We start from the raw sequence: 733,860 nt of genomic DNA, 5'->3' as shown, positions 1-733,860 counted from the left end.
ACGCCCGGTTACATATCGAACCCGGAAGCTAAGCCTCACAGCGCCGATGGTACTGCAGGGGGGACCCTGTGGGAGAGTAGGACGCCGCCGAACAATTTTTAGGGAAACCCCCGCACCATTTGGTGCGGGGGTTTTCTGCGTTCCGGACCATTTCCCGTCATTTAGGGTCGGGTATATGCGCTACGACCTCATCCTCTTCGACAACGACGGTGTCCTGGTGGACAGTGAGCCAATCTCCAATCGGCACCTCGCCGCCTATCTGACCGAGCTGGGGCACCCGACGACGTACGAGGACTCCATCCGGGACTACATGGGTGCCGCCCTGCACCGTGTGCACGACCTGGTGCTGGAGCGGACGGGAGAGCGGCTGCCCGCGGACTTCGACGACGTCTTCCACGCGCGGGTGTTCGCGGCCTTCGAGCGGGAGCTGCGGCCCGTGGCCGGTGTCGAAGGGGTGCTGGAGAAGCTGGCCGCCGACGGGATGCCGTACTGCGTGGCCTCCTCCGGGAGTCATGAGCGGATTCGGGTCGGGCACCGGGCCACCGGGCTCGACCGGTGGTTCGAGGACGACCGCATCTTCAGTTCGCAGGACGTCGGCCGGGGCAAGCCCGCCCCCGACCTGTTCCTGTACGCGGCACAGCGGATGGGCGTCGCCCCCGAGCGGTGTCTCGTGGTGGAGGACTCCCCGCTGGGCGTGCGGGCGGCTGTGGCGGCCGGGATGGACGTGTACGGGTTCACCGCGATGACCCCGCCGGAGAAGCTCGCGGGCGCCACCCAACTGTTCTCCAACATGGGCGAGTTGGCTGACCTGCTGGTGTGATCCTCGTAGGCGGCCGTGCCTGACGGATGTCATGCCGGTCTCCGGACGTTCGTTTCTGTCGGCGGGAGCCCCTCGGCCGGGAAGCTGAGGGCATGACGAAGAACGCGGGGAACCAGGGCCAGGACCAGCAGCGCCGACCGAGCACGCTGGACAACTTCAAGCCGCTGCTCATCGACGTCGCGCTGCCGCTCGGCTCGTACTACGTCTTCAAGGAAGCCTTCGGGATGGGCACGTTCGCCGCGCTTGCCTGGAGCAGCGTCGGGCCCGCGCTGCGGACCGTGTGGAGTCTGGTGCGGGAGCGGTCGGCCAATGGGCTCGCGCTGCTCATCCTGACCGTGAACGTGGTCGGGCTGGCGCTGAGCTTCGTCTCCGGGGACCCGAGGCTGATGCTCGCCAAGGACGGGGCCGTCAGCAGCACGGTCGCCATCGGCATCCTGGTCTCCGTGGCGCTCGGGCGTCCGATGATGACCGAGGGGATGAAGCCCTTCCTGGTGAAGGGGGATGCCGCCAGGGCGGGCGCGTGGGAGCGGCTCACCTCGGGAAGCGCCGCCGGGTCCGTCGACTTCCGGCGCAGGGAGCGGGCGTTCTCCCTCGTGTGGGGTGTGGCGCTGCTCCTCGAGTGCGTGGCGCGGGTGGTGGGCGCGTACACCGTTCCTGTCGACACCATGGTGTGGCTCGGTGGAGTGCTGATGGCCGTGGTGATGGTGGTGACCTTCGTCGTCAGTGGGGCGGTCGCGGCCGGACCGATGGAGCGGATACTGGGCGAGGAGGCCGCCGCGCAGCCCACCGGGACCGGACGCGAGAAGCTCGTGGCCGCATTCTGAACTTCACCCCGACCGGCCGAAGATGAGCACAACTCATCTTTGGCCGGATCTGTTCAGCGCACCGCCGGGGCCCTACGCTCGCCGCCATGACTGACGTGCTGCGGCGTGGCAGGGCCTCGCTGGCGTTCGGTTTCTTCGTGCAGGGCGTCACCTTCGCCCTGCTGGTGACGCGCATCCCGGCCGTGCAGGAGCGGTACGGGGTCTCCGACGCGCTGCTGCCCGTCTTCCTGGCCGCGGTGCCGATCCTGGCCGGGGTCGGGAGTGTGACGACCGAGCGGCTGGTGCGCCGGGTGCGGCCCAGCCGGATGCTGCGCTGGTCCCAGCCGGTGGTGCTGCTGGCGCTGCTCGGCGTCGGAGCCGGGGATCAAGTGGGCGAGCTGGCCGTGGCATTGGGGGTGTTCGGGCTGTCCGTGGGGATGCTGGACGCCTCCATGAACATGCTCGGGGTGAGTCTCCAGCGGGCCTACCGGCGCAGCATCATGCTGAGCTTCCACGCGGCGTACAGCCTGGGCGGCATCCTCGGGGCGTCGCTCGCCTGGGTGGGCGCGCACGGGGAGTTGACGCTGTGGGTGTCGTATCTCCCGGTCGTGGTGGTGCTGTTGCCCGCGGTGCTGGTGGGGAGCCGGTGGTACGTCGACGGGGAGGCGGAGCCGGAAGGGGTGGGCGAGGCCAAGGGCGTCGCCTTCCGGTTGCTGTTGCCGCTGTGTCTGGTGATGACGTTCGCGTACATCGGGGACTCGACGGTCTCCAACTGGAGCGCGAAGTACGTCAAGGACGTGCTGGGCGGGTCGGAGCAGTTGGCGACCGTTCCCTACAACGTGTACATGGTGACCACGCTGGTGGGGCGGGCCGTCGGGGATCTCGGGGTGCGGCGGTTCGGGGCCGTGGCGGTGGTGCGGCTGGGCGCGCTGGTCGCGGCCTGCGGGTTCGCGGTGGTGGCGGTGGCGCCGGGGGCCTGGGTGGGGATGCTGGGGTTCACCCTGCTGGGGATCGGGCTGTGTGTGCTGATGCCGCAGACGTTCGCGGCGGCGGGCAGGCTGTTCCCGGGGGCGTCCGACGCGGCGATCGCGCGGCTCAACATCTTCAACTACGTCGGTTTCCTGGTCGGTTCGCCGCTCGTGGGGGCGCTCGGGGACGCCTGGAGCTACCGGGGCGCGATGCTCGTACCGATGGTGCTCGTGCTGGTGACGACGGTGTACGCCCGGTCGTTCGCGTCCGGGGGCGACCGATACGGTGGCGGGCATGAGCGGCCGCGCACAGCTGATGTGGGACGAGGCAGTAACGGGCTATGACTTCGGCCCGGACCATCCGATGGCTCCGGTGCGGCTGGAGCTGACCCGGAAGCTGGTGGCTGCCCTCGGCCTCGACCGGGAGCTGGAGATCGTCGCGGCCAAGCCGGCCGGGGAGTCGACGCTGCGGCTGGTGCACCGGGAGGACTACATCGACGCGGTGCGGGCCGCGTCGGCGGACCCGGGCGCGGCGGACGGTTCGTACGGGCTCGGGACGGTCGACGATCCGGCGTTCGCCGGGATGCACGAGGTGTCGGCGCTGATCGCGGGGCAGTCGGTGGCGGCGGCCGAGGCGGTGTGGCGGGGGGACGCGGACCACGCGGTGAACTTCGCGGGCGGGCTGCACCATGCGATGCCGGGCGGGGCGTCCGGGTTCTGTGTGTACAACGACGCGGCGCTGGCCATCGCCCGGCTGCTGGAGCTGGGTGTCGAGCGGGTCGCCTATGTGGATGTCGACGTGCATCACGGGGACGGGGTGCAGGCGGCGTTCTGGGAGGACCCCCGGGTGCTGACGGTGTCGCTGCACGAGCACCCGCGGACGCTGTTCCCGGCGACCGGGTGGCCGCAGGAGACGGGTGCCGGGGCGGGCGAGGGTTCGGCGGTGAACGTGGCGCTGCCCGCCGGGACCGGCGACGCCGGGTGGCTGCGGGCGTTCCACGCGGTGGTGCCGGAGCTGCTGGCGGAGTTCCGGCCGCAGGTGCTGGTGTCGCAGCACGGGGCGGACACGCACTTCGAGGACCCGCTCGCGCATCTCGCGGTCTCGCTGGACGCGCAGCGGGCGGTGCAGGTGGCCTGCCATGAGCTGGCGCACACCTACGCGGACGGCAAGTGGCTGGCGCTGGGCGGCGGCGGGTACGCGGTGGTGGACGTGGTGCCGAGATCGTGGACGCATCTGGTGGCGATCGCGGCCGGGCGGGAGATCGCGCCGGAGACGGTGATCCCGGAGGGCTGGCGGCAGGAAGTGTACGCGCGGACCCGGCAGTTGGGGCCGCAGCGGATGACGGACGGGCGGTGGCCGGTGGGGTACGCGGCCTGGGAGTCGGGGTACGACCCGGCCGACCGGCTCGACCAGGCGGTGCTGGCCACCCGGCGGTCGGCGTTCCCGCTGCGGGGGCTCCTGGCCTGAACCGGTGCGGCGCCTAGGGCCTGTTGCGAAAGTCCCGCCTGCTCCGCGACGCCCGGCACGCCCGCTCGCCGCGTTGTCGGGTCGCCCTCGTACGCCCAGTACGAGGGCGACCCTCCGCCTTGCGATCGCACGCACCGGACGCCGCGGAGCCCGCCCTCCGGGCGGACGACGGGACTTTCGCAACAGGCCCTAGTCGTTACGCCAACCGTGCGGTCTTTGCCCGTTCCGCCTCCGGGCGCCCGCCCGATGGGCCACGATCGCACCCGTGTCGGACACCGGTGCCCTGCGCGCGCACCTGCTGGCTGCCCACCTCGCCGGGGAGGTCGCCACCACGCGGGAGGACAGCCTCCGCAACTACCGGCTGTTCGCCGCGCGGGACCCCCGCGCGCTGATCGGGATCGATCCCGAACGGTCCTGGGGGCAGCGTGAACTGCTCGATCTGATGGCGGACCGGTGCGGGGTCTCGGCCGATCCGGCGCATACTTCGGGCCGGGACGTGATCGACCCGGAGCGGACCGTCGCCGCACTGGACGCCTTCGCGGGGGCGATCGCCGGTGCGGCCCGGCGGGGGGTGCCCGTGCTGTTCGGCACCGGGCACCCGCGGCAGCTCCTGGGGTTCTACGCCGCGCTCGCGGACGCGGTGTCGGCGGCGGGATGTGAGATTCTCACCCCCGCGCAGGGTCGCTGTGTCGACATATTGACCCGGTTCGGTCTACGCACGCACCACCTCGACTACGTACGAGGGGTTGCCCTGGTGCGGGAACCGGCGAGCGGGCGCCGGGGTGGTGAGCCGGGTGCGCACAGCCATTCCCCGCTCCCGGTTCGGCTCGCGCTGGCCGCCGCCGCGGAGTCCGGCGGGCCCTTGCCGGGGTTGGTGGTCGGAGATCACGGATGGGTCTGCGGTGCAGGTCAGCTGGGGTTCGAGGCGATCGGTCTTGCCGACTCCGACGACCCCGCGCCGTTCGTCGGCGAGGCCGAGGGGACGGTGTCCGTCGTCGTTCCGCTTGATGACGCCGTACGGTCTGGTCACTACCGCCCGCTCACCCGCTACGTACTCAAACGAGCCTGTCTGTCACAGTAGGCCGCCGATGGGGACACCTCTTCCCCATTCGCATCACCCGCCCCTAGTCTGGGGAGTGAGCACGCAACGACGAAGAGTCACCGGAAGGGGAAGCCGGTGGCCGTCGAGTGCGGAAGGTTCAGGTGTGTCATGGCTGCAGCAGGCGAGAGGCCGTTGAACGAGGTCCAGTTCCTCACCGTGGCGGAAGTCGCCTCGGTGATGCGAGTGTCGAAGATGACCGTGTACCGCTTGGTGCACAGCGGTCATCTGCCCGCGATCCGGGTGGGGCGGTCCTTCCGCGTCCCCGAGCAAGCGGTTCACGAGTACCTCCGTGAGAGCTACGTGGGGGTGGAAACGGCCTGACGGCGGTCCGGAAGATCCCGGAACAACCCCTCGATTACGACCACGGCGCTCGGGCGGGTAGGCTGACCCCTCGTAGGTCGTATGGGCCCATGGCGCCCAGCAACCGAGTCATGAGAAGTGAGCGAGGGTAGTCGTGGGCTCTGTTATCAAGAAGCGGCGCAAGCGGATGGCCAAGAAGAAGCACCGCAAGCTGCTGAAGCGCACGCGCGTTCAGCGCCGCAACAAGAAGTAAGCGGCACCGCGCGAAGACGCGTCCCCGTGTGGCCCCCCGTCCGACAAGGGCGGGGGGCCACCGGCATGTCCGGGACACCTTCCCGTGACACCGACCCGATAGGTTGGCCGCACACGGGGAACGCGGACGTGGACGCGGAAGAGAGGCGCTGGTCTTGGGAAAGGTCGTGCTCGTCACCGGAGTCGCCCGGCAGCTCGGCGGCCGGTTCGTGCGGCGCGTCCAGCGGGACCCGGAAGTGGACCGGGTGATCGCCGTGGACGCCGTACCACCCGCGCACGACCTCGGCGGCGCGGAGTTCATCCAGGCCGACATCCGGCAGCCGACCGTCGCCCGCGTGCTCGCCGAGACCGGCGCCGACACGGTCGTCCACATGGACGTGACCGGCACCGCGCTCGGTGGCGGCAGCCGGGCCACGGTCAAGGAGACCAATGTCATCGGCACCATGCAGCTGCTCGGCGCCTGCCAGAAGTCACCCGCGGTCAAGCGGCTGGTGGTGAAGTCCAGCACCAACGTCTACGGCTCCGCCTCGCGCGATCCGGCCGTGTTCACCGAGACCACCCCCGCCAAGGCGCTGCCCAGCGGCGGCTTCGCCAAGGACGCCGTCGAGGTCGAGGGGTACGTACGCGGGTTCGCCCGGCGCCGCCCCGATGTCGCGGTGTGCGTGCTGCGGTTCGCCAACATCCTCGGCCCCACCGCGGACACCCCGCTCGCCTCCTACTTCGCGCTGCCCGTCCTGCCGACCGTGTTCGGCTACGACCCCCGGCTGCAGTTCGTGCACGAGGACGATGTGATCGAGGTGCTGCGGATCGCCTCGCACGAACCGCGCCGGGGCACCCTCAACAGCGGCACCTTCAACATCGCCGGGGACGGGGTGCTGCTGCTCTCGCAAGCCTCGCGGCGGCTCGGCCGGCCCACCGTGCCGCTGCCGCTGCCCGCGGTCACCTGGGCCGGGTCGCTGGTGCGTACCCTCGGTATGACGGACTTCTCACCCGAGCAGATCCGGCTGCTCACCCACGGCCGGGTCGTCGAGACCGGCCAGATGCGCGACACCCTCGGGTTCGCGCCCACGTACACGACGGCGGAGACGTTCGCGGACTTCGCGCGCGGACAGGGACCCGGGCTGCTGCCGCCCGAGACCCTCGCGGAGGCCGTCGACCGGGTCGCCGTGCTGACCGCCGGGAGCGGCGCCCGTGTCCCGCAGCCCGGCGCCAACTGAGGAGAGCGGCAACGATGGCGGACGCCAAGGTCATTCCGTTCGACGACGACCGGTCCCGCGGGGGCGCGGGGCAGCGGCCGCAGCGCCGCCGGAGCACGGGCGGCCGCCCCGCCCCGGTCCAGCCGCTGCCCACCAGGGGCGGCGCCCGCGACGAGGAACCCCCGGCCGTGGAACGCCCCCGTGATACGGCCGACGCCCTGGACCAGCGGGTCGCGCGCGGCCTCGCCTTCCTGCGCCGCAGGCTCACCGGGGACTACGACGTCGACGACTTCGGGTACGACGAGGAGCTGACCGACCAGGTCCTGATGTCGCTGCTGCGCCCGGTGTACGAGAAGTACTTCCGGGTCGAGGTGAAGGGCATCGAGAACATCCCGGCCGAGGGCGGCGCGCTGATCGTCGCCAACCACTCCGGGACGCTGCCGCTGGACGGGCTGATGATGCAGGTCGCCGTGCACGACCGGCATCCGGCCGGGCGGCATCTGCGGCTGCTCGCGGCCGACCTGGTGTTCGTGCTGCCGGTGGTCAACGAGCTGGCCCGCAAGCTCGGTCATACCCTCGCCTGCACCGAGGACGCCGAACGGCTGCTCGGCCAGGGCGAGTTGGTCGGGGTGATGCCGGAGGGGTTCAAGGGGATCGGCAAGCCGTTCGGGGAGCGGTACAAGCTCCAGCGGTTCGGCCGGGGCGGGTTCGTCTCCACCGCGCTCAGGCAGGGGGCGCCGATCATCCCGTGCTCGATCGTCGGCGCCGAGGAGATCTACCCGATGATCGGCAACGCCAAGACGCTGGCGCGGCTGCTGGGCTTCCCGTACTTCCCGCTGACGCCGACCTTCCCCTGGCTCGGGCCGCTCGGGGCGATCCCGCTGCCGACGAAGTGGACCATCCAGTTCGGCGAGCCGATCCCCACGGACGGCTATCCGCCGGAGGCGGCCGAGGACCCGATGCTGATGTTCAACCTCACCGACCAGGTCCGCGAACAGATCCAGCACACGTTGTACAAGCTGCTGGTGCAGCGGCGTTCGGTGTTCTTCTGAGCACGCATACGCGACGACGGGGCGCCCCTGCTCGGAAAGGGGCGCCCCGTCGTCATCGTCGTACGCGCTACTCGGCGTCCTTGCTGTCGATGCCCAGGCCGGGCAGCAGGCCCGGCAGGAGCGGGGGCAGGGTGACGTCCGGTTTGCCCGGCGGGGTGGACGACTTGCCCGCGGACGGCGAACCGCCCTCGGAGCCGCCGGTCTTCGGCGGGTCCAGCAGACCGCCCGTGCTGCCGCCGAGCAGTCCGTCGCCGCTGTCGCCGGTGGCGGAGCCGCTGGGGGTGTCGGGGCTGCTGTCCCGGTCCTTGCCCGTCGACGGGGTGCCACCGGTGCTCGGGGAGCCGGACCTGTGGGTGCCCGCGGAGCCGGTCGGGGCCACGCCGGGACGCTCGCCGCTCTGGCCGTCGTCGCCCTTGGTGGCGGGCGGCTTCGGCAGCAGCGACTCCAGCGGAGCGACCTCTTCGTCTATGGCGTCGAAGACCGAGGAGACCTCGTCCTTCACATCGCCGAGCTGCATCGGCAGCCGGTCGCTCAGCGTGCTCCACACCTCGCGGTGCGAGCGGGAGAAGGCGGAGAGCGCCTGGATCGGGCCGAGCGAGTCGGGGTCCGCCTCATAGGCCGCGTGCAGCAGGCGATGGCCCTCGGTGACGTCGTTGCGCATGCCGGAGAGGGTGCGGCGGATCTCTCCGATGGACTCGTGGTCCAGCTGTCCGCTCCGGTCGCGCTCCATCAGCCTGCGGGCCTCGTTGAGGCGGGTGGAGGCGTGGTCCAGGTACGCCTGGCCGCGCTCGCCGTCGCCCTCGCTGAGGTAGTTCAGCTGGAAGTCCTCGATGCCGCGCTTCAGTCCGTACAGCGAATCGCCGGGCAGGGCCTCGGAGCTGGCGGCGGCCACTCCGCCGAAGGCACCGGCGGCCACGCCCACGCTGAGGCCGCCCGCGGTGAGCCCCTTGGCCAGCCGGGACCTCGGGCGCAGCTTGCTCAGCGGGCTCGCCCGGTGTGCGCCGCGGCCGGGGGAACGCTGCCCGGGTACCGCCGGAGCGGCCGCGCCCAGGGTGCCCTCCTGGAGCATGGCCTCCATCGCGGCCACCAGCTGGGCCCGCTGGACGACCTTGACCTCCGGGTCCAGCTGCGGCTTGGGCAGCTCACCGAGGCCCTCGGCCAGGGCCAGCAGCTCGCCCTGTCCGGATCTGTCCTCGGTGGGCGGTGGTCCCGCCCGGTGCGCGTGCTCGGCCGCCGTGGCCCGGTCGGACTGTTCCTCCAGGGCCTGGGCGAAGGCGTTCGCCCGCCGGTGCGCCGATACGTTCGCAATCACTGGCGGCACCTCCTCTCGTCATGACGGTCGACTCCCCAGGGGGTCTCCTGAGGGTTGCACGCCCATGGCCACATCCACCCGATCGAGGGATCAAGTGGGCCAGGACGTGACCACAGGGAGCCTGTATCCCGCACAACGAGCGGCTCGGCACTTGGGTTACGCACGAGAGGGCGCCGGATCGCAGAACCAACTCACTTTCACCTAGGGTGAGTTGGGCGTCGCTCTGTGTCGCGGGGCGGCCGGTCTCAGCGGGCGTCTTCCGGGAGGAGCCGGGCGAGGGTGCGCACGGCCCGGTACTGGAGGGTCTTGATGGCGCCCTCGTTCTTGCCCATCACCCGCGCGGTCTCGGCGACCGACAGGCCCTGGAGGAAGCGGAGCGTCACACACTCCTGCTGCTGGGGGTTGAGGCGGCGCACCGCGTCCAGCAGCGCGGCGTTGGAGAGGGACTCCAGGACGGAGTCCTCGGGGGAGCGCTCGACCTCGTTGGCGTCGAGCATCTCGCCGGTGGTGACCTCCAGCCGGAAGCGGCTGGACTTGAAGTGGTCGGCGACCAGGTTGCGGGCGATCGTCACCAGCCAGGCGCCGAAGTCGCGGCCCTGCCAGGTGAAGGTGCCGATCCGGCGCAGGGCGCGCAGGAAGGTCTCGCTCGTCAGGTCCTCGGCGGTGGCCTTGCCGCCCACCCGGTAGTAGATGTACCGGTACACGGTGTCGCTGTACTGGTCGTAGAGGCGGCCGAACGCGTCCGCCTCTCCTGCCTGGGCGCGTTCGACCAGGTCCATCATGCGGGCGCTGTCACTGTCCGCGGCCGGGCGGCGGGCGGCGGGCGCGCCCGTGGAGCGGGCTCGTCTGCCGACGGCCGCGCCGCGTTCGGCCAGTGCGTAGCACGGGCCGAGGGGCGCGGCGCCGGCGAAGGCGGGGACGGTGTGCGCGGAGGGGACGAGGCCGCGCAGCGCGTCTTTGACCGTCGCGACCGTTGCGCGCAGCGTAGCCAGGCCCGAGGCGTCAACCCCGACGTGTGGGTACACGGGACTCCCAGAGGCAGAGCTTCCATCACGTGCAGTGCGGGCCCTTTCACCCGTCGTAGCGACGGAGGGGTACCGGTTTGCGTCTGAGGAGAATAACGCTTCGTGTAGACCCTGCTACACCCAGTTGTTCAAATCGTCGATTAGGTCGCCTGTGTTAGCGATTGACGACTGTTCAAGTAACCGAATCTGATCGACTGTTGATCGAAACTGGGCTGATTTCTGTGAAAGCTGAGGCGTGTTCGAGGTCGAGATGCATACTTCGGGCGCGCGGGACCCGGACCCGTACGGGCCCGCCCCGGCTCAGCGGCGGCGGCGGCTCAGAGCGATCGCCGCGGCCGTGCCGCCCGCCACCGCGCCGACCCCGGCGGCCGCCGGGATGCCGACCTTCGCGGCCTTGCGGCCGGTGCGGTAGTCCCGCAGCCGCCAGTCCTTGTCGCGGGCGTGCCGCCGCAGCTTGGCGTCCGGGTTGATCGCGTAGGGGTGGCCGACCAGCGAGAGCATCGGGATGTCGTTGTGGCTGTCGCTGTACGCGGCGCAGCGCGACAGGTCCAGCCCCTCGGCCGCGGCCAGTGCCCGCACCGCCTCCGCCTTGGCCGGGCCGTGCAGCGGCTCGCCCACCAGGCGGCCGGTGTACACGCCGTCGACCGACTCCGCGACCGTGCCCAGCGCGCCGGTGAGACCGAGGCGGCGGGCGATGACCTGGGCGATCTCCACCGGGGCCGCCGTCACCAGCCACACCTTCTGCCCCGCGTCCAGGTGGGCCTGGGCGAGCGCGCGGGTGCCGGGCCAGATCCGGTCGGCCATGTACTCGTCGTAGATCTCCTCGCCGATCGTCTCCAGCTCGGCCACGCGGTGGCCCTGGACGATGGAGAGCGCCGAGTCGCGGGCCTCCTGCATGTGCTCGGGGTCCTCGACCCCGGCCAGCCGGAACCACGCCTGCTGCCAGGCGAACCGGGCGAGGTCGCGGGTCTCGAAGAACTTCCGCTTGTACAGACCGCGCCCGAAGTGGAACAGCGCGGCGCCCTGCATCACGGTGTTGTCGAGATCGAAGAAGGCGGCGGCCCGTTCGTCGCCGAGCACGGGGAACTCCGGTTCCCGCTCGGCGCCCGCGGGCTCCGTCTGTTCCTGTGAGGACTTGCGGGCGGCCTCGGCGGAAGCCTCGCCTGCCAACACGCTCCGCGCCGTGGCGGAGCGCCTACGGGGGGTGAGCCATCCAAGAGCGGCCATGGCGTGAGCATAGCCAGTCCGTTCGGTGGTTCCGGAGCCGAGAGGTTCGGAGGATGTGAACTCTCGGCGACCATGCGGGCGCGGGCACGGGGAGAGAGGGTGGGGGAAGGCGGGAGAATGGTCCGTATGAGTCCCCTCTTCCGGCGCAAGGCCGCCGCCCCCCAGGAGCGGCTGGTCACTCTGGTCCGCAAGCCCGGCTGTCATCTGTGCGACGACGCGCAGATCGTGGTCGAGAAGGTCTGCGGGGAACTCGGCGTGCCGTGGGAGGGCCGGGACATCACCGGGGACCGCGAGCTGCACGACCGCTACTGGGAGCAGATCCCGGTCGTCCTGGTCGACGGCGAGCAGCACACCTTCTGGCGGGTCGACGAGGGACGGCTGCGCCGGGCGCTGACCGGCGGATGAGGGTACGGAAGGGGCCCAGGGGCCTGGATTCGCGGTGTGTGTGCGGGTTTCACCCCCAGGTAGGGGCCCGCAACGGGCATGCGTGACCCCGGTCACGTTGGCCGGGCAAATCGGACACCATCTTTGTGCACACGTTCACAAAGGCATAGCCTTCTTGTCGACGGGGCGGTCCGGGGAAGCATGACCGCTCGCAGCCCCGCTCTACCCGCAGGAGCACCGTGGCAACTGGCCGAACTCACCGACCGGCGACCCGCAGCCGAGGGATTCCCGAGGCCACCGTCGCCCGGCTTCCGCTGTACCTCCGTGCGCTGACGGCCCTGTCGGAGCGCTCGGTCCCCACGGTCTCCTCCGAGGAACTGGCCGCGGCGGCGGGAGTCAACTCCGCCAAGCTGCGCAAGGACTTCTCCTACCTGGGCTCCTACGGCACCCGCGGTGTCGGGTACGACGTGGAGTACCTCGTCTACCAGATCTCCCGCGAGCTGGGCCTCACCCAGGACTGGCCCGTCGTCATCGTCGGTATCGGAAACCTCGGCGCGGCCCTCGCCAACTACGGCGGCTTCGCCTCGCGCGGCTTCCGGGTCGCGGCGCTGATAGACGCCGACCCCGCGATGGCGGGCAAGCCCGTCGCGGGCATCGGGGTCCAGCACACCGACGAGCTCGAGAAGATCATCGAGGACAACGGGGTCTCCATCGGCGTCATCGCCACCCCCGCCGGTGCCGCCCAGCAGGTCTGCGACCGGCTGGTGGCCGCCGGGGTGACCTCCATCCTGAACTTCGCGCCGACCGTGCTGACCGTCCCGGACGGCGTCGACGTGCGCAAGGTCGACCTCTCCATCGAGCTGCAGATCCTCGCCTTCCACGAGCAGCGCAAGGCCGGTGAGGAGACCGCCTCCGGCGACGGCGCCGTACCCGCGGCCGCCAAGCGCGCGAGCGCCGCCGACCAGGGACCCGACGGGGACGTGCCCGCCGTGATGCCGGCATGAGCCTCCTCGTCGTAGGGCTGAGCCACCGCAGTGCCCCGGTCAGCGTGCTGGAGCGGGCCGCGCTGAACGCGGACGCCCAGGTCAAGCTGCTCCAGGACACCGTCGCCGCCGATCCGGCCACCGAGGCCGCGGTGCTCGCCACCTGCAACCGCATCGAGCTGTACGCCGACGTGGACAAGTTCCACGCCGGTGTCGCCGAGCTGTCCACGCTGCTCGCCCAGCACAGCGGGGTGGGCCTGGAGGAACTGACGCCGTTCCTCTACGTGCACTACGAGGACCGGGCCGTCCACCACCTGTTCTCGGTGGCCTGCGGGCTGGACTCCATGGTCGTCGGCGAGGGCCAGATCCTCGGCCAGATCAAGGACGCGCTCGCCCGCGCCCAGGACTCGCACACCGCCGGGCGGCTGCTGAACGACCTCTTCCAGCAGGCCCTCCGGGTCGGCAAGCGCGCGCACTCCGAGACCGGCATCGACCGCGCCGGGCAGTCCCTGGTCACCTTCGGCCTGGAGCAGCTGGCCGCGGGCACCGATGTGCCGGGCTGGGCGCGCGGCCGTACCGCGCTGGTCATCGGCGCCGGGTCGATGTCCTCGCTGGCCGCCGCCACGCTGGCGCGGGCCGGGGTCGCCGAGATCGTCGTCGCCAACCGCACCTTCGAGCGCGCCGAGCGGCTCGCGCAGATCCTCGGCGAGGCCGAGGGCGCCATGGCCCGCGCGGTCCGGATGGACGCGGTGGCGGCGGAACTTACACGTGCCGACGTGGTCGTCTCCTGTACCGGCGCGACCGGTCTGGTGCTCACGGCGGACTCCGTCGCGGAGGCCGTCGCCGGTCGCACCGGGGAACCGGCGGCCGACCTGGGCGCCGCCGCTCCGGCCGGGACCGCCGTGCTGCCGCCGACCAGCGTCGGCACCGACGAGAACTGCCCGCTGGACCTGGCCTCCGTGCAGGGCACGCCCGGCTTCTCCGTGCACGGCGAGGCCGCCGTCGCCGGGATGGACGCGGCGACCCTGGAGCAGCACGCCGCCTGGGTCGGCGAGGGCACCTCCCTGCTGGAGCAGGGGCGCGAGCACGACGCGGGCGGCCGGTCCGGCCCCGAGGCCGACGCCGAGCTGATCACCGCGCTCGCGCGGGCCGTCGCCACCGCGGGCCGCGTCCCCGAGTACCGCAGGCCCGAGCCGGTGGCGGAGATCCCCCGCCCGGCCCCGGCCGTCTTCCTCCTCGACCTCGCCATGCCCCGCGACATCGACGCGGCCGTGCACCGGCTGGCCGGGGTGCGCCTGGTGGACATCGAGTCGCTGGCCGAGGCGTCCGCCGACGCCCCGATGGCGTCCGACGTGGACCAGGTTCGGCGTATCGTCTCCGACGAGGTCGCGGCGTTCGGCGCGGCACAGCGGGCGGCGCACATCACCCCCACCGTGGTCGCGCTGCGCACCATGGCCGCCGATGTCGTCGCCGCCGAGATCGCGCGGCTCGACGGGCGCCTGACCGGCCTGGACGACCGCCAGCGCGGCGAGATCCGGCAGACCGTGCACCGTGTCGTGGACAAGCTGCTGCACGCGCCGACCGTACGGGTCAAGCAGCTCGCGGCCGAGCCCGGAGGCACCGGGTACGCGGACGCGCTGCGGACCCTGTTCGACCTCGACCCGGAGACGGTCGCCGCCGTCTCGCGGGCCGTGGACAACACAGACGAGAAGGACCGACCGGCATGACTGACAAGGCACTGCGACTGGGGACGAGGCGAAGCAAGCTCGCCATGGCCCAGTCCGGGCAGGTGGCGGACGCCGTGAGCCGGGTGACCGGCCGGCCCGTCGAGCTGGTCGAGATCACCACGTACGGCGACGTCTCCCGGGAGGCGCTGGCGCAGATCGGCGGCACCGGGGTGTTCGTCACGGCGCTGCGGGACGCGCTGGTGCGCGGCGAGGTGGACTTCGCGGTTCATTCGCTCAAGGACCTGCCGACCACGCAGCCCGAGGAGCTCGCGCTGGCCGCCGTGCCGGTGCGCGAGGACCCGCGGGACGTGATCGTCGCCCGCGACGCGCTGAAGTTCACCGACCTGCCGCGCGGCGCGCGCATCGGCACCGGCTCGCCGCGCCGCATGGCGCAGCTGAACGCGTACGCGCGCACCCACGGCCTGGACATCGAGACGGTGGCGATCCGCGGCAACGTGGACACCCGGATCGGGTACGTCCACGAGGGGCGGCTCGACGCCGTCGTGCTCGCGGCCGCCGGACTGAACCGGATCGGCCGGATCGACGAGGTGACCGACTTCCTGTCGGTCGACACGGTTCTGCCCGCCCCCGGCCAGGGGGCCCTGGCGATCGAGTGCGCAGCGTCCGACGCTGCCCTCGTCGCCGCGCTCGGTGAACTCGACGACCCGCACACGCGGGCCGCCGTCACCGCCGAGCGGTCACTGCTCGCCGCGCTGGAGGCCGGCTGCAGCGCCCCTGTGGGTGCGCTGGCCGACCTGCTGACCGACGGGCCTGTAATCAAGGAAATGCGCCTGCGCGGCGTCGTCGGCACGACCGACGGCTCGAGCATGGTGCAGCTGTCCACCACCGGTTCCGTGCCCCTGACGCACGACGGGGCGATGGCACTCGGGCGCGAACTCGCCACCGAGATGCTCGCCCAGGGCGCGGCCGGTCTGATGGGGGAGCGAGCACATTGAGCCCCACCGCCTTTCCCGCCGGTCCCGAGCACGGGCACGTCACCTTCCTGGGTGCCGGACCCGGAGATCCGGGACTGCTGACTCTGCGCGCCGTGGAGGCGCTGTCCCACGCGGACGTCCTGGTCGCCGAGCACGAGGTGCTCGACGTGATCCGGACGCACGCCCGGCAGGGCGTCTCCGTCGTGCCGACGGAGACGGTCTCCTCCCCGGACGCGCTTCCGGGCGCACCCCAGCTGACAGTCGTTGACGGTGCGTCAACTCCCGCTGTGGCCCCGGCCGCTGCCCAGGATGCGGCTCATCTTGTCATGGAGGCCGCACGGGGCGGCAGGCGGGTGGTCCGTGCGGTCGCCGGTGATCCGGGACTGGACACCGACGCCGCCGAGGAGATGCTGGCCTGCGCCGCCGCCGGGGTGCCCTTCGAGGTCGTCCCCGGTGTCGCGGCCGCGACCGGTGTGCCCGCGTACGCCGGTGTGCCGCTGCGGGACGCGCGCGGTGCCGACGTGCGGTTCGTGGACGCGCGTACCGCCTCCGGCCGCTGCTGGACGGAGGTGGGTGCCTCGGACGGCACGGTGGTCGTCTCCGCCTCGCTGGACTCCGTCGCGGCGGCCGCCGCCGAGCTGGTCTCGGCGGGCCGCAAGCCGGACACCCCGCTGACGGTCACCATCGCCGGTACGACGACCCGCCAGCGCACTTGGACGGCGACGCTGGGCACGATCGCGCAGACGCTGAAGCAGGCCAAGGTGCTGCCGTCCCCGGACGGCGGTCGCCCGGTCATAGCCGTGGTCGGTGAGCGGTCCGCCGCCGCCCGCCGCGACCAGCTCTCGTGGTTCGAGTCCAAGCCGCTGTTCGGCTGGAAGGTCCTCGTACCGCGCACCAAGGAGCAGGCGGCCTCGCTCTCCGACCAGCTGCGCTCCTACGGCGCGGTGCCGCACGAGGTCCCGACGATCGCCGTCGAGCCGCCGCGCACCCCGCAGCAGATGGAGCGCGCGGTCAAGGGCCTGGTCACCGGCCGCTACGAGTGGATCGCGTTCACCTCGGTCAACGCGGTCAAGGCGGTGCGGGAGAAGTTCGAGGAGTACGGGCTCGACGCGCGTGCCTTCGCGGGCATCAAGGTGGCCGCGGTGGGCGAGCAGACCGCCGCCGCGCTGATCGCCTTCGGTGTGAAGCCGGACCTGGTGCCGAGCGGTGAGCAGTCGGCCGCGGGCCTGCTGGAGGACTGGCCGCCGTACGACCCGGTCTTCGACCCGATCGACCGTGTCTTCCTGCCGCGCGCCGACATCGCCACCGAGACGCTGGTGGCCGGGCTGATCGAGCTGGGCTGGGAGGTGGACGACGTCACCGCGTACCGCACGGTCCGCGCGTCGCCGCCGCCGCAGGAGACCCGCGAGGCGATCAAGGGCGGCGGTTTCGACGCCGTGCTCTTCACCTCGTCCTCCACGGTCCGCAACCTGGTCGGCATCGCGGGCAAGCCGCACAACGTGACGGTCATCGCCTGCATCGGCCCCGCCACGGCCAAGACGGCCGAGGAGCACGGGCTGCGGGTCGACGTCATGGCCCCGGAGCCGTCCGTCCACAAGCTGGCGGAGGCGCTGGCCGCCTTCGGCATGAAGCGGCGCGCGTCCGCGGTGGAGGCGGGCGATCCGGTGACCCGGCCGAGCGAGCGGCGCCCCGGCGCACGGCGTCGGCGGACGACCTGAGGCTCTCGCAGGCATGAGCGGGGTGTCCCTTCCGGGGGGCGCCCCGCTTCGCTTGTCCCTGGACGGCAGGCCCCGGATTCGGCTCTCGGTGGCCCAGCCTCATGGGCTCTCAAACCCCTTGCCACCGTCTCGTGTTCATGGCATCCTGCAAGGCTTTGCGCAAGGCGAGACGATCAAGAGGCTGGGGGAAAGCATGGTGACGGCGGCTGACGGGAACCCGTCCGGCGGGGACGCCGAGCAGGTGGCGCGATTGGCGGCGGCCTCGGCCAACTTCGGGCATCTGCTCAGGCACGAGCCGTTGCTGGTGACGCTGGGATGCGCGGCGGAGTCGTACGTCCACACCGACCCGCACGCGGCCATGGTGAAGGCTCGTCTCTACGGCGAGATCATGGCTCGGCATCTCGTGACCCTGCTCGGCGTCACCGTGCCCGGTAACAAGCAGGTCGACCGGATCAATGCCCTTACCCGGGCCGAGGTCCTCGTACCCCAGGTGCGTTCGTGGTTCGAGGCGATCCGCACGACGGGCAACAGGGCGGTTCACGAGTACTACGCCAACGTTCGTGAGGCACTCCAGTCCGTGGAGATGTGCTTCCGCCTCGGCGACTGGCTGCACCGCTCCCTCGACCAGTCCGACACGACTCACCGGGTCTTCCTGGCGCCCGCGCCCTCCGGGGCCGCCCCCGCGCCCGCGACCGTCGCCGACCAGCAGGAGCTGGACAAGCTCCGCACCGAGCTGGTCGCCTACCGCCGTCGGCTTGAGGAGGCTCGCCTCCGCTACGACGGCAAGCACAGCCGTTTGGAGCGGGAGCAGGCGGCGCGCACACAGGCCGAGGCGGAACTGGCCCGTGCCGAGGAAGAGCGGGCCACTCTGCATGATCTGGTCGCCGAGCTGAGCGACAAGATCACCGAGCTGACGGCACCGGCTGTAGAGTCCCATTCGGCCGCCCGCCCGCTGGACGGGGCCTCGCAGCGTGACGAGTTCATCGCCCATGCGCAGAAGGCGGCCAAGCCTCCCATGAGCGAGGCGCAGGTCCGCACCGAGCTGGACCGCATCCTCGAGAAGGCGGGCTGGGCCGTCCAGGACGACAGCGCGAAGAACCTCTTCGCTGGCCGAGGTGTCGCCGTCCGCGAGGTCTCGACCGCCGTGGGGCGGGCCGACTACCTCCTTTACGTGGATCAGCGCTTGGTCGGTGTCATAGAGGCCAAGCGGGAGGGTGGAGACCTGGAGGGCGCCATGCAGCAGGCCGCCCGTTACGCCACCGGTCTCACTCGCAGCCAGCAGCTCAGCGCCTGGCGCGCCAGCCTGCCCTTCCGGTACGTCGCCGACGGCAACACGGTCCGCTTCCACAACGACCTTGACCCTTCGCCGCGTACGCGGGAGATCTTCGCGGTGCACCGGCCGGACACGATCGCTCGCTGGATCGAGGAGGCGGAGGCCGACCCCACTGCGCAGACGCTGCGGGCCCGGATGCGGCGGTTGCCCCAGACTTTCCTCGACTCGAAGGACCTGCGCCCGGCCCAGGAGAAGGCGATCAACGGCCTCGAACTCTCCCTGGCCAAGGACGATCCGCGCGCGCTGATCCAGATGGCGACGGGCGCTGGCAAGACGTACACGGTGGTCAGCGAGAGTTACCGGCTGCTCAAGCACGCGAAGGCCAAGCGGATTCTTTTCCTCGTGGATCGGAACAACCTCGGCAGCCAGGCGGCCACGGAGTTCGAGAACTTCGACACCCCGGACGACGGGCGTAAGTTCACCGAGTTGTACGTCGTCCAGCGCCTGGCCGGGGACTCGGTCCTGGGGTCCGCGCACGTGGTGGTGTCCACGGTGCAGCGGCTGTGGCTCGCACTGACGGGGCAGTCGGTGCCGAGTGCGGACGACAACAGCGAGGCGCTCGACCGCTACGACCTCGTCGACGAGCCGGTGTCGGTGGGATACAACCCGGACCTTCCGCCGGAGGCCTTCGACCTGATTGTGGTCGACGAGTGCCACCGCTCCATCTATGGCAAGTGGCGTGCGGTCCTGGAGTACTTCGACGCGCACCTCGTCGGTCTGACCGCCACTCCGGTCGCCCAGACCTTCGGCTTCTTCTTCCAGAACCTGGTGAGCGAGTACCCGTACGAGCAGGCCGTCGCCGACCGGATCAACGTCGACTTCGACGTGTTCCGCATCCGTACGGAGCTGGGTGAGCAGGGCGGCACCATCCCGGCGGAGACGGTCGTCCCGATGCGGGAGCGCAAGACCCGCCGCGAGCGGTACCAGGAGTTGGAGGAGGACCTGGAGTGGAAGGCGGCCCAGCTGGGCCGCCAGGTCATCAGCAAGGGCCAGTTGAAGCTCGTCATCGAGACCTTCCGCAAGCACCTGTTCACGGACATCTTCCCGCCGGTGGGCGAGGAGGGCGCCCAGCGCTCGCGGACTTACGTACCCAAGACGCTGATCTTCGCCGTGGACGACAACCACGCCGACGAGATCGTTCAGATGGTCCGGCAGGTGTTCGGTGAGAGCGACGACTTCTGCCGAAAGATCACCCACGCCGCGAAGAAGCCCGCCGAGCTGATCAAGGCGTTCCGTAACAGCCCTGAGCTGCGGATCGCGGTGACCGTCGACATGATCGCCACGGGCACGGACATCCCGCCGCTGGAGTGCGTCTTCTTCCTCCGGGACGTGAAGAGCTGGGCCTACTTCGAGCAGATGAAGGGGCGCGGTTCCCGCACGGTGGACACGGCGGAGTTCCAGGCGGTGACGCCCGACGCCGGGGTCAAGGAGAGGTTCGTGATCGTCGACGCGGTCGGTGTCACGGACTCGCCTCGCGTGGACGCGCGGCCGCTCAACCGGATCGCCGAACGGACGATCCCCCTGGAACGGCTCATGGCCAAGACGGCGGGCCTGGCCATGACCGAGGACGAGGTCGCCACGCTGGCGGGTCGCTTGGCACGCCTGGACCAGCAGCTCAAGCCCGAGGAGCGCGAGGAGATCGAGGAGCTGGCCGGCCAGCCGCTTCGGGAGATCGTGGGCGGCCTGGTCCAGTCCGTCGACCCCGACCAGCAGGAGCGGGCCCGGCGCATCGGCGGCCAGGAGCAGGTTCGGCAGGACATGCGGGACGCTCTGAAGCCCATCGCCTCCAACCGCGAGCTGCGCGACCGTCTCATGTCCATGCGGCGCGCACACGACATCGTGATCGACGAGGTGAGCGTGGACGAGGTGAAGGAGGCACGCGGCATCACGGCGGACGAGCTGGCGATCCGGCGGGTGACCTCCTGGCAGCAGTACATGAAGGACCACCAGGACGAGATCGCCGCCTTCAACCTCGCGTTCAGCGAGCGGCGCGACCCGAAGGAGGTCTACCGTCGGCTGCGGGACCTTGCCCGCAAGATCGAGCGTCCCCCGTTCCAGTGGACCCCGGCACGGCTGTACGACGCGTACGTACAGCTGGGCAAGGCGAGCCGGCATCCGCGCGGTGCGGCGGGCGTGGTCGACCTGATCGGGCTGCTCCGCTTCGAGCTGGGGCTGGACCAGGAGGTACGGCCGTACCGGGCGCTGGTGGAGGAGCGGTACGCGGCATGGCAGGCCCGGCAGGAGCAGGCGGGGGCCGTGTTCACGGCCGACCAGGTGTGGTGGCTGGACCGGATGGTCGACGTGATCGCCACGGATGCGGCGATCGAGCCGGACCATTTGAAGGACGTACCCTTCATTGAGCGTGGCGGCGTGGACGGATTCCTGCGGGAGTTCGGGGCGGATCGCGGGGCTGAGATCTTGGATGAGCTGGGACGGGAGTTGGGCGCGTGAGTGAGGGCGGTATTCCTTCGGAGTTGCCGGAGGGGTGGGTCCGGGTTCGGCTGGACGAGATCGCTGAGGTGCGATTGGGTCGACAGCGCTCGCCGAAGAACCACTCTGGAACGCAGATGCGGCCGTATCTGCGGGCTGCGAATGTGGACTGGAATGGGCTCAAACTCGATGACGTGAAGGAGATGAACTTCACGGACGACGAAGTAGCTACCTATGGGCTTAAGAAGGGTGACATCGTTCTGAGTGAGGCTTCTGGAAGCGCCTCAGAGGTGGGTAAACCGGCCATGTGGAACGGTGAGATCGCTGACTGCTGCTTCCAAAATACGCTGATTCGAGTACGGAGTTACGGGGTTGACCCGCAATTTCTGTTGTATTTTTTGCGCGCAGAAGCTAAGCGTGGCGCATTTGTAGAGCACTCTCGTGGCGTCGGGATTCATCACATCGGAGTGGCTCGTTTGACGGCGTGGGAGGTCCCCCTGCCCCCGTTTAAGGAGCAACTTCGCATCGTATCGGCTACTGAAAGTCAAATGGCTGCTGTCGAGAGAGCGGAGGAAGCGATCTACTCGGCACTGGATCGTGCGGTCGCAATCCGCCGTTCTCTCTTTGCTGCGGCTTTCGCTGGGCGGCTAGTGTCTCAGGTCCCTGAGGATGAACCTGTTGAGGAACTACTGGCCCAGATCAAGGTAGAGAGCGAAGCCGCCGCTGCAGCCAAGAACGCTCGACGCCGAAGCGGTCGGCGTGTTTCCAGCCGAGCTAGGACGACGCGAGACGGCGAGGCAGGCAACGACCAGCAGCCGACCGATGCCGATCTCGCTACCACTCAGCCCACCCTCGACCTGGAGATCCCCTCGTGACCACGACCGAGGCCCGTCGGCTCGTCGACAAGCTCTGGAGTTACTGCCACGTCCTGCGTGACGACGGTGTCTCCACCATCGACTACGTCGAGCAGTTGACGCTTCTCGTCTTCCTGAAGATGGCGCACGAGGCGCAGACCCGACCCCCCATGTTCCGCGAGCAGATCATGCCCGAGGGGTCGGTCTGGGAGAACCGCGGCTGGCCCGAGCTGCTGAGTAACGACGGTGCCGCGCTTGAGGCCGCGTACACCCAGCTCCTCGAAGATCTCGGGAACCAGCTCAAGGGCACCACGTTCCACCTGATCTTCAACGGGGCGAGGAATCGCATCCACGACCCGGCCAAGCTCAAGCGGCTGGTCAAGGATCTGATCGAGAAGGAGAACTGGTCGGGTCAGAAGACCGACATCAAGGGTGACGCCTACGAGGAACTGCTGGCCCGCGGTGCGGAGGACGTCAAGTCGGGTGCGGGACAGTACTTCACGCCCCGCTCGCTGATCCAGGCCATCATCGACTGCGTCCGCCCGACCCCGGAGGACTGGATCACCGACCCCGCCTGCGGAACCGGTGGCTTCCTGCTCGCCGCGGCCGAGTACATCCTCCACGAATACGGCAACCAGCTCACTCCCGAGCAGCGCAAGCACCTCAGCGGCGGTGGCATCTGGGGCACCGAACTGGTCAGGAACACCGCGCGTCTCGCAGCGATGAACCTGTTCCTGCACGGTATCGGGCAGCCGGCCGGAAACGCGCTGGTGCACACCACCGACGCCCTCGCCGCCCCGCCCACCCAGCGCGCGACCCTGATCCTGGCCAACCCGCCCTTCGGTAAGAAGTCGTCCATCACCGTCTACGGCGAAGACGGTTCCGCCGCGCGCGAGGCGATCGCTTATGAGCGCCGCGACTTCTGGGTCACGACGACCAACAAGCAGCTCAACTTCGTGCAGCACATCGCCTCTCTGCTGGAGATCGATGGCCGCGCGGCAGTCGTCGTACCGGACAACGTGCTCTTCGAAGGCGGTGCGGGCGAGACCATCCGTCGGCGCCTGCTCAAGGAGTACGACGTCCACACGATGCTGCGCCTACCCACCGGCATCTTCTACGCGGGTGGCGTCAAGGCCAACGTGCTGTTCTTCGAGCGCAAGCGGGCCCGGCCCAACCAGCCGTGGACCGAGAAGCTGTGGGTCTACGACTTCCGCACTGCCCAGCACTTCACGCTGAAGCAGAACCCGCTCACTCGGGCGTCGCTCGAGGACTTCGTCCAGTGCTACCGCCCTGACGAGGACCGCGCCAAGCGGGTCGAGACCGAGCGCTTCAAGGCGTTCACCTACGACGAGCTGATCGCCCGCGACAAGGCGAACCTCGACATCACCTGGCTCCGAGACCCGAGCCTCGACGACGCGGACAATCTGCCCGCGCCCGAGGTGCTGGCCGCCGAGATTGTCGAGGACCTCCAGGCTGCTCTGGAGGAGTTCGCCGCCATCGCGGAAACGCTGCAGCAGGCCCGTAGAGAGGGTGCTGCGGTGAACGAGGCTTCCGTCGAGGACTGACCGGCTCTACGTCGGGTCCGCTCCCGTGGATGCGGAGGCGGGCCCGGACGCGTCGAGTTGGTCAAGGGGTGGGTGCCTAGGCTACCGACGGCCCGACATCGTGTTGGCAAAGGCGCGGTGGGGGCGGGCGTAGCGTAGGGGATATGTCGAAGTACGGATCTTTTCCCGGTACCCGTCCCCGGCGGCTGCGGACCTCGCCCGTCATGCGTCGGATGGTCGCGGAGACGCGGCTGCATCCGGCCGACTTCATTCTTCCGGCGTTCGTCCGGGAGGGCGTGAGCGAGCCGGTGCCGATCGCCGCGATGCCCGGTGTCGTGCAGCACAGCCGCGACAGCCTGAAGAAGGCCGCGCTGGAGGCCGTCGAGGCGGGCGTCTCCGGGATCATGCTGTTCGGGGTGCCGGAGGACTCGAAGAAGGACGGGCTCGGCACGCCGGGCACCGACCCGGACGGCATCCTCCAGGTCGCCCTGCGCGACGTGCGCGCCGAGGTCGGCGACGACCTGCTCATCATGTCCGACCTGTGCCTGGACGAGTTCACGGACCACGGGCACTGCGGGGTGCTGGACGCCGAGGGCCACGTCGACAACGACGCCACGCTGGAGCGGTACGCCGAGATGGCGCAGGTCCAGGCCGACGCGGGCGCCCATGTGGTGGGTCCGAGCGGCATGATGGACGGCCAGATCGGGGTCGTCCGGGACGCGCTGGACCAGATCGGGCGCGAGGACGTGGCGATCCTCGCCTACACCGTCAAGTACTCCTCCGCCTTCTTCGGCCCCTTCCGTGAGGCCGTCGGCTCCTCGCTCCAGGGCGACCGCATGACCTACCAGCAGGACCCGGCGAACCTCCGCGAGTCGCTGCGCGAGCTGGAGCTGGACCTCGCCGAGGGCGCGGACATGGTCATGGTCAAGCCGGCCGGGCCGTACCTGGACATCCTGGCGCGCGTCGCCGACGCGGTGGACCTGCCGGTGGCCGCGTACCAGGTCTCCGGCGAGTACTCGATGATCGAGGCCGCCGCCGCGAACGGCTGGATCGACCGGGACCGGGCGATCCTGGAGTCCCTGACGGGGATCAAGCGGGCCGGGGCGCGGAACATCCTCACGTACTGGGCGACCGAGGTGGCGCAGAAGCTGCGGTAGACGGCCCGCGCGGGAAACGACAGGGCCCCGGCCACCCCTCGAGGAGAGGTGGCCGGGGCCCTGTCGCGTGTCAGCCGAGGGCCTTCACCGTCCGCCAGTCGCTGGACAGCACGACCTTCACGGGGGCACCGGTGTTCGTCCGGCTCGGGTTGTAGATCCGCATCTGGCCGTCCGCGGTGTAGCGGACCCACAGGTCGGGGATGCCGTCCTTGTTGACGTCGGGGATGCCGAGGGCCGTGGAGACGTTCGTGTCGGCCCAGCTGGTGCCGTAGGACTCGTCCTTGCCGCTCAGGGAGTTGGCGCCGAGCTTGAGCGACTCGGGGTCGACGGTGCCCGCGCTCGCACCGGGCTTGCCCTGGCGCAGGTACATGTTGCCGTTGTCCAGGTTGCGCCACAGCAGGTCGGGCGTCTGGTCGCCGTTGATGTCGGCCACGTTGACGATGTCGCGGCGTGCCCAGGCGTCGACGTTCATGAGGGTCGCGCTCTGGAAGCTGGCACCGCTGTAACCGGAGAGCAGCCAGAACTCGGGGCCGGACCGCAGCACGAGGTCGGTGCGCTTGTCGCCGGTGATGTCACCGACCGCCTTGATCTGCGTCCACTTCGACGGGTCCGGCGCGTTGGACGGGAGCCGGATGTCGAGGCGCTGGTCGACGTTGAAGGTGCCGTAGCCGTCACCGGGGTAGAGCCAGAACTTGCCGTTCGGGGTGACGGCGAAGAGGTCGGTGACACCGTCACCGGGGTAGGCGTCGTCGAAGTGCGTGATCAGCGCGGCCTTGCCGGTGGCCGGGTCGTACCAGTGGTTCGGCGGGTTCACCGTTCCGTCCGTCGTGTAGGCCGCGTCCATGCAGGAGTACAGCTCGCCCCCCTCCGCGCCGACGCAGTTGCGCAGGGTGCCGCTCGCGTTGACGACGAGCAGGTCGGGGATGCGGTCACCGGTGATGTCACCGGGACCGTCCGCCTTGTCGCGTGGCGGCACGAAGAAGTTGTAGTCGGCGCGCACGCTCGGGTTGCCGGCGGCGTCGTAGGCGTACACGTTCAGCCAGTTGGGGCCGGCGTGCGGCGGGTGGAAGGTGGTGACCGTGGCGGTGCCACTCGAGTTGGCGTTCACCGGGATGTAGCCGGTCTGTTCGAAGGCGTAGGTGAACTTGACCGCGCCGGGGGAGGAGAAGGTGACCGATCCGTCGTCGCCGAACTTCTTCTTGGACCACGTCAGGCCGTCGTCGGTCGCCTGCGGGTAGTCCGTGCTCGTGATCTCGGCCTGCGAGGGGCCGTTGCCGTCCACGGTGAGCTTGCAGGGGTCGGCGGTGTTCGCCGGGAAGTACGTCGAGTACAGGGCCGGGGAGCCGGAGTCCTTGGAGCGCACGTCCCAGTAGTAGACGCCCTTGTCCGTCAGGGGGTACTCGGTGGGGATGGTCGTCGTGGCCGTGCCGCTGGAGTTCGGGGTGACCGGGTAGACGGTCGGCGTGCTGTCGCCGCTCTTCCAGAAGCGGAACTCCAGCTTGCTCAGGTTGTCGTCCGGGTCCGTGGCGTTGGCGGTGAGCACGATCTTCGTCTTGCCGACGGTCACGCCCGAGGTCGAGCAGGTGCCGCCCGGGGAGGACGTGCCCTTGGTGGGCTCGTTCGGCTTGCGGTTGTAGACCACGTCGAGCTGGGCCGAGGTGGCCTGGAACTTGCGCCAGGTCTGGGCGTCGGACTCGCTGGTGGCGCGCATGCCGAAGGTGATGCTGGACCAGCCGCTGTCAGCGCCCTTCTGGGCGGCGTCCTTGACGTCGAACGCCTCGTAGTCGTCCGGGCAGGAGCTGGAGGACCAGCCGTGCGCGAAGGACTTCTTCTGCAGCAGGGTGGACCAGCTCGGCTGCTTGTTCCAAGTGGTGCCCGAGGAGATCGCCCCGGTGAGCCAGAACTGGAACTCACGGGTGGTGCAGGACCAGGAGTGGTTGTTGAGCACCTTGAAGGTGGCGGAGGAGATCGTCGCGCCCTTCAGGGAGGTGCTGTACTTCATCCGCCAGAACGAGCGGGCCGTACCGCCGGAGTCGCTCTCGTAGCCGACGCGGGCGTCGGAGGTGCCGGAGCTGAAGTTGGTGCCGTCCCAGAAGCTGGTGTTCGGGTACGGCTTGTAGGCCACCGTCCACGCGTCCCAGGTGGGGTGCATGGTCGGGTCGACGAACACCGGGAAGCGGACGTCCTTGCCGGTCAGCAGGTCGCTCTCGCCGATCCGCAGGTCGAGGCGGGCGGTGCCGGTGCGGTCGCCGTCCACGTGGAGCGGCAGCGGGGCACTGTGGGCGCCGGGTTCGACACCGCTGAGGCCGGACAGCTTCAGCACGTCGGCCGACGTGGCCACCGAGGTGTGCGGTGCGGTCGGTGCGGTGAGTTCGGGGTCGCGGCCGCTGGAGTCCCAGCCGAAGGGCGTGGGGACCGAGCCGACCTGCTTGCCCGCCTTGTCGACCACCTGGACCTGGCCCGCGCCCTTGTCGTACCGGAACGCGGCGGTCTGCGAGCGCAGTCCGTACGACACGGTGGCCAGCGCCTTGTTCCGGGCGGCCTCGGGGGTCTTGACGATCAGGAGCTGCGCGAAGCCGCCTTCCTCGCGTGCGACCAGGAGCAGGTCGACGCCGGGCAGCACCTCGGGGTAGAGGGCGCGGGGGCCGTCGAGCACCGGCTCGGGGAGGGTGCCGGGCCAGGTGTAGGCGACGGTGTGACCCGCGAGGTCGAGCTCGGCGAGGACGGTCTCGCCCGGTGCCCTGGTCCCGGCGAGCGGCGTCCGGGTGTAGGAGCGGTCCGCCCGGGAGGACTTGCCCGGCGTGCCGCTGGAGAAGCGCACCGGCAGGACGGGGTTGGCCGGGCGGACGCCGAGGCCGTGGGGCGCGTTCTTGGTGCGGTGCAGCCGGTTGTCGACCGGTGCCCACGTCCCGTCGGCGTTCTTCGCACGGACGGGGAGCGCGTTGACGCGGGTGCGCAGTCGGCCGTCCGGGCGGGCCCAGGTCATCGAGGTGGCGGTGGTCTCGGTGTCGACGACCACGTCCTTCCCGGTGCGCCGGGCGGTGGCCGCGGCGGTGGGCGTGTCGCGCGGGCCGGTGGCGGCCCGGCGTGCGTGCGTCGCTCCGCCCGCCTGGGTTCCTGAGGTGTCGTCAGGGAGCCACCAGGGCAGCAGGGCAGCGGTCAGGGCGGCCAGAACCAGGCCGAGTGTGAGGGTCAACCGTGTGCGGGTGCGCACGAATGGGCTGAGGAAACGAGGCGGCGCGGACACGGTGACGGTCTACTCCCGTATGGGCCTGACAGATCGAGACATTGGCGCGCACACGATCACATGATCGCCATGGTTGCACCACATCCACAATGTTTATGAAGATGTGACGATGCGTTGGGTGCGGCTTGGCAAGCGCTTGACGGTGCCTCACATGTCCTGTTTTAGGGACCCGCTACGTGTAGGTAGCAACGATCTTCTTTCGTATGGGTGCTTCACCTCTGCAAAGTGGTGATCCGTCACGTAATACGGCGTGACCCAACTCACTTTTCGGTGCGCTTTCTGTGATTTTCCGATCTTGAACTGTGTGCACCCTGTGAAAGAAGGTCATGCGCGTCTGTTGTTTGGATCGCCTGGCTGGAGTCGACGCGTATGCGTGCGCAAGTCCCAAGGTCACGGACGGGGTTCAGACGCCTCGCCCTGACCGAGTCACAACGACGGCGCCGCCGGCTCGGCCGGCTGGCGACCGTCCTTTTGTTGTCCACGACGTTGGCGGTGACCAGTCTCGACACGGCGGCCTGGGCACTGCCCCCCGCCCCCGGCGGCACCGCCCGGGACAACACGGTCGACCTTCCCGACCTGCCGAAGGACGCCGTCACCGAGGGCGACGAGGAGGCCGAGAAGAACCTCACCACCGCGCCCGAGGTCGCCGCCGACCCGTACGTGCCCAAGGCCGTCACCCCCTGGGCCGGTGACACCGGCACCGCGACGCTCAGCACGTCCACGGCGCCCGGTACCCCGGTTCCGGTCAGCAACAACCTGCCGATCGCGCTCGGCGTGCCGGACGGCACCGACCCGGCCGCGATCGACGGCACCTGGAAGGTCGATCTCGCCGACCCGGCCGCCTCCCAGGACAGCAACGTCTCCGGTCTGATCATGGAGGTCACCCCGCCCGCCGACGCCGACCCGACCGCGCAGGTCACGGTCGACGTCGACACGGCCGGCTTCGCCGACCTCTACGGCCCCCAGGCCGCCGCCCGCTTCGGCCTCGTCCTGCTGCCCGACTGCGTCCTGCACGACCCCGACGGCGGCGACTGCGCCGATGGAGGCGGCACGCAGACCATGTCGGTCAAGTCGGCTCCCCGCGGTGCCCAGCGGCTGCGCAGCACGGTGCGCGAGGTGCCCGCCGCCAAGGCGCCCACCAGGTCCAGCGCGGGCAGGAAGTCCCGCACCCACACGATCCTCAGTGGATCGGTCCCGGTCGCCAACCTGCTGGAGGACGCGACCGGTTCGGAGACGTCCGGCGTCTCCGCGCACACCGCCTCCTTCGACCGCGGCACGGTCCTCCCGGCCGCGGACGCGTCCGGCCCCCAGGTCCTCGGCGCCCTGGACACCGGCTCCTCCGCCTCCGGCGACTTCACGGCGACCCCGCTGCTGTCCTCGGGCTCCTGGGCGGCCGGGTCCTCCTCCGGCGCCTTCACGTACTCCTACGACGTGCAGGTGCCCGAGGCCGCGGGCGGCCTGACGCCGAAGGTGTCCCTGGGCTACTCCTCGCAGTCGGTCGACGGACGCACCTCCGCCACCAACAACCAGTCCTCCTGGATCGGCGACGGCTGGGACTACAACGCGGGCTCCATCACCCGCACCTACACGGGCTGCCGTCAGGACTCCAAGAAGGCCGGTTCGAACAACGCCACGCACCGCACCGCGGACCTGTGCTGGGGTTCGAACAACGCCACCCTCTCGCTCGGCGGCCAGACCACCGAGCTGGTGTGGGACGACTCCCAGGACAAGTGGATTACCGCCAACGGCGACGGCGCCAAGGTCGAGCAGCTCACCGACGCCTCCGACGAGAACGACGCCCGGAACGGCGAGTACTGGGTGGTCACCACCCGGGACGGCACCCGCTACCACTTCGGCCTGAACAAGCTGCCGGGCTGGAGCGCGGGCAAGCCGCTCACCAACTCCGTGCTGACCGTGCCGGTGTACGGCAACCACCCGGGCGAGCCCTGCTACAAGGCGGGCGACTGGGCCGGTTCGTGGTGCACCCAGGGCTGGCGCTGGAGCCTCGACTACGTCGAGGACATCCACGGCAACGCCATGTCCCTGTGGTGGAAGAAGGAGAAGAACTACTACGCCCGCAACTTCAACTTCAAGGCACCGGTCGTCTACGACCGCGGCGGCTATCTCGAGCACATCGACTACGGCCAGCGCAAGGACAAGGTCTTCGCCGAGAACGCCCCGTCGAGCGTCAAGTTCAACGTCGACGAGCGCTGCTACACCGAGGGGTCGCTGACCTGCTCGGACACCAACTTCGAGGACAAGGACCCGGGCAAGTACCGCATCTGGTACGACACCCCCGCGGACCTGCGCTGCAAGGCCGCCGACTCCAAGCACACCAAGTGCTGGAACGCCGGGCCGTCCTTCTGGAGCCGTAAGCGCCTGGCCTCCATCGAGACCAGTACGCAGCGCCTCACCAACACCACCGACCGCCAGACGGTGGACAAGTACACCCTCGAGCAGAAGTTCCCGGTCCTGAAGACCGGCGTGAACACCGCGCTGTGGCTGGAGTCGGTGCAGCGCACCGGCTACGACCGGGACGGCGGCCGCGTCGACCTCAACCCGGTGCGGTTCGAGTCCAACGCGGAGGAGATGCCGAACCGGGTCACCTGGACCGGCGACCCGCGCCCCAGCTTCGCCCGGCTGCGCATCGCCCGCGTCATCAACGAGTACGGCGGCGAGACCGTCGTCTCCTACAACAAGCCCACCGGCGACTGCGCCTCCTCCGGCGGCCGTCCCGGGAAGTCCGACACCGCGGCGCTGAAGTCCAACAGCCGCCTGTGCTACCCCTCGTTCTGGAACCCCGACCCCGAGGTCGAGGGCATCGAGTGGTTCAACAAGTACGTGGTGGACTCCATCGAGGAACTCCCCAACGTCGACGGGTCGTTCGCCACCAAGACCGGGTACCAGTACAAGAACCCCGGCTGGAAGCTCGCCGACGGCGAGTTCACCAAGAAGTCCACCCGCACCTACTCCGAGTTCGCCGGGTTCGAGCAGACCACGGTGCTCACCGGCGCGGACGACGCGACCATCGGCAGCAAGCGGTCCAAGTCCGTCACCCGCTACTTCCGCGGCATGGGCGACACCGTCCCGGTGAAGGACATCACCGGCGCCGAGATCGCCAAGGACCAGGAGCCGTTCGCCGGCCGTATCGCGGAGGAACTCTCCTACGCGAACGCCGACGACGCGGACAGCGCCTGGATCTCCCGCAGCATCACCGTCCCGCAGGCCACCGAACTGGCCAGGCGCAACCGGGACGACGGCCTGAGCCCGCTGCGCGCCTGGCGGGTCACCGAACCCGACGAGTACGCGTACAGCAAGTCCTCCGGCACCACCGACGACCACCGCACCGAGCGGACCGTCCGGACGCACACCACGTACGAGGGGACGTACGGGCTGCCGACCGAGGTGGAGTCGCTCGGTGACACCGGCCAGCCCGGCGACGAGTCGTGCACCCGGCTGGAGTACCAGCACCAGTCGGCCAAGAACCTCATCGGTCTGACCAAGCAGGTCCTGGTCTCGCCGACCACCTGCGCGAACGCCGACTTCACCGACCTGTCGACGCTGAGCGGCGCCACCCGCACCGCCTACGACCACCAGGGCTACGGCACGGCGCTCGCCTCCGACACGCTGGGCGAGGCCACCGAGTCCTGGTCGCTGAACGGCGACGGGAACGGCTGGCAGTCGGGCGGCACCACCTTCTTCGACGGCATCGGACGCGTCGTCGAGCAGAAGGACCCCGCCCAGAAGAGCTCCTACATCTCCTACACCCCGTCCTCCGGTCAGGTCTTCGAGGTCACCACGACCAACTCCGCGGGCCACGTCCAGCGTCAGGTGCTGGACCCGGGCCGCGGCACCAGCCTGCAGACCACGGACGCCAACAACCATGTGAGCCAGGCGAAGTACGACCCGCTGGGCCGTCTCCTGGAGGCGTGGGCGCCGGGGCGTACCCCGTCCACCTCGGCGGTACCGGACTTCGAGGCCGTCTACACGGTCCCGAAGGACACGCCGGGCACGGACCGCAAACCGCCGTACGTCACCACCTCCACGCGCGGCTACAACGACCGGGTCGAGACCTCCGTCACCCTCTACGACGGCCTCGGCCGCGAGCGGCAGAAGCAGGAGCAGGCCGACGGCGGCAACGGCTACCTGATCACCGACACGCTGTACAACAGCTCCGGTGAGGTCTGGCAGACCAACAACGCCTACCTCACCAACGAGGCCAAGCCCGGCGAGCTGTTCACCCCGCTCGCGGACACGGCCGTCCCCAACATCACCCGGTACACCTACGACGGTCTCGGCCGCGTACTGGAGGAGACGCCGGTCCTCAAGGTCGAGGACGAGCAGACCCACCAGTCCAGCTCGAAGCCGGTGCCCGCCCGGGCCACCCGCTACGAGTACGGTCTCGACTGGTCGAAGGTGATCAACCCGCAGGGGACCTCCTCCTACAAGCTCTTCACCGACGCGCTCGGCCGCGCCTCACGGGTCGACACGTTCAACTCGGACGCGCCCGACGGCTACACGTCGATGACGTACGCGTACAACCCCGCCGGACAGCTGGCGAGTGCGACCAACTCCGTCGACAAGACGCACCCGTGGACGTGGACGTACGACCACCGCGGCCGGACGAAGACGGCCACCGACCCGGACGCGGGTACGACGAGGACGTCGTACGACTCGTTCGACCGTCCGCTGACCACGACCAACGCCCGCAACATCACGGTCTGGAACGGCTACGACGACCTGTCGCGGCCCATCGAGCAGCGGGAGACCGGCCCCACCGGCAAGCTGCTGTCCCAGTACACCTACGACACCGCCCCCGGCGGCAAGGGCATGCCCGCTACCGCCATCCGCTACACGGACGGTGAGGCGTACACCCAGAAGGTCAACGGTTACACCGACGACTACCAGCCGACCTCGACCACGCTGACGCTGCCGTCGACGCTGGCGACCAGCTGGGGCCTGGACCAGTCCTATACGTACGACTACAAGTACAACGACACCGGCATGCTGGAGGACTCCACGCTGCCGAAGATCGGAGCGCTCGGCGCCGAGAAGCTCGTCGTCCGCTACAACAAGGACGGCAAGCCGCTCTCCCTCTCCGGCAAGGACTGGTACGGGGCCGAGACGGTCTACGACTCCTTCGGCCAGGTCCAGCGCTCCACCCTCGGCGCCCAGCCGTACCGCGTGTGGACGCAGAACTCCTACGACGACTCCAGCGGTGAGCTGAAGAAGCAGTCGGTGTACCGCGAGGGCACGGCCGACCAGACCGTCGTTGCCGGGAGCCTCGTCTCCGACCGGTCGTACACCTACGACCCGGCCGGAAACGTCACCTCCATCAAGGAGGGCGCCACCGGCATCGACGAGCGGCAGTGCTTCGTCTACAACCCGCTCGGTGAGCTGAAGACGGCCTGGACCTCCAAGGACCAGAACACCTGCACCGGCCCGAAGAACACCGACGGCTCGCTCAACGTGACCGCGGGCACGGACAAAACCGGTTACTGGCAGGAGTACGAGTACGACCTGCTCGGCAACCGCACCAAGCTGACCGAGAAGGACCTCACCGGCGCCACCGCCAAGGACGCCGTCACCACCTACGCCTACGGCAAGGCCGACGGCTCCCAGCCGCACACGCTGACCAAGGTGTCGAAGACCTACACCACGCCGCAGGGCGCGCAGGTCAAGGCCGAGGCCGAGCGTCTGTACGAGCTGACCGGCGAGACCAAGTCGATCACCTCCCTGCAGAACGGAGACAAGCAGCAGCTGTCCTGGACGTACGACGGCCAGGTCGACCGGATCACCGGCCAGGGCACGGGCGGCGAGACCCCCTACATGGGTCTGGCGGACAAGTGCCTGGACATGCAGGGCGGTTACCCGCTCGCGTCGGTGCAGGTCCAGCTGTACTCCTGCAACAGCTCATCGGCCCAGAGCTGGCGGTTCACCCCCACCCCGGGGACGACCCAGACCGACCCCGACCGGGGGTCGCTGGTCGTCGACGAAACCTGGTGCGCGCAGCCTGCCGCGAGTACGTCGGGCTCCGCCGTCCAGGTCCAGAAGTGCAACGGTTCGGCCGCGCAGGAACTGCGGCGCAACTCCTCCGGCCAGCTGATCCACATCGCTTCGGGGCTGTGCCTGACGGTCAAGGACGCCAGCTCGGCGAACTCGACCCCGATCGTGCTGGCCGCCTGCGCCGCCGGTAAGTCCGAGCAGGTCTGGGCGGCGCAGAACGACACCCGCCACATCTACGGTCCCGACGGCTCACGGCTGCTGACCATCAAGGGCAAGCAGGCCACGCTCTACCTGGGCGAGGCCGAGGTCACCGTCGCGCGCGGCGGTGTGCTGATCCACACCCAGCGCACCTACTCGGTGCCCGGCGGCGCGGTCATGCGCTACGCCTACGGCACCGGAGCCGAGGCACTGGTCGCCCTCGCCGGTGACCATCAGGGCAGTACGTACGCCGAGATATCGCTGAGCAGCACGATGGCGGTGCGGATACGGAAGCAGGACCCGTTCGGCAACCAGCGCGGCGCGGACTCGATCGGCGCGCGGGTCCAGTCCCACTCCGGGTTCCTGGGCGCCACCCGTGACGACTCCTCCGGCTTCCAGCCGCTGGGTGCCCGTCTGTACGACCCGGTGGTCGGACGCTTCCTGTCCGCCGACCCGGTGCTCGACCTGAACGACGTGCTGCAGTCCAACGGGTACGTCTACGCCAACAACAACCCGGTGACGATGTCCGACCCGACGGGTCTGGCCATCTCGCTGAGCAGCTCCGAGCGGGCCGCGGCGCTGGCCGGTGCGGGTCTCTCGGCGGCACAGGTCGCCCAGGCGCAGTCGATGATGGGCAAGTCCCTGAGCTCGGTGATCCTCGCCGTGGCCTGGGAGACGCTGAAGGACTTCATCGGCATCAACGACGCGCTCGCCTGCTTCGGCGGCGACATGTGGTCCTGCGGCAGCCTCATCATCGGGGCGATCCCGTGGGGCAAGCTGGGCAAGATCCCGGCGGTCATGAAGGCCGTCAACCGGACCATCAAGGCGATCGAGTCCTTCAAGGTCGCCAAGAAGGCCGCGGAACTCGTCCTCAAGGCGGCGAAGGCCGCCGAGGCGGCGGCCCTACGGGCCAAGAAGGCGGCGATCGAGCGAGCGAAGAAACTCGCGATCCAACGCGCCAAGAAACGCGCGGCGGAAGCAGCGAAGAGAACCACCGACGCGGCGGTCGCCGCCACGAAGAAAACCGGCAACTCCGTCCAGAAACACGCCCAGGCGGAGGCGGCCCCCCATGTGTCGTCCCACAGCTCCCACAGCGGCGGCGGTGGCGGCAAGAGCGGCGGCGGCGGAGAGAAGCCGGGCGGCAAGTCCGGCGCCTCCTCGCACAGCGAGGGCGGGTCCAGCGGCAGCGGTGGCTCCGGAAAGGCCGAGGAGGGCGGCACGTGCAACAGCTTCGTCCCCGGCACCAAGGTCCTGATGGCCGACGGCACCGCCAAGCCGATCGAGAAGGTCAAGACCGGCGACAAGGTCGTCACGACCGACCCTCAGACCGGTAAGACCCGGATCGAGACGGTCACCGCCGAGATCAAGGGCCACGGCCTGAAGCATCTCGTCAAGGTCACCATCGACACCGACGGCAAGAAGGGCACCAAGACCGCCCAGGTCACCGCGACCGACGGCCACCCCTTCTGGGTCCCGGCCCTGCACGCCTGGATCAAGGCCACCGACCTGCACGCGGGCGAATGGCTGCGGACGAGCGCGGGCACGTACGTCCAGATCACGGCAATCGCCCGCTGGACGGCCCAGAGCAAGACCGTCCACAACCTGACGGTCAGTGATGTCCACACGTACTACGTGCTGGCGGATGCCACCTCGGTCCTGGTTCACAACTGCGACGGCGAGATCGACTACGGGTCGATCGACGAGGACGGCCGTCGGTCGGGAATCGCCGCGATTGTCACTCCGGAGATGCTGGGTACCGGTACCAAGGCCACCCAGAGGATGAGCAAGAATCTGCCGGGCTTTGTGAGCGGAGCCAACGGGGACGCTCGCGGTCATCTCCTGCCCAGGGCTCTGGGGGGATCAGGCAGCACCCCGGAGAATATCGTCAGAACGACTGAGGCCATCGATAACGGTCCCATGAATGAGTTCGAGAAGGAGATCGCTGCATACGTTGGATCGGATGGAGGGCACACCATCATGTATTCGGCGACACCGCACTACCGCCCAGGCGAAAACGTTGCCTTCGCGATATCGATCGAGGCATTCGACGACGCCGGATGGTATATGGGGCGAACATTCATGCAGTGACGAATAGTTGATGAACTGACGTGGGGGGCAGGGCCAGCATGCTGGCCCTGCCCCCCACGTCGTGTAGTTCGATAGCTGCTCAGACCTTCCATTTGTAGGATCCAGGCGAGGTCTCCATCACCTCCATGGGCCACACTCTTTCCGCCTCCTTTAGGCGGTCGCTGTGCTCCTGGATCCACCCTGAATCTAGGGCGAGAGGGATGATCGCTGTCGTTCCTGAGCCGGAGGTGTCCTCGACGATGACCTGCGAGTCTTCAACCTCACTTCTTGCGTGTTTGATTCTGATTGTGGGGCCGTTTCCCATGTCCAGCCATTCGGCATCCATGCCATTTTCGAGAGAATTCAGCGTCAGGGACCACGACTTCAGGGCCGAGAGGAAGAAGTGGACCCGGAACCTGCCGCTAATGAAATCGCTGGCCACAATGATTTCTGCATCCATCAGGTCGTGCTCCGGAAGGATTCCGGGTCTGTGGCGACCCAGAAGGTGCAGGCGAAAGCTGTTACTGCCGTCGGAAAGGTTGATCAGGTCCATATAGTCCTTCTGATGTGCCGGAGGGTGTTGCAAAATCAGGCTCGGCGTCTCTTCTTGCCTCCGTGCCGGCTCAGTCGCAGCCGCGTGTACGGAGCGTATGAAACCACAGGAGTGAGGAGCGGGTTGGGAAAGCGTTGGTCCAGAAAACGCCTTTGCGCACCCTTGTCGGTTGGAGGCGCTGATTGCTGATGAGGCAGGGTCGTTGGGGCAACGTGGAACCGGCCCGCCACCGGAAGCGCGAAGGTATTGCGGCGCTGGACCGTCTTGGGGCGGGCCGGTCACCGCGGCGATCGAAGAACCCGGGCCCCCGGACATCGGCGACATCCGCGCGGTGATGTGCAAGGCGGGGGAGCGTGAGTAAAGGTCGCTTACGGTGACAGGGATCGGCTACTTCGCCGAGTCGGTGTCACCCTCCGGGCGCGGGCCCTGGATTTCCAAGCGGCCGTTGCTCTGCTGAGGGTTGTCGGACGGCTGGGGGGTGTTCTGGCCGTTGAGGTTGTTGCGGACTGAGTCCAGGATGGTGAGGCCCTGGGCTACTAGGCCGGCGGCTATTTCGCCCAGGCCGTCGGCGCCGTTCAAGACGTTCACGTTGGCGCCTGCCAGGCCGCCTGCGGCTTCCTTGACGATCTGGGGGAGTTGGTCGATGAGCATGCGGTCGAGGGCGACGCGGTCGTGGGAGGCGGCGGCCTCGGCCTGGATCTTCATGCGTTCGGCGTCCGCGATGGCGAGGACGCGGACCCGCTCCGCCTCGGCCTCGGCGGGCTTCACGATCTCCGCGACCAGCTGCTGCTGACGCAACTTGGCCTGGCGCAGCGCCAGTTCGGTCTGCGCGGCCAGAACTTCCTGCTGGGCGTGCGCCTGCGCCAGCGGTCCGGCCTGGGACGCCTCGGCCTGGGCGCGGTCCACCTGCGCCGAGTACTCCGCCTGGACCACCGCGGTCTGCCGGGCGTACTCCGCCTGCTTGCGGGCCGCGACCTGCTCCGCCTCGGCGGCCGCCTGGTTCGCCTGGGCCTGCGCGATCTGGGCCTGCCGCCGGATGGCCGCCTTGTGCGGGGCGGACATCGCGTCGATGTACCCGGTGTTGCCGTCGTCGATCGACTGGATCTGGAGCGAGTCCACGATCAGCCCGATCTTCGCCATCTCCAGCTTCGAGGTGTCCAGCACCTCCGCCGCGAGCTTCTGCCGCTCGGTGACGATCTCCTCGACCGTCATGGAGCCGATGATCGCGCGCAGATGGCCCGCGAAGATCCGCCCGGTCAGCACCGACATCTGCTCCTGGTCGGAGAGGAAGCGCTGCCCGGCGTTGATGATGCTCTCCGGGTCGTTGCCGACCTTGAACGCGATCACGGCGCGGACGTGCAGCGCGATGCCCTGCTTGGTCACACAGGTCTCGGTGACCTCGGCCTCGCACATCGACAGCGTGAGGAAGCGGACCTTGCGGAACACGGGCAGCACGAACTTCCCGTGCCCCGTCACCACCCGGAACGGCGCGCCCCCCAGTCCCCGCCTGCCACCCGAGATCAGCATCGCCTCGTCGGGAGCGGGAACGCGGTAACCGAACATACTGCTCGTCTCCTCAGTCGACGCCGGCGGTCAGCCCGCCCAGCGTGTCCAATGGATCGCCCCACGCGATGACATCGACCTCACGGAAACCCCGTGACTCGATCACGAGCACGGTCGCCCCGCGCGGCAGCGGCTCCTGCGACCAGGCGAGGAAGGTCTCGGAGCCGCCTCTGACCCGCACCAGGATCTCGCCGGGTCCGGCGGAGCCACGTGTGCCGATGAGCAGTTCCCCCGTGCAGCCGATCACGGCCTCGTCCTGTGCCATCGCCCGGCTGCCTCCCGTCGTTTCTGGTCCTCCGGTCCGACGATAGACCCGCCGATGACGGGCGTACACCAAGGTTTTGTCTGCCTTTTGAAGGGCGCCGGGAACCCGGAAAGGCCCGGTCCGCGGGAGTGCGGGCCGGGCCTTCCTGTGCGTGTCGGTCAGAGCTTGTCGGGCGTCCTGATGCCCAGCAGCGCCATGCCCTGGTGCAGGGTGCGGGCCGTGAGGTCGACCAGGAAGAGGCGGTTCTCCACCTGGGCGGGGGAGTCGGCCTTCAGGACCGGGCACTGGTCGTAGAACGACGTCAGCAGCGAGGCCAGCTGGTAGAGGTACGCGGCCATCTTGTGCGGCTCGCGGGCCGCGGCCACCTCCAGGACCGTCTCCGCGAACTGGTCCAGGTGCAGGCCGAGCGCGCGCTCGGCCGGGGCCAGCGCCAGCTCCGGGTGGGCGGCGGGGCGGGCCTCGCCGGCCTTGCGGAGGATGGAGCGGATACGGGCGTACGCGTACTGGAGGTACACCGAGGTGTCGCCGTTGAGCGAGACCATCTGGTCCAGGTCGAACTTGTAGTCCCGCACCGCCGAGGTGGAGAGGTCCGCGTACTTCACGGCGCCGACGCCGACGTACCGGCCGTTCTCGACGATCTCGTCCTCGGTCAGGCCCACCTTCTCGGCCTTCTCCCGGACCACGGCGGTGGCCCGCTCGACGGCCTCGTCCAGCAGGTTCTCCAGCTTGACCGTCTCGCCCTCACGGGTCTTGAACGGCTTGCCGTCCTTGCCGAGGACCGTGCCGAAGGCCAGCTGGACCGCGGTCACGTCGTCGTTCAGCCAGCCCGCCCGGCGCGCGGTCTCGAAGACCATCCGGAAGTGCAGGGCCTGCCGGGCGTCCACCACGTACAGCAGGGTGGACGCCTTGAGGTGGAAGACGCGGTCGCGGATCGCGGAGAGGTCGGTGGCCGCGTAGCCGTAGCCGCCGTCGGACTTCTGGACGATCAGCGGGACCGGGTTGCCCTCCGGGCCCTTGATGTCGTCGAAGAACACGCACAGCGCGCCCTCGGAGCGGACCGCGACGCCGGACTCCTCCAGCAGGCGGCAGGTCTCCGCGAGCATGTCGTTGTACCCGGACTCGCCGACGATGTCGGGGTCGCGGACCTCCATGTCCAGCTTGTCGAAGACGGAGAAGAAGTAGATCTTCGACTCGTCCACGAACTTCTGCCAGATGGCGAGGGTCTTCTCGTCGCCCGCCTGGAGGTCGACCACCCGGCGCCGGGCGCGGGTCTTGAACTCCTCGTCGGAGTCGAACAGCTTGCGCGCGGTCTTGTAGAGGCGGTCCAGGTTGGACATCGCCTCCTCGCCGGACACCTCGGACTCCTTGTGGTCCAGCTCGTGCGGGTGCTCGTCCAGGTACTGGATGAGCATGCCGAACTGGGTGCCCCAGTCGCCGATGTGGTGGCGCCGGACCACGTTCTCGCCGGTGAACTCCAGCAGCCGCACCATCGCGTCGCCGATGACCGCCGAGCGCAGATGGCCGACGTGCATCTCCTTGGCCACGTTCGGCTGCGCGTAGTCGATCACCGTGGTGCCGGGACGCTCGGCGAACGGCACTCCCAGGCGGCCGGTGTCGTCCGCGTACCGGGCGGCCAGGTTCTCGGTGATCGCCTGGTCCGCGACGGTGATGTTGAGGAAGCCGGGGCCGGAGACCTCGACGTCCGCGATCACCTGGCCGGTGACGATGCCGGAGACGACCTGCGTGGCCAGCTCGCGCGGGTTGGCCTTGGCCTTCTTGGCGAGCGCGAGGATGCCGTTGGCCTGGTAGTCGGCCCGGTCACTTCGTCGCAGCAGCGGGTCCGCACCGGCGGCCTCCGGCAGGGCGGCCGAGAGCGCGGAGGCGAGGTGCTGCTGGACGGAGTCGCTGAGGGACGTGACCGAGGCCATAGGTAAGGGTGCCGTTCTCCTCGTGGGAATGGATGGTCCCGGCCAGTATCCCACGGGGGGTGTCAGGCCCTGTCGGGTTATTTGTGCACCGGGTGTTCCGGACACCTCTGGGCGGAGCGCGAAAAAATTCGCATATCGAACGAGTGACCTTTCCGGGTGACCGTCGTTGGAGATGACGACGGGATGCGGGGGGAATCGGGGGATCGCCATGGGACGGCTGCGAGAGGTGGCGGCGCCGTACGTCGTGCCCGCGCCGACCGCCGTCACCATCCGGGATCGGCTCAAGGGGCTGAGCAGCCAGGACGAGCAGGTGCTGCGGCGGGTCGGCGACCACCTCGGGGTGCTCGCCTCCCGTGACCTGAAGGCTCGCTGCACGACCGGGCCCGGGTACGGCGTCGACGCGTGGGCGGAGCGCAAGCGTGTTCTGACCGAGGAGTCGACTTCACGGTGGGCCGGAGCGATCACCAAGGCCACGAACGATCAGTGGGCACTCGCCCGGCGAGGTCAGCTAGCTCATGTGCGAGCGCTGGAGGCGGAGGTACGTACGGTCGCCCGGCGGTTGGCGCTGCCCTTGCGGACGGTCGGCGACAAGCGGGCGGCAGGGGGATATCGCTCCCGGCGGGAGTGGTTCGCCAAGTCCCGGCGGCTGCACGTGCTCGAGGACCGGCTTCGGTCGGCACGCGCCGACCGGCGGGCCGGCGTCGTGCATGTGGTGCGGGGTGGGAGGCGTCTGCTGAAGTCCCGGCAGCACCTGGCCGCGGCGGGGCTCACCGAACAGCGCTGGCGCGAGCGCTGGGAGGCCGGTCGCAGGTTCCTGCAAGCCGACGGAGAAACCGGCAAACGGCCCGGGAACGAGACGATCCGCGTCACCCCGGACGGTGTGGTGAGCATCAGGCTTCCCGGCCCGCTCGCCCATCTGGCCAACGCTCCGCACGGCCGGTACGTCCTGGCCGGGCGGGTGACGTTTCCCCACCGGGGCGGGCAGTGGCGCGAGCGCGTGAGCGCGAACCGGGCGGTTGCCTACCGCATCCACGAGGACGTGGACCGCGGCCGCTGGTACCTCACCGCTTCGTGGAAGCTTCCGTCCGTCCGAACCGCCCCCCTGGCCGCCGTCCGAGCGAAACGGCCTGGTCGGAGTGGACACCAACGCCGACCACTTCGCCGCCTGGCGTCTCGACGCCCACGGCAACCCGGTAGGCCGGCCGTTCCGTTTCAGCTACGACCTCACCGGCACCGCGGATCATCGTGACGCCCAGATCCGGCACGCGCTCACCCGCCTGCTGCACTGGGCGAAGCGCCGTGACGTGGCCATCGCGATCGAAGACCTGGACTTCACCGCGGAGAAGACGCGGGAGAAACACGGTGCGCGGACGCGGTTCCGCGCATTGATCTCCGGGATGCCGGTGACGCAAGTGCGATCCCGACTGGCCGCCATGGCGGCCGAGAAGGGCATCGCTGTGATCGCCGTAGATCCCGCGTACACGTCTGAATGGGGTGCTCAGCACTGGCGGAAGCCCCTTACCGGCAAGCACGGCAGACCTACCCGACACGATGCCGCGAGCATCGCGATCGGCAGGCGCGCCCTCGGGTTCGCGATCCGACGACGGACGACACCGCCCCGCGACGACCGGAGTGATCGTCGAGGGCATCGGAGCGTCCAGGTCGGCCCGGGCATCCGAGGACGTGAGGAGACCCGCCCCCGCTTTCCCGGACCGCGGACACGATTCGCCGGCACCAGAAGCGGAGCGAAAGCGGGTGACCAGGGTGCTCATCACCGTCCAGGGCACCCGACCGAGCCCGAATTCCGGCAGCGGGATTCCACGGCGCCCGGTTCCAACGGGACGGTAAAGCCGTTTTTTCGCGTGCGGGTCCGTCTGGGATTATGAGAGGAGGCCGACGGAGAGCAACCGCCGGACTGATACCGAGAGGACGTGCCGATCGTGGCTCAGAGCCCCGAGACCACCGACTGGGTCTCCCGTTTCGCGGATGACGTCATCCAGGAGTCGGAGCGTCGGGCTCCGGGCAAACCGGTCGTCGTCGCCTCCGGGCTCTCCCCGTCCGGCCCGATCCACCTGGGCAACCTGCGCGAGGTCATGACCCCGCACCTGGTCGCCGACGAGATCCGGCGGCGCGGGCACCAGGTCCGGCACCTGATCTCCTGGGACGACTACGACCGCTACCGCAAGGTCCCGGCCGGGATCGCGGGCGTCGACGAGTCCTGGGCCGAGCACATCGGCAAGCCGCTGACCTCGGTCCCCGCGCCGGAGGGCTCCGCGTACCCGAACTGGGCCGAGCACTTCAAGGCCGCCATGACCGAGGCGCTCGCCGAGCTGGGCGTGGAGTTCGACGGGATCAGCCAGACCGCGCAGTACACCTCGGGCGTCTACCGCGAGCAGGTCCTGCACGCGATGAAGCACCGCGGGGACATCGACGCGATCCTCGCCCAGTACCGCACCAAGAAGGCGCCGGGGAAGAAGCCCCAGCAGAAGGCGGTCGACGAGGCCGAGCTGGAGGCCGAGGAGGGTTCCGGCGCGGCCGCCGAGGACGACGGCAGCTCCGGCTCCGCCGGGTACTTCCCGTACAAGCCGTACTGCGGCGAGTGCGGCAAGGACCTCACCACCGTCACCTCCTACGACGACGACACCACCGAGCTGGCCTACACCTGCACCGCCTGCGGCTTCGGCGAGACGGTCCGGCTGAGCGAGTTCAACCGGGGCAAGCTGGTCTGGAAGGTCGACTGGCCGATGCGCTGGGCCTACGAGGGCGTCATCTTCGAGCCCTCCGGCGTCGACCACTCCTCGCCGGGCTCCTCCTTCCAGGTCGGCGGCCAGATCGTCGGGATCTTCGACGGCGAGCAGCCCATCGGCCCGATGTACGCCTTCGTCGGCATCTCCGGCATGGCCAAGATGTCGTCCTCGCGCGGCGGTGTGCCCACCCCGTCCGACGCGCTGAAGATCATGGAGCCGCAGCTGCTGCGCTGGCTGTACGCCCGCCGCCGCCCCAACCAGTCCTTCAAGATCGCCTTCGACCAGGAGATCCAGCGGCTCTACGACGAGTGGGACAAGCTCGCGGGCAAGGTCGAGGACGGTTCCGCGCTCCCCGGTGACGTCGCCGCGTACACCCGCGCCGTCGGCACGGCCGCCGGTGAGCTGCCGAAGACCGCGCACCCGCTGCCGTACCGCACGCTGGCCTCGGTCGCGGACATCACCGCGGGCCACCAGGACCAGGCGCTGCGCATCCTCTCCGAGCTGGACCCGGCGAACCCGATCACCGACCTCGCCGACGCCCGCCCCCGGTACGACAAGGCCGAGGCGTGGATCAACGCCTACGTCCCCGCCGACCAGCGCACCATCGTCCGGGAGGAGCCGGACGCCGAGCTGCTGAAGTCGCTGGACGACGAGGCCCGCGAGTCCCTGCGCCTGCTGGCCGACGGGCTCGCGGACAACTGGTCCCTCGACGGCCTGACCCACCTGGTCTACGGCGTGCCGAAGGTCCGCGCGGGCTTCTCCGCCGATGCCACGGCCAAGGAGCTGCCGCCGGAGATCAAGACGGCCCAGCGGACGTTCTTCGCCCTGCTGTACCACCTGCTCGTCGGCCGGGACACCGGCCCGCGTCTGCCCACGCTGCTGCTGGCGGTCGGTCAGGAGCGGGTGCGGGCCCTGCTCGGGGAGTAGGCCCGGACACGTGAGGAGGGGGCGCCCGGTGTTGCACCGGGCGCCCCCTCCTCACGTATGCGCTGCGGGTCAGGCGATGTGGTCCTCTTCCATCTCCGCCATGTGGCGCTGCTGGAAACGCTCCACCAGGACCTTGAGCATGCCGGGGTCCGGTGCCCTGCCGTAGGTGGCCTCGATGTTGTCGCCGAGCACCAGCGGTGTCGGGTAACTGCCGTCTATCGACTGCCGGAAGACCTGGTACAGATCCTCCTCGTCCGGCTCCGCGGGCCCGCCGCCCTCGCCCAGTTCGCGGGTGCGGTGGGGGCCGACCGGGATCGGGAAGCTGCCGGTCTCCTCCGGGGAGGGCTGCTGGAACTGCTCCGGGGGCTGCTCCTCGTACCAGTCCCCGTACTGCTCCTCGGGGAAGTACTGGGGGTCCGGGCCCGGTTCGAAGGCCGGGTCGTAGCCGCCGTGGTAGTCGACGTCGCGCGGGGGCGTCTGGAACCAGGGGCTGTTCTCGTCCTCCTCCGGCGGCGGCTGCTCGGCGGGAGAAGGCCGAGACGGGGCCTGCGCCGGGGCGGGCGCGGGTGCGGCCTGGAGCGCGGCCGGGGCGGGCTGGGGGAGTTCCGGCACCGGGTCCGGCACCGGGGCCAGCAGGACCGGCTCGATGCCCGCCGCCGCGAGGCCCGCCGGGGCGGTCTCCGCGAGCGGGACGCCGTAGCGGGCCAGGCGCAGCGGCATCAGGGACTCCACCGGGGCCTTGCGGCGCCAGGCGCGGCCGAAGCGGGAGCGCAGGCGGGCCTGGTAGACGAGACGTTCCTGCTCCAGCTTGATGACCTGCTCGTAGGAGCGCAGCTCCCACAGCTTCATCCGCCGCCACAGCAGGAACGTGGGCAGCGGGGAGAGCATCCAGCGGGTGAGCCGGACGCCCTCCATGTGCTTGTCGGCGGTGATGTCCGCGATCCGGCCGACCGCGTGCCGGGCCGCCTCGACGGAGACGACGAACAGGATCGGGATCACCGCGTGCATGCCCGTGCCCAGCGGGTCCGGCCAGGCGGCGGCGCCGTTGAAGGCGATCGTCGCGGCCGTGAGCAGCCACGCCGTCTGACGCAGCATCGGGAAGGGGATGCGCATCCAGGTCAGCAGCAGGTCGAGCGCGAGCAGTACGCAGATGCCCGCGTCGATGCCGACCGGGAACACGTACGAGAAGTTCCCGAAGCCCTTCTTCAGAGCCAGTTCCCGGACGGCCGCGTACGAACCGGCGAAGCCGATACCGGCGATGACCAGCGCGCCGGCGACGACCACGCCGATCAGAACGCGGTGCATCCGAGTCAGCTGCATTGGCGCGGCCACTCGTACTCCCCTCCCTTGCGTGTTGTTGCGCGCAACAGAGTGGCACAGGTGTGCGCCGAACGTGGTGTCGGTCAGCCCTTCTTGGGGGCGGAACTCGACGCCGAGCCCTTGGGAGCAGGGGACTTGGAGGCGCCCTTCGAGGCGGAAGCGGACGGCGAGGACGGCGAAGTGCCCTCCGTCTTGCGGCCGTTGGCACCGGCCACGGCCGTGACGGCCTCCTTGGCGGCCTTCTTCGCCTTCGTGTCGAGGTCGGCCGCGTCCGGGGTCTTCTCGCCCGCGAGACCGGCGCCGTTGTAGTCGAGGGTGATCACGACGTTCTCGACGCGCGCGACCACCGTCTCCTGCTTGAAGGCGCCTTCCTTCTTCTTCAGGTCGTAGCGCACCGCGGTGGCCTCGTCGCCGGTGCCGCCGAGCGCCTCCGTCTTGACGTTCTTCGCGTCCGCGGCGCCCTTGGCGTCGCCGACCTGGCGCGTGTAGTACGCGTGCGCCTGGTCGTTGCCGCTGCCGCGGGAGGTGTCGGAGTCGAAGCGCAGCAGGGAGACGTTCAGCCAGCGGAACTGGGAGCCCTTGACGCCGTTGTTGTCCAGGCTGGTCCAGGAGCAGGAGGCACGGTTGGCCGGGTCGTCGCTGGAGCCCTTCTTGCCGTCCGTGTCCGCCTCCGGCACCAGGTCGCCCAGCGTCTTCTTCCCCAGCACCCCGCACGCCTCGGGCAGCTTGCGGAACACCGACGCCTGCACGGTCGGGGAGGCGCTCGCCGAGGGCTGCTCGGAGCCGCTGCCCGTGGACGGCTTGGCGGAGGCGCCCGCCTTGCCCGGGGCGTCTCCGGAGTCCGAGGAACAGGCCGCGGTGATCAGTACCGCGGGAACGGCTGCCGCGCACACCAGGGCACGGCTCAGACGCGTGGCACGCGGTCCACGCTGGGCACGGTCGTCTCGCTGGGCTGCTCGCTGCATGGTTCCTTCACTCGTGACGCTCGGTGTTCATGCGGGTCCGGGGCCACCGTACGCGGTACGCGCGGCACGCGGTCGCCGGTCGAGCGCCTCCGGGGAGGGGGCCGGGGGCGGGCGAGGGGGCGTCAGCCGTCCAGCTTGTCGGCCAGTTGAGAGGCCAGATCGCGGGCCCTGTCCTGCAATTCCTTGCTGTCCGGGACCGCGCCGACGGCCATCGGCTGCTCCTCGTAGTCGATGGTGACGACGACGTTGGACGTGCGGAACACCACAGTCACCGTGCGGGCCTCGGCGGTCGAACCGGAGGAGCCGAGCTGGTCGTCCAGGTACGCCTCGTCACCGAGGTCGGGCAGTACGCGGGGCTGCAGGTCGGTGGGCGCGGCGCTGCCGGAACCGCCCGCCGCCGGGTCGGTGGAGGCGTCGGCGGAGGGGCTGCCCGAGGGGTCGGCGGACGGGGAGGGGCTGCCGCTCGGGCTGGTGCTGGCACTGGTGCTGGGGGAGGCGGACGTGGAGGGCGAGGGCAGCGGCAGGTCGGCGGCCTTCGCCATGCCCTGGAACAGCTTCTGCGCCTGCGCGTCGTCGCTGACCGCGTTGTCGTACGACACCACGCGCTCGAAGTCGACCGCGAGGCGGTCGGTGGCCAGGGTGGAATCGACCTTCCAACGGCAGCCCACCTTGCGGTCGGTGTCGTAGGTCAGCGCGGGCACGCCCCGGTACGCCTTGTCGCGCTGGTCGGGGTCGGTGAGCTGCTGGATGCCGGGGAGCATGGTGCCGAGGGTGTCGTCGCCGATGGCGCCGCAGGGCTCGGGCAGGGTGCGGTAGCGGCCGGGCTGGGCGGCGGGCGCGGTCGTGGCGGAGTCGCCGGGGTTGGCGTCGTCGGTGGGCGTGCCGCCGTCGGAGCCCGAGCTGCAGCCTGCCAGCAGGGCCGCGAGGAGGGCGGCGGTGCCGGTGATGTACGCCTTCCGCTGCACGGTCGGGCTCCTTAGGACGGTGTGCGACAGGACGGTGTGCGACCCGACGGCGGTGCCCGGTCGATGCTCCAGTGTCCCCGCTGGTTAATCGCTTGCCGCGGCGGGGCGCCTGCTGGACACAATGTGTATCGCACGCACCGCCGTGGCCGCCGGTTCGCTGTCCCATTTCACCGGCCCTGGCGCTGCTTTTGCGTTCTGCCGGTCCGGGTGGCTTCCGTGAGCAATGACCCTTGTCCGGCCTATCAGTTGTCATGCCGTCTTTGGGGGGAATCGAGATGTCGTACGTGGAGATACCGGGCGCCCGCGTCCCGGTGCGGATGTGGGCCGACCCGGCCACGGTCGAGGAGGGCGCGCTGCGCCAGCTCCAGAACGTGGCCACCCTGCCCTGGATCGAGGGCCTCGCCGTGATGCCGGACGTGCACTACGGCAAGGGCGCCACGGTCGGCTCCGTCATCGCCATGCGCGACGCGGTCTGCCCGGCGGCGGTCGGTGTCGACATCGGCTGCGGGATGTCCGCGGTCAAGACCTCCCTGACGGCCAACGACCTCCCCGGCGACCTCTCCCGCCTGCGCTCCCGCATCGAGCAGGCGATCCCGGTGGGCCGCGGCATGCACACCGACGCCCTCGACCCCGCCCGCTTCCACGCCCTCCCGACCTCCGGCTGGGACACCTTCTGGTCCCGCTTCGACTCGGTCGCCCAACCGGTCCGCTTCCGCCGGGACCGGGCGGCGCTCCAGATGGGAACACTGGGCGGCGGCAATCACTACGTGGAGATGCTGCTCGACACCGACGGCACGGTCTGGCTCACCCTGCACTCCGGTTCCCGGAACATCGGCAAGGAACTGGCCGAGCACCACATCGGCGTCGCGCAGAAGCTCCCGCACAACCAGGGCCTGGTCGACCGCGACCTCGCCGTCTTCGTCGCGGACACCCCGCAGATGGCGGCCTACCGCAACGACCTGTTCTGGGCGCAGGAGTACGCCAAGTACAACCGCACCCTGATGATGGCGCTCCTCAAGGACGTCGTCCGCAAGGAGTTCAAGAAGGCGCGGCCGGTCTTCGAGCCGGAGATCTCCTGCCACCACAACTACGTGGCGGAGGAGCGGTACGACGGCAAGGACCTGCTGGTCACCCGTAAGGGAGCGATCCGCGCGGGCGCCGGCGAGTACGGCATCATCCCCGGCTCGATGGGGACGAGTTCGTACATCGTGAAGGGGCTCGGCAACAGCGCCGCCTTCAACTCCGCCTCGCACGGCGCCGGTCGGCGGATGAGCCGGGGCGCGGCCAAGCGCCGGTTCAGCACCCGGGACCTGGAGGAGCAGACCCGGGGTGTGGAGTGCCGCAAGGACTCCGGGGTGGTGGACGAGATCCCCGGCGCCTACAAGAACATCGACCAGGTGATGGAGCAGCAGCGCGACCTGGTCGAAGTGGTCGCCAAGCTCAAGCAGTTCGTCTGTGTGAAGGGCTGAGGCGCCTCACAGTTCCCGGTGGACCTTGGTGTTGCTGGCCTGGGCTCGGGGGCGGAGGACCATGAGGTCGATGTTGACGTGGGCGGGGCGGGTGACCGCCCAGGTGATGGAGTCCGCCACGTCTTCGGCCGTCAGGGGGGCCGCCACGCCCTCGTAGACCTTGGCCGCCTTGGCGGTGTCGCCGTCGAAGCGGGTGAGGGCGAACTCCTCGGTCTTGACCATGCCGGGGGCGATCTCCAGGACCCGGACCGGCTTGCCGACGATCTCCAGGCGGAGGGTCTCGGCGAGGACGTGCTCGGCGTGCTTGGCGGCGACGTAGCCCGCGCCGCCCTCGTAGGTGGAGAGCCCGGCGGTGGAGGAGACGACGACCACCGTGCCGTCGCCGCTGGCCTCCAGCTTGGGCAGCAGGGCCTGGGTGAGGTTGAGGGTGCCGAGGACGTTCGTCTCGTACATCGTGCGCCAGTGCTCCGGGTCGGCGGTGGCCACCGGGTCCGCGCCGAGCGCGCCGCCCGCGTTGTTGACCAGGACACCGATGGTGCGGAAGGCACCCGCGAACTCGTCCACCGCCGCCCGGTCCGTGACGTCCAGCGGGTAGGCGGTCGCCGAGTGGCCCGCCTCGGTCAGCTCCTTCGCCAGCGCCTCGATACGGTCCGCCCGGCGCGCGGTCAGCACCACCCGGTACCCGGCCTCGGCCAGCTGCCGTGCGGTGGCCGCGCCGATACCGCTGCTCGCGCCCGTGACGACGGCGATACGGGACGCGGCGGAGGGGGCGGCGCTGGGCATGGGCTGCTCCTGGGAGAGGGATCGAGGACTCGCGTCCAGCCTAGGCGAGGCTCAGCCGCCGTTCCTCGGGGCCCACATGATCACGGCCATGCCGGCCAGGCAGATCAGGGCGCCGGTGAGGTCGTAGCGGTCGGGGCGGTAGCCGTCGGCGACCACGCCCCACAGGATCGACCCGGCGACGAAGATGCCGCCGTACGCGGCGAGGATGCGGCCGAAGTGGGCGTCCGGCTGGAAGGTGGCGACAAACCCGTACGCGCCCAGCGCCAGCACCCCGCCGGTCATCCACAGCCAGCCCCGGTGCTCGCGCACGCCCTGCCAGACCAGCCAGGCGCCGCCGATCTCGAAGAGGGCGGCGACGACGAACAGGGCGGCGGAGCGCAGGATCAGCATGGCGGAAGCCTGGCACGCGCCCCGTTCACCTGTTGGAGGGCGCCTGTGACCCCGCTCGCGTGGCATACATCGGGTGGGCGGAACGGTGACGGGAACGGGAGTGGTCGGCGTGCGCGTACGAACGAGGGCATGGCTGCTGCTGGTCGGCTGCGCGGGCGGAGTCCTGTGGGCCGGGGGCCCGGCCCAGGCGGCCCCGGCTCCCCGCGCCGACCTCGCCTTCCACGGCCACGCCGTGATCGACGGCGACCGGATGGAGGTCCGGCTCACCCCGCGCGACCACGGCCCGGCCGCCGTGCCGGAGGCGAGTGTGCGGGTGCGGTGGTCGGTGGGCCCCGCCGGGGCGGTGACCCTGTCGCCGGGGTGCGCGCGGACCGGGGAGCGGACGGTGGTCTGCGGTACCGGCGCGCTCGTCGCGGGCCAGGCGGGGGAGGAGATCCGGCTGGGGGTCCGGCTGCGGGTGCCCGCGCCGGAGGTGACCCTGGAGGTGGAGACCGCGTGGAACGGCGGGGTCACCGACCCCGACCGCACCAACGACCGGCTGCGGGTGCTGGTCCTGCCCACCGGCGACGCGTACTCGTTCTGACCCGCGGACACGAGGAGGTGGACGGCATGGCCGGGAACGACGGCGCGCGGGAACGGCTGCTGGCGGAGCTGGACGCGGTGTCCCGCCGCTACATCGCCTCGTACGCCCTGTTCACCCAGGCCGTCGCCGACCGCATCGGGCTGCACCCCACCGACCTCCAGTGCCTGAACCTGCTCACGCTGGAGCCCGAGCCGGTCACCACCGGCCATGTCGCCGCGCTGACCGGGCTCACCACCGGCTCCGCGACCCGGCTGGTGGACCGGCTCGAGCGGGCCGGGTACGTCGTACGGCACCGGGACGCGGGCGACCGGCGCCGGGTGCTGGTCGTCCCCGTGCCGGAGCGGATCGCGGAGTTCCGGCACGCCTGGGAGGAGCTGTCCGGGGACTGGTCGCGCATCTTCGACGAGCTGGACGACACCGAACTCGCCGTGATCATCGGGCACATGCAGCGCACGGTGGAGTTCACCGGGGAGCGGATCGCCCGGCTGAGGGCGGCCCGGAACACCGAAGGCGAGGTGTGAGCCGGGTAAAAAGGGCGCCCCCGGAACCCCGGCCCCGGCCGGAGCGCCGCCGCCCTTGGCAGACTGGGGGCGTGCCCCAGACCGTGCCCCACACCACGCCCCCCGTCACGCCCCCCACCGTGCTCCTCGCCGAGGACGACCGCGCCATCCGCCACGCCCTGGAGCGGGCCCTGACCCTGGAGGGCTACGCGGTGACGGCGGTCGCCGACGGCGTCGAGGCGCTGGCGCAGGCCCACCGCACCCCGCCGGACGTGCTGCTGCTGGACGTGATGATGCCCGGCATCGACGGCCTCCAGGTCTGCCGGGTGCTGCGCGCCGAGGGCGACCGCACCCCGATCCTGATGCTCACCGCGCTGGTGGAGACCGCCGACCGCATCGCGGGCCTGGACGCGGGCGCCGACGACTACGTGGTCAAGCCCTTCGACGTCGAGGAGGTCTTCGCCCGGCTGCGCGCCCTGCTGCGCCGGACCTCCCCGGCGCCCGCGAGCGAGCCCGGCCCGGCCCGCGACCCGCAGTCCTCCGACCGGAGGATCGAGGGCGCGGGCCTCCGCATGGACCTCCAGGCCCGCCGGGCCTGGCGCGCCGACCGCGAACTGGAGCTGACCCGCACCGAGTTCGAGCTGCTGGAGCTGCTGGTGCGCAACGCGGGCATCGTGCTCGACCACGCCACCATCTACGACCGCATCTGGGGCTACGACTTCGGCCCCGGCTCCAAGAACCTCGCCGTCTACGTCGGCTATCTGCGCCGCAAGCTGGACGCGCCCGGCGCCCCGCAGCTCATCCACACCGTGCGCGGTGTGGGGTACGTGCTGCGGGAGGAGTAGTGGGCCGTACCTGGCGCCTGCCGGGCGGGTCCCGCACCGGGCTGCGCTCGCTGCGCACCACGTTCGCGGTGTCGTTCGCGGCCGTCACCGCCGCCGTCACCATCCTGGTCGGCATCCTGTCGTACGGCTCGGCCGCGCGGCTGGTCCGGGTCGATCAGCAGTCGGTGTTCACGCAGGTGGTGGGGGATGTGCGGGCCGAGGTGCGGCAGCATCCGATGACCCCGGACGACTTCTCCGCCGCCCGGCCCGGCCATGACCTGGTGCGGCCCGCCCGTACCGATGTGCAGGTGCTCGGGCCGGGCGGCGAGGTCGTGGACCACGGCTCGCCCGGCCTGCCCGTCACCGCCCTCGACCGGGAGGTGGCCGGGGCGCGGAGCGCGGGGCGGCTGGCCGAGCACAAGGACGTACGGGTCGGGGAGGACCTGTTCCGGGTCGCCACCGTCTCGCTGGGCCGGGGCGCGGGCGCGGTGCAGGTGGCGCAGGAGTTCAGCGACACCGAGGACCTGCTGCGCGCCCTCCAGCAGCGCACGCTGATCCTGATGGCGGCCGTGGTGGTGGGCGCCGGGCTGTTCGGCTGGTGGCTGGCCCGCCGGATCACCCGGCGCCTGGTGCTGCTGACCTCCGCCGCCGAGGGCGTGGCCCGCACCCGCCGCCTGGGCATCCAGGTGCCGGTGACCGGGCCGGACGAGGTGGGGCGCCTCGGCCGCGCCTTCGACCGGATGCTGGGCAGGCTCGCCCAGTCCGAGGAGGACCAGCGGCGGCTGGTGCAGGACGCGGGGCACGAGCTGCGCACCCCGCTGACCTCGCTGCGGACGAACATCTCGCTGCTGCGCCGGATCGACGAGCTGCCGCCGGAGACGCGGGAGGACCTGGTGGCGGACCTCACGCTGGAGGCGCGGGAGCTGACCGACCTGGTCAACGAGCTGGTGGACCTGGCCGCCGGGCAGTCCGACTCGGAGCCGCCGCAGCGGGTGGACCTCGCCGACATCGCGGAGGACGTGGTGGGGCTGGCGGGGCGCCGTACCGGCCGGGAGATCGTGCTCGCGGTGAGTGGGGACACGTACGCGGAGGGGCGGCCGGGGCTGCTCCAGCGGGCGCTGTCGAACCTGGTGGAGAACGCGGCCAAGTTCGACCGGGAGGGGACGGAGCCCATCGAGGTCAAGGTGGCCGGGGCGGCGGCGGGCACGGTCCGGGTGGAGGTGCTGGACCGGGGGCCCGGTATCGCCGAGGGCGACCTGCTGCGCGTCTTCGACCGCTTCTACCGGGCCGCCGACGCCCGCTCCCAGCCCGGCTCGGGGCTGGGGCTGTCCATCGTCCGGGAGATCGCCATGGCCCACGGCGGCGCCCCCTTCGCCTACCGCAGGGAGGGCGGGGGCGCGGTGATCGGGTTCACGGTGGGCGGGCGAGTGGCGGGCGACGCGGACTAGGGAGTGTCCTCGGGGCCCCGGCGGGCCGCCGAGAGGGTCCAGGCCAGGTTGCCGACCGCCGCTCCGGCCGCCACCACGGCGACGATCACCCCGCCGGTGGTCAGGCCGTCGCTGAACAGATGCGGGCGCTGGTCGAGGGTGTGCAGTCCGAAGCCGCACAGTTCGTAGACCCCGACGGCCGCGATGGCGAGGCTGACGAAGAGCAGGGTCAGCGTGGGTTTGAGGTCGCGCACATCGACGACCGGCGTCGGCGCGGTCCCCGCCGGTTCGGTCTCGGATCGTGTCTGGTGCATGTCTCCCCGATGAACTGGCTTGTGGCTGGGGGCGGTTGAAAACCTACGATACGTAGGGTCGGCCCGGTTCGGGCGTGGTTGCCGTGTGGTCGCTCCCTGGATGTGGACAACGACGGCCGGCCGCTCCGGGCGACGGCTCTGGCGTCCGGACTGGCGAGCGAGGCCGCGCGGGCGGCCCCCTCCATCATGGCCGACGGGTCAGTGCCGGAGCGCCGTTCCCACGTCGGCCCGTATGTCGCCGGTCAGCTTCCGGTGGCTGCGGGCGGTGGCCCGGCCGGTGGCGCCGGCCGCCACGTCGTCGACGTTCACGACCACGGTGTCCTGCAGATCGCCCTTGGCGTCACGGAAGTTGACCTGGACGACGAAGGACTTGCCGTCGCCGGTGGTGTTCTTCGCGGACACCTCGGTCGTGGGTACGCCGTCCTTGCCGGTGGTGACCTTTCCCACCGAAACGTCCTTCTTGGCGTTCACCCCGCCCTTGACCTGGTCCAGCTTCCGCTTGGCCTCCGCCGTGGCCGAGGCCACCGTGCCGGAGGCGCGCGAGGCGAGGGAGGAGGCGGCCGAGGCGGCCTTGCTGGCCTGGCCGGAGGGGCTGGAGCCGTCCGAGCAGCCGGTCACCGCGATCCCGAGCGCCACCACCAGGGCCGTACCCGCCGCCCGCCGTGTCCCGCACCCAGCCATGCCAGCCTCCTGAATTCGGCTCCGCTGCGCACCAGTGAAGGCGGGGGCAGCCGTGTCCGCACGCCGGATGCGGCAGGCGTGGGAGGCGGACACCTGAACGGCCCACCGTCGCTCGCGGGCGCGCCGGGCACGGGATGTGCTGCCTCTACGGAATGCGAGGCGAAGGGCGGACCGGCATGACGGAGCGGGAGCCGGGCGACGAGCTGGCCCGACTGCGGGAGCGGGTCGACGCCCTGGAGGGCCGCCCGGCGCCCGTACGGCACCGGGCGCGCTCGGCGGGCGCCTTCGTGCTGATCGTCCTCGGGTGTCTGCTCGCCCCGCTCGCCCTGGTCGCCGCCTGGACGGCCGACCTGGCGGACGACACCGACCGCTACGTCGCCACCGTCGCGCCCCTCGCCCGCGACCCGGCCGTCCAGGACGCCGCCGCCGACCGGATCACCGGCGCGCTGATGCACTACCTCGACCTGTCCCACCTGCTGGAAGAGGCGGCCCCCGCCGACCGCCCCAAGCTGGAGAAGGCCCTCGGCGCCCTCGGAAGCTCACTCGACGACGCGGTGTCCGGCTTCGTACGGGACAAGACGCGTGAGGTCGTCGCCTCCGAGACCTTCGCCCGCTTCTGGACGGATGCCAACCGGCGGCTCCACACCACGGTGGACAAGGCGCTGACCGGCAGCGGTGGGGGAGCGGTGCGGATCGAGGGCGACGCGGTGACCGTCGACCTGGCCCCCGTCATCGAACAGGTCAAGTCCCGGCTGGTGGACGCCGGTCTCAAGCCCGCGGCGAAGATCCCGGACGTGCACACCGACTTCACGGTCCTGCGCACGGAGAAGGTCGCCGACCTCCAGACCTGGTTCCGGCTGCTCCAACTGGCGGGCGTCTGGCTGCCGGTCATCGCCGCCCTGCTCCTCGCGGCCGGTGTCCTGCTCGCCGTACACCGCCGCCGCGCCCTGGTCACGGCGGCCCTCGGCTTCGCCGTCACCGCCCTGCTCCTGGGCGTGGGCCTGACCGTCTTCCGCGCGTTCTACCTGGACGCCCTCCCCGCCGGCGTCTCCCAGCCCGCCGCGGGCGCGATCTACGACACCCTGACCCGCTTCCTGCGCACGGCGGTACGCGCTGTCGTGGCCCTCGGCGTGATCCTCGCCCTGTCGGCGTGGCTCAGCGGCCCCGGCCGCCGCGCCCGCGCGGTCCGCGGCGTCTGGCACGCGGGCATCACCGCGGCCCGCACCCAGACCGACCGCCTCGGCCTCCGCACCGGCCCGGTGGGCCCCTTCCTCCGCCGCCACCGGCCCTGGATCGGCTGGCTACTGGTGGCGGGCGCGGCAGCGGCCTTCATCCTCTGGCCGCACCCAACGGGCTGGGTCGTCCTCGGCCTTGCCTTGGCCCTGCTGTTCGCGCTGGCGGTGGTGGACTTCCTGGCAGCGGAGGGAGCGGAAGGGGCCCGCTGAGGCAGAACCTCAGCTCACACTCATCCCCCGCTCCGGCCAACTCCCGCGCTCCGCGTGAAGCGCGTTGATCTTCCGGCTCGCCTTGAGGAAGGAGTAGTCCGCACTGCCGTCGAGGGGCTCGCTGGAACGCGTGGCGGTGTCCACGGAGAGGGTGCGGCGCATTTCCGCCGGATCATCCCCGAAGACGTACCGAACAGACCCCGACCCCTCGAACTCTTTCCTGAAGTACACGATCGCTGCCATTACACCCGCCCCGAAATGCCCCGGCCTACGGCCACACCAAGCAATAAGGCTGATGCCCCGCCTCGTGCAAGCGGTGGCTGAAGTCCTGCCACTCGTGGAGGAGTTGGTAGACGTTGAAGGCGTCGCGGGGGCCGCCGCGGTCGGGGACCGTGGACCAGATGAAGGCTGCCGCGCCGACCGCTTCCTCGCCGATGTCGCGGAGGGGGTCGACCACGGTCATGGGGAGCTTGACGACCGCGTAGTCGGGGTGCAGGACGACCAGTTCGAGCGGCGGCACCTTGTGCAGGGGTACGCCCTCGATGCCGGTCAGCACCATCGCGGCCATCGTCTCCGGCTTGATCTTGGTGAACATGCCGTTCATGCCCAGCTCGTCGCCGCCGAGTTCCTCGGGACGCATCGAGATGGGGACGCGGGCCGCGGTCGCGCCGTCCGGCGCACCGAAGTATTTGTACGTCACCCCCACCCGACCACCATTTCTGCTCTCCGCCCCGAGGCGGGCGGCCTTGCCGTCGGACGAAAGGTCCGGACCGGGGTCCGGGAAGTCCAGCCGCCGGTCGGCCCGCTCGGGCTCACTCGACGGACCCTGTGCCGGACGCGCGTCGGCCGGACGTGTTTCGGTCGCTTCCTCCGCTTCGCGCCGGTGCCTTCCCCGCCGGGCTCGCCGAGGACCCAGGTCATCAGTCCCCTCGCCCAGTCCGCCACCGCGATGCATATCTCCACCCGAGTGCTTTTCTAGGACGCGTGGCCCCCGCCGCGCAACCCGATCATCGTGTCAGTGACCTCCCCCACGGCCGCTCGCCGAAACGTGCGGTGAAACCGAAGTCCGCGGGATCTTCCCGGTCTCTGATCAGTACGTGCCGTATGAGGTGTGTGTATCAGGTGTCAGTCTCGCAGATGGTGAAAGACCGGCCAGGAAGGTCGGCCGGATCGGGCCCACAAGGGCGACACAACGGCGACACAAGGGCGAGCAACCGCTGCCCGGACGGGCCACGGCGCCGCCGCCGAGCGGCTCCGCCTACCCTGAGGGAGTCACCCGCCCACCGGAGTCCGAGAAGTCGGAGAAGCCGCACGTCATGAGCGAAACGCCCTACCCCTACGACGCGCCCGCCTCGCAGGCGCTCTTCGACCGCGCCTCCGTCGTCACCCCGGGCGGCGTGAACTCCCCGGTGCGCGCCTTCCGCGCCGTCGGCGGCACGCCCCGGTTCATGGTCTCGGGCAGCGGGCCGTACCTGACCGACGCCGACGGGCGCGAGTACGTCGACCTGGTGTGCTCCTGGGGTCCGATGATCCTGGGCCACTCGCACCCCGAGGTCATCGCCGCCGTGCAGGAGGCGGTCGCGCGGGGCACGTCCTTCGGTACGCCCGGTGAGGGCGAGGTCGCGCTCGCCGAGGAGATCGTCGCCCGCGTCGAGCCCGTCGAGCAGGTCCGGCTGGTCAGCAGCGGCACCGAGGCCACCATGTCGGCGATCCGGCTGGCCCGCGGCTTCACCCGCCGCGCCAAGGTGATCAAGTTCGCCGGCTGCTACCACGGCCATGTCGACTCCCTGCTGGCCGCCGCCGGTTCGGGCCTCGCCACCTTCGCGCTGCCGGACACCCCCGGTGTCACCGGCGCGCAGGCGGGCGACACCATCGTGCTGCCGTACAACGACCTCGAGGCGGTGCAGGAGGCGTTCCACCGGCACCCCGGCGAGATCGCCTGCGTGATCACCGAGGCGTCCCCCGGCAACATGGGCGTCGTCCCGCCGGACCCCGGCTTCAACCAGGGCCTGAAGGACGCCTGCGCCAAGAACGGCGCGCTGTACATCTCCGACGAGGTGATGACCGGCTTCCGCACCTCCCGCGCGGGCTGGTACGGCGTCGACGGCGTCAAGCCCGACCTGATGACCTTCGGCAAGGTGATGGGCGGCGGCTTCCCCGCGGCCGCGTTCGGCGGTCGTGCCGACGTCATGGCGCACCTCGCCCCGGCCGGTCCGGTGTACCAGGCGGGCACCCTCTCCGGTAACCCGGTCGCCACCGCCGCCGGTCTGGCCCAGCTCCGGCTGCTGGACGACGCGGCGTACGACAAGGTCGACGCGGTGTCCGCGCAGATCCAGTCGCTGGTCACCGAGGCGCTCACCAAGGAGGGCGTGGCCCACCGGCTGCAGCACGCCTCCAACATGTTCTCGGTGTTCTTCACCGACCGGCAGGTGCGCACCTACGAGGACGCCAAGCGGCAGGAGTCGTTCCGCTTCACCGCGTTCTTCCACTCGCTGCTGGCGAACGGCGTGTACCTGCCGCCGTCGTCCTTCGAGTCCTGGTTCGTGTCCACGGCCCACGACGAGCGGGCCATCCAGAAGATCGCCGACGCCCTCCCGGCGGCGGCCCGAGCCGCCGCGGAGGCGACCGCGTGACCAACCCGAGCGACAACAAGGCCGACAAGGACGTCACCGTCGTCCACCTGATGCGCCACGGCGAGGTGCACAACCCCGACGGCCTGCTGTACGGGCGGCTGCCCGGCTACCACCTCTCCGAGCTGGGCCGGAAGATGGCCGAGCGGGTCGCCGAGCACCTGGCCCCGCGCGACATCACGTACGCCGTCGCCTCCCCGCTGGAGCGGGCGCAGGAGACGGCCACGCCGATCGCCAAGGCGCACGGGCTCGACCTCGCCACGGACGCGCGGCTCATCGAGGCCGACAACGTCTTCCAGGGCAAGACCTTCGGGGTCGGGGACGGCGCGCTGCGCAACCCGGACAACTGGAAGCACCTGGTCAACCCGTTCAAGCCGTCCTGGGGCGAGCCGTACATCGACCAGGTGGTGCGGATGATGGGCGCGCTGGACGCGGCCAAGGACGCGGCGCGCGGGCACGAGGCGGTGCTGGTGAGCCATCAGCTGCCGATCTGGATCGTGCGCAGCTACGTCGAGCGGCGGCGGCTCTGGCACGACCCGCGCAAGCGGCAGTGCACGCTGGCCTCGCTGACGTCCTTCACCTACCTCGGTGACAAGATCGTCTCCGTCGGCTACAGCGAGCCCGCGATCGATCTGGTCCCGGCGCATCTGCGGGCCGGTGCCAAGCCGCAGAAGGGCGCCGAGGCGCAGGGCAAGGCGTTCGGCGCCTGAAGCAGCCTGAAGCAGCCTGAAGCAGCCTGAAGCAGCCTGAAGCACCTGGATCGGCAAACGGAATCCGCACATTCGGTGTGCTTCGTGTGACTTTGCCGTGTCCGTCGTGAGAGAGCGGCGGATCGAGGAACCTCCCCGTTCGTCACATCATCTGACTGGGTGATACCAGTGGGCGTGACGAATCGGGGAGCTTCATGCAGACCATCACCGGGACCCTCAGCCGGAGGGGCATCATCGGCCTCGGCGCGGGGGCGGCGGCGGCCGGACTCGTCGGCTGCGGCACCTCCGCATCCGTGGGCGGCGGCAAGCATCCGAGTGGTTCCGGCACCAGCGGCAAGCCCTCGCCCAAGGGCAGTACCCCCGCCAAGGCCCGCCCCATCGGTGACGGTTCCACCGCCTTCACCGGCAAGCAGCCCCACCAGCCCGCCCGCCCCGAGCCGCTGGAGCCGGGTCAGACCCCGCCGCAGTTCGTGGTCTTCTCCTGGGACGGCGCCGGTGAGGTCGGCAACGGCCTCTTCCCGCGCTTCCTGGACCTGGCCAAGGAGCACGGCGCGAGCATGACCTTCTTCCTCTCCGGGCTGTATCTGCTGCCCGAGTCGAAGAAGCGCCTCTACGACCCGCCGAACAACCCCCGCGGCGCCTCCGACATCGGCTACCTCACCGACGAGCACGTCAAGGCCACGCTGACCAACGTGCGCCGGGCCTGGCTCGAGGGCCACGAGATCGGCACCCACTTCAACGGCCACTTCTGCGGCGGCTCCGGCACGGTCGGCAACTGGACGCCCGCCCAGTGGCGCAGCGAGATCGAGCAGGCCAAGAAGTTCGTCAAGGAGTGGCGCACCAACACCGGCTGGACCGACCTGCCCGCGCTGCCCTTCGACTACGACAAGGAACTCGTCGGCGGCCGCACCCCCTGTCTGCTCGGCCAGGACAACCTGCTGCCCACCGCCCGCGAGCTGGGCTGGCGCTACGACGCCTCCTCGCCCGGCGGCCGCCAGATGTGGCCGGTCAAGCGCCAGGGCATCTGGGACCTGCCGCTCCAGCAGGTGCCGTTCCCCGGACACTCCTTCGAGGTGCTGTCCATGGACTACAACATGCTGGCCAACCAGTCGGTCAACTCGACCAAGGCCCCCTCCTACAACTATCCGGGCTGGCGCAAGCAGTCGGCGCAGGCGTACATCAGCGGCTTCCAGCGGGCGTACGAGAGCAACCGGGCGCCGTTCTTCATCGGCAACCACTTCGAGGAGTGGAACGGCGGGATCTACATGGACTCCGTCGAGGAGGCGTTCAAGCACATCGCGCGCGAGAAGGAGAAGGGCGCCGATGTGCGGCTGGTCTCCTTCCGGCAGTTCACCGACTGGCTGGACGTGCAGCGGCCCGAGGTGCTGGAGAAGCTGCGCACCCTGGAGGTCGGCCAGCAGCCGGCCGGGGGCTGGAAGACGTTCCTCGCGGACGGGAGCCCCGCTACGGGCGGTAAGAGCGCCAGCCCCGACGCCACGTGACGATATGTCTGTGATGTCCGGTGTAAATGCTCCTTGAAAGGCACATTTCGGCCCGGCAGGGGGGCGGGCGAAACCGCCGGAACCGCCATGCGAAACTTTTCACATGAGTACCCGTAGCCGCGCCGCCCTGCTCGGTGCCGTGGCCGCCGCCGCGGCCCTGACCCTGTCCGCGTGCGGCAGCGGCGGGACCTCCGGCGGTGGCGGCGACACCAACTTCGTCACCGGTGACAACGGCGTGGACACCGCCGACAAGGGCGAGCGTGCCGACGCCCCCGACCTGTCCGGGAAGACCATCGACGGCAAGACCCTCGACGTCGCCGACTACAAGGGCAAGGTCGTCGTCCTCAACGTCTGGGGCTCCTGGTGCGGACCGTGCCGGGAGGAGGCCAAGTACTTCTCCAAGGTCTCCCAGGCGTATGAGGGCAACGGTGTGCAGTTCGTCGGGATCAACACCCGCGACACCAGCACCACCCCGGCCCTCGCCTTCGAGAAGGCCCACGACATCGCGTACCCGAGCCTGTACGACCCGACCGGCAAGCTGATGCTCCGCTTCCCCAAGGGCACGCTCAACCCGCAGCTCATCCCCTCCACGCTGGTCCTGGACCGGAACGGGAAGGTCGCCGCGCGGGCGCTGGAGGCGCTCGACGACACGGCCCTGCTGAAGATGCTCAAGCCGGTCCTGGCGGAGAAGTGACGTGAGCGCCCTGCTGACGCTCGCCGCCGTGACGAGCCGGAACGAGACCGTGCTCAACGGCGCCCTGCTGCTCGCCCTGCCCGTCGCGGTGCTGGGCGGTCTGGTCTCCTTCTTCTCGCCCTGCGTGCTCCCGCTGGTCCCCGGCTACCTCTCCTACGTGACCGGCGTCACCGGCACCGACCTGGCCGACGCCCGGCGGGGCCGGATGACCGCCGGTGCCGCCCTCTTCGTCCTCGGCTTCACCGTGGTGTTCGTCTCCGGCGGCGCCCTGTTCGGGTACTTCGGGCAGACGCTCCAGGGCTACAAGGACGTGCTCACCCATGTCCTCGGCGTCCTGATGATCCTGCTCGGCGTCTTCTTCATGGGCCTGATGCCCTGGCTGACCCAGCGCGAGTTCCGCTTCCACAAGCGCCCCGCCACCGGACTGATCGGCGCGCCCGTGCTCGGCGCCCTCTTCGGGATCGGCTGGACGCCCTGCATCGGCCCCACCCTCGCCTCCGTCGTCGCCCTCTCCTCCCAGCAGGCGAGCGCGGGCCGGGGCGCGATACTGACCGTCGCGTACTGCCTCGGGCTCGGCGTGCCCTTCGTGCTCACCGCGATCGCCTTCCGCAAGGCCCTCGGCGCCTTCGGCTGGGTCAAACGCCACTATGTCTGGGTGATGCGGGCGGGCGGCACGATGATGATCGTGACCGGCGTGCTGCTGCTGACCGGCGCCTGGGACCACCTGGTGCAGGAGATGCAGACCTGGTCCGACGGCTTCTCTGTGGGGATCTGAACGATGAGCGACACCGAAACCGACAAGAGCCAGGACCAGGAGGGACTCGGCGCGGCCGGCTCACAGCTGTCCACCGCGCCCGAGGAGGACACGGCGACCCTGCCGGGCCTCGGCGTCATCGGCTGGGCCCGCTGGTTCTGGCGGCAGCTGACCTCCATGCGGGTCGCGCTGCTGCTGCTCCTGCTGCTCTCCCTCGGCGCGATCCCCGGCTCACTGATCCCGCAGACCGGCGCCGACGCCAGCAAGGTCGAGGCGTTCCGCGCCGCCCACACCACGATCGCGCCCGTCTACGACAAGCTCGGGCTGTTCCACGTCTACAGCTCGGTGTGGTTCTCCGCGATCTACATCCTGCTGTTCGTCTCCCTCATCGGCTGCATCGTGCCGCGCACCTGGCAGTTCATCGGCCAGCTCCGCGGCCGCCCGCCGGGCGCCCCCCGCCGCCTGGACCGGCTGCCCGCGTACACCACCTGGCGCACCACCGCCGACCCCGAGCAGGTCCGCGCGGACGCGCTCGCGCTGCTGAAGAAGCGCCGCTTCCGCGCGCACACCGCGGGTGACGCGGTCGCCGCCGAGAAGGGGTACCTGCGCGAGCTGGGCAACCTGGCCTTCCACATCGCGCTGATCGTGCTGCTGGTCGCCTTCGCCTCCGGCCAGCTGTTCAAGTCCGACGGCACCAAGCTGGTGGTCGAGGGCGACGGCTTCTCCAACGCGCTGCCGATGTACGACGACTTCAAGTCCGGCAGCCTGTTCCACAACGACGACCTGGTCCCCTTCAGCTTCGACCTCAAGGACTTCAAGGGCACCTACGAGGTGTCCGGCCCCAACCGCGGCACCCCGCGCACCTTCGAGGCGAAGATCGACTACAGCGAGGGCGCGTACGGGAAGTCGCGCTCCAAGCTCGTCCAGGTCAACCAGCCGCTGAAGATCGACGACGCCAAGGTCTACCTGGTCAGCCACGGCTACGCGCCCGTCATCACCGTCCGCGACGGCGAGGGCAAGGTGGTCTACGAGGACGCCGTGCCGCTGCTCCCGCTGGACGGCAACGTCACCTCGCAGGGCGTCGTCAAGGTCATGGACGGCTACCACGACGCCAAGGGCGTCAAGGAGCAGCTCGGCATCCGGGCCTTCTTCCTGCCGACCTACGGCGGCGGCGCCAACGTCCTCTCCCAGTTCCCGGCGCTGCTAAACCCGGTGCTCAACCTGGAGCCGTACCACGGCGACCTCGGCGTCGACGCGATGCCGCAGAGCGTGTACCAGCTCGACAAGAAGCACATGAAGGGCTTCAAGGACGCCCAGGGCAAGCAGCTGCGGGTCAACCTGAAGCCGGGGCAGACCATGAAGCTGCCCGACGGAGCCGGGACCGTCACCTTCGGCAAGGACGTCAAGGAGTGGGCGGGCTTCCAGATCGTCCAGGAGCCGGGCGGCGTCTGGGCGCTGGGCGGCGCCGTCGCCGCGATCTTCGGCCTCGCCGCCTCCCTCTTCATCCAGCGCCGCCGGGTCTGGGTGCGGGCCGTACGCGGCGCCGACGGGGTCACGGTGGTCGAGATGGCCGGTCTCGGCCGCAGCGAGTCCGCCAAGGTCCCCGAGGAACTGGGCGCCCTCGCCGGAACCCTCTACGACCGGGCGCCCGGCGCCCCCGAAACCCCCGCAGACTCATCCCACGCCGTACCTGCCGAAGGGGCTGAGAAGTGACTCTCGCCGCCGCAACCGACCTCGCCGCCGCGACCAACGAGCATCTGGCGAGCGTCAGCAACACGCTCATCTACTCCTCGATGGCCGTCTACACGCTGGCCTTCTTCGCCTACATCGCCGAATGGCTCTTCGGCAGCCGCAGCAAGGTCGGCCGCACGGCCGCCGCGCTCACCGCCGACACCAAGCCCGCCAAGGGCGCCCCTGCCGTCACCCTGAAGCAGGCGGGCGGCACCACCGTGCTGGAGCGCCCGCAGGTCGTCGTGCGCTCCGCCGCCGGTGCCCGTGACGTGCCGGACGGCCCCGGCGCCCACGGCGGCGACGTCCAGGGCGACATGTACGGCCGGATCGCGGTCTCCCTCACCGTGCTCGCCTTCCTGGTGGAGCTGGCCGGTGTGGTCGCCCGCGCGGCCTCCGTGCAGCGCGCCCCCTGGGGCAACATGTACGAGTTCAACCTGACCTTCTCCACCGTCGCGGTCGGCGTCTACCTGGGCCTCCTTGCGCTGAAGAAGAACGTCCGCTGGCTCGGCCTGTTCCTGATCACCACCGTCCTGCTGGACCTCGGCCTCGCGGTCACCGTGCTCTACACGGCCAGCGACCAGCTGGTCCCCGCGCTGCACTCGTACTGGCTGTACATCCACGTCTCCACCGCCATCTTCTGCGGCGCGGTGTTCTACGTCGGCGCGGTCGCCACGATCCTGTACCTCTTCAAGGACTCCTACGAGAACAAGCTGGAGAACGGCGGCACCCCGGGCACCTTCGCCCGCTCGGTGCTGGAGCGGCTGCCCGCCTCCGCCTCGCTGGACAAGTTCGCCTACCGGGTCAACGCGGCCGTCTTCCCGCTGTGGACCTTCACGATCATCGCGGGCGCCATCTGGGCGGGCGACGCCTGGGGCCGGTACTGGAACTGGGACCCCAAGGAGACCTGGTCCTTCATCACCTGGGTCGCCTACGCCTGCTACCTGCACGCCCGCGCCACAGCCGGCTGGAAGGGCCGCAAGGCCGCCTACCTGGCCCTGATCGCCTTCGGCTGCTGGCTGTTCAACTACTACGGCGTCAACATCTTCGTCAGCGGAAAGCACTCGTACGCGGGCGTCTGAGCGCGGGGTCGTGGAGACTGGGCTCATGCACGGTTCCATCGAACAGGGCATGAGCCAGACCCACGGGAACACGCACATCCGGCACTTCCTGGTGCGGCTGCCGAGGTCCATGGAGGAGGTCTGGCCCGCGGTGGCCGCCGCCGAGGGCCTGTCCGCCTGGTGCACCCCGGTCGACGTGCTCGAACCCCGCCTCGACGGCACGGTCGCGCTGCGCGACCTGGGCGCCGGGCGGGTCACCGCCTGGGACGTGGACCGGGTCGCGGAGTACACCGTCGAGGGCGGCGGCAGGCTGCGGTTCCACCTCGAACGCGACGGCGAGGACGGCAGCACCCTGCGCTTCACCCACGAGTACCAGGGCGAGGGCGCGTCGGAAGCGGAGTGGCGCAACCGCTTCGAACGGCTGATCGGCTACTGGGGATCAGGCGAGCGGAGCGGTGAGCAGGTCCCGTAGCCGCTCCACGTACAGCCCCATGTTCTTCGCCGCCACGTCCGTGTCCGGGTGGCGGCTGGCCAGCCACAGACCGTCGTGCAGCCGGTTGACCCACACGCACACCTGATCGCCGTACGACACCCGCAGCAGGGCGTGCGCGTTCTGCCCCGCCCAGCGGGACGCGCCCGGAATACCGCGGGTGTCGACGAACGAGACGATCGAGTACAGGTCCGGCGACGTCGGCCGGAAGTCCGCGCCCAGCAGGCTCAGCACCCGGGCCAGCGGCATCCGGGCCAGCGTACGGTTCGCCTGGAGCTGCGACCGGACCGCGCGCAGGGTGGCGGTCAGGTCGGGGGCGTTCTCCAGCGGCACCTCGATGGGGGCACCGCCCACGAACCAGCCGACCGAGTCGCTCCACTGCGACTTCACCCGGGTGTGGAACGGCACCACCGTCCGGTACACCGACTGCTCGCCCAGCTCCTGCACGATCAGCGCGGTCGCCGCCAGCAGCCCGACCAGACTCCCCCCGTACGGTCGGCAGTACGCCTCGAACGCGGCCGCCGCCTCCGCGTCCACCAGCGGCTCGCAGATCATCCGCTGCGGCGGCAGCGGGCCACCCGGCTCCACCCCCAGCTCGACCGGGAACGAGGGCAGCGTGCCGTCGCAGCGCCGGATGAACTCCCGCCAGCGGGCCACCGTCTCGTGCCCGCCGTCCAGCCGGTCGGCGTCCGCCCGCTCGATCTCGCAGAAGTCCACGTAACTGGCCGCCGGGGTCCGCACCACCGGCCCGCGCCCCTCCACACCCGCGGTGTACAGCTCCTCGATCTCGGCCGGGATGCCGTGCAGCGAGTAGGCGTCCACATTGCTGTGGTCGAAGGCGAGGAAGACGGTGGCCGAGTCGTCCCGGACCACGGCCGCGTAGATCAGGTTCGGCCAGCGCAGCGCGTCCGCGACCGTGTCGAACCGGGACTGGAGATGCGCGGTCAGCGCGGCCGCGTCCGTGAAGTCCCCGGCCGCCTCCCGGTGCAGGGTGACGTCCTCGGCGTCCAGGGTGAAGCGGCGCAGCTCCTCGCCGTCCTCGCCCGCCCAGCGGAAGCCGCTGCGCAGCGTCTCGTGCCGGACCGTCCAGGCCCGCAGCGACTCCTGGAGCACATCGAGGTCGACCGGTCCCGCCAGGTCGAAGGAGGTGCCGAGCCAGGTCGGCACGAACAGACCGTCCTCGCGGACGTGCCGGGCCGTCCGGATGTGCGACTCCTGGATGTAGGCGGGCGGCCGGGAGTCCTCCGGCAGCCCGTGCGCCGTGGCGACGGTCGCCGGACTCAGTGTCCACTCCACGAGCCGCCCCGGCCGGACCTCGCAGCGCTGGATGTCAGTGATTCGCACGCGTCTCCGATCGCAGAAGGGCACCCCGGTGTGGTGGGGCCCCCGTCAAGGGAATGCCGTCGCACGCGGTGGAGACATGCCCGCGCGGGGCTTTTCAGCGGAACGGATGGCGGGCCGAACGCGTGACCGTGCGCCCTCAGAGTCCGATGTCCTCGTTCCACAACTCTGGGTTCCGGGCCACGAACTCCCGCATCAGCGCGGCGCACTCCGGATCGTCCAGCAGCACGACCTCCACCCCCAGCCCGGCCAGCCACTCGTGCCCGCCGCTGAAGGTCCCCGCCTCCCCGACCACGACCCGCGAGATCCCGAACTGCCGCACCAGCCCCGAGCAGTACCAGCACGGCGAGAGCGTGGTCACCATGGTCGTCCCCCGGTACGACCGCCGCCGTCCCGCGTCCCGGAAGGCCGCCGTCTCCGCGTGCGTCGCCGGGTCCCCGTCCTGCACCCGCCGGTTGCGGCCCCGCCCGAGCAGCTCCCCGTCCGGGCCGTACAGCGCGGCCCCGATCGGGATGCCGCCCTCCGCCCGCCCGGCCCGTGCCTCCGCGACGGCGGTACGCAACCAGTCCCGCGCCTGCTCCAGCTCCATGGGGGCCCTCACTCCGTGTCCGGCTCGTCCTTCTTCAGGGAGCGCAGGAAGTCCGGGTTGTCGTCGGGCGCCACCCAGGTCGGCGCGGGGCCGGACGGCCGGCGGACCTTGCCGGTGATCAGCCAGGCCAGCGGGCCGATCAGGACCTCGCCGAAGAGCAGCACGATGAACACCCAGGCCACCTTCGGCAGATGGCGGACCTCGTCCTCGGGGGTGTTCAGACAGTCCACGAAGGCGTAGATCCACAGCGCCAGGACCAGCAGGAACGGCAGATACCTGAGCATGGTCGCGCGATCTCCCCACGGTGTGGACGGCCCCGGTGACCGGGCCAGCGTAGCCGGTGGCCGATACTGGGACACATGGCTTACGACGATCTTCGCTCCCTCCTCCGGGCGCTGGAGCGCGAGGGAGACCTCAAGCGCATCAAGGCCGAGGTCGACCCATACCTGGAGGTCGGTGAGATCGTCGACCGGGTACAGAAGGCCGGCGGACCGGCGCTGCTCTTCGAGAACGTCAAGGGCTCCGCGATGCCCCTGGCGATGAACGTCTTCGGCACCGACCGCCGCCTGCTCAAGGCGCTCGGGCTCAAGTCGTACGCGGAGATCTCCGACAAGATCGGCGGACTGCTGCGGCCCGAGCTGCCGCAGGGCTTCATCGGCGTCCGCGAGGCGTTCGGCAAGCTCGGCGCGATGGCGCACGTACCGCCGAAGAAGGTCAAGGGCGACCACGCGCCCGTCCAGGAGGTCGTCCTCACCGGTGACGACGTGGACCTGGACGCGCTCCCGGCCCTGTTCACCTGGCCGAAGGATGGCGGCTCCTTCTTCAACCTCGGGCTGACCCACACCAAGGACCCCGACACCGGCGTCCGCAACCTCGGGCTGTACCGGCTCCAGCGGCACGACAAGCGCACCATCGGCATGCACTGGCAGATCCACAAGGACAGCCGGAACCACTACGCGGTCGCCGCCCGCCGCGGTGAGCGGCTGCCGGTCGCCATCGCCTTCGGCTGCCCGCCCGCCGTCACCTACGCCTCCACCGCGCCGCTGCCCGGCGACATCGACGAGTACCTGTTCGCCGGGTTCATCGCGGGCAAGCGGATCGAGATGGTCGACTGCAAGACCGTGCCGCTCCAGGTCCCGGCCAACGCCGAGGTCGTCATCGAGGGCTGGCTGGAGCCGGGCGAGATGCTCCCCGAGGGCCCCTTCGGCGACCACACCGGCTTCTACACCCCGCAGGAGCCGTTCCCCGCGCTGACGATCGACTGCGTGACGATGCGGAAGCGGCCGCTGCTCCAGTCGATCGTGGTCGGCCGCCCGCCCACCGAGGACGGGCCGCTCGGCCGCGCCACGGAGCGCTTCTTCCTGCCGCTGCTGAAGATCATCATCCCGGACATCGTGGACTACCACCTCCCCGAGGCGGGCGGCTTCCACAACTGCGCGATCGTCTCGATCGACAAGAAGTACCCGAAGCACGCGCAGAAGGTGATGTCCGCGATCTGGGGCGCGCACATGATGTCGCTGACCAAGCTGATCGTGGTCGTGGACTCCGACTGCGATGTGCACGATCTGCACGAGGTCGCCTGGCGGGCGCTGGGCAACACCGACTACGCCCGTGACCTGGTGGTCGCCGAGGGCCCCGTCGACCATCTCGACCACGCCTCCTACCAGCAGTTCTGGGGCGGCAAGGCGGGCATCGACGCGACGAAGAAGCTGCCCGAGGAGGGCTACACCAGGGACGGGGGCTGGCCGGACATGGTCCTGTCGGACCCGGCTACGGCCGAACGGGTGACCCGGCGCTGGAAGGAGTACGGACTGTGAGCGGTGACGTCATTCTTGGAGGGGGCAGCGCGAAGCATGGTCCCCGCAGACGCGGGGGTGTTCCGGCGTTCCTCCGCCTGGTGATGATCGAGCACTCGGTCTTCGCGCTGCCCTTCGCGTACATCGCCTCGCTCACCGCCATGTACCAGTGGGACAAGAACATCCACTGGGCGCGGCTGCTGCTGGTCACCATCTGCATGGTCGGCCTGCGCACCTTCGCCATGGCGGTCAACCGGATCATCGACCGCGAGATCGACGCCCGGAACCCGCGCACCGCCCAGCGCGAGCTGGTCACCGGCGCGATGTCGGTCCGGCACGCGTGGACCGGCGCGCTGATCGCGCTGGTCGTCTTCCTCGGCTCGGCCGCCCTGCTGAACCCGCTGTGCCTGGCGCTCGCGCCGATCGCGGTGATCCCGATGGTGGTCTATCCGTACGGCAAGCGGTTCACCAACTTCCCGCAGGCGATCCTCGGCATCGCGCAGGCCATGGGCCCGGTCGGCGGCTGGCTGGCGATCTCCGGCACCTGGTCCTGGGACGCGGTGATCCTCGGCCTCGCGGTCGGCATCTGGATCGGCGGCTTCGACCTGATCTACGCCTGCCAGGACGTGGAGACCGACCGCGAGGTCGGCGTGAAGTCGGTCCCGGCCCGCTTCGGCATCCCGGCGGCCATCTGGGGCGCGCGCGTGTGCCACACCCTCACGATGGCCCTGTTCGTCTGGTACGCGGCCCTCACCCACGCGGGCGCGTTCTTCTGGCTGGGCCTGGCGATCGTCGCCGCGGCCTTCGTCTACGAACACCGCATCGTGCGCCCGCACGACCTGTCCCGCCTGAACCGGGCGTTCTTCCAAGTCAACGGTTTCATCGGCATCGCCCTGTTCGTCTGCGCGCTGCTCGATCTGCTGATGCGGGGACTGACCGTCTGACCAAGGCCCACCCGGCCTGAGCACACTGCGTCACGCCGGTACTCTCAAGGTGTGAACGCAGGACAAACGCAGCGCGTGCCTTGGATCGTGGGGGTTTCGGGGGCTTCCGGGACGCCGTACGCGGCGGCGGTGCTGCGAGCGCTGCTGGACGCCGGGGAGGACGTCGACCTGGTGGTCAGCCGGGCCTCGCGGCTGACGCTGCTGGACGAGACGGGGATCTCGTTCCGGGACGCCCACTGGCGCGAGGACCTGGGGGACTGGCTGGCGCGCGGCGCCGACGGCAAGCCGGACACCTTCGCGGTGGACCTCGGCCGGGTGCGGTACTGGAACGCGGGCGACCTCGCGGCGGGACCGTCCTCGGGGTCGTACCCGGTCAAGGGCATGCTGATCGTGCCCGCGTCGACCGCGTGCGTCGCGGGGGTGGCCCTCGGCCTGTCCAAGGACCTGCTGCAGCGGGCGGCGAGCGTGACGCTGAAGGAGCGCAGGCCGCTGGTGGTGGCGGTGCGCGAGACCCCGCTGAACGGGCAGACCCTGCGCCAGCTCGTCGCGCTGGACGACGCCGGGGCGAGCGTGGTCCCCGCCTCACCGGCCTTCTACGCGGGCGCTACCCACATCCAGCACCTGGTGGACTTCGTCGCCGGGCGGGTGCTGGACGCGGCGGGCGTGGAGCACGGCCTGTACCGGCGCTGGAAGGGCGAGCTGGGCGGCGGGCAGAGCACGTAAGGCGCGCGGGACGAGCAGGCGTGCAAGGCAAGTAGCGGTACCTCACTACGGCAAATTTCACACCGGAAGGCTTCGATCGCATGGACGCGGTGGACAGGCAGCTCATCCAGGCCCTGAGGGAGAACGGCCGGGCCTCGTACGCGGAGCTGGGGCGCCTCGTCGGCCTGTCGGGACCCAGCGTCACCGACCGCATCAACCGGCTGGAGGCGGCCGGTGTCATCACCGGCTACCGCGCCACGGTGGACGCCGCCTCGCTGGGCCTCGGGGTCACCGCGCTGATCGGCATCTCGCTGTCCGACGCCGCCGACCACGAGGACGTGGCGCGCAGGCTGAAGGACCTCACCGAGATCGAGGACTGCTGGTTCATCGCCGGTGACGACTCCTTCATGCTGAAGGTCCGCTCCTCCGACGTGGACGGTCTGGAGAAGACGATCCGCAGGCTGAGCGGCACCAAGGGCGTCTCCCGCACCCGCACCACGATCGTGCTCTCCACCAAGTGGGAGAACCGGGTCGGGGAGCTGCCGGAAGAGGAGTAGCCGCGCGGGAACGCGGGTTCGGGGGAGTACGGTTGGTCAGGTTGTCGTGGAAAGGTGTGGGTATGGACGTCGGACTCAAGCGCGAGCTGGAGGACAAGGTCCGCTCCGGTGAGCGGCTGACCCGTGAGGACGGCATCGCGCTCTACGAGTCGGACGACCTGGCGTGGCTCGGTGGCCTCGCCCATGAGGTGCGTACGCGCAAGAACGGCGACGTGGTCCACTTCAACGTCAACCGTCACCTCAACATGACCAACGTGTGCACGGCGTCCTGCGCCTACTGCTCGTTCCAGCGCAAGCCGGGCGAGAAGGACGCGTACACGATGCGCATCGAGGAGGCCGTGAAGCTGGCCAAGGCGATGGAGTCGGAGAACCTCACCGAGCTGCACATCGTCAACGGCCTGCACCCGAACCTGCCGTGGCGCTACTACCCGCGCTCGCTGAAGGAACTGAAGGCCGCGCTGCCGAACGTCTCGCTGAAGGCGTTCACGGCCACCGAGATCCACCACTTCGAGACGATCTCCGGGCTGAGCGCGAGCGAGATCCTGGACGAACTGATCGACGCCGGTCTTGAGTCGCTGACCGGCGGCGGCGCCGAGATCTTCGACTGGGAGGTCCGGCAGCACATCGTGGACCACCGCACGCACTGGGAGGACTGGTCCCGTATCCACCGGCTGGCGCACGAGAAGGGTCTGAAGACCCCGTGCACCATGCTGTACGGGCACATCGAGGAGCCCCGGCACCGGGTGGACCACGTGCTGCGGCTGCGCGAACTCCAGGACGAGACCGGCGGTTTCCAGGTCTTCATCCCGCTGCGCTACCAGCACGACTTCGTGGACATGAAGGACGGCAAGGTCCGCAACCGCCTCCAGGCGCGGACCCAGATGGCGACCGGCGCCGAGGCGCTGAAGACGTTCGCCGTCTCCCGGCTGCTGTTCGACAACGTGCCGCACGTCAAGGTGTTCTGGGTGATGCACGGCGTGCAGACCGCCCAGCTCGCCCTGCAGCACGGCGCGGACGACATGGACGGCTCGGTCGTCGAGTACAAGATCACGCACGACGCGGACAACTACGGCACGCCGAACAAGCTGACCCGCGAGGACCTGCTCGACCTGATCCGCGACGCGGGCTTCCGCCCGATGGAGCGGAACACCCGGTACGAGATCATCCGCGAGTACGAGGGTCCGGACCCGCTGCGCCGGGAGACCCCACAGGCGATGCGCGTCTGAAGCCCGTTGAACCGGGGCCGAGGTAAGGACTACCTTGGCCCCGTGGCTCTTACCTTCACCCTGGACCCCGCCGTCACCCCCGACCTGCGGGACGGACTGCTCGACCTGTGGGCGGACGTCACCAACGCGGGCGGCGCCGTCGCCTTCACGGCGCCCGTCACCCGCGAGGACATACGCCCCGAACTGGTCCGCTCGCTGGCCCGGTTCGCCCAGGGGCACAGCAGGCTGCTGGTCGGGCTGGACGATGACGGGCGGGTCGCCGCGACCGCGTTCCTCACCTTCAACTCCCACCGGCTGATGGGCCACTGGCTCTGGCTGTACACGGTGATGGTCCACCCCAAGCACCAGGGCCTCGGCTACGGCCGCGACCTGCTGGCGGCCGCCGCCGACGCCGCGCGCGGGATCGACGGCATCGACGCGATACGGCTGGGCTGCCGCGGTGGGCTGGGCCTGGAGCGCTTCTACACCTCCTGCGGCTACCGCGAGGTGGGCCGGGTACCGGGCGCCATCCGGGTCGCGCCGGACGACCACCGCGACGACGTCACCATGCTGCTGACCCTGCGCTGAGGCCGCCCACCCCCTGCCAAGATCGGGTACGGGGCGTGCTTCACTGGACAGCGCATGCCTTTGGGGCCGAAACGACACGGAAGAGTGGATTGAGATGCTCCGCTACACGCTGATGCGCCTCGGCGTCTTCGCCGGCTGCCTCGTGGTCGCCTGGGGAGCCGTCTACTCCGGGATCTTCCCGCGCGGCTTCGGCGCCTCCAACTTCTTCTGGGTCGTGCTGCTTGCCATGGTGATCTCGGCGCCGATCAGCTGGGTGGTGCTGCGCAAGGAGCGCGAGCGGGCCTCCGTCCAGGTCGTCGGCCGGGTGGACCGGATGAAGGCCAACCTGGACGCCAGCCGCAGCCAGGAGGACACGGCCGAGACGGCCGGCCGGACTTCGTGACCGTCCGGGGCCGCCCGGCTCCTCAGCCGTCGCTCTCGTGGACGTACCGGGCCAGCTCGACGCGGGAGCGGATGCCGAGCTTGCGGTAGATGCGGCGCAGGTAGTAGTTGACGGTGTGCGGGGAGAGGTGGACCTTCTGCGCCACCTGACGGTTGGTCAGGCCCTGGGCGACCAGCGCGGCGATGTCGCGCTCGGCCGGTACCAGCGGGCCCGGCTCGTCCGTACCGCCTGAGGCGGGCACCTCGACGGCGCTCATGTGCCCGATGTGATGCCGTACCGCCCAGGTGGTGGCACGCGGGGACGCGAGGGCGTGTTCGTCCACCCGCCGCTCCTTCAGCAACCGGCGCAGATCGTCTGCCGCGCAGGTCCGGGCCCAGGCGTCCCGGTGGTCGGCGGCGGCACGGGCGAGACCGTCCGCGTCGCACTCGTAGAGGCTGCGCGCGTGGGCGGCGGCCACGGCGAGGGTGGGCAACCCCGGCTGGGCGGCGGCGAGCTGCTCCACCGCGCGCAGGGTGGATTCCGCGAGGTCCCGGTCGCCGGTGCGGCGGGAGAGGCGGACGAACCAGGCGGCGGCGCCCGGCTCTTCGAGGAGCAGCGGGAGGTGGGTGGGCAGGTGCCGATGCGAGGTGGCCAGCAGCCCGGCCGCCTCGCGCGGCTCGTCGCGGGCGGCGTGCAGCAGCACGTCCAGCCACTGGCGGCGCCCGGCGAAGAACACCGTGGCGCCCCGCCCGGCCTCCAGCTCCCGGCAGCGCGCCAGTCGGCGGGCGGCGTCGGTCAGTGCGCCCGCCCGCAGGGCGACGAGGCACTGGGCGGCCGATGCCCAGGTCATGCAGTTCCTGAGCCCAGCCCGCTCGGCGGTGGCCAGCGCCTGTTCCGCGCGCTGCCCCGCGTGCTCCAGGTCACCGGTGCGCAGCAGCGCCGACGCCTCGACCAGGTCGGCCATCGCGGCAAGGGCGGCGGGCTCACCGTCGACCCGTTCGGCGCGGGCTTCTTCGACGAGGCGGGCGGCCTCGTCGCCCTCGTCGAGCGCGATCAGTTTGTACGCGAGGGCCAGCCGGGCGTAGGCCGGGCGGTCGCCCGTTCCCGAGGGCACCGGCTGCTCGACGGCCTCGCGCCCCCGGCCGACCGCTTCCCGTACCTCGCCCTCGGCCCAGGCGAGGTTGGACAGTGCCATGGCCGCGACGCGCTCCAGCTCGGGTTCGGTGGTCCGGGGTGGTGCCGGGCTCACGCGCCGGGCTCTGGTCCGCGCGCGGTGCAGCAGGTCGGCGTCGGCCAGGTCGGGACCCGCCTGGTCCGCGAGCGGGGCGGCCAGGTGCTCGGCGGACATGGCGAGGTCCGTCACGACGCGGCCGAGGACGGTCCGCTCGTGGGGTGGGACGGGCTGGTTCAGGGCGCTGCCCACCAGGTGCACGGCCGAGGTGACGTATCCGGCCTCCAGCAGGGTGCGCAGCGCGCCCGTGGTGTCGGAGCCGGTGGCGCGGCGACGGGCGGGTGCCGGGTGCCGACGGCCCAGGGCGACCAGGTCGTGCGCGGGCGGGGTCGGCTCGGCGGTGAGGTGGCGGGCCTCCTGGTGGAGGGTGGCGCGGACGCTCTCGGGGATCGTCTCGTAGACGGCGCGCCACACCAGCGGCTGCTCGAAGGAGAGACCGCCGTCGGTGAACGCCAGCATCCCGGCGGCGACCGTCTCGTCCACGGCGGACAGCAGCGCGGCGGCGCTGGTGCCGAGCATGGCCGCGGCCCGCTGGAGCGGGAAGGTGCGGCCGAGGACGGTGCCGACCCGCACCAGCTGCACGGACTCCTTCGAGAGCAGCTTGAGACGGGCGTCGACCTCGGCGCCCACGCGCAGCGGCAGCCGCCTCGGGGTGAGGCGGACGAGTTCCCCCATGGGCCCGATCCGGTCCTCCTCCATCAGGCCCCGCACCAGTTGTACGACGAGCCGGGGGTTGCCGCCCGCGCAGTTCGCCGCGTCGAGCAGCCCGGCGCTCGGCTCCACGCCGATGAGGTCGTGGACCAGTCGGCGCACCGCGTCGCTGTCCAGTGGGGCCAGCTGCAGCCGCTCCACCGGGGCGGGCGTCACCTCGTCCAGTTGCTCCAGCCCCGCACCCGGCCCCTTCGTGCCGCGGGCGAGGAGCAGCGAGGCCGTCTGCCGGTGCCCGGCGCCGAACAGGCCGTGCAGTTCGGCCGCCGGTACGGTGTCGGCGTCGTCCAGCACCAGCACGGAACGGTCCTCGGTGGCGGAGTGGGCCAGCCGCCGCAGCTCCCCGGCCGAGCCGTGGTGGACGGTGAGGCCCCGCTGCCGTGCCCGGTGAGTGGTCTCGCGCAGCAGTCGGCTCTTGCCCACACCGGCCACACCGTCGACGACGAGTACGGGCCCGGGCCGTCCCTGCCGGGCCTGGCGCAGAAAGTCCCCCAGCCGTCGTTGTTCGGTCTCACGTCCGTGCAGCCCTGTCTCGCGCATCCGAACGACCTTCCCCGCTGCGGCCGACGGACACGCCTGCTGCCCGCCGTCAAGTTCCGAGAACCGATACTGCCTGTAGTCGCTTCTCAGCACTATGTTGCCGGTCACACGGGGTGCGGGCACGTGGCTTCACGTACTCGCCATCAGACGTTATCGAACAGGGGGACCGTGGGACTCCCGCGCGGTCAGCCGACGCAGGTGCCCAGGACTCCTGTGATCAGGGTGCCGATGATGCGTACACCGGACTCGGTCAGTACCGACTCCGGGTGGAACTGCATGGAGGCGAACCCCTGCCCGCGCAGGCTGTGGATCTCGCCGGTGGCGCGGTCCCGGCCGCACTCCACCACGCCCACCAGCGGATGGTCGAGCTTGTCCGCCCCGCTCCGTGCGGCGAACGTGTTGTAGAAGCCGACGCGCTCGCGGCTGCCGAACAGGTCGATCTCCTTCTGGACCCCCTGGTTGGGCTCGGTGCGGCGGACCAGGTCCAGGCCCAGCACGCCGCCGAGGACCTGATGGCTCAGGCAGACGGCGAGGAAGGGGCGCCGGGCGTGGAGGAGCCGGGAGACCGTCGCCCGCAGGTGAGCGATCTTGGGGTGGTCGAGGTCCCTCGGGTCGCCGGGGCCGGGCCCCATGACGACCAGGTCGTAGCCGCCGGTGTCGTACGGCTCGGCGAAGCCGCGCACTGTCACCTCCAGTCCCAGGGAGCGGAGCTGGTGTCCGATCATGGAGGTGAAGGTGTCTTCGGCGTCGATCACGAGGACGGTGCGACCGGCGAGGCCGGACAGCTCGTGGTCGGGCGCCTCCTCCGTGCGCAGCCAGTACCCGGCGATGGTGTCGTTGCGCCGCTCCAGCGCCTCGCGCACCTGTGGGTGGTCGGCGAAGCGGCGTGGTCCGCCGGATTCGAGGGCGGACAGCAGCCCCGCGGCCTTCGCGCGGGTCTCGGCGACCTCGGAGTGCGGGTCCGAGTGGCGCACCAGGGTGGCGCCCACACCGATGCGGACGTGCCCGGCCGGGTCGATGTCCGCGGTGCGGATGAGGATGGCGGAGTCCAGGGTGCGCGCGCCGTCGGCGTCCCGGCCGATGAGGGCGACGATCCCGCTGTAGTAGCCGCGCCCGCCCGGTTCGTGCCGTTGGACGACCTTGCAGGCGCTCTCCAGCGGACTGCCGGTCACCGTCGGGGCGAACAGCGTCTCGCGCAGGATCTCCCGCACCTCGCGCGAGGCGCGCCCCTCGATGAAGTACTCCGTGTGTGCGAGCCGGGCCATTTCCTTGAGGTAGGGGCCGACGACCCGCACGTCCTCGTCGCAGATCCGGGCCATCATCTTGAGTTCCTCGTCCACGACCATGTACAGCTCGTCCGACTCCTTGCGGTCGGCGAGGAAGGCCATGACCTCGGGCAGCGCCGGTCCGGTGGCCGGGTACCGGTAGGTCCCGCTGATCGGGTTCATCACCGCGGTGCCGCCCGACACGCTGATGTGCCGTTCCGGGCTGGCGCCGACGAACGTACGGGTCCCGGTGTGCACGAGGAACGTCCAATAGGCACCGGACTCGCGCTCCAGGAGCCGTCGGAAGAACGACAGGGCGCTGCGCGGGCCGTAGTCGGTGATGTCGGCGACGAAGGAGCGCTTGATGACGAAGTTCGCGCCTTCGCCGCGGCCGATCTCCGTGTCGATGACGTCCCGCACGATCTCGGCGTACCGCTCGTCGTCCACGTCGAAATGGCGGTCGGTGAGCGTGACCGCGTCGTCGGGCAGGCGGTCCAGCGCGTCGCCGAGCGGCACCGTGCCGTGCGTGTGGACGGCCATGGTGATCAGGGGCTCGCCGTCGTCGGTCGCGGTGAAGCCGCGCTCGCGGATCTGCCGGTACGGCACGATCGCCAGCATGTCGTGCCGTACGCCGTCGGCGCTTTGCGAGATCTCGGGAAGCGGGATGTCGGACAGGGTGTCCGCCGTCGACGTCTTGCCGAGCAGCACCTCGAGGGTGTGCGCGGACGTCTCCGGGCGGTGCAGGAGCGCGTAGGCCGACGGTGATCCGGTCAGCACGCGGGTCAGCAGATCCTCCTCGGTCACGGGGACTCGCTCCCCGCCTCGAGCGCGGTCGACAGCGACTTCGCGGTGGCGACCACGGCGCAGCGCTCGGCCGCGTAGTCGATCGCCGCGCGGTGGTACGACGCGGAGAAGTCGGCCACCGCGTCCGCGGCCAGGAAGGTCTGGATGTCGTTGGTGAACGCCTCCACGGCGGTCATCAGGACGCCGACGTGGGCGTACACACCGCAGACGACGAGTTGGTCCCGGCCGTGGGTGCGCATGCGTTCCAGCAGGCCGGACTTGAAGAAGGCGCTGTACCGCCACTTGGTGAACATCCAGTCGCCGGGGGCCGGGCTCACCTCCTCGGCTATGTCCCGGTCCTCCGAGGCCAGTTTCATGCCCGGCCCCCAGAAGTCCTTGAGGAGACCGCGCTGTTCCTCGGCCATCCCGCCCGGCTGTGCCGTGTAGGCGACGGGCACGTCGAGCCGGGCGCAGGTGTCGCGCAGCAGAGCCGCGTTGCGCAGCAGGTCGGCGCCGGGGGACTCGTCCTCGGCGAACGGCCGCAGGAAGTAGTGCTGCATGTCGTGGATCAGCAGGACCGCCCGCGCGGGGTCGGGCGTCCAGTCCGGGACGGGAGCGGGAAGATCTCCCAGGGTGGGCATGGGATACGACGGGATCGGGGGAATCGCCATGGTCGTCCTTCGGTCGTCCTTCGGTCTTCGGGTCCGGCGCCCGGGCCGGGGAAGGGGCGGTGTCAGCCCCGCCAGGCCGCCGCGACCGTCAGCGCCTGACGGGGGTTGAGGCGCGGGTCGCAGAAGGTCGTGTACTTCTCGGGAAGCTGCCGCAACTGCTGCTCGTCGTCGACGCATTCGCCGACGTCGTACGGGGTGGTCTCCAAGTGGAGGCCGCCTGCCACACCTCCCGCCGACGCGACGGCGTCCTGGAACTCCCGCACCTCGCGCACGACGGTCGGCACGAGACGCGTCTTCACCCCGCCGGGTCCGTCGACGGTGTTGCCGTGCACCGGGTCGCTCAGCCATACGACCGGATGCCCGGCCGCGCGTACCGCGGCGACCAGGCGCGGCAGCTTCCCGGCGACGGCGTCGGCACCCATGCGCGCGATCAGCGTCAGCCGTCCCGGCTCCCGCTCGGGGTCGAGCCGTTCGCACAGGGCGAGCAGCTCGTCGGTGGTCATGCGGGGACCGGCCTTGCAGGCGACGGGATTGGCCACGGAGGCGAGCAGCGCCACATGGGCGCCGTCCGCCTGCCGGGTGCGTTCGCCGATCCACGGCCAGTGCGTCGACGTCAGCAGCCAGCGCCCGTCCGCCTGCCTGCGGACCAACGGCCGCTCGTAGTCGAGGAGCAGCATCTCGTGGCTCGTCCACACCGGGGAACCGAGCCGTGGCATGGCCGCGCCGCCCCAGCCGAGCAGTTCCAGGATGGTCTGCGACGCCTGATAGCCGGTGAGCATGCGCCTCGGGTCGGGGCGGCGCAGCTCCGGGTCCGGCTCGGGGGAGTTGACCATGTGGCCCCGGTAGACCGGCAGTTCCACGCCGTTCACGGTCTCGGTGTCGTTCGAGCGCGGCTTTCCGTACTGGCCCGCGAGGCGTCCGGCGCGCAGTACGGGGCGATGCGCGTTCAGGGACATCACGCCCGCCATCGCGTCGAGGAGGGCCTGCTTGCGCACCACGTCGACCGGGGTGCACTCCGCCCAGTCCTCGGCGCAGTCACCGGCCTGGATGATCTGGACCTTTCCGGCCGCGGCCGCCGCCAGTCGTTCCCTGAGGTCGAGCACATCCCCGAGGGTGACGAGCGGCGCCGCGGACGTGAGCCTTTGCCGGACCCTTTCCAGGCCCTCCGGGTCATTCCAGTCGGGTTGCTGCCGTGCGATCGGCGTCAGGGAATCCTGGTCCGCGCGTTCATAGGCGACGGTCACGTGTGCCTGCTCCAATATGTGTCGAGGAACCGGGGAATTCCGGAACCCAAGGCGAATGAGCGCCGTATGAGAAGGTTTTTCACGCCCCGTGCGCGACGGATTCCTCGAGGGCGGCCCGGGCCACCGCGGACGCCACGGCGGGCATCACCCGGGGGTCGAGGGAGTGCGGAACGATCCGGTCCGCCGCCAGGTCCGCCGCGGCCACCGCGGCGATCGCCTCGGCCGCGGCGAGCTTCATGCCCTCGGTGATGCGCGGGGCACCCGCGTCCAGCGCGCCGCGGTAGATGCCGGGCGAAGCGAGGGTGTTGATGACCTGGTTGGGGAAGTCGCTCCCGCCGGTGCCCACGACCGCGGCGTGGCGCGCGGCGATCCGCGGCGGCACTTCGGGCACGGGGTTGGAGAGGGCCAGCACCACGGCGTCGGGGGCCATGGTGGCGATCAGTTCCTCGGGCACCCGCGAACTGGAGACCCCGACGAAGACGTCCGCGCCGCGCAGCGCCTCGGCGAGACCACCGCGTACCGCCCTCGGGTTGGTGCGCGCGGCGAGGTCGGCCTTGGCCGGGTTCATGCCCGCGCGGCCGGGGACGAGGATGCCGCGCGAGTCGAGCACCGTGACATCGCCCGCGCCCGCCGCGAGCAGGATGCGGGCGCAGGCGATCCCGGCCGCCCCGGCGCCGCAGACGACCACGCGCTGGGTGCCCAGCGGGCGGCCGACCACCGTGCACGCACCGCGCAGCGCGGCGAGGACCGCGATGGCCGTGCCGTGCTGGTCGTCGTGCATCACCGGGCAGTCGAGGGCCGCCACCAGGCGCGCCTCGAGTTCGAAGCAGCGTGGAGCGGACACGTCCTCCAGGCTCACCGCGCCGAAGGACGGCCGGAGCCGGACCAGGGTGTCGACGATCTCGTCCACGTCCGTGGTGTTCAGGACCAGCGGGATCGCGTCGAGGCCGCCGAACTTCTTCAGGAGCGCCGCCTTGCCCTCCATCACCGGGAGCGAGGCGGCCGGGCCCACGTTGCCGAGTCCGAGTACGGCGGTGCCGTCGGTGACCACCGCGACGAGGCGGCCGGCCCAGGTGTACCGGTGCGCGAGCGAGGGATCGGCCGCGATGGCCTGGCTGACCCTTGCCACTCCCGGGGTGTAGGCGATCGACAGAGAACGCGGGTCGTCGAATTCGGTGGTGAGCCCGATGCTCAGTTTTCCGCCCTCGTGCGCCGCGAATATCTCACTGTCCAGGGTGCGCATATGGGTGTCTATGGCGGCCATGGGTGAGCCCCTTTCGGTCGGTGTTCAGGAAATTAGGGGAGCCGGGTCGGTGGATGGAACTACTCGACCGCGCAGTTCCGCACTCGCGCTCTCTACTCGCTCGGGTAGTGGATTCGGCACCGGGTGCGGCTCAGGATGAGCAACCGAACCGCCACCAACCACCAACCACTGACCACCAACCACTGACCACGAAGAAGGGGTCCGGGCATGGCCACCCTGATCATCAGCAACCAGCGCACCGAGGAGATGGTCGGCGACCTTGAGCTCCTCGACCCGGACTACCGCCGGTATGTGGGCAACCAGGCACAGCGGATGGCCTGGTGCCTGGAGGACGGCGATGTCCTCGTGCTGCCCATGGCGGCCGACGAGGCGTTCCTGCGCTATGTCCTCGAGACCCTGGGCCTGGCCCGGGACTCGGTGCGCGTGATCGTGCCCCCGTCCGGCCGGGTGGGGGAGGGCCTGCTGTCCCGCGACCGGCTCGTCGACGAGGGCTTCCTCGCCGAGCTGCGGGAGGCGGTCGCGGCACACGGCGTCGACCGGGTGCTGCCCTTCCACTTCGACCGCTCGGTCGCCGAACTGACCAAGGCGCTTGGTCTCGACGGCGTGACGCCGGGCTTCGGTTTCCTCGACCAGAGCGGTGGCAGGCTGCTCAACAGCAAGTCGACGTTCCGCGCCCTGGCGGGCGGCGTGCACGCCCCCGTACCCGACGGCGGTGTCTTCTCCGCGCGGGACGAGGCGGAGGCGTTCCTGTGGGAAGGGCTGCTCTCCCGTGGTCTTCCGGCGATCCTCAAGCAGGACTTCCATGTCGCCGGGTTCGGCAACGAGATCGTCAGCCCGCGGCCGGGGGTCGACCCGCTCGGTGCCCAGCGCACCGTGCTGACCGAGACCCGCGAGGAGCTGGTCAAGTACCTGACGGACCGCTGGGAATGGCTCACCGACAGCGGCCGCAACCGTGTCGTGATCGAGCGGTACATCCCCGAGTCCGTGCCCATCTACGCCGAAGTCCGGGTCGAGGAAGACGGCGTCGAGTTCACCGGGCACGGCGAGATGCGGATGAAGCCGGTCCTCAACGGGCTCGTCGTGCCCGCCACCTCCGCCCGGCTCCCCGCGTTTCCCGGCTTCCTGGACGCCGTACAGCGTCTGTGCGAACCGATCCATGCCATGGGGTACCGGGGGATCGTGAGCATCGACGCCATCGTGACCCCGGAGGAGGACATCCTCGTCAACGAGTTCAACTGCCGTACGGGTGGCTCCACCCACATCCACCGGCTCGGCGAACGGGTGGTCGGCGCCGACTACTTCGAGGAGCGAGTCCTCGTGGAGCTGCGCCGCTGCACCTTCCCGCCCTTCACCGAGGCCATCGACGCGCTGCGCGCACGCGGCCTGGCCTACGATCCGGCCTCCCGCACCGGAGTGCTGATCACGGTCGACGACAACAGCTCCTCCGGCTTCGGCGAGTACTGCGTGGTGGCCGAGGACGCCGACGCTGCCCGCGAGCTGGAACTGGCCGTCGCCGACGCCTTCCGCGTCCACCCCACGGAGGGCTGACCCCATGTCCCGCAGCAAGCAGAGCTACCGGGAACTGATGACCCGTGAATTCGCGCTCTGGGCTGTCGTCGCGCTGGCGAGCAAGGCTCCCGTGGCCATGGCTCCGCTGGCGCTGGTGTTCCTGAGCAGGGGGGCGCACGGCGGTTACACCCTGGGGGCGACTCTGGCCTCCGCGTACGTACTGGGCGAGGTCGTCGGCGCGCCGCTGCTGGGAGCCAGGCTGGCCCGTTCCCGGATGCGGCCCCAGCTGGCCCTCGGCCTGCTCGGCGGAGCGCTCTCCTTCGGCGCGCTGCCCCTCGCGCGCGACGCGCCGCCCGTCGTGCTCGTCGGACTGGCCTTCCTGGCCGGAGCGGCCCCGGCCGCCTGTCCGGGCGGGGTCCGCTCGCTGCTGACCCGGCTGGTGGAGGAGCCGCTGGTGCCCCGCGCACTGAGCGCCGAGGCCACGCTCACCCAGCTCACCTGGGCCGCCGCACCGGCACTCGTCGTCCTGCTCGCGCTCCAGGTGCACCCCGGTGCGCCGCTGGCGCTGGGAGCGGTGCTCGCGGCAGTCGCCGGGCTGCTGGTGCTCCGGCTGCCGGAGCCCCCGGCGCGGGGCGACGGCGGAACGGCGAAGGTCCGTATGACGCGGACCCTGTGGGCAGGCTGGCCCGTCTACCTCACCAGCGCGGCCGCGATGGCGATGCTCGCCACCGCAGAGCTGGTGCTCCCGGCCCTGCTGGAGGACCGGGACCTCCCGGTGGGCTGGTCGGGCCCGCTGCTCGCGGCGTTCGCCCTGGCCAGCGCGCTCGGCGCGTTCTGTTACGGGCTGCGCGCCTGGCCCGGTTCCGTGGCGGCGCAGAGCCTGGTGTTCCTCACGCTGACGGCGGGCTGCGTCACCCTGATCGCGTTCCTCCCCGGCCTGCCCGGCGTCGCGCTGGGCCTGATCCTGGCCGGCGTCTTCCAGTCCGGAGTGATGGTCACCCGCAACCTGAGCCTGCGCGAGCGGCTGCCCGAGGAGGCGCACGCGGCGGCGTACTCGGTGATGTACGCGGTGCAGGGCGTCGGGTACAGCCTGACGGCCACGCTGTCCGCGGTGGCGCTCGAGGCGGCGAGCCCGGCGGCGGCGATCCTCGGCGGTGTCGCCGTCACCGTGCTCATCACCGCGGCGAGCGCCGTGGCCGAATCCCGTTCCACTCCCGCCGCGCGGCCCACCGCGCCGGACCGGCGGGCCAGCGTGTAGCCCGGCGGCGCGGGCGGCCGCCGAAGCGGAACATCCCTCACGAAACCTCCGGGACTGCACACATCCGGCGCCGGACCACCGCCTGGTGCGCACAGGGTCACCACAGGTGCCTCGTACGATCGCCAGCCTGAACGGCGGCGCACCGGGTCCACGGAAGGCCGCCGTGAACGCCCCGGTGCGCGGGGCGCGTATGTCATGCAGCAAGCAGTACGCCGCTGCACGTCCCAGGAGCCGCCCGTGACCGCCCTGTACCCCAACGCCCCCGTCTCGCCCGCCCCGCACGTCTCGGCCCTCGACTACGACGGCCGCCCGGTGCTGGTGGAGCCCGAGATCCGGCGCCTGGACGGGGCCGTGTGCGAGGTGGCGGTGCCGCCGTTCGCGCCCCCGGTGACGCACGGCTCGCTGGCCGACCTGCCGTTCGACAACGCCGAGGCCGCGCCCGGCGCGATCGTGCTCAGCCGGAAGAACGCCTCCGGCGAGTGGGAGGACGTGACCGCCGAGCGGTTCGCCGCCGAGGTGCTGGCGGTGGCCCGCGGGCTGGTCTCGGAGGGGCTGATGCCCGGCGAGCGGATCGCCGTCATGGCCCGCACCCGCTACGAGTGGACGCTGCTGGACTTCGCCGCCTGGGCGGCCGGTCTGGTCACCGTGCCCGTCTATCCGACCTCCTCCGTCTACCAGACCCGCTGGATACTCCAGGACTCCGGCGCCGTCGCCCTCATCACCGAGACCACCGCCCAGGGCGCCGCCATCGCTCCGGAACTGGCCCAGCTCCCCGAGCTGCGGCACGTGTGGGTCATCGACGAGGGCCATGTCGAACTGCTCGCCGAGGCGGGCGCGGGCACACCGGACGGGGAGGTCGCCGTACGCCGCGGCATGCTGGGCCCCGACACGCTCGCCACCCTGATCTACACCTCGGGCACCACCGGCCGCCCCAAGGGCTGCGCCCTCTCGCACGGCAACTTCTTCGCCGAGGTCGACAACGCCATCGAGCTGCTCCACCCGGTCTTCAAGGCGACCACCGGCGACGAGGCGTCGGTGCTGCTGTTCCTGCCGATGTCGCACGTCTTCGGCCGCATGGTCGCCATCGCCTGCGTACGGGCCCGGGTACGCCTCGGCCACGCGCCCAGCCTCAAGCCCGAGCATCTCCTCCCGGACCTGGCCGCGTTCCGTCCGACCTGTCTGCTGACCATCCCGTACATGCTGGAGAAGGTGTACAACACCGCCCGCGCGAAGGCCGAGGCGAGCGGCAAGATCGCCGCCTTCGACCGGGCCGCCGCCACCGCCGTGCGCTACGGCGAGGCGCTGGAGGCCCGCCAGACCGGCACTGGCAACGGCCCGGGCGCCACCCTGAAGGCCAGCCGCTCCTTCTTCGACTCGCTCGCCTACCGCAAGCTGCGCGCCGCCATGGGCGGCCGGGTCCGCTACGCCATCTGCGGCGGCTCGCCCCTCGGCCGCCGCCTGGCCGCCTTCTACGCGGGCGCGGGCATCGAGATCTTCGAGGGATACGGCCTCACCGAGTCCACCGGCGCGACCACCGTCACCCCGCCGCTGCGGCCCCGCCTCGGCACCGTCGGCTGGCCGCTGCCCGGCACCCGGGTCCGGATCGCGGCCGACGGCGAGATCCTGATCTCCGGCGACCATGTGCTGCGCGGCTACTGGGACCAGCAGGCGGGCGGTGTCGTCCCCGCGACCCGCGACGGCTGGCTCGCCACCGGCGACCTGGGCCAACTGGACGACGACGGCTACCTCACCATCACCGGCCGCAAGAAGGAGCTGCTGATCACGGCGGGCGGCAAGTCGGTCGCCCCGGCCCCGCTGGAGAACTGGCTGCGCCAGCACCCCCTGATCTCCCACTGCCTCCTCGTCGGCGACGGCCGCCCCTACATCGGCGCGCTCATCACCCTGGACGCGGACGGCCTGGCCCACTGGCGCCAGATGAACGGCAAGCACCCGGTCCCGGCCGAACTCCTCGTCGGCGACCCGGACTTGAACGCGGTGCTGTGGGACGCCGTCGAGCAGGCCAACCAGCTCGTCTCCCGCCCCGAGTCCATCCGCCGCTTCACCGTGCTGCCCGGCGACTTCACCGAGCACACCGGCCACCTCACCCCCTCCATGAAGCTCCGCCGCGCCCGCATCCTGCGGGACTACGCGGACGCGGTGGAGGGCCTGTACGAGGGGTCTGGCCAGATCACCGGCCCCTGAGATCAGCGCACTTGGGCGAGGAGGAACGCCTGCGCGACGGGCTCCCCGGGTTCGGGCTCCCGTACCGTGCGGGAGCGGAGCGCGAACCCGGCCTCCTCCAGCAGCGCGGCCATCCGCTCCGGGTCGCGGCGCAGGAAGTCGAGGCTGACCGGATGCCCCCACGGCTGGTCGTGGCGCCGGGGTTCCTCGCCCGCCTGGAAGGCCAGCAGCAGCTGCCCGCCCGGCGCCAGCACGCGGCGGAACTCGGCGAACAGCGTGGGCAGTTGGTCCACCGGGGTGTGGATGCTGGAGTACCAGGAGACGACACCGGCCAACTCCCCGTCGGGGAGGTCCAGTTCCAGCATGGAGCCCTGCTCGAAGCGCAGGCCGGGGTTCTCGCGCCGGGCGACGGCCAGCATCGCGGGGGAGAGGTCGAGCCCGAACACGTCGAGCCCGAGGGCCGCGAGGAACCCGGTGATCCGGCCGGGCCCGCACCCCAGGTCGGCCACCGCCGCACCCGCCCCCACCAGCTCCGCGAACACGCGCAGCAGGGCCCGGTCGAGGGGCTGGGAGACGTGGGCGTCCCGGAAATGGTGGGCGTAGTCCTCGGCGATGGCGTCGTAGAACGTCCGGGTGGCGGCGAGGAAGTCGGGGGAGACGGAGGAGTCGGTCATGGGGAGCGACCCTAGGGGGTTCCGATCACTTCCGGGCTTGGAATGCGCCTGCCTCCCCGGCGATCAATGCGCGGGGCGCGGAGCCGGGAATTCGCCCGGAATTCACCGCGTCGAGGGGAGAAAGGCAGGAGCCCCGTCGCCGGAAGGCGTGGGGCTCCTTGGGTACTGCACTCAGATTCTGCGATCATGCAGAGATCAGGCGGGGGTGACGTTCTCCGCCTGCGGACCCTTCGGGCCCTGGGTCACGTCAAAGTTCACCTGCTGGTTCTCCTCGAGGGAGCGGAAGCCGGTGGCGTTGATCGCGGAGTAGTGAACGAAGACGTCGGGGCCGCCGCCCTCCTGGGCGATGAAGCCAAAGCCCTTTTCGGCGTTGAACCACTTAACGGTTCCGGTAGCCATAAGCCCTCCTTGGGCCCAAAAGGGTTGCCCTGCTCCAGAACCTGCAAGTGCGAACGGTGCTGCACGACTGCATTCATCTGAAAACGACGAGAGCCCGCGGTCACATGCTCCGCAGGCTCTGTACTGCAAGGGAAACCAAACTGCAACTTGCGGCGAGCCTAGCACGCAGGCCGCCGAAAGCAATAGAGGTCAAGATCACGTCACCCGAATGTTTGAACCCCTTCTCGGGCGCCCCGGCGACGGCCCGGTCGGGGCGACGTAACGCAAGGGGTCTAGTCTCGCGATGTGGACAATTCTCGCACCCGGCCGCGCGTCGGCCACATCCAGTTCCTCAACTGCCTGCCCCTGTACTGGGGGCTCGCGAGAACCGGCACGCTCCTCGACTTCGAGCTGACCAAGGACACCCCGGAGAAGCTCAGCGAGCAGCTGGTGCGCGGTGATCTCGACATCGGCCCGATCACGCTCGTGGAATTCCTGCGCAACGCCGGTGACCTGGTCGCCTTCCCGGACATCGCGGTGGGCTGCGACGGCCCCGTGATGTCCTGCGTGATCGTTTCGCAGGTGCCCCTGGACGAGCTCGACGGCGCGCGTGTCGCCCTCGGCTCCACCTCGCGGACCTCGGTCCGCCTCGCCCAGCTGCTGCTGGCCGAGCGGTACGGGGTGCGGCCGGAGTACTACACCTGCCCGCCCGACCTGAGCCTGATGATGCAGGAGGCGGACGCCGCCGTCCTCATCGGCGACGCGGCCCTGCGCGCCAACCTGCTGGACGCGCCGAAGTACGGCCTCCAGGTGCACGACCTGGGCGCGCTGTGGAAGGAGTGGACGGGCCTCCCGTTCGTCTTCGCGGTGTGGGCCGCGCGGCGCGATTACGCCGAACGCGAGCCGGAGATCACCCGCAAGGTGCACGAGGCGTTCCTCGCCTCCCGCAACGTCTCCCTGGAGGAGGTCGGCAAGGTCGCCGAGCAGGCCGCCCGCTGGGAGGCGTTCGACGAGGCGACCCTGGAGCAGTACTTCACCACCCTCGACTTCAGCTTCGGCCCCGCCCAGCTGAAGGCGGTGGAGGAGTTCGCCCGCCGCGTCGGCCCCACGACGGGCTTCCCGGCGGACGTGAAGGTGGAACTGCTCGGGGCGTAATCACTACGCTGCGAGGGCGCGGCTTTACGGGGGAGCCCGCGGGGGAGGGGTCGCCATGCAGCCGCTCGGAGCGGACGAACCGGCCGCCGTCGGACCGTACCGGCTGCTGGGCCGCCTCGGCTCCGGGGGCATGGGCCGGGTCTACCTGGGACGCAGCGCGGGCGGCCGTACCGTCGCGGTGAAGATCGTCCACCCGCAGTACGCGCTGGACGAGGAGTTCCGGGCCCGCTTCCGCCGCGAGGTGGCGGCCGCCCGCCGGGTAGGCGGCGCCTGGACCGCCCCCGTGCTCGACGCCGACCCGGACGCCCCGGTCCCCTGGGCCGCCACGGCGTACGCGGCGGGCCCCTCCCTCACCCAGGCCGTCACGGCCCACGGCCCCCTGCCCGCCCACACCGTACGGGCGCTCGGCGCGGGCCTCGCCGAGGCGCTGGCCACGGTCCACGCGCTGGACCTCGTGCACCGGGACGTGAAGCCGTCCAACGTGCTGCTCACCCTGGACGGCCCGCTCCTGATCGACTTCGGCATCGCCCGCGCCACCGAGGGCACCGCCTCCCTCACCGCGACCGGCGCCTCCGTGGGCTCCCCCGGCTACATGGCCCCCGAACAGATCCTCGGCGGCCGCGTCACCGGCGCGGCGGACGTCTTCTCCCTGGGCGCGGTCCTCGCCTACGCGGCGACCGGCAACCCGCCCTTCCCCGGCGACTCCTCGGCGGCGCTGCTCTACAAGGTCGTCCACGAGGAGCCGGAACTAGGCTCACTGGAAGGCGAGTTGCGCGAGATCGCCGCCGCCTGCCTGGCCAAGGACCCCGCCGGCCGCCCGGCCCCCGCCGACCTCGCCCACCGCCTGGCCCCGCAAGGCGCCGCCTCTCTCGTCACCGGCGGCTGGCTCCCCGGCCCGCTGGTCGAGCAGGTCAGCAGGAGCGCGGTCCAGATCCTCAACCTGGAGGGGTCCGCCGACGCCCCGTCGGGCCCGGTGGACTTCAGCAGCCCGGCGGTTTCGGGGGCGTTCGGCCCGGCGCCGGTGATGACCCCGGCCGCGGACACGGCCCCCGGCAAGGTGAGCGTGAGCCTGGCGGCGACGTCGGCACCCGGGGCGACGGGACGCGGACGCCGGGTGAGCTGCACGGTGGCCCTGGCGGTGGCGGGCGCGCTGGCGGCGATCTCCCTGGGCGTCACGACGTGGCTGCACGCGGGCGGGGACGGCGGCAACGACACGGCGGGCAGCGCCCCGGCCCACTCGGCACCGGCCGACCGGGCGGGCGCGATCCCGACCCGCTACCTGGGCACCTGGGAGGGCAAGGCCACCGGCCTGGGCGGCGCACTCCCCATGGGCACCTTCCGCGTCACGATCCACCAGGCACCAGTCGGCAAGGAGTTGGGCAACCTGCGCCAGACGGACCAACTGGGCGGAATCTGCGTAGACATCCTCACCCTGAAACAGGTGAACAACACCCGCCTGCTAGCTACGTCCACCGGCGCCAGGACCAACCACAAGGGCTGCGACCCCGCCCCGCACGACGTGGAGCTGACCCCCACCGGCGACGACCTGACGTACACCTCCACCAGCGCGGCCGAGGGCAACCCCGAGGCCCGCCTGTCCAAGGTGACGGCCGATGACTGACCTGCTCCCGGCAGCACTGGCGGCCCTGTGGGGCGCGCTGACGGGCGCCCTGCTCCCCAGAGCCGCGTACCGCTTCACGACCCCCCAGGGCACCCCCTGGCGCACGACATGCGAGGCGGACCACCCGTTGCCCGGCTGGCTGGGCAGGACACCATGCCCGAGATGCCCCCGCAAGACAGCGGCCACCCTCCCCCTGCTCACCGCCGCGATCTGCACCCTCCTGGCCCTGGCGACGGGCCCCCGCCCGGAACTACTGGCCTGGCTGACCCTGACCCCGGTAGCGACCCTCCTGACCACGGTGGACCTACGAGTACACCGCCTCCCGGACCCCCTGACCCTCCCCCTCACCCCCGCGGTCTTGACGTTGCTGGCCCTGGCGACGTGGCTCCCCGACCACACCGGCACCTACCGCACAGCCCTCTACGGAGCGGCAGCCCTCGGAGCCGCCTACCTGGCCCTCCACCTCCTCAACCCCTCCGGCATGGGCTTCGGAGACGTAAAACTGGCCCCGGCCCTGGGCGCGGCCCTCGGCTGGTACGGCTGGCCGACCGTCCTCCTCGGCACCTTCGCCACCTTCACCACGGGAGCCCTCTACAGCGCGGCCCTCCTCCTCACCCGCCGAGCCACCCGCAAGTCGGCCATCCCCTTCGGCCCCTTCCTGCTGACAGGCACGCTGCTGGGCGTACTGGCGGGGGCATACACCTCCTGAAGACGGGTGATCCGATCCCCTGGCGTAGGCTGACTGAGTCCGTCCACAACCCTTGACGAAAGGGACGCCCGGTGACCGAGAAGGCCGAACTCGCTTCTTTGGATGTCGCAGCCGTGCTGGACCGAGCCGCAGCGGGCGGACGCATCACGCCCGAGGAAGCGCTCGTCCTCTACCGCGACGCCCCCCTGCACGCGCTCGGCGCGGCCGCCGACGCCGTGCGCCGCCGCAAGTACGCGGGCATCGAGCACATCGCGACGTACATCATCGAGCGCAACATCAACTACACGAACGTGTGCGTCACGGCGTGCAAGTTCTGCGCCTTCTACGCGGCCCCGAAGGACACCAAGAAGGGCTGGAGCCGCGACCTGGACGACATCCTGCGCCGCTGCGCGGAGACGGTCGAACTGGGCGGCACCCAGATCATGTTCCAGGGTGGCCACCACCCGGACTACGGCGTCGAGTACTACGAGTCGCACTTCAAGGCGATCAAGGACGCGTTCCCCCAGCTGGTCATCCACTCCCTCGGCGCGTCCGAGGTGGAGCACATGGCCCGCATCTCCAAGGTCTCGGTCGAAGAAGCGATCACCCGCATCCACCAGGCGGGCCTGGACTCCTTCGCAGGCGCCGGAGCCGAGTTGCTCCCGGCCCGCCCCCGCAAGGCCATCGCGCCCCTCAAGGAGAGCGGCGAACGCTGGCTGGAGATCATGGAGACGGCGCACAACCTGGGCGTGGAATCCACGTCCACCATGCTGATGGGCACGGGCGAGACGAACGCCGAGCGCATCGAGCACCTGCGCATGATCCGGGACGTACAGGACCGTACGGGCGGCTTCCGGGCCTTCATCCCGTACACCTACCAGCCCGAGAACAACCACCTGAAGGGCCGCACGCAGGCGACGCTCTTCGAGTACCTGCGCATGATCGCCATCGCCCGCCTGTTCATGGACAACGTCCAGCACATCCAGGGCTCGTGGCTGACCACGGGCAAGGAAGTGGGCCAGCTGTCGCTGCACTACGGCGCGGACGACCTGGGCTCGATCATGCTGGAGGAGAACGTGGTCTCCTCGGCAGGCGCCAAGCACCGCAGCAACCGCCTGGAGATCATCGACCTGATCCGCAAGGCAGGCCGCACCCCCGCCCAGCGAGCGACCACCTACGAACACCTCGTGGTGCACGACGACCCGGCGAACGACCCGGTGGACGATCGCGTGGTCTCCCACATCTCCTCGACGGCGATCGAGGGCGGCACGGCCCACCCCGAATTGAAGCTGATCGCATCCAACTAGCCGCCCAGTGCTGACACTTCACGTAGCCGAGAACTCCCCGGAGACAGCGGTCCTGGTCGACGGCGCAACGGTGGCAGCCGTAGCCCCGTACGAAGAACTGACCGCGACCGCCCCCCAGGCCAGGGTCCGCCGCTGGCCCGGCATCCTCCTGCCGGGCCTCCTGAACCCGTACGCCCCAGAACTCCTGGAAGCGACGTACCACCCGGACCCCAGGGAGGCAGACACCCTGGGCACGGAGCCGATCACGGGCGCCCGAGCAAGCGAGATCTTCCGCAGGGACCCGACCCGCCTGGGAGCGAGCGCCCGCAGAGGCGTACAACGCATGCTGGCTCACGGCACAGTTGCAGTGGCGGGCGAGCTGCGCACGCGCACGGTGGCGGACGTGGTCCGCAGAGCGGGCCTGGCGATAGGCCAACGCCCACCCCGCCTACCGGGCCCCCCAGCCCTCTCCCCGACCCCCCTGATCCTCATGCCGCCGCTGAGGCCGGGAACGGGGGCCAGGTTCGCGGTATTCGACGTGGCGACGCGCGAGGAACTGGTGAAGCGGGGCGCGAGCACCTGCGTGGCGACGGTGATCGAGGGCCGTATAGTCCACCGCCGCCGCTGACCGAAACGGCGTGACAGCCGAAAACGGCGCGGAGGGGACGTGCCGGGGGGTGTCCGCCCGCAGCGGCCGGCGAAAAGGCAAGCCGAACGCATCGTAGAAACGTAAGTCGCCGGACCGAGGACGGACACCCCCCGGCGCGGCCCCGCCCCACGACGCACGGACCCGGCACCCCCACCGAACGGAATCCCGCCGACCGAGCCTGCAACAATGACGGAGTGACCCGCGCTTCCCTGAACAAGCAGCCGCACGAAGTCGCCGAGATGTTCGACGACGTGGCGGAACGGTACGACCTGACGAACGACGTGCTGTCGCTCGGCCAGGACCGGCGCTGGCGCAAGGAGGTGGCGAAGGCGGTAGACGCGCGCCCCGCGCAGAAGGTCCTGGACCTGGCGGCGGGCACGGCGACGTCATCGCTCCCCTTCGCCCGCACAGGCGCTTACGTGGTCCCCTGCGACTTCTCCCTGGGCATGCTCCAGGTGGGCAAGAAGAAGTACCCGTGGCTCCCGATCACAGCGGGCGACGCGACGAAGCTCCCGTTCAAGGACGACACCTTCGACGCGGTGACGATCTCCTTCGGCCTGCGCAACGTCCAGGACACGGACGCGGCGCTGCGCGAGCTGTACCGGGTGACGAAGCCGGGCGGCAGGGTGGTGATCTGCGAGTTCTCGCACCCCACGTGGACCCCGTTCCGCACGGTGTACACGGAGTACCTGATGCGAGCACTGCCCCCCGTGGCCCGCTCGGTGTCGTCGAACCCGGACGCGTACGTGTACCTGGCGGAGTCCATCCGGGCATGGCCGGACCAGCCGGCGCTGGCGGAGAAGCTGCAGAAGGCAGGCTGGCAAAGCGTGGCCTGGCGCAACCTGACGGGCGGAGTGGTGGCCCTGCACAGGGGCTTCAAGAAGTAACCGCACCTCACCGAGCGATCATCTCGAACGCATCCCCAGGCTCCCCGAGTTCCCGCTGAAGCCCACCGGAGGGCGGCGCGGGAAGCCGGGGCTCCCGCACACCCCCACCCCCCTCGCCGTCCCCGAGGTCGAACCACACGTAGACCATCGAGTCGGGCGGAACCTCGGCACCGGCGGGCGGATACTGCCGCACCACGTAATCGACGACCACGCGCTGGAATTCGGGCCGGTCAGGCGAGTTGAGAAACAGCCCCCGCGAGCGAGCGGCCTCGCGGGCGTCCACCGCCATGAGCCCGACCAGCCGAGGCACCCGTACCTCAGGCGTTTTGGGTGGTATTCGCACTGATGTCACCCCCAGTGGTACTGGAAGGGTAACTCCGCCAAGACGCCCCCGGAAGCGAAAGCTGCCTTTCTGCAACATTCAGCTACCGAGAGTCACAACTCCAGCGAGTAGCAATGCCCTTCCCGCTCAGAAGACGGAGTCACGAACCGCTCGGAGAGCCGCATCCCCAGCCGCCGCGCGACAGCGATCGACCGCGAGTTCTCGGCATCGACCATGGCGACAACCCGCCGAACCCCAGCGGAGCGAACCCGCTCAAGACAGTCGGCCGCGGCGACAGACGCGTACCCCAGCCCCCAGTGCGCCCGCCCGAGCCGCCACCCGATCTCGATCTCCCCGGCGGGCCCCCACGCATGAGGCCAAGGCTGAGCCCCGGTGAACCCCACGACATCCCCAGAGGAGTCGAGCACGGACCACAGACAGAACCCCAGCTCAGCATCGTGCCGCCGCTGCCGAGCGGTGAGTTCCTCGTACACGGACAGCTCGGCCGCCCGCCCCCCGTGGAACCGCATGACCTCGGGATCGGCGAAGACCCGATGCCAGACGAAGGCGTCCTCGTCGGTGGGCACACGCAGCCGTACTACGGGGTGAGTTCGGTTCACGGAGCAGCCCTTCAGCCGGTTGATCAATTCTGCTGAATAGACTGCCTGTGTCCAGTGCCCGTCGGCACGAAGATTCACAAGCCTGGGGAGAACCCGCCGTGACTGAGCCCCTCTCCGACAACACCGCAGACGTGATCGTCGTGGGCGCGGGGCCGGCCGGCTCCACCACCGCCTACCACCTCGCCAAGGCCGGACTAGACGTCCTGCTGCTGGAGAAGACCGAGTTCCCGAGGGAGAAGGTCTGCGGCGACGGCCTCACCCCGAGGGCGGTCAAGCAGCTCGTGGCCATGGGCATCGACATCTCCGAGGAGGCGGGCTGGCTGCGCAACAAGGGCCTGCGCATCATCGGCGGCGGCTCCCGGCTGCAGCTGGACTGGCCCGATCTCGCCTCGTACCCGAACTTCGGCCTGGTGCGGAAGCGCGACGACTTCGACGAGCAGCTGGCCCGCCAGGCGCAGAAAGCAGGCGCCCGCCTTTTCGAACTCTGCAACGTCAGCGGCCCGATCATCGACGACCGTACGGGCCGGATCACGGGCGTGACGGCGAAGCTGGGCGACGACAAGCGCCCGGTGACCTTCCACGCACCCCTCGTGGTCGCGGCGGACGGCAACTCCACCCGCCTCTCCCTGGCGATGGGCCTGCACCGCCGCGAGGACCGCCCGATGGGCGTGGCAGTAAGGACGTACTTCGAGTCCCCGCGGCACGAGGACGACTACCTGGAGTCCTGGCTGGAGCTGTGGGACCGCAGGGGCGCCCAGGACCGCCTGCTGCCCGGCTACGGCTGGATCTTCGGCATGGGCGACGGCACGTCGAACGTCGGCCTGGGCGTGCTGAACACCTCGGACTCCTTCAAGGAGCTGGACTGGCGCGAGGTGCTGAAGGCGTGGTGCGCGTCGATGCCGGAGGAGTGGGGCTACACCCCGGAGCACATGACGGGCCCGATCCGGGGCGCGGCCCTGCCGATGGCCTTCAACCGCCAGCCGCACTACACCAAGGGCCTGCTGCTGGTCGGCGACGCCGGCGGCATGGTCAACCCCTTCAACGGCGAGGGCATCGCCTACGCCATGGAGTCCGCCCAGCTCGCCGCCGACGTCATCGTCCAGGCCCACGCCCGCCCGACCCCGGCCACCCGCGAGATCGCCCTCCAGCGCTACCCCCGCGTCCTGAAGGACACCTACGGCGGCTACTACACCCTCGGCCGAGCCTTCGTAAAACTCATCGGCAACCCCAAGGTCATGCAGATCGGCGCCCAACGCGGCCTGACCCACCCCATCCTGATGAAGTTCGTCCTCAAACTCCTCGCCAACCTGACAGACCCCACCGGTGGCGACGCAATGGACCGAGTAATCAACGGCCTCACGAAGGTGGCCCCGAAGGCGTGACCGAGCCGCAGGGTCAGCTCAACTTAAGAGCCCTCGCGGCCCGGCGGGACAGCACGTCGTCCCGCCGGACCGCCACCTGCTGCAACGCGTCCCTTTTCTCCCGCTTGGAGAGCCGGTCCAGGTAGACGAACCCGAGGGTGTGATCGGTCTCGTGGGCCAGGCAGCGGGCGAAATAGCCGGTGCCCTCGATGACGAGAGGGTCGCCGTTCTTGTCCTGCCCCCGCACGACGGCCCGTTCGGGGCGGGGGACGGGCATCACGGCGCCGGGGACCGAGAGGCAGCCCTCGGTGTCGTCGAGCAACGGGCGCCCGGCCGAGGCGGGTTCCAGGACCGGGTTGGCGATGTGGCCGACGTGGCGGATGCCGTCGTCGTCGGGGCAGTCGTACACGAAGAGCCGCAGATCGACGCCGACCTGGTTCGCGGCGAGCCCGGCGCCCTCGGCGACGTACATGGTGCGGAACATGTCGTCGATGAGGGCCGCGAGGTCAGGCCCGAACTCCGTGACGTCCCGGCACGGCTTGTGCAGGATCTCCTCGCCGGTCTCGGTGATGCGGCGCACCGCACCCCGCCCGGCCTCCGGGGCATGACGCGGGTAGTACTCGGCGGGACTTCCCTGGACGAACACGCGTGGCATCGCGCTGTCTCCCTCTGCTTAGCGGCGGGCCGCCGGGCGGCGGCCCGGGCCCGAGCATGGCAGGAGACGCGCGAAGGCCGCTGCCCCCCGAGGGCAGCGGCCTTTCGTGTGCGGGGTGCGCGGGGGGTCAGAGGACCCGGACCGCGCCGGTGGGCTGGTCGTAGGAGAGGGGACGCTCCACGACGCCGGAGGAGGGGTTCTGGGCGCCGACGAACATGCCGTCGCCGACGTAGACGCCCACGTGGTACGCGCTGCCCGCGCTGCCCCAGTACAGGATGTCGCCGGGCTGGAGGTTGTCCAGGGAGACCTGGGTGCCTGCCGTGGACTGGTCCTGGGAGACGCGCGGCAGGCTGATGCCGACCTGCTTGAACGCCGTCTGCACCAGGCCCGAGCAGTCGTACGCGGACGGACCGGTGGCGCCGGAGACGTACGCCTTGCCGACCTGGGACTTCACGAACGACACGATGGACGCGGCCGAACCGGTCGCGCTGGACGAGCCGGTGACCGTGGAGCTGCCCACGCTCGCGCTCGCGGCCAGCACGGTGCGCTCGGCGTTGCGGGTGGCGCGGGCGGCGGCCTGCTTGCGGGCCTCCTCCTGCGCCTTCTTCTTCGCCTCGGCCTTCTGCTTGGCCTCGGCGAGGTCCGCCTTGGCCTGCTTCGCGGCGCTGGCGGCGGCCGCGTCACGCTCGGCCTGCAGCTCGTAGTTCGCGGCCGCCTGCTGGGTGGCGTCCGCGGACTGCGCGACCTGGGTGGCCACGTCGGCGGTGAGGGTGGGGAGTTCGAGCGTCTGCGTCACGGGCTCGGCCTCGGCCGCGTTCGCGTAGCCGGCCGCTCCGGCGACCGCCAGGGTGCTGAGAACGCCGCCGGCGACGCCGGTCCGCACGACGATGGACGACGCGCTGCGGCGGGGCTTCCGGTGGCTGCGTATGTGAGCGGTGTGGGACATGGGAACAACCGGTACCAGGGGCTCCTTCATATCTTCAACAAACGTGTGCTGCGCCACAATTGTTCAATCGGTTCCCCGAAACCTGGTCGCGTCACTCTTTATTGACGCCGTAACGGACATAGCGGACGGGGCTCATTGGCCCGTTGATCACGGTCTTTGATCATTACGTCCGAATTGCCCCGCGCCTACCATCGGTTGGGGTCGATGGCCAAGCCCGGTTCCGGAACGGCCGCTACCGGTGTGGCGGAGGTCACGGAACGGTCACCGGAGCGGTCGCGTCCGCGACGAACGACCGCGCGGCCGGAGTTCGTGAACGCGCGCACGCACCCGGACCGCGTCCACATCGCGCCCCGGATCTCCCTCCGGGGTGTGAATGTCCCGCACTAGCAGTCGGGTGCGTCCAGCACCAATTTGCATGCGCCGGAACTCTCTTGATATTGAGGCACCCCCTCCGCACCCCCTCTGGCCTGCACGGACGAGCGGGATTGTCACTTCTGGTGATCAACTGAACGCTTCGCGTACGAAGATCACCCATCCTCCGCCTTCATGATCCTTCGTCAGGTGGTGGAGATCACAAAGCTTGTGCAATACCCCGTGTCGCAGATCACAGAGCGTCGGGCATAGGATGCGGAGCAGTTGGGCTTGTGACCTGCTTCACATGTTCTCGATCTTCGCCGGGACGGTTGGGGTCGGTGGGACGGAAGAGGCAGCTGTGAGCCCCTGAACCGCCACCAGTCAATGCCGACTGAAGGGAGCGAGGAGCGGTGAACGCGTACGCGCCCATCCTCGTACTGGGAGCCCTCGGGGCAGGCTTTGCGATCTTCTCCGTGGTCATGGCCGCGCTGATCGGTCCGAAGCGCTACAACCGCGCGAAGCTCGAAGCCTACGAATGCGGCATCGAGCCGACCCCCACGCCGGCCGGCGGCGGGCGCTTCCCCATCAAGTACTACCTGACGGCGATGCTCTTCATCGTCTTCGACATCGAGATCGTCTTCCTCTACCCCTGGGCCGTCACCTTCGACGCGCTCGGGGTCTTCGGGCTCGTGGAGATGCTGCTCTTCGTGCTCACCGTCTTCGTCGCGTACGCGTACGTATGGCGGCGCGGCGGCCTGGAATGGGACTGAGGGGCCTTTAAGTCATGGGACTCGAAGAAAAGCTGCCGAGCGGCTTTCTGCTGACCACCGTCGAGCAGGCCGCGGGCTGGGTGCGCAAGGCGTCCGTCTTCCCGGCCACCTTCGGACTCGCCTGCTGCGCCATCGAGATGATGACCACCGGCGCCGGACGCTACGACCTCGCCCGCTTCGGCATGGAGGTCTTCCGCGGCTCACCGCGCCAGGCCGACCTGATGATCGTCGCGGGCCGGGTCAGCCAGAAGATGGCGCCGGTGCTGCGGCAGGTCTACGACCAGATGCCCAACCCGAAGTGGGTCATCTCCATGGGCGTCTGCGCGTCCTCGGGCGGCATGTTCAACAACTACGCGATCGTCCAGGGCGTCGACCACATCGTCCCGGTCGACATCTATCTCCCCGGCTGCCCGCCCCGCCCCGAGATGCTGCTGGACGCGATCCTCAAGCTCCACCAGAAGATCCAGGGCACCAAGCTCGGCGTCAACGCCGAGGAAGCCGCCCGGGAGGCCGAGGAAGCCGCGCTCAAGGCCCTGCCCACGATCGAGATGAAGGGGCTGCTGCGGTGAGCGACGACAAGGGCACCAACGGCGTCAACCCCGAGAAGGACCTCTCGGTCTCCAACCTCCCCGGCCAGCGTGGCCAGGGCGGCGAGGAGATCCGCGTCCAGCGCGGCATGTTCGGCGCGAACAACGGCGGCGACACCTCCGGCTACGACGGCCTGGTCCGCTCGATCCGGCTCCCCGGCGCGACGAGCCGCCCCTACGGCGGCTGGTTCGACGAGGTCGCCGACGAGCTGGAGGGCGCGCTGGAGGAGCAGGGCCTGCTCCCCGAGAACGCCATCGAGCGCACCGTCGTCGACCGCGACGAGCTGACCTTCCACATCGAGCGCGAGCACCTGGTCCGCGTCGCCCGCACCCTGCGCGACGACCCGGCGCTCCGCTTCGAGCTGTGCACCGGCGTCAGCGGGACGCACTACCCGAGCGACAAGGGCCGCGAACTGCACGCGGTCTACCACCTGCGCTCGATCACCCACAACCGGCTGATCCGGCTGGAGGTCAGCGCCCCCGACGCCGACCCGCGCATCCCGTCCCTGGTCGCGGTCTACCCGACCAACGACTGGCACGAGCGCGAGACGTACGACTTCTTCGGGATCGTCTTCGACGGCCACCCGGCCCTCACCCGGATCATGATGCCGGACGACTGGCAGGGCCACCCGCAACGCAAGGACTACCCCCTCGGCGGCATCGCCGTCGAGTACAAGGGCGCCCAGATCCCGGCTCCGGACCAGCGGAGGTCGTACTCGTGAGCACTCCCCACGCAACCGGCCGCGCCACCACCGAGGGAACCGTCTACACGGTCACCGGTGGCGACTGGGACGAGGTCGTCCAGTCCGCGGCCAAGGCGGACGACGAGCGCATCGTCGTCAACATGGGTCCCCAGCACCCGTCCACCCACGGAGTGCTCCGGCTCATCCTGGAGATCGAGGGCGAGACGGTCACCGAGGCCCGCTGCGGCATCGGCTATCTGCACACCGGCATCGAGAAGAACCTCGAGTACCGCACGTGGACGCAGGGCACCACCTTCGTCACGCGCATGGATTACCTGACGTCCTTCTTCAACGAGACCGCCTACTGTCTCGCCGTCGAGAAGCTGCTCGGCATCGAGGACCAGATCACCGAGCGGACCGACATCATCCGGGTGCTCCTGATGGAGCTGAACCGGCTGTCGTCGCACCTGGTGTGCATCGCCACCGGCGGCATGGAGCTGGGCTCCACCACGATCATGATCTACGGCTTCCGCGACCGCGAGATGATCCTCGACATCTACGAGCTGATCACCGGCCTGCGCATGAACCACGCGTACATCCGCCCCGGCGGACTCGCCCAGGACCTGCCGCCCGGCGCGGTCGACCAGATCCGCGAGTTCGTCAAGAAGATGCGGAAGAACCTCCCGGAGTACGACAAGCTCGCCACCGGGAACCCCATCTTCAAGGCCCGGATGCAGGACGTCGGCCACCTCGACCTGGCCGGCTGCATGGCGCTCGGCGCCACCGGCCCGATCCTCCGCTCCACCGGCCTCCCGCACGACCTGCGCAAGGCCCAGCCGTACTGCGGCTACGAGAACTACGACTTCGACGTGCCCACCGCCGAGACCTGCGACTCCTACGGCCGCTTCCTGATCCGGCTGGAGGAGATGCGCCAGTCGCTGCGGATCATCGAGCAGTGCCTGGACCGGCTCCAGCCGGGCCCGGTCATGGTCGCCGACAAGAAGATCGCCTGGCCCGCGCAGCTGGCGCTCGGGCCGGACGGGCTCGGCAACTCCCTGGACCACATCAAGAAGATCATGGGCACCTCCATGGAGGCCCTGATCCACCACTTCAAGCTGGTCACCGAGGGCTTCCGGGTCCCGCCGGGCCAGGCGTACGCGGCCGTCGAGTCGCCCAAGGGCGAACTCGGCGTGCACGCCGTCTCCGACGGCGGCACCCGCCCCTTCCGGGTCCACTTCCGCGACCCGTCCTTCACCAATCTGCAGGCCATGGCGGCGATGTGCGAGGGCGGTCAGGTCGCCGACGTCATCGTGGCCGTGGCGTCCATCGACCCCGTGATGGGAGGCGTCGACCGGTGACCACCTCTTCTTCCGAGCGGGGCGTCGGCCTGGGCATGCCGGAACTGCCCCCGCCCGCCTACCCGGACGACGTCCGGGCCCGGCTGGAGACGGACGCGCGCGAGGTGATCGCGCGCTACCCCGACTCCCGCTCCGCCCTGCTGCCGCTGCTGCACCTCGTGCAGGCCGAGGACGGCTACGTCACCCGGACCGGCATGAAGTTCTGCGCCGACGTGCTGGAGCTGACCACCGCCGAGGTCACCGCGGTCGCCACCTTCTACTCCATGTACCGCCGCAAGCCCTCCGGCGACTACCAGGTGGGCGTCTGCACCAACACTTTGTGCGCGGTCATGGGCGGCGACGCCATCTTCGAGACCCTCCAGGAGCACCTGGGCGTCGGCAACGGCGAGACCACCGGCGACGGCAAGGTCACCCTGGAGCACATCGAGTGCAACGCGGCCTGCGACTACGCACCGGTCGTGATGGTCAACTGGGAGTTCTTCGACGACCAGACCCCGGCCAGCGCCGTACGCCTCGTCGACGACCTGCGCGCCGGACAGCCCGTGCAGCCCACCCGAGGCGCCCGGCTGTGCACCTTCAAGGAGACCGCCCGCATCCTGGCCGGCTTCCCCGACGAGCGCCCCGGCGCCGTCGAGGAGGGCGGCAGCGCGGGCCCCGCCTCCCTGGTCGGCCTGCGCCTGGCCAAGGGCGAGGCGCACCCCGCGCGCGTGGTCCACCCGCGCGACGCCGCTCCGCAGGAGGAGGACACGGTGCACGAGCCCTCACCGACCGAGCGCCTCAGCTCCCACGACCCGGTGGAGACCTCGGCCTCCGACCCGGCGCACCCGTCCGGCCCGACCGCAGAGGAGGGGGAGTGATGACCGTGGTGACCGACGTCAAGGACGACACCAGCCCCGAGAAGCTGCTCGCCCCCGTCCTCTCGGCCTTCTGGGACGAGGACCGCTCCTGGTCGCTGGACGTCTACCGGCGGCACGACGGCTACGAGGGCCTGCGCAAGGCGCTCGCCATGTCCCCGGACGACCTGATCGCCTACGTCAAGGAATCCGGGCTGCGCGGCCGCGGCGGCGCGGGCTTCCCGACCGGCATGAAGTGGCAGTTCATCCCGCAGGGCGACGGCAAGCCGCACTACCTCGTCGTCAACGCCGACGAGTCCGAGCCCGGCACCTGCAAGGACATCCCGCTCCTCTACGCCAACCCGCACAGCCTCATCGAGGGCATCGTGATCGCCTGCTACGCGATCCGCTCCTCGCACGCCTTCATCTATCTGCGCGGCGAGGTCGTCCCCGTCCTGCGGCGGCTGCACGAGGCGGTGCGCGAGGCGTACGAGGCCGGGTTCCTGGGTCAGGACATCCTCGGCAGCGGGCTCGACCTCGAACTCACCGTGCACGCGGGCGCGGGCGCGTACATCTGCGGCGAGGAGACCGCGCTGCTCGACTCGCTGGAGGGGCGCCGCGGCCAGCCGAGGCTGCGGCCGCCGTTCCCCGCCGTCGAGGGCCTGTACGCCTGCCCCACCGTGGTGAACAACGTCGAGTCGATCGCCTCGGTTCCCGCGATCATGCACCAGGGCAAGGACTGGTTCCGCTCGATGGGCAGCGAGAAGTCGCCCGGCTTCACGCTGTACTCGCTCAGCGGGCACGTGGCGAGCCCCGGCCAGTTCGAGGCACCGCTCGGCATCACCCTGCGCCAGCTGCTCGACATGAGCGGCGGCATGCGCCCCGGCCACCGGCTGAAGTTCTGGACCCCGGGCGGCTCCTCCACCCCGATGTTCACCGACGAACACCTGGACGTGCCCCTCGACTACGAGGGCGTCGGCGCCGCCGGTTCCATGCTCGGCACCAAGGCGCTGCAGTGCTTCGACGAGACCACCTGCGTGGTCCGGGCGGTCACCCGCTGGACCGAGTTCTACGCCCACGAGTCCTGCGGCAAGTGCACGCCCTGCCGCGAAGGGACGTACTGGCTGGTCCAGTTGCTGCGCGACATCGAGGCGGGCAAGGGGGCGATGTCCGACCTCGACAAGCTGAACGACATCGCCGACAACATCAACGGCAAGTCCTTCTGCGCCCTGGGCGACGGCGCGGCTTCACCGATCTTCTCCTCGCTGAAGTACTTCCGCGAGGAGTACGAGCAGCACATCACGGGCCGGGGCTGCCCCTTCGACCCGGCCAAGTCGACGGCCTGGGCGGACCGCCCGGAGGTGAACGCATGACCGTGACCACCAGTGCCCCCTCAGGAGGGGGGCAGGCGGCGGTCCCGCCGGAGGACCTCGTCACGCTGACGATCGACGGCATCGAACTCAGCGTGCCCAAGGGCACCCTGGTCATCCGGGCCGCCGAACAGCTCGGCATCGAGATCCCGCGCTTCTGCGACCACCCCCTGCTGGACCCGGCCGGTGCCTGCCGCCAGTGCATCGTGGAGGTGGAGGGCCAGCGCAAGCCGATGGCGTCCTGCACCATCACCTGCACCGACGGCATGGTGGTGAAGACGCAGCTCACCTCGCCGGTCGCCGAGAAGGCCCAGCACGGGGTGATGGAGCTGCTGCTCATCAACCACCCGCTGGACTGCCCGGTCTGCGACAAGGGCGGCGAGTGCCCGCTGCAGAACCAGGCCATGTCGCACGGCAACGCCGACACCCGCTTCGAGGGCCGCAAGCGCACCTACGAGAAGCCGGTGCCGATCTCCACCCAGGTGCTGCTGGACCGTGAGCGGTGCGTGCTGTGCGCCCGCTGCACCCGGTTCTCCAACCAGGTCGCGGGCGACCCGATGATCGAGCTGATCGAGCGGGGCGCGCTCCAGCAGGTCGGCACCGGCGAGGGCGACCCGTTCGAGTCGTACTTCTCCGGCAACACCATCCAGATCTGCCCGGTCGGCGCGCTCACCTCCGCCGCCTACCGGTTCCGGTCGCGCCCCTTCGACCTGATCTCCTCGCCGTCGGTGTGCGAGCACTGCTCGGGCGGCTGCGCCACCCGTACCGACCACCGGCGCGGCAAGGTCATGCGGCGGCTCGCCGCCAACGACCCGGAGGTCAACGAGGACTGGGTCTGCGACAAGGGCCGCTTCGCGTTCCGCTACGCCCAGCTGCGCGACCGGCTCGACACCCCGCTGGTCCGCAACGCCGAGGGCGTGCTGGAACCGGCCTCCTGGCCGGAGGCGCTGGACGCGGCCGCGCGCGGCCTCGGCGCCGCTCGCTCCCGCGCCGGGGTGCTCACCGGGGGTCGGCTGACCGTCGAGGACGCGTACGCGTACAGCAAGTTCGCGCGGGTGGCGCTCGACACCAACGACATCGACTTCCGGGCCCGTGTGCACAGCGGCGAGGAGGCCGACTTCCTGGCCGCCCGGGTGGCCGGGCGGGGTCGCGACCTCGACGGCACCGGGGTCACGTACACCGCGCTGGAGCAGGCGCCCGCCGTGCTGCTGGTCGGGTTCGAGGCCGAGGAGGAGGCGCCCGGCGTCTTCCTGCGGCTGCGCAAGGCGTGGCGCAAGCACGGTCAGAAGGTGTACTCGCTGGCCACGCACGCCACCCGCGGCCTGACGAAGGCGGGCGGCACCCTGCTGCCCGCCGCGCCCGGCACCGAGCCCGAGTGGCTGGACGCGCTGGGCAGCGGGGTCGGTCTGGAGGAGGCGGGCACCGGGGCGGCCGAGGCGCTGCGCGCCGAGGGCGCGGTGATCGTGGTCGGCGAGCGGCTCGCGGGCGTCGAGGGCGGTCTGACGGCCGCCGCGCGCGTGGCCGCCGCGACCGGCGCCCGGCTGGTGTGGATTCCGCGGCGGGCGGGGGAGCGCGGCGCCGTCGAGGCGGGCGCGCTGCCCTCGCTGCTGCCGGGCGGCCGCCCGGCCACCGACCCGCGCGCGCGGGAGGAGGTCGCCGCCGCCTGGGGGCTGGCCGAACTCCCCGCCCGCTACGGCCGCGACACCCAGCAGATCGTGGAGGCCGCCGCCACCGGCGAGCTGTCCGCGCTGCTCGTCGCCGGGGTGGAGGTCGCCGACCTGCCCGACCCGGCACGCGCGCGTGAGGCGCTCGACAGCGTCGGCTTCCTGGTCTCGCTGGAGCTGCGGCCCAGCGAGGTCACCGAGCGCGCCGACGTGGTGCTGCCGGTCGCGGCGGTGGTCGAGAAGGCGGGCACCTTCCTCAACTGGGAGGGCCGGGTCCGCTTCTTCGAGGCCGCGCTCAAGCCCGACCAGATGACCCGCCGTCTCGCCCCGGCCGACGCCCGCGTCCTGCAGATGCTGGCCGACGCGATGAACGTCCATCTGGGCCTGCCGGACCTGCGCACCACCCGTGCGGAGATCGACCGCCTCGGCGCCTGGACCGGGGCCACCGCCGCCGACCCGCTGCACGACGGGGCCGCGCTGCCCCGCCCGGCCGCCGGTGAGGCCGTGCTCGCCGGACACCGGCTCCTGCTCGACCTCGGCGTCCTCCAGCAGGGCGACGAGGCGCTGGCCGGGACCCGGCACGCCGCCCACGCGCGCGTGTCCGCGGCGACGGCCGCCGAGGCGGGCGTCAAGGACGGCGACGCGCTCGCCGTCACCGGCCCCGCCGGGACGACCGAACTCCCCCTGGAGATCACCGAGATGCCCGACCGGGTGGTCTGGCTCCCGCTGGACTCGGTCGGCCGCGGCGTCGCCTCCGACACCGGGGCCCGGCCCGGCTCCCTCGTCCGTATCGGCCCGGCGGCGCTCGCCGACGAGGCCCCCAAGGAGGTTCGAGGATGAGCCCGTTCCTCGCCGCTGAAGACCTCTCGCTGTTCGGCCGCGACCCCTGGTGGCTGGTCGTCGTCAAGGCGGTGTTCTGCTTCGCGTTCCTGATGCTGACGGTGCTGCTGTCCATCGTCTGGGAGCGCAAGGTCGTCGCCTGGATGCAGCTGCGCGTCGGCCCCAACCGGCACGGCCCCTGGGGCATGCTCCAGTCGCTCGCCGACGGCGTGAAGCTGATGCTCAAGGAGGACGTCGTCGTCAAACGCGCGGACAAGGTGATCTACGTCCTCGCGCCGGTCGTCGCGGTCATCCCGGCCTGCATGGCGATCGCGGTGATCCCCTTCGGACCCGCCGGCAACGAGATCTCGATCTTCGGCCACCGCACCACCATGCAGCTCACCGACCTGCCGATCGCGATGCTCTACATCCTCGCGGTCGCCTCGATCGGCATCTACGGCATCGTGCTGGCGGGCTGGAGTTCCGGCTCGACCTACCCGCTGCTGGGCGGCCTGCGCTCCTGCGCGCAGATGATCTCGTACGAGATCGCCATGGGCGCCGCGTTCGCCTCGGTGTTCCTCTACTCGGGGTCGATGTCGACCTCCACCATCGTGGAACAGCAGCACGACCGCTGGTACATCCTGCTGCTGCCGGTCTCCTTCATCCTCTACGTGATCACGATGGTGGGCGAGACCAACCGCGCCCCCTTCGACATGCCGGAGTCCGAGGGCGACCTGGTCGGCGGCTTCAACACCGAGTACTCGTCGATCAAGTTCGCGCTGTTCATGCTCGCCGAGTACATGAACATGGTGACGGTGTCGGCGGTGACGGCCACCCTCTTCCTCGGCGGCTGGCGGGCCCCCTGGCCCATCAGCACCTTCTGGGAGGGTGCCAACCACGGCTGGTGGCCGATGCTCTGGTTCGTCATCAAGGTCCAGCTGCTGCTGTTCTTCTTCATCTGGCTGCGCGGCACGCTCCCCCGCGTCCGCTACGACCAGCTGATGAAGCTCGGCTGGAAGGTGCTCATCCCGGTCTCGGTGGTCTGGCTGATGCTGGTGGCGACCGTGCGGGTGCTGCGCAACGAGAACTACGACTTCGCCGACATCGCGCTCTACGTCGGCGGCGCCGTGCTCGCCCTGCTGCTGATCTCCTTCATCGCCGACATGTTCCGCGACAAGGCCAAGGCCGAGGAGGCCGCGGCCCCGGAACCCGGATTCGATCCGCTGGCGGGCGGATTCCCCGTACCGCCGCTGCCCGGACAGCAGTTGCCCGCGGTGCCCAGGCGCCGTCCGCGCCAGGAGCGGGAGCTGATTGTCAGTGGTGGAGTGGACACTGTGAGTGACCAGACTCCGGATGGAAAGGAGGCGTCCGATGGCTGAGGAGCCCAAGGAGACCGCACCCGGTTTCCAGAACCCCGTGGCCGGCTTCGCCGTGACCTTCAAGGCCATGTTCAAGAAGCGGCTGACCGAGCAGTACCCGGAGCAGAAGAAGACCACCGCTCCCCGCTTCCACGGACGGCACCAGCTCAACCGCCATCCGGACGGCCTGGAGAAGTGCGTCGGCTGCGAGCTGTGCGCCTGGGCCTGCCCCGCCGACGCCATCTATGTCGAGGGCGCCGACAACACCGACGAGGAGCGCTACTCGCCGGGCGAGCGGTACGGCAGGGTCTACCAGATCAACTACGCCCGCTGCATCCTGTGCGGGCTGTGCATCGAGGCGTGCCCCACCCGCGCGCTCACGATGACCAACGAGTTCGAGCTGGCCGACTCCAGCCGGGCCAACCTCATCTACACCAAGGAGCAGTTGCTCGCCGGTCTGGACGAGGGCATGGTCGACTCCCCGCACGCGATCTTCCCCGGCACCGACGAACAGGACTACTACCGGGGCCTGGTGACCGAGGCCGCCCCCGGCACGGTCCGCCAGGTAGCCACGTCGAAGGGCGAGAAGCCTGAAGATGAGGGGGTGGAGGCATGACCGCGCAGCTAGCCGCCTACTCCACCTCCACCGGAGAAGCGGTCCAGTTCTGGATTCTCGGCAGCGTCGCCGTGATCGGCGCCCTGTGCACCGTCCTGATGCGGCGCGCGGTGCACAGCGCGCTCTGTCTCGCCGGGACCATGATCGTCCTGGCGGTGTTCTACCTGGCCAACGGCGCCTATTTCCTGGGGGTCGTGCAGATCGTCGTCTACACGGGCGCGATCATGATGCTCTTCCTCTTCGTGGTGATGCTCGTCGGCGTGACCGCCGCGGACTCGCTGAAGGAGACCATCAGGGGCCAGCGCTGGCTGGCCCTGCTCTGCGGGCTCGGGTTCGGCGTCCTGCTGCTGGGCGGCATCGCCAACGCCTCGCTGACCCAGTTCAACGGCACCGGCCAGGCCAACGCGGGCGGCAACGTGGAGGGCCTGGCGACCCTCATCTTCACCAAGTACGTCTTCGCCTTCGAGCTGACCGGCGCCCTGCTGATCACCGCCGCGATCGGCGCCATGGTGCTCACCCACCGCGAGCGCACCGAGCGGGCCAAGACCCAGCGCGAGCTGGCCGCCGAGCGGGTCCGCGAGAACAAGCACGTACCCCCGCTGCCCGCCCCCGGCGTCTACGCCCGGCACAACGCGGTGGACATCGCGGGCCTGCTGCCCGACGGCACCCCCGCCGAGCTGAGCGTCAGCCGGACGCTGCGCGAACGCGGCCAGATCCGGGACGTCTCCGCCCAGGCCCTCGGCGACCTCAAGGCGCTGGAACAGCGCGCCGAGGACCGCCTGGAGCGCACGGAGAACACACCGGCGACCTTCAAGCGGACGGAGGACGCGGCCCAGTGAACCCCGTCAACTACCTCTATCTCGCGGCCCTGTTGTTCACCATCGGCGCCACCGGCGTGCTGATCCGGCGGAACGCGATCGTGGTGTTCATGTGCGTGGAGCTGATGCTCAACGCCTGCAACCTCGCCTTCGTCACCTTCTCCCGGATGCACGGCAACCTCGACGGCCAGATCATCGCGTTCTTCACGATGGTCGTCGCCGCCGCGGAGGTCGTGGTGGGCCTGGCGATCATCGTGTCGCTGTTCCGCACCCGCCACTCGGCCTCGGTCGACGACGCCAGCCTGATGAAGCTGTAAGGGGTCGGAAGAATCGTGGAGAACCTGATCGCGCTGCTCATCGCGGCGCCCCTGCTCGGAGCCGTCGTGCTCCTGCTCGGTGGCCGACGCCTCGACGCCGTCGGCCACTGGGTCGGCACCCTGCTGTCGACCGCCTCCTTCGGCATCGGCTTGGCCCTCTTCGCCGGGCTGCTCGGCGAGGACCCCGAGCACCGCACCTGGACCCAGCACCTGTGGAACTGGATCTCGGTCGGCGACTTCCAGGCCGACGTCACCCTGCGGCTCGACCAGCTGTCGATGACGTTCGTCCTGCTGATCACCGGGGTCGGCTCGCTGATCCACCTCTACTCCATCGGGTACATGGAGCACGACGAGCGGCGCCGCCGCTTCTTCGGCTACCTCAACCTGTTCCTCGCGGCGATGCTCCTGCTGGTCCTCGCCGACAACTACCTGCTGCTGTACGTCGGCTGGGAGGGCGTGGGCCTCGCCTCGTACCTGCTGATCGGCTTCTGGCAGCACAAGCCCAGCGCCGCGACCGCCGCGAAGAAGGCGTTCCTGGTCAACCGGGTCGGCGACGTGGGCCTGTCCATCGCCATCATGCTGATGTTCACCACCTTCGGCACCTTCGCCTTCGGCCCGGTGCTGGAGAACGCGGGCCAGGCGTCCGAGGGACGGCTCACCGCGATCGGCCTGATGCTGCTGCTCGCCGCGTGCGGCAAGTCCGCCCAGGTGCCGCTGCAGTCCTGGCTCGGTGACGCGATGGAGGGCCCGACCCCGGTCTCGGCCCTGATCCACGCGGCCACCATGGTCACGGCGGGCGTCTACCTCATCGTCCGCTCCGCCGCGATCTTCAACGGCGCCCCGGACGCGCAGCTCGTCGTCACCGTCGTCGGCGGGGTCACGCTGCTGTTCGGTGCGATCGTCGGTTGCGCCAAGGACGACATCAAGAAGGCGCTGGCCGGTTCGACCATGTCGCAGATCGGCTACATGGTCCTCGCGGCGGGCCTCGGCCCGATCGGCTACGTCTTCGCGATCATGCACCTGGTCACCCACGGCTTCTTCAAGGCCGGGCTGTTCCTCGGCGCCGGTTCGGTGATGCACGGCATGAACGACGAGGTCGACATGCGGAAGTACGGCGCCCTGCGCAAGTACATGCCGATCACCTTCGTCACCTTCGGCCTCGGCTACCTCGCGATCATCGGCTTCCCCGGTCTGTCCGGCTTCTTCTCCAAGGACAAGATCATCGAGGCGGCGTTCGCCAAGGGCGGCACCGAGGGCTGGATTCTCGGCGGGGTGGCCCTGCTGGGCGCGGCGATCACCGCGTTCTACATGACCCGCGTGATGCTGATGACGTTCTTCGGCGAGAAGCGCTGGCAGCCGGACGCCGAGGGTCATGAGCCCCACCCGCACGAGTCCCCGAGGACCATGACGATCCCGATGATCGTGCTGGCCGTCGGCTCGGTCGCGGGCGGTGCCTTCTTCGACATCGGCGACCGCTTCCTGCACTGGCTGGAGCCGGTCACCGGACACAGCGAGGGCAACTCCCCGCTGAGCGCGCTCACCATCACCGGCGCCACCATGGTCTGCCTGGTCGTCGGCGTGGGCCTGGCCTGGGCGCAGTACGGCCGCAAGCCCGTACCCGCCGTGGCCCCGCGCGGCTCCGTGCTCACCCGCGCCGCCCGGCGCGACCTCTACCAGGACGACTTCAACCATGTCGTGCTGGTGCGCGGCGGCGAGCACCTGACCCGCTCGCTGGTCTATGTCGACCACACCCTGGTCGACGGTGTCGTCAACGGCTCGGCGGCCGGTTTCGGCGGCCTGTCCGGGCGGCTGCGCCGTGTCCAGAACGGCTTCGCCCGCTCCTACGCGGTCTCGATGTTCGGCGGCGCGGCCCTCCTGGTCGCCGCGACCCTGCTGATGAGGGCGGTCTGATACCGATGTCCTTTCCTCTGCTGACAGCGACAGCGCTGCTCCCGGCGCTCGGTGCGGTGGCCACGGCCGCCGTACCCGCCCGGCAGCGCACCGCCGCCAAATGGCTGGCCCTGCTGGTCTCCCTGGCCACGCTCGCGCTGGCGATCGTCGTCCTGGTCCGCTTCGACCCGGACGGCGCCCGCTACCAGCTCACCGAGTCGCACTCCTGGATCAGGGACTTCGGGGTCCGCTACGAACTGGGCGTGGACGGCATCGCGGTGGCCCTGATCGGGCTGACCGCGCTGCTGATGCCGTTCATCGTGCTGGCGGGCTGGCACGACGCCGACCCCTTGGAGACGGGCAGCAGGCGGTGGCGGCCCACGCAGGGCTTCTTCGCGCTGATCCTGGCCGTCGAGGCGATGGTGATCATCTCCTTCGAGGCGACCGACGTCTTCGTCTTCTACATCTTCTTCGAAGCCATGCTGATCCCGATGTACTTCCTCATCGGCGGCTTCGGGGACCGGGCCCACAGCCAGGGCGAGGAGGCGGCTTCCACCCAGCGGTCGTACGCGGCCGTGAAGTTCCTCCTCTACAACCTGGCCGGCGGTCTGATCATGCTGGCCGCGGTGATCGGGCTGTACGTGGTCGCCGGGAGCTTCAGCCTCCAGGAGATCGTCCAGGCGCGTGCCAATGGCTCGCTGACCATGGCGACCAGCACCGAACGCTGGCTGTTCCTCGGCTTCTTCTTCGCCTTCGCGGTGAAGGCGCCGCTGTGGCCGCTGCACACCTGGCTGCCCAACGCCATGCAGGAGTCCACCGCGCCGGTCGCGGTGCTCATCACGGCGGTGGTCGACAAGGTCGGCACCTTCGCCATGCTCCGCTTCTGCCTCCAGCTCTTCCCGGAGGCGTCGAAGTGGGCGACCCCGGTGATCCTGGTGCTGGCCCTGATCAGCATCGTCTACGGGGCGCTGCTCGCGGTCGGCCAGCGGGACATCAAGCGGCTGGTGGCGTACGCGTCGATCTCGCACTTCGGCTTCATCGTGATGGGCATCTTCGCCATGACGACCCAGGGCCAGTCCGGCGCGACCCTCTACATGGTCAACCACGGGATCTCGACGGCCGCGCTGATGCTGGTCGCCGGGTTCCTGATCTCCCGGCGCGGCTCCCGGCTCATCGCGGACTACGGCGGTGTGCAGAAGGTCGCCCCGGTGCTCGCGGGCACGTTCCTGATCGGCGGTCTGGCGACCCTGTCGCTGCCCGGACTGGCTCCGTTCGTCAGCGAGTTCCTGGTGCTGGTCGGCACGTTCAGCCGGTATCCGGTGATCGGGATCATCGCCACCATCGGCATCGTGCTGGCGGCGCTGTACACGCTGGTGCTGTACCAGCGCACCATGACCGGCCCGGTGAGGCCGGAGGTCTCGGCGATGCCCGACCTGAGGGTGCGTGAGGTGCTGGTGGTCGCGCCGCTGATCGTGCTGCTGGTCTTCCTGGGCGTCTATCCGAAGCCCCTCACCGACATCGTCAACCCGGCGGTCAAGCAGACCATGTCCGATGTCCATCAGAAGGACCCCAAGCCCGCGGTGGAGGCGGCCAAGTGAGCGCAGCAGCCGTCCACAGCCTGTGGACAACGGCGGCCGATCCGATCTCCAAGATCGACGCGCCGAAGATCGAATACGGACAATTGTCGCCGACGCTGATCGTCTTCGGCGCCGCCCTCATCGGGGTGCTCGTCGAGGCGTTCGTGCCGCGCCGCTCCCGCTACTACGCCCAGGTGTTCGTCTCCGCCGTCGCGCTGTGCGCCGCGTTCGCCGCGGTCGTCGCGCTCGCGGCGGGCGGGTACGGCACCACCAAGGCGCACATCGCGGCCATGGGCGCGGTCGCGGTGGACGGACCGGCGCTGTTCCTGGAGGGCACGATCCTGCTGGCCGCGCTGGTCGGCCTGTTCACCTTCGCCGAGCGGCGGCTCGACCCGGCGGCGCACGGCAACCGGGTCGACTCCTTCGCGGCGCAGGCCGCGGCCGTACCGGGCGGGGAGGGCGAACAGGCGGCCGTGAAGGCCGGGTTCACCACCACCGAGGTGTTCCCGCTGCTGCTCTTCGCGGTCGCGGGGATGCTGGTCTTCCCCGCGGCGAACGACCTGCTGACGCTGTTCGTCGCCCTGGAGGTGCTCTCCCTCCCGCTGTACCTGCTGTGCGCGCTGGCCCGCCGCAAGCGGCTGATGTCGCAGGAGGCCGCGGTCAAGTACTTCCTGCTCGGCGCGTTCGCCTCGGCGTTCACCCTGTTCGGCATCGCCCTGCTGTACGGCTACGCGGGCTCGGTGTCGTACGCGCGCATCGCGGCCGTCGTGGACGGCACGGTCAGCGGGGTCGACCCGGCGCTCGCGGACACCATGGGCAATGACGCGCTGCTGCTGATCGGCATGGCGCTGCTGGTGATGGGCCTGCTGTTCAAGGTGGGCGCGGTGCCGTTCCACATGTGGACCCCGGACGTGTACCAGGGCGCCCCGACCCCGGTGACCGGCTTCATGGCGGCCGCGACCAAGGTGGCCGCGTTCGGCGCGCTGCTGCGGCTGCTGTACGTGGTGCTGCCGGGGCTGCGCTGGGACTGGCGGCCGGTGATGTGGGGCGTGGCGATCGTCACCATGCTGGCCGGTGCGATCGTCGCCATCACCCAGACCGACATCAAGCGGCTGCTGGCGTACTCCTCCATCGCGCACGCGGGCTTCATCCTGGCCGGTGTGATCGCCACGACGGAGGACGGTGTCTCGGCGGTCCTCTTCTACCTCGCCGGGTACTCCTTCGTCACGATCGGCGCCTTCGCCGTGGTCACCCTGGTCCGCGACGCGGGCGGCGAGGCGACGCACCTCTCCCAGTGGGCGGGGCTCGGCCGCCGCTCACCCCTGGTCGCCGCGGTCTTCGCCGTCTTCCTCCTCGCCTTCGCCGGTATCCCGCTGACCAGCGGCTTCGCGGGGAAGTTCGCGGTGTTCCGGGCGGCGGCGGAGGGCGGCGCGGCCCCGCTGGTCGTGGTCGGCGTGATCTCCTCGGCCATCGCCGCCTTCTTCTACATCCGAGTGATCGTCCTGATGTTCTTCAGCGACCCCAAGCCGGACGGCCCGACCGTCGCGGTCCCCTCCCCCCTGACGATGACCGCCATTGCGGTCGGCGTCGCCGTCACGGTGGTCCTGGGCGTGGCTCCCCAGTACTTCCTGGACCTGGCGGGGAGTGCGGGGGTGTTCGTCCGCTGAGCCGACCTCGGCTGCCCGGCGCTCCTCGGGGGTGCCGGGCAGCGGTGTGTGCGGGGTCCGCTATTCGCCCCTCTCCCACCAGGTCTCGAACCGCCGTACGCGCTCGTCGACGCGTTCGCCCACCGTCAGGCTGGTCTCGTAGACGCGTGACGGATCGCCGTCGGCCGGTGTCGTCTCGTAGCTGATGGCCCGGTCGAAGACGACGAAGTTCTTCACCGCCTCCCGCTGCTCCCAGGTCTCCAGGGTGGACAGCACCAGTACGCGGATCTCGAAGCCCAGACCCCGCTGCCAGGCCCGCAGCTCCTCCACGCCGGTGTCCAGGTCCGCCGGGGTGCCGAGGATGAGCAGCCGCCGTACCCGGACGCCCCGCGCCACCGCCTGCTGCTGAGCGGTCACGTAGTGGCGGCCGAGGTCGGTGCCCCAGAAGTCCCGGTCGACCGAGGTGCTCGCCGCGTCGATGGACGCCCCCGCGCAGCGAGCCAGGCCCAGCAGCCAGTCGCGGTCCTCGCCCTCGTAGTCCGCGTGATTGCCCCGCAGCGCTTCCATGAGGTCGGCCACCCGCCGTACCTCGGCCCGGACGAAGGTGTACAGGAAGTCGGGGCGGCCGGGTTCGAGTGCCGCGACGTTCCGGGCCAGGCGGGTGACCTCCCCGGAGCCCACGGGTGAGGTGTCCAGCCGGGAGATCAGCCGGGTCGTGTCGTTGAAGCCGGTGAGGCCGTCGTCCAGCCGCCGTTCGAAGTCCGCGAGCTGCTGGACGATGAGGGTCGCACCGGCGATGAACACGGACAGGGTGATCTTCCAGATCTCGGGCTGGTCCGTGAGGTTGGTGATCAGATAGGTCACGCCGCCCAGCAGGGCGGTGACGGCGACTCTCACCACTACTTCGGATATCCGGCGCGTCCGCCGCATGGCTTCCCCCGATGTCACTGTCGACGACGATGCTGACGTGGGCGCCGGGAGGTGCGTCGCGGTCCGCCGGGGACGCCCGTGCCCGGCAGCGAGTACAGCAGGAGCAGGTCACGGACCCGCTGGGCGAGGGACTGCCACTGGCGGGTGAGCCCCGGCGTCAGCTCCAGCGCCTCCCACAGCGGGCGGAGCCGAGGGTCCGGCCGGGCCGCAGGCATCCACAGGTGCAGCAGGTGAGCCGTGGCCGGGCGCAGGAGTTCCTCCGGCGCGCTGCCCGGCGGAGCCTCGTCCAGCAGGGCGGTCAGGACCGTCAGCAGCCAGTCGTGCAGTGCGAGGTCCGCGCAGAAGGCCGCGATGACGGGCGGTTCGATCTCGGCGGGCAGGCGTAGTTCGACCGTCCGGTGTCCGTCTGCGGCGAGGGTGAGGCGGACGGCGGGCGTGGTGGTCCCGTCGGGCGGCCGCAGCGCCACCCACCGCAGCCGGGTGCGCGAGGTCCGCAGGGGCGGCCGGTGGTCGAGCAGCGGATGGCCGAGGACCTCGGTGAGCAGCCCCTCCGCGATCAGCCCCACGTCCAGTTCGTCCGGGCGGCAGGCGGTGAGGAGCCCTTGGGCCACGGCGGGTTCGGGGAGTCTGCCGAGCGGTTCGACCACTCCCGGCCGTGCGAGGTAGTGCCACCACGGCCGACGGCTGCCGGGGCCCAGCAGAGGCACGCTGGTGAAGGCGGTCACCTGGACGACCCGCCCCTCGGTGACCGAGGCGCGGGAGACCACCGTGCCGACGGCGCGGACCTTGGTGCCGTCGGCGGTGGGCAGGGCGCAGTCGACGCCGGTGAGCAGGGGAGGGGACAGCGCGTGCCGGTTGGGGCGGGCGGAGAGCGTGACGGGTTCCCCGAGGCGCAGGTCCAGCAGCCGGGCGGTGTCCTCGGCGGACAGCGGCCGGGACGCGGGCAGCAGGCGGGTCCGCACCTCGCCGCAGCGGAGCATCACCGGCGCCGGGCCCGGGGCGGACGCCATGTCAGGGGCCGGGGTAGAAGACGTAGCCGACGCGTTCGGCGACCGAGGCGGGCAGGCCGATGCCTTCGTCGGCGGCGCGGCGCGAGGTCTGCGCGAGGGCTTCGGGGTCCACGTCGGTCTGGTCGAGGACGACCATGACGGCGTGCTCGACGGGCAGGAACCGGTACGGCAGCAGGGAGCAGGTGCGGTAGGCGGCGAAGGGTTCGGCGGCCGCGTCGACCTGAAGGAGCGCCGGGAGTTCGTCCCAGTCGCCCGGCAGTGTCCGCCCGTCCCAGAGGGCGGGCCGCAGGACCGGTGAGCCGTCGTGCCGCAGCAGTCCGAGGCGGAGCAACTGCCATACGGCGGCCAGAAAGGCGCAGGACCAGGTGCGCACCGGGCCTTCGTCGTCCCAGAGTTCGGTGTCCAGGAACACCGAGTGCCGCCGGGCCAGGGTCTCCTCGGGCGGCTGCCAGTTCTCGTGGCCCACCAGGCCGGTGGGGCCGCGTCTGCCGTTGGCGAGCCAGCCGGTCCGGCGGGCCGGTGGCCGTCCGCCGCTGCTGCCGGGCGGGGGAGACTCGACCAGCCGGTCCGCCACGGACCGGGCCAGCTCGAAGCCGTCGGCCACCGCGCAGCCGGACTCCCGGACCAGGTAGTCGATGGTCAGGCCCGCACGGGCGGCCTCCGCGAGCAGCGGCGGCACGACGTCGGCGGGCGAGGAGAACCGGGAGAAGTAGTCGTCGATCAGGAAGCAGGTGCTGATCCGGGGCCGTCGTCCGGCCGTCCCCACCGCGGCGGCCGCGGCCGCGGCGTCCGCCCAGGGGCGGGCGAGGGCGAAGTGCTCCCGCAGCCGCTCCGGTCCGCGTTCGAAGTCCTCCAGATAGAGGTGGCCTATCTCCAGGGAGAGATGGGACAGCGGAACGGACTGGGTGCGCGGCTCCGCCGTCGTCTCGCGGAACACGTCCTCGATCACGCATCCCCCAGGTGCTCGTCCGCTAACGGGTGTCGTCCCGGCGTCGGCCGCAGGCCAGGATCATTCCCAGGTAGCCCTCGCGCAACGCATGGCCGTCGTGCAGGCGCGTGATCGTCAGGCCGTCCGCCGCGTACGGGGCGAGGCTGGCGGCCACCGCCCGTTCGTCCACGCTGCAGGACGGGAAGAAGTGACCGCCCACCTGGTAGCCCCGCGAGCCGGCCATGAAGGCGGCGGCGAAGGGCGCGCCGGGGAGCAGCGACTCGACGAAGCGCCGTACGCCGTCGCGGAACACGTCGAGGGAGTCCGTCATGGACTCGGCGGTGAAGAACATGGTCCCGATGCCCCAGCGTCCCTCGGGCAGCAGGAACAGGTCCCCGTGCTCGACCCGGGCGCTCGCGCCCAGGCTGCCGCGCGGATCGGTGATCTCCCGGTACGGGCTGCCGGTGTTCAGCACGTCCCAGAACGCGTCCCAGCTCTCCGGATAGCCGCCGGTGTGCCGCTCGAGCCACGTGACGTTGGCGGGGGAGAGGTCGAGCAGGGTGATCTCCGCGCACCAGGGGAGCAGCATCAGGGCCGGGTACAGGTTCGGCCCGGAACCGACGTCGATGCCCGCGCGGGCGGACAGCGCGTCGTGCCGCTCGAAGTGCCGACGGAAGAAATCACCGCATATCCGCATGATCGCCGCGTCGTCCGCATGCAGTCGGCTGTAGTTGGCCTGGACGTACGCCGCCGGATCGAAAGCCTCCCAGGGAGGTGCTCCGACGACCTCGACGGCAGGGATCTCCGCCGCGTCACGCGTGCTTCGCTGATCCATCATCCGAGAGTAGGGGGACCGGGCCGCCCCGGTCCGGCCCGTCCCGATCACGGCCTCTTTTCGCCGTGGGCCTGTCCGTATTTCGTCCCACGGGGATTTTGGGAGGGCAGGGTGCTGCCTGTGGAAAACTCCGGGGCTGTCGGCGCGGGCGCCTATGGTGGAGGCGGTGGTCGAGGGACCGCGTATCGGGCAGGGCGAGCAGCGGGACAGGTGGGATCAGCGGGATGACGACGGTGAGCGAGGGGCCGACCGTGGGCGGGAGCGAGGCGCTGGCCACGCTGCACCGGGTGTTCGGGTATGACGCGTTCCGGGGTGAGCAGGAAGCGGTCATCGAGCATGTGGTGGCGGGCGGTGACGCCCTGGTGCTCATGCCGACCGGTGGCGGAAAGTCGCTGTGCTACCAGATCCCGGCCATGGTCCGCCCCGGCACGGGCGTGGTCGTCTCGCCGCTGATCGCGCTGATGCAGGACCAGGTGGACGCGCTGCGCGCCCTCGGTGTCCGGGCGGGCTTCATCAACTCCACGCAGGGGTTCGACGAGCGGCGCACGGTGGAGGCCGAGTTCCTCGCCGGTGAGCTGGACCTGCTGTATCTGGCCCCGGAGCGGCTGCGGGTGGACGCCACGCTCAATCTGCTCTCCCGCGGCAAGATCTCCGTCTTCGCGATCGACGAGGCGCACTGCGTCTCCCAGTGGGGCCACGACTTCCGCCCCGACTATCTGTCCCTCTCCCTGCTCGGCGAGCGCTGGCCGGACGTGCCGAGGATCGCGCTCACGGCCACGGCCACCCGTGCCACCCACGAGGAGATCACCCACCGGCTGAACCTCCCCGAGGCCCGGCACTTCGTCGCCAGCTTCGACCGGCCCAACATCCAGTACCGCATCGTCCCCAAGGCCGACCCCAAGAAGCAGCTCCTCGCCTTCCTCCGCGAGGAGCACGTGGGCGACGCGGGCATCGTCTACTGCCTCTCCCGCAACTCGGTCGAGCGCACCGCGGAGTTCCTCACCGCCAACGGCATCGCGGCCGTCCCGTACCACGCGGGCCTGGACGCGGCCGTGCGCGCCGACCACCAGTCCCGGTTCCTGCGCGAGGACGGCCTGGTGGTCGTCGCCACCATCGCCTTCGGCATGGGCATCGACAAGCCCGACGTCCGCTTCGTCGCCCACCTCGACCTGCCCAAGTCCATCGAGGGCTACTACCAGGAGACCGGCCGCGCGGGCCGCGACGGCCTGCCCTCCACGGCCTGGATGGCGTACGGGCTCAACGACGTCGTGCAGCAGCGCAAGCTGATCCAGTCCGGCGAGGGCGACGAGGCGTTCCGCCGCCGGGCGGGTGCCCACCTCGACGCGATGCTGGCCCTGTGCGAGACCGTCCGGTGCCGCCGCGGCCAGCTCCTCGCCTACTTCGGCCAGAACCCGGACCAGGCGGCCTGCGGCAACTGCGACACCTGCCTCACCCCGCCGGAGACCTGGGACGGCACGGTGGCCGCGCAGAAGGTGCTCTCCACCGTGGTGCGGCTCCAGCGGGAGCGCGGCCAGAAGTTCGGCACCGTGCAGATCGTGGACATCCTGCTCGGCAAGCGCACCGCGAAGGTGATCCAGTTCGACCACGACCAGCTGTCCGTCTTCGGTATCGGCGACGATCTGGCCGAGGGCGAATGGCGGGGCGTGGTAAGGCAGTTGCTCGCCCAGGGCCTGCTGGCCGTCGAGGGGGAGTACGGCACGCTGGTGATCACCGAGGCGAGCGGGGAGGTGCTGCGGCGCGAGCGCGAGGTGCCGCTGCGCAAGGAGCCGAAGCGGCCGACCGTGGCCCGCTCCTCCGGCCGGGATGCGCGCAAGGGGAAGTCCGCGGCGGCCGAGCTGCCCGCCGAGCTGGTGCCCGTCTTCGAGGCGCTGCGCGCCTGGCGCGCCGAGCAGGCGAAGGAGCAGGGTGTCCCGGCGTACGTCATCTTCCACGACGCCACGCTCCGCGAGATCGCCACCAGCCACCCCCGCTCGGTGCGCGAGCTGGGCACGCTGAACGGGGTCGGCGAGAAGAAGCTCGCCACCTACGGGGAGGGTGTGCTCGCGGTGCTCGAGGCCCAGGGCACCCCGGCCACCGCACCGGAAGCGGCAGCACCCAAGGCCCAGGCCCAAGCCCAGGCCCCCGCAGCCGCTCCGGCACCCGCATCGGCACCCGCGTCAGCCTCCGCCGCTTCCCCCGCCTCCGACCTCTACTGGCCCGAGGGCGAGGAGGAGCCGGAGCCGGACTGGTCCTGACCGGCCGCGTCACGCCAGCGCGGTCAGCCCCGGCGCGAAGGTGATCAGCAGCGGCAGCAGCGGCACCAGCGCGGCCAGGGCGGTGGTCAGCGCCCGGTGTCCGCGCCGCAGCCGGGGCGGCGGTTCCAGCAGCCGGTCCACCCGCTCCCCGAGCAGCCGGTGGCTGGAGGCGCAGGACAGCACGCCCCGGTGCTGGTTCAGCTCGATCAGGGCCAGCGCGGTGGTGACATGGCCGCAGCGCCGGGAGGCGGTGTCGTCGGCGGCCAGCTCGACCAGCCGGTGCGTCTGGTCGCGGAAGTGGGCGAAGAGCGGGATGCGCGGAAAGCCCGTGGCGAGCGCGCTCGACAGATGCAGCAGCCAGTCGTGGTGGGCGCGGGCGTGGCCCCGCTCATGGGTGAGGACCGCGTCGACCTGGTGCCCGGTGAGCCGGTGCAGCGCCCCCGTGGTCACCACCAGCTGGGCCGGATGGCCGGGCATCCACCAGGCGTCCGGGTACTCGTCCTCCAGCACCAGCAGCGGACCGCGCGCCGGGGGCAGCCCGGCGGGCAGGTCCGGCGCGCGCTCCCGCAGCTGTGCGCGGGCCGCCCCGCGCCGCCGCCGGGCCTCCGTCAGCTCGCGGCCCAGCATCGCCGTGGTCCAGGCGGCGCCGGAGGCCAGCAGCAGGGTGAGGGCGGTGGCCCAGGCGGGCGCGGCGGAGAGGTCGTAGGCGGCGGTGACGGCGGGCGGGGCCGGGGCGAAGACATGGTCGCGGACGGTGTGGAAGACGGCCGCCGCGCCCAGGACCAGCGCGGTCAGGCAGCACAGCAGCACCGTGGCGACCAGGCACTGCCACACCCACAGCGCCACCACCGGTTCCCGCTCCGGCCAGTCGGCGCGGGTCAGCGCCCGGGGCGCCGGTACGGCGGCCGTCAGGGCGAGAACGGTCAGCAGGAGCAGGCAGACGGTCATGCCGGGGCTCCGGTTCCTGGTCGGGCGTGCCTGGTCGGAAAGGGGTACGGCCCGCTGGGACGCGGGTGCGTGCCACCCGGTTCGTATGCCGTCAGTATGACCGCCCCGGCCCGGCGAGGACAGGCATAAGGCACCACACGCACCCCTCCGGCCCGCCCCCGTCTCAACCCCCGTCTCAGCCGCTGACGATCCGCCCCTCGACCTCGCCGAGGCCGATCCGGCTCCCGTCCTTCCCCGGCGCCCAGGCCGTGAAGGTCACCACGTCGCCGTCCTCCAGGAACGCCCGCTTGCCGTCGGGGAGTTCGAGCGGATCACGCCCGTTCCAGGTCAGCTCCAGCAGCGAGCCGCGCTGCCGCTCCTCGGGGCCGCTGACCGTGCCGGAGGCGTACAGGTCGCCGGTGCGCAGCGAGGCGCCGTTCACCGTGAGGTGGGCGAGCTGCTGGGCGCCGGTCCAGTACATGGTGGAGAAGGGCGGCTCGGCCACCACCTCGCCGTTGATCGCGACCGAGATCCGCAGGTCGTAGCCGCCGGGCTCGACGCCGGGGGCCGAGTCGTCGAGGTAGGGCAGCAGCGGATGGGTGCGCTCGGGCGGGGCCACCCGCGCTTCCTCCAGCGCGGCCAGCGGGGTGATCCACGCCGAGACGGAGGTGGCGAAGGACTTGCCGAGGAACGGGCCGAGCGGGACGTACTCCCACGCCTGGATGTCCCGCGCCGACCAGTCGTTGAGCAGGCAGAGCCCGAAGACGTGGTCCCGGAACCCGGTCAGCGGGACCGGGGTGCCCTGCGCGGAGGGCACGCCCACCACGAAGCCGACCTCCGCCTCGATGTCCAGCCGGATGGAGGGCCCGAAGACCGGTGCCGGGTCGGCGGGGGCCTTGCGCTGGCCGGAGGGGCGGACGACATCGGTGCCGGAGACCACGATCGTGCCCGCCCGGCCGTGGTAACCGATGGGCAGGTGCTTCCAGTTGGGGGTGAGCGGGTCGGGGGAGTCGGGGCGGAAGATCTGGCCGACGTTCCGGGCGTGGTGCTCGGAGGCGTAGAAGTCGACGTAGTCGGCGACCTCGAAGGGCAGGTGCAGGGTGACCTGCGCCAGCTCATGGAAAAGAGGCTCCACGGCGTCCCGGTGCGCGGGCAGCGTGACCCACGCGGTGAGCGCCGCGCGGACCTCGGCCCAGACGGCGGGCCCGGCGGCCAGCAGCGGGTTGAGGGTCGGCGCGGTGAGCAGGTCCGCGTGCGGGAAGTCCAGCGCGGTGGCGGCGGCTCCCGCGTCCAGGACATGGTCGCCGAGCCGGACACCGACCCGGCGATCGGCGCCGTCGGTGCTGCCGGAGGGCGAGAACACGCCATAGGGCAGGTTGTGCGGTCCGAAGGGGTCGCCCTCGGGAACGTCGAACGGTGGCACGGGGGGCATGGGGTGCTGCCTCACTCTCATCCGCTTCGGCCTGGGTTGATGATCCATGGCGTCGGGCCACACGTTACGGCCGGAGGTGGTGTGTTGGGCAGGGTGCGGGGGCTGCTCCGGGCCGTGTCTAAAGAGTTCGCAATGTCCGAGTAGTGCTTGTCGGAGGGATGTGTTCCGGCTTAGCGTCCTTCGGGGGACACGGACGGGGTGGGTCCGGTCCAAAAGGGGGACACGTGGGGGGACCCGTGGCCGGAAGCCGCTTCGGCGTGCCGTTCGAGGCGGACCGTGAAGTGCCCGGCCTGATAGTGAAGTTCGGCGGCTATCCGCTGCACCACGGCGGCGTCGGCGCGATCCGCAGCCTCGGCCGGCTGGGTGTGCCGATGTACGCCATCACCGAGGACCCGTACACACCGGCCGCCGCGTCCCGTTATCTGGAGCGGGCGTTCGTCTGGCCGACGACCGGCGCGGAGGAACCGGCCCACCTGGTCGAGGGGTTACGGAGGATCGGCCGCCGCATCGGCCGTCCGGCCGTTTTGATCCCGACCGACGAGGAGGCGGCCGTCCTCATCGCCGAGCACCAGGACGAGCTGTCCGGCGCCTTCCTGTTCCCGCGCGTCGACGCGACCCTGCCGAGGCGGCTGGCCAGCAAGCAGGGGCTGCACGAACTGTGCCAGGAGCACGGCCTCGCCACCCCGACGACCGTCTTCCCGCGCTCGCACGACGAGATCGTGGCCTTCGCGGACCAGGCGCTGTTCCCGGTGGTGGCCAAGAACCGTGAGGCATTCGTCCGGCGCAGCCGCCCCGCCGTGGGCGGCACCACCCGGATCGGCACCCGCGCCGGACTGCTCGCCCTCGCCCGCGATTGGGGCGACGACCCCGGCGTGATCCTCCAGGAGTATCTGCCGAGGGAGGCGGCCGAGGACTGGATCGTGCACGCCTGCTTCGACACGGACGCGAACCCGCTCGCCGTCTTCACCGGCGTCAAGGTCCGCTCCTGGCCCCCGCACGCGGGCATGACCGCCCACGCGTACGTCGTCGACAACCCCGAACTCGCCGACCTGGCCACGAGGTTCGTGAAACAGCTCGGCTTCGCCGGGGTCGTCGACCTCGACCTGCGCTTCGACCGCCGCGACGGCCAGTACAAGCTGCTGGACTTCAACCCCCGGATGGGCGCCCAGTTCCGGCTCTTCGAGAGCGAGTCGGGCGTGGACGTCGTACGGGCCCTGCATCTGGACCTCACCGGCCGGGCCGTCCCCGAGGGCGAGCAGCGGGCCGGGCGCAGGTTCGTCGTGGAGAACATCGACCTGCCCGCCCTGCTCGCCTACCGGCGCAGCGGCTACACCACCCCGTCCGCCCCGGCGCGGGCCGAGGGCACGGAGCTGGCGTGGTTCGCGGGCGACGACCCGATGCCGTTCCTCACGATGCTCGCCCGCTTCGGCCGCCCCGGCGCGAAGCACCTCTACCAGCTCTGGCGGACCAGCCGCCGGGGCGGCGGCACCCCGCAGTCCACGAAGTAGGCAAGGCCACGCACGTGGCGCACCGCGTCCTGGGAGGGACTTCGTGATCCGACCGGTTGCAGTCATCGGGGCCGGGCCGTACGGCCTGTCCACCGCCGCCCACCTGCGGGCGCGCGGCATCCCCGTACGCGTCTTCGGCGACCCCATGGTCAGCTGGCGCGACCACATGCCGGAGGGGATGCTGCTGAAATCCACCCCGGCCGCCTCGAACTTCGACTGCCCGCAGCCCGGCCACACGCTCGCCGACTACTGCGACGCGGCGGGCGTCCGGCGCCTGGTCACCGACGAGGACATCGTCCCGGCGGAGACCTTCATCGGGTACGGGGAGTGGTTCCAGCGGCGGCTGGTGCCGGATCTGGAGCAGGTCCGGGTGGTGTCGGTGGAGCGGGGGCGGCCCGGCGGGTTCGAGCTGAAGCTCGACTCGGGGGAGCAGTTCGCGGCGCGCGCCGTGGTGGTCGCCACCGGGCTCTCCGGCTTCGCCCACCTGCCCGCCGAGCTGGCCGGGGCGGCGCTCGGCGGGCCCGCGCTGGTCTCGCACAGCTCCCAGCACCATGACCTCGGCCGGTTCGCGGGCAAGGAGCTGATCGTCGTCGGCGCCGGACAGTCCGCGCTGGAGACCGCCGCCCTGGCCGCCGAGGCGGGCGCGAAGGTGCGGGTCGTCTCGCGCGGCCGGGGGAAGGTCGCCTTCGGCGCGCCGCCCTGGAAGCAGCCCCGGTTCCGGCCCGAGTCGCCGTTCGGCCGCGCCTGGTCGCTGTGGGCGCTCAGCTACCACGCCGACCCCTACCGCTTCCTGCCCGAGGCCACCCGGCACCTGCTGGTCCGCCGGGTGCTCGGTCCGCTCGGCGCCTGGTGGCTGCGGGACCGCTTCGAGGGCCGGGTGCGGGTGACGGAGGTGGCGCGGGTGGCGTCCGCCGAGGCGGTGGACGGCGCGCCCGTGCTCACCGTGCGTACCCACGGCGGCCGCACCGACCGGCTCACCGCCGACCACGTCATCGCGGCCACCGGCTACCGGGTCGACCTGGGCGCGCTGGACTTCCTCGGCCCCGGCCTGCGCACCGGCCTCGCGGCCACCCGGGGCGCTCCCCGCCTCGGCCCCGGCTACGTCTCCTCGCTGCCCGGCCTGTACTTCACCGGTCTGCCCGCGGCGGCGTCGTACGGGCCGGTGATGCGCTTCGTGTGCGGCACGGAATTCGCCTCCCCGCGGCTGGCGAGGCACCTGGCGGCGGCACACGGCGCGCGGAGCTGATGGGTACGTCAACTCCGGTGCGCGCGGGGTGAGTCGGGGGGACCCGTGATCCGTATTCTCTGATCATGGCCGCACCCTCCGCTCCCTCCCCGCGCTCCCGTCCCTCGCTCATCGCCACCGACCTGGACGGGACGCTGCTGCGCGGCGACGACACGTTCTCCGCCAGGTCGCTCGCCGCGCTCGCGGAGGCGGCCCGCGCCGGTGCCCGGCACCTGGTGGTCACGGGCCGCCCCGCGCCCCGCGTACGCCCCCTGCTGGCCGCGCTCGGCGGCACGGGGCTCGCGGTGTGCGCGCAGGGCGCCCAGGTCTACGACGCCGCGACCCACACCCTGCTGTGGTCGGTCCGGCTGGACCGGGAGCTGGCCGAGACCGCGCTCGGCAAGATCGAGGCGGAGGTGGGCCAGGTGCATGCGGCCGTCGACCAGGACGGCGTGGACGGGCTCACCCTGATCGAGCCCGGCTACCGGATGCCGCACCCGACCCTGCCCGCCGTACCGGTGGAGCGGCGCGCGGAGCTGTGGCGCGCACCGATCAGCAAGGTGCTGCTGCGCCACCCCGGCCTGTCCGACGACGAACTGGCGGCCACGGCCCGCTCGGTCGTCGGCTCGCTGGCCACGGTCACCATGTCGGGCCCCGGCACGGTCGAGCTGCAGCCGTGCGGGATCACCAAGGCGACCGGTCTCGCGCTGGCCGCCGAGCGCCTGGGCCGCGCCCGCCGGGACACGGTGGCCTTCGGCGACATGCCGAACGACATCCCGATGTTCCAGTGGGCGGCGCACGGCGTCGCCATGGCGGGCGCCCACCCGGAGCTGAAGGCGGTGGCCGACGAGGTCACCCTCTCCAACGAGGACGACGGGGTGGCCGTCGTCCTGGAGCGTCTCTTCGCCCGGTGACACGGGCGGCCCCCGCCGTACGCGCGAGGCGTGCGACGGGGGCGCGGTGCGACGGTTGTACCGGCTTAGTACGGGCCGTTGACGTTGTCGATCGAGCCGTAGCGGTGGAACGCGTAGTTGCAGGCGGCGGTGATGTTGGCGACCGGGTTGTACGGGTCGAAGGAGGTGCCGGCCACGTGGTACGTGGCGAAGGTGGGGTCGATCACCTGGAGCAGGCCCTTGGACGGGGTGCCCTTGATGGCGTTGATGTCCCAGTTGTTGATGGCCAGCGGGTTGCCCGAGGACTCGCGCATCACGTTGCGGTGGATGCCGTTGTAGGTGCCCGGGATGCCCTTCTCGGCCATGATCGCCAGGGACTGGCGGATCCAGCCGTCCAGGTTGTTCGGGTACACGGTGGAGGCGGCGGCGGGCTTGGCGGCCGGGGCGGCGGAGGCGCTGGTGGCGCCGATGAGGGGGAGCGCGAACATCGCGGCACCGGTACCGGTGACGGCGAGCGTGCGGACGATGCGCTTGGTGCGGGCACGGCGCGGCTGAGCAACAGCAGACATGTCGAAGTTCCTCTCCGTCGCCTGCGAGGTGAGCTGTCGGGTTCGGGCGGGGAGGTGCCCGGCCGCGTCGTCCCCGGTGCCCGTCGGACACCGGGGACGATTTCGGCTTCACCCCGAGCCGTCCCGGCGCGACATGGGTCGCACCGGTCCGGCGGCTTACCTGGGTCCCCCGCTCCTGCCGTACGAATGAGTTCGTGAGTGGGTGTGTCAGACGCGGCAGGATTCGGCGTTCGCCTGACAGGGCGGGAACGTATGCGACCGCACATGTCCGGAACAAGTACCGGATTCACCCGAAGTACTAGTTGACCTTGGTCTGTCCCAAATGGCCTACTTGATCCTTTGCGGTCGCCAACCCTCAACTTCCGTACCGGGCACGGTGAGAAGGGGGTGAGAGGGGGGTTCGCGGGGGTAGGCGCGGAAGAGCGGCCCGCGTGAGCCAACTCACGGAATCGCAAAATACGCAAAATCAGACATGGGGGATTATGTGCATTTGGGCCGTCTGTGGGTATTAGGGAGTGTCGGTCCCGTCGGGGCGGAACCTCTGGGGCACTCCCGTTCGTTGGACCGGCATGACCCCCGGAGTGCCGGATCGTCCGACCGACTCCCCTCATATCGACCCTTGTCCATCCATCCAGGACATGCCGGACGAAAACCGATACCTCGTGAGCTGGACCGGTGGGTGCGATCGGTGATCCAAAGAGGACCGGATACGCTGACTTGACTGATGGCAGCGACCTATCGACAAGCCGTGAAGTCGCCAGCAGACACCAGCAGACAGGAGAACCTCGTGACCGTCGTCGGGCCGTTCGGGCTGAGCGTGCGGGACCAGGCACTGGAAGCCGATGTCCAGGCCGGACTGGCGGCTGTCGAGGCGGGCCTGCTAGAGGCCACCAAGAGCGAGGTCCCCTTCATCACCGGCTCCGCCCAGCACCTGGTGCGGGCCGGGGGCAAGCGGTTCCGTCCGCTGCTCGTGCTGCTGTCCGCCCAGTTCGGCGACCGGCACGCCCCGCGCATCGTGCCCTCCGCCGTCGTCGTCGAGCTGACCCACCTGGCCACGCTCTACCACGACGACGTCATGGACGAGGCGGCCGTGCGGCGCGGCGTGGACAGCGCCAACACCCGCTGGGGCAACTCCGTCGCGGTGCTCACCGGTGACTTCCTCTTCGCCCGCGCCACGCAGATACTCGCCGATCTCGGCCCCGAGGCCGTCCGCGTCCAGGCCCTCGCCTTCGAGCGCCTCGTCACCGGCCAGATACTGGAGACCGCGGGTCCCCAGGACGGCCGCGACCCCGTCGAGCACTACCTCGACGTGCTCTCCGGCAAGACCGGCTCCCTGGTCGCCGTGTCCTGCCGGTTCGGCGCCATGATGTCCGGCGCCGACGAGAGCGTCGTCGACGTGCTCACCCAGTACGGCGAGCGCCTCGGCGTCGCCTTCCAGCTCGCCGACGACGTGCTGGACATCGCCTCCGACTCCGACGAGTCCGGCAAGACCCCCGGCACCGACCTGCGCGAGGGCGTGCCCACGCTGCCCGTGCTGCGGCTGCGCGAGCGCGCCGCCCGGCTCGGCGAGCCCGCCGACCTCGCGCTGTGCGAGCTGCTGGACTCCGACCTCACCGACGACGCCCGGCTCGCCCAGGCGCTCACCGCGCTGCGCGCCCACCCCGCGCTGGACCAGGCCCGCCGCGACGCGGTGCGGTACGCGGAGGAGGCCCGCGCCGCGCTCGCCCCGCTGAAGGACTGCACGGCGAAGACGGCGCTGATCGAGCTGTGCGACGCCGTGGTGCACCGGGCCGGCTAGGACGTGCCGCTGCCCGACCCCTACGGGTCGGCGCGGGCGTCCGGTGCGTACGTCATACCGCAGGCGTACGCCGAGTTGGCTCCGTGGGCTGACGTTTGAGGACTGCCGAATTGGTCTGATGGGAACCAGGGAAACCACCACTCCTCACCGATCCGGGTGAGAATGGCGGCTCAGGTGGAACCCATAGAGCGCAGCCGCCGCCGACGACGGAGGTAAGGCAGACATGGCACCGTACGAATCCGACCACGCGACCGGCACCGGCCCCGACGAGGACCCGCGTACCGGCCGCCGCAAGGCCGCCCGGTACGTCGTGCCCGTCGCGGTGGTGGGTGTCGCGGCCGCCACCATCGGGCTGGTCCCGGCCCTCGCCGCCTCCGGCGACCCGGACCTGCCGAAGATCAGCGCCCAGCAGCTCGTCGAGAAGATCGCCAAGTCCGACGTCCAGCGGATGTCCGGCACCGTCAAGGTCAGCACCGACCTCGGCCTGCCCGACCTCGGCTCCCTCCAGGGCACCATGGGCTCCGGCGAGCAGGGCGACGGCTCCTCCGCCGACCCGCGCACCAAGCTCACCGAGCTGACCTCCGGCACCCACACCCTGCGGGTGGCCGCCGACGGCCCCGAGAAGCAGAAGGTCTCGCTGCTGGAGCGCGACGCCGAGTACAGCCTCATCCACAGCGGCAAGGACGTGTGGGGCTACGACAGCGCGAGCAACGAGGTCTTCCACACCACCGCCCAGCACTCCGGCGAGCAGGGCGACAAGCGCGGGCACCAGCCGTCCGCCACGCCCGACGACTTCGCCAAGGAGGCCCTGAAGTCGGTCGACGGCACCACCTCGGTCACTGTCGACGGCACCACCCGGATCGCGGGCCGCGACGCCTACCAGCTCGTGATCAAGCCCAAGCAGGCCGGTTCCACCGTCCGGGACGTCACCATCGGCGTCGACGCCAAGACCGGGCTGCCGCTGAAGTTCACCCTCGCCCCGAAGAGCGGCGGCGCCCCCGTGTTCGACGCGGGCTTCACCAAGGTCTCCTTCGCCGCGCCGCCCGCCTCCACCTTCGACTTCCGCCCGCCCAAGGGTGCGAAGGTGACCGAGGAGAAGCCGGGCAAGGACGAGCACGCTCCCGACTTCGGCGGCCAGTTCGCGCCGGGCGACCTCAGCGGCGCCGACACCATCGGCGAGGGCTGGACCACCATCGCCAAGTTCGACACCGGCGCCAAGGGCGACAAGTCGTCCCAGCAGGGCGGCGCGATGGGCGGCTTCCTCGGCTCGCTCGGCGACCCGGTCTCCGGCGACTTCGGCAAGGGCACCGTCTTCTCCACCCGCCTGGTCAACGCCCTGATCACCGACGACGGCACCGTGTACGCGGGCGCGGTCACCAAGAACGCCCTGGTCAAGGCGGCCGACGCGGACAAGTAGCCCGCCCGCCGGAGCCGCCCGACACACGAAGGGGACCGATGGAGCCACCGTCCGCCACCGGAGAGGAAGCCGCGCCGGTCATCGCCACGCGCGGCCTCACCAAGCGGTTCCGGGGCGGACAGCTCGCCGTGGACGGTCTGGACCTGACCGTCCCGGCGGGCAGCGTCTTCGGCTTCCTCGGCCCCAACGGCTCCGGCAAGACCACCACCATCCGCATGCTGATGGGCCTGATCGACCCGACCTCGGGCACCGCACACGTCCTGGGCCGCCCCATGCCGGGCGCCACCCACGCCGTACTGCCCGAGGTCGGCGCCCTCATCGAGGGCCCCGCGCTCTACGGCTTCCTCTCCGGCCGGGACAACCTGCTGCGCTACGACGCCGCCGACCCGGCCGCCGACCCCCGCACCCGGCGCGCCCGCGTCGCCGCCGCGCTGGAGCGGGTGGGGCTCGCCGCGGCCGGGGGCAAGAAGGCGAAGGCGTACTCGCTCGGCATGAAGCAGCGCCTCGGCCTGGCCGCCGCCCTGCTCCGGCCGCGCCGTCTGCTCGTGCTGGACGAGCCCACCAACGGTCTCGACCCGCAGGGCATGCGCGAGATCCGGGGCCTGATCCGCGAACTGGCCGCCGACGGCACCACCGTCTTCCTCTCCTCCCACCTCCTCGACGAGATCGAGCAGGTCTGCACGCACGCGGCGGTGATGGCCCGCGGTCGGCTGGTGATCCAGGGCGCGGTGGCCGACCTGTCCGCCGGGGCGCGCGGCAGGCTCGCCGTGACCACCCCGGACCCGGCCGACGCGGCCCGCGTGCTCAAGGAGCAGGGCGTCACCGACCTCGCGGTGACCGGCGGGACGGTCACCGGGGAACCGCCCGCCCGCGACCTCGCCGAGGTGAACGCGGCCCTGGTCGCGGCGGGTGTGCGGGTACGGGGGTTCACGCTGGAACGGGCCTCGCTGGAGGACGCGTTCGTGGCACTGACCGGAGAGGGCTTCGATGTCGCGGGCTGAGACCACGTACCCCGCCGTGCCCCGGCCGCTGTGGACCTTCGGGCTGCTGCGCAGCGAGCTGGTCACCACCCTGCGCCGCTGGCGCACCCTGGTCCTGCTCGCGGTGCTGGCGGCGGTGCCGGTGCTGATCGGGATCGCGGTACGGGTCGAGACGGGCGGCGGCGGGGACCCGGACCGGGGCGGTGGGGGGCCCGCCTTCATCGCGCAGGTCACCAACAACGGGCTGTTCCTGGTCTTCACCGCGCTCGCGGCGACCCTGCCGTTCTTCCTGCCGATGGCGGTCGGGGTGATCGCCGGGGACGCGGTGGCGGGCGAGGCGGGCGCGGGCACGCTGCGCTATCTGCTGGTCGCCCCGGCGGGCCGGACCCGGCTGCTGCTGACCAAGTACGCGACCGTCCTGGCCTTCTGCCTGCTGGCCACCCTGGTCGTCGCGGTGTCCGCGCTGGCCGTGGGCGCGCTGCTGTTCCCGCTCGGCGAGGTCACGACCATCTCCGGCACCCGGATCGGCTTCGGCGAGGGCCTGCTGCGGGCGCTGCTGATCGCCCTGGCCGTGGCGGCCTCGCTGATCGGGGTGGCGGCGCTCGGGCTGTTCGTGTCGACGCTGACCAACAGCGGGATCGCGGCGATGGCGACCACCGTGGGGCTGTTGATCACGGTGCAGATCCTCGACCAGATCCCGCAGCTGCACGCCATCCAGCCGTATCTGTTCTCCCACTACTGGCTGTCCTTCGCCGACCTCCTGCGCGACCCGGTCCTCTGGGACGACCTCCGCCGCAACCTGGTCCTCCAGGGGATCTACGCGGCGGTCTTCGGCACGGCGGCGTGGGCGCGGTTCACGGCGAAGGACATCACGGCCTAGCGGCCCGGGAAGCGGGCGAGGGGGGTCTCGCCCGCGAAGAAGGTCTTCGCGCGGGCCAGTGCCTCGGTGTCGTTCCGTACGTCACCGGGTCCGCTGCCGTTGCCGAGCAGCACCCCGCCGAAGCGCATCCTCAGGTACGCGGCGGAGTTGTTGAGGCTGCCGATGAGCGGCTCGGCGACCGAGGGGTCCCGGTCCGCGAGCGCGGTCACGCCCCACAGGGTCCGGCCCGCCATGGCGTCCTTGAAGCCGACCTCGGGGATACGCAGCCAGCCCGACCAGTGGTCCAGGTAGCGCTTGGTGAGGCTGGAGAGGGAGTACCAGTACAGCGGGGAGGCGATCACGATGTCCGTGGCGGCCAGGGTGGCGTCCAGCAGCATCCCGGCGGGGGTGTCGGCGGCGGGGCGTACGTGGTCGCTGTCGTGCCGCAGGTCCTCGGCCTCGGGCAGCGGCAGCCCGGCCAGCCGGACCCACTCCTGCTCCACATCCTCGGGCAACTGCTCGGCGGCCGCGCGGGCGACGAACTCGGTGTTGCCCTCGGCGCGGGCGCTGCCCAGGACGAAGAGAAAACGACGGCTCATGGGGACCCCAGGGACAAGAGAAGTTTAATCCGCATGCATCTTATGCACATGCAACCATCTCCTCGCAAGGGTGGCTGGTGCGAGGCTGTGACGTCGTGGTGACCCGCGAGGCGCGGCGGAGGGCGAGACTGGCTATCAGGAGGCGTACGACCGGAACGCGGCGCCAGGGGAGTGGGGGAAAAGCGGATGTCCCGACTGAGCTTCGAGAAGCGGCGCGGGGACCTGGAGCGGTCGGTCCAGGTCCGCGTCTCGGTCACCGGCGCGGCGTCGGTCGCGGGCACCCCGGTCCTCCCGGCTCCGGACGAGGACATCCACGACGCGGTGCTCAGCCACCTCCAGCACCTGGCCACGACGCGGGGTACGGCGATACGGGCCACCATCCACGACGACGCGGCGGGCTGCCTGGTCCCGCTGGAGATCTCGCCGGACGGGACGACCCGGGTGACGGGGACCCCGACCCGGCTGCCCGCGGCGCCGGGGACCGTGCAGCCGCCCCGGGGGGTCTTCGGGCCGCCGCCGGTCATGGGGGGTACGCCCACGGCCGGGCGGATAGCCGGGACCACGAAGCACCGGACCATCAACTACAAGAAGAACAAGCCCGGTTCGGTCCCCGAGTTCGTCCCCGCTCCCTCCCCCGCTCCCTCCCCCGCTCCCGAGCCGGGACCCGAACTCGTCCTCGGCCCCGAGCCGACCCCGGAGGCCGCCCCCCAGCCGGACCCCGAACCCATCCCGCCGAGCCGCTTCGACGCCATCGCGGAGGAGATGCTCGCGGAAGCCCCCGCGGCGGAGACGCCGGACGGGGCCGAGGCGTGGACGACGGCACTGGGACGCGTCGGGGACGCCGTACGGGACGGAGAGGTCGAGCGGGCCGCCGAGTTGGCGAGCCGGGCGGTGGCCGACGCGTCCGGCGTGCTGGGCCCCCGGCACCCCGAGGTGCTGCATCTGCGCGAACTGTGCGCGTACATCGCGTACTTGACCGGCGACCCGGCCCGCGCCTTCGACCTCTCGCTGGACCTGGCCCGCAAGCGCGCCGAGTCGGGCGACCCGGCGGCGGCCTACGGCAACGTACGCAGCGCGGCGACCGCCTGGCGCGCGGTGGGCGACGCGGAGCAGGCGCTCCGGATGGGCCGCGACCTGATCGAGGTGTGGACCGCGCTCGCGGCGAAGCCCGGCCCGGCCGCCGCCGACCCCCGCCCCCTGGAGTCGGCGCACACCCGGATGACCCGGCTGACCGCGCGCGCGGCCGCGGCCGACGCGTGAGGTCACCTCACTTCAGGACCGTGCCCTCACAGCTCTCCGCGACCCGCACCACGCCGAGAACCACGGGGTAGTCGGTGATCTGCTGGTTCGGCCCCGGCCGGGTGCGGCAGATCTTCCACTCCGCCGGGTCGTCCACCGAACGCCCCTTCCCGCTCACGTCCTTGAGGGTCACCTCGGTATCGGGACCCATCTGCTCGATCGCCCGCCCGGCGTTGCCGCCGATGATGTCCATCATGGAGGCGGTGACCGGCTGAGGGTTCGCACTGGCGGACTTCGAGGCGGACGGGGTGGCCGGGGCGGGCGCCGGGTGGCGATCCGGTACGGACGCCCCGGCGCAGGCGCTGACCGAGGCCAGCAGGGCGACGGCGAGGACGGGTCTCAGAAACTCACGGATGGTCATGCCCCTGTCTACTACTGGACGCAGAACTCGTTCCCCTCGGGGTCGGCCAGTACGGTCCACGACCCCGCGGGCTCACTGACCTCACGCAGCACGGTCGCCCCCAGCGCGGTCAGCCGCGCCACCTCGTCCTTCCGCCGCTCCGGCCCGGCGTGCAGGTCGAGATGCAGCCGGTTCTTGCCGCCCTTCGCCTCCGGCACCCGCTGAAAGAGCAGCCGCCGCCCCAGCCCGGTCCCCGTCTCCGGGTCGTACGGATCATCGGGATGCCGCACAGCCACCAGATCCCGGAACGCGGGCCGCCCGTGATACTCCACCGTCGCCTCCCCGGCCAACGCCCCCACCGCCAACAACCGCTCGATCAAAGCGCTGTTGTCCTCGGGCTCGTAGTGCAGGGCCGCCCCCCAGAAGTCGGCCTGCGTGTGCGGGTCGACCGCGTCGACCACAACCTTCCAGTGCAGCGGCTCGGACCGCGATGAAGAAGATGCAGAAGTCGTCATGCAGCCCTTATAGCGCCAGAGACCCGCCCACATAGCCAGTTACACCACTTCCGCGCGCCCGAACCTGTAGCCCGACCACACGTACGTGCCCCACACCCCGCCCGACCTCACTGAGCCGGTACCCGGCGCGAAGTGGAGCGCGCCTCAGGCCGACCGGTACACCCCCTCAGGGTCCTCCCGTGCCCAGGCCGCGTACTCCTCGAAGCCCAGGTTGCCGATGGTCAGGTTCGCGTGGATGTCGGGGACGCCGGCCGGGGTGGTGCGGAAGTCGCGGCCGGACTCGGTCAGCGCGGCGTAGTCGTCGTCCGCGCAGTCCTGCCGGGTCAGCGTGGTGACCGCGAGGAGGGCTTGGTCGCCGGAGTGCATGGTGGCGTGGTCGGCGAGGAAGACGACGCTCAGGTCTTCGGCGTCACGGGTCGCCGTCAGGACGTCGTCGATGGTCGCCCCCGCCCAGACGGGATCGTCGACGAAGTGGATGTGCGCATCGTGCAGCGTCAACGCCGCTCGCACGCCCCGCCAAGCCTGGTCGTCGCCGTAGTCGGTCCTGATGATCACCGCGTCGAAGTCTCCGCGGGACTCCAAACCGTCAGACATCCACCGCCTCCACCCCGGCCACGGCGGGGTCCGTGCGGCGGGACATCGCCACCACGCGGGCCCGGCGCGCGGAGCGCATCGCGTCCGCGGTGAGGAGGATCAGGGCCAGCCAGACCAGGGCGAAGCCCGCCCAGCGCTCCGGGGGCATGGCCTCGTGGAAGTAGAGGATGCCGAGGAGGAACTGGAAGACGGGGGCCAGGTACTGGAGGAGGCCGAGGGTGGAGAGCGGGACGCGGATCGCGGCGGCGCCGAAGCAGACCAGGGGGAGGGCCGTCACGATGCCGGTGGAGGCCAGGAGGGCGGCGTGGCCGGGGCCCTGCGTGGCGAAGGTGAGGTCGCCGTGGGTGCTCAGGAAGATCAGGTACGCCAGCGCGGGGAAGAACTGGATCGCCGTCTCCGCCGCCAGGGACTCGACGCCGCCCAGGCCGACCTTCTTCTTCACCAGGCCGTACGTCGCGAAGGAGACGGCCAGGCACAGGGAGATCCACGGGGGCTGCCCGTAGCCCACGGTCAGCACGATCACCGCCGCGAAGCCGACACCGACCGCCGCCCACTGCACCGGCCGCAGCCGTTCCTTCAGCAGCAGCACGCCCAGCGCGATGGTCATCAGGGGGTTGATGAAGTAGCCGAGCGACGCCTCCACCACGTGACCTGAGTTCACAGCCCAGATGTAGACGCCCCAGTTCACCGTGATGACGGCGGCGGCCACCGCGATCAGGCCGAGGCGTCGGGGCTGCCGCAGCAGCTCGCCCGCCCACGCCCAGCGCCGCACGAACAGCAGCGCGATGGCGACGAAGACGAGTGACCACACCATCCGGTGGGCCAGGATCTCCATGGCCCCCGCCGGTTTCAGCAGCGGCCAGAAGAGGGGGACGAGCCCCCACATGCCGTACGCGGCAATGCCGTTCAGCAGACCTATTCGGTGTTCACCCTTGGACGTCCCGGCCACGGGCTCCTCCTTCTCGCATTCCGCCACGCGAGAACGAAGGTAACGCCACCCCACCCCGCCTGTCATGCCCGTATCGCCATACGGTCATGACAGAGACGGAGATGGGGCGCGCCCGGACCGGCTCAGCCCAGGCTCAGCCCGTCAGCTGGCCTTCAGGCCCTCCTCCACCGCCACCGCGAGCGGGGTGGTCGGACGGCCGATCAGCCGGGACAGGTCCCCGCCCGGCACGACCAGCTCGCCCCGCGCGAGGGACGCGTCCACGCCGACCAGCATCTCCGCGAGCGCGTCCGGCAGACCGGCGCCCGCCAGGATGCCCTTGAGGGTCTCCCCGGAGACGGGCTGGTAGGTGATCGTGCGCCCGGTCCGCGCGCTCAGCTCGGCCGCGTACTCGTCGAAGCCCCACGCCACGTCGCCGCCCAGCTCGTACGTGGTGTTCTCGTGGCCCTCGCCGGTCAGCACGGCGACCGCCGCGGCGGCGTAGTCGGCGCGGGCGGCCGAGGAGACGCGGCCCTCGCCCGCCGCCGTGACCACCGCGTCGTGGGCGAGCACGGGGGCCAGGTTCTCGGTGTAGTTCTCGTGGTACCAGCCGTTGCGCAGCAGCGAGTACGGCAGCCCGGAGGCGAGCACCGCCTGCTCGGTGGCCCGGTGGTCGTCGGCCAGCGTCGCGGTCAGGGTGCCCGGCGCGCTGGTGTACGCGAGCAGCGCCACCCCCGCCGCCTTCGCCGCGTCGATGACGACCTGGTGCTGGGCGACCCGGCCCTTGTCGAACTCGTTGCCCGAGATCAGCAGCACCTTGTCCCCGGCAGAGAAGAGGCCGTCGAAGGTCTCGGGGGCGTTGTAGTCGGCGACGGCCAGCCGCACACCGCGCGCGGCGAACTCGGCGCCCTTCGCCTCGTCCCGTACGACGGCGGTGATCTGCTCGGCGGGCACCCGCTCCAGCAGCTGGGCGATGACGTGGCGGCCGAGGTGTCCGGTGGCTCCGGTGACGACGATGCTCATGGGGTTTCTCCTCAGGGGGAACGACGGGGTATGCCACTAACCCTAGGAGAGGCGCTAACCAAACGACAGTACCCACTTTCAAGTAAGGTACTGCTATGACAGTAAGCAACGAGGTCAGCGACGCCCTGTGCCCGCAGAGACTGGTGCTGGAGCATGTGACGAGCCGCTGGGGCACGCTCGTCCTCATCGAGCTGCTGGACCGCTCCTACCGGTTCGGGGAGCTGCGGCGGGCGGTCGGCCGCTGGGGCGGGCGCGAGGTCAGCGAGAAGATGCTCACCCAGACCCTGCAGACCCTGGAGCGCGACGGCCTGGTGCACCGGGACGCCAAGCCGGTGATCCCGCCCCGCGTCGACTACTCCCTCACCGACCTCGGCCGCGAGGCAGCCGAGCAGGTCAGGGCGCTGGCCGTCTGGACCGAGGACCGCCTGGAGCAGGTGGAGAAGGCCCGCCGGGCATACGACGAGGCCCAGGAGGCGCGCTCCCGGGCCGCGTAGCACGACAGCAGACCTCAGCCCACGACCGTCCAGGTGTCCCCGCCCGCCAGCAGCGTGGCCAGATCCCCCTTGCCCTGCTGCTCGACCGCGGTGTCCAGCTGCTCGGACATCAGGCTGTCGTAGACCGGCCGGTCCACCGCGCGGAACACCCCGATCGGGGTGTGGTGCAGGGTGTCCGGGTCGGCCAGCCGGGACAGCGCGAACGCCGTGGTCGGGGAGGCCGCGTGCGCGTCGTGGACCAGCAGGTCGGCCTCGTTGTCCGGGGTCACGGTGACCACCGTCAGCTCCCCGGTCCGGTCCCGGACGACCCCGCGCGAGCCGTCGGCGCCGAACCGCACCGGCTGCCCGTGCTCCAGCCGGATCAGCGCCTCCTCGGCTCGCTGCTGGTCCTTGAGGGCGTCGAAGGCACCGTCGTTGAAGATGTTGCAGTTCTGGTAGATCTCGATCAGCGCGGTGCCCGGATGGTCGGCGGCCGCCCGCAGCACCTCGGTCAGATGCTTGCGGTCGGAGTCGATGGTCCGGGCGACGAACGACGCCTCCGCGCCCAGCGCCAGCGACACCGGGTTGAACGGCGCGTCCAGCGACCCCATCGGCGTCGACTTGGTGATCTTGCCGAGTTCGGAGGTCGGGGAGTACTGGCCCTTGGTGAGCCCGTAGATCCGGTTGTTGAACAGCAGGATCTTCAGGTTCACATTGCGGCGCAGCGCGTGGATGAGGTGGTTGCCGCCGATGGACAGGGCGTCCCCGTCACCGGTGACCACCCACACCGACAGGTCCCGCCGCGAGGACGCGAGCCCGGTGGCGATGGCCGGGGCGCGGCCGTGGATGGAGTGCATCCCGTAGGTGTTCATGTAGTACGGGAAGCGGGACGAGCAGCCGATGCCCGAGACGAAGACGATGTTCTCCCGCGCCAGCCCCAGCTCCGGCATGAACCCCTGCACGGCCGCGAGGATCGCGTAGTCCCCGCAGCCGGGGCACCAGCGGACCTCCTGGTCGGACTTGAAGTCCTTCATCGACTGCTTGCCCTCGGCCTTGGGCACCAGCTGGAGCAGCTCGCGTGCGGAGTCAGTCATCGATGGCCTCCTTGAGCGCGGTGGCGAGCTGTTCCGCCTTGAACGGCATGCCGTTGACCTGGTTGAACGAGCGGGCGTCGACCAGGTACTTCGCCCGGACCAGGGTGGCGAGCTGCCCGAGGTTCATCTCCGGGACCACCACCTTGTCGTACCCCTTCAGCACCTCGCCGAGGTTGGCCGGGAAGGGGTTGAGGTGCCGCAGATGCGCCTGCGCGATGGACTCGCCCGCCGTGCGCAGCCGCCGTACCGCCGCCGTGATCGGGCCGTACGTCGAACCCCAGCCGAGCACCAGCGTCCGCGCGCCGTCCGGGTCGTCGACCTCGATGTCGGGGACGTCGATGCCGTCGATCTTGGCCTGGCGGGTGCGGACCATCAGGTCGTGGTTGGCCGGGTCGTAGGAGATGTTGCCCGTGCCGTCCTGCTTCTCGATCCCGCCGATGCGGTGCTCGAGCCCCGGTGTGCCGGGTACGGCCCAGGGGCGGGCCAGCGTGTGCGGGTCGCGCTTGTACGGCCAGAAGACCTCGGTGCCGTCCTCCAGCGTGTGGTTCGGGCCCTGCGCGAACTGGACCTGGAGATCAGGGAGTTCGTCGAGGTCCGGGACGCGCCAGGGCTCGGAGCCGTTGGCCAGGTAGCCGTCGGAGAGCAGGAACACCGGGGTGCGGTAGGTCACCGCGATCCGGGCCGCCTCCAGCGCCGCGTCGAAGCAGTCGGCCGGGGTGCGCGGGGCCACCACCGGGACCGGCGCCTCGCCGTTGCGCCCGTACATCGCCTGGAGCAGGTCGGCCTGCTCGGTCTTGGTCGGCAGCCCTGTCGACGGCCCGCCGCGCTGGATGTCGATCACCAGCAGCGGCAGCTCCAGCGACACCGCCAGCCCGATCGTCTCGCTCTTCAGCGCCACACCGGGGCCGGAGGTCGTCGTCACCGCGAGCGAACCGCCGAACGCCGCGCCCAGCGCCGCGCCGATCCCCGCGATCTCGTCCTCCGCCTGGAAGGTCCGCACACCGAAGTTCTTGTGCTTCGACAGCTCGTGCAGGATGTCCGAGGCCGGGGTGATCGGGTACGAGCCCAGGAACAGCGGCAGATCCGCCTGCTTCGACGCGGCGATCAGCCCGTAGGCCAGGGCCAGGTTCCCCGAGATGTTGCGGTAGACGCCCGGCGGGAAGGCCCGCGCGGCCGGGGCCACCTCGTAGGAGACGGCGAAGTCCTCCGTCGTCTCGCCGAAGTTCCAGCCCGCCCGGAACGCGGCCACGTTGGCCGCCGCGATGTCCGGCTTCTTGGCGAACTTGGTGGTCAGGAACTTCTCGGTGGCCTCGGTGGGCCGGTGGTACATCCAGCTCAGCAGGCCCAGCGCGAACATGTTCTTGCTGCGCTCGGCCTCCTTGCGGGAGAGGGCGAACTCCTTCAGCGCCTCCACCGTGAGCGTGGTCAGCGGCACCGGGTGCAGGTGATAGCCGTCGAGCGAGCCGTCGTCCAGCGGGGAGTCGGCGTACCCCACCTTGGCCAGCGCGCGCTTGGTGAACTCGTCGGTGTTGACGATGATCTCGGCGCCGCGCGGCAGATCGCCGACGTTGGCCTTCAGCGCGGCCGGATTCATGGCGACCAGCACGTTCGGCGCGTCGCCCGGGGTCAGGATGTCGTGGTCGGCGAAGTGGAGCTGGAAGGAGGAGACGCCGGGCAGGGTGCCGGCGGGGGCGCGGATCTCGGCGGGGAAGTTGGGAAGGGTGGAGAGGTCGTTGCCGAAGGACGCGGTCTCCGAGGTGAACCGGTCCCCGGTGAGCTGCATACCGTCACCGGAGTCCCCCGCGAACCGGATGATCACCCGGTCGAGACGCCGCACGTCCTTCGCTCCGCCCGGTCTGCGCCGCGCTGCCACGACGTTCTCGTCGGCCTGCTCCGCTGGGCTGCTGACCTGACTGGTCACTGAACTGGACCTCCTTCGAGGCGGCCGTCCGGGGGCGGTCTTCCCCCGGACCAATCCCAGGATCAACCCTACGTCGCTTAGGGTCGGCTTCCGAGGATCGCTGCGTATCTCCCGTTATATGGACTTGCTACGCCGCCCAGTCTCGGTGCCGTCACGAGTTCAGATAGGTCAGCACGGCCAGAACACGCCGATGGTCTCCGTCGCTCGGGGTCAGACCCAGCTTCATGAAGATGTTGCTGACGTGCTTCTCCACCGCCCCGTCGCTCACCACGAGCTGCCGGGCCACGGCCGAGTTGGTCCGCCCCTCCGCCATCAGCCCCAGCACCTCACGCTCGCGCGGGGTCAGCGCCGCCAGCACGTCCTGCTTGCGGCTGCGGCCCAGCAGCTGCGCCACCACCTCCGGGTCCAGCGCCGTACCGCCCGAGGCGACCCGCTCCACCGCGGCGACGAACTCGCGCACGTCCGCGACCCGGTCCTTCAGCAGATAGCCGACGCCCCGGCTGGAACCGGCCAGCAGTTCGGTGGCGTACCGCTCCTCCACGTACTGCGACAGCACCAGCACCCCGAGCTCCGGGTGGCGGCCGCGCAGCTCCACGGCGGCCCGTACCCCTTCGTCGGTGTGCGTCGGCGGCATCCGCACGTCCGCCACCACCACGTCCGGCAGCTCGTCCCGCCCGGCCAGCTCCGCGATGGTCGCGAGCAGCGCCTCCGCGTCCGCGACCCCGGCCACCACCTCATGGCCGAGGTCGGTCAGCAGCCGGGTCAGCCCCTCTCTGAGCAGCACCGAGTCCTCGGCGATGACCACACGCACCTTGTTCTCCACGATTCCCCGAGCCCCCACACGCCTGCCGACAAGGAGGCCCAGCATTCCAGCTTCGTCAGGCGCGCCAGGGCAGTTCCGCGGTCACGGTGGTCGGTCCGCCGGGCGGCGAGTCCACCACCAGGACCCCGTCGACCGCGCCGAGCCGCTCGGCCAGCCCCGCGAGGCCGGTGCCGCGACCGGAGTCCGCTCCGCCTACGCCGTCGTCCTTGACCTGGAGCGTGAGGTGGTGGGGGGTGTGTCGGAGGTCGAGGGTGGCGTGGGTGGCGTGGCTGTGTTTGCTGATGTTCTGGAGGAGTTCGCTGGCGGTGTAGTAGGTGATGTTTTCGATGGCGGGTGTGGGTCGGGTGGGGAGGTCGACGGTGAGGGTGACGGGGACGGTGCAGCGGGTGGCGATGTGGGAGAGGGCTGCGTCCAAGCCTCGGTCGGTGAGGATGGCGGGGTGGATGCCGCGGGCGAGGTCGCGGAGTTCTTTGAGGGCGGTTTTGGCTTCGCCGTGGGCTTCTTCGACCATGCGGGCGGCGGTTTCGGGGTCGTGGTGGAGTTTTTCCTTGGCGAGTCCGAGTCCCATGGCGAGGTTGACCAGCCGGGCTTGTGCCCCGTCGTGGAGGTCGCGTTCGATCCGGCGGAGATCGGCGGCGGCGGTGTCGACCACCACACCCCGGTCCGACTCCAGCTCCTCCACGCGTGCCGTCAGCCGGGAGGGACCGAGCAGCCCGCGCACCAGCAGCCCGTCCACCGTGGTCAGGCCCCGCAGCAGCCACGGGGTGAGCAGCGTGAACACCAGCCCGATCAGCGCGGTGACGGTGATCTCGAAGGGGTTGTCCAGGTAGACGCTGTGGTGGTCGTCCCCGTAGAGCTGGATGCCGCCCTGCCCGGCCCACATCGGGAACACCCAGAACCACAGCGGGTACGTCAGCAGCGCCCAGCCGTACGTCCAGAAGCTGATCGCCACCGAGAACGAGAACACCGCCCACGGGAAGTGGACCAGCGCGTACACCAGGTGCCGCCAGGACGAGCCGCTCTTGAGCACCGCGCCGAGCCAGGGCAGCAGCCCCGGTCCGCTGGGCTTCAGGGGCTCCGGCGCGCCCACCCGCACCTTCAGCAGCGCCCCGGCCCGCGCCCGCTCCAGCGCCCCGAAGCCCCGGCAGCCGACCAGGCCCAGCGCGAGGACCGGCACCCCGACGAAGGTCACCAGCAGCCCGGCGCCGAGCGAGATCACCGTGACCGTCCAGACGAACAGGGCGATGGCCACCGGCAGCCCGGTCAGCGCGTATCCCAGCGCCCGCCAGGTCCGCGCCTCCAGCGGCGCCCGCAGCGCGGCGGGGAGGCGGTGGTGGCCCCGCTCTTCCCGGTACGGCGTGTAGTGCGTGGCCATCGGTGTCCTTCCCCGTTCTCCTCGTGTGGGCTTGCCTGCTCAGACTGCTGCTCGGGACCGGGTGCGGGCCATGGCGTGTGTCCCCGTGTGGAACAGGGGGTTTTCCCTACCGCCCGGCGCGGTGCTCGTCCTCGCGGTCCCGCCAGGGCAGCTCGGCGGTGATCACGGTCGGCCCGCCGGGCGGGGAGTCCACGACGAACACCCCGTCGACGGCGCGGAGGCGTTCGGTGAGTCCGGCGAGTCCTGATCCGTGGGCGGGGTTGGCTCCGCCGATTCCGTCGTCGCGGATTTGGAGGGTGAGGTGGTGGGGGGTGTGTCGGAGGTCGAGGGTGGCGTGGGTGGCGTGGCTGTGTTTGCTGATGTTCTGGAGGAGTTCGCTGGCGGTGTAGTAGGTGATGTTTTCGATGGCGGGTGTGGGTCGGGTGGGGAGGTCGACGGTGAGGGTGACGGGGACGGTGCAGCGGGTGGCGATGTGGGAGAGGGCTGCGTCCAAGCCTCGGTCGGTGAGGATGGCGGGGTGGATGCCGCGGGCGAGGTCGCGGAGTTCTTTGAGGGCGGTTTTGGCTTCGCCGTGGGCTTCTTCGACCATGCGGGCGGCGGTTTCGGGGTCGTGGTGGAGTTTTTCCTTGGCGAGTCCGAGTCCCATGGCGAGGTTGACCAGCCGGGCTTGCGCCCCGTCGTGGAGGTCGCGCTCGATCCGGCGGAGATCGGCGGCGGCGGTGTCGACCACGACACCCCGGTCCGACTCCAGCTCCGCTATCCGGCGCTCCAGCTCGTCCGACGGCGCCAGCAGCGCGCGGGCCAGCGCCCGGTCCATGTTCGCCAGACCCCGCGCCAGGTAGCCCAGTACCGGCCACAGCACGAAGAACGAGACCAGCACGGTGGTGAAGGTCAGCACGCCCCAGGGCAGCCGGATCAGGCCGTAGAGCATCGACCGCCAGCCCACCGGGTCCCTGAGCGCCAGCCACAGCCGCCGCACCACCCCGCCGCTCCGGGCGAACGGCAGCGGCGACGGCTCCGGCACCCGCAGCCCGAGCAGCGCCCGGACCCGCGCCCGCTCCAGCCTGCCCAGCAGCCGGGCGCCCAGCAGGGAGCCCGCCAGCAGCGGCAGCCCGAGTACCGTGACGGTGAGGCCCCCGCTCACGGACAGCGCGGTGACCGCGTAGACGAAGCCCACCACCGCCAGCGGCAGGTTCAGCAGGAGATGCGCGATCTCCTTCCAGGTGTGCGCGTCGAAGGCGAGCCGGGCGGGCGGCGGACGGCCGGTGTCACCGGCCGGTCCGGCGGCGGGAGCGGGAGCGGTCATGGCGGTCAGACTGCCGTGCCCGGCGGCCCGTACGCCATGCGGTGGACCGCCTTCCGGCCCCTGGGGAAAACCCCACCCCCGGCCCGCTCCCGGCCTCGCTGGGCGTCACGGCCTGCTTACCGGCGCTTTATCAGGGCCTAGACTCCCGTGCGTACGCAAACCTCCGGCCGCACCCGTCACACGGTGCGCGGAGGCCACGGAGGACACCCGGTCAGGGAGCGAGGGACGGACGGTGCGGGAGACGTTGGGGGTGACGACGGTCGCCGCGGGCGGCACCGCGTCGGACTACTTCGGGTCCTACTCGGTCGTGGGCCTGCTCGCCGTAGTCGGCGTGCTCTTCGTCGCGGCCGCCTTCGGCGCCGGACGCCTGCTGCGGCCCGTGGTGCCCACCCCCGAGAAGCTCATGACCTACGAGTGCGGCGTCGACCCCGTCGGGGAGGGCTGGGCCCACACCCAGGTCCGGTACTACGTCTACGCCTTCCTGTACGTCATCTTCGCCGTCGACTCGATCTTCCTGTTCCCCTGGGCGACGGTCTTCGCCGCCCCCGGCTACGGCGCGGCCACCCTGGTGGAGATGTTCATCTTCCTGGGCTTCCTCGCCGTCGGCCTGCTGTACGCCTACAAGAAGGGCGTCCTGACATGGACGTGAACCCGGCCGCCCCCGAGCCGGTGCTGCTGCCCGAGCCGAAGCGTCTGGGCGCGCTCGCCCGGCTCGCCCCCGAGCCGATGAAGGTCGTCCTCAACTGGGGCCGCCGCTACTCGCTCTGGGTCTTCAACTTCGGCCTCGCCTGCTGCGCGATCGAGTTCATCGCCGCGTCGATGGCCCGCCACGACTTCATCCGGCTCGGCGTCATCCCCTTCGCGCCGGGCCCCCGCCAGGCCGACCTGATGGTCGTCTCCGGCACGGTCACCGACAAGATGGCGCCCGCCGTGAAGCGGCTGTACGAGCAGATGCCCGAGCCGAAGTACGTCATCTCCTTCGGCGCCTGCTCCAACTGCGGCGGACCGTACTGGGACTCCTACTCCGTCACCAAGGGCGTCGACCAGATCATCCCGGTCGACGTGTACGTGCCGGGCTGCCCGCCCCGCCCCGAGGCACTGCTCCAGGGCATCCTCAAGCTCCAGGAGAAGATCGCCCGCGAGTCCCTGGCGGAGCGGTACGGCAAGGGGGGCGCCGCCCGCCCGTCCGCCGCCGCGCTCCAGAGCGACCTGGTGCGTCCGCCCGCCACTCCTTCTGCGGAGGGGGACGCGCGATGACCGCGCCCGGCTGGCTGCCCGCCCCCGTGGACGAACTCTTCGGCCCCGACGCCACCGCCGAGGAGTCGTACGACGTCCTCACCGTCGACGTGCCTCCCGCCGCGTGGCTCACCGCGCTGGAAACGGCCCGTACGACGCTGACCTGCACCTACTTCGACTGGCTGAGCGCGGTCGACGAACCCGGCACCGGGTTCCGGGTCTCCGCCCACGTCGTCGCCCTGCACCCGGTCCGCCGCCTGCTGGTCCGTACGACCGTCCCGCACGAGGCGCCGGTGCTGGCCAGCGCGGTCGGCGTGTACGCGGGCGCCGCCTGGCACGAGCGGGAGACCCACGAGATGTTCGGCGTCGACTTCACCGGCCACCCCGCCCTGGACCACCTGCTCCTCCCGGAGAACTTCGAGGGTCACCCCCTCCGCAAGGACTTCGTCCTCGCCGCCCGCGTCGCCAAGGCGTGGCCGGGCGCGAAGGAGCCGGGGGAGTCGGAACACGGCGGGCCGAAGCGCCGCCAGATGCTGCCGCCGGGGGTGCCCGATCCGAACGAGTGGGGCCCGCTGAAGGGTCAGTTGCCGCCCGCGCCTTCGCGTCCCGCGCGGGGGGCGGCGGGGGAGCGCCCGGCTCGACGGGCTGGCGCCGCGGGCGAGCCGGGAGGCGAGGCGGTTCGGCCGCGCCGGGCTCGGAGTGCGGGGGAGGGGTCGGCCAGTCAGGCGGCTCCGGAGCCGGAGGGGGCTGCTGCGCCGCGCCGGATGCGGAGTGCGAGTCAGGGGTCGGCGAGTCAAGGTGCTCCGGAGTCGGGTGCGGCTGCTGGGCCTCGGCGGATGCGGAGTGCGAGTCAGGGGTCGGCCACCCAGGGGGCTCCGGAGAATGCGGAAGCCCCTGCCGAGACGCCGACCGAGGTACCCAGGGGGCCACGCAGGTCGCGCAGCGCCTCGCAGGGATCGGCCTCGCAGCGGACCGAGACTCCGGCTGAGCCGACGGAACCCGGCAAGACTCCGGCGCCCGAGGACCGTAAGGACACCGGCCCGCGCAGCGCGGACGCGCCCTGGCATCACGCCCGTCCGGCCTTCGAGGAGGCCGACGAGCCCCCGAAGACACCCCCCGCTCCCGAGCCGGACACCACCGACACCCCCGACGACACCACAGGAGGCGCGCAGTGAACGACGTGCTGGACGTCGCCCTGCGGCTCCTCGTCGTCTTCGTCGTCTTCTTGACGCTCCCCCTGGTCATCGGCCAGACCGAGCACAAGGTGATGGCCCATATGCAGGGCCGCCTCGGCCCGATGTACGCGGGCGGCTTCCACGGCTGGGCGCAACTCGTCGCGGACGGCGTGAAGTTCGCGCAGAAGGAGGACGTGGTCCCGGCGGGCGCCGACCGACGCGTCTTCCAACTCGCGCCAGCGGTCGCCCTGTTGCCCTACCTCCTCGTACTACTAGCCATCCCGATCGGCCCCAGCGCGGGTGCCGTCGGCCAAGTGCTGGACGCGGGCATCTTCTTCGTGCTCGCGGTGATGGGCATCGGCGTCCTCGGCTCGCTGATGGCGGGCTGGGCGAGCGCCAACAAGTTCTCCCTGCTCGGCGGCCTGCGCACCGCCGCCCAGTTGCTCGCGTACGAACTCCCGATGCTGCTCGCCGCCGCCTCCGTGGCAATGGCGGCGGGAACGGTCTCGCTGCCCGGCATCGTCACCGCCTTCCACTGGTGGTGGCTGCCCTGGCAGCTCACCGGCGCGGTGGTGTTCTTCGTGGCCGGACTCGCCGAGCTGCAACGGCCGCCGTTCGACATGCCGGTGGCCGACTCGGAGATCATCTTCGGCGCGTACACCGAGTACACCGGCCTGCGCTTCGCCCTGTTCCTGCTCGCGGAGTACGCGGGCATCGTCGTCCTGTGCGGTCTGACCACCGTGCTCTTCCTCGGCGGCTGGCACGGCCCCTGGGGCGCCGACGGGCTCGGCTGGGTGTGGACCCTGGTGAAGACCGCGCTCCTCGCCTTTCTGGTGATCTGGCTCCGGGTCACCTACCCCCGGCTGCGCGAGGACCAGCTGCAGAAGCTGTCCTGGACCGTCCTCGTCCCGCTCGCCCTCGCCCAGATCGCCCTCACCGGCGTCGTCAAGGTGGTGACCGCCTGATGTCCGTCCCCTTCTCCGGCCTGGCCAAGGGCCTCGCCGTCACCCTGCGCACGATGACGAAGAAGACGGTCACCGAGCAGTACCCCGACGTCCAGCCCGACCTCCCGCCCCGCACCCGAGGCGTGATCGGCCTGTTCGAGGAGAACTGCACGGTCTGCATGCTCTGCGCCCGTGAGTGCCCCGACTGGTGCATCTACATCGACTCCCACAAGGAGACCGTCCCGGCCGCCACCCCCGGCGGCCGCGAGCGCAGCCGGAACGTCCTCGACCGGTTCGCCATCGACTTCTCCCTCTGCATGTACTGCGGCATCTGCATCGAGGTCTGCCCCTTCGACGCGCTGTTCTGGTCCCCGGAGTTCGAGTACGCCGAGACCGACATCCGTGAACTGACCCACGAGCGCGACAAGCTCCGCGAGTGGATGTGGACCGTCCCGGCCCCGCCCGCGCTCGACCCGCACGCGGAGGAGCCGAAGGAGATCGCCGCCGCCCGCAAGAGCGCCGACAAACTGGCCGCCGCCCAGGCCGCCGAACAAGCCGAACAGACCCCGGACCAGGAGGGAGAACAGTGAGCCTCGCCGCCACCGCCCCGCACGGCTTCCTCTCCCCGACCGGCGTCGAGATCGCGTTCCTCCTCGTCGGCCTGGTCACCCTCGGCGCCGCACTGATCACCGTCACCACCCGCCAGCTGGTGCACGCCGCCCTCTGGCTGGTCGTCACCCTCGGCGGGCTGGCCGTCGAGTACCTCCTGCTCACCGCCGAGTTCATCGCCTGGGTGCAGGTCCTCATCTACGTGGGTTCCGTCGTCGTCCTCCTCCTCTTCGGGCTGATGCTCACCAGGGCCCCCATCGGCCGCTCCCCGGACGCCGATTCGGGCAACCGGCTGCCCGCCCTCGTCGTCGCCGTGGGCGCGGCGGGCGCCCTGGTCTGGGTGGTGACGGACGCGTTCCGCGTCACCTGGATCGACCTGGACGGCCCGGCCGCCGGGACCACCCGCGTCACCGGCGAGAGCCTCTTCCGGCACTGGGTACTGCCCTTCGAGGCGCTGTCCGTCCTGCTCCTCGCCGCCCTGGTCGGCGCGATCGTGCTGTCCCGCAAGGTCAAGGCGGACCAGGCGGCGCAGGCCCTGACCCAGACCCCCGGCGACAAGGAAGGCGCCCGCTGATGCACCTCGCCTACCCCGCCGTACTCGCCGCCCTCCTCTTCTGCACCGGCCTCTACGGCGTCCTCGCCCGCCGCAACGCGATCCTGGTCCTGATGTCGGTCGAGCTGATGCTCAACGCCGTTAACCTCAACCTCGTCGCCTTCGACGTCTGGCTCAGCCGGGCCGCCAAGGACACCCTGCACTCCGGCCAGGCGCTGACCCTGTTCACCATCGCCATCGCCGCCGCCGAGATCGGCATCGGCCTGGCGATCGTCCTCGCCGTCTACCGCGACCGGGGCACCGCCGACATCGACAAGCTCCGCGGCACCGCCGAGACCCGCGGCGACGACTCCGACCACCCCGACGCCTCCGGGGCCGAGAAGGCTGAGGCCACCGCGTGACCACGACCACCCTCGCCGCACTCGTCCCCGCCCTGCCCTTCCTCGGCGCCGTCGCCGGACTCCTGCTGGGCCGCACCGCGCCCGGCTTCGTCCGCCCGCTCGCCGTACTCCCGCCGCTGGCCTCGCTCGTGCTGGCCGCGCTGGTCGCGGCCCGCCAGGGCGGCGGCCGGGCCGTCGACGCGTACACCCTGCTGACGCCCACCGGCTCGGTCCCGGTCGACCTGGCGCTGCACATCGACGGCTTCGCCGCGCTCGTCGCGATCCTGGTGGCCTTCGTGGCGACCTGCGTGCAGATGTACTCCACCGGCTATCTGCGCGACGACCCCCGCTACCCCTCCTACGCGGCCCTCGTCTCCCTCTTCACCTCCGCGATGCTCCTCGTCGTCTACTCCGGCGACCTGATCGTGCTGCTGGTCGGCTGGGAAGTCATGGGCATCTGCTCCTACTTCCTCGTCGGCCACTACTGGGGCACCCCTGAGGCCCGCGCCGCCTCCCTGAAGGCGTTCCTGGTCACCAAGCTCGGTGACGTGCCGTTCCTGATCGGCCTGTTCGCGCTCGGTACGGATGCCGGGTCCTTCCGCATCACCCGCGTCCTCGGTGCCGTGGCGAGCGGCGGACTGGATCACCCCACCCTGATCGCGCTGCTGCTCCTCGCGGGCGTGGCGGGCAAGTCGGCGCAGTTCCCGCTGCACACCTGGCTCCCCGACGCGATGGCGGGCCCCACGCCCGTCTCCGCGCTGATCCACGCGGCCACGATGGTCGCCGCCGGTGTCTACTTCACCGCCCGTCTCCTCCCCGTGTTCGAGGCGTCCGCCGCCGCGATGACGGTCCTCGCCGTGATGGCCGCCGTCACCATGCTCGGCTCCGGCCTCGCCGCGCTCGCCCAGGACGACATCAAGCGCGTCCTCGCCTACTCGACGATCGGCCAGCTCGGCTACATGACCGGCGCCCTCGCCGTCGGCGACCGCGGTGCCGCCGTCTTCCACCTCCTCTCCCACGGCGCCTTCAAGGCGCTGCTGTTCCTCGCCGCCGGAGCGGTCATCCACGCCGCCGGAACCAACTCGCTGGCCGCCATGTCCCGGATGAGCCACCTGCGCGACCGCGTCCCGGACGCCTTCTGGACGATGACCGTGGCCCTGCTCGCGCTGGCCGCGATCCCGCCGTTCAGCGGGTTCTTCTCCAAGGAGTCCGTCCTCGGCGCCGCCGAACGCCTCGCCACCGGCCACCCCGGCCCGGCACCGGGCGCCGCGGGCTGGATCGTGCTCGTCGCCGCGCTCGCCACGGCCCTGCTCACCGCCGCCTACGCCACCCGCCTCTGGCTGCTGGCCTTCCGGGGCCGAGGTGCCGAGGCCCCCGACCACGGCCGCCAGCCGCTGACCATGACCGTGGTGCTCTGGGTACTGGCCGTGCCCTCGCTGGCCTTCGGCGCGCTCGCCTACCGGGCGCTGCCCGGCTGGTTCGACGGCGCGAGCCTCGCGCCCACCCTGCTCACCTCCATCCTCGGTACCGGCCTCGCCGTGGTCGGCGGGCTGCTGGCCTACGGCGCCTGGCAGCGCGCCGCCGCCCAGGCGCCCCGCGTCCCGCTGGGCGCCGTCGCCGCCCATCCGGAAGGCGACGCGGGCCTGGTCGAGGCCGAAGCCATCGCCACCCACGAACCGGCGTACGGAGACATCGCGAAGGCCCCCGACCCGGCCGACCCCGGCCGCCTGCTGCTCGGCCCGCTGTACGGGCCCGCCGCGGCGGGCTTCCACCTCGACGCCGTGTACTCGGCGCTGTTCGTCCGCCCCGTCCTGGGCGCGGCGAGCCTGGTCCGCTTCCTGGACCGCGAGGTCGTCGACACCTACGTACGCGGCGCCGCCGCCCTGCCCCGGCTGCTCGGCGCGGCCGTACGGCGGGCGCAGACCGGCAACGTGCAGACCTATGTGAGCGCGCTGCTCGCCGGCACCGTCGTCCTGACGGTCGCCGTCCTCCTCGTCGCCTCGGGAGCGTGAGCGGGCGTGATCGGTATCAGCGAATCAGTGATGCAGTTCCTTCTGGCGTTCATCGTCGCCGTGCCGCTCCTCGGCGCGGCCGCCGCCCTCCTGCCCGCGCCGCCCGGACTGAAGGGGAAGTCCCCCGAGCAGGCCGTGCTGCGGCACGGCGTGACCGTGACCGGCGTGGTCCTCATCGCCGCGATCGTCCTCGCGCTCGGCTTCGACCACGACCACCCCTCGAAGATGCAGGCCACGACCGACATCAGCTGGATTCCCGCACTCCAGGTGCGCATCCACCTCGGCATCGACGGCATCTCCCTCCCCCTTCTTCTCCTGACCGCGCTGCTGACCTTCCTCTGCGCGCTCTACTCCTACTTCAAGCCGCCCACGGGACCCTCCCCGAAGGCGTTCACCGCCCTGGTCCTGCTGCTCGAAGGCGGCACCCTCGCCTCCTTCGCCGTGCTCGACCTCGTCCTCTTCTTCCTCGCCTTCGAGACCGTGCTGATCCCGATGTACTTCCTCATCGCCCGATGGGGCGGCGAGGGCCGGACCCGGGCCGCGTGGAAGTTCATCCTGTACACGCTGCTCGGCTCCGTGATCATGCTGCTCGGCCTGCTGCTGATCGGGATCAAAGCGGGCACATTCGACATGGTGGCACTCGCCACTGACAACGGCCGGTCCCTGACCACATCCGTGCAGGTCATCGCCGTTCTGGCGATCGGGATCGGGCTCGCCGTGAAGGCCCCGATGTGGCCCCTGCACAGCTGGCTCCCGGACGCCCACACCGCCGCCCCGACCGTCGGCTCGGTGCTGCTCGCCGGTGTCCTGCTGAAGATGGGCACGTACGGGTTCGTCCGCATCCTGCTGCCGGTCGCGCCCGACGGCTTCCGGGTCTTCGCGCCGTACCTCGCCGCGTTCGCCGTGGTCGGCATCATCTACGGGTCGCTGGCCTGTCTCTCCCTCGCCCAGCGGGGCGCGAAGGGCGACCTGAAGCGGCTGATCGCGTACTCCTCCGTCGGCCACATGGGCTTCGTGCTGCTCGGCATCTCCACCATGACCCCGACCGGCGTGAACGGCGCCCTGTTCGCCAACATCGCGCACGGCCTCATCACCGGCCTGCTGTTCTTCCTGGTCGGCGCGCTGAAGGACCGTACCGGCAGCACCGACCTCGACACCCTGGCCGCGCACAGCGGGGGCGCCCTGTACGGCCGGGCCCCGCGGCTCGGCGGGCTGCTCGCCTTCGGTGCCGTCGCCTCGCTCGGGCTGCCCGGACTCGCCGGGTTCTGGGGCGAGATGCTCGCACTGTTCGGCGCGTTCCAGCCCGCCGCCGGGCTCAGCCGGGCCGCCTACCTGGTCTTTCTCGCGATCGGCGCCTGCGGCACCCTGCTGACCGCCGCGTACCTGCTGGTCGTGGTCCGCCGCGTCTGCATGGGCGACCCGCGCCAGGACCTGCCCGAACTCGCCGACGTACGCGGCTACGAGTTCGCCGCCTGGACCCCGCTCGTCGTCCTCACCGTCCTCGCCGGACTCTGGCCGAGGGCGCTGCTCGGCCTCAGCGACCCGGCCGTGCAGCAGCTCCTCGCAGGAGGCACCCGATGAGCGTCCTGGCCCAGTCCCTCGGCGGCCACGCGGCCGACTACGCGCTGCACACGGCGGCCCGGGCCGCAGCGGAACACCTGGCCGCACCGGCGGTGAACGCGCTGATCCAGTCCGTCGACTGGCTGGCCATCGCCCCGCCCGTCATCGTCGCCGTCACTGCCCTCGCCGTACTCGTCACCGACCTGTTCCTGCCCGAGAACCGCAAGCCGCTCCTCGGCCCGCTCTCCATCGCGGGCCTGGCCGCCGCCGCGCTCATGCTGCTGCCCCTGCTGCACGGCGACCGCGCCACCTTCTGCCTGACCGGCTCCACGCGCGCGTGCAGCTACACCGCCGACCACTTCACGGTCGTCATCCAGCTCCTCGTCCTCGGCGGCGCCCTGCTCGCGGCCCTGCTGTCCGTGACCGGCGTCCAGGACGACCGGCGGCGCGTCCCGGCCGGGGAGTTCTGGTTCCTGCTGCTCTCCTCGGCGGCCGGTGCCGCCCTGCTGCCCGCCTCCCGCGACCTCGCCACCCTGATCGTCGCCCTGGAGGTCGCCTCCCTGCCCGCCTTCGCCCTGGTCGGCATCCGGCACGGCGAGGCGCGCTCGGCCGAGGCCGCCCTGAAGTTCTTCCTCTCCTCGGTCACCGCGACCGCCGTCAGCCTGATGGGCGTCAGCTTCGTCTACGCCGCCACCGGCACCCTGCACCTCACCGAGATCGCCCGGCGCCTGCCCCAGGTCGACGGCCAGCTCCACACCCTCGTCCAGACCGGCGTCGTCCTCACCCTGGTCGGCTTCGCCTTCAAGACGGCGGCGGTGCCCTTCCACTTCTGGGTCCCCGAGACGTACGTCGGCGCGCCGCTCCCGGTCGCCGCCTACCTCTCCGTCGTCGGCAAGGCCGTCGGCTTCTCCGGCCTGATCCTCGTCACCGTGATCGCCTTCCCGTCGTACGCCGACGTCTGGGGCCCCGCCCTCGCCGTCCTGGCCGCGCTCACCATGACCGCGGGCAACGCGGGCGCCCTGCGGCAGCGCGCCACGCGCGCGTACAGCGCGGTACGCCTCCTCGCGTGGTCCTCCATCGGCCAGGCCGGCTACCTCCTGGTGCCGATCGCCGCCGCCGGATACACGCGGGACGGCCAGCGGGCGATCGGCTCCACCGTCGCCTACGCCCTGATGTACGCCGCCGTGAACCTCGGCGCCTTCGCGGTGGCCGCCCTGGTGGGCCGTACGAAGCCGCTCAACCGGATCAGCGACTACCGGGGCCTGTACGCCACCAACCCCGTCACCGCCGTCCTCCTGGCCTTCTTCCTGCTCTGCCTGGCCGGACTCCCGCCGGGCGTGATCGGGCTGTTCGCCAAGGTCACGGTGTTCTCCGCGGCCGTGGACGCCGGACTCGGCTGGCTCGCCGTCCTCATGGCCGTCAACGTGGTGATCGCGCTCTACTACTACCTCCGGTGGACGGCCCTGCTGTTCCGCGCCCCCGAGGGCGAGCCCGTACGCCACCGCGTCCCCGCCCCGCTCACCGTCGCGCTCGCCCTCACCGCGGCCGTCGGCGTGGCCCTCTCGGGAGCGCCCCAGCTGGTGCTGCGCTTCGCCGCCACCACCCTCTTCTGACCGGCGCGGCGGACCCCGCTCACTCGTACGGGTGTCCGCGCCACCGCGCCCACCTGGGAACTCGCGGCCGTCGCGTGGCGTTGAGCAGTGCGGGAGGGTCCACTGGACCGAAGGGTTCCCCCGCCGCACGACTTGGAGGGCCAGGGTGCACCGCCGGCACAACGGGCTCAGGACCGCAGTACTCCTCGGGGCACTGTCGGCGATCATCATCGTCATCGGCAGCCTCTTCGGCCGTACGGGGCTGATCGTCGCGGTCCTGGTGGCGCTCGGCACGAACGCGTACGCGTACTGGAACAGCGACAAGCTGGCCCTGCGCGCGATGCGGGCGCGCCCGGTGAGCGAGTTCGAGGCGCCCGAGCTGTACCGGATCGTGCGCGAGCTCTCCACGCAGGCCCGCCAGCCCATGCCCCGGCTGTACATCTCGCCCACGGAGGCGCCCAACGCCTTCGCCACCGGCCGCAACCCGCGCCACGCGGCCGTCTGCTGCACCGAGGGCATCCTGCGCCTGCTCGACCCGCGCGAGCTGCGCGGCGTCCTCGGCCATGAGCTGAGCCATGTCTACAACCGCGACATCCTCATCTCGTCCGTGGCCGGCGCCCTCGCCTCCGTGATCATGTTCCTGGTCAACTTCGCGTGGCTGATCCCGATCGGCCGCTCGGACGACGACGAGGGTCCGGGCCTGATCGGCATGCTCCTGACGATGCTGCTCGGCCCGCTCGCGGCCACCCTGATCCAGATGGCCGTCAGCCGCTCCCGGGAGTACGAGGCGGACGCGTCCGGCGCCCAGCTCACCGGCGACCCGCTCGCCCTCGCGTCGGCGCTGCGCAAGCTGGAGGGCGGCACCAAGCAGCTCCCGCTGCCCCCGGAGCCGCGTATCGAGACCGCGAGCCACATGATGATCGCCAACCCGTTCCGGCCCGGCCAGGGACTCTCGCGGATGTTCTCCACACACCCGCCGATGGCCGAGCGGATCGCCCGACTGGAAGAGATGGCAGGTCGTAACCGGTGAAGACCCTTCTGAACATCATCTGGCTCGTCCTGAGCGGCTTCTGGCTGTTCCTCGGCTACCTGCTCGCCGGCGTGCTGCTGTGCATCACGATCATCGGCATCCCCTTCGGGATCGCCGCCTTCCGTATCGCCGTCTACGCCCTGTGGCCCTTCGGGTACACCACCGTCGAGCGGCGGGACGCGGGCGCGCCGTCCTGCGTCGGCAACGTGCTCTGGCTGGTGCTGGCGGGGTGGTGGCTGGCCCTGGCCCACATCACCACGGGCATCGCGCTGTGCCTGACGATCATCGGCATCCCGTTCGGCGTCGCCAACTTCAAGCTGATCCCGGTGTCGCTGCTCCCGCTGGGCCGCGAGATCGTCCGCACGGACGAGCCGTTCGGGGCGCGCGTCGCCTGACGGCAACCGGAACCGGTCCGCCCGGCGTCCTGGCAGGGGACAGGGCACACCGGCTTCTTACGGAGCGCGGGTGTGCGGAAGCGGCGCCGAAGGGCAGGTTCCTGGCATGAGCATTCTCGGTTGGATCATCCTGGGCCTGCTGGCCGGAGCCATCGCCAAGCTGCTGCTGCCCGGCCGTGACCCCGGCGGCTTCCTCGGCACGACCCTGATCGGCATCGCGGGCGCCTTCCTCGGCGGCTGGATCTCGTCCCGCTGGCTGGACCACCCGGTCTCCAAGCACTTCTACGACGGCGCGACGTGGGCGGCGGCGATCGGCGGCTCGCTGGTGCTGCTGATCCTGTACCGGGTGATCTTCGGCAACTCGCGCGACTGACTGGCGTTAGTCCTCGGAGCGGCGCTCGCTGCGATGCGTGCCGCGGGCCAGCTCCTGGAGGATCTCGTGCTGGGAGCGCCGCGTCGTACGGGCCAGGGTGTGCAGCAGCGCCGCGCACAGGGCCGCCGTACCGTCCAGCAGCGTGTCCGTGGCCGCGGGGTCCTCCTGCCGCCGCTCCTCCATGTACTCCGTGAGGAGCTCGTCCCCGGAGACATAGGCAGTCATGAACTCGATACCGGTGCGGACACGGTCGTAGTCACTGCTCATGCGGGAACGATCGCACATGGCGAGCCCCGCCGCCGGGGAAGCCGGGGCGGGGCGGGTGCGCGGCCGGGGTACTACCGGTAGTTCACGAACTGCAGCGCGAAGTCGAAGTCCTTGCCCTTGAGCAGCGCGATGACGGTCTGGAGGTCGTCGCGGCTCTTGGAGCTGACGCGCAGCTCCTCACCCTGGACCTGGGCCTTGATGCCCTTGGGGCCCTCATCGCGGATGATCTTCGCCACCTTCTTGGCGTTGTCCTGGGAGATGCCCTCCTCGATGGACGCGAAGATCTTGTACTCCTTGCCGGACAGCTGGGGCTCGCCCGCGTCCAGCGACTTCAGGGAAATGCCACGCTTGATCAGCTTGGACTCGAAGACGTCGAGCACGGCCTTGACCCGGTCCTCGGAGTTCGCCTCCATGAGGATCTTCTCGCCGGACCACGAGATCGAGGCGCCCACGCCCTTGAAGTCGTAGCGCTGCGAGATCTCCTTGGCGGTCTGGTTGAGGGCGTTGTCGACCTCCTGCCGCTCGACCTTCGAGACGATGTCGAAACTGGAGTCGGCCATGTCCTGTGGCTCCTTGCATCGGGGGCGGAACGGGTGCGGACCGTGCGCCGGGGCGCCGGCCGCCGAGCCCGGCATCCAGCCGGACCGCATCCGCCCCAGCCTAGCCACCCCCGGCCCCCGTGGTCGGCGATCAACCGGGTGGCGAAGCACCCCCTCGCATCAGGTATCGTTTACGTCGTTGCCAGGGAGCACCGCCAAGGCGGGCCCCCTTCCAACGACCCCCGGCGGTGTGCCCGAGCGGCCAAAGGGAGCAGACTGTAAATCTGCCGGCTTCGCCTTCCCAGGTTCGAATCCTGGCGCCGCCACACGGGAAACTCAGGGCCCGTGACCTGCTATCACAGCAGGTCACGGGCCCTGAGTCGTAGAAGGACATTGGGGCTCAGGGCAGCTTCAGTCCGACGTTCACGCTCCTCGGAGCCTGGGGCGTCCCGCTCCCGCTGCTCGTCGACCGATCTCAAGGTTCCTGGCTCGGCTTCACGCTATACGCGGGATCATGGCCCATGGGATGAAGTGACGATCATCTGGGGATTCGGGGGGTCGAAGGTGGCCGACACCGCACAGCGCCTCTTCGTCAGTTACGCGGGCCTCGATCAGGCATGGGCCGAGTGGGTGGGGTGGCAGCTCAAGCAGGCTGGGCACCGGGTCGAGCTGGACTGGTGGAGTTGGCAGACCGGAGACGATTTCGTCCACAGGATGAACGCCGCTCTGGGGGAAGTGGACGCGGTGGTGGCCCTGTTCTCCAAGAACTACTTCGCCCCGAAACGGTGGACTCACGAGGAGTGGACGGCCAGCTTCGCGGTGCGGGGGCGGCTCGTTCCGGTGGTGATCGAGCCCCTGGCCGACGACGACATTCCCGCCATCCTGGCCGGGAAGCTGCGCAAGGATCTCCACGGCCTGGACGAGACCTCCGCTACCGCTGCCCTGCTCGAAGCCATCCACGGGCCGGGAGTTCCGACCGGGCCCTTCGCCTTCCCCGGCGGCTCCGCCGCCAGCCCGGACACGAAAACGGACATCGGATGCCCCAGGCTGCCCGGCAGTGTCGGCCTGCCGGAGGTCTGGAACGTCCGCCGTCGCAACCCGGACTTCTCCGGTCGTGAGGACGCGTTGGAACAGCTTCGTACGGGGCTGGTGAGTGGCCATCAGGCGCTGCACGGGATGGGCGGGATCGGTAAGACCCAGCTCGCCCTCGAGTACGCCCACCGGTTCGCCAGCCAGTACGACCTCGTGTGGTGGATCGACGCGGAGCAGGCCGACCAACTTCCCGTCCAATACGCCGAGTTCGCTGAACGCCTCGGCATCGCCAGACCCGACGCCGGTACCGAGGCCAATGCCCGCGCGCTCCTCCAGCACCTACGAACGCGGCATCGCTGGCTCCTCGTTCTCGACAACGCGGAACAGCCGGACCAGATCGCTCCCTGGCTACCCGAGGGTCCGGGCCACGTTCTGATCACCTCGCGCGATCCTGAATGGTCCCAGATCGCCCAGCACAACAAGGTGGACGTGTTCACGCGGGCCGACTCCGTGACGTATCTCCGGACTCGGAGTCCGCGAATGGTAGCCGAGCAGGCTGATCACCTGGCGAATGAACTGGGCGATCTCCCCCTCGCCCTTGCCCAAGCCGCAGGCGTTCTGTGCAGTGGCATGTCCCTGGACCGCTACAAGCAGCTCCTGAGCGCCAACGCCGACCGCATCATGGCCGAGGGCAATGTCCGCGATTACCCGGCGCCACTAGCGGCCATGATCGAGAGTTCTGTGGCACGCCTGGCGGACGAGAACGGCCCTGCCGCGATCGCTCTACTCCGTCTCGCAGCCTTTCTGGGACCCGAGCCCATACCCATCGCCTGGCTGGAGGCAGCCCGTCCTCGGCTGACCACGATTCCCGGTGATCCGGACGACCCCATGTGGCTCCGCGATGCACTCCAGCACCTCGGCCGCCTCGGTCTGATCCGCGTCGACTTCGACGCGTTCCAGGTCCACCGCCTCACCCAGGCCATCATCCGCGCCCAGACCAGTACTGATCTCGCCGCAGTGACCCGCGACGACGCGACCATCGTGCTGACCTTGAACGAGGCGTGGAGCGCCGACGTGGGTGTGGGCGACGTTGACGACCATCCCGACCCGCTCCGGTCGGTCGGCAATCTTCAGCGCAAGCGGAAGTGAGTGGGACATGGCGCGAAACCGTTGGCAGGCTGCAGGACGGCTGGAGGACGAAGGGGACGGCGTCGTCAGTGCGCGGCTCGTCCGGCGAGTTCGGCGGGACTTTCCTGATGGCGAGCTCGCCCGGGGGGTCGTGGGGGAGCTGCGGGGGCTCGCGGTCGGGCTGGAGGTCTCGGGGCAGGGCTCCGAGCGGTTGATGGCCGCCGTGCTGCTGCTCGCCCAGGGAGACGTCGCGGGTGTGCGCTCCGCCGTGCTGCTCGGGCGGACCGACTGGCGGGATCTGCTGGTGGCCGGTGGGCTGGCCAGGGAGGACTGGCCCGAGGTGCTGGACGCGGAACTCGGGAAGCCCTGAGGAGCCCTGATGAGCGCAGGCAAGCGGCGCGGCACCCCCCGAGCGGGGTGCCGCGCCGCTCGTCAGAGGGGTCAGCGGCGGTGGTCGTGACCCCGGCCGTCGTGACCGCGGTCGTCGTGACCACGGCCGTCGTGGCCGCGGCCCTCGTGACCGCGGTCGTCGTTGTCGCGGCCGCCGCGGCCGTCGTCCCAGCGGTGACCCCGCTCGCCCCACGACGCGCTGTCCACCACGCGGCGGGAGTCGTTGCGGAGGGTGGCGGTGTCGCGGCGGTTGTCCCAGACGTAGTTGCGGCGGTCCTGGAACAGGTCGCCGGCGTTGTCACGGCCGACGCCCGTGTGGACGCGGACCGACTGGTGGCCGCCGAGGCTGAAGTGGCGGAACGTGTAGGTGACTCCGCGCCGGTCCTCCGTCAGCCTCCAGCCGTCGAGGTTCACACGGTGGCGGGAGTTGTTGGTGATCTCCACCCACTCGTTGTTGAGGGAGCGGTTGGAGCCGTTGTCCCAGCCGGGGGAGTCGTACTGCACGCGGCTGATCTCGACGTTCTCGCGGTGAGAGCGGTCCGCGGCGGTGGCCGGCAGGGCCGCCGCTCCGACCAGCGCCCCGGCAGCGAGAGCGGCGGCGGCCAGGCGACGGGCGGTCACGGAAGACGAAGTCACAGGATCTCCTGCTAGGTGCGGGCACCCGCCCACGGGGCAAGCCGGGGCGGAAGACGTGCGGTGTGCGGATGGCGACCTGCTGGCCGCGCAGACACCACTTTGGCGGGATGCGGAGGAGATGTGGTGGAAACGTGAACAGTGTTACCGATCGACCATGTTTCCGTGACTCTTGGCTGTAACGTCCATTCATAGGAAGAATGCACCAAGTTGACGCCCCGAAACGGGCAGAACCCTTGCGATCACTGGGCAGAAGCGTTCTTTCGCCAGGTCACGCCACCCCGGCCGCCCCGGACCCGTCACCCGAAAGTGAGTAACAGCGCTGTCGGACCCGCAGGGCACACTGGCTTCATGGCCCCCATGCCCCTCGTGACCCCCTCGTCCTCGCGCCGCCGAACCTGTCCCGTGTGCCACCGCGAAATCGCCGTCGTCGCCGGTCGCTTCGCGCGCCACGACCCGCCCGGCGCGCGGGAGAGCCAGGAGATGGTGTCCTGCGCGGGCTCCCGGCAGCACGCCCAGATCGGCGCGGCCCAGCCCACGCTGGACGGCTACGTCGTCCCCGACTTCCCCGGCCAGCTCCCGCTGTTCTGAGCCGACCGGGGGCCAGGGAAGCCCCGCTGAGAACCCCTCAGTTGCCCGCGACCGCCTTCACCGCCACCGCCACCGGCGTCGACCCCTCGATCAGCTCCAGCGTCAGCCCCGCCGTCGACGAGGACTCCACCAGGTCCGCCAGCACGGCCGCCACGTCGTCCCGCGCGACCGGGCCCCGGCCGGTGTGCGCCGCCAGCCGGACCAGCCCCGTGCCCGGCTCGTCCGTCAGCGAACCGGGGCGCAGGATCGTCCAGTCGAGGGCCTGCCGCGCGGTGACGTACGCGTCGGCCTCGCCCTTGGCCCGCTGGTACACGTCGAACGTCTCGTCACCGGTGCGCGAGGGGTCCGCGCCCATCGAGGAGACCACCACGAACCGGCGCACCCCGGCCCGCACCGCCGCGTCCGCGAACAGCACCGCCGCGCCCTTGTCCACCGTCTCCTTGCGGGCGTTGCCACTGCCCGGACCGGCGCCCGCCGCGAACACGGCCGCGTCGGCACCCCGCAGCACCTCCGCGACCTCCTCCACCGACGCGGACTCCAGGTCCAGCAGGACCGGGTCGGCACCGGCCGCCCGCAGCTCCGCCGCCTGTTCCGGCTTGCGGATGATGCCCGCGACCTCGTCCCCGCGCGCCGAGAGCAGCCGCTCCAGCCGCAGCGCGATCTGACCATGACCTCCAGCGATGACAATGCGCATGACTACGACCGTACGCCCGCCGCATCCCGTCCGCCCCACGAGCCCGCGCCCACCGGACAGCGTCCCCCCGAAGGGCCACGGCGCACGGCGGCAACCGGGGGCGCACACCGCGCCCGCCCGTCCCGCGAAAGGCTCAACTCGCCGTAGATAAAACGCTGTTACGACAGTTTCCCGCGCCCCTGCCGCGGCAGCCCCAGCTCCGCCTCGGCCGCCGAGTTGCAGTACTCCCGCACCGCGCTCGTCCGGGCCACCACCCGCCCCCGGTGCACGACGATCCGGCTGTACGCCAGCGACAGCGCCCCCGCCAGCTGGTCCCCGCGCACCGCCAGCAGCTCGGCCGGGAACCCCGCCTCCACCCGCACCTCCGGCAGCCCCAGCACCGCCCGCGCCGACGCGCTCACCGCGTCGTAGGCGTCCGCCGGGCGCATGCCGTGGCCGGAGGCGAGGAGGTACGCCGCCTCCAGCGGATCGCCCCGGCCCACCGGGTTGGCCTCGTCCCGCAGGGCGCCGCTGCCCGCCGCGACCCGCACCCCGGCCGCGCGCAGCAGCCGTACCGGCGCGGTGCCCCGGCGGTCGGTGCCCGCGCAGCCGCCCTGGGGGAGGCAGACCACGGAGATACCGGCGGCCGCCAGCCGGTCCGCGGCGCGGTGGGCCGTCTCGGCGGGCAGCCGGGCCAGACCCGAGCACGGGCCGAGCGCCACACCGGGCCGCAGCCCGCCCGCCATCGCCGCCAACCGGGACAGCCGGGCGGAGTCGGCGGCGTCGGTGTGCAGATCGACCGGGCAGCCCTGCTCGGCGGCCACCTCCAGCACCGCCTCCACATGGCCGATGGGGTCGGGGTCCAGGTCGGGGCAGCCGCCCACCACGGAGGCGCCCATCTTCACCGCGTCCCGCAGCATCGCCAGCCCGTCCGCGCCAGCGACCCCGGTCAGCAGCCTCGGCATCGCCACCGTGGTCAGCTCCGCGAGCCCGCGCAGCGCCCGGCGGGCCTGGAGCACCGCCTCCAGCGCGCCGAGCCCCCGCACATCGCCGATCCGCACATGGGCCCGGACCGCCGTCGCGCCGTGGCCGAGCTGGAGCAGGGTCGCCTCGGTCACTCTGCGTTGCACGTCCTCGGGGGCGGTCGAGGCCGGGCCGGGGGGTTCGGCGGTCAGGCAGGTGTCGCCGTGGGCGTGCGGCTCGGCGGGGGCCGGGAGCAGCAGATAGCCGCGCAGGTCGACCCGTGGGGCACCGGCGCGGGCGGGGCCGCGGGCCAGGCTGCCCGCCGTGCCGACCGCCTCGATGCGCCCGCCGCCCAGCCGTACGTCCACCGTCCGCCCGTCGGTGAGCCGCGCCCCGCACAGCACGAGGGCGCCCGGTTCGGGGGCGGGGGGCGTCGGCGAGCTGTCGGGCATCGGACTCCAGAGGGCGGGGGAGGGCGACGGAGCAAGATCACGCAGAGTGTCCGAGCGTAGGGTCGGCGGCCGCCCGGACCGCGGAGGAGGGCAATAGTCGTACCGGCGTGGCACACGGCCGGGAGTGGCTCCGGAGGGGCTCCAGGGGCCGGGGAGACGGCCCGTGATGGGTGCCCGGATACGGATTTGGGCGAACGGCGGCGGACCGTGTAATGTCTTCCTCGCTCGCCCCAATAGCTCAGTCGGCAGAGCGTCTCCATGGTAAGGAGAAGGTCAACGGTTCGATTCCGTTTTGGGGCTCTGGTGTGAGAGGTTCCCGCCGCGAGGCGGGTTCCGATCTCATCAAAGCGGTGTAGCTCAGTCGGTAGAGCAAGCGGCTCATAATCGCTGTGTCACCGGTTCAAGTCCGGTCACCGCTACTGACAGTAGCCGATTGCGGGGTCGGTCCTTCGATCGGCTACTCTTACATGCGTTGAACTAGCCCATTCGTTCGTCCTAGGAGCACTCACGTGGCTGCCACCGACGTCCGCCCGAAGATCACGCTGGCCTGCGTGGAGTGCAAGGAGCGGAACTACATCACCAAGAAGAACCGGCGTAACAACCCGGATCGTCTGGAGATGAAGAAGCACTGCCCGCGTTGCAATGCGCACACCGCGCATCGCGAAACGCGATAATTTCAGGCTCGTACTTGAGGTCGCCCCCGGCACTATGGGGGGCGGCCTCAAGTCGTTTTCCAGCAGTCATTCCGCTAGACCAGGAGGTGCCGGGCCCATGGCGCTCGACCAGTCCTTCGTGGGGCGTACCTACCCGCCCACCGCGCCCTACGAGGTGGGCCGCGAGAAGATCCGCGAGTTCGCCGAGGCCGTCGGCGACACCAACCCGGCGTACACCGACCCGGAGGCCGCCAAGGCTTACGGGCACGCCGATGTGATCGCCCCGCCGACCTTCGTGTTCTCCATCACCTTCCGCGCCGCCGGACAGGTCGTCGAGGACCCCCAGCTCGGCCTGGACTACAGCCGCGTGGTGCACGGCGACCAGAAGTTCGCCTACACCCGCCCGGTGCGCGCCGGTGACCGTCTCACCGTCACCTCCACCATCGAGGCCATCAAGTCCATGGCGGGCAACGACATCCTGGACATCCGGGGTGAGGTGCACGACGCGTCCGGCGCACACGTGGTGACCGCCTGGACCAAGCTGGTGGCCCGCGCGGCCGAGGAGGTCTGAGCAGATGACCGCGAAGATCGCGTACGACGACGTCGAGGTCGGCACCGAACTCCCGGCGCAGACCTTCCCCGTGACCCGCGCCACGCTCGTGCGCTACGCGGGCGCCTCCGGGGACTTCAACCCCATCCACTGGAACGAGCGGTTCGCCAAGGAGGTCGGCCTGCCCGACGTCATCGCGCACGGCATGTTCACCATGGCCGAGGCGATCCGCGTCGTCACCGACTGGACCGGTGACCCGGCCGCGGTCGTGGAGTACGGCGTCCGCTTCACCAAGCCCGTCCCCGTGCCCGACGACGACAAGGGCGCGCTGATCGAGGTCTCGGCCAAGGTCGCGGCCAAGCTGGACGAGAACACCGTCCGGGTCGACCTCACCGCGACCAGCGCCGGGCAGAAGGTGCTCGGCATGTCCCGGGCGGTCGTCCGCCTGGCGTGACCTACCGCAGTTAGAAGTAAGGGGCGTCCGGCAATGGCGGGCGCCCCTTACCGTTTCCCACGTCTCGTAGTCTTGCCCCGTGCACGTACTCCACGACGCCCCCCTCGCCCCGCTGACCACCTTCCGGCTGGGCGGTCCCGCGACCCGGATGGTCACCGCGACCACCGACGCCGAGGTGATCGCCGCCGTCCGCGAGGCCGACGACAGCGGCACCCCGCTGCTCGTCATCGGCGGCGGCTCCAACCTGGTCATCGGCGACAAGGGCTTCGACGGCACCGCCCTGCGCATCGCCACCCGCGGGGTCGAACTGCGCGGCACCACCCTGGAACTGGCCGCCGGTGAGGTCTGGACCGACGCCGTCGCCCGCACCGTCGAGGCCGGGCTCGCCGGGATCGAGTGCCTGGCCGGCATCCCCGGCTCGGCGGGCGCCACCCCGATCCAGAACGTCGGCGCGTACGGCCAGGAGGTCTCCGCCACCATCACCGAGGTCGTCGCCTACGACCGCCGGGCGGGCGAGACCGTCACGCTCACCGGCGAGGAGTGCGCCTTCTCCTACCGCCACAGCCGCTTCAAGGCCGACCCCGAGCGCCACATCGTGCTCCGCGTCCGCTTCGAGCTGGAGGACGCGGCCGGGCTCTCGGCGCCGATCCGGTACGCGGAGACCGCGCGCGTCCTCGGCGTCGAGCCGGGCGACCGGGTGCCGCTGGCCGACGCCCGCGAGACCGTGCTGAGGCTGCGCGCGGGCAAGGGCATGGTCCTCGACCCCGAGGACCACGACACCTGGTCCGCCGGGTCCTTCTTCACCAACCCGATCCTCGACGAGGACCAGTTCGCCGCGTTCCAGGTCCGGGTGCGCGAGCGGCTCGGCGAGGACGCGACCCCGCCCGCCTACCCGGCGGGGGAGGGGCGCACCAAGACCTCCGCGGCCTGGCTCATCGACAAGGCCGGTTTCACCAAGGGGTACGGCACCGGGCCCGCCCGCATCTCCACCAAGCACACCCTGGCCCTCACCAACCGGGGCGAGGCCACCACCGAGGACCTGCTGGCGCTGGCCCGCGAGGTCGTGGCCGGGGTCCAGGACGTCTTCGGCGTGACGCTGGTCAACGAGCCGGTGACGGTCGGCGTCAGCCTCTAGCGGGCCCGCTAGTACGCCACCCCGACGCCCTGCCGGACCGTCGCCGGGTCGTCGAGCATCGCCAGCATCGCGTGCGCCACGTCCGCGCGGCCGATGGTCCGGCCGCCGCGCGGGGAGCCGCCCACCACCGTGCGGTAGCGGCCGGTGAGGGGCCGGTCCAGCAGGCGCGGCGGGCGTACCGAGGTCCACTCGGCGGTGCCGCGGGCCAGCTCCGCCTCCGTCTCGCGCAGATCGGCGTAGGTGTTCTTGAAGACCGCCGACACCACGGACCGCAGCGCGCGGTCCAGCAGGCCGTCGTCCGCCGGGGCCGGGCCCACCGGGGCGGCGCTGACGATCACCAGTCGGCGCACACCCTCCGCCGCCATCGCGGCCAGCACCGCGCGGGTCAGCCGGGTGGTCACCCCCGCGTCCTTGCGAGAGCGCGCGCCCAGCCCGGACAGGACCGCGTTCCGGCCCGCGACGGCGCCGCGCAGCGCCTCCGGGTCGGACAGGTCGGCCCGGACCACGTGCAGCCGCTCCCCGGTGACGGTGAGCCGGGCGGGGTCCCGGACCACGGCCGTCACCTCGTGCCCCGCGTCCAGGGCCTGCCGGACGATCTCGCCACCCACACCGCCGGTCGCGCCGAAGACGGTCAGCCTCATGCGCTCACCGGCTCGGTCAGCCACTTGTCGACGCCCGCGAGGAGGCGTTCCTTCGTGTCCGTCGGCGCCGCCGAGCCGCGTACCGACTGCCGGGCCAGTTCGGCGAGTTCGGCGTCGGTGAAGGCGTGGTGGTGGCGGGCGATCTCGTACTGGGCGGCCAGCCGGGAGCCGAACAGGAGGGGGTCGTCGGCGCCCAGGGCCAGCGGGACGCCGCTCTCGAACAGGGTGCGCAGGGGGACGTCCTCGGGCTTCTCGTAGACACCGAGGGCGACGTTGGAGGCGGGGCAGACCTCGCAGGTGATGCCCCGGTCCGCGAGCCGCTTCAGCAGGCGCGGGTCCTCCGCCGCGCGCACCCCGTGCCCGATCCGGGTGGCGTGCAGATCGTCCAGGCAGTCCCGCACCGACGCCGGGCCGGTCAGCTCACCGCCGTGCGGCGCCGACAGCAGGCCGCCCTCACGGGCGATGTGGAAGGCCCGGTCGAAGTCGCGGGCCATGCCGCGCCGCTCGTCGTTGGAGAGGCCGAAGCCGACGATGCCCCGGTCCGCGTACCGCACCGCCAGCCGGGCCAGGGTGCGGGCGTCCAGCGGGTGCTTCATCCGGTTCGCGGCCACCAGCAGCCGCATCCCGAGCCCGGTCTCGCGGGAGGCGGTGTCCACCGCGTCCAGGATGATCTCCAGCGCCGGGATCAGCCCGCCCAGCCGGGGGGCGTACGAGGTCGGGTCCACCTGGATCTCCAGCCAGCCCGAGCCGTCCCGGACGTCCTCCTCGGCGGCCTCCCGGACCAGCCGCTGGATGTCCTCGGGCTCGCGCACGCAACCGCGCGCCGCGTCGTACAGCCGCTGGAAGCGGAACCAGCCGCGCTCGTCGGTGGCCCGCAGTTTCGGCGGCTCCCCGCTGGTCAGGGCCTCGATCAGCGTCTCGGGCAGCCGCACGCCGTATTTGTCGGCCAGCTCCAGGACGGTGCCCGGCCGCATCGAGCCGGTGAAGTGCAGATGCAGATGGGCCTTGGGAAGCTCCGAGAGATCACGTACACGCTCCATCCAGAGATCCTGCCGCACCGGGACGTCACACGGGTAGCCGGTTCCCCTTTAGTGGGCTTGCTCGCACACAGAAGCGGGGCGGAAGGTACTCACCGTGAGTACCTTCCGCCCCGCTTCTGAAGGACCTCAGTCCTGCGCCTCCGCCAGCAGCTTCTGCATCCGGCTGACGCCCTCGATCAGGTCCTCGTCACCCAGCGCGTACGACAGCCGCAGGTAGCCCGGCGTACCGAACGCCTCGCCCGGGACGACCGCGACCTCGGCCTCCTCCAGGATCAGCGCGGCCAGCTCGACGGTGGTCTCCGGGCGCTTGCCCCGGATCTCCTTGCCGAGCAGGTCCTTCACCGACGGGTAGACGTAGAAGGCGCCCTCGGGCTCGGGGCACAGCACGCCGTCGATCTCGTTCAGCATCCGCACGATCGTCCGGCGGCGCCGGTCGAACGCCTCGCGCATCTCGGCCACGGCCTTCAGGTCGCCGGAGACGGCGGCCAGCGCGGCGGCCTGCGCCACGTTGGAGACGTTGGAGGTGGCGTGCGACTGGAGGTTGGTCGCGGCCTTGACCACGTCCTTCGGGCCGATGACCCAGCCCACCCGCCAGCCGGTCATGGCGTACGTCTTGGCGACACCGTTGACCACGATGCACTTGTCCCGCAGCTCGGGCAGGATCGCGGGCAGCGAGGTGAAGGTGGCGTCGCCGTAGACCAGGTGCTCGTAGATCTCGTCGGTCAGCACCCACAGGCCGTGCTCGACGGCCCAGCGGCCGATGGCCTCGGCCTCGGACTCGCTGTAGACCGCGCCGGTCGGGTTGGACGGGGAGACGAAGAGGACGACCTTCGTCTTCTCCGTGCGGGCCGCCTCCAGCTGCTCGACGGTGACGCGGTAGCCGGTCGTCTCGTCGGCCACGACCTCCACCGGGACACCGCCCGCGAGCCGGATCGACTCCGGGTAGGTGGTCCAGTACGGGGCCGGGACGATGACCTCGTCGCCCGGGTCGAGGATCGCGGCGAACGCCTCGTAGATGGCCTGCTTGCCGCCGTTGGTCACCAGGATCTGGGAGGCGTCGACCTCGTAGCCCGAGTCCCGCAGGGTCTTCGCGGCGATGGCGGCCTTCAGCTCGGGCAGGCCGCCGGCCGGGGTGTAGCGGTGGAACTTCGGGTTGCGGCAAGCCTCTACGGCCGCCTCGACGATGTAGTCCGGGGTCGGGAAGTCGGGTTCACCGGCGCCGAAGCCGATCACCGGACGCCCGGCGGCCTTGAGGGCCTTCGCCTTGGCGTCCACGGCGAGGGTGGCGGACTCGGAGATCGCGCCGACTCGGGCGGAGACCCGGCGCTCGGTGGGAGGGGTTGCAGCGCTCATGGGCCCATCGTTCCAGACCGGAAACAAGGCGGGCACACGGGTTTCACAGACTGAACAGCACCGGGCGACCGACGGAACAAGGGTCCGAATCCGGGGCGCGGCCAGGACGATCTTCCACTCCGGGCGCCCGGACGGGCACTTTCTGTTCGACGCCGGGCCGTGGAGCACGTACACTCATCCCTCGTTGGCCTCCAGCAGGCACCGCGTGAACGCCCCACACCGGGCGGTCGGGCGGATGCGGTAGGTTGGGGGACACCGAAGGGTCGTAGCTCAATTGGTAGAGCACCGGTCTCCAAAACCGGCGGTTGGGGGTTCAAGTCCCTCCGGCCCTGCTACACACACCGCCAGGATGTGTGCGCATGTACGTACAGCAATGCACCGCCGTGCGGCTCTGAATTCACCGGGCGCGGCACGGCCACGATTCCGGGATCAGGTGAGGACGCATGACGGACGCCGTGGGCTCCATCGACACGCCTGATGCCCAGGACGAGCTGTCGGATGCCAAGAAGCCCCGCAAGGGCGGCAAGCGTGCCAAGAAGGGCCCGCTGAAGCGTCTTGCCACCTTCTACCGCCAGATCATCGCGGAACTCCGCAAGGTCGTCTGGCCGACCCGCAATCAGCTGACGTCGTACACGACCGTCGTGATCGTCTTCGTCGTCATCATGATTGGCTTGGTCACCGTGATTGACTATGGCCTCAACCACGCGGCCAAGTACGTCTTCGGCTGAGCCAAGAGCGAAGGGCGCCGTGGTACCGGCGCCTTTTTTCGCATGTTCCACCCCTATGTATCCAGGAAGAAGCAGCCATCGTGTCTGACCCGAACCTGAACGACGCCACCGAGCCTGGCCGTGAAACCGCGGAGGCGGTGGACGCCGAGCTCGACATCGTCGAGGGCGCGGACGAGCAGGACGAGTTCGAGGCTGCCGAGGCCGCGGCGGGCGAGCCCGCCGAAGAGGCCGCGCTGCACGTCGACGGTGACGCCGAGGCCGTGGCCGAGGTCGACGAGGACGCCGAGGGCGTCGTCGAGACCGAAGAGGCCGCCGAAGCCGTCGAGATCGTCGAGGAAGAGCCCGCCGAGCCGGTCGACCCCATCGTCGCGCTCCGCGAGGAGCTGCGCACGCTGCCCGGCGAGTGGTACGTCATCCACACCTACGCGGGTTACGAGAACCGCGTGAAGACGAACCTCGAGCAGCGCGCCGTCTCGCTGAACGTCGAGGACTACATCTTCCAGGCCGAGGTGCCGCAGGAAGAGGTCGTCCAGATCAAGAACGGCGACCGCAAGACGATCAAGCAGAACAAGCTGCCGGGTTACGTCCTGGTCCGCATGGACCTGACCAACGAGTCCTGGGGCGTCGTCCGCAACACCCCCGGCGTCACCGGCTTCGTCGGCAACGCCTACGACCCGTACCCGCTGACCCTGGACGAGATCGTCAAGATGCTCGCCCCGGAGGCCGAGGAGAAGGCCGCCCGCGAGGCCGCCGAGGCCGAGGGCAAGCCCGCCCCGCAGCGCAAGGTCGAGGTCCAGGTGCTCGACTTCGAGGTCGGCGACTCGGTCACCGTCACCGACGGCCCCTTCGCCACCCTCCAGGCCACGATCAACGAGATCAACGCCGACTCGAAGAAGGTCAAGGGTCTCGTCGAGATCTTCGGCCGCGAGACCCCGGTCGAGCTGAGCTTCGACCAGATCCAGAAGAACTAGTTCTCTCTGGGCACACGCTTCCGTGCAGGTCAGACGGGCTCTCGCAGCCGGTCTGACCTGCACGGTTTTTAGCCGCACATCCATACCCGCTATCGTTGTGCGGTATGCCTGCGTCCGGGTTGGTCCCCTTACGCGGGCAGGACCCGAATCGAAAGGACCCGGAGAGCTATGCCTCCCAAGAAGAAGAAGGTCACGGGGCTCATCAAGCTCCAGATCAACGCCGGTGCGGCGAACCCCGCCCCGCCGGTCGGCCCCGCGCTCGGTCAGCACGGCGTCAACATCATGGAGTTCTGCAAGGCCTACAACGCGGCCACCGAGTCGCAGCGTGGCTGGGTCATCCCGGTGGAGATCACGGTCTACGAGGACCGCTCCTTCACCTTCGTGACCAAGACCCCGCCGGCCGCGAAGATGATCCTCAAGGCCGCTGGTGTCGAGAAGGGCTCCGGCGAGCCCCACAAGACCAAGGTCGCCAAGATCACCGAGGCGCAGGTCCGTGAGATCGCCACGACCAAGATGCCCGACCTCAACGCCAACGACCTGGACGCCGCGTCGAAGATCATCGCTGGCACCGCCCGTTCCATGGGCATCACGGTCGAGGGCTGAACACCCACCTCGTAGTCATGCGGCCGTAACCGGTCGCACGTGGCAGGGCCCGCTCGGCCCGTACCACGACTCCTTTCAGAACACACAGGAGCAGTTGTGAGCAAGCGCAGCAAGGCTCTCCGCGCTGCGGACGCCAAGGTCGACCGGGAGAAGCTCTACGCCCCGCTCGAGGCCGTCCGTCTCGCCAAGGAGACCTCCACGACCAAGTTCGACGGCACCGTCGAGGTCGCCTTCCGCCTGGGTGTCGACCCGCGCAAGGCCGACCAGATGGTCCGTGGCACCGTGAACCTCCCGCACGGCACCGGCAAGACCGCCCGGGTCCTGGTCTTCGCGACCGGTGACCGTGCTGAGGCCGCGCTCGCCGCGGGCGCCGACATCGTCGGCTCCGACGAGCTGATCGACGAGGTCGCGAAGGGCCGTCTGGACTTCGACGCCGTCGTCGCCACCCCGGACCTCATGGGCAAGGTCGGCCGCCTCGGCCGCGTCCTCGGCCCGCGTGGTCTGATGCCGAACCCGAAGACCGGCACCGTGACCCCGGACGTGGCCAAGGCCGTGACCGAGATCAAGGGCGGCAAGATCGAGTTCCGCGTCGACAAGCACTCGAACCTGCACTTCATCATCGGCAAGACGTCGTTCGACGACACCCAGCTGGTGGAGAACTACGGCGCCGCGCTGGAGGAGATCCTCCGTCTGAAGCCGTCCGCCGCCAAGGGTCGCTACATCAAGAAGGCCGCCATCAGCACCACGATGGGCCCCGGCATCCTGGTGGACCAGAACCGCACCCGCAACCTCCTCGTCGCGGAGGACCCGGCCGCCGTCTGAGCCCCGCTCAGCAGGTAGCCGCGGCAGCGGCGCGTACGCAGGTCGAGGACCCCGCACCTTTCCAAGGTGCGGGGTCCTCCCCTTTTCCTCTCCCGGCCGCCCGCGCCCTGGGTTACGGTGCGGGCAGAGGGTGCGTACAGGGGTGGGGGAGCCGATGAGGAGCACGACCGTGCGCCGGGTGGGGTTCGCGGCGCTGGCGCTGGCGCTGACCACTCCGGCCGCCTGCGGCGAGGCCCGGGACGACGGCCAGGACCGCTCGCTGGCCGCCCTGCGCACCGCCGAGCGGTCCACCGACCGCGCCGAGTCGGTCCGCGTCCGCTCCACGCTCAGCTACGGCAAGGCCCTCTCCCTCTCCTCCGACGGCGCCCTGCGCTGGGACGACGGCGTCACCGGCCACCTCACCATCCGCTACACCGGCGGCACCCTCGCCGCCGCCATGCGCAAGGCGGGCACCCCGTCCCTGCGGGCCCGCTATCTCCCGGACGCCTACTACGCGCGCATGAGCGACACCTTCGCGCAGCGGTCCGGCGGTCGGCACTGGATCAGGTACGCGTACGCCGACCTCGCCCGCGGCGGCGGGGGTCTCGGGATGTATCTGAAGGACCAGATGCGCAACACCACCCCCAACCAGTCGGTCAAGATGCTGCTGGCCTCCGGGGACGTGCGCCGGGTCGGCGCCGAGCGGGTCCAGGGCACCGCGGCCACGCACTACCGGGGCCGGGTCGAGGTTGCCGACCTGGCGGGCCGGGACAGCGGGCTCAGCGCCCGCGAGCTGGCCGGACTCAAACGCCAGCTGGACCAGGCCGGGGTCAGCACGGAGACCGTCGACCTCTGGATCGACCACCGGAACCTGCTGGTCAAGAAGGTCGAGCGGGCCGACACCGGGCAGGGCAGCCTGGTCAGCACCGCCTACTACCGCGACTACGGTGTCCGTGTCGTCGCCGAGGCGCCCCCGGCTTCCGACACCCAGGACTTCACGAAACTGGCGCGCTCCAAGGGCATCACCGGCGCCCGCTGAGCACTCCGGAGAGGGGTCCGCTCCGACCGGATTTGCTCGACGGCGCCCGAGTCCCGTACTCTCCTCGAGAAGCCAAAGACCGCTGGTCGTTGCCGCACGCTCACCTGAGGGTGTGGTGGCCGAAGGACCTACTGCAAAGTGGGCGACCCGCGCAGGTGTCAGTGGAAGTACTCCCGGAGCAGACGCGTCCACGCGTAAGCAGCCGGTCGAGTCCGCCCCGAGCGCCTGCGCCGGGGCGTTTCGTTTTTCCTAGTCCTCCTTCGGGTCCGCGCGGTCAGAATCACCCGGAAGGAGGCCGAGGCTCTATGGCGAGGCCCGACAAGGCTGCCGCAGTGGCCGAGTTGACGGAAGCGTTCCGCAACTCCAACGCTGCCGTGCTTACCGAGTACCGCGGTCTCACCGTGGCGCAGGTCAAGAACCTGCGCCGGTCGCTCGGTGAGAACGCCAAGTACGCCGTGGTGAAGAACACGCTGACCAAGATTGCGGCCAACGAGGCCGGGATCACGACGCTGGACGACCTGTTCAACGGTCCGACGGCTGTCGCCTTCGTCACCGGTGACCCGGTGGAGTCGGCGAAGGGTCTCCGTGACTTCGCCAAGGACAACCCGAATCTCGTCATCAAGGGCGGTGTCCTTGACGGTAAGGCGCTGTCCGCCGACGAGATCAAGAAGCTTGCGGACCTCGAGTCCCGCGAGGTTCTGCTCAGCAAGCTGGCCGGTGCCTTCAAGGGCAAGCAGTCTCAGGCTGCTCAGCTCTTCCAGGCGCTGCCCTCGAAGCTCGTCCGCACCGTGGACGCGCTCCGTGCCAAGCAGGCCGAGCAGGGCGGTGCCGAGTAATTCGGCTCGCTTTCTGACTCTCGCCGCCTGATGCGGCCAGGGTCGCAGCGGGCCTAAGTACGCCCGCCACATCCAGTACATCCGGCACCCGCCGATCGAGTGGAAGGACCGCCATCATGGCGAAGCTCACCCAGGACGAGCTGCTTGCCCAGTTCGAGGAGATGACCCTCATCGAGCTCTCCGAGTTCGTGAAGGCCTTCGAGGACAAGTTCGACGTCACCGCCGCCGCCGCGGTCGCCGTTGCCGGCCCCGCCGCCCCCGGCGCCCCGGCCGAGGCCGCTGAGGAGCAGGACGAGTTCGACGTCGTCCTCACCGGCGCCGGCGAGAAGAAGATCCAGGTCATCAAGGTCGTGCGTGAGCTGACCTCCCTGGGTCTGAAGGAGGCCAAGGACCTCGTCGACGGCACCCCGAAGCCGGTCCTCGAGAAGGTCACCAAGGAGGCCGCGGAGAAGGCTGCCGAGTCCCTCAAGGCCGCCGGCGCCTCCGTCGAGGTCAAGTAACACCTCACGGGGTTCCGCGAACCTCACACGCGTGACTACGGCCTCCTGAGGCTGTAACGCGAACGTACCGAAGAGCGATCATCCATCCGGGTGGTCGCTCTTCGGCGTATCCGGGGACGACCGGGGTTGCCTTGCGCTCGTCGTGGCGAGGGGTATGGTGATCTTCGTTGTGTCTCCGGAAGGCCCCATTCCGGCTGGGGGGCCTTGACGAACCGCACGCAGCGCGCAATTCTCAGGACGCGTCGTCACAACGATCCGAATCCGAGGCATGGATCGACGGCGAAGAGGGCAGGATCATCCTGCGTCGAGGGCAAGCATGCCGAGGGCGTCGAAGACGAGGGCGTTGAGGAAAACGAGGGTCTTTAAAACCCGCACTGGACATCAGTGTGCCAAGTGGCTACACTGACCCTTTGCGCTGCCTGTTAGCTGTCCCCTGCCCGTCACCAGGGGTCTGCCCCCACCCGAGCACCGACGACCGAACTTCCCTGACCTGGGGTTTCCCGTCGTGAGCCTGGGAGAGGGACCGGTACGCGCGTAGTGAGTCCGAGCCCTCGGAAGGACCCCCTCTTGGCCGCCTCGCGCACTGCCTCGACCGCGAATACGAACAACGGCGCCAGCACCGCCCCGCTGCGCATCTCCTTTGCAAAGATCAAGGAGCCCCTCGAGGTTCCGAACCTTCTTGCGCTCCAGACCGAGAGCTTCGACTGGCTGCTCGGCAACGACGCCTGGAAGGCTCGCGTCGAGAAGGCTCTCGAGAACGGTCAGGACGTCCCCACCAAGTCCGGTCTGGAGGAGATCTTCGAGGAGATCTCCCCGATCGAGGACTTCTCCGGGTCGATGTCGCTGACGTTCCGCGACCACCGCTTCGAGCCGCCGAAGAACTCCATCGACGAGTGCAAGGACCGCGACTTCACGTACGCCGCGCCGCTCTTCGTCACCGCCGAGTTCACCAACAACGAGACCGGCGAGATCAAGTCCCAGACCGTCTTCATGGGCGACTTCCCGCTCATGACGAACAAGGGCACCTTCGTCATCAACGGCACCGAGCGTGTCGTGGTGTCGCAGCTGGTCCGCTCGCCGGGTGTCTACTTCGACTCGTCGATCGACAAGACGTCCGACAAGGACATCTTCTCCTCCAAGATCATCCCGTCCCGGGGTGCCTGGCTGGAGATGGAGATCGACAAGCGCGACATGGTCGGTGTCCGCATCGACCGCAAGCGCAAGCAGTCGGTCACCGTACTGCTCAAGGCGCTCGGCTGGACCACCGAGCAGATCCTCGAGGAGTTCGGCGAGTACGAGTCCATGCGCGCCACCCTGGAGAAGGACCACACCCAGGGCCAGGACGACGCGCTGCTCGACATCTACCGCAAGCTGCGTCCGGGCGAGCCGCCCACGCGTGAGGCCGCGCAGACGCTGCTCGAGAACCTCTACTTCAACCCCAAGCGCTACGACCTCGCCAAGGTCGGCCGCTACAAGGTCAACAAGAAGCTGGGTGCGGACGCTCCGCTGAACGCGGGCGTCCTGACCGTCGAGGACATCATCTCGACGATCAAGTACCTGGTGAAGCTGCACGCCGGTGAGACCGAGACGGTCGGCGACAGCGGCCAGTCGATCGTCGTCGAGACCGACGACATCGACCACTTCGGCAACCGTCGCCTGCGCAGCGTCGGCGAGCTGATCCAGAACCAGGTCCGTACGGGTCTCGCCCGTATGGAGCGGGTCGTGCGTGAGCGCATGACCACCCAGGACGTCGAGGCGATCACGCCGCAGACCCTGATCAACATCCGGCCGGTCGTCGCCTCCATCAAGGAGTTCTTCGGCACCAGCCAGCTGTCGCAGTTCATGGACCAGAACAACCCGCTGTCGGGTCTCACCCACAAGCGCCGTCTGTCGGCGCTTGGTCCGGGTGGTCTCTCCCGTGAGCGGGCCGGCTTCGAGGTCCGTGACGTGCACCCCTCGCACTACGGCCGCATGTGCCCGATCGAGACGCCCGAAGGCCCGAACATCGGTCTGATCGGCTCGCTCGCCTCCTACGGCCGGGTCAACGCGTTCGGTTTCGTCGAGACCCCGTACCGCAAGGTCGTCGACGGCCAGGTCACCGACGAGGTGGACTACCTGACCGCCGACGAGGAGGACCGCTTCGTCATCGCGCAGGCCAACGCCACGCTCAGTGACGACATGCGCTTCGAAGAGGCCCGCGTCCTGGTCCGCCGTCGTGGCGGCGAGGTCGACTACGTCCCCGGTGACGAGGTCGACTACATGGACGTCTCGCCGCGCCAGATGGTGTCGGTCGCGACCGCCATGATCCCGTTCCTCGAGCACGACGACGCCAACCGTGCCCTCATGGGCGCGAACATGATGCGTCAGGCCGTGCCGCTCATCAAGAGCGAGGCCCCGCTCGTCGGCACCGGCATGGAGTACCGCTCCGCCGTCGACGCCGGCGACGTGGTCAAGGCCACGAAGGCGGGTGTGGTCCAGGAGGTCTCCGCGGACTACGTCACCACGACCAACGACGACGGCACGTACATCACGTACCGCCTGCACAAGTTCTCCCGGTCCAACCAGGGAACGTCGGTCAACCAGAAGGTCATCGTCAACGAGGGCGACCGGATCATCGAAGGCCAGGTCCTGGCCGACGGTCCGGCCACCGAGAACGGCGAGATGGCCCTGGGCAAGAACCTGCTCGTGGCGTTCATGCCGTGGGAGGGTCACAACTACGAGGACGCGATCATCCTGTCGCAGCGCCTCGTGCAGGACGACGTCCTCTCCTCGATCCACATCGAGGAGCACGAGGTCGACGCCCGTGACACCAAGCTCGGCCCCGAGGAGATCACGCGGGACATCCCGAACGTCTCCGAGGAGGTCCTGGCGGACCTGGACGAGCGCGGCATCATCCGCATCGGCGCCGAGGTCACCGCGGGCGACATCCTCGTCGGCAAGGTCACGCCCAAGGGTGAGACCGAGCTGACGCCGGAGGAGCGTCTGCTGCGCGCGATCTTCGGTGAGAAGGCCCGTGAGGTCCGCGACACCTCGCTGAAGGTGCCGCACGGCGAGACCGGCAAGATCATCGGTGTCCGCGTCTTCGACCGCGAAGAGGGCGACGAGCTGCCGCCGGGCGTGAACCAGCTGGTCCGCGTCTACGTCGCGCAGAAGCGCAAGATCACCGACGGTGACAAGCTCGCCGGCCGTCACGGCAACAAGGGCGTCATCTCCAAGATCCTGCCGATCGAGGACATGCCGTTCCTGGAGGACGGCACCCCGGTCGACATCATCCTGAACCCGCTGGGTGTCCCGTCCCGAATGAACCCGGGACAGGTCCTGGAGATCCACCTCGGCTGGCTCGCCAGCCGCGGCTGGGACGTCTCCGGCCTCGCGGACGAGTGGGCCGAGCGCCTCCAGGCGATCGGCGCCGACCAGGTCGCCCCCGGCACCAACGTCGCCACCCCGGTGTTCGACGGTGCGCGTGAGGACGAGCTGGCCGGTCTGCTCGAGCACACGATCCCGAACCGCGACGGCGAGCGCATGGTGCTCCCGACCGGTAAGGCGCCGCTGTTCGACGGCCGCTCGGGTGAGCCGTTCCCGGAGCCGATCTCGGTCGGCTACATGTACATCCTCAAGCTCCACCACCTGGTCGACGACAAGCTGCACGCCCGTTCGACCGGTCCGTACTCGATGATCACCCAGCAGCCGCTGGGTGGTAAGGCTCAGTTCGGTGGCCAGCGATTCGGCGAGATGGAGGTGTGGGCGCTGGAGGCTTACGGCGCCGCCTACGCCCTCCAGGAGCTGCTGACCATCAAGTCCGACGACGTCACCGGCCGCGTGAAGGTCTACGAGGCCATCGTCAAGGGCGAGAACATCCCCGAGCCCGGCATCCCCGAGTCCTTCAAGGTGCTCATCAAGGAGATGCAGTCCCTGTGCCTCAACGTGGAGGTGCTGTCCTCGGACGGCATGTCCATCGAGATGCGCGACACCGACGAGGACGTCTTCCGCGCAGCGGAGGAGCTCGGTATCGACCTGTCCCGGCGCGAGCCGAGCAGCGTCGAAGAGGTCTGACGGGAGTCCGGCACGGGGGCTCGGTCCCGCAAGGAACTGAGCCCCCGTCCGGCCCCAGGACCCCCGTTTCAGACCCCATGACTTACAACCCTGAGAGGGATTGACGCATAGTGCTCGACGTCAACTTCTTCGACGAGCTCCGGATCGGTCTGGCCACCGCTGACGACATCCGTCAGTGGAGCCACGGCGAGGTCAAGAAGCCGGAGACCATCAACTACCGCACGCTCAAGCCCGAGAAGGACGGACTCTTCTGCGAGAAGATCTTCGGTCCGACCCGGGACTGGGAGTGCTACTGCGGCAAGTACAAGCGCGTCCGCTTCAAGGGCATCATCTGTGAGCGCTGTGGCGTCGAGGTCACGCGCGCCAAGGTGCGCCGTGAGCGGATGGGTCACATCGAGCTTGCCGCTCCCGTCACCCACATCTGGTACTTCAAGGGTGTTCCGTCGCGACTGGGCTACCTGCTCGACCTCGCCCCGAAGGACCTCGAGAAGGTCATCTACTTCGCCGCGTACATGATCACGTACGTCGACGAGGAGCGTCGTCAGCGCGACCTGCCCTCGCTGGAGGCGCACGTCTCCGTCGAGCGTCAGCAGATCGAGAACCGCCGCGACTCCGACCTGGAGAACCGCGCCAAGAAGCTCGAGACCGACCTGGCCGAGCTGGAGGCCGAGGGCGCCAAGGCCGACGTGCGCCGCAAGGTGCGCGAGGGTGCCGAGCGCGAGATGAAGCAGCTGCGCGACCGCGCGCAGCGCGAGATCGACCGCCTCGACGAGGTGTGGAGCCGCTTCAAGAACCTCAAGGTCCAGGACCTCGAGGGCGACGAGCTGCTCTACCGCGAGCTGCGTGACCGCTTCGGCACGTACTTCGACGGCTCGATGGGTGCCGCGGCGCTGCAGAAGCGCCTGGAGTCCTTCGACCTCGAGGAGGAGGCCGAGCGTCTCCGCGAGATCATCCGCACCGGCAAGGGCCAGAAGAAGACCCGTGCGCTCAAGCGCCTCAAGGTCGTCTCCGCGTTCCTGCAGACCAGCAACAGCCCCAAGGGCATGGTGCTCGACTGCGTGCCGGTCATCCCGCCGGACCTGCGTCCGATGGTGCAGCTGGACGGTGGCCGCTTCGCGACCTCCGACCTGAACGACCTGTACCGCCGTGTCATCAACCGCAACAACCGCCTGAAGCGGCTTCTCGACCTCGGCGCGCCCGAGATCATCGTGAACAACGAGAAGCGCATGCTCCAGGAGGCCGTGGACGCCCTCTTCGACAACGGTCGTCGTGGTCGCCCGGTCACCGGTCCCGGTAACCGCCCGCTGAAGTCCCTGAGCGACATGCTCAAGGGCAAGCAGGGTCGTTTCCGTCAGAACCTGCTCGGTAAGCGAGTCGACTACTCGGCGCGTTCCGTCATCGTCGTCGGCCCGCAGCTGAAGCTGCACCAGTGCGGTCTGCCCAAGGCCATGGCGCTGGAGCTCTTCAAGCCGTTCGTGATGAAGCGCCTGGTCGACCTGAACCACGCGCAGAACATCAAGAGCGCCAAGCGCATGGTGGAGCGCGGCCGCACCGTCGTGTACGACGTCCTCGAAGAGGTCATCGCCGAGCACCCGGTGCTGCTGAACCGTGCTCCCACCCTGCACCGCCTCGGCATCCAGGCGTTCGAGCCGCAGCTGGTCGAGGGCAAGGCCATCCAGATCCACCCGCTCGTCTGCACCGCGTTCAACGCGGACTTCGACGGTGACCAGATGGCCGTGCACCTGCCGCTGTCCGCGGAGGCGCAGGCCGAGGCCCGCATCCTGATGCTGTCCTCGAACAACATCCTCAAGCCCGCCGACGGCCGTCCGGTGACGATGCCGACCCAGGACATGGTCCTCGGTCTGTTCTTCCTCACCACCGACGGTGAACTGCGTGACACCAAGGGCGAGGGCCGCGCGTTCGGCTCCACGGCCGAGGCGATCATGGCGTTCGACGCCGGTGAGCTGGCGCTGCAGTCGCCGATCGACATCCGCTTCCCGGTGGGCACCATCCCGCCGCGTGGCTGGACGCCGCCGGCGCGCGAGGAGGGCGAGCCCGAGTACCAGACGGGCGACAGCTTCCGGCTGCGCACCACCCTGGGCCGCGCGCTCTTCAACGAGCTGCTGCCCGAGGACTACCCGTTCGTCGACTACTCGGTGGGCAAGAAGCAGCTCTCCGAGATCGTCAACGACCTGGCCGAGCGCTACCCCAAGGTCATCGTGGCGGCGACGCTCGACAACCTGAAGGCGGCGGGCTTCTACTGGGCGACCCGTTCCGGCGTCACCGTGGCCATCTCCGACGTCGTCGTTCCCGAGGCGAAGAAGGAGATCGTCAAGGGCTACGAGGCGCAGGACGAGAAGGTCCAGAAGCAGTACGAGCGCGGTCTGATCACCAAGGAAGAGCGCACTCAGGAGCTCATCGCGATCTGGACCAAGGCGACCAACGAGGTCGCCGAGGCGATGAACGAGAACTTCCCCAAGACGAACCCCATCTTCATGATGGTTGACTCGGGTGCCCGAGGAAACATGATGCAGATGCGGCAGATCGCCGGTATGCGTGGTCTGGTGTCGAACGCCAAGAACGAGACCATCCCGCGTCCGATCAAGGCGTCCTTCCGTGAGGGCCTGTCCGTGCTGGAGTACTTCATCTCCACCCACGGTGCCCGTAAGGGTCTGGCGGACACCGCCCTGCGTACCGCCGACTCGGGTTACCTCACCCGTCGTCTGGTGGACGTCTCGCAGGACGTCATCATCCGCGAGGAGGACTGCGGCACCGAGCGCGGCCTCAAGCTGTCGATCGCCGAGCGCGGCGCCGACGGTGTGCTGCGCAAGGCGGACAACGTCGAGACGTCCGTGTACGCGCGCTGCCTCGCCGAGGACATCGTCGTCGACGGCAAGGTGCTCGCCCCGGCGGGCGTCGACCTCGGTGACGTTCTCATCGACCAGCTGGTCAAGGCCGGCGTCGAGGAGGTCAAGACCCGCTCGGTCCTGACCTGCGAGTCCGCCGTCGGTACCTGCGCGATGTGCTACGGCCGTTCGCTGGCCACCGGCAAGCTGGTGGACATCGGTGAGGCGGTCGGCATCATCGCCGCCCAGTCCATCGGTGAGCCCGGTACCCAGCTGACGATGCGTACCTTCCACACCGGTGGTGTGGCCGGTGACGACATCACCCAGGGTCTGCCGCGTGTCGTCGAGCTCTTCGAGGCCCGTACCCCGAAGGGTGTCGCCCCGATCTCCGAGGCCAGCGGCCGCGTGCGGATCGAGGAGACCGAGAAGACCAAGAAGCTCGTCGTGACCCCGGACGACGGCAGCGACGAGACGGCGTTCCCGATCTCCAAGCGTGCCAAGGTCCTGGTCCGCGAGGGCGAGCACGTCGACGTGGGCCAGCAGCTCACCGTGGGTGCCACCAACCCGCACGACGTGCTGCGCATCCTGGGTCAGCGTGCCGTCCAGGTCCACCTGGTCGGCGAGGTCCAGAAGGTCTACAACTCGCAGGGTGTGTCGATCCACGACAAGCACATCGAGATCATCATCCGGCAGATGCTCCGCCGGGTGACGATCATCGAGTCCGGCGATGCCGAGCTGCTGCCCGGCGAGCTGGTCGAGCGCTCGAAGTTCGAGACCGAGAACCGTCGTGTGGTCCAGGAGAACGGTCACCCCGCCTCCGGCCGTCCGCAGCTGATGGGTATCACCAAGGCGTCGCTGGCGACCGAGTCGTGGCTGTCCGCGGCCTCCTTCCAGGAGACGACCAGGGTCCTGACGGACGCGGCGATCAACGCCAAGTCCGACTCCCTGATCGGCCTCAAGGAGAACGTCATCATCGGTAAGCTCATCCCGGCCGGTACGGGTCTGTCCCGCTACCGCAACATCCGGGTCGAGCCGACCGAGGAGGCCAAGGCCGCGATGTACTCGGCCGTCGGCTACGACGACATCGACTACTCGCCGTTCGGCGCGGGCTCCGGCCAGGCCGTTCCGCTGGAGGACTACGACTACGGTCCGTACAACCAGTAGGCGAGCAGCCGAAAGGCACTCGATCTGAAGGGCGGCATCCTCTCGGGGGTGCCGCCCTTCGGCGTTTTCCGCCCGCCCGGCGGACATTTGGGCGCATGATGGAAGAACCCCGGTCGGGGGTTCGGGAGGTGCTCCGTGTCGCAACCGTCGTGGCATCCGTCGTGGCCGGACAACAACGACCCCGCGGCGGGTGCACCACCGGCTCCACCGCGGCCGCAGAGCTGGCCCGTGGCGCCCTTCGCGGGCCCCTTCCAGCCGCAGCCCCCGGCTCACTGGCCGATGTCGCCCCAGGGCCACGGCGGCGGAGCCTCGTTCATGCTGGCCTCGCACGCCGACCGAGAGCGGGCCGTGGACGTGCTGCGTGCCGGGTTCGCCGAAGGTCGGCTGGAGAAGGGGGAGTTCGACCGCCGGGTGGCGCGGGTCTACACGGCCCGTACGGTCGGCGAGCTGGCGTTGGTGGTGGCCGACCTCCCGCAGGGTCCGACGCCGTATCCGGCGCCCGTGGCGCCCGTACCGCAGGTGTTTCTGCCCACACCGCGGCCCGCGGCGAACGGCAAGGCGGTCGGGGCCGCGGTGTGCGGGCTGCTGTGTCTGCTGACCGCGGGGCTCACCGGAATCCCGGCGGTGGTGCTCGGGCACACCGCGCGCACGGAGATCCGCCGCACCGGCGAGGACGGGGACGGACTGGCTCTGACCGGCCTTGTTCTGGGCTGGCTGTCCGTCGGCGGCTGGGCCCTGTTCTGGCTGCTGCTGATCACGGTGGGCGTGCTGGACGGATGACGGGAGCGTGGCGCCGTGTGTGCGCTACGTGAAATCGAAGATCGTCGGCGGCGTTGGGACTTGACATGACCTGTCCCTCGCGGGTGGCCGCCTGGCATTTGTTTTGACCGAAGTCCGTGCGATAGGTACGCTCAGACCTTGTGCCTGGGGTGTGCCCTGGCTCCTGTGTGTGCTTCTCACCGCACGGCGAGCCGTAAGCGGCCACCGAAATCCGCGCTCTTCCCTTTGCGGCGGGAGTCCGTGGGTTCGACACACCCGACCGCGTGGGTCGGGGGCGTTCCAGGTTAGCTTCACCATTCGGCACACAGAAACCGGAGAAGTAGTGCCTACGATCCAGCAGCTGGTCCGGAAGGGCCGGCAGGACAAGGTCGAGAAGAACAAGACGCCCGCACTCGAGGGTTCGCCCCAGCGTCGTGGCGTCTGCACGCGTGTGTTCACGACCACCCCGAAGAAGCCGAACTCGGCCCTGCGTAAGGTCGCGCGTGTGCGTCTGACCAGCGGCATCGAGGTCACGGCCTACATCCCGGGTGAGGGACACAACCTGCAGGAGCACTCGATCGTGCTCGTGCGCGGCGGCCGTGTGAAGGACCTGCCGGGTGTTCGCTACAAGATCATCCGCGGCTCGCTCGACACCCAGGGTGTCAAGAACCGCAAGCAGGCCCGCAGCCGCTACGGCGCCAAGAAGGAGAAGTAAGAATGCCTCGTAAGGGCCCCGCCCCGAAGCGCCCGGTCATCATCGACCCGGTCTACGGTTCTCCTCTGGTGACCTCCCTCATCAACAAGGTGCTGCTCAACGGCAAGCGCTCCACCGCCGAGCGCATCGTCTACGGCGCCATGGAGGGTCTGCGTGAGAAGACCGGCAACGACCCGGTCATCACGCTGAAGCGCGCGCTGGAGAACATCAAGCCGACCCTCGAGGTCAAGTCCCGCCGCGTCGGCGGTGCGACGTACCAGGTGCCGATCGAGGTCAAGCCCGGTCGCGCCAGCACGCTCGCGCTGCGCTGGCTCGTCGGTTACTCCCGCGCCCGTCGCGAGAAGACGATGACCGAGCGTCTGCTCAACGAGCTTCTCGACGCTTCGAACGGCCTCGGTGCGGCCGTCAAGAAGCGCGAGGACACGCACAAGATGGCCGAGTCCAACAAGGCCTTCGCGCACTACCGCTGGTAGTCGCTACCCACATCGAGACCGAGAGAAGACTGAAGCCTTATGGCTACCACTTCACTTGACCTGGCCAAGGTCCGCAACATCGGGATCATGGCCCACATCGACGCGGGCAAGACGACCACCACCGAGCGGATCCTCTTCTACACCGGCGTCAGCTACAAGATCGGTGAGGTCCACGACGGCGCTGCCACCATGGACTGGATGGAGCAGGAGCAGGAGCGTGGCATCACGATCACCTCTGCTGCCACCACCTGTCACTGGCCGCTCGAGGGCGACGACTACACGATCAACATCATCGACACCCCCGGGCACGTCGACTTCACGGTCGAGGTGGAGCGTTCGCTCCGCGTCCTCGACGGTGCCGTCACGGTGTTCGACGGTGTCGCCGGTGTCGAGCCGCAGTCCGAGACGGTGTGGCGTCAGGCCGACCGTTACGGCGTGCCGCGCATCTGCTTCGTGAACAAGCTGGACCGTACCGGCGCCGAGTTCCACCGCTGCGTGGACATGATCAAGGACCGCCTCGGCGCGGTCCCGATCATCATGCAGCTCCCGATCGGTGCCGAGATGGACTTCCAGGGCGTTGTGGACCTCGTCCGCATGAAGGCGCTCGTGTGGTCCGCCGAGGCGGCCAAGGGCGAGATGTACGACGTCGTCGACATCCCGGCCACGCACGTCGAGGCTGCCGAGGAGTACCGCGGCAAGCTGGTCGAGACCGTCGCCGAGCACGACGACGAGATCATGGAGCTCTTCCTCGAGGGCCAGGAGCCCACCGAGGAGCAGCTCTACGCCGCGATCCGTCGGATCACCATCGCGTCCGGCAAGTCCGAGGGCGTCACCGTCACCCCGGTGTTCTGCGGCACCGCGTTCAAGAACAAGGGCGTCCAGCCCCTGCTCGACGCGGTCGTGCGCTACCTGCCGACCCCGCTCGACGTCGAGGCCATCGAGGGCCACGACGTCAAGGACCCCGAGGTCGTCGTCAAGCGCAAGCCGTCCGAGGAAGAGCCGCTGTCGGCGCTCGCGTTCAAGATCATGAGCGACCCGCACCTCGGCAAGCTCACCTTCGTCCGGGTCTACTCGGGCCGCCTGGAGTCCGGCACCTCGGTGCTGAACTCCGTCAAGGGCAAGAAGGAGCGCATCGGCAAGATCTACCGCATGCACGCGAACAAGCGTGAGGAGATCGAGTCGGTGGGCGCCGGTGACATCGTCGCCGTCATGGGCCTGAAGCAGACCACCACCGGTGAGACGCTGTCCGACGACAAGAACCCGGTCATCCTGGAGTCCATGGACTTCCCGGCGCCGGTCATTCAGGTCGCCATCGAGCCCAAGTCCAAGGGTGACCAGGAGAAGCTGGGTGTCGCCATCCAGCGTCTCGCGGAGGAGGACCCCTCCTTCCAGGTTCACTCGGACGAGGAGACCGGCCAGACCATCATCGGTGGTATGGGCGAGCTGCACCTCGAGGTGCTGGTCGACCGTATGCGCCGTGAGTTCAAGGTCGAGGCCAACGTCGGCAAGCCGCAGGTCGCGTACCGCGAGACGATCCGCAAGGCCGTCGAGCGACTCGACTACACGCACAAGAAGCAGACCGGTGGTACCGGTCAGTTCGCCAAGGTGCAGATCGCGATCGAGCCGATCGAGGGCGGCGACGCCTCGTACGAGTTCGTGAACAAGGTCACCGGTGGCCGCATCCCGAAGGAGTACATCCCTTCGGTGGACGCGGGTGCGCAGGAGGCCATGCAGTTCGGCATCCTGGCCGGCTACGAGATGACGGGCGTCCGCGTCATTCTTCTCGACGGTGGCTACCACGAGGTCGACTCCTCCGAGCTGGCCTTCAAGATCGCCGGTTCGCAGGCCTTCAAGGAGGCCGCGCGCAAGGCTTCCCCCGTGCTCCTCGAGCCGATGATGGCCGTCGAGGTCACCACGCCCGAGGACTACATGGGCGAGGTCATCGGCGACATCAACTCCCGCCGTGGCCAGATCCAGGCCATGGAGGAGCGGGCCGGTGCCCGCGTCGTGAAGGGCCTCGTGCCCCTCTCGGAGATGTTCGGCTACGTCGGAGACCTCCGCAGCAAGACCTCGGGTCGCGCAAGCTACTCGATGCAGTTCGACTCCTACGCCGAGGTTCCGCGGAACGTCGCCGAGGAGATCATCGCGAAGGCCAAGGGCGAGTAACGCACCCCGTTCGCACGCTTTAGGCTTGACACCGACCGCCAGGGTCGGACCACGCGGAAAGACCCTGGCGGGCGGCATCCCAGCAAAGATCACCTGGCGCCGATGAGTAAGGCGTACCAGAACCACTCCACAGGAGGACCCAGTGGCGAAGGCGAAGTTCGAGCGGACTAAGCCGCACGTCAACATCGGCACCATCGGTCACATCGACCACGGTAAGACGACCCTCACGGCCGCCATTACCAAGGTGCTGCACGACGCGTACCCGGACCTGAACGAGGCCTCGGCCTTCGACCAGATCGACAAGGCTCCCGAGGAGCGCCAGCGCGGTATCACGATCTCGATCGCGCACGTCGAGTACCAGACCGAGACGCGTCACTACGCCCACGTCGACTGCCCCGGTCACGCGGACTACATCAAGAACATGATCACCGGTGCCGCGCAGATGGACGGCGCCATCCTCGTGGTCGCCGCCACCGACGGCCCGATGCCGCAGACCAAGGAGCACGTGCTCCTGGCCCGCCAGGTCGGCGTTCCGTACATCGTCGTCGCCCTGAACAAGGCCGACATGGTGGACGACGAGGAGATCCTGGAGCTCGTCGAGCTCGAGGTCCGTGAGCTCCTCTCCGAGTACGAGTTCCCGGGCGACGACCTGCCGGTCGTCAAGGTCTCGGCGCTCAAGGCGCTCGAGGGCGACAAGGAGTGGGGCAACACCGTCCTCGAGCTCATGAAGGCCGTGGACGAGAACATCCCGCAGCCCGAGCGCGACGTCGACAAGCCGTTCCTGATGCCGATCGAGGACGTCTTCACGATCACCGGTCGTGGCACCGTCGTCACCGGCCGCATCGAGCGTGGTGTCCTCAAGGTCAACGAGACCGTCGACATCGTCGGTATCAAGCAGGACAAGACCACCACCACGGTCACCGGCATCGAGATGTTCCGCAAGCTGCTCGACGAGGGCCAGGCCGGTGAGAACGTCGGTCTGCTCCTCCGTGGCATCAAGCGCGAGGACGTCGAGCGCGGCCAGGTCATCATCAAGCCCGGTTCGGTCACCCCGCACACCGAGTTCGAGGCCCAGGCCTACATCCTGTCCAAGGACGAGGGTGGCCGCCACACGCCGTTCTTCAACAACTACCGCCCGCAGTTCTACTTCCGTACCACGGACGTGACCGGCGTCGTGACCCTCCCCGAGGGCACCGAGATGGTCATGCCGGGCGACAACACTGAGATGACCGTTTCGCTCATCCAGCCCGTCGCCATGGAAGAGGGCCTGAAGTTCGCCATCCGCGAGGGTGGCCGCACGGTGGGCGCCGGCCAGGTCACCAAGATCGTCAAGTAAGTACCCCTTGCTTGAGGGTCATTGACTGACCCGGAGAGGCCCGCACGACGCAAGTCGTGCGGGCCTCTCCGCTGTTCTCTGTGACGTTGCCCTCAGGTGACGGCCCCGATGGGTTTGACCTGCGTCACTATCGGGGTAATCTACTCGGCTCGATTGGCCAGGGGGGTAGGCCATATGGCAGACTGTCGGAGTTGCTCGGTCGAGCGTTGATGCTGCGCGCCTCCCGCCGGGAGGACCGGAAGCGAGTCCCACAGTACTCGTCAACCCCTTGCGGGTTGGACGTACGGGAATCTTCCGGGAAGCGTGAGCGCAATACCGACCAGGCGCCCGGTGGGCCTTCCGCCCCCGGCCCGCGGTTCCGGCAGGGCCGTGTGCATTCCCTGGAGGGATGTTCCAGCGATGGGCATCCGTTTTAGCGGCAGTGCGACACGCCCGACCGCGTGGGTCGGAGAGAAGGCAGTGTGAAACCGCCGGGTTCCGGAGCGTAAGAAGAGACAGGACTACTGAGTAGCCATGGCGGGACAGAAGATCCGCATCCGGCTCAAGGCCTACGACCACGAGGTCATCGACTCTTCGGCGAAGAAGATCGTCGAGACGGTGACGCGCACTGGTGCGTCGGTCGCGGGCCCGGTGCCGCTGCCCACTGAGAAGAACGTGTACTGCGTCATCAAGTCGCCGCACAAGTACAAGGACTCGCGCGAGCACTTCGAGATGCGCACGCACAAGCGCCTGATCGACATCCTCGACCCGACTCCCAAGACCGTTGACTCCCTGATGCGACTCGACCTCCCGGCCGGTGTCGACATCGAGATCAAGCTCTAAGGGTCGGTGATCTGAGAATGGCTAAGCAGATCAAGGGCATCCTGGGCGAGAAGCTCGGCATGACGCAGGTGTGGGACGAGAACAACCGTGTTGTTCCGGTCACCGTCGTCAAGGCCGGTCCGAACGTCGTGACCCAGGTCCGCACCAACGACGTCGACGGCTACGAGTCGGTCCAGATCGCCTTCGGCGAGATCGACCCGCGCAAGGTGAACAAGCCCCTCAAGGGCCACTTCGCCAAGGCCGACGTGACTCCGCGCCGCCACCTGGTGGAGCTCCGTACCTCCGACGCCAGCGAGTACACGCTGGGTCAGGAGATCACTGCCGAGGTCTTCGAGTCGGGCGTCAAGGTCGACGTCACCGCGAAGAGCAAGGGCAAGGGCTTCGCCGGTGTCATGAAGCGCCACAACTTCAAGGGTGGCAAGGCGTCCCACGGTGCCCACCGTGTGCACCGCATGCCCGGTTCCATCGGTGGCTGTGCCACCCCCGGCCGTGTCTTCAAGGGCATGCGCATGGCGGGTCGCATGGGCAACGAGCGGGTCACCACCCAGAACCTGACCGTTCACGCCGTTGACGCGGAGAAGGGCCTGCTCCTCATCAAGGGCGCGGTTCCTGGTCCGAACGGCGGCCTCGTCCTGGTCCGCACCGCGGCCAAGGGGGCCTGAGGACTATGAGCACCATTGACATTCAGTCGCCCTCCGGCGACAACGCCGGGACCGTAGAGCTCCCGGCCGAGATCTTCGACGTGGAGAAGATCAGCGTTCCGCTGCTTCACCAGGTCGTCGTCGCGCAGCTGGCCGCCGCCCGTCAGGGCACGCACAAGGTCAAGCGCCGTGGCGAGGTTCGCGGTGGCGGTAGGAAGCCCTACCGTCAGAAGGGCACCGGCCGCGCGCGCCAGGGTTCGACCCGTGCGCCGCAGTTCGCCGGCGGTGGCGTCGTCCACGGCCCCACCCCGCGTGACTACTCGCAGCGGACCCCGAAGAAGATGAAGGCCGCGGCCCTGCGCCACGCCCTCACCGACCGGGCCCGCAACGCTCGTATCCACGTCATCACCGGCGTGGTCGAGGGCGACACCCCCTCCACCAAGGCCGCCAAGAGCTTCCTCGGCAAGGTCAGCGAGCGCAAGAACGTGCTCCTGGTCATCGAGCGCTCCGACGAGGCCGCGCTGCTTTCCGCGCGCAACCTGCCCCAGGTCCACATCCTGGAGCCGGGCCAGCTGAACACGTACGACGTTCTCGTCTCGGACGACGTGGTCTTCACCCAGGCCGCTTTCGAGTCCTTCGTGTCCGGCCCGAAGGCCAATGACACCGAAGGGAGCGAAGCCTGATGGCTACGCGCCACCCGAGCATCGCCTCGAAGGCCGCCAAGGCCGCCAAGGCCGCGCGCGTCGCCAAGGCGAAGCGTCACGCCACCGAGGGCAAGAACACGGTCGAGACCCCGCTGAGCAAGTCCTTCACGGACCCCCGTGACGTGCTGCTCAAGCCGGTCGTCTCGGAGAAGAGCTACGCGCTCCTCGACGAGGGCAAGTACACGTTCATCGTCGCCCCGAACGCCAACAAGACCCAGATCAAGCAGGCCGTCCAGGCGGTCTTCGACGTCAAGGTCACCGGGGTCAACACGATCAACCGCCAGGGCAAGCGCAAGCGCACGAAGACCGGTTTCGGTCAGCGTGCCGGCAGCAAGCGCGCGATCGTGACCCTCGCTGAGGGCGACCGTATCGACATCTTCGGCGGTCCGACCGCCTGACGGCGGTCTGGATCGTCCGATATCGGACGAGGACTGAGAAATGGGAATCCGCAAGTACAAGCCGACTACGCCGGGCCGTCGTGGCGCCAGCGTCGCCGACTTCGTCGAGGTCACGCGGTCCACGCCGGAGAAGTCGCTGGTCCGCCCTCTGCACAGCAAGGGCGGCCGTAACAACGCCGGTCGTGTGACCGTTCGCCACCAGGGTGGCGGACACAAGCGCGCCTACCGAGTGATCGACTTCCGTCGTCACGACAAGGACGGCGTGCCGGCGAAGGTCGCGCACATCGAGTACGACCCCAACCGCACCGCGCGCATCGCGCTGCTGCACTACGCGGACGGCGAGAAGCGCTACATCCTCGCCCCGCGCAACCTGCAGCAGGGTGACCGCGTCGAGAACGGTCCGGGCGCCGACATCAAGCCGGGCAACAACCTGGCGCTCCGCAACATCCCGGTCGGTACCACGATCCACGCGATCGAGCTCCGTCCCGGTGGCGGCGCCAAGTTCGCGCGTTCGGCCGGTGCCTCCGTGCAGCTGCTCGCGAAGGAGGGCTCGATGGCCCACCTCCGCATGCCGTCCGGTGAGATCCGCCTCGTCGACGCGCGCTGCCGCGCCACCGTCGGTGAGGTCGGCAACGCCGAGCAGAGCAACATCAACTGGGGTAAGGCCGGCCGTAAGCGGTGGCTGGGCGTTCGCCCGACCGTCCGTGGTGTGGTCATGAACCCGGTCGACCACCCGCACGGTGGTGGCGAGGGCCGGACCTCCGGTGGTCGCCACCCTGTGTCCCCGTGGGGCAAGAAGGAAGGCCGTACTCGTTCGCCCAAGAAGGCGTCGAACAAGTACATCGTCCGCCGCCGCAAGACGAACAAGAAGCGTTAAGGACGGGTTGAGATGCCTCGTAGCTTGAAGAAGGGGCCCTTCGTCGACGACCACCTGATCAAGAAGGTGGACGTCCAGAACGAATCGGGCACCAAGAACGTCATCAAGACCTGGTCCCGTCGCTCGATGATCGTCCCGGCGATGCTGGGCCACACGATCGCGGTGCACAACGGCAAGACCCACATCCCGGTGTTCGTCACCGAGGCGATGGTCGGCCACAAGCTCGGCGAGTTCTCGCCGACTCGCACCTTCCGCGGCCACGTCAAGGACGACCGGAAGTCGAAGCGCCGCTAGTAGCGGATCGCATTCAGACACGTAAGTAACTGAGAGGGACAACCATGGAAGCCAGGGCCCAGGCGCGGTACATCCGCGTTACGCCCATGAAGGCCCGCCGCGTGGTGGACCTTATCCGTGGCATGGATGCCACGGAGGCTCAGGCTGTTCTGCGATTCGCTCCGCAGGCAGCCTCCGTGCCGGTCGGCAAGGTGCTCGACAGCGCCATCGCCAACGCCGCGCACAACTACGACCACACCGACGCCGACAGCCTCTTCATTTCCGAGGCGTACGTCGACGAGGGCCCGACCCTGAAGCGGTTCCGTCCGCGCGCCCAGGGCCGTGCCTACCGGATCCGCAAGCGGACCAGCCACATCACCGTGGTCGTCAGCAGCAAGGAAGGAACCCGGTAATGGGCCAGAAGGTAAACCCGCACGGGTTCCGGCTCGGTGTCACGACCGACTTCAAGTCGCGTTGGTACGCCGACAAGCTGTACAAGGACTACGTCAAGGAAGACGTGGCCATCCGTCGCATGCTGACGCAGGGCATGGAGCGCGCGGGCATCTCCAAGGTGGAGATCGAGCGCACCCGTGACCGTGTCCGCGTGGACATCCACACCGCGCGTCCGGGCATCGTCATCGGCCGCCGCGGTGCGGAGGCCGACAAGATCCGCGGTCAGCTGGAGAAGCTGACGGGCAAGCAGGTCCAGCTGAACATCCTCGAGGTCAAGAACCCCGAGACGGATGCCCAGCTGGTCGCTCAGGCCGTCGCCGAGCAGCTGTCCTCGCGTGTCTCCTTCCGTCGCGCCATGCGTAAGAGCATGCAGTCGTCGATGAAGGCCGGCGCCAAGGGCATCAAGATCCAGTGCGGTGGCCGCCTCGGTGGCGCCGAGATGTCCCGCTCGGAGTTCTACCGCGAGGGCCGTGTGCCCCTGCACACGCTCCGCGCGAACGTGGACTACGGCTTCTTCGAGGCCAAGACGACCTTCGGCCGCATCGGTGTGAAGGTCTGGATCTACAAGGGCGATGTCAAGAACATCGCCGAGGTCCGCGCCGAGAACGCCGCGGCCCGTGCGGGTAACCGCCCGGCCCGTGGTGGCGCCGACCGCCCGGCCCGTGGTGGCCGTGGTGGCGAGCGTGGCGGGCGTGGTCGTAAGCCGCAGCAGGCTGCCGGCGCCGAGGCCCCCAAGGCCGAGGCTCCCGCCGCCGCCGCTCCGGCCGAGAGCACCGGAACGGAGGCCTGACCGACATGCTGATCCCCCGTAGGGTCAAGCACCGCAAGCAGCACCACCCGAAGCGCAGCGGCATGGCCAAGGGCGGCACGCAGGTTGCGTTCGGCGAGTACGGCATCCAGGCGCTGACCCCGGCGTATGTGACGAACCGTCAGATCGAAGCGGCTCGTATCGCCATGACCCGCCACATCAAGCGTGGCGGCAAGGTCTGGATCAACATCTACCCGGACCGTCCCCTCACCAAGAAGCCTGCCGAGACCCGCATGGGTTCCGGTAAGGGTTCCCCGGAGTGGTGGATCGCCAACGTCAAGCCCGGACGCGTCATGTTCGAGCTGTCGTATCCCAACGAGAAGATTGCGCGTGAGGCCCTCACTCGTGCGGCTCACAAGCTGCCGATGAAGTGCCGGATCGTTAAGCGCGAGGCAGGTGAAGCGTGATGTCGGTCGGTACCAAGGCGTCCGAGCTGCGCGAGCTGGGCAACGAAGAGCTTCTTGCGAAGCTCCGCGAGGCCAAGGAAGAGCTGTTCAATCTCCGCTTCCAGGCGGCGACCGGGCAGCTCGAGAACCACGGCCGTCTGAAGGCGGTCCGCAAGGACATCGCGCGGATCTACACCCTGATGCGCGAGCGTGAGCTGGGCATCGAGACGGTGGAGAACGCCTGATGAGCGAGAAGAACGTGACTGAGAACGCAGAGGCCCGCGGCTTCCGCAAGACCCGTGAGGGTCTCGTCGTCAGCGACAAGATGGACAAGACCGTCGTCGTCGCTGTCGAGGACCGCGTGAAGCACGCGCTGTACGGCAAGGTCATCCGCCGTACGAACAAGCTCAAGGCGCACGACGAGCAGAACTCCGCCGGTGTCGGCGACCGTGTCCTCCTCGCGGAGACCCGGCCGCTGTCCTCGACGAAGCGCTGGCGCATCGTCGAGATCCTCGAGAAGGCCAAGTAATTTTCCTGCGGGACAATCCGCAGGACAGTTCCGCCAGGCTCGGTCGGGGTCCTGAGTCCCTCAGGGACAGGACCCCGGCCGGGAACCGGCAGACAATCAGGAGATAGACGTGATCCAGCAGGAGTCGCGGCTGCGTGTCGCCGACAACACTGGTGCGAAGGAGATCCTTTGCATCCGTGTGCTCGGTGGCTCCGGTCGCCGCTACGCGGGCATCGGTGACGTCATCGTCGCCACCGTCAAGGACGCGATCCCCGGCGGCAACGTGAAGAAGGGTGACGTCATCAAGGCCGTCATCGTTCGCACCGTCAAGGAGCGCCGTCGTCCGGACGGCTCGTACATCCGCTTCGACGAGAACGCCGCTGTCATTCTCAAGAACGACGGCGACCCTCGCGGCACCCGTATCTTCGGCCCCGTGGGCCGTGAGCTGCGCGAGAAGAAGTTCATGAAGATCATCTCGCTCGCGCCGGAGGTGCTGTAAGCATGAAGATCAAGAAGGGCGACCTGGTCCAGGTCATCACCGGTAAGGACAAGGGCAAGCAGGGCAAGGTCATTGCCGCTTTCCCGCGCGACGAGCGTGTCCTGGTCGAGGGTGTCAACCGGGTCAAGAAGCACACCAAGGCCGGCCCCACCGCCAGCGGTTCGCAGGCGGGCGGCATCGTCACGACCGAGGCGCCCATCCACGTCTCCAACGTCCAGCTGGTCGTTGAGAAGGATGGCAACAAGGTCGTCACGCGTGTCGGCTACCGCTTCGACGACGAAGGCAACAAGATCCGCGTTGCCAAGCGGACGGGTGAGGACATCTGATGGCTACCACCACCACTCCGCGTCTGAAGACGAAGTACCGCGAGGAGATCGCGGGCAAGCTGCGTGACGAGTTCAAGTACGAGAACGTCATGCAGATCCCCGGCCTCGTCAAGATCGTGGTCAACATGGGTGTGGGCGACGCCGCCCGCGACTCCAAGCTGATCGATGGCGCGATTCGCGACCTCACCACGATCACCGGTCAGAAGCCGGCCGTCACCAAGGCCCGCAAGTCCATCGCGCAGTTCAAGCTGCGTGAGGGTCAGCCGATCGGTGCCCACGTCACGCTCCGTGGCGACCGCATGTGGGAGTTCCTGGACCGCACCCTGTCGCTGGCGCTTCCGCGCATCCGCGACTTCCGCGGCCTGTCCCCCAAGCAGTTCGACGGCCGTGGCAACTACACCTTCGGTCTCACGGAGCAGGTCATGTTCCACGAGATCGACCAGGACAAGATCGACCGCGTCCGGGGTATGGACATCACCGTGGTGACCACGGCGACCAACGACGCTGAGGGCCGTGCCCTTCTCCGTCACCTCGGCTTCCCCTTCAAGGAGGCGTAAGCGAGATGGCGAAGAAGGCTCTGATTGCCAAGGCTGCTCGTAAGCCCAAGTTCGGGGTGCGTGGCTACACGCGCTGCCAGCGCTGCGGCCGTCCGCACTCCGTGTACCGCAAGTTCGGCCTCTGCCGCGTGTGCCTTCGTGAGATGGCTCACCGTGGCGAGCTGCCGGGCGTGACCAAGAGCTCCTGGTAATCCCCCTAATCAGGGATTCCCGAAGCTCTCGGTAAGCATCTGGGCCGACAGGAGCCCGCCCCTCCATGCCGTAGGCTGGTGGGGTCGGGCGCCTGTCGTGCCCGTACGACTTACTACGCCGTAGGTCCACCGCGCCGCACCCGCCCCGTCTCGGATCGGGGAGAGGGATGGCGCACCAGGAAACCCCGGCGAGAGAGGCCGAAGGCCAATTCATGACCATGACTGATCCGATCGCAGACATGCTTACGCGTCTGCGTAACGCGAACTCGGCATACCACGACTCCGTGACGATGCCGGCGTCGAAGATCAAGTCTCACATCGCGGAGATCCTCCAGCAGGAGGGCTTCATCACCGGCTGGAAGACCGAGGACGCCGAGGTCGGCAAGAACCTCGTCCTCGAGCTGAAGTTCGGTCCGAACCGTGAGCGCTCCATCGCGGGCATCAAGCGGATCTCGAAGCCCGGTCTCCGGGTCTACGCGAAGTCCACCAACCTGCCGAAGGTGCTCGGCGGCCTGGGCGTGGCGATCATCTCCACGTCGCACGGGCTCCTCACCGACAAGCAGGCCGGCAAGAAGGGCGTAGGCGGAGAAGTTCTCGCCTACGTCTGGTAACGGAAGGGAACGGAGGAAACAGCTATGTCGCGTATTGGCAAGCTCCCCATCACGGTTCCCGCCGGCGTGGACGTCACCATCGACGGCCGTACGGTCTCGGTCAAGGGCCCCAAGGGCACCCTGTCCCACACCGTCGTGGCGCCGATCGACATCGCCAAGGGTGAGGACGGCGTTCTGAACGTCACCCGCCCCAACGACGAGCGTCAGAACAAGGCCCTGCACGGCCTGTCCCGCACGCTGGTGGCGAACATGATCACCGGCGTGACCCAGGGTTACGTGAAGAAGCTCGAGATCAGCGGTGTCGGTTACCGCGTTGCGGCCAAGGGATCGAACCTCGAGTTCGCGCTCGGCTACAGCCACCCGATCACCGTCGAGGCGCCCGAGGGCATCACCTTCAAGGTCGAGACCCCGACCCGCTTCCAGGTCGAGGGCATCGACAAGCAGAAGGTCGGCGAGGTTGCGGCGAACATCCGCAAGCTGCGCAAGCCTGACCCGTACAAGGCCAAGGGCGTCAAGTACGAGGGCGAAGTTATCCGCCGCAAGGTCGGAAAGGCGGGTAAGTAAGCCATGGCATACGGACAGAAGATCCTCAAGGGCGACGCCTACAAGCGCGCCGCGATCAAGCGCCGCCACATCCGGATCCGCAAGCACATCTCGGGTACGGCTGAGCGTCCGCGTCTCGTTGTGACGCGCTCCAACCGCCACATCGTGGCCCAGGTCATCGACGACATCAAGGGTCACACCCTGGCGTCGGCGTCGACCCTGGACGCCGCGATCCGCGGCGGCGAGAGCGACAAGTCGGCGCAGGCCAAGTCGGTCGGCGCGCTTGTCGCCGAGCGCGCCAAGGCCGCCGGTGTCGAGGCTGTCGTATTCGACCGTGGTGGCAACCAGTACGCCGGGCGCATCGCCGCCCTGGCGGACGCCGCCCGCGAAGCCGGACTCAAGTTCTGAGTCCCCGTCGCGCAGCGACTCAGGTCACTGCGTAGCTAGCGGAAAAAGAGAGAGGTAATTCCAATGGCTGGACCCCAGCGCCGCGGTGGCGGTGCCGGTGGCGGCGAGCGGCGGGACCGGAAGGGCCGTGACGGCGGCGCAGCTGCCGCCGAGAAGACCGCGTACGTCGAGCGCGTCGTCGCGATCAATCGTGTCGCCAAGGTTGTGAAGGGTGGTCGTCGCTTCAGCTTCACCGCGCTGGTCGTGGTGGGCGATGGTGACGGCACCGTGGGTGTCGGTTACGGCAAGGCCAAGGAGGTGCCGGCCGCCATCGCCAAGGGTGTTGAGGAGGCCAAGAAGCACTTCTTCAAGGTCCCCCGTATCCAGGGCACCATCCCGCACCCGATCACGGGTGAGAAGGCTGCCGGCGTCGTTCTGCTCAAGCCCGCGTCCCCCGGTACCGGTGTTATCGCCGGTGGCCCGGTGCGTGCCGTGCTCGAGTGCGCCGGTATCCACGACATCCTGTCGAAGTCGCTCGGCTCGTCCAACGCGATCAACATCGTGCACGCGACCGTGGAGGCCCTCAAGGGCCTGCAGCGTCCCGAGGAGGTCGCGGCCCGCCGTGGCCTGCCCCTCGAGGACGTCGCTCCCGCGGCTCTGCTCCGTGCGCGTGCCGGGGCTGGTGCGTAATGGCACAGCTCAAGATCACGCAGGTCAAGTCGTACATCGGCAGCAAGCAGAACCACCGCGACACCCTGCGGTCCCTTGGTCTCAAGGGCATCAACACGCAGGTCGTCAAGGAGGACCGCCCCGAGTTCCGCGGCATGGTGCACACCGTCCGCCACCTCGTGACGGTTGAGGAGGTCTGATCATGGCGGAGAACAACCCGCTCAAGATCCACAACCTCCGTCCGGCCCCGGGCGCCAAGACCGCGAAGACCCGTGTCGGTCGTGGTGAGGCGTCGAAGGGTAAGACGGCTGGTCGTGGTACCAAGGGCACCAAGGCCCGCTACCAGGTTCCGCAGCGCTTCGAGGGTGGCCAGATGCCCCTCCACATGCGCCTGCCGAAGCTCAAGGGCTTCAAGAACCCGTTCAAGACCGAGTTCCAGGTCGTGAACCTCGAGAAGCTGGCCTCGCTCTACCCCGAGGGTGGCGAGGTCACCGTCGAGGGTCTGGTGGCCAAGGGCGCTGTTCGCAAGAACAGCCTCGTCAAGGTCCTGGGCCAGGGCGAGATCTCGGTGGCGCTGCAGGTGACGGTCGACGCCGTCTCCGGCTCCGCCAAGGAGAAGATCGCCGCTGCCGGCGGCACGGTCACCGAGCTGGTCTGAGGCCCTCAAGGGTCCCTCAAGGTCTCTCGATGACGTAGACGATCCCGACCGGGGATACCCCACAATGGGGTATCCCCGGTTGGTCGTTCCTAGGGGGGCGGTGTCGCCGGTAAGGTGGCGAGCGCTGTTCCCTTTCACTTATTCGTCGAACCTCTAGACCGTCACCCTTGACGCAGTTGCGCGGGGGTCGCAGGAGGCACCGTGCTCACCGCGTTCGCCCGGGCGTTCAGGACGCCCGACCTGCGCAAGAAGCTGCTCTTCACGCTGGGCGTCATCGTGGTCTACCGGGTCGGTACCCACGTCCCGATCCCCGGCGTCAACTACAAGGCCGTCCAGACCTGTGTGACCGAGGCTTCCGGTAACCAGGGCCTGTTCGGTCTGGTCAACATGTTCAGTGGCGGAGCCCTGCTCCAGATCACGATCTTCGCCCTCGGCATCATGCCGTACATCACGGCGAGCATCATTCTCCAGCTGCTGACCGTGGTGATCCCGCGTCTGGAGGCCCTCAAGAAGGAGGGGCAGGCCGGTACCGCGAAGATCACGCAGTACACCCGCTATCTGACCGTGGCGCTCGCCATCCTGCAGGGCACCGGCCTGGTGGCCACCGCCCGCAGCGGCGCCCTCTTCAGCGGCTGCACGGTCGCCGGGAACATCGTCCCGGACCAGGCGATCTTCACCACCATCACCATGGTCATCTGCATGACCGCCGGTACGGCGCTGGTGATGTGGCTCGGTGAGCTGATCACCGACCGCGGTATCGGCAACGGCATGTCGATCCTGATGTTCATCTCGATCGCCGCGACCTTCCCGTCCGCGCTGTGGGCCATCAAGAAGCAGGGCACCCTGGCCGGCGGCTGGATCGAGTTCGGCACCGTCATCCTGGTCGGCCTGGTCATGGTCGCGCTCGTGGTCTTCGTGGAGCAGGCCCAGCGCCGCATCCCGGTGCAGTACGCGAAGCGCATGATCGGCCGCCGTTCCTACGGGGGTACGTCGACGTACATCCCGCTGAAGGTCAACCAGGCCGGTGTGATCCCGGTCATCTTCGCCTCGTCGCTGCTCTACATCCCGGCGCTGATCGCGCAGTTCGCGGGCGGGGACTCGGGCTGGAAGCGCTGGATCACGGCGAACCTGACCAAGGGCGACCACCCGATCTACATCTCGCTGTACTTCCTTCTCATCGTGTTCTTCGCGTTCTTCTACGTGGCGATCTCCTTCAACCCCGAGGAAGTCGCCGACAACATGAAGAAGTATGGTGGCTTCATTCCGGGCATCCGGGCAGGCCGGCCGACCGCTGAGTACCTGAGTTACGTGCTCAACCGGATCACCTGGCCGGGCTCGCTGTATCTGGGTCTGATCGCTCTCGTACCGACAATGGCGTTGGTGGGCTTCGGAGCAAGTCAGAACTTCCCCTTCGGCGGAACCAGCATCCTGATCATCGTGGGTGTCGGTCTCGAGACGGTGAAGCAGATCGAGAGCCAGCTCCAGCAGCGCAATTACGAAGGGTTCCTCCGCTGATGCGTATCGTCCTCGTCGGGCCGCCGGGTGCCGGTAAGGGAACGCAAGCCGTCCGCCTCGCTGAGAAGCTGGTCGTTCCGCACATCTCCACGGGCGACCTGTTCCGGGCCAACATCAGTCGGCAGACGGACCTCGGCAAGCTGGCCAAGTCCTACATGGACGCGGGCAACCTCGTCCCGGACGAGGTCACCATCGCCATGGCCAAGGACCGCATGGAACAGCCGGACGCCGAGAACGGCTTCCTGCTCGACGGCTTCCCGCGCAACGTCTCCCAGGCCCAGGCGCTGGACGAACTGCTGCAGGGCGAGGGCATCACGCTGGACGCCGTCCTGGACCTGGAGGTCCCGGAGGAAGAGGTCGTCAAGCGGATCGCCGGTCGGCGCATCTGCCGCAACGACTCCGCGCACGTCTTCCATGTGACGTACAGCGCGCCGAAGAAGGAAGGCGTCTGCGACGTCTGCGGCGGCGAGCTGTACCAGCGGGACGACGACTCCGAGGACACCGTCCGCAAGCGGCTCGAGGTCTACCACACGCAGACCGAGCCGATCATCGACTACTACAAGGCGCAGGGGCTCGTCGTGACGATCTCCTCGCTGGGTCCGGTGGACGAGATCACCAAGCGGGCCCTGGAGGCCCTCAAGCGCGAGAAGGCCGGCAGCGAGTAAGACCCCCGGTCCATGACGGCCGCGGTGCCCGGGCAGGGCGCCGCGGCCGTAGTGTTGTGCAGGTAACCCCAGTCGGTCCGAGTGACGGAGAGCGCAGGCCCCCCATGGTGCAGATCAAGACCCCCGAGCAGATCGCCAAGATGCGGGCGGCGGGGCTGGTCGTCGCCGCGATCCACGCGGCCACCCGTGAGGCGGCGGTGCCCGGCGCGACCACCAAGGACCTGGACGAGGCGGCGCGCAAGGTCCTCGATGAGCATGGCGCGAAGTCGAACTTCCTCGGGTACGGCGGTTTCCCCGCGACCATCTGCACGTCGGTGAACGACGTCGTGGTGCACGGCATCCCCTCCGAGAAGGTCGTCCTGAAGGACGGCGACATGATCTCCATCGACTGCGGCGCGATCGTGGACGGCTGGCACGGTGACGCGGCCTACACCGCCTTCGTCGGCTCGGGCCACGCCCCGGAGCTCATCGAGCTGTCCCGGGTGACCGAGGAGTCGATGTGGGCGGGGATCGCCGCGATGAAGCTGGGCAACCGGCTGGTCGACATCTCCCGCGCGATCGAGACCTACATCCGCCGCCAGCCGAAGCCCGGCGGCGGCAAGTACGGCATCGTCGAGGACTACGGCGGCCACGGCATCGGCACCGAGATGCACATGGACCCGCACCTGCTGAACTACGTCGAGCGCCGCCGCGGCAAGGGCCCCAAGCTGGTCCCCGGCTTCTGCCTCGCCATCGAGCCCATGGTCTCCCTCGGCACCCCCCGCACCGAGGTCCTCGAGGACGACTGGACCGTCATCACCACGGACGGCACCTGGTCCTCCCACTGGGAGCACTCGGTCGCCCTCACCGAGCAGGGCCCCCTGGTCCTCACCTCCCCGGACGGCGGCAGGGCGAAGCTGGCGGAGTACGGCGTGACGGCCGCCCCCGATCCGCTGGCATAAGGATCAGTGGTATGGGGCAGAATTCTTCGATTCGTGTTTCCGGGTGCGCTGACGTAGACTGACTCGTCGGCTCTCGTGCACCCGCATGTCCGCATGCGCCCGTAAGGGAAAGCGTGAGAGTCGATCAAGGTAGTCGATTCGAAGGGCGAAGCGTGGCCAAGAAGCAAGGTGCCATCGAGATCGAGGGCACTGTCGTTGAGTCTCTGCCGAACGCCATGTTCAAGGTCGAGCTCCAGAACGGCCACCAGGTTCTGGCACACATCAGCGGCAAGATGCGTATGCACTACATCCGCATCCTCCCTGACGACCGGGTCGTGGTGGAGCTGTCTCCGTACGACCTGACGCGTGGCCGGATCGTCTACCGGTACAAGTAGATCTTGCCCGCATCCCGGTTCACGCCGGGGTGATGGCACTGACCCGGAGAACCTCACCCCATGAAGGTCAAGCCGAGCGTCAAGAAGATCTGCGACAAGTGCAGGGTGATCCGCCGTCACGGCCGGGTCATGGTCATCTGCGACAACCCGCGCCACAAGCAGCGCCAGGGCTGACGCACGGCCGAACCCTCTGCATTCCTCGCAGAGTCTTCGCGCGACGCAAGCTGAATTTGTTCATACGCAGAGCCCGAGCCAACCAGCTCGACACCCTCGGTCGGAGGCCGAGGACCCGGTTCGTACCTCGTACGGCGGCCGGGACCAGGCTCTGTGGAAGACCTCCGAAGAATCACCAGGAGCCATTGAATGGCACGCGTTTCCGGTGTTGACATCCCGCGCGAAAAGCGCGTGGAGGTCGCCCTCACCTACGTGTTCGGCATTGGCCGGACCCTGTCTCAGGAGACGCTGGCTGCGACCGGCGTCGACCCGAACACCCGTGTTCGTGACCTGACCGAAGAGCAGCTGGTCGCGATCCGCGAGTTCGTCGACAGCAACATCAAGACCGAGGGTGACCTCCGTCGCGAGATCCAGGCCGACATCCGCCGCAAGGTCGAGATCGGCTGCTACCAGGGCCTCCGCCACCGTCGCGGTCTGCCCGTCCGCGGTCAGCGCACCAGCACCAACGCTCGTACCCGCAAGGGCCCGCGTCGCGCCATCGCCGGTAAGAAGAAGCCGGGCAAGAAGTAGTCCGAAGCGGACGACTGTCCACGGTCTTCGCTGAAGGACCGACCACCTCCCGTAGGAGTAAATAGATGCCCCCCAAGGGTCGTCAGGGCGCTGCCAAGAAGGTGCGCCGCAAGGAAAAGAAGAACGTCGCTCACGGCCACGCGCACATCAAGAGCACGTTCAACAACACGATCGTCTCGATCACGGACCCGTCCGGCAACGTGATCTCCTGGGCCTCCGCCGGCCACGTCGGCTTCAAGGGTTCCCGGAAGTCGACGCCGTTCGCCGCGCAGATGGCCGCCGAGTCGGCTGCCCGCCGCGCCCAGGAGCACGGCATGCGCAAGGTCGACGTGTTCGTGAAGGGTCCGGGTTCCGGTCGCGAGACCGCGATCCGTTCGCTTCAGGCCACGGGCCTCGAGGTCGGCTCCATCCAGGACGTCACCCCGACCCCGCACAACGGCTGCCGCCCGCCGAAGCGCCGCCGCGTCTGACGCACAGCGCTCCGCTGGTTTCGCGGGTCCGGGCGGTACGGCTCTTTCGGGCCGTGCCGCCCGTACCCTTGCAGTACTGCTCGGGCGTCAAATAGCGGGCGCCCCTGACTGAAGGATTCACACCATGCTGATCGCTCAGCGTCCTTCGTTGACCGAAGAGGTCGTCGACGAGTTCCGCTCCCGGTTCGTGATCGAGCCGCTGGAGCCGGGCTTCGGCTACACCCTCGGCAACTCCCTCCGCCGTACCCTCCTGTCGTCGATCCCCGGCGCTGCTGTCACCAGCATCCGCGTCGACGGCGTCCTGCACGAGTTCACCACCGTGCCGGGCGTCAAGGAAGACGTCACGGACATGATCCTCAACATCAAGCAGCTGGTCGTCTCCTCGGAGCACGACGAGCCGGTCGTGATGTACCTGCGCAAGCAGGGCCCGGGTCTGGTCACCGCCGCCGACATCGCGCCCCCGGCCGGTGTCGAGGTGCACAACCCCGACCTCGTCCTCGCCACGCTCAACGGCAAGGGCAAGCTGGAGATGGAGCTGACCGTCGAGCGCGGTCGCGGCTACGTCTCCGCCGTGCAGAACAAGCAGGTGGGCCAGGAGATCGGCCGTATCCCGGTCGACTCCATCTACTCGCCGGTTCTCAAGGTCACGTACAAGGTCGAGGCCACGCGTGTCGAGCAGCGCACCGACTTCGACAAGCTGATCGTCGACGTCGAGACCAAGCAGGCGATGCGTCCCCGCGACGCCATGGCCTCCGCCGGTAAGACCCTGGTCGAGCTGTTCGGTCTCGCTCGCGAGCTGAACATCGACGCCGAGGGCATCGACATGGGTCCGTCCCCGACGGACGCCGCGCTGGCCGCCGATCTGGCGCTGCCGATCGAGGAGCTCGAGCTCACCGTTCGGTCGTACAACTGCCTCAAGCGTGAGGGCATCCACTCCGTGGGTGAGCTCGTCGCCCGCTCCGAGGCCGACCTGCTCGACATCCGCAACTTCGGTGCGAAGTCCATCGACGAGGTCAAGGCCAAGCTCGCGGGCATGGGCCTCGCGCTCAAGGACTCGCCTCCCGGGTTCGACCCGACCGCCGCCGCGGACGCCTTCGGCGCCGACGACGACGCGGACGCCGGTTTCGTGGAGACCGAGCAGTACTGATTCGGCTGCCGGTCCGTCGTGGCTGGTCGCGCAGTTCCCCGCGCCCCTTTGGGGCGCGGACCACTCCGGGCAGCTGAAAAGTTGCCCGGATCTCCGAAGAGCAACCGCTCGCTCGGATACTGACTTCGGTACCTGACACGGCCGGGGCAGACACTTAGGAGAAACACCATGCCGAAGCCCGCCAAGGGTGCCCGTCTGGGCGGCAGCGCCGCGCACGAGAAGCTCCTCCTCGCGAACCTCGCGAAGAGCCTCTTCGAGCACGGCCGTATCACCACCACCGAGGCGAAGGCGCGCCGTCTGCGCCCGTACGCCGAGCGTCTGGTCACCAAGGCGAAGAAGGGCGACCTTCACAACCGCCGTCAGGTGCTCCAGGTGATCACGGACAAGAGCATCGTCCACACGCTCTTCACCGAGATCGGCCCGCGCTACGAGAACCGCCCCGGTGGTTACACCCGCATCACCAAGATCGGTAACCGTCGTGGCGACAACGCGCCCATGGCTGTCATCGAGCTGGTCGAGGCGCTGACCGTCGCGCAGCAGGCCACCGGTGAGGCCGAGGCCGCCACCAAGCGTGCGGTCAAGGAGTCCGACGAGGCCAAGGTCGAGCAGACCGAGGCCACCGAGGCTCCGGCCGAGGAGTCCAAGGACGCCTGAGGCTCTGCCTGACGCCTGAGAGCGGGCCTGCCCTTCCGGGGGCGGGCCCGCTTTCGTGTTTTGAGAGGATTTCCCGCGTGAGTGACGAAGCACAGCCCGGCCATGTCCGTATCCGCCTCGACCTGTCCTACGACGGCAGCGACTTCCACGGGTGGGCCAAGCAGGCCGGTGGCAGGCGGACCGTGCAGGGCGAGATCGAGGACGCCCTGCGCACGGTGACCCGGTCGAAGGAGACGTACGAGCTGACGGTCGCCGGGCGGACGGACGCCGGGGTGCACGCGCGCGGCCAGGTCGCCCATGTCGACCTGCCGGAGCCGGTGTGGGCCGAGCACCGGGAGAAGCTGCTGAAGCGGCTCGCCGGACGGCTGTCGAAGGACGTACGGGTCTGGTCGCTGACCGAGGCCCCGCCCGGCTTCAACGCCCGTTTCTCCGCGATCTGGCGGCGCTACGCGTACCGCGTCACCGACAACCCCGGCGGTGTCGACCCGCTGCTGCGCAACCATGTGCTGTGGCACGACTGGCCGCTGGACGTGGACGCGATGAACGAGGCGGCCCGCCTCCTGCTGGGCGAGCACGACTTCGCGGCGTACTGCAAGCGGCGTGAGGGCGCCACCACCATCCGGACCCTGCAGGAACTGAGCCTGGTGCGCGGGGCGGACGGGGTGATCACGGCGACGGTGCGCGCGGACGCCTTCTGCCACAACATGGTGCGCTCACTGATCGGCGCGCTGCTGTTCGTCGGTGACGGGCACCGGGGGCCCCAGTGGCCGGGGAAGGTGCTCGGGGCCGGGGTGCGGGACTCCGCGGTGCATGTGGTGCGGCCGCACGGGCTGACGCTGGAGGAGGTCGGCTACCCCGCCGACGAGCTGCTGGCCGCGCGGAACAAGGAGGCGCGGAACCGGCGCTCGCTTCCGTCGGCGGGGTGCTGCTGAGCTGAGCGGGGGGAGTGCGGGCGGCGAGCGGGGGAGTGCGGGCCGCTACTGGCCCGTGGCCGCCGACGCCTGTGCTTCCCCGCGTCGCCGGATCTGGCGGAAGGAGAACTGGGCCAGGTCGTTGCCGGCGGCGAAGACCTTGGTGTCCTTGGTCGTCACGTCCTTGCCGTCGGTGAACCCGGCGATGGTGAAGTAGGCGTAACGGCCGAGGGTGTTGGTGGTGGAGCGGCAGATCGCGGAGTCGCAGAACGCCTTGACGCCCTTGCCGGGCAGCGCGGCGACGATGCTCTTCTTGTCCGCGCGGTCCTTGAAGCGCTGGGCGTCGGTGTCGTTGTCGAAGACCGCGACGCCGACCGTGACGGCCACGCCCCCGTTGACGTAGCTGACCCGCATCAGCCGGGTGCAGGCGCCCGCGGTGAGCGCCTTGGGCAGGGTGCCGCCCGCGCCGGACGCGCAGTTCTTGCTGTCGCTGGTGGCGCCCTTCTTGTACACCGTCTCGCCCATGGTGAGCTGGGTCCCCGGGAACAGGGTCTCCGGGCTCAGCGGAGCGGTGTCCTTGTTGGCGCTGGCTATGAAGTCCTTGGGGTCCAGCGCGGGCGGTGCGGTGGTCGGCGCGAAGGACGGTGCCGTGGCCGCCGTGCCGCCCGGCAGGGAGGCGGTCGCGGGCAGGCTGGAGGGACCGCCGGCCCGGTCGTCGCCGCCCGTGTTCACCACGGCCATGGCGACGGCGGTGCCGATCGCGCCCGTGGCGAGCACGCCGCCCGCGACGAGCAGCACCTTGCGGCGCTTCTTGCGGTTCTCCGAGGCGTCCGCGAGCGCGGCCCAGTCCGGGGTTCCGTCGTCGTCGCCGTTCTTCCACGGCTGCTCAGATTGAGGTGTCCAAGGGTCCCACTGAGACTGGGGACCCCCCTGCCCGTAACTCATGGGGCGCATCTTAGAGGGGGTCGCGGGGTCCCGGTACGCCCGAGGTGAGGGGGCCGTAAGGCGATAGGGGGACCTTCGGCGCACGGGGGAACATCTCGCCGGGCGCGATTTCCGGCTAGCTCGTTTTGACCCGTCCGGGGTGGGCCGGTAGGCTGGCTCCTCGTTGTGTATTGGCTTGCTCATTCTCACGGGACGGGCCCTTACACCGGTCCACCGGGCCGATGACCAGCGATCAGCACGCGGTTGCGTCACCGCAGTGCGATCGAGGCTGTCGTGATCGTTTCGGTGACCTGTTCAGGACCATTCACTCGAAGCGAAGGCTACGAACCGTGCGTACGTACAGCCCCAAGCCCGGCGATGTGACGCGCCAGTGGTACGTCATCGACGCTCAGGACATCGTCCTGGGTCGTCTCGCCACCACCGCCGCGACCCTTCTCCGGGGCAAGCACAAGCCGATCTACGCGCCGCACGTTGACACCGGCGACTTCGTCGTCATCGTCAACGCCGACAAGGTGCACCTGTCCGGCAACAAGCGGACCCAGAAGATGGCTTACCGCCACTCCGGCTACCCGGGTGGTCTGCGCTCGGTCCGTTACGACGAGCTGCTCGACAAGAACCCCGAGAAGGCCGTCGAGAAGGCCGTCAAGGGCATGCTCCCCAAGAACTCCCTTGGCCGTCAGATGCTCTCGAAGCTGAAGGTCTACAAGGGTGACCAGCACCCGCACGCTGCCCAGCAGCCGGTGCCGTTCGAGATCACCCAGGTCGCGCAGTAATTCCGGCCACCCTTTAAGACTGAAGAGAATCTGAGGAGAATCGTGGCCGAGACCACCCCCGAGCAGCCGCTCGAAGAGACCGAGCTCGTCGACATCGAGAGCTACACCACCGAGACCGAGCTCCCCGTCGAGGGCGAGTACACCTCGGAGTCCCTCGCGTCCCACTTCGGCGAGCCGCAGCCGGCCGCCGGCCTGGGCCGTCGGAAGAACGCCATCGCCCGCGTCCGGATCGTTCCGGGCACCGGCAAGTGGAAGATCAACGGTCGCACCCTCGAGGACTACTTCCCGAACAAGGTGCACCAGCAGGAAGTCAACGAGCCCTTCAAGGTGCTCGAGCTGGACGACCGCTACGACGTCGTCGCCCGCATCGCGGGTGGCGGTGTCTCCGGTCAGGCCGGTGCGCTCCGTCTCGGTGTCGCCCGTGCGCTGAACGAGGCGGACGTCGACAACAACCGCGGTGCCCTGAAGAAGGCCGGCTTCCTCAAGCGCGACGACCGTGCGGTCGAGCGCAAGAAGGCCGGTCTCAAGAAGGCCCGTAAGGCCCCGCAGTACAGCAAGCGCTAAACAGCGGCGCTTCGCGCGTACTCCGAACGCCCCGACGGCACGCCCTGTGTGCCGCCGGGGCGTTCGTTTATCTCCGCCAAGGGCGTATAACGACACAAGACGCTCAAAGGCTTGTGTGATCGAACGCTCGGGCGCATGCCATGATTCCTGGCAGCAGTGACGCTTCCTCGGGAGGACAAGTGGGACGACTCTTCGGTACCGACGGCGTGCGTGGCGTCGCCAACGCGGACCTGACGGCCGAGATGGCGCTCGGCCTGTCCGTCGCGGCGGCTCATGTACTGGCCGAGGCGGGCACGTTCGAGGGCCATCGGCCGACCGCGGTGGTGGGCCGTGACCCGCGTGCGTCCGGGGAGTTCCTGGAGGCGGCCGTGGTGGCGGGCCTCGCCAGCGCGGGCGTGGACGTGCTGCGCGTCGGTGTGCTGCCGACGCCCGCCGTCGCCCACCTGACCGGCGTGCTCGGCGCCGACCTCGGTGTGATGCTCTCCGCCAGCCACAACGCGATGCCGGACAACGGCGTCAAGTTCTTCGCCCGGGGCGGCCACAAGCTGGCGGACGAGCTGGAGGGCCGTATCGAGGCCGTCTACGACGCGCACCGCCACGGCGAGCCCTGGGAGCGCCCCACCGGCGCCGGGGTCGGCCGGGTCCGCGACTACGAGGCGGGCTCCGAGACCTACGTCAGCCACCTGCTGTCGGTGCTGCCGAACCGGCTGGACGGGCTGAAGATCGTCCTGGACGAGGCGCACGGCGCGGCCGCGGGCGTCTCCCCGGAGGCGTTCTCGCGGGCCGGTGCGACCATCGTCACCATCGGCGCCGAGCCGGACGGCCTCAACATCAACGACGGCTGCGGCTCGACCCACCTGGGCCTGCTGAAGGCCGCCGTGCTGGAGCACGGCGCGGACCTCGGCATCGCGCACGACGGTGACGCCGACCGCTGCCTGGCCGTGGACCACACCGGCGAGGAGGTGGACGGCGACCAGATCCTCGCGGTGCTCGCGCTGGCGATGCGGGAGCACTCCGCGCTGGCCGCCGACACCGTCGTGGCCACCGTCATGTCCAACCTGGGCTTCAAGCTCGCCATGGAGCGGGCGGGCATCCGGCTGGTGCAGACGGCCGTCGGCGACCGGTACGTGCTGGAGGAGATGAAGGAGCACGGCTTCGCCCTCGGCGGCGAGCAGTCCGGGCACGTCATCATCCTGGACCACGCCACCACCGGTGACGGCACGCTGACCGGCCTGCTGCTGGCGGCGCGGGTCGCCGAGACCGGGCGGGCGCTGCGCGAGCTGGCCTCGGTGATGGACCGGCTGCCGCAGGTGCTGGTCAACGTCCCGGACGTGGACCGCTCCCGGGTGCGCACCTCGGCCGACCTCGCGGCCGCCGTGGGCGAGGCCGAGCGTGAACTCGGGGAGACCGGACGGGTGTTGCTGCGCCCCTCGGGCACCGAGCCGCTGGTCCGGGTCATGGTGGAGGCCGCCGACATCGACCAGGCCCGCACGATCGCCGGGCGACTGGCCGACGCGGTCAAGTCGGCGCTGGGCTAAGCCGTTTCGGGCTTCGGGCCCTTCCCGCCCGTCCTGTGCTTCCTGGCCCAGAACGCCTTCTGGGCCAGGAGCGTCAGTACGCCCGCGACCACGATGCCGAACAGGTTCAGCAGCAGTTGCTCGCTGGAGCCGACGGTCTGCGTGGTGTCCCCGTAGGCCAGGGCGACGGCGGCGTTCGCGGCGGCCGGGACCGTGGTGACCGAGATGGCCACGCCGACCAGGGCGCCGGACTTGGCCGAGGTCAGCGAGAGCGTGCCCGCCGCGCCCGCGAGCAGCGCCACCACGAACGAGAACGCGTCCGGCGCGTACACGAACCCGGTGTTGGGCCGGTCGCCCTCCAGTCCGGCCTCGGTGAACAGCCCGGCGGCGTCCATCAGCACACTGAAGCCGACAGTGATCGCCATCGCGGCCGCGAAGCCGACGATCAGCGCCAGCAGCGAGCGGGACGCCAGCCGGGGCTTGCTGCGCACCAGCGCGGTACTGATCCCCGCCAGCGGCCCGAACTCGGGGCCCACCGCCATCGCGCCCACGATCAGCACCGCGTTGTCCAGCACCACACCGCAGGCCGCGAGCATCGTGGCGATGGTGAGGAAGGCGACGTAGGTCACCGAGAGGGTCGACTCCTCGTGGGTCTCCTCGACCAGGTGCTGCCAGAGCACGGCGTCCGCGGCCTCGCCGGGCGCCTCCTCCTCGGCGCGGTCGGCGCGCCGGGACAGCGACAGGTCGATGTCCTCCACGGCGATCGAGCCGGAGCGGTCGAGGCCGAGCCCCTGGAGCCGGGAGAGCAGGCCGTCGCCCGCCTCCCGTGCCACGTCGCACATCACCACGTCCCCGGCCGGATCGCGGGCGGCGCCGGGCAGCACCACGAGGTGGACGGCGCCGACCGTGGACTCGATCAGGCGCACCACCTCGTCCGTGCGGTCGGACGGGACGATCAGGCGCAGATGCAGCATGCGCCCATCCAACCCCGTCCCCGCTACAGCTTGCGCAGGCGCAGCCGCTGCACGGTGTGGTCGGGTCCCTTGCGGAGCTGGAGGGTGGCCCGGCCGCGGGTGGGGGCGATGTTCTCGGTCAGGTTGGGCTTGTTGATGGTCCGCCACAGCCCGCGCGCGTAGTCCACCGCCTCCTGCTCGGAGACCTGGGTGTACTTGCGGAAGTACGAGGACGGGTTCTGGAAGGCGGTCTGACGCAGCTTCTTGAACCGCTCCAGGTACCAGCGTTCGATGTCCTCGCCGCTCGCGTCGACGTACACGCTGAAGTCGAAGTAGTCGGCGAGTCCGACCCGGGTGCGGCCGTCGCTGCCGGGCAGGGCGGGCTGGAGGACGTTCAGGCCCTCGACGATGAGGATGTCCGGGCGGCGCACGGTGAGGCGCTCGCCGGGGACGATGTCGTAGATGAGGTGGGAGTAGACCGGTGCGGTGACCTCGTCCTTGCCCGCCTTGATGTCGGCGACGAAGCGGGTGAGCGCGCGGCGGTCGTAGGACTCGGGGAAGCCCTTCCGGGACATCAGGCCGCGGGCCTGCAGCTCCTTGGTGGGCAGCAGGAAGCCGTCGGTGGTGACCAGCTCGACGCGCGGGTGCTCGGGCCAGCGGGAGAGCAGGGCCTGGAGCAGCCGGGCCACGGTGGACTTGCCGACGGCGACGGAGCCCGCGACACCTATCACGAAGGGGGTCCCGGACTGGGAGCCCTTCTCGCCGAGGAAGGTGTTCAGGGCGCCTCTGAGGCCGTCGGTGGCGCCGACGTAGAGGTTGAGCAGGCGGGAGAGCGGGAGGTAGATGTCCCGCACCTCGTCGAGGTCGATGACGTCGCCGAGGCCGCGCAGCTTCTCCACCTCCTCGGCGGTGAGCGGCTGCGGCGTCTTGTCGCGCAGCGCGCTCCATTCGGCGCGGGTGAGGTCGACGTAGGGAGTCGCCTCCGGCTTGTGCCGGTGGGCGCTCCTCGGGAACTCGGAGACCGGTGAGATCACATTCCATTGTTAACGCTGTTTGAACGGGGGCGAGCGTGGGGTGCGTCACGCGCGCGGGCGTGGAGATCACATAGCCGTCACGTTCCGGTACCGGCCGGTCTTCCGATGATCAACTGTGCCCCAGGTGTGCGTAATGTACGTGACAACTGTGCGTAAAGCGCGGGGAAAGTGTCGCGGACGTCGTACGCCGTTCAAGTCATCCGCCGTTCGAGTCGTCCGCCGTTCGAAGAGAAGAGCGTTCACGTGAGTGCCACCGCCGTCCGCCGTACCGTCCTCGCCGCGTCCGCCGCCGCGCTGACCCTGCTCGCCACCGCCTGCGGCGGCTCCGGCGACGCGGACAAGGCGGCCGAGGGCAAGGGCGAGGGGTCGCCCGCCGCCGCCCCGGCGGCCAAGGCGCTGACCGCCGCCGAGCTGGAGAAGGCCGCGCTGGCCCAGTCGGACGTGAAGAGCGGCAAGGTCACCACCAAGGTTCCGGCGGGCGACGACCTCGCCGCGGACAAGGTCACCGCCGACGACGCGGCGTGCCTGCCGCTGGCCCGCGCCCAGGCGGGCGTGGCGCAGGGCGAGCCCGCGTCGACGGCGAAGCGGTCCTGGCTCGGCACGCCGAAGAAGCCCGCGCCCGGCACCAAGTCCGAGGACATGCTGATGGCCGCGCTCGACGTGAACAAGACGCTGATCGCTCTCGCCTCCTACGACGGCGGCGCCGCCGAGGACGCCCTGAAGGGGCTGACCACGGCCGCGCAGAAGTGCGCGGGCGGCTTCACGGCCACCATCGACGGCACGAAGACGAAGTTCCTCAAGGTCGCCACGGCCGCCGCGCCGCAGGGCGGGGACGAGGGTGTCGCGGTGAACCTGACCATGGCCGCCGACGAGGGCGTCCAGGCCCCGGTCAAGATCGTCGTCGTCCGCAAGGGCGCCTCGGTGGCCACCTTCACCACCATCAACATGGCCGCGATGTCCGCGGGCAAGGACTACCAGGTCCCGGCCGACGTCATCGCCGCCCAGGTGGCCAAGCTCGGCTGACCGTCGGGTCCTGGGCCCGGAAGGTGAAGGTGTGAGGGCCGTGTGGGGTGGGGCCGGAGGTTGTCCGGAGACGGCAGGGCAACCGTTCCTCCTGCTCAGCTGTCATGTGAACGTGAGTTCGCACAGCACGGACACAGAGACTGGCATTGAAACGGTGGATGGATGACCCTGAGGGATCACACGGCGGTGGCCGACAAGGCCGACGAGGGACGCGTTGAGGGGGCCGCCACCGCAGATGTCCCAGTGTCCCGGGCGCCCTCGGAAAGGAAGGAGGCCGCCCCCGCCCGCCGCAAGGGGCGGCTGGCCGCGCTGGACGGACTGCGGTTCCTGGCCGCCGTCGCGGTGGTGGTCTTCCACTTCACCGGCCAGACCCCGCCTGCCATGGAGCACATCTGGGGGCGCCCGTACCAGGCGGTCTTCCCCGACTCGCACCGCTATCTGGCCTACGGCCGGCTCGGTGTCGACCTGTTCTTCCTCATCAGTGGCTTCGTCATCTGCATGAGCGCGTGGGGCCGGTCCCCGCGGGACTTCTTCATCTCCCGCGTCACCCGGCTCTACCCGATGTACTGGATCGGCGTGCTGGTGTCGGCGGCCGTCATCTACCTCTTCAGCACCCCGATGGGACACCCCAACCCGCGGGTGGTCTTCGCCAACCTGACGATGCTTCAGAGGCCGCTCGGAGTGGCCAGCCTGGACCCGGTGTACTGGACGCTCTGGCCCGAGCTCTGCTTCTACCTGACCTTCTCGATCGTGGTGTGGATGGGCCTGACCTACACCCGGGTGGCGGTCTTCTGCGGCATCTGGACGGTCGCCGCGGTGCTGGCGCCCGCCGCGCACCTCCCCCTGATGACGGTCCTGGTCAACCCGACCTCCGCGCCGTTCTTCATCGCGGGCATGGCCTTCTACCTGATGTACCGGTTCCGTCCGACCCCGCTGCTGTGGGGGATCGTCCTGATGTCGTGGCTGCTGGCGATGCACTTCATCCTGGCCCCGCACGGCGGCCGTCTCAACTGGGACGCCTGGAACCCGTGGCGTGGCTGGCTGGTCCTGCTGATCACGGGCTTCTTCGCGCTGATCGCCGCCATCGCGCTGGGCTGGACCAGCCGCATCCAGTGGCGGTGGCTCAGCGTCGCGGGCACGCTGACCTTCCCGCTGTACCTGCTGCACGACGTGGTCGGCCTGACCGCCGTCCATCACTTCGCCGGCCGGATCGATGCCCGCGTCCTGGTCCTGTCGACGGTGGCCGGACTGGTCGTGCTCTCCTACGTGGTGCACCGGCTCGTCGAGCGCCCGATCGCGCTGTACATGCGGCGCTGGCTGAACAGCGCCTCCTTCGGCCTGGAGGCGCCGCCGACCCGCCGGGGCTGAGCCGACCCCTCGATGTTCCCACCGGTGCTTCGTGCAGCGGTGGGAATTTCCGAATTCGGGCACAGAGCGGCCGTTTTTGACAGCTGACGGACCGTAGGCTGCGGCACATGTGCGGAATCGTGGGATACGTAGGGGCGCAGTCGGCGCTCGATGTGGTGATGGCCGGGCTGAAGCGGCTGGAGTACCGGGGGTACGACTCCGCCGGTGTCGCGGTGCTCGCGGACGGCGGGCTGGCCACGGCCAAGCGGGCCGGAAAGCTGGTCAACCTGGAGAAGGAGCTGGGCGAACACCCGCTCCCGGCCGGTACCACCGGCATCGGGCACACCCGCTGGGCCACCCACGGCGGCCCGACGGACGCCAACGCCCACCCCCACCTGGACAACGCGGGCCGGGTCGCGGTCGTGCACAACGGCATCATCGAGAACTTCGCCGTGCTGCGCGCCGAACTCACCGAGCGAGGGCACGACTTGACCTCGGAGACGGACACCGAGGTGGTCGCGCACCTGCTGGCGGAGGAGTTCTCCGCGAGCGCCGACCTCGCGGAGGCGATGCGGCTGGTGTGCCGCCGTCTGGAAGGCGCGTTCACCCTGGTCGCGGTGCACGCCGACGAGCCGGACGTGGTGGTCGGCGCCCGCCGCAACTCCCCGCTGGTGGTCGGCGTCGGCGAGGGCGAGGCGTTCCTCGCCTCCGACGTCGCCGCGTTCATCGCGCACACCCGTGAGGCGATCGAGCTGGGCCAGGACCAGGTGGTCGAGCTGCGCCGCGAGGGCGTCACGGTGACCGGCTTCGACGGCAGCCCGGCCGAGACCCGCGCCTACCACGTCGACTGGGACGCCTCGGCCGCCGAGAAGGGCGGCTACGACTACTTCATGCTCAAGGAGATCGCCGAGCAGCCGAAGGCCGTCGCGGACACCCTCCTCGGCCGCATCGACCCCTCCGGCTCGCTCACCCTGGACGAGGTGCGGATCGGCGCGGCCGAGCTGCGCGAGGTCGACAAGGTCGTCATCGTCGCCTGTGGCACCGCCTTCCACGCCGGGATGATCGCCAAGTACGCCATCGAGCACTGGACCCGCATGCCCTGCGAGGTCGAGCTGGCCAGCGAGTTCCGCTACCGGGACCCGATCCTGGACGGGCGCACCCTGGTCATCGCCATCTCCCAGTCCGGCGAGACCATGGACACCCTGATGGCGCTGCGGCACGCCCGCGAGCAGGGCTCCAAGGTGCTGGCCATCTGCAACACCAACGGCTCGACCATCCCGCGCGAGTCCGACGCCGTGCTCTACACACACGCCGGGCCCGAGGTCGCCGTCGCCTCCACCAAGGCGTTCCTGACCCAGCTGGTCGCCTGCTACCTCGTCGCCCTCTATCTGGGCCAGGTGCGCGGCACCAAGTGGGGCGACGAGATCCGGGACGTCATCCGGGACCTCTCCCACATCTCCGGCGCGGTCGACCGGGTGCTGGAGACCATGGAGCCGGTCCGCGAGCTGGCCCGCTCCCTCGCCGACAAGAACACGGTGCTCTTCCTGGGCCGCCATGTGGGCTACCCCGTCGCCCTGGAGGGCGCCCTCAAGCTCAAGGAACTCGCCTACATGCACGCCGAGGGCTTCGCGGCGGGCGAGCTGAAGCACGGTCCGATCGCGCTGATCGAGCAGGACGTGCCGGTCGTCGTGATCGTGCCCTCCCCGCGCGGCCGGTCCGTGCTGCACGACAAGATCGTCTCCAACATCCAGGAGATCCGCGCCCGCGGCGCCCGCACCATCGTCATCGCCGAGGAGGGCGATGAGGCGGTCGTCCCGTACGCCGACCACCTGATCCGCATCCCGGCCACGCCGACGCTGCTCCAGCCGATGGTCTCCGCGGTGCCGCTGCAGGTCTTCGCCTGCGAACTGGCCACCGCGCGCGGCAACGAGGTCGACCAGCCGAGGAACCTGGCGAAGTCGGTGACGGTGGAGTAGCGGGGCGGGCGCCGCGCGGTTCCCGCGGCCGGATGGGACGAAGGTCACCAACACTCCCTCTGTTCGAGCGGGGTGCTGATCGCTAAGGTACGGGGGTTTGCGGTTGGTACTGCAGTGACTGCTCCTACCCACCGGCCGCGACCGCACGCGTATATGACTGGTGGACCGTTATGACCACAGCCCCCCCGGCGCCCACGACTCCGGCCACGGAGCGGCCAGGGCTCGCGGATCGGGCCGGTACCCTGCCCACGCGACTCGCGTCGCTGACCAGCCTGCGCTTCTTCGCGGCCTTCGCGGTCTTCGTGCATCACTTCAACGGAGTGAGCGCGAGTGGCGGGGTGTGGCGGGTACCCGACCTGTTCCCGTACTCGAAGATCGGCGCGCACGGCGTGACGTTCTTCTTCGTCCTCTCCGGCTTCCTGCTCACCTGGAGCCACAAGCCGACCAACGGCAAGGGGACCTTCTACTGGCGGCGCTTCGGCCGTATCTACCCCGCGCACCTGGTCGCGGCCGTCGCCGCCATCGCCGTCTTCTACGGCATGGGCGACGACCACACCGACCCGATCAGCCTGATCTCGTCCCTGCTGCTGGTGCAGGCATGGCTGCCGAACGCGATGCCCACCCTGCCGGGCAACCCCGTCACCTGGACGCTCAGCGTCGAGCTGCTCTTCTACGCGCTCTTCCCGCTGGTCATCGGCCGCCTGCGCGCCTGGCGGACCAGGACCCTCGCGGTGGTCACCGTCGCCGGTCTGGGCGCGATGTGGGCCGTGCACGTGGCGGCCGACCACTACCTGAGCGCGCACGACGCCTCCTGGGTGATGCGGCACCCGGTGGTCTACCTGCCGCAGTTCCTCGTCGGCGTCACCTTCGCCATCGCCCTGCGCCGCGGCCACCGCGTCCCCCTGCGCCCCGCCGCGGTGGTGGTGCTGCTCCTCGCGTACGCCGTCGTCTTCACCCGCGCCGACGACTGGGGCAACCGCTTCACCGCCCACCAGATGGAGTGCACCGTGCGCCCCGTCATCGCGGTGCTGTCCGCGCTGCTGATCGCCGCCTGTGTGCAGAACGAGGCCGCGGGCCGCGCCCGGCTGCTGACCAACCGCTCGCTGATCGCGCTCGGGGCCAGTTCGTACGCCTTCTACCTGGTCCACCAGACCGTCAACCAGTTCATCCGCGAGTACTGGCCGCACCGGATGGGGCCCAGCAACGAGGCGATCGTCTTCCTCCTGGGCACCTTCGTGGTCGCCCAGGCCCTGGCCTGGCTGCTGTACCGCTGGGTCGAGGAGCCTGCCCAGCTGTGGTGGTCGAAGCGGGCACCGCAGCCCCGCGCGTCCCGCCGCGCCGCCGACGTCGAGAAGGCGTCGGCGCCGGTCGCCTCCTAGGGCGCGCGGCCTCGTAAGGTGCTCGGCATGAGCATCATCGGGGTCGGGATCGACGTGGCCGAGATCGACCGGTTCCGGGCGGCGCTGGAGCGTACGCCCAATCTGGCCGCCCGGCTGTTCGTCGCGGCGGAGTTGACGCTGCCGGGCGGGGAGCGGCGCGGGATCGCCTCGCTCGCGGCCCGGTTCGCGGCCAAGGAGGCCCTCGCCAAGGCGCTGGGCGCGCCCGCCGGGCTGCTCTGGACCGACGCCGAGGTGTACGTCGAGGACAGCGGGCAGCCCCGGCTGCGGGTCGAGGGCACCGTCGCGGCCCGCGCGGCCGAGCTGGGGGTGCGGTCCTGGCACGTCTCGCTCAGCCATGACGCGGGCGTCGCCTCCGCCGTGGTGATCGCCGAGGGGTGAACCATCCGGGTGCGCGGGCCCGCGCTTCGGGGGCAGACTCGGACCCATGCGTACTGCGTACAGCGTGGAGACGGTACGGGCCGCCGAGCGCGCCCTGATGGCCCGGCTGCCCGAGGGCACCCTGATGCGGCGGGCGGCCGCCGGACTGGCCACCGCCTGCGCCGAGTTCCTCGGGCGGGTGTCCGGCAGCCGCGTCGTGCTGCTGGTCGGCAGCGGCGACAACGGCGGCGACGCGCTGTATGCCGGAGCCCTGCTGCGACGCCGGGGCGCCGGGGTCACCGCGGTCCTCCTCTCGCCCGACCGCGCCCACGAGGGCGGCCTCGCCGCGCTGCGCCGGGCGGGCGGCGTCGTCATCGGCCCCGAGCGGGCGCTCGGCGCGATCGAGCGGGCCGACCTCGTGGTGGACGGTGTCGTCGGCATCGGCGGCAAGGGGGGCCTGAGGCCCGACGCCGCCCGGCTGGCGGCGGCCGCCGAGCGGGCGCGGGCCGCGGTCGTCGCGGTGGACCTGCCCAGCGGGGTCGACGCGGACACCGGCGAGGTGTCCGGCTCCGCCGTCCGCGCCGACCTGACCGTCACCTTCGGCGCGTACAAGCCCGGCCTGCTGATCGACCCCGGCCGGGAGTACGCCGGGACGGTGCGCCTCGTCGAGATCGGCCTCGAACTGCCCCCGGACCCGGTGCTGGAGGCCCTCCAGCACGAGGACGTGGCCCGGCTGCTGCCCCGCCCGGACGCGGAGAGCGACAAGTACCGGCGCGGGGTGCTCGGCGTCGCCGCCGGGTCGGCCCGCTACCCCGGCGCGGCCGTCCTCGCCGTCTCCGGCGCGCTGCGCGGGGGCGCGGGCGCCGTTCGGTACGTCGGCCCGGCCGGGGACGCGGTCATCGCCCGCTTTCCCGAGACCCTCGTCTCCGACCAGGGCCCCGACCACGCGGGCCGGGTGCAGGCGTGGGTGGTGGGACCGGGCGCCGGGGAGGACGCGGCGACCGTGGCCAAGGTGCTCGGCGCGGACGTACCCGTGCTGCTGGACGCCGACGGGCTGCGGCTGGCCGACCGGGACGTCGTGCGCGGGCGCACCGCGCCGACCCTGATGACCCCTCACGCCGGGGAGGCGGCCGCCCTGCTGGGAGTGCGCCGCGAGGAGGTCGAGGCCGCCCGGCTGGCCTCGGTGCGGGAACTGGCCGCCACCTACCGGGCCACCGTGCTGCTCAAGGGCTCCACCACACTGGTCGCCGACCCCGGCGGCGGCCCGGTCCGGGTCAACTCCACCGGCACCGGCTGGCTGGCCACCGCGGGCAGCGGTGACGTGCTGTCAGGGCTCGCCGGATCGCTGCTCGCCTCCCACCTGTCGGCGCTGGACGCGGGCAGCGTCGCCGCGTACCTCCACGGCCTCGCCGGGCGCCTCGCCTCGCGCGGCGCCCCCATCGCGGCGCTGGACATCACCGAGCACCTCCCCGACGCGTGGCGGGACGTCGTACGGGACTGAGACCCGGCGCGGGCGGCTGAGAGCAGGTCAGGCGCGGCCGGGGCGGATCGCCGAGGAGTGCGGCCCGGGGCCGCCGACGCCCTCTGAGAGACTGGGGGCGCCATGAACGAGACTTCCGCTGTGCCGACCGCGCCCCTGCGCGCCCGCGCCGAGATCGATCTGGGTGCCCTGCGCGCCAACGTCCGGGCGCTGCGTGCCCGTGCCGAGGGCGCGCACCTGATGGCCGTCGTCAAGTCGGACGCGTACGGTCACGGTGCCGTGCCGTGCGCCCGCGCCGCCCTGGAGGCCGGGGCGACCTGGCTGGGCACGGCCACCCCGGAGGAGGCGCTCGCGTTGCGCGCGGCCGGGCTGTCGGGTCGGATCATGTGCTGGCTCTGGGTGCCCGGCGGGCCCTGGCGGCAGGCGATCGAGGCCGACCTCGACGTGTCGGTCAGCGGGATGTGGGCGCTGCGCGAGGTCACCGCGGCCGCCCGTGCGGCGGACCGTCCGGCGCGCGTGCAGCTCAAGGCCGACACCGGCCTCGGCCGCAACGGCTGCCAGCCCGAGGACTGGCCCGAGCTGGTCGGCGCCGCCCTGGAGGCCGAGGCCGCCGGGCTGATCGAGGTCACCGGCCTGTGGTCCCACTTCGCCTGCGCCGACGAGCCCGGCCACCCCTCCATCGCCGCCCAGCTGACCCGGTTCCGGGAGATGGTGGCGTACGCGGAGGAACGGGGCGTGCGGCCCGAGGTGCGGCACATCGCCAACTCCCCGGCCACGCTGACCCTTCCGGAGACCCACTTCGACCTGGTCCGCACCGGCATCGCGATGTACGGCATCTCGCCCAGCCCCGAGCTGGGCACCCCGGCCGACTTCGGACTGCGCCCGGTGATGACGCTGAGCGCGTCGCTGGCGCTGGTCAAGCGGGTGCCGGGCGGCCAGGGCGTCAGCTACGGCCACCACTACGTCACGCCCGGCGAGACCACCCTCGGCCTGGTGCCGCTGGGCTACGCGGACGGCATCCCCCGGCACGCCTCGGGCGGCGGTCCGGTGCTGATCGAGGGCAAGTGGCGGACCGTCGCGGGGCGGGTGGCGATGGACCAGTTCGTGGTCGACCTCGGCGGCGACGAACCCGAACCGGGCACGCGGGCCGTGCTGTTCGGGCCGGGCGACGGGGGCGAACCCACCGCCGAGGACTGGGCGCAGGTGTGCGGCACGATCGCGTACGAGATCGTCACCCGGATCGGCACCCGCGTGCCCCGCGTCCATGTGAACGGATGACCCCTGCGGCCACCGGGCACGCTACTGTCCGGTAGCCCCCGGGCGCACCGGCCCGGGCGAACGCCAGTACGGCGAGGAGGAACGGCACGTGAGCGAGAGCAGTGCGGACGCCGTGGTGGACGCGGTCGCCGCGACGGCCGCGTCCGGCGGCTGGCGCAAGGCGACCGGCCTCGCCGGCGCCGCGATAGGCGTCCTGGCCGCGGGAGCGGCGGCCGGGGTCGCCATAGAGCGGATGACGGTCGGCCGCGACATACGCCGCAAGGCCGTCCTGGCGCTGGACTCCACGGGCCCCTACGGCACCCTGCGCGGCACCCCCGGCAAGGCGTACGCCGACGACGGCACCGAGCTGCACTACGAGGTCGACGACATCGACCCCGACCCCGGCCCGAGCGTCTCCCCGCGCCGCCGCAGGCTCTTCGGCCGCAAGGCGCCCGCCCCGGTGACCGTCGTCTTCTGCCACGGCTACTGCCTCGCCCAGGACTCCTGGCACTTCCAGCGGGCCGCCCTGCGCGGCGTCGTCCGCACCGTCCACTGGGACCAGCGCAGCCATGGCGAGTCCGGGCGGGGCGTGTCCCAGACCCGCGACGGGCTGCCCGTCACCATCGACCAGCTCGGCCGGGACCTGAAGGCCGTACTGGACGCGGCGGTGCCCGAGGGGCCGGTGGTGCTGGTGGGGCACTCGATGGGCGGGATGACGGTGATGGCGCTGGCCGCCCAGTACCCGGAGTACGTCCGGGACCGGGTCGTCGCCACCGCGTTCGTCGGCACCTCCTCCGGCAGGCTCGGCGAGGTCAACTTCGGGCTGCCGCTGGCCGGGGTCAACGCGGTGCGCCGGGTGCTGCCGGGCGTGCTGAAGGCGCTGGGGCAGCAGGCGGAGCTGGTGGAGAAGGGGCGCCGGGCCACCGCCGAGCTGTTCGCCGGGGTCATCAAGCGGTACTCGTTCGCGGGGCGGGACATCGATCCGGCGGTCGGGCGGTTCGCGGAGCGGATGATCGAGTCCACGCCGATCGACGTGGTCGCGGAGTTCTACCCGGCCTTCACCGACCACGACAAGACCGGGGCGCTGGCCTGCTTCGCGGACATGCCGGTGCTGGTGCTGGCCGGGGTGCGCGACCTGGTCACCCCGAGCGAGCACAGCGAGGCCATCGCGGACCTGCTCCCCGACGCCGAGCTGGTGCTCGTGCCCGAGGCCGGGCACCTGGTCATGCTGGAGCACCCCGAGGTCGTCACCGACCGCCTCGCGGACCTGCTCACCCGCGCGGGAGCCGTCCCGGCAGGGGCTACCGTTAGCGGCTATGGACGAGGCAGCAGCACCGCACAACCCGGCTGAGACCCGGCTCACCGTCACCTCCCCCGAGCAGATGCGGGAGCTGGGCCTGAGACTGGCCGGGCTGCTGCGCGCGGGCGACCTGGTGATGCTCACCGGGGAGCTGGGCGCGGGCAAGACGACGCTGACCCGGGGGCTCGGCGAGGGGCTCGGGGTGCGGGGCGCGGTCACCTCGCCGACCTTCGTGATCGCCCGGGTCCACCCCTCGCTGGTGGACGGCCCGCCGCTGGTCCACGTCGACGCCTACCGGCTCTCCGGCGGGCTCGACGACATGGAGGACCTCGATCTCGACGTGTCCCTGCCCGAGTCGGTGATCGTCGTGGAGTGGGGCGAGGGCAAGGTCGAGGAACTGACCGACGACCGGCTGGAGATCCTCATCCACCGCGCGGTCGGCGACACCACGGACGAGGTCCGCCACGTCACCCTGTCCGGCCTCGGCGACCGCTGGGCGAAGGCCGATCTGGACGCGCTCGCGGGCTGAGGGCACCGATATCCCGACAGGCTGTCGGAAACGTATTGCGCGGGACGTACCGGGCGTGGTCACATGGTACCCAGCCCGTGGTTAGGCATACCTAACCCCGCCCGCCCCCGCAGCTCAGGAGGCGCCCCATGCCCACCCCGCACCGCCCCGAGCCGACCCCCCAGGTCCCCATGCGCGCCCTGCTGGCCTCCTGTGCGGCGGCCAAGGCGATCTCCGCCCCACCCCCGGCCCCGGACCCGGTCGAACACGCGCCGGTTCACCGCAAGGCGGCCTGAGCGGCGCGCCCGCGCGTCAGCGGATCACCACCACCGGCACCCCGATCGTGGCGAACTGCCACATCGCGTCGCCGTCGGGGCGGGTCTCGCGGATGGCGCCGGTGCGGGGGGAGCCGGGGTCGGCGGTCTTGTTGCGGGTGGCGGCGCTGAAGCCGACCGTGACGGCGTCGACCTGCGTGAAGCGGACGACGTGTTCGACCGGGACGCCGTCGCTGCCGGTGATGGCGTTGGAGCGTGAGGTGACCCAGTAGGAGCCCGGTGCGGGGTCGACGCCGCCGGGGTGGACGCCGAAGGTGCGGGTGACGCGGCCGTGGTCGTTCACCAGCCAGACCCGGTCGTCGTCGACCGAGTACACGACCCGCTCGCCCTTCCCGGAGTTCGCGGGCAGCGCGGTGGGGTGGCGGCGGTCGCGCGGGGCCTTGGTGACGGCCACCGAGGGGGAGGCGCTCGCCGAGGGGGCGCGCAGGCTCGCCGGGACGTCCGCGTCGGCCTGGTAGGCGAGGACGCCGATGGTGCCGACGGACACCGCGACGAGTCCGGCCACGATCCCCGAGCTGGTCCCTGCCACGTGCGCCACCTCTGCCTCGTACCGACCCGTTACGGTTCGCGGAAAATGTCGTACTTCATACAGACCGTAGCAGTCAGTGACGGTCCGACCGGGACGGGCGTGCGCGAGCCGTCGGCGCCGTAGGCTGTTCGCGTGCTTCTGCTCGCTCTGGATACCGCCACCCCCGCCGTCACCGTCGCCCTGCACGACGGGACGGACGTCGTCGCCTCGTCGAGCCAGGTGGACGCCCGCCGCCACGGCGAGCTACTGCTGCCCGCCGTCGACCGCGTGCTCGCCGCCGCCGGGCTGGGGCTGGACGCCGTCACCGGCATCGTCGTCGGCACCGGCCCCGGCCCCTACACCGGGCTGCGGGTCGGCCTGATGACCGCCGACACCTTCGGGCTCGCCCTCGGCGTCCCCGTGCACGGCGTGTGCACCCTGGACGGCCTGGCCTACGCCGCCGACATCGAGAAGGGCCCCTTCGTCGTGGCGACCGACGCCCGGCGCAAGGAGGTCTACTGGGCGACCTACGCCGACTCCCGCACCCGGCTCACCGGCCCGGCCGTGGACCGCCCGGCCGACATCGCCGAGCGCGTCGCGGGGCTGCCCGCCGTCGGCGCGGGCGCGCTGCTCTACCCGGACACCTTCCCCGACGCCCACGAGCCGGAGCACGTGTCCGCCGCCGCGCTCGCCTCGCTGGCCGCCGAGAAGCTGGCCGCCGGGGAGGAGCTGACGGAACCCCGTCCGCTGTACCTGCGCAGGCCCGACGCCCAGGTACCGAAGAACTACAAGGTGGTCACCCCCAAGTGACCGTGACGCTGCGCGAGATGCGCTGGTGGGACATCGACCGGGTCCTGGGGCTGGAGAAGGACCTCTTCCCCGAGGACGCCTGGTCGCGGGGCATGTTCTGGTCCGAGCTGGCCCACGCCCGGGGCGAGGGCGCCACCCGCCGCTACCTCGTCGCGGAGGACGGCGCCCGGCTCGTCGGGTACGCCGGGCTCGCCTCCTCGGGCGACCTCGGCGACGTGCAGACCATCGCCGTCGCCCGCGACCAGCAGGGCACCGGCCTCGGCGCCCGGCTGCTGACCGAGCTGCTGCGGGCCGCGACCGCCTTCGAGTGCGCCGAGGTGATGCTGGAGTGCCGGGTGGACAACACCCGCGCCCAGAAGCTCTACGAGCGCTTCGGCTTCGCCCCCATCGGCTTCCGGCGCGGCTACTACCAGCCGGGCAACGTGGACGCCCTGGTGATGCGCCTGACCGACCCCTCTTCCTCCCTGGAAGACGTACAAGGAACCGAGCAAGGAACCGAGATCAATGGCTGACGAACCTCTCGTCCTCGGCATCGAGACCTCCTGCGACGAGACCGGCGTCGGCATCGTGCGCGGCACCACCCTGCTCGCCGACGCGGTCGCCTCCAGCGTCGAGGAGCATGCCCGCTTCGGCGGGGTCGTGCCCGAGGTGGCGTCCCGCGCGCATCTGGAGGCGATGGTCCCGACCATCCACCGCGCGCTGAAGGAGGCGGGCGTCACCGCCCGCGACCTCGACGGCATCGCCGTCACCGCCGGTCCCGGCCTCGCGGGCGCCCTGCTGGTCGGCGTCTCGGCCGCCAAGGCGTACGCCTACGCCCTCGGCAAGCCCCTCTACGGCGTGAACCACCTCGCCTCGCACATCTGCGTGGACCAGCTGGAGCACGGCCCGCTGCCCGAGCCGACCATGGCGCTGCTGGTCTCCGGCGGCCACTCCTCGCTGCTGCTGTCCTCGGACATCACCTCCGACGTCCGGCCGATGGGCGCCACCATCGACGACGCGGCCGGTGAGGCGTTCGACAAGATCGCCCGCGTACTGAACCTGGGCTTCCCCGGCGGCCCGGTCATCGACCGCTACGCCCGCGAAGGCGACCCGACGGCCATCGCCTTCCCGCGCGGCCTCAGCGGCCCCCGCGACCCCGCGTACGACTTCTCCTTCTCCGGCCTGAAGACCGCCGTGGCCCGCTGGATCGAGGCCAAGCGCGCGGCCGGTGAGGAGGTGCCGGTGCGTGATGTGTCCGCCTCCTTCCAGGAGGCCGTGGTGGACGTGCTGACCCGCAAGGCGGTGCGCGCCTGCAAGGACGAGGGCGTCGACCACCTGATGATCGGCGGCGGTGTCGCGGCCAACTCCCGGCTGCGGGCGCTCGCCCAGGAGCGCTGCGAGGCGGCCGGTATCCGGCTGCGGGTGCCGCGTCCCAAGCTGTGCACGGACAACGGCGCGATGGTCGCCGCGCTCGGCGCCGAGATGGTCGCCCGCAACCGGGCCGCCTCCGACTGGGACCTGTCCGCCGACTCCTCCCTTCCGGTCACCGAACCGCACGTGCCGGGCAACGGCCACGACCATGTGCACGAGGTCAGCAAGGAGAACCTGTACTCGTGAGCGTCGCCCTGATGTGGGAGGCGAAGGCCGCCGAGGGCCGGGGCGGGGAGCTGCTGGACTGGGCCCGCGCGCAGCAGCTGGCCGCGCGCCCGCTGCGCCGCGAGACCTTCCGGGCACCGGGGGACCGGGTCCTGGTCATCACCTGGTGGGACGCGGCCTACGACGCGGACCTGCCGGAACTCCCGACGCCGGACGCGGAGCTGGTGTCCCGGCCGGTGCACCGCTGGCGGTTCGAGTCGGTCGAGGGCTGAATCGCGGGCCGGGTGGCGCGCGACGGCGATCTCTGGCTATGATCATCACACAGCGAACGGCCGGAACAACTCCGGTACGAACGCCGCGCGTTGGTGGTCCAAGTCAAGACGCCCCGCTTCCTGCGGGGAAATGCAGGTGCAAGACCTGCCCAGCGCTCAGATCAGAAGGCCGCTCCGGTTCCGACCGGGGCGGCCTTCGCCGTTCCCGGCTCAATCGGCCGGGGTCACCGTGGTCCCGCAGCGCAGCACCCGTCCCGGCCCGGTCTCCCGCACCGGCCCCGTCAGCCGCAGCCGGGTGGTGTGCCGGACCTCGGCGCTGGACGGGCCGAGCCGCAGCTCCAGCAGGCCCGGCTCGACCACCCGTACCCCCGCGACCCCGGTGAAGGACGCCAGGTCGGCGTGGAAGCCGAAGGTGACGCGGCGGGCCGCGCCGGGCGCCAGCTCGACCCGCTGATAGCCGACCAGCCGAACGTCCGGCCGGGTCACCGAGGCCACCGGGTCGTGCAGATAGAGCTGCACGACCTCCGCGCCCGCCCGCGCCCCGGTGTTGCGCACGGTCACCGCCACCTCGTACGAGCCGTCCGTGCCGGTCTCCGCCTCCGCCGGGCCGAAGTCCGTCCAGGTGAACGTCGTGTACGACAGGCCGTGGCCGAAGGGGTGCAGCGGGGTCGGGTCCAGGCTGCTGACCTCGCTCGCCAGGCCCAGCGGCGGCTGGAGGTAGGTCCACGGCTGACCGCCCGGCCCGCGTGGCACGCTCACCGGCAGGCGCCCGGAGGGGTTCACCCTGCCGGTCAGGACCCCGGCCAGCGCCGGGCCGCCCTCCTCGCCGGGGAAGAACGCCTGCACCACCGCGCCGAGCCGCCCCGCCCAGAGGCCCAGCGCGTAGGGGCGCCCGGTGAGCAGCACCAGCACCACCGGGGTGCCGGTCGCCACCAGCGCGTCCAGCAGTTCGCCCTGGACGCCCGGCAGCCCGAGGTCCGCCACGTCGCAGCCCTCGCCGGAGGTGCCGCGCCCGAACAGCCCGGCCCGGTCGCCGAGCACCGCCACGCACACATCGGCCTCCGCCGCGCGGGCCACCGCCCCGGCGAACCCGGAGACGTCCGCGTCGGACACCCCGCACCCCTGCGTGAACGTGACCTCCGCGTCCGGGAGTTCGGCCCGCACCGCCTCCAGCACGGCCGGGATCGCGATGCCCGGCGCGACACCGGGGTGGTGGGGGAGGACGTGGGCCGGGAAGGAGTAGCAGCCGAGCATGGCCAGCGGGTCGGCGGCGCGCGGGCCGACCACCGCGATCCGGGCACCGGGCGCCAGCGGGAGCAGCTCCGCCGGGTTCTCCAGCAGGATCACCGACTCCTCCGCCAGTCGCCGAGCCAGCGTCCGCCCCTCGGGGGAGTCCAGGTCGACGGGACCGGGCGGCTCCGGGTCCCAGTCGGGGTCCAGCAGGCCCAGCTCGCACTTCTGGAGCAGCACCCGGCGGGCCGCCCGGTTCACCAGGGCCTCCGGGACGCGGCCCGCCTCGACGGCGTCCACCAGCGCGGTGCCGTAGCAGTCGACGGTGGGCAGCTCCACGTCCACGCCCGCCGCCAGCGCCAGGTGGGCCGCATGGGCGCGGTCCTCGGCCAGCCGGTGCTGGGTGCGCAGGAAGCCGACGCCGAAGTAGTCCGCGACCACCGTGCCGGTGAACCCCCACTCCTCGCGCAGCACCCCGGTCAGCAGGCGGGCGTCGGCCGAGGCGGGCACCCCGTCGGTCTCGGTGTACGCGGCCATCACCGACCGGGCCCCGCCCTCGCGCAGCGCCAGTTCGAACGGGGGCAGCGTCACGTCGGCCAGCTCCCGCGCGCCCGCCCGTACCGGCGCGAGATTGCGGGCGGCCGCCGAGGCCGCGTACCCGGCGAAGTGCTTCAGCGTGGCCACGATCCCGGCCGACTCCAGGCCGCGTACGTAGGCGGCGCCGATCGTGCCGACCAGGTACGGGTCCTCGCCGATGGTCTCCTCCACCCGGCCCCAGCGCGGATCGCGGACCACGTCCAGCACGGGGGCGAGGCCCTGGTGGACGCCGGCCGCGCGCAGGTCCCGGCCGATGCGGGCGCCCACCTCGGCCACCAGCTCCGGGTCGAAGGAGGCGCCCCAGGCGAGCGGCACCGGGTAGGCGGTGGCGCCCCAGGCGGTGAACCCCGCGAGGCACTCCTCGTGGGCGAGCGCGGGGATGCCGAAGCGGCCCGCGGCGGTGATCCGGCGCTGGGCGGCGGCGAGCGCCCGCGCACCCCGCTCGGGGTCGACCGGGGCGGTGCCGAAGGAGCGGGTGAGCTGGCCGAGGCCGTGCGCGATCAGTTCGTCCCAGTCCGGCACCGCGCTCATCTCTCCCTGCAGCGGGGCGACTTCACCGCCGTCCGGACCGGCGCCCACCCAGACGCCGTACAGCTGGGCGGTCCTCTCCCGCAGCGTCATCCGGGACAGCAGGTCCTCGACGCGTTCGGCGGCGGGCAGGGCGGGGTCGCGCCAGGCGGCGGAGGTCATGGAACTCCAGTCGGGAGGGGTCGTACGGAGGGGGGTCACTTGCCGCCCGCGCCCATCAGGCCGCCGACCAGGGTGCGCCGGGCCACCAGGTAGACGGCGAACACGGGGACGCCGGAGAGGACGACCGAGGCGAGCAGCGCGGGGATGTCCACGCCGAACTGGCTGACGAAGTCGAACAGGCCCAGGGTCAGCACCCGGCTGTCCTCGGACTGGGTGAAGATCAGCGGGAAGAGGAAGCCGTTCCACGCCTGGAGGGACGCGTAGACCACGACGGTGCCGATGCCGCCCCGGGCCAGCGGCACGACCAGCCGGAACAGCATCCGCGCCGGGGACGCGCCGTCCAGGGCCATCGCCTCGTACAGCTCCTCGGGGATGTCCCGCAGGGTGCCGGTGAGCACCAGCACGGAGACCGGCATGGCGAAGGCGGCGGTGGGCAGGGCGACGGCGAGCAGGCTGTCGTAGAGGTGCAGCTTGGTGATCATCAGGTAGAGCGGGACCACCACGGCCTGCGCGGGGACGGCCACGCCCAGCAGGAACAGCCGGAAGGCGGCGCCGGACCAGAAGCCGCGGGTGCGCACGGCCACGTACGCCAGCGGGACGCAGAGCAGCAGGACGATGCCCACCACCACGGCGGCGACCAGCACGGTGTTGGCCAGGAAGTGGCCGAAGCCGCCCGCGAGCACGGTGCCGTAGTTGGCGAGGGTGGGGTGGCGCGGCGGGCGCAGGGCGTTGCCGCCGAGCGCCTCGTCCTGGCGGGTCAGGGACACCGAGACCATGACGTAGACCGGGACGAGGACGACGGCGAGCCAGACCAGCGCGCCCAGGCCCGCCAGCGGGTTGGCCGGGCGGGTCACGGCGTCACATCCCTTCCCAGGTGCTGCGCATGGCGCCGAAGCCGGTCACCCGGACCAGCAGCAGCGACAGCGCGGTGGCGGCCACGACCAGGAAGGACGCGATGGCGCTCGCGTAGCCGAAGTCGTAGCCCTTGAAGCCCGCCTCGTACATCAGGTACGGCAGGATCGCGGTGTCGGTGCCGGGGCCGCCCTGGGTGAGGATCAGCACGGTCTCGAAGTAGGTCAGCGAGCCGACCACCATCAGCGTCAGCGAGGTCGCCGCCGTGTTGCGGAGCTGGGGGAGCGTGATGGAGCGGAACCTGCGCACGCGTCCGGCGCCGTCGATCGCGGCCGCCTGGTAGAGCACCTCGGGGATCTGGCGGGCGCCGCCCTGGTAGATCAGGGTGTGGAACGGGATGAACTGCCAGCCGCCGACGAAGACCAGGGCGAGGAACGCCCCGGAGGTCGTGCCGAGGGTGTCGCCGGGCACGATGCCGAAGTGCGGGTCGAGCAGGGCGTAGAACAGCAGCGAGACGGCGGTCGAGGAGAGCAGGAACGGCACGAAGAAGACCGCCGACAGGACGGCCCGGTTGCGCTGCGGGCCCGCCGCCCAGACGCCGAGCAGCAGGGCGGCGGTCGTCTGGAAGGCGCAGCTCACCACGGTCAGCGCGACGGTGACGGCCAGCGAGCGGGTCAGCCGTCCGTCGGTCAGCAGGGCGTGCCAGTTGGCGAGTCCGGCCGGGCGCGGCTCGCCCAGGCCGTTCCAGGAGGTGAAGGACAGGCCGAACGCCAGGGCCATCGGGACCAGGGCGAAGAAGCCGAAGAACAGCACGGCGGGCAGCGCCCAGGAGGGGTGCGGGCGTCCGGCGCCCCGCGTGGCGCTCACTTCAGCTTCTTCAGCGCCGCCACGAACTCCTCCGGCGAGGACTTGCCGACGAACAGCTTGTTGACCTCGGTGAGCATCGGGGTGGCCGCGTCCGGATCGACCGCCTGGTCCCAGCTCAGCGTGAAGGCGGGGGCCTCGCGGACCATCCGGTACTGGAAGCGGGCGAACTCGGGGCTGGGGGAGGCGTCCAGCAGCTTGTCGGCACCGGCGGTGGCCGGCACGTCGCCGTTGGCGATCAGCTCGCGGGCGTAGGTGTCCGAGGCGCAGGTCCGCAAGAAGGCGAGCGCGGTGTCCTTGTTGCGGGTGCGGGTGTTCACCGACCAGTAGTTGGTGGGGTTGCCGACCACGTTGCGGATGTCACCGGCGCCGCCGTCGAACGCCGGGAACGGGCACCAGCCCAGGCGCTCGCGGGCGAAGTCCGGGAACGTGCCGAGCTGGGTGGAGTACTCCCAGGACCCCATCAGATGCATGGCCGCCTTGCCCTTGGCCAGCGCGGCCGGGGCCCCGCCGTTGGTGTACGCGACCGAGCTGAAGCCCTTGCCGAAGGCGCCGTCGTCGACGAGTTCGCGTACCGTCCGGGCGGCCTTCAGCACGGCGGGGTCGCCCCAGCCGGACGGGTCGCCGTTCTTGACCCGGTCGAAGACCTTGGGGCCGCCGATCCGGTCCACCAGGTACTCCAGCCACATGAGTTCGGGCCAGATGTCCGCGCCGCCGAGGGCGAACGGGGTGATCCCGGCCTTCTTGAGCTTGGCGTTGTTGTCGAGGAGGTGGTCCCAGGTGGCGGGCGGCTTCAGGCCGTGCTCGGCGAACAGGGTCTTGTCGTAGAAGAGGATCACCGGCTGCATGCCGCGCATCGGGATGCCGTACGCGCGGCCGCCGAGCGCCCCGGCGGCGAGGACCGAGGGCAGGAAGCCGTTCTTCAGCACCGGGTCACCGGCGAGGGTGCCGGTGAGGTCGAGGATCTGGCCGGCCTCCTGGTACGCCTTGATGGAGCCGCCGCCCCAGTTGAAGAACACGTCGGGGGCGTTGGGCGAGCCCATCGCGGTGCGCAGCTTGGCCGGGTACTCCGCGCCGGGCACCTTCTCCAGCCGGAGGCTGCCCTTGGTCTCGCGGGCCGCCGCCGAGGAGTTGAACCGGGAGACCGCCTTCGCCTGCACCTTCGCCGCGTCGTCGCCGTACACGAACGCGGTGAGGGTGCCGTCCGAGCCGCCGGGCCCGCCGGAGCCGCAGGCGGTGAGACCGGCGGCCGAGACGAGGGCGGTGGCGCCCGCGCCGAGGAACCAGCGTCTGCTGTAGGTCTCCATGTGCCGGGCACCCCTCACGATCGCGACCGAAAGTTTCGAGCGACAACTCGAATGTTCCGGGAACGTATGGCCGTCCTGAGGGTTCGTCAAGAGGTCGCGCAGGGCTACGATCACGGCCATGGAACCGTCGAAGACCGCAGCGAAGCGCAGCGCCACGCTCGCCGAGATCGCCCGAGAGGCCGGGGTGTCGGCTCCGACTGTTTCGAAGGTGCTCAACGGCCGGGCCGACGTGTCCGCGGCCACCCGTACCCGCGTCGAGGAGCTGCTGCGCACCCACGGCTACCGGCGCAGGCGGGCCGAGGTGACCCGCTCGCCGCTGATCGACCTGGTCTTCCACGAGCTGGAGAGCGCCTGGGCGATGGAGGTCATCCGGGGCGTGGAGAACGTGGCCCGCGACGCCGGGCTGAGCGTGGTCCTCTCCGAGAGCGCCGGGCGCCTGACGCCGGGCCGGACCTGGGCCGACCAGGTGGCCGGGCGCCGCCCGCACGGGGTGATCCTGGTGCTGTCCGGGCTCGACGAGTCCCAGCGGGCCCTGCTGACCAGCCGTTCCGTGCCGTTCGTGGTGATGGACCCGGCGGGCGATCCGGGGGCCGATGTCCCCTCGGTCGGCGCCACCAACTGGCAGGGCGGGCTGGCCGCCACCCGGCATCTGATCGACCTCGGCCACACCCGGATCGGCGCGATCGGCGGCCCCTCCCGCATGATGTGCGCCCGCGCCCGCCTCGACGGCTACCGGTCGGCGCTGGAGAGCGCCGGGCTGCCCGCCGACCCGGCGCTGATCCGGGAGGGCGACTTCCACCACGAGTCCGGCCACCGCCTCGGCCTCGACCTGCTCGGCCGCCCGGACCGGCCCACCGCCGTATTCGCGGGCAACGACCTCCAGGCGCTCGGCCTGTACGAGGCCGCCCGCGAACTCGGGCTGCGCGTCCCGGAGGACGTGAGCGTGGTCGGCTTCGACGACCTGCCCGTCGCCCGCTGGGTGGGCCCGCCGCTCACCACCGTGCGCCAGCCGCTGACCGAGATGGCGGAGGCGGCGGCGCGGCTGGTGCTGGAGCTGGGGCGCGGGGAGCAGCGGGAGCGGAAGGCGACCCGGCTGGAGCTGGCGACCAGCCTGGTGGTGCGGTCGAGCACGGCGGCCCCTGCGCTGTAGGGGTTCTTCGAAAGTTTCGAAGAACCTACGCCGGGTGCCCGATCAGCATCGTCGGCGCTCCCGCCACCCGGGTCATGAACACCGTCGCGGCGTTGGGGCCCTGCGGCTTGACCTTCTTGCGCAGTTCCTCCGGCTCGACCGCCGAGCCGCGCTTCTTCACGGTCAGGTTGCCGACCCCGCGCTCCCGCAGCAGCGCCTTCAGCTTCTTGACGTTGAACGGCATCCGGTCGGTGATCTCGTAGGCGGTGGCGTACGGGGTCGGGCGGAGTTCGTCGGCGGTGATGTAGGCGATCGTCTCGTCCAGCAGGCCGCCGTCCAGCTCCTCGGCGACCTCCGCGACCAGGTGGGCCCGGATCACCGCGCCGTCCGGCTCGTAGAGGTACCGGCCGGGGGTGCGGACCGCCGGGTCGGGCAGGCCCCGGCCCTGGAGGGTGCGGGGGACGGGGAGCAGGGTGGCGCGAATGCCGCCCGGCGCGTCGGTGCCGAACCAGAGCACGGCCTCCTTCACGTCACCCCCGTCCGAGATCCACTCCGCCTCGGCCTCGGCGGGCACCGCCTCGTGCGGGATGCCGGGCGCGATCTTCAGGGCGGCGCGGGGTGCGGCGAGCGCGGTGGCCACGGCCCAGGACAGCGGCGGCGAGTACGCCTCGGGGTCGAAGATGCGCCCGCGTCCGCCGCGCCGGGCGGGGTCCACGAACACCGCGTCGTATCCGGCGGTGTCGACCTCGGTGACGTCGGCCTCGCGCACCTCGATCAGCTCGGCGAGGCCCAGCGCCTCGGCGTTGGCCCGCGCGACGGCCGCGGTCAGCGGGTCCCGGTCCACCGCGAGGACGCGGATGCCCGCGCGGGCCAGGGCGAGGGCATCGCCGCCGATCCCGCAGCACAGGTCGGCCACCGAGGTGATGCCGAGCGCCCGCATCCGCTCCGCGCGGTACGCGGCCACGCTCGCCCGCGTCGACTGCTCGACCCCGTTGGGCGTGAAGAACATCGCCTGCGCGTCCTCCGCGCCGAACTTGGCCTCCGCCCGCTGGCGCAGCCGGGCCTGGCCGAGCGCGGCCGACACCAGCCCCGCCGGGTGGGTGCGGCGCAGCCGGGTGGCCACGGCGAGTTCGTCGGCAGGCGCGGTGCCGCGCACTTCGTCGAGGAGGGCCCGGCCCTCGTCGGTGCGCAGCGCGTGGAATCCCTGGAGGGCGGAGAGCTGGTCGTTCACCGGCTCATTGTGGGCCAGTCGGTGGACCGTGCGCCTCCGGCGGCGGTGTCGGGCCGGGATCGGGGCGGGTGCCTGCCAAGATCCGGCACCATGCGACATGTAGTACAAAATGACAAATCACGGACCGGGTCCCGGTCCCTGGCCGTCCGCTGCTCGGTCGCCGCCCTGGCCACCGCCGCCGTCCTCACCGGCTGCTCGGACTCCGGCTCCGCCCCCGCGGGGCAGGGAGGTCCCGCCAAGGCCCCTGACGCCGCCGCGGCCCGCCTCGCGGAGCAGCGGCGCATGGTGGCGGCGGCCCGCAAGTGGCGGCTCGACCAGGTGCCGCTCACGGCCCCGGCCCCACCGAAGGTCAAGCCGAGGATCACCGCGCGCGCGGGCTTCCAGGTGGACCACCAGGAGGACGAGAACCTCCCCCCGGTCTTCACCACCGTCCCCACCGACAAGAAGATCGTCTTCCTCACCATCGACGACGGCGCCGAGAAGGACCCCCGGTTCCTGGAGATGATGCGGGAGCTGAAGGTCCCGTACACCGCCTTCCTCAGCAACTACCTGGTGAAGGACGACTACGGCTACTTCCGCAAGAGCCAGGCGTACGGCAACACGCTCGACAACCACACCCTGACCCACCCCTACCTGCCCGGCCTCTCCTACGAGCAGCAGCGCCAGGAGATCTGCGGCATGCAGGACATCATGGAGAGGCAGTACGGCAAGCGCCCCGAGGTCCTGCGCCCGCCCTACGGCGACTACAACCAGGACACCCTGCGCGCCGCCAAGTCCTGCGGCATCAAGTACGCGCCGATCTGGAACGAGGAGGTCTTCGTCGACCACTGGGAGTACCGCGAGGACGACCAGCGGCTGCGCAAGGGCGACATCGTCCTCACCCACTTCCGGGGCACCGACGAGTGGGACGGCACGATGGTCGACGACATGCGCCGCTTCCTCAACAAGGTCACCCGCGAGGGATACGCCGTGGCACGCCTGGAGGACTACCTGTGAGGCGCCGGGCGCGGCCGACCCGCCGTGCGGCACGGGCCGTCGCGCTCGCCTCGGCCACCCTGCTGCTCACCGGCTGCGCCCAGTCGGTCGACCCCATCGAACGCCTCGGCAAGAAGGCCGCGGCGGGCGTCCGCCACCCGGCCCGCCCCCTCTCGGCCCGTACGGGGACGCGCGCGGTGGACCACGTGGTCACGACCGACCGGGTCGTCTTCCTGACCTACGACGAGGAGGCCGTACGCGACCGAAGGCTGGCCGCCCTGATCGGCAAACTCCACCTGCCGGTCACCGTCTTCACCCACACCGAAGCCCCCACCCACTGGCGCGCCAGGACCACCCACCACGGCCTCACCTACCGAGGCACCCCCGCCCACCTGACCCCCGGCGACATCATCCACATCACCCCGGCCCGGGACGGCACCTTGACCGAGCGCACGGCGCAGGTACTGAAGGAGGCCAGGGATAGGGGCCTGACGGCGGGAAAGCTAGCCGACTACCTCTAGCCCCTCAGCCCGTCCGGCGTTTGAGGACGAGGCCCGTCCAGGGCCGAAGCGGGGGTCTGGGGGCGGCAGCCCCCTGAGGACGCGCGTCCCGACGGCACAGTGAAGCCACGCCAAAGAGGTACCCATCCCCGACGCGCCGCACGGCAATTGGCACTCCGCTTGACCGAGTGCTAACCCCAGTCATAGTCTCGGCACTGGCACTCGGCACATGAGAGTGCCAACAAAGCGACGGGCAGGTCCGGCACCCGCGACGACGGATCGACCTGGTCGCCACCTCAGACAGTCAACCCCGTGAATTCTCAGAAGGGGGAGGTCGGATCGTGACGACCACCAGCTCCAAGGTTGCCATCAAGCCGCTCGAGGACCGCATCGTGGTCCAGCCGCTGGACGCCGAGCAGACCACGGCCTCTGGCCTGGTCATCCCGGACACCGCGAAGGAGAAGCCCCAGGAGGGCGCCGTCCTCGCCGTCGGTCCGGGCCGCTTCGAGAACGGCGAGCGCCTGCCGCTCGACGTCAAGGTCGGCGACATCGTGCTGTACAGCAAGTACGGCGGCACCGAGGTGAAGTACAACGGCGACGAGTACCTCGTCCTCTCGGCCCGCGACGTTCTCGCGATCATCGAGAAGTAGTTCACCCCGAAGCAATCTGCTTCATCACTGCGCCCCTGGTTCCCGCGACCGTTAAAGAAGCCGGGCGTCCAGGGGCGCAGGCACATCCACCCAGATTTTTCCGAGAGGGCTCCCGCTGTCATGGCGAAGACACTGAAGTTCGACGAGGACGCCCGTCGCGCCCTTGAGCGCGGCGTCAACAAGCTTGCCGACACGGTCAAGGTGACGATCGGCCCCCGCGGCCGCAACGTCGTCATCGACAAGAAGTTCGGCGCGCCCACCATCACCAACGACGGTGTCACGATCGCCCGTGAGGTCGAGATCGAGGACCCGTTCGAGAACCTCGGCGCCCAGCTGGTGAAGGAGGTGGCGACCAAGACCAACGACATCGCGGGTGACGGCACCACCACCGCCACCGTGCTCGCCCAGGCGCTGGTCCGCGAGGGCCTGAAGAACGTCGCCGCCGGTGCCTCCCCGGCCGCCCTGAAGAAGGGCATCGACGCCGCGGTCAAGGCGATCTCCGAGGACCTGCTCGCCTCGGCCCGCCCGATCGACGAGAAGTCCGACATCGCCGCCGTCGCCGCGCTGTCCGCCCAGGACCAGCAGGTCGGCGAGCTGATCGCCGAGGCCATGGACAAGGTCGGCAAGGACGGTGTCATCACCGTCGAGGAGTCCAACACCTTCGGTCTGGAGCTGGACTTCACCGAGGGCATGGCCTTCGACAAGGGCTACCTGTCCCCGTACTTCGTCACCGACCAGGAGCGTATGGAGGCCGTCCTCGACGACCCGTACATCCTGATCAACCAGGGCAAGATCTCCTCGATCACCGAGCTGCTCCCGCTGCTCGAGAAGATCATTCAGAGCAACGCCTCGCGGCCGCTGCTGATCATCGCCGAGGACGTCGAGGGCGAGGCCCTGTCGACCCTGGTGGTCAACAAGATCCGTGGCACCTTCAACGCCGTCGCGGTGAAGGCCCCCGGCTTCGGCGACCGTCGCAAGGCGATGCTCCAGGACATGGCCGCGCTCACCGGCGCCACGGTCATCTCCGAGGAGGTCGGCCTCAAGCTCGACCAGGCCGGTCTGGACGTGCTCGGTTCCGCCCGCCGCGTGACCGTCACCAAGGACGACACCACCATCGTCGAGGGTGGCGGCGACTCCGCCGACGTGCAGGGCCGCATCGCGCAGATCAAGGCCGAGATCGAGAACACCGACTCCGACTGGGACCGCGAGAAGCTCCAGGAGCGCCTCGCCAAGCTGGCCGGCGGCGTGTGCGTGATCAAGGTCGGCGCCGCCACCGAGGTGGAGCTGAAGGAGAAGAAGCACCGTCTGGAGGACGCCATCTCCGCGACCCGCGCCGCGGTCGAGGAGGGCATCGTCTCCGGTGGTGGCTCCGCGCTGGTGCACGCCGCGAAGGTCCTGCAGGACGGTCTCGGCAAGACCGGCGACGAGGCCACCGGTGTGACCGTCGTCCGCAACGCGGTCGTCGAGCCGCTGCGCTGGATCGGCGAGAACGCCGGCCAGGAGGGCTACGTCATCGTCTCCAAGGTCAAGGACCTGGAGAAGGGCCACGGCTACAACGCCGCGACCGGTGAGTACGGCGACCTGGTCAAGGCCGGCGTCATCGACCCGGTCAAGGTCACCCGCTCCGCCCTGGAGAACGCCGCCTCCATCGCCTCCCTCCTCCTCACGACCGAGACCCTGGTCGTCGAGAAGAAGGAAGAGGAAGAGGCCACCGCGGGCCACGGCCACAGCCACGGCCACTCCCACTAAGGCAAAACGCCCCTAGGGCAACCGACTTCGCCCCGCCGGGATTCTCTCGGCGGGGCGAAGCGCTGTCCGGGCCCGCCTCCGTCAGCGCGGCCCGTACTTCCGCCCCGTGCGCGCGCTGATCCCGCCCAGCAGCCCCCTGGGGGCGATCTTGGCGAGGCCCATCAGGGCCTTGTAGCGGGGGTCGGGGATGGAGACGGTCTTGCCGCGGGCGAGGTCGTTCACCGCCTCCGCGACCAGTTTGTCGGCGTCCAGCCACATCCAGCCGGGGATGTTGTCCGTGCCCATCCCGGCCCGCTCGTGGAACTCGGTGCGGACGAAGCCGGGGCACAGGGCCATCAGCCGGACCCCGCTGCCCGCAAGGTCCTTCGCCGCGCCCTGGGTGAACTGCACGACCCACGCCTTCGAGGCGCCGTACGTACCGCGCGGGACGAAGGCCGCCACCGAGGCGACGTTCACCACGCCACCGCGCCCGCGCTCCCGCATCGCCTCCGTCGCCGCCGAGGTCAGCCGGAGCACCGCCTCGCAGTGCACCTTGATCATGCGCAGCTCGTCGGCCATGGAGACGTCGAGGTAGCGGCCCTTGTTGCCGAACCCGGCGTTGTTGACCAGCAGGTCGACCGGACGGCGGCGGTCACCGAGCCGCTCGGCCACCGTCTCGATGCCCTTGTCCTCGGCGAGGTCGGCGGCCAGCACCTCCGCCTCGACGCCGTGCAGGTCGTGCAACTCGAGCGCCTGCTCCCGCAGCCGCGCCGTGTCGCGCGCCACCAGCACCAGGTCGTGCCCGTCCGCCGCCAGCCGCCGTGCGAACGCGGCGCCGATGCCCGCGGTCGATCCCGTAATCAGAGCCGTAGTCATGGCCCAAGAGTAGGGCGGCCCCGGCCCCGCGGTGACGGCCGCTCAGCGTGCCTGGTCCGCCAGGTACTTGTGGACCCTCGCCAGCGTCTCGCCGTGCAGCGCGTCGCCCGCCGCGAGCAGCGACGGCAGCAGCTCGCGCTCGGTGGTCACCGCGCGGAACTGCGTCGCCGCCGTCACCCCGTGGTCCGGGCGGTGCACGATCTCCACCGCGTCGCCCGCCCGGATCTCGCCCGGCTCGATCACCCGGAGGTACGCACCCGTGACGGCCTTCCGGGTGAACCTCTTCACCCAGCCCCGTTCGGCCATGTGGCCCTGGAACGTACGGCACGGAATCCGCCCCGACGTCACCTCCAGCACCACCTGGGAACCGATCCGCCAGCGCTCGCCGATCAGCGCGCCGGACACCTCGAGACCGGCCGTGGTGAGGTTCTCGCCGAAGACGCCGTTGCCCAGCGGCCGACCCAGCTCGCGCTCCCACGCGTCGAGATCCTCGCGCGCGAACGCGTACACCGCCTGGTCGTCCCCGCCGTGATGGCGCAGCTCGCACACCGCGTCCCCGGCCAGCCCGCTGCCGCCGGTCCCCTTCGGCCCCGGCGCCGCCACCCGCACCGGCCCGTCGAAAGGCCGCTTGTCGATGCCCGTCACCCCCTCGGCCTGGTCGGTGTACGGCACCGCGCGGGGTTGCCCCAGATTGACGGAGAGAAGCTTCATGCGCGCACGGTACGTGACCGTTCCCCAAAGCGTCGACGCGATATCGAGCCCCTTTCCCAAGCACGCCTTATGCTCGAAGAGTGATCGAGGCCCGCCATCTCCGCGTCCTGCGCGCCGTCGCCGCCACCGGCTCCTTCTCGGCGGCGGGGCGCGAGCTGGGCTGCACCCAGCCCGCCGTCAGCCAGCAGATGAAGGCGCTGGAGAGTTCCGTCGGCACCCCGCTGCTGGTCCGGGGCGGCCGCGAGATGCGGCTGACCCAGGCCGGAGAAGCCCTGGTCAGGCACGCCTCCGGCATCCTCGCCGGGCTCACCGCCGCCGAGGAGGAGGTCGCCGCCATCGCGGGCCTGCGCGCGGGCCGGGTCCGGCTCGTCTCCTTCCCCAGCGGCACCTCCACCCTGGTCCCCACCGCCCTCGCCGCCCTGCGCGCCGCCCACCCCGGCACCCGCGTCTCCCTGGAGGAGGCCGAACCGCCGAGGTCCGTGGAGCTGCTGCGCGAGGGCGACTGCGACCTGGCCCTCGCCTTCCGCTACGAGGGCGCCGCCCCCACCGAGGAGTGGGACGACCTGGTCGTACGACGGCTGCTGACGGACCGTCTGGTCGCCCTGGTCCCCGAACGGCACCGGCTCGCGGGCGCCGACGCCGTCGCCATCGGGGAACTGGCCGAGGAGCCCTGGATCGCGGGCTGCCCGCGCTGCCGCGGCCAGCTGGTGCGGGTCTGCGAGGGCGCCGGATTCACCCCCCGCATCGACTTCGCCACCGACGACTACCCGGCCGTGGTCGGCCTGGTCGGCGCCGGTCTGGGCGTCGCCGTACTGCCCCGCCTGGCGGTGGAGTCGGTACGGCCCAGAGGGGTGCGTGTGGTCCGGCTGGAGCCCGCGGTACGACGGGAGATCGTCGCCCTCACCCTCCCCGACCTGGCCCAGGTCCCGGCCGTGGCCGCGACGTTGGAGCAGCTGGGCCGGGCGGCGTCCCGCGCGTAGGCACGGGTCAGGGGCACGCGGGTGCGTGCCCGGGGGATTGCAGAAACGTTCCTTCAGGCGTGTGGGCCGACGCCCCCGCTGGTGGTGGACACCAGCCGGTTGCGCGCCCGGCCCATCAGCTCTTCGCGCTCGTCCTCGGTCAGCCCGCCCCACACGCCGTACGGCTCACGCACCGCCAACGCGTGTGCCGCGCACTGCGCTCGGACCGGGCACCGCATGCAGACCTCCTTGGCCGAGTTCTCACGTGCACTCCGCGCCGCACCGCGCTCGCCCTCCGGGTGGAAGAAGAGCGAGCTGTCCACCCCTCGGCAGGCTGCCAGCAGCTGCCAGTCCCACAGGTCCGCGTTCGGTCCGGGAAGGCGGGAGAAATCTGCCATTACGTGACCCCTTGTAGCCGTTCTGGGCGGATACTGTGCCTTCGACCGTACATCTCCGGTCTAAGGAGATGAAAATATGACTCATTGCGAATCTAGCCTCAGACACTAAAAAACGGGACCAAAAACGGCTAAATGGGGCACGGGTTGTGAGGAAAAGCCGTGGGTCCGCCGAGCATGTCTGCACCGTGTCGGAGCCCTCACGTAGAGTGCCGAAGTCAGTACGCCGACCCGTAACTCTTTCGGGTGACCGTCGTTGAGAGTGCGGAGGCGGTTGAAAACACAAGTGCTCGGGCAGGCGTCCGAGACGGTCGACCGCACAGGTGACGATTCCGTACCAGCCTGGAGGCTCAAGGTGACGCGCATCAGCTGCGGAGGGCGGTCATGACTTCCGTCCTCGTCTGCGACGACTCCCCGCTTGCCCGAGAGGCGCTTCGCCGCGCGGTTGCGACCGTGCCCGGCGTCGAGCGCGTGACGACGGCTGCCAACGGCGAGGAAGTCCTCCGCCGCTGGGGCGCCGACCGCTCCGACCTCATTCTCATGGACGTACGCATGCCCGGCCTGGGCGGCGTCGAGACCGTGCGCCGTCTGCTGTCCGCCGACCCGGGCGCGCGCATCATCATGCTGACCGTCGCCGAGGACCTCGACGGCGTCGCCCTCGCGGTGGCCGCGGGCGCGCGGGGCTATCTGCACAAGGACGCCTCCCGCGCCGAGCTCCGCGCGACGGTGACGCAGGCCCTCGCCGACCCCACCTGGCGGCTGGCCCCGCGTCGGCTGCGCTCGGCCGAGATGGGCGCCGCGCCCACGCTCACCGCGCGTGAGATCCAGGTGCTGGAGGGCATGAGCCACGGCCGCTCCAACGCGGAGATCGGCCGCGAGCTGTTCCTCTCCGAGGACACCGTCAAGACCCACGCCCGACGCCTGTTCAAGAAGCTCGGCGCCTCGGACCGCGCCCACGCGGTGGCACTCGGCTTCCGCTGGGGACTGGTCCGGTAAGGGCATGCGCAGCCGCTGCGCTCGGCCTCGGTCCTGGGGTTCCTGGCGGGCGCCGGAGGGTGTGGGTGTGTGCGGTCGGTCGGTTCTGGCGACGGCGCTCGCCGCGGGCGGGCGCCGGGTGGTGCCGGTCTCGGCCGGTGCCGGGCCGGGTGTTCTCGCCGGAGTGATCGCGGCCGGTGCCGGTGGGCCGTGTCGGTTCGGCTCGACTTGGGCGCCAACAGTGGAGGCCGTGTCCGCCGGTGCCGGGGACGTGCTCGTGGTCGGCGGTCGGGTGGCTGCCGGGTCCGGGGCGGGTCCGGCTGTCGGCGGTCCACCTCGCGGACGTGGGCGGACCGTTCCGTGTGCCCCGCGGGAGAGTCGTCGGGCGTCGCCGACCGCGACCGGTGCCGGGCCGGGCGCCCGAGGTGTCCTCAGCCCGCGCGGTCCGGCGCGTTCGCCGTCGGCCGACGGCGGTGTCTGCCCCTCGGGGCTGTGCCGCCTCGCGGGAGACGCCGCAGCTCACCGGCGTCCACGTACCGGCACCGCCGGAGGCACCCGTGGCGGAATCGGTTCTGTTCGCGGCCCGCGAGGGACCGCGTGCTGCTTGTTTCGGCGGGGATGCCGCATCCTTGAGGTGTGGAGTCTCTCGGGGACGAGTCGAGCGAGCGGAAAACGAGCGGAAGGGGAGGGCGCAGGAGATGAGTGCCGGCGCACCTGCTCATAACGCTTCGGTGCACAACCACGAACGCGATGCCACGGACCGGACGGCCGCAAGGCACCATGGACCGATGCGCGACGACGAGGCGGGCACGGCTCCCGGGCCGATCAGCGCCCTGGTGCACCGTGCCGTCGACGGGGACGAGCAGGCCACGCACGACCTGCTCGCGCATGTCCATCCCCTCGCGCTGCGCTACTGCCGCACCCGCCTGTCCCGGCTGCCCGGCGACGCCCGCCACTTCGTGGAGGACCTCGCCCAGGAGGTCTGCGTGGCAGTGCTGCTCGCCCTGCCGCGCTACCGCGACACCGGCCGCCCCTTCGAGGCGTTCGTCTTCGCCATCGCCTCCCACAAGGTGGCCGACCTCCAGCGCGCCGCGATGCGCCACCCCGGCTCCACCGCCGTCCCCTCGGACGAGATGCCGGAGCGGCCCGACGACTCCCTCGGTCCCGAGGAACGCGCCCTGCTCAACTCCGACGCCGCCTGGGCGAAGAAGCTGCTGGCCAACCTCCCCGAGAACCAGCGCGAACTGCTGCTGCTCCGGATCGCCGTGGGCTTGACCGCGGAGGAGACAGGGCAGATGTTGGGAATGTCACCAGGAGCGGTGCGAGTGGCCCAGCATCGCGCGCTGAGCCGCCTGCGCGCCCTGGCCGAGCAGTAGCCCACGAGGCTCCTGTACCGGAACACCGCGCGCGTGAGACACCGCGCATGAGCACGCGAGCCGCGGAATCCGTACGAACATACGAAGCCTGAAGCGCCCCCGTAGCGTGGAATTTGCTCACGACGCTTCCCGTTAGCATGGACATCCGCACCGATCAAGGCCATTTGGGGAAGGTGTCATGACTGCCAACGTCGACGGAGTGCCCGGTAAATTCCAGACACTCGGGCTGACCTACGACGACGTGCTGCTGCTGCCGGGCGCGTCGGACATGGCGCCCGACGAGATCGACACCGCCTCGTACGTCTCCCGGAACGTGCGGGTCAACATCCCGCTGCTGTCCGCCGCCATGGACAAGGTGACCGAGTCCCGCATGGCGATCGCCATGGCCCGTCAGGGCGGCGTGGGCGTGCTGCACCGGAACCTGTCCATCGAGGACCAGGCCAACCAGGTCGACCTGGTGAAGCGGTCCGAGTCGGGCATGGTCACCGACCCGATCACCATCCACCCGGAGGCCACGCTGGCCGAGGCCGACGCGCTGTGCGCCCGGTTCCGGATCAGCGGTGTGCCGGTGACGGACAACGACAAGAAGCTGCTCGGCATCGTCACCAACCGCGACATGGCCTTCGAGAGCGACCGCACCCGGCGCGTCCACGAGGTCATGACGCCGATGCCGCTGGTCACCGGCAAGGTCGGCATCTCCGGCCCGGAGGCCATGGAGCTGCTGCGCAAGCACAAGATCGAGAAGCTGCCGCTGGTCGACGAGCGCGGTGTGCTCAAGGGTCTGATCACGGTCAAGGACTTCGTCAAGGCCGAGCAGTACCCGAACGCGGCCAAGGACTCCGAGGGCCGGCTGCTCGTCGGCGCGGCGGTCGGCGTGGCCGGTGACTCCTTCGAGCGCGCCCAGGCGCTGATCGAGGCGGGCGCCGACTTCATCGTCGTCGACACCGCGCACGGTCACTCCCGTCTGGTCGGCGACATGATCGCCAAGATCAAGTCCAACTCCTCCGGCATCGACGTGATCGGCGGCAACATCGCCACCCGCGACGGCGCCAAGGCGCTGGTGGACGCGGGCGCGGACGGCATCAAGGTCGGCGTCGGCCCCGGCTCGATCTGCACCACCCGTGTGGTCGCCGGTGTCGGTGTCCCGCAGGTCACCGCGATCTACGAGGCCGCGCTCGCCGCCAAGGAGGCCGGGGTCCCGGTCATCGGCGACGGTGGCCTGCAGTACTCCGGCGACATCGCCAAGGCCCTGGTCGCGGGCGCCGACACGGTGATGCTCGGCTCGCTGCTCGCGGGCTGCGAGGAGTCGCCGGGCGAGCTGCTGTTCATCAACGGCAAGCAGTTCAAGTCGTACCGGGGCATGGGTTCGCTGGGTGCGATGCAGACGCGTGGCGACCGCCGGTCGTTCTCCAAGGACCGCTACTTCCAGGAGGGCGTCGCCTCCGACGAGGCGCTGATCCCCGAGGGCATCGAGGGCCAGGTGCCCTACCGGGGCCCGCTGTCCTCCGTGGTGCACCAGCTGGTCGGCGGTCTGCGCCAGTCGATGTTCTACGTCGGCGGCCGCACCGTGCCGGAGCTGCAGGACAACGGCCGGTTCGTCCGGATCACGTCGGCGGGTCTCAAGGAGAGCCACCCGCACGACATCCAGATGACGGTCGAGGCACCGAACTACAGCAACAAGAAGTGACGCACACGCGCGTGTGCGGGTCGTGACGAGGGCGGTTCCGGGGCATCCGGGACCGCCCTCCGCTTCGCCGGGGACGGCCATCGCGTGGCCGGTCGGCGATACTGGAAGACGCTGTAAGCATCAGGGAAAGGCATGACGTGACTGAGATCGAGATCGGGCGCGGCAAGCGCGGCCGCCGGGCGTACGCCTTCGACGACATCGCCGTCGTCCCCAGCCGCCGTACGCGGGACCCGAAGGAGGTCTCGATCGCCTGGCAGATCGACGCCTACCGCTTCGAGCTGCCGTTCCTGGCCGCTCCCATGGACTCGGTCGTCTCCCCGGCCACCGCGATCCGCATCGGTGAGATGGGGGGCCTCGGCGTCCTCAACCTCGAGGGCCTGTGGACCCGGCACGAGGACCCGCAGCCGCTGCTGGACGAGATCGCCGAGCTCCCGGCCGAGGTGGCCACCCGCCGCCTCCAGGAGATCTACGCGGCTCCCGTCAAGGAGGAGCTGATCGGCCAGCGCATCAAGGAGGTGCGGGACGCCGGTGTGGTCACGGCCGCCGCGCTCTCCCCGCAGCGCACCGCCGAGTTCTCCAAGGCGGTCGTCGACGCGGGTGTGGACATCTTCGTCATCCGCGGCACCACGGTCTCCGCGGAGCACGTCTCGTCCTCGCACGAGCCGCTGAACCTCAAGCAGTTCATCTACGAGCTGGACGTCCCGGTGATCGTCGGCGGCTGCGCCACGTACACCGCGGCCCTGCACCTGATGCGCACCGGCGCGGCGGGTGTGCTGGTCGGCTTCGGCGGCGGCGCCGCGCACACCACGCGCAACGTGCTGGGCATCCAGGTCCCGATGGCGACCGCGGTCGCCGACGTGGCCGCCGCCCGCCGCGACTACATGGACGAGTCCGGCGGCCGGTACGTGCACGTGATCGCGGACGGCGGTGTCGGCTGGTCCGGCGACCTGCCCAAGGCGATCGCCTGCGGCGCCGACGCGGTGATGATGGGCTCCCCGCTGGCCCGTGCCACGGACGCGCCCGGCAAGGGCCACCACTGGGGCATGGAGGCGGTCAACGAGGAGCTGCCGCGCGGCAAGAAGGTCGACCTCGGCACCGTCGGCACCCTGGAGGAGGTCCTCACCGGCCCCTCCCGCACCCCCGACGGCTCCATGAACTTCTTCGGCGCCCTCCGCCGCGCCATGGCCACCACCGGCTACAGCGAGCTGAAGGAATTCCAGCGGGTCGAGGTCACGGTGGCGGACAGCCAGCACCGCCGCTGAGCTTTTTTCGCACGGAGAGGGCCCGGTCACCTTGGGGGTGACCGGGCCCTCTCGTATGCGCGGGGGCGCGTCCGGACGCACAAGGGGCGCACGGGTGCGTTCGGGACGAATACGCGGTTGACCGCTCTTACGAGCCGATACCGCGGGCCCACCCGTTGGGATCGGAGCCGTCTGTGGATGGTGAAGTTCCGAAGGAGGTGGATCTTGCGGATTTTCGGATGGTGAGCGGCCGCCCCCAAGGACACTAGGGGCGGACACTCCGTGATCCATCCAGGAGCCTGCCGCAGCAGCCACTGCGGTGGGCTCCACCTGTGTGACCACCGTAGCGAGGGGTGCGGTCCGGTGCCACCACTGTCAGGCGCACTGCTCCCGTGCGCCCCCCTTCACAACCGGTGCGCCGCGCCCGTCGGGGTCACTCCTCGGGTGTCCAGCAGGAGCTGGGCCTTTACCGAGAGGCCCTGGAGGTCGTAGGTGCGGTGGGGTTGGAGGAGGAGGGTGAGGTCGGCGGCGGCCGCGGCTTCGTAGAGGGAGTCGGCGCGGGGGACCGGGCGGTCGAGGACGTGCCAGGCGGGGATGTGGGGGTCGTGGTAGCTGACGGAGGCGCCGAGTTCCATCAGGCGGACGGCGATCTCGTGGGCGGGGGTGCCCTGCTGGTCGGCGAGGTCGGCCTTGTAGGTGACGCCGAGGAGGAGGACGCGGGCGCCGCGGGCGGACTTGCCGTGCTCGTTGAGGAGGGCGGCGGCGCGCTGGACGACGTAGTGCGGCATGCGCCCGTTGACCTGCTGGGCCAGCTCCACCATGCGCAGGCCCCGGCTCGCGTGGCCGGTGAGGTCCTGCGGGACGCCGTGGCCGCCGACGCCGGGGCCCGGCCGGAACGCCTGGAAGCCGTACGGCTTGGTCTCCGCGCAACGGATCACGTCCCACAGGTCGACGCCCAGTTCGTGGCAGACGACGGCCATCTCGTTGGCGAGCGCGATGTTGACGTGCCGGAAGTTGGTCTCCAGCAGCCGTACCGCCTCCGCCTCGCGCAGCCCCCGCGCACGGACGACCTTGTCGGTGAGTCGGCCGTAGAACGCGGCGGCCGACTCGGTGCAGGCGGGGGTGAGGCCGCCGATGACCTTCGGGGCGGGGGCGTGGTCCCGGCTGCCGGGGTCGGCCCGGCTGGGGGAGTAGGCGAGGTGGAAGTCCCGTCCGGCGCGCAGTCCGGAGCCCTGCTCCAGGATCGGGCGCAGGAAGTCCTCGGTGGTGCCGGGCAGGACGGGCGACTCCAGGATGACCGTGGTGTGCGGGCGCAGCCGTCCGGCCAGGGTGCGGGCGGCCGCCTCGACCTGGCCGAGGTCGAGTTCGCCGTCGGCGCCGCGCGGGGTGGGCGCGCAGATGACGGCGGTGCGGACCCGGCCGAGCTGGGCGGGGTCGGTGCAGGGGCGGAAGCCGGTGGAGCGCATCCGGCGGAGTTCGGCGGGGCTGAGCGACCCCGCCTCGGGGCCGGTGGCGTATCCGATGGTGGGGATGCCTGCGGTGACGGCGGCCCGGGCCAGCGGCAGGCCGTAGGGACCGAGTCCGATGACGGCGAGATCTGCGGGCATGGCGTGGGCCGTCCTTCCCGATAGCCGAAGGGGGAATGGTGCGCAAGCCCTGTGGACTGGACGAGCGGGCGCACAGTCAGACTAGGTACAAATATGACCGTTATGTGTGATTGTGTTCGTGTGTCTTCGTGCTGATACGCACGGGTTTTCCACAGGCTGGGAGCCCGTGGTGGCCGAAGCCGCCCGACACCGCCACACTTTTGAGCAAGAGGTTCTGGGCATGAGGAGGGGACGAAGGGGCCGCGCCGCACCGGTGTGGCCCACCAGCGGGTTTGCGAGAGCGGGAGGCAGCGGTGAGGACAGCGACCCTCGACCCGGCGCGGCGCGCCGAGGCACTGGCGGAGATGGCCGAGCGTGAACTGGACGTGCTGGTGGTCGGCGGCGGCATCGTGGGCGCGGGCACCGCGCTGGACGCCGCCACCCGTGGCCTGTCCACCGGCCTGGTCGAGGCGCGCGACTGGGCGTCCGGCACCTCGAGCCGGTCCAGCAAGCTGATACACGGCGGTCTGCGCTATCTGGAGATGCTCGACTTCCCCCTCGTGCGCGAGGCGCTGAAGGAACGCGGCCTGCTGCTGGAGCGGCTCGCCCCGCACCTGGTCAAACCGGTGCCGTTCCTCTACCCCCTCCAGCACCGCTGGTGGGAGCGGCTGTACGCGGGCGCCGGTGTCGCGTTGTACGACGTGATGTCCATGGCCCGGGGCCACGGCCGCGGCCTGCCCGCGCACCGCCACCTCAGCCGCAACCGAGCCCTGCGCGTCGCCCCCTGCCTGCGCAAGGACGCCCTGGTCGGCGCCCTCCAGTACTACGACGCCGAGGTGGACGACGCCCGCTTCGTCACCACCCTGGTCCGCACCGCCGCCTCCTACGGCGCCAAGGTCGCCAACCGCACCCGCGTCACCGGGTTCCTGCGCGAGGGCGAGCGGGTCGTCGGGGTCCGGGTGGAGGACGTGGAGGGCGGCGGGGAGTACGAGATCCGCGCCCGCCAGGTGGTCAACGCCACCGGGGTGTGGACCGACGACACCCAGGGGCTGGTGGGGGAGCGCGGCCAGTTCCACGTCAAGGCGTCCAAGGGCATCCATCTGGTCGTGCCCAAGGACCGCATCCACTCCAGCACCGGCCTGATCCTGCGCACCGAGAAGTCCGTCCTCTTCGTCATCCCCTGGGGCAGGCACTGGATCGTCGGCACCACCGACACCGCGTGGGACCTCGACAAGGCGCACCCGGCCGCCTCCAGCGCCGACATCGACTACCTGCTGGAGCATGTGAACTCGGTGCTGTCGGTGCCGCTCACCCGCGACGACGTCGAGGGGGTCTACGCGGGCCTGCGGCCCCTGCTGGCCGGTGAGTCCGAGGCCACCAGCAAGCTGTCCCGCGAGCACACCGTGGCGCACCCGGTGCCGGGCCTGGTGGTCGTCGCGGGCGGCAAGTACACGACGTACCGGGTGATGGCGGAGGACGCCGTCGACGCGGCGGTGCACGGCCTGGACCGCCGGGTGGCCAATTCCGTCACCGAGGAGATCCCGCTGCTCGGCGCCGAGGGCTATCCGGCGATGTGGAACGCCCGCCAGCGGATAGCCGAGCGCAGCGGACTGCATGTGGCCCGCGTCGAGCACCTGCTGAACCGGTACGGCTCGGTGGCCGACCAGGTTCTCGACCTGATAGCCGCCGACCCCACCCTGGGCGAACCCCTGCGGCACGCGGACGACTATCTGCGCGCCGAGATCGTCTACGCGGCCTCCCACGAGGGCGCCCGGCACCTGGACGACGTCCTCACCCGCCGCACCCGCATCTCCATCGAGACCTTCGACCGGGGCACCCGCAGCGCCCGCGAGGCCGCCGAGCTGATGGCACCGGTGCTCGGGTGGGACGAGGACCAGATCGCCCGCGAGGTCGAGCACTACGAGAAGCGGGTCGAGGCCGAGCGCGAGTCCCAGCGCCAGCCCGACGACCTGACGGCGGACGCCGCCCGGCTGGGGGCGCCGGACATCGTGCCGCTGTAAGGCGGGACTGAGGTCGGTTCACTCGAACGAGTGGCCGGGTTCGGGATCTCCGTTCCCGGCCCGCTCGTTCTGCCAGGTGCGGGGGCAGAACTCGGCGGCGAGCAGGGCCCGTTCGAGCCGGGGGTCCGTCTTCGCGTCCGTGTTCACGCGGAAGGTGAGGACGCGGCCGCCGTCGGCGGTGGCCGCGACGCGCACATAGCCACCGGCGATCCGTCCGTTGTGTCCCCAGACGGTGAGCCCGCACGGAAGCCGGGCCGGATACAGGCCCAGGCCGTACGCGCCCTGTGCGGCCCGGGTGTCCAGCATCTCGCGCAGCCGGCGCGGGGGCAGCAGGTCGCCGCCGAGCAGGGCCGCGTAGAAGCGGTCCAGGTCGTCGAGCGTGGACACCAGCTCGCCCGCCGCCCCGGCCACGCGGGGGTCGAGTTCGGTGACGTCGGAGCCGTCGGCGGCGTAGGCCCGGCCGTGTGGCGAGGGGAGGGAGCGGCGGGAGCCGGGGAAGGAGGTGCCCGTGAGGCCCAGCGGGGCGATGATCCTGCGCTGTGCCTCGGCGGCGTAGGAGCGGCCGGTGACCTGACGGATCACCATGCCGAGCAGGACGTAGTTGGTGCTGGAGTAGGAGTGGTGGCCCGCGCGGCCCGAGGGGAGGGTGAGTGCGATGCGCACGGCCTGAAGGGGAGTCAGCGGGGCCAGGCCCTGGGTGGCGTCGGTGAAGTCGGCGATACCGCTGGTGTGGGTGAGCAGGTCGCGCAGGGTGATGCGGGATTCCTCGCCGGAGTGCCGTGTCCCGGCGCGGAGTCGGGGCAGGAGTCCGGGGAGGTGCTGTTCGACGGTGTCGGACAGGGAGAGCCGGTGTTCCGCGGCGAGTTGCAGCACGACGGTCGCCACGAAGGTCTTGGTGACACTCCCGGCGCGGAAATGGTCGGCACGGGCGATACCCCGGCCCGCGTCCGCGTAGCGCCATGCGCGGCGTGTGCCATGACGGTCCTGCGCGAGCAGGGCAGCGGCGGGGGCTCCACCCTCGCTGACCAGCAGCGGAAGCACAGTGTCCGAGAATCCGGCGGCGGGGGTCGCGCCGGGAGCCGTGGGGGTGAGCAGCAGAGCCACGAGAACCGGTATGGACAAGACTGTCCGAAGGGTCGGCATCCCTGGCTCCTTCCGTGTCGGGGGACATCATCCCGGCAACTGGAACATCTGGTTCAGGGGGTGCGCCGACGCTGCGGACGAGGTGCGCCCAGAGGGGCCCCCTGGGCGTCGGCCGGTTGTCACGTGAGGGACAATGAAGGCTCTGTCAGGGCGGGTTGCATGAGGGGACGCATGTCGGAGGCGGAGCGGGCGGGTTCATCCCGTCAGGAGACTCGTCAGGGCAAGAACGAGCGTCGTCTTCTCGCCGGGCGGTACCGGCTGGGGGACGTGCTGGGCCGGGGCGGCATGGGCACGGTCTGGCGTGCCGAGGACGAGACCCTGGGCCGGACGGTGGCGGTCAAGGAGCTGCGGTTCCCGTCGAACATCGACGAGGAGGAGAAGCGGCGCCTGATCACGCGCACCCTGCGCGAGGCCAAGGCGATCGCCCGGATTCGCAACAACAGCGCGGTGACGGTCTTCGACGTGGTCGACGAGGACGACCGGCCGTGGATCGTCATGGAGCTGGTCGAGGGCAAGTCCCTGGCCGAGGTCATCCGTGAGGACGGTGTGCTGACGCCCCGTCGCGCCGCCGAGGTCGGGCTCGCCGTGCTGGACGTGTTGCGCTCCGCCCACCGCGAGGGCATCCTGCACCGTGATGTGAAGCCGTCCAACGTGCTGATCGCCGAGGACGGCCGGGTCGTGCTCACCGACTTCGGCATCGCCCAGGTCGAGGGCGACCCGTCCATCACCTCCACCGGCATGCTCGTCGGCGCCCCCTCCTACATCTCCCCGGAGCGGGCCCGAGGCCACAAGCCCGGTCCCGCCGCCGACCTGTGGTCGCTGGGCGGCCTGCTGTACGCCTCGGTCGAGGGCGTGCCGCCGTACGACAAGGGGTCGGCCATCGCCACCCTGACCGCCGTGATGACCGAGAACCCGGAGGAGCCCAAGAACGCGGGCCCGCTGGCCGACGTCATCCACGGGCTGCTCACCAAGGAGCCCGCCCAGCGGCTCGACGACGCGGGCGCGCGGGCCATGCTCAACAAGGTCATCCGCGCCAATGACGCGGAGCCGCTGGACGCCACGCGGGTCGTGCCGATCCCGGCGCAGCCCGACTCCCCCGAGACCAAGCGGGAGGAGTCCGGCGACAAGGTCCGCGGGGCGCTGCGCTCGGTCCGCAAGGCGGCCGGGGCCGCGTCGGCCGCCGCTGTCGCCCGGCCGAAGAGCGGCACCACGGCGTCGACGGGTGCCGGTGGACGCGGTGGTTCCGACACGCCGAACGCCAGCGCGAACAAGCCAAGTTCGAGCTGGCCCGTGATGCCGCCGCCGGACCTGGATCTCGCGCCGAGGCCCATGCCGAAGGCATCGCTCACCGACGTGGTGCCCAAGCGCACGCTGATCATCGTCGCCGCGGTGATCGCCCTGGCCGTGCTGGTGCTCGGCACCGTCCTCGTCCTCACGCTCGGCGACGACGACAAGGGGACCGGCGGGTCCCAGGCCGCGCCCAGCGCGAGTTCCTCCACCAACCGGGACACGGGCAAGGGCGGCGGCACCGGCCCGGACGGCTCGGGTTCCGCGCCCGCCACCGACGGCTCCCGCTCCGGCGAGGCCAGTGACGCGAGCACCGCCGACGACTCCGGCGGCAAGGGCGGCAGCGGCGATCCGGACGACGACTCCTCCTCCGGCTCCTCCGGGAACAAGGGCTCCGGCAGCGCCCCCGTCGTGACGACCCGTAAGAGCTCCCAGGGCTACTCGATCGGCCTGCCCAAGGGCTGGAAGTACGTGTCGGCCAGCGACGCGGGCGACCGCTACACCGGCCCCGACGGCCAGAAGCTGCTCGTCGCCTGGACGAGCACGCCCAAGAGCGACCCGGTGGCCGACTGGCAGAGGCAGGAACACGGCATGGTCCGCTCCCAGTACGACCGCATCCGCATAGCGAAGGTGGACTACCGGGGCTGGGCCACGGCCGACTGGGAGTTCACCTACGTGGACGGCGGCACCAAGTACCGCTCCATCGACCGGGGTTTCAAGGTCAACGACCACCTCGGGCACGCGCTGATGTACACGGCGAAGAGCTCCGACTGGGACGACACGCTGCGCGAGGACACCTGGAAGACGCTCACGACGTCCTTCGAGCCCAAGTCGTGACCTGAACGAGTTCGGGTTGGGAGCCGGGAATCGGTCATCCCCCCGGTGCGGGTTGCCTCCGGCACGTATCGTGAATGGTTGAGAACCGTACGCAGCCGGGTGTGACGCCCGACGGGCGGTGAACGATCGCGGGCGACCGGAACGGCAGGGGGGTGGCGGGCATGGACGAGTACGCGGGACGGGTGCTCGCCGACCGTTACCGCCTGCCGCTGCCGCCCTCCGACGAGTACGAACTCACCGAGACGTACGCCTTCGACACCTACAGCGGGCAGGAGGTGCTGGTCCGTCAGGTGCCGTTGCCGGAGGTCGTCGAGGCCGAGGTGATCGACGCCGAGGGACTGCCCGAGGGGTTCACCGCGCGTGAGCGTGGCCGTCGTGCCCCGGCGGGCCGCAGCGCCACCCGTACGCCCAAGGACCCTGCCGTCCGGCGTGCCGTGGAGGCCGCGCAGGCGGCGGCCCGGATACCCGACCATCCGCGCCTGGACCAGGTCTTCGACGTGTTCGCCGAGGGCGGTTCGCTGTGGATCGTCAGCGAGGCGGTGTCGGCGCGCCCGCTGTCCGCGCTGCTCGCCGAGCAGCCGCTGTCGCCGTACCGGGCCGCCGAGGTCGCGGCCGACGTGGTGATGGCGTTGCGCGTACTGCACGCCCACGGCTGGACTCACCGCAACATCACCTCCCGCACGGTCCTGGTCTGCGACGACGGCCGGGTCATGCTGACCGGCCTCGCGGTCGGCGCGGCCGAGGAGGCGCTGTGCGGGTACGACCCCGTCCCGGCCCAGGACGGTCCGGAGGAGCCGCCCGCGCCGGACCACCGACCGACGGCGGGGGGTGCCGTGGCCCGTACGGCCGCGGCGGCCGCCGCCGACGCGGACCCCGAGGCCGCACGGCGTGCCGCCATTCAGGCGCGGGTGACCGGCGGACTGCCCGCACCCGCTTCGAACGGCGACTCCGGCGCCGTCGTCCCGGTCCGGCCGCGGGTGCCGGAGACCGGGGACGACATCCGGGCCGCCCGCGCCGGGGCCATCGCCGCGTACCGTGCCGGTGCCCGGGCCGCCGCCCGCGTGCAGGAGACGGAGCGCGGCGGCCGTACCGCCCTGCCCGGAGCCCGTACGCCCGCCGAGGGGGAGATCGCGGGGGAGGGCGGAACACCGCCCGGTTCCGTGGCCGACCCGTACGGGGTGGCCGGGCGGCCCTGGCACGGCGCCGCACCCCGCCCCGGCACCCCCGCCCGCCAGGAGGCGGCACCGCCCTATCCGCTGAACCCGGCCCAGCCGGGCGTGCCCGCTCCGCCGCGCCCCGCGCTGCCCGCGCAGAACGGCGGGCCGGGCGGGTCCGGGTGGGACGAGCCGGAGGCCGCCGGGGCGCGGCGCGGGCCCGGTACCGCGATCGCGGCCGAGCGGGCGCGGCACATGCGGATGACCGTCGTGGGGCCGGTGACCGAGCGGTGGGCGCCCGAGCAGGCCGGGCCGGTGCACGAGAACTGGCAGCTGGCCGCGCCGGTGGGTCCCGCGACCGACCTGTGGGCGCTCGGCGCGCTGCTCTTCCGTGCCGTCCAGGGCCACGCGCCCTACCCGGAGGAGTCCACCGCCGAGCTGGTGCAGCTGGTCTGCGCGGAGCCGCCCGCCTACGCCGAGGAGTGCGGGCCGCTGCGCCCGGTCGTGGAGTCGCTGCTGCGTCAGGACCCCACCGAGCGGCTGGACTTCGAGGAGCTGAACGGCTGGCTGCGTTCGCTGGTGCGGTCCGCGCCCGAACCGGACGCCGGTGCCCATGTGGTGCCGGTGCCGCCCGCCGACCCGACCCGGCTGCCGATCGTGCGACGGCGCGGCGAACTGGCCCGGTGGCGGCGCCGGAACAGGGCGCCGGTGCCCCATCCGCACGGCAGGCACAAGCGGGCCCGGCAGGAGGCCACCGGTTCGCCGCGCAGCCTCGGCCGCGTCCTGCTGCTGTTCGTCTTCCTGCTGCTGGCCGGAGCCGTGGCCTACGCGGTGATGTTCATGCCCAAGCAGGGCGAGAGCGCCGACCGGACCGGGGGTGCGGGAGCGGCGAGTCCCGCGCCGTCCCGCGCGGAGCGGCCGTCGGGCGGGGAGAGCGCCCCGGACGACGGGCCGACCGCCTCCTCGCCCGCCACCGAGACCCAGACCGGCGGCGGTGCGGCCGCGGACGGCTTCACCCTGCGCACCGACCCGGCCGGCTTCAAGGTCGCCGTCGCCAAGGGCTGGAGCCACGCGCCGCGCAACAGCAGCGGCCAAGTCGTCTACTCGCGCGAGAGCTTCGAGCTGGTCGTCGTGCCCGGCCGGGACAGCACCGCCACCTATGGCAGCGACCCGATGGTGTACCAGCGGGACAAGGAACGGGAGTTGCAGCCGTACCGCGACTCCAGCTGGGCCACCGCGTCCGGGCTGCGCACCATCGAGGTGGGCGGACGGGTCATGGCCGAGGGGCAGTTCACCTGGACCGACGCCCAGGGCCGCGACCTGTTCGTGCGCAACATGGCGATGCTGCTGAACGGGCGGTACCACATCGTCCAGGTCCGCGGCCCGGAGGCGGAGCGCGACGAGGTCACCCGGCTGTACGACCAGGCGACGGCCACCTACCGCTACACCGGCTGAGGCGACACACCGACAGGGCCCGTTGCGGAAGCGGGCGTTCGGTTCCCGGCATGTGCGGAAGCGACAACCGTCACAGTGCTGTTTCCGTGGCCCCCCGCCGGTTCCCTGGGCGGGGAGCGGTCCCTAGTCTGACCCTGACAAGAACATTGCGGGGCAACGTGAATCAGATGCAGGGCCAGCTCGTGGCGGGCCGCTACCGGCTCACCGATTCCATCGGCAGCGGCGGCATGGGCCGGGTGTGGCGCGCCCATGACGAGGTGCTGCACCGGAAGGTCGCCGTCAAGGAGCTGACCGCGGCGCTGTACGTCTCCGAGAGCGACCAGCATGTGCTGCTGGCCCGCACCCGTGCCGAGGCCCGCGCCGCGGCGCGTATCAACCACTCCGCCGTCGTCACCGTGCACGACGTCCTCGAACACGACGGCCGTCCCTGGATCGTGATGGAGCTGGTCGAGGGCGAGTCGCTGGCCGACGCGGTCAAGGAGCGCGGCCGGATCGAGTCCCGCGAGGCCGCCCGGATCGGCCTGTGGGTGCTGCGGGCGCTGCGCGCCGCGCACACGGCGGGCGTGCTGCACCGCGATGTGAAGCCCGGCAACGTCCTGCTCGGCCGGGACGGCCGGGTCCTGCTCACCGACTTCGGCATCGCCCAGATCGAGGGCGACTCCACCATCACCCGTACCGGTGAAGTCGTCGGCTCGGTCGACTACCTCGCGCCGGAGCGAATACGCGGCCACGATCCCGGTCCCGCCTCCGACCTGTGGGCGCTCGGCGCGACGCTGTACACCGCCGTCGAGGGGCGTTCGCCGTTCCGCCGCACCTCGGCGCTGGGCACCATGCAGGCCGTCGTGGAGGAGAACGCCGAGGAGCCGCGCAACGCCGGTGCCCTCGGCCCGGTCATCGCCGCGCTGCTGCACAAGGACCCCGCCCGGCGCCCTGACCTGCACACCGCCGAGCGCATGCTGGACGACGCGGCCGCGGGCCGGGAGACGCGGACCGTGCCGGTGGCACCGCCGCTCCCGCACCCGGTCGCCCCCGTCGCCCGGGACACCGCCGTCACCCCGGTGGCCCCCGCCCCGCCCCGGCGCGGCCGCCGTACCCGCGTGCTCACGCTGGCCGCCGCCGCGGTCCTGGTGTTCTGCGCGAGCCTGACCGCCGGTTACCTCCAATGGGGCGGCGGCCACCACACGACGGACGAGGGCGCCCCCTCCGAAAGCCCCTCCGCCTCCGCGTCGGCCACGAACAGCTCCAGCACCGTCCCCGACGGCTGGGAGCGGTACGACGACCCGGTCGGCTTCAGCCTCTCCCTGCCCCAGGGCTGGAAGCGTTCCGTCTCCATCGACCAGGACGGCCTCCGCCAGGTCGACTACTCGCCCGACAAGGGCAAGCACCTGGTCCGGGTCGCCGTAGACACCGAGCCGGACTTCCGCACCTCCTACGAGCACCTGACCGATCTGGACCAGCGGGTCTCCCCCCGGCTGCTGCGGTACCAGCGGCTGGCGCTGAAGGAGGAGGTGTTCCGCGACGAGCCGGGCGCCCGCTGGGAGTACACGTGGAACGCCCTGGCCAAGGACGGCCCGCACTACTTCCCGGGCCCGTACCACGCCATCGATGTCGGCTACATGAACGGCGACGACACCGAGTACGCCATCTACGCGTCCTCCCCGGCCGGTGACTGGGCCACCACCAAGAAGCAGTTCAACTGGATTCTGCGGAGTTTCCAGGAGGGGTGACCGGCTCAGCTCGCGGAGCTTGGCCGGTCAGCGCCCCGGAGGGGATACGTCCGGTACGGCATGATGGGCCCCATGGGGACCGAGGGGCACGACCTCCGTGTGATCGCGGGCCGTTACCGCCTTGAGGCGCGCATCGGACGCGGCGGTATGGGCGTCGTCTGGCGGGCCGACGACCTGGTGCTGGGCCGTCAGGTGGCCGTCAAGGAACTCACCCTGGACGACTCCCTGTCGGAGGAGGACGCCCGCAGGCGCCGGGAGCACTCCTTCCGCGAGGCGCGGGCGGTCGCCCAGCTGCGGCATCCGCACATCATCGTGGTGCACGACGTGGTCGAGCAGGACGAACGGCCTTACCTGGTCATGGAGTTGATCGACGGCTGCTCGCTCGCCGAGCGCATCGCCGCTGATGGCCCGGTGGACGCGGCCGAGGCCGCCCGGATCGGCGCCGATCTGCTGAGCGCGCTGGCCACCGCGCACGCGGCCGGGGTGCTGCACCGGGACATCAAGCCCGCCAACGTGCTTCTGGAGTCCGGCACCGACCGGGTCGTGCTCACCGACTTCGGCATCGCGCGGGTCGCGGGCGCCACCACCCTCACCGAGACCGGGTCCTTCGTCGGCTCGCCCGAATACACCGCCCCGGAGCGGATGTCGGGGCTGCGCGGCGGGCCCGCGTCCGACCTGTGGTCGCTGGGCGCGCTGCTGTGCGCGGCGCTCAGCGGCGAGTCGCCCTTCCGGCGCGACTCGCTCGGCGGCATCCTGCACGCCGTCGTCACCGACGAGATCCGGCCGCCCGCCGAGGCGGGTCCGCTGCTCCCCGTCATCCGGGGCCTGCTGGAGCGCGATCCCGAGCTGCGGCTCGGCGCGGCCGACGCCGAGCGGATGCTGCGCACCTACCTGGACACCGGCCGGGTGCCGCCCGCGTCCGGTGTCCCGGCCGCCGCCCGCACGCTCCGGCTGCTCGGCGGGGTACGCGGCGCCAAGTCCGACACACCGCACCCGCCCGCCGCGCCCGAGGTACCGCAGGGCCCCGCCGCACCGGCGCCGACCCGCCGTCCCCCGAGACGGGCGAGGCTGATCGGCGCCCTGCTGATCGCCGCGGTGGCCGGAGCCGCGGTGTCGGCGGCGGTGCTGATGTTCCACGAGCACCGGAACGGCGGCGGCGACGCGCCCGGCGCCCCCGCCGCCTCCCGGACCCCCGGCCCCACCCGCACCACGGCACCCTCCGGGTACCGCACCGTCCGCGACCCGGCGGGCTTCGCCCTGGCCGTGCCGGACGGCTTCACCCGCGAACGGCAGGGCGAGCGCGTCTTCTACCTCTCCGCCGGAGGGACCTTCCGCCTCGGCATCAAGATCTCCCCGCCCGAACCCGGCGGCCCCGCCGCCGTCCTGGAGCGCCTCGCGGCCGAGGGCGCGGACAGCAACCCCGGTTACCGCGACGGCCGGGTCACCGAGACCAGCCACGAGAAACACCCCGCCGCGCTCTGGGAGTTCACCTGGAACGGCTACAGCCCCGCCGAGGGCGCCCGGCACACCTACGACCTGTGCTGGGAGGAGGACGGCCGGATGTACGACGTGTGGGTGTCGGGCCCGGTCGGCAAGGTGCGCGAGGCCCGCGAGCACTTCGACGTCGCCGTGGACACCTTCACCGTCACGGCCCGCTGAACCGGCCCCGCTTGGTCACGGGTCTGTGACCGGTTCGTGCTCCCCCTGGCTGCGCGTGCGGACCGCTTGGTAGGCATGAACCATGAGCAGCGACGGGGGAGTCGGCCGCGCGGCCGACGACACGACGAGTTTTGTACTGCGCCCGCCGGACCAGGACGCGGGTCCGCCGCGCGAGCCTGCCGTACCCGCGCAACCGCCCCCGCCCGAGGAACCGGGCGCCGGACGGCTGATCGCCGGACGGTACCGGCTGCTCGGCAAGCTCGGGCACGGCGGCATGGGCACGGTGTGGCGGGCCCGGGACGAGACGGTGGAGCGCGAGGTGGCCGTCAAGGAACCCCGCGTGCCCGACCACCTCTCCGAGCGCGAACGCGGCAACGTCTTCGAGCGGATGCGCCGCGAGGCCCGCGCCGCCGCCCGCCTCGACCACCCGGCCGTGGTCGAGGTGCACGACGTCGCCGTGGTCGACGGCCGCCCCTGGATCGTCATGGAGCTGGTGCACGGCCGCTCGCTCGGCAGCGCCCTCCAGGAAGGCACGCTGGACTCGCGCGAGGCGGCCCGGATCGGCCTCGATGTGCTCGGCGCGCTGGAGACCGCGCACGCGGCGGGCGTCCTGCACCGGGACGTGAAACCGGACAACGTCCTGCTGGGACGGCACGACCGGGTCGTCCTCACCGACTTCGGCATCGCCCAGATCGAGGGCGAGACCCAGCTCACCGACACCGGCGGCTTCGTCGGCTCGCCCGAGTACACCGCGCCGGAACGGGTGCTGGGCCGACGGCCCGGCCCGGCGAGCGACCTGTGGTCCCTCGGGGTCGTCCTGTACACGGCGACCGAGGGCGTGTCGCCGTTCCGGCGCAGCAACACCCCGGCCACCCTCCAGTCCGTGCTGCACGCCACCCCGGCACCGCCCGCCGCGCGCGGCCCGCTGGCCGAGGTCATCGACGGCCTGCTCCGCAAGGACCCGGCCGCCCGGCCGACGGCACCGCGGGTACGGGCCCTGCTGGAGGCCGCCGTACGGCCCCCGGCGCCGCCGCCGCGCACGATGGCCGCACCCAGGTGGCGGCCGGGCAGGAAGATGTGGCTCGGGGCCGGAGCGGTCGTGGTGGTGGCCGCGGTCGCGGGCTGGCTGGTGCTCGCCGACCCGTTCGCGGGCCCGCTGCCCGACGGCTGGACCGACCGGAAGGCGCCCGCGCTGGACGCCACCCTCGCCGTCCCGGAGAGCTACCAGGTGAAGCTCCCCAAGAAGGACGACACCGACAAGAACTGGGTGTCGTACACCGACTGGAGCGGAGCCGTCTCCGTCGTACTGAGCCTGGGCCGCAAGGGCGACGACTCCCTGAACGACATCCAGAGCAACGCGGCCGCCCAGATGTACGCCGACGACGAGAAGTTCAAGAAGGACGGCGCGTACCAGCTCGACATGCCGGGCGGCGCGAAGACCAGGCCGGACGGCTCGGCCACGTACCAGGGGCGCAAGGCGGCGCGGAACACCGTCTCCTACACCACCGACGACACGCAGAACCCGCTCCCGCGCGAACTCCAGCTCTTCTACTACCGCACCACCTCCGGCGACATGTACAAGCTCGTCGTCGGCTATCCCGGCAAGGGCGACCTCACCGCGCGCGGCCAGGAGGTGGCCAAGGAGGCCATCGCCGGACTGCGCTTCGACAAGCCCTGAAACCAGCCGACTTGAGGGCGCGTACCGCGTCGACAAGCGCCCGGTGCGCGCGGTACTCATGAGGCATGAGTGAAGACGGCGCCCCCTCGCCCGACGGACCTCCGCTCGGCGGCCGCTACCGGCTCCTCGAACGCGTCGGGGCCGGGCCGACCGGCACCGTCTGGCGCGCCCGCGACGAGCGGGACGGTGCCACGGTCGCCGTCAAGGAGCCCCGGCTGCCCGGCGATCCGGCCGGGGACGAGGCCAGCGGGCGGATCGCGCACCGGCTCCAGCGCGAGGCCGGGGCGGCCGCCCGGGTGCGCCATCCCTCCGCCGTCCGGCTCCGGGACGTGGTCAGCGAGGACGGGCTGCCCTGGATCGTCATGGAGTGGGTCGAGGGCGAGTCGCTGCGCGAGACCGTACGGCGCGGTCCGCTGCCGCCCGCCGAGGCGGCCCGGATCGGGCTCGCCGTACTGGGCGCCCTGCGCGCCGCGCACGCGGTCGGCATCGTGCACCGGGACATCAAGCCCGCCAACGTGCTGATCGAGTCCGGCACCGGACGGGTAGTCGTCACCGACTTCGGGATCGGCGACGGGCACACCGAGGACGCGCCGGAGGGGTTCGTCGCGCCGGAGCGGGCGTCCGGGCGCGGGGCCGGGCCCGCCTCCGACCTGTGGTCGCTCGGCGCGCTGCTCGCCGCCATGGCCGACGGCGACCCCGGCCCGCTCGGCCCGCTGCTGGACCGCCTGCGCGCCCCGGACCCGGACGCCCGGCCGGACGCGACGGAGGTGGCGGCGGTGCTGGAGAGATGCGCCGGAGTGCGGGTCCAGGAGCCGGAACCCGAACCCCGCACGGAACCCGTGCAGACCGTCGTGACGCCCGCCCCCGCCGTCCGCCGCACCCCGCTCGCGGCCCTCGGACTCCTGCTGTCGAAAAAACCCGGAGCCGAGTGAGCGGAGCTGACAACGCCCTGATCAGCGCATTTACCGCCAGTGATCACTGGCGGGATGTGTGCGGCCGGTGAAACCCCGTTACCGACGGGTACCGAAAGCCCGCCCCCCGGCATACCCTGCGGCTCATGACGGACTCGCAGGCCCTGGAAGTCACCGGCACCAACCCGATCGCCCCGGCCCCCGAGGGCGTGCGCACCGCCTCGGACGTGGTCACCCCGGAACTGGTGGTCCAGCTCACCAAGGGCGTCACCGGCTCGGGCCGGACCAGCAACCACACCCCGCTCACCGGGGCCAAGCTGGCCGACCTGCCCGAGTCCACCCCGGACGACGTCGCCGCCGCCTTCGAGGCCGCCCGCGCCGCCCAGCGGGTGTGGGAGCGGACCCCGGTGCGCGAACGGGCCGCCGTGCTGCTGCGCTTCCACGACCTGCTGCTGGAGCGCCAGTCGGAGGTGCTCGACCTCATCCAGCTGGAGACCGGCAAGGCCCGGCTGCACGCCCACGAGGAGGTGCAGGCCGTCGTCGTCGCCGCCCGGCACTACGGCCGCCGCGCCCCCGCCTACCTGCGGCCCAAGCGGCACACCGGCGCCATGCCGACCCTGACGAAGGTGACCGAACTGCGCCACCCGCGCGGGGTCGTGGGACAGATCGCACCCTGGAACTACCCGCTCGAACTCTCCGTCGGCGACGCCCTGCCCGCCTTCGTCACCGGCAACGCGGTCGTGATGAAGCCGGACACCGAGACCTGCCTGACCGCCCTGTGGGCCCGTGACCTGCTCATCGAGGCCGGACTGCCCGCCGGGGCCTTCCAAGTGGTCCTGGGCGAGGGCCCGGTGGTCGGCCCGGAGATCGTCCGGCACGCCGACTACGTCTCCTTCACCGGCTCCACCCGCACCGGCCGCGAGGTCGCCCAGGGCGCCGCCGCCCGCCTGATCGGCGTCTCCCTCGAACTCGGCGGCAAGAACGCCATGCTGGTCCTGGCGGACGCCGACATCGAGAAGGCCGCCGCCGGTGCCGTACGCGCCTGCTTCTCCTCGGCCGGGCAGCTCTGCATCTCCATCGAGCGGCTGTACGTGCACGAGTCGGTGGCCTACGCCTTCCTGGAGCGCTTCGCCGCCCGCACCAGGGCCATGCGGCTCGGCACCGCCCTCGCCTACGGCGCCGACATGGGCTCACTCGCCGGGGAACGCCAGCTCAAGGCCGTCGAGGCGCATGTGACCGAGGCCGTCGCCAAGGGCGCCAAGGTGCTCGCGGGCGGGGTGGCCCGGCCCGACATCGGCCCGTACTTCTTCGAGCCGACCATCCTCGACGGCGTCGACGACACCATGTCCGTCTGTGCCGAGGAGACCTTCGGCCCGGTCGTCTCCGTCTACCGCTTCGGCTCCGACGACGAGGCCGTGGAGCGCGCCAACGCCACGCCGTACGGCCTCAACGCCTCGGTGTGGACGACCAGTTCGAAGCGCGGCATGGAGGTCGCCGCCCGGCTGCGCACCGGCACGGTCAACGTCAACGAGGGGTACGCCCCCGCGTACGGCAGCGCGCAGTCCCCGATGGGCGGCATGAAGGACTCCGGCCTCGGCCGCCGCCACGGCTCCGAGGGCATCCTCAAGTACACCGAGGCCCAGACCGTCGCCCGCCAGCGGCTGCTGCCCATGGCGCCCTCGCTCGGCATGGACGACGCCGCGTACGCGGCCTTCATGAGCCGCAGCCTGCGGGTGATGAAGGCGTTCCGCTTCCGCTGACCCCGTCCCGACCAGATCCGCCCGTTCCACCACCGTTCTCGACGAGGAGAGCACGTGCCGCAGGAGAAGACTGCCCAGACCCGGACCGAAGAAGGGCGCGAAGGGCGCGACGACGGTTACGACTACGACGTGCTCGTGGTCGGCTCCGGCTTCGGCGGCTCGGTGACCGCCCTGCGCCTGACCGAGAAGGGCTACCGCGTCGGTGTGCTGGAGGCGGGCCGCCGCTTCACCCGCGCCACCCTGCCCCGCAACTCCTGGGACCTGCGCAACTACCTCTGGGCCCCGAGGCTCGGCCTCTACGGCATCCAGCGCATCCATCTGCTGGGCAACGTCATGGTGCTGGCCGGCGCGGGCGTCGGCGGCGGCTCCCTCAACTACGCCAACACCCTCTACGTGCCGCCGAAGCCGTTCTTCGAGGACCCCCAGTGGCGGCACATCACCGACTGGCAGGACGAGCTGTCGCCGTACTACGACCAGGCCAAGCGCATGCTCGGCGTCCGGCTCAACCCGACGACCACCCCCTCCGACACCCACCTGAAGGCGGCGGCGCAGCGGATGGGCGTCGGCGACACCTTCCACATGGCGCCGGTCGGCGTGTTCTTCGGGGACGGCGAGGACGCCGACGGTACGGCGAAGGCGCGGCCCGGCGAGCAGGTCGCGGACCCGTACTTCGGCGGTGCCGGGCCCACGCGCCGGGCGTGCACCGAGTGCGGCGAGTGCATGACCGGCTGTCGGCACGGTGCGAAGAACACCCTCAACGAGAACTACCTGTACCTCGCGGAGAAGGCGGGCGCGGTGGTGCACCCGCTGACCACCGTCGTCTCCGTCACGGACGACTCGCGCGGCGGCTACGCGGTCGCCACCCTGCCCACCGACCGCAAACGCACCGGTGAGGGGCGCCTCTTCACCGCCCGCCGGGTCGTCCTCGCGGCCGGTACCTACGGCACCCAGACCCTGCTGCACCGCATGAAGGCGAACCACCAGCTGCCCCACCTCTCCGCCCGGCTCGGCGACCTCACCCGCACCAACTCCGAGGCCCTGGTCGGCGCCCAGACCGACGACCGGCGCTACCGGAAGGCGCACGGCGCGGACAAGGTCGACTTCACGCGCGGGGTGGCCATCACGTCCTCCGTCCACCCGGACGCCAACACCCACATCGAGCCGGTCCGCTACGGCAAGGGCTCCAACTCGATGGGCGGTCTCACCATCCTCCAGGTGCCTTACACCGAAGGCTCCTCGCGCGTCCTCGGCTGGCTCGCGCAGGCGGTCCGGCACCCGGTGCAGCTGGCCCGCTCGGTCTCCAACCGGCGCTGGTCGGAGCGGACCATCATCGGCCTGGTGATGCAGTCGCTGGACAACTCCCTGACCACGTATCTGAAGCCCGGCGGCGTCGGCAAGGGGCTGCTGACCGCCCGGCAGGGCCACGGCGCGCCGAACCCGACCCAGATCAAGGCCGCCACCGAGGCCGCCTCCGCGCTCGCCGCCGAGATCAACGGCTTCGCGGGCAGCAACGTCGGCGAGCTGATGGGCACCCCGCTGACCGCGCACTTCCTCGGCGGCTGCCCCATCGGCGACTCCCCGGAGACCGGGGTGATCGACCCGTACCACCGGCTCTACGGCCACCCCGGCATCTCGGTGGTCGACGGCGCCGCGGTCTCCGCGAACCTGGGCGTCAACCCGTCGCTGACGATCACCGCGCAGGCCGAGCGGGCCATGTCGTACTGGCCGAACAAGGGCGAGGCGGACCCGCGGCCGGTGCCGGGGGCGGCGTACGAGCGGCTGGAGGCGGTGGCGCCGCGCACTCCGGCGGTCCCGGCGGACGCCTTCGGCGCGCTGCGGCTGCCGCTGCTGGCGGTGCCGGAGGTGCCACGCAAGAAGGGGTGAACGGGCGGCTCGGAAAGAGGGCGCTCGGGGGGCTCGGAAAGAGAACAGGGACCTGCGTCCCCCTCCGAACGCAGGTCCCTCGATTCTCACCGTTTTCTTGATCCCGGTGCCTGGTTCGATGCGCGAGGACGGCCGGGGGTTGTGCCGGAGCCCGGTATTCCGATGTGGCGTCGATCACATATGGGTGCGGGCATGACGAAGGGCCCCGCGGGACTCGGCCGCGGGGCCCTTCGTCTTCGGTACCGGCGTCAGGGAGGTGTGCCGGTGCCGGGGAAGCGGCGCCGGGGGGTCGCGCCGCCCGCCTCGGTGGTCCCGCACCTGAGGGCGGTGGGGGTGCGGGGGAGGGTGCCGGGGGGTCGCGCGGGGACATGGGGGAGGGTGCGCTGCGTACCGCACGCCCTGAGGCGTCCGCGGCCGTCCGGTCCGGCACTGGTTCAGCTGTGCAGTTGTCCGCCGGACGGCTCCGGGCGTCCCCGGAGCCGACCGTTTCTCCTGGGTGACCGGCCTGCTGTCCCCTGCCGTCCGGTCACTTCTCCGGGACGAGGTCCCACGGCGTACGGCACGACCCGTACCCCTCATCGCCCCGGCGAGCCACGCGTGGTTCTGTCGGGCCCGCCCCTGGCTGGCACGGACATGGGGCTCAACGAAGCGGTGCGCGAGCCGGTCACGCGCCGTACGGGTGAGAGCGGCACCGAACTCAGATACGACCCCGGCACAGCTCCAGCAGGGTCATGGCGAGCGCGGTGCCGGGCTTGCCGAGGGCGTCCCGGTAGCGGCCGAGGATCTCCATCTCGCGCGACAGGCTCACCTTGCGCCCGCCGGAGGCGATCCGGGTCCGCTGGACCACGGAGGAGACGGCCATCCGCTCCTGGACGAGACCGATGATCCGGTCGTCGAGCGAGTCGATCCGCTCACGGGCGTCGTCGATGGTCCGCTCGGACTCGGTGTGCGGGGTGGCGGTGCTCATGTCGGGGCTCCTGGTGGCTGATGGCCGCCCCGGACCGGCAGGACCCGGAAAGACGACAGGCGCTCCGGGCCTTGTCGGCCCGGAGCGCCTGTCGGAAGTCGCTTGTTATGTGCTCAAGCAGAACGACCATGGCAGCCGGCGGGCCCGGTGCCATAGGTAAAGCGGAACGTCGTCTGGGTGAACACGGGGTCAGTATGCCACGGCCGCCGGACCGCTCGGACCCCCTGTGGACATCTCCTCCGGCGTCCGGGAGGGGGTCGGCGCCCACCCCGTTAGAATCGGTCATACAGACCCCCGCCCAACCGCCGGAAGGCACCCCGTGTCATCAGCGACCCAGTCTGCCGACGCCCCCGACACCGTTCTGGTCGTCGACTTCGGCGCGCAGTACGCCCAGCTCATCGCCCGTCGCGTCCGCGAGGCGCGGGTCTACAGCGAGATCGTGCCCAGCACCATGCCGGTCGCCGAGATGCTCGCCAAGAACCCCGCGGCGATCATCCTCTCCGGAGGCCCCTCCTCGGTCTACGCCGAGAACGCCCCGCAGCTCGACGGCGCCCTCTTCGAGGCAGGCGTCCCCGTCTTCGGCATGTGCTACGGCTTCCAGCTGATGGCGCAGACCCTCGGCGGCACCGTCGACAACAGCGGCGCCCGCGAGTACGGCCGTACGCCCCTGCACGTCTCCATGTCCGGTTCCACCCTGTTCGAGGGCACCCCGGACGAGCAGCCCGTGTGGATGTCCCACGGCGACGCCTGCTCCGCAGCCCCCGAGGGCTTCACCGTCACCGCCTCCACCGACGTGGTCCCGGTCGCCGCCTTCGAGAACGACGAGAAGAAGCTCTACGGCGTCCAGTACCACCCCGAGGTCATGCACTCCACGCACGGCCAGCAGGTGCTGGAGCACTTCCTGTACCGGGGCGCGGGCCTGACCCCGTCCTGGACCACGGGCAACGTCATCGAGGAGCAGGTCGCCGCGATCCGCGAGCAGGTCGGCGACAGGCGCGCCATCTGCGGCCTGTCCGGCGGCGTGGACTCCGCCGTCGCCGCCGCCCTCGTCCAGAAGGCCATCGGCTCCCAGCTGACCTGCGTCTACGTCGACCACGGTCTGATGCGCAAGGGCGAGACCGAGCAGGTCGAGAAGGACTTCGTCGCGGCCACCGGCGTCCAGCTGAAGGTCGTCGACGCCGAGGAGCGCTTCCTCAAGGCGCTCGCCGGGGTGTCCGACCCCGAGGAGAAGCGGAAGATCATCGGGCGCGAGTTCATCCGCGTCTTCGAGCAGGCCCAGGCCGAGATCATCGCGGACGAGGGCCCGGCCGTGGAGTTCCTGGTCCAGGGCACCCTGTACCCGGACGTGGTCGAGTCCGGCGGCGGCACCGGCACCGCCAACATCAAGTCGCACCACAACGTCGGCGGCCTCCCCGAGGACCTCGAGTTCCAGCTCATCGAGCCGCTGCGCAAGCTGTTCAAGGACGAGGTCCGCATGGTGGGCCAGGAGCTCGGCCTGCCCGAGGAGATCGTCCAGCGCCAGCCCTTCCCCGGCCCCGGCCTCGGCATCCGCATCGTCGGCGATGTCACCAAGGACCGCCTGGACCTGCTGCGCGAGGCCGACGCCATCGCCCGCGAGGAGCTGACCGCCGCCGGTCTCGACCGCGAGATCTGGCAGTGCCCGGTCGTGCTGCTCGCCGACGTCCGCTCGGTCGGCGTCCAGGGCGACGGCCGCACCTACGGCCACCCGATCGTGCTGCGCCCGGTCTCCTCCGAGGACGCCATGACCGCCGACTGGTCGCGGCTGCCGTACGACGTGCTGGCGAAGATCTCCACCCGGATCACCAACGAGGTCCGCGACGTCAACCGCGTCGTCGTCGACGTCACCTCCAAGCCGCCGGGCACCATCGAGTGGGAGTGACCCCGGCGCCGGTCCGCTGACCGGCTCCGCCCGAGGTGGAACGGCTCCGGCCGTTCCACCTCTTTTGGTACTCCGGCCTCTTTTGGTACCCCGCCACCCGACGGTAACTTCCGGTCCGTAAAGCACCCCCAGCGCTGGAGGACTCATGCACCGGCCCACCCCTCCCTCGCCGCTGCCCACCGACAAGCTGCGGTTCGCCATGCCGCCCATGCACGAGTCGGTCGACGACGAGCGGCGCCACCGGAAGGAACGCCTCGCGGGCGCCCTGCGCCTCTTCGGGCGTGCCGGGTTCGAGGACGGCGTGTCGGGCCACATCACCGCCCGCGACCCGGAGTTCAGCGACTGCTTCTGGGTCAACCCCTTCGGGATGCCCTTCCGGCACGTCACCGTGAGCGACCTCGTGCTGGCCAACCAGGACGGCCAGGTCGTCGAGGGCCGCTACCACGTCAACCAGGCCGCCTTCACCGTCCACGCGGCGGTCCACGCGGCCCGCCCGGACGTCGTCGCCGTCGCCCACTGCCACTCCACGCACGGCCGCGCCCTCGCCGCCCTCGGCGAGGTCCCCGACCCCATCACCCAGGAGAGCTGCGCCTTCTACGAGGACACCGCGCTCTACGACGCCTACACCGGCGTCACCGTCGACGCCGAGGAGGGACGCCGCATCGCCTCGGTGCTCGGCTCCAGCAAGGCCCTGGTGCTGCGCAACCACGGCCTGCTCACCGTGGGCGACTCGGTGGACGCGGCCGCCTGGTGGTTCATGTCCATGGAACGGTCCTGCCAGGTCCAGCTCACCGCCGAGGCCGCCGGGCGCCCCGTCCTGATCGACCATCGGCAGGCCGTCGCCACCCGCGAACAGCTCGGCGGCGACCTCGTGGCCTGGATCAACTACCAGCCCCTGTGGCGGGACATCAGCCAGAGCGAACCCGACCTGCTGAGCTGAGCGTCTCGCACGGGCGTGCGAGTGGGTCAGCAGGATGGGCGGTCCTTTCCGCCCTGCGCGGACCGGCGAACCGGGGGTGCCCGGCGTAGGGCACAATTCGCCTTGTTCACAGGGGAGTTGCTCGGCCACCGCACGCACTGTGCGTGACGGCCGCATTCCGGGATCTCGGGTAGCGGGGAAGGCGGGCGTCGGTCGTGGCGGTGCAGGAGGCGAGGCAGAGCGCGGCGGCGGACGGCGCGGGGGCCCACGGCGGCGGCTGTGCGTGCGGGGACTGCCCGCACGGGGCGCGCGAGGGGCACCGGCGGGCCGTCGCCGCCTTCCTCCGCGGGCGGGACGAGTTCGCCGCCGGACGCGGGCTGCCCCCGGCCGTGGCGCACTCGGCCTCGGCGTCCCGCCAGTGGATCTCCGCCGAACTGGCCCAGCGCGCCGAGGCGGTCGCCGAGCGGGGCCGCGCCGAGGGCGACGCCTGGCTGGCCGGGCTGTGGACCCGCACGGCGTTCCTGGCCTGGGGCGCCGTGGTGGTCCTGCTGCTCGCCCAGGCCCTCACCGCGATCGGCGCGGGCTGGAGCAGCGCCCGCACCGCCGGACTGCTCGCCGCGGTGGCCGTGGCGGGCGCGCTGACCCTCGCCGGCTTCTTCCACCGGGCGCGGGGCGGGGCGCTGGCCCCGATGATCGGCGAGGACAACCGGATGTCGACCTCCCGCACGGTCGCGGCCTGCTGGGTGCTCTTCGTCGCCTACGCCGTCCTGCTGCTGGCGGGCCGCCTCGCCGCCGCCTCCGACCCCGCCGAACGCGACGCCCTCCTCGCCGGTCTCGACCTCGCGCGCGGCGCGGGCGTGGTGACCGTCCTCGCCGTGGTGTGCGGCATCTCCGTCCTGGTGCGCCGGGTGGTCGGACTCCGTGTCCTCGGCCAGCGGCTCCAGAAGGTCCCCGCGCACCGGCCGCGCGCCGCCGACCTGCTGACCGACGACGCGGGCCGGGGCGCCTTCGCCGACATCCAGTACGTCGTCATCAGCGCCGTCGCCCTGGTCTTCGCCGCCGTCCGCCTCGGCCGCCGCCCCGACCAGCTGCCCGACCTGCCCTGGGGGCTGGCCGTGCTGGTGCTGATCTCGGCGGCCACCTACCTGGCGGGCAAGTACGCCGAGGGCGGCCGTCCGGTGGTCCTCTCCGTGGTCCGCGCCCGCGAGCCCGGCGACCTGGACGGGCCGATCCGCACCGGGGACGACATCGAGATCCGGGGCACCGGCTTCGTCCCGCCCGGCGCCCAGGGCGCCGACCGCCTCGCCCGCATGGTCGTCCGCATCGGCGCGGTCGACGTCCATGTGCCCCTGATCCCGGTCGCCGGAGGCTTCCGCAACCCCACCGACAGCGTCCTCACCGTCCCGGTGCCGGTCGAGGTGGAGCCCGGCGCGGTGGAGGTCCAGGTGGTGACGGCCGCCGGGTTGGCCACCAACCGCTACCCCATCGAAGTGACGGACTGAGCCCCCTTACGCCCCGCAGGGTGCGCCGATATCCGGAAAACGCCCGGGAGAGGATTGAACCGGCTCCCTTCGTCATACGTATCGTCGTGTGAGGGGTCCGGCACGGCGGGCGAGAGGCGACTGAAGTGATGACTCACGGTATGCGGACGGACACGCGCACCTCCCATCTCGACGGGGACCGTGACTGGCGGGCCACCGCCACCCGTTACGCCCTCCTCCCGCTGCGGATCTTCCTCGGCGTCACCTTCGTCTACGCGGGCCTGGACAAGCTCACCGACAGCGCTTTCATGAAGGCCGCCGGCGCCGGTTCGCTCGGCGACACGATGCGCGGGGTCCGGGACTCCTCCGCCATCCCGGCCCTCGTCGACCTGGCCCTGAAGAGCCCCGTCGGCTTCGGCTACGCCATCGCCCTCGGTGAGCTGGCCGTGGGCATCGGCATCCTGATCGGACTCTTCGGCCGACTGGCCGCCTTGGGCGGCGCGCTGATCTCGCTGAGCCTGTGGCTGACCGTCAGCTGGGCCTCCAGCCCCTACTACTACGGCAACGACCTCGCCTACCTGATGGCCTGGCTCCCGCTCGTCCTGGCGGGCACCCCCTATCTCTCCGTCGACGCCTCCCTCCGGGACCGCCGCCGACGCCGGTCGGGGGGCTACCGCTAGATCCGGGCTGGGCTGGGCTGGGCTTGGCGGGGCGGCGCCGGGCAGCCGCCCTCAGACCTTCTCGTCCTCCGTCCCACTTCGCCGGCGTATCGCGCGGGTGAGGGCGGTGGTCAGACCCGCCAGGAACAGGCCGCCGACGGCCAGGGGGATCGCCGTGAACCAGGGCACCTCCCACAGACCCTGCACGTCCCCCAGGTAGAGGGCGCCCGCGACGGCGAGGCAGATGCCGCCGACCAGCCGTCCGGGCTGGAACTCATGACGCAGCACGGCTGACCTCCACCTGTCCGACGCCCACATGCAGATCGATCCGCAGCACACCCGTCTCCTTGCTGCTCCTGTCCGGAGCCAGGTTCGCCGTCTCGTGCCTGCCCGGCCGCACGTCCACGTCCTTGCCGTCGTCACCGGGCATCCGGATGTCGCCCACCCCCACATCGATACTCAGCACCGCCGTCGCGTCCGCCGGGACGATCAGCTTCAGTCGGCCCGCTCCCAGTCCCGCCCTGGTGGCCACCGTCTGGTCCTTGGTCAGGTGCAGCCCGGTCAGGTCGAGGGTGGCGGAGCCGGACCCCAGCTCGTAGACCGGACGGACGTCCGCCGTGGCCGTCGGCCGCCAGGCCGTGTGCTTCCAGTGGGAGGTGACATCGCCCGGCAGCGCGGCACTTCCGGCCAGCAGCAGCGCCGTGACCAGGGCCAGGAAGGCGGACCCGCCTCCCGTGCGCCCCAGGAAGGCGCTGACGGCTATGCCCAGTCCGAACACCACCAGGGCGCAGGCCAGTCCGGTCTGGAGGCTGGTGGCCAGCGGGCGCGTCCCCCAGGTACGGCTGCCGCCCAGGCCGCCCGCCAGCAGGGCCAGCAGGAACACCCAGCCGCTGATCCAGCGCGGCCCCCGGGGCTTGGGCCGCTTGTCGCCCGATGTGCGTCCGGCGAGGGAGTGGGGCCAGGGGAGCTGCATGACGAAGTCGAGGGGCGGGCAGGGCATGACGTGTTCTTCGGCGGCGTCGCGGGGACCCCAGAAGTACCCGGTGCCGCCGACATGGGTGCCGTCCTTGACGATCGGGTCACGCCACCAGGAGGGCCCGCTGTAGTAGATCGGCGGTGCCTGGGTCTCCGGCGGGGCGTCCGCCGCGGCCTGAGCGGCTATGGGGTGGCCCCTGGGCGACTTCGGCTCGTCACTCGGGGAGGGGGCGGGGTCGGCGGTGGCCCGGTGCCGTGACCAGTACCCGGCCCCGGCCAGCAGCAGGGAGAGCACCACGGCGAAGGTCAGCACCCCGCCGTTGCGCAGGGTGGTCAGGATGACCCCGCAGCCGATCAGGGCGAACAGGACGGCGGCCAGCGCCTGCCCGTCGACCCGGCCGGTCAGCAGCTTGCGTACCTCGTTCTCCTCCTCGTCGTCGTACGGCACGAGGAGCCACGCGAAGCCGTAGAAGACCAGGCCGATGCCGCCGGTCGCGGCCAGCACGGCCAGGGTGATGCGGAAGATCACCGGGTCCATGTCCGTCTGGCGGCCGAGGCCCGCGCACACACCCGCGATCGTCTTGTGCCGCCGGTCGCGGCGGAAGCGGCGGGGGGCCTCGGCGGTGCCGGGCCGGTGCCCTGCCGCGGTGTTCCCCTCCGCTGTGTCCTGCGCATCCGTACTGTCCGCCGGGCCCGTCCGCTCCGGCGCGGCGGGTGCGGCATCCGTCGGCCCGGTGCCCGAGTCCGGGCGTGGGCCGGAGCCGGGTCCCGGACCCGTCGCGGCGTGCTCGTGATCCGTCATGTGTCCATGGTGACGGGCCGGGAGCCGTGAGGGCAGTCGGGTCGACCCTGGTCGAACCCTGAAATCTCCCCTGAGACGGGCCGGGGATTTGTTCGACTCCGGGCTCCGCTCCGAGCCCGCGCTCGGCGCTCGGCCGGTGCTCGGTCGGTCGGCCGGAGATCAGGGAAACCCCGGCGAAGATCAGGGGAGTCTCGGGGGACGACCCTGATGCCCCGGCACCCACCGCCGTGTGACCATCGTTGGCATGCCGGAAGCCGCAGCACTGCCCCTCGAAGACCCGCGGCCGCCGCGCAAGCTCTACCGCAGCGGTGACGGTCGCTGGCTGGGCGGAGTGGCGCGGGGGCTCGCCGGGCATCTCGGGCTGCCCGTGGTGTGGGTGCGGCTGGCCTTCGCGGGCCTGTTCATGGCGAACGGGCTGGGTGCGCTGCTGTACGCGGCGTTCTGGTTCTTCGTCCCGCTCGGGGTCGGCGGTGTGGGCGACCACAAGCCCGCCTCGCTCGTCGGCACCGAGACCTCGCCGGACGGGCGCCGCAGACTGGTGGCCCGTAAGCCGGACAAGGGGCAGATGGTCGCCCTGCTCCTCATGGTCATCGTGTCCATCGTCTTCCTGGGCAGCGTCAATCTGACCAACACGGCCAAGGCGTACCTGGTCCCGGCCGTGCTCGTCGCGGCCGGTGTCGCCCTGGTGTGGCGTCAGGCGGACAACGCCCGCCGGGCCCGCTGGGTCGAGGTCGGCGGCCGTCGGCGCACGCTGACTCTGCTCCGGGCGGGCGTGGGCGTGCTGCTGGTCACCGCCGGGGTCTCCGCCATCTTCGTGATGCAGGTCTCCGCCACCCACCTGGGAGCGGTGCTGGAGGCCGCGCTCGCCGTCCTCGTCGGCATCACCCTGCTCGCCGGTCCCTACCTCGTCCGCGTGACCCAGGACCTGTCCGAGGAACGCCTGATGCGCATCCGCGCCCAGGAGCGGGCCGAGGTCGCCGCGCACGTCCACGACTCGGTGCTGCACACCCTCACCCTGATCCAGCGCAACGCGGACAACGCGGGCGAGGTGCGCCGCCTGGCCCGCGCGCAGGAGCGGGACCTGCGGACCTGGCTGTACAAGCCGGAGGGCACCGGCAAGGACGAGGCCGACGAGCCGGACACGGTCGCGGAGGCGGTGCGGCGCAACGCGGCCGAGGTGGAGGACAAGCACGGCGTGCCCATAGAGGTCGTGGTGGTGGGCGACTGCCCCCTGGACGACAGGCTGAGCGCGCAGATGCAGGCCGCGCGCGAAGCCATGGTGAACGCCGCCAAGTACGGTGGCGAGGGCGGTGCCGTGCAGGTCTACGCAGAGGTCGAGAGCCGTACGGTCTTCGTGTCCGTCCGCGACCGGGGGCCCGGCTTCGACCTCGACTCCATACCCGCCGACCGCATGGGGGTCAGGGAGTCGATCATCGGGCGCATGGAGCGCAACGGCGGTACGGCCCGGCTGCGGCCGGTGCCGGACGGCGGTACGGAAGTCGAGTTGGAGATGGAGAGGGCGGAGAAGACGGCATGAGTGACGCGACCGAGGCGAACGGCACGACGGGGGAGGCGGAGGTGGCCGAACCCGGACGCGACACCGCGGAGCCGACGGCGGAGGGCACGGCCGGGCGCCGGGTCCGGGTGGTGCTCGTGGACGACCACCGCATGTTCCGTACCGGGGTGCAGGCGGAGATCGGGCAGACCGCGCGGACCGGCGTCGAGGTGGTCGGCGAGGCCGCGGACGTCGACCAGGCGGTCTCGGTCATCACCTCGACCCGGCCCGAGGTGGTCCTGCTCGACGTCCATCTGCCGGGCGGCGGCGGGGTCGAGGTGCTCCGGCGCAGCGCGGCCCTGATGGCGGACCCCGAGCAGCCCGTGCGCTTCCTGGCGCTCTCGGTCTCCGACGCGGCGGAGGACGTGATCGGGGTGATCCGGGGCGGGGCGCGCGGTTATGTCACCAAGACCATCACCGGGTCCGACCTGATCGACTCGATCTTCCGTGTGCAGGAGGGCGACGCCGTCTTCTCGCCCCGGCTGGCCGGGTTCGTGCTGGACGCCTTCGCCTCCACCGACGCCCCGCCGGTCGACGAGGACATGGACCGGCTCACCCAGCGCGAGCGTGAGGTGCTGCGCCTGATCGCGCGGGGTTACGCGTACAAGGAGATCGGCAAGCAGCTGTTCATCTCGGTGAAGACGGTCGAGTCCCATGTCTCGGCGGTGCTGCGCAAGCTCCAGCTGTCCAACCGGCACGAGCTGACCCGCTGGGCGACGGCCCGCAGACTGGTCTGACCCCGCTCACGCCACCCGGGTCGCTCCCGCGAACGGCATCTGGTCGATGGGCGCCACCCGGACCGGTGCCGAGGGGTTGGGGGCGTGGATCATGCGGCCGTTGCCGACGTACATGCCCACATGGCTGATGCCGGAGTAGAAGAACACCAGGTCGCCGGGCCGGAGCTGGGAGCGGGAGACGCGTCGGCCCGCGTTGATCTGGGCGTAGGTGGTGCGCGGAAGGGAGATGCCCGCGGAGCGGTAGGCGGCCTGGATCAGGCCCGAGCAGTCGAAGGCGTTCGGGCCGGTCGCGCCCCAGACGTAGGGGCTGCCGAGCTTCCGGTAGGCGTAGGCGACGGCCGCCGAGGCGCGGGAGTCGGGCGCGGTGGCCGGGCCGGTGGGCGCGCTCGTCCGGCCGGAGGACACCCCGGCGGACGCGGCCGGGGTCGGGGCGGAGCGGGTGGCGCGGGCCGGTGTCGCGGGGGCGCCGTCGGCGGCCTTGGCGCGCTCGGGCGGGGTGAGCCGTTCCAGTAGCTGCCGGGCCTGCTCGAGCTTGGTGGTGACGGTGTCCTTCTGCCGTTTCAGCTCGGCCTGCCGGGACCGTACCGACCGTGCCTCGACGCGGGCCGCGCCGCGCAGCCGCTCGATCTCCTGGAGCTGGGCGCGTACTCGGGCCACCTGCTTGGCCTGGCGGTCGCCGGCGCGTTCGGCGAAGGCGGCGCCGTCCAGGTAGCGGTCGGGGCTGCTGGAGAGGGCGAGCTGCCAGCTCGGGGCGATCGTGCCGTCGCGGTACTGCGCGGCGGCGAACGAGCCCAGGGCGCTGCGGGCGGTGTCGAGTCTGACCTGCCTGCGGGCGGTCTCGTCGCGCAGGGAGTTCAGCCGGTGCTGGGCGGCGCTCGCCTTCTCGTGCGCGCCGTTGTACTTCTCGGTGGCGGCCTCCGCCTCCCGGTACAGCCGGTCCACCTCGGTCTTGACCTGGGCGGTGGTGAGTCGCGGCTCGGCGTGTCCCGTTCCGTCGAAGGCCGTCGCGGTGGCCGCTCCCGCCAGGGCGAGAGTGGCTGCCGTGCGGGCCGTGTTGCCGCTGAGTGAGCGCGCTCGGAGCTTTCGGTGCGCTGCCACCTGGACCGTCACGTCCTTCCATGGGACTCGTGCGGCCGAGAACACCGTGCCCCAGCGGGGCCCGGTGTCCGGCGGCCGTCCGCACAGGGGAGACGGCGGCCGACGGACGGTCCTCGGCGGTGATGTCCGGCTGCCGCCCCTGGTCCGGGCGGCTGTGGGGAGCCGGTCACCTGGGGGAGGACGCTAGGCCGGATGGTGACGGGTTGGTAACGCCTGTACGGAACTGTCCTCGACGGACCTGGAGGTGATCGCGTTTGACCGGAATGCTCAGGTACCGGAGCCGTGGAATCGAAGCGTGATGATCAAAGAGGGGAAGGCGGGACCTGAGTGAAGCGGAGAGTGCTATGGCCCGCGAGCGAGTGAGATCCGTCAGGACCGTGAGCGGGGCGCGGGGTCCGGTACGGGGGTGACGGGGTGTCCCGAACTAGGCTCGGTTCCCATGACCGTACTCATCCATGTCTTCGTCGGCCTGCACATCATCGGCATCGCCGCGCTGCTCGGCGGTTTCCTCACCCAGATGAAGGCGATGGGCCGGGGTACGGCTCGCTTCGTGCCCGCGATGCTGTACGGCGCGATCGCCATGCTGGTCACCGGCGTGGTGCTGGTCGGCCTCGACGAGGCGGACGGCCACCACGTCAACAACATCAAGATCGGCATCAAGCTGGCGCTGCTGATCGTGATCCTCGGCCTGGTCTACGTGAAGCGCGACGAGGAGACGGTCGACAAGGGCATGTTCGGGCTGGTCGGCGCCCTGACCACGGCGAACATCTTCATCGCCGTGCTGTGGACGTGACGTCCGGCGCTCCCGCCTCCTGAGACCCGGTGCGCCCGGCGCGCGCCGCGAGCACCGCGCCCAGGGCCGCCGCCAGCCACACCGCGACCGCCACCCACACCAGCACCTTGCCCGGCCCGCTCAGCCAGGCCACGTCCAGGGCGGCCGAGACGGCGAGGGTCGCCGCCGCCGTCATGCCCATCGAGAAGACGGTGGCCCAGCGCAGCAGGCCGTAGCGCGGCCGGGGGCGCGCCAGCTCGGCCAGCACCAGCACCGCGTAGCAGGCCAGGTCCAGGACCAGCAAGATCGCGGTGACCTGGTGCAGCACCCCGCTGTCGTCCTTGTTCCACAGGTACAGCCGCGCGCTGTCGGCGGAGATCAGCCGGGCCCCGGCCAGGGCCGAGATCGACAGCGCGCCGCCCGCGATCCAGTGGTCGCCCGGCCCCCGAAGCACCTGGCGGGAGTCGAAGCGGGGCATGGCCAGCGCGTAGAGCAGCAGGCCCACCCAGAACAGCACCAGCGCGGTGTGCGCGAGCCATGCCGTCGCCTCCGCCCCCGCCAGTGTGGCCGTCAGTACCGCGAGCGCCTGTGTGGCCACACAACACATGAACACCGTGCCCGGCATGCGCTGCCCCCAGTGCCGCAGCACGGAGACCAGCAGCACCGGCCAGAGCAGCGCCGCCAGGGCCAGCAGGGCCTCGGCCAGGGGCTGGACGCCGAGCAGCGAGATCCGGGTGCCGAGCACCGCGGTGGCCGCCACCGCCGTGAGCGCGGCCGGGTCGCGGGCCTCCTCCGCCCAGCGTCCCCGCTGTCCCGCCAGCCGGAAGGCGAAGGTGACGGCGAGGGTCAGCCAGGAGAGGCAGGCCAGTACCAGGAAGATCCGGGACACCACCTCGACGCCCGCCAGCCGCAGGCCGATGGAGACGACGGCGGTCGCCATGACGGCCGTGCCCGCCGCCGGAGGACGCTCCGCCACCCACGTACGCATACCCGAGATGCCCGACATGTCCCTGATGCTAGGGAGCGGCCCGCCCCCGGCAGGGAGGGCACGCGCGCGTGGGGCTCGAAAAGAGGACCGGCCCACGCGGAGACCGTCCCGCCCGGAATCCGGCCGGGTTCCCGGGACGGGGACCGGTTGTCGGTGGGGCGCCCTAGACTCGTAGAGCGATGAGCAGCCTCTTTGACGACAGCTTCCTGGCCAGCCTCCAGCCCCCGCGCGGGCATGAGGAAGAACCCGCGCCGCCTGAGGACGAGCACGCTCCGGAGCCGGTCCCGGACGACCTGTTCGGGGGGAAGTTCGACGTGCCCCCGGACCGGGACACCCACTACCGCGACGGCGCCCCGCGTCCCCCGATCGACGCGGCGGCCCTCCTGGAGGGGCTGAACGACAACCAGCGCGCGGCCGTCGTCCACGCGGGCTCCCCGCTGCTCATCGTCGCGGGCGCCGGTTCCGGCAAGACGCGGGTGCTCACCCACCGCATCGCCCACCTCCTGGCCGAGCGGCATGTGCACCCCGGCCAGATCTTGGCGATCACCTTCACCAACAAGGCCGCGGGCGAGATGAAGGAGCGCGTCGAGCAGCTCGTCGGCCCGCGCGCGGGCGCGATGTGGGTCATGACCTTCCACAGCGCCTGCGTCCGCATCCTGCGCCGCGAGTCGAAGCGGCTGGGCTTCACCTCGTCCTTCTCGATCTACGACGCGGCGGACAGCAAGCGCCTGATGGCCCTGGTCTGCCGCGATCTGGACCTCGACCCCAAGCGCTACCCGCCGAAGTCCTTCAGCGCCAAGATCAGCAACCTCAAGAACGAGCTGATCGACGAGGAGGACTTCGCCGCCCAGGCCACCGACGGTTTCGAGAAGACCCTCGCCCAGGCGTACGCGCTCTACCAGTCGCGGCTGCGCGAGGCCAACGCGCTCGACTTCGACGACCTGATCATGACCACGGTCAACCTGCTGCGCGCCTTCCCCGACGTGGCCGAGCACTACCGCCGCCGCTTCCGGCACGTCATGGTCGACGAGTACCAGGACACCAACCACGCGCAGTACGCACTGGTCCGGGAGCTGGTCGGCACCGGCGCTCATGACGAGGACGTACCGCCCAACGAGTACGACGTCCCGCCCGCCGAGCTGTGCGTCGTGGGTGACGCGGACCAGTCGATCTACGCCTTCCGGGGCGCGACCATCCGCAACATCCTCCAGTTCGAGGAGGACTACCCCGACGCGACGACGATCCTGCTGGAGCAGAACTACCGCTCCACGCAGACCATCCTGTCCGCCGCCAACGCGGTCATCGAGCGCAACGAGTCCCGCCGCCCCAAGAACCTGTGGACCAACGCGGGCCAGGGCGCGGGCATCATCGGCTATGTCGCGGACAACGAGCACGACGAGGCCCAGTTCGTCGCCGACGAGATAGACCGCCTCACCGACGCGGGCGACGCCAAGGCCGGGGACGTGGCGGTGTTCTACCGCACCAACGCGCAGTCCCGTGTGTTCGAGGAGATCTTCATCCGCGTCGGCCTGCCGTACAAGGTCGTCGGCGGGGTGCGGTTCTACGAGCGCAAGGAGGTCCGGGACGTCCTGGCCTACCTTCGCGTCCTCGCCAACCCCGAGGACTCGGTGCCGATGCGCCGCATCCTCAACGTGCCCAAGCGGGGCATCGGGGACCGCGCCGAGGCGATGGTCGACGCCCTCGCCCAGCGCGAGAAGATCAGCTTCCCGCAGGCGCTGAAGCGGGTGGACGAGGCGTACGGCATGGCCGCGCGCTCCACCAACGCGGTGCGGCGGTTCAACGCGCTGATGGACGACCTGCGCACCGTCGTCGAGTCCGGCGCCGGACCGGCCACCGTGCTGGAGGCGGTCCTCGAACGCACCGGCTACCTGGCCGAGTTGCAGGCGTCCACCGACCCGCAGGACGAGACCCGGATCGAGAACCTCCAGGAACTCGCGGCCGTGGCGCTGGAGTTCGAGCAGGAGCGGGAGGACGGCGAGCAGGGCACGCTGGCCGATTTCCTGGAGCGGGTCGCGCTCGTCGCGGACTCCGACCAGATCCCCGACGAGGAGGACGGCGACGGTGTCATCACGCTGATGACCCTGCACACCGCCAAGGGCCTGGAGTTCCCGGTCGTCTTCGTCACCGGCATGGAGGACGGCGTCTTCCCGCACCTGCGCGCCCTCGGCCAGGCCAAGGAGCTGGAGGAGGAGCGGCGCCTCGCCTACGTCGGCATCACGCGCGCGCGGGAGCGGCTCTACCTCACCCGGGCCGCGCTGCGCAGCGCCTGGGGACAGCCGTCGTACAACCCGCCCTCCCGGTTCCTGGAGGAGATCCCGGCCACCCATCTGGAGTGGAAGCGGACCGGCGCCGCGTCCGCGCCCGCGTCCGCGTTCGGCAAGGCCGCCTCCTCGGTCGCGTCCACCCTCTCCTCGTCCCGGTCCCGCTCCTCGGCGGCCGGTGCCTCCGGGTTCGCCACCCGCCGGACCGGCGACAAGCCGGTGGTGTCGCTGGCGATCGGCGACCGCGTCACCCACGACCAGTTCGGCCTGGGCACGGTGGTCGCGGTGGCGGGCGAGGGCGACAAGGCACAGGCCACGATCGACTTCGGCGGCGGCAACGCCAAGCGACTGCTGCTGCGGTACGCGCCGGTGGAGAAGCTCTAGACGACGGAGAAGAAGCTTTAGACGACGCGAGCCCCGCCTGACTGGCGGGGCTCGGTCATGTCAGGGCGGGGCGGGATCAGGTCGGGTCCAGGCCGTGGCTGCGGAGCCAGGGGAGGGGGTCGATGGCCGCGCCGCCCGCCGGGCGGACCTCGAAGTGGAGGTGGGGGCCGGTGGAGTTGCCCGAGTTGCCGGAGTAGGCGATCGGGTGGCCGGCCTTGACCGAGGTGCCGGAGGGTACGCGGTAACTGGAGAGGTGGCAGTACCAGGTCTCCGTGCCGTCCTTGGCGGTCAGGACCAGCATGTTGCCGTAGGCGCTGTTCCACTTGGTCGTGACGACGCCGTCGGTCGCGGCCATCACGGTGGTGCCGTACGACACCGGGAAGTCGATACCGGTGTGGACGGACATCCAGTTCACGCCCGCCTGCCCGAACTGGGCGCTGAGCCCCTTCTGGAGCACCGGGATGGCGAACTTGGGGCGGAGTCGCTCCTTGAGCGCGGCCTCGGCGGCGGCCTTCTTCTTCTCCAGCGCCTGCTGCGCCTTGAGGTCGATGCGCTCCTGGGTCCGGCTCACCCGGTCGGTGAAGTCGTCGGCCCCGGCGGACAGGGTCCGCAGCTGGGTGTCGAGCTTGCTGTTGGCGACGGACGGCTGCACCGTGTGCGCGTCGGCCGCGGAGGCGGCGGCCTCCTGCGCCCCACCGGTCAGATCGCCGACCGAGGCGGCGGCGATCCCGGCCACCCCCATCACGCAGGCCGAGGGGACGGCGACGGTCAGCAGCGCGGAACGCTTGGCCGGTGTCCGGCGGCGGGATCGGGCCGCGGCGCGGGAACCGGCTCGCGGTGCCGGGACGACCTCTTCCTGGTCGTCCAGGAGGGCGGGCACGGCGGGGAGTTCACCGGTGCCGGTCAACTCGTCTTCCGCGTCGGGGTGTTCGCCGTACTCCTGGTCGGCGTACTCCGCGTACGCGGCGTCGTCCCCGTACGGGTCGTGGGTGATTTGGTCGAAGGTGGCCGTCGCCTGCTGGTCGAACGGCTCCTCGGCCCGCTGGTGCTCGGCGGCCGTGCCGTCGGTGTTCCACTGGGTGGCGTCGTAGGCGCCGGTGTCGAAGGTCTGGGTGCCCCAGTCCCACTGCTGGGCGGGGTCCGGGGTGCTCTGCTGCCCATACTGCGACCAGGCGCCGGTGTCCTCGGGGGTGCCCTGCGCGGGGACGGTCCAGGCGGTGGTGTCGTAGGCGCCCGTGTCGTAGCCGGTGTGCTGCTGGGCCGCGTAGGGGTCGTGGGCGAGGTGTCCGCCGTCGCCGGTGCCCCAGTGCGTCGTGTCGTACGCGCCCGTGGTGTGCGGGCCGGTCTGGTATCCGCCGAGGTGCGGGTCGGCGGCGTAGGCCGCCTCGGCCACCGGGAAACCGGTGGTGTCGTAACCGCCGTACGTGGTGAGGTCGTCGTACGGGACTTCCGGTGCTCCGTACGGCGCGTAGTGCGCGTGGGAGGCGTCGGAAGCCGGAGCCGGGGTCATGGTCCCCGACGGGTGACGGTCGTTCACCAACTTCTCTTTCGCCTCGACAACAGGGGCTGCCAGAGCAGTGCGGCGACTGTACCCGGCGGTATGCGGGCGCGACAATCTTCCGCTGGTTTCATGTGGACGGGAAACGGGCATTCGGCCGTGTTTCGGGGTTCGCGGGACGCGAGTTTGGCCCTGTGTTCGAGAAGTGTTCGAGAATCTGTGACGCTGTGTCATCCCTGGGAAGGCTGTGACAGGGCTGTCAGCCACTTCGTGTACCAGGTGTGGAAGTCGCGGGCCAAGGGAGTGAAGCCGCCCCAGTCGGGGTCGAGGAACCAGATCTCCCCGGCGCGCGGACCGTTCAGGACGAGGCGGACGTACATTCCGCAGCCCTCCTCCGCCAGCAGCAGGGTGCCCCGCGTCAGCGTGTCGGCGGCGGTGCCGAGGCGGCCGGGCGCGGGCCCGGTCAGCGGGAACGGCGAGGCCAGGCGTCCGGGGAGCCGGTCCCGCGCCCACTCGCCGTCCACCGCCCAGTCCTCGTCGGCCTCGGGGCGCGGGGTGGTCAGCGGCAGCAGACCGTGGGCCGGACCGGCGGGGCCGTCGCCCACCTCGGCGACGAAGGAGCGGTACGACGGGGGCAGTTCGATGCCGTGGCCGGTCTCGAAGGCGCGGATCTCCGGCTCCGGCAGCGGGGGCCGCAGATCGTAACGGTGTGTATCCGCCCCGAAACGCTCCCTGGCCCGGTCGCGCGCCGCGGCCTCCCGTAGGCGTGCCCGCACGGCGGTCCGGTCCCAGGTCGTCATGGGGTCGAATCTAACGAGGTCGGGCGACCTGTTGTGGGCGGAGCTTCTCAGGCGACCGTGAGGCCGCCGCCCTCCTGCCGCCTCATGGCGGACTCGGAGTCGAGCGCCTCCCGTATCCCCGCCGCCACGGTGGGGTGGACCGGCAGGGCGAGGTGGCCGATGCCGCTCACCCGGATGTTGTGCGCCTCCAGGTCGGGGTGGTCGACGCAGGCCGCCTCCAGCGGGGCCATCACGGAGTCCAGGTCGCTCCAGAAGCTCACGAACCGCGTACGGCAGCCCGGCGCCGGACGGGCCAGCTCCTCGATGACCGGCGAGTCGGGGCGCATCTGCCGCACGATCGGGTGCGCGTTGGCCAGCGGAACCGCGCGTGTCCCGCTGTGCGGGGTGCCCAGGGTGACCACGGTGCGCACTCGGACGTCACCGCCCAGACACTGTGCGTAGTACCGGGCGATCAGGCCGCCGAGGCTGTGCCCCACGATGTCCACCTGGGCGCTGCCGGTGCGCTCGCAGATCTCCTCCACATGCCTGCCCAGCAGCTCGGCCGCGGTGCGGATGTCGCAGGTCAGCGGGGAGTAGTTCAGTGACTCCACCCGCTGCCTGCCGTGCTGGGCGAGGCTGCGGCGCAGCAGGACGAACACCGAGCGGTTGTCGATGAAGCCGTGCAGCAGCACGACCGGCGGCCCGGTCGGGACAGGGAGCCTCGCCGTGCCCGCGGGCGCGGGAAGGGCGGCCTGGCGGCGCTCCTGGATGAGGCCGGTCGGGTACAGCAGCACGTGACCGGCCAGGATCGCGGCCTCCAGCGCGGTGGCCTTCACCAGCGTCACGGACACGGAGGCCAGACTGCCGGGCCACAGACGCCTGCAGATCGGGAGGAAGAGTGGCAATACCCCGGTGACCTTCATTGGCCGACCTCCTGTCGGCACGCGGGGGGCGGCTCTGTCCCCCGCGTGCCCTCATGTCCCACCATGTGATTTCCCCCTCGCCGGGTGCCGTGAAACAGTCCGCTGCGGGATGCTGGGGATAACGTTCGTTCACTTCACGACAGGTGGCGGAACGTGCCAGGTGTGCGGTACTTGTCGGTACGGGACGGAAGCGGCCGCTTCCGCAGTCCCTTGATGGTGGTCGCTTGATGGAGGCAGTGATGGGTGTGGCAGCCGGTCCGATCCGCGTGGTGGTGGCCAAGCCGGGGCTCGACGGCCACGATCGCGGGGCCAAGGTCATCGCCCGCGCGCTGCGTGACGCGGGCATGGAGGTCATCTACACCGGCCTGCACCAGACGCCGGAGCAGATCGTCGCCACGGCGATCCAGGAGGACGCCGACGCGATCGGCCTGTCCATCCTCTCGGGCGCCCACAACACGCTCTTCGCCGCGGTCATCGACCTCCTCAAGGAGCGCGACGCCGCCGACATCCTGGTCTTCGGTGGCGGCATCATCCCGGAGGAGGACATCGCGCCGCTGCGCGAGAAGGGTGTCGCCCAGATCTTCACGCCCGGCGCGACCACCACCTCCATCGTGGAGTGGGTGCGGAAGAACGCGCGTCAGCCCGCCGCCTCGGGCTGAACCCTCCTCACGGACCGGTCCTGTCGGCCGGGACCAGCTCGCCCGCCATCGCCGCGCGCAGCCGCAGGGTGGTGGCCAGCCGCTGGAACGCCTCCGCCCAGTAGCCCCCGGCGCCGGGGGAGGCGTCCGCCCGCTCGTCCGGCACGGCGAGCAGGCTGTCGAGCCGGGCCGTCTCCGCCGGGTCGAGGCAGCGCTCGGCCAGGCCCATCACCCCGCTGAAGCTCCACGGGTAACTGCCCGCCTCCCGCGCGATGTCGAGAGCGTCCACGACCGCGCGGCCCAGCGGCGCCGTCCAGGGCAGCGCGCACACCCCGAGCAGCTGGAACGCCTCCGAGAGGCCGTGTCCGGCTATGAACCCGGCCACCCACGCGGCCCGTTCGTCCGCCTCCAGCGCCGCCAGCAGCTTGGCCCGGTCCGCCAGGGACACCGCGCCGGGGCCGCCCGCCTCCGGCGCCGACGGCGATCCCAGCAGCGCCCGCGCCCACCGGGCGTCCCGCTGCCGTACGGCCGCACGGCACCAGGCGGCGTGCAGTTCGCCCTGCCAGCCGTCCGTCACGGGCAGCGCCACGATCTGTTCCGGCGTACGCCCGCCCAGCCGGTCCGGCCAGGTATCGAGCGGTGCCGCCTCCACCAACTGGCCCAGCCACCAGGACCGTTCACCCCGGCCCGTCGGTGGTCTGGCGGTCACGCCGTCGCGCTCCATGTCCGGGTCGCAGGCGGCGGGCGCCTCCACGACGATCGCGGCCGCGCTGCCGGTGTGGTCCAGGGCCACGCAGGTCGCGGCCCGCTTCGCCATCCGCGCGGCGAGCGCCGAGCCGGGCAGCGTGGACAGCAGCTCGGCCGCCGTCGCCCGGACATTGCGGCTGCGGTCGGCGAGCGCCTGCTCCAGGAAGGGCTCGTCGTCGGCCGCCAGGCCCGCCCGCAGCGAGTCCAGGAACATCAGCCGGTCCTCGGCCCGCTCCTGCGCCCAGGTCCCCGCGAGCAACTCCCGTGCGGCGGAGGGTGTTCGGGTGCGGAGGGCGGTGAGCAGGGCGACCCGTTCCGCGAAGAGGCCCTCCTGCCACAGTTGTCGTATCCCCTCGTCGTCCTCGGCGCCGGGCAGGGCCGAGGTGCCGCCGGACGCCGCGCGCTGGGCGAACCGCCAGTCCGGGTTCAGCCGGGCCAGCCACAGGGCCCGTGCGCCCGCGAACTCCAGGGCGGCCGGGCGGAGATCGGTACGGGCGCGGGCCGCGTCCAGCAGGGCGGGCACCGTCTGCGGGGGTGCCGCGTAGCCCTGGGCGTTGGCCGCCGCCAGCCACTGGGGGAGGAGTTCGGTGAGGTCGGGGGTGCTGCCGCGGCGGCCGCCGCCTCCTCCGCCGGGGCGGTCGGCCAGGAGGAGGGTGAGGCGGTGGGCCGCGGCGGGCGGGAGTGCGGGGCGGGTGTCCTCGGGTGCCGGGTCCGGCCGGGTGCCCGCAGGTCCGGGGCGCAGCCCGGCCCGCCGCTGTACGGCCGCCATCGCGGCGGCGTCCAGCAGGGCGGCCGGGGCCTCACGTCCGGCGGGTTCGGCGGGGGAGAGGGGGCGGCGGTCGGTGCCGAGGAGGGCGGTGGTGAGGAGATCGTCCCAGGTGGGCGTGGTCATGGGGGTCCCTTCCGGGCGGATCTTCGGGGCGGGCGGGGTGTTCAGCACAGGGTCACCGGCTCGGCCGTCCCTTCCGCCCACGCCGTCAGGGGCGTGAAGCCTCGGTGGCCGCACTCGCCGAACACCTTGAGCGGTGTCCCCCCGGCCAGCGCGACCAGGCGCCACAGGCCCGGACGGGTCAGGAACGACGAGGTCAGTGGCAGGGCGGTGTCCGCGTCCGCGTCGGCGTCGGCCAGGTGCCAGGAGCCGGTGGCGTCGTCCGGGACGGGTATGACCGCGTCCAGGGTGACCGGCACCGACTCCAGCCAGGGGTCTTCGCGGAGCGCCTCGCCGTAGGAGGTCAGCGCCCGGGTGGTGGTGAGGCCGGGCGGGCGGGAGGCGGCGGGGGCCGCCGGGGCGTGCCGCTCGCCGAGGGCGGCCCGCGGTCCCGCGCCGGGGTGGTCGGACAGGTCCGCGTCCAGGGACAGGCCGACCGGGAGGGAGAGTTCGGGGGCACGGCCCGCCGCGCCGAAGGAGAGGAGCAGCCGGGTGTGGCCCGAGGCCGCGCCGTGCAGCCAGATACGGCGGGTGGTCAGCTTGCCGTCGGCCGTGTCGTACTGCGCGAGCACCTGCCAGTGGTCGCGCACCGGTGGCCCGTCCGCCGAGGTGGGCAGGCCGAGGCGGGTGCGGACCGTGGCCGCGAGGGCGTCCGGGAGCCGCTCACGGTGCAGCCAGCCCTGGTCGAGCAGGTGGAGCAGGGCGCACTCCTCCAGCAGCCGGGCCGGCCAGCCCGCACCGGACCCCGGTATGGCCCCCAACTCCCGCACCCGCGAGGCGAGTCCGGGGGCCTGGGCGTCGATCATGCGGGCCGCCGTCTCCTCCCAGAGCCCGTACCCCGCACGCTCGGCCGAGGCCAGGCCGTCGCGGAGCAGGTCGGCGAGGCGGCGCTCCAGCTCGGTGGCGCCCGCGGTGACCCGTTGGTCCCGCCGCTCCGCACGTCGGCGCGCCGCCTCGGGATCGGCGGCCGGACCCGCCTTGTCCCGCTCCTTCTTCATCTCCGCCCGCCCGCGTCTGCCCGCGAGCCACTGCTCGGCCCAGTCCGGCACCGTGTCCGAGACGGGCACCGCGCTCTCGTCCCCCGCCCGGAGCAGCAGCAGCCCCAGCGCGTGCTTGCAGGGGAACTTCCGGCTCGGACAACTGCATTTGTACGCGGGCCCGGCAGGGTCCGACAGGTCCACCACCGTCTGGTACGGCTTGCTGCCGCTCCCCTTGCACAGACCCCACACCGCCCCCTCCTGGCCGCTGCCCGCACCGGACCACGGCCCCGCCACACCCAGTTTGCTTCCCGCTTTGCGCGACGACGCGTCAGGCGCCAGAGCCAGCACCTGTTCCGCAGTCGGGCGCACCCCCTGCTGAGTCATGCCAACGACGTTAGAACCTGCCACTGACAATCGGTCATGCGAGCGCGTTCACGCAGGTCAGGGCGATTGTCAGTGGGGTGCTGCATGGTGGATGCCAGATGACCCACGGCCGAGCTGGAGGGGGCCTCAGCCATGACTGTGTCCACAGAACCCACGAACGTCGAACCGATCCCGAACCAGGCGCCGCAGACGTTGCGACCGCATGCCGAAGACGCCTTCGCGGCCGAACTCACCGCGCTGGCCGCGCAGGACGACCGGCCGCGCCCGGCCCGCTGGAAGCTGTCGCCGTGGGCGGTCGCCACCTATCTCCTCGGCGGCACCCTGCCGGACGGCACCGTGATCACACCCAAGTACGTGGGCCCGCGCCGCATCGTCGAGGTCGCCGTCACCACGCTGGCCACCGATCGCGCCCTGCTCCTGCTCGGCGTGCCCGGCACCGCCAAGACCTGGGTGTCGGAGCACCTCGCGGCCGCCGTCAGCGGCGACTCCACCCTTCTCGTGCAGGGCACCGCGGGCACCCCGGAGGAGGCGATCCGGTACGGCTGGAACTACGCCCGCCTGCTCGCCCACGGCCCCAGCCGCGAGGCCCTCGTGCCGAGCCCCGTCATGCGCGCCATGGCCGAGGGCATGACGGCGCGGGTGGAGGAGCTGACCCGGATACCGGCCGATGTGCAGGACACGCTGATCACCATCCTGTCCGAGAAGACCCTGCCGATCCCGGAGCTGGGCGAGGAGGTGCAGGCCGTGCGCGGCTTCAACCTCATCGCCACCGCCAACGACCGCGACCGGGGCGTCAACGACCTCTCCAGCGCGCTGCGCCGCCGCTTCAACACCGTGGTGCTGCCGCTGCCGGAGAGCGCCGACGCCGAGGTCGACATCGTCAGCCGCCGCGTCGACCAGCTGGGCCGCTCGCTCGACCTGCCCGAGGCGCCCGAGGGCCTGGACGAGATCCGCCGGGTCGTCACCGTCTTCCGCGAGCTGCGCGACGGCGTGACCACCGACGGCCGCACCAAGCTGAAGTCGCCGAGCGGCACCCTGTCCACGGCGGAGGCCATCTCCGTCGTCACCAACGGCCTCGCCCTGGCGGCCCACTTCGGCGACGGTGTGCTGCGCGCCGGGGACGTCGCCGCGGGCATCCTCGGTGCCGTGGTCCGTGACCCGGCCGCCGACCGGGTCGTCTGGCAGGAGTACCTGGAGACGGTCGTGCGCGAGCGGGACGGATGGACGGACTTCTACCGGGCCTGCCGGGAGGTGAGCGCGTGAGCGAGTCCCCGCCCCCGGCCGGGGCGTTCGAGGCGGGCCCGCTGCTGCTGGGCGTCCGGCACCACGGGCCGGGCTCCGCGCGGGCGGTGCGGGCCGCGCTGGACGCCGCCGCGCCCGCCGTCGTCCTCATCGAGGGCCCGCCCGAGGCCGATCCGCTGATCCCGCTGGCCGCCGACCCCGGCCTGCGTCCGCCGGTCGCCCTGCTCGCCCATGCCGTGGACGAGCCCGGCCGCTCGGCGTTCTGGCCGCTGGCCGAGTTCAGCCCCGAGTGGGTGGCGATCCGGTGGGCCGTCGAGCGGGGCGTCCCGGCCCGCTTCATCGACCTGCCCGCGACCCACACGCTGGCCTGGCAGGAGGACACCGGCGACCCGGACGAAGAGGCGCCGGAGGAAGAAGACGTAGAAGCGCCGGAGGAGGAAGCGGCCGAGCACGCCCGCGTGGACCCGCTCGCCGCCCTCGCCGAGGCCGCCGGGTACGACGACCCCGAGCGCTGGTGGGAGGACGCCGTCGAGCACCGGGGCCCGGGCCGGGACGAGCCGTTCGCGCCGTTCGCCGCGCTGGACGACGCCATGGGCGCCCTGCGGGAGCGGTACGGCGACGGCGGCCGCCCGCGCGACCTGGTGCGCGAGGCGTACATGCGGCTCCAGCTCCGCGCCGCCCGCAAGGAGTCCGGGGACGCGGTGGCCGTGGTCTGCGGCGCCTGGCACGTGCCCGCCCTCCGCGCGAAGACCACCGTCACCGCCGACCGGGCACTCCTCAAGGGCCTGCCCAAGGTCAAGACCGACCTCACCTGGGTGCCCTGGACCCACCGCAGGCTCGCCCGGTCCAGCGGCTACGGCGCCGGGATCGACTCGCCGGGCTGGTACGCCCACCTGTTCGGCGCGCCGGACCGGCCGGTGGAGCGCTGGCTCACCAAGGTCGCCGGACTGCTGCGCGAGGAGGACCGGATCGTGTCCTCCGCCCATGTCATCGAGGCGGTCCGGCTGGCCGACACCCTCGCGGTGATGCGCGGCCGCCCCCTGCCGGGCCTCACCGAGACCACGGATGCCGTACGCGCGGTGCTGTGCGAGGGCTCGGACGTCCCATTGTCCCTGGTGTACGACCGGCTGGTGGTCGGGGACGTGCTGGGCGAGGTCCCGGAGTCCGCGCCCGCCGTGCCGTTGCAGCGCGACCTGGCCCGGGAGCAGCGTCGGCTGCGGCTCAAGCCGGAGGCGCTGGAGCGCGAGCTGGAGCTGGACCTCCGCAAGGACACCGACGCCGCGCGCGGTCGGCTGCTGCACCGGCTGCGGCTGCTCGGCGTCGGCTGGGGCGAACCGGCCCGCTCGCGCGGGAGCACGGGCACCTTCCGGGAGACCTGGCGGCTGCGCTGGGAGCCGGAGCTGTCGGTACGCATCGCCGAGGCCGGGGTGTGGGGCACCACGGTGCTGGGCGCGGCGACCGCCAAGGCGGAGGCCGACGCGATCGGTGCGCGGGCGCTGGCCGACGTGACCGCGCTGGCCGAGCAGTGCCTGCTCGCCGGGCTGCCGGACGCGCTGCCCGTGGTGATGCGGGTGCTCGCCGACCGCGCGGCCCTCGACGCCGACGTGGGCCACCTCGCCCAGGCGCTCCCCGCCCTGGTCCGCTCGCTGCGCTACGGCGACGTGCGCGGCACCGACACCGGCGCCCTCGCCGACGTCGCGGCCGCCCTCGCGGAGCGCGTCTTCATCGGGCTCCCGCCCGCCTGCACCACCCTGGACACCGACGCCGCCCAGGAGATGCGGGGCCATGTCGACGCCGTGCACGGCGCGGTCGGCCTGCTGTCCGAGACGCTCACCGGGCAGGACGACCTCCGGCCCCGCTGGCGGGCCGTGCTGCGCACCCTGTCCCAGCGGGACACCGTGCCCGGTCTCATCCGGGGCCGGGCGGTGCGGCTGCTGCTGGACGACGGGGTGCTGGAGGCCGAGGACGTGGCCCGGCTCATGGGGCTGGCCCTGTCGCCGGGGACTCCGCCCGGTGACGCGGCCGCGTGGGTCGAGGGGTTCGTCGGAGGCGGCGGGGGAGGGCTGCTGCTGGTGCACGACGAGCGGCTGCTCGGGCTGGTCGACACCTGGCTGACCTCCGTACCGGCCGACGCGTTCACCGACGTGCTGCCACTGCTGCGCCGCACCTTCTCGGCGTACGAGCCCGGTGTGCGCAGGACGCTCGGCGAGCTGGTCCGGCGCGGTCCGGGCGGCGGTGCCGGGGCCACGGCCCACCCGGTGACCTCGCCCGGCTTCGCGCCGGAACCCGATGCCGGACGCGCGGACGCCGTGCTGCCGGTGCTGCGTCTGCTGCTCGGTCTGACACCGGAGCAGCGGCCATCGATGGACGACGACCTCGCGGGGGTGGGGGCATGACGAACGGGACGACACGACTCGACGGCGACGCCGAGCGGCTCCGCCGATGGCGGCTGGTGCTCGGCGGCGACCAGGCGGACGGCACCGGGGTCGCGCTGTCCGGCCGGGACGCGGCGATGGACGGCACCCTGACCGCGCTGTACGGCCGGGGCGACAAGGCGGGCAAGAGCCCGGCGGGCCGGGAGCGTTCGGCGGGGCTCGGCGGTTCGGCGCCCTCCGTGGCGCGCTGGCTCGGGGACATCCGCACCTACTTCCCCTCCTCCGTCGTGCAGGTCATGCAGCGCGACGCCATCGACCGGCTCGGGCTGGCCGCGCTGCTGCTGGAGCCGGAGATGCTGGAGGCGGTGGAGGCCGACGTCCATCTGGTCGGCACCCTGCTCTCGCTGAACAAGGCGATGCCGGAGACCACCAAGGAGACCGCGCGGGCGGTGGTCCGCAAGGTGGTGGACGACCTGGAGAAGCGGCTGGCCACCCGCACCCGGGCCACCCTCACCGGCGCCCTCGACCGCAGCGCCCGTATCAGTCGGCCGCGCCACCACGACATCGACTGGAACCGCACGATCGCGGCCAACCTCAAGCACTACCTGCCGGAGTACCGGACGATCGTGCCGGAGCGGCTCATCGGGTACGGGCGGGCCGCGCAGTCGGTGAAGAAGGAGGTGATCCTCTGCATCGACCAGTCCGGCTCGATGGCCGCGTCCGTGGTCTACGCGTCGGTGTTCGGGGCGGTGCTCGCCTCGATGCGGTCGATCAGCACCCGCATGGTCGTCTTCGACACCTCCGTCGTCGACCTCACCGATCAGCTCGACGACCCGGTGGACGTGCTCTTCGGCACCCAGCTCGGCGGCGGCACCGACATCAACCGGGCGCTCGCCTACTGCCAGTCGAAGATCACCCGGCCCGCCGAGACGGTGGTCGTGCTGATCAGCGACCTGTACGAGGGCGGCATCCGGGACGAGATGCTGAAGCGGGTCGCGGCGATGAAGGCGTCCGGCGTGCAGTTCGTGACCCTGCTCGCGCTCTCCGACGAGGGGGCGCCCGCCTACGACCGGGAGCACGCGGCCGCGCTGGCCGCCCTCGGCGCCCCGGCGTTCGCCTGCACCCCGGACCTCTTCCCGGAGGTGATGGCCGCCGCGATCGAGAAGCGCCCGCTGCCCATACCGGACACCGCGTGACAAGCTGGAAGGGGTCACCGGTCGAACAAGTGCACCCCAAGAGGCACGGCGTGTCAGGGAAAACGGCATCATGTGACAGGTATCACCGCTCGGGTGTGACTCGCGATTTAGAGGCCCCCGGCAAGCAGGGATAACCTGCGAGACGGACATGCCGCGCGCTCGGACACCGTGTGCGCACCCCTTGTGACAAGCGGACGTCACGTTGCCCTTCGCGGCACGCCCACGCATCCAACGACCGCGAGATCACTGATAGGGACGGAAGCGCGTGGACCTGTTCGAGTACCAGGCGAGGGACCTCTTCGCCAAGCACGATGTACCGGTGCTGGCCGGTGAAGTCATCGACACGCCTGAGGCGGCGCGCGAGATCACCGAGCGTCTGGGCGGCAAGTCCGTCGTCAAGGCGCAGGTGAAGGTCGGTGGTCGTGGCAAGGCCGGTGGCGTCAAGCTCGCCGCCACCCCGGACGAGGCCGTCGCCCGCGCGACGGACATCCTCGGCATGGACATCAAGGGCCACACGGTCCACAAGGTGATGATCGCCGAGACCGCTCCGGAGATCGTCGAGGAGTACTACGTCTCCTTCCTCCTCGACCGTGCCAACCGCACCTTCCTCTCCATCGCCTCCGTCGAGGGCGGCATGGAGATCGAGGAGGTGGCGGCCACCCGCCCCGAGGCCGTCGCCAAGACGCCGATCGACGCCATCGACGGCGTGGACGAGGCCAAGGCCCGCGAGATCGTCGAGGCCGCCAAGTTCCCGGCCGAGGTCGCGGACAAGGTCGTCAACGTCCTGATCAAGCTGTGGGACACCTTCATCAAGTCGGACGCCCTCCTCGTCGAGGTCAACCCGCTGGCGAAGGTCGCCTCCGGCGAGGTCCTGGCGCTGGACGGCAAGGTGTCGCTCGACGAGAACGCCGAGTTCCGTCACCCCGAGTACGAAGAGCTGCACGACAAGGAAGCGGCCAACCCGCTCGAGGCCGCCGCCAAGGCGAAGGGCCTCAACTACGTCAAGCTCGACGGCGAGGTCGGCATCATCGGCAACGGCGCGGGTCTCGTCATGAGCACCCTGGACGTCGTCGCGTACGCCGGTGAGCAGCACGGCGACGTGAAGCCCGCCAACTTCCTGGACATCGGTGGCGGCGCCTCCGCCCAGGTCATGGCGAACGGCCTGGAGATCATCCTGGGCGACCCGGACGTCAAGTCCGTGTTCGTCAACGTCTTCGGCGGCATCACCGCCTGCGACGAGGTCGCCAACGGCATCGTCCAGGCGCTGCAGCTCCTCGAGGAGCGCGGCGAGAAGGTCGAGAAGCCGCTCGTCGTCCGCCTCGACGGCAACAACGCCGAGCTGGGCCGCAAGATCCTCACCGACGCCGACCACCCGCTGGTCCAGCGCGTCGACACCATGGACGGCGCGGCCGCGAAGGCCGCCGAGCTGGCCCACGCCGCAAAGTAAGCACTCAGGACGAGGACACCAACACACCATGGCTATCTGGCTCAACAAGGACAGCAAGGTCATCGTCCAGGGCATGACCGGCGCCACCGGCATGAAGCACACCAAGCTCATGCTGGGTGACGGCACCGAGGTCGTGGGCGGCGTCAACCCGCGCAAGGCGGGTCAGACCGTGGACTTCGACGGCACCGAGGTACCCGTCTTCGGGACCGTCAAGGAGGCCATCGAGAAGACCGGCGCGAACGTCTCGGTCATCTTCGTGCCCGAGAAGTTCACCAAGGACGCGGTCGTCGAGGCGATCGACGCCGAGATCCCCCTGGCCGTCGTGATCACCGAGGGTATCGCCGTGCACGACACGGCCGCCTTCTGGGCGTACGCGGGCAAGAAGGGCAACAAGACCCGGATCATCGGCCCGAACTGCCCCGGCATCATCACGCCGGGCCAGTCCAACGTCGGCATCATCCCGGGCGACATCACCAAGCCGGGCCGCATCGGCCTGGTCTCGAAGTCCGGCACGCTGACGTACCAGATGATGTACGAGCTGCGTGACCTGGGCTTCTCCACCGCCGTCGGCATCGGTGGCGACCCGATCATCGGCACCACGCACATCGACGCCCTGGCCGCGTTCCAGGACGACCCCGACACCGACCTGATCGTGATGATCGGTGAGATCGGTGGCGACGCCGAGGAGCGCGCGGCCGCGTTCATCAAGGACAACGTGACCAAGCCGGTCGTCGGCTACGTCGCGGGCTTCACCGCGCCCGAGGGCAAGACGATGGGCCACGCCGGCGCGATCGTCTCCGGTTCGTCCGGCACCGCCCAGGCGAAGAAGGAGGCCCTCGAGGCCGCGGGCGTCAAGGTCGGCAAGACCCCGACCGAGACGGCCAAGCTGGCGCGGGAGATCCTGAGCGCCTGACGCTCGGTCCACCCTTCGGGCAGCACACCGCGGGCCCGTCCCCTTCGTGGGGGCGGGCCCGCCGCTGTTTTCCGGCGCCGGGGATCAGCCGGGTGACGGCAACAGCCGTTCCGGGCCGTTGCCCGACTCGCCGCGGAGCTTGGCGCGCAGCGTCAGCTCGGTCTTCGACAGCGGGCCGAGAGCGGGGGCCCGCGGCACGCCCCGCACGGCCTGGGCGGGGGCGATGGGCGCCTCGTAGTGCGTGGGCGCCGTGCGCAGGGTGAGGCCGGTGGCGCCGATGATGGCGACGGTGAAGGCGATGGCGGCGCGGGTCCAGAAGACGTTGCGGCGCTCGCCGCCGGTGCGGACGGTGTTCGGGGCGTCGGCGCGGAGCCGTTCCGTGGCGGCGAGTTCGGTCAGGCGCCGGTGCAGGGCGGCCGGGTCGGCCAGTTCCGGGACCTGTGCGGCGACGGCCTCGCGGGCGCGGGTCAGCCGGTTCGCCGCCGCCGGGGTGCTCGCCTCCGTCTCGGCCGCCGTCTCGGGCAGGTCGAGGCCGACGCCGTCGTAGAGCACGAGGGTGCGGCGGTAGGAGGGCGGGAGCCGTAGCAGCGCGTTCAGCAGGGCGCGCGCGGACGGGTCGGCGGGTGGGGGCTCGGGGGTGCGGTGGCGGGGGCGGAAGCCGTGCCAGGGGGAGAGGGCGTACTCGTACGCCGTCGCCCGGACCCAGCCGCCGGGGTCCCGGTCGCGGGCCACCTCGGGCCAGCGCTGCCAAGCCGCCTGGAACGCCCGCTCCACCGCCTCGCGGGCCAACTCCCGCCGCCCGGTGAGCAGATAGGTCTGCCGTACCAGGGCGGGGGCGCAGAACGCGTACAGCGCGTCGAACGCCTGATCAGGGGTCAGGGAGGGTGCGGTACTTCGGGTCACGGCTCACCCCTCTGTGTGAAAAGGCACATAAACACATATTGGGCGACACTTCCGGGGTTCGCCTGTTACGCCGGGAAAGCGCGTGTCGTTGGGAGCATGGCGGGCGTGATGCAGCTGACACTCCGTCGCATGTCGTCGTCCCTGCGGTCCCGGATGCGCGACCGTTCACCCGGCCTCGGGCCCGCGCTGGCGGGCGGTGCGCTCGCGGCCGGGCTCGGGCTCGGCGCGTGCGCGGCGCTGGTGATGGTGCTGTGGGTCAGTTCGCCCTACCCGGACAGCGGGCCAGGCGGCGCGCTGCATGTCGCGGCCGCGCTGTGGCTGCTGGCCCACGGGGTCGAACTCGTCCGCGCCGACACGCTCTCCGGGGTGCCCCAGCCGGTCGGGCTGACCCCGCTGCTGCTGCTCGCGCTGCCGGTCTGGCTGGTGTACCGGGCGGCGCGGGACGCCACGGACGCGTCCGACGAACCCGACGGCCCGCCGCCGGTTCCCGCGCGTACGGCGTGGACGGGCGTCGTCCTCGGCTACCTCGCCGTGGGGGCCGCGGCCACGCTGTACGCCTACGGGGGTGAACCCCGGCCCGAATGGCCCTGGGTGACGGTCTGTCTGCCGCTGCTCGTCGGGGGCGCCGCGGGCGTCGGTGTCTGGACGGGCAGCGGACGGCCGCACCCGCCCCTCTCGTCCCGCCTGCCGCACTGGGTACGCGGGGACGCGCTCGGTACGGCGGCCCGCGCGGCCGGAGCGGCCACGGCCGTGCTCACCGGGGGCGGGGCCCTGCTGCTCGGCGCCTCCCTGGTCTGGCACGGGGACACCGCCCGGCTGGCCTTCACCCAGCTGACGGAGGGCTGGACCGGACGGTTCACGGTGCTGCTGCTCACCATCACGCTGATCCCCAACGCGGCGGTGTGGTCGGCCTCCTACACGCTCGGCCCCGGCTTCGCGCTCGGCGCCGGGCACATGGTGCACCCCCTCGCCTCGGACCCGGCCCCGCTGCTGCCCCCGTTCCCGCTGCTCGCGGCCGTTCCCGACGCGGGCCCCGGCACCCCGCTGAACTGGGCGGTCGCCCTGGTGCCGGTCGCGGCCGGGGTGACCGCGGGCTGGTTCGTGGCGTCGGCGGCCGTGACCCCGGCCCGGCCCTGGCTGCACTGGTCGGCGTGGCGGACCCTGGGCGTCCTGGCGCTCGCCGCCCTGCTCGGCGCCGTCGCCCTCACCCTGCTCGCCGAACTGTCCGGCGGCCCCCTGGGCGGCTCCGCCCTCTCCCGCTTCGGCCCCTACGGCTGGCAGACCGGCCCGGCGGCCGCGCTCTGGCTCCTCCTCCTGGGCACCCCGGTGACCCTCACGGCACGCGCCTGGCGCCTGCACACCCTCCGCCGCACCGGCGCCCTGCCGCCCCGCGGACGGCGCCCCGCGAAGAAGTCCGGGCCGACCGCGGCGAAGGCGTCCCGGGCGGCGGAGACCCCGAGGCCCGCCGAGCCCACCCCGGAAGCCGAGAAGGACGAGCTGTACGACTTCCTGGAGGACCCCCGCGACACCGACGACCTGACCGCGCCGCGCACCCCGAAGACCCCGGAAGCGGAACCGGCCGACACCTCGCCGCAGCAGGCCCCCGACGACCCCGAGGCGGCACCCCGCGACCCGGAGCCCGCCGAGGTCCTGACCCCGTCCGGAACCCCGGAAGCCCCCGACGACACCCCGGACCCCTCCAGCTGAGCCCGGCCGGTCGCCCTAAGAGTTCGCCGACCCCAGCACGCCCCGCAGGTTCTTGGGCAGCATCTGGTCGCAGGACTGCTTCGACTGCTGGGTCAGGGCGTCGTTCACGCACGTGTAGTAGTCGCGGTAGACCAGCTGGACCGTGAAGACCGCGCCGACCAGGACGAGGGCGAGGGCCGCGGTGACCATCCCGGCGATGGCCGCCGTGGTCTGCGGGCGGACGCCCTGAGGGGCGGCGGGCTCGTCGGGGGAGGGAGTGCGGGGCTTGGCCCGCAGGGAGCTGCCGCCCCAGTAGAGGGCGAGGGCGCCCAGCAAGAGGGAGACGTACGGCCAGCCGAGGAGGACGAAGAAGACGGCCCACATGCCGGACAGCAGCGCGTACCGCGCGCGGCGCTGGGCCGGGTCGGTGGGGTCCCAGCGCTGCTTGCTCGTACCGCCGCCGCCCGGGCCCTCCGGACCCGCGCCGGGGCGCTCGCCGAAGCCGCCGGGGGCGCGGCCGGGCTGGCGGTCGCTCCACTGGCTGCCCCAGCGCGAGTCCCCGGAACCGTCCTGGCCCTCGTGGCCCTCGGGGTGACGCGGGCGCCAGGGCTGGTCGGGGCGGTCCTCGGGCGGGGGCGCGTACGGGTTGTCGTCCTTGCGGTCACCGCCCCGGTCGTCGTCGCCGCCGGACGGTGCCTGGGGCGGCGAGGTCGGCCGCTCCCGCAGCAGGAAACCGCCACGCTCGCCCTCCTGGCCGGGCTGCGGCGGGAACGTGAGGAGTCGCGGGCTGCGATCGGGCATCAAAGGAGCGTCTTCCCCTAGGTGAATCAAAGTCCGACGTGAGCTGTCATCCCGTGAACGCGTCGCACGGCGACCGCGTTCCCGAGCCGGCTCCCCCCGAACGCTACCTTCCGGCCACGCACCCGTCCCGTGGGGGCCGTCCGGAGTGCCGGTATCGTTGCTGGCGGCCGGGCGCTTCGTAGACTTCCCCGTATGGCGGGACGCGAAGCATTCGTAGAACCCTACAAACGCCGGCCGGACACACCGCCGTCCCGAGAAAGGGCCCCATCGTGGCCGCCATCCCCGCCGGTCCAGCGGTCCGGCGACTCGTCGTGCTGGTCTCCGGTTCCGGCACCAACCTCCAGGCCCTGCTGGACGAGATCGAGCGCGTCGGAGCCGAGGCGTACGGCGCGCGGATCGTCGCCGTGGGGGCCGACCGCGACGGCATCGAGGGGCTGGCCCGCGCCGAGCGCGCCGGGCTGCCGACCTTCGTGTGCCGGGTGAAGGATCACGCGACCCGCGAGGAGTGGGACGCGGCCCTCGCCGGGGCGGTCGCCGCCCACCAGCCGGACCTGGTGATCTCGGCCGGGTTCATGAAGATCGTCGGCAAGGAGTTCCTGGCCAGGTTCGGCGGGCGGTTCGTCAACACCCACCCGGCCCTGCTGCCGAGCTTTCCGGGGGCCCACGGCGTACGGGACGCGCTCGCGTACGGCGCCAAGGTCACCGGCTGCACCGTCCACTTCGTCGACGACGGCGTCGACACCGGGCCGGTCATCGCGCAGGGCGCGGTGGAGATCCGGGACGAGGACGACGAGAGCGCGCTGCACGAGCGCATCAAGGACGTCGAGCGAAGGCTGCTCGTCGAGGTCGTGGGGCGGCTCGCCCGCAACGGCCATCGCATAGAGGGACGAAAGGTAGTTATCCCGTGACCGCCACCGCCGAGAGCACCAAGCGGCCCATTCGCCGGGCGCTCGTCAGCGTCTACGACAAGACCGGCCTGGAAGACCTCGCGCGCGGGCTGCACGAGGCCGGGGTGGAGCTGGTCTCCACCGGGTCCACCGCAGGCCGTATCGCCGCCGCGGGCGTCCCCGTCACCAAGGTGGAGGAGCTGACCGGCTTCCCCGAGTGCCTGGACGGCCGGGTCAAGACCCTGCACCCCAAGGTGCACGCGGGCATCCTCGCCGACCTGCGCCTGGACAGCCACCGCGAGCAGCTGGACGAGCTGGGCGTCACGCCGTTCGACCTGGTCGTGGTCAATCTGTACCCGTTCCGGGAGACGGTCGCCTCGGGCGCCTCGCCCGACGAGTGCGTGGAGCAGATCGACATCGGCGGCCCGTCCATGGTCCGCGCCGCCGCCAAGAACCACCCCTCGGTCGCCGTGGTGACCAGCCCCGAGCGGTACGCCGATGTCCTCGCCGCGGCCCAGGAGGGCGGCTTCGACCTCGCCGCCCGCAAGCGGCTCGCCGCCGAGGCGTTCCGGCACACCGCCGCGTACGACGTGGCCGTGGCCGACTGGTTCGCCACCGAGTACGCCCCGGTCGACGACTCCCCGTTCCCCGACTTCCTCGGCGCCACCTGGGACCGCGCGCACACCCTGCGCTACGGCGAGAACCCGCACCAGCCCGCCGCGCTGTACGTCGAGCCGGGCGCGAACGGCCTCGCGCAGGCGGAGCAGCTGCACGGCAAGGAGATGTCGTACAACAACTACACGGACACGGACGCCGCCCGCCGTGCCGCGTACGACCACGACGAGCCCTGTGTGGCGATCATCAAGCACGCCAACCCGTGCGGCATCGCGGTCGGCGCGGACGTGGCCGAGGCGCACCGCAAGGCGCACGCCTGCGACCCGCTGTCCGCGTTCGGCGGGGTCATCGCGGTGAACCGGCCGGTCAGCAAGGACATGGCCGAGCAGGTCGCGGAGATCTTCACCGAGGTCATCGTGGCGCCGGACTACGAGGAGGGCGCCCTCGAGGCCCTCGCCCGGAAGAAGAACATCCGGGTGCTGAAGGCCCCGCAGGGTCCCGCCGCGACCGTCGAGATCAAGCCGGTCGACGGCGGGGTGCTGGTCCAGGAGGCCGACCGGCTCCAGGCCGACGGCGACGACCCGGCCAACTGGACGCTGGCCAGCGGCGACGCGCTCTCCCCGGCCGAGCTGGCCGAGCTGGCGTTCGCCTGGAAGGCGTGCCGTGCGGTGAAGTCCAACGCCATCCTGCTCGCCAAGGACGGCGCCTCGGTCGGCGTCGGCATGGGCCAGGTCAACCGCGTCGACTCCTGCAAGCTGGCCGTCGAGCGGGCGGGCGAGGAGCGGGCGCGGGGTGCCTTCGCCGCCTCCGACGCGTTCTTCCCGTTCCCCGACGGGCCGCAGATCCTGATCGACGCCGGGGTGCGCGCCATCGTGCAGCCGGGCGGCTCCATCCGGGACGAGCAGGTCGTGGAGGCCGCCAAGGAGGCGGGCGTGACCATGTACTTCACCGGTACGCGGCACTTCTTCCACTGAGCGGACGTACGCCGAGGGCCGTGTCACACCCGGGTCGGGTGCGGCACGGCCCTCGGTCGTACGGCGTGCGTTCTACGGCGTGCGTGCGCGCGCGGTCAGTCCGCGGTCAGTTCTTGTGCACGACCACGGTGTTCGCGGCCTTGTCGTGCCAGCCCTGCAGCCGCCCCGAGTTGTCCCAGAACGGGGACAGGTAGACGAGGAGCTGGCCGAGGCCGCAGCTGACGTAGCCCGCGGCGGTCGGGATGATCCAGCGGACGAAGGACTTGAGCAGACCGGGCTTCTGGCCGGTGTCGGCACGCAGGACGCGGATGCCGACGGCCAGCTTGCCCAGGGTCGCGCCGACCAGGCCGACCATCAGCCACTCGTACAGCAGGGTCGCTATGCCGAACATGAGCGCGATCGGGACGATCTTGCTCATCATCCCCGTGCTGGCGTCGTTCATGCAGGTCTCGTACGCGGTCGAGGCCGGGTCGCAGTCCTGGGCCGAGCTGGCGAAGCTCGCGATGCCGCCGCCCACCACGATGAGGTAGATCACGAACATGATCGCGAAGTCGATCGAGCGGGCGCCGAAGCGGCGGCCCATCGACGCCTGGCGCGGGCCGGGGCCGCCCGGGTGACCGAAGCCCGGCTGCTGCGGGTAGCCGTAACCGGGCTGCTGCGGGTAGCCGTAGCCCTGGGGCGGGACGCCGCCGCCCTGCGGGTAGCCGGGCTGCGGGGGGACGCCCTGCGGAGCCTGCGGGTAGCCCGGCTGCTGGGGCTGGCCGTAGCCCTGCTGGGGGTCCTGCGGCTGACCGTAGGGGTTCTGGGGCGAGCCGAAACTCATGGCTGATTTCCTCCGTTGGACCTGCGGGGACGACACGGAACGCACGGAGGAACGTCAAGATCTGAGCGGTTTGCCCCCCACCGGACCGCGATGTACGCGCCGATCATCGTTGTGGAGCCGCAACTCCTTGTCCAGCCACATTCCCGATGTGTTGTGCAAGTGCAACATCAACGATCATCGCCGGACATCTGGGACGCGACGGTGGCGGAGCCCACGCGGACCGGATTGGAACCGGGGGCCGGTCATCCGCGAGGATGGGGGCATGACCGCCCAGATTCTCGATGGCAAGGCCACCGCAGCAGCGATCAAGTCCGATCTGACCGCCCGCGTGGCGGCGCTGAAGGAGAAGGGAATCACGCCCGGCCTCGGCACCGTCCTGGTCGGTGAGGACCCCGGCAGCCAGAAGTACGTCGCGGGCAAGCACCGTGACTGCGCCCAGGTCGGCATCGCCTCCATCCAGCGCGAACTCCCGGCCACGGCCACGCAGGAGGAGATCGAGGCGGTCGTCCGCGAGCTGAACGAGGACCCCGACTGCACCGGCTACATCGTCCAGCTCCCGCTGCCCAAGGGCATCGACGAGAACCGCATCCTCGAGCTGATGGACCCGGAGAAGGACGCCGACGGCCTCCACCCGATGAACCTCGGCCGCCTGGTCCTCAACGAGCCCGCCCCGCTGCCCTGCACCCCCAACGGCGTCCTCACCCTGCTGCGCCAGTACGGCGTGGAGACCAAGGGCGCCGAGGTCGTGGTCGTCGGCCGCGGTGTGACCATCGGGCGCTCGATGCCGCTGCTGCTCACCCGGCGCAGCGAGAACGCCACCGTCACCCAGTGCCACACCGGCACCCGTGACCTCGCCTACCACCTCAAGAAGGCCGACATCGTCATCGCGGCCGCCGGTGCCGCGCACCTGATCCGCGCCGAGGACATCAAGCCGGGCGCGGCCGTGCTGGACGTCGGTGTCTCCCGCAACGCCGAGGGCAAGATCGTCGGTGACATCCACCCGGACGTCGCCGAGGTCGCCGGGTGGATCTCCCCGAACCCCGGTGGCGTGGGCCCGATGACCCGCGCCCAGCTGCTGGTCAACGTCGTGGAGGCGGCGGAGCGCCGTGCCGGCTGAGGATTCCGGGGAGCCGCAGGTGCGGGACGCGATCAGCGCGCCCGACGCGCAGGGGCGCACCAGGCGCATGACCCGGCGCTTCCCGCTGTTCACCAAGGACACCGCGCGCCCCGAGGGCGGCGGCCGGGCCGCGGCCGGTGACGCCCCGGCGCCCGCGCGGCAGTGGCCCATCCTCGTCGTGCTCTCCTCGGCCGGTCTCGGCCTGCTGCTGATCGCCTTCGACCTGACCCGGGTCGGCCTCCTGCTGATCGGCGCCGCGCTGCTGGCGGGCGGCGCCCTGCGCTGGACGCTCCCCGGCGTCGGCATGCTGGCCGTCCGCTCCCGGTTCACGGACATCGTCACCTACGGGGTGCTGGGCCTCGTCATCGTGCTGCTGGCCCTGATGGTCCAGCCCGAACCCTGGCTGCAGCTCCCGTTCCTGAAGGACACCCTGCACTTCACGGTGGCCAACTAGCGCTCCGCGCAAGGCCGGTGGCTCCCCCCCACCCCCGATCGGGGGCGAGCCACCGGGACTTCACCCTGGCTGCCGTCGTGTGTGCCGGGCAACGCCTGTCCGTGCGCTGTGGCACGGAGGTGACCGTTCCGCCACCGTGTCCGCGCCCTGCCACAAGCCGCTCGATCGGCGCCGGAACAGGGGCAGTTCGCCGGATACGCCGCGAAGGTGCCCCTCCCTCGGGCATCGTGGAGCGGGGGCGGTGGCGTGACGCGGGGAGGCGTCGCGGTGCCCGCCAGGGGAGTGACCAGGGGGGAGCCATGGCTCGTTGGAAAGCGCTGCCGGACGATCTCGATCCGCAGATCGGGGAGTTCACCGGACAGCTGCGGCGGCTGGTGGACCAGGGGGGTCTGAGCGTCGCCGCGCTGGCCGACCGCACCGGGTACAGCAAGACGTCCTGGGAGCGGTATCTGAACGGGCGGCTGCTCGCGCCCAAGGGGGCGATCGTCGCGCTCGCCGAGGTCACCGGGACCAGCCCGGTCCACCTCACCACGATGTGGGAGCTGGCCGAACGCGCCTGGAGCCGCGCGGAGATGCGGCACGACCGCACCATGGAGCAGCTCCGGATCACCCAGGCCCGCGCCGAGCTGGGCGACTTCGGCGGGGCGCGGGCGGAGGCGTCGGGCGGCGTCCGGACCGCACGCGCGGGGACGGGGACGGCCGGTGCTCCGCCGGTGATCCCGCCCAAGCCGAGGGCGGGGGAGGGGGACGCGCGGGACGCGGGGCCTCCGCGCCCGGTGACCGACGAACCCCGTGGGGGCAGGCGCAGGCTGCTGCTCTTCCTCGCGGGCGCCGTCGCCGCGGTCGTCGTCATCGGCGGCGTCCTCCTGCTCACCGGCCGGGGTGGCGGGGGCGGGAAGCCGGACGCGGCCGGCTCCCCGGCGCCGTCCGCCACGAGCGCCGCCGATCTCCCGCCCGGTGTGAAGTGCGCGGGCTCCGGCTGCACCGGCAAGGACGCCGAGGCCATGGGGTGCGGCGGCGACCTGGTGACCACCGCCAGGACCGCCGCCGTCGGCGCCGCCACGCTGGAGGTCCGTTACAGCAGGACCTGCGGCACCGCCTGGGGCCGGATCACCGGCGCCGTTCCGGGCGACCAGGTGCGCATCACGGCGGGCGGCACGGAGCAGCGGGGCGACACCGCCGCCGGGGACACCTTCGCGTACACGCCGATGGTCGCCGTCGGCGGCGCGGGCGAGGCCGAGGCGTGCGTGACCCTGGCGGCCGGGCGGACCGGCTGCACCAAGTAGCGCGGGCGTTTTCGGTGCGGTACGCATGGGACGCCGAAACCGGGGCACGCGCATGTGTACCCCCCCCACGGGAGTCCGGCGATCCGGTACCCCCACCGGCGGTCGCCTTCGTCCTCCTCTCCCGGACGGGCGGCCGCCGCCGCCGTATGGGGGCGGCGGACCCGCGAAGTCGCGCTGTGGGGCGGGCCACAGGGCCCCGGACGTCCGGCATGCCGGATGCGCGATAGCCTGACCGCTGATCTCTCTTGACGCCAAGAGATCGATCATCCGCCCGGGGCAGCGACGCCCCACCGCCAGCTGTCCTACGGAGAACGCCATGACCCGCACTCCCGTGAACGTCACCGTCACCGGCGCGGCCGGCCAGATCGGTTACGCCCTGCTCTTCCGCATCGCCTCCGGCCAGCTGCTCGGCGCGGACGTGCCGGTCAACCTCCGCCTCCTCGAGATCACCCCCGCGCTCAAGGCGGCCGAGGGCACGGCCATGGAGCTGGACGACTGCGCGTTCCCGCTGCTGAACGGCATCACGATCACCGACGACCCGAACGTCGCCTTCGACGGCACCAACGTCGCCCTCCTCGTCGGCGCCCGCCCGCGCACCAAGGGCATGGAGCGCGGTGACCTCCTGGAGGCCAACGGCGGCATCTTCAAGCCGCAGGGCAAGGCCATCAACGACAACGCCGCGGACGACATCAAGGTCCTCGTCGTCGGCAACCCGGCCAACACCAACGCGCTCATCGCGCAGGCCGCCGCCCCGGACGTACCGGCCGAGCGCTTCACCGCGATGACCCGCCTCGACCACAACCGCGCGCTGACCCAGCTGGCGAAGAAGACGGGCACCCCGGTCTCCGAGATCAAGCGCCTGACGATCTGGGGCAACCACTCCGCCACCCAGTACCCGGACATCTTCCACGCCACGGTCGCGGGCAAGAACGCCGCCGAGGTCGTGAACGACGAGCAGTGGCTGGCCGACGACTTCATCCCGACCGTCGCCAAGCGCGGTGCCGCGATCATCGAGGCCCGCGGTGCCTCGTCGGCCGCCTCCGCCGCCAACGCCGCCATCGACCACGTCTACACCTGGGTCAACGGCACCGCCGAGGGCGACTGGACCTCCATGGGCATCCCGTCGGACGGCTCCTACGGCGTCCCGGAGGGCCTGATCTCGTCCTTCCCCGTCACCACCAAGGACGGCAAGTACGAGATCGTCCAGGGCCTGGACATCAACGAGTTCTCCCGCGCCCGCATCGACGCCTCGGTGCAGGAGCTGGCCGAGGAGCGCGACGCGGTCCGCGGTCTCGGCCTCATCTGAGCCCCGCACGCAACGAGTGACGGGCCCCCTCCGGTCTTCCGGACGGGGCCCGTTCCCGTGTCCCGACTACTCCAGACCGCGCTTGCCCGGCGCCCAGAACGGCTTGGTCAGGACCGAGCGCCGGTCCCAGCCCGCGTCCCGCAGCACATGCCGTACCGCCTGCACGGTGCGCGCCTCACCGGCGACGTAGGCCACCCCGCCCGGCGCCGGGGCCAGGCGGCCCACTGCCTCGGGCAGCGGGACCTCGCCGCGCAGCACCCAGTCGAGCCGTCCCGCGTGGGCCAGCGGGAGCCGGTCGGCCGCCGTGTCCGTCTCGACGCAGCCGGACACCCGGGCCCCGGCGGGCAGCGCGGCGAGCATCGCGCCGAACGCGACGGACGCCGTCTCGTCCCCGACGAACACATGGTGCGCGGCGTCCGGGCGCAGCGTGAACGAGCCCTCCGGCTTGCCGAGGCGCACCTCGTCGCCGACCGCGGCCGCGCGTGCCCAGCGGGCGCCGGGCCCGTCCCCGGCGTGGTCCAGCACGCACAACTCGACGGCGCCGGACGGCTCGTAGCGCCACACCGAATAGGTGCGCCGGGTGAGCGTGGTGCCCACCAGGACCCGGACCTGCTGGCCGGGCAGCACGTCGAGCCCGGCCAGCGCGTCGCCCTCGATCCGCAGGCGCCGCATCCGCGCGGTGAACCGTTCCACGGCGGTCACGGTGCCCCGGAGCATCAGCAGATCGAGGACGGGGTTCAGCAGCGCGGGCATGCACGGCTCCTAGAAGTGGACAACTCGGTTCTACCGGACCAGAGTTGATCATCGGTGGGGGGAGGGCGATGCTACGCGCTCCGGGGCGGGCAAGCGCACGGGGCGGGTACGGTTCCGGCCGCCCCGGTGAGACCGCCGTAGCGCGGATTCGGGTTTCCTGACCGGCCGTCACCCCTCTATGCTCAGCGCTCGTCCGCTCACCGGTGGACGAGGGACTTCCATGCATCGGGGGATGGCATGAGCAGTGCTCACGTGCCGCCGCAGACGAAGCGGGCCGCGGCCGAGGGGGCGCCGGTCGATCCGCCGCCCACCCCGCCCCACGCGAGCGAGGCGACCCGGCTGCTGTGCGCGGGCGTCTATCTGGACTCCGGCTACCGGGACCGCGTCATCGAGGAACTCCACCTCAACGAGCAGCGGATCGTGGCGCCTTCGTTCGGTTTCGACGCGGCCCGGGTGCTCGCGCACGCGCTGCGGGCCCGGCGGCAGGAGCTGGTCTGGGCGGGCGTGATCGCCGCGCTGTGGCTGGTGGGGATGCCGCTCAGCGGCGGCCTGCTCGCGCTGTACCTGTGGCCCAGCATCTGGCTCGCGCTCGCCCCGTGGCTGCGCGGACGGGCCGCGCGGCCGCCGCTGTACCGCGCGGCCCTCGCCTTCCTGGCGCGGTGGTGGGGGCGCGCGTGGTTCGCCGTGCTGTTCGCCCTCACCGTGTTCTCCGCGTTCGGCGGGGGTGTGGCCGACGAGCCGACCTACGATCCCTACGGCTACAGCAGCCCCGAGGACTTCTCCGACTCGCTCACCCCCGCCGTCGAGGTCTGGCAGGGGTGCTTCACGCTCGTTGTGCTGGCGCTGATCGCGCTGTGCGTACACGCCCAGCGCACCCAGTTCAGCCGGGCCCTGGCCGCCGAACTCTCCCCGCGGCGCTTCCCGGACGCCACCGCCGACCCCGCCGAGCAGGGGCCGGGCCCGCGCTTCCAGCGGCTCAGGCAGCGCATCCGGCTGGAGCAGCACGCCCCGCTGGTCATGTACCACGAGGCGCGCCCCTTCTGCGGGGCCGGAGACGCGTACGACACCTGGGTGCTCGCCGTGGAACTCAAGCCGGACGAGCTGACGAAGGAGCGGCAGCCGCTGAGCAACCGGGCGATCCTGGAGAAGATCCGCCCCCGCCTGGAGCAGCTGCGGGTCCCGGCCGAGTACGCGGGCCCCGGCGTCCGGGACCGGCTGCGCAGGCTGGAGATCGACGAGTGCGTGTTCCTCCCGGCGGAGGGGCTGCGCACCCGCGACCAGGCGCCGTACACCCCCGAGGCGTTCGAGGAGCACCGGGCGCGGGCGGTGGAGGAGGGCGCCGAGAAGCGGCGGCACTTCCTGCGCGTCCGGGTCGGCGGCTGGGACGAGGAGCTGGTCGTCACGGTCTACATCCGCGTCCACACCCAGGGCGGCATGCTGATGCTGGAGATCGCCCCGCATGTGCTGACGCCGGTGCGCGAGGACTTCAAGGAGGCCGACCGGATGGCCCACCGGTTCCGCCACAACAACTCCCTCGGCAAGGCCGCCACCGCCCTCGTCCTGGTACCGGGCTCGGCGGGCCGGGCGTTCGCCCAGCTGGGCCGGGGCCTGACGCACGGCTGGCGGCTGCTGACCGGCGGCTACGCGGGCGCCCTGCCCGACGGCCCCGCCCTCTCGGTGCGCGAACTGGGCTCCACGCCCGTCGGCTCGCTGTTCCAGGAGATGGACGTGGCCCGCTATCTGCGCGGCGTGCAGGACCGGGTGGCCGACGGCGTACGGTCCGCGCTCGCCGAATCCGGCTACCAGACCGGCGAGTTCGTCCGGAAGATCGTCAACATCCGCAACGGTGACGTGCACATCGGCCGGGTCGAGGGAAGCACCTTCGCGGTCGGCAGCCACGCCTCCGCCACGGGCGCGCCCGCGCCGCAGAAGGGAGCCGGGACATGACCGGTCAGGAGCCGAACGTACGCATCGGGGACGTGTCGGGGAGCACCTTCGCCATCGGCAGCCACGCGCACGCCGAGAGCCACCAGCACGGCTCGGGCGATCCAGGCGACCAGGAACTCCTGCTTGCGGTACGGGAGTTGCGGGCCGACCTGGAGCGGGTGCGGGGCACCGAGCAGACGGCCGCGCTGGACGCGGAGCTCGCCGAGACCGAGGCCGAGATCGCCCGCACCGGCCAGGCGGGCCCCACCCGCCGGGAACGCCTGCGGCAGCTGCTGGACGACTCGCAGGCCCTGCTGAGCGTGCTCGCCTCGGCGGGCGCCGTCGCGGGCCTGCTCGGAATGTGACCGGAAGACCAGAAGGGGGGCCGCGATGAGCGGGGGAGAGCGGTACTGGAACGAGGACACCCAGCGCTGGGAGGACGGCACCGCCGAGCGGGCCGGGGTGACCCCACCCCCGCCGTCCCGCCCGGCCCAGCCGCCCGCGGCCCCCGTCTGGCCCCCGGCCGAGCCCTCGGAGGCGACCCCGGCCTCCACCTGGCCCCCGGCGGACCCCCGCACGCCTCCCGCCGATGCTCCCCGGACCGAGGCCGACCCCTCGACCCCGGCCGAGTCCTCAGGGTCCGCCGACCCGACCTCCACCGAATCGACCTCCACCGACTCCTCGACCCCCGACCAGCCCCCGGCCTCCACCTGGCCCCCCGCCGACCGGCGGACGCCCCCGCCCGCCGCCTGGCCGCCCGCAGCCCCCTCCGCCTCCACGGAGCCGCAGTCCCCCGCCTGGCCCCCCGTCGCGCCCTCCGCCCCCGCGGACCCGCCGACCGCCTCCTGGCCCCCCGCGCACCACCCCGACCCCCCGTCCGCCCCCTGGTCGCCCACCGCCACCAACCCGGAGCTGCCGGTCACCGCCCCCTGGCCCCCCGTCGACCCGGCCCCCGAGCCGCCCGCCAAGGACTCCGGTCGCCGGGTGCTCTGGCTGGTGCTCGTCGGCGCGGCGGTGGCCGGGGTCGCGGTGAGCCTCGTCCTGACCCTGGTCGTCAACAAGGACAAGAAGAACGACGACGCCCGCCCCGTCGTCCATCACTCGTCCTCCGCCCCGGCGACCCCGAGCCCGTCCCCCACGCCCTCACCGACCCCCTCGCCCAGCGCGCCCCCCGCCGGATACGAGCTGCGCGACGACAGCGAGGGCTTCCGGGTCGCGGTGCCCGAGGGATGGAAGCGGGCCGAGGTGCCCTCCCAGTACGGCATGTCCGTGGTCAACTTCCGCAGCCCCGACCGGGAGCGCAGGCTCCAGGTGTACGAGGTGTCGGAGGCGTCCCCGGACGCCTCCTTCGACCTGTACCTGTCGGACCAGACCGCGAAGCCGCGCGGCTTCGAGAAGCTGGCGCTGACCAACCTCGACGAGGGCGACTTCACCGGCTCCCGCCTGGAGTACCTGGCCGACGCCATCCGGGACGAGCCCGAGGTGGGCACCTGGCACGTCTACGACGAGCGGTTCGTCGCCGCCGACGGCAAGATCTACGCCCTCGCCGCGTACGGCGCGAACGCCGACGGCGGGGAGGACGAGCTGGAACTCCTCACCACCGCGCTCGCCTGGTTCTGCCCGCCCGGCATGAACTGCGACCCGGCCGGGAACGCGGCGCTGGACTGATCGAATCGACCCGGTTCGCGGGAGTGCGTACCGCCGTCGTGATCTATACCACCCTCCAGTGCCCGATTCCTCCGCCTTTCTCCCGTAATTTCCGTGACGCAGCACACTTTCAGCCACTGAATGCGCATGCGGTTCGCGGCACGAGGGCATGCGGTCATCCGCCCGGACGTGGCAGCTCTGTCACGCAGGGCGGCTGAACAGGAACGGAAGGCAAAACCGATCATGGCGGACAGAACGGAACGACCGGCTACGGCCACCATCTACGCGGGATGCGAGTGGCTGGAAGCCGACTCCGGGGAGACCCGCGAGATCCTGGACCCCGCGGACGGACGGCCGTTCGCCACGGTCGCGGAGGGGGGCGTCAAGGACGTCGACCGGGCGGTGGCCGCCGCGCGCCGCGCGTTCGACGAGGGCCCCTGGCCGCACACCCCGGTCGCCGAGCGCGCCGCCCTGCTGCGCCGGGTCGCCGACCTCCTCGTGCGCGACCGCGAGGAGCTGGGCCTGCTGGAGAGCCGGGACGCGGGCAAGACCGTCGAGGAGGGCCGCGTCGACATCGACTGCGTCGCCGACGCCTTCCGCTACTTCGCCGACCTGGTCGCCGCCGAGGCGCCCGGCCGGGTGGTCGACGCGGGCTCGCCCGACATCCACAGCGTCGTCGTGCACGAGCCGGTCGGTGTCTGCTCGCTGATCACGCCGTGGAACTATCCGCTGCTCCAGGCGAGTTGGAAGATCGCCCCGGCGCTCGCCGCGGGCAACACCTTCGTGATCAAGCCCAGCGAGATCACCCCGATGACCACCATCGCGCTGATCGGGCTGCTGGTGGAGGCCGGACTCCCCGAGGGCGTCGCGGGCCTGGTCACCGGCCCCGGCCACACCGTCGGCGCCCGCCTCTCCGACCACCCCGACGTCGACCTGGTCTCCTTCACCGGCGGCCTGGTCAGCGGCGTCAAGGTGGCCCAGGCGGCCGCGCCGAGCGTGAAGAAGGTCGCCCTGGAACTCGGCGGCAAGAACCCCAACGTGGTCTTCGCCGACGCCTGCGCCACCGAGGAGGGCTTCGACACCGCCGTCGACCAGGCCCTCAACGCCGCGTTCATCCACAGCGGCCAGGTCTGCTCGGCGGGCGGTCGGCTGATCGTCGAGGAGTCGGTCCGGGACCGTTTCGTCGCCGAACTCGCCCTGCGCGCCCGGAAGATCAGGCTCGGCCGGGGCACCGTACCCGGCGTGGAGTGCGGCCCGCTCGTCTCCGAGCAGCAGCGCGCCAAGACCGAGGACTTCGTCGCCTCCGCGCTCGCCGAGGGTGCCACCCTGGTCTGCGGCGGCAAGCGCCCCGAGCCCACCGCCGACCGCCCCGAGTCCGGCTACTTCTACGAGCCGACCGTCCTCGACCACTGCCACCGCGAGATGCGCGTCGTGCGCGAAGAGGTCTTCGGCCCGGTCCTCACCGTCGAGACCTTCCGCACCGAGGACGAGGCGGTCACCCTCGCCAACGACACCGAGTACGGCCTCGCGGGCGCCGTCTGGACCACCGACTCCGGCCGCGCCCGGCGCGTCGCCGCCCGGCTGCGGCACGGCACCGTGTGGATCAACGACTTCCACCCCTACCTGCCGCAGGCGGAGTGGGGCGGCTTCGGCAAGAGCGGCACCGGCCGCGAACTGGGCCCCGCCGGCCTCGCCGAGTACCGCGAGACCAAGCACGTGTACCAGAACCTGGCCCCGAGCCCGGTGCGCTGGTTCGCGGGCTGAGCCTCTCCAGACCTTCGTACGACCTCCCTGCCCCCAGGAGTCAGACACCCCATGCCCGAAGACATCCACGAGTACGACTACGTCGTCGTCGGCGGCGGCACGGCGGGCTCCGTCATCGCCTCCCGCCTGACCGAGAACCCGGACGTCACCGTCGCCGTCATCGAGGGCGGCCCGAGCGACGTCGACCGCGACGACGTGCTCACGCTGCGCCGCTGGATGGGCCTGCTCGGCGGCGACCTCGACTACGACTACCCGACCACCGAGCAGCCGCGCGGCAACTCCCACATCCGGCACAGCCGCGCCCGCGTCCTCGGCGGCTGCTCCTCGCACAACACCCTGATCTCGTTCAAGCCGCTCCCCTCCGACTGGGACGAGTGGGAGCAGGCCGGGGCGACCGGCTGGGGCGCCGTCCCGATGGAGGCGTACTTCGCCCGGCTGAAGAACAACATCGTCTCGGTGGACGAGAAGGACCGGAACGCCATCGCCCGGGACTTCGTGGACGCCGCGCAGTCCACGCTCGGGGTGCCGCGCGTCGAGGGCTTCAACAAGAAGCCGTTCACCGACGGCGTCGGCTTCTTCGACCTCTCCTACCACCCCGAGAACAACAAGCGCTCCTCCGCCTCCGTCGCCTACCTGCACCCGGTGATGGACGAGCGGACCAACCTCCATCTCTTCCTGGAGACCTGGGCGTACCGGCTGGAGCTGGACGGCACCCGCGCCGAAGGCGTCCACGTGCGCACCAAGGACGGCCAGGAACTGCTGGTCAAGGCGCGCAACGAGGTGGTGCTCTGCGCGGGCGCCGTCGACACCCCGCGCCTGCTGATGCACTCGGGCATCGGCCCGCGCGCCGACCTGGAGGCCCTCGGCATCCCGGTGGTGCTGGACCTGCCCGGGGTCGGCGAGAACCTGCTCGACCACCCGGAGTCGGTCATCGTCTGGGAGACCCACGGACCCATCCCGGAGAACTCCGCGATGGACTCCGACGCGGGCCTGTTCGTCCGCCGCGACCCCGAACACGCGGGCCCGGACCTGATGTTCCACTTCTACCAGATCCCGTTCACGGACAATCCGGAGCGACTGGGTTACGAGCGGCCCGAGTTCGGCGTCTCCATGACCCCGAACATCCCCAAGCCCAAGAGCCGCGGCCGTCTCTACCTCACCAGCGCCGACCCCGAGGTCAAGCCCGCGCTGGACTTCCGGTACTTCACCGACGAGGACGACTACGACGCCAAGACCCTGGTCGACGGCATCCGCATCGCCCGCGAGGTGGCGAAGTCGGAGCCGCTGGCCCACTGGCTCAAGCGCGAGGTCTGCCCCGGACCCGAGGTCCAGGGCGACGAGGAGCTGAGCGAGTACGCGCGCAAGGTCGCGCACACCGTGTACCACCCGGCCGGCACCTGCAAGATGGGCGCCGCCGATGACGAACTCGCCGTGGTGGACCCCGAGTTGCGTGTCCGGGGTCTGAACGGCATCCGCATAGCCGACGCGTCCGTCTTCCCGACGATGACCGCGGTGAACCCGATGATCGGAGTGCTCATGGTCGGGGAGAAGGCCGTCGAACTGATCGGTGGTGACGCGCGATGACGCTCACTGTTCCCACCCGTAAGCCGCCCACCTCGACCGAAGGGTCCGACGCGCCCGTCTTCGCCGTCGACGGCCTGTGGAAGGTGTTCGGACCCAAGCCCGAGCGCGTCCCCGCCGACCCCGAGCTGGCCGCGCTCAGCCCCGCCGAGCTGCGCGCCGAGACCGGCTGCACGGCCGCTGTGCGGGACGTGTCCTTCGAGGTCCGCAAGGGCGAGGTCTTCGTCGTCATGGGCCTCTCCGGCTCCGGCAAGTCCACCCTGGTGCGCTGTCTGACCCGGCTGATCGAGCCCACCGCGGGCACCATCGCCATCGACGGCGAGGACGTACGCGCCATGGACCGCGGCCGACTGCGCGAACTGCGCCGCCACCGCGCCGCGATGGTCTTCCAGCACTTCGGCCTGCTGCCGCACCGCACGGTCCTCGACAACGTCGCCTACGGCCTGGAGATCCAGGGCATGGGACGCGCCGAGCGCCGCGAGAAGGCCGCCGAGGTCATCGCCAAGGTCGGTCTTGAGGGCTTCGAGAAGCGCCGTCCCGGTCAGCTCTCCGGCGGTCAGCGCCAGCGCGTCGGGCTCGCCCGCGCCCTCGCCGTCGACCCCGAGGTGCTGCTCTTCGACGAGCCGTTCAGCGCGCTCGACCCGCTGATCCGGCGCGACATGCAGGACGAGGTGGCCCGCCTGCACGAGGAGGAGGGCCGGACGATGGTGTTCATCACCCACGACCTCTCCGAGGCCCTCAAGCTCGGCGACCGCATCGCCCTGATGCGCGACGGCCGCGTGGTCCAGCTCGGCACCCCCGAGGAGATCGTCAACTCCCCGGCCGACGACTACGTCCGCGAGTTCGTCCGCGACGTGCCGCGCGAGCAGGTCGTCACCTGCCGTACCGCCATGCGCCCCGCCACCCTCGAGGAGGCGGGCAGCGGCCCCGCCGTACGCCCTGAGGCCCCGGTCGCCGAGGCCATCGAGGCCGTCGCCCGCGCGGGCGAACCGGCCCGCGTGATGGACGACGGCACCTGCATGGGCGTCGTCGACTCCGACGCGCTGCTGAACGTGGTCGCGGGCACCGGCCTGGCCGCCCCCGCCGAGCGGGAGGCTGAGCGGGAGGCCGAGCCCACCCTCGTGGCCGCCGCCCCCGAGCGCGAGGCGGTCTGATGGCCACGATCACCGCCCCCACCGCCCGCCGCGGCCTGCCCGCCCTGCTGAAGTCCCGCCCGGCGGCCAAGCTCCTCACGCTCGCCGTCGCCGCCGTGATCCTCGTCCCGCTGCTCGACAGCCGCTGGGGCAGCGGACACTGGCCGCACGCGCTGACCGTGAGCCTCACCGGACCGCTCGGCGACGCCAGCGACTGGGTGATGAACAACCGGGACACCCACCCGCTGTTCCTGTACTTCTTCGGCCACATCAGCAACGCGGTCGTGCTCTGCGTACGCGGCGTCTACCTGGCCCTGCTCGCCATGGGCTGGGTCGGCGTCACCGCGCTCGGCGCCCTGGTCGCCTGGCGGGTCGCCGGGGTGAAGCTGGCCGCCGGTACGGCCGTGGCGTTCCTCGCCTGCGGCGCGCTCGGTATGTGGCTGCCCACCATGCAGACGCTCGCGCTCATGGTGGCCGCCGTGCTCGCGTCCGTCGCCGTCGGCGTGCTGCTCGGCCTCGCCGCCGGGCTCTCCGAGCGGCTGGACCGCGCGCTGCGCCCGGTGCTGGACACCATGCAGGTGCTCCCGGCCTTCGCCTACCTGCTGCCCGTGGTGCTGGTCTTCGGCATCGGCGTCCCCGCCGCCGTCCTCGCCACCGTGGTCTACGCGGCCCCGCCGATGGCCCGCCTCACCGCGCTCGGCCTGCGCGGCGCCGACCCCGAGGTGCTGGAGGCCGTCCGCTCGCTCGGCGCCACCCCGCGCCAGCGGCTGCTGACCGCCCGTATCCCGCTGGCCCGCAAGGAACTCCTGCTCGGCCTCAACCAGACGATCATGATGGCGCTGTCCATGGCCGTCATCGCCTCCGTCATCGGCGCGGGCGGCCTCGGTGACCGCGTCTACCAGGCGCTCGCCTCCGTCGACGTCGGCGCCGCCCTCGCGGCCGGTATCCCGATCGTGCTGCTCGCCATCGTGCTGGACCGGGTGACCGCCGCCGCGGGCCGTGCCGCCGACGACACCGGCGAGTCCCGCCGCACGGTGTGGCTGCTCGCGCTCGCGGGCACCGTCGCCGCGGCCGTCGTCGCCCGGCTGCTCGGCGGCGCCGAATGGCCCGGGGGCGCGACCCTGAACATCGCGGAGCCGGTCAACCACGCCGTCAACTGGATGACCGCCCACCTCTACTCCGGCGTCCCCGTCATCGGCGGCACCGCCGACTGGGCCGCCCACTTCACCACCTGGATGCTGGACCCGCTGCGCGACGGCCTGCGCGCGCTGCCCTGGTGGTCGGTCCTGCTGCTGGTGGCCGGGCTCGCCTGGCTGATCGGCACCTGGCGCACCGCGCTGACCGCCACCCTCGCCATGGCCGCGATCGGCGTGCTCGGCGTGTGGGACTCCTCCCTCGACACCCTGTCCCAGGTGCTGGCCGCCGTCGCCGTCACCCTGGTCCTCGGCATCGCCACCGGCATCTGGGCCGCTCGCAGCGACCGGGTGGACCGGGCGCTGCGCCCGGTGCTGGACGTGTTCCAGACCATGCCGCAGTTCGTGTACCTGATCCCGGTCGTCGCCCTGTTCGGCGTCGGCCGCGCCCCCGCCGTCGCCGCCGCCGTGGTCTACGCCCTCCCGGCCGTCGTCCGGATCACCGCGCAGGGCCTGCGCCAGGTCGACCCGGCCGCGCTGGAGTCCGCCCGCTCGCTCGGCGCCACCGGCCGCCAGCAGCTCTGGCAGGTCCAGCTCCCGCTGGCCCGCCGCTCGCTGCTGCTCGCCGTCAACCAGGGCGTGGTGCTGGTCCTCGCCGTCGTCATCATCGGCGGTCTGGTCGGCGCGGGCGCCCTCGGCTACGACGTCGCGTTCGGCCTCGCCCAGGGCGACCTGGCGACCGGCCTGGTCGCCGGTGCCGCGATCGTCTGCCTCGGCCTGATGCTCGACCGGGTCACCCAGCCCACCGGCCGCCGCGCGAAGAAGGGAGCGTGACATGCGATTCCGTACGACCCTCTCGGTGAGCGTCGCCGCCGCGTCCGCGCTCGCCCTGCTCACCGGCTGCGGCGCCGCCGACATGACCAAGCAGGCGAGCCCGTTCGCCAACGCGGGCGGCGCCAAGAGCATGACCATCTCCGTGCAGTCCTGGGTGGGCGCGCAGTCCAACGTGGCGGTCGCCAAGTACCTGCTGGAACACAAGATGGGCTACCGCGTCGACACCGTCCAGGTCGACGAGATCCCCGCCTGGGACGCGCTCAGCCAGGGCCGCGTCGACGCCCTGCTGGAGGACTGGAGCCACCCCGAGCAGGAGAAGCGGTACGTCCACGACAAGAAGACCGTCACCTACGCGGGCGGGCTCGGCGTCACCGGGCACATCGGCTGGTTCGTGCCGACGTACTTCGCCAAGCAGCACCCGGACATCACGAACTGGAAGAACCTCAACAAGTACGCCGACCAGTTCCGCACCGCCGAGTCCGGCGGCAAGGGCCAGATCATGGACGGCTCCCCGGCCTACGTCACCCATGACAAGGCCCTGGTGAAGAACCTGAAGCTCAACTACCAGGTCGTCTTCGCCGGGTCCGAGGCCGCGCAGATCACCCAGATCAAGCAGTTCGCCAAGGAGAAGAAGCCCTTCCTGAGCTACTGGTACACCCCCCAGTGGCTGTTCAAGAAGGTCCCCATGACGGAGGTGAAGCTCCCGCCCTACAAGGAGGGCTGCGACACCGACACCGCGAAGATCACCTGCGCCTACCCGCAGACCCCGCTCCGCAAGTTCCTCAACGCCGACTTCGCCCGCTCCGGCGGCAAGGGCGCCGCGTTCCTCAAGAAGTTCCAGTGGACCACCGAGGACCAGAACGAGGTCTCCCTCATGATCGCCGAGCAGAAGCTCAGCCCCGAGAAGGCCGCGAAGAAGTGGGTCGACGCCCACCCGGCGAAGTGGAAGCGCTGGCTTCCCTGACAGTGGATACCGGGCGGCGGACTCATAATCCGTCGCCCGGCACTTTTCCGTACGAGCTCAGACGGCGCCGGCCTTGACCCCGGCCACGAACGCGGAGAACGAGCCTGCGGAGAGCTTCAGCACAGCGCCGCCAGAGCTCTTGGAGTCCCGGACCGGCACCGCACCGCTCGTGGCGGCAAGGTTGGTGGCGACCTCCACGCAGTCGCCGCCGTTGCTGCTGTAGGAGGAGGTGAACCAACGTGGGGTGTCGCTCATCGCGGGGTGCCCTTTCGAAGCTGTTCGATCATGGCAACGGAAGTCGCCTGCCCGAGCGCTTCCGCCTGTAGCTGATGGTAGGCCGTCAGCGCAGGCAGGACGAACGCGCTTTCCCGTACCAACTGCCCTCTGTGGGAAGACTCTGCGTAGGCGACGTGCGTCCTGTCCGCCAGCGTCAGCAGGTTGATGGGAAGGTCGTACGACCGGCGCTCACCCAGTTCGTACGGAGCCACTTGCAGCACCGTGGACGGCAGCTCGGCGAAGCGGATCAGACTGCTCAGCTGCTCCGCCATGACTTCGGGGCCACCTACCTGCCTCAGCAGGCAGCTCTCGTCGAGAACGACGTGAATCATGGGTTCCGGCGTCCGCTTCAGAGCAGCTTGACGATCCATGAGTGCCGTCAGCCGCTCCTCCCCCTGTTGCTCCGTGATCGCCCCTCGTCGGACGGCGCCGGTCGTGATGGCAGCGGCGTACTCGGGTGTCTGGAGCAGGCCGGGGATGATCCCCAGCATGAAAAGCCGGATCTCCACCGCCCGCTTCTCATGCGGCACGTACTCCGGAAAGCCCTCCAGTAGGCCGGTGTTGCGGACGGCTCGGCCCTGGCGATCGAACTCATCTCCCGTACCGAACGCTTTGTCGGCGCTCGCCGCGAAGTGGGGAGTTGGAGGGCGTCGACCAGTTTCCACCGCTGAGATATGGGTGCCGGAGTACCCCATGCGCTCGCCCAATACGTCCTGGGTCCAGCCGCGCTGATCCCGTAACGTGCGAAGACGTTTGCCGAATGCCTCTTCTGGCGAGTTCTCCGGGTCCAACTCTTTCCGGTTCAGCAGAGATCACTCCAACTCTTCGCTCAGACCGCGCAAGTTGATGACGTGTCGACTGTAGGACACGCTGATGCTCCTTGGTAGTGGAATGGCTACGGAGAGGAGCGGTCGTCGTGCCCGGTGAATCCCCGCCTGCGGAACGGCAGGAAGTCCCCTCGCCGCCACCCGTCGGAACGCTCATGGTGGACGCGCAGGAGCGCGTCGGTGAATTCCGGGGTGAGTGGTGCGGACGGTGGTCCTTCCGGCCGGTCACCGGTGGCAGGGAATGGGACGCGGCTCCCGAGGACATGCGGCCGGCCAGTCCGGAGCAACGCCTACGGGCTCAGATCGCCCGCGCCAATGCCCGAAGCCGGGGTGAGTACCTGTGACCACTGAGCCCGTGAAACCAGTGAAGAGCGAACGATGAAACAACTGGTTGTCCGGTTCTCGCGGCTCATTCGTGGCACGCACATCAAATAAGCCGTGGGAACTACCCACCGGTTACGCGAGGAGAGCGACCATGTACCTCTGCAACGCCTCTGCCCCGTCGCCGTGGTCGGACATGGTGGACGCACGGTCCGTCGAGGGCGTCCCGGCTGACGCGGAATTCCCCCCGCACCTGCACGACCGCCTTGTGTGCGAACTGAGCAGGCGGCACAGCGGCAAACATGCCTATTTCCTGTGCGAGTTGAGCCGCAACTCTCACTTGTGGGTCATGTGGGAGGGCGACGAGTTCACCTGCGTCATCCTCCGGCCGTGCGACCTGTCCGACGCCACCGCCGACCCCGTCCGGCGAGAGGTGTGCACCCTGTTCGCCGGTCACTCGCCGGGGCACTCCTGGCAGTTCTCCGACATGTTGCAGGACTGAGAACCCCTGTCGAAATGACGCTGGGTTGTGGAACCCGCACTCGCCCACCTGCACTGGGCTGCCATGACCTCGTCGCCGTAATCGAAGGCCCATGCGCCGACGGCATCGATGGGCGAAAGCAAGGTCTCTCCCAGAGCGGTGAGTTGGTACTCGACCCGGGATGGGCGGTCGTCATCGGTCTGCCGGTCGACCAGTCCGTTGAACTGCAGTCGGCGCAGGGTCTCGGTGAGGACCTTGGAGCTGATGCCGCCGATCCGCTCTCGTAATTCGACCGGGCGCCTGGGGCCTTCGCGCAGTGCCCAGAGCACCACGGCGTTCCAGGTGTTGGAGAGCAGGTCGAAGGCGAGGCGGGCGCGGCAGTCGGCGAGGAAGGCGTCGGTCGGCACGTACCACATGGTGCCCGAACGGCCTTCTAGCGTCGGGGTGAACGATCGAATCAGGCATGGAGAGGACCGCGCGCGATGAGAATCGGCGTACTGGGCACGGGCAACATGGCCGACGCACTCGCCACCCACTGGGTGCGGGCCGGGCACGAGGTGACCATCGGGGGACGGGACCCACACAGGGCGGAGCGGCTCGCGACGCGCATCGGAGGCAGCGCGAAGCCTGCTGGCCTGCGCGTGGCGGCCGAGTCCGGTGAGGTGGTGTTGGCCGCGCTGCCCTTCGGGGCGGGAGCAGACGTGGCGCGGGACCTGCGCGCGGCCCTGGAGGGCAAGGTGCTGCTCGACTGCTCGAACCCGGTCGGGCCGGGCTTCGGATTGCTCACGGAAGGAGGTCCTTCCGCCGCGCAGCGACTTGCCGCGGCGGCACCAGGAGCCCACGTGGTCAAGGCTTTCAACCTCTGCCACGAGGACGTGTGGCGCATGCGGCCGCCCGTCTTCGACGGACGACCACTGGCCGTACCGGTCTGCGGAGACGACGAGACCGCCCTCGCGCGGGTGAACGACTTGGTGCGGGACGTGGGCTGCGCACCCGTGTCCGGCGGCGGTCTCGTACGTGCGGGACTCCTGGAAGCGACCGCCGCGCTGTTCATCGCCCTGTGGGTCGGCGAGGGAGCGGACGCCCAAGCGATCGCCCCTCCGCTGGCCTACGCGGCCGGACCGCCCCATAAGGGCCTGTGATCGCACTCGGCCGAGGCGGGCGAAAGGTGTGCGGCAACGGTGCGGGTCAACTGGCGGACGAGGTGAAGGCGTCCAGCAGTTGGGCCGCCGAGCTTCGCAGGCGGGCCTCCGGCGGCTGATCGCCGAGACACGGAACGGGTGCGTGTCGCGGGATCGATACTCGCGAGCCGCGTTCGGCTCCAGCCGTCACCTCGACGGCCTCGCGCAACAGCGGCAGCAGCCGACGAGCCCGTCCGGCGGCGGCGCAGGCTGCGCTGCCCGGGAATCCGGTTGGCTTCCGGTCGCGTTGGGACGACGGCCACTCCTACGCCTCTGCTTCGTCCAGGAGACTTCATCCCATGTCAGAGCCAGAGATCGATGCCGTCGTGTTCGACGTGCTCGGCACGCTCGTCGACGAACCCGCCGGCATTCGCGGGGGCATTCGTGAACTCGCCCCTGCTCTTGACGATCCCGGGGTCGAGCAGCTGCTGTCGCTGTGGCAGCAGCACATCGACCGCGAGCAGCGTCGCGTCCTCGACGGCGCCCGGCCCTACGTGACCAGTCACGTCCTGGACCTGGAAGCCGCCCGGCTCGTCGCCGAGGCCGCCGGAGTCGAGGACCCGGCCGCTGTGGCGGCGCTGGCCCTGTCAGGCCGCAGGCTCCCGCCGTGGCCCGACACCGTGGCGGGGCTCGCCCGGTTCGCCGGACGGTTCCCGCTGATCGGTCTCTCCAACGCGAGCCGGACGGCGCTGCTGGGTCTCAACGCCCACGCCGGACTGCGCTGGCACCAGGCCCTGTCCGCCGAGGACGCCCGGACCTACAAGCCGGACCCGGCGGTCTACCAGCTCGCCGTCACCGTCTCGGGGCGACCGCCGGAGCGGCTTCTGATGGTCGCCGCCCACGCCTGGGACCTGCGCGGAGCACAGGCCCTCGGCCTGCGCACCGCGTACGTGGCCCGCCCCGTGGGCGACCCGCCCACCTCCGCGGACACCTTCGACCTGCACGCCGACGACCTGGCCGCCCTGGCCGATCAGCTCGACCCCGTCTAGGGAGGAGCCCGCCACGGCACCCAGTCTCCGCCGCAGGCTCTGGGCCGCGTCTCTGCGGCACCCTCAACCCCAGCCCGGCGGCAGGAGTGCCCAGGAACCGTGGTCCAGCCATTCCCTGAACCGGACGGGCCGGGCGCCGTCGGCGTGGTCCAGGGACAGGGGGACGATGCGATCGCAGGTGGCCCGGCCATCCCACCAGACCGTGCCGGACAGCGGGCCGGTCAGGGCCAGCAAGGTGGAGAAGCCGCAGCCGTGGTGCTGGATGACGACCGCACCGGCCGTCTTCAGGTCCTCGAACCTGTCGGCCTCGTCGTCCCAGGCGGACCGAGCCTCATCGTTCTCGCACGCCTCCGCCCGGGGCTCGCGCGCCAGCAGTTCGGACTCGGCCTCGGCATACGAGTCGGGATGCGGAAAGGGAATGCCCAGCAGCTCGCGCCGCCCCTCGTCGTTCCCGGCCCACCACCAGCCACGGCTGGTCCGCTCCAGCCGGAGGAGCGCCCCGCCCGCGCTCACCTCGCGCAGATACGCTCGGTAGTCCTCGGGAAGGGACACTCCGAGTTCCCGTTCCGCCTCGGCGACCTCGGCTTCGGTGAGGGGCGCATCAGACCCGGGAGACACGGCTTGGAGTCCGTCCCGCGGCAAGTTCGCCATCAGGTCAGGCATCCCACGCGCGAGGCCGCTTCAGCGCCTCCCACTCCGGGCGGAGTAGCGCGAACACGGCGACGTCGAGGCGGCGGCCGCGGTGGAGGCAGGCGGCGCGGCTGGTGCCTTCCTGGGTGAAGCCGGAGCGGGTGAGGACGGCGAGGGCGGGGGTGTTGGTGGTGTGGGTCTCCGCCGTCAGCCGGTACATCGGGAGTTCGCCGAAGGCGAGGTCGACCAGGGCGTCGAGGGCGGCCGTGGCGTGACCTTGCCCGCGATGCGCGGGGTCGAGCAGCAGTTCGACCTCGGCCGTGCCGTTGGCCATGCTCTGGCCGGTCAGCGCGACGTGGCCGACCGGGGTGCGGTCGGTGGTGAGGATGAGGAAGTCGTCGCGGTCGTTGTCCTCGATGTCGAGCTCGATGCGCTCGCGTACGGCGGAGAGGGCTACGGGCCATATGCCCATGTGGTGGGCGGTCACGGGGTCGGACCGCCAGCTGTGCAGCAGCTCGGCGTCGTCCATGTCGAGTGCCGCCAGGCTCACGGACCCGGCCCGCCAGGACAGCGTCCGCTCCGCCTCCGCGTCATGCTCGTCGCCCGCGATCCCGATGTCTTCGATCATGGGCGGATGTTACGGGTTGCCTTCCGGCGCCCTTACTGGTGCTGCCCCGCCGTGTAGTGCCCCGGCACCATCCGGGTCGACACCGCGAACCGGTTCCACGCGTTGATCACCGTGATCGCGGCGATCAGCTGCGCCAGCTCCGCCTCCTCGAACTGCTTGGCGGCGCGCTCGTAGACCTCGTCCGGGACGAAGCCGTCGGTGATGACGGTGACCGCCTCGGTCAGCTCCAGTGCCGCCAGCTCCCGCTCGGTGTAGAAGTGGCGAGACTCGTCCCACGCGCTGAGCTGGATGATCCGCTCCACGCTCTCCCCGGCCGCCAGCGCGTCCTTGGTGTGCATGTCGAGGCAGTACGCGCAGTGGTTGAGCTGCGAGGCGCGGATCTTGACCAGCTCCAGCAGCGTCGGGTCGACGCCCTTCCGGGCGGCCGCGTCCAGCCGGACCATCGCCTTGTAGACCTCGGGCACGTGCTCGGTCCAGGACAGGCGGGCGGGGTGTTCGGGGGCGTACTCGGTGGTGTTCTCCGTGGTCTCCATACCGGCAAGCCTAGGAGTGAAGCAGCCCAGGAGTATGGTCCATTCCCATGGCGGATTCATGGGCCAATCTGGGCATCGACCTCCACCTCGAACCGGCCGGGAGCAGCGGCCTGCGCCGGGGTCTCACCGACGCGCTGCGCGACGCCGTACGCACCGGACGGCTCGCCCCCGGCACCCGGCTGCCCTCCTCCCGCACCCTGGCGGCGGACCTCGGCATCGCCCGCAACACCGTCGCCGAGGCGTACGCCGACCTGGTCGCCGAGGGCTGGCTCACCGCCCGCCAGGGCTCCGGCACCCGTGTCGCGGACCACGCCATACCGTCGGCCGGAGCGGCGGGTGCGTCCGTCCGGCGCCGGACGCCCGGCCGCCCCACGCACAGCCTCGTCCCCGGCACCCCCGACCTCGCCGCCTTCCCCCGCACCGAGTGGCTCCGGGCCGCCCGCCGCGCCCTCACCCGGGCCCCCAACGACGCGCTCGGCTACGGCGACCCGCGCGGCCGCCCCGAACTGCGCACCGCCGTCGCCGAGTACCTCGCCCGCGTGCGAGGCGTACGCGCCGACCCCGGCTCGGTGCTGATCACCGCGGGCTTCTCCCACGCCCTGCGCCTCCTCGGCACCGTGCTGCACGCGCGCGGCGCCCGCACGGTCGCCGTCGAGTCGTACGGCCTCGACGTGCACCACGACCTGCTCGCCAGAGCCAGGCTGACGACCACCGCGCTGCCCTACGACGAACTCGGCACCGACACAACGCCGTTGAGGGGAGAAGGTGCCGTACTCCTCACCCCTGCCCACCAGTTCCCCATGGGCACCCCGCTGCACCCCGACCGCCGGGCGGCCGTCGTCGACTGGGCGCGGCGGACCGGCGGGCTGATCCTGGAGGACGACTACGACGGCGAGTTCCGCTACGACCGTCAGCCCGTCGGCGCCCTCCAGGGCCTCGACCCCGAGCACGTCGTCCACCTCGGCACCGCCAGCAAGTCCCTCGCCCCCGGACTCCGCCTCGGCTGGATGGTGGCGCCCCCGGCGCTGCTGGCGGAACTGACCGCAGCCAAGGGGCACAGCGACACCGTCGGGGTGCTGGACCAGCTGACGCTGGCCGAGTTCATCGCCTCGGGCGCGTACGACCGCCATGTGCGGGCCGCCCGGCAGCGCTACCGGCGCCGTCGGGACCAACTCGCCGCCGCCGTGGCCGACCGGGCGCCGGAGGTGACGGTCACCGGGATCGCGGCCGGGCTGCACGCGGTGCTGCGGCTGCCGCCCGGCACCGAACAGGCGGTCGTGCGGGCCGCGCACTGGCAGGGACTCGCCCTGCACGGCCTCGCCTTCTACCGGCACCGACTGGCCGTGGCGGAGCCGCTGGACGCCCTTGTCGTCGGGTACGGCACCCCGCCCGACAGCACCTGGCCGACCGTGCTGGAAGCCCTGTGCCGGGCGCTGCCGTAGCCGTTCCGGGCGCGTCAGCGCACAGGCTCCGCCTCCGGCTCCGCCGCCGCCTCAGAATTCGCCTCCGGCGCCTCCCCGAACCGCCCCAGCGCCAGCGCCCCCGCCACCGCCACGACGAACCCCAGCACCGCGAGCGGGCCGAGCCCCGGCCGCGTGCGGTCGCCCAGCCAGAGCACGCCCACCGCCGCCGGGCCCAGGGTCTCGCCGAGCACCATCCCGGCCGTCGCCGTGGTGACCGAGCCGCGCTGCAGCGCCGAGGTCAGCAGCAGGAAGGCGGCGCCACCGCCGAGGAGGAGGGCGTAGAGGGACGGGTCGGTCAACAGGGCGTACGGGTGAAGGGAGTTCACCAGGCGTACCGCTACCTCCACCACCCCGAAGCCGCACCCCGCGCCGAGGCCGAGGAGCAGTGCGCGCGGCCGCCCCGAGAGCCGGCCGCCCACCGCGCCGAGCAGCAGGACGCCCGCCGCCGTCGCGAGCAGCGCGTACGGCAGCCAGGCCGGGCCACTGCGATCGCCCTCCGCGCCCGAAGCCAGCCCGAGCAGCGCCAGCCCCGCGCACACCACGCCGACCGCCGCCCACTCCGCCCCGCTCAGCCGCACCCGCAGCAGCCGCGCCGCGACCACCGCCGTCACCGCGAGGCTCGCGGCCAGCGCGGCGCCCACCGCGTAGATCGGCACCGAGCGCAGCGCGAGGATCTGGAACACGAAGCCGAGCCCGTCCAGCGCGAGCCCCGCCGCGTACCGCCACTGCCGCACGGCCCGCAGCAGCAGCGCCGCCTCCCCGCCGCCCTGTTCCCCGGCCGCCCGCGCGGCCACCGCCTGAAGGACCGTGGCCGTACCGAAGCAGACCGCCGCGCCGAGCGCGCACACCATTCCAAAAAGCACAAAGCGACTGTAGGTGAACAGCTGTATGCGGGGCTGCCCTGCCGGAAACTCACACCGATCTCTAAGCTGGCAGCCGAACGCATCATCGACGGGGGAGTAGAGAACATGGCCGACGCCCGCGCACAACTGCGCTCCACCACGGTCGTCCTGGGCGGCATGGGGCTGCTCGCCGCCGCCCTCACCGCGTGCTCCTCGTCCGATCCGGACAAGCGCTGCGTGGACCGGGACAGCTACACCGTGGGCAAGGGCTATCACGTCGTCTCCGACAAGAACTGCAAGTCGGGCTCCAGCGGCGGCACCTACTACTACGGCGGCAAGAAGTCGGGCTCCTGGGTCCGCAGCGGCTCCTTCACCGCGCCCCGCAAGTCCGGCAGCGGCTCGGGCAAATCGAACGACGACAACGACAGCGTGCACCGGGGCGGCTTCGGCAGCGGCCACGGCAGCTCCGGCGGCTGACCGGGCCGGGACGCGAGCCATGGAACGCCGTACGATCACGCCCCGCCCCGACTGGCAGCAGACCGTCGAGGAGCAGGGGATCATCTACCCGCTCACCCGCCACCCCGACGGCTCCCTGCGCCCCTACTGGGACGAGAGCGCCTACTACGTCTTCTCGCTGCCCGAGGTGGAGGCGCTGGAGGAGACCGTCGAGGAACTGCACGCCATGTGCCTGGCCGCCGCCGGGCACCTGGTGGAGCACGGCCGCCTCGCCGACCTCGGCATCACCGATCCGCGGGTGGCCGCCGCCGTCACCGAGTCCTGGCATCGGCGTGCCGAACTGCCGTCCGTCTACGGCAGGTTCGACCTGCACTACGACGGCACCGGCCCGGCGAAGATGCTGGAGTACAACGCGGACACCCCGACCTCGCTGGTCGAGGCGGCGTCCGCGCAGTGGTTCTGGATGGAGGACCGTTTCCCCGGCGCCGACCAGTGGAACTCGCTGCACGAGCGGCTGGTCGACACCTGGCGCAAGCAGGCGGGGCTGCTCCCGCCGGGCGCCCCGCTGCACTTCGCGCACTCCTCGGCCGACGAACTCGGCGAGGACCTGATGACGGTCGCCTACCTCAAGGAGACCGCCGAGCAGGCCGGGCTCACCACCGACTGGCTCTCCATGGAGGAGATCGGCTGGGACACCCTCTCCGGCCGCTTCGTGGACAACCGGCTGAAGTTCATCCGCGCGATCTTCAAGCTGTACCCCTGGGAATGGCTCACCACCGACGAGTTCGCCGCGCACGTCCTGGACACCCTGGACAACGGCGGCGGCACCGGCAGCACCCTGTGGATCGAGCCCGCCTGGAAGATGCTGCTCAGCAACAAGGCCCTGCTGGCGATCCTCTGGGAGCTGTACCCCGGCCACCCCAACCTCCTCCCGTCCTACCTCGACGGCCCCCGCGAGCTGGCCACCACCACCGGCTACGCCGCAAAGCCCCTGCTCGGCCGCGAGGGCGAGGGCGTCACCCTGCACCCGCCGGGCAGCCCGGCCCCTCCGACACCCGAGGAGACCTGCTGCTACCAGGCCCTCGCCCCGCTCCCCGTCTTCGACGGCAACCACGTCGTGCTGGGCGCCTGGATCGTGGGTGACGACGCGGCCGGGCTCGGTATCCGCGAGTCCGCCGGGCTGATCACCGACTCGTACGCCCGCTTCCTGCCGCACGTGATCCTCTAGACCCCGCGCACACCGTCGCCCACGGCCGGTACGCTGGTCGTGGGCCGTGACTGGCGCGCTGGGATGGGATGGACCATCGGGGAGCGGCCCGGGAGTCAGTGCCGTGCGCCTGGGCCGAACCGAACGCGACGACACACCGACGCCCTGTCCGGAGGCCCCCATGCCCGAGAATTCCACCCCGTCCGGCTCCGCCGAGACCACCGCCTACCGCGCCGCGCTCGACGTGATCCGCGCGGTCGAGCCCCGTGTCGCCGACGCGATCGGCCAAGAGGTCCACGACCAGCGCGACATGCTCAAGCTGATCGCCTCCGAGAACTACGCCTCCCCGGCCACCCTGCTGGCGATGGGCAACTGGTTCAGCGACAAGTACGCCGAGGGCACCGTCGGCCGCCGCTTCTACGCGGGCTGCCGCAACGTCGACACCGTCGAGTCCCTCGCCGCCGAGCACGCCCGCGAACTCTTCGGCGCCCGGCACGCCTACGTCCAGCCGCACTCCGGCATCGACGCCAACCTGGTCGCCTTCTGGGCCGTCCTCGCCGACCGCGTCGAGGTGCCGTTCCTGGAGAAGACCGGCGTCCGCCAGATCAACGAGCTGTCCGAAGCCGACTGGGCCGAGCTGCGCCAGGCGTTCGGCAACCAGCGCATGCTGGGTATGTCCCTGGACGCGGGCGGCCACCTCACCCACGGCTTCCGCCCCAACATCAGCGGCAAGATGTTCGAGCAGCGCTCCTACGGCACCGACCCGGCCACCGGCCTGATCGACTACGAGGCCCTGCGCGCCCAGGCCCGCGAGTTCCGCCCGCTGATCCTGGTCGCCGGGTACTCCGCCTACCCGCGCCTGGTGAACTTCCGGATCATGCGGGAGATCGCGGACGAGGTCGGCGCGACCCTCATGGTCGACATGGCGCACTTCGCCGGTCTGGTCGCGGGCAAGGTGCTCACCGGCGACTTCGACCCGGTGCCGCACGCCCAGATCGTCACCACCACCACCCACAAGTCGCTGCGCGGCCCGCGCGGCGGCATGGTCCTGTGCGACGACTCCCTCAAGGACCAGGTCGACCGGGGCTGCCCGATGGTGCTGGGCGGCCCGCTCCCGCACGTCATGGCCGCGAAGGCCGTCGCCCTGGCCGAGGCCCGGCAGCCCTCCTTCCAGGACTACGCACAGCGCGTCGTCGACAACTCCCGCGCGCTCGCCGAGGGCCTGATGAAGCGCGGCGCCACCCTGGTCACCGGCGGCACCGACAACCACCTCAACCTGATCGACGTCGCCGCCTCCTACGGACTCACCGGCCGCCAGGCCGAGGCCGCCCTGCTGGACTCCGGCATCGTCACCAACCGCAACGCCATCCCCGCCGACCCCAACGGCGCCTGGTACACCTCCGGCATCCGCATCGGCACCCCCGCCCTGACCACCCGCGGCCTGGGCACGGCCGAGATGGACGAGGTGGCGGCCCTGATCGACCGAGTCCTCACCACCACAGAGCCGGGCACCACCAAGTCCGGCGCCCCGTCGAAGGCCCAGCACATCCTGGACCAGAAGACGGCGGACGAGATCGCGAAGCGAGCGACAGACCTGGTAGCGGCCTTCCCCCTCTACCCGGAAATCGACCTCGGCTGAGCGCTTGAGGGGCGCGGGGAACTGCGCGACAAGCCACGACGGCGCCGCAGCCCCCCGCGCTCCGCACCCACCCCCCACCTAGGCACTGGACCCACCTCCACCTCTGAGAGAATGGGCACCATGGCCACCCCTGAAAAGAAGCCTCGCGTACTCTCCGGAATCCAGCCCACCGCAGGCTCGTTCCACCTCGGCAACTACCTCGGTGCCGTCCGTCAGTGGGTGGCCCTCCAGGAGACGCACGACGCGTTCTACATGGTCGTCGACCTGCACGCGATCACGCTCCCGCAGGACCCGAAGGACCTCCGCGCCAACACCCGCCTCGCCGCGGCCCAGCTCCTCGCGGCCGGTCTGGACCCCGAGCGCTGCACCCTCTTCGTGCAGAGCCACGTCCCCGAGCACGCCCAGCTCGCCTGGGTCATGAACTGCCTCACCGGCTTCGGCGAGGCGTCCCGCATGACCCAGTTCAAGGACAAGGCCGCCAAGCAGGGCGCCGACCGGGCCAGCGTCGGCCTCTTCACGTACCCGATCCTCCAGGTCGCGGACATCCTGCTGTACAACGCGGACGAGGTGCCGGTCGGTGAGGACCAGCGCCAGCACGTCGAGCTGACCCGCGACCTCGCCGACCGCTTCAACGGCCGCTTCGGCGAGACCTTCGTGAGCCCCAAGCCGTACATCCTCAAGGAGACGGCGAAGATCTACGACCTCCAGGACCCGGCGGTCAAGATGAGCAAGTCGGCGGCCTCGCCCAAGGGCGTCGTCAGCCTGCTGGACGAGCCCAAGGTCACCGCGAAGAAGGTGAAGAGCGCGGTCACCGACACCGACACGGTGATCCGCTTCGACCGGGAGAACAAGCCCGGCGTCAGCAACCTCCTCACCATCCACTCCACCCTCACCGGCACGCCGGTCGCGGACCTGGAGCAGGAGTACGAGGGCAAGATGTACGGCGCCCTCAAGACCGACCTCGCCGAGATCATGGTCGCCTTCGTCACCCCCTTCCGGGAGCGCACCCAGCAGTACCTGGAGGACACCGAGACGCTGGACTCGATCCTCGCCAAGGGCGCCGAGAAGGCCCGCGCGGTGGCCGCCGAGACGCTGGCGCTGGCGTACGACCGGGTCGGTTTCCTGCCCGCGAAGCACTGACCGGCACAGACCGGACGTCCGGGGGCGCACACCCGCCCCCGGACGTGCGACCCGCACGCGTGTCCGGTGGGGCAGAGCGCCGTACATCACTTCCGTTGCGCCTGCCCTGCGGACACCCGTGGCCGTACAGTCGATAGCCGAAGGCCGTACGCGAAGACGGCTCACAGAACGAAGCGCGACGACAGGAGACGACGTGGGGATCGTAACGATCGGCGTGTCGATCGCGGTCCCGGAGCCTCACGGCAGCCTGCTCCAGCAGCGGCGCGTGGGCTTCGGCGACGCCGCCGCGCTCAGCATCCCCACGCACATCACCCTCCTGCCGCCCACCGAGGTCGAGGAGGCGGACCTGTCCGCCGTCGACGCGCACCTCGCCGAGGTCGCGGCGGCCGGACGCCCCTTCCCGCTGCGGCTGTCAGGCACCGGCACCTTCCGCCCCCTCTCGCCCGTGGTCTACGTCCACATCGAGCAGGGCGCCGAGGAGTGCGCCGAACTCCAGCAGCAAGTGCGGCACGCCTCCGGGCCGGTGCCGCGCGAGCTGCAGTTCCCGTACCACCCGCACGTCACCGTGGCGCACGGCATCGAAGAGGCGGCGATGGACCGCGCCTTCGAGGAGCTGGCCGGGTTCGAGGCCGCCTGGCCGTGCACCGGGTTCGCGCTGTACGAGCAGGGCCGGGACGGGGTGTGGCGCAAGCTGCGCGACTACTGGTTCGGCAGCCCGGTGGTGCCGCCGCAGGCCGGACACGCCGAGCGCGACACCATCCCCAGCCGCTGACGGACCCCGCTCAGACGGGGAGCCTGCGGAACAGGGCGCGCGGCGCGTGCCGCAGGACCGACATCACCGGGCGCAGCGCGCCGGGCACCCACACCGTCTCCGCGCCCCGGCGCAGCCCGAGTTCGACGGCGGCGGCCACCTTCTCCGGGGTGGTGGAGAGCGGTCCGGGCGCCAGATGGGCGGTCTTGCCGGTGCGCACGAACCCGGGGCGTACGACCATCACCCGCGCGCCCGTCCCGTGCAGCGCGTCGCCGAGGCCCTGCGCGAAGGTGTCCAGCCCGGCCTTGCTGGAGCCGTAGATGAAGTCCGAGCGGCGGGCGCGCTCGGCGGCCACCGAGGAGAGGATCACCAGCGAGCCGTGGCCCTGGTCCTGGAGGGCACCGGCCGCGACCAGACCGGCCGAGACCGCGCCGGTGTAGTTGGTCGCGGCGACCCGGACCGCGCGCAGCGGCTCCCGCTCGTCCCGCGCCTGGTCCCCGAGGACCCCGAAGGCGAGCAGCACCATGTCGACGGCGCCCTCGGCGAACACCTTGCCGAGGACCGTCTCGTGGGACTCCGGGTCCAGCGCGTCGAAGGCGACGGTGCGGACGTCGGCGCCGAGCACGGAGAGGCGCTCCGCCGCGCGGTCCAGGGCGGGGCCGGGACGCCCCGCGAGCCAGACGGTGCGGGTGCGGCGGGCGATGAGGCGGCGCGCGGTGGCCAGCGCGATCTCCGAGGTGCCGCCGAGGACGAGCAGGGACTGGGGAGGACGGCAGACAGCAGACATGCGGGTGACCGTATCGTCCGCATATGGCCGAGTGTCCGCATGGCGGCGCCGGGCTCCCCGCAATGGGTGATTAATGGGACGCGCCGACGGGTGGCCGACGGGTTCCGCCTCATCCGGGGTATCGGCACATGGAGTTCCCGCGAAAAGGGCAGGGGCGGATCATGGACTGGCTGAAGAAGCTGCCCGGCATCGGGCCGATCGTGACCTGGCTGATGACCACGCACGCGTGGCGTTCGTACGCCCGCCTGGACCGGGTGAACTGGACGTGGCTGGCCGCGGCCATGACGTTCGTCAGCTTCATCGCCCTGTTCCCGCTGCTGACCGTCGCCGCGGCGGTCGCGGCGGCCACGCTCGACCCGGCCCGGCAGAAGACCGTCGAGAAGAACATCGCGAGCCAGTTCCCCGGCCTCGCCGACCAGCTCGACCTGGGCGGCCTGGTGCAGAACGCGGGCACGGTCGGGCTGATCGCCGGTGCGGCGCTGCTGTTCACCGGTATCGGCTGGGTCGGCCAGATCCGGGACTGTCTGCGCGCGGTGTGGGAGCTGCCCGAGCGGGACGGCAACCCGATCGTGCTGAAGCTGAAGGACGCCGGGGTGCTGATCGGGCTCGGCGGCGCCCTGCTGGTCACCCTGGCCGCCTCCACGCTGGCCTCGGCCGCGATCGGCAAGCTGGCGTCGGCGATCGGCCTGGACGAGCACAGCTGGGGCACCGTGCTGCTGCGGATCGCCGCGTTCGCCGTCGCCGTGCTCGCCGACTTCCTGGTCCTGCTGTACGTGCTGAGCCTGCTGCCCGGCGTCGAACCGCCGCGCCGCCGCCTGATCGTGGCGGCCCTGCTCGGCGCGGTCGGCTTCGAACTCCTCAAGCTGCTGCTGAGCGGCTACATCCAGGGCGTCGCCGCGAAGAGCGTGTACGGCGCCTTCGGTGTCCCCGTCGCCCTGCTGCTGTGGATCAACTTCACCTCGAAGCTGATCCTTTACTGCGCCGCCTGGACGGCGACGCGCAGCGACGAGGGGAAGGTCACGGGCGCGGCCGCCGACGCATCAGATCAGGCAGCGGCCAGCGGCGGTTGACCAGGAAGGCCCCGCCGCCGAGCAGCACCAGCAGCCCGGCCGCGATGGCCAGCGCGGTCCCGGCGCCCCGGGAGCCGTCGCTCTGCGCGGCGGCGCCCTTCACCGGCTCGGACCCGGCGCCCGCGGTGCCCTGCGGGGCGCCGGTGACGTTCACGCTGGGCGCGCCGCTTGGCTGGGCACTCGGGGTCGCGTTCAGCGGCGGGACGAGCGTGCCGACCGGCTGGACCTTCCCCGCGGCCTTGAAGCCCCAGTCGAAGAGCTGGGCGGTCTCCTTGTAGACCTCGTCGTGCTCGTGCTTCTCCGGGTTCATCACGGTGACCAGCAGCACCTTGCCGCCGCGCTCGGCGACCCCGGTGAAGGTGGCGCCCGCGTTGGTGGTGTTGCCGTTCTTGACCCCGGCGATGCCCGGATAGACGGCGGTGTCCGCGTCGCCGCTCAGCAGCCGGTTGGTGTTCTGGATCTCGAAGGTCTCGCGGGTGCCCTTGCCCTTGCCCTTCTGCGTGGTCGCGCCGGGGAACTTGGCCCGCACGGTGGAGCAGTACTCCCGGAAGTCCTTCTTCTGCAGCCCGGAGCGGGCGAACAGGGTGAGGTCGTACGCCGAGGAGTACTGCTGGGGGGCGTCGTAGCCGTCGGGGCTGACCACGTGGGTGTCACCGGCCTGGAGGGCGTCGGCGTGCGCCTGCATGTCCTTGACGGTCTGCGCGACACCGCCGTTCATGGCGGAGAGCACGTGGACGGCGTCGTTGCCGGAGCGCAGGAAGACACCGAGCCACAGGTCGTGGACGGTGTAGGTCTCGTTCTCCTTTATCCCGACCATGCTCGAACCGGCGCCGATCCCGGCTAGGTCGGTGGGCACCACCTGGTGGCGCTGGTCCCTCGGGAAGCGGGGCAGCACGGTGTCCGCGAACAGCATCTTCAGGGTGCTCGCCGGGGGGAGCCGCCAGTGCGCGTTGTGCGAGGCGAGCACCTCGCCGCTCTCGGCGTCGGTGACGATCCAGGAGCGCGCGCTGAGGCCCCCCGGCAGCACGGGGACGCCGGTGGCGAGGTTCACCTGCGTACCGGGCACGCCGAGGCGGGCGCCGCCGACCTGGGACATGCGGGCGGGGGGTGCGGCGGTGGGGCTGGACGAGGGCTTGGGAGCGGCGAGGGCTGACGGCGCGGTGGCGGAGAGGGTCAGCAGCGCGGCGGATGTGATCAATAGGGATCGCTGAGCGATCTTCTTCGGTGCGGACACGATCGAGAACGTACCTGCCACGGGCTGTGAAGTCCCGCCTCCCGCTCCACCCCGGCCACGGAACCGGACAGCGGGCGGCGATACTGGACTCATGAAGCTCAGCCGCCCGGTCTCCTGGTTCCTGCTCGCCTTCGGGGTGTGGAGCTGGGTCATCTGGGTCACTTTCGTTAAGAACCTAATTGCTGACGGCAGCGGTCTCGCCTTCGACGACGGACACCCCACGGCCTACTTCTGGGTGCACCTGACGCTGGCGGTCGTGTCCTTCGTACTGGGGACGGTCGTCGGGGTCATCGGGTTGCGCGGACTGCGCGCACTGCGTCGGACGTCATAGGGGACTCGCCGGGTGGTCATCGTCTTCGTGCTCGTCGCCCTGGTCGTACTGGCCCTCGTGGCGGGCCTCCACTGGTACGTCTGGCGCGGCCTGGTCCGCGACACCACCCGCCCCCGGGGCCTCGGCCGCCGGGCGGGCACGGCGCTGTTCGTCGCGGCCCCGGTGCTGATGATCGCCGCCCTGGTCGCGGAACGCTCCGGCGCCCCCTTCTGGCTCCAACGGGCCCTGGCCTGGCCGGGGTTCCTGTGGATGGCGCTGGCGCTGTACCTGCTGCTGGCGACGTTGGCCACGGAGCCGGTGCGGGTGTGGGCGCGGCGACGGGCCCGGCAGGCGACGCGGGAAGCCGTGTTCGCCGGGCTGGTGGGGGTGCCGGTGCCCTCGCCTGGAAGGGCTGATGACGCGTCCGCGCCGGAGCCCGAGGAGCCCGAGGAGCCGCGGGCTTCCGCGCTCGCCGCCGCCGCCCTCTCCCGCCGTGTCTTCGTCTCCCGCGTCGCCGGGGGTACGGCGGCCGCGGTGGCGCTGGGCACGACGGGCTGGGGCACGTACGGGGTGCTGCGCGGCCCCCGCGTGAAGCGGCTGACGGTCCCGCTGGCCAAGCTCCCGCGCTCGGCGCACGGCTTCCGGATCGCGGTCGTCAGCGACATCCACCTGGGCCCGGTGCTGGGCCGGAACTTCGCCCAGACGGTCGTCGACACGATCAACTCGACCCAGCCGGACATGATCGCGGTCGTCGGCGACCTGGTGGACGGCAGCGTCAAGAACCTGGGCCCGGCGGCGGCACCCCTGGCCGGGCTGGAGTCCCGCCTCGGGACCTACTTCGTCACCGGGAACCACGAGTACTTCTCCGGCGCCGCCCAATGGCTGGAGGAGGTCCGCACGCTGGGCATGCGCCCGCTGGAGAACGCCCGCACGGAGCTGCCGTACTTCGACCTGGCGGGCGTGAACGACGTCCAGGGTCGGAGCGAGGGCCACGGTCCGGACTTCGCCAAGGCCCTCGGCGACCGCGACACCGCCCGCGCCTGCGTCCTCCTGGCCCACCAGCCGGTCCAGATCCGCGAAGCCGTCCACTTCGACGTGGACCTCCAGCTCTCCGGCCACACCCACGGCGGCCAGCTCTGGCCCGGCAACCTGATCGCCCGCGCCGCCAACCCCACCGTCGCGGGCCTGGACCGCTACGGCGACACCCAGCTCTACGTCAGCCGAGGCGCGGGCGCCTGGGGCCCACCGACCCGCGTGTGGGCCCCGTCGGACATCACGGTGATCGAACTGGCCTCCCGCGAGGCGTAGTCAGCGCAGCCCGGCGAACAGGTCGTTCTCCGGGGTCGGGGCGCCGGTGGTGTCCCGGACGCGGAGGAAGGTCTCCGTGCCCATCAGCTCGCCGAACCGCTCCTTGCCCATGCGCAGGAAGAAGATGTTCTCGCCCTGGCTGGCGTGGGCGGCGAGGGCGTCGTACTTCTGGCCGCTGTACGGGGTGGTGTCGACCCAGGTGGTGATCTCGTCGTCGGGGAGGCCGATGTCGGCCAGGGCGGCGGCCTCGGCGGGGTCGGGCTCCGGCAAGTCGCCCGCGAACTCGCGCATGATCTCGCCGAATCGGGCCATCCCCGAGCGCGGGACCGTGGTCCAGTAGACCTTGGGGGTCAGGTCGGTCAGCTCCAGCGCGGCCATCGTGATGCGGTGGGCCTGGATGTGGTCGGGGTGGCCATAGAAACCGTTCTCGTCATAGGTGACGACCACATCGGGGCGGTAGTGCCGCATCAGTTCCGCGAGCCGGGCCGCGCCCTCCGCCACCGGGGTCTGCCAGAAGGAGTCCGGGGCGTCGTTGCTCGGCCAGCCCGTCATCCCGGAGTCGGCGTAGTCCAGCATCTCCAGGTCGCTGATCTTCAGGACCTCGCAGCTCGCCTCGAGTTCGTCCCGGCGCATCCGGGCGACCGCCGCCGGATCGTGTCCGGGCTCGCCCGGCTTCACACCCCCCGGCCCGTCACCGCACCCGCCGTCGGTACAGGTCACCAGCACCGTCCGGACGCCCTCCGCCGCGTACCGGGCGAGGATGCCCCCGGTCCCGGTCGCCTCGTCGTCGGGGTGGGCGTGCACGGCCATGAGCGTCAGGGGCCGGTCCGTCATGAAAGTCCTCCTGCGAGACACGTCTGGGTACGAGGCCGCGGCGGGCGCGCCGCGGCCTCGGTCGCCACAACCGCGTCGACCGCACCGCCTGTTCCCGAGGCGTCCGATCGTCCGCCTAGACGTCCCCGAACCAGGAGCGCCCCTCGGCCCAGTGGGTCACCCACCCCGTGAAACCGGGCGTGCCCGGCAGCAGCGAAGTCCCGAACGGTATCGCGCCGTGCTCGGCGATCATCCAGACGTGGCCGCGCTGCGGGCCGGTGACGATCAGGGCCCAGTACATCCCGCAGCCGTCGGTGCCCAACAGCAGTGAGCCGTGCTCGAACACGGAGTCCTGCCGGGCCTCGAGCTCCTGCGTCGGTCCCGCCTCCTCTTCCTCCTCCCACAGCCAGGCCGCCGTGAGCGGGAAGGGCTCGGCGAGCAGGCGCTCGGCGAAGTCCGGGCTCCAGTCGGAGGGGATCTGCGCGAGGGGCAGCAGGCCGTAGTACGGCGGCCCCGCGCGCAGCCCGTCGCAGATCTCCGCCACGAAGGTGCGGTACGGCTCCGGGAGCACGATGCCGTGCCGCGCCTCGAAGGACCGCACCGCCTCCCATCCGGCCGGTGGCACCGCCTCGGGACGGGACGCGAAGATCTCGCGGAGGGCGGCGGACTCGGCCGGATCGCAGGTTTCCGTGTTCATGCCGGTCATGATGCAAGACCAGGAAGAGACGGCCCGGTGCTGGGCACCGGAACGCCGCTCAGGAACCAGTCGGCCTGATCATCGCGAAGGGCGCGCCCTGCGGGTCGGTGACCACGGTCATCCGGCCCGCCGCCATGTCGAACGGCGGGACGAGGACGTTGCCGTCGCGGCGGACCAGGGCGTCGACCGTGGAGTCCACGTCGTCGACCGCGAAGTACGTCAGCCAGTGGGCCGGGGTGCCGGGCGGGTCGTTGGCGAGGAGGGTGGCGCCGCCGACCGTACGGCCGCCCACGCGCAGCTCCCAGTAGGAGTCGTGGCCCTCCATCGGCATGATCTCGATGCCGAACGCCTCGCCGTAGAAGGCGGTGGCCGCCTCCACGTCGCTGGTGTGCAGCTCGTTCCAGGTCAGCGCGCCGGGCTCGTTGACCACGCCCGCGCCGAAGAACTCGCCCGGCTGCCACACCCCGAACACCGCGCCCTGCGGGTCGGCGGCGATCAGCATCCGGCCGAGGCTGCCGACGTCCATCGCGGGGGCGAGCAGGACCCCGCCCGCGGCGACGATCTGGTCCTGGGTGGCGATCGCGTCGGTGCTGGCGAGGTAGCTCGTCCACACGGTGGGCGGCTCCGGTGCGCCCTCGGGCGCCATCGTCGGGCCGATACCGGCCACGGCCCGCTCCTGCAGCTCGCAGACCGCGTACCCGCCGAACTCGGCCGGTCCGGGCGCCCCCTGCCAGCCGAACAGGTCCCGGTAGAAGTCCAACGCGGCCTGCTGGTCCTGCGCCATCAGATCGACCCAGCAGGGGGTGCCGGTCGCGTACGGGGTGGTGACTTCGGGCATCGCTCGCTCCCTGGTGATGTGTCCGGGTGGACACCCTTCCGCCCGGATACGGAAGCGTCCCTCCGACACGCCGCGAAGCCTCGCCGCCCGTGGAGTGGGCCGGGTCTCTGGTGCCTGCGGCCTGCCACGGGTGGGACCGAATGGACCCGTACGTCCCGAGGACGTACGGCCGGCCAGCCCCGAACAGCGACTCCGCGCGCTGACCGCTCGCGCGAACAGGCGCAGCCGGGGTGAATGCTTGTGACCATCTCCCGCTCCGCGAAGCGAAAGGCTTGGTCATGAAGCGAGTTGTCGCCCGGCTCTGGCGAGCGATCCGAGGCCCGTTGCAGTGGCGCATCCTGTGGTTCGCCAACGCCAAGTACATGGTGGGCGTCACCGGGGTCGTGCGGAACGAGGCCGGACAGGTGCTCCTGCTCAAGCACCGGATGTGGCCCGAGCACCGCCCGTGGGGACTGCCCACGGGCTACGCCGTCAAAGGCGAGGAATTCCCCCTCACCGTCGTCCGCGAGGTCAAGGAGGAGACGGGGCTCGACGTGACGCCCGGCCGTCTCGTCCGCCTGACCAGCGGCTACCGACTCCGGGTGGAGGTCGCCTACGAGGCTCTCCTCACCGGAGGAACCCTGAAGATCGACGACTTCGAGATTTTGGAGGCCCGGTGGTTCGACCCGGACGAGTTGCCGCAGGGACTGCAGGACTCGCATCGCCAACTCATCGCCCCAGGAGGCACTGCAACCAGCCCGGCCGCCCGCCCAGCGACGAGCTGATCCGGCACCTGAAAGCCACCGCCGAGTTACCCCCCGCATGAATTGGCGCACGTCACCTACGAGTTGGACGCCACCCGCGACGGCCAGCACGCGGACCACCTCGGCGAGATCGATCGCGAGACCTTCACCGGCCACGCCCCCGGCCATTCCTGGGAGATGCGCGACCTCCTGCACGGCTGACTCAGCGGACGCGGAACGCGGACTCCGTCCAGTTGGCGAACTCGATCGCGAGGTGGCGGCGGTGGGCGGAGAGGATGCGGGGGAGTGTCACCCGGGGGAACTCCACGCAGAGCCGGGCCCGGAAGCCGCCGGGCAGGTCCCGGAACTCGTGGCGTACGCCGCCGATGGGGCGGCCTCCGCCGCCGAGGGCGACACCCGCGGCGCGGGCGTCGGCGTCGGGGTCGGCGGGGGTGGTGAGGGACGAGAGGTCGGCGTAGTCGACGACGAAGCGGGTGGGGAGCGGGCTGCCGCCGGTGGTCTCGATGACCTCCTGGCGGTCGTCGGCCAGGGCCCGGATGAGGAAGTGGTCGGGGTGCGCGGCCGTCATGGAGTGGGCGTAGTCCGCGCGGGCGGTGTCCATGAACCACCGTACGAACTCCGAGGCGCTCCCGCCGTCCACGTGCAGCTCGCACACCGACGTGGCCGGGCGCCCGCCCGAGAGCCGGGTGGTGGCCCGCGCGATGGCGTCCCCGACGCGCAGGTCCCGCCGTAGCCGTCGCCGGATCTCCGAAGGCCCCAGCGCGAGCTTGGCCTCCGCGAACGCCTCCCGCTGCCGGGCGAGGTCCCCGGACGGCACCGGCAGCCCGATCTTCGCCGCTGCCACCGGCAGTCGCGCGGCCTCCCACGCCAGCACCTCGTCACGGCTCACCCGCCGCCCGCCGATGACCGCGTACACGGCCGGTACCGCGCTACGCATGGCGGCTCAGCACCCGTGCCACCGAGCGGTCCACGACCCGGCCGTCGAGCGGGCGGCCGGTGACGAGGAGCCGGAAGTACACCAGGGCGGCGAGATCCTCGATCACCTCGTACGGGTCGCTGTCCGCAGGGAGTTCGCCCCGCGCGACCGCCCGCTCCACGATGGCCGCGCCCCCGGCGAACCGCCCGGCCCAGAACGCCTCCTTGGCCCGCGCCACCTCGTCGTCCTCCGCCGCGAGCGACACGACGGTACGGAGCACACGCAGCACCTCGGGGCGTGCCACGAGTTCGACGATCTGGGCGAGGAACGCGCGCAGGTCGCTCTCCAGCGTGCCCGTGTCGGGGACCGGGTTCTCCGCACCCGCCAGCTCGGTCAGCGCGTCCGCCGCGAGGCGCGCCCTGCTCGGCCAACGGCGGTAGACGGTCGTCTCGGCGACCTCGGCGGCGGCCGCGACCCGGGCGAAGCTGAGCTGCTCGTACCCCTCGGTCAGCAGCACGTCCGCCGCGGCCCGGAGCACGCTCTCGCGCGTCCGGGCGGTGCGGCCGCCGGGGCGGCGCAGCACGGGCTTGTCGGCCACGGCTTCCCTCCCACCTCTTAACGCAAGCTTTCTTGCATTATGGCACGAGGGCGGGCGCCGGTCAGGAGGCGGTGACGCGGCGCAGGTTCTCGACCGAGCCGGGCTCGTCCTTGAGGCGGCGGTCGCGGTCCGCGAGGAAGGCCGCGCCCAGCTCCTCGCGGCGCTTCATCGGCACGTTCTCGCGGGCGCCGTTGAGGATGGTGCGCTCCTCCTCGTCGGTGTGGTGGGTGATGGCCTCCACCAGCTCCTCCAGCTTGGAGTCCCACTCCTCGGAGCCGACCTCCTTCACCTCCAGCAGGTGCAGGAGGGCCTCGTTGCCCTCGTCGTGCTCGTGCTCGCCGTGCTCGACCTCTTCGTCGTCGATGTTCCGGTACCGCTTCAGGGCGGGGTAGACCTCCGCCTCCTCCGCCAGCGCGTGCGCGACCAGCAGATCGGCGAACTCACTGAGCGCCGCCGCCCGGTCCGCCTCGACGCTGCGCATCAGCCGGAACAGGTCCTCCATACGGCGGTGGTCCTGGAGGATGAGTTCGACGACGTCCTGGGTCTCGGCCATGAGGGGTACCACTCTCGTGCGAGGTATGCGAAGTATTCGGGCCCTCACCGTGTACCCCCGCCGTGCGCAGGGATGACTAGCCGTGCGGGGCGGGATCAGGTTCGGCTTCGCGGGGCCGGGAGCGCCTTCGTCATGCCCGGCAGGAAGTCGTTGAAGAGTTCGTGGACCTCCAGGACCAGCGGGCGCAGGACCCGGAAGCGGGACAGGGCCACACCGCGTGCGGTGAGGCGGGCGCCTCGGCGGGCCAGGCGGTAGCTGCGCTCGCGGTTCTCCGTACGGTCGAAGACCCAGTAGAGGACCAGGCCCATCTGGGAGAGCCACATCAGCTCGGGCAGGGCGTCGCGCAGCTCGGGGGAGACCTTGGACTTGGAGCCCGCCAGCACCTCCCGGTGCACGCTGATCGCCTGCTCGCGGGCGTGCTCGCTCTCCGCGGAGAAGGGGCTGAGCGGGCTGTCCGGGTCGGCCGCGTTCTTGAAGAACTGCACGGCGAACTCGTGGTACGGCTCCGCGATGTCCAGCCACGCGGTCAGCACGCCCGCGAGCCGCGCCTCCAGGTCGGTCTCCGTCCGCAGCACCGACCGGGCCGCCACCTGGTGCTCGGCGGCGATCCGGTCGTAGAAGCCCTGGATCAGGTGCTCCTTGCCCGCGAAGTAGTAGTAGGCGTTGCCGACCGAGACGCCTGCCTCCTTGGCGATGGCCCGCATCGTGGTCTTGTCGTAGCCGTTCTCCTGGAACAGTCGCATCGCGGTCTCGAGGATCAGCGCGCGGGTGTGTTCCGACTTGCTCTGGGGTCCGGCCTCGGGGCCGTCGTTCTTCGCGGGCACGTAGGGAGCCTAACCAGTGGGGCAGGTGCCGTCGGCGCAGGACGGGGGGTCGTAGACCCAGCCCTGCTCGGGCAGGTACCGCCAGCCGTCCGTACGGCTGTACGTGCCCTGCCCGCCCCACTGCGCGCCCCGGTACTTGGCCGCCGCCAGCACCGCGCCCCGCGCCAGGAACGCGCCGGTCGGGGTGCTGAGCCGGTGGGCCAGCGGGCGGTGCTCGCGCAGGGCCCACAGCACCACGATCCAGGCCGCCGTACCCCGGTACACCTGCCCGGAGTCCCCGATCACGGTGACCTCCTCCAGGGTGGCGGCCGGGTCCACACCGGGGAACCGCGTCCGGGCCTCGGCCGACCCGGCGGGCACCAGCTCCAGCGGGACCAGCTTCGGCTGCCGTGCGAGCCAGTCGCGCAGGTGGGTGCAGAGGCCGCACGCGGCGTCGTAGAGGACGGTCAGCCCCCGGACCGGGGCGCTCGTGACGCCCCGGTCCACGGTCCCGCTCACGCCCCGGCCGTCGGCGCGACCCACCCCTGCGGGGCGACCGGCGGCTGCGTCTCGCGCTCCATCAGGCCCCGGCGGCGGATCTTGTTCAGCACGAAGACGTTGCCCAGGTGCATCACGCCGAGGACCAGCAGCACCACGCCGAGCTTGGCCGAGAGGGCCTCGAAGATGCCGCGGGTGTCCGTGATGGTGCCGTCGTCGTTCAGGTAGAGCGCCACGAAACCGAGGTTGACCAGGTAGAAGCCGACCACCAGCAGGTGGTTGACGGCGTCCGCGAGCTTCTCGTTGCCGTGCAGGACGTCGGCCAGGAAGACCCGGCCGTTGCGGCTGAGCGTACGGGCGACCCAGACGGTCAGTCCGATGCTGACGGCCAGGTAGATCACATAGGCGATGACGGTGCGGTCCATGCCCCACCCCTTCTTGAACGCGTTCAAAACGCTGACAGGGATGACTGTAGACCTGTTTTTGAACGTGTTCAACCGAGGGGGATGAGGTCTGGAATCTCAAGCCCTGCGGGCGAGTTCGGGGCGCTTGGTGTAGTCGGTGAAGCCGAAGACGTTGCCCCACGGGTCCGCGAACTCGACGGTCCGCCCGGTCGCCGTCGACATCGCCTCGTCCACGGGCTCGATCCCGACCGCCGCCAGCCGTCGCGCCGCCGCCCGCGCGTCCGGCACCTCCAGCCACAGCCGGGACGCGGGCCAGGAGGGCGGCCGCTGCCCGAGCCCGTCTTCATGGCGCAGCAGGATGCCCGGCGTCTCCCCGCCGACTCTCAGGAGCGCGATCCCACCTTCATCGAACCGGAACCCCACGGTGAACCCGGCCCGCTCGTAGAACCCCACCGCCTCCCCGAGATCCCCCACGGGAAGTACCACGTTGTCGAACCCCAGCAGCTCATGCGCTTCGTCGTCTGACATGGCGTCAGGCTAGGGGTGACCTCCGGGATACGGGCCGGGCCGCCCGCACCCGACCCCCGCGATCACTCGTTGAGCCGAGAACTCAGCGGCGGATCAGTGACGGATCAGCGGCGGATCACATCCCGCTCAGCGACCGCGCGTAGGCGACCTGGGCCATGACCGCCGGGAAGGCGTCCTGCCGGTGGGCCGGGATCATCGTGGAGTGGTGCCGACCCGCGCTGGTCACGCTGACCTGGATGTAGCCCGTGGTCTTCTTCTCCTTCATCAGGAGGAAGAACAACCCGAGCAGGCAGAAGATGAAGAAGACGATCGCCAGCACGATGGCGTGCGGCGGGATCTTCTCCTCGGTGTGGGAGAGGTCGGTGGCGTTCCAGAACGCGCCCCGCAGGGGCAGCGTTCCCGCCGGGGTGATGATCTGGTCACCGACCACCGTGATGTCCCCGAGGGTCAGCAGCGGGGCTCCGCCCGGGGCGGGGGCCTGCTGCGGGAAGCCGTATCCGGCGGGCGGCGGGGGCGGCGGGTACGCGGGGTAGCCGTAGCCGGGCGCCGCCGGGGGAGTCCCGGGGCCCCACTGCGGGTTCTCGCCGGGCTGCGGGTACGGCTGGGTCATGCTGGTGGCCCCCTGTGTCATGCGATGTCCTGGCGGAGCCATCCTGCCAGTCCAGCCGCGGCGGCCAGAAACGAATCAAGAACGCCGGGGGCGACCCGCCTCGATGATCGCGGCCACGTCCAGGGTGACCTCCGCCCCGATGGAGTCGGGGAGGTCGACGGTCTCGCCGGGGGAGTGGATGCGGTGGGTGCCGTAAGTGCCCTCGATGGGCTCGGTGAGGACGTGGAGACGCTGGTGCTTGCGGTCCACCACGACGTAGACGGGGACCTTGGCCTGGGCGTAGGCGCCGACCTTGGTCTTCAGGTCGTCCTTCCAGTTGCCGGAGGTCACTTCCAGGACGAGGCGGAAGCAGGCGGGGTCGTATGCGGTGCCCTCGATGACGTGATCGTCGATGTCACCGTCCACGACGGCGAGGTCGGGGATGGCGTAGTCCTCGCCTCCGGGGAGCCAGATCGAGACGTTCTGGACCACATCGGCTTCGCCGTCGTACAGGCCGGCCGCGAGGAACGGCCGCATGAGGCCGGTCAGGGCACGGGCGTGCGGGGCATCCGGGGACGGTGTCACGAGGAGGTGGCCTCCGATGATCTCGACGCGGTAGCCCGGATGGCGCTCCATGATCTCGGCGGCGATCGCCGTCAGCGAGAACGGCTCGTCGTCGGCGAAGGGCTGCTCTACGGATGCTGCGGACATCGCGATGCCTCCCAGGGGCTGGTCGAGGCCATCATCGTAGGCCGTATCGCCCCCTGCGTCCCGAACGATCACCTTCACCCGAACGTGTCCGCGGACCCGCAGGAGCGGCGTGAGCCAGGGCTCCTCAACTCGGGCCCTGTGTCCGACGCTTGTGCCAGACTTTCGGCATGGACATGGGGCGGGAGTCGCGGTGGGAGAAGGACGCGATGACGGTGGAGATCGTCTTCGGCCTGGTGACCGCGGTCGCCCTCGCCGCGCCGGTGTTCGCCGTCGCCCTCGCCCTCGACCACTTCCTCGCCCTCTCGGGATCGGCGTCCAGAGGTGCGCTGACGGGAGGAGCCGTGGCCGCGGCGGCGGTCGGGCTGTGGCGTCTGGTGCGGGTGTTGCACCGCTTCGACGTGGAGCGCCGTAACGGCCGCTGGCGGCGCTCGGTTCCGCCGTGCCCGTGATCAACGGGGGAGCGCGGCCCGTTCGGCGTCGGGCTTCGTCTCGTGGCGGGTCGTCGGGAGGTCCCGGACTCGGCGGATCGGGGAGCAGAGGAGGATCAGGGCGGCCAGGGGGATGCCCGCCGTCGTGAGGGCCATCGCCGGGCGCAGGCCCAGCGTGGTGCCCAGGGTGCCGCCGAGCAGGGCGCCCAGAGGGATCGCCCCGTAGCTGAGGAACGCCGTGCTCGCGGCGAGGCGGCCGAGGAGGTCCGGCGGGCAGTAGCGCTGCTGGAAGCTCGCCTTGATGACGTTGCCCGCCACGACGCCCGCGGAGACGCTGAAGCCGCCCGCCACGAAGAGCAGCGTCCCCGCCCCGCCGCTGGTCAGCGGGATGAGCAGGCCGAGTACGGGCAGGCCCAGCTCGAACAGCAGGGTCGCGCGGGCCGTGCCGACCCGCCGGGCCACCCGGCGCGCGGCGAACGCACCGGCCACGCCCCCGGCGCTGGCCGCCGCGATGAGCCCGCCGACCGTCCCCGAGGCCAGTCCGACGCCCCGGACCAGGAAGACCACCTGGATCGACTGGTACCCCATCAGGGCGAGGTTGGAGGTCGCCCCGAACAGGGTGAACGTGCGGAGCCAGGGGTCCGTGGCGATCAGCCGCAGGCCCTCGCGGACCTCGGCCACCAGGGATGTGGGGCGAGGCCCCGCGCGGCCGTCGCGCGGCTCGCGGTGCCGGATGCCCGCCAGGCACAGCAGGGAGACCAGGAACGTCGCCGCGTTGGCGAACATCCCGTTCACCGCGCCCGTCAGCTGGGCGATCAGGCCGCCGGAGCCCAGCCCCGCGATCTGCGCCGCGGACGCGCTGCCGTGCAGCTTGGCGTTGCCCTCCGGCTGGTCGGCGGGTTCCAGGAGGCCGGGGAGATAGGCGCTGTAGGCGGTCTGGAAGAACACCGCCGCCGTGCCGGTCAGCAGCGCGACCGCCAGCAGCAGCCCGACGCTCAGCCGCCCGGACCACGCGGCGAGGGGGACGCAGGCGAAGAGCACGAGGGAGACCGCGGCGGCGGCCAGCATGACCGGCCTGCGCGGCAGCCGGTCCACCCAGGCGCCCACCGGCAGGCCGATGACCAGCCAGGGTGCCCAGGCGGCCGCGCTCAGCAGGCCGACCTCGAACGTGTCGGCGTTCAGGGTGGAGACCGCGACCAGCGGCATCGACACCCCGGTGACGGAAGCGCCGAACTTGCCCGCGGTCTCGCCGCACCACAGCAGGCGGAAGTCGCGGTGGCGGCGCAGCAGGCCGCCGCGTAAGCCCCGGCTCATGCGGAGCCACGCTCCTTGCGGGGGAAGGACTGGAGCTGCACGACGACCGGGAGCGCGTCCGGTGCGGGCTCGGCGTCCGGGGCCGGGGTGTGGCGGGCGATGACCGCCGCCAGCTCGGCGTTGAGAGCCGTCAGCTGCTCCGGGGTCATGCGCAGGTCGCTCCAGTCCGAGACGGTGCCCGCGCTGTGCCACCGCTCGTCCCAGTCCTCGCCGAGATAGCGCACGACCCGGTTGAAGTACCGCTGCACCAGCTCGTGCAGATAGACCGAGAGCGCGCCGCGGGTGTCGGGATCGTCGCGGAAGTCGGTGGTGTTCAGCTGGTTCGTGACGGCAGTCCGCTTCCACCAGCGTTCCCGTTTCGTGCCCCGCCCGGTCTCCTCCTCGATGAAGCCGTGTTCGGCGAGGTGGCGCAGGTGCCAGCTGACCGTCCCGGTGTTCTCCCCGAGGCGTCCGGCGAGCCCGGTGGCGGTGGCGGGGCCGTCCAGGCTGAGCATTTCGAAGATGCTCATCCGCAGCGGATGGGCGAGCCCGCGAAGGCTCCGCGCGTCGAGGCGTCGGGTCGGCTTGGCGGGCGGTGACGGACGTTCCGGTGTGTCGGCCATACGCCTCACCGTAGGGTGCAGAGGGTTCTCTGCATAGAGGTATCTGCAAAGAAGTCTCTGCAACATGTCGGCACCAACGCCGAAGGGCCCCGCTCCGGAATCGGAGCGGGGCCCTCTTGAGGGAGTGTCAGAAGCGGCGGGTGATCAGGGCGCGCTTGACTTCCTGGATCGCCTTCGTGACCTCGATGCCGCGTGGGCAGGCGTCCGTGCAGTTGAAGGTCGTGCGGCAGCGCCAGACGCCGTCGCGGTCGTTGAGGATCTCCAGGCGCTGCTCACCGGCATCGTCGCGCGAGTCGAAGATGAAGCGGTGGGCGTTCACGATCGCGGCCGGACCGAAGTACTGGCCGTCGTTCCAGAACACCGGGCACGACGAGGTGCACGCGGCGCACAGGATGCACTTCGTGGTGTCGTCGAACCGCTCGCGGTCCTCGGCGGACTGCAGGCGCTCACGGGTGGGCTCGTTCGTGTCGTTGGTGACCAGGAACGGCATGACGTCCCGGTACGCCTGGAAGAACGGGTCCATGTCGACCACGAGGTCCTTCAGCGCGGTCAGGCCCTTGATGGGCTCGACCGTGATCGGCTTCCCGGGGTTGACGTCCTTGATCAGCGTCTTGCAGGCCAGACGGTTCTTGCCGTTGATCCGCATCGCGTCGGACCCGCAGATGCCGTGGGCACAGGAACGCCGGAAGGTCAGCGTGCCGTCGTGGTCCCACTTGATCTTGTTGAGCCCGTCGAGGACGCGCTCCTTGGGGTCCATCTCGAGCTGGAAGTCCTCCCAGTACGGCTCCGCCGTGACCTCCGGGTTGTACCGGCGGATACGGAGGGTGACCGTGATGTAGGGGGACGCGGCGGACGCCGCCTCGGCCTTGTCCAGAACAGGGGTAGCCATCAGTACTTACGCTCCATCGGCTGGTAGCGGGTCTGGACGACCGGCTTGTAGTCGAGACGCACGGTCTCCGAGCCGTCGTCGCCGACCTCGCGGTACGCCATCGTGTGACGCATGAAGTTGACGTCGTCGCGGTTCGGGTAGTCCTCGCGGTAGTGGCCGCCGCGGGACTCCTTGCGGGCCAGCGCGGAGATCGCCATGACCTCGGCCAGCTCCAGCAGGTTCCCCAGCTCGATGGCCTCCAGCAGGTCCGTGTTGAACCGCTTGCCCTTGTCCTGGATGGACACGTTCAGGTACCGCTCGCGCAGCTCGGCGATCTTCTCGACCGCCGTCTTGATCGTCTGCTCGGTACGGAACACCATGACGTTGGCGTCCATCGTCTCCTGCAGCTCCCGGCGGATGTCGGCCACCCGCTCGGTGCCGGTGGCGTCCCGCAGCCGCTCGATCTGCGCGACGACCATCGCCTCGGGGTTCTCCGGCAGCTCGACGAAGTCCACGGTGTGGGCGTAGTCGGCGGCGGCGATGCCCGCGCGGCGGCCGAACACGTTGATGTCCAGCAGCGAGTTGGTGCCCAGCCGGTTGGCGCCGTGCACGGAGACACAGGCGACCTCGCCGGCCGCGTACAGACCCGGGATGACGGTGGCGTTGTCCGCCAGGACCTCACCCTCGACGTTGGTCGGGATGCCGCCCATCGCGTAGTGCGCGGTGGGCTGGATCGGGATCGGGTCCGTGTACGGCTCGATGCCCAGGTAGGTGCGCGCGAACTCGGTGATGTCCGGCAGCTTCGCGTCGAGCTGCTCCGGCGGCAGGTGGGTGAGGTCGAGGTAGACGTGGTCGCCCTCGGGACCACAGCCCCGGCCCTCGCGGATCTCGGTGTAGATCGAGCGCGAGACGACGTCACGGGACGCGAGGTCCTTCATGACCGGCGCGTACTTCTCCATGAAGCGCTCGCCGTCCTTGTTGCGGAGGATGCCGCCCTCACCGCGGGCGCCCTCCGTCAGCAGGATGCCCATGCGCCAGATGCCGGTCGGGTGGAACTGGAAGAACTCCATGTCCTCCAGCGGGATGCCCCGGCGGAAGCACGCGGCCTGGCCGTCACCGGTCAGGGTGTGCGCGTTGGACGTCACCTTGAAGAACTTGCCGGTGCCGCCGGACGCGTAGATCACGGACTTCGCCTGGAAGACGTGGATCTCGCCGGTGGCCAGCTCGTACGCGACCACGCCGGAGGACGTCTTGACGCCGTCGACCTCGGTGATCAGCTGGTCCAGGACGTAGAACTCGTTGAAGAACTCCACGCCCTCCTTGACGCAGTTCTGGTACAGCGTCTGGAGGATCATGTGGCCGGTGCGGTCGGCCGCGTAGCAGGACCGGCGGACCGGGGCCTCGCCGTGGTTGCGGGAGTGACCGCCGAAGCGGCGCTGGTCGATCGTCCCGTTGGGCGTCCGGTTGAACGGCAGGCCCATCTTCTCCAGGTCGAGGACCGCGTCGATGGCCTCCTTCGCCAGGATCTCGGCGGCGTCCTGGTCGACCAGGTAGTCACCGCCCTTGACCGTGTCGAAGGTGTGCCACTCCCAGTTGTCCTCCTCCACGTTGGCCAGCGCGGCGGCCATGCCGCCCTGCGCCGCCCCCGTGTGGGAGCGGGTGGGGTAGAGCTTGGTCAGCACGGCGGTGCGGCTGCGCTTCGTGGACTCGATGGCCGCGCGCATGCCCGCGCCACCGGCGCCGACGATGACGGTGTCGTACTTGTGGATCTTCATGATTCTCGCAGCCCCGTGCCTAACGGATGTTCGGGTCGAAGGTGAAGATCACCAGCGTGCCCAGCAGGATGGTGAACACCGTGGCCGTGTAGAGCAGGCCCTTGAGCCACAGGCGGGTGTTCACGCGCTCCGCGTAGTCGTTGATGACCGTGCGCAGGCCGTTGGCGCCGTGCAGCATCGCCAGCCACAGCATCAGCAGGTCCCAGACCTGCCAGAACGGGGACGCCCAGCGACCGGCCACGAAGGCGAAGCCGATCTTGGAGACGCCGCCGTCCAGCACCAGCTGGATCAGCAGGTGGCCGAGGACGAGGACGACCAGCACGATGCCGGACAGGCGCATGAAGAGCCAGGCGGCCATCTCGAAGTTGCCCCGCGTGGACTTCGGGGTCTTCTTGGTACGGGTGCGCGAGCGCGGCGCGTCGAGGGACAGCGCGTAGGCGTCCTCGGCGGCGTCCGCGGAGGAGCCCGTCAGATTGATCTCAGAGGTGGACATCGGCGTCAGCTCCCGAACAGGACACGAGCGGCGTGGCCGAGGACCGGGTACAGGGCGCCGGCCATCAGGATGATCCAGACGCCGAGGACGCTCCACAGCATCTGCTTCTGGTAGCGCGGGCCCTTCGACCAGAAGTCGACGGCGATGACGCGCAGACCGTTGAGCGCGTGGAAGAGGATGGCGGCCACGAGGCCGTACTCCAGCAGCGCGACGATCGGTGTCTTGTACGTGGCTACGACCTTGTCGTAGTCCTCTGGGGAGACACGCACGAGGGCGGTGTCCAGCACGTGGACGAACAGGAAGAAGAAGATGAGGACGCCGGTGACTCGATGAGCCACCCAGGACCACATACCTTCCCGGCCGCGGTACAGCGTTCCAGCCGGCACGGAAGAACCCTCCGGATGCGGGGACTAGGGCCGCGCCGGCTTCACTGTCGGTCGGGCCCGGCCGGGTACGGTCCACCGGCCCTCAGCATCGTATCCATGAGGTGCGGTGCGGCTGACGGGGGGCCTGTTTCGGATGATCCGGCCGGTTGTGGGTTTCCGGCTCATGGGCATCCGGGGCGGTTCGCCCGTTATACGCCGTGCCGGGGCGCGTAGTGGCTGGTCGCGCGGGTGCCGGAGCCGCCCAGATGGGTCGCGAGCCGGTGCCGGGCCAGGCCCCGCAGCTCCGCGGCGGCGACCACCCGCTCGTCCTCGGGATCGTTCGCCAATCGTGACCGGATTCCGTCCAGGACGCGGTCCAGCGCCTCGCCGGGGGAGGAGCCGCCCGGGGCGATCACGAAGACATGGCCGAAGCGGGCCTCGTAGGCGGCGTGCGCGGCGCTCAGGGCGGTGTGGGCGGCCGAGTAGGTGTCCTCGGGCAGCTCGGGCAGGGACTCGCCCGCCAGGGCGTCGGCCAGGTCGACGACCCGCAGGTCATAGGCCGCCTCGTCCGCCGCGGCCAGCAGGGCGGCCAGGTCGGGGTAGGGGCGGTGCTCGGCGAGCCGGTGCGCCCAGCGGGCGTTGCGCAGACAGCGCAGGAGCAGCGCGCGGGCCTCCTCGGCCGGTGCCAGGTTGAAGGCGTCGAGCGGGGTGGGGAGATACGGCGAACGGTGCGCAGGCAGCGTAGGTCCTCATGGGGAGGGGGAACAGGGGCGTGCCGTGATGACAAGGGGCGGCAGGGGGAGCTGTGAAGGATGTGCCGACACGTTATCGAGAGTGGTCACTGTGTGTCCGGCTGATGCCCGAATTTCACTCGGACGGGAGAGTTTCAGAACGTCTCGGTGACGGGTGAACGGCGTTTCGGTCGTACGTTGGGAGAGTGAGCCAGCACAGACACCGTGCTCCGGCACGGCAGCTGAAACGGAAGCGGGCCCTCATGGCCGCCGCGGTCGTCGGAACCGTGGTGACCGGGGTGGGCGTCGGCGTGTGGGCGTCATCCGGAGGGGGTGGTTCCGGTGGAGGCTCGGACGCGGGCGCGGTCGGCGCCTCCCGGCAGGCCGACCCGCCGACCCCCTCGCCCAGCCGCTCGTACCCCATGTCGAAGGCGCCGCAGACCATCCCGGCGGTACGCGAGCACACCGCGGCCCGCGGGCCCGGCTGGAAGCCGCAGGACGGCGGCCGGGTGGTGGTCACCGACCCGGCGCTGGCCGACGAGGGCAAGCTCATAGCGGGTGAGCTGGGCCTCGACTACGGCGGCGAGAAGAACGACTCCAAGGCGGGCGACGTCCGCCTCGGCCTCGGCGGGAGCGGCAACCCGGAGTCGTACACCATGACCGTGCGCGATGGCCGGGTGGACATCAAGGGGCCCGCCGACGCGGGCGTCTTCTACGGGACCCGGACCCTCAAGCAGGAGGTCCACGGCGGCGGCACCGCCCCCGAGGGCGTCGTCAAGGACGAGCCCGCCAAGCCCTCACGCGGCTTCATGCTGGACATCGCGCGCAAACCGTTCTCCGAGACCTGGATCGAGGACCGGATACGCGAACTCGGCGATCTGAAGTACAACGAGCTGGGACTGCACTTCTCGGACGACCAGGCGTTCCGCATCCAGTCCACCAGCCACCCCGAGATCGTCTCCAAGGACCACCTCAGCAAGGCGCAGGTCAAGAAGATCGTCGACCTGGCCGCCGCCCGGCACATCCAGATCGTGCCCGAGATCGACTCGCCGGGGCACCTGGGCGCCGTCATCGCCGCCCACCCCGATCTCCAGCTCCGCAACGTCAACGGCAAGGCGACGCGCGGCGCGATCGACATCTCCAAGCCCGAGTCCGCGAAGATCGTCGACGATCTGCTCGACGAGTACGCGGACCTGTTCCCGGGCACCAAGTGGAACCTGGGCGGTGACGAGTACCAGGCGCTGGTCGTCTCCGACCCCGAGGCGTCCTACCCGCAGCTCGCCGCCGCCGCCCGCGACGCCTACGGCGCGAACGGCAACGTCGCCGACCTCACCACCGGCTGGCTCAACGGCCGCGCGGACACCATCCGGGCCCACGACCGCACCATGCGGGCCTGGAACGACGGCTTCCTGCGCGGCTCCTCGATCCAGCCCGCCAGGGACATCCAGGTCGCCTACTGGACCGGCAAGGAGATCGGCGCCCGGCCCCCGGTGGACTACCTGAGCGCGGGCCGCAAGGTCTACAACTACAACGACGAGTACCTGTACTACGTCCTCGGCGAGCCGAACGACTTCACCTACCCGACCGGCCAGCGGATCTACCAGGAGTGGACCCCGCGCGTGATCCGGGGCACGAGCGCGGTCCCGGCCCAGTACGACGGTCAGATCCTCGGCGGCTCCTTCGCCGTGTGGTGCGACTTCGCCAACGCCCAGACCGAGGGCCAGGTCGCGTCCGGCATCCGGATGCCGCTGCGGGCCACCGTGCAGAAGCTCTGGGACCCGGGGCAACCACCGCTGTCCTGGCCGCAGTTCAAGGAGCTGTCGAACAAGCTGGGCTGAGTGGACGGAATGTGGGCGTAACACGTAAGTTTCCGTGTTCGCTCGTGTGTACGCGGCTCTGGGGAGGGCCGCGTACTCCGTTTCAGCCGTACCGGGGGGAACACCGCCATGATCTGCGCCAGTTGCCACAGCACCGAGGCCGTCACCGGGGAGACGCGGTGCGCGCGTTGTGCGCCCGCCGTGCCCCTCGCGCCCTTCGTGCCACCGGGGCCGCCGCTGCGTTCGCCCGTCGGCCTGGGGCGGGCCACGGTGGTGATGCTCGGGGTGATGGGCGCCAGTGACGTGTTCTCGCTCTGGGGCGACTGGCGGATGCCGCACAGCCGGACGATGGTGGCCTTCGCCCTCGCGCAGGGAGTCCTGCTGCTCGCCACGGCGGTCGTGTACCTGTGCTGGCTGTGGCGGGTGCGGACCAACGCCGAGGTCTTCGACGCGAGTTCGCAGAGCAAGGCGCGGTGGTGGACGATCGGCGGCTGGTTCGTCCCGTTCGTGAACTTCTGGTTCCCGCGCCGGATCGTCCTGGACGCGTGGGACGCCAGCGCGCCGCAGGGGCGGCCGGCCGGGCATGGTCTGGTCGACCTGTGGTGGACGGCCTGGGTGGCCGGGCTGGTCGCCGACCGGCTGCTGCGGGTGGAGACCGGGGCGGGGATGCTCGCCGTGGCCGACGGCATCGACCTCGTCGCCGCCGTGCTGGCCGCCGTGGTGGTCCTGAAGCTGACCCGGATGCAGCACGAGAAGGCGCTCCAGGGGCCGTTGCTGCCGACCACCGCTCTTGGCTGAAAAACAGTGACTGTGACACTCCGGGCCCGTCGCACGCAGTAAGGGGAAATGCGGGCTCCGTACAGGCGGTGCCCAGGCGAGGGAGGCATTCCATGAGCCTGGAGGATCTGATCGCGCAGGCCGACGCACGCGGGCTGGCCGCGAGCGGGCTGGCTTGTTCGGATCGGTGCGTGTCCTTGCTCGTCGACGACGACGAGTTGCTGCGGCCGTTGTGGGCGCATCTCGTGGACGACTCCGACTGGTCCGAGAGCCTGGAGAAGGTGAGAGCCGCGCTGGACGCGGCGGACCCGGCCTCCGGTTCCGGTGCGGACGAGGCGGCGGGACTGGCGCGCCGGATGCTGCTGACGGCTCCGGCCGAGCGGAGCGGGGCGGCGCTGCGGGAGTGGGCCGACGCCTGCTCGCTGGCTTCGCTGCGGCTGCACCGCCTGCTGGACCCGGCCGACCCCGCCGAGCCGTCCGAGGGCGCGCTGACGGCCGGGTCCGACGAGGCGGTCCGGGGCGCCGACGGCGCGGAGGAGGCGCCGCCGCTGGTCGCCGCCGAGCTGGGTCGGCAGATCGTCGTCCTGCAACTCCTCGCCGAGCACGGCCCGCAGGGTCTACGGCGTGCGGTGGACGTGTCCGGGGAGGGGCGCCGGGTGCTGCGCGCGGTGGTGTCGCGCCGGGCGCGCGGACGCGGCTGAGCGGGCCGCCACGGGTTCAAACATGATCTCCGGGCGGGTTCTGTGTCCGTCTTGGGAGTGCGATGGGGCGGTCCTGCGCCGGTTGCCGAAACGGCGCCGAATCGTGTGACGCGCGGCTGGTCAGGACCGCTTACCCCTATGTGACTACCCAGTACGCAACAACGCAGACGGACTACCGCCCCTCGGCCGCGGCACGCCCCGCGCGGTGGGCCGCGGACACGGTCGCCACCATGCGCGAGGGCGCCCGCCTCCGCCTCGACTACTCCACCCAGAGCCTGTGGCGGGTGGACCGCGTCATCGAGGAGATCCGCCGCGACCATCCCCCGTACGAGGCGGTGGCCCGCGTGCTGCGCGGCTTCGGCGCCTACACCGGCGAGGTCATCGCCCGCGAGACGGGCGCGGAGTGGTGCGCCACCGCCGACACCCACTGGCTCCGCACCCCGGACGGCCGCATCTGGGACCCGGTGTCGGAGGCGCGGCGCGCGTTCACCGGCGAGGGCTCCCTGCGAGGTCTGTGCCGCGAGGCGACGGGGTCCTACTGAGCCGCCCGCTGCCCGAACCAGCAGATGCCCACGTGATCGAGCGGGTCCTCGCTCTCCCGCATCCCCCGCTCGATCCTCCCGAGGATCTGGTCCCGCGAGAGATCCCAGGGGATCACCCCCTCACCGTCCCGCGGGCTCATGTCGCCCACCACGACGCCCCGGTCCAGCAGGTCCCCGACCAGTTCGAGCACCACCGCCCGCGCCTCGGGCCCGGTGCCGCCCGCGACCGTCTCGGCGGCATCCCATACGGGCGTGAAGTACACGGGCGCCATCTCCGTGTAGCGCACCAGGTAGTCGAGTTCGGCTCGGTACGTCTCGCCGGACGGCACGGGGTTCTCCTTGGCTGCGGCCCGGTCCGAGGGGCCGGGGAGGCGGTCGCGGCCAGAGCAACGGCCGGAGCCGCCACCCCCCACAGGAGAGACCCCGGCCGTTGCGTGGTGCGGACCGCGGGCGGTCCGTAACTTGTTCTGCGTCATGACCGCGTCATGTGTCACACCCTGGGCGTGTCACGAGTCAGTTGCATCTTCCACAGACATGGACGAGCAGCGGTTTCAGGCCGTAACGTGCCTTTCGCGCCGACCGAGGACGGGCGTAAAGGGAGTGCGGTGCAGGGGGACGACGCGGAGTTGACGGCCGCGGTGCGTGCGGCTCAGGCGGGGGACGAGACCGCGTTCCGCATGGTGTACCGCGCGGTGCACCCACGGCTGCTCGGCTATGTACGCACGCTGGTCGGCGACTTGGACGCCGAGGACGTCACGTCCGAGGCGTGGCTCCAGATCGCGCGCGACCTCGACCGGTTCAGCGGGGACGCGGACCGGTTCCGGGGCTGGGCCGCGCGGATAGCTCGCAACCGCGCCCTGGACCACATACGGATGCGCGGCCGCCGCCCGCTGATAGGCGGCGACGAGACCGAACTGACCGGCCGGGCAGCCGAGTCGGACACCGCCGGTGAGGCCATCGAGGCCCTGACCACCGACGGCACCCTCTCCCTCATCGCCCGGCTCCCGCAGGACCAGGCCGAGGCCGTCGTGCTGCGCGTGGTGGTCGGGCTCGACGCCAAGACCGCCGCCGAGACGCTCGGCAAGCGCGCGGGCGCCGTCCGTACCGCCGCGCACCGGGGCTTGAAGCGGCTCGCCGAACTCCTCGGCACCGACCCGGAATCGACGGGCGTGCTCGACGCGCTCCCGCCCCAGCGAACTGCGCGCGGTGGCGCGGTGCGGTCCGCGAGTGTGACGCATACGCGTACGCGGACGCAGAAGGACATGTGATGGCCGACGAGCACGACAAGTGGCTGGACGGTGAGACGTCGGAACGTCTGCTGCGCGGCGAGCCGTTGGAGCCCGTCGACGCCGACGCCCGCGTCCCCGCCGACCGGCTCGCCGGACTGCTCGGCGCCCTGGCCGCCCACGGTGCGCCCGCACTCGGTGAACTCCCCGGCGAGAAGGCCGTGTTGGCCGCGTTCCGGGACGCGCGGGCGACGGTGCCCGTCGAGAGCGCGTACGGGTACGGTGACGCGGGCCTCGTCCGCATCGGCGCCCCCGCCCCTCGTACCCGCCGCTCCCGCTGGGGCAGGCCCGTCCGGTTCGGCCTCGCCGCCGCGCTGGCCGCGGGCACGCTGGGCGGGGTCGCGGTGGCCGCGGGGAGCGGGGTACTGCCCGGCCCGTTCCGGCACGACACCCCCCGCCCCGGCGCCTCCGTCTCCGCCGCCGCCACCCCGGCCCGGCCCAGCGACCCGGCGTCCCCGACCCCGTCACCCGGCACCTCGGGCACCCCGGACGTCACCCCCGGCGCACCGGCACCGGACGACTCCGATGTGGAGGCCGGGGGCGCGGGCCCGGACGAGGCCACCGGACGCGCGGACCGGCCCGCCTCCGGCGAGCCCTCCTACCGGCCCGGCACCCGCTGGTGGGCGGCTACGACGGCCTGCCGCGACCTGCGGGACGGCCGGGAGCCTGAGCCCGGGAACCGGCGCGCCCTGGAGGGCCTGGCGGGCAGCCCGACGCGGGTCAAGACGTACTGCCGGGCCATGCTCGCGGCCGTCGACCCGGACGTCTCCGCGCGGCTGCGCGACCGCCGGAGTACGGGCGGCGGGACGGGCCAGGGATCGAGCGACGGCAAGGGCGACGGCATAGGCGACGGCAAGGGCGACGGACTGCACGACGGCGACCAGGGCGACCCCGGCGACCAGAGCGGGAGCGGCGACGACGGCCGCGTGCCCCGCACCCGTACCCGCACCCGCCTCGACCTCCCCTCCACCCGCCAGATCCCCTCTGACCTGCGACTTTGTCACTTCCGAAAATTTGTTTCGGAAAGGTGTGACGTTTCTGGACGCGCCGGCGCAGTACTGAGTGAGCCGACTGGTCATCGGCCGTCGCACTGAGCCGGGGTTCCCCCCGTACCTCAAGGCTCGTGCACCGGCGCGGGCGGGACACGTTCCCCCGGTCCCGCCCGCGCCCTCAGCTCACCGGTACACCACGACCTTGTCGCCGTCGCGGACCTGCGCGAAGAGCGAGGCGATGGCCCCCTCGTCCCGGACGTTCACGCAGCCGTGCGAACCGCCCGCGTAGCCGCGCGCCGCGAAGTCGTAGGAGTAGTGGATCGCCTGGCCGCCGCTGAAGAACATGGCATACGGCATCGGGGAGTCGTAGAGCGTCGACACATGGTGTCGGGACTTCCAGTAGATGCTGAACACACCCTCGCGGGTGGGGGTGTACTGCGAGCCGAAGCGGACCGAGACCGTGGTCAGGGTGCGGCCGTCGACCATCCAGCGCAGGGTGCGGCTGGTCTTGCTCACGCACAGCACCCGTCCGGTCAGACAGCGCGGGTCGGGCGCGGCGGCGGGCTGGCCGCCCATCAGATACAGCTCCCACTTGCCCGGCAGGTGCGTCATCGCCGCCAGCCGCTGCCAGGTGACGGTGTCTGTCCGGCCGGTGCGGGGCAGCCCGCGCTTGCCCTGGAAGCCGCTGACCGCCTGCTCGGTGAGGTCGTCGTACTCGCCGGTCGGCCCGTCGTTCAGCCACTCCACCTGACGGAGGCGTGCCTGCAGCTCCCGGACGCCGGTACCGCTGTCCCCGCGCGCGAACAGGGCCCGAGGCGTGATGTGGGCCCGGGCGGACGGCGTGTCGAAGTGGACCGGGTACTGCGGCTTCCCGTCGGCCCCCTCCGGCGGTGGCTTGCACCCTCCGAGCGCCACGGCGAGGGCGGCGGCCGAGGCGAACAGGGCGACGGTTCTCCCCGGAATCCTCATGCCGGAGATGCTTCCCCCGCGCGCCCGCCGCCGAACAACGAGGCATCGTGGGAGAGGAGTGAAGTCGCCCCGGAGGCAGCCATGGCGCGAGAGTCGGAGTCGGGCACGCCGATCGAGCCGGTCTACGGCCCCGAGGCGCTGACCGGCTGGGACCCCGCCACCGAGCTGGGCGAACCGGGCGCGTACCCGTACACCCGTGGCGTGTACCCGACCATGTACACCGGCCGCCCCTGGACCATGCGCCAGTACGCCGGTTTCGGCACCGCCGCCGAGTCGGGCGCCCGCTACCGCGACCTGATCGCCCACGGCGTCACCGGACTCTCGGTCGCCTTCGACCTGCCCACCCAGATGGGGTACGACTCCGACGCGCCCCTCGCGCGCGGGGAGGTCGGCCGGGTCGGGGTGGCGGTGGACTCGATCGAGGACATGCGGGAGCTGTTCGACGGCATCCCGCTGGACCGGGTCTCCACCTCGATGACGATCAACGCCCCGGCGGCCGTACTGCTGCTCCTGTACGAGCTGGTGGCCGAGGAGCGGGGGATTCCGGGCGACCGCCTGACCGGCACCGTCCAGAACGACATCCTCAAGGAGTACATCGCGCGCGGCACCTACATCTTCCCGCCCCGCCCCTCCCTCCGGCTGACCGCCGACCTCTTCGCGTACTGCGCCCGCGAACTGCCCCGCTGGAACACCATCTCCATCTCCGGCTACCACATGGCGGAGGCGGGTGCCTCGCCCGCGCAGGAGATCGCCTTCACCCTGGCGGACGCCGTGGCCTACGTCCGTACCGCGCTCGCGGCGGGCATGGCCGTGGACGACTTCGCGCCGCGCCTGTCCTTCTTCTTCGTGGCGCGTACGACCCTGCTGGAGGAGGTCGCCAAGTTCCGTGCCGCGCGCCGGATGTGGGCCCGGATCATGCGGGAGGAGTTCGGGGCGCGCGACCCCAGATCGTGGATGCTCCGCTTCCACACCCAGACCGCGGGCGTCCAGCTCACCGCGCAGCAGCCGGAGGTGAACCTCGTCCGGGTCGCCGTACAGGCGCTCGCGGCGGTCCTCGGCGGCACCCAGTCCCTGCACACCAACGCCTTCGACGAGGCCATCGCGCTCCCCACCGACAAGAGCGCCCGCCTCGCCCTGCGCACCCAGCAGGTCCTGGCCCACGAGACCGACGTCCCCGCGACCGTCGACCCCTTCGCCGGGTCGTACGCGGTGGAGCGTCTCACCGACGACGTGGAGCGGGCCGCGCTGGAACTGCTGCGCCGGGTCGAGGAACTGGGCGGCGCGGAGACGGCCATCGAGCTCGGCTACCAGAAAGGCGAGATCGAGCGGAACGCGTACCGGATCACCCGCGAGACGGAATCCGGGGAGCGCACCGTCGTCGGCGTGAACCGCTTCCGCCTCGACGAGGAGGAGCCCTACACCCCGCTCCGCGTCGACCCCGCCCTGGAGACCCACCAACGCGCCCGCCTGACCCGCCTCCGCGCCGACCGCGACGGCCCCGCGGCCGCCGCGTCCCTGACCGAACTACGCGAGGCGGCCGAGGGCACGGCCAACGTCCTGCCCCCGATGAAGCGAGCCCTGCGCGCCCACGCCACCCTGGGGGAGGTGTGCGACACGCTGCGGTCGGTGTGGGGGACGTATCAGCCGGTGGACGCGTTCTGACCGCCCGGTGCGGGTAGCGCGGGTGTGCCGCCCGCCTGCGCGGGCAGCGCTACCGTCTCCCGGCCGGTGCCCACGCCGAGGACCCCCTGCCGGTAGAAGCGCGCGTGCTTGGCGCACAGCCAGTAGGTCGGACCCTCGGGCGTCGTGACCTTGTTCAGCCCGCCCCAGCGCTCCTCCGGGTCGAGCTGCTTGAGCAGGGCGAACATCTCCCGGTACTCGGCATGGTCGTTCGCGATCACCGTGGAACGCGACTCCCGGTCGCTGAGCTGCCTGCGGGTCTCATCGGGCAGCCCGTCCAGCAGGGCCTTCATGAGCTCCAGGTCGTCCTTCATCACCTTGCTCAGGTCCTCGGAGGCCGTCCCGAGCGCGGCGCCGAAGACGGGGACGACGTACTTCAGCACCTTGAGCGTGTGATGCACGTACGGCAGCACCGTGTCCGTGAACTCCGATCTCGCGGGCAGCTCGTACGGGTCCACATCGTCCAGCAGGTGCCATTCGCCGGGGGCCTCGCAGCACAGGTGCAGCTGGAAGACATCGCCTGGCCGGAGCCGGTGGCCCGCCTCCCGGCGCGACACGCGCCGCACCCACAGCACGCTCGGGCAGACCGCCTCCGTCCGGCTCTGCTCGCGGCGGAGCACGTCGAGGAAGCCGCGCTGCTGCTCGGCCACCATGGCCGAGACCTCGGCACGGGCCTGCTCGAGGCCGCCGCGCACCTCGTCGTGCCGTCGCTGCCCGACGATCTCCAGCCGGTCGAGCCGTTCCAGCACCTGGTCGGCCATCTGATCGGCGGCCGGGCGCTCGATGCCCTGGAGCAGATAGGCGACCTCGACCTCCTCCAGGTGCTCGGGGCACTCGATGGTCTCCAGCGGGGGACGGCGGTCCAGCCGCGCCCGCAACTGCTCGTGCCGGAACTCGTGGCGGCAGGCCGTGCCGTCCTCGTCGCGGTGGGGACACGGTACGAGACGGGTGATGTCGAGGCCGGGGTAGCGCTGGAGGGTCTGCTCGAAGCCGTCCTTGAGCACGGCGAAGAAGTCGTGGGGGTACGAGCCACGTACGCGCAGTTCGGCGGTCTTGGCGTGCCGGTCCACCGTGATCAGCGCCGTGTGCACGCCGTCCGGATGCTTCAGCAGGGCGCCGGAGCGCCAGCGCACGGGGGTGGAGAAGCGGTGCTCGCGGGCAATGAACCAGGTGGGAATGCCGGGCGGGACCGTGTGCAGGCGGTACTTGAGCCGCAGCTCACGCTGCTCCAGCCGCTCCGGGGAGTTCCAGTCCTCCTGGTAGGAGGGCGGGTTCCACGGCAGTAGTTCCACCACGAGGCTCGCCTTCCGGTCCTCGGTCCGGTAGGAGAGGTCGAAGTTCTCCATCATCCGGATGAGGTGCCGCCGCATCGACCGCTCGACGTCCAGCCAGAGCGTGTTGCCGAAGCTGTGCCGGAACAGGCCGCCCTCGTTCAGCACGTCCTCGGAGTCCAGCACGCGGCTGATGTAGGCGGTCAGCCACTGGGGGCGCAGGACGACGAGGTCGCAGAGTTCCTCGTCGTCCGGGTAGTGGAGGAGGTCGCCGAGGCTGTGCAGGGCGGCGGTCAGCGACGCCTGGTGGGAGGGTTCGCGCACACCCGCTTCCGCCAGCAGGCCGCCCAGCGCCTCGGGGGTGATGTGCTTGTCCTCGGCCGCCCGTACGGCGTCCGCGGCGCGCAGCCAGGTGCGCGGCCAGGTCACGCCCATGAGGGGGAGGCCGGCGACCTGTTGCCGGATGACCTCGCGTACGTCCTCCACGCCCTCTCCGCTGGCGCTGTCCGCGCTGAGGCTCTCCACGATCAGCCCCGGGTACGTCTCCCGCAGCTCCTCCAGCGGCAGGTCCGGCGGTCGCGGGCCCAGGTGGGTGGCGACCAGGACGACCGGGGCATGCGGCGCACGGGCCTTGATCATGTCGAGCCAGTAGTGCAGCTTGCTGCCCTCCCAGCCGATCTGCGCGTCCCACAGCAGCAGGAAGAGGGAGCGGTCAGTGAGGAAGAACTGGTGGGTGGCGTGGTAGATCTCCTGGCCCCCGAAGTCCCAGGTGCTCAGCCGCATGTCCACGCTCTCACCGGCGGGCGGACGCGGGTGGGGCATGTCCAGGGAGCCGACGGTCAGTCCGTGCGTGCTGTCCTCGTTCGGGTTGTGGTTCTCGCCGCGCAGGGCGCGCAGCAGCGAGGTCTTGCCGACCCGGCCTTCGCCGACCACGACGACCTTGGAGGACCACTGGCGGACGGGGTCTTCCTGGGTCTCGGCGAGGAAGGTGATCACTGCGCGGGCTCCGGCGGCCACTACTTCCGGGGGCGGGCTGGTGAGGGGGTTGCCCGCGAGGGTCAGGTGCTCGAGTCGGCGCAGGGCGGCGAGGCCCACGGGTAGTTCGGTGAGGCGGTTTCCGCCCAGGTCGAGTATCTCGAGGTCTTCCAGCCGGCTCAGCTCGGAGGGAAGAGCACGCAGTCGGTTGTCCCTCAGTTCCAGGAAAGTGAGTTGCGTCAGATTGCCGACGCCGTCCGGAATCGTCCGGATGATGTTCTGATCGAGGGTTAGTTGAATGAGCTGGGTCAGGTCACCCAGCGAGTCCGGCAGAGACTCCAATTGGTTCCGGCTGGCGAGGAGGTGTGTGAGGGAGCTGAGTTGGCCGATCCAGTCGGGCAACACCGTCAAATTGTTAGAGTTGAGAATCAGTTCTTGGAGGTGAGTCAGGCTGGCCACCTCTTCCGGAATCGACCGCAACTGAAGGTCGGAGAGATTGAGGTGAACGTTCCCTGTCTCCCGGCATTCCCGAATGAGCTCAAGGGCCCTCGCGTAGCCCTCCTCGACCGACTCCACGCGTCGCACCGCCCCGTTCGTCCCTTGCGCACCGCACCGACCAGGCACTCAATGTAGACATTGGGCAGCCGCAGGTCCGGTGTTTGGACAGACTCAAGCCGGGGCCGCCGAGCGTGCGACACTCGCTCCCATGTTCGGTGTCATCGATCTCCCCGCCTACCTGGCCGGGCTGCTGCTCATCATTCTGCTTCCGGGGCCCAACTCCCTCTATGTGCTCTCCGTGGCCGCCCGCAAGGGGATCAGGCCGGGGTATACCGCGGCCGCCGGGGTGTGGTGTGGGGACACCGTGTTGATGACGTTGTCCGCGGCCGGGGTGGCGTCGCTGCTTCAGGCGAATGCCGTGCTGTTCGGGATCGTGAAGTACGCCGGGGCCGGTTATCTGACCTGGCTGGCGATCGGGATGCTGCGGGCGGCCTGGCAGATGTGGCGGACCCGGCGTGAGGCGGTCGTGGCGGAGGCCGTGGAGGAGGGGCCGGAGGTCGAGCGGCCGTTCCGGCGGGCGCTGGTGGTCAGCCTGTTCAATCCCAAGGCGATCCTGTTCTTCGTCGCCTTCTTCGTCCAGTTCGTGGACCCGGCCTACGCCTACCCCGCCCTGTCCTTCGTCGTGCTCGGCGCCTTCGCCCAGATCGCCAGCTTCCTCTACCTCAGCGCCCTGATCTTCAGCGGCACCAAGCTGGCCGCCGCGTTCCGTCGCCGCAGGCGGCTGTCGGCGACGGCCACCTCGGCGGCCGGGGTGCTCTTCCTCGGCTTCGCGGTGAAGCTGTCGCTGGCGGCGGGCTAGGTCAGCCGAGGCCGACCCGCTCCAGATAGCGGGCCAGGCCCTCGGTCGAGTCGCCTGCCCAGCCCACGTAACCGTCGGGGCGGATCAGGTAGACGCCGGGGCCGTACGCGGCGGGCAGGGAGCGTATGCCGGGGAGTTCGGCGCCCAGGAGGGTCCAGTGCGGGCCCCGGAAGGCGTCGAAGAGGCGGACGCCGTTCACCGTGCCGTCGGGGGCGCGGTCGCCCGCGCGTAGCTCCGTCGGCTCCGGCCGGGTGTCCTCGCTCAGGGACGACTCCCGGTAGCCCAGGCCGAGTTGGACCGTCGCCTTCCCCCGCTGGACCTCGCCCCGGTGCACCCCCGTGGAGAGGTCCAGCATGGCGGCGGCGTTGGCGCGGCGCTCCTCCTCGTAGGTGTCGAGCAGGGCGTCCGGGGCGCCGTCCCGCAGTACCGCGCCCAGCTTCCAGCCCAGGTTGTAGGCGTCCTGGACGCTGGTGTTCAGGCCCTGCCCGCCCGCCGGGGAGTGCACGTGGACGGCGTCCCCGGCGAGGAACACCCGGCCCGCCCGGAACCGGTCCGCGAGCGCCGCGCGCGGCCGGAACTCCGAGGCCCAGCGCACCTCGGTCACGTCCTCCGGGTCGAGATGCGTACCGGCGCCCACCAGCTTGCGCAGCCCCTCCAGGGAGAGGTCGGGTGTCTCGCCCTCGGGCAGCCGCGCGGCCAGCTGGAAGTCGTCCGTACCGGCCAGCGGGCACAGCATCAGACCGGTGCCGTCCGCGCCGGGGAAGGCGTGCCAGTACTCCCGGTCCAGCCCGCGCACCCGGACGTCCGCGACCAGGAACGGGCTCGGGTCCACCGTCTCCCCGGTCATGCCGATCCCCACCGCGCGCCGGACCGCCGAGCGGCCCCCGTCGGCCGCGACCAGGTACCGGGCGCGGACTGTCGTACCGTCCGCGAAGCGCGCGGTCACGCCCTCAGGGTCCTGGTCTAGGCCGGTCAGCTCATGGCCGAAGGCGACCCGGCCGCCCAGCTCGGTCAGCCGCGCGTGCAACACCTCCTGGGTGCGCCACTGGGCGACCATCAGCGGGTCGGTGTACGGGGCGCCCTCGGTTGCCTCCACCGGCTCGAACATCGGCCGTACGCCGACCTGTTCGCCGTCCCGCCAGATCATCCGGGGCGGGTACGGGCCACCGGCCGCGCGCATCGCGTCCAGCACGCCGAGGTCGTCGAAGACCTCCTGGGTGCGCGGCTGGACGCCCTTGCCGCGCGAGCCGGGGAACAGGGTGTCCGCCCGCTCCACCACCAGCGCGGTCACCCCGCGCCGGGCGAGATCCACCCCGAGGGTCAGCCCGGTCGGACCGGCCCCCACCACCAGCACATCCACACCCATCGGGGCATTCATGGCAAGCCTCCTTAACGCCGTTAAGTGCCGTCGCCCACGAGCGTGCCCTTAACGTTGTTAAGCTGTCAAGCGTGAGTACGGAACGACGCGCCCCCCTCGACCGCCGCAAGGTCGCCGACACCGCGCTGCGGCTGCTGAACGAGACCGGCCTGGACGGGCTGACCCTGCGCGCCATCGCCCGCGAGCTGGACGTCAAGGCACCCGCGCTGTACTGGCACTTCAAGGACAAGCAGGCGCTGCTCGACGAGATGGCGACCGAGATGTACCGGCGGATGGCGGCCGGTGCGGTGCTCGACCCCGCCGACACCTGGCAGGAACGGCTGCTGGCGGCCTGCCGGGGCCTGCGCACCGCGCTGACCGGCTACCGCGACGGCGCCAAGGTCTTCAGCGGCTCCCGCTTCACCGGCACCGAGCACGCCCCCGCGATGGAGTCCCACCTGCGCGTCTTCACCGGCGCGGGCTTCACCCTGGCCCAGGCGGTGCAGGCGATGCGCACGGCGAACATGTACACCATCGGCTTCGTCACCGAGGAACAGGGCGTACGCCCGCTGCCCGGCGAGCGGCGCGAGGGGTACGACGTGGAGGAGCGGGCCCGTCGCCTGGCCGAGTTCCCGCTCGCGGCCGAGGTGGGGAAGCTGCTCTTCGACGACTACGACGAGCAGTTCGAGGACGGCCTGAAGCTCATCGTGGCCGGGATCGAGGCCGCGTACGGCATCCGGTAGCTCAGCTCTTCAGCGCCCGGCGCAGCCGGGGCCCGAACGGCTTCTCCACGAACCGGTGCAGCAGCCACGCCAGCACCAGCATCCCCGCCACCGTCAGCCCCAGCGTCGGCCAGGGCGCGAGCCCCAGCCCCCGGTGCAGCACCCGTACCGCGAACCAGCCTAGGTGCTCGTGCACCAGGTAGAACGGGTACGTCAGCGCGCCCGCCGTCACCAGCCACGGCCAGGACGCCCAGCGCGTCCAGCCCAGCGCGACGGCCGCCACCGAGGCGAAGGCCAGCGTGACCACGGCGACGATCACCACCGGATGCCGGGTGAAGTCGCCCTGCGCCCCCGGATGCCACAGCCCCCGCACGGCCGCGCTCTGCCCGAGCAGCCAGGACATCGCCACCAGGCCCCACAGCAGCGGGCTGCTGCCGAAGCGGTGGACCAGGTAGAGGGCGAGGCCGCCGATGAAGAAGGGCGCGTACTCCGGCATGACCACGGCGTCGGTGAGGGCGTTGCCCGCGGTGGTGGAGATCGCGGCGGCCAGCGTCCAGAGGCAGGCGAACAGCACCACGCGCCGGTAGGTCGCCCCGCGCCAGACCACGAACAGGGCGAACAGCGCGTAGAACCGGACCTCCGCCCAGAGCGTCCAGCACACGCCCAGCACCCGGGAGGCGCCCATCGGCTGCTGGAGCATGGTCAGGTTGACCAGGAACTCGTCCGCCCGCACCGGACGCACCACCACCGGGAGTATGAAGGCCGCGGCCGTCACCAGCACCAGCGCCACCCAGTACGCGGGGTACAGCCGGGCCACGCGGGAGCGGAAGAAGTCGCCGAGCGTGCGGCCCCAGCCGCTCATGCAGATCACGAAACCGCTGATCACGAAGAAGAACTGCACGCCCAGACAGCCGTAGGGGGCGATCTGGGAGAGCCGAGGGAAGACGGCGGACGGGCTCTGGTGCCAGGACTCCGAGATCGTGCCCCCGCGCCCGGCGTAGTGGTACAGGCACACCATCAGCGCGGCCACGAGCCGGAGCCCGTCCAGGGCGAGCAGCCGCCCCCGCCCCCCGGTGGCGACCGGCTGGGAGAGGCCGGCGGGCGGGGCCAGCGGCGAGGTGGCGGTCATCTGCACAGTCCTTGGCATCGAGTCGGTCGGTGGGAGGGCGGTTCAGCCGCGGGCGGTCCGGCGCAGCCCGCGTGCCCGGCGCGCCACCCGGCGGACGGTCGCGTTGCGCGGGATGAACGCCAGCTGCGCGGGCACCCCGCCGGGCAGCCCCAGCACGGTCAGCCGCCGCCGCTTGAAATAGCGCAGGGTGGCCGGGTCCAGATGCCGGGCGAGGAAGCCCTCCACCTCGGTCCGCAGCCGGGGCAGGATCTTCGGCTGCATGGCGAAGCCCACCGCGCGTACCAGCTCGCCCAGTTCGGCGACCTCCATCCCGCGCCTCCCCTCGGTGACCGCCGCCCGGTCGCCCAGCCCGGGCAGCAGCGCGTCGACCACGGTGACCGGCACCCGGTTGCTGTTCTCGTACGGGGCGAGCCGCTCCAGCAGGGTGCCGGTGCCGACCCGCGCCACGGGCAGGCCGTACAGCGTGGCGGCGGTCAGCAGGGCGGTGGAGAAGCAGCCGACGACCAGCGCCGGGCGCATCCGCTGGTACAGCACCTCGGCCAGCACCGGGGTGTCCAGCACCGTGAGGTCCGCCCCGAGCCGCTCCGCCTCCTCCTCCAGGGTGCGGGCGTAGCGGGCCGGTGCGGTGGGGTGCGGCTTGAACACCACGCGGGTGTGGCCCAGTTGGACGGCGCCCCGCAGCATGCGGACGTGCAGCGCCTCCTCCTCGTCCGGGGTGAGGATGTCCAGCGCGGACAGGTACTGGCCCAGCAGCAGGGCGGGTTCCTCGATCGCGGGCAACTCGTCTCCCGTGGAGGTGAGTTCGGCCAGCACCTTGGTGAAGGCGGCGGCCGGCACGATCTCGGCCGGAACCCCGAACTCGGTGAGCAGCAGCGGCTCCAGGCCCGGTACGAGGTCGAGGTGGAGCAGCCGGTCCACGCGGGTGCCGACCAGCGGGTCGATCTTGTTGCGGGTCGGCCCGTAGCTCATCAGGCCGTCCGCGTAGACCGTGACCGGGGCGCCGGTGAAGATCTGCGCGAGCGCCAGCGACGGGTTGACCTGGATGGACTCCACCGCCAACTCGACCGGCGCGTCACCTAGTTGCCACTCGTGGCGGAAGTACCGCTGCCAGAGCGGCATGTCGTCCACGCGGGGCAGCCAGCCGCCGGGGTGGAAGGGGTGGATGGTCTCGTTGTAGGAGAGCACGTCGTCGAAGCGGTCGCGCAGCCGCTCGAAGCCGGGCATCTCGTCCAGCGGGGGCGTGGTCTCCGGGGTCGCCGCGTTGTTGCAGACCAGCAGGACGCGCCGGTCGGCGGGGGCGAAGCAGCCGGAGTCCAGGGCGGCGGCCAGGGTGGCCACGCCGTACAGCGTGGACGCCTGGAAGATCTGGGTGGTCATGCGGCGGCCCCGGCGGGGGAGGGGCGGCGGCGCAGTCGGCGCAGCCGGGTGGCGCGGGCGAGGTCCATCGAGTCCAGCGCCTCGTTCAGCACGTCCTGCGGCATGCGACGGAGGGCGGCCGCGCTCAGGGATTTCAGTTTTCTCGCCACCGGGGGCTCGAACCTTTCGATGCTTCCCAGATGGTGGGAAATGATCGCGCAATAGGTGCGCACGGCCTTCGGCAGCAGTTCTTTCGCGTCCCGGTCGGCGGCCGTTTCCGCTATGACCTGGTCGAACGCGCGCAGGAAATCGAGCTGGCGGACATCGCCGATCTGGGTCAGCGAGGAGGCGACCCCGCGCCGGTAGAACACGCCGAGCAGCCCCACCACGGCGAACGACTCCGCCTCCCGGTGCAGCCGCCAGATCCACGGCCGGTCCTCCGCCGTACGCAGCCCGTCCGTGAAATGCAGCAGCCCGCGCTCCGCGAGCCGCCGGTGGTAGATCCCGGCCCAGGCGTACGCGTAGTCCACCGACGTCGACCGGTCCGCGGGCAGGATGGCCGCCCTCGGGTCCAGTACGACACCGCGCCGGCCGTGCGGCACCCGGTGCACGGACCGGGCCCGCGCGGTGCACTGGACATGGTCGGTGCGCAGGAAGTCGCATCCCAACTCGTCCATGTGCGCGACCAGTTGATCGTAGTAACCGGGGGCGAGCCAGTCGTCGCCGTCGAGGAACGTCAGGTACTCGCCGCGCGCCCGGTCCAGGCCGGTGTTGCGGGCGGTCGCCAGACCGCCGTTGCGCTCGTGCCGGACCACGACGGCACCCGGCAGTTCGCGCTCGGCGCGCTCCAGGATGCCGGGCGTCCCGTCGCGGGAACAGTCGTCCACGAGAATGAACTCGTAATCGTCCCGCGCGTTCGCACGAAGACTCCTCAATGTGTCCGGCGCGTATTGCTGCACGTTGTAGAACGGCACGATGACCGAGAGCTTGACCACGCCGAGGACGTTAGGGCGGGGCCCGGCATTCGGGTCGACGCTCGTCTAGATACCGGGTGAACGACGCGTGGCGAAGCCGTGAACCGGGTTTTCCCGAGGGTCGATTGAGGCCCGAATCCCCATTCGTCGATGTGCTGTTAACCGTTTGTTGAGTTCGGGTTGGGCCGCACCTACGAAACGCTTCCTAGCGTCCTCGGTGTGCCAGCCAGTGCAACGAAGTCCCCGCGGATCGCCGTCCTCGCCGATTCCGACACCCGGTGGAAGTGGGGCGCGCTCACCGCGCGCCGTATCGCTCCCGCCGAAGCCGGAATCCGCCTCGACGGCTACCTCCTGCGGGGCCGGGCCACCCCGACACCCCGCCAGCTCGCCGAGACCGGCGCCACCGCCGACTCGCTCCGCGAGGTCACCGGCGCGGAGTTCCTGCGCGCCATGACCGGGGAGTCCTACGACATCCTCGTCCTCGCCCTGGTCGGCGGCGGGGTGCAGGCCATGCTGCACGGCCTCAAGCACGCCTGGGGGAGCGGCCCGCGCCCGGTCGTCGTCACCGGCTATGTCGGTGTCGTCTACGAGAAGCTCGCCGACGGCCTGCTGCTGCGGCACGGCGCCGACCTCGTCCTCGCCAACTCGGCCCAGGACGCGGACCGGTTCCGGGCGGTGTACGAGGGGGTCGGCGCGGACGCCGACGCGGTCACCGGGGTCGCGCTGCCGTTCCTCGGCGGGGAGGCGTACGCGGGTGAACGGGCGCCCTGCACGGTGACGTTCGCCGCCCAGCCCTCCGTACCGGAGAACCGCGCGGACCGTACCTACCTGCTGGACCGGCTCATCGGGCACGCTCGGCGTTACCCCGAACGCGAGGTGTTGCTCAAGCTGCGCTCCAAGCCCGGCGAACACACCACGCACATCGAGGAGTTGCCGTACCAGAAGCTGGTCCGGGGGCGGGAGCTGCCCGCCAACTTCCGTCTGGTGTACGGGCACATGGGCGAGGTGCTGGACCGGACCGACCTGCTGGTCACCGTCAGCTCCACGGCCGCCCTGGAGTCCCTGCACCGGCGCATCCCGACGGCCGTGCTGACCGACCTCGGGGTGCGCGAGGCGCTGGGCAACCACCACTTCCTCGGCTCCGGCTGCCTCACCTCCTGGGACCGCCTGGACGCCGGGCACCGGCCGGAGCCCGACCCGGAGTGGCTGGCCCGGCAGGGGGTCGCCGCCGACGGCTCGTACGCGGGCGCCTTCGACGCGGCCCGCGCCCGGATCGCCGCCCTGCTGGAGCGGTCCGGCGCGCTGCCGCCGCTGGAGCCCTACTACACGCCCGAGACCGCGCCCGGCTATCTGCCCGGCATCCTCGCCCGCCACCACCTCGGCCCCGACGGCGCCCCGCTGCCCGGCAGCCCCGCCACCCGCGCGGAGGCCGGACCCGTCCGGCAGATCGTGCGCCGGGCCGCCCGCGGTGCCTACCGGCACGGCGTCCAGCGGGTCGCCCCGGTGATCCGGCGGATGGGCGAGCTGTGACCACCCCCACCCCACATCGAGGAGCAGAACCCATGACCCACTGGCCCGCCGATCCGGGCGACCCGCAGCGCCGGGTGCTCGCCGTGATCCCGGCGCGCGGCGGCTCCAAGGGGGTGCCCGCCAAGAACCTCGCCCCCGTGGGCGGCGTGCCGCTGGTGGCCCGCGCGGTGCGCGCCTGTCTGGCCGCCCCCGCCGTCACCGATGTCGTCGTCTCCACCGACGACGCGGCCGTGGCCGCCGCGGCCCGCGCGGCCGGAGCCGAGGTCGTCACCCGGCCCGCCGCCATCGCCGGGGACACCGCCACCTCCGAGGCCGCCGTGCTGCACGCCCTCGACGCCTTCGAGGAGCGGACCGGGACAGCCGTCGACGTGGTGCTGCTCGTGCAGTGCACCAGCCCCTTCCTGCTCGGCGAGGAGATCGGCCGGGTCGCCGGGGCGGTCGCCCACGAGGGTGCCGACACCGCCGTCACCGTCGCCCCGTTCCACGGCTTCGTCTGGCGCGACGGCGTCCCCGACGAGGGCGGCTTCGGCGTCAACCACGACAAGGCCGTACGCCCCCGCCGCCAGGACCGCCCCCAGGACCTGCTGGAGACCGGCGCCGCCTACGCGATGGACGTCACCGGCTTCCGTACCCACGGCCACCGCTTCTTCGGCCGCACCGAGCTGGTCCGCACCGACCCGGCCCGCGTGCTGGAGATCGACGACCCGCACGACCTGGCCCGCGCCCGCGCGCTGGCCCCGCTGCTCGACACCGTCCCGGCGGGCGCGCTGCCCACCCGCGACGACGTCGACGCCGTGGTCCTCGACTTCGACGGCACCCAGACCGACGACCGGGTGCTGATCGACACCGACGGACGGGAGTTCGTCTCCGTGCACCGGGGCGACGGGCTCGGCATCGCCGCGCTGCGCCGCGCCGGGGTGCCGGTGCTGATCCTGTCCACCGAGCAGAACCCCGTCGTCGCCGCCCGCGCCCGCAAGCTCCGGCTGCCGGTGCTGCACGGCATCGACCGCAAGGACCTCGCCCTCAAGCAGTGGTGCGAGGAACAGGGCATCGCCCCCGAGCGGGTGCTCTACGCGGGCAACGACGTCAACGACCTGCCCTGCCTCGCCCTCGTCGGCTGGCCCGTCGCGGTCGCCGACGCCCATGACGCCGTACGCGGCGCCGCCCGTGCCGTCACCACCGTCCCCGGCGGGTACGGCGCGATCCGCGAGATCGCGGGCTGGCTCCTCGGCCCCTCCCTCGACACCCTCCCCACCTCCCCCAGCAAGTAAGGAACACCCTGATGAGCACCAACTCCCGTATCCGCAACTTCGGTTCGCGCGAGGCCGGTCCCGGCCGCCCCGTCTACGTCACCGGCGAGATCGGCATCAACCACAATGGCGACCTCGACAACGCCTTCAAGCTGATCGACGCCGCCGCCGAGGCCGGCTGCGACGCCGTGAAGTTCCAGAAGCGCACCCCGGAGATCTGCACCCCGCGCGACCAGTGGGACATCGAGCGCGACACCCCCTGGGGCCGGATGACCTACATCGACTACCGCCACCGCGTGGAGTTCGGCGAGGACGAGTACCGCCAGATCGACGCGTACTGCGAGGAGAAGGGGATCGACTGGTTCGCCTCCCCGTGGGACACCGAGGCCGTCGCCTTCCTGGAGAAGTTCGACGTCCCCGCCCACAAGGTGGCCTCCGCCTCCCTCACCGACGACGAGCTGCTGCGCGCCCTGCGCGCCACCGGCCGCACGGTGATCCTCTCCACCGGCATGTCCACCCCGAAGCAGATCCGGCACGCGGTCGAGGTGCTCGGCAGCGACAACATCCTGATGTGCCACGCCACCTCCACCTACCCGGCGCAGGCCGAGGAGCTGAACCTCCGCGTGATCAACACGCTGGAGAAGGAGTACCCGAACGTCCCGATCGGCTACTCCGGCCACGAGACCGGCCTGCAGACCACGCTGGCCGCCGTCGCCCTCGGCGCCGTCTTCGTCGAGCGCCACATCACCCTCGACCGCGCCATGTGGGGCTCCGACCAGGCCGCCTCCGTCGAGCCCCAGGGCCTGGTCCGCCTGGTCCGCGACATCCGCGCCATCGAGGCGTCCCTCGGCGACGGCGTCAAGAAGGTCTACGACTCCGAGCTGGGCCCGATGAAGAAGCTGCGCCGGGTCTCCGGCGTGGTCGCCGAGGCGGAGATCGCCGCCGCCGCGGGCGAGCCGGTCACGGTCTGACCCGTTCCTCGCCCGACCGCACTACGACGGGACGGTCACCACCCGCCATGAGCTCTCGCGCCGGACACCCCGGCCCCGCTGCCCGCACGCTCGCCTTCGTGGAGAGCCCGGTGCAACTGCTGAACGTACTGGAGTGGGCCCACGCGGGCGGGGTGCCCGCGCGCGAGGGGGCCGGGGCGGAGCTGACGCTCGTCGTGCTCGCCCCCACCGACCCCATGACCCGGGGCCAGCTGCGCCGCATGGCCGACCTCGCCCGGGACGAGGGGTACGAGGTGCGCTGGGAGGAGGCGCGGGGCGGGGCGAGCGCGCCCTTCCACACCGTCGGCGGGCTGGCCGGGGCGCTCAGACGGGCCGACCGGATCGTCATGGGCGACCCCTTCTCCCGCTACGTACAGCTCCTGCTCACCATCACCCGGGCGCCCGAGCTGGTCGTGGTGGACGACGGCACCGCCACCATGGAGTTCGTCGCCCAGCTCGCCCGCGGCGAACGCCTGGTCCGCTGGCACCGCAAGGGCGGCCCGCCCGGACCCCGTGACCTGCTCTTCGCCCCGGTCGCCGCCACCGCCCGGCGCCGTCTCACCCCGAGCGGCGGCCGACGTGTGGAGGTGTTCTCCGCGATGCCGGTGACCGAGACCCCGGACGGCGTCACGGTCACCGCCAACGACTTCGCCTGGACCCGCGCCCGCTTCGGTCCGCCCCGCGTGACGAAGAGCGCGGACGTGGTCGGCACCTCCCTGGTGGAGACCGGCGTGGTCGACGCCGACCGCTACCTCGCGGCCGTACAGGCCCTGGCCAAGGCGCACGGCGCCACCCGCTACTTCGCCCACCGCCGCGAGAGCACCCCGAAACTGCACCGGCTGGCCATCGAGACCGGCCTGGAGATCGTCCGGCCCGACCTTCCCCTGGAGCTGATCGCCCGCCGGGGCCCGATCGGCAGCACCGTGCTGAGCTTCCCCTCCACGGTCGTCCACACCCTCCCGCTGGCCCTGAAGGGCACCGGCGTCCGTGTGGCGGTCTGCGACATAGACCCCGCCTGGCTCACCGCCCACGCCTCACCCCGCGCCCAGGGATTCCTGTCCGGGGTGACGGGCACGGCCCGCGACACCCACCGGCTGACGACGGTGGTGCCGGGGACCTGAGCGTCAGCCCTTGCGCGCCACAGTCCTTGCGAGCCTCAGTCCTTGCGCGCCAGCACGAACCCCCGCGGGCGGGCCTCCTCGCCCTGCGGCTCGCGGACGACCGAGGCGACCAGGGCAAGGCCCGCCTCGGTGAGCCGGGCGGCGATGGCGGCCGGGGAGCGCATCCAGTAGTCCAGGTCGATCTCGTGCCCGAAGCGCTCCGTCAGGTGCATGTGGTCGGCGTCGCCGGTCTGGAAGGCCAGCAGGACGGGGGCGCCGGGGCGCAGGGTGCGGTGGAACTCGGCGAAGGCCCGGGGGAGGGACTCCTCCGGTACGTGGATCGTGGAGTAGAGGGCCATGATGCCGCCGAGGGTGGCGTCGGGAAGGTCCAGCGCGGTCATCGAGCCGACGTGGAAACGCAGGTGCGGATGGGCCTCGCGGGCCAGGGTGACCATCGCGGGGGAGAGGTCCACCCCGAACACCGGCACGCCCAGGCTGTCCAGCAGGGCGGTGACGAACCCCGGCCCGCTGCCCAGGTCGGCCACCGGGGCCGGGCCGTTCTCCGTCACCAGCTCGGCGAAAGCGCTGATCAGGGAGCGGTCCAGGGGGTGCGGGAGGCCCGAGGGGAACCGCTCGGCGTACTCCTTGGCGATCGCGTCGTAGGACGAGCGGGTGGTGCGCAGGAAGTCCACGGTGCTGTCGGTCACGCCGCCGCACCCTACCGGCGCCGCCGCGCCACACGGGTCCGGTCCGCGGACAAACCGAGCGCGAGAGCGGCGGGCATGGTATCCGTGGAGGGAGAAAGAAAGGTTTTACCCATCCCAGTCCACCGCCATGCGTCCGCCGGTCAGTTTTTCTTCCCTCCACGGGCTGAACTTTTGTTGATCGAGGGTCAGTTGACCGTCCGGGCGTCCTACCCTTCAGAGGGTGAACCGATTGATGACCCGAGAGACCGTGGCCGACCTCCCCGGTGCTGTGCTCCCCGGCGCGCTCAGCGAGTCACTGCACGCCGAACTCGTGGCGTTCCGCCGTGACTTGCACATGCACCCCGAGCTGGGCAACCAGGAGTTCCGTACCACCGCCGCCATCAAGGAGCGGCTGGAGCGGGCCGGGCTGAAGCCCCGCGTCCTGGTCACCGGAACCGGGCTCATCTGCGACATCGGGCACACCGAGGGCGAGCGCTCCGAGGTGCCGCTGCTGGCCCTGCGCGCCGATATCGACGCGCTGCCCATCCCGGACACCAAGGACTGCGCGTACCGGTCCACCGTGCCCGACCGCGCCCACGCCTGCGGCCACGACGTGCACACCACCGTGGTGCTCGGCGCCGGGCTGGTCCTCGCCGACCTGCACGCCAAGGGCCTGCTGTCCCGCCCGGTGCGGCTGATCTTCCAGCCCGCCGAGGAGCAGCTGCCCGGCGGCGCCCTGACCGCCATCGCCGACGGCGCGCTCGAAGGCGTCGGCCGCATCCTCGCCGTGCACTGCGACCCCCGGGTGGAGTGCGGGAAGATCGGCCTGCGGCACGGCCCGATCACCAGCGCCTGCGACCGGCTCGACGTCGCCCTGGACGGCCCCGGCGGCCACACCGCCCGCCCGCACCTGACCACCGACCTGGTCACCGCCGCCGCCCGCGTCGCCACCGACGTGCCCGCGCTGATCGCCCGCCGCGTCGACACCCGCAGCGGACTCGCCCTGACCTGGGGCCGCATCGAGTCGGGCCACGCCCCCAACGTCATCCCGCAGCACGCCGAACTCTCCGGCACCGTCCGCTGCCTGGACCTGGACGCCTGGCGGGACGCGCCCGACATCGTGCACGCCGCCATCGACGAGGTCGCCACCCTGCACGGCGCCAAGTCGGAGATCACCTACGTGCGCGGGGTCCCGCCGGTCGTCAACGACCGCGAGACCGCCGAGCTGCTGCGCCGCGCGATGGTCGCCCGCTGCGGCCTGGACTCGGTGGAGTCCACCCAGCAGAGCCTCGGCGGGGAGGACTTCTCCTGGTACCTGGAGCACGTCCCCGGCGCCATGGCCCGCCTCGGCGTCCGCAAGCCCGGCGAGCGCACCGTACGCGACCTGCACCAGGGCGACTTCGACGCCGACGAGAACGCGATCACGATCGGGGTGGAGCTGTTCACCGCGGCCGCGCTGATGGAGTCGCCCGGGGTCTGACCGACCCTCCCCGGCAGTGTCCGGACGGCCCCCGCGGGCATGCGGGGGCCGTCCGCGCAACACATCCGCAGGCCATTCGTATCCGCCCCGAAACATGGGCGCCCAAGGCTTGGTAGATCGAGTTCAAGTGCCGTTTGCCTCGGTTCGATAACAGCTGCCCGAGAGGTGTTTTTCTGACATCTACGCGCGTTACGATGCCGCGAAGCCGACGCCGACGGGGCGTCTCGGCCGGGGCGTCGTCAGACGCTCCCACCAAGCGCCATGGTGGCGCTCAGGTCAGGTGAAGGAGCCTTCCCGTGCGCCGGGTAGCCAAGCTTTCCGCTGCGTGTATAGCCACCGCAGCTCTCGCCCTTACTGCCACGGCCTGTGGCAGCACCTCCTCCGAGAACGACAAGTCGTCCGGCTCGTCCGGTGACGGCAAGGGGATGAAGATCGGTCTCGCCTTCGACGTCGGCGGCCGTGGTGACCACTCCTTCAACGACTCCGCCGCGCGCGGCACGGACAAGGCGTCGAAGGAGTTCGGCGGCTCGATCAAGGACCTGACCGCCAAGGCGACCGACACCCCGGCCGACCGCGAGCAGCGCCTGTCCGACCTGGCCGACGCGGGCTACAACCCGATCGTCGCCGTCGGTTACGCCTACGCCCCCTCCGTGGAGAAGGTCGCCGCGAAGTACCCGAAGACCAGCTTCGGCCTCGTCGACTCGGTCGTGCAGGCCAAGAACGCCGACAGCATCACCTTCACCGAGGAGCAGGGCTCGTACCTGGCCGGTGTCGCCGCGGCGCTGAAGACCAAGACCAAGCACGTCGGCTTCATCGGCGGCGTCGACGTCCCGCTGATCAAGAAGTTCCAGGCGGGCTACGCCCAGGGCGTCAAGGACACCAACCCGAAGATCAAGATCGATGTCCAGTACCTGAGCCACGGCTCGGACACCTCCGGCTTCGCCAGCCCCGACAAGGGCAAGGAAGCCGCGCAGGGCATGCTGGACAACGGCGCCGACATCGTCTACTCGGCGGCCGGCTCCTCCGGCAACGGCGCCATCGAGGCCGTCAACGGCAAGAAGGGCGCCTGGGCGATCGGCGTCGACTCGGACCAGTACAACATCCCGGGTCTGGCCAAGTACAAGAGCTCGATCCTGACCTCGGTCGTCAAGAACGTCGACATCGGCGTCTACGACTTCATCAAGTCCGTCCACGACGGCAAGCCGCTGACCGGCAACAACGTCTACTCGCTGGCCAAGAACGGCGTTTCGCTGTCCACCAGCGGCGGCTTCATCGCCGACATCCAGCCCAAGCTGGACGCCGCGAAGAAGAAGATCGTCGACGGCTCGGTCAAGGTCAAGACCACTCCGTGATCTGACCGGTCCCGCCAGGACCATGGCTCGGCGTGGGGGCGCCTCGAAGGTGCTCCCCGCCGGGCCATAACAATGTGTCAACTCTACGCGTGTAGTACCGAGTTGCCGCGCTAGCGTCGCCGACGCCTGCCCTCCCTCCCCCAACGCAGCCCCTTCCCTCGAGGAGAGTGCGCCATCAACGCGTCCAGCCCTCCCGCTGCCGTCGAACTGCGCGGCATCACCAAGCGTTTCCCCGGCGTCGTCGCCAACCGCGACATCGACATCACGGTCCGCACCGGCACGGTTCATGCCCTGTGCGGCGAGAACGGCGCCGGCAAGTCCACCCTGATGAAGATCCTCTACGGCATGCAGCAGCCGGACGAGGGCACCATCACCGTGGCCGGCGAACAGGTCGTCCTGCACAACCCCGGTGACGCCATCGCGCGCGGTATCGGCATGGTGCACCAGCACTTCATGCTCGCCGACAACCTCACCGTGCTGGAGAACGTCGTCCTCGGCGCGGAGAAGCTGCACGGCATCGGCGCCAAGGCCCGCACGAAGATCCGGGAGATCTCCGAGGCGTACGGCCTCGGCGTCCGCCCCGACGTGCTCGTGGAGCGCCTCGGTGTCGCCGACCGCCAGCGCGTGGAGATCCTCAAGGTCCTCTACCGCGGCGCCAAGACCCTGATCCTGGACGAGCCGACCGCCGTGCTGGTGCCCCAGGAGGTCGACGCCCTCTTCGACAACCTGCGGGAGCTGAAGGCCGAGGGCCTCACCGTCATCTTCATCTCGCACAAGCTGGGCGAGGTGCTGTCGGTCGCCGACGAGATCACCGTCATCCGGCGCGGCACCACGGTCGGCACCGCCGAGCCGAGCACCACCACGCCCAAGCAGCTCGCCGAGCTGATGGTCGGCAGCGAACTGCCCACGCCCGAGACCGAGGAGTCCACGGTCACGGACGTGCCCATGCTGGAGGTCTCCGGGCTGCATCTCGCCCAGAAGGACCTGGACGGCGTGGAGCGGATCATCCTCGGCGAGGTCTCCCTCACCATCCACAAGGGCGAGGTCCTGGGCATCGCGGGTGTGGAGGGCAACGGCCAGTCCGAGCTGGTCGAGGCGATCATGGGCATGCGCACCCCGGACGCGGGCGTCGTCGTGCTCGACGGCGGGGACATCTCCGCCGCGCCCACCCGCCGCCGCCGCGAGGCCGGTATCGGGTACATCCCCGAGGACCGCCACCGCCACGGCCTGCTCCTGGAAGCGCCGCTGTGGGAGAACCGCATCCTCGGCCACGTCACCGAGCGCCCCAACTCCCGCCGCGGCCTGCTCGACCCTAAGGCCGCCCGCGCGGACACCGAGCGGATCGTCGCCGACTACGACGTGCGCACGCCCGGCATCGACGTGACTGCGGCCTCGCTGTCCGGCGGCAACCAGCAGAAGCTGATCGTCGGCCGCGAGATGAGCCATGACCCCAAGCTGCTCATCGCCGCCCACCCCACCCGCGGTGTGGACGTCGGCGCGCAGGCGGCCATCTGGGACTACATCCGCGAGGCCCGCCGCGCGGGTCTGGCGGTGCTGCTGATCTCCGCCGACCTGGACGAGCTGATCGGCCTCTCCGACACCCTGCGGGTGATGTTCCGCGGCCGCCTGGTCGCCGACGCCGACCCCGCCACCATCACCCCCGAGGAGCTGGGCTCCGCCATGACCGGTGCCGCCTCCGGCCACCTGGAGCACACAGAGGACGCCGACCGATGAACAAGCTGACCTCACGGATCGACAAGGAGCGGCTGTTCCTCGGCATAGCCGCGCCGCTGCTCGCGATCGTCGCCGCGCTGCTGGTCACCACGCTGGTGATCCTCGCGACCGGCAAGAGCCCCGGCGCCGCGTTCAGCGACATGGTGACGTACGGCTTCGCCTCCGACAGCCAGGTCTACATCCTGAACAAGGCGACGACGTACTACCTCGCGGGTGTCGCGGTGGCCATCGGCTTCCGCATGAACCTGTTCAACATCGGTGTCGACGGCCAGTACCGGCTCGCCGCGTTCGTCGCCGCCGTGGTCGGCGGCGCGCTCACCGTGCCGGGCTGGCTCGCCATCCCGCTGATCATCCTGGCCGCCATGGCCACCGGCGCCCTGTGGGCGGCCATCGCGGGCGTCCTGAAGGTCACGCGGGGCGTCAGCGAGGTCATCGCGACGATCATGCTGAACTCGATCGCGACCGCGATCATCGGCTACCTCCTCCAGCCGGGCAAGCTCGGCCAGCTCGACGACGGCGGCACCCTGGTCTCCACCAAGCCGCTGCCCTCCTCGTCCTTCCTGCCGAACATCGACACGGGCCCGGCCGGCGTCCTCGACAGCCTCATCGTGCTCGCCGTGGTCGTCGGTGTGGCGTACTGGTTCATCCTGGGCCGCACCCGCTTCGGCTACGACCTGCGCACGGTGGGCCAGTCCGAGTCGGCCGCCGCCGCGAGCGGTGTCAGCGTCAAGAAGATGATCGCCACCAGCATGATCATCTCCGGTGCGGTGGCCGGTCTCATCGGCATGCCGACGCTGCTCAACGAGGGCCACCAGTACGACAACAGCTTCCCGGCGGGCATCGGCTTCACCGGTATCGCCATCGCGCTGCTCGGCCGCAACAACCCGGTGGGCATCGCGCTGGGCGCCCTGCTGTGGGGCTTCCTGGAGCGCACCACCAACCACCTGGAGTTCCAGGGCTACGACAAGGAGATCCTCGGCGTGATCCAGGGCGTCATCGTCCTGTGCGTCGTGATCGCCTACGAGGTCGTCCGCCGCTACGGCCTCAAGCGCCAGCAGCAGCGCGTCGGCGCCGAACTCGCCGCCCAGGCCGCCAAGCCGACCGAGATGCAGGAGGTGGCGTGATGACCGCCACGATGACGGACGCGCCGCCGCCCGCGGCGCCCAAGGCCCCGGACAGCGCGGACAAGCGCCCGGGCCGCTCCACCACCCGGCTCTTCCTGATCATCGCCGGTGCCCTGCTGCTCGTCGCCGTCGTGCGCCTGATCACCGGGGCCAACCAGCTCACCTCCGAGGGCCAGGTCAACGCCGCCCTCGGGCTCGCGGTGCCGATCGGCCTCGCCGGTCTCGCGGGCCTGTGGTCCGAGCGGGCCGGTGTGGTCAACATCGGCCTCGAGGGCATGATGATCCTCGGCACCTTCGGCGCCGGGTGGATTGGCTGGCAGTCCAGCCCCTGGCTCGGCCTGCTGTGCGGCATCGGCTTCGGCGTCCTCGGCGGTCTGGTGCACGCGGTGGCCACGGTGACCTTCGGGGTCGACCACATCGTCTCCGGTGTGGCCGTCAACCTGCTCGCGCTGGGCGCCACCCAGTACCTCGCCAAGCTGTTCTTCGCCGAGGGCCCGGCCGTCGAGGCGGGCGGCAACCCCAAGCAGTCCCCGCCCGCGGAGTCGCTCGGCGACATCACCGTGCCCGGCCTCTCCGACGCGCTGCACTCGGTCGAGCAACACCACTGGTTCCTCATCTCCGACATCGCGGGCATTCTCGGCGGTATCGTCACCGACGTGTCCGTGGTCACGATCCTCGCCGTGCTGCTGTTCGTCGGCAGCTGGTGGGTGCTGTGGCGGACCTCGTTCGGCCTCCGCCTGCGCTCCTGCGGTGAGAACCCGGTCGCCGCGGAGTCCCTCGGCGTGAACGTGTACCAGTACAAGTACGCGGCCGTCGCCATCTCCGGCGGCCTCGCCGGACTCGGCGGCGCCTTCCTCGCGCTGGTCACCTCGCACACCTACCTGGAGGGCCAGACCGGCGGCCGCGGCTACATCGGTCTCGCCGCGATGATCTTCGGCAACTGGCGGCCGGGCGGTCTCGCCATGGGCGCGGCCCTGTTCGGCTACTCCGACGCCCTCCAGCTGCGCAACGGCGGTGTCACCGTGCACGCGCTGCTGCTCCTGCTGGTCGTGCTGCTCGCCGCCCTGGCGGGCTGGAAGCTGTACCGCAAGGCGTTCTGGCAGGGCGGGATCAGCGCGGTCATGGCCGCGGCGGTCCTGGTCTGGTACCTCCTCACCGACGAGGTCCCCAGCGACTTCGTGGGCGCCACCCCGTACGTCGTCACGCTGCTGGTGCTGTCGCTCTCCGCGCAGCGGCTGCGGATGCCGAAGGCGGACGGCATGCGGTACCGGAAGGGGCAGGGCAAGTGACGACGGGGTTCGATTGGGAGGCGTTGCGCGCCGAGGCCCGCGAGGCCATGGCGCACGCCTACGCCCCCTACTCGGGCTACCCGGTCGGCGTGGCCGCCCAGGTCGACGACGGCCGCACGGTCACCGGCTGCAACGTGGAGAACGCCTCGTACGGGCTCGGTCTGTGCGCCGAGTGCGGCCTCGTCTCGCACCTCCAGCGCACCGGCGGCGGCCGCCTGACACACTTCACCTGTGTGGACGGCACCGGCGCCCTCCTCGTGCCGTGCGGCCGCTGCCGCCAGCTCCTCTACGAGTTCGGCGGGCCCTCGCTGCTGCTGGACACCCCCGAGGGCGTCCTCCCGCTCTCCGAGATGCTGCCGCAGGCGTTCGGCCCGGACCATCTCACCAAGTAAGTCCGTGCGGCCCCTCTGCTCGCCTTACGAGCAGGGGGGCCGTACATCTGCACCTCCCGGAAGGAACTCCCTGGCCATGGACGCCATCTCCGTCATCCGCAGCAAGCGGGACCGCGCCGCACTGACCGACGAGCAGATCGACTGGGTCATCGACGCGTACACCCGCGGCGAGGTCGCCGACTACCAGATGGCCGCCCTCAACATGGCGATCCTGCTCAACGGCATGGACCGCCGGGAGATCGCCCGCTGGACCGCGGCCATGATCGCCTCCGGCGAGCGCATGGACTTCTCCTCGCTGTCCCGCCCGACCGCCGACAAGCACTCCACGGGCGGCGTCGGCGACAAGATCACGCTCCCGCTCGCGCCCCTGGTTGCCGCCTGCGGCGCGGCCGTCCCCCAGCTCTCCGGCCGCGGCCTCGGCCACACCGGCGGCACCCTGGACAAGCTGGAGTCCATCCCCGGCTGGCGCGCGCTGCTCTCCAACGAGGAGATGCTCTCGGTTCTGGACGGCACCGGCGCCGTGATCTGCGCGGCGGGCGACGGCCTGGCCCCGGCCGACAAGAAGCTGTACGCGCTGCGCGACGTGACCGGCACGGTGGAGGCGATCCCCCTGATCGCCTCGTCCATCATGTCGAAGAAGATCGCCGAGGGCACCGGCTCCCTGGTCCTGGACGTGAAGGTCGGCTCCGGCGCCTTCATGAAGACCCTGGACGACGCCCGCGAGCTGGCCTCCACCATGGTCGGCCTCGGCACGGACCACGGCGTGAAGACGGTCGCCCTCCTCACCGACATGTCCACCCCGCTCGGCCTCACCGCGGGCAACGCGCTCGAGGTCCGCGAGTCCGTGGAGGTCCTGGCGGGCGGCGGCCCGGCGGACGTCGTCGAACTGACCCTCGCCCTGGCCCGCGAGATGCTCGACGCCGCCGGCCTCAAGGACGCCGACCCGGCCAAGGCCCTGGCCGACGGCTCCGCGATGGACGTCTGGCGCCGCATGATCACCGCCCAGGGCGGCGACCCGGACGCGACCCTCCCCGTGGCCCGCGAACAGCACGTGGTCGTGGCCCCCGCCTCCGGCGTCCTCACCCGCCTCGACGCCTACGACATCGGCATCGCCGCCTGGCGCCTCGGCGCGGGCCGCGCCCGCAAGGAGGACCCGGTCCAGGCGGGAGCGGGCGTCGAACTCCACGCCAAGCCGGGCGACGCGGTCGTCGCGGGCCAGCCCCTGCTGACCCTCCACACGGACACGCCGGAGCGGTTCGGGTACGCGCTGGAGGCGACGGAGGGGTCCTTCGACATCGCCCCTTCCGGCACCGCGTTCTCGGCTTCGCCGGTGGTGCTGGGGCGGGTGGACTGACCTGGGAGGCCTCTTCGTTCGGGACGAAGAGGTCGTGGGTTGCCAGATCGCGCGCTCTTGCATGAAGCCCCAGGTCAGCGACCTGGGGCTTCATCGTCTTCCAGCCTTTGCCCAGACCTCGCTCCCGATGGACAGAGCCCACCCCCTGGGGTCACCAGTCTGGCGAACGATGTCGACGAGATGCAGCGCCATCTGGAGCGGCAGACCCGCACCATGGACGAGGTCGTCGACAAGGTCGCCGCCGGTTGGCAAGGAACCACCGCCACCGCGTACCGCTCCCTGCACCGCGGCGCCGCCGAGAAAGGCCAGCACGACAGGTCCGTCGACCAAGCCTCCTGGGAAGCCGCAGTACGCCACCTGTTCGAGGACGCGTACCCGTACGACGCCACGGGCCCGCGTCGCCACGAGGACTGGGTCCTCGACCTCCTCCCGCTGATGGCCCGGGCCCCGGACCCACGGGGCTGGGTCGGCCTCGACGACGCGGCGCAGGACCCGGAGCGCGCGGCATCCCCCACGTACCCCTTCGTCTCCCACCCCTTGGACCACATCAGGAAGTGCCTCCGTGAGATCGACCGGAAGAGTGCCGAGAACCTGCTCCTGGCCCTCACCGACGACGGCTGCACGCTGTCCAACCTGAGGCGCTTCACGGAGAGCGAGGAAGAACTGCGGCTCATGGCACGGACAGTCCTCGCGCGATACGGGGACGCGGCCACCTTCCACACCAACGTGGACCGGCCCGGCGCCGCGCCCGACCTGCTCGACTTCTCAACCCCGAACTGGGGGTACCACCCGCTCAGCGTCTACTCGGAGGACTTTGGCCTGATCGTCGTTTCAGACACCGAGGTCGGCATGTTCTGGAACTTCTCCGACTACTGAGCCGTACGTGCGCTGCCCTGACCAGGTGCTTTGAGAGGATGCCCCCGTGCTGACCCGTTCCGCTTCCTACCCCGACCGGGCGACCGCCCACTGGGCCACCAGCAGGTGGTGAACGCCAACGAGCAGGTCATCCACCGCTGACTCGCCCAGGGCACCCGTGCCCGTCTCACCATCGAAGCCGCTTAGCCCTCCCACGAAGGACCCGTGGGCCGGGTCCAGATGGAAGGCGACCTCTTGGCCGGGCGCGACCCCGTCGACGTCCGCGCGGCGTGCGTGGTGCTGCGCCGTGAGCCGACGAGCTCGCACGGTTTCGTCATCCGCACGACTGTCCCGTTCTACCTATCGGGGACGCAGGCACATGTCCTTACGCCCTCGCCGCCGAACTCGGCATGGAGGTCGGCCCGCCCGAATCGTTCTCCCATGGCGCCTGGCTCCAGTCTCTGGCGACCACTCTGTCCAACAGCTGATCGCGGGTTGTGAGCAGCCGCCCCGTCTCGTGCCCTGCAGAGCGGACAACAGCGGCCGACGCGATCGGCACGGCATGTTTCCGCAGTTCAGACCTCACCGGCCTGCTCGGCTGCGTCGCCTCGGGCCTGTGCGTCAGCTTCCTGACAGAAGCCCTGCTCGGCCTGCTGGTGCCCGGCATGCGCTTCGGGTACGCGATCGAGGCTCCGGGGGCTGGGGAGGGGCGTTCAGCATCGTGGCGGTGCTGGAACGTATCGCCTGATCAGGGGACTTCTTCGTTCGGGTGAACGGGATCGGTGGACCTCCGCCGGTCCCGTTCGTCATGCTGGGATCGGTGACGCACTGATTGGAGACCGCCATGAGCGCACTCACCGTGAGCCAGGACCCCGACCGGACCTGGGACGACCTCGTCCGGTTCTGGGACGAGTCGGACTGGCCCGAGGGCAGCAGGGTGGAGATCATCGAGGGGATCGTCACCGTGTCGCCCGCTCCCGAGAACCAGCACAATTCCATCGTCGAGCTGATCCAGAGCCGCTTGTACAGGGAGATCCCGGACGGGTGGGGCATCTATCAGACGCAGTCACTCGCCGTACCGTCCCGGTTGGGCATGTTCATCCCGGACCTCGTGGTCGCCCCGAGAAGCGTGGTGAGGGCACCGGGTAACTACATTCCTGCTGCTGCGGCAGACCTCGTCGTCGAAGTCACCTCGAAGTCCAACGCGCGTCACGACCGGGTCGGCAAGCCCGCCGCGTATGCGTCTGCCGGCATTCCCTACTACCTGCTGATCGATCGCTGGGCGCAGGGCGGTCCGACCATCACGCTCTACGGCGAGCCGCAGAGGGATGTCTACCGGGTCCTGCACGCAGGCAAGTTCGGAGATGAGTTCCACCTGCCGGAGCCTTTCAACCTCAGGCTCGACACCAGCGAGTTCCCCGTGGACTGATCCCGGTGCGATGAGTTAATCCCCTCCCCCCGGTCTACCGCCTGTGGACCCCAGGACCGACCCCGTGCTCGTGCTGCGTGGCCCCGTCACCCGGGATGAGGTGGCGGGGCTGTGCGATGTGGTGCGGGGGTTGGCCCCCAGCAGCGGGGTCGTCGTGTGTGACGTGGCCGGGCTGGGGCCGCCCGGGCTTGCGCACGTCGAGCTGCTCGCCCGGCTGGAGCTGGCCGCCCGGCGTGGAGGTGGGCGGATATCGCTGCGGGACCCGGACCCCGCGCTACGCGCCCTGCTCGGACTCGTCGGGCTCGGAATCCAGGTGGAGGGGGAGGTTGAAGAGGGGGAACCAGCGGGGGGTGTCGAGGAAGCAGTGGAAACCGGTGATGCGGCCGGATGAGAGCTCCAGGATCTGGATCGCCCAGGGGGTGAAGCCGCCCTTTTCCGGGTCGGGCTTGTAGTGGGCGAAGCCGGGGAGGCCGTTGACCTCGACCGGGAGGAGGCGGGAGCCCGCGCAGGAGGCGCCGAGGGTGGACATGAAGCCGGTGATGTCGGCGGGGCCGAGCAGCCACAGGTCGAACGGCGGCATGGTCATCACCGCGTCCTCGTGGAGCAGGGCGGTGAGTGCCGTCATGTCGTACCCCTCGAACGCCTTCACATAGCGCTCCAGGAGCTGTTTCTGCTCCTCGTCCAGCGGGTCGGAGACCGCGGCTTCGGCGCCGGTGTCCGCGCGCTCGGCGAGGGTGGCGCGGGCCCGCTGGAGGGCGCTGTTGACCGAGGCGACCGTGGTGCCCAGCAGCTCGGCCACCTCGCTGGCCCGCCAGGCCAGCACCTCGCGCAGGATCAGCACCACCCGCTGTTTGGGCGGCAACTGTTGGAGCGCCGCCATGAACGCCAGCCGGATCGACTCGCGGGCCACCGCCGCCTCCGCCGGGTCGGTCACCGCGGGCAGCACCCGCGCGTCCGGCACCGGCTCCAGCCAGGTGTGGTCCGGGCGCGGGGAGAGCGCGGCCCGCGCCAGCGGGGTCGGTTCGGTGAGGTCCATCGGGCGGGCCCGCTTGTTGCCCGCGGCCAGCATGTCCAGGCAGACGTTGGTGGCGATCCGGTACAGCCAGGACCGCAGACTGGACCGGCCCTCGAACTTGTCGTAGCTCCGCCAGGCCCGCACCAGGGTGTCCTGCACCGCGTCCTCGGCCTCGAAGGACGAGCCGAGCATGCGATAGCAGTACCCGGTCAGTTCGGTCCGGTGCTTCTCCAGCGCGACATCGAGGTCCGCCGTCGCCGTGCCGTCGCCCATCGTCCACCCACCCCTGTGGCCGTCCCGTACGCGCGCCATCGCGCCCCAGTACTCCGGAAGCTACCGCAGGCCACTGACAATGGCCCCCGGAGTCGGGAAACCCGCAGCTCGGGCGGGCGCGCGCACAGGGTCAGTGCGCCGGTACGGCCTCCCGGCGCGCGGCGGTACGGGCCGCCAGGGTGCCCAGCGCGGTGATGGCGACGACGCCGAGGATCGCGAGCAGGCCGACGCCGACCGTGCCCGTCCAGCCGCCGGAGTGGAAGGCGAGCGCGCCGACCGTGCTGCCCGCGCTGGAGCCGATGTAGTACGAGGACTGGTACAGCGCGGTCGCCTGGGCGCGGCCGTGCGTGGCCGTCTTGCCGACCGCCGAGGAGGCGACCGCGTGGCCGGCGAAGAAACCGGCCGTGATCAGCACCAGGCCCAGCAGGACCAGCGGCAGGGACGGTGCCAGCGACAGCAGCAGGCCCGCCGCCGTCGTACCGCCCGCCGTGTACAGCGCGCCGCGGCGGCCGAGGCGGCCCACCAGGCGGCCCGCCGACGACGCGGAGACCGTGCCGACCAGGTACACCAGGAAGATCGAGCCGATGATGCCCTGCGGGAGGGAGAACGGCGCCTCGGTCAGCCGGTAGCCGATCACCGTGTACACCCCGCCGAACACCGTCATGAACAGCGCGCCGATCGCGTACAGGCGGCGCAGCAGCGGGGAGGAGAGGTGGTCGCGGACCGCGCGGGCCAGCACCCGGGGGCGCAGCGAGCCCGCCTCGAAGTGCTTCGGCGCGGGCAGCAGCAGCCGGAACGCCACCGCGCAGCCCACCGCGACCACGCCGATCACACCGACGGCGATCCGCCAGCCCCACTCCTGCGCGACCCAGCCGGTGATCACCCGGCCGCTCATGCCGCCCACGCTGTTGCCCGCGACGAACAGGCCGATCGCCGTGACCAGCGCCTTCGGCCGGACCTCCTCGGCCAGGTACGCCGTCGCGGAGGCGGGCAGCCCGGCCAGCGCGGCACCCTGCAGGGCCCGCAGCGCCACCAGCGCGCCGATCGACGGAGCGAACGGCACCAGCAGCCCGATGGCCACCGCGACCATCAGCGACGCCGTCATCACGGTCCGGCGGCCGAACCGCTCCGACAGCGCGCTCATCGGCAGCACGAACAGCGCCAGGCCGCCGGTCGCCGCCGCCACGGTCCAGCTGGCCTGGCCCGCCGCCACGCCGTAGTCGTCGGAGATCAGCGGCAGCAGGGCCTGGGTGGAGTACAGCAGCGCGAAGGTCGCCACGCCCGCGAGGAAGAGGGCGAGGCTCATCCGGCGGTAGCCGGGGCCGCCCGGCGTCAGCCGCGTGTCGGCCGGGACGGTGGCGGGGGTCTCGGAGGTGGGGGCGGGCGTGCGGGCGTCCAGGCTGATGGACGCCCCGGTACTGGCGGGAGACATGCCTCGAAACTAAGGACGCGACCACTCATCCGTCCAATGCATGGAATCGTCATAATCGTTCCCATGGAGCATCAGCAGAGGTCACGGCCGCGCCTGTCACCGTCCGGTGACACAGAAGACATGGCGCTGCTGCTCGCGCCCCGCCTCGCCTACTTCGCCGGGGTGGCCCGCACCGAGCACGTCACCCGGGCCGCGCACGAAATGAACGTCCCGCAGTCCACCCTCTCCCGCGCGATGGTCCGCCTCGAGCAGGACCTCGGGGTGGACCTGTTCGCCCGGCATGGCCGCACGGTCTCGCTCACCCCGGCGGGCCGTACCTTCCTCGGCTCGGTGGAGCGCGCCCTCGCCGAGGTCGAGCGGGCCGCCGAGGAGGTGCGCGCGGACGCCGATCCGGCCACCGGCAAGGTCGCCTTCGGCTTCCTGCACACCATGGGCCCGGAGACCGTACCCGGCCTGCTGCACGCCTTCCGCGCCGACCATCCGCGCATCCGCTTCAGCCTGGTGCAGAACTACGGCGAGGCCATGCTGGAGCGGCTCCGGGCGGGCGAGCTGGACCTGTGCCTGACCTCGCCGGTGCCGGACGCTCCCGACCTGGTCGCCCGGCGGCTGGACGAGCAGAAGCTGCGCCTGGTCGTTCCGGCCGACCACCGGCTGGCCGGGCGTCGTCGCATCCGGCTCGCCGAGGCGGCCGACGAGACCTTCGTGACCCTGGAGCCCGGCTACGGCCTGCGCCGCATCACCGACGACCTGTGCCGTGAGGCGGGCTTCCGGCCCCGGGTCGCCTTCGAGGGCGAGGAGACGGAGACCCTGCGCGGGCTGGTGGCCGCCGGGCTCGGCGTGGCCCTGCTGCCGCCGCCCACCGTGCCCCGGCCGGGCGTGGTGGAGCTGACGGTGACCGCGCCGAGGGCGGTCCGCGAGATCGGCGTGGCCTGGCTGGCCGACCGCCCGGACACCCCGCCGGTGGCCGCCTTCAAGAAGTTCCTCCTCTCCAGGAGGGGCAGCCTGCTGCCGTCCTGAACCCACCCCACCTGCGCGGCTACTTGCGCAACGACTTCCCGAACCCCGACGCCAGCGGCATCCGCAGCCCTATCGGCGGCGGTGCCGCGAGCGCGTCCTCCACCGGGCGGGACAGCGGGTGCCCGAAGAGGGCGCCCAGGGTGAAGTCCACGGTCAGGGCGAGCACTTCGTCCCGGTGCTGGTGCAGCCCGTGGCCGTCGGAGTGGACCTCGAAGCGGCAGACCTCCCGGTTCACCTTCTTCGCGCGGGCCGCCAGCCGGAACGACAGCTCCGGGTCGCACCGTTCGTCGTTCGTGCCGTGTGCGATCAGCACCCGGCGCCCCACCAGCTGCTTGACCGGCTCGGCGGCGCCCACACCCTCCTCCGGGAGCCAAGGGGCGATGGCCACCACGGAGTTGACCGCCTCATGGCCCCCGGCGCCCAGCGCGGCCCGTCCGCCCATGTCCAGCCCCACCAGGCACACCGGCACGTCCCCGTACCGCCGCACCACCTCGTCCGCGGCCCAGGCGGCGTCGGTCGCGAGGTGGGCCTCGTCGCCGTTCCAGCCTCGGTAGCGGTAGTGGACCGGATGGACGGCGAGCCCCTCCGCGTGGCCCGCGCGGGCCAGAGCGCGGGCGACCGCGCGGACGAGGGTGCCGGGCAGTGGCGGGAACGGGCGGCGGGTGGAGACCTCGTCCCCGCCGGGGAGCAGCAGCACCGCTCCGCTCACCGCGCCCGGCGCGGGGCCGACCGCCTTTCCCAGCCTGGCCGTCCGGACCGGCGTCGTCGCTTGCTGTCCCATGGCAGAACACTGTCAGAAGGCGAGGTGTACGAAACCCTTCCTGGCGGTCACCGTTGCGTATCGACGCGCACGGGGTACGGATCGCGCCACTGGGTGAACGGCCTGAATTCGAGCATCCCGTCGGGGAGTTCGGCCGCACGCTCGATTTCCGGGGCTGTTTCCGAAGTCAATGCGATGAGATCACGATTCATTCCTTTCGATGAACGTCCCTTGCCGGGGCAGGACTTCACTCACCTCGGACGTGAAGGAGCGCTGTCCGAATGGCTGTTCCCGCGCGCGGCTTCCACCAGCGCTTATGCGGGAATGGCGTGCCGATAGTATTTATTGCGCGCCTCGGCAATGCGTACGGGAATCCGCCAGCAGCCCGCATTTCGGTGATTGCGGTGGGTGGTCCGCGATGTTTACGGTCATGGATCGCTCGGATCATCCGTGATCCATGTCTCCGCATTCAAGGACGCATTCACCATGAAGCAGTCTGCTGCCAAGACCCTCGGTGTCGCCGCCCTCGGTGCCGCCTTCGCCGCCGCGGGCGCGGGCGCGGCCAACGCGGCCCCGGCCGCCCCGGACGCCCTCCCCCTCGTGGGCTCCGTCGCCCACACGCTCCCGGCCGCGAACGTCACCCAGGCGCTGCCCGGCGCCGCCGAGGCGGTCACTCAGGGGCAGGGTGTGATCGGCGGCGGACTGAACACCGCGCGGCCCGCCGTGCAGAAGATGCTCGCCCAGGGCCCCACCGCCCCCGTCGCCGGACTGCTCGGCGGCCTGCCCGTGGCGGGCCTGCCCACCCACGGCCTGGGCCTCAACGGCATCCCGCTCGGCTGACGCACCCCACGCGACCCAACCCCCACGCGACGCACCCCCCCACGCACGACGCCGCCGAGGCCCCCGGTGTTCTCCGGGACGGCCTCGGCGGCGTCCGCGTACCCGGAACCGAGCCGGGTGGCGGGCGGCGTCACCAGGCGGTGGCGCGGGCCTTGTCCTCGGAGGGCAGCAGTATCCAGAGGGCTATGTAGACCAGGAACTGCGGGCCGGGCAGCAGGCAGGACACCACGAAGATCACGCGCATCGTGCCCGCCGACATGCCGAAGCGCCGTGCCAGCGCGGCGCACACGCCGCCGATCCTGCGGCCGTTGGTGGGGCGGACAAGGGCGGTCATGGCTGGCTCCTCCGTCGTCGTCGGCCCGCGACCGGGCCGCCTGCCGGGGTGGGCCGAGTGCCGCGCCCCGTCTGTCGTCGTATGCCCAAAGGTACGGAGACGAAGCGGGAGAAGCATCCCTCTAAGGGGCGATACCGACCCTGGGAATCGTCGGGGTCCGCCCCTGAGAAAGCTCCCCGCGCACGCTCACCGCACCACCGCCCGGACCCGGACCCCCGGCCCCGGCAGCCCGGTCGGCCCCGCGCGCCTCCCCGGCCGGATACCCGTCGCAACCCCCGGACACGCCACCGGAGATACCCTCACACACCCCCTCAGGGACACCCCTGAGCCCGCCCTGTCCACCGAACCCGCCAGGGCGCCCGTACCTCTCCCGCTCCCCGGCCCCGCCCCCGACCCGGCGCCGCAGCCACGCCCGCCCCGCCGGGACGAGCGCCAGGTGGGCCAGGAGGACGCCCGCGGTGTTCAGCAGAACCACGTCCACATCCACCACCCGCCCCGGCACCCCGGTCTGCAACAGGGCGATGCCCAGGGAGGTCAGGGCGCCCGCGGCGACCGTACGCAGCAGGGAGGCCAGGGGGGAGACGGTGAGTCTGCCGTCCGCCAGCGGCAGCAGTACGCCCAGCGGGGCCAGCAGGGCCAGGCCCTCGCCGATGCGGAGGCCCGCCTCCGGCCAGCCCAGCGCCAGGTCGGCGCGCAGCCCGGCCAGCGGGCGGAGGTTCGCGGGCCGTACCCACGGCACGTCCAGCGGCCGCAGCGTCAGCCAGGCGACGAGCGCGAGATGCGCGACGAGGAGGACTGCCCCGGTCACTCGGATGCGGTTCGCGGCGCTGCCGCCGATGGAGCCTTGACGCTGCACGTCCCCCAAGACGCGCCGCCGCGCGCGATCGGTTCCGCTTAGACGCTTCCCGCCCCCGTGAGGCGTGCGCCACACGCGCGCCGGACGGGGGCCCGTCTCAGTGCAACGCGACGGAACCGGACGGGGGTTGGACCCGGCCCGGATGGTCGCGGACGTCCTCCGTGCACTCGTAGCGGCGCGGCGCGGCCGGGGCCGGACCGGCGAGGATCACCGAGCCGTCGCCCTCCGCCGCGGCGGAGTCGGAGAAGGTGCACACCACCTGGGCGAGCGCGGGGGAGCCCAGCTTGTCGGGGGCGGTGCTCAGCCGCAGCGCCTCCTCGGGCCACTCGCGTCCGGGGCCGGTGACGGTGATGCCGCCCGGCACCCGGGTCTGGTAGCCCGCCGCCCGCTCCCCGGCCGACGGCGCGGAGGCGAGCTGGTCCAGGAGTCCCTGCGCGACCATGACCCGGCGCCGCGCGTCCGGCGTGCCCTCCGGCACCCGCACCGAACGGTCCACGGTCACCAGTGAGGCCCCGCACAGCAGGAAGACCTGCACTGGCACCCCTTCCGGGGACTGCGTGGCCTGCCCGGACCCGGCCGGTGAACAGGGCACCCGCGACGGCGCCCCGCCGAAGTCGGTCGGCACCTCCGTGGGCCGGATGCCGCACCCGGTGGCCAGCGCGCCCAGCAGCCCCAGCGTCAGCAGTCCGCGGGCCGTGCGCCCGTTCACCGGGCCTCCCCGTGGCTGTCCTCGGCCGGGGAGTCGTCCTTGTCGTCGCCGTCGGGCTCCTCCGTGAGGCTGGAGGCGTCCAGCGGCAGCCGGAGCGTGAACACCGCGCCGCCCTCGGGGGAGTTGGCGGCCGTGATCTCGCCGCCATGGATGTGGGCGTTCTCCAGCGCGATGGACAGACCGAGGCCGCTGCCCTCCGAACGCGGCCGGGAGGCGCTGGCCTTGTAGAAGCGGTCGAAGACGTGCGGCAGCACCTCCTCGGGGATGCCGGGCCCGTGGTCGCGCACCGCCACCAGCAGATCGTCGCCGTCGATGCGGACCGAGACCCGCACCGGGGAACCGCCGTGCTTGAGGGCGTTGCCGATCAGGTTGGCGAGGATGACGTCCAGGCGGCGCGGGTCGAGGCGGGCGTGGATGCCGCGCTCGGCGTCCAGTTCGACCGCGTCCAGCCAGGCACGGGCGTCGATGCAGGCGGTGATCTGGTCGGCGAGGTCCACATCGTCCAGCACCAGACGGGCGGTGCCCGCGTCGAAGCGGGTGACCTCCATCAGGTTCTCCACCAGGGAGTTCAGCCGCCGTGTCTCGCTCACCACCAGGCGCACCGCGGGCTCGATCATCGGGTCGATGCCGCCGCCCTCGAACTCCAGCTCGTCCTCGAGTACTTCGGTCACCGCGGTGATGGCGGTGAGCGGGGTGCGCAGCTCGTGCGACATGTCGGCGACGAAGCGGCGGGAGGCGTCGTCACGGGCGGCCATGTCCGCGACCCGCTTCTCCAGCGCCTCGGCCGCGTTGTTGAACGTCCGTGACAGGTCGGCGAGTTCGTCCGTGCCGGAGACCTGCAGCCGGGTGTCGAGCCGGCCCTCGCCGAGCCGCCGTGCGGCAACGCCGAGCCGGTGCACCGGCTTCAGCACGGTCGTCGCGGCGGCCTGCGCGAGCAGGGCCGAACCGATCAGGGCCAGCGCGGTGGCGATCCCCAACGACCAGGCCAGGGAGTTGAGATCCTTCGCCTCCGGCTCCAGCGACTTCGCCATGTAACCGGTGGAGCCGCCGTCGACCACCTTCGTGCCCGCCACCAGGAACGGGGTGCCCCGGTCGGTGACCCGCTGCCAATACAGATGATACGGCGACTTGTTGGAGCCGCTCGTCTTCTGCCGCTTGTTCACCGCGGTGCGCAGCGACGGGGGCACGTCCTTCAGCGAGAAGCCGCTCAGCCCGCCCGAACCGCCGTACACCGTGCGGCCGTCGGGGTCCTGAGCGACCAGCAGCACGCTGAAACGCTGGCTGCTGCCCGCCATCTGCCCGGCGGCGCGCTGGAGTTCGTCCTGCGTGGGGTGCGAGGGCAGCGCGCCCGCGCGGTTCTGCATCTCCTGCCGGAAGTCGCGCAGCACCGCGTCCTGGGCGCGGGTGAGCACCGCCTCCCGGTTGAGCCAGTACGCGATGCCCGACGCGGACACCGCGGCCGTCAGCGCGACCAGCCCGAAGACCAGCACCAGCCGCAGCCGCAGGCTGGTGAAACGCAGTCCGGCCAGCTTCCTCCCCCGCTCGGCCGTCCAGCGGCCGAATCCCCCTCGATCGCTCACTGAGGAGTGTCCAGGCGGTAGCCGACCCCACGGACCGTGCGGATCAGGGTCGGGGAGGACGGCACGTCCTCGACCTTCGCCCGCAGCCGCTGCACACACGCGTCCACCAGGCGCGAGTCGCCCAGGTAGTCGTGCTCCCACACCAGCCGCAGCAACTGCTGCCGGGACAGCGCCTGACCGGGCCGACGGCTCAGCTCCAGCAGCAGCCGCAGCTCGGTCGGGGTCAGCTGGAGGTCCTCGCCGTTCTTGGTCACGGTCATCGCGGAGCGGTCGATGACGACGTTGCCGAAGGTCGCCGAGTCGCTGGACTCGCGCTCCCCGCGCCGCAGCACGGCCCGGATACGGGCGTCCAGCACCCGGCCCTGCACCGGCTTGACCACGTAGTCGTCGGCGCCGGACTCCAGTCCGACCACCACGTCGATGTCGTCGTTCCGCGCGGTCAGCAGGATGATCGGCAGCTGGTCGGTGCGCCGGATACGGCGGCACACCTCGAACCCGTCGATGCCGGGCAGCATCACGTCCAGCACGATCAGGTCAGGGCGCTGCTCACGCAGCAGCTTCAGACCGTCCTCACCGCTCGCGGCGGTGGCGACCCGGTGCCCCTGGCGCGTCAGGGACAGCTCAAGGGCCGTACGGATGGCGTCGTCGTCCTCGATCAGCAACAGGGAAGGCACGGGCTCATTCTGGCCCATGTACCGCCTGTCGTACGACCCGTGCCGCACCGGGTTCTCGCAGGCCGGGCCCGACCGGGACACCGCGTACCAAACCGGGCCCCTGCCACCTCCCGGCCGCCCGCTCCGGTCACGACCCGCCGCGACCGGCCCCTGTGACAGGTCTGTGACAGTCGGCGGACACGGCCATGAAGGACGGTCGGCAAGCTTTTCTGCAGGCGGGAGAGCATCACCGGCCACGCCAGGCACCGGAAGTCCACGACGGGGAGCGCGAGATGAACACGCCACACGGCATGAGCACCAGCGCAGTGGTCACGCGTCTGCACGACGCGCACCGGGGGGCTGCGCCTTCGGGGAATTCCGGGAAGTCCGGTGCCGGGACCACGCTGCCGTCACGCGGCCGCGAGTCCCAGGGAGTACGGGGGTGCGCCCGCGGCACCGGGCGTCAGCACACCGGATACATGACGGTGGTCGACGCCCGCACGGGGGAGGGGCACGGGGGAAGCGCGTACGGGGAGGAACCGGGGGAGCGTCGCTCGCTGACGGAGGCGGAGTTCACCGCCTACGTCCAGGAGCGCCGCGCCTCCCTGTACGCGACCGCCTACCACCTGACCGGCGACCGCTTCGAGGCCGAGGACCTGCTGCAGAGCGCGCTGTTCTCGACCTACCGGGCGTGGGAGCGGATCAGCGACAAGGCCGCGGTCGGCGGATACCTCCGCCGCACCATGACCAACCTGCACATCAGCGCGTGGCGCCGCCGCAAGCTGAACGAGTACCCGACCGAGGAACTGCCGGAGACGCCCGCCGGTACGGACGCCATGCGCGGCACCGAGCTGCGCGCCGTCCTGTGGCAGGCGCTCGCCCGGCTGCCCGAGCTGCAGCGCACCATGCTGGTGCTGCGGTACTACGAGGGCCGTACCGACCCGGAGATCGCCGACATACTCGGCATCAGCGTCGGCACGGTGAAGTCCAGCATCTGGCGCTCGCTGCGGCGCCTGCGCGAGGACGAGGTCCTGAGCTTCGGCCGGGACCACGAAGACGCCTTCGGCGAGCTGGTGGCCTGAAGGACGGGGTCCATCGGGGGACGGACCCACGGGGGGAACGGGGGGATCGAGCCGTCACGGCTCGGCCCGAGGGGAAACGGGGAATCGCGGGGGCCCACCAGGGGGGAGGGTCCGCGCGAGAACCCGTAAAGGGGAAAACACGGGGGAACAAGGGGGGAAAACGGGGGGAGTACCGGGGAGCGGGGCTGGACGGCTGGGGGGCCGTACAGCCCCGCTTCTCCGTTTACCCGAACTTCTGCTACGCCGCCGTCTGGTGCCGCGCCTGGCGGCCCGCCGCGGCCGCCGCCATCCGGCTCAGCGCCTCGTCCCGGCCGCACGGGTGCGCGCCCAGCGACACCTGGCGGGACACGATCGAGCGCTCCGTGCGCAGCAGCCGCCAGCCCCGGCGCAGCAGGAACGGCACCGACTTGCGGCCCTCCTTCAGATCACGCAGGAAACGCCGCCGGAAGGTGGTGACCGGGCCCCTGGTCAGACACAGGGCGTCCGCCAGCACCCCCAGCTCACGGCAGCGCGCCACGATCTCCGCCGCGAAGATCCCCTCGGCGATGAACAGCGGGGTACGGCCGATGCTCAGGGTGTCCTCGCCGGTACGGGCGCTCAGCGAGATGTCGTACACCGGCACCGGCGTCGAACCGGACGCGCACAGCCGGGCGATGGCCGCGAGTGCCACGTCGGCGTCCCAGGACAGCGGATGGTCCCAGTCGATGTCCGAGCTTCCGTCCACCACCGGCAGGGTGGGGTCGTCGCCCTCCTTGTAGAAGTCGTCGAGGCGCAGCACGGGCAGCCCGGAGAGGGCGGCGACGAGTGACTTGCCCGAACCGGAGGGGCCGGACAGCAGCACCACGCGGGCGGGGGACGGGGGATGGATGCTCACGGAACACCAGTTTGACGCATGGTGGCCGTCCTGCCGACCCCGCGGGTCCACATTGGAGCGCGCGTCACATCTCAACTACCCTACGTGTCGACCGTATTACCCTGCGCACCAGAAGGCGGCACCACCGATGGCCCGACATTCCGCACCCCGGTCTCCCCGTCAGCCCGCCGTACGGCGCGCCCTGATCGCCCTCGCGTCGGCCGGAGCGGCCCTGGCGGCGGGCGCCAGCACGGCCCACGCCGAGGCGGCCGCCCCGCTCGTGGACGTACCGCCGCTGCGCTCCGCCGACGTCGGGGACATCAACCCGCAGTCCGGGGTGAACGCGCTCACCACGTCCATCGGCTACGCCACCGGCGCCATCGCCGGGCTCAAGCCCAACCCGCTGGCCGGTACCGGCACCGACCCGCTGAACAACGGCATCGGCACCACCATCGCCGACTTCAAGCCGCTCAACACCCTGGCGCTGACCGCCCCGATCGCCCAGGCCCCGTCCTTCGCCGCGGTCCCGGTCGTCGGCCAGACCCTGGGCCTGCTCACCCCCAAGGGCTGACAAGCGTGAAGCCGCGCCGCCCCTTCACGGTGAAGGGACGGCGCGGCTCCATGGGTGCCTCAGTACGACGAGCCCGACGCGCCCAGCGCCCCGGTCGGGTGCCAGACCGTCTTGGTCTCCAGGAACGCGGTCATCCGGTCGGTGCCGGGGGTCGTCGCGTAGTCCACAGGCTGTGGACGGAGGACGCGCTTGAGGTTGTCCGCCGCCGCGATCTCCAGCTCCTTCGCCAGCTCCGCGTCGGCGCCCGCGAGGTCGATCGCGTTGACGTCCTGGTGCGCGGCGAGCGGCGCGGCCAGCTCGGCCGTGTTGCCCGACAGGATGTTGACGACACCGCCCGGCACGTCGGAGGTGGCCAGCACCTCGCCCAGCGACAGGGCGGGCAGCGGGGACTTGGCGGAGGCGATGACGACCGCGGTGTTGCCGGTGGCGATCACCGGGGCGAGCACCGAGACCAGGCCCAGGAAGGACGAGTCCTGCGGGGCCAGCACCGCGACCACACCGGTCGGCTCGGGCGAGGAGAGGTTGAAGTACGGGCCCGCGACCGGGTTGGCGCCGCCCACCACCTGGGCGATCTTGTCGGTCCAGCCCGCGTACCAGACCCAGCGGTCGATGGCCGCGTCCACGACCGCCGACGCCTTCGCCTTGGACAGCCCCTCGGCCTCGGCGACCTCGCGGACGAACTGCTCCTTGCGGCCCTCCAGCATCTCCGCGACGCGGTACAGCACCTGACCGCGGTTGTACGCGGTCGCGCCGGACCAGCCGCCGAACGCCTTGCGCGCGGCCACGACCGCGTCACGGGCGTCCTTGCGGGAGGACTGCGGCGCGTTGGCCAGCCAGTTGCCCTTTGAGTCGGTCACTTCGTACACCCGGCCGCTTTCGGAGCGGGGGAACTTGCCCCCGACGTACAGCTTGTAGGTCTTGAAGACGGAGAGTCGGGTGGCATCAGACATCGAGGTACGCCTCCAGGCCGTGGCGACCGCCCTCGCGGCCGAAGCCCGACTCCTTGTAACCGCCGAACGGCGAGGTCGGGTCGAACTTGTTGAACGTGTTGGACCAGACGACCCCGGCGCGCAGCTTGTTCGCCACGGCCAGGATGCGGGAGCCCTTCTCGGTCCAGATGCCCGCCGACAGCCCGTACTGGGTGTTGTTGGCCTTGGCGACCGCCTCGTCCGGGGTACGGAAGCTGAGCACCGACAGCACCGGGCCGAAGATCTCGTCGCGGGCGATAGTGTGCGCCTGGGTGACGCCTGTGAACAGCGTCGGGGCGAACCAGTAGCCGGAGGAGGGGAGTTCACAGGCCGGGGACCAGCGCTCGGCGCCCTCCGCCTCGCCCTGCTCGGTCAGCGCGGTGATCCGGGCCAGCTGCTCGGCGGAGTTGATCGCGCCGATGTCGGTGTTCTTGTCCAGCGGGTCGCCGAGGCGCAGCGTGGACAGGCGGCGCTTGAGGGCGTCCAGCAGCTCGTCCTGGATGGACTCCTGGACCAGCAGCCGCGAGCCCGCGCAGCAGACCTGGCCCTGGTTGAAGAAGATGCCGGTGACGATGCCCTCGACGGCCTGGTCGATGGGGGCGTCGTCGAAGACGATGTTGGCGCCCTTGCCGCCCAGCTCCAGCGTGAGCTTCTTGTCCGTGCCCGCGACCGTGCGCGCGATCTCCTTGCCGACGGCCGTGGAGCCGGTGAAGGCGACCTTGTTCACGTCGGGGTGGGCGACCAGCGCGGCGCCCGCGTCGCCGTACCCGGGAAGGATGTTGACGACACCCTTGGGCAGGCCCGCCTGGCGGCAGATGTCCGCGAAGAACAGGGCGGACAGCGGGGTGGTCTCGGCGGGCTTGAGGACGACCGTGTTGCCGGTGGCCAGCGCCGGGGCGATCTTCCACGCCAGCATCAGCAGCGGGAAGTTCCACGGGATGACCTGACCGGCGACGCCCAGCGGGCGGGGGTTGGCACCGAAGCCCGCGTGGTCGAGCTTGTCGGCCCAGCCCGCGTAGTAGAAGAAGTGGGCGGCGACCAGGGGGAGGTCCGCGTCGCGGGTCTCCTTGATCGGCTTGCCGTTGTCCAGCGTCTCCAGCACGGCCAGCTCGCGGCTGCGCTCCTGGATGATGCGGGCGATACGGAACAGGTACTTGGCGCGCTCGGCGCCGGGCAGCGCCGACCACTTCTCGAATGCCTTGCGGGCGGCCTTCACCGCGCGCTCCACGTCCGCCTCACCGGCCTGCGCGACCTCGGAGAGCACCTCCTCGGTGGCGGGGGAGACGGTCTTGAAGACCTTGCCGTCGGCGGAGTCGGTGAACTCGCCGTCGATGAAGAGGCCGTAGGAGGGGGCGATGTCGACGACGGCGCGGGACTCGGGCGCCGGTGCGTACTCGAACAGGGAAGCCATGGTGATCAGTCCACCGTCACGTAGTCGGGGCCGGAGTAGCGGCCGGTGGCCAGCTTCTGACGCTGCATCAGCAGGTCGTTCAGCAGCGAGGAGGCGCCGAAGCGGAACCAGTGGTTGTCCAGCCAGTCCTGGCCCGCGGTCTCGTTGACCAGCACCAGGAACTTGATCGCGTCCTTGGTGGTCCTGATCCCGCCCGCGGGCTTCACGCCGACCTGGACGCCGGTCTGGGCGCGGAAGTCGCGCACCGCCTCCAGCATCAGCAGGGTGTTGGCGGGGGTGGCGTTGACCGCGACCTTGCCGGTGGACGTCTTGATGAAGTCCGCGCCCGCCATCATGCCCAGCCAGCTCGCCCGGCGGATGTTGTCGTACGTCGACAGCTCGCCGGTCTCGAAGATGACCTTCAGCCGGGCGTTCGTCCCGCAGGCTTCCTTCACGGCGGTGATCTCGTCGTACACCTTGAGATAGTCGCCCGCGAGGAACGCGCCCCGGTCGATGACCATGTCGATCTCGTCGGCGCCCGCGGCGACCGCGTCACGCACGTCGGCCAGCTTCACGGCGAGCGCGGCACGGCCGGCCGGGAAGGCGGTGGCGACCGAGGCGACCTTGACGCCGGAACCGGCGACGGCCTCCTTGGCGACGGCCACCATGTCGGGATAGACGCACACGGCGGCGGTGGTCGGGCTCGTCCGGTCCGTGGGGTCCGGGTGGACCGCCTTGGCGCCGAGCGCCCGGACCTTGCCGGGGGTGTCCGCGCCTTCCAGCGTGGTCAGGTCGACCATCGAGATGGCGAGGTCGATGGCGTACGCCTTCGCGGTGGTCTTGATCGAGCGGGTACCGAGCGACGCGGCACGCGCCTCCAGGCCGACCGCGTCGACGCCGGGCAGCCCGTGGAGAAAGCGGCGCAGCGTGCTGTCGGACGCGGTGACGTCGGCGAAAGCCTGTGCGGGGGGTGTGGTGGTGGGCATGGTCACCAGACGAGCATATCTACGCGCGTAGCGGCTGTATAGCCCCAGGGGTGGGGTTGTGCGGGGTCACACCGCCGCAGGTCACGGATGCGTTCCTCTCTCGGGGCAGGTGGTGGCGGTCGCGTCCCCTTCGTGCACAATCGGGGCCATGACGACCCCGGACCACCAGTCACCCGCGTCGCGGCCCGTGTCGCCCGCCGCCAGGGACCGGATCTACCGCTCGCCCATGGGACTCGTGGGCGGTGTACTCGTGCTGGCCCTCGTCGTCTGGCTCGGCTGCGACGCGCTGTTCCGGGGCCACGGCCGGACGCCGTGGCTGGCGCTGGCCGTGATGCTCCTGGTCGTGCCGCTGGTGGCGGCCTTCACGCTGCGGCCCGCCGTGTTCGCCGGTGAGGAACGGCTGCGCGTCCGCAACCCGTTCCGCATGATCACCCTGCCGTGGGGCGAGCTGGACTCCTTCCGCTCCGGGTTCTCCAACGAGGCGCTGGCCACGTCCGGCGCCAAGTACCAGCTGTGGGCGATCCCGGTCTCCCTGCGCGCCCGCAAGCGCGCCTCGCACAAGCAGGCGCGGGCGGCCGCGGAGGCGGCCCGCGGGGACCGCGGCGGACGCAGGGGCGGCGGCCTCTTCGGCGGCGGCGCCTCCCTCTCCGCCTTCGGCACCCCGACCCCGCAGGCCGCCCCCGCCGGTCCCATCCGCGCCGAGACCGACAAGATCATGGACGACCTCCGCGACCTCCACGACAAGCACGCCCAGGCCGAGCACGCCCGCGGCGAGGTCACCGTCCGGTGGGCCTACGAGATCCTGGCACCGGTGGTGGCGGGGGCTGTGCTGCTGGGGGTTCTGCTGATCACGGGCTGATCATCACGGGCTGATCCGGGCACGGTCGGCGGCGGACGGAGCATCTCCGTCCGCCGCCGATTTTTTTTGTCGCGCCGACTTCACGCCGTCTTCCGCCGGTGCCGCGCGGGAGGTTGAAGTAAAGATCAGCTAAAGGTAAGGGCTTCATGTGGATCAAGTGATCGAAGATAAGAAAAACTTACGAAGTTTTGTTGACTTCTTAAGTTAAGGCTCTCCCATGCGTGTTCGCTGGGTCCGTAGCCCTCGCTTGTTCCCGCCGGGCGGTTCCGGCAGACGTCGAGCGAGGGCTACGGCTCTTTCCGTACTTGTCTCCCTCTCCTTCATGCTCACCACCGAGACAGCGGCGGCCACCGGTGCCACCCTGCCCGCGCTGAGCATGCCCGAACTCTCCTTCGCCGGACTGGCGAAGTGGGCCCACAGCTCCTCCCTCGACACCCCTGACCAGCAGGGCGGCACCGCGCGGGGCAAGAGCCACCACGCCTCGGCGGCGGCCACCAGCACCCAGCACACGGCCGGTCACAAGCCGGGCCGGGGCAAGGGCGAACTCGGCGCCTACCAGCGCCATACGAGCCGCCCCCAGAAGGCCACCACCAAGGCCCTGGCCTCGGCGAAGAGCTTCAACCCCCGTACCAGCGAGCGGGACGCCAGGAAGTCCACCGCGACCTCCGACTACTTCGTCAACGCCGACGGCTCCACCACCGTCCGCCACTACGACGTAAGGGCCAACTTCAAGTCGGCGGACGGCACCTGGAAGCCGATCGACACCAGCCTGAGGAAGGGCGACGACGGCCGGTTCGAACAGACCGCCAACTCCGTCGACGTCGACTTCGCCCCTGACGCGGCCGACGACCGCCTGGCCTCCCTCGGCCTCGGCAACGGCAGTTCGGTCGCGTACTCCCTGATCGGCGCCCGCGAGACCGCGGCGTCGAAGGACGAGAACGGCACCCTCCGCTACGCCGACGCCCTGCCCGGCACCGATGTGCAGCTCGCGCCGATCGCGGACGGCTTCAAGGAGAACCTCGTCCTGCGTTCCAAGGACGCGGACAACTCCTGGCTGTTCGCGCTGGACGCGAAGGGGCTGACCCCGCGCATCGCCGAGAACGGCGACGTCGAGTTCACCGGCGCCGACGGCAAGGTGGCCGCGACCGTCCCCCATGCCTACATGGAGGACTCGCGCATCGACCGCCGCTCCGGCGACGGCGCCCGGTCCCAGGAGGTCAGCTACGAACTGACCACTGTGGACGGCGAACCCGCGCTGCGGATGACCGCCGACCGGTCCTGGCTGGACGACCCCGAGCGGGTCTACCCGGTCACTGTCGACCCGACGACGGTCATGGGTGCCAGCCAGGCGACGTACGTCCAGAACGACTACAGCTCCAACCGCTCGGCGGAGAACCAGATCAAGGTCGGTTCGTACGACGCGGGCACGACCAAGGCGAACTCCTTCCTCCAGTTCTCGTCGCTGGGTTCGACGATCGCCGGCCGACAGGTCTCCGCCGCCACCCTGAACGTCTGGGGGCTGTGGTCCGCCACCTGTACCCCGGAGGCGTTCTCCGTCTACCCGGTGACCCAGTCCTGGTCCCCGTCGACGACCACCACCTACCCCGGCCCGTCCTACGGCGCGGCCATCGGCTCCGCCACGCCCGACCCGGGGGCCTCCTGCACCAACACCACCGGCAGCACCGGGGTCGGGGTGAAGATGCCCGTGCCGCTGTCGACGTCCTGGTTCACCCAGGTCGCCGCGGGCGGCATCAACTACGGCCTGGCGCTGGCCGCGCCGACCGGTGACGGGCTGCACTGGAAGAAGTTCCACTCCGACGACTCGGCCACCTCCGGCTGGCGTCCCTCGCTCGACCTGACCTACGGCACCAATGTCGAGCCGCAGGTCAACGCCTCGTACCCGCCGGAGAACTTCCAGGCCAACACCCTCCAGCCGGAGCTGCTCGTCTACGCGAGCGACGCCGACAAGGCGCCCAACGCGGCGCTGTCCTACAGCTTCGAGGTGTACGACGCCGACTCCGGCAGCACCACCCCCGTCGCCACCTCCGGCAACCTGACCAAGGGCAGCTGGAAGATACCGGCGGGCAAGCTCAAGTGGTCCAAGAACTACGCCTGGTACGCGGGGGTGAGCGACGGACTGGCCGAGACGACGTACTCCAGCCGCTTCACCACCGCCGTGCCCCAGCCGCCGGTCACCTCGGGCCTGGCCCAGAACACCGACGGGCACGACTTCGACCCGAGCGACGCCAACTACACCACCGACGACTCCGACGCGGACGTCGAGGTGGTCGGCCCCTCGCTGGAGATCGACCGCTCGTACAACAGCATCGACCCGCGGGTCGACGGTGCCTTCGGCGCGGGCTGGTCGACGGTCGCCGACATGAAGGCCGCCGAGGTCAAGAACCCCTCCGGCACCGTCACCAGCGTGATCATCACCTATCCCGGTGGTGAGCAGGTCGCCTTCGGCCGCAACACCGACGGCACCTTCCAGCCCCCGCTCGGCAGGTACGCGCGGCTCCAGCCGGTCACCGACGGCTACGCGCTGACGGACAAGGACTTCACCGAGTACGCCTTCACCCAGTCCACCGCCAAGGCGGGCACGAAGGCGATATCCAGCATCAAGGACTACGCGGGCCGCACGGAGAGGTTCCTCTACAACACCTCCAAGCAGCTCACGAAGATCACCAACGACAAGTCGCAGCGCTCGCTGAGTCTGACCTGGAACACGCCGTCCGGCGCCACCACGGCGCACGTCGCCACGGTCGCCACCGACGCGGCGGTCACGAACGACTCCGCCACGGTCCAGACCTGGAACTACGGCTACAGCGGCGACCAGCTCACCTCGGTCTGCCCGCCCGCGACCCCCGCCAAGTGCACCACCTACGGCTACGCCACCGGCAACCACTACCGCACCACGGTGCTGGACGCCGACCCGTACGCCTACTGGCGGCTCGGTGAGGCGTCCGGTGCCACCGTCGCGGCGGACTCCGTCGACAACAACCAGGGGCGCTACAACGCGCTCTACCACAACGTGACCCTGGGCGGTTCGTCCGTCCTGGCCGGTTCCACCCAGAAGACGGCCACCTTCAACGGCACCACCTCCTACGTGGAGATGCCGAGCGCGCCGGGCGCCACACCGTCGTACATGACGGTCTCGCTGTGGTTCAAGACGACCACCGCGGGAGGTGTCCTCTTCTACTACGGCGACAAGCCGCTGAGCGACTCCGACCCGGTCGGCCACACCAAGAAGAACACCCCCGCCGTGTACGTCGGCACCGACGGCAAGCTGCGTGGCTGCCTGGCCATGTCGCCAGGCTGCATGTCCACCATCACCTCGACGGCCTCCGTCACCGACGGCCAGTGGCACAACGCCGTGCTCACCGGCATGGCCACCAGCCAGACCCTGTACCTCGACGGTGCCTCGCAGGGCTCGCTGAGCGGCGCCATCAACGACTGGGAGCAGCCCTACCTCTCCCTCGGCGCCGGTGTGAACACCGACGGCTGGCCCTCGATGAACCCGAACGACAAGCTCGGGCACTACACGGGCCAGCTGGCCGAGGCCGCGGTCTACTCCGAGCCGCTCGACCCCTCGGTGATCACCGCGCAGTACCAGGCCGCCAAGCGGTCCGCCGGACTGCTGAACAAGATCACCACGCCGGGCGGCAAGACCCAGGCGTCGGTCGTCTACGGCACCACCGACGATCTGGTCAAGCAGGCCACGGACTCCGAGGGCGGGACCTGGAAGCTCAACCCGCCCACCGTCACCGGTTCCTCGCAGGTCTACCGCTCGGCGGTGATGGGCTCGGCCCCGGCCGGTTACTGGCGGCTCTCCGACACCCTCGCGGCCCAGCAGGCCGCCAACGAGGTGCACACCGGTTTCGGCACCTACAACACTGTCACGCAGGGCGTGGCCGGTCCGTTCGGCGCCGGTGACGCGACCGCCGTCTCCTTCGACGGCACGTCGTCCTACGCGGAGATCCCATACGCCCCCTGGCACGGATCGGGCGACCGCGCCGTCGAGCTGTGGTTCAGGACCAGCGCTCCCGGTGTGATCCTCTCCGACCAGGCGAAGGCGCCGTCCGGCACCCCGTCCGGCTCCTGGAACCCGCTGCTGTACGTGGGCACCGACGGCAAGCTGCACGGCCACTGGTGGAGCGCCGCCGGTTCCGGTGCCTTCGGCTCCACGGCCGCCGTCACCGACGGCACCTGGCACCACGCCGTGCTGTCGGCCTCCGGCACCACCCAGACCATGTACCTGGACGGCGCCAAGCAGGCCGACTTCACCGGCGCGGTGGGCGACCAGAGCAACACGCGGTCGTTCGTCGGCGCGGGCTTCGCCAAGAGCTGGGACGCCTCACCCGGTGACCTGAGCTTCTTCAACGGCTCCATCGCCGAGGTCGCCACCTACGGCCACCCGCTGACCGAGGACCAGGTCGAGCAGCACTGGTCGGCGTACAAGGCGTCGTCCGGCGTCGCCCCGGTGCGTACGGTCACGCTGACCGACCCGACCAACAAGACCCTGAAGTACGTCTACGACGCGGAGATGGGCAACCGTCTGCTGGCCGCGATCGACACCGAGGGCAACCGGACCACCTACGGCTACGACACGGGCGGCTTCCTGCACACCGTGACCGACGCCAACGGCAACCGGAGCATCACCGGGTACGACGTGCGCGGCAACACGGTCTCGCAGACCAGCTGCCAGGACACGACGGCGGACAAGTGCGCCACGGAGTACTACACGTACTACCCGGACACCACGACCGCCTTCCCGGCGATGGACCCCCGTAACGACCTGCTGCTCACCGAGCGGGACGGCCGTTCCTCGGGCCCCACGGACAACACCTACCTCACCAGCTATTCCTACGACACCGGCGGCAACCTGCTGTCGGTCACCAGCCCCCCGGTCCCCGGGCATCCGGGCGGCCGTACCGCCAGCACCAGCTACACCACGGCGTCCACCCCGGCCGCCGAGGGCGGCGGCGCGCTGGCACCGGCCGGTCTGACGGACACCGTCACCACACCGGGCGGCCGGACCACCAAGTACACCTACTTCGCCACCGGCGACCTGGCCTCGGTCACCGACGCCAACGGCGCGAAGATCACGTACAGCTACGACAAGCTGGGGCGGCAGATCTCCCGTACGGAGATCTCCGACTCCCAGCCGTCCGGGCTCACCACCTCGCAGACGTACGACAAGAACGACCAGATCGTCACCGAGACCAGCCCCGCCGTCACCAACCGCGTCACCGGCGCGGTGCACCAGGCGAAGACCACCACGGGCTTCGACGACGACGGCAACGTGCTCTCGCAGACGGTGGCCGACGTGAGCGGCGGCGACGCCTCGCGGTCCACGTCGATGACGTACGACGCCTACAACCGTCTCGCCTCGCGGACGGACCCCGGCGGCGGCACGACGGCCTTCGAGTACGACGTCTACGGCAACAAGGTGAAGGAGACCGACCCGATGGGGACGGTCAACACCTACACCTTCGACGCCGAGGGACGCGCCCTCACCACCAGCCTGCTCGGCTACACCGGCGACCCGAACAACCCGTCGGCGCCGACCACGCTGGTCCAGGAGTCCCGCGCGTACGACCCGGCGGGCAGGCTCGCCTCGGTCACCGACGCGATGGGCTGGGTGACGGCGTACACCTACACCGACGACGGCCTGTCCGCCTCGGTCACCCGCAAGGACCCGGCGAACGGCAAGCAGTTCGTCGAGGAGGCCAACACCTACGACCCGGCCGGGAACCTGGTCAAGCAGGTCACCAACGACGGCCGGACCACGTCCACCTTCACGGTGGACGCCGCCGACCGCGTCGCCTCGTCCGTCCTCGACCCGACCGGCGTCAACCGCAGCACCAAGGTCTCCTACGACCCGGATGACAACGTCGTGACGGAGACCGAGACCGACCCGGCCACCGGTGACGTCGACCGGACCGACAGCCGCTACGACCGGCTGGGCAATGTCACCGGCTCCACGGAGCACGACGGCACCACCGCTCCGGTCGCCCGCTGGAAGCTGTCGGAGCCCAGCGGCCTCACGGCCCAGGACTCCTCCGGCGGCAACAGCAAGGTGACACTGGGCAGTTCGGTCACCCGCTCCACCGAGAAGGGCGGCTCGGTCGTCCTGGGCGGTACCGCCACCGCCTACGGGCAGGCGGACGGCCCTGCGGTCAACACCAGCGGCGACTTCACCGTCTCCGCCTGGGTCAAGCTCGGCACCACCGCCGCGAACAGCACCTTCCTCGCCCAGGACGGACAGTTCAACAGCGGTTTCCAGCTCTACTACTCCACGGGCTACGGCTGGACCTTCAACCGCCACTCCACGGACGCCGCTGGCGCCGCGACCGTCCGGACCAGCTCCGGCACCGCAGCGGCCAAGGCCGGTACCTGGACCCACCTCACCGGTGTGTACGACCAGGCGTCCGCCTCGCTGAAGCTGTACGTCAACGGCACCCAGTCGGGCACCACGACGTCCTTCACCTCACCCTGGGAGGCCACCGGCCCGCTCCAGATCGGCCGACGCCTGTACAACGGCACCTACGCCGAGAACGCGCAGGGCTCGATCGCCGACGTACAGGTCTACGGCGACGCGCTGAGCGCGTCCCAGGTGTCCGCCCTGGCGGGCGGCACGCTTCCGGCGGCCGGCAGCTCGGTGCACACCAACACCTGGAAGCTGGACCAGCGGGGTCTGCCGCTGTCCTCGACCGACGCGCTGGGCAACACCACCGACTACGCCTACGACGAGGCCGCCCAGCAGAGCGTGGTCACCGAGCCGGTCGTCGACGCCGAGACCGGCGGCGGCACGGCCCAAGCGGTCCGCCCGATCTCGATGACCGGCTACAACACCTTCGGCGAGACCACCGAGACGTCCGACCCGCTCGGCAACGTCACGACCACGGCCTACGACGCCGAAGGCCAGGAGACGTCGACCAGGCTGCCGGAGTACACCGCGCCGGGAGCCTCCACCCCGATCACGGCCACGTCCTGGAACGAGTACAACAAGCTCGGCCAGGTCACGGCGGAGGTCGACCCGCTCGGCAACCGCACGGCGTACACGTACACCCAGCTCGGCGACGTGGCCTCGGTCACCGAGCCGGGCGGCGGCACGTCGACGATGGTCTACGACGCGGCCGGTGACCTGCTGTCGTCGAACAGCCCGGGCGGCGCACGTCAGGAGTCCACCTGGGACTACCTGGGCAACGAGCTGACCAGCACGGACATCGTGCGTCAGCCCACGCAGCGGGCGTACACGGCGATCAACGAGTACAACGCGCCGGGCGGCGACCTCTCCCGCAGGGTGAGCCCGACGGGTGTCTCGGAGTCGTACAAGTACAACGCCCTCGGCGAGGCCACCGAGGTGACCGACGCGGCGGGCAACGTCTCGAAGTTCACCTACACCATGGACGGTGACGTCCTCGCGGCGACCGACCCGGACAACGCGAGCACCAAGAACACCTATGACGGCTTCGGCAGGCTGACCGCCACCAGCGACCTGGACTCGAGCGGCGCGGTGCTGCGCACCAGCAGCTCCACCTACGACCGCGCGGGCAACCCGCTGTCGCTGACCGACGGCCGGGGGCACACCACCACGTTCACCGTCGACCCCACGGGTCTGGTGACCAAGGCGGTGGAGCCGGTCTCCGCGACCGAGTCGATCACCACGTCCTTCGGCTACGACGTGGCGGGCAACCGCACCCGCTTCACCGACGGCCGGGGCAACCCGTTCGTCACCACCTACAACAAGTGGGGGCTGCCCGAGTCCGTCGTCGAGCCGTCCACCCCGGACCAGCCCGCCGCGGCCGACCGCACCTACACCACGGTGTACGACGCCAACGGCCGGGTGGCCGAGCAGCGTTCACCGGGCGGGGTGACCGTCACCGACGAGTACGACGCGAAGAGCCGACTGGTGAAGCAGTCCGGTTCGGGCGCGGAGGCCGCCACGGCCGACCACACCTTCGCGTACGACTCCGACGACCGGGTCACGTCCGTCGCCGGTGCGGGAACGGACAACGACACCTTCACCTATGACGACCGGGGCGCACTGCTGACGGCCTCCGGCCCGTCGGGCAGCTCCTCGTTCGCCTACAACGGCGACGGCGCGATGACATCCCGCACGGACGCCTCCGGCACGTCGACCTACGGGTACGACACGGCCGGCCGCCTGAAGACGGTCCGGGACGGCGTCACCGACTCCACCGCGACCTACACCTACAACACCGACAACGCCGTCTCCCAGATCGACTACGGCACCGGCAAGTCCAAGCGCTCCTTCTCCTACGACGCGCTGAAGCGCATCACCAACGACAAGCTGACCTCGCCGACCGGCAAGGTGCTGTCCTCCACCGGCTACGGGTGGGACGCCAACGACAACATCGCGTCGAAGACGACGACGGGTGTCGCGGGCGCGTCCACGAACACCTACGCCTACGACTGGTCGGACCGGCTGACGTCCTGGAACAACGGCACCACCACGGAGGTCTACGGCTACGACGCCTCGGGCAACCGCACGCGCGTCGGCGGCGACACCTACACCTACGACGCCCGCAACCGGCTCACCTCGGACGGCCACAGCGCGTACGCGTACACCAAGCGCGGCACGCTGAGCTCGATCACGGACGAGTCCGGGACCAGGACCGAGATGAAGGCGGACGCCTTCAACCGCGTGATCAACGAGGGCGACCGGACGTACACCTACGACGGTCTGGACCGTGTCCTGAAGGCCAAGGACAAGGTCGGCGCGGACATCTTCTCCTTCCAGTACAGCGGTGACGGCAACGACGTCGCCTCCGACGGCTCGGCCACCTACAGCCGCAACGCCGACGGTTCGCTGCTGGGCGTGAAGTCGGGCGGGTCGTCGGTGCTGGCCCTGACCGACATCCACGACGACCTGGTCGCGCAGTACACCGACTCCGGTGAGACGCTGAGCGGTTCGGTCAGCTACACGCCGTTCGGCAAGGTCTCCGCCTCGGCGGGGATGCTGGGCAACCTCGGGTACCAGTCCGGCTGGACCGACCCGGAGACCGCCCAGGTCAACATGGCCGCGCGCTGGTACTCGCCGCAGACCGGGCAGTTCAACAGCCGGGACACGGTGAGCAACGACCCGCTGCCGGACTCGGTGAACGCCAACGCGTACGCCTACGCCAACCAGAACCCGATGACGGGCGTCGACCCGACCGGGCACTGGTTCGGCTTCGTGAAGAAGGCGTTCCACAAGGTCGCCAAGAAGGTCAAGAGCAAGGCCAAGTCGGCCTGGAAGAAGACCAAGCACGCGGCCAAGGCCGTCGCCAAGAAGGTCCGCAAGGCGGCCAAGCACATCAAGAAGGCCGTCAAGAAGGCCGTCCACAAGGTCCACCGGGCCGTCCGCAAGGCCGTGCACTACGTCCACGACAGCGTCAAGAAGGTCAAGAGATACGTCAAACGCACCTACAAGCGCGTCAAACGCTATGCGCACAAGGTCGTCCAGCACGTCAAACAGAAGGTCAAGCAGGTAGCCAAGGCGGTCAAGCACGTAGCCGCCAAGGCCGTCAACCTGGGCAAGAGGGCCATCAAGAAGGTCGGCCGGGGCGTCAAGGCGGCGGCCAAGGCGACGAGCAACTTCGTCAAGCAGCACGCTTCGACGATCGTGTCGGTCGCGGTGGGCGTGGTGGTCTTCGCCGGATGTACCGCCGCGACCTGGGGTGTCGGAGCGGTCGGCTGTGCGGCCCTCGCGGGCGCGGTGGCCAATGGCGTCGGCTACATGATGAGCGACGGCCCCAAGTCCGTCGGCGGCTTCGTCGGATCGGTGGCGATCGGCGCCGCGACCGGCGCCCTCGGTGGCGCGGCCGGCGGTGCGGCCTCCGGCGCGGTGGGCCGACTGCTCGCCGGTGCCGGCGGCAAGGTTCTCAACGGTGCGGCCATGGGCGCGGCGGGCGGAGCCGCGGAAGGCGCGGTCGGCTACGGCATCTCCTGCGCCTCCAGCGAGGAGGGCTGCAGCGCGAGCGGCGCGGCAAAGGCCTCCGCCATCGGCGCGGCCACGGGCGGCGTCTTCGGCGCGGTGGCAGGCAAGTACGGCCGGAAGTCGGACGCCTCCAAGGCTGACAAGCCGACGAGTTGCACTGTCCCCCGGCACAGCTTCACCGGTGCGACCGGCATCCTGATGGCGAATGCCCTCACCAAGCCGATCTCCCAGGTGAAGGCCGGGGATTACGTCCTCACGGCCGAACCCGGCAAGAAAAAGCAGGAGAAGCATAAGGTCAAGCGGACGATCGTCACCAAGACCGACCGCGATTATGTGGATGTCGTCGTAGCCACACAGTCGGGCCCGAAAGCGATCCAGACCACCAAGCACCACCAGTTCTACGAAGTCAGTCGCAATGCCTGGACCCAGGCCGGCGACCTCAAGCCGGGGCAGGAACTCCAGAGCAGCGCCGGCACCGCTACCCGGATCGTCGCTGTCAGGGCCTATGCGGCGAACCGTGTGACGTACGACCTCAGTATCGAGGGCCTGCACACGTACTTTGTGCTGGCAGGGACAGCGCCGGTCCTGGTTCATAACTGCCCGGCATCTGAAGGCGGCCAGCAAGCTGCGAAGCGTGGCCGTGCCGAGGACCTACCTCCGCACAAGGACGCGGAAGGTGATCACACCGTCCTGGAGCGGGATGCCGATGGCGTCGTCACTCGCTATCAGACCTGGCTCAAGAACGACAGGGCGCCTTCTGGATGGCAGAAGGGCCCGAGGTTCCGCGGCACAGGTGGTAGCCACTCGGGTATGGAGCCGCCATTGTATTATCCCAAGGGCAATGGAAAGGCGTTCCCCGGAGCTCAGGTCCCAGAAAATATTCCACCGGGGTATCTGGACGGGAAGTGAGAAAATGATGGACGAGGATGCCGCGGTCGGTCGCATTCTGCAGCAGTCGTATCCGGAGGTGGATTCCTGTGATCCCGTCGCGTATGTGAGTGAGCTCGGCGATTCGGTGCAGGCTCTTGTGTATTCTCGGCTTTTTTGGCCGAAGCTCGTGGAGATCGAGGGAGCTGTTTTCGTGGCTCTCTGGGGTGACGACGAGGAATACATCTCTGCGCGCATTCGGACGCCGGCGGCAAGTCCGAATTGGGGGGCCATGTCATGGCCGCAAGTTGTCGACAGCTTCAACAAGTTCGAAGTTGCTCACATCTTCCGGCAGCACAGAGGGTCCGAGGACATGGTCGAGAGCGCCAATCGTGAACTGGCCTCAACCCTGGTGCAGGCGTGGCACGCCAGGCTGGCGACAAGTTATCCGGGGCGGAAGTTCAGCGTGCGGTTCGCGGATGGAGATGAATCGATGGGGTCGCGCATCGAAGTGGCCCAGGATCATCCGCCGCTCGTGACGCCAGAGGGATGGAGCGATGAGTCGCGTGCCATTCTTCCGGAGTCGCGTCCTTGACGTGAGTGACGCCTCCACGGGTCTGTCGACTCTGTAAAACGCCCGGCTGGATTTGCCAGCCGGGCGTTTTGCTGTAGCGGCGAGGGTCTCGTATGCCTGAAGTAGAGATCAGACCTTGTAATAAAGGTCGAACTGGCGATTGCTGCCCGAGTTGTTCGTGATGCCGAAGCACAGGCGGGGAGCGCCGGCGCCGGTGTAGATGGCCATGCCTTCCGGTTCGCGGGGGTCCGCTGCCGCGTCCGCCTCGGAGTGGGTGCTCGCGATGTAACCCGTCGCGGGGTCGTTCCGGGTGCCGTTAAGGTCGAACGGCGTTGTGCCGAATCCATCGACGCCCACTCTCATTCAACCCATAGCCACTCGTTCCCCCGGCTCGGCTGGGGCAGCGGGGCCTGTCTCCGGTACCGCTAAGTACGCGTACGCGGACGTCTTGCTCACCCAATATCAGGGCATCTACGGTAATCGAGATTTGATTTACGAAGCAGAGCTTTGCTTCTGTGTTCCGGGTGCGAACCTGACAGTGGAGGTGAACCCATGAACAAGACGAACGCGGCGACTGCCAGGGGAGTCACGGCGGATTGGGTGAAGGCATTCGATGGCTTTGACGTGTGGCGCCCTCTGCGCCTGCTGCGCCGAGTCGGTCCTGTGCTTCAGGGAATCACTCTCGACAGATCCACCGCGGGTGACGCCTACTACCCGACGGCCCACATCCACGCGTTGACGCGGCCGTTCCCGGTCGTCTCGCTGATGCTCGGGCAGCGGCTGGTCTCAAGGTCGGGCGTGCAGGAGGGCATCGAGTTCAGTCGCCACGCGGAGGAGCATCTCGACGCCTCTCGGCGTCTTGCCGAGCAGGCCAGGCTGAGTCTGGATGATCCACCCAGTGTCCGTGACATTTCCGCGGCGATGCACGATTTTGCCTTGGCGCAGCTTGAACTGGGATACCCGCCTGCAGTGAATGAGATGGAAGACAGTATTCTCATTGCTGCGGCAGATGGTGATGAGCTCCTGGCAGATCAGGGGTTGCAGCTTGCTCGGGAGCTGGCGGGCAAATGGCCTTCGTCGAGGCTGCCGCCGAGTTGGACGGGTCGAGAGGAATGGATCGGTTCCCTCGCCGACAGAGCGGCTGATCTCGAAGGTCTGCGTGCCACAGTTGAGAGTCAGGTCGCGTTGCACAATCTGACGAAGGTTCGCGAGAGCCAGTAAGTAGGTGCTTGCCAAATGGCCCCTTCGGGCATGTATCCAAAGGGGCCTCTTGGCTCTCTGATCCGGCGTGCGGTTCCGCTGATCGCGGAGATCAGGTCGGGGGAGCTGCGCACCGAGGACTGCGATGCCAAGATCGCGGAGCTTCAGGAGCTGTACCCGTACTGCCCGAGGTGGCTTGACCTGTTGTTCCTGGAGAGTGCCGATCTCACCGACGAGCAAGTCATGGAAAAGGCACTTGAGTACCGCCCATTCGCGCTTTAGTCAGTGTCAGCATGGGGTCGAACTGCCACCGATGGAGGAATGTCTTGCAGGTCACAATCGACGGAGTCACGTACGTCAGTCATGAGGGTCCGGTGTGGCGTGGTGAGAGCAACTTCATGGCCATGGTGGATCTGGCTCCGTTCGATCTCCCCGGTATGCGTGAGCAGCTCTGGCTTCGGGAACGCGATGAAGGCGGCGCTTACGAGGTTTGTTGCATCCCGTTCTATGCCTACGGCCTTGCGCTGGGTGACGTGGTCGGAACGGGTGAGTCGCACGATGTCGATCGCGTCATCAGGAAGTCTGGGCGTCGGGCGGTTCGAGTGCTGTTCACGGAGCCTCGGCCGCCGGTGGACGATCGGTCGGTGTTGCGGGCGGCTGTGGAATCCGCGGATCTCCTGAGCGAGTGGAATGGTGACCGCATGGTCGCGATCGATCTTCCGGACGGCTCATTGAGCCGGCCGATTTTGGACTCGATCCAGGGTGAGGTCGAGGGTGGGACTGCCTTCTGGGAGTGGAGCGACTCTATGGAGTTCAGTCAAGTCTGAGGGTGACGGTAGTCTGTAAACATGCGAATCCTGTTGTTTGCGGACTACTTTCAGATCCACATCCTTGACGAGTCGTCGGAAGGTGAATTGGCGGAAGGGTGGACGGATGGGACTCTGGTGGATCGCCTGGTCGCCTTCCGTGACATTTTGGGGATTCGCACCGAGGTTGATGTCGATGTTCAGGTGGATGTCAACTCGGTAAACGGTCCACCTTGGCTCGAAATGGATGCCTATGACCATATCGTCGAGGCGAGCGTTGAGATTCCGTCCGGGCGAATGGTTGTCATGGGTTGCTCGGACTATCTTCCGGACGCCGCGCGGGTTGAAGTCGAACCCGGGTGGATGCGAATTCGGGTTCAGAAGTCCAACCTCGTCAATGCTGTGGCGGCCGGCCTTGAATCGGATGAATCTCCAGAGACAATCGAGCGGATCAGGGTCGACATGTGGCCGGAGCATCCCTCGGGTGTCCGTGTACTCAAGCAGTGGAACCCGTAGGGCTTGCCGAGTGTTCGCGGGGCGCCTCGGGGGGGCAGGCACTGGGATCGGGATCGAGTTGCCTGTCTTACCTTCTTGGTGGGTTCGAACTGGTCACTCGTACGATCAGCGGAGCCCAGGGGCTCCGGGTATGGCTCGTTGCCTGTTGCAGTTGCCATGGCTTAGGCAACTTGGCCGCCCGGAGCCCCGCGACGACTCGACCGCCAATTGGGAATCGCGACTCGATCGCTCCGTAAGACAACGTCGGCGAGGTCGTCTACGGGACCGGATGTGACGACGAGCTGGCGGAGGGGAACGTGCCCGAGATCTGGGCCGGACTGGACATCGGCAAGAAGCACCACCACGCAGTGGTGATCGACGCCGACGGCAAGCGGCTGCTGTCCCGCCGCGTGATGAACGACGAGAGCGAGCTGCTCCAGCTCATCGCCGATGTCCTGGAGATATCCAGTGACGGTGCTGTGGGCCGTGGACATCAACACCGGCATCGCCGCCCTGGCCACCGGCCTCCTCCTGAACCACGGACAGCCCGTCGCCTACCTCACCGGCCGGACCATCCATCAGGCGTCCACCACCTACCGCGGCGAGGGCAAGACCGACGCCCGCGACGCCTTCATCATCGCCGACCAGGCCCGCATCCGCCGCGACGTCAGCATGCTCCGCCCCGGCGACGACATCGCCCTCGACCTGCGGCTCCTCACCGCCCGGCGCCTGGACGTCGTCCACGACCGCACCCGCCAGATCAACCGCCTACGCGCCCAGCTCCTGGAGTTCTTCCCCGCGCTCGAACGGGCCCTGGACCTGACGAAGAAGGGCCCCGTCGTCCTGCTGACGGCTTATCAGACACCGGCCGCGATCCGGCGCATGGGCGTTCGGCGGCTGGAGACCTGGCTGCGCAACCGCAAGGTCCAGAGGGCCGGCGCGCTCGCGGCCGCAGCCGTGGAAGCAGCCCAGGCCCAAATGACCGCCCTGCGCGGCGAGGAACTCGGAGCCGAGCTCGTCGGCCGGCTCGCCCGCTCGGTGGCCGCCCACAACGACGAGGCAGCCGAACTCGACGCCCGGATCGAAGCCCGCTTTCGCCAGCACCGGGACGCCGAGATCATCCTCAGCATGCCCGGCATGGGCCCCACCACCGGCGCCGAGTTCATCGCCGCGACCGGCGGCGACCTCAGCGCCTTCGCCAGCCCCGACCGCCTCGCCGGCTTCGCCGGACTGGCACCAGTCCCATGGGACTCCGGAAAAGTCAGCGGCACCTGCGCAGGCCCCGCCGCTACCACCGCGGCCTCCAACGCGCCCTCTACCTCTCCACCCAGGTCAGCATCTTCTTCTGCCCGGTCTCGAAGGCCTACGACCGGAAGAGGAAGGAGGGCAAAGGGCACAAGCAAGCCGTCATCGCCCTCGCCCGCCGACGCGTCAACGTCCTGTGGGCCATGATCCGTGACCACGCCCCCTTCCAGACCGTCCCAGTCGCTGGTGCTTAGGACGACTCCAAGCAGCCACGGCACCGGCTTCGCTGGCCCAGTGAGGAACGGTCTGAAACAGCCCCTCCTTGGGCCTGGTGGTGCAGACATCCGTATCCGCTTCCTGTCCGACCGCCTTGATAGAACCTCTTCATGACATTCCGATTCACTGCCCGGGTCGCCGGAGTTGAGATCGATCCCGACGGTTACTTCACCGAAGCCGGCCTCTCGGAGACCGAGGACGGCAGCGGCTTCATCCTGTCGTTCATGTCAGGTGAGGAAGATCCCGACGACCAGGAGGTCGCCCTGGGGATGGACACTCACTGCCTGGTCACGGCTGGGCAGGGGACGGCCTACGGCTGCGTGCGCGAAGCCGTCATGGAGGACGATGTCCTTCGCGTCGTGCTGGACCCCGAGGCACTGGAGAGCCTTCGGCTGGAGGACAACGAAATCGAAGCTGTCATTGAGGCACCGGCGCAAGATGTGGCCCGGTTCCGGGAAACCCTCGCTCAGGTACTCGCCTATGGGAGGACGGATGCCTTGCCTACCCGGGTAGCGGTCTGATCGAGGAGTAGGGCCCCACCGGGCTTGACAGTCGGCATTGGGAAGTCGCTTCGCTCATCTTGAAGAGCCTTGCTGATTTTATCCGCGAGGAACGGGAGCCGCTCAGGAAAGCGGCGGAATCGGGCGAAGTCGGTGCGCAGAACCTGCAAGGCGGGGAACGCCGGCGGGCTGCGGGAAGCCGTTGACCTGGACCGGGGGATGACTGAACTTCTTCGAGTTGGCCACCGATCGGGTGATGGGCCGTGAGGCGCAACGAGTAAGGCCCCCATGCTGCTAATCGAGATGTCTGACGTCTCAATCACGTTGCTCGGGGGCCTCGTTGGTGATCCATCCTGCCGCACTCGACCTGCCGCACGCACTCGTGGAATGGGTCACGATGCTGATCGTCACCCGTGAGGGCGACCGGCGCTGCAAGCTCCGTCCGTCCCAGGGCGCGATGGTGGCACTGGTGTACCTGCGCGAGCACACCACTCTGGCGAAGATCGCCACCGGGTTCGGGATCAGCGAGTCCACCGCCCACGCCTACACCAGCGAGGTCGTCGACCTGCTCGCCGCACGTGCGCCTGGCCTGCTGAAGACACTGCGCGACCATAATCCCGACTTCGTCCTGCTCGACGGCACCCTCGCCGAGTGCGACCGGGTCAGCGACGGCCGGGCCGACTACTCCCACAAACACCGGCGCCACGGTGTGAACGTGCAGGTCGTCACCGATCCCGGCGGCCGGCTGCTGTGTGGCTCTCACCCGCTCTGCCGGGCCGCACCCATGACCTGACCGCCGCACGCGCCCACCGGATCATCCGAATCTGCGAGCGCCAAGGCGTTCCGATCGTGGCCGATCTCGCCTACCAGGGCGCCGGCCCCTGGCTGACCACCGGCATCAAGCGCAGGCCCCTCCAGGAACTCGCTCCCACCGACAAGACCCGCAACCGCGCCCTGGCCGCGGCACGAGCACCCGTCGAACGCGGCGACGCCCGCCTGAAGTCCTGGCGGATCTTCCGCAGGTCCCGCTGCAGCCCCAACCGCATGACGTCAATCGCCAAGGCGGTCCTCACACTGGAGCTGCAACGCTGAAAAGCTCACTCATCGGCTCAGCGGTACTTCCGAACCGTTTTCACCATGGCCTCGGCCTCTCCTGGGCAGCCGGCCAGCTCCCCAGCATGACGAATGTCCTCGTTGGTCAGGCTGCGCGCGAGGGTAATCGCATCGTGGAGCACGTCGGCGTCGCCCGCGTGGATCGACGCGAAGTAGTACATCAGGGCCTCGACGCTCTCGCCCGTGGCGGTGAGCAGGTCACCGAGCGGGCCGTACGCCTCTTCGACCCCGCCCTCGGCGGCGGAGCGCAGGAGCCCGGCCACGGTCTGAGGGTCGCGCTTGCCCCACCACAAACGTGCCAGGTTGAACCGGGCGTGAGCGTCCCCGCCGTCTGCTGCCTCCTGGAACAGTCGCTCTGCCTTAGCGAGGTCTTGCGTAACCCCCAGCCCGTCGGCAAAGAGATGACCGAGGCTGCGCTTGCCCGCGGGACTGCCCGCAACGGCGGCTTTGCTGAACCAGAAGGCGGCGCCGGAGGGATCCCCTACGTGTTCGAGGAGGATGCCGCCGAGCACGTTCTGAGCACCCGTGTCACCCGATTCCGCCGCGTCGGTGAGGGACGTCATCAGGTCGCCCACCTGGTCGGCGGCGGCCGCGTCCCCGTTGTGCGCCGACTGCAATAGGGATAGAGCGGTTGCGGCTACGTCGGAGAGGTGGTCTGTCATCTCAGTCATCCTACGTAGGTGCCAGTGCCGCGGTGGTGCGCATGTGGCCGCACTCACGACCTGACCGCCGCACGCGCCCACCGGATCATCCGAATCTGCGAGCGCCAGGGCGTTCCGATCGTGGCCCATCTCGCTTACCAGGGCACCGGCCCGTGGCTGACCACCGGCATCAAGCGCCGGCTGCTCCAGGAACTCAATCCCACCGACAGTACCCGCAACCGCGCCCTGGCCGCGGCACGAGCACCCGTCGAACGCGGCGACGCCCGCCTGAAGTCCTGGCGGATCTTCCGCAGATCCCGCTGCAGCCCCAACCGCATGACGTCAATCGCCAAGGCGGTCCTCACACTGGAGCTGCAACGCTGAAGAAGCTCAGTGATGTGCACCCGGTGCGGAGATCGGCTGCGCACCGGGTGTCCAGGACTCAGACCTTGTAATAGAGGTCGAACTGCCGGTTGCTTCCCGAGTTGTTCGTGATGCCGAAGCAGAGGCGCGGAGCGCCAGCGCCGGTGTAGATGGCCATGCCCTCCGGCTCGCGGGGGTCCGCTGCCGCGTCCGCCTCGGAGTGGGTGCTCGCGATGTAGCCCGTCGTCGGGTCGTTCCGGGTGCCGTTGAGGTCGAAGGACGTGGTGTGGACGGCCCACTTGTCGACGCCGGTGAGGGTGCTGGACGGGGTGCTCGTGCGGGGGTCGCCGTCGAGCATGTAGACGTACTGGCCGTAGGACGTGAAGCCCTGGAAGGTGGCCGGGGTGGTGGGGTCGGGGGTGCCGTCCGCCTTGTACTTGTACAGCGGGGGCTGCTGGATGCGGGCCAGAGGGGCCGGCAGGGTGCCGCTGCCCGCCGTGGCCGCCGCCGCGGCGAGGTCGTACGCCGCGAACCAGTGGTCGGAGCCCAGCGCGTAGCGGATCAGCAGGATGTTGTGGTCCACGTCCACCGAGGGTGTCATCGAGGTCGCCGCCGGGTCCGGTGAGCCGAAGCGCTGCACCGACGGGTGGCTCGTCCACAGCACGGTCTTGGTGGCGAAGGGGAAGCGGACGAACTCCTGCCCGTACCCGCTGCGCCCGGACCCGGCCTCGGTCCACACGTACGCCGGGTTCCCGCCGCTCGCGGGCTGGACGCCGAGGGAGACGCCGTGGCCGAAGCCCAGCAGGTACATGTACCCGTTGACCGCGCCCGTGGCGATGTCGTGCCGGGTCAGGCACAGGTCACCCGACTCGGCGTGGTCGTCCCCGCCGATGGACGCCGTCACCGCGACCTGGCTGCCCGAGCGGAGGTAGGCGATCTGGCTGGCCCCGGCCACCTGGAGCGTGTAGAAGTGCCCGGCCGCCGAGTCGAAGGCGATGCCCTGGAGCGTCGTCGAGCTGTCCTGGTTGGCGACCCCGGCCAGCCAGCGGGTGGACCCGGCGGCGACGTCGATCAGCGCGGTCCCGCCCGGCACACTCGCCGGGTTGTCCACGGGTGCGGCCACGGCCGCCTGGGCGGGCAGTCCCAGCCCGGCCGCGGCCGCCGCGGCGAGCCCGGTGCCGCCGCGTATCAGACCGCGGCGAGTCATGTTCATGTTCATGTGATCGGACCCTAGTGGCCGAGACCGCGCTCACCACCAGGTATTTGTGCAGATCTTGACCGGAGCACACGACAGCGCCGGGCCCACTCGTCGAAGGGTCGGCCCGGCGAACAGGGCTCAGATCCCCGCGGCGCCCGACAGATCCCGCTTGATCGCCGTCAGCAGTTCCGTCGCCCGCGCCCGCGCCGCCGGGAGGCCGGAGTGGTCCGGGACCGGGACCACCACCTCCAGGTAGCACTTCAGCTTGGGTTCGGTGCCGCTTGGGCGGACGATGACGCGGGCGCCGGTGAGGGTGTAGCGGAGGCCGTCCGTGGGCGGGAGGGTGGGGGTGCCGCGGGTGAGGTCCTCCGCCGAGGTGACCGGGAGGGACGCCAGGGCGGTGGGCGGGTGCTCGCGCAGGCGGCGCATCGCGTCGGCGATGACCGACAGGTCCTCCACCCGTACCGACAGCTGGTCCGTGGCGTGCAGGCCGTGTTCCAGCGCGAGGTCGTCGAGGAGGTCGAGCAGGGTCCGGCCGGACTCCTTCAGCTCCGACGCCAGCTCGGTGATGAGCAGCGCCGCCGTGATGCCGTCCTTGTCCCGCACGCCCTCGGGGTCCACGCAGTAGCCGAGCGCCTCCTCGTACCCGTAGCGCAGGCCGTCCACGCGGGCGATCCACTTGAAGCCCGTCAGGGTCTCCTCGTAGCCGAGCCCGGCCTTCTCGGCGATCCGGCCCAGGAGGGAGGAGGAGACGATGGACTCCGCGAAGGTGCCCGTGACGCCCCGGCCCACCAGGTGGGCGGCGAGCAGCGCGCCGACCTCGTCGCCGCGCAGCATGCGCCAGTCGCCGCCGTCGCGTACGGCCACCGCGCAGCGGTCCGCGTCCGGGTCGTTGGCGATGATCAGGTCCGGCTCGGTGCGGGTCGCCTGGGCGAAGGCGAGGTCCATCGCGCCGGGCTCCTCCGGGTTGGGGAAGGCCACGGTCGGGAAGTCCGGGTCGGGCTCGGCCTGTTCGGCCACCAGCACCGGCTCCGGGAACCCGGCCCGCGCGAACGCCGCGAGCAGTACGTCCTTGCCGACGCCGTGCATCGCCGTGTAGACGGTACGGGCGGTGCGGGCCGAGCCCTCGGCGAGCACCGCGTCCGTACGCGCCAGATACGCGTCCAGCACCTCGTCGCCCAGCACCTCCCAGCCCGACTCCGGCCGGGGCACGTCGGCGAGCGCGCGGACCGCGTCGATCTCGGCGGCGATCTCCGCGTCGGCGGGCGGCACGATCTGGGAGCCGTCGCCGAGGTACACCTTGTAGCCGTTGTCGCGCGGCGGGTTGTGGCTGGCCGTGACCTCCACGCCCGCGACCGCGCCCAGGTGCCGTATGGCGAAGGCGAGGACCGGGGTGGGCAGCGGGCGCGGCAGCACGGCGGCGCGCAGTCCGGCGCCGGTGATCACGGCGGCGGTGTCCCGCGCGAAGTCGGCCGACTTGTGCCGGGCGTCGTAGCCGATGACGACCAGGCCGCCCGCCTCGCCCTTGGCCTTGAGGTACGCGGCGAGTCCGGCGGCGGCGCGGATGACGACGGCGCGGTTCATCCGCATCGGGCCCGCGCCCAGCTCGCCGCGCAGCCCGGCGGTGCCGAACTGGAGCGTGCCGCTGAACCGCGCGGTCAGCTCCGCCGTGTCCCCGGCCTCGATGAGCTTCGCCAGCTCCTCGCGGGTCTCCGCGTCGGGGTCCTCGGCCAGCCACGCCTGGGCCCGTGCGATCACTTCGTCCTGCACCTCGGGTGAACCTCTCTCTCGAACTCTCCGACCCCCCTGAGCGGGCTACAGCCGGTTCAGCACCTGTCCCAGCAGCTCGCCCATGCGCGCCGCCGAGTCGCGGCCCGCCTGGAGGACCTCCTCGTGGTTCAGCGGCTCGCCCGTCATACCGGCGGCGAGGTTGGTGACCAGGGAGATGCCCAGCACCTCGGCGCCCGCCTCGCGCGCGGCGATGGCCTCCAGCACCGTGGACATGCCGACCAGGTCCGCGCCGATCACGCGGGCCATGCGGATCTCGGCCGGGGTCTCGTAGTGCGGGCCGGGGAATTGCGCGTAGACGCCCTCCTCCAGGGAGGGGTCGATCTCCTTGCACAGGGCGCGCAGGCGCGGCGAGTACAGGTCGGTGAGGTCGACGAAGTTGGCGCCGACGATCGGGGAGGTGGCCGTCAGGTTCAGGTGGTCGCTGATCAGCACCGGCTGGCCGGGGCGCATGCCCTCGCGCAGGCCGCCGCAGCCGTTGGTCAGCACGATCGTCTTGCAGCCCGCGGCGACGGCGGTGCGCACCCCGTGCGCGACGGCGGCGACGCCCCGGCCCTCGTAGTAGTGGGTGCGGCCCAGGAAGACCAGGGCGCGCTTGTCCCCGAAGCGGTACGAGCGGATCTTGCCGCCGTGCCCCTCGACGGCCGGCGGCGGGAAGCCGGGCAGCTCGGTGACCTGGAACTCGGCGTCGGGCTCGCCCAGGGCGTCCACGGCCGGGGCCCAGCCGGAGCCCATCACGAGGGCGACGTCGTGGGTCTCGGCGCCGGTGAGTTCGCGCAGGCGCGCGGCGGCGGCGTCGGCGGCGGCGTGCGGGTCGCCCTGGCGGTCGTCCGGAAGGAGAGATGCGTTCACGCCGATGAGGGTAGCCGGTGTTCTCCTACGCGCGTAGATGACAGAGCCCATGGGAATGCGATCGTTGTCATGCAGATTTCGACAAAGGGTGGGCAAAACGGCTGCGCAACGGCTGTGCGGGGTCCGGTGCGGTGCCAGTAAGCACCCGGCGCGCTGGCTTCGCGCCGGGTGCGGGACAATGGGGTACGTGACTCGGATCGTGATCATCGGTGGCGGACCCGGCGGATACGAGGCGGCGCTGACGGCCGCCCAGCTCGGCGCGGAGGTGACCGTCGTGGACTGCGACGGTCTGGGCGGGGCGTCGGTGCTGACCGACTGCGTGCCGTCCAAGACCCTCATCGCCACGGCCGAGGTGATGACCACCTTCGACTCCTCCTACGAGGAGCTGGGCATCATCGTCGCGGACGACACCCCGCACATCGAACAGGCGGCCCGCGTGGTCGGCGTGGACCTCGGCAAGGTCAACCGCCGGGTGAAGCGGCTCGCGCTCGCCCAGTCCCACGACATCACCGCCTCCGTCACCCGGGCCGGTGCCCGCGTCATGCGCGGCCGGGGCCGTCTGGAGGGCATGCAGGCCCTCGACGGCTCCCGCAAGGTCGTCGTCACCGCCGCCGACGGCACCGAGGAGACCCTCACCGCCGACGCCGTGCTCATCGCCACCGGCGGCCACCCGCGCGAGGTGCCCGACGCCCAGCCGGACGGCGAGCGCATCCTGAACTGGACCCAGGTCTACGACCTCACCGAGCTGCCCGAAGAGCTGATCGTGGTCGGCTCCGGTGTCACCGGAGCCGAGTTCGCCGGTGCCTACCAGGCGCTCGGCTCCAAGGTCACCCTGGTCTCCTCCCGCGACCGCGTGCTGCCCGGCGAGGACCCGGACGCGGCCGCCGTGCTGGAGGACGTCTTCCGCCGCCGCGGCATGAACGTGATGGCCCGCTCCCGCGCCCAGTCCGCCAAGCGGGTCGGCGACCGGGTCGAGGTCACCCTCGCCGACGGCCGCGTCATCACCGGTACGCACTGTCTGATGGCGGTCGGCGCGATCCCGAACAGCGCGGGTCTCGGCCTGGAGGAGGCCGGGGTCAAGCTGCGCGACTCCGGGCACATCTGGACCGACAAGGTCTCCCGCACCAGCGCGCCCGGCGTGTACGCGGCCGGTGACGTGACCGGCGTGTTCGCGCTGGCCTCCGTCGCGGCGATGCAGGGCCGGATCGCGGTCTACCACTTCCTCGGCGACGCGGTGACCCCGCTGGACCTCAAGACGGTCTCCTCGAACGTCTTCACCGACCCCGAGATCGCCACCGTCGGCTACAGCCAGGCGGACGTGGACGCGGGCAAGATCGACGCGCGGATGGTGAAGCTGCCGCTGCTGCGCAACCCGCGCGCGAAGATGCAGGGCATCCGGGACGGCTTCGTCAAGATCTTCTGCCGTCCGGGCACCGGGATCGTGGTCGGCGGTGTGGTCGTCGCGCCGCGTGCCTCGGAACTCATCCACCCCATCTCGATCGCGGTCGACAACAATCTGACGGTCGAGCAGATCGCCAAGGCGTTCACCGTCTACCCGTCGCTGTCCGGCTCGATCGCCGAGGTGGCCCGGCAGTTGCAGTCCCGCAAGGCGGGCGGAGCGGGCTGACCGGCCCGGTCGAGCGGGCCCATGCGGGCGGCATAGTCGGCCGGTAAGGCCCTATATCAGTTCCGGGGTCCGCTTGCGAACAACTTCTGCTATTCGGCGCAAACTGCTGAAAGCAGACGGTCGTTGGGGTTACTGTCAGTTTCGTGTTCGCTGCAGAACGTCGTCAACTGATCCTCGAAATGGTGCGAGCGAACGGGGCCGTATCGCTCCGTGAACTCGCCCGCGTCGTCCAGACCTCCGAAGTGACCGTACGGCGGGACGTGCGCGCTCTGGAGGCAGAAGGACTCCTCGACCGCCGACATGGCGGTGCGGTACTGCCGGGTGGATTCACGCGAGAATCCGGCTTTCCGCAGAAATCGCATCTCGCGACCGCGGAGAAGACGGCCATCGCCGACCTCGCCGCGGGACTCGTCGAAGAAGGCGAGGCCATCGTGGTCGGCGCCGGTACGACCACGCAGGAGCTGGCCCGCAGACTGGCCCGGGTACCGGGGCTGACCGTGGTCACCAACTCCCTGCTGGTGGCGCAGGCGCTGGCCCATGCCAACCGGGTGGAGGTCGTCATGACCGGCGGCACCCTCCGGGGCTCCAACTACGCCCTCGTGGGCTCCGGCGCCGAGCAGTCCCTCCAGGGGCTGCGCGTCTCCAAGGCGTTCCTCTCAGGGAGCGGCCTGACCGCCGAGCGCGGGCTGTCCACGTCCAACATGCTGTCGGCCTCCGTGGACCGGGCTCTGGTCCAGGCCGCCTCCGAGGTCGTGGTCCTGGCCGACCACACCAAGCTGGGCACGGACACCATGTTCCGTACGGTGCCCACCGAGGCGATCACGCGCCTGGTCACCGACGACCCCCCGGCCCACGACGACCGCGCCGCCACCGAGCTCCAGGCCCTGGCCGACCAGGGCGTGCAGATCACGGTGACCGGAGCGGGCGGCGCCCCGGTGACCGACCAGCCCCAGCCCCCCCGCGGCCAGCGCTCCCAACTCCCCGGCCCCCGCCGCGGCCAGGTCCCCGGCGCCGCCCTCCGCGGAGTCCTGGCCGACCAGCCCACCGACCGCCCCCGAGTAGCCGACCTGCGCCGCAGGTAGGGACTCGCCGGGGTACGCCCTGACCGCACACCCTGCGTAGGGTTCCGGCCATGACTCAGGCGCACCCCGACCGCACGGCCCCGGAGGATCTGCTCCACCGCCTCACCCACCTCCGGGTGAACCGTTCCTCCGGCGGACCGGCGCTGTACAAGCCGGTCACCCTGCTGTGGGCCATGGCACGGGCCCGGCGCGGTGCGGAGCGGCTGCTGCCCTGGTCCGAGACGGAGCGGGAGCTGGCCGGGCTGCTGGCCGCCCAGGGAGCGCCCCCGCGCCCCCACTACCCGGTGGCGTCCCTCAGCCGGGACGGGCTGTGGGCACTGCCCGGCCAGGACGACGCGCCCACCGCCCACGGTGACCCGCGCCGCTGGTTCACCGAGCGACAGCCACTGGGCGGCCCGACCGAGGAGGTCTACGACCTCTTCCGGAACTCCGCCGTGGCCCGGCTCGCGGTGCGGGAACAGTTGCTGGAGCTGTACTTCGCCGACCATGACCCGGCGCCCCTCCTCGCCCGGCTCGGGCTGCCGTACACCGAACCCGAGACGCCCGCCGAGCCGGAACCGGAGCCCGACCCGCTGGACCTGGAGCTGCCCGCCGCCCGCCCGGGCGACCCGGAGCCCTGGCTCGTCACCGCCGCCGAGTACGAACAGGGCTGCCGTCTGCTGGAGCTGACGGAGGAGCAGCGACACGGCACGCGGGCCGTCGCCTCCGGCACTCGGCCCCGGCGCTCGCGGGCGGCCCGGCTGCTGGTGCTCGGGCGCAGCGAGGGGCGTTGCGAGAACCCGGAGTGCGCCGGGCAGCCCGCCGAGCTGACCGACCGGGGACTGCCGCTGCTGGAGGTCGACCATGTGCGGGAGCTGGCCCTGGGCGGCCGCGACCACCCCGGCCAGATGGTCGCGCTCTGCCCGAACTGCCACGCCGTCAAGACCCGTGGCCGCTCCCGCGAACGGCTGCGCGCCCTGCTGCTGACGGTGGCCGAGGAACGGCACCGGGAGGCACGTACCGGGAAATGACGAACGCCCGGCTCGAAGCCGGGCGTTCCTCACGATGCGACGGAGCGCGTCAGTCCTTGATCTCGCAGATCGGGGCGCCCGAGGTGATGGAGGCGCCGATTTCGGCGAGGAGGCCCTTGACGGTGCCTGCTCGGTGGGCGTTGAGGGGCTGTTCCATCTTCATGGCTTCCAGGACGACGATGAGGTCGCCCTCCTGGACGGTCTGGCCCTCTTCGACGGCCACCTTGACGATGGTGCCCTGCATCGGGGAGGCGAGGGTGTCGCCGGTGGCGGCGGGGCCGGACTTCTTGGCCGCGCGGCGCTTGGGCTTGGCGCCCGCCGCGAGGCCGGTGCGGGCCAGGGACATGCCGAGCGACGAGGGGAGGGAGACCTCCAGGCGCTTGCCGCCGACCTCGACCACGACCGTCTCACGGCCCAGCTCCTCGTCCGCGTCCGCGTCGGCGGGGGCGGTGAAGGGCTTGATCTCGTTGACGAACTCGGTCTCGATCCAACGGGTGTGGACCGTGAAGGGGTCCTTCGAGCCGGTCAGCTCGGGGGCGAAGGCCGCGTCCCGGACCACCACGCGGTGGAACGGGATGGCCGTGGCCATGCCCTCGACCTGGAACTCGTCCAGCGCACGGGCGGCGCGCTCCAGCGCCTCCTTGCGGGTGCGGCCGGTGACGACCAGCTTGGCCAGCAGGGAGTCCCACGCCGGGCCGATGACCGACCCGGACTCCACGCCCGCGTCCAGCCGGACACCGGGACCGGTCGGCGCCTCGAAGCGGGTGACCGTACCGGGGGCGGGCAGGAAGCCCCGGCCCGGGTCCTCGCCGTTGATGCGGAACTCGAAGGAGTGCCCGCGCAGCTCGGGGTCGCCGTAGCCCAGCTCCTCGCCGTCGGCGATGCGGAACATCTCGCGGACCAGGTCGATCCCGGCGACCTCCTCGGTCACGGGGTGCTCGACCTGGAGGCGGGTGTTGACCTCCAGGAAGGAGATCGTGCCGTCCTGGCCGACCAGGAACTCACAGGTACCGGCGCCCTCGTAGGCGGCCTCCTTGAGGATGGCCTTGGACGCGCGGTACAGCTCCGCGACCTGCGCCTCGGAGAGGAACGGCGCCGGGGCCTCCTCGACCAGCTTCTGGTGGCGGCGCTGGAGCGAGCAGTCACGGGTGGAGACGACGACCACGTTGCCGTGCTTGTCGGCCAGGCACTGGGTCTCCACGTGCCGGGGACGGTCGAGGTAGCGCTCCACGAAGCACTCGCCCCGGCCGAAGGCGGCGACCGCCTCGCGGACCGCCGAGTCGTACAGCTCCGGCACCTCTTCGAGGGTGCGGGCGACCTTCAGGCCGCGACCGCCACCGCCGAAGGCGGCCTTGATGGCGATCGGCAGGCCGTGCTCCTTGGCGAAGGCCACGACCTCGTCGGCACCGGAGACCGGGTCCGACGTGCCGGCGACCAGCGGAGCACCCGCGCGCTGCGCGATGTGCCGGGCGGCGACCTTGTCACCGAGGTCCCGGATGGCCTGCGGCGGCGGGCCGATCCAGGTCAGACCCGCGTCCAGTACGGCCTGGGCGAACTCGGCGTTCTCCGAGAGGAAGCCGTAGCCGGGGTGGATCGCGTCCGCGCCGGACTCCCGCGCCGCGTTCAGGACCTTCTGGATGTCCAGGTAGCTGGTGGCCGGGGTGTCACCGCCCAGGGCGAACGCCTCATCCGCGGCCCGGACGTGCAGAGCGTCCCGGTCCGGGTCGGCGTACACGGCCACGCTCGCGATCCCTGCGTCCCGGCAGGCCCGCGCGACACGGACAGCGATTTCGCCACGGTTGGCGATGAGCACCTTGTGCACGATTGAGGCTCCCTCCTTGAAACAAGCCGAGTTTAGGGACAGCCGACACGGCACATCGACCCGTCCCCAATGGTGAGCTTGCCCACACGGAGCGTGATGCGTGGCCCGCTCGACCCACGAAAGCCCTTGTCGCACCTCGGTACGCAGGACTCCACCGGAAAACCCTAGCCCTGTCATGTGGTCAAGGTCTCTGTGAGAGCGTGCTGCGGGCCACGCGGTTTCTTTGTGGAGTCCCTACGAATGGCCCAATGATTCTTTGCCGCCGACCGGGGTCTTGTCCCCCGTCCTACCCGTTAGTAGCGTTCACGCTGACCCGGCGTACTGCCGGTAACAGGCGATCCGCGCGGGGGCGGCGGGGCAGCGGCGAAGGTGGGGTGGGGCCGGTGGTGCGCAGACCGGTGGCTTGGATCGTGACGTTCGTGCTGCTGGCCGAGGCGGTCGGCATCGCGGGGGTGAACTGGCTGCTCGGGACGGTGGTGGACGGCCAGAACATGTCGCTGGCCGGTCTCGATCCCGATGTGATGGCGACGTCCTCGAAGGCGGGAGGCGTGGTCTTCGGGCTCTACTTCGCCCTCTGCGCCCTGGTGGCCTTGCTGGTCGCGGTGCGCGACCGCGCCCCGGCCGGGCTGGGCCGCGTCCTGCTGATCAGCGTCGCCGTGGTGAACGCCCTGCTGGGCGCGGTGGCCTGGGGGCTGGTGGGCCCGGGCGCGTTCCTCGCGCTGATGGTGGTCCTCGCCCTGCTGGTGCTGCTCCTGATGACGTACGACCGTCCGCGCGACACGGGCGCCCGCCGGGCCGACCCGCCCGGCGAGGGAGGCGCCCCGGAGGCCGCCCCCGAGCCGAAGCCCACGTCCACCCCTACGGGTGATCCTCAGGGCCGTACGGCCGACACCGGGAAGATCACTCGGACGGCGCCCACAACTCCGTGATCCCGACACCCAGTTCGCGCAGCAGCTTGCGGATCAGGGGGAGGCTGATGCCGATCACGTTGCCGTGGTCGCCCTCGATGCCCTCGATGAAGGGCGCCGAGCGGCCGTCCAGGGTGAAGGCCCCGGCGACGTGGAGGGGCTCGCCGGAGGCGACGTAGCGGGCGATCTCCTCGTCCGTGGGCTCGCCGAAGCGGACCACGGTGGAGGCGGTGGCGGACACGTACCGCTTGGCGGCGGTGTCCCACACGCAGTGGCCGGTCTGGAGGACCCCGGCGCGGCCGCGCATCGCCTTCCAGCGGGCGGTGGCCTCCTCGGCGTCGGCGGGCTTGCCGAGCGCCTGCCCGTCCAGCTCCAGCACCGAGTCGCAGCCGATCACCAGCGCGCCCTGCACCTCGGGACGGGCCGCCACCACGGACGCCTTGGCCTCGGCGAGCGCGAGCGCCAGCTCGGCCGGGGTGGGGGCGCTGACGGCGTCCTCGTCCACCCCGCTCACGATCACCTCGGGCACCAGTCCGGCCTGCCGCAGCAGACCCAGACGGGCGGGGGACTGGGAGGCGAGGACAAGGCGGCGGCGCTGGTCTGTCATGCGATCAGCCTAGCGCCGGACCTGTCCTCACCTCAGTCCGATCACGATCATCGCCAGCACCATGGCCAGGGCCATGAAGAGGCCGAGCCGCCTGAGCTTCTCCTCCATGTGACGGAGTTCCTCGGGCGGCTCGTTCTCCGGGTCTGACCACAGCATGGTTCCAGCGTGGGGCGCGGCCCGGCCCGCGCGCCTGAGTACCCGTACTCAGGTTCCGGCTCAGCCCGGCCAGTAGGTGCGGGACCAGGACACCGGGCCCGGCGCGGGCAGGCGGCGGCCCGCGATCCGGGCCGGGTCCGACCACGCGTCCCGCGGCGGCCCCGCCGCGCCGGACGGCGTCTCCGCCGCCGCCACGGCGCGGGCGCGGACCACCGCCAGGGCGGCGGCCAGCTCCTCCGGGGTGGGATTGCCTCGTACGACCTTGATGTTCATGACGGCTCCCGTCGGCGCGGTCCTACAGGGGGATGTTGCCGTGCTTCTTCGGAGGCAGGGATTCCCGCTTCGTACGCAGCTGACGCAGGCCCCGGACGACGTGCGCGCGGGTGTCCGACGGCATGATCACCGCGTCCACGTAGCCGCGCTCGGCCGCCACGTACGGGTTGAGCAGCGCGTCCTCGTACTCCTGGACCAGCCGCGCCCGCGTCTCCTCGCCCGTGCCGTCCGTCTCCGCCTCGGCGATGGTGCGGCGGTGCAGGATGCTGACCGCGCCCTGCGCGCCCATCACCGCGATCTGCGCGGTCGGCCAGGCCAGGTTGAGGTCGGCGCCCAGGTGCTTGGAGCCCATCACGTCGTACGCGCCGCCGAACGCCTTGCGGGTGATGACGGTGATCAGCGGGACGGTGGCCTCGGCGTAGGCGTAGATCAGCTTGGCTCCGCGCCGGATGATGCCGTCGTGCTCCTGGTCCACACCCGGCAGGAAGCCGGGCACGTCCACGAAGGTCAGCACCGGGATGTTGAACGCGTCGCAGGTGCGCACGAACCGGGCGGCCTTCTCGGACGCCGTGATGTCCAGGCACCCCGCGAACTGCATCGGCTGGTTGGCGACCAGACCCACCGGGTGCCCCTCCACCCGGCCGAAACCGGTGAGGATGTTCGGCGCGAACAGGGCCTGCGTCTCGAAGAACTCCCCGTCGTCCAGGACGTGTTCGAGCACGGTGTGCATGTCGTACGGCTGGTTCGCGCTGTCCGGCACGAGGGTGTCCAGCTCGCGGTCCTCGTCGCTGAGCGCGAGGTCCGCCTCCTCCGGGTAGACCGGGGCTTCGCTGAGGTTGTTGGACGGCAGGTACGACAGCAGCTGCTTGACGTACTCGATGGCGTCCTTCTCGTCGCCCGCCATGTGGTGGGCCACACCGGAGTTGGTGTTGTGGGTGCGCGCGCCGCCCAGTTCCTCGAAGCCGACGTCCTCACCGGTGACCGTCTTGATCACGTCGGGGCCGGTGATGAACATGTGGCTGGTCTTGTCCACCATCACCGTGAAGTCGGTGATCGCGGGGGAGTAGACCGCGCCGCCCGCGCACGGGCCGACGACCAGGCTGATCTGCGGGATCACCCCGGAGGCGTGGGTGTTGCGGCGGAAGATCTCGCCGTACGCGCCCAGGGAGGCGACCCCCTCCTGGATGCGGGCGCCGCCGGAGTCGTTGATGCCGATGACCGGGCAGCCGGTCTTCAGCGCGAAGTCCATGACCTTGACGATCTTCTGGCCGTACACCTCGCCGAGGGCGCCACCGAAGACGGTGAAGTCCTGCGAGAACACGGCCACCGGACGGCCGTCCACCGTGCCGTACCCGGAGACGACACCGTCGCCGTACGGACGGTTCGCCTCCAGGCCGAAGTTGGTGGACCGGTGACGGGCGAACTCGTCCAGCTCGACGAACGAGTCGTCGTCCAGGAGGAGTTCGATGCGCTCACGCGCCGTCAGTTTGCCCTTGGCGTGCTGCTTCTCCACCGCGCGTTCCGAACCGGCGTGCGTCGCCTCGTGGATGCGCCGCTGGAGATCCGCGAGCTTCCCGGCGGTCGTGTGGATGTCGGTGTCGTGACGCTCTTCCGGCTCGGACATCGGGATGCGGCTCCCTGCCTGCTCAAAAGGGGGGACGATTACTCATCCGTAGCGTAGTGCGGGGCCCGTCTCCCAGGAGTGCGGTCTTTCCCACACCTAGGGTTACTTGCATGACGCCGCACAATGCCTCAGGGCCCAGCCGCTGGTCCGACCTCGACCGCCCGCCGCTCGACGCGACCGCGCTGCGCCGCGCGCTCCTCCGGGAGGGCGGCCTGTGGTCCTCGGTCGAGGTGCTCCAGCGCACCGGCTCCACCAACTCCGACCTCGTCGCCCGCGCGTCCGCCGGTACGGCCGCGGAGGGCGCGGTGCTGGTCGCCGAGGAGCAGACGGCGGGACGCGGACGGCTGGACCGGCGCTGGACGGCCCCGCCGCGCTCGGGGCTCTTCTTCTCCGTGCTGCTGCGCCCCGCCGAGGTGCCGTTGGAGCGCTGGGGCTGGCTGCCGCTGCTGACCGGCGTCGCGGTCGCCACCGGCCTGGCCCGCGCGGCCGGTGTCGACACCGCCCTGAAGTGGCCGAACGACCTGCTGGTCACCATCGGCGGCGAGGAGCGCAAGGCGGGCGGCATCCTGGCCGAGCGGGCGGGGGAGGACGGCGTGGTCGTCGGCGTCGGCCTCAACGTCACCCTGCGCGCCGACGAACTCCCCGTCCCCCAGGCGGGCTCCCTGGCCCTCGCCAACGCCGTCAGCACGGACCGCGACACGCTGCTCCGCTCCGTGCTCCGCTCCCTGGAGACCTGGTACGACCGCTGGCGCGCGGCCGCCGGTGACCCGGTCGAGAGCACCCTCCAGGAGACCTACGCGGCGGGCTGCGCCACCCTCGGCCGCCAGGTCCGCGCGGAGCTGCCGGGCGATCGGGCGCTGGTGGGAGAGGCGGTGGCGATCGACGGCGACGGGCGGCTGGTGATCGCCACGGCGGAGGGGAAGCGGGAGGCCGTCGGGGCGGGGGACATCGTGCATCTGCGCCCGGCGTGAGGCGCCCGAGCGGGGCGTCGCGGGCGTTCCCCGGCCGGTGAGGCGGGCGTTCCCGGCCGGGGAAAGTGGGCAGAGGGGCGTGGGGGCGGCGGGCCGCGCTCCCGTCGTGCGCCGTGCGCGCTGGGCGGTGCTTCCGGGGGGTGGAAGGTGCGTCCGGGTGGGCGGTCCCGGCGGAGTGAGCTGGCGCACACCTGCCGTAGAGTTGAGGCCGGTCGGTACCTGACCGCGGCAGATCGGAAGGGCAGCAGGCGTGAGCGTCGACGACACGGGCTCCGGCGCGGGCGCGGAGGGCCGGGTGGACCCCGATGCCCCCGACCCCGGCGACGACCCGCTCGCCCTCCGCCTCGAACAGCTGATCCTCGGCGCCGAGCGCCGCTACACCCCCTTCCAGGCCGCCCGCAGCGCCGGTGTCTCCATGGAGCTGGCGTCCCGTTTCTGGCGGGCCATGGGCTTCGCCGACATCGGCCAGGCCAAGGCGCTCACCGAGGCCGACGTCCTCGCCCTGCGCAGGCTCGCCGGTCTGGTCGAGGCGGGGCTGCTCAGCGAGGCCATGGCGGTGCAGGTGGCCCGCTCCACCGGGCAGACCACCGCCCGGTTGGCCGAATGGCAGATCGATTCCTTCCTGGAGGGCCTGACCGAGCCCCCCGAGCCGGGCATGACCCGTACCGAGGTCACGTACCCGATCATCGAACTGCTCCTGCCCGAGCTGGAGGAGTTCCTCGTCTACGTCTGGCGCCGCCAGCTCGCCGCGTCCGCCGGGCGTGTCGTGCAGAACGTGGACGACGAGGAGATGGTCGACCGGCGTCTCGCCGTCGCCTTCGCCGACCTCGTCGGCTTCACCCGGCTCACCCGCCGGATGGAGGAGGAGGAACTGGGCGAGCTGGTCGAGGCGTTCGAGACGACCGCCGCCGACCTGGTGGCCGCGCGCGGCGGCCGCCTCATCAAGACCCTCGGCGACGAGGTGCTGTACGTCGCCGACGACGCGGCCACCGCCGCCGACATCGCCCTCCGCCTGGTCGAGACGCTGTCCAACGACGAGACGATGCCCGAACTGCGGGTCGGTATGGCGTTGGGCACGGTGACCACGCGGATGGGCGACGTGTTCGGCACGACCGTGAACCTCGCCTCCCGGCTGACCTCGATCGCGCCGCGCGACGCCGTGCTGGTCGACAGCGCCTTCGCGGAGGAGCTGATCCGCGCCGGTCTGGCGCCCGCCTCGGAGGCGGACGCGGCGGAGGCCGTCGCCACCGCCGAGAAGGAGGGCGAGGAGCCCCCGCAGTACCGTTTCGCCCTTCAACCGATGTGGCAGCGCTCGGTGCGCGGCCTGGGCATGGTCGAGCCCTGGCTGCTGGCCCGCCGGGACGACACGAACTGAGCCCTGGGCCTGTCCGGCGGATCAGGGTGCGGGGAATCAGCGGTGCCGATCTGCCACCCCGCGTCCGCGCCATGATCCGCCGGACAGGCCCTAGCGGCCCCGCAGTTCCAGGCAGAGGCCCAGTACGGGCACGCAGACGCCCTGCTTGTCCGGCGGGGGTGGCGTGCTGGTCGGGGTGGGGGTGGGTGCGGGTGCGGACTTGGCCGGTGGCTCGGGCTCGGTGGTGTGCGGTGTGGCCGCTGTGGGCCGTGGTGCGTCTGAGGTGGCGAGGGGCGGCGGGGTCTCGGTCGGGCGCGTGGGCGTCGCCTCGGCGCTGATGTCGACCGGGCTGCTGGGGGTGGGAGGCGTGGACTTCGTGGCGGAGGCCCTCACGGGCGAGGCCGACGGTATGGCGACGACGGTCGCGGAGACGCCCGGGGACGGTTCGACGCCCAGTCTCGACGTCCGCCGGGGTTCCGCCTCGGCGGTACCGGGCCCGGCGTCCGGCGCGATCCGCACGAAGCTCAGCACCGCGACCCCGAGTACGGCTGCCGCCGCCACGAGCAGCACGACCCGCCGCCTCCGCCTGTGCCGACCGCGCCCCGACGCGGTTACGGGGAGTGGAGGGAGGGCCGCCGTCGAGGCTGCGGCAGCGGCACTCACTTCCGCGCGAGAGCCCGCCCGCGACCGACGACCGGCTACCTCCGCCTGACCAACCCCGCCGCTCGGCCCGGCCCCGCCCCGCCTCCCTCGGGCGCCCGTCTGCGGACGGCTCTCAGCCTCCGGCCGCGTGGCCCCCGCAGCGGCTTCCCTCCCGGGCGGGGGCTGGCTGGCCGCCCCGGCCCGCCATGCCTCCGCAGCCGCGCCCGCCCGCGCGTCGGTGACGGCAGCCGATTTCCTTCCGGACTGGGGCTGGCTGGCCGCCCCGGCTAGCGGTGCCTCCGCTCGCGCGTTGGTGCCGCATTGCCCAGTCCCGGTGGCCGCTTCCCTTCCCGGGCCTTCTGCCCCAGCGCGCCGCATCTCGGCAGTCGCGCCTGCCCGAGCTTCAGCGCCGCGTTGCCCGGCCTGGGGAGCCGTTTTCCTCTCGGGCTGGGGCTGGCTTTCCGTACCGGCCCGTTGTGCCCCCATGGCCGCCCCCGCGCGGGTGTTGGTGCCGCGTTGCCCGGCCCGTGGAGCCGCTTCCCGCCCGGCCGGACGCTGGCTTTCCACCCCGGCCCGCCGAGCCTCAGCAGCAGTGCCCGCCCGCGAGGTAGTGCCGGGTTGCCCGGCTACGGGAGCCGCTTCCCGCCCGGCCGGACGCTGGCTCTCCACCCCGGCTCGCTGCGCCTCCGCAGCAGTGCCCGCCCCCGCGTCGGCGCCAGGTTGCCCGGCCCCGGGAGCCGCTTCCCGCCCGGCCTGGTGCTGGACTTCCGCCCCGGCCCGCCGTGCCTCCGCAGCCGCGCCCGCCCGCGCGTCGGCGCCCCGCCCGGTCCCCGCAGCCGTTCGCCTCCCAGCGCTGGACCGCCCCTCAGCCTCGGCCCAAGTCGCCCCCGGCCGCCCCTCGGCGCCATCCGCCTCGGCACCCGGAGTCGACCCCCTCCCGGCCTGCGGCCGGCCGCCCCCCACCGGCACCCCCCGCCCACCCCCCGTCCGCACCAGGAACGACATCCCCGGTGGCTTGGTCGGGTCTGTTGGGATGCGGGTCGGGGACGTCAGAGGAACCGATTCGGCAGGGGGCCGGGGTGGAGGCGTCGCGGGCTTCCGCTGTCTGGGTGTCATGGGCTCCGCTCCTCCCCGCCGCGCGCCGCCGGGCGCGTCAGCCGTGGGGGACGTTATGCGCTCGTGTGGGTGGTCCGGGCCGGGTCGGCGGGGCCATCACCCGAACGGGTGGGCACCGCTCTTTTCCGGGGACCGGTCCTGCTGCGATGATCGGGCCGACAGTGTGTTAACCCGCGTTAACCGGAGGATGGCATGGGCGAGGAGCGGTACGGGGAGTTCGTGCTGGTGCGCAGGCACGGCCACGTGGCCGAACTGGTGCTGGACCGGCCGAAGGCCATGAACGCCGTGTCGACGGAGATGGCCCGTTCGCTCGCGGCGGCCTGCACGGCGCTGGGTGCGGACCGGGATGCCCGGGTGGTCGTACTGACGTCCTCCAGTGAACGCGCGTTCTGTGTCGGCGCGGACCTGAAGGAGCGGAACTCGTTCAGCGACGCGGACCTGGTCCGGCAGCGCCCGGTGGCGCGCGGGGCGTACACCGGGGTGCTGGAGCTGCCGATGCCGGTCATCGCGGCGGTGCACGGCTTCGCCCTCGGCGGCGGCTTCGAACTGGCGCTGGCCTGCGACCTGATCGTGGCCGACGCGACGGCCGTGGTGGGGCTGCCCGAGGTGTCGGTGGGCGTGATCCCGGGCGGCGGCGGTACGCAGCTGCTGCCCAGGCGGGTCGGCGCGGCGCGCGCGGCCGAGCTGATCTTCACGGCCCGCAGGCTGGACGCGCCGGAGGCGGCCGCGCTCGGACTGGTCGACCAGCTCACCGAGGCGGGCCAGGACCGCGAGGACGCGCTCGCGCTGGCCGCGAGGATCGCGAAGAACTCCCCGGTGGGCCTCCGTTCCGCCAAGCGCGCCCTCCGCCTGGGCCAGGGCCTGGACCTGCGGGCCGGGCTGGAGGTCGAGGACGCGGCCTGGCGGGCCACGGCCTTCTCCGGCGACCGCGCCGAGGGCGTCGCCGCCTTCAACGAGAAGCGTGCCCCCGAGTGGCCGGGCGAGTGAGCCCGCGGTGACCACCTGATCGCCCGTGCCGATGCCCCTGATGTGCCCATTCGTCCCTAACCTGGGGTGATGGGAGAGGATGATCGGCTCGCTGCCGTGGTGGGGCTGGCGCAGGGGATGGCGGCCGCGCACACCGCGCCGGAGTCCTGGCGGGCGGCGGCGCTCGGGGCCTGCCGGGCGCTGGCCGGTAACTTCGCCGCGCTGTCGGTGTGGGAGCGGGAGCGGGGGCGGCTCAGGGTCCTGGTGAACGTCGGCAGGCGTGCCGAGGACGAGGAGGAGTTCCCGGAGCTGGAGGCGTACCCGGTCCACCAGTTCCCGGAGATCACCGAGTTCCTGCACGAACGCTGGGCCGGGGGCGGCGGCCCCAACGCCTGGGTGGAGACCGCGCGGGGTCCGGCCGCGGGCACCCCCGGCTACATCCACCAGCGGGTCGCCGCCCTGCGCCGTCGGGGTCGGGGCTGCTGTGTGGTCGCGCCCGTGGTGCTGCACGGCCGGGCCTGGGGCGAGCTGTACGTGGCCCGCGCGGCCGGGGTGCCGGTCTTCGACCGGGGGGACGCCGACTTCGCCACCGTGCTGGCCGCCGTCGTCGCGGCCGGGCTGGCGCAGACCGAGCGGCTGGAGGAGGTCCGCCGCCTCGCCTTCACCGACGCCCTCACCGGCCTGGCCAACCGCCGCGCGGTGGACGTACGGCTGGAGGAGGCGGTGGCGCAGCACCGGGTGGACGGGGCGGTGGTCAGCCTCGTCGTCTGCGATCTGAACGGGCTGAAGAAGGTCAACGACACCCAGGGGCACGAGGTGGGGGACCGGCTGCTGGAGCGGTTCGGGTCGGTGCTGTCGCTGTGCGGGGCGATGCTGCCGGGCGCGCTCGCGGCGCGGCTCGGCGGGGACGAGTTCTGTCTGCTGGCGCTCGGGCCGTCGGCCGAGGACGTGGTCGGGGCGGCCGGGGAGCTGTGCCGCCGGGCCGGTGCGCTGGAGCTGGGCGAGGGGGTGGCCTGCGGGGTCGCGTCCACCGGGCACGACATCGGGCCGGTGCACGACGCCCGGCGGCTGTTCCGGCTGGCCGACGCCGCGCAGTACCGGGCCAAGGCGGAGCGCGCGGACCTGCCGGTGGTGGCCGGGCGGGAGGGTCCGGACGACCCGGTGGTGCGGCTGGCGGACGAGACGCCGCCGCCCGCGAAGAACGAGCGCCGCCGCTTCCGGGGCCGCCGAGCCCGCGGCCGGTAAGGGGTGCGGACGCGATCCACTAGTGACACCGCCGCATTCAATGCGTACGCTCCTGAATATGGATATGCACTCTGTGGTGGTGGGGACCACCGGTGTCACCGCGCACGACGTCCTCGCCGTCGCGCGCGCCGGTGCCCGCGTGGAGCTGTCGGAGGAGGCCGTGGCCGCGCTCGCCGCGGCCCGCGAGATCGTGGAGGCGCTGGCCGCCAAACCCGATCCGGTCTACGGCGTCTCCACCGGCTTCGGCGCCCTGGCGACCCGGCACATCAGCCCCGAGCTGCGGGCGCAGCTCCAGCGCAACATCGTCCGCTCGCACGCGGCCGGCATGGGACCGCGCGTCGAGCGCGAGGTCGTCCGCGCGCTGATGTTCCTGCGCCTGAAGACGGTCTGCTCCGGGCACACCGGCGTACGCCCCGAGGTCGCGCAGACCATGGCGGACCTGCTCAACGCAGGGATCACCCCGGTCGTGCACGAGTACGGCTCCCTCGGCTGCTCCGGCGACCTCGCCCCGCTCTCGCACTGCGCGCTGGCCCTGATGGGCGAGGGCGACGCCGAGGGCCCCGACGGGACCGTACGCCCGGCCGGTGAGCTGCTGCGCGAGCACGGCATCGAGCCGGTCGAGCTGCGCGAGAAGGAGGGCCTGGCCCTCCTGAACGGCACCGACGGCATGCTCGGCATGCTGCTCATGGCCCTCGCGGACCTCGACTCCCTCTACACGTCGGCCGACATCACCGCCGCCCTCAGCCTGGAGGGCCTGCTCGGCACGGACAAGGTCCTCGCGCCCGAACTGCACGCCATCCGCCCGCACCTCGGCCAGGCCGCCTCCGCCGCCAACATGCTCGCCGTGCTCAAGGGCTCCCAGCTCACCGGGCACCACCAGGACGACGCGCCCCGCGTCCAGGACGCCTACTCGGTGCGCTGCGCCCCGCAGGTCGCCGGTGCCGGACGCGACACCCTGGCGCACGCCCGCCTGGTCGCCGAACGCGAGCTGGCCGCCGCCGTCGACAACCCGGTGGTGCTGCCCGACGGGCGGGTCGAGTCCAACGGCAACTTCCACGGCGCCCCGGTCGCCTACGTCCTGGACTTCCTGGCCATCGCCGCCGCCGACCTCGGCTCCATCGCCGAGCGCCGCACCGACCGGCTGCTGGACAAGAACCGCAGCCACGGGCTGCCGCCGTTCCTCGCGGACGACGCGGGCGTGGACTCCGGTCTGATGATCGCCCAGTACACGCAGGCCGCGCTGGTCAGCGAGCTGAAGCGGCTCGCCGTACCGGCCTCCGCCGACTCCATCCCGTCCTCCGCCATGCAGGAGGACCACGTCTCGATGGGCTGGTCGGCCGCGCGCAAGCTGCGGACCGCCGTGGACAACCTCACCCGGGTCATCGCCATCGAGCTGTACGCGGCCGCGCGTGCCGTCGAGCTGCGGGAGGGGCTGGAGCCCGCGCCCGCCTCGCGCGCGGTGATCGAGGCCGCGCGGGCGGCCGGGGTGGGCGGTCCGGGCCCGGACCGGTTCCTCGCGCCCGACCTGGCCGCCGCCGACGCCTTCGTGCGCGGGGGCGGGCTGGTGGCGGCCGCCGAGACGGTCACCGGACCGCTGCGCTAGCCGCCACGTAAGGGGCCTCACCTACGGGTGGGGCCCCTTTTTGGAGCTTTTCAGAACTCCAGCCGCTCCCGGCGCACCGAATACACCACGAAGCCCGCGCCCACGGCGAGGAACAGGGTGCCGGAGACCACGTACGGCGTGGTGTCGAAGCTTCCCGTGTCCGCCAGCCGCGTCGTATCGGACGCGGTCCGACCGGCCAGGCCGGACACCGTGGTGACCTGCTCGGTGATCCCCGAGTCCGGGCTGCCGGAGTCCGCCGCCCCGGAGACCGCGGTACCGGCGGCCGTCGAGCCCGTCGTGGGGCCCTCCTGCGAGGCGTTGGCGGACGGGACGAACCACAGGGCGCACAGCAGAGTGCCCGCGGCGGTGGCGGTCATCAACGGACGGCGAGCGAATGCCACGGAGTATCGATCCCCCTTGTGACGCTGGTGAATTGGCCGTGTGGAGCGATGTTAGTGAAAATCGCGGGTCACAGGAAAGTCACGACAGGTTTCGGTTCTAGGCTCGCCCCATGGACGCTGAAGAGACATCACGTTTTGTACGTCTTCGGGTGGAGCTGGTCCTGGAGGTGCTCGACGACGACGAGCTGACCAAGGCCGCGCTGCGCCGCATCGCCACCGACCCGGAGCTCCCCGACGCGGAGCGGGCGCAGGCCGAGGGCGCTGTGACGGAAGACACCGCCGAGGCGCTGGCCTATCTCGTCGACCCGTTCGACCTGGTCAGCGAGGTGCCCGGAGTGGAACTCCAGCAAGCCTCCTGGTCCAGCGAGCGGTCCGCGTACGACGCGGATTCGACCGATTGGGACCTATATGAGGATGATGAGGCGGACGGCGAGGAGCCGGACGGCGAGAACGAGCGGTAGACCGGGCGGCATCGGCCGCGGGATTCGGGGCACGCATCACCCGGACGGCAACCGCCGTCCGGGTTTTCACGTCTGACAAGTGGCGCACGGAGTGCCGCGCACAGCCCGTCCCGGCAGGGGACGTGGCGTTTCCCACACAACCCCCGTACGGGGAACGGGAAGGCGTGGCCGTGGCGTTGAAAGATTTCAACGGGGACTCTCGGGGTTCTGGCGGATTCGGCAACGATGGAGAAGCGTGTGATGACGGACAGTAAGCGGCGCAACGGCCTGACGGTCGCGTCCGCTCTGCTCGGTGGCGTGCTCGTGCTCACGGGCTGTTCCGGTGGCGGTGACGCCAACGCGTCCGACGGCGGTGAGAGCTCGCAGGCGCAGGCCGACGAGGCGGCGGCGCAGAAGTCGTCCGAGGCTCAGATCACGATCACGCCGAAGGACGGCTCGAACAACGCCTCCATCAACAACTCGGCCGCGGTCAAGGTCGCCAAGGGCACCCTGACCGGCGTGAGCATGACCACCGCGGACGGCAAGCCGGTCGACGGCACGCTCTCCGCCGACAAGCTCAGCTGGAAGCCGACCGCGCAGTTGGACCGGTCGACGACCTACAAGCTCGCCGCCGAGGCCAAGGACTCCGAGGGCCGCGTGGCCCACGAGAACGCCTCCTTCACCACGGTCTCCCCGACCAACAGCTTCATAGGCAACTTCACCCCGGACAACGGCAGCACCGTCGGGGTGGGCATGCCCGTGTCGATCAACTTCGACAAGGCGATCACCGACAAGGCCGCTGTGCAGAAGGGGATCACCGTCTCCTCCAGCAGCGGCCAGGAGGTCGTCGGCCACTGGTTCAACGCCAACCGGATCGACTTCCGCCCGGAGACGTACTGGAAGGAGAACTCCACCGTCACGCTGAAGCTGTCGCTCGACGGTGTCGAGGGCGCCGACGGCGTCTACGGCGTCCAGCAGAAGACGGTCACCTTCCACGTCGGCCGCAACCAGGTCTCGTACGTCGACGCGAAGACCAAGCAGATGAAGATCACGCAGGACGGCAAGGTCGTCAAGACGATACCGATCTCGGCCGGTTCCCCGGAGAACAAGACGTACGCCGGGACCATGGTCATGTCCGAGAAGTTCGAGCAGACCCGGATGAACGGCGCGACCGTCGGCTTCACCGACGACGACGGCAAGGGCGAGTACGACATCAAGGACGTGCCGCACGCCATCCGCCTCACCGGCTCCGGCACCTTCCTGCACGGCAACTACTGGGGCGCCAAGTCCATCTTCGGCAGTGAGAACACCAGCCACGGCTGTGTGGGCCTGTCCGACACCAAGGGCGCCAAGGACCCGAACACCCCGGCCGCCTGGGTGTTCAACCACTCCCTCGTCGGTGACGTCGTGGTCATCAAGAACACCGGTGACAAGACCGTCGCCCCCGACAACGGCCTGAACGGCTGGAACATGGACTGGGCGCAGTGGAAGGCCGGTTCGGCCGTCTGATCGCCCGTTGGACCCCCTGAGCGCACGAGTGCCGCCCCTCCTGGTGAGGGGCGGCACTTCCGTCTCAGAGCGTCGGTACCGCCGCCGCGCCCCAACTCGCCAGCAGGCGCAGGGACTCGGCCGAGGCGGAGCCCGGTTCGGCGTGGTAGACGATCAGGTTGAGGTCCGCGTCGCCCGTCAACCGCAACCCCTCGAAGCTCAGGGCGAGTTCACCGACCAGCGGATGCCGCAGCCGCTTCACGCCGTAGAACTGCTCCTTCACGTCGTGCGTGGCCCACAGGCGGCGGAACTCCTCGCTCTTGACGGAGAGTTCACCGACCAGCGCGGCCAGCCGGGCGTCGTCCGGGAAGCGTCCGGCGTCCATCCGCAGCCCGCAGACGATGTCGATCGCCTTCTGCTCCCAGTCGATGAACAGCTCGCGGTACTCCGGGCAGAGGAACACCAGCCGGGCCCAGGTGCGGTCCTCGGGCGGCAGGCCCGCCCAGTCGCCGAACAGCGCGGTCGCCATCCGGTTCCAGGCCAGGATCTCCGTGCGCCGCCCCGCGATGTACGCCGGTACCGCGTCCATCGAGTCCAGCAGATGCTGCAGCGTGGGCCGCACCTGCGGTCGGCGGGCCTGCGGCCGCTTCTTGTGTGGCGCGGGCTTGGCCAGATGGGTCAGATGCGCGTGCTCGGCGTCGGTCAGGCGCAGCGCGCGGGCGATGGAGTCCAGCACCTCCGCCGACACGTTCCGCCCGTTGCCCTGCTCCAGCCGCGTGTAGTACGCCACCGACACCCCGGCCAGCTGCGCCAGCTCCTCGCGGCGCAGCCCCGGCACCCGGCGGCGCCGGCCGAACTCGGGCAGTCCCACGTCCTCCGGCTTGAGCCGGGCCCGGCGGCTGCGCAGGAACTCGCTCAGCTCGGCCCGCCGGTCCAGCGGGCGGCTCGCGGCCGTCTCCGGCTGTTCGTCCATGCCTCAAGTATCGAGGGCCCCGCCGGGTCGTACGCGCCGGAGCCTGTCCCTCCCAGTGGTAGGCACACCGGTCGTACGAAAAGGCGTGGCCTGGGTGGGGACGCGGGATGGGGGCACTCTGGGGGAGTGCCCGGTCGAAACCGTGTCCGGGCCACCACGAAGTTGAGGAGAACCCCGGCATGACCACTGTTGCTGCGTACGCCGCGCCCGCCGCCAAGGCGCCCCTGGAGCGGACCACGATCGAGCGGCGGCCGGTCGGCGACCACGACGTCCTGATCGACATCAAGTTCGCGGGGATCTGCCACTCCGACATCCACCAGGCCCGCGACGGCTGGGCCGAGGGCATCTTCCCGATGGTCCCCGGCCATGAGATCGCGGGTGTCGTCAGCGAGGTCGGCCCGAAGGTCACCAAGTTCGCCGTCGGCGACCGGGTGGGCGTCGGCTGCATGGTCGACTCCTGCCGCGAGTGCGACAACTGCAAGGCCGGCCTGGAGCAGTACTGCACCGGCGGCGGCCCCACCCTCACCTACAACGACACCGACAAGCAGGGCGAGCCCACCTACGGCGGCTACTCCGAGAGCGTCGTGGTGAACGACGACTTCGTCGTCCGCATCCCCGACGGCCTCTCCCTGGACGTGGCCGCGCCGCTGCTGTGCGCGGGCATCACCACGTACTCCCCGCTCAAGCACTGGGGTGTCGGCCCCGGCAAGAAGGTCGCCGTGGTCGGCCTCGGCGGGCTCGGGCACGTCGGCGTGAAGATCGCGCACGCGCTGGGCGCCGAGGTCACCGTGCTCTCGCAGTCCCTGCGCAAGAAGGACGACGGGCTGCGGCTCGGCGCCGACCACTACTACGCCACCAGCGACCCGAAGACCTTCGAGGAGCTGGCGGGCACCTTCGACGTCATCCTGAACACCGTCTCGGCCCCGCTCGACTTCGCCGAGTACGTGTCCCTGCTGCGCACCGACGGCACCCTGGTCAACGTGGGCCTGCCCGAGGAGCCGGTGCAGATCACCCTCCAGTCGATGTTCGGCCAGCGCCGCAGCATCTCCAGCTCCGGCATCGGCGGCATCGCCGAGACCCAGGAGATGCTGGACTTCTGCGCCGAGCACGGCGTGGGCGCCGAGATCGAGCTGATCGGCGCGGACGAGATCAACGCCGCGTACGACCGCGTCACGGCCAGCGATGTGCGCTACCGCTTCGTCATCGACACGGCGACGATCTGACGCCAGGTATCAGCCATGAGAAGGGCCGCCCGGCTCCGGCCGGGCGGCCCGTTCTCGTGTGCGCTCAGCCCTGAGCGGGGGCGACGCCGATCGGGCAGGAGACGCCCGTGCCGCCGATGCCGCAGTACCCGGCGGGGTTCTTGTCCAGGTACTGCTGGTGGTACGGCTCGGCCGGGTAGAACGGGCGCCCCTCGGCCGGGAGGATCTCCGTGGTGATCGTGCCGTGCCCGGAGCCGGTGAGCACCTTCTGGTACGCGGCACGGGACGCCTCGGCGGCGGCCGCCTGCTCCGGGGTGTGGGTGTAGATCGCGGAGCGGTACTGGGTGCCCACGTCATTGCCCTGTCGGAAGCCCTGCGTGGGGTCGTGGGACTCCCAGAAGGTCTTCAGCAACTGCTCGTACGAGATGACCTCGGGGTCGTAGACCACGCGGACCGCCTCGGTGTGGCCGGTCAGGCCCGAGCATGCCTCCTCGTAGGTGGGGTTCTCGGTGAAGCCGCCCTGGTAGCCCACCAGCGTGGTGTAGATCCCCGCCGGAAGCTGCCAGAACTTGCGCTCCGCGCCCCAGAAGCACCCCAGCCCGAAGTCGGCGACCTCAAGCCCCTCGGGGTAGGGGCCGCTGAGCTGGTTGCCCAGAACAGTGTGCCGGGCGGGGACCTCGAAGGCGGGCGCGTCCCGCCCCGTGAGCGCCTGCTCCGGGGTGGGCAACTGCGGTGTGCGGCCGAAGAGCATGAGGTCTCCCTGGTCGGTCTCGGGTGCGGACTTGCATCTTGTACAACGGCTCGCGTGCCGCTGGAATTCCGTTCAGCCCGCGGTCCGCCGGGCCTCCAGTACGGCTCTGTCGCGGACCTGGCAGAAGTACGCCGCCTTGTTGTTCCGGTACCGCCACGGCAGCGCGTCCACATGGCCGTCGACCAGCCGGAAGTGCTCCACGGCCGCCTCGTCGCGGCCCTGGAGGTGCAGGTAGTAGGCGAGCAGGTGGCGCAGCTCCGGCAGGCGCGGGTGCGCCGGGTCGGCTGCGGCCGCGTCCTTCAGGGCCGCCTCCACCCGCGCCACCATCACCGGGGTGTTGTCGGCGGTGGTGTCGTCGGAGTCGTCGTGCTCGAAGTGCGCGATCAGCGGCAGCGCCGTCAGCAGGCTCCCGGCAGGCGCCGCGGCGGCGGCCCGCTCGGCGAACTCGGTCGCCAGCCGCTCCGAGCCGCGCCACTTGGCGCACCAGTACTGCAGGGCCGAGAAGTGCGCCTCGTAGTGGTGCGGGGCGCGGGCCGTGATCTCGGTCCACAGATCGTCCATCTTGGCGTTGGGGTAACCGAGGCCGAGCGCCAGCCAGATCTCCGCGACGTGCGGCGTCGGGTCGTCCGGGTTGAGCGCCGCCGCCCGCGCGACCTCCTCGCGGGCCTCGAGCAGCGTGCGGTGGAACCCCTCGAACTGCTCGTGCGTGGTGTACTGCGCCCGCTTGGCGCCCCGCACCCGCCAGGCCAGGATCACCGCGCTGCGGGCCCGGACCACGGCCGCGTCCGGGTCCTCGGGGCGCTCGGCCTCCCAGGCCAGCAGCCAGGCGTCGTCGTCGGCCGCCTTGTCGGCCAGCCGGAACGTGAGCAGCGACCGGCGCTCCCAGTCCCGGCCGACGGCCGCCATCAGGTCGGCGGCGGGGCGCCAGTCGCCGCCCCGGACCCCGGCGAGCGCGGCGGCCGTCTCGGGGGTCGGCGGGCCGGCCGAGTCGGTGTTCTGCCGCTCGGCGGGCAGCAGGCCGAGCGCTGCCGAGGCGGCGGCCTTCGCGGAGGCGGTCGCCTCGGCCTCGTCGGCGGCGACGGCGGCCTCCGCGTTGCCGGAGAAGAACTCCTTCAGGAACACCTTGGCCAGCCAGGCGGCGAAGAGCACGAAGGGAAGTGCCAGGACGGCCAGTATCCAGAGCAGGACGGTCATGTGCGGGCGGGGTCCGTTCGGGTCGGGGGGTGGTCGGCGGTTCGGTCGCTCAGACGGGCTGGACGACCGTCGGCGGGAGCAGGGCGCGCAGCGGGGCGGTGTCCGGCACGTCGGCCAGGGCCGCGTCCAGGGCCGCCTCCATCGCGTCCTCGGGGCTCGCCCCGGCGCCGTCGGTCGTGCCGGGCAGCCGTACGGTGGCCGGGCGCGACCAGGAGAACTCCCAGCTCAGCAGCGAACGCGCGCTGAACTCGGCCAGCACCATCGTGCGCAGCGAGTCACCCAGCGCGGGCCGCACGAACTGGCGGAACGCCCGTCCCTTCGCCGCGGACGCCTCCTTGGACAGCGGCAGCCGCTCGGCCACGCGCCACAGGCGGCCCTCGTCGATGGCGTCGAGCAGATCCGCGAGGGTCGTGGGGCGTCCGATGTAGGCGGTCAGCGCGCGGTGCAGCGGGGTCTGCGCGGTGGTGATGCCCTCGGCCATGGCGACGTTCAGCAGCTCCGGCCAGTCGGCGGTGCGCCGGAAGCCCAGCGCCTCCACCGTCAGGGCGGCCTCCTCCAGCGCCGTCAGGGCGTGCTCCGGGTCGGTGAGCAGGGCCAGGGCGGGCCCGTCGCCCTCGGAGCGGCGTCCGTCGGCGGGCAGCGTCTCGATACGGCGCACCCGCTCGGCCATCGGCGGGTGGGAGTCGTACCGGGACTCCGGCTCTTCGGGCAGCCCGGCGCGCAGTTTCTCCAGCCCGGCGGAGCGCGCCGCCAGGAACTCGCGGAACCCGCCGAAGAACTGACCGCGCGGCGGCAGCGTACGGGCGGGCAGGCCGAGGGTCGCGTACGTCTCGAGGTAGAAGCCGTGGGCGGCCACGAGGACCGGGATCTCGCGGAGCGCCGAGGCGGTGACGTCGCGTCCGGCGATCCGGACGGCGGCCAGGTCGGCCGCGAACTCCTGCCCGCGCGCGGTGCTGAGTGAGGCGCGCAGACAGAGCCCCGCGTACCAGGTGTAGAGCCGCGCCATCCCCCGGTACAGCGCGCCGGTGTGCCGGGTGTCCACCTCGCGGGCTTTCTTGCCCTTGGCGATCCGCTTGGCGGCGGTCCGCTCCTGGCGCTCGCGCTCGTCGGCCACCTTGCCGTCGGCGGTGGCGTGGAACTGCTCGACGACCCGGCTGATCTGCGCCCGGCCGCGCACCACGATCGCGGACAGCCGGGTGTCGCCCGCGGTGAAGTGTCCGTACTCGTGGCCGAGGACGGCACGCAGCTGGGCCTCGCTCAGCCCGGTCAGCAGCGGCACGCCGAGGGTGAGGGTGTGCGGGCCGGGGCGCAGGCCGAGCAGCCGCGCGTCCTCGCGTACGGAGGCGTTCACCTCGGGGGTGAGCAGGATGCGGGCGGGGGCGTGGCCGCCGCTCGCGTCGGCCACCTCGCGCACCAGCGCCCACAGCCGGGGCTCGTCGGCCTCGCCCACCTCGACGGCGGCGGGGTCGTCGGCCGGGGGGACGCGCAGCATGAACATGCCGCGCACGACGGGTACGGCCAGCAGCACCGTGACGATGGTGATCTTGATGGCCGCGAAGCCGTGCAGTCCCCAGTGGAACAGGGCGATGTCGGCACCGGCCAGCGCCGCCAGCAGGACGAGGCTGACCAGGTAGAAGCCGGACAGCAGGACGAGGGCGCGCAGCGCGCGCAGGGTTGCGCCCATCGGAAAGATCCCCCCCATGGCATCCGGGCCGGCCGGAGCAAGACGAACGAGGCGCACACCGTCGCGCGGTGCCGCCGTCTGAGTGTGGGGGGACTCGGGCCCGGGCAAAGCAGGAGCAAAGCCCAGGGCAAGCGGAGTATGCCCTACCGCAGGTCAGCGGGGCAATACGTACTCTCCGGGAGGCCGGACCGGGGTGTCAGCCGGGCAGGCTCGCCGGGTTGCCGCCGTTGGCCTCGTAGCCCGCGACCGCCAGGGCGCGGTACACCGCGAACGCCTCGGCCGGTTCCTCGGAGAGGCTCCACGGGAGCGCGCCCACGTGGCCGTCCACGTGCACCAGCTGGTCCATGGCCTCCGCCCAGCGCTCGGCCCGCACCAGGAAGAACACCAGCAGATGCCGGACGTGCGCGAGCATCGGATCGTCCGGCCGGGCGGAGTGCACCGCGTGCAGCGCGCCGTGTATCGCCTTGACCACGACCTCGCTGCGGTAGAACCCCGCGACCAGGTTCACCTCCGGCAGATGCTCGAAGACCGCGAACAGCGGCAGCGCGGCCAGCAGCGACCCCTCGGGCGCGCGGGCGGCGGCCGCCTCGGCGAACGCGTACGCCTCCTCGCGCGAGCCGTGCCACTTCTCGCAGGTGTAGTGCAGCGCGGCCAGGTGGGCGCCCATGTGGTGCGGGGCGATGTCGAGGATCTTCCCCCACAGCTCGTCGAACTCCGGCCGGGACCAGCCGAGTCCGCGCGCCACGGACAGCATGACGATGTGCGGCACGGGGTCGCCGGGGGCGGCGAGCGCGGCCCGCTCACACGCGTCGCGCGCCTCCTCCATGATGATCCGGAAGTCGTCCGTGCCCGGCACCGACGTCCGCCACGCCTGCTGAGCCAGGAACTCGGCGTGCACCGCCGCGCCGCCCGCGTCCTTCGGCTGCTCGGCCCGCCACACCCGCAGCCACTGGCCGCCCGGCGTCTGATGTATTCCGCCCGGCCGCTCGCGCAGCTCCAGCGAGGCCGCTCCGGCGAACGCCTGCACCCGCTGCCAGCGCGTCTCGCCCTGCGCCTCCGTGCCCGCGAGGAGCTGGGCCGCGGCGCGGTAATCACCGGTGCGGCCGACCAGGTCCAGCACGTCCAGCAGGTCCTGGTCGGGGCCCGGCATCCGGATGTCCAGCTCCTCCTGGCGCAGGAAGCCGTACCGCTCGGGGTCGGCGGCGTCCGGGTGGCTCGGGTGGACACGCTCGATCCCGCCGCGCCCGCGCCGGATCAGCGGGAGCAGCGCGAAGGCCAGCAGGGCCAGCGCCAGGAGCAGCCAGAGAGTCGCCATGAGTCAAGCGAACCAGATGCCGGTGACAGTTGGCCAACCCTCCCGCCAGCCTGTGGAAAACTCCCGTCCACCGCCCGCCCCGCGCCCCGGCGTCCGGCAGCACTCCCGCGAGCGCATTACGCTCGGTGCACATGAGCGACAGGCACATCAGCGAGCACTTCGAGACTCTGGCGATCCACGCGGGCAACACCGCCGATCCCCTCACCGGCGCGGTCGTCCCGCCCATCTACCAGGTCTCGACCTACAAGCAGGACGGCGTCGGCGGCCTGCGCGGCGGTTACGAGTACAGCCGCAGCGCCAACCCGACCAGGACGGCGCTGGAGGAGAACCTCGCGGCGCTGGAGGGCGGCCGCCGCGGCTTCGCGTTCGCCTCCGGCCTCGCCGCCGAGGACACCCTGCTGCGTACGCTGCTCAGCCCCGGCGACCACGTCGTCATCCCGAACGACGCCTACGGCGGCACCTTCCGCCTCTTCGCCAAGGTCGCCACCCGCTGGGGCGTGGAGTGGTCCGTCGCCGACACCAGCGACCCGGCCGCCGTGCGCGCCGCGATGACCCCGCGCACCAAGGCCGTCTGGGTGGAGACCCCCTCCAACCCGCTGCTCGGCATCACCGACATCGCCGCCGTGGCCCAGGTCGCGCACGCGGGCGGGGCGAAGCTCGTCGTCGACAACACCTTCGCCACCCCCTACCTGCAGCAGCCGCTGTCGCTCGGCGCGGACGTCGTCGTGCACTCCCTGACCAAGTACATGGGCGGCCACTCGGACGTGGTCGGCGGTGCGCTGATCGTCGCCGACGAGGGTCTGGGCGAGGAGATCGGCTTCCACCAGAACGCGATGGGCGCCGTCGCCGGTCCCTTCGACTCCTGGCTGGTGCTGCGCGGCACCAAGACCCTCGCGGTGCGCATGGACCGGCACAGCGAGAACGCCACGAAGATCGCCGACATGCTGACCCGGCACCCGCGCGTGAGCAGCGTGCTCTACCCGGGCCTGCCCGAGCACCCCGGTCACGAGGTCGCCGCCAAGCAGATGCGGGCGTTCGGCGGCATGATCTCCTTCCGGGTCACGGGCGGCGAGGAGGCGGCCGTCGCGGTGTGCGACCGCGCGCAGATCTTCACCCTCGGCGAGTCCCTGGGCGGCGTGGAGTCCCTCATCGAGCACCCCGGCCGGATGACGCACGCCTCCGTCGCCGGTTCGCTGCTGGAGGTTCCCTCCGACCTGGTCCGCCTGTCCGTGGGCATCGAGAACGTGGACGACCTGCTGGAGGACCTGCAGCAGGCGCTCGGCAAGTAAGCGCGCTCCGGCCTACCAGCCGGACAGCGGCGGGGTCGTCCGAGAGGGCGGCTCCGCCCACGGCCGGGTCAGCGCGGCCCAGGTGAGGAACGCGACCGCCGCCGCGCACAGCACCAGCCACAGCAGTCGGCGCGTGTGCCGCCGCAGCCGCAGCAGCCGGGCGCCCCGGCGTACCGCCTCGCCGGGCAGCTCCGGCGGCACACTCACCGGCACCGTCTCCATCAGCCGCCGTACGGCGGCCTCGCGCTCCGGCCGATTCACGGCTGGAGCCGTCTCATGAGGTGGCCCGCCGCGCGCGGGGCGGTCCAGGGCGGCGGATGCAGCACCGTGGCCGTCGCCCGGTCGCACAGGGCGTGTACGCGCTCGATGGGGAGGCCCAGCAGGGCCGCCGTCTGCTCGTCGGCCAGCCCCTCGTACAGCCGCAGCACCAGGACCAGCCGTTCGCGCGGGGTCAGCGCGGCGAGCGGGCCGCGCGGGCGGGAGCGGTGCCAGGGCGCGTGGGCGAAGCCGGTCGCCAGATGCCCGCGGGCGCGGTCGTAGGGGTCCTCGCCGGGCGGGTGGTCCCAGTGGGCGTAGGTGTGGGCGAGCGCCCGGGTCAGCAGGCGCCGCGCGCGCGGGTTGGCGTCCGGCTTCTCCGCGGTGAGCAGCGTGGCGGTGTGCAGCAGCCGGGTCGCCGCGCCCGCGACGAACCCTCCGAACTCCTGTGCCCTGCGGGCATCCCGCACGGCCGCCCGATCACGCACCCCGCCTCCCCCCAGCGCACCCTGCGGCGCGAGAAGAACCCGTGGCACCCGGGCGCGTGCCCGGGGCCCGGTCTCATCTGAGGCCCGCGGGGGCCCGGGGGTCAAGAGCCGGGAGGGGGCGTCCTCAGGAGGCGGCGGGCGGCTGCGGCTGGACGGCCATGCGCGCGGACAGCGCGGTGTTGAAGCGGCTGAGGAGATCGCAGAAGCTCTCGCGTTCGGCCGGTGTCCACTCCTCGGTCAGCTCGGCCATCAACTGGCGCCGGGAGGCCCGTACCTCGGCCAGCCGGGTGCTCCCGCGCGGGGACAGCTGGAGCACCACCGCGCGGCCGTCCTCGGGGTGCGAAGTGCGCTTGACCAGGCCCGCGTCGACCAGCGGGGCCACCTGCCGGGTCACCGTGGAGGAGTCGATGCCCATGCTCGCGGCGAGCGCCTTGACGCCCATGGGACCTTCGTTGTCGAGGCGGTTGAGCAGCAGGTAGGCGGCGCGGTCCATGGAGTTGCGCACCTGCCCGACCCCGCCGAGCCGCGTCTGTTCGGCGCGGCGCGCGAACACCGCCACCTCGTGCTGGAGGGTGTCGAGCAGACCGCTGTCACCGACGGTTGTCATGTCCATCGACATATCAGGTGTTGTGGGCATGGCCGGAGGCTCGCTTCATGAAGGGGCTGCTGGGTTGGGGGACAGGGTACGCGGCCGGGCGGTTGCCCGTACGGGCGCCGGGGAAACCCGCCCTCGAGACCTGCGTCGGCGCCGGTCGCGAACGTGAACTGCGAGACTTGGCACATGAGCTACCGCACGGCCGACCCCTTGCGCTCCGTCACCCTCGACGACGTGCGCGGGGCGCAGAAGATGCTCTCCGGAGTGGCCCGTACGACCGCCATGGAAAGCAGCAGGCACCTCTCCCGGCTGGTGGGCTCACCGGTCCACCTGAAGTGCGAGAACCTTCAGCGGACGGGCTCGTTCAAACTCCGCGGCGCCTACGTCCGCATCGCCGGGCTGCTCCCCGAGGAACGCGCCGCCGGAGTGGTCGCCGCGAGCGCCGGGAACCACGCGCAGGGCGTCGCATTGGCCTCCTCCCTGCTGGGCGTGCACTCCACCGTCTTCATGCCGCAGGGCGCCCCGCTGCCCAAGGTCAGCGCCACGCGCGAGTACGGCGCCGAGGTGCGCCTGCACGGCCAGGTCGTGGACGAGGCGCTCTGGGCGGCCCAGGAGTACGCGGCCGCGACGGGCGCGGTGTTCATCCACCCCTTCGACCACCCCGACATCATCGCGGGCCAGGGCACGGTCGGCCTGGAGATCCTCGAGCAGTGCCCGGAGGTCGGCACCATCGTCGTCGGCATGGGCGGCGGCGGACTCGCGGCCGGGATCGCGGTAGCGGTGAAGTCGGTACGGCCGGACGTGCGGATCATCGGCGTGCAGGCCGAGGGCGCGGCCGCCTACCCGCCCTCGCTGGCCGCCGGGCACCCGGTGACGGTGGGGAACCCCGCGACCATGGCCGACGGGATCAAGGTCGGCACGCCCGGCGTGGTGCCGTTCGGGATCGTGGAGCAACTGGTCGACGAGGTGCGCACGGTCGGCGAGGACCACCTCTCGGCCGCGCTGCTGCTGTGCCTGGAGCGGGCCAAGCTGGTGGTGGAACCGGCGGGCGCCAGCCCGGTCGCGGCGCTGCTCGCCGACCCCGGCGGCTTCTCCGGGCCGGTGGTGTCGGTGCTGTCCGGCGGCAATGTCGACCCGGTGCTGATGCAGCGGGTGCTGCGGCACGGCATGGCCGCGCAGGGGCGCTACCTCGCGGTCCGGCTGCGCCTCACCGACCGCCCCGGCGCCCTCGCCACCCTGCTCGGCGTGCTCTCGGCGGCCGACGCCAACGTCCTCGACGTCAGCCACATCCGCACCGACCCCCGCCTCGGCCTGAGCGAGGCGGAGGTGGAACTCCACCTGGAGACCCAGGGCCCCACCCACCGCACCGAAGTCACCGCCGCCCTGCGGGAGTCGGGGTACGTGATCATCGACTGAGCGGGGCCGGGCAGGGTCGGTCGGGGGTTGGTCGAGGCGCCGTTCACTCGTTCGGGGAAGGAATCCGGAAACCCGTTGAGAGACGCGATACATCGCGTTACGGTGTGTGACGTGGGGGTCGGACCGCCGCTCACCGGCGGTGCCGGGTCCGCGTGCCAGTCAGCTGCCTGCACCACCGACGACGGGGAGAGATCATGCCGGGCGCCATCTATGCCGAGGGTCTGGTGAAGACCTTCGGGGACGTAAGGGCACTGGACGGCGTCGACCTCGATGTGCCCGAGGGGACGGTCCTCGGACTGCTCGGGCCCAACGGCGCGGGCAAGACCACGACCGTCCGCTGTCTGACCACCCTGCTGCGCCCCGACAGCGGCAAGGCGGTCGTCGCGGGCGTCGACGTGCTGAAGAACCCGGACACCGTGCGCCGCTCCATCGGCCTGTCCGGCCAGTTCGCGGCGGTCGACGAGTATCTGACCGGCCGGGAGAACCTCCAGATGGTCGGCAGGCTCTACCAGATGCGGGGCAAGGCGGCCAAGGAACGCGCGGCCGAGCTGCTGGAGCAGTTCCACCTCGCCGACGCCGCCGACCGCCCCGCCAAGACCTACTCCGGCGGCATGCGCCGCAGGCTCGACCTCGCCGCCGCCCTCGTGGTCTCGCCGCCCGTGATGTTCATGGACGAGCCGACGACCGGCCTGGACCCGCGCAACCGCCAGCAGCTCTGGGAGGTCATCCAGCAGCTCGTCTCCGGCGGCACCACCCTGCTGCTCACCACGCAGTACCTGGAGGAGGCCGACCACCTCGCCCACGACATCGCCGTGGTCGACCACGGCCGGGTCATCGCCCAGGGCACCTCCGACCAGCTCAAGGCCCGCACCGGCGGCGAGCGCGTCGAGGTCGTGGTGCACGAGCGGGACCGGATCGCGGCCACCGCCGAGGTGCTGCGCGCCCTCGGCAAGGGCGAGACCACCATCGAGGAGCACACCCGCAAGCTCACCGTCCCCGTCACCGGCGGCGCCAAGCTGCTCGCCGAGGTCATCCGGGAGCTGGACACGCGGGGCATCGAGATAGACGACATCGCGCTGCGCCGCCCCACTCTCGACGACGTGTTCCTCTCCCTGACCGGACACACCGCCGAAGCAGGCCCGGACGCCGCCAAGGACGCCGAGACCACCACCGACACCGAGGGGGCCGTCAAGTGAGTGCCGTCAGTGACACCGCGCGGGCCGTGGCGCCCGCCAACCCCTTCAGCCGGGCCGTCCGCGACTCGCTGATCGTGGCCCAGCGGAACCTGATCCGCATGGTCCGGATTCCCGAGGTGGTCATCTTCGGGCTCATCCAGCCGATCATGTTCGTGGTGCTGTTCACCTATGTCTTCGGCGGCTCGATGAAGATCGGCGGCAGCACCAGCGCCACCGCCTACACCAACTTCCTGATGGCCGGGATCTTCGCGCAGACCGTCACCTTCGCCACCGCCGGTTCCGGCGCGGGCATCGCCGACGACATGCACAAGGGCCTGGTGGACCGCTTCCGCTCACTGCCCATGGCCCGTGGCGCGGTGCTGACCGGCCGCACCCTGGCCGACCTGGTGCAGACCGCGCTCACCCTGCTGGTCCTCGCCGCGGTCGCCCTCCTGGTCGGCTGGCGAGTGGGGTCCAACGGCGACACCAACGCCCTCAGGGTGCTCGCCGCCTTCGGCCTGCTGCTTCTGCTCGGGTACGCGTTCACCTGGATCGGCGCCCTCATCGGCCTGTCCGTGCGCACCCCCGAGGCGGCGACCTCCGGCGGCCTGGTCTGGCTCTTCCCGGTGACCTTCCTGTCCAACGCGTTCGTGGACACCAGCAACATGACCCCGTGGCTGCGGCACATCGCGGACTGGAACCCGTTCAGCGCCACCGTCGAGGCGGCCCGTGTGCTGTTCGCCAACCCCGGTGAGTCCACGTCGACCGCGTGGCCCATGCAGCACCCGGTGTGGGCCTCGCTGATCTACTCGATTCTGATCATCGTGGTCTTCCGCACCCTGGCGGTCCGCAAATACCGCTCGGCCACCGCCTGAGCAGAACCGGTGGCGGATTCTCGGGGACGACGAAGCCCCCGGCGCCTGAAGGGCACCGGGGGCCGGTCGGAAGAAAAGGGGGCCGGGTCAGGCCGAGTACGGTTCGGCCTTCAGGATCTTCACCGTGGCCTTCTTGCCGTTCGGCAGCTCGTACTCCGCGTTCTCGCCGACCTTGTGGCCGAGCACACCCGAGCCGAGCGGGGACTGCGGCGAGTACGTCTCGACATCGGAGCTGGCGTATTCACGGGAGGCGAGCAGGAACGTCGTCGTGTCGTCCTCGTCACCGTCGAAGGCGATCGTGACGACCATGCCCGGAGCGACGGCACCGTCGGCGGAGGCCGGGGCCTCGCCCACCTGGGCGTTCTCCAGGAGCTGGGTCAGCTGGCGCACACGCAGCTCCTGCTTGCCCTGCTCCTCCTTGGCCGCGTGGTACCCGCCGTTCTCGCGCAGGTCGCCCTCCTCGCGCGCAGCCGCGATCTTGGCCGCGATCTCCGTGCGCGCAGGACCAGTAAGGTACTCAAGCTCGTCCTTGAGCTTGTTGTACGCCTCCTGGGTCAGCCAGGTGACGTTCTCGCTGGTCTGGGTCACAGGGTGCTCCTCGTCGGTACAGGGAATACAAAGCATCGCCCTACCAGGAAGCATGTTCTCTCTTGGATGGGCGAAACCACGAGCCTAACAATTCAGGGGCGAAAGGGGGAGGACATAAGCCATCAGAATCGCATCAGCGCAGGTCACGCCGTACACATTCCGGGTGATCCGTCAGCCGGCGTGGCAGCCCAGCAGCTCGGCGGTGCTCCCCTTGGCCGTCGTACGGAGCGTGACGACCTTGTCCACCCGGGTGTCCGGCCCGGTGAACCGGAAGTCGGCCCGGCCGACCTCGGCCCCGTCGGCGGACTGGGAGCGCAGGGTGCAGTAGCCGTTCACATCGGCGTCCCGGTGGACCTCCAGATGCACGCGCACCGAGTCGTCCGTGGCCTGGAAGGTGATGACCTGCGCGCTGATCTCGTTCTTGGCGACGTAGTGATAGGCGAAGTAGCCGACCAGCACCAGCAGGGCCGCGCCCAGTACCGCGCCGAGGATCTTGAGCCGGTGATCGGCACGCTCGTCCGAGGAGCGGCCGTATCGGCCCTCGGGCAGCCGCGTGCTCGCCGTACCCATGATCGTCCTCTCCGCGGAATTATTCGTCCCCCGATTCGGTCACTATAGAAGCCTGCCGCCCGCCCTCCGACCGCCGCCCCATGGACGACGTGCCCCAGGCACGGCACCCGTTGACTGCCCCACCGACCGCGGGGCGCCGACCAACAAGGAACGAGTCTTGACTGACCAGCTGCGACTGATGGCCGTGCACGCCCACCCCGACGACGAGTCGAGCAAGGGCGCGGCCACCATGGCGAAGTACGTGTCCGACGGGGTGGACGTGCTGGTGGTGACCTGCACCGGTGGAGAGCGCGGGTCCATCCTCAACCCCAAGCTCCAGGGTGACGCGTACATCGAGGAGCACATCCACGAGGTGCGCAAGAAGGAGATGGACGAGGCCCGCGAGATCCTCGGGGTCGAGCAGGAGTGGCTCGGCTTCGTCGACTCCGGCCTGCCCGAGGGCGACCCGCTGCCCCCGCTGCCGGAGGGCTGCTTCGCCCTGGAGGACGTCGACAAGGCGGCCGGTGAGCTGGTCCGCAAGATCCGCGCGTTCCGCCCGCAGGTGATCACCACCTACGACGAGAACGGCGGCTACCCGCACCCCGACCACATCATGACCCACAAGATCTCAATGGTGGCGTTCGAGGGCGCGGCGGACACCGAGAAGTACCCGGAGGCCGAGTTCGGCCCGGCCTTCCAGCCGAGCAAGCTGTACTACAACCAGGGCTTCAACCGCCCCCGCACCGAGGCCCTGCACCACGCGATGCTGGACCGCGGGCTCGAGTCGCCGTACGGGGACTGGCTCAAGCGCTGGAACGAGTTCGAGCGGGTCGAGCGCACCCTGACCACGCATGTCCCGTGCGCGGAGTTCTTCGAGATCCGGGACAAGGCGCTGATCGCGCACGCCACTCAGATCGACCCCGACGGCGGCTGGTTCAAGGTCCCGATGGAGCTCCAGAAGGAGGTCTGGCCCACCGAGGAGTACGAGCTGGCGAAGTCCCTCGTGGACACCTCCCTCCCCGAGGACGACCTCTTCGCGGGCATCCGGGACAATGCCTGACATGAGCGCAAGCGTGAGCCTCGCAGTGACGCACCTCGTCCCCCTCGCCAAGGAGATCGACGAGAACAAGGTCACCCCCGGTGTCCTCGGCTTCATCGTGTTCGCGGTGATGGCCCTGGCCGTGTGGGGCCTGATGAAGAGCATGAGCAAGCACATGGGGAAGGTCGACTTCAAGGAGGCGCCCGCCGAGGGCGAGACCTCCGACAAGGCGGCCGAGTCCCGGCAGGGCTGACCCGAGCCGTACGGGTGACGGGCGCGACCGGTGGACCACCGGGCCGCGCCCCTCTCACCCCTTCTCCGGTACCGGCACCCCCAGCACATCGCGGGCGTGCCGGTCCGGCGTCATGCGCAGCCGCCACGCCTGCCAGCCCGCCTCCAGGCTCACCCCCCGCTCCAGCAGCAGGGCGTACGCCGGGGCGCAGTCGGTGAGCCGCTCGTCCCGCAGGGGATGGGCGGCGCGGACCAGGCGGGCCAGCTCCTCCTGCGCGACCGCCGTGCCCACCTCGGTGCCGCCCGGCGCCGCGTACGGCAGCAGGGTGCAGCGCAGGAACCGCGCCCAGTCCTCGCCGCGCCGGTCGCCGTAGGCGGTGAACAGGCCCAGCGCCTCGTCGCACAGGCCCAGCGCCTGCTGGCCGCGCTCGTTGCCCGCGTCCACCACCGCCAGCTCCAGGCAGGTCCACGCCTCGCCGTGCGGCACCCCGACCCGCTGGAAGTCGGCGCGGGCGTCGACCAGCAGCTGGCGGGCGAACCCGGAGTTGCGCAGCGAGCCGGTCTGCGCGGCCCGCTGGTCGCGGGTCACCCGCGCCGAGTGGTGCCGGGCGCAGGCCAGGCCGTACACGTCCCGCATCCGGGAGAACATCGTGCGTGAGCGCTCCAGCTCCCGCACCGCCCGGTCCAGATCGCCGGTCTCCTCCAGCGCCTGCCCCAGGTGGTACAGCGTCCACGCCTCGCCGCGCGCGTCCTCGTTGTCCCGGTGCCGTACGGCCGCCTGGCGCAGCCCCTCCACGGCGGGCGCCGCGTCCCCGTCGACCAGCCGGGCCCGCGCGAGCTGGGTCAGCGCCCACGCCTCGCCGCGCGCGTCACGGGTCCGCCCGTACCGCTCCAGCGCGGCCCCCAGCTCGTCCTCCGCGCGCGGTACGTCGCCGAGGCACAGGGCGAGCTGGCCGAGCTGGTAGTGGGCCCACGCTTCGCCGTGCACCGAGCCGCCCGCCCGGTGCAGGACCAGGGAGCGCTTCAGCAGGTCCAGCGCCTCCGGCAGCCGGGCCCGGTCGCGCTGTACGGCGGCCAGCGCGTGCATCGTCCAGGCGCGGTCGGTGGCGAGCTGCGGGGGCGCCTGGAGGTCCAGCGCCTCCTGGAGCTTGGCCGCCGCCTCGGTCAGGTTGCCCTGGTGGTGCAGGGTGATGCCGAGCGAGCACAGGGCACGGGCGGCGCCCGCGTCGTGGTGCGCCTCCCGGTACAGGTCCACCACCGAGGCCAGCGTGGTGCGCGCCTTGTCCAGCTCGCCGAGCTGCCGGGCCGCGATACCGGTACGCCACTGCACCGAGCGCACCAGCAGCCCCTCGTCCACGGCCTGCGCCAGCTCGTTGATCTCACCGAGCCGGTAGAGGTCGCCGCGCAGCAGGCAGTAGTCGCACAGCGCGCCCAGCAGGTTCAGCACCGCGCCCTGGTCCACGCCCTCGGCCTGGCGCAGGGTGGCCGTGATGAAGCTGGTCTCGTCGTCCAGCCAGCGCAGCGCCTCCTCCAGCGAGACGAAGCCGTGCGAGCCGAAGCGGTCCGAGCGCGTCGACATGTTGCCGTCGACCAGGCGCAGCACCGAGTCGGCCAGCTCGGCGTAGTTCACGATCAGCCGCTCCTGCGCGGCCGTACGCTCGGCCTGCTCCTCCTCGTCCAGCAGCCGGGCCTCGGCGAAGGCGCGGACCAGGTGGTGCAGCCGGTACCGGTCGCCGCGCACATGGTCCAGCAGCCCGGCGCGGGCCAGCGCGGCCAGCTGCCGACCCGCCTCCTCCTCACCGGTGCCCAGCAGCGCGGCGGCCGCCGCCACGCCCAGCGAGGCCCGGCCCGCCAGCGCGAGGCGGCGTAGCAGACGGCGGGCGGGCTCCGGCTGGTCGGTGTAGCGCAGCCACAGCACCCGTTCCACCGGTTCGACGGGGCCGTACGCGGCGAGGTCCGCCACGAGTCCGCTCGCCGGGCGGGAGCCGAGCGCCGAGCCCGCGCAGCGCAGCGCCAGCGGCAGCCCGCCGCACAACTCCCTGATCCGCTCGGTGGATTCGGCGTCGTAGGGGTGGGCGGAGTCCTGCGCGGAGGCGGTCAGCAGCTCCTCGGCACCGGCCGCGTCCAGCGCCTCGACGGGCAGGTGGTGCACCCAGGCGGGCAGGTCCGCGTCCAGCTTCAGCGGGGTGCGGGAGGTGACCAGGACCAGGCTGTCGGAGCGTTCCGGGGTGAGCGCGCGCACCTGCGCCGGGTCGGAGGCGTCGTCCAGCACGATCGTCACGGGCAGCCCGGCCAGATGCTGGTGGTACAGCTCGCTGAGCCGCTTGGCCTGCTGTTCGGGGGAGGCGTGCTCGCGGAACAGCAACTGCTCGCGGGGTGCGCCGAGCCGGTTCAGCAGATGCAGCAGGGCGTCGCGGGTGGACAGCGGCCGGGTCTCGCGGCCGTCGCCGCGCAGGTCGACGACGACCGCGCCCCGGAAGTGGTCGCGCAGCTGGTGCGCCGCGCGTACCGCGAGCGTGGTGCGGCCCGAGCCCGGTGCGCCGTGCAGGACGACCACGGTCGGCCGGGTCTCCGTCTCCGCGCGGGCGGCCAGCGCCCACTGCCCGATCCGTGCCAGCTCCTCGGTACGGCCCGCGAACAGCTCTTCTGGCTCTGGGAGTTGACCGAAGGACTGCTCCAGTGCGGTCCGGCGCCGGGCCGCCGCGCTTTTGTCCGACCCGCGCAGCGCCGGACCGGTCTTCTTGCCCGGCGCGGTGGAGGCGGCGAGCATCCGCTGCTGGTCCAGGAAGGGGCGGATGCCGCGTACTTCCAGCGCGGTCAGCCACTGCAGCCGCAGCTGCTCGGGGCCGCCGGGCTGGCTCGCCGCGCCCTTGCGGTGGTGGGCGGCGGGCAGATGCGTACCGGCCACCTTCACCACGGTCGCGGCGGCCCCGGCCGCGCCGACGACGACGCCCGCGCCGAGCGCGGTGCCCGCACCGGTGCCGAGGGACAGGTCGGCGACGGCCGCCGCGACCGCCGCGACGGCGGCCACCAGCAGCGGGGTACCGGCGCCCTCGCGGGCGTAGCGCCGGGCGAAGCTGAGCCGGTCCGCCTCGGACGCGTCGAGCGCGCGGGTGTACGCGGCGTACTCCTCCGCCGCCGCCCCCGCCATCCCGTCCAGCCCGGCGCGCGCCCGCGTGAGCAGCAACTGCCCGTCGGCCCGCCCACCCGACCGCCGCACCTCCTCCTCCACCGCCCGCACCACCAGCCGCTCGGCCTCGGCCCGATGCCCGTCCCGCATACGTCCCCCTCGACGGCAGCAACTCCCTTATGCCTCAGTGTCCTTCGGGGGCGCGGGGAGCGCGAGGGGGCGTCGATCACCACCTGCCCGGCCGGTCACCGCTCCAGGGCGTGCCACTCCGGTGCGAGGACCGCCCAGACCTGCTTGTCGTGCCGGGCGCCCGCGTACGGCCACGCCTCGCGTCGCACACCCTCCAGCGTCATGCCGAGCCGCTTCGCCACCGCCGCGCTGCGGTCGTTGTCTGCCCGGCAGTGCCATTCGGCCCGGTGCAGGCCGCGGGTGCCGAACGCCCAGTCCAGCAGCCCGCCTGACCGCACACGTGGCAGCCGCGCAAACCCTCGGCGAACTACCCCCCGGCGACCCGGCCCGCATCGCGGCGACCGCCCAGTCCTTCACCCTCGGCCTGGTGGTCCAGGCCCTGCTCGACCCGGCGGGGTTCCCACCGGAGCGACAGCAGGAACTCCTCGACGACTACCTCGCCGGGCTGACTGCTCGGCTGTGACGGCCGGACGGTGGCGCTCGGGCTCGTCGGCCGCCCAGATCCGGGAGTGCTCCGGACGCGCCGCGACAACTGCCGTCCAAGCTGGTTCAGTTGTGTGCCAGAAAAGTCTTTCTTATGGATCTCTTATGTTTGTACTATGCGCCTGCCGAGGTCGCAGGCCCGGCGCGTGTGCATCCGCGGGGGGATGGCCGGGCGGTGCGACGCGCGTGCCCGCACCTGCGCGCGTGTGCGCGCTCGTGTCGCTCATGAGGACGTTCCTTCGCATGCTCACCTTCTCCCATCGCCCGAGCCGCCGGGTGGTGATACGTGCCGTCGGTCTGGCCACCGCGGCCGTGCTCGCCCTGGTGACCGGGAATGCGGCGCCGTCGCCGGTTCCCGGCCGCGATCCGTCCCCGGCCTCGGTCGAGTTGCAGGCTGTCCAGGCCGCCTCCGCCGCTCCGATGCTGCCGTTGTTCGGCCGCAAGGCCGACGGGCACCTGTACGACTACGAGCCGACGGGCACCGGTGGCGTCCGGGCCGCGGCCGACCTGGGCGGCGGGTTCACCGTGGCCACCGCGCTCTTCCAGACGAAGACCTCCGCGGCCGGCGGTGGCATCGACCTGTACTACCGGGTCGGCGGGACGCTGTACTACACCGCGGGCCGCGGCACCGAGACAAAGGTCATCGGCGGCGGCTGGGACGTCTACAACGCCCTGGTGTCCGTCGGCAACCTGGGCGGCAGCACCGCCCCCGACGTGCTGGCCCGCGACGCCGCAGGGGCGTTGTGGCTGTACCAGGGCAAGTCCGACGGCACCTTCGCCACGAAGGTCCAGGCCGGGACCTCCGGCTGGAACGGCATGGACACGCTGGCCGGAGTCGGCGACTACACCGGCGACGGCAAGAACGACCTGCTCGCCCGCAGCACCACCGGCACGCTCTACATCTACCCGGGAACGGGCAGCGCGACGGCCAACGCGATCCTCGGAACCCGGCTGACCGTGCCGGGCACCGACTGGAAGAACTACACCACCCTGGTGTCGAGCGGCGACAACAGCGGCGACGGCAAGGCCGACCTGATCGGCCGCGACGCGGCCGGCGCCCTGTGGCTCTTCAAGGGCACCGGTGTCAGCACCGCCCCGTTCGCGGCGCGGGTGCAGATCGGCACCTCCGGCTGGCAAGCCTTCAACACCCTGTTCTGACCGCCGTCCCGGCCCCCCTTCTCTGCCCTCCGGCCCGGTCCCCACAAGACCGCCCGAGGCAGCATCAGCAGATCGGCTGACTCACGCCCATGCGCACCAACGCGCCACCTTTCCCGCGCCTTCCCCGACGTGCCCTGGGGCGGCTGCTCGCCTCCACCACTCTGGTGACCGTCGCCGCGCTGACCATCACCGGAAGCCAACTCCAACCCCTCGCCCGGACCCTGCCGGTGAGCGCGACCGAGGACACGCCGGGGTACGACCTGGACGCGGCCGCGAAGACCCGCGCCGCCCAGTGCCTGCTCAATCTCATGCAGCGCAAGGGCGGGCAGGAGATGAAGAGCGTCGCCCGCCGCGGCCTGAACGGCTCGGACGCCGAGCTGCTGCAGGCGGCGAACCCCGCCTACTACGAGGACCCGCCGCCGCCGCTCGACGTCGCGTACAACAACGACAAGGCGTCCGCCTCGGCCAAGATGGACGAGCTGTACGACCGGCACCACGAGTGGGAGAAGTCCCTCAACGTCGAGCCACCGGCCGGGTACACCTACACCGGGTTCCAGTGGATCGAGCAGAAGGACAACCCCTTCAGCACCACCGGCCTGTCCGGGTGGATCGCCGACCAGTTCTGGCAGTCCGAGTACGACCTGTTCCACGAGGACCAGGCCCCCGTGGCCAACGCGGACTCGGTGGCCGCGGTGACCAAGATCGCCACCACGCGCTACTCCGAGGACCGGCAGGAGGACTACGAGGACTGGTCGGCGTGGAAGTGGGAGATGCAGTTCATGCACCCCATGTACGCCGACGACGCCCGGATCTTCCTGCAGAACGGCGGGTTCCCGACCACCGCTCCCGACCCGGCGAGCATGGAGTACCGGGTCGACGTCGAAGGGCTCAAGGCGCGCTTCGCGTCCTGCACCACCCACAACCCGCCCGACCCGCACCACGTGCTGACCTCCGAGCTGATCACCGCCTCCGCGGAGTGGCAGCAGGAGATCGACGGCCAGCGGACCCAGCGCGACACCATCCTCGGTGAGGAGGCCCAGGCTTCCGCGGACCTGCAGATCGCCACCCAGGCACTGGGTGAGGCGCTCGGCCAGTCGATGATCGCCAGCCGACTCGCGGACTGGCAGGCGTACTGGCTGAAGCAGACCCCGGCCAGCGCCGGGCTGTCCTACCCGGAAGCGGCCGTTTTCACCAAGGTCAAGGCCGACATCGTCAAGGCGCAGGCCATGGCGCTGGGCCGGGTGTTCGTCGCGTCGCGGGCCTCCCAGTCCGCCCAGCGGCACGCCGCCACCGCCATCGCCGCGCAGCAGGCCGCGTACGGCATCGCCGACGCCGCCGGGCTGCCCCGCGGTCGCGGGCTCCTCTACGGCCAGCAGGCCGTCCAGGTGACCCGCGCGTCCGCGTCCGCCGCCGTGGCGGTGGCGAAGGCGACCGAGACGGCGTCCAACGCCACCCGCGCCTCCGCCGCCGACAGCAAGACGCTGCTCGCGCTCGCCCAGACCCAGGCGCACGCCTCGGCCGCGGACTTCCGCCGCGTCGCCGCCGAGGAGGCCGCGGCTCAGGCGAAGGCGGCAGCCGACGGCGCCGCCGTGCAGGCCACCAAGGCCGCGGAGAACGCCACGAAGGCCAAGGCCGCACAGGCCAAGGCCGAGGCCGCCGAGGTCACCGCGAAGAACGCGGCCGCCGACGCGCACGCCAAGCGGCTGACCGCCGAGGCCGAGCGCGACAAGGCCAGGACGCAGAAGGACATCGCCGCCACCGAGCGGCAGAAGGCGGCCGAGGCCGACCAGCGCGCCCAGAGCGAACGCACGACAGCGGCGGCCAAACTGGCGGCCGCGCAGACGGCCGGGAACACGGCGGCCACGAAGAAGGACGCCGCCCTCACCGCGGAGCGCAACGCCGTCACCGCACGCAACGACGCGCTGAGTGCGGAAGCCCTGCGGGACGCGCTGGGCGCCAAGGCCAGCGCGAAGGAAGCCAAGGCGTACGCCGACGAGGGCACCGACGCCGCGGCGGCGTCCCGCACCGCGGCGACCCAGGCGCGCGCCGCGGCCAACGCCGCGACCACCGCTGCCACCAACGCGCGGGCGGCGGCCACCGAGGCCACCAACGCGGCGGCGAACGCCCGGGAGGCGGCGACCAAGGCCGAGGCCGCGGCGTCACGCGCGAAGGCGGCGTCCGACGCGGCTCAGCGGGATGTGGCGGTCACCAACGCGGCGGTCACCAAGGCCCACGCGGCCGCGGCCGACGCGATCGGCTTCTCCGAAGCGGCCGCCGGGAACGTCCGCGCCGCCAAGGCGCTCGCCGACACCGCCCAGGCGAAGGCCGTAGAGGCCAAGGCGAATGCCGCACTCGCCCGGATCGAGGCCAACGCCGCCGCCGCGTCCGCGGTCAAGACGGCCGGCTTCGCGTACGCCACCGCGCAGGCGGCCCTGGCCGCCCGCGACAGTGCCCGACAGGTCATCAACCCCGCCAACGACGCCATCGAGCTCGGCTCGCCGTACAAGGAGACCGACGCTTCGGCCGGTCTGGCCGTCCTGGTCGGACAGGCCGCCAAGACCGCGGCCGAGCAGCAGGAGGCGCTCGCCAAGGCCAAGGCCGCTCAGGCCGCCAAGGCCGCCACCGAAGCCGCTGCCCTGGCCGCCGCCGCTTCCGCCGACGCCAAGGCGGCCGCCACCGCGGCTTCCGCAGCCGCGGCATCCGCTGCCGCCGCAACGGTGTCGCTGGGCAAGGCCCGCGCATCAGCCGCGGAGGCGTCCGCCGCCGCCCAGGCGGCCATCGCCTCCGAGGCCCGGACCGTCGAGTACGACCGGCAGGCCACCGCGGACGCCGCCGTGGCAGCCGCCGCTTCGACCGAGGCGGCCGGCTACGCCACCCAGGCGCGCACCTCGGCCGATGCCGCCGAGCAGGATGCCGCTTCCGCCCGGGGGGCGGCCACCGCGGCCGAGGCGGACGCCGCCACCGCCCGGGGCGTCGCCGACCAGGCCGAGAGGGACGCGACCGCGGCCGAGGCATCGGCCGCGCGGGCCCAGGAGGCCGCGAAGGAGGCCCAGGAAGCCGCCGACCGGGCGGAGAAGGCCGCCCAGGCCAAGCAGATCGACACCGGAACCGTGCCCGACGGGGACGGCGGCTCCATCGGCAACATGTTCTACGTCGTCGATCACGTCGAGAAGATCGGCGAGCCCGGGATCGAGAAGAAGACGGGCGGTTGCGACGGCTGGATCGACAAGCTCTTCTACACGGGCGACTGCACGATCACGGCGAAGATCCGGTACAAGGCGATCGTCGACCTGTACCTGTGCACCACGCAGCAGCTGAACCCCTCGCAGTACACCTGCCCCAGCAGCGAGACCCTCTACCTGGGGCAGCACGCGACCGAGGAACTCTCCACCACGGTCACGCACACCATCACGATCGCCGAGTACCAGAGCAACATCGACCCGATCGACATCCTCTTCGGGAGCTGGATCAAGTGCGCCCAGAAGTTCGCACCCGGCGGTGAGAGCGGAAGCTGGGGCGGATGCGCCTGGGCAGCCGTGGATGTCGCGAGCCTGTTCGCGGGCAAGGCCCTCAGGCCCATCGCCGACGCGGTCAGGGCGGCGGACGCCGCGGCCAGGACCGGCATCGGCTACCTCGACGCCTACCGGGCCCTGCGGTCGCTGGGGCTGTCCGAGGAGGCCGTCGCGGGCATCAGCAAGGTGCAGTTCCAGCGGCTGGCAGCCGCCTGCCCGCCAGCCCTCGCCCGTTCCACCGCGCGTGCGCTCGCGGCCGCCAGTGCCAGGTGCCCGGACTACGTCGCCGTGGCGCCGAGCGGGCTGGGCATCGTGGCGGGCATCGACGCGGAAGGACTCGTCTCCATGGCCGTCAAGGTCGGGGGCGACACACCGTCCGGAGGCGTCATGTTCAACAACGCGCTCGCGCACTTCGGCGACAAGGTCAAGGGCGTCAAGGCGTACTGGCAGAACGGCGGAGAACTCAGCGACAACCTGAACAACTTCAACAAGGCCCTGCGTGAGGGCAAGTCCCTCGACGAAGCCGCGAAGTCCTTCACCTTCACCGGATACATGTCGGGGAAGGCCGGATTCACCTCGGTGGAGTTCATCGAACTCCGCGGCATGTACGGGCAGTACACGGAGGTGGGCGTGATCTTCCGCTAGACGGCGTACCCAGGTGAGGGCGGGTTCCGCACCGCGGGGGCGGCTCGCCCTCACCGTAGGCTGCTCACGACACACCAAGAGAGGTCAGGGCGGAACCGCTATGAGCAAGAGTCTGGAAGACGTCGCGGAAGACTTGAGAGCGGCGCACGCCGAAGGGAAGAGTGCCGTGGAATTGGCACTCCTGGCCAAGGACGAACTCGGTGCGGGCTTCGGCGTCATCTCCTTCATCGCCGTCTTCCGTTCCGCCTTCGACATTCCCCTGCCCGTTCTCCAGCGGGCGCAGGCGTGGGAGGGCTTCGGCGGGGGAGGCGTTCACCTCTCCGACGAGGAGTTCTCCACGGTCCTGTCGCCCTGGATCGCGCGGCCATAGCCGCACGGCCTGACGTACTGGTGCCCCTGTCCGCAGGGGCACCAGTGGCCAGCCGCCACGGCCAGGCTCATGCGACGATGTGAAGCATGAACCGGCTAGCCGACGTGACCTCGCCGTATCTGCTCCAGCACGCTGACAACCCGGTCGACTGGTACCCCTGGGGACCGGAGGCGTTCGAGGAGGCGCGGCGGCGGGATGTGCCGATCCTGCTCTCCGTCGGGTACTCCGCGTGCCACTGGTGTCACGTCATGGCGCACGAGTCCTTCGAGGACCAGGTCACCGCCGACTATCTGAACGAGAACTTCGTCAGTGTGAAGGTCGACCGGGAAGAGCGGCCGGACGTCGACGCGGTGTACATGGAGGCCGTGCAGGCGGCGACCGGGCAGGGTGGCTGGCCCATGACGGTGTTCCTGACGCCGGAGGCCGAGCCCTTCTACTTCGGCACCTACTTCCCGCCCCGCCCGGGGCGCGGCATGCCGTCCTTCCGGCAGGTGCTGGAGGGGGTCCACCAGGCGTGGGACGGTCGGCGGGACGAGGTCACCGAGGTCGCCGGGAAGATCACGCGGGACCTCGCCCAGCGGGAGATCGTCCAGCAGGCGGCCGGGGTGCCCGGTGAGGAGGAGCTGGCCGGGGCGCTGCTCGGGCTCACCCGGGAGTACGACCCGCAGCGCGGCGGATTCGGCGGCGCGCCGAAGTTCCCGCCGTCCATGGCGCTGGAGTTCCTGCTCCGCCACCACGCCCGCACCGGCTCCGAGGGCGCCCTCCAGATGGCGAGCGACACCTGCGAGCGCATGGCCCGCGGCGGCATCTACGACCAGCTCGGCGGCGGCTTCGCCCGCTACTCCGTGGACCGGGACTGGGTCGTGCCGCACTTTGAAAAGATGCTGTACGACAATGCGCTGCTTTGTCGGGTTTACGCCCATCTCTGGCGGACCACCGGCTCCGACCTCGCCCGCCGGATCGCACTGGAGACCGCCGACTTCCTCGTCGGTGAACTCCGTACCGAGGAAGGCGGGTTCGCCTCCGCGCTGGACGCCGACAGTGATGACGGGAGCGGGAAGCACGTCGAGGGGGCGTACTACGTCTGGACGCCCGAGGAGCTGCGTGCCCTGCTCGGGGACGAGGACGGCGATCTCGCCGCCGAGTACTTCGGTGTGACCGACGAGGGCACCTTCGAGCACGGTCAGTCCGTGCTCCAACTTCCGCAGGCGGAGCGGGTGTTCGACGCCGAGCGGATCGCCTCCGTCAAGGAGCGGATGCTCGCCGAGCGGTCCCGGCGGCCCGCGCCCGGCCGGGACGACAAGGTCGTCGCCGCCTGGAACGGCCTCGCCGTCGCCGCGCTCGCCGAGACCGGCGCCTACTTCGACCGCCCCGACCTGATCGAGGCCGCCGTCGCCGCCGCCGACCACCTGGTCCGCGTCCACCTCGACGAGCACGGCCACCTCACCCGGACCAGCCGCGACGGCCGGGCCGGGGCCAACACCGGGGTGCTGGAGGACTACGCCGACGTCGCCGAGGGCTTCCTCGCACTGGCCTCCGTGACCGGCGAGGGCGTCTGGCTGGACTTCGCCGGGCTCCTCCTCGACCAGGTCATGACCCGCTTCACCGACCCGGAGAGCGGCGCGCTGTACGACACCGCCTCCGACGCCGAGCAGCTCATCCGCCGCCCGCAGGACCCCACCGACAACGCGACCCCGTCAGGCTGGTCCGCCGCGGCCGCCGCCCTGCTGTCCTACGCCGCGCACACCGGCTCCGAGGCCCACCGGACCGCCGCCGAGCAGGCCCTCGGCGTGGTCAAGGCGCTCGGGCCGCGGGTGCCCCGGTTCGTCGGCTGGGGTCTGGCCGCGGCCGAGGCACAGCTCGACGGCCCCCGTGAGGTCGCCGTCGTCGGCCCGTCCCTCACCGACGAGCGCACCGCCGCCCTGCATCGCACGGCCCTCCTCGCCAGCGCACCCGGCGCGGTCGTCGCGGCGGGCACCCCGGACGGGGAGGAGTTCCCCCTCCTCGCCCACCGCCCCCTGGTCGGCGGCGACCCGGCCGCCTACGTCTGCCGGAACTTCACCTGCGAGGCCCCGGTGACCGACCCCGACGCGCTCCGTTCGGCGCTGGACGACAACTGACCGGACCAGGCGCCCCACACGGCTACTTCCCGTACACCCGCGCCCGCTACGATGCGCTGCCCGCCGCCCCGTGGGGGTGGCGCATCCTGTGGGGGGAAAGCCCGTGTTCGTGCTGTCCATACTGCTGCTCGTCGTGGCGGTCGTGCTGTTCTTCGTCGGACGTGGCAGAGCCGAGGCCGGCTGGAAGATCGGGGCCGCGATTGGCGCCCTGGGTGGGGTCCTGGCCGGTCTGTTCGCCTGTCTTCATGTGGTCAGCGCCTATGAGGTCGGCGTCCCGGTGACGTTCGGCCGGATCGGCACCCCGCTGACCTCCGGCATGCACCTCAAGTCGCCGTTCACCGACGTCACCTCCTTCTCCACCCGGCCGGTCGACCTCGACCTGGGCGGCGAGGACCGGGTGGAGGTCCGCTCCTCGCAGGGCGGGGTGCTGTACGCCGACGTCACCATCAAGTGGGCCGTCGTCCCGCGCAACGCGGTCGAGCTGTACCGGCTGGCGGGCAGCGAGGACGCCGTCCAGGAACGGCTGGTGCTGCCGGACAGCCGCGAGATCATCCGCAATGTGTTCGCCAAGCACACCAGCGAGGAGGGGTACGCCTCCGGCCGTGAGCAGATCAGCGCGGAGATCGAGCGCCTGGTGAAGGAGCGGCTGGCCCCGCGCGGGATCGACGTGACCACCGTCAACCTGCGCAATGTCCGGCCGTCGAAGCAGCTGCAGAGTCAGATCGACAAGAAGATCCAGCAGGAGCAGGCCACCGAGCGCGCCGTCGAGTCCGCGCGGACCGCCAAGGCGGAGTCCGAGCGCAAGCGGATCGAGGCCGAGGGCACCGCCCGCGCCAACAAGATCCTGGAGCGCTCCCTCAGCGACAAGGTGCTCTACAGCCAGTGCCTGGACGCCTACCGCGAGGCCGCCAAGGCCCACCCCGTGTACGCCGTCCCCTGCGGCGGCGGCTCCGGCGGCACCCCGGTCATCGTGGACGGGACCAAGGACTAGCCCAGCGCGGAACGGAACCGCACCGCCTCCGCCACGATCGCCTCCAACTGCTCGTGGTGCGCCCCCTTCCAGTACGCCCGCCCGCACTCCCCGCACGCCGCGAACACGTCGTACGTGTCCCGCGTACCGGCCTTCAGCCGGTCGGCCACCTGGGACTTGGTGGCCGGGTGCAGGGGGCCGTTGCAGGCGGTGCAGCGGGACCAGGGGGCCAGCTCCGGGGCGAACCGCTCCAGCACGTCCCGGAGCTGCTGCTCGGGCCGGGTGCTGTACACGTACGCCCCGGCCCACAGCTCGCGGCGGCGCAGCAGACCCCGGTCACGGCTGAGCAGGACCCGGTGCTCGGCCGCCGAGCGCGCGGCGAGCGCCGGGTCGCCGATGTCGGTGGACTCGTACGCCGTGTCCACGCCGAGCAGGCGCATCCGGCGGGCCAGGGTGCCGAGATGGACGTCGAGCAGGAAGCGCAGCGGGGCGCCGGGCACCTGCTGGGGGCGTGGGACCGGGCCGACGTGGACGGACTCGCCGTCGGCCGGGACGTGGGCGCGGGGGACCTCGCGGCCGTCCACGGTCAGGGTGCCGACCTCGGTCAGCGGGATGCCGAGGGACTCCACGACATGGCCGAGGGAGGAGACGCCGTCGACACCGAGTCCGGCGACGCCCGCCCGGTGCGCGTGCGGCACGAACAGGTGCAGGTCCGGGGCGACTTCGAGGTGGATCACGGGTCCGTTCACCCGCTCAGGATGGCACGCGCTCCACAGACCCTCAGGAGTGCTGGTACGCGACCAGCGAGATGCCGACGTAGTGCACGATGAACGCGGCGAGCGTGAGGGAGTGGAAGACCTCGTGGAAGCCGAACCAGCGCGGTGAGGGGTTGGGCTTCTTGATGCCGTAGACCACGCCCCCGGCGCTGTACAGCAGCCCGCCGACGACCACCAGGACCAGGACGGCGATGCCGCCGGTGCGCATGAAGTCGGGCAGGAAGAAGACGGCGGCCCAGCCCATCGCGATGTAGCACGGGGTGTACAGCCAGCGGGGCGCGCCGACCCAGAAGACGCGGAAGGCGATGCCCGCGAGGGCGGCGGCCCAGATGCCCCACAGCAGCCACCGCCCCGTGCTGCCCGGCAGGAGCAGCAGGGTGAGCGGGGTGTAGGTGCCCGCGATGATCAGGAAGATGTTGGAGTGGTCGAGGCGGCGCAGGACGCGGTCGGCCCGGGGACTCCAGTTGCCCCGGTGGTACAGCGCGCTGACCCCGAAGAGCAGACACGCCGTCAGGGCGTAGATCCCGCAGGCGATACGGCCCCGGGTGGAGTCCGCGAGGGCGGTGAGCACCAGGCCCGCGATGAGTGCGGCCGGGAACATGCCCAGGTGCAGCCAGCCACGGAGCCGGGGCTTCACGGGGTCCGGCAGGGAGAGCGCGGCGGAGACGGACGCAGTCATGAACCGCATCGTACCTACGGAACCGTAAGTTACGGATCAGCACCCCTGTGTGGGTGGCCGAGGTCACGCCCACGCCAAGATCCATCGTCTCATGGCCGCCACGGGCCCCGCGTGCAAAGAATTCGCCATGTGCGTACCAGGTGCGCGCAAAGAGGTGGGCATGTCAGCAGGGCGGACGCGGAACACGCCGGTTCAGGGGTACTCGCTCACCTGTGACGCCCTCTGGACATATGCGCACTCGCATCGGATGATCAAATGAGTGCGGTCGGCACCGGATGAGCGGCACTCCCGATCGGGCCCGATCGGGGTTGCCGCCGGGCATCCGGGCCGCAGCCCCCAAGGGGCCGAGAAAATCCCTCACCAGGGCCATAAACCCTCACTTAGGAGCGATCGTGGCGCGCGACAACGCGGCTCCCACCGTCATCCCAACCACCCATCAGGAACTGATCTCGTGGGTCGACGAGATCGCCGAACTGACCCAGCCGGACAACGTGGTCTGGTGTGACGGCTCCGAGGCCGAGTACGAGCGCCTGTGCGAGGAGCTCGTCGCCAAGGGCACCTTCACCCGCCTCGACCCCGTCAAGCGTCCGCACTCGTACCACGCGGCCTCCGACCCGACCGACGTCGCGCGGGTCGAGGACCGGACCTTCATCTGCTCGCGGAAGGAGGCCGACGCGGGCCCGACCAACCACTGGAAGGACCCCGCCGAGATGCGGGAGATCTTCCAGGGCACCGGCGGCGAGGGCGGCCTGTTCCGCGGCTCCATGCGCGGCCGCACGATGTACGTCGTGCCCTTCTGCATGGGCCCGCTCGGCTCCCCGCTCTCCGCGCTCGGCGTGGAGATCACCGACTCCGCCTACGTCGCCGCCTCGATGCGCACCATGACCCGCATGGGCAGCGCCGTGCTGGCGGAACTGGGCACGGACGGCGAGTTCGTCAAGGCCGTGCACACCCTCGGCGCCCCGCTCGCGGCGGGCGAGCAGGATGTGCCGTGGCCCTGCAACTCCACCAAGTACATCTCGCACTTCCCCGAGTCCCGCGAGATCTGGTCCTACGGCTCCGGCTACGGCGGCAACGCCCTGCTGGGCAAGAAGTGCTACGCCCTGCGCATCGCCTCCGTCATGGCCCGCGACGAGGGCTGGCTGGCCGAGCACATGCTCATCCTCAAGCTCACCCCGCCGCACGGCGAGGCCAAGTACGTCGCCGCCGCGTTCCCGAGCGCCTGCGGCAAGACCAACCTCGCCATGCTGGAGCCCACCGTCTCCGGCTGGAGCGTGGAGACCATCGGCGACGACATCGCGTGGATGCGCTTCGGCGAGGACGGCCGGCTGTACGCGATCAACCCCGAGGCCGGGTTCTTCGGCGTCGCGCCCGGCACCGGTGAGCACACCAACGCCAACGCGATGAAGACCCTGTGGGGCAACGCGGTCTTCACCAACGTCGCCCTCACCGACGACGGTGACGTGTGGTGGGAGGGCATGACCGAGGAGCGGCCCGCCCACCTGACCGACTGGAAGGGCAACGACTGGACGCCCGAGTCGGACACCCCCGCCGCCCACCCCAACGCCCGCTTCACGGTCCCCGCCGACCAGTGCCCGATCATCGCGCCCGAGTGGGAGGACCCGCGCGGGGTGCCGATCTCCGCGATCCTCTTCGGCGGCCGCCGGGCCAGCGCGGTGCCGCTGGTCACCGAGTCCTTCGACTGGAACCACGGGGTGTTCCTGGGCGCCAACGTGGCGAGCGAGAAGACCGCCGCCGCCGAGGGCAAGGTCGGCGAACTGCGCCGCGACCCCTTCGCCATGCTGCCGTTCTGCGGCTACAACATGGGCGACTACATGGCCCACTGGATCGACGTGGCCAAGGACAAGGACCCGGCGAAGCTGCCCCGGATCTACTACGTCAACTGGTTCCGCAAGGACGGCGAGGGCCGGTTCGTCTGGCCGGGCTTCGGCGAGAACAGCCGCGTCCTGAAGTGGATCGTGGACCGGCTGGACGGCCGCGCCGAGGGCGTCGAGACCCCGATCGGCGTGCTCCCGGCCAAGGGCTCCCTGGACACCGAGGGCCTGGACCTGACCGAGGCCGAGCTGGACTTCCTGCTCACCGTCGACGAGGAGGTCTGGCGCGAGGAGGCGTCCCTGGTGCCCGAGCACCTCGACACCTTCGGTGAGCACACGCCCAAGGAGCTGTGGGACCAGTACCGGGCGCTGGTCGAGCGACTCGGCTGAGCCGGATCAGCGGGCCGCGCTGAGTTCCCTCGGCGCGGCCAGGGCCGCCGTGTGGGCTTCCATCCGCTCGGCGGCCAGGATCGCGGCCGCGGTGTCCGCGCGGGAGGCGGCGACGACCAGGGCGCGGCCCGCGAGGGTGTGCGCCCGGCGGTGCAGCGGCGCCGGATCGGTGGCCGCTCCCGGCACCGCCCGTACCGGCGCCTGGCCACCGCGCAGCCGGGCCACCTCGGCGGAGAGCCGCTCGGCGGCCGGGTCCAGCTCGGGGTCGGCGGCCGGGCCGCGCAGCTCGTCCGTGACGGCGAGCAGGGCCGCGAGGTGCCCGGCCAGCTGGATGTCCAGCTCCTCGTCGCGGGAGCGGTGCGGGAAGTCCGAGGCCGCCGGGGTGCTGTGGACCGACTTGGAGCGGATCGGTTCGTACATGGGACGGCCTCCTCGGCGCTGACAGGAAGCCATCCTAGCTTGGATTCAGTCTAAAGTTGAGTCGAGTCACGGACGGCGGCCCGGCGGCTACGGCCGGTGCCGCCCCCTGCGCGCCTACGGCTGGCCGTAGCCGTCCAGGAACGTCCCGATCCGGGTCACCGCGTCCGTCAGATCGGCCACGTTGGGCAGCGTGACCACCCGGAAGTGGTCGGGCTCGGGCCAGTTGAAGCCGGTGCCCTGGACCACCATGATCTTCTCCTGGCGCAGCAGGTCCAGGACCAGTCGCCGGTCGTCCTTGACCTTGAAGACCTTCGGGTCCAGGCGCGGGAAGAGGTACAGCGCGCCCTTGGGGCGTACGCAGCTCACGCCGGGGATCTGGGTGAGCAGCTCGTACGCCGTGTCCATCTGCTCCTTCAGTCGGCCGCCCGGCAGTACCAGGTCGTTGATCGTCTGGCGGCCGCTGAGCGCCGCTACCACGCCGTGCTGGCCCGGCATGTTGGCGCACAGCCGCATGTTGGCCAGGATCGTCAGGCCCTCCAGGTAGGAGTCGGCGTGCGCGCGCGGGCCGGAGACGGCCATCCAGCCGACCCGGTACCCGGCCACCCGGTACGCCTTCGACATGCCGTTGAAGGTGAGGGTGAGCAGGTCGGGGGCGACCTTGGCGGTGGGGGTGTGGACGGCGCCGTCGTAGAGGATCTTGTCGTAGATCTCGTCGGAGCAGACCAGCAGGTTGTGGCGGCGGGCGAGGTCGGTCAGGCCCTTGAGCATCGCCTCGTCGTAGACCGCGCCCGTGGGGTTGTTCGGGTTGATGATCACCAGGGCCTTGGTGCGGTCGGTGATCTTGCGCTCGATGTCCGCGAGGTCGGGCATCCAGTCGGCCTGCTCGTCGCACCGGTAGTGCACGGCGGTGCCGCCGGACAGCGAGACGGCCGCCGTCCACAGGGGGTAGTCCGGGGCGGGTACGAGGACCTCGTCGCCGTCGTCGAGCAGGGCCTGCATGGCCATCACGATCAGCTCGGAGACGCCGTTGCCGATGAAGACGTGCTCGACGTCGGTCTCGATGCCGAGCGTCTGGTTGTGCATGACCACCGCGCGGCGGGCGGCCAGCAGGCCCTTGGCGTCGCCGTAGCCGTGGGCCGTGGAGACGTTGCGGAGGATGTCCTCCAGGATCTCCGGGGGGCACTCGAAGCCGAAGGCGGCCGGGTTGCCGGTGTTGAGCTTCAGGATGCGGTGACCGGCCGCCTCCAGTCGCATCGCCTCCTCGAGCACCGGGCCCCGGATCTCGTAACAGACGTTGGCGAGCTTGGTCGACTGGATCACCTGCATGCCCGCGAGCTTACGGGCCGCCCGTGCCTGGTGGGCGGTGTTTTCCACCACGTGTTCCGGTGCGGATTCCGGATACGGGACGGGCGGGTTCGCTCGGATATGGTCCGGATGCCCAACTACCCCTGGACGTGCATGCGTTGACGCCCCACGGGGAAGGGGCCCGTCGGGTCGGCACTCTTGTCCTCCCTCGCCCCTCTCGTGACAATGTGCATGACAATTCACGAAGAGGGGACCCCCACATGAACAAGCCTCTCCTGGCCGCGCTCTCCGCCGTGGCGCTCGCCGGGTTCGGCGCGACCCCCGCCCTGGCCGCGCCGCAGGCCAAGGCGGTGACCGTCGACTTCGCCGGGACCGTGTCGCTCAGCAACTGTTCCGGCTCGGTCGTCCGGCTGCCCAACTCGGCGGACAGCGACCCCGCGCTGGTGCTGAGCAACGGGCACTGCCTGGAGACGGGCTTCCCGCAGCCCGGCCAGGTCATCACCGGCCAGTCCTCCAGCCGCACCTTCGGCCTGCTGAACTCGGCAGGCACCAAGGTCGCCACGCTCCGCGCCAACCAGGTCGTCTACTCGACCATGACCGACACCGACGTCACCCTGTACCGACTGACCACCAGCTACGCGGCGATCAAGAGCTCATACGGCATCAACGCGCTGCCGCTGAGCGACACCCACCCGGTGGCCGGGAGCAGCATCAAGGTCGTCTCCGGGTACTGGAAGCGGATCTACTCCTGCAACGCGGACGGGTTCGTGTACCGGCTGAAGGAGGGCGGCTGGACCTGGAAGGACTCGCTGCGCTACACCGCCGCCTGCAACACCATCGGCGGCACCTCCGGCTCCCCGGTGATCGACACCGCCACCGGCAAGGTCGTCGCCGTCAACAACACGGGCAACGAGGACGGCCAGTCCTGCACCGAGAACAACCCGTGCGAGGTGGACCAGAACGGCAAGGTCACCGTCCGCCAGGGCATCAACTACGCCGAGCAGACCTACCAGATACCGGCCTGCTTCACGACCGGCAACAAGCTCAACCTGAGCGCCGCGGGCTGCACGCTGCCCAAGCCCTGACCGTCACACCGGGGTACGGCGCACCGACCGGCCCGCGAGCACGTCGGTGCGCCGCCCGTCCTCGATGACGAACCGTCCGTCGATCAGCACGTGCGGAATCCCGGTCGGCAGCGTCCTCGGCTCCGCGAAGGTGGAACCGGCGGCGACCGTGGCCGGGTCGAACAGCACCAGGTCGGCGCGGTACCCCTCGCGCACCAGGCCCCGGTCCGGCAGTCGCAGCCGGGCCGCGGGCCGTGAGGTCAGCCGGGCCACGCACTCCTCCAGCGACAGCACGCCCAGCTCGCGGACGTAGGTGCCGAGGTAGCGCGGGAAGGTGCCGTAGGCGCGCGGGTGCGGCTTGGTGCCCTGGAGGATGCCGTCCGAGCCACCGGTGTGCGCGCGGTGCCGCATGATCGCGCGGACGTTGTCCTCGTGGCCGACGTGCTGGAGGATCGTGGTGCCGAGCCGGTCCTCGACCAGCAGGTGCCGGACGGTGTCCCACGGCTCCTCGCCGCGCAGGGCGGCCGCCTCCTTCACCGTGCGGCCCACGTACTGGGCCAGCGCCGGGTCGGTCACGCCGGAGATCTCGATCGTCTCCCACTCCGCCGGTACGCCGTGGCAGCCGTCGGAGCCGGTGACCTCCAGGTGGTGCCGGACGCGCTCGGCGGTCGCCGGGTCGGTGAGCCGGGCCAGGATCTCGCCCGGGCCGCCCTCGCTCGCCCAACTGGGCAGCAGGGCCGCCAGGGTGGTGGAGCCGGGGGTGTAGGGATAGGTGTCCAGGGTGAGGTCGGCGCCCGCGTCCAGGGCCGCGTCGAGCAGGGCGAGCAGCTCGGGGGCGCGGCCCTCGTTGACGCCGAAGTTCATGGTGGCGTGCGCCAGGTGCAGCGGGCAGCCCGCCTCCCGGGTGAGGGCGACCATCTCAGCGTACGCCTGAAGGGCGCCCGCACCGTAGGAGCGGTGGTGGGGGCAGTAGTAGCCGCCGTAGGAGGCCACCACCCGGCACAGCTCGGTCAGTTCGGCGTCGTTCGCGTACATGCCGGGGGTGTAGGTGAGGCCGGAGGAGAGGCCGACCGCGCCCTGTTCCAGGCCCTCCGCGACCAACTGCCGCATCCGGTCCAGCTCGGCCGGGGTCGCCGGGCGGTCCTCCCAGCCGACGACCAGCGCGCGGACCGTGCCCTGCGGGACCAGATAGGCCGCGTTGACCGCGATGCCCTGATCGAGCCGGTCCAGGTACTCGCCGACCGAGCGCCAGTCCAGGTCGAGGTCGTCGCCGTAGCCGTTCCAGCCGGTGATGGCCCGGCGGACCTCCTCCAGCGTGCGGTCGTCGACGGGGGCGTACGACAGGCCGTCCTGGCCCAGCACTTCGAGGGTGACGCCCTGGGCGGCCTTGGCGCTGTGGTCGGGGTCGCGCAGCAGGGCCAGGTCGGAGTGGGCGTGCATGTCGATGAAGCCGGGGGAGAGGACCAGCCCCTCCGCGTCCAGCTCGCGCCGGGCGCGCGGGCGCTGACAGCCCGCCGCCGCGGCCTCCTTGACGATGGACACGATCCGGCCGCGGTCGACCACCACATCGGCGCGGTAGGCGGGCGCCCCGCTGCCGTCGACCACGTCCGCGTCCCGGATGACGAGTTCTTCCATGGCACTGACCCCCTAGAAGAACGTGCGGACGTATTCCACGACCGTGCCGTCCGCCTCGGCCACCGGGATGAGCTGCCACTTGTCGAAGCTGGTGCAGGGGTGGGACAGGCCGAAGCCGATCCAGTCGCCCACCATGACATCGGCCTCCGGTGTGGTGGCCAGCCACATGTGCTGGTCCGACAGGGCGGTCACCGTGACGCCGGTGGCGGGGCGCTCGGCACCGTCCCGGCGGACGACCTGCGCCTCGGGCTTGTCCAGGTCGTAGGCGGCGTCCCGCTTGCCCGCGTTGACGAACGCCTGGCCGGGCTCGGGGCGGGAGACCACCTGGGCCCACAGCCGGAACGCGGGCTCCAGCGCGCCCTCCTCCGGGACCCGGTTGAAGGGGGTGATGCGGCGGTAGTGGCCGTCGTCGTGGGAGACGTAGGCGCCCGAGCGGAGCAGCTTCAGCACCGGGCGGGACAGCTCCGGGACCTCGGCGAACACCTCGGCCACCGTGTCGAACCAGGCGCTGCCGCCCGCGCTCACCACGATCTCGTCCGCCTTCGCGAACCGGCCCTCGGCGTCCAGGGCGGCGGCGAGCGCGAGGAGCCTGCGCAGGTAGGCCCCGACCCGCTCCGGGTCGGCCCCCGGCACCTCGCCCTCGTAGCCCGCCACACCGACCAGGCGCAGGGTGTCGGTGGCGGCCACGGCGGCGGCCACCTCAGCGCACTCCGCCTCGGTACGGACACCGGTGCGGGCGCCCTCGCCCGCCGCCAGCTCCACCACCACGTCCAGCGGGCGGGCGGCGCCGGTCAGGGCCGCGTCCATCAGCTCGACCCCGCGCACCGAGTCGACGTAGGTGACGAGGCGGAAGTCCGGGTCGGCGGCCAGCTCGGCGGCGATACGGCGCAGCGCCGCCGCGTCCACCAGCTCGTTGGCGAGGAAGATCCGCTGGATGCCGAACTCCCTTGCCACCCAAACCTGATGGGGCACCGCGACCGTGATGCCCCAGGCGCCGTGCTCGATCTGCCGGGCGAAGAGCTGGGGGGCCATGGAGGTCTTGCCGTGCGGGGCGAAGGCGAGGCCGTGCCGGGCGGCGTAGGTCTCCATGAGCGCGAGGTTGTGCGCCAGGCGCTCGGCGGACAGCGCGAGGACGGGGGTGGCGAAGCCCCCGGTGAACAGGTTGCGGCGCTCGGCGGCCAGCTCGCCCACGGTCAGCCCGGCGGCGTCCGGCGGAAGGCCCTTGAAACGGTGGTCGACCCGTTCCCCGGCGAGCTGCGCCAGGGCTTCGGAACCGGTCTCACGGGCCATACGAGCCTCCTGATCAGCCTCGTTGCACTCTCTGCAACGTCCATTGCGTATGTCGCTCTGTGCTGTCTAACATCTCGGCCAACACGGGGTCAACGAAGTCGTCACCCCGGAGCACCCCCGGAGCACCGACGAGGAGCCGAGACCATCGTGACCGCCGACGGACCGTCCAGCGCCGCCCCCGACGCCATGAATGTCGTGGATGTCGTCGCCCTGGGCGAGTCCATGGTCACCTTCCTCCCCGACCGCCCCGGCCGCCTCGCCGACGTGCCCGCCTTCCGACGGGGCATCGGCGGCGCCGAGTCCAACGTGGTCTGCACGCTCGCCGCCGCCGGACACGCCACCCGCTGGGTCAGCCGGGTCGGCGCCGACGGCTTCGGGCAGCACCTGGTCGAGCGGATCGGCTCCTACGGCGTCGACACCGGCGCGGTCCGGGTGGACCCGGCCCGGCCCACCGGGGTCTACTTCCGCACCGCCGCCGACCGGGCCACCGACGCCCACGAAGTCGCCTACTACCGCGCCGGATCGGCCGCCTCCGCGATGGCCGCCGACAACACCGACCTCGCCGCGCTGGACGCCGGACGCGTACTCCACCTGTCCGGGATCACCGCCGCGCTGTCGCCGGGGTGCCGGGAGCTGCTGCACACCCTGACCGCGCCGCGCGAGGGGCGCCCGGTGGTGTCCTTCGACGTCAACCACCGCCCCGGCCTGTGGCGGGAGGCCGACGACGCCCTGGTGCTGCTGGACCTGGCCCGGCGGGCCGACATCGTGTTCGTCGGCACCGACGAGGCCGAGGACGCGTGGGGCACGCGGGGCGGGGTCGACGCGGTCCGGCGGCTGCTGCCCGAACCCCGGGTGCTGGTCGTCAAGGAGGGCCCGCTCGGGGCGACGGTGTGCGAGCGCACGGCCGACGGTGAGCGGACGGTGCGCGTACCCGCCCTCACCGTCGACGTGGTCGCCACCGTCGGCGCGGGCGACGCCTTCGCCGCGGGCTTCCTCTCCGCCACCCTGCGCGGGCTCCCCGTACGCGACCGGCTCCGGCACGGCCACCTGATGGCCGCCGCCGCCCTCACCGTCCCCGGCGACCTCGCCGAACCGCCCGCCCGCGACCACGCCGACCGGCTGGCCGCCCTCGACGACGAGGCGTGGGGGAGACTGCGACTCGGCCCCGGCTGGACCGGAGCCGACCAGGTTTCCGAAGAGACGAGCACCGCATGAGCCAGACCGTCGACCGCGCCCTGAGCATCCTCCCGCTGCTCGCGGAGGGCCCCGCCGACCTCGGCCAGGTCGCCGACCGGCTCGGCGTGCACAAGTCCACCGCGCTGCGCCTGCTGCGCACCCTGCACGAACACGGCCTGGTCTACCGCCAGTCCGACCAGCGCTACCGGCTCGGCGCCCGCCTCTTCGCCCTCGCCCAGGAGGCGATGGAGAACCTCGACATCCGAGAGATCGCCCACCCGCACCTCGTACGGCTCAACGAGGAGTGCGGGCACACCGTGCACCTCGCCGTGCACGAGGAGGGCGAGGTGCTCTACATCGACAAGGTGGACAGCCGCTACCCGGTGCGCATGTACTCGCGCGTCGGCAAGCCGGTCGCCATCACGGTCGCCGCTGTCGCCAAGCTGCTGCTGGCCGATCTGCCCGAGGGCGAGCGGCGGGCGCTGGCGGAGAAGCTCGAATACCCCCTGTACACGGCCCGTTCCACCCCCAACGCAGGCGCTTTCCTGCGCGAGTTGGAGAAGGTGCGCGAACAGGGCTGGGCCACCGACCTCGGTGGCCACGAGGAGTCCATCAACTGTGTCGCGGCCCCCGTCCGGGGCGCCGACGGCCGGGTGGTCGCCGCGATGTCGGTCTCCGCGCCGAACGTCGTCGTCACCGCCGACGAACTCCTCACCCTGCTCCCGCGGGTGCGCCGCACGGCGGACGCGATCAGCGGCGAGTACTCCGGAAGAACCCCAGTGAAGGACCCCACCGCATGACCGACAAGATCGCCCTCACCCCGAAGACCCACACCGTGCCGCCCGCGAAGTTCTCGCACGGCGTCCGCAAGGGCAACATCCTCCAGGTCGCCGGCCAGGTCGGCTTCCTGCCCGCCGAGGAGGGCAAGGCCCCCACCCCCGCCGGACCCACCCTGCGCGAGCAGACCCTCCAGACCCTCGCCAACGTCAAGGCGATCCTCGAGGAGGGCGGCGCGAGCTGGGACGACGTGATGATGATCCGCGTCTACCTCACCGACGTGGACCACTTCGCCGAGATGAACGACATCTACAACACGTACTTCGGCGAGCAGGGCCTCACCCAGCCCCCGGCCGCCCGCACCACGGTCTACGTCGGCCTGCCCGCCGGGCTGCTCATCGAGATCGACGCGCTCGCCGTCCTCGGCTGACCGCCCCTCAAGAACGCACCACCCGAACGACGCACACGGCACGGCATCCCCCTCGGGGTGCCGTGCCGCGCTCCACCCTGCCTGAAAGCCCGATGCACTTCACCGTCTCACGCAGAGGACCGCCCTCTCATGTCCCTTCCGCTCGCCGCACCCGCGCCCGCCGCGCCACCCCACACCGGAGGACTGCTCCTCCTGCTGGACGGCACCCCCGGCCTGCTCACCGTCGCCGGTATCGGTATCGCCCTGCTGCTCTTCCTGATCATCAAGGTCCGGCTGCAGCCGTTCGTCGCACTGCTCACGGTGTCCATAACCGTCGGCCTGCTCGCCGGTCTCTCGGTCACCGAACTCTTCGGCACCGTCCAGCGCTCCGACGCCGTCTCCACCATCGAGTCCGGCATGGGCGGCATCCTCGGCCACGTCGCCATCATCATCGGCCTCGGCACCATGCTCGGCGCGATCCTGGAGGTCAGCGGCGGCGCCGAGGTCCTCGCGGGGCGCCTGCTGCGGCTGTTCGGGGAGAAGCGGGCACCGCTGGCCATGGGCCTGACCGGCCTGATCTTCGGCATCCCGGTCTTCTTCGACGTCGGCATCTTCGTCCTCGCGCCGCTCGTCTACGCGGCCGCCAAGCGGGGCGGCAAGTCGATCCTGCTGTACTGCCTGCCGCTGCTCGCGGGCCTGTCCATGACCCACGCCTTCCTGCCCCCGCACCCCGGCCCGGTGGCCGCGGCCGGACTGCTGCACGTGCAGCTCGGCTGGGTCGTCCTCATGGGCGTCATCTGCGGCATCCCGGCGGTGCTGGCCGCGTGGGCGTTCGCCGCATGGATCGGCCGACGCATCTTCGTGCCCATCCCGCAGGACATGGTCGAGGCGGCGGAGGAGGCCCGCCAGGCGGTCCTCGCCGAGCAGCGCGCCTCGGGCGTGGAACCGGCCGAGAAGCCGGTCCCGCTGGGCACGGTCCTCGCCATCATCGGCACCCCGCTGGTCCTGATCCTGGCCGCGACCTTCTCCTCGGTCGCGCTGGACCCGTCCACCGTGCGCTCGGTCATCGAGTTCTTCGGGCACCCCTTCGTCGCCCTCACCATCGCCCTGGTGCTCGCCTACTACCTGCTCGGCATCCGGCGCGGCTGGTCCCGCAAGTCCCTGGAGAACGTCTCCACCGCCTCCCTGAAGCCGGTCGGCAACATCCTGCTGGTGGTCGGCGCGGGCGGGGTCTTCGGCGCCGTCCTCAAGGCCAGCGGGGTCGCCCAGGCCCTCTCGGACACCTTCAACGGCGTCGGGCTGCCGGTGATCGTGCTGGCGTACCTGATCTCGCTGGTGCTGCGGGTCGCCCAGGGCTCGGCCACGGTCGCCATCGTGACGACGGCGGGCATCGTCGCCCCGCTGCTCGCCGAGGGCGACCACTCCCAGGCGTTCACCGCCCTTGTCATCATGGCCATCTCCGCCGGTTCCATCTTCGCCTCGCACGTCAACGACGGCGGGTTCTGGATGGTCGCCAAGTACTTCGGCATCACCGAACGCGACACCCTGAAGACCTGGACGGTCCTCGAATCGGTCCTCTCCGTCGCCGGGTTCGCGGTCGCGGCGGTCGTCAGCCTGTTCGTCTGACGGACACGACGGGGGCACGACGGGGGACTTACCGGTGGGATACAGGCGGGAATGGAGCGCCGGGTGGTTCCGGCACAGGGAAGTCGTCCATACTGCCGCCGTGGAGCAGCGCATAGGATCGAGCAGCCAGCCCCTGAAGGGCGAGCCCGTCACGGGTGCCGGGTTCGACCCGGCCTTCATCCCCGGTCTGACGGGCTCCGCCGCCCAGGGGGAACCGGAGGACGCCAAGCCGACGGCCGAAGCGGCCGACTCGGCCGAGGCGGAAGGGAGTTCGGCGCCTGAGGAATCCGTCGGGGAATCCGTTCCGGAGGCCGTCGACTCCGTCGAGTCCACGGACGAGCCCGCCGAGGACGGCCCCGTCTTCGAGGCCGCCGACCGCCGGGCGCGGATAGTCGCGGACCGGCGGGGCGTACGGCTCAGCCTGGACGCGGAGGAGTGCGAGTTCGGCTGGCCGGAGATCGCCGCCGTGGAGACGGAGACGGCCCGGTTCGGCAAGCGTTTCACCGTCACGGTGCACACCCCGGACCGCCGCTGGTACCCGATCGAGATCGAGGCCGCCTCCCGCGCGCAGTTCGCGGAGTGGGACGCCGGGATGGACGCGGTACTGGACGCGTACTTCGAGTCGGAGTGAACGACGGCGGTGCCCCGGCCTCCCTTGAGGGAAGCCGGGGCACCGCCCGTTTCTCCGGTACCGCTACGGCATCCCGTGCACGTGCGGACCGACCGCGCCGATCCAGGCGTTGCCCGCCGTCGCGTCCCAGTTGGTCGACCAGGTCATCGCGCCCCGCAGGTCCGGGTAGGTCCGGGACGGCTTGAAGGAGCCGCAGCCGGTGCCCTTGGCCAGGCAGTCCAGCGCGTTGTTCACCACGGTGGGCGAGACATAGCCGCTGCCCGCGCCCCGGGTGGAGGCCGGGACGCCGATGCCCACCTGCGAGGGCGCGAGCCCGCCCTCCAGCTGGATGCAGGCCAGCGCGGTCAGGAAGTCCACCGAGCCCTGGCTGTACACCTTGCCGTCGCAGCCCAGCATCGAACCGCTGTTGTAGTACTGCATGTTGACGACCGTGAGGATGTCCTTGATGTTCAGGGCCGTCTGGAAGTAGGAACCCGACGTCGACTGCATGTCGATCGTCTGCGGCGCCATCGTGATGATCAGCGACGAGCCCGCCTTGCCCGACAGCGAGCGCAGCGCCTGCGTCATGTACGTCGGGTTCAGCCCGTTCTCCAGGTCGATGTCCACCCCGTCGAACCCGTACGTCTGCATCAGCGAGTACACCGAGCCCGCGAAGTTGTTCGCCGAGGCGGTGTCGCTGACCGCGACCGTGCCGCGCTCGCCGCCGACGGAGACGATGACCTTCTTGCCCGCGGCCTGCTTGGCCTTGATGTCGGCCTTGAACTGGTCGACCGTGTAGCCGTTCAGCCCGGCCGAGTCCAGGCTGAAGCTGACCGCGCCCGGCGTGGAGGTGGCGTCCGCGAAGGCCACCGCGACGATGTCGTAGGCGGCGGGCACGTCGGAGATCTTCTGCACGGTCGCGCCGTTGTTGAAGTTCTGCCAGTACCCGGTCACCGCGTGCTTGGGCAGGTCGCCCTTGGGGCCGGTGCCGCCGCCGGAGGTGGTGGTCGCGTTCACGGTGGCCGACTTCGCCGACTCACCGACCGAGTTGGTGGCCGTGACCTGGAAGGAGTACGAGGTCGACGCCGCGAGCCCGGTGACCGTGGCCGAGGTGCCGCTCACCGCGGTGACCTTGGTTCCGTTGCGGTACACGTTGTAGCCGGTCGCGCCGGACACCGTGTTCCAGGCCAGCGAGACCGAGGACGAGGTGGTGCCGGACACCGCGAGGCCGCCCGGCGCGGCGGGCTTGGTCGGCGCCGGGTCAGTGCCCCCGCCGCCGTCCGGGCCCTGCACCTGCACGTCGTCGGCGAAGTACGCGGCCTGCCCGTACCAGCCGTGGGTGTACACGGTGACCGAGGTGGTGGCGGAGCCCGTGGTGAACGTCGTCGAGAGCTGCTTCCATGACGGGCTGTCCGGGGTCCAGGTCGACACGTCGGTGGTGCCGGTGCCGGTCGCCCCGAGGTAGGCGTACCCGCCCTGCACCCAGGCGCTCAGCGTGTACGTGGAGTTGGGCTTGACCGCCACCGACTGCGTGCACTGGGCGTTGTCCTGCCCGGCAGGGGTGGCCTTCAGCGCGGCGGAGCCGCCGTGCACCGGGGACGAGACGGTCGTCCCGCTGCCCGCCGAGCAGGTCCAGTTGGACAGGCCCGACTCGAAGCCCGCGTTCCTGGCGTTGTTGACGTCCGCCGCGGCGGCGGGAGCGGCGGCCAGCCCCGCCACGGCGAGGGCGAGAGCGGCGGTCACCGACCAGGCGCGGGCCCGGCCGCGCCCGCCAGACGCGGGCATGACAGATACGAGGTCCAACTGGAGCCTCCAGTGGGGGAGTTCGCGGGGAGTGTGTCTACAAGTTGGTCCAGACCAATTCCGCTGTCAAGGGGTGGCGTGCGAATCACCCCTGACCTCGCCGCACAACCTGTCCCGTTTTGAAGCAAGTTGTGACCGGAGAGTTCCCCACGAGCTACACAAACGCTGTTCTCCCGTGATCCAGGCGTGGATACAGTGCTCACGTAGTCACGCAACGAAGTCGTCATGGCCCGAGGGGAACCGCGCCGGTGGGCCGGAGGGTGCGAAGAGCGGGGAGCTGCGCGTGCCAACTGCCATCGCCGTGACCAGTGCCGACCTGGCACTGCCGGCGCAGGACGAGCGGACCATGCCCGCCGTCGTGCTGCGCGATCTCGACAAGCGCCCGCTGGACCAGACCCTCGCCGAAGTCCAGGCCGTGGTGGACCAGTTCGGCTATCTGGTCGTGCTGTGCTCCAAGGCCACCCCCGAGCCGGTGCTGCGCCGACTGCACACCCTGCGCTCCCTGCTGGAGAGCGACCGTATCGCCGTGTTCCGGCCGGAACTGCCGCCGCTCGGCGTCGCGGTCCTCGCCCGGCAGTTACGCCAGCTCGCCACCTGCGACCTCAGTCCCGGTGTGCTCGCCTGCGCCGGGCGGCTGCTCACCCACTACATCCACGCCGGTGCCGTACTCGGCTCGGTCGCCCGGCTCGACCACGTCCCCGTCGGACTCAAGGCCCACGCCAAGTCCTGGGTGCCCGGAGCCCAGTTCGCCGTCGTCGCGCACCCCGAGCCCCAGCTCGTCAAGGCCGTGCCCGGCGCCACCCTCAAGGGCCCCGAGTTCAGCACCTGGATGCTGCTCGCCAAGGGCCAGCTGCAGTCCGACTGGATCACCGGCTTCGCGGGCGACTGGGGCGCGCACGGACTGCGCGAGACCCCGCTGCCCGCCGAGTCCCCCGTCTGGTGGGGCACCGGCCGGATGATCGAGTTCTGCGGCTACCTCGCCGACCTCTCGGTGCTCTACCAACTCGTCACCTCGGTCCGGCAGTCCAGCTGTCACTGGTGCGGTCTCGACGTCATCGGCGACCGCTGTGTCTTCTGCTCCGCCTCCCCGCCCGAGCATCCGCCGCACGCCCTCCAGGGGCGCACCCCCGCCTGAACCGACCCGGACCACGCTCCCGTCCCGCACGACCGATTCCCCCAATGAGGTTGCACGGTTCATGAACTCCCGTCAGCGCCGCGGCGTCATACTCCTGATCCTCTCCGTCCTGTGTGCCCTGGGCGCCTTCGCGGGCGTGCTCTCCGTCATCCAGGACGTGCGCTCCAAGGTCGGCCCCGAGGTCACCGCGTACCGGGTCAAGTCCGCGGTCCAGCCGTACACCGCCCTGGGCGCGGACCAGTTCGAGAAGATCCGGATGCCCAAACGGTGGCTGTCCGCCAACGCCGTCACCGACCTCGCCCAGCTGCGCGGCAAGATCGCGGTCACCACCCTGCGCGCGGGCTCCCTGCTCCAGACCGACATGGTCGTCGACCAGCCCGAACTGCAGCCGGGACAGCAGGAGGTCGCCATCATGGTCGACGCGGCCACGGGCGTCGCGGGCAAGATCACCCCCGGTGCGAAGGTCAACGTCTACGCCACCTTCGAGGGCAAGAAGGAGGGCGACCCCGACCAGTCGAAGATCATCGTCACCAACGCCCGCGTCCTGGACCTCGGGAAGATCCGCGACCTCGAACCCGACCGGGACCGCGACCAGCAGAGCCAGCCCACCAAGGCCGTCCCCATCACCTTCGCGCTGTCCGCCCTGGACGCCCAGCGCGTCACCTACGCCGAGTCCTTCGCCCAGCGGGTCCGGCTCGCCCTGGTCGCCCCCGGCGGCGCGTCGGAGATACCGGCCCGCGAGCGCACCTATGAACTCGCGACGGACAAGTGAGAGGCGGCCCGCATGCCCACCAGGATTCTGCCGGCCGGCGCTGACCCGGACGCCGTACGCTCCCTGACCACCCTGCTCAGCCAGCTCCCGGACGCCGAACCGGTCCCCCCGGTCACCGACTCCACCCAGCTGATCGACACCCTGGCCCGGCTCGCCGCCGAGTCGGTCGACGAACTCCCCGAGGTCGTCGTCGTCCATGAACGCATCGGCCCCGTACCGGCGCTGGAGCTGATCCGGGACATAGCGCTGCGCTTCCCGGCCGTCGGCGTCATCCTCGTCACCACCGACGCGGGCCCCGCGCTCTTCGCCGCCGCGATGGACGCGGGCGCCCGCGGCCTGGTCGGGCTGCCGCTGGCCTACGAGGACCTCGCGCACCGGGTGCAGGCCGTGGCCCAGTGGTCCAGCGGGGTGCGCCGCCACCTCGGGCACGGCGGGGCCGACGTGCTCAGCGGCCCCGGCGGCACGGTGATCACGGTCAGCGGAGCCAAGGGCGGCACCGGCACCACCACGGTCGCGCTCCAACTCGCCCTCGCCGCACAGGCTTCGGGCCGGTCCACCGCGCTGGCCGACCTCGACCTGCAGACCGGCGACGTGGCCTCCTTCCTGGACATCCAGTTCCGCCGCTCGGTCGCCGACCTCGCCGCCATCGCCGACATCTCCCCGCGCGTCCTCGCCGACGCCGTCTACCGCCACGACACCGGGCTCGCCCTGCTGCTGGCGCCCGGCGAGGGCGAGCGCGGCGAGGAGGTCACCGACCGCGCCGTCCGCCAGATCATCCACGCCCTGCGCGCCCGCTACGAGGTCGTCGTCCTGGACTGCGGCGCCCAGCTCACCGGGGCCACCGCGGCCGCCGTGGAGGGCGCCGACACCGCGCTGCTGGTCACCACGCCCGACGTGGTCTCGGTACGCGCCGCCAAGCGGACCGTGCGGATGTGGGACCGGCTCCAGATCCGCAAGGCCGAGGAGACCACCGTCGTGGTCAACCGGTACACCCGCGTCACCGAGATCCAGCCCGCGCTGATCCAGCGCATCACCGGCACCGCCCTGGCCCGCACCACCGTCCCCGCCGCCTTCAAGGAGCTGCAGGGCGTGGTGGACGCCGGACGCGTGCACGAACTCGACGCCCGCAGCACCGTACGCCAGGCCCTGTGGGCCCTCGCCGGGGAACTGGGCCTGGCCAGGGCGCCCGACGGCCCCGCCCACCGGGGCGGCCGACAGCGCGGCGGCGACCGGGGAGCCGTGGGCTTCCGGCGGCGGAAGGAGTAGGTATGAGGCGCCGCGGCAGGTTACGGCAGGACCGGGGACAGGTGGCCATCGAGTTCCTCGGCATGACCCCGCTGATCGTGCTGACCCTGGTCCTGATGTGGCAGTGCGTGCTGGTCGGCTACGCCTTCACCCTCGCCGGGAACGCCGCCGACGAGGGCGTGCGGGCGGGCACGGCGGCCCCTCGGGGCGCCCGCGAGGGAGCCTGCCGTACGGCCGCCCTGGAGGACCTGTCGGGGGAGTGGCGGAGCGGTGCGACGGTGCCCCGGTGCGGCGGCACCGGCTTCGTCACCGCCGACGTCGATCTCAGGGTGCCCGTCCTCTTCCCCGGCTCCATCGACTTCCCGGTCACGGTGCACGGCCACGCCGGTGCCGTGGAGGAGGTGAAGGACTGAGATGCGCCGCATCCGCTCCCGCGACCGGGGCCAGGTCGCCATCGAGTACCTGGGGTTCGTCCCCGTGCTGCTGATCGTCGGGCTCGCCGGCATCCAGATCGGCGCCGTCGCCTACGCCGCCGAGCAGGCCGGTACCGCCGCGCGGGCCGGGGCGCGCGCGGCCTCGCTGCACCAGGGCGCGCAGGGGGCGTGCGCGGCCGCGGTCAGCGGCGGGCTCAGCGTGTCCTGCGCGGAGGGCGGTGGGGGCGCGGACTCGGTCACCGTGACCGCGACCGTCAAGATCCCCCAGGTCGTGCCCGGCTGGGGCCTGGGCGACGCCGTCAAGTCCGCCACCATGCCGCTCGACCACTGAGGAGGGCCGTCCCATGAGCCTGCGGGCACGCATCAACTCCCCCGAGGAGCAGGGCAGCCGGGGCGAGGACGGACACCTGGTCGCCTCCTACCGGGCCAAGCTGCTCCAGGAGATCGACCTCGCGGAGATGAGTTCGCTCGCCGCCGCCGAACGCCGGGCCCGGCTGGAACGCGTCCTCGGTCATATCATCAGCCGCGAGGGCCCGGTGCTCTCCACCGCCGAACGCGCCGGACTCATCCGCCGTGTCGTGGACGAGGCGCTCGGCCTCGGCATCCTGGAACCCCTCTTGGAGGACGCCTCCGTCACCGAGATCATGGTCAACGGGCCCGACTCGATCTTCGTCGAGCGCGGTGGCCGGGTCGAACGGCTGCCGCTGCGCTTCGCCTCCGCCGACCAGCTGATGCAGACCATCGAACGCATCGTCTCCACCGTCAACCGCCGCGTGGACGAGTCCAATCCGATGGTCGACGCCCGGCTGCCGTCCGGCGAGCGCGTCAACGTCATCATCCCGCCGCTCTCCCTCAGCGGCCCCGTCCTCACCATCCGCCGCTTCCCGCGCTCCTACACCCTGAAGGAGCTGATCGGCTTCGGCTCGCTCGACGACCACATGCTGCTGCTGCTCGCCGGGCTGGTGCAGGCCAAGTTCAACGTGATCGTCTCCGGCGCCACCGGCACCGGCAAGACCACGCTGCTCAACTCCCTGTCCGGACTGATCCCGGCGCACGAGCGCATCATCACCATCGAGGACTCCGCCGAACTCCAGCTCCAGCAGACGCACGTCGTCCGGCTGGAGTCCCGCCCGCCCAACGTCGAGGGCAGCGGGCAGGTCACCATCCGCGACCTCGTGCGCAACTCGCTGCGCATGCGGCCCGACCGCATCGTGGTCGGCGAGGTCCGCGGCGGGGAGTCCCTGGACATGCTCCAGGCCATGTCCACCGGCCACGACGGCTCGCTCGCCACCGTGCACGCCAACAGCGCCGAGGACGCCCTCACCCGGCTCCAGACCCTCGCCTCCATGTCCGACGTCGAGGTGCCCTTCGCCGCGCTGCACGACCAGATCAACAGCGCCGTCGACGTCCTGGTCCAGCTCACCCGGTTCGCCGACGGCGCCCGCCGCATCACCGAGGTCGCCCTGCTCGACAGCCACGGCGGAGAGCCGTACCGGCTGGCGACCGTCGCCCGCTTCGACGCCCGCCCCATGACCGCCGACGGCCAGGTCCACGGCGCCTTCCAGTACTTCCCGCTGCCCCGCCGCACCGCCGACCGCCTCTACATGGCGGGCCAGCCCGTGCCCCAGGCGTTCGGCGTCGCCCACACCGCGGACCAGCTCGCCGTCCGAGAAGCCAGGTAGGCCCATGGATCTGTCCACCCTCGCCCAGCTCACCACCGGCGTCACCCTGCTGACCTGCGTCCTCGCCGTCGCGGGCCTGCAGACCTACGCGTCCGGGCGGGCCCGGCGCGCCGCCCTGGAGGACCGGCTCGCGCACGCCGACCAGGTGTCCGCGGGCGGCCGCAGGCGCCGCTTCCGCGGGCTGGACCGCAGACTGCGCCGCACCTCGCTGGGCCGCGCGCTGGAACTCCGGCTCGCCGCCACCGGACTCGACCTCACCCCCGGTGAGTTCTTCGCCGGGATGCTCGCCGCGGTCGCCGCGCTCTGGCTGGTCGGCCAGGCCACCCTGGCCCCCTTCTTCGGCCCCATCGCCGGACTCCTCGGCATCTGGGCGGCCGTGCAGTTCCTCAACTGGCAGCGCCAGAAACGCATCGAGCGCTTCATCAACCAACTCCCCGAACTTGCCCGCATTCTGGCCAACGCCACCCAGGCCGGACTCGCCCTGCGCACCGCCATCGGCATGGCCGCCGAGGAGCTGGAGGCCCCGGCCGGGGAGGAACTCTCGCAAGTGGCCGACCGGTTGGCGATCGGCCACTCCATGGAGGACGCGCTCGGCGAACTCGCCGCCCGGCTGCCCTCCCGCGAACTCGTCGTCCTGGTCACCACCTTGGTGCTCTCCAACCGGGCGGGCGGCCAGGTCGTCTCCGCCCTGCGCAACCTCACCGAGACGCTGGAGGAGCGCAAGGAGACCCGGCGCGAGATCCGCACCCAGCTCTCCCAGGTCACCATGACCTCGTACGCCGTCCCCGCCCTCGGCGTCGGCGCGCTCTTCCTGATGAACGGCGTCAAGGACGGCGCCCTGGAACGCCTGACCGGCTCCACGGTCGGCCAGGGCTGCGTGATCGTCGCCTTCGCCCTGTACGCGGTCGGGTTCGTCCTCATCCGCCGCATGAGCCGGATCGACGTGTGAGGGGATGACAAACCGGATGACACTCCTGCTCGCCCTGCTGGCGGCCCTCGGTGTCTGGGGCGCCTTCGCGGGCGTCCGCATGTACCGCGCCGAGACCAAGCTGCCCGGCGACCTCGCCGTCGCCCTGGAGATCGGCGCCTCCCGCACCGGCGCGGTCGGCTCCGTCATCGACCGCATGGGCATGCGGTACGCGCCCCTCGTGCTGCGCCTCATGGGCCCCGGCCTGGTCGCCCGCTACCGCCGCCGCATCGACCTCGCGGGCAACCCCGGCGGCCTCACCATCGACCGCTACGCCGCCCGCCGCGCGGTCTACGGCGCGCTCGGCACCCTCGGCTTCCTCGTCTTCCTCCTCCGGGGCCAGTGGTTCGCCGCCCTTCTCCTCCTCGCCTTCGGCGCCTTCTGGACCGAGGTCGGCATCTGGTCGGCGATCCGGGTCCGCCGGGACGTCATCGAACGGACCCTCCCCGACTTCCTCGACGTCCTCGCCGTCGTCGTCAGCGCGGGCCTCGGCTTCCGCCAGGCCCTCGACCGCGTCTCCATCCACTACGAGGGTCCCTGGGCCGACGAACTCCGCATCACCCTGCGCCAGATGGACCTCGGCATGACCCGCCGCCAAGCCTTCACCGAACTCCGCCGCCGCAACGACTCCGAACAGGTCGCCATGTTCGTCACCGCCCTCCAGCAGGGCGAGGAACTCGGCGCCCCCATCGTCGACACCCTCGTCTCCCTGGCCAAGGACATGCGCCGCACCGACGCCCAGAACGCCCGCCGCAAGGCCGCCCGCGCGGTCCCCAAGGCCACGCTGATGATCACCACGTTCATGGTCCCGGCCACGATGCTGCTCCTGGGAGCGGGGCTGCTGCTGGGGTCGGGGGTGGACTTCGGGTCGTTGGCGGGGGAGTGAGGGGGAATGAGTACGGGGGGAGGTCGGGTCATGACGCGGAGGCCGGAGGCGGAGGGCGCTGATGCGGCCGGGCCGGGCGGGACACCGGTCGCCGGTCCCGGCCTTCCCGCGCCCTCCGAGGGGCTTCAGGTACGGGCGCTGCAAGCCGTGGGGCGGCAGGTGTTCGGGTTCCGGCTGGCGATGATCGTACTGGCGGCTCCGGCGGCGTTGCTCAACGCGGCGCCCGGACTCGGGGCCCGGCTGGTCGGCGCCGCCGTCGTCGTCACGTTCATGGTGTCGTACGTGCTCTTCCGCGACTGGGGACGCTTCGGACCCCTCCTGCTGCGCCACCCCAGCCTGCTCGCCGCCGACACCCTCTTCGGCTCGCTCCTCCTCGTCTCCGCCGGGCCGGACACCACCCTCGCCTACGTCAGCGTCTGCACCCCCCTGCTGGCCGGGCTCCTCTACGGCTGGCGCGGTGCCGCCTGCTTCGCCTCGCTCCAGTCGCTGATCCTGCTCCTCGTGCACGCCACCCTGGACGCCGGACGCCACACCGGGCTCGCCGAGACCCTGCTGCTGCCCGGCCTGTGCGTCATCACCGGCGCGATGGGCTCCACCCTGCGCAACCTGATGCTCCGGCTCGGCACCGCCACCCACGCCCTGACGGCCGTACGCGCGCGACTGGCCGCGGCGGAGGCCGTACAGACCGAACGGGCCCGCCTGGCCCGCGAGATGCACGACTCCCTCGCCAAGACCCTGCACGGCGTCGCCCTCGCCTCCGACGCCCTCGCCACCACCGCCTCGTCCGCCACCCCCGACCCCGCCCGGCTGCGCCAGGAGGCGGAACTGGTCGCCCGCTCGGCCCGCCGGGCGGCGGCGGAGTCCCGCGAACTCCTCACCGACCTCCGCGAAGAGGCGCCGCACGCCCCCCTGTGGCCGCAACTCAACCTCCAGGCCGCCGACTTCACGGCCCGCACCGGTCTCCCCGTCACCTGCCACCTCACCGGCGACCCGATCCCGCACCTCCCCCCACCCCCCACCCGCGCCCTCCTCGCCCTCACCGCCGAAGCCCTGGACAACGCCCACCGCCACGCCAACGCCACCCAGGTCGTCGTGACCGCGGGCGTCCAGAACGGCACCCTCTCCCTCTCGATCCACGACGACGGCAAGGGCCTCCCGGCGGGCATCACCCTCCAAACCCTGCGCGGCGCCGGTCACTTCGGGCTGCTCGGCATGGCCGAGCGAGCGGAGTCCGCCGGGGCGCGTATCCACATCGGCCGGGGCGACCACGCCTCCGGCACCGAGATCAGCGTCCAACTCCCCCTACCCGCCTGAGCCCAGCCCACGAAAGGAGACTCCGATGCGGTTCCCACCCCCCACCGACCCGCTGCGTCTCGTGGTCGCCGACGACAACCCCGTGGTCCGCGCGGGCCTCACCGCGCTCCTCACCGGCCGCGAGGACACCACCGTGGTGGCCGAGGCCGCGGACGGACGCGAGGCGTACGAGGCCGCGCTGCTGCACCGGCCCGACGTCGTCCTCCTCGACGTCCGGATGCCCGGCGTCGACGGAATCTCGGCATTGCCCCACCTGGTCCCGCTGGCGCCCGTCATGATGCTGACCTACAGCCACGAGACGGCGACCGTACGGGAGGCTCTACGGCTGGGGGCGGGGGGATATCTGGTGCACGGGGAATTCGGCACGGAGCAGTTGGTGCGGGCGGTGCGGGACGTGTGCGAGGGGCGTCCGCATGTGACACCGGGAGCAGCGAGGGCCCTGCTACCCCCCAGTGCGACTGCACACGCATCCTCCGAACTCCCCCACCCCCCTTGGGAGATGTCTGCAAAACCCCTTTCGCAACTGCAATCATCTATGGGACAGTCATTCCGGTCGAGTTTTCAACTGAGCACCAGAGAGGCGGAGATCATGGACCTCGTCGCGTCCGGCATGACGAACCATCAGATCGCCGCCACCTGCTTCATCAGTGAGAAGACCGTCAAGAACCACATCAACCACATCTTCGCCAAACTCCACACCACGAACCGATCCCAGGCCACCGCGAAGTGGTTAGGGGTGGCGTGACATGCGACCGACCCACTGGGCCCGAATTTGGGCCCACGGACCCTGGGCTTCCCTCTTCCCCCCGCCGTACGGTGCCCGGATCGGAGGCGAATCCGGAGGGGAACACCATGAGCGATCCGATCCTCAAGCTGCTGGTTGCCATGCAACGCCGCAGCGACGACAAAGGCCAGACCGCCGTGGAGTACCTGGGAATCATCGCGGTGGTGGTCGCGATCGTGCTCGCGGTGACGGGAACGAGTATCGGCTCGACGATCCTCGACAAGATCATGACGCAGATCAACAGAATCGTGTGATGTTCCCTCGCCGAGACGGCGACGCCGGGCAGGCCTTCCCCATCTACATCACGGTGGTGGCGGGCCTGCTCTTTCTTGCCCTGGCCTACCTGGCGGTCGGGCAGGCCGCGGTCAACCGGAGCGGCGCCCAGACCGCGGCCGACGCCGCGGCCCTCGCGGCCGCGCAGGACGCGCGCGACCAGCTGGCCGACGCCTGGTTGGACGACCTGCTCGATCCCACCAAGTGGGCTGACATCTTCGCCGGCACCGCGGACATCGACGACCCGTGCTGGCGGGCGGGCGAGTTGGCGGCGCAGAACGACGCGCAGCTCGACGGCTGCGACGGACTCGCACTGAAATACACCGCAGATGTCACGACCAACAAGACGGTCGGGCATTCCCTCGTGCCCGGAACGGACGACCTCAAGTCCAGCGCCTCCGCGAGCGCCGTGATCAAACCGCTCTGCACATTCGACCCGCCTGGCACGGGGCACGCGCTGCCCGCGCTCGATTGCGACGGAACCATCTGGCACCCGAAACCGGACGGCGACCTGCCCGGACCTGAAGACCTCTTTGACGTTCACCTGGCCGACTGACCAGTGAATGACCAGCGATGAAGGAAGCGGAGCGATGAGTATCGGATTCACTGCACGGGCTCGAAGGGGGGCGGTCGCCTTGGCCATCGCGACTGGTCTTGCCGTTGGCGTGGTGAGTTGCGGAGGTGGCGGCGACGACAAGAAGCCCGAGTCCTCGGCCTCGGCTTCCGCTTCCAGGGGCGACGGGTCGGGGCCGAGCACGCAGGAAGGTAAGTCGCAGGACCCGATCGCGGAACTACGGGGTCAGGACGGTCTGCTGCTCCAGGTGGTCTCCGCCGACCGCGATTCAGGCGGCTTCGTGACCGTCAACGGGAACCTGAAGAACGACGGCGCGAAATCGCTCGTCATCCCGTCCGGCCTCCGCGGTGACGAGACCGAGATCGTGCAGCACGGAACCTCACTCGGTGGCGCGACCCTCGTGGACCCCGGGGGGAAGAAGCGCTACTACGTACTGCGGGACACCGATGGGCGGCCGCTGACGACCACCGGGCTGACGACGATCGAGTCGGGCCAGACCATCCCGGTCTTCCTCCAGTTCCCCGCCCCGCCCGCCGGTACCGCCGAAGTGACCCTTCAGCTGCCGACGTTCTCCAGTGCCCCCATCAAAATCTCCGGCTGAGGCCAAAGTGACCACCACCCGTCTCGCCCGCCTCCTCGCGACCGCCGCGACCGCGGCCCTTCTCACCCCCCTGACCCCCGCCCACGCGGACGGCCCCAGCGAACCCCCCGGCACGGAGCCCAGCGCGGCCGCGCCCGTCGAGGTGGACGCCACCGATCCGGATCTGAAGCTGCCGGAGGGCGCCACGCTCGCGGGGGCGAAGGTGCTGGACATCAAGTCCGTCGTCGAGGACCAGAGCGGGGACGAGCGCCGCGAGGACACCAACGCCGACGTCACCTTCGCCCTCCAGGCGGAAGTCCTCTTCGGCAAGGACAGCGCCAAGCTCGGCCCCGACGCCCGCGCCCGCATCACCGCCATCGCCGCGGAGATCGAGAAGCAGAAGGCCACCCGCGTACGCGTCTTCGGCTTCACCGACGACCTCGGCTCCGCCGCCCACGGCGACGTCCTCTCCAAGCAGCGGGCCAACGCCGTACAGGCCGTACTGGACCAGGACCTCAACGCCCCCGACGTCACCTTCGAGGTACGCGGCTACGGCGAGCAGTACCCCATCGCCGACAACTCCACCGAAGCGGGCCGCAAGAAGAACCGCCGCGTGGAGGTCTCCTTCCCCCGCACCGCCCAGTGACCCCCTACCCGACCGACACCCGCACCCCCGCCACCAGCCCCCACCCCGCCATCGCCCCGGCCCCCGCCTCCAGTACGTGCCGGGACCGTAGCCGGTGCAGCCCCAGGCGCCCCGGCTCCATCGTGCGCACGGCCAGCACCCGCAGCGAACGGTCCAGGTACGCCACGTCGATGGCCATCCGCATCCCGAACGTGTGCACACTCGCGGCCGGTGACAGCAGCAGCGCCCCCTCGACCGAGTCCCGCCCGAGCAGCCCCCGGGTCCGCGCCCGGTAGGACACCGCGAACTCCAGCGGCACGCATAGGTCTCCCTGCCGCCGATGGACCGTCAACATCCCCCGCCCGTCCCGCCAGCGCCCCATCCGGCCCCACCTCCGCCGGGACCGTACCCACCGTCCACACGCCCCACGCGGTTGTCAGTGCCCCCTGCCACACTCCGACGCATGACAGCCGAGCCCGAAGACGTACGCCTGCGCGGCGTGACCGAGGACGACCTCGAACTCTTCCTCGCGTTCGAACACGACCCGGAAGCCGTCCGCAGGTCCCGCTTCACCCCGCGCCCCAGGGACGCCTTTTTCACCCACTGGCGCACCCGCGTCCTCCCCGACCCCGACTGCCTGGTGCGGACGGTCATCGTGGACGGCGAGGTCGCGGGCAACGTCGTCTCCTGGACGCAAGGAGGCAGACGCTTCGTCGGCTACTGGCTGGGCCGCCCCTACTGGCGCCGCGGCATAGGCAGCCGCGCCCTCGGCCTCTTCCTCACCGAGGACCCCGCACGCCCCCTGCACGCCGACCCCTCCGCAGGCAACACCGCCTCGATCGCCCTGCTGGAGAAACACGGCTTTACGCGGATGGGGGAGCCCGACGAGGAGGGGTTCATACTCCTGGTCCTGGAAGGAGGCCCGGCCGCGAAAACCCCGTGACCCCGAGCCCCGGCTCCAGAACCATGCCCTCATGGACAGGACTTTCGAGGACTTGGTGACCGAAGGCGCCGCCGTGCCCACCGACGGCTGGGACTTCTCCTGGTTCGCGGGCCGGGCCACCGAGGAGCGGCCGGAGTGGGGCTACGCCCGTGCGGCGGGGGAGCGGCTGGCGCGGGCGGAGGCCGCGCTCGACCTCCAGACCGGTGGCGGCGAGGTGTTCGACTTCGCGCTGCACCAGGCCGCCCCGGCCCGCCCCACCCTGCTCGCGGCCACCGAGGGCTGGCCCCCGAACGCGGCCAGGGCGACCGCGCTGCTCGGCCCGCGCGGGGTGGTGGTCGTCGCCGCACCGGACGGCACGCCCCTGCCCTTCGCCGACGGCGCCTTCGACCTGGTGCTGAGCCGACACCCCGTGACCCCCGACTGGCCGGAGATCGCGCGGGTGCTGCGGCCGGGCGGTACGTACTTCGCGCAGCACGTCGGACCGGCGAGCGCGTTCGAGCTGGTCGAGTACTTCCTCGGGCCCCAGCCGGAGGCGGTGCGCGGGGCCCGGCACCCCGAGCGGGAGCGTGCGGGGGCGGAGGCGGCCGGGCTGGAGGTCGAGGAGGTGCGGACGGCGCGGCCGCGGATGGAGTTCTACGACATCGCCGCCGTCGTGCACTTCCTGCGCAAGGTGATCTGGATGGTGCCGGACTTCACCGTCGAGGCGTACGAGGACCGGCTGCGCGCGCTGCACGAGCGGATCACGGCCGACGGTCCGTTCGTGGCGCACAGCGCGCGGCATCTCCTCGTGGCCCGGAGACCGGTCGTCGCTTAGCGGAATGGTCAAGTCACCGTTCGTCGGCGGGGTCGTCCTTCGGGGGGACCCGGGCGGCGCTCGGGGGAGACCACTGAAGTGGCGTAAAAACCTGATGATCGTTCGCTGAGAGGACGGATCGCCTGGGAATCCGATGCGAATCGGCCACCACGCACCCCTGAACCAAGCATTCCGGGCGCACCGGGGCGTCGCCGGGCGACTCCGCAGAGTAGTTGTGGCGCGCCGGGTCGCGCTTTGGCCCTCACAAAGGGTTATGGTGGAAACCCCCCCTCGGGCCGGTCCGTATCCCCCCCCCCACGGACCGGCCCGTTTTTCTTGGGCGCGAGGCTCGCGGGTAGGCTCGGCCCCCGCGGGGACCGCAACCGCGGCCGTTCTGGAGGGGCTCTCACGTGAACCTGCGCGACAAGCTGCGCTCCCTGCTCGTCAGGCTGTACGCACGCCGGGTGGAAGGCCACCTGGACCACGCGGCGGTGCCGGAGCACATCGGCGTCATCATGGACGGCAACCGCCGCTGGGCGAAGGCCGCCGGGTCCAGCACGGTCCACGGCCACCGGGCCGGTGCCGAGAAGATCGAGGAATTCCTCGGCTGGTGCGACGAGACCGACGTCAAGGTCGTCACCCTCTGGCTGCTGTCCACGGACAACTTCGACCGGCCGCAGGACGAGCTGGGCCCGCTGCTGGACATCATCGACGGGGTCGTCCGCACCCTCGCCGAGGACGGCCGATGGCGCGTGCACCACGTCGGCACCCGCGATCTCCTGCCCGCCGGGATGCAGCAGACCCTCAAGGAGGCCGAGGAGGGCACCGCCCACGTCGACGGCATAGTGGTCAACGTCGCCATCGGCTACGGCGGCCGCCAGGAGATCGCCGACGCGGTGCGCTCCATGCTGGCCGACGCCCAGGACAAGGGCGTCACCATGGCCGAGCTGACCGAGTCCGTCGACGTCGACATGATCGGCCGCCACCTCTACACCGGCGCCCAGCCCGACCCCGACCTGGTGATCCGCACCAGTGGTGAGCAGCGGCTCTCCGGGTTCATGCTCTGGCAGACCGCCCACTCGGAGTACTACTTCTGCGAGGTCTTCTGGCCGGCCTTCCGCAAGGTCGACTTCCTGCGCGCCCTGCGCGACTACGCCGCCCGGCACCGCCGCTACGGCGGCTGACCGGCGCCCCGCGCCCGCACCAGAACACACCACGCACCCCGTCGGCACCGTCCGGCGGGGTGCTCCCGTGTACCCGGCCTCGTCCGGAAGTAACAAGGAGTTCACCGGCCTGCCGGTGGCCGCTTCTGCATGGTCGCGCGAGTTCGAGGGCATAACGCTCTCAGGCCGACACCCGAACCACGGGCGTCGGACTCAGCGGGCGGCACGGGGTCGCCCGCCCGGGAGGCCCTTTGCACCAGCCCGACCGTGCGTCGCACGCACGGAAGCAGCCGCGGAGGGCCGGTTCCAGGCCCGCCGCACGCGGGGGCCTGAGACCGGTCCAGTTCCACTTCGTCGCTCCCCGACCTCATCCGAGGGGGTACGTCCTTCCGTGGTGACCAGCACAAAGCGCCACAAGCCCGACCGGCGCACCTATGTTCTCGACACCAGCGTCCTGCTGGCCGACCCCAACGCCGTGACCCGGTTCGAGGAGCACGAGGTAGTGCTCCCGATCGTCGTGGTCACCGAGCTGGAGGCCAAGCGGCACCATCCCGAGCTCGGTTATTTCGCCCGCCAGGCCCTGCGCCTGCTGGACGACTACCGGGTGAAGTACGGCCGTCTCGACGCCCCCATCCCGATCGGGGAACTCGGCGGGACCGTGCGTGTCGAGCTCAACCACTCGGACCCCAGCGTGCTGCCCAGCGGCTACCGCCTGGGGGACAACGACTCCCGCATCCTCGCGGTGGCCCGGAACCTCCAGGCAGAGGGATTCGACGTCACCGTCGTGTCGAAGGACCTGCCGCTCAGGATCAAAGCGTCCTCGGTCGGTCTGCTGGCCGAGGAGTACCGCGCCGAACTCGCCATCACGGACTCCTCCGGCTGGACCGGCATGTCCGAACTGACGCTCCCCGGTGAACAGGTGGACATCCTCTTCGAGGAAGGCCATGTGTTCGTCCCCGAGGCGTCCGAGCTGCCCGTGCACACCGGACTGACCATCCAGTCCGAGCGCGGCAAGGCACTCGGCCGCGTCACCCCGGAGGGCAACGTCCGGCTGGTGCGCGGCGACCGGGAGGCGTTCGGCATCAAGGGCCGCAGCGCCGAGCAGCGCATCGCGCTCGACCTGCTGCTCGATCCGGACGTCGGCATCCTCTCCATGGGCGGCCGCGCGGGCACCGGCAAGTCGGCGCTGGCGCTGTGCGCGGGCCTGGAGGCGGTGCTGGAGCGCCGTCAGCACCAGAAGGTGATGGTCTTCCGGCCGCTGTACGCGGTCGGCGGGCAGGAACTGGGATATCTGCCGGGCAGCGAGTCGGAGAAGATGGGCCCCTGGGCCCAGGCCGTCTTCGACACGCTCTCGGCGGTCACCAACCGGGAGGTCATCGAGGAGATCACGGCGCGCGGGATGCTTGAGGTCCTCCCGCTCACCCACATCCGCGGCCGCTCGCTGCACGACGCCTTCGTGATCGTGGACGAGGCGCAGTCGCTGGAGCGCAACGTGCTGCTGACGGTGCTCTCCCGGATCGGCGCCAACTCGCGGGTGGTGCTCACCCATGACGTGGCGCAGCGGGACAACCTGCGTGTCGGCCGCTACGACGGCGTGGTGGCCGTCGTGGAGAAGCTGAAGGGGCATCCGCTCTTCGCGCACGTCACGCTCAACCGGTCCGAAAGGTCCCAGATCGCGGCGCTGGTGACCGAAATGCTGGAGGACGGCCACATCTGACCCGTCATCGGACAGCCGCAGACGCCGCCCGGAGAAGCCGAAGAGCTTAGCCGGGCGGCGTCTGCGTGCGCTGGTATTTCCGGAATTCCCTTGGGCCAAACGAGGTGTGAGCTTTCACACGCAACCCGGAATTGCCACTCGCCGCCGGGTTACGGCAGAGTCTCAGTCCTGTCAGGCCCCGCATACGACACACCTGTACCCCGAGGCACGTTCCAGCCCCCCGGCAGGCGCGATCCACGGAGCAAGTCGCCAACTCCATAGCGTCGTCGTATGCCGCCCGTGCATCACGCGGCGCTCCCCGTGCGGGAGTTGCCCACCGGGCCCGTGTCTCCTGTGACCCTTCAGTTGGGAGGCCAGTGTCGGGGGCAAGATTGCGTCCGCCACGGTCACCGAAGCGGGCGATGCTGGAAGGAAACCGTGTGAGCCGGATTTCGGTCCGGGGATTCGCAGTGGCCTCCGCCACCGCGGTCACCGCCGTAGGAAGCGTCGTCGGAGTTGCCTCGGGCAGCGTCGCGCAGAACAACGACGCCGAGCCGACGGCCGCCGACACCACGCTCCTCGCTGAGCTCCCCGCGGATCAGCAGGCGCAGGTCCAGACCGCGTCCCTGACGCAGCAGGCCGACGCGCAGGCCATCGCGGCCGACGCGAGCGCCAAGAAGGACGCCGAGGCAGCGGCCCGCAAGGCCGCCGCCGAGACGGCCATCGCCAAGAAGGAGGACGCCGAGAAGGCGGCCAAGCTGGCGAAGGAGCGGGCCGAGACCAAGGCCGCCGCCGCCAGCCGTGACGATGTCCGCGACGCCTCCAGCTTCGCCCCCCAGGGCAGCTACTCCGTCTCGCAGATCCAGGCCATGGCCCGTCAGATGGTGGGCGCCGGCCAGTTCCAGTGCTTCAGCAACATCGTCGACCACGAGTCGAGCTGGAACTACCGTGCCGTGAACGCCTCCTCCGGTGCCTACGGTCTCTTCCAGGCCCTGCCCGGCTCCAAGATGTCCTCGGTGGGCGCCGACTGGCAGACCAACCCGGCCACCCAGATCAAGTGGGGCCTCAACTACATGGACAGCCGCTACGGCAGCCCGTGCGAGGCGTGGACCTTCTGGCAGGCCAACCACTGGTACTAGGCCGCTTCCTGATACCCGGCCGCGCGCAGCCCCTCCCCCTCCCGGGGTGAGGGGCTTTCGCACGGTACGGTCGTCCTCGCACGGCTTCCCGGTGTGACGCAGCGCGCCGGAGTGCGCCCGGGACGCGGGGGAAGGGTACGGACATGACGCGAATGCCAGGATGGCTCGGACGGCTCGGTGCCGGACTGACCGAGATGAGCGAGCGCCTGGACGAGCGCCGCGCCGAGGTCCAGAAGGAGCACGCCGGACCCGAGGGCCCCCCGGAGGCGGTGGCCGTCCCCTCGCCCCGCCCCGCTCCGCCCACCCCGCGCCCCGACCCCGCGCACGCCGTGCCGTGGGGAGTCCGGGTCGCCGCCGAGGCGGGCTGGCGGCTGCTGGTCCTGGCCGGCACGGTCTGGGTGCTGATGCGGGTCATCAGCGCCGTCCAGCTCGTGGTGTTCGCGTTCGTGGTCGCCCTGCTGGTCACCGCGCTGCTCCAGCCGACCGTGGCCCGGCTGATGCGGTACGGCATGCCGCGCGGTCCGTCGACGGCGCTCACCGCCATATCGGGCTTCGTGATCATCGGGTTGCTGGGCTGGTTCGTGACCTGGCAGGTCATGGAGAACATCGACACCCTCTCCAGCCAGCTCCAGAACGGCATCGACGATCTGCGCAACTGGCTGCTGAAGAGCCCGTTCCATGTCACCGACAAGCAGATCAACCAGATCGCCAAGAACCTCCGCGAGGCCGTCGGAGCCAACACCGAGCAGATAACTTCCGCCGGTCTCGAGGGAGTTCAGGTCGTCGTCGAGGCGCTGACCGGCATCCTGCTGGTCTTCTTCTCCACGCTCTTCCTGCTGTACGACGGCAAGCGGATCTGGGAGTGGTTCCTGAAGCTGGTCCCCGCCGCCGCCCGTCCGGGCGTGGCCGGTGCCGGTCCGCGCGCCTGGGCCACCCTGACCGCGTATGTGCGCGGCACGGTGCTGGTCGCGCTGATCGACGCCATATTCATCGGACTCGGGATCTACTTCCTCGATGTGCCGATGGCGGTGCCGCTGGCGGTCTTCATCTTCCTGTTCTCGTTCATCCCTCTGGTCGGCGCGGTCGCCTCGGGCGCGCTCGCCATCGTCGTCGCGCTGGTGACACAGGGCGTGTTCACCGCCCTGATGACGCTGGTGGTGGTGCTCGCGGTCCAGCAGATCGAGGGGCACGTCCTCCAGCCGTTCATCCTGGGCCGGGCGGTGCGGGTGCATCCGCTCGCGGTGGTCCTCACGGTCGCGGCAGGCGGCATGGTGGCGGGCATCGGCGGCGCGGTGGTGGCCGTACCGCTGGTCGCGGTGACGAACACGGTGGTGGGGTACTTGAAGCGGTATTCGGCGGAGCAGCACTACCCGACTCCGGCTTCGGACGATTCAGCCGGTCCGGCGCTCGAGGACGAGGCCGGTCAGGCCGAAGGGGGGTCCGGGGGCACGGCCCCCGAGGACGCCCGCGAAACCACCGAAGGCCCCGCTCACCAGGTGTGAGCGGGGCCTTCGGGCGGGGTACTACTCGGCGAGGACGGCCTCGGCGTCGAGGGTGACGCCGACCGCCTGGACCACGGAGGCGATCTTGAACGCCTCCTGGATCACGTCGCGCTCGACACCGGCCTTGCGGAGCACCTGCTCGTGCGAGTCGAGGCACAGACCGCAGCCGTTGATCGCGGAGACCGCGAAGGACCACAGCTCGAAGTCGACCTTGTCGACGCCGGGGTTGCCGATGACGTTCATCCGCAAGCCCGCGCGCAGGGTGCCGTACTCGTGGTCCGACAGCAGGTGCCGGGTGCGGTAGAAGACGTTGTTCATCGCCATGATGGCGGCGGCGGACTTGGCCGCGTCGTACGCCTCGGGCGAGAGGTTGGCCTTCGCGTCCGGCTCCAGCTCACGCAGCACGATGGGGGAGCGCGAGGCGATCGCGGTCGCCAGCACGGTGCCCCAGAGCTGCTGGGCGGGGAGGTCGGAGTTGCCGATGACCGAGCCCAGGTTGAGCTTCAGGTCCTTGGCGTAGTCCGGGACGCGGGACTTCAGCGAGTCGAGGGACATGGGTCACTCACCCGCCAGCAGCGCGACCGGGTCGAGGGTGTCCTCGCCCTTGCTCCAGTTGCACGGGCACAGCTCGTCCGTCTGGAGGGCGTCGAGGACCCGCAGGACCTCCTTGGGGTTACGGCCGACGGACCCGGCGGTCACCATGGTGAACTGGATCTCGTTGTTCTGGTCGACGATGAAGACGGCGCGCTTGGCGAAGCCGTCCTCGCCCTCGATGCCCAGGTCGCGCATCAGCTCGTGCTTGGAGTCCGCCATCATCGGGAACGGCAGGTCGGTCAGGTCCGGGTGGTCCTTGCGCCAGGCGTGGTGGACGAACTCGGAGTCACCGGAGAAGCCGAGGACCTGCGCGTCACGGTCGGCGAACTCGTCGTTCAGCTTGCCGAAGGCGGCGATCTCGGTCGGGCACACGAAGGTGAAGTCCTTGGGCCACGCGAAGACGATCTTCCACTTGCCCTCGTAGGTCTTGTGGTCGATCGTCTCGAACTCCTTGCCCTTCTCCAGCGAGACGCAGGCGGTCAGTTCGAACTCGGGGAACTTGTCACCGACAGTGAGCACGTACTCTCCTTGCAGCGCGGGGACAGCCCGGATCGCGGGATGTCTCCCATGGGTTGGACTGGGCCGATGGTGGCACAGGGTGGATTGATTAGTGAAATAGCTACACTCGGTCTGGTTGATCGGAGGTGGCTATCAGTGACCATCAGTAGTGGCAAGCGGAAGCAGCCGACCCTGGCGCAGCTGCGTGCCTTCGCCGCGGTCGCCGAACACCTGCACTTCCGGGACGCGGCCGCCGCCATCGGGATGAGCCAGCCCGCGCTGTCCGGGGCGGTCGCCACGCTGGAGGAGACCCTCGGGGTGGCCCTGGTGGAGCGTACGACCCGCAAGGTGCTGCTCTCCTCCGCCGGGGAGCGGCTCGCGGTGCGGGCCAAGGCGGTGCTGGCCGAGATGGGCGCGCTGCTGGAGGAGGCCGAGGCGGTCCGGGCGCCCTTCACCGGGGTGCTGCGGCTCGGCGCCATCCCGACCGTCGCCCCGTATCTGCTGCCGACCGTGCTGCGTCTGGTGCACGAGCGCTATCCGCAGCTCGACCTCCAGGTGCATGAGGAGCAGACCGCCAGCCTGCTGGAGGGGTTGCACTCCGGGCGGCTCGACCTGCTGCTGCTCGCGGTGCCGCTCGGTGTGCCCGGGGTGAGCGAACTCCCGCTGTTCGACGAGGACTTCGTGCTCGTCACCCCGCTCGGCCATGACCTCGGCTGTCGCAGCGGCATCCCGCGCGAGGCGCTGCGCGAGCTGAACCTGCTGCTGCTGGACGAGGGGCACTGCCTGCGCGACCAGGCGCTGGAGATCTGCCGGGAGGCCGGGCGGGAGATCCGGGGCGGGGGCGCGGCCCCGGTCACCACGACCGCCGCCGGGCTCTCCACCCTGGTCCAGCTCGTCGCGGGCGGCCTCGGCTGCACCCTGCTGCCGCGCACCGCGATACGGCTGGAGGCGACCCGGGGCAGCAAGGTCCTCACCAGCTCCTTCGCCGGTCCGGCCCCGAGCCGCCGGATCGCCCTCGCCATGCGCACGGCCGCGGCCCGCTCCGCCGAGTACGAGGAGCTGGCCGCGGCCCTGCGCGAGGCGATGAGCCCGCTGCCCGTACGGATCGTGGGCGCGGCGGACTGACCCGCTACTCGGTGCGCAGTCCCTCGGGGCGGGTCATGCGGAGCAGTGGCGGCAGGGTGAGCAGGGTGACCGCGAGCACCACGCCCGCGCCGACGCCGGTCAGCGCCAGCACGTCGGACCAGAGCACGGTCACCTTCGCCGCCGACATCCGCAGCAGCACCGCGCCCAGGCCCACGCCCACCACCGCGGCCAGCAGCAGGCCCAGGGTGATCGGGAGGGCCGACTGCCACAGCACCGACAGGCCGAGCGTGCGGCGCCGGGTGCCGAACGCGACCAGTGCCGACAGCAGTCTGCGCCGCTCGCGCAACTGCTCCAGCTGGGAGACCAGCAGGCTCGCCCCGATCAGCACCAGCACACAGGACGCGCCGATCAGCATGCCGGTGCGCAGGGAGGTGTACCGGGCGGACGTCTCGGTCGGCGTCACGGCCAGGATGTCCGAGACCGGGTCGACCCGCGCGGCGGTGTTGCGCACCTGGTCCTGTGCGTCCGGCACCGCCGGGTCCGTCCGTACGTGGACCACGCCGAGCAGGGCCGGTTCGGCCGCCTCGGGCAGGGCGGCTGGGGTGACCAGCAGTCCGATGGCGCCGGGCATCAGCGAGTCCTCGCGGGGCATGGCCCAGCGCAGGTGCTCGGGGACGGTGATCGGCACCGCGAGGCCGGGCTGGTCGGCGAACCCGGGATCGATGTAGGACTGGCGGCCGGGGCGCAGCACGCCGTCGCGGTACGAGGGGTCGTACGACGTGTCGGACTCCGGGCCCTCGTTGGCGAAGACGTCGCCGTCGTGGCAGGACGGCAGCCGCGCCACCTCCCGCAGCGAGGCGCAGTCGCCCACCACGACGTCGTACGAGACGTCCGCGTTCTGCGGCGTCGCACCGAGCGAGGCCGTGGCCAGCCCGACCGACGCCCGCACTCCCCTGGTCCGGGCGACCGCGGCGGCGGCCGGACCGACCCGGGTGTGGTCGGAGAGGTCGATCTCCAGCTCGGCGCGGGACGGGTCCCGCCCGGTGTCCCGCACGTACTGGCTCTGCACGCCCGCGAACAGCATCTGGAGCGCGATGGCACCGGCCACCGCGACCGCGACGCCGTTGACCGTACGGGCGGCCGTACCGCTGCTCAACTGAAGCCTGCGTACGGCCAGTTGCCAGGACAGCGGGCCGGAGCCGAGCCGGGCGACGGCGCGTTCGACCAGCCAGGGGAGCAGGGCGGTGACGCCGATCAGGAGCAGCAGGACACCGGCGATGACGAGGTACTGGTTGAAGTCGCCGTGGGAGCGGCCCTGGCCGATCATCGGGTAGAGCGCCGCCAGACCGGCCAGCGGCAGCAGCAGCCGCCACCACAGCCGACGCCGGGCGGGCACGGCCGTACGGACCACGCCGAGCGGTTCGACGACCACGCCGCGCATGGCCAGCAGCGTGACCAGCACCGCGCACGCCGGGACCGCGAACGCGACCAGCAGGACGAGCAGGGGAGAGGGGTCGAGGTAGGCGGGATAGAAGCTCTCGCCCATGATCGTCACCGAACCCGCGGCCTGCCGTCCGGCCAGGAAGAGGCCGGTGCCGATGGCGAGTCCGATGAGCGAGCCGGCCAGCGCCTCGCCCGCCGCGATCCGCCGGGTGGTCCGGCTGTCGGCGCCCACCAGCCGCAGCGCGGCCAGCCTGCGGTCGCGCCGCTCGCCGCCGAAGCGCACGGCCGCGGCGATGAACACCGCGACCGGCATCAGCAACGCCACGAACACGACCAGCATCATCATCAGCAGGACCGGGTCCATCTGTTCGGGCTCCGGCTGCGGTTCGCCGAAGGAGCGCAGCCGTTCCACGCGGGCGCCGGGTGTCCCGGGCTTCAGTCCCTCGGCGCCCGCGAAGTAGACGAGTTCGCGCGGGCCGAGCAGCCCCTTCGCGCCGATGGTCCCGGTGATCCGGTACGGCAGCCGCTCGCGGAGCAGTCTCGCGTCACCGGAGGCGAGCAGCCTGCCCAGCTCGGGGGAGACCAGCATCTCGCCCTTGGCGGGCAGGCGGCCGATGCCCGGCGGCAGCGGGGCCTTCGGGCCCTCGGGTTCGAGCAGGCGCCCCCGGATGGGCTTGGCCCGCCACCAGGTGTCGGTGGCCGCCAGCAGTAAGGTGTCGTCGCCCTTGGGTCGCGGGTGCGCGGCGAACGTGTTGTCGGTCCGGGCGTTCTCCACCTTGTGGCGGGCGGAGATCACACCGGGCAGCGCGGTGGTGAGCAGCAGCAACGCCACGCCCATCCCGACGCCGACCGCGGTCAGCGCCGTACGGACCCACCCCTCGCGCCCCCCGGTCACGGCGAACCGGGCCCCCATCCCCAGGTCTCGGGCGAACTGCCGCATGCTCATGCGCTGTGCTCCATGTCCCGTGACCGGCCGTCGCGCACGACGATCTCGCGGTCGGACCAGGCCGCCACCCGTGCCTCGTGCGTGACGAGGACGACGGCCGCGTTGGTCGAGCGGGCGGCGTCGGTGAGCAGTTCCATCACGCGCTCGCCGTTGAGCGAGTCCAGCGCGCCGGTCGGCTCGTCGGCGAACAGCATCCGCGGGCCGGTGACCAGTGCCCGCGCCACCGCGACCCGCTGGCCCTGGCCGCCGGAGACCTCGCCGGGCCGCTTGCGCCCGAGGTCGTCCACCTCCAGGCGCTCCATCCAGGTGAGCGCGGTCCGTTCGGCCTCCTTGCGCGGGGTGCCGTTCAGCCGCAGCGGCAGCGCCACGTTCTCCACGCAGGTCAACTCCGGTACCAGCTGGCCGAACTGGAAGACGAAGCCGAACTCGCCACGCCGCAGAGCGCTGCGCTCGGTGTCGCTCATCGTGGTCAGCTCGCGTCCGGCGTACCTGATCGAGCCGGAGTCGGGCCGGACGATCCCGGCGAGGCAGTGCAGCAGGGTGGACTTGCCGGAGCCGGAGGGGCCCATCACGGCGACCACCTCACCGGGGTGGACGGAGAAGGCGGCGCCGTCGAGGGCGGCCGTCGGTCCGTAGGACTTGCGCAGATCGTGGGCGACGAGCAGGGAGCCGTCGGGCGGGGTCATGCGACCACCTCCGTGCGAAGTTTGTCGAGGCGTGCCGCGGTCAGTTCCAGCCATCTGAGGTCGGCCTCCAGATGGAACAGGGCGTGGTCGCAGATCAGTTGGTCGGCCAGATCGCCCTTGCGCTTGCGGTCGGTGAGGACGCGCATGCTGCGCAGGTGCTCGGCGCGCTGGGTGTCGAGGATGTCGGCGGCGTCGCGGTGGGTCAGCAGAGCGAGGACGACCTTGGTGAACAGGGTCGAACGGAGGTAGTCCTCCGGCTTCTCCGGGCTGGACAGCCAGTGCTCGACGTCCGTGATGCCCGCGTCGGTGATGGCGTAGCGTTTCCGGTCGGGCCCGTCGCCCGCCTCGATGCCTTCGACCTCCACGAGGCCGTTCTTCAGCAGCCGGGACATGGTCGCGTAGACCTGCCCGTAGTGCAGCGGCCGGTCGTGGCCGAAGGTGTCGTCGAAGGCCCGCTTCAGGTCGTAGCCGTGCCGGGGGCCGGACTCCAGGAGCCCTAGAAGGGTGTGACCAATGGACATGGCGAGCACTCTACACACGGTGTATACACCGTGTGTAGAGCGGGTTCCGGAAGGGGAAAGTCCGCTTTTTCGGGCATTCCCCCAGGCAACCCCGGACCCTTCCAGCCCGTCGGTTCCTTTGGGGTGGGTGCTCATTCTCACGTCCGTAAAAGAGTGGATCGGACGCTCTTTGTCACATAGAGGGGTGTTAGCTTTCGGAGCTGACCCCGAGACGGAAGCGGAGCCAAGGGACCCATGGGACGAGCGGACGAGAGACGAGCGCGACAGCGCGGCGGCCACCGCGCGGCACCCGGACGCCGTTCACCAGCCCCGGCCACCGACGGCTCCGACGGCTCCGGCGGCAAGCCCGCCAAGGGCCGAATACGGCGCCTCTTCACCTGGAAGAAGATCGTCGGCACGGTCTTCGCGCTCTGTCTGCTGTGCATGGGCGCCCTCGCCGCGCTGTACCTGTCGGTCGACGTGCCCGCGGGCAACGCGGCCGCCCAGCGGCAGAGCAACGTCTACAAGTACAGCGACGGCACGGTCCTCGCCCGCGACGGCGAGGTCAACCGCGAGATAGTCGACCTCTCCAAGGTGCCGCGCAAGGTCCAGCTGACCTTCGTCGCCGCCGAGAACAAGTCCTTCTACACCGACCCCGGCGTCGACCTGAAGGGCACCACCCGCGGCATCCTCAACACCCTCGCGGGGCGCGGCAAGCAGGGTGGCTCGACCATCACCCAGCAGTACGTCAAGAACTACTACCTGAGCCAGGACCAGACCGTCTCCCGCAAGCTCAAGGAGATGGTCATCTCGCTGAAGGTGGAGCGCGAGAAGTCCAAGGACGAGATCCTCGCCGGGTACATCAACACCAGCTACTACGGCCGCGGCGCCTACGGCATCCAGGCCGCCGCCCAGGCGTACTACCGCGTCGACGCCCAGGACCTCACCGTCGAACAGGGCGCCTACCTCGCCGCCCTCCTCCAGGCCCCCAGCCAGTACGACTGGTCCACCGCCACCCCGACCGGCAAGCGCCTGGTCACCGACCGGTGGAACTACGTCCTGAACAACATGGTCAAGGAGCACTGGCTCGACCCGACCAAGCGCGCCGCCCTGAAGTTCCCGGTGCCCAAGGAGCCCAAGGGCGCCCCCGGCATGGAGGGCCAGAAGGGCTACCTGGTCCAGCTGGCCAACTCCCAGCTGCAGAACCAGCTGATGAAGCAGGACGGCATCTCCCGCTCGGAGGCCGAGGCCAAGGTCGATGGCCAGGGCTGGACCATCACCCTCAACGTCGACCGCAAGAAGCAGGCCGCGCTGGAGAAGTCGGTCAAGTCCCAGCTCACCAGCAAGCTCGACCCGAAGCGGCGCCCCGTCGACGCCGACGTCCAGGCCGGGGCGGCCTCCGTCGACCCCAGGACGGGCCGGATCGTGGCCCTGTACGGCGGCCGTGACTACTACGACCACTTCTTCAGCAACGCGACCCGCCGCGACTACCAGCCCGCCTCCACCTTCAAGCCGGTCATCCTCGCGGCCGCGCTGGAGCACGGCGCCACCACCCAGAGCGGCACGCTCATCGGCGCCGACACCGTCTACGACGGCACCAGCCGCCGCCAGGTCCTCGACCACGGCTCCCGTGTCGGCTTCGCCCCGCCCAACGAGGACGACGCGGACTACGGCCCGATCACCGTCCAGACGGCCATGAACAAGTCCGTCAACTCCGTGTTCGCGCAGATGGGCGTGGACGTCGGCATGGACAAGGTGATGGACACCGCCAAGCGGCTCGGCATGGACACCGAGGGCATGCAGGCGGTCCCCGCGCAGACCCTCGGCTCCATGGGCGCGAGCCCGCTGGAGATGGCGGGCATGTACGCCACCCTCGACAACCACGGCCGCAAGGTCACCCCGAGCATCATCAAGTCGGCGGAGCAGCAGGGCCGTCCCGTCCAGCTGCCCAACCCCGTCGGCGAGCGGGTGCTCGACGGCACCACCGCCGACACCGTGACCTCCGTGCTCACCGGCGTCGTCGACGACGGCACCGCACGCCAGTCCGTGGCGAACAACCCGCGCCGGGACGGGCAGCAGGTCGCGGGCAAGACCGGCACCTCCGACTGCGACCGCTCGGCCTGGTTCACCGGTTACACCCCCGATCTCGTCACCTCCGTCGGCCTGTTCGGCGAGGCGCACAAGGACGGCGGTACCGGCTGCGAGGGCGAGAAGGTCAAGAAGTTCGCCCATGTCTCGCTCAAGGGCACCATGGGCGACGGCCGCGTCAACGGCGGCGGGCCCCCCGCCCGGATCTGGGCGGCCTACACCTTCGGTGTGACCCGCGAGGCCGACTTCGACCTCGACACCACCCAGGGTGCCGCCGTCGCCCCGACCCCGCCGCCGACTCCCACCGAGACCCCGTCCCAGACGCCGTCGGAGACCCCGAGCAGCGAACCGCCCACCTCGCAGGCCCCGTCCGAGACGCCCAGCGAGACCCCGAGCGAGACGCCGACCACGACGCCTCCCACCCAGAGCCCGAGCGAGACGCCGACCACGCAGCCGCCGTCCGGCGGCTTCACCCCGCGCAACCCGTTCGACCCGGCCCAGCGGGACGACGGCCAGTAGGAGACACGCACACACGAAGGGCGCCCGGCAGCACGCCGGGCGCCCTTCGCGTCGTACCGGACGGGGGGTCAGCCCCCGTGCAGCTCGAACCAGACGACCTTGCCGACGCTCAGCCGGGTCGCGCCCCAGCGCCGGGCCAGCTTGTTGACCAGATACAGACCCCGGCCGCCCTCGTCGGTGGCGCGCGCCTGGCACAGCCGGGGCAGCTGCGGCACATCGTCACCGACCTCGCAGCGCAGCACGTCCGTACGCAGCAGCCGCAGCGTCACCGGGCGCGTGGTGTACCGCACCGCGTTGGTGACCACCTCGCTGACCAGCAGCTCCACCGAGTCCGTGAGGTCCTCCAGACCCCAGTCGGCCAGCGCGGCGCGGGCCAGCCGACGGGCCTTGCCGGGGGCCGCGTCCTCCGCGTCCAGCGACCAGTACCGCACATCGTCGGACGCGATCCCGTCGAACCGGGCGGCGAGCAGCGCGATGTCGTCGTCCCGGTCGCCGGGGCCCAGCATGTCCAGCACCTCGTCGCACAGCGCCTCCAGCGGCGGCGGGTGGTCCGGGCCGGTCAGCTGCGCGGTCGCGGTCAGCCGCTCCCGCAACTGCTCTATGCCGGTCCAGACGTCCCTGAGCCGGGACTCCACCAGGCCGTCCGTGTACAGCAGCAGCGTGGCACCGGCGGGCGCGTCCAGCTCGACCGCCTCGAAGTCCACCCCGCCGACGCCGATCGGCGCGCCCGGCGGCACCCGCAGCACCTCGGCGGTGCCGCCCAGGTGCAGCAGCACCGGCGGCGGATGCCCGGCGTTGGCGATGGTGATGCGGTGCGCGACGGGGTCGTAGACCGCGTACATGCAGGTCGCCATGCGGTCGGTGCCCAGCCGCTGCGCCTGCTCGTCCAGGTGGTGCAGCACCTCCTGCGGAGGCAGGTCCAGACCGGCCAGGGTCTGCGCGGTGGTGCGCAGCTGGCCCATGATGGCGGCCGAGGTCATGGAGTGGCCCATCACATCGCCGACCACCAGCGCCACCCGGCTGCCCGGCAGCGGGATCGCGTCGTACCAGTCGCCGCCCACCCGGGCCGTCTCCGCCGCGGGCAGATAGCGCGAGGCCAGCCGCACACCGGTGGGGTGCGGGAGGGTCTCGGGGAGCATGGTGCGCTGCAACTCGTCCGCGATGTACGCCTCGCGGCCGTACAGCACCGCCTTGTCGATGCCGAGCGCGCTGTGCGTGGCGAGCTGCGCCGCCACCAGCAGGTCCTCCGCCTCGAACGCCAGCCGGTCCGGACGGCGCAGGAACACCGCCGCGCCGATCACCCGGCGCCGCCCGCGCAGCGGCGCGAGGATCGCCCGCTGCCCGGACGGTACGACCGCCTCGCCGTCCTCACCGAGCAGCTCGGGCAGCGCGGCACGGGCGGCGGGGGTGTCCGCGAACACCGGGCGCACCCCGCGCAGCACCTCGTTCAGCGCGCCGCCGGGGCGCACCTCGCACAGCTCGGCGGTCAGCGCGGCCGGACCCGAGAGCGCGGCCAGCGCCGACGGCTCCGCGTCCGGCTCCGGGAACGCGGGCGGCAGCAGCAGACCCTCGGTCTCCCGCTCGTCCGGAATCCGGTCGGTACGGCGCAGCCGCAGCACCACCGGCCCGGTGGGCCGCTCGTCGCCGACCGGCAGCGGATCGCGCAGATAGACCAGGATCGCGTCCGAGAAGGTGGGCACCGTGGCGCGGCACAGACCCATCACGATCTCGTCCAGGTCGAGACCGCGCGCGATGCGCCGGGTGGCCGCGCCGACGAACCGCAGCCGGTCGCCGTCGCGGCGCATCGGCATCGGGCGTCCGGGCGGGCCACCGCGGCCGGTGCGCCGCTCCGGGCCGCCCGGAGCGCGCTCCTGCTCGGCGCCCGGCTGGGCGGGAATGGACTCCGGCGCGGGCCTCGGACGGTGTTCCCCCACGCTGGACTTCGCGCGCGCGGGAGGTTCCCCCATGGGCTCGGCGGCGGCAGGCTGCGAGTGCTCAGGGCCGTTGACTGGGCGCTCCTTCTTCTTGTTCTTCCCCGTGCCCGCGCCGCCCCGTGCCTGGGCCGGGGCACCCAGCAGCGCCCCGCGCGCGGCGGGGTCGACGCCCGGCTGGGGGCGTCCGCAGGAGGAAGTGGGCTGCTCCGTCACGCGTGTCGAATCCGTCCGTCCGGGGCTGCGCGCCGGGCGCGCAGGAGATGCCGCCGAAGTCCCGATACCCGGATCACGTGCCCCAGGAACGGAATTCCCGCGTGGTCGGCAGCAGTTTCCCCCGCCGGGGCGAACCCCGCGGTGGCCGTGCCGCCGTCGCTCTCGTACCCCTCGCTCACGTGCTGCCGCCCCTCGGTGACATATGGTCAGGCTCTGCGCAGACTCCGGTAGTTGTACCTCGATGCCCTTGCGGAGGACGATCCTACGGTTGTGGTCCGGGGGCGCATCAAGGGTCTCATGAGGACACGTGCGCGGGCGTACGGTCCCAGTCGTCGGGAAGCGCGGGCACCGACCAGCTCGGATCGGGCCGCCAGTCCTGCCAGCCGTCCGTGAAGGGCGGCCCCCACGCCTGGATCATCTCCACCGCCCGCCGTCCCGCCGCCCGGACCCCTTCGGCGGTCTCCGCGTCCATCAGGCCGTCCCGCAGCGCCTGGGCGAACTCGTCCTCGTCCCGCCAGTGCCAGGTGCGGTCCGGGTGGACGGAGATGTCCAGGAAATGGTCCTCGGAGTCGACCCCGCCTGCCCAACGGGCGAGCGGCTGCTCCAGGTTGACGTACCAGTTCTTGAAGCGCCAGCCCGGTTCCCAGAACAGCCACACCGACCACGGCTCGCCGGGCCGGGCCAGCTTCAGCACCCCGGTGCCGAACCACCGGTCCCGCCGCACCACACGCGGCTTGGTGTAGCGGGACTCCAGCGGCTCCAGGTGTACGGGCGTGCCGTCGGCCAGGACCGGCTTGACGCACTCGGTGCCGGGGGCCAGCCACACCGCGAGCAGCTCGGCGTCGTCCCGGACGACGGTGACCGGACGCGCGATGTGGAACGCGTCGCCCGCGTTCTCCCGGTACCGCCACAGGATCGGGGTGCCGGGCGTCCAGTACGCCGTAGGGGCCGCTTCCGCTCGTCTCACCGCTTCGTCGTCCGTCATGGACAGATATTAGGTGCCGGAAGCACCCGATGCCCCGGTGCGCGTCACCCTTCCGGACAGGTGGCGGGAAATCGGCGGAGCTGTTCGCGGGCCGTCACGGGCGTGTCATCCGCAGGACATCCAGCGCCTCGTCCAGCTGCTCCAGCGTCAGGTCGCCGCGCTCCACATAGCCGTCCTCCAGCACCACCTCACGGATCGTCCTACGTTCCGCGAGCGACTTCTTGGCGATCCGCGCGGCCTCCTCGTAGCCCAGGTAGCGGTTGAGCGGGGTCACGACCGAGGGGGAGGACTCGGCGTACTCGCGGGCGCGTTCGCGGTCGGCGGTGATGCCGTCGATGGTGCGGTCGGCCAGCAGGCGGGAGGCGTTGGCCAGCAGGCGCACCGACTCCAGCACGTTCTTCGCCATCACGGGGAGCATCACGTTCAGCTCGAAGTTCCCGGCGGCACCGGCCGTGGCGATGGTGGCGTCATTGCCGATGACCTGCGCCGCGACCATCAGCACCGCCTCCGGGACGACCGGGTTGACCTTGCCCGGCATGATCGAGGAGCCCGGCTGGAGGTCGGGCAGCCGGATCTCGGCCAGGCCGGTGCGCGGGCCGGAGGACATCCAGCGCAGATCGTTGGCGATCTTCGTCAGGCCGACCGCGATGGTCCGCAACTGGCCGCTGGTCTCCACGATCCCGTCCCGCGCCCCCTGCGCCTCGAAGTGGTCGCGGGCCTCGGTGAAGGGCAGCCCGGTCGCCCGCGCCACCTCCTCGATGACCGCCGCCGAGAAGCCGGGCGGGGTGTTGATCCCGGTGCCCACCGCCGTGCCGCCGAGCGGGAGTTCGGCCAGCCGGGGCAGCGCGGAACGCAGCCGCTCCACGCCGTACGTCACCTGCGCCGCATAGCCGCCGAACTCCTGACCCAGGGTCACGGGGGTCGCGTCCATCAGATGCGTGCGCCCCGCCTTCACCACGTCCGCGAACTCCTCCGCCTTGCGGGTGAGGGCGGCGGCCAGGTGTTCCAGCGCCGGGATCAGGTCGTGGACGACCGCGGCGGTGGCCGCGATGTGGATCGAGGAGGGGAAGACGTCGTTGGACGACTGGGAGGCGTTGACCTGGTCGTTGGGGTGCACGTCCCGGCCCAGCCGCTCACCGGCGAGGGTGGCGATGACCTCGTTGGCGTTCATGTTGGAGGAGGTGCCGGAGCCGGTCTGGAAGACGTCCACGGGGAAGTGCTCGTCCCAGGTGCCGTCCGCGACCTCGGCGGCGGCCCCCTGGATCGCGTCGGCCACGTCCCGGTCCAGCACGCCGAGGTCGGCGTTCACCTTCGCCGCCGCGCCCTTGATCCGGGCCAGCGCCTCGATGTGCGCCCGCTCGAGGTGCTGGCCGGAGATAGGGAAGTTCTCGACGGCGCGCTGGGTCTGCGCGCGCCACTTGGCGTGGGCGGGGACGCGGACCTCGCCCATGGAGTCGTGCTCGGTGCGGTACTCGTCGGTCATACCCGGTACAGCGAACGGGGGCGCCGTGATGTTCCTGGGCTCGGCCGGACGAGTCTCAGTGCACCGAGAAGCCGCCGTCCACGAAGAGGGACTGGCCGGTGACGTATCCCGAGGCCCGGCTCGCCAGGAAGACGGCGGCACCCGCGAAGTCCTCGGCGAGGCCGTTGCGCCCGACCATCGTCCGCGCGGCCAGCGCCGCCACCTTCTCCGGGTCGGACGACAGCCGCGCGTTGAGCGGCGTCATCACGAAGCCCGGCACCAGGGTGTTGACGGTGACACCGGACGGGGACCACTCCTCGGCCTGGGAGCGCGCCAGGGACTCCAGCGCGCCCTTGGACACCCCGTACGCCCCCGAGCGGACGAAGGCGCGGTGCGCCTGCTGGGAGGAGATGTGGATGATCCGCCCGAAACCCCGCTCGGCCATGCCCGGCCCGAACCGCTGACTGAGCAGGTGCGGCGCGGTGAGGTTCACGGCGAGGGTGAGGTCCCAGTCCTCGTCGGTCAACTCGCTGAAGGGCGGCCGCAGATTGATCCCGGCGCAGTTGACGAGGATGTCGGGCTCGCCGAACACCCCGGCGATGTCCTCGGCGGCGGCCCGCACCCCGTCCCGCGTACTCAGGTCGGCGCTCACCCACCCGGCACGGCAGCCGAGTTCGGTGAGCTGGGCGCAGGTCGCCTCCAGCGCGTCCTTGCCGCGGGCCACGACCACCACCGAGGCTCCGGCCCGCGCCAGCGCCTCGGTGATCCCGCGCCCGATGCCGGAACTGCCCCCGGTCACGACGGCGATCCGTCCGTCCAGCGAGAACAGCCCGGAGAGATAAGCCTCAGTAGTCATGCGGGCACCCTAGGGGGCCGCCGGAAACGGCCCCCCAGGAGGGTCATCAGGCCAGGCCGGGACCCCGGACCGGGATCGACGTGAACGTCGGCGCGGGCGCCGGGTCCTGGAAGAAGTCGTTGCCCTTGTCGTCGACCACGATGAAGGCCGGGAAGTCCTCGACCTCGATCTTCCAGACCGCCTCCATGCCCAGCTCCTCGTACTCCAGGACCTCGACCTTCTTGATGCAGTCCTGGGCGAGGCGGGCGGCGGGGCCGCCGATGGAGCCGAGGTAGAAGCCGCCGTGGGCGTCGCAGGCGTCGGTGACCTGCTTGCTGCGGTTGCCCTTGGCCAGCATCACCTTGGAGCCGCCGGCCGCCTGGAACTGCTCCACGTAGGAGTCCATCCGCCCGGCCGTGGTCGGGCCGAAGGAGCCGGAGGCGTACCCCTCGGGGGTCTTGGCCGGGCCCGCGTAGTACACCGGGTGGTCCTTCAGGTACTGCGGCATGTCCTCGCCCGCGTCCAGCCGCTCCTTGATCTTGGCGTGCGCGATGTCGCGGGCCACGACCAGCGGGCCGGTCAGCGAGAGGCGGCTCTTGACCGGGTACTTGGTCAGCTCGGCGAGGATCTCGTCCATCGGCTGGTTGAGGTCGATCTTCACGACGTCGGAGGACTCGTCGAGGTGCTCGTCCGTCGTCTCCGGCAGGAAGCGCGCCGGGTCCGTCTCCAACTGCTCCAGGAAGACGCCCTCGGCGGTGATCTTGGCGACGGCCTGGCGGTCGGCCGAGCAGGAGACGGCGATGGCGACCGGGCAGGACGCGCCGTGCCGGGGGAGGCGCACCACGCGCACGTCGTGGCAGAAGTACTTGCCGCCGAACTGCGCGCCGATGCCGATCTTCTGGGTCAGCTCGAAGACCTTCTCCTCCAGCTCCTTGTCCCGGAAGCCGTGGCCGAGCGGCGAGCCCTCGGCCGGGATCTCGTCCAGGTAGTGCGCGGAGGCGTACTTCGCGGTCTTCAGCGCGAACTCGGCCGACGTGCCGCCGACCACGATCGCCAGGTGGTACGGCGGGCAGGCGGCCGTGCCCAGCGAACGGATCTTCTCCTCCAGGAACTTCATCATGGAGGACTCGTTCAGGACGGCCTTCGTCTCCTGGTACAGGAACGACTTGTTGGCCGAGCCGCCGCCCTTCGCCATGAAGAGGAACTTGTAGGCGCCGCCGTCGGCCGCGTACAGCTCGATCTGCGCGGGGAGGTTGGAGCCGGTGTTCTTCTCCTCCCACATGGTGAGCGGAGCCATCTGCGAGTAGCGCAGGTTGAGGTTGAGGTAGGCGTCGTAGATGCCGCGGCTCAGCGCCGCCTCGTCCCCGCCCTCGGTCAGCACGTTCTGGCCGCGCTTGCCCATGACGATCGCCGTGCCGGTGTCCTGGCACATGGGCAGCACACCGGCCGCCGCGATGTTCGCGTTCTTCAGCAGGTCCAGCGCGACGAACTTGTCGTTGCCGGACGCCTCCGGGTCGTCGATGATCCGGCGGAGCTGCGCGAGGTGGGCGGGGCGCAGGTAGTGCTGGATGTCGTGGATGGCCTCCTCGGCCAGCTTGCGCAGCGCCTCCGGCTCCACCTTGAGGAACGTCCGCCCGTCCGGCCCCTCGACGGTGGACACACCCTCGGAGGTCACCAGCCGGTAGGGGGTGGTGTCCTCTCCCTGGGGGAGCAGATCGGTGTACGCGAACTCAGGCATCTCAGCCCATTCCTCACTCGACGGACGGCGCCCGCCGACGCTGGCGAGCCTGTCCAGCGTAGAACCCGGCTCGGACAGTGCGCTGGTGAGGTAAGACTCACTTGCCGCCGGGCAGGCTGTGCGGACCCGTCCGGCAACGTTGTCCGGTAGTTGTCCACAGCCCCTAGTCGCGATCTATCGCGTTTCGGTACTCTGCTGCCGTGGACCTTCAGAAGCACGCCCAGCCCGCGGACACCGCCCCGCGCCCGGCCGACCTGCGCGCCTCGGACGCCGACCGCGACCGGGTCGCCGACATCCTCCGCGAGGCCCTGGCCGAGGGCCGCCTGACGGCCGAGGAGCACGCCGAGCGGGTGGAGGGGGTGCTGCACACCAAGACCGTCGGCGAGCTGGACGTCTTCATACGCGACCTGCCCGCCGCCCACGACCGCCCGGCGGCGCCCGCGTACGCCTCCGTGCCGCACCGCCCGCTGCCCGGCTCGCTCCCGGCCGACGCGGACACCAGCGTGGTCGCCGTGTTCAGCAGCGCCGTGCGCCGGGGCCGCTGGCGCGCCGGGCGCCGGGTGCACGCCTTCGCGGTGTTCGGCAGCGTGGAGATAGACCTCAGCGAGGCCGTCTTCGAGTACCAGCAGGTGGTGATCAAGGCGGTCTCGGTCTTCGGGGACGTCCAGATCCGCGTCCCGGAGAACGTGTCGCTGCGCGGCACCGGCGGCAGCGTGCTGGGCAACTTCGAGGTCAGCACCCTGGACTCGGTGCAGTCGGACGCGCCGGTGATCTACGTGGACGGCTGGTCGGTGCTGGGCAATGTGGAGGCGCGGCCCCGGCGCGGAAGGTTCGTGGCGGACATCCTCGACCGGGTCCAGGGCAAGCTCGACAAGGCCGACCGGAAGCTGCGCAAGCACCTGGACCGCTGACGCCGAACAGGCCGTCGTACGCCGGTGGTTGGGAACGCAGTGCATAGGCGCGCGTACAACGGGTAGGGCTTGCTGCATCGTCTCTCGCTAGCGAATCCGTCGTCAGGAGTAGACCGTGCTGCAACCGCCGCATTCGTCCCTGCAGGTAGCCGCCGTTCCGGCCCAGCGGGGCCCGGCGCGAGACAGGGATCAGGACGCGCCCTGGCACACCGAGGCGGTGTGCCGCCGCGACGAGGCCGGTCTGTTCTTCGCCCCGTCGAAGGAGCCGACCGCCGCCCGCCTGTCCCGCGAGGAGGCGGCGAAGCGGGTGTGCGCCCGCTGTCCGGTGATGATCGAGTGCCGCGAGCACGCCCTGCTCCAGCCCGAGCCCTACGGCGTCTGGGGCGGCCTGACCGCGGCCGAACGCCGGGTGGTCCTGGCCCGCAGGCGCAGGCGCGAGGTGGAACTCCAGAAGACGACGGCAACGCGCATAGCGGGCTGAACTGTAGCTACCCAGGGGCGCGGGGAACCGCGCGACCAGCCACAAGGGACCGGCACACGCCAGAGACCCGCGCCCCGTCTTCCTCAGGCGCTACTTGGCCCGATCGAAGTCCACCGCGCTGTAGGCCCGCAGCTTGCTGAGCCGGTGCTCGGACTCGATCTTCCGCACGGTCCCCGACTTGGACCGCATCACGATGGAGTCGGTGGTCGCGGTCTCCGACCGGTACCGCACCCCTCTCATCAGCTCGCCGTCGGTGATCCCGGTGGCCACGAAGAACACGTTCTCCCCGCTCACCAGGTCGTCCGTGGTCAGCACCCGGTCCAGATCGTGACCGGCGGCGATCGCCCGCTCCCGCTCCTGGTCGTCCTTGGGCCACAGCTTGCCCTGGATCGTCCCGCCCAGACACTTCACCGCGCAGGCCGAGATGATCCCCTCGGGGGTGCCGCCGACGCCGAGCAGCAGGTCGATGCCGGTGCCCTCCCGCAGCGCGAGGATGGACCCCGCCACGTCACCGTCGGAGATCAGCTTGATCCGCGCCCCGGTGTCCCGGATCTCCTTGATGACCCCTTCGTGTCGGGGCCGGTCCAGGATCACGACCGTGACGTCCTCGGGCGTGCGCCGCTTCGCCTTGGCGACCCGGCGGATGTTGACCGACACGGGCGCGTCGATGTCCACGAAGTCGGCCGCCTCGGGCCCGGTGACCAGCTTGTCCATGTAGAACACGGCGGAAGGGTCGAACATGGCACCCCGCTCGGCGGCGGCCAGCACGGCGATCGCGTTCGCCATGCCCTTCGCGGTCAGCGTGGTGCCGTCGATGGGGTCGACGGCGATGTCGACCTCGGGCCCCGTCCCGTCGCCGACCCGCTCCCCGTTGAAGAGCATCGGGGCTTCGTCCTTCTCGCCCTCGCCGATGACGACGACGCCGTTCATCGAGACGGTGGAGACGAGGGTCCGCATGGCGCGCACGGCGGCGCCGTCGGCGCCGTTCTTGTCGCCCCGGCCGACCCAGCGGCCCGCGGCCATGGCCGCGGCTTCGGTGACCCGGACGAGTTCCAGGGCGAGGTTGCGGTCAGGGGCCTCGGAGGGGACATCGAGTTCGGACGGCAGATGATGCTCGGTCATCGGAGCGCACCTTTCTGATACGACGACGGCCGGATGAGTATGGGGTGACTCTATCCCCGGGCTTACAAAATGAGCAGGGGGCCCCACGGATGAGCGCGGAGGGCACCTGAGACCATAGGAGGCGTGGCAGGTTCGAACGGCAAGCAGAAGACGGTCCGGGACATGATCCTCTCCCTGGCCCTCATCGGAATCGCGGCGGCGGTCATCTACGTGTTCGTCCCGCACGACGACCACAAGCCCGACCTCCCTCGGGTCGACTACACGGTCGAGACGACCACGGCGCGCCGGGCCGTGAGCTACCCGGTGGCGGCCCCCGAGGGGCTGCCGGACACCTGGAAGGCGACCTCCGTCCGCTTCCGCAGCGACGAGTCAGACCGCTGGCACCTCGGCTTCCAGGACCCCGAGGGCCAGTACGTACAGGTCGAGCAGTCCACCCAGAAGCGCTCCGACTTCATCCAGCAGGCCACCCAGGGCTCCTCGGTGACCAAGCGGACCGAGAAGATCGACGGCCGCACCTGGACCCGCTACACCGGCGGCCGCTACGACGCCCTCGTCCTGGAGGACACCCCCGGCTCCACCACCGTGGTGTCCGGTACCGCGTCCTTCGACCGCCTGACCACCATGGCGACGGCGCTCAAGATGGCGTGACCACCCCCTCTCACGATGCGCGAAGGCCCCCGGAAGCGCATTCCGGGGGCCTTCGCGTCGGCCGTGCGCGGCCGGGAGAGCACTGCTCAGACGGTCGTGATCACGTCGTCGTACGACAGGCGCGGGCCGCGCGGGTGCGAGGCGTCCGCGGCCGGGCGGCCGATGTTGACGATCATCAGCGGGGTGTGGTCGTCGTCCAGGAACTCCTTGCGGACACCCTCGCCGTCGAAGCCGGTCATCGGGCCGGCGGCCAGACCGGCGGCACGGACGCCGACGACGAAGTAGGCGGCCTGGAGCGCGGCGTTCAGCGCGGCGGAGCGCTCACGGACCGGGCGCTCGGCGAAGAAGGCGTCCTTGGCCTGCGGGAACGCCGGGAACAGGGCGGGCAGCTCCTGGTGGAACTCGTTGTCCGCGGAGAGGATCGCCACCAGCGGGGCCGACGCGGTCTTGGCGCGGTTGCCCTCGGCCAGGTGACTCAGCAGCCGCTCGCGGGCCTCGGGGGAGCGGACCAGGGTGATCCGCAGCGGGGTCTGATTGAAGGCGGTGGGGCCGTACTTCACCAGGTCGTAGATCGCCCGGACCTGCTCGTCGGTCACCGGCTCGTCGGTGAAGGAGTTCGCGGTGCGGGCCTCGCGGAACAGCAGGTCCTGGGCGGCCGGGTCGAGAACGAGAGACATGCGTGACTTCCTGGGGTGCGCGTACGGCCCGCGGTGCGGGACCGGCTGACGGACCCGACCCTACGCCAGAGAAGTTCAAGCTTTAACAAAGCCTCCCGGTCCGGCTAGTCAGCCTCCTCCTCGTCCGCCTCCTCCGCGAGGGCCGCGTCCAGCCGCTCCCGCGCCCCCTCCAGCCAACGGCGGCACACCTTGGCCAGCTCCTCGCCGCGCTCCCACAGCGCGAGGGACTCCTCCAGCGTCGAACCGCCCGCCTCCAGCCGCCGCACGACCTCGATCAACTCGTCCCGCGCCTGCTCGTACGACAGCGCCTCGTCCACCTTGCTGCTCATCCGCCCACCCTATTCATCGCCGCCGACATCGACCCGTACGGCGAGCTCGCCCGCCGCCACCCGGGCCCGCAGCGGCTCGCCCTCGCTCACCTCGGCCGGGTCGCGGACCACGTGGCCGTCCTCCTTCTGGAGGACCGCGTAACCGCGCTTCAGCGTGGCCGCGGGGGAGAGGGCGACCACGCGCGCGTGGGTGTGGGTCAGCTCCGACTCCGCCCGGTCCAGCAGATGGCCCAGCGTGCGCCGGGCGCGGCCCAGCAGGGCGTCCAGCTGCTCGGCCCGCTCGTCCAGCATCCGGTGCGGGTGCTCCATCACCGGCCGGGCCAGCGCGTGGGCGAGCCCCCGTTCCTCCCGCTCCAGCAGGGCGTGGGCGCAGCGGCGGCCCCGGTCGCGCAGCATCCGTACCCGCGCCAGCTCCTCGCCCACGTCCGGGACGACCTTCTTGGCCGCGTCGGTCGGGGTGGAGGCGCGCAGGTCGGCCACCAGGTCCAGCAGCGGGGTGTCCGGCTCATGGCCGATCGCCGAGACCACCGGCGTACGGCAGGCCGCCACCGCCCGGATCAGCTCCTCGTCGGAGAACGGCAGCAGATCCTCCACGCTGCCCCCGCCACGGGCCACCACGATCACGTCCACGTCGTCCCGCGCGTCCAGCTCCTTGACCGCCTGGACCACCTGCGGCACCGCGTGCACCCCCTGCACCGGCACATTGCGCACCTCGAAGCGGACGGCGGGCCAGCGGTGCCGGGCGTTCTCCAGCACGTCACGCTCCGCCGCCGAGGCCCGGCCGCACACCAGCCCGATCAGCTGCGGCAGGAACGGCAGCGGCTTCTTGCGGTCGGCCGCGAACAGCCCCTCCGCCGCCAGCGACTTCTTCAGCTGCTCCAGCCGCGCCAGCAGCTCGCCCACGCCCACCGGACGTATCTCGGCGGCGCGCAGCGAGAGCTGGCCGCGCGGGGCGTACCACTCCGGCTTGGCGAGCACCACGACCCGCGCGCCCTCGCCGACCACGTCCGCGACCGCGTCGAACACCTGCCGGTAGCAGGTCACGCTCACCGAGATGTCGTGCGAGGGGTCGCGCAGCGTCAGGAACACCACCCCGGCGCCGGGCCGCCGCGACAGCTGCGTGATCTGCCCCTCGACCCACACCGCGCCCAGCCGGTCGATCCAGCGTCCGATCAGCCGGGAGACCTCCCCGACCGGGAGCGGGGCCTCGGGCGATGTGTTCACAGCCATGCGGCGAGCGTAACGGCCGCCACCGACAAAGGGGGTGCGCCGGGGACACCCCCCTGGGGGGATCTACGGGGTCGGCCACCCGGCCTTACGATGGGACGCATGACCGCTTCGCCTGGCCGCCGTGTCCTGCTCGCCGCCCCCCGTGGCTACTGCGCCGGTGTGGACCGCGCCGTGATCGCCGTCGAGAAGGCCCTCGAACAGTACGGGGCCCCGATCTACGTCCGGCACGAGATCGTCCACAACAAGTACGTCGTGCAGACCCTGGAGAAGAAGGGCGCGATCTTCGTCGAGCAGACGGAGGAGGTGCCGCCGGGCCACATCGTCATGTTCTCCGCGCACGGCGTCGCCCCGACCGTGCACGAGGAGGCGAAGCGCGGACAGCTGGCCACCATCGACGCCACCTGCCCGCTGGTCACCAAGGTCCACAAGGAAGCCGTCCGCTACGCCAACGACGACTACGACATCCTCCTCATCGGGCACGAGGGCCACGAGGAGGTCATCGGCACCTCCGGCGAGGCCCCCGAGCACATCCAGCTCGTCGACGGCCCCGAGGACGTCGCCAAGGTCGAGATCCGCGACCCGTCCAAGGTCGTCTGGCTCTCCCAGACCACCCTGTCCGTGGACGAGACCATGGAGACCGTCGACGCCCTCAAGGCGAAGTTCCCCGGCCTGGTCTCCCCGCCCAGCGACGACATCTGCTACGCCACCCAGAACCGCCAGCTCGCGGTGAAGCAGATGGGCGCCGAGGCGGAGCTGGTCATCGTGGTCGGCTCGCGCAACTCCTCCAACTCCGTGCGGCTCGTCGAGGTCGCCAAGCTCGCCGGGTCCCGCGAGGCGTACCTCGTGGACTTCGCCGGTGAGATCGACGAAGCCTGGCTGGACGGCGTCACCACGGTCGGCGTCACCTCCGGTGCCTCCGTCCCCGAGGTCCTCGTCGAGGAGGTCCTCGAGTGGCTGGCCCAGCGCGGCTACGGCGACGTGGAGCTGGTCAAGGCGGCCGAGGAGTCCATCACCTTCTCCCTCCCCAAGGAGCTGCGCCGCGATCTGCGCGAGGAAGCCGCCGCCCTGGCGGCCCAGCGCGGCGGAACCGGTACGCCCGAGGCGTGACCGTCAGTCGTACGCCGTAACGTGGGGCCATGCAGATCTTCGGCGTGGACATCGGCGGGTCCGGGATCAAGGGTGCCCCGGTGGACCTGGAAAAGGGCGATCTCGCCCAGGAGCGCTGCAAGGTGCTCACCCCGCATCCGGCGACCCCCGAGGGTGTCGCCGACGGCGTCAAGGAAGTGATCGACCACTTCGGCTGGACCGGCCCGGTCGGGCTGACCTTCCCCGGAGTGGTCGAGGACGGCGCGACCATCCTCACCGCGGCCAACGTCGACAAGAGCTGGGTCGGCACGGACGCCCGCACCCTGTTCAGCGAGCGGCTGGGCGGCCTGCCGGTCACCCTGGTCAACGACGCGGACGCGGCCGGCCTCGCCGAGATGCGGTTCGGCGCCGGGCGCGGGCGGCGGGGCACGGTCATCGTGCTCACCTTCGGCACCGGCATCGGCAGCGCGGTCTTCACCGACGGCGTGCTGGTCGCCAACACCGAGCTGGGCCACGTCGAGCTGAACGGCCACGACGCGGAGAAGAAGGCGTCCAGCAAGGCCAAGGAGGACGGCGACCTCACCTGGGAGCACTGGGCGCGGCGGGTCGAGAAGTACCTCGCGCACCTGGAGATGCTGTTCTCGCCCGAGCTGTTCATCATCGGCGGCGGGGTGAGCCGCAAGGCCGAGAAGTTCCTCCCGCACATCACCGGCATCAAGGCCGAGATCGTCCCGGCCCAGCTCCAGAACAACGCGGGCATCGTGGGCGCGGCGATGCGGGCGGAGCAGCGGGCTTCGGCGGAGTAGCGAGGCCGGGGCAGCTGCCGGGCTCCGGGATACGCTGCCCCGTCCGTGGCTCCGATCCGGAGGTCGTCCCCGTGCTACCCGCCCGCGCGTTCGCCGTCGCTCCACTGGCTCTGGTGGCGCTCGCCCTGTCCGGCTGCTCCTCCTGGGGCTGCACCGACACGACGGCGGAGCGCGGCACGCCCGGTGCCAGGGTGCGGGTCGTGGACACGGACGGGCGGCCGCTCGGCGTCACCGCCGTGGTCGTCGACTGGCGCCTCGAGCCCCACCCACAGGTGCCCGCCGAAGGTGACCAGGTCCACTTCCGCTTCCGCTTCGACGGAGCCGACGAGGCTTCCGACTCCGCGGTGGACGTCTGCGCGGTCGACAAGGAGCGCGTGGTGTTGGGGTGCGACTTGGTCGAGTCGTCCCAGGCGTTCGGACCGGCCGCCGACCCCGATACGGGCGACGAATGGCTCGCCGTCGAGCACCCTGAGCGGGTTGCCGGAGTGCTGTTCATCCCCAACGACCAGTCCTACGACCGACGCACCTGCGCGGTGGACGTCAAGGACGGCGGCGGAATACACCCTCCGGAACCACCCAGAAGGGGGGACCAGCTGTAGGAGGGCCTGTTGCGCTATGGACGGCGCCGTCTGCTGCGGACCCAGCGCACCCGGCGTACGAGGACGATCACCCCGGCGACCAGCGTGCCGCCGTAGAGCCAGCCCGCCTGGGTGGCGAGGCCGGTGAAGACGCCCATCAGGGAGCCGAGGAACCCCGCGCTGCCGTCGGCGACGGGGAAGAGCCCGGCGCCGAAGGCGATCGGCAGGGCCACGGGGGCGGTGAGCACGTCACCGGCCCGTACCCAGAGCGCGGTGAGCACGCAGACGGGCACGAACAGCACGCCGTAGGCGATCAGCGACGAGCCGAACAGCAGGGCGTCCAGGCCGCCGAGCAGCAGCATCGCGGCCACGCAGAAGAGGCCGCCGCCGAGCCCGGTGAGGCGGGGGTTCGGGAAGCGCCGGCCGGTGGGCGCGGCGCCCGGCCCGTCGACGGGGCCACGTACGGCCTCGGGGCCGCGGCGGACCGCGACGGGCACCCCGGCCGTGCCGCGCGCGGCGTCCGGACCACGCCGGGCCTGCGGCGGTAGGTGCGCGGGCGTGGGTGTGCCGCGTCGCGGCCCGTCTTTCGGAGGTCGCGTTCTGTGTTGCTCCACTGGACCAACTTAGGTCTGTTTATGTGCCGAATCGCCCATCAGACACGCCGAAGACATGTCCGGGGGGTCGGTCCGGCCGGACGGGGGACGCTCCCGCTAATAGCCCGACGCGGACGCCGTAAACTGGTGGATCGGCCGGTGTCCCCTGGGCCCTGGCAGCCCCTGGCCCACTCCTCTACGGGAAGTCGCAACGTGTCGCTCACGATCGGAATCGTCGGCCTGCCCAATGTCGGCAAGTCGACCCTGTTCAACGCCCTGACCAAGAACGACGTGCTGGCGGCCAACTACCCGTTCGCCACGATCGAGCCGAACGTCGGCGTGGTCGGCGTCCCCGACGGCCGTCTCGCCCAGCTGGCGTCGATCTTCTCGTCGGAGCGCATCCTCCCGGCGACGGTGGACTTCGTCGACATCGCGGGCATCGTGCGCGGCGCCTCCGAGGGCGAGGGCCTGGGCAACAAGTTCCTGGCGAACATCCGCGAGTCCGACGCGATCTGCCAGGTCATCCGGGCCTTCCAGGACGAGAACGTCGTGCACGTGGACGGCAAGGTCTCGCCGAAGGACGACATCGAGACGATCAACACCGAGCTGATCCTCGCCGACCTCCAGACCATCGAGAAGGTCCTGCCGCGCCTGCAGAAGGAGTCGCGGATCAAGAAGGACGTCGCGCCGAAGGTGAAGGCGGTCGAGGAGGCGAAGGAGATCCTGGAGAAGGGCGACACGCTGTTCTCGGCGGGCATCGTCCAGGGCTCCGGCAACGAGGAGCTGCTGCACGACCTGCACCTCCTGACGACGAAGCCCTTCCTCTACGTCTTCAACGTCGACGAGGACGAGCTGGTGGACGAGGACTTCAAGAACGCCCAGCGCGCGCTGGTCGCCCCGGCCGAGGCGATCTTCCTCAACGCCAAGCTGGAGGCGGACCTCGCGGAGCTGGACGAGGAGGACGCGATGGAGCTGCTGGAGTCCGTCGGCGCCGAGGAGCCCGGCCTCGCCACCCTCGCCCGCGTCGGCTTCAACACCCTCGGCCTCCAGACCTACCTCACGGCCGGCCCCAAGGAATCCCGCGCCTGGACCATCAAGAAGGGCGCCACCGCCCCCGAGGCCGCCGGAGTCATCCACACCGACTTCCAGAAGGGCTTCATCAAGGCGGAGGTCATCTCCTTCGAGGACCTGGTCGAGACGGGGTCCGTGGCGGAGGCCCGCGCGAAGGGGAAGGCTCGGATGGAGGGCAAGGAGTATGTGATGCGGGACGGGGATGTGGTGGAGTTCCGGTTCAATGTGTAGCGGGTGACGTGTCCCCACGTCGCTGATCCGGTATACGTGCAGGTCAGATGGGGTCCGGCTCTTCGGAGTCGGGCCCCTGCTCGTTCTCCTTGCTGAAATTGCGCTGTGGGGTGTCCCAGGCAGACGGTGGCGTCACGTCGCCTGGGTCCTCATCCTCCGGATCGTCGCCCCTGTTCTCGGCTGGCGTCAGAAGGGTCTGCCGGATCTCCTCGGCGGCGTCAAAGAGTCCTTCTGCTTCCAGGCTTCGCACCACCCGGTGCACGAACACCGTGTACTCGTCCATGTCCGATTTCAGACCCAGTGCATCGAGCAGCAGGAGCAGCCGATCCGCGACTCCCACGTCCTCCTCGCGGTCGAATGTTCCCCCAGCCCCGCCGTCCCCGTCCCACAGCGGATCCCGGACGGTCGCCTCGCTTCGCGCGTCCTTGGGCGGGACGAGCAGATGGTGGAAGAGCTCGGGCACCTCCTCGTCGTTGGCCGCCGCCGAGATCTGGGCGAGCGGGCCGATCATGGCGACCGCCTTCTCGATCTCGTCCTCGTGGCGGGCGAGCCACCACACCACCGCACTGCCCGCGCTCTTGAGCACGTCGTCACCGAGGTAGCGCCGCTTGTTGCGCTCGTGCTCACGCTCGTACTCCCAGATCTCCTCGTCCTTGCGAAGGTCGTTCAGCTTCCGCAGGCGTTCCCGGTCGGCGTGGGCGAGGGTCAGGGTCACATCGGCCGCGAGCGCGTCCACCCGTCCGCTCCGGTCCGGGAGCGAGACAGCCAGCTCCCCCTCCAAGAGGTATCGAGCGAAGCTCGCCCGGCCGGGCTCCTCGCGGTGGACGACCTCCAGGGCTCGGCTGACGATAGAGGACACGGCGAGGGCCTGGGAGGCACCGTCGGACCGGACGGGGTGCCCGGGAAGCGGTTTCCACCACACGGTGGCCGAGAAAAGGAAGTCGTAGCCGTCCACAGCGCTTGGCAGCGCCGCGTCAAGGACCCGCGTCTCCTGGTGTGGCGGCTCTGTCGGCGTGGGGGGTTGTTCGGGTTCTTCCCGCTCGTAAGGGGCGGCCGACGTACGGCTGAGCACTGTCATCACGAGCAGCAGGGAGCCCGAGACCGTGACCATGGACATGAAGCCCCACAGCCACGCCGACCAGTGCATGAGGTTGCCGAGTACGGCCGGTGTGAGGCCGCAGAGAGCGACGAACAGCAGGCTGGGGAAGCGGTGTGTCATTGTCCCTCTTCCATGATCCGTGGACCGGCGCCCGAATACTTCGCGTTCTTCGAACAGGCGTACTGAGCCTGGTCGATGTGTTCCCAGAAGCGCGTGGCGACGGCTGCCCGGGACGGGCCGGGCGCGAGCCCTGACCAGTCGCAGGCGATGGCATAGAGACGGTGGAGGGCGGTCGTGCGGCCGTGTGTCGCTGCGACCATCCCGCCCAGCGCCGCGTCCCGGGAAGCGTCGCCCGCTGCGGCGTCGAGCCAGCTACTCACCATCGGGTTCCAGAGTTGTGTCGGCGGCTGGGAGAAAACCGTCTCCCAGCCCCGGAACAGGTCCGGCCACGGTGGCGGCTCCGGTGTTTGGTCGCTCCTCAACAACTCGGTCAGCAGCCGGAGCTGGGGCTCCGCCCTCTGCCGCTCCCGACGCGCACGGTTCCGCAGGCTCTCCAGCAGCTGCTGGTAGCGCCGATGGTCACGGCCGAGGAGGCCGAGGAGAGCCTCACGGGCCTCACGTGCCGCCTCCCCGTCCCGTACGGCGAGGTGACGGAGCCGCACCATCGCCTGATCCGGGTGTGTAGCGGCGAGGTTCTGGAGGCAGGCGGTGGTCAGGACGCGGACGAGGCCGTCCGGCAAGGTCCTGGATGTCACACAGGTGTACATCCAGCTGCGAAACCTTCCCCCGAACCCCTCGTGGCTGAGACCGAGTTCGAGGGCCGCGACGGCTCGGGGGTCTCGGGACGTCCCTGCTGCGCTGTCCGTCCAGCGGACCACCAGGTTGATCAGGTGGTCGGGCCGTCCGACGGCCAGAGAGTGCTCGGCGAAGCGGACGACCACCTTGACCCGGTCGTCGGTCGTCAGACCGGGCAGTCCGGCGGCATGACCGATCCAGTCCCTGAGGTCGTCGCGTATCCCGGGAAAGTTTGTCCAGAAGTATGTCCGCAGGGCGTCGGCATAGGCCAGCCGCTCGAAGCGGAGCCGGCCGTCCGGGCCCCGCTCGACCCCGAGGTCCGCCAACCGCGCCCCGAAATCCGTCCGTGCCAGCTCGGTCGTCGCCTCTTCCTCGTGCCCCACCGTCCTCATCAGGCCCCTCCACGCCTCGTAGACGGTGTCGGCCTGGACCTCCTCGAACACCGCTGTCGTGAGCAGGAGGGCCCGCTCGGGCGCGGTGAGGACCGACTTCATCTGTTGGCTCACCTCACCGGCCCGGTCGGTCACCGCGTGTATCGCCTCATCGAGCCATCCCGCGAAGTCGGTGCCGAACCGGCCACCGTCCCGAGCGGCCCTCACCAGCTCCGCGAGCCGTGCCAGTTCCCGCATGGGGGAGTGGTCGCACAGGCGCCGGAGGTCGGCGCCGCCCAGGTCCGCGGAACGGAAGGCCATACGGTTCATGCGGAGGTGCCGTGTGACGACGGCAACGCCGCGGGGGCGCACCAGCCTCACCGTGTGCGGTTCGAGGTCCGGAGAGAGAGCGTGCTCCATGCCCCATGGCAGGACGACGACCATGTGGGCTCCCGCCTCCTGGACCTGTGACCGTTGCACGGCCAGGCGGCGCTGGGATTCGGCGTACTCCTCCGCGTCGGCGATCCTGGAGAGGTCGAGGAGGAACCGGTCCCCCCTCTCGGGAGTGAGAGTGCCTCGGCCCTCCTCCGTCTCTGTGGTCGGGAGTTCATCGAACCGGCCTTCCTGCCCGTCGGTGTCCGCATCCTCGCCGAGCTCGTGCAGCAACATGATCGCTGCGGCACGGCGGCCGCTGCCGGACGGAGCCTTCAGCAGCAGGATCGATCCCGGCTTCTCCAAGCGGTCGGCGGCGCTGCGATAGCCCACCGGGCGAACGAACCGGTCGGCCAGGCGTAAGCGGTCCTCAAGGCTGATCCGGAGGGACTCGACTCCCTTGCGGATCATCCAATCCGCGGCGACACCGTAGTAGTTGTGCTGGTGACCATCGCCGTTGTTCACCGGTCCGTGCGGATCGTTGACGGTGACGTTCTCTCGCTCGGTCAACGCTCGTCGTCCGAGCGTCGGCGCTCGCGCTCGAAGCGTTGGTGGACCGTCCCGTTGTTGTCACCCGCCGTGAACTGGACCCCCGCGTTGTCGCCCTCGAAGTGGGGAGCGTTGTACTGGTGACCGCGACCGGTGTTCACGGGACCATGCGGCTCGTTGACGAAGGTGCCCGACAGGTCCCCGTTGAGGTTTCCGATGCCGCCGCGCACGCGCTGCTCGAGATCGCGGGTACGCATCCTGGACTGTCCGGAGCCATCGGTCAGCTGCTTCTCGCGCGATTCCGCCTCCGCATGCTCCCGCGCGGCACGATCGTCGCGATCCACCTCGGCCAGCTCCGGCAGCTGCCGCGCGAGGGCGTCGCCGATCGCCGTCAAGTCCGACTGGTCGTTGCGGTGGTCGAACCGCTTGTACTGGCAGTCCGCCAGCTCCCGCAGATCGTCGGGGAGGGCGGCGGGGTCGATCCGCGTGGCTTTTCCGACGAGTACGGGGATCACGAGGATCCCGCGGTCGAGCGCCGTCTGAATCTCACGACGGGTCCAGTCCTGCTCGGACTGGAGAGCGGGGCGGCCGTCGGGTCCTCGCACCTCCGTCCAGCGCGGGCCGATGACGGCGAGGAGCGCCGCGCACTCCTCCAGTCCCCTGACCAGTTCCGCCGGGAACCGGCGCCCCGCCTCGATCGACTTGCTGGCGAAGAAGACCTGCTGTTGGCCGAACCGCCGGACAAGTTCCCGGGCGATCATGGTTGCTGCGGATTCCTCGTCGCCCGTGCGGTAGTTGACGAAGACGTCGGCCATGGGGAGTTCCTTTGTGAGAGAAGGACGGAAGACGGAAGCCAAGGGCAACGGACCCGCGGCCTTCGCGCCCGGACACATGAGGTCCCGGCCGTGTGACGGCATGAACCGTCCACGGGAGGGCGTACGGCGGCTCGGGCAGTGTGAGTCGGTCTCGGTCGTGGGTTCGGGGTCAGCTGTGCGCGGGGGCGAGCACCTGTGCCAGCGTCGGTTGCAGATCGCGTACGGCCCTGCTGCTCCGGAACCTGGAGAGCTCTTGCGCGAGACGCTGGATGTCGCTGTTCACCGTCGCCGAAGGCACGGCTGGCATCACCCCCAGGAGCTTCCCGGCGATCGCGCACGCGTGCTCGACCTCGCCGGAGGCGGCGTGGGCCAGGGACCTGCGAAAGCCGTAGCGGGTACGAGTGCGCAGCGCGTACGGCGGCAGACGGCGGTATTCGCGGTCAAGGACCTCGGCGGCGGCTTTGGGGTGACCGAGGTCGTACAGGCACCAGCCGGTCGTCATCGCTGCGGGATCGCTCACGTGAGTGGTGCCGATCACGGGCTCGGCGCCGCTGCGGGCGTCGTCGCGGTCCAGGAGTTCCCGTGCCTTGTCGAGACTGCGGAAGCAGTCACGTTCGTCACCGGCCAGGGCGTGTCCCTGCGCCTCCCGCTGGGCCGCGAGTCCCCTGATACGCGGCGGGAGTTCATCGCTCTGAGCCCTGCGGGCCAGGGTGATGGTGCCTGCGGCGTCGCCGCCGTAGAGGGTGACCAGCGCACGTCGCACAAGCGCGTAGGAAGCAAGGTGCGGATCACCTCCGGCGCGCGCCAGCTCGGTGGCCTCATCGGTCCAGTCGAGAGCCGCACCGCTGTCCCCTGCCTCTTGGGCAATCCAGCCGGTGAATTCCGCGAACCGCGACGCGAGTACGAACACGGGGGGCCGAGCGGCGGACGGGACGTCGGCGGCCAGCTCGGCGACCCTGCGCGTCTGTATCTCCAGCAGAGGAAGCAGGGCCTTCGGTGCGGTGGACTGGCCGAGCTGTCGTAACTGGTCGAACTGTGCGCGGAACGAGGGGAGAAGAGAGTCGGCGGCTGAGGAAGCCTGACCGCCGGCCTTCAGGCGGAAGTCGATCAGTGCCCCGGTACCCGCTGCGAGAACCGTCCGGCGCCTGACGGTCCCGAGACTGGGACAGACGGAGGTCTCGGCGGTGTCCGAGCCGGGTTCGGGGTGGTCTACAAGGCTTTGCAGCTCGCCGTTCGCTCCGAGGAACGCGTCGCACCGGCGAACCAGTTCGGAGGACGCGGAACGCTTCCCGCGCTCAACCTTGCTGAGGTGCCCCTTGTCGTAATTCAGCGCTTTGGAGAACTGAGTCAGAGTCAGTCCCGCCACCTGCCGCAATCGGCGAAGTTCTGGGCCGAAACGTGAAGCTGTGCTCATTGCTGCCCTCCCCCTCGAACAGCGACTGCGAGAGCGGTGCACCCTCGCAGGGAACGTCCGTTCAACTTTCACTGGCTGACGTCAAGCCCGACGTCAAGCACACATCGTGACGGATTCGTTTCGCTTCGCATCCGAGAGGGAGTTTGACACGAGGTGTACGTCAAGGGCCGGGGTTCGGCGGGGTTGCCCGTTGCCTCTTTGCTCCCCGTCGTTCCCCACGGCTGGGCAATCGCCTTTCGGTCGCGTCCTCATCGCTCGTTGTGGTGAGACTCAGCGGGGCCACTGGGGGCCCGCCCGTTCGCAATCCTGGATCGGGCCCTTCCAGTCCTCGGTGCACCGGTCGGCCCCGGCTCACCATGACCGGTCGCACCGGTGAGCTCCCCGGGTAGGTCGGTACGGTCGATCTAGGTGGGGGCGACGAAGATGTTGTCGCCGGTGGGGGATTCGAAGGCTTCCAGCAAGGACCAGTCGCGGGACTTTTCGACTAGGTGCTCCCAGGGCGCGGCCCAGTCGAGTTCCCAGTCCAGGCAACGGAGATCCCGTATGTGCCCCCGCTGTCCACTCGCCAGAAATGGGAGTAGAGGATCACTTGGGCGTGGTCGGCGAGGTCGTTGATGATCTCGGTGAAGTGGGCCGAGGGCCAGCCAGGGGCGTCATCCGCGACGGTGGAGCGTAGGCGCGCGCTGAGCGGTGGGACGACGGGGCTGCGTGCGCCGAGTTCGGTCAGGGCCCAGCTGATGCCGATGGGCTCACTCCAGTCCGGTGGCGTCGCCCGTTCCAGGCAGGCGCGATAGGCGCGGCGCAGGGGCTCGATGGCGCCTTCGATCTCCAGGTTCCCCAGGGCCGCGGCTGCCCATTCGCGGACGGTCGGGTTGTCGCTGTCCAGCAGTCCGATGAGGGCGGGGCCGCAACGGGGATCGCCCACCTCCTCGAAGACCTCGATGGTGGTCAGCTGACCCGAAGCCGGCGAGGGAGGGAAGCCCATCGATGTCGGCGGGGATGGCTTCGGAGCCGATGTTGATCAGCTCCGCGCGGGCGTCGTACGACGGGCCGATCGAGTCGTCGAGCTGTTGGATGAGTCTCTCGATGCGGGTGGTCATGGGTGGTCCCGACGCCAGAAGGTGGGCAGCCACCAGCAGAGCACTGAGTGATCCTCGGGCCAGGGGACGCGATCCTTTGGCGGCGGCCACTCCTCGAGGGAGTCGTGGACGGGGTCTATGGGACGCCAGGCGGGGTCGAGCGGCTCATCCTCGGCGGGCGGCCGTACGTGCTTTAGCATGGGCCTCTCGCAGGCGCCGAACTCCAGGTAATTGCGCTGGGCTTCGATCAGGGAGACTGTGTTGGCCCCGCCTGCCATGGTGGGCCAGCGGAACTGGACGTGGTCGTCTTCCCAGAAGCAGATCGGGCAGATCTCGTAGGAGCCGGGCATCATCCGTGCGAACACTTGATGCCCGCAGCAGGGGCAGGGGTATCGGCGGCTCACTCGGGCAGTCTTGTCGAGGGCCGGTCCTGGCACCACGCATTTCCAGGCTGATGGAACCCCCATTGGTCCGCAGACAGTCCTCAGGATGCTCGTGAACGCCGGTCCGAGGCCAACGCAACGAAACCTAGAAATGCCTGGTCAGAGCTGTGATCGATGCTCCGCCGCAGGTCAGGATCAGCCCGCAGGCATTCCGCTTCAGCGTCTGAACGCGCAGGTCAGGAGGGGCCCGACTCATCAGAGGCGGGCCCTTTTCCATGCCGGGACGGTGCCGGGATTTCCTGGCGGGCCGCACTCGTTCCGCTGCGCCCCAGGTGAGCGTCAGTGGTACGTTATCCGGTACCACTGGTAGAGGGAGTCAGCCCATGTCGATAACCGCGAGCGAAGCCCGCAAGGCCCTCTTTCCGCTGATCAAGAAGGTCAACGACGATCACGAGGCCATCGAGATCGTCTCCAAGCACGGGAACGCCGTACTCGTCTCGGCCGAGGACTACGCAGCGCTGCGCGAGGGCTCGTACCTGCTGCGCTCGCCCGCGAACGCACGGCGACTGCTCAAGGCGTACGAGAACGCCCTGGCCCACGTCAACGTGTCCGAGCGTGAGCTGATCGACCCTGATTCGCCGGATGCGGCACATGAGGGCGCCGAATGAGGCTTGTCTTCGAGGACCAGGGCTGGGAGGACTACACGTCCTGGCTGAAGAACGACCGCAAGATGCTCGCTCGGATCAACAAACTCATCGACGACGTCAAGCGTGACCCGTTCACGGGGATCGGCAAGCCCGAGCCACTCAAGTACCACTTGCCTGGGGCGTGGTCGAGGCGGATCGACGATGAGCACCGCCTCGTCTACCTGGTCACCGGCAAAGAGATCGTCATTCTCGCGGCTCGCTATCACTACTGACATCCGGGACGTTCTCTTGCGGGGTCGAAGTAGAGGTCGTAGGGATGTCGGTCCGCGTCCTGGGCGTAGGGGACGTAGGTGGGGGACGTGCGGGCGGCTGTGTTCAGGAGGCGGGTGGCGGCTTTCCGTTCGGGGAGGGCGGGGAGGTTCAGGGCGTGCAGGAGGTGGTCGCGCTCGGTTTCGAAGTCGGGGTGGAACTCCAGGAGTTCTGACTTCAGGTCGGCCCGAGGGAATCCCCTCAGCACGTCGCGCCAGAAGGGCAGTACGACGACGAGGGTGATCGCCTCGATCAGGTCCGCGCCGATCAGGGTGGCCCGGCCCTCCGAGTCGGTGTAGAGGACGGGGCGCTGCTGCGCCCCGTCGGCCCCGCACAGGTAGTACGTGCCGCCCGTGTCGCAGCCCGCGATCGGGTGCAGCGGGACTCCGCCCGGCAGGTGCAGCTCATCGATGGGGTCCCGGCGGGTGATGTCGAAATCGCCGGGGCAGATCAGGGCCGTGGCGAGGGCGGGGGTGTTCTCGATGCGGTGGAGCAGGGCGGCCGAGGGGGTCATGCGCGGGACAGGGCGCGGCACTTGGTGCATGCCTTGCTGAGGAGGAGTAGGGCGCTGACGTTGAGGGCGGTTGCGGTCAGGTGGATGGTGAGGGTGAGGAGGGTGGAGAGTGCCGGGCCCGGTTCGAAGTCGGACGGGAGCAGGGTGCCTGCGGTCAGCCAGGCAAGAGTCATCAGTACCGAGGACGGCATGGCAGCAAAGGTCCAGGCGGTCATCGCCGGGTAGGCGATCGCGTCGACGGGGACGGCGGCCAGGAGGCTGAGGGCGCACAGTGCCGCCGCGTACAGGGAGATCAGGCGCTTGCTCATGAGGTGCTCGCGGGGTTCAGGCGCATCGGGGGGAACGGGGCCGGGTTCGTGACCCAGCCCGTGGTGAGGAGGAGGCGGGGGGAGCGGGTGGTGGTGAGGAAGGCGAAGGGGCGGTCGTAGGTGAGGCTGAGGACCGTCGTGGTGTGGGTGGGGTGGGGTGGGGCGGAGCCGGGGGTGGCCGCCACCGCCGTCACCGCTCCCGCCCGGAACCCCTTCGCGCTGAACTGGGCCACCGCCGACTGGCGGGCCGCGCCGATCGTCAGGGGGGCGTCCGAGATGCCGGGGAAGTGGGCGTACGGAGTGGCCGGGAGGCCGAAGAGGGCTGGGTCGGCCAGGAGGTCGTGGTCGGCGCGTACCTCGTACGCCACCGTGCGGACGTCCAGGGCCACCGGCTCCGGGCTCGCGGACGGGCGCTGCTCCACATGCAGGCCCGGACCCACGTGCCCCAGCGGCAGGCGGCCGCCCTCGGTGACCGGGAGCGTGCGCTCCACCAGGCCCACCCCGGCCGCGATGACCTGACCCGGCGTCATGCCCTCCTCGCCGAGTACGAGGTGGATGTCGATGCCGTTGTCGCCGGGGACGGTCAGGGAGGTCACATGGCCGTCCGGGGCCGCGGCCACGCCCACCCGGTCCGGCCGTACCGACCTGCGGAACAGGCCGAGCAGCGTACGGCCCTGCCACGGCCCGTGCTCCGGGCGCAGCGGCACCTCGGTGAAGGGCTGGCGCCAGGTCGTCCGCAGGGACAGCGCGCTCGCCAGCACCACCTGCGCGTCCCGCGTCAGCTTCAGCGGCATCCGCTCGACCACACCGCCGGTACGTTCGGCCGCCCAGGCGTCGAGGCGTTCCTGCGCGGTGATCAGGTCGTCCCCGAAGGTGCCCTGCGTCCCGGCGGGCAGCCCGGCCCGCCAGTCGTCCCGGAGCCGTAGCCGCTGCTGGGTCCAGAGGCCGAGTGCCGCGTCCAGGCCGGTCACCGAGGCCATTTCGGCCAGGAGTTGACGGGCCGCCGGGGCCGCCACGTCCGCGGGGACGCCCAGCGCCTCCGAGAGTTCCGCCCGCGCCGGGCCGCTCGCGCCGTCCGCCAGGAAGGCCAGCAGGGGCCACACCCCGGCCGCGGAGAACACCGTCCCGTCGTCCGCCGCGACCGTCCGCGCCCAGCGCGCGGTGAGGCCGTTGACCGCCCGTATGCCGACGTCGCTCATTCCGTCCCCCACGCCCTGCCCGCCCCCATGTCCGTTCCGCGCGGCGCCCGTTCGGGACCCAGGCCGTTTCCGGTCTTGTCCGGACCCGCTTACCATGCGCGCATTCGTACGGTAGCCCGGCCGAGAGTCCTCGTCCGCCCCCGCTGCCGCAACTCGTCCCAGAAACGGTACCGGTGTCCATATCCCCTGCCCCCGAACCCGGCGAGCCCAAGGGCCCGTCAGAGCCGTCCCCGCAGCCTCAGCAGGACCCGCAGAACCCCTACAGGGCACCGGACCCCTACGGGACGCCCAACCCTTACGGGACCCCCAGCCCCTACGGGTCCCCCGCCCCCTACGGGACGCCCAACCCCTACGGCACCCCCACCCCCGTAAACCCCCTCGCCATCGCCTCCCTCATCACCGGCATCCTCTGCTGCCTCCCCGGCGTCGGCCTCCTCCTCGGCCTCATCGCCCTCCCCCAGATCCGTAAGCGCGGCCAGCGCGGCCGGGCCGCGGCCGTCGTCGGGAGTGTCCTCTCCGGGACCGGTCTCGCCCTCGCCGTGCTGCTGTTGACCACCGGTGCCACGGACTGGGCCTGGCGGAACTTCAAGGAAGGTGTGCGTGAGGGCGCGAGCCTCTCGCTGGTCAAGGGGGACTGCTTCGACGCCGACGACGGGCCGAAGGACACCATCGACGGCATCCACACCGTGCCCTGCGCCGGGAAGCACGAGGGCGAGGTGATCGGCACCTTCTCGCTCAAGGGGAGCGCCTACCCCGGCGACCAGGCCGTCGACGACGCCGGTGAACGCTGCGTCGGCCTGCGGGACGCCTACGCGATGGACGACTGGGCGCTCCCCGCCGACGTCGACGTCTACCCCGTGACGCCGACGAAGGAGAGCTGGTCGCTCGGCGACCGCGAGGTCACCTGCGTGCTCGGCAGCCTCACCGAGGGCGGCACCCTGACCGGCTCCCTCCGCGCCGACGAGTCCGTCCTCGACGCCGACCAGGTCGCGTACCTGAAGGCCGCTCACATCCTGAACGCGGCCATGGACACCGCGCCCGACGCCACCTACGTCGAGGACGACCTGCCGGGCCACAAGGCGTGGGCCCGCCGGGTCGCCACCGCGCTGGCCGACAGCTCGCGGAGCCTGCGCGCCCACCCCTGGCCCGCCACCGCCCGCGCGCCCCTGGCCGACCTGACCACCCGCCTGGACAAGGCCCGCGCCCTCTGGGACAAGGCGGCCCGCGCCACCGACGCCGACGCGTTCTACGTGCCCTACGACGACGGTCTCACCCTGATCGAACCGCGCACCACGGTCCCCGCCCGCAAGGCGCTGAAGCTGGTGACCACCCCGCCCGACCTCGGCGCCCCGGGCGAGGGTGACGACGCGGCGGACGAGAACGCCAAGGTGTGATCGCGGCCGGACGGGGGAGTCATGGGCGGAGAAAGTCGCTGGACGCAGGTGTGCGCGGCACCCTGTCATCACATCGAGTGATTCTCTGGCCTTTGCTTGCATGGCACAACCCACGGTTGCCACGCTGTTGCTGTCTGTACAACCTGATGGGAGCGGCCCGTGACATTCGGTGAGCAGCCGGCGTACCTGCGTGTGGCGGGTGATCTCCGCCAGAAGATCGTCGACGGTTCACTGCCGCCCCATACCCGCCTCCCGTCGCAGGCCCGCATCCGTGAGGAGTACGGCGTCTCGGACACGGTCGCGCTGGAGGCCCGCAAGGTGCTGATGGCCGAGGGGCTCGTCGAGGGGCGGTCCGGCTCGGGCACGTATGTGCGCGAGCGGCCGGTGCCCCGCAGCGTGGCGCGCTCGGGGTACCGCCCCTCCGGCGGCGCCACCCCCTTCCGGCAGGAGCAGGCCGACGCGAGCGCGCGCGGCACCTGGGAGTCCAGCAGCGAGCGGGCGGAGGCCGGGGCGGGGATCGCCGAGCGGCTCGGCCTCCAGCCGGGCGAGCGCGTGATGCGCACCAAGTACCTGTTCCGGGACGCCGGGGAGCCGATGATGCTCTCCACCTCCTGGGAGCCGCTCGCCGTGACCGGCCGCACCCCGGTCATGCTGCCCGAGGAGGGCCCGCTCGGCGGGATGGGCGTGGTCGAGCGGATGCGCGCCATCGACGTGATCGTGGACAACGTCACCGAGGAGGTCGGCGCCCGCCCCGGCCTCGCCGAGGAGCTGATCCTCCTCGGCGGCGTCCCCGGCCATGTGGTCCTGGTCATCCAGCGCACCTACTACGCCTCGGGCCGCCCGGTGGAGACCGCCGACGTCGTCATCCCCGCCGACCGCTACCAGGTCGCGTACCACCTGTCCGTGCGCTGACGCCTCTTCGTGAGGTAGCGCACAGGGGACGCGCTCCCCTGGAGCGCGCCCCGGTGTGCGAACCTCGCGCCTGACGTCACCGACCCGCCGCGATCCGGCCGTTCTGCCTGGTCGCCGTGGGTCGGCCCGGTCCGGGCGCCTCTTTTCCCGGCCTCGTCGGACGCGGCGCGTTCGATTCCGTGCGCCCCCCTGCGTTCTGGCCGGTTGCGTACCTCTTCGTGAAAAGCCGTATTCGCTGTGTGAAGGTTGGGCGTACGCTCGGGCATATGCGTATTGCGGTTTCCTTGGGCGGGACACCTTGGAGCCCCGGAGCGGGAAGCGGGTGGGGCGGGTGCGAAGGGGCACGGGAAGGGAAACGGTGGGGGCGATGAACGAGGGTGCGGTCATTCTGCCCTGGCTCGTCATACGGCAGGACGACAACGGCAATCGCTACCGGGTCGGCCGGTACGCGACCCGGGCGGAGGCCCAGAAGATCGCCGACAGTCTCGACGGCCACGGACACAAGCAGCTCTACAGCGTGGAGCGCGTGAGCCAGCACGGCGAGAGCACACGCAACTGACGCGGCCGATCAGGGACGTGCTCCCGTAGGCTCCGGACCATGACCGAACGGATCGTGGTGGTGGGCGCCGCCCTGCTCGACGGGGACCGGCTGCTCGCCGCGCGGCGCAGCGCGCCCCCGGAGCTGGCCGGGCGCTGGGAGCTGCCCGGCGGCAAGGTCGAGCCCGGCGAACGGCCCGACGACGCCCTCGTACGCGAACTGCGCGAGGAACTCGGCGTGGATGCCGAGGCGGTCGAACGCGTGCCGGGTCAGTGGCCCCTGAAATCCCCTTACGTGCTGTGGGTGTGGACGGCCCGGCTCCGTCCGGGCTCCCCGGAGCCCGACGCCCTCGAGGACCACGACGAGCTGCGCTGGCTCACCCCCGACCGCCTCTGGGAGGTCCCCTGGCTCGACCAGGACGTCCCGGCCGTCCGCGAGATCGCCGCACGCCTCGGCGCGCAGGCGCGCTGACCGGCGTACGGGGTGCGCGGCCCGGCGTACGGAGCGGAGTCGCGGCCCGGCTTCGGGGCCTGTACGCCGTTCGTGCCACAGTGCCCCGGCCCGCGCGGTACTGCTTGCTGAATACCGGGTATGTGGCCAGTAACCCCATGAAATCGGACATGGGTGGGCTCGCTTGCCTGGGAAGTGATCGGCGTGTTCGACACCGAGGGCGACTGCGCCGAGTGGACGTTCCCCCCGGAACCCGGCGCCGTGCGCGCGGCCCGTGCCGCTGTCCGGGGCCAGTTGGGCCGCTGGCACCTCGACTCCCTCGGCGATCTGACGGCGTTGCTGGTCAGCGAGCTGGTGACCAACTCCCTGCGGCACGCGGACGGCCCGATCGGACTGCGCCTGGTCCGCCCCGGAGGGCTCGACGGCGCCCTGCTGGTGGAGGTCTCCGACCAGCTGCCGGACCCGCCGCGCGAGCGCGTCGCCCGCCCCGAGGACGAGAGCGGCCGGGGACTCCAGCTGGTCGCGGGCTCCGCGCGCCGCTGGGGCACCCGGCCCGGCGGGCGGGGCAAGACGGTCTGGTTCGAGCTGGCGGTCCCCGGATGATGGTCCCGGAGTGATGCGCGCGGTCCCCGTGTGACCAGGAGCGCGGACGGGGGCATCAGGGGCACGGCGGGGTGAGCCGGGGGTACGGAGGGGGAGTGCGCGCCCCCGCGTGGGTCGGCTCGTGCCCCGGTGCGCAAGCGCGTTGCCGGGCGCGTGATTCGAGGCCGTGTTCCCTGGTTAGAAGACTGGAAGTGTTGTCGCGGCCCGGTCCGGAAGGCACCCGTACCGAGCTGTGATCGTGAACACCGTGTTGTGCGGCGCCGTAGTGCTGGATACTGCGGGCAGCCGCCCCCGGTGACCGGTGCCGGACGCGGTGAGCTGGAGGGGACGGTTCGCGTGAGCGAGATACCAGCGAAGGCCACGGAGTCCGAGGACCCGTCGGGCGGCGCGAGGGGCCGGGCCGCCGAGGAGGCGGCCCCCGCCGACATGTGGCAGAGCAGTCCGCCCGGCTCCATCTACGACTACATAAAGGTCGCGTCCTTCTCGATCAGCCCCGGCGGGTTGATCGAGCAGTGGAGCCTGCGCGCCGAACAGCTCTTCGGCATCCCCGCCGGCCGGGCCGTGGGGCTCGACCCGATCGAGGCGTTCGTCGACCCCGACCTGCGCAGTCGCGGCCAGCGCAAGATGGCCGAGATCCTGGACGGGCGGGAGTGGACCGGTGTGGTCCCCTTCCGGATGCCGGACGGGGAGGACGGCTCGCCCGGCGAGGAGGGCATGGCCGAGGTCTACGTCATGCCCACCCGCACCGCCGAGGGCGACAAGGCCGCCGTCTGCATCGTGGTGGACGTGCGGACCCTGCGCAGCATCGAGACCGACCTCGCCGCCTCGCAGGCGATATTCGGCCAATCTCCCTTCGGGTTCCTGCTGATCGACACCGATCTGCGGGTGCGCCGGGCCAACACCCGGTTCGCCTCGATCTTCGGCGGCACCCCGGAGGACCACCGGGGCAAGGACGTGCACGACTTCCTCCCGCGCGCCGAGGCCGACCGGGTGGCCGCCACCATGCGCCGGGTGCTGGAGACCGGCGACTCCATCACGGACATGCATGTCACCGGCTTCGTACCGGATTCCGACGAGCGTCGGCACTGGTCCATCAACCTCTACCGGGTGCACAGCGGCAGCGGGCGCCCCATCGGGGTGGCCTGGCTCGGCACCGACATCACCGCCCGGCGCGAGGCCGCCCGCGAGGCCGCCTCCGCCCGGCGCAACCTGGCCCTGCTCAACGAGGCGGGCGCCCGGATAGGGAACTCGCTCGACCTGGAGACGACCGCCCGCGAGCTGCTCGACGTGGTCGTCCCCGGCTTCTGCGACCTGGCCACCGTCGACCTCTACCAGGCCCTGCTGACCGGCGACGAGGCCCCGCCCAAGCTGGCCGACGGCAGCGCGGAACTGCGCCGGGTCGCCTTCGCCAGCGCCGTCTCCGACGCGCCCTTCGGCGGCTCGGGGGAGCGGGTGGAGCTGGGCGCGGTGCACCGCTTCCCGTTCAACTCCCCCTGCGCGGACGCCCTGCGCACCGCCCGGCCGCAGCGGGTGCCCGCCGAGGAGGGCGGTCTGGTGCAGTCGACGCTGGCCGTGCCGATGGTCGCGCACGACACGGTCGTCGGCATCGTGCAGTTCGCCCGCACCAAGGGCAGCGAGCCGTTCGGGGACCGCGACCGCGACCTCGCGGTGGAGCTGGCCGCGCGCGCCGCCGTCTGCATCGACAACGCCCGGCTCTACCGGCGCGAACACGAACGCGCGTTGATCCTCCAGCGGTCCCTGCTCCCGCCCGGCGACCCCGAGGCGTCCGGCCTGGACATCGCCTGCCGCTATCTGCCGGGCAACGCGGCCACCGAGGTCGGCGGCGACTGGTTCGACGTCATCGAACTCCCCGGCCACCGCACGGCGTTGGTGGTCGGCGACGTGATGGGCCGCGGCCTGCGCGCGGCCGTGGCGATGGGCGAACTCCGTACGGCGGTACGCACGCTCGCCCTGCTCGACCTCGAACCGGCCGAGGTGCTCTCCGCGTTGGACGAGATCGCCCGCGGTCTCGGTACCCCCGGCGGGGTCCAGCAGGCCACCCGCGCGGCCCGCCAGCCACGCGACGCCGACCTGTGCGAGGTCTACCTCGCCACCTGTGTGTACGCGGTCTACGACTCCGTCACCCGGCGCTGCACCTTCGCCAACGCCGGGCATCTGCCGCCGGTGCTGGTGGAGCCCGGCGAGTCCGCGCTGATGCTGGACGTGCCGCCCGGGATGCCGCTGGGCGTGGGCGGCGAGCCGTTCGAGGAGGTGGAGGTCGAGCTGCCCGAGGGCGCCCTGCTCGCCCTCTACACCGACGGCCTGGTCGAGTCCCGCGACCATCCGCTGGACGAGGGGCTGCAGGCGTTCGTACAGGCGCTCACCGACCCCTCCCGGCCGCTGGAGGACGTCTGCGACCACGTCCTGAACAGCCTCGACACCCGGCACGGCGAGGACGACATCGCCCTGCTCATGGCCCGCGTCCAGGGCCTGCCCGCCGAGTCGGTCGGCGACTGGACGCTGCCGCGCGAGCCGCGCAGCGTGGGCCGGGCCCGCGAGTACGCGCGGGCGCAACTGCTCAGCTGGGACCTGGAGCCGCTGGTCGACACCACGGAACTCCTGGTCAGCGAGCTGGTGACGAACGCCCTGCGGTACGGCGAGGGCGAGATCAGACTCCGGCTGCTGCTGGACCGCACCCTGGTCTGCGAGGTCTGGGACGCCGGTCTGGTCCAGCCCCGCAGGCGGCGCGCCCGAGACACCGACGAGGGCGGACGCGGGCTGCAACTGGTCGGGCTGCTCAGCGCGGCCTGGGGCTCCCGGCGTACACCGCGCGGCAAGACGGTGTGGTTCGAGCTGCCGCTCCCCGGCGGCGACAGCCCGCTGACCGACCCGGCGGAGGCGCTGCTCAGTCTGTTCTGAGGGGCACGACGTCGGACGCGGGCACCCCGTGCGCCCGTACGTCCCGCTCGGCCGACTCCAGGGCCCGCCGTGCCAGCGCTGCCGCCTCGACGGGGTGCGCCGCGCCGAGCGTCCGTACCGCGGCCGCCAGCAGGGAGCGGGCGTCGGCGCCCACCGCGCCCCGGTGCACCGCGACGAAGTCCTCCGCCTCACCGGTATCGGCCCGCGCCACCAGGTCGGCGGCGGTGTCCAGCACCCCGCTCCGGGCGCCCGGCAGCCGCACCAGGGCGCGGGTGATCCGGCGCAGCGCGGCCAGCGGGTTGTACGGGCCCGCCGTCAGCTCGGCGCGTACGGCGGCCAGGGTGTCGTCGGCGCCGGACGGTACCGGGGTGCCCGTGGCCCGTGCCGCCGCCAGTACCGCCTCCGCCCCGGTCAGCGCGGTCGGCACCAGCTCGGCCGCCTCCCGCAGCCGACGGGTCTGGTCGTTCATCCCGGCCACCAGCACCCCGGCCTGGGCTATGGCACCCTCTGCGCACCGGAGTTGGCGTACCGCGCGCTCGTCCTCGCCCAAGTCGGCGGCTCGGCGAGCCTCGTTGAGTCGTGAGGTAGTGAACACCAGCCGGTCCATGGCCACTTCGACGCGGCCCGTCATCCGGGCGCCGACCGAGGGCCCGTACCGCTCGTGCAGCGGCGAAGCCGTGGCCCGCGCGCCCGCCGCCCGCGCGGCCAGCCGTCGGAACGCCCCCTCGGCCACCTCCAGCGCGGGGCCCGCCTCCGCCCGGCGCAGCCGGTCCAGCTCACCGGCCCGCGCGTCCAGCACCCGTCCCGCCTCCGCGCACCGGCCGATGATTCCCACCAGCGCCTGCCTCCGGTCGCCGGGGTCCCGGGGTTCGCCCTCCTCGTACCGGTGCCACAGGGCGAACGCGGCCGCCAGTTCCCCGCGGGCGGTCCGGATCGCCAGGCGGAAGGGAGCGAGGGTCCGCTCGTCCATGAGCGGGGCCGCGAACGGCAGCTCCTCCTCGCTCGCCCGGACGCTGTCGTCGGCCTGGACCAGGGCGGCGCGGGCCTGCCGGTCGGACTCGGCCGGGGTGGCGGCGGCCGGTGCCGGGGAGACGACACCGGGCGAGCGGCGGGTGCGGCGTACGTAGCTGTACGCGGCCAGCACTCCGGCGGTGCCGAGCACGGCGACCGGGAGGATCAGGTCGACGGCGGACGACTCGTCGTCACGGGGAGCGGACGGAGCGGAGGGGGCGGCGTGGGTCGTGCGCGTCGGGGGCGGGGACGCGGTCGCCGGGTCCTGGGCCGCGAGCACCGGGATCGCCAGCCAGCCCGCCCCGGCGACCGCGCCCACCAGCGCGTGCGCGACCCGCACCCGTATGTGCGCCGTGGCGTGCCGGGGGCGGCCCCGGACCAGGGATGACGTCACTTGGGGAGCGTATGGGCGGGTTCGCGGCCCCGCGAGCGGGCGGGGTTGCGCCGCACGGGTGGGGTTGCCGCGCGGCGCGGTCGTGTCGCCCCGTTTCCCCCGGTGCCGTCGTTTTCAGTGGGTGCATAGATCTGATCAGCTCCATATACCGCCAAAAGTGATCAACACGCCCGCGGCTTTCCGGAGGTAGCAGAGATGTCCCACGACGGCGTCGGCTCACGTGCGGTCCTGCGCGCGACCGCCTTCCTCACCGCGGGCGCCCTCGCGGTGCCCCTCCTCGCAGGCTGCGGCTCGGACGAGAAGCCCAGCCGCCCGCTGGCCGGACAGGACATCGCCCAGGTCACCCGGGACAAGGTCGCCGAGGGCGGCACCGTCAAATGGGCCGTGGACGCGCTGCCGGAGACCCTGAACGCCTACCAGGCCGACGCCGACGCGGGCACCACCCGGGTCGCCCAGGCCGTGCTCCCCTCGATGTTCCAGCCCGACGCGAACGGCCGCCCGGTGGTGAACCCCGCCTACCTGGAGTCCGCCAAGGTCATCGAGACCGAGCCGCGCCAGGTGGTGCTGTACAAGCTGAACCAGCAGGCCGTCTGGAGCGACGGCCGCGAGATCGGCGCCGCCGACTTCGTCGCCCAGTGGCGTGCCCTGTCCGGCAAGGACAGCGCCTACTGGACCGCCCGCAACGCCGGGTACGACCGCATCGCCAAGATCGAGCGCGGCGCCAACGACCTCCAGGTCCGGGTCACCTTCTCCCGCACGTACGCCGACTGGAAGTCGCTGTTCTCCCCGCTGTACCCGAAGGACGTCATGGGCACCCCGGACGCCTTCAACGACGGGGCCCGGCGCAAGCTCAAGACCACCGCGGGCCCCTTCAAGGTGGACAAGGTCGACACCGCCGCCAAGGACGTCGTCCTCACCCGCAACCCGCGCTGGTGGGGGCAGCCCGCCAAGCTCGACCAGATCACGCTGCACACCGTCCCGCGCGAGAACCGGGCCGCCGCGCTCGCCGACGGGACCGTGGACATCGCCGACATCGACCCGGCCGAGGCCGGGCGGATCGGCGGCGCCGCGGGCGGTACGGGCGCGGGCAGCCCGCTCGTGGGCGGCGGCAAGACCTCCGCCAAGAAGCTCCGCTCCTGGGCGCTCGCCCACGGCCTGGAGTCCGAGCAGGTGGCGCACGCGGGCCAGAAGAAGCTGCGCAAGGCCATCACCCGGTACCTGGAGGAGCAGGAGGCGCTGCGCTCCTTCGACGTACGCAAGTCGCTGGAGCCCGCCTACACCCAGCTCGCCCTGAACGGCGCCGGAGGGCTGCTCGCCGACGAGCGGGTACGCCGGGCCGTGGCCCGCGCGCTGGACCGCAAGGAGCTGGCCAAGCTGGTGCTCGCCCCGCTCGGCCTGCCCGCCGAGCCGGTCGGCAGCCACCTCGCGCTGTCCGGCCAGGCGGCCTACGCCGACAACAGCGGCGCCCTCGGCGGACAGGACACCAAGGAGGCGCAGGCCCTGCTCGCCGACGCGGGCTGGGTGGCGGGCGGCCCGGTGAAGGCGGAGAAGAAGGCCGACAAGGCCGCCGGTCCCGAGAGCGGCACCAAGGACGACGAGGACCGGTCCGAAGGCGGCAAGGACGGCGAGTACGTCGTCGGCGAGGACGACAAGAACCCGGGCGACCGGAGCCACGACGACAAGAACGAGCACGGCGACGGCAGCGGCCGCCACCTCGCCCAGGACGGCAAGCAGTACACCGGCCAGGGCGGCGCCCCCGGCGCGTACGCCCCCAAGGGCACCGCGGCCCCGGCTGGCGCGGTCAACGGCCCGCTCGCCAAGGACGGCCAGGCGCTCAACCTCCGCTTCGTGCTCCCCACCGGAGCGGGCTCGGAGACCCTGAACACGGTCGCCGGGCGGATCTCCGCGATGCTGGAGAAGGTCGGCATCCGCACGACCGTCGTCAAGGTCCCCGACGAGAGCTACTTCAAGGACCACATCGCGGCGGGCGACTTCGACCTCGCCCTGTACTCCTGGCCCGCGTCGGCCTTCCCGGCCACCGACGCCCGCCCGATCTTCGCCAAGCCCGCGCCCGCCGCGGACGGCTCGGTGAACGTCGAGCAGAACTACACCCGGGTCGGCACCGACCAGGTGGACCAGCTCTTCGACCAGGCCGCCTCGACGCTGGACGAGGACGAGGCGCGCGACCTGATCCGCAAGGCCGACACCCGGATCTGGGCGGCCGCCGGTTCCATCCCGCTCTACCAGCGCCCCCAGCTGGTCGGCGTCCGCAAGACCCTGGTCAACGCGGGCGCCTTCGGCTTCCAGACCCCCGTCTACGAGGACATGGGCTTCCTGAAGAAGGGCGCGAAGGCCGCGCCGAGCCCGTCCAAGAGCTGACCTGACGGCTGACCGGAAACGGCCCCCGTGGCCCTGCGGAGGCCGTCCCCCGCAGGGCCACGTACCATGGGGTGAGGCCGTGGCGTGTCCAGCCCGGCAGGTCCCGCGCAGCAGAATCCCCGCGCAGGGCAGTCCGCACACTCCGGGAGAACGCCGCAATATGGCCACGCGCCACGACATCCGTAACGTCGCCATCGTCGCCCACGTCGACCATGGCAAGACCACCATCGTCGACGGCATGCTGAAGCAGGCCGGCGCGTTCGCCGCCCATCAGCTCGACTCCGTCGACGACCGCATGATGGACTCGAACGACCTGGAGCGTGAGAAGGGCATCACGATCCTCGCCAAGAACACGGCGGTGAAGTACCACCCCAAGGACGGTGGGGACCCGATCACGATCAACATCATCGACACCCCCGGCCACGCCGACTTCGGTGGCGAGGTCGAGCGTGGTCTGTCGATGGTCGACGCGGTCGTCCTGCTCGTCGACGCCTCCGAGGGTCCGCTCCCGCAGACCCGCTTCGTGCTGCGCAAGGCGCTCCAGCAGCGGCTCCCCGTCATCCTGTGCATCAACAAGACGGACCGCCCGGACTCGCGCATCGACGAGGTCGTCAACGAGACCTACGACCTCTTCCTCGACCTGGACGCGGACGAGGAGCAGATCGAGTTCCCGATCGTCTACGCCTGTGGCCGTGACGGCGTCGCCTCGCTGACCAAGCCGGAGAACGGCACGGTCCCGGCGGACTCCACCAGCCTGGAGCCGTTCTTCTCCACCATCCTGGAGCACGTCCCGGCCCCGACGTACGACGAGGCCGCCCCGCTCCAGGCCCACGTCACCAACCTCGACGCGGACAACTTCCTCGGCCGTATCGCGCTGCTCCGCGTGGAGCAGGGCGAGCTGCGCAAGGGCCAGACGGTCGCATGGATCAAGCGCGACGGCACGGTCCAGAACGTCCGCATCACCGAGCTGATGATGACCGAGGCGCTCACCCGCAAGCCCGCCGAGGTGGCCGGCCCCGGTGACATCTGCGCCGTCGCCGGTATCCCGGACATCATGATCGGTGAGACCCTCGCCGACCCGGAGAACCCCGTCGCGCTCCCGCTGATCACGGTGGACGAGCCCGCGATCTCCATGACCATCGGCACCAACACCTCGCCGCTGGTCGGCCGCGGTGGCACGGGTAAGGGCGCGGACGCCAAGTCCGCGGTCAAGGACCGCAAGGTCACCGCCCGCCAGGTCAAGGACCGCCTCGACCGCGAGCTGATCGGTAACGTCTCCCTCCGCGTGCTCGACACCGAGCGCCCGGACGCCTGGGAGGTCCAGGGCCGTGGTGAGCTGGCGCTCGCCATCCTGGTCGAGCAGATGCGCCGCGAGGGCTTCGAGCTGACCATCGGCAAGCCGCAGGTCGTCACCCAGCTGATCGACGGCAAGGTGCACGAGCCGGTCGAGCGCATGACGATCGACGTCCCCGAGGAGCACATGGGCGCGGTCACGCAGCTCATGGGCGTCCGCAAGGGCCGCATGGACAACATGTCGAACCACGGCTCCGGCTGGGTCCGCCTGGAGTTCGTCGTCCCGTCCCGCGGCCTCATCGGCTTCCGTACGGAGTTCCTGACCGGTACGCGCGGCACCGGCATCGCCCACTCCATCCACGAGGGCCACGAGCCGTGGTTCGGCACCCTGACGACCCGTAACAACGGTTCGCTCGTCGCCGACCGCTCCGGCGCCGTCACCGCGTTCGCGATGACGAACCTCCAGGAGCGCGGCGTGCTGTTCACCGAGCCCGGCACCGAGGTGTACGAGGGCATGATCGTCGGCGAGAACTCGCGCTCCGACGACATGGACGTGAACATCACCAAGGAGAAGAAGCTCACGAACATGCGGTCCTCGTCGGCCGACTCGTTCGAGGCGATCGTCCCGCCGCGCAAGCTCTCCCTGGAGCAGTCGCTGGAGTTCTGCCGCGACGACGAGTGCGTCGAGGTGACCCCGGAGGCGGTTCGCATCCGCAAGGTCGTCCTGGACCAGAAGGAGCGCGGCCGCACCGCCAGCCGTGCCAAGCACAACTGACGTCTGAGCGATCCGGCCCGAGCGCCGGACCGCTGAGCCCTGCCGTCCCCGTTCTCCGGGGGCGGCAGGGCCTTTTTTGTCCGCTCGGTATTTGTTTTCGGCGCTATTTCTGTCCGGATATCGGTCACCCGGCGCATGGGTTTCGGACATGTAAACAAAATCTGTGCCGTTTATGTCCGACATGAGGGACATAAAACTTGTCTGTCAAGCGCGCGTAGGTGTCGATCACTGCAATTTTTGCTCAAAATATCGGCGTTAGGGATATCCCCATGTCTACATCCCTTGACGCGCGTTGAGTGCGTTGGCGAAAGTTCCCCCAAACCGCAGAACGTGTCGGTATCTGCGCTGCGTCAACTCGCCAACCCCCCGAGGGAAGAACACACATGACCAGTCCAGTCGTCTTGGACTCCGGTGTCGAGCCGGAGGCCGAGCCCGTCAAGGGCGAGAAGAAGCTCGAGGGTCGTTCTCCTGGCCAGTTGATGTGGCAGCGTTTCAAGCGTGACCGTAACGGTGTCATCTGCGCATGGATCGTGATCGCCTATTTCGTGATCGCCCTGGCGGCGCCCCTGCTGACGAAGCTGAGCGGCACCGACCCGTACACCCTCTACGGGCAGGACCCGACGTACGCGGACAAGCCGGTGCTCGACGACTTCGGGCTGCCGCTCGGCTACTTCGGCGGTCTCTCGGGAGCCCACTGGTTCGGTGTGGAGCCGCAGTACGGCCGTGACGTGTTCGCCATGCTGGTCTACGGCATGCGCACCTCGCTGTTCATGGCCGTGGGCGTGACCGTGCTCGTCATGGCCACGGGCGTCATCATCGGCCTGATCGGCGGCTACTTCGGCGGGCGTACCGACTACTGGATCGGCCGCGTCACCGACTTCTTCCTCTCGTTCCCGCAGCAGCTCTTCTTCATCGCCTTCATGCCGGTGGTCACCGCGTTCTTCGTGGACCCGCGTGAGGAGACGCCCACCTACTTCCGGGCGCTGGCGATGCTGATCGTGCTGTGGGTCCTGGGCTGGATGGGCATGTCCCGGCTGGTGCGCTCCACCGTGCTGTCGCTGCGTGAGCGGGAGTTCGTCGAGGCCGCCAAGGTCTCCGGCGCCTCGCCCTGGCGGATCGTCCGCAAGGAGATCCTGCCGAACGTGGTGACGCCGATCCTGGTGCAGTTCACGTACCAGCTGCCCAGCACCATCCTCACCATCGCCTTCCTCTCCTTCGCGGGTGTCGGCTTCGTCGAGCCGACCCCGGACTGGGGCCGTCTGTTCGCGGCCGGTTCGTCCTACGCACAGCAGGACCCCGCGTTCATCTTCTTCCCCGGTGTGGCCCTGGTGATCTTCGTCCTCGCCTTCAACCTCCTCGGAGACTCGGTGCGGGACGCTTTCGACCCCAAGTCCGGGCGCTAGATCGTCCGTTGGTGGGGGGTGGCTGCCGCCCCCACGTCGGCCTACCAGCCGCGTCAGGCAGTACTCACGGATACTCACGACAGGTAGGTGCATTCGCCAACATGAAGTCGTTCACCTCGCGCAGAGCGCAGGCAATCGTGGTCGCCATCGCGGCCGGCTCCCTCGCGCTCACGGGATGCTCGGAGAACACCGGCGGCAAGTCCGGCACGGACTCCAAGAAGGACCAGAAGGACGCGTCGGTCCAGTCGAAGTCGGTCACCTACGCGGATGCCGCCGCCTCCACCGGTCCGGCCAAGGAGGTGCCCGGCGCCAAGAGCGGCGGCACCCTCCAGGTCTACCAGGAGGCGGGCCTGTCCCACCTCGACCCGAGCCAGATCTATGTCTCCGACGCCGGACAGGTCGCCAACCTGCTCTTCCGCCGCCTGACGCAGTTCCAGGAGGACGACAAGGGCAACGTCTCGGTCGTGGGTGACCTCGCCACCGACTCGGGCCAGTCCTCCGAGGGCGGCAAGACCTGGACGTTCAAGCTGAAGGACGGCATCAAGGACGCGAACGGCAACGCCATCACGTCCAAGGACGTCCGGCACACCGTCGAGCGCCAGTTCGCGAAGTTCATCTTCGACGGGCCGCCCTACCTGCAGACCTGGCTCGCGGGCGCCAAGTACGACCAGTACCGCAAGCTGCTGCCCGGCGGCGGTTTCGACGGCAAGCACCTGCCCGCCTCCGTCCTGGACACCCCGGACGACAAGACGGTCGTCTTCCACTTCGACCAGGCCCGCCCCGACCTGCCGCAGACCCTGGCCATGGCCGGCTACGCCATCGTCCCGGAGAAGGGCGACACCAAGGAGAAGTACGACAAGGCTCCGGTCGCCACCGGGCCCTACAAGATCCAGTCGTACAAGGTCGGCAAGTCCCTGGTGCTCACCAAGAACGCCAACTGGGACCCGAAGACCGACTCCGTGCGCCACCAGTACCCGAACGGCGTCAACTTCCAGTTCGGCATCACCGAGTCCACCCAGACCAAGCGTCTGATAGCCGACAAGGGCGAGGACCGCAACGCCATCCAGCTCACCGGCGGTGTCGAGTCCACCCAGATCCAGGACGTCATCGGCTCCCCCGAGGTCAGCAAGCGCACGGTCAAGGGCTACCAGCCCTACGTCATGCAGCTGGCCTTCAACCTGGACCGGATGAAGAACAAGAAGGTCCGCGAGGCCATCACCTACGCCGTCAACTCCAAGTCGCTCATCGCCGGTGAGGGCGGTGCCTACGGCGGCGACGTGGCGCCCAACTACTTCGCGCCGACCCTGCCGGGCTACGAGGCGACGTACGACCCCTACGGCCGACTGAAGACGCCGCAGGGCAACATCGCCAAGGCCAAGGAGCTCCTGAAGGACGTCCCCGCCTCGGAGAAGAAGGTCGTCTTCGCCTACGGCAACAGCGAGAACGGTCAGAAGCGCAAGGTCGCCATCGAGGACGCGCTGACCAAGGCCGGCCTGGACGTCGTCTCCAAGGAGGTCGACAACGCGAGCTACTACGAGCAGATCGGCAAGCTCGACAACCCGTACGACATGTACATCTCGGGCTGGGGCCAGGACTGGCCGTCGCCGGGCACCGTGATCACGCCCGTCTACGACCCGGCGCAGGTGGCCGACGGTTCGCCGAACTACTCGCACGTCAAGGACCCGAAGGTCGGCGAGCTGATCAAGAAGGCCCTGACCCAGGAGCCGACCGAGGCCGCGAAGACCTGGAAGGAAGCCCAGCACTACCTGATGGAGACGGTGCTCCCCGGCGCCCCGCTCTGGTACACGAAGCAGTTCCAGCTCTCCGGCTCGAACGTCGGCGGCGGCCGCTACGGCTCGGTGTCCAGCCTCATCGACATCAACCGCCTGTACCTGAAGTCGTAACTCTCTACGGCTGATCGCGGGGGCGTGCACCAGGCGGAGCACGCCCCCGCCCCTCAGTGAACCCTCCCACCGTCTCCGCAGAGAGCAGCCCTCCCGCCATGTTTCAGTTCATCCTCCGGCGCTCAGTCGGTGCCCTCCTCACCCTGTTCCTGATCGGCGCCGCCACGTTCTTCCTCTTCGTGGCCGCGCCCTCCGACTACGCCTCCCTGGCCTGCGGCAAGGACTGCTCCCCCCAGAGACTGGAGGACATCCGGTCGGCTCTCGGCCTCAATCTGCCGCTCCACCAGCAGTTCTGGGACTTCATGTCCGGCATCGTGATGGGGCGTGACTTCCCGACCGGTCACTGCAGCGCGCCGTGCCTCGGCATGTCGTTCTACTCCGGCGACCCGGTGTGGTCGACCATCGTGGACCGCTTCCCGACCACCCTCACCCTCACCATGGGCGGTGCGGTCGTCTTCCTCGTGCTCGGCGTGGGCGCGGGCATGGTCGCGGCGTACAAGCGGGGGTCGCTGGTCGACCGGATCGCCACCGGCGCCTCGATGGTCCTCAGCTCGTTCCAGATCTACTTCCTCGGCCCGATCGTCCTGATCATCTTCGTCTACAGCACGGGCTGGATGGAGAACCCCAAGTACGTGCCGATCACGCAGGACCCGTTCGGCTGGTTCGTCGGGCTGCTGCTCCCCACGCTCGTGATGGCCACCATCTTCACCGCGCAGTACACGCGTATGGCCCGCTCGTCGATGATCGAGCAGCTCGCCGAGGAACATGTACGCACCGCCCGGGCCAAGGGCATGTCGAGCAAGTTCGTGTTCTTCCGCTACGCGTGGCGCGGCGCGCTCATCCCGATCGTCACGGTGCTCGGCATCGACATCAGCAGCATGCTCGGCGGTGCCGTCGTCACCGAGATCACCTTCTCCCTCCAGGGCATCGGCCGCCTCGCGGTGCAGGGCGCGCAGACCAAGGACCTGCCGCTGACCATGGGCGTCATGATGTTCGGCGCCTTCTTCATCCTGGTCATGAACATCCTCACCGACATCGCGTACGCGTACATCGACCCGCGCGTCCGGCTCTCCTAGGAAGAACGAACCACCGTGACCACACTGACCAAGACCGAGGACGCCCCGGCCCCGACCGGCCCGGAGAGCTTCCTGTCGGTGCGTGATCTGAAGGTGCGGTTCTCCACCGAGGACGGCATCGTCAAGGCCGTGGACGGCCTGTCCTTCGACGTCGAGCGCGGCAAGACGCTGGGCATCGTCGGCGAGTCCGGCTCGGGCAAGTCCGTCACCAACCTGACGATCCTGGGCCTGCACAATCCCCGCACCAGCACCGTCGACGGCGAGATCATCCTCGACGGCAAGGACCTCGTCACCGCCACCGAGAAGGAGCTGGAGCGGCTCCGCGGCAACAAGATGGCGATGATCTTCCAGGACCCGCTGACCGCGCTGTCGCCGTTCTACACGGTGGGCCGCCAGCTGTCCGAGCCGTACATGAAGCACACCGGTGCCAACCGCAAGGAGGCGAAGGACCGGGCCGTGCAGATGCTGGAGAAGGTGGGTATCCCGCAGCCCCGGCAGCGCTTCGACGACTACCCGCACCAGTTCTCCGGCGGTATGCGCCAGCGCGCGATGATCGCCATGGCGCTGATGTGCGACCCGGACCTGCTGATCGCCGACGAGCCGACCACCGCGCTCGACGTCACCGTGCAGGCCCAGATCCTGGACCTGCTGAAGGACCTCCAGCAGGAGTTCGGGTCCGCGATCATCTTCATCACCCACGACCTCGGCGTCATCTCCGACATGGCCGACGACCTGCTGGTGATGTACGCGGGCCGGGCCGTCGAGCGCGGCACGGTGCGCGAGGTGATGCGCGAGCCCCGCCACCCCTACACCTGGGGACTGCTCAGCTCGATGCCGCGCCTGGACAGCGACGTCAACGAGGCGCTGGTGCCGATCCCCGGCTCCCCGCCCTCGCTGCTCAACCCGCCCAGCGGCTGCCCCTTCCACCCGCGCTGCGGCTTCACCGACCAGGTGACGGGCGACCTCTGTTCCGGGGAGCGGCCCCCGCTGGGCGTCGGCCGGTCCACCGCCTGCCATCTGACGGCCGAGCAGAAGCAGACCATCTTCATCGACAAGATCCAGCCCCGGCTGCGCTAGGGAGAACCGAGACATGAGCGACAACCTCACCCTCCCCACGCAAGCGGACGCCGGGACCGCGGCGCCCGAGGCGCTGCTGGAAGTCCAGGGCCTGACCAAGCACTTCCCGATCCACGGCGGCTTCCCGATCAAACGCAAGGTCGGCGCCGTCCAGGCCGTCGACGGCGTCGACCTGACGGTGGGCGTCGGCGAGAGCGTGGGCCTGGTCGGCGAGTCGGGCTGTGGCAAGTCCACCACGGGCCGCCTGATCACCCGGCTGATGGAGCCGACCGCCGGGAAGATCGTCTATTCCGGGCAGGACATCACACGTGCCTCGCGCAGGCAGCTGGCGCCGGTGCGGTCCGAGATCCAGATGATCTTCCAGGACCCGTACTCCTCGCTGAACCCGCGGCAAACCGTCGGCACCATCATCAAGTCGCCGATGGAGGTCAACGGGATCGAGCCGCCCGGGGGCCGCGAGGCGAAGGTGCGGGAGCTGCTGGAGCTGGTCGGTCTCAACCCCGAGCACTACAACCGCTTCCCGCACGAGTTCTCCGGCGGCCAGCGCCAGCGCATCGGCGTGGCCCGCGCCCTGGCGCTGCAGCCCAAGCTGATCGTGGCCGACGAGCCGGTCTCCGCGCTGGACGTGTCCATCCAGGCGCAGGTGGTCAACCTGCTCAAGAAGGTCCAGGACGAGCTGGGCATCGCGTTCCTCTTCATCGCCCACGACCTGGCGGTGGTGCGGCACTTCTCGCAGCGGGTCGCGGTGATGTACCTGGGCAAGATCGTCGAGGTCGGCGACCGCGACTCCATCTACAACCGCCCCCGGCACCCGTACACGCACGCGCTGCTGTCGGCGGTGCCGGAGGTCGAGGTCAACGACGACGTGGAGCCGCGCGAGCGCATCCGGCTCGCCGGTGACGTGCCCTCGCCGATCTCGCCGCCGTCCGGCTGCCGGTTCCGTACCCGGTGTTGGAAGGCGCAGGACAAGTGCGCGACCGAGGAGCCGCCGCTGGTCCAGATCACGGGCAACCGGGCCGGGCACCTCACGGCCTGCCACTTCCCGGAGGAGCCGACCATCGAGGCGCGCGGCGAGGACGTCGTGCTGGACCCCGCGCTGAAGGCCCTGGAAGCCGATCTGGAGATCACCAAGGACTGACCCGCTTCCCGCGCATCGATCCCGGACGGCCGGGGTGACGGCAGACCAGCTGCCGCCGCCCCGGCCGTCCGCGTGTGCCCCGGCCGGGCGATCGGCGGGCATGACATGCGTGCCAAATGTCGATATTGGTTAGGTATCAGCAGATAACGGTGAGGTGATCGCTGAGGAGGCCCGTATGCGCGGATTCACGCACGCCCGATGGTTCGTCGGTGCCGCCGCGCTGGCGCTCGCCGCCACCGGCTGCGGCGGGGGAGCGAGCGGGGCCGCGGACGGCGGGATGCTCACCTCGTCCTGGGGCGACCCGCAGAACCCGCTGGAGCCGTCCAACACCAACGAGGTGCAGGGCGGCAAGGTGCTCGACATGGTCTTCCGGGGCCTGAAGCGGTACGACCCGAGGACCGGCGAGGCCCAGAACATGCTGGCCGAGTCGATCGAGACCACCGACTCCCGGCACTACACCGTGAAGCTCAAGGACGGCTGGACCTTCTCCAACGGCGAGAAGGTCACCGCCCGCTCCTTCGTGGACGCCTGGAACTACGGCGCGAGCCTGAAGAACAAGCAGAAGAACGCCTACTTCTTCGGCTACATCGACGGCTACGACCAGGTCCACCCCGAGATGGGGAGCCAGCGCGCGGACACCCTCTCCGGGCTCAAGGTGGTCGACGACCGCACCTTCACCGTCACCCTCAACCAGAAGTTCTCCGGCTTCCCCGACACCCTCGGCTACGCGGCCTTCGCCCCGCTGCCCCGCGCCTTCTTCACCGACCACGCCGCCTGGCTGAAGACCCCGGTCGGCAACGGCCCGTACGCCATCGAGTCCTACACCAAGGGCTCCCAGATGACCCTGCGGAAGTGGGACCGCTACCCCGGCGGGGACAAGGCGCTCAACGACGGGGTGATCCTCAAGGTCTACACCGACACCAACACCGCCTACACCGACCTGATGTCCGGGAACCTCGACCTCGCCGACGACATCCCGGCCGCCCAGCTGAAGAACGTCAAGACCGACCTCGGCGACCGGTACATCAACACCCCGGCCGGCATCATCCAGACCCTCGCCTTCCCGTACTACGACGAGCGCTGGAACCGGCCCGGCATGGAGAAGGTCCGCACCGGGCTCTCCATGGCCATCAACCGGGACCAGATCACCCGGACCATCTTCCAGCGCACCCGCACCCCCGCCACCGACTGGACCTCACCCGTGCTCGGCGTGGACGGCGGCTACAAGGCGGGCCTGTGCGGACACGCCTGCGAGTACGATCCGGCGGCCGCCAAGCGGCTGGTCCGACAGGGCGGGGGCATCCCCGGCGGCACCCTGAAGCTCACCTACAACGCGGACACCGGCTCGCACCGGGAGTGGGTCGACGCGGTCTGCAACTCCATCAACCGCGCCCTCGGCAAGGACGACGCCTGCGTCGGCAACCCGGTCGGCACCTTCGCCGACTTCCGCAACCAGCTCGGCCAGCACAAGATGAGCGGCCCCTTCCGGGCGGGCTGGCAGATGGACTACCCGCTCATCCAGAACTTCCTGCAGCCGCTGTACTTCACCGGCGCCTCCTCCAACGACGGCCAGTGGTCCAACTCCGAGTTCGACGAGCTGGTGGACCGCGCCAACGCCGAGACCGACCCGGCCCAGGCCGTCTCCACCTTCCAGCAGGCCGAGGAGGTCGTCCGGGACAACATGGCCGCCATCCCGCTCTGGTACCAGAACGGCAACGCGGGCTACAGCCAGCGGCTCACCGGCGTCCAGCTCAACCCGTTCAGCGTGCCGGTGTACAACGAGATCAAGGTCAGCTGACCCGCCATGGGACGCTACGTCGTCCGGCGACTGCTCCAGATGGTGCCGGTGTTCATCGGGGCCACCCTGCTGATCTTCCTGATGGTCAATGTGATGGGCGACCCCATCGCGGGCCTGTGCGGGGAGCGGCAGTGCGACGCGGCGACCGCCGCCCAGCTGAAGAGCGAGTTCGGCCTCGACCGGCCGCTCTGGCAGCAGTACGCGACCTACATGGGGAACGTCTTCACCGGGGACTTCGGCACCGCGTTCAACGGACAGCCCGTCACCGAGCTGATGGCGGCCGCCTTCCCCGTCACCGTCCGGCTGACCATCGTGGCCATCCTCTTCGAACTCGTCGTCGGCATCAGCCTCGGTGTGCTCACCGGCCTGAGCCGGGGCAAGCCCATCGACACCGGGGTGCTGCTGCTCACCCTCGTGGTGATCTCCGTGCCGACCTTCGTCACCGGTCTGGTGCTCCAATTGCTGCTCGGCGTGGAGTGGGGGTGGATCAAACCCTCGGTCTCGCCGGAGGCGCCGTTCGGCGAGCTGATCGTGCCGGGGCTGGTGCTGGCGTCGGTCTCGCTGGCCTACGTCACCCGGCTGACCCGTACCTCCATCGCGGAGAACCGGCGCTCCGACTACGTCCGTACCGCCGTCGCCAAGGGGCTGCCCCGGCGCCGGGTCGTCGTCCGGCACCTGCTGCGGACCTCGCTGATCCCCGTCGTCACCTTCATCGGCACCGACATCGGCGCGCTGATGGGCGGCGCGATCGTCACCGAGCGGATCTTCAACATCCACGGCGTCGGCTTCCAGCTCTACCAGGGCATCCTGCGGCAGAACACGCAGACGGTGGTCGGCTTCGTCACCGTGCTGGTCCTGGTCTTCCTGGTCGCCAACCTGCTGGTCGATCTGCTCTACGCGGTACTCGACCCGAGGATTCGCTATGCCTGAGCCGTCGTCGTACGAGCCGCGCGGGGCCATCGCCGGGACCGGCATGGGCGGCGCGATGGACCTTGCGACCGGCGAGGCCGCCACGCTGGAACGGGTGCCGGGCGGGCCCGAGGGCGGAGGGCCGCAGGGCAGACCGCGTTCCCTCTGGTCCGACGCCTGGCGGGACCTGCGGCGCAACCCGGTCTTCCTGCTCTCCGCGCTCGTCATCCTCTTCCTCGTCTTCATCTCCATCTGGCCCTCCGCCATCACCTCCGGCAACCCCCTCGACTGCGACCTCGCCAAGGCCCAGGACGGCTCCGCGCCCGGCCACCCCTTCGGCTTCGACGGCCAGGGCTGCGACGTCTACACCCGCACGGTGTACGGCGCGCGCACCTCGGTCACCGTGGGTGTGTGCGCCACGCTCGGGGTCGCGCTGCTCGGGTCGGTGCTCGGCGGCCTCGCCGGGTTCTTCGGGGGCGCCTGGGACGCGGTGCTGTCCCGGATCACCGACGTCTTCTTCGCCATCCCGGTCGTCCTCGGCGGCCTGGTGCTGCTGTCGGTGGTCACCAGCAACTCCGTCTGGCCGGTGGTCGGGTTCATGGTGCTGCTCGGCTGGCCGCAGATCTCCCGGATCGCCCGCGGCTCGGTCATCACCGCCCGGCAGAACGACTACGTCCAGGCCGCCCGCGCGCTCGGCGCCTCGCCCGCCCGGCTGCTGCTGCGGCACATCGCGCCCAACGCGGTCGCCCCGGTCATCGTCGTGGCCACCATCGCGCTCGGCACCTACATCTCGCTGGAGGCCACCCTGTCCTACCTCGGCGTCGGCCTGAAGCCGCCCAGCGTCTCCTGGGGCATCGACATCTCCGCCGCCTCCCCCTACATCCGCAACGCCCCACACGCCCTGCTCTGGCCCTCCGGGGCGCTGGCGATCACCGTCCTGGCCTTCATCATGCTCGGCGACGCGGTACGCGACGCCCTCGACCCGAAGCTGAGGTGACGGCGCCCATGCTGCTCGAAGTACGCGATCTGCACGTGGAGTTCCGCACCCGCGACGGCGTCGCCAAGGCCGTCAACGGGGTGTCGTACGAGGTCGGGGCGGGCGAGACCCTCGCCGTGCTCGGGGAGTCCGGGTCCGGCAAGTCGGTGACCGCGCAGGCCGTGATGGGCATCCTCGACACCCCGCCCGGCCGGGTCACCGGCGGGCAGATCCTCTTCCAGGGCCGCGACCTGCTCACCATGAAGGAGGAGGAGCGGCGGAAGATCCGGGGCGCCGGAATGGCGATGATCTTCCAGGACGCGCTGTCCGCCCTCAACCCCGTGCTCAGCGTGGGGGACCAGCTCGGGGAGATGTTCACCGTGCACCGCGGGATGTCCCGCAAGGACGCCCGGAAGCGGGCCGTCGAGCTGATGGACCGGGTGCGCATCCCCGGCGCCGCCCAGCGGGTGCGGGACTATCCGCACCAGTTCTCCGGCGGCATGCGCCAGCGGATCATGATCGCGATGGCGATCGCGCTGGAACCGGCGCTCGTCATCGCCGACGAACCCACCACCGCCCTCGACGTCACCGTCCAGGCCCAGGTGATGGACCTCCTCGCCGAGCTGCGCCGGGAGTACGACATGGGGCTCGTCCTCATCACCCACGACCTCGGCGTCGTCGCGGACGTGGCCGACCGGATCGCCGTGATGTACGCGGGCCGGATCGTGGAGTCGGCACCCGTGCACGACATCTACAAGGCACCGGCCCACCCCTACACCCGCGGCCTGCTCGACTCCATCCCCCGCCTCGACCACAAGGGCCGCGAGCTGTACGCCATCAAGGGCCTGCCGCCCAGCCTGAGCCACATCCCGTCCGGCTGCGCCTTCCACCCGCGCTGCGCGCTGGCACGGGACGTCTGCCGCACGGACGAGCCCCCGCTGTACCAGGCCGGTCCGGACCGGGCGAGCGCCTGCCACTTCTGGAGGGAGTGCCTCGATGGCCTCGATGCCTGAACCCGTCCTGGAGGCGCGCGGCCTGGTCAAGCACTACCCGCTGACCCGGGGCATCGTGCTGCGCAAGCAGATCGGCGCCGTGAAGGCCGTCGACGGCGTCGACTTCAGCCTGGGCCGGGGCGAGACCCTCGGCATCGTGGGCGAGTCGGGGTGCGGCAAGTCCACCGTGGCCAAGCTGCTCTGCCATCTGGAGCGGCCCACCGAGGGCGAGATCCGGTTCCGGGGCGAGGACATCACCGGCGCGTCCGGGCGCCGCCTGAAGGAGGTGCGGCGGAACATCCAGATGGTGTTCCAGGACCCGTACACCTCGCTCAACCCCCGGATGACGGTGGGGGACATCGTCGGGGAGCCGTACGAGATCCACCCCGAGGCCGCGCCGAAGGGTGAACGGCGGCGCCGGGTGCAGGAGTTGCTGGAAGTGGTGGGGCTGGACCCGGAGTTCCTCAACCGCTATCCGCACCAGTTCTCCGGCGGCCAGCGGCAGCGGATCGGCATCGCGCGGGCGCTGGCGCTGCGCCCCGAGGTGATCGTCGCGGACGAGCCGGTGTCCGCGCTGGACGTGTCCGTGCAGGCGCAGGTGATCAACCTGCTGGAGCGGCTCCAGGCGGAGTTCGGGCTGTCCTACGTGTTCATCGCGCACGACCTGTCGATCGTGCGGCACATCTCGGACCGGGTCGCGGTGATGTACCTCGGGCGGATCGTGGAGACCGGCACGGACGCGGAGATCTACGAGCACCCCACCCACCCGTACACCCAGGCGCTGCTGTCGGCGGTGCCGGTGCCCGATCCGGAGGCGCGGGCGCACCGGGAGCGGATCATCCTCAGCGGCGATGTGCCGTCCCCGACCGCGATCCCCTCCGGGTGCCGGTTCCGCACCCGGTGCTGGAAGGCCGAGGAGCGGTGCGCGCGGGAGGTGCCGGAGCTGGCGGTGCCGGAGGAGTTCCGTTCCGCGGGCGGGCCGGTCGCGCATCCGTCGGCGTGTCTGTTCGCGGGGGAGCGGCGGGTGGTGCCGGGGGCCATGGAGGGACACGGGGGGCACGGCAACGGGCCGGGATGACATGGCGTATCCCGGCCCGCTTCACGGCACCCGCACGGCCGTACGCGGATCAGCCTCGCGGGTGCTCATATCGGAGCGGCTTCGGTGAAGTTGCCTGTGCGTTAACGGCCTTCGGGTCCGCCCAGCGCGCGCTTGAGGAAGTCGACCTGGAGGAGGAGCAGGTTCTCCGCGACCTGTTCCTGCGGGGTCATGTGGGTGACGCCGGACAGCGGGAGCACCTCGTGCGGGCGACCGGCGGCCAGCAGGGCGGAGGACAGCCGGAGGGTGTGTGCGGCGACCACATTGTCATCGGCCAGGCCATGGATGATCATCATGGGCCGGTGCGGTTCGGCGGGGTCGGACAGGCCCTCGTCGGTGATCAGGGAGCTGCGGGCGTAGCTCTCCGGGTCGGTCTCGGGGTCGCCGAGGTAGCGCTCGGTGTAGTGGGTGTCGTACAGCCGCCAGTCGGTGACCGGGGCGCCCACGATGCCCGCGTGGAAGACGTCCGGGCGGCGCAGGACGGCCAGCGCGGAGAGGTAACCGCCGTACGACCAGCCCCGGATGGCCACCCGGGAGAGGTCGAGTGGATAGCGCTTGGCGAGGTCGTGCAGTGCGTCGATCTGGTCGTCGAGGGTAAGCGTGAAGTCCTGGTGGATCGACTTCTCCCACTCGGGGGAGCGGCCGGGGGTGCCCCGGCCGTCCGCGACGATCACCGCGAAGCCCTGGTCGGCGAACCACTGCGAGGTCAGATGGGCGTTGTGGGCGGCGACGACCCGCTGGCCGTGCGGGCCCCCGTAGGGGTCGAGCAGGACGGGCAGGGGAGTGTCGTCGGGGTAGTCCGACGGCATAAGCACGGCGCACGGAATTCGCCGTGCGCCCCCCTCGGTCAGGGTCACGCGGGGGGACATACCGGGGTGTTCGGCGTACGAGCGGACACCGAGCGCCGATTTTCCGTCACGCAGCACCTGGACACGGGCGCCGGGACTGTCCAGCGTCGCGGAGACCAGGACGGTGACGTCGCCCGAGCGTACCGCCGAGTGCACACCGGGCTCCTGGGACACGCGCTCCACGCCCCGCTCGCTGACCCGGTACACATGGATCTCGCCGGTCTCCGGGTCCTCGGCCGCCTCCCCGGCCGAGGCCGAGACCAGTACGTCGTCCGCCGACACGTCCAGCACCGCGCGGATGTGCAACTGCGGTCCGGTCAGCGGGCGTTCGCCCACGGTGAGGACCCGCGCGCCGCCCTCGTCCGCGATCCGGACCAGCTGTCCGGAGGGGGTCCAGGCGGGCACCCCGGCGAAAAGTTCCAGCCATGTTGGATCTTCGTCGGCGTGCACCATCCGGGTCGCGCCGGTGTCCGGGTCGACGGCCAGGATCAGCTGGTCGCGCTGGTTCCGCGACTGCACCAGGAGCAGCGGCGAACCGGCCTGTGACCAGTGCACACGCGCCAGATAGGGGTAGCGCTCACGGTCCCAGCGGACCTCGGTACGGGTGCCGTCCAGGCCGATGACGAACAGCGTCACCTCCGCGTTGGCGGTGCCCGCGGCCGGGTAGCGCACGTGGTGTGGCTCACGGTCCGGGTGTGACGTGTCCGCGATCCACCAGCGTCGTACCGGCGTGTCGTCCACCCGCGCCACCAGCAGCCGGTCCGACTCCGGGGCCCACCAGAAGCCCCGCGTACGGTCCATCTCCTCGGCCGCGATGAACTCCGCGAGGCCGTACGTCACTTCGTCGCTCTCGGGGGTGGCCAGCGCCCGGTCACCGGCCCCCTCGGCGCCGACGACCCGCAGCTCGCCTCCGGCGACGTACGCGATGTGAGTGCCGTCGGGGGCGGGGCGGGGGTCGATCACCGGTCCGGGCACGGTCAGTTCGGTCGCGGTCCCGGCCCGCAGCTCGGCCGTGAAAAGCCGCCCGGACAACGCGAAAGAGGCCAGTTCCAGGGCCGCGTCGGTGGCGTAGCCGACGATGCCCGCGCCGCCCTCCCGGCTGCGTTCGCGGCGCGCCCGTTCCTCGGGTGACAGCTCCTCGTCCGCGCCCGCGAGCAGGGCGCGCGGGTCGGCGGCGGGGCGCTCGGTGCCGTCCGTGGTGTCCAGGACCCACAGGGAGTTGGCGCGGTCCGTGCCGGAACCCGAGCGGAGGAACGCGACACGTGAGCCGTCGGGAGCCACGGTGAACGCGCGCGGCGCGCCGAGCGAGAAGCGCTGGGTCCGGGCGTGTCGGCGGGGGAAGGAGTCGGTGTCGACTGTCTGGGTCGTCATGGCCCGACCATATTGGCCATGCGCCCCCTTGTGCGGCCGTGCGCCGAGCGATGCGCGAGCACACATAGTTATGATCACTGTCGCTGCGTGGGTATGAACCTGGCGGCGTCCGCGTGGACTTGGCCTCCGGCCTGGTCCGCCGGGGCTGGACCGAGTCACAACCCCCATAGTCCGAACCCCCCGTGTCCCTGGGATTCATTGGAGGTGAGCCGCCGTGGCACTCTCGATTTCGGCGGTGGTGCTGCTGGCGATCATCGTCTTCCTGCTGATCAAGAAGTCGGGACTGAAAGGGGGGCACGCCGCCATCTGCATGCTCCTCGGCTTCTATCTCGCCTCCTCGACCATCGCACCCACGATCAGCGAGCTGACCACGAACGTCGCCAGCATGATCGGAAGCATCAAGTTCTGACGTGGGGCGGGGTGATGGCGTTCGCCGTCGCCCCTCCCGCGTGATCAGCTCGTCGGCAGGGTGGGCTGGACGCGGCGCAGGAACGTGGCGTTGTCCGGGGTCCCCCGCAGTCGCTCCAGCAGGGTTTCCAGGGACGCGTCCCCGTGTGAGCGCCGGGCGCGGCGCAGGCCCCTGGTGACCGACAACTCCTCGCTTGTGAACAGGAGTTCCTCGCGGCGGGTGCCGGTGCGGTCGATGTCCACGGGCGGGAAGACGCGGCGGGCCGCGTACTCCTTGTCCAGCCGGAGTTCCATGTTGCCGGTGCTCTTCAGCTCCTCGAAGAAGTAGCCGTCGGCGCGGGAGCCGGTGTCCACGAGGGCGCTGGCGAGGATGGTCAGCGAACCGCCCTCCTCCGCCTGCCGTGCCGCCCCGAAGAACCGCTTGGGGCCCAGCAGTGCGGCCGCGTCGACGCCTCCGCTGAGCGTACGGCCGCCCGCCGCCGAGGCGTTGTTGTGCGCGCGGCAGAGCCGGGTCAGCGAGTCCAGCAGGATCACGACGTCCTCCCCTGCCTCCACCCGCCGCTTGGCCCGCTCCACGACGAGGTCCGCGAGCGCGATGTGGTCCTTGGCGGGGCGGTCGAAGGTGGAGGCGTACACCTCGCCGCGAACCGACCTGCGCATGTCGGTGACTTCCTCCGGGCGTTCGTCCAACAGCAGCACCATCAGACGGCATTCGGGGTGGTTGCCCGCGACGGCCGCGGCGAGCTGCTGGATGAGTACGGTCTTGCCGCTCTTGGGTGGCGCGACGATGAGGCCCCGCTGTCCCTTGCCGACGGGCGCGAGCAGGTCGGTCAGACGGCCGGCCAGGCCGGAGGCGGGGTGCTCCAGGCGGAGCCGGTCGTGGGGGTGCAGGGGGGTCAGGTCGCGGAAGTTCCTGCGCTGCCCCGCGGGGGCGCGGCCATCGACGCCGGTGACCTCGGTGAGGGCCCGCTGTGGTCCGCCGACGCCTTCGACGAGGTCGCCCTTGCGCAGGCCGTGGCGGCGGATCAGGGCGGCCGGGACCTGCGGGTCCGCTGGAGCGGGCAGGAGGCTCGCGGCTGCCCGTAGGTGGCCCTTGCCGTGCGCGTCGATGTCGAGGACGCCGGTGAGGGTGGTGCGCTGGGTTCTGGTGGGGGGTTCGAGGGTGGTGGTCATGATGGGGGTGTCCTTTCCGGACAGAGTTCAGGAAGGGCCGCGGATCACGGAGGGGCGGACACGCCTGCCTCCGGGCGACGGGAACGACACCACTGACGGGGCGATGAAAGCCCTGGTCCACGTGGTGTTTCTGGGAAGAAGCCCGGCCTGGTCGAAGACCATCGGCACGAGGGCTGAGAGAGAAACGCGACACCGGCGCCGGACATGGGGCGCGGGCATGCCGCTCATTGCACTGTACCGGTGCGGGGGGTGGCGTCAAGGGGGACGCGGTACGGAGGGGGCTCCGGCGGGGGATCAGCCCGGCGTCACCGCACCACGCCGTCCGGCACTCCGAACCACTCCACCAGCGCCTCCGCCAGCCCGGCCGTCGGCGTCGGCGCCCCCACGTCGGCTGCCCAGGCCGTGAAGCCGTCCGGACGGACGAGGACCGCCGCCAGGTCCTGGCGGGACGGGCAGGCGGCCGTCAGGGTGTCGACGCGGTCGGCGTACCCCGTGGCGAGGGCCCGCAGCTCCGGGTCGTCGGTGAGGTCGAGCAGGAGCGCCCGGCCGCCGTGGAGGTGGTCCGCGAGGCGGCCGCCGTCGGTGAGTTCGAGGTCCGGGGTGCTGCGGCCGGTCAGCGGGTGCTCGCCCGGCAGCTCGTAGCGCACCCCGGCACCGTTGAGCCGCGCGGTGAGGTACGTGGTGCCCACGACCGTCCCCGCCAGGTCGCTGACGATCTCGCGCAGGGCCCGGGACCGCGGGTCCGGGCGCATGGCCGCGACCTGGGACCGGGTCCAGTCCAGGACCCAGGCACCGACCGGGTGCCGCTCGGAGGTGTACGTGTCCAGCAGCCCTTCCGGCGCCCGGCCGCCGATCACCGCGGCGAGCTTCCAGCCGAGGTTCATCGCGTCCCCGATCCCCAGGCTCAGACCCTGGCTTCCGAACGCGGAGTGCACGTGCGCCGCGTCGCCCGCCAGCAGAACCCTGCCCTTGCGGTACTCGGTGACCTGGCGGGCGTGGTCGGTGAAGCGGGTCGCGGTCCGCACCTCGTCGATCGTGACGTCCACGCCGGATACGCGGCGCAGCCGAGCCTGGAGGTCCTCGGCGGTCACCGGCGCGTCCCGGTCGGGCGGCGGGCCGTCGAACTCCACGGTGACGACGCGGCCCGGCATCGGCCCGTAGGCGTACACCCCGGTGTCCGTGGCGGTCCAGCCGACCTTCAGATCCTCGGCGCCGGTCAGCTCCACGACCGCCTGGTGACAGGTGATCTCCGGGTCCGTACCGGGAAACTCGAACCCGGCGAGCTTGCGGACCACGCTGCGGCCGCCGTCACAGCCCACGAGCCAGCCGGCGCGTACGGCCCCCTGGCTGGTCCGCACGGTGACGGCCTCGTCGTCCGCGTCGAAGCCGGTCAGCTCCACCCCGCGGCGGACGTCCACGCCGAGCTCGTCCGCCCTCCCGCCGAGCAGCCGCTCGATCTCCTGCTGCGACACGAAGGCGATCTCGGCGGCGGGTCCGGTGTCGTCGAGGCCCGGTTCCGTACGGTCGACCAGGTCGGCGCGCAGCATGATTCCGGCGAAGTGCCCTACGATCCCCAGCCCTTGGCCTGCGGCCCCGCCGTTCTGCTCGCGCAGGAAGGCCCGGAAGCGGTCCATCGTCTGCCGCTGCACCTCGGCCAGCGCGGGCAGCATGCCCCTGCGGTAGAGCGCCTCGGCGCTGGGCGTCGTGATCGCCCCGCCCTTGATCGTCGGGCTCACTTCGGTGAGTCGCTCCAGCACGGCCACCCGCGCGCCCCCGAGCCGGAGTTCGCACGCCAACATCATCCCGACCGGGCCGCCTCCGGCCACCACTACGTCCACGTCATGTTCCATGGCGCCGACTATGACCGAGGGCCCTGCAGGCCAAAAAGCCACCGAGGTGTCAAGGGAACGGCGGCCGTTCTCGGGGTCCGGAGGGGGTAACCGGTGTCAGTGGCGTATGCCGGTGACGAAGGCGGTCCAGGTGTCCTGGGGGAGGGCGAGGCGGGGGCCTGTGGGGTGCTTGGAGTCGCGGACGTGGATGGTGCGGGGCGCTCGCGCGACTTCTACGCAGGAGTTGCCGTCGGTGCCGCCGCTGTAGGTGCTCTTGAACCACTTCAGTGCGGTGAGGTTCTCACTCATGAGGCTCCCTGAGTCCTGGGTGGGTGGCCCCGGCGTGGATGTGCCGGGGCCGAGAGGTGTCAGTTGCGGACGCCGGTGACGAAGGCCGTCCAGGTTTCCTGGGTGAGGAGGAGCTGGGGGCCTGCGGTGTGCTTGGAGTCGCGGACGTGGATCGTGCCGGGAGCGGTGGCGATCTCGACGCAGGAGTCGCCCTCAGTGCCGTCGCTGTAGCTGCTCTTGAACCACTGCAGCCTGGAGTCGGCCCCGACTGCGGTCGTGCGGATCATGTCTCTCCCAGTACTTGCTCGATGAAGGCGATCGACTCCCTCGGCGTGAGAGCCTGGGCCCGGATGGTTCCATACCTCAGTTCGAGGATGCGCAGTTCCCTCGGGTCGGAAGTCGGCCGCCCGTTGTGAGCCCCGTCGGAGCGCCCCAGCGCTGTTCCATCCGCGAACTTCAGCAACTCGATCTTCCCATCCACTCCGGGGTGTGCCTCAGTCTCCGTCGGCATCACCTGGAGGGTGACATTGCGCAACTGCGCTATTTCCAGCAGGTGTTCGAGCTGTCGCTGTCGTCCCATTGTGCCCCCGACCAAGCGGCGCAGCGTCGCCTCTTCTTGGACGAAGCTGAACGCTGTCGCCGGCGACTTCTCCAGCACTGCTTTGCGGGCCATGCGAGCGGACACCAGGCGCTCGATCTCCTCCTCCGAGTAAGGCGGCTGCCGTGCCTCGAAAAGAGCGTGTGCGTGCTCCGGTGTCTGCAACAGGCCGTAGATGCTGAGGCCGACGTAAACCGCGATCTCGGCCGCCTGGGTCTCCAGCTTCGCCAGATCCCGCACCTTCTTCGGGTAGCGAACCCGTCGTACGTCTTCCTTCATCGCCGAGATGAGGCCGTGCGCCTCCAGTAACTCGTCGGCCTTGTCCAGATACTCGGGCCGGGGAATCCGCTTCCCGCTCTCGATCTTGTAGACGAGGTCTTCCCCGTAGCCGATCGCCGCGCCGAAGTCCGCTGCACGCAGGCCCGCGGCCTCGCGCCGCAGCTTCAACTGGCGACCCACCGTGGCGATCACCGCCACGCCCCAGTCGTCATCCGGGTCGACCTCCCAACCCGGTTCGTCTGCGGCCAACTTGGGCCGTACCGCCTCGCCGTCCACCGACATCCGCACTCCTCCTAAGCCCCTGCCGACAGCGCGGACACCACCGGACAAGCCGCCGACAGTGACCGTACGCAACGGTGCGATCACTCTTCACGGTAGGGCCGGGCGGACACCCTGGGTGATGTGAATCAGGAAAACACCGGGGCCGCGGCTCAACTAGAAGCCCATGCACGTGACTTCAGCGTGCTGTTCTCCTCGACGCCGCGAGGCGCCCGTCTCGCCCGGCTGCTCGCCGCTGAGCAGCTTCGGAGCTGGGGGCTGCCGTGGGAGGCGGCCGGGCAGATCATTGCCGAGCTGGCGGCCAATGCGGCGACCCACGGGCGGCTGCCCGGGCGGAGTTTCCGGCTCGCGCTGCACGCCGTGCACGGCACCCTCCGTATCGAGCTGACGGACACGCGCGGTGACCGGCGGCCGGTGCGGAGGGAGCCGGGGGAGGAGGACGAGGGCGGTCGGGGGCTGCTGCTCGTGGCCGCCTTCGCCGACCGGTGGGGCGTGGCGGACGACCGGTTTCCGCGCAAGATCGTGTGGGCCGAACTGGACCTCGTCGCACCGGAACCCGGTGCGCCGTGCTCCGGTGGAACGGGTGGTCAATAGGACCAAGAACACCGGGGGAAAGCACCCCACCAAACCCCACCCCTCCCGCCCACGGCGGCAGCCTCACTCGGGCGGGTGAACATCGCTCTTTCCGCTGGCAATTGACACCCTCGGCGGCTCTAGGCTCAGCGCAAGACAACATCAGACATACGTCGGCCCCCGCCGGGAGTGGCTTCCCAGTGCGAGGGCCTGACCACCTAGGAAGACAAGCCTCTTCCCGATGGATACTCAGAACCCTAGCGCGCCCTCGCGCGTCCGGTCCCGTATTGCGGGACACGACCACCCGAACCGGGGTGGTCTCATCCACGACAACTCCCGCCACACCGCCCGCTTCACGGTGATCGGCAACCACCTCGCCCAGCACGCGGACCTCTCCCTGCTGGCGATCGGGCTCGGCACGCACATCCAGTCGCTGCCGCGAGGCGCCCGTATCGACATCAAGAGCCTGGCCGCGCGCTTCCCGGAGGGCGTCGCCCGTATCGCCGCCGCCCTGCGCGAGCTGGAGAAACACGGCTACCTGCGTCGCGTACGCGAACGGGTCCCCGGCGGCCGGATCATCACCCGCACGATCTCCTGCAACCAGCCCGGCCACCGCCCCCAGCAGCACGAGCCCCCGGTACGCCGTCCCACCCCCGCCCGCCGCAAGGCCCTCCCCGCCGTGCCGACCCCCTCCTGCTCCGCCCCCGCACTCCTCCAGGCCGCCACCGACCTCCTCGCGGGCCTCCGCCGCCACGACAGCCGCCTGCTGCTCTCCGCCACCGACACGGCCCACCTCGCCCCCGGTGTCGCCGCCTGGCTGGAGCGGGACGTCTCGGCGGCAGACGTACGCCGCGCCTTGGCCGACGGCCTGCCGATGGACCGGCTGCACCGCCCAGCCGCCCTACTGGCCCACCGCCTGACCGATCACCTCCCACCCCCACCCCCGTTCGCCCCACCAGCCGCCGCCCCGCCTCCCGCCCGGCACCCCTTCCAGACCTGCGACGGCTGCGAACGCGTCTTCCGCGCCCCAGAACCGGGCCGTTGCCGCGACTGCTCTCCCGGAGGACGCCTAGCATGAAAGCGACGATCCTTGCCCCGCCCGAGGACGCAGGCACCTCAGGGCCCACAGGAGGAGCGAGCGCCATGGCCGCAGCACCGGACGACGCACGCCAGGGCACCCCCCACCAGTACCGGGCCATGCGGGAATTCGTTCAGTCCATGGACGACACCCTTCCGGGCAAATTCGAGATCACCAGGGAAGGGATCGTCCACGACATGATGTCGCCCGTCAGGCAGCACGAGCTGACCGTGCTGCGCCTGCGGAAGCGCCTCGAGAAGGTCATGCCGGAGGAACTCGTGGCCCACACGGGGGAACCCGACGTGGAGGACGCGGCCGAGGGCGTCCTGCGACGCCCCGACGTGATGGTCATCGCCGAGGCCGACATGGAGGGCGACGGCGCCTTCGACCCCCTTACGCTCGTCGCCGCCGTAGAGATCGTCTCCCGTTCCAACCCGGACAACGACTGGGTCGGCAAGATCCGCGACTACCCCCTGCTGGGCATCCCGGTCTACGCGATCTTCGACCCTCGCACCGGCTCCGGCGCCGTCTTCACCGACATCCACCCCACCCCCGCCGGGCCGCGCTACGCCACCCGCAAGGACTTCGTCTACGGCGAGGAGGTCACCATCGCGGACTGGACCATCCCGACGGACGGCCTGCCTCGCTACGCCGACGACGGCACCACGCAGGGCGCGTCCTGAACCCTCGCCCCCGTCCTCGTACGCTGGACCCCATGACCGAACTGCCCCCCCGGCGTCTGCTGCTCGTGCACGCGCATCCTGACGACGAGTCGATCAACAACGGCGCGACCATGGCCAAGTACGTGGCCGAGGGTGCGCACGTGACCCTGGTGACCTGCACGCTCGGGGAGCGGGGGGAGGTCATCCCGCCCGAGCTGGGGCATCTGGAGGGGGCCGCGCTCGGGGCGTACCGGAAGGGTGAGCTGGACGCCGCCCTGGGGGAGCTGGGCGTCACCGACGTGCGGCTGCTCGGGGGGTACCAGGACTCCGGGATGATGGGGCTGCCGGACAACAGCGACCCCGCTGCCTTCTGGCAGGCCGACCTCGGCCAGGCCGCCGACGCGCTCGCCGACGTCATCCTCGAGGTCCGGCCGCAGGTGCTCGTCGCGTACGACGACAACGGCGGGTACGGGCACCCCGACCACATCCAGGCCCACCGCGTCGCCATGCGCGCCGTCGAGCTGGCCGCGGGGCGTGGGCACCGGGTCGCCAAGGTGTACTGGAACCGCATGCCCCGCTCGGTCGTCGAGGACGCCTTCGCGCGGCTCGCCGAGGAGCTGCCCGGGCTGCCGTTCGGCAAGAGCGCCGACATCGCCGACCTGCCCGGTGTGGTGGAGGACGAGCGGATCACCACCGCTATCGACGGCAGCGCGTACGCCGCCGCCAAGGCCGCCGCGATGCGCGCCCACGCCACCCAGATCACCGTCGCGGGCGACTACTTCGCGCTCTCCAACGACCTGGCCCAGCCGCTGTTCAGCACCGAGTACTACGAGTTGGTGCAGGGCAGTGCCGAGCCCGGCGAGAGCGACCTGTTCGCCGGAGTGGAGGTGGCGTCATGAGCAGCTCCATGCTGGCCCAGCCGCTGCGACGCCCCTCCCTCGGCCGGATGGCCGCGCTGCTCGGGCTGTGCGTGCTCGGCGCGGTCGTCGGTATCGCCGGGGCGCTGGTGCAGGCCGCCTGGTTCCCGCTCGGTCTGCTGCTCGCCCTCGCGGGCGCGGGCGGGCTGTTCCTCGGCGGGGGATACGCGCTGCGCGGACGGTCCGGTGCGGTCGCGCCGGTGCTCGGCTGGATCATCGCCGTCATCCTGCTCACCGCCAGCCGCCCGGAAGGTGACTTCCTGTTCGGCGCGGGCGGCGGCTCGTACGTCTTCCTGCTCGGCGGCATGGCCCTCGCTGTGATCTGCGCCACCTTGACCCCCGGGCGGCAACCTGAGCGCGACGCCAACCGACTTGGCAACTGACGTACCACTTCGCGTGACCCTCGTGCGGGTCCGGTGCGGGTTTCCCGGCGGTCGTGGGATTCGCGCCAGAGGTGGCCAGTATGGTGGTGCGCGCCGCCGAGATGCCCGCTGAGGTCGTGACGGGCGGCGGAGCCAACCGGGAGAACTTGCCTTGAGTCGTGAAACTGACACTCCGTCCTCCGGGCCCGACGGGCGCGGTGGAGCCGCGTACCCCTCCGGCACCCCGCCGTACGGGACCCCCATGGCTTCCGGTGACGGGACCGGGGCGGGAGGTCCGGACGCGCGTCCCGAGGACCGCAAGACCGAGACCACGCTGACCACGCGCATCCGGATCAACATCCCCGGATCGCGGCCCATTCCGCCGGTCGTCGTACGCAAGACGGTCGGGGAGGGCGAGAACGCCGGGGGTGAACCGGCCGCCGAGACGCGGCCCGCGCCCGCCGCCGTGCCCGCGCCCGCCCCCGAACCGGCCGCCGAAGCCGCCCCGCAGGCGGAGGAGAAGACCAGCGAATGGTTCGCTCCCCGCAAGTCCGGCGCCCCCAAGGGCGGTTCGGGCGGCAACGGGACCAACGGCGCCGGAATGCCGGGCGGTCCGGCCGCCGGTACGAGCGCCCCGCGATCCGGCGCCCCCGCGCTGGGCCCCGGGCCCTCCGCCATGCGGCCCCCCGGCGCCCCCGCACCGGGCGCCCCCCGCCCCGGCGGCACCAACGGCTCCGGCATGTCCGGCGCCACCGGTGGCCCCGTCGCGCCGGGCCACGGCGGCGGTACGGGCTCCTTCGACGTCACCGAGGCGCTGGCCTCGGGCCCGCGCGGCGGCGCCCGTACCGGCGAACCCGCCCGTGACGACCTGCCGTTCTTCTCCGACAACGGCGGCGCCCCGGCCGGTGGTCCGGGTGCCCCCGGCGCCAACGGGCGTGGCGGCCCCGGCGGTCCGAACGGGTTCAACGGCCCCGGCGGCCAGGGCGTCCCCGGTCCGAAGGGCCCCGCGGGCCCGACCGGCGGCCCGGTCACCGGCGACGGCCCGCTGCCCACCCGCCCGGTGCCCGGTAACGCGCCCGGCGCGCCCGGTGCCCCCGCTCCCGGCATGCGGGGCATGGGCCCCGGCGAGCCCTTCGACGGCCCGCCCGCGTTCCGCGCCCCCGGCGGCGGCCCGCCCAAGAGCGCCCAGGGTCCGCAGGGCGGCCCCCAGGGTGCCCCGACGGCCGGTGGCGCGCTCAGCGACGACACCGCGATCCTCACCCCGCAGCAGCTCGGCACCGCCCCGGGCGTGCCCGGCCGCGCGCCGCACGGCGGCGTCTCCGGACACACCGTCACCAGCGGCATCCCGGTCTTCCCGGGCGACGAGGCCGCCGACCCGTTCGGTCCCGCCGGGGACCGCCCGGCGTACACGGCGCCCAAGCCGCCCGCCCCGCAGGCGAAGGCCGCGCCGCAGCCCAAGAAGAAGGGCCGCAGCAAGCTGATGCTGCTGGTCGCCGGTGTGGTCGTGGTGGTCGGCGGTGCCTACGGCGCCGGACTGCTGATGAACCGCACCGACGTGCCCAAGGGCACCACCGTGCTCGGTCTGGACATCGGCGGCGGCACCCGCGACGACGCGGTCAAGAAGCTCGACGACACCTTCCGGGACCGGGTCAACAAGCCGCTCCAGCTCTCCGTGGGCGGCGGCAACGTGGCGCTCACCCCGGACAAGGCGGGCCTGCAGTTCGACTACCAGGCCACGGTCGCCGACGCCGCGAAGAGCGACTACAACCCGCTCTCCGTGATCGGCTCCCTCTTCGGGCAGAAGCGGGTCGTCCAGCCGGTCACCCCGGTGGACGAGGAGAAGCTCCAGGTCGCGCTGCAGCAGGCGGGCGGCGGCTCGGGCTCGGTCGTCGAGGGCGGCATCACGTTCCAGTCCGGCAAGTTCGTCGCGGTCTACGGCAAGCCCGGCAAGGCGGTCGACGCGGCAGGCTCGGCCAAGGCCGTCGAGCAGGCGTACCGCACGCTGATCGAGACCGGCACCGCCACCCCGGTCGGCGTCCCGACGACGACCCGGCAGCCGACGGTGCCGAACGCCGAGGTCGACCGGGAGATGAAGGCGTTCGCGGAGCCCGCGATGTCGGACGTCGTCACCGTCCAGGTCGACACGGCGCACAGCATCAAGTTCGGGCCCAAGTCGCTGCCGAAGATCCTCGGGTTCAAGGCGGTGGGCGGCAAGCTCACCGACACCTACAACCTCCAGGCGCTCCAGGAGGCGTACGGCACCACCTTCGCGGGGGTGAAGGTGGAGAGCGCGACCGGCAAGCGCGACGTCCTCCCGCAGGACGTCGTGGCGGCCCTGCGCAAGGCCCTGGTCGGCAAGACCACGGCGGAGCGCGTCGGCACCATCGACACCAAGCCGAACTAGGCACGCGCGTGACGGCGAGGGCATCCGGGCACGTCCCGGGTGCCCTCGCCGTCGTATGACATCTGTCATCCGGCACTCAGGACCGACGGCACTGCCGCCCCCGCCCCCCTCCCCGCCAGCATGGAGGGCATGACAACGACAGCGGCACCGCCCGCGACCGCCGCGCCGGTGGTGGCCGGGTTCGACCAGGTGAGCAAGACGTACGGCAGCGTGCGCGCGGTCGACGGGCTCTCGCTCACCCTGCGGCCCGGCGAGACCGTCGCCCTGCTCGGGCCGAACGGCGCGGGCAAGTCCACCACGCTCGATCTGCTGCTCGGGCTGAAGCAGCCCGACGAGGGTCGGGTCACCGTGTTCGGGACCAGCCCGCGCGAGGCCATCACCGCCGGGCGGGTCGGGGCGATGCTGCAGAGCGGCGGGCTGATGGAGGACGTGACGGTCGCCGAACTGGTCGGCCTCGCCTGCTCGTTGCACCCCCGCCCGTACCCCGCCTCCGAGGTGCTGGCCCGCGCGGGCATCACGCAGATCGCCGACCGCAAGGTCAACAAGCTCTCCGGCGGCCAGGCCCAGCGCGTCCGGTTCGCCCTGGCGACCGCCGGGGACAGCGACCTGATCGTGCTGGACGAGCCGACCACCGGCATGGACGTCTCCGCCCGGCACGCGTTCTGGGCCACCATGCGCGAGCAGGCCGACCAGGGCCGTACGGTCCTCTTCGCCACGCACTACCTCGAAGAGGCCGATGCCATCGCGGACCGGGTGCTCGTGCTGCACCGGGGCCGCCTGCTGGCCGACGGCACCGCCGCCGAGATCAAGGCCCGCGCGGGCGCCCGCCGGGTCTCCTTCGACCTGACCGGCGCCATCGACGAGACCGCGCTGGCCGGACTGCCCGCGCTGACCTCGCTGGACGTCTCCGGGCAGACCGTCCGCATCCAGTCCTCCGACGCCGACGCCACCATGCACGCCGTGTACGGGCTCGACCTCTACCCCCGCAACCTGGAAGTCGCCGGGCTCGGCCTGGAGCAGGCTTTCGTCGCCATCACCGAGGCCGAGGAGGCCAAGCGCGCATGACCGGCATCCTCGCCTCACGGGCCCTGATCAAGCTGGAACTCGCCCGCGCCCTGCGCAACCGCAAGTTCCTGTTCTTCTCCGTGCTCTACCCCTCGATCATCTTCCTGATCTTCGCGGGGAGTTCGGGCACCGACGAGAAGGTGGACGGCACCGGCCTGACCGTCGCCACCTACCTGATGGTCTCCATGGCCTCCTTCGGCGCCCTGACCGCCGTGCTGATGGGCAACAGCGAGCGCATCGCCAAGGAGCGGGAGAGCGGCTGGGTGCGCCAGCTGCGGCTGACCCCGCTGCCCGGCCACGGCTACGTCCTCGCCAAGACGGCCAGCGCGGCCGTGGTGAGCCTGCCGTCCATCGTCATGGTGTTCCTCGTGGCCGCCGTGGTGAAGGACGTACGGCTCGACGCCTGGCAGTGGCTCGCCCTCACCGGCGTCATCTGGGCGGGCAGCCTCGTCTTCGCCGCGCTCGGCGTCGCCATCGGCTATCTCGCCTCCGGTGACGCGGTACGGCCCATCACCATGATCGTCTACTTCGCGCTGTCCCTCCTCGGCGGCCTGTGGATGCCCTCGGCCGGGTTCCCGCGCTGGCTCCAGGACATCGCCGAGTGGCTGCCGACGTACGCGTACGCTGCCCTGGGACGCGCGGTCGAGCAGAGCCAGGCCCCGCACGGGCGGGACGTCGCCGTCCTCGCCGTGTACTTCGTCCTCTTCGCGGGCGGCGCGGCCTGGCTGTACCGGAAGGACACGCTGAAGGCGTGAACGCGATGACCGAGGACCCGTGCGCCGGACCCGAGACGGACACCCCCGTGGGGCGTCCGCCGCAGGGGCGCCGCGAGCTGTGGGTGAAGCTGCTGTGGATCGGCGTCTGGCTGGTCTTCCTCAGCTCACCCGTCCACGACCTGGTGAGCGGCGGCCACGGCACGGCGGCCACCTGGGCCGGAGCCGCCGGGCTCACCGCGTTCGTCGCGGTCTACCTGGGGCTGGTCTTCCGCAACATGGGCCGGACCTTCTCCGCCCCGGCCGTCGTCCTGCTCCTGCTGGTCCTCGGCATCCTCGCGCCACTCCTCGCGTACACCCTCGGCAGCGCCTGGCTCGGCCTGTTCGTCTACCTCTCGGTGGCCTGCGGAGCGACCCTGCCCACGAAGGCCACCTACTGGGCGATCCCGGCCTCGGCGGCCGTCATGTACCTGGTCGGGCTGCACTCCGGCGAGGAGGAGGCGCGGAACCTCCTGCTGCTGACGGTGCTGATCGGCTTCGCCATGACGGGCGTACGGCAGCTCGTCCGCACCACCGTCGAGCTGCGCAAGGCGCGGGCCACCGTGGCGCAGCTCGCCGCCAACGAGGAGCGGCTGCGGCTCGCCCGCGACCTGCACGACCTGCTGGGGCACTCCCTGTCCCTGATCACCCTCAAGAGCGAGCTGGCGGGGCGGATGCTGCCCGGCCGACCGGAGCAGGCGGCGCAGCAGGTCGCGGACATCGAGCGGGTCAGCAGGCAGGCGCTGGTCGACGTCCGCGAGGCCGTCACCGGCTACCGTCGGCCCCGGCTCGCCGCCGAACTCGCGGGCGCGCAGGTCGCGTTGACGGCCGCCGGGGTCATCGCCGAGATCCCCGCCGAGCCCGACCTCGCCGGGCTGCCCGAGGAGGCCGAGGCCGCGCTCGCGTGGACGCTGCGCGAGGCCGTCACCAACGTGGTCCGGCACAGCGGGGCCGAGCGGTGCGCGGTGGAGCTGCTGCACCGGCACACCCTGGACGGGCCGGTGCTGGAGCTGTCCGTCGAGGACAACGGCTCGGGCGGCCCGGGCAAGGGGCCCGGCAACGGGCTCACCGGGCTCGCGGAACGCCTCCACGACACGGGCGGCACCCTGGAGGCGGGCCGGTCCGGCAAGGGCTTCCGGGTGGTCGCCCGCGTCCCGTCGGCCGCCGTCGCGGACGTAGTATCCGGGTCATGACGAGCACGATCAAGGTCCTCCTCGCCGAGGACCAGTCGATGGTCCGCGAGGCGCTCGCCGCACTGCTCGGGCTGGAGGACGACATCGAAGTCGTCGCGCAGGTCGCGCGCGGGGACGAGGTGCTGGCCGCGGTGGGGGAGCACGGGGTGGACGTGGCCCTGCTCGACATCGAGATGCCCGGCTGCACCGGCATCGAGGCCGCCGCCCAGGTCCACCGGGCGCACCCCGGCGTGAAGCTCGTCGTCCTCACCACCTTCGGCCGCCCCGGCTACCTCCGCAGTGCCATGGAGGCGGGCGCCGACGCCTTCCTGGTCAAAGACGCCCCCGCCGCCCAACTCGCGGCCGCCGTACGCAAGGTGCTCGCCGGGGAACGCGTCATCGACCCCACCCTGGCCGCCGCCGCCCTCGCCGACGGCGCCAACCCGCTCACCGACCGCGAACGCGAGATCCTGCGCGCAGCCGCCGACGGCTCCACCAACGCCGAACTCGCCCGCACCCTCCACCTCTCCCAGGGCACGGTCCGCAACTACCTGTCGACCGCGATCCAGAAGCTCGCGGTACGCAACAGGGCGGAAGCGGTCCGCATCGCGCGGGAGAAGGGCTGGCTCTGACCCGGTCGGTCAGTTCAGCAGGGCTCGTGCCGCGCGGGCCTGGGCGCGGGCCTTCTCCTCGGCCATCGGGTCGACCACCGCGACGAGCTCCGCGTACGCCTCCAGCTCCGCCGCGCCCTCGGTGAACTCGCCGCGCTGCACCAGCAGACGGGCCCGCTCGTAGCGCAGGTGTGCCGGGCGGGAGGGCAGGAGCATGGCCAGCTCGACGGCCGACAGGGCCACGTCCGAGCGCTCGGGGCGGGCGGCGGCCCAGGCGCGGACGTTGTTCAGGATGCGCTGGATGACCTGGAGCGGGGCCGCCGGGACCAGCATCGAGGGCTCCAGCGGCGCGCCCGTGGCCCCGGCCACCAGCAGCTCGGTGTCCATGCCGCTGAGGACCCGGCCGCCGTCGAAGGGGTCGGCCAGCACCCGGTCGCCCGCCGTGCCGAAGCCGACCACGAAGTGACCCGGCAGCGCCACCCCGTACACCGGGGCGCCCGCCCGCCGGGCGACCTCCATCCACACCACCGACAGCAGGATCGGCAGCCCGCGCCGCCGCCGCAGCACCGCGTGCAGCAGCGAGGACTCCAGCCGCTCGTACTCCCCGCCCGTGCCCCGGAACCCCTGGGTGCCGCCCAGCAGCCGCCCCACCGCACGCGCCCACGCCAGCGGCCCGCCCGGCCGGTACGGCAGCCGCCCGGCCAGCTCGTCCAGCTCGATCTGGGCCGCGTCGATCCCGGCCTCGTCCAGCGTGCCGTCCACCTCCGCGCCGATGAGCAGGCACAGCGCGGACAGGTCCGGCCACTGCGACCGCGCCTCCTCGGCGAACCGCCGCCGCAGCTCCACCGACCGCGCGGCCGGAGGCGGGTACGGGGGCGGGAAGGCGGGTCGCCGGGCCGGTTCCTGGGCGCTCACGACGGGCCCCTACGACCGCCCGGAGCCGGTCTCGTCCGGCTCCCGGTAATGGTGGTACGCGTGATGCGGGGCGAGACCGAGCCCGTCGTACAGCCGCCGCGCGGCGTCGTTGTCCTCCTCCACCTGGAGCCACGCCGCCGAGGCGCCCTCGTCCAGCGCCCGGCGGGCCAGCGCGGCCATCACCTCGGTGGCCAGCCCCCGCCGCCGCTGCGCCGGATCGACCTCGACGGCGGCGAAACCGGCCCAGCGGCCGTCCACCACGCACCGCCCGATGGCCACGGGCGGCTCGCCGTCCGCGCCGGGCACGCGGGCGAACCACACCGACCGCCCGCCGCCGAGCACCCGCAGGGCCACCTCGCTCACTCCCTCACGCTGGTACCGCGCGAGCCACGCCTCGTCCGCCTCGCGGGACAGCAGCACCCCGGCGCCCTCGGCCCGGTCCGCGACCGGCGCCAGCGCCCCGGTCCACAGCTCCGCCGTCACCTCCCGCGTCCAGCCGCGCCGCTCCAGCTCCGCCGACAGCAGCTCCTGCGTGCCCTCGGCGCCGGTGGCGGTCTGCACGTAGGCGGGCAGTCCGCGCTCGCCGTACCAGCCTCTTACGGAAGCCAGGGCCGCGTCGAGCGGAAGCCCCGGCTCACCGAGCGGCAGCACGCTGTTGGCACGCCGGGTGAAGCCGCCCGCCGCCCGCAGCTCCCACGCGCCGAGCCGCTCGCTCTCCAGCGGCCGCCAGGCCCGCGCGGCGACCCGCGCCAGCTCCTCGTACCCCGCCGCCGGACCCCGGCGACGCGCCGGGGCGGACGGCACGACCTTGCCCGCGACCAGCGACGACGCCTCGACCCGGACCACCCGGCCGTCCCGTCGTGTGATCATGAGCACGCCGTCGTCGTCCCAGGATGTGAGAACGCCAATCGTGTCGGTGAACTTCTCGCCCGCCGCACCCGACCCCGTCAACTGCCGTACAGATACCCTTTTGCCCACATCTGCCGGTGTGATGAGGACCTTGAGCAGTCCTGTCACCGAGATTTCCACGGGTCGCTCCACCCCTCCTGTTCGGATCACGCTCCGGAACGGAGATACTAGGTGCGGGCATCGACGACGCCGCGCTCCCGCGCGCCAGGCGGCGGAGCCTGAGGAGGCCCGCCGGCGCCCTATCGAGGAGGAACGACAGCGTGACCTACGTCATCGCGCAGCCTTGTGTCGACGTCAAGGACAAGGCGTGCATCGAGGAGTGCCCGGTCGACTGCATCTACGAGGGCCAGCGGTCCTTGTACATCCACCCGGACGAATGCGTCGACTGTGGTGCCTGTGAGCCGGTCTGCCCGGTCGAGGCGATCTTCTACGAGGACGACACTCCGGAGGAGTGGAAGGACTACTACAAGGCGAACGTCGAGTTCTTCGACGAGCTGGGCTCCCCCGGCGGCGCCAGCAAGCTGGGCCTGATCGAGCGCGATCACGCCTTCATCGCCGCGCTGCCGCCGCAGGGCGAGTGACCGTTCCGACGGTCCAGCGGCCCGCCTGAGCGCGCCGCCTCGGTCCCGTACGGCCCGGTCACCCCCGGCCGTACGGGACCGAGGCGTTTCGCGCCCCCTAGGAAAGAGAGAGCAAGCCCCGTGTCCGCAGTCTCCGACCGGCTCCCCGCCTTCCCCTGGGACAAGCTGGAGCCGTACAAGAAGACCGCCGCCGCGCACCCCGGCGGCATCGTCGACCTGTCGGTCGGCACCCCGGTCGACCCGGTGCCCGAGCTGATCCAGAAGGCCCTGGTCGACGCTGCCGACTCGCCGGGCTACCCGACGGTCTGGGGCACGCCCGCGCTGCGCGACGCGATCACCGGCTGGCTGGAGCGCCGCCTCGGCGCCCGGGACGTCACCCACCGCCATGTCCTGCCGATCGTCGGCTCCAAGGAACTCGTCGCCTGGCTGCCGACCCAGCTCGGCCTCGGTCCCGGCGACCAGGTCGCCTACCCGCGCCTGGCCTACCCGACCTACGAGGTCGGCGCCCGCCTCGCCCGCGCGGACCACGTGGTCTACGACGACCCGCGCGAGCTGGACCCCGCGAACCTGAAGCTGCTCTGGCTCAACTCGCCGTCCAACCCCACCGGCAAGGTCCTCTCCAAGGATGAGCTGACCGGCATCGTCGCTTGGGCCCGCGAGCACGGCGTGCTGATCGTCTCCGACGAGTGCTACCTGGAGCTCGGCTGGGAGGCCGACCCGGTCTCGGTCCTGCACCCGGACGTCAACGGCGGCTCCTACGACGGCATCGTGGCCGTCCACTCCCTCTCCAAGCGGTCCAACCTCGCCGGTTACCGCGCGGCCTTCCTCGCGGGCGACCCGGCGGTGCTGATGCCGCTGCTGGAGATCCGCAAGCACGGCGGCATGATGACCTCCGCGCCGACCCAGGCCGCGGTGGTGGCCGCCCTCGGCGACGACGAGCACGTACGCCTCCAGCGCGAGCGGTACGCCGCCCGCCGCGACCGGCTCCGCGCCGCCCTCCTGGCCCACGGCTTCCGCATCGAGCACAGCGAGGCCAGCCTCTACCTCTGGTCCACCCGCGACGAGTCCTGCTGGGCCACCGTCGCCCACCTGGCCGACCTCGGCATCCTGGTAGCACCGGGCGACTTCTACGGCGAGGCGGGCGAACGGTTCGTCCGGGTCGCACTGACGGCGACGGACGAGCGCATCGACGAGGCGGTAGCCCGCCTGACCGCGTAGCTCTGGCCCGGCTGTGGGCAGCCGCCGCCACCGCTGTGGGCAGTCGTTCCGCAGGGCGGAACGGGTGGGCACAGCCCACAGTGCCGGGTGCGGCTGACACCCCGCCCAACAGCAGACATGCCAAGGGGGTCCAGGGAAACACCCTGGACCCCCCCGGCATGCGACGGCTAGCCCAGCGGGAGCCCCTTGAGGGGCAGGCCGCCGAGGACGTTCCCCGCCGCCTTGCCCGCCGCAGGCGCCGGCACGGCCTTCTTGACGGCCTTGCTGCCCGCCAGCCCACCCACGGCCTTGTCCATGTGAGTCGCACCGTCCAGCTTGGTCAGCCCGCCGAGGTCCGGCACGGCGGGCTGGTTGGTGGCCGCACCGGCGGAGCCTGCGGCGCCGATCCCGGCGGCCGCCCCCGCGGCGACGAGCAGCGCGGCCTGGGCGATCCGACGAGTCAGGGGGAGGGACATGATGCTCCATTCGACAGAAGAGAACGGTGTGGTGTCCGAGCCCGGACGCCGTGACTACCGCTCGAACCCGCCGAAGGTTGCGGACGCCGAAGGTAAAGACTCGATAACGCATCGCATTATCGGGTGTGGATAAAAATGGGCAAAGACCGTCCTGAACCCCGTCAGCAGAATCCTTACGCCCCTTGATTCCCTAGGCGGATCGGCCCCTGACCCCACCCTGCCCCGCAAACCGCCCCGCGCACGCCCCCACAACCCCTACGGGGGCACCCCCGCACGGCTGTCCGGTACCCCCTGAGGGGCCTCGGGGAAGGGTTCTCAGGGTGCGGTGGGCCCGGTGACGATCCGGACGGACCCCGTCGTCGACCGCTCGGCCCCGGCCGACCCCGACGCCCCGCCCTTCGACACGGAGTGCCAGTCGTGCCCGCCGTTGGACGCGGTCCACTCCCGCCCCTCGTACGTCACCCGGGCGATGCGCAGCGCCGAGGAGTTGGCCACCGCCCACTGCGCCAGCTGCCAGCCCCGCTCCCGCTCGGCGGCCCCGGCGGTGGCCCCCTTGCCGTCGCGGGTCACCGGCACGGTCACCGTCCGCCCGTGCGCCGTGGCGGTCACGCTGGGGGAGGGAGAGGGCGACGGGACGGCCGTACCGCCCACCACCGCGCCGGTCTCCTGGAGCGCGTCGCGCCCGAAGTCCCGTACCAGCGCCTCCCGTACCGCGTCCGGGCCGGTCGCCTCGGCGGTGCGCGACGGGCGGCCCTCGCAGGTCAGGGTGGCCGCCGAGCGGCCGGTGAGGGCGGCGGCCAGCAGCACGGCGTCCTGCTCGTGCTTGGCGTACGCCTCCGGGAAGCCGCTGCGCTGCACCTTCTGCGCCGCGACGGTGAGCGGGAGCGCGGAGTAGTCCGGCACCCGGGCCAGATGCGCGTAGAAGATGCCCGCCGAGTACGCCGGGTCCATGATCTGCCGCTCGGTGCCCCAGCCCTGCGAGGGCCGCTGCTGGAACAGGCCCAGCGAATCCCGGTCCCCGTGCTCGATGTTGCGCAGCCCCGACTCCTGGAGCGCGGTGGCGAGCGCGATGGTCACCGCCCGCTCGGGCATCCCGCGCCCGGTGCCGACGGCGGCGATGGTGGCCGCGTTCACCGCCTGCTCGGGCGTGAACTCGTACGACTTCGAGTCGTCCTGAGCGGAGACCACCGTGCAGCCGCGCGTGCCGACGCCTCCGGTGACGTACTGCACCACGAGGTACCCGCCGACACCGGCGAGGACGACCAGGGCAGCGCCGATCCGGAACACACGGCCGCGACGCTTGGGGCGGGACTGGGGGCGAGGGGACGGCTCTGACACGCGTACAAGGTACTGGAGCCCGTGATCGCCCTCGCCGCGGCCCCGCGCCCCGTGCCGCGGCGGGCCCCGGCCGGGCGGGCGTTAGGGTCACCAGCATGGCCGACACCACCCTTGACCTCACGCTGGACGCCGCCGAGCTGACCGCCCGGCTCGTGGACATCCCGTCGGAGAGCGGCACGGAGAAGCCCCTCGCGGACGCGATCGAGGCCGCGCTGCGCGCTTTGCCCCACCTCACCGTGGAGCGCTTCGGCAACAACGTCCTCGCCCGCACCGACCTGGGCCGCGCGGAACGCGTCATCCTCGCCGGGCACATCGACACCGTCCCGATCGCGGAGAACGTCCCCTCCCGCCTCGACGCGGACGGCGTGCTGTGGGGCTGCGGCACCTGCGACATGAAGGCGGGCGTCGCGGTCCAGCTGCGCATCGCGGCCACCGTCCCCGAGCCCAACCGCGACCTGACCTTCGTCTTCTACGACAACGAGGAGGTCGCCGCCGAGCTGAACGGCCTCAAGCACCTCGCCGAGGCCCGCCCGGAGTGGCTCCGGGGCGACTTCGCGGTGCTGCTGGAGCCCTCCGACGGCGAGGTCGAGGGCGGCTGCCAGGGCACGCTCCGGGTGCTGCTGAGGACCAAGGGCGAGCGGGCCCACTCCGCGCGCGGCTGGATGGGCTCCAACGCCATCCACGCCGCCGCCCCGATCCTCGCCCGCCTCGCCTCCTACGAGCCCCGCTGGCCGGTGATCGACGGTCTCGAGTACCGCGAGGGGCTCAACGCGGTCCGGATCGGCGGGGGAGTGGCCGGCAACGTCATCCCGGACGAGTGCGTGGTCACGGTCAACTTCCGCTACGCCCCCGACCGCACCGAGGAGGAGGCCGTCGCGCACGTGCGTGAGGTGTTCGCGGACTGCGGGGTCGAGGAGTTCGTGATCGACGACCACAGCGGCGCCGCCCTGCCCGGCCTGTCCCACCCGGCCGCCGCGGCCTTCATCGAGGCGGTCGGCGGCACCCCGATGCCCAAGTACGGCTGGACGGACGTCTCCCGCTTCGCCTCCCTCGGCATCCCGGCGGTCAACTACGGCCCCGGCAACCCGCACCTGGCGCACAAGCGGGACGAGCGGGTCGAGGTGGCCAAGGTCCTCGCGGGCGAGGAGCGGCTGCGCGCCTGGCTCACCGCGTGACGCCCGCACCACGCGGCGCCGCGTTCCGGACATGCTCACGTCCCCCCTCCGTAACGGATGCGGATCTAGGCTGAGGCACGAAACACCGGCAAGCGGAGGGAGCGCACATGGCTACCGGAAACCCCGAGGGGAAGAAGCGCCCACCGGACGAGCAGCGGCTCGGCCCGGTACTCCGGCGACGGGGCCAGGTCCAGGCCAGTACCACCGACCAGCGGCTGCTGGACGAGCGTGCCCCCACCGACTGGGTGCACACCGACCCCTGGCGGGTGCTGCGCATCCAGTCGGAGTTCATCGAGGGCTTCGGCACCCTCGCCGAACTCCCGCCCGCGATCAGCGTGTTCGGCTCGGCCCGGACCCCGGTGGACTCGCCCGAGTACGACGCCGGTGTGCGGCTCGGACGCGGTCTGGTCGAGGCGGGCTGGGCGGTGATCACCGGCGGCGGTCCGGGCGCCATGGAGGCGGCCAACAAGGGCGCGCTGGAGGCGGGCGGCATCTCGGTCGGCCTCGGCATCGAGCTGCCCTTCGAGCAGGGGCTGAACCAGTACGTCGACATCGGGCTGAACTTCCGGTACTTCTTCGTCCGCAAGATGATGTTCGTGAAGTACGCGCAGGGCTTCGTCGTGCTGCCCGGCGGGCTCGGCACGCTGGACGAGCTGTTCGAGGCGCTCACCCTGGTGCAGACCCAGAAGGTGACCCGCTTCCCGATCGTGCTGTTCGGCAGCGAGTACTGGGGCGGCCTGATGGACTGGCTGCGCAACACGCTGGTCGCCCAGGGCAAGGCGGCGGAGAAGGACCTGATGCTGTTCCACGTGACGGACGACGTGGACGAGGCGGTCGCGCTGGTCTCCAAGGAAGCCGCCCGGTAGTACCTCGTTCCCCGTACGGGACGGCCACTGGGGGCCGACCCGTACGGGGAACCCCTGTCAGGCCAGACCCCTACGGGCCGTCGCCGGGGGCCGGTGTCCGGCGATCGACGCCACCATCTCCAGCACCTGCCGGGTCTCCGCGACCTCGTGCACCCGGTACACCTGCGCCCCGAGCCACGCCGACACCGCCGTGGTCGCCAGCGTGCCGATCAGCCGCTCCGGCACCGGGCGGTCCAGCGTCTCCCCGACGAAGTCCTTGTTGGACAGCGACACCAGCACCGGCCAGCCCGTCGCCACCATCTCGTCCAGCCGCCGGGTCGCCTCCAGGCTGTGCCGGGTGTTCTTGTTGAAGTCGTGCCCCGGATCGATCAGCACCGACTCGCGCGGCACCCCCAGCGCCACCGCCCGCTCCGCCAGCCCCACGGTCACGTCGAGGATGTCGGCCATCACGTCGTCGTAGGCCACCCGGTGCGGGCGGGTACGGGGCTCCGCGCGCCCGGCGTGCGTGCACACCAGGCCCACTCCGTAGCGCGCCGCCACCTCCGCCAGGCCGGGGTCCACCCCGCCCCACGCGTCGTTCAGCAGGTCCGCGCCCGCCTCGCACACCGCCTCGCCGACCTCGGCCCGCCAGGTGTCCACGCTGATGATCACATCGGGGAAGCGGCGCCGGACCTCCGCCACGAAGCCGACCGTGCGCCGGGCCTCCTCCTCGGCGGTGACCTCCTCGCCCGGCCCGGCCTTCACCCCGCCGATGTCGACGATGGCCGCGCCCTCGGCCACCGCCCGCTCCACGCGCGCGAGGGCCGCGTCGTCGGCGAACGTCGCCCCCCGGTCGTAGAAGGAGTCCGGGGTCCGGTTCACGATCGCCATGATCACCGGTTCACGCGCCCCGAATTCCCGCTTGCCCAGCCTGAGCATCCCTCGTGACCTCTCCTCGTACCTCGCACGTCCGGCGCCTCGCGGCCCGGACTGTCAGCCTCGCATGGCACGATCGGACCCAGACACATCCGGCTTCCGGTCGCGCGGTCCGAAGGGCCCGGCGTCCGGCACATCGAGCTTGGGGAACCCTGGCGATGCTGATGTTCCTGTTCCTGGTCCTCGCGCTGGCCGTCGTGGTCGGCGCGGTGACCCTCGCCGTGGTGGGCGGCGGCGAGAGCGCCCCGCTCCAGGACGCCGCGCCCGAGCGGCTCCAGGACCCGCTGCCCGCGGACCGCCCGCTGCACGGCTTCGACGTGGAGAACCTGCGCTTCCCCCTCGCCACGCGCGGCTACCGCATGGCCGACGTCGACGACGCGCTCAGCCGCCTCGCCGCCGAACTCGGCGAGCGGGACGCCCGGATCGCCGACCTGCAGACCGCGCTCGCCGGTGCCCTTGCCCCGCACCCCCGGCCGGACGAGCCCGGCGCCGAGGACGTCCGATGAGCACCGGGGAGGCCCTCGCCGGGGCGGACGGCGCGCTGCGCTGCCCCTGGGCGCTCTCCACCGAGGACTACGTCGCGTACCACGACGACGAGTGGGGGCGCCCGGTGCACGGCGACGACGCCCTCTTCGAGCGGCTCAGCCTGGAGGCGTTCCAGTCCGGGCTGTCCTGGATCACGATCCTGCGCCGCCGCCCCACCTTCCGGCTCGCCTTCGCGGACTTCCGGATCGAGAAGGTCGCCGCCTTCACCGACGAGGACCGCGAGCGTCTCCTCGCCGACCCCGGCATCATCCGCAACCGCGCCAAGGTCGACGCCACGCTCGCCAACGCGCGCGTGCTCGCCGACTGGTCCGAGGGCGAGCTGGACGAGCTGATCTGGTCCCACGCCCCCGACCCGGCCGGGCGGCCGGTGCCGAAGGTGCTGGCCGACGTGGCCCCGGTGACCCCGGAGTCCACCGCGCTGTCCAAGGCGCTGAAGAAGCGGGGCCTCAGGTTCGTCGGCCCCACCACGGCGTACGCGCTGATGCAGGCGTGCGGCCTGGTCGACGACCACCTCGCGGCCTGCGTCAGCCGGGGCGCGGCCACCCGCGGCTGAGGGGCGGGCGGGGATCAAGTGGCTTCCCCCGCCCGGCCGTTCAGCAGGCTCAGCGGCCCACGTACCGGGGCTTCTCCTTCTGCACGAACGCCTGCACGGCGATGACGTGGTCCTCGGAGGCGCCCGCGCGGGTCTGGAGCTCGTCCTCCCTCTCCAGCGCCTCGTCCAGCGAGTGCGTCAGCCCGTACGCCACCGCCTCCTTGATCGCCGCGTAGGCGACCGTCGGGCCCTCGGCCAGGGCCCGCGCCACGTTCTCCGCCTCGGCGCGCAGCTCGGCGGCCGGGACGACCCGGTTGGCGATGCCCAGCTCCAGCGCCTCCTGGGCGCCGATGCTGCGCGGGAAGAGCAGCAGATCGGTGGCGCGGCTCGTGCCGATCACCCGGGGCAGCGTCCAGGAGAGGCCGGAGTCCGCGCTGAGCGCCACGCCCGCGAACGAGGTGTTGAAGGCGGCGGTGTCCGCCACCAGGCGGTAGTCCGCGAGCAGCGCGAAGCCGAAGCCCGCCCCAGCCGCCACGCCGTTGACCGCGGCGATCACCGGCTTATCCGCACCCGCCAGCGCCCGCGCGATCGGGTTGTAGTGCTCCTTGACGGTGCTCATCGTCTTTCCACCGCCCTCGCCCTGCCGGTCGGCGGCGAGCAGCCCGATGTGCTCCTTGAGGTCCTGGCCCACGCAGAACGCCCGGTCGCCCGCCGCGGTCAGCAGGATCGCCCGCACCGCGTCGTCCGCCGCCGCGGCCTCGACCGCGTCGCGCAGGGCGTTCTTGGTGGCGATGTTCAGCGCGTTCATCGCCTCCGGGCGGTTCAGGGTGATGGTGGCGAGCCCGTCGTTCACCTCGTGGAGCACGGTGTCGGCCATGGCGCTTCCCCTCCGTTTCGCGGCTGACGGCGTACCGGTCGGTACGCCGTTGTCCGGGGACAGCATGGCGGAGATCTCGGCCCGGCAGTCGCACCGCGCGTGTGACCTGCGTCTAACAAAAGCAGCACGAAGCCGGCCGGGAGAGGTGCTGGGGGTGGCGCAGTATCGCAGGCACATCCCCGAATTGAGTGGTTTTGCTCGCGTGCGTTGCCCAAGCGATGCGGACCGATGTTGGTCATCGGGTCCTGAGATGCGGGATAATGGCTTGGAAGCAATGTGTTCGATGCCGGTGTCGCGTGTCCCTCCTGGACCGCGGGTGCCCTCCGTGGGGTCGTCGGCAGACGATGAGCCTGGTTTCAGGAAGGGGTACGAGCATGGCGGCCATGAAGCCGCGTACGGGTGATGGCCCGCTCGAGGTGACCAAGGAGGGGCGGGGCATCGTCATGCGCGTTCCGCTCGAAGGCGGCGGGCGACTCGTCGTCGAGCTGACCCCCGACGAGGCAGAGGCACTCGGCGACGCCCTGAAGAAGGTCGTCGTCTGACGCGCAGCGATCTTTTCCTCCCGACTGCCCCGGTACCCGCGAGGTGCCGGGGCAGTCGCGTACCGGGGGGCGGGCCGGGGGGTCAGCGCTTGACGGCGCAGAGCAGGCCGTCGCCCACCGGCAGCAGTGAGGTCACCAGCTCCGTGCTCTCCCGCACCGTGCGCAGCAGCTCGCGCAGCCGGACCACCTCGGTGGGCTGCGGACCGGAGTCGACGGTGCGGCCGCTGGCGAAGACGCCCTCGAAGACCACCAGCCCGCCCGGTCTCAGCAGGCGCAACGATTCAGCGAGGTAGTCCGAGTACTCCAGCCGGTCGCCGTCGCAGAAGACGAGGTCGTAGCCGGAGTCCGCGAGCCGGGGGAGTACGTCGAGGGCGGGGCCCGGGATGAACCGGGCCCGGTTGCTGGCGAAGCCGCAGGCGCGGAACGCCTGCCGGGCGAACTGCTGGTGCTCCGGCTCCGGATCGACGGTGGTCAGCACGCCGTCGGGGCGCATTCCGTGCAGCAGATGGATTCCGGACACCCCGCAGCCGGTGCCGATCTCCGCGACCGCCTTGGCGTCCACGGAGGCGGCGAGCAGTCGCAGCGCGGCGCCCGTGCTGGGCGCCACCGAGCGCAGCCCCGCGTCACGGGCACGGTCCCGGGCCCAGCGCAGTGCTTCGTCCTCGGCGACAAAGGCGTCGGCGAACGCCCAGCTCGTCTGCCGGTTGCCGGTAATGACCCTCTCCTGTCCCCGTGATTGCCTCGGCGTGACTGTATCCGTTGCGCCGGGAACCCGCTGATGGGACCGAGCGTTCACGTAAGGAGAGCGACGCCGGGGCGGCGCGGTGGGCACAGGACGGGGGTAAGGGGTGACACAGGGTGCGGAGCACATGCTGACGCGGGTGGACGACCCGGCTCAGCGCGTGTCAAATTTTCGTAAAACCGCTTATCCGGAGCTAACGGGCGAGGTGGCTATGGTAGGGGCTCCACTGGACACCACCAGAGCCGACAGGGGAGGTGCGGCCGCACCCGAGGACCGAGGAGGAGTGCTGCGGCGCTTCCTCGGGTCGGGCAGGCCGAAATCCGTGACCGACACCGCTGCTGACCACCACGCCGCCGCTCCCGCCGCAGGCGAGGCCCCGACCGCGACCTTCGCCACCGACGCGGACGGGCAGGCGTGGACTCCGCCCACCTGGGAGGAGATCGTCAGCACCCACAGCGGCCGCGTCTACCGCCTCGCCTACCGTCTGACGGGCAACCAGCACGACGCCGAGGACCTCACCCAGGAGGTCTTCGTCCGCGTCTTCCGCTCGCTGTCGACGTACTCGCCGGGCACCTTCGAGGGCTGGCTGCACCGCATCACCACCAACCTGTTCCTGGACATGGTCCGGCGCAAGCAGCGCATCCGCTTCGACGCCCTGGGCGACGACGCGGCCGAGCGCCTGCCCAGCCGTGAGCCGTCCCCGCAGCAGGTCTTCAACGACGCCCACTTCGACGCCGACGTCCAGCAGGCGCTGGACACCCTCGCGCCGGAGTTCCGCGCCGCCGTGGTGCTGTGCGACATCGAGGGGCTGTCGTACGAGGAGATCGCCGCGACCCTCGGCGTCAAGCTCGGCACCGTCCGCTCCCGTATCCACCGGGGCCGGTCGCAGCTGCGCAAGGCTCTCGCCCACCGCTCCCCCGAGGCCCGCAAGGCCGAGCGACGCTCGTTCATGCCCCGGGTGCCCGCGCTGGGGGGAGGGGGCTCGCCCGCGTGAGTGGAACCGGACCGAACCCCGCGGAGGCGCGCCTCGCGGAACAGCATCTGGGAGACCGGCTCTCCGCCCTGGTGGACGGAGAACTGGGTCATGAGTCGCGCGACCGCGTCCTCGCCCACCTGGCCACCTGCTGCCGGTGCCGGGCCGAGGCCGACGCGCAGCGACGGCTGAAGAACGTGTTCGCGGAGGCCGCCCCGCCCCCGCCCTCCGAATCCTTCCTAGCCCGCCTCCAGGGCCTCCCCGGCGGCGACGCCGATGGCCCGGCGACCCCCGGCGGCCCGTTCGGACGCGGCTCCGGCGACGGCGTCTTCGGCGTGCGCGACAACGAGCGGTTCGCGTTCGGGCATGTCCCGGCCGCCGCCGCACACGCCCCCGAGCAGCGCGGCTTCCGTATCCATCCGGTCGCCGACCGCCCCTCCTCGCGCGGGCTGCGGTTCGCGGCCGCGGCCGCCGGAGCGGTGTCCCTCGCGGCCGTCGCCCTCGGCGGCGTCACCACCGCCCTGCCGGGCGACCTCGCCGCCGACGCCCGCGGCGGCTCCGGCGCCGGGAGCAATGTCGCGCCGTCCCGCTCGGCGGGCACGGGCACCGCCGCCGGTACGGCGGCCCCCGACACCCAGCGGCGCCGTCCGGCCGCCCCGCTGCTCGCGCAGGGCGGCGGCGCGGCCAGCCGCACCCCGGCGGCCGCGGTCTCCGCCTCCGCGCCCCTGCTGCCGGGCATCCCGGCCCCGGTCGACGCGACGGTGCAGGACACCGCGCGGGACCTGGCCATGCCGGTGATGGCCGGTGCGGCCGCCGTCTCCCCGCTGATACGCCCGCTCGGCGAGACCACGCCCTTCTCCCTGGGCTCCCTGGACTCCTGGCCCCTCGCCCCACCGGCCACCGGGACCACCGCGGCGGCCGGACCGACGAACTCCCCCTCCGCCTCGGCCCCCTGACCCGCCGATCCCTGGTTGAATCCGGTGAGGCCGTGCCCGCACGGCCGCGACACAGGCGACTGGGGAGTGCATGAACGAGGGGAACCCGACACCGGACCCGTCCCCGGCCGGGACCGACGGCGACTTCGAACTGGCCCGGCCGACGGCGCCCGCAGGCGCGCCCGCACCCGAGGCGGGCGGTGCCGGTCCGGCCGACCCGCGTACGGACGGAACCGCCACCGGCCGCTCCACGCCGCTGCACGACCCCGACCCCTACAGCACCCCTCCCTACGGCGGCCCGGGCCCCTGGGCCCCCGCCCCGCCCGTCCAGCACCCCATGGCGACCCCGGCCCACGGCACCCCGGTGATGCACGCCCCCGCGCCCGTCCCGGCCCCCGCCCGATCGCCGGAAGCCGCTCCCGACCCCACCCCCCGCTACGACCCCTGGAACCCCGCACCCCCCTCCGAGCAGGTCGCCCCCCTCACCCGCACCGACCAGCAGCGCGAGCGGCCGACCCTGAAGACACTCGCCGCCATCCTCCTGGGCATCTCGCTCCTGGCGGGCGGGATCGGCGGGTTCGCCGGGGCCTGGATCGAGCGGGAGGGCAGCACCACGGTGCGGCTGCCGCAGGCCGGGGCCGTGCCCGACGGACGGGCGCGGGACAGCGTGGCCGGGATAGCCGCCCGCGCGCTGCCCGGCGTGGTCACCCTGCATGTGCGGGGCGCGGCCGAGGCGGGCACCGGCACCGGCTTCGTGCTCGACGGCCGGGGACACATCCTCACCAACAACCACGTCGTCGCCCCCGCCTCCGGAGGCGGCGCCATCACCGTCACCTTCAGCAGCGGCGACACCGCCGAGGCCGAGGTCGTCGGCCGGGACAGCGGCTACGACCTCGCCGTCGTCAAGGTCGAGGGAGTCCAGGGCCTCACCCCGCTGCCCCTCGGCGACTCCGACGGCGTACGGGTCGGTGACCCGGTCGTGGCCATCGGCGCCCCCTTCGACCTGGCCGACACCGTCACCTCGGGCATCGTCAGCGCCAAGGACCGCCCCATCACGGCGGGCGGCGAGAAGGGCGACGGCACCGACGTCAGCTATGTCGACGCGCTCCAGACCGACGCGCCGATCAACCCCGGCAATTCCGGCGGCCCCCTCCTCGACTCCCAGGCCCACGTGATCGGCGTCAACTCCGCGATCCGCTCCGCCGGGCGCGACGCCGACTCCACCGAGGGCCGGTCCGGCTCCGTCGGCCTCGGCTTCGCCATCCCCGTCAACCAGGCCCGCCGGGTCGCCGAGGAACTGATCGGCACCGGGCACGCCACCCACCCGGTGATCGGCGTGACCCTCGACATGGACTACGCCGGTGACGGCGCCCGTATCGACGCCAGGGGCGGTGCGGGCGGCCCCGCGGTGCTGGCGGACGGCCCCGGCGACCGGGCCGGGCTGAAGCCGGGCGACCTGATCACCGGGGTCGACGGGCGCCCCGTGCACTCCGGCGAGGAACTCATCGTCAAGGTCCGCGCCCACCGCCCCGGCGACCGGCTCCGCCTCACCGTCGGGCGGGCCGGAGCCGAGCGGACCGTCACGCTGAGGCTGGGGGCGTCCGGGCAGAACTGACGCAAGTCTCACCTCGGGGCGGTACCGGTCCCGAGGGTGTGCCGGGTACCGTTGAGCGACCGAGGACACGCAAGGAGCTTTCAGGTGTTCAATGACATAGGGCCGCTTGAGCTGGTCACGCTCATCGTCCTCGCCGTGCTCGTCTTCGGTCCGGACAAGCTCCCCAAGTTCATCCAGGACGTTACGCGCACACTGCGCAAGATCCGGGAGTTCTCGGACAACGCCAAGCACGACATCCGCAGCGAGCTGGGCCCGGAGTTCAAGGACTTCGAGTTCGAGGACCTCAACCCGAAGGCGTTCCTGCGCAAGCAGCTGGACAACGACGAGCTGGGGCTCAAGGACATCCGCAGCACCTTCGACCTGAAGCGCGAGATGGCCGAGCTGACGGACTCCGTGAACGGCCACGACACCGCCTCCGCGCTGCCCGGCCCCACCTCCTCGGCCCCCACCTCCGCCCCCGCGCCCGGCGGCCGCGTCGACATGACGAAGAAGCCCGAGGCCCCCAAGGACGACCGCCCGCCCTTCGACGCCGACGCCACCTGACGCCGGCGGAACCCGACGCCGGGGACGACTTCACCCGGTCGGCCCCGCGCCGCCCGAACAGATCACGAAACGCCACGAAACCCGCCCCACCGGGCGGGTTTCGTCGCACGCGCCTGCCGAACATCGCGTGATCGGCCGTCCCGGGGGCCCCACGGGCCCGCCGCCTTCCCGGCTGCCCTCAGCGGTGTGGATATGCTGCCGAGTTGTTGTGCGGACCGGGCGCGTACGCCCGAAGGGGGGCGGGCCTTTCGCCCCGGTCCGACGAGAACGAGGAGGCGTCCGGGCAGATGGAGACCACGAGTCGGGTAAGCGCGCAGACGCCGGCCAACGAGAGCGGCCGTCGCGGCCACCTCGGCGGCCGGACGGTCGACGGCTATCTGCGGGCGCCTTTCCCCTGGTACGGCCTCGACGAGGCGTTCACGGGCCACCGCTGGCTGCTCCAGGTCGGCCTGGCCGCCGACGGCGCGGTGGAGCACGGTTCGATCGGGCACGGCGACGAGCCCTCGGTGCGCAACGAGCACAGCGCGAACTCCTCGGACGAGCCGAGGGAGAAGTTCGCCGTCGTCGTCACCGTCCCGGCGAACCCCTCCCGCCGCAGCGCGGACGGCACCGGGCTGCTGGAGGCCACCTCGGTCTCCTCGGCGGCCTGGCTGGCCGGGGTGGGGCTGCTGTCCGTCACCTGGCCCGGCCAGATGGACCACACCCTGCGCGACGACTGGCTGGACCAGCAGACCGAGGCCGCCTGGGCGCTGGCCGACGACCTCGACGGCGCCGAGTGGTCGCGGCTCTCGCTGCCCGTGGACGGCGTGGCGACGCCCTTCCACTACCGGGAGTCGGAGTTCGGCTGGGTGCTCGCCGGGGCCACCGAGGCGGGCGTCCACGTCGGCGCGTACGGCCGGGGCATGAGCGCCTACGGGCTCGGCTTCGCCGTCGTCAAGGACATCGGCGCCTACGCCTGAGACATGCGAGAGGGGCGCCCCGGCGGAATCCGCCGGGGCGCCCCTCTCGTCGTGTCCGGGCTCAGAACTTGTTGCGCGGGGTGATTCCCAGCGACAGCCCCGACAGGCCGCGCTGACGGCCACCCAGCTTGCCCGCGATGGCACGCAGGGCCGAGGCCGCCGGGGAGTCGGGGTCGGTCAGCACGACCGGCTTGCCGTCGTCGCCGCCCTCGCGCAGCCGCACGTCGATCGGGATGCTGCCGAGCACCGGGACCGTGGCGCCCGTGGTGCGGGTCAGGCCGTCCGCGACGAGCTGGCCGCCGCCGGTGCCGAAGATGTCCACCATCTCGTCGCAGTGCGGGCAGGGCAGCCCGGACATGTTCTCGACCACGCCGACGATCTTCTGATGGGTCTGCACCGCGATGGAGCCCGCGCGCTCGGCTACCTCCGCCGCCGCCTGCTGCGGGGTGGTGACGATCAGGATCTCCGCGTTCGGGATCAGCTGCGCCACCGAGATCGCGATGTCACCGGTGCCCGGCGGCAGGTCCAGCAGCAGCACGTCCAGGTCGCCCCAGTACACGTCCGCCAGGAACTGCTGGAGCGCCCGGTGCAGCATCGGGCCGCGCCACACGACCGGGGCGTTGCCGGGGGTGAACATGCCGATGGAGATGACCTTCACGCCGTTCGCCGACGGCGGCATGATCATGTTCTCGACCTGGGTGGGCTTGCCGTCCGCACCCAGCATGCGGGGCACGCTGTGCCCGTAGATGTCGGCGTCCACGACACCGACCTTCAGACCGTCGGCGGCCAGCGCGGCCGCCAGGTTCACCGTCACCGAGGACTTGCCGACGCCGCCCTTGCCGGAGGCGACCGCGTAGACGCGGGTCAGGCTGCCGGGCTTGGCGAACGGGACCTCCCGCTCCGCCTGCCCGCCGCGCAGCGCGTTGGCCAGCTCCTTGCGCTGCTCGTCGCTCATCACGTCCAGCGCGACGTCGACCCGGGTCACACCCTCGACGGCGGAGACCGCGTCGGTCACCCGCTGGGTGATCGTCTCGCGCATCGGGCAGCCGGAGACCGTCAGGTACACCGTGACCGCGACCGCTCCGTCCGCGCCGATCTCCACCGATTTGACCATCCCGAGTTCGGTGATGGGTCGGTTGATCTCGGGGTCGTTCACCGTCGACAGCGCCTCGCGCACCGCGTCTTCCGTAGCCATAAGACGATGGTACGGCGCCGGTGGGGGCCGACGGGTAGTGCCTCAGCGGTCGTCTGCGTCACGCACCGGCGGGCGACTTGTCCGTTCCATCTCCAGTTCGCGCACCAGGTCCTGCAGTTCGGACCTGATCCAGTCGCGGGTGGCGACCTCGCCGAGGCCCGCCCGGAGCGCGGCGATCTCGCGGGTCAGGTACTCGGTGTCCGCGATGGACCGCTCGTTCTGCTTGCGGTCCTGCTCCAGGTTGACCCGGTCGCGGTCGTCCTGCCGGTTCTGCGCGAGCAGGATCAGCGGGGCCGCGTAGGACGCCTGGAGGGACAGCATCAGGGTCAGGAAGATGAACGGGTAGGAGTCGAAGCGCACCACGTCCGGTGCCGCGATGTTCCACAGCACCCAGACGATGATGACGACCGTCATCCAGACGATGAAGCGTCCCGTGCCCAGGAACCGGGCGATCCGCTCCGACAGCCGGCCGAAAGCCTCCGGGTCCCACTCCGGGACCACCCGGCGGCGCGGCGGGCGCGGCTGGTCCAGCCGCGGTACGCGCGGCCGGGACGCGGTGGCGCCCGCCGGGGAACGGTCGCGGCCCTCACGGCCGCCGTCGCGCTCAGCCATGCGTGCCCGCTTCGCGCCCGGCGCCGGTCTCCGGCATCTCGTCCAGGTGGAACTCCGTCTCGCGCCAGTCGTCGGGCAGCATGTGGTCCAGTACGTCGTCCACGGTGACCGCGCCCAGCAGCGACCCGGACTCGTCCACCACGGGCGCGGCGACCATGTCGTACGTGGCGAAGAACCCGGCGATGACCGGCAGCGAGGCGTCCGGGGACAGTGGCTGGAGGTCGTCGTCGAGCTGCGAGCTGACCAGGGTGTACGGGGGGTCGCGCAGCAGCCGCTGGAAGTGCACGGTGCCCAGGTACTTGCCGGTCGGGGTCTCGTCCGGCGGGCGGCAGACGTAGATCTGGGCGGCGAGCGCGGGGGAGAGGTCGGGGTTGCGGACCCGGGCCAGCGCGTCGGCGACCGTGGCGTCCGGGCGCAGCACGATCGGCTCGGTGGTCATCAGCCCGCCCGCGGTGTGCTCCTCGTACGACATCAGGCGCCGCATGTCGGCCGCGTCCTCGGGCTCCATCAGGCTCAGCAGGCGCTCCTTGTCGTCCTCCGGCAGCTCGCCGAGCAGGTCGGCGGCGTCGTCGGGGTCCATGGCCTCCAGGACGTCGGCGGCGCGCTCCTCCTTGAGCTTGCCGAGGATCTCGATCTGGTCGTCCTCCGGCAGCTCCTCCAGCACGTCCGCGAGCCGGTCGTCGTCCAGGGCGGCGGCCACCTCCGCGCGCCGCTTGGGGGAGAGGTGGTGGAGCACGTTGGCGAGGTCGGCGGGGCGCAATTGCTCGAAGGTGGCCAGCAGATTCTCCGCGCCCTGCCCGTGCTCCTCCAGGGAGAACCCGGTGACGGCCGACCACTCCACGGTCAGCGTCTCGCCCTTGGCCCGCCGGAAGGCGCCGCCCTTCTTGCCCTTGCGGACGAAGACCCGGTCCACCTCCCACTCGCGGCGCGCGGGCAACTGCTGCAGGGAGAGATCGAGGACGGTTACCTCCTCGCCGCTCTCCACCAGTGTCACCCGGCGGTCCAGCAGCTCCCCGAAGACCAGGCGCTCGGTGGGCCGCTGCTCGAAGCGGCGGACGTTGACCACGCCGGTGGAGATGACCTGGCCGGAGTCGATGCCGGTCACCCGGGTCATGGGGAGGAAGATCCGGCGCCGGGTGGACAGCTCCACCACCAGCCCGAGCACGCGCGGCGGGCGGCGGCCGACGCGCAGCATGACGACGATGTCGCGGACCCGGCCGACCTGGTCGCCCGCCGGGTCGAAGACGGGGACCCCGGCGAGGTGCGAGACGAAGATCCGGGGAACACCGGCTGCCATCTGTGCTTCCTTTGCCGTGCTCGGGATGCGAGAGGAGATGCGTAAGGAGATGCGTAAGGATCGGTACGGATTCGCTCTGATATGGCCACGTGTGTGCGCTTCAGGCTAGCCCGTACCGATCGGAAACGCCCCGGCGGGCGGTCCGGACGGACGGGCTCCGCCCGGAGCGCGTGCCCCCGGTACGCTGCCGTACGCCCATTCGGCACCGGCAGAGAGGCAGCCCCACCTGTGACTGCGATTCCCCAGGCACGCATCCGCAGAATCGCGCGGGTGACCGCGCTGTGCGTGCTGGCCGTGTCGGCGCTGACGATGCTGACGGGATGCGGCGAGGAGGACCCGGACGCCGGGACCAACGGGGTGGGCCGACTGCCCGCGCGGAAGATCCAGGAGAAGAGCCGGGCGGCGGCCGACGCGGCACCCGCGGTGCACCTGGCCGGGACCGTGGTCACCGGCGGCGTCACCTTCACGCTGGACATGCGGCTGAAGTCCGGCGGCGGCAGCGGCTCGGTGACCTCGAAGAACTCCAGCTTCAAGCTGCTGCGGGTCGGCGACGAGCTGTATCTGAAGGCCGACGCCGCCTTCTGGAACCACGGCGGGGACACCTCGGCCGCGGGCAAGCTGGCCGACAAGTACGTGAAGGTCCCCCAGGACGACCCGGCGTACAAGAAGTTCAGCGGCTTCACCGAGAAGGACGTGCTGCTGCCCGCCCTGCTCACCCTGCACGGCAAGCTCGCCACCGCGGGCCACCACGAACAGGCCGGTACCCGCACCATCCGCGTCAGCGGCGACGGCGGCCCCGGCGGCACCCTGGACGTCTCCCTGGAGGGCAAGCCCTACCCGCTGCGCCTGGTGCGCGGCGGCGGCGCGGGCACCCTCACCTTCGCCGAATGGGGCAAGGACTTCCCCGCGGCCGAACCCGCCAAGTCCGAGACGGTCGACTACGGCGGCCAACTGCCGGGTTCCTGAAGCCTGTCGAGCCTCAGCCCCGCTTGCGCCGCCGGGCGAGCAGCCTGGGCAGCGCGGCCGGTACGGGTACGCGGGTGGTCGCCGGGGTGGGCAGCGGGGGCTCGGCCAGGCTGCCGGTGGGCGGCGGCGCCACGGCCCCGGTGGGGACCAGACGCAGCACCACGCACTCGCGGGCCCAGCGGGCCGGGATCTCCTCGGCGCCGGGGGCGTTGAGCCGCTTGCCCTTCAACTCCGCGACCGCCGCCTCCCATTCGGGCGAGGCGGGGTCCAGCCGGTGCGCGGTCGCCCACCAGGTGACGAGCCGCCCGCCCTTGTCCTTGCTGCGCACCGCCACCTCGGCCGCCCCGCCGTCGGTCAGGCCGGGCAGCGGCTGCTCACCGCCACCGTCACCGACCAGCACGGCCGCGCCCTCGTGCCAGACGTGCCACACCGGGCGCGCGGCGGGCGCGTCGGCGCCCCGGACCCAGATCAGGCCGGACTTCTTGGTGGCCTCCTCGATGAGGGCCTGGTCGAAAAGGGCCTGGGCGGGCGGCTCGCTGGTCATGCGCCCAGCCTATCCAGCGGCGCCCGCCCCTCCAGGAGCGCTCAGAGCCAGCCGTTGCGCTTCAGCGTGCGGTGGATGCCCAGACAGAGGACGACCGTGATGCTCATGATCACCGGGTAGCCGTACTTCCAGTGCAGCTCGGGCATGTACTTGAAGTTCATGCCGTAGACCCCGCACACCATGGTGGGCACGGCGATGATCGCGGCCCAGGCGGTGATCTTGCGCATGTCCTCGTTCTGCGCGACGGACGCCTGCGCCAGGTTGGCCTGGAGGATGGAGTTCAGCAGCTCGTCGAAGCCCATGACCTGCTCGTGGACGCGGGCCACATGGTCGGCGACGTCGCGGAAGTACTTCTGGATGTCGGGGTCGATCAGCCGCATCGGCCGCTCGCTCAGCAGCTGCATCGGGCGCAGCAGCGGGGCGACCGCGCGCTTGAACTCCAGTACCTCGCGCTTGAGCTGGTAGATCCGGGCCGAGTCGACACCGCGGGAGACACCGCCGTTGCGGCCGGGGGAGAAGACCTCCGTCTCCACCTCGTCGATGTCGTCCTGCACCGAGTCCGCGACCGCGATGTAGCCGTCCACCACATGGTCGGCGATGGCGTGCAGCACCGCCGAGGGGCCCTTGGCGAGCAGCTCGGGGTCGTCCTGCAGCCGGTGGCGCAGCGCCCGGAGCGACCCCTGGCCGCCGTGCCGCACGGTGATGAAGAAGTCCCGGCCGGTGAAGCACATGACCTCACCGGTGTCGATGACCTCGCTGCTGGCGGTGAGCTGGTCGTGCTCGACGTAGTGCACGGTCTTGAACACGGTGAACAACGAGTCGTCGTACCGCTCCAGCTTGGGCCGCTGGTGGGCCTGGACCGCGTCCTCCACGGCCAGCGGGTGCAGCCCGAAGGCGCTCGCGATACCGGCGAACTCGGCCTCGGTCGGCTCGTGCAGGCCGATCCACACGAAGCCGCCGTCGCGGCGCACCTCGCGCATCGCCTCCTGCGGGCTGAGGGTGCGTCCGCTCTCCACGCGGGAGCCGTCGCGGTAGACGGCGCAGTCGACCACGGCCGAGGACGTGGTGGTGTCGGTCTCGCAAGGAGCCGCCGCCTCCTTGCGCGGGGCGGGGCGGGAGGACGGTCGGACCACGGCTCGCAGGTCGCGGATCATCGACATGGGCAGGCTCCTTCGCGGGCGGGCAACGAAAGTGCGCCTGCGACGGGTGGAACTACCCGGAATGGGGACGTTCGGACTGCATGCGTTTGGCACGTCCACAAAGCGGGGAGCACCGCACCGTCGCGGTGGCGACTTCGCTACTGATGCAGGACTGAGTGAGATCAGGCAGATCAGGCAAAGCGAAACGAAGTGCTCTTCCGGACGGCGAGGCGAACGAAAAGGTGGCGGTCGGCCAGGAATGACATCAACAGCCGGAAGAACGAGTGGTACTGCACGGTCGACTTCGATCCATGACAGCCCCACCTCCTCCGGCCGGTCCCTCGTAAGGGAGTCTCATCGGCGTCGGGGACTCGACGGCGAGCATGTGCACGCGGCCCCGAACCACCGGCTCAGCGTAGCAGCAGCCCGTGATGTCAAGGCGCGGCTTTGCCCGCCACTGACGAGTTCTATGCTCACCGCATGGTTGATGTTCTTCCTCTGGTCGAGGCGCGGCTGAACTCGGCGCTCGGTGCACCGGACGCGCGTGCCTCGGTCACCTTCCTCGGCGCGGACCGCATCGAGGTGCTCCGCTTCCAGGAGGGGGACGTGGTCCGCTACGCCACGCTGGGCATGTCGGCGCACCCCATGAGCGACCCCACGGCGATGGTCGCCGACCCTATTGAGGGCCCGCGCGCCGAGCTGTTCCTCTCCGTCCGCGCGGGACTCGTCGACACCGGCCCGGTGCTCCGCCCGCTCGCCGTGCTCGCCGCGTCCCCGCAGGTCGAGGGGGTCGTGGTGGCACCCGGTGCCTCGCTGGACGTGGGCGAGCCGCTGTGGCCCGGCGCGCCCTTCACCTCGGTGCTCGTGGGGGAGCCGGGCGGACTGGTGGAGGACCTGGAGCTGGACGCCCCGCTGGACCCGGTGCGCTTCCTGCCGCTGCTGCCGATGACCCCGAACGAGGCCGCGTGGAAGCGGGTGCACGGCGCGGGGGCGCTCCAGGAGAGGTGGCTCACCCACGGCACGGATCTGCGCGACCCGAACCGCGCGTCCGTCCCGCTGGGGTGAGCAAGCTCACCAAGTGCCTTGTGGAAGCGCGGAGTTGACCGGACCCCGGAATCGCGTCGGGGCCGTCCGGGTGATCGTCCTTGACGTGCGGCGGCCGGGGTAGGACCGTGGGGCTCTATGAGGGGCGAACCCAGTTGCCCGAGGTGTGGTGGCCGGGTCAGGGCTCCCGGCCTATTCGCCGATACGTGGCAGTGCGACGCGCACGGCGCGGTGTACCCGCTGCAGCCCGTGATCCCGCCCAGCGTCGAGGCCCTCACCGCCGTGGTGCAGCGCACCCGGGTCCCGTTGTGGATGCCGTGGCCGCTGCCGGTCGGCTGGCTGTTCACCGGCGTCGGCTACGCGGGGGACGCCCCCGGCGGCGGCCGGGCCACCGTCGTGGCCTGCTCCGGCCCCAGCCCGCTCGGCGGTCCGGGCGAGCTGATCCTCGTCGCCGAGGAACTGGGCGTCGGCCTCGGCGCGCGGTACGCGGGTCTGGACAGCCCCGACCCCGGCCCCTACCTGGACATGGAGAAGCCGCCGCAGGCCAAGGTGCTGGCCGCCGGCCGCCCCACCTCGCTCTGGCATGTCACCGGCACCCCGGACGACCGCGCCGTCTTCGCGGGCGAGGCCCTCGGCGTCTGGCTGTGGGCGGTCACCTGGCCCACCGAGTCCGGCCTGCTGATGTACGACGAACTGGTGCTGACGGATCTGCGGGACGCGGGCCCCGAGGTCGACCTGGTCCCCTGCGGGGCGCTCTCACCCCGGCTGATGCGCCCCTGAACCCTAGGGGAGCCCTAGGGGGCTGTAGGGGGCGCTCCCCGGCTGTGGGGGTGACAGGGCATGCCGTTCGCGCGGCTATCCTTAGGTGTCTTCGCCGTCCCGTCAGCTGTCTGGAGTAGCCGTGCGCATCGACCTGCACTGCCACTCCACCGCCTCCGACGGCACGGACACCCCGGCCGAACTGATGCGCGCGGCCGCCGGGGCCGGGCTGGACGTGGTCGCACTGACCGACCACGACACCACCCGCGGCCACGCCGAGGCGCGGGCAGCCCTTCCCGAGGGGCTCACCCTCGTCACCGGCGCCGAACTCTCCTGCCGGACCGACGGCGTCTCCCTGCATCTGCTGGCCTACCTCTTCGACCCCGAGGAGCCCGCCCTGCTCGCCGAGCGCGAGCTGGTCCGGGACGACCGGGTGCCGCGCGCCCACGCGATGATCGCCAAGCTGAACGCGCTCGGCGTACCGGTCAGCTGGGAGCAGGTCGAGCGGATCGCCGCCGGGGGCACGGTGGGCCGCCCGCATCTGGCGTCCGCGCTGGTGGAGCTGGGTGTCGTCCCGACCGTGAGCGACGCCTTCACGCCCGAGTGGCTGGCCGACGGCGGCCGGGCCTTCGTGGACAAGCACGAGACCGACCCCGTCGAGGCGATCCGGCTGGTGAAGAGCGCGGGCGGCGTCACCGTCCTCGCCCACCCCGCCGCCGCCAAGCGCGGCCGCACGGTGCCGCCGGACGCGATCGCCGCGATGGCGGCCGCCGGGCTCGACGGCCTCGAGGTCGACCACACCGAGCACGACCAGGACACCCGGACCCGCCTGCGTGGTCTCGCCCGAGACCTGGACCTGCTGGTCACCGGCTCCTCGGACTACCACGGCACCCGCAAGACCGTCGCCCTCGGCGAGAACACCACCGACCCCGAGGTCTACGGGGAGATCATCCGCCGGGCGACCGGCGCGTTCCCCGTACCGGGGACCGGCGGGGCCTGAGCCCCCGAGCGCCACCCTTCTGCTTTCCCCTCACCCGATCACCCGCACGTCCGCCGCGCGCGCCCGCCTCCTGCTCACGCAGGGGCCCAGGGCGTCCCGCGGCGGTGGCTCCAGCACGCAAGGCACACGATGTTCGACCTCGCCGTCTTCGGCTCCCTGTTCCTGACCCTCTTCGTCATCATGGACCCGCCGGGGATCACCCCGATCTTCCTCGCCCTCACCGCCGGGCGGCCCGCCAAGGTCCAGAAGCGGATGGCCTTCCAGGCCGTCTGCGTGGCGGGCGGGGTCATCGCCGTCTTCGGCCTTCTCGGCCACCAGATCCTCGACTACCTGCATGTCTCGGTCCCGGCGCTGATGATCGCGGGCGGACTGCTGCTCCTGCTGATCGCGCTCGACCTGCTCACCGGCAAGACCGACGAGCCCAAGCAGACCAAGGACGTCAATGTCGCCCTCGTCCCGCTGGGCATGCCGCTGCTCGCCGGGCCCGGCGCGATCGTCTCGGTGATCCTGGCCGTACAGAAGGCCGGAAGTGTCGCCACGCAGATCTCGGTCTGGACGGCGATCCTCGCCATCCATGTGGTGCTGTGGCTGGTGATGCGTTACTCGCTGCTGGTCATCAAGGTCATCAAGGACGGCGGTGTCGTCCTGGTGACACGGCTCGCGGGCATGATGCTCTCCGCGATCGCCGTGCAGCAGATCATCAACGGGATCACTCAGGTGATCCGGGGGAGCTGAGACTCGGCCTCGGCTCCCCCGGAAGGCTTGAGTGTCGTGCGCCCTACGAGGCCGGGCAGCCTTCTGCGGGGCGGATCCACAGGCGCTGGCCGATGGCGGCCGCCTGCTGCACGATCCGGTTGACGGAGGCGGCGTCCACGACGGTGCTGTCCACGGTCGAGCCGTCGACCTCGTCGAGTCGCATGATTTCGAAGCGCATGAAGGCTTCTCCCTTCGTCTGGTCATCCTCCAGAGGAGAACTACTGGTGCGCGACGTGTTGTCGCGGTGTCACATGTGTAGACAACGAGCGGCCTACCGCAAACATTCCCTACGCTAAGGAAATTTTTTCACGGGCTAATTACTGTCCGGTAAAAAGACCGCGCGACGGGACTGACGGGGACCGGTTGTGTTCGCAGCGTGACGGCCGGGACAATGGACCCGATGAACGAAGACCTGGCGGCTCTGGGTGCCCGCATCGACCACACCAACGAACTGCTTCAACGCATGCTCGCCGAGGTGGCGAAAACACCCTCCACCCACGCGATCTTCGTGGACGCGGGCTATCTCTACGCGGCCGCCGGGCGCCTGGTGGCCGGTACCGAGGACCGCCGCGCCTTCGACCTGGACGCCGAGGGCCTGATCGACGCGCTCATCGACAAGGCCCGCTCGATCTTCGCCGACAGCCGCCTGCTGCGCGTGTACTGGTACGACGGCGCCCGGCGCCGCATCCACACCGCCGAGCAGCAGTCGATCGCCGAGCTGCCCGACGTCAAGGTCCGCCTCGGCAACCTCAACGCCCACAACCAGCAGAAGGGCGTCGACTCCCTGATCCGCACCGACCTGGAGTCCCTCGCCCGCCACCGCGCGATCAGCGACGCGGCCCTGCTCGGCGGCGACGAGGACCTGGTGTCGGCGGTCGAGGCGGCACAGGGGTACGGCGCGCGCGTCCACCTGTGGGGCATCGAGGCACCCGAGGGCCGGAACCAGGCCGAGCCGCTGCTGTGGGAGGTCGACAGCCAGCGCACCTTCGACCTGGAGTTCTGCAAGCCGTACGTGTCCCGCCGCACGTCCGCCTCCTACGAGGCCACGCCCGGCAACCGGCCGACCCGCGACGACGTCCGCTTCGTCGGCGCCCAGATCGCGGCGAAGTGGCTGGTCTCCCGGGGCCGGGACAGCCTGATGGAACTCCTCCCCGGTCACCCGTACCTGCCCGGCTCGGTCGACCAGGACCTCCTGGTGGAGGCGGAGGGGCTGCTCCAGTACTCCCTGCGCGGCCAGGCCGACCTGCGCCGGTCCCTGCGGGACGGGTTCTGGGAACACCTGCAGACGCAGTACTGACACCAGCCAAAAGGCCCGGCCCCCTTGTCGAGCAGGGGGCCGGGCCTTTTGGCTGGTGCGGGTTCCGCTACGCCTCGGAGGGCTCCACGGCGGCGACCTTGCGGGCCCGGCGGCGCGGCTTGGCCTCCGGCTCCTCGCTGGCCTGAGCCGGGATCTCCGTCGCGACGGCCTTCGCGGCCGCCGTCTTCCGCGTACGGCGGGGCTTGACCTCGGCCTCGGGGGCCTCGGCCACCTCCGTCGCGACAGCGGCCTTGCGGGTACGGCGCGGCTTGGCCTCCGCGGTGTCCTCGGCGGCGGCGGCCGTCTTGCGGGTACGGCGCGGCTTGGCCTCCGCCACCTCGGCCGTGTCGACGGCGGCGGCGGCGGTCTTCCGGGTGCGACGCGGCTTGGCCTCGGCCTCGGGGGCCTCGACCGGCTCCGCCGCGACGGCGGCCTTGCGGGTGCGGCGCGGCTTGGTCTCCGCCACCTCGGCCGTGTCGACGGCCTTGACGGCGGCGGTCTTCCGCGTGCGGCGGGGCTTCGTCTCGGCCTCAGGGGCCTCCACGACCGGCTCGGCCGCGACGGCGGCCTTGCGGGTACGGCGCTTCGGCGCAGGGGCCTCGGCGACCGGCTCCACGACCGGCGCCTCGACGACGGCCTCGGTCACGACCGGAGCCTCGGCACGCTTACGGGTACGACGGCGCGGCGGGGCCGGAGCCTCGGTGACGGCCTCGGTGACCTCGGGCGTGACGGCGGCGGCCTCGGCCGACGCACCGCTCCGGGTACGGCGACGCGGCTGCTTCGGGGCGTCCGGCACCACCGGGGCCTCCGGCGTCGTCACCGTCTCCACCGCGGCGACCGCGGCAGCCGTCGGCTCGCCCGACGCCCCGGCGCGCGTACGGCGACGGCGGCGCGGGGTGCGGGGCGCCTGCGGCTCCTCCACGGACGTGGTCTCCGCCGAAGCGGGAGCGGGAGCGGCACCGGCCTCCACCGCGGCACCGCCACGCATACGACGACGACGGCGCGGGGTGCGCTCCGAACGCTCCGCACGCTCCCGCTCAGGCGCGGCCTCGGGGCGGCTGCCACGGGCGGACCGGCCGCCGCGCGCACCACGGCCCCCGGTCTCGCCGAGGTCCTCCACCATCTCCGCGCCGAGCCCGGCGCGGGTGCGCTCCGAGCGCGGCAGGACACCCTTGGTGCCCGCCGGGATGTTGAGGTCGGAGAAGAGGTGCGGGGACGTCGAGTACGTCTCCACCGGGTCGTTGAAGCCCAGCTCCAGCGCCTTGTTGATGAGCTGCCAGCGCGGGATGTCGTCCCAGTCGACGAACGTGATCGCCGTGCCCTTGTTGCCCGCGCGGCCGGTGCGGCCGACGCGGTGCAGGTACGTCTTCTCGTCCTCGGGGGACTGGTAGTTGATGACGTGGGTCACGCCGCCGACGTCGATGCCGCGCGCGGCCACGTCGGTGCAGACCAGCACGTCGACCTTGCCGTTGCGGAAGGCGCGCAGCGCCTGCTCGCGGGCGCCCTGGCCGAGGTCGCCGTGGACGGCGCCGGAGGCGAAGCCGCGGCGCTCGAGCTGCTCGGCGATGTCGGCGGCGGTGCGCTTGGTGCGGCAGAAGATCATCGCCAGACCACGGCCCTCGGCCTGCAGTATGCGCGCGATCATCTCCGGCTTGTCCATGGAGTGGCCGCGGTAGACGAACTGCTTGATGTTGGCGACCGTCGCGCCCTGGTCGTCCGGCGCGGTGGCGCGGATGTGGGTCGGGCGGGACATGTAGCGGCGGGCGAGACCGATGACCGCGCCCGGCATGGTGGCCGAGAACAGCATGGTCTGGCGCTTGGCCGGGAGCATGTTGACGATCTTCTCGACGTCGGGCAGGAAGCCCAGGTCGAGCATCTCGTCGGCCTCGTCGAGCACCAGGCACTTGACGTGGCTGAGGTCCAGCTTCTTCTGGCCCGCGAGGTCGAGCAGTCGGCCGGGGGTGCCGACGACGACGTCGACGCCCTTGTTCAGGGCCTCGACCTGCGGCTCGTAGGCACGGCCGCCGTAGATGGCGAGGACGCGTACGTTGCGCACCTTGCCCGCGGTCAGCAGGTCGTTGGTGACCTGGGTGCACAGCTCGCGGGTGGGCACGACGATGAGCGCCTGCGGCGCGCTGGTCAGCGCCTCCGGGGCGGCACGGCCGGCCTCGACGTCGGCGGGGACGACGACGCGCTCCAGCAGCGGCAGGCCGAAACCGAGGGTCTTGCCCGTGCCGGTCTTGGCCTGGCCGATGACGTCGCTGCCCGACAGGGCGACCGGAAGGGTCAGCTCCTGGATCGGGAACGGGTTGATGATGCCGACGGCTTCCAGCGCCTCGGCGGTCTCGGAAAGGATGCCGAGGTCACGAAATGTCGTAGTCAGGGTTTTTGCCTCTTCTGTGTGCGCGGCACGAGGCGAGCGCGGGGATCATGTCTGACCGTGCCGGGGACGTCGGTCGCCGTACGGGCGAACCAACTGGGGCAAGCCGTATGACACGGGACCTCTGCCGACGCTCTAGCGCTCGAACCGCTAAGGATGTCCCTCCGCTCGCCGTACGCGTGGTGCCGTACGGACGGGAAGGGCTGTCAGGTCGGAGCCGATCGGGCCACCGACCGGGCATCCTCATGCGTGCGCCGCTGCCAGAAGGCATGTGAGCGCACCGAACACTGTCGGCGCACTCAGCAGGCGCAATACCACCATACCCCGGATCGGCGCACACGCGATGGCCGAATTGGTCACGTAGTGGTGGTCACAGTGGTTGACCAGGGGCTTCCGGGACGGGGTGAGCGGGCTATTGTGCGCCTCATGACTAGCTCTGACAAGCCTGAGAACCCCGAGAACGCGGGCGCCGCCGACGGCCCCACCGGTGTCGCCGCCCAGGACTGGGCGCAGGCCGCGGCGGAGCCGCAGTACCGCGCGGCTGTCGTGGACCTGCTCGGCGCGCTCGCGTACGGCGAGCTGGCGGCGTTCGAGCGGCTCGCCGAGGACGCCAAGCTGGCGCCGACCCTCGCGGACAAGGCGGAGCTGGCCAAGATGGCGTCGGCGGAGTTCCACCACTTCGAGCGGCTGCGCGACCGGCTGACCGAGATCGGCGCCGAGCCCACCGCCGCGATGGACCCCTTCGTCGCCGCGCTGGAGAGCTTCCACAAGCAGACGGCGCCCTCGGACTGGCTGGAGGGCCTGGTCAAGGCGTACGTCGGCGACTCGATCGCCAGCGACTTCTACCGGGAGGTCGCCGCCCGCCTCGACACCGACACCCGTGAGCTGGTCCTCGCCGTCCTGGACGACACCGGGCACGCGGAGTTCGCGGTGGAGAAGGTCCGCGCGGCCATCGACGCCGATCCGCGCGTGGGCGGACGGCTCGCGCTGTGGGCGCGGCGGCTGATGGGCGAGGCGCTGTCGCAGTCGCAGCGGGTCGTCGCGGACCGGGACGCGCTCTCCACCATGCTGGTCGGCGGGGTCGCGGACGGCTTCGATCTGGCGGAGGTCGGGCGGATGTTCACCCGGATCACCGAGGCGCACACCAAGCGGATGGCCGCACTGGGCCTCGCGGCCTGACCGCCGGTCTGACTGCCGGTCAGGGGCGGCTACGCGGGCGCGGATCGCCCGCGGAGCCGCCCGGCCGGGCGCAACAGCAGCGACAGGGACGCGGCGGACACGACGGCCGCGCCGAGCAGGGTGAGCAGGACCGGGGCCGGGCCCAGGGCGCTGTGCGTGACGAAGTCCCCGAAGAGGGCGCCCGCGACCGCGGTGGCGAAGACCAGCGGGCGGGTGGGCAGCCGGTGCGGCAGACGCCGGGCGGCCGCGAAGGCGAGGACGAGGCCGAGCGCGGCCGAACCGAGCACTTCCAGGATCATCGAGGGGTCCCTCCCACGTCGGCGTGCTCGTACGGTCACAGCCCGACATACCCGTGACCTGCGCGTCGCAATCCTCCCCTGTGCCCGGTGTGTGCGCGAGCTGTGCGCGCCGGGGCACGCGAGAGGGCCCGGCGGCACAGTGCCACCGGGCCCTTCACGGGTGTCGCGCCTACAGCGTGCCGAAGCCCACCTTGCGAGCGGTCGGCGCGCCGATCTCGACGTACGCCAGACGGTCAGCGGGGACCACGATCTTGCGGCCGCGCTCGTCCTCGAGGCTCAGCAGCGGCGACTTTCCGGCCAGGGCGTCGGCGACGACGCGCTCGACCTCCTCGGCGCTCTGACCGCTCTCCAGAACGATCTCGCGGGGCGCGTGCTGCACGCCGATCTTGACCTCCACGGCTATGTCCCTCCGACGGTCAGTGATGTGCGCGATCTGCCGCGCCGTACGCTGCACACATTAGCCCGGTGAGGGGACGCGCATGCCTCCGGCGGGAACGCCATCAGCGAACACGCCCCACCGGCGCGCTGACGTCAGTGGTGGTCGGTGCCGTGCAGCGGGAAACCGGCGATGCCGCGCCACGCCAGCGAGGCGAGCAGCTGCACCGCCTGGTCGCGGGGCACGCTGCGGTCGCTGTGCAGCCAGGAACGGGCCACCACCTGGGCGAGTCCGCCGAGGCCGGAGGCGAGCAGCATGGACTCCGCGCGGGACAGGCCGGTGTCCTCCGCGATGACCTCGCAGATCGCCTCGGCGCACTCCGTGGTCACCTTGTCCACGCGCTCGCGCACGGCCGGCTCGTTCGTCAGGTCCGACTCGAAGACCAGGCGGAAGGCACCGCCGTCGTCCTCGATGTACGCGAAATAGGCGTCCATGGTCGCCCGTACGCGCTGCTTGTTGTCGGTCGTCGAGGCGAGCGCGGCGCGCACGGCCTGGATCAGCGCCTCGCAGTGCTGGTCCAGCAGGGCGAGGTAGAGGTCGAGCTTGCCGGGGAAGTGCTGGTAGAGCACCGGCTTGCTGACTCCGGCGCGCTCGGCGATGTCGTCCATCGCGGCCGCGTGATAGCCCTGGGCGACGAAGACCTCCTGGGCAGCGCCCAGCAACTGGTTGCGCCGGGCTCGGCGCGGCAGACGGGTGCCGCGCGGGCGTGCTGCCTCTGTTTGCTCGATGGCTGTCACGCCGCCTCCCTATGTCGTCCCACTCATGCGGTGTCGCCGCGCGGCCATCGTACTTTTCGGTAACCCCGGTGTGCGCGGTGCGAGCGCAGAATTTCACGTACCGGACGACGGCGAAAGCCATGGCCCTCGGCCCGGTGCCCGACCGGTCAGCGGTAGTCGTCCTCGTCGGTGCTGACCACGCGTGCCTGTTCGATCAGATCGCCCTCGCTGCCCCGGTCCGGGTCCACCTCGCTCAGCGGCTCGTCCCGCTCCTCCGAGAGGGGGGCGCGCTGCTCGACGGCGTCGTGCTCGGGGGCCTCCACGGCGATCTGCGGCTCGTCGCCGTCGTCGGGGCTCTCGATCTCGTCCGGCTCGGTGGGGTAGTGGGCCATGACGGCCTCCCTTCCTTCCAGCATCCGTCCAGGAACCTCTGGCTCGGGCGGGTACCCCGCGGGTGCGCTGTCATACGAGCCTAGGAGACGGCCCAGGGCGACGCCACGCCATCGGCGAGAAGCGAGGCCCTGTGTGGTCCCGCGAGGCCCTGTGAGGGCGAACACATGAGCTGCGGTGTGATCGTCTCGTAACATTGGCGCATGTCTTCGACCGAGTCACCTTCCGTCCCGGCCGCGAGCGTGCTCCCCCGGGTCGCGCCCGTGAGGGTGGGCGACGGCGAGCGGATGAGGTCGGTGCGGCTGCCGGGGGTCACCCTGTCGGTCCGGTCCCGGCCGCCCGCGCGGGACGGCCTGGAGCCCGCGCTGTACGTGCACGGCCTCGGCGGTTCCTCGCAGAACTGGTCCGCGCTGATGGCCGAGTTGGACGGCGTCGTCGACGGCGAGGCGGTCGATCTGCCGGGCTTCGGCGACTCCCCGCCGCCGGACGACGGCGACTACTCCGTCACCGGGCACGCGCGCGCCGTCATCCGGTATCTCGACGCGGCCGGACGCGGCCCGGTCCATCTCTTCGGCAACTCCCTCGGCGGCGCGGTCTCCACGCGCGTGGCCGCCGTGCGCCCGGACCTCGTCCGCACCCTGACCCTGGTCTCGCCCGCCCTGCCGGAGCTGCGCATCCAGCGCAGCGCGGCCCCCACCGCCCTGCTGGGCGTGCCCGGCGTGGCCGCGCTGTTCAACCGGTTCACCCGCGAGTGGACCGCCGAGCAGCGGGTGCACGGCGTGATGGCCCTCTGTTACGGCGATCCCGCGAGCGTGTCGCCGGAGGCGGTGCAGTACGCGGTGGAGGAGCTGGAACGGCGCCTGAGGCTGCCGTACTTCTGGGACGCGATGACCCGCTCGGCGCGCGGGATCGTCGACGCGTACACCCTGGGCGGGCAGCAGGGACTGTGGCGGCAGGCCGAGCGGGTACTCGCGCCGACCCTGCTGGTCTACGGTGGCCGTGACCAACTCGTCGGCTTCCGGATGGCCGCCAAGGCCGCCCGCTCCTTCAGGGACTCGCGTCTGCTGTCCCTGCCGGACGCCGGGCACGTGGCGATGATGGAATATCCGGAGCTGGTGGCCAGGGCGTTCCGCGAACTTCTCGCGGAGAGCGCCGCGTCGGGCGCCACGAACGCGGAGAACTGAGGGCAGGGGTGGGACGACACAGCCGCCGAGGACCGGTTCCCAAGGGGGACGCCTCGGCCATAGAGGGCACGCACCCGGCGACCGGGACCGCGGAGGGCGTCACCGGGACGGGTGACTTCGCCGTCCGGGGGCGTCCCCGGAGCGACGGTCAGGACGCCTCGGGCGCCGGATCGGGTGGCCGGGGTCCGCGGGGCGGTGAGTCGTGGAGCGCCGGGCATCAGGGTCTGGGTGCCTTCGGCGCGACCGTGAGCGGTGCCGGGCGGCATGTCCCGCCGGGCCGGGACCGGAACGAGAGCGACCGGGGCCCCTTCGCCGAGGGGTTCGGGCAGGCGCGTGGCGGTCACCCCGAACAGCGTGAAGTGGGCGGCGGCTGGGGGGAGTTCGAGGGCAAGGGCACCGCCCGGCGCACCACACCGGCCCCCTTCCCCCGGCAGCGGCGCGCGGAGCAGGTGGACGCGGGTCCGGGCCCCCGCCGGGAGTACCTGGACGCCTTCGCCGAGGGCGCCGCACCCGAGGGGCCCCCGCGCACCGGGGTGCCGGAGCCGAGGACCGCGCCGGGCGAGGGCGGAACGCCTCCGACGGCCGAGCCCGCGCCCCGGCACGGCGGCAAGGGGCGGGCCTTCACCGGGGTCGCGGCGGCCGCCGTGACGACCGTGCTCGCCATCGTGGTCGCCGGACAGGTGGCCGACGGCCGCGCCCAGGGCGAGTCACGCGCCCAGGCCGCCACCGGCGGGCTGCCGGTCGGCGCCCAGGCCGTCCCGTCCAGCGCGCCGAGCGCCGTCCCGCTGACGTACGCGCAGAAGATGGGCCGTCTCTATCCCCTGGGGGCGACCCTCAAGGGTTCCGGGAAGTTCGACACGGTGCCCGGCTCGGCCAAGGCGCCCGGCAAGGGCACGAAGATGACCTACCGGGTCGACGTCGAGCAGGGACTCGGCCTGGACGGCCTGCTGTTCGCCGACGCCGTGCAGCGCACCCTCAACGACGACCGGAGCTGGGCGCACGGCGGGGAGCGCACCTTCGAGCGGATCTCCTCCGGCAAGCCGGACTTCGTGATCACGCTGGCCAGCCCCGGCACCACCGCCGAGTGGTGCGCCAAGTCGGGCCTGGACACCACCGAGGACAACGTCTCCTGCGACTCGGCGGCCACCGAGCGCGTGATGATCAACGCCTATCGCTGGGCGCAGGGCAGCGTCACCTACGGGGACGCCAAGATCTACCCCTACCGCGAGATGCTCATCAACCACGAGGTCGGCCACCGGCTCGGGCACGGACACGTCAGCTGCCAGAAGAACGGCCAGATCGCCCCGGTGATGCAGCAGCAGACCAAGTTCCTCGACCACGACGGAATCCACTGCCTGCCCAACGCCTGGCCGTACCCGAAGAGTTGAGGCACGAGTAGACCGATGCGCACTCATGTCACATTGACATGAGTCGCAAGTTCGTTCATATTTCTGCGCATGTGGTCCCGTCACGCCGTCTTCCGCAGCGCCGCCATCGAGCTGGCGCTCATCGGCGTGACCGCCCTCTGCGTGGCCGACATCGACTGTCGCTGACGCCGCCTCCCTGGCGTCCGCGTCGATGCGTGCCCTTTTCCTCCTGCCGCCCGTGACCTCTGTCGCGTGCCGCCCTCTCGACGACTGACGCCGGGGCCGACGCCTGTCCGCAGGTGTCTCACTCCTCGTCCACCTGTCTCACCCCTCGGGAAATCCCGGCGGGTTCCCCGAGAGGTCGTCTTCTCCGATGCGTCAACCGTCCGTCATAGCGCGCCGCGTGGCAGCGGCATCCGTCAGCCTGGCCGTGGCAGCGGGCGCCGCCGCCTGCGGTCCCGAGGACAACGATGCCAAGGGCGCCGGTGCCGACTCCACGCCCCACAAGGGCGGCACGCTCACGGTGCTGAACGCCGAGGCCCAGACCGACTTCGACCCGGCCCGCCTCTACACCTCCGGCGGCGGCAACGTCCCCTCGCTGGTCTTCCGCACCCTCACCACGCGCAACCGCGAGAACGGCGCCGCGGGCGCCAAGGTGGTCCCCGACCTCGCCACCGACACCGGCCGCCCCAACAAGGACGCGACCGTGTGGACGTACACCCTGAAGGACGGGCTGAAGTACGAGGACGGGACGCCGATCACGTCGGCCGACATCAAGTACGGCATCGAGCGCTCCTTCGCGCCCGAACTCTCAGGTGGCGCGCCCTACTTGCGGGACTGGCTGAGCGGTGCGGCCGACTACCAGGGGCCGTACAAGGACAAGAAGGGAGGGCTGAAGGCGATCGAGACGCCGGACGCGCGCACGATCGTCTTCCATCTGAACAAGCCCGAGGGCGAGTTCCCGTTCCTCGCCACCCAGACGCAGTTCACGCCGGTGCCGAAGGCCAAGGACACCGGTACCAAGTACGAGCAGCACCCGGTCTCCTCGGGCCCGTACAAGGTGGTCAGCAACCAGAACGACGGCGAGCGTGTCCTGCTGGAGCGCAACCCGCACTGGAGCGGTGACGACGAGCGCAAGGCGTACCCGGACAAGGTCGACGTGCGCTCCGGGCTCGACTCCTCCGTCATCAACCAGCGGCTCGCCGCCTCCCAGGGCGCCGACAAGGCCGCCGTCACCACCGACACCAACCTCGGCCCGGCCGAACTCGCTCGGGTCAGCGGCGACAAGAGCCTCGCCGCCCGCGTCGGCACCGGCCACTTCGGCTACACGAACTACATCGCCTTCAACCCGAAGGTGAAGCCGTTCGACGACCCCAAGGTGCGCCAGGCGATCTCGTACGCCGTCGACCGCTCCTCGGTGATCAACGCGGCCGGAGGTTCCGCGCTCGCCGAGCCCGCCACCACCTTTCTGCCCGACCAGAAGTCCTTCGGGTACACCCCGCACGACCTCTTCCCGGCGGGCAAGTCCGGCAACGCGGCCAAGGCGAAGGAACTGCTGAAGGAGGCCGGGCACCCGAACGGGCTGACCGTCACCCTCACGCATTCCAACAGCAAGGACTTCGAGACCAGCCCGGAGATCGCCACCGCCCTCCAGGACGCCCTGAAGAAGGCCGGGATCACCGTCAAGCTCCAGGGCCTTGAGGACAACGACTACCGGGACAAGATCCACAGCATCAAGACCGAGCCCGGCTTCTTCCTCGCCCACTGGGGTGCCGACTGGCCCTCCGGCGGCCCCTTCCTCGCCCCGATCTTCGACGGCCGCCAGATCGTCAAGGACGGCGCGAACTTCAACACCGGTCTGCTGGACGACAAGTCGGTCAACACCGAGATCGACGCCATCAACAAGCTGACCGACCTGAACGCCGCCGCCGCCCGCTGGGGCGCGCTGGACAAGAAGATCGCCGGACAGGCCCTGGTCGTCCCGCTGTTCCACCCCGTCTACAAGCGCCTGTACGGCTCGGACGTCAAGAACATCGTGATCAGCGACTGGACCGGCGTGCTGGACATCTCCCAGGTCGCGGTGAAGTGACCCGGTGAGCGAAGCACTTGTCGCCGTCGAGGCCGCCGGGGCGGACATCACCGCCCCGGCGGCCTCGGGGGCCCGTCAGTTCTGGCGGCGGCTGCGTGCGCAGCGGGCCGCCCTGGTCGCCGCGGCCGTCGTCGCGCTCCTCGTCCTCGTCGCGCTCGCCGCGCCGCTGCTCACCGCGCTCGAGGGGCAGGACCCCACCACCTACCACCCCGACCTCATCGACTCCGCGCGCGGCGGCGTCCCCGTCGGGCCGCTCGGCGGGATCAGCGCCGAGCACTGGCTCGGTGTCGAACCGCAGACCGGCCGCGACCTGTTCGCCCGGCTGGTGGAGGGCGCCCGCGTCTCGCTGGGCGTCGCCTTCGCGGCCACGCTCATCCAGGTGCTCATCGGTGTCACCGTCGGCGTGGCCGCCGCCATGGGCAGCCGCTGGCTGGACCAGGTCCTCAGCCGGATCACGGACGTCATCGTCGCCCTGCCGCTCATGATCATGGCGCTGGCGCTGCTGGCCATCGTGCCCGCGAGCTTCCCCCGCCCGGTGCTGGTCGCGCTCGTCATCGGGCTGATCGCCTGGGGCAACATGGCCAAGATCGTGCGCGCCCAGACCCTCACCCTCAAGGGGCTCGATTACGTGGCCGCCGCCCGGCTCAGCGGCTGGGGCGCCGTGCGCGTGGCCCGCCGCGAGCTGCTGCCCGGCCTCGCCGCGCCCGTCCTCACCTATGCCGCGCTGATGGTGCCCAACAACATCTCCACCGAGGCCGCCCTGTCCTTCCTCGGCGTCGGCGTGAAGCCGCCGACGCCCTCCTGGGGACAGATGATCACCGCCGCCGACGTCTGGTACCAGGCCGCGCCGCAGTACCTGCTGTTCCCGGCCGGTGCCCTGTTCACCACCGTGCTCGCCCTCACCGTCCTCGGCGACGGCGTCCGCACCGCACTCGACCCCCGCGCGGCCTCCCGGCTGCGCGTCGGCACCGGCCGCGCCCGGAAGGAGGACGCCGCGTGAACGGCTTCGGCGGATTCCTGCTGCGCCGCGCGGCGGGCATGGCCATCACCCTGCTCGCCGTCTCGGTCCTCGTCTACGTGGTCTTCTACGCCACCCCCGGCAACGTCGCCCAGATCACCTGCGGCCCGCGCTGCTCCCCGGAGCAGGTGCACCAGGTCGCGGCCCAGCTCCGGCTCGACGACCCGCTCTACCTGCGCTACTTCCACTTCCTGGAGGGGCTGTTCGTCGGCCAGGACTACTCCACCGGCACCTCGGTCGAGCACTGCGCGGCACCCTGCCTCGGGCTCTCCTACCAGAGCGACCAGCAGGTGCTCACCCTCCTGCTGGCCAAGCTGCCGGTCAGCCTCTCCCTGGTGGTCGGCGCGATGGTGCTCTGGCTGGTCATCGGCGTCGGCACCGGCGTGCTGTCCGCCTGGCGGCGCGGCCGGCTCTCCGAGCGGGTGCTGACCGTGCTCACGCTTTCCGGCTGGGCCACGCCCGTGTTCGTGCTCGGCCTGGTGCTGATGATCGTGGTCTGCGGCGAACTCGGGCTGCTGCCCTTCCCGCAGTACGTGCGCTTCACCGACGACCCCGAGCAGTGGGTGTGGAACCTGCTGCTGCCCTGGCTGTCGCTGGCGCTGATCGAGGCGGCCGCGTTCGCCCGGCTCACCCGCTCGGCCATGCTGGAGACCCTCGCCGAGGACCACATCCGCACGTTCCGCGCCTACGGCGTCGGCGAGCGCGCCATCGTCGGACGGCACGCCCTGCGCGGCGCGCTCGCCCCGGTCATCGCGCTCAACGCCAACAACGTCGGCTCGGCCATCGGCGGCGCGGTCCTCACCGAGACGCTGTTCGGGCTGCCCGGCATCGGCCAGGAGCTGGTGCACGCGGTCAAGGTCGTGGACCTGCCGGTGGTGGTCGGCCTGGTCCTGGTCGTCGCCTTCTTCGTCATCATCGCCAACGCCGTCGCGGACGTCCTGTACGCGCTGGCCGACCGCCGGGTGGTCCTCGCATGAGCCTGGTCGAAGTCACCGACCTCACCGTCGAGTTCGGCGCCCTGCGGGCCGTGGACGGACTCTCCTTCACGCTGGAGAAGGGGGCCGCGCTGGCGCTCGTGGGGGAGTCCGGGTCCGGCAAGTCCACCGTCGCCGGTGCGCTGCTGGGGCTGCACCGGGACACCGGGGCACGGCTCGGCGGCTCGGTCCTGGTCGCGGGCACCGACGTGGCCGCCGCCTCCGACGCCGAGCTGCGCAAGCTGCGCGGGGCCAAGGCCGCCATGGTCTTCCAGGACCCACTGTCCTCCCTCGACCCGTACTACGCGGTGGGCGACCAGATCGCCGAGGTGTACCGCGTCCACACCCGCGCCCCCCGGCGGGCGGCACGCGCGCGGGCCGTCGAGGTGCTGGACCGGGTCGGCATCCCGGACGCCGCCCGGCGCGCCCGGTCCCGGCCGCACGAGTTCAGCGGGGGCATGCGCCAACGGGCGCTCATCGCCATGGCGTTGGCGTGCGAACCGGAGCTGCTCATCGCGGACGAGCCGACCACCGCGCTCGACGTCACCGTGCAGGCCCAGATCCTCGACCTCTTGCACACCCTGCGCCAGGAGAACGGGCTCGGTCTGCTGCTCGTCACCCATGACGTGGGCGTCGCCGCCGAGAGCGCCGAGGACGTGCTCGTCATGCGGCACGGCCGAGCTGTCGAACACGGGCCGCTGCGCCAGGTGTTGACCGCGCCGGAGCAGCCTTACACCCGTGAACTCCTCGCCGCCGTACCGCGCGTGGACGTTGTCCGTGCCGCGTCCGTCGAGCAGCCGGGGGAGACCGTGCTCGAAGTGGCCGCGCTGCGGCGGGAGTTCGGGCGCGGGAGGCGGGCGTTCACCGCCGTGGACGACGTCTCGCTGACCCTGCGCCGGGGCGAGACCCTGGGCATCGTGGGGGAGAGCGGCAGCGGCAAGACCACGCTGGGCCGCATGCTGGTCGGACTGCTGGAGCCTTCTTCCGGCACCATCCGGTACGAGGGACGCGCGCACCGCGGGGTCGACCCGTCCGTGCAGATGGTGTTCCAGGACCCCGCCTCCTCCCTCAACCCCCGCCGCACGGTGGGCGATTCGATCGCCGACCCGCTGCGCGCCAAGGGGGAGCTGGACGACAAGGCCGTACGGGAACGCGTGACCGGACTGCTGGAGCGGGTCGGTCTCGAAGCGGCCCACCACGACCGCTATCCGCACGAGTTCAGCGGCGGACAGCGCCAGCGCGTCGGTATCGCGCGGGCCCTCGCCGCCGACCCGCGCGTCATCGTCTGTGACGAACCCGTCTCCGCGCTCGACGTCACCACCCAGGCCCAAGTGGTCGCGCTGCTGGACGAGTTGCGCCGGGAACTCGGGCTCGCGCTCGTCTTCATCGCGCACGACCTCGCCGTGGTCCGCCAGGTCAGCGACCGGGTAGCCGTCATGCGCCGGGGGTTGATCGTCGAGACCGGGCCCGCCGACGAGGTGTACGAGAACCCGCGCGACCCGTACACCCGCCAACTCCTGGCCGCCGTACCGGCCCTGGACCCCGAGGTCGCTGCCCGACGCCGGGAGGCGCGGCGGGAGCCCGCTCCGGCGTAACGTTTCGCGTGCGGACCGTCACCGACCGATCTCTTAGCGTGTCGGAACGCGGCTCGCCCGCGAAAGTTACGACCGTTCACCCCTTTTGGTGGTGCGACGGACAACCGTCCGTCGCGCCACCGCCCTCTCCGCGTACGTTCGTCCCGCTGCGAGCCGCCGGGACGACGGCGGCTCCCACACACGGGAGATCGGGGGTGCACGCGTGCGCATCGGACTGCTTACCGAGGGTGGCTATCCGTATGCCGGCGGTGACACCGGGCTCTGGTGCGACCGGCTCGTGCGCGGGCTCGGGCAGCACGAGTTCGACGTCTACGCGCTCAGCCGCGGCGAGCGGCAGCAGGGCGACGGCTGGCTGCCGCTCCCGCCGCAGGTCAGGCGGGTGCGCACCGCCCCGCTGCGGACGGCCGGGGACGAGGGCGGCACGCTCGGCCGCCGCGCCCGCAAGCGGTTCGCCGAGCACTACGGCGAGCTGCTCGGCGCGGTCTGCGGCCCGCGGGAGGGCTCTTCCGCCGAAGTGGCGGACCGTTTCGGCAACGCGCTGTACAACCTCGCCGAACTCGCCCGCGACACCGGCTCCCTGACCGGAGCCCTCCGCTCCGACCATGCCGTGACCGCCCTGGAGCGCGCCTGCCGCACCCCCGGCGCGCCGCGCGCGGCGCACGAGGCCCGCGTGCCCGACCTGCTGGCCGTCACCGACCACCTCGCCCGCGCCCTCGGCCCCCTCTCCCTCGACTGGTACGGCGCGGACGCCCTCGGCGCCGTCGACCTCTGCCACGCCACCTCCGGCGGCGCCGCCGCCCTGCCCGGCCTGCTCGCCCGGCACTTCTCCGGCGTCCCCCTGCTGGTCACCGAGTACGGCGTCCAGCTCCGCGCCCACTACCTCGCGCTCGGCCCCGACACCGCAGCCCCCGCCGTCCGCGCGCTGCTCGCCGCTTTCCACGGGCGGCTCGCCGCCGAGGTCTACCGGCGCGCCGAACTCCTCACCCCCGGCAGCAGCCACGCCCGCCGCTGGCAGGAGCGGTGCGGCGCCGACCGGGCCCGCATCCGCACCGTCCATCCCGGCATGGACGCCGAGCGGTTCGCCGAGGTCGGCGAGGCACCCGACCGCGCCGACACCGACACGCTGGTCTGGGTCGGCCGGATCGAGCCCGGCCGGGACCTGGTCTCGCTGCTGCACGCCTTCGCCGAGGTCCGCAAGGAGGAGCCGCACGCGCGGCTGCGCATCGTGGGCGTGCCCGTGGGCGCCGAGGGGGAGGCGTACCTCGCGCAGTGCCGGGCGCTGGCCGCCCAGCTCTTCCCGGACGAGGCGGAGGGGCTGCACGCCGAGGGGGACAACCCTGTGTCGTTCACCGAGGTGGGGGCGCCCGAGGCGCCGACGCTGCCCGACGCGTACGCCGCCGGTGCCGTGGTCGTGCTGTCCAGCGTGGTCGAGGGGTTCCCGGTCAGCCTGGCCGAGGCCATGTTCTGCGGCCGTGCCACGGTGTCCACGGACGTCGGCGCGGTGGTCGAGGTCATCGGCGGCACCGGGCTCGTCGTACCGCCGCGCAACCCGCGGGCGCTCGCGGAGGCGTGCGTGGCGCTGCTGCGCGACCCCGAGCGCCGGGCGCGGTTGGGGGCGGCGGCGCGGGCTCGCGCGCTGGAACTGTTCGGCGTCGAACAGAACATCACGGCATTTCACGGCATTTACCTGGAGATCATGTCGCACTGTCCGGTGCGGCGGGCCGACGTCGACGACACCGGTGAGCCGCTGCCGTTCGCCGTCCCCGCCGAGGCCCACGTACCCGGCCGCTGGACCGTCCCCACGGCCCGCGCCCTCCTGCGCGGCCGGGGCTCACCCGCACCGGTGCGCGCGACCGAGGGGGCGCGATGAGAGGCGTGGAGAGAACCGGGCCGGGGCCGGTGAACGGCACGGTGACGCCGGAGACCGCCTCCGGTGCCGACGGGACCCCGGAAGCCGACGGCGACGCCCGCGGCAGCGCCCCCCGCCGAGGTGCCGTCGACCCCGTGAAGGCACTGCTGCACCAGCACCGGGAGCTGTGCGAGCGGGCCGTGGACCCGCTGGAGATCGCGGCCGGGCTGGAGTCGCACGGCTTCACCGACCGCTCCGCCGCCCGGTACCGGCACCGGGACGTGTTCTCGCTCGCCGAGGAGCTGTACGCGCGCGTGCCCCGCGACGCGGACCCGTCCCCCGAGCCCACGCCCGGCCCCGGCCCCCGTATCCGTACCGGGTGGGTGCTGCTCACCCTGCTGCCCGGTGCGGTCGCCACGGGCACCGTGGTGGGGCTGCGGTTCAGCCACGGCACCGCCCGCCCCCTGGTGGCCCTCGGCGGACTGCTCGCCCTGACCCTCGCCGTACGCGCCGCGCTCGGCCGGGGCCCCCTCGCGGCCCGCCCCGGCGCCGCCCCGAGGCCCTCCGCCCCCGTGTGGACCGTCTGCCTCCTCGGGTACGCCCTGCTCGGCGACGGCCTGCTGGACGCCGTGGTGAGCGGCGGCCCCGACGCGCTGCCCACCGGCGCCCCGGACGGCCCCTGGCCCGCCGCCACCGCGCCCGTACTGGCCCTCGCGCTGGCCTGCGCCCCCGCCGCCTGGTGCGCCCACCTGCTCGACCTCGGCGCCCGCCGACGGCTCGCGGGCAGCCGGGGCCTGGAGGACTTCACCTCCGGCGCGCGCCCCCTGCTGCTCGGCGTCCTCGCGCTGTACCTGGCCGCGCTGACCGGCCTGCTCGCCCTGACCGGCGCCGCACTGGGCGAGGACCCCGCCTACCCGCGGGCCCTCACCCTGGGCGCCCTGCTGTTCCTCGCCCGCCTCCTCACCGCCCACCGGCACCGGCACGCCCCGGCCGTGGTCCTGGGCGCGGCGGCGGCCGCCGAACTGGCCGCCCCGGCGCTGGTCCTGAGCGGCCGCCTCCCCGACTGCGGCTTCCTCGCCGTCCCGGTGACGACCCTGGTCGACCCCCTGGGGGCGGCCGCGATCCCCACCCTGACCTGCGGCTGCGCGGCCCTCGTCCTCCTGGCCCACGCCCTGCGCACCCTCACCCGAGCCTCGGCCCACGCCCCCGTGGGGGGCCCGGAGTGAGGCATGCGCGCCCCGCCTTCCCCCCACGGCACCGGCGCCCCACCGCCCCTCGCCCTCTCCCCCCATTCATCCCTGACCTGCATCCCTGAGAAGGAGAACACCAGATGACCACCTCCCGACACGGAGTCACCGCAGTGGCCGGGCCCGTGGGAGCAGCCGCGGCGCACACCTCGGGAGCCGCTCTATGAGGGTCCTGCTGATCGGAGCCAACGGGTACATCGGCCGCTTCGTCGCCGACCGTCTCCTCGCCGACCCCGCCGTGCAGCTCACCGTGCTCGGCCGGGGCGACGACGCCGACGTCCGCTTCGACCTCGCCACCGGCAGCCCCGGCGCGCTCACCAGGTTCCTGGACGCCGTGCACCCCGGCGTCGTCGTCAACTGCGCCGGTGCCACCCGGGGCGGCGCCCGCGATCTCACCCGGCACAACACCGTCGCCGTGGCCACCGTCTGCGAGGCACTGCGCCGCAGCGGCTGCGGGGCCCGGCTGGTGCAGATCGGCTGCGGCTCCGAGTACGGGCCCAGCCAGCCCGGCTCCTCCACGGCCGAGGACGCCGTACCCCGGCCGGGCGGCCCCTACGGGGTCAGCAAGCTCGCCGCGACCGAACTGGTCCTCGGCTCCGGCCTGGACGCCGTCGTACTGCGCGTCTTCTCGCCCGCCGGACCCGGCACCCCGGCGGGGTCCCCCCTGGGGAGACTCGCGGAGGCCATGCGCCGCGCCATGCAGGCGGGCGACGGCGAACTCAAGCTCGCCGGGCTCGGCGTCCAGCGCGACTTCGTCGACGTACGCGATGTCGCCCGCGCCGTGCACGCCGCCTCGCTCTCCGCCGCGCAGGGCGTCATCAACATCGGCTCCGGCCGCGCCGTACGGCTGCGCGACGCCGCCACCGTCCTCGCCCGGGTCGCCGGGTACGGCGGTGCGCTCAACGAACTCGACGCCCCGCCCGGCCCGTTGCGCGGCCAGATCGGGCATCCGCGCGGCGACCTGGACCACGCGGTGCCGGTCGCGTACCCCTACCCGGACGGCTGCGGGAGCTGGCAGCAGGCCGATGTGCGCACCGCCCGCGACCGGCTCGGCTGGCGGCCCCGGATCAACCTGGAGGAGTCCCTCGCGGACATCTGGATGGAGGCGGCGTGCCGCATCTGACCAGCGCGCCCGCCGTCACCGGCGTACGCACCGCGATCGGCGTCCCCGACTACGCGCACCCGCTGACCGCGCCCGCCCAGTGGGCCGAACTGGCCCGCCCCGGAACGCCGTTGGACTGGGTGGTGCTCAATGTCGCCGCCGGACCCGGCGCCTGCCCCGACCCGCACTGCCTGGAGGCGGCGGGCAGGCTGCGCAACGGCGGCGTCCGTGTCCTGGGCCATCTGGACCTCGCCCACGGCAGGCGCCCCTTCGCCGACCTGGTGTCCGACGCGCACCGGCACCTCGACTGGTACCGCGTCGACGGCTTCCTGCTGGAGCGGTGTCCCGGTGACCGGACGGCGCTCCCCGAGGTCCGCCGCGTGATCGGCATGCTCCGCGCGCTCGCCGGGGACACCCACGTCGTCCTCGGCCACGGCAGCCACCCCTGTCCGGGGTACGCGGAGAACGCCGACCAGCTGGTGACCTTCCGGGGTTCCTGGGCCGACTACCGCTGGTCGCAGGTGGCCGAGTGGACCGCCGACCACCCGGCCGAGCGGTTCTGCCACTTCGTGCACGGGGTGCCGCGCGGCCATCTGGAGGAGGCGCTGCGCATCGCGCGCTGGCAGGGCGCCGGGACGATCTACCTCACCGACCGCACGGACCACGGCGGCCGGGCCAACCCGTGGGAGACGATGCCCGGCCACTGGGACGAATTCGTCTCGCGGGTCGGAACGGGTGTCTCGGAATGAAGAAGGCCGTGGCAGTGTTACGGGGAGAACAACCCGTAGTGATCGACCGACCAACGGAGTCCCCGTGTCGCTGCCACCCCTGGTCGAGCCCGCTTCCGAGCTCACCGTAGACGAGGTCCGCCGGTACTCCCGCCACCTGATCATCCCAGACGTGGGGATGGAAGGGCAGAAGCGGCTGAAGAACGCCAAGGTGCTCTGTGTGGGCGCCGGCGGCCTGGGTTCGCCCGCCCTGATGTACCTCGCGGCGGCCGGTGTCGGCACGCTCGGCATCGTGGAGTTCGACGAGGTCGACGAGTCCAACCTCCAGCGGCAGATCATCCACAGCCAGGCGGACATCGGCCGCTCGAAGGCCGAGTCCGCGCGGGACACGGTCAAGGGCATCAACCCGTACGTGGACGTGGTCCTTCACGAGGAACGGCTCGAGGCCGAGAACGTGATGGAGATCTTCGGCCAGTACGACCTGATCGTCGACGGCACGGACAACTTCGCCACGCGCTACCTGGTCAACGACGCGTGCGTGCTGCTGAACAAGCCGTACGTCTGGGGCTCGATCTACCGCTTCGACGGCCAGGCGTCCGTCTTCTGGTCCGAGCACGGCCCCTGCTACCGCTGCCTCTACCCGGAGCCCCCGCCGCCCGGCATGGTCCCCTCCTGCGCCGAGGGTGGCGTGCTCGGCGTGCTGTGCGCGTCGATCGGCTCGATCCAGGTCAACGAGGCGATCAAGCTGCTCGCGGGCATCGGTGACCCGCTGGTCGGCCGCCTGATGATCTACGACGCCCTGGAGATGCAGTACCGCCAGGTCAAGGTCCGCAAGGACCCCGACTGCGCGGTGTGCGGCGAGAACCCCACGGTCACGGAGCTCATCGACTACGAGGCGTTCTGCGGCGTCGTCTCCGAAGAGGCCCAGGAGGCCGCGGCCGGCTCCACGATCACTCCCAAGCAGCTCAAGGAGTGGATCGACGACGGCGAGAACATCGAGATCATCGACGTCCGCGAGCCGAACGAGTACGAGATCGTCTCCATCCCCGGCGCCAAGCTCATCCCCAAGAACGAGTTCCTCATGGGCACCGCCCTGGAGTCCCTCCCGCACGACCGGCGCATCGTCCTCCACTGCAAGACGGGCGTCCGCAGCGCGGAGGTCCTCGCGGTCCTGAAGTCCGCGGGCTTCGCGGACGCGGTCCACGTGGGCGGCGGCGTGATCGGCTGGGTCAACCAGATCGAACCCAGCAAGCCGGTGTACTGAGCCCTCCGGCTTCGACGGCCCACGGCTCCCCTGATGATCGGGGGGCCGTGGGCCTTCGCCGTGTGTTGACCTTCGAGTTGGTCGAAGCCCGATGATGGCGCGGTGCCCAATTCCGAGTTGATGCCGATCGGCGTCTTCGCCCAGCGCAGTGGCCTGACGCCCAGCGCACTGCGCTTCTACGCCGACTCCGGACTCCTGCCCCCTGCCGAGGTCGACCCGGTGACGGGGTACCGCCACTACAGCACCGAGCAGCTGGCGCGGGCGACCGCGCTGCGACGGCTCCGAGAGATCGCGATGCCGCTCGCCGGTGTCGAGGCGGTACTCGCCGCCGAGGGCGCCGACGCGGTTCGGCTGCTCGACGAGCATGTGGCGAAGGTCGTCGGGGACGCGGCGGAGGCACGACGGAAGGCCGCCGTCATCAAGTCCGCGCTCGGCGGCGCGGTGCCGGGTCCGACGATCGCGGTGCTGAAGGGGCCCGTGTTCGCGGACGCCGTCGAGCAGGTCCTGACGGCGACCGCGCGTGAGCCGTCGATGCCGGTACTCGCGGGCCTGCGTATCGAGGCGAGCCAGGAGGCGCTCACCCTGACCGCGACGGACCGCTACCGGCTCGCCACCCGCACCCTGGTGCCCGCCGAACGGCCACGGCGGGCCTGGTCCGGCACGGTCGACGGCGACGGGCTGCGGGCCGCGGTCGCCGAGATCCGCCGGAGCCCGGTGGTACGGCTGGAGGCGGTGCCGCACGGGGTCTGGTTCCGGGTGCCGGGCCGGGAGGACCAGTACTGCGGTGTCCTGGCCGAGGAGTTCCCCGACCACCGGCTGCTGCTCGCCTCGCTGGACGAGGTCACCACCCGTGCGACGGTCCCCAAGGACCTGCTGCTGCGGGCCCTCGAGGAGCATCCCGGCGACCGCGTCGCGCTGCACATCGCCCCGAAGCGCGTGGATGTCGGCGAACGCGCCCCGATCCCCGCGACGGCCACCGGTCGGCCCCTCCGGATCTGCTTCGAGCTGACCACGCTCTATCCCGCGGTGAGCACCGCGATCGGCCCCGACGTGATGTTCGACCTGCGGGGCGACGACCAGCCGGTCACGGTGCGCTCCGCCGACCGCGGCGACCTCACCACCCTGATCATGCCGGTCAAGGCCGGTTGAGAGACGACGAGGACATCTCATGACGACGCCCCACGACCCGACCATGGAAGCCATCGGCAAAGCCGTCGAAGCGGGCCGAGCCGGTGAGACCGCCGCCGCCCGCGAGGAGCTGCTGCGCCTGTGGACCACCATCGGCGTCACCGGCGACCCACTGCACCGCTGCTCCCTCGCCCACTACCTGGCAGACCTCCATGAAGACCCCGCCCAGGCCCTGGCCTGGGACATCCGGGCCCTGGACGCCGCCGACGCCCTGACCGAGCAGCGCGTCCAGGAGCACCACGCCGACCTGCACACCGCGGGCTTCTACCCCTCCCTCCACCTCAACCTCGCCGACAACTACCGCCGCCTCGGCTCATTCGAAGCGGCCACCGAGCACATCGACACGGCCCGCTCCCACACCCCGGACCTTCCCCCGGGCCCGTACGGCGACCTCGTACGCGGCGCCATCCAGGGGGTCGCCGAGGCCATCGCGGTCCGGGACCGCACCCGCAGGGTCCCGGCATGAGCGCGCGTCAGGAGCAGACCGTGTTCGGCTTCGGGGTTCTGCCCGTCAACAGGTAGTCGTCGACCGCCTTCTGGACGCACGGGTTCTTGCTGTCGTACGCGCCGTGGCCCTGGCCCTTGTAGGTGAGTTCGACGGCGACGCCCTTGCCGAGGGCGTCGACCATGGCGCGGGCGCCCTCGTAGGGGGTGGCCGGGTCGCCGGTGTTGCCGACGACCAGGATGGGGGCGGAGCCGGGGGCGTGGACGTCGGGGTGGTCGGCGGCGCCGGGGACGGCCCAGTCGGCGCAGCCGGCCATGCCCCAGGCGAGGTAGTCGCCGAAGACGGGGGAGGCGGCGCGGAAGTCGGACAGCTTGCCCTGGATGTAGGCCGCGTCGTAACGGGGTTTCTCGTCCGAGCAGTTGATGGCGATGTTGGCCGGGGTGATGTTGCTGTACTCGCCGTTCTCCGACCGCCCGTTCATCGAGTCGGACAGCAGCATCAGCACCCTGCCGTCACCGTCGTACGCCTGCTCAAGGCCCTCGGTGAGGTACTCCCAGAAGTCCTTGGAGTACAGCGACTGCGCGATGCCGTTGGTCGCCGCCGTCTGGGTCAGCCGACGCGGGGGGATGCCGGGGATGGGCTTCTTCTCCAGGTCCCTCAGCAGCCCCGCGATACGTTTCTTCACGTCCTCAGGGGTGTCCCCGAGGGGGCAGTCCTCGACCTTGGACGTGCAGTCCTCGGCGAAGTTGTCCAGCGCGAGCTGGAACCCGCGCGCCTGGCTGAGCGCCCCCTGCTCCGGCGTCTGGGTCGGGTCCACGACCGCGTCGAAGACCGCCCTCCCCACCCGCTTCGGGAACAAGTGCGCGTAGACACCGCCGAGTTCGGTGCCGTAGGAGATGCCGAAGTAGTGCAGCTTGGAGTCGCCGAGCACCTGGCGCATCAGGTCCATGTCGCGGGCCGCGTCCGTGGTGCGCACATGGGGCAGGATCTTCTTGGACCGCTGCTCGCACGCGTCGTTGAACTTCTCGGTGCGGGCCAAGAGTTGCTTCTGCTCGGCGGTGTCGTCGGGCGTCGCGTCCTGCTGGAAGTACGCATCGAGCTGGGAGTCGCTCTCGCAGAGCACCGGCGCGCTGCGGCCGACCCCGCGCGGGTCGAAGCTGACCAGGTCGTACCGGGTGCGCAGCGCCGCGTAGTCCTCGCCGAACGCGGGCAGCGTGGTGACACCGCTGCCGCCGGGGCCGCCGAAGTTGAACACCAGCGAGCCGATCCGGTCCTTCGCCGGGCCGTCCGCCTTGGCCCGGATCAGCGCGATGCCGATGGTGTCGCCCTTGGGCTCGCCCCAGTCCAGCGGCGCCTTCATGGTCGCGCACTGCCACTTCGCGCCACCGGGCAGCGGAGAGGGAGCCGGGCCGCCACCCTCCGCCTCGGACGGCGCCGGACAGTCCTTCCACTCCAGCTTCTGCTTCGTCAGATCCCCGTGCCCCGACCCGCCGCAGCCCGCCAGCAGGGCGGCCACGAGCACGGCACCGGTCGTCAGGGCGGCGGCACGCGGCCGGGAAGGGTTCGGCATACAGCCATCCTCCCGGCGCACCCGCGACTCCGCGCGGGGCACGGTCCGTAAGGAGTACGGGAGCGCCTGCACCCCAGCCTGCCCCTCCGGCGTCCCCCTGCGCCGGGCGGCGGATTCCGGGAGGCCGCGTCAATCCCCTTGCCCAATGGTCAAGAATCGTTGACCATTACTCGCATGCCTACCGACGATCTGCCAGAGACCTTTCACGTGACCACGGACGAACAGCTGCGCGCCGTCTCGAATCTCACCCGGCACCGGATCATGGCCGTGCTCCGCTTCGAGCCCGCGACGATCACCCAGATCGCCGAGCGGGTCGGCCTGGCGAAGGGGAGTTCCAGCTACCACGTGCGGCTACTGGAGCGCGCGGGCCTGGTGAAGGTGGTGCGGACACGGAAGGTGCGGGGGGTCACCGAGCGGTACTACGCGATGGCGGCGCGGTCGATCGTGCTGCCTGATCCGGGCGAGGGGGGTCCGGATGTGCTGATGCGGCATGCGGTGGCGGATCTGGAGGCGTCACCGACGCAGAGCGAGCGGCACGTACGGATGGCGCATCTGCGACTCACCGACGAGCAGTTCGCGGAGCTGGGAGCGCGGCTGGAGGCACTGGCGGACGAGTACCGGAAGCTGTCCGATCCGTCGCTGCCGGACGCGTCACTCGTCTTCGCGCTGTTCCACCCGGCGCGCCGCGACCAGGCCGAGGGGGACGCCAAGTGACCTCGGACAGACAGAAGTTGCCGACCGGGTTCGGGCGGCTGTGGACCGCGCAGACGATCTCCTCGCTCGGTGACGGAGTGACGCACGCGGCGCTGCCGCTGCTCGCGCTGACGCTGACGCGGGCCCCGATGGCGCTCGCCGTCGTCACGGCCGCCGGGACGCTGCCGTGGCTGCTGTTCGGGGTGCTCGGCGGTGCGCTGGTGGACCGCTGGGACCGTCGGCGCACGATGTGGGTCGCGGACGCGGCGCGCGCGGTGCTGCTGGCCATACCAGCGGCGGCGGCCGTGCTCGACGCGCTGAGCATTCCGCTGCTCGCGGCCGTCGCCTTCCTGCTCGGCCTCGGCGGCCTGTTCTTCGACACGGCCGCCACGGCCTTCCTGCCGGATCTGCTCCGCCGCGACCCCGCCCTGCTGGAGCGCGCCAACTCCCGCCTGCGCGGCTCCCAGACCGCCATGTCCGGCTTCGCGGGGCCGCCCGCGGGCAGTGCGCTGCTCGCGCTGGGGCGGGCGGTTCCGTTGCTGGCCGACGCGGTGTCGTTCCTGCTCTCGGCGCTGCTCGTCCGTACGCTGCCGGTCCTGCCCCGCCCCGTGCCTGAGGCCCGCGAGTCGCTGCTCCGGCAGGCGCGGGCCGGGGCCTCGTACGTCTTCCGGGACCGGCTGCTGCTCGGGCTCGCGCTCCGCCCCGCGGTCGGCAACGTCGCTTTCCTCGCGGTGGAGACCGTCCTCGCTCTCTTCGCGCACGACCGCCTCGGCATCGACACCTACGGTTTCGGCCTGCTGCTCACGGCGGAGGCCACCGGCGGCCTGCTCGGCGCGGGCATCGCCTCCTACCTGGGCCGACGACTCGGCACAGGCACCGCGCTGACCTGCACGGCCGCGATCGAGGGGCTTGCCGTCCTGGGGCTCGCCGCCGCCCCGAACCCGTATGTGGCCGGGCTGGCGCTCGCCGTCTGCGGGGCGGGCATGGGTGCCACGATGGTGCTCGGGCCCTCCCTCCGGCAGGCGATCGTCCCGGCCCGGCTCATGGGCCGGGTCGCCTCCACCTCCCGCATGCTGGCCATGTGCGCCGCCCCGCTGGGAGCCTTCCTCGGCGGCTGGCTGGCCACCGCCTACGACATCCGCACGCCGCTCTACGCCGCCGCGGGCCTCCTGCTGGCGATGACGGCCGTCACGGCCTCCATGACCGACAACCGCCGGGTCGAAGCGGCGCTGCGGGCCGCCGCTCCGGCCGACGGCCCCGACCACCCGGCATCCCGGGCTCCCGTCGACGAGACCGCGTCCGAGCTGGCGTGACACGTGCCGTGCGGGCGTCAGGACAAGCCGAGCGACGTCTCCGCAGCCCCTGAGGGAGCCTCCGCCCCCTACAGCGCTCCCTTACGGGTCAGATGGTTGAACGCCAGCCAGCCCGGCAGCACCGGCAGCCACAGTGTCAGCAGCCGGAACAGCAGTACCGCCGGAGCCGCCACCTCCTTGGGCAGCCCGACCGCGATCAGACCGACGGTGAGCGTCGCCTCGACGGCCCCCACTCCGCCCGGGGTCGGCGCGGCGGAGCCGAGTGCGTTGCCCGCGAGGAAGACGACCGCGACGCTGGCGATGCTGATGTGCGCCGACTCGTCGCCGAACGCCCGGATCGAGGCGTCCAGGCACATCACGAAGCACCCGGTGAGCAGCAGCATGCCGCCGATGCCGGTGACCAGCTTCTGCGGCCGCTGGAGCACGTCCAGCATGCGCGGCACCACCCCGGCGAACAGCGACCGCACCCGCGTGACGACGAACTTCCGCAGCAGCGGCACCGACGTCACCACGAGCACCAGCACCGCGACCGTCAGCAGACCGGCGATGACCGTCCGGGACGGTGACAGCGACGGCGTCTTCTCGGTGCCGGTGAGGTAGCCGAAGGACAGCAGCATCAGGATGTGGCAGCCCAGACCGAACAGCTGGGACGCGCCCACGCTCGCCACCGCGAGCCCCGGCCGCACTCCCTGCCGCTGGAGGAACCGCGTGTTCAGCGCGACACCGCCGACCGCCGCCGGAGCGACGATCTTCACGAAGGACCCGGCGACCTGCGCCGCCACCGTCCGCACGAACGGCACCCGCTCCGGCACGAACCCGAGCAGCGCCATCGCGGCGGCCACGTAGCTGAGCGCGGAGAACGCCACCGCGGCCGCCACCCAGCCCCACTGGGCCTGCGCGAACAGCTTGCCGAACTCGATGTGGGTGAGCTGGGTGAGCAGGAAGTACGCGCCGATCGCGCCCGCGATGAAGCTGATCAGGGTGCGCGGCCTGATGCGTTCCAGCCGGGCGGGCTCCACCGGGGCCTGCGGCCTGATCCGGAGCACCTGGTGCCGGATCTGGGTGAGCAGGTCCTCCTCGCGGGCCTCGTCGATCGCGTCGTCGATGGCCCGCTTCTCGGCCCGCTGCTCGGCGCGGACGGTCTTCTTGTCGGGCTTCTCCGGCAGGGCCGTACCCTCCTCGGAGGCGGCCTCCAGCCGGGCCTGCTTGGCCAGCCGGGACGACTCCAGCACCGCCTCCCGCTCCCGTTCCGCGCGCTCGCGGCCCAGCTTGCGCAGGGTGGCGCGGGTGGAGCGGGTCAGCGCGATGGGCTGGAGCATCGGCAGGCAGTCGGCCACCGCGTCCGGGCCGAGCACCGCGACCGCCGACGCCACGGCCCGCTCGGCGCCGACCCGCAGGCCGAGCGTGGTGAGCATCTGGGCCACGTCCATGCGCAGCAGCAGATCGCCCGCCGCGATCTCCCCGCCGCGCAGCTCGGCGAGGATCACCTTGCCGGAACGATCCACCAGCACCGCGTCGCCCGCGAGCCTGCGGTGCGCGATGCGCCGGGACTGCAGCGCCCGCACCTGGTGCCAGACCTTGTGCAGCAGCTCGTCGGTGATCTCGTCGTCGGCCAGCGAGTCCAGGGTGCGGCCGCCGGTGTGCTCGTAGACGAGGATGACCGCGTCCGGGCCCAGCTCGGAGGTGGCGATCAGCTTGGGGGCGTTGGCTCCGGCCGCGATGGCCGCGTACGCGAGGAGCGCCTCCTGCTCCAGGGCCTGTCTGAGGGACTGGAGGCTGGAGCGGGTGGCGAAGCCGCGCAGGGTGAGGTTGCGCCAGGCCCGGTAGAAGAAGCCCTGCGCCTGCTGTTCCCGGTCGACGACGGTCACGTCGAGTGGTGGGCCGTCCTCCAGGGTGACGAAGTAGCGCCGCCCCCGGTCGCCGTTCTCCGCCTCCGGGCCCTCCTCGCGGACCGCGCTGACCGGGTGGAAGCCGACGTGGCGCAGGCCCGCCATCAGGGTGCGGCCGGTGGGGCGGACGTTGGGGGAGCCGACGGCGTAGAGGGTGCCGTAGGCGATGGTCCAGCCGATGAGCACGGTCAGGATGATGGCGAACGGCGTGGTGTAGCCGGTGACCAGCATGGAGAACGCGTCCAGCAGCAGCACGATCCACAGCACCGCGCGCCAGCGGGGTCTGCGGGACATGCCGACGGCCGTCATATAGGCGATGACGGGCGCGAGATAGCCGTGCACCGGGTCGGTCAGCGCGTGGACGTCGCCGGGGGCGGGCTGGGTCAGCGCTTCCTGGATGGAGCTGGGGGCGGCGCGGGCGACCCAGAGGTCCGTGGCCAGGGTGACCCCGTGCGCGAGGACCGCCGCGAGCACACCGTCCGCGATCCGCAGCCCGTCGCGTTTGATCAGCCGCTCGATGGCGAAGGCCACGGGCACCAGCAGGATGGCGATGCTGGACGCCAGCCCCGCGATCTTGATCAGCAGGTCGGGCGCCTGGCCGGTGCCCTTGTTGATGTCCTGTTCGAGCCCCGAGGTGGTGCCGTGCGCGAACGCGGCGATGGCGAGCAGCAGGGCGATCGCCAGCACGCCCACCAGCAGCCGCATGAGGTCGGAGGGGCGGTGCACGCGCGCGGGGAGCAGCGGTTCGTCGCCCTCGACCTCCTCCAGGACGTCGTCACCGGGGCGCCTGGGGGCGTACGCCCGCGCGGGGACGCCCGCTTCGCCGCCTTCACGCGCGCGTGGGCCCGTGTCCTCGGCGGGGCCGTCGATGGCTTCGCGGGAGGTGCCGGGGCGCGCGGACGCGCCAGAGGTGCCCTCCGCGTCGTCGGGGTGCACACCCTGCTTGTTCATGGTCTCTTCTTGGTCTCGTATCACCGGTCACCGCCCGCACGATGGTGGCACGACTGAGGGGCACGAGGGGGCATCAGGGTGCGGATCGGGGTGCGAAAAGTGCGTTTGGGCGGACCGTGGGCCCGTCCGGACGCCCCTGGCCGGCCTCGTCCCATTGTCGTAGGCGTACGGCAGGATGGGGTGGATGAGCGAGCAGAGCCCTGCCGGGGAGGGGCACCCGGACGAACTTCCGGCGTACGCCGAGCGCGTGCTCGACGTGGCCGACCGCATCCCGCCGGGCCGGGTGATGACCTACGGGGACGTCGCGGAGTGGCTGGAGGAGGGCGGCCCGCGCCAGGTGGGCCGGGTGATGGCGCTGTACGGGGGCGCGGTGCCGTGGTGGCGCGTGGTGCGGGCCGACGGGGCGCTGCTGCCCGGCCATGAGCTGCGCGCCCTGGACCAGTACCGCGCCGAGGGCACCCCGCTGAAGCAGGCGTCCCGCGCCGCCGAGGGGCATCTGCCGCGCCTGGACATGAGACGGGCCCGCTGGGACGGCGCCCCGCAGAACCACAGCTGAGGGCCTGCGGCAAGGGCTGCGGCTCAGGTCCGCTCGTACGGGGGACAGCGGGCACGTCCGCGACATGACGTACGTTCGTTGGGGCGGGAACCCCCGAGGCGCCCGCCTCCCTACGTCCCCACGACCACCCCGCACCACCACCAGGACCGGCGAACCACGTGAGCACCACCTCCTCCACCGGACGCCTGCCGCACCCCCAGGGTCGGCAGGCGCCTCGTGGTGCCTACCGGCTGCTCCGCACCCCGCCCGCGCAGACACCGCCGCCCCGCCCGGACGCCGCCCAGCGCGCGGTGATCGAGCACGGGAGCGGCCCGCTGCTCGTCCTCGCCGGGCCCGGCACCGGCAAGACGACCACCCTGGTGGAGTCCGTCGCCGCGCGCGTCGCCCGGGGCGCCGACCCCGAACGCGTCCTGGTGCTCACCTTCAGCCGCAAGGCCGCCGTCGAGCTGCGCGACCGGATGGCCCGGCGCATGGGCGCCGCCCGCGCGCCCCGCGCCACCACCTTCCACTCCTACTGCTACGCCCTGGTCCGCGCCCACCAGGACAGCGACCGCTTCGCCCAGCCGCTGCGCCTGCTCTCCGGCCCCGAGCAGGACGTCACCGTGCGCGAGCTGCTCGCCGGGCAGCCCGAGCTGGAGCGGCTCGGGCTGACCCATGTGCGCTGGCCCGACGACCTGCGCGCCTGCCTGACCACGCGCGGCTTCGCCGACGAGGTCCGCGCGGTCCTCGCGCGCAGCCGCGAGCTGGGGCTCGCGCCCGGCGCGCTGGACGCCTTCGCACGCCGCATCGGGCGCCCCGACTGGCGCGCGGCGGCCGCGTTCCTCGCCGAGTACCTGGACGTGATCGACCTCCAGGGCGTCATCGACTACGCCGAACTCGTCCACCGCGCGGTGCTCCTCGCCCACCGCCCCGAGGTCGCCGAGCGCCTCGCCGCGTCCTACGACGCCGTGTACGTCGACGAGTACCAGGACACCGACCCCGCGCAGGTACGGCTGCTGCACGCGCTGGCCGGAGGCGGCCGCACCCTGGTCGCCCTCGGTGACCCCGACCAGTCGATCTACACCTTCCGGGGCGCCGACGTGAACGGCATCCTCGACTTCCCGGCCGCCTTCCCGCGCGCGGACGGCCGCCCCGCCCCCGTCGAGGTGCTGCGCACCAACCGTCGCTCCGGGGCGGACCTGCTGGCCGCGACCCGCCGCATCACCCAGCGCATGCCGCTGTCCCAGCTCCCCGCCGAGAAGCTGCGCGTCCACCGCGAGCCCACGGCCGTCCGCGACGGCGGCCAGGTGGAGGCGTACACCTACCCGACGCCCGGCACCGAGCTGGACAACATCGCCGACATCCTGCGCCGCGCCCACCTCGAGGACGGCATCCCGTGGAACGAGATGGCGGTCCTCGTCCGCGCGGGCTCGCACAGCATCCCGACCTTGCGCCGCGCCCTGACGGCGGCGGGCGTCCCCCTGGACATCGACGGCGACGACCTCCCGCTGCGCCACGAACCGGCGGTCGCACCGCTGCTGACGGCACTGCGGGCGGTTGCGGTGGCGGAGGCGGGGCCCGCCGGGGAAGCCGACGAGGCCGAGACCCCGGAAACCCCCTGGCTGGACGCCGAGACCGCCATAACGCTCCTCTCCTCCCCCCTCGGCGGCATGGACGCCGCCGATCTGCGCAGGCTCGGCCGGGCCCTGCGCGAGGAGGAGCGGGCTGCCGGAGAGGCCCTGCCCGCCCCCTCCGACGTACTGCTGGCCCAGGCGCTCGCGGAGCCGGAGCGGCTCGTCGCGCACGACCCGGCGTACGCGCGCGGGGCGCAGCGGCTGGGCGCGCTGCTGCGGAAGGCGCGCACGTGCCTGGCCGAGGGCGGCACCGCGGAGGAGGCCCTGTGGGCGCTGTGGAACGGCACCCCCTGGCCCAGCAGGCTGGAGCGGGCCGCGCGGCGCGGGGGCGCGGCGGGCCGTAACGCCGACCGGGACCTGGACGCCATGTGCGCGCTGTTCGCCACCGCCGCCCGCGCGGAGGAGCGCACCGGCGGACGCGGCGCGCTGAACTTCCTGGAGGAGATCGACGCCGAGGACATCGCCGCCGACACCCTCACCCGCCGCGCGGTGCGCCCCGACGCCGTACGCCTGATGACCGCGCACCGCTCCAAGGGGCTGGAATGGCGGCTGGTGGTCGTCGCGGGCGTGCAGGAGGGGCTCTGGCCCGACCTGCGCCGCCGGGGCTCCCTGCTGGAGGCCGACCGGATCGGCCGGGACGGCCTCGCCGAGCCGCTCACCCCGGGCGCGCTGCTCGCGGAGGAGCGCAGGCTGTTCTACGTGGCCGCCACGCGCGCGCGGGACCGTCTCGTCGTCACCGCCGTGAAGGCCCCGGCCGACGACGGCGACCAGCCGTCCCGCTTCCTGACCGAGCTGGGCGTCGAACCCCGCGATGTCACCGGCCGCCCGCGCCGCCCGCTGGCGGTCGCCGCGCTCGTCGCGGAGCTGCGCGCCACCACCGTCGACCCGGACGTCTCGGACGGACTGCGGGACGCGGCCGCGCGGCGGCTGGCCCGGCTCGCCGCGCTCGCCGACGAGGACGGCCGCCCGCTGGTGCCCGCCGCGCACCCCGACCGCTGGTGGGGGATGTACGTGCCGACCGCGAGCAAGGTGCCGCTGCGCGACCGCGACCAGCCCGTGGTGCTCTCCGGCAGCGCGCTGGACCAGCTCGCCAATACTTGCGCCCTCCAGTGGTTCCTGGGCCGCGAGGTGAAGGCAGACGCGCCCGCCACGGCCGCCCAGGGCTTCGGCAACGTCGTCCACGTCCTGGCCGACGAGGTGGCCTCCGGCCGTACCCCCGCCGACCTCGACGTGCTGATGGAACGCCTGGACTCGGTGTGGAACGCGCTCGCCTTCGACGCGCCCTGGAAGTCCGTCCAGGAGAAGGAGACCGCCCGCGCGGCGCTCGAACGCTTCCTGAACTGGCACGTCCTGGACCGTGCCACCCGCACGTCCATAGCCAGCGAGCGGGACTTCGACGTGACCCTGGAGGCGGGCGAGTACCAGGTCCGCATCAAGGGCCAGATGGACCGCGTCGAGACGGACGGCGACGGCCGGGCCTACGTCGTGGACTTCAAGACCGGCAAGAACGCCCCCACCGCCGCCGAGGTGGACCGCCATCCCCAGCTCGCCGTCTACCAGCTCGCCGTGGCCGAGGGCGCGGTGGACGACGCCTTCGACGGCGCCCGCCCGGAGCCCGGTGGCGCGGAACTCGTCCAGCTCCGACAGGGCGCGGCGAAGAAGGACGGCGGGGAGACGCTGCCCAAGGTGCAGGCGCAGCAGCCGCTGGAGGGGGAGTGGGTCGGGGACCTGCTGGCCACCGCCGCCGGGAAGGTGCTGGACGAGCGGTTCACCCCCAGCACCGGCCAGCACTGCGCGCACTGCTCCTTCCGCGCCTCGTGCAGCGCCCGCCCCGAGGGACGGCAGGTCGTGGAGTGACCGCACGCGCCGGAGTGACGTACGGCACCGTGGCACCCCGCTGACCTGCGCTTTCCACAGCCTCGGCGTCCGCTTGTCGGTGGTCGCCGCTAGCCTTCCCCGCATGCCCGCGCACCTCACCGACCCCGAGCAGCTCAAAGAGCTGCTCGGCATCCCGTTCACCCCGGAGCAGACGGCCTGCGTCATCGCGCCGCCCGCCCCGCAGGTGATCGTGGCCGGAGCCGGATCGGGCAAGACCACCGTGATGGCCGCCCGCGTGGTCTGGCTGGTCGGCACCGGCCAGGTCGCCCCCGAGCAGGTGCTCGGCCTGACCTTCACCAACAAGGCGGCCGGTGAACTCGCCGAACGCGTCCGCAAGGCGCTGATCAGGGCCGGGATCACCGACCCGGACGCGATCGACCCGGACAACCCGCCCGGCGAGCCGGTCATCTCGACGTACCACGCCTTCGCCGGACGGCTCCTCACCGACCACGGCCTGCGTCTCGGCCTGGAGCCCAGCTCCCGGCTGCTCGCGGACGCCACCCGCTACCAGCTCGCCGCCCGCGTGCTGCGCGAGGCGCCGGGCCCGTACCCGGCGCTGACCCGCTCCTTCGCGGACCTCGTCACCGACCTGCTGGCGCTCGACTCCGAGCTGTCCGAGCACCTGGTCGACCCCGAGGAACTGCGCGTCTGGGACGCCGACCTGCGGACCACCCTGGACGGGGCCAGGCTCAGCAACGCCGACCTGCGCAAGGTCCCGGAGACGCTGGCCGCGCGCGCGGAACTCGCCGGGCTGGTCCAGCGCTACCGGGCCGCCAAGCGCACCCGCGACCTGCTCGACTTCGGCGACCAGATCGCCCTGTCGGCCCGCCTCGCCCGCATCCCCGAGGTGGGCCGCGTGCTGCGCGAGGAGTTCCGGGTCGTCCTGCTGGACGAGTACCAGGACACCTCCGTCGCCCAGCGCGTCCTGCTCGCCGGGCTCTTCGGCCAGGGCACCGGCCACCCGGTCACCGCCGTCGGCGACCCCTGCCAGGCCATCTACGGCTGGCGCGGCGCCTCCGTGGCCAACCTGGACGACTTCCCCGAGCACTTCGCCCGCGCCGACGGCAGCCCCGCCACCCGGCAGGCGCTCAGCGAGAACCGGCGCAGCGGCGGCCGCCTCCTCGACCTCGCCAACGGCCTCGCCAAGCCCCTGCGCGCCATGCACGCGGGCGTGGAGGCACTGCGCCCCGCCCCCGGCGCCGAACGCGACGGTCTGGTCCGCTGCGCCCTGCTGCCCAGCCACGCCGAGGAGATCGCCTGGCTGGCCGACTCCCTCGCCCACCTGGTGCGCACCGGAACCCCGCCCGGGGAGATCGCCGTCCTGTGCCGCACCGCGACCGACTTCGCGGAGATCCAGGGCGCGCTGGTCGCCCGGGACGTGCCCGTGGAGGTCGTCGGGCTGTCCGGGCTGCTGCACCTGCCCGAGGTCGCGGACCTGGTCGCCGTCTGCGAGGTGCTCCAGGACCCCGGCGCGAACGCCGCCCTGGTCCGGCTGCTCACCGGCCCGCGCTGGCGCATCGGCCCGCGCGACCTGGCCCTGCTCGGCCGCCGCGCCCGGCTGCTCGTCGCCCACGCGCGCGTGGACGGCGCCGACGACCCCGACCGCAGGCTCGCCGAGGCCGTCGAGGGCGTCGACCCCTCCGAGGTGACCTCGCTCGCGGACGCCCTGGACACCTTCCTGGAGACCTCCTTCGGCACCGAGGGCTACGACGACGACCTGCCGTTCTCCCCGGACGCGCGCGTGCGGTTCGCCCGCCTCGCCGCCGAACTGCGCGACCTGCGCCGCAGCCTCTCCGACCCGCTGATGGACGTGCTGCACCGGGTGCTCGCCGTCACCGGCCTGGAGGTCGAGCTGTCGGCGTCCCCGCACGCGCTGGCCGCCCGCCGCCGCGAGACCCTGTCCAACTTCCTCGACGTCGCCGCCTCCTTCGCTGCCGGTGACGGCGAGGCCACCCTGCTCGCCTTCCTCGCCTTCCTGCGCACCGCCGCCCAGTACGAGAAGGGCCTCGACAACGCGCTGCCCGGCGGCGAGAACACCGTCAAGGTGCTCACCGCGCACAAGTCCAAGGGGCTGGAGTGGGACGTGGTCGCCGTCCCCGGCCTGGTCAAGGGCACCTTCCCCAGCGCCCAGGGGCGCGAGAAGTGGACCGCGCAGGCCAAGGTGCTCCCGCACGCCCTGCGCGGCGACACCGCCACCCTGCCCGACGTCGGCTCCTGGGACGCCAAGGGCATCAAGGGCTTCCACGAGGCCATGAAGGAGCACCAGCTCACCGAGGAGCTGCGCCTCGGCTACGTCACCTTCACCCGCCCCCGCTCCCTCCTGCTCGGCTGCGGCCACTGGTGGGGCCCCAGCCAGAAGAAGCCGCGCGGCCCCTCCGACTTCCTGACGGCCCTGCACGACCACTGCACCGCCGGGTACGGCGAGACCGAGGTGTGGGCGGACGCCCCCGAGGAGGGCGACGAGAACCCCGCCCTGCACACCGCCGACGCCGACCAGGCGTGGCCGCTGCCCCTGGACGCCCTCGCCTTCGAACGCCGTCAGCGGGCCGCCCACACCGTCCGCGCCCACCTCCACACCCCGCCCACCGCGGCCCCCGTCCCGTACGACGACCCCGAGTGGCCCACCGCGCCCCCGGACGACGAGGACCCGTACGACGCCTTGGACGAGCCCGGCGACTGGGACGCCCTGAGCGCCAACCGCCCCGTGCTCCCCGTCCCGCACCAGGCGTCCGCCCCCGAGCCACTCACCCCGGAGGAGTCACGCGCGGTCGCCTCCTGGGACCGGGACCTGGACGCCCTCGCCGGGGAACTGATGCGCGCCCGGCGCGGTGTCACCGACGTACCGCTGCCCGCCGTCCTCACCGCCACCCAGATGCTCCGGCTCGCCGAGGACCCGGACGGGCTCGCGCAGGAACTCGCGCGCCCCATGCCGCGCCCCCCGCAGCCCGCCGCACGCCGGGGCACCCGCTTCCACGCCTGGGTCGAGTCCCGCTACGAGGAGCTGATGCTGCCCCTGCTGGAACCGGACGACCTGCCCGGCACCGACGCCGAGATCGCCGACGAGGCCGACCTCGAAGCCCTCAAGGAAGCCTTCGAGCGCACCGAGTACGCCCGGCGCACGCCCTACCGAGTCGAGGTCCCCGTCCAGCTCACCCTCGCCGGGCGGGTCGTACGCGGCCGGATCGACGCCGTCTACAAGGACGGCGACGGCGAGGACGCCACGTACGAGATCCTCGACTGGAAGACCGGCCGCACCCGCAGCGCCGACCCCCTCCAGCTCGCCGTCTACCGGCTGGCCTGGGCCGAGCAGCAGGGCATCCCGCCCGAATCGGTCACGGCCGCGTTCCTGTACGTGCGCACCGGCGAGGTCGACCGTCCGGCCGGGCTGCCCGGCCGGGCGGAGCTGGCGCGACTGCTCGAAGGGGAGCGAACCGGGGCGACGGGGACGCCTGGGTGTGACGAACCGCCCGCCGAGGATGTCCGTGCGGGCCGATAGGCTCGTGAGCATGAGCCAGACCCCGGACAGCGCCGTCCACGCGTACATCGACCGGCACCGCGCCGCGTTCCTCGACGACCTCGCCGCGTGGCTGCGCATCCCGTCCGTGTCCGCCCAGCCGGAACACGCCCCCGATGTCCGGCGCAGCGCCGACTGGCTCGCCGCGAAACTCACGGAGACGGGCTTCCCGGTGGCCGAGGTCTGGCCCACCGCGGGCGCCCCGGCCGTGTACGCCGAATGGCCCTCGGACGACCCCGAGGCCCCCACCGTGCTGGTCTACGGCCACCACGACGTCCAGCCCGCCGCCCGCGAGGACGGCTGGGACACCGACCCCTTCGAGCCCGTCGTACGCGGCGACCGGCTCTTCGCGCGGGGTGCCGCCGACGACAAGGGCCAGGTGTTCTTCCACACACTCGGGGTCCGCGCCCACCTCGCCGCGACCGGCCGTACCACTCCGGCCGTCCACCTCAAGCTGCTGATCGAGGGCGAGGAGGAGTCCGGCTCGCCGAACTTCCGCGCCCTCGTCGAGGAGCGCGCCGACCGGCTCGCCGCCGACGCGGTGATCGTCTCCGACACCGGCATGTGGTCCGAGGACACGCCCACCGTGTGCACCGGGATGCGGGGCCTCGCCGAGTGCGAGATCCGGCTGTACGGCCCCGACCAGGACATCCACTCCGGCTCCTTCGGCGGCGCGGTACCCAACCCGGCCACCGCCGCCGCCCGCCTGGTCGCCGCCCTGCACGACGAGCACGGACGCGTGGCCGTCCCCGGCTTCTACGACGGTGTCGTGGAGCTGACCGACCGCGAGCGTGAACTCTTCGCCGAGCTGCCCTTCGACGAGGCCGAGTGGCTGCGCACCGCCAAGTCGCACGCGGCGCACGGCGAGGCCGGATACAGCACCCTGGAGCGCGTCTGGGCCCGCCCGACCGCCGAGGTCAACGGCATCGGCGGCGGCTACCAGGGCGCGGGCAGCAAGACGATCATCCCCTCCTCCGCCGTGGTGAAGCTGTCCTTCCGCCTGGTCGCGGGCCAGGACCTCGGCGCGGTGGAGAAGGCCGTACAGGACTGGGCCGAGCGGCAGGCGCCCGCCGGAATCCGGCTGGAGATCGACTTCAGCCCGGGCACGCGCCCGTGTCTCACCCCGCTCGACCATCCCGCGTTGCAGTCCGTGGCTCGCGCCATGGGCCGCGCCTTCGACAAGCCGGTGCGGTTCACCCGGGAAGGAGGCTCCGGTCCCGCCGCCGACCTCCAAGAGGTGCTCGGCGCCCCGGTCCTCTTCCTCGGGATCTCCGTCCCCTCCGACGGCTGGCACGCCCCGAACGAGAAGGTCGAGCTGGACCTGCTGTTCAAGGGCGTCGAGACCAGCGCCCACCTGTGGAGCGACCTCGCCGAGAACTGGCGCCCCGCCCCCTGAGGAACCCCGCCGTTCGGGAACGGCACCGCGCGCCGGGCACACTGGAAGGACCGCCCGGCCCGGCCGCCCCCGCCCGGCCCTGGTGCCCCTGACCCGTTGCCCGCCTCACCGCCCGCCGAACCGACCGTTCCATTGGGGGAGTTGGAAGCACCCGTGACCACCCGGACCGACCACACCGCAGACCGACCCATCTCGCTCACCGCCCCGAGCGGCATCGACCGAGCCGCCCACCACCGGCTCGACGAAGCCTGGCTCGCGGCGGCGTGGAGCCACCCCACGACCCGCTGCTTCGTGGTCTCCGGCGGCCAGGTACTCATCGACGAGACGTCCGACGGGCGTACCGAACTCGTCATGACCCCCTCCTTCGAGGCCCCCCTCACCGAGGCCCACCGCTACTTCCTGGGCGAGGACGAGGACGGCGTCAGCTACTTCGCGCTCCAGAAGGACTCGCTGCCCGGCCGTATCGACCAGTCCGCGCGCCCCGCCGGACTGCGCGAGGCGGGGCTGCTGCTCTCCCCGCGCGACGCCGGGCTGATGGTGCACGCCGTCGGCCTGGAGAACTGGCAGCGCACCCACCGTTTCTGCTCCCGCTGCGGCGAGCGCACCGTCATCGCCGCCGCTGGGCACATCCGCCGCTGCCAGGCGTGCGGCGCCGAGCACTACCCGCGCACCGACCCGGCGGTGATCATGGCGGTCACCGACGAACAGGACCGCATCCTGCTCGGCCGCCAGGTGCACTGGCCCGAGGGCCGCTTCTCCACGCTCGCCGGATTCGTCGAGCCCGGCGAGTCCATCGAGCAGTCCGTGCGCCGCGAGGTCTTCGAGGAGGCGGGCATCACGGTCGGCGAGGTCGAGTACGTCGCCAGCCAGCCCTGGCCGTTCCCGTCCAGCCTGATGCTGGGCTTCTTCGCCCACGCCACCTCCACCGAGATCGACGCCGACGGCGAGGAGATCGAGGAGGCCCGCTGGTTCTCCCGCGACGAGCTGGGCGCGGCCTTCGAGTCCGGCGAGGTGCTGCCGCCCTACGGCATCTCCATCGCCGCCCGGCTGATCGAGCTGTGGTACGGCAAGCCGCTGCCGACCCGGAGCGCCTTCTAGACGCGAGAACCCCGGCTGCCCTCTGCGTGTTCAGAGGCGGCCGGGGTTCTCATGTCACCGGGGTCAGGCGCTGAGCGCCTGCTTCACCTGGGCGAGGCTCGGGTTGGTCATGACGGCCTCGGGGCCACCGTCGGCGGGCACGACGCGCACGGTCGGAACCGTCTGATTGCCGTCGTTCGCCTTCTCCACGAACGCGAGGGCCTCCGGGTCGTGCTCGATGTTGATCTCGGTGAACGGGATGCCCTCCCGGTCCAGCTGGCCCTTCAGCCGACGGCAGTAACCGCACCACGTGGTGCTGTACATCGTCACAGTGCCCTGCATGTCTCGCGCTCCTCAGGCGGCCGGGGGGTATGTCGTACGTCGTGCACAGGGCCCAACGCGGGGGACCGGGGATGAATTCCCGCCGTGGTCACCGGGGGCGACCCGGTCGTGACCCCCGCCGCACCCGCCGCTGTGACACTCGCCGCATTGACCGCTGTGACACCCGCCGCATTAAAACGACTATCGGGGCCCGCCTGTGGACAACCGACGCGGTGGTCCCGGACAACCTGGCAGCATGGCTGTGTGACAGCAGCAACGCCCTCCCCCCTCCTCCCGCGGACCCCGGAATCGGCCGACGCGGTGCTCGAAGGGCTCGACCCCGAGCAGCGCGAGGTCGCCACCGCCCTGCACGGGCCGGTGTGCGTCCTGGCCGGAGCGGGCACGGGCAAGACCCGCGCGATCACCCACCGCATCGCGTACGGAGTGCGCTCCGGCCTCCTGGCGCCCTCCAGCGTGCTCGCCGTCACCTTCACCAACCGCGCCGCGGGCGAGATGCGCGGGCGGCTCCGCCAGCTCGGCGCCCAGGGCGTGCAGGCCCGCACCTTCCACTCCGCCGCGCTCCGCCAGCTCCAGTACTTCTGGCCGAAAGCGATCGGCGGCGGCATGCCCCGGCTGGTCGACCGCAAGATCCAACTGGTCGCCGACGCGGCCGCCGCCTGCGGGCTCCGCCTGGACCGGGGCGAGCTGCGGGACGCCACCGCCGAGATCGAATGGTGCAAGGTCACCCAGACCGTCCCTGCCGACTATCCGTACGCGGCCGTGAAGGCGGGCCGCGAGACCCCGCGCGACCCGGCCGAGATCGCCCACCTCTACGCGGCCTACGAGAACCTCAAGCGCGACCGCGCCGTCATCGACTTCGAGGACGTGCTGCTGCTCACCGTCGCCGTCCTCCAGGACCGGCACGACATCGCCGACCAGGTACGCGCCCAGTACCAGCACTTCGTCGTCGACGAGTACCAGGACGTCAGCCCGCTCCAGCAGCGCCTGCTCGACCTCTGGCTCGGCGAGCGCGACAGCCTGTGCGTCGTCGGTGACGCCAGCCAGACCATCTACTCGTTCACGGGAGCAACTCCCGACCATCTCCTCGACTTCCGTCACCGCCATCCCGGCGCCACCGTCGTCAAGCTGGTCCGCGACTACCGCTCCACCCCCCAGGTGGTACGCCTCGCCAACGGCCTGCTCGCCCAGGCCCACGGCCGCGCCGCCGACCACCGGCTGGAACTGATCTCCCAGCGCCCCTCCGGCCCGGAACCCGGCTACACCGAGTACACCGACGAGCCCGCCGAGGCCGAGGGCGCCGCCCGCCGTATCCGCGAGCTGATCGCCGCCGGGACCCCGGCCGCCGAGATCGCCGTCCTGTTCCGCACCAACTCCCAGTCCGAGACCTACGAACAGGCCCTCGCCGACGCGGGCGTCCCCTACCAGCTGCGCGGCGCCGAGCGCTTCTTCGACCGGCCCGAGGTGCGCAAGGCGGGCGTCGCCCTGCGTGCCGCCGCCCGCTTCGGCGGCAACGACTCCCTGCTGGACGAGGCGGTCGACCTGCCCTCCCAGGTGCGCGCCGTGCTCTCCGGCGAGGGCTGGAGCAGCGAACCCCCGGCGGGCTCCGGCGCCGCCCGCGAACGCTGGGAGTCCCTGGCCGCCCTGGTCGCCCTCGCCCACGACTTCGCCGCCGCCCACCCGGGGGCCACCCTGAGCGACCTGGTCGCCGAGCTGGACGAGCGGGCCAACGCCCAGCACGCCCCGACCGTGCAGGGCGTCACCCTCGCCTCCCTGCACGCCGCCAAGGGCCTGGAGTGGGACGCCGTCTTCCTGGTCGGCGTCGCCGAGGGCATGCTGCCGATCACCTACGCCAGGACCGACGAACAGATCGAGGAGGAGCGCCGCCTCCTCTACGTCGGCGTCACCCGCGCGCGGGAACGGCTCCACCTCTCCTGGTCGCTCGCCCGCTCACCCGGCGGCCGGGCGGGGCGCAGGCCGAGCCGCTTCCTCGACGGACTGCGCCCCGGCTCCACCGCCACCGTCGGCCGCGCCGCGACCGGCACCGGCGGCGTCGAGCGCGGCACCCCCGGCGGCCTGCCGGCGGCCCCCCGGCGCGCCCAGCGCACCCCGGCCCGCTGCCGGGTCTGCGGCCGCACCCTCACCGACGCGGGCGAGATGAAGCTGATGCGCTGCGAGGACTGCCCCTCCGACATGGACGAGGGCCTGTACGAGCGGCTGCGGCAGTGGCGGTCCGTGGAAGCGGGCCAGAGCGGACAGCCGGACTTCTGCGTCTTCACCGACCGCACCCTGATGGCCATCGCCGAGACCCGCCCCGACTGCGCCGCCGAACTCTCCCGCATCCCCGGCGTCCTGGACCGCAAGCTGCGCCGCTACGGCACCGACGTGCTGGCCATCTGCGCAGGCCACGAGGTCGGCGCGGACCCCCTGAACGCGGTTTCCACGACTGATCGGAACTCGTCGGAAAAATAGTTTGCGCCCGCGCCAGGAATCCCCATAGGTTCTAGGCACGGAAACGGCGGCCTTCTCGAAGGCTGTGATTCCGTGCTGTACTTCTTTATCCGAGGACCGATTCGACCCGGTCCCCAAGACGCCGAGAGGAGGCGAGCCCAATGATCAGCATCGAGACCATCTTCACCAGCCCGGTCAAACTGACCGATCGTCCGGCCGTCTCCCTGTGCATGCTCGGCGCGCCCTCCGAGGTCACCGGTCTGTCCGGCATTCGTGCCGCCCGTCCGGCGTCCTCGCTGCTCTCCGCGGACCTTCCTGTCCGCGAGCGCAATGAGCGACCGACCAAGGCACTGGCAGCGGTAGAGGCACAGGCGCAGGGCGCCTATGCCTTCGCGGCGGCCGGTGCCGGATTCCGGAAGCAGACGACGCAGCACCCCCAGATGTGGGCCTTCCGTGGGCCAGAACCCTGGAGTGATCCAGCCTGATCGCCGATCAGGCAGGCGCCTTCAGGGCCGCGGAACCCCACCCGGGAACCGCGGCCCTTCTGTTTTCCCCGAACGGGGAGGACACACCGAAGGCGCCTCGGTACGACAAAAGAAGACCCGGTATCCAGCCGACACCCGGTCCACCGGCCGGAACGACCAGACGAGGACAACACCCCGTGCAACTCGAAGCGCACGCCCCGTCAGTACCGCCCTCACAAGCGATCACTCAGCTCGGCTCCACGGAGGACCCCGCCTTGCTCCCCCTCACCGCGCTCACCGCGCTCGACGACGCCATCGAGAACCTCGGCGTGCCCGTCCCCTGCCGTTCCTACGACCCGGAGGTGTTCTTCGCCGAGTCGCCGGCCGATGTCGAGTACGCCAAGTCGCTCTGCCGCACCTGCCCGCTGGTCGAAGCCTGCCTCGCCGGGGCCAAGGAGCGCCGCGAGCCGTGGGGCGTCTGGGGCGGAGAGCTGTTCGTCCAGGGTGTCGTCGTCGCCCGGAAGCGGCCCCGCGGCCGTCCGCGCAAGAACCCGGTCACGGCATGAACATCGCACGGATGCACACCGCAGGAACGATCGACCGTCCCCTCACGCACGACCCCAAGAAGCAGGCCCCGATGAAGCCGTCCACCAGCGAGCCCACCGGCTCGGCGACCCCAGACCTCGATAACCGTGGCGTGACAGGCTCGCGCCAGACGAACAGGACCCGCGAAATGCAACTCATCCCAGAAGCCCTGGCTCGTGCGCATATGCACGAGCGCCTGCACGACGCCGAGCAGGAGCGCCGGGCCATGAGCCTGGTCACCGCCCGGCGGATGCAGCGCCGGGCGGAGCGCGCGTCGCTGCGTGCCCGCCGTGCGCTCGCCGTCGCCGTCATGCAGTAGGCGCCACCCTCGCAGCGCGCTGAGCGCACCCACCCGAAGCGGTGGCCTCCCGGCACCGGGAGGCGAAGTCTTCCCCTCGGGGGCCGGTCCGGCCGAACGGACCGGCCCCCGAGGCATGTCCGATCGGCGTCGTGTCCGCCGCTGTGCGCCGCCTACCCTTGCGCGCCTACGCCTGTGCCGCAGGCGCCTCCGGCGCTTCCTCCTCTTCCTCTTCCTCTTCCTCCTCGGGCTCCGGTGCCTCCGCGTCCGCTTCCAGCAGCTCCGCCTCCGGCCCGAACCCCGGCAGCCATTCCTCCAGATCCTCCCGGAGCCGCACGGTCGCGCCCAGCTGGCACAGCACGCCGATGGTGCTCAGCGTCACCCGGTGGATCAGCAGATAGGACGGCGGCAGGTTCAGCTGCTTGCCGAGCTGGTACGCGGGGGAGCGGGGGTCGGCGACCCGGGCCGCCTGACCGCGCATCCACGAGCGGGTGAAGGTGAAGGTGTCCACCTGCGCGGGCTCGATGATCGGCAGCAGATAGTCGAGGACCGCGTCGGGGTCCAGGTCCATGGACTCCTTGATGAACCCTTCCTCGCACAGCATCTCGTAGACCGGCTCGGCGTCGCCCTCCAGCGTCATCCGCAGCGCCACCCCGATGGTGGACGGCAGACCGCCGGGGAGTCGGTCGACCGTCCCGAAGTCCAGCACGCCGAGACGCCAGTCCTCCTCGCCGTCCGGCCCCGGGGGCAGCAGCCGGAAGTTGCCCGGATGCGGATCGGCGTGCAGCAGGCCGGTGCGCGCCGGGCCGGAGAAGAGGAAACGCGCCAGCAGCTGCCCGGCCCGGTCCCGCTGCTCCTCGGTGCCGTCGGAGATGATCTCGGACAGCGGGACGCCGTCGATCCACTCGGTCACCAGCACCTGGTCGTACTGCTGCACCACCGCCGGGACCAGCACGTCCGGGTCGTCCACGAACTCCGCCGCGTGCGCGGCCTGCGCCTGCGCCTCCAGCTCGTAGTCCAGCTCCTCGGAGACCCGGTCCTTCAGCTCCGCGACCAGCGGCTTGATGTCCATGCCGGGGATGAGCGGCCCCAACAGCCGGACGAACCGGCTCAGTTGATTCAGGTCCGACAGCAGTGCCTCACCGGCGCCCGGATACTGGACCTTGACCGCCACCTCCCGGCCGTCGTGCCACACCGCCCGGTGCACCTGCCCGATCGAGGCCGCGGCAGCGGGCTTGTCCTCGAACTCCAGGAACAGCTCCCGCCAGTCCTCGCCCATCCGCTCCTCCAGCACGGCGTGCACCGTGCGGGTTGGCATCGGGGGCGCCGCTTCCTGGAGCTTGGTCAGCGCGGCGCGGTAGGGACCGGCGATCTCCTCGGGCAGCGCGGACTCGAAGACGGACAGCGCCTGCCCGAACTTCATCGCGCCCCCCTTCAGCTCACCGAGCACCTTGAAGAGCTGCTCGGCCGTCCGCTGCTGAAGCTCCCGGCCGACGAGCTCCGCCGACTCGCCCACGATCCGCTTGCCCAGCCCCCAGGTGGCCCGGCCGGCGAAGCCGAGCGGGAGCGCGGCGAGCTTCGCGGTCCGGGTGACCGCCTTCCGGGGAAGATCAGACATGCGCCCTCCAAGTCCCTGTCGGCCGCGCGACGCCGGTCTCGCGTCGCCGCTCGGCCGACGGCCGTTGCACCGCCATTGTCGCGCGCGGCAGCCCTCGCGTTGAGGAGTGCTCCCCCTCGGCTTTCTCCCCGGCCCGTGCCGGGGTGCTCCCTCTCCTCCTCTCCTTCGCCCCGCAGCCGCATGCCGGATGCGGAGCGACAGGGCGAGCGTCCCAGGTCAGGGCGGGTAGGGCTGCCTCCCAGCGGGTGCTGGTGGCAGCCGGTTCGGCCCCGTCGAGAAAGCTCAGGGCGTGGGCGGCGGCGAGTCCCGCGACCGCCGTGGCCAGGGTCAGATCGCAGGCGCCCACCCGGCGCGCCCTGCCCGAACGCCACTGGGTGATCAGCCGGGGCCACGCCGGGTCCTCGTCGGTGCGGTGCTGCTGGAGACAGCCCGCGCACCCCGTCCGGCCGGGCAGCACCAGCGGCCCGACGACACCGGTGCCCTCCACCACACCCGCGTAGAGATGCGGAGTCCCGGAGATCATGAACGGCTCGGCGAGGGACGGGTCCGGGGCGTGCACCGCGACCTCGTCACGCGGGGCGAGGATCACCAGGGACAGACCTGGCTCGGCGTCCGGGACGGGATCGGGCAGCCTGCCGTGCCGGGTCCGGCGTGGCGGACGGTCCGGGGCCGCACGGCGCACCGCCGCCCGCGCCGCGTCTTCCCGCCGCTCGCCCACCGCCTCCGACGGCAGCCCGCCCGGCGCCACGTCCCACGGCTGCACCCGGCCCGCATCGCGCACCTCGACTTCTCCGATCCCGGCCCCGGACAGCAGCGCCGCCAGCACGGACCCCACCCGGCCCGCACCTAGGACCCGCACCCGCAGGGCGCGCCGGGCGGCGAGGCGGGTGAGCGCGCCGCCCGGCTCCGCCGTGGTCAGCGACAGGGAGGCGAGATCCGGGCGCAGCCGGTCCAGCGCCTCCCCTCCTCTCTCCCGCAGCGCGGTCGCGGCGGGCGAGCAGTCCCGTGTGTCGTCGAGCAGCCCCGCCCGGCCCAGTCTGCCGACCAGCCGGTCGGCATGACCGTCGGGAAGGTCCATCCGCCGGGCCTCCTCCCGCAGCAGCGCCACGTCACGAGTGCCGTCGAGCAGCTCCAGGAAACCGCTCGTCGCCAGGTCCACCGGACCCAGAGTGATCGCGTGCGCCGGAGTCATGCCGAACTGCACGGTGCCGAGATCGCGCCAGCCGCGCCGCAGCGCCGGTTTCACCATCGGATGCATGACGGGCCCCCGTGTCCCCAGATCTCGCGCACACCCGGCCGGGCGCGCGTCGTTCCGCCTTTCGTACGTCGGCCGAGCCGGTCCTGCTCGCTCCGACGACTGCCAGCATGGCCGGGTTCCGGAATGCGTGCCGAAAGTTGTCCACAGGCACGGCGTGATCGTCGTACAAGCTGCTCACGCGGCTTCGGTTGTCCACAGGCCCGGCCCGCTGTCGGCACCGGCGAGTACCTTCGAGACGTGCCCATCGAACCCACGGAATCCACTGGACCCACCCGACCCACCAAACCCACCGGACCCCTCGAACCCGCCGAACAGCAGCCGCTCGCCGCGCACGGCCCCGTCGAGGTCCGGCGCAGCGACCGGCGCCGCCGGACCGTCTCCGCCTACCGCGAGGGTGACCGCACCATCGTGCTGATCCCCGCCCGCATGTCGAAGGCGGAGGAGCGGCGCTGGGTCACCGCCATGCTCGACCGGCTCGCCGCGAAGGAGGCGAGGCGGACCGTGCGCGGCGGTGACGCCGAACTGACCGAGCGCGCCGGGCGGCTGTCGGAGCGGTACTTCGAGGGCCGGGCGCGGCCGGGTTCGGTGCGCTGGGTGACCAACCAGAACACCCGCTGGGGTTCGTGCACCCCGGCGGAGGGCACCATCCGGCTCTCGCACCGGCTGCGGGGGATGCCCGAGTACGTCGTCGACTACGTGCTCTGCCATGAGCTGGCGCATCTCCTGGTGCCCGGTCACGGCCCGGATTTCTGGCGGCTGTTGGAGTCGTACCCGCGCACCGAGCGGGCCCGCGGCTATCTGGAGGGCGTGGCCGCCACCGCGGGGCTGCCGGACATACCGCCGGACGTAGCGGACGACGAGGAGGTGTGAGGTCCGGGACCCGGTTCTGTACCGGGTGTGTACCGGCTGAGGCCGATGTCGGTGTTTGCGGTTAGCCTGACGCGACGTACTAGCTTTCGGGACGGGGGACGGACGTAACGTATGTCCAGGGAATTCCAACGCGGCCACAGGGCCAGGATCAGTGACCTCACCGCGGGTACGGATCTGTACGTGGGTGTGCAGATCTCCGCCCCCGGACTGACCTTCGACATCAGCTGCTTCGGCCTCGACGCCGACGAACGCCTCTCCGACGACCGGTACTTCGTCTTCTTCAACCAGCCGAAGTCCCCCGAGGAGTCCATCCAACTGCTGGGTGCCCAGGCGGGCGACACCGAGTCGTTCCGGATCACGCTGGACCGGATTCCGGCCGCCATCCACAAGCTGTCGTTCACCGCGACCATCGACGGCGACGGGCAGATGTCCCGGATCGCGCCCGGCTATCTGCGCATCGTGGCGGGAGGTGAGGAGGTCGCGCGGTACTCCTTCACCGGCACCGAGTTCTCCACCGAGCGCGCCGTGATGCTCGGCGACCTCTACCTCAAGGACGTCTGGCGGTTCGCCGCGGTCGGACAGGGCTTCGACGGCGGCCTGGAGGCGCTGCTGAAGAACTTCGGCGGCGAGGTCGAGGAGGAGGCGCCCGCACCGGCCCAGCCGGAGCCCGCGACCCCGGCCGCACCCGGCTTCGCGCCGCCCGCCTTCGCCGTCCCCGGCGGACCGGCCACGCCCCCCGCGCCCCAGGCGTTCACCCCGCCCCCGGCGCCCCGGCCGGACGTGCACGCGGCTCCCACCCTGGTCGAACCCCTGACCCCGCCCGCGGGCACCGTCCCGCCGCCCGGCCCGGCCCCGGCCGCCTTCGGCCACCCGGCCCCGCCGAGCGCACCCCTGCCACCCGGCTACGGCCAGGCACCGGCCCAGCCCCCGGCGGCCCCCGCACCCCCCGGCTACAACTCCCCGCCCTCCCACGGCGGACAGCCCACCGCCCCCATGCCCCCCGGCTACGCCCAGGTCCCCGGCCAGGGCACCCCCTCCTACGGCGTCCCGCAGGGCACGCCCCAGCAAGCGGCCGGAGTGGGCGCCGCGCTCCAGAAGTTCAAGGAGGCGCCCACCGGCCAGCGTTGGACCCAGCAGAACCACAAGCTGGTCCGCGTCGACCTCGGCGCCGGAGGCCAGCCGGTGCTGGCCCGGCAGGGCAGCATGGTGCTCTACCAGGGCAAGGTCGACTTCAACTACAAGGGCGCCGGATTCGCCGGACGGCTGGTCGGCAACGCCACCGGCCAGGAGATGCAGTTGATGCGCTGCACCGGCCAGGGACAGGTGTTCCTCGCCGACAACTCCACCCACCTCCACCCGATCGAGCTCCAGGGCGACGCGATCTGCGTCTCCGCCGAGAACGTCCTCGCCTTCGACGAGAGCCTCCAGTACGAGGTCCGCCGGATCGAGGGCCACGGCATCCCCGGCGGCGCGCTGTTCACCATGCAGTTCCAGGGCACCGGCACGCTCGTCGTCAAGACGCACGGCACCCCCGTGGTGCTGCCCGTGACGCCCACGACCTTCGCCGACTGCCAGGCGGTGGTCGCCTGGTCGGCCGCCTCGCAGGTGATCGTCTCCAGCCAGGTCCGGATGCGCCGCAACGCCTACGCGGGCGACACCGGGGAGAGCGTCAACCTCCAGTTCCGGGGCGCGCCCGGCAACTTCATCGTCGTCCAGCCGTACGAGGTCTGAGGGAGCCCGTCATGAACCAGCCGCTCGCGGGCTTCGCCCCCGCACCCGTCACCGCCCGCATGGAGAACCACGGCAGCCACATGCTGAAGGTCGCCATGCAGACCGGCAACGACCTCCTCGCGCGCGTGGGCTCGATGATCGCCTACGAGGGCTTCATCCAGTACGAGCCCAACCCGCCCGCCGTCCGCCAGATCGCCCGCGACTGGATGACCGGCGAGGGCGCCCCGCTGATGAAGTGCTCCGGCGACGGCCTGCTCTACCTCGCCGACTACGGCGCCGACGTGGTCGTGATCAACCTCGGCGGCGACGGCATCTCCGTCAACGCCACCAACCTGCTCGCCTTCGACGCCCAGTTGACCTGGAGCGTGGAGCGGGTCAAGGGACTGGCCAAGTTCGCCGGGCAGGGCCTGTGGAACACCCGGATCTCCGGGCAGGGCTGGGTCGCGCTGACCTCGCGCGGCACCCCGATCGTCGTGGACTGCGGCGGCGGCGAGGACGAGACCTATGTCGACCCCGACGCGCTCGTGGCCTGGTCCCCGAACCTCAAGGTGAAGGGCAAGCGCAGCTTCAAGGCGCAGTCGCTGATCGGCCGGGGCAGCGGCGAGGCGTACCAGATGGCCTTCTCCGGGCAGGGCATCGTCGTCGTCCAGCCCAGCGAGGACAGCACCGACCGCCTCCGGTTCCGGGGCTGAGGGGGAGCACACACCATGCAGAGTCCGCTTTTCGCGCACAACGACCTCCAGACCCAGGAGCGCTGGAGCCTGCAGAACGCGCAGCTGCTCCGCGTCACCCTGGAGGGCCACGACGACCTCCTGGCCCGCAAGGGCAGCATGGTCGCCTACCAGGGCATGGTCGAGTTCGACGCCGAGTACCGGAGCCAGGGCCAGCGCCGGGCCAGGGCCCACACCGGTGAGGGCCTGGACCTGATGCGCTGTCACGGGCAGGGCACCGTCTATCTCGCCAACCTCGCCCAGCACGTCCACCTCCTGGACGTCGAGCAGGACGGCCTCACCGTCGACAGCTCCTACGTCCTCGCCATGGACTCCTCGCTGCACCACGAGGTCATCGCCGTGGACAGCCTCTACGGCATCTCTGGCTCCGGGAAGTACCAGCTCAACATCACCGGACGCGGCAAGGTCGCCCTGATGACCTCCGGCGCGCCCCTGCTGATGCGGGTCACCCCGGACCGGTACGTCAACTGCGACGCGGACGCCATCGTCGCCTGGTCCACCTCGCTGCGGGTGCAGATGCAGGCCCAGACCCACTCCTCCGGGGTGTGGCGGCGGCGCGGCAGCACCGGTGAGGGCTGGGAGCTGAGCTTCATGGGCTCCGGCTTCGCCCTGGTGCAGCCCAGCGAACTGCTCCCGCCGCAGCACGCGCAGATCGGCGGCGGTGTCGCGGCCCAGTTCGGCATGGGCCAGCAGGGCGCCCGGGGGCAGAACCAGGGCAACGTCTGGAGCTGAGGACGCGACGAGTGAAGCGCGGTGAACGTAAGGGGCGCCCACAACGGCGGGCGCCCCTTACACGTTCAGAGCCGGACCACTTTCAGAGCCGGACCACGCTCACAACCGGACCACCTCCGGGCCGGACCACCCTCACAGCCGCGCCCGCGTCCCCTCCAGCAGCCGGACCACCGACTCGTCCGCCACCTCCGCGACCTCGTCGTAGCCGAACCAGCGCAGATCCAGCGACTCGTCGCTGATCGCGTGCTCGGCGCCGCGTGGGGCCAGTACCGCGTACTGCACGTCGTAGTGCCAGTGGCACGGGGCCGGGATCGGGTGCCGGTCCAGGCGGACCGGGCCGCCGGGCAGCAGGGTCAGCCCGGCGATGCCGGACTCCTCCGTCGCCTCGCGCAGGGCCGCGCCCGCCACGGAGATGTCGCCCGGCTCGCAGTGTCCGCCCATCTGGAGCCACATCCGCAGCTTCTTGTGCAGGGTGAGCAGGACACGGTCGTGCTCCGGGTCGATCACCAGGGCGCTGGCCGTGAGATGCCCCGCGTGGCAGGACTTCCACATGCCGTCCGGCTGGGCGGCCAGATGGGCCAGATAGGCGTCGCGCAGCTCGGCCTGGTCCTCGTAGCCCTTGAGCACGAGGACCGCGTCGTCGTACAGGCTCACTCGGTCTCGTCGCCCTTGCTCTCGCCCGTGCCGTCGCCCTCGTCCTTCTTCAGGTCGGGCTTGTGCGCACCGCCGCCCGCCGCCTCGCCGAGCATCTTGTCCAGCTCGGAGAAGTCCAGCTGCTCGCGGTGGACGAAGCCGTCCGGGTCGTCGAGGTCGGTGGCCGTCGGCAGCATGTCCGGGTGGTGCCACAGGTCGTCCCGGCCGTCGACCCCGCGCGCGTCCGTGAGCGAGGCCCACAGGCGGGAGGCGTCGCGCAGTCGGCGCGGGCGCAGCTCCAGACCGATCAGCGTGGCGAACGTCTGCTCCGCCGGACCACCGCTCGCGCGACGGCGGCGCAGCGTCTCGCGCAGCGCGTCGGCGGAGGACAGGCGCGGCTTGGCGGCCGCGTGGACCACCGCGTCCACCCAGCCCTCGACCAGCGCGAGCGCCGTCTCCAGCCGGGCCAGCGCCGCCTTCTGCTCGGGCGTGTCCTCGGGCTGGAACATGCCCTGCTGGAGCGCGTCCTGCAGCTGCTCGGGGTTCTGCGGGTCGAACTGGCCGACCACGTCCTCCAGCTTGGCGGTGTCGACCTTGATGCCGCGCGCGTAGCCCTCGACCGCGCCGAACAGGTGCGAGCGCAGCCACGGCACGTGGGCGAAGAGGCGCTGGTGGGCCGCCTCACGCAGGGCGAGGTAGAGCCGCACCTCCTCCTGGGGGACGCCCAGGTCCTTGCCGAACGCCTCCATGTTGACCGGCAGCAGCGCCGCCTTGCCCGCCGGGCCCAGCGGCAGCCCGATGTCGGTGGAGCCGACGACCTCGCCCGCGAGCACGCCGACGGCCTGCCCGATCTGGGTGCCGAACATGGCGCCGCCCATCGAGCGCATCATGCCGATCAGCGGGCCCGCCATGGCCTGCATCTCCTCCGGCAGGACATCGCCCATGGCCGCGCCGACCCGCTCGGCGACCGGGTCGACCAGTTCCTTCCAGGCCGGGAGCGTCGCCTCGACCCACTCCGCGCGCGACCAGGCCACGGCCGTGTTCGCGCCGGAGGGCAGCGAGGTCGCGTCGTCCAGCCACAGGTCGGCCAGGCGCACGGCCTCCTGGACCGCGGAGTGCTCGGCGGGGCCGACGCTCGCGTCCTTGACGCCGTCCTGGGTGCCCTGGGCGACCGTCTGGCGGGCGATCTGCTTGGCCATGTCCCAGTTCACCGGGCCGCCCTCGTAGGAGAGCATCTGGCCCAGCTGCTGGAACGCCGCGCCCAGGTCGTTGGGGTTCAGGGAACCGAACATCGCGGCGAGCGGATTGTCGGCGCCGGGGGCGCCGAAGCCACCGGCGCCCGGCAGGGAGCCGAACCCGAACGGGTCGGCCGGTCCCTGCCCACCACCGCTCTGCTGGTCCTTCTTCTTGCCCTCGTCGCCGTCGTCCGGCTCCTCCGGCGGAAGGCCGAATCCGAATGGGGTGTCACTCACGGGGTTCCTCGGCTGGTAAGGCCACCGGTTCTCTCCGGCGGCGCGGCTGCCCGACTTCACCACCCAGCGTAGACACCCGGACCGGATAGGGCCTCGGTGCTTCGCCCACAGATGGGCTGCGGCAGGATGGATGCACCTGGTACGGGCGCGTCGTCCGCGCTCGTACTGAAGACAACCGCTGGAGACGCCCGGTGAGTTCCCCAGATCCGCAGGTTCGCGCAGCGCGAAACCCCTCATCTCCGCCCGCATCGCCCTCGCCCGCCGTGCGCGGGCCCGTCGTCGCGGTGACCGGCGCCGCCACCGGGATCGGCGCGCTGCTCACCGAGCGGCTCGCGGCGTCCGAGGAGATCCGGCAGGTCGTCGCCATCGACGAGCGGCGGGGGGAGTGCGCCGAGGCGCGGTGGCACATCCTCGACGTGCGGGACCCGGCGATCGCCGAGAAGCTGCGCGGCGCCGACGTGGTCGTCCACCTGGCGCTCGACCTGGACCTGGGCAGCGACGCGGCCGCCCGCAGCGCCTACAACGTGCGCGGCACCCAGACCGTGCTGACCGCCGCGGCCGCCGCCGGGGTCCACCGGGTCGTGCTGTGCACCTCCGCCATGGTCTACGGCGCGCTGGAGGACAACGAGCTGCCCCTGTCGGAGGACGCCGAGCTGCGCGCCACCGCCGACGCCACCGGGGTCGCCGACCTGCTGGAGATCGAACGCCTGGCCCGCCGGGCGCCCCGCGCGCACCCCGGCCTGAACGTCACCGTGGTGCGCCCCGCGCTGCTGGTCGGCGGCACGGACACCGCGCTGACCCGGTACTTCGAGTCGCCCCGGCTGCTCGTGGTCGCCGACTCGCGGCCCGCCTGGCAGTTCTGCCACGTCGACGACCTGTGCTCGGCGCTGGAGTACGCCGTGCTGGAGAAGGTCGACGGGGAACTCGCCGTCGGCTGCGACGGCTGGCTGGAGCAGGAGGAGGTCGAGGAGCTGAGCGGCATCCGGCGCATGGAGCTGCCCTCCGCGGTCGCCCTCGGCGCGGCCGCCCGGCTGCACCGGATCGGGCTCACCCCGTCCCCGGCGGGCGACCTGGCGTACACGATGTACCCCTGGGTGGTCAGCGGGAGCAGGCTGCACTCGGCCGGGTGGCGGCCGCGCTGGACCAACGAGGACGTGCTCGCGGAGCTGCTGGCGGAGGTCTCCGGTCGGCACACGGTCGCCGGACGCAGGCTCGGCCGCAAGGACGCCACGGCGGCCGGCGCGGCGGGCGCGACCGTGGCCCTGCTGGGCGCGGCGGCGGTGGTACGCCGGGCCCGCAAGGCACGCCGCCGCATCTGAGCGCACAGCGGCCCCCACCCGGCCGACCGGCCACCCCCCGCCCATCCGACCTGCGCCCCCCCCCGTCCATCCGACCGGCCACCCCCTCCACCCGGCCGAACGTCGCATTCCGCCTGCCCCGCCACGTGCGGCACCATGGAGACATGGCACTCACGAACGAACACCCCGGTGAGCAGGCGGCCCCCAGCCCCATCAAGCTGATCGGCATCCGGGACACGCCCCTCTCGGTGGACGAGGTGTTCGCCGCCCTCGGGGACGACGCGGCGGGCGGCATCTCGCTGTTCGTGGGCACCGTGCGCAACCACGACGGGGGCGCGGACGTCGACGCCCTCGGCTACTCCTGCCACCCCTCCGCCGTGGACGAGATGCGGCGGGTCGCGGAGAAGGTCGTCGCGGAGTACCCGGTGCGGGCCCTGGCGGCCGTCCACCGGGTGGGCGATCTGGCCGTCGGTGACCTCGCCGTCGTCGTCGGTGTGTCGTGCCCGCACCGGGGCGACGCGTTCGACGCCTGCCGCAAGCTGATCGACGACATCAAGCACGAGGTGCCGGTCTGGAAGCACCAGCGGTTCTCCGACGGCACCGAGGAATGGGTCGGCGCCTGCTGATCCGCGCGGGCCGGTGACGTTCGGCCCATCGGGTGCTCCGGTTGCGTAACCGCACCCCGCGCGTGAGCGTTGTCCGTGCGAATGGTTAATCTGCTGATCACTCAGTTCGCGGACACTCATGGGGTTGGGAGGTCGGCATGGCGGTGCTCGCCTGGTTGCTGATTCCGCTGATCGCCGCTGTCGCGGCCGGTCTGTGGGGAAGCTGGGCCAACCGGACCCGTAGAACCCGCGGCGACGGCCCCGAACTCGACGGCTACGCGCGGTTCCGCGAGGCCATGGAGAAGTCCCACACGGGCGCCCCCGGAGCCTGACGGGGGTGCCCTGACGGGGCGCTGACACACGTGTCCCGTACTGTCGTGCCATGCCACGCCGTACCGCGACGATGCTCGCGTCCACCCTGATGCTGATCGCGCTGCTCTGCGCGGGAGTGCTCATCCCCGTGCCGTACGCGGAGATGTCTCCGGGGCCGACCGTGAACACGCTCGGGGACCACGACGGCGAACCGGTGCTCCAGGTCTCGGGCCACCGCACCTATCCGGCCGACGGTCACCTGAACATGACCACCGTCCGGGTGACCAGCGCGGACTTCCGGATGAACCTGGTCGAGGCGGTCTACGGCTGGCTGGCCCACGACACCAAGGTCGTCCCGCACGACACGCTCTACCCGGACGGCAAGACCGAGGAGCAGTCCACCCAGGAGAACGCCGAGGAGTTCAGCCAGTCCCAGGAGAGCGCCAAGGTCGCCGCCCTGAAGGAGCTGCACATCCCGGTGACGTCCTGGGTGATCGTCTCCACGGTGATCAAGGACTCCCCGGCCGAGGGCAGGCTGCACGCCGGTGACGTGATCAAGGCGGTGGACGGCACCCAGGTCAAGCAGCCCGCCGACGTGGCCAAGCTGGTGACCAAGCACGAGCCGGGTCAGAAGGTCGTCTTCACCGTCGTCCCCGCCAAGGAGCAGGCGGCCGCCGAGAAGGCGCACCGGACGGCGACGAAGACCCAGGACGTGACGATCACGACCGCCGATTCCGCGGACTCCGCCGACAAGGGCGCCCAGCGGGCCATCGTCGGGATCTCGGCCGGGACCGACCACACCTTCCCGTTCACCGTCGACATCAAGCTCGCCGACGTGGGCGGCCCCAGCGCCGGACTGATGTTCGCGCTCGGCATCTACGACAAGCTCACCCCCGGCGACCTCACCGGCGGCAAGTTCATCGCGGGCACCGGCACCATCGACGACGAGGGCACGGTCGGCCCCATCGGCGGCATCGAGATGAAGACGGTCGGCGCGCGCGACAAGGGCGCCCAGTACTTCCTGACCCCCGCCGACAACTGCGCCTCCGCCGCCAAGGACACCCCGAGCGGCCTCACCCTGGTCAAGGTGAAGAAGATCGGCGACGCCCTGGACGCCCTCAAGGACATCCGCGAGGGCCGCACCGCCGACCTGCCGAAGTGCACCACCAAGGGCTGAAGCTCCCTGCACGCGCGCGGGGCGCCCACCGGAAAACGGTGGGCGCCCCGCGTCGCATCACAAAGGAAAGTCACTCGGAGAACGTCGCCGCCAGCGCCTCCGCCAGCCCCGGCACCAGGTCCGGACCGGTCAGCACCTCGGTCGCCGAGTCCTTCTCCCGCAGCCGGATCGCCGACTCGCGGTTGCCGTCGCGCAGCACCGCGACCGTCATCCGCACCTCCTGACGCTCCGGACGCCCGGCCACCCACTTGGCCAGCTCGGCGTCGCTGAGCCCCTGCGGGACCTGCGTGTCGACGGACGAGGGCAGCATCAGGCGCTCCACGGTGAGCGCGCAGCCGACCACCGCGTCCGGCCACGCGATGGTGGCGAGGAACTGGTCGAGTGCCTTGTCGGCCGGGACCTCGTCCTGCTCGATCGGGGTGAAGCCGGTGTCACCGGTCTCCTCGTCCAGGCCCAGCTGGGCCGCGAGGGAGGGTTCCTGGGTGCGCAGACGCGCGGTGTCGACGAGGGCGAAGAGGCGGGCCGGCTGGTCCCAGCCGAGGCCGGACGCGTACTCGTCGATCTCGAGTACGGCCCGGGTGAGCGGGCTCGCCGCCATGGGAGTGTTGGACATGGTCACAATCCTGCCTCGTTCCCGGCCGAAATCGGGAACCGAGTAAACCGTGAGTAAGTTGCATAGGTGGGGGCCCGCGATCACAGGGGGCCACCAAGGGCCCGCGAACACGAGGGCCTGACGGATCGACAGCGACTTCGAGGTGCGCACCTTGGCTTTCCAGATGCCGGACCGCGGCGGAGGCCCGACGGGGCCACGGATCAGGGCGGGCCGTCCGTCCCGGCGGGTGAGGACCCTGCTCGTGACCCTGGGGGTGCTGGCCGCCCTCGGTATGGCCTTCACCATGTTCGCCGGTTTCTGGACGGACTGGCTCTGGTACCGGTCGGTGCACTACTCGTCGGTGTTCACCACCACCCTGTGGACGAAGATCGGGCTGTTCTTCGTCTTCGGCGTGCTGATGGCCCTCGCGGTGGGCTTCAACATCTGGCTCGCGCACCGCCTGCGGCCCCCGCTGAGCGCCATGTCGATGGAACAGCAGAGCCTCGACCGGTACCGGATGGGGATCGCGCCGTACAAGACCTGGCTGCTGCTCGCCGTCACCGCGCTGGTCGGTCTGATCGCCGGTGCCTCGGCGGCCGGGCAGTGGCGGACCTGGCTGATGTGGGTCAACGGCGTGTCCTTCGGCGAGAAGGACCCCCAGTTCCACCGGGACGTCTCCTTCTACGCCTTCGACCTGCCCTGGTACCGCTTCCTGCTGGCCTTCGGCTTCGCCACCGCCATCCTGTCGCTGATCGCCGCCGCGCTCACCCACTACCTGTACGGCGGACTGCGCGTCACCAGCCCCGGTTCGCGCGCCTCGTCCGCCGCGACCGGCCATCTCTCGGTGCTGCTCGGCCTCTTCGTCTCCCTGAAGGCCGTCGCCTACTGGCTCGACCGGTACGGCCTCGCGGTGAAGTCCAGCGACTTCAAGGCGACGGGCAACTGGACGGGTCTGCGCTACGTGGACGCCAACGCCTATCTGCCCGCGAAGACGATCCTGTTCTTCATCGCCGTCATCTGCGCGCTGCTGTTCTTCGCCACCCTGTGGCGGCGCACCTGGCAGCTCCCCGTCATCGGCTTCGGCCTGATGGTGCTCTCCGCGGTCCTGATCGGCGGCCTCTACCCGGCCATCGTGCAGAAGTTCCAGGTCCAGCCCAACGAGCAGGCCAAGGAAGCCCCGTACGTCCAGAAGAACCTCAAGGCGACCCGCGAGGCGTACGGCATCGACCACACGAAGGTCAGCGAGTACCCGGGCCGGGCCGCGACCGACGACAAGACGACGCTGCGCGACCAGGTCGGCAAGACCGCCAGCATCCGCATCATGGACCCGAACGTGGTCTCGCCCACGTTCCAGCAGCTCCAGCAGATCCGGAACTACTACGGCTTCCCGACCAACCTGGACGTCGACCGGTACCCCACCAAGGACGGCAAGGAGCAGGACACCGTCCTGGGGCTGCGTGAGCTGAATCTGGGCGGCATCCCGAAGAACAACTGGATCAACGACCACTTCCGCTACACCCACGGCTACGGCGTGGTCGCCGCCAAGGGCACCGAGTCCGACGACAAGGGCCGCCCGGTCTTCACCGAGAAGAACCTGCCCTCCAAGGGCGACCTCGGCGAGTACCAGCAGCAGGTCTACTACGGCGAGAAGACCACCACGTACTCCATCGTCGGCGGTCCCCAGAAGGAGATCGACTACTCCGACGACGAGGGCGAGAAGACCACCAGCTACACCGGCAAGAGCGGCGTCAACCTCGACAACCCGCTCAACCGGGCGGCGTACGCGGTGGCGTTCAACGAGCCGCAGATCCTCTACTCCGGGGCGATCGGCGACGGTTCGCGCATCCTGTACAACCGCACGCCCAAGGACCGCGTCGAGTCCGTCGCGCCCTGGCTGACCATCGACGGCGACGCCTACCCGGCCGTGGTGGACGGGCGCATCCAGTGGATCGTCGACGCCTACACGACCAGCAACGGCTACCCGTACGCCTCGCGCACCACGCTCGGGGACACCACGGCCGACTCGCTGACCGCGACCAACAACTCCCGCGCGGTGGTGGCCCAGCAGAACCAGGTCAACTACATCCGCAACTCGGTCAAGGCGACCGTCGACGCGTACACCGGTGACGTCAAGCTCTACCAGTGGGACGCGGCCGACCCGGTGCTCAAGACCTGGATGAAGGCGTTCCCGGACACGGTCAAGCCCCGCGCGGACATCAGCCCGGAGCTGATGGCCCATCTGCGGTACCCGCAGGACCTGTTCAAGGTCCAGCGCGAGCTGCTCACCCGCTACCACGTGACCAACGCGCAGACCTTCCTCAGCGGCAGCGAGGTGTGGCAGGTCCCGGACGACCCGTCCAACGACTCCCGCGACTCGGTCCCGCCGTACTACCTGAGCATGAAGATGCCGGACCAGAAGCAGCAGGTCTTCTCGCTGACGACGACCTTCACGCCGAACGGCCGGGACAACCTGAGCGCGTTCATGGCCGTCGACTCCGATCCGCGCGCCAGCGACTACGGCAAGATCAGAATCCTGAAGCTGCCGACGAGCACCACGGTCGACGGCCCCAAGCAGGTGCAGAGCCAGTTCAACTCCGAACCGTCCATCGCGGAGACGATCAGCCTGCTGAGCCGCGGCCACTCCCAGGTCGAGTACGGCAACCTGCTGACCGTCCCGCTGGACGGCGGCCTGCTGTACGCGGAGCCGGTCTATGTGCGCGGCGGCACCCTGAAGTACCCGCTGCTGCGCAAGGTGCTGGTGACCTATGAGGGCCGGACCGCCTTCGAGAACACCCTGGACGAGGCGCTGGACAAGGTCTTCGGGGTCAAGGGCTCCGAACCGCCGGAGTCCGGCACCACCGAACCGCCGACGTCCACCAACCCGACGGTCCGCCAGGCCCTCCAGGACGCCCAGAAGGCGTACGACGCGGGCCAGGAGGCGCTGAAGTCCGGTCCGGACTGGGACGCCTACGCCAAGGCGCAGAAGGACCTCCAGGACGCGCTGCGGCGGGCCGAGGACGCCCAGTCCGCTGCGGACAAGCCCCGGACCAGCGGCGACTGACCCGAGCCCGCTCCGCGCCGTGCTAGAGTTGTGAACACAACGGCGCGGGGTGGAGCAGCTCGGTAGCTCGCTGGGCTCATAACCCAGAGGTCGCAGGTTCAAATCCTGTCCCCGCTACTGAAAACGAAGGCCCGGATCTCATCGAGATCCGGGCCTTCGTGATGTGCGAACTCATGTGCTGCGTGTTTCATCGGCCGCGCCGCCGCCCGGAGTTGGGCCAACTGTGTTTGACTTGTCTCTCTGTGGGCATGTCGACAAAACGCTGTAGTGACCTCACGGGCTGCGGTACACCGGGTGTACCCAGGTTGCAGGTGGTGCGACGATGGACGTTATGGGGGACAAGGCAACTCTGTTCGAGACAGGGCGATTTGTGCAGCCTTCGGGTGAGGAACCGTCCCGCGACGTGGACGAGGTGGGGGAGGCCACCGAGGACGCCGAGGAGGTGCGCCTCGGGATGGCGGCGCGCACCGGCGACGCCGAGGCCGCCAGTGTCCTCGGCGCCATGCTGCTGCGTCGCGGCGACCTCGACGCGGCCGAACCCCAGCTCCGTGCCGCCGCGTCCGCCGGTGACCGGCCCGCCGCCAACAACCTGGGCGTCCTGCTGCATCAGCGCGGGTACGCCGACGAGGCCGCCGACTGGTGGCGGATCGCCGCCGTCGCCGGATCGGCCGCCGCCGCGCACGCGCTCGGCCGTCACCACCGCGAGCGCGGTGACGAACCCGCCGCCGAGTACTGGCTGCGCCAGTCCGCCGAGCAGGGCCATGTGCTCGGCGCCTACGCCCTAGCCGACCTCCTGGAGCACCGCGGCGACTCCCGCTCCGCGTACTGGATGCGCGCCGCCGCCGAACGCGGCCACCGCGAGGCCGCCTACCGGCTCGCCCGCTCCCTGGACGGCGGCGGCGCCGAGCCCGGCACCGGCCGCGAGGACGAGCCCGGCACCGGCGAGGCGTCCGCCGAGGCCGAGCAGTGGTACCGCCAGGCCGCCGCGCGCGGCCACCGCCGGGCCGCGCTGCACCTCGGCGCCATCCTGGAGAAGCGCGGCGAGCTGAAGGAGGCCGGGCGCTGGTACCTGACCTCGGCCAAGGACGGCGAGGCCCGCGCCGCCTGCGCCCTCGGATTCCTGCTGCGCGACGCCGGGGACACCGAGAGCGCCGCCGTGTGGTGGCTGCGCGCCGCCCAGGACGGCGATGGCAACGCCGCCAACGCGCTGGGCGCCCTGCACGCCGAGCGCGGCGAGACCCAGACCGCCGAGCGCTGGTACCGGGCCGCGCTGGACGCCGGGGACGACAACGGCGCCTACAACCTCGGGCTGCTCTGCGCCGAGCAGGGCCGCACCGCCCAGGCCGAGCAGTGGTACCGGCGCGCCGCCTACGCCGGGCACCGGGAGGCGGCGAACGCGCTGGCCATCCTGCTGCTCCGGGGCGGCGACACCAGCGGCGCCGAGCCCTGGTTCTCCAAGGCCGCCGAGGCCGGCAGCGTGGACGCCGCGTTCAACCTCGGCATCCTGTACGCCGGACGCGACACCGAGTGGGACACCGAGTCCGCGGTGCGCTGGTACGAGCGGGCGGCCGCCGCCGGGCACACCGAGGCGGCCCTCCAGGTCGGCATCGCCCGGCTGCGCGAGGGCGACGAGCAGACCGCCGAGCGTCATCTGCGGTGCGCGGCCGGGGGCGGCAGCGCGGAGGCCGCGTACCGGCTGGCCACCGTGCTGGACGCGCGCCGTCCGCCGGAGCCCGCGCACGAGCTGGGCGAGAGCGTGCACGACAAGACCGAGTGCGAGGAGTGGTACGAGCGGGCGGCCGGTCAGGGCCACCGGCGCGCGCAGGTGCGGGTCGGCATGCTCGCGGCGGCGCGCGGTGACGTGGTCGAGGCGGCCCGCTGGTACCGGGCGGCCGCCGAGGCGGGCTCCCGCAACGGCGCCTTCAACCTGGGGCTGCTGCTGGCCCGCGAGGGCAGCGAGCCTGAGGCGGCCGTGTGGTGGACCCGTGCCGCCGACGCCGGGCACGGCCGGGCCGCGCTGCGCCTGGCCCTGGTGTACGCGCGCCGGGGCGAGCTGGCCGAGGGGCAGCGCTGGGCGGCCCGCGCGGTGGAGCTGGGCCCGGTGGAGGTGGCCGAGCGGGCGGCGCGGCTGCGGGACGCGCTGCGCGAGGAGCTGTCCGCGTGACCTGGGCGGACGGGGTGCGAGGGAATGGATTTGCCTCGGCGGCCATCGGTCCCGTAGTGTCATATTCATCGACGCGGGGTGGAGCAGCTCGGTAGCTCGCTGGGCTCATAACCCAGAGGTCGCAGGTTCAAATCCTGTCCCCGCTACTGAAGGCCGAGGGCCGGAATCCGAAAGGGTTCCGGCCCTCGGTCGTATGCGCGTGAAAGACGGGCGAGAGATGAACGCGGGCGTGAAAAATGCCGCCCCGGTGCGGGGCGGCATGGGGGTGCGGGTCAGGCGGTCGCGCACTCCGGGCACAGGCCGCGGTAGGTCACCTCGACGTCCGAGACCGCGAAGCCGAAGCGCTCGGTGTCGGGGAGGTCGGAGAGCGGGTCGCCGACGGGGTGGACGTCACGGATGGCGCCGCAGCGCGAGCAGACCAGGTGATGGTGCGGGCGGTGCGCGTTCGGGTCGTACCGCTTGGCGCGCCGGTCCGTGCTGACTTCCAGCACCTCGCCGAGGGAGACCAGCTCGCCCAGGGTGTTGTAGACGGTCGCGCGGGAGATCTCCGGCAGTTTCGCGGCGGCGCGCGCGTGGACCTCGTCGGCCGTGAGGTGGACGTGTTCGCCGTCCAGCACCTCGGCCACCACGCGGCGCTGCGAGGTCATCCGCCATCCGCGTCCACGCAGCCGGTCCAGAAGGTCACTCATGGCAGCCAGCGTAACAGGGGGCCGAACAGATCCCGAACAGGTGTGATTTTGGAATCAGGGCAGGGTTGGACTGGGTCCAAGCTCGGTCCGACCCTGCCGGAGCGGGGTCAGAGAGCCGGTTCCGGGGCGCGGGCCGGGGCCCAGCAGCGGATGATGTCGCGGACCGAGACGATGCCCGCGGGCTCACCGCCGTCCAGCACGACCAGGTGCCGGAAGCCGCCGTGGGTCATGGCGCGGGCGGCCTCGCGCAGGGTCCAGGCCGGGGCGGCGAAGACCACGGACGTGGTGGTGTGGGCGTGCGCGGACTCCGCGTCCGGGTCCTGGCCGAGGCCGACGGAGTTGAGGATGTCCCGCTCGGTGAGGATGCCGATGCCGCCCGCGTCCGGGTCGAGCACCACGGCGGCGCCGACCCGGCGGGCGGACATCAGGGCGGCGGCCTGGCGGAGGGTGTGGGCGGGGCCGATGGTGAGGACCACCGTGCTCATGGCGTCTCGGACGAGCGTGGGGGGTGGTGCGGGGGCGGGAACGAGCATGGGCTTCAGCCACCTCCTGTGGAACCCGTGCCGCACAAGCACGGATTCACGAATTCACAAGTGAGGGAGGCTTCAGAGTGACAGGTAAAAAGGAGGTCAACAAGGGGGCGCGCGTGGTCAGTTGAGGGCGCGCGGAGCAGGCGGTGCGCTCAGCCGCCGAGCCGTCCCAGCAGCTCGTCGTGCAGCAGGCCGTTGGAGGCCGCCGCGTCGCCGCTGTGCGGGCCGGGACGGCCGTCGAGACCGGTGAAGGTGCCGCCCGCCTCGGTGACGATGACCGCGTTGGCCGCCATGTCCCACAGCGACAGCTCCGGCTCCGCGCACATGTCCACCGAGCCCTCCGCCACCATCATGTACGGCCAGAAGTCGCCGTACGCGCGGGTGCGCCAGACGTCGCGGGACAGCCCCAGGAAGCCCTCGAGCCGCCCCCGGTTCTCCCAGCCCGTCAGCGAGGAGTAGGCGAACGAGGCGTCGGCCAGGTCGCCCACGCCGGAGACATGGATACGGCTCGCCGAGGTCAGGCTGCGCCCGGTGAAGGCGCCGTGGCCCTTCGCGGCCCACCAGCGGCGGCCGAGCGCGGGCGCGGAGACCAGGCCCACGACCGGGTGGAAGCCGCCCTGGCCCGCCTCCATCAGCGAGATCAGGGTCGCCCACACCGGGACGCCGCGCACGTAGTTCTTGGTGCCGTCGATCGGGTCGATCACCCAGCGGCGGGGGCCCGAGCCCTCGGCGCCGTACTCCTCGCCGAGCACCGAGTCGCGGGGGCGGGCGCGCTGGAGATGGTTCCGGATCAGCTCCTCGGCGGCCTTGTCGGCCTCGCTGACCGGCGTCATGTCCGGTTTCGTCTCGACCTTCAGGTCGAGGGCCTTGAAGCGCTCCATGGTCGTGGCGTCGGCCGCGTCGGCGAGCACATGGGCGAGGCGCAGATCGTCGAGATAGTCCGGCATGTGACGACCGTATCGGCCGGGGGTGGCCGGAAGCCACCAGGGGGAGTGCCGCGCGGCGCGGCGCGCGGCGGCCGAAGCACGCCGACGGGCGGCCCCGGACCCTTGACAGCGCCGGTGGGCGAGTCAAATCTAAGCGCCACAGCTCGCCCCAGGGAGGCGAAGATGCCCGCAGCCCGCGAATCGCTGCTGGACGCCGCAGGCAGAGCGCTCGCCAACCGGCCGTGGTCGACGGTGCGGATGGTGGACGTCGCCGCGGCCGCCGGAGTGTCCCGGCAGACGCTCTACAACGAGTTCGGCAGCAAGGACGGCCTCGCCAGGGCCCTGATGCGGCGCGAGGCCGACGGCTACCTCGCCGGGGTGGAACGCGCCCTCGCCACCCACACCGACCCCCGCGACCGGCTCGCCGCCACCGCCGAGTGGACCGCCACCGCCGCCCGCGGCAACGCGCTGGTACGGGCCATGCTCACCGGCAGCTGGCACGGACGGCTGCCCGAGCCCGCCCGGCCCGGCCTGCCCTCCACCTCCACCGTGCCCGCGCAGCGCCGCGCCGACGGGCCGCTGCCCGCCCCCGGAGACTTCCTGCGGATGGTGCGCGACCGGGCCGTGGCCGTCCTCACCGCACCCGGCACCCCCGCGGCCGACACCGCCCGGCTCGCCTTCGCCTGCGAACTCGCCCTCCGGCTCGGCCTGTCCTGCGTGGCGGCACCGGCGGGCGAAGGCGGCACCGCGGCCCTGGTCCACCACGCCCTGCACCGGGACTTCGCGGACTAGTGCGCCGACCCCGAGAGCTGGAGGCCGATCACCCCGGCGATCACCAGGGAGATCGAGATGACCTTCAGGGTGGACACCAGGTCACCGAGGAAGACCATGCCGTAGATCGCCGTACCGGCCGCGCCGATGCCGGTCCACACCGCGTAGGCGGGACCGACGTCCAGCTTCTTCAGGGCCAGGGTCAGCAGGCCGAAGCTGCCGAGGGCGAAGGCGGCGAAGGCGATCGTCGGCCAGAGCCGGGTGAAGCCGTGGGACAGCTTCAGGCACACGGCGAAACCGGTCTCCAGAAGCCCGGCGACGATGACCAGCAGCCACGCCATGTGCTGTCCTCCCGTAGATCCGGATCGCCGGAGATCCGGATCTCCGGCTCGGTGCGATTATGCACTTACCGAACCCGCACCCCGGCAAACCACGCGACGCTCAGTCGCCCTCGCGGCGCTCCCGCGTGGCCAGCAGCCGCCGCAGCGAGTACAGCCGGGCCTGGCGGGCGTGTCCCTCGGCCACCCAGGCGTCCAGCGCGCAGTCCGGCTCGTCGTGGCTGCACGCGCGCGGACAGTCCGCCGTGCCCGGCACCAGGTCCGGGAAGGCGTTGATCACCCGCGAGGGCTCGATGTGCGCCAGCCCGAAGGACCGCACGCCCGGAGTGTCGACCACCCAGCCCGTGCCGTCGCCGAGCGGCAGCGCGAGCGCGGAGGTCGTGGTGTGCCGGCCGCGGCCGGTCACCGCGTTGACGTGTCCCGTCGTACGCCGCAGGTCCTCCGGCACCAGCGCGTTGACCAGGGTCGTCTTGCCGACGCCGGAGTGGCCGACGAACGCCGTGATCTTCCCGTCCAGCTGCTCGCGGACCCGGTCGGCGGCGTCGCCGTTCTCCAGCTCCTCGCGGCTGGTGACCACGTAGGGGATGTCCAGGTCGCCGTACAGCTCCAGCAGCTTGTCGGAGGAGGCCAGGTCCGACTTGGTCATGACCAGCAGGGGTTCCAGGCCGCCGTCGAAGGCCGCGACCAGACAGCGGTCGATCATCCGGGGGCGCGGCTCGGGGTTCGCGAGCGCGGTGACGATGGCGAGCTGGTCGGCGTTGGCCACCACGACCCGCTCGTAGGGGTCGTCGTCGTCGGCGGTGCGGCGCAGCAGGGAGGTGCGCTCCCCGATGCGCACGATCCGCGCGAGGGTGTCCTTCTGGCCCGACAGGTCACCGACGAGCGAGACCCGGTCGCCCACCACGGCCGCCTTGCGGCCCAGCTCGCGGGCCTTCATCGCGGTGATGGTCCGCCCCTCGACCAGGCAGGTCAGCCGACCCCGGTCGACGGTGAGGACCATGCCCTCCGCCGCGTCCTCGTGCTTGGGCCGGATGTTGGTCCGCGGGCGGTTGCCCTTGCGGTTGGGACGCGTGCGGATGTCGTCCTCGTCGGTGTGCTTGCCGTAGCGGCGCATGATCTCGATCCGCCCGTCAGTTACCGAGCATCCCGGCCCACAGCTCGGGGAAGTCCGGGAGGGTCTTCGCCGTCGTCGCCACGTTCTCGATCCGCACCCCGGGCACGGCCAGGCCGATGATCGCGCCCGCCGTCGCCATCCGGTGGTCGTCGTAGGTGTGGAACACCCCGCCGTGCAGCGGGCGCGGGCGGATGTGCAGGCCGTCGGCGGTCTCGGTGACATCGCCGCCGAGCTCGTTGATCTCCTTGGTGAGCGCGGCCAGCCGGTCCGTCTCGTGCAGCCGGAGGTGGGCCACGCCCCGCAGGGTGGAGGGGGAGTCGGCGAGGGCCGCGACCGCGGCGATGCCGGGGGTCAGCTCGCCCACGTCGCCCAGGTCCACGTCGATGCCGTGCACCGCGCCGGAACCGGAGAACACCAGCCCGTACTCGGTCAGCTCGCAGGAGCCACCCATCTCGGTGAAGATCTCCCGCAGCCGGTCACCCGGCTGGGTGGTGCGCTCCGGCCAGTCCGGGATCGTCACCTTGCCGCCGGTGACCAGGGCCGCCGCCAGGAACGGCTGGGCGTTGGACAGGTCCGGCTCGACGGTGAGGTCCCGGCCCAGCAGGGCGCCCGGCGTCACCCGCCACACGTTCGGCTCGCCGCCCGACTCCGGGGTGTCCACCTGGGCGCCGACCGCGCGCAGCATGTCCACCGTCATCCGGATGTGGGGGAGCGAGGGCAGGGTCGCGCCGGTGTGGCGGACCTCCACGCCCTGGTTGAAGCGCGGCGCGGACAGCAGCAGCGCCGAGACGAACTGGGACGACGACGAGGCGTCCACCGACACCGGGCCGCCCTCCAGCGCCCCGCCGCCGTGCACGGTCAGCGGCAGCGCGCCCCGGCCGTCGTCGTCGATCCGGGCGCCCAGCACGCGCAGCGCGTCGATCACGCCGTGCAGCGGACGCTCGTACGAACGGGGGTCGCCGTCGAAGCGGATCGGGCCGTCGGCCAGCGCGGCGACCGGCGGCAGGAAGCGCATGACCGTGCCCGCGTTGCCGACGTCCACCGTGGCCGGACCGCGCAGCCCGGTCGGCAGCACCCGCCACGCCTCGCCGGAGCCGTCCGGGCCGACGCCCTCCTCGATCTCCACGCCCATCGCGCGCAGCGCCCCGGCCATCAGCAGGGTGTCCCGCGAGCGCAGCGGACGGCGCAGCCAGCCCGGCTCGGAGGCGAGGGCGGCCAGCACCAGGGCCCGGTTGGTGACCGATTTGGAACCGGGCACGTGGACCGTCGCGTCGACGGCTCCGGTCGCGTGCGGGGCGGGCCAGAGGGCGGTATGAGCGGGGTTCACGGTCATGCGCCCCACTTTAGTGGCTGGGACCGTACCCAGATCTTGATCGCGGCGGCGTCCGGGGCGCTCACAGCCGCAGCAGCCACTGCCCGCCCCCGATCAGCGAGCACAGCGACACCGCGTGGAACAGGAACAGCCACAGCCCCGCCGGTACGTGGGTGAGCCGGGACAACTGGTCCGCGTCCGAGTCCCCGGCGCCGCCCCGCCTGCGCTTGGCCTGCAGCTCGAAGGGCGGACGCACCCCGCCCAGCAGCAGGAACCACACCACCGCGTACGCGAACGCCGCCTGCACCTGCGGTCCCGCCAGCCACGACACCAGCAGGAAGGCCCCGCCGGTCAGCACCACGGTCAGCACCCCGTAGGCGTTGCGGATCATCACCAGCATGGCCAGCAGCAGGGCGGTGGCCACCCACAGCAGCAGGGTGATGCGTCCGGCGGCCAGCAGCGCGGCCCCGCCGAGCCCGAGCAGCGAGGGCGCGGTGTAGCCCGCGGCGGCCGTCAGGATCATGCCGAGCCCGTACGGCTTGCCCCGGCTGACCGTGAGGCCGCTGGTGTCGGAGTGCAGCCGTATCGCGGTCAGCTTCCGGCCGGTGACGAGGGCGATCAGCCCGTGGCCGCCCTCGTGCGCGATGGTGATCGCGTTGCGGGCCACCCGCCACACCGGGTGCGGGGCGACCACGGCGAGCGCGGCGGCCAGGGTGGCGAGGACCACCCACAGGTCGGGACCGGGCTGGGTGCCGCTGAGCCGGTCCCAGAGGTCGGGCAGCGCGGTGGTCGTATTGCTGTCCATGTCTACGGGTGGCTCCCTGTCGTCGGACGGACTCTGGCACTGTGGCTGGTATGTGCGGACGGTATGCGGCCAGTCGTGGTCCAGAGGATCTCGCGGGAGTCTTCGACATCGAGGTGGGGGTCCCCCCTGCCCCGGCGGAAGGGGGCGACCGTACCCCGGAACCCGAGGAGACCCTGGCGCCGGACTGGAACGTGGCCCCGACCAAGGAGGTCTACGCGGTCCTGGACCGTCCGCTGAAAGACGCCGCCGACCGCCGTCCGGTTCGCCAGCTGCGTCGGCTGAAGTGGGGACTGGTGCCGTCCTGGGCCCGGACGCCCGAGGGCGCCGCCCGGATGATCAACGCCCGCGCGGAGACCGTGCACGAGAAGCCCGCCTACCGCCGGGCCTTCGCCGCCCGCCGCTGCATCCTGCCCGCCGACGGCTACTACGAGTGGGTCACCGGCGAGCAGGAGCGCGATCTGGAGGTCGAGGGCAAGAAGAAGCGGGCCCGCAAGCAGCCCTACTTCGTGACCCCCGCCGACGGCTCGGTGTTCGCCATGGCCGGGCTGTACGAGTTCTGGCGCGACGCGACCCTGCCCGACGACCACCCCGGCGCCTGGTGGGCGACCTGCTCGGTGATCACCACCGAGGCCGAGCGGAGCCCGCTCGCCGTCGCCCCCGCCGAGGGCCCCGGCTCGCTCGCCGACATCCACCCCCGGATGCCCCTGATGCTCACCCCGGACCGCTGGGACGCCTGGCTGGACCCCGCCCGCACCGACCCCGACGAACTGCGGGAGCTGCTCGCCCCGCCGCCCGAGGGCCTGATGCGGGCCTACCCGGTGCCGACAGCCGTCAGCAACGTCCGCAACAACGGCCCGGAGCTGCTGAAGGAGCTGGAGGGGCCGGAGGAGGGCACACTCTTCTGATGTGATCTCCAGCATGATCGAGACCGTCGAGACCGAGGCCGGGACCGCGCGCGTCACCTGGCACCCCGCGCCCGAGCCCCGCCTGGTCCTGGCCGTGAGCCATGGCGCCGGGGGCGGGATCGAGGCGCGGGATCTCCAGGCGCTCGCCGCCGCGCTGCCCCCGCACGGGGTGAGCGTCGCGCTGGTCGAGCAGCCCTGGCGGGTCGCCGGGCGCAAGGTCGCTCCCGCGCCGAAGACGCTGGACACCGGCTGGCGGGGCCTGTGGCCCGCGCTGACCCGGCCCGGCCTGCCGGTGATCTCCGGTGGCCGCAGCGCGGGGGCCCGGGTCGCCTGCCGTACCGCCACCGAGCTGGGCGCCCGCGCGGTGCTCGCGCTGAGCTTCCCGCTGCACCCTCCGGGCAAGCCCGAGAAGTCCCGCGCCGACGAACTGCTCGGCGCCGGGGTGCCCACCCTCGTCGTCCAGGGCGGGAACGACCCCTTCGGCCGACCCGAGGAATTCCCCGAGGGCGCTTTCGAACTCGTCGAGGTGCCCTACGGCGACCACTCCTTCGCCGTGCCCAAACGGGCTCCCGTGACGCAGGAGGCCGCGCTGGAGACCGTGACGGACGCCGTCGTCAGGTGGGCCGCGTCACTCGGGTGACCCTCGGGAATGCCCGCCGGGGCACCGCTGTTGTGCCGGACAGAAGTGCTGGAGCGCCGGTGAGGCGTCGTCGCGGGAGAGGAAGTCAGCCGCATGGGTTCGACCGCATGTCCGAGTCGCAGCAGCCGTACTGACCTGGACTGGACGGTGCTGCACGCGGCCAAGACCGCTCCGATTCGAGCGGCGGCGGGTACGGGTCGTGTTCTATCCTCCGAAACGAGTGGGGCCGGTCTCGGTCCCGCGCGGGAACTTGAGGAGGTGGGTCCGGTCACTGGGACCGACGCAGGGGCCGGCAGCGGCCAGGCGGAGCTGCCCGAGGGCCAGGGCGTGAGCGCGGAGACGGGCGCCGAGACCAGCACGGAGCGCAGCGCGCGCTTCGAGCGGGACGCGCTCGAATTCCTCGACCAGATGTATTCCGCCGCGCTGCGCATGACGCGCAACCCGGCCGACGCGGAGGACCTGGTGCAGGAGACGTACGCCAAGGCGTACGCGTCGTTCCACCAGTTCCGCGAAGGCACCAACCTCAAGGCGTGGCTGTACCGGATCCTCACCAACACCTTCATCAACTCGTACCGCAAGAAGCAGCGCGAACCCCAGCGCAGCGCGGCCGAGGAGATCGAGGACTGGCAGCTCGCCCGCGCCGAGTCGCACATGTCGACGGGGCTGCGCTCCGCCGAGTCCCAGGCGCTCGACCACCTGCCGGACTCGGACGTGAAGTCCGCGCTCCAGGCGATCCCCGAGGAGTTCCGCATCGCGGTCTATCTCGCGGACGTAGAGGGCTTTGCGTACAAGGAGATCGCGGACATCATGGGGACCCCCATCGGTACGGTGATGTCCCGGCTGCACCGGGGCCGCCGTCAACTGCGCGGCATGCTGGAGGACTACGCGCGCGAGCGCGGACTGGTCCCGGCCGGCGCCGGAGAGTCGCACGAAGCGAAAGGCTCGGGCTCATGAGCTGCGGAGAGCCGCACGAGACGGACTGCAGTGAGGTCCTCGACCATCTGTACGAGTTCCTCGACAGCGAGATGCCGGACGTCGACCGCGACAAGTTCCAGCACCACTTCGAGGAATGCCACCCGTGCCTGGAGAAGTACGGACTGGAGCAGGCCGTCAAGAAGCTGGTCAAGCGGTGCTGCGGACATGACGACGTCCCCGCCGACCTGCGCGCCAAGGTCATGGGCCGGATCGAGCTGATCCGCTCCGGCGGCACCGTCCCCGAGCATGACGTGACCGCGGCCGCCCGCGAGAGCTGACCGCCCCTTCCGTCACCCGAACGTGCTAATCCCACCGGACTAGCCCCCGCCTCCCCGTGCCCCGTCCTACGCTCCACCCGGACGGGGCACGGTCGGGGAGGGCGTCATGGAGGCGGTTCCGGCAAGAGCGCGGGCCTGTGTGGCCGGCGCCGCCCTGCTCGCCGCGCTCTGCGCACTGCCCGCACCGGCCACCCCCACCCCCTGGGGGACCCTCGCCCTGCTCGCCGTGCTCTACGCGCTCTGCGACCAGGTCGTCCGCCGCCGCTTCGGCGGCACCTTCTACCCCGTGCTGCTCGCCGGGGCCTTCCTGCTGCCCCCGGCCGCCGCCGCGCTGGTCCCGCTGCCCGCCGCCCTGCTCTCCCCGGTCGAGCACCCGCCCACGCTGCCGCGCCGCGTCTGGCGCGCCGCCCGGCCCGCGCTCGCCGTCTGGGCCGCCGCCCGGACGCACCACGCGCTCGACGGCGGCGCCGCCGTCGACGGCTCCGTCTTCCCCTACGCGCTGCTGCCCGCCGGGGCCGCCGTGCTCGCCTTCTGCCTGGTGCTCACCCTGCTCGACGGCGCCATGCACGCCGCCGCCGACCGGGTCCCGCTGCGCCGGGCCTGGCGCGGACTGTTCACCCGCTCCCTCGCCCCCGTCGCCGTGCACGGCCTGGCCGGACTGATGACCGCCGTGCTGTGGCGCAGCCCCTACGGACCCGTCGCCGCCCTGCTCGTCCTGCTGCCGATGGGCGTCTCCTGCTGGGTGTTCGCCCAGTACCACCGCGAACGCGCCGCCCACCAGGCCACCATCCGCGCCCTCGTCCAGGCCGTCGACATCAAGGACGGCTACACCCGGGGCCACAGCGAGCGGGTCGGCCGGGCGTCCGTGATGATCGCCCGCCAGCTCGGCATGGACGACGCCCGCGTGGAGGTACTCCGCTTCGCGGGCATCCTGCACGACGTCGGCAAGCTCGGCGTCCCCACCCGGCTGCTGCGCAAGGACGGCCCGCTCACCCCCGAGGAACGCCGGATCATCGAACTCCACCCCGAGTACGGCCATGAGATGACCCGCGGCATCTCCTTCCTCGGGGAGGCCCGCGCGGCGATCCTGCACCACCACGAACGCCTCGACGGCAGCGGCTACCCCTACGGACTCGAGGGCACCCAGATCCCCGAGTGCGCCCGCGTGGTCGCCGTCGCCGACGCCTTCGACGCCATGACCTCCAACCGCACCTACAGCCGGGCCCGCCCCGTCGAGGTCGCCGTCGCCGAACTCCAGCGGTGCGCGGGCGCCCAGTTCGACCCCCGGATGGTCGGCGCGCTCGCCGCCGCCCTGCGCCGCCACGGCTGGCGCCCCGAGGTCACCGCCGACGAACCCGCCTCCGGCGTCCCGCCGCGCCAGCGCACCCACGGCCGGACCACCGGGGCCCATCGGTGACCGCCCGCCCGAGCGCCCGCCGTCTGATCCACGGCGCCGCCGCCCTCGTCGCCGCCCTCGCGTTCGGCGCCACCCTGTGGACCGGCGTCGACGACCGGGGCACCGCGCTCGCCTTCGGCGTCCTCATAGCCGTGGGCGAACTCACCCGCTGGAAGGGCGGCGGCTCCCGCCGCGCCGCCCCCCTCGGCACCGCGGGCTCCCTCTCCTACGCGCTGCTCGGCGCCGACGCCGGGCACCCCGCCCAGCACGGCCCCGCCCAGATCGTCACCGTGGTGCTCGTCGCCACCCTGCTCGGCGGTGTCCCGCACATCTGGCGCGGCCGCACCCCCACCCTCGACCACCTCGCCCGCCGGGTCCTCAAGGTCGGCTTCGCCGCCATCTGCTTCCAACCCCTTTACAGCCGGGGCGTGTTCGACCACTGGGACGGCTCCGCCTACGCCCTGCTGCTCATCGCGCTGCTCGTCCTCACCGCCCTGTGCGACGCGCTCCTGGCCGCCGCGCTCGCCCACTCCCGCACCCGCTGGCCCTTCGGCCCGCTGCTGCGCGAGGAACTGCGCGGGCTGCTCGGCATCGGCTCCGCCGTCTGCGCGACCGGCGCGGTGATGGCGCTCGCGGTGGCCGTCGCCGGGCTGTGGGCGCTGCCCGTGTTCTGCCTCCCGCTGCTGCTGACCCAGCTGTCGCTGCGCCGGTACGCGGCCGTGCGCGCCACCTACCGGCAGACCATCACCTCGCTGGCCCGCGCCACCGAGATCGCCGGGTACACCCCGGCCGGGCACGCCCGCCGGGTCGCCGCGCTCAGCCTCGCGGTGGGCCGGGACCTCGGGCTCACCGGGACCGAGCTGACCGTGCTGGAGCACGCGGCCCTGATGCACGACATCGGCCAGCTCAGCCTCATCGACCCGGTCCCCGCGGGCGCCACCGCGGCCCTGCCCGGCGCGGAGCAGCGCCGTATCGCCCTGCTCGGCGGGGCCGTGGTCCGGCAGACCGGGGTGGCCGCCGCCGTCGCCGTCGTCGTGGAGCGGCAGGCCGACCCCTACCGGGACCAGCCGGTCGCCGCCCGTATCGTGCGCGCGGTCAACGCCTACGAGGAGAAGTCCCGCGACGCCGGGGTCGAGGGCCCGCTGCGCGCGCTGGAGGAACTGCGGCTCGCCACCGCCGGGGACTACGCCCCCGAGGTGGTGGAATCACTGGCGCGGGTCCTGTCCCGCGACTGTCTGACCCTGCCGGTTGCTGGGTAACCGATGGGTAATGAGCGCCTCTCCCACGTGACGTGGTTGGATGCGAGGGAGAGGCAGACCGGGGGCAACAGCCAGCCCACTGAGCGGAACGGAACTGGCAGGCGGGAATCGTGAGGATCTTCGGCAAGGTACGGAACCGGCCCTCCGCCTCCTGGCGGCAGGCCACCGACCGGGCGTTCACACTCATCGGCGACGGCCGGTACGAGGACGCGGGCGAGCTGCTGACCCGCGCCGCCGATCTGGAGCCCTGGCTCGCCGAGTCCTGGTTCAATCTGGCCCTGCTGCACAAGTTCCGGCACGACTGGGAACAGGCCCGCGCCGCCGGACTGCGCGCGGTGGCCCTGCTGGACCGGGAGACCGGCGCGCCCGACTGGTGGAACGTCGGCATCGCCGCCACCGCCCTCCAGGACTGGCCGCTGGCCCGCCGCGCCTGGCAGGCGTACGGGCTGAAGGTGCCCGGCGGCGCCACCGCGCTCGGTGAGCCGCTCGGCATGGAGCTGGGCAGCGCGGCCGTACGGCTCTCCCCCGAGGGCGAGGCCGAGGTGGTCTGGGGGCGCAGGCTGGACCCGGCGCGGATCGAGGTGCTGTCCATCCCGCTGCCGTCCTCCGGGCGGCGCTGGGGCGAGGTCGTGCTGCACGACGGCGTCCCGCACGGCGAGCGCACCACCTCCACCGGGCACTCGTACCCGGTCTTCGACGAGATCGAGCTGTGGGCGCCCTCGCCCGTGCCGACCTGGGTGGTGCTGCTGGAGGCGGCCACCGAGGCGGACCGGGACGCGCTGGAGCAGCTGGCCGCTGACGCTGGTTTCGCGGCGGAGGACTGGTCGTCCTCGGTGCGGCTGCTGTGCCGGATGTGTTCCGAGTCGCGGATGCCTTCCGATGAGGGGGAGGGTGTGCATCTCGATCCTCACGATCACAGTGAGCCCGGTCATCCCGGCCCGCTGGGGCATCGGACCGATGGGCAGCTGTGGGTGCCGGAGCGGGAGTGTGGCGTGGCCGCGCCGCCTTCCCTCGTACGGGGGTTGCTGGATGGGTGGGTTGCCGACAGTCCTGACTCTCGGGACTGGCGGGATCTGGAAGAGGTTTGTTGATCGGCGCTGCCGGGTGGCGGTCCGTCGTGGCTGGTCGCGCAGTTCCCCGCGCCCCTGACGGGCGCGTCCACGTACCCTGTATCAGCATTCACCCCCAGTTTTTGTGCAGGAAGGCGTCACTCGGTCATGGCTCAGCAGGACACCGATCAGCAGCACGCGGGCGTGCTCCCCGTCGACGACGAGGGCTATGTCGTCGACACGGAGGAGTGCGAGGAGCGCGAGGCCGCCTGGCGTGAGCGCGGGACCTCGCGGCCGATCACGGTCGTCGGCAACCCGGTGCTGCACAAGGAGTGCGCGGACGTCACCGAGTTCGGCCCCGAGCTGGAGCAGCTGGTCGCGGACATGTTCGCCAGCCAGCGCACCGCCGAGGGCGTGGGCCTGGCCGCCAACCAGATCGGGGTGAGCCAGAAGGTCTTCGTCTACGACTGCCCGGACGACGACGGCGTGCGCCACACCGGTGTGGTCGTCAACCCGAAGCTGGTCGAACTGCCCGCCGCCGCCCGCCGCCTGGACGACAGCAACGAGGGCTGCCTGTCCGTGCCCACGGCGTACGCGCCGCTCGCGCGCCCCGATTACGCCGAGGTGACCGGGCAGGACGAGAAGGGCAACCCGATCAAGGTGCGTGGCACCGGGTACTTCGCCCGCTGCCTCCAGCACGAGACCGACCACCTGTACGGCTACCTGTACATCGACCGCCTCTCCAAGCGGGACCGCAAGGGCGCGCTGCGGCAGATGGCCGAGAACGAACCACGCTACGACGTGGTCGCCAACGACTGACGGGAGCGCGCGGAACCAGCGCCACCGCACCGAACAGCCACGACGCCCGGCCGGGGACCATCCCAGCCGGGCGTCGTGGCTGTTCGTTCATCTGTTCGCCGAAAGAATCCCGGCGACTTGGGGTAGTGAAAGGAGCAAATCCGTTCCCCTAACGGTCAGTTGTAGTGCTGAATGGGGGTGCGGGGATACGCAACGGCGCACGCCCGGCACGGCAGGGAGGGGCGTGTGCTCCTGGCGGTCGAGAGGGGACTGTTCGTGCATGCTTTCTCACGCGGCACCACATCGGCGACAGCGGTCGCGGTACCACCGTCCCTCGCGCTCCCGGTGATCGAGGACGCCTTTCCCCGGCAGCTGCACCCGTATTGGCCGAAGCTCCAGGAGAACACCCGGCGGTGGCTGCTGGAAAAACGGCTCATGTCCCCGGACAAGGTCCGCGAGTACGCCGACGACCTGTGCTACACGGACCTGATGGCCGGGTACTACCTGGGCGCCCCCGACGACGTCCTCCAGGCCATAGCCGACTACAGCGCCTGGTTCTTCGTCTGGGACGACCGGCACGACCGTGACATCGTGCACGGCAGGCCCGAGGAGTGGCGGCGGCTGCGGCAGCGTCTCCACACGGCGCTCGACGCACCCGAGGACCATCTGCACCACCCGGACGCGCTGGTCGCCGCTTTCGCGGACAGCGTGCTGCGGCTCTACGCGTTCCTGCCGCCCACCTGGAACCAGCGGTTCGCCCGGCACTTCCACGAGGTGATCGAGGCGTACGACCGCGAGTTCGGCAACCGGGTCGCGGGCCGCGTGCCCGGCGTCGAGGAGTATCTCGCGCTCCGGCGGCTCACCTTCGCGCACTGGATATGGACCGACCTCCTGGAACCGAGTGCCGGACGCCAACTCCCGGACCCGGTACGGAAGAACCCGGCTTTCCGGCGCGCGGCCCTACTGAGCCAGGAATTCGCCGCCTGGTACAACGACCTGTGCTCGCTGCCGAAGGAGATAGCGGGCGACGAGGTGCACAATCTCGGAATAAGTCTCATCACCCATTCCGGGCTCACCCTCGAAGAAGCCGTCGAGGAAATGCGGCGGCGCATCGAGAACTGTATCGCCGAATTCACCGAAGCCGAGCGCGAGGCAATGGAGTTCGCCGGGGAACTCGACGACGGCACCGTGCGCGGAAAGGAACTGAGCGCCGCCGTGCGGACCTGCGTCGGCAATATGCGGAACTGGTTCAGCACCGTCTACTGGTTCCACCACGAGTCCGGCCGCTACATGGTCGACAGCTGGGAGGACCGGTCCACACCCCCGTACGTCAACAACGAAGCGGCAGGTGAGAAATGACCGTCGACGCCATCGATCCCGAGACGCGGGAAGTGGCCGAACTGAAGGACCCGCCCCTCGCCGGGGGCGCCGTCCCGGTGTTCGGACACGGCCTGAAACTGGCCCGCGACCCGCTCGCGTTCATGTCCCAACTGCGCGACCACGGCGAGGTGGTGCGCCTCAAGCTCGGCCCCAAGACGGTGTACGCCGTCACCGCGCCGGCGCTCACCGGCGCACTCGCGCTGAGCCCCGACTACAAGATCGACGGACCGGTCTGGGAGTCGCTGGAGGGGCTGCTCGGCAAGCAGGGCGTGGCCACCGCCAACGGCCCGCTGCACCGGCGGCAGCGCCGCACCATCCAGCCCGCGTTCCGGCTCGCCGCGATCCCGGCCTACGGGCCGATCATGGAGGAGGAGGCGCACGCCCTCACCGAGCGCTGGCGGCCCGGCGTGCCGATCGACGCCACCTCCGAGTCCTTCCGGGTCGCCGTGCGCGTCGCGGCCCGCTGCCTGCTGCGCGGCCAGTACATGGACGAGCGCGCGGAACGGCTGAGCCAGGACCTCGGCGCCGTCTTCCGGGGCATGTACCGGCGCATGGTGCTGCCGCTCGGTCCGCTGTACCGGCTGCCGTTCCCGTCCAACCGCGCATTCAACCGGGCACTGGCCGATCTGCATCTGCTGGTGGACGAGATCGTCACCGAGCGGAGGGCATCCGGTCAAAAGCCGGACGATTTGCTGACGGCTTTGCTGGAGGCGAAGGACGACAATGGCGATCCCATCAGCGAACAGGAGATCCACGACCAGGTCGTCGCCATACTCACCCCCGGAAGCGAGACAATCGCCTCCACGATCATGTGGCTCCTGGAGATCCTCGCGGACCATCCCGAGCACGCCGAGAAGGTGCGCGCGGAAGTTGAATCGGTGACCGGTGGTGCGCCGGTCGGATTCGAGCACGTACGCAAGCTCAGCCATACCAACAATGTCGTCGTCGAGGCCCTCCGACTGCGGCCCGCCGTATGGATATTGACGCGTCGCGCGCTCACCGACACGGCACTGGGTGACTATCGCATTCCGGCCGGGGCGGACATCATCTACAGCCCCTACGCGATTCAGCGCGATGTGCGTTCCTACGCCCGCCACCTCGACTTCGACCCCGACCGGTGGCTGCCGGAGCGGGCCGAGGAGGTGCCGAAGTACGCCATGAGCCCCTTCAGCGTCGGCAACCGCAAGTGCCCCAGCGACCACTTCTCCATGGCCCAGCTGAGCCTGATCGTCGCGGCGATATCGGCGAAGTACCGGTTCCGTCAGGTCGAGGACTCGGACGCCAGCACCCGCGTGGGCATCACCCTGCGCCCGCACCGGCTGCTGGTCGAACCCGTCGAGTGGTGAGGAGTCACGCGCCCGGACCGGCGTGCGTTCAGGCGGCCTCGGGGCCCCGGAACGCGCGCCGGTAGGCGTTCGGGGTGGTGCCCAGCGCCCGCACGAACTGGTGGCGCAGCGCGGCCGCGTTGCCGAACCCGGCCCGCCAGGCGATCGAGTCCACCGTCTCGTCCGTCCCCTCCAGCAACCGCTGTGCCAGCAGCACCCGTTGGCGCAGTATCCAGCGATACGGGGTGGTGCCGGTCTCCTGCTGGAAGCGGCGGGCGAAGGTGCGCGGGGACATGTGGGCGCGGGCGGCGAGCTGCTCGACGGTGACCTCCTCGTCCAGGTGCTCCGCCATCCACACCAGCACGTCGCCCACGGTGTCGCAGGGGCCCTTGGGCAGCGGACGCTCGATGAACTGGGCCTGGCCGCCGTCCCGGTGCGGGGGCACCACCATCCGGCGGGCGATCTTGTTGGCGACCTCCGGGCCCTGCTCCTTGCGGACCAGGTGCAGACAGGCGTCGATACCGGCCGCCGTACCGGCGGAGGTGATCACCGGGTCCTCGTCGATGTAGAGCACGTCCGGCTCGACGGTGACGCGCGGGTGGCGCCTGCGCAGCTCCTCGGCGTTGTGCCAGTGCACCGCGCACCGGCGTCCGTCCAGCAGCCCGGCCTCCGCCAGCACGAACACCCCCGTGCACACGCTGAGCACCCGCGCGCCGCGGGCCACGGCCCGGCGCAGGGCGTCCAGCAGCGCGGGGGGATAGTCGCGGGAGGGGTAGGACTCCCCGGCCGGGACGGCGATCAGATCGGCCTCCTCCAGCCGCTCCAGACCGTGCGGGGTGGAGACGGTGAAGCCGCAGTGGGTGTTCAGGGTGGGGCCCTCGGCGGAGGCCACCGCGAAGTCGTAGACCGGGAGTCCGTCCTCGCTGCGGTCGATGCCGAACACCTCGCACACCACCCCCAGCTCGAAGGGGTGCACCCCGTCCAGCAGGACCGCGACCACGTTCTTCAGCATGCTGCCAGTGTGCCTCGACAGTGGCAGGAATTCGAGGGCTCGCGGCAGTCCTGCCAGTGTTGGACAGCAGCGTTCAGCGCGAGGCTGATGACATGAACGGAAACGAGATCCAAGGACTCATCGGAATGGTCGCCACCCTCGGCATCCTGGTCCTCCTGGTCCTGCCCTCGGTGATCGGCATCGTGCGCGACCGGCGCGTCGACCGACAGCTCGGGCAGGCCCAGAAGGACCGCGGAAGGGAGGTTCCGATGATCCAGAAGGCTCAGAAGTCTTCGTCGAGGTCCACGGTGCCCTCCACCGCGACCTGGTACGCCGACGGACGGCGCTCGAAGAAGTTCGTCAGCTCCTGAACACCCTGCAGCTCCATGAAGGAGAACGGGTTCTCCGAGCCGTACACCGGGGCGAAGCCGAGACGCGTGAGGCGCTGGTCGGCGACGCACTCCAGGTACTGCCGCATCGACTCGGTGTTCATGCCGGGCAGGCCCTCACCGCACAGGTCGCGGCCGAACTGCAGCTCGGCCGCGACGGCCTCCCGGATCATGTCCGTGACCTGCTGCTCCAGCTGGTCGTCGAACAGCTCCGGCTCCTCCTTGCGGACGGTGTCGACCACGTCGAAGGCGAACGACATGTGCATCGTCTCGTCGCGGAACACCCAGTTGGTGCCGGTGGCCAGGCCGTGCAGCAGACCCCGGCTGCGGAACCAGTAGACGTACGCGAAGGCGCCGTAGAAGAACAGCCCCTCGATGCACGCGGCGAAGCAGATCAGGTTCAGCAGGAACTTGCGGCGGTCCGCCTTGGTCTCCAGCCGGTCCAGCTTGTCGACCGAGTCGATCCACTTGAAGCAGAACTCGGCCTTCTCCCGGATGGAGGGGATGTTCTCCACCGCCGCGAACGCGTCCGCGCGGTCCTCGGGGTTGGGCAGGTAGGTGTCGAGCAGCGTCAGATAGAACTGGACGTGCACGGCCTCCTCGAAGAGCTGACGGCTCAGGTAGAGCCGCGCCTCGGGGGAGTTGATGTGCTTGTACAGCGTCAGCACCAGGTTGTTCGCCACGATCGAGTCACCCGTGGCGAAGAACGCCACCAGGCGGCCGATCAGGTGCTGCTCCTCGGGGGAGAGCTTCGCCAGGTCGGCGACGTCCGAGTGGAGGTCGACCTCCTCGACGGTCCAGGTGTTCTTGATCGCGTCCCGGTAGCGCTCGTAGAAGTCCGGGTAGCGCATCGGACGCAGGGTCAGCTCGAAGCCGGGGTCCAGAAGGTTCTTGTCGGTCATTACTGGCAGGCCTCGCAGGACTCGGGGTTTTCCAGGGAGCAGGCGACGGCATCCGGGTCGGCCGCCTGCTGGACGGGGATGGTCTTGGCCTCCGGGGCGCGGCCACCGGCGGCACGGGCGATCCGGGTCGCCGGGCGCGAACGCAGGTAGTACGTGGTCTTCAGACCCGACTTCCAGGCGTAGGAGTACATCGAGGAGAGCTTGCCGATGGTCGGCGTCTCCAGGAACAGGTTCAGCGACTGCGCCTGGTCGAGGAACGGGGTACGGGCGGCGGCCATGTCGATCAGACCGCGCTGCGGGATCTCCCACGCCGTGCGGTACAGCTTCCGCACGTCCTCCGGAATCCACGCGAAGCCCTGCACCGAGCCGTTGGCCTCGCGCAGCTCCTCACGGGTCCGGGCGTCCCACACGCCGAGGTCCTTCAGCTCCTGCACCAGATAAGCGTTGACCTGGAGGAACTCACCCGACAGCGTCTCGCGCTTGAACAGGTTGGACACCTGCGGCTCGATGCACTCGTACACACCCGCGATGGACGCGATGGTGGCCGTCGGCGCGATCGCCAGCAGCAGCGAGTTGCGCATGCCGACCTCGGCGATCCGGGCGCGCAGCGCGGCCCAGCGCTCGGGCCAGGTCAGCTCGACGCCGTAGTGGTCGGGGTGCAGCACGCCCTGGGCGGTACGGGTCTGCTCCCAGGCGGGGAGGGGGCCGTTGCGCTCGGCGAGGTCGGCCGACGCCTCGTAGGAGGCCAGCATGATGCGCTCGGCGATCCGGGTGGACAGCGCCTTCGCCTCGGGGGAGTCGAAGGGGACGCGCAGCTTGAAGAAGACGTCCTGCAGACCCATCGCGCCGAGGCCCACCGGGCGCCACTTGGCGTTGGAGCGGCCCGCCTGCTCGGTCGGGTAGAAGTTGATGTCCACGACCCGGTCGAGGAAGGTCACGGCGGTGCGGACGGTCTCGTCCAGCCGCTCCCAGTCGATGTCCCCGTCCACCACGAAGGCTCCCAGGTTCACCGAGCCGAGGTTGCAGACCGCGGTCTCCCCGTCGTCGGTGACCTCGAGGATCTCCGTGCACAGGTTGGAGGAGTGGACCACGTTGCCGGGCAGCGCCGTCTGGTTGGCGGTGCGGTTGGCGGCGTCCTTGAAGGTCATCCAGCCGTTGCCGGTCTGCGCGAGGGTGCGCATCATGCGGCCGTACAGCTCGCGGGCGGGCATGGACTTCTTCGCCAGGCCCGACTCCTCGGCCTTGCGGTAGGCCGCGTCGAACTCCGGGCCCCACAGGTCGACCAGCTCGGGCACGTCGGCCGGGGAGAACAGCGACCAGGGCTCGTCGGCGTTGACCCGGCGCATGAACTCGTCCGGAATCCAGTGCGCGAGGTTCAGGTTGTGCGTACGGCGCGCGTCCTCACCGGTGTTGTCGCGCAGCTCCAGGAACTCCTCGATGTCGGAGTGCCAGGTCTCCAGGTACACCGCGGCCGCGCCCTTGCGCCGCCCGCCCTGGTTCACCGCGGCCACCGAGGCGTCCAGCGTCTTCAGGAACGGCACGATGCCGTTGGAGTGCCCGTTGGTGCCCCGGATCAGCGAACCCCGGCTGCGGATGCGGGAGTAGGACAGGCCGATGCCACCGGCGTGCTTGGAGAGGCGGGCGACCTGGTGGTAGCGGTCGTAGATCGAGTCCAGCTCGTCCAGCGGGGAGTCCAGCAGGTAGCAGGACGACATCTGGGGGTGCCGCGTACCGGAGTTGAACAGGGTGGGGGAGGACGGCAGGTAGTCCAGGCGGCTCATCAGGCCGTACAGCGCGGCGACCTCGTCCACGGCCGGGGCGCTGTCGTTCTCCGCCAGGCCGCTCGCCACGCGCAGCATGAAGTGCTGGGGCGTCTCGATCACCTTGCGGGTGAGGGGGTGGCGCAGCAGATAGCGGCTGTGCAGGGTGCGCAGGCCGAAGTAGCCGAACCGGTCGTCGGCGCCGGTGTCGATCAGGGCGTCGAGGCGGGCGGCGTGCAGCGCCACGAAGTCGGCGGTGCGGTCGGCGACCAGGCCCTCGCGGTGGCCCACGGTCACCGACTCGGTGAAGCACGTCACGCCCTGCGAGGCGGCCTCGGCGCGGATGGAGAGGGTGAGCAGCCGGGCGGCCAGCCGGGAGTAGGCGGGGTCCTCCGAGATCAGACCGGCGGCGGACTCGGTGGCCAGCTCGCGCAGTTCCGCCTCGTCGGCACGCGCCGACCGGCCGCGCAGCGCGGCGGCCGCGACCCGGCCGGGGTCCGCGTCGGGGAGGTCGGCGGTCAGCTCGGTCAGGGTCCGCAGCAGCGCGGCCCCGGGACCGTCGTTCTCCACAGGGGCCTTCGTCGCCGGGGTGGCTGAAGCCGGGTCGGCAGGCGCGATGGTCACGTGGGGCTCTCCCTCGCTGGGCACGGGGACCTGGCGGAGGGTATGAGGAGGCACGAGCGCGCACGGCGTCGCGTCCACCGGCCCACTCCACGAGGCCCGGACGTCTTCGAGCACCCGGGCCGGACGGCCGGGCGCGCCGCTGTCGACAGGTCCTCGGACTGACGCTGGCGTGCACGAAGCACGCAAGTACACCGTTGCGGGACAGTTCCGGATTCGCACCGGATTCCCCTGCGACGACAGCGAGCACGAGCATACATCTAGTGCCGGGCTGTCGCGTCACCCCCAGATGTTGTGTCTGTTGTGTGTTCCGGTGGCTTCAAAGGGTCAACTCGTAGGTGAGCAGGGCGAGGTCCAGCAGGTCCGGCAAGGGGTTCCAGTCGCGGTGTGGGGTGCGGTGGAAACCGAGGTGTTCGTAGATGCGGTGGGCGGCGTGCATCGTCGGCTGGGTGGACAGGACGAGGCTCCGGCAGCCCTCGACGGCCCGTGCCCGGTCCACGCAGGCCCGTACGAGCGCCTCCCCGGCTCCCTGGCCCCGGCCGGCGCGTGCGACCGCCAGCATCCGGATCTCGGCCTCGCCCGGACCGGCGATGTCGGCCATGGGTCCGCCCGCGGGGACGAAGGTGACCCCGCCGAGCAGCACGCCCCCGCGCTCGGCCACCAGGATCTCCGCGGCGGCCGCCCGCCCGGCCACGTCCCGCAGCTCGCCGAGGTACGCGTCGCTCTCACCGAAGTCCAGCAGCCCGTCCTGCAGATACGCCTGGGCGGTGATCTCGCCCAGGGCGGTGTACTCGGCGGGCTCGGCGGGTCTGATGCGAAGGTCCATGCCCGGGAGTCTGTACGACGACGGGCCGCCGTCGCTCTCGCTTCACGGCGGCCCGTGGCCGGGGTGGGGCGGGTTCCCCTAGTGGGTGCTGCCCGCCGTCGCCGGGGGCAGCTCGACCTCGACGCCGGGGTCGCCCGCGTCGGCCGTGTAGTCCTCGGGCCTGGTCTCGTCGATGCCGTCGGGGGCCTTCACGGCCTTCAGGACGAAGGTGCCGATCACCGTCACCACGACGTTCAGCACGAACGCCGTGAGGCCGATGTAGCCGATCTCACCGATGCCGGGGATCTCCTTGGCCGAGCCGCCGAAGTGCTTCTGCGTCGGCGAGGCGACCCCGTAGGCGGCGAGGGTGCCGTAGAGCATGCCGACCGCCCAGCCCGCCAGCAGCGCCCAGCGGTGGAACCAGCGGGTGAACAGGCCGCCGACCAGGGCCGGGAAGGTCTGGAGAATCCAGATGCCGCCGAGCAGCTGGAAGTTGATCGCCACCGTCTTGTCCATGGTGAGGACGAAGACCAGCGCGCCCACCTTCACCAGCAGCGAGACCAGCTTGGAGACCTTGGTCTCCTGCTCGGGCGTCGCGTCGGGCTTGATGAAGTCCTTGTAGATGTTGCGGGTGAACAGGTTCGCGGCCGCGATCGACATGATCGCCGCCGGGACCAGCGCGCCGATGCCGATCGCCGCGAAGGCCACGCCCGCGAACCAGTCCGGGAACATGTTCTCGAACAGCTGCGGGATCGCCAGCTGGCCGTTGGTGACCTTCACCCCGGCCGCGATCGCCATGAAGCCCAGCAGGGCCAGCAGGCCGAGCATCAGGGAGTACAGCGGCAGGATCGTGGTGTTGCGCCGGATCACGTCGCGGCTCTTGGAGGAGAGGGTCGCGGTGATCGAGTGCGGGTACATGAACAGCGCGAGCGCCGAGCCCAACGCCAGCGTGGCGTAGGTCCACTGGCCCGCCGGGGCCGGGACGATGCCGCCCGCACCGGCCGCCGCGTACTTCTCGCCCGCCTTGGCGAAGATCTCGTCGAAGCCGCCCAGCTTGATCGGGATGTAGATGATCGCCACCGCGATGACGATGTAGATCAGCGTGTCCTTCACGAACGCGATCATCGCCGGGGCGCGCAGACCCGAGGAGTAGGTGTAGGCCGCCAGCACACCGAACGCGATCAGCAGCGGCAGGTCCTTCACGAACCAGTTGGTGTCCTCACCGCCGCCCACGCCCATCACGTCCAGCACCGCCTGGATGCCGACGAGCTGGAGCGCGATGTACGGCATGGTCGCCAGGATGCCGGTGACCGCCACCGCCAGCGACAGCCCCTTGGAGCCGAACCGGCCGCGCACGAAGTCGGAGGTGGTGACATAGCCGTGCCGGTGCGAGACCGACCACAGCCGGGGCAGGAACGTGAAGATCAGCGGGTACACCAGGATCGTGTACGGCACGGCGAAGAACCCGGCCGCTCCGGCCGCGTAGATCGCCGCGGGCACCGCGACGAAGGTGTACGCCGTGTACAGGTCGCCGCCGAGCAGGAACCAGGTGATCCAGGTGCCGAACGAGCGGCCGCCGAGGCCCCATTCGTCCAGCGAGTGCTCGTTCTCGGCCTTGCGCCAGCGCGAGGCCAGGAAGCCGAGGACCGTGACGGCCAGGAAGAAGAAGACGAAGACGCCGAGCGCCACGCCGTTGACGCCGTCCTTCACTTGGAGACACCCCCGCTCCGGGCCTTGCGGGAGCGCTGGTCACGCTGCCACAGCTGATAGGCGGTCACGGTGAGCGAGGTGGACACCAGCACCCACAGCATCTGGTACCAGTAGAAGAACGGGATGCCGATGAGCGTCGGGTCCACCTTGGAGAACGAACCCACCCACAGCATCGCCACGAACGGCGCCACGAGGCACAGGCCGATGACCACGCGGACCGGTGTCACCACCGGTGGCCTCACTTCGGAATCTTCGGGCATGCTGCGGCTCCGTCCCCTCGTTGATCACTGCGTAATGCGCACGCAATCTAGGTGACGGCACGGCGGAGCGGAACCCCTCGTCCGGGTATCGATATGACGATGTGAGCTGGTGGGGGCGCAGGAGAGCGGCGGGGAAGCGGAACCCGTCAGTCCTGTGGACGCCTGAGCCGCGCCACGAACTTGTAGCGGTCGCCCCGGTACACCGAGCGCACCCACTCCACCGGCTGGCCCTCGCGGTCCACGGAATGCCGGGACAGCAGCAGCATCGGCAGCCCCACGTCGGTGCCGAGCAGGCTCGCCTCGCGCGGGGTGGCGAGCGAGGTCTCGATGGTCTCCTCGGCCTCGGCCAGGTGGACGTCGTAGACCTCGGCGAGCGCGGTGTAGAGCGAGGTGTACTTCACCAGCGAACGGCGCAGCGCGGGGAAGCGCTTGGCGGAGAGGTGGGTGGTCTCTATGGCCATCGGCTCGGCGTTGGCCATGCGCAGCCGCTCGATGCGCAGCACCCGGCCCCCGGCGCTTATGTCCAGCAGTCCGGCGAGGCGGTCGTCGGCTGCGATGTAGCCGATGTCCAGCAGCTGCGAGGTGGGTTCGAGGCCCTGGGCGCGCATGTCCTCGGTGTAGGAGGTGAGTTGCAGCGCCTGGGCGACCTTGGGCTTGGCGACGAAGGTGCCCTTGCCCTGGATGCGTTCGAGCCGCCCCTCGACCACCAGCTCCTGGAGCGCCTGGCGGACGGTGGTGCGGGAGGTGTCGAACTCCGCGGCCAGCGTGCGCTCGGGCGGGACCGGCGTGCCCGGCGGAAGCGTCTCCGTCATCTCCTGGAGGTGCTTCTTCAGACGGTAGTACTTGGGCACGCGCGCGGCACGGACGGTCGCGCCGGCCTCGTTCTCCGCCCTGCTGACGTCGGTGCTCATCGCTGCCTTCCCGGCTCCGGATGCCGATGGCGACCGACATCGCCATCGGTCACGGCTCACATCGTGGCACGGCCGCGCGCGGCCGGTTCACCCGCACGCTCCGTGATCTCCCTGTATACCGCCGCACCCCCGGTTGGTCTAGTCCACCGGTGCGGAGTGGGCCGGTGGTCCACCGGAACTGGTCCGTCCGATCTGTCGGTTGCGCAATGAAAGGTCCCTGCATATCTCGGTCGCGTCACGGACGCCCGGACCCCACCTGAACACCCTTGACAGCCCTTTTGGTCTGGGCCAAGCTCCCGGTGCTGGTCTACACCATTGGTCCAGTCCCGGCTCCGAGGGCGGTACGACGCGCAAGTGTGACACCGCGGGGAGGCAGGGGGGTTGTGGGCATCCCTGAGGAGGATGGCGTGAAGCGCAGACTGATAGCCGCGATCGGTGTCGCGGGCATGATCGTCTCCGTCGCCGCGTGCGGCAGCGACGACAGCAAGGGGGGCGACAGCGACCAGCTGACCGTCTGGCTCACCGTCGACGCGCAGAACAACTGGCCGGACCTGGTCCAGGCCGCCGACTCCGCCGTGATGAAGAAGCACCCGGACCTCACGATCAAGCACGAGTACTACGGCTGGCCGGACAAGAACGCCAAGCTGGACGCCGTCCTCGCCACCGACAAGGCCCCCGACGTGGTCGAGATGGGCAACAGCGAGATGCTCGGCTACATGGTCAAGGGCGCCTTCGCCCCGGTCGACCCGGCCAAGTTCGCCGCCTCCGACGCCTGGCTCGACGGTCTGAAGACCTCGGTCACCTACGACGGCAAGACCTACGGTGTGCCGTACTACGCCGGTGGCCGCGTCGCCAACTGGCGCAAGGACGTGGCCGCTTCGGTGGGCGTCAAGACCCCGCCGAAGACCTACGCCGAGCTGACCTCCGCCCTGGACAAGATCCAGAAGAAGGAGGGGGACAAGTTCAACGCCTGGTACCAGCCCACCCGTGACTGGTACGCGGCCATGTCCTTCGTCTACGACGCGGGCGGCTCCATCGCCAAGGAGGACGGCGGCCAGTGGAAGGCGAACCTGTCCTCCCCGGAGTCCGTCAAGGGCCTCACCGCCTTCAAGCAGGTCGTCGACACGTACATGCACGGCGACAAGACCAAGGATGAGTCCGACCGTTACCTCGTCTACGGCCAGGGCAAGTCCGCCATGATCTTCGCGGCGGCCTGGGAGGGCGCGACCTCCGCCGACCCGAAGAACGACAAGACCGGCAAGCTCAAGGACAACCTCGAGAACTTCGTGATGCCCGGTCCGTCCGGCAAGAACATGCCGGTGTTCCTGGGCGGTTCCGACCTCGCCGTCCCGGTGAAGTCGCACAACCAGGACGTCGCCGCCGAGTGGATCAACGCCTTCACCGGTCCTGCGGGCCAGAAGGGCCTGATGGCCAAGGGCAACCTGCCCAACAACAAGACCGACCTCGCCACCCTGAAGAACGACCCGGCGACCGTCGTGCCGGCCACCGCGGCCGAGTCCAACTGGTTCGTGCCGATGGCGCCCGGCTGGGGCCAGGTGGAGAAGGCGCAGGTCCTGCAGACCATGCTCCAGCAGATCGGCACCGGCAAGAAGTCGGTCCAGGACGCCGCCAAGGAGGCGGACGCCGCGATCGACAAGGTCATCAACACCAAGTGACCCGGGTGCGCCGCGCGGGCCTTCGGGCCCGCGCGGCGACCGCCGTACCGCCTGCACAGGACTTCAGGGATCGCCGAGGAGCGCGATGAGTGCCGCAGACACGACCACGCCTGCAAAGGTGCCGCCGCCGCGGCAGGCACCCCCGCCCGGCCCGCCGCCCCGGCCCCGCCGCCCGGCCTCCGCCAAGGGCGGCGCCTCCACCCCCTGGCTGCTCCTCGCGCCCTGTCTGCTGATCCTCGCCGGTGTCATGGGCTACCCCCTGGTCCGGCTGGTCACCCTGTCGTTCCAGAAGTTCGGCCAGTCCCAGCTCTGGGGCTTCCAGGAGCCCGAGTCGGTCGGCTTCGGCAACTTCACCAAGGTGCTCGGCGACGGCGACTTCTGGCAGGTCGTGCTGCGCACCATCGTCTTCACCGCGGGCGCCGTCATCCTCACGATGGTCCTCGGCATGCTGATCGCCCTGCTGCTCCAGCGGGTCTCCGGCTGGGTGAAGACCCTGATCAACGTCGCGCTGGTGGCCAGCTGGGGCATGCCCGTCATCGTCGCCACCACCGTCTTCAAGTGGCTCTTCGACGCCGACTACGGCATCCTCAACGCGCTCATCAGCAAGCTGCCCGGCGTCGACCTGATCGGCCACAACTGGTTCGCCAGCGGTCCCGAGGGCCTCGCGGTGATCATGCTGCTGGTGGTCTGGGGCGCGGTGCCCTTCGTGGTCATCACCCTCAGCGCCGGACTCACCCAGGTCCCCGCCGAGCTGGAGGAGGCCGCCCGGCTGGACGGCGCGGGCTCCTGGGGTGTCTTCCGGTTCGTCACCCTGCCGGTGCTCAAGCCGGTGGTCGTCATGCTGACGACCCTCTCCGTCATCTGGGACATGGGCGTCTTCCCGCAGGTCTTCGTGATGCGCAACGGCCACCCCGAGGCCCAGTTCCAGCTGCTGACCACCTACTCCTACGACCGCGCCTTCGTGGTCAACGACTACGCCCAGGGCTCCGCCATCGCCCTCATCACCGTGGTGCTGCTGCTCGGCGTCGTCGCCGTCTACATGCGCCAGATGCTCAAGATCGGAGAGGTCGAGTGACCAGCACGGCTTCCCCCGCCCGCCGGACCTCCAAGGCCGGCTGGAACATCCTCGGCCTCCTCGTCTTCGCCACCGCGGGCTTCCCCGTCTACTGGATGCTCGACACCGCGATCAAACCGGCCAAGGACGCCATCGACCCCGACCCGAGCCTGCTGCCCACCGGGTTCACCCTGGACAACTTCAGCCGGGCCTTCGACATCGCCGACTTCTGGGGGCCGGTCGGCCGCAGCCTGGTCGTCTCGCTGTCCGTCGTCCTCATCGGCGTCGTCGTCGGCATGCTGGCCGCGCTCGCCATCTCCCGGTTCGCCTTCCGGGGCCGGAAGATCGTGATCGTCGGCATCCTCGCGGTGCAGATGGTCCCGCTCGTCGCCATGATCATCCCGGTCTTCCTGCTGCTGAACGACCTGCATCAGTACGACAAGCTCACCGGCCTGATCATCACCTATCTGACCTTCATCCTGCCGTTCACGGTGTGGACCCTGCGCGGCTTCATCGTCAACATCCCGCGCGAACTGGAGGAGGCGGCCATGGTCGACGGCTGCTCCCGCACCGGCGCCTTCGTCCGCGTGGTCTTCCCGCTGCTCGCCCCCGGCATGGTCGCCACCTCCGTCTACGGCTTCATCCAGGCGTGGAACGAGTACCTCTACGCCCTCATGCTGCTCAGCCAGGAGAACCAGACGGCCACCGTCTGGCTCGGCAACTTCACCACCAAGCACGGCACCGAATACGCCCCGATGATGGCCGGAGCCACCATGATGGCCGTGCCGATCGTCGTGCTGTTCCTCCTCGTCCAGCGCAAGATGGCCGCGGGGCTGACCGCGGGCGCCGTGAAGGGATAACGCCACCCGATGACGACAATCGCCCGCGGTACGGACACCCTGACGCGCGACGCGCTCACCGTCCTCCAGCCCGGCTTCACCGGCACCACCGCCCCCGACTGGCTGCTGCGCCGCCTCGGCGAGGGCCTCGCCTCGGTCGGCCTGTTCGGCCGCAACATCGTCTCGCCGGAACAACTGTCCGCGCTCACCGCCCAGTTGCGCGCCGAACGCCCCGATGTGCTGGTGGCCATAGACGAGGAGGGCGGCGACGTCACCCGCCTGGAGGCCCGTACCGGCTCCTCCTTCCCCGGCAACCACGCCCTCGGCGCGGTGGACGACCTGGAGCTGACCCACGCGGTCGCCCGCGAACTCGGCCGCCGCCTCGCCGCCTGCGGCGTCCACCTCAACTGGGCGCCCTCCGCCGACGTCAACTCCAACCCCGACAACCCGGTCATCGGGGTGCGCTCCTTCGGCGCCGACACCGCCCTGGTCGCCCGGCACACCGCCGCCTATGTCACGGGCCTGCAGTCCGCCGGGGTCGCGGCCTGCACCAAGCACTTCCCCGGCCACGGCGACACCGCTGTCGACTCCCACCACGCGCTGCCCCGCATCGACGTACCCGCCGACGTGCTGCACGCCCGTGAACTCGCGCCCTTCCGGGCCGCCCTCGCCGCGGGCACCCGCGCGGTGATGAGCGCCCACATCCTGGTCCCCGCCCTGGACCCGGACCGCCCCGCGACCCTCTCCCGGCCGGTCCTCACCGACCTGCTGCGCGGCGAACTCGGCTACCAGGGCCTCATCGTCACCGACGGCATGGAGATGCGCGCCGTCTCCGGCACCTACGGCATCGAGCACGGCAGCGTCCTCGCCGTCGCGGCCGGTGCCGACGCGATCTGCGTGGGCGGCGGCCTCGCCGACGACGAGACGGTACGACGGCTGCGCGACGCCCTGGTGGCCGCCGTGCGCTCTGGCGAACTGCCCGAGGAACGCCTCGCGGACGCCGCCCGCCGGGTACGCGAACTCGCCGCCTGGACGGCGAACGGGACCACCGGGGACACCGCCCCCGACCCCGAGGCCGGACTGCGCGCCGCCCGCCGGGCCCTGACGGTGACCGGCGGCGAGTCCTTCACCCCGCTCACCGAGGCGCCCTACGTCGCCGCCTTCACCCCGGTCGCCAACATCGCGGTCGGCGACGAGACCCCCTGGGGCGTGGCCGCCGAGCTGTCCGCGCTGCTGCCGGGCACGCGCACCGGAAGCTTCACCGGCGACTCGGCCGGGTCCGACGCCCTCGCGGCGGCGGGGGAGCGCCGGGTGGTGGCGGTGGTCCGGGACGAACACCGGCACCCCTGGATGGCGAAGGCCCTGAGCACGCTCCTCGAGGCCCGCCCGGACACGGTGGTCGTCGAGATGGGCGTCCCGCAGGCCCCGCCGCGCGGGCGGCTCCACCTCGCCACCCACGGCGCGGCCCGTGTCTGCGGCCGGGCGGCGGCGGAGGTCGTCGCGGGAGTGTGAGCCCGGCACCCGGTCCCCGTGGCGCGCCCACGGGGACCGAGGCGTTTCTACAGGCCCTGCCACTCCGGCTTGTGGGCGTAGGTGTGGCGGAAGTAGTCCGCCAGCTTGAGCTTGGAGGCGGCGGCCTCGTCGGCGACCACCGTGGCGTGCGGGTGCAGCTGGAGGGCGGAGGCGGGGCAGATGGCCGCCACCGGGCCCTCGACCGTCGCCGCGAGCGCGTCCGCCTTGCCCTCGCCGGTGGCGAGCAGCACCAGGTGCCGGGCCTCCAGGATGGTGCCGATGCCCTGGGTGATGACGTGGTGCGGGACCTGCTCGATGTCGCCGTCGAAGAAACGGGCGTTGTCGATCCGGGTCTGCTCGGTCAGCGTCTTGATCCGGGTCCGCGAGGCGAGCGAGGAGCACGGCTCGTTGAAGCCGATGTGCCCGTCGGTGCCGATGCCGAGGAGCTGGAGGTCCACGCCCCCGGCCGCGGCGAGCGCCCGGTCGTACTCCGCGCACGCCGCCTGGACGTCGGCGGCCGTGCCGTCCGGGCCCATGAACGCGTCCATGCCGATGCCGAGCGGCTCCAGCACCTCGCGGCGCAGCACCGAGCGGTAGGACTCGGGGTGGTCGGCGGGAAGCCCCACGTACTCGTCGAGCTGGGCGATCCTGGCCCGGCCGGTGTCCGCGGCGCCGGAGCGCACCTGGGCCGCCAGGGCCTGGTAGACGGGCAGCGGGGTGGAGCCGGTGGCCACCCCGAGCAGGGCGTCGGGCTTGCGTCGCAGCAGCCGGGCCATGGCCTCGGCGACCAGCTCGCCGCCCGCCGCGGCGTCCGGGACGATGACAACTTCCACGCTGGGCCTGCCGATCTGGAAGAGGGCCGACGGTCGCGGGGGACCGGGGGAGCGTCGGTATGTGGTTTAGACCAATCTAGCAGAGCGGCCCCGGCCGTACGGGGGCGGAAATCGCCAGGCCGACGGTGCCCCACGGCCACCTGGGCCCGACTAGGCTGCCTTTACGGTGCGGCCTCGCCGCTCGCCGAGTCCGGGTCCTCTCCGACCATGGACACGCCCTCGTGGTCTAGTCCAGAATGCGAGGGAGACACACGCAGGACGACAAGCTGAAAAGCCTCCGCCTTCCCCGCACAGGAAGGCGGATCGAGGAACCGGCGCTCTCTGCCCTGACTGCTCCGGCTCCTCGGCCTTCGGCCGACCGGGACCGCACACCCCACGGCCGATGATGCTCCGGGCTGCGGCGCGGGGAGGGCTGAGGGTCCCTCTCAGGCGCCGCGGCCCGCGGGTGTCTTTTCGGCCGGTGACGCGCCCCCGGTACGCTCGCAGCGTGCCCTCCATGAACGAACTCGTCCGCCAGCACACCGCCCTCGGGGACACCGACCTCGAGTGGCTCCATCTGCTGGTCTCGGAGTGGCAGCTGCTCTCCGACCTCTCCTTCGCCGACCTCGTCCTGTGGGTCCCCACCAGCGACGGCACCCGGTACGTCTCGGTCGCCCAGATGCGCCCGAACACCGGCCCGACCTCCTACCAGGACGACATGGTCGGCCACCTGGTCCCGCGCGGGCGCCGCCCCATGCTGGACGCGGCGCTGGACGAGGGCCGGATCGTGCGCGAGGGCGACCCGGAATGGCGCGAAGAGGTCCCCGTACGGGTCGAGTCCATCCCGGTACGGCGTGAGGGCCGCGTCCTCGGGGTGATCGCCCGCAACACCAACCTGCTGACCGTGCGCACCCCGAGCCGGCTGGAACTCACCTATCTGCAGAGCGCCTCGGACCTCGCGCAGATGATCGCGGCCGGTTCCTTCCCCTTCCCCGACCAGCAGGTCGACATGGACGCCTCCCCGCGCGCGGGCGACGGCCTGATCCGGGTGGACGCCGACGGCATCGTCCAGTACGCCTCCCCGAACGCGCTCTCCGCCTACCACCGGCTCGGCCTCGCGTCCGACCTGGTCGGCCAGCACCTGGGCCGCACCACCGCCGAACTCGCCCCGACCCGTGGCCCGGTGGACGAGGCGCTCGCCAAGGCGGCCAGCGGTTACGCGCCCCGCGAGTTCGAGATCGAGGCCAACGACGGGGTCATCCAGTTCCGGTCCATCCCGCTCAAGCCCAAGGGCACCCGCATCGGTTCCCTGGTGCTCTGCCGGGACGTCACCGAACTCCGGCGCCGCGAACGCGAGTTGATCACCAAGGACGCCACCATCCGGGAGATCCACCACCGGGTGAAGAACAACCTCCAGACCGTGGCCGCCCTGCTCAGGCTCCAGGCCCGCCGCATCGACTCCGAGCGCGGCCGGGAAGCGCTGGAGGAGGCGGTGCGCCGGGTCGGCTCGATCGCCATCGTGCACGAGACGCTGTCTCAGAACCTGGACGAGCGGGTGGAGTTCGACGACATCGCCGACCGCGTGCTGGCGATGGTCGCGGAGATCTCGCCGGGCAAGGTGACGGGCCGCCGCACCGGTCGCTTCGGCTGGCTGGACGCCGAGGTCGCCACTCCGCTGTCGATGGTGCTGACCGAAGTGCTGCAGAACGCCCTGGAACACGGCTTCCGCGAGGGCGACACCGGCACGGTCGAGGTCTCGGCGGTCCGGGGCGGCACCACCAAGGAGGGCCGTCTGCTCGTCACCGTGCAGGACGACGGGGTCGGTCTGCCCGAGGGCTTCGACCCGCACACCGCGGGCAACCTCGGCCTCCAGATCGTCCGCACCCTCGTCGAGGGCGAGCTGGGCGGCACCTTCGACATGGTCCCGGCGCCGGAGCGCGGCACCCAGGTCATCTTCGACATCCCGGTGCGCCCGCAGAAGTGAGCCTCTGGAAGGTCGGCGCGGGAAAGCGAAAAGCCCCGGACCAGTGAATGGTCCGAGGCTGGTGCTCGTTGCTGAGCTGCTCCGCTGAGGCGGAGCCCCCCGGGTCCGGCGGGGCCGGGACCTGGGGAAAGCATCGGGGGTACTGCGCGCTGCGGCTCGGGGGCGGGAGAAGCGTGGTGCCCGTGAATCCGGGCCCACGCGCCGCCAAGCTCAGGCTGTCAGCAGGGGTGACTCGTCAGGCAGAAGCCTGGCGAGCACGGTTGCGGGCGGCGCGGCGCTTCATCGCGCGACGCTCGTCCTCGCTCAGACCACCCCAGACGCCGGAGTCCTGACCGGACTCGAGCGCCCACTGCAGGCACTGCTCCATGACGGGGCAGCGACGGCAGACGGCCTTGGCTTCCTCGATCTGCAGCAGCGCGGGACCGGTGTTGCCGATGGGGAAGAACAGCTCGGGGTCTTCCTCGCGGCAAACGGCGTTGTGACGCCAGTCCATGGCTGCTACCTCTCCTTGGTATTACATGCAGATTGCTTGTGAATGTGAACGCTTTCACGAGTCCCTCAACAAGTGAAGGGCCGATCACCGGGTCTCCCCGGCGTGGACCTGTGTTTTGAAGAGGGTTCTGGCGATCAATGGAAGCCGGTGTTGCGGGCCGTCCCGATCGCCATGTAGAGACTCGCAAACCTCGGCGACGGATACAACCCCTTCCGGAAGATTTTTTTTGATTCCTCGGTGTCGACTAGGTCACAGCCGTACTTCCATGGGGTGGACAGTGGCCTAAACGTTCGAGTGAAAGGACTTTGGCCCGTTCCGCTCACACAATCACACGCAGTGCACGGCGAACGCCTGTGAACGTCACGCTCGTCCGCAGCCCCAGGTGGTCACCGTCCATCTGAAGGGGCAGAGGGACCTTCGAATGCAAGGTGAACCGGTCCAGGTCGTGCAGCGAAATCGCGTGTTTCCCATGGGGTCCACGCTCGGGGGACGAAGTGAGCAACTGGGTCGCATACCGGGCAACCGCGGCCGTGGAGAGCCGCTTCAGACCGAGCACGTCGATGCCTTTATCGAACGACGCCTTAGGCGACGTGTACATCGGGCGATTGCCGAGATACGTCCAGGGCGACGTGTTCGAGACTATGGCGACGGCGAGATCGGTCACCGGTTCCGAACCGGGTCGTTCCAGGGTGATCGTGCCGTGTCTGCGATTCGGTTCACCCATGAACTGCCTTGCTACTTGGCGGACATAGAGCGCGTGCGTCGACTTCTTGCCGCGCTCCCGTTCCCTTTCGACCCTGCCCACAACTCCGGCGTCGAAGCCAAGTCCGGCGTTGAAAGTGAACCAGCGCTCCGGCACCGCCTCGTCCGCCGTACCCGGTGTCCCCGAGGTCAGACCGAGGCCGACCACACGTTCCCGGCGCTCGCGCAGCGCGTCCAGCAGGGCGCCGGTGGCCTCGACGGGATCGTTGGGCAGACCCAGCGCACGGGCGAAGACATTGGTCGAACCGCCGGGGACCACCGCGAGACCGGGCAGCCGCTCCGGGTCGGGGCCGGCGTACAGCAGGCCGTTGACCACCTCGTTCACGGTGCCGTCGCCGCCCAGGGCCACCACCATGTCGACGTCGTCACTCTCCGCAGCCGACCGCCCCAGATCGCGCGCGTGACCGCGGTACTCGGTGTGGACGACCTCCAGCTTCATCTCGCTGGCGAGCGCGTGGATCAGTACGTCGCGTCTGCGGGCGCTTGTGGTGGTTGCCGCCGGATTGACCACGAGAAGTGCACGCATGCATGGCAGCGTACCTACTGGGGGGTATCCGGCCCAGGGAGAGCCGGAGATCGATGGGCGCGGACGGCGTGAGCCTCGCCACGCACCCTCCGGGCCGTGCCGGGCGCGGGGCTACCCTTCTCGGGTGAGCAGTGAGCAGACCCCCGCCCCGGAGACCATCGGCACCGCCGCGGCCGGTGAGCGCCCGCGCCGCCTCGTGTACGCCGCCGCCCTGGCCGCACTGGAGGGGATCGCCCTCGTCGTGGCGGGCGGGTACGTTCTCGCGCTCGGTCTCACCGGCGCCGGTGACGACCGGCAGCAGGCCGTCACCGGTGGGATCACCCTGCTGGTGCTCGCGCTGCTGCCGCTGCTCGCCGCGCGCGGGCTGTGGCTGACACGCCGCTGGAGCCGGGGCCCCGCCGTGATCACCCAGATCCTCGCCCTGCCGGTCGCCTACAACCTGCTCCAGGCCGACAGCATCGCCATCGGGGCGGGCATCGCCCTCGCGGTCGTCTCGGTCGCCGCGCTGGTCCTGCTGGTCAACCCGGCCACGACCCGCGCCCTCGGGATCACCGGGCCGGGCCGCGCCGAATAACGCCCGCTCGGGCGAGGGCGGTCCTACTCCTCCACCAGGAGCTTCTCCCGCAGCTGGGCCAGCGTGCGGGCCAGCAGCCGGGAGACGTGCATCTGTGAGATGCCGACCTCCTGCGCGATCTGCGACTGGGTCATGTTCCCGAAGAACCGCAGCAGCAGGATGCGCTTCTCGCGCGGCGGGAGATCCTCCAGCAGCGGCTTGAGCGACTCCCGGTACTCCACCCCCTCCAGTGCCTCGTCCTCCGAGCCGAGGGTGTCGGCGACCGCCGGGGACTCGTCGTCGGTGTCGGGGACGTCCAGCGACAGCGTGGAGTACGCGTTCGCCGACTCCAGCCCCTCCAGCACCTCCTCCTCGGAGATGGCCAGCTTCTCCGCCAGCTCGTGCACCGTGGGGGAGCGGCCGTGCAGCTGGGACAGCTCGGCCGTCGCCGTGGTCAGCGAGAGCCGCAGCTCCTGGAGCCGACGCGGCACCCGGACCGCCCAGCCCTTGTCCCGGAAGTGCCGCTTGATCTCGCCGACGACCGTGGGAGTGGCGTACGTGGAGAACTCCACGCCCCGCTCCGGGTCGAACCGGTCCACGGACTTGATCAGCCCGATCGTGGCGACCTGGGTGAGGTCGTCCAGCGGCTCGCCGCGGTTGCGGAAGCGGCGCGCCAGGTGCTCGACGAGCGGCAGATGCATGCGGACCAGCCGGTTGCGCAGCTCCGCGTACTCCGGGCTGCCGTCCTTCAGGCCGCGCAGCTCCACGAAGAGCGCCCGCGCCCCGCTGCGGTCATGAGGGTCGTGCTGTGCCGCCCGCACGGCCTCCGCGCCCGGCGCGGTGCCCTCGGCGTATCGCTCGTGCTCGCTCATCGTCCCGCCCGTAGCCCTTCCCCGAGCCCTCGCCCCCGCGCGGTCGGCGGTCGCGTCCCCGCCGCGCTCCCCCTGGGGCACGCTCCGTACGGCACCCTCGCCGCCGCCCGGTGCGGAGTCGTCCTCCGGGTGGGGTCTGGCCTGCTCGGGGATACCGTCGATGCCGTCCAGGCCGTCGGCCATGTGCCGGGAGCCGTCCTGGGGGGCCGCCCGCAGGCTCTCGGCCTTCCCGGTCGGCAGTTCTCGCGCGCCGCGCTCTTCGTCCCGCACCGGACCGTCCCCGTTCCTCACGCCGGGCCGGGGCCCGCGCCGCGCTGTTTGTAGAGGCTGATCGACACGGTCCGGTCCTCGTCTACGGCGGACGACACCTTGCCCGCCAGGGCCGACAGCACGGTCCAGGCGAACGTGTCGCGCGACGGGGCGTGGCCGTCGGTGGTCGGAGCCGACACCGTGACCTCCAGCGAGTCGTCGACGAGCCGGAAGACGCAGCTGAGCACGGAGCCCGGCACGGCCTGCTGGAGCAGGATCGCGCAGGCTTCGTCGACCGCGATGCGCAGATCCTCGATCTCGTCCAAGGTGAAGTCCAAGCGGGCCGCCAGACCGGCCGTGGCCGTCCGCAGCACCGACAGGTAGGCACCCGCGGCCGGAAGCCGGACTTCCACGAAGTCCTGGTTCGCCGTGGGCTCGCCTGCGATCTGGGACACCCTCACCTCCATGGTGGTACAAGCTTCACGGGGCCGGGGGTCGCCCCCGGCGTAACGCGTATGTGGTTCCGCGGTGACGCTATCGCGCTCGGAACGTTCCTGTCCCCGCGCCCCCGACCCCCTGGCGTTACTCACAGTAAAGCTCCGTATACGCTCCGTGTCTAGGGGGTGGGGCGGATTCAAATGGGAAGAGCGCGCGCCGGGTTGACGTACCCAGGCATCGGGCGGTCGAACCACCGGAATCGGGGCCGCGCCGCCCGCCGCTGTGCCGTCCACTCTCACACGAGTACGTGGTCCACGAAACACCATCGCCAGTCGTCTCCGGGTTCGAACGTCCGCATCACCGGGTGACCCGAGTCCGTGTGGTGCTTCGTCGCGTGCCGGTTCGGCGAGGAGTCGCAGCACGCGACATGGCCGCAGGTGAGGCAGAGCCGCAGCTGTACCGGGTCCGTACCGTCCGCGAGACACTCCAGGCACGTCTCGCTCAGCGGGCCGGGTTCCGGGAGCGGCAGCGCGTCGAGGTGCGTGCACTGTTTCATGATTGCCAGATTACGTCGGGAGCGCGGGGAGCCGCGCGGAGAACGAGGGTGGGCGAGGACATGGACGTGATGCCGCTCCTGCTGCTGATCGCGGGGAGCGCGGCCGTCGCGGGCGTGGCCCGGCGCGGGCCGGTACCCGCGCCGCTGCTGCTGGTCGGGGTGGGCCTCGCCGCGTCCTACGTGCCGGGCGTGCCCGACTACACCCTCGACCCCGAGGTCGTCCTTCCGCTGCTGCTGCCCCCGCTGCTGTACACCTCGGCCAGCGACAGCTCCTACCTCGACCTGCGCGCCCAGGTGCGGCCGGTGGCCCTGCTGTCGGTCGGGTACGTCCTCTTCGCCACCGTCGCCGTCGGCTGGGTCGCCCATCTGATCGTGCCCGGACTGCCGCTGACCGCCGCGCTGGTGCTGGGCGCGGTGGTGGCACCGCCCGACGCGGTCGCCGCCACCGCGGTCGCCCGCAGGCTCGGACTGCCGTCCCGGATCACCACGATCCTCCAGGGCGAGTCCCTGCTGAACGACGCCACCGCCATCACCGCGTACAAGGTCGCCCTGGCCGCCGCCATCGGGGAGGGCGCCACCTGGGCGGGCGGGCTGGTCGAGTTCCTGATCGCCGCGGTCGGCGGTGTCGGGGTCGGCCTCGTCCTGATGGCGCCCCTGCACTGGCTGCGCACCCATCTGCGCGAGGCCCTGCTCCAGAACACCCTGTCCCTGCTCATCCCGTTCGTCGCCTACGGCGTCGCCGAGCAGTTCCACGCCTCCGGGGTGCTCGCGGTCGTGGTCGTCGCGCTGTACCTCGGGCACCGCGCGTGGGAGGTCGACTTCGCCACCCGGCTCCAGGAGGAGGCGGTGTGGAAGATGGTCGCCTTCATCCTCGAGTCCGCCGTCTTCGCCCTGATCGGCCTCCAGCTGCGCGTCGTCGTCGAGGGACTCGGCGCGAACGAGGGCGCGCGGGCCGTCGCGTACGCCGTGATCCTCTTCCTGGTCGTCGTCCTCGCCCGGGTCGCCTGGGTCTACCCCGCCGCCTTCCTGCCCCGCCTGCTCTCCGCCCGCGTCCGGGAGCGGGAGGAGAACCCCACCTGGAAGGGCGCGCTGGTCACCGGCTGGGCCGGGATGCGCGGCGTGGTCTCCCTCGCCATCGCGTTCTCCGTCCCGCTCACCGTGCACGGCGGCCACCCCTTCCCGCAGCGCAACCTGATCCTCTTCCTGACCTTCACCACCGTCATCGGCACCCTGGTCATCCAGGGCCTGAGCCTGCCCCCGCTGATCCGCGCCCTCCGCTTCCCGGCCCGCGACCCGCGCGCGGACACCCTCGCCGAGGCCAACGCGCAGGCCCAGGCGTCCCGCGCGGCCGAGACCCGCCTCACCGAACTCCTCACCGACGAGCGCAACGCCCTGCCCGCACCGCTCGCCGACCGGCTCCGCGCGGTGATGGAGCGCCGCCGCGACTCCGTCTGGGAACGCCTCGGCCAGGCCAACCCGGTCACCGGCGAGTCCGTGGACGACACCTACCGGCGGCTGTCCCGCCAGATGATCAGCGCCGAACGCGATGTCTTCGTCCGGCTGCGCGACCACCGCTACATCGACGACGAGATGCTCCGCGCCCTGCTGCGCCGACTCGACCTGGAGGAGGCGGCCGCGTTCCGGGAAGTGGCCTAAAACGTACTGTCCGGGAAGGGGCGTCCGGTGATCACTGCGGCCACGGAGGTCCCGCGCGGGAAGGCGCCCTCCTCGGCCAGCGCGGTGAGCGCGTACAGCGACTTGGCGACATACAGCCGCTCCACGGGCACCCCGTGCCGGTCCTCGAAGTCCGCCGCGAAGGCGTCCAGCTCCGGAGTCGTACGGGCATAGCCGCCGAAGTGGAAACGGTCCTCCAGCGACCAGTCGCCGGTGCGCGCGCCGAAGGCCCGCTCCTGGAGGGCGCGGACCTCGGCCGCCAGGAAGCCGCCCTTGAGCACGGACACCCCGAGCGCGCGCTGTCCGGGCGCGAGCCCGGCGGCCAGTCCGGCGAGCGTGCCACCGGTGCCGCAGGCCACCGCGACGACCTCCGCGCGGTCCCGCAGCTCCTCGCCCAGCGCCACGCAGCCGCGCACCGCCTCGGCGTTGCTGCCGCCCTCCGGGACGACGTACGCGTCCTCCGCGCGGGCCGCGCGCAGGATCGCGGCCAGGGTCTCCGGCTCGGCCTTGCGCCGGTACGTGGCCCGGTCCGTGAAGTGCAGGCGCATGCCGTCGGCCGCGCACCGGGCCAGCGAGGGGTTCAGCGGGCGCCCGGCCAGCTCGTCACCGCGCACCACGCCGACCGTGGGCATGCCGAGCAGCCGTCCGGCGGCCGCGGTGGCGCGCAGATGGTTGGAGTACGCGCCACCGAAGGTGACCAGCGCCCGGCCCCGCGCCGCCTCGATGTTCGGCATGAGCTTGCGCCACTTGTTGCCGATCAGCTCCGGGTGGATCAGATCGTCCCGCTTGAGCAGCAGCCGCACGCCGTGCCGGGAGAAACGGTCGTCCCGCACCTCCGCGAGGGGCGAGGGGAGTGCCGGGGTGAGGGGAGCGGCGCTGGTCATGGGCCCATTGTCCCCTCGCCCCCGCGCGCGGGCGGGGTCAGTCCTTCAGGCGCTCCTTCACGCGCGACCGCAGCGATGCCATGGTGAACCCGCGCGGGTCCACCTTGCCCGGCTGCCATTCGCGGTGGCCGATGACCGAACGTTCCGTCCAGCCGTGGTGGCGGCAGATCGCGGCGGACACCCGCACGATCGCCTCCATCTGGGCGTCGGGCCAGGGGTCCTCGCCGTCGCCGAGGTTCTCGCACTCGAAGCCGTAGAAGTACCGGTTGCCGTCGGTGTTGGCCTCGTTGTCGGTCGGCAGGCCCTTCTCCGCGATGACCGCGCGTAGCACCTCGTCGTCGCCGAGACCGGCGTGGTTGGCGCGGCCGTAGCCGACCAGATGCACCCTGCCGTCCTTGGTGATCACACCGTGGCAGAGTGGGCCGGGAAGCTCCTCGTAGCCTTCGCGGCACAGCTCCACGGTGCGGGCGCTGCCGCTGGTCACCGTGTGGTGGATCATGACGCCGTGCACCGGGCCCCAGGGGCCCTTGTGGTTGCGGTTGTGGACCCGCCAGCCGGCGACCTCCACGACCTTGAGGCCCTCCGCCTTCAGCGCGCTCAGAAAACCGCTCGCGGACATGGGTGGGGACATGGCCGCCTCCTTCGTACCGTTCGGGAAGTTTGGGACGGACCGGCCGTCTCGGCCCACCCGTCACGGTGCTTGTACCGACGTACGGGGGTGGGAATCACATCGTTCGCTCGGTGTGCGAGCCGATCCGGCCATTCCGGGTCCGGTCGGCGAAGTCCCCCAGTCTGCCCAGTAGTCCGATGATCCATTCCCCTTCTTTCGGGTAATGGTGCGAGCACGCTCCGTGATGAAAGGCTCAGCCGTGAGACCGGTGCCCGGCGAGATTCGGCACCGGGCATACACGGGAGGGCAATTCCTTATGTCGGTAGGCGAAGAGGTCCGCACGGAGCAGGGCAAGCCGCAGCAGTCCCTCGGCACGGCGGCCGCGCGGAACCTGGCCACCACGACCAAGTCCGCACCCCAGATGCAGGAGATCAGCTCCCGCTGGCTGCTGCGCAACCTGCCCTGGGTGGACGTCCAGGGTGGCACGTACCGGGTGAACCGGCGGCTGACGTACGCCGTCGGCGACGGCCGCGTCACCTTCGTGAAGACCGGGGACCAGGTCGAGGTCATCCCGGCCGAGCTGGGCGAACTGCCCGCCCTGCGCTCGTTCGAGGACGAAGAGGTGCTGACCGAGCTGGCCCGGCGCTGCAGGCAGCGCGACATCGCCGCGGGCGAGGTGATCAGCTCCTTCGGCGCCCGCACCGAGGAGGTCTACCTGCTCGCCCACGGCCGCGTCGAGAAGATCGGCACGGGCCCGTACGGAGACGACGCGGTCCTCGAAGTCCTCGCCGACGGCGCCTACTTCGGCGAACAGGCGCTGCTGGACCCCGACGCCATCTGGGAGTACACCGCCCGCGCCGCCACCGCGTGCACGGTGCTCGTCCTCACCCGCTCCGACTTCGAGCAGGTCGCCGAGCGCTCCGACTCCCTCGGCGAACACGTGGGCAGGCTGCGCGCGCTCCCGGACCAGCGCACCAACAAGTACGGCGAGAAGGAGGTCGAGCTGGCGGCCGGTCACTCCGGCGAGCCCGACATCCCGCACACCTTCGTGGACTACGAGGCGCGTCCGCGCGAGTACGAACTCAGCATCGCCCAGACCGTGCTGCGCATCCACTCCCGCGTGGCCGACCTGTACAACCAGCCGATGAACCAGACCGAGCACCAGTTGCGGCTCACCGTCGAGGCGCTGAAGGAGCGCCAGGAGCACGAGCTGGTCAACAACCGCGAGTTCGGCCTGCTGCACGCCTGTGAGTACGACCAGCGCCTCCAGCCGCACGACGGCGTCCCCGGTCCGGACGACCTGGACGAGCTGCTCAGCCGCCGCCGGGGCACCAAGTTCCTGCTCGCCCACCCGCGCGCCATCGCGGCGATCGGGCGCGAGCTGAACAAGCGCGGACTGGTCCCGGAGACCATCGACGTGGGCGGCAACCGCATCCCCACCTGGCGCGGGGTGCCGATCTACCCGTGCAACAAGATCCCGGTCAGCGAGGCCCGCACCACCTCGATCATCGCGCTGCGTACCGGCGAGGCCGACCAGGGCGTGATCGGCCTGCGGCAGTCCGGCCTGCCGGACGAGATCGAGCCCAGCCTGTCCGTCCGCTTCATGGGCATCAACGAGCAGGCCGTCATCAACTACCTGGTGACCGCCTACTACTCGGCCGCCGTGCTGGTGCCGGACGCGCTCGGCGTGCTGGAGAACGTGGAGATCGGCCGGTGGCGGTGACACCGTCCCCGCTTACGGCCGTGTTCCGCCCCGGCGGTCCCTGCCGCCGGGGCGGCGGCCCCACCGTTCCCGGAGTTCGTGAGGGGGAGCCATGAGCGAGTCCACCGTGGAGACGGGAGGGCGCGCGTCGGCGCCGGTCGCGTCCGCGTCCGACGCCGTACCGAGGCCGCGGCAGGCGGCGGACGATGTGCCGAGGGACGGCGCTTCGGGGGACGGCGTTCCGCGGGACGGCGTTTCGGGGGAGGGCCATGAGGCGGTCGTCCTGCTGGAGCGCACCCGGGGGGTCGTGGACCCCGAACTGCGCGCCGCCGTCGACTCGTTGCCGGGGCAGCTGCGCCGGATCGCGCTCTACCACTTCGGCTGGAGCCACGCGGACGGCACCCCGGCCGCGGGCAACGCGGGCAAGGCGATCCGCCCCGCCCTCGTCCTGGCGGCCGCCTCCGCGCTGGGCGGTGCGGAGGCGCGGGTCGCGTCCGTGCGGGCCGCGGCGGCGGTCGAACTGGTCCACAACTTCACGCTGTTGCACGACGACGTGATGGACCGCGACACCACCCGCAGACACCGGCCCACGGCCTGGACCGTGTTCGGCGACCCCGACGCGATCCTCGCCGGGGACGCCCTCCAGGCCCTGGCCCTGCGGCTGCTCGCCGACGACCCGCATCCGGCCTCCGGCCGTGCGGCGGCCCGGCTCGCGGAGTGCGTCATCGAACTGTGCGCCGGACAGCAGACCGACACGGCCCTGGAACAGCGCCCGCCCGACGAGGTCGCCCTCGACGAGGTGCTGGCCATGGCCGAGGCGAAGACCGGCGCCCTGCTCGGCTGCGCCTGCGCCTTGGGCGCGCTGTACGCGGGCGCGGAGGACGAGGTCGTGGCGGCGCTGGACACCTTCGGCCGCCAGGCGGGGCTGGCGTTCCAGCTGATCGACGACGTGATCGGCATATGGGGCGACCCCCGGCGCACGGGCAAACCAGCCGGCGCCGACCTCGCCGTCCGCAAGAAGTCCCTGCCGGTGGTCGCCGCGCTGACCTCCGGCACCCCGGCGGCAGCGGAACTGGCCACGCTGTACGCCCGCCCGCACACGGAGGGCGACACCGCCGAGATCGCCCGTGCGACGGTCGCCGTGGAGCAGGCGGGCGGCCGGGACTGGGCTCAGGCGGAGGCGGCGGACCGGATGGCACGGGCGGTCCAGGAACTGGCCCGGGCCGTCCCGGCCCCGGAGGCGGCGGGCGGTCTGCTGGCGCTGGCGGAGTTCGTCACCCGGCGCAGCAGCTGAGGCGGGGGCCCCGCGCATCCCCACGGTGCGCGGGGCCCACCCGTCCTACCCTGGGCTTATGGACAGGGAAGCCCATGTCTGCCCCACCTGCGGCCGGTCCGTCGACACGGTCGTCGGCCGCCACAAGACGCTGGGCGCGTGGGTCCCGGTGTGGAAGCCAGGACCGTGCCACAACCCGGCCTGCGCCTCTACCGTGACCCCCATGCCCCAGCATCCCGAGATCCTCCACCTCACCGAACGCGCCCTCTGGGACGCGGCCCGCGAACACGGCACCTACGAGGTGTCCACCCGAGGCCGCACCCTTGAAGAGGTCGGCTACGTCCACTTCTCCACCCGCGCCCAACTCCCTCACGTCGCGGCCTTCCTGTACGGCGACGACCCCGACCGGGACGACCTGGTGGTCCTGGTGGTCGACCCGAAGCTGCTCGACGCCCCGCTGAAGTACGAGGCGATGCCACCGGCGGGGGAGGAGTTCCCGCATGTGTACGGGGCGGTGCCGGTGTCGGCGGTGGTCGACGTGGAGCCGTGGAAGGGGCCCTAGGTCCCTCGGACAGGTCCCTCGGATCAGGACTCGAGGCGCCTGCGGTCCTCCTCGTCCCATGCGCGGGTGTCGCGGGGCTCGACGTAGGGCTCCTCGTCGGCCGGGTGACCACCGGCGATGGCGCGGTGACGGCTCATCTCCGCGTCGAATTCCAGGCCGAGCAGGATCGCCAGGTTCGTGAGCCACAGCCACACCAGGAACACGATCACGCCCGCGATGGCGCCGTACGTCTTGTTGTACGAGGAGAAGTTGGCCACGTACAGCGCGAACGCCGCCGACGCGATCAGCCAGACGAACAGGGCGAGGAAGCTGCCCGGAGTGATCCAGCGGATGCTGCGGATCTTGGCGTTCGGGGTCGCCCAGAACAGGATCGCGATCATGAGGGTGACCAGGACGGCCAGCACGGGCCACTTGGCGAACGACCACACCGTCAGGAACGTGTCGCCGACGCCCAGCGTGGTGCCGACCTGCTGGGCCACGCTGCCGGTGAGGACCACGATCAGCGCGCTGATCACGGCGATCACCATGAGCACCACGGTCACCCCGAGCCGCACGGGCAGCAGCTTCCACACCGGACGGCCCTCGGGCACGTCGTACACGACGTTCGCGCTGCGGATGAAGGCGGCCACGTAGCCGGAGGCCGACCACACCGCGAGCGCGAGACCCACGACCGCCATGACCGAGCCGACCCCGCCCTTGCCCTGCATCTGCTGCACCGCGGCGCGCAGGACGTCGCGGGCGGGACCGGGGGCGAGCTGCTGGATATTGGTCAGCACCTTCTGGGTCGTCGACCGGCCGACGAGTCCCAGCAGGGAGACCAGGGCCAGCAGCGCCGGGAACAGCGCCAGGACGCCGTAGTAGGTCAGCGACGCCGCCCGGTCGACCAGGTCGTCCTTCTGGAACTCCTTCAGGGTGCCCTTCAGCACCGCACCCCAGGACCGCGCGGGCAGATCCGTCAGAGAGTCCGGCGCCCGCCGCTCCACCTGCTCCGACGGACCGACGCCCGTGTCCTGCCCGGCCGACGCGTCTTCGTCACGGGACCCGAATCCCCTCAGCGATTTCTCCATGCCTCGCGGATGTCCCGTGAGCGGCGGGCTATGTCGGCGGGGGGTGTGCGGGTGCGGGACGGGACGGGGTGGGGCGGGGCCGAAAACATGTTGGCCTCTTTACGGCCTGCTGCGAAGATGCGCTGGTTTCCCGGACGGAGGGTGCTTGTTCGTTTTCGTGTGTGCGGGATGCGGTGCCGAGTTGACCGTCCCGCTGTCCGAGGTCGCGCTGCCGGTTCACGCCCGTCAGAAGTACGGCAACGGGGTCCAGCTTCCGGTGCTCATGCGGTCGGGGACGTTCGCCGTGGACCCTGGGGCAGGCCATGGCATTCCCGGGGCGAGTGTCATCGCGCCCGGTGACATCCGTGGAACCCGGCTGATTCCTGAGAGGTGCGACGGCGCCTGCTGTGGCCCGGACGGGGCCGACGGACCCAACATGGCCTGCGAGGAGTGCGATCTCCCCGTGGCGACCAGACTCGACGACTGCTCGCGCTGGCAGGCGGTATGGCTCCCCTCGGACACCGTGCGCCGCGTCCCCGTCGACGGCACCCCCGCCGCACCCCTGTCCTGGGCGGAGCTGGTGGAGAAGGGCGAGGCGACGCCCCCGTTCGAGCCGATCGCCACCTGGGGCGGACCCGCGGGGTCGAACCACTACTGGTCATGGAGTCCGCGGTGGGAGGCGGCGGCGGGCCACGCGCTCGCCCACCTGCTGGCGGCCTCCGAAGGCCACGCGGTGAAGGTCCCCGACGGCCTGGCCGCGGACGTGTTCCAACGCGCACTCGACGCCCTGCTGCCCGCGGCCGCCCCAGCGCGACGTGCCGCCCTGGCCGGACCGGGACTGCCTCCCCCCGGCGACGCCGCCGACATCCTCCTCGCACCGATCCACCCCGGAACGGGCCGGACCTGGACCCCCGCCGCCCCGGCCACCTCGGCCTACCTGGTCCCCCTGCCGCTGGGCGTGTGGCTGTGGCTGGTTTCACCGCAGCCGAACCTGCCGGTCCCCGCCTCGGGCCGCATCCCCCGCGACGTACTCCGCGACGACCCGCCCCCTCCGCACCCCACCTACCTCTTCCAGCCCGACCGGCAAACGTTCCGCCACACCGCGGCCCGACTGTCGGCCGCACGCGGCCCAGGGCTGCGCACGATCTCCGAGAACCTCACGCGAGCTGACTTCTTCTAGTCGTCCAGTTCGCGGTGGTGTTCGTAGCCAGGGGTCGCTGCAGGGCGGCCGGACAGTATGTAGTCGCGATACTCGTCGCCCGCCATGGACTGGTTCACCCAGCGTTCGCGTGCGGCTCCGGTTCGACTCTCGGCAGCGTGCAGGGCGGCAAGGGGCTCATTCGTCGTTGCCAAGAGCAGGCCGAGATCCTCTTCCTCGTCGTCGAACAACGGTGGCAGCGAATCCAGGTCGCCGGTCAGGGGTTCGCAGTCGAGAGCGGTGTGGAGGTGGACCTCGTAGGCTCCCGGGACCGGTCGCACCTCGACCCAGCGGACCCCCGGCCGCTCGGGTGTTCCAGCCGGTACCAGGAACTGCTCGACGGAGCGTCCCCGCTTGAGGGCGCCGAGGATGAAGGGTTCTGCGAGATAGCGCACGCCGAAAGGCTACGACTTGATCAGGCGAAGAAGACCGCACCCGGTCCGCCGTGGACGCCGTGGTCGGCGGCCTGCGGACCGGGTGCGGTCGGAAAAGCTGGTGGCCTGGACCCCAGGGGATCAAGCCTTCTTGGTCTCCTAGTAGTGGGACGGGTCGGTGACCTGCGGCGATGGGTGCCGCAGGTCACCGACCTGGCCTTTTGGTGTTGGGTGGCGATGGGGTGCGACGGTCTTGATCGGGTGTCCTGCGGACTGTGTGCGGACTGAGTCGACGGCTCTGTGTTGCCCGACGCGGTCATCCGCGAGGATGAAGTCGTGGATTCGCGGGGTGCGGCAAGCCTCTTCGCAACTGCCGGCACAGAGCTGCGGGCGTCCACCAAGCCGTGCCCGGAATCGCCTGGATAGACAACCGCTCTCCCCCTGATAGACGAGCGAGGCGTACCGCAGTCGACCACTCCAGGGGGCAGGAAGATCATTTATTTTCGCGCCCACTCATCGAGAAGCGTCGCCACGCGCGTCGTGTGCGCGCCGAGCTCTTGGCTCAGCGAACAAAAGTCGTGTTTCGGGTAGTACTCCTCGACCAGTCCGTAGAAAGGCAAGCTCAGAGTCAGCCGGGGTACGACCCGTTCCTCGGGGGTGTAGTGAATGAGCGTATTGCGGAATCCCCGCGCATCCGCGTGCATGATGGTGACGCTCGCCTGATGACTCAGGATGGCATCCAGGAGGCTGAGAGACGCCCTGCTCAGCGTGCTACCGTATGCGGCTTTAAGCTGAGTGAGACTCGAGAGTACGTGGTAAAGCGTGATGAATCTAAGCTTGAGTAGGGTCTCGCCAGAAGCGACGCACTGGTCAGCCGACAAAATCACGTCAAGGGCGTTGAGCGAGCATTGAAAGGACGACATCGAAGCTGTCAGCTCGTCCGATAGGGCCGTGTCAAACAGGCGCTTAAAATGCCACTCAGACCGTCGGTCCCGGCTCTTCAGCTCTCCGAAGTGCATGCCGGACATAAATGATGATCCGTGCCACGGGAGAGACTCGGTTGCCTGCTCTAAGAAGCGCGCTTGAGTTTCAGCCAAAGTCATGAGAGTGCGCCCAATGATAGAGATGTCGGACGTAGCAAGATTGGGGATGCCCGAGAAGAAACTAGCCACTTGGGTTGTCGTCACTAGCCGGCCTCGGTAGCGCCACTCGCCAAGGTCGGTTTCTAGCACCCGGGCCGGAGGAAACCAGGTGTTGTTAAGGAACCTCTTTCGATCGGCGGCGATGATCGCTGTGAAGTCGCCGAGGATGCTCGCGTGCCCAACCTTGGAGCCGTCAAAGAGCTTGACGCTGTGGCGCGCCTTCTCAATGACGGCCTCGTGGTTATATGTCAAGCGTGCCGCTCGCGGCGGATCGATGACCTTGAGGGTCTTGTGTGACTCGTATATGAAGAGCGAGAGGTAATTATTCATGCAGAAGTACGGGATGGTCGAGTTCGCCTGGTCCGCCAGCATGCTGTCCAGGAAGCGACGAGAGAACATGAGGTCGCTTTCGAGGAGTTGAGTGGCTATTTTGTGCTTTAGGCTGGCACTCTCGTTCATCTAGTGTCCCCTTGGTGTGACAGCTAACACGTCTCGTTGATGCCAAATTCTGCGGCGCGGGAAAGTCAATTTTCTGGGAATCAAAAAATTGCAATGTGTTGACGCAGAGAGTGCAGATGATACCCCCCATGCCCGGCATGCCGTTCGTGAACAGGATTAGGTTAATCCAGGCTATCAGCGTGGCGCTCGCGAAATGCGAGATTTACATGTACCGCGAAAAGTCGGGGTCGGCGTTCAATTTCTGTACCTGAACCTGCTACGGACGGTTACATGGAGCAGCGAGGCTAACGCCAGCCATCGAGGGAAATTTCCGGACCACCTTCGAGATAGCTGTGGAGGGCGCTAGCGGTGGTATCCACGAACGCTGCGGGGATGGATTTGACATCGACCCAGCGAACTTGGGCGTGCTTGCGGGGTTCGCGGTTCTCCGGCTCGCCCGTCCAGTCGTGGGAGGCGAAGACGACCGTGAGGAAGCCGTTGGGGGCTTCGACGCCCCAGGCGCCGTGGATGATGTGGGCGACTTTGAGGGACTCGGGTTTCACCGTGAGGCCCGTCTCCTCGTAGAGCTCACGGACTGCGGTCTCCGTGATGGGTTCGCCCGGCTCGCTCTTGCCGACCGGGAGGTCCCACATGCCCTGGGCGAACTTCGCGTTCTCGCTGCGTTGGAGGAGGACGACGCGGTTCGTGGCCTTGTCGTGGACGATGACGGCGGCGACCAGGAGGGTCATCGATTCGAGCGCTGGCTTGAGGGCCTTCGGCTGAGCGTCGGTTGTCGGCTGAACCACGGTCATCCCTTCGTCGGGCGGGTTGTTGGGCATGTTAGGCGAGGGCCTCGCGGGCGCGGCGGGCGAGATCGAAGGCGCCGGGCACTTTGCGCCGCTGGTAGACCGCGAGGGTGGATCGGATCGAGGTGATCGCCTTGCGGGTGCGGTCGGAGGTCATGCCTTCCATGAGGACCAGTGCTTGAGTCCAGGCGGCGACGGCCTCGTCGGCGCGGGCTTGGGCGGCGAGGCTGTCGCCGAGGTCTGCGTGGGTGAGGGCGTGGACGCGCTTGTACTTCGCGGGATCCCAGCGGGTGAGGGCCTCTCGGTGCTGCTGTTCGGTGCCGGTGTGGTCGGCGAGGTCCGTCAGAGTGCGGGCGGTGTGGCTGGCCACGGTGCCCGCCGCGGGACCGCTTACGCGGGAGTAGCTGGGCTGGGGGTCGTCCTCCCGTGAGAGGGCGTCTTCGGCTGCGAGGAGAGCCCGCGCGGCGAGGGCGTGCTCGTTGACGGCCGCGTAGGCGCGGGCGTGGGTGATGTGGAGCAGGGCTTCGGTCTGGCTGTCGACGTGGCCGAGGCCGCGTCGTAGAGCGCCTTCGACGAGGTCGACGCAGTGGTGGGGCTGTTTGAGGCTCAGGGCCTGGTGGGCGAGGGCGCGCATCATCCAGGCGGCGTGGCCGTGGGGGTCGGCTTCGCAGGCGAGCTTGTAGCCGACCTGGTAGTAGCGCTGGGCGGCGCCTTCCTGGCCGAGGTCGTGGTGCTTCCACCCTGCGAGGTAGGCGAGTTCGGCGACTGCTCCGAAGGCTGTCCGGCGTAAGGCTTCGCCGGAGAAGCGTCCGCGCAGCATGGGGGCGGCGGTGTCGGCGAGGTACGCGGTGACTGTGGTCAGGCCGTGCCCGCCGCCGAGGCGTTCGTCGGCGGCGCTGAAGGCCGCCGTGATCTGCCGTACGACGTCCACGTCCTCCGCACCGACCAGCGACGTGCCGGTGCGGGCGCGGAGCATGCGGGCGGTGGCTTCGTGGTCGTACCCGAGCGGCATGGCGACGTCGGCGGTGGTGAAGGCCGCGATGGCGAGGAAGCGGCGGCGCTCGACGTCGGCGCGGCCCAGGTCGGTGGCGGCGAGGACAGGGTCGGATTCCGCCGGCGCCTCGTCATCGCTGGCCTGGAGGCCGATCTCGGTCTGGGTGATCGTGCGCCCCGCTCGACGGGACAGTGCTTCGGCGAGGTACTGGCCTGCTCGGCCCGACGGGGCACGGGTGCCGTTCACCCAGTGCGAGATGGCCGACTTGTTGGTCTGGAGGATCTCGCCGTTCTCGGCGGCGATGCGCCGCACGTCTCGGGCGAGGGCCTCGTAGGTGCAGTCGACCGCCGCGATGACGTCGCGCAGGGGGGAGTGGGGTTCTCTCTGCGCCGCCACGATCGCCTCCACGCCGGAGCTGTAAACCGCGTATACCGCTTCAACTGCCGTACACCGTACCCACTGAGCGTGACCACCGGTTCACTTATCAGCAGCCGCCCGGAACGGCGCGACCGCGATCCAGGCTCCCCCTTGAACCGGGCGGCACCCCGAAGTTCCGTACGCCCACACCGGGCTCGGGCATTCCAGTGCCCGAACCTGGCCGATCAGAGACGGAGACACGGTGAACACCATCGACACCACGGCCATCACGGTCGAGCTGCCCGAAGCGTTCGACCCGCGCTGGAGCCGCCTGCCCGGCATCCAAGTCGACGGCCGACGCATCACCATCGACCGGGCCGAGTACTTCTTCCGCTTCGAGTCCAACACCTGGCTCGTCGCCGACTGGAAGCTGGTCAAGTCCCAGCTCCTGGACGTAGACGAGACGACCGAGAGCGCGGTCGAGCAGCTCGCGCTCGACTTCATCAAGCAGTACAGCGAGTCCACATCTGACGCCGCCCGCGTCCTGGCCACCGCGTACGAGGTGTACGCCTACCTCTTCCGAGACGAACACCTGCCCGGCCTCGGCCTGCCGCAGATCACCGCCGACCACCTGCGGATGCTCCAGGAGGCCGCCACGCTCATGGCGCTCAACAAGGTCGAGCTGGACGGCCACATCTCCAACGTCGGCCCGTGCTGGTTCTTCCCCGCCGCCACCTCCGTCGTCTTCGACCTGGACGACGAGATGGGCGGGATGCTCGACGAGGTCTACCACGGCGGCTGGTTCAACGAGCATCGCCGGATCGAGTCCATCAAGGCCCACGCCGCACTCGGCGGACGTCTGGTGCACGGCTGCCAGTCCGTGCCGGACCAGACCGGTGGCGTGGTCGCGCCCTACGGTGCCTCGATGGCGAACTTCCGTGACGACCTCGCCGCGTTCAAGGCGGGCTGGATCGAGCGGGTCTACGCCCACCGCGTGAACCCCGCCGCGTAACCCGCCACCGATCAGGCTCCGGGGCGGAACGGCACCTCTCGTCCGCCCCGGACGCCCCCCAACCGACCGGAGCCTCCATGAGCCCGAACCCCAGCGCCGAACTCCTCAACGACCTGCTCACCGCGGCCGACCAGTCCACCGCTGCACGAGAGGAGGTGCGCGTGTGGTCCATGTCCGGCGTTGAGCGCGTGACCTTCCCGGACGGCACCACAGCCATCTTCAAGTACGCCAAGAAGCCGTTCGACAGCGAGGACCAGGCCCTCCGCGTCGCCCACACTCTCGGTGTTCCCGTTCCTCAGGTGCACGCCTCTGCCGTTCTGGACGGCTGGCTCGGCATGCTCATGGAGGACCTCGGGCCGTCTGCCCGTGAGGCCGATGACCTGGACGGCGTCGCCGCGGCTGTGGTTCTGCACGGCACCCGTACGGCTCCGCCCGTGCCCGTACTCGACCAGGAGCGGCTGCGCGCGCTGCCGACCCGGGCGCTAGAGCATCTCGAACGGCTACGCAAAGCCGACCGGTGGCAGGACGCCGACGACGTCGAGGACGCGCTCGACCGGATCGCCAAGGCCGCCACTGCCCGCTCGGTCGGAGCGACCCTGGCACCCTTCGGCTGGGTGCACTCCGAGTTTCACCCCACCAGCCTCCACATCGGCGAACACGGCTGGCGGCTGCTCGACTTCGCCCGCGCCTTCACCGGCCCCGGCCTGCTCGACCTCGCCAGCTGGCACGGCACCATCGATCCGCCGCACCCCGTGCGCCTGCGCGTCTTCCTGGAGCAGTACGTCACCGTCGGCGGCTCCCCCGATGCCCTCGCCCCGCGCGGCGGGCTCGCCGCTGAGAACTGGGCCCTGGGCTGGCATCGCATGTGGGCTGTCGAGTGGTTCATGGAGCAGGCCGTTCGCTGGATCAACGACCCGGCCACCGATCCCGCGTACCTCAAGGCCGTCCGCCGCCACCTCACCGACGTCCTCCCCCTCTTGGATGTCTGACGTGCTTGCCCAGGCATCCCCGTGGCACGCCCATGCCCTCCAGCGCACCGCCGCCGGACTCGCCGAACCCCTCGCCGTACCCGCACGGATGGAATGGACCACGAGACCTGGCCAAGGTCCCGGCGCCGAGCTCCTCGGCCCCGACCTGCGCGGCAAGCGACTCCTGGAACTCGGCTGCGGCCCCGGCCACAACGCCGCCCACCTCGCCACCCATCCCCAAGCTCTCGGCTCCGCTCGAGCAGGGGATACCCCAATCGGCGCTCACGTCACCGGCGTCGACCTGATCGGACTGCAGGTCCGTCGGGCCCGCTCCCACTACGGAAGGCTGAACAACCTCACCTTCGTCGCCTGCCACGCCCTGCACTACCTGCAAGCCTCCGACGAGCAGTTCGACGCGATCTACTCCGTCTTCGGCGCCATCGGGCTCGTCGCGCCCGAACTCTTGCTCCCGGCTATCGCCCAGCGCCTCAGGCCCGGCAGGATGCTCGCCTTCTCTGTCCCCCACCCGCAGCGCGGCGGCCGCAGCCCGTCCGGCGACGACCGTCCCCGCCGCGACTTCGTCACCCTCCCCGACCGCACCCGGCTCCCCATCGCTCGCTGGGAGTTCGACACCGACCGGTGGGAGAGGCAGCTCAGCAGGGCGGGTTTCCGGCTCACCTCGGCCCAGGAGTTTCACGACCCCCGCATGGGCCACTGGCCCATCACCCTGCTGATCCGCGCCCGCAAGCTGTGACAGCCACGTCCATCCCGCCCTTGGAGGACCGATGCGCCCGCCCTACCTGCTCCTCGACATCGACGGCGTCTTCATACCCTTCCCCGACGCGGACGGCTCGACCCCGGCCACCCACGCCCGCCACGACGTCGTCCCTACCGGCCGGAGTGCCGACAACCCGGTCACCGTCTGGCTCGATCCTGCCCACGGCCCCCTGCTCATGGACGTGATCCGCACCGGCCTGGTCATCCCGGTCTGGTGCACCAGCTGGCGCCAGGACGCCAACACCCTCATCGGCCCGCTGCTCGGCCTTCCGACCCTGTCCTACGTCGATCTCCCGCGTCCGCAGATCACCACCAGCCACCCCAACGGCTACCTGTGGAAGCGTGACCACGTCGACGCCTGGCTGGGCGACGCCCCTGCCGTCTGGATCGACGACGACTTCACCGGCCTCGACCACGCCTGGGCGGCGGAGCGCACCGCCAAGGGAACGCCGACTCTCCTCGTTCAACCCGACCCACACCTCGGTCTACAGCCCGAGCACCTGGTCGAGGTCACGACGTGGGCCGCGCGGTGACCCGTAGCCCGAGTCGTCTTACGACTGATGTCCTTGCTGTCGCGTACAGCGATGACGTCAAGGTGCGCTGTGGGTGCCGCCTGCCTGGGTGCCGACGTGCGGGCGGTACTCCTCGGCGGGCATCGAGTCCCATTCGGTATGCGCGCCGTCGCGCGGCACCATGAACAACGGGCGCGACCGGAGGACCGGCCCGACCGGTTGCCCGCGCAGGACGACCCCGGGGTCATCCGGTCCCGCGTGCCCCTCGGGCGTGTAGCGGACGTACACGTCCTTTGTCTCGGCATACGCGATCGCATCGTGCTCCAGCTCCGACAGGTCTCGCCCGACCAGCGGGATTCCGTCGTACATGACCTGGGGGCCGTACACGGCGTCGGCAGCGATACAGAAGAGGCCCACAGCTTGGCTCACATAGGTGGTGACGGCAGGTGGAGAGCCAGCCGCCCCGCGACTGCGGACCTCGACCTTCCAAGTCGGCGAGAAGATCGTGTGGCCCCGTGCAGCATCGCTGACCTTCGTCCGGCCGAGTGTCTCAGCCGCCTCGACCACTTCGTCGACGGTCATACCGAACCGGAGCGGTCCGACGCCGACAGTCGGCGCATAGGACCATTCTTCCCGTCCGGCGTCTCCGGGACCGGCTTCGGCCTTGAACGCCATGGTCGTCCCTCCGAGGGGCTCGGCGAAGAAGACCGCACCCGGCCCCTCGGAGGGACCGGGTGCGGTCGGAAAAGCTGGAGGGCTGGTCCCTAGGGGATCAAGCCTTCTTCGTCTCCCAGAAGATCTTGTCGATCTGGGCGATGTAGTCAAGGGCCTTCTGGCCGGTCGCCGGGTCCGTGGACGCCTTGGCGGCGGAGAGGGACTTGACGGCCTCGTTGATGAGGGTGTGGAGCTCGGGGTAGCTCTCGAAGTGCGGCGGCTTGAAGTAGTCGCTCCAGAGCACGTCCAGGTGGTGCTTGGCCAGCTCGGCGCGCTGCTCCTTGATCACCGTGGCACGGATCTGGAAGTGCAGGTCGTCGTTGGCGGCCATCTTCTCCTGGATGGCCTTGACCGACTCCGCCTCGATGCGGGCCTGGGCGGGGTCGTACACACCGCAGGGCAGGTCGCAGTGGGCGCTGACCTTGACCTTGGGGGCAAACAGGCGGGAAAGCATGGAGCGTTCCTTCCTCGTGATCGTCTTCTCAGGTGGGACATTACTCCCTGAGGGACTGGTTTTCCCGAGTGCCCCCCAGGGCTTAGGACAAAAGTCCGGGGTCAGACTGAGACTGTGGAGGAACGGACCGGGGAGGTACCGGGCATGCCGGAGCTGTCGCAGGAGACCGAGCGGGGCAGAGCGCTGCCGCCCTTCGGGCTCGCCGAGGTCACGGGCCCCTCCATGGTGCCCACGCTGCACCACGGGGACCGCCTGCTGCTGCGGTACGGGACTCCGGTCAGGCCGGGCGCGATCGTCGTCCTGCGCCACCCCTTCCAGCAGGACCTGCTGGTCGTCAAGCGTGCGGTGGAGCGCCGCGAGGGCGGCTGGTGGGTGCTCGGCGACAACCCGTACGCCGGTGGGGACAGCACCGACTACGGGGTCGTGCCCGAGGAGCTGATCCTCGGGCGGGCCTGGCTGCGCTACCGGCCACTGGCCGGGCGGCGCTCGCCGCTGGTGGTGGTGCGCTGGGTGTTCTCCGCGGCCAGGCCGCTGCTGTCGGACCGTTCGGCGGCCAGGCGCTTCCGGGCGCGGTAGGCGGCGACGTTGGCGCGGGTCGCGCAGCGGTCGGAGCAGTAGCGGCGGGAGCGGTTGGTGGAGGTGTCCAGGTAGGCGTTCCGGCAGGGAGCGGCCTGGCACAGGCCCAGGCGGTCGACGCCGTACTCGGTCAGATGGAACGCCAGGCCCATCGCGGCGATGGCCGCGTACCCCGCGGTCGCGTTCGACGGATGGTCGGCCAGGTGCATGTGCCACAGCGGGCGGCCGTCGTCATCGCGGTGGTCGTGGCCGGAGATCTGCGGGCTGACCGGGAACTCCAGCAGCAGGGAGTTCAGCAGGTCCACGGCGAGCGTCTCGTCGCCCCCGTCCGCCGCCTCGAACACCGCGCGCAGCCTGCCGCGGACCGAGCGGAAGCGGGTGACATCGGCGTCGGTGGCGCGGCGGGCCGCCGACGCGTTCCCGCCGAAGAGGTCGCGTACGGCCTCCACCGAGGTCAGGGAGTCCTTGCCCTGGCCCGGCTCCTCGCTGTTGACGAGGCGTACGGCGTAGTCCGAGTAATGGGCCAGTTCCACTTGTAGTCCTTACGAGGGCGCTCTATGGTCATGTCTGCGGGCGGGTAACAGCCGGTCGTGCTTCCAGGGTATTACGCGTGCACCGAAGGGGATGGGGAATCGTGACCACCACAGGTATGGGAACGGACTGGGCCGCCTGGCAGGAGAGCTGGGACCGGCAGCAGGAGTGGTACCTGCCCGACCGCGAGGAGCGGTTCCGGGTCATGCTCGACATGGTGGAGGCGTTCGTCGGCACCGCCCCGCGCGTGCTCGACCTCGCCTGCGGTACGGGCACGATCACCGCGCGGCTGCTGGCGCGGTTCCCGGAGGCCGTCAGCACCGGGGTCGACCTCGACCCGGCCCTGCTCGCCATCGCGCGCGGCACCTTCGCGGGCGACGACCGGGTCACCCTCGTCGAGGCCGACCTCAAGGACCCGGAGTGGACGGCGGCGCTGCCGTACGCCGACTACGACGCCGTCCTCACCGCCACCGCGCTGCACTGGCTGCACACCGAACCCCTCGCCGCGCTCTACGGGCAGCTCGCCGGGCTGGTGCGGGAGGGCGGGGTCTTCATGAACGCGGACCACATGTCCGACGACTCCACGCCCCGGATCAACGCCGCCGAGCGGGCCCAGCGCCATGCCCGGATGGACCGGGCCAAGCGGGACGGCGCCCTCGACTGGGCGGAGTGGTGGCAGGTCGCCGCCCAGGACCCGGTCCTCGCCGAGCCCACCGCCCGCCGCTTCGAGATCTACGGCGAACACGCCGACGGCGACACCCCCTCCGCTGCGACGCACGCGGCCGCCCTGCGCGCGAAGGGGTTCGCGGAGGCGCGGCCGGTGTGGTGCTCGCCCTCGGACACCCTGCTCCTCGCCCTGCGGTGACGCGGAAGAGGGGCGGTACGGGATCGCATCCCGTACCGCCCCTCTTCCTGGCCGACTACAGCACCTTCGACAGGAACGACTGGGTGCGTTCGTGCTGCGGGTTGGTCAGGACGTCGCGGGGGTGGCCGGACTCGACCACCACGCCGCCGTCCATGAAGACCAGGCTGTCGCCCACCTCGCGGGCGAAGCCCATCTCGTGGGTGACGACGACCATCGTCATGCCGGACTCGGCGAGGTCGCGCATGACGTCGAGGACGTCACCGACCAGCTCCGGGTCGAGCGCCGACGTCGGCTCGTCGAACAGCATCAGCTTGGGCTCCATGGCGAGCGCCCGCGCGATCGCCACGCGCTGCTGCTGGCCGCCGGAGAGCTGGGAGGGGTAGTTGCCCGCCTTGTCGCCGAGGCCGACCCGCTCCAGGAGCTGCATCGCCTGCTCGCGCGCCGCCTTCCGGGAGACCCCCTTGACCTGCACGGGCGCCTCGGCGACGTTCTCCGCGGCGGTCATGTGCGGGAAGAGGTTGAAGCGCTGGAAGACCATGCCGATGTTCCGGCGCTTCAGCGCGACCTCGCTGTCCCGCAGCTCGTACAGCTTGTCGCCCTTCTGGCGGTAGCCGACCAGCTCGCCGTCGACCCACAGGCGGCCGGAGTTGACCTTCTCCAGGTGGTTGATGCACCTGAGGAACGTCGACTTGCCGGAGCCGGAGGGGCCGATGAGGCAGAACACCTCGCCCGGCTTCACCTCCAGGTCGATGCCCTTGAGGACCTGCACCGCGCCGAAGGACTTGTGCACGCCCTCGGACTTCACCATCGGCACGATCGCCTTCGGCGGGGTGTCGTTCTTGCTCAGCTTGTCGCTCATGCCCCCACCGATCCTCGAGGCCGGCCCAGGGAGAGCGTGTTCGCCTTCACCTTCTGCCAGGGGGTGGCGGGAAGTGAACGGCTGGAGCCTCGGGCGTAGTAGCGCTCGATGTAGTACTGGCCGACGCTCAGGACCGAGGTCATGATCAGGTACCAGGCGGCGGCGAGGAAGTACATCTCCACCGGTGCGCCGGAGTTCTGGCCGATGTCCTGGGCGTAGCGGAAGAGTTCTGGATACTGGACGGCCGCCACGAGCGAGGTCGTCTTCAGCATGTTGATCACTTCGTTGCCCGTGGGCGGCACGATCACGCGCATCGCCTGCGGGATCACGACCCGGCGCAGCGTCTTGGCGTGGCTCATACCCAGCGCGTGCGACGCCTCGGTCTGGCCCTCGTCCACCGCGAGCAGACCGGCGCGGCAGATCTCCGCCATGTACGCGGCCTCGTTGAGGCCGAGGCCGAGCAGCGCCGTCAGCAGCGGCGTCATGAAGTCCGACCAGTAGTTCTTGTAGATCGGGCCCAGGTTGATGTACTCGAAGACGAGTCCCAGGTTGAACCACAGGAACAGCTGCACCAGCACCGGGGTGCCGCGGAAGAACCAGATGTAGAACCAGGCGATCGACGAGGTCACCGGGTTCTTCGACAGCCGCATCACCGCGAGGACGATGCCGCCCACGATGCCGATCACCATCGACAGGACGGTCAGCAGCAGGGTCTTGCCGACGCCGGTGAGGATGCGGTCGTCGAAGAAGAACTCGGGGATGGCGTGCCAGTTGATCTTGCCCTGGCTGAAGGCGTACACGATCGCCGCGAGCAGGGCGATGGCGACGACGGCGGACACGTAGCGTCCGTAGTGCTTGACCGGGATGGCCCTGATGGCCTCCGGCGCGGCCGGGGGTGTGTCCTTGCCTCCGGCCGTCTTCTCGATCTCAGTCACAGGTGTTGCCTCTCGGTGGCCGCTGAGGGTCCGCGGATCACTTGCCGCCGTTGATCACGGCTTCCTTGACGGCGCCGTCCTGCACGCCCCACTTCTTGAGGATCTTGGCGTACTCGCCGTTCTTGATGATCGCGTCGAGCGCGGCCTTCAGGGCGTCACGCAGCTGCGTGTCCTTCTTGGCGACGGCGATGCCGTACGGGGCCGCCTCGACCTGGTCGCCCACGACCTCGAAGTCCTTGCCGCCGCCGGAGGTCTTCACCGCGTAGGCGGCGACCGGGAAGTCGGAGGAGGCCGCGTCCACGCCAGCGGAGCGCAGCCGGGTCTGGGACTGCTGGTCGTCGTCGAACGGCTCGATGCTGATCTTCTTGCCGGCCGGGCACTTCTTGGTCTCCTGCTTGGCCAGGTCCTCCGAGACCGTGCCGCGCTGGACGGCGAGCTTCTTGCCGCACAGGTCCGACCAGCCGGTGATGCCGTTGGTGTCGCCCTTGCGCGTGTAGATGGAGACGCCCGCCGTCAGGTAGTCGACGAAGTCGGCGCCCTCGCCGGCCTTCTTGCCGGTGTCGGGGTCGACGCCCTCCTGGCGGTTCTTGTTGTCCGTCATCGCGGACATGGCCATCTGGAAGCGGCCGGAGCGCAGGCCGGTGAGCAGGCCGTCGAACGTGCCGTCGTCGAAGGTGAACTTGACGCCGAGCTGGTCGCCGAGGGCGGTGGCGATGTCGGGGTCGATGCCGACGACCTTGCCGGAGGAGTCCTTGAACTCGACCGGGGCGTAGTGGATGTCGGAGCCGACGTGGATCTCGCCCTTGTCCCGGATGTCGGAGGGGAGCAGCTTGGCGAGCGGGGCGCTGCTGTCGGTGGTGCTGCCGGAGTCCTTGCTCTTGGTCTGGTCACCGCAGCCGGTGAGGAGCAGGGAGCCCGCGACCGCGATCGCACCGACCGCTGCGATCCGGGACCGTGCGGTCGTACGACGGGTGGAGCTTGCGGACATCGTGGTTCCTCCGGCGGATGGGAAGAGAAGACGTACCGATGGGTCGACGAGAACACACACCTTCGGGTGTCGCGACCTCGTGGGTTTACGGCATCTTGCCATTCGGACTACGCCATTCAGGCCCGTCACAATGTCAAAATCGGATAACGGGTGATCGAGAACCGCACCAGGTCGGTACATCCGCGCTCCATTCACACCGGATGATCTGCGGAAATAGACTTTTCACACCGGAAGATCTGCAACAGGTCTCACGATGCGGACGGGCGTTGTGCGGGGTTTCGGGGGATTCGCGGGGCGCTTGAGGTTCCTCTGAGGTGCGCCCGCGGGCCCTTCGTGCGAGGGCGGCGGAGCGGGCCGGGAGGGCCGGCCGGCATTCCGGGGCGACATGTGACCTTGCGCCTAATGGACTCGTGGTCCGCCCGTCCGTCCGGTATGAAGGTTCTTTACACCCCTCATCCGGGGCTCAGGGCGCGTGTGCGGCGCGCCCGTCGCGTATGTGCTCGTACGTATCCGTCAACCGAGCCGTACGCGGTGCCCGCCCACTCCTCACCCGGAGTGGTCGACCCTCAACCATGCATACCTAAGGGGTAAGACAAAGTGGCAGCGGAGATCGTCAATCCTCGCAGCGACAGCGGTGCCGGACCGGAGGGCGGGGCGGCCGAGCCCCTCGACTCCTTCGATCCCGCGTTCGCGCTGCACCGCGGCGGCAAGATGGCCGTGCGGGCCACCGTGCCGGTCCGGGACACGGAAGACCTTTCCCTCGCGTACACCCCCGGCGTCGCGCGCGTGTGCACCGCGATCGCGGAACAGCCGGAGCTGGTCAACGACTACACCTGGAAGTCCTCGGTCGTCGCCGTCGTCACCGACGGCACGGCCGTGCTCGGCCTCGGGGACATCGGTCCCGAGGCGTCCCTCCCCGTGATGGAGGGCAAGGCGATCCTGTTCAAGCAGTTCGGCGGCGTCGACGCGGTGCCGATCGCCCTCGCCTGCACCGGAGTCGACGAGATCATCGAGACCGTCGTCCGGCTCGCCCCGTCCTTCGGCGGGGTCAACCTGGAAGACATCTCGGCGCCGCGCTGCTTCGAGATCGAGCGGCGCCTCCAGGAGCGGCTGGACATCCCGGTCTTCCATGACGACCAGCACGGCACCGCCGTCGTCACGCTGGCGGCGCTGCGCAACGCGGCCCGGCTCAGCGGGCGCGAGATCGGGCAGCTGCGCGTCGTCATCTCCGGGGCCGGGGCGGCCGGTGTCGCCATCGCCCGGATGCTGATCGAGGCCGGTATCGGAGACGTGGCGGTCGCCGACCGCAAGGGCGTCGTCTCCGCCGACCGGACCGATCTGACCGATGTCAAGCGCGAGTTGGCCTCCTTCACCAACAAGGCCGGGCTCACCGGCACGCTGGAGGACGCGCTGGCCGGAGCCGACGTGTTCATCGGCGTCTCCGGTGGCACGGTCGCGGAGGAGGCGGTCGCCTCCATGGCGAAGGGCGCCTTCGTCTTCGCCATGGCCAACCCGAACCCCGAGGTGCACCCGGAGGTCGCGCACAAGTACGCGGCCGTCGTCGCCACCGGGCGCTCCGACTTCCCAAACCAGATCAACAACGTGCTCGCCTTCCCCGGCATCTTCGCCGGTGCGCTCCAGGTGCGGGCCTCGCGGATCACCGAGGGCATGAAGATCGCCGCGGCCGAGGCGCTCGCCGCCGTCGTCGGCGACGATCTCGCCGCCGACTACGTGATCCCCTCGCCGTTCGACGAGCGGGTCGCTCCGGCGGTCACGGCCGCCGTCGCTGCCGCGGCCCGCGCGGAGGGCGTCGCCCGACGCTGAGCCTGCGCGCAAGCGTTCGACGGGAACGGCCTCGCCCCCTTGGGGGGTGGGGCCGTTCGTGGTTTCCGGGGGGGCGCCGGGGGCTGGTCGGGCTGGGGCTGTGGGCGGGCGAGGGTGAGGTGCTCGTGCTGCGGGCTGGCAGGCCAGTGGGGTGTGCCGGGCCGCCGGTCGAGGTTGGGAGCGTTTGCTCGCCAGGCGGGTCCAGGCGGGTCCAGGCGGGTCGTCATGTCGGTCGGGTGCGGCTCGTGGGCCGCGTGGGGCCGGTGGCTTGGCCGGGTGCCGACAGGGCGGGGGCCCGTCGGTGGGCTTGCCGCTGTGCCAGGCGTCGCGAGCCAGGGGGGGACTTCGCGGGCACGACCTGGGCCGGTCGGCCCGTGCCGGTCCGCTGGTGTCGTGCCCGGCCCGGAGGGCTTTCGCGCAAGAGGGTGTGTGTCACACCGTCGGCCGGTTCCGTCGAGGGTGGGGCGGAACCTATCGTCGAGGCCATGTTCGCCGCCTATGCCGCCCGGATCGACCGCGACCAGCCGCTCTCCGGCCTTGAGTTGGGGGAGCGCCCGGCCCCCGAGGCCCGGCCGGGCTGGAGCACCATCGACGTCCGCGCCGCCTCCCTCAACCACCACGACCTCTGGTCCCTGCGGGGCGTCGGACTCCCCGAGGAGCGGCTGCCGATGATCCTCGGCTGTGACGCCGCCGGGATCGACGAGGACGGCAACGAGGTCGTCCTGCACTCCGTCATCGGCCAGAGCGGCCACGGTGTCGGCCCCCGTGAACCCCGCTCCATCCTCACCGAGCGCTACCAGGGCACCTTCGCCGAGCAGGTCGCCGTGCCCACCTGGAACGTGCTGCCCAAGCCGAGGGAACTGTCCTTCGCCGAGGCCGCCTGCCTGCCCACCGCCTGGCTCACCGCGTACCGGATGCTGTTCACCAACGCCGGGGTGCGGCCCGGTGACTCGGTCCTGGTGCAGGGCGCGGGCGGGGGTGTCGCCACGGCCGCCATCGTGCTCGGCCGGGCGGCGGGGCTGCGGGTCTTCGCCACCAGCCGGGACGAGGCCAAGCGGAAGCGGGCGCTGGAACTGGGCGCCGTCGAGGCCGTGGAGCCGGGGGCGCGGCTGCCGCAGCGGGTGGACGCCGTCATCGAGACCGTGGGCGCCGCGACCTGGTCGCACTCCATCAAGTCGCTGCGGCCCGGCGGCACCGTCGTGATCTCCGGTGCCACCAGCGGCGACCGGCCCTCGCATGCCGAGCTGACCCGGATCTTCTTCCTGGAACTCAAGGTCGTCGGCTCGACCATGGGCACCAAGGACGAACTGGAGGACCTGCTCGCCTTCTGCGCCACGACCGGCGTACGTCCCGTCATCGACGAGATCCTCCCGCTGGACCGCGCCCGCGAGGGCTTCGAACGGCTGGAGTCCGGCGAGCACTTCGGGAAGATCGTGCTCAGTAACTCCTGAACCTCTCGGCGGAGTTGGCGGGTCCGGGGTGCCGGGCCCGCCTTTTCGCGCACTCCTTGTCAACTTGGGTTGACATTCCAGGTGCCGTCAACCTAGGTTGACGCCATGACGGATGCAACGGATCTCGCCCAGCGGGCCGGTGACCGCGATCCGCGGGTCGGACTGCGGGCCGTGGCCGCGCTGCGCAGGCTGCTGGAGCAGCTGGAGGCGGTGCAGGTGCGCGGCGCGCGCGATCAGGGCTGGTCGTGGCAGGAGATCGCCGCCGAGCTGGGTGTCAGCAGGCAGGCCGTGCACAAGAAACACGGGAGGCAGTGATGTTCGAACGCTTCACCAAGGACGCCCGTGAAGTCGTCCAGGGCGCGGTCGCGCACGCGGAACGCGCGGGCGTCCGGTCCATCGGCGCCGAGCAACTGCTGCTCGCCCTCCTCGACCGCGAGGGCAGCCGGGCCTCCTTCGCCTTCGCCGCCCTCGGCCTCGCCGAACGCAAGGACTCCCTGCGGACGGCGCTGGCCGAGGCGCGGCGCCGGGCGGGCCTGACCCGGGCGGACACGGACGCCCTCGCCGGACTCGGGATCGACGTCACGGAGATCGTCTCCAGGGTCGAGGAGGCGCACGGCGCCGGGGCGCTGTCCGGCGACCGCCGCGACACGGGCAGCTGGTCCGGCCGCCGGACCTTCGACCAGGACGCCAAGGACGTGCTGGAGGGGGCGCTGCGCGCCGCCGTCGGCCACCGCGACCGGCGCATCGGCGACGAACACCTCCTGCTCGCCCTGACGGTGCGGCCCGGAGTGCCCGCCGAGGTGCTCGCCGACCACGGGGTGACCGACGAGTCGCTGCGGCGGGTCCTGTACGGCGAGGGGGCCGCGCAGGCGGGCTGACGCCGGGCCCCCTGGGAGGTGGCTCAGACCTTGGGGCCGTTGAGTATCGCGCCGATGTGGGCCGCCGCCGTCGACAGCCGGTGGCGGACGTCGCGCAGCTGGTCCTCGGTGACGCCGTGGTCACGGGCCGCGTCCCGGACGTCGTCCCGGAAGCGATCCAGCAGCCGGTCCAGGTCGCGGGCCGGGTCGCCGGTGGGGGGCTCGTGGGTCCAGGCGGGCTCGTACTCCATCGGGAAGTCCGGCGGGGTGTCGGAGTACACGGGGCCGGGCTCGGCCTTGGTGCTGCCGCTGCCCGCCGTGCCGGTCCGCCTGGGGTGCTCCTTGCCGAAGTCGCCGAACTCCCGCGCCAGTTCGGCCAGGCCCTCGCGGACGCCGGTCGGCCAGTCGCCGCGGGTGAAGTGGTCCTGCACCCGCTCCTGGACCCGGCCCGCGAGGCGCCGCATCTCCTCCTGGGCACGGGCGTTGGCCTGCGACTGCGCCTCCTGGGCCTGGCGCCGGGCCTGCTGGGTCTCCTCGCGGGCGCGGCGGCTCTCGTCCTTGGCGCGCCGGGCCTGCTCCTTCCACTCCTGCTTGGCGCGGCGCATCTCCTCCTTGGCGGTCCGCCACGCCTCGGAGTCACCCTGGCCGCTCGGCTCCTCGGAGGCGCCCGGACGGTCGGCGCCCACCCTGCTGGCACGGGTCCGGGAGGCCGCCGCGCGCATCTCGCGGCGCAGGTCGCCCGCGGCGCCCCGCACGTCGGCCTTGATCTCGGCGGCGAGTTCCGCGACCGACTCGCGGATCTCCAGCTCCAGGTCGGCCAGTTCGCCGCTGCGGCCGGCCAGCTCGGCGCGGCCCGCGTCGGTGATCGAGTACACCTTGCGGCCGCCCTCGGTGGTGTGGGTGACCAGGCCCTCGGCCTCCAGCTTGGCCAGGCGCGGGTAGACGGTGCCCGCCGAGGGGGCGTAGAGCCCCTGGAAGCGTTCTTCGAGGAGCCTGATCACCTCGTAGCCGTGGCGCGGGGCCTCGTCGAGCAGCTTGAGGAGGTACAGGCGGAGGCGGCCGTGGGCGAAGACGGGGGGCATGTCAGAGCACCTTCTTGTCGGTCGTGCCGTCCGCGGGGGAGGCGGGGGCGGTGCCGGGGCCGGTCTCCCAGGCGGTGTCGTCGTCCTCCTCGGCCGGGCGGCGCAGCAGGGCGATGGAGCCGGAGGCCGTGGTGGCCCGGAGCTTGCCGCTGCCCGAGCCGAGGCGGCCGGTGATCTTGTGGGCGCCCCACTGGCCCTGCACGCGCAGGCCGTCGAAGGCGTTGGAGATCGAGCCGCTGGCGGTGTTCGCCTCCACGTCGGTGTCGGCCGGGTGCGGGAGCCGTATGGCGATCTCACCGGAGACGCTGGTCAGGCGTACGTCGGTGGGGCCCTCCGGGTCCAGGTCGATGATCATGGAGCCGCTGACCGAGTCGGCGCGGACGGAGGGGCCCGCGCCCTCGACCACGGTCAGATCGCCGGACACCGACTTGAAGCGCAGGTCGCCGCTGACCGCCTGGGCCTCCACGTTGCCCGAGACGGTGTCCGCGCGGACCGGGCCGGAGACGCCGACGAGCGTGGTGTCGCCGGTGACGCCCTTGACCACGGAGGGGCCGCGCACCCCGGAGACGACCGCGGCGGCGCCGACCACCCCCACCTCCGCCCGCGTGTCCGCCGGGACGGCGAGCGAGACGACGGCACTGCGCCGCCAGCCCTCGCGGTCCAGCCACTTCAGGAAGCCCTTCCACGGCAGGTCCTCGTACGCCACGGTCAGGACCCCGTCCCGGTGCGTGACGATCAGGGGTGGGCCTTCGATGTCCGAGACCTCCAGGCGGGCGGAGCTCTCCTCGGTGCCCACGACGTTCACCGTGCCGTTGACGACGCGGACGTTCAGCTCCGTCACGGGGGCTTCGAAGCTCAGCTTCTGGGGTTCGGCGACGGTCCACTCGGACACGGGTCCTCCTCGGGCGTGACGCGGACAAGAGGGCGGAGCGGGACGGTGCGCGGTGGGCGAGGATGCCGACCCGTCACGCCATATCGCGTCTCCTGGTAATCACGATATATCGCGCCTGTCGGAAGTCAAGACACCCTTTCGGGGGACGAGGGCCGCCGCGTGCCGGGCGGTGTGCGGGCGTGCGGGCATGGCTGTGCGGGCCCTGACCGG

Annotated in this window: 687 protein-coding genes, 6 tRNA genes, 1 rRNA gene, 6 pseudogenes and 3 riboswitches; of the genes and pseudogenes, 443 read left to right on the top strand and 257 right to left on the bottom strand. The window is 71.3% G+C overall.

The genetic code is table 11. The annotated features are described in order from the left end of the window. From rrf to ACI2LY_RS13715, 10 genes are all read left to right on the top strand, one after another. Positions 1-93 (top strand): 5S ribosomal RNA (gene rrf / locus ACI2LY_RS13760); the annotation flags it as partial. A gap of 82 nt (positions 94-175) precedes the next feature. Beyond that, the gene (locus ACI2LY_RS13755) at positions 176-820 is read left to right on the top strand and encodes an HAD family hydrolase (RefSeq protein ID WP_404707285.1); all 645 of its coding nucleotides are present in this window, start codon (positions 176-178) and stop codon (positions 818-820) included. Between the two features lie 92 nt (positions 821-912). Continuing rightward, positions 913-1,644: a VC0807 family protein gene (locus ACI2LY_RS13750; RefSeq protein WP_404707284.1), complete on the top strand. Its 732-nt coding sequence runs from the start codon at positions 913-915 to the stop codon at positions 1,642-1,644. A gap of 86 nt (positions 1,645-1,730) precedes the next feature. Beyond that, the gene (locus tag ACI2LY_RS13745) at positions 1,731-2,936 is read left to right on the top strand and encodes an MFS transporter (RefSeq protein WP_404707283.1); all 1,206 of its coding nucleotides are present in this window, start codon (positions 1,731-1,733) and stop codon (positions 2,934-2,936) included. Then, complete coding sequence (locus ACI2LY_RS13740; RefSeq protein ID WP_393914696.1) at positions 2,887-4,059, top strand: acetoin utilization protein AcuC; 1,173 nt, start codon at positions 2,887-2,889, stop codon at positions 4,057-4,059. The genes ACI2LY_RS13745 and ACI2LY_RS13740 overlap by 50 nt, the downstream gene beginning before the upstream one ends. 265 nt (positions 4,060-4,324) lie before the next feature. Next, entirely contained in the window at positions 4,325-5,140 is an 816-nt protein-coding gene (locus tag ACI2LY_RS13735) for a phosphatase (RefSeq protein ID WP_388997266.1), read from the top strand. A gap of 129 nt (positions 5,141-5,269) precedes the next feature. After that, on the top strand, positions 5,270-5,482 hold the full coding sequence (locus ACI2LY_RS13730) for a helix-turn-helix domain-containing protein (RefSeq protein ID WP_004984898.1): 213 nt from the start codon (positions 5,270-5,272) through the stop codon (positions 5,480-5,482). A 133-nt stretch (positions 5,483-5,615) separates the two neighbouring features. After that, complete coding sequence (locus ACI2LY_RS13725) at positions 5,616-5,714, top strand: 30S ribosomal protein bS22 (RefSeq protein ID WP_003948845.1); 99 nt, start codon at positions 5,616-5,618, stop codon at positions 5,712-5,714. A gap of 154 nt (positions 5,715-5,868) precedes the next feature. Then, on the top strand, positions 5,869-6,930 hold the full coding sequence (locus ACI2LY_RS13720) for an NAD-dependent epimerase/dehydratase family protein (protein ID WP_404707282.1): 1,062 nt from the start codon (positions 5,869-5,871) through the stop codon (positions 6,928-6,930). Positions 6,931-6,944: 14 nt separating this feature from the next. After that, positions 6,945-7,961 (top strand): lysophospholipid acyltransferase family protein, encoded by a 1,017-nt coding sequence (locus tag ACI2LY_RS13715; protein WP_404707281.1) that lies wholly within the window; start codon positions 6,945-6,947, stop codon positions 7,959-7,961. A gap of 67 nt (positions 7,962-8,028) precedes the next feature. On the opposite strand, the gene ACI2LY_RS13710 is transcribed toward ACI2LY_RS13715, so the two are convergent. From ACI2LY_RS13710 to ACI2LY_RS13700, 3 genes are all read right to left on the bottom strand, one after another. Then, the gene (locus tag ACI2LY_RS13710; protein ID WP_404707280.1) at positions 8,029-9,273 is read right to left on the bottom strand and encodes a DUF5667 domain-containing protein; all 1,245 of its coding nucleotides are present in this window, start codon (positions 9,271-9,273) and stop codon (positions 8,029-8,031) included. Between the two features lie 245 nt (positions 9,274-9,518). Beyond that, entirely contained in the window at positions 9,519-10,298 is a 780-nt protein-coding gene (locus tag ACI2LY_RS13705) for an ECF subfamily RNA polymerase sigma factor, BldN family (protein ID WP_404707279.1), read from the bottom strand. Between the two features lie 300 nt (positions 10,299-10,598). Beyond that, a complete protein-coding gene (locus ACI2LY_RS13700) occupies positions 10,599-11,525 on the bottom strand; it encodes an HAD family hydrolase (RefSeq protein ID WP_388997252.1) in 927 nt (308 codons plus the stop codon). A 117-nt stretch (positions 11,526-11,642) separates the two neighbouring features. On the opposite strand from ACI2LY_RS13700, the gene ACI2LY_RS13695 reads away from it, so the two are divergent. From ACI2LY_RS13695 to hemB, 9 genes are all read left to right on the top strand, one after another. Further along, complete coding sequence (locus ACI2LY_RS13695) at positions 11,643-11,930, top strand: glutaredoxin family protein (protein WP_404707278.1); 288 nt, start codon at positions 11,643-11,645, stop codon at positions 11,928-11,930. Between the two features lie 218 nt (positions 11,931-12,148). Beyond that, positions 12,149-12,913, top strand: a complete 765-nt coding sequence (locus ACI2LY_RS13690) for a redox-sensing transcriptional repressor Rex (protein ID WP_393914701.1) — start codon at positions 12,149-12,151, stop codon at positions 12,911-12,913. Next, positions 12,910-14,619, top strand: a complete 1,710-nt coding sequence (locus ACI2LY_RS13685; RefSeq protein ID WP_404707277.1) for a glutamyl-tRNA reductase — start codon at positions 12,910-12,912, stop codon at positions 14,617-14,619. The genes ACI2LY_RS13690 and ACI2LY_RS13685 overlap by 4 nt, the downstream gene beginning before the upstream one ends. After that, positions 14,616-15,575 carry a hydroxymethylbilane synthase gene (gene hemC, locus ACI2LY_RS13680; protein ID WP_393914703.1) on the top strand — a complete coding sequence of 320 codons (960 nt, stop codon included), beginning with the start codon at positions 14,616-14,618 and terminating at the stop codon, positions 15,573-15,575. Before ACI2LY_RS13685 ends, hemC begins: the two co-directional genes overlap by 4 nt. Continuing rightward, positions 15,572-17,272 carry a uroporphyrinogen-III synthase gene (locus ACI2LY_RS13675; protein WP_404707276.1) on the top strand — a complete coding sequence of 567 codons (1,701 nt, stop codon included), beginning with the start codon at positions 15,572-15,574 and terminating at the stop codon, positions 17,270-17,272. The genes hemC and ACI2LY_RS13675 overlap by 4 nt, the downstream gene beginning before the upstream one ends. 193 nt (positions 17,273-17,465) lie before the next feature. After that, positions 17,466-21,056 carry a DEAD/DEAH box helicase family protein gene (locus tag ACI2LY_RS13670; protein ID WP_404707275.1) on the top strand — a complete coding sequence of 1,197 codons (3,591 nt, stop codon included), beginning with the start codon at positions 17,466-17,468 and terminating at the stop codon, positions 21,054-21,056. Further along, the gene (locus ACI2LY_RS13665) at positions 21,053-21,910 is read left to right on the top strand and encodes a restriction endonuclease subunit S (protein ID WP_404707274.1); all 858 of its coding nucleotides are present in this window, start codon (positions 21,053-21,055) and stop codon (positions 21,908-21,910) included. Before ACI2LY_RS13670 ends, ACI2LY_RS13665 begins: the two co-directional genes overlap by 4 nt. Then, positions 21,907-23,454: an N-6 DNA methylase gene (locus ACI2LY_RS13660; protein ID WP_404707273.1), complete on the top strand. Its 1,548-nt coding sequence runs from the start codon at positions 21,907-21,909 to the stop codon at positions 23,452-23,454. The genes ACI2LY_RS13665 and ACI2LY_RS13660 overlap by 4 nt, the downstream gene beginning before the upstream one ends. A gap of 143 nt (positions 23,455-23,597) precedes the next feature. After that, the gene (gene hemB / locus ACI2LY_RS13655) at positions 23,598-24,590 is read left to right on the top strand and encodes a porphobilinogen synthase (protein WP_388997234.1); all 993 of its coding nucleotides are present in this window, start codon (positions 23,598-23,600) and stop codon (positions 24,588-24,590) included. Between the two features lie 70 nt (positions 24,591-24,660). Here hemB and ACI2LY_RS13650 read toward each other — a convergent pair whose 3' ends face one another. Continuing rightward, positions 24,661-27,837: a DNRLRE domain-containing protein gene (locus tag ACI2LY_RS13650; RefSeq protein WP_404707272.1), complete on the bottom strand. Its 3,177-nt coding sequence runs from the start codon at positions 27,835-27,837 to the stop codon at positions 24,661-24,663. A gap of 456 nt (positions 27,838-28,293) precedes the next feature. Here ACI2LY_RS13650 and ACI2LY_RS13645 point away from each other — a divergent pair, with 456 nt between their 5' ends. Next, positions 28,294-36,129: a ricin-type beta-trefoil lectin domain protein gene (locus tag ACI2LY_RS13645; RefSeq protein ID WP_404707336.1), complete on the top strand. Its 7,836-nt coding sequence runs from the start codon at positions 28,294-28,296 to the stop codon at positions 36,127-36,129. Between the two features lie 79 nt (positions 36,130-36,208). On the opposite strand, the gene ACI2LY_RS13640 is transcribed toward ACI2LY_RS13645, so the two are convergent. The 4 genes from ACI2LY_RS13640 to argS form a co-directional block, all read right to left on the bottom strand. Next, positions 36,209-36,661: a DUF5959 family protein gene (locus ACI2LY_RS13640; protein ID WP_404707271.1), complete on the bottom strand. Its 453-nt coding sequence runs from the start codon at positions 36,659-36,661 to the stop codon at positions 36,209-36,211. A gap of 387 nt (positions 36,662-37,048) precedes the next feature. Further along, complete coding sequence (locus ACI2LY_RS13635) at positions 37,049-38,224, bottom strand: flotillin family protein (protein WP_404707270.1); 1,176 nt, start codon at positions 38,222-38,224, stop codon at positions 37,049-37,051. Between the two features lie 13 nt (positions 38,225-38,237). After that, complete coding sequence (locus tag ACI2LY_RS13630; RefSeq protein WP_388997223.1) at positions 38,238-38,489, bottom strand: hypothetical protein; 252 nt, start codon at positions 38,487-38,489, stop codon at positions 38,238-38,240. A gap of 158 nt (positions 38,490-38,647) precedes the next feature. After that, the gene (argS, locus tag ACI2LY_RS13625) at positions 38,648-40,417 is read right to left on the bottom strand and encodes an arginine--tRNA ligase (protein ID WP_404707269.1); all 1,770 of its coding nucleotides are present in this window, start codon (positions 40,415-40,417) and stop codon (positions 38,648-38,650) included. A gap of 208 nt (positions 40,418-40,625) precedes the next feature. Between argS and ACI2LY_RS13620 the strand changes: the two are divergent. Together ACI2LY_RS13620 and lysS are read left to right on the top strand one after the other, a co-directional pair. After that, positions 40,626-42,303: pseudogene (locus tag ACI2LY_RS13620) on the top strand (IS200/IS605 family accessory protein TnpB-related protein). 45 nt (positions 42,304-42,348) lie between these two features. Continuing rightward, entirely contained in the window at positions 42,349-44,091 is a 1,743-nt protein-coding gene (gene lysS, locus ACI2LY_RS13615) for a lysine--tRNA ligase (protein WP_404707268.1), read from the top strand. A 69-nt stretch (positions 44,092-44,160) separates the two neighbouring features. Here lysS and ACI2LY_RS13610 read toward each other — a convergent pair whose 3' ends face one another. The 3 genes from ACI2LY_RS13610 to ACI2LY_RS13600 form a co-directional block, all read right to left on the bottom strand. Beyond that, positions 44,161-45,396, bottom strand: a complete 1,236-nt coding sequence (locus tag ACI2LY_RS13610; RefSeq protein WP_404707267.1) for a DUF2637 domain-containing protein — start codon at positions 45,394-45,396, stop codon at positions 44,161-44,163. Positions 45,397-45,494: 98 nt separating this feature from the next. After that, positions 45,495-46,376, bottom strand: a complete 882-nt coding sequence (locus ACI2LY_RS13605) for a DUF3558 domain-containing protein (RefSeq protein WP_404707266.1) — start codon at positions 46,374-46,376, stop codon at positions 45,495-45,497. A gap of 122 nt (positions 46,377-46,498) precedes the next feature. Next, positions 46,499-47,341, bottom strand: a complete 843-nt coding sequence (locus ACI2LY_RS13600) for a DUF3558 domain-containing protein (protein WP_404707265.1) — start codon at positions 47,339-47,341, stop codon at positions 46,499-46,501. A gap of 275 nt (positions 47,342-47,616) precedes the next feature. Between ACI2LY_RS13600 and ACI2LY_RS13595 the strand changes: the two genes are divergently transcribed. Then, entirely contained in the window at positions 47,617-48,810 is a 1,194-nt protein-coding gene (locus ACI2LY_RS13595; protein ID WP_404707264.1) for an RtcB family protein, read from the top strand. Positions 48,811-48,816: 6 nt separating this feature from the next. Here the strand turns inward: ACI2LY_RS13595 and ACI2LY_RS13590 are convergent, their stop codons facing one another. Further along, positions 48,817-49,593, bottom strand: coding sequence for an SDR family NAD(P)-dependent oxidoreductase (locus tag ACI2LY_RS13590; protein WP_404707263.1), 777 nt, complete (start codon positions 49,591-49,593; stop codon positions 48,817-48,819). Positions 49,594-49,644: 51 nt separating this feature from the next. Next, positions 49,645-49,983 carry a YnfA family protein gene (locus ACI2LY_RS13585; RefSeq protein WP_404707262.1) on the bottom strand — a complete coding sequence of 113 codons (339 nt, stop codon included), beginning with the start codon at positions 49,981-49,983 and terminating at the stop codon, positions 49,645-49,647. Between the two features lie 109 nt (positions 49,984-50,092). Between ACI2LY_RS13585 and ACI2LY_RS13580 the strand changes: the two genes are divergently transcribed. From ACI2LY_RS13580 to ACI2LY_RS13565, 4 genes are all read left to right on the top strand, one after another. Continuing rightward, a complete protein-coding gene (locus ACI2LY_RS13580) occupies positions 50,093-50,566 on the top strand; it encodes a hypothetical protein (protein WP_404707261.1) in 474 nt (157 codons plus the stop codon). 26 nt (positions 50,567-50,592) lie between these two features. After that, positions 50,593-51,087 carry a MarR family winged helix-turn-helix transcriptional regulator gene (locus ACI2LY_RS13575; RefSeq protein ID WP_404707260.1) on the top strand — a complete coding sequence of 165 codons (495 nt, stop codon included), beginning with the start codon at positions 50,593-50,595 and terminating at the stop codon, positions 51,085-51,087. A 119-nt stretch (positions 51,088-51,206) separates the two neighbouring features. Then, on the top strand, positions 51,207-51,911 hold the full coding sequence (locus ACI2LY_RS13570; RefSeq protein ID WP_404707335.1) for a response regulator transcription factor: 705 nt from the start codon (positions 51,207-51,209) through the stop codon (positions 51,909-51,911). Next, positions 51,911-53,338, top strand: coding sequence for an ATP-binding protein (locus tag ACI2LY_RS13565; protein ID WP_404707259.1), 1,428 nt, complete (start codon positions 51,911-51,913; stop codon positions 53,336-53,338). Before ACI2LY_RS13570 ends, ACI2LY_RS13565 begins: the two co-directional genes overlap by 1 nt. Here the strand turns inward: ACI2LY_RS13565 and ACI2LY_RS13560 are convergent. Together ACI2LY_RS13560 and ACI2LY_RS13555 are read right to left on the bottom strand one after the other, a co-directional pair. After that, the gene (locus ACI2LY_RS13560) at positions 53,335-53,631 is read right to left on the bottom strand and encodes a hypothetical protein (protein ID WP_388997188.1); all 297 of its coding nucleotides are present in this window, start codon (positions 53,629-53,631) and stop codon (positions 53,335-53,337) included. The two genes, ACI2LY_RS13565 and ACI2LY_RS13560, sit on opposite strands and share 4 nt — an antisense overlap. Before the next feature lie 198 nt (positions 53,632-53,829). Then, complete coding sequence (locus ACI2LY_RS13555; RefSeq protein ID WP_393914718.1) at positions 53,830-54,312, bottom strand: hypothetical protein; 483 nt, start codon at positions 54,310-54,312, stop codon at positions 53,830-53,832. 176 nt (positions 54,313-54,488) lie between these two features. On the opposite strand from ACI2LY_RS13555, the gene ACI2LY_RS13550 reads away from it, so the two are divergent. Next, positions 54,489-55,757 carry a hypothetical protein gene (locus ACI2LY_RS13550; protein ID WP_404707258.1) on the top strand — a complete coding sequence of 423 codons (1,269 nt, stop codon included), beginning with the start codon at positions 54,489-54,491 and terminating at the stop codon, positions 55,755-55,757. Positions 55,758-55,766: 9 nt separating this feature from the next. Here ACI2LY_RS13550 and ACI2LY_RS13545 read toward each other — a convergent pair whose 3' ends face one another. Together ACI2LY_RS13545 and ACI2LY_RS13540 are read right to left on the bottom strand one after the other, a co-directional pair. Next, a complete protein-coding gene (locus ACI2LY_RS13545) occupies positions 55,767-55,919 on the bottom strand; it encodes a hypothetical protein (RefSeq protein ID WP_404707257.1) in 153 nt (50 codons plus the stop codon). 106 nt (positions 55,920-56,025) lie between these two features. Next, on the bottom strand, positions 56,026-56,712 hold the full coding sequence (locus ACI2LY_RS13540; RefSeq protein WP_404707256.1) for a hypothetical protein: 687 nt from the start codon (positions 56,710-56,712) through the stop codon (positions 56,026-56,028). Between the two features lie 361 nt (positions 56,713-57,073). Here ACI2LY_RS13540 and hemL point away from each other — a divergent pair, with 361 nt between their 5' ends. The 8 genes from hemL to ACI2LY_RS13500 all read left to right on the top strand — a co-directional run bounded on the left by hemL (position 57,074) and on the right by ACI2LY_RS13500 (position 65,308). Then, positions 57,074-58,390 (top strand): glutamate-1-semialdehyde 2,1-aminomutase, encoded by a 1,317-nt coding sequence (hemL, locus tag ACI2LY_RS13535; RefSeq protein WP_404707255.1) that lies wholly within the window; start codon positions 57,074-57,076, stop codon positions 58,388-58,390. Between the two features lie 50 nt (positions 58,391-58,440). Continuing rightward, positions 58,441-59,097: a histidine phosphatase family protein gene (locus tag ACI2LY_RS13530; protein ID WP_404707334.1), complete on the top strand. Its 657-nt coding sequence runs from the start codon at positions 58,441-58,443 to the stop codon at positions 59,095-59,097. A gap of 194 nt (positions 59,098-59,291) precedes the next feature. After that, positions 59,292-60,599 carry a hypothetical protein gene (locus ACI2LY_RS13525; protein ID WP_404707254.1) on the top strand — a complete coding sequence of 436 codons (1,308 nt, stop codon included), beginning with the start codon at positions 59,292-59,294 and terminating at the stop codon, positions 60,597-60,599. Between the two features lie 103 nt (positions 60,600-60,702). Further along, positions 60,703-61,293 (top strand): TlpA family protein disulfide reductase, encoded by a 591-nt coding sequence (locus ACI2LY_RS13520; RefSeq protein ID WP_404707253.1) that lies wholly within the window; start codon positions 60,703-60,705, stop codon positions 61,291-61,293. 1 nt (position 61,294) lies between these two features. Next, the gene (locus ACI2LY_RS13515) at positions 61,295-62,068 is read left to right on the top strand and encodes a cytochrome c biogenesis CcdA family protein (protein ID WP_404707252.1); all 774 of its coding nucleotides are present in this window, start codon (positions 61,295-61,297) and stop codon (positions 62,066-62,068) included. Between the two features lie 3 nt (positions 62,069-62,071). Beyond that, positions 62,072-63,760 carry a cytochrome c biogenesis protein ResB gene (locus ACI2LY_RS13510; protein ID WP_404707251.1) on the top strand — a complete coding sequence of 563 codons (1,689 nt, stop codon included), beginning with the start codon at positions 62,072-62,074 and terminating at the stop codon, positions 63,758-63,760. Beyond that, complete coding sequence (gene ccsB / locus ACI2LY_RS13505; protein WP_404707250.1) at positions 63,757-64,857, top strand: c-type cytochrome biogenesis protein CcsB; 1,101 nt, start codon at positions 63,757-63,759, stop codon at positions 64,855-64,857. The genes ACI2LY_RS13510 and ccsB overlap by 4 nt, the downstream gene beginning before the upstream one ends. A gap of 25 nt (positions 64,858-64,882) precedes the next feature. Next, on the top strand, positions 64,883-65,308 hold the full coding sequence (locus tag ACI2LY_RS13500; protein WP_393914725.1) for a hypothetical protein: 426 nt from the start codon (positions 64,883-64,885) through the stop codon (positions 65,306-65,308). Here the strand turns inward: ACI2LY_RS13500 and ACI2LY_RS13495 are convergent. The 3 genes from ACI2LY_RS13495 to ACI2LY_RS13485 form a co-directional block, all read right to left on the bottom strand. After that, positions 65,276-66,670 (bottom strand): condensation domain-containing protein, encoded by a 1,395-nt coding sequence (locus tag ACI2LY_RS13495; RefSeq protein ID WP_404707249.1) that lies wholly within the window; start codon positions 66,668-66,670, stop codon positions 65,276-65,278. The genes ACI2LY_RS13500 and ACI2LY_RS13495 overlap by 33 nt on opposite strands. A gap of 136 nt (positions 66,671-66,806) precedes the next feature. Next, positions 66,807-67,256 (bottom strand): nucleoside deaminase, encoded by a 450-nt coding sequence (locus tag ACI2LY_RS13490; protein WP_404707248.1) that lies wholly within the window; start codon positions 67,254-67,256, stop codon positions 66,807-66,809. Positions 67,257-67,264: 8 nt separating this feature from the next. After that, positions 67,265-67,540 carry a PLD nuclease N-terminal domain-containing protein gene (locus tag ACI2LY_RS13485; RefSeq protein WP_404707247.1) on the bottom strand — a complete coding sequence of 92 codons (276 nt, stop codon included), beginning with the start codon at positions 67,538-67,540 and terminating at the stop codon, positions 67,265-67,267. 75 nt (positions 67,541-67,615) lie between these two features. Here ACI2LY_RS13485 and ACI2LY_RS13480 point away from each other — a divergent pair, with 75 nt between their 5' ends. The 7 genes from ACI2LY_RS13480 (at position 67,616) to ACI2LY_RS13450 (ending at position 73,430) form a co-directional block, all read left to right on the top strand. Then, the gene (locus ACI2LY_RS13480) at positions 67,616-69,073 is read left to right on the top strand and encodes a menaquinone biosynthesis decarboxylase (RefSeq protein ID WP_404707246.1); all 1,458 of its coding nucleotides are present in this window, start codon (positions 67,616-67,618) and stop codon (positions 69,071-69,073) included. 11 nt (positions 69,074-69,084) lie between these two features. Further along, complete coding sequence (gene mqnP / locus ACI2LY_RS13475; protein WP_404707333.1) at positions 69,085-69,996, top strand: menaquinone biosynthesis prenyltransferase MqnP; 912 nt, start codon at positions 69,085-69,087, stop codon at positions 69,994-69,996. Positions 69,997-70,071: 75 nt separating this feature from the next. Then, positions 70,072-70,719, top strand: a complete 648-nt coding sequence (locus tag ACI2LY_RS13470; RefSeq protein WP_404707245.1) for a UbiX family flavin prenyltransferase — start codon at positions 70,072-70,074, stop codon at positions 70,717-70,719. 80 nt (positions 70,720-70,799) lie between these two features. After that, complete coding sequence (locus tag ACI2LY_RS13465) at positions 70,800-71,255, top strand: Lrp/AsnC family transcriptional regulator (RefSeq protein ID WP_404707244.1); 456 nt, start codon at positions 70,800-70,802, stop codon at positions 71,253-71,255. Positions 71,256-71,317: 62 nt separating this feature from the next. Beyond that, a complete protein-coding gene (gene mqnE, locus ACI2LY_RS13460; protein WP_404707243.1) occupies positions 71,318-72,481 on the top strand; it encodes an aminofutalosine synthase MqnE in 1,164 nt (387 codons plus the stop codon). A 42-nt stretch (positions 72,482-72,523) separates the two neighbouring features. Beyond that, a complete protein-coding gene (locus ACI2LY_RS13455) occupies positions 72,524-73,048 on the top strand; it encodes a GNAT family N-acetyltransferase (RefSeq protein ID WP_404707242.1) in 525 nt (174 codons plus the stop codon). 94 nt (positions 73,049-73,142) lie between these two features. Next, entirely contained in the window at positions 73,143-73,430 is a 288-nt protein-coding gene (locus ACI2LY_RS13450) for a DUF4229 domain-containing protein (RefSeq protein WP_404707241.1), read from the top strand. A gap of 22 nt (positions 73,431-73,452) precedes the next feature. Here ACI2LY_RS13450 and ACI2LY_RS13445 read toward each other — a convergent pair whose 3' ends face one another. The 5 genes from ACI2LY_RS13445 to ACI2LY_RS13425 all read right to left on the bottom strand — a co-directional run bounded on the left by ACI2LY_RS13445 (position 73,453) and on the right by ACI2LY_RS13425 (position 81,115). Further along, positions 73,453-75,888 (bottom strand): LuxR C-terminal-related transcriptional regulator, encoded by a 2,436-nt coding sequence (locus ACI2LY_RS13445; RefSeq protein ID WP_404707240.1) that lies wholly within the window; start codon positions 75,886-75,888, stop codon positions 73,453-73,455. A gap of 185 nt (positions 75,889-76,073) precedes the next feature. Beyond that, positions 76,074-77,957, bottom strand: coding sequence for a chorismate-binding protein (locus tag ACI2LY_RS13440; protein ID WP_404707239.1), 1,884 nt, complete (start codon positions 77,955-77,957; stop codon positions 76,074-76,076). After that, positions 77,954-78,607, bottom strand: a complete 654-nt coding sequence (locus ACI2LY_RS13435) for an isochorismatase family protein (RefSeq protein WP_404707238.1) — start codon at positions 78,605-78,607, stop codon at positions 77,954-77,956. The genes ACI2LY_RS13440 and ACI2LY_RS13435 overlap by 4 nt, the downstream gene beginning before the upstream one ends. A 62-nt stretch (positions 78,608-78,669) precedes the next feature. After that, positions 78,670-79,851: a 3-deoxy-7-phosphoheptulonate synthase gene (locus ACI2LY_RS13430; protein WP_404707237.1), complete on the bottom strand. Its 1,182-nt coding sequence runs from the start codon at positions 79,849-79,851 to the stop codon at positions 78,670-78,672. A 79-nt stretch (positions 79,852-79,930) separates the two neighbouring features. Then, positions 79,931-81,115 carry an NADP-dependent malic enzyme gene (locus tag ACI2LY_RS13425; protein WP_404707236.1) on the bottom strand — a complete coding sequence of 395 codons (1,185 nt, stop codon included), beginning with the start codon at positions 81,113-81,115 and terminating at the stop codon, positions 79,931-79,933. 207 nt (positions 81,116-81,322) lie between these two features. Here ACI2LY_RS13425 and ACI2LY_RS13420 point away from each other — a divergent pair, with 207 nt between their 5' ends. From ACI2LY_RS13420 to ACI2LY_RS13410, 3 genes are all read left to right on the top strand, one after another. After that, entirely contained in the window at positions 81,323-82,663 is a 1,341-nt protein-coding gene (locus ACI2LY_RS13420) for a peptide ligase PGM1-related protein (RefSeq protein WP_404707235.1), read from the top strand. Positions 82,664-82,667: 4 nt separating this feature from the next. Next, a complete protein-coding gene (locus tag ACI2LY_RS13415) occupies positions 82,668-83,882 on the top strand; it encodes an MFS transporter (protein WP_404707234.1) in 1,215 nt (404 codons plus the stop codon). A gap of 195 nt (positions 83,883-84,077) precedes the next feature. Then, positions 84,078-86,084, top strand: a complete 2,007-nt coding sequence (locus ACI2LY_RS13410) for an AMP-dependent synthetase/ligase (protein ID WP_404707233.1) — start codon at positions 84,078-84,080, stop codon at positions 86,082-86,084. Positions 86,085-86,086: 2 nt separating this feature from the next. Here the strand turns inward: ACI2LY_RS13410 and ACI2LY_RS13405 are convergent, their stop codons facing one another. Together ACI2LY_RS13405 and ACI2LY_RS13400 are read right to left on the bottom strand one after the other, a co-directional pair. Then, positions 86,087-86,737, bottom strand: a complete 651-nt coding sequence (locus ACI2LY_RS13405; RefSeq protein ID WP_404707232.1) for a class I SAM-dependent methyltransferase — start codon at positions 86,735-86,737, stop codon at positions 86,087-86,089. A 195-nt stretch (positions 86,738-86,932) separates the two neighbouring features. Then, positions 86,933-87,136, bottom strand: coding sequence for a cold-shock protein (locus ACI2LY_RS13400; protein ID WP_388997126.1), 204 nt, complete (start codon positions 87,134-87,136; stop codon positions 86,933-86,935). A 285-nt stretch (positions 87,137-87,421) separates the two neighbouring features. On the opposite strand from ACI2LY_RS13400, the gene ACI2LY_RS13395 reads away from it, so the two are divergent. The 6 genes from ACI2LY_RS13395 to ACI2LY_RS13370 all read left to right on the top strand — a co-directional run bounded on the left by ACI2LY_RS13395 (position 87,422) and on the right by ACI2LY_RS13370 (position 93,401). Next, positions 87,422-88,270, top strand: a complete 849-nt coding sequence (locus ACI2LY_RS13395; RefSeq protein WP_404707231.1) for a menaquinone biosynthetic enzyme MqnA/MqnD family protein — start codon at positions 87,422-87,424, stop codon at positions 88,268-88,270. A gap of 55 nt (positions 88,271-88,325) precedes the next feature. Continuing rightward, complete coding sequence (locus tag ACI2LY_RS13390) at positions 88,326-89,891, top strand: serine/threonine-protein kinase (protein WP_404707230.1); 1,566 nt, start codon at positions 88,326-88,328, stop codon at positions 89,889-89,891. Further along, positions 89,884-90,600 carry a prepilin peptidase gene (locus tag ACI2LY_RS13385; protein ID WP_404707229.1) on the top strand — a complete coding sequence of 239 codons (717 nt, stop codon included), beginning with the start codon at positions 89,884-89,886 and terminating at the stop codon, positions 90,598-90,600. The genes ACI2LY_RS13390 and ACI2LY_RS13385 overlap by 8 nt, the downstream gene beginning before the upstream one ends. Positions 90,601-90,671: 71 nt before the next feature. After that, positions 90,672-91,886 (top strand): cyclic dehypoxanthinyl futalosine synthase, encoded by a 1,215-nt coding sequence (mqnC, locus tag ACI2LY_RS13380; RefSeq protein ID WP_164191817.1) that lies wholly within the window; start codon positions 90,672-90,674, stop codon positions 91,884-91,886. A gap of 7 nt (positions 91,887-91,893) precedes the next feature. Further along, positions 91,894-92,493 (top strand): imidazolonepropionase-like domain-containing protein, encoded by a 600-nt coding sequence (locus ACI2LY_RS13375; RefSeq protein ID WP_404707228.1) that lies wholly within the window; start codon positions 91,894-91,896, stop codon positions 92,491-92,493. Positions 92,494-92,708: 215 nt separating this feature from the next. After that, complete coding sequence (locus ACI2LY_RS13370; RefSeq protein ID WP_404707227.1) at positions 92,709-93,401, top strand: demethylmenaquinone methyltransferase; 693 nt, start codon at positions 92,709-92,711, stop codon at positions 93,399-93,401. Positions 93,402-93,408: 7 nt separating this feature from the next. On the opposite strand, the gene ACI2LY_RS13365 is transcribed toward ACI2LY_RS13370, so the two are convergent. Together ACI2LY_RS13365 and ACI2LY_RS13360 are read right to left on the bottom strand one after the other, a co-directional pair. After that, positions 93,409-93,744: a PASTA domain-containing protein gene (locus ACI2LY_RS13365; protein ID WP_404707226.1), complete on the bottom strand. Its 336-nt coding sequence runs from the start codon at positions 93,742-93,744 to the stop codon at positions 93,409-93,411. 92 nt (positions 93,745-93,836) lie between these two features. Beyond that, positions 93,837-94,343, bottom strand: a complete 507-nt coding sequence (locus ACI2LY_RS13360; RefSeq protein ID WP_404707332.1) for a GNAT family N-acetyltransferase — start codon at positions 94,341-94,343, stop codon at positions 93,837-93,839. Between the two features lie 98 nt (positions 94,344-94,441). On the opposite strand from ACI2LY_RS13360, the gene ACI2LY_RS13355 reads away from it, so the two are divergent. Continuing rightward, entirely contained in the window at positions 94,442-95,725 is a 1,284-nt protein-coding gene (locus tag ACI2LY_RS13355) for a geranylgeranyl reductase family protein (protein ID WP_388997105.1), read from the top strand. Positions 95,726-95,738: 13 nt separating this feature from the next. On the opposite strand, the gene def (ACI2LY_RS13350) is transcribed toward ACI2LY_RS13355, so the two are convergent. After that, positions 95,739-96,359 carry a peptide deformylase gene (gene def / locus ACI2LY_RS13350; RefSeq protein WP_404707225.1) on the bottom strand — a complete coding sequence of 207 codons (621 nt, stop codon included), beginning with the start codon at positions 96,357-96,359 and terminating at the stop codon, positions 95,739-95,741. Positions 96,360-96,486: 127 nt separating this feature from the next. Further along, positions 96,487-97,305 carry a C40 family peptidase gene (locus ACI2LY_RS13345; protein WP_404707224.1) on the bottom strand — a complete coding sequence of 273 codons (819 nt, stop codon included), beginning with the start codon at positions 97,303-97,305 and terminating at the stop codon, positions 96,487-96,489. A gap of 764 nt (positions 97,306-98,069) precedes the next feature. On the opposite strand from ACI2LY_RS13345, the gene ACI2LY_RS13340 reads away from it, so the two are divergent. The 14 genes from ACI2LY_RS13340 to nuoN are packed head-to-tail and all read left to right on the top strand — an operon-like array spanning position 98,070 to position 113,986. Beyond that, positions 98,070-98,429, top strand: a complete 360-nt coding sequence (locus ACI2LY_RS13340) for an NADH-quinone oxidoreductase subunit A (RefSeq protein ID WP_030813697.1) — start codon at positions 98,070-98,072, stop codon at positions 98,427-98,429. A gap of 14 nt (positions 98,430-98,443) precedes the next feature. Beyond that, a complete protein-coding gene (locus ACI2LY_RS13335) occupies positions 98,444-98,998 on the top strand; it encodes an NADH-quinone oxidoreductase subunit B family protein (RefSeq protein ID WP_164191787.1) in 555 nt (184 codons plus the stop codon). After that, positions 98,995-99,738, top strand: coding sequence for an NADH-quinone oxidoreductase subunit C (locus ACI2LY_RS13330; RefSeq protein ID WP_404707223.1), 744 nt, complete (start codon positions 98,995-98,997; stop codon positions 99,736-99,738). Before ACI2LY_RS13335 ends, ACI2LY_RS13330 begins: the two co-directional genes overlap by 4 nt. Continuing rightward, positions 99,735-101,057, top strand: coding sequence for an NADH-quinone oxidoreductase subunit D (locus tag ACI2LY_RS13325; protein WP_404707222.1), 1,323 nt, complete (start codon positions 99,735-99,737; stop codon positions 101,055-101,057). The genes ACI2LY_RS13330 and ACI2LY_RS13325 overlap by 4 nt, the downstream gene beginning before the upstream one ends. Continuing rightward, the gene (gene nuoE, locus ACI2LY_RS13320; protein ID WP_404707221.1) at positions 101,054-101,914 is read left to right on the top strand and encodes an NADH-quinone oxidoreductase subunit NuoE; all 861 of its coding nucleotides are present in this window, start codon (positions 101,054-101,056) and stop codon (positions 101,912-101,914) included. The genes ACI2LY_RS13325 and nuoE overlap by 4 nt, the downstream gene beginning before the upstream one ends. Then, complete coding sequence (gene nuoF / locus ACI2LY_RS13315; protein ID WP_404707220.1) at positions 101,914-103,263, top strand: NADH-quinone oxidoreductase subunit NuoF; 1,350 nt, start codon at positions 101,914-101,916, stop codon at positions 103,261-103,263. Before nuoE ends, nuoF begins: the two co-directional genes overlap by 1 nt. Continuing rightward, the gene (locus tag ACI2LY_RS13310; protein WP_404707219.1) at positions 103,260-105,764 is read left to right on the top strand and encodes an NADH-quinone oxidoreductase subunit G; all 2,505 of its coding nucleotides are present in this window, start codon (positions 103,260-103,262) and stop codon (positions 105,762-105,764) included. Before nuoF ends, ACI2LY_RS13310 begins: the two co-directional genes overlap by 4 nt. Next, a complete protein-coding gene (gene nuoH / locus ACI2LY_RS13305; RefSeq protein ID WP_404707218.1) occupies positions 105,761-107,122 on the top strand; it encodes an NADH-quinone oxidoreductase subunit NuoH in 1,362 nt (453 codons plus the stop codon). The genes ACI2LY_RS13310 and nuoH overlap by 4 nt, the downstream gene beginning before the upstream one ends. Continuing rightward, positions 107,115-107,717: an NADH-quinone oxidoreductase subunit NuoI gene (gene nuoI / locus ACI2LY_RS13300; protein WP_393914755.1), complete on the top strand. Its 603-nt coding sequence runs from the start codon at positions 107,115-107,117 to the stop codon at positions 107,715-107,717. The genes nuoH and nuoI overlap by 8 nt, the downstream gene beginning before the upstream one ends. Next, positions 107,714-108,556 (top strand): NADH-quinone oxidoreductase subunit J, encoded by an 843-nt coding sequence (locus tag ACI2LY_RS13295; protein ID WP_404707217.1) that lies wholly within the window; start codon positions 107,714-107,716, stop codon positions 108,554-108,556. Before nuoI ends, ACI2LY_RS13295 begins: the two co-directional genes overlap by 4 nt. Beyond that, a complete protein-coding gene (gene nuoK / locus ACI2LY_RS13290) occupies positions 108,553-108,852 on the top strand; it encodes an NADH-quinone oxidoreductase subunit NuoK (protein WP_030742982.1) in 300 nt (99 codons plus the stop codon). Before ACI2LY_RS13295 ends, nuoK (ACI2LY_RS13290) begins: the two co-directional genes overlap by 4 nt. A gap of 15 nt (positions 108,853-108,867) precedes the next feature. After that, complete coding sequence (nuoL, locus tag ACI2LY_RS13285; RefSeq protein WP_404707216.1) at positions 108,868-110,763, top strand: NADH-quinone oxidoreductase subunit L; 1,896 nt, start codon at positions 108,868-108,870, stop codon at positions 110,761-110,763. Between the two features lie 5 nt (positions 110,764-110,768). Further along, positions 110,769-112,340: an NADH-quinone oxidoreductase subunit M gene (locus tag ACI2LY_RS13280; protein ID WP_404707215.1), complete on the top strand. Its 1,572-nt coding sequence runs from the start codon at positions 110,769-110,771 to the stop codon at positions 112,338-112,340. Next, a complete protein-coding gene (gene nuoN / locus ACI2LY_RS13275; RefSeq protein ID WP_404707214.1) occupies positions 112,337-113,986 on the top strand; it encodes an NADH-quinone oxidoreductase subunit NuoN in 1,650 nt (549 codons plus the stop codon). The genes ACI2LY_RS13280 and nuoN overlap by 4 nt, the downstream gene beginning before the upstream one ends. A 60-nt stretch (positions 113,987-114,046) precedes the next feature. Here the strand turns inward: nuoN and ACI2LY_RS13270 are convergent, their stop codons facing one another. The 4 genes from ACI2LY_RS13270 to ACI2LY_RS13255 are packed head-to-tail and all read right to left on the bottom strand — an operon-like array spanning position 114,047 to position 117,668. Then, positions 114,047-114,862, bottom strand: coding sequence for a hypothetical protein (locus tag ACI2LY_RS13270; protein WP_404707213.1), 816 nt, complete (start codon positions 114,860-114,862; stop codon positions 114,047-114,049). Between the two features lie 47 nt (positions 114,863-114,909). After that, on the bottom strand, positions 114,910-115,905 hold the full coding sequence (locus tag ACI2LY_RS13265) for an SCO2521 family protein (RefSeq protein ID WP_404707212.1): 996 nt from the start codon (positions 115,903-115,905) through the stop codon (positions 114,910-114,912). A 1-nt stretch (position 115,906) separates the two neighbouring features. Continuing rightward, positions 115,907-116,854 carry an SCO2522 family protein gene (locus ACI2LY_RS13260; protein ID WP_404707211.1) on the bottom strand — a complete coding sequence of 316 codons (948 nt, stop codon included), beginning with the start codon at positions 116,852-116,854 and terminating at the stop codon, positions 115,907-115,909. Between the two features lie 22 nt (positions 116,855-116,876). Beyond that, positions 116,877-117,668 (bottom strand): SCO2525 family SAM-dependent methyltransferase, encoded by a 792-nt coding sequence (locus ACI2LY_RS13255; protein ID WP_404707210.1) that lies wholly within the window; start codon positions 117,666-117,668, stop codon positions 116,877-116,879. Between the two features lie 224 nt (positions 117,669-117,892). Here ACI2LY_RS13255 and recQ point away from each other — a divergent pair, with 224 nt between their 5' ends. Then, complete coding sequence (gene recQ / locus ACI2LY_RS13250; protein ID WP_404707209.1) at positions 117,893-119,923, top strand: DNA helicase RecQ; 2,031 nt, start codon at positions 117,893-117,895, stop codon at positions 119,921-119,923. 9 nt (positions 119,924-119,932) lie between these two features. On the opposite strand, the gene ACI2LY_RS13245 is transcribed toward recQ, so the two are convergent. Then, on the bottom strand, positions 119,933-120,871 hold the full coding sequence (locus tag ACI2LY_RS13245) for a M56 family metallopeptidase (RefSeq protein WP_404707208.1): 939 nt from the start codon (positions 120,869-120,871) through the stop codon (positions 119,933-119,935). A 175-nt stretch (positions 120,872-121,046) separates the two neighbouring features. Continuing rightward, positions 121,047-122,273, bottom strand: a complete 1,227-nt coding sequence (fahA, locus tag ACI2LY_RS13240; RefSeq protein ID WP_404707331.1) for a fumarylacetoacetase — start codon at positions 122,271-122,273, stop codon at positions 121,047-121,049. Positions 122,274-122,539: 266 nt separating this feature from the next. On the opposite strand from fahA, the gene ACI2LY_RS13235 reads away from it, so the two are divergent. The 3 genes from ACI2LY_RS13235 to ACI2LY_RS13225 all read left to right on the top strand — a co-directional run bounded on the left by ACI2LY_RS13235 (position 122,540) and on the right by ACI2LY_RS13225 (position 125,929). Then, positions 122,540-123,790, top strand: coding sequence for an ATP-grasp domain-containing protein (locus ACI2LY_RS13235; RefSeq protein ID WP_404707330.1), 1,251 nt, complete (start codon positions 122,540-122,542; stop codon positions 123,788-123,790). A gap of 43 nt (positions 123,791-123,833) precedes the next feature. Further along, complete coding sequence (locus tag ACI2LY_RS13230; protein ID WP_404707207.1) at positions 123,834-125,036, top strand: NAD(P)-binding domain-containing protein; 1,203 nt, start codon at positions 123,834-123,836, stop codon at positions 125,034-125,036. A 65-nt stretch (positions 125,037-125,101) separates the two neighbouring features. Then, on the top strand, positions 125,102-125,929 hold the full coding sequence (locus tag ACI2LY_RS13225; RefSeq protein ID WP_404707206.1) for an HAD family hydrolase: 828 nt from the start codon (positions 125,102-125,104) through the stop codon (positions 125,927-125,929). 65 nt (positions 125,930-125,994) lie between these two features. Here ACI2LY_RS13225 and ACI2LY_RS13220 read toward each other — a convergent pair whose 3' ends face one another. Further along, entirely contained in the window at positions 125,995-126,477 is a 483-nt protein-coding gene (locus tag ACI2LY_RS13220) for a transglycosylase SLT domain-containing protein (protein WP_404707205.1), read from the bottom strand. A 3-nt stretch (positions 126,478-126,480) separates the two neighbouring features. Continuing rightward, positions 126,481-126,716: riboswitch (cyclic di-AMP (ydaO/yuaA leader) on the bottom strand. A gap of 548 nt (positions 126,717-127,264) precedes the next feature. On the opposite strand from ACI2LY_RS13220, the gene ACI2LY_RS13215 reads away from it, so the two are divergent. The 4 genes from ACI2LY_RS13215 (at position 127,265) to ACI2LY_RS13200 (ending at position 131,552) form a co-directional block, all read left to right on the top strand. Then, positions 127,265-128,275 (top strand): polyprenyl synthetase family protein, encoded by a 1,011-nt coding sequence (locus tag ACI2LY_RS13215; RefSeq protein WP_404707204.1) that lies wholly within the window; start codon positions 127,265-127,267, stop codon positions 128,273-128,275. 223 nt (positions 128,276-128,498) lie between these two features. Continuing rightward, positions 128,499-129,692: an outer membrane lipoprotein carrier protein LolA gene (locus ACI2LY_RS13210; protein WP_404707203.1), complete on the top strand. Its 1,194-nt coding sequence runs from the start codon at positions 128,499-128,501 to the stop codon at positions 129,690-129,692. Positions 129,693-129,730: 38 nt separating this feature from the next. Further along, a complete protein-coding gene (locus tag ACI2LY_RS13205) occupies positions 129,731-130,693 on the top strand; it encodes an ABC transporter ATP-binding protein (protein WP_404707202.1) in 963 nt (320 codons plus the stop codon). Continuing rightward, the gene (locus ACI2LY_RS13200) at positions 130,680-131,552 is read left to right on the top strand and encodes an ABC transporter permease (RefSeq protein WP_393606980.1); all 873 of its coding nucleotides are present in this window, start codon (positions 130,680-130,682) and stop codon (positions 131,550-131,552) included. Before ACI2LY_RS13205 ends, ACI2LY_RS13200 begins: the two co-directional genes overlap by 14 nt. On the opposite strand, the gene ACI2LY_RS13195 is transcribed toward ACI2LY_RS13200, so the two are convergent. Beyond that, complete coding sequence (locus tag ACI2LY_RS13195) at positions 131,549-132,130, bottom strand: flavodoxin family protein (RefSeq protein WP_404707201.1); 582 nt, start codon at positions 132,128-132,130, stop codon at positions 131,549-131,551. The two genes, ACI2LY_RS13200 and ACI2LY_RS13195, sit on opposite strands and share 4 nt — an antisense overlap. Positions 132,131-132,316: 186 nt before the next feature. Between ACI2LY_RS13195 and ACI2LY_RS13190 the strand changes: the two genes are divergently transcribed. After that, complete coding sequence (locus ACI2LY_RS13190; protein WP_404707200.1) at positions 132,317-133,390, top strand: hypothetical protein; 1,074 nt, start codon at positions 132,317-132,319, stop codon at positions 133,388-133,390. Positions 133,391-133,397: 7 nt separating this feature from the next. Here ACI2LY_RS13190 and ACI2LY_RS13185 read toward each other — a convergent pair whose 3' ends face one another. The 5 genes from ACI2LY_RS13185 to ACI2LY_RS13165 all read right to left on the bottom strand — a co-directional run bounded on the left by ACI2LY_RS13185 (position 133,398) and on the right by ACI2LY_RS13165 (position 136,826). Continuing rightward, entirely contained in the window at positions 133,398-133,790 is a 393-nt protein-coding gene (locus ACI2LY_RS13185; protein ID WP_404707199.1) for a hypothetical protein, read from the bottom strand. 11 nt (positions 133,791-133,801) lie between these two features. Then, on the bottom strand, positions 133,802-134,284 hold the full coding sequence (locus tag ACI2LY_RS13180; protein ID WP_404707198.1) for a VOC family protein: 483 nt from the start codon (positions 134,282-134,284) through the stop codon (positions 133,802-133,804). Positions 134,285-134,428: 144 nt separating this feature from the next. Beyond that, positions 134,429-134,878, bottom strand: coding sequence for a DUF6924 domain-containing protein (locus ACI2LY_RS13175; protein WP_404707197.1), 450 nt, complete (start codon positions 134,876-134,878; stop codon positions 134,429-134,431). Next, positions 134,871-135,827 carry an EamA family transporter RarD gene (gene rarD, locus ACI2LY_RS13170; RefSeq protein ID WP_404707196.1) on the bottom strand — a complete coding sequence of 319 codons (957 nt, stop codon included), beginning with the start codon at positions 135,825-135,827 and terminating at the stop codon, positions 134,871-134,873. The genes ACI2LY_RS13175 and rarD overlap by 8 nt, the downstream gene beginning before the upstream one ends. 141 nt (positions 135,828-135,968) lie before the next feature. Beyond that, positions 135,969-136,826, bottom strand: coding sequence for an SDR family oxidoreductase (locus ACI2LY_RS13165; protein WP_404707195.1), 858 nt, complete (start codon positions 136,824-136,826; stop codon positions 135,969-135,971). Positions 136,827-136,921: 95 nt separating this feature from the next. Here ACI2LY_RS13165 and ACI2LY_RS13160 point away from each other — a divergent pair, with 95 nt between their 5' ends. Next, positions 136,922-137,320 (top strand): winged helix-turn-helix transcriptional regulator, encoded by a 399-nt coding sequence (locus tag ACI2LY_RS13160; RefSeq protein ID WP_404707194.1) that lies wholly within the window; start codon positions 136,922-136,924, stop codon positions 137,318-137,320. 14 nt (positions 137,321-137,334) lie between these two features. Here ACI2LY_RS13160 and ACI2LY_RS13155 read toward each other — a convergent pair whose 3' ends face one another. The 5 genes from ACI2LY_RS13155 to ACI2LY_RS13135 all read right to left on the bottom strand — a co-directional run bounded on the left by ACI2LY_RS13155 (position 137,335) and on the right by ACI2LY_RS13135 (position 143,818). Further along, a complete protein-coding gene (locus ACI2LY_RS13155; protein WP_404707193.1) occupies positions 137,335-138,393 on the bottom strand; it encodes a 2-oxoacid:ferredoxin oxidoreductase subunit beta in 1,059 nt (352 codons plus the stop codon). Then, entirely contained in the window at positions 138,386-140,314 is a 1,929-nt protein-coding gene (locus ACI2LY_RS13150; protein WP_404707192.1) for a 2-oxoacid:acceptor oxidoreductase subunit alpha, read from the bottom strand. Before ACI2LY_RS13150 ends, ACI2LY_RS13155 begins: the two co-directional genes overlap by 8 nt. Before the next feature lie 151 nt (positions 140,315-140,465). Further along, positions 140,466-141,125: a response regulator transcription factor gene (locus ACI2LY_RS13145; RefSeq protein WP_279614292.1), complete on the bottom strand. Its 660-nt coding sequence runs from the start codon at positions 141,123-141,125 to the stop codon at positions 140,466-140,468. A 67-nt stretch (positions 141,126-141,192) separates the two neighbouring features. Continuing rightward, a complete protein-coding gene (locus ACI2LY_RS13140) occupies positions 141,193-142,512 on the bottom strand; it encodes a sensor histidine kinase (RefSeq protein WP_404707191.1) in 1,320 nt (439 codons plus the stop codon). Between the two features lie 106 nt (positions 142,513-142,618). Then, a complete protein-coding gene (locus ACI2LY_RS13135) occupies positions 142,619-143,818 on the bottom strand; it encodes a sensor histidine kinase (RefSeq protein ID WP_404707190.1) in 1,200 nt (399 codons plus the stop codon). Positions 143,819-144,050: 232 nt separating this feature from the next. Between ACI2LY_RS13135 and ACI2LY_RS13130 the strand changes: the two genes are divergently transcribed. From ACI2LY_RS13130 to ACI2LY_RS13070, 13 genes are all read left to right on the top strand, one after another. Next, complete coding sequence (locus ACI2LY_RS13130; RefSeq protein ID WP_051720453.1) at positions 144,051-144,467, top strand: NADH-quinone oxidoreductase subunit A; 417 nt, start codon at positions 144,051-144,053, stop codon at positions 144,465-144,467. Beyond that, a complete protein-coding gene (locus ACI2LY_RS13125) occupies positions 144,458-145,075 on the top strand; it encodes an NADH-quinone oxidoreductase subunit B (protein ID WP_404707189.1) in 618 nt (205 codons plus the stop codon). Before ACI2LY_RS13130 ends, ACI2LY_RS13125 begins: the two co-directional genes overlap by 10 nt. Further along, positions 145,072-146,229 (top strand): NADH-quinone oxidoreductase subunit C, encoded by a 1,158-nt coding sequence (locus tag ACI2LY_RS13120; RefSeq protein ID WP_404707188.1) that lies wholly within the window; start codon positions 145,072-145,074, stop codon positions 146,227-146,229. Before ACI2LY_RS13125 ends, ACI2LY_RS13120 begins: the two co-directional genes overlap by 4 nt. Continuing rightward, the gene (locus tag ACI2LY_RS13115; RefSeq protein WP_404707187.1) at positions 146,226-147,194 is read left to right on the top strand and encodes an NADH-quinone oxidoreductase subunit H; all 969 of its coding nucleotides are present in this window, start codon (positions 146,226-146,228) and stop codon (positions 147,192-147,194) included. Before ACI2LY_RS13120 ends, ACI2LY_RS13115 begins: the two co-directional genes overlap by 4 nt. After that, positions 147,191-147,763 (top strand): NuoI/complex I 23 kDa subunit family protein, encoded by a 573-nt coding sequence (locus ACI2LY_RS13110; RefSeq protein WP_404707329.1) that lies wholly within the window; start codon positions 147,191-147,193, stop codon positions 147,761-147,763. Before ACI2LY_RS13115 ends, ACI2LY_RS13110 begins: the two co-directional genes overlap by 4 nt. After that, positions 147,760-148,356 carry an NADH-quinone oxidoreductase subunit J gene (locus ACI2LY_RS13105; RefSeq protein ID WP_404707186.1) on the top strand — a complete coding sequence of 199 codons (597 nt, stop codon included), beginning with the start codon at positions 147,760-147,762 and terminating at the stop codon, positions 148,354-148,356. The genes ACI2LY_RS13110 and ACI2LY_RS13105 overlap by 4 nt, the downstream gene beginning before the upstream one ends. Continuing rightward, entirely contained in the window at positions 148,356-148,736 is a 381-nt protein-coding gene (gene nuoK / locus ACI2LY_RS13100) for an NADH-quinone oxidoreductase subunit NuoK (protein WP_404707185.1), read from the top strand. Before ACI2LY_RS13105 ends, nuoK (ACI2LY_RS13100) begins: the two co-directional genes overlap by 1 nt. Beyond that, positions 148,733-150,727, top strand: a complete 1,995-nt coding sequence (locus ACI2LY_RS13095; RefSeq protein ID WP_404707184.1) for an NADH-quinone oxidoreductase subunit L — start codon at positions 148,733-148,735, stop codon at positions 150,725-150,727. Before nuoK (ACI2LY_RS13100) ends, ACI2LY_RS13095 begins: the two co-directional genes overlap by 4 nt. Positions 150,728-150,733: 6 nt before the next feature. Beyond that, entirely contained in the window at positions 150,734-152,308 is a 1,575-nt protein-coding gene (locus ACI2LY_RS13090) for a NuoM family protein (protein ID WP_404707183.1), read from the top strand. 92 nt (positions 152,309-152,400) lie between these two features. Continuing rightward, positions 152,401-153,900 carry an NADH-quinone oxidoreductase subunit N gene (locus tag ACI2LY_RS13085; protein ID WP_404707328.1) on the top strand — a complete coding sequence of 500 codons (1,500 nt, stop codon included), beginning with the start codon at positions 152,401-152,403 and terminating at the stop codon, positions 153,898-153,900. A gap of 145 nt (positions 153,901-154,045) precedes the next feature. Next, positions 154,046-154,909 (top strand): zinc metalloprotease HtpX, encoded by an 864-nt coding sequence (gene htpX / locus ACI2LY_RS13080; RefSeq protein WP_404707182.1) that lies wholly within the window; start codon positions 154,046-154,048, stop codon positions 154,907-154,909. Beyond that, positions 154,906-155,304, top strand: coding sequence for a YccF domain-containing protein (locus ACI2LY_RS13075; RefSeq protein WP_404707181.1), 399 nt, complete (start codon positions 154,906-154,908; stop codon positions 155,302-155,304). The genes htpX and ACI2LY_RS13075 overlap by 4 nt, the downstream gene beginning before the upstream one ends. A 106-nt stretch (positions 155,305-155,410) precedes the next feature. Continuing rightward, positions 155,411-155,677, top strand: a complete 267-nt coding sequence (locus ACI2LY_RS13070) for a GlsB/YeaQ/YmgE family stress response membrane protein (protein ID WP_031180890.1) — start codon at positions 155,411-155,413, stop codon at positions 155,675-155,677. A 6-nt stretch (positions 155,678-155,683) separates the two neighbouring features. On the opposite strand, the gene ACI2LY_RS13065 is transcribed toward ACI2LY_RS13070, so the two are convergent. Further along, complete coding sequence (locus ACI2LY_RS13065; protein WP_404707180.1) at positions 155,684-155,944, bottom strand: hypothetical protein; 261 nt, start codon at positions 155,942-155,944, stop codon at positions 155,684-155,686. Positions 155,945-156,015: 71 nt separating this feature from the next. Beyond that, on the bottom strand, positions 156,016-156,504 hold the full coding sequence (locus ACI2LY_RS13060) for a YajQ family cyclic di-GMP-binding protein (RefSeq protein ID WP_388996956.1): 489 nt from the start codon (positions 156,502-156,504) through the stop codon (positions 156,016-156,018). Positions 156,505-156,727: 223 nt separating this feature from the next. Here ACI2LY_RS13060 and ACI2LY_RS13055 point away from each other — a divergent pair. The 3 genes from ACI2LY_RS13055 to ACI2LY_RS13045 all read left to right on the top strand — a co-directional run bounded on the left by ACI2LY_RS13055 (position 156,728) and on the right by ACI2LY_RS13045 (position 159,013). Then, positions 156,728-156,809 (top strand) — tRNA-Tyr (locus ACI2LY_RS13055). A gap of 238 nt (positions 156,810-157,047) precedes the next feature. Further along, positions 157,048-158,664: an FxSxx-COOH system tetratricopeptide repeat protein gene (fxsT, locus tag ACI2LY_RS13050; RefSeq protein ID WP_404707179.1), complete on the top strand. Its 1,617-nt coding sequence runs from the start codon at positions 157,048-157,050 to the stop codon at positions 158,662-158,664. Positions 158,665-158,794: 130 nt separating this feature from the next. Continuing rightward, positions 158,795-159,013, top strand: a complete 219-nt coding sequence (locus ACI2LY_RS13045) for a hypothetical protein (RefSeq protein ID WP_404707178.1) — start codon at positions 158,795-158,797, stop codon at positions 159,011-159,013. A 71-nt stretch (positions 159,014-159,084) separates the two neighbouring features. Here the strand turns inward: ACI2LY_RS13045 and ACI2LY_RS13040 are convergent, their stop codons facing one another. Then, the gene (locus ACI2LY_RS13040; protein ID WP_404707177.1) at positions 159,085-159,669 is read right to left on the bottom strand and encodes a lamin tail domain-containing protein; all 585 of its coding nucleotides are present in this window, start codon (positions 159,667-159,669) and stop codon (positions 159,085-159,087) included. Between the two features lie 357 nt (positions 159,670-160,026). On the opposite strand from ACI2LY_RS13040, the gene ACI2LY_RS13035 reads away from it, so the two are divergent. Beyond that, positions 160,027-160,257, top strand: a complete 231-nt coding sequence (locus ACI2LY_RS13035; protein WP_404707327.1) for a hypothetical protein — start codon at positions 160,027-160,029, stop codon at positions 160,255-160,257. 37 nt (positions 160,258-160,294) lie between these two features. Here ACI2LY_RS13035 and ACI2LY_RS13030 read toward each other — a convergent pair whose 3' ends face one another. Both ACI2LY_RS13030 and ACI2LY_RS13025 read right to left on the bottom strand, forming a co-directional pair. Beyond that, positions 160,295-160,951, bottom strand: coding sequence for an SDR family oxidoreductase (locus ACI2LY_RS13030; RefSeq protein ID WP_404707176.1), 657 nt, complete (start codon positions 160,949-160,951; stop codon positions 160,295-160,297). A gap of 158 nt (positions 160,952-161,109) precedes the next feature. Beyond that, positions 161,110-162,345: an amidohydrolase family protein gene (locus ACI2LY_RS13025; RefSeq protein ID WP_404707175.1), complete on the bottom strand. Its 1,236-nt coding sequence runs from the start codon at positions 162,343-162,345 to the stop codon at positions 161,110-161,112. A gap of 227 nt (positions 162,346-162,572) precedes the next feature. Here ACI2LY_RS13025 and ACI2LY_RS13020 point away from each other — a divergent pair. The 6 genes from ACI2LY_RS13020 to ACI2LY_RS12995 all read left to right on the top strand — a co-directional run bounded on the left by ACI2LY_RS13020 (position 162,573) and on the right by ACI2LY_RS12995 (position 165,137). Further along, positions 162,573-162,645, top strand: a tRNA-Thr gene (locus ACI2LY_RS13020). A 46-nt stretch (positions 162,646-162,691) separates the two neighbouring features. Further along, a tRNA-Met gene (locus ACI2LY_RS13015) sits at positions 162,692-162,764 on the top strand. Positions 162,765-162,854: 90 nt separating this feature from the next. Continuing rightward, positions 162,855-163,019 carry a 50S ribosomal protein L33 gene (rpmG, locus tag ACI2LY_RS13010; protein WP_003948671.1) on the top strand — a complete coding sequence of 55 codons (165 nt, stop codon included), beginning with the start codon at positions 162,855-162,857 and terminating at the stop codon, positions 163,017-163,019. A 97-nt stretch (positions 163,020-163,116) separates the two neighbouring features. Beyond that, positions 163,117-163,569 (top strand): MaoC family dehydratase N-terminal domain-containing protein, encoded by a 453-nt coding sequence (locus ACI2LY_RS13005; RefSeq protein ID WP_404707174.1) that lies wholly within the window; start codon positions 163,117-163,119, stop codon positions 163,567-163,569. A 4-nt stretch (positions 163,570-163,573) separates the two neighbouring features. After that, positions 163,574-164,002, top strand: a complete 429-nt coding sequence (locus ACI2LY_RS13000) for a MaoC family dehydratase (protein WP_388996935.1) — start codon at positions 163,574-163,576, stop codon at positions 164,000-164,002. Positions 164,003-164,081: 79 nt separating this feature from the next. Beyond that, entirely contained in the window at positions 164,082-165,137 is a 1,056-nt protein-coding gene (locus tag ACI2LY_RS12995) for a UDP-N-acetylmuramate dehydrogenase (protein ID WP_404707173.1), read from the top strand. An 8-nt stretch (positions 165,138-165,145) separates the two neighbouring features. Here the strand turns inward: ACI2LY_RS12995 and ACI2LY_RS12990 are convergent, their stop codons facing one another. The 3 genes from ACI2LY_RS12990 to ACI2LY_RS12980 all read right to left on the bottom strand — a co-directional run bounded on the left by ACI2LY_RS12990 (position 165,146) and on the right by ACI2LY_RS12980 (position 168,171). Next, positions 165,146-165,778 (bottom strand): NAD(P)-dependent oxidoreductase, encoded by a 633-nt coding sequence (locus ACI2LY_RS12990; protein WP_404707172.1) that lies wholly within the window; start codon positions 165,776-165,778, stop codon positions 165,146-165,148. Continuing rightward, on the bottom strand, positions 165,775-166,818 hold the full coding sequence (locus ACI2LY_RS12985) for an adenosine deaminase (protein WP_404707171.1): 1,044 nt from the start codon (positions 166,816-166,818) through the stop codon (positions 165,775-165,777). Before ACI2LY_RS12985 ends, ACI2LY_RS12990 begins: the two co-directional genes overlap by 4 nt. A 126-nt stretch (positions 166,819-166,944) precedes the next feature. Then, entirely contained in the window at positions 166,945-168,171 is a 1,227-nt protein-coding gene (locus ACI2LY_RS12980) for a pyridoxal phosphate-dependent aminotransferase (RefSeq protein ID WP_404707170.1), read from the bottom strand. A gap of 259 nt (positions 168,172-168,430) precedes the next feature. Between ACI2LY_RS12980 and ACI2LY_RS12975 the strand changes: the two genes are divergently transcribed. From ACI2LY_RS12975 to truA, 46 genes are all read left to right on the top strand, one after another. After that, a tRNA-Trp gene (locus ACI2LY_RS12975) sits at positions 168,431-168,503 on the top strand. A gap of 111 nt (positions 168,504-168,614) precedes the next feature. Then, positions 168,615-168,899, top strand: a complete 285-nt coding sequence (gene secE / locus ACI2LY_RS12970; RefSeq protein ID WP_030811625.1) for a preprotein translocase subunit SecE — start codon at positions 168,615-168,617, stop codon at positions 168,897-168,899. A gap of 80 nt (positions 168,900-168,979) precedes the next feature. Then, on the top strand, positions 168,980-169,870 hold the full coding sequence (gene nusG / locus ACI2LY_RS12965; RefSeq protein WP_388996919.1) for a transcription termination/antitermination protein NusG: 891 nt from the start codon (positions 168,980-168,982) through the stop codon (positions 169,868-169,870). Between the two features lie 168 nt (positions 169,871-170,038). Then, a complete protein-coding gene (gene rplK / locus ACI2LY_RS12960) occupies positions 170,039-170,473 on the top strand; it encodes a 50S ribosomal protein L11 (RefSeq protein ID WP_018543896.1) in 435 nt (144 codons plus the stop codon). A 96-nt stretch (positions 170,474-170,569) separates the two neighbouring features. Continuing rightward, positions 170,570-171,295 (top strand): 50S ribosomal protein L1, encoded by a 726-nt coding sequence (rplA, locus tag ACI2LY_RS12955; protein ID WP_393604838.1) that lies wholly within the window; start codon positions 170,570-170,572, stop codon positions 171,293-171,295. A gap of 154 nt (positions 171,296-171,449) precedes the next feature. Next, a complete protein-coding gene (locus ACI2LY_RS12950; protein WP_404707169.1) occupies positions 171,450-172,313 on the top strand; it encodes a hypothetical protein in 864 nt (287 codons plus the stop codon). Between the two features lie 305 nt (positions 172,314-172,618). Beyond that, complete coding sequence (gene rplJ, locus ACI2LY_RS12945; RefSeq protein ID WP_384358853.1) at positions 172,619-173,149, top strand: 50S ribosomal protein L10; 531 nt, start codon at positions 172,619-172,621, stop codon at positions 173,147-173,149. A 116-nt stretch (positions 173,150-173,265) separates the two neighbouring features. Further along, complete coding sequence (gene rplL, locus ACI2LY_RS12940) at positions 173,266-173,649, top strand: 50S ribosomal protein L7/L12 (protein WP_393595891.1); 384 nt, start codon at positions 173,266-173,268, stop codon at positions 173,647-173,649. A gap of 567 nt (positions 173,650-174,216) precedes the next feature. Continuing rightward, positions 174,217-177,702: a DNA-directed RNA polymerase subunit beta gene (rpoB, locus tag ACI2LY_RS12935; protein ID WP_393595890.1), complete on the top strand. Its 3,486-nt coding sequence runs from the start codon at positions 174,217-174,219 to the stop codon at positions 177,700-177,702. Positions 177,703-177,812: 110 nt separating this feature from the next. Next, positions 177,813-181,712, top strand: a complete 3,900-nt coding sequence (locus tag ACI2LY_RS12930; protein ID WP_388996905.1) for a DNA-directed RNA polymerase subunit beta' — start codon at positions 177,813-177,815, stop codon at positions 181,710-181,712. 315 nt (positions 181,713-182,027) lie between these two features. Further along, positions 182,028-182,492, top strand: a complete 465-nt coding sequence (locus tag ACI2LY_RS12925) for a DUF1707 and DUF4190 domain-containing protein (RefSeq protein WP_404707326.1) — start codon at positions 182,028-182,030, stop codon at positions 182,490-182,492. A 322-nt stretch (positions 182,493-182,814) separates the two neighbouring features. Beyond that, complete coding sequence (rpsL, locus tag ACI2LY_RS12920) at positions 182,815-183,186, top strand: 30S ribosomal protein S12 (protein WP_003948652.1); 372 nt, start codon at positions 182,815-182,817, stop codon at positions 183,184-183,186. 2 nt (positions 183,187-183,188) lie between these two features. Beyond that, the gene (gene rpsG, locus ACI2LY_RS12915; protein ID WP_081218873.1) at positions 183,189-183,659 is read left to right on the top strand and encodes a 30S ribosomal protein S7; all 471 of its coding nucleotides are present in this window, start codon (positions 183,189-183,191) and stop codon (positions 183,657-183,659) included. Between the two features lie 39 nt (positions 183,660-183,698). Then, positions 183,699-185,825 (top strand): elongation factor G, encoded by a 2,127-nt coding sequence (gene fusA / locus ACI2LY_RS12910; RefSeq protein ID WP_388996899.1) that lies wholly within the window; start codon positions 183,699-183,701, stop codon positions 185,823-185,825. 142 nt (positions 185,826-185,967) lie between these two features. Next, positions 185,968-187,161 carry an elongation factor Tu gene (tuf, locus tag ACI2LY_RS12905; protein ID WP_031180867.1) on the top strand — a complete coding sequence of 398 codons (1,194 nt, stop codon included), beginning with the start codon at positions 185,968-185,970 and terminating at the stop codon, positions 187,159-187,161. Positions 187,162-187,674: 513 nt separating this feature from the next. Continuing rightward, a complete protein-coding gene (gene rpsJ, locus ACI2LY_RS12900; RefSeq protein ID WP_003948644.1) occupies positions 187,675-187,983 on the top strand; it encodes a 30S ribosomal protein S10 in 309 nt (102 codons plus the stop codon). Between the two features lie 17 nt (positions 187,984-188,000). Next, positions 188,001-188,645 (top strand): 50S ribosomal protein L3, encoded by a 645-nt coding sequence (rplC, locus tag ACI2LY_RS12895; RefSeq protein ID WP_018543906.1) that lies wholly within the window; start codon positions 188,001-188,003, stop codon positions 188,643-188,645. A gap of 5 nt (positions 188,646-188,650) precedes the next feature. Beyond that, a complete protein-coding gene (rplD, locus tag ACI2LY_RS12890) occupies positions 188,651-189,307 on the top strand; it encodes a 50S ribosomal protein L4 (RefSeq protein WP_393595888.1) in 657 nt (218 codons plus the stop codon). Continuing rightward, positions 189,307-189,726, top strand: coding sequence for a 50S ribosomal protein L23 (gene rplW, locus ACI2LY_RS12885; RefSeq protein WP_030811665.1), 420 nt, complete (start codon positions 189,307-189,309; stop codon positions 189,724-189,726). The genes rplD and rplW overlap by 1 nt, the downstream gene beginning before the upstream one ends. Before the next feature lie 40 nt (positions 189,727-189,766). Continuing rightward, positions 189,767-190,603: a 50S ribosomal protein L2 gene (gene rplB / locus ACI2LY_RS12880; protein WP_388996889.1), complete on the top strand. Its 837-nt coding sequence runs from the start codon at positions 189,767-189,769 to the stop codon at positions 190,601-190,603. 12 nt (positions 190,604-190,615) lie between these two features. Further along, entirely contained in the window at positions 190,616-190,897 is a 282-nt protein-coding gene (gene rpsS / locus ACI2LY_RS12875) for a 30S ribosomal protein S19 (protein WP_388996886.1), read from the top strand. 44 nt (positions 190,898-190,941) lie between these two features. Next, positions 190,942-191,289: a 50S ribosomal protein L22 gene (gene rplV, locus ACI2LY_RS12870; protein ID WP_003974262.1), complete on the top strand. Its 348-nt coding sequence runs from the start codon at positions 190,942-190,944 to the stop codon at positions 191,287-191,289. Then, positions 191,289-192,119, top strand: a complete 831-nt coding sequence (rpsC, locus tag ACI2LY_RS12865) for a 30S ribosomal protein S3 (RefSeq protein ID WP_388996883.1) — start codon at positions 191,289-191,291, stop codon at positions 192,117-192,119. Before rplV ends, rpsC begins: the two co-directional genes overlap by 1 nt. Before the next feature lie 5 nt (positions 192,120-192,124). Beyond that, complete coding sequence (rplP, locus tag ACI2LY_RS12860; protein WP_030811678.1) at positions 192,125-192,544, top strand: 50S ribosomal protein L16; 420 nt, start codon at positions 192,125-192,127, stop codon at positions 192,542-192,544. Continuing rightward, positions 192,544-192,768 carry a 50S ribosomal protein L29 gene (gene rpmC, locus ACI2LY_RS12855; protein ID WP_023547377.1) on the top strand — a complete coding sequence of 75 codons (225 nt, stop codon included), beginning with the start codon at positions 192,544-192,546 and terminating at the stop codon, positions 192,766-192,768. The genes rplP and rpmC overlap by 1 nt, the downstream gene beginning before the upstream one ends. After that, positions 192,768-193,052 carry a 30S ribosomal protein S17 gene (rpsQ, locus tag ACI2LY_RS12850; protein ID WP_388996878.1) on the top strand — a complete coding sequence of 95 codons (285 nt, stop codon included), beginning with the start codon at positions 192,768-192,770 and terminating at the stop codon, positions 193,050-193,052. The genes rpmC and rpsQ overlap by 1 nt, the downstream gene beginning before the upstream one ends. A gap of 109 nt (positions 193,053-193,161) precedes the next feature. Further along, positions 193,162-193,530 (top strand): 50S ribosomal protein L14, encoded by a 369-nt coding sequence (rplN, locus tag ACI2LY_RS12845; protein WP_003992364.1) that lies wholly within the window; start codon positions 193,162-193,164, stop codon positions 193,528-193,530. Between the two features lie 2 nt (positions 193,531-193,532). Then, entirely contained in the window at positions 193,533-193,856 is a 324-nt protein-coding gene (gene rplX, locus ACI2LY_RS12840; RefSeq protein WP_161146652.1) for a 50S ribosomal protein L24, read from the top strand. Next, positions 193,856-194,413, top strand: a complete 558-nt coding sequence (gene rplE, locus ACI2LY_RS12835) for a 50S ribosomal protein L5 (RefSeq protein ID WP_030930495.1) — start codon at positions 193,856-193,858, stop codon at positions 194,411-194,413. The genes rplX and rplE overlap by 1 nt, the downstream gene beginning before the upstream one ends. Before the next feature lie 5 nt (positions 194,414-194,418). Further along, entirely contained in the window at positions 194,419-194,604 is a 186-nt protein-coding gene (locus ACI2LY_RS12830; protein WP_003948630.1) for a type Z 30S ribosomal protein S14, read from the top strand. Positions 194,605-194,816: 212 nt separating this feature from the next. Beyond that, positions 194,817-195,215: a 30S ribosomal protein S8 gene (gene rpsH / locus ACI2LY_RS12825; RefSeq protein ID WP_026248232.1), complete on the top strand. Its 399-nt coding sequence runs from the start codon at positions 194,817-194,819 to the stop codon at positions 195,213-195,215. Positions 195,216-195,239: 24 nt separating this feature from the next. Then, positions 195,240-195,779: a 50S ribosomal protein L6 gene (gene rplF / locus ACI2LY_RS12820; RefSeq protein ID WP_393914809.1), complete on the top strand. Its 540-nt coding sequence runs from the start codon at positions 195,240-195,242 to the stop codon at positions 195,777-195,779. Between the two features lie 3 nt (positions 195,780-195,782). Next, positions 195,783-196,166 carry a 50S ribosomal protein L18 gene (gene rplR, locus ACI2LY_RS12815; protein ID WP_404707168.1) on the top strand — a complete coding sequence of 128 codons (384 nt, stop codon included), beginning with the start codon at positions 195,783-195,785 and terminating at the stop codon, positions 196,164-196,166. 63 nt (positions 196,167-196,229) lie between these two features. Next, complete coding sequence (rpsE, locus tag ACI2LY_RS12810; protein ID WP_350745509.1) at positions 196,230-196,835, top strand: 30S ribosomal protein S5; 606 nt, start codon at positions 196,230-196,232, stop codon at positions 196,833-196,835. After that, positions 196,835-197,014 (top strand): 50S ribosomal protein L30, encoded by a 180-nt coding sequence (rpmD, locus tag ACI2LY_RS12805; RefSeq protein WP_052580766.1) that lies wholly within the window; start codon positions 196,835-196,837, stop codon positions 197,012-197,014. The genes rpsE and rpmD overlap by 1 nt, the downstream gene beginning before the upstream one ends. 2 nt (positions 197,015-197,016) lie before the next feature. Then, positions 197,017-197,472, top strand: a complete 456-nt coding sequence (gene rplO / locus ACI2LY_RS12800) for a 50S ribosomal protein L15 (RefSeq protein WP_388996872.1) — start codon at positions 197,017-197,019, stop codon at positions 197,470-197,472. 201 nt (positions 197,473-197,673) lie between these two features. Next, complete coding sequence (gene secY, locus ACI2LY_RS12795; RefSeq protein ID WP_388996869.1) at positions 197,674-198,987, top strand: preprotein translocase subunit SecY; 1,314 nt, start codon at positions 197,674-197,676, stop codon at positions 198,985-198,987. Next, entirely contained in the window at positions 198,987-199,652 is a 666-nt protein-coding gene (locus ACI2LY_RS12790; RefSeq protein WP_404707167.1) for an adenylate kinase, read from the top strand. Before secY ends, ACI2LY_RS12790 begins: the two co-directional genes overlap by 1 nt. A gap of 104 nt (positions 199,653-199,756) precedes the next feature. After that, complete coding sequence (gene map, locus ACI2LY_RS12785) at positions 199,757-200,593, top strand: type I methionyl aminopeptidase (RefSeq protein ID WP_393914810.1); 837 nt, start codon at positions 199,757-199,759, stop codon at positions 200,591-200,593. 152 nt (positions 200,594-200,745) lie between these two features. Next, on the top strand, positions 200,746-200,967 hold the full coding sequence (gene infA / locus ACI2LY_RS12780) for a translation initiation factor IF-1 (RefSeq protein WP_003948620.1): 222 nt from the start codon (positions 200,746-200,748) through the stop codon (positions 200,965-200,967). Between the two features lie 60 nt (positions 200,968-201,027). Further along, positions 201,028-201,141: a 50S ribosomal protein L36 gene (gene rpmJ, locus ACI2LY_RS12775; protein WP_003974245.1), complete on the top strand. Its 114-nt coding sequence runs from the start codon at positions 201,028-201,030 to the stop codon at positions 201,139-201,141. Between the two features lie 189 nt (positions 201,142-201,330). Continuing rightward, on the top strand, positions 201,331-201,711 hold the full coding sequence (rpsM, locus tag ACI2LY_RS12770; protein ID WP_388996860.1) for a 30S ribosomal protein S13: 381 nt from the start codon (positions 201,331-201,333) through the stop codon (positions 201,709-201,711). Positions 201,712-201,776: 65 nt separating this feature from the next. Then, positions 201,777-202,181 carry a 30S ribosomal protein S11 gene (gene rpsK / locus ACI2LY_RS12765; protein ID WP_003956432.1) on the top strand — a complete coding sequence of 135 codons (405 nt, stop codon included), beginning with the start codon at positions 201,777-201,779 and terminating at the stop codon, positions 202,179-202,181. A gap of 124 nt (positions 202,182-202,305) precedes the next feature. After that, positions 202,306-203,328, top strand: coding sequence for a DNA-directed RNA polymerase subunit alpha (locus ACI2LY_RS12760; protein WP_161182732.1), 1,023 nt, complete (start codon positions 202,306-202,308; stop codon positions 203,326-203,328). A gap of 168 nt (positions 203,329-203,496) precedes the next feature. Then, the gene (rplQ, locus tag ACI2LY_RS12755; protein ID WP_388996856.1) at positions 203,497-203,982 is read left to right on the top strand and encodes a 50S ribosomal protein L17; all 486 of its coding nucleotides are present in this window, start codon (positions 203,497-203,499) and stop codon (positions 203,980-203,982) included. Between the two features lie 77 nt (positions 203,983-204,059). Beyond that, positions 204,060-204,914, top strand: coding sequence for a tRNA pseudouridine(38-40) synthase TruA (gene truA, locus ACI2LY_RS12750; RefSeq protein ID WP_404707166.1), 855 nt, complete (start codon positions 204,060-204,062; stop codon positions 204,912-204,914). A gap of 45 nt (positions 204,915-204,959) precedes the next feature. On the opposite strand, the gene ACI2LY_RS12745 is transcribed toward truA, so the two are convergent. Beyond that, the gene (locus ACI2LY_RS12745; protein ID WP_404707165.1) at positions 204,960-205,838 is read right to left on the bottom strand and encodes a hypothetical protein; all 879 of its coding nucleotides are present in this window, start codon (positions 205,836-205,838) and stop codon (positions 204,960-204,962) included. A gap of 329 nt (positions 205,839-206,167) precedes the next feature. Here ACI2LY_RS12745 and rplM point away from each other — a divergent pair, with 329 nt between their 5' ends. The 3 genes from rplM to glmM all read left to right on the top strand — a co-directional run bounded on the left by rplM (position 206,168) and on the right by glmM (position 208,713). Continuing rightward, entirely contained in the window at positions 206,168-206,611 is a 444-nt protein-coding gene (rplM, locus tag ACI2LY_RS12740; protein WP_388996847.1) for a 50S ribosomal protein L13, read from the top strand. A gap of 42 nt (positions 206,612-206,653) precedes the next feature. Then, positions 206,654-207,175, top strand: a complete 522-nt coding sequence (gene rpsI / locus ACI2LY_RS12735; RefSeq protein ID WP_388996844.1) for a 30S ribosomal protein S9 — start codon at positions 206,654-206,656, stop codon at positions 207,173-207,175. Positions 207,176-207,354: 179 nt separating this feature from the next. Beyond that, on the top strand, positions 207,355-208,713 hold the full coding sequence (gene glmM, locus ACI2LY_RS12730; RefSeq protein ID WP_404707164.1) for a phosphoglucosamine mutase: 1,359 nt from the start codon (positions 207,355-207,357) through the stop codon (positions 208,711-208,713). On the opposite strand, the gene ACI2LY_RS12725 is transcribed toward glmM, so the two are convergent. Together ACI2LY_RS12725 and coaA are read right to left on the bottom strand one after the other, a co-directional pair. Then, positions 208,710-209,666, bottom strand: a complete 957-nt coding sequence (locus ACI2LY_RS12725) for a DUF389 domain-containing protein (protein WP_404707163.1) — start codon at positions 209,664-209,666, stop codon at positions 208,710-208,712. The genes glmM and ACI2LY_RS12725 overlap by 4 nt on opposite strands. A 23-nt stretch (positions 209,667-209,689) precedes the next feature. After that, positions 209,690-210,679: a type I pantothenate kinase gene (gene coaA, locus ACI2LY_RS12720; protein WP_393595879.1), complete on the bottom strand. Its 990-nt coding sequence runs from the start codon at positions 210,677-210,679 to the stop codon at positions 209,690-209,692. Positions 210,680-210,922: 243 nt separating this feature from the next. Between coaA and ACI2LY_RS12715 the strand changes: the two genes are divergently transcribed. The 10 genes from ACI2LY_RS12715 to ACI2LY_RS12670 all read left to right on the top strand — a co-directional run bounded on the left by ACI2LY_RS12715 (position 210,923) and on the right by ACI2LY_RS12670 (position 221,623). Next, a complete protein-coding gene (locus ACI2LY_RS12715; protein WP_404707162.1) occupies positions 210,923-211,702 on the top strand; it encodes a hypothetical protein in 780 nt (259 codons plus the stop codon). A 162-nt stretch (positions 211,703-211,864) separates the two neighbouring features. Next, positions 211,865-213,070 (top strand): acyltransferase family protein, encoded by a 1,206-nt coding sequence (locus ACI2LY_RS12710; protein WP_404707161.1) that lies wholly within the window; start codon positions 211,865-211,867, stop codon positions 213,068-213,070. A 107-nt stretch (positions 213,071-213,177) separates the two neighbouring features. Beyond that, entirely contained in the window at positions 213,178-215,025 is a 1,848-nt protein-coding gene (gene glmS / locus ACI2LY_RS12705) for a glutamine--fructose-6-phosphate transaminase (isomerizing) (protein ID WP_404707160.1), read from the top strand. A gap of 170 nt (positions 215,026-215,195) precedes the next feature. Then, positions 215,196-216,404, top strand: coding sequence for an acyltransferase family protein (locus tag ACI2LY_RS12700; RefSeq protein ID WP_404707159.1), 1,209 nt, complete (start codon positions 215,196-215,198; stop codon positions 216,402-216,404). Between the two features lie 27 nt (positions 216,405-216,431). Further along, positions 216,432-216,803 (top strand): holo-ACP synthase, encoded by a 372-nt coding sequence (locus ACI2LY_RS12695; RefSeq protein WP_401448114.1) that lies wholly within the window; start codon positions 216,432-216,434, stop codon positions 216,801-216,803. A gap of 46 nt (positions 216,804-216,849) precedes the next feature. Further along, positions 216,850-218,283: an NAD(P)H-hydrate dehydratase gene (locus ACI2LY_RS12690; protein WP_404707158.1), complete on the top strand. Its 1,434-nt coding sequence runs from the start codon at positions 216,850-216,852 to the stop codon at positions 218,281-218,283. Between the two features lie 102 nt (positions 218,284-218,385). After that, entirely contained in the window at positions 218,386-219,540 is a 1,155-nt protein-coding gene (alr, locus tag ACI2LY_RS12685) for an alanine racemase (RefSeq protein WP_404707157.1), read from the top strand. Positions 219,541-219,628: 88 nt separating this feature from the next. Next, positions 219,629-220,870, top strand: coding sequence for an alpha/beta fold hydrolase (locus tag ACI2LY_RS12680; RefSeq protein ID WP_404707156.1), 1,242 nt, complete (start codon positions 219,629-219,631; stop codon positions 220,868-220,870). Next, positions 220,836-221,348 carry a tRNA (adenosine(37)-N6)-threonylcarbamoyltransferase complex ATPase subunit type 1 TsaE gene (gene tsaE / locus ACI2LY_RS12675; RefSeq protein ID WP_388996810.1) on the top strand — a complete coding sequence of 171 codons (513 nt, stop codon included), beginning with the start codon at positions 220,836-220,838 and terminating at the stop codon, positions 221,346-221,348. The genes ACI2LY_RS12680 and tsaE overlap by 35 nt, the downstream gene beginning before the upstream one ends. A 128-nt stretch (positions 221,349-221,476) precedes the next feature. Next, positions 221,477-221,623 carry a hypothetical protein gene (locus ACI2LY_RS12670; protein ID WP_404707155.1) on the top strand — a complete coding sequence of 49 codons (147 nt, stop codon included), beginning with the start codon at positions 221,477-221,479 and terminating at the stop codon, positions 221,621-221,623. Between the two features lie 16 nt (positions 221,624-221,639). Here the strand turns inward: ACI2LY_RS12670 and ACI2LY_RS12665 are convergent, their stop codons facing one another. Continuing rightward, positions 221,640-222,191, bottom strand: coding sequence for a hypothetical protein (locus ACI2LY_RS12665; protein ID WP_404707154.1), 552 nt, complete (start codon positions 222,189-222,191; stop codon positions 221,640-221,642). 132 nt (positions 222,192-222,323) lie between these two features. Between ACI2LY_RS12665 and tsaB the strand changes: the two genes are divergently transcribed. The 4 genes from tsaB to ACI2LY_RS12645 are packed head-to-tail and all read left to right on the top strand — an operon-like array spanning position 222,324 to position 224,827. Next, the gene (gene tsaB, locus ACI2LY_RS12660) at positions 222,324-222,980 is read left to right on the top strand and encodes a tRNA (adenosine(37)-N6)-threonylcarbamoyltransferase complex dimerization subunit type 1 TsaB (protein WP_404707153.1); all 657 of its coding nucleotides are present in this window, start codon (positions 222,324-222,326) and stop codon (positions 222,978-222,980) included. A 17-nt stretch (positions 222,981-222,997) separates the two neighbouring features. Next, positions 222,998-223,492, top strand: coding sequence for a ribosomal protein S18-alanine N-acetyltransferase (rimI, locus tag ACI2LY_RS12655; protein WP_393915038.1), 495 nt, complete (start codon positions 222,998-223,000; stop codon positions 223,490-223,492). Further along, the gene (gene tsaD / locus ACI2LY_RS12650; protein WP_404707152.1) at positions 223,485-224,576 is read left to right on the top strand and encodes a tRNA (adenosine(37)-N6)-threonylcarbamoyltransferase complex transferase subunit TsaD; all 1,092 of its coding nucleotides are present in this window, start codon (positions 223,485-223,487) and stop codon (positions 224,574-224,576) included. Before rimI ends, tsaD begins: the two co-directional genes overlap by 8 nt. Beyond that, complete coding sequence (locus ACI2LY_RS12645; RefSeq protein WP_404707151.1) at positions 224,573-224,827, top strand: hypothetical protein; 255 nt, start codon at positions 224,573-224,575, stop codon at positions 224,825-224,827. Before tsaD ends, ACI2LY_RS12645 begins: the two co-directional genes overlap by 4 nt. Positions 224,828-225,037: 210 nt before the next feature. Here the strand turns inward: ACI2LY_RS12645 and ACI2LY_RS12640 are convergent, their stop codons facing one another. Genes ACI2LY_RS12640 through ACI2LY_RS12625 form a run of 4 tightly spaced genes read right to left on the bottom strand, consistent with a single transcriptional unit; the run spans position 225,038 to position 230,367 of the window. Further along, on the bottom strand, positions 225,038-227,344 hold the full coding sequence (locus ACI2LY_RS12640; RefSeq protein WP_404707150.1) for a glycoside hydrolase family 3 N-terminal domain-containing protein: 2,307 nt from the start codon (positions 227,342-227,344) through the stop codon (positions 225,038-225,040). A gap of 35 nt (positions 227,345-227,379) precedes the next feature. Beyond that, positions 227,380-228,198: a carbohydrate ABC transporter permease gene (locus ACI2LY_RS12635; protein WP_404707149.1), complete on the bottom strand. Its 819-nt coding sequence runs from the start codon at positions 228,196-228,198 to the stop codon at positions 227,380-227,382. 4 nt (positions 228,199-228,202) lie between these two features. Continuing rightward, a complete protein-coding gene (locus ACI2LY_RS12630; protein WP_404707148.1) occupies positions 228,203-229,063 on the bottom strand; it encodes a carbohydrate ABC transporter permease in 861 nt (286 codons plus the stop codon). Further along, on the bottom strand, positions 229,060-230,367 hold the full coding sequence (locus ACI2LY_RS12625; RefSeq protein WP_404707147.1) for an ABC transporter substrate-binding protein: 1,308 nt from the start codon (positions 230,365-230,367) through the stop codon (positions 229,060-229,062). Before ACI2LY_RS12625 ends, ACI2LY_RS12630 begins: the two co-directional genes overlap by 4 nt. A gap of 118 nt (positions 230,368-230,485) precedes the next feature. On the opposite strand from ACI2LY_RS12625, the gene ACI2LY_RS12620 reads away from it, so the two are divergent. Then, positions 230,486-231,517, top strand: a complete 1,032-nt coding sequence (locus tag ACI2LY_RS12620) for a LacI family DNA-binding transcriptional regulator (protein ID WP_404707146.1) — start codon at positions 230,486-230,488, stop codon at positions 231,515-231,517. Between the two features lie 25 nt (positions 231,518-231,542). Here the strand turns inward: ACI2LY_RS12620 and ACI2LY_RS12615 are convergent, their stop codons facing one another. Then, positions 231,543-232,835: a methyltransferase domain-containing protein gene (locus tag ACI2LY_RS12615; RefSeq protein ID WP_404707145.1), complete on the bottom strand. Its 1,293-nt coding sequence runs from the start codon at positions 232,833-232,835 to the stop codon at positions 231,543-231,545. Here ACI2LY_RS12615 and ACI2LY_RS12610 point away from each other — a divergent pair. The 4 genes from ACI2LY_RS12610 (at position 232,818) to groL (ending at position 236,601) form a co-directional block, all read left to right on the top strand. After that, the gene (locus tag ACI2LY_RS12610) at positions 232,818-233,723 is read left to right on the top strand and encodes a polysaccharide deacetylase family protein (RefSeq protein WP_404707144.1); all 906 of its coding nucleotides are present in this window, start codon (positions 232,818-232,820) and stop codon (positions 233,721-233,723) included. The genes ACI2LY_RS12615 and ACI2LY_RS12610 overlap by 18 nt on opposite strands. Beyond that, positions 233,720-234,223 carry a hypothetical protein gene (locus tag ACI2LY_RS12605; protein ID WP_404707143.1) on the top strand — a complete coding sequence of 168 codons (504 nt, stop codon included), beginning with the start codon at positions 233,720-233,722 and terminating at the stop codon, positions 234,221-234,223. Before ACI2LY_RS12610 ends, ACI2LY_RS12605 begins: the two co-directional genes overlap by 4 nt. A gap of 320 nt (positions 234,224-234,543) precedes the next feature. Continuing rightward, positions 234,544-234,852: a co-chaperone GroES gene (groES, locus tag ACI2LY_RS12600; RefSeq protein WP_330459340.1), complete on the top strand. Its 309-nt coding sequence runs from the start codon at positions 234,544-234,546 to the stop codon at positions 234,850-234,852. Between the two features lie 120 nt (positions 234,853-234,972). Next, complete coding sequence (groL, locus tag ACI2LY_RS12595) at positions 234,973-236,601, top strand: chaperonin GroEL (RefSeq protein WP_404707142.1); 1,629 nt, start codon at positions 234,973-234,975, stop codon at positions 236,599-236,601. A gap of 81 nt (positions 236,602-236,682) precedes the next feature. Here the strand turns inward: groL and ACI2LY_RS12590 are convergent, their stop codons facing one another. Together ACI2LY_RS12590 and ACI2LY_RS12585 are read right to left on the bottom strand one after the other, a co-directional pair. Further along, positions 236,683-237,456: an SDR family NAD(P)-dependent oxidoreductase gene (locus tag ACI2LY_RS12590; protein ID WP_404707141.1), complete on the bottom strand. Its 774-nt coding sequence runs from the start codon at positions 237,454-237,456 to the stop codon at positions 236,683-236,685. 42 nt (positions 237,457-237,498) lie between these two features. Continuing rightward, positions 237,499-238,167 carry an MOSC domain-containing protein gene (locus ACI2LY_RS12585; protein WP_404707140.1) on the bottom strand — a complete coding sequence of 223 codons (669 nt, stop codon included), beginning with the start codon at positions 238,165-238,167 and terminating at the stop codon, positions 237,499-237,501. Between the two features lie 80 nt (positions 238,168-238,247). On the opposite strand from ACI2LY_RS12585, the gene ACI2LY_RS12580 reads away from it, so the two are divergent. After that, a complete protein-coding gene (locus ACI2LY_RS12580; RefSeq protein ID WP_404707139.1) occupies positions 238,248-239,147 on the top strand; it encodes a LysR family transcriptional regulator in 900 nt (299 codons plus the stop codon). A gap of 53 nt (positions 239,148-239,200) precedes the next feature. On the opposite strand, the gene ACI2LY_RS12575 is transcribed toward ACI2LY_RS12580, so the two are convergent. Further along, the gene (locus ACI2LY_RS12575) at positions 239,201-239,524 is read right to left on the bottom strand and encodes a WhiB family transcriptional regulator (protein WP_388996764.1); all 324 of its coding nucleotides are present in this window, start codon (positions 239,522-239,524) and stop codon (positions 239,201-239,203) included. 381 nt (positions 239,525-239,905) lie between these two features. Between ACI2LY_RS12575 and ACI2LY_RS12570 the strand changes: the two genes are divergently transcribed. From ACI2LY_RS12570 to ACI2LY_RS12555, 4 genes are all read left to right on the top strand, one after another. Beyond that, positions 239,906-240,517, top strand: a complete 612-nt coding sequence (locus ACI2LY_RS12570) for a response regulator transcription factor (protein ID WP_003948568.1) — start codon at positions 239,906-239,908, stop codon at positions 240,515-240,517. Between the two features lie 767 nt (positions 240,518-241,284). Beyond that, entirely contained in the window at positions 241,285-241,872 is a 588-nt protein-coding gene (locus ACI2LY_RS12565) for a sigma-70 family RNA polymerase sigma factor (RefSeq protein ID WP_404707138.1), read from the top strand. 178 nt (positions 241,873-242,050) lie between these two features. Further along, entirely contained in the window at positions 242,051-243,559 is a 1,509-nt protein-coding gene (gene guaB / locus ACI2LY_RS12560; protein ID WP_404707137.1) for an IMP dehydrogenase, read from the top strand. A 137-nt stretch (positions 243,560-243,696) separates the two neighbouring features. Continuing rightward, positions 243,697-244,821, top strand: coding sequence for a GuaB3 family IMP dehydrogenase-related protein (locus ACI2LY_RS12555; protein WP_388996755.1), 1,125 nt, complete (start codon positions 243,697-243,699; stop codon positions 244,819-244,821). A gap of 383 nt (positions 244,822-245,204) precedes the next feature. Here ACI2LY_RS12555 and ACI2LY_RS12550 read toward each other — a convergent pair whose 3' ends face one another. After that, positions 245,205-246,407, bottom strand: coding sequence for a nucleotide sugar dehydrogenase (locus ACI2LY_RS12550; RefSeq protein ID WP_404707136.1), 1,203 nt, complete (start codon positions 246,405-246,407; stop codon positions 245,205-245,207). A gap of 293 nt (positions 246,408-246,700) precedes the next feature. On the opposite strand from ACI2LY_RS12550, the gene ACI2LY_RS12545 reads away from it, so the two are divergent. Beyond that, the gene (locus tag ACI2LY_RS12545; RefSeq protein WP_404707135.1) at positions 246,701-248,407 is read left to right on the top strand and encodes a glycerol-3-phosphate dehydrogenase/oxidase; all 1,707 of its coding nucleotides are present in this window, start codon (positions 246,701-246,703) and stop codon (positions 248,405-248,407) included. 18 nt (positions 248,408-248,425) lie between these two features. On the opposite strand, the gene ACI2LY_RS12540 is transcribed toward ACI2LY_RS12545, so the two are convergent. Then, complete coding sequence (locus tag ACI2LY_RS12540) at positions 248,426-249,550, bottom strand: serine hydrolase domain-containing protein (RefSeq protein WP_404707134.1); 1,125 nt, start codon at positions 249,548-249,550, stop codon at positions 248,426-248,428. Between the two features lie 171 nt (positions 249,551-249,721). Between ACI2LY_RS12540 and ACI2LY_RS12535 the strand changes: the two genes are divergently transcribed. The 8 genes from ACI2LY_RS12535 (at position 249,722) to ACI2LY_RS12500 (ending at position 263,902) form a co-directional block, all read left to right on the top strand. Then, the gene (locus ACI2LY_RS12535; protein ID WP_404707133.1) at positions 249,722-251,674 is read left to right on the top strand and encodes a serine/threonine-protein kinase; all 1,953 of its coding nucleotides are present in this window, start codon (positions 249,722-249,724) and stop codon (positions 251,672-251,674) included. A gap of 161 nt (positions 251,675-251,835) precedes the next feature. Continuing rightward, positions 251,836-254,283, top strand: coding sequence for a protein kinase (locus ACI2LY_RS12530; protein ID WP_404707132.1), 2,448 nt, complete (start codon positions 251,836-251,838; stop codon positions 254,281-254,283). Between the two features lie 167 nt (positions 254,284-254,450). Beyond that, positions 254,451-256,010 (top strand): serine/threonine-protein kinase, encoded by a 1,560-nt coding sequence (locus ACI2LY_RS12525; protein WP_404707131.1) that lies wholly within the window; start codon positions 254,451-254,453, stop codon positions 256,008-256,010. Between the two features lie 72 nt (positions 256,011-256,082). Further along, positions 256,083-257,669, top strand: a complete 1,587-nt coding sequence (locus tag ACI2LY_RS12520) for a serine/threonine-protein kinase (RefSeq protein WP_404707130.1) — start codon at positions 256,083-256,085, stop codon at positions 257,667-257,669. A gap of 82 nt (positions 257,670-257,751) precedes the next feature. Next, positions 257,752-259,347: a serine/threonine-protein kinase gene (locus ACI2LY_RS12515; RefSeq protein ID WP_404707129.1), complete on the top strand. Its 1,596-nt coding sequence runs from the start codon at positions 257,752-257,754 to the stop codon at positions 259,345-259,347. 65 nt (positions 259,348-259,412) lie between these two features. Continuing rightward, the gene (locus ACI2LY_RS12510) at positions 259,413-260,279 is read left to right on the top strand and encodes a serine/threonine-protein kinase (protein ID WP_404707128.1); all 867 of its coding nucleotides are present in this window, start codon (positions 259,413-259,415) and stop codon (positions 260,277-260,279) included. A gap of 125 nt (positions 260,280-260,404) precedes the next feature. Further along, the gene (locus ACI2LY_RS12505; RefSeq protein WP_404707127.1) at positions 260,405-262,018 is read left to right on the top strand and encodes a succinic semialdehyde dehydrogenase; all 1,614 of its coding nucleotides are present in this window, start codon (positions 260,405-260,407) and stop codon (positions 262,016-262,018) included. 54 nt (positions 262,019-262,072) lie between these two features. Further along, positions 262,073-263,902: a GMC oxidoreductase gene (locus ACI2LY_RS12500; RefSeq protein ID WP_404707126.1), complete on the top strand. Its 1,830-nt coding sequence runs from the start codon at positions 262,073-262,075 to the stop codon at positions 263,900-263,902. A gap of 697 nt (positions 263,903-264,599) precedes the next feature. On the opposite strand, the gene ACI2LY_RS12495 is transcribed toward ACI2LY_RS12500, so the two are convergent. Next, positions 264,600-264,869 (bottom strand): chorismate mutase, encoded by a 270-nt coding sequence (locus tag ACI2LY_RS12495; RefSeq protein WP_404707125.1) that lies wholly within the window; start codon positions 264,867-264,869, stop codon positions 264,600-264,602. A 319-nt stretch (positions 264,870-265,188) separates the two neighbouring features. On the opposite strand from ACI2LY_RS12495, the gene guaA reads away from it, so the two are divergent. From guaA to ACI2LY_RS12475, 4 genes are all read left to right on the top strand, one after another. Then, positions 265,189-266,769 carry a glutamine-hydrolyzing GMP synthase gene (guaA, locus tag ACI2LY_RS12490; protein ID WP_404707124.1) on the top strand — a complete coding sequence of 527 codons (1,581 nt, stop codon included), beginning with the start codon at positions 265,189-265,191 and terminating at the stop codon, positions 266,767-266,769. A 145-nt stretch (positions 266,770-266,914) separates the two neighbouring features. Next, complete coding sequence (locus tag ACI2LY_RS12485) at positions 266,915-267,709, top strand: class II aldolase/adducin family protein (RefSeq protein ID WP_404707123.1); 795 nt, start codon at positions 266,915-266,917, stop codon at positions 267,707-267,709. Between the two features lie 194 nt (positions 267,710-267,903). Beyond that, the gene (locus ACI2LY_RS12480; protein WP_404707122.1) at positions 267,904-269,190 is read left to right on the top strand and encodes a hypothetical protein; all 1,287 of its coding nucleotides are present in this window, start codon (positions 267,904-267,906) and stop codon (positions 269,188-269,190) included. A gap of 140 nt (positions 269,191-269,330) precedes the next feature. Beyond that, positions 269,331-269,849, top strand: coding sequence for a DoxX family protein (locus ACI2LY_RS12475; protein WP_393595838.1), 519 nt, complete (start codon positions 269,331-269,333; stop codon positions 269,847-269,849). Between the two features lie 51 nt (positions 269,850-269,900). On the opposite strand, the gene ACI2LY_RS12470 is transcribed toward ACI2LY_RS12475, so the two are convergent. Continuing rightward, positions 269,901-270,116: a hypothetical protein gene (locus ACI2LY_RS12470; protein WP_404707121.1), complete on the bottom strand. Its 216-nt coding sequence runs from the start codon at positions 270,114-270,116 to the stop codon at positions 269,901-269,903. Next, on the bottom strand, positions 270,103-271,605 hold the full coding sequence (locus ACI2LY_RS12465) for a PspC domain-containing protein (RefSeq protein WP_404707120.1): 1,503 nt from the start codon (positions 271,603-271,605) through the stop codon (positions 270,103-270,105). Before ACI2LY_RS12465 ends, ACI2LY_RS12470 begins: the two co-directional genes overlap by 14 nt. Positions 271,606-271,849: 244 nt before the next feature. Here ACI2LY_RS12465 and ACI2LY_RS12460 point away from each other — a divergent pair, with 244 nt between their 5' ends. Together ACI2LY_RS12460 and ACI2LY_RS12455 are read left to right on the top strand one after the other, a co-directional pair. Further along, positions 271,850-273,142 (top strand): PspC domain-containing protein, encoded by a 1,293-nt coding sequence (locus ACI2LY_RS12460; RefSeq protein WP_393595835.1) that lies wholly within the window; start codon positions 271,850-271,852, stop codon positions 273,140-273,142. Further along, a complete protein-coding gene (locus ACI2LY_RS12455) occupies positions 273,139-273,897 on the top strand; it encodes a LuxR C-terminal-related transcriptional regulator (RefSeq protein ID WP_404707119.1) in 759 nt (252 codons plus the stop codon). The genes ACI2LY_RS12460 and ACI2LY_RS12455 overlap by 4 nt, the downstream gene beginning before the upstream one ends. A 6-nt stretch (positions 273,898-273,903) precedes the next feature. On the opposite strand, the gene ACI2LY_RS12450 is transcribed toward ACI2LY_RS12455, so the two are convergent. Then, a complete protein-coding gene (locus tag ACI2LY_RS12450) occupies positions 273,904-274,995 on the bottom strand; it encodes an NlpC/P60 family protein (RefSeq protein ID WP_404707118.1) in 1,092 nt (363 codons plus the stop codon). A 439-nt stretch (positions 274,996-275,434) separates the two neighbouring features. Between ACI2LY_RS12450 and ACI2LY_RS12445 the strand changes: the two genes are divergently transcribed. Beyond that, positions 275,435-275,788 (top strand): hypothetical protein, encoded by a 354-nt coding sequence (locus ACI2LY_RS12445; protein ID WP_404707117.1) that lies wholly within the window; start codon positions 275,435-275,437, stop codon positions 275,786-275,788. Here the strand turns inward: ACI2LY_RS12445 and ACI2LY_RS12440 are convergent. Then, positions 275,766-276,773, bottom strand: coding sequence for a tellurite resistance/C4-dicarboxylate transporter family protein (locus ACI2LY_RS12440; RefSeq protein ID WP_404707116.1), 1,008 nt, complete (start codon positions 276,771-276,773; stop codon positions 275,766-275,768). The genes ACI2LY_RS12445 and ACI2LY_RS12440 overlap by 23 nt on opposite strands. Positions 276,774-276,934: 161 nt before the next feature. On the opposite strand from ACI2LY_RS12440, the gene pcrA reads away from it, so the two are divergent. Continuing rightward, the gene (pcrA, locus tag ACI2LY_RS12435; RefSeq protein ID WP_404707115.1) at positions 276,935-279,421 is read left to right on the top strand and encodes a DNA helicase PcrA; all 2,487 of its coding nucleotides are present in this window, start codon (positions 276,935-276,937) and stop codon (positions 279,419-279,421) included. Positions 279,422-279,497: 76 nt separating this feature from the next. Here pcrA and ACI2LY_RS12430 read toward each other — a convergent pair whose 3' ends face one another. From ACI2LY_RS12430 to ACI2LY_RS12420, 3 genes are all read right to left on the bottom strand, one after another. Then, positions 279,498-280,958, bottom strand: a complete 1,461-nt coding sequence (locus ACI2LY_RS12430) for a M23 family metallopeptidase (protein WP_404707114.1) — start codon at positions 280,956-280,958, stop codon at positions 279,498-279,500. Between the two features lie 191 nt (positions 280,959-281,149). After that, the gene (locus tag ACI2LY_RS12425; protein ID WP_404707113.1) at positions 281,150-281,719 is read right to left on the bottom strand and encodes an SMI1/KNR4 family protein; all 570 of its coding nucleotides are present in this window, start codon (positions 281,717-281,719) and stop codon (positions 281,150-281,152) included. 47 nt (positions 281,720-281,766) lie between these two features. Then, positions 281,767-282,621: an esterase/lipase family protein gene (locus tag ACI2LY_RS12420; protein ID WP_404707112.1), complete on the bottom strand. Its 855-nt coding sequence runs from the start codon at positions 282,619-282,621 to the stop codon at positions 281,767-281,769. Positions 282,622-282,860: 239 nt separating this feature from the next. Here ACI2LY_RS12420 and ACI2LY_RS12415 point away from each other — a divergent pair, with 239 nt between their 5' ends. Next, the gene (locus tag ACI2LY_RS12415) at positions 282,861-283,280 is read left to right on the top strand and encodes a cobalamin B12-binding domain-containing protein (RefSeq protein ID WP_404707111.1); all 420 of its coding nucleotides are present in this window, start codon (positions 282,861-282,863) and stop codon (positions 283,278-283,280) included. A gap of 7 nt (positions 283,281-283,287) precedes the next feature. Here ACI2LY_RS12415 and ACI2LY_RS12410 read toward each other — a convergent pair whose 3' ends face one another. Together ACI2LY_RS12410 and ACI2LY_RS12405 are read right to left on the bottom strand one after the other, a co-directional pair. Further along, positions 283,288-284,898, bottom strand: a complete 1,611-nt coding sequence (locus ACI2LY_RS12410) for a DUF5691 domain-containing protein (protein WP_404707110.1) — start codon at positions 284,896-284,898, stop codon at positions 283,288-283,290. Between the two features lie 41 nt (positions 284,899-284,939). Next, on the bottom strand, positions 284,940-286,298 hold the full coding sequence (locus ACI2LY_RS12405; protein WP_404707109.1) for an SWIM zinc finger family protein: 1,359 nt from the start codon (positions 286,296-286,298) through the stop codon (positions 284,940-284,942). Between the two features lie 132 nt (positions 286,299-286,430). On the opposite strand from ACI2LY_RS12405, the gene ACI2LY_RS12400 reads away from it, so the two are divergent. From ACI2LY_RS12400 to sucD, 5 genes are all read left to right on the top strand, one after another. After that, positions 286,431-287,561 carry an AAA family ATPase gene (locus ACI2LY_RS12400; RefSeq protein ID WP_404707108.1) on the top strand — a complete coding sequence of 377 codons (1,131 nt, stop codon included), beginning with the start codon at positions 286,431-286,433 and terminating at the stop codon, positions 287,559-287,561. Then, entirely contained in the window at positions 287,519-289,936 is a 2,418-nt protein-coding gene (locus ACI2LY_RS12395) for a DUF5682 family protein (RefSeq protein WP_404707107.1), read from the top strand. Before ACI2LY_RS12400 ends, ACI2LY_RS12395 begins: the two co-directional genes overlap by 43 nt. Continuing rightward, a complete protein-coding gene (locus ACI2LY_RS12390; RefSeq protein WP_404707106.1) occupies positions 289,933-291,111 on the top strand; it encodes a VWA domain-containing protein in 1,179 nt (392 codons plus the stop codon). The genes ACI2LY_RS12395 and ACI2LY_RS12390 overlap by 4 nt, the downstream gene beginning before the upstream one ends. A gap of 265 nt (positions 291,112-291,376) precedes the next feature. Then, positions 291,377-292,558: an ADP-forming succinate--CoA ligase subunit beta gene (gene sucC / locus ACI2LY_RS12385; RefSeq protein WP_393914872.1), complete on the top strand. Its 1,182-nt coding sequence runs from the start codon at positions 291,377-291,379 to the stop codon at positions 292,556-292,558. A gap of 28 nt (positions 292,559-292,586) precedes the next feature. Then, on the top strand, positions 292,587-293,471 hold the full coding sequence (sucD, locus tag ACI2LY_RS12380; protein WP_030811903.1) for a succinate--CoA ligase subunit alpha: 885 nt from the start codon (positions 292,587-292,589) through the stop codon (positions 293,469-293,471). A gap of 84 nt (positions 293,472-293,555) precedes the next feature. Here sucD and ACI2LY_RS12375 read toward each other — a convergent pair. Next, positions 293,556-294,350, bottom strand: a pseudogene (locus ACI2LY_RS12375) (RNA polymerase sigma factor); the annotation flags it as partial. 153 nt (positions 294,351-294,503) lie between these two features. Here ACI2LY_RS12375 and ACI2LY_RS12370 point away from each other — a divergent pair. After that, a complete protein-coding gene (locus ACI2LY_RS12370; protein ID WP_404707105.1) occupies positions 294,504-296,081 on the top strand; it encodes a DUF6350 family protein in 1,578 nt (525 codons plus the stop codon). Between the two features lie 15 nt (positions 296,082-296,096). Here the strand turns inward: ACI2LY_RS12370 and ACI2LY_RS12365 are convergent, their stop codons facing one another. Next, positions 296,097-296,861 carry a hypothetical protein gene (locus ACI2LY_RS12365; RefSeq protein ID WP_404707104.1) on the bottom strand — a complete coding sequence of 255 codons (765 nt, stop codon included), beginning with the start codon at positions 296,859-296,861 and terminating at the stop codon, positions 296,097-296,099. Between the two features lie 269 nt (positions 296,862-297,130). On the opposite strand from ACI2LY_RS12365, the gene purN reads away from it, so the two are divergent. Further along, positions 297,131-297,769: a phosphoribosylglycinamide formyltransferase gene (purN, locus tag ACI2LY_RS12360; protein ID WP_393914876.1), complete on the top strand. Its 639-nt coding sequence runs from the start codon at positions 297,131-297,133 to the stop codon at positions 297,767-297,769. Continuing rightward, positions 297,766-299,337 (top strand): bifunctional phosphoribosylaminoimidazolecarboxamide formyltransferase/IMP cyclohydrolase, encoded by a 1,572-nt coding sequence (purH, locus tag ACI2LY_RS12355; RefSeq protein WP_404707103.1) that lies wholly within the window; start codon positions 297,766-297,768, stop codon positions 299,335-299,337. The genes purN and purH overlap by 4 nt, the downstream gene beginning before the upstream one ends. A 106-nt stretch (positions 299,338-299,443) precedes the next feature. On the opposite strand, the gene ACI2LY_RS12350 is transcribed toward purH, so the two are convergent. After that, entirely contained in the window at positions 299,444-300,160 is a 717-nt protein-coding gene (locus ACI2LY_RS12350; RefSeq protein ID WP_404707102.1) for an RDD family protein, read from the bottom strand. 262 nt (positions 300,161-300,422) lie between these two features. Here ACI2LY_RS12350 and ACI2LY_RS12345 point away from each other — a divergent pair, with 262 nt between their 5' ends. From ACI2LY_RS12345 to ACI2LY_RS12330, 4 genes are all read left to right on the top strand, one after another. Next, positions 300,423-301,277 (top strand): bifunctional methylenetetrahydrofolate dehydrogenase/methenyltetrahydrofolate cyclohydrolase, encoded by an 855-nt coding sequence (locus tag ACI2LY_RS12345; RefSeq protein WP_404707101.1) that lies wholly within the window; start codon positions 300,423-300,425, stop codon positions 301,275-301,277. Then, complete coding sequence (locus ACI2LY_RS12340; RefSeq protein WP_404707100.1) at positions 301,267-301,731, top strand: DUF3017 domain-containing protein; 465 nt, start codon at positions 301,267-301,269, stop codon at positions 301,729-301,731. Before ACI2LY_RS12345 ends, ACI2LY_RS12340 begins: the two co-directional genes overlap by 11 nt. Before the next feature lie 317 nt (positions 301,732-302,048). Next, positions 302,049-303,017, top strand: coding sequence for a DUF2690 domain-containing protein (locus ACI2LY_RS12335; RefSeq protein WP_404707325.1), 969 nt, complete (start codon positions 302,049-302,051; stop codon positions 303,015-303,017). A gap of 316 nt (positions 303,018-303,333) precedes the next feature. Beyond that, positions 303,334-304,323: a malate dehydrogenase gene (locus tag ACI2LY_RS12330; RefSeq protein WP_135783754.1), complete on the top strand. Its 990-nt coding sequence runs from the start codon at positions 303,334-303,336 to the stop codon at positions 304,321-304,323. 66 nt (positions 304,324-304,389) lie between these two features. Here ACI2LY_RS12330 and ACI2LY_RS12325 read toward each other — a convergent pair whose 3' ends face one another. Further along, positions 304,390-305,076, bottom strand: coding sequence for a siderophore-interacting protein (locus ACI2LY_RS12325; RefSeq protein ID WP_393914881.1), 687 nt, complete (start codon positions 305,074-305,076; stop codon positions 304,390-304,392). A 237-nt stretch (positions 305,077-305,313) separates the two neighbouring features. Between ACI2LY_RS12325 and ACI2LY_RS12320 the strand changes: the two genes are divergently transcribed. From ACI2LY_RS12320 to ACI2LY_RS12285, 8 genes are all read left to right on the top strand, one after another. After that, on the top strand, positions 305,314-307,023 hold the full coding sequence (locus ACI2LY_RS12320; protein WP_404707099.1) for a hypothetical protein: 1,710 nt from the start codon (positions 305,314-305,316) through the stop codon (positions 307,021-307,023). Next, a complete protein-coding gene (locus ACI2LY_RS12315; RefSeq protein WP_404707098.1) occupies positions 307,020-307,367 on the top strand; it encodes a hypothetical protein in 348 nt (115 codons plus the stop codon). Before ACI2LY_RS12320 ends, ACI2LY_RS12315 begins: the two co-directional genes overlap by 4 nt. A 25-nt stretch (positions 307,368-307,392) precedes the next feature. Continuing rightward, positions 307,393-308,670: a hypothetical protein gene (locus tag ACI2LY_RS12310; protein ID WP_404707097.1), complete on the top strand. Its 1,278-nt coding sequence runs from the start codon at positions 307,393-307,395 to the stop codon at positions 308,668-308,670. 222 nt (positions 308,671-308,892) lie between these two features. Then, a complete protein-coding gene (locus ACI2LY_RS12305) occupies positions 308,893-310,413 on the top strand; it encodes an aldehyde dehydrogenase family protein (protein WP_404707096.1) in 1,521 nt (506 codons plus the stop codon). 51 nt (positions 310,414-310,464) lie between these two features. Continuing rightward, positions 310,465-311,997, top strand: a complete 1,533-nt coding sequence (locus ACI2LY_RS12300; RefSeq protein WP_404707095.1) for a GMC family oxidoreductase — start codon at positions 310,465-310,467, stop codon at positions 311,995-311,997. After that, the gene (locus ACI2LY_RS12295) at positions 311,994-313,148 is read left to right on the top strand and encodes a glycine betaine/L-proline ABC transporter ATP-binding protein (protein ID WP_404707094.1); all 1,155 of its coding nucleotides are present in this window, start codon (positions 311,994-311,996) and stop codon (positions 313,146-313,148) included. Before ACI2LY_RS12300 ends, ACI2LY_RS12295 begins: the two co-directional genes overlap by 4 nt. Further along, positions 313,148-315,094 carry an ABC transporter permease gene (locus ACI2LY_RS12290; RefSeq protein WP_404707093.1) on the top strand — a complete coding sequence of 649 codons (1,947 nt, stop codon included), beginning with the start codon at positions 313,148-313,150 and terminating at the stop codon, positions 315,092-315,094. Before ACI2LY_RS12295 ends, ACI2LY_RS12290 begins: the two co-directional genes overlap by 1 nt. Position 315,095: 1 nt before the next feature. Continuing rightward, positions 315,096-316,058: an ABC transporter substrate-binding protein gene (locus tag ACI2LY_RS12285; protein WP_404707092.1), complete on the top strand. Its 963-nt coding sequence runs from the start codon at positions 315,096-315,098 to the stop codon at positions 316,056-316,058. Between the two features lie 57 nt (positions 316,059-316,115). On the opposite strand, the gene ACI2LY_RS12280 is transcribed toward ACI2LY_RS12285, so the two are convergent. From ACI2LY_RS12280 to ACI2LY_RS12270, 3 genes are all read right to left on the bottom strand, one after another. After that, positions 316,116-316,313: a DUF397 domain-containing protein gene (locus tag ACI2LY_RS12280; RefSeq protein ID WP_404707091.1), complete on the bottom strand. Its 198-nt coding sequence runs from the start codon at positions 316,311-316,313 to the stop codon at positions 316,116-316,118. Continuing rightward, entirely contained in the window at positions 316,310-317,140 is an 831-nt protein-coding gene (locus tag ACI2LY_RS12275) for a helix-turn-helix domain-containing protein (protein ID WP_404707324.1), read from the bottom strand. The genes ACI2LY_RS12280 and ACI2LY_RS12275 overlap by 4 nt, the downstream gene beginning before the upstream one ends. 795 nt (positions 317,141-317,935) lie before the next feature. After that, a complete protein-coding gene (locus tag ACI2LY_RS12270; RefSeq protein ID WP_404707090.1) occupies positions 317,936-318,370 on the bottom strand; it encodes a winged helix-turn-helix transcriptional regulator in 435 nt (144 codons plus the stop codon). 75 nt (positions 318,371-318,445) lie between these two features. On the opposite strand from ACI2LY_RS12270, the gene ACI2LY_RS12265 reads away from it, so the two are divergent. Together ACI2LY_RS12265 and ACI2LY_RS12260 are read left to right on the top strand one after the other, a co-directional pair. Next, positions 318,446-319,105: an NADPH-dependent F420 reductase gene (locus tag ACI2LY_RS12265; RefSeq protein ID WP_404707089.1), complete on the top strand. Its 660-nt coding sequence runs from the start codon at positions 318,446-318,448 to the stop codon at positions 319,103-319,105. 338 nt (positions 319,106-319,443) lie between these two features. Next, a complete protein-coding gene (locus ACI2LY_RS12260; RefSeq protein WP_404707088.1) occupies positions 319,444-320,133 on the top strand; it encodes a haloacid dehalogenase type II in 690 nt (229 codons plus the stop codon). Between the two features lie 63 nt (positions 320,134-320,196). On the opposite strand, the gene ACI2LY_RS12255 is transcribed toward ACI2LY_RS12260, so the two are convergent. The 3 genes from ACI2LY_RS12255 to ACI2LY_RS12245 are packed head-to-tail and all read right to left on the bottom strand — an operon-like array spanning position 320,197 to position 321,924. Continuing rightward, positions 320,197-320,784: an SMI1/KNR4 family protein gene (locus ACI2LY_RS12255; protein ID WP_404707087.1), complete on the bottom strand. Its 588-nt coding sequence runs from the start codon at positions 320,782-320,784 to the stop codon at positions 320,197-320,199. A gap of 4 nt (positions 320,785-320,788) precedes the next feature. After that, positions 320,789-321,391: a GNAT family N-acetyltransferase gene (locus ACI2LY_RS12250; RefSeq protein ID WP_404707086.1), complete on the bottom strand. Its 603-nt coding sequence runs from the start codon at positions 321,389-321,391 to the stop codon at positions 320,789-320,791. A 32-nt stretch (positions 321,392-321,423) separates the two neighbouring features. Then, positions 321,424-321,924 (bottom strand): carboxymuconolactone decarboxylase family protein, encoded by a 501-nt coding sequence (locus tag ACI2LY_RS12245; RefSeq protein ID WP_388996592.1) that lies wholly within the window; start codon positions 321,922-321,924, stop codon positions 321,424-321,426. Positions 321,925-321,971: 47 nt separating this feature from the next. On the opposite strand from ACI2LY_RS12245, the gene ACI2LY_RS12240 reads away from it, so the two are divergent. Further along, positions 321,972-323,366: a PLP-dependent aminotransferase family protein gene (locus tag ACI2LY_RS12240; protein WP_404707085.1), complete on the top strand. Its 1,395-nt coding sequence runs from the start codon at positions 321,972-321,974 to the stop codon at positions 323,364-323,366. 14 nt (positions 323,367-323,380) lie between these two features. Here the strand turns inward: ACI2LY_RS12240 and ACI2LY_RS12235 are convergent, their stop codons facing one another. Beyond that, complete coding sequence (locus tag ACI2LY_RS12235; RefSeq protein WP_404707323.1) at positions 323,381-324,238, bottom strand: DMT family transporter; 858 nt, start codon at positions 324,236-324,238, stop codon at positions 323,381-323,383. A gap of 117 nt (positions 324,239-324,355) precedes the next feature. Between ACI2LY_RS12235 and ACI2LY_RS12230 the strand changes: the two genes are divergently transcribed. From ACI2LY_RS12230 to ACI2LY_RS12210, 5 genes are all read left to right on the top strand, one after another. Then, complete coding sequence (locus ACI2LY_RS12230; protein WP_404707084.1) at positions 324,356-324,706, top strand: hypothetical protein; 351 nt, start codon at positions 324,356-324,358, stop codon at positions 324,704-324,706. 19 nt (positions 324,707-324,725) lie between these two features. Further along, a complete protein-coding gene (locus ACI2LY_RS12225) occupies positions 324,726-325,913 on the top strand; it encodes a glutathionylspermidine synthase family protein (RefSeq protein ID WP_404707083.1) in 1,188 nt (395 codons plus the stop codon). 36 nt (positions 325,914-325,949) lie between these two features. Continuing rightward, positions 325,950-326,035: riboswitch (ZMP/ZTP riboswitch) on the top strand. Between the two features lie 38 nt (positions 326,036-326,073). Continuing rightward, the gene (locus ACI2LY_RS12220; protein WP_404707082.1) at positions 326,074-327,531 is read left to right on the top strand and encodes a glycine hydroxymethyltransferase; all 1,458 of its coding nucleotides are present in this window, start codon (positions 326,074-326,076) and stop codon (positions 327,529-327,531) included. Positions 327,532-327,642: 111 nt separating this feature from the next. Beyond that, complete coding sequence (gene trpS, locus ACI2LY_RS12215) at positions 327,643-328,671, top strand: tryptophan--tRNA ligase (RefSeq protein ID WP_404707081.1); 1,029 nt, start codon at positions 327,643-327,645, stop codon at positions 328,669-328,671. Positions 328,672-328,864: 193 nt separating this feature from the next. Next, on the top strand, positions 328,865-329,443 hold the full coding sequence (locus ACI2LY_RS12210) for a 2'-5' RNA ligase family protein (protein ID WP_388996575.1): 579 nt from the start codon (positions 328,865-328,867) through the stop codon (positions 329,441-329,443). A 10-nt stretch (positions 329,444-329,453) separates the two neighbouring features. Here the strand turns inward: ACI2LY_RS12210 and ACI2LY_RS12205 are convergent, their stop codons facing one another. Further along, entirely contained in the window at positions 329,454-330,209 is a 756-nt protein-coding gene (locus ACI2LY_RS12205; protein WP_404707080.1) for a decaprenylphospho-beta-D-erythro-pentofuranosid-2-ulose 2-reductase, read from the bottom strand. Between the two features lie 161 nt (positions 330,210-330,370). Between ACI2LY_RS12205 and ACI2LY_RS12200 the strand changes: the two genes are divergently transcribed. Then, positions 330,371-331,279, top strand: a complete 909-nt coding sequence (locus ACI2LY_RS12200; protein WP_404707079.1) for a YihY/virulence factor BrkB family protein — start codon at positions 330,371-330,373, stop codon at positions 331,277-331,279. Here ACI2LY_RS12200 and ACI2LY_RS12195 read toward each other — a convergent pair. Continuing rightward, on the bottom strand, positions 331,227-332,513 hold the full coding sequence (locus tag ACI2LY_RS12195; protein WP_404707078.1) for a D-alanyl-D-alanine carboxypeptidase family protein: 1,287 nt from the start codon (positions 332,511-332,513) through the stop codon (positions 331,227-331,229). The genes ACI2LY_RS12200 and ACI2LY_RS12195 overlap by 53 nt on opposite strands. 91 nt (positions 332,514-332,604) lie before the next feature. Here ACI2LY_RS12195 and ACI2LY_RS12190 point away from each other — a divergent pair, with 91 nt between their 5' ends. Both ACI2LY_RS12190 and ACI2LY_RS12185 read left to right on the top strand, forming a co-directional pair. Further along, positions 332,605-332,844 carry an SCO4848 family membrane protein gene (locus ACI2LY_RS12190; protein ID WP_130331623.1) on the top strand — a complete coding sequence of 80 codons (240 nt, stop codon included), beginning with the start codon at positions 332,605-332,607 and terminating at the stop codon, positions 332,842-332,844. 12 nt (positions 332,845-332,856) lie between these two features. Further along, positions 332,857-334,131, top strand: coding sequence for a metallophosphoesterase (locus ACI2LY_RS12185; protein WP_404707077.1), 1,275 nt, complete (start codon positions 332,857-332,859; stop codon positions 334,129-334,131). Here the strand turns inward: ACI2LY_RS12185 and ACI2LY_RS12180 are convergent, their stop codons facing one another. The 3 genes from ACI2LY_RS12180 to ACI2LY_RS12170 all read right to left on the bottom strand — a co-directional run bounded on the left by ACI2LY_RS12180 (position 334,132) and on the right by ACI2LY_RS12170 (position 336,479). Beyond that, positions 334,132-334,965: a PIG-L family deacetylase gene (locus ACI2LY_RS12180; RefSeq protein ID WP_404707076.1), complete on the bottom strand. Its 834-nt coding sequence runs from the start codon at positions 334,963-334,965 to the stop codon at positions 334,132-334,134. It abuts the gene before it with no gap. A 115-nt stretch (positions 334,966-335,080) separates the two neighbouring features. Further along, positions 335,081-335,641: an SMI1/KNR4 family protein gene (locus ACI2LY_RS12175; protein ID WP_404707075.1), complete on the bottom strand. Its 561-nt coding sequence runs from the start codon at positions 335,639-335,641 to the stop codon at positions 335,081-335,083. 58 nt (positions 335,642-335,699) lie between these two features. Further along, positions 335,700-336,479 carry a VOC family protein gene (locus ACI2LY_RS12170; RefSeq protein ID WP_404707074.1) on the bottom strand — a complete coding sequence of 260 codons (780 nt, stop codon included), beginning with the start codon at positions 336,477-336,479 and terminating at the stop codon, positions 335,700-335,702. A gap of 278 nt (positions 336,480-336,757) precedes the next feature. Here ACI2LY_RS12170 and ACI2LY_RS12165 point away from each other — a divergent pair, with 278 nt between their 5' ends. Both ACI2LY_RS12165 and ACI2LY_RS12160 read left to right on the top strand, forming a co-directional pair. Next, positions 336,758-337,243 carry an NUDIX domain-containing protein gene (locus ACI2LY_RS12165; RefSeq protein ID WP_404707073.1) on the top strand — a complete coding sequence of 162 codons (486 nt, stop codon included), beginning with the start codon at positions 336,758-336,760 and terminating at the stop codon, positions 337,241-337,243. A gap of 42 nt (positions 337,244-337,285) precedes the next feature. Beyond that, the gene (locus ACI2LY_RS12160) at positions 337,286-337,423 is read left to right on the top strand and encodes a hypothetical protein (protein WP_404707072.1); all 138 of its coding nucleotides are present in this window, start codon (positions 337,286-337,288) and stop codon (positions 337,421-337,423) included. A gap of 1 nt (position 337,424) precedes the next feature. Here the strand turns inward: ACI2LY_RS12160 and ACI2LY_RS12155 are convergent, their stop codons facing one another. From ACI2LY_RS12155 to ACI2LY_RS12115, 9 genes are all read right to left on the bottom strand, one after another. Next, positions 337,425-338,159 carry a hypothetical protein gene (locus ACI2LY_RS12155; protein WP_404707071.1) on the bottom strand — a complete coding sequence of 245 codons (735 nt, stop codon included), beginning with the start codon at positions 338,157-338,159 and terminating at the stop codon, positions 337,425-337,427. Continuing rightward, positions 338,152-338,736 carry a TetR-like C-terminal domain-containing protein gene (locus tag ACI2LY_RS12150; protein ID WP_404707070.1) on the bottom strand — a complete coding sequence of 195 codons (585 nt, stop codon included), beginning with the start codon at positions 338,734-338,736 and terminating at the stop codon, positions 338,152-338,154. Before ACI2LY_RS12150 ends, ACI2LY_RS12155 begins: the two co-directional genes overlap by 8 nt. A 61-nt stretch (positions 338,737-338,797) precedes the next feature. Continuing rightward, positions 338,798-339,289: a hemerythrin domain-containing protein gene (locus ACI2LY_RS12145; protein ID WP_404707069.1), complete on the bottom strand. Its 492-nt coding sequence runs from the start codon at positions 339,287-339,289 to the stop codon at positions 338,798-338,800. A 95-nt stretch (positions 339,290-339,384) separates the two neighbouring features. Beyond that, positions 339,385-340,113 (bottom strand): TetR/AcrR family transcriptional regulator, encoded by a 729-nt coding sequence (locus tag ACI2LY_RS12140; RefSeq protein ID WP_404707068.1) that lies wholly within the window; start codon positions 340,111-340,113, stop codon positions 339,385-339,387. A gap of 9 nt (positions 340,114-340,122) precedes the next feature. Continuing rightward, positions 340,123-340,611: a thiol-disulfide oxidoreductase DCC family protein gene (locus ACI2LY_RS12135; protein WP_404707067.1), complete on the bottom strand. Its 489-nt coding sequence runs from the start codon at positions 340,609-340,611 to the stop codon at positions 340,123-340,125. Beyond that, entirely contained in the window at positions 340,608-341,015 is a 408-nt protein-coding gene (locus ACI2LY_RS12130) for a hypothetical protein (RefSeq protein WP_393914921.1), read from the bottom strand. Before ACI2LY_RS12130 ends, ACI2LY_RS12135 begins: the two co-directional genes overlap by 4 nt. Positions 341,016-341,111: 96 nt before the next feature. After that, on the bottom strand, positions 341,112-341,522 hold the full coding sequence (locus tag ACI2LY_RS12125) for a VOC family protein (protein WP_404707066.1): 411 nt from the start codon (positions 341,520-341,522) through the stop codon (positions 341,112-341,114). 115 nt (positions 341,523-341,637) lie between these two features. Further along, the gene (locus ACI2LY_RS12120) at positions 341,638-342,153 is read right to left on the bottom strand and encodes a hypothetical protein (protein ID WP_404707065.1); all 516 of its coding nucleotides are present in this window, start codon (positions 342,151-342,153) and stop codon (positions 341,638-341,640) included. A 54-nt stretch (positions 342,154-342,207) separates the two neighbouring features. Further along, positions 342,208-342,822, bottom strand: coding sequence for a Uma2 family endonuclease (locus tag ACI2LY_RS12115; RefSeq protein WP_404707064.1), 615 nt, complete (start codon positions 342,820-342,822; stop codon positions 342,208-342,210). 167 nt (positions 342,823-342,989) lie between these two features. Here ACI2LY_RS12115 and ACI2LY_RS12110 point away from each other — a divergent pair, with 167 nt between their 5' ends. Beyond that, positions 342,990-343,271: a DUF6332 family protein gene (locus tag ACI2LY_RS12110; RefSeq protein WP_404707063.1), complete on the top strand. Its 282-nt coding sequence runs from the start codon at positions 342,990-342,992 to the stop codon at positions 343,269-343,271. On the opposite strand, the gene ACI2LY_RS12105 is transcribed toward ACI2LY_RS12110, so the two are convergent. The 7 genes from ACI2LY_RS12105 to ACI2LY_RS12075 all read right to left on the bottom strand — a co-directional run bounded on the left by ACI2LY_RS12105 (position 343,272) and on the right by ACI2LY_RS12075 (position 349,407). Next, a complete protein-coding gene (locus ACI2LY_RS12105) occupies positions 343,272-344,564 on the bottom strand; it encodes an MFS transporter (RefSeq protein WP_404707062.1) in 1,293 nt (430 codons plus the stop codon). After that, positions 344,561-345,166, bottom strand: a complete 606-nt coding sequence (locus ACI2LY_RS12100) for a helix-turn-helix domain-containing protein (RefSeq protein WP_404707061.1) — start codon at positions 345,164-345,166, stop codon at positions 344,561-344,563. Before ACI2LY_RS12100 ends, ACI2LY_RS12105 begins: the two co-directional genes overlap by 4 nt. A 127-nt stretch (positions 345,167-345,293) precedes the next feature. Continuing rightward, entirely contained in the window at positions 345,294-346,055 is a 762-nt protein-coding gene (locus ACI2LY_RS12095) for a succinate dehydrogenase iron-sulfur subunit (protein WP_388996496.1), read from the bottom strand. Continuing rightward, positions 346,055-347,809: a succinate dehydrogenase flavoprotein subunit gene (gene sdhA, locus ACI2LY_RS12090; protein ID WP_404707060.1), complete on the bottom strand. Its 1,755-nt coding sequence runs from the start codon at positions 347,807-347,809 to the stop codon at positions 346,055-346,057. Before sdhA ends, ACI2LY_RS12095 begins: the two co-directional genes overlap by 1 nt. Positions 347,810-347,828: 19 nt before the next feature. Next, a complete protein-coding gene (locus ACI2LY_RS12085) occupies positions 347,829-348,302 on the bottom strand; it encodes a succinate dehydrogenase hydrophobic membrane anchor subunit (protein ID WP_030806556.1) in 474 nt (157 codons plus the stop codon). 5 nt (positions 348,303-348,307) lie between these two features. After that, a complete protein-coding gene (gene sdhC / locus ACI2LY_RS12080; protein ID WP_037774792.1) occupies positions 348,308-348,688 on the bottom strand; it encodes a succinate dehydrogenase, cytochrome b556 subunit in 381 nt (126 codons plus the stop codon). 188 nt (positions 348,689-348,876) lie between these two features. Beyond that, positions 348,877-349,407, bottom strand: coding sequence for a 2-oxo-4-hydroxy-4-carboxy-5-ureidoimidazoline decarboxylase (locus ACI2LY_RS12075; protein WP_404707322.1), 531 nt, complete (start codon positions 349,405-349,407; stop codon positions 348,877-348,879). 254 nt (positions 349,408-349,661) lie between these two features. Here ACI2LY_RS12075 and ACI2LY_RS12070 point away from each other — a divergent pair, with 254 nt between their 5' ends. From ACI2LY_RS12070 to ACI2LY_RS12055, 4 genes are all read left to right on the top strand, one after another. After that, positions 349,662-351,236, top strand: coding sequence for a glycoside hydrolase family 20 protein (locus tag ACI2LY_RS12070; RefSeq protein ID WP_404707321.1), 1,575 nt, complete (start codon positions 349,662-349,664; stop codon positions 351,234-351,236). A gap of 108 nt (positions 351,237-351,344) precedes the next feature. Beyond that, complete coding sequence (locus tag ACI2LY_RS12065; RefSeq protein WP_404707059.1) at positions 351,345-352,013, top strand: DUF4328 domain-containing protein; 669 nt, start codon at positions 351,345-351,347, stop codon at positions 352,011-352,013. Positions 352,014-352,105: 92 nt separating this feature from the next. Further along, positions 352,106-352,693, top strand: coding sequence for a hypothetical protein (locus tag ACI2LY_RS12060; protein ID WP_404707058.1), 588 nt, complete (start codon positions 352,106-352,108; stop codon positions 352,691-352,693). A gap of 140 nt (positions 352,694-352,833) precedes the next feature. After that, a complete protein-coding gene (locus ACI2LY_RS12055; protein ID WP_404707057.1) occupies positions 352,834-353,235 on the top strand; it encodes a hypothetical protein in 402 nt (133 codons plus the stop codon). Here ACI2LY_RS12055 and ACI2LY_RS12050 read toward each other — a convergent pair. Further along, positions 353,229-353,564, bottom strand: coding sequence for a hypothetical protein (locus tag ACI2LY_RS12050; RefSeq protein WP_404707056.1), 336 nt, complete (start codon positions 353,562-353,564; stop codon positions 353,229-353,231). The two genes, ACI2LY_RS12055 and ACI2LY_RS12050, sit on opposite strands and share 7 nt — an antisense overlap. Positions 353,565-353,840: 276 nt before the next feature. On the opposite strand from ACI2LY_RS12050, the gene ACI2LY_RS12045 reads away from it, so the two are divergent. Both ACI2LY_RS12045 and ACI2LY_RS12040 read left to right on the top strand, forming a co-directional pair. Continuing rightward, positions 353,841-354,503 carry an RNA polymerase sigma factor gene (locus ACI2LY_RS12045; RefSeq protein WP_404707055.1) on the top strand — a complete coding sequence of 221 codons (663 nt, stop codon included), beginning with the start codon at positions 353,841-353,843 and terminating at the stop codon, positions 354,501-354,503. Then, the gene (locus tag ACI2LY_RS12040) at positions 354,503-355,615 is read left to right on the top strand and encodes a hypothetical protein (RefSeq protein ID WP_404707054.1); all 1,113 of its coding nucleotides are present in this window, start codon (positions 354,503-354,505) and stop codon (positions 355,613-355,615) included. Before ACI2LY_RS12045 ends, ACI2LY_RS12040 begins: the two co-directional genes overlap by 1 nt. An 81-nt stretch (positions 355,616-355,696) precedes the next feature. On the opposite strand, the gene ACI2LY_RS12035 is transcribed toward ACI2LY_RS12040, so the two are convergent. Next, a complete protein-coding gene (locus tag ACI2LY_RS12035; protein WP_404707053.1) occupies positions 355,697-356,482 on the bottom strand; it encodes a L,D-transpeptidase family protein in 786 nt (261 codons plus the stop codon). Positions 356,483-356,563: 81 nt separating this feature from the next. Here ACI2LY_RS12035 and ACI2LY_RS12030 point away from each other — a divergent pair, with 81 nt between their 5' ends. Next, a complete protein-coding gene (locus ACI2LY_RS12030; protein ID WP_404707052.1) occupies positions 356,564-358,144 on the top strand; it encodes a methylmalonyl-CoA mutase in 1,581 nt (526 codons plus the stop codon). On the opposite strand, the gene ACI2LY_RS12025 is transcribed toward ACI2LY_RS12030, so the two are convergent. Continuing rightward, a complete protein-coding gene (locus ACI2LY_RS12025; protein ID WP_404707320.1) occupies positions 358,123-360,984 on the bottom strand; it encodes a COR domain-containing protein in 2,862 nt (953 codons plus the stop codon). The genes ACI2LY_RS12030 and ACI2LY_RS12025 overlap by 22 nt on opposite strands. Before the next feature lie 130 nt (positions 360,985-361,114). Here ACI2LY_RS12025 and leuE point away from each other — a divergent pair, with 130 nt between their 5' ends. Continuing rightward, positions 361,115-361,765 (top strand): leucine efflux protein LeuE, encoded by a 651-nt coding sequence (gene leuE / locus ACI2LY_RS12020; protein WP_388996469.1) that lies wholly within the window; start codon positions 361,115-361,117, stop codon positions 361,763-361,765. A gap of 1 nt (position 361,766) precedes the next feature. Here leuE and ACI2LY_RS12015 read toward each other — a convergent pair whose 3' ends face one another. Then, positions 361,767-363,131 (bottom strand): FAD-dependent monooxygenase, encoded by a 1,365-nt coding sequence (locus tag ACI2LY_RS12015; RefSeq protein WP_404707319.1) that lies wholly within the window; start codon positions 363,129-363,131, stop codon positions 361,767-361,769. 83 nt (positions 363,132-363,214) lie between these two features. On the opposite strand from ACI2LY_RS12015, the gene ACI2LY_RS12010 reads away from it, so the two are divergent. Then, positions 363,215-363,865 carry a TetR/AcrR family transcriptional regulator C-terminal domain-containing protein gene (locus ACI2LY_RS12010; RefSeq protein WP_404707051.1) on the top strand — a complete coding sequence of 217 codons (651 nt, stop codon included), beginning with the start codon at positions 363,215-363,217 and terminating at the stop codon, positions 363,863-363,865. 1 nt (position 363,866) lies between these two features. On the opposite strand, the gene ACI2LY_RS12005 is transcribed toward ACI2LY_RS12010, so the two are convergent. The 3 genes from ACI2LY_RS12005 to ACI2LY_RS11995 are packed head-to-tail and all read right to left on the bottom strand — an operon-like array spanning position 363,867 to position 367,324. Then, complete coding sequence (locus ACI2LY_RS12005) at positions 363,867-364,973, bottom strand: acyltransferase family protein (RefSeq protein ID WP_404707050.1); 1,107 nt, start codon at positions 364,971-364,973, stop codon at positions 363,867-363,869. Between the two features lie 42 nt (positions 364,974-365,015). Next, a complete protein-coding gene (locus ACI2LY_RS12000) occupies positions 365,016-366,350 on the bottom strand; it encodes an alpha-2,8-polysialyltransferase family protein (protein WP_404707049.1) in 1,335 nt (444 codons plus the stop codon). After that, positions 366,347-367,324 carry a glycosyltransferase family 2 protein gene (locus ACI2LY_RS11995; protein ID WP_404707048.1) on the bottom strand — a complete coding sequence of 326 codons (978 nt, stop codon included), beginning with the start codon at positions 367,322-367,324 and terminating at the stop codon, positions 366,347-366,349. The genes ACI2LY_RS12000 and ACI2LY_RS11995 overlap by 4 nt, the downstream gene beginning before the upstream one ends. A gap of 198 nt (positions 367,325-367,522) precedes the next feature. Here ACI2LY_RS11995 and ACI2LY_RS11990 point away from each other — a divergent pair, with 198 nt between their 5' ends. The 4 genes from ACI2LY_RS11990 to ACI2LY_RS11975 are packed head-to-tail and all read left to right on the top strand — an operon-like array spanning position 367,523 to position 372,193. After that, complete coding sequence (locus ACI2LY_RS11990; protein ID WP_404707047.1) at positions 367,523-368,833, top strand: DUF6716 putative glycosyltransferase; 1,311 nt, start codon at positions 367,523-367,525, stop codon at positions 368,831-368,833. 32 nt (positions 368,834-368,865) lie between these two features. After that, a complete protein-coding gene (locus tag ACI2LY_RS11985) occupies positions 368,866-370,104 on the top strand; it encodes a cytidylyltransferase domain-containing protein (protein WP_404707046.1) in 1,239 nt (412 codons plus the stop codon). An 11-nt stretch (positions 370,105-370,115) separates the two neighbouring features. Next, the gene (locus ACI2LY_RS11980) at positions 370,116-371,054 is read left to right on the top strand and encodes an N-acetylneuraminate synthase family protein (RefSeq protein ID WP_404707045.1); all 939 of its coding nucleotides are present in this window, start codon (positions 370,116-370,118) and stop codon (positions 371,052-371,054) included. A gap of 47 nt (positions 371,055-371,101) precedes the next feature. Next, positions 371,102-372,193 (top strand): hypothetical protein, encoded by a 1,092-nt coding sequence (locus ACI2LY_RS11975; protein WP_404707044.1) that lies wholly within the window; start codon positions 371,102-371,104, stop codon positions 372,191-372,193. Between the two features lie 35 nt (positions 372,194-372,228). Here the strand turns inward: ACI2LY_RS11975 and ACI2LY_RS11970 are convergent, their stop codons facing one another. Continuing rightward, a complete protein-coding gene (locus ACI2LY_RS11970; RefSeq protein ID WP_404707043.1) occupies positions 372,229-372,879 on the bottom strand; it encodes a class I SAM-dependent DNA methyltransferase in 651 nt (216 codons plus the stop codon). A gap of 232 nt (positions 372,880-373,111) precedes the next feature. Here ACI2LY_RS11970 and ACI2LY_RS11965 point away from each other — a divergent pair, with 232 nt between their 5' ends. From ACI2LY_RS11965 to ACI2LY_RS11915, 11 genes and pseudogenes are all read left to right on the top strand, one after another. Then, on the top strand, positions 373,112-374,338 hold the full coding sequence (locus ACI2LY_RS11965) for a M20 family metallopeptidase (protein WP_404707042.1): 1,227 nt from the start codon (positions 373,112-373,114) through the stop codon (positions 374,336-374,338). 296 nt (positions 374,339-374,634) lie between these two features. Continuing rightward, a complete protein-coding gene (locus ACI2LY_RS11960) occupies positions 374,635-375,690 on the top strand; it encodes a BMP family protein (RefSeq protein ID WP_404707041.1) in 1,056 nt (351 codons plus the stop codon). Between the two features lie 207 nt (positions 375,691-375,897). Further along, positions 375,898-377,424 (top strand): ABC transporter ATP-binding protein, encoded by a 1,527-nt coding sequence (locus tag ACI2LY_RS11955; protein WP_404707318.1) that lies wholly within the window; start codon positions 375,898-375,900, stop codon positions 377,422-377,424. Then, positions 377,421-378,548 carry an ABC transporter permease gene (locus tag ACI2LY_RS11950; RefSeq protein WP_404707040.1) on the top strand — a complete coding sequence of 376 codons (1,128 nt, stop codon included), beginning with the start codon at positions 377,421-377,423 and terminating at the stop codon, positions 378,546-378,548. Before ACI2LY_RS11955 ends, ACI2LY_RS11950 begins: the two co-directional genes overlap by 4 nt. Continuing rightward, positions 378,548-379,837 (top strand): ABC transporter permease, encoded by a 1,290-nt coding sequence (locus ACI2LY_RS11945; RefSeq protein ID WP_404707039.1) that lies wholly within the window; start codon positions 378,548-378,550, stop codon positions 379,835-379,837. Before ACI2LY_RS11950 ends, ACI2LY_RS11945 begins: the two co-directional genes overlap by 1 nt. After that, positions 379,834-380,229: a cytidine deaminase gene (locus ACI2LY_RS11940; protein ID WP_404707038.1), complete on the top strand. Its 396-nt coding sequence runs from the start codon at positions 379,834-379,836 to the stop codon at positions 380,227-380,229. Before ACI2LY_RS11945 ends, ACI2LY_RS11940 begins: the two co-directional genes overlap by 4 nt. 70 nt (positions 380,230-380,299) lie before the next feature. Then, positions 380,300-381,583 (top strand): thymidine phosphorylase, encoded by a 1,284-nt coding sequence (locus tag ACI2LY_RS11935; RefSeq protein ID WP_404707317.1) that lies wholly within the window; start codon positions 380,300-380,302, stop codon positions 381,581-381,583. Between the two features lie 39 nt (positions 381,584-381,622). Further along, the gene (locus tag ACI2LY_RS11930; protein WP_404707037.1) at positions 381,623-382,459 is read left to right on the top strand and encodes a WXG100 family type VII secretion target; all 837 of its coding nucleotides are present in this window, start codon (positions 381,623-381,625) and stop codon (positions 382,457-382,459) included. 46 nt (positions 382,460-382,505) lie between these two features. Then, positions 382,506-382,801 (top strand): annotated as a pseudogene (locus ACI2LY_RS11925) (RNase A-like domain-containing protein); the annotation flags it as partial. A 481-nt stretch (positions 382,802-383,282) separates the two neighbouring features. Next, positions 383,283-383,867, top strand: a complete 585-nt coding sequence (locus tag ACI2LY_RS11920) for a Uma2 family endonuclease (RefSeq protein ID WP_404707036.1) — start codon at positions 383,283-383,285, stop codon at positions 383,865-383,867. A 43-nt stretch (positions 383,868-383,910) separates the two neighbouring features. Next, entirely contained in the window at positions 383,911-384,258 is a 348-nt protein-coding gene (locus ACI2LY_RS11915; protein WP_404707035.1) for an STAS domain-containing protein, read from the top strand. On the opposite strand, the gene ACI2LY_RS11910 is transcribed toward ACI2LY_RS11915, so the two are convergent. Both ACI2LY_RS11910 and ACI2LY_RS11905 read right to left on the bottom strand, forming a co-directional pair. After that, positions 384,142-385,155, bottom strand: coding sequence for a sigma-70 family RNA polymerase sigma factor (locus ACI2LY_RS11910; protein WP_404707034.1), 1,014 nt, complete (start codon positions 385,153-385,155; stop codon positions 384,142-384,144). The two genes, ACI2LY_RS11915 and ACI2LY_RS11910, sit on opposite strands and share 117 nt — an antisense overlap. 130 nt (positions 385,156-385,285) lie before the next feature. Beyond that, positions 385,286-386,587 carry an MFS transporter gene (locus ACI2LY_RS11905; RefSeq protein WP_404707033.1) on the bottom strand — a complete coding sequence of 434 codons (1,302 nt, stop codon included), beginning with the start codon at positions 386,585-386,587 and terminating at the stop codon, positions 385,286-385,288. Between the two features lie 63 nt (positions 386,588-386,650). Here ACI2LY_RS11905 and ACI2LY_RS11900 point away from each other — a divergent pair, with 63 nt between their 5' ends. Then, positions 386,651-387,604 (top strand): LysR family transcriptional regulator, encoded by a 954-nt coding sequence (locus ACI2LY_RS11900; RefSeq protein WP_393914968.1) that lies wholly within the window; start codon positions 386,651-386,653, stop codon positions 387,602-387,604. 19 nt (positions 387,605-387,623) lie between these two features. Here the strand turns inward: ACI2LY_RS11900 and ACI2LY_RS11895 are convergent, their stop codons facing one another. After that, the gene (locus ACI2LY_RS11895; protein WP_404707032.1) at positions 387,624-388,385 is read right to left on the bottom strand and encodes an alpha/beta hydrolase; all 762 of its coding nucleotides are present in this window, start codon (positions 388,383-388,385) and stop codon (positions 387,624-387,626) included. Between the two features lie 465 nt (positions 388,386-388,850). Here ACI2LY_RS11895 and ACI2LY_RS11890 point away from each other — a divergent pair, with 465 nt between their 5' ends. Further along, positions 388,851-389,204 (top strand): ATP-binding protein, encoded by a 354-nt coding sequence (locus ACI2LY_RS11890; protein ID WP_404707031.1) that lies wholly within the window; start codon positions 388,851-388,853, stop codon positions 389,202-389,204. Positions 389,205-389,334: 130 nt separating this feature from the next. On the opposite strand, the gene ACI2LY_RS11885 is transcribed toward ACI2LY_RS11890, so the two are convergent. The 5 genes from ACI2LY_RS11885 to afsQ1 form a co-directional block, all read right to left on the bottom strand. After that, positions 389,335-389,538 carry a PspC domain-containing protein gene (locus ACI2LY_RS11885; RefSeq protein ID WP_404707030.1) on the bottom strand — a complete coding sequence of 68 codons (204 nt, stop codon included), beginning with the start codon at positions 389,536-389,538 and terminating at the stop codon, positions 389,335-389,337. A 121-nt stretch (positions 389,539-389,659) separates the two neighbouring features. Continuing rightward, positions 389,660-390,346: a VanZ family protein gene (locus tag ACI2LY_RS11880; protein WP_404707029.1), complete on the bottom strand. Its 687-nt coding sequence runs from the start codon at positions 390,344-390,346 to the stop codon at positions 389,660-389,662. A gap of 145 nt (positions 390,347-390,491) precedes the next feature. Continuing rightward, positions 390,492-391,103 (bottom strand): hypothetical protein, encoded by a 612-nt coding sequence (locus tag ACI2LY_RS11875; RefSeq protein ID WP_404707028.1) that lies wholly within the window; start codon positions 391,101-391,103, stop codon positions 390,492-390,494. Next, positions 391,100-392,683, bottom strand: a complete 1,584-nt coding sequence (locus ACI2LY_RS11870; protein WP_404707027.1) for an ATP-binding protein — start codon at positions 392,681-392,683, stop codon at positions 391,100-391,102. Before ACI2LY_RS11870 ends, ACI2LY_RS11875 begins: the two co-directional genes overlap by 4 nt. Next, a complete protein-coding gene (afsQ1, locus tag ACI2LY_RS11865; RefSeq protein WP_388996392.1) occupies positions 392,680-393,357 on the bottom strand; it encodes a two-component system response regulator AfsQ1 in 678 nt (225 codons plus the stop codon). The genes ACI2LY_RS11870 and afsQ1 overlap by 4 nt, the downstream gene beginning before the upstream one ends. A gap of 272 nt (positions 393,358-393,629) precedes the next feature. On the opposite strand from afsQ1, the gene ACI2LY_RS11860 reads away from it, so the two are divergent. After that, positions 393,630-394,418, top strand: coding sequence for a SigE family RNA polymerase sigma factor (locus ACI2LY_RS11860; protein ID WP_404707026.1), 789 nt, complete (start codon positions 393,630-393,632; stop codon positions 394,416-394,418). Positions 394,419-394,656: 238 nt separating this feature from the next. Here ACI2LY_RS11860 and ACI2LY_RS11855 read toward each other — a convergent pair whose 3' ends face one another. After that, on the bottom strand, positions 394,657-395,292 hold the full coding sequence (locus ACI2LY_RS11855; protein WP_404707025.1) for a uridine kinase: 636 nt from the start codon (positions 395,290-395,292) through the stop codon (positions 394,657-394,659). 127 nt (positions 395,293-395,419) lie between these two features. Between ACI2LY_RS11855 and ACI2LY_RS11850 the strand changes: the two genes are divergently transcribed. Then, positions 395,420-395,842 (top strand): hypothetical protein, encoded by a 423-nt coding sequence (locus tag ACI2LY_RS11850; RefSeq protein WP_404707024.1) that lies wholly within the window; start codon positions 395,420-395,422, stop codon positions 395,840-395,842. A gap of 59 nt (positions 395,843-395,901) precedes the next feature. Here the strand turns inward: ACI2LY_RS11850 and ACI2LY_RS11845 are convergent, their stop codons facing one another. The 3 genes from ACI2LY_RS11845 to deoC are packed head-to-tail and all read right to left on the bottom strand — an operon-like array spanning position 395,902 to position 399,186. Further along, positions 395,902-396,792 carry an aldehyde dehydrogenase family protein gene (locus tag ACI2LY_RS11845; RefSeq protein WP_404707023.1) on the bottom strand — a complete coding sequence of 297 codons (891 nt, stop codon included), beginning with the start codon at positions 396,790-396,792 and terminating at the stop codon, positions 395,902-395,904. Then, positions 396,785-398,221, bottom strand: coding sequence for an aldehyde dehydrogenase family protein (locus tag ACI2LY_RS11840; protein WP_404707022.1), 1,437 nt, complete (start codon positions 398,219-398,221; stop codon positions 396,785-396,787). The genes ACI2LY_RS11845 and ACI2LY_RS11840 overlap by 8 nt, the downstream gene beginning before the upstream one ends. A gap of 5 nt (positions 398,222-398,226) precedes the next feature. Further along, entirely contained in the window at positions 398,227-399,186 is a 960-nt protein-coding gene (gene deoC / locus ACI2LY_RS11835; RefSeq protein ID WP_404707316.1) for a deoxyribose-phosphate aldolase, read from the bottom strand. 148 nt (positions 399,187-399,334) lie between these two features. Here deoC and ACI2LY_RS11830 point away from each other — a divergent pair, with 148 nt between their 5' ends. The 3 genes from ACI2LY_RS11830 (at position 399,335) to ACI2LY_RS11820 (ending at position 411,453) form a co-directional block, all read left to right on the top strand. Next, the gene (locus tag ACI2LY_RS11830) at positions 399,335-400,045 is read left to right on the top strand and encodes a PH domain-containing protein (RefSeq protein WP_404707021.1); all 711 of its coding nucleotides are present in this window, start codon (positions 399,335-399,337) and stop codon (positions 400,043-400,045) included. A 322-nt stretch (positions 400,046-400,367) separates the two neighbouring features. Beyond that, positions 400,368-410,900, top strand: coding sequence for a LamG-like jellyroll fold domain-containing protein (locus ACI2LY_RS11825; RefSeq protein WP_404707020.1), 10,533 nt, complete (start codon positions 400,368-400,370; stop codon positions 410,898-410,900). Between the two features lie 4 nt (positions 410,901-410,904). After that, the gene (locus ACI2LY_RS11820) at positions 410,905-411,453 is read left to right on the top strand and encodes a hypothetical protein (RefSeq protein ID WP_404707019.1); all 549 of its coding nucleotides are present in this window, start codon (positions 410,905-410,907) and stop codon (positions 411,451-411,453) included. A gap of 108 nt (positions 411,454-411,561) precedes the next feature. On the opposite strand, the gene ACI2LY_RS11815 is transcribed toward ACI2LY_RS11820, so the two are convergent. Then, positions 411,562-411,789, bottom strand: a complete 228-nt coding sequence (locus tag ACI2LY_RS11815) for a hypothetical protein (protein ID WP_404707018.1) — start codon at positions 411,787-411,789, stop codon at positions 411,562-411,564. 195 nt (positions 411,790-411,984) lie between these two features. On the opposite strand from ACI2LY_RS11815, the gene ACI2LY_RS11810 reads away from it, so the two are divergent. From ACI2LY_RS11810 to ACI2LY_RS11780, 7 genes and pseudogenes are all read left to right on the top strand, one after another. Continuing rightward, positions 411,985-412,653, top strand: a complete 669-nt coding sequence (locus tag ACI2LY_RS11810; RefSeq protein WP_404707017.1) for a hypothetical protein — start codon at positions 411,985-411,987, stop codon at positions 412,651-412,653. Positions 412,654-412,668: 15 nt separating this feature from the next. Further along, positions 412,669-412,914: a hypothetical protein gene (locus ACI2LY_RS11805; RefSeq protein WP_404707016.1), complete on the top strand. Its 246-nt coding sequence runs from the start codon at positions 412,669-412,671 to the stop codon at positions 412,912-412,914. 44 nt (positions 412,915-412,958) lie between these two features. Continuing rightward, positions 412,959-413,459: a DUF4265 domain-containing protein gene (locus tag ACI2LY_RS11800; protein WP_404707015.1), complete on the top strand. Its 501-nt coding sequence runs from the start codon at positions 412,959-412,961 to the stop codon at positions 413,457-413,459. Between the two features lie 21 nt (positions 413,460-413,480). Beyond that, positions 413,481-413,954, top strand: coding sequence for a hypothetical protein (locus ACI2LY_RS11795; RefSeq protein ID WP_404707014.1), 474 nt, complete (start codon positions 413,481-413,483; stop codon positions 413,952-413,954). 296 nt (positions 413,955-414,250) lie between these two features. After that, positions 414,251-415,432, top strand: a pseudogene (locus ACI2LY_RS11790) (IS110 family transposase). Positions 415,433-415,564: 132 nt separating this feature from the next. Then, positions 415,565-415,975: a hypothetical protein gene (locus tag ACI2LY_RS11785; protein ID WP_404707013.1), complete on the top strand. Its 411-nt coding sequence runs from the start codon at positions 415,565-415,567 to the stop codon at positions 415,973-415,975. A 319-nt stretch (positions 415,976-416,294) separates the two neighbouring features. Beyond that, positions 416,295-417,046, top strand: a pseudogene (locus ACI2LY_RS11780) (transposase family protein). A gap of 17 nt (positions 417,047-417,063) precedes the next feature. Here the strand turns inward: ACI2LY_RS11780 and ACI2LY_RS11775 are convergent. Next, positions 417,064-417,729 (bottom strand): tetratricopeptide repeat protein, encoded by a 666-nt coding sequence (locus ACI2LY_RS11775; protein WP_404707012.1) that lies wholly within the window; start codon positions 417,727-417,729, stop codon positions 417,064-417,066. A gap of 45 nt (positions 417,730-417,774) precedes the next feature. Between ACI2LY_RS11775 and ACI2LY_RS11770 the strand changes: the two are divergent. After that, positions 417,775-418,092, top strand: a pseudogene (locus tag ACI2LY_RS11770) (transposase family protein); the annotation flags it as partial. A gap of 58 nt (positions 418,093-418,150) precedes the next feature. Here the strand turns inward: ACI2LY_RS11770 and ACI2LY_RS11765 are convergent. From ACI2LY_RS11765 to ACI2LY_RS11755, 3 genes are all read right to left on the bottom strand, one after another. Then, positions 418,151-419,284, bottom strand: coding sequence for a hypothetical protein (locus ACI2LY_RS11765; RefSeq protein WP_404707011.1), 1,134 nt, complete (start codon positions 419,282-419,284; stop codon positions 418,151-418,153). A gap of 123 nt (positions 419,285-419,407) precedes the next feature. Beyond that, positions 419,408-421,039 carry a phospho-sugar mutase gene (locus ACI2LY_RS11760; RefSeq protein ID WP_404707010.1) on the bottom strand — a complete coding sequence of 544 codons (1,632 nt, stop codon included), beginning with the start codon at positions 421,037-421,039 and terminating at the stop codon, positions 419,408-419,410. A 45-nt stretch (positions 421,040-421,084) separates the two neighbouring features. After that, positions 421,085-421,909 (bottom strand): purine-nucleoside phosphorylase, encoded by an 825-nt coding sequence (locus ACI2LY_RS11755; protein ID WP_388996350.1) that lies wholly within the window; start codon positions 421,907-421,909, stop codon positions 421,085-421,087. A 178-nt stretch (positions 421,910-422,087) separates the two neighbouring features. Here ACI2LY_RS11755 and ACI2LY_RS11750 point away from each other — a divergent pair, with 178 nt between their 5' ends. The 3 genes from ACI2LY_RS11750 (at position 422,088) to ACI2LY_RS11740 (ending at position 425,628) form a co-directional block, all read left to right on the top strand. Next, positions 422,088-423,536, top strand: a complete 1,449-nt coding sequence (locus ACI2LY_RS11750; protein ID WP_393914978.1) for an NAD(P)H-quinone dehydrogenase — start codon at positions 422,088-422,090, stop codon at positions 423,534-423,536. 179 nt (positions 423,537-423,715) lie between these two features. After that, positions 423,716-424,618, top strand: a complete 903-nt coding sequence (locus ACI2LY_RS11745) for a DeoR/GlpR family DNA-binding transcription regulator (protein WP_404707315.1) — start codon at positions 423,716-423,718, stop codon at positions 424,616-424,618. A 50-nt stretch (positions 424,619-424,668) separates the two neighbouring features. Continuing rightward, a complete protein-coding gene (locus ACI2LY_RS11740) occupies positions 424,669-425,628 on the top strand; it encodes an HNH endonuclease (RefSeq protein ID WP_404707009.1) in 960 nt (319 codons plus the stop codon). A 49-nt stretch (positions 425,629-425,677) separates the two neighbouring features. Here ACI2LY_RS11740 and ACI2LY_RS11735 read toward each other — a convergent pair whose 3' ends face one another. Next, positions 425,678-427,450, bottom strand: coding sequence for an acetyl/propionyl/methylcrotonyl-CoA carboxylase subunit alpha (locus ACI2LY_RS11735; RefSeq protein WP_404707008.1), 1,773 nt, complete (start codon positions 427,448-427,450; stop codon positions 425,678-425,680). A gap of 383 nt (positions 427,451-427,833) precedes the next feature. Here ACI2LY_RS11735 and ACI2LY_RS11730 point away from each other — a divergent pair, with 383 nt between their 5' ends. Then, positions 427,834-428,379 (top strand): hypothetical protein, encoded by a 546-nt coding sequence (locus ACI2LY_RS11730; protein ID WP_404707007.1) that lies wholly within the window; start codon positions 427,834-427,836, stop codon positions 428,377-428,379. On the opposite strand, the gene ACI2LY_RS11725 is transcribed toward ACI2LY_RS11730, so the two are convergent. From ACI2LY_RS11725 to ACI2LY_RS11710, 4 genes are read right to left on the bottom strand one after another with little or no spacing between them, the layout of a single operon-like run. Next, positions 428,351-428,965, bottom strand: a complete 615-nt coding sequence (locus tag ACI2LY_RS11725) for a Maf family protein (protein ID WP_404707006.1) — start codon at positions 428,963-428,965, stop codon at positions 428,351-428,353. The two genes, ACI2LY_RS11730 and ACI2LY_RS11725, sit on opposite strands and share 29 nt — an antisense overlap. Positions 428,966-428,992: 27 nt before the next feature. Further along, complete coding sequence (mmpB, locus tag ACI2LY_RS11720) at positions 428,993-429,121, bottom strand: morphogenic membrane protein MmpB (protein WP_086693449.1); 129 nt, start codon at positions 429,119-429,121, stop codon at positions 428,993-428,995. A gap of 60 nt (positions 429,122-429,181) precedes the next feature. Further along, on the bottom strand, positions 429,182-429,394 hold the full coding sequence (locus ACI2LY_RS11715; RefSeq protein WP_404707005.1) for an acyl-CoA carboxylase subunit epsilon: 213 nt from the start codon (positions 429,392-429,394) through the stop codon (positions 429,182-429,184). Between the two features lie 22 nt (positions 429,395-429,416). Next, positions 429,417-431,018 carry an acyl-CoA carboxylase subunit beta gene (locus tag ACI2LY_RS11710; protein ID WP_404707004.1) on the bottom strand — a complete coding sequence of 534 codons (1,602 nt, stop codon included), beginning with the start codon at positions 431,016-431,018 and terminating at the stop codon, positions 429,417-429,419. A 110-nt stretch (positions 431,019-431,128) separates the two neighbouring features. On the opposite strand from ACI2LY_RS11710, the gene ACI2LY_RS11705 reads away from it, so the two are divergent. Beyond that, positions 431,129-431,989, top strand: a complete 861-nt coding sequence (locus ACI2LY_RS11705; protein WP_404707003.1) for a biotin--[acetyl-CoA-carboxylase] ligase — start codon at positions 431,129-431,131, stop codon at positions 431,987-431,989. Between the two features lie 250 nt (positions 431,990-432,239). Next, the gene (locus tag ACI2LY_RS11700; RefSeq protein WP_404707002.1) at positions 432,240-433,364 is read left to right on the top strand and encodes an adenylate/guanylate cyclase domain-containing protein; all 1,125 of its coding nucleotides are present in this window, start codon (positions 432,240-432,242) and stop codon (positions 433,362-433,364) included. Positions 433,365-433,454: 90 nt separating this feature from the next. Here the strand turns inward: ACI2LY_RS11700 and ACI2LY_RS11695 are convergent, their stop codons facing one another. Beyond that, positions 433,455-433,913: a hypothetical protein gene (locus ACI2LY_RS11695; protein WP_404707001.1), complete on the bottom strand. Its 459-nt coding sequence runs from the start codon at positions 433,911-433,913 to the stop codon at positions 433,455-433,457. Positions 433,914-435,293: 1,380 nt separating this feature from the next. Between ACI2LY_RS11695 and ACI2LY_RS11690 the strand changes: the two genes are divergently transcribed. From ACI2LY_RS11690 to hutH, 3 genes are all read left to right on the top strand, one after another. Then, a complete protein-coding gene (locus ACI2LY_RS11690) occupies positions 435,294-436,088 on the top strand; it encodes an enoyl-CoA hydratase/isomerase family protein (RefSeq protein WP_404707000.1) in 795 nt (264 codons plus the stop codon). A gap of 69 nt (positions 436,089-436,157) precedes the next feature. Beyond that, positions 436,158-437,312 carry a diguanylate cyclase domain-containing protein gene (locus tag ACI2LY_RS11685; RefSeq protein ID WP_404706999.1) on the top strand — a complete coding sequence of 385 codons (1,155 nt, stop codon included), beginning with the start codon at positions 436,158-436,160 and terminating at the stop codon, positions 437,310-437,312. A gap of 64 nt (positions 437,313-437,376) precedes the next feature. Next, positions 437,377-438,915, top strand: a complete 1,539-nt coding sequence (gene hutH, locus ACI2LY_RS11680) for a histidine ammonia-lyase (RefSeq protein ID WP_404707314.1) — start codon at positions 437,377-437,379, stop codon at positions 438,913-438,915. Between the two features lie 50 nt (positions 438,916-438,965). Here hutH and ACI2LY_RS11675 read toward each other — a convergent pair whose 3' ends face one another. Further along, positions 438,966-439,316 carry a hypothetical protein gene (locus tag ACI2LY_RS11675; RefSeq protein WP_404706998.1) on the bottom strand — a complete coding sequence of 117 codons (351 nt, stop codon included), beginning with the start codon at positions 439,314-439,316 and terminating at the stop codon, positions 438,966-438,968. A 110-nt stretch (positions 439,317-439,426) separates the two neighbouring features. Between ACI2LY_RS11675 and ACI2LY_RS11670 the strand changes: the two genes are divergently transcribed. Both ACI2LY_RS11670 and ACI2LY_RS11665 read left to right on the top strand, forming a co-directional pair. Beyond that, positions 439,427-439,777 carry a hypothetical protein gene (locus ACI2LY_RS11670; RefSeq protein WP_404706997.1) on the top strand — a complete coding sequence of 117 codons (351 nt, stop codon included), beginning with the start codon at positions 439,427-439,429 and terminating at the stop codon, positions 439,775-439,777. 240 nt (positions 439,778-440,017) lie between these two features. Beyond that, the gene (locus tag ACI2LY_RS11665; RefSeq protein ID WP_404706996.1) at positions 440,018-441,265 is read left to right on the top strand and encodes an Ig-like domain-containing protein; all 1,248 of its coding nucleotides are present in this window, start codon (positions 440,018-440,020) and stop codon (positions 441,263-441,265) included. A 64-nt stretch (positions 441,266-441,329) separates the two neighbouring features. On the opposite strand, the gene ACI2LY_RS11660 is transcribed toward ACI2LY_RS11665, so the two are convergent. Then, a complete protein-coding gene (locus ACI2LY_RS11660) occupies positions 441,330-442,217 on the bottom strand; it encodes a helix-turn-helix domain-containing protein (protein WP_404706995.1) in 888 nt (295 codons plus the stop codon). 179 nt (positions 442,218-442,396) lie between these two features. Between ACI2LY_RS11660 and ACI2LY_RS11655 the strand changes: the two genes are divergently transcribed. Beyond that, positions 442,397-443,440: an NAD(P)-dependent alcohol dehydrogenase gene (locus tag ACI2LY_RS11655; RefSeq protein WP_404706994.1), complete on the top strand. Its 1,044-nt coding sequence runs from the start codon at positions 442,397-442,399 to the stop codon at positions 443,438-443,440. Between the two features lie 64 nt (positions 443,441-443,504). Here the strand turns inward: ACI2LY_RS11655 and msrA are convergent, their stop codons facing one another. The 4 genes from msrA to ACI2LY_RS11635 form a co-directional block, all read right to left on the bottom strand. Further along, the gene (gene msrA / locus ACI2LY_RS11650; RefSeq protein WP_404706993.1) at positions 443,505-444,170 is read right to left on the bottom strand and encodes a peptide-methionine (S)-S-oxide reductase MsrA; all 666 of its coding nucleotides are present in this window, start codon (positions 444,168-444,170) and stop codon (positions 443,505-443,507) included. 72 nt (positions 444,171-444,242) lie between these two features. Then, a complete protein-coding gene (locus tag ACI2LY_RS11645; protein WP_404706992.1) occupies positions 444,243-445,364 on the bottom strand; it encodes a hypothetical protein in 1,122 nt (373 codons plus the stop codon). A 49-nt stretch (positions 445,365-445,413) separates the two neighbouring features. Beyond that, positions 445,414-447,048, bottom strand: a complete 1,635-nt coding sequence (locus ACI2LY_RS11640; protein WP_404706991.1) for a M48 family metalloprotease — start codon at positions 447,046-447,048, stop codon at positions 445,414-445,416. Positions 447,049-447,244: 196 nt separating this feature from the next. Then, entirely contained in the window at positions 447,245-448,363 is a 1,119-nt protein-coding gene (locus ACI2LY_RS11635) for a hypothetical protein (protein ID WP_404706990.1), read from the bottom strand. 131 nt (positions 448,364-448,494) lie between these two features. Here ACI2LY_RS11635 and ACI2LY_RS11630 point away from each other — a divergent pair, with 131 nt between their 5' ends. Next, positions 448,495-449,652 (top strand): cystathionine gamma-synthase, encoded by a 1,158-nt coding sequence (locus ACI2LY_RS11630; protein WP_404706989.1) that lies wholly within the window; start codon positions 448,495-448,497, stop codon positions 449,650-449,652. Between the two features lie 12 nt (positions 449,653-449,664). Here ACI2LY_RS11630 and ACI2LY_RS11625 read toward each other — a convergent pair whose 3' ends face one another. From ACI2LY_RS11625 to ACI2LY_RS11615, 3 genes are all read right to left on the bottom strand, one after another. Continuing rightward, positions 449,665-449,913, bottom strand: a complete 249-nt coding sequence (locus ACI2LY_RS11625; RefSeq protein WP_404706988.1) for a hypothetical protein — start codon at positions 449,911-449,913, stop codon at positions 449,665-449,667. Further along, positions 449,910-450,395 (bottom strand): sigma factor-like helix-turn-helix DNA-binding protein, encoded by a 486-nt coding sequence (locus tag ACI2LY_RS11620; protein WP_404706987.1) that lies wholly within the window; start codon positions 450,393-450,395, stop codon positions 449,910-449,912. Before ACI2LY_RS11620 ends, ACI2LY_RS11625 begins: the two co-directional genes overlap by 4 nt. A 124-nt stretch (positions 450,396-450,519) precedes the next feature. After that, complete coding sequence (locus ACI2LY_RS11615; RefSeq protein WP_388997370.1) at positions 450,520-451,014, bottom strand: MarR family winged helix-turn-helix transcriptional regulator; 495 nt, start codon at positions 451,012-451,014, stop codon at positions 450,520-450,522. Positions 451,015-451,176: 162 nt separating this feature from the next. On the opposite strand from ACI2LY_RS11615, the gene ilvA reads away from it, so the two are divergent. The 3 genes from ilvA to ACI2LY_RS11600 all read left to right on the top strand — a co-directional run bounded on the left by ilvA (position 451,177) and on the right by ACI2LY_RS11600 (position 454,456). After that, positions 451,177-452,406 carry a threonine ammonia-lyase gene (gene ilvA / locus ACI2LY_RS11610; RefSeq protein ID WP_393914999.1) on the top strand — a complete coding sequence of 410 codons (1,230 nt, stop codon included), beginning with the start codon at positions 451,177-451,179 and terminating at the stop codon, positions 452,404-452,406. 194 nt (positions 452,407-452,600) lie between these two features. Continuing rightward, positions 452,601-453,602: an ATP-binding cassette domain-containing protein gene (locus ACI2LY_RS11605; protein ID WP_404706986.1), complete on the top strand. Its 1,002-nt coding sequence runs from the start codon at positions 452,601-452,603 to the stop codon at positions 453,600-453,602. Continuing rightward, a complete protein-coding gene (locus ACI2LY_RS11600; RefSeq protein WP_393915001.1) occupies positions 453,599-454,456 on the top strand; it encodes an ABC transporter permease in 858 nt (285 codons plus the stop codon). The genes ACI2LY_RS11605 and ACI2LY_RS11600 overlap by 4 nt, the downstream gene beginning before the upstream one ends. 87 nt (positions 454,457-454,543) lie before the next feature. Here the strand turns inward: ACI2LY_RS11600 and greA are convergent, their stop codons facing one another. Both greA and ACI2LY_RS11590 read right to left on the bottom strand, forming a co-directional pair. Further along, positions 454,544-455,044, bottom strand: coding sequence for a transcription elongation factor GreA (gene greA, locus ACI2LY_RS11595; protein ID WP_388996267.1), 501 nt, complete (start codon positions 455,042-455,044; stop codon positions 454,544-454,546). A gap of 171 nt (positions 455,045-455,215) precedes the next feature. After that, entirely contained in the window at positions 455,216-455,614 is a 399-nt protein-coding gene (locus ACI2LY_RS11590; RefSeq protein WP_393915002.1) for a DUF4307 domain-containing protein, read from the bottom strand. 157 nt (positions 455,615-455,771) lie between these two features. Between ACI2LY_RS11590 and mca the strand changes: the two genes are divergently transcribed. Beyond that, positions 455,772-456,653: a mycothiol conjugate amidase Mca gene (gene mca, locus ACI2LY_RS11585; RefSeq protein ID WP_404706985.1), complete on the top strand. Its 882-nt coding sequence runs from the start codon at positions 455,772-455,774 to the stop codon at positions 456,651-456,653. Continuing rightward, positions 456,646-456,885: a hypothetical protein gene (locus ACI2LY_RS11580; protein WP_399718951.1), complete on the top strand. Its 240-nt coding sequence runs from the start codon at positions 456,646-456,648 to the stop codon at positions 456,883-456,885. The genes mca and ACI2LY_RS11580 overlap by 8 nt, the downstream gene beginning before the upstream one ends. A gap of 54 nt (positions 456,886-456,939) precedes the next feature. On the opposite strand, the gene ACI2LY_RS11575 is transcribed toward ACI2LY_RS11580, so the two are convergent. Continuing rightward, positions 456,940-460,143 carry a tetratricopeptide repeat protein gene (locus ACI2LY_RS11575; RefSeq protein ID WP_404706984.1) on the bottom strand — a complete coding sequence of 1,068 codons (3,204 nt, stop codon included), beginning with the start codon at positions 460,141-460,143 and terminating at the stop codon, positions 456,940-456,942. A 95-nt stretch (positions 460,144-460,238) separates the two neighbouring features. Further along, the gene (locus tag ACI2LY_RS11570; RefSeq protein WP_404706983.1) at positions 460,239-460,460 is read right to left on the bottom strand and encodes a GNAT family N-acetyltransferase; all 222 of its coding nucleotides are present in this window, start codon (positions 460,458-460,460) and stop codon (positions 460,239-460,241) included. Positions 460,461-460,462: 2 nt separating this feature from the next. On the opposite strand from ACI2LY_RS11570, the gene ACI2LY_RS11565 reads away from it, so the two are divergent. The 6 genes from ACI2LY_RS11565 to ACI2LY_RS11540 all read left to right on the top strand — a co-directional run bounded on the left by ACI2LY_RS11565 (position 460,463) and on the right by ACI2LY_RS11540 (position 469,461). Further along, positions 460,463-460,645 (top strand): TetR family transcriptional regulator C-terminal domain-containing protein, encoded by a 183-nt coding sequence (locus tag ACI2LY_RS11565; RefSeq protein ID WP_404706982.1) that lies wholly within the window; start codon positions 460,463-460,465, stop codon positions 460,643-460,645. 263 nt (positions 460,646-460,908) lie between these two features. Then, positions 460,909-461,823: an FG-GAP repeat domain-containing protein gene (locus ACI2LY_RS11560; RefSeq protein ID WP_404706981.1), complete on the top strand. Its 915-nt coding sequence runs from the start codon at positions 460,909-460,911 to the stop codon at positions 461,821-461,823. Between the two features lie 89 nt (positions 461,824-461,912). Beyond that, positions 461,913-465,980: a virulence factor gene (locus ACI2LY_RS11555; protein ID WP_404706980.1), complete on the top strand. Its 4,068-nt coding sequence runs from the start codon at positions 461,913-461,915 to the stop codon at positions 465,978-465,980. 166 nt (positions 465,981-466,146) lie between these two features. Continuing rightward, positions 466,147-466,350: a hypothetical protein gene (locus tag ACI2LY_RS11550; protein ID WP_404706979.1), complete on the top strand. Its 204-nt coding sequence runs from the start codon at positions 466,147-466,149 to the stop codon at positions 466,348-466,350. An 86-nt stretch (positions 466,351-466,436) separates the two neighbouring features. Beyond that, positions 466,437-468,470: a thioredoxin domain-containing protein gene (locus ACI2LY_RS11545; RefSeq protein WP_404706978.1), complete on the top strand. Its 2,034-nt coding sequence runs from the start codon at positions 466,437-466,439 to the stop codon at positions 468,468-468,470. A gap of 109 nt (positions 468,471-468,579) precedes the next feature. Continuing rightward, positions 468,580-469,461: a prohibitin family protein gene (locus tag ACI2LY_RS11540; RefSeq protein WP_404706977.1), complete on the top strand. Its 882-nt coding sequence runs from the start codon at positions 468,580-468,582 to the stop codon at positions 469,459-469,461. Here the strand turns inward: ACI2LY_RS11540 and ACI2LY_RS11535 are convergent. Continuing rightward, positions 469,458-470,189 carry a Mut7-C RNAse domain-containing protein gene (locus ACI2LY_RS11535; protein WP_404706976.1) on the bottom strand — a complete coding sequence of 244 codons (732 nt, stop codon included), beginning with the start codon at positions 470,187-470,189 and terminating at the stop codon, positions 469,458-469,460. The two genes, ACI2LY_RS11540 and ACI2LY_RS11535, sit on opposite strands and share 4 nt — an antisense overlap. A gap of 31 nt (positions 470,190-470,220) precedes the next feature. Then, positions 470,221-470,904, bottom strand: coding sequence for a hemolysin III family protein (locus ACI2LY_RS11530; RefSeq protein WP_404706975.1), 684 nt, complete (start codon positions 470,902-470,904; stop codon positions 470,221-470,223). A 383-nt stretch (positions 470,905-471,287) separates the two neighbouring features. On the opposite strand from ACI2LY_RS11530, the gene ACI2LY_RS11525 reads away from it, so the two are divergent. Beyond that, positions 471,288-473,120, top strand: coding sequence for a phosphoenolpyruvate carboxykinase (GTP) (locus tag ACI2LY_RS11525; RefSeq protein WP_404706974.1), 1,833 nt, complete (start codon positions 471,288-471,290; stop codon positions 473,118-473,120). 6 nt (positions 473,121-473,126) lie between these two features. On the opposite strand, the gene ACI2LY_RS11520 is transcribed toward ACI2LY_RS11525, so the two are convergent. Both ACI2LY_RS11520 and ACI2LY_RS11515 read right to left on the bottom strand, forming a co-directional pair. Further along, positions 473,127-473,540 (bottom strand): hypothetical protein, encoded by a 414-nt coding sequence (locus tag ACI2LY_RS11520; protein ID WP_404706973.1) that lies wholly within the window; start codon positions 473,538-473,540, stop codon positions 473,127-473,129. A gap of 114 nt (positions 473,541-473,654) precedes the next feature. Then, a complete protein-coding gene (locus ACI2LY_RS11515) occupies positions 473,655-474,866 on the bottom strand; it encodes a pyridoxal phosphate-dependent aminotransferase (RefSeq protein WP_164191701.1) in 1,212 nt (403 codons plus the stop codon). Positions 474,867-475,105: 239 nt separating this feature from the next. Here ACI2LY_RS11515 and ACI2LY_RS11510 point away from each other — a divergent pair, with 239 nt between their 5' ends. Beyond that, a complete protein-coding gene (locus ACI2LY_RS11510) occupies positions 475,106-475,930 on the top strand; it encodes a trypsin-like serine peptidase (RefSeq protein WP_404706972.1) in 825 nt (274 codons plus the stop codon). A 3-nt stretch (positions 475,931-475,933) separates the two neighbouring features. Here ACI2LY_RS11510 and ACI2LY_RS11505 read toward each other — a convergent pair whose 3' ends face one another. Both ACI2LY_RS11505 and ACI2LY_RS11500 read right to left on the bottom strand, forming a co-directional pair. Then, the gene (locus ACI2LY_RS11505) at positions 475,934-477,544 is read right to left on the bottom strand and encodes an amidohydrolase family protein (RefSeq protein WP_404706971.1); all 1,611 of its coding nucleotides are present in this window, start codon (positions 477,542-477,544) and stop codon (positions 475,934-475,936) included. Positions 477,545-477,556: 12 nt separating this feature from the next. Continuing rightward, on the bottom strand, positions 477,557-478,834 hold the full coding sequence (locus tag ACI2LY_RS11500; RefSeq protein ID WP_404706970.1) for an alanine racemase: 1,278 nt from the start codon (positions 478,832-478,834) through the stop codon (positions 477,557-477,559). A 147-nt stretch (positions 478,835-478,981) separates the two neighbouring features. Here ACI2LY_RS11500 and ACI2LY_RS11495 point away from each other — a divergent pair, with 147 nt between their 5' ends. The 5 genes from ACI2LY_RS11495 to ACI2LY_RS11475 all read left to right on the top strand — a co-directional run bounded on the left by ACI2LY_RS11495 (position 478,982) and on the right by ACI2LY_RS11475 (position 483,453). Then, on the top strand, positions 478,982-480,049 hold the full coding sequence (locus ACI2LY_RS11495) for a sugar kinase (protein ID WP_404706969.1): 1,068 nt from the start codon (positions 478,982-478,984) through the stop codon (positions 480,047-480,049). Next, positions 480,046-480,810 carry an IclR family transcriptional regulator gene (locus ACI2LY_RS11490; protein WP_404706968.1) on the top strand — a complete coding sequence of 255 codons (765 nt, stop codon included), beginning with the start codon at positions 480,046-480,048 and terminating at the stop codon, positions 480,808-480,810. The genes ACI2LY_RS11495 and ACI2LY_RS11490 overlap by 4 nt, the downstream gene beginning before the upstream one ends. Then, positions 480,807-481,217 (top strand): RidA family protein, encoded by a 411-nt coding sequence (locus ACI2LY_RS11485; RefSeq protein ID WP_030806913.1) that lies wholly within the window; start codon positions 480,807-480,809, stop codon positions 481,215-481,217. The genes ACI2LY_RS11490 and ACI2LY_RS11485 overlap by 4 nt, the downstream gene beginning before the upstream one ends. 129 nt (positions 481,218-481,346) lie before the next feature. Beyond that, a complete protein-coding gene (locus tag ACI2LY_RS11480) occupies positions 481,347-482,822 on the top strand; it encodes a GntP family permease (RefSeq protein WP_404706967.1) in 1,476 nt (491 codons plus the stop codon). Between the two features lie 100 nt (positions 482,823-482,922). Further along, positions 482,923-483,453, top strand: coding sequence for a hypothetical protein (locus ACI2LY_RS11475; protein ID WP_404706966.1), 531 nt, complete (start codon positions 482,923-482,925; stop codon positions 483,451-483,453). Between the two features lie 63 nt (positions 483,454-483,516). Here the strand turns inward: ACI2LY_RS11475 and ACI2LY_RS11470 are convergent, their stop codons facing one another. Next, positions 483,517-485,217, bottom strand: coding sequence for a chitinase (locus ACI2LY_RS11470; protein WP_404706965.1), 1,701 nt, complete (start codon positions 485,215-485,217; stop codon positions 483,517-483,519). Between the two features lie 301 nt (positions 485,218-485,518). Here ACI2LY_RS11470 and ACI2LY_RS11465 point away from each other — a divergent pair, with 301 nt between their 5' ends. The 14 genes from ACI2LY_RS11465 to ACI2LY_RS11400 all read left to right on the top strand — a co-directional run bounded on the left by ACI2LY_RS11465 (position 485,519) and on the right by ACI2LY_RS11400 (position 496,527). Further along, positions 485,519-486,370: a hypothetical protein gene (locus tag ACI2LY_RS11465; RefSeq protein ID WP_393915799.1), complete on the top strand. Its 852-nt coding sequence runs from the start codon at positions 485,519-485,521 to the stop codon at positions 486,368-486,370. Between the two features lie 61 nt (positions 486,371-486,431). Continuing rightward, positions 486,432-487,142, top strand: coding sequence for a Flp pilus assembly protein CpaB (gene cpaB, locus ACI2LY_RS11460; RefSeq protein ID WP_404706964.1), 711 nt, complete (start codon positions 486,432-486,434; stop codon positions 487,140-487,142). A 12-nt stretch (positions 487,143-487,154) separates the two neighbouring features. Further along, positions 487,155-488,408, top strand: coding sequence for a CpaE family protein (locus ACI2LY_RS11455; RefSeq protein ID WP_404706963.1), 1,254 nt, complete (start codon positions 487,155-487,157; stop codon positions 488,406-488,408). Between the two features lie 2 nt (positions 488,409-488,410). Then, complete coding sequence (locus ACI2LY_RS11450) at positions 488,411-488,800, top strand: TadE family protein (RefSeq protein WP_404706962.1); 390 nt, start codon at positions 488,411-488,413, stop codon at positions 488,798-488,800. Position 488,801: 1 nt separating this feature from the next. Beyond that, positions 488,802-489,152: a TadE/TadG family type IV pilus assembly protein gene (locus tag ACI2LY_RS11445; RefSeq protein ID WP_404706961.1), complete on the top strand. Its 351-nt coding sequence runs from the start codon at positions 488,802-488,804 to the stop codon at positions 489,150-489,152. Between the two features lie 13 nt (positions 489,153-489,165). After that, positions 489,166-490,503 (top strand): CpaF family protein, encoded by a 1,338-nt coding sequence (locus ACI2LY_RS11440; protein WP_388996180.1) that lies wholly within the window; start codon positions 489,166-489,168, stop codon positions 490,501-490,503. A 4-nt stretch (positions 490,504-490,507) separates the two neighbouring features. Then, positions 490,508-491,452, top strand: coding sequence for a type II secretion system F family protein (locus tag ACI2LY_RS11435; RefSeq protein WP_404706960.1), 945 nt, complete (start codon positions 490,508-490,510; stop codon positions 491,450-491,452). A 16-nt stretch (positions 491,453-491,468) separates the two neighbouring features. Beyond that, positions 491,469-492,356, top strand: a complete 888-nt coding sequence (locus ACI2LY_RS11430; RefSeq protein WP_404706959.1) for a DUF5936 domain-containing protein — start codon at positions 491,469-491,471, stop codon at positions 492,354-492,356. A 6-nt stretch (positions 492,357-492,362) separates the two neighbouring features. Next, on the top strand, positions 492,363-493,670 hold the full coding sequence (locus ACI2LY_RS11425; RefSeq protein WP_404706958.1) for a sensor histidine kinase: 1,308 nt from the start codon (positions 492,363-492,365) through the stop codon (positions 493,668-493,670). Positions 493,671-493,695: 25 nt separating this feature from the next. Next, a complete protein-coding gene (locus tag ACI2LY_RS11420; RefSeq protein ID WP_404706957.1) occupies positions 493,696-494,415 on the top strand; it encodes a response regulator transcription factor in 720 nt (239 codons plus the stop codon). Positions 494,416-494,522: 107 nt separating this feature from the next. Further along, positions 494,523-494,708, top strand: a complete 186-nt coding sequence (locus tag ACI2LY_RS11415; protein ID WP_393915807.1) for a hypothetical protein — start codon at positions 494,523-494,525, stop codon at positions 494,706-494,708. Then, positions 494,708-495,283, top strand: a complete 576-nt coding sequence (locus ACI2LY_RS11410) for a pilus assembly protein TadG-related protein (RefSeq protein ID WP_404706956.1) — start codon at positions 494,708-494,710, stop codon at positions 495,281-495,283. Before ACI2LY_RS11415 ends, ACI2LY_RS11410 begins: the two co-directional genes overlap by 1 nt. A gap of 34 nt (positions 495,284-495,317) precedes the next feature. Further along, positions 495,318-495,902, top strand: a complete 585-nt coding sequence (locus ACI2LY_RS11405; RefSeq protein ID WP_404706955.1) for a hypothetical protein — start codon at positions 495,318-495,320, stop codon at positions 495,900-495,902. A gap of 7 nt (positions 495,903-495,909) precedes the next feature. Beyond that, a complete protein-coding gene (locus ACI2LY_RS11400; RefSeq protein ID WP_404706954.1) occupies positions 495,910-496,527 on the top strand; it encodes an OmpA family protein in 618 nt (205 codons plus the stop codon). Positions 496,528-496,531: 4 nt separating this feature from the next. Here ACI2LY_RS11400 and ACI2LY_RS11395 read toward each other — a convergent pair whose 3' ends face one another. Next, on the bottom strand, positions 496,532-496,888 hold the full coding sequence (locus ACI2LY_RS11395; RefSeq protein WP_404706953.1) for a DUF192 domain-containing protein: 357 nt from the start codon (positions 496,886-496,888) through the stop codon (positions 496,532-496,534). A gap of 81 nt (positions 496,889-496,969) precedes the next feature. Between ACI2LY_RS11395 and ACI2LY_RS11390 the strand changes: the two genes are divergently transcribed. The 6 genes from ACI2LY_RS11390 to ACI2LY_RS11365 all read left to right on the top strand — a co-directional run bounded on the left by ACI2LY_RS11390 (position 496,970) and on the right by ACI2LY_RS11365 (position 503,742). Further along, a complete protein-coding gene (locus ACI2LY_RS11390) occupies positions 496,970-497,449 on the top strand; it encodes a GNAT family N-acetyltransferase (RefSeq protein ID WP_404706952.1) in 480 nt (159 codons plus the stop codon). Between the two features lie 31 nt (positions 497,450-497,480). Then, positions 497,481-498,263, top strand: a complete 783-nt coding sequence (locus ACI2LY_RS11385; RefSeq protein ID WP_404706951.1) for a class I SAM-dependent methyltransferase — start codon at positions 497,481-497,483, stop codon at positions 498,261-498,263. 389 nt (positions 498,264-498,652) lie between these two features. After that, the gene (locus ACI2LY_RS11380; protein WP_393915813.1) at positions 498,653-499,426 is read left to right on the top strand and encodes an isoprenyl transferase; all 774 of its coding nucleotides are present in this window, start codon (positions 498,653-498,655) and stop codon (positions 499,424-499,426) included. Between the two features lie 370 nt (positions 499,427-499,796). Next, a complete protein-coding gene (locus tag ACI2LY_RS11375) occupies positions 499,797-501,122 on the top strand; it encodes a PhoH family protein (protein WP_388996146.1) in 1,326 nt (441 codons plus the stop codon). Between the two features lie 401 nt (positions 501,123-501,523). Then, positions 501,524-502,240, top strand: coding sequence for a transglycosylase SLT domain-containing protein (locus ACI2LY_RS11370; RefSeq protein ID WP_388996143.1), 717 nt, complete (start codon positions 501,524-501,526; stop codon positions 502,238-502,240). Positions 502,241-502,383: 143 nt separating this feature from the next. Then, positions 502,384-503,742, top strand: coding sequence for an AI-2E family transporter (locus tag ACI2LY_RS11365; RefSeq protein WP_404706950.1), 1,359 nt, complete (start codon positions 502,384-502,386; stop codon positions 503,740-503,742). 21 nt (positions 503,743-503,763) lie between these two features. Here ACI2LY_RS11365 and ACI2LY_RS11360 read toward each other — a convergent pair whose 3' ends face one another. Together ACI2LY_RS11360 and ACI2LY_RS11355 are read right to left on the bottom strand one after the other, a co-directional pair. Then, the gene (locus ACI2LY_RS11360; protein ID WP_388996137.1) at positions 503,764-504,297 is read right to left on the bottom strand and encodes an alkyl hydroperoxide reductase; all 534 of its coding nucleotides are present in this window, start codon (positions 504,295-504,297) and stop codon (positions 503,764-503,766) included. Positions 504,298-504,300: 3 nt separating this feature from the next. After that, the gene (locus ACI2LY_RS11355; RefSeq protein WP_135783929.1) at positions 504,301-504,855 is read right to left on the bottom strand and encodes a peroxiredoxin; all 555 of its coding nucleotides are present in this window, start codon (positions 504,853-504,855) and stop codon (positions 504,301-504,303) included. A gap of 135 nt (positions 504,856-504,990) precedes the next feature. Here ACI2LY_RS11355 and ACI2LY_RS11350 point away from each other — a divergent pair, with 135 nt between their 5' ends. Then, on the top strand, positions 504,991-505,959 hold the full coding sequence (locus ACI2LY_RS11350) for a hydrogen peroxide-inducible genes activator (RefSeq protein ID WP_404706949.1): 969 nt from the start codon (positions 504,991-504,993) through the stop codon (positions 505,957-505,959). Positions 505,960-505,963: 4 nt separating this feature from the next. Here the strand turns inward: ACI2LY_RS11350 and ACI2LY_RS11345 are convergent, their stop codons facing one another. From ACI2LY_RS11345 to ACI2LY_RS11335, 3 genes are read right to left on the bottom strand one after another with little or no spacing between them, the layout of a single operon-like run. Then, positions 505,964-508,309: an FtsX-like permease family protein gene (locus tag ACI2LY_RS11345; RefSeq protein WP_404706948.1), complete on the bottom strand. Its 2,346-nt coding sequence runs from the start codon at positions 508,307-508,309 to the stop codon at positions 505,964-505,966. Beyond that, positions 508,306-508,995 carry an ABC transporter ATP-binding protein gene (locus ACI2LY_RS11340; RefSeq protein WP_404706947.1) on the bottom strand — a complete coding sequence of 230 codons (690 nt, stop codon included), beginning with the start codon at positions 508,993-508,995 and terminating at the stop codon, positions 508,306-508,308. Before ACI2LY_RS11340 ends, ACI2LY_RS11345 begins: the two co-directional genes overlap by 4 nt. Continuing rightward, complete coding sequence (locus ACI2LY_RS11335) at positions 508,992-509,516, bottom strand: PadR family transcriptional regulator (protein WP_404706946.1); 525 nt, start codon at positions 509,514-509,516, stop codon at positions 508,992-508,994. The genes ACI2LY_RS11340 and ACI2LY_RS11335 overlap by 4 nt, the downstream gene beginning before the upstream one ends. Before the next feature lie 234 nt (positions 509,517-509,750). On the opposite strand from ACI2LY_RS11335, the gene ACI2LY_RS11330 reads away from it, so the two are divergent. Further along, positions 509,751-512,102: a transglycosylase domain-containing protein gene (locus tag ACI2LY_RS11330; protein ID WP_404706945.1), complete on the top strand. Its 2,352-nt coding sequence runs from the start codon at positions 509,751-509,753 to the stop codon at positions 512,100-512,102. Between the two features lie 68 nt (positions 512,103-512,170). Here the strand turns inward: ACI2LY_RS11330 and ACI2LY_RS11325 are convergent, their stop codons facing one another. The 5 genes from ACI2LY_RS11325 to ACI2LY_RS11305 form a co-directional block, all read right to left on the bottom strand. Then, on the bottom strand, positions 512,171-514,249 hold the full coding sequence (locus ACI2LY_RS11325; protein WP_404706944.1) for a SpoIIE family protein phosphatase: 2,079 nt from the start codon (positions 514,247-514,249) through the stop codon (positions 512,171-512,173). Between the two features lie 295 nt (positions 514,250-514,544). Beyond that, a complete protein-coding gene (locus ACI2LY_RS11320; RefSeq protein WP_404706943.1) occupies positions 514,545-515,234 on the bottom strand; it encodes a DUF402 domain-containing protein in 690 nt (229 codons plus the stop codon). 94 nt (positions 515,235-515,328) lie between these two features. After that, positions 515,329-516,717: a class II fumarate hydratase gene (locus ACI2LY_RS11315; protein ID WP_404706942.1), complete on the bottom strand. Its 1,389-nt coding sequence runs from the start codon at positions 516,715-516,717 to the stop codon at positions 515,329-515,331. A gap of 55 nt (positions 516,718-516,772) precedes the next feature. After that, the gene (locus tag ACI2LY_RS11310) at positions 516,773-517,552 is read right to left on the bottom strand and encodes an SDR family NAD(P)-dependent oxidoreductase (protein ID WP_404706941.1); all 780 of its coding nucleotides are present in this window, start codon (positions 517,550-517,552) and stop codon (positions 516,773-516,775) included. Positions 517,553-517,598: 46 nt separating this feature from the next. Next, complete coding sequence (locus ACI2LY_RS11305; RefSeq protein WP_404706940.1) at positions 517,599-519,269, bottom strand: fumarate hydratase; 1,671 nt, start codon at positions 519,267-519,269, stop codon at positions 517,599-517,601. Between the two features lie 200 nt (positions 519,270-519,469). Here ACI2LY_RS11305 and ACI2LY_RS11300 point away from each other — a divergent pair, with 200 nt between their 5' ends. Both ACI2LY_RS11300 and ACI2LY_RS11295 read left to right on the top strand, forming a co-directional pair. After that, the gene (locus tag ACI2LY_RS11300; RefSeq protein ID WP_404706939.1) at positions 519,470-520,180 is read left to right on the top strand and encodes a DUF1707 domain-containing protein; all 711 of its coding nucleotides are present in this window, start codon (positions 519,470-519,472) and stop codon (positions 520,178-520,180) included. 115 nt (positions 520,181-520,295) lie between these two features. Continuing rightward, positions 520,296-520,661: a WhiB family transcriptional regulator gene (locus tag ACI2LY_RS11295; protein WP_384362592.1), complete on the top strand. Its 366-nt coding sequence runs from the start codon at positions 520,296-520,298 to the stop codon at positions 520,659-520,661. Between the two features lie 90 nt (positions 520,662-520,751). Here the strand turns inward: ACI2LY_RS11295 and glpX are convergent, their stop codons facing one another. Then, a complete protein-coding gene (gene glpX / locus ACI2LY_RS11290) occupies positions 520,752-521,783 on the bottom strand; it encodes a class II fructose-bisphosphatase (RefSeq protein WP_404706938.1) in 1,032 nt (343 codons plus the stop codon). 123 nt (positions 521,784-521,906) lie between these two features. Here glpX and ACI2LY_RS11285 point away from each other — a divergent pair, with 123 nt between their 5' ends. Further along, complete coding sequence (locus ACI2LY_RS11285; protein ID WP_404706937.1) at positions 521,907-522,431, top strand: DUF4245 domain-containing protein; 525 nt, start codon at positions 521,907-521,909, stop codon at positions 522,429-522,431. A gap of 86 nt (positions 522,432-522,517) precedes the next feature. Here ACI2LY_RS11285 and ACI2LY_RS11280 read toward each other — a convergent pair whose 3' ends face one another. The 3 genes from ACI2LY_RS11280 to xseA form a co-directional block, all read right to left on the bottom strand. Beyond that, the gene (locus tag ACI2LY_RS11280; RefSeq protein WP_404706936.1) at positions 522,518-523,108 is read right to left on the bottom strand and encodes a malonic semialdehyde reductase; all 591 of its coding nucleotides are present in this window, start codon (positions 523,106-523,108) and stop codon (positions 522,518-522,520) included. Positions 523,109-523,212: 104 nt separating this feature from the next. After that, positions 523,213-523,437 carry an exodeoxyribonuclease VII small subunit gene (locus ACI2LY_RS11275; RefSeq protein WP_404706935.1) on the bottom strand — a complete coding sequence of 75 codons (225 nt, stop codon included), beginning with the start codon at positions 523,435-523,437 and terminating at the stop codon, positions 523,213-523,215. 9 nt (positions 523,438-523,446) lie between these two features. After that, positions 523,447-524,667, bottom strand: a complete 1,221-nt coding sequence (gene xseA / locus ACI2LY_RS11270) for an exodeoxyribonuclease VII large subunit (protein ID WP_404706934.1) — start codon at positions 524,665-524,667, stop codon at positions 523,447-523,449. Between the two features lie 90 nt (positions 524,668-524,757). On the opposite strand from xseA, the gene ACI2LY_RS11265 reads away from it, so the two are divergent. The 3 genes from ACI2LY_RS11265 to ACI2LY_RS11255 all read left to right on the top strand — a co-directional run bounded on the left by ACI2LY_RS11265 (position 524,758) and on the right by ACI2LY_RS11255 (position 527,158). Further along, complete coding sequence (locus ACI2LY_RS11265; RefSeq protein WP_393595450.1) at positions 524,758-525,774, top strand: 4-hydroxy-3-methylbut-2-enyl diphosphate reductase; 1,017 nt, start codon at positions 524,758-524,760, stop codon at positions 525,772-525,774. Between the two features lie 29 nt (positions 525,775-525,803). Continuing rightward, positions 525,804-526,559, top strand: coding sequence for a polyphosphate--glucose phosphotransferase (gene ppgK / locus ACI2LY_RS11260; RefSeq protein ID WP_404706933.1), 756 nt, complete (start codon positions 525,804-525,806; stop codon positions 526,557-526,559). Positions 526,560-526,630: 71 nt separating this feature from the next. Then, complete coding sequence (locus ACI2LY_RS11255; protein WP_404706932.1) at positions 526,631-527,158, top strand: hypothetical protein; 528 nt, start codon at positions 526,631-526,633, stop codon at positions 527,156-527,158. A gap of 14 nt (positions 527,159-527,172) precedes the next feature. On the opposite strand, the gene ACI2LY_RS11250 is transcribed toward ACI2LY_RS11255, so the two are convergent. Continuing rightward, a complete protein-coding gene (locus ACI2LY_RS11250) occupies positions 527,173-527,634 on the bottom strand; it encodes a DUF6542 domain-containing protein (RefSeq protein WP_404706931.1) in 462 nt (153 codons plus the stop codon). A 309-nt stretch (positions 527,635-527,943) separates the two neighbouring features. On the opposite strand from ACI2LY_RS11250, the gene ychF reads away from it, so the two are divergent. Further along, positions 527,944-529,032, top strand: a complete 1,089-nt coding sequence (gene ychF / locus ACI2LY_RS11245) for a redox-regulated ATPase YchF (protein ID WP_393595446.1) — start codon at positions 527,944-527,946, stop codon at positions 529,030-529,032. 43 nt (positions 529,033-529,075) lie between these two features. Here ychF and ACI2LY_RS11240 read toward each other — a convergent pair whose 3' ends face one another. From ACI2LY_RS11240 to ACI2LY_RS11215, 6 genes are all read right to left on the bottom strand, one after another. Beyond that, positions 529,076-530,251, bottom strand: a complete 1,176-nt coding sequence (locus ACI2LY_RS11240; RefSeq protein ID WP_404706930.1) for a hypothetical protein — start codon at positions 530,249-530,251, stop codon at positions 529,076-529,078. After that, positions 530,248-532,239 carry a hypothetical protein gene (locus ACI2LY_RS11235; RefSeq protein WP_404706929.1) on the bottom strand — a complete coding sequence of 664 codons (1,992 nt, stop codon included), beginning with the start codon at positions 532,237-532,239 and terminating at the stop codon, positions 530,248-530,250. Before ACI2LY_RS11235 ends, ACI2LY_RS11240 begins: the two co-directional genes overlap by 4 nt. Beyond that, a complete protein-coding gene (locus ACI2LY_RS11230; RefSeq protein ID WP_404706928.1) occupies positions 532,236-533,033 on the bottom strand; it encodes a toll/interleukin-1 receptor domain-containing protein in 798 nt (265 codons plus the stop codon). Before ACI2LY_RS11230 ends, ACI2LY_RS11235 begins: the two co-directional genes overlap by 4 nt. A gap of 169 nt (positions 533,034-533,202) precedes the next feature. Next, positions 533,203-534,447: a helix-turn-helix domain-containing protein gene (locus ACI2LY_RS11225; RefSeq protein ID WP_404706927.1), complete on the bottom strand. Its 1,245-nt coding sequence runs from the start codon at positions 534,445-534,447 to the stop codon at positions 533,203-533,205. A 484-nt stretch (positions 534,448-534,931) separates the two neighbouring features. Continuing rightward, positions 534,932-535,432, bottom strand: a complete 501-nt coding sequence (locus ACI2LY_RS11220; protein WP_404706926.1) for a HEAT repeat domain-containing protein — start codon at positions 535,430-535,432, stop codon at positions 534,932-534,934. A gap of 111 nt (positions 535,433-535,543) precedes the next feature. Next, complete coding sequence (locus ACI2LY_RS11215) at positions 535,544-535,876, bottom strand: CPCC family cysteine-rich protein (protein WP_404707313.1); 333 nt, start codon at positions 535,874-535,876, stop codon at positions 535,544-535,546. Between the two features lie 416 nt (positions 535,877-536,292). On the opposite strand from ACI2LY_RS11215, the gene ACI2LY_RS11210 reads away from it, so the two are divergent. Next, complete coding sequence (locus ACI2LY_RS11210; RefSeq protein ID WP_393915837.1) at positions 536,293-536,577, top strand: type II toxin-antitoxin system Phd/YefM family antitoxin; 285 nt, start codon at positions 536,293-536,295, stop codon at positions 536,575-536,577. After that, positions 536,574-536,828, top strand: coding sequence for a Txe/YoeB family addiction module toxin (locus ACI2LY_RS11205; RefSeq protein ID WP_404706925.1), 255 nt, complete (start codon positions 536,574-536,576; stop codon positions 536,826-536,828). Before ACI2LY_RS11210 ends, ACI2LY_RS11205 begins: the two co-directional genes overlap by 4 nt. Here the strand turns inward: ACI2LY_RS11205 and ACI2LY_RS11200 are convergent. From ACI2LY_RS11200 to ACI2LY_RS11190, 3 genes are read right to left on the bottom strand one after another with little or no spacing between them, the layout of a single operon-like run. After that, positions 536,822-537,379: a hypothetical protein gene (locus ACI2LY_RS11200; protein ID WP_404706924.1), complete on the bottom strand. Its 558-nt coding sequence runs from the start codon at positions 537,377-537,379 to the stop codon at positions 536,822-536,824. The two genes, ACI2LY_RS11205 and ACI2LY_RS11200, sit on opposite strands and share 7 nt — an antisense overlap. Then, entirely contained in the window at positions 537,376-537,687 is a 312-nt protein-coding gene (locus tag ACI2LY_RS11195) for a hypothetical protein (protein ID WP_404706923.1), read from the bottom strand. The genes ACI2LY_RS11200 and ACI2LY_RS11195 overlap by 4 nt, the downstream gene beginning before the upstream one ends. Continuing rightward, positions 537,684-538,886 (bottom strand): serpin family protein, encoded by a 1,203-nt coding sequence (locus ACI2LY_RS11190; RefSeq protein ID WP_404706922.1) that lies wholly within the window; start codon positions 538,884-538,886, stop codon positions 537,684-537,686. The genes ACI2LY_RS11195 and ACI2LY_RS11190 overlap by 4 nt, the downstream gene beginning before the upstream one ends. Before the next feature lie 173 nt (positions 538,887-539,059). On the opposite strand from ACI2LY_RS11190, the gene ACI2LY_RS11185 reads away from it, so the two are divergent. From ACI2LY_RS11185 to ACI2LY_RS11160, 6 genes are all read left to right on the top strand, one after another. Next, the gene (locus tag ACI2LY_RS11185) at positions 539,060-540,280 is read left to right on the top strand and encodes a DUF4190 domain-containing protein (protein WP_404706921.1); all 1,221 of its coding nucleotides are present in this window, start codon (positions 539,060-539,062) and stop codon (positions 540,278-540,280) included. Between the two features lie 159 nt (positions 540,281-540,439). Beyond that, positions 540,440-541,192 (top strand): GntR family transcriptional regulator, encoded by a 753-nt coding sequence (locus ACI2LY_RS11180; RefSeq protein ID WP_404706920.1) that lies wholly within the window; start codon positions 540,440-540,442, stop codon positions 541,190-541,192. Between the two features lie 367 nt (positions 541,193-541,559). Then, positions 541,560-541,751: an SPOR domain-containing protein gene (locus tag ACI2LY_RS11175; protein WP_031181015.1), complete on the top strand. Its 192-nt coding sequence runs from the start codon at positions 541,560-541,562 to the stop codon at positions 541,749-541,751. A 39-nt stretch (positions 541,752-541,790) separates the two neighbouring features. Continuing rightward, the gene (locus ACI2LY_RS11170; RefSeq protein ID WP_404706919.1) at positions 541,791-542,201 is read left to right on the top strand and encodes a (deoxy)nucleoside triphosphate pyrophosphohydrolase; all 411 of its coding nucleotides are present in this window, start codon (positions 541,791-541,793) and stop codon (positions 542,199-542,201) included. 153 nt (positions 542,202-542,354) lie between these two features. Further along, a complete protein-coding gene (locus tag ACI2LY_RS11165; RefSeq protein ID WP_393915844.1) occupies positions 542,355-542,783 on the top strand; it encodes an ATP-binding protein in 429 nt (142 codons plus the stop codon). Between the two features lie 336 nt (positions 542,784-543,119). Further along, on the top strand, positions 543,120-545,702 hold the full coding sequence (locus tag ACI2LY_RS11160; RefSeq protein ID WP_404706918.1) for a SpoIIE family protein phosphatase: 2,583 nt from the start codon (positions 543,120-543,122) through the stop codon (positions 545,700-545,702). Here ACI2LY_RS11160 and ACI2LY_RS11155 read toward each other — a convergent pair. After that, on the bottom strand, positions 545,689-547,107 hold the full coding sequence (locus ACI2LY_RS11155) for a hypothetical protein (protein WP_404706917.1): 1,419 nt from the start codon (positions 547,105-547,107) through the stop codon (positions 545,689-545,691). The two genes, ACI2LY_RS11160 and ACI2LY_RS11155, sit on opposite strands and share 14 nt — an antisense overlap. A 195-nt stretch (positions 547,108-547,302) precedes the next feature. Here ACI2LY_RS11155 and ACI2LY_RS11150 point away from each other — a divergent pair, with 195 nt between their 5' ends. The 12 genes from ACI2LY_RS11150 to ACI2LY_RS11095 all read left to right on the top strand — a co-directional run bounded on the left by ACI2LY_RS11150 (position 547,303) and on the right by ACI2LY_RS11095 (position 563,905). Beyond that, positions 547,303-549,486: an ABC transporter family substrate-binding protein gene (locus ACI2LY_RS11150; protein ID WP_404706916.1), complete on the top strand. Its 2,184-nt coding sequence runs from the start codon at positions 547,303-547,305 to the stop codon at positions 549,484-549,486. Positions 549,487-549,646: 160 nt separating this feature from the next. Then, entirely contained in the window at positions 549,647-551,554 is a 1,908-nt protein-coding gene (gene typA / locus ACI2LY_RS11145; protein ID WP_404706915.1) for a translational GTPase TypA, read from the top strand. A 383-nt stretch (positions 551,555-551,937) separates the two neighbouring features. After that, positions 551,938-552,957: an ABC transporter permease gene (locus tag ACI2LY_RS11140; RefSeq protein WP_393595422.1), complete on the top strand. Its 1,020-nt coding sequence runs from the start codon at positions 551,938-551,940 to the stop codon at positions 552,955-552,957. A gap of 101 nt (positions 552,958-553,058) precedes the next feature. Continuing rightward, positions 553,059-554,861 (top strand): ABC transporter substrate-binding protein, encoded by a 1,803-nt coding sequence (locus ACI2LY_RS11135; protein WP_404706914.1) that lies wholly within the window; start codon positions 553,059-553,061, stop codon positions 554,859-554,861. A 98-nt stretch (positions 554,862-554,959) separates the two neighbouring features. Further along, a complete protein-coding gene (locus ACI2LY_RS11130; protein ID WP_393595419.1) occupies positions 554,960-555,937 on the top strand; it encodes an ABC transporter permease in 978 nt (325 codons plus the stop codon). 15 nt (positions 555,938-555,952) lie between these two features. After that, positions 555,953-557,014, top strand: coding sequence for an ABC transporter ATP-binding protein (locus ACI2LY_RS11125; protein ID WP_404706913.1), 1,062 nt, complete (start codon positions 555,953-555,955; stop codon positions 557,012-557,014). A gap of 13 nt (positions 557,015-557,027) precedes the next feature. After that, a complete protein-coding gene (locus ACI2LY_RS11120; RefSeq protein WP_404706912.1) occupies positions 557,028-558,152 on the top strand; it encodes an ABC transporter ATP-binding protein in 1,125 nt (374 codons plus the stop codon). Positions 558,153-558,327: 175 nt separating this feature from the next. Next, the gene (locus ACI2LY_RS11115) at positions 558,328-559,950 is read left to right on the top strand and encodes an ABC transporter substrate-binding protein (protein ID WP_404706911.1); all 1,623 of its coding nucleotides are present in this window, start codon (positions 558,328-558,330) and stop codon (positions 559,948-559,950) included. Positions 559,951-559,956: 6 nt separating this feature from the next. Continuing rightward, the gene (locus tag ACI2LY_RS11110) at positions 559,957-560,880 is read left to right on the top strand and encodes an ABC transporter permease (RefSeq protein WP_404706910.1); all 924 of its coding nucleotides are present in this window, start codon (positions 559,957-559,959) and stop codon (positions 560,878-560,880) included. Further along, entirely contained in the window at positions 560,873-561,856 is a 984-nt protein-coding gene (locus tag ACI2LY_RS11105) for an ABC transporter permease (protein ID WP_404706909.1), read from the top strand. Before ACI2LY_RS11110 ends, ACI2LY_RS11105 begins: the two co-directional genes overlap by 8 nt. A gap of 8 nt (positions 561,857-561,864) precedes the next feature. After that, entirely contained in the window at positions 561,865-562,848 is a 984-nt protein-coding gene (locus ACI2LY_RS11100) for an ABC transporter ATP-binding protein (RefSeq protein ID WP_404706908.1), read from the top strand. After that, positions 562,841-563,905, top strand: a complete 1,065-nt coding sequence (locus ACI2LY_RS11095; RefSeq protein WP_404707312.1) for an ABC transporter ATP-binding protein — start codon at positions 562,841-562,843, stop codon at positions 563,903-563,905. The genes ACI2LY_RS11100 and ACI2LY_RS11095 overlap by 8 nt, the downstream gene beginning before the upstream one ends. Positions 563,906-564,006: 101 nt before the next feature. On the opposite strand, the gene ACI2LY_RS11090 is transcribed toward ACI2LY_RS11095, so the two are convergent. Next, positions 564,007-566,142: a prolyl oligopeptidase family serine peptidase gene (locus tag ACI2LY_RS11090; protein ID WP_404706907.1), complete on the bottom strand. Its 2,136-nt coding sequence runs from the start codon at positions 566,140-566,142 to the stop codon at positions 564,007-564,009. 214 nt (positions 566,143-566,356) lie between these two features. On the opposite strand from ACI2LY_RS11090, the gene ACI2LY_RS11085 reads away from it, so the two are divergent. Beyond that, positions 566,357-566,551, top strand: a complete 195-nt coding sequence (locus tag ACI2LY_RS11085) for a hypothetical protein (protein ID WP_018544306.1) — start codon at positions 566,357-566,359, stop codon at positions 566,549-566,551. 44 nt (positions 566,552-566,595) lie between these two features. Here the strand turns inward: ACI2LY_RS11085 and rho are convergent, their stop codons facing one another. From rho to ACI2LY_RS11060, 5 genes are all read right to left on the bottom strand, one after another. Beyond that, the gene (rho, locus tag ACI2LY_RS11080) at positions 566,596-567,723 is read right to left on the bottom strand and encodes a transcription termination factor Rho (RefSeq protein WP_404706906.1); all 1,128 of its coding nucleotides are present in this window, start codon (positions 567,721-567,723) and stop codon (positions 566,596-566,598) included. Positions 567,724-568,028: 305 nt separating this feature from the next. Then, positions 568,029-569,573, bottom strand: coding sequence for an FAD-dependent monooxygenase (locus ACI2LY_RS11075; RefSeq protein WP_404706905.1), 1,545 nt, complete (start codon positions 569,571-569,573; stop codon positions 568,029-568,031). A 96-nt stretch (positions 569,574-569,669) separates the two neighbouring features. Next, a complete protein-coding gene (locus ACI2LY_RS11070; protein WP_404706904.1) occupies positions 569,670-569,861 on the bottom strand; it encodes a DUF397 domain-containing protein in 192 nt (63 codons plus the stop codon). Between the two features lie 59 nt (positions 569,862-569,920). After that, positions 569,921-570,127, bottom strand: a complete 207-nt coding sequence (locus ACI2LY_RS11065; protein ID WP_404706903.1) for a DUF397 domain-containing protein — start codon at positions 570,125-570,127, stop codon at positions 569,921-569,923. Beyond that, complete coding sequence (locus ACI2LY_RS11060; protein ID WP_404706902.1) at positions 570,124-570,999, bottom strand: helix-turn-helix domain-containing protein; 876 nt, start codon at positions 570,997-570,999, stop codon at positions 570,124-570,126. Before ACI2LY_RS11060 ends, ACI2LY_RS11065 begins: the two co-directional genes overlap by 4 nt. 120 nt (positions 571,000-571,119) lie before the next feature. Between ACI2LY_RS11060 and ACI2LY_RS11055 the strand changes: the two genes are divergently transcribed. The 10 genes from ACI2LY_RS11055 to ACI2LY_RS11010 all read left to right on the top strand — a co-directional run bounded on the left by ACI2LY_RS11055 (position 571,120) and on the right by ACI2LY_RS11010 (position 580,613). Continuing rightward, a complete protein-coding gene (locus tag ACI2LY_RS11055) occupies positions 571,120-571,590 on the top strand; it encodes an ATP-binding protein (RefSeq protein WP_404706901.1) in 471 nt (156 codons plus the stop codon). Between the two features lie 220 nt (positions 571,591-571,810). Beyond that, entirely contained in the window at positions 571,811-572,647 is an 837-nt protein-coding gene (locus tag ACI2LY_RS11050) for a helix-turn-helix domain-containing protein (protein ID WP_404706900.1), read from the top strand. 65 nt (positions 572,648-572,712) lie between these two features. Next, on the top strand, positions 572,713-573,330 hold the full coding sequence (locus tag ACI2LY_RS11045; protein WP_404706899.1) for a Uma2 family endonuclease: 618 nt from the start codon (positions 572,713-572,715) through the stop codon (positions 573,328-573,330). A 32-nt stretch (positions 573,331-573,362) separates the two neighbouring features. Continuing rightward, positions 573,363-574,208 (top strand): N-acetyl-1-D-myo-inositol-2-amino-2-deoxy-alpha-D-glucopyranoside deacetylase, encoded by an 846-nt coding sequence (gene mshB / locus ACI2LY_RS11040; RefSeq protein WP_404706898.1) that lies wholly within the window; start codon positions 573,363-573,365, stop codon positions 574,206-574,208. Continuing rightward, a complete protein-coding gene (locus ACI2LY_RS11035) occupies positions 574,205-574,609 on the top strand; it encodes a DUF6113 family protein (protein WP_404706897.1) in 405 nt (134 codons plus the stop codon). The genes mshB and ACI2LY_RS11035 overlap by 4 nt, the downstream gene beginning before the upstream one ends. Before the next feature lie 151 nt (positions 574,610-574,760). Then, complete coding sequence (locus tag ACI2LY_RS11030; protein WP_404706896.1) at positions 574,761-576,992, top strand: hypothetical protein; 2,232 nt, start codon at positions 574,761-574,763, stop codon at positions 576,990-576,992. A 129-nt stretch (positions 576,993-577,121) separates the two neighbouring features. After that, on the top strand, positions 577,122-578,057 hold the full coding sequence (locus ACI2LY_RS11025) for an ABC transporter ATP-binding protein (RefSeq protein ID WP_404706895.1): 936 nt from the start codon (positions 577,122-577,124) through the stop codon (positions 578,055-578,057). Continuing rightward, positions 578,054-578,812 carry an ABC transporter permease gene (locus ACI2LY_RS11020; RefSeq protein WP_135783987.1) on the top strand — a complete coding sequence of 253 codons (759 nt, stop codon included), beginning with the start codon at positions 578,054-578,056 and terminating at the stop codon, positions 578,810-578,812. Before ACI2LY_RS11025 ends, ACI2LY_RS11020 begins: the two co-directional genes overlap by 4 nt. A 5-nt stretch (positions 578,813-578,817) precedes the next feature. Next, a complete protein-coding gene (locus ACI2LY_RS11015; protein WP_404707311.1) occupies positions 578,818-580,002 on the top strand; it encodes a sensor histidine kinase in 1,185 nt (394 codons plus the stop codon). Beyond that, positions 579,999-580,613 carry a response regulator gene (locus ACI2LY_RS11010; protein ID WP_393605220.1) on the top strand — a complete coding sequence of 205 codons (615 nt, stop codon included), beginning with the start codon at positions 579,999-580,001 and terminating at the stop codon, positions 580,611-580,613. Before ACI2LY_RS11015 ends, ACI2LY_RS11010 begins: the two co-directional genes overlap by 4 nt. Positions 580,614-580,622: 9 nt before the next feature. Here the strand turns inward: ACI2LY_RS11010 and ACI2LY_RS11005 are convergent, their stop codons facing one another. Further along, positions 580,623-581,507 (bottom strand): tetratricopeptide repeat protein, encoded by an 885-nt coding sequence (locus ACI2LY_RS11005; RefSeq protein WP_393915870.1) that lies wholly within the window; start codon positions 581,505-581,507, stop codon positions 580,623-580,625. 9 nt (positions 581,508-581,516) lie between these two features. Next, positions 581,517-582,536, bottom strand: coding sequence for a GNAT family N-acetyltransferase (locus ACI2LY_RS11000; RefSeq protein ID WP_404706894.1), 1,020 nt, complete (start codon positions 582,534-582,536; stop codon positions 581,517-581,519). A gap of 140 nt (positions 582,537-582,676) precedes the next feature. On the opposite strand from ACI2LY_RS11000, the gene fdxA reads away from it, so the two are divergent. Further along, positions 582,677-582,997, top strand: a complete 321-nt coding sequence (gene fdxA, locus ACI2LY_RS10995; protein WP_384363569.1) for a ferredoxin — start codon at positions 582,677-582,679, stop codon at positions 582,995-582,997. Between the two features lie 120 nt (positions 582,998-583,117). Then, positions 583,118-584,215, top strand: coding sequence for a bifunctional succinyldiaminopimelate transaminase/glutamate-prephenate aminotransferase (locus ACI2LY_RS10990; RefSeq protein ID WP_404706893.1), 1,098 nt, complete (start codon positions 583,118-583,120; stop codon positions 584,213-584,215). 167 nt (positions 584,216-584,382) lie between these two features. On the opposite strand, the gene ACI2LY_RS10985 is transcribed toward ACI2LY_RS10990, so the two are convergent. Both ACI2LY_RS10985 and ACI2LY_RS10980 read right to left on the bottom strand, forming a co-directional pair. Continuing rightward, the gene (locus ACI2LY_RS10985; protein ID WP_404706892.1) at positions 584,383-584,670 is read right to left on the bottom strand and encodes a hypothetical protein; all 288 of its coding nucleotides are present in this window, start codon (positions 584,668-584,670) and stop codon (positions 584,383-584,385) included. Between the two features lie 315 nt (positions 584,671-584,985). Beyond that, positions 584,986-586,008 (bottom strand): heavy metal transporter, encoded by a 1,023-nt coding sequence (locus ACI2LY_RS10980; protein WP_404706891.1) that lies wholly within the window; start codon positions 586,006-586,008, stop codon positions 584,986-584,988. Positions 586,009-586,103: 95 nt separating this feature from the next. On the opposite strand from ACI2LY_RS10980, the gene dapE reads away from it, so the two are divergent. Together dapE and ACI2LY_RS10970 are read left to right on the top strand one after the other, a co-directional pair. Beyond that, the gene (gene dapE, locus ACI2LY_RS10975; RefSeq protein ID WP_388995915.1) at positions 586,104-587,183 is read left to right on the top strand and encodes a succinyl-diaminopimelate desuccinylase; all 1,080 of its coding nucleotides are present in this window, start codon (positions 586,104-586,106) and stop codon (positions 587,181-587,183) included. A gap of 107 nt (positions 587,184-587,290) precedes the next feature. After that, a complete protein-coding gene (locus tag ACI2LY_RS10970; RefSeq protein WP_404706890.1) occupies positions 587,291-588,049 on the top strand; it encodes a TIGR00730 family Rossman fold protein in 759 nt (252 codons plus the stop codon). A gap of 57 nt (positions 588,050-588,106) precedes the next feature. Here ACI2LY_RS10970 and folP read toward each other — a convergent pair whose 3' ends face one another. Beyond that, a complete protein-coding gene (gene folP, locus ACI2LY_RS10965) occupies positions 588,107-588,967 on the bottom strand; it encodes a dihydropteroate synthase (RefSeq protein WP_404706889.1) in 861 nt (286 codons plus the stop codon). Positions 588,968-589,122: 155 nt separating this feature from the next. Between folP and ACI2LY_RS10960 the strand changes: the two genes are divergently transcribed. Both ACI2LY_RS10960 and ACI2LY_RS10955 read left to right on the top strand, forming a co-directional pair. Continuing rightward, complete coding sequence (locus ACI2LY_RS10960; protein WP_404706888.1) at positions 589,123-589,470, top strand: DivIVA domain-containing protein; 348 nt, start codon at positions 589,123-589,125, stop codon at positions 589,468-589,470. Beyond that, on the top strand, positions 589,467-590,063 hold the full coding sequence (locus tag ACI2LY_RS10955) for a DNA-3-methyladenine glycosylase I (RefSeq protein ID WP_404706887.1): 597 nt from the start codon (positions 589,467-589,469) through the stop codon (positions 590,061-590,063). Before ACI2LY_RS10960 ends, ACI2LY_RS10955 begins: the two co-directional genes overlap by 4 nt. A 49-nt stretch (positions 590,064-590,112) precedes the next feature. On the opposite strand, the gene ACI2LY_RS10950 is transcribed toward ACI2LY_RS10955, so the two are convergent. After that, positions 590,113-590,919 (bottom strand): enoyl-CoA hydratase/isomerase family protein, encoded by an 807-nt coding sequence (locus ACI2LY_RS10950; protein WP_404706886.1) that lies wholly within the window; start codon positions 590,917-590,919, stop codon positions 590,113-590,115. A 374-nt stretch (positions 590,920-591,293) separates the two neighbouring features. Here ACI2LY_RS10950 and ACI2LY_RS10945 point away from each other — a divergent pair, with 374 nt between their 5' ends. Then, positions 591,294-591,461, top strand: a complete 168-nt coding sequence (locus ACI2LY_RS10945) for a DUF3117 domain-containing protein (RefSeq protein ID WP_018544333.1) — start codon at positions 591,294-591,296, stop codon at positions 591,459-591,461. Positions 591,462-591,543: 82 nt separating this feature from the next. Here ACI2LY_RS10945 and ACI2LY_RS10940 read toward each other — a convergent pair whose 3' ends face one another. After that, positions 591,544-592,257: an O-methyltransferase gene (locus tag ACI2LY_RS10940; RefSeq protein WP_361651400.1), complete on the bottom strand. Its 714-nt coding sequence runs from the start codon at positions 592,255-592,257 to the stop codon at positions 591,544-591,546. 157 nt (positions 592,258-592,414) lie between these two features. Here ACI2LY_RS10940 and sigE point away from each other — a divergent pair, with 157 nt between their 5' ends. The 5 genes from sigE (at position 592,415) to ACI2LY_RS10915 (ending at position 597,228) form a co-directional block, all read left to right on the top strand. After that, positions 592,415-593,197 carry an RNA polymerase sigma factor SigE gene (gene sigE, locus ACI2LY_RS10935; RefSeq protein WP_388995898.1) on the top strand — a complete coding sequence of 261 codons (783 nt, stop codon included), beginning with the start codon at positions 592,415-592,417 and terminating at the stop codon, positions 593,195-593,197. Next, positions 593,194-594,132 carry an anti-sigma factor family protein gene (locus ACI2LY_RS10930; RefSeq protein WP_404706885.1) on the top strand — a complete coding sequence of 313 codons (939 nt, stop codon included), beginning with the start codon at positions 593,194-593,196 and terminating at the stop codon, positions 594,130-594,132. Before sigE ends, ACI2LY_RS10930 begins: the two co-directional genes overlap by 4 nt. A gap of 70 nt (positions 594,133-594,202) precedes the next feature. Next, positions 594,203-595,726 carry a S1C family serine protease gene (locus tag ACI2LY_RS10925; protein ID WP_404706884.1) on the top strand — a complete coding sequence of 508 codons (1,524 nt, stop codon included), beginning with the start codon at positions 594,203-594,205 and terminating at the stop codon, positions 595,724-595,726. An 84-nt stretch (positions 595,727-595,810) separates the two neighbouring features. After that, the gene (locus ACI2LY_RS10920; RefSeq protein WP_404706883.1) at positions 595,811-596,269 is read left to right on the top strand and encodes a sec-independent translocase; all 459 of its coding nucleotides are present in this window, start codon (positions 595,811-595,813) and stop codon (positions 596,267-596,269) included. Between the two features lie 287 nt (positions 596,270-596,556). Beyond that, positions 596,557-597,228 (top strand): hypothetical protein, encoded by a 672-nt coding sequence (locus ACI2LY_RS10915; RefSeq protein WP_393605237.1) that lies wholly within the window; start codon positions 596,557-596,559, stop codon positions 597,226-597,228. Positions 597,229-597,289: 61 nt separating this feature from the next. Here ACI2LY_RS10915 and ACI2LY_RS10910 read toward each other — a convergent pair whose 3' ends face one another. From ACI2LY_RS10910 to ACI2LY_RS10900, 3 genes are read right to left on the bottom strand one after another with little or no spacing between them, the layout of a single operon-like run. Next, entirely contained in the window at positions 597,290-598,423 is a 1,134-nt protein-coding gene (locus tag ACI2LY_RS10910; protein ID WP_404706882.1) for an Mrp/NBP35 family ATP-binding protein, read from the bottom strand. 42 nt (positions 598,424-598,465) lie between these two features. Further along, positions 598,466-599,035 (bottom strand): DUF1003 domain-containing protein, encoded by a 570-nt coding sequence (locus tag ACI2LY_RS10905; RefSeq protein ID WP_393912540.1) that lies wholly within the window; start codon positions 599,033-599,035, stop codon positions 598,466-598,468. After that, positions 599,028-600,332, bottom strand: coding sequence for a magnesium transporter MgtE N-terminal domain-containing protein (locus ACI2LY_RS10900; protein ID WP_404706881.1), 1,305 nt, complete (start codon positions 600,330-600,332; stop codon positions 599,028-599,030). Before ACI2LY_RS10900 ends, ACI2LY_RS10905 begins: the two co-directional genes overlap by 8 nt. 228 nt (positions 600,333-600,560) lie before the next feature. On the opposite strand from ACI2LY_RS10900, the gene ACI2LY_RS10895 reads away from it, so the two are divergent. Continuing rightward, positions 600,561-601,298: a hypothetical protein gene (locus ACI2LY_RS10895; protein WP_404706880.1), complete on the top strand. Its 738-nt coding sequence runs from the start codon at positions 600,561-600,563 to the stop codon at positions 601,296-601,298. Between the two features lie 13 nt (positions 601,299-601,311). Here the strand turns inward: ACI2LY_RS10895 and ACI2LY_RS10890 are convergent, their stop codons facing one another. Both ACI2LY_RS10890 and ACI2LY_RS10885 read right to left on the bottom strand, forming a co-directional pair. After that, the gene (locus ACI2LY_RS10890; protein WP_404706879.1) at positions 601,312-601,842 is read right to left on the bottom strand and encodes a hypothetical protein; all 531 of its coding nucleotides are present in this window, start codon (positions 601,840-601,842) and stop codon (positions 601,312-601,314) included. Positions 601,843-601,883: 41 nt separating this feature from the next. Beyond that, positions 601,884-603,002 (bottom strand): magnesium and cobalt transport protein CorA, encoded by a 1,119-nt coding sequence (locus tag ACI2LY_RS10885; RefSeq protein WP_404706878.1) that lies wholly within the window; start codon positions 603,000-603,002, stop codon positions 601,884-601,886. A 459-nt stretch (positions 603,003-603,461) separates the two neighbouring features. Here ACI2LY_RS10885 and ACI2LY_RS10880 point away from each other — a divergent pair, with 459 nt between their 5' ends. From ACI2LY_RS10880 to ACI2LY_RS10865, 4 genes are all read left to right on the top strand, one after another. After that, on the top strand, positions 603,462-604,046 hold the full coding sequence (locus ACI2LY_RS10880) for a suppressor of fused domain protein (RefSeq protein ID WP_404706877.1): 585 nt from the start codon (positions 603,462-603,464) through the stop codon (positions 604,044-604,046). Between the two features lie 117 nt (positions 604,047-604,163). Continuing rightward, the gene (locus tag ACI2LY_RS10875) at positions 604,164-604,805 is read left to right on the top strand and encodes a DUF6758 family protein (protein WP_404706876.1); all 642 of its coding nucleotides are present in this window, start codon (positions 604,164-604,166) and stop codon (positions 604,803-604,805) included. Positions 604,806-604,926: 121 nt separating this feature from the next. Next, positions 604,927-605,784 carry a PHP domain-containing protein gene (locus ACI2LY_RS10870; RefSeq protein WP_404706875.1) on the top strand — a complete coding sequence of 286 codons (858 nt, stop codon included), beginning with the start codon at positions 604,927-604,929 and terminating at the stop codon, positions 605,782-605,784. Between the two features lie 129 nt (positions 605,785-605,913). After that, a complete protein-coding gene (locus ACI2LY_RS10865) occupies positions 605,914-606,519 on the top strand; it encodes a MarC family protein (protein ID WP_404706874.1) in 606 nt (201 codons plus the stop codon). 43 nt (positions 606,520-606,562) lie between these two features. On the opposite strand, the gene ACI2LY_RS10860 is transcribed toward ACI2LY_RS10865, so the two are convergent. Next, positions 606,563-606,718 (bottom strand): hypothetical protein, encoded by a 156-nt coding sequence (locus ACI2LY_RS10860; RefSeq protein WP_086693633.1) that lies wholly within the window; start codon positions 606,716-606,718, stop codon positions 606,563-606,565. A 222-nt stretch (positions 606,719-606,940) separates the two neighbouring features. On the opposite strand from ACI2LY_RS10860, the gene ACI2LY_RS10855 reads away from it, so the two are divergent. Further along, positions 606,941-607,837, top strand: a complete 897-nt coding sequence (locus ACI2LY_RS10855; protein WP_404706873.1) for an NYN domain-containing protein — start codon at positions 606,941-606,943, stop codon at positions 607,835-607,837. Between the two features lie 67 nt (positions 607,838-607,904). On the opposite strand, the gene ACI2LY_RS10850 is transcribed toward ACI2LY_RS10855, so the two are convergent. Beyond that, the gene (locus tag ACI2LY_RS10850) at positions 607,905-610,091 is read right to left on the bottom strand and encodes a DEAD/DEAH box helicase (RefSeq protein WP_404707310.1); all 2,187 of its coding nucleotides are present in this window, start codon (positions 610,089-610,091) and stop codon (positions 607,905-607,907) included. Positions 610,092-610,634: 543 nt separating this feature from the next. Here ACI2LY_RS10850 and ACI2LY_RS10845 point away from each other — a divergent pair. Beyond that, positions 610,635-611,396: a ferritin-like fold-containing protein gene (locus ACI2LY_RS10845; protein WP_404706872.1), complete on the top strand. Its 762-nt coding sequence runs from the start codon at positions 610,635-610,637 to the stop codon at positions 611,394-611,396. A gap of 29 nt (positions 611,397-611,425) precedes the next feature. Here ACI2LY_RS10845 and ACI2LY_RS10840 read toward each other — a convergent pair whose 3' ends face one another. The 4 genes from ACI2LY_RS10840 to ACI2LY_RS10825 all read right to left on the bottom strand — a co-directional run bounded on the left by ACI2LY_RS10840 (position 611,426) and on the right by ACI2LY_RS10825 (position 613,239). Beyond that, positions 611,426-611,695 carry a hypothetical protein gene (locus ACI2LY_RS10840; RefSeq protein WP_404706871.1) on the bottom strand — a complete coding sequence of 90 codons (270 nt, stop codon included), beginning with the start codon at positions 611,693-611,695 and terminating at the stop codon, positions 611,426-611,428. 169 nt (positions 611,696-611,864) lie between these two features. After that, the gene (locus tag ACI2LY_RS10835) at positions 611,865-612,092 is read right to left on the bottom strand and encodes a DUF3107 domain-containing protein (protein WP_388995842.1); all 228 of its coding nucleotides are present in this window, start codon (positions 612,090-612,092) and stop codon (positions 611,865-611,867) included. 134 nt (positions 612,093-612,226) lie between these two features. After that, positions 612,227-612,868, bottom strand: a complete 642-nt coding sequence (locus tag ACI2LY_RS10830; RefSeq protein WP_161146898.1) for a TetR/AcrR family transcriptional regulator — start codon at positions 612,866-612,868, stop codon at positions 612,227-612,229. Positions 612,869-613,014: 146 nt separating this feature from the next. Continuing rightward, positions 613,015-613,239 carry a hypothetical protein gene (locus ACI2LY_RS10825; protein ID WP_404706870.1) on the bottom strand — a complete coding sequence of 75 codons (225 nt, stop codon included), beginning with the start codon at positions 613,237-613,239 and terminating at the stop codon, positions 613,015-613,017. Positions 613,240-613,440: 201 nt separating this feature from the next. Between ACI2LY_RS10825 and ACI2LY_RS10820 the strand changes: the two genes are divergently transcribed. The 14 genes from ACI2LY_RS10820 to ACI2LY_RS10755 all read left to right on the top strand — a co-directional run bounded on the left by ACI2LY_RS10820 (position 613,441) and on the right by ACI2LY_RS10755 (position 629,308). Further along, positions 613,441-614,421: an alpha/beta fold hydrolase gene (locus ACI2LY_RS10820; RefSeq protein WP_404706869.1), complete on the top strand. Its 981-nt coding sequence runs from the start codon at positions 613,441-613,443 to the stop codon at positions 614,419-614,421. An 8-nt stretch (positions 614,422-614,429) separates the two neighbouring features. Continuing rightward, positions 614,430-615,809 carry a DUF3152 domain-containing protein gene (locus tag ACI2LY_RS10815; RefSeq protein WP_404706868.1) on the top strand — a complete coding sequence of 460 codons (1,380 nt, stop codon included), beginning with the start codon at positions 614,430-614,432 and terminating at the stop codon, positions 615,807-615,809. A 69-nt stretch (positions 615,810-615,878) separates the two neighbouring features. Further along, on the top strand, positions 615,879-615,974 hold the full coding sequence (locus ACI2LY_RS10810; protein WP_324608470.1) for an Ms4533A family Cys-rich leader peptide: 96 nt from the start codon (positions 615,879-615,881) through the stop codon (positions 615,972-615,974). 187 nt (positions 615,975-616,161) lie between these two features. Next, on the top strand, positions 616,162-617,877 hold the full coding sequence (locus ACI2LY_RS10805; protein WP_404706867.1) for an ABC transporter substrate-binding protein: 1,716 nt from the start codon (positions 616,162-616,164) through the stop codon (positions 617,875-617,877). Between the two features lie 4 nt (positions 617,878-617,881). Beyond that, positions 617,882-618,877: an ABC transporter permease gene (locus ACI2LY_RS10800; protein ID WP_404706866.1), complete on the top strand. Its 996-nt coding sequence runs from the start codon at positions 617,882-617,884 to the stop codon at positions 618,875-618,877. Beyond that, on the top strand, positions 618,874-619,872 hold the full coding sequence (locus tag ACI2LY_RS10795) for an ABC transporter permease (protein ID WP_404706865.1): 999 nt from the start codon (positions 618,874-618,876) through the stop codon (positions 619,870-619,872). The genes ACI2LY_RS10800 and ACI2LY_RS10795 overlap by 4 nt, the downstream gene beginning before the upstream one ends. Beyond that, positions 619,869-621,464 carry a dipeptide ABC transporter ATP-binding protein gene (locus tag ACI2LY_RS10790; protein ID WP_404706864.1) on the top strand — a complete coding sequence of 532 codons (1,596 nt, stop codon included), beginning with the start codon at positions 619,869-619,871 and terminating at the stop codon, positions 621,462-621,464. The genes ACI2LY_RS10795 and ACI2LY_RS10790 overlap by 4 nt, the downstream gene beginning before the upstream one ends. A 202-nt stretch (positions 621,465-621,666) precedes the next feature. Next, complete coding sequence (locus tag ACI2LY_RS10785) at positions 621,667-623,334, top strand: DUF3492 domain-containing protein (protein ID WP_404706863.1); 1,668 nt, start codon at positions 621,667-621,669, stop codon at positions 623,332-623,334. Beyond that, complete coding sequence (locus ACI2LY_RS10780) at positions 623,331-624,539, top strand: hypothetical protein (protein WP_404706862.1); 1,209 nt, start codon at positions 623,331-623,333, stop codon at positions 624,537-624,539. The genes ACI2LY_RS10785 and ACI2LY_RS10780 overlap by 4 nt, the downstream gene beginning before the upstream one ends. A gap of 184 nt (positions 624,540-624,723) precedes the next feature. Beyond that, positions 624,724-625,683, top strand: a complete 960-nt coding sequence (locus tag ACI2LY_RS10775) for an NAD-dependent epimerase/dehydratase family protein (protein WP_388995810.1) — start codon at positions 624,724-624,726, stop codon at positions 625,681-625,683. Continuing rightward, positions 625,671-626,411 (top strand): spherulation-specific family 4 protein, encoded by a 741-nt coding sequence (locus tag ACI2LY_RS10770; RefSeq protein ID WP_404706861.1) that lies wholly within the window; start codon positions 625,671-625,673, stop codon positions 626,409-626,411. The genes ACI2LY_RS10775 and ACI2LY_RS10770 overlap by 13 nt, the downstream gene beginning before the upstream one ends. A gap of 64 nt (positions 626,412-626,475) precedes the next feature. Next, positions 626,476-627,654 (top strand): adenylyltransferase/sulfurtransferase MoeZ, encoded by a 1,179-nt coding sequence (gene moeZ / locus ACI2LY_RS10765; RefSeq protein WP_404706860.1) that lies wholly within the window; start codon positions 626,476-626,478, stop codon positions 627,652-627,654. 102 nt (positions 627,655-627,756) lie between these two features. Continuing rightward, on the top strand, positions 627,757-628,803 hold the full coding sequence (locus ACI2LY_RS10760) for a MerR family transcriptional regulator (RefSeq protein ID WP_404706859.1): 1,047 nt from the start codon (positions 627,757-627,759) through the stop codon (positions 628,801-628,803). A gap of 19 nt (positions 628,804-628,822) precedes the next feature. Further along, the gene (locus ACI2LY_RS10755; protein WP_404706858.1) at positions 628,823-629,308 is read left to right on the top strand and encodes a hypothetical protein; all 486 of its coding nucleotides are present in this window, start codon (positions 628,823-628,825) and stop codon (positions 629,306-629,308) included. 7 nt (positions 629,309-629,315) lie between these two features. Here the strand turns inward: ACI2LY_RS10755 and ACI2LY_RS10750 are convergent, their stop codons facing one another. Continuing rightward, positions 629,316-630,857: an alpha/beta hydrolase gene (locus ACI2LY_RS10750; RefSeq protein WP_404706857.1), complete on the bottom strand. Its 1,542-nt coding sequence runs from the start codon at positions 630,855-630,857 to the stop codon at positions 629,316-629,318. A gap of 174 nt (positions 630,858-631,031) precedes the next feature. On the opposite strand from ACI2LY_RS10750, the gene ACI2LY_RS10745 reads away from it, so the two are divergent. Next, on the top strand, positions 631,032-631,571 hold the full coding sequence (locus ACI2LY_RS10745; RefSeq protein ID WP_404706856.1) for an ArsR/SmtB family transcription factor: 540 nt from the start codon (positions 631,032-631,034) through the stop codon (positions 631,569-631,571). Further along, the gene (locus ACI2LY_RS10740; protein ID WP_404706855.1) at positions 631,568-632,863 is read left to right on the top strand and encodes an MFS transporter; all 1,296 of its coding nucleotides are present in this window, start codon (positions 631,568-631,570) and stop codon (positions 632,861-632,863) included. The genes ACI2LY_RS10745 and ACI2LY_RS10740 overlap by 4 nt, the downstream gene beginning before the upstream one ends. 68 nt (positions 632,864-632,931) lie before the next feature. Here ACI2LY_RS10740 and ACI2LY_RS10735 read toward each other — a convergent pair whose 3' ends face one another. After that, positions 632,932-635,703 carry a YbhN family protein gene (locus ACI2LY_RS10735; protein ID WP_404706854.1) on the bottom strand — a complete coding sequence of 924 codons (2,772 nt, stop codon included), beginning with the start codon at positions 635,701-635,703 and terminating at the stop codon, positions 632,932-632,934. Positions 635,704-635,887: 184 nt separating this feature from the next. Here ACI2LY_RS10735 and ACI2LY_RS10730 point away from each other — a divergent pair, with 184 nt between their 5' ends. The 5 genes from ACI2LY_RS10730 to nudC all read left to right on the top strand — a co-directional run bounded on the left by ACI2LY_RS10730 (position 635,888) and on the right by nudC (position 645,758). Further along, complete coding sequence (locus ACI2LY_RS10730; RefSeq protein ID WP_404706853.1) at positions 635,888-636,259, top strand: MGMT family protein; 372 nt, start codon at positions 635,888-635,890, stop codon at positions 636,257-636,259. A gap of 158 nt (positions 636,260-636,417) precedes the next feature. Further along, the gene (locus tag ACI2LY_RS10725; RefSeq protein WP_404706852.1) at positions 636,418-639,729 is read left to right on the top strand and encodes an ATP-dependent helicase; all 3,312 of its coding nucleotides are present in this window, start codon (positions 636,418-636,420) and stop codon (positions 639,727-639,729) included. A gap of 103 nt (positions 639,730-639,832) precedes the next feature. After that, positions 639,833-643,246 carry a UvrD-helicase domain-containing protein gene (locus ACI2LY_RS10720; RefSeq protein WP_404706851.1) on the top strand — a complete coding sequence of 1,138 codons (3,414 nt, stop codon included), beginning with the start codon at positions 639,833-639,835 and terminating at the stop codon, positions 643,244-643,246. Positions 643,247-643,256: 10 nt separating this feature from the next. After that, positions 643,257-644,660 carry a dipeptidase gene (locus ACI2LY_RS10715; protein ID WP_404706850.1) on the top strand — a complete coding sequence of 468 codons (1,404 nt, stop codon included), beginning with the start codon at positions 643,257-643,259 and terminating at the stop codon, positions 644,658-644,660. Between the two features lie 153 nt (positions 644,661-644,813). Then, complete coding sequence (gene nudC, locus ACI2LY_RS10710) at positions 644,814-645,758, top strand: NAD(+) diphosphatase (RefSeq protein ID WP_388995773.1); 945 nt, start codon at positions 644,814-644,816, stop codon at positions 645,756-645,758. A gap of 63 nt (positions 645,759-645,821) precedes the next feature. On the opposite strand, the gene ACI2LY_RS10705 is transcribed toward nudC, so the two are convergent. Beyond that, positions 645,822-646,079, bottom strand: coding sequence for a mycoredoxin (locus ACI2LY_RS10705; protein ID WP_404706849.1), 258 nt, complete (start codon positions 646,077-646,079; stop codon positions 645,822-645,824). 243 nt (positions 646,080-646,322) lie between these two features. On the opposite strand from ACI2LY_RS10705, the gene ACI2LY_RS10700 reads away from it, so the two are divergent. The 4 genes from ACI2LY_RS10700 (at position 646,323) to ACI2LY_RS10685 (ending at position 649,895) form a co-directional block, all read left to right on the top strand. Beyond that, complete coding sequence (locus tag ACI2LY_RS10700) at positions 646,323-648,548, top strand: ATP-dependent DNA helicase UvrD2 (RefSeq protein ID WP_404706848.1); 2,226 nt, start codon at positions 646,323-646,325, stop codon at positions 648,546-648,548. Between the two features lie 140 nt (positions 648,549-648,688). Continuing rightward, positions 648,689-649,012 (top strand): hypothetical protein, encoded by a 324-nt coding sequence (locus tag ACI2LY_RS10695; protein ID WP_388995768.1) that lies wholly within the window; start codon positions 648,689-648,691, stop codon positions 649,010-649,012. A gap of 176 nt (positions 649,013-649,188) precedes the next feature. Next, on the top strand, positions 649,189-649,557 hold the full coding sequence (locus tag ACI2LY_RS10690) for a WhiB family transcriptional regulator (protein ID WP_030807350.1): 369 nt from the start codon (positions 649,189-649,191) through the stop codon (positions 649,555-649,557). An 11-nt stretch (positions 649,558-649,568) separates the two neighbouring features. Next, positions 649,569-649,895, top strand: a complete 327-nt coding sequence (locus ACI2LY_RS10685; protein ID WP_404707309.1) for a hypothetical protein — start codon at positions 649,569-649,571, stop codon at positions 649,893-649,895. 166 nt (positions 649,896-650,061) lie between these two features. Here ACI2LY_RS10685 and ACI2LY_RS10680 read toward each other — a convergent pair whose 3' ends face one another. Continuing rightward, complete coding sequence (locus ACI2LY_RS10680; protein WP_404706847.1) at positions 650,062-651,492, bottom strand: ABC1 kinase family protein; 1,431 nt, start codon at positions 651,490-651,492, stop codon at positions 650,062-650,064. Next, positions 651,485-652,750 (bottom strand): TOMM precursor leader peptide-binding protein, encoded by a 1,266-nt coding sequence (locus ACI2LY_RS10675; RefSeq protein ID WP_404706846.1) that lies wholly within the window; start codon positions 652,748-652,750, stop codon positions 651,485-651,487. The genes ACI2LY_RS10680 and ACI2LY_RS10675 overlap by 8 nt, the downstream gene beginning before the upstream one ends. A gap of 237 nt (positions 652,751-652,987) precedes the next feature. Here ACI2LY_RS10675 and ACI2LY_RS10670 point away from each other — a divergent pair, with 237 nt between their 5' ends. The 4 genes from ACI2LY_RS10670 (at position 652,988) to ACI2LY_RS10655 (ending at position 656,814) form a co-directional block, all read left to right on the top strand. Next, entirely contained in the window at positions 652,988-653,620 is a 633-nt protein-coding gene (locus tag ACI2LY_RS10670) for a M48 family metallopeptidase (RefSeq protein ID WP_404706845.1), read from the top strand. Positions 653,621-653,731: 111 nt separating this feature from the next. Further along, the gene (locus ACI2LY_RS10665) at positions 653,732-655,351 is read left to right on the top strand and encodes a TerD family protein (RefSeq protein ID WP_404706844.1); all 1,620 of its coding nucleotides are present in this window, start codon (positions 653,732-653,734) and stop codon (positions 655,349-655,351) included. A gap of 11 nt (positions 655,352-655,362) precedes the next feature. Beyond that, a complete protein-coding gene (locus ACI2LY_RS10660) occupies positions 655,363-656,043 on the top strand; it encodes an AIM24 family protein (protein WP_393596235.1) in 681 nt (226 codons plus the stop codon). A gap of 15 nt (positions 656,044-656,058) precedes the next feature. Continuing rightward, positions 656,059-656,814: an AIM24 family protein gene (locus ACI2LY_RS10655; RefSeq protein ID WP_404706843.1), complete on the top strand. Its 756-nt coding sequence runs from the start codon at positions 656,059-656,061 to the stop codon at positions 656,812-656,814. Positions 656,815-656,946: 132 nt separating this feature from the next. Here ACI2LY_RS10655 and ACI2LY_RS10650 read toward each other — a convergent pair whose 3' ends face one another. Continuing rightward, positions 656,947-657,468 (bottom strand): NUDIX hydrolase, encoded by a 522-nt coding sequence (locus ACI2LY_RS10650; protein WP_404706842.1) that lies wholly within the window; start codon positions 657,466-657,468, stop codon positions 656,947-656,949. Beyond that, positions 657,465-658,919: a zinc-dependent metalloprotease gene (locus ACI2LY_RS10645; protein ID WP_404706841.1), complete on the bottom strand. Its 1,455-nt coding sequence runs from the start codon at positions 658,917-658,919 to the stop codon at positions 657,465-657,467. Before ACI2LY_RS10645 ends, ACI2LY_RS10650 begins: the two co-directional genes overlap by 4 nt. 191 nt (positions 658,920-659,110) lie before the next feature. Here ACI2LY_RS10645 and ACI2LY_RS10640 point away from each other — a divergent pair, with 191 nt between their 5' ends. From ACI2LY_RS10640 to ACI2LY_RS10625, 4 genes are all read left to right on the top strand, one after another. Next, positions 659,111-660,238: an SDR family oxidoreductase gene (locus tag ACI2LY_RS10640; RefSeq protein WP_404706840.1), complete on the top strand. Its 1,128-nt coding sequence runs from the start codon at positions 659,111-659,113 to the stop codon at positions 660,236-660,238. 143 nt (positions 660,239-660,381) lie between these two features. Beyond that, complete coding sequence (locus ACI2LY_RS10635; protein ID WP_388995734.1) at positions 660,382-660,843, top strand: molybdenum cofactor biosynthesis protein MoaE; 462 nt, start codon at positions 660,382-660,384, stop codon at positions 660,841-660,843. Positions 660,844-660,980: 137 nt separating this feature from the next. Then, positions 660,981-661,154 carry a hypothetical protein gene (locus ACI2LY_RS10630; RefSeq protein ID WP_384359706.1) on the top strand — a complete coding sequence of 58 codons (174 nt, stop codon included), beginning with the start codon at positions 660,981-660,983 and terminating at the stop codon, positions 661,152-661,154. A gap of 50 nt (positions 661,155-661,204) precedes the next feature. Beyond that, entirely contained in the window at positions 661,205-662,311 is a 1,107-nt protein-coding gene (locus ACI2LY_RS10625; protein ID WP_404706839.1) for a PDZ domain-containing protein, read from the top strand. Between the two features lie 70 nt (positions 662,312-662,381). Here ACI2LY_RS10625 and ACI2LY_RS10620 read toward each other — a convergent pair whose 3' ends face one another. Beyond that, positions 662,382-662,930, bottom strand: a complete 549-nt coding sequence (locus tag ACI2LY_RS10620; RefSeq protein WP_404706838.1) for a PPA1309 family protein — start codon at positions 662,928-662,930, stop codon at positions 662,382-662,384. A gap of 157 nt (positions 662,931-663,087) precedes the next feature. Between ACI2LY_RS10620 and ACI2LY_RS10615 the strand changes: the two genes are divergently transcribed. From ACI2LY_RS10615 to ACI2LY_RS10600, 4 genes are all read left to right on the top strand, one after another. Beyond that, positions 663,088-665,964: a UPF0182 family protein gene (locus ACI2LY_RS10615; protein ID WP_404707308.1), complete on the top strand. Its 2,877-nt coding sequence runs from the start codon at positions 663,088-663,090 to the stop codon at positions 665,962-665,964. Positions 665,965-666,007: 43 nt separating this feature from the next. Next, a tRNA-Met gene (locus ACI2LY_RS10610) sits at positions 666,008-666,081 on the top strand. 205 nt (positions 666,082-666,286) lie between these two features. Then, entirely contained in the window at positions 666,287-668,128 is a 1,842-nt protein-coding gene (locus tag ACI2LY_RS10605; protein ID WP_404706837.1) for a tetratricopeptide repeat protein, read from the top strand. A 72-nt stretch (positions 668,129-668,200) separates the two neighbouring features. Continuing rightward, positions 668,201-668,274: transfer RNA gene (locus ACI2LY_RS10600), tRNA-Met, on the top strand. Between the two features lie 126 nt (positions 668,275-668,400). On the opposite strand, the gene ACI2LY_RS10595 is transcribed toward ACI2LY_RS10600, so the two are convergent. The 3 genes from ACI2LY_RS10595 to hisN all read right to left on the bottom strand — a co-directional run bounded on the left by ACI2LY_RS10595 (position 668,401) and on the right by hisN (position 670,294). Next, a complete protein-coding gene (locus ACI2LY_RS10595) occupies positions 668,401-668,817 on the bottom strand; it encodes a Fur family transcriptional regulator (RefSeq protein ID WP_388995719.1) in 417 nt (138 codons plus the stop codon). Between the two features lie 107 nt (positions 668,818-668,924). Continuing rightward, positions 668,925-669,302: a cyclic nucleotide-binding/CBS domain-containing protein gene (locus ACI2LY_RS10590; protein ID WP_404706836.1), complete on the bottom strand. Its 378-nt coding sequence runs from the start codon at positions 669,300-669,302 to the stop codon at positions 668,925-668,927. Positions 669,303-669,499: 197 nt separating this feature from the next. Then, on the bottom strand, positions 669,500-670,294 hold the full coding sequence (hisN, locus tag ACI2LY_RS10585; protein ID WP_404706835.1) for a histidinol-phosphatase: 795 nt from the start codon (positions 670,292-670,294) through the stop codon (positions 669,500-669,502). A gap of 162 nt (positions 670,295-670,456) precedes the next feature. Here hisN and ACI2LY_RS10580 point away from each other — a divergent pair, with 162 nt between their 5' ends. Continuing rightward, positions 670,457-671,065: a TetR/AcrR family transcriptional regulator gene (locus ACI2LY_RS10580; protein WP_404706834.1), complete on the top strand. Its 609-nt coding sequence runs from the start codon at positions 670,457-670,459 to the stop codon at positions 671,063-671,065. On the opposite strand, the gene ACI2LY_RS10575 is transcribed toward ACI2LY_RS10580, so the two are convergent. From ACI2LY_RS10575 to ACI2LY_RS10560, 4 genes are all read right to left on the bottom strand, one after another. Further along, on the bottom strand, positions 671,062-671,385 hold the full coding sequence (locus tag ACI2LY_RS10575) for a DMT family transporter (RefSeq protein WP_404706833.1): 324 nt from the start codon (positions 671,383-671,385) through the stop codon (positions 671,062-671,064). The genes ACI2LY_RS10580 and ACI2LY_RS10575 overlap by 4 nt on opposite strands. A gap of 100 nt (positions 671,386-671,485) precedes the next feature. Beyond that, a complete protein-coding gene (rsgA, locus tag ACI2LY_RS10570) occupies positions 671,486-672,496 on the bottom strand; it encodes a ribosome small subunit-dependent GTPase A (RefSeq protein WP_404706832.1) in 1,011 nt (336 codons plus the stop codon). 16 nt (positions 672,497-672,512) lie between these two features. Next, entirely contained in the window at positions 672,513-673,829 is a 1,317-nt protein-coding gene (aroA, locus tag ACI2LY_RS10565; RefSeq protein WP_404706831.1) for a 3-phosphoshikimate 1-carboxyvinyltransferase, read from the bottom strand. A gap of 61 nt (positions 673,830-673,890) precedes the next feature. Continuing rightward, a complete protein-coding gene (locus tag ACI2LY_RS10560) occupies positions 673,891-674,613 on the bottom strand; it encodes a M50 family metallopeptidase (protein ID WP_361818097.1) in 723 nt (240 codons plus the stop codon). A 50-nt stretch (positions 674,614-674,663) separates the two neighbouring features. Here ACI2LY_RS10560 and ACI2LY_RS10555 point away from each other — a divergent pair, with 50 nt between their 5' ends. The 10 genes from ACI2LY_RS10555 (at position 674,664) to ACI2LY_RS10510 (ending at position 684,639) form a co-directional block, all read left to right on the top strand. Next, the gene (locus tag ACI2LY_RS10555; protein ID WP_404706830.1) at positions 674,664-675,518 is read left to right on the top strand and encodes an SOS response-associated peptidase; all 855 of its coding nucleotides are present in this window, start codon (positions 674,664-674,666) and stop codon (positions 675,516-675,518) included. Positions 675,519-675,531: 13 nt separating this feature from the next. Next, positions 675,532-676,158: an alpha/beta family hydrolase gene (locus ACI2LY_RS10550; RefSeq protein WP_404706829.1), complete on the top strand. Its 627-nt coding sequence runs from the start codon at positions 675,532-675,534 to the stop codon at positions 676,156-676,158. 258 nt (positions 676,159-676,416) lie between these two features. Next, a complete protein-coding gene (locus tag ACI2LY_RS10545; protein WP_404706828.1) occupies positions 676,417-677,112 on the top strand; it encodes a sigma-70 family RNA polymerase sigma factor in 696 nt (231 codons plus the stop codon). After that, complete coding sequence (gene rsrA / locus ACI2LY_RS10540) at positions 677,109-677,411, top strand: mycothiol system anti-sigma-R factor (RefSeq protein ID WP_030807430.1); 303 nt, start codon at positions 677,109-677,111, stop codon at positions 677,409-677,411. The genes ACI2LY_RS10545 and rsrA overlap by 4 nt, the downstream gene beginning before the upstream one ends. 106 nt (positions 677,412-677,517) lie before the next feature. Beyond that, positions 677,518-678,828 (top strand): HD-GYP domain-containing protein, encoded by a 1,311-nt coding sequence (locus ACI2LY_RS10535; RefSeq protein WP_404706827.1) that lies wholly within the window; start codon positions 677,518-677,520, stop codon positions 678,826-678,828. After that, positions 678,825-680,066 (top strand): HD-GYP domain-containing protein, encoded by a 1,242-nt coding sequence (locus ACI2LY_RS10530; RefSeq protein WP_404706826.1) that lies wholly within the window; start codon positions 678,825-678,827, stop codon positions 680,064-680,066. Before ACI2LY_RS10535 ends, ACI2LY_RS10530 begins: the two co-directional genes overlap by 4 nt. A gap of 110 nt (positions 680,067-680,176) precedes the next feature. Then, positions 680,177-681,157: a hypothetical protein gene (locus ACI2LY_RS10525; RefSeq protein WP_031181132.1), complete on the top strand. Its 981-nt coding sequence runs from the start codon at positions 680,177-680,179 to the stop codon at positions 681,155-681,157. Between the two features lie 126 nt (positions 681,158-681,283). Then, the gene (gene def, locus ACI2LY_RS10520) at positions 681,284-681,934 is read left to right on the top strand and encodes a peptide deformylase (RefSeq protein WP_404706825.1); all 651 of its coding nucleotides are present in this window, start codon (positions 681,284-681,286) and stop codon (positions 681,932-681,934) included. A gap of 255 nt (positions 681,935-682,189) precedes the next feature. Next, positions 682,190-683,272: an epi-isozizaene synthase gene (cyc1, locus tag ACI2LY_RS10515; RefSeq protein WP_404706824.1), complete on the top strand. Its 1,083-nt coding sequence runs from the start codon at positions 682,190-682,192 to the stop codon at positions 683,270-683,272. Continuing rightward, the gene (locus ACI2LY_RS10510) at positions 683,269-684,639 is read left to right on the top strand and encodes a cytochrome P450 (RefSeq protein WP_404706823.1); all 1,371 of its coding nucleotides are present in this window, start codon (positions 683,269-683,271) and stop codon (positions 684,637-684,639) included. Before cyc1 ends, ACI2LY_RS10510 begins: the two co-directional genes overlap by 4 nt. Positions 684,640-684,667: 28 nt before the next feature. Here the strand turns inward: ACI2LY_RS10510 and ACI2LY_RS10505 are convergent, their stop codons facing one another. The 7 genes from ACI2LY_RS10505 to ACI2LY_RS10475 form a co-directional block, all read right to left on the bottom strand. Beyond that, on the bottom strand, positions 684,668-685,630 hold the full coding sequence (locus ACI2LY_RS10505; protein WP_388995659.1) for a GlxA family transcriptional regulator: 963 nt from the start codon (positions 685,628-685,630) through the stop codon (positions 684,668-684,670). A gap of 262 nt (positions 685,631-685,892) precedes the next feature. Next, positions 685,893-686,900 carry a ribonucleotide-diphosphate reductase subunit beta gene (locus ACI2LY_RS10500; protein ID WP_388995656.1) on the bottom strand — a complete coding sequence of 336 codons (1,008 nt, stop codon included), beginning with the start codon at positions 686,898-686,900 and terminating at the stop codon, positions 685,893-685,895. Then, positions 686,900-689,284, bottom strand: a complete 2,385-nt coding sequence (locus ACI2LY_RS10495; RefSeq protein WP_404706822.1) for a ribonucleoside-diphosphate reductase subunit alpha — start codon at positions 689,282-689,284, stop codon at positions 686,900-686,902. The genes ACI2LY_RS10500 and ACI2LY_RS10495 overlap by 1 nt, the downstream gene beginning before the upstream one ends. A 126-nt stretch (positions 689,285-689,410) precedes the next feature. Further along, a riboswitch (cobalamin riboswitch) is annotated at positions 689,411-689,560 on the bottom strand. Between the two features lie 40 nt (positions 689,561-689,600). After that, positions 689,601-690,107 carry a GNAT family N-acetyltransferase gene (locus ACI2LY_RS10490; RefSeq protein WP_404706821.1) on the bottom strand — a complete coding sequence of 169 codons (507 nt, stop codon included), beginning with the start codon at positions 690,105-690,107 and terminating at the stop codon, positions 689,601-689,603. A gap of 78 nt (positions 690,108-690,185) precedes the next feature. After that, entirely contained in the window at positions 690,186-691,796 is a 1,611-nt protein-coding gene (mctP, locus tag ACI2LY_RS10485; RefSeq protein ID WP_388995650.1) for a monocarboxylate uptake permease MctP, read from the bottom strand. Further along, positions 691,793-692,056, bottom strand: a complete 264-nt coding sequence (locus ACI2LY_RS10480; RefSeq protein WP_404706820.1) for a DUF3311 domain-containing protein — start codon at positions 692,054-692,056, stop codon at positions 691,793-691,795. Before ACI2LY_RS10480 ends, mctP begins: the two co-directional genes overlap by 4 nt. 146 nt (positions 692,057-692,202) lie before the next feature. After that, a complete protein-coding gene (locus ACI2LY_RS10475) occupies positions 692,203-692,967 on the bottom strand; it encodes a GntR family transcriptional regulator (protein WP_404706819.1) in 765 nt (254 codons plus the stop codon). Positions 692,968-693,374: 407 nt separating this feature from the next. Here ACI2LY_RS10475 and ACI2LY_RS10470 point away from each other — a divergent pair, with 407 nt between their 5' ends. From ACI2LY_RS10470 to ACI2LY_RS10455, 4 genes are all read left to right on the top strand, one after another. Beyond that, positions 693,375-694,643, top strand: coding sequence for an extracellular solute-binding protein (locus tag ACI2LY_RS10470; RefSeq protein ID WP_404706818.1), 1,269 nt, complete (start codon positions 693,375-693,377; stop codon positions 694,641-694,643). 85 nt (positions 694,644-694,728) lie between these two features. Next, a complete protein-coding gene (locus ACI2LY_RS10465) occupies positions 694,729-695,718 on the top strand; it encodes a carbohydrate ABC transporter permease (RefSeq protein WP_404706817.1) in 990 nt (329 codons plus the stop codon). Next, positions 695,715-696,557, top strand: a complete 843-nt coding sequence (locus tag ACI2LY_RS10460) for a carbohydrate ABC transporter permease (protein WP_350898975.1) — start codon at positions 695,715-695,717, stop codon at positions 696,555-696,557. Before ACI2LY_RS10465 ends, ACI2LY_RS10460 begins: the two co-directional genes overlap by 4 nt. A gap of 9 nt (positions 696,558-696,566) precedes the next feature. Then, a complete protein-coding gene (locus ACI2LY_RS10455) occupies positions 696,567-698,048 on the top strand; it encodes a glycoside hydrolase family 3 protein (protein WP_404706816.1) in 1,482 nt (493 codons plus the stop codon). A gap of 47 nt (positions 698,049-698,095) precedes the next feature. Here the strand turns inward: ACI2LY_RS10455 and nagB are convergent, their stop codons facing one another. Continuing rightward, positions 698,096-698,881 carry a glucosamine-6-phosphate deaminase gene (nagB, locus tag ACI2LY_RS10450; protein WP_404706815.1) on the bottom strand — a complete coding sequence of 262 codons (786 nt, stop codon included), beginning with the start codon at positions 698,879-698,881 and terminating at the stop codon, positions 698,096-698,098. Positions 698,882-699,368: 487 nt separating this feature from the next. Here nagB and ACI2LY_RS10445 point away from each other — a divergent pair, with 487 nt between their 5' ends. Continuing rightward, entirely contained in the window at positions 699,369-700,844 is a 1,476-nt protein-coding gene (locus tag ACI2LY_RS10445; protein WP_393606325.1) for a sensor histidine kinase, read from the top strand. A gap of 235 nt (positions 700,845-701,079) precedes the next feature. On the opposite strand, the gene ACI2LY_RS10440 is transcribed toward ACI2LY_RS10445, so the two are convergent. Both ACI2LY_RS10440 and ACI2LY_RS10435 read right to left on the bottom strand, forming a co-directional pair. After that, positions 701,080-701,337 (bottom strand): WhiB family transcriptional regulator, encoded by a 258-nt coding sequence (locus ACI2LY_RS10440; protein ID WP_016639615.1) that lies wholly within the window; start codon positions 701,335-701,337, stop codon positions 701,080-701,082. A gap of 319 nt (positions 701,338-701,656) precedes the next feature. After that, positions 701,657-702,625: a diacylglycerol/lipid kinase family protein gene (locus tag ACI2LY_RS10435; RefSeq protein WP_404706814.1), complete on the bottom strand. Its 969-nt coding sequence runs from the start codon at positions 702,623-702,625 to the stop codon at positions 701,657-701,659. A 124-nt stretch (positions 702,626-702,749) separates the two neighbouring features. On the opposite strand from ACI2LY_RS10435, the gene ACI2LY_RS10430 reads away from it, so the two are divergent. After that, a complete protein-coding gene (locus tag ACI2LY_RS10430; RefSeq protein WP_404706813.1) occupies positions 702,750-703,199 on the top strand; it encodes a hypothetical protein in 450 nt (149 codons plus the stop codon). 23 nt (positions 703,200-703,222) lie between these two features. Here ACI2LY_RS10430 and ACI2LY_RS10425 read toward each other — a convergent pair whose 3' ends face one another. The 3 genes from ACI2LY_RS10425 to ACI2LY_RS10415 form a co-directional block, all read right to left on the bottom strand. After that, on the bottom strand, positions 703,223-704,320 hold the full coding sequence (locus ACI2LY_RS10425; RefSeq protein ID WP_404706812.1) for an RNA polymerase sigma factor SigF: 1,098 nt from the start codon (positions 704,318-704,320) through the stop codon (positions 703,223-703,225). 17 nt (positions 704,321-704,337) lie between these two features. Then, the gene (locus ACI2LY_RS10420; protein WP_018544439.1) at positions 704,338-704,754 is read right to left on the bottom strand and encodes an anti-sigma regulatory factor; all 417 of its coding nucleotides are present in this window, start codon (positions 704,752-704,754) and stop codon (positions 704,338-704,340) included. Positions 704,755-705,032: 278 nt separating this feature from the next. Next, the gene (locus ACI2LY_RS10415; RefSeq protein WP_388995616.1) at positions 705,033-705,293 is read right to left on the bottom strand and encodes a UBP-type zinc finger domain-containing protein; all 261 of its coding nucleotides are present in this window, start codon (positions 705,291-705,293) and stop codon (positions 705,033-705,035) included. Positions 705,294-705,353: 60 nt separating this feature from the next. Between ACI2LY_RS10415 and ACI2LY_RS10410 the strand changes: the two genes are divergently transcribed. Next, the gene (locus ACI2LY_RS10410) at positions 705,354-706,949 is read left to right on the top strand and encodes a Na+/H+ antiporter (protein ID WP_404707307.1); all 1,596 of its coding nucleotides are present in this window, start codon (positions 705,354-705,356) and stop codon (positions 706,947-706,949) included. On the opposite strand, the gene ACI2LY_RS10405 is transcribed toward ACI2LY_RS10410, so the two are convergent. Both ACI2LY_RS10405 and ACI2LY_RS10400 read right to left on the bottom strand, forming a co-directional pair. After that, a complete protein-coding gene (locus tag ACI2LY_RS10405; RefSeq protein ID WP_404706811.1) occupies positions 706,946-707,851 on the bottom strand; it encodes a 1-aminocyclopropane-1-carboxylate deaminase/D-cysteine desulfhydrase in 906 nt (301 codons plus the stop codon). The genes ACI2LY_RS10410 and ACI2LY_RS10405 overlap by 4 nt on opposite strands. A 37-nt stretch (positions 707,852-707,888) precedes the next feature. Continuing rightward, positions 707,889-708,482, bottom strand: coding sequence for an N-acetylmuramoyl-L-alanine amidase (locus ACI2LY_RS10400; RefSeq protein WP_401447179.1), 594 nt, complete (start codon positions 708,480-708,482; stop codon positions 707,889-707,891). 295 nt (positions 708,483-708,777) lie between these two features. Between ACI2LY_RS10400 and ACI2LY_RS10395 the strand changes: the two genes are divergently transcribed. The 3 genes from ACI2LY_RS10395 (at position 708,778) to ACI2LY_RS10385 (ending at position 711,998) form a co-directional block, all read left to right on the top strand. Beyond that, positions 708,778-710,184, top strand: a complete 1,407-nt coding sequence (locus tag ACI2LY_RS10395; RefSeq protein ID WP_404706810.1) for a family 2B encapsulin nanocompartment shell protein — start codon at positions 708,778-708,780, stop codon at positions 710,182-710,184. A 91-nt stretch (positions 710,185-710,275) separates the two neighbouring features. Then, a complete protein-coding gene (locus ACI2LY_RS10390; RefSeq protein ID WP_404706809.1) occupies positions 710,276-711,457 on the top strand; it encodes a family 2 encapsulin nanocompartment cargo protein polyprenyl transferase in 1,182 nt (393 codons plus the stop codon). A 202-nt stretch (positions 711,458-711,659) separates the two neighbouring features. Next, positions 711,660-711,998: a DUF952 domain-containing protein gene (locus ACI2LY_RS10385; protein ID WP_404706808.1), complete on the top strand. Its 339-nt coding sequence runs from the start codon at positions 711,660-711,662 to the stop codon at positions 711,996-711,998. 23 nt (positions 711,999-712,021) lie between these two features. Here ACI2LY_RS10385 and ACI2LY_RS10380 read toward each other — a convergent pair whose 3' ends face one another. Next, positions 712,022-713,065 carry a YihY/virulence factor BrkB family protein gene (locus ACI2LY_RS10380; RefSeq protein ID WP_404706807.1) on the bottom strand — a complete coding sequence of 348 codons (1,044 nt, stop codon included), beginning with the start codon at positions 713,063-713,065 and terminating at the stop codon, positions 712,022-712,024. A 145-nt stretch (positions 713,066-713,210) separates the two neighbouring features. On the opposite strand from ACI2LY_RS10380, the gene ACI2LY_RS10375 reads away from it, so the two are divergent. Continuing rightward, positions 713,211-714,224, top strand: coding sequence for a hypothetical protein (locus tag ACI2LY_RS10375; protein ID WP_404706806.1), 1,014 nt, complete (start codon positions 713,211-713,213; stop codon positions 714,222-714,224). Here the strand turns inward: ACI2LY_RS10375 and ACI2LY_RS10370 are convergent. From ACI2LY_RS10370 to ACI2LY_RS10355, 4 genes are all read right to left on the bottom strand, one after another. Further along, entirely contained in the window at positions 714,221-714,637 is a 417-nt protein-coding gene (locus ACI2LY_RS10370) for a hypothetical protein (protein ID WP_404706805.1), read from the bottom strand. The two genes, ACI2LY_RS10375 and ACI2LY_RS10370, sit on opposite strands and share 4 nt — an antisense overlap. Before the next feature lie 476 nt (positions 714,638-715,113). Further along, positions 715,114-716,217 (bottom strand): hypothetical protein, encoded by a 1,104-nt coding sequence (locus ACI2LY_RS10365; RefSeq protein WP_404706804.1) that lies wholly within the window; start codon positions 716,215-716,217, stop codon positions 715,114-715,116. 284 nt (positions 716,218-716,501) lie between these two features. Continuing rightward, entirely contained in the window at positions 716,502-717,035 is a 534-nt protein-coding gene (locus ACI2LY_RS10360; protein ID WP_404706803.1) for an NUDIX domain-containing protein, read from the bottom strand. A gap of 1 nt (position 717,036) precedes the next feature. After that, positions 717,037-718,392, bottom strand: coding sequence for a tetratricopeptide repeat protein (locus tag ACI2LY_RS10355; protein WP_404706802.1), 1,356 nt, complete (start codon positions 718,390-718,392; stop codon positions 717,037-717,039). Between the two features lie 223 nt (positions 718,393-718,615). On the opposite strand from ACI2LY_RS10355, the gene ACI2LY_RS10350 reads away from it, so the two are divergent. The 4 genes from ACI2LY_RS10350 to ACI2LY_RS10335 all read left to right on the top strand — a co-directional run bounded on the left by ACI2LY_RS10350 (position 718,616) and on the right by ACI2LY_RS10335 (position 721,643). After that, a complete protein-coding gene (locus ACI2LY_RS10350; protein ID WP_404706801.1) occupies positions 718,616-719,365 on the top strand; it encodes a hypothetical protein in 750 nt (249 codons plus the stop codon). Between the two features lie 77 nt (positions 719,366-719,442). Next, a complete protein-coding gene (locus ACI2LY_RS10345; RefSeq protein WP_404706800.1) occupies positions 719,443-720,354 on the top strand; it encodes an aminoglycoside phosphotransferase family protein in 912 nt (303 codons plus the stop codon). Between the two features lies 1 nt (position 720,355). Beyond that, complete coding sequence (locus tag ACI2LY_RS10340; protein ID WP_404707306.1) at positions 720,356-721,087, top strand: class I SAM-dependent methyltransferase; 732 nt, start codon at positions 720,356-720,358, stop codon at positions 721,085-721,087. A 31-nt stretch (positions 721,088-721,118) separates the two neighbouring features. Then, positions 721,119-721,643, top strand: a complete 525-nt coding sequence (locus tag ACI2LY_RS10335; protein ID WP_404706799.1) for an HAD domain-containing protein — start codon at positions 721,119-721,121, stop codon at positions 721,641-721,643. Positions 721,644-721,700: 57 nt separating this feature from the next. Here ACI2LY_RS10335 and ACI2LY_RS10330 read toward each other — a convergent pair whose 3' ends face one another. Together ACI2LY_RS10330 and sodN are read right to left on the bottom strand one after the other, a co-directional pair. After that, positions 721,701-722,297 (bottom strand): hypothetical protein, encoded by a 597-nt coding sequence (locus ACI2LY_RS10330; protein ID WP_404706798.1) that lies wholly within the window; start codon positions 722,295-722,297, stop codon positions 721,701-721,703. 97 nt (positions 722,298-722,394) lie between these two features. After that, positions 722,395-722,790: a superoxide dismutase, Ni gene (gene sodN / locus ACI2LY_RS10325; RefSeq protein WP_030807512.1), complete on the bottom strand. Its 396-nt coding sequence runs from the start codon at positions 722,788-722,790 to the stop codon at positions 722,395-722,397. Positions 722,791-722,934: 144 nt separating this feature from the next. Here sodN and sodX point away from each other — a divergent pair, with 144 nt between their 5' ends. Beyond that, positions 722,935-723,366, top strand: a complete 432-nt coding sequence (sodX, locus tag ACI2LY_RS10320) for a nickel-type superoxide dismutase maturation protease (RefSeq protein WP_404707305.1) — start codon at positions 722,935-722,937, stop codon at positions 723,364-723,366. On the opposite strand, the gene ACI2LY_RS10315 is transcribed toward sodX, so the two are convergent. Next, positions 723,252-723,899, bottom strand: a complete 648-nt coding sequence (locus tag ACI2LY_RS10315) for a CGNR zinc finger domain-containing protein (RefSeq protein WP_404706797.1) — start codon at positions 723,897-723,899, stop codon at positions 723,252-723,254. The two genes, sodX and ACI2LY_RS10315, sit on opposite strands and share 115 nt — an antisense overlap. Before the next feature lie 116 nt (positions 723,900-724,015). On the opposite strand from ACI2LY_RS10315, the gene ACI2LY_RS10310 reads away from it, so the two are divergent. Beyond that, positions 724,016-724,762, top strand: a complete 747-nt coding sequence (locus ACI2LY_RS10310; RefSeq protein WP_404707304.1) for a class I SAM-dependent methyltransferase — start codon at positions 724,016-724,018, stop codon at positions 724,760-724,762. A 55-nt stretch (positions 724,763-724,817) separates the two neighbouring features. Here ACI2LY_RS10310 and ACI2LY_RS10305 read toward each other — a convergent pair whose 3' ends face one another. From ACI2LY_RS10305 to ACI2LY_RS10295, 3 genes are read right to left on the bottom strand one after another with little or no spacing between them, the layout of a single operon-like run. Next, positions 724,818-725,579, bottom strand: coding sequence for an amino acid ABC transporter ATP-binding protein (locus ACI2LY_RS10305; protein WP_404707303.1), 762 nt, complete (start codon positions 725,577-725,579; stop codon positions 724,818-724,820). Positions 725,580-725,617: 38 nt separating this feature from the next. Next, a complete protein-coding gene (locus ACI2LY_RS10300; RefSeq protein ID WP_404706796.1) occupies positions 725,618-726,556 on the bottom strand; it encodes an amino acid ABC transporter permease in 939 nt (312 codons plus the stop codon). Between the two features lie 37 nt (positions 726,557-726,593). Further along, positions 726,594-727,544 (bottom strand): ABC transporter substrate-binding protein, encoded by a 951-nt coding sequence (locus ACI2LY_RS10295; RefSeq protein ID WP_404706795.1) that lies wholly within the window; start codon positions 727,542-727,544, stop codon positions 726,594-726,596. Positions 727,545-728,141: 597 nt separating this feature from the next. Here ACI2LY_RS10295 and ACI2LY_RS10290 point away from each other — a divergent pair. The 4 genes from ACI2LY_RS10290 (at position 728,142) to ACI2LY_RS10275 (ending at position 731,697) form a co-directional block, all read left to right on the top strand. Further along, positions 728,142-729,368 (top strand): NADP-dependent malic enzyme, encoded by a 1,227-nt coding sequence (locus ACI2LY_RS10290; protein ID WP_404706794.1) that lies wholly within the window; start codon positions 728,142-728,144, stop codon positions 729,366-729,368. Between the two features lie 485 nt (positions 729,369-729,853). After that, positions 729,854-730,819: a zinc-binding dehydrogenase gene (locus ACI2LY_RS10285; RefSeq protein ID WP_401447145.1), complete on the top strand. Its 966-nt coding sequence runs from the start codon at positions 729,854-729,856 to the stop codon at positions 730,817-730,819. Positions 730,820-730,924: 105 nt separating this feature from the next. Next, positions 730,925-731,134 (top strand): helix-turn-helix domain-containing protein, encoded by a 210-nt coding sequence (locus tag ACI2LY_RS10280; protein ID WP_401630486.1) that lies wholly within the window; start codon positions 730,925-730,927, stop codon positions 731,132-731,134. Further along, the gene (locus ACI2LY_RS10275; RefSeq protein ID WP_404706793.1) at positions 731,134-731,697 is read left to right on the top strand and encodes a Clp protease N-terminal domain-containing protein; all 564 of its coding nucleotides are present in this window, start codon (positions 731,134-731,136) and stop codon (positions 731,695-731,697) included. Before ACI2LY_RS10280 ends, ACI2LY_RS10275 begins: the two co-directional genes overlap by 1 nt. A 23-nt stretch (positions 731,698-731,720) precedes the next feature. Here the strand turns inward: ACI2LY_RS10275 and ACI2LY_RS10270 are convergent, their stop codons facing one another. Then, positions 731,721-732,758 (bottom strand): helix-turn-helix transcriptional regulator, encoded by a 1,038-nt coding sequence (locus ACI2LY_RS10270; RefSeq protein ID WP_404706792.1) that lies wholly within the window; start codon positions 732,756-732,758, stop codon positions 731,721-731,723. 1 nt (position 732,759) lies between these two features. Next, a complete protein-coding gene (locus ACI2LY_RS10265) occupies positions 732,760-733,650 on the bottom strand; it encodes a DUF4097 family beta strand repeat-containing protein (RefSeq protein ID WP_404706791.1) in 891 nt (296 codons plus the stop codon). Positions 733,651-733,860: the final 210 nt, after the last annotated feature.

The sequence above is a fragment of the Streptomyces sp. NPDC002176 genome, assembly GCF_044903645.1.
GTDB lineage: Bacteria > Actinomycetota > Actinomycetes > Streptomycetales > Streptomycetaceae > Streptomyces.
This window is presented reverse-complemented; position numbering and strand designations above follow the sequence as displayed.

Bases quoted from the DNA above. Each gene is read 5' to 3' on its own strand.
- ACI2LY_RS12690 (WP_404707158.1), top strand. From the start codon at position 216,850: ATGCGTACTGCGTACAGCGTGGAGACGGTACGGGCCGCCGAGCGCGCC.
- ACI2LY_RS11615 (WP_388997370.1), bottom strand. From the start codon at position 451,014: ATGTCGATGGACATGACAACCGTCGGTGACAGCGGTCTGCTCGACACC.
- ACI2LY_RS11420 (WP_404706957.1), top strand. From the start codon at position 493,696: ATGCGGTTCCCACCCCCCACCGACCCGCTGCGTCTCGTGGTCGCCGAC.
- ACI2LY_RS11110 (WP_404706910.1), top strand. From the start codon at position 559,957: ATGGGACGCTACGTCGTCCGGCGACTGCTCCAGATGGTGCCGGTGTTC.
- ACI2LY_RS13630 (WP_388997223.1), bottom strand. From the start codon at position 38,489: ATGGCACAGGACGAGGCCGTGATCGGCTGCACGGGGGAACTGCTCATC.
- ACI2LY_RS11505 (WP_404706971.1), bottom strand. From the start codon at position 477,544: ATGGAAGAACTCGTCATCCGGGACGCGGACGTGGTCGACGGCAGCGGG.
- fusA (WP_388996899.1), top strand. From the start codon at position 183,699: ATGGCTACCACTTCACTTGACCTGGCCAAGGTCCGCAACATCGGGATC.
- ACI2LY_RS12110 (WP_404707063.1), top strand. From the start codon at position 342,990: ATGGACATGGGGCGGGAGTCGCGGTGGGAGAAGGACGCGATGACGGTG.
- ACI2LY_RS11425 (WP_404706958.1), top strand. From the start codon at position 492,363: ATGAGTACGGGGGGAGGTCGGGTCATGACGCGGAGGCCGGAGGCGGAG.
- sigE (WP_388995898.1), top strand. From the start codon at position 592,415: ATGGTAGGGGCTCCACTGGACACCACCAGAGCCGACAGGGGAGGTGCG.
- rplX (WP_161146652.1), top strand. From the start codon at position 193,533: ATGAAGATCAAGAAGGGCGACCTGGTCCAGGTCATCACCGGTAAGGAC.
- ACI2LY_RS10730 (WP_404706853.1), top strand. From the start codon at position 635,888: ATGAGCGAGCAGAGCCCTGCCGGGGAGGGGCACCCGGACGAACTTCCG.
- rpmD (WP_052580766.1), top strand. From the start codon at position 196,835: ATGGCACAGCTCAAGATCACGCAGGTCAAGTCGTACATCGGCAGCAAG.
- rpsK (WP_003956432.1), top strand. From the start codon at position 201,777: ATGCCCCCCAAGGGTCGTCAGGGCGCTGCCAAGAAGGTGCGCCGCAAG.
- mqnE (WP_404707243.1), top strand. From the start codon at position 71,318: ATGGACGTCGGACTCAAGCGCGAGCTGGAGGACAAGGTCCGCTCCGGT.
- ACI2LY_RS10510 (WP_404706823.1), top strand. From the start codon at position 683,269: ATGACCGTCGACGCCATCGATCCCGAGACGCGGGAAGTGGCCGAACTG.
- ACI2LY_RS12710 (WP_404707161.1), top strand. From the start codon at position 211,865: ATGACCCTGAGGGATCACACGGCGGTGGCCGACAAGGCCGACGAGGGA.
- cpaB (WP_404706964.1), top strand. From the start codon at position 486,432: ATGAACTCCCGTCAGCGCCGCGGCGTCATACTCCTGATCCTCTCCGTC.
- ACI2LY_RS11605 (WP_404706986.1), top strand. From the start codon at position 452,601: ATGCCGGGCGCCATCTATGCCGAGGGTCTGGTGAAGACCTTCGGGGAC.
- ACI2LY_RS13120 (WP_404707188.1), top strand. From the start codon at position 145,072: ATGACCGCGCCCGGCTGGCTGCCCGCCCCCGTGGACGAACTCTTCGGC.
- ACI2LY_RS12990 (WP_404707172.1), bottom strand. From the start codon at position 165,778: ATGAGGCTGACCGTCTTCGGCGCGACCGGCGGTGTGGGTGGCGAGATC.
- ACI2LY_RS13000 (WP_388996935.1), top strand. From the start codon at position 163,574: ATGACCGCGAAGATCGCGTACGACGACGTCGAGGTCGGCACCGAACTC.
- ACI2LY_RS12395 (WP_404707107.1), top strand. From the start codon at position 287,519: ATGGACGGACTTCTACCGGGCCTGCCGGGAGGTGAGCGCGTGAGCGAG.
- ACI2LY_RS11365 (WP_404706950.1), top strand. From the start codon at position 502,384: ATGACGCGAATGCCAGGATGGCTCGGACGGCTCGGTGCCGGACTGACC.
- ACI2LY_RS12515 (WP_404707129.1), top strand. From the start codon at position 257,752: ATGAGCAGCGACGGGGGAGTCGGCCGCGCGGCCGACGACACGACGAGT.
- ACI2LY_RS13410 (WP_404707233.1), top strand. From the start codon at position 84,078: ATGCAGCAAGCAGTACGCCGCTGCACGTCCCAGGAGCCGCCCGTGACC.
- ACI2LY_RS11905 (WP_404707033.1), bottom strand. From the start codon at position 386,587: ATGTCTCCCGCCAGTACCGGGGCGTCCATCAGCCTGGACGCCCGCACG.
- ACI2LY_RS11745 (WP_404707315.1), top strand. From the start codon at position 423,716: ATGGTGCGAGCGAACGGGGCCGTATCGCTCCGTGAACTCGCCCGCGTC.
- ACI2LY_RS12925 (WP_404707326.1), top strand. From the start codon at position 182,028: ATGCTGGCCTCGCACGCCGACCGAGAGCGGGCCGTGGACGTGCTGCGT.
- ACI2LY_RS13605 (WP_404707266.1), bottom strand. From the start codon at position 46,376: ATGCAGCGAGCAGCCCAGCGAGACGACCGTGCCCAGCGTGGACCGCGT.
- ACI2LY_RS12175 (WP_404707075.1), bottom strand. From the start codon at position 335,641: ATGAACACGGAAACCTGCGATCCGGCCGAGTCCGCCGCCCTCCGCGAG.
- ACI2LY_RS11450 (WP_404706962.1), top strand. From the start codon at position 488,411: ATGAGGCGCCGCGGCAGGTTACGGCAGGACCGGGGACAGGTGGCCATC.
- ACI2LY_RS11065 (WP_404706903.1), bottom strand. From the start codon at position 570,127: ATGATCCGCACGACCGCAGTCGGGGCCGACTCCAGGCTGCAGTGGTTC.
- ACI2LY_RS11985 (WP_404707046.1), top strand. From the start codon at position 368,866: ATGACCCACTGGCCCGCCGATCCGGGCGACCCGCAGCGCCGGGTGCTC.
- ACI2LY_RS11025 (WP_404706895.1), top strand. From the start codon at position 577,122: ATGACAACGACAGCGGCACCGCCCGCGACCGCCGCGCCGGTGGTGGCC.
- ACI2LY_RS10915 (WP_393605237.1), top strand. From the start codon at position 596,557: ATGGAGACCACGAGTCGGGTAAGCGCGCAGACGCCGGCCAACGAGAGC.
- ACI2LY_RS11070 (WP_404706904.1), bottom strand. From the start codon at position 569,861: ATGAGTGAGAACCTCACCGCACTGAAGTGGTTCAAGAGCACCTACAGC.
- ACI2LY_RS10635 (WP_388995734.1), top strand. From the start codon at position 660,382: ATGGCACTCACGAACGAACACCCCGGTGAGCAGGCGGCCCCCAGCCCC.
- ACI2LY_RS13335 (WP_164191787.1), top strand. From the start codon at position 98,444: ATGGGACTCGAAGAAAAGCTGCCGAGCGGCTTTCTGCTGACCACCGTC.
- ACI2LY_RS13195 (WP_404707201.1), bottom strand. From the start codon at position 132,130: ATGAGCCGTCGTTTTCTCTTCGTCCTGGGCAGCGCCCGCGCCGAGGGC.
- ACI2LY_RS12170 (WP_404707074.1), bottom strand. From the start codon at position 336,479: ATGCCCGAAGTCACCACCCCGTACGCGACCGGCACCCCCTGCTGGGTC.
- ACI2LY_RS13280 (WP_404707215.1), top strand. From the start codon at position 110,769: ATGTCCTTTCCTCTGCTGACAGCGACAGCGCTGCTCCCGGCGCTCGGT.
- alr (WP_404707157.1), top strand. From the start codon at position 218,386: ATGAACGAGACTTCCGCTGTGCCGACCGCGCCCCTGCGCGCCCGCGCC.
- ACI2LY_RS11975 (WP_404707044.1), top strand. From the start codon at position 371,102: ATGAGCTCTCGCGCCGGACACCCCGGCCCCGCTGCCCGCACGCTCGCC.
- ACI2LY_RS10465 (WP_404706817.1), top strand. From the start codon at position 694,729: ATGAGTGCCGCAGACACGACCACGCCTGCAAAGGTGCCGCCGCCGCGG.
- ACI2LY_RS12390 (WP_404707106.1), top strand. From the start codon at position 289,933: ATGACGAACGGGACGACACGACTCGACGGCGACGCCGAGCGGCTCCGC.
- ACI2LY_RS12180 (WP_404707076.1), bottom strand. From the start codon at position 334,965: ATGACGGACCGGCCCCTGACGCTCATGGCCGTGCACGCCCACCCCGAC.
- tsaE (WP_388996810.1), top strand. From the start codon at position 220,836: ATGGACGAGGCAGCAGCACCGCACAACCCGGCTGAGACCCGGCTCACC.
- ACI2LY_RS11205 (WP_404706925.1), top strand. From the start codon at position 536,574: ATGAGGCTTGTCTTCGAGGACCAGGGCTGGGAGGACTACACGTCCTGG.
- ACI2LY_RS13400 (WP_388997126.1), bottom strand. From the start codon at position 87,136: ATGGCTACCGGAACCGTTAAGTGGTTCAACGCCGAAAAGGGCTTTGGC.
- ACI2LY_RS10860 (WP_086693633.1), bottom strand. From the start codon at position 606,718: ATGCGCTTCGAAATCATGCGACTCGACGAGGTCGACGGCTCGACCGTG.
- nuoF (WP_404707220.1), top strand. From the start codon at position 101,914: ATGACCGTGGTGACCGACGTCAAGGACGACACCAGCCCCGAGAAGCTG.
- ACI2LY_RS13575 (WP_404707260.1), top strand. From the start codon at position 50,593: ATGGCCGGGAACGACGGCGCGCGGGAACGGCTGCTGGCGGAGCTGGAC.
- ACI2LY_RS11785 (WP_404707013.1), top strand. From the start codon at position 415,565: ATGACATTCCGATTCACTGCCCGGGTCGCCGGAGTTGAGATCGATCCC.
- rpmJ (WP_003974245.1), top strand. From the start codon at position 201,028: ATGAAGGTCAAGCCGAGCGTCAAGAAGATCTGCGACAAGTGCAGGGTG.
- ACI2LY_RS13200 (WP_393606980.1), top strand. From the start codon at position 130,680: ATGTCGCGGGCTGAGACCACGTACCCCGCCGTGCCCCGGCCGCTGTGG.
- ACI2LY_RS12405 (WP_404707109.1), bottom strand. From the start codon at position 286,298: ATGACTCAGCAGGGGGTGCGCCCGACTGCGGAACAGGTGCTGGCTCTG.
- sdhA (WP_404707060.1), bottom strand. From the start codon at position 347,809: ATGAAGATCCACAAGTACGACACCGTCATCGTCGGCGCCGGTGGCGCG.
- ACI2LY_RS12205 (WP_404707080.1), bottom strand. From the start codon at position 330,209: ATGTCTGCTGTCTGCCGTCCTCCCCAGTCCCTGCTCGTCCTCGGCGGC.
- ACI2LY_RS10655 (WP_404706843.1), top strand. From the start codon at position 656,059: ATGCAGAGTCCGCTTTTCGCGCACAACGACCTCCAGACCCAGGAGCGC.
- ACI2LY_RS11140 (WP_393595422.1), top strand. From the start codon at position 551,938: ATGACCAGTCCAGTCGTCTTGGACTCCGGTGTCGAGCCGGAGGCCGAG.
- rpsM (WP_388996860.1), top strand. From the start codon at position 201,331: ATGGCACGCGTTTCCGGTGTTGACATCCCGCGCGAAAAGCGCGTGGAG.
- ACI2LY_RS10665 (WP_404706844.1), top strand. From the start codon at position 653,732: ATGTCCAGGGAATTCCAACGCGGCCACAGGGCCAGGATCAGTGACCTC.
- ACI2LY_RS13295 (WP_404707217.1), top strand. From the start codon at position 107,714: ATGACCGCGCAGCTAGCCGCCTACTCCACCTCCACCGGAGAAGCGGTC.
- ACI2LY_RS13345 (WP_404707224.1), bottom strand. From the start codon at position 97,305: ATGTCCCACACCGCTCACATACGCAGCCACCGGAAGCCCCGCCGCAGC.
- ACI2LY_RS11360 (WP_388996137.1), bottom strand. From the start codon at position 504,297: ATGTCCCTCGACTCGCTGAAGTCCCGCGTCCCGGACTACGCCAAGGAC.
- ACI2LY_RS13640 (WP_404707271.1), bottom strand. From the start codon at position 36,661: ATGGACCTGATCAACCTTTCCGACGGCAGTAACAGCTTTCGCCTGCAC.
- ACI2LY_RS13745 (WP_404707283.1), top strand. From the start codon at position 1,731: ATGACTGACGTGCTGCGGCGTGGCAGGGCCTCGCTGGCGTTCGGTTTC.
- rplV (WP_003974262.1), top strand. From the start codon at position 190,942: ATGGAAGCCAGGGCCCAGGCGCGGTACATCCGCGTTACGCCCATGAAG.
- ACI2LY_RS13065 (WP_404707180.1), bottom strand. From the start codon at position 155,944: ATGAGCAGTGACTACGACCGTGTCCGCACCGGTATCGAGTTCATGACT.
- rsgA (WP_404706832.1), bottom strand. From the start codon at position 672,496: ATGCGCCGCTACGGCAAGCACACCGACGAGGACGACATCCGCACGCGT.
- sucD (WP_030811903.1), top strand. From the start codon at position 292,587: ATGGCTATCTGGCTCAACAAGGACAGCAAGGTCATCGTCCAGGGCATG.
- ACI2LY_RS11220 (WP_404706926.1), bottom strand. From the start codon at position 535,432: ATGGGCTTCCCTCCCTCGCCGGCTTCGGGTCAGCTGACCACCATCGAG.
- ACI2LY_RS10380 (WP_404706807.1), bottom strand. From the start codon at position 713,065: ATGGAGAAATCGCTGAGGGGATTCGGGTCCCGTGACGAAGACGCGTCG.
- ACI2LY_RS12590 (WP_404707141.1), bottom strand. From the start codon at position 237,456: ATGACTACGGCTCTGATTACGGGATCGACCGCGGGCATCGGCGCCGCG.
- ACI2LY_RS13060 (WP_388996956.1), bottom strand. From the start codon at position 156,504: ATGGCCGACTCCAGTTTCGACATCGTCTCGAAGGTCGAGCGGCAGGAG.
- ACI2LY_RS12230 (WP_404707084.1), top strand. From the start codon at position 324,356: ATGGCCGACGCCCGCGCACAACTGCGCTCCACCACGGTCGTCCTGGGC.
- ACI2LY_RS13265 (WP_404707212.1), bottom strand. From the start codon at position 115,905: ATGGCGTCCGCCCCGGGCCCGGCGCCGGTGATGCTCCGCTGCGGCGAG.
- ACI2LY_RS10885 (WP_404706878.1), bottom strand. From the start codon at position 603,002: ATGTCGATGATCCGCGACCTGCGAGCCGTGGTCCGACCGTCCTCCCGC.
- ACI2LY_RS11390 (WP_404706952.1), top strand. From the start codon at position 496,970: ATGACAGCCGAGCCCGAAGACGTACGCCTGCGCGGCGTGACCGAGGAC.
- ACI2LY_RS12460 (WP_393595835.1), top strand. From the start codon at position 271,850: ATGCCGGAAGCCGCAGCACTGCCCCTCGAAGACCCGCGGCCGCCGCGC.
- ACI2LY_RS10695 (WP_388995768.1), top strand. From the start codon at position 648,689: ATGATCAGCATCGAGACCATCTTCACCAGCCCGGTCAAACTGACCGAT.
- ACI2LY_RS11740 (WP_404707009.1), top strand. From the start codon at position 424,669: ATGACTCAGGCGCACCCCGACCGCACGGCCCCGGAGGATCTGCTCCAC.
- deoC (WP_404707316.1), bottom strand. From the start codon at position 399,186: ATGCCCACCACCACACCCCCCGCACAGGCTTTCGCCGACGTCACCGCG.
- ACI2LY_RS12425 (WP_404707113.1), bottom strand. From the start codon at position 281,719: ATGACGACCTGGGACCGGACCGCCGTGCGGGCACGCCTACGGGAGGCC.
- ACI2LY_RS11130 (WP_393595419.1), top strand. From the start codon at position 554,960: ATGTTTCAGTTCATCCTCCGGCGCTCAGTCGGTGCCCTCCTCACCCTG.
- ACI2LY_RS10780 (WP_404706862.1), top strand. From the start codon at position 623,331: ATGAGAGGCGTGGAGAGAACCGGGCCGGGGCCGGTGAACGGCACGGTG.
- ACI2LY_RS12520 (WP_404707130.1), top strand. From the start codon at position 256,083: ATGGGGACCGAGGGGCACGACCTCCGTGTGATCGCGGGCCGTTACCGC.
- ACI2LY_RS12950 (WP_404707169.1), top strand. From the start codon at position 171,450: ATGAGGAGCACGACCGTGCGCCGGGTGGGGTTCGCGGCGCTGGCGCTG.
- ACI2LY_RS12495 (WP_404707125.1), bottom strand. From the start codon at position 264,869: ATGAGCACCGCCACCCCGCACACCGAGTCCGAGCGGACCATCGACGAC.
- rpsH (WP_026248232.1), top strand. From the start codon at position 194,817: ATGACCATGACTGATCCGATCGCAGACATGCTTACGCGTCTGCGTAAC.
- ACI2LY_RS10755 (WP_404706858.1), top strand. From the start codon at position 628,823: ATGACGACGCCCCACGACCCGACCATGGAAGCCATCGGCAAAGCCGTC.
- ACI2LY_RS13025 (WP_404707175.1), bottom strand. From the start codon at position 162,345: ATGCCCGACAGCTCGCCGACGCCCCCCGCCCCCGAACCGGGCGCCCTC.
- ACI2LY_RS12250 (WP_404707086.1), bottom strand. From the start codon at position 321,391: ATGATCGAAGACATCGGGATCGCGGGCGACGAGCATGACGCGGAGGCG.
- rpsE (WP_350745509.1), top strand. From the start codon at position 196,230: ATGGCTGGACCCCAGCGCCGCGGTGGCGGTGCCGGTGGCGGCGAGCGG.
- ACI2LY_RS12345 (WP_404707101.1), top strand. From the start codon at position 300,423: ATGACCGCCCAGATTCTCGATGGCAAGGCCACCGCAGCAGCGATCAAG.
- ACI2LY_RS12625 (WP_404707147.1), bottom strand. From the start codon at position 230,367: ATGGAGACCTACAGCAGACGCTGGTTCCTCGGCGCGGGCGCCACCGCC.
- ACI2LY_RS11635 (WP_404706990.1), bottom strand. From the start codon at position 448,363: ATGGCGACTCTCTGGCTGCTCCTGGCGCTGGCCCTGCTGGCCTTCGCG.
- ACI2LY_RS13585 (WP_404707262.1), bottom strand. From the start codon at position 49,983: ATGCTGATCCTGCGCTCCGCCGCCCTGTTCGTCGTCGCCGCCCTCTTC.
- ACI2LY_RS10360 (WP_404706803.1), bottom strand. From the start codon at position 717,035: ATGCCCAACAACCCGCCCGACGAAGGGATGACCGTGGTTCAGCCGACA.
- rsrA (WP_030807430.1), top strand. From the start codon at position 677,109: ATGAGCTGCGGAGAGCCGCACGAGACGGACTGCAGTGAGGTCCTCGAC.
- ACI2LY_RS12130 (WP_393914921.1), bottom strand. From the start codon at position 341,015: ATGGACCGCACCGTCATCGCCTATGTGATCTACCTGGCCGTCAGCATC.
- ACI2LY_RS11435 (WP_404706960.1), top strand. From the start codon at position 490,508: ATGGATCTGTCCACCCTCGCCCAGCTCACCACCGGCGTCACCCTGCTG.
- ACI2LY_RS13420 (WP_404707235.1), top strand. From the start codon at position 81,323: ATGGCCACCCTGATCATCAGCAACCAGCGCACCGAGGAGATGGTCGGC.
- ACI2LY_RS13635 (WP_404707270.1), bottom strand. From the start codon at position 38,224: ATGTTCGGTTACCGCGTTCCCGCTCCCGACGAGGCGATGCTGATCTCG.
- ACI2LY_RS10575 (WP_404706833.1), bottom strand. From the start codon at position 671,385: ATGGCGTGGCTGCTGGTCATCGTCGCCGGGCTTCTGGAGACCGGTTTC.
- ACI2LY_RS13695 (WP_404707278.1), top strand. From the start codon at position 11,643: ATGGTCCGTATGAGTCCCCTCTTCCGGCGCAAGGCCGCCGCCCCCCAG.
- ACI2LY_RS12565 (WP_404707138.1), top strand. From the start codon at position 241,285: ATGCGCGACGACGAGGCGGGCACGGCTCCCGGGCCGATCAGCGCCCTG.
- ACI2LY_RS11190 (WP_404706922.1), bottom strand. From the start codon at position 538,886: ATGAGCGACGTCGGCATACGGGCGGTCAACGGCCTCACCGCGCGCTGG.
- ACI2LY_RS12300 (WP_404707095.1), top strand. From the start codon at position 310,465: ATGCCCGAAGACATCCACGAGTACGACTACGTCGTCGTCGGCGGCGGC.
- ACI2LY_RS11170 (WP_404706919.1), top strand. From the start codon at position 541,791: ATGACCGAACGGATCGTGGTGGTGGGCGCCGCCCTGCTCGACGGGGAC.
- ACI2LY_RS13540 (WP_404707256.1), bottom strand. From the start codon at position 56,712: ATGCATCGCGGTGGCGGACTGGGCGAGGGGACTGATGACCTGGGTCCT.
- ACI2LY_RS12350 (WP_404707102.1), bottom strand. From the start codon at position 300,160: ATGAGTTTCGGCTCGCCCCAGAACCCCTACGGTCAGCCGCAGGACCCC.
- ACI2LY_RS12325 (WP_393914881.1), bottom strand. From the start codon at position 305,076: ATGCCCGCGCTGCTGAACCCCGTCCTCGATCTGCTGATGCTCCGGGGC.
- ACI2LY_RS13415 (WP_404707234.1), top strand. From the start codon at position 82,668: ATGTCCCGCAGCAAGCAGAGCTACCGGGAACTGATGACCCGTGAATTC.
- ACI2LY_RS12125 (WP_404707066.1), bottom strand. From the start codon at position 341,522: ATGTCAGACGACGAAGCGCATGAGCTGCTGGGGTTCGACAACGTGGTA.
- ACI2LY_RS12365 (WP_404707104.1), bottom strand. From the start codon at position 296,861: ATGCCCGATCGCAGCCCGCGACTCCTCACGTTCCCGCCGCAGCCCGGC.
- ACI2LY_RS13175 (WP_404707197.1), bottom strand. From the start codon at position 134,878: ATGTCTGACGGTTTGGAGTCCCGCGGAGACTTCGACGCGGTGATCATC.
- ACI2LY_RS12265 (WP_404707089.1), top strand. From the start codon at position 318,446: ATGAGAATCGGCGTACTGGGCACGGGCAACATGGCCGACGCACTCGCC.
- rplQ (WP_388996856.1), top strand. From the start codon at position 203,497: ATGCCGAAGCCCGCCAAGGGTGCCCGTCTGGGCGGCAGCGCCGCGCAC.
- ACI2LY_RS11640 (WP_404706991.1), bottom strand. From the start codon at position 447,048: ATGGGCGCAACCCTGCGCGCGCTGCGCGCCCTCGTCCTGCTGTCCGGC.
- ACI2LY_RS11485 (WP_030806913.1), top strand. From the start codon at position 480,807: ATGACCGACAAGATCGCCCTCACCCCGAAGACCCACACCGTGCCGCCC.
- ACI2LY_RS11060 (WP_404706902.1), bottom strand. From the start codon at position 570,999: ATGTCGGTGGACGGCGAGGCGGTACGGCCCAAGTTGGCCGCAGACGAA.
- ACI2LY_RS12540 (WP_404707134.1), bottom strand. From the start codon at position 249,550: ATGCCGACCCTTCGGACAGTCTTGTCCATACCGGTTCTCGTGGCTCTG.
- ACI2LY_RS10615 (WP_404707308.1), top strand. From the start codon at position 663,088: ATGCCGGACCGCGGCGGAGGCCCGACGGGGCCACGGATCAGGGCGGGC.
- mmpB (WP_086693449.1), bottom strand. From the start codon at position 429,121: ATGCTGTGGTCAGACCCGGAGAACGAGCCGCCCGAGGAACTCCGTCAC.
- ACI2LY_RS13140 (WP_404707191.1), bottom strand. From the start codon at position 142,512: ATGGCCACGCACTACACGCCGTACCGGGAAGAGCGGGGCCACCACCGC.
- ACI2LY_RS13685 (WP_404707277.1), top strand. From the start codon at position 12,910: ATGAGCCTCCTCGTCGTAGGGCTGAGCCACCGCAGTGCCCCGGTCAGC.
- ACI2LY_RS12640 (WP_404707150.1), bottom strand. From the start codon at position 227,344: ATGACCTCCGCCGCCTGGCGCGACCCCGCCCTGCCCGCCGCCGAACGC.
- ACI2LY_RS10475 (WP_404706819.1), bottom strand. From the start codon at position 692,967: ATGAGCACCGACGTCAGCAGGGCGGAGAACGAGGCCGGCGCGACCGTC.
- rpsQ (WP_388996878.1), top strand. From the start codon at position 192,768: ATGAGCGAGAAGAACGTGACTGAGAACGCAGAGGCCCGCGGCTTCCGC.
- hemC (WP_393914703.1), top strand. From the start codon at position 14,616: ATGACTGACAAGGCACTGCGACTGGGGACGAGGCGAAGCAAGCTCGCC.
- ACI2LY_RS10950 (WP_404706886.1), bottom strand. From the start codon at position 590,919: ATGGCCGACACCGTGCTCCACGAGGTGAACGACGGGCTCGCCACCATC.
- ilvA (WP_393914999.1), top strand. From the start codon at position 451,177: ATGAGCTACCGCACGGCCGACCCCTTGCGCTCCGTCACCCTCGACGAC.
- ACI2LY_RS13385 (WP_404707229.1), top strand. From the start codon at position 89,884: ATGACTGACCTGCTCCCGGCAGCACTGGCGGCCCTGTGGGGCGCGCTG.
- ACI2LY_RS12035 (WP_404707053.1), bottom strand. From the start codon at position 356,482: ATGAGGATTCCGGGGAGAACCGTCGCCCTGTTCGCCTCGGCCGCCGCC.
- ACI2LY_RS12015 (WP_404707319.1), bottom strand. From the start codon at position 363,131: ATGGGTGTGGATGTGCTGGTGGTGGGGGCCGGTCCGACCGGGCTGACC.
- ACI2LY_RS10820 (WP_404706869.1), top strand. From the start codon at position 613,441: ATGTCTTCGACCGAGTCACCTTCCGTCCCGGCCGCGAGCGTGCTCCCC.
- ACI2LY_RS12245 (WP_388996592.1), bottom strand. From the start codon at position 321,924: ATGGAGACCACGGAGAACACCACCGAGTACGCCCCCGAACACCCCGCC.
- ACI2LY_RS12105 (WP_404707062.1), bottom strand. From the start codon at position 344,564: ATGAGCCGGGGCTTACGCGGCGGCCTGCTGCGCCGCCACCGCGACTTC.
- ACI2LY_RS11215 (WP_404707313.1), bottom strand. From the start codon at position 535,876: ATGCCCGGCTCCTACGAGATCTGCCCGATCTGCTTCTGGGAAGACGAC.
- ACI2LY_RS11345 (WP_404706948.1), bottom strand. From the start codon at position 508,309: ATGAGCATGCGGCAGTTCGCCCGAGACCTGGGGATGGGGGCCCGGTTC.
- ACI2LY_RS12485 (WP_404707123.1), top strand. From the start codon at position 266,915: ATGCACCGGCCCACCCCTCCCTCGCCGCTGCCCACCGACAAGCTGCGG.
- ACI2LY_RS10970 (WP_404706890.1), top strand. From the start codon at position 587,291: ATGGCTACCGGAAACCCCGAGGGGAAGAAGCGCCCACCGGACGAGCAG.
- ACI2LY_RS11440 (WP_388996180.1), top strand. From the start codon at position 489,166: ATGAGCCTGCGGGCACGCATCAACTCCCCCGAGGAGCAGGGCAGCCGG.
- ACI2LY_RS11690 (WP_404707000.1), top strand. From the start codon at position 435,294: ATGGGCGAGGAGCGGTACGGGGAGTTCGTGCTGGTGCGCAGGCACGGC.
- ACI2LY_RS12305 (WP_404707096.1), top strand. From the start codon at position 308,893: ATGGCGGACAGAACGGAACGACCGGCTACGGCCACCATCTACGCGGGA.
- ACI2LY_RS11010 (WP_393605220.1), top strand. From the start codon at position 579,999: ATGACGAGCACGATCAAGGTCCTCCTCGCCGAGGACCAGTCGATGGTC.
- hisN (WP_404706835.1), bottom strand. From the start codon at position 670,294: ATGCCGGACTATCTCGACGATCTGCGCCTCGCCCATGTGCTCGCCGAC.
- ACI2LY_RS11105 (WP_404706909.1), top strand. From the start codon at position 560,873: ATGCCTGAGCCGTCGTCGTACGAGCCGCGCGGGGCCATCGCCGGGACC.
- ACI2LY_RS10560 (WP_361818097.1), bottom strand. From the start codon at position 674,613: ATGGACAGCAATACGACCACCGCGCTGCCCGACCTCTGGGACCGGCTC.
- ACI2LY_RS11900 (WP_393914968.1), top strand. From the start codon at position 386,651: ATGGAGCATCAGCAGAGGTCACGGCCGCGCCTGTCACCGTCCGGTGAC.
- ACI2LY_RS12610 (WP_404707144.1), top strand. From the start codon at position 232,818: ATGCGACATGTAGTACAAAATGACAAATCACGGACCGGGTCCCGGTCC.
- ACI2LY_RS11445 (WP_404706961.1), top strand. From the start codon at position 488,802: ATGCGCCGCATCCGCTCCCGCGACCGGGGCCAGGTCGCCATCGAGTAC.
- folP (WP_404706889.1), bottom strand. From the start codon at position 588,967: ATGCTCAGGCTGGGCAAGCGGGAATTCGGGGCGCGTGAACCGGTGATC.
- ACI2LY_RS13670 (WP_404707275.1), top strand. From the start codon at position 17,466: ATGGTGACGGCGGCTGACGGGAACCCGTCCGGCGGGGACGCCGAGCAG.
- ACI2LY_RS13750 (WP_404707284.1), top strand. From the start codon at position 913: ATGACGAAGAACGCGGGGAACCAGGGCCAGGACCAGCAGCGCCGACCG.
- ACI2LY_RS13490 (WP_404707248.1), bottom strand. From the start codon at position 67,256: ATGGAGCTGGAGCAGGCGCGGGACTGGTTGCGTACCGCCGTCGCGGAG.
- ACI2LY_RS12235 (WP_404707323.1), bottom strand. From the start codon at position 324,238: ATGGTGTGCGCGCTCGGCGCGGCGGTCTGCTTCGGTACGGCCACGGTC.
- hutH (WP_404707314.1), top strand. From the start codon at position 437,377: ATGCACTCTGTGGTGGTGGGGACCACCGGTGTCACCGCGCACGACGTC.
- ACI2LY_RS13595 (WP_404707264.1), top strand. From the start codon at position 47,617: ATGTCGTACGTGGAGATACCGGGCGCCCGCGTCCCGGTGCGGATGTGG.
- ACI2LY_RS11920 (WP_404707036.1), top strand. From the start codon at position 383,283: ATGAGCGCACTCACCGTGAGCCAGGACCCCGACCGGACCTGGGACGAC.
- ACI2LY_RS11705 (WP_404707003.1), top strand. From the start codon at position 431,129: ATGACGCCGCACAATGCCTCAGGGCCCAGCCGCTGGTCCGACCTCGAC.
- ACI2LY_RS13425 (WP_404707236.1), bottom strand. From the start codon at position 81,115: ATGGCCGCCATAGACACCCATATGCGCACCCTGGACAGTGAGATATTC.
- ACI2LY_RS10400 (WP_401447179.1), bottom strand. From the start codon at position 708,482: ATGTCCCCACCCATGTCCGCGAGCGGTTTTCTGAGCGCGCTGAAGGCG.
- rimI (WP_393915038.1), top strand. From the start codon at position 222,998: ATGCGCTGGTGGGACATCGACCGGGTCCTGGGGCTGGAGAAGGACCTC.
- ACI2LY_RS11045 (WP_404706899.1), top strand. From the start codon at position 572,713: ATGGCCGCAGCACCGGACGACGCACGCCAGGGCACCCCCCACCAGTAC.
- argS (WP_404707269.1), bottom strand. From the start codon at position 40,417: ATGGCCTCGGTCACGTCCCTCAGCGACTCCGTCCAGCAGCACCTCGCC.
- ACI2LY_RS13755 (WP_404707285.1), top strand. From the start codon at position 176: ATGCGCTACGACCTCATCCTCTTCGACAACGACGGTGTCCTGGTGGAC.
- ACI2LY_RS13155 (WP_404707193.1), bottom strand. From the start codon at position 138,393: ATGACTGACTCCGCACGCGAGCTGCTCCAGCTGGTGCCCAAGGCCGAG.
- ACI2LY_RS12280 (WP_404707091.1), bottom strand. From the start codon at position 316,313: ATGAGCGACACCCCACGTTGGTTCACCTCCTCCTACAGCAGCAACGGC.
- ACI2LY_RS12120 (WP_404707065.1), bottom strand. From the start codon at position 342,153: ATGACACAGGGGGCCACCAGCATGACCCAGCCGTACCCGCAGCCCGGC.
- ACI2LY_RS13135 (WP_404707190.1), bottom strand. From the start codon at position 143,818: ATGACCGCTCCCGCTCCCGCCGCCGGACCGGCCGGTGACACCGGCCGT.
- ACI2LY_RS11385 (WP_404706951.1), top strand. From the start codon at position 497,481: ATGGACAGGACTTTCGAGGACTTGGTGACCGAAGGCGCCGCCGTGCCC.
- typA (WP_404706915.1), top strand. From the start codon at position 549,647: ATGGCCACGCGCCACGACATCCGTAACGTCGCCATCGTCGCCCACGTC.
- ACI2LY_RS13255 (WP_404707210.1), bottom strand. From the start codon at position 117,668: ATGGATCAGCGAAGCACGCGTGACGCGGCGGAGATCCCTGCCGTCGAG.
- rpsJ (WP_003948644.1), top strand. From the start codon at position 187,675: ATGGCGGGACAGAAGATCCGCATCCGGCTCAAGGCCTACGACCACGAG.
- ACI2LY_RS12225 (WP_404707083.1), top strand. From the start codon at position 324,726: ATGGAACGCCGTACGATCACGCCCCGCCCCGACTGGCAGCAGACCGTC.
- ACI2LY_RS10810 (WP_324608470.1), top strand. From the start codon at position 615,879: ATGTGGTCCCGTCACGCCGTCTTCCGCAGCGCCGCCATCGAGCTGGCG.
- ACI2LY_RS10910 (WP_404706882.1), bottom strand. From the start codon at position 598,423: ATGGCTACGGAAGACGCGGTGCGCGAGGCGCTGTCGACGGTGAACGAC.
- ACI2LY_RS13185 (WP_404707199.1), bottom strand. From the start codon at position 133,790: ATGACCATCCGTGAGTTTCTGAGACCCGTCCTCGCCGTCGCCCTGCTG.
- ACI2LY_RS12260 (WP_404707088.1), top strand. From the start codon at position 319,444: ATGTCAGAGCCAGAGATCGATGCCGTCGTGTTCGACGTGCTCGGCACG.
- trpS (WP_404707081.1), top strand. From the start codon at position 327,643: ATGGGCACCATGGCCACCCCTGAAAAGAAGCCTCGCGTACTCTCCGGA.
- ACI2LY_RS11470 (WP_404706965.1), bottom strand. From the start codon at position 485,217: ATGCCCGCGTCTGGCGGGCGCGGCCGGGCCCGCGCCTGGTCGGTGACC.
- ACI2LY_RS10880 (WP_404706877.1), top strand. From the start codon at position 603,462: ATGGTTGATGTTCTTCCTCTGGTCGAGGCGCGGCTGAACTCGGCGCTC.
- ACI2LY_RS12165 (WP_404707073.1), top strand. From the start codon at position 336,758: ATGAAGCGAGTTGTCGCCCGGCTCTGGCGAGCGATCCGAGGCCCGTTG.
- ACI2LY_RS11825 (WP_404707020.1), top strand. From the start codon at position 400,368: ATGCTCACCACCGAGACAGCGGCGGCCACCGGTGCCACCCTGCCCGCG.
- ACI2LY_RS11575 (WP_404706984.1), bottom strand. From the start codon at position 460,143: ATGCGGGACGGGCATCGGGCCGAGGCCGAGCGGCTGGTGGTGCGGGCG.
- ACI2LY_RS10435 (WP_404706814.1), bottom strand. From the start codon at position 702,625: ATGCGTGCACTTCTCGTGGTCAATCCGGCGGCAACCACCACAAGCGCC.
- ACI2LY_RS10335 (WP_404706799.1), top strand. From the start codon at position 721,119: ATGCGCCCGCCCTACCTGCTCCTCGACATCGACGGCGTCTTCATACCC.
- ACI2LY_RS10680 (WP_404706847.1), bottom strand. From the start codon at position 651,492: ATGTCTGATCTTCCCCGGAAGGCGGTCACCCGGACCGCGAAGCTCGCC.
- ACI2LY_RS11950 (WP_404707040.1), top strand. From the start codon at position 377,421: ATGAACAAGCTGACCTCACGGATCGACAAGGAGCGGCTGTTCCTCGGC.
- ACI2LY_RS13435 (WP_404707238.1), bottom strand. From the start codon at position 78,607: ATGGCGATTCCCCCGATCCCGTCGTATCCCATGCCCACCCTGGGAGAT.
- ACI2LY_RS11860 (WP_404707026.1), top strand. From the start codon at position 393,630: ATGAACACGCCACACGGCATGAGCACCAGCGCAGTGGTCACGCGTCTG.
- ACI2LY_RS12525 (WP_404707131.1), top strand. From the start codon at position 254,451: ATGCAGGGCCAGCTCGTGGCGGGCCGCTACCGGCTCACCGATTCCATC.
- ACI2LY_RS11265 (WP_393595450.1), top strand. From the start codon at position 524,758: ATGGGACGCATGACCGCTTCGCCTGGCCGCCGTGTCCTGCTCGCCGCC.
- ACI2LY_RS11410 (WP_404706956.1), top strand. From the start codon at position 494,708: ATGTTCCCTCGCCGAGACGGCGACGCCGGGCAGGCCTTCCCCATCTAC.
- ACI2LY_RS13245 (WP_404707208.1), bottom strand. From the start codon at position 120,871: ATGACCGTCTGCCTGCTCCTGCTGACCGTTCTCGCCCTGACGGCCGCC.
- ACI2LY_RS13035 (WP_404707327.1), top strand. From the start codon at position 160,027: ATGCCCCTCGTGACCCCCTCGTCCTCGCGCCGCCGAACCTGTCCCGTG.
- ACI2LY_RS10270 (WP_404706792.1), bottom strand. From the start codon at position 732,758: ATGCCCCCCGTCTTCGCCCACGGCCGCCTCCGCCTGTACCTCCTCAAG.
- ACI2LY_RS13005 (WP_404707174.1), top strand. From the start codon at position 163,117: ATGGCGCTCGACCAGTCCTTCGTGGGGCGTACCTACCCGCCCACCGCG.
- ACI2LY_RS12005 (WP_404707050.1), bottom strand. From the start codon at position 364,973: ATGACCGCCACCTCGCCGCTGGCCCCGCCCGCCGGCCTCTCCCAGCCG.
- ACI2LY_RS11795 (WP_404707014.1), top strand. From the start codon at position 413,481: ATGCGAATCCTGTTGTTTGCGGACTACTTTCAGATCCACATCCTTGAC.
- ACI2LY_RS10775 (WP_388995810.1), top strand. From the start codon at position 624,724: ATGAGGGTCCTGCTGATCGGAGCCAACGGGTACATCGGCCGCTTCGTC.
- ACI2LY_RS12310 (WP_404707097.1), top strand. From the start codon at position 307,393: ATGAGCGGGGGAGAGCGGTACTGGAACGAGGACACCCAGCGCTGGGAG.
- ACI2LY_RS10330 (WP_404706798.1), bottom strand. From the start codon at position 722,297: ATGGCGTTCAAGGCCGAAGCCGGTCCCGGAGACGCCGGACGGGAAGAA.
- ACI2LY_RS11095 (WP_404707312.1), top strand. From the start codon at position 562,841: ATGCCTGAACCCGTCCTGGAGGCGCGCGGCCTGGTCAAGCACTACCCG.
- ACI2LY_RS11310 (WP_404706941.1), bottom strand. From the start codon at position 517,552: ATGACTACTGAGGCTTATCTCTCCGGGCTGTTCTCGCTGGACGGACGG.
- ACI2LY_RS13560 (WP_388997188.1), bottom strand. From the start codon at position 53,631: ATGCACCAGACACGATCCGAGACCGAACCGGCGGGGACCGCGCCGACG.
- ACI2LY_RS11035 (WP_404706897.1), top strand. From the start codon at position 574,205: ATGAGCAGCTCCATGCTGGCCCAGCCGCTGCGACGCCCCTCCCTCGGC.
- ACI2LY_RS11275 (WP_404706935.1), bottom strand. From the start codon at position 523,437: ATGAGCAGCAAGGTGGACGAGGCGCTGTCGTACGAGCAGGCGCGGGAC.
- recQ (WP_404707209.1), top strand. From the start codon at position 117,893: ATGACGACGGTGAGCGAGGGGCCGACCGTGGGCGGGAGCGAGGCGCTG.
- ACI2LY_RS11100 (WP_404706908.1), top strand. From the start codon at position 561,865: ATGCTGCTCGAAGTACGCGATCTGCACGTGGAGTTCCGCACCCGCGAC.
- sodN (WP_030807512.1), bottom strand. From the start codon at position 722,790: ATGCTTTCCCGCCTGTTTGCCCCCAAGGTCAAGGTCAGCGCCCACTGC.
- mshB (WP_404706898.1), top strand. From the start codon at position 573,363: ATGACCGAACTGCCCCCCCGGCGTCTGCTGCTCGTGCACGCGCATCCT.
- ACI2LY_RS12985 (WP_404707171.1), bottom strand. From the start codon at position 166,818: ATGGAGCGTGTACGTGATCTCTCGGAGCTTCCCAAGGCCCATCTGCAT.
- ACI2LY_RS11500 (WP_404706970.1), bottom strand. From the start codon at position 478,834: ATGGCCCGTGAGACCGGTTCCGAAGCCCTGGCGCAGCTCGCCGGGGAA.
- ACI2LY_RS11560 (WP_404706981.1), top strand. From the start codon at position 460,909: ATGCTCACCTTCTCCCATCGCCCGAGCCGCCGGGTGGTGATACGTGCC.
- ACI2LY_RS11840 (WP_404707022.1), bottom strand. From the start codon at position 398,221: ATGGCTTCCCTGTTCGAGTACGCACCGGCGCCCGAGTCCCGCGCCGTC.
- sodX (WP_404707305.1), top strand. From the start codon at position 722,935: ATGCCGGAGCTGTCGCAGGAGACCGAGCGGGGCAGAGCGCTGCCGCCC.
- hemL (WP_404707255.1), top strand. From the start codon at position 57,074: ATGAGCGAAACGCCCTACCCCTACGACGCGCCCGCCTCGCAGGCGCTC.
- msrA (WP_404706993.1), bottom strand. From the start codon at position 444,170: ATGCTCTTCGGCCGCACACCGCAGTTGCCCACCCCGGAGCAGGCGCTC.
- ACI2LY_RS12670 (WP_404707155.1), top strand. From the start codon at position 221,477: ATGCCCACCCCGCACCGCCCCGAGCCGACCCCCCAGGTCCCCATGCGC.
- ACI2LY_RS10625 (WP_404706839.1), top strand. From the start codon at position 661,205: ATGCCACGCCGTACCGCGACGATGCTCGCGTCCACCCTGATGCTGATC.
- ACI2LY_RS12290 (WP_404707093.1), top strand. From the start codon at position 313,148: ATGGCCACGATCACCGCCCCCACCGCCCGCCGCGGCCTGCCCGCCCTG.
- map (WP_393914810.1), top strand. From the start codon at position 199,757: ATGGTGCAGATCAAGACCCCCGAGCAGATCGCCAAGATGCGGGCGGCG.
- ACI2LY_RS10865 (WP_404706874.1), top strand. From the start codon at position 605,914: ATGTTCGACCTCGCCGTCTTCGGCTCCCTGTTCCTGACCCTCTTCGTC.
- ACI2LY_RS10825 (WP_404706870.1), bottom strand. From the start codon at position 613,239: ATGGCCCACTACCCCACCGAGCCGGACGAGATCGAGAGCCCCGACGAC.
- ACI2LY_RS11530 (WP_404706975.1), bottom strand. From the start codon at position 470,904: ATGCGGTTCATGACTGCGTCCGTCTCCGCCGCGCTCTCCCTGCCGGAC.
- ACI2LY_RS12065 (WP_404707059.1), top strand. From the start codon at position 351,345: ATGATCTGCGCCAGTTGCCACAGCACCGAGGCCGTCACCGGGGAGACG.
- rpsC (WP_388996883.1), top strand. From the start codon at position 191,289: ATGGGCCAGAAGGTAAACCCGCACGGGTTCCGGCTCGGTGTCACGACC.
- guaB (WP_404707137.1), top strand. From the start codon at position 242,051: ATGACTGCCAACGTCGACGGAGTGCCCGGTAAATTCCAGACACTCGGG.
- ACI2LY_RS12620 (WP_404707146.1), top strand. From the start codon at position 230,486: ATGGAACCGTCGAAGACCGCAGCGAAGCGCAGCGCCACGCTCGCCGAG.
- ACI2LY_RS11090 (WP_404706907.1), bottom strand. From the start codon at position 566,142: ATGACGACCCAGACAGTCGACACCGACTCCTTCCCCCGCCGACACGCC.
- ACI2LY_RS13390 (WP_404707230.1), top strand. From the start codon at position 88,326: ATGCAGCCGCTCGGAGCGGACGAACCGGCCGCCGTCGGACCGTACCGG.
- rplB (WP_388996889.1), top strand. From the start codon at position 189,767: ATGGGAATCCGCAAGTACAAGCCGACTACGCCGGGCCGTCGTGGCGCC.
- ACI2LY_RS11850 (WP_404707024.1), top strand. From the start codon at position 395,420: ATGGCCCGACATTCCGCACCCCGGTCTCCCCGTCAGCCCGCCGTACGG.
- ACI2LY_RS10805 (WP_404706867.1), top strand. From the start codon at position 616,162: ATGCGTCAACCGTCCGTCATAGCGCGCCGCGTGGCAGCGGCATCCGTC.
- ACI2LY_RS11020 (WP_135783987.1), top strand. From the start codon at position 578,054: ATGACCGGCATCCTCGCCTCACGGGCCCTGATCAAGCTGGAACTCGCC.
- rplW (WP_030811665.1), top strand. From the start codon at position 189,307: ATGGCTACGCGCCACCCGAGCATCGCCTCGAAGGCCGCCAAGGCCGCC.
- aroA (WP_404706831.1), bottom strand. From the start codon at position 673,829: ATGACCGTGAACCCCGCTCATACCGCCCTCTGGCCCGCCCCGCACGCG.
- rpmC (WP_023547377.1), top strand. From the start codon at position 192,544: ATGTCGGTCGGTACCAAGGCGTCCGAGCTGCGCGAGCTGGGCAACGAA.
- ACI2LY_RS13715 (WP_404707281.1), top strand. From the start codon at position 6,945: ATGGCGGACGCCAAGGTCATTCCGTTCGACGACGACCGGTCCCGCGGG.
- ACI2LY_RS11320 (WP_404706943.1), bottom strand. From the start codon at position 515,234: ATGACGGACGACGAAGCGGTGAGACGAGCGGAAGCGGCCCCTACGGCG.
- ACI2LY_RS11510 (WP_404706972.1), top strand. From the start codon at position 475,106: ATGAACAAGCCTCTCCTGGCCGCGCTCTCCGCCGTGGCGCTCGCCGGG.
- rplF (WP_393914809.1), top strand. From the start codon at position 195,240: ATGTCGCGTATTGGCAAGCTCCCCATCACGGTTCCCGCCGGCGTGGAC.
- ACI2LY_RS10840 (WP_404706871.1), bottom strand. From the start codon at position 611,695: ATGATCCTGGAAGTGCTCGGTTCGGCCGCGCTCGGCCTCGTCCTCGCC.
- ACI2LY_RS10395 (WP_404706810.1), top strand. From the start codon at position 708,778: ATGTCGGTAGGCGAAGAGGTCCGCACGGAGCAGGGCAAGCCGCAGCAG.
- ACI2LY_RS11725 (WP_404707006.1), bottom strand. From the start codon at position 428,965: ATGACAGACCAGCGCCGCCGCCTTGTCCTCGCCTCCCAGTCCCCCGCC.
- ACI2LY_RS10390 (WP_404706809.1), top strand. From the start codon at position 710,276: ATGAGCGAGTCCACCGTGGAGACGGGAGGGCGCGCGTCGGCGCCGGTC.
- ACI2LY_RS13445 (WP_404707240.1), bottom strand. From the start codon at position 75,888: ATGCGCGAGACAGGGCTGCACGGACGTGAGACCGAACAACGACGGCTG.
- ACI2LY_RS12465 (WP_404707120.1), bottom strand. From the start codon at position 271,605: ATGACGGATCACGAGCACGCCGCGACGGGTCCGGGACCCGGCTCCGGC.
- ACI2LY_RS11945 (WP_404707039.1), top strand. From the start codon at position 378,548: ATGACCGCCACGATGACGGACGCGCCGCCGCCCGCGGCGCCCAAGGCC.
- ACI2LY_RS10415 (WP_388995616.1), bottom strand. From the start codon at position 705,293: ATGAAACAGTGCACGCACCTCGACGCGCTGCCGCTCCCGGAACCCGGC.
- ACI2LY_RS10280 (WP_401630486.1), top strand. From the start codon at position 730,925: ATGACGGATGCAACGGATCTCGCCCAGCGGGCCGGTGACCGCGATCCG.
- ACI2LY_RS13405 (WP_404707232.1), bottom strand. From the start codon at position 86,737: ATGACCGACTCCTCCGTCTCCCCCGACTTCCTCGCCGCCACCCGGACG.
- ACI2LY_RS12240 (WP_404707085.1), top strand. From the start codon at position 321,972: ATGGCGGATTCATGGGCCAATCTGGGCATCGACCTCCACCTCGAACCG.
- ACI2LY_RS12400 (WP_404707108.1), top strand. From the start codon at position 286,431: ATGACTGTGTCCACAGAACCCACGAACGTCGAACCGATCCCGAACCAG.
- ACI2LY_RS12100 (WP_404707061.1), bottom strand. From the start codon at position 345,166: ATGGCCGACACACCGGAACGTCCGTCACCGCCCGCCAAGCCGACCCGA.
- ACI2LY_RS11545 (WP_404706978.1), top strand. From the start codon at position 466,437: ATGAACCGGCTAGCCGACGTGACCTCGCCGTATCTGCTCCAGCACGCT.
- nuoI (WP_393914755.1), top strand. From the start codon at position 107,115: ATGGCTGAGGAGCCCAAGGAGACCGCACCCGGTTTCCAGAACCCCGTG.
- ACI2LY_RS11395 (WP_404706953.1), bottom strand. From the start codon at position 496,888: ATGGGGCGCTGGCGGGACGGGCGGGGGATGTTGACGGTCCATCGGCGG.
- ACI2LY_RS10750 (WP_404706857.1), bottom strand. From the start codon at position 630,857: ATGCCGAACCCTTCCCGGCCGCGTGCCGCCGCCCTGACGACCGGTGCC.
- ACI2LY_RS11890 (WP_404707031.1), top strand. From the start codon at position 388,851: ATGAAGCAGTCTGCTGCCAAGACCCTCGGTGTCGCCGCCCTCGGTGCC.
- ACI2LY_RS10405 (WP_404706811.1), bottom strand. From the start codon at position 707,851: ATGACCAGCGCCGCTCCCCTCACCCCGGCACTCCCCTCGCCCCTCGCG.
- ACI2LY_RS11980 (WP_404707045.1), top strand. From the start codon at position 370,116: ATGAGCACCAACTCCCGTATCCGCAACTTCGGTTCGCGCGAGGCCGGT.
- ACI2LY_RS10295 (WP_404706795.1), bottom strand. From the start codon at position 727,544: ATGTCCGCAAGCTCCACCCGTCGTACGACCGCACGGTCCCGGATCGCA.
- rplO (WP_388996872.1), top strand. From the start codon at position 197,017: ATGGCGGAGAACAACCCGCTCAAGATCCACAACCTCCGTCCGGCCCCG.
- ACI2LY_RS11775 (WP_404707012.1), bottom strand. From the start codon at position 417,729: ATGACAGACCACCTCTCCGACGTAGCCGCAACCGCTCTATCCCTATTG.
- ACI2LY_RS10660 (WP_393596235.1), top strand. From the start codon at position 655,363: ATGAACCAGCCGCTCGCGGGCTTCGCCCCCGCACCCGTCACCGCCCGC.
- ACI2LY_RS12415 (WP_404707111.1), top strand. From the start codon at position 282,861: ATGGGTGTGGCAGCCGGTCCGATCCGCGTGGTGGTGGCCAAGCCGGGG.
- ACI2LY_RS12980 (WP_404707170.1), bottom strand. From the start codon at position 168,171: ATGAGCGCTGCAACCCCTCCCACCGAGCGCCGGGTCTCCGCCCGAGTC.
- ACI2LY_RS12725 (WP_404707163.1), bottom strand. From the start codon at position 209,666: ATGCTGCATCTGCGCCTGATCGTCCCGTCCGACCGCACGGACGAGGTG.
- ACI2LY_RS12745 (WP_404707165.1), bottom strand. From the start codon at position 205,838: ATGAGTTACGGGCAGGGGGGTCCCCAGTCTCAGTGGGACCCTTGGACA.
- ACI2LY_RS10855 (WP_404706873.1), top strand. From the start codon at position 606,941: ATGAACGAAGACCTGGCGGCTCTGGGTGCCCGCATCGACCACACCAAC.
- nuoH (WP_404707218.1), top strand. From the start codon at position 105,761: ATGAGCCCGTTCCTCGCCGCTGAAGACCTCTCGCTGTTCGGCCGCGAC.
- ACI2LY_RS11150 (WP_404706916.1), top strand. From the start codon at position 547,303: ATGTCCCACGACGGCGTCGGCTCACGTGCGGTCCTGCGCGCGACCGCC.
- ACI2LY_RS11430 (WP_404706959.1), top strand. From the start codon at position 491,469: ATGACACTCCTGCTCGCCCTGCTGGCGGCCCTCGGTGTCTGGGGCGCC.
- ACI2LY_RS13030 (WP_404707176.1), bottom strand. From the start codon at position 160,951: ATGCGCATTGTCATCGCTGGAGGTCATGGTCAGATCGCGCTGCGGCTG.
- ACI2LY_RS10490 (WP_404706821.1), bottom strand. From the start codon at position 690,107: ATGGACCTTCGCATCAGACCCGCCGAGCCCGCCGAGTACACCGCCCTG.
- ACI2LY_RS10900 (WP_404706881.1), bottom strand. From the start codon at position 600,332: ATGGCAGCCGGTGTTCCCCGGATCTTCGTCTCGCACCTCGCCGGGGTC.
- ACI2LY_RS10705 (WP_404706849.1), bottom strand. From the start codon at position 646,079: ATGCAGGGCACTGTGACGATGTACAGCACCACGTGGTGCGGTTACTGC.
- ACI2LY_RS10580 (WP_404706834.1), top strand. From the start codon at position 670,457: ATGCCCGCAGCCCGCGAATCGCTGCTGGACGCCGCAGGCAGAGCGCTC.
- ACI2LY_RS13530 (WP_404707334.1), top strand. From the start codon at position 58,441: ATGCGCCACGGCGAGGTGCACAACCCCGACGGCCTGCTGTACGGGCGG.
- ACI2LY_RS12585 (WP_404707140.1), bottom strand. From the start codon at position 238,167: ATGAAGCTTCTCTCCGTCAATCTGGGGCAACCCCGCGCGGTGCCGTAC.
- ACI2LY_RS13205 (WP_404707202.1), top strand. From the start codon at position 129,731: ATGGAGCCACCGTCCGCCACCGGAGAGGAAGCCGCGCCGGTCATCGCC.
- ACI2LY_RS10555 (WP_404706830.1), top strand. From the start codon at position 674,664: ATGTGCGGACGGTATGCGGCCAGTCGTGGTCCAGAGGATCTCGCGGGA.
- ACI2LY_RS13210 (WP_404707203.1), top strand. From the start codon at position 128,499: ATGGCACCGTACGAATCCGACCACGCGACCGGCACCGGCCCCGACGAG.
- ACI2LY_RS11655 (WP_404706994.1), top strand. From the start codon at position 442,397: ATGACCACTGTTGCTGCGTACGCCGCGCCCGCCGCCAAGGCGCCCCTG.
- ACI2LY_RS11830 (WP_404707021.1), top strand. From the start codon at position 399,335: ATGACGACCCCGGACCACCAGTCACCCGCGTCGCGGCCCGTGTCGCCC.
- ACI2LY_RS12440 (WP_404707116.1), bottom strand. From the start codon at position 276,773: ATGTCGGGCATCTCGGGTATGCGTACGTGGGTGGCGGAGCGTCCTCCG.
- ACI2LY_RS10590 (WP_404706836.1), bottom strand. From the start codon at position 669,302: ATGAGCACGGTGGTCCTCACCATCGGCCCCGCCCACACCCTCCGCCAG.
- ACI2LY_RS11515 (WP_164191701.1), bottom strand. From the start codon at position 474,866: ATGCAGGTGATCCAGTCGACCAAGCTCGCCAACGTCTGTTACGAGATC.
- pcrA (WP_404707115.1), top strand. From the start codon at position 276,935: ATGAGCAGCCTCTTTGACGACAGCTTCCTGGCCAGCCTCCAGCCCCCG.
- ACI2LY_RS11340 (WP_404706947.1), bottom strand. From the start codon at position 508,995: ATGACCCCGCCCGACGGCTCCCTGCTCGTCGCCCACGATCTGCGCAAG.
- ACI2LY_RS10385 (WP_404706808.1), top strand. From the start codon at position 711,660: ATGCCCCAGCATCCCGAGATCCTCCACCTCACCGAACGCGCCCTCTGG.
- ACI2LY_RS11670 (WP_404706997.1), top strand. From the start codon at position 439,427: ATGGACGCTGAAGAGACATCACGTTTTGTACGTCTTCGGGTGGAGCTG.
- ACI2LY_RS12445 (WP_404707117.1), top strand. From the start codon at position 275,435: ATGACCGTACTCATCCATGTCTTCGTCGGCCTGCACATCATCGGCATC.
- ACI2LY_RS13590 (WP_404707263.1), bottom strand. From the start codon at position 49,593: ATGCCCAGCGCCGCCCCCTCCGCCGCGTCCCGTATCGCCGTCGTCACG.
- ACI2LY_RS13165 (WP_404707195.1), bottom strand. From the start codon at position 136,826: ATGAGCATCGTCGTCACCGGAGCCACCGGACACCTCGGCCGCCACGTC.
- ACI2LY_RS12420 (WP_404707112.1), bottom strand. From the start codon at position 282,621: ATGAAGGTCACCGGGGTATTGCCACTCTTCCTCCCGATCTGCAGGCGT.
- ACI2LY_RS12000 (WP_404707049.1), bottom strand. From the start codon at position 366,350: ATGACCACCCAGATCTTCCAGGCGTCCACGCTGTACGGCGTGGCCACC.
- rpsS (WP_388996886.1), top strand. From the start codon at position 190,616: ATGCCTCGTAGCTTGAAGAAGGGGCCCTTCGTCGACGACCACCTGATC.
- ACI2LY_RS11580 (WP_399718951.1), top strand. From the start codon at position 456,646: ATGCCTGACATGAGCGCAAGCGTGAGCCTCGCAGTGACGCACCTCGTC.
- ACI2LY_RS10500 (WP_388995656.1), bottom strand. From the start codon at position 686,900: ATGACCGACAAGAACCTTCTGGACCCCGGCTTCGAGCTGACCCTGCGT.
- ACI2LY_RS10505 (WP_388995659.1), bottom strand. From the start codon at position 685,630: ATGCTGAAGAACGTGGTCGCGGTCCTGCTGGACGGGGTGCACCCCTTC.
- ACI2LY_RS12155 (WP_404707071.1), bottom strand. From the start codon at position 338,159: ATGCGTAGCGCGGTACCGGCCGTGTACGCGGTCATCGGCGGGCGGCGG.
- rho (WP_404706906.1), bottom strand. From the start codon at position 567,723: ATGACCACCACCCTCGAACCCCCCACCAGAACCCAGCGCACCACCCTC.
- ACI2LY_RS12760 (WP_161182732.1), top strand. From the start codon at position 202,306: ATGCTGATCGCTCAGCGTCCTTCGTTGACCGAAGAGGTCGTCGACGAG.
- ACI2LY_RS11910 (WP_404707034.1), bottom strand. From the start codon at position 385,155: ATGGGCGACGGCACGGCGACGGCGGACCTCGATGTCGCGCTGGAGAAG.
- ACI2LY_RS12790 (WP_404707167.1), top strand. From the start codon at position 198,987: ATGCGTATCGTCCTCGTCGGGCCGCCGGGTGCCGGTAAGGGAACGCAA.
- ACI2LY_RS13310 (WP_404707219.1), top strand. From the start codon at position 103,260: ATGACCGTGACCACCAGTGCCCCCTCAGGAGGGGGGCAGGCGGCGGTC.
- rpsG (WP_081218873.1), top strand. From the start codon at position 183,189: ATGCCTCGTAAGGGCCCCGCCCCGAAGCGCCCGGTCATCATCGACCCG.
- ACI2LY_RS11710 (WP_404707004.1), bottom strand. From the start codon at position 431,018: ATGTCCGAGCCGGAAGAGCGTCACGACACCGACATCCACACGACCGCC.
- ACI2LY_RS11845 (WP_404707023.1), bottom strand. From the start codon at position 396,792: ATGTCTGATGCCACCCGACTCTCCGTCTTCAAGACCTACAAGCTGTAC.
- ACI2LY_RS13700 (WP_388997252.1), bottom strand. From the start codon at position 11,525: ATGGCCGCTCTTGGATGGCTCACCCCCCGTAGGCGCTCCGCCACGGCG.
- ACI2LY_RS11750 (WP_393914978.1), top strand. From the start codon at position 422,088: ATGGGGTACGTGACTCGGATCGTGATCATCGGTGGCGGACCCGGCGGA.
- ACI2LY_RS11455 (WP_404706963.1), top strand. From the start codon at position 487,155: ATGCCCACCAGGATTCTGCCGGCCGGCGCTGACCCGGACGCCGTACGC.
- ACI2LY_RS10675 (WP_404706846.1), bottom strand. From the start codon at position 652,750: ATGCATCCGATGGTGAAACCGGCGCTGCGGCGCGGCTGGCGCGATCTC.
- ACI2LY_RS12505 (WP_404707127.1), top strand. From the start codon at position 260,405: ATGACGGACTCGCAGGCCCTGGAAGTCACCGGCACCAACCCGATCGCC.
- ACI2LY_RS10455 (WP_404706816.1), top strand. From the start codon at position 696,567: ATGACGACAATCGCCCGCGGTACGGACACCCTGACGCGCGACGCGCTC.
- ACI2LY_RS10720 (WP_404706851.1), top strand. From the start codon at position 639,833: ATGCCCGCGCACCTCACCGACCCCGAGCAGCTCAAAGAGCTGCTCGGC.
- ACI2LY_RS12700 (WP_404707159.1), top strand. From the start codon at position 215,196: ATGACCACAGCCCCCCCGGCGCCCACGACTCCGGCCACGGAGCGGCCA.
- ACI2LY_RS13070 (WP_031180890.1), top strand. From the start codon at position 155,411: ATGAGCATTCTCGGTTGGATCATCCTGGGCCTGCTGGCCGGAGCCATC.
- ACI2LY_RS12510 (WP_404707128.1), top strand. From the start codon at position 259,413: ATGAGTGAAGACGGCGCCCCCTCGCCCGACGGACCTCCGCTCGGCGGC.
- ACI2LY_RS11195 (WP_404706923.1), bottom strand. From the start codon at position 537,687: ATGAGCAAGCGCCTGATCTCCCTGTACGCGGCGGCACTGTGCGCCCTC.
- ACI2LY_RS12115 (WP_404707064.1), bottom strand. From the start codon at position 342,822: ATGTCCGCAGCATCCGTAGAGCAGCCCTTCGCCGACGACGAGCCGTTC.
- ACI2LY_RS11305 (WP_404706940.1), bottom strand. From the start codon at position 519,269: ATGCCTGAGTTCGCGTACACCGATCTGCTCCCCCAGGGAGAGGACACC.
- ACI2LY_RS13450 (WP_404707241.1), top strand. From the start codon at position 73,143: ATGCTCCGCTACACGCTGATGCGCCTCGGCGTCTTCGCCGGCTGCCTC.
- ACI2LY_RS12530 (WP_404707132.1), top strand. From the start codon at position 251,836: ATGGACGAGTACGCGGGACGGGTGCTCGCCGACCGTTACCGCCTGCCG.
- rplC (WP_018543906.1), top strand. From the start codon at position 188,001: ATGGCTAAGCAGATCAAGGGCATCCTGGGCGAGAAGCTCGGCATGACG.
- ACI2LY_RS12145 (WP_404707069.1), bottom strand. From the start codon at position 339,289: ATGGCCGAGACCCAGGACGTCGTCGAACTCATCCTCCAGGACCACCGC.
- ACI2LY_RS10985 (WP_404706892.1), bottom strand. From the start codon at position 584,670: ATGTCCCTCCCCCTGACTCGTCGGATCGCCCAGGCCGCGCTGCTCGTC.
- ACI2LY_RS11765 (WP_404707011.1), bottom strand. From the start codon at position 419,284: ATGAACATGACTCGCCGCGGTCTGATACGCGGCGGCACCGGGCTCGCC.
- leuE (WP_388996469.1), top strand. From the start codon at position 361,115: ATGTTCGGTGTCATCGATCTCCCCGCCTACCTGGCCGGGCTGCTGCTC.
- nuoK (WP_404707185.1), top strand. From the start codon at position 148,356: ATGCACCTCGCCTACCCCGCCGTACTCGCCGCCCTCCTCTTCTGCACC.
- ACI2LY_RS11050 (WP_404706900.1), top strand. From the start codon at position 571,811: ATGGATACTCAGAACCCTAGCGCGCCCTCGCGCGTCCGGTCCCGTATT.
- ACI2LY_RS13510 (WP_404707251.1), top strand. From the start codon at position 62,072: ATGAGCGACACCGAAACCGACAAGAGCCAGGACCAGGAGGGACTCGGC.
- ACI2LY_RS11685 (WP_404706999.1), top strand. From the start codon at position 436,158: ATGGGAGAGGATGATCGGCTCGCTGCCGTGGTGGGGCTGGCGCAGGGG.
- ACI2LY_RS11555 (WP_404706980.1), top strand. From the start codon at position 461,913: ATGCGCACCAACGCGCCACCTTTCCCGCGCCTTCCCCGACGTGCCCTG.
- ACI2LY_RS13190 (WP_404707200.1), top strand. From the start codon at position 132,317: ATGTCCCGACTGAGCTTCGAGAAGCGGCGCGGGGACCTGGAGCGGTCG.
- ACI2LY_RS11135 (WP_404706914.1), top strand. From the start codon at position 553,059: ATGAAGTCGTTCACCTCGCGCAGAGCGCAGGCAATCGTGGTCGCCATC.
- rplP (WP_030811678.1), top strand. From the start codon at position 192,125: ATGCTGATCCCCCGTAGGGTCAAGCACCGCAAGCAGCACCACCCGAAG.
- ACI2LY_RS12295 (WP_404707094.1), top strand. From the start codon at position 311,994: ATGACGCTCACTGTTCCCACCCGTAAGCCGCCCACCTCGACCGAAGGG.
- ACI2LY_RS12315 (WP_404707098.1), top strand. From the start codon at position 307,020: ATGACCGGTCAGGAGCCGAACGTACGCATCGGGGACGTGTCGGGGAGC.
- xseA (WP_404706934.1), bottom strand. From the start codon at position 524,667: ATGGCTGTGAACACATCGCCCGAGGCCCCGCTCCCGGTCGGGGAGGTC.
- ACI2LY_RS12220 (WP_404707082.1), top strand. From the start codon at position 326,074: ATGCCCGAGAATTCCACCCCGTCCGGCTCCGCCGAGACCACCGCCTAC.
- ACI2LY_RS13125 (WP_404707189.1), top strand. From the start codon at position 144,458: ATGGACGTGAACCCGGCCGCCCCCGAGCCGGTGCTGCTGCCCGAGCCG.
- ACI2LY_RS12535 (WP_404707133.1), top strand. From the start codon at position 249,722: ATGTCGGAGGCGGAGCGGGCGGGTTCATCCCGTCAGGAGACTCGTCAG.
- rplE (WP_030930495.1), top strand. From the start codon at position 193,856: ATGGCTACCACCACCACTCCGCGTCTGAAGACGAAGTACCGCGAGGAG.
- ACI2LY_RS10310 (WP_404707304.1), top strand. From the start codon at position 724,016: ATGGGAACGGACTGGGCCGCCTGGCAGGAGAGCTGGGACCGGCAGCAG.
- ACI2LY_RS13225 (WP_404707206.1), top strand. From the start codon at position 125,102: ATGGCCGCACCCTCCGCTCCCTCCCCGCGCTCCCGTCCCTCGCTCATC.
- ACI2LY_RS10345 (WP_404706800.1), top strand. From the start codon at position 719,443: ATGAGCCCGAACCCCAGCGCCGAACTCCTCAACGACCTGCTCACCGCG.
- ACI2LY_RS11665 (WP_404706996.1), top strand. From the start codon at position 440,018: ATGACGGACAGTAAGCGGCGCAACGGCCTGACGGTCGCGTCCGCTCTG.
- ACI2LY_RS12285 (WP_404707092.1), top strand. From the start codon at position 315,096: ATGCGATTCCGTACGACCCTCTCGGTGAGCGTCGCCGCCGCGTCCGCG.
- ACI2LY_RS10550 (WP_404706829.1), top strand. From the start codon at position 675,532: ATGATCGAGACCGTCGAGACCGAGGCCGGGACCGCGCGCGTCACCTGG.
- ACI2LY_RS10960 (WP_404706888.1), top strand. From the start codon at position 589,123: ATGCTGATGTTCCTGTTCCTGGTCCTCGCGCTGGCCGTCGTGGTCGGC.
- ACI2LY_RS11590 (WP_393915002.1), bottom strand. From the start codon at position 455,614: ATGGGTACGGCGAGCACGCGGCTGCCCGAGGGCCGATACGGCCGCTCC.
- ACI2LY_RS10890 (WP_404706879.1), bottom strand. From the start codon at position 601,842: ATGACCAGCGAGCCGCCCGCCCAGGCCCTTTTCGACCAGGCCCTCATC.
- ACI2LY_RS12570 (WP_003948568.1), top strand. From the start codon at position 239,906: ATGACTTCCGTCCTCGTCTGCGACGACTCCCCGCTTGCCCGAGAGGCG.
- ACI2LY_RS12030 (WP_404707052.1), top strand. From the start codon at position 356,564: ATGGCGCGAGAGTCGGAGTCGGGCACGCCGATCGAGCCGGTCTACGGC.
- ACI2LY_RS11315 (WP_404706942.1), bottom strand. From the start codon at position 516,717: ATGACCGACGAGTACCGCACCGAGCACGACTCCATGGGCGAGGTCCGC.
- ACI2LY_RS11645 (WP_404706992.1), bottom strand. From the start codon at position 445,364: ATGACCGTCCTGCTCTGGATACTGGCCGTCCTGGCACTTCCCTTCGTG.
- ACI2LY_RS11120 (WP_404706912.1), top strand. From the start codon at position 557,028: ATGAGCGACAACCTCACCCTCCCCACGCAAGCGGACGCCGGGACCGCG.
- ACI2LY_RS10535 (WP_404706827.1), top strand. From the start codon at position 677,518: ATGGAGGCGGTTCCGGCAAGAGCGCGGGCCTGTGTGGCCGGCGCCGCC.
- ACI2LY_RS12060 (WP_404707058.1), top strand. From the start codon at position 352,106: ATGAGCCTGGAGGATCTGATCGCGCAGGCCGACGCACGCGGGCTGGCC.
- ACI2LY_RS10685 (WP_404707309.1), top strand. From the start codon at position 649,569: ATGCACACCGCAGGAACGATCGACCGTCCCCTCACGCACGACCCCAAG.
- ACI2LY_RS11415 (WP_393915807.1), top strand. From the start codon at position 494,523: ATGAGCGATCCGATCCTCAAGCTGCTGGTTGCCATGCAACGCCGCAGC.
- ACI2LY_RS12475 (WP_393595838.1), top strand. From the start codon at position 269,331: ATGCGGACGGACACGCGCACCTCCCATCTCGACGGGGACCGTGACTGG.
- ACI2LY_RS13465 (WP_404707244.1), top strand. From the start codon at position 70,800: ATGGACGCGGTGGACAGGCAGCTCATCCAGGCCCTGAGGGAGAACGGC.
- ACI2LY_RS11200 (WP_404706924.1), bottom strand. From the start codon at position 537,379: ATGACCCCCTCGGCCGCCCTGCTCCACCGCATCGAGAACACCCCCGCC.
- ACI2LY_RS13545 (WP_404707257.1), bottom strand. From the start codon at position 55,919: ATGCGCCGCACCCTCTCCGTGGACACCGCCACGCGTTCCAGCGAGCCC.
- ACI2LY_RS13730 (WP_004984898.1), top strand. From the start codon at position 5,270: ATGGCTGCAGCAGGCGAGAGGCCGTTGAACGAGGTCCAGTTCCTCACC.
- ACI2LY_RS11715 (WP_404707005.1), bottom strand. From the start codon at position 429,394: ATGAACATCAAGGTCGTACGAGGCAATCCCACCCCGGAGGAGCTGGCC.
- ACI2LY_RS11520 (WP_404706973.1), bottom strand. From the start codon at position 473,540: ATGTACGAACCGATCCGCTCCAAGTCGGTCCACAGCACCCCGGCGGCC.
- ACI2LY_RS10955 (WP_404706887.1), top strand. From the start codon at position 589,467: ATGAGCACCGGGGAGGCCCTCGCCGGGGCGGACGGCGCGCTGCGCTGC.
- ACI2LY_RS13480 (WP_404707246.1), top strand. From the start codon at position 67,616: ATGGCTTACGACGATCTTCGCTCCCTCCTCCGGGCGCTGGAGCGCGAG.
- def (WP_404707225.1), bottom strand. From the start codon at position 96,359: ATGCCACGCGTGTTCGTCCAGGGAAGTCCCGCCGAGTACTACCCGCGT.
- ACI2LY_RS11075 (WP_404706905.1), bottom strand. From the start codon at position 569,573: ATGGAACATGACGTGGACGTAGTGGTGGCCGGAGGCGGCCCGGTCGGG.
- ACI2LY_RS11280 (WP_404706936.1), bottom strand. From the start codon at position 523,108: ATGTCTCTCGTTCTCGACCCGGCCGCCCAGGACCTGCTGTTCCGCGAG.
- ACI2LY_RS11015 (WP_404707311.1), top strand. From the start codon at position 578,818: ATGACCGAGGACCCGTGCGCCGGACCCGAGACGGACACCCCCGTGGGG.
- ACI2LY_RS13550 (WP_404707258.1), top strand. From the start codon at position 54,489: ATGACGGAGCGGGAGCCGGGCGACGAGCTGGCCCGACTGCGGGAGCGG.
- ACI2LY_RS10630 (WP_384359706.1), top strand. From the start codon at position 660,981: ATGGCGGTGCTCGCCTGGTTGCTGATTCCGCTGATCGCCGCTGTCGCG.
- ACI2LY_RS10905 (WP_393912540.1), bottom strand. From the start codon at position 599,035: ATGGCTGAGCGCGACGGCGGCCGTGAGGGCCGCGACCGTTCCCCGGCG.
- ACI2LY_RS11490 (WP_404706968.1), top strand. From the start codon at position 480,046: ATGAGCCAGACCGTCGACCGCGCCCTGAGCATCCTCCCGCTGCTCGCG.
- ACI2LY_RS13180 (WP_404707198.1), bottom strand. From the start codon at position 134,284: ATGACGACTTCTGCATCTTCTTCATCGCGGTCCGAGCCGCTGCACTGG.
- ACI2LY_RS11965 (WP_404707042.1), top strand. From the start codon at position 373,112: ATGACCCGAGAGACCGTGGCCGACCTCCCCGGTGCTGTGCTCCCCGGC.
- ACI2LY_RS13740 (WP_393914696.1), top strand. From the start codon at position 2,887: ATGAGCGGCCGCGCACAGCTGATGTGGGACGAGGCAGTAACGGGCTAT.
- ACI2LY_RS10735 (WP_404706854.1), bottom strand. From the start codon at position 635,703: ATGAACAAGCAGGGTGTGCACCCCGACGACGCGGAGGGCACCTCTGGC.
- ACI2LY_RS13160 (WP_404707194.1), top strand. From the start codon at position 136,922: ATGACAGTAAGCAACGAGGTCAGCGACGCCCTGTGCCCGCAGAGACTG.
- ACI2LY_RS10945 (WP_018544333.1), top strand. From the start codon at position 591,294: ATGGCGGCCATGAAGCCGCGTACGGGTGATGGCCCGCTCGAGGTGACC.
- ACI2LY_RS12190 (WP_130331623.1), top strand. From the start codon at position 332,605: ATGAAGCTCAGCCGCCCGGTCTCCTGGTTCCTGCTCGCCTTCGGGGTG.
- ACI2LY_RS10790 (WP_404706864.1), top strand. From the start codon at position 619,869: ATGAGCCTGGTCGAAGTCACCGACCTCACCGTCGAGTTCGGCGCCCTG.
- ACI2LY_RS11115 (WP_404706911.1), top strand. From the start codon at position 558,328: ATGCGCGGATTCACGCACGCCCGATGGTTCGTCGGTGCCGCCGCGCTG.
- def (WP_404706825.1), top strand. From the start codon at position 681,284: ATGGCTCAGCAGGACACCGATCAGCAGCACGCGGGCGTGCTCCCCGTC.
- ACI2LY_RS12370 (WP_404707105.1), top strand. From the start codon at position 294,504: ATGTCGTCGTCCCTGCGGTCCCGGATGCGCGACCGTTCACCCGGCCTC.
- rplK (WP_018543896.1), top strand. From the start codon at position 170,039: ATGCCTCCCAAGAAGAAGAAGGTCACGGGGCTCATCAAGCTCCAGATC.
- rplR (WP_404707168.1), top strand. From the start codon at position 195,783: ATGGCATACGGACAGAAGATCCTCAAGGGCGACGCCTACAAGCGCGCC.
- ACI2LY_RS11240 (WP_404706930.1), bottom strand. From the start codon at position 530,251: ATGACACACCGCTTCCCCAGCCTGCTGTTCGTCGCTCTCTGCGGCCTC.
- ACI2LY_RS11405 (WP_404706955.1), top strand. From the start codon at position 495,318: ATGAGTATCGGATTCACTGCACGGGCTCGAAGGGGGGCGGTCGCCTTG.
- ACI2LY_RS11630 (WP_404706989.1), top strand. From the start codon at position 448,495: ATGAGCGACAGGCACATCAGCGAGCACTTCGAGACTCTGGCGATCCAC.
- ACI2LY_RS10715 (WP_404706850.1), top strand. From the start codon at position 643,257: ATGAGCCAGACCCCGGACAGCGCCGTCCACGCGTACATCGACCGGCAC.
- groL (WP_404707142.1), top strand. From the start codon at position 234,973: ATGGCGAAGACACTGAAGTTCGACGAGGACGCCCGTCGCGCCCTTGAG.
- ACI2LY_RS10410 (WP_404707307.1), top strand. From the start codon at position 705,354: ATGGACGTGATGCCGCTCCTGCTGCTGATCGCGGGGAGCGCGGCCGTC.
- ACI2LY_RS12330 (WP_135783754.1), top strand. From the start codon at position 303,334: ATGACCCGCACTCCCGTGAACGTCACCGTCACCGGCGCGGCCGGCCAG.
- ACI2LY_RS13555 (WP_393914718.1), bottom strand. From the start codon at position 54,312: ATGGCTGGGTGCGGGACACGGCGGGCGGCGGGTACGGCCCTGGTGGTG.
- ACI2LY_RS10925 (WP_404706884.1), top strand. From the start codon at position 594,203: ATGAACGAGGGGAACCCGACACCGGACCCGTCCCCGGCCGGGACCGAC.
- ACI2LY_RS12575 (WP_388996764.1), bottom strand. From the start codon at position 239,524: ATGGCAGATTTCTCCCGCCTTCCCGGACCGAACGCGGACCTGTGGGAC.
- ACI2LY_RS12410 (WP_404707110.1), bottom strand. From the start codon at position 284,898: ATGACCACGCCCACCTGGGACGATCTCCTCACCACCGCCCTCCTCGGC.
- ACI2LY_RS10745 (WP_404706856.1), top strand. From the start codon at position 631,032: ATGCCTACCGACGATCTGCCAGAGACCTTTCACGTGACCACGGACGAA.
- ACI2LY_RS12085 (WP_030806556.1), bottom strand. From the start codon at position 348,302: ATGTCCACCTCTGAGATCAATCTGACGGGCTCCTCCGCGGACGCCGCC.
- ACI2LY_RS11370 (WP_388996143.1), top strand. From the start codon at position 501,524: ATGCTGGAAGGAAACCGTGTGAGCCGGATTTCGGTCCGGGGATTCGCA.
- ACI2LY_RS12040 (WP_404707054.1), top strand. From the start codon at position 354,503: ATGGCCGACGAGCACGACAAGTGGCTGGACGGTGAGACGTCGGAACGT.
- ACI2LY_RS11230 (WP_404706928.1), bottom strand. From the start codon at position 533,033: ATGGCCGACGTCTTCGTCAACTACCGCACGGGCGACGAGGAATCCGCA.
- ACI2LY_RS10285 (WP_401447145.1), top strand. From the start codon at position 729,854: ATGTTCGCCGCCTATGCCGCCCGGATCGACCGCGACCAGCCGCTCTCC.
- ACI2LY_RS10480 (WP_404706820.1), bottom strand. From the start codon at position 692,056: ATGCCCGAAGATTCCGAAGTGAGGCCACCGGTGGTGACACCGGTCCGC.
- rplJ (WP_384358853.1), top strand. From the start codon at position 172,619: ATGGCGAGGCCCGACAAGGCTGCCGCAGTGGCCGAGTTGACGGAAGCG.
- ACI2LY_RS11810 (WP_404707017.1), top strand. From the start codon at position 411,985: ATGAACAAGACGAACGCGGCGACTGCCAGGGGAGTCACGGCGGATTGG.
- ACI2LY_RS11225 (WP_404706927.1), bottom strand. From the start codon at position 534,447: ATGAGCACAGCTTCACGTTTCGGCCCAGAACTTCGCCGATTGCGGCAG.
- ACI2LY_RS10365 (WP_404706804.1), bottom strand. From the start codon at position 716,217: ATGAACGAGAGTGCCAGCCTAAAGCACAAAATAGCCACTCAACTCCTC.
- ACI2LY_RS13525 (WP_404707254.1), top strand. From the start codon at position 59,292: ATGCAGACCATCACCGGGACCCTCAGCCGGAGGGGCATCATCGGCCTC.
- ACI2LY_RS11660 (WP_404706995.1), bottom strand. From the start codon at position 442,217: ATGGACGAACAGCCGGAGACGGCCGCGAGCCGCCCGCTGGACCGGCGG.
- ACI2LY_RS10605 (WP_404706837.1), top strand. From the start codon at position 666,287: ATGGACGTTATGGGGGACAAGGCAACTCTGTTCGAGACAGGGCGATTT.
- ACI2LY_RS13485 (WP_404707247.1), bottom strand. From the start codon at position 67,540: ATGCTCAGGTATCTGCCGTTCCTGCTGGTCCTGGCGCTGTGGATCTAC.
- ppgK (WP_404706933.1), top strand. From the start codon at position 525,804: ATGCAGATCTTCGGCGTGGACATCGGCGGGTCCGGGATCAAGGGTGCC.
- ACI2LY_RS11820 (WP_404707019.1), top strand. From the start codon at position 410,905: ATGATGGACGAGGATGCCGCGGTCGGTCGCATTCTGCAGCAGTCGTAT.
- secE (WP_030811625.1), top strand. From the start codon at position 168,615: ATGACGGACGCCGTGGGCTCCATCGACACGCCTGATGCCCAGGACGAG.
- ACI2LY_RS11175 (WP_031181015.1), top strand. From the start codon at position 541,560: ATGAACGAGGGTGCGGTCATTCTGCCCTGGCTCGTCATACGGCAGGAC.
- ACI2LY_RS12200 (WP_404707079.1), top strand. From the start codon at position 330,371: ATGGACTGGCTGAAGAAGCTGCCCGGCATCGGGCCGATCGTGACCTGG.
- ACI2LY_RS13220 (WP_404707205.1), bottom strand. From the start codon at position 126,477: ATGTCTGCTGTTGCTCAGCCGCGCCGTGCCCGCACCAAGCGCATCGTC.
- ACI2LY_RS13520 (WP_404707253.1), top strand. From the start codon at position 60,703: ATGAGTACCCGTAGCCGCGCCGCCCTGCTCGGTGCCGTGGCCGCCGCC.
- ACI2LY_RS11885 (WP_404707030.1), bottom strand. From the start codon at position 389,538: ATGACCGCCCTTGTCCGCCCCACCAACGGCCGCAGGATCGGCGGCGTG.
- ACI2LY_RS10595 (WP_388995719.1), bottom strand. From the start codon at position 668,817: ATGAGTGACCTTCTGGACCGGCTGCGTGGACGCGGATGGCGGATGACC.
- ACI2LY_RS13610 (WP_404707267.1), bottom strand. From the start codon at position 45,396: ATGCACCGCGTTCTGATCGGCGTGGTCGTCGCCGGCGCGCTGGTCATC.
- ACI2LY_RS11330 (WP_404706945.1), top strand. From the start codon at position 509,751: ATGGGACGAGCGGACGAGAGACGAGCGCGACAGCGCGGCGGCCACCGC.
- dapE (WP_388995915.1), top strand. From the start codon at position 586,104: ATGGCCGACACCACCCTTGACCTCACGCTGGACGCCGCCGAGCTGACC.
- ACI2LY_RS10440 (WP_016639615.1), bottom strand. From the start codon at position 701,337: ATGGACTGGCGTCACAACGCCGTTTGCCGCGAGGAAGACCCCGAGCTG.
- ACI2LY_RS11895 (WP_404707032.1), bottom strand. From the start codon at position 388,385: ATGGGACAGCAAGCGACGACGCCGGTCCGGACGGCCAGGCTGGGAAAG.
- ACI2LY_RS12320 (WP_404707099.1), top strand. From the start codon at position 305,314: ATGAGCAGTGCTCACGTGCCGCCGCAGACGAAGCGGGCCGCGGCCGAG.
- glmS (WP_404707160.1), top strand. From the start codon at position 213,178: ATGTGCGGAATCGTGGGATACGTAGGGGCGCAGTCGGCGCTCGATGTG.
- rplL (WP_393595891.1), top strand. From the start codon at position 173,266: ATGGCGAAGCTCACCCAGGACGAGCTGCTTGCCCAGTTCGAGGAGATG.
- ACI2LY_RS13500 (WP_393914725.1), top strand. From the start codon at position 64,883: ATGCACGGTTCCATCGAACAGGGCATGAGCCAGACCCACGGGAACACG.
- ACI2LY_RS12455 (WP_404707119.1), top strand. From the start codon at position 273,139: ATGAGTGACGCGACCGAGGCGAACGGCACGACGGGGGAGGCGGAGGTG.
- ACI2LY_RS11210 (WP_393915837.1), top strand. From the start codon at position 536,293: ATGTCGATAACCGCGAGCGAAGCCCGCAAGGCCCTCTTTCCGCTGATC.
- ACI2LY_RS12070 (WP_404707321.1), top strand. From the start codon at position 349,662: ATGGCCGCCGCGGTCGTCGGAACCGTGGTGACCGGGGTGGGCGTCGGC.
- ACI2LY_RS11335 (WP_404706946.1), bottom strand. From the start codon at position 509,516: ATGTCCATTGGTCACACCCTTCTAGGGCTCCTGGAGTCCGGCCCCCGG.
- ACI2LY_RS12255 (WP_404707087.1), bottom strand. From the start codon at position 320,784: ATGGCGAACTTGCCGCGGGACGGACTCCAAGCCGTGTCTCCCGGGTCT.
- ACI2LY_RS10875 (WP_404706876.1), top strand. From the start codon at position 604,164: ATGAGGGGCGAACCCAGTTGCCCGAGGTGTGGTGGCCGGGTCAGGGCT.
- tsaD (WP_404707152.1), top strand. From the start codon at position 223,485: ATGGCTGACGAACCTCTCGTCCTCGGCATCGAGACCTCCTGCGACGAG.
- ACI2LY_RS10275 (WP_404706793.1), top strand. From the start codon at position 731,134: ATGTTCGAACGCTTCACCAAGGACGCCCGTGAAGTCGTCCAGGGCGCG.
- glpX (WP_404706938.1), bottom strand. From the start codon at position 521,783: ATGACCGAGCATCATCTGCCGTCCGAACTCGATGTCCCCTCCGAGGCC.
- hemB (WP_388997234.1), top strand. From the start codon at position 23,598: ATGTCGAAGTACGGATCTTTTCCCGGTACCCGTCCCCGGCGGCTGCGG.
- ACI2LY_RS12830 (WP_003948630.1), top strand. From the start codon at position 194,419: ATGGCGAAGAAGGCTCTGATTGCCAAGGCTGCTCGTAAGCCCAAGTTC.
- ACI2LY_RS12695 (WP_401448114.1), top strand. From the start codon at position 216,432: ATGAGCATCATCGGGGTCGGGATCGACGTGGCCGAGATCGACCGGTTC.
- ACI2LY_RS12550 (WP_404707136.1), bottom strand. From the start codon at position 246,407: ATGCCCGCAGATCTCGCCGTCATCGGACTCGGTCCCTACGGCCTGCCG.
- ACI2LY_RS12095 (WP_388996496.1), bottom strand. From the start codon at position 346,055: ATGGCTACCCCTGTTCTGGACAAGGCCGAGGCGGCGTCCGCCGCGTCC.
- ACI2LY_RS11805 (WP_404707016.1), top strand. From the start codon at position 412,669: ATGGCCCCTTCGGGCATGTATCCAAAGGGGCCTCTTGGCTCTCTGATC.
- rplD (WP_393595888.1), top strand. From the start codon at position 188,651: ATGAGCACCATTGACATTCAGTCGCCCTCCGGCGACAACGCCGGGACC.
- ACI2LY_RS11480 (WP_404706967.1), top strand. From the start codon at position 481,347: ATGTCCCTTCCGCTCGCCGCACCCGCGCCCGCCGCGCCACCCCACACC.